Consider the following 648,598-nt stretch of genomic DNA (forward strand, 5'->3'; position numbering starts at 1 on the left):
GCCGACCTGACGGACTTCAACGTCAACCAGAATGCCTGGATCTCGTCGATGATCCTCTACAAACTCGGCCTGTTCGGCATCGACTGGGACAACACGCCGTTCATGGACAACAAGGCCTCGTTCCAGCGCGGCATCAACCAGGCGGTGCGGCGTACCGCCACCGAGCTTGCCGACAATCTCGGCCGTGTTCGCACCACATCGCAGATCGACGGCGACCTGCAGGATGCGCGCGGCAATCTGCAGTTCGACGAGGAGACCTGGTATTTCGGCCTCAACCCGTTCGGCCCCAAGACGCCGACGCCGAGCTATTATCGCGATGCCGTCACCAAGCTACGCTCCTTCAACGCCCGCCTCGGCAGCTGCCAGGCGACGTTCGATGCCCGCGCCGACAATCTGAAGCAGTATATCGACCGCATCTCCTCCGACATCGGTTCCACCTCCGCGATCCTCAAGGAGCGCGCCGAAAACCATAACAATGGCTGGTTCGACTTCCGCGCCGACGACCGCTTCTGGTTCGCCTATGGCCAGCTCTATGCCTATTACGGCCTGATGAAGGGCGCCCAGGCCGACTTCGAGGACGTCATCAAGGAAAAGCATCTCGGCAATCTGTGGGACACGATGGATGCGCAATTCGTCTCGGCCCTGCGCATCCAGCCCTTCATCATCGCCAATGGCCGCGAGGATGGCTGGATCATGCCGACGCACCTGACGACGATGGGTTTCTACGTGCTTCGCGTGCGCTCCAACATGGTCGAGATCAGCAACGTCCTGACTCAGTAGCGTCCACAGCTTTCCCGGCGAGCGATGGCGAATTTGCGCCGTCGCCTCTGTCGCATTCCGTGCATTGGGCGGCTGTTTTGAGACGGCGGAACGTCGCGTCCTCTGGCTTCTATACGGCGCGGCAACGGAGCCAGGAAGAACCGGCGACAGGTCGGCCGGCCGCGGAGACACTTTCTTCATAGGAAACATAGTTGCATGCAAGTTGACGCCGCGGGAGCGACAGGGTTAGAACATGCCCGCGCCCTGGTTCAACATGCCTGCGAGTGAGATCAAACCCGTCCCCTCCACCGTCCAATCCGAAGGAAAGCCGTCATGGCCGAAGTGAAGTCCGACATCGAGATCGCGCGCGGCGCCAAGAAAAAGCAGATCCAGGAGATCGGCGCCAAGATCGGCATCCCGACCGAGCACCTTTTGCCCTACGGCCACGACAAGGCGAAGATTTCGGCCGAATTCATCAAATCGGTGAAGGGCAACAAGGACGGCAAGCTGATCCTCGTCACCGCCATCAACCCGACGCCGGCCGGCGAAGGCAAGACGACCACCACCGTCGGCCTCGGTGATGGCCTCAACCGCATCGGCAAGAAGGCGATCGTCTGCATCCGCGAGGCTTCGCTCGGCCCGAATTTCGGCGTCAAGGGCGGTGCCGCCGGCGGCGGCTACGCGCAGGTCGTGCCGATGGAGGACATGAACCTCCACTTCACCGGCGACTTCCACGCCATCACCACGGCGCACAATCTTCTGTCGGCGCTGATCGACAACCACATCTACTGGGGCAATGAGCTCGGCATCGACACCCGCCGCGTCGCCTGGCGCCGCGTCATGGACATGAACGACCGGGCGCTGCGCGAAATCATCTGCTCGCTCGGCGGCGTCGCCAACGGTTATCCGCGCGAGGCAGGCTTCGACATCACCGTCGCCTCTGAAGTGATGGCTATCCTGTGCCTGTCCACCGACCTCAAGGATCTGGAAAAGCGCCTCGGCGACATCATCGTCGCCTACCGCCGCGACAAGACGCCGGTCTATGCCCGCGACCTCAAGGCCGACGGCGCCATGGCGGTGCTGCTGAAGGACGCCATGCAGCCAAACCTGGTGCAGACGCTGGAGAACAACCCTGCCTTCGTGCATGGCGGCCCGTTCGCCAACATCGCGCATGGCTGCAACTCGGTGGTCGCCACCACCACGGCGCTGAAGCTCGCCGACTACGTCGTCACCGAAGCCGGCTTCGGCGCCGACCTCGGAGCCGAAAAATTCTTCGACATCAAGTGCCGCAAGGCGGGTTTGAAGCCGGCGGCTGCCGTCATCGTCGCCACCGTGCGCGCCATGAAGATGAATGGCGGCGTCAAGAAGGAAGACCTCGGCAAGGAAAACATCGAGGCAGTCAAGAAGGGCTGCCTCAATCTGGGCCGCCACATCGAGAATGTGAAACAGTTCGGCGTGCCTGCGATCGTGGCGATCAATCATTTCACCACCGATACCGAGGTGGAAATCCAGGCGATGAAGGATTTCGTCGCCTCGCTCGGCGCCGAGGCGATCCTGTGCAAGCATTGGGCCAATGGCTCTGCCGGCATTGAGGAGTTGGCGCGCAAGGTCGTCGAGATCGCCGAATCCGGCGCCTCGCAGTTCGCGCCGCTCTATCCCGACGCAATGCCGCTGTTCGAGAAGATCAACACCATCGTCCAGCGCATCTATCGCGGCGACGAGGCGATCGCCGACAAGTCGGTGCGCGACCAGCTGCATGCCTGGGAGCAGGCCGGCTACGGGCACCTGCCGGTCTGCATGGCCAAGACCCAATATTCCTTCTCGACCGACCCGAACCTGCGCGGCGCGCCGACCGGGCACACCGTGCCGGTGCGCGAGGTCAGGCTTTCGGCGGGCGCCGGCTTCGTCGTCGTCATCTGCGGCGAGGTCATGACCATGCCCGGCCTGCCCAAGGCGCCGTCCTCGGAAAAAATCTTCCTCAACGAGGCCGGCCAGATCGAAGGCCTGTTCTGAGATTTGTCTCGACAACCAAGGGCGCCGCAGCCATGCGGCGCCCTTGGTTGCCGGGCTTCTCACGCCACTGTCGAGGACCCGAACTTCTTGATCCCGGCGACCGACATGCTGACGAACTGGTCGAGAATGGTGAAGAAGATATCCAGACTGAACCCAAACAGGAAGGAGAAGGTGAAGAGGCTGAAGCCTATTCCCGAAGCCTCCTCTCCAAGCTTGGTGCCCGGTGCTACAAACCAGGCAAGCACCATGCCGGCCAGCGCCCCCAGTGCGATCCTGTGGATCAGCCGCGACAGCGGTGGATTGGGCAGCAGCGGATTGAGGATCATCCGCATGTGAAACATGATGGCTCCGAGCGCGCCGTAGAAGGCCGGGAGTATCCACAAGGCATATGGGCTGAGAACCTCGTCCAGCGTCTTTATCTGCGCGGTCAGCGTGTAGATCGAGTTCGGCGCGATCGTGATCACTCCGTCGCACTGCAGGCTGCGCGTTGCCTCGTCGAAATCGGCATTCACGTCCGTCACTTTTTCCGAAGACGTACCTTCAAGATTGTTCGGGTTTTTCTTTTCGGTGTTTATCTGCGCGCAATAGGCATCCGGCTGATTGGGGAGCTCCTTGAGCTTGTCTGGAGGCGTGGATTTACTCACCCCCAGCGGCTGGTCACAGAACTGGTCTATGGCACCTTGCTGGGAATACTGAGCCTGGCCCGCCGCTACGCCATCTGCCGTGGAGGTTGAATAAAATTTGCAGTACATCCATTGCATTCCCCAGATCGGGAATTGCGCGTCCTCAGTCATGAACCCTTGCGCTCTTCTCACCAGGGAGGAAAAGCGCTGGTCGAGAGCGTGAAGGCTATCTTCCGAATTGTAATAGGCGTCCTTCAGAAGCGTCAGATCCGTGGTCGAAGCCTGCTCGGACGATGCCGAGCTCAGTTGTTTCTTCGTCGCCCAAACCTGGCGTATCGCCTGTCCGAACCGTGCGCTGAAATCATTGTTGTCGATTTCTATGAGTTCGGAGTTTATCGCGACTCCCTTGTTGTAAATGTACGTCAATCTTCCGGTTACAACCATGAAAAGCACGGAAAGAGCCACGAGAAAGTACGTCGCCAGCGCGGTCTTGCGCGACATGTCACCGGGCGACCAGCCCGATCGCAGTGCCGCCAGGGTGGCAAATGGCACGGTGCCGGAACAATCGTTGAAAACCGTCTGAAGATTGACGACCTCAGGCTGGCTGGCCGTCGCATCGTCGAGCTTTTCGGCATTGCCGATGGCCGCAAACAGGGAACTGTCCTTGAACACACCGTAGCGGCCGTAGTTGGCGACCAGCTTGGCGTCCGCGATGAGTCCAGAAACGAGAGGGTCGGCCGGTGTCGTCGTCATCGTGAAATCCCCCCGCCTGACGACTACCCTAGATAGCCCGGCACATAGCCGTATTGCGACGGGCACCCGCACGGATATCCGGGCGGGCCGGGCGGCTGCGCCCAGCACCAGAAGGATTGAGTGAAGCAGATCGTCCCCGGCGCGTGCGAAGGGACCTGGGCGAAAGCGGGCCATGGCAAGAGTGCCGCGGCACCAGCCAAGGCGAGAACGACTGTAGTTCGTGCAATTCGCGCTTTCACTTGTTTCTCCCGGGGAAGTCTACCCCGTCCCACCCCTTGATCCAGATATACCGTTCCTCGGAGAGAGGCCTTCGTCTGTGAAAGACTTCACTCTGTTCTCCAGTTCCCCATCCTGAGATAGAGCCCGATCTGAGTTTCTTGCGTTTAGCCGGCTCATCATCCCGAAAGTGAATGGGCCCAGCCGAAAAGACTTCCAAACGAGGCCACGCCCCAGTGTTCGTGATCAGGAACGCCAAAGGGCGCCGCAGACTGCGGCGCCCCTGTTCCTTCGCGGCAATTTGCCTATGCAGCGTTGCGCGCCAGCGCGCGCTGGTTTGACGCATAGGGCGTGTCGCGTTCGGGCAAAGCACCGGTCTTCAGGCAATCGATCCATTCGGCGGTCTTGAGCACGGCCGCAAAGCGCGACTGCAGGATGATGGACACCACGCGGTGGATCTCCTCGGCCGAGGCGTAGCCGGCGCTGTTGGCGTAAGGCAGCGAACCGGTGGCGTCGGACAGGAACTCGACCGCAAAGCCGACATGCGCGGCGTGGATGATGGTCGACAGGTCGCAATTATGCGTCATGTAGCCGATCACCGTTATCGTATCGATGGTATTGGCGCGCAGCCACGCCTCGAGGTCGGTGCCGGCAAAGGCGCTAGGCAGTGACTTCTCGACATAGTGGTCGCGGCTTCGCCGGGCGATCTCGGGATGCAGTTCGCCGCCATGGCTGCCCTTGGCGAAGACTGGCGAGGTCTCGGGCGCCATCTGCTTGACGACCACCACCTTCACGCCGGCCGCAGCGGCGGCATCCATAGCGCGCGCGACATTGACGACGCTGTCGCGGAACGGCGGACACTGGATGGCGAGGTTGCCGCCATCATAATCATTCTGGACATCGATAACGATGAGTGCGCGGCGCGGCGTGATATTGGCGGACATGGTGTTCTCCTTCGAGCTTGAATGGGACAGGAAATAGGCGAATCGCCCGACTGCCAAAAGTGGCCCGATTGACATCAGTCGAAAGAATTGGGACAATCCGCTTTTCGCTTGCTGGAAACACGCATGGCCGACCCGATCATTGCCGTTCTCGCCTTTGACGGCATCAGCCCGTTCCACCTCTCCGTGCCGTGCGTGGTGTTCGGCACCGACCGCACCAAGCTTGGCCTGCCGCGTTTCGACTTTCGCGTCTGCGCGCTCGACGATGGAGCGATCCACACCGATGTCGGGCTGACCATCGCGGTGCCGTATGGCCTTTCCGCATTCGACGATGCCGACATCGTCATCGTTCCGAGCTGGAAGGATCTCGAGGCCCCACTTCGGCCGCCGCTCCTGGCAGCGCTCACCCACGCGCACCGGCGCGGTGCGCTGATCGTCGGCCTCTGTCTCGGCACCTTCGCCATTGCCGCCGCCGGGCTGCTTGCGGGCCGGCGTGCGACGACACATTGGGCCTCCACCGACCGGTTGCAGGCATTGTACCCGGACATCGAAGTCGACGCCGACGTGCTCTATGTCGACGACGGCGACATCGTCACCTCGGCCGGCGTCGCCGCCGGGCTCGACTGCTGCCTGCACATTGTGCGCGCGCGCTATGGCGCAGAGGTAGCGCTGCGGCTGGCAAGGCACATTGTACTGTCGCCGCACCGGCAGGGTGGGCAGGCGCAGTTCATCGAGCGCCCGCTGGCGAAAACCCCGGCCACCGACCGCTTCACCCTGGCGCTGGACACGGTGCGGGCAACGCTCGGACAAACGCACAACCTCGACCGCGTCGCGGAGGCCGCGGGCCTGACCCGGCGCACTTTCACCCGCCGTTTCCAGAAATCGATCGGCACCAGCTTTGGCGAATGGTTGGCCGGCCAACGCACCGAACTGGCGCAACGGCTGCTGGAGGCGACGGAAAAATCGATGGACATGGTGGCCTTCGAAGCCGGCTTCGGCAGCGCCACCTCGCTGCGCCAGCATTTCGCCGCACGGCTCAAGACGTCACCGGCCCAATACCGGCGTGAATTCTCGCGGCGAGCCGGTCCGGACGAGCGCATAGCACGTACGGCTTCATACTGACCGCCCACGACGAGTTCAGCCCCGCTTGACCATCCGCGCCGGATTGCCGACCACCGTGGTGTTGTCAGGCACGTCGCGCGTCACCACCGCGCCGGCGCCGACTATGGCGCCATCGCCGATGCTGATGCCGCCGAGGATGATGGCGCTGCCGCCGATCCAGGCGTCATTGCCAATGGTGACCGGCCGGGCAATCTCCAGTCCCGCCTGACGGCCCGCGGCCTCCTTGTGGTGCTCGGCGCAGTAGATCTGCACATTGGGGCCGAGAAGCGTCCGGCTTCCGATACGCACCGGCGCGGTGTCGAGGATGGTGCAGCCGGCATTGAGGAAGGCGCCGTCGCCGAGATGGATGTTGAAACCGTAGGCGCAGTGGAACGGCGCCTCGATGCGGCCGCCCTCGCCCGTGCTGCCGAGCAGCACCGATAGCGCTGGACCGATATTGCCGCGTTGCTGGGGCGGTAGCGCATTATGCTCGAACACCGCATCGCGCGCGATCTCCCGCAGCGCCTCCAGTTCGTCGTCGATGCAGATGTACCATTCGCCTGCAATCATCCTTGTGCGTTCGCTTCCGGCCATCACAGCGACTCCGTCCCTTCGTCATGTTCGACTGGTTACCAAAGTACAATGCTCACTGATGGAAGAAGCACCATCGCCTACTCTCGTCAAACGCAGGACCTATGCTAGCTTGCCCTCGTAGGCCAGTCCCGGGCCTGCTTTCGAGGGGATCGACATGCTCTATTTGCTTGCACTTCTGATCGGCGTGATTGCCGGTCTTCGCGCCATGACCGCGCCGGGCGCGATCGCCTGGGGCGCGTATCTCGGCTGGCTGCCGGTGGCCGGCACCTGGGCAAGTTTCATGGGCCATTGGGCCGCCGTCGGCATCTTCACCATCCTCGCCATCGTCGAACTGGTCACCGACCAGCTGCCCTCGACGCCGAGCCGCAAGGTGCCGCAGCAATTCGGCGCCCGCATCCTGCTTGGCGCCTTCAGCGGCGCGGTGATCGGCGCCACTGCCGGTTCCACCATTGGCGGCCTGATTGCCGGCGCCATCGGTGCCGTCATCGGCACCTATGGCGGCGCCGAAGCGCGCGGCCGGTTGGCCGCCGCCTTCGGCAAGGATTTGCCTGCCGCCCTCATCGAGGACGCGGTGGCGATCATCGGCGGCCTGCTGATCGTGGCGGCGGTGGTATGACTGCCCAAGCCTCAGACGCCAAGACATACGACGCCATCATCATCGGCGCCGGACAGGCCGGCCCTCCTCTCGCCGGCCGGCTGACGTCAGCCGGCATGAGCGTGGCGCTGATCGAGCGCAAGCTGGTCGGCGGCACCTGCGTCAACACCGGCTGCATGCCGACCAAGACCATGGTCGCCAGCGCCTATGCCGCGCATCTGGCGCGGCGTGCCGCGGACTACGGCGTGACGTTCTCAGGCCCTGTCGGCGTGGACTACAAGAGGATCAAGGCGCGCAAGGACAAGGTCACCAACGACTCCCGCAGCAATCTGGAGACGTGGATCGCCGGCATGAAGGGCTGCACGCTTTATCGCGGCCATGCCCGCTTCGAATCCGCCAACACCGTGCGTGTCGGCGACGACCTTCTGACCGCCGAAAAGATCTTCCTCAACACCGGCGGCCGCGCCTCGGTGCCCGACCTGCCGGGCGTCAACGACGTCGACTACCTCACCAACTCCTCGATGATGGATCTCGATGTTTTGCCGCGCCATCTCATCGTCGTCGGCGGCAGCTACATCTCTCTTGAATTCGCGCAGATGTTTCGCCGCTTCGGCTCTGAAGTCACCGTCATCGAGAAGAGTTCGCGCCTGACCGGCCGCGAGGACGAGGACGTGTCGGCGGCCATCCTATCGATCCTCGAGAATGAAGGCGTAGCGGTCCATGTCGGCGCCGACAACATCGGCTTTGCCCAACAGGGCAAGGACATCGCCGTGACCTTCTCATCCGGCAAGCCGCCGGCGGTCGGCTCGCATGTGCTTCTGGCACTCGGCCGCACCCCCAACACCGACGATCTCGGCCTCGATAAGGCCGGCGTCGCGGTCGATCTGCGCGGCTTCGTCACCGTCGACGACCAGCTGCGCACCAGCGTGCCCGGCATTTGGGCAATGGGCGACTGCAACGGCAAGGGCGCCTTCACCCACACCTCCTACAACGATTATGAGATCGTCGCCGCCAATCTGCTCGACGACGATCCGCGCAAGGTCAGCGACCGCATCGAGGCCTATGCGCTCTACATCGATCCGCCGCTCGGCCGCTGCGGCATGACCGAGGCGGCGGTGAAGAAATCCGGGCGCAAGGCGCTGGTCGGCCAGCGGCCAATGACCCGCGTCGGCCGCGCCATCGAAAAGGGCGAGACGCAAGGTTTCATGAAGATCCTGGTCGATGCCGACACCAGGCAAATCCTCGGCTGCTCCGTGCTCGGCCCCGGCGGCGACGAGGCGGTGCACTGCGTGCTCGACCTGATGTACGCCAAGGCGCCGGTCGATACGCTGGCGCGCGCCGTGCATATCCACCCCAACGTCTCGGAGCTGTTGCCAACCATCGCCCAGGAGCTGAAGCCGCTCGCCTGACATAGCTCCGCGTCAAGCTCAGCGCTTTCTGCATTGGTGCGTTGCAGCAATGTGCATTGCGCGCGGCAAGGCTTCTCGTTCAGTCTGAATTGAACCGATTCAGTCTGGATTTTCCATGCCTTTGCCGATCCTTGCGCTTGCCATTGCGTCCTTTTGCATCGGCACCACCGAATTCGTCATCATGGGCCTGTTGCCGGAGGTTGCGGCCGATCTCGGCGTGTCGATCCCCTCGGCCGGCCTGCTGGTCACCGGCTATGCGCTGGGCGTCGTCTTCGGCGCACCCATCGTCGCCATGGCCACCGCGCATCTGCCGCGCAAGCCGGTGCTGGTCGCGCTGACGGCGATGTTCGTCGTCGGCAATCTGCTCTGCGCCATTGCGCCCAATTACTGGCTTCTGATGGCCGCGCGCGTCTTCACCGCGTTCGGTCATGGCGCCTTTTTCGGCATTGGTTCCGTCGTTGCCGCCAGCCTGGTGCCGCGCAACAAGCGCGCCAGCGCCATGGCGATGATGTTCGCGGGATTGACGCTCTCCAACATTCTCGGCGTTCCTGCCGGCACCGCGCTTGGCGAAGCCTTCGGCTGGCGCTCCACCTTCTTCGCCGTCGTCGGCATCGGCCTGATCTCTGTTGCCGCCATCGCCTGGCTGGTGCCATCCAATGTCGTCGAACCGAGCGGCGGCGGCCTGCGCAGCGAACTGCGCGTGCTGGGCAAGCTGCAGGTCTGGCTCGCCATGCTGATCGCCTCGCTGGCCTCGGCCAGCCTGTTTGCCGTCTTCACCTACATCAAGCCCTACCTTACCGATGTCTCCGGCCTGTCGACCTCCGCGGTCACCTGGGTCCTGCTGCTGTTCGGCGCCGGCATGACCATAGGCAACATCATCGGCGGCCGGCTGGCCGACTGGAAATTGATGCCGACGGTCATCGGCACGCTGCTTTTGATGGCAGTTCTGTTTGTCGGCTTCATGCAGTTCGGCGCTATCGCCAGCGTCGCCATCGGCGTCGTCTTCTTGTGGGGACTGCTGATCTTCGTCGTCGTGCCGCCCCTGCAGATCCGCGTCGTCGAAGCGGCTTCGGAAGGGCCGAACCTCGCCGCCACGCTCAACCAGGGCGCATTCAATATCGGCAATGCCAGCGGCGCCTGGATCGGCGGCGTGGCTCTGTCGGCCGGCGTTTCCTATGCTCATTTGCCGCTGGTCGGCGCGGTGCTGGCCCTGCTGGCGGTCAGCGTAGCCGTTGTCTCGCAGGCGCTCGAAGGATCGGCGCCGATAACGACGGTTCCGGCCGCCGCCGAATAATTCCATTGCGCCCATGGCGGCGCGAACTGGACCAATCGACAGCCCTTCGGCAAAAGTCCATGTGTTCTGCCTCTTATCCTGGAGGCATCCCATGCAGAAATCGATCGAACGCATCGCCGGCGACACCGAAGGCGTTTCCTACGAATTCCCGGTGTTCCGCTTCGCCGGCGCCGACAAGGCAGCACCTTCGGCCTATCTGCAGGCAGCACTCCACGCCGGTGAATTGCCTGGTGTCGTCGCCATCGACGCCTTGATGCCGGCGCTGAACAAGGCCGAAGCGGAAGGCCGCATCAAGGGCAGCATCACGGTCGTGCCCTGGGCCAATCCGATCGGCCGCGCGCAATATCATTTCGGCGAGCACCAGGGCCGCTTTCATCTCGGCACCCGCAACAATTTCAACCGCGGCTTTCCGTTGCTCGCAGCACCGGACGCCAAGCTTTTGCCCGACACCACGCTTGGCACCCCCGACCAGCGATTGAAGACCCGTCTGGTGCAGCTGTCGCTCGGCCACGACATCGTGCTCGACCTGCATTGCGACGACGAGGGCCTTGCCTATCTCTACGTCCACGCCAGTCTGTGGCCGGCAATGGCCGATTGCGCCGCCGCCATGGGTATCGACGCCGTGGTGTTGTGGAGCGAGGACACGGACGGCACCTTCGAGGGTGCCACGATCATGCCCTACCAGAACGTCCCCGCCAACGTGGCGAAGCTCGACCGCCGCGTTGCCACCACGGTAGAATACCGTGGCATGCTGGATGTCGACGGCACGCTGGCAAATTCCGATGCCGCAGGCCTCTACCGGCTGCTGGTGGCGCGCGGCGTCATCGCCGACACCGCCCTTCCCCCGCCCAGCCCGTTCAAGGGCCTCGTCGCGCCGCTCGAAAACATCGACATGATGCCGGCGCCCAGGGCCGGCGCCATCCTCTACGACGTCAAGCCCGGTGACCGCGTCGCGAAGGGCGCGCGCCTCGCCACCATCGTCCACACACCGGGCGAGGCCGGCGGCCGCACCGAAGTGCTGGCGCCGCAGGACGGCGTCATCCTGACCCGCCGCTCGCGCCGCATCATCCGCGCCGGCGAGGATCTCTTGAAGCTGGTCGGCGACAAGAAGAGCGCCGACGCGAGGTCAGGCACGCTGGAGGACTGAGCTAACCCGAAATCGCCAGCCGCGCCTTGGCCTCCAGCCATTCGGCCATCTGCCGGTACGGCACCGGGCCGTGGCTGACACGGGCGACACCAAGCTCGGCCAGGCGCTGGCGCGGCGGCACATGCGCCAGCGCGATGATGTTGACCGGCAATGCCGTCGCCTTGCACAGCGCCTCGATTAGACCCTCGTCGCCGAGCCCCGGCGCAAAGAAGCCGCTCGCTCCTGCCTTTTCATAAGCGTGCGCCCGCTCGATGGCCTGGTCGAGCAGCACGCTGTCATGCACATCCGGCTTGGCCTTGAGGAAAATGTCGGTACGGGCGTTGATAAAGGCGGGAATGCCGGAAGCCTTCACCGCCGCCGCTGCCGCCTCGATGCGCTTCACCTGTATGGCGATGTCGTGCAGACCGGCGCCGCCGACGATCTGGTCCTCGAAATTGAAACCGATGGCGCCGGCCTGCAGGGCACGTGTCACCGTCTGGGCGACAGTCACCGGCTCGACGCCGTAGCCGCCTTCGAGGTCCATGGTCACCGGCAGGTCGACTGCCGCCACGATGCGCTTGATGTTGTCCAGCGCCAGCTCCAGCGGAATTTTCTCGCCATCGGCATAACCAAAAGCAGCCGCGACCGGCCAGCTTCCGGTGGCGATCGCCTTGGCGCCCGCCTTCTCGACGATCTTGGCCGAGCCCGGATCCCAGGCATTGTAGAGAACGATCGGGTTGCCCCTGACGTGGAGCGTATGGAACCTGCGTGCGCGCTCGATCTGCTCGGTCATTGCTGTCTTCCCGTCTTTCCGATGTTGGACGAACAGTCTAGGCAGGACCCCAAGCCTTGGCGATGTGCCATGGGCTGCAGAAGCGGCGGCCACAAACAGGCCTTTCAAACCTGTTGCGCATCCGGCTTTTCGCCGCTATGGATTTCGCCCATGAACATGCGCTCGATCAAGACCATTTGGTGGTGGGCTCGCTGACAGCGGCCTGTTCGAACGCGTGCGCGTGAAATAGAGGGTGGCCGCAACGGAATGTCCGGGCGGCCATTTGTTTTTTCAAAGCCAGTCCCGGGTCCGTTGCCCCAACAAAGCCATATGGAGACGGCAATGACGATCAAGGCTCTGGAAAACGGCGCGGAAAGCTTCGTGACCGCAGGTGGTGTCACCATCACCCGCGAACGCCACGACAAGCCTTACGCCGGTGCGATCGATGCTTATGTCGACGGCTTGAACTCGCGCCGTGGTGCGGTGTTTTCCTCGAATTACGAATATCCGGGCCGCTACACACGCTGGGATACGGCCATCATCGATCCGCCGCTGGTGATTTCCGCGCGTGGCCGCGCCATGCGCATCGAGGCGCTGAATGGCCGTGGCGAAGTGCTGCTGCCGGTGATCGGCAAGACGCTGGCCGGCATTGCCGAGGTGACGATTGCTGAAACCTCGAAAAAGCTGATCCGCCTCGATGTCGCCAAGCCCGGCCGCGTCTTCACCGAGGAAGAGCGCAGCCGCGTCCCCTCTGTGTTTACTGTGCTGCGCGCCATCACCGCTTTGTTCAAGACCGATGAAGACGCCAATCTCGGCCTTTACGGCGCCTTCGGTTACGACCTCGCCTTCCAGTTCGATCCAGTCGACTACAAGCTCGAGCGCAAACAGAGCCAGCGCGATCTCGTGCTGTTCCTGCCTGACGAGATCCTGGTCGTCGACCATTATTCGACCAAGGCCTGGACCGACCGCTACGACTATTCCGGCGACGGTTTTTCAACCGAGGGGCTGCCGCGCGACGAAATTGCCGAACCGTTCAAGACCGCCGACCGCATCCCGCCGCGCGGCGACCATGAGCCGGGCGAATATGCCAATCTGGTGCGCAAGGCGATGGACAGTTTCAAGCGCGGCGACCTGTTCGAGGTCGTGCCCGGGCAGATGTTCTACGAACGCTGCGAGACGCAGCCTTCCGAAATCTCGCGCAAGCTGAAGTCGATCAACCCGTCGCCCTATTCCTTCTTCATCAATCTCGGCGAAAACGAGTATCTGATCGGCGCCTCGCCCGAAATGTTCGTGCGCGTCAATGGCCGCCGCGTCGAGACCTGCCCGATATCCGGCACCATCAAGCGCGGCGACGACGCCATTTCCGATAGCGAGCAGATCCTGAAGCTGCTCAACTCCAAGAAGGATGAATCCGAGCTGACCATGTGCTCGGACGTCGACCGCAACGACAAGTCAAGGGTCTGCGATCCGGGCTCGGTGCGCGTCATCGGCCGCCGCCAGATCGAGATGTATTCACGCCTGATCCACACCGTCGATCACATCGAAGGGCGCCTGCGCGAAGGCATGGATGCCTTCGACGCCTTCCTGTCGCATGCCTGGGCGGTCACCGTCACCGGCGCGCCGAAACTGTGGGCCATGCGCTTCATCGAGCAGAACGAAAAGAGCCCGCGAGCCTGGTATGGCGGCGCCATCGGCATGGTCAATTTCAACGGCGACATGAACACCGGCCTGACGCTCCGCACCATCCGCATCAAGGACGGCATTGCCGAGGTGCGAGCAGGCGCCACGTTGCTCTTCGACAGCATCCCCGAGGAAGAAGAAGCCGAAACCGAACTGAAGGCATCCGCCATGCTCTCCGCCATTCGCGACGCCAAATTGGGCAATGCCGCAGGCGCCGAACGCACCACCGCGCGCGTCGGCGACGGCGTCAACATCCTGCTCGTCGACCACGAGGACTCCTTTGTCCACACACTGGCCAACTATTTCCGCCAGACCGGTGCCAATGTCTCGACCGTGCGTTCGCCGGTGCCGGAAGAAGTCTTCGAACGGCTGAAGCCCGATCTCGTCGTGCTGTCGCCCGGACCGGGCACGCCGAAGGATTTCGACTGCGCCGCGACCATCAAGAACGCCCGCGCCCGCGACCTGCCGATCTTCGGTGTCTGCCTTGGCCTGCAGGCGCTGGCGGAGGCCTATGGCGGCGAACTCAGGCAGTTGCACGTGCCGATGCACGGCAAGCCGTCGCGCATCCGCGTCTCCAAGCCTGGAATCATCTTCTCCGGCCTGCCCAAGGAAGTGACCGTCGGCCGCTACCACTCGATCTTCGCCGATCCGGTGCGGCTGCCCGACGATTTCATCGTCACCGCCGAGACCGAGGACGGCATCATCATGGCCTTCGAACACCGCAAGGAGCCGATCGCCGCCGTCCAGTTCCATCCGGAATCGATCATGACGCTCGGCCACAATGCCGGCATGCGCATCATCGAAAACATCGTTGCGCATCTGCCGCGCAAGGCCAAGGAAAAGGCCGCTTAGAAACGATGGCGGCAACGGACAACATGGCGGCGATCGCAGCGAAGGCAGCGGCCAGGCAAAGGATCGCCAGCCTTGCCTTCTGGTCGATTGTCATCGCCTGCGTGGTGCTCGCGCTCAAGCTTGCCGCATGGTACGTCACCGGCTCCGTTGCGCTCTATTCGGATGCGCTGGAGTCGATCGTCAACGTCATAGCCTCGGCCGCCGCCTATTGGGCGGTCCTGGTCAGCTACAAGCCGGCCGACCAGGACCATCCGTTCGGCCACCACAAGGCCGAGTATTTTTCGGCGGTGCTGGAAGGCGTGCTGATCGTGCTCGCCGCGCTTTTGATCCTCAACGAGGTCTGGCGCTCCTGGCAGACGCCGACCCCGCTCGAACAACCCTGGGAGGGCTTGGCGATCAACGGCGTCGCCACCGTCATCAACGCCTTCTGGGCCTGGACGCTGATCCGCGCCGGGCGCAGCGCAAAATCACCGGCGCTGGTCGCCGACGGCCGGCACATCATGACCGACGTCGTGACCTCGGTCGGCGTCTTCGGCGGCCTCGTCGGCGCTATCCTGACCGGTTGGCAGATCCTCGATCCGGCGCTTGCCGTCATCGTCGCGCTCAACATCCTGTGGCAGGGCTGGCACGTCATCGGCTCGTCGATGAACGGGCTGATGGACCGCGCAGTGGACACTACCGAACACATGCACATTCGCGACATCATCTCGGCCAATTGCAAGGGCGCGCTGGAGGTTCATGACCTCAAGACCCGCATCGCCGGCCGCGCCACCTTCATCGAGTTCCACCTGGTCGTCGACGCCGACATGACGGTCGGCGCCAGCCACGTCATTTGCGACCGCATCGAGGACGCGCTGAAGGCCGAAATCCCCTCGGTGCGCGTCACCATCCATGTCGAACCGGACGACGAGGCGAAGCTGCCGAAAGGCACGACGGCGGTGCCGTTCGCGTGAGACGAGTTACCACGTTTCGATAGTGAGATCTTTGATCCGCTCGAATTCCCGGATATTGCGGGTTATCAGCGTGAGGTCCCGAGCACGTGCCTGCCCGCCAATCAGCGCATCGTAGGGACCAATCGGGGTTCCCAGTGCCGCAAGCCCAGCACGAATCTCACCGGCATGTCTCGCGTCGTCTCGGTCGAATTCAAGTACCGGGAACTGCAAAGCTTCGATGCGCGCCAGATTTTGGACCTTTCGCTGGCTCTTTTCAGCGCCGTAGTACAGTTCATGCAAAACGACCGCCGAGAGAGCAAAGTCTTGTGGTGCATGCCGTTTGAGCAAAGCCAGCAGACCCTCGTCGCCCGAGATGATCGCTATGACGGCATTGGTGTCGAGCAGGTAGGTCACTTAAAGAGGTCATCCAAAGCAGGTCGATCCTGACCATCCTGACGCTCCAGCGCTCCCTGGGCGAAATCGTCGTCAACCGGTCCGATGACCTGGTCGAGCCATGCCCAATCCTGCGCAAGCGGCTCCAAGATGACAGTTTGCCCATGACGACGGATCGAAACCTCGTCTGCCTCGAACCGAAACTCCTTAGGCAAGCGCACAGCCTGTGACCGGCCTGACCAGAACACCTTTGCCTTGTCCATGTGCTATCCTCAAATGAGATATAGCAAAGATATATACCATGGTAGCGTCATAGACAAGATCGAACTCAACGAGTGCAGGCCGACTGCGGCATGGCCTCCAACCGGTAAACCTTGTCGTCCGACTTCGTCTTGCCATCCGCCGTCTTCGAGCACAAATCGACGATCGCCAGGCTGCTGTTGGGATTGGCGAGCATCATGGTGCCGTTGGCGCCGCGCTTGAGGAAGATTTCCTTTTGCGCGATATCGCAGGAAAAGTTGCTCATCTTCGAACTGGCCGCGCAGCGCCATTGATCCGCTTCACCCTGGCAGGAATAGGTCTGCGTGACCTTCGTCCCGTTCTTCCTGGTGGTCACCGAAACGGCGACATCGGAGCCGTCGGGCCAGTTGGCGACATCGCCTGAGGCAAAGGAGGCGAGTTCGACCGGCCCGCGGAAGACCCGGATCGACTGCGTCACCTGGTCGGGATGCGAGGAGAGATGCGCGGCATCGTAGTCTCGCCCGAAACAGAAAGGCTGGTCCGGCTTCAGTCGCTCGCGCAAGGGAGCCCCAAGCGCCGGATCGATCGGGTCGATCTTGGCGAATTCAGCCTGGCAGGTTGCGGCCGGCATCGGGTCGAGGCGGAAATTGTTGTCCTCCGAGCCCAGAGCCTGCCGGTCATATTCGGCTTCGCCCAGTTCGTCTTCCGATCCGGCGTCGAGATAGAGATCGGACGAGACGTCGGTGAGGATCAGGCGGCCTTTGTCATCGAGCTTCAGCGACGCCATGGTGCGGTCGCAGTCCATGCCGCAGCGGATCGGACCTGACTTGCCGTCCTCGGACTCGTGATTGCACCAGCCGCCGGCCCATTGCGGCGCCTTGGCGCCGCGCACCATGGTGGTGAGAAAACCGTTGTAGGAGGTGTCGGCGTTTGCCATCGGCTCCTCGTTCGGATGGCTCACCGGATCATGGCCATAGAGGAAGAAGATCCGCGCCACCTTCTGCTTTGGATGCGCCTTGAGGTGCGCCGCGTCATAGACGCGGCCGAAACAGGCATCGGCGCCATTCGGGCTGAGTTCGGGTAATTTAAGCACATCGTCGGCCGCGGCCGAACCCGCAAGCGCGCCGAGCAGCACGGCGCCAAATCCAGCGCTGGCAACAACCTTCCACTTCCTGAACGCCATGTGACCCCCTCCTCGCATCGACAGGACGTAACGTGAATTTATGCTAGTATCATGGCCGCAGCCACGCAATTTGCGGGGAGCGCCAAGCCGAGAGGATGCCATGCGTCGACGCGACATGTTCCGGGCCAGCCTTGCCGGTGCCGCCGGCCTGTTCGGGCTGAGCCGGGCCGCCGCCGCTGAAGACAGACCGAAGGTCGCCTATCACCTCAGCGACCTCGATAAGGTCAATTTCGTGCTCGGCAACATCAAGAACCACTATGAAGGCACCGGCGGCAATGTCGACATCGTGTTGGTCGTGCATGGTCCGGCCCTCGCCGGCTTCAAGTCGAAAGGCATATCGGCGGCGATCTCGGGACGCTTTGCCGGCCTTGTCCAGCAGGGCCTTGAGCCGCATGCCTGCGGCAACACCATGCAAGGCATGGAGATCACGCTTGCCGACCTGCTCGAGGGCTTCCACGCCGCCGACAAGGGCGGCGTCGTCAAGCTCGCCGAACTGCAGCGCCAGGGCTACGCCTATCTCCGGCCCTGAGCCGCCACGGGCTTGAACGTGAAGGCCATGAGAGCCTACGAAGGGTGGCCAAACAGCCCGAAGGAAAGTGCTCATGACCGCGACCACCCTCGTCATCCCCGATCTTGCCGGCAAGGCGGTGCTGGTCACCGGCGCTTCGACTGGCATCGGTGCCGCCCTTGCACTGGCCTACGCCGGCCAGAAATGCCGGGTCGCCCTGCACTACAATTCGAGCCGCGAAGCGGCCGAAACGCTGGCCAAGACCATCCGCGACGGCGGCGGTGAGGTGTTCCTGACACAGGGCGACTTCTCACAGGCAGCCGATGTCGAGCGGGTAGTCGAGGAGAGCGCCGAAACATTCGGGCGGCTCGACGGGCTGGTCAACAATGCCGGCGGCATGCTCGGCCGCGTGCCCTATGCGGAGCAGACCGAGGCGCACTACGACGCGGTGATGGACCTCAACGCCCGCTCGGTGCTGACGGCCTCGCGCAAGGCGATGCCATGGCTGAAGAAGCAGGGCGGCTTCATCGTCAACACCTCGTCGATCGCGGCGCGCAATGGCGCTGGCGGCGGCGCCGGGCTGTACGGTTCGGCCAAGGCCTTTGTCTCCAATGTGACGCGCGGCATGGCCAAGGAACTGATCGGCTTCGGCATCCGCGTCAACGCGGTGGCGCCGGGCACCATCGCGACACCCTTCCATGAGCGCTATTCCACCGACGAGCAGATGAAGGGCATGGTCGCCACCATTCCTCAAGGGCGTGCCGGCACGGCCGAAGACTGCGTCGGCGCCTATCTCTTCCTGTCCTCCGATCTCCTGAGTGGTTACATCACCGGCCAGGTGATCGAGGTGAACGGTGGCCAGTTGATGCCGTGAGCCGGCAATTGCATACTGCGTCTCGCAACCATGCATGTCGTGCGCACGTTTGCTGAGGTTGGAAGAAAGGGGAGAGGCAATGTACGGATTGATCGGAAAGATGCGGGCGGCGCGCGGCCAGCGCGACGCGATCATGGATGTGCTGCTCGCCTCGACCGGCGCCATGCCGGGTTGCCTGAGTTATGTCATCGCCCGCGACCCGGCCGATGCCGACGCGATCTGGGTGACCGAAGTGTGGACCGACGCCGCAAGCCACAAGGCTTCGCTGCAGCTGCCGGAGGTCCAGGCAGCGATCGCCAAGGCCCGGCCGATCATCGCCGGCTTCGAATTCCAGGTCGAGACCCATCCGGCCGGCGGTTTCGGCCTGCCCGCCATCAAGAACGAGTGACATCCCAACGCGGGGTCGGGGTCGTGAATTTCGTCCGAGACAGCGTTCGCATTTTTCTCTTCCAGGTCTAAGACCCAAACATGGACTCTTCGCCAGACCAACCGGCCGTCGAACGCATGGCGCGCATGCGTCCGGTTCGGCAGTGGCTGGTGCTGCTGATCGTCTCGCTGCTGTTCGCCGGCGCGCTGGAATACGCCGCACTGCCGGCGGCGCTGCTGATCGGCCCGATGCTGGCGGCGATCCTTGCCGGCACCAATGGCGCCACGGTGCGCGTGCCGCGGCCGCTGTTCGCCGCCGCCCAGGCCTTGGTCGGCTGTCTGGTCGCGGCGTCGATCTCCACCGACATTTTTTCGGTGTTCTACAAGGAATGGCCGCTGGTCCTTGTCGTGGTGCTGGCGACCCTTGCGGCGTCCAGCCTGCTTGGCTGGTTGATCAGCCGCTGGCGCATCCTGCCCGGCACCACCGCGGTCTGGGGCTCGTCGCCGGGTGCTGCCACTGCCATGGTGCTGATGGCCGGTGCCTTCGGCGCCGATCAGCGCCTCGTCGCCTTCATGCAGTATCTGCGCGTCATCTTCGTCTCGATGACGGCAGCACTCGTCGCCAAGATGTGGGTCGACACTTCGGGCATCGAGGTACCAGCCATCGTCTGGTTCCCGCCGATCGAACCGGCAGCCTTTGCCGCCACGCTCGGCGTGGCGCTGGTCGGCGGCCTGCTCGGCCGGTTGTGCCGGCTGCCGTCACCCTTCTTCCTCGGCACCTTCATCATCGGCACCATCGTCCATCTCGGCTTCGGCGTGGCGATGCAATTGCCGCCATGGCTGCTGGCGCTCTCCTATGCGATGGTCGGCTGGTCGATAGGGCTGAATTTTACCCGGGCGATCCTGCGTCATGCGACACGGGCGCTGCCGCAGATCGTCGGCTCTATCGTCGTGCTGATCGCCTTTTGCGGCGGGCTAGCCTGGCTGATCAGCCACGTCCTTGGTATCGATCCGCTGACCGCCTATCTCGCGACCAGCCCCGGCGGCATGGACAGCGTCGCCATCATTGCCGCCGCCGCGCAGAACGTCGACATATCCTTCGTCATGGCCTTGCAGTCGACCCGCTTCCTGGTCGTGCTCATCGCCGGGCCGAGCATAGCGCGGCTGGTGGCGAGAGCCGTCAGGGACTGAGATTCAAATATCCAGGGAAGAGGAAAAGTGCCCATGAAACGTCGTGTGAATGCCGTCGATCTCTCAGGCCGGGTCGCCGTGGTGACCGGCGGCGCGCAAGGCATCGGCCTTGCTGTCGCCCGGCGACTGCTGTCATCGGGCGCCAGCGTCGCCATCTGGGATGTGGACGAGACCGCCATGGCGAAGGCCGTTTCCGAACTCGCCCCGCTCGGCCGGGTCGAGGGTTTGCTGTGCGATCAATCGCTGATGGAGGCCGTCGACAGCGCCGCGACCGAAACCGAGCGCTCGCTTGGTCCGGTCGATCTGCTGGTAAACAATGCCGGCATCGCCGGACCGGCAGCGACGGTGGCGGATTATGATCCTGCCGCCTGGCGTCAGATAATCGACATCGACCTCAACGGCGTCTTCTACTGCTGCAAGCGCCTGGTGCCCGGCATGATCGCGCGCAGCTACGGCCGCATCGTCAACATCGCCTCGGTCGCAGGCAAGGAAGGCAATCCGAATGCCGCCGCCTATTCCGCCGCCAAGGCCGGCGTGCTCGCGCTGACAAAATCGCTCGGTAAGGAACTGGCCGGCCACGACATCGCCGTCAACGCGCTGACCCCATCGCCCGCCCGCACCCGCATCCTCGAACAGCTCACTGAGGCCCAGGTCGCCTACATGCTGGGCAAGGTGCCGCGAGGCCGGTTCGTCGAAGTCGAAGAGGCGGCTGCGATGATCGCCTTCATGCTATCGGACGAAAATTCCTTCACCACCGGCGCAACGTTCGATCTCTCCGGCGGCCGCGCCACCTACTGAGAAGCGCCGCTGTTCCTTGCTGTCGCCGTCGCTGTCGGCCGCGAAGGACTAATTCAAGAGCCGCTCAGCGTCGCGGCAAGCCGGTCGGGAAGAAAGTCGACGAAGGCGCGAACCTTTGGCGACAAATGGCGATTGGACGGCCAAAGCAACCGGAACTGGCCGCGGCCGTCGACATGGTCGTCCAGCACCGTGCGCAGCAGGCCGTCACGCAGCGCCTCGCGGACCAAGAAATCGGGCATCGAGCTGATGCCGAGCCCGGCCATCGTGGCGCCCTTCAGCGCCTCCGTGTTGTTGCAGGTCAGCATCGAGCGGACCTGCGGCTCGGCGCTGCCGCCGATGAACGGCCAGCCTTGCAGCTTGCCGCTGTTGGGAAAGCGGAAGCGGATGCCGTAATGGTTCACGAGATCGTCCGGGCGGCTCGGGTTGCCGTGCTGCTCGATATAGGAGGGTGCCGCACACAACAGCAGCCGGAAGGGTGCAAGCGGCCGCGCCACCAAGCGCGAATCCGGCAGGTCGCCGCTGCGGATCGCGATGTCGACGCCTTCGTCGATGAGGTCCACGATGCGGTCGTTAAAGTCGATGTCGAGTTCGATTTCGGGATAGCGCGCCATGAACTCGGACAGCACCGGGAACAGCAAATGATAGGTCACGATCGGCGTCGAAACGCGCAGCCGCCCATGCGGTGTTTCGCGGCTCCGCGACAGCATCGCCTCGGCATCGTCGATGTCGTCGAGGATGCGCCGCACCCGCTCGTTGAACAGCTTGCCCTCTTCGGTCAGGCCGATGCGGCGCGTGCTGCGCTGAAGCAACCTTACGCCGAGATCCTGCTCGAGCCTGGCGACGCTCTTGCCGACGGCCGATGCCGAGATGCCGAGCGTGCGGCCCGCAGCGATGAAGCTGCCGAACTCAGCCGTGCGGGCAAAGGCCAGGAGCCCATTGAGGCGTTCCATCGCATCTCTCCATTCGAGCGTTTCAGTCCGGTATATCTGGAGATTTAACACTATTTTTCTCGAAGTGTCGCGAGCCTATCTTCCCGTTACGACCGGCGCAGCAAGCTTGCGGCAGGCCGGCGGATCCTGGTTCAGATAGGAAATCCATGACCTCGAAGACCACAAACGGCGCGGTCGCGCCATGGCTTGTCCTGTTGTCGGTATGCCTTGCCGCCATGACAATGCCCTTGACCTTCACCGGCCCGGCCGTCGCGCTTTCCCGCATTGCGGCCGACCTCGGCGGCAGCCCGATCGCGCTCAACTGGGTGACCAACGCCTTCATGCTGACCTTCGCCGCCACCTTGATGGCATCAGGCGCGCTGGCCGACAATCATGGCCGCAAGCGGCTCTTCCTTGTTGGCCTCGCCACCTATGTGCTGGCATCGCTGGGATCGATGTTTGCCCCTGATATCGTCTGGTTCGATGTGCTCAGGGCTGCGCAAGGGCTCGGCAGTGCCGCCGCCTTTGCCGGCGGCGCCTCCGCTCTTGCCCAGGAATTCGATGGGCCATTGCGGCTGCGCGCCTTCTCCTTCCTCGGCACCAGTTTCGGCATCGGCCTCGCTTTTGGGCCGATCGCGTCGGGCCTGCTCATAGATGCTTTCGGCTGGCGATCGATCTTCGTCTTGGTGGCAGTGCTCGCGATTGCAGCCGCTTTGCTCGGCCTGCGCACCATCAGGGAATCGCGCGATCCGGATGCGACCGGCCTCGACTGGGCGGGAGCCGGCACCTTTACGATCGCGCTGGCATCGCTGACCTACGGCGTGCTGCAAGCGCCGCAGAGCGGCTGGACCGATCCCCTGGTGATCGGGCTTCTCGTGGCGGCCGCCCTTTGCTTTGCCGCTTTCGTCGTCGTCGAGCGGCGCGTGCGCCGGCCGATGCTCGATCTCTCGCTGTTCCGCTTTCCCCGCTTCGTCGGCGTCCAGTTCCTGGCGGCCGCTCCCGCCTATGGCTTCGTCGTCCTGCTGGTGCTGTTGCCTATCCGCTTCATCGGCATCGAGGGGATGAGCGAGATCAAGGCGGGGCAGTTGATGATCTGCCTGTCGGGACCGCTGTTGATCCTGCCACTGCTCGCCGGCCAGGTAGCGCGCTGGATCGCTCCGGCAACGATCTGCGGTGTCGGCCTGCTTGTGGCCGCCGGCGGCCTTGTCTGGCTGAGCCTGACACCGCCTGTCGTCGCAGCGCTGGTGGCGCCGCTGATCCTCATCGGCGTCGGCATCGCCTTGCCCTGGGGGCTGATGGACGGACTTGCCGTCGGCGTCGTGCCGAAAGAGCGTGCCGGCATGGCGGTCGGCATCTTCAACACCACCCGCGTCGCTTGCGAAGGCGTGGCGCTGGCGATCGTCATGGCAGTCCTGTCGGGTTTCACGGCAGCCCAACTGGCGGCTCAGGGAACGGCGTCTTCCCTGGATGCAACCGCCGCCGCGCAGCTGCTGGTGACCGGCAACATCGGCGAAGCGGCAGCCCGCTTGCCGGGTGCCGGAGCCACGGTCCTGGTCCAAGCCTATGAGATCGCGTTCGACAGGCTGCTGATCGTGCTGGCGGCAATCACCATCGTCACCGCCCTTGTCGTCTTTCTCGGCTTGCGCCGTGGATCGGCGGTGGAACACGAGACCATTGCTCTGCCGGTTTGCCAGGAAGGGTAGCTGAGCCGCGTCAGGAGATGACGAGGCTCGCTATGCGGTGGCCGTCCAGCACGAAGGTCATGTCACCCTCGCCGTTGAGGCCATTGCCTTTCACGGCAATGCGGACGCGGTAGCTGCCCTCGACCTCGGCGATGCGGACAATGCGAAGATTGGACTTCACGCCGATATTGTCCGACTGGTTCCAGCGCGCGATCTGCTGGCGGCCTTGGAAGGACCGCCCCCAGTCGGTCAGGGACGCGTCGGCTGTGAACGTGTGGAGAACGGCTTCGCTATCACCCGCATTGGTGGCCTCGATAAAGCGGCGGATAGGTTCGGGTGTGGTCATCAATCGAGCCGGTGCATCAGATCATCATCCAGCCAGCGGCCGAAGAAATAGACCAGTTGCTTGTGCCACCATGGCCAGTCATGACTGACATCGCCGCCCCAATAGTCGACCCAGGCGGGAATGGATTTGTCGCGCAGGATCTGTTCCAGCCTGCGGGTCTCGACCAGCATCCGCTCTTCCCAGGCGCCCTGCCCGCAGCAGAAGATCATCCTCAGCGCCTTCAGCCGGGCAAGCAGTTTTGGGTCTACGATGCCGGGCAGATAGTCGAGCGGTGAATTGTAGAAGATATCACCTTCCAGCGCCTTGCCGAAGAAGTCGCCCGCCGAATAGACGCCCGACAGTGCGATGACGCCGCTGGCGAGTTCGGGAAAGCGAAAGACGAAGTTCGTGGAATGATAACCGCCCATCGAACAGCCGGTGAACAGCGGCTTTAATTTGCGCCCGCCATTGGCTTGCTCGGCGGTCGCCAGAAACTCCGGCAGCGCCTCCTCGCGCACATATCGGAAATAAGCCTCGTGGCGACCGATACGGTGGGCGGCGCCGGCATGCTTGTTGAAGAACGATTCCGAATCGACGCCGTCGACCGCAAACAGCTGGATGCGGCCGGTATCGATAAATTCGGCCAGCGCTCCAACCCCTCCGGAATCCTCGAATTGGTAGAACCGCCCCTGCGACGTCGGGAACACCACCACCGGCCGGCCGGCATGGCCGTAGCGCTTGTATTCCATGTCGCGGCCGAGATTGCCGGAGAAATGCTTGTGATAGGAGATGTCCATCGCGTTCAAGCCTTTTCCGCGTGGATGTAGGCGACGGCCGCGCGCAGTGCTGCTTCGTCCTTCGAGCGCATCTGGTAGGCGTAATTTCCCATGGCGCGGCTGAAAACCTTTTCTATCGGCTGATGATGGACGATCTTGTCGCGATGCGCGGCTAGCACGTCCTCATGGCTGTGCAAATAGTGGAGGTGCTGCTTGCGGCTGGCATAAGCGGTGAAATATTTGCCCTCGTAAGGCCCGCCGGCGGCATCCTTCACCACCATGTCCGCCCAGGCCGCGTAGACGTCGATGTCGAACGTGTAGTTGATCGCATCGGTCATCCAGGCGCCGGGCGGCCGCATGTTGACCTCAAGCGCGATGACGCGGTCGTCCTTGGTTTCGAACAGCTCGATGTGGAAGAAGCGCTCGCGCACGTCGAACGCTTTGAGGATCTTGCGGCCGGCTTCTTCGATCGCCGGTCGGACCTTGGGAAAGCAGGTGTAGCTCATGTGGCGGTCCTTGTTGACCACTTCCATGATGCTCTGGTCGTAGCGGTGGCTGGCCGCCAGCACCACCTCGCCGTCACGGTTGACCAGCCCATCGAAGGTCACCACGAGCCCCTCGATGAACTGCTCCATGACGAAGGTCACGTCCTCGGGCTTGTCTCTGAAAAACTGGTCAAGCTCCCTGGCGTTGGAAATCTTGAAGGTGTTCGAGGCGCCGGACCCGGAATCGGGCTTCACCACCACGGGATAGCCGACGCGGCGGATGAAGGTCATGGCGCCGGCCCGGTCGGAGCATTTGCGCTGGGCGATGGTGTCGACGCCGCTCTTGCGGAAGAATGCACGCATGCGGCTCTTGCGCTTCAAATTCTTCACGAAATCGAGCTTGGTGCCGTAGATGTTGAAGTCGGTGCGGATGTTGGCTTCCAGCTCCAGCCAATGCTCGTTGAGTGACTCGAAGCGCTCGATCCGGCCCCATTTGTGGATGAAATGACCCATGGCCCGGAACACCGGATCGTAGTCCTCCATGTCGGCGATGCGGTAATATTCCGACAGGGCCACCTTCAGCTTCCCGTCCAGCGCCTCATAAGGCGCATCGCCAATGCCCAGCACCGTAGCGCCGGCCTTTTTCAGCCGGTCGCAGAAATCGGCGCCGTTGGCGGGAAAATGCGGCGAGAAGAAAACAAAATTCACGGATGATCCCTCCGACGGCGAAGCATTGCGGCCTCGGCTACACGCAAGTCTGGCGCATTTGCCGCGCATGGGGAAGAGTGCTCGCGAGTGGTGGAATGGCAGCCCACTTGCCTGTCCATGGCGGCTCCTGTATGAACCCCGCCATGAACACGCGCGTCTCCTCCGTCGCTTCCCGTCCGACCGGCTTTGCCGGCGAGACCGTGCGCGCGCTGGCATCGACCCTGCTTCTTCTCGGCCTTATCGGCGATCGCCGGGTTCGCTGAAGGAGCGCCCGGCGGTCGAACCGCCGCTTACGCGCACGCTCCTTGGCCAGTTCAGAAATTGGCAATTCACATCAAGCGAACGAAAATCTGATAAGGCGCTGCTCGCCCTGGAATCCGTCCGAAGACCGATCCGCGAGCCGCCGGGAGAACAAGACGATGAACGCACGAGAAGACATCCGCGCCGGCGAAGCCGAAAGCGTAAAACGCGCGACCGGCCACATGCCGGGTGCGGCCCGAAAATACCAGCCCTACCCGACGGTCGGTCTCACCGACCGCACCTGGCCCAACAAGGTCATCGACAAGGCACCGGTCTGGTGCTCGGTCGATTTGCGCGACGGCAACCAGGCGCTGATCGATCCGATGGGTCATGAGCGCAAGGCGCGCATGTTCGCCCTGCTGCTCGACATGGGTTTCAAGGAGATCGAGATCGGTTTCCCCTCGGCCTCGCAGACCGATTTCGATTTCGCCCGCTGGTGCATCGAGGAAGGCAATGTGCCGGCCGATGTCTCGCTGCAGGTGCTGGTGCAGTGCCGTCCCGAACTGATCACCCGCACCTTCGAGGCGCTGAAGGGCGCTACCAATCCGATCGTGCATTTCTACAATTCGACCAGCGAGTTGCAGCGTCGCGTCGTCTTCGAGAAGGATGTCGGCGGTATCAAGCGCATCGCCACCGACGCGGCCAAGATGATCACCGACATGGCGGCCAAGGCCGGCGGCGGTTATCGCTTCGAATATTCGCCCGAAAGCTTTACCGGCACCGAGCTCGAAGTCGCGCTGGAGATATGCAACGCCGTCACCGAGATCGTGAAGCCGACAGCCGACAACAGACTGATCATCAACCTGCCGTCGACGGTCGAGATGTCGACGCCCAACATCTATGCCGACCGGATCGAATGGATGTGCCGCAACCTGGACGACCGCGAGAACCTGCTGATCTCGCTGCACCCCCACAACGATCGCGGCACCGGCATCGCCACCACCGAGCTCGGCCTGATGGCGGGTGCGGACCGCGTCGAAGGCACGCTGTTCGGCAATGGCGAGCGCACCGGAAATGTCGACATCGTGACGCTGGCGCTCAACATGTACACGCAAGGCGTCGATCCCCATCTGGATTGCTCCGACATCAACCGGATGAAGGACGTCTACGAATATTCCAACCAGCTGAAGATATCCGAACGCCATCCTTATGTCGGTGAACTGGTCTACACCGCCTTTTCCGGCTCGCACCAGGACGCCATCAACAAGGGCATGAAGGCCTTGAAGAAGGCCAACACGCCGGTCTGGGAAGTGCCCTATCTGCCGATCGATCCGGCCGATGTCGGGCGCAGCTACGAGGCGATCATCCGCATCAACTCACAGTCAGGCAAAGGCGGCATCGCCTATGTACTGCAGGCCGATTACGGCCTCAATCTGCCGCGCAACCTGCAGATCGAGTTCAGCCAGGAGATCCAGGCGATCACCGACGCCGAAGGCAAGGAAGTGCCGGCAAAACGCATCCATGACCGCTTTATCGAAACCTATGTCGACCAGCCCGGCGCACGACTGAAGTTCCTCGACCATCACACCTATCCCGATACCGAGAAAAAGGGCCGGCGCGTGGTCGAGGCGGTGATCCTCGACAACGGCAAGGAGACGACCATCGCCGGCTCCGGCACCGGCCCGATCGACGGCTTCGTCGATGCGCTGTCGCGTCATGTTGGCGTCGACATGTCGGTGCTTGATTATTCCGAACATTCGCTCCAGCGCGGCTCGAACGCCTCGGCGATTTCCTATGTCGAGATGGAATATCCCGGCGGCAAGCTGTTCGGCGCCGGCATCAACACCAACATCGTCGCCGCCTCGCTGGAAGCCGTTGTTTCGGCCGCCAACCGGATAATCGGCCGCAAGGCCGGCTGATATTTTCCCGGGCGCCGAATGTCCGCGGCGCCCGGAAATCCCCCATTTGCCGAGGGAAATTCCGGTCTTTTGTGTCAACCACCGGCAACTATCCGGTGTGTTACGCGATCGCATAACATAAGCATGCTTGTATGGAAGTGCAGGCTCTATATGATTGCGCCTCAACCTGTGCCGACTTCGAGAGGATCGACACTTGCAGCATGCCACGCCTGCCGCCCCCGCAGTGCGCGAGACACTGGAGCGACTGCTCGCCAGCGAAACGTTCGGACGTTCCGAGCGCGCGCGCAAGTTGCTGCGCTATCTTGTTGAGCGCGAGCAGGCCGGCGAAGCCGACAGGCTCAAGGGTTTCTCCATCGCCATGGACGTCTTCGGCAAGGACGGCGATTTCGATTCGTCGACCGACGCCGTTGTCCGGGTGCAGGCAGGCCGGCTGCGCGAACTTCTCCAGCATTATTTCGCCAATGAAGGCATAGCCGAACCGGTTCGCATTGCCATTCCGCGCGGCGGCTACGTGCCGTCCTATGAGCTCAACGCCATACGCCTGCCGGTTGGGCAGGAGCCGCTTGCGGCGGCGGTAGCCGCCTTGCCCGGATCGCCCGACCAGGCGGCTCTTGACGCCGTTCCCGCTGCCGCGACAGCTTCGGGGGTTACAGAACCTGGGCCTTCGCTGGCGCGCCATCTCCAGTTCTTCTGGGTCGCCATGACGCTGGTCATTCTCATGCTGGGCGTGCTCATCCTGCGCCAGGGCAGCGGCGCATTGCTTGCCAGCAGCGATCCTACCGCGGTGGTCGAGACCGCAGGCGTAACGAGCAGCATCGCATCGCCGTCGATGGAGGCCCTGCCCCTCGTCTACATCGCGGTGAAGGCCACCGGCCCCGAGGCCGGCCGCGTCGCCGCTTCGCTGCGCGCCGGCCTTGCCGGTTTCGACACGATCGACTTCATCGGCCGCGACGCCGACAGCAAGCGCGATCCGAGCACCGACCCGACCAGCTTCGTTTTCGATGTCCTGCCGGGACCGATGGCAGGTGACGTGACGCTCGAACTGCAGAGCGTGGCGACGGGCCGCGTGCTTTTGTCCCGCAGTCTGACGGCCGCCGACAGCGCACCTGGCACCGTCGAGGATCGTATCGCCGCCATCCTCAGCTCGACCATTCCCGCCTCCGGCCCGCTCTACAGCTACATCGAACAGAACGGCATCCAGACCGGGCTGACGAGCTGCCTGATCCTCAACGACAGATACTATCTCGACCAGAGCACCAGGACGCACGAGGCCGCCTATCGCTGCCTGGACAACCTCGCCGGCCAGGGTGCGAAATCGTCGTTGGTCTATTCGGAACTGGCCTCCCTGACCCTTGAGGCCGCCACCGATCATTACGCCTATCCGCCTGGCGCGACGGTCGAACAAGCAATGTCTTTCGCCCATCGCGCCATCCAGATGGGACCGACCAGCCCCTATGCGCACCGCGCCTATGGCTACCTCAATTCGCGCCTCGGCAACACCGAGGAATCGATCCGCTGGATGCGCAAGGCCTATGAGCTCAACCCCTACGACCTCGGCATGGCTGCCGCTTACGGCTATGGCCTGATCTTTGCCGGCAAATATGCCGAGGGAACACCCATCCTGACCCATGCCGTCGAGACGTTCAGCGGCCATCCGACATGGTGGGATTTTGGGCTTTTCGCCGGGCAATTCATGCTGGGCGACATGAACAAGGCCGCGATAGCCAGCGAGTCGCTGCGCACGACGGCGATGAAATCGCATTATCTGGCGGCGCGGCTGATCAGCGCCAAGGCTGCCGGCCGCGAACAGCTGGCAGCCAAGCTTCTGGATGAGCTGACCACCAAATTCCCGAAATTCGCCGCCGATCCGCGCGCGGCCTTCGCCGAGCGCAAATATCCCGCCGATCTGACCGACCGGCTGGTTGAGGCGCTGCGCGCCGCGGGCCTCGGCAACGCCAGCTAGTCTTTCCGGATCGCGAAAACTTTACTGGCCATCGGTCTGGACTGGGAGCAATCCAGCCTCGATTCGAATTTCCTCTCCAGTCTTGCAATAATCGCACATTTTCATGGTCTCATCCCTCTATGTTGCCGAGCGGGGCGCCGGGCCGAAGACGGTCGTCCTGCTGCATGGCTTCGGTGGTTGCCATGATATCTGGCGCGAGGTGACCGCGTCGCTAGGGCCGGATGTCAGGACCTTGGCCTACGATCTTCCGGGACACGGACTGTCTCTCGAATTTCCTGGCAGCGGCCCGGCCAAAACAGCGGCGCGAGCGGTTCTCGCCGATCTCGCCGCACGCGGGATAGCAAGGGTGCATGTCGCCGGTCATTCGATGGGCGGCGCGGTCGCTGCCCTGATGGCGCTTGCCGAGCCTGAAAGGATAGGCTCGCTGACGCTTCTGGCGCCGGGCGGTGTTGGCCCCGAGATCAACGGACCGCTGCTCCGCCGCTATGCGGCAGCGGCCGACAGACGGGAAATCCGCGCCTGCCTTGCCGCCATGTCGGGACCGCAAAGCCCGCCGCCCGAACGCATCGTCGGCGTCCTGGCGGACCTACGCCGTCGCCCCGGCCAGTTGCGCAAGCTGATTGAGATATCGGCCGTCATGACCAGGAACGAGCGGCAGGGCGTCATCCCCCGCGAACAGCTGGACACCCTCGACATGCCCGTGATGGTGGTTTGGGGAACGGACGATCCGGTGCTGCCCTTTACCCAGGCTGATTGTCTGCCGGCGCATTTTCATATTCATCACGTGCTCGATGCCGGCCATATGCTGGTCGAGGAAGTGCCTGATGTGGTCGCCCAGGCCGTGCGCCGAAACATGGCACGCCGCGGCAGGCGCCTGCGTCCGACATTCGAGGCCGCGGCGAGCTAACTTACTTGCGCCCCGCATCTCGCCAGTGCATTTTGCCGCCGCCTGTGTTAACTCGCAATTAACCATATCAGCGAGGCGACGCCGATGAAGGACACTGGCGAAAACATCACCCCCATCGACACCTCCCGCAAACTGTCCGACGCCGTTCGCGATGTGAAAAATGCCTTCGCCGATCGCGACGATGTCGTGGTCGACATGCGCGAGGCGCACCGGATGCGGCTTGATCTGCTCGCCGCCGAGCTCGCCCCGGTCTTTGCCGACGTGCCCGCCGACATGGACAATTTCGACTTCGTCGTCTCCTCCGGCCTGCAGCCCCGCCTGTGGATCGACGCCATCAGCCATGTCGCCATGGGGCGCGACCGCCGCACCTACCGCTTTCTCAGGGATACCCGCATCGGCCGCGTCGTGCTCGCCGAATCGACCGATATGAAACCGGTCGCCGATCAGGTCACGCGCTATGTGGCGGAGCGTATCGTCGAGCGTCAGCGCATGATGGAGGGCGGTGTCGAGCCGGCCGTCGCCGACCTGAAACGCGCCGCCGTGCCGGAAGCTGAGCCGCCCTTGCAAGCAGCCGTGCCCCGCAGGGGCTGGTCGACGTTCCTTTCCGGTCTCGGCTTGGTCGCCGCCGGCGCGCTTGTTGGCCTGGCGGTGGCGGCCGCGCTGTTTTGGGATCGCCTGATGGCGATGAAGATCAGCTTCTGATCAACGATCTGGAGGCCTCGGTGTCTGCGCGCCGAGTTCAATGACCTGCAGGTCCGATGGCGGCAAGGCCGGCCCGGTCAGGCCGCGCCGCGTCAGGCGAATCAGCCAATTGCCCTTCTCCCCGTCAATATCGAGCAGATTGTACTGTGCCGCCGGGTTCTTGCTGCCTGGCGACTGCCCGGCGGCGGCGACGCCGACGACCGGAATCCTGGCGCCGCGCCCGCCGATGAAGAACAGCGACGGCAGATGCGAATGGCCGTGCAGCACGAGTTCGGCGCCATGCCTATGAACGGTCTTGTGGAAGCGGGAGATGCCGAACAGGCGCTTTTGCTGGGCGACGGCGCCGCGCACCGGCGGATGATGGATCATGATCACCCGCAACAGGCCGCGTTTGTTCGTTGCGTCGAGCACTGTCGCCAGCCTTTGCGCCTGACCTTCGAGGAAGAAGCCGTTGGCCATGAACGGCGCCGTGGCGCGCGCCGTCGAAACGCCGATCAGCGCGACATTGCCGCGTACGCGCAGATAGGGAAAAGCGTTGCGGTCGATCGGCGCAGTCACGCCGTCGCCGCTCATCCACGCCGCCCAGGAGCGGCAGACCTTGTCGAAGGCGCCCGGCACATAGGCGTCGTGGTTGCCCGGCACCACCGAGACATCCTCCGGCGAACCCAGCGTCTCAAGCCAGTGCTTGGCCATCTCGATCTCGCCGTCGAGCGCCAGATTGACCAGATCGCCGGTAACGGTGAGGTGGTCGGGTGTGCTCGCCTTCATGTCGGCGACGATGGTGTCGATGACGGCATCGTGCATATGGCGGCGGCGGTTGCGCTGCCAGTTGACGTAGCCGACGACGCGCTTGGACGCGAGTTCGCGATAGGTTACACCGGGAAGCGGCCCCAGATGGACATCGGAAATATGCGCGAGCCTGAACATCCTTCCTTCATAGGCGACGCGCTCCCCGCTTTCCACTCACTGTTTCCTGCCCATCCACGGTTTCGCTAGTCATGGCTATATCGGACCCGGAGCAGGCGTTTCGCCAGACCGGCTGGGCAGGCCTCAGGGCAAGGCTGTTCCATCTCTATTTCCTGCTGCGGCGGCCGATGACGCTGGGCGTGCGCGGCCTGATCCACGATCGCGCCTCGAACACTGTCTTCCTCATCCGCCACACCTACGTTCCCGGCTGGCAATTGCCGGGCGGGGGCGTCGAAGTCGGCGAGACGCTCGGTGAGGCGCTGGTGCGCGAACTGGCCGAGGAAGGCAACATCGCGCTGACAGCCCAGCCGGTGCTGAAATCGATGCATTTCAACCGCCGCTCCAGCCGCCGCGACCATGTCGGCCTCTATCTCATCGAAACCTTCAACCAGACCGCGCCGAAACTGCCGGACCACGAGATCGCCGAAGCAGGCTTCTTTCCGCTCGACCGCTTGCCGCATGGCACGACGCCGGCGACGCTGCGGCGGCTTGCCGAGGTTTTTGAAGGCGAGCCGGTATCGCCGTACTGGTAGGCTGTCAATCCGATGCTCACGCCGCCTGCCTGAACCGCGCCCGGTCGTGCGGCGCGCCATAGTCGAGCCCAGGCCCGACCGGCACGATGCGCGTCGGGTTGATGCTCTCGTGGCTGCCGTAATAGTGCATTTTGATGTGGTGCAGGTTCACCGTGCCGGCGATACCGGGCACCTGGTAGAGGTCGCGCAGATAGTTCGAAAGGTTCGGATAGTCGGCGATGCGGCGCAGATTGCATTTGAAATGGCCGACATAGACCGGGTCGAAACGCACCAGCGTGGTGAACAGCCGCCAATCGGCCTCGGTGACACGCTCGCCAGTGAGATAGCGCTGTTTTGACAGTCGGCCCTCCAGCGTGTCGAGCGCCGCGAACAGCTCGCCGAACGCCTCTTCATAGGCCGCTTGCGTGGTGGCAAAGCCGGCGCGGTAGACGCCGTTGTTTACGGCGGGAAAGACCAGCGCATTGACCTTGTCGATCTCGCCGCGCAGGCCTGGCGGATAGGAATCGAGAGCGGCATCGCCCCACTCGTCGAAGGCCGAATTGAGCATGCGGATGATTTCGGCGGATTCGTTGGAGACGATGGTCTCTTCCTTCTTGTCCCACAGCACCGGCACCGAAACCCGGCCCGAATAGGCTGGATCGGCCTTGGTGTAGATTTGGTGCAGGAAGTCGAGGCCGTAGAGCGTGTCGCCGGTGGCGCCATCCTCGGCCAAAAACGTCCAGCCCTCAGCACCGAGGAAATGATGCACGACTGAAACCGGGATGATGTCTTCTAGCTTCTTCAGCGCGCGAAAGATCAGCGTGCGGTGCGCCCACGGACAGGCGAGCGAGACATAAAGATGGTAGCGTCCGGGCTCGGCCTTGAAGCCGCGCGTACGACCTTGCGCCGGCGCGCCGTCGCGCGTGATCCAGTCACGCCACTGCGTCTCGGCGCGGATGAACCTGCCGCTGCTATCGACATTGGCCGGACGGTCCTGCCATTTGCCTTCGACCAGCAATCCCATACGAAATCTCCTTGCGTGCCTTGGCCAATGTAGTCGCAAGGCGGCAATGCCGAAGCCGTCATCTGCTGAACAGAGCGTCACTCGTATGAAACGCCGGATGAAAACAGCCGATTGCAGCCGCCGGAAATTGATGCTAGCGGACACTCCGCATGTTCGATCTTGGCTTGATCCGGTTTGACCGACGACGAAAGGGCGCCCGCGCTTAGAAAGCGCTGACTGGCGAACGCTGCCGCTTGCAGCAACCTTTCCTCTTTATCGGACCGCGAAGACCATGAGCCTTGCCGACGTGAAATACCTGCCGGAAACTCCGGCGCATGATCCCGAAATCGAAGCCATCAACGACGAAGCCTTTGGCCCCGGCCGTTTCGTGCTGGCCGCCTACAAGATTCGCGAGACCGGCGGCCACGAGCGCTCGCTATCCTTTGTCGCCATGGATGGCGACATCGTCGTTGCTTCGGTGCGCATGACCCGCATCGCCGCCGGCGCCGGACGCGCGCTGATGCTCGGGCCGCTCGCCGTGCGGCCCGCCTTCAAGAATCTCGGTATCGGCCGCCGGCTCGTGGCGATCGCGCTGGAGGCGGCCGCCAAGGCCGGCGCGCCGGCGGTGATCCTTGTCGGCGACGAGCCTTATTACGGCCCGCTCGGCTTCAGAAAGATCCCCCGCGGCCAGATCTCCATGCCGCGCCCGGTCGACCTCGACCGGCTGCTGTCGCACGAGATCGTGCCCGGTGCCGTGGCGCGGCTCTCCGGCGAGGTCGGCCATGCCAGCCTTGCCAGGATCGCGGAGCAGGCACCAGTGATGGCCTGAGCTCCAGGATCGGTCGCGGCACCGGTCGCGATGGATCCCCATTGGTCAGGTTGCACCATGGCGGCGACCTCCGTAGCATGACCTGGAACAGCACGGAGCATGCAGCATGAACCCGAACGGCCAGATTGCGATCGTAACCGGCGGCGGCTCCGGCCTCGGCGAGGCAACCGCCCGCGCGCTGGCCGACAAGGGCGCGCGCGTCGCCATTTTCGATATCGGCATCGACCGGGCATCGAAGGTGGCGGGCGACATTGGCGGCGCCGCCATCCAGTGCGATGTGAGCAGCGCCGACAGCGGTGCGGCCGCGGTCGCCGAGGTGGAAAAGAGACTTGGGCCAGCGCGCATCCTGGTCAATTGCGCGGGCATTGCCATCGGCGTGAAGACGATCGGCAAGGATGGTCCACATCCGCTCGACCAGTACCGCAAGGTGATCGAGATCAATTTGATCGGCACCTTCAACATGATCCGCCTCGTCGCCGACCGTGCCGCCAAACTCGAACCGCTGCAGGGCGGCGAGCGCGGCGTCATCGTCAACACCGCGTCGGTGGCCGCCTATGATGGCCAGATCGGCCAGGCCGCCTATGCCGCATCCAAGGGCGGCGTCGTCGGCATGACGCTGCCGGTTGCCCGCGACCTGGCGCGCTCCGGCATTCGCGTCTGCACCATCGCGCCCGGCATCTTCAAGACGCCAATGATGGCCGGCATGCCGCAGGAGGTGCAGGATTCGCTCGGCGCGGCCGTGCCCTTCCCGTCCCGCCTCGGCGAGCCGTCCGAATATGCCGCGCTCGCCCTGCATATCGTCGAAAACCAGATGCTGAACGGCGAAACCATCCGCCTCGATGGGGCAATCCGCATGGCGCCGAAATAGACGGCCATGGCGGCCGGCGCAGTGAAGACCGGTCCGCTGGCCGGCCTGAAAGTCATCGAGATGGCTGGGCTCGGCCCGGTGCCTCTGGCCGGGCTGATGCTGTCGGAGATGGGGCGCCGAGGTGCTGCGCATCGAGCGCACCGGTTCGGACCAACCCCTGCTGCCGCTCTCCGATGCGTACAATCTCGACCGTCACGGCCGCTCCATCCTGCGCGTCGACCTCAAGCAGGCCAAAGGAACGGAACTGCTGCTGCGCCTTGCCGAAAAGGCCGATCTGTTTGTCGAAGGCTTTCGCCCCGGTGTGATGGAGCGGCTTGGTCTCGGCCCGGATGCTGCATTGGCGCGCAATCCGGCGCTGATTTACGGCCGCATGACCGGCTTCGGCCAGGACGGGCCGCTCGCAGGTCGTGCCGGCCACGACATCACCTACCTCGCCTATTCGGGTGTGTTGCATGCCATCGGCCGGGAGGAAGGTCGGCCGGTGCCGCCGCTGAATCTGATCGCCGACAATGGCGGCGGCGCCATGATGCTGATCGCCGGGGTGCTTGCAGCGCTGTTCGAGCGCTCGCGCTCCGGCAAAGGCCAGGTGATCGACGCGGCGATGGTCGAGGGCGCTTCGATGCTGGCGGCCCCCATACACGCCTTCATGTCGGCAGGTCTGTGGAGCGACCGGCGCGGCGCCAACCTGCTCGATTCCGGTGCGCCCTTCTACGACACCTATGAGACGGCGGACGCACGCCACGTTGCGGTCGGCTGCCTTGAGCCGTGCTTCTTCGCCGCATTCGCAAAGCTGCTGCCGCTCGGCGAGGATTTTGTCCGCGGCCAATACGACAAGGCGTTGTGGCCGGACATGCGCGCGGCCATTGCCGACCGGTTCCGGCAGAAGACACGCGACGACTGGGACGCGCTGTTTGCCGCAAGCGATGCCTGCGTGGCGCCGGTTCTGTCGCTGGCCGAAGCCAGGGATCATCCGCACAACCGGGCGCGTCACGCATTTGTGAAGGCCGGTGCGCTCGAGCGCCCCGCGCCCGCGCCACGCTTCTCGGCCTCGCAGCCGGCGCTTGCCGGCATGTCTGAAGATGACGATCAGCTGCCCCAGACTGTGCTGGCGCGCTTCGGCTTTTCGACAGCCGAGATCAAAGCGCTTGTCAAAGTCGGCATGATTGGCCAATAACTGGATTTAGAAAATCAACTTACCTGGTGGGCATTTTGGACCAGCCGAAGAAGGACGTCATTCGCGCGACGGACGCCGAGGCGATCAGGCTGGCCGCAACGCTGATCCGCAGCGCCCGTTTCGGCGCCCTCGCGGTGATCGAGCCGTCGACCGGCGCACCGCTGGCCTCCAGGGTCGGAGTCGCCACCGACATCGATGGCACGCCTCTGATCCTTGTCTCGGCGCTGTCAGCCCATACCGGCGCCATCCTTGCCGAGCCGCGCTGCTCGCTGCTTGCCGGCGAACCCGGCAAGGGCGATCCGCTGGCGCATCCCAGGATAACGCTGGTCTGCCGGGCGCAGCCGCTGGAACGCGGGTCGAGCGCGCATACCCGCGCCGAGCGGCGCTATCTCAACCGCAATCCCAAGGCAAAGCTCTATGCCGGGCTCGGCGATTTCTCGATCTTTCGCCTCGAGCCGGAGCGCGCCAGCCTGAATGGCGGCTTCGGCAAGGCCTACCTGCTCGACCGTGCCGATCTCATCACCGAGGGGTTGATCGTCGACGAGCTGGCCGCCAGCGAACAATCCGCTCTCGACCACATGAATGCCGACCATCTCGACGCCATCGCCGTCTATGCCCATCATTTCGCCAGGGTTGAAGGTGATGGTTGGACCATGACCGGCTTCGATGCCGATGGCATGGACCTGGCATCGGGCGACACCGTTTGCAGGGTCTATTTTCCGCAGCCATTGAAGACCGCGCGCGACCTGCGGCCGGTTCTGGTCGACATGGCCAAAGCCGGTCGTGCGCCAGCTACGCAAGGATAATCGTCATGAATCAAAAGCACGTCTTGAGATTTGGGCGAAATGATCTACGATTCAGGCGACGCTGAATCAGCAGCGTGATCCATAGCTGAATTATAGCAGCCAACGCTATTTGCCCCCATAGCGTTTGGATGAGCAGGAAAACATGGGGCATCGATGGTCTCGACCAAACTAATCGCCAATGCCGAATCGGCGGCGACATTTCTGACCCTTATGGGCAACGAAAAGCGGCTCTTGATCATGAGCTATCTGGCCGACGGTGAAATGTCGGTCGGCGCCATCGCCGAAAAGGTGATGCTCAGCCAGTCCGCTTTGTCGCAACATCTGGCCAAGCTCAGGGCGCTCGATCTTGTCGAGACCCGCCGCGACCGGCAGATGATCTACTATTCCTGCAAGTCCGAAGCGGTGCGCGAACTGTTGCGCATGCTGGACGGCATTTTCGGGATAGGCGACTTGTCCCAGATGGCAACGCGTCTGCGCCGCGCCGGGACTTGACCTGCAGGGCTTGACTGGCGACTCCGATCGCTCCTTACCTCGCTGACGATTTTTCGCCGGCCGAGGTATTGATGGATCCGATCCAGATCGACGACGCGCGCGATCCGCGGGTCGCCGCCTATCTCGACATCCGCGAGCGCGATCTCACCGGCCGCCATGGCCGGTTCGTTGCCGAAGGCAAGGTGGTGCTGGACGTCCTGCTGTCAGCCGGACGCTTTGCTGCGGAGTCGGTCCTGGTCCTCGAAAACCGGCTGGCCGGGCTCGACGACATCCTGCGCAAGGCCCCTGCCGACCTGCCGGTCTACGTTGCGGCAAGCGCCGTCATGGACAGGATCGCCGGCTTCCACGTGCATCGCGGTATATTGGCGATCGGCAGCAAGGGCACGCCACAGCCCGCCGAGGCCTTGCTCGACACCTTGCCTGCCGAAGCGTTGATCGTCGTTCTCATCGGCATCGCCAACCATGACAATATCGGATCGATCTTCCGCAATGCCGCCGCCTTCGGCGCCGATGCCGTCTTCGTCGACGCCACCTGTTGCGACCCACTGTATCGCAAGGCGATCCGCGTCTCCGTCGGCGCCGCGTTGAAGGTGCCCTTTGCGTCCTTCGGCGACACTGAAGCTTTCATCGCGAAGCTCGGCGAGTTGGGCTTCGGCCAGGTCGCTTTGTCGCCGCGTGGTGAGGCTGACATTCGTGATGCCGCGCGACCGAAACGACTGGCGCTCTATCTCGGCACCGAAGGCGAGGGCCTCCCGGAGAGCCTGCTTGCCCGCCTGCGGACGGTGCGGATCGCGATGTCGGAAGGGTTCGACAGCCTGAATGTTGCTGCCGCGTCAGCCATTGCGCTGCACCATTTTTCGCCCTGATAGGCGTAGTCAGGCAATTCCAAGCCGGGGCTTGAAACTCAGCTCGGCAAATCTGCCTTCTGCAACGCCCGCACGCGATCGGCCAGGCTGGTGGTTCCTGACCGCGTTTCCTGCGGCGCCGCCAGCGCCTTGGCGATCGGTGAATCGGGTCCTTCGAGCTTGGCCGTCAAATGGACGACCTCAGCCGCCAGATTGTTCATCTGTTCGCGCAAGGCAGAACCGGCATCATTGCCATTGCCGGGGCCATTCCCGGGCTTCGCGGATCCAGAACCGCCAAGCTCCGCCTTCATCCGCTTGTTTTCGCGGGCCAGCGTCGTCAGCCTGGCTTCGAGCCGCTCTCGGTCGCCTTCGAGCTTGGCGAGCGTCTTGTCGATGTCCTCGTTCCTGGCGCGGGCACTGTCTTGCGCACCAACCAGGCCAGCAGCCACGGCGCCTCCTGTAGCCTCGCCCTTCACCCGCTCGCGAAGCCGGGCCAGTTCCTTTTCGCGGCGATCGAGCTTGTCCTCGCGATCGGCCAGCGTGGCGAGCAGGCGCTCGAGCTTTCTGTCGAGGTCGGCGGTTCTTTTCTTTTCGGCCTTCAAGGCATCGCGCGTGGCCTTGCCTTCGGCGACGACTTCCTGATGGCGCTTGTCGGCCTCCTTCCGCTGGCCGCGCAGCACTGAAATGTCGTTGGCAAGTTTTTCCAGCTCGGATTCGCGAGCCACCAGTTCGATCTGACGATTGCTGGAGGAGAAGGACGCGTCGTCGTACATATGTTCGAGCTTTTCCAGCTCGAGCGCGCGCTTTTCCATCATGCGCTCTGTTTGTGCAAGCCTGTCCGACAGCTGTTGTATCTGCTGCTCGCGATGCAGCAGCAATTCGTTTTTTTCCCCGAGCTCCGAAAGCGCCTGCTTCTTGTCCTTGCGCTCGACCGCCAGGCCCTTCAGCGCCTCGCGGCCGCGATTGATTTCGACGAGTTGCTCATTCGCCTGCTCACGCAGCGTCTTGATGCTGATTTCGAGCCGGCGCGTCGTCATGGCGAACTCGGCCCGCAAGCTGTCCTTGTCGGCCTGGATCTCGGCCAGCGTTCGCGGCACCGACGCCTCGACACGCTTGCGTGTCAGCGCGACCGCCCGCCGCCAGATGGCCGGCGCGACCAGCAGCGCCAGAAAGCCTGCGCACAGAAAGCCGAGGGCGAAGAACAGGATCGACTGAACCAAGGTGACTACCCGTTACGGGCGGGCCGCTATCCGGCAACCGCCAAGTCTGGACTTTGCCATGTTCGCATGACGCAAATCCAGCGCTGCGGCAAGGGTTTGCCGCAGCTGCACCGGGTCAGAATCTGTTGATCGGGTCGAAGTGTGGTCGGAATCGCTCAGAAAGGATTCCAGGTCGGCCTCTGCGTCAGCTTCAGATAGCCGAGATTGACGCCAAGCCGCGCGCCGACGCCGGTGCGGATCGGCACCAGCAGCACCCTGTTGTTCTGCAGCACGTTGAAGCCGACGCCGGCCACGACATAGGCCGAACCGGCAACGCCGCCGAACCGATTGTAGAGATTGCTGACGTCGTCGAGGTTATAGACGAGCATCATCACCCGCGATCCCTCGCCGCCGAAATCCCAACCGAGCGAAGGCCCTTGCCAGAACACCTTATGGTCGCCGGCATTCTTGGTGTAGAGCGTACCTTCGCCATAGGTCAGGCCCCCGATCAGCGCGCCGGATCCCTCTTCGCCGAGCAGATAGCCATTGGGCAGGCCGTAGGAGGCAAAAATCTTCTCGACGACGGTTGCGAGACCGCCCGACGTCGCGCCGAAGAACTTGTGACCGGAATCGACGATCTCCTGAGCGGTGTATTCCTGTGCCCGCGACGCAGAGGTTGAGAAAGCGAGAGCGCCCATGAGGGCAATCGCCATGAAGAAGACGCGGACAAACGTCCGGTCGTAGAATCGGGAAACCATGCTTCCAATCTCCGTCAGGGAGCACTTTCGCCGACGCCTCGCACCCGTCCGGCTCTTTAGGCGGCCGTTAAGGATGACTGTTACGGGCAAACTATGCCGTAATCCTTTTTCAACCATTAACCTCCCACATGAACATGGCGGTTCGAAGGCTGTTTCTGACGGTCTGCGCGGGCTCCGATCCTGTGCAAAGATGCCGTTTTTCTCACAAGAATTGTGGATTGTTGCTGCACGCTCGGGCGCTGTGTATTCAGAATGCCTGGGGGGGAGAGAGCGTGATTCGGGTGGTGAGCGTGGCTGTCGGCCGCGCGGCCACCAGGATGTGAATTTTAGCAGGGATTTTTCGCCGATGGCTGAGCTTTTCTCTCTCTCCGCACCCGATCTCGCAGCGTTGTTGTGCAGCCGAGTCTGCCACGACATCATTTCGCCGGTCGGCGCCATCAACAACGGCCTTGAACTCCTGGACGAGGGCGGCGCCGACGAAGACGCCATGAAACTGATCCGGCAGAGCGCCAGAAACGCTTCGGCCCGCCTGCAATTCGCCCGCATCGCCTTCGGCGCCGCCGGTTCGGCGGGCATGATGATCGACACCGGCGATGCCGAGTCCGTCGCCATCGCCTTCCTGAAGAACGAGAAGCCGGAATTGATCTGGAACGGGGTTCGCGCCCTGCTGCCCAAGAACAAGGTCAAGCTGCTGCTCAATTTGCTGCTCGTCGCCAATGCTGCCATCCCGCGCGGTGGCAGATTGGTGGTCACGCTGGAAAACCTCGACACCGAGCCGCGCTTTGCGCTTGCCGCAAGCGGCCCGATGCTGCGCGTGCCGCCGAAATTCCTCGAGCTCCATTCCGGCAACAAGCCCGAGGAGCCTATCGACGCCCATACCGTCCAGCCCTACTACACGCTGCTGCTGGCGCGTGAGGCCAACATGACGATCTCGATTCACGCGACCGCCGAAGAGATCGTGCTGTCCGCGGCCTGAGCGAAGCCGCTCGGCAGGACGTCCGAGCATCAAGAACAATCAAGTATCTTTTCCCGCTGATATTTGCGGCAATTCAGAACAAGCAAGTTTCATTGCCGGCAACGCCCCTGCCGAATGGGGCTGCAAACGACATGTTTGTAAAAACTTTACCTAACGGCTTTTCTGCTTCTTTACCAGATTGGCCTAGTGTGCATCCCGATACCCGGATGCCGCCGGTTCGCACCATGGCAAAGAGGACCCGGAAATGAAGCGCTGCATGTTTGTCGACGATTCGAGCGTCATCAGAAAGGTTGCAAAACGGATTCTTGGCGGCTCCGACATGGTGGTGATCGAAGCGGCAACTGGACTTGATGCTGTCGAGATGTGCGCTGCCGAGATGCCTGATGTGATTGTCGTCGACGGCGCCCTGCCGGACATGCAAGCGGTCGACGTCATTCGCCAGGTTCGCGCCATGGAGAGCACGATCAAACCGCAGATTCTGATCTCACTGGTCGAGGTCGATGTTGCCTCGATCATGAAGGCAAAGCGCGCCGGCGCCCAGGGTTATCTGTTGAAGCCGTTCAACCGGCCGCAACTGCTCGAACGTTTTCGTACCTTGAAGGTTGCCGCCTGACTCGGCACGTCCTCGGCCAAGAAGGACAGCAAAAAACCCGGCCTGAGCCGGGTTTTCTCATTAAATTCAATCGGATGGTGTTCGCTCAGGCGCTGACGCGGATGTCTTCCGGCTCGCGCAGCACATAGCCGCGACCCCAGACCGTCTCGATGTAGTTCTGCCCACCGGATGCTGCGTCGAGCTTCTTGCGCAGCTTGCAAATGAAGACGTCGATGATCTTCAGTTCCGGTTCGTCCATGCCGCCATAAAGGTGGTTGAGGAACATTTCCTTGGTCAGCGTGGTGCCCTTGCGCAGCGAGAGCAACTCCAGCATCTGGTATTCCTTGCCGGTCAGATGCACGCGCTGGCCGCCGACTTCGACGGTCTTGGCGTCGAGATTGACCACCAGGTCGCCGGTGGTGATGACCGACTGGGCATGGCCCTTGGAACGGCGCACGATGGCATGAATGCGGGCGACCAGTTCGTCCTTGTGGAACGGCTTGGTCATATAGTCGTCGGCGCCGAAGCCCAGGCCGCGCACCTTGTCCTCTATACCGGCCATGCCGGACAGGATCAGGATCGGCGTCTTCACCTTGGACAGGCGAAGTGTCCGCAAGACTTCGTAGCCGGACATATCGGGAAGGTTGAGGTCGAGAAGAATGATATCGTAATCATAAAGTTTACCGAGATCGACACCTTCTTCGCCGAGGTCGGTCGTGTAAACATTAAAACTTTCAGATTTGAGCATCAGCTCGATGCTCTGAGCGGTTGCACTGTCGTCTTCTATCAGCAGAACGCGCATTTCATTCCCCTTTTCTGCCGCCGGACCATGTCACGACCCATCCGGGACCGGAGCAGTGATTGCCTGAACAGAGGCTGCCATCGAATGGTTAACAAAACCTAATTCCGCACCAAGGACGGTACCAGATTTTTTAACCCCTTTCTACACCCTCTTGAATCTAATGATGAATCACAGAACCAAATCGCTAATGCAACACATTAATAAGTCGGACTAAGTGACTCAAGGGACTCGCTGGCCGGCTTCCGTATCGGGAGCCGGAATTTTTACCCGGCCTTAAGTCCTCGCCCTTATGATTAACAATGCGCGTAAACGAATGGTTACCGCCGGCAAAAAACTTTAGGGATTTGTTTCCCATAGTTCGGGGAATGCCGGTGGATACGGGCGACGCCAGGCCCTGGCGGGCGGATTGGACGATATGTGCAGGTGTGCGTTTCCGGGAGTACCGAATCATGAAGTCACGTGAAAACCTCGTTCGGCTGAAGCAATTTCAGGTGAATGAGAAGCGGCGGCAGCTGCTGCAGCTCGACATGATGATCGCCGAGTTCGAGCGCATGGCCGTTGAACTGGAGCTTCAGATCACCGCCGAGGAGAAGAAGGCCGGCATCACCGACATCAATCATTTTGCCTATCCGACCTTCGCCAAGGCGGCGCGTCTGCGCCGTGATAACCTCAGAAACTCTCAAAGCGACCTCGCCCAGCAGCGAAGTGCTGCCGAATCATTACTCGGCGAAGCTGAAGCGGAGCTTTCCAAGGCCGAGATGCTGGAATCGCGCGACACCAAGATCCGCGACGCGGAACTCGGCGGTCGCAGCGCCATGATCGGCTGACGGCAGGGTTTTAACCCGACCGGCGCCGCCTGACGCCGCGCTTTGCTTTGCGTGTAGCGCGCCAAAAGGCTCCGGCGCTGCTGATCCGGCCCGTAAGGCGGCCGCAGCTTCAGGCCCGTGCCAAATCCCTTTCCAGGTTCGCCGCCGCCCTCGCCCGCGCTTGCTTGATGTCAGGCACATGCTCTTCCGACCAGGAGCGTATCTGGGTGAGCAGCCCCGCCAGGTTCTGGCCAAGTTCGGTCAATTCATATTCGACCCGCGGCGGGATCACCGGAAAGATTTCGCGCCGCACAAGCCCGTCGCGCTCGAGGACGCGCAGCGTCTGCGTCAGCATTTTAGGCGTGATGCCTTCGAGCTTACGCGCCAGTTCGCCGTTGCGCATCTGGCCACGGCGCAGCGCACAAACCGTCAGATAGACCCATTTGCTGGCCAGCATCTCGAGCACGGCGTGCGAAGGACACGTCCGCTGGAAGGCGTCATAGCCGGAGCCGCAATCATTATCACTATCCATGAGATGCCTATATATGGAAAAGGTACATACTGGACAAGGGAATATTACTATCCAAATGATAGTGGCACAGAAACCCCAGCAGGAGCCTCCCATGCGTGCCGTTGTCCAGAATTCAGTCGGCGGACCCGACGTCCTCGTCATCGCCGATCGCCCCGCGCCCTCGCCCAAGTCCGGCGAAGTGCTCGTGCGCGTGCATGCTGCCGGCATCAATCCGGTCGATGGCTCGGTGCGCGCCGGCTACTATCCATTGCTGGGCGAACCGCCCTTCACTTTGGGCTGGGATATTTCAGGTACGGTCGAGGCGGTAGGCCCAGGCGTCGATGGCGGCCTCAGGGTCGGTGACGCCGTGTTCGGCATGCCGCGTTTTCCCAAGCAGGCCGCGGCCTATGCGGAGCTCGCTGTGGCCCCGGCCGATGAAATCGCACCGAAGCCGCAAGGCATTGACCACAATCATGCCGGCGCGCTGCCGCTGGCCGGTCTGACCGCCTGGCAAGGCCTTGTCCGCCATGGCGGCCTGAAGCGCGGCCAGCGCGTGTTGATCCATGCTGCGGCCGGCGGCGTCGGGCATCTGGCGGTGCAGATCGCCAAGGCGGACGGCGCTTATGTCATCGCCACCGCCAGCCCGAAGAAACTCGATTTCGTCCGCTCGCTCGGCGCCGATGAAGTGGTCGACTACACCAAGCGAGATTTCACCGCCGAGGTCAGCGACGTCGACTTGGTGCTGGAGCCGATGGGCGGCGACCATGCCGACCAATCGCTGACAGTCCTGAAGGACGGTGGCGCCCTGGTGTCGCTGCTCAATATCCACGACACCACCCGAGCCAAGGCTGCTGCGCGTGGGATCCGCGTCGAGCGCATGTCCGTCGTGCCCGACCGTGAAGGCCTCGTCGAACTTGGCAAACTGGTCGATGCGGGAAAGCTTGCGGTCCATGTGGCAAAGGCGTTTCCGCTCGAACAGGCGGGCGCCGCGCACGCTTTTCTCGCCACTAGGCCGATCGGCAAGGTGGTGCTGACGGTCTGAAGCAGGCATTACCGACAGGCAAAAGGGCGCGGTTACCGCGCCCTTTTCTGTTGTGGTCCTGGCTCTAGTGCCGGTATTGCTGGATGCGCGTCGTGCGCAGCCCGGCAAGGCCGTATTCGTCGATCGACGCTTGCCAGGACAGGAATTCCTCGGTGGTCAGCTTGTAGCGCTGGCATGCCTCGTCGAGGCTCAAAAGCCCGCCGCGCACCGCAGCAACCACTTCCGCCTTGCGCCGGATAACCCAGCGACGTGTATTCGTCGGCGGAAGATCGGCAATCGTAAGAGGGCTGCCGTCAGGCCCAATAACATATTTGACTCGCGGTCTAACAAGATCGGTCATCGTACTCTCTACTAAAAACTCAAAGACCCAATCCCCACCACATTACCGCCACAGCTTTAAAAATTGCCTAAGCGAACCCTAATGAGTAGGTAAGGATCATGAACGCCGCGTTAGTCTTTTCGTCGGCATTTGAGGCAACGGCGGGCAGGCGCGCAATTTTCCCGCAAAATCGGCACCGCCGCAAAGCTGGCGCCGCTGGTGTGGTTGACCTATATTCGCGCCACTGCCATTGAAGCGCCGCGCAGAACGAAAGAACCATGAACAGCCTCGACCTTCCCGCCAGCCCGCAAAACACCCGCATCGTCGTCGCCATGTCGGGCGGTGTGGATTCGTCTGTCGTTGCCGGCCTTTTGAAGCGCGAAGGCTATGATGTCGTCGGCGTCACGCTGCAGCTCTACGACCATGGCGCCGCAACGCACCGGGCCGGGTCGTGCTGCGCCGGCCAGGACATTGACGATGCCCGCCGCGTTTCCGAGACACTGGGCATTCCGCATTACGTGCTCGACTATGAGGAGCGCTTCCGTAAGGCGGTCATCGACCCGTTTGCCGAAAGCTACGTCGCCGGCGAAACGCCCATTCCGTGCGTCTCTTGCAATCAGACGGTGAAGTTCGCCGACCTTTTGGCCACCGCCAAGGACCTTGGCGCCGATGCGCTCGCCACCGGCCACTATATCCGCTCCGGGGCCAATGGCGCCCACCGCGCGCTGTTCCGGCCCGTCGATGCCGACCGCGACCAGAGCTATTTCCTGTTTGCCACCACGCAGGCGCAGATCGACTATCTGCGCTTTCCGCTGGGTGGGCTGTCCAAGCCTGCGGTGCGGGCCATCGCCGAAGAAATGGGGCTGACGGTTGCCGCCAAGCAGGACAGTCAGGACATCTGCTTCGTGCCGCAGGGCAAATATTCCGACATCATCGCCAAGCTGAAGCCAGCTGCCGCCAACCCAGGCGACATCGTCCATATCGACGGCCGCGTGCTCGGTCGCCATGACGGCATCCTGCGCTATACGATCGGCCAGCGCCGCGGCATCGGCATCGCCTCGGGCGAGCCGCTTTACGTCGTCCATCTCGACGCCGACCGGGCCCGTGTCATCGTCGGCCCGCGCGAGGCGCTGGAGACCCACAAGATCTATCTGCGCAACATGAACTGGCTGGGCGATCGCGCGCTGTCCGACATTCCGGCCGCCGGCATGGAGCTGTTCGCCAAGGTCCGCTCGACGCGGCCGCCGCGCCCGGCCGTGCTGCATCACCGCGCCGGCAGCACCTTTGTCGAACTGGTCGACGGCGAGTCCGGCATCGCGCCCGGACAGGCCTGCGTGCTCTATTCCGACGACGGCAACGAAGCCCGCGTCTTCGGCGGCGGCTTCATCGAGCGCTCCGAGCGCGGCGCCGAGGCCGAAGCCATGCTCAGCCGGCTCGCAGCCAGGCCGGCGCAGATTCCCGCAGAGTAAACACTACCCCTCTCGGAGACAGTTTTAGTTTCGATCTGCCTTAAGGGCAGAGTTTCGAAACGGTCTCAGGACTTTGTGTGCGTGACTGTACCCGCCGTCAGGATGCGGAGCACCCTGATGGCTTCCTCGCCGCTGGTGCGCGGCTCGGCCCGCGTCTCGATACACTGGATGAAGTGCTCGAGCTCGCGCGTCAGCGGCATGCCCTGGCCGACCGCGACATAGGACGGCTCGTTGGTGGTGAAGGCCCACTGGCCGCTGTCCTGCCACACCGCGTGGCGGTAGACGGCCAGCTTGCGCTCCCATGGCTCGACATCGTCGAACACCGCCATTGCCTTGGTGCCGACCACGGTCAGCCGCCGCTCGCGATAGGGATTGAGCCGCGAGGTGAAGAGATGGCTGCGCAAGCCATTGGGAAAACGCATGTGCAGATGCGCGAAATCGCTGAGATTGTCGAGGAGTGCGGCCCCCTCGCCCCTGACGTCGATCGGCTCGGTGCCGGTGATGGCCAGGATCATCGACAGATCGTGCGGCGCCAGATCCCAAAGTGCGTCGTTCTCGGTGTGGAATTTGCCGAGGCCGAGCCGGTGCGAGTGGATGTAGCGGACCTCGCCGAGCTCGCCATTGTCGATCAGCGCCTTCAGCGTCTCGAAGGCGGGATGGAAGCGCAAGACATGGCCGACCATGAACACGCGGCCATTGTCCCTGGCCGCCTGCACGGCGCGCTCGGCGTCGGGCACGGTCAACGCAATCGGCTTTTCCACCAGCACGTCCTTGCCGGCCTCAGCGGCGCGCACGGCAAGATCGGCATGGAACTGCGGCGGCAGCGCCATGACGATGGCGTCGATATCATCACGCACGAACAGCTGGTCGGGCTCGATCGCCAGGCAGTCCTGCTCGCTGGCAAAGCCTTCGGCCCGCGCCCGATTGGCATCGGAAACCGCATGCAGCGCGCCGAGCGCCTTGAGGGTGCGGATGTGGTTGCTGCCCCAGTATCCGCAACCGAGGACTGCAATGCGCGGCTTCATCAGCTTCAAACTCTAATTTCTTGGCCGAGACATAGCGGCGTGCCCCGTCGAACTCAACCCCGGTGGCTTACCGGAGATGCCAGCCCGGCAAAGCTTTTACCGGCGACAATATGCCGGCGCCCCTCGCGCATCGATGCTTGACAGGCTCGCCCTCCCAACCTTATATCCGCGCGACCTTGGCGAACGCCTCGAAATGCCTTTCGATTTAAGGCGGATTTCGGGCCTTTCGCCGCCCTGGCGGGGTAGCTCAGTTGGTTAGAGCACGGGAATCATAATCCTGGGGTCGGGGGTTCAAGTCCCTCTCCCGCTACCACCATTCCCCCCGCTCCTTTGACGCCGTGGGGGAAGGCACCCTCGCCCAAGAGTGCCGTTAACCGCCCAGCGATTTCGACTTCGACGCCGCCGATCCTCGATGGATCTCGAAACACCGTGACGGTTTCGACCAAGTCGCGCATTGCCTCTGCACATTCGGAATCGCCAAAAGCAATGCCCTTAGCAAGCCCGGTCCGAAGTTGGTTTAGTTGTTCCTCGTAGCGAGCGAGCACCGCAGGGTGCAGCGCGATCACTGCCGTAGCGGCGGGCACCCGATCCAACTCGGCTAGAATGCCCTTACGCTCTTCATTCAGCGTTGTTGATTGCGGTCCCAGCACGGCTGGGTCGCCATAGCCCTTGGCAATGGCGTTGACCAGGCGCTCGATCTCCCGAGTTAGTTCTTCAAGCCGTCGCTCCAAACGGCTGCGCCTGGCATCGGTGTCGGCTGCCAAGCGCTTCCGTTCTTCGTGGTAGGTCTGGACGTACTGGGCAATCACTTCGGGATGGCGCAACTCGGCGGAAAGGCCGTTCAGAACTGCAGCTTCGATCGTATCCAAATAGAAGGTCTTGGGAGCGGCGCATGTTCCGCTTTCAGTCGCGGCGGAACAGCGGATGCGAATGCGCTTGGACTTGTCCACGCCTTTCGACGACATTCCCGCACCACAGGCACCACACCTCAGGAGCCCCGTCAACATGTGCCGTGGTCGGCGCTGGTGGCTTGGATGAGTGGTTGCACGCGCCTTCTTGCGTGCTTGTGCTGCGTCGAACAGGTCGGACCGAACAATAGCGAGGTCGGGCACTGCGACTACTCGCCAGTCACCCTTGGGATTTGGGCGCGAGACACGTTTCCCCGTGTCAGGATCCTTGATCATTCTGACCCTGTTCCAGATCAGGCGGCCAGCATAAAGCTCATTGTGAAGCAGCCCCGTCCCTCTCTGCACATTTCCATTGATGGTGGAGGCATTCCAGGCACGACCGCGAGGCGGCGGTATGCGGTCTGTGTTTAGATCGTGAGCGATATCGCGCGGGGTTTGCCCTGCGACATACTCTCGAAAGACACGACGCACGATTTCCGCTTCATCCTCTGCGATCATCCGCTTCCCGGGATCGCCTAGCACGTACGAATAGCCATAGGTCAGACCGCCGGCGTGAAGCCCTTTGTTGACTCGGCCGGCTTGGCCCCTGCGGACTTTGTGAGCGATGTCCTCTCGGTATAGCTGGCCAACGAGACCGCGCAGGCCGACCAAGACCGTGTTCACCACGCCTTCGTGAACGGCACGAATTTCGATGCCGAGAAATGAAAGGCGTTTGTGAATGCCCGCAAGGTCTTCCATGTCGCGCGAGAGCCGATCAAGTGCCTCTACGACGAGCACGTCGAATTCGTGCTCACGCGCTTTGTCCATGAGCTGAAGTAATCCGTCACGGCCCAGGACGGAGCCACCGGAGCGTGCTCGGTCGTCAAACGTTGCGACAACGTTCAACCCCTCACGTTCTGCATATGCTCGGCACAAAGCGAGTTGATCGTCGATTGATCGCTCATTTTGGAGGTCGGTTGAGAAGCGTGCGTAGATCGCGGTTCGAGTCATGATAAGTTTTCTCGGCCTGTTCACGCTCGTGGTCTTCGCGAGCCGCTTGGCGCGCAAGTGCTTTTGCAAGGCGCAGAATCGCTCTGTCAGGCGCTCGGAACAAGGCCCTTTTTTGGTACCTCACAACCATTGCGAGTAGCGCTCGCTACGGATCGGCTGGGCTTCTGCTGAAAATAACAGTCCGCAGAATGCGCGGCTTGGTTCAATCCTGCCGAGATCATGATCTTGGTCCATGTCTCCCAGATGCGCGCATGCAGGAGATGAGAAAAGCCATCAAATTGATTAGTCGCAGAATTGGATAGCAAGGCGTGCTTTTCGGAAATCCGCAAGTCCCAACCTCAAGCCGTAAGCTGTTCCGGGCGGCTCTGGAGAAGCTCTCAGGCATGTCTGGCGGGATCGCCTGACTACACCCACCGCCGTCTTTCCGAGGTTGTAGGCAACAAGTGGCGCGGGCCCTCACGACCTCCTCAACCTCGTTTCTAATACTCGTCTGGGCATTGCACAGGATCGATTCCCTTTCCCAATTCAAAGAGCAGAGACGACACGCGGTTGCGCACACGCGGGGGGAGTCGCATCAGCCTTTCGATCAAGCGTCTGCCTTCCGCGCTGGCGATGAAGCCCAGGCGTTCGTCTACGGGCAGGAGCGGAGCGGTTGCCTCGCCATTGCCCGGCAGACCATCGAAGAAGCGGCTGACAGGAACATCCAGCGAGCGGGCGATTTCGTAGAGCGTGGAAGCGCTGACGCGGTTGCGCGCGCTTTCGTATTTCTGGAGCTGTTGAAAGCTGATGCGGATCGCACGGGCCAGTTGCGCCTGCGAGACGTCCGACTGGACTCGCAGAGTCGCGATCTGCCTGCCGACGTGACGGTCGGCCGGATGGGGACCGACCTCACCGTTAGGTGCCACACCGCTTTGAAAACGATCCAAGATTTTCATCAAGGCTTCACCTGCTCTGTGAGTTTTGCTGCTTTTCTGAGCTTGGGTTCGTCGCAGCGTCTAAACGGTGAAGACGGATGAGGTCATGCAGTACCGATCGGATGTGCGGCCAGGGAAAATCGTCTGGATGTTCCCAGTGCTCACCGTCACGCAGGATGACCTTGAGCTTGGCCAAAATGCCTTCGATGGACGTGGCCGCTGTCTGCGGTAGATCATCCAGAAGTGCCCCTTCGACTGTTTCCGATTGCCGGATCAGTTCGTCTGTTCTCGAATAGCCGATCTCAGCATCAGCAGCGTCCCAGCGCGCCTGGTGTGCCACGAAATCCGCAAGCGCCCTGCCCCATTCGACTTCATTTTCAGGAGAGTGGGCATCGTTCAGGCTCTGGATGGAATGGAGCGTCACGTCCGTACCATCGGCAAGCCGCACCTTGGCGCAGGGAAAGCCAACTATCCTGGCGAGGTGTGTCTCCAACCGCCGCTGTTCGCGGCACAGCGCCAGTGTCTCATCATGGATTCTTTGCCAGCTCCCACACAGACGAAGAGCAGGATCGGCCGCGCTGCCGTCCGTCAGTTCGCCAGCCAGCGATTTTGCCTGGAAGGGCCATGCCGCCGCGCCCGTGGCCGTTCCCGTCAGCAAGCGCCGCCGGGTGATGAAAAACAAATTTATGCTATCGTCGGAATCATCCATGATCCGAGCTCCAAACAGCTTTGCATGGTTGGTGATACAGCCAAACGCTTTGGCGGCCTCAGCTAAATATCTGAATTTAAGATAACTGAAAATCAGATATAAAGGAAGCCCCCATCTGAGTTCAGATGAGGTGATAAGTGGTCGATACACTCGGTACGAATCGGCACAAAGCTTTGATCGCGCTGCTGATCAAAAACCGTGAAGCGGCAGGCCTTACGCAATTTGAGTTGGCAACCAGGCTCGGCCAATACCAATCGTTCGTAGCTCGACTAGAAAGCGGACAGAGACGTGTTGATGTCGTGGAGTTTATAAACCTCGCCGAGATTCTCGGTTTTAGCGCTCCGTCAGCCATCAAGAAGCTATCGGAAGTAACAGGTTGAGCGATGGGAGCGTGTGACCGCGCTAGTGCAAATTGACAATTTTGCAGAACCGGCAAGGAAGCCCCCAAGTTGTTGCACCTACCCGTTCAATCGAACCTCTTCACCTCAGCCTTCGACCCCCATCGAATGGGATCCTCAACCCAGCGGTTGATCTCGGATTCATGCCACCCGGCGCCATTGGTGCTGATCCTCAGTTGAGCCGGGAACGTGCCGTCGGCGATCTTGCGATAGATTGTCGAGCGGGACAGGCCGGTCCTGGCGAGGACTGTTTTGAGACGAACGATACGATCCGGCTCGGACATAGCTTGCGTCCACCTGAATGGTTGTTGCTGATTTCTGTTGGGACAGACAGGACGAACCCATGCCGGAGGCAATCCGATTTTTCGCTTCATCCGCCTGTAGCGTGAAAACGGCGGCAAATCGGAGGGGTGTCAGAGCCCAAGGCCCCGCCCCTTTCCGATGCCATGGCTGAATGCCAGTTCCACACCCAGACGCCGGCCGGATTCGACCTCGATGCCAAGCGCCTTCTTATGATTGGCAAGCATGGATTCAAGCTGCGGATCGCGTTCAAGGCTCTTGGCCATATCGGACATGGCCGAACGCGTTGACTTGTAGCCGGACATGTCGCCGGCCTGATATTGCTCCCGTCCCGTCCGATCGAGCTTTTGCCAGCGTTCGACGAAACGGTCGGCGCGGCGGCCTGGATCGATGTCCATCCCGGTGCGGATTTCCGTCTCAAGCTGGAGAGCAAGCACGATGCGGCGGACGCGGCCAGCCCCCGCCTCGTGGACAAGTTCGGGATTTTTCACATAAGCCGCTTCGGCATCGCGCCAGCCAAAGGGCCGCACCTTCTCGAAGGCCCTACGGGCATCCCTCAACTCGCGCATCTGCTCGGGACTGCCCAGCCCATCCGCATCTCCGTTGTGCGATATCGCGTCGATAGCGCGCGCGTGACGAACAAGCGCCTTCGTACGAGCGCTGCGCAACGCCGCTTCCGCGTCCACCGGCACATTCGCGCCGCGTGGCACTCCGGTGGCGAGATTTTCTCTGCCGGGCGTCGGGTCCGCATCTCCGATCCGTACCTCTACACTCTCCCTTCCCGGCCCAGGTCCACGTTCCTGCATGGGCACGGCGTCTGCAGGCGAGCGCAACCCGTCGAGCAGTCCGCCTATCCTGTCGCGCAGCTTCTCCGGGACGATCCGGCGCACGATCTCGATCACGCGCTCGCGGAATGTGATGCCGCGCCGCTCGGCATAGTGTTGTGCCGGGTCGACCTGCCCGTAATCCAACGCCATGTCCTTGGCGCGGTCCCGTGACAGCGTCCGGACGAGGCGTTCGCGGGTCGTAAAGTCATCGCTGCCGTAGTGCAGGTCCATTCCGTCTCGATGCCGCGACAGTGCGACGTAGCTGCCATGCGCATCCATGCCCGGTGTAGCGAGCACATGGGTCCGGTCAACCGTCATGCCCTGCGCCTTGTGAATGGTTGCGGCATAACCGTGGTCGATGTGGGAATAATCTTTCAGGTCGAAGCGAACCGACCTGTCGTCATCGGTGCGCACGGTCATGCTCTGTGTGCTGACTTCCTCTACAATGCCAAGCGTGCCGTTCTTGACCCCAAGCCCGCGCTCGTTGCGCAGGAACATGACCCGGTCGCCGCTGGTGAAGGCTCTTGGGCCGCGTTCGACATCCACCTGAACCTCGTCGCCGAGATCGCCGGCAGCGCGCATGCGCTCGCGCGCTGCCTGGTTCAGGGCGCGCACCTCGTCGTTTGTGTGGGTGAGGATGATCCGGCTTGCCTCTGGATGCGCCTGCCTGTCGCGATCCCAGCGCTCGACGAGTTCACCTCGCGCCTCATTGCGCGTTGCAGCCTGATGCACCATCCCTTGCACGTCGTAGGCGCCGATCGCGGCGCCGATCCTGCCGGTTGCCAGATCGCGCGTAGCGTCACGCTGCCAGTCCTCGCGCTGCCGGCGCACCTGGCCGATTTCGACGCCGCCATGACGCTCATGGATGGCGCGGAATGCAGCGCCGGCTTCGATTGCTTGCAACTGCTGCGGATCGCCGACGAAGACAACTTTTGCGCCAACGTCGGCGGCATGGGAAAGCACGCGCTCCAACTGGCGCGTGCCGACCATGCCGGCCTCATCAATCACCAGGACATCGCGAGCTGTGAGCAGATCGCGGCCCTGTCCCCAGCTATGCTCCATACTGGCGATGGTGCGTGATGAGATGCCTGATCCGCCTTCCAGATTCTCGGCGGCAATGCCGGAGAGTGCCGCGCCTCGAACCTCGTAGCCCGCCGCTGCCCATGCCTGGCGGGCAACCCCCAGCATGGCGCTCTTGCCCGTTCCGGCAAAACCGACAACGACACCAAGACCGCGACCATCGGTGATATGTGCAAGCGCATCGCTCTGCTCGTCTGAAAGGATAAGCCCGCGTTGCGCAGCCCGCGCCAGTGCTGCCTCGCGATGTGCGTCACTCACCGCATGACGCTCGTCCAAATCCATGCGTTCCGCAGCGCGGTGAAGGCGCTGTTCGGTCTCGATCATCTGCCGGGTTGTGAAACGGTCTTCGCCGCGCCTGTCTTTGCCGAGCTCGATCAGATCGGGTGCGTTGCTGATGGCTGCCACCACCGCGTTGAACTGCTCTACTCCATCGCTGTGGCGATGCGCAAACTTCGCAATTTCTTTTCGGGTGAAGGTCGATTGCTGATGGGTGATGGCGTCGAGCGCCAACGATGGATCGGCAATGATGCGCGCACCATTGTTGCGCGCGATCTCGCGATGCAGTTCGGCGCGATCTGCTTCAATGTCGCCAGCAGCAAGGCCGCTGCCCTCGATGCGTTGCGCCGGTGCACCAATCTGGGTCTGCGGCTCCAGGGCAATGCCCTGCGCTTCCAGACTGCGATGATCGATGCGGGCGTCGATGTCGAGTTCGGCCAGGCGTTCATTGGCCAGCTCCGCCCACCGCTCGCGCCAGCGCTCGACCAGCTGGGTAGCATTCCAGTCTCGAACCTTGGCACCAAAACCATTCTCCTCCACGGACCGCATGGTGAGCATGACATGAGCATGTGGCTTGGGACTGCCATCCTCCGCCCTGTCCCAATGCACGTTAAGATCGGCGACCATGCCCTTGCTGACAAACTCGACTTGTACAAAGTCACGCGCCAACTCGATGCCTTGCGCCTGGCTGAGTTCACGCGGGAGCGCAAACTCGACCTCGCGGGCAAGTTGCGCATCCTTCCTCACCTCGAACGCCTCGACATCGTTCCAAAGCCGTTCGCGGTCGCGCCAGGCCTCCGGTGCATGCTCTGGCAGCATCACCTCGGAATGAACAACACCGCGCTTGGCGGAGAAATCGTGGCTTCGTTCAATCCGCTCGTCGCGCAGCCGCGAAGCCGAGCGGTAGGCAGCGGACGCCACAGCGCTTGAGCCTGCCTTGCGGCCAATGACCTTGACATGAAGATGATAGATCGCCATCGCGACCAGATCATTTGCACGTCAAAGCGCACGTCGGCACGACGTATAAGCGCGCCCTCCCTCGAAAAAATCTCGGGATGGACCAGCCCGTCCCGGGCTGTCTCGGCAACGCTGAAGCCTTCCGGCAAGCTGTCGCCTATCATCCAGAGATCGACAATCAATGGAGACAGCCATGCGCAAACCACGAGACTTCGACGCCGAACTGAAGGCGCTCGACGAAAAAGCGCGAGAGCTCAAAATGCGAAAGATTCAGCAACTTGGCGAGCTGGTGATCGCCACAGGCGCCGATCAGCTCAGCACCGACGAACTGGCCGGCGCACTGGTAGCCATCGCCGAGACGAAAGACACGGCAAAGCGTGAGGCATGGGCCAAGCGTGGGGTGATGTTTTTCGAGAGCAGGTCCCGGCGAACTGCTTCGGCATCTCAGCGCAACCCTCGCGGCGCTCCAGCGCAACCGGGCAGCGCGCAATCGCCGGCAGGCGGCACAGGCTCGCAATGACATGAGAACATGGCAGGTGGAGCGTCGCAAACGCACCCGACAGCTGATCGAGCTTGGCGGTCTCGTCGTCAAGGCAGGCATTGTCGAGCTCACCAATGACGATCGCGCAATCATCTACGGCGCGATGCTCTGGATCGCCGCGAAGCTGCAGGGCCATGACGGTAAGCATGCGCGGGAGCTTTTGGCCGCGAAGGGAAAGCAGGCATTCGATGGTGAACGGCGTGAAGAGCAGATGGACTGGCGAACATAGCCACAGTTGGCGCGAGCAGCGGCCAGTCCGAAGTCGGAACAGCAAACTTCCGCCGGTGTGCCAGCGCCGCAGTCAAGCGCTTGCGCAGGAAGCTTTCGCGATCTCCTCGCGACCGCCGACAATCTTCTCTCGCGAGCCTTGATCCTGGTGATATAGAGCGCAAGGCTCGCGTTGGCGACGCTCGTCAAAGCGGGCGCTGCCCTATGAGCGAACTTCAAAATCCAGATCGTGCCCTCGAAACCTCCCACGCCCTCCAGATTCGATCATGCACACTGCGCATTGATACAAACTCTATAGCCAGGGCGAGAGCCAGCGGCACGGCTTTGCACAGCTGGAACGGGCGGAAAAGCCAGGGAAGCTCCTCGCTTCGGCAAAGGCATCCCAGCCGATACAAAAAGGGAAATTATATGACCGCTGCTCTCGAGCAAGGCAACAAACTGGATACCGTGTCGATAACGGCTGACATTGTCGCCGCCTATGTATCGAACAATCCAGTACCGGTTGGCGAGTTGCCGAAACTCATCGGCGACATTCATGCCGCCCTGAATGAATGGCATCGGCACGCCGGCGGTAGAACCTGTGGTAAAACAGGACCCGGCAGTTTCGATCAAGAAATCGGTGACACCTGACTTCATCATCTGTCTGGAAGACGGAAGGAAATTCAAATCGCTCAAGCGGCACCTTCAGCACTTCAACCTGACCCCCGACGAATACCGGCAGAAATGGAACCTGCCGTCCGACTATCCGATGGTGGCGCCGAACTACGCGGCTACCCGGTCGGCTGGCGAAATCAATAGGGCTCGGGCGCAAGGCGGCGACGCCCACGTCTGCCGCGGCGGAAAAACCAAAACGGGCTACTCGTGCGGCGGCAGCGGCGACGACTGCGGCGGCCATGAAGTCGCCGCTGAAGAAGGTCCGCAAGGCGCCGGCCAAAGCGTAACGCGCTGCACCTAGCGGACGTGCCAAATTGTATAGGACCTGAACATGGCAAAGCCCCGCCTTGCGGCGGGGCTTCGTGTTTTGTCGGGTCACTCTGCGGCGCGGCGTGACCAGATGAGCGAGAACTCACCCTCGGTGTCGGTCTCGACCAGGCTCGCATAGATCGGAGCGGGGAAGCTGGGATCGTCGAGCTTGACCGAGTGGTAGTCGCGTCCCTCGCGCGAGGTCTTCTTCCATGCCGCCCCGAACTCGGTGGCGCCAGCGAAGATGCGGAAGTCGGGGCCCTTTTCATTTTCGCCATCCGTCGGAGCGAACGTTACCGTCTTGACGTTGAGATTGAGGGTCTTGACCGAGCCGGAGAAGCCGTTCGCGGTGCGGGAGAAAGTGCCGATCGTAGCCATGGTGATGTTCCTTTGTGTTTTCTCGGGCCGCGCCCAAGGCGGCCTCGATGGTGGACGTGAGACCGGAAACGATCGGTCTGCATCCCGAAGGGGCTGAAACGAAGTGGAAGACGGCGACGCGAGGCTTTCTTGGACCGTGAGGAATGGACGCGCAGCGGACAGGGGAAGAAAACGCAGCGCCGACGTTGCGAGAAGACGATCGAGACGGAGTGAAACGAAGACGGTCTTCGGTCAGACCCAATCCATTCGAGGACGCCTTGGGCGTGGCCTGGAAAGAATACCCGGAAGGAACGCCACATTGGCTAAGATCCAGTCAGGGCCATTGTAGCTTGCGCCCTGCGCTTCTGAATTTCGGTCACAGACCTTCCTCACGCGCCAGGGCGGTGTTGGTCCTACTCCTAACCGGTGAAGAAGGGACGTCCGATTTCCCTAATCTTTGGGCTGAATCGTCATCGCGTTCGGGGCGGCTCCGAAGGCGACCAATTGATTGCTGAGGGCAGCACTTCTAAGCCGACAGATGCCGACGATTTCCTATAGATGCGTCACACCTGATCCTCCACCGCATGGCCGAATGTTCCCGCTGCGGTCACGCCGACGCGCGGTGAGGCATTGCTGGAAGGTCGGATTCACGCCGGGCGTCTGACGCCGAGGTGATGCGCTGCGTGACTTTCCCGATAAGAGTGGTGGAAATTCCCGGTTCGACCATTGGTTTGGAGGTGCATCCCGAGCATCTGCCGAAGCGCTTGATGATCCACAAGCCGATGAAGATCGACGGCAAGGTCGTCTGGCACACAGAGATTTCGAGGGTGGGACATGGCCAGGTCGAAAGGTTCGCAGCAATTATCACAGGCTGAAATTGAGCGCTTTGTGACGGCAGCGGAGGCACTGCACTTAAGTATCATCAAGCCGTTTATATCGCCCGATAGCGACCACTTACCGGCAGACGCGCGTCCTGCATGAGGTGCTGTTGAAAGCCGTGCGGGAAGTCACCGGGAAGGAAGTGGCGTTCATCCAGTGGAACGGGACAGGGCCGTCCAAGCCGTAGCGTGGCTCTAGCCGTTTTCGCAGCCGATCCCATCGCCGTCGCGGTCCAGATCATAGATATCCCTGCCGACAACAGTGACCGGGCCGCGTACATAGGCGGACCATTGCCCTTTCCGGAGGAGCAATCGACGTCGCTGGCGATTGGAACGCAGGCTCCCGCGTAGTTTGGGGCGCACGCGTCTTCGGCATGAGCGCAGCCGATGAAAGATGCCACACCAAAAGCGACCGCGCCTACACGACGGGAAGCCGCCGGCTGGATCCTTATCCGAATCAGCGCTGTATCTCAGTCGTCTATCTCTTCGCCTTCATCGTCTTCGTTCGAACCGCGAGACGAGTCTTCGACGAAGGTTTGGCAGCCCTCATTAAATGGTTGGCTGTTTGAGCTGCAGTCGCTGTCGTTGGAAATCTGATTTTGCTCAGCCCAGTCGTAGCCAGCTTTATGCCCGGAACAATCTTCGGTGCAGTCATTTCCTCCGAAAGTCCCCTGCGCATGACATGGCGTGGCTGATGCCGCCGCAAGCATCAATGTGCCCAAGTGGAACAGCCTTCGAATTCTCATCTGCGCCCCCCCCATGGTGAGCAAGGCTGCTATCTAGGCGCCGCGAATATGCCTACTCGCACGAACCCAAATGACGCAATTTGGTCCTGATATCAGTGGCAGTGATACTCGCCAGTCTTGTGGTTGGTATGGCATCCATTGGCATCGGTGCCGCCGCCGTGTGCGAAGGTATCCATCGAAAATGCGAACATGGTCAAAGCCGCCATGGCGGCAAGGAAGCCCTCCCATGGCGAGCGACGGGCTTAGACGCCCAATTGCGCGGCCATCATTTGCGGGGCCGCCGTCGTCCGGTCAATGCCGCTGGTGATCGACAGCAGATGTCGTTTCGTCGAAAGAAATTCGGAGTCGCTGCAATCGGCCACAGCGCGCTTGAACAGGGCTCGCATGGCGAATCAGCGCGACCTCGCCGCTACCAGATCACAGACCAGCGAGGCATCTGTCGGCGCAAGTTGATTTGCGACGGCCTTTCGGATCGCAAAGCTTCGCGAACTCGGCTTTCTCAAAGCGGGTCAACGGCGCGGCGGCGGAAAATCAGGGGATTTCGGATTGGTCTTGGCCATGACTTCTGTACACGATTCAAAAATCATTCTTCGCCGCAAAAAATTGCCGCATGCCGCATCTGTGGTCGCTCGTCGACACGCAACCGACATGTCCCTCCGTCGCGCAGTCGCTGTGGTAATGGGGGTGCCACCGCCACGGCGCCACAACGGCCTGTGGCGAGTGTCGATCAGCCTGGCTGACTCATAGCAGCCCGAATGCCATTGCGGTGAGAAAGGCCACCACTAGCACCACCAGGACCCCAATAATCAGCCAGACGGCGCTCTTGGCGTCCATTTAGACCCTCAACTGTCGGTTCCATTGATCACATAGCGCGACGCGAAGACGCTCACCAGTCACTGTGACTCCAGCGGATACGCGTCCTGGGCGAACTGACGGTCGTTTGTGGATAGGGACTACTGTGGGAGCGTGGGTTCGAAAAGTGGGAATATTCGCGCGCAAAAGGCCGGCCGGCTTACCGGCCTGTCGCGCGGTCAGTCTCAACTGGTTGCCGGCTTGGATGTAGGCGGCTCACGGCGAGCGAGCAGCTTGTCGATCCGCCTTCCATCCATATCGAGGATCTCGAAGCGCCAGCCCTCGTAGTCAAAGTGCTCACCGGCTTCCGGCAAGTGCCCAAGGCTGGACAAGGCGAACCCAGCGATCGTGTGAAAATCCCCTTCGGCAGACCCCGATCGGAATCCTAGGCGAGCGAACGCATCGTGCGCCAGCATCATTCCGTCGATGAGCAAGGACCCGTCATCGCGCTCGATGACATCAGGGTCCTCATTGTCCAGGTCAGGAAGGTCCCCTGCGATGGCTTCGAGCAGATCGGTCTGGGTGACGATCCCCTCCAGAGCGCCATATTCGTCGATGACGATCGCCAGACGCACCGGCGTCCGCTTGAACTGATCGAGTACACGGAAAATCGGCGTTGCCTCGTGAACGATCAAAGGTTCTCGGATGACCGCCATCGGGTCAAGCGTTTTGCCGTCGAGCACCTGGTCGAGAAGGTCCTTCTTCAGAATCATGCCAAGCGGTTCGACTATCCCCCCACGGCCGACCAGAAGCTGCTCATGGCGACATTGCCGGATGGTGCGCAGAATCTCGTCAGGGATGTCGTCGGTATCGATCCAGTCGATATCGCGTCGCGGTGTCATGATGTCGGCAATGCGCCGATCGCCGATGTTGAAGACACGCTCGACCAGTTCCTGTTGCGTCTGATGAAGGAGCCCTGCCTCCTGGCTTGCCGCCACGAGCAGCTTCAGCTCTTCGGGCGAATGCAAGGACTCCTCGCCTGTGCCCGGACGCAGACCGCACAGACGCAGCACCAGATTGCCGAGACCGTTGAGAACAAGAATCGCCGGCCTGAGCAGGAACAGGAACAGACCGAGAGGGCGGACGACCCGAAGTGCCGTGCTCTCGCTGCGCTGGAGCGCCAGACTTTTCGGCGCTAGTTCACCCAGGACAATGTGTAGCGCGGTTATGATGATGAAGGCGATTGCGACGGCAATGGTGTGCGAAGCTGCCGTGGCCAGCGACCCCATCACTCCCAAGAGGAGTGGCTCGATCAGATGAGCGAGTGCAGGCTCGCCGACCCAACCGAGCGCCAGCGATGAGATGGTGATGCCGAGCTGAGTTGCTGCAAGGTTCGCATCGAGATTCACCAAAGCCCGTTGAAGGAGGCTGGCGTTCGAGCGTCCAGCTGTAGCCAATTCGTCGACGCGGCTTCGTCTAACCGCGACCAGCGCAAATTCGGCGGCGACAAAGAAACCGTTGGCGCCTACGAGTAGGAGAACCAACAGAATTCCAAGAATGTCGCGTAGACTACCATCGTCCGCAGGCATGATATCCTCTTTATGAAACAGCCACTCTCATCTCTCAAGCGCGTATGCCGCCGTCGTGGAACCGCCGTTGGCCATCATTGCGGAGCGATCACCGCAGCTCCGCCTCTGACAATCAGGGGCAAGATAGCCAAATCCGCGCTGAGTATCCTACCCCCGCAAAAAATCCGCCGGCGCGAACCGGCGGGCCAGAAATCGGATAGAAAAAGAACCGGTCATGCCGGCCGAACTAAATGTGGCATCTGGGTAGTCGAAGTCAATGGACCCGCCGCGTAGAGATCGCCTTTGATCCAGTGATTTAGCAATATCACCCCGATGCCAGCGAGGATCGCCAGCGCTATCATCCAAATGATCTTCTGACGGTCGCTCAATGTTCTAAACCCAAACCCGAACCGCGCGTGCCGGCACTTAATGGCACGACGTCGTTAATTGCAATGTGATCCCTATGAGAATCGCTGTGGCCTTGGCGGTCGGTCAAACTTTCTCATTTCGACGAGATTTGCCAGACAGCCACGCCAGTAAGAATAAGGCCGGCGGTACCTTCGATAGTTCGCGATATCACATCGAACAGGCGCGGCCGACGGTCGAAGAAATGCACCAGCCGTTCCCGAAACAGGATCGACAGAACTGCCACGCAAGACAACGTCAGTGCCACGCCGGCCATCATGGTGATTGCAAAGAGTATGCCCGCGACCGGAACACCTCTTGAGATCGCGAAGGTCATCGCGAAGAGCGTCAATGGACATGGGATCAGGCCGGCCATGACGCCCACAACCTCGCCTTCATGCTGATGGTGATGACCGTGGCTGAGCGCCCGCCAAAGCATCCACAGACCAATTAACCCGAGCAGGCCACGACTGACATCCTCCAAAAGCGGCGCCCGGCCGACGCTGCCCAGCGCAATCGAGACCAATGGCAACGAGAGGGCTGCAATCACAACGGCAATCGTGACATGGGTGAAGGAGAGTGTCAGCGACACCAGTAGGCCGCGACGGATGCTGGCATCCGATCCGGCCAAATAGGTAGCCAGCACGGCTTTGCTGTGTCCGGGTGTCAAAGCATGCGCAGCTCCGAACAGGACACCCATCGGCAGGAAGGCAGTGAACGCCAGCCAGTCGCCCCCGGCTGACAGCAATTTGATCTGTTCGGCGAGCGCCAAGTATATCGTGCGTTGAAACTCGACCAGGGTTTGGAAAAACACGTTCTATCCGTTCCGCCGCTTCAACTGCACGTCAATTCAAGGCGTGTCGCGAATATCTTGCCGAGATCGGTTCCGGTCGGATCGCTGAAGAAGGCATCCGTCAATTTCGTCTGATTCTGTGCGATTGCGGTATTCGGATCGGGGCGGACGACGGCCCTCGTGCAATCTTTCGGTAGGCCAGCCACGGCGATCTTATCGTCATCGGTGAAATCGATCGCGGTGTAGAAGGTCGGATCGTAGACGCCGATGCTCACCTTGCCGGCGAGCGCCAACGTGTCTTTCGGCTGCGTCTCGAATTGGATGATGAGTTGATTGTTCTCGTAGCTAGTGACCAGCCTCGCCGGCGGCGTCATCGCCACGTCCTTGCCTTCCACAGTGACCATTTGGAAATAATTGTATTCTTCCAGTGAGGCATGGATGGTGAGGGCGGCGGCGTCGAGTTCTTCGGCGTCGAGAGTAAGGTCGGAATTCTTGTCGAACTCCATCAGCACCGTCGAGGAGAAGAGCTCGTCGAACCGCCAGAGATGCTTGAGCGACTTGACCGACTTGTCAGCGCCAACCGTTAGGTCCAAACGGGCTTCCGCGAAGACATGAGGATGAGCGCCGACCGCGACGGTGGAGGCGAGCAGGAGCGCCATGCCAAAAATCGTGCTGGTCAGTCGCATTTGCGCTCGCTTTCTCGTCATTGCGCGCCAACCGAGTGATCTGGCAGCGCAAGCAGGCTAAATTGGGACGCGGCCCGCGAAGCCTTTTCAATCATCGACGATCGAACTTGCTATGATGGCGTTCGCTGTGCCCCGAACGGCTGGCGACGTCAAATGCACGAGCTGCTTGCGATTGCCCGCGATCAGTATGAACAGCCGGGAAACCTGCCTGCCCTTCCTCTCCTCGCCGATTTTTTCGGCGTCGGTGCGGTGGAAGAACCGTTTTTCAAACTCGGCGCGGTCGACATCGAAAAGCTTGAGCGAGCAGGTCTGGACGGACCTGCCGTCCATGGTCGCCCTGGTCACCGCGACCATCGTTCCGGCCGGAAGGTCGTCGCCGGTGACCTGCCATCCGCGGAACGCCTTCATGGCATCCACAGGAGCAAGTGCCGCGCCGTCGACGAGCGGCGTCCATCCGCGCGTCTTTGCCAATGTCGCGGTTCGCTCGAAGTCGGGGCCGTGCGCCAGGCATGTCGCGTGGAAGGCATCCAGCGCCCGGTCGACGCCATCGGCATGCGCAAGCGGTGATGCCAACCATGCGGCCGCAAGCGTCAAGGACAAGTAGGTCTTGGGCATTCGGTAGACTCGCGTATCGAAGCAGGCCGGGATAGCCAATCGGCAAGATAGCGCCGCGGCGGCTACGCACGCAATGCAGCGCGGCCCGCGACTACCGGCCCGCGCGTCTTCCTGGCGGCGGCGCGCCCGGTCCGGTCGCCGCGGCATGCGGCGCTCAGGCAGGCAGGATCTTGTCCGTGGTCGCGCGCACATAATCGAGGTTCATGGTCCCGACGGCGCCGGTATCGTCGACCCTGAAGCCTGTCTCGACCAGTAGAGTTCCGACCGCATTCATGTCGATATGCCCGTGCCGATGGAGCCTCGGCAATCTGGATTCGTGCAGCGGCCTTCCGAAGTCGATCAGCAGCAGTCGGCCTCCCGGCTTCAGAACCCGCTCCGCTTCACGGAAGAAGGTCGATCGGTCGGGTTTCGGCAGGTGATGCAGCATGAGCGTACCGATCACGATGTCGAATTGGCCATCCTCGAAGGGAAGTTCCTGGGCCGTCGCCTGGACGAAGGTAAGATCAACGCCGGCTCGCGTAGCCTTGACGCGCGCCCTCTCGACCATTTGGACCGATGCGTCGACGCCCGTGACGCGTCCGACCGCTCCGACCAACCGTCTCGCGGCTATGGCAAGCGTGCCCGTACCGCAGGCGACATCGAGCATCGCCTCGCCGGGCTGGAGCCTTGCCAGACGCAGCATGAATTCACGGAACCGGTCCTCGCGGCCCCAAGTCAGGACGCGCGCAAGCAGGTCATAGCCGACCGCCCTATGCAGGACGATGCCGATGCCCCTTTCGCCGGCGCCATGCGCGCCGGCAGTCCGCATGTGATGGAAGCCGCCCCAGAGTGCGAATGCCGCGACCGCAGCGAGGATGAGGCCGTGGACTGCAGCCGTCCAAGCACCGGCATTGAGATAGCCGTCCCCGAAATGAAGCATTAGCAGAAAACCGGCGACCAGCGACAGTTTGACGAGCACAGCAAGCATAATAACACCCTTTCGCGAATGCTGTCCGTTTCCAGCCCGATGACCAAATTGGTGCATTTCCTTTTGCCTCCTCGTCCGTTTCCGGAGTGCTCAAGGCATTCTTGAGCTTCTGGACTCGGCGTATCATACTGGACAGATTGTCCATTAGCGCTGTTGCTGGACAACGGACCGCTGAACGTCCCAAACCGCACGGTGGAAAGAGCAATGACCATTAAAATCGAGCGGCCCGACGACAGGGGTACGATCGACCGTCGTGTCGCGCGCACGCGCGCCATGCTGCAGGACGCGCTGATTGCTCTGATCCCAGAGTGCGGCTATGCGGCTCTCACCGTGGAAGACATCTGCCAGAAAGCTGATGTCGGCAGGTCGACCTTCTATACGCACTATGCCGGCAAGGACGAATTGCGCAGCGCGGCCCTTGAGGCGCATCTGCTGTCGCTGAGCAGGCGCGTGTCGGCAGACGAAAAGACAGGCAATCGCCTGTTCGAATTCAGCCTGCCGATGTTCGAGCACGCGCGGGCGTTCCGGTCGCTTCACAAAGCGCTACTTGCGAGCAGCGGCGACACGATCCACGATCAATTGCGTGAACGCATACGGCGCGCAGTGCGAACCGAACTGTCTGGCAAGCGGATCGGCGACGCGGGCGTGCCGCTGGAATTCGTCGTCCAGTTCATATCGGGAGCCTTTCTCTCGGTGCTTGCCTGGTGGATCGCCGAGGACTCCAGCCTATCGCCGGCCCAGGTCGACGACCTGTTCCAGCGGATGGCGGGTTCAGCTCTTCCGGGGCGGTCACCCTAGCAAGACCTTCCAAATCCAGATCTCGCGCCGGTTGAGGCTAACGTTCCTCGGGCGGCCGAATCTTGCGAAACGTCATGAGCAAAGGATTTCGTAGATGGTGTTCAAGCCACCGGCGACGAGAATTGGTCAGCCGAAACCGGAAACGGCAAGCAGGGGTCCGGCGACCGTCGGACTGACCGCCGAACCGCGTTCGGCCAGAGCCCCACTCGGACCGCCAATCTTCGTCGATTCAAAATCGCATGGCAACGAGTCGAGCTATTTCGGCCGGCGCTTGATCGGGGATGGCAAAGACCGAGCTGACGTTGATCTCACAAAGCGCATACGTGTCTTCACCTGACACAGTCCGTGGTCCGTAGAGAAAATCGGCATCCCAAATGATCGGCAGCGACCTGGCATCGACGCCTAGCACAGCCATCATTTGCGGCGTCCACCCGGTTTCCATATTGGTCCGCAGCGACTGAAACGGTTCGGCCGTGGCGGGATGCATTATCCGCGGCCCTGGTTGCGCAGCCTCGGAATCTGGCCCTTCAGGAGGTGGTGGGATTAGGGCCTTGATGAACTGGTGGCCAAAGCCGACCACCTTGTCGGCGCCCATGTAACAGCGGATCATCCCGTCGGGTAAACGCGGTTGGAATGGCTGATCCACGATGCAGCCATCGGGTGTCAAATACACCTCGCAGCGCGCCATGAAATCCGGCAGTGCGAGTTCTTCCGGCATACTGCCGCGTCGCGCGTGCAGCACCCGAACCGCCGGCTCTCCGCCAGGAAGCGAACCGATCAGCTCGACCTTCCATACTCCCTGGCCGCCATTGCCGCGGTTCTGCTTCAGCACCCGTGGACCGGCCGTCCGAAGCCGCTCCGGAAACGCCTCGCGAAAAGCCTCGGCGGAGCCGTAGAGGTAAGTATCGGTTCCCCATCCGAGATGCTTCGTACGGTGCAGAACTTCCTTCACGCCCATTTTCAGGATCACGTCTGGATGTGCACTCACCCAGGGGCCGCGTGCCGCCACGTCGCGCAGCAGCGGGTCGAGCACCGCACGGGTTTTTCCCTCGTGCAAGGGATCGACCCAGACCAGCACGCCGTCCGTCGCCAGGAGCTGGGTCCGAACCTCCTCGGCAAACTCTTCGTCATAAACGGCCGGTTCGGCGTGAACACCGATCGCAGCGAGTTCCTCGAACACGCGATGAAACCGGTTGTTCTGCGGTGTCGCCGTGCGACGCGCCTCCCGGTCACCGCGCCAGACCACAGCCACTCGCCTCGTGCCCATTATACCTCGCCTCCTACTTGCTCGCCCATCAGGCAGCCCCGATACGAAATAGACTGCGATGCTCGCATCCGAGCAGAAAGATCGCCCTAGACCGAGCCCGCCGCGACGCCGAAAAGCACGCCCAGGATCGAACATGCCGCTAGCACCGGGATCACGCCGACCTTGAAGCGGAATACCGCCAGCATCGCACCGACGGTCAGTACGAGAGACGGAATGTTGAGGGAACCGAGGACTGGCACGTCGAGCCTCATGCCCAGCAAGCCGATCTCATGCAAATCGCGAAACAGGACATGAAGCGCGAACCACACCGCGAGGTTCAGGATCACTCCAACCACCGCTGCCGTGATGGTCGACAGTGCGGCTGACAGGGCCTTGTTGCTGCGCATCGTCTCTATGTACGGCGCGCCGAGAAATATCCACAGGAAGCACGGGACGAAGGTCACCCACGTCGTCAGAAGGCCGCCGAGCGTTCCAGCGACCAACGCGTTAAGAACCCCCGGCTCCCGGAATGCTCCCATGAAACCAACGAATTGAGTGACCATGATCAGCGGACCCGGCGTCGTTTCGGCCATGCCGAGGCCATCCAGCATTTCTCCAGGCTTCAGCCAGCCATAGTGCTCGACTCCTTGCTGGGCGACATAGGCAAGCACCGCATAGGCCCCGCCGAACGTCACCACCGCCATCTTGGAAAAGAAGATGGCGATGTCGGTGAAGACATTGCCTTGCCCAAGAAACAGCAACAAGAAAAGGACCGGAACGAACCATAGCAGCAGAAACACCGCCGCAATCTTCAGCGACCATTCGATGGATGGCCGGGCATGCGCCGGCATCCCTTCGCCAAGCGCCGAGTCGACATCATCGACCTGCTTGCCACCAAGCTTGCCATGTCCATTGCCTGGCTGGAATGCGGCCCAACCCATCTTGCCCCCGACGTAGCCGATCACGGCCGCAACCAGGATGACCAGCGGGAACGGTGCATGGAAGAAGAACAGGGCGATGAAGGCTGCCGCAGCGAGGCCGACCATCACATTGTTCCTGAGCGCCCTCCTGCCGATCCGCAGGACCGCTTCGAGCACGATGGCCAGAACCGCCGCCTTCAGGCCGAAGAAGAGCGCCTGGATAGCGCCAACGTTGCCGAAGATGGCGTAGATCCAGCTCAGGACCATGATGGCGACCGCGCCTGGCAGCACGAACAGGATTCCCGCGACGAGGCCGCCTTTGGTCTTGTGCATGAGCCAGCCAATATAGATGGCCAATTGCTGCGCCTCCGGACCTGGCAGCAGCGTGCAGTAGTTGAGCGCATGCAGGAATCTCGTCTCGCCGATCCAGCGCTTTTCCTCAACGACGATCCGATGCATCATGGCGATCTGGCCGGCCGGGCCGCCGAAGCTGAGCATTGCAACGCGAGCCCATACTCGCATGGCGTCCGCAAACGAAATGTCATGGTCGTGGGTTTCGGCCAGAGATGGCGGCGTCGTGACGGACTGCTCCAGATTGGCCATAGTTTGAGTCCCTGCGGTCATCCGCGTTTCTTGCGGAAATACTGATAGAGGTTGTCGAAGACAGGAGCGCCCTGCGCGATCCGCTGTTCGTCGCTCTCGTTCGCCATGGCGATGCCTGCAATCAGACTGGCAATCCCAGTCGCCTCCTCGCGACCGAACTTGTTGTCCTTGAGGTCGATGTCATGGACGATCTCGGCGATGGCCTGGAGTGCCGGATCATTGATGCCGGCGCGGGTAAGCAGAACTTCGAAGCTGCAGCGATCGCCCTCATGGGTGATTTCGCCTTCGAACATGTCGAAGCGCAATTCCCCCTCCTTTGGCACGTATCCCTTGCCCGCTACGAAGCGGATGATCGCGTCAGCATCGATGAACCGGCGGATCAGCCAACTGCAGGCGATGCGGTCGACATGCACGTCCCGGCGCGTGACCCAGATTCGGCCCTTGAGCTCGCTCGGCTCGGCGGCCTTCTTCGGTTCCTTGGTCATGGCCTTGTCCTCTGTAAGCTGTGTTTCAAGTTCGGCGATCAGTCCCTCGATCGTGAGGCGACCGCTGGCACCAAAAAAGTCGATCATCACCACTTCAGTGAGCCGCTTGCGCAAGCGACCAAGTTGCGGACGCGCTTCTGCGTGTTTTTCCGATGTCGCGTCGGCCCCAATCGCTGCAGCCAGCTCGCGCGCTTCCCCAGCGATCTCCGCATAGTCGGCATCACGGGCCGCGTCGAACATCGCCCGCACCTGCGCGTCCGACAGACCGTCGACAAGGCGCGCCTCGCAAATCATGGCCTCGCCGCCGCCGGCGACGATCTCCTTCAGAAGCCATTCGAAATCCTCCTGCATCTCGGCATTGGCCGGCAGGGCGTAAACGGTGCTTTTGACTGCGACCGCGCCGATGCCTTGCAACCGTCGCCAGATCTTCACCCGGAAATAGGCGGGCTTGCTTGGCAGCTGATATATCAGGAGCAGCCAGCGCTGCTCCTGCGATTGCCCCTCACTCATAAGTGAACCGTATCATGGACTGAATTAGATGCAACACTTGTATCATGGCTCATGCGCAAACCATATGCGGGCGAAGCTCATCGTCGGTTGTCGAAGCGCCCCAGCGCACTTCCGGGCGAAGAAAGAAAGCTCATGTGGCGCCCCTCGAACGTCGTCCGGCAGGAATGGAGGCCCCGGAAGTAATGGCGACGGCACCTTCGTGTACACAGTCACGGACAATCGCATCACACGCCTCGCCATCAAGGCTGGTGTCACCGACAACGGTCGCGTCGAGGTGACCGCGGGCCTTTCGGAAGCGACATCGGTGGTGGCAACCACCCAAGGCGTGCCGCCCCTGAGGACTGCGGTTCAGCCGCAGATGGTTCGCTCCTCGTCCTTGGTGGAATACCCGGCGCAGCTGGGATCGATTCCCTCTCGCCCATAAGTGACCCGTATCAAACGCCTGAGCAAGATGCAACACTTGTATCATTTCTCGTTTGGGCATAACGTGCGCCTGCTCACGGATGGGCCGTGCCGCCGAGCGAGGAAATCCAATGCCGCACCAGATCATGCCGCTGCCGTTCAAGCCGCCCAGGCTCGTCGGACTGTCCGAACGCCTGCTGGCCAGCCATTATGAAAACAATTACGGCGGTGCGGTTCGCCGCCTCAACGCTATCGAACAGCGGCTCGATGAACTCGACTGGGGCGCAGCACCCGTCTTCGACATCAACGGGTTGAAGCGCGAAGAGCTGGTCGCGGCAAATTCGGCGATCCTGCACGAGATCTATTTCGATGGGCTCGGTGGTTCCGGCGATGCCGGAGGCGATCTTGCCGCAGCACTGGAGCGCGACTTCGGCAGCGTGGCGGCATGGCGCGCCAAGTTCATGGCTTGTGCTAAGGCGCAGGCCGGAGGCTCGGGATGGACGCTGCTGACCTGGTCGGAGCGCCGCGATCGGCTGACGATTCAATGGGCGGCGGATCACACCAATTGTCTCGCCGGCGGCATGCCGATCCTCGCGCTCGACATGTACGAACATGCCTACCACCTCGATTTTGGCGCCAAGGCTGGCGCCTATGTCGACGCGTTCATGAAGAACATCCATTGGGAGCGGGTTGCCGCCCGCCACCGGCGGGCTGTCGCGCAGCGCGATCCTTCAACAGGACCTGCATCGGACAATAAGGTTCCAACTGTTGCGCCAGAGGAACTGCGGGCCCGACTCGACCAGGGCGAAGATCTGGTCGTGCTCGACGTCTGCCTGGCCGACGATCTGGCAAAACGCAGCGATATGCTGCCGGGCGCCAAGCTCCGCGCTCCCGAGACCATTGCCGATTGGGCCGATGAACTGCCGAGGGACAGGCCTGTCATCGTCTATTGCGTGTACGGCTTCCAGGTCAGCGGCGACGCAGTCGCCGAACTGCGTCGCCGCGGCGTCGATGCAACGGCGCTCTCAGGCGGCATCGCCGCCTGGCACGCCATCGGCGCGCCAACCGTCCCTCTGGTGATGAGCGAAGAAAGGATTGCGTCATGAAATGGGTTACCCGTGAACGCCCGGTCATCGACCGCATCGCCTGCCCCTGGCTGATTGCACGCTTCATCGACAAGGAACCTGATTTCCTGTTCGCGGCACCTGATCAGGTGATCCGTGTTGCCCAGGAAGCGGGCGCGACACCCTACGACGTGCCCGGCGTCGAATTCACCCATGTCGGCGACGGTTGCAGCTTCGACACCTTCGTCTCGAAATTCGGCCTCGATCGCGACCCGGCGATCGTGACCATTGCCGCGATCGTGCGCGGCGCCGACACGGATCGGCACGATCTCACGCCACAGTCTGCAGGACTGCTCGCGATCTCCATGGGGCTGCGGGACGTGACGCCCGACGACCACGAGATCCTGAAGCACGGCTTCGTCATTTACGATGCGCTTTATGCCTGGGCCTCACGACGCAAGGCGGAGACCCATAGCTGGCCACCCGTCACGAAGCCGGCGGCGGCCTGAAGTAGCGGGCAACGAGGGCAGATCAAGTCGGCACTCAAATCACCGGCCGCCGCTCGCCGTCGGCAAGGTGGCAGGCCGCGACCCCGCCATGCGGCACCGAGCGCAACATCGGCTCCTCGGTCCGGCAGACATCGATCGCCACAGGACAGCGGGTGTTGAAGCGGCATCCCGGTGGCGGCGCGCTGGGGCTTGGAGGGTCGCCCGCGAGGATGATTCGGCGACGGCCGGCCTCGATACGAGGATCCGGCGAAGGAACCGCCGAAAGCAGTGCCTGGCTGTAGGGATGGGCCGGCTCGCGAAACAGCGGCCGCGTCACGCCGGCTTCCGCGATGCGGCCAAGATACATCACCGTCACGTTTGAGCAGACCTCGCGCACGATCGCCAGGTCATGCGCAACGATGACGATGGTAAGGCCAAGCTGTTTCTGCAATGATGTGAACAGGTTGACGATCTGCGCCCGGATCGAAACGTCAAGCGCGCTGAGCGGTTCGTCGCAAACCAGGATCGATGGCTTCAGCGCAAGCGCGCGAGCGATCGAAACGCGCTGGCGCTGGCCGCCGGAAAGCGAACGCGGCAGGCGGTCGAGCACGGTCGCTGGCAGCGCCACCAGATCCAGCAGCTCGCCGATACGGCGCCGGCGCTCGGCCGGAGATCCGAGGCGATGGATCTGCAGCGGCTCTTCCAGCGTCTGGTAGACGGTCTGGCGACGGCTCATCGAGCCCAGCGGATCCTGGAAGACGAACTGGACCTCGCGGCTGAACGATTTGCGGTCCGACTTCAGCCACTGGGCGCGATCCCGCCCCGAGATCAGCACCGTACCCTCAGTCTCCTTCTGCAGGCCGACGACGCTGCGAGCCAGCGTGGTCTTGCCACAACCGGATTCGCCAACGATGCCATGGAAGGCACCACGCGGAATGGTCAGGTCGATGCCGTCGACCGCCCGCACGGCGCCTGTGCCGGAGCGGTTGGCGAAATGGACCTTCAGGCCCTTGACCTCAATCGCCGCAATGTCAGCCATGGATTGCTATCCCTTCCCGCCTCAGCACCACCGGGCATCCCACCTTGTGCGGCGTCCCGCCCGTCGAGATCGTCTGGAGCGGCGGCCGATGCACGCGGCATTCGGGCTCAACCAGTTCGCAGCGGGCAGCGAAACGGCAGCCCGGCTCCAGCCTGATCTGGTTCGGCGGCAAACCTGGTATTTCCTTGGTCGCGGCGCGTTCGTCGGCGCGGAAATCCGGTACAGAGGCAAGCAGCCCGCGTGTATAGGGATGCGTCGGCCGCGTCAGCACATCCATCGCGATCCCCTCCTCCGCCACCTGCCCGGCATAGAGCACCATGACCCGGTCCGCGACCGAGGCGACGACGCCGATGTCATGCGTGATCAGCACGACCGCGATGCCTTCCTCGCGCTGGATCTGGCGGATGAGCTCCAGGATCTGCGCCTGCACCGTGGCGTCGAGCGCAGTGGTCGGCTCGTCGGCGATCAGCACGCGCGGCCGGCTTGCCAGGGCCAGTGCGATCATGGCGCGCTGCAGCATGCCGCCAGACATTTCATGCGGATAGCGATCGTAGCGGTCTTCCGGGTCAGGGATGCCGGTGCGGGCGAGCAGCGAGACCGCTTCCTTGCGGGCATCCGCATGCGAGAGATTGGCAAAGCGGCGCGCCTGGCGCGCCAGTTGCGGTCCGATCTTCAGCATCGGGTTCAGCGCGCTCATCGGGTCCTGGAAAATGACGCCGAAATAGCGGCCGCGAAGGTCAGACAAGCGCCTGGACTCCATTCCGACCAGTTCGCTCGCTTCGGCTCGCGCCGATCCCTTGATATCGACGGTGACGCCCTCGGGCAGCAGCCCGAGCGGCCCAAGCGTCATGACGGTCTTGCCCGAACCGCTCTCGCCGACGACGGCGACTGTCTCGCCGGGACGGACGTTGAACGACACCCCATCGACCGCGCGCACGGAAACGGTCGTGGCGTAGAGATCAATGACCATGTTTTCTATGGAGTAGATCGGCTCGTCGCTCATGGCGCGGCTGTTCCCGTTTCGACGGCGTTCCGCTCCGCTTCCTCAAGGGCGCGCGCCTTGCGACGCTTGCGCAGCAAACCGCCGCGCACCGGCCTCGGCACCTTTTGCAACGCGAAGGTCTCGCCCAGCAGATTGAAGCTGACCACCACCAAAGTGAGCGCAAGGCCCGGAAGGACGACCAGCCTTGGGTATTCCTCGATGTAGCTCATGCCGTCGACCAGCATCTGGCCCCATTCCGGCGCCGGCGGCGCGACGCCCAGGCCGAGGAAGCTCAGCGTCGCGATGGCCAGGACAAGGGCGCCGGCATCGGCGCTGGCATAGACCACGACGAGGGCCAGGACATGCGGCAGGATATGGCGCACAAAGATCCACAGATGGCTGGCGCCCATCACCCTTGCCGCTTCGATATAGGGCTGTTGCAATTCGGCGGTGACCACGGCGCGGCTCATGCGGGCATAGTTCGCCCACCACGCCAGCGTCAGCGCCGTGATCATCGACCAGTAGCCGGTGCCGAGAATGCCGATCAGCGCCAGCGCGATCACCAGGCTTGGCAGCGCCAGCGCGATGTCGATGAGGCTGATCAACACCAGCTCGACGCGCCCGCCGACATAACCGGCAAACGAACCGATGCTGACGCCGATGGCAAGTGCAGCCACCAGCACGATCACCATCGCCACCAGCGATATGCGGGCGCCGCCGATGATGCGGCTCAGAATATCGCGGCCGAGATAGTCGGTGCCCAGCCAGTGAGCCCAGCTCGGTCCCGCAAGCGTGAGGTCGTAGTCTTGCGCGCCGGGATCGTAAGGCATGATCGAGGGACCGAGCACACCGACCGCGACAAAGAAGACGACTGGCAGCAGCACCAGCCAGGGCCAGTCCTTCATGCTCCTGAACAAGGACATGTTCATCGGATCAAGCTCCTCTCGCCCTACGCATGCGCGGGTCGACAAACATGCAGATCACGTCAACCATCAGGTTGACGACAACGAAGAACACCACGAACAGCAACAGAACCGACTGCATGCCGACGAAGTCGCGGAAGCGGATTGCATCGATAAAGAAGGCGCCGACGCCGCGCAGCGCAAACACCGTTTCAACCACGATCGAACCGATGATCATCAGCGTGAACTGGGCGCCGAAGGTGGTCAGGAACGGGATGGCGATGTTGGGCAGAGCCTCGCGCATCAGCACCTGTGTCCTCGTGTAGCCCTTCGCGAAGCCCGTCGTGGCGAAGGGTCGCGACATGGCCTCCTGGAGGTTGACGCGGACGACGCGGCTCAGCACCGATGCCGGAAACAGGGCGATTGTCACCCACGGCAAGAGCCACGAGGTGAAGCCGCTGACGCCGAAGGTGGGCAGCCAGCCCAGCATCACCGAAAAGACGATGACCAGCAGCGCCGCCACGAAGAAGTTCGGCGTCGAGGCGCCGACCAGCGAGAAGGCGTGGAGGAACCGGTCCAACGCGCCACCATTGCTGACCGCACCGGCAACGCCGAGCGCCAGCGACAGGAAAAAGGCGAGAATGCCGCCGCCCGCAAGCAGCGCCGCTGTCATCGGGATTCTGGCGGCGAATTCCTGCGCGATCGGTTTGCCGGTGCGCAGCGAGACGCCGAGATCGCCGGTGATGGCGCTGAAAAGCCATCGGCCGTAGCGGACCGGCAGCGGATCATCGAGCCCGAGGTCCTCGCCGATCTTCTTGATCATTTCGGCATCCGCGCCCGGGCCTGCCGCACGCTCGGCCATGAGCGCGGCGACGTTGCCCGGCGCCGCGGCAACCAGGGTAAAGGTCAATGCCGATGCCGCCACGACAAGCAGACAGGCAAGCAACATCCTTCGCAGAATCGTGCGTCTCATCGGAACTCCCCCAGGAGGTTCGAGGCGTTCAGGCCTTCAGCGTGATCGCCTTGAACGGCAGGTCGTAGTCCGTCGCGGGAAGCGCGAAGTTCTCGACGCGAGGATTGTGCGCCCACAGCCGCTGGCTGACAACGAGCGGGCAGATCGCCCGGTTGTCGTGCAGCCAGTCGTAGAGCGCCTGCATCTTGGCTTCGCGTTCGTCGCCGCTCGCTTCGAGCGCGGCCTTGACCACGCCATCAAGCTCCGGGGAAACATAGATCTTGCCGTCCGGCCCGCTGTCGGCGGTGGATACGAACGCGTTGCCGAGCGTGCCGTGCGGATCATAGGGCGCGCCATAGGTGGTGAAGAAGGCAAGATCATATTCGAACGCCGGGCGACGGTCGTGCATGGTGGCGTTGTCGACTGACGAGACCTGAACCTGGAAGCCGACCTCGGACAGCTGACCCTGGATCATCTCGGCGATGCGGCGCGAACCCGGCAGCGATTCCTCCGATACGAGGAAATCGATCGCCAGCGGCGCGCCTTCCTTGCTCCAGGCGCCTCCGCTTTCGCTCCAACCGCCATCGGCAAGGATTTTCCTGGCCGCGGCGACGTCGCGTACCGGCACGTTATGCCGCTTGCCCGAGGAAGGCACGTTGGCCGGAAAGAGATCCGCCGCCGGATCTGCGTAGCCTTCGAACAACACCTTGGCGATCGCGGCGCGGTCGACCGAGACATAGATGGCCTCGCGCACGGCCTTGTCGGCCATCATCTTGGCCTTCGGCGAATAACCGAGCAGCATGGTTGCGGTGCCGGCCTCGGCCACCACTTTCATGCCGTCCTTTTCAAGCGCGCGGGCGCGGCGCGGCGACAGCGTCGCCACCCAGTCGCCGCCGATCACGTCGAGGTCGCCGGAACGCAGCGCGTTGGCGCGGGCGAGTTCGTCGGGAACCACCTTCAGTTCCATGCGAGCAAACAGTGGCTTCTCGCCCCAGTATTTGTCGTTGCGCACCAGCACGGTGCCGGAGGAATCGTAGCTTTCGACGATCCACGGTCCGGTGCCGACCGGAGCGGTCTGCTTGCCGCCGGCGTCGACCGCCTTCGGCGACAGGAAGCGCACCGGACGCACTATGGTGAGCTCCAGCAAGGCGGCGGGCACCGGACGCTTTAGCTTGATCGTCAACTTGCTGGGTCCATCGGTGACGATGCTGTCGAATGCGTCGGACACACCGATCCATGAGAAATCCGCGACGCCCAGCCAGCGTTTGAGATTCCATTCGGCGGCGGTCGAATCGAAGGGCGTGCCGTCACTGAAGGCAACACCTTCGCGCAGGTCGAAGGCGATCGAAAGCTGGTCGTCGGCGACAGCCCACTTGGTGGCGAGCCCGGGCTCGAGCGCGCCGTCCTGGCCATAGTGTATGAGGGCGTCGAACACGACCGTGTAGGAACTCAGGGTGGAGACGTTTTGCAGCAGGTCGAGATCGCCGGTTTCGGCGGCAATGGCGACCTTCAACGTTTCATGCCCCTCCGAGTACGCGGCGCGCGGAAACGCGGCAATGAAGGCCAGGCCGGCTGTGGAGGCCAGGAAATTGCGGCGGTCGAGAGTCATCATGTTAGTTCCCCTTTTTGTTTGATTGGCAACGATCATGTGCACGCTTGCTAATTTGTATAGACATAAGACATAAAGTCGGAAAACCGTTTGAGAGTTTTACCCCAGCGACCCACTTGGTCGCGGTTGCGGCCTACAGCCAGTTCAGCACCGCCGCCGAGAGCGCGAGATAGCGGCCGGCTTTCGCCATCGTGACGATCGCAACGAAGCTCCAGAGCGGCTCGCGCAGAACACCGGCCATCATCGTCAGCGGATCGCCGATGACGGGAACCCAGCTCAGCAACAGGCTCCATCGTCCGTAACGGCGGTAGCGCGCCGCGGCGCGATCGAGCGCAGTGGGCTTGACCGGAAACCATCTGCGGTCGCGAAAGCGGTCGATGCAGCGGCCGAGCAGCCAGTTGACAACCGAACCAAGCACGTTGCCGATCGTCGCGACCAGGATCAGCGCCGCCGGTGACTGGCTTCCGGCCAGCAGCAGGCCGGCCAGCACCGCCTCTGACTGCAGCGGCAGAATTGTCGCTGCGGCGAACGCGGTGAGGAACAGCGCGCCGAAGGCACCAACATCTCCCAGCATTGGGGCCGCTCAGCTCGCTTTCGGCCATTTTGGGTGCCTATCGTTAACGACATAACCATGCGCATGCTCGAAGCCTGCTTCGGTCCAGACGGCGTCCTCGAGGTGCGAATGCCCGTCAGACAGATCGTCATGGGCGTGGCTGAGAACGTCGGGATCGTGACGCGGCCACAACCACATCGCGGCAAAGAGTGCCGCGGCGCCAATGACGCCAAGCAGGATAAAGGTGAAGGGCAGGCCCATCGCCGCGCCGACGAGTCCGGCGATCGGATAGGTGATGAGCCAGCAGGCGTGCGAAAGCGCGAATTGCGCGGCAAACAATGCCGGCCGGTCGACGGGATCGGCCGAGCGCTTGATCAGCCGCCCAGACGGGGTCTGCGCCAGCGAATAGCCCAGCCCGAGCACGAACCAGAGCGGCAAGAGCAGCTGATAGCTGATGGCGAACGGCCCTGCGAACACGCCGGCAACCAGCAGGCCGGCGCCTGACAACATCGCAACCCGATCCGGGATGCTGTCCAGCAGCCGCGGCAGGACCAGCGCCGCGATCATCGAGCCGCCACCGAAGGTGGCAAGGGCAAGTGCCGTGTCGCTCTGGGAAAGGCCGAATTTTGCCTGAACCAGCACGACCGTGTTGACGATCACCATGGCACTGGCGGCGGCGACAGCGAGGTTGAGCGCCAGCAGGCCGCGCAATCTCGGCGTCGCCAGATAGATACGGATGCCGCGTGTGGTGCGCTCGTAAACGCCGCGCGGCTCAGAGGGTTTCGGGCTCGGCAGAACCACCGACACCACCAGCGCGGCCGACGCCAGGAAGCCGATGACCGTGCCTGCGAACAGGCTATGGAAGCTGATGACGGAAAGCAGTGCCGCCGCCAGTATCGGACTGACCACGCTCTCCAGATCGTAGGCAAGCCGCGACAGCGACAGCGCCCGCGTGTAGTCCTTTTCCTTGGGCAGCACGTCAGGGATCGATGCCTGGAAGGTTGGGGTGAAGCCGGCCGAGGCCGCCTGCAGGATGAAAATCAGGACATAGACCTGCCAGACCTCGGTGACGAAGGGCAGGAAGACGGCGACCGCTGCCCGCACGAGGTCGAGCGAAACAAGCATGGTGCGGCGCGGCAGGCGCTCGGCGAAGGCCGCCGCCACGGGCGCCACGCCGACATAGGCGATCATCTTGATGGCGAGCGCGGTGCCGAGCACGGCGCCCGCATTGGCGCCGGCAAGATCGTAAGCCAGCAGCCCCAGCGCCACTGTGGCAAGGCCGGTGCCGATGAGCGCGATGACCTGCGCCAGGAACAGGTGCAGATAGGTGCGGTCGGCAAGGACTTCCAGCATGATGTCTGTCTTCTCGGAATGCGTGGGCGGCGTAAGGTGCCGCGCCAGTCGTGAGATCAGTGATGGTGGCCTTCCGGCTCGACCATCTTGAATGGCAGGATCTGTTCCCTGTCCTTCACGGTCAGGATCAGCTTTGCCTCGAACTCGTGCGGCTCGGCCGGGGCAACACTGCTTTCGAGGCGGTGGTGATCGCCCGCGACAGGTCCCAGAGGCAGCGTCTCGGGTCCCTCGTGCCGTTCGATGATCACTGTCGCCTCGAGATCGTCGGCGTGGCTGTCGATGGTGAGGCGCATGCGCTCGCCGGCGGGCGTGTCGACGATTTCCAGCGTCCCCGACGCCAGATCGCAAGCGACCTTGAAAGGATCGGGCGCGTGGTGAGCGTGTCCGGAACCTGCCACCACGGGTCCGCCTTCGCCCTCCAGGCGGATATTTGCCTCCGAAAGCGCCGGCAGGTGATCGAACAGTTCCCCTCTCAGCGCTTCGGTTATGCCGAGCACGTCCTTCGCCGTCGCGCTGTCGGCCACCTTGATGGCGACATCGGCATGCAGGCGATGGCCGATCCAGCGCGCCTGGGCCTGGGCGACCTGCTCGATGCCCCGCACATGCTCGGCCGCATGATGGATTTCCTCGACAATGCCGGGCTCTACGCCGTCCAGCATGCGCGTCAGAACCGCCTTCGATGACTGCCAGACGATGGCGAAGATCGCGATCGTGATCAGAAGGCCGATGATCGGGTCGGCGAGCGGAAAGCCGAGCCAAACGCCGATTGCCCCAAGCACCACCGCGAGACTGGTGAAGCCGTCGGTACGGGCATGGTAGCCGTCAGCGATCAATGCGGCGCTGTTGATCTCGCGGCCCACGCGGATGCGGAACACGGCGACCGCCTCGTTGCCAAGGAAGCCGATCAGGCCGGCGATCGCGACCCAGCCGAGAAACGCGATGGGTTTCGGATGGATCAGCCTGTCGATCGCTTCGTAGCCGGCGACAATGGCGCTGAAAAGAATGATGAGAACGATTATGATCCCGGCCAGGTCTTCAACCCGGCCCAGGCCGTAGGTGAACGTCTTGCTCGGCTTGCGGCGGGCCAGCACGAATGCGACCCACAACGGAATAGCTGTGACCGCGTCGCCGACATTGTGGATTGTATCGGCCAGCAGCGCCACACTGCCTGAGAGGAACACGACCACCAGCTGAAGCACCGCAGTGATGGCCAACAAGACGAACGACCATTTGATTGCCCAGATGCCACGTGTCGTAGTCGCGATCGTCGGATCGATGACGCCGTGCGTGTGGCCATGGCCACCCTCGCCATGGTCATGGCCGTGCCCGCCCAAACCCTGTGACATCGGGCCGAAGCCGAACCAATCGCGTATCTTGTCCATGACGACGTCTCTCACAGGTACTTGGTGATATCTTTGAACTCGTCGATCGAGCGGCGCTGCTCGAGCGCCAGCGGTCCGACGACGTCCTCAAGGCAGTGGTTGAGGTGGTCTTGGATCAGCGTCTTCTTCGCCTGGGCGATGGCCTTCTCCACGGCATGAAGTTGCTGGGCGATGTCGAGGCACGGTCGGCCGGCCTCGATCATCTCCACGATCCCGCGCAGATGGCCGTCGGCGCGCTTCAGCCGCTTGATGATGGCAGGATGGGTTTCGTGGACGTGGGGACGCTCATTCATGCCTTGATGCTATCCCCCCAGAGAGGATATTCCAAGCCTCAAAGTGGCCTCGATTCTGGTGCACGCAACCATTCGTTAGGATTTTAGAGAATAATCGTTAAGCATGCCGAATTGGATCCATAGCGCAGCCTTTCGCCTCGTCATCGCTTTCGCGATGACGCTCGGCGTGCTGCTGTCCCCAATGGGTAGTTCGGCCTCGCATAATCCGACTGCGCTCGCTGCCGCCGAGGCAGCGCGTCACGCAGAGCTGGCAGCACAGATCGAAAAGCACGGCCACAGCCATGACGATGGCGAAGCCGATGAGCAGAGCTTTGGTCATACCCACGGCCACAATCCGGCCGACCACACCCATGAGACGGCGAGCACGCTTCCGGGCTTCGCGCAGCCATCACCGCCTATAGGCCGGAGCTGGCTGGTTTACCCGCCTTCGTTTGCCGATCTCGAAATCCGTTTCCGGCTTGAGCGCCCTCCCAGGCAGATCGTCATCGTATGATCGCGGCCGCAAGCGCGGCCATCCTCAACGACGACGATTGGAATTCTCATGCAAGGATCCTTCTACGAGGGTCCGCCACGCACGCCTTGCGCGCGCTGGCGGTTGGCCCTTCCTATGCTTATTGCTCTCCTGACCCTCCCACTTCTTGCCGGGGCTGCTTTCGCCCATGCCGTGGCAGAAGGCGACAAGGGCTATATCCAGGAAATCACGGGCATCAATCTGCTGCCCTTCATCTATCTCGGCGCCAAGCACATGGTGACGGGATACGACCACATCCTGTTCCTGTTCGGCGTGATCTTCTTCCTTTACCGGATGAAGCACATCGGCATCTATGTGAGCCTTTTCGCGCTCGGCCATTCCACGACGATGCTGCTCGGCGTCTATTTCAACGTTGGCATCAACAGCTACATCATCGACGCGATCATCGGCCTGTCGGTCGTCTACAAGGCGCTCGACAATATGGGTGCCTTTCAGAGGTGGCTCGGCTTCCAGCCGAACACCAAAATCGCGACGCTGATCTTCGGCTTTTTCCACGGCTTCGGCCTGTCGACGAAGATCATCGAATACAACATCTCGCCCGACGGGCTCGTGCCCAACCTACTTGCCTTCAACGTCGGCGTTGAGGTCGGTCAGCTTCTGGCGCTCGCTGCTATCCTTATCGTCATGGGCTACTGGCGCCGGACCGACAGTTTCTGGCGCCACGCATACACCGCCAACACCATCATGATGACCGCCGGGTTTGTCCTGATCGGCTATCAGCTCACCGGCTGGGTCGTCTCCTGAACCTCCAAGTAAAGATCAAAAAAGGAATTCTCCCATGTACAACACAGACATCCCGACCCGCGCTGAACTGCCGACATCCATGCAGCTCCTCCGATCTACCCTCATCGCCATTGTCGCGGCAGCGGCCATCCTGGTGACCATCGTACTGCCGGCCGAATACGCCATCGATCCCACCGGCATTGGGCGAGCGCTCGAGCTCACCGAGATGGGCGAGATCAAGACACAACTCGCCGAAGAGGCCGAGCAAGACCGCCGTCGCGAATTGCAAAACGGCACGCCGACCGCAGTGCCAGGCCAAGATCAGCAGTCGAGTCTTCTGGAGCGCGTCTTCGCTGAACTGGTGATTGGTTCCGCCTCTGCCCAGGAACTGCGGACGGACGAAATGTCGGTCACCCTCAAGCCCGGCGAAGGAGCTGAGATCAAGCTCGTCATGGCCAAGGGCGCAAAGGCAAACTACTCTTGGACAGCCAATGGCGCGGCGGTGAACTTCGACACGCATGGTGACGGCGGCGGCGAAAACATCTCATACGAGAAGGGACGCGGGGCTGCAGAGGACGAGGGCGTACTTGAGGCAGCCTTTGACGGCAATCACGGTTGGTTCTGGCGCAACCGCACCGGTGCCGACGTCACCGTGACGCTGAAGACGAATGGCGCGTACACCGACATCAAACGCTTGATGTGATCGATACGGCACGTCTTATCCGGCGCCGTTTGGCGCCGGGGGAGATCAAGCAGGTGAAATAGCCAACTCGGACCAACACAGTTTGATAATATCCAACCTGTGTTGGTCCCCTTCGGACGTCGTTGGCGTTAGAATCAGCTCGCAATGATGTAACAGGAGAGTCGCGCTAGCTTCCCCAAAGCGTAATCACGCCGCATTGGCAGCGAGCGCGATCAAAACCCCTTGCGGCAAAGGGCTTCAAGATCCGTCTTTGTCATTTTCTCGATGCCGAGCGCAGGAAGAATGTCATTATCTCCCTTGAGGTCGCGGCCATAAGCCGCCGACAAGATGGAAATTCCGGATTCATGGAGTGTCGCCGGATTTCCGCTGATCTTCCCCAGAACGGCGGTCGGTAGCAGGCCGAACGGAACATCCTCGAGAATATAGCGGCTCTCGATGGTTGTCGGGCCAAACCCGCCGCGACCTTGACGATCCATCTCCTGGTTCATTTCCGAAACAGTGCTCATGGGTACGTGGAACGATAATGAAAAATGTTCCTGGACCGTACGAACCGCGATGCCGAAATGGGCAGCGATGGCCAACCGTTCGGCATCCAGAGCCTCGATCAAGCGACCAACGGCAGGTGTGACATTTCCCCCTTGGCTCCACTGCTCGGCCTTTTCCATGCGTGTGAGATTGAGAAGGGCAATTCCCAGATGGTTCTGCGGATTGAGGTTGCTGAGCGCAATCGCCAGCAGACCATCCCGCTTGACGAAACGATCGCCGAACAAGGCCGTGCAAAGCTCGTACCCTTGGTCGAGCGCATCGAAAGGCAGCGTCGCAACATCAAGCTTCCGGCGAATGGAAGTCACATTGACTTCGCTTGATCCGAGCTGGCGGCCAGTCAGTAGCGTTGTGCCCCAAACGACGATCGGCAACCTGATCTTGCGCTCGGCCAACCGCTTCCAGAGATACAGAGCCCCGAACGAACTATGCGAACTGATGATGACCGGAATTCCATCTGCCAGATGAGGGACGGCGGCGTCCATCACCATCTTGTGGCCGTAAGCCGGAAGCGCGATCACCACCACGTCCGCGTGGTCGATAGCATCTCTACAATCCTTGGCAATGCGCACCGGCACCGTCGCCTCGATATCCCCCGTCGCCTTCAACAATTCGCCAGTAGCCAACGTTCTGGTGCGGCGTCCCGACGGTGACCAAAGCGTTGGCGAGTGTCCCGATTGTGCCAAATAGGCCGCAAGGCCATAGGCAATTGCTCCGGCGCCCAGAATACTCACGCGCATAACATTCCTCCTGTTGCAGGCTTTATGGTTCGAGAATCCTTGCAGTCCCGGCCTACAAGTTTTTCATCACGAGGTTTCGAATTGCATGCACGTCGGGTGCCCCCAGCGTTTCGATCAAGGGCTCCGGCTCTGAGCCGGCAAGCGCCGCTGCGAACATTAGTTTCCGCTTGACATATATCAAAAATGAATGAGACGATGTCAATCATACGGATTTCACATGTAGGGAGAATATGGAAACTCGGGACCTTCAGACCTTCCTTGCGGTTGCTGCCAGCGGCAGCATTACCAAGGCGGCTGACATGCTCGGGCGTTCCCAACCTGCGGTGACACGCACCATTCAGGATCTTGAGGGCGAACTTGGCTTCGAATTGCTGCACCGGGTCGGCCGACGGGTGCAGCTATCTGAAGAGGGTGTCGCATTTGAAGAAGAAGCGCGGCGACTGCTGATGTCCTTCACCGAACTCGCGGCGCGGGCCAAGATGATCGCCGCCGGCCGGGGTCGGATCCTGCAGATTGTTACAACCTCCGCGATCGGCACTGGCCTGATCCCGACGGCCATGGCCGAGCTCAAGGGTATCGAGCTTCCGCACGAGACACATCTCGGACAGTTTCTTCCCTCCATCGTCGCCCAGGAAGTGCGCAGCGGTCGTGCCGAGATCGGCTTTTCAAGCCTGCCGCTCGATACGCCCGGCCTGGATGTCCTGCGGCTCTATTCGGCGCCCGATGTTGCTGCTGTGCGGGAGGACGATCCGCTGGCAGAACTCGACGTCATACCGCTTTCGGCCTTTGCCGGCCGTCGCGTCGCTACCTTGCTCAACCCGCTGCGTTTCCAACTGCATGTCTCCAAGGCATTGGCCGCCAGGGGTATCGACACCGGGCCAGTGATCCGGACGAATACTGCCTATGGCGCGTTGCAGCTTGTGCGCCGGACCGGCGTAGCCGCTGTCATCGATCCCCTCACCGCTTATGGCGTGGCCTTGCCTGGGGTCGCCATCCGCCCGATTGACGCGACCGTCCTTTTTTATTGGGGCGTTGTTGCTGCCGAAAAACGCCCCCTTCGTCCAGTCGCGCAGGCGTTGATGGATGCGGTCGAGGCGGTGGCTGAACGGTCGATCGTCGGCTTCAAGAAACTCGATCCGGCCCTGGCCGGCCAATTGGTGAGCGATCCTGCATCCGGCACAAATCACGGAACGGGAATATGAAGCATACTCCCACCGCGCCAACGTCGACAGGTCTTGCCGCGCTCGAAGCACAGCTCGCACAGGATCTTGAGTTTCTCGAACTGCCCGCCAAGCCATGGGTTCCCGCGCGTTCGCACGACGGCGTGCCGGTCCGTGATGTCGTTGTCATCGGCGCCGGCATGTGCGGACTTGCCGCCGCGGCAAAGCTGGTGCTGAACGGGATAACCAATGTCGTGGCCTATGATGCGGCTTCGGCCGGGTTCGAAGGACCTTGGGTGACCTTTGCCCGCATGCAGACGCTTCGGTCGCCGAAGACCCTGCACGGTCCGTCTCTCGGCCTGCCGCAATTGACGTTCCGCGCCTGGTTCACTGCGCAATGGGGCGTTGAGGCATGGCGGTCGCTGGACAAAATCCCGAAGGGCCAATGGATGGACTACCTGGTCTGGTACCGCAAGGTTCTCGGCCTGCCGGTCCGCAACAGCGTGCGGATGACCGGACTGGCACCTGTTGGAGATCTGATTGCGATCGATATCGAAGGCGCGGAAACCGGCCGGGTTCTCACCCGTCGTCTCGTTCTGGCCACCGGTCGGTCCGGTTTGGGCGGTTTTGCCGTGCCCGATTTCCTCAGCGGCGTCGATCGCGCCTATTGGGCCCATTCCGCCGACGACATCCACTTCGATACACTGAAAGGCAAGCGTGTCGCTGTCATCGGCGCTGGTGCCTCGTCCATGGACAATGCCGCAACGGCGCTCGAGGCGGGAGCCGGCTCTGTTGACATGTTGATCAGGCGCAAGGAAATGCCGCGCATCAACAAGCTGACCGGCATTGGCAGCCCGGGTGTTGTACTCGGAATGCATCACTTGCCCGATGCCTGGAAGTGGAAATTCTTCGATTATACCGCCTCGACCCAGACGCCGCCGCCGCGTTCATCGACACTTCGCGTGTCTCGGCACCCCAATGCTCGGTTCTTTCTCGACTGCGGCATAGTTGCGGTGAAGCAGGAAGCAGGGACCTTGCTGGTGGAAACCACGCAGGGGCCGATGCGCTACGATTTCCTGATCGCGGCAACCGGCTTTTCAAATGATTTCAGCGGCCGCCCGGAATTTGCGGCGATCGCCCCACATATCCGTACCTGGTCGGATGGCCGATATAGGCCGGATATGGGCCCGGCTCGTGCAGGCATGTCCGACGCACCGGACCTAGGTCCCGCCTTCGAGTTTCGTGAGCGCGTCCCCGGCTCCTGCCCGATGCTGTCGCATATCCACTGCTTCAACGACGCCGCCATGCTGACGCACGGCAAGGTCTCCGGTGATATTCCAGCCGTCAGCGCGGGTGCCGACCGTTTGGTCCGCGGCATTGCCGCATCGCTGTTTGCCGAAGATGTCGAAACCCACTTCGCCAACCTGATCGCTTACGACACGCCCGAACTTCTGGGCGACGAATGGGTCGATTCAACACCCTTGTTGGAGAAGGAGGCCGCGCTGTGATCGACGCAATGGACAAGGCCGCCGGTCTATCACCGGACGATGCGCTTTTCAGCGCGCGTCGGTTTCGGCCTGAATTCGTGCTGGGGGCCGAGGAATGTCGCCTCTCCGTCCTGCAGCCAGCAAACGACCAAGGGCTTGCGCCTAATTTGCGGGTTGCTCTGGCCCGTCGCATGGCCGCTCTGAATGCCGATCCGGTCCTGATGGCCGAATATGATGAGCAGCTGGCTCAGCTCGATCCGACTGAGCAGCTTTTGGCCTTAGCCCAGGGGGAAACGGATTTGGAAGAGCCATTGGCGACCATCGCACGCCATGTGGACCTGATTACGCTGACACCGAAAAAGGCGGAAGCGGGCTACATCGCCCTGCTCGCCCAAGCTGGATTGAACAATCCTCAGATCGTCGCCCTTTCCGAGCTCATCGCCTTCGTCAATTTCCAGACGCGGGTGGCAACCGGCCTGCGATTGTTGAGGACGGTATGATTTCCGCGGTGCGCCTGAAGCCATTGAATTGGCATCCGTACATAGCGCCGGTCGAGCTATCCGAGGCCACGCCGGAACAGCTTGAAGCGATGAAGGTCACGCCATCAGCCAAGAAAGTTTCGGAATATGTGCGCACCCTTGCGCATGACCCTGAGAGCTACCTTGCTCGCACCGTCTTGTTCAACGCAATCATGTATGTCGAAGGCGGGCTTGCCCGCCCTGACCGCGAGCTGGGTGCATTAGGTGCGTCCATCGTCAATGGCTGCAAATTCTGCGCCGTTGTTCACGCCCGCAGGCATGCAGAGCTGACCAAGAACGACGAAGTGGTCACCGCGCTCTATCTCGATAAACCTGAAGCGCTCGGCCCACGCGATGCGGCAATCTACAGTTTTGCCCGCCGCCTGTCGGCGGCCCCGTCGGAAGCGACGGCAGACGATATCGCCGCGCTTCGATCAGTCGGCATGGACGACCGCGAGATTATCGACCTGATCCACTCCATATCGATCTTCGGCTGGGCAAACCGGCTGATGCACGTTCTCGGCCATGCAGAGAGCGGGTGATGATGTCGCATGCGGTCGAAGCAGTCCGTCTCACACTTTCCGAAGGGCCAACCAGAAATGCTTGAACTCAAAGCTGTAAAGCTGTCTTACGGAAGCACGCAGGTTCTGAACGGCGTCAATCTCTCGGTAAAGCGGGGTGACGTGGTTTCGATCATCGGCCCCAGCGGCACCGGCAAGACCACGTTGCTGAAATGCATCAACTACCTGGCCAAGCCGTCGTCAGGAACCATCGCGTTCGATCAGATCCGGATGGATTACCAGCGTGCCGACAAGGTCGCTGTCCAGGCGATCCGGTTGCGAACGGCGATGGTCTTTCAACAATTCAACGTCTTCAAGAACATGACGGTCCTGCAGAACGTGGTGGATCCACTGGTCGTCGTGCAGCGCAAGTCCGCGGACGAGGCGCGGGAGATCGCCTTGCGGGAGCTCGAGCGGGTCGGCCTCACCCCGAAGCGAGACAGCTATCCCTCCCAACTGTCGGGCGGCCAGCTCCAGCGCACCGGCATTGCGCGCGCCCTGGCGGTTCGTCCCGACGTGATACTCTTCGATGAGCCTACGTCATCGCTGGATCCAGAACTCGTCGGTGAAGTCCTGAAGGTGATCAAGGACGTCACCTCGTCAGGGATCACTTCGCTGCTTGTGACCCACGAGATGCAATTTGCAAGGAACATCTCCAACCGGATCGTCTTCATGGACCGTGGCGTGGTCGCCGCCGATGGCAGCCCGGCTGATATCTTCGACGCGCCTTCCAGCCCACGACTTGCTCAATTCCTGCAGTCAGAACTCGCTTTTCAATAATCCAACAACAAGGGAACCAAGACATGTCTGCAATCACATCCAATTTCTCTCGCCGCTATGCCCTGGCCATCGCCGGCGGCATCGCGATTGCCCTTGCAACGGCGGGGGTCAGCTATGGCCAGACCGTTCGCACGATCAAGATCGCTACGTCTGCCGAATCCAAGCCGCTGGCATGGGGCGCGATCGGCGTCGAGCCGCAAGGCTATGAGCCCGACCTTCTGAAGGCGATCAACGCAAAGCTGCCCCAATACAAGTTCGAAATGGAAGGCGTCTCCGACATTGCCCAGGAAACCGGTCTCGCTACGGGCAAGTACGACATTGCGGTGGGTGGCTACTACAAGTCGCCCGAGCGCTCCAAGCAGTTCTTCATTCCGGAAAATCCTATGGGCGCCAGCCTGATGAAGATCTACAGCAAGAAAGACAGCGGCATCAAGGAAATGAAAGACCTGGTCGGCAAGAGGATCGTTCCGACAACGGCCGGCGGTGGAACCTACAAGTTCATCATGAACTGGCAGAAAGAAAACCCGCAATACAAGCTCGATGTCACGGCATCGAGTGCAGGCATTCCCTACCCGAACCGGCTGGACGAAGTTCAGAACGGCAAGTTCGACGCTCTCGTCTTGCCGTCCAATCTCGGTGAGCAGACCGTCATCGAGCAAAAGAAACTCGATATCGTAGCGTCCGAACCAGTGTTCAGCAACAACACCTACATGCTGATCCACAAATCAGACGAGAACAAGGTTCTGGCTGACGATGTGAACAAGGTTCTCAAGGAATTGAAAGACGACGGCACGATCGAGAAGCTCTCGCAGAAGTGGTTTGGCGAGGGCATCGTCCAGTACATGAAATAGCACGGCCGTCGAGGGCCATATTCGCTAGTCAGCGGCAAGGTTGAATTGCAAGAAGGAGCGTTTCAAAGTGGATGTATCTGCTATGATTCCCGAGTTGCTCTCGGCACTGCCGCTGACGCTCGCCATCACGTTTACGGCCCTCATTTCCGGGTTCTGTCTGGCTCTCATCGCGACAACACTCCGGGTTCGCAGGGTGCCACTGATCAGTCACCTGGTGGACCTCTACGTGTCCTATGCCCGGAGTGTTCCTGTCGTCCTGCAGCTGTTCGTCGCGTTTTATGGGCTTCCGCTGTTGGTGATCCTGTTCGGCGCCAAAGATTTTATTTCGCCGACGATGGCTGCCATGGTGGGGTTGAGCCTCTACCATGGAGGATATCTGTCGGAAGTCATGCGGCCTGCATATCTTGCCGTCGATCGCGGCCAGCACGATGCGGCCGATAGCCTTGGATATACGTTCCGGCAGAAAATTACTCGCGTCGTCGGCCCGCAAGCGGTGCACTTCGCACTACCGGGCTACGGGAACTCCGTCATCTATCTGATCCATAACGTTGCGCTGGTCATGTACATCGGCGCCGCCGACGTCATGGCGACTGCGCATTTGATCATGGAGCGCGACTACAACCAGTTCCAGTTCGAAACCTACCTCGTTCTGGCGGTCATCTATTCGCTGATGTGCCTGGTCGCATGGCTCATCGTGCGCTTCTTCGAGCTTCGATCACCGATGCAAGCGCCAGAGGCAACGACAACAACTCCGATCAAGAACGAGCTCCTCGCGAGCGTCTGACGTAAGGGTATTCAACCATGTTTGATACCGATATTTTGCTCCAGGACACGCAGGAAATTCTGAGTGCCGTACCCGTGACCGTTGGAATGGCACTCTTGATTTTCGTCCTGTCGACGATAGTCGGCAGCATATTCGCGCTGATCGAATACAGACGGGTGCCGGTTCTGCGAGAGCTCATCATGACTTACAAGATCGTCTTCAAGGGCGTTCCAATGGTCATCGTGATTTTCCTCGCCTATTTCGGTCTGCCGCCCGCATTCCAGTTCCTGTTCTCGTTGCTCGGGATCAACTTCAACGCTCACGAAACCCCCAATTGGGTCATTCTTGTCGTTGCGATTACCGGCTGTGTCGCCGCGTTCCAATCAGAGATTATCAAGGGAGCCCTGAATGCATTCGACACCGGTCAGTCGGACGCGGCCCATTCGCTCGGCTATACGGGCGGCCAATTGTTTCGACGTATCCTGTTTCCCCAGGTGGCCCTCACCGCAATTCCCGACCTGACGACTTCGATGATGGTCATCATGAAGGCGCTTTCTCTCGGATTCGCCATCGAGGTCGTCGATATCTTCGCCCAGTCCCAGCTGACCGCCGCCCTGAACTACTACTACCTCGAAGCCTTCGTGATTGCCGTCGTGATCTACATGGTGATTGCCTATATCGTCACACAGATTGCCGACAGGCTGGAGCAGGCGCTGAGGGTGCGGACGTAAGGCGGATGTGGGATAGAATCGTCAAGCTTCGGATATCGAGCCGCACCTGGGAGGCAATTCTTTCGGGGATGAAAAGCTTAAGGAGAAACCCAAGTAGCCGATGTCTATACCGTTGAGTTTCATGCGTTTGGTTGATAAGCATCGTTTGTCGCTGCTGACTGGCTTCATGCCGACTGAAGCACCGATCGCGCCGGACGCGCCAAACCTCAATCCTGGCTGGGCCGCGTCGGAACATGTCTAGCAAAAAGCCTGCGATCCTTGTGCGCCAATGAAGCCCGCGACCGGACAGCCCTCTACCTTGCGGGGTGGGATGTTTACCTCGGCTTTTTGTTGCGACCAGACGCGGTGGTTCCGCCCGACGTCTAAACCGATGTTTTCTTCAGGATGGAGCCGATGGCCAATGATATGATCCGCCCCGCGGTCAATGCGGAATTGCCGTCCGGATCTTTCGACGGAACAAATTCCACGGCCGCGATGCTGCATATCGTTGCTTTCGCCGCAACACCTTTCATCAGATCCACGACCTCCCAGTACAACACCCCGCCCGGCGGGAACAAAATTCAGCAGGCATGATTGATGGGTCGAGCCCGTCGAAGTCGAGGTTTATGTGGACATTAGACTCCGAAGGAATGGCATCCAGGATCGGCTGAATGCCTTTTTGACGGACGGTCTGCGCCGAAAAGAACCTTACGCCCCAAGCTTTTGCATCGGCGATTTCCTGGGGTCCGGCCGAACTTCGTCGCGGCGTGTAACAATCTCGAGGACCTTGATGCCGATTGTTGTTCTCGGAATCCCATGCGCTACGCCGTATCCGGGCGCCGTCGAATACACCCACGCAAATCTGGATGCACCGCGCGATGGAGGCGGCGGTGTTTCCCGATGTACGAGCCAATCCGGTCCTGAGAGGCGCCATCGCGGATGGATCGGCGCGATCCCGATATCCGTTGAGGAAGTCGTAATCCCACAATATGCCCTTCTGATGCGCGCCATGAAGCCGATCGTCTTGCCGGTGTCCAGCGCCGACCCGCCGCCGAACGCGACTACACCGTCATGCTTCCCACCTCGAAACATGCGCACACCGTCCTCCACGTGCTTGTCCCGGGGGGTCGTCCCTGCATGCGTCTTCTCATAGGGCAGGAAAACGCCATTGGTCATACCGTGATGTGTGTCGTAGAGCGCGCCGACCGGATGCGAGAGTGCGTGGACGGCGCCCATCCCTTTCGGAAAGGCGACAGCACCCATCGCAGCAGCGCTGATCAGGTCACCATGGGCCTCGACGTCATTCGGATTCGAATACGCCTTCGGAAGGTTTTCGAAGATCAAGCGCACACCTTCGATGGCGATCGCGTCGCACATCGGATGATAGTAGGCGCTCGACAACGCCTCGATGCAGTGCGCGAGCGCGTCCATCCCAGTTCCGACAGTGATGAGCGGAGGCATGCCTACGATCAGTTCGGGGTCCCCGACGACAACCTTGGCCTCATCAGGTGATGGAACACCACGTTCTTGGTGTGCGTGGCCTCGTCGGTGATTATCGCACCGCGTCCCACATCGAAGCCCGTTCCGGCCGTGGTCGGGACGGTGACGAACGGCGTATTGCGGGGCCTCGGCTTGCGCCGAGCATGCGTCTTCCGTCCATCGTAGCGGGCCCGCCATTGGCCGGCGGAAGGCCTATGCGGCTAATGCTCTTCCCCCCGCCTGATCGCAAGATCATCGTGGTGCGTCCAATAATAAACGGCAGCTGACATTGCTACGATGCCCAACGCAAAGCCGATCGCCAACCCCAAATAAAACATCTCTGCCTCACGGCGATAACCATGCTTGGCGAAGGCATACACCAATTACAAATTCTGAGTAAAGGGATCAGCAAATATGACCAAATTCTTCGTCGACGCGGATGGCGTCTATCTCGGCGGCTTTGACGGTGCAGACGTCAAGTTGCCTGAAAATGGCACCGAGATGCCAGAAGCACCGGAAGATGCGCGCCAGGTCTGGGGCGGCAAGGCGTGGAGTGCCGTTCCTTCCGTGCGTCGCATGGTCCTGGAATCGGTTGTACAGGCTCGCATCATCGACGCGGGCAAGATGGCGCAGGCCTATGCCGCGCTGACGGGCAATCCAATCTATTTTGCCCGCTGGTCCGCGCCGGATCGGCCAGAAGTCTATAGTGACGATCCTGACGCTGTCGGACTAGTCCATGCTCTTGGGCTCGATCCTGCGGTCATCCTCGCGCCTTGAGTTTTTGACGAATGATGTCCACCGGCGTCCGCCACATTCGATATCGGCCAGCCTCGACGATTTGCCGTGCAACGGGCTCAGCAGCGTATGCATAGAAGAAGCGATGTACACGAGATTCTGCGAACGCCTTCTTCCCTCGTGTATTATAGTCCCTGATCTTGAGCTTATGCGGGCTGATCGTCCGCCCCCCCAAGGACAAGGCTATGCCGATGCAGAACTGCTCCGCAGCGTCAATTTTCGATATCTGATGGACAGCAAGCATCGGTGGATACGCGTCCATCAGAGCGGGAAGATTGTCTCGATGCAATCCGAGAATGCCGCTTTGCCACATAGGTTCGCGGCCCGTGATAACATGTTCGCCGATCCTAAGGCCTTCCCCTTCCAGCACAGGCGTCCATTTGTGGGGTTTCTCTAGGCGTCGCATCACTGAATGCTTAGGCGAAATGCCTTCGGAGGCATGAGATAGAAATCCCGCTGGGTAGTGGTCTGAGTCCATAAAAATGAGGCGGTCGGTCATCCTCAGGAGTTTGATCAACGCCCGGGCCTTGATGCCAAAATGATATTGACCGCTGAAGGACCAAGCCTCTTTCTGCATGTCAGTCAGAAGCAACGTCTCCATGGGATAGTCGACAAACAATTCGGGCCTGTCCGTCGCAACAATGATCTTTGCTTCTGGACAATGATACAAAAGCTTGAGTGCGCTCAGCAACGCGCCGCGATGGTACAATTCGTTTTCGCCATACGCGATGTAACCGAAGATGTCCCTCATCGAGTGGCGTGCTTTGCGATGAAAGTCTCGATCGGACCGCTGAGAGTAGCTGCCTCGCTCTTGATCTTATCGTCGTCCCACAACCACCACTGTATTTCCAGCAATTGCGCAACGGTATCAGCAGGGAACCGGCTGCGGATAACTTGCGCGCGATTGCCGGCCACTATCGCATAGGGCTCGACAGACTTGGTGACGACGGAGCCGGCACCCACAACAGCGCCGTCGCCGACTGTCACGCCTGGCAATATAATGGCACCGTGGCCAATCCAAACATCGTTGCCGATCGTGATGCCCCCAGGCTTGCCAGCGTTGGGTAAAGGCTCAGGCTGCTTCAGGACGCGGCTATAGATCGGGAATGAAGTGGCACTCTTCGTCTGGTGTTGGCCGGTGCACATGAACAGCACTTGGCCAGCAACAGAGCAGAAGCTACCCACATTTAGAGGGGCTTCATTAGTCGGAAAAAGCACCTTCCGCCAAGTGACGCCATAAGTGTGGCGGCCAACCGACACATTATCGGGCAGTTTCGCGCGCGCGTCTTTGAACCATTTAGAGAATACAGACATTAGACATCCCGCCCTGGCCGCAAAATAGCGGTTACCTTCTTTCAAATGCAACCTCAAGAGGCTTACCCATGGACCGCAATTTCGTGCGGGCGCTCGCGCTCGTTCTCAAATCGGAAGGGCTCTGGTCGGACAATCCGGCCGATCCTGGCGGCGCCACCACGAAAGGTGTGGCGCTGGAGACCTTCCGCGCCTATATCAAGCCCAGCGGCACCAAGGCCGACCTGAAGGCTATCACCGATACCCAGCTTGCAACGGTCTATCGCCGCCAGTTTTGGGATGCGGTGCACGGCTCGGAGCTTCCGGCCGGCGTCGACTATCCCGCCTTCGATTTCGCGCTCAATTCGGGTCCAAAGCGAGCCGCAGAATACCTCCAGCGCGTGGCCGGCGCGAGGGTCGACGGCCGACTAGGACCGGACAGCCTCAAGGCGATCGGCGCCAAGCCTGCCGGCGTCATCATCGACGCCTATTGTGATGCGCGTCTCGGCTTCATGAGGCGGGCCAAGAACAAGAGACCGGCAAGCTCCTTTGGCTGACCTTTGGCAAGGGCTGGACGGCCGCATGGCAGCCGTGCGTCGCGATGCCATGCTGATCTCCGCACTGCCTGCATCGCCGCCGCAGATCAGGGTTGAGGTGCCGGTGGAGGTGCCGAAGCCTGTTGTTCCCGATAGGGTGGCGCAGAAGGTCAAGGAGAAATCCGGCTTCCTGTCCTGGTTGACCGGCCTCTTCGGTTCCGGCGCGCTTGGGCTTGGCTGGCTTGCCGGCATGACTGGAAGGCCGTTCTGCGGGCGGCGGCGTCCTCATCGTCTTCATCCTGATCTTGCTCTTGCTGCGCTCCCAGATCGTCGCGGCGGTGCGCCAGATCAAGGCGGAGGTTGCTGAGTGATGGAAGGCTTTCGCGAACTGCTCATCCCGGCGTTCGATCGCCTGCTGCGCACCGTCGGCGCTATCAGCCTGGTCCTCAGCGCCGGGTTTGCCGTCCGGTTCTGGTGGCCGCTATGAGCGCGGTCATCGCATGGCTCCTGAACAACCCAACCGTGCTTGCCTTTGGCGCGACCATCATCGGCGCGCTTGGCTTCGGCTTTCAACAGCGGCTTGCCGGCGCCAAGGCCGAACGCAACAAGCAGGCGGCGGCCAACGTGATCGCCGCAACCCAAGCCGACGAGATCGATGATGCCGTCGCCGGTCGCGCGCCGGACGACAACCGGGGGAGGCTGGGCAAATGGTCACCAAAGCAATAGCCCTTGCGGTGCTCGTCGCGATTGCCGGCTGCACGACGATAGGCGGCTCGTTTTGCGCGGTCGAGCACCCGATCCGCCTGTCCGCCGAAGCAATCGCGGCGCTTTCAGACGGCGAGGTGAGCCAGGTCTTGGCCCAAACGAAAAGGGCGCCAAGCTGTGCGCATGGAAAGCCTGACATGCCAACTCGGCGACGAAGAGCCTGGAGATGATGGTAGGCGGCCTCGTCGCCGCTTTGGAGGGTGTCCAGCGGGACGTCACCGAAATCCGGCGCGATATCAAAGATAGCGACGCCCGGGCCGCGCTGAGCTACGAGCAATCCGAACAGCGCGCCGCCGCCAGCCGATCGAAGATGTACGCCAAGACCGACGAGTTGGTGGAGCGTCTTTCCCAGACCGAAGGCGCAGTGAAATCCCTCAGTGAAGACATGACTGAGGTGAAGGCCGTGACAGCGGAGGTCACCCGGTGGAAACTGATGGGGCTCGGTGCTCTCGGCGTAACAGGCATGGCTGCGGCGGCGCTAGCCTCCCTTGTCACCGCGTACTGGTCTGATATCTGGTGGGCGCTGCGCGGCGGCTGATTGGCGACGACATGAAACCAACTATCCGACTTCGCCCCGGCGCCTCACGGTGTCCGGGGCTTTTCGCTTTTCTGGTCCCAACCGATGCCAAATTGAGTGCTGAGGTTGTTATTGGGGGCTACTTGTTCCATTCGTTCATTCTGTATAAGCGCGAGCCTAGCAGCAACCGGAAGCAAGTATTTGAGCAAGTCGAATTTCCGGCCTGAGATCCAGGGGCTGCGTGCTATCGCTGTCTGCTCAGTCGCTTTGTTCCATGTCTGGCCGTGGCTGGCCCCCGGCGGCTATGTCGGCGTTGACGTGTTTTTTGTCATTTCTGGTTTCTTGATCACCGGCGTCCTGCTGCGGGAGGTGGAGGACACCGGAAGAATGGACCTACTTGGTTTCTATGTTCGCCGGGCGCGGCGCCTCTTGCCTGCCGCGATGCTTGTCCTTCTGCTGGTGGGCTTGGCGACCCCGCTCTATCTACCCTCCGCGCTATGGAGGGACGGCACGAATGAACTGGTGCACAGCGCCTTTCAATTGGAGAACTGGCGGCTCGCAGCGAAGGCGATTGATTACCTGGCGATGACGAGCGCGCCGAGCCCGGTCCAACATTACTGGTCGCTGTCGATCGAAGAACAATTCTACGTTGTCTGGCCGGGGCTGATCATCGGCCTCCTGTGGCTTTCACGAAAAGTCCACAGGCCTTGGCGACCCTTGCTGGCCGCCGTGCTAGGCGCAATCTTCATCGCCTCGCTTGCCACCTCCGTATGGCTCACGCTTGTTGACCCGGCGCGGGCGTATTTCGTCACTCACACCCGCATGTGGGAGCTGGCGCTCGGCGCTCTGCTGTGTGCCATGGTGCCGGAGTCAGCCGACACACGGATCGGGGTACGAGCGCGGCGATTGCTTGGGTTTGCCGGCGTCGGCTCGATTCTCGCAGCCGCCTTTCTGTTCTCGACCAAGACACCCTTCCCCGGCTATGCGGCGCTGTTGCCGACCGTTGGGACCGCGTTGGTGATCGTCTCTGGTCAAAGCCAGTCGTCGTTCAGCGCCTTTGCTTTGCTCAAGTCACGACCGTTCCAATTCCTCGGCGACATCTCTTACTCGCTCTATCTTTGGCATTGGCCAATCATCGTTTTTTTCACCCAGCAAAGTGGCGAAGCGATCGGCCTTTGGGGCGGCCTGGCCATCCTTGCAGCAAGCGTCGGTCTAGCCGCCATCACCAAGGTTCATGTCGAGGACCGTTTCCGCCACCGCGCATCGTTGCGATCACGCCCCCGACTGGTCGAGTGGCTGGCCGTTTTTGCCCCGGTTCCTTTGGTGCCTCTAATCGCATTTTGCGCTGTCTCGATAGAAATCGCCCGGCAACAAGCATTGATCTCGGACAACCCGAATGACTATCCAGGGGCTAGGTCCTTGTTCACCAACAGGCCGGTGCCGACCGTAGCGGCCTATGCTCCTTCGCTGCCGACAATAAAGCAGGATAAGCCACAAACGGACAGCTGCCGCCCGCCTCGCGAAAACGGCGAACCTGTCGGTTGCCAGGTTGGCGATCCAAATGGGCGGCTCAAGGTGTTCCTGGTTGGCGATTCGCACGCAGAGCACTGGCTTCCGGCGTTTCAGGTGGCGGCGTCGGATCGAGGTTGGAATGCGGAGAGTTTTACCAAGCCCGGATGCCCGCTATTTCCTACCATGATCATGATGTCTGACAGCGACCGTCCGTTTCCAGATTGCCTGACCTGGGGTCAGCATATGCTGCGAATTATTCGACAACAAAGGCCAGACATCATCATTTTCGGGCAGAGAGACGTTTTACGTGCTTATCCCGACGACGGAAGCCAAGTGCCCGTGAGCGATACGTTGGTGCAGCTATGGCGCAGCATTGAGGCATTGGGCATTAAGGTGGTGGTAATAGCCGACACACCAGCTTGGGGAACGAACCCGGAGCGGTGCATGGCTCGGGACGGCCACTGCTCTGTTCCATATAAATCGGCACGTGATCGGGATCCCGTGGTAGTTGCCCAGCGCCTCTACCCGCATGTGCCGCTCGTCGACTTCAGCGACATTGTATGCCCGGGCAACATTTGCCCTGCGGTCATCGGCAATGTTTTTGTCTGGCGCGACACCGATCACCTGACCGCCACGTATTCCCGCTCAATGGCCGACATTTTCGGCAAACGCATCGACGCGGCAATCAATTAGCTGAGGGCGGCCGGCGCTCATTGGTCGAATTCTAGCGGCAGGTGATCCGGTTTCTCGTGCCACATCACCTGCCGGGAATGAGATCGTTCTTACAGGCGAACGAACTTGTCGAGATGCAGGCGTATCCGTTGGCCTTCTGCGAAGGACAGCGCGAATGATTCAATCACGAATGATCGGGTAATTTCCTGGTCTTCCTCGGCCACACGAACGGACCATTCGCCGCAGGCTTCGACGACTTCCACGCAAGGCAATACTTTGCGGATTGGTATCACGTTATCCATCACAGCCTCCCTACAAAAAGCAATGGTAACGTCGAGTTTTATACGCCCGCCGAAAGCGGGTTTTCAATAACAAAGATGGTCCGGGTTCATACCGTTGGGGTCAGCGGATCGCGGCTGGGTAACTCAGTGCCGCGACGTGATGGCGGATGGATGTGCTCGAACAGGAGATGACCGATCTGCTGCATCGCCGTCATATCCGGGTAAGCGGCTAGAACGGAGCCTTCACCGCCGACGCTGCCGAGCATCGGTATCAACACAAAGCTGTGAAAGTTCTGCTTCTTTTCCATTTTCGTACCTGCGATGGAGAGGCCGTTTGGTCTCATGGGGCGCTTTTTTGTTAGCGGCTCGTGCCCATCGGGCGACGCTTGTCGCCAGCGCACGCGTTCTTCCCGCTCAAGCAGGGCAATTTCGCAATCGCTTTCGCAGCATCGAGCGGCAGCCGAGAATATAACCCTGTTGCTTCTCATCCTCGTTCAGAGCGACATCCAGGTACTGCTTCATGTCCACGGAACCGGAGATGAGAGCGCATTTGCACTCGCCGCAAACTCCGTTTCTGCAGTCCGAAGGACAGTAGTGCCCGGTGCGCATCGCCGCTTCGAGAATTGTTTCGCCGTCTAGTACGGCGATCTCGTCCGCAAATTGCTGCACGATCAGTTTGTAGGACATCTCCACGATCCAGTATTGGCAGGCAGATTCAATTCGTAGGGACGCGCAACAAACTCGGCGCCCCTGCTGAGCAAGAGCCGACGTCGCGACTGAACGCAATTTGAACAATGCGAAGCAAGGTTTCGCTTTAACCGATGCAGGCTTGCGCCGGCGCAGATGACTGAGCGGTCGCAACACGTGACAGGACTTTTTGCCCGAACTTGATCAAGCTGTCGGCCTGCCGGTACTCGGGTCTTTCAAGGAGCGACGTGGCCCAGCCCTTCAGTGCCGAAACCAAATATTGGTTCGCACAATCATGATGGCCTGCCGGCAAGAGGTCGCGACATTCGTATACGTCCGCGATGACCCGGCAAAAGGCCGGATGCCCATCTCGGTCGATGACGACAGGAGAAATTTCCAATGCCCAACGCTCAAGTTGTTCGGATAGACACCATGGCCCCCGGAGGTCATGCACTTTGCTGACTTGGAGTTGGGGCCACCCGGCCGTGGAGAAGTGACCATTCGGCAATTGCCATAGGCTTCAATTTTATCGATATATCGCAACGCAAGGGCATAGCGCGCTTCTCTTGAATACTGGCCTGGGACATGAGGCAGTGGGAGTGGTTGAGGATCTGGATTCCTCAGTAGAGGAGTTCAAGATCGGCGATCGGGTCGCATATATGAGCGCGGGCACAGGAGCCTACGCGACATTCAGGACCGTCAACGCCGAGAAGCTGGTTGCCGTTCCCGATGGTCTTTCGGACGAAGTGATCGCCGCCCACTTCTTCAAAGGTCTGACGGCGCAGTATCTGATACAAAAGACGTTCCCCGTGGAATGGGCATCTGGTGCTCCTGCGCCCCTCCCGGCGGTGTCGGCTCCATCCTGGCGAGTTGGGCCAGTAAGCTAGCGGCAACCGTCATTGGGGCGGTCGGATCGGACGAGAAATGTTCGTTGGCGAAAGCCAACGGATGTGCGTTCGCTGTCAACTATTCCAGAAAAGGCTGGGAGGACGAAATTGTCGAATGGACCGGAGGTACCAAGGTCGACGCAGTTTTGGATTCAATAGGCAAAGACACATTCCTGTCTTCGCTGGATCTGGCCACCCCTTTCGGAACTGTCATTGTCTTGGCATGGCATCCGGACCGGCTCCGGCGATCGATCCGGAACTCTTGAACCGCAGAGGCCGTCTCTTCCTGACGAGGCCTTCCATTTTTCCGCACAACGCGGCAGCGGCGCAATTTCGGGAGAACGCCGCCAACCTGTTTAAGGCCATGTCGGACGGAATGTCCGATACCAATTCCTACTCCCGGTTCGAGTGGACCCAGGTTCAAGACCTGCATCGGGCCCTCGAAGCGCGCGAGCTATCCGGTCCTGCTGTGATTATTCCCCAAATCCCCTAAGTATGCATCACGGACGGTCGCTGACATCGGCCTGGAAGATCGTGTTGCCGTTCGATCCTGGGATTGTATGACACGCTGGCGCACTGCGGCGAGGCGTTGTTCCTTTGCTCGATGATCCTCCAGGGCGGGCTCCAAATGGTCGTATGGCGGGAGCACATGCCTCGCCATGGTCGCCTCCCGCCACGATGAGCTCGGCGACGCGGTCGAGCGCTCGCTCAAAACCGCTGTGCTGTGGCTGGTCGAGGCGTGTGCAGTTTTGCACACGATCTCCCGTAATTATTTGATTTTGCTCAACTGTCCGTCCGGTCCATCATTGAGACAAGTCGTGGTTTTCAACGTCGTGACGCTCGACACCGACTTGCCGTCACCCTGGCTGACGATAGCAAAGAGCGCCCCCCTCAGTAGTAGGTCTTGCGATGTCCCGCTACCACTTCAACCCCGCTATCGTACGCAATGGCCCGATTGTGGCGGCCGCCCAATGCGGTGTCTGTGCAATAGCGGCTATATTTTGCCCTTCCTATGGCGAGTAGAAGCCTTCCGCGACCTAGAGCATCTCGCTCAAGTCACGCCAATGCCGCTAACGATGCCCTCAGACATTCTCGCCGTCACCCACGCGTATCGACTTCACCCCTCGGGAGTTTCGCGCACGCCTGTCGGGCTTCGCCTTCGATCTCGATCTTGCTCCGCGCTTGAAGATCGAAGCGCACCGTTACGGTGCGCATGCGTGCATGCAGCACATCGTCCAGCGTGCCGCGCATTTCATGCAGATAGGTCAGCGACGACTTCCCAAGCTTTTCTATAACGGTGCGAACGGTGATCAGAGTTCCCACCTCGGTTTCGTGCACGTAGTCGATCTCCATCCTCACATCCGCCCAGCCGAGCGTCGGCGTCAAACGGGGATCGGCGATCCTGCCAAGCAGCTGGAAACTGGCGTCGTCGAACATAGCGACGTAGTGACGGACGTTGAGATGGCCCATCGCGTCACACATCCAAGGATGGACGACGCCGACATAGGTTTCAATCGGGGGCGTCAAAACCCGACCTCGTTTCCGCCCTTGAGATCCAGCAACTGGCGGGCTTCGTCGGGGCTTGCGATTTCAAGCGACAGTTCGCCAAGGATGCGCTTGATCTTGGCGACCTGCTCGGCATTGCTCTTGGCAAGCGCGCCCTTGCCGATATAGAGACTGTCTTCCAGCCCGACACGCACATTGCCACCCATGATCGCACCCATCGTGCAGAGGTTCATCTGGTGCTTGCCGGCGGCAAGGATCGACCAGAGATAGTCGTCTCCGAACAGCCTGTCCGCCGTCCTGCGCATGTGCATCATGTCTTCGGCGTCGGCGCCGATTCCGCCCAGAAGTCCGAAGATCGTCTGGACGAAAAGCGGCGGCTTCAGCAGCTTGCGGTCGAGAAAGTGCGCCAGCGTGTAGAGGTGACTGACATCATAGCACTCGAACTCGAACTTGGTGCCATAGGCCTGGCCGACCTCGACAATGATGCGCTCGATCTGCTCGAACGTGTTGGAGACGATGCCCTTCTTGGTATCTTCCAGGTAGCCCTTCTCCCAGTCGTGCTTCCAGTCGGTGTATTTCGGCGCGATGTGATGCAAGGCGAAATTCATCGACCCCATGTTGAGCGAGCAGAGTTCGGGCTTGGCGGCATGGGCGGCTTCGAGACGCTCGTCGAGCGTCATCTTGAGGCCGCCGCCGGTAGAGATGTTCATCACGGCGTTGGTCTGCTGTTTGATGCGCGGCAGGAAGTCCATGAAGAGCTTAGGATCGGGGGTCGGCTTGCCCGTCTCGGGGTCGCGGGCATGCAGATGGATCACCGAGGCGCCAGCTTCGGCTGCGCCGACAGCCGCGTCGACGATCTCGGTAGGCGTTATCGGCAGATAGGGGCTCATGGTCGGCGTGTGAATCGATCCGGTGACCGCACAGGTGATGACGACTTTCGGCGATTTCTTCATGATCGGGTCTCCCTTGTCTGCCTTTTGGTGTTATCGATCGAGCGCGAGGCAATCCTCGCGGCCACAGCCCAGCCGGATCGCCGTACCCGGATCGAGCTTCGGCTGAGACGACGAAGTAGCAAGCTTGACGATGAATTTCTGGCCGCTCGCGGTCGCGGCGACGAGCCGGACATGATCGCCGACGTAGATTGATTGAACGACCGTCGCCGGAATCTCGTTGAGCGCCGTGACGCCGTCCTGCAGAACGGACAGGCGCTCGGGCCTTATCGACAGCGTCACCCTGACACCCGCAGAAAGCGCAGCACCGCAGGACATGGCGTTCAACACAACGTCGCCGTCGTCGAGACGGACGTATACGCCGCCATCCTCGCTTCCGGCCAGCACGGCGCCGAACATGCGGTTGTTCTCACCGATGAAGCTTGCGACAAAGCTCGCCGCGGGACGCTCGTACAGTTCGCGCGGCGTCGACAGTTGCTCGATGCGGCCGGCGCTGAACACCGCGATGCGGTCCGACATGGTTAGCGCTTCAGTCTGGTCGTGCGTGACGTAGACGAAGGTCACGCCCAGCCGGGCGTGAATATCCTTGATCTCGAACTGCATCTGCTCGCGCAGCTGCTTGTCGAGGGCGCCAAGCGGTTCGTCCATCAAGACAAGATGCGGTTCGAAAATCAGGGCGCGGGCAACCGCCACACGTTGTTGCTGCCCGCCCGAAAGCTGCGCTGGCCGCCGATTGCCGAATTCGGGCAACTGGACCATGTCGAGAACGTTCCCGACACGTCGCCTGACCTCCTCGCGGCCAAGTTTGCGGACCTCGAGCGGGAAAGCCAGATTTTCGGCGACCGTCATGTGCGGGAAAAGCGCGTAGTTCTGGAACACCATGCCGATGCCGCGACGATTGGCGGGAACGTTGTCGATGCGCTGACCGTCAATGAGAATTTCGCCCTCGGTCGTATCTTCGAATCCTGCCAGCATCATCAACGCCGTCGTCTTGCCGGACCCGGAAGGGCCTAGCAGCGTCAGGAATTCGCCGCGCACGATTTCCAGGTCGAGCTGGCGCACCGCCTGGACCGCATGCCCGTAGCGCTTGCTGACGCCGCGAAACTCGACGTGAACCGGCCCACGCGGAGATCCGCCCATCACCGCGCCTGCGCCTTCGGATCACGGCGCACCGAAGTCGGGCGCTTTCGAGCAGGCTGCGCCTCAGCCGCCGCCGCGGCGCGAAGAATGATGTCGGCGGCCTCGCGCAGATCGGCCACCAGGGCCTTGCGCGCAGCCGCGCCATCGGCGCGACGCAGCGCCGCGAGCATTTCGTCGTGATGGTCCAGGCCCAGGCCGTAGGTCACGTCCGAGCGGACGATGTTCAAGAACGGTCCTGCCTGCAGCCACAATTTCTCGATGATCTGCTGGATGAGAGGTGACCGCGCGGCATGGTACATCGTGAAATGGAAGCGCCTGTTCAGGCCGAGATAGTTAGCCATGACGTTGCTCTCGACGCACTCGCGCATCAGGCTGTTCAGCTTCGCCAATTCATCGAGTTCTTCGGGCGTGATGGTCGTCGCAGCCCATTCGGCCGCCGTCCCTTCGACGCTGCAGCGCACACGCACGAGATCCGAAATACGCGCCACCGTGGCCTCGGGGACGATGACGCCCCGGTTTGGGTGGTCGAACATCGCCTCGTCGCTGACGAGTTGCCGCAAGGCCTCGCGCACCGGCATGGCGCTGGTCCGGTACTGTTCGGCAAGCTGTCGCACGACCAGTCTTTGGCCGGGCAGGAAGTCACCGTTCATCAGTGCTTCCTTCAAGCCCGTATGGACACGAACATGAGCTGTCTTTTGCGCGGCCGAGCCGGCGGTGGCATCCTTGCGATCGAGCATCAGTTTGTCCGGCGGGGCAGTATTTTGAGGTTGCTCGACAGGAAATCGTCGAATGCGGCGGCGAAGCCGTCGAGTTCGGCGTCGCCAAATGGCAGTGACAACGCCAGCATGCCGCGCGGCGTCACGTAATACCCTCGCAACAGCATCTCGATATGCCACAGCGCAATCACCGATGGATCGGCATCGTCGAGCCGCGCCGGCGTGTCCACCGGCCCCCTGACGAAATGCAGGTTCATCAACGACCCGCGCCCTATGACGATGCCCTCGACGCCATGTCGTTCAAGTGAGACGTTCATCGCTTCACGCAAGCGATCGCCGCGCGCATTGATGGCGCGGCTCGCCTCTTGCGTCAGCACCTGCGTCAGACCGGTGAAACCAGCAGCCATGCTGAGAATATTGTTGTTGAACGTCCCGCCATGCGAGAACGCACCAGGCAAAGCCGGATCGAAGCGGTCGACGAGGTCGGCGCGTCCACCGAATGCGCCAAAACTCGCACCGCCGCCGATGTACTTTCCGAGCGTCACGAAATCGGGAAAAATTCCGTGCGCGCCATGGAGCGCTCGATAGTCGAGGCGCGAGGTCATGACCTCGTCGAAGATCAGCAGCGCGCCGGTCTCCTTCGTCGCTGTGCGCAGCGCCTGCAGGAACTCGCGGGTCGCCGGGATGCAGCCGCCGCCGCCCATCATCGGTTCGACGATGACGGCGGCAAGCTCGTCGCCCTGTTCCTTGATGAGCGCCACGGCGTCTGCACTATCGTTGTAGTCGGCGAAGACAAAGGGGAAAGGCAAATTGAGCGGTGAGCCGCCATGCGCAAAAGTCAGTACGCCGCCGTGATAGCCTTCCCGGAAGGCGAGTATCTTCGAACGCTTCGTGATGGCGCGAGCGGCGGAAATCGCCATGATGTTCGCCTCGGTGCCCGAGTTGCAGAAGCGCACGCGCTCGATGGCTGGAAAACGCTCGACCACCGCCGCTGCCAGGCGCGCCTCGTAGCGGTTGGGTGCACCCAGCATGATGCCGCCCTGTATGACGTCCACAAGGGCCGCCGAAATCGCCTTGTCGGAGTGGCCGTAGAAGCCGGCGCTGTATTCCGAGACCAGATCGACATAGGTATGGCCGTCGAGATCGGTGACCCTGCAGCCCTCGCCGGAGACGAACGAAACAGGGAATGGCGGGTACCAAAGTACAGCCCTCGTATTGCCGCCCGGCAACGATGCCGCGGCCTCGTTCTGGCGCGCCAGGCTGTTCGGGTTGGCGTCAGCGAAACACTGTCGCGCCTCGTCCAGAACAGCAGCGAGACTGACATTGGCGCGCACGTCTCTAGTGCCTTGCAGCATTCGATCAAATTCCCTTGTCTTTTTAATTTTCTTGCACCCTATCGCAAATTCCTGTTGCAAATCAATCCATTTTGCGTTTGAAATTTGATCAAATCTACAATGATAAGAAAGGGGAACTGCGATGAGGACTTATCTGCAAGCCGTATCTGCCGCCGCGATCTGCCTCGCGACCTCCACTTTTGCCGCGTCCGCGGCCGATCCCGTCACGGTGGTCGGCTGGGGTGGTACATGGGACAAGGCCTACAAGGATGGAGTCTGGGACAAGTATACCGAAAAGACGGGCGTCCCGATCATCATGGAAGAGTGGGGCGGCGAGGTCGCCAAGGTGCGTGCCCAGGTGCAGGCGGGCAACATTACCTACGACGTCGTCTCGGTGGAAGCGCCCGCCATGGAAGTCGGCTGCGCAGAAGGCCTGTTCGTCCCGCTGACGCCCGAGATCACCGGCGACGCGGCGAATTATCTCCCAGGCACCCTGCATGAATGCGGTGTCGCGTCCGACACATGGGCAACGGTTCTTGCCTACAACACGGATGTCTATAAGGGCGACGCCGCGCCAAAGAGTTGGGCGGACTTCTGGAACGTCGAGAAATTTCCAGGAAAGCGCGGCCTCTACCAGCAAGCGCAGTTCACACTGGAAAATGCGCTGATGGCCGACGGCGTGAAACGCGAGGACATGTACAAGGTGCTGGCCACGCCGGAAGGCGTCGACCGGGCTTTCGCCATGCTCGACAAGATCAAGCCGAACGTCGTCTGGTGGTCCACCACGACGCAGGGCATCCAGAACCTGGACAGCGGCGAAGTGACGCTCAGCGACGCGTTCAATGCACGCATCACCAACGAAGCCATCAACGAGAAGAAGCCTTACGCCATCGCATGGGACGCCGGCTTCTTCTACGGCACCGACTACTGGGCCGTGGTGAAGGGCGCACCGCACCAGCAAGGCGGGCTGGATCTCCTCAAGTGGTTCTCCATCCCTGAAAATCAGGCCGGCTTCTCCAAGCTCTATGCCTATGGCACCGGTCGCAAGGAAGCCGCCGACCTCATTCCCGCGGACTGGAAGGCCAACCTGCCGACGTCGCCGGAGCACCTCCAGTACGGCGCCGCCTATGACAACGACTTCTGGACCGAGCACAAGGAAGCGCTGGAAGAACGCTTCAAGGCCTGGCTCGCGAAGTAACTTGGGCATGCTGGTCGGGACAAAACCGGCTATGAAGCGACGCCAACGGGGCGGCATGCTCGCCCTGTTGGCGGCTCCGCTTATATTATTCGTCGTCATTCTGTTTCTGTGGCCGCTGGCGCGCTTCCTGGCTCTGGCCGTCGACAACTCGGATTTCTCGAACAACCTGCCGCGCACCATTGCCGCTCTGGCCGGCTGGAAAGCAGAGAGCGGCCTGCCTGGCGAACCCGTCTTTGCAGCACTCGTCGAGGACCTGGCCGACGCGCGGCGCGCCGGGAAGGAAGGCGTCCTGGCGCAACTCGTGAACCAGCGCGTTGTCGGTAGCCGTTTCCTCGTCATCAAGACGGCAAAGGATGCGGCCGACGGCAAGCTCGGCATGCGCCCCGTGCGCGACGAGGTGCTCGCCAAACAGGCCGGCTGGAAAAACATCGATCTCTGGCAGGTCATAGCGCGTCAGCAAAGCGCGCGAACGGACTATTATCTGCTTGCGAGCCTCGACCTGAAGCGCGGCGCGGACAATTCGATCGAAGCCGTTTCGGCCGACCGCGCCATCTTCGTCGACGCGCTGCTGCGTACGATCTGGATCAGCATGGTGGTGACGGTCATCTGCGCGGTGCTCGCCGTGCCGCTGGCGCAGGCGATCGTCAGCGCGCCGCCTGCCTGGTCGAAGCTGATGTTCGCGCTGATCCTGTTTCCGCTCTGGACATCGCTGCTGGTGCGCACCGTCATCTGGATCATCGTGCTGCAGAAGAACGGTCCCGTGAATTCCACACTGCTCGGATTGGGTATCGTCAGCGAACCCCTCGACCTCATCTACACCCGCTTTTCGCTGTACCTGGCGATGGTTCAGGTTCTGCTGCCCATGATGGTCCTCTCCGTCGTCGCCGTCATGCGGCGGGTTCCGACCACCTACATGCGCGCGGCGCTGTCGTTGGGTGCGCCGTGGCTCACGGCGTGGCGCCGCGTGCAGTTGCCGTTGATCCTGCCCGGGATCCTGTCCGGCGGGGCGATCGTTTTTGTCTTCGCGCTCGGCTATTACATCACCCCGACGCTTGTCGGCGGGCCGACAGACCAGATGATCTCCAGCTACATAGCCTTCTACACCAACAGCACGCTGAACTGGGGCATGGGCGCAGCGCTTTCCCTGCAACTGCTGATGATCCTCGTATTGTTTGCGTTCCTGTTCTGGACGGCATCCGTCCTCTTCCGCAGCAAGGCGCATGTCGCATGAGCGCCGACCGCTTCCGGAAATGGCTGATGTATGCCTATGCGGCGACGTTGCTGGCTTTCATCATCCTGCCCCTGCTGATCGTGGTCCCCATGTCGCTGACCTCGAGCAATTCGCTGGCATTTCCAACGCCGGGCTGGTCGCTGCGCTGGTATGCCGAACTGTGGGTCGACCAGCGCTGGCCGAACGCGCTGTGGAACTCGGTCGTCATCGGGCTATCCACCACGGTTCTGGCTTTGCTGCTCGGCATACCGGCGGCGATCGGGCTCGCCTGGGGCGATTTTGCCGGCAAGCGAATCCTCTACGCAATAATCGCCGCGCCTTTGGTGACGCCGGTCGTCATCGTCGGCGTCGCGGCCTTTTCATTCTTCGCCACGCTGGGACTCGTTGGCAACAAGCTATCGATCATTCTGGTGCATACGGCGATGGCCGTTCCTGTGATGCTGACGACCGTCGTCGCCAGCCTTTCGACCTTCGACCGGACGCTGGTTCGTGCGGCGGCATCGCTCGGCGCCGGCACCATGCGCACCTTCTTCAAGGTGGTGCTGCCGCTGATAGCGCCGGGCGTCGTTACAGGGGCCATCATCGCCTTCATCATTTCTTTCGACGAAGTCGTCGTCGCAAGCTTCCTCTCGACGGGCGCGGAGCGAACCTTGCCCCGCATGATATTCTCCGGGGTTCGCGAGTCCATCAGCCCTGCCATCGCGGCCGTCGCCGTGCTGCTGATCGCTTTCTCGGCGATCCTGCTTGGGGTCATCGCCATCCTGCAGAGCCGTTCGCAAACTCTCCGCGCAGAGGCATCGGCATGAAACTGGTTCCGTCGGTGCAGCAACTCGAGACCGAGATGACGGCGTGGCGGCGGCATCTCCATGCCAATCCCGAGCTCGGTTTCGAAGAGTTCGAGACGGCGCGTTTCGTGGCGGACAAACTGCGCGCGTGGGGCATCGAGACGAACGAAGGCGTCGGACGCACAGGTGTCGTCGGCACGCTCAGGGGCAGGCTCGGCGCTGGTCGCAGCCTTGGCATCCGCGCCGACATGGATGCCCTGCCGATGACTGAGGCACGGCCGCTGGCGCATGCGTCCCGCACCCCCGGGCGGATGCATGGCTGCGGCCATGACGGCCATACCACTATGCTGCTCGGCGCAGCCTCGGCGCTTGTTCGCTCGCCCGACTTCGCCGGCACGGTGCATTTCATCTTCCAGCCGGCCGAGGAGGGTCGAGGTGGGGCGCTTGCCATGCTGAACGACGGCCTTTTCGAGCGTTTCCCCTGCGATGAAGTCTACGCGCTGCACAATTGCGAACGGCCGCTCGGCGAGATCGCCGTCCACCGCGGAACGGTGGCCGCGGCGGCCGATCGCTTCGAGATCGTCGTCTACGGAAGGGGCGGCCATGCGGCGATGCCGCATCTGGCGATCAATCCACTCCCCATCGCCGCGCGCATCCTGCTGGCAATCGAAGCCCTGCCCGGCCGCGTCACCGATGTGCATTCTCCCGCAATCGTCACCGTTGGCAGCCTGCGCGCAGGCGAAGCCTTCAACACCATCCCCGATACGGCGTTTCTGACCGGCACCGTGCGCACCTTCGACCACCAGATTCAAAAGACGCTGGAGACGGCAATCCGCCGCATCGCGAAAAACGAAGCTGAAGCTTTTGGCGCCGGCGTCGACATCCGCTACGAAACGCCCTTCGCACCGACGATAAACACTGCGGCGCAAGCCGACGCGATGATCGCGATTGTGAACGAAGTGATGGGACCGGCAAGTCTCGTCATCGATCCGCCTCCCGAGATGGGTTCTGAAGATTTCTGCTACATGCTGGAACAGCGGCCCGGCTGCTATTTCCTGCTCGGCCAGGCCGACGATGCGCACCAGGCCGCGGCTCACGACACCAACTACGATTTCAACGACGCAATCCTGCCGATTGGCGCGAGCCTTTGGGTCAGGCTCGTGGAGCGCCGCCTATCAGCCAGAGGCGCATCGTGATGCAACTGACGGAAAAGGACATCGTCTGGCGAAGCCATTGGCTGCGGCAGGCCCTGCCCGAGGACCCAGACCTTGCGCCTCCGCTCGAAGAGGCGACCCAGGCTGACATCTGCATCGTCGGCGGCGGCTATCTGGGCTTGTGGACCGCTATACGCCTCAAGGAGCACAATCCCGCCTTCGATGTTGTCATCGTCGAGCGTGACATTTGCGGCGGTGGCCCGAGCGGCCGCAACTCCGGCATGGTGCTCTCGGCATGGACGAAATACAGCGCGCTCGCCGCGCTGCGCGACGGAAACGATGCACTTTCGATCATCAAGGCATCCGAAGCCGCAATCGGCGGCATCGAGGCTTTCTGCAAGGCCGAGGGAATAGACAGCTGGTTTGATCGGATCGGCTGGATCTGGGGTGCGACGTGCGAAGCCCAGCTTGGCGCCTGGGACGACGCGTTGAACAAGCTGGCGGCGCATGGCTACGTGCCGGCGCGACGAGTTTCGCGCGACGAGATCGCAGCGATGGCCGGCACGACGAGCCACCTCGGCGGCGCGTTCGATGCGTCGTCGGCAACCGTGCATCCCGGTTTCCTCGTGCGCGGCCTGCGCCGGGCAGCACTAACACGCGGCGTGCGCATCTATGAAAAGTCGCCGATGACGCGGTTTTCGCGCGACGGCACGCTCAAGGTGGAGACGGGGAGAGGCACTGTGTCTTGCGGCAAGATCGTGCTTGCCATGAATGCATGGTCCGGCGCCATTCGAGAACTGGCGCCGGCAATCTTCAACATCTCCAGCGACGACGCCATGTCAAAACCCATTCCAGACCTTCTCGACAAGATTGGCTACCGCCGCGCGCCGCTGATGATCGATTCCCGCGTTTTCGTCGGCGGTTGGTCACCGACGCGCGATGGTCGGCTGTCTGTCGGCGTCAGTGGGGGCGTCATCGGCCTCGGCGGCATCGTCGACAGGCGGTTTCATGGTCTATCGCCACGGGTCGCCGACATGCGCCGCGCGTTGCGGGACGGTCACCCGGCGCTCGCCGACTTTCCGCTCGATACATCATGGAACGGCCCGATCGATCGGACCGTCAGCGGCGTGCCACTGTTCGGCGCCCTGCCCGCCAACCGCGACATCGTCTACGGCTACGGCTTCTCCGGCAACGGCACGACGATGGCCTATCTCGGCGGCAAGATCCTGGCCGGCCTGTTGACCGGCGGCGAATCCGAGCTCACCCATTCGGCGCTCGTGCGCCCAGTGACGCGAGGCTTCCCATCCGAACCATTCCGGTTCGTCGGCGCGCATTTCGTTCGCGGCGCGGTGCGGCGGCGCGACGATCTCGAACATGCCGGCCGAAAACCCGACCTCTTGACCAGATGGCTCGCGGGACTGGCCCCGTCCGGCGTCACCCCTTCGAAAGCCAACCTCCGCGCAAGGAAAGGATAAACGGTGTCCAAGGCCAAGATCTTCAAGCGCAGCGAATTGACCCTGAAGCCGTCCATCACACCGACCGGCACATCCTCGATTGCCCGCGTCATCAATGCCGATATCAGTCGGACCATGGGCGGCGGCATCGAGTATCTCGAGAACGCCTCGATCGACTGGACCGTGACCTACGACGAGGTGCTGTTCATCCACGAGGGCACCCTGACGATCGAACTCGACGACGGTCGCCATGAGTGCAATCCCGGCGATATCGTCTGGCTGCCAAACGGCACCCACCTGAAATACATCGCCACCGAGCGTACCGGCTATTTCTATTGCCTTTACCCGTTCGACTGGGCAGCGCGGCAGGGAACGGCAGAACCCTGAACTGACCGGCACTCCTTTTCCATGCGTTGGCCATCCGCAGCGCAGTTCCGAACCCGGGGCGTCCACCGCGCATGTCTGGCGGCAGATTGCAGCGACACAGCTCAGCCGCAGCACCTAAGCAGGAACCGGTAGTTCGACGAGTGGGGGGAAAGGCGGTAGCGCTCTCCCGCTACCAGCCTACCTAAGCTGTTGAAATCACAGTAAAAACGCCGACCTATGGTAGGCGCCCTGTCCGAAAAAATCTTCAATGATTTTCACGATCTAGCCTGCTACCATTGTGACGCCAACGAACGTGTTGCGACGCTTCGCAGACAACAAACTGCGCATCGAGAGACGTGATTTGCGAGAATTGGCTGAAGTCTCCACCTGCGGACCCATTCGGTCCCGATTCCGAGGCGCAATCGACGCGGATTTTCGAATGGCGCGCCCATGTCGCACGCCAGCCCTCAACGCTCGGCGGCTTATGCCCAAGTTATCCAGCTAAATTAAGCAGTCTCATCGGGCGGGCGCTCTGGGTTAGCCGACGGCAATCCGCGTGAGCGTACGCGGATCGTCTGACAGATACGATCAGCGAGAGAAGCGAGCGCGCCCTGCACAGTGCGTGCCCCTAGAACGGATTGGAGGGTAACGGCCTGTGTTGCAAACCTATGTTTGAAGGCCTCTCCGCCACAGAGGAAATCGACCAATCCCAAGCCGTGATCAAACGACCACTGTATATACTCCGTAATCAGGACCGCACCCGGCGACGCTCGGCTAAAATCAGGGTCGTAGGTGGTAACGAATGCCATCATGACGTTGTGCTGGACGATGTTGATGGAAACCGCGACCATCGCACCATTGCATTCAAGTACGAAAATGCGCAGCACACCGGCGCGTGACAGCGCGTCCACCAGGGCGGCAAGAACCGGCTCGCCCTCTTCGAAAAGGTCGGATTCACGCGTGTGCTTTTCCAGCCATCTGCGCTTCAGCGCCGACAGTCGCTCCAGCAATGGCTGCAGCGGCTCGTCGGCCGACAGGAGGCGGAATTTCGCTTCGCCTGTTTCCTCCAGTATCTTGATGCCGCGCCGATAGTTCTGGCGCATCTTTTTCGGCTGGTCCGCCAGCCACGCTGCTCCGCTGGCCCACTGTCCAGCGACGCGATAACTGACTTCCTCCCGGTGATTGGCGCGAAGCTTGACGCCGCTGGAAGAGGCCGGTGTAAAAATCCTGCGGGCTGCCGCATCCGGAGACAGACGATTGATAAAAGCAAGATCGAAGCCACCCGCCGAACAGATCCGGTTCCAGAGGTCCTGGAGGGCCGATAGGGAGCATTCCGGCGCGACAAGAATATCACCATAGTCCGTATAGCTATTGGCGGCCCATTCGAGGAGCCGAAGTCCTTTTCGTCTGCCGATCGCCAGGGGAATGACAGCGACCAGCCTGTCATCGCTCCATACCAGGCCGATCCGCAGCGAGCGCCGGGCGCGGTCACGCACGGTGCTCCACCATGCCGAAACCCAGGCATGGCTCTGAAAGATCAGTGCATCGGTACGATGCCATAGGTCTACCCATTCGGCTTCGATGGCGGCCAGGCGATCCGTCGAACTGACGATTTCCAGTCGCTCCGCACCAACAGCGTCAATCGAAGCCATTTTGTTCATGGTTGGAGACGGTCCTGCGGCTGCGCGACATCGATGCGCTTTTGAAAAAGTCGCATGATATGGTTTGCCATTTTCTTGAGCGGCAGCACGTAAAGTCCGAAAAGTGACTGATAGTCGCGTACGTCGCGATCTATCAGTCCAAACTTGAGGTCTTCGTCCGGATCCGGGATGAACTGCGTTCCGAATATGCGATCCCAGAATGAAAAAAGCAGCCCGAAATTCTTGTCGTAGTGGCGAGGGTCGACACTGTGATGCACCTGGTGCCAGTGCGGACACAAGATGACGCCGTTCAACCGGCCGAAGGAAATCTTCAGATGCGTGTGGCGAACAAAGTCCATCATGAGAATGTTGCGAATGACATAGACGTTGATGCCAAATATGGCGATCTCGACCGGATTAAGCGCAATCAGGCTCCACAAGCCGAAACTGATCCCCGGTATGACGCCGTCCCAGATCCGGTTCATCAGATCGTCCAGGGGGTGAACCCGGTCCTTGGTGATCCCAACCATCACTTCGGCCGAATGATGCACCTTGTGCAATTCCCACAGGAACGGAAACCGGTGCTGGGCAACGTGATATAGGTAGTAGGAGATATCGTAAGCAGCGAGCATGGTTGCGGTGAAGAGGATGATCGTCACTGGGCCGGCGGGGCCGGGTATCAGCGGTTGCGAGATGCTGAAGAGCCAGCCGACTGCCTGGTTTGTTGCATATCCCGTGGCGGCAACGAAGGTGACACCGGCGGGAATGAGCAGGAAGGGCATCACCAGCCTTTTCGTGATCCAGAACAATGCGTCCGCTCGCGCGGATGGGTGCATGATGACTTCCGCGGGAAAGGCGAAGTCGAAAAAGTCCCGGAAGGATTTCTGTTCGACCGTTCGCCAGTAGGCGACCACCGCGCTCCCCAGCGCCGTGAGCAACAGGAGACCGAGTGTCAGCAGATTGATGTGTGAGAGTTTTTCCACGATCACTCTGGCGAATTCCGAAAACATCGATGCAGTGGCTCCTAGGTGGTGAAATGGTGATCCGGCTCGTCGCGAAGCACATATTGCCAGGCCCATCATATGCTGCCCGCAACTGTGTATCGGGATGCGACTGGCAGAACAATCATGGCCAAATTAGCAGATCAACGGTGTCAAAACCGCTAAATATCTGAACGTAATTAATGTCGAACGCTGCGCCTGCAACCTGCCCGTTATCGGGTCTGCGGCGGACTTGGCGCGAGCCGGATGACTACTCCCTTTTCGCCTACTTGGCCACGCCATGCGAGGCGTTCGGCTGGCTGCCTTGCACCAAAACGCGGCGAAACCCAGCCGCCCTGGCCCGGTGTGTCGCCGCCGGAACGGATGTGGATCGCTGCGTCTGGAAAGTGGATAGTCATCAAAGGTTCAGCGCCGCGCAATATCGTGACAATGTTTCCATCCCTGTTGGCGTGGAGGTCGGCGGCGAGTTGGAAGACGATCTCAGCGACGCGGCTGCCGCCGAGCAGTTGGTCGGTCACGAGGATGCCGTCGACATCGCGTGTCACGGCGCGTTGATGCACAACGCCGAAGCGGCCTTTGTACCCGTCATGTCGGGCACACAGCCTCCAGTGCGGCCCCGGCTCGCTCTCCACCAATGTCGCAACCGCCTTGTGCGACCAGTTGAACGCCCCGGAGATGATGCTTTGGCTTTTACCCTCTAGGTTCAGCGTGTTGTGCGCCGGCGTCGAGCGGAACCAGTCGCGCCAGCCTCCCCCCGAACCATAGAGCCATGTGCCGGGGTCGACCAGCACCGGATCGCCGTCAATGCACAGGGTGAGCGACAGCGCGTCGGCATGACCGTGCGCCGCTATCGAAAGGTAGCCCAGCGGGCCGTGGTCGTATGTCAGATGGACGTTGCGACCATTCATCTCGCCGCGCCAGACGGAGAGCCCGCCTTGCGTGAACGTATGCAATCCATCCGGCACCGGCGCCGGCCGCGGTGGCGCGCCGAAGAAAAGCGCGCGAAAATCGCCGGGCTCCGGTGCCCTGCCCGGCATCCGTAGAAAACCATGGATGGCGGCCGCGACCGATCCGACATAATCGGTTTCGCCCCCCAGCGTGATCACGCGGCCTTCATCATTGTCGCCGAAGCCGCTGGCTTTCGGCGGGAGCCAGCCTGCGAAATTGGCGAAAGCGGCCAAACGCGCTTCGACGGGCTGGGGAAAAGGCAGTCCGGCCTGGCGCGCCGCCGCAGCGCACAGCAGGAAAAGTTCGGCACTGAAGGCGGCGTAGGTCGGGGTCTGCTCGGCCCCGGCGCCATCGGCCAGGATCTGTTTGAGCACCTCAGCCAGGAGCGACTCGCGAGCCACCTCGGCCCCGAAAGCCAGACCGATCAAATATTCGCCAGCCAATTCCGCGACGAGATGGTTGTTGGCGGACGAAAAACGGGAGGGAAACCGCGGCAGCCAATAGGCGCTTGCCGCCAGTATTTCACCGACTTTTTCTCGCGTCGCCGCGCCAAGCCGGTCGCCGACGAGGTCGAGCGTGACAATCAGGCTGATGGCTCGTAGCGCGACCTCGATGCCCGAGGCCCAGCCAACGCCCCGAAATGGTGGGTTGGCGAAATGCCAGCTCTCGATCGCCGCCTCGATGGCCGCACGGGATTGATCATCGCCGGTGAGAAGCAGATGGGCAGCCAGTGGCGGCAGTTGCTGCAGCCGGTTGATTTCCCAGACATATTTTACATCGCCACGGCCGGTGGCATGGCGAAAATCGATATCGAAAGTATGGGTCTTGGGGCCTGGCCAAAGCCGGCCGGTCACCGGATCAAGGCGCCAGAGCTCGGATGGAAAGAGAGTATAGGGGTCTCGCTGTGGCCAGGTCTGGCCAAGTGCTGAAAACTGGCCCCGAAGAGTGTTTTGCGCAGCCGCCTCGATAGCTTGCCGCTGGGCTGGTGTCGCAGCGGCCGGCACAGCATTCCGCAATCCGTGCAGCACCGGGTGCAACTGCGGCGACGCATAGCGCTGCCAGCCGTTGTCGCGGCGGCGCGAAACGGTCCTCCGGCGCTGCTCGTCCAACCGATGCAATATCTCGGCCAACTCCATGCTGCGCAATCGGTTGAAATACCACCCGACCCTCATCCGCGCTCCGCCAAGATTTTGATCCTCATACACCATCCCGTCGAAAAAGCGTGTGGCGGCATCCTCTTTTCCGTTCCCGCGGTTAATATCTTCGGCCATGACGCGGAGTTTTGCGATGAGAAAAGTTGTCTACGTCATAGCGTGCGCGCTTGGCATGGCTTTGTCAGCCCAGGCGGCGCCGATCCCGCTTGAGCGCGGCGTTGGCGTCCATGAATGGCTCAACTGGTCGCCGGTGGAGAAAGATGGTTCCTACAAATGGCCGCCCTATCGCAGCGAGAAGGAATGGCTTGCGGGCGGCAGGCCGCTCACCGATTGGCCGGACGGCGACCAGTTTGATCGCATTCGATCCATGGGCTTCGACTTTGTCCGGCTGAGTGTCGACCCTGGCCCTCTGCTTGCCAGCGAGGGCGCCAAACGACAACAGGCGCTGGACATGCTTGCCGCTGCGGTGCAGCGGGTCGTTTCAAGTGGGCTCAAGGTGGTTTTCGATCTGCATGGCGTCAGCCAGGTTCCGGCCTACAGCATGGAAATGATCTATGGCGGGGCCGACAGCGAGGGTGTTGCCCGCTATCGCAAAATGGTAGTGGCGGTGGCTGCCATGCTGATCAAAATTGGCGCCGACAAGGTCGCCCTCGAGCCCTATAACGAGCCCGCCTACTACCCTTGCGATTCAAGCGGCAGCGATGACTGGCAGCGGATCATGGCAGGCACGGTTCGCGATATTCGCGCCGTCAGCAGCGAACTCACCATCGTCGCGACCGGCGCCTGCGGCGGGAGCATCGCGGGACTGGTCAACCTGGACCCCAACTTCGACGACCCCAACGTCTATTACAGCTTCCACATGTATGATCCGCACAGCTTCACGCACCAGCGGGCCGATGACAAGAACGCTTTCTCCTCCGGCCTTCCCTGGCCTGCCGACGCCAGCACGCCCGAAGTGGTCGCCGAAACCCTCAAGGCGCAGATGGACGCCGCCGGCTTGAGCCAGATCGAAGAGGTGATGAACATGGCCTCGGCGCGTGAAACGATCGCCCGATACTTTGAGCAGAATTGGGGGCAGAGCCAGCTCGAAGCGGGTTTCCGTCAGGCGGTCGACTGGGCTGAAGCCCATGGCATAGCGAGCCGACGCCTGTTCGTGGGCGAATTCGGCGTTATCCTGATGTCTGCGGATGGCCGCATGGGAGCTTTCGATGCTGATCGCCTGCGCTATCTCATGGCAGTGCGCAGAGAGGCGGAACGCTTCGCGATGCCGTGGTCGGCCTGGGAATTCTCCAATCCTTACGGAATGAGTGTTATCCAACCCAAGGGGCCTGCGATCCCGGACCGGGAGATGTTGCGGGCACTGGGCCTGCCATAACTCGTCATCGGGTCAGGATCGGTTCGAGCGGTCTGCCTGGTTGCTGGCGATCAATCGCGTGAAACCCAAGGACTGTCGTCTCCAGTTGCAGCCGAGAGGGCCTGATCGAACCAAATCAGGCTCAGTTTTAAAATCACTCCACCGAGCAGCTATTTAATATATTCGCTGTAGATTGGTGTCCTCGATCATACGCAAACAAGGGAAAGAGGGCCAAGGGAAAGAATGTGCGGAATTGCCGGCTGGATTGGGCGCAGGGTCGAGAAGCCACAAGATCGGGCCGCCGGGATGTCGAATGCCTTGCAGCATCGTGGTCCCGATGCCGAAGGCATCGAACTCCTGGACCTGAACACAGGCGAGGACCAGTTGGCATTGGTGCATCGCCGCCTGGCGATTATTGACTTAAACGCCGATTCAAATCAGCCGATGCAGACCGAGGACGGACGGCTCCGGATTATTTTCAACGGCGAAATATACAACTACATCGAGCTGCGTGAGGAGTTGATCGGTCTCGGCCACCGTTTTCGCACACGCTCCGACACGGAAGTGCTGCTCAGGGCTTATGACCAGTGGCGCCTGGCCATGTTCGACCGATTGAGCGGGATGTTCGCTTTTGCGCTGTGGGACGCTCAACGGCGCGAATTGATCCTCGCTCGCGACCCCTTTGGAAAAAAACCCCTTTACCTCATGCAAGGCAGAAATTTGCTGTCGTTTGCCTCGGAGATCAGCGCGTTGTTGTCTGCGCAGCCAGATGGCCAGCAGCTCGATCTGGATGGAGTGCGCGAGTATCTGACCTGGCGTTACGTGCCTGGACCGCGGACGCTTTTCAAACAGATCCGCAAGCTCAACCCGGGAAGCTACGCTGTGTGGTCGCAAGGGGAAGTAACGGAAACGCGCTATTATGCGCCCCCGGATCAGACCGATCTGACAGCGGATATCGATCCAGGAACCGCCAAGCGACGATTTCTGGAATTGCTCGACCGTTCTGTCGAGATCAGGATGCGCAGTGATGCGCGGTTTGGCGCCTTTCTATCCGGGGGGCTCGACTCGTCGGCAATCGTTGCCCTGATGACCAGGCACAGCGACAACCCGATTCGTACGTTTTCGGTCGGTTTCAGCGAACAGGCTTACAGCGAGCTTCCATTCGCCCGGCGCGTCGCCGATCATTTCAAGACCGATCATTGCGAAATCGTCATCCAGGCGGATGACCTGATGAATCATCTGCCTAAGATGGTCCGCCATCGGGGGGCACCTGTTTCACAAAGTACGGACATTCCAATTTACCTGATGTCGGTTCGAGCCTCGCGGGACGTCAAGATGGTGCTTACGGGCGAAGGGGCGGACGAGATTCTCGGCGGCTACCCCAAACATCGCGCAGAGTCTCTGGCAGGTGTCTACCGGTCACTTGTTCCAGCGTCGCTTCACAACAATCTCCTCGCCCCTTTGATGCGCGCATTGCCCGGCGCATCGGCCAAGTTCGACATATTTGCCCGAAGCGCGGGTGAACGGGACTTTGCAACCCGGATGATCTCCTGGTTTGGAGCCATGACGGCGCGGGAACGCGATTCGCTCCTCGGTGGGTTGGCCACTTGCGGCCATGACCGCAACGATTTCCCGTTCTCTTCGAGTGTGACGGAATCCCATCTGCGCCGTGTGTTGTTTTTTGATCAGACATCGTGGTTGCCCGACAACCTCTTGGAACGGGGCGACCGGATGATGATGGCCGGTTCAATCGAGGGGCGAATGCCATTCCTTGATCGCGATCTGGTTTCCTTCGTCAGCCAGCTGCCCGATCGTTACAGGCTCGGTCTCCTGGGCAGCAAACAGATCCTGCGCGACTGCATGGCCGGCATGGTTCCCGACGAGGCCCTCAACCGGCCAAAGATCGGCTTCAAGGTGCCCGTCGCCGAATGGTTCCGCGGGTCGATGAGCGATTATGTACGAGACCATCTGTGTTCGTCCCATTCGGTCATCCGTAGCTATTTGAGCGCCAAGAAGCTGGACCAGATTGTCACGGAGCACGCCGAGCGCGCCGCGGACCACGAAAAACTGATATGGGCGCTTTTGAACCTGGAGATATTCCACCGCGAATTCGCGCTTGGCCCGCCGCAGTGACGACAATGAAGGACAGCGTCAGCGCTTGACCGATCGCGCCTCGGACGCGACCGATCTCCAGACATCGCAGATCGCGTCGACAAACGGTGCAAGCTCAAGCCTTTCCCGGTGCACCGCCATGGCGGCGGCGCCAAGCCGCGCGCGCAGCGCCGTATCCTCGACCAGCCGAGTTAACGCCTCGGTCAACGCCGCCACATCGCCGGGCGGCACCAACAGACCGGATTGTTCGTGGGTGATGATGTCCTCGACCGCGCCAACCGGGGTGGCCACGACAGCCAGGCCGGCCGCCATGCCTTCGATCACCGACATTGGCAGATTTTCGGCGAACGAGGGGAGCACCAGAATATCGGCCGAAGCGATCAGTGATGCGACCTCGTCAGGTCCCACCCAGCCCGGAAAAGCAATACGGTCGGCAATCCCTAGAGCGACCGACCTCGCTCGTGCCGGCTCGACCTCACCATCGCCGGCGATCGTGGCACGCCAACCCCTGAGATGTTTCATCCGCTCCAGCGCCTCGCCCAACTGCGGCACGCCCTTTCGCTCGCCGATGCGGCCGAGGAACAGGATGTGCACGTGATCGCCTCCGCCGACATGCGCCAGGGAAGGAACTGCCGTGGCGTTGGGAACGATGACAATATTGCCGCCGTTCGCCGGTGCCCGGCTGGCGACGAAATCGCGCCAAAGCCCCCCCAGGACAATCACCCGGCCGGCATGCTCGAACAGAGCCCTGATACGGCGGCTCATGAAACTATGATCATCTTTCCAGAATGTCTGATACTGCGCCCCATGCAGATGAAGGACATATGGTATCGACAACAGCCTGGCGCAGGCGGCGATCATCATCTTGCGATAGGTGCTGCCGGAGACCGATATATTGATGTGAATGACGTCGGCGCGTCTGTCGAGGCGGGCCGCAAGCATCCGCGCGCAAAAACCAAGCATGTAGAAGATCGAAAGCCCGACATGTCCCGGGCCACGGCTGGAAAGAAAGCGCAGATCGATGTCGGCGATCTCTTGCCGTTCGAACTCCTGCTTCAGCGCCCCCATGATCCGGTCGATGCCGCCTTGTCCCGAAACGCCCGAGGGCGTTGCGACCAGGACATGTATTTTTCTATTGTGGGCGAGACGCTGCAACATGACACCATTTGGATTGCGGATGCCGGGTGACCGTAAAGCAAAGGTTCCAAAAAAGATTTACGACAAATCTTTTGGTTCAAACTGTATCCGTTCACCCTTTGCCGTCATCATGCTGGAATTCCCGTCGGTCAACGATTAATCGACGGCAAATTTTCCGGGAACAACCCTTTGCTGCTCCGTTCCACACTCATCTATGGCCCAGCTATTATGCTGACGCGGGTTTCCGCTCTGCTCCTGCTGGTCGTCATGACGCGGCTGATCGACCAGACCGAGTATGGCCTGCTGACCCTGGTGGTCACCGTGGGCGAAATGACGGATGTTGCCGTTACCAACTGGCTGCGCATTGCCTTGCTGCGGCTTGGCGGAAAAGGCGACGTCAGCCGTGGCAGCCTGATGCTTGCCGGACAGGTATTGCTTGTCACCACGGTGCTGGCCCTGATCATATCCGTGATCGCCTCGGCGGTGATCGTGCCGGAGCGCTGGATCGAATTTGCAATCGCCGTCTGCAGCTATCTGATTGCCGGCTCCATCAGCCGGTTCGCGTTGACGGTGCTGCAAATGCAGCAGCGTCATTCCCTCTATTCGATGCTTGAATATCTGCGCGGCCTGCTGCAACTCGCCTTGCCGATCGCCGCCATCCTTATCTTCCAACGCTCGTTTCTGACGGTATCGCTCGGCTCGAGCCTCGCCGTGCTGATTGCCGGCATCGTGGCGTGCGTGGTGGCATCCGGGCGCGTTATTGGCGGCCCGCCGCGCTTCACCCACAAGGAGTTTTTTGCCCTCGGCGTGCCCCTGGTCATCATGGCGCTGGTCGGTTTCGGTCTCAACAGCGCTGAACGCGTCTTCCTCAAGCTCTACTACGATGCCGGCGCGGTGGCCGTCTTCGCAGCCGCCTACGCATTGGCTCGGCAGCCGATCGATATGGTCGCCAACGCAATCAACATGGGCGCATTTCCAGAAGTGGTCAGCCGCTTCGACGAAGAGGGATCCGAGGCGTCCGGGCGGTTGTTGTCGCAACTCATGGCCTTGATGATACGCCTTTGCCTGCCGGTCGCAGCAATGCTTATCGCGCTCAGCGGCGACATCACGCGACTCCTGCTGCCCGCGGAATATCATGGTCGCTTCGGCCTGCTGTTCCCGATCATCGCCTTCAGCGTTCTTTGTGCCAATCTCACAAGCTTCGTTTATGGCGTCGTGGTGCACGCACATAAGCGGCCGTGGTTGCTGATCATCGCCAATTCCTTCGGCTCGGTGGCAACGATTTCACTGTCTTTTCTGTTGATTCCCACCATGGCGGAGGTTGGCGCGGCGTTGGCGTTGGCGGGCGGATCGCTGGCAGGTCTTGCAGCCTGCATCGTCATCGCCGAGAGGCTCACGCCGGTGCCGGTGCCCTGGCGCGACATCGCTGTCTCAATCATAATTTCTATCTGCACCGGATTGGCCGCCAGCCTCGCCAGCACTGCGCTGGGCTATATGCCGGCGATCTTTCCGCTCGCGGCGGGCGGCGTCGCCGGCGCTGCGGCTTTCCTGGGACTGACCTGGTTGTTTCACCCCGCGGCCGTGACGCAGTTCATCGGCAAGCTAAGGGCACGGCTCCGGATCGCATAAATCCCGCGCTATGAGGCATGCTTGTCTGAAAGTCGCGAGCTTACGGATTGACGTTTCGGCGTCCCCGGCGAGACCAGAACTCACGCCACAGCAGCAGTGCATAGGCGGTGTTGGTATCGTAGTAGCGGCGCCACAAGCGTCGCGGCTCCTGCGCCACGCGGAACAGCCACTCCAGGCCGGCCGCCTGAACCAGTTTCGGTGCCCGGGCGACCTTTCCACCATAGACGTCGAAGCTGCCGCCCACGCCCATGACGAAACTCGGAGCGAGTACGTCGCGATAGCGCTTGAGAAAGCGCTCCTTGCTCGGCGTCGGCATCGCCACAAACAGGCAGTCGGCACCTGAAGCGTTGATGGCCTCGACGATCGCGGCCTCTTCCTCCGCCTTGAAATACCCATTGCGCCGGCCGGCAATGGCCAGGCTCGGATGATCTCTGGCAAGTCGGCTTTCAACTGCGTCGAGAATGTGCTGTTCAGCGCCCAAAAGGTAGGGGCGATAGCCACGCTTGGCGCACAGCGCAAGCAGGTTGATCATGACGTCGACGCCGGTCACACGCTCCGGCAACTCGACGCCGCAGAGCCGCGCGCCCCAAAGCACGCCTTTGCCGTCGACATTGACCATATCCGCCCCGACGACATCCTCGCGCAGTTCGGCATTCTTGCGCATGTTCACAAGCTTGGCGACGTTCACGACAACATGATGAAGCGGTCGCCGCGTCGCCATCGCCTCGTCTGCGATGGCCAGCGTCTCGGCCATGGTCAGCGCATGGATGGTCGCACCGAGAAACTCGCGGCGGCGTGATGCCAATAGAGAGTGTTGCGCCCATGCCGGGTCATGCGAGTTCATGCCGCTTCTCCGGTGCGAGCGAGAGACTGCGAGCGTTCCATTTCGGATTTCTTGCCTTCGATGCGGGCGTCGGGCTTGCGCGCCTTGCGCCAGGTCCACAGGCCCCGTGTGTCGACGAGCTTCTTGTCCTTGAGCGCTTCGGGATCGATCAGATTGAATTGTCGATGGTCGACCAGCAGGACGACGATATCGGATTGGTCAATAGCGGAAAGTGCATCGGTGAACATGACGCCGCTGCCCTCGAGCTCGTGTGGCAACTGACGCGCATTGGGCTCGGCAGCGACGATCTTGATATTGGGAATCTTGGACAGAAGCTTAACAACCTCGACAGCCGGGCTCTCGCGCATATCGTCGATATTGGGTTTGAAGCTGAGGCCAAGACAGGCGATCGTCTGCTTGCGGGTCGGGTCGAGCAATGCCTCGATGTCCCTGACCACCGACAAGGGTCGCTCGGAATTGATGCGCCGTGCCGAACTGATCAGCCGCGTATTGTTCGGTGCGGCGTCGATGATAAAATACGGATCGATCGCAATGCAGTGGCCGCCCACGCCCGGGCTCGGCTGCAGGATGTTCACGCGAGGATGCCGGTTGGCGAGATCGATTACCTCCCAGACGTTGAGCGACAGATCCTGGCACACCGCCGCAAGCTCATTGGCGAAGGCGATATTGACATCGCGGAACGCATTTTCAGTCAGCTTAACCAGTTCCGCGCTTTCGGCCTGGGTTATGAACAGGTCGCCGGCGACGAAGCTTGAATAGAGTGCCGCTGTCCGCTCCGAAGACTTTCGGGACAGTCCGCCGATCGAGCGATCATTGTTGATCAGCTCGGTCAGCACCTTTCCCGGCAGCACGCGCTCGGGAGAGTAGGCGACCAGGACGTCAGCTTCCTCGCCATGCGCAACGGGAAATTTGAGATCGGGTCGCAGTTCCGCGAGCAGCGCTGTCATGACACGCGTCGTACCGACCGGCGATGTTGATTCCAGCACCACCAGGTCGTCCCGTTTTAGCACCGGAGCGATGCTTCGCGCTGCCGCAAGCACGTAGCTGACATCCGGCTTGCGGTCCGGGGTGATCGGAGTTGGAACGGCGATAATATAGGCATCGGCCGGCTGAGGCGTGCTGAATGCCTTGAGCTTGCCATTGGCGACAACTTTCTGGATCAAACCATCCAGGTCCGGTTCGATGATGTGGATTTCGCCGCGGTTGACCTTCGCGACCACCGCCTCGTTGATATCGACACCGATGACATCGAGTCCGCGGCTGGCAAAAATGGCACAGGTCGGCAGGCCGATATAGCCCATGCCGATAACGGAAACGGTTTTGATTTCAGCCATGATTCAGCAATTCCTCAACGATCCGGCTCGCAGCTTGGCCATTGCCGTATGGATTGTGCCTCTCCGCCATGCCGCGATAGACGCTCTCATCATCGAGCAGGCTATTGGCATTGGCCAGAATTTTTTCGATATCGGTGCCGACCAGCCGGGCAGTACCAGCGGCGATCCCTTCGGGTCGCTCCGTGTTTTCCCGCATCACCAGCACCGGCTTGCCGAGTGAAGGCGCCTCTTCCTGCACGCCGCCGCTGTCGGTCAACACCAGGTAGCTCTGTTTCTGCAGGTACAGGAACGGCAAATAGTCCTGCGGGTCGATCAGGTGGATGTTCGGCACCGTCCCGATTTCGGCCTCGACCACGGAGCGCACATTCGGGTTGGGATGGACCGGGTAGATGATCTGCACATCCCTGCGCGCCGACAATGCCTTCAGCGCGGTGCAGATTCTCTGGATGCCGCCATCGAAATTCTCACGGCGATGACCGGTGACGAGTATCATTTTCTTGGTCGGATCGATGAAGGGGAAACGAGCGGCGAGCTTGGCGTTCATCAATTTGTCGGCATCGATCTCGCTGGAGAAATGCAGCAGCGTGTCGATCACGGTATTGCCGGTTACGAAGATGGTGTTCGCAGCCTTTCCTTCGGCGATGAGATTGTCGCGCGCCTCGGTGGTCGGCGCAAAATGCCAGGTGGCGATGTTGCCGGCAATCTTGCGGTTCAGTTCCTCCGGAAAGGGAGAGTTGATGTTGTGGCTGCGCAATCCCGCCTCGATATGGGCAACCGGAATGTGCTTGTAGAAGGCAGCTAGAGCCGCGGTCATCGCGGTGGTTGTGTCGCCCTGGACGACGACGATGTCCGGCTTCGCCTTCTCCAGCACCCCCGCCATTCCGAGGAGCACGCGCGAGGTCACGTCGAACAACGTCTGACCTGGCTGCATGATGTTGAGATCGTAGTGCACCGGCAGGCCCGTCAATTCAATGACCTGATCGACCATCTCGCGATGCTGGCCCGTCACACATATTTCCGTGGTAAAGCCTGGATGGGCGAGCGCGGCGCGCGCCACCGGAAAACATTTGAGCGCCTCCGGCCTCGTGCCGAACACGATCAGCAGTTTTCGCCTTGAGGGCAAGTTCGGATGTGAAACGGCGTTCATGGTTGACCCTGGTCACCGAAAGCGTGGGCGCCCGGCTGACATGTGCTTTCAGCCTAACAATAGCGCCCTGAACCGCCTTCGTATTCAAAAAAATTAACGTATGATTAACGCTAGAGTCCGCAGCCCCCCTTGGGCAACCCTTGCCAGGAACTGTGGGGAAAGATACCAGAGCAAAGCCATTTTTTGCTTTAACGAGAATAACTTGGGTTGACTAATATTTTAATCATCGGCCACGCCGTCGCATCCCGGCGCTGGGAAAATGAGCTTTTCATGCGGTTGGGTGCGGCAGGTTATGTGGTCTCGAGTTGCCACGCGCCGGCGCCGGCGCCAACCGCTCGGGGGCTGGACACTGTCTTGGCGATCGAGAGCCGGCGTTTCGGTCCCTCGCTGGCGGGCCGGTCCGAGCCGTTGCCGCCCATCGATCGCGGCCCTCCGGACCTCGTCATAGATCTCACTGCCAGCGCAACGGGGCAAGACGCGCCAGTCCTGAGGCTCGAATTTTGCGGTCGCAACAGCTTTCCAGCCGGCGTTGCCGCAATGTTGGCGAGCGGACAATTGCCTGAACTTGGCGCTCGCCTCGATGGCGTTGTCGTGGCCCAGGCTAGACCGATGCTGGCAGACAGGCTCTGGCTATCTCGAAGCTGCAACGACCTGCTCGCCGGCGCCATGTCGCTGATCATGCAAACCGTCGCCCGCTTCTTTGCGGGCAAGCTTGTGCCGGTAAGCGACAACCCGGTGCCGATCCTGAAGAACGACAGTTTTGTTCGACACTATGTGCCCTTTTTCGGCAGGGCTTTGATCGATCGCGCCGTGCAAAAAATCAGGCGGGGACGACGCCCCTTCTATTGGCAGGTTGCCTATCGGGTGATCGACGGACCAGGCATCGCCGAAACCGGGCAACTCGACGGCAAACCGTTCACAGTCCTGCCGGACGATGGCCAACGCTTCTATGCCGACCCGTTCGTCTTCGAGGCCGACCGCCGCCATCATCTGTTTGTCGAGGAATTCCCCTACGCGACGAGTCGCGGCGTGATTTCCGTCGCCGAGCTCGGTGACGATGGCACTTTCGGTGTTCCAAGGGTTGTATTGGAGGAAGCGCACCACCTGTCTTATCCGCAGGTGTTCGCACACGATGGCGAGATTTTCATGATCCCCGAAAGTGGTTCGGCTCGCGAACTTGTGCTCTATCGCGCCGCGCAGTTTCCCGACCGCTGGGTCCGCGACACGGTGCTGATGGCGGACAGGGATTTCAACGACGCGACGCTGCTCGAATCCGACGGTCGCTTCTGGCTGGTTGGAACGGAGCGGTTCGGCTACGGCAGCGCGTCGGACACGATGGCGGTCTATTGCGCACCCTCGCTGCGCGGGCCATGGGTCGCCCATCCGCTCAATCCCATTGCCGTCGATCATTCGGCCACCCGGCCGGGCGGCGCCTTTATCCGCCACGACGATGCCCTGGTGCTGCCGGTGCAGAACGGATCGAGGGCCTATGGCGGTGGTCTGGGGCTGATGCGGCTTGAGCGACTCGACGCGTCCGATGTCCGTTTTGCCTCGCCCCGGCCGATCGGCGCGGGTCCGGCATGGGCACGCACGGGCATTCATACGCTTAACCGCGCCGGCAATGTCGAGGTCGTGGACAGCGCGGGCTGACTGAAGCGCTGAAAGCCGTGACCGTACCGTTGCTTGGCCTGCTTATTTGTTCTCCGTGGCAATATGAGGAAGCGGTGTGTTTCTCGTCTTCCTTTTGCCGTTCAGGGTCTGAAGAATCGGCTTCTCGATCATCTCGTAAATCACCAGACTGACGAGGCAGGCTGCCACGATGCTGACCACCGACACCAACAATACCGTTGTCGGATGCTCGTATCCGACGGTGCGTCTGGCCAGGTACGCCACAGCGCCGATCACGAAGATATGCGACAGATAAAGCGCGTAGGAAGCGTCGCCCAACTGCTCGAGAAGGCTCCAGTGCTTGAGTTTCGGCTCCAGAATGAGGCTGAGATGAAGCAGGCCCGCCGCCCACATTGCTTGTCCCGCGAAGCTGATCTGACCCAAGAGCGGCGTACCGTCATCGACGAATGAAAGCACCACGCCTGCAGCGGTCATTACGCCGAATATCCAGGCATGGCGTATGTCGGAAGTGAAATCACCGTCCAAATAGCGCCGCCCTATCCACATGCCGATGACGAATGCCACCGGAGAAGGGTTGAGATAGAACTGGATAACAGGGTTGGTGGGAGCCAGCCACAGCCCGGCTATCCACATCGCAATGAAAAAGACCGTCAGCACAAATACGCGCGAGGTCACGGACAGGAATGCGAACACCGCAAAAGCGATATAGAAAAATACCTCGTAATTGAGCGTCCAGCCGAGTGAGAGAATTGGACTCGCGCTATCCCGTCCAGGCGCTTCGTGAACAATGAAGAGGAGCGACTGAAGATAGTGGGGCCATGTAAAGACGGTCTTCTGGAAGAGACTTGGCGCGAGCGCCGCCAGAACCGCGGCGAGGCTGGTGAAAAGCCAGTAAAGGGGGATGATCCGGATTGCGCGGCGTTTCAGGAAGGTGGCAGCGGAAAACGGACCATCTCCCGTAATATGGACCATTATGAAACCGCTGATGACAAAGAACAGAACGACGCCCAGGCGGCCCGCCGTCACGATAATCAGATTGTCCACGCCAATCTGGTAGGAAAAGGCGTGTGCGAACAGAACCAGCAAGGCGGCGCAGGCGCGAAGATACTGAATGGAATAGAATTTCTTCACCTTGATCTCCTGCGCTTTGCCGGCGCCTGATGCCATTGTGCCGTCCACAGGCAGCGCGTCGGGCGCCGTGCAAAGCGTCGCCATCAATACGACCGGCCAATTAAGTGTGGGTTACCGACTTCATGAAATAGCGTAAATCCGGCTGCCGATGCATGTCGCGCAACAAGTGCATTGCGTGCATTCGTTCCCTCTCGGCGCACTTTGGTGAGATTTCAATGAGCGGTGTCCGGCTTTTCGACAAAGCTGACATGTGGCGGCCCATGCCGGGCATCGCCACTGTTAAGATTGGGTTATCCATATTCCTTTACGTTCTTGCAGGAAAATGTACCCGGGGTGCGTTCGTCCCCTGCCATCTCAATCGCAAGCCGCAACGCTGGTCAGATAATCGTGAGTGTCACCCCCACAGAGCAACAGTTCGTGACCGCGCAGGCCAGCCGCCAAGACGCCCTCACACTCCTGTTCTTTCTCCTCGCGGCCTTCGCTTTCCTGCTCCGCTCGACCATCTCTCCGCAATTGATGAACATGGTGATGTCCTATTCGACGGAGGGGGGGTCGTTTCCCGAAAAGCTGCATATCGGGACCTATGCCATCTTTCTGCTGCTTGTCGTCATCGCCACGACCCGGCCAATTCGGCTCGAAGGCGATGAAGTCAGGCTGTTCAAGGCGACATTGTTATATTCGCTGCTGCTGTTGTGGCTGGTGCCTTATCTCTTCGTGATAGGCCGTGCCGGCTCGGCCGGCTTCATAATCGATTCCTATCTGGTCTCTTGTGCCGCGGCGATGATCATGCTTGCCCTGGGTGACCATGTGCGCAGGGCGCTTGGCAATGTCATCGTCGGCATGATTGTCCTCAGCGCCATCATCGGAACGATCGAGGCCGTCACCCAGCATCGATTCCTGCCCTATCCCCTCGTTGAGCTGGACTTTCGGCCGATCGGACTGTCGGCCCATCCGCTGGCGCTGGGCGCGCTTTGCACCACCGCCATAGGTTTCGTTGCATTGACGCGGTGGCGTATCTGGGTGTGCGCGCTTTGCATCTTCATTCTCTTCATCGGCACGGCCGCTTCGGGCGCGCGCACCGCCCTGCTGCTCGCTTGCGGCGAGATCCTGTTCCTGCTCGTGTTCCTGCCTTGGCCGGACTTGTCACCCAGACATCAACGCCAGGCCAAACTCCTGGTGCTGATGCTGACGCTCGCCGGTGGCGCCATACTGATTGCGATACTCTTTTCGGCGGGGCTGCTGAACCGCTTCAGCAATACGCTCTTTGATCAAAATTACGACGCGCGCGTCAAGATCTACGATGTATTCAAGTTCGTTGAATGGAGGGACATCCTGCTTGGCATGAATCCCAACGAGTTGTTGAAGATCGTCAACGAAAAGCTCAACCTCCCCTTCATCGAAAGCACGCCGGTCGTCCTTACGCTTTTGTTTGGCCTGCCGATCGCCCTGCTCTTCGCGTTTGCTTTCTTCCGGTTCCTTTTCAAGCTCCTGCGCAACACGCCTCGGGCCGCCCATATCGCAGCGGCCGCGTCCATTCTCGCGGCATTGTCAAACAATGCCCTCTCTTCGAAGGCGCCGGATATCATGCTGCTCGTCATCTTGTTGCTCGCTTATCGAAAGCCGGATGGGCGCCAAACCGGCACGCCCCTTCAAGGCCAACCAGCATCAACAGCGACATGACGCCAAAGCCCGTTCCTTGCGGGTGCCCTCGCGACGACCTCTTGCATTTCCATTTGAAACGCCTGCACGCTTTGCCAGGCTACGACGGGCGTGGCAGAATACCGACCAAGGGTGGATAGATCGCTGTTCCGGAACGCGCCTGACACGCCTGGAAAATGAAATGTTAACGATGTTTCCGTAAAGCAGGCTGTGCGTATTGAATATTAAAGGGTTAGCATGATGTCCGCCGCTTCCGGTCCTCCTCCAGCCGCGGCCGCCGCCGGCATTAGCCCCTATGAACGGATCGAAAATGCGCGGCGCGCCAGCAGGCCACAGCCGCAACAAACCGCGCCGATCATGGCACATGCGGCGGCACCCGCTGTAACGTCGGCCCCTGTAACGTCGGCCCCTGTAACGTCGGCCCCTGTGTCGCCTGCACCCGTGGCGCCGCCTGTAGCCGAGCCCGTCACGACGGTGACGCTCAACAAGATCGGAACCTTTCTCGAACTCGATTTCGGGCGTCTGTTTGTCTGGCTGCGCGCCGGCCTCGCTCTGGTATGCCTGCTGGCAATAGCCGGCGGGATCATCGGCGGTGCCTACGCTCTGCTGAGCAAGCAGCGCTACACCGTGACCACGGACATCCTCATCAATCCCGCCAATCTTCAGGTTGTTCCGAACGATCTTTACCCGCAATCGGCCCAGGTCGATGGACAGCTGCTCAGCGCGCGCAGCAAAGAGCGCATCTTGACCTCGGGCAGCGTGCTTTCACGTGTTGTAGACGATCTTGACCTGGCCAGTGACCCGGAGTTCTTCGACGCGGACCGTAGCCGCACAGGGACGGACGGCGCCAAACCCGATCCAAAGCTTACCGCCCTGAAGAACCTGGCGGAACGGGTTGGCAGCATCGCGGATGAAAAGTCGTTTGTCACGACCTTGATGGTATCGGCGGAAACCCCCGCCAAGGCGATCCTGATTTCGCAGGATATCGTCAAGACTTTCCAGGAAGAGCTGGCCAGCGCCGAGGCTTCCGGCGCCAGCCGTGCCGCGGCGGCGCTGGACGGGCGGCTGGGCCAGCTCAAGAGCGATGTGCAGGCGGCCGAAGAGAAGGTCGAAGCCTATAGGCGCAGCCACAATCTGGCCACCAGCAATGGGCAGCTTGTTTCCTCGCAAACCATGACCCAGCTCAACGGCCAGATCGTGGAGACGCAATCGCGCGTCATCGCCGCGCAGGCAAGTTACGACGCCCTGCTTGCCGCCGGCGCAAACGGCACCAATTCCGGTCCCGCCACGTCGGAGGCGCTTGTGGCGCTGCGCGCAACGGCCAACGGCCTGCGCCAGCAGATCGATTCGCAGTCGATGACCTTTGGCCCCCGTCATCCGTCGATCGTCAGGCTGAAGACGGAGTACAACACGGTCAGCGCGCAACTCAGCGCCGAATACGCGCGCACCCTGCGCCTGGCGAAGGTCAATCTCGATGCCGCCAAAACCTCGTCGGCCTCCCTCAATGCCAAGATGAATGACTTGAAGGGCAACGTGTTCTCGGATAGCGATTCCGAGGTCGCCTTGCGTGAGCTTGAACGTGACGCCGCGTCGAAGACGGCTATCTATGAGAGCTTCCTGTCGCGGGCACGCCAGATAACCGAGCGCGAACAGATCGACAGCACCAATGTGCAGGTGATTTCCACCGCAGTGCCGCCAAAGGGCCGTTCATGGCCCCCGCGCACCGTCGTGATGATCGGCCTGGGGGCCATTGGCGGCATGATCCTCGGCATGTTGCTCGCCATTACCCTGGGTATCGTGCGCGACATGCGGCTTCCGCCGAACCGCCCGGATGTCATTGCCAGCCGCGCCTGAAATGGCGAAGCGGATTGTCTTTCACATTGCCAGCCTCAGGGGCGGCGGCGCCGAGCGTGTGTTCGTCCTGATAGCGAACGAGCTGGCATCGCGCGGCCACAACGTCACGCTTTTTACCTGGAACGCGCAGGGGCCCAATGCCGCCCTGCTTTCGCCTGCCGTGCATCTGGTCGATTTCGGCCTCCCCATTCGCGGCGAGGGTTATGGCAAGTGGGCGACATTGAAAGGCATCGTGCGAAGCGCGGGCCTGCTTGGCCGCCTTTCTCCCGACGCGATCTACAGCGCCCCGGAATTCGCCAATCTGGTCGTGGCGCTGGCGCTTTCCCTCGCGCGAAGCAGGGCGCGGTTCTTCCCGAGTTTCCACGCCGCCGCCTCACTGCCTTCCGGCAGCCTTGGCGCGAAAATGGCGGTCTGGCTTTCGGCCCTGGTTGCGGCCCGCGCCACCAGGGCCATCGCGGTTTCTGAGGGTGTCGGCGGCGATCTTGTGGCCCGAGGCTTCCCGAAATCCAAGGTCGTGGTCATCAACAACCCGCTGCCGCCGGCTGCGGCATCCCAGCAACGCGCCTACGCCTGGCAGGCAGAGCTCGCGGCGATGGGCGACGGCCCCATCATCATCACCGCCGGACGCCTGGTGCCCGTTAAGGATCATTGGACGTTGCTGCGGGCCTTCGCTGTGCTGCGCGCCGGGCGCCGGGCCCGGCTTGTCATCTTCGGCGAGGGTCCGCTGGCCGACGAGTTGCGCGCCTATGCCGAAGAATCCGGTATCGGCGCAGACGTTCTGTTTGCGGGCTATGTCAATGATCCGGCGGCCTGCTACGCCGTAGCTGACTTGTTCGTCCTATCATCGACCAGCGAGGGCTTCGGCAATGTTCTGGTCGAGGCCATGGCAGCGGGGATTCCGGTGGTCTCCACGGACGCGCCGCACGGCCCGCGCGAAATACTTGATGACGGCCGCTTCGGCGCCCTGGTGCCGGTCGGCGATGCCGCGGCCCTGGCAGTGGCGATGGCCGGAATGCTCGACCAGCCGACAACCGCCGCGATCCTGAAAAGCAGGGCGGCGGATTTCGAAATTGAAAAGATCGGAGACCGGTACGAGGCGTTGCTCTGAATTAGCGCATGGATCGGCTTGCGGCGGCACAGGAATCCGCCATTGATGGGACAGGACGCCGCCAACATAGGCCGGTTACTCCCAATCCAATCATGATCTTTAACATCAATTTACCCGGAGTTGGTAACAACAGGGAACCCGCGTTTTATCCTCAGGATAGGGATTTTCCTTGCCGCAGCATCACAGCCTTCCTGCCGGCCGTGCAAACGATCGCAATTGGCCGCGATTGCACCGCTTCATGCGGGTTGAGCTGGAACTCGCGCCTGACGTCCTGGTGCCGCGAGCCGAAACGGAACTGCTTGGCCGGACGGCCGCGGCCATTCTTGGCGAACAGGCGCACGAAACGATCCTGATCGACATGTGCTGCGGCAGCGGCAATCTTGCCGTGGGCATCGTCAGCGAATGTCCTCGGGCTCGGGCATGGGCGGCGGACCTGACCGACAGCACGGTTTCGCTTGCCCGCCGCAATGTTGTGCGCCTCGCCCTGCAGGACAGGATCAAGGTCCGGCAAGGCGACCTATTTGCCGCGATCGAGGGTGACGGCCTCCACGGCGCTGCCGACATGGTTTTGTGCAACCCGCCCTATATTTCGTCGTCCCGTCTCGATAGCGAAAGCGCGCATCTGTTGGAGAACGAACCTCGGGAAGCTTTCGACGGCGGCCCTTACGGTATTTCGATCCTCCAAAGGCTGGTCCGGGATGCCGCAGCTTTCCTCAAGCCAGGCGGATGGCTGCTGTTTGAGTTCGGCGAAGGTCAAGATCGGCAGATAGCAACCCTTTTATCGAGAACGAAATCCTACGAAACCCCAACCTTTGCCGTGACGGCCGACGGCCAGCCCCGTGTCGCCATGGCGCGCAAACATGGTGGCCGGGTTCCCGGAACCGGGAGCCCGGCGTGAGCGTCGTCCGCGCCCTCGATCAGGCCGACCTTGCGGCCGTCGCGGGCATGTTTCAACGCATGCTGCGCAAGAAGCGGGGGCCAGCGCCGGCCTCCCTCGTCGATTACATGAGGCGGTTTTATCTGGACGCACCCGACTGGGGCAGCGGGCTCCGTTCGCTTGTCCATGTCAATGACGCCGGCCAGGTTTCCGGGTTCGTCGGCGTTCATGCGCTGCCGATGAAATTCAACGGCCGGCAGCTCTACGCTGCCATCTGCAGTTCGCTGATGGTCGAGGATCACGAGACCGATCCGATGGCCGGTGCCCGCCTGTTGAAGGCCTTCCTCGATGGTCCGCAGGACATCTCCTTCAGCGAAACCGCCAATGATACGTCCGTGAAACTGTGGACGCGGCTTCGCGGCGTTGTGCTGCCGCAATACAGCCTTGACTGGGTTCGCGTGATGCGGCCGGCGACCTTCATGCTCAGCCTTTTTGCCAATCACATGAAGCTTGCCTGGATGTTCAACCCGCTCGCCCGGATCGTCGACCGGCTCTACCTTCGCAAAATGAAGGGCAGTCAACGACGCTGGACCGGCGTCGTCGCCAACGCATCGAGCCGGGGGGCATTTCGGACCTCCGAGATCGACAGCGGCAGCTTTGCGGGGCTGCTGGAGCCGCTTTGCGCCCAATTTCCGCTACGTCCGCAGTGGGCGGAAGGTCAGCTCAACCATATTCTGGGCGATGCGGCGCAAAAGCCGGATTTCGGAGAGCTTGTCTACGTGTCGGTGGCATCGCCGAACGGCGCCAATGTCGGCGCTTTCGCCTATTACGCGCGACCGGACGGGATCGGCCGCGTGCTGCAGGTCCTCGCTCTTCCCGGCCAGGCCGGGCCGGTGATCGATTGCCTGGTCGAGCATGCCGCCCGGCGCGGTGTCTCCGGCTTGCGCGGCCGCGTCCAGCCCGCGCTTCTGGACGCCATGCTTGTAAGACGCATAGCCTTCATACCGGTCGCCTCGACCGTCGTGCATTCACGCGATCCCGAGCTTCTCGATGCCATGAAGAACGCGCAGGTCTTTCTGAACGGGCTTGCGGGCGAGCAGTGGAGCCAGTTGATCGGCGGCCGCTTCACCTGAAGCGTTCCGCCTACAGCAATTCCAGGAAAGGGTGCGCGGCTTTCCGTCCGGAATTGCGTAAAGACAAGAGCTTAGTATTTCTTTCATGCATGTCGTATCGCAAGACCGGATCACTTTTGCTCGATATGCATAGGTCAGGAGCCGACTTCGTCCACGCCGTCAACGAGCTGCGGGCGCAGGTGCAGATAGCGCGTTGCCTTTCGCTTGGCGGCGATGTCGGCCCAGACGCGTTCGATCTGTGAGGCGGTCAATCCCGCCGCTTGCCCTACCACCTCGGCGGACACGCCGTTGTTGAGGCCGTAGAGACACAGATCCATCCGATCGTAAGGCAGGGAGAAGTAGAATTCTTCCTGCGTCTGCGCCAGCGAGTAGGTGTCGGTGGTCGGCGGCCGGTTGCGGACCTCTTCCGGAATGCCGAGATAGGCGGCTAGCGCATAGACCTGCGTCTTGTAGAGATGCGCGATCGGCTTGACGTCGGCGGCGCCGTCGCCGTTCTTGACGAAGAACCCCTGATCGTATTCCAGCCGGTTCGGTGTGCCGAGCACGGCGAAGTTCAGCCGGTCGGCATGATAATATTCGATCTGCTTGCGGGTGCGCTGCTTCATGTTGGTGGCGGCAACGATGCCGAGATAGACCGTCACCGGCATCCGCAGTTTCGTCTGCTTGCCTTGCGGGTCCTGCACCACCAGCGAGGAGATGTTGTAGCCCTCGCCTTCGAGCACGTTCGCGATCACGATCTTTGAGGCCCAGCCCTTGCCATAGTCCGGGACCATTTCGCGGATGAAGGCGTCGCGGCGTTCATAGCAGCCCATTGCCCGCAGGGTCGGCCCGATATCCTCCACAACGGCCTCGACGCCGAAAGTGTCGGCGACCAGATGGCCGAGTCGCAGGCTTTCGGGGTCGGAATCGCTTTCCGGCATGAGCACGCACAGCACATTCTGGTGGCCGACGGCACGCGCGGCCAATGCAGCCGAAACGCTGGAATCTATACCGCCCGAAAGACCGAGCACGAGGCCGCGCTTGCGAATGCCGCGCAACTGCTCGCGCAGGGCCGCCACGATCCTGTCCGTTTCGGCGGCGGGATCGATGACCAGGGCTTGCGTGAAGGCCGGCGCATCCTGGGTTGAGCCGATGTTCATTGCTCGGCCTCCATCATCTCAGCCGCGAGCCGGCGGCTGACCTTGCCCGACTCCGTCTTCGGTAATTCGCTGCGGAACTCTATGATTTTGGGGACCATGAAATCCTCCAGGTGCCGCGCGCAGTGACGAATGATGTCCTTTCCGCCAAGCGCCGGATCGGACCGCACGACGAGCGCGCCAATCGCATGCCCCAGCACCGGATCCGGCACGCCGACGACCACCGCTTCCGCGATACCTGGATGGGCGTGGAGCACTGCCTCCACTTCCTTGGGGGCGACCTTCTCGCCACGCGTCTTGATGATATCGTCCTTACGCCCGACAAAATAGAGAAAGCCGTCCTCGTCGGTCTGGAACAGGTCGCCCGTATAGAGCACCTTTTCCCAAGGGTTAGGCCCCGGCCGGAGCGCTCGTTCCGTCGCGGCCTGGTTGCGCCAATAGCCCTGCATGACGTGCGGACCGCGGATAACGAGCTCACCTGCCACGCCCGCCGGCACGCGTTGTCCAAGGTCGTCGACGACAAAGGCTTCCGTGTTGGGGATGGCTATGCCGACCGACCCTGGCCGGCGGTCAAGTTCCTCGGGTGGCAAATAGGTGCAGCGCTTGCATTCGGTCAGCCCATACATCGAATAGATCCGGACGCCGGGCAGCAGCGAGCGCAGGCGTTCTATGTGGGCTGGCGGCAAGGCGGCCGCGGTGTTGGAAATATAGCGGAGGCTGGGCAGGAAACCCGGCGCCAGATCACGCATCTGCAGGATCATCGCCGCCATGGTAGGCACCAGCGGAAGGCCGGTGACGCCCTCTTTGCGGATGCGTTCGAAGATCTCGTGCGGGAAGGCGAAGGACTTCTCGAGCACCAGCGTGGCCCCGAGCCTGACTGCCATCAGCAACTGATAGAGGCCATAGTCGAAGGCAAGCGGGAGGACGTTCAGGATGATGTCGTCCGGCGCGTTGCGCAGATAGGTGGCGATCGACCCCGCGGCAGCGTCGCAATTGCGATGCGTCATCATCACACCCTTGGGCCGGCCGGTCGAACCTGACGTGTAGATCAGCATCGCAAGGTCGACGTCGATGCCGCGATGGTTCACCTCCGCGCCATCGAACGTCAGGCAGTCAGTCAGGGACGCGGCCCCTGCCGGGCATTGCCCATCGGCCCCAGGGGTGGAAGCCACGAAGATGCCGGTCTTGCCTTGCGATGCGCAGGCTTCGGTGACCACGGGCACCAGCTTCGCCTGCGTCAGGACCGCCCTGGCGTCGCAATCGGCGATGACGTAACCGAGCTTGTCGGCCTTTGTGGAGGGGTTGATCGGACTGAAGGTCGCACCTGCCTTGAGTGCGGCAAAGATCGATACGGCGGCCTCCCAGCAATTGTCCATGAAGATCAGAACGCGGTCGTCGCGCCTGATCCCATTCATGAAGAGAGCGGTGGCCAGCCGGCTCGAAAGGTCGTCGAGTTCTTCGTAGCTCAGCCTTTTGCCCCTGGTGACCAATGCCGTCTTGGCCGGGTGGGCAGCAGCCTTCGCCACCAGAAAATGCTCGATCCGCACGGGACGTTCCTCGCCGTTGGCGCTTACGCTGCCAGCGTTTGTGCTCTCGCCTCGATGAAGGACGAGATGCGGTCAAGCGAGTCCAGGTTGGTCGGAACGATGTCGGCATCCACCATCGCGATGCCGAAATTGTCCTCGATGAAGGCCACCAGCTCAAGCACCGCAGTCGAGTCGATAATGTCGTTCTCGATCAGCGAGGCTGAATCCGACAGTTTGTAGGAGGTGTCGCCGAACAGGAAGTTGTCGACGATAAAGCTTCTGACCCTGTCCTTGATTGCCGTCATCGTGTCTTTCCTTTTCCTCGCCGTCTCAGGCCGCTCTTGCCGCGCCGACCGCTTGGCCGGCGAAATTCTTCTGCCACAGCTGCGTCGACAGAATGCCGACGAAGGCGGCGTTGTCGCGAAATCCGGTCGCGGTCTCCATGCGGCATTTCTCGTGGAGCTTGGCCACCGCCTTGGCGTTGAACAGGCCGCCGGCGGTAATGCTCGCCTCGCCCAGGCAGTCACGAACATAGTCTAGTTCCTCCGCCCCGACGAAGGAGCGGGCCTCCGGGGCGCGGTAAGGTTGCTTGGTGCGTTTACCGATCGCCGCCGGAAGGTGGTGCCTGGCCACCTTGCGCAATATGTGCTTCTCCATCAAGCCTTTCAGTTTCATCTCCGGCGGAAGTCTTGCCGCGAACTCTACCACGCGATGATCCAGGAAAGGAAACCGCCCTTCGATGCCGTGCGCCATGGCCATCCGATCGCCTTGGCTGGAGAGGATGTAGCCGGGCAGGAGGAAGCGGGTTTCGAGATATTGCGCCTGATGCAGCGGATGCCATAGGGAAAACGCCTCGGGTAGGCGGCTGGTCAGCTCTTCAGCTGCGTCATAACCCTTCAACGTCGCGCGCAGGTCGCCGGAAAAGAAGATTTTCGCCGCCGCCGTGGTCTTGAAGCGTGGCCGATGCGAGAACAGCGGATCGTCGAGGGCAGCGTTGCTGGTGCCGAAGAAGGCAGCCAGATACTCCACCGATTGCTGTTGCAGGCCCGGCAGATACGGGTAAAGCCGGCGGAACAGCTGCGGCCTCATGCGCGATGTGGGCTGCCGCCCGCAGAACCGGCGGACACGCGCCTCCTTGAAGACGTCGTAACCGGCGAAGACCTCGTCGGCGCCTTCACCCGTCAGCACCACCTTCAGGCCGGCCTGGCGAACCAGGGCGGACAATTTGTAGAGTGGCGCTGGCGCCGTGCGGATGATCGGCCGCTCGGTAAAGCGGATGACCTCAGGAAAGACGCTGGCGATATCGCGGGCGCCGCATTCTATGGCGTGGTGGCGCGTGCCGAGCGCCGAGGCCATTTCGGTCTGAAAGGCGCTTTCGTCATGCTCGGCGCTGTCGAAGGTTACGGAAAATGTCTCCAGTCTCCGAGGAGTCATGCCGGCGGCAAGCGCCGAAACAAGCGACGAATCGAGCCCTCCGGAAAGATAGGAACCGACCGGCACGTCGGCCCGCATGCGAAGCCTCACCGCATCGGTCAGAAGGGCTTGCAATTCCTCTGCCGCGTGGTCCTCGTTCGTGATCTTCGACGGCTCATCACGATGCGGATAGTCCAGGTGCCAGTACCGTTTGACCGTGACCTGCCCCTGCGTCGCGATCATCACACTTGCCGGTTCCAACTCGTGGATATTGCGGAACGCCGTGCGCGGAGCGATCGGCGCCCACAGCGTAAAGATCTGATCCAGCGCAACCGGATCAATTTCAGCGGAGACGCCCGGGACCTTCAGCAGGGCTTTGATCTCCGAGGCAAAGTAAAGCACCCCGTCCTTGCTTGTGTAGAACAGCGGCCGGACACCCATGCGGTCTCGTGCAAGCACCATTCGTCGCTGCCGATTGTCCCATATCGCCAAGGCGAAATCACCGTTCAGGAGAGACAAGCAGTCTTCGCCCATCTCCTCATAGAGCTGAAGGATGACCTCTGTGTCGCTCGACGTCCGAAAGTGCCGGCCCTTGGCGATCAGCCCTTCGCGCAGTTCTATGTAGTTGAAAATCTCGCCGTTGAACGCAATCGTCAAATTGCCGGCCTCGTCGGACATCGGTTGCTGGCCATCGCCGATGCCGATCACCGACAGCCGCGCATGCCCGAGCCCGGCATCGGGTGCTACGAATTTCCCTTGCTCATCCGGCCCACGATGGGCAATTGCGGCTACCATGTGCGTGAGCAAAGCTTCCGCATCCCGGATTGACCCGAAATAACCCCCGAATCCACACATCCCTTGAACTCATATTGAACGCTAAGGTACGGAACATAACCTCGATAGTGGCATCTGGGGTTAATCCGATAATTTCACCGAGCATGTGGTTAACAAGAAGTTTGCCACGATGTGGTCTTCGTGGCTAGGACGCGATGGCTCTCCATCACCTCGCGCTTGCGGCCGTAATAGCCGGAACGATAGCCCAGGCGCTCCGACGTGGCGAACCGCCTGGATACAAACGGACCGCGCGCAACGTGCTGGCGATCTTAAGGCAAATTCAACCGCAGGCTGCCGGGCTGACTATTATTGCGGTAGGTTTTTCAACGGTTGCGATGGCTTAGCGTTTTCCGACACGCCCTAGGCGCGAACGGACCAGAGCGTTTCCAAAAAAGTGTGACACGGTTTTCTCTGCAGAAGCGCGCGGCGCTTCTCAAGCAATTTGCCTCGAAATCAAGAGATGACGGGGGTTTCAACGTGTCTGTAGAACGGTTGATCGCTCTAGGCCTTTTGTCCGGGTTGGCATGGCCTGACACGGGCGGCTAAGGCTGGAAATGTGATTGCACGTCTTCGCTGCCGGGGGGCTGGCCGGAGGACGAGGAGGATGGCGCTGAATTTCGAATATATTGCCGGCCATCCGGCGCTGCACCGTCATGTCGAGGCGCAGTCGAAGGCGTTGCTGCATATCTATGAAACGAGCCCACGCCTGGCCGCCGTGTTCGCCACGCAACAGCGCTGGTTGCTGGCTCACACCGGCCTAGCCCTGCATTTCGCCCGCGACCCGCGCGATCCCCGCACGGAACTGACACTGGCCCGCTTCATCGATGCCGTGCTTCACTATTCCGTCGCTAGCCGCAACACGGCCGAAGCCTTCATCAAGGAGATGCTATACTATCACATCATCGAATACCTGCCGCACACCGGTGATGGACGAGCCCATCCCTTTCAGGTGACGGCAGCGACGCTGAAGGAATTCGACGGCTGGGTGGTTGCGCATCTGCGCACGCTCGACGGTCTCGACAGCGGCAGCCGCCTCGCCGCCTTTCTCGAGCAGCACGGCATGATTTCCAGGCTGCAGCCGCTGGTGGCGGAAGGCCTGCTCTCCTCCAACCCAGTGCGTGAGCCCAAGCAGACGTTTTCGCTGTTCATCTGGCTCAACAATGGCGGCATCGTCATGGATTGGCTGATGTCCGGCATCGATCCCGACAATGCCGCCCTCGACCGGATCCCGACCAGCGTGGTTTCGATCGGCGAATTCGCCAGTTGGCTAAAACTCTCGCGCACCCATCTTGCGCGCAAATTGCGCGACGCCGAAAAGCTCGGCAGCGTCGGCTGGCTGGGCCGGCGCGGGCATTCGGTGATGTGGGTGTCCAACAGCTTCTACCAGGAATACATGACCGTGCAGGCCGCCAAGCTTGCCGTCATCGATGCCGCGTTCGAGGCCTGCCGACCGGCGTCGCCGCACGCTGGCTGAACGTTCGGCGCAGACGCTGTTGCGCAGCCGATCGTGCCGACCGCGAGGACCCGTCCGGGCGCATGGCCGAGGTGGCCTTTCCGCCGTCGGGATACGGACATCTGGACAGCGGGGGCGAAGCCTGAAAGCGGAACGATCCGCGCGAGCGGCAGCGATCCGCCCGACGGGTTCGGGTGGATCAACTGGTCAAAAGCCGGGCGCAGCATCTCAATCGATGTCGAATGACACGCCCTGCGCCAGCGGCAGCGCCTTGGAATAGTTCACCGTGTTGGTGGCGCGGCGCATATAGGCCTTCCAGGCATCGGAGCCGCTCTCGCGCCCGCCGCCGGTTTCCTTCTCGCCGCCGAAGGCGCCGCCGATCTCGGCGCCCGACGTGCCGATGTTGACGTTGGCGATGCCGCAATCCGAACCATCGACGCCGAGGAAGCGCTCGGATTCCTGCAGGTCGCGGGTGAAGATCGACGACGACAGTCCGGCGCCGACCGCATTGTGCTCGTCGAGCACGGCATCGAAATCGGAATATTTCATCACGTAGAGGATCGGCGCGAAGGTTTCTTCGGTGACAGGAGCCACCTGCTTCGGCATTTCGACCAGCGCCGGATGCACGTAATAGGCATCGGGATGGCCATTCTCGACCCGCGAACCGCCGGTCAGCTTGCCGCCGTGAGCGGTGGCTTCCTTGAGCGCCTTCTGCATGGCGTCGAAGGCCGCCTTGTCGATCAGCGGCCCGACGAGCGAAGACGTCTCCAGCGGATTGCCCACCGAGACGCTCTCATAGGCCTTCTTCAGCCGCGGCAGCAGCGCGTCATAGACGCTGTCATGCACGAACAGGCGCCGCAGCGTCGTGCAGCGCTGGCCCGCGGTGCCCATGGCGCCAAAGGCGATGGCGCGCAGCGCCATGTCGAGATCGGCGGTCGGGCAGACGATGCCGGCATTGTTGCCGCCGAGCTCGAGCACGGCGCGCGCAAAGCGCTTGGCCAGCCGCGGGCCGACATCCCGGCCCATGCGGGTCGAGCCGGTGGCAGAAACCAGCGCCACCTTCGGGTGGTCGACCAGGATCTCGCCGACGGAGCGGTCGCCAATCAGCACCGGTGCCAGGCCCTGCGGCGCATCCGCGCCGAAGCGCTTGACCGCGCCGGCAAAAATCGCCTCGCAGGCGAGCGCCGTCAGCGGCGTCTTTTCCGAGGGCTTCCACACCACGGCATCGCCGCAGACCAGCGCCAGCGCCGCGTTCCACGACCACACCGCGACCGGGAAGTTGAAGGCCGAAATGACGCCGACGACGCCGAGCGGATGCCAGGTCTCCATCATGCGATGTCCCGGACGCTCGGTGGCGATAGTCAGACCGTAGAGCTGGCGGGAAAGGCCGACGGCGAAATCGCAGATGTCGATCATTTCCTGGACTTCGCCGAGGCCTTCCGACGGGATCTTGCCGACCTCGACCGACACCAGCCGGCCAAGCTCGGTTTTGTGCGCGCGCAACTCCTCGCCGAGCAGCCGCACCAGTTCGCCGCGCCGGGGACCCGGCACCATCCGCCAAACCTGGAACGCCGTGTGCGCGGCATCGATGGTCTTGGCCGCATCGGCCGGCGAAATCGTCTTCAGCGCCGCGATCTGTTCACCCGTCACCGGACTGCGCACGACGAGGTCGCCGCCGGTCAGCGCGTCCTTGGCCACACCCAGTTTCGCCAGAAGTTCGGCCGTTTCCTTCGCTATCGTCATTTTCATCCCTTTCAGATCCGCTCGCCATCATAGGGCGGCGGTCGAGCCTTGGCGCCATTATCGCCCGCATGCCGCAGGCGCTGTCATGGCGTGCCATTACTCGGTTCAGGGGAAAATCGCCACCCCGGCATGGTCCAAGCCGGGATTGCACGATTGAGCCAGAGGAGAAACAGGCTTAGTGCGCTGTCTTCGCCGGCGCCTTCACGGCTCCGTCTCGCATCAGCCGGTCGATATGCATGCGGATATGGGCGGCTTCCGCTGCCGTGTTGGCCAACGCAATGGCGCGATCGAAGGCGACACGCGCCTCTTCGCCACGGCCGAGCTGCATCAACAGACCGCCCTTGAGGCCGAAGAAGTGGAAATAGCCGGACAGCCTCTCGCCTAGCGGCTCTATCATGGCAAGGGCAGCTTCCGGCCCGCGCACCTTGGCGACCGCAACGGCACGGTTCAGCGTCACCACCGGCGAAGGTTGCATCGCCTCCAGCAGGCTGTAGAGCAGGTCGATCTCTGTCCAGTCGGTCTCCTCGGGGGTTGCCGCCCGCGCATGAAGGGCGGCGATCGCCGCCTGCACCTGGTAGGGTCCGGGCTTCTGGTGGCGCAGGGCCTTGTCGACCAGCGCCAGGCCTTCGTCGATCATCTTGCGGCTCCACAGCGAGCGGTCCTGGTCGTCGAGCAGCACGATCTCGCCATTCTCGTCGAAGCGGGCCGGCGCGCGCGCATGCTGCAGCAAAAGCAATGCCGTCAGGCCCATGATCTCCGGTTCGGTCTGGAACAGCCGCAGCAACAGGCGCGCCAGCCGGATCGCCTCCTCGCAAAGCGGCGCACGCGCCGGCGCCTCGCCGCTGTTGGTGGAATAACCTTCGTTGAAGATCAGATAGACCATGGCGGCAACGGCGGCGAGCCGCTCCGAGCGCTCGACCGCGCCGGGCGTCTCGAACGGCACGCCGGCATCGGCAATGCGCGCCTTGGCGCGCGTGATGCGCTGTTCCATGGCGCTTTCGCCGACCAGGAACGCACGCGCGATCTGCTTGACGGTGAGACCGGAGACGATGCGCAGCGCCACCGCGATCTGCTGCGTAGGCGGCAGATCCGGATGGCAGCAGATGAACAAGAGCCGCAATATGTCATCGCGGTAGTGCGCGCCGTCCAGCCGTTCGGCGATATCGCTCTCGGCATCTTCCAAGTCCGAGATCTGGTCCTCTTCCGGCATCGGCGCCTGCTTGGCGCGCTTGCGCACCGCGTCGATGCCGGTGTTGCGGCCGACAAAGATCAGCCAGGCCGCAGGATCGCGCGGCGGCCCGTTCTGCGGCCAGTTCTTGAGTGCCCTCAGGCACGCGTCCTGGAAAGCTTCCTCCGCCGTATCGAGATTGCGGAAATAGCGCAGCAGCGCACCCATAGCCTGCGGGCGGGCAGCGCTGATCGCCGAGCTTATCCAGGCGAGGTCTGTCATGTGGCTACTCTGGTTGGGTTGAAGACGGAAACCGGTCGGATCTCATAGGATCCGCCGCTGGGATTGACCTCGGAAAGCTCGCGCGCGAAGTCGACGGCCTCGTCGAGATCGGCGCATTCCAGCGTGTAGAAGCCGAGGAACTGTTCCTTGGTCTCGGCAAACGGGCCGTCGATGACGACCGATTCGCCCTTGACCTTGCGCAGCGTCGTCGCGGCGGTGGTGGGCAAAAGCCGCGCCACCGGCCCAAGCCGGCCGGCTTGAGCGTATTTTTCCTGCACATGCATGAGCTTTGCCATGACCTCGTCATCCTGTGCCTTGCTCCAGGAGGAGACGACATCTTCGGAGGCATAGCAGAGGATAGCGTAGAGCATGGGACGTCCTTTTCTGTCTCAAAGGACGAAACAGTAGGGCCTATGCCGACATGGCGTCGACAAAAAAGTTACGCCATTTTTGTCAGCCTTCGCTTGCCTTCAACCATCTCAGCACAAGAGCCTCTTCATCATCGAGACCGTCTATCGATCGCTTGCGCTTGTTGGCCTCGGTCATTTCGCTAAGCAGCCGCCCTTCCACCCAGGCTTCGAAAACCTGTGGATGGATGTAGCATTTGCGGCAGACGGCGCGTGTGTTGCCGAGCCGCTCGGCCACCTTGTCGATGACGGCGTTCATTACACGCTTGGTCTGCGCCTGGCTTTCGGGAAGCTCCGTCCGCGCAAACAGCGACGCGGCATGGATGGTGCCGCCCCAGGTGCGGAAATGCTTGGAGCTGAAATTGGCGCCGATCGCGTCGCGGATATAGCGGTTGACATCGTCGGAGCGCACTCCATGCCTCTCGCCATCCTCGTCGAGATATTGGAACAGTTGCTGCCCCGGAATATCCTGCGCGCCGCGCACGACCCGGGCGATGCGGCGGTCGACCAGCTTCAATTTCCATTCCTTGCCGGACTTGCCCTTGAAGGCAAAGCGCAGGCTCGATCCCTTGATGTCGACGTGGCGGTCGCGTAGCGTCGTCAGCCCAAAGCTCTTGTTGTCGCGGGCATAGGCGGCATTGCCGACCCGGATCATCGTGTTGTCGAGCAGCCAGACAATTGCCGCCACGACGCGCTCGGCCGGCAGGCCACGGCGGCGCAGATCGGCATCGATCCGGCGGCGCAGCTCCGGCAGGCTTTCGGCAAAGGCGACAAGGCTGGAGTATTTGGCGCCGTCGCGCTCGGCGGCCCACAGCGGATGGTAGCGGTACTGTTTGCGCCCGCGCTGGTCGCGGCCGGTCGCCTGGATGTGGCCGGCGGGATCGGGCGAGATCCACACATCCGTCCATGCCGGCGGAATGGCCAGCGCCTTGATGCGGGCAATGGCTGCCGCGCCGAGGGCCTGTCCTTTCGCGCCCTTGTAGGAAAAGCCTTCGCCCGCCTTCAGGCGCCGGATCCCCGGCTCGCTGTCGCTGATATAGGTGAGCGAGGCCTGTTCGGCAGCGGTCTGCGCGCCGTTCTTCGGCGCTCCATCGTCCCCCCGTCCGGCAGCCGACCGGCCGGATGGCGTCCCAGATTTGTCAAGCATGCCCGCTCCACGAAATTTTTCTCGTAGATAAGCGCCAAGCCGACTGCTGGTTCCACCCCGTTGCTATGGAATGTGGTCGGGTCCACCAATGGTGGCATCAGCCGGCACGGCCATCCAGAGGCCGCCATCGTCGACGTGAGGCGGATGGTAGTCGCGCCCGGGCGGAATCTGTTCGAACACGGCCCCTGCCTCATCGGCAAGGTAGTCATAGCCCACATCCTGCAGGAGCCCCTTTGGATCAAGGTGGTGGTAGAGATTGCGGCGGGCGATCCGCCGCTTCGGCTCCATCATCTTTAAATGATAGAGGTTGAGCCCGCTGTTGCGGGCCTTGAAACCAAGATCGGGAGGATACCAGAGCCCGTGCAGGTCCTCTGGTCGGTACTTCGCCGGATCGTAGGCTCTGAACAGACGATACTGGAACTTTTCGGCCCACAGCCCGTCGACCCGGTACTCGGTCGGCGAATACAATTCGCGGAGCCGGAACCCCCAGGCCATGCGCCTGTAATCCCCCGTCAGCTGTCCGATCCGCTCCGCGGTACCGCGTTCCAGCCGCTCATCGGGATCAATAGCCAGGATCCAGTCGGCGGCAGCTTCATGCGCTGCGTCGAGTAAGATCCGCCGCCGCTGCGGCTCGCTGCTGAACACGCCGGTCGCCCCGCGATCGTCATAGGCAATCCAGCCGTCAACGACCGGATCGATATTGGTGATCAGATCGGCAACCAGATGCGCGTCATAACGATAGCTGAAAACTGCGACCGTTCTCTGGCGCGTCCAGAACAGTCGGCTCCGTCGCCAGCGTCGAGGCTTGATTTGGCTCGTTATCATTTTCTTGTTGCCGCTTTCACGCGATTTCGCACGCCAATATAGACACCCACGGATTTGACCAGCAGGGCAAGCCAGACAATTGGCATCGACATCATCGCGAAAGTTCGATCCCGATCGGAAAGCCCGATCTTCGCCAGCTTGCGGGCATTCCGCCGATCGCGAAACGTGTCGCGAAAACACCGAAACGGAGTGTTCAGGGCAGACGCTGCGAGGTAATCGCCGCGGCGACAGCCGCGCCTGTACTGATCGGCAAGCAATCTGGACAGCCGGGTTTCGTTGCGATGAACGGTTTGCACCTTAGGCTCCCACACCGGCTGCAGTTCCTGCGGCAGCCGCCCCAGGAATTCGGTGTCTTCGGCAGCAGGCATGGTTTCATCGAACAAGCCAAATTCATCGAACAGCCGCCGATCGAACGACACGCCGTAACGCAGCGCACGATCCGACGGCAGACCGGGAAGCCGTCGCATGAACATGATCAGATGAGCCGCACAGGCGATCAGATTGCGCGGATGGCTATTCACCATCGCGCTCGCCACGGCGCGGTCGCCAGCCAGATGCCGTTGCATCCGTGCCTCGGCCCAGCCCGAACAGGCGAGGCAATCATCGGCAAGAAAGGCAACGAAAGGCGCTTTGGTGGCCGCAATGCCGAGATTGCGGGCTGCGCCTACAAACAGCCTTCGACCGACCTCGATCACTGGCACCTTGACCCCGGCGCCGGTCAGCAGCGCCAGGACCTCGCCTCCGCCCGAGTTGACCACCATGATCTCGAGCGGCGCATTCTGATCCAGCAGGGATGTCACCGCCTCGACGATTTGAGCCGGCGCGCGATAGCCGATGACAATGACGGCAAGCTGCGGCGGGGCTGATTCAGGCACGTTGCAACTGGACGCGCGGAGAGGAAAACCAGCGCCGCAGCGCCAGCTTCAGCTGGTAGCGCCTGCAACGCCAGGTGTTCGACCGCACCTTCGGCGCCGCCGCCGCGATCCTCAGGAACCGCGCCGCCGTCTCCAGATCGCCGCGCGCATAGTGAACCCGGGCGATCTTGAGGGCGACCAGCCCCTCCCTGGTCTTTAGCGACGACAGTGGGATGCCACAGTCAGTCAGCTCGCGCAGCGCCAGCCGCCAGTCGAGAAAGCGGCGCACCGGCCTGGTGATGAAGCGATCATCGGAACGCACTGCCGAAACGTGGTAGATCATGACGGGATGCACGATCAGGGCAAGCGACGCCCTGCCCATCAGCCTGGACCAGAACAGCGTGTCCTCGTCATAGGCAAGCCCGGTCGGGAAGCGCGTGTCGCCGACGACGCGCCGGGAAACCAGCGCACTGCCCACGGCGATCGAGCGAATGTGACCTTCCAGATAGGCCGAGGCATTGGCTATACCGTCTTCTATGTAGCCGGCTGGAAGCTTGAGGTTCCGGTTCTCGCCATCGGTGCGCCGACGGTAGGCGCCGATCACCATGTCGGCGGCCGGTTGCTCCCCCGCCCGGACCAGCATCGACCGCAGCCCGCCCTCCAGATGCAAGTCGTCGGCGTCGATCAGGTAGATCCAGGAGCATTGCGCCTGCGCCAGCGCCACATTGCGGGAGCCGCCCGCGTCCCGGCAGCTGCTCTTGAGCACGCGCAACGGCAACGAGAATTGCGTGGCGGCATTCAGCGCGGCTTCTGCCGTCCCGTCCGAGGAGGAATCGTCGACCAGCAGCACCTCGCCGATAACCTCGGCTTCGGAACGAAGCGAGGCCAGCGTGGCCGCAATGGTTGCCGCCGCATTGTGCGCCGGGATGATGACACTGATTGCCGTCAATACCGAACTCCGCATCAGCATGCCTGCCGACCGATCCTCCCCGAAGTTTCGACCGAGCATAACGGGCATGGCCGTTGTTGAGAAGCTGTGCTTCGAGGCTGTCAGGCCTTCTCGAGCGCGACCGGGATGACGTCGACGGCCTGGTCGCCGACCTGGCCGCCGGTGGTTTTCAGCACGCCGACGATCGGAGCCACGTCGGAATAGTCGCGGCCATAGCCAACGGTGATGTGGTCGTTGCTGGCCCGCATGCCATTGGTCGGGTCGAATTCCTGCCAGCCGGCATCGCGCCCACACCACACCTTGACCCAGGCATGCATGGCATCGGCGCCTTCGAGCCGCGGCTTCCCTTTCGGGGGAATGGTGCGCAGGAAGCCGCTGACATAACCCGCAGGAATACCTAGCCCGCGCAGGCCGGCGATCATGATGTGGGAGAAGTCCTGGCACACGCCCCGCTTCAAACGGAAGGCATCGCTGGCCCCGGTACGCACCGTGGTCGCTTCCCCGTCATAGGTGAAGTCGCGGTGGATGCGGTTGCACAGATCGATGGCCATGCCGACCGTCGAGCCGCCGGCGCTGTCGCGGGCATAGGCGGTGATCGCCGCATCGATGCCGGCATGATCGCTGGCGGCGAGAAAGTGATGCGGTGCATCCGGCGCCAGTGACCGTACGGCGCCGAGTTCTTCCCGCAGGCGCTGCAGATCGGGCGACACGTCGAGCCCAGGCTCCGGCCGTGACACCGACACGCGCGCGCTCATTCTGATGTCGAGCCCGTCATGGACGTCGCGAAAGGCGATCGCGGTGACATTGTTGCCGAAGAAATCGGCAAAATCCGTGCGCTCCGATGGGGTCGGCACAAACGAAAGCGAGGCCGCGATCACGCGCTGCACGCCGGCAATGGTCGGCGGCAATACACGCACCTGATGCCGGCTGCCACCGGCCGCGGCGTCATAATCGTAGCTGAGATGAAGCCTGATATCGTACAGCATGTTAACCGAAATACGCTTTAGCCAGGCTGCTATAGAGGTTGCCGATCTCAGTTGCGAGATCGTCCAGCACCTCCGCCGACATCTCCGATGGCTCCATGACGGCAATTGCCGTGTTGAGCTGCAGGATTTCCTTGGCCGCGACCGACATATGCCCCTCCGGCCCAACCGATGGCAACAGGCCGATCTCCGCCTTCAGCCGTTCGAGCTGGAACAGGATCGAGCGCGGGTTGAGTGGGTCGAGCGCCAAGAGGTCGATCACCGTGCGCCGTCCGGCCCGCACCGGATATTGCCGGCGGTGGGTCATGACGCTGTCGCCGATCTCCAGCATCATGTCGAGCGAGCCGTCCGGCGCACCGGACCTTGTCAGTCGGGCTAGCGTACGGGCGATCTGGATGCCGCGCTCGATCCGCCGGCCGATCTCGAGGAAACGCCAGCCGGTGAAACGGTACATATTCTCGTGCAACAGGCCAGAGAAACCGGCGAGCTTGCGCAGCATGACCGTCATCGCCCGTGTCGCGTCGTCACCCGGCGCCACCGTGGTGGCGAACTGATGAATGGTCTTCGACAGGTCCTTCAGCGCCAGCCAGCCATCGGGCGAAAAGCGGTCGCGGATCTGTCCGGCGCTGTAGACGGCGCTGTCCAGCGTGCCGATCAATCCGGGCGGAATGGCCGCTTCGAGATCGATGCCGAAGGGTTCGAGATAGTCCCTGATATCGGCGAGCAGCAGCATGTCAGGATCGGACGTCTCGGCCAGCCGCACATGATAGGCGCGCAGGATACGCACCGTATCTTCCGAACGCTCGATATAGCGGCCGAGCCAGGTCAGGTTTTCCGCCGCGCGGCTGGGCAGGCTGCCCGGCATGGTGCGGACGAAGCTGTCATGCTCCTGCGGCAGCAGCGTCTCGCGCTCGACCGACCGGTCGCTGACCACCCAGACGTCGGCCGCCTGGCCGCCGCGCTGCATGGCGATGGCCGTCGGGTCGAGCGAAAGGCCGACACGGGCGAAACCGCCGGGCATTACCGTCCAGCCATCGGGCGTGCGCGCGAGATAAACGCGCAGGCTTGCCGGCCGTGGCTCCAGCCAGCCGCCGACATAGACCGGCGTCGTCGACAGCGTCACCGCTTCCTGGCCGACGAAACCGCTGCCATCGCTCTCGATGCGCGCGATCAGCGCGATGCGTTCCTCCGGCGTCAGTGCCGAACCGAGCCTGGTCTGGCCGTCATCCTCAAAGGCCAGCCGCGTCGACAGCGCCGGACCGATCACCATGCGATCGATATTGGCAAGCACATGGGCCCGTTCGGTTGCTTGCCCGCACCACCAGGTCGCCACGCTTGGCAACAGAAGTTCTTCGCCGCGCAATGCGCGCGAAATCTTCGGCAGGAAAGCGAGCAGCGCCCGGGTTTCCATCAAGCCCGAACCCAGCGCATTGACCGTCGAAACCGTGCCGCGGCGGATCGCCTCGACCAGCCCCGGGGTGCCGATATGCGAGTCTGGCCGCAGTTCCAGCGGATCGGCGAAGGCGGCATCGAGCCGCCGCCACAGCACGCTGATCGGCATCAGCCCCGAAACCGTGCGCACCATCAGCTTGCCGCCGGCGACGGTCAGATCCTCGCCCTCGAGCAGCATGATGCCGAGATAGCGGGCGATATAGGCGTGCTCATAATAGGTCTCGTTGAGCGGCCCCGGCGTCAGAATGGCGACGCGGCCGTCATTCTCCTTCGCCATGCCGATCAGAGCATCGCGAAAGCGACGGAAGAAACCGGCCAGGCGATGCACATGCATCTCGCCATAGATGTCGGACAAAGCCCGCGTCGTGGCGACGCGGTTTTCCAGCGCAAAGCCGGCGCCCGACGGTGCCTGCGTGCGGTCGCCCAGCACCCACCAGCTTCCATCCGGTCCACGGCCGAGCTCGAAGGCGCAAAAATGCAGGAAATGACCGCTGGCCGGCATGGTGCCGACGACGGGGCGCAAATATTCGGGGCTCGCCGCAATCAGGCCTGCCGGCAGGATTCCCTTCTCGATCAGCCGGTTCGGCCCGTAAATATCAGCGACTATCTCCTCGAAAAGCTCGGCGCGCTGGACGAGACCGGCGCTGATCCCGGCCCATTCCTTGTCTTCGATCAGCAGCGGGATATGCGCCAGTGGCCATTCGCGCTCGTTGGCGCCGGCCTTGTCGTAGACGCGATAATAAACGCCGGCGTCGCGCAGATACTGGTCGGCGCGGGCAAAGCGCTGGCCCAGCTTTTCGGGACCCAGCTCCTCCAGCGCCTCGATGAAGGGCGCCCAGGCCGGACGCGGATGGCCCGAAGCATCGACCATCTCGTCGACGACGCCGTCAATCGGCTGGTAGTGCTCCAGCAGACTGTGCCTCAGCGGCTTGCCGCGGACCTTTTTCTGATTCCCCTTTGCCATCGCTGATCAGAGTCTTGCTGGCCGCCTGAGGTCAAGGGTCATGGGGAAGTCTTCAGAGGCTTCTTCATTGCGCAGCACATAGGCCGACGGCGTATGGCCGCGCGGCTCGAAGCGGGCGAGACGCCTCGCCTCGGCCTCATTGCCGTTGACCGGGAACGTGTCGTAGCTGCGCCCACCTGGATGCGCGACATGGTAGACGCAGCCGCCCACCGCCCGCCCCGTCCAACGGTCGTAAATGTCGAAGACCAAAGGCGTGTTGACCGGCAGCGCCGGATGCAGGCCCGACGAAGGCTGCCAGGCCTTGAAGCGCACACCGGCCACCGCGACCTCGCGATTGTCGGTGACCTTCATCGGCACGATTCGGCCATTGCAGACAATGGCATGACGTTCCGGGTTGAGGCCTTCGGTCCTGACCTGCAGCCGTTCGACCGAGGAATCGACGAAGCGCACGGTGCCGCCGATTGCGCCTTGCTCGCCCATGACATGCCACGGCTCCAGCGCCTGCCGCAGTTCCAGCTTGATGCCGGCATGCTGGACTTCGCCGCAGAACGGAAAGCGGAACTCCAGCTGGGCATCGAACCATTCCGGCCGGAATTCGAAACCGTTGAGCTTGAGGTCGTCGAGCATGTCGAGGAAATCCGCCCAGACATAATGCGGCAGCATGAAACGGTCATGGAGCGAGGTGCCCCAGCGCACGAAGCGGCCATCAAGCGGGTTGTTCCACGCACGGGCGATGATGGCTCGTACCAGCAATTGCTGCGCCAGCGACATGCGCGCATTGGGCGGCATCTCGAAACCGCGGAACTCGACAAGCCCAAGCCGGCCGGTCGGGCCATCGGGCGAAAACAGCTTATCGATGCAGATTTCCGACCGGTGCGTATTGCCGGTGACATCGGTCAACAGGTTGCGAAACAGTCGGTCGACCAGCCAAGGCAGCGGTGGGTTGCCCTGGCCCGGGTGCGGCACCTGCGCCATCGCGATCTCGAGTTCGTAAAGCGAGTCGTGCCGCGCCTCGTCGAAGCGCGGCGCCTGGCTGGTCGGGCCGATGAACAGGCCGGAGAATAGATAGGACAGCGACGGGCGCCGCTGCCATTGCAGCACCAGGCTCTTCAACAGATCGGGCCGGCGCAGGAACGGGCTGTCATTGGGCGTTGCGCCGCCGACGACGACATGGTTGCCGCCGCCGGTACCGGTGTGGCGGCCGTCGATCATGAACTTGTCGGCGCCAAGCCGCGTCTGCCGTGCTTCCTCGTAGATCGCCGTCGTCGTCGCCACGCAGTCCTGCCAGTTGGCAGCCGGATGGATGTTGACCTCGATGACGCCGGGATCGGGTGCCACCCTGATAACGTTGAGGCGCGGATCGTGCGGCGGTCCATAGCCTTCGATATGCACGGGAAGGCGGATCGACTTGGCCGCGTTTTCTGCGGCTGCGACCAGTTCGAGATAATCTTCCAGCGCCTCGACCGGCGGCATGAACACGCAAAGCCGCCCGTCGCGCGGCTCGACCGAAAGTGCTGTACGCACCGCGCCGCCGATCTCGGTGATCTCCTGCTCCACCCGGTCTTGCTGGCCGGTCGTCGCAGTGAACGATACCGCCTGCTGGCGCCGCGCCATCTCGTCGGCGCCTTCCAGTTCGGCCGGAGCCGGTTCTGGCAGTATGGCTTCCCGCGCCGGCAGCGGTCCACGCGGCAGCGACGGATCGACCGGCACGATATAGGGGAACTGTGCCGGCGGCACATAAGGCAGCGTGCCCAGCGGCAGGCGGTAGCCGACCGGGGAATCGCCCGGCACCAGGAACAGCCGCCCGCGCCGCGTCTTCCATTTCTCCGAGCGCCAGCGCGGGTCCGATGCCTGGCTGTTCCAGCGCTGGACCGGCAGCACATAGCCGGACGGCTTGGTCAGCCCGCGCTCGAACACTTTCGCCATGCGGCTGCGCTCTTCGGGGTCTTCCAGTTTGGAGTTGGACGGATCGACATTGTCGGGCAGCTTACCTTCCTTCAGCAGCCATTCGGCCGGGTCCTCATAGGCCTCGCTGACCATCGCCTTGTCGATGCCGAGTTCGCCGGCGATTGCCGTCAGCAGGTTTTCCGCCTGCTGCGGCCCGACCTTCGCATCGCTCTTTTCGCGCGCGATCAGCGACGGATCGCTCCATACCGGCTGGCCATCGGTGCGCCAATAGAGCGAAAAGGTCCAACGCGGCAGGCTTTCGCCCGGATACCACTTGCCCTGGCCGTAATGGAGGAAGCCGCCCGGCGCGAAGCGTTCGCGCAATTTACGGATCAGCGCATCGGCCTTTTCGCGCTTGGTCGGGCCGACGGCGGCGGTGTTCCACTCGGCGGACTCGAAATCGTCGATCGACACAAAGGTCGGCTCGCCGCCCATGGTCAGCCTGACATCACCCGCTTGAAGTGCGGCGTCGACCTTGTTGCCCAGCGCATCCAGCGCCTGCCAGCTTTCGTCCGAGAATGGCTTGGTGATGCGCGGATGTTCGGCAATGCGGTCGACACGCATGTCGAAGCCGAACTCGACATTGGCAAAGCTCGCCATGCCGGAAATGGGCGCGGCGTTGCGGAAATGCGGCGTGGCCGCCAGCGGCACATGGCTTTCGCCGGTGAGCAGGCCGGACGTCGGATCGAAGCCGATCCAGCCGGCGCCCGGCAGATAGACCTCGCACCAGGCGTGCAGGTCGGTGAAATCGACGGCGGTTCCGGCTGGGCCATCGAGCGCGACCAGATCGGGCTTCAGCTGGATCAGATAGCCGGAGACGAAACGCGCGGCGAGGCCGAGATTCCTGAGGATTTGCACCAGCAGCCAGCTCGAATCCCGGCACGATCCCTTTTTCGCGGCCAGCGTTTCCTCCGGCGAGAACACGCCGGTTTCCATCCGCACGATATAAGCGATCTCCCGCTGCAGCCGCGCATTGAGGTCGACGACGAAATTGACGGTGTTGGTGGCGCTACGGTCGATGGTTGCGAGGAAAGCAGACAGCAGCGGCCCCGCCGGCTCCGGCGTGCGGTAGATGGCGAGATCGTCCCTGATGTCTTCGGGGTACTCGAACGGGAAGGTCTCGGCCGATGGCTCGACGAAGAAATCGAACGGATTGTAGATCGTCATGTCGGCGACGAGGTCGACCTCGATCTTCAATTCCGTCACCGGTTCCGGGAAGACGAAGCGGGCCAGGAAATTGCCGTAGGGGTCCTGCTGCAGATTGACGAAGTGGTTCGCCGGCCCGACCTTCAGCGAATGGCTGAGCACCTTGGTGCGGGAATGCGGTGCCGGCTGCAGCCTGATGACCTGGGGCCCGAGAACCACCGGCCGGTCATATTTGTAATGGGTCAGGTGGTAGACGGCTGCCAGTATTGCCATGGGGCCCCGGAGATCGGCGTTTCTTCAGCCGAACCCTGACACATCTATTGGCCATTCTCCAAGCAGAGATGTTGCGATGCACCTAAATTAAGCAGCCGAAGCCGGCTACGCTGTGTCGAGATTCAGGTCAGGCCGAGTCGAAAATGGCTGATACCGAGAACCGGAGCAGAGCGTACTTTTGGTACGCGAGCACCGGAAGCGCAGGTATCGGCCATTTGCAGGCCGGCCTCACTTGAATTCGGCACAGCTTAGAAAAACGCCTGTATCCCCGTCTGAGCCCTGCCAAGGATCAGCGCATGCACGTCATGCGTGCCTTCATAGGTGTTGACCGTCTCCAGGTTCTGCGCGTGGCGCATGACGTGGTAGCCGATCTGGATGCCGTTGCCGCCATGCATGTCGCGGGCCTGGCGGGCGATGTCGAGCGCCTTGCCGCAATTGTTGCGCTTGACGATCGAGATCATCTCCGGTGCCATCTTGCCCTCGTCCATCAGCCTTCCGACCCGCAAGCTGGCCTGCAGGCCCAGCGCGATCTCGGTCTGCATGTCGGCGAGCTTCTTCTGGAACAGCTGCGTGCCGGCGAGCGGCTTGCCGAACTGCTTGCGGTCGAGGCCATATTGCCGCGCCCGGCGCCAGCAATCGTCGGCCGCGCCCATCGCGCCCCAGGAAATGCCGTAGCGCGCGCGGTTGAGGCAGCCGAACGGACCGCCGAGGCCCTTGGCGTTGGGCAGCAGCGCATCTTCGCCAACCTCGACGCCTTCCATCACCACTTCGCCGGTGATCGACGCGCGAAGGCTGAGCTTGCCGCCGATCTTCGGTGCCGAAAGCCCCTTCATGCCCTTTTCCAGCACGAAGCCGCGGATTTCGTCCTTGCCGTTGTCGCCCTTGAGCTTCGCCCAGACGACGAACACATCGGCGATCGGCGCGTTGGAGATCCACATTTTCGAGCCGGAAATCCTGTACCCGTTCGCGGTCTTCTCGGCCCGCGTCTTCATACCGCCGGGATCGGAACCCGCATCCGGTTCGGTCAGGCCGAAGCAGCCGATCCATTCGCCGGAGGCCAGCTTAGGTAGAAATTTCTTGCGCTGTTCTTCCGAGCCATAGGCATGGATCGGATACATCACCAGCGACGACTGCACGGACATCATCGAGCGGTAGCCGGAATCGACCCGCTCGACCTCGCGCGCCACCAACCCGTAGGTGACGTAATTGGCGCCGAGCCCGCCATATTCCTCGGGAATGGTGATGCCGAGCAGGCCGGCCTCGCCCATCTCACGAAAAATGCCGGCGTCGGTCTTTTCCTCGAGATAGGCCTCCTCGATGCGCGGCGCGAGCTTGTCGGCGGCAAAGGCGGCCGCGCCATCGCGCACCATGCGCTCATCCTCGGAAAGCTGGTTCTCGATCAGGAAGGGGTCTTCCCAGACGAACGCGTTCTTGTCGGCGGCCATGGCTTCGCTCTCTCCCAAAATCTTGAAGTGCTCGGGCTTATCCACCTCCGCTTCGGAAAAATCAAACAAAATTGCATCACAGATCAATGAGGTTTAGTAATGGATCATGAACGTCCAACGCCGGCTTTTACCCAGCACCAGCGCCCTTGCCGCCTTCGAGGCCGTGGCCCGCCTTGGCTCCTTCACCGCTGCCGCCCAGGAACTCGATTTGACCCAAGGGGCCGTCAGCCGCCAGATAGCACTTCTGGAGGAACAGTTCGGCCGCCGGCTGTTCGAGCGCGACAGCCGCAATGTTCGGCTGTCCACGGCGGGCGAAATCTATGCCGAAGCCGTGCGGGCGGCACTCGGGCAATTGCGCGACGCCGCGCTCGGATTGATGAGCAATCGGCATAGCGGCATGCTGAACCTCGCCATACTGCCGACCTTCGGCACGCGCTGGCTGATGCCGCTGATCCCGGATTTCGTCGCAGAAAACCCTGACATCACCATCAACTTTGTCACCCGCATCGGCCGCTTCGACTTCGCCCGCGAGCGGCTCGACGCCGCCATCCATCATGGCCAGCCCGACTGGCCGGACGCCGACTCCACGCTTCTGATGCGCGAGACCGTAATGCCGGTGGTCTCGCCAGACTTCCTTGCCAGCCGCGATATCACCACGGCGGCCGACATCACCCGCCTGCCGCTGCTGCACATGGCGACGCGTCCCGGGGCCTGGGGCGAATGGTTCGAGGAACAGGGCTTGAGCGCACCGATCGGACCCGGCATGCAGTTCGAGCAATTCGGCACCGTTGCCCAAGCCTGCATGGCGGGGCTTGGCGTCGCGCTCCTGCCGCAAGTTCTTATCGCCGGCGAATTGCAGCGCGGTCAGCTCGTGCAGGCGCCGGGACAGCCGATGCAAAGCCGCAGCGCCTACTACCTCGTCGTCCCGAACGACAAGCGCGGCCACCCGCCCGTCGTCAGCTTTCGCGACTGGCTGCTGGGCCAGGTTGAGAAGGAACCGGCCGTTCTGGCCTGGTAGCTACTTCCGCTTCATCGGCTCGGTTTCCGGCTGGAAGCGCAGCGTTTTTGCGACTTGCGTTCGGCAACTTTCGCATCGAGCTTGCTTTTGATCCGGGCGAAAGCCTGGTCTCCATCGACCGAACTGCCACTCGCCATGCCCCCGTCCCAAAGACGCCCCAACTCTTGGACACTCACTTTCTCGAAACTTGCCATATCGCGCGTATCTCCACACAAGGATGGTAGATAACGCTCTAGCGATTGCAAGGAACCATTCGAGGCTACTTCCGCTTCAAGGCATCGGCCAGCGCCGCACCAAACGCGCCTTGCTGTGCCGGTCCTTCCGGCTGACGCTGCGGCATCGGCGAAGGTTGCGCTGGCTTGCCGCCGCCATTGTCGCGCGGCCCCTTCGGCGTCCCGCCCTCGCCGCCGTCCTTGCGCATGGACAGCGCGATGCGCTTGCGCTTGATGTCGACATCGACGACCCGCACCTTCACCACATCGCCCGCCTTCACCACCTCATGCGCGTCCTTGATGAAACGATCGGCCAGTTGCGAGACATGCACCAGCCCGTCCTGGTGCACGCCGATATCGACGAAGGCGCCGAAGGCCGCGACATTGGTGACGGTGCCTTCGAGAAGCATGCCGGGCTTCAGATCCTTGATATCGTCGACGCCGTCGGCAAAGGTCGCCGTCTTGAAGCCGGGGCGCGGGTCGCGGCCGGGCTTTTCCAGCTCCGCAATGATGTCGCGCACCGTCGGCAGGCCGAACCGTTCGTCAACGAAGACGCGCGGATCGAGCGCCTTGAGCGCGGCACTGTCTCCCATCAGCGAGCGCACATCGCGACCGCAGGCAGCGACGATCTTCTTGGCCACGCCATAGGCTTCCGGATGGACGGACGAGGCGTCGAGCGGCTCGCTGCCATTGGCAATGCGGAGGAAGCCTGCGGACTGTTCGAACGCGCGCGGGCCGAGCCGCGCTACCTTGAGCAGTTCCTTGCGGCTGGCGAACGGCCCGGTCGCATCGCGATGCGCGACAATGGCATCGGCAAGCGACGCGCCCAGGCCTGACACGCGGGCCAAGAGCGGCGCCGAGGCGGTGTTGAGATCGACGCCGACAGCATTCACCGCGTCCTCCACCACCGCCTCCAGCGAGCGGCCAAGCCGGTACTGGTCGACATCATGCTGGTACTGGCCAACGCCGATCGATTTCGGCTCGATCTTGACCAGTTCGGCGAGCGGGTCCTGCAGGCGCCTGGCGATCGACACCGCACCGCGCAGCGACACGTCGAGCCCGGGAAACTCAGCCGCCGCTGTCGCGGAGGCCGAATAGACCGAGGCGCCGGCTTCGCTGACGATCACCTTGAGCGGCTTTGGCCCACCATCTGAAGGCATGTCGGACAGCATGTCGGCGACCAGCTTTTCAGTCTCGCGGCTGCCGGTGCCGTTGCCAATCGAGATCAGCTCGACCTTGTGCAGGCGGATGAGCTTGGCGAGCTCCGCCTGTGTGCCGCGCACATCGTTCCGCGGCGGAAATGGATAGACCGTCGTCGTCGCCAGCACCTTGCCGGTGCCATCTACCACCGCGACCTTGACGCCGGTGCGGATGCCGGGATCGAGCCCCATGGTCGGCCGCGAGCCGGCGGGTGCCGCCAGAAGCAAATCCTTGAGGTTGCGTGCAAAGACATGGATCGCCTCTTCCTCCGCCCGCTCGCGCAGGTCGCGCATCAAATCGAGCGTCAGGTGCAGCGAAAGCTTGATCCGCCAGGTCCAGCCGGCGACTTCCATCAGCCAGCGGTCGCCCGGCAGGCTGCCGCCGATGGCGTAGGCATTGGCGATCATCCGCTCGACCGGCTTCACCGGCGAGGCATCGTCGGCATCGACCTCGATGTCTAGCGACAACACCTCTTCGTTGCGGCCGCGCAGCATGGCCAGCGCGCGGTGGCTCGGAACATTTGCCCAACGCTCGACATGCTCGAAATAGTCGGAGAATTTCGCCCCGGCCTCCTGCTTACCGTCGACGACACGGGCACGCATGAAAGCGCGCTCCTTCATGTAGGTGCGAAGCTTGCCGACCAGATCGGCATTTTCCGCGAACTGTTCCGACAGGATGTCGCGTGCGCCTTCCAGTGCGGCCTTGGCGTCGGTCACATCCTCGGTCACATAAGCCAGCGCCGCCTCGGCGGGCACCAACGACCGGTTGGCCAAAATAGCCTCCGCCAATGGCGCCAGCCCGCGCTCCCGGGCGATCTCGGCCTTGGTGCGCCGCTTGGGCTTGTAGGGCAGGTAGATGTCTTCCAGTTCAGCCTTGGTGGCGGCAGCCACAATTTTGGCCTCAAGTTCTTCGGTCAGCTTGCCCTGCTCGCGGATCGAACTGAGAATGGTATCGCGGCGCGCATCGAGTTCGCGCAGATAGGCCAATCGCTCGGCAAGGTCGCGCAATTGGGTGTCGTCGAGCCCGCCGGTGACCTCCTTGCGGTAGCGCGCCACGAACGGCACCGTCGCGCCCTCATCGAGCAGCCCTATAGCTGCTGATGCCTGCTCCGGCCGCGCCCCGATCTCTGCCGCGATGATGGATGCGATGCGTTTGCTGTCTGCTGCCATGCTGGTCCCTGTCGCAAAGAGCGGCGACCATAGGCGCTGATGTCCGTCACGCCAACCGCAGTGTTCTCAAGCGTCAAAGAGGTCCACAGGAAAGCGCCTTGCTTTGGCTCGTCCTCAGACCATCCCGCTCAGCGCCTCGAAAAAGGCAACGATCTCGCGTTCGAGCGGATAATCTTCAGGCACCGGCTGCGACCCCATTTTTGCAATCACCACTTCCGTCTTCGGGTTGACGTAGAGCCATTGGCCGTGGATGCCGATGCCGCAGAAGGCGCCGTTTGCCGCCCCCGTCTGGTACCATTTGTTACGGTAACGGCCCTTCGGGAACAGATGCACCATTGTGCCGCGCTGCCAGGCCTCCGCGCTGCCGCCGGCAACGGTCGTATCGCGCACCCAGCCTTCCGGCACGATGCCGCGGCCATTGGCCGTGCCGCCCTGCCGCATCATCTCGCCGATACGCGCCAGGTCGCGCGGCGTCACCGAAATGCCGCCGGCGGTGCGCGCCGTACCTTCCATGTCGACGCCGATCGAAGCCTCGCTGACTGCACCCAGCGGTAGCCACAGTTTCTCGCGCATCAGGTCCGGGAAGCGCTGGCCGGAAGCTCGTTCGAGCAGCAGGCCGAGCAGATCGGAATTGGGCGAACGGTAGCGGAAGGTTTTGCCGTGCGGTTCTTCGAGCCGCTGCAAGGTCAGAATGAATTCGCGCAAGCTTTCAGTGCCGCCGCCCGGATTCCACAGCGTCGCGCGGCGGTAACGGGCAAAGGCGCTTTCGGGATCGAGATAGGCCTCCTCGAAATCGAGGCTGACGCTCATATCGAGCACATGCCGGCAGCTTGCATCGGCATAGGCCGAGCCGGCGGCTTCCGGAATGTACTGGGTCACCGGCGCTTCCGGGTCGAACACGCCCTCGCCTTCCAGTATTCCGGCGATGATCGCGGTGACCGATTTGCTGATCGAAAAGATGATGTGACGGGCACCGAAATCCATATTGGGCGCGAACCAGTCGCCGATGACCTTGCCAGCCTTCATCACCGTCAGCGCGTCGCTGCTCGAACGTGTGAGGAATTCGGCCACCGTCTCCGGCGCGCCGGCGACGGGGACGTTTTCGCCGAGCAGGCCGCTCAGGTCCCGCACCGGTGCCTCGACGCTTCCCGGCGTCGCCGCCACGGGGGCGGTAGGCACCAGCTCGCCAAGGTTCTGGAACGACCAGCGGTTGAACGGGCTTTCGCGCCAGTTGGAGAGCAGCACCTCATTGCGGGCGAAGCCGTAGCGGGTCTCGAACGCGGTCTTGCCGGTCATGAACGTTTCCTCAGAGGGTGATTTGTTGTGGGTCAACCAAGCGCCATGGCGATGGTGTGCACCGCCTTCAGCGTTGCCACCGAATAGGCGACATTGCTGAAATCCGGATAGGTCGAAAGCTTGACCACGACCATGCCGGTGTCCCAGTCGATATGGATCATCTGCCCGAACACGCCCCGGCACATCAGCGCGCGTGAGCGCGGGTTTTCGATCCAGAACTGGTTGCGATAGCTGCCTTCGGGCAGGCTCGGATTGAAGTCCGGCCCATGCCTGCCGTTGCGCGTCGCCTCGATCCAGTCGGCCGGCACGATGCCGCGGCCCTTGTCGAGGATCAGCTGGCCGAAGCGGGCGTAATCGCGCAGCGTCGCGTTGAAGCCGCCATCGGCCAGCGCATAGCCGGCGCTGTCGACCGTGAAGCAAGCGCTTTCGTCGGCGCCGAGCTTTTGCCACAGCTCCTCGGACACCAGCTGCGCCAGCCGTTTACCGGTGACCCGCTCCATGATGAAGGCAAGCACGTCGGTCTCGATCGAGCGGTACTCGAACGCGACGCCATGCGGCCGCACCTTGTCCTTCAGCTGCTGGATCAACTCGAACAGATGCGGCGGCCATTGGAAATCCGGATCGCTGTCCGGCGGCACCGGCTTCCAGCCCGTGGCGACATCAACCTGGCCGATGTCGGAGTAACGGTCGGTGTATTCCTCGGAAAACCGCACGCCGGTGGTCATATCCAGCACATGCTGCACGCTGGCGCCGTCCCAGCCGGTCGCGCCGAGCTCCGGCAGATAGGCGGTCACCGGTTTGGCCGGGTCGATCAAGCCGCGCCCAACCAGAATACCGAACACGGTGCCTGTTACCGACTTCGCCATCGACTGCGACAGATGCAGCGTGCGCTCGGCCATGCCGTTGAAATAGCGCTCATAGGCGACCTTGCCGTCTTTGAGCACCAGGAAGCCGTCCGTGTAGGTCTCGTCGAGCACGCCAACGAGCGTCGTCGGACGGCCCTTGCTGTCTTCCACCGGCAGCGCGTCGAGATCGGTCTCTGCGCGCTCAAGACGATGGCGATGGCCATTGCCGCGCCAGACCTCGATGGTCGGCAGGAATTCGCGGATGTGTTGGAAGGCCCAGCGATTCCATGGCGGCCGGTCCCAGTCGAGCTTCGGCAGCACCATTTGAGGCGGCGAGCCCTGCATGATCGACGGCCGCGGATCGCTGTTGCGATAGGAGTCCATGAAAGCCATTCCGGAAAAGAAAAGACCCGGCGGCGCATGCCGCCGGGTCTGTCAGACTGCGGTTATTTCTGCAGTTCGGTCCAGATCTTGGTGTAGATGTCCTGGATCTCAGGCGCGCACATCTTCTGGAATTCGCCTTGTGCCTTCGCAGCCTCCGGAATGACGACTTCCGGGGCATCCTTCATATCGGCCGGCATGTACTTGTCCGAGCCGGTAATGGCGTTTGCGTAGCGATGGAAGGCCGAGAGGCCGGCCGCGTTTTCCGGATCCATGATGAAGTTCTGGAACAGCTTGGCGTTCTCGACATTTTTGGCTTCCTTGAGAACGACGACGTTATCGCTCCACAGGCCGTAGCCTTCCTTCGGATAATTGTAATGGATGGCCGGATTGGCCAGCCGCTGACGCAGCGCCGAACCGTTCCAGTCGCTGGTCGCCTTGAAGTCGCCGGCGCCCATCTTTTCGATGGTGTTGTATTCCATGGCGATCCAGTTCGGCTTGGCCGCGACAAGCGTGTCGCGCACCTTCTTCAGCACCGTCTTGTCGTCGGTGCACTGCTGGCCGCCGACATATTTGATCGCCGCGAAGATAACGTCATTCATCTCGGGAACGACATTGGTCTTGCCCTTCAGCTCGTCCGGCGTGTTGAAGATGATGCCCCAGCTGTCGGCTGGTCCCTTGTAGGCATCGGTGTTGACGACGACGCCGACGGTGCCCAGCGCCCACGGCACGGAATATTTGCGGCCGGGGTCGAAGTCTGGATTGGCCCATTCCGGCGCCACGTTCTTGAAGTTCTCCATCTTGCCCGGATCGGTCTCCTGCACGAGGCCCTCCTTGATCCAGATCGGCACGTAGGTTTGCGACGGAACGGCGATGTCGAAGCCGGTGCCGCCCTGGCGTACCTTGGCGAGCGCCGTATCGTTGGAATCGTAATCGGTGATGGTCACCTTGACGTTGTATTTGGCTTCGAACTTTTTGATCACGTCGGGGCTGGTATAGTTGCCCCAATTGTAGATGTTCAGCTCGCCATCGGCGCTGGCCAGGCTCGTCGTTGCGAGCAGCGCCAACCCCATGGCGGCTGTCGTTGTTTTCCAGTTCATGGTTTTAGCTCCCATTTGTCGGTTCAGTCTCTTTTCCTGCTGACGAAGAAAAACAACGTGACGATCGCGACCGAAAGCAGCAGGAAGGCGGTCGATATCGCGTTGATCTCAGGCGTGATGCCGCGGCGGATCTGGCCGAGCATGTAGGTGGGCAGCGTATCCTGGCCGCCCGATTTGACAAACTCGGTGATGACGACGTCATCGAGCGAGATGACGAATGCCAGCATCAGTCCGGCCAGTATGCCGGGCCACAAAAGCGGCAGCGTGATGCGGCGGAAGGTCTTCCAAGGCGTCGCGTACAGATCGGCGGCCGCGCGCTCCAGCGTCAGGTCCATGTTTTCCAGCCGCGCCCGGATCGGCAGATAGGCGAACGGGATGCAGAACGCCGTGTGCGCGGCGATCAGATATCCAATGCCGGAATAGCCGGTGAAGATCTTGATGCGCGAGAAGAAGATCAGCAGCGCCACGCCGGTGACGATCTCGGGCACCATCAGCGGCTGGTTGATCGCCGCATATTTGAAGGTGAGGCCCGGATAGGACGCGGTGCGCGTGGTGGCGAGCGCGGCCATGGTGGCAAAGATTGTCGACAGCACCGCAGCGACGGCGCCGATCTGGAACGAGCGTAGCGTCGCGTCGATAACTTGCACGTTCTGCCAAGCCGACTGGAACCAGCGCATCGAAAAGCCGCCCCATTCGGACGTCGAGTTCGCCGCGTTGAAGGCATAGGCGACCAGCACGATGATCGGCAGATAGAGCACGATAAAACAGGTCGCAGCGATCACCGTGAAGCCGGTCTGGTGCTTGATGGAAAAGTTCTTAGTCATGCCGCGCCCCCGACTTGCCGGCATTGCGCACATAGGCAAGCAGCGCCACCATGACGATGATCATCACCGTGATCGACAGCGCCGAGCCGAGCGGCCAGTTGCGGCCTTGGCCGAACTGCAATTCGATCAGGTTGGACAGCATCATATTCTTGCCGCCGCCAAGCACGCTCGGCGTCACATAGGCGCCAAGGGCTGGAATGAAGACCAGGATGGAGCCGGCAATGACGCCGGGTTTGACCAGCGGGAAAATGATCTTCCGCAATACCTTGAATCGGGTCGCGTAGAGGTCGTAGCCCGCCTCGACGAGGCGAAAATCAAGCTTCTCCATGCTGGCATAGATCGGCAGCACCATCAGCGGCAGATAGACATAGGCCATGCCGATCAGAATCGCCGTGTCGGTGAAGAGGATCTGCACCGGCGCTGAGACGATACCAAGCTTGATAAGGATGGTGTTGATGATGCCTTCGTTGCGGATGATCTGCAGCACGGCGAAGGTGCGGATCAGAAGGTTGGTCCAGAACGGAATGGTGATCAGGAACAGCCAGAGATCCCTGGTTTTCTCGCTCCGCGTCGCCATGAAATAGGCGGTTGGAAACCCCAATGCCAAAGTGGCGATCGTCGTTATCACCGCCAGCTTGATCGAGCGCCAGAAGATGGTGACATGCGCTGCCGCAAGCGAAAGCGTATCGTCGAAAATGTCGCGTTCCATGAACACCGACAGCCAGGCATCGGGCGAAAACTGCCACTTCACATCGCCATAGGGGCCAGGCGTCAGGAACGAGTAGATCAGCACGATCAGCAAGGGGCCGGTCGCGGCGAGGAAGATCACCAGCAAGGCTGGCGCTGACAGCAGCCACCGGTCGCGCACATCGCGTCGCTCCGCTGCCTTGGCGACTTGTTCCGCGGTCGCCATGATCAGTCCTTCAGCACTTGCGCGGCGTCGTTGCCGATCGTGATACCGATCTGGCCGCCCTGCACGAAGCCGTCACCGGCGCCGCGGCTGTTCTGACGCCGCACGATGAACGGCTCGCCACCGGCAAGGCGCAGATGGAAGTGCGTGTCGGTGCCGAGATAGACGATGTTTTCGACGGTACCGGACAGCGAAGCGCTCGGGCTGGCCGTGCCCAACTGCGCATGCTCTGGACGCACGACGATGGTGACCTTGCCGCTGGGGCTGAAGCCTTCCGGCAGCGAGGCTGGGATTTCCACACCAGACGGCAGCTTCACCGTCGCCCGGCCACCAGTCGCGCTAACCACATCCGCCTTGAGGAAGTTCGACTCGCCGATGAAGTCGGCGACGAAACGCTCGGCCGGCCGGTCGTAGATGTCGCGCGGCGAGCCGACCTGCAGGATCTTGCCCGACGACATCACCGCGATGCGGTCCGACATGGTCAGCGCTTCCTCCTGGTCGTGGGTGACGAAGATGAAGGTGATGCCCGTCTCGTGCTGCAGCCGCTTCAATTCGATCTGCATTTCCTTGCGCAGCTTGTAGTCGAGCGCCGAGAGCGGTTCGTCGAGCAGGAGCACCTTGGGCTGCGGCGCAAGCGCCCGGGCGAGCGCCACGCGCTGCTGCTGGCCGCCGGAGATCTGGCTGGTGCGGCGACCCGCCAGCGCCTCCATCTTCACCAGTTTCAGCATCTCGGCGACGCGCGCCTTGATCTCGGCCTTCGGCTTGCCCAGCATTTCCAGGCCAAAGCCGATATTGTCGGCAACCGTCATATGCGGGAACAGCGCGTAGGATTGGAAGACGGTGTTGACCGGCCGCTTGAAGGGCGGCAACGGCGCGATGTCCTGACCGTAGAGGAGGATTTCGCCGGCGGTTGGAAAGTCGAAGCCGGCAATCAGCCGCAGCAACGTGGTCTTGCCGCAGCCGGATGGTCCCAGCAGTGTAAAAAACTCATTCTCGCGGATGGATACCGAGACCGTATCGAGGGCAGCGACCTGCCCCTCACCCGATCCGAAAATTTTACTGACGTTTACGACTTCAATTGCATTCCGATCCGGTTTTTCCGGCACGATACGCCTCACTGTTGACCCCGCTCTTGCTGGCGGAGTTTTTCCCCTGTTCGATGTGACCACACGGCCGGTTGGTTGGCAAGTCCGGCATTGAATCACAGTTCAGTCGGTCATTTCGTCTTGCAAGCGGCAAGCTGTGCAAGCCGCATGCCATTGTCAGGCCTGGTAGGTGACCTTGCCACCGCAGACCGTCGTCACCGGCCGCAGCTTGTGTAGATCGGCCGGCGCCGTCTTCTCGATATCGGCCGACAAAACCACCAGATCCGCCATATAGCGGGGTTTCAGAACGCCTTTGCGATGCTCGGCGAATTCGGCATAGGCGCCCTCGACCGTGTAGGCGGCAATCGCTTCCTGCAGCGAGAAACTCTGGTCAGGATCGCCTTCTGCCCATGGTTTGCGCTGCACTGCCGCCTGAATGCTCAGGATCGGGTCGATCGCCGCCACCGGCCAGTCCGAGGCGAACACGACATGGGCGCCGGCGCTTTTCAGGGTGCGCCAGGGATAGCTCAGCGGCCAGCGGGCCGGTCCGATGCGTGACACCGTCGGCTCCAGTGGAAAATCCATGGCGCCGGGCGGATGCGACGGCTGCATCGAGGCGATGACGCCGAGTTCGGCAAAACGCGGCACGTCGGCTGCTGTGGTGACCTCGATGTGCTCAACCCTGTGCCGGCTGTCGCGCTTGCCATTGACCTTCTGCGCCGCCTCGTAACCGTCGAGCACTGCGCGCACCGCGCCGTCACCGATCGAGTGCACCGCGATCTGCAGCCCGCGTTTGTCGATAGCCACGGCGAGATCGATAAATTGCTGCGGCGTGAACAGCGGCTCGCCGACCCAGTCGGGACGATCCGCATAGGGTTCGACCATAACAGCGGTCCAGGAATCGAGCACGCCGTCATAGAACACCTTGACCATGCCCGATGACAGCCACTCGCTGTGGTAGCGCTCGGCCATGACGGACGCCTTCTCGAGCATGGCGAGTGTCATGAAATTCTTGTAGTGGAACGGGATCTTGACGCGGCAGGGCAATCCCTCCTCGGCCTCGATCTCGGAAAGCAATTCGAGCTGGTAGAGATTGCCGTCCATGTTCTGGATCGAGGTGATGCCATGGCGCGCGCACCAGGCAAGTCCGCGCCGCATGATGTCACGGTCAGCGGCCCGCTCGGCGGCCGACGGCATTGGGTCGGGCTCGCCGCCGGTCGACAGCCCCAGCCGCACCCGGCTTTCGCCGGCAAGGTCGAGCACCGGACCGAAGGCCTCGCCCTCGCGCAATTCGCCCGCGGCCAGGCCGTCGTCACCCATCACGATCTCGTTGCCCGGACCGAGCGTGCGTCCCTTCAGGATGCCGGCCATCTCCAACGCCTTGGTGTTGGCCCACATCGTATGGTGGTCGGGCGCCGCCATGCAGAAGGGGCGGTCGGGCAGGATGGCGTCGAGATGATGGCGTGTCACCCGCTCGTCGCCGAGCACGGTGTAGTCGGCGCCCTGTCCCACAAGCATTTTCGCCTCGGGCCGCGTCGTTGCGTAGTCGCGGATGGCACTTTGAAGCGCCTCGAAGCCATGGATACCGCCGAGTTGAAGATGCGCGAGCTCGGCCCCTCCCGAGAACAGATGCATGTGGGCTTCGATGAAACCGGGCAGGACCGAACCGCCCTTGGCGTCGATCACCTCTGTGGTCGTTCCCTTGAGTTTTTCGATGGCGGCGTGGTTGCCGATGGCGATGATGGCGCCGTCCTTGACGGCAATCGCCTCGGCGGCGGGATTGTCATCGTCCATGGTCCGCACGCGACCATTGATGACGATCAGATCAGCATTTTGACCCGCACCCGTGACAGACATCGCGACTCCGCGGTTTTGACGACTGGCTGAGACCGACAACCCTCTTGTCCGACAAGCTGCCACTCCGCTGGAGCGGCGTTATCGGACGAAAACTGATGCCAGTGCGCTCTTTCGAAATTCCCCTTGTGATCTCTCAAAACAGCGTGGATAAAAGAATGCGACTAATTATTCGCGTTTGTCAACGTGCCGAATTTCGAATGTATTGTGGACAACACACCACGCCAATGTTGAGACCGGGACCTGTGTTGAAACCGGCAGGGAACGAAGGCATCAATCCGTGAAGCGCAGTCTCAGCCGCGAAACCAGGATGGCGCTCGAACCGCGCAAGCAGCCGCGGCAGGAACGGTCGAGCAAGGTGGTCGACCGGATACTCGACGCGGCTTTGATCCTGACGCGGGAGCAGGGAACCAAGACGCCGACGACGCTCGCCATTGCCCGGCGCGCGGGCCTGTCGGTCGGTTCGGTCTACCAGTACTTTCCCAACAAGGAAGCCATTCTCCTCGACCTCGCCCGGCGCTGGCTGTCGTCGTTTCCCGAGGTGATCGCCAGGCGCATCGAGGTCACCCCACCCACCAACCGCGACGAGTTTCGGCAGGAGGTGCGCAAGCTCTTCATCGATACCTCCAGAATATATCTCGAAAACGCCACCCTGATGCCGGTGATCGAGGCGATATCCGGCAATGCCGACCTCAGGCCGATCCAGGACGAATATGACGAGCAGATCATCGCGCTTTACGCCGCGTGGCTGCAGCATGTGAACCCGGCCCTTGAAGACAAGATCGCCAGCCGACTCGGCGTGCTGATGATGGATGTCGGGCACGCCTGCCGGCTTGTGGGGTTGAAGCGGGATCGCAAGACATACGACCTCATCGAGGACGATGTGGAAAGAATGTGGCTCGCTCTGGTCACCCCCTATCTCAACCTTGACTGATTTCGCTATTTCGAGAGGAAATTCATGAAGACTGTCTATTCGCCGCTTCATGCCGGCCATGCCGGCCAGATGGAACTGGTCACGTCGGCAATCGTGCCGGGTTTCGAAAAGCCGTCGCGGGCCGAGTTCATCAAGGCGCGGGTCGAGAGCGAGAAGCTGGGGCCGATCATCGGACCGGTCGAGCACGATCTCACAGCCGCCAAGCGCATCCACAAGGCCGACTATATCGACTTCCTGCCAACCGTCTGGCCGGCGTGGAAGGCCGCCGGCCTCGATGGCACGGCGATGCCCTTCACCTGGCCGACGCGCGGCCTGCGCGGCGACGTGCCACCCAAGCGCGTCGACGCCTTGCTCGGCTACTATTCCTTCGACGCCGGCGCCACCTTCGTCGAAGGCACATGGACCGCGATCAAATCGTCCTATGACGTGGCGCTGACGGCGGCGGCCTTGGTCAAGGGTGGTGAGCGGTCGGCCTTCGCGCTTTGCCGCCCGCCCGGCCATCACGCCGGTGCCGGGTTCATGGGCGGCTACTGCTACATCAACAATGCTGCGGTCGCCGCGCAATGGTTCCTCGATCAGGGCGCAAAACGCGTCTCGATCCTTGACGTCGACTATCACCACGGCAATGGCACGCAGGAGATCTTCTATGAACGGGCCGACGTGCAGGTTCTCAACCTGCATGGCGATCCCATGGTGGAGTATCCGTTCTTCCTCGGCCATGCCGGCGAACGCGGCGCTGGCGCCGGCGAAGGTTTCAACGTCAATTATCCCATGCCCTTCGGCACCAATTGGGACGCCTGGAACGCCTCGCTGGAGGATGCCTGCGTCAAGCTCGCCGCCTACGCCCCCGATATCGTCATCGTCTCGCTCGGCGTCGACACCTTCGAGAAGGATCCGATCAGCCAGTTCAAGCTGAAAAGCCCGGACTATCCGAAGATCGGCCGGCGCATCGCAAAGCTCGGCCTGCCGACGCTGTTCGTGATGGAAGGTGGCTATGCCGTCGAGGAGATCGGCATCAACGCCGTCGGCGTGCTGACCGGCTTCGAGGACAAGTAGGAAAGCAATTCCAGGATAAGTGTGAGGCGGTTTTCCGGCCGGAATTGCGCCAAGGAGATATGGGGCGGCTCCGGCCGCCCCGACCATCTAGGCGGCCGCAGCCGGGTTGGGTGCAACCACCGGAACGGCTGGCCTTCGCGACCGGCCGATGCGGTAGACAATCACCGCCGCAATCACGCCTGCCGCCAGGATGGCGAGCGCCAGCAACGGCCGGTACCAGAACCAGGCAATCGCAATCGTCACCGTGCCGACCAGGATCGCCAGAACGAAGGCGATGATGCCGGTGCCCATCCGCGCCATGCTGCCGAGGAAGGGTATGACGTCGAGGATCACCCCGATCGGGCTGAGGAACAGCGCAAAGCCTATGGTCAGCAACAGCAAGCCGGCGCCGCGCAGCAGCCAGGTGATCAGCGTGTTGGCGCTGACCGCGTCGGCGAACATCTTTTCGGCCGGGACGTTGCCGGTATCGACCATCAGCAGCGCATCGCCGGCTTGCGTCTGGTAGGGCTCGAAGCGGCTGCCGGCCTGGCGCGCGATGATGCTGATCACGCCCAGCGGCGCCAGTTCGTAGCCGATGCGATAGTCGCCCAAAGCGGGCGTCGTGTTGTCATTGCCGAGAAAAATCTTGCCATCGACGATGCTGAGCGGTTTCGTTCCGGTATAGGCAGCCTTTATCGCCGCCGACTGGTCGGCTGACAGGGAATAGTCCTTGTCACCCTCGATGCGGTCCAGCACCGGCGTATCGAGATCGAAGGCGACAAGCTTGCCCTCAGGAATCTGGAAGGTCCGGCCGTGGATTTCCATCGGCGGAGTCTGGTGGCCGTCCGGCTTCTTGAAATCGGAGGAGTCGATCTGGCTGTCGTCCCACACCTTGGAATAGCTGTAGGTGGTCACCGTCTCTTCGCCACCGCCGAGCTTCTTCGTCGTCTCCGACTTGGACTCTTCCTTCCACTGATACATCTCGACGCTGCGCGACAGCCGCAGCCCTTGCGCCGCAATGCCGAAATCCGGATCCGCCAGGCCGCTGTCCGCCGTCACCAGTCCGCTGACATGAACCAGCTTGCCGTCATTGGCGGTATCGACGCTGTCGGCGCCGACCGAAACCACCGCTCCAGAACCTTCGGCCAGCGAGCGCGCCGTCTGCACGGCGCGGCCTTCGTTCCAGAACAGCCCGATCACCATCAGCACGATCAGGATAAGGCCGAAGATGACCCCGCCGACCGCGCGCTTGATCCGCCCGAACCACGAGACGGATGTGACTTCCCGAAATGAATCGCTCATCGTTTCCCCGAAACAAAGTTGCCCAAGATTTAAACGCGGCCGGCGGCCGCCTCGTATCGATCAGTCGGCGTGGATCTGCGCGCCGCAATCCCTGTCGCCGGCGCAGGCGTGCACCGCGCGTGTCGTGCCGCCATCGCCAACCCGCCACGGCGAGGCAGACAGCGGCGCCTGGCGATTGCCCCCGAGAAGATCGAGCGCCCGCATCGCCGTGTCTTCGCCAGCCTCGTCACGCTTGACGATCTCGACGTCCTTGAGGCCGATCGCGGCAAGCTGCGGCATCACCACATCGGGGTCGCCCGCCACCACGATCAGCGACGGATCGAGCGACGCCAGGGCCAGCGCCTGTTTCTGAACCGCATCGAGCGTCAGCTTTGTGCGCGCCGCCATGCGGGTTTGCTGGTCCTCCAGCGTCGATCCGCTGCCGACCGCGCCAATCAGCGAGGAGAACAGACCAGCCGACGTCTCGGCCGATCCAGCCAGCGCCCGGCGATAGACGGTCACCGTGCGGTCGACCTCGTCCTGCGCTACCGGCAAGGTTGTCAGGCCGGCAAATCCTTTCAGGATTTCGGTAATCGCCGGCCCGGTGTTGGCGCGCTCGACGGTGGTTGCCACGACCAATCCCGAGCCGGCCTTCATCGGGCTCATCAGATAGCTCGACACGCCATAGGAGTAGCCCTTCTCCTCGCGGATCACCGAATTCAGCCGGCTGGAGAAATCGGCGCCAAGCAGGTTGGAGACCGCGGTCGATTCAGCGCGCTCGCTCTCGTCGGTGCCGGGCGCCGGCCGCGCCACGAACAGCGCCGACTGGCTGGCGCCGGGTTCGGGCACCAGCAGCACTTTCTGTCCCCCGTTGAAATGCGCCGCCGGCGACGGCTCGACGGCATAGCCGGCGGTGTCGCTTGTCCACGCGCCAAATGCTTTTTCAAGGCTGGCGGCGACGGTCGCGACCGGCATCGGGCCGACGCTGTAGAAGGTCACCGCCTTCGGCGTGAACTCCGCCTTGAATGCGTCCCTCGCCTCGTCGAGCGAGATCGAGGCCAGCGCCTTTGCCGACCAGTCCACCGCTGCCTTGCCCGGCACCTGCGGGATCAGCGTCGCCTTTGCCATGCGGCCGGCAACGCCGGGCAGATCCGCCTCGCGGCCGTTTAGCCAGTCGACCGTCTGCGCCATCAGCACCGTCCATTCGGTCTTGTCGAAACGAGGCTTCAGTACCGCGTCGGCGAGCAGCCCAATACCCTGGTCGAGCTTTTCCGGCGGCACGCCAAGCGTCATCATCGTGGCCAGCGTTCCGGCCTGGTGGCTGACGCCGGCGCCGATGTCGCTGGCCGCCTTGGCGAAATCAGCCGAGCCGCGATCGGCGGCCCCGCGTGTCGCCATGCTTGCTGCAAGTTCCAGCAATCCCTCCTTGCCTTCCGGCACGCTGTTCCAGCCGCCGGCGGCACTGGCCGCGACATAGACCATCGGCGCTTCCGGCATTGTGTAGTGGACGAGTTTGATGCCATTCGAGAGCGTCGCCGTTTCCATGGCGGGCAGTGTTGCCGAAGGCGCTTGCCCGGCCGCATGCTTCGGAATGTCGATCGCCGCTCGCTCCGGCGCGGTGAACGGCTGCGGTGTGCCGGACGAGCCGATCAGTGCATCGGGATAGCCGCCGCGCGGGCCGGGCTTCAGCACCAGCACGCTGGCGTCTTCCGGTTTCAACAGCCGCTTCATCGTTGCCTCGAGATCCGCCACGCTGGCGTCCTTCACCCGCGGGTCGTCGACCAGCGCGCTCTGCGCATCGCCGAGCACGTCGGCATTGTAGGAGACGACGCCGGCGCGATCCTTCAATGCTTCGCTGCCGAGCCGCGCTGCCTGCAAGATGCCGGTGCGCGCACGCTCGACATCGACCGGATCGAGCGGGGTCTTCAGGAAATCCGCAAACGCCGTTTTCATCGCGCTTTCCAGCGCTTCCGGCGCCACATCTTCGGCGGCACCCGCCTCGAAGGTAAAGCGGCCACCGAGCAGACCGCCGGTCCAGCTCGCGCTGGCATAGGTGGCAATGCCCAACTGCGAAACCAGCCGGTTGCGCAAAAAACCATATTCGCCGTTGCCGAGCAGTTCGGCGGCAATGCTGAGCGCACCATTGTCGGGCGACTGCGCCACCGGGCCACTGAAGCCGACCACAACGATGGGGCTTGGCACGCGATCCTCGAGCACCAGCTTGAGCCGGGCCTGCGTCGGTTCCGGCACGGCGGGCCGCGCCACATCGGCGCCGCGCGCCACGCGGCCGAACGTGTCGGCAATCAGCGCCTTGGTGTCGTCGATCTCCAAGTCGCCGACCAGCACCAACACCGCATTGTTGGGCAGATAGTAGCTGTTGAAGAAACCCCTGACATCGTCGAGCGTCGCCGCATCGAGATCGGCGACCGAGCCGATGACCATGCGGCTATAGGGATGCGGCTTCGGGAACAGCCCGGACCAGAAAGCTTCCCAGCCGGATGCGCCGGCCTTGTCGAGCACGTTCTGGCGCATCTCGTTCTTGACCACCGAGCGCTGCAGATCGAGCTTGGCCTGAGTCACCGAGCGGCCGAGATTGGCCATGCGGTCGGCCTCCAGCGACAAGATCATCGGCAGTGACGACGACAGCCCGTCGACGTAATAAACCGTGCCGTCTTCGGTGGTCCAGGCATTGATCTCGTTGCCGAGCGCGGCGTGCGCGCCGAACACGTTCGGCCAGGCCGGCATGCCGGAAAACATCAGATGTTCGAACAGATGCGCAAAGCCCGAGCGTCCCGCGGGTTCATTCATCGACCCGACGCGGTAGCGCAGGTTCATCACCACCTTCGGCACGCGATGGTCGGGCACCAGCACCACCTGCAGCCCGTTGTCGAGCGCATAGGTAACGGTCGGCTCAGCCTTGGCGGGCGCTGCCATGCCGGCAAGAGCCGCAAGCACCACCGTGAACGCCAGGAAAACCTGCTTCATCATGACCCCCGATGCTGATGGCCGCGAGCAAGCGCCGCCAAATCCGCCGTATGACCGAAGGGATGCCCACCCCTGCCGGCTGCCGAGACCCTATCGGAATCGATCGGCCCTCGATACGGCAGTATCGCAACACCCTCTGGCTTTTTCGTGTCGGCGTTTCAGGCCTTTTGCGGCGGAAAAGGCCGCGAAAGCAGCCCCTGAGTCGCTTGAGTCCAATAATATTGATTTTGTCAAATCGCGTTTGATGTCGGATTCATCTGCGGGTAGATTAGACCCGAATCAGCCGGTCCTTGGGGGGCGCGGCGACCACCCAAAGTCTCAAGTTCCGGCCAATGACCGGCACCAGACGCGGACGGCTTCGCGTTCCCTGAATGGATTCGGCGATCAGCGCGACCGCCGCGCCGTGTGAGTGCTTCGTAAACGTGATGCGTCTTCAAGTTCGGCCGCTGCTAACCCCAGCGTCCGGGCTCAAGAAAAGACTCCGGCCATGACATACAACCAAAGCATCCAATGAGCAGTTCCGCCGCGCTTCTCCAATCCGATACGTTAGGCTCGCGCCTCGAATCGCGCGGCGATCTCACCTCCTTTTTCATGCAGCTTGCCGCCGAGATCGGCGCCGACAGCTACATGCTCGTCGCCATCGTCCACGACCAGGACCGCAACGACGCCCGCATCGTCTCATCCAACTGGATCTTCGACGCCATTGAACTGATCGGCAAGCGGCTGATCGCCGGCCTTGCCCAGGGACCGCTGACCGTTGCACCTGGCATCCGCCCGAGGCCCCTGGTCGCCGCCGCGGCACCCGACGCCGGCGGACTGCTCACAGGCGAAGAGGCGCGCCTGCTCGACGTGCTTGGACATGCCGAAGTCTATTCACTGCGGCTCAATGTCGGCCGCCAGCGGCTGTTTGCGCTTTTCTCGGCGGCCGAGGCCGGCAGTATCGACCAGCCGGCGCTGATGAAGGCTCAGTTGAAGTGCTGTTACGCGCTGTCCGCCATCCCGCAATTGATCGCCGCCGTCGCCATGCAGGACCCGCTGTCCGACCGCGAGCGCGAATGCCTGTTCTGGGTGTCTGAAGGCAAAACCACCGATGAGGTCGCAGTGATCCTCGGGGTCTCGTCCAACACCGTCAACAGCTACATCACCCACGCCATCCAGAAATTCGCGGCGTCGAACCGCGCGATGGCCATCGCCACGGCGATCAGGAGCGGCATCATTTGAAACATGCTGACATCAAGGCGGCGGCCGAAGCCCTTTTCAACGAGCAGCGCAATCCGTTCGGCGCCTTCTCCATCGGTTCCGAGACGCACCATGCCGTTACCATCCCGGACGCGGTGCGCCGCTGCCGCTGGATCGCCGTCGACATCAACGCGTCGGCGTTTGGCCTCTACTTCGTCAGCCCCTCGCCGGAACGGGCGCGCCTGGTGCCGAGCTTCGATTCCGACTATCCCGCCACCGCGGTGACAACCAAATTCATTGCCGGCGCCAACGGTGAGGAGATGGTTCGCCACAGCGGCGCCTCGACAGCGCCGCGCTGGTGGGCCGATGACGGCATCGCCGGCTCGGACGCCGTCTTCAAGAACCTCGCCTGGGCGGAGCGGACGGAGCCGCTGGCGCCGGGCACCAACGGCATTGGCTTTCCCGTCCATGCCGATCGCGGCCATTGCGGGCTGGTGGTGTTCCTCGGCTCGACGATCGCTTTGCCGGAGGACACGCTCTACGAAATCCACGCCCGCTGTTTTTCGCTGTTCGCCGCCGTCGCCCGCATTCGTCCGAACGATGCCGGCCGGATGCGGTCGATCTCCAAGCGTGAACTGGAGTGCCTGAAGCTGACCGCCAACGGCAACACCAGCGAAGAGATCGCCAGGCTGTTGAAGCTGTCGGTCCACACCGCCAACCAGTATCTCACCCAGTCGACGCAGAAGCTCAACGCGGTCAACCGCAACCAGGCGGTGGCCAAGGCGCTGCGGCTGGGGCTGATCGAGTGATCGCGTCTGGCAGTTGGAGTAAGACAAAAGATCAGCGATAGGCGAGCGGCTCGGTCCTGCGGATTCGCGCCTCTTCGATCACCGTCTCCAGCAAAGCGGTGTTGTGCTCGGGGTCTTCCCCGGGCTTTTCGAACGACACATAGTTGACCGCGACCGAAGACCTCTCCTCGCTCAGCGTCAGCTGGAAATAGACGGTGACGCCCGGCGGCCGAAGCTCGAGATCGAGCACGATGCGCGGGCTGCCGCTCCAGTCGACATGTGCCTCTCCGCCATGGCCGAGCCTGAGCGTGCCTGGGAGGAAAAAAAGCTCCACAGCCGAATCCACCAGATCCGACAGGCAAGCGAAATGCTCGAGCCGGATGAAGGCGATGTAGTCGGCGACGTCGATCAGCCGCAACTCGTCGACCACCTGCTCGATGGCCTTGGCGACGATGAGTTCGCGGGATTTTGCGTGCGGTTGGCGGTTCATGAAATTTGTCTCCGCTCAGCCTTTTTGGAGTAGACGATCCGCACCAGTTCGGCGACGGCCTGGTAGAATTGCGACGGGATCACGCTATCAACCGAAACTTGCTTGTACATGGAGCGGGCGAGCGCCACGTCCTCGAAGATCGGGATGTTGTGCTCCTTGGCAATCTCGCGAATCTTGAGCGCCACAAGGTCCTGGCCCTTGGCCAGCACCATGGGTGCTGAATCCTCGTCGCGGACATATCTGAGCGCGATGGAAAAGTGCGTCGGATTGGCGATGATCAGCGTCGCGCGCGGCACCGCCGTCATCATCCGCTTGCGCGCCCGGTCGCGCGCCAGCGAGCGCAGCCGCGACTTGATGATCGGGTCGCCCTCGGACTGCTTGAACTCGTCCTTGACCTCCTGCTTGGTCATCCGCAGATCCTGCTTCCAGTGGAAGCGCGACCAGACGACGTCGACCGCCGCGATCAGCCCCATGACGAAGACGATCGCCACCAATATGTCGACGGTGATGCTTTTGATGACGAGGCCGAAAGCGACGGGGTTGGTGATCATGCCGGCCAGGAGCTGGCGGTAGTCCTGCGATAGCGTGAAGTAGAGCACGATGCTGGCGAAGCCGAGCTTGCCCAGCGATTTCAGGAACTCGACCCAGCCCTGAATGCCGAACATCCTGGTCCAGCCTTTGGCTATCGAGATGCGCGACAGTTGCGGCCGGATCCGCTCGCCGACGACTTGCGGCATGTTCTGCAGCACCGAGGCGCCGATGCCGGCCACCACCAGCAGCACCAGCAGGCTGACGACGGCGTTGCCTATTTCCATCATCACGGTCTTGTAGAGCGCGATGACGTCGGTCTCGGTGTCCATCGGCCACGCCTCGGGCTTTTCCAGGAACATCGACAGGAACATGCCGAGATCAACGACCGCGTCCTTGGCGTAGAAGACGGTGAACACCAGTATGGCGATGAAGGACGCCAGAAGTGCGGCCTCTCGCGAATGGGGCAGCTTGCCCTGTTCGACGGTGTCGCGGATCTTCTTTTCGGTCGCGTCTTCGGTTTTGGAGTCTTTGTCCGCCGCTTCAGCCATTCAGCGCTCGGCGTTAAGCCGCTTCGCTCTGCTGCGATGAGGGCAGTTCGAAAGCCCCCTCGCGCGAAAGCCGGATTGTCGCCACCGCGATGTTCTTGCGCGCCGTCATGATGTCGGCAAGCTGAATGCCTTCCGAGCCCTGGCCGAGCTCGGACTCGATCATGCGCCGCGACCGTGCGCCGATCGCCGACAGCACCGATTCCGTCAATGCGGGCGCCGCACCGCGCAGCGCCAGCGTGATCAGTTCGGTCGACAGCCCGTCGAAAAGGAGTACCCTCGCCTTCTGCGTCAAAAGCGGCAGATCGTCGAAGGCAAACAACCTGGAGCGAACACCGCCGAGGTCCGGCGTGCCGGCCTCTTCCAGATCCTGCATGACCTCTTCCAACTGAGGCTTGTCCATCTCGTTGAGCATACTGGCGACGCGCGCCTGTCCCGCCGAGATATCCTTGGTCGCGGTCTGCGCCAGCACGCTGGCGCGCAGCTGGTTCTCGATGATCCTGGTGGCCGCGTCCGGAATGGTCGCCATCGTCACCATGCGCTTGATGATCTCGCTGCGCATCGGCTTTTCCATGGTCAGCAAAATGTTGGCGGCGGCTTGCGGCGCAAGCTTCGACAGCACCATGGCCGCGGTCTGGGGATGCTCGGCGGCAAGGAATGTGCCCAGACGCGTCGGTTCGAGCTTTTCCAGCTCCGGCCAGATCGGCGGTGGCCCTTCCGGCGCAACCTCGAAGCGCTTGTCGCCCATGATGGCGCTCATCTCTTCGGGCGACAGCGATTCATTGAGGATCGTGTCCATCCGGTCGGCGGAATCGAGCAGGCCCGCACCTTCGGTGAACTCGGCCTCGAATTCGGCAACGATGCGTTCGAGGTCGCTTTGCGGAATGGTGCGCAGCAGCCGCGCCCCTTCGATCAGTGCCTTCAGTTCTTCTTGCTTGAAGAATTTCAGCAGCCGGCTGGCCGAAGGTTTGCCCATCGCCACCAGGATGGCGGCGGCCTTTTGCGGGCGCGTGAGCGTCACCGGCGTCGTCATGGCATCCGCTCCTGCTGAGACCGCATGTCATTCATTGCTCAAGCGCCCTTGGTCGCCGCGATAATTTCGGTCAGCCTGATGCCAAAGCGCGACGGATCGCTTTCCAGCACGGTGATCTCGCCGCGCGCGATCTTGCGGCCGTTGACCACGACATCGACCGGTTCGCCGATGCGCCGGTTGAGCGCCACCGTCGAGCCCTTCTGCAGCGCCATCAGGTCCGACACCGGCATTTCCGTACTGCCGAGGATGATCTGCACATCGACCGGGATGCTCATGATGATGTTGGAATTGGCGCCGGACGTGGCAGCCCGCAAGGCGGCGTCGGGGCGCTTTTCCTCCTCCTGGAGGACGCCGCGCAATTCCTCGATGGCGCGGTCGAGCTGTTCGTCCGGCTGGTCGATATTGGCTTCCACCTTGGTCTTGGCCATCAGTCGTCTCCAAATGCTTGGGCTTGCCCGGCGTCAGCCCGGCATGAGCCCATCGATAAAATCCTGACCGGCATCGTAAGGATGCCTGATCCGGACGGTGTAGTTCTGCCCGAGTTTACCGAACTCGCAGACAAACAGCGTCTTGTCGCGCGCGCTCAGCTTGGCCTGCGACTGCGCGGTTTCCTCGAACTCGATGACCTGGCCTGGCTCGAAACCGGCGAGATCGCCGAGCGTCAGGCGGGCCAGCGGCATGGTCGCTTCGAGCGTCACCGTCGAGCGCATCACTTCTTCGGAAAAACGTGCCCGCCAGTCGGAGGTCGTGCCTTCGCTGTCGTGGACATCGGCGATACCGCGTGTGGCAAGCAGAATGCGCTGCGGGATCATCACCGTGACCGTTCCGCTGTCGGTCGGCGTCGAGATGCCGAAGACGATGCGCACCGCCGCGCCATCGCGCAGCACGCGACGCTTGGCTTCGCTGCCCGAAAGCGCCCGCGGCACCGGCAGCCGCAGCTCGAGCGAGCGCCGGCCCGATCCGTTCAACGCCTGCGCAACTTCCTGGAAGACCGTGGTCGCGACATCGGTCTCGATCTGCGACAGAGCGCGCTCGATCGGCGAAACCGGCTGATCCGGATCGCCGCCGAACAGCGCGCACACCATCACGGCGATGGCCGGCGCATCAGCCACCAGCGTCATCGCATCCGAAGACGTCGGCGATGCTATGATGGCCATGGCAAAGGCATCGCCGGCATTCGTGCGGGCATCGGGAACACGGCTGATCTCGACCGCGCGCAGGTCGACGGTGACCGGTGCGCCGAGTTCGCCGGCCAGGCTCTTCTGCAGCAGCGGCAGGGCGCGCTCGCCCATCGAGCGCCCGGTGCCGATGACATGAGCGGCCTCACCGCTGTCACCGACCAGACGCTCAATGATCAGCGAGCGGGCTTGCGAGGGGCTGCCAGGACTTGTCATGACGGCGTGCGGTCCTGTCTGTCGTCATGCATGGCTCAAGCCGCTTTCTTCTCGGCGGAAGCTGTGTTCATCGTGCTTTGCTCGACGGCATCGATCGTCGGCCGCTCATAGGACGAGATGGTCTTGCGACCGAACTCGATCGCCACCTGCGGCAGGGCGCCGTTCATGTAGGCAAGCAGCGTCTGCTTGACGATGATATAGAGGCGGTTCTTCTTCTCGCGCACCGTCTTGATCTTGGTGGCGACCGGCCCGACCACCGCATAGGACAGGAAGATGCCGAGGAAGGTTCCGACAAGGGCAGCGCCGATCAGGCCGCCGAGGATTTCGGGCGACTGGTCGAGCGCGCCCATCGCCTTGACCACGCCGAGCACGGCGGCGACGATGCCGAGCGCCGGCAGACCATCGCCCACCGCCACCAGCGCATGGTAAGCCTTCATCTTGTCGGACTTGATGGTCTGGATTTCCTCGTCCATCAGCGCCTCGATCTCATGCGAGCGGGCATTGCCGATGATGATGATGCGGCAGTAGTCGCAGATGAAATTCGTCAGGTCGTGGTTCTTGAGCACGGTCGGGAACGCCTGGAAGATTGCCGACTCCTCCGGATTGTCGATATGCGCCTCGACCTCGCTGCGCGACTTCGAGCGCAGTTCGCGCATCAGGCTGTGCAGCACGCCCAGCGTCTCCAGATAGTCGCGCTCTTTCGGCACCGCCTGCTTGAACGCTTCGAGGATACCCCTGCCGGTGTCCTTGACCGTCTTCATCGGGTTGGCGACGAGAAAGGTTCCAAGTGCGGCGCCACAGATGACCACCGCTTCCCAAGGCTGCATCAGCACATGCAGATGGCCGCCCATCGCCATGAAGCCGCCGAGAACACAGCCGAGCGTCACCACAAGTCCGATCAGAATGCCCACGCCAGATCCTTCCGCATCACGTCAGGCCTAACCGATAGCCCCCGTGCCTTGTGTGAGGCTTGAATCATGCAAGGTGAGGCGATTCAGCCTCGCGCAAGCAAGTCCGCATAGTCTTGCTTTTGAAGCTGCGACCGGAGGCATGTCGTGTTGAGCACTTTTACCAGCTACCAGCTCATCGCCAGGGACATCCCCAAGGCGATCGACCGCATCGAGGCGGAGCCGATCACCAAGCGCGACACCGACTACTATCTCGCGAACATCGGCAGCGTGAAATCGATCGACGATTTCGTCAAGAACGACCGGCTGTTCAAATATGCCATGAAAGCCTTCGGTCTCGGCGACATGGCTTACGCCAAGGCCTTCATGGTCAAAGCCCTGAAGGAAGGGGTGTCGGATTCCGACAGCTTCGCCAACAAACTGAGCGACAAGCGTTATGCCGAGTTCGTGTCGGCCTTCAATTTCGCCGCACTTGGCGCTAATGCCACGAGCTACAATTCGGCACAGCAGGGCGTGACCAACAATTATGGTCTCCAGGTCTCGGTCGGCCCTTCGCAGAACGGCTTCACCTACTACAAGGGCGAAACCTCGTACTACCTGAGCAACATTTCCAACGTAAAATCGATCGACGACCTGATGGGCAACGATCGCCTGCTCACCTATGCGATGGCCGCGTTCGGCCTGGACGCCGACGCCGAGCCGGCTGCGACCGTGCGGGCCATGCTGGAAGGCGGCGTCACCGACCCGAACAGCCCCGCAAACACGTCGACAAACAAGGGCTATGCGGCTTTCGTCGCGGCTTTCGACTTTGCCCAATATGGCGACCAGGCTACGGCGCGCGACGCCGTCCAGCAGGCGGTGCCGAAGGCTGTGATCGGCGGAACCGGACTGTTGCTCGTCAAGCCGACCGCGCAATACATCAAGGGCGAGGCCGACTACTACGCAGCCAACATCTCCAAGGTGAAGTCCATCGAAGACCTGCTGAAGGACAAGCGCCTGCTGACCTTCGCCATGGCTGCCTATGGGCTTGATGCATCGACCCAGACGACGAAGCAGATCCGCACCATGGTCAATGGCGGCGTCACCGATCCGTTGAGTCCCGCCAACCTGTTGACCGACAAGAGCTACGCCAACTTCGTCAGCGCCTTTGATTTTGCCCAGTATGGCGATCAGACGATCACGCGCGACGCGGTGCTGAAGACCACGCCGAAGCTCTACACGACCGAGTCCAGTCTTGGCCTCATCAAGCCGAATGCGGACGCCGTCCAGGCCGAGACCAGCTACTACCTCGCCAACATCACCAAGGTGAAATCGGTCGACGACCTGATGGCCGACAGCCGCCTTTATAACTATGCTCTGTCCGCAAGCGGGCTCGATCCGGCGACCACCAACAAGGATCTCGTCCGTGATGTCCTTGAGGGCGGTGTCCGCGATCCCGCCAGTGTCGCCAACAAGCTCTCCAACAAGGCCTATGCCAGGCTCGCCACCTCGTTGAATTTCGAGGCCTACGGCGAAGCGGCAACGACCCGCAGCCCGTCGCAGCAGCCGGTGGTCGACAAATACATGCGCCAGACCCTGGAAGAAGACGCCGGCAAGGCCAATGAGGGCGTGCGGTTGGCGCTCTATTTCGAGCGCAAGGCCTCGACCATCACCAACTGGTACGACGTGCTGGCCGACACGGCCCTGGCCAGCGTGGTACGCACCGCCATCGGCCTGCCCGATTCCTTCGCTGCCGCAGATATCGACAAGCAGGCGCAGGCCTTCGACGCAAAGCTCGACCTCACCGATTTCACCGACCCGGCCAAGCTCGAGAAATTCCTCACCCGCTTCACCAGCCTTTGGGAAATCAATCATCCGACCTCGACCGCCCAGACATCGATCGGTGTGCTGTTTGCGCAGCCGACCACCGTCGGCATCTCGACCGATCTGATGATGGCCATGCAGAAACTGAGATTCTGAGAACACCATGCAGGACAGCCTTTACGTCGCCCTTTCCTCGCAGATCGCGCTTGAGCGCCGTCTCGACACCATCGCCGATAATGTCGCCAACGCCTCGACCATCGGCTTTCGCGCCACCGGCGTGAAGTTCGAGGATGTCGTCTCCGGCAGCGGCCCCAAATCGGTGTCCTTCGCCTCCTCCGGCAAGACCTATTTGTCCGGCGCGCATGGCGCGATGACGCAGACCGGCAACCCGTTCGACTTCGCCGTCCAGGGCGATGCCTGGTTCGGCATCGACACCCCGGCCGGCACCGTGATGACGCGCGACGGACGCTTTTCGATGAACGAGAACGGCGAGTTGATGTCGCTCGAAGGCCATCCGGTGCTCGACGCCGGCGGTGCGCCGATCCAGCTCGACCCGCGCGACGGCCCACCCAAGGCGGGCGCCGACGGCTCGCTGCGCCAGGGCGACAAGCTCGTCGGCGCCATCGGCCTGTTCAATTTCGATCCCGGCCCGAATTTCGTCCGCTACGGCAATTCTGGCATCGTGCCCGCGCGTGCGCCGGAGCCGGTCACCGACCGTTCCGATCTCGGCGTCGCGCAGGGCTATGTCGAGGAATCCAACGTCAATCCGGTGCTGGAGATGACGCGCCTGATCATGGTCCAGCGCGCCTTCGAGAACACGGCGGCGCTGATGCGCCAGACCGATGCCTCGACCGACGACGCCATCAAGACGCTCGGCTCCAAGTCGTAGCAGCATGTCGAGCAGCAAATCATCGATACGCGCGCTTGAACGGCAACCGGAGACAGCACCGGAAAACCGGCTGGCTGCGCTGGAGCGGATCTGGCGCCGCTTCGATGACACCGAGACGTTGCTGCGGCGCGGCGGCCGTGTTTCGGAGGTTTCGACAACGCATTACAAGGTGCGCGGCCTGTCTGAAGTCGCCAGGCTTGGCGACCTCGTCGAACAGCGCGGCAATGCCGGCACGCGCCGCGGCGAGATCGTCAGGATCGGCCGCGACGAAGTCGTCATCGCCCCTTTCGAACGCAGCGCCGACGCCGGCATCGGCGACGCCGTGTTTCGCCGCGGCCCGCTGACGGTAACGCCGCATGCTTCGTGGCGTGGGCGCGCCATCGACGCGCTGACCCGCGTCATCGACGGCGGCCCGCCGCTGATCAGGATCGGCGAGGCTGCGAGCGGCGACGGCACAACGCCCGGCGCCATGGCGCGGCAGCGCGTCGGCACCGCCTTCACGACCGGGGTCAAGGTCATCGACATCTTCACGCCGCTCTGCCTCGGCCAGCGCCTCGGCGTCTTTGCCGGTTCCGGCGTCGGCAAGTCGACGCTGCTCGCCATGCTGGCCGGCGCCGACGCCTTCGACACCGTGGTCGTGGCGCTGATCGGCGAGCGCGGCCGCGAGGTACGCGAATTCCTCGAAGACACGATCGGCGCAGAGAGCATGGCCAAGACGGTCGCCGTCGTCGCTACCAGCGACGAGAGCGCCATGATGCGCCGGCGCGCGCCGGATACCGCCATGCGCGTTGCCGAACATTTTCGCGACCAGGGCCATCGCGTGCTGCTGGTGCTGGATTCGATTACCCGCTTTGCCCATGCGCTGCGCGAGGTAGCGACCGGCACCGGCGAGCCGCCGGTCGCCCGCGGCTATCCCGCTTCGGTTTTCACCGACCTGCCCAAGCTGCTCGAACGCGCTGGCCCGGGCGCTGAAGGCCCCGGTATCAAAGGACAGGGATCAATCACTGCCATCATCTCGGTGCTGGTCGACGGCGACGACCACAACGACCCGGTCGCCGATTCGGTACGCGGCATTCTCGACGGCCATGTCGTGCTCGACCGCGCCATTGCCGAACAGGGCCGCTACCCCCCGGTCAATCCGCTGTCGTCGATCTCGCGCCTCGCCGACAAGGCATGGAGCCCCGAGCAACGCATGCTGGTGACCAGGCTGAAGTCGATGATCTCGCGCTTCGAGGACACGCGCGACATCCGCCTGCTCGGCGCCTATCAGGGCGGCGCCGATGCCGAGCTCGATATTGCCGTGCGCCAGGTGCCGCTGATCTACGAGGCGCTGACGCAGTCGCCCAGGGATCGCGCCTCGAGCGACGCATTCTCCGACCTCGCCCGTCATCTGAAAGGCAAGCAAAGTGTCGATGCAGGAGACTGAGCTTCAGTACACCGAGCGGCTTTTGCGCGAGATGATCGCAGAGGCCAGTGCCGCCGAGGAAGCCCGGGCCAACGAAGCGAGAGCTGTCAGGGCAAAGGCCGATCTCGACAAGGCCGCCAAGGCTGAGGCCATTCTGGCCAGGGCCGCCAGGCCATTCTTGCCCAGGGTAGCCAGCGTAGTCGAGTCCACTGTGCCTCGCTTGGCCGAGCCTGCCTTGCCCAGCGTCGTCAAGCCTGAATTGCCAAGGACCCCTCGCGCCGGCCCCAAAGAAGCGATCGAGACCAGTCGTGACTCGCTTCTCGACGGGCTGTTCCCGGTCACCGAATGGCCGCAGCCGCCAAGGCCGCAATATCCCAGGCTCGACAAGAAATCCGACCGCCGCAGCGATATCGTCTTTGCCGCGCTCGGCATCACGCTTGGCCTGATCTGCGCGCTGTTTCCCTGGTATATCTTCTTCAATCAGGACCAGTTCGGCGTGCAGGCGATCAAGTTCGGCGGCAGCGGCACCAATGCAGGGCGGGTCAGCGGCGGCTCGCAGATGGAGAACAGCGGTCAGCCGCTGACGGCAAACGATGTTCCCGATGTCGACCTGTTCGCCACCGGCACGCTGCAGGACCCCGAGGACAAGACCCAGCCTCCCGGCGTCGACGAGCAGCCCTTCCCGGCGGACGCCAAATTTCGCATGGTTCATGTCGCCAATGGCCGCGCCATGATCGAGGACGATGCCGGCCTGTGGATCGTCCAGCGCGGCTCGAAGCTGCCCGATACCAGCGTCGTCTCGTCGATCGAGCAACGGGGCGGCAAGTGGGTCATGGTCACCAGCACCGACCAGGTGATCGAACTCTCCAAATAGCGGCACACCGGATTTACCCCCGAGCCGCGCAAGGTCCGCGCAAGACTGGCAGCCTAGTCTTGTACGTACCAGCCCGGAGATCCCCATGGAGCCCGTCAATCTTTTCGATCTCGCCGCCAAGCAGTCGCAATGGCTGTCGGTGCGCCAGTCGGCCATTGCCGGCAACATCGCCAACGTCAACACGCCGGGCTACACCGCCGGCGATGTCGAGCCGTTTGAGAAGGTGCTCGACCGCACGGCAGTGTCGCTGACCGCCACCCAGGCAGGCCACCTCGGCACTGCCGCCACTAATGCCGGCTTCACGGTCAAGCCAGAAGAGACGACCGGCGCCATCATGCCCTCGAAGAACACGGTCGTGGTCGAGAACGAACTGATGAAGGCCGGCGAGGTCCGCCGCTCGTTTGAACTCAACACCGCGATCGTCAAGGCCTTCCATTCGATGATGATGATGGCGGTGAAGAGCTGACCATGGACGCCTTGACCTCAGCCCTCAAGATCGCCGCGTCCGGCCTCAGCGCCCAGTCGGACCGCTTGCGCGTCGTCTCGGAAAATCTCGCCAACGCGCAGTCGACCGGCAACACCCCGGGCGCTGACCCCTATCGCCGCAAGACCATCAGTTTCGTCTCGGAACTCGACCGTGCCTCCGGTGGCACGACAGTTGAGGTCAACTCCATCGACCGCGACCCCAGCGACTTTCCCGTCGAATTCCAGCCCGGCAACGAGGCCGCCGACGACAAGGGCTACGTCAAGATGCCCAATGTCAACGTGCTGGTCGAGATGGCCGACATGAGCGAGGCCAACCGCTCCTACGAAGCCAACCTTCAGGTCATCAAGCAGGCGCGTGATCTGATCTCCATGACCATCGACCTGATGAGGAACCAGTAATGATCAGCGGCATTGGCGGTATCGGATCGCTTCCCCTCAAGCCGGAGATCGGTGGCGCCGATACCCCGACCGACCTGTTCCAGGGCACCAGGGCGCCGATGGCCGGCAGCGAAATCGGCGCCACCTTCGCCGAAGCGCTGAGCCAGGCTGCTTCAAAGACCGTCAACACCTTGCACAACGCCGAGCAGGTCTCGATCCAGGCGCTCAAGGGCGACGCCGATACCCGTCAGGTCGTCGACGCCGTCATGAGCGCCCAGCAGGCCCTGCAGACCACGATCGCCATCCGCGACAAGGTCGTCTCCGCCTATCTCGAAATCAGCCGTATGGGCATCTGAGGAGACTTGCCGTGAAAGCACTCGCCATCGCAGCGACCGGCATGAATGCCCAGCAGACCAATCTGGAAGTGATCGCCAACAACATCGCCAACATCAACACCACCGGCTACAAGCGCGCGCGCGCCGAATTCTCCGACCTGCTCTACCAGGTCGACCGCACGCAGGGCGTGCCCAACCGCTCCAATTCATCGCTGGTGCCGGAAGGCGTGTCGATTGGCCTTGGCGTCAAGACGACGGCGGTGCGCAACGTCCATACCCAGGGCGAACTGACCTCGACCGGCAACAGTTTCGACATGGCGCTGACCGGCCGAGGCTGGTTCCAGATCGAGGGCGCCGACGGCGGCACACTCTACAGCCGCGCCGGCGCCTTCAACACCAACGCCACCGGCCAGCTGGTGACCGTCGACGGCGCCAATGTCATCCCGGCCATCACCGTGCCGACCGATGCCATCGAAGTCGTGGTCAACAAGACCGGCCAGGTCTTTGCCCGCATCGACGGCCAGACCGACCTCCAGCTGCTCGGCCAGCTGCAACTCGCCAACTTCGCCAATGAAGCCGGCCTGGCGCCGCTCGGCGATAATCTGTTCCAGGAAACGCCGGCCTCGGGCCCGGCCAATGTCGGCGTGCCCGGCGATCCCGGCTTCGCCTCGGTCGAGCAGGGTTATCTCGAGGCCTCCAACGTCGATCCTGTCAAGGAAATCACCGAGCTGATCTCGGCGCAGCGCGCCTATGAGATGAACTCCAAGGTCATCCAGGCCGCCGACGACATGGCCTCCGTCGTGTCCAAGAACATCAGGTAAGGTTTGATGCTCTCTCCGGCCTCCCGCTCCGCGCTTTGCCGCACCGCGCTGATGCTCGCGCTGGTAGCCGGCGGTGTGCCGGCGTTTGCCCAGGAGAGCGCAGACCAGCAGACCAGCACCCACGTCGCGAGCAGTCAGGCAACCGGCGAGATCGTTCTGATCCCCAACCGGGTCATTTATCCCGGCGAGATGATCGACACCGGCGTGCTGAAACCGGTGACGCTGCTCCCCGGAAAGCACAGGCCGGATGCGGTCGCCACGCAGGCCATGGAACTCCAGGGCAAGGTCGCCAAGCGCACGCTGCTGCCCGGCCGCTACATCCCGGCCGCCGCCATCCGCGACGCCTGGCTGGTCGAACAGGGCGCCGCCGTGCAGGTCTATTTCATCGCCGGCGACCTCACCATTTCGGCTACGGCGGTGTCGCTGCAGCCGGGTGCCGCCGGCGATTTGATCAAGGTCCGCAACACAGACAGCGGCAAGATCTTTTCCGGCACGGTGATGGCGGACGGCACCGTCCGGGTCAGCGCGTCATGAGACGCGGAGCTGCCCTTCTGCTCGCGACCGTTGTCGGCCTGCAGCCGGCGCTGGCCGACGGTCTTACGCCGAAGCAAAAGCGCGATCTTGCCGGCCAGAATGGCGGCGCCTTTGTCGATCCCGAATATGATCCGGCCACCACCAACCGCATGTTCAGGGTCTCCAACGGCCCAAGCTCTCTGCCACCCGGCCAGGTCGCATCGCGCATCAAGGACATTGCGCAGCTGCAGGCTTCGCGCGACAACCAGCTCGTCGGCTACGGCCTCGTCATCGGCCTCGCCGGATCGGGCGACAGCCTGCGCAATTCGCCCTTCACCGAACAGTCGATCCGCGCCATGCTCGAAAATCTCGGCATCGCCACCGAAGGCGGCAGCGCGCGGGCCAAGAACGTCGCCGCCGTCATCGTCACCGCCAACATGCCGCCTTACGTGCAGTCGGGCGCCCGCATCGACATCGACGTCTCCTCGATGGGCGACGCCACATCGCTTGCCGGCGGCACGCTGATAATGACGCCACTGAAGGCGGCCGATGGCGAAATCTATGCTGTCGGGCAAGGCTCGGTCATCGTTTCCGGCTTCACTGCCCAGGGCGATGCCGAAAAGCTGACGCAGGGCGTGCCGACGGCCGGCCGCGTGCCCAACGGCGCCATCGTCGAGCGCACGGTGCGCGCCGAATTCGAGGACCAGGCGCTGCTCACCTTGCAATTGCGCAACCCCGATTTCTCCACTGCCGTTCGCATCGCCGACGCCATCAACGGCTACACCTCGCAACGCTTCGGCATGCGCGTGGCGGCGGAGCGCGATGCACGTACCGTGCAGATCAGGCGGCCGAAGAATGTTTCGGCGGCGCGCTTCTACGCCGAGATCGAGAATTTGGTGGTCGAGACCGACACGCCGGCACGCGTCGTCATCGACGAACGCACCGGCACCATCGTCATCGGCAACGAGGTCAAGATCTCGCGGGTGGCGATCAGCCACGGCACGCTCACCGTGCGCATCACCGAACAGCCGAAGATCGTCCAGCCGGAACCGTTCTCCAAGGGCGTGACAGCGGAGGAACCCTTCACCACCATCGATGCCACGCGGCCTGACGCCCGCGTCAATGTGCTCGACGGACCGAACCTCGAAACGCTGGTGTCGGGCCTCAACCGTCTCGGCGTCAAGCCGGACGGCATCATTGCCATTTTGCAAGGCATCAAGTCGGCCGGCGCTTTGCAGGCCGATCTGGTTCTCCAATAGGCCATGCCGATGATCGATTTCTTTTCCCAAAAGCAGCACCGCCGAAGCGCGGCCTTGGCAGCTTGCGTCATCGCCGCCACCGTCCTTGCCGGCGGCACTGTCCGCGCGGAAGAAGCGGTGCGGCAGGTTCTGCCTGGCGGGCAACAGCCGGCGGCAATGCAGCAGCTGGTCCGCGAGAAGGTGCCCGATGAAAGCGAGATCCAGCGCTTCTGCTCCAACATCGCCGACGCCGCCCGCGACCGCCGTTACGCGCTGCAGGCCGAAGAGTTGAAGCAGTTGCAGGCTGGCATCGACCAGCGCATGAAGGCGCTGGACGACAAGCGCGCCGAATACGAGCAATGGCTGAAGCGGCGTGAAGTTTTCCTGGCCCGCGCCGAGGATGGCGTCGTCAAGATCTATGCCGGCATGAAACCGGATGCCGCGGCCGAGCGCCTGGCCATGGTCAACACTGATCTCGCCGCCGCCATCCTGATGAAACTCGATTCGCGCAAGGCCGGCGTCATTCTCAACGAAATGGACCAGAAGGCGGCAGCCACGCTCACCGGCATTATGGCCAGCGCGGCGCGAAGGGTAGACCCGTCATGAAGTCGCATATACTCGCCCTGGTCGCCACCGCTTCACTTGCCGGCTGCGCCTCCGACCCCAGGGAGATCGGCAGGGAGCCGGCGCTGTCGCCGGTTGGCGCCGGCATTACCGGCAGCGTCAATGCGCCCTACTCCTATCCCGAAACGCCACCCGCGCCAGTGAAGAAATTCTCGCTGTGGGATGATCGCCAGAGCCGGTTGTTCACCGACCCACGCGCGCTGCGCGATGGCGACATCCTCACCGTCAGGATCAAGCTCAACGACAAGGCCAACTTCAAGAACCAGAACGACCGCAGCCGCACCGCCGGGCGCAAGCTCGGCTATGACGTCAACCTCGGATGGGAAGGTGCCACCACCAGCGGCAAGGGCGACGCGGGGCTGAGCTCCACCACCGAAACCAATGCGGACGGCGAAATCAAGCGCTCGGAGAACCTCGAGCTCAACGTCGCCGCCGTCGTCACCGAAGTCCTGCCCAACGGCAATCTGATGATCCGGGGCTCACAGGAGGTGCGCGTCAATTACGAGCTCAGGGTGCTGACCATCGCCGGCATGGTGCGTCCATCCGATATCGGCGCTGAAAACACCATCTCTTATGAACGCATCGCCGAGGCGCGCATCTCCTATGGCGGCCGCGGCCGCGTCAGCGAAATCCAGCAGCCCGCTTACGGTCAGCAGATCCTCGACCAAGTCCTCCCCTTTTAGGACTGGAGAACGGCGCCGTGGCAAATGTCGAACAGGTTCAGCAAAAAAAGGGCCCGTCGCTTGTCATCCAGCTTGCGATGCTGCTGGCGATGACGGGCGCCGCGATCGGCATGGGCTGGATGTCCGGCGGCTATCTGAAGGGCGTCGGGGGACCGGTGCCGGTGCCCGCCGCGCCCGAGAACCAGTCCAACGCCGAGCAACCGAGCAAGGCGGCCGAACATGCGCCCGGCACCGGGCCGACGCTTGTCCAGCTGGCGCCGATCACCACCAATCTGGCTTCGCCTGCCGACACCTGGATAAGGCTGGAAGCGTCGGTGGTCTACGATGCGCCGCAGCCGCCGGAACTTACCGAAAGCATTCACCAGGACCTGCTTGCCATGGTCCGCACCCTGAAGATGCATCAGATCGAAGGCGCCAGCGGCTACCAGCATTTGAAAGCCGACCTCGAGGAGCGCGCCGCAATCCGCAGCGGTGGCCATGCCAAACAGGTTCTGATCAGGACATTGCTGCTCGAATGAGAAAACTCGTCCTCGCCGCCGCGATCGTCGTCGCCGCCACCTCTGTCGCCGCCGCCCAGCAGCTCGATCTCGGCGGCATCGGCAAGGCCGACGGCGCCACCGTCGGCTATATCATCCAGATGTTCGGTCTGATCACCGTGCTGTCGGTGGCGCCGGGCCTGTTGATCATGGTGACGAGCTTCACCCGCTTCGTCATCGCCTTCTCGATCCTGCGCGCCGGCATCGGCCTGCAGTCGACGCCGGCCAATCTGATCCTGATCTCGCTGTCGCTGTTCATGACCTTCTACGTCATGGCGCCGACCTTCGACCAGGCCTGGAACACCGGCGTCAAGCCGCTGATGGACAACCAGATCAGCCAGACCGAGGCGTTCGAAAAGATTTCGGACCCGTTCCGCACCTTCATGCTGCACAATGTCCGCGACAAGGACTTCGACCTGTTCGCCGATCTCGCCCGCGAACGCGGCCAGGTCGTTGCCAGGGACACCGTCGACCTGCGCATCCTGGTGCCGGCCTTCATGATCTCCGAAATCCGCCGCGGCTTCGAGATCGGCTTCCTGATCGTGCTGCCGTTCCTCGTCATCGACCTGATCGTCGCCACCATCACCATGGCCATGGGCATGATGATGCTGCCGCCGACCGTCGTTTCGCTGCCCTTCAAAATCCTGTTCTTCGTCCTCATCGACGGCTGGAACCTGCTTGTCGGCAGCCTGGTGCGCTCCTTCACCTGACCGTCCGCGCGCCGTTGGCGCCTTGCTAAAGTTTTATGCAATATATTTCCGGTTAACCGTCCCGTTTAGCCCTTTGGTAGGGACTTGCCCGCATATTGCTCGCAGATGGCGGGTGATCGGGTCTCACGATCATTGGCATGATGCCGCTCCGTCATACCGGAAAAGCCGGTATGTCAAAAACACCCTGTAAAAATCAAGGTACGAGTAGCCATGTCCAGTATCATGACGAACGCCTCGGCGCTGACCGCGCTGCAGAGCCTGAACAACACCAACAAATCCCTCGAGCAGACGCAGGCCCGCATCTCGACCGGCTACCGCGTTGCCACCGCTTCCGACAACGCCGCTTACTGGTCGATCGCGACCTCGATGAAGTCCGACAACAAGGCCAACTCGGCCGTGCAGGACGCCCTCGGCCTCGGCGCCGGCAAGGTTGACACCGCCTACACCGCCATCAACGACGTCAAGGACCAGGTCGACCTGATCAAGACCAAGCTGGTCACTGCCCGTAGCGCCTCGAAGGAAGACCAGCAGAAGATCGCGACCGAAATCAACGCCATCCAGGCGCAGATCAAGTCCTCGGTCGCCAACGCCAACTTCGCCGGCTCGAACCTGCTGCAGAACGACGCTGCCGCTGCGTCCGACCTGAAGATCGTTGCGGCTTACAACCGTACCGGCGCGACCGTCACCATCGACACCATCGACGTCAAGGCAGCCGATACGCAGGTTCTCGATGTCGCCGGCACGGGCGGCATCGTCGGCGGCCTGCTCGCCGCTGCCTTCTTCGACCCGAGCACCACGGCGGTTACCCCCGCCGCCATCGACACCGCGCTCGGCACTGTTGAAACCGCGCTTGCCAAGCTGTCCACCGGCGCTGCCTCGCTCGGCGCCGCCAAGTCGCGCATTGACACCCAGAAGAGCTTCCTGTCGAACCTGTCGGACTCGATCGACAAGGGCGTCGGCGCGCTGGTCGACGCCGACATGAACAAGGAATCGACGCGGCTGCAGGCCCTGCAGGTCCAGCAGCAGCTCGGCATCCAGGCGCTGTCGATCGCCAACGGCAACTCGCAGTCGATCCTGTCGCTCTTCCGCGGCTGATCTCTCGACATTACGACTGACACCATCCGTCGGGCCGCGCCAACAGCGCGGCCCGATTTCTTTTGCGGCTGTTGATTGTCTTGCTGAATGGCTGCCGATTTTTGCTCTTGGCCAGCGCCCTGAATGGCTTGGTTTAACAGGCCGTTAACCATATCCCGGTAGTCATGGTTAACCATTCCATGGCGGGCAGACCATACGGTCGATGGGCTTATGCCTACCCCCTTGATGAAGTTGATCCGGCGTGTTCGGGACACGCCAGTGTTTGAAAAGGGGTAAATATCTTGGCTAGCATCATGACGAACGCTTCGGCTCTGACCGCGCTGCAGAGCCTGAACAACACCAACAAGCAGCTTGAAACCACCCAGTCACGCATTTCGACCGGCTACCGCGTCGCCACCGCCAGCGACAACGCCGCCTACTGGTCGATCGCCACCACGATGAAGTCCGACAACAAGGCGCTTTCGGCCGTTCAGGACGCGCTTGGCCTCGGCGCCGGCAAGGTCGATACCGCCTACACCGCCATCACCGACATCAAGGACCAGGTCGACCTGATCAAGGCCAAGCTGGTCACTGCACGCAGCGCCAGCAAGGACGACCAGCAGAAGATCGCGACCGAAATCAAGGCCATCCAGGACCAGATCAAGTCGTCGGTCACCAACGCCTCCTATGCCGGCTCGAACCTGCTGCAGAACGACGCTGCTGCGACCTCCGACCTGAAGATCGTCGCGTCCTATAACCGCACCGGCACGACCGTCGCCATCGACACCATCGACGTCAAGGCGGCCGACACGCAGGTTCTCGATCTTCCTGGCACTGGCGGCATCGTCGGCGCTCTGCTGGCGACGACCTTCTTCGATCCCAGCACCACCCAGGTCCTCCCGGCGGCCATCGACACCGCACTCGGCGCCGTTGAAACGGCGCTTGCCAAGCTGTCCACGGGTGCCGCCTATCTCGGCGCCGCCAAGTCGCGCATCGACACCCAGAAGAGCTTCCTGTCGAACCTCTCGGACTCCATCGACAAGGGCGTCGGCGCGCTGGTCGACGCCGACATGAACAAGGAATCCACGCGGCTGCAGGCCCTCCAGGTCCAGCAGCAGCTCGGCATCCAGTCGCTGTCGATCGCCAACGGCAACTCGCAGTCGATCCTGGCGCTGTTCAAGCAGTAAGCCTGACCCGGCTTTCTCTTCCTTGAATAGGCCGCGCCAACAGCGCGGCCCTTTCCTGTATGGGTGTGTTTTGACGCATGTCGTTGACCCGGAACCGCTGCACACTTCCGGGCGACATGCTCTATCATCTTCGCACAAGCTTCGCGGTCTAGTGTTCCCACGGAATATCATGCTGGGAGCGCTTGAATCGTGCCGCAACAGATCCAGAGCATCATCTCGAATCTCAGGGCATTTGGCGTCAGGCGCCTTGCCATGCTGGCCGGCATTGCCGCATTGGTGATGGCCGTCATCGGCATCGGCTCGGTCTATCTCAACCGCCCGGCCTATGAGACGCTCTATGTCGGGCTCGATCGCTCCGACGTGAACCAGATCGGCCTGGTGCTCGGCGAAGCCGGCATCGGCTTCGACGTCGGCTCCGACGGCACCTCCGTGCTGGTGCCGGCCGGCACCACCGCGCAGGCGCGCATGCTGCTCGCCGAAAAGGGCCTGCCGACCAGCGCCAATGCCGGCTACGAACTGTTCGACAATGTCGGTTCTCTTGGCCTGACCTCCTTCATGCAGCAGATCACCCGCGTGCGCGCGCTGGAAGGCGAGATCGCCCGCACCATCCAGTCGATATCCGGCATCAAGGCCGCCCGCGTTCACATCGTCATGTCCGAGCGCGCCAATTTCCGCCGCGACGAACAGCAACCCTCCGCCTCGGTGGTCATCCGCTATTCCGGCATCGACGCCGAAAAGAGCGCCATGTCGATCCGCCATCTCGTCGCCGCCGCCGTGCCGGGCCTGTCGGCCGACAAGGTTACCGTGCTCGATTCCAACGGCAACCTTCTCGCCGCCGGCGACGATCCCTCCAACACAAGTGCTGCCCGCACGCTCGGCGTCGAGCAGACCGTCGAGGCGCAGATCGGCGACAACATCCGCCGCGCGCTGACGCCTTATCTCGGCCCCGACAATTTCCGCGCCAGCGTCAAGGCCGATGTCAACACCGACACCCGCCAGACCGAAGAGACGATCTTCGATCCGGAGTCACGCGTGGAGCGTTCCGTACAGTCGGTGCGCGCCAACGAAAACAGCAATCAGAGGCAGGCCTCGACCCCGGCCACCGTCGAGCAGAACCTGCCCGAGACCCAGGCGACCAGCACCGATGGTCCGCAGACGTCATCGGAGAATGATCGCAAGGAGGAGATCACCAATTACGAGATCAACTCCAAGAAGATCGCCACAGTCTCGAACGGCTATTCCGTCACCAAGATGTCGATCGCCGTCGTCGTCAATCAGCAGCGGCTGATGACCATCCTCGGCAAGGACGCAACGCCCGAGCAGATCGCCAAGCGCGTTGCCGACATCCAGAAGATGGTGGCTTCGGCCACTGGCTTCGACGACAAGCGCGGCGACATCATCGATGTCTCGGCCGTCGAGTTCATCGACGGGCTCGACGGCGAGGCGGTCGAACAGCCGGGCATAATGGCGTCGATCGGAACCCATGCCGGTACGATGATCAACGCCGGCGCTTTCATCGTCGTGGTGTTCCTGGTCGCCTTCTTCGGCCTGAGGCCGATGGCCACCGCGCTGAGCGCGCGGCCGACGCCGGCACTTGCCGGTCCGAGCTTCGACGACGTCCAGCGTTCACTGCCGACACCCGAAGCCGCCAGCGCCGAACAGGCGCCGGCTGCCTTGCCCGGCAGCCGCCCAGGCCCGACTCCACTCGACGATCTTCGTCAGAAGATCAGGCCGGCGCCGCAGGAGCGGCTTGCCCGCATGGTCGACATCAATGAGGAGCGCACCGCGCAGATCCTGCGCAAATGGGCGGCCCAGGAAGCAGCGGTATAGACCATGGCCTCGGCAGCGCTTTTCGACCTTTTGCCGGATTTCGGCGCACGCAGCCAGCGTGCCGGCCAGCCCTCGCTCGCCGCCATGGCCGAGCCAAGGCCGGAGACGTCGGCGCCGCAGGCCGACATCGGCGCGCTGATCGCCGAAGCGGTCATCGATGCCGAAGCCGCCCTTGAAGCCCGCCTTGCCATCGCCCACCAGGCAGCGCTCGAGGCGCAGAGACAGGCCAACGCCGATGAAGCAAAGGCCTTTCTGGAAAGTTTCGGCGGCGATCTCGGCGCGGTCGTCACTGCCCGCATCGAGATCATGGAGGCCAAGGTCAGCGACCTCGTCGGCGCCACCATTGCGCGCATCATTGGCGGCCTTGTCAGCGACGATCTGCAGAAGCGTTCGCTGGAAACCCTTGCCGGCACGATCCGCGAAGCCGTCGGCGACAGCGAGGCGGTGCGCATCGCCGTGCGCGGACCGCTGTCATTGTTCGAGACGCTGAAGGCTTCGCTCGGCCCACGCGCGGCCAATCTCGATTTCGTCGAGGCGCCCGGCTTCGACCTTACCGTCGCCATTGACGAGGCGGTGTTCGAAACCCGCATTGCCGAATGGTCGGCCGCCTTGTCGGAGGCCCTGTCATGAGCGAGGGCCCTCTTACGAACGAGTGGACGTCATGAGCGTTGTCGAGGCCGCAGACGCCAGGCACGAGATCATCATCGTGCGGCGCAATCACGACGACCACGACGACGCCCACCATGGCGGCGTCTGGAAGATTGCCTTTGCCGATTTCATGACCGCCATGATGTGCTTCTTCCTCGTCATGTGGCTGATCAACGCCGCCAACGAGCAGACCAAGGCGGCCGTTGCCAGCTACTTCAATCCGGTCAAGCTGGTCGATCGCAACGCCAGCCGCAAGGGCCTCGAAGACCTCGGCGATGGCCCGAGCAAGGTCGGGCTGACGGCCGACGACCCGCGGGACAAGACCAGCAAGGCCGGACAGGACGGCATCGGCGGCGCCGGCACCTCGGACAAGAAGCAATCGAAGGAATCGGCGCCGAAGACCGATCTTTCCGACGAGCATCTGTTTGCCGATCCCTATGCTGTGCTGTCGGAAATCGCCACCGACACCGGCGTCATGCAAAATGTCAGCGAGAAGGGCGATGGCGGCGCGCAGGCGTCCGGCCCGGCTACCGGCGCATCCGGCGGCCAATCCTACCGCGACCCGTTCGCGCCGGATTTCTGGTCGCAGCAGGTGGCTGCACCAGGCGCCGAAGCCACCGCCGAACGCACCAAGATCGAAGGCGATCCCCTGAAGCCGGGTGACAAGGCGGCACAGACGCAAGTGGCGGAGGTGAAGGCCGTGCCGGCCGCGCCGCCAGTGGCCGCGGCGCCGCTCGAGCCGCTGGCGAAATCCGTTTCCGATAAGCCGCTGACCAAGGCTGAAGCCAAAGCAGAGGCCAAGGCTGAAGCAGCGAAGGCCGAAATTGCAAAGGCCGAAGCCGCCGAAGCACAACCCGCACCCAAACCCGAAGCCGCAGAAAAAGCGCCGACGGCCGCCACTGTTAGAGCCGCGGCGCAGGTCAAGCAGGAACTGGCCGAGGCCTTCAAGCCAGGCGACAAATTGCATGATGGCGTCTCCGTCGAAGCCACCGACAAGGGTGTCGTCATTTCGATCACGGACCAGTTCGATTTCGGCATGTTCGAGATCGGATCGGCTGTGCCTAGGCGTGAACTGGTGCTGGCGATGGAAAAGATCGGCCGCATCGTCAACGAGCAGAAAGGCACGATCAGCATCAACGGCCACACCGACGCGCGGCCGTTCCGCAGCGACACTTACGACAATTGGCGGCTGTCCACGGCGCGCGCCCATTCCGCCTATTACATGCTGGTGCGCGGCGGCGTCGACGAGCGCCGCATCACCGAGGTCGCCGGCTTCGCCGATCGCGAGCCGAAAATTGCAGCCGACCCGATGGCGGCCGCGAACCGCCGCATCGAAATCCTGATGGCGACCGACGGATGAGGCGCGCCGCGATCATCGGCCGCGCCGTCGGGCTGCTGCTGAGCGCTGTCCATCCGCCATCGGCCTTCGCCGAGGACGGCTTGCAGCCCTATCAGCTGGTGCGCTCGCTGCAGCTTGTGCAGGACCGCATCGCCGCCGGCGATCACGCCGCGCTGCCGATGCAGGCCAAGCTGCTCGAAATGGCCGACACAAGGCTGCGCGCGGCGGACGCAGATGATTTCAGCGACCCGAAGAATTTTCGCGCCTTGCTGGTCTATGGCATGAGTGGCGGCAACCCCGTCACCGTCGAGGCGGCGGTGTCGCGCGCCAAGACCGACCCGCAAAGCCTGACCATCGCCAAGGGCATTGTCGATTATCTGAACGGCCGGCAGGCGGCTGCGATCGAGGCGCTGAAGCCGATCGATCCGATGACCCTGCCCCCCGATGTCGGTGCCTTTCTGGCGCTGGTCAAGGGCTCGCTTCTCGCCACCGAGCAACCGGTCAGCGCGCTTGCGCTGCTCGACGATGCTCGCCTGCTCAGCCCCGGCACGCTGGTCGAGGAAGCAGCGCTGCGCCGCTCGGTCGGCATCGCCGCCGCGCAAGGCGACGGTGCGCGTTTCGCGCTTGCCTCAACCCAATACGTCGAAGACTACCTCTATTCGCCCTATGCCAGCCAGTTCGCCGACGCCTTCGTCTCCGGCGTCATCACGCTGCACATGGCGATCAGCCAGGACAAGCTCGCCGACATCACCGCAATGATGGATCCAGAACGCGAGAAGGTGATCTATCTGCGCATCGCCCGCCGCGCCGCGATCGACGGCTTTGCCGATCTCTCCGCCTTTGCCTCGGCCAGGGCTGAACGGGGCCGCGACGGCATCCACAATCAGGACGATCCGCGCGCCCAGCTCTATTCCAGCCTGTCCACGGTAACGTCCGGCACCATCGGCGAGGTCCGCGCCAAGCTGGACAAGATCGATCGCAACCAGCTTTCGCAAAGCGACCGCGACCTGCTCGATGCCGCGCAGGCCGTGGCGGGTGAAGTCATCGCCCCGCCGGCGCCGCTGCCTGCCGAAAAGCCCGCACCTGCCGCGGCCAGGCAGGAGCCGGTCAAGACCGCGGCCGTGGAAAGACCCGACGAGCCAGAGCTGCCGCCGGTCGAAGGCGCGATGCCGGAACAGCCAGCCGCCACAACGTCGAGTGAACAGCCCGCAACCGACCAACCGAAGGCGGCAAGTGAGCCGGCCGCGCAGGCACCGAGCACGCCAGAGGCAAAGGCGGCGGAAACGCCTGCAGTCGCCTCGGCCAGCGATGCGGCTCCGGTCGTGCCGGCATCGGTGCCGGCCCCCGCCGCAGTAGAGCCTACCGATCCCACCGACGCCGCCATGGCGAGGACGCGTCACCAGCTCGATTTGATCGACCAGATGCTTGGAGCAGCCCCGAAATGACCACCAATGTTGGCCAGGCCCTGCCGGCTCCCGCGCACGCCGGATCGAAGCAGTCGGCCTCAAACGCCAAAGGTGGCGACAAAAGCTTCGGCGACATGGTGCGCGGCGACGACGATGCGCCGACACCGATAGGCCAGGGAGCAATTGAGGCCGCGTCGCACGAGCTGCATTGGGCCAAACGCAGCCCTGCCGGTCCCGGCAAAAGCGAAATCCCACACACCCAGTCTGGCAAGACGGGGACGAAATCCGCTGCCGGCAAGGCCGCAAAAGAACATGCCGATAGTCGCCCGGACAAACCATCCAACGACGCTGAGGTGGCCGGACGAGACGCGGATGCAGGACCGCTGCAGGATCATTTGCCATTGGTGCTGGCGTTGCACGATATCAGGCATTTCTCAACGGTCCGGACAAGCGGGAACGGCATCGCGACGAATGGACAGACTGGGCAACCGGCGCCCGCTGGCGAGGCCATTTCTGCACAGACGTCGCCTCTGAAGAGACACCGCGCAGCTTCCGGCATTGACGACAGACTCGACACGACGACGCGATCCGAACGGGCCAAGACCGGTACCAGCGTATCAGCACGGGATCAGGGGCAAAAGCTGCCCGCGATCGGGCTCCAGTCCGGCAAACTGCCGCATCAGGATGGTCCGACGCCTCCTCTACCGGCGGACCAGACGGCAAGCGACGTTTCGGCACCCGAGGCAAAACGGTCCGCGCCGTCGGCGAAGTCCGTCGATGGAGCCCATTCCGCGGCATCGTCCACACAGGGAAAACAGCCGCCATTCGCTGCGCGCGTCGACATTGTCGCCGAGCAGAGTTTCCCGGCCCCGGCGCAAAGCCCGATGAACCAGACGACTTCGGCGCTTATCGACGCGCTGGCTTCGGATAGCGGCCTGCGGCAAGCGGTTTCGACGCCGTCGACGACCGCCCAGACGGCCGGTTCTGTTGCCGTTCCGACACATATATTGAAGATCGAGCTTCACCCGGCAGAGCTCGGCATGGTCACCGCCAGTCTCAGGCTTTCCGGAGAACAACTTTCGATAGAATTGAAGCCCGAAACCCATGAGGCTTACCGCCGTCTCGCCACCGACAGCGACGCCATCGTGAAGTCGTTGCGCGGGCTCGGCTTCGATGTCGACAAGGTCACCATCCTGCAACCCTCGATAGCGATCCACGCAGCGGCCCGCAGCGATGCAGCGAACTCGCATATGCCGCAAGGCCGCGACCAGTCCGCTTTTCAGCCCGGAAACTCGAGCGGCAACAATACGGGTTCGGGCGGCCAGCAGTCGGGAAGAAGCCGCAATGATGATGCCCAGGAATTCGGCCGCGCTGGCGCGCCTGCTCGCGAGCGCGCTGGCGACGATATGTTTATCTAGCCTCGCCACCAAGCCGGCCACCGCCGCCACCAACCCTTGCGAGCCCGAGATCTTGCGTGCCGCCGACCGCTATGGCGTGCCCGCCGGCATCCTCTATGCGGTCGGGCTGACCGAGACCGGCAAGAAGGGTAGCTTGCAACCTAACGCCATGAATATAGAGGGAAAAGCGGTATTTCCAAGGAACCGAACCGAGGCCCTGGCCGCCTTCGAAGCAGCCCGACGTGAGGGCAAGACGCTGATCGACCTCGGCTGCATGCAGATCAACCATCACTATCACGCCGCGCATTTCCGCAGCGTCGACGACATGCTCGACCCGCGCCAGAATGTCGACTATGCCGCGCGCTTCCTGGCCAGCCTGCATGCGCGTCATGTCAGCTGGTCGATGGCCGTCGCCCGCTACCACGCCGGCCCCGACAATGACCCCGCGCAGAAATTCTATGTCTGCCGCGTCATCGCCAATATGGTCGCCACCGGCTTCGGCAAATGGACCCCGAACGCCCGCAACTTTTGCAACCCTTAGGTGAATCATCTCTTGCGAACGGCTGCAAATCCACGCCCGGCGGGTGACGTGCCACGTCACCCGTTCGGCAACCAACGATACAACCTCCTGATTGCGGTTATTTCGAAACTCGAAATAACTCCCAAGAAAATAGCTACAAGAAATGATGGTTGTTCAGGATTCCCGGCACCGGTTACGGCTCTTCCCACGGGGCAGATGATCTGATTCGGGGGCGGGGCCGATGATTGTAATCGTTGACGAGCGAGAGCTCGTAACTGAAGGCTACAATTCACTTTTCGATCGTGAGGGCGTTGCCTGTGCAGGCTTCGCGTCCGGTGAATTCGGCGAGTGGGTGACATCGGCCGCCGACACGGATTTGCGATCGGTCCGAGCCTTCCTCATTGGCGACTGCCGCGAAGGCGCCATCTCGCCACGCCAGATCCGCGACCGCACCGGCGCTCCGGTCATTGCGCTGAGCGAACAGCACTCGCTCGAGAATACGCTGCGGCTGTTCGAGAGCGGTGTCGACGACGTCATACGCAAGCCGGTCCATATCCGGGAGATCCTGGCCCGCATCACCGCCATCCGCCGCCGCGCCCATGAGGACGTCAGCTACACCGAGATCGGCGCCATGCGCATCTTCATGGACGGCCGCGATCCCGAGATCGATGGCCAGCCGTTGCCTCTGCCGCGCCGCGAACGCCGCATCCTCGAATATCTGGCGAGCAACCGCGGACGCCGCGTCACCAAGACCCAGGTCTTCAACGCCATCTACGGCATCTTCGACGAAGAGGTCGAGGAGAACGTCGTCGAGAGCCACATCTCCAAATTGCGCAAGAAGCTGCGCGAAAAGCTCGGCCAGGACCCGATAGATTCCAAGCGCTTCCTTGGCTACCGGCTGGTGTTCTGATGGCGGTCTGCGCCAGCCTCGCGCAAGACAGAAATTATATCCTCGCGACCACAGATGGGCCCAACGATGTTGGGCATTGAGGAGACGTTCGATGAGCCTTTACGGAATGATGCGGACCGGCGTTTCCGGCATGAACGCGCAGGCCAACCGCCTTTCGGCCACAGCCGACAACATCGCCAATTCCGACACCACCGGCTACAAGCGATCCTCGGCCGAGTTTTCGACGCTGATCATGCCGCAGGTCGGCGGCGCCTATAATTCCGGCGGCGTCAACACCACCATCCGCTCGGCCATCAGCGCCCAGGGCGTGCTGCAGTACACGACCTCGGTTTCCGACCTTGCGGTCAACGGCAACGGTTTCTTCGTCGTCCAGGACCCCAGCGGAACGCCTTTCCTCACCCGCGCCGGCGCATTCGTTCCCGACGCTCAGGGCAGACTGGTCAACGCCGCCGGCTACCAGCTGATGGCCTACAGCTACGCCAACGGCACACCGGCTGCCACCGCCAACGGTTTCGAAGGGCTGGTGCCGGTCCAGATCTCCGACCAGGAAATGACCGCGACGCCCAGCACCGCGGGCAACTTCAACGCCAATCTGCCGGCCGGCGCCACGCCGCCCGCCGGTCCGCTGCCGTCCACCAACAGCCCGACGGCGGAATACACGTCGAAATCCTCGATGGTCACCTACGACAATCTCGGCAACAAGAAGCTGCTCGACCTCTATTTCACCAACACCGGGACCGGCACCTGGTCGGTCTCTGTGTTCGACCAGTCCCAGGCGACGCCGGGCACATCCTTTCCCTATACGGGCGGCGCGCTGGCCACGGCCAACCTGACCTTCGACACCACCACCGGCAAACTCACCGGCGCCGTCGATTCGATTACCATCCCCGTACCGGGCGGTGCGTCGCTCGACCTCGATTTGTCCAAGCTGACTCAGCTCGGCACCGGCTTCACGGTCTCCGAAGCCAAGGTCAACGGCAACGCGCCCAGCACGATCGAAAAGATCCAGATCGGCGAGGACGGAGTCATTTACGCCCAGTATCAGGACGGCTCGACCAAGCCGCTGTTCAAGATCCCACTGGCCGACGTCCAGAGCGCCGACAACCTCACCGCACTGCCTGGCAATGTCTATGCGCAGTCCACCGACTCCGGCACCGTGCGCATCGGCTTCGCCAATGAAGGCAAGCTCGGCAGCATCATCTCCGGCGCGTTGGAAAATTCCAACGTCGATATCGCCGAGGAATTGACCAACATGATCGCGGCGCAGCGCAGCTACACCGCTAACTCGAAAGTGTTCCAGACCGGTTCCGACCTCATGGATGTCCTTGTCAACCTGAAGAGATAAACGACGGGCGCCAGGGGAATGAACCCAAACCAGAGCAGCGCGGTGCGCGGATTTCGAATTCAAGGCCACACCGGCAAACCGGCCGGGGTGGTCTGGAATTGCAGGTTTCCGAACGCCGACGCCGCCGACAGGGCAGAGACGTCATCCCCTCCCCACTGGCCTCGTGAAAGACCCGCATGTCGCTGACTTCCGCATTGACCATAGCCCAACAGTCGCTTCAGACCACATCGAAGCAGACCAGCGTCCTTTCCCGCAATATTGCCGACGCCAGCAACCCCGACTATGCCCGCCGCACGGCGGTCGTCGTCAGCAGCGCGCCCGGCGCCCGCTCGGTCGAGATCCAGCGCGCCACCAACGCCCTGCTGTTTCGCCAGAACCTTAGCGCGCAATCGGCATGGAGCGGCCAGAGCACGCTTTACAGCGGAATTGACCGCCTCGCCGTTGCCGTCAACGGCGTCGACAACGCCTCCTCTGCCTCGACCGCGATCGGCAAGCTGCAGAACGCGCTGCAGCTTTACGCCGCTACGCCATCCAACCAGAACCTCGGCTCCAGCGTCATCGACGCGGCCCAGCAGGTGGTGCGCGCTCTGAACGACGGCACCAACGCGATCCAGGATTTCCGCACCCAGGCCGATGGCGAGATATCAACGGCGGTTAACGATCTCAACTCGCTGCTTAGTCAGTTCCAGGACGCCAACAAGGCGGTCATCTCCGCAACCCGTTCGGGTACCGACGCATCCGACGCGCTCGACCAGCGCGACGCTTTGCTGAAGAAGATCGCGGACTATGTGCCGGTGTCGACCTTCACGCGTGGCGACAACGACATGGTCATCACCACCAAGGATGGCACGACACTGTTCGAGACCATTCCGCGCTCGGTAAGTTTCACCCCGTCGGCGGGCTACACGGCCGGCACACCAGGCAACACCATCTACATCGACAATGTGCCGGTCAGCGCCGGGGCTGGCGGCAACACCAGCGCCGACGGCAAGCTCGCCGGGCTCATCACCTTGCGCGACGGCGTCGCGGCGACGATGCAGAGCCAGCTCGACGAAGTGGCGCGCGGCCTCATCACCGCCTTTGCCGAAACAGCACCTTCGCAGCCCGACCGAACCGGCCTGTTCACCTGGTCGGGTGCGCCCGCCATTCCGGCCGCCGGCACGCTGATCGACGGGCTTGCCGGCTCGATCAAGGTCAACGCCGCAATGGACTCGAGCGTCGGCGGCAATCCGGTGCTGCTGCGCGACGGCGGCGCCAATGGTGCGGCCTATATCGCCAACACTGCCGGCAACGCCTCCTATTCGCAGCTCTTGATCGGCTATGGCGACAAGCTCGACAAGCCGATGCCTTTCGACGCTGCGGCCGGCATCACCGTCACGTCCAGCGTGTCCGACTACGCCGCCAATGCCATTGGCTGGTTCGAAGGCCAGCGCCAGCAGGCCTCGAGCAACGCCGACGCCAAGGAAGCGCTGGCATCGCGCACCGCCGAGGCGCTGTCCAACGACACCGGCGTCAATGTCGACCAGGAGATGTCGCTGCTGCTCGACCTCGAACACACCTATCAGGCCTCGGCGCGCATGATGAAAACCGTCGACGACATGCTGTCGGCCCTGCTCGATGCCGTAGGATAAGCCATGAAAGCCACATCCGTCTCATCAGCCGCCCTCTCCAACGCCGCGCGCTATCAGCAGATGCGCATGCAGGCCGAACTGGTCAAAGCCACCAAGGAATCGACGACCGGCACCGTCGCCGATGTCGGTCTGGCGCTCGGCGCGCGCACCTCGCAGGCGGTCACCTTCTCGCGCGACCTCGACCGGTTGAACGTCATCATCGATTCCAATTCGCTGGTCACCGCGCGGCTGTCCTCGACGCAGGCTGCGCTTGGCCAGCTTTCCGACACTGCGCAGAATTTGCTGACCGCGCTGACCGCCGCCGGCAATTCCTCGAGCACCATCACGCAGCAAGCCGGCAAGGCCGCCGTGCAGCAGATGACCTCTATCCTCAACGCCAGCGTCAACGGCGAATATCTGTTTGCCGGCACCAACACCGACGTCAAGCCGATCGACGATTTCACCGCCGCGGGCTCGCCGGCCAAGGCGGCGTTCGACGCTTCCTTCTCGTCGTATTTCGGCTTCACGCAGGCCGATCCGCTCGCTGCCAACATCACCGCCGCCCAGATGGACGGCTTCATCACCAGCAATGTCTTGCCGCAGTTCATGGGCTCCGGCTGGCAGGCCAACTGGTCGAACGCCACCGACCAGCAGATCGTCAGCCGCATTTCGCTGGGCGAAACCACCCAAACCTCGGCCAGCGCCAATGACGACAGCATCCGCAAGCTCGCCATGGCTTCCGCCCTGATCACCGGCCTGCTGTCCGGCAATATCAGCCAGGCGGCGAAGACCACCGTTGTCGGCCGCGCCCAGGCGATGGTCGGCGAGGCGCTGGGCGGGCTAGGGCAACTGCAGGCCGAGACCGGCCTTGCCGAGAAGCGGGTCTCCGACGCCAGCGACCGCATGAAGACGCAGGTCGACCTGTTCGAGCGCCATATCCTTGATCTGGAAGGCGTCGACCCCGCCGAGGCAGCCACCCGCGTCGCGGATCTGACGCAGCATATCGAGACGTCCTTCGCGCTGACCGCGCGCCTGCAGCAGATGAGCCTGCTGAACTACCTGACCTGACAATCTCAACCGCAACGGTAGAGCCAAACGATGTACCAATTCTCCTACGCCGACATCCAGACCGACTCCGTTGCCGATGCGAAAGATCGCGAGCGGCAGCTTTTGACCCGCTCGATCGAAATGCTGGCGGCGGCGGCGGCGGTCGGCCACACCTCGATGGAGGCGGTCGAAGCGCTGCACTTCACCAACCGGGTCTGGACCACCTTCGTCGAGGATCTCGGTTCCAGCGACAATGTCCTGCCCAAGGAACTGCGCGCCAACCTCATCTCCATCGGCCTGTGGCTGCTGCGCGAGGCCGAGGACATCCGCCAGGGCCGCACCGACAATTTCGAAGGGCTGATCGAAGTGTCCCAGATCATCCGGGACGGCATTCAATGACCAACACGCTGAAGATATCGCTGAAGCCGAACGAGAAGATCTACATCAACGGCGCCGTCATCCGCGTCGACCGCAAGGTCACCGTCGAGCTGATGAACGACGTACAGTTCCTGCTCGAGAACCATGTCATCCAGGCCGACGATGCCTTGACGCCGCTCAAGCAGCTCTATTTCATCCTGCAGGTGATGCTGATGAACCCGGCCGGCGCCATCGAGGCGCGCGCCATGTTCCGCCGCTCGCTGCCCTTGCTTTTGGCAAGCTTCGAGGATGAGCAGATCAGTGGCGCGCTGAAGCAGATCGACCGCATGGTCGGCGAAGACCATATCTATGAAGCGCTGAAGGCTATCCGTGCGCTTTATCCGCTCGAACGCCGCGCACTTGGCGGCAATGACGATGTTCAGGGTGCGAAGCGCCCGCTGGCCGTGGGAGCACAATACTGATGAATGTGGACATGACGACGACGATCCCCATGGGCGCCAACCAGGGCACCCAGCAGACGTCGAAGACAGCGGTCGACTACCAGTCGTTCCTGAAGCTGTTGATCGCCGAGATGAAGAACCAGGATCCGACGAAACCGATGGATTCGACGCAGTATGTCGCCCAGCTCGCCACCTTCTCGCAGGTAGAGCAATCGGTGCAGACCAACACCAAGCTCGACCAGATCATGCAGTCCTCGGCGCTGTCGCAGGCCGATGCCTTGATCGGCCGCTCGATCACCTCGGCCGACGGCAAGACGACCGGCGTCGTGGCCTCGGTCAAGCTTGCAAGCAACGGCGTGATCGCCGTGTTGCAGAACGGCACCGAAGTGCCGGTCGGCGCGGGCGTTTCGATAAAGCCGGCCAGCTAGACAGTTCCATAGAGGCGCGCTCACATGAACGAGGCCGACGCACTCGACATCGTCCAGTACGCGGTATGGACGGTGCTTGTTGCTTCCGCGCCGGTGGTGCTGGTCGCCATGGTGGTCGGCATCGGCATTGCCCTGATCCAGGCCCTGACCCAGATCCAGGAAATCACCCTGACCTTCGTGCCCAAGATCGTCGCCATCATGCTGGTCGTGGCGCTGACCGGTCCGTTCATCGGCAGCCAGATCTCGGCCTTCACCAACGTCATTTTCGAGCGCATTGAAAACGGGTTCTAGGCAGCGCTTGCAGGCGGCTGTGTTCCGGCTAGATTGCAGGCCATGACTCAGGCAGAACTCACCGGCAGGCCATGTGCGGAATAGCCGGCGTCTGGCGCAAACGAAACCCGATCGACGCCAACGACCTGTCGGATGTCGCCAGCATGATGCAGGCGTTGGTACATCGCGGCCCCGACGATCATGACAGCTGGCACAACAATCGGCTGGCGCTCGGTCACCGCCGACTTACCATCATCGATCCCTCGCCCGCCGCCCGTGAGCCGATGCTGACTTCTTCCGGCGATGGCGTTCTCGTCTACAATGGCGAGGTCTACAATTACCGCTCGCTGCGCGAAACGCTGCAGGCGCAAGGCGTCGTCTTTCGAACCATCTGCGATGCCGAAGTGGTTCTCGAAGCCTTGCATCACTGGGGCCCCGAAAAAGCCGTGCCGCTGTTCGACGGGATGTTTTCCTTCGCCTATTTCGACGCTCGCAGCAGTGCGCTGTGGCTTGCGCGTGACCGTCTTGGAATCAAGCCGATGTCGGTGGCCGACACGCCGGAGCGAATCCTGTTCGCCTCGGAGGACAAGGCGATCCTCGCCTGCGACGGTTTTCCGCGCGACATCGACAGCCGCGAGATCACCTTGCGGCTTGCCTGGCAGAGCCGCGATTCCAGCTACAGCCTGTTCGACCGCATCGAGCGCCTGCCGCCCGCCGGCCTGTGGAAGATCACCGATGGCGTTATCGAGAAGCGCCGCTTCTGGCATGTGCTGGACGTGCTGGAGACCGCGCGCATTACCGGCGATGCATCCGCTGATGCTGAACACATGGCGACGCTCGAGGCGTTGCTCAAGGACAGCGTCGGACTTCACTGCATCGCCGATACCAGCGTTGCCACCGCCTGCAGCAGCGGTGTCGATTCCGGCCTGATAACGGCGCTGGCAAAGCGGTTCAGGCCGGAAGTCCACGGTTATGTCGTCGACCCGCAGCTCGGCAACAGCGAGGCCGAAGACGCCGAACGCACCGGCCGCCATGTTGGCGTGCCCTTGCGCCGGGTGCCGGTCGACAGGAACCGGTTTTTCGAACTTTGGCCAAGGGTAATCTGGCATCTTGAAAGCGATGGCTGGCACGCCAGCCATGTCGCACTGCTGGCGCTTGCCGAACGATGCCGGGCCGATGGCGTCAAGGTGCTGCTCACCGGCGAAGGCGCAGACGAATTGTTTGGCGGCTACCCCTTGCAGGCCTTGAGCATGAAGAAGTGGCGTTCCTGGTCGTGGCCCCGGCGCCTGGTCCATTCGAAGCGCTCGCTCGACCGGAGATTCGAGCAACAGCGTCATGCCCCCTACAAGGTCTCGGCTGGAAGCCACTCACAAATGGATCGCAGCATGGTCCTGCGTGCTTTGTCGCCGGAGCTGAATTTTCTGCAATCCGAGATCTTCGACCGCCTGGAGCCGGTTATGCCGCCCGCGGATCGCGCCTTTCTCGGTAGTTGCCTCTACGACCTCTATTCGCATCTGCAGGACATCCTGCACCGGCACGACCGGCTGAGCATGGCGGCGTCCGTGGAACTGCGGGTCCCGTTCCTGGAAAACCGCCTGATCGACTTCGCCATCCATTTGCCGAGGCGGCAGAAATACCGCGACAAAACAGGAAAATGGCTTTTGCGAAAGGTCGCTGAAAAGCATATTCCGCGCCAGAACGTCCAGGCGCGCAAGATCGGCTTCGAGATGTCGTCGCAATTTTCGGCCGGCACGGAGACTTTGCTACGCGGCGGTTTCCTGCGCGATGCCTTGAAATGGCCCGCCGCGAATTTGGAGGACATGGTCCAGTTGGCGCGGCGCGAGCAACCGTCCAGGCTGCGGCTTGTCGGCATGGAGCTTTTCCTGCGCCTTCACGCCGGCGGCGAGACGACAGGCACGCTGACCGAAGCCTTGCATACCGCTGCCCGGGACAGAAGCTGACTTCGCGCGCGGCCGACAGCCCCGCGCAGTGGACCAATGAGAACATCGCTCTGGGTAGCGGACCATTCCCGGCTGACGTATTTTCGCCTTGCTATCCTGTTGTTGGACCATGATCTTTTTCGAAGACGCGTTCGCCCTTTTGGATGTCGTGCTCTATTTCAAACGGATGCCATGATTGTCGTCCCCGCGGACGAAACCAGCACGTTAAGGTGGGACAGGTCTGATGATCGATGACGAGCCGGACAGCGAACGCGTTTCGGCGCTGGCGCCGTTCCGGCACGGCATCTTCCGCGCCGTCTGGTCGGCCAGCCTGGTGTCGAATTTCGGTGGCCTGATCCAGGGCGTCGGCGCCGCCTGGATGATGACCACCATCGCCACGTCGCCCTATCAGGTGGCGCTGGTCCAGGCCTCGGCCACTCTGCCGATCATGCTGTTTGCACTCGTCGCCGGCGCCATCGCCGACAGCTTCAACCGGCGCAAGGTGATGCTGATCGCCCAAATCTTCATGCTGGTCGTCTCTGCACTTCTAACGCTGTTCACCTGGAACGGCTGGATGACGCCGTGGACGCTGCTTGCCTTCACCTTCCTGATCGACAGCGGCACGGCGCTCAACAACCCGTCCTGGCAGGCATCGGTCGGCGACATGGTGCCGCGCAACAAGCTGCCGGCCGCGGTTGCACTCAATTCACTGGGCTTCAACCTGACACGCAGCGTCGGCCCGGCGATCGGCGGCATCATCGTTGCCGCCGCTGGTGCGGCTGCTGCGTTCGCCGCCAATGCGCTGAGCTATATAGGTCTCATCATCGTGCTCTTCCGCTGGAAGCCGGAGCTGCCGGTCTCGACGCTGCCGCGCGAGACGCTGGGCGCCGCCATGGGCGCCGGCCTGCGCTATGTCGCCATGTCGCCCAACATCGGCAAGGTGCTGGTCAGGGGCTCCGCCTTCGGCTTCAGCGCCGGCGCGGTTTTGGCGCTGCTGCCGCTGGTGGCGCGCGACGTCGTCAAGGGCGATGCCTTGACCTACGGCATCATGCTCGGCGCCTTCGGCATCGGCGCCGTCGGCGGCGCGCTGATAAGCGTGCGTCTCAGACAATTGCTGTCCAGCGAGACGATGGTGCGGATGGCCTTCGCCGGCTTTGCCGTCTGCGCCTTCAATGCCGCCATCAGCCTCAATGCCTGGCAGACTGCGGCGGGTTTGCTCATCGGCGGCGCCTGCTGGGTGATCGCGCTGTCGCATTTCAACGTCACGGTGCAGATGTCGACGCCGCGCTGGGTCGTCGGCCGGGTGCTGTCGGTCTACCAGACGGCGACCTTCGGCGGCATTGCGCTGGGCAGCTGGATCTGGGGCGTCGTTGCCGATGCGCATGGCGCCGAAACCGCGCTGATTGCGGCGGCCATCGCGATGCTTGTTGGCGGCGCCATCGGCCTGTTCCTGCCGCTGCCGCAGCAGACGACTCTCAACCTCGACCCGCTCAACCGCTTCAAGGAGCCGCATCTCGGCCTCGACCTGAAGCCGCGCAGCGGCCCCATCGCCATCATGATAGAGTACATTATCCGCGACGAAGATGTACCCGAATTCCTCGCCACCATGGCCGAGCGCGGGCGCATCCGCCGCCGCGACGGCGCCCGCAACTGGACGCTGGCTCGGGACCTAGAAAATCCCGCAGTCTGGATCGAACACTACCACACGCCGACCTGGCTGGAATACATCCGCCACAACCGGCGCGCCACCCATGCCGACGCCGTCGTCGGCGAGCGGGTGCGGGCGCTGCACAGCGGCGACGAACCGCCGCGCGTGCGCCGCCTGATCGAGCGCCCGACGACCGCCGGCACCGCGCTGGTCTCGCCGAAGGGGCCGATCGATCACTGAGCTCGCCATAGCCGTAGCGCCGGTCAGCCGGCGCTCTGGATCATGTAGAGCTTGCGCGTGGTCTCGCGTATCAGCCACTCGCCCTTCCAGCCCTGCGGCAGGACGAGGAGATCGCCCGGACCGAGTTCCCGCACCTCGCCATCGATGCGGCTCAGTTCCACGCGCCCCGAAATGATGTGGCAGATCTCCGACGAGTCCGAACGATCGGCGGTGAAGCGGCCGGGCGTGCATTCCCAGATGCCGACATCGACAGTCCCGTCAGGCGATTGAAAGAACGAGCGCACGGCCTCGACCTGATCGCCTTCAATCGAGCTTGGCTTAGGAGAGAACGCGCCGATCTCGGCCTTGGCGAGATCGTGGAAGGTCGAAAGATCGATCAAGTCTAGCTCCATGGATAAGAGCAATTCCAGGAAAGGGGTCTGCCCCGGAATTGCGTGAGAACAAATGGCTTTAGTGGCCGGTGATGCTGTCGGCCAACGCGGCCAGCTTCGAGGTGCGCGCAAGCCCTGCCGCCTCGCGGCCATCGGCAATGCGATAAAGCTGGTACATCGAATGCACGCCCAGCCAGCGGAAGGGCTCCGGTTCCCATGGCCTGACCTTGCGGTTGACCCAGGGCAGCTTCGTCAGCTCGGTGTTTGCCCCGAGAACAAGGTCAGCCAGCGTGCGCCCCGAAAGGTTGGAGCTGGACACGCCGAGGCCGACATAGCCGCCGGCCCAGCCGATGCGGGTCGCGGGATCGAGGCCGACCGTGGTGCACCAGTCGCGCGGCACGCCGAGCACGCCGCACCAGGCGTGATCGATGCGGCATCCCTTGGTCTGCGGCAAGAGCGTCGTCAGGATCGTGTGCAGCTGGTCGATCGTGGCCTGCTGCGTCTGGCCGTTGACGTCGGTGCGCGAGCCGTAGCGATAAGGCACGCCGCGTCCGCCCATCGTGATGCGTCCCTCACGCGTGCGCTGGGCATAGCAATAGGCATGCGCCGCATTGCCGAGCAGTTCGTGCCCTTCCCAACCGATGTCGCGCCACAGGTCGGCAGGCAGCGGCTCAGTCACGATCTGCGCGCTGTTGAGCGCCAGCCAGGTCCGCTCCTCGCCGGGGATGCCTGATGTAAAGCCCTCGGTCGCGCGGATGATCGTCTCCGCCTGCACCGTACCGCGGTCTGTCGTCACGCTGCCCTTGGCGATGCTTGTCACCGTCGTCTTCTCATAGATCGGCACGCCCAGCCGCTCGACGGCATCGGCAAGCCCACGCACCAGCTTGGCCGGCTGCACCCGCGCCTGGCCATGGACGACGAAGCCGCCCATGACGTTACGGATGTTGATGCGCGTGCGCGTTGAGGCGGCGTCCAGCATCTCGACGCGGTTCGGGTCGACATCCCAGGAACGGATCGTCTCGCATTCTTCGCGCACGCGCTCCAACTGCGCTGGGTTGGTGGCCACCGTCAGGTTGTCGACGCGGCGAATGTCGGCGTCGATGCCTTCCTCGGTCGCGACCCGGATCACTTCATCAACGCAGCCTGCCATCGCAGCCTGCATCGCCATCACGCCTTGCCGGCTCGATGTCTTGAGATATTTTTCGCGCGACCAGCTGAAGCCGCCCGACAGCCAGCCGCCATTGCGCCCTGAAGCGCCGAAGCCGGCAAATTCGCGCTCGACGATCACGACGCGCAGCAATGGCTTCGCCTTTTTCAGATAGTAGGCCGTCCACAGGCCGGTATAGCCGGCGCCGACAATGGCGACATCGGCCTCGATGTTTCCAGGCAAGGGCGGGCGCGGAACGGGAACCGCCCCCAGATCCGCATACCAGAACGATATGTCGCCGTTGCGCTTGGCTTGCATGGAATGACTTTCAGATGGGATCAGGCCAGATGGGATCAGGCCAGATGGAATCAGGTGAGTGTGGTGTCGGCGCTTGCGTCGTCCGCCAGCAGCTGGGCGTCGGTGCCGTCGAAGCAGAGCTCGACCTTGTCGCCGAGGCCAAAACTTTCGCCGGTCAGCGGTGAGCGCACGATCGCGGCCGAGCCGTCGGCGAGCTTGACTTCGTATTTCGATTCCGAGCCGAGATAGATGGCTTCCGCGATCGTCCCCGACAGGCGGTTGGCGCCATTGGCAGGACTTTGGCCGGCTCTTCGGATCGCGAGCTTTTCGGGACGCAGCAGCATCACCGGGCTGGCTTCCCCCGACAGCTTACGCGGTACCGTCACCGTCTCGCCGGCGATGCTCAGCGCGGTGCTGTTGCCATCGCTGCGCGCCTTGCCGCGCAGCACGGTGGAATCGCCGATGAAGCGGCCGACGAACAGCGTTGCCGGCTCGTCATAGAGCTGGCGGCCGGTGCCGACCTGCTCGATGCGCCCGCGGTTGAACACGGCGATGCGGTCGGACAGCACCAGCGCCTCTTCCTGATCATGCGTGACATAGACGAAGGTGGTGCCGAGCTCGCGGTGGATGCGCTTGATCTCGAGCTGCAGCCATTCGCGCAGCTTCTTGTCGAGCGCGCCGAGCGGCTCGTCCATCAAGAGCAGCGGCGGGTCGAAGACGATGGCGCGTGCCAACGCCACGCGCTGCTGCTGGCCTCCCGACAATTCGCTGGGATAGCGATGCGCAAAATCGCCCATCTTGACCATGTCGAGCGCCCTTGCCACGCGTGTCTGCCGCGTCGCCTGGTCGACGCCGCGCAGCGTCAGCGGATAGGCGACGTTGCGGCCGACGCTCATATGCGGGAACAGCGCGTAGTGCTGGAAGACGACGCCGATGTTGCGCTTGTGCGCCGGCACGCCGACGACGCTCTTTTCCCCAACCAAAAGCTTGCCGCTGGTGACGTCGGTAAAACCGGCGATCACGTTGAGCGTCGTCGTCTTGCCCGAACCACTGGGGCCAAGCAGCGTCATGAACTCGCCGGGCTCGATGCGCAGCGACACGCCGTCCAGCGCCTTGAAGCCGCCATAGGCCTTGCTGATCGCTTCGAGATCGATCGAGGCGCCCTTGCTTGTCGGCTTCGGATTCATTGGCGTCCTTTCCGCTCGCGGCCAAGAAGGAGCATGCCGCCGGCGATCAGGATCGTGGTCGCGAAAAGCAGGATCGTGCCGACGGCCGCCACCGTCGGGTCGGCATCGCGCGTAATCGAGGCGAAGATCTGCACCGGCAATGTCTTGAGATAGGGGTTCGTGATGAACAGCGACACGACAATCTCGTCGAACGAGGTGGCGAAGGCGAACAGCAGGCCCGAGAGCACGCCCGGCGCGATCAGCGGCAGCGTCACCGTGCGAAACGTGGTCAGTGCGCCGGCGCCCAGGCTGGCTGCGGCTGTCTCCAGCCGGCGGTCGAACACTTCGAGACTGGCCGAGACCGCGATCAGCACGAAGGGCAGCGCAAGGATGGTGTGGGCCAGCACGAAGCCGAGCAGCGTCCCGACGAGCTGCGTGTCGAGATAGACGGCATAGATGCCGATCGCCAGCACCACGCCCGGCACCACCATCGGCGTCAGCATCAGCATACGCAAAAGGTTCGCCGGCCGCGCCTTCATGCGGTCGAGGCCGAAGGTGGCAAGCGTGCCGAGCACCGTCGCCAGCACCGCCACGATCGAGGCGACCTTCAGCGAATTCAGGAAGCTGTTCGACCAGTCCGGATTGGTGGCGAAATTCTGGTACCACTGCCAGGAAAAGCCTTGCGGCGGAAACGCCAGCGATTTGTTTTCGTTGAACGACATCGGCACCACGACCAGCGTCGGCGCCACCAGCCATATCGCCACCAGCAGGCAGACGAGCCCGAGAAGAACGCGGGTGAGCGGCTTCATCTCCATCAGCGCCGCCCCGCTTCCCGATGCCTGGACCGCATCACAGGTGCTGCCAGCGCCAGCAGCACGAAGGTGGTGACCAGCAGAACGACGCCCATGGCGCCGCCCCTGCCCCATTGCAGCAGGCTCAGCACCTGCGTCTGCACCAGCGTCGACAGCATGGTCGAGCGCGGGCCGCCGAGCAAAGCCGGCGTGATGTAGAAGCCGAGCGACAGGATGAAGACGATGACCGCGCCGGCATAGACGCCGGGCAGCGACAGCGGCAGATAGACGGTGAAGAACGCGCGCGACGGCCGCGCACCGAGGCTTTGCGCCGCACGCATCAGCCTGAGGTCGATGCCTTGCATCACGGAATAGAGCGGCAGGATCATGAACGGCAACAGCACCTGCGCCATGCCGATGACCACGCCGGTCTGGGTGCGGATCAGCTTGACGCCGCCGAACCCGACCGAGCGCAGCAACGAATTGATGACGCCCGAATCCTGCAGCAGGATCACCCATGACAGCGTTCGCACCACACCACTCACCCAGAACGGGATCAGCACGCAAAGCACAAGCACCAGCCGGACGCGCGGCCCGACCGCGGTCATCAGATAGGCATAGGGATAGGCCGCGATGACGCAGACCAGCGTCACCCAGGCCGAAATGACGAAAGTCCGCTGCAGCACTGTCAGGTTGACCGGCGCGCCGAAGAACCAGGCATAGTTCTGCAGCCCCCACTCAGGTTCCGACAGGCTGCGCAGCACGATGGTGAGCAGCGGATACCCGATCACCGCGACGAGCAGGATGAGCGCCGGCGCCGTGAGCGCGAACGGCCGCCATGCCCGACCCGACCGCGCATGGGCGGCGGGTTGGGCGATGGGTTCGGACGCGCTCACGGCCTGGCTCTCACTTGGCTGTTCAGTTGCCGGCCATCAGCGCCGACCACTTCTCCTGCGCCACCGGGAAGTTCTCGACCCAGAACTTGATGTTCTGCTTGTAACCCTGCTTCTGGCGCTCGGGCGTGTTGGTCAGGAAGGCGGCGACCGACGCATCGACCTTGGGCTGCGCGTCATTGTTGATCGGCGTATAGGAGGTCTGCTGCGCCAGGATCTCCTGCGCCCCCTTGCCGAGATAGGCATTGAGCAGCGCATAAGCCGCATCCGTATCCTTGACGCCGACCGGAATGGTCATCTGGTCCATCACCACCAGCCAGTCCTGCCAGGCCGGCGCATATTTGGCGCCGTTCTTCACCGCCGTCATGGCACGTCCGGTCCACATCATCAGCATGTCGGCTTCGCCAGATTCGGCAAGCTGCTGCGATTCAGCGCCGGTCTTCCAATAGATCGTGTCGGGACCGAGCTTGCGGATGACATCGATGGCCTTGTCGATGTCGGCCACCGTCATCGCCTTCGGGTCGCCGCCAGAGGCCTTCAACGCCTGCTCCAGCAGGCCGCCCGTCGGGTCGCCCGAACCGTCGAGCGCGCGCGTGCCGGGGAATTTTGCCGTGTCGAAGAAATCGGCCCAGTTCTTGGGCGGGTTATCCCCATACTTCTCCTTGTTGTACATCAGCACGACGCCGTAGTTCATGGCCGGCACCGAGCATTCGCCGACCTGGCCCTCGGGCACCTTGGAGACGTCGAGCTTGCTGAAATCAAGCTTCTGGAACAGCTTGCCGCAATAGACGTAAGGCGGCAGGTCGGCGGTGTCGACGACGTCCCAGGTGACGTTGCCGGATTCGACCTGCGCCTGCAGCTTGGCGATCTCTGTCGGCCCGTCATTGAGCAGCGTGGCGCCGGACTTTTCGACGAACTCCTTGAGCGCGGCGGCCTGGCCGTCCTGGTAGATGCCGCCATAAGAGACGAGCGTCAGCGTCTTGCCCTTGAGCGAGCCTTCCTTGACCTCACCCGCGACAGGCTTTTCCTGCGCGAACGCTGCGGTTGCCAGAACGCCGAGCGCCAGCACGGCGCCAAGGCCAAGATGTCTTGTTTTCAGCATGATTATTGTTCTCCCATTTGACCCGCATGGATTGAACCTACCTGGCTGCGAGCGGTTTCCAGGCCCTGTATTGATCGAGTTCGGCGCGCACCGAAGTCGGTGGCGCAATGATCCACATCACCTCGGCTCGGCCACTGCCGATGTTCTCTGAGCGATGTGCTGTCGATGTCGCGTATTCGATGCTGTCGCCCTCTTCCAGCACATGCCTGACATCGCCGAGCGAAACCTCGACGATGCCGCGCAGCACGACGAGCATCTCGTGCGCGTCGCCATGGGTGTAGAGCGCTGGGCCGGTCGAGCCGCCGATTTCGAACTCGCCGACATAGACTTCCATGTCGCTTAAAGGGGGACGCGAGAGCAGCATCTTGCGGCAGCCGTCGCTGGGCGGCAGGCTCGGCCGCTCGCTGCGCAGCAAGACCCCGCGCTGCCCGGCGGCACTATCCTCGAACAGCATCGCCACGCTTACACCCAGCGCCGAGGCCATCTGGTTGAGCGAGGCGGTGCTGGCGCCGGTCAGGCCGCGCTCGAGCTGGCTGATGAAGCTGGCGCTGGTCCCGGTCAGCTCGGCGAGTTCGCGCAGCGAAAGCCGCCGGCCGAGACGCAGGCTCTTCAGCCGCTGGCCCAGCATCTGATGGGCATGCGTCGCCGTCGAGGCGACGCCATTCTTGACCGGAGCCTGGTCGGTGCTCATCCCGTCTTTTTCTCCCACTGAACAATTTGTACAGTGACACTGTACACGTGGCAAGCGCCGAGTAGGGACATTTAAGATGCCGGCCGAGGCCTAGTCTTCGCCCGGTCGCGCCGCGCCTTGTCGAGTTCCTCCGCGTAGCGCCGCATCAGATGGCCCTCGGTCAAAAGCCCGACAACGGCCCGGTTGTCGAAATTCTCGACCACCGCCAGTTCCTCGGCGACGGCGCGCTGGATGGTTTCGGCGGTGGACCGGACGTTCATGGTCGGCACCAGCACCGCATGCCGGAATTTGGCCGGCGCCAGCACCGGCGTCTCACCATCGGACGGATCGCTGTGCAGTTCGGCGACGATCAGCACGCCGACATAATGCCGGCTGCTTGCGGCGCCATTCTGGCGCTGAGGCGCAGTCAGGCTTGCCGCCCCGCTTCAATTCCCCGCGAGCGTGTCGAGGTATATGAGCGATCGCTTACGCAATCGACGCAGCTGTGTTATTTTTGGCCGTCTCTATTTCCCTCAAGGAGGAGAAGATGAGTGCGCGGGGATTTTTTTCATTAGCTGTTGGCATGATTTTTTTGAGCTCGTCTGCGGTGAGCAATTCAAGCATGGATATGCCGGTTAGGTCTGTTGTGTCACACCCGATGTCTCTTTTTTTGGCGGGAGGCAATCCGGAAAACCAAAGCCGGCCGGCAAAGGAATTTATCCAGACTGCACAACAAGATGTTTGCTGTCCCGGCGGCTACCCTTGGTATCGCAATTCGACGAACACCTGCTACGGCAGCTATGAAGACTGCCACGATACCGATGGCGGCGGATGGTCCTGCAGACAGGTCAACGCCTGCTAGATTTTCTTGGGCCCACGCCTTCTTGACTGTGCCCGGTCCTCAGATCGGCTTCGGCTCGCCGGCCTCATAGAGCATGAGGTTGCGCTCGCCTATGCCGAGCGATGCCCAGCTCGCCCGCCAATCGGCGATGTGAGGCGAGCGGAAATGCGCGTCGAGCGCGGCCCTGTCGCTCCACACCTCGGTTACATGGATGAGCCCGACGTCGAGCACGTCCTGCGCGTAGGAGTATTCGATGCAGCCGGGCTCCGCACGGCTGCCCAGTATCATGCGCCGCATGGCCGGCCTTGCCTCGTCGAGCAGTTGCGCAGGCAGGCGAATGGTGCCGATGATCACCAGCATGATCTCTCTCCTCAAGGCCTCTGTCGTCCTGGCAACTAACCAGTCCTCCCACCCTCGCGCAAGCTTGACCGGTTAGGCTCGAAGGGCTGTCGCGTGCTCGGCAGGCTTGTGATTGGGGACGATATGGCCGTCAGCGAAAGCTTAGCGACAGGAACAGTGGCCAAGAACGGCCGCGATGTCTTCTTCGCCATCGGCATCGTCATCATCCTGGCCGTGCTGTTCCTCCCGATCCCGGCCTTCCTCATCGACATCGGCCTCGCCTTCTCGATCGCACTGTCGGTGCTGATCCTGATGGTGGCGCTGTGGATCCAGCGGCCGCTCGATTTCTCGTCCTTCCCGACCGTGCTGCTGATCGCCACCATGCTACGGCTATCGCTCAACATCGCCACCACGCGCATGATCCTGTCGCACGGCAATGAGGGCACGCACGCCGCCGGCTATGTCATCGCCGGCTTCTCCAAACTTGTGATGGCCAGCGATTTCGTCATCGGCCTGATCGTCTTCATGATCCTGATTGTGGTCAACTTCATCGTCATCACCAAAGGCGCCACCCGTATTGCCGAAGTCGGCGCCCGCTTCACCCTCGACGCGATCCCCGGCAAGCAGATGTCGATCGACGCCGACCTGTCCGCCGGCATGATCGACGACAAGACAGCGCAACTGCGCCGCCGCGAGCTGGAAGAGGAATCCTCCTTCTTCGGCTCGATGGACGGCGCCTCGAAATTCGTCCGCGGCGACGCCATTGCCGGCCTCATCATCACCGCCATCAACATCGTCGGCGGCATCGCCATCGGTTACATCAGGCACGGCATGGGCATGGGCGAAGCCGCCGATGTCTTCATCAAACTGTCGGTCGGCGACGGCCTCGTCACCCAGATCCCGGCGCTTATCGTTTCGCTCGCCGCCGGCCTGCTTGTGTCCAAGGGCGGCACGCGCGGCTCGACCAACCAGGCGGTGTTCGGCCAGCTCGGTGCGCATCCGCGCGCGCTCTATGTCGCGGCCTCGCTGCTCGTCCTGCTCGGCCTGATGCCCGGCCTGCCGTTCTTCCCGTTCTTCACGCTAGCCGCCGGCATGGCCGGCCTTGGCTACGTCATCCCGATGCGCGCCAACCGCGAGGCTGCCGCCGCCGAAGCGATCAAGGATCTGGAGAAGGCGAACAAAGTCGAGGAAGAGAAGAACTCGGTCAAGGCTTCGCTGACCACCGCCGAGATCGAGCTTCTGATCGGCAAGCAGCTGTCGACGCGGCTGCTGGTGTCGCATCAGGAACTGGTGTTCCGCATGGCCAAGATGCGCAAGAAATTTGCCACGCAATACGGCTTCGTCGTGCCGGAAGTGCGCGTCGCCGACGATTTCGGCATCCCGCCGAAAAGCTATCAGATCAAGGTCCACGGCACCGTCGTCGCCGAATACCAGATGCGCGTCGGCGAGATCATGGTGCTGCTGGGGAACCGGGATTTGCCCGACGTTCCCGGCGAGGAAATCCGCGAGCCGGCCTTCGGCATGCGCGCCTTCTCGGTGCTCGAAACCTTCGCCGAGGATCTGAAGCGCGAGAACTATACCTTTGCCGACAACATGTCGGTGCTGCTCACCCATTTGTCCGAGGTGATCCGCAACAACCTGCCGCAGCTTCTGTCCTACAAGGACATGAAGGCGCTGCTCGAGCGCCAGGATCCGGAATACCGCAAGCTCGCCGACGAGATCTGCACCTCGCACATCTCCTATCCCGGCCTGCAGGCGGTGCTGAAATTGCTGCTGGCCGAACGCGTATCGATCCGCAACCTGCATTTGATCATCGAGGCTATCGCCGAGATCGCGCCGCATGTGCGCCGCACCGAGCAGATCGTCGAGCATGTCCGCATCCGCATGGCCCAGCAGATCTGCGGCGATCTCTCCGAGGGCGGCATGCTCAAGGTGCTGCGCCTCGGCAACCGCTGGGACCTCGCCTTCCACCAGAGCCTCAAGCGCGACGCCAAGGGCGAGGTGCGCGAATTCGACATCGACCCGCGCCAGCTGGAGGAATTCGGCCAGGACGCGACCAAGGCGATCCGCAAGCATCTCGAGGCCGGCGAGCGTTTTGTCCTCGTCACCGCGCCCGATGCTCGCCCCTATGTGCGCATGATCATCGAGCGCCTGTTCACGACGCTTCCCGTTCTCTCCCATGTCGAAATCGCCAAGGGCGTCGAGATCAAGGTGCTCGGGACGATCTCGTGAACATACTGTCGCAAGGCGTCGTCATCGCCGCCTTCCTCGCCTTCTGTCGCATCGGCGCCTGCTTCATGCTGATGCCGGGCCTGTCCAGCGCCCGCGTGCCGGTCCAGGTCCGGCTGTTCGTGTCGATCGCCGCCACCGGTGGCCTGCTCGCCTTCCTGTGGGACAAGATCTTTCCCTTCGTCGATGCGCGTCCGCAGGTGCTGGCGCCGATGATCATCTCCGAACTTTTGGTCGGCGGGCTGATCGGCGCGATGACGAGGCTCTACATGGAGGCTCTGCGCTTCATGGGTTCGGCCATCGCCATGCTGATCGGCTATGGCGGCACCGGCGGCCCCGCCATCGAGGAGCCAGAACCGCAGGCGGCTCTCGCCGCCATCATCTCGTTTTCAGCGTTGCTGCTGCTCTTCGTCTTCGATTTCGACCACGAGATCATCCGCGCTCTGGTCGCCTCCTACACGGTGGCGCCGGTCAACGTCTTCTTCAATCCCCAGGCCGCCCTGGTCGATCTCACCGACACGGTGTCGGACGCCTTCTTCCTGGTCATCCGGCTCGGCAGCCCGTTCATCGCCTATGCCATTCTCGTCAATTTGACGATCGGCTTCGTCAACAAGCTGACGCCGCAGATCCCGGTCTATTTTATCTCGCTGCCTTTCGTCATCGCCGGCGGCATGATCATCTTCTACTTCGCCATCGGCACCATGCTGTCGCTGTTCGTCGACGGCTTTGTCGACCTGACGCTGGCGAGGTGAGATGAGCACGCGCAAGGAACGGCTGAAGAAACTGGTCAAGGTGCAGGAGCAGTTGAAGGCCCTGCACGAGACGCGCCATGCGGCCTTCCTGGCGGCAGCGGCAACCGCCAAAACCGAGGCCAGGGAACTTGTCCAGCATTTCGACGCCGACCAGTCGATGGCGGTGCTGTTCCCTGACCTCTACCATCGCCGCATCGCCAATGCGCTGGTCCGGCAGGAAGCGAGCCTGGAAAGCGCCAGGCAGGAGGTCACGCTCATCGCCACTGCGACGGCGCGCACCAACATGGTCGAGCGCGCCTACAAGGATGTGCGAAGCCGCGACGAACGCGAACGCTCCGACCGCGACCGGCTCGATCTGATCGCGCAGAAGCGCGGGCAGGAATAATCGAAAGTTAAAGCCGCGTCACTTGCGGACGGCGTTCGGTTTCGTTCCGTGCGGCGGGCTGTATTGGGTGTACGGCGCCGTGTTCGGCCTCTGCGCCTACGCCACCTACGATCTGACCATGGCGACGCCGGCAGCGCCCACCGCAAACGACCAGATCGCATCGACCCAGCCGGACTTGCCGCTGCTGATAGCAATGGCCCAGCATCCGGCGAAGGATTTCAAACCGGCAAGCCTGCCACAAGCTTGTTGCGGCATGGTCGCTCAGGAAACCCGGCAAAGAGGCGGACTTTCTTGGCGATTTCTCCACCCAGTGACATCGTTCTCGATGTTGCCCGAGCCGTCGACCCGGCGGATATCGAGGCTGCCCGTGCCGCGCTGGCCAAGCGGGCCAACGGCGTTGGCGGTAATTTTTCTGTCGACATGGCTGCTTCGGTCGATGCCGGCTCGATCCTGTCGCGCGCTACCGCCGACAAGGCCGCCGCAAATGCCGATCCCGCCAGCAAGTTCAAGAAGTTCGAGGCGATGGTCTTGCAGACCTTCATCCAAAACATGCTGCCCAAGGACACCGAGGGCGTCTACGGCAAGGGGCTGGCCGGCGACATGTGGAAATCGCAGCTTGCCGAGCGTGTCGCCGACGTCATGGCCGAGCGCGGCGGGATCGGCATCGCCAAATCGCTGCTCGCCGACCACTACAAGGACGGCAAGCGCACCGTGCCGATCGGCCCGGTGTCAACCGGGCCGCACAAGACCGAGATCGACCAGCAGACCCGGCTGTCCACCTCGCTGGTCGAGGAATTGCAGCGCAAGGCCGCACGGTCGATGACCGGCGACGAGACGACCATCAAAACCGAAATCAAGATCTAGACCAGGATTTTCAATGGCCGATTTTTCAAAATACTCTTCCAACCTGCCGGCGCGTACGTCCGAAGCGCCGATCCCGTTTGCACGGCCGGGCAACCTTGCCGCCATCATCGGCCGCATCGAGGAAGCGGTCGAGGAAGAGACGGCCGGTTTGAAGAACGACACCAGCTATGACCTCAAGGCCTCCAACGCCCGCAAGAGCCGCTACCTCTATGAGCTGACCCGCGCCATGAAGGGCGCCAACGAGATCGAATTCCTGGAACAGCACCGCGACAGTCTGGCGCGGCTGCGCCAGAAGCTCGCGAAAAACGAGGCTGCGATCCTCGCCCACCTCAACGCGGTCAACGAAGTCGCCACGCTGTTGAAGAACGCCATTCAGCGCGCCGAAGCCGACGGCACCTATTCGGCCGGCGAATTCGGTTGGGCGAGCTGATGATCTCGGCAACAGGCGGGAACAACCGGTGATCAAATTCATCGCCGCCGCGATCTGGATCTGCGCCGCCACGCTCGGCGCGGTGTTCTATTCATTCCAGGCGGCCGGTGAGCGCGGCGTCGGCGAGACGCCGAAACCGATGCTGGGTGGCCTCGACTACGTCAAGACCGACATCATCTCGGTGCCGCTGATCCGCGATTCCAAGATCGACGGGTATTTCCTCACCAAGCTCGTCTACACGGTCGAGCCGGCCGAGATAAAGAAGATGTCGATTCCGGCCGAAGCGCTGATGACCGATCAGGTCTATTCCTATCTCTACTCCAATCCTCAGATCGACTTCACCAAGAAGGAAACCATCGATCTCGATGCCTTCCGCAAGGCCATACGCGACACCGTCAACGCCCGCGTCGGCGCCGACCTGGTGCATGAAGTGCTGATCGACCAGGTCAACTTCCTGACCAAGGACGAAATCCGCGACAACGCCATGCGCCGCCGCAAGGATCCGGCCACGCCGACCGAACCGGCCCCGGCGGAATCGGCCCAGGCCGAGGCGGCGAAGCCCGCTGCTGAACACTAACCTTCGTCGCACGGCGAATGTTCTCTGCCGCATTCCTTCCGACTGAAACGAGATGACGCATCGCGCGTTGACGTTTACGTCAACTCGAAGCTATATGCGCCAAGCGACCAGGATCGCGGTACGCGCGAGACAGTGACTTCGGCGGAGGCCGGTCACTGAAGCGCGGCAAAACGCAACGAGACCAGGAGAACAGTCATGAGCGTTCAGGACATTGCCGAGAAGATGAGGTCGCGCGTGGCGAGCGCCGGGTTCGAACATTCCGTGAAGTTCGATACCGGCAGCAACGGCGTCATCGTCATCGACGGCGCGACCGTCTCAAACACCGATGCGCCGACCGACTGCACCATCAAGCTGTCGCTCGACGATCTCGATTCGCTGATCGCCGGCGACCTCAACCCGACCATGGCGTTCATGTCCGGCAAGATAAAGGTCGAAGGCGATATGTCGGTCGCCATGGCGCTCAGCCAGCTGATCGGCTGAGCCCTTCGCAAAAACAAAACGCCGCCCTCGTTGAAATGCAAAGGACCGGCGGCGTTTGTTTTTTGGACAATCAGGCGGCCAGCGACAGCCTCTGTGCCTTGAGCTTGCGACCTGCAGCCCTCAGCGTGCCATGCGCGCCGTCGAGCGCACCCTCGATCAGCTCCAACGCCAGCAAGCGGCACCGCTCGTAAGGTCCAGGCATGGCGAGCGCGCCGGTCTTCTCCGCCGAAAAGCCGAAGCGGCCATAGTAAGGCGCATCGCCGACCAGCAGCACCGCGGCATGGCCGAGACGCGCGGCCTCGGCCAAAGCATGGCGCATCAGCGCCGAGCCGATGCCGGCGTTCTTCAGCGCCGGATCGACGGCGAGCGGTCCGAGCAGAAGTGCTCCCGGGCCACCCTCGCCCAGACGCACGTCCCACAGCCGCACCGTACCAGCAACCGCGCCGGTTGCATCGCGCACGACAAAAGCGAGGCCTTCGGAAGGCCGGCGGCCGCGCCGCAGCTTCTCCGACGATTTCTTGCGCCGCATCGGCCCCATAGCGCGATCGAGCAACGCTTCACGCGATGCAATGTCTGCCGCAGTTTCGGCGACGATGGGAATGGCGCCGGCCATCTCCCCCTCGAGGGGGGAGAATCCAATGCCGTCAATGTAATTTACAATGTCCATTTCCGCGATCCTTCACGAGCGGAGCTTGTTCCACAGGCGAACCGGGCGGACGCAAACGTCCGCCTGGGGTGATCTGAAGGCCGAAGCCGTCAGATCACGTAGGATCGGAGAGGCTCGAAGCCGTTGAAGGCGACCGCCGAGTAGGTGGTCGTGTAGGCGCCGGTGCCTTCGATCAGCACATCGTCGCCGATGGTCAGCGACAGAGGCAGCGGATACGGCGTCTTCTCGTACATCACGTCGGCCGAATCGCAGGTCGGGCCGGCGAGCACGCAAGGTGCGGTCTCCGAACCGTCATGGCGGGTGACGATCGGATAGCGGATCGCCTCGTCCATCGTCTCGGCCAGACCGCCGAACTTGCCGATGTCGAGGAACACCCAGCGCACATTGTCGTTTTCGGCCTTCTTCGAGATCAGCACGACTTCCGACTTGATGACGCCGGCATTGCCGACCATGCCGCGACCCGGCTCGATGATGGTCTCAGGGATCGCATTGCCGAAATGCTTGCGCAGCGCCGAGAAGATCGCCTGGCCATAGGCCTGGGCCGCCGGCACGTCACGCAGATAGCGCGTCGGGAAACCGCCGCCCATATTGACCATCTTGAGGACGATGCCTTCGTCGGCGAGCGTGGCGAACACCTTCTTGGCGTCGGCCAGCGCACGGTCCCACGCCGTCAGGTCGGTCTGCTGCGAGCCGACATGGAACGACACGCCATAGGGGTCGAGGCCGAGCGTCCTGGCATGGCGCAGCACGTCGACGGCCATCGCCGGCACGCAGCCGAACTTGCGCGACAGCGGCCACTCGGCGCCTTCGCCGTCGGTCAGCACGCGGCAGAACACGCGGGCGCCGGGAGCGACGCGGGCGATCTTGTCGACCTCCTCGACGCAGTCCACCGCAAACAGCCTGATGCCGAGCTGGTAGGCGCGTGCAATGTCACGCTCCTTCTTGATAGTGTTGCCGAAGGAGATACGGTCCGCCGGCGCACCGGCGTCCATCGCCATCTCGACCTCGGCAACGGAAGCGGTGTCGAAGGACGAGCCCATCGCAGCAAGCAGGCGCAGGATTTCCGGCGCCGGATTTGCTTTCACCGCATAGTAGATCCGGGAATCGGGCAGCGCCTTTTCGAAGGCGCGGAAATTGTCGCGCACGACATCGAGGTCGACGACGAGGCAGGGGCCGGACGGACGTCGGGTGGCGAGGAAGTCGAGGATGCGCTGGGTGGCCATCGGGGTCTCTCCATCAACGCCTTGCGGCGCGCAATAAGCTGCGGACGCGGGCTCTCGGCCTCGCGACGCGCGGTCAAACAAAGGCGGGACGGAAATTCATGGAACCAGCCGGTGGAGACCCCGGAACCATGAAACGCCGTCTCGCAGCGGTGAACCTTGGCCTTGCCCGGCCTCGGTTCGCTTTGTCTGCCTTGGCTTGGATGGGAGACCCGTCCGCACTGCCGGCAATGAAGGTGTGCCTCTTCAGTAACCCCGGTCTTTGGACGACCGGCAGAACACCAGAAAGGCCCGCACCGTCGTTGCTTCAAGGTGTCCTCGGGCTGGCGGTTGGCCGCTAGACCGACTGGAGGGGTTAGCTCCAGTTACCTTACCGATTTCCCTCACCATTCGAGGATCGGCGGACACCCACAGGCACGTGCGACTTTGGGCAAGCGCGATATAAGATCGAAAGATTTCACAATCAATAAAAATCGTATCCCAGGTTGTAAAATTTCCGGCATCGAACAATGCTGGGCCTACTGTATACGGATATCGAACGATGCCAGGCACGCACGGCCCACTCAACGCCTTTCTTGACCTGCGCCGCATGCCGGTCGCCAATGCGGAACTGGGGCCGCTGGCCGGGCTCAGGCTGGCTGTGAAGGACATTTACGACGTCGCCGGCTACCGCACCGGTTGCGGCAATCCGGTGAAGTTCGACGAGGCGCATGCCGCGTCCACCACGGCACCGGCCGTGCAGATGATTCTCGACGCCGGCGCGCGCTTCATCGGCAAGACGCAGACCGACGAGTTCGCTTTCTCGCTGATGGGCCAGAACGCGCATTTTCCGTTTCCGGTGAACCCGGCCGCTCCCGATCGCGTCACCGGCGGCTCGTCCTCCGGATCGGCCGCGGCGGTGGCCGGCAAGCTCGCCGACATCGCTACCGGCTCGGACACCGGCGGCTCGATCCGCGCCCCGGCGAGCTTTTGCGGATTGATCGGGCTGCGCACCACACATGGCCGCATTTCGCTCGAAGGCACGATGAAGCTGGCGCCGAGCTTCGACACATTCGGCTGGTTCGCCGACGACATCGAGACCTATGAGACGATCGGCAAATTGCTGCTCGGCCGCGACCCGCATCCATATCCGCTCACCCGGCCGCTTTCGATCCGCTGGCTGGACGCTTTCGTGGCCGGCCCCGCTGAGGCAGCCGAATATGCCAGGATGAGAGCGCTGGCCGCCAGTCTTATCGGTGAGCCGGCGCCGGTAGAGTACAGCTTCGCCTCCTTCCCCGACGAGCTCTACTGGTGCTTTCGCCGCCTCCAGGCCGCCGAGGCCTGGCAGCAGCATGGCGCCTGGATCATTTCTGGCGAGCGCGATCTCGGGCCGGGCGTCGAGGAGCGCTTTGGTTTTGGCCGCACGATCGACGAAAAGACCGCGCGGGCCGAGGCGGTGCGCCGCCTGACGTTCCGCTCCGAGCTAGCCGCGCTGCTTGGCCAGGACGGGTTTCTTGTCCTGCCCACCGTTCCAGGCCCCGCACCTCTGGTCAAAAGCGAGCCGCAGCAGCTCCAGGCCTACCGCGAAAGGGCCTTGCATCTTTTGTGCCTTTCGGGTCTTTCAGGCTTTCCGCAAATCACCCTGCCGCTGGGCTCGGTTGACGGTGCCCCTTTCGGCCTCTCGCTGCTCGGCCCTCCCGGCAGCGACATTGCCCTGACACGGCTCGGCCGGCGAATTCTCGATGCGGCACGAAAGGCTTGATGATGGATACACTGACCCGCATGCGCGCCTTCATCGACGTCGTCGAGGCCGAAGGCTTTTCGGCGGCCGCGCGCAAGATCGGTCGCTCCAAGGCGCTGCTGTCGAAATATGTGCGCGAACTCGAGGACGAACTCGGCGCGCTGCTGCTCAACCGCACCACGCGGCAGTTCTCGTTGACCGAGGCCGGCCATACCTATTACAGCCGCGCTTCGGAAATCGTGCGCGAGGTCGACAGCCTGGCCGACGCCGTGCGCGAATCCTCCGGTGACGTGCGCGGCAGGATCAAGCTCTCCGCGGCGCGCACCTTCGCCGACGCACCGATCGGCCAGTCGCTGATCGACTTCGCCAAGCAGCATCCCGACATCGTGCTCGACATCCATCTCGACGACCGTTTTGTCGATCTGGTCGAGGAAGGTTTCGATCTTGCCGTGCGCATCTCGCGCCTGGAGAACTCATCGCTGATCGCCCGCCGCCTGGGGCCGTTTTCGATCAAGCTTTGCGCCTCGCCGGAGCTGATCGCCAAGCACGGCAAGCCGACGCGCCCGCAGGATCTCGCCAACTTGCCCTGCATCGTGGACACCAATGGCCGCTCGCTCGCCAACTGGCGCTTCAGGGGCGATGGCGAGGAGTCAGTCAGTGTCAACGTATCGGGTCCGATCGAGGTCAACAGCCCGATGGCCGCGCGAGCCGCCGCCGTGTCCGGTCTGGGCTTCACCATCCTGCCGGATTTCATCGCCGCGCCCGACCTCGCATCCGGGCTTCTGGTGTCGTTGCTCGACGACCGCATCCAGTCGGGCAGCGGCATTTTCGCCGTCTACCCGCACCGTCGCTATCTGCCGGCCAAGGTCCGTGTTTTCGTCGATTTCCTGGTGCAATGGTTCAAGAACCGCGAGAGCGCTTGAGCCGGTCCTGCCGTGCCGCGGTCCCAATTTCGCCCCGTTTCTGGTAACCTCTCGAAATCTCTCCGAGGCCGATGGAACAGCGACCGAGAATGCATCTGAAACGGCACGCAATCATGCTGGCTTCGGCCCTGGCGACGACTTTTGCCTCCGTCGGAGCGGCTGGCGCGCATCCTCATGTCTTCGCCGAGGCCCGCCTCGACGTGATCCTCTCGCCGGATCACCAAAGTGTGAAAGCGCTGCGTCACCTCTGGCGTTTCGATGATCTGTTTTCGAGTACGGTGATGATGGAGTTCGACAAGAACTCCGACCTGAAGCTTGACGACAAGGAGCTGAAGGATGTCGCCGACACAGTTCATGCCTCGCTGGCCGAATTCAACTATTTCCAGCTCGTCACCGTCGACGGCAAGGACGTGCCTATGACGCCGCCACCGCATCTGATGGCCAATTTCGACAACGACCAGTTGATCATCCTGTTCGAATCCGAACCCAAGGTGCCGATCAAGCTCGCCGGCAAGATCGATTTCGGCGTCTACGATCCAACCTTCTACACAGCGATCGACTTCACCGAGGATAGCAACATCACGGTGGAAGGCCTGCCCTCGAACTGCACCAAGAGCGTCATCCGGCCTGATCCAGACGAGGCGATCAAGGAAAACCAGAAGACCCTGACGGACGCGTTCTTCAACGACCCGACAGGCACCGACATGAGCAAGATCTTCGCCACCAAGCTCGAACTGAATTGCCCGCCAGAAGGATAGATCCGGTGATGAAACCGTCCCTGCGTTTGGCATTCGGCCTCGTGGCCGCTGCCCTGCTGATGACGCACTTTCTCGGGCAGGCCCATGCCCAGAGCTCACTCGGCATCGGCGTCAATGACGGCATGGCGCCCACCACCGGCCCGTTCGCCCACATCCTGATGTGGATCAATCTGCGCCAGCAGGAATTCTACCGCGCATTGGCCACGGCGATGAAAGCAATGCGCGAGGACGGCAGCAAGATGTGGCTGCTGATCGGCCTGTCCTTCGCCTACGGCATTTTCCACGCCGCCGGCCCCGGCCACGGCAAGGCGGTGATCTCGTCCTACATGGTGGCCAATGAAGTGGCGCTCAGGCGCGGTATCCTGCTGTCCTTCGTCTCGGCGCTGCTGCAGGGCCTGACCGCGATCCTGGTGATGCTGCTTGCCTATTTCGTCCTGCGCGGCACCGCGATCTCGATGACCGACGCAGCCTGGTTCATGGAGATCATGAGCTATGTCTTCGTCACTTTGTTCGGCGCCTGGCTGCTGTGGCGCAAGCTTGGGCCCACGGTCCAGCGCTGGTTCGGCAGGGCGCCCGCCTACAGCCTGTCGGCAGCCCACGCCGGTCATTCCCATGGCGGCCATTCGCATGCCGCTCACAGCCACGCGGCGCATGCGCATTCGCATGCCTTGCATGTGCATCACGACCATTCGCATGATCATCACGATCACGCTGCGCACGACCACGACACACACGATCATTCCCATCACGACCACGCTCATCACGATCACGCCGCTCACGATCACCCAGCCGGCGAAGTCTGTGGTACGTGCGGCCACTCACATGCGCCCGATCCGGCGCTGCTGTCGGGCGACCGCTTCGACTGGCGCACGGCCTGGTCGGCAGTAGCCGCCGTCGGCATCCGCCCCTGCTCCGGCGCGCTGATTGTGCTGAGCTTCGCTTTGCTCAACGGCCTGTGGCTCGGCGGCCTGCTCTCGGTGCTGGCGATGTCGATTGGAACCGCCATCACAGTCTCGGCGCTGGCAACGATCGCAGTCACCGCCAAGAACTGGGCGGTCTATTTCGCCGGCGATGGCCGCATGGGCAACCGCATTCACACATTCGTCGAGATCGGCGGCGCCGCCTTCGTCTTCCTGTTCGGACTGTTGCTGTTGTCGGCGAGCCTGTCCGGAACTGTATGACCTCGGCGGGTCAGGCCTGACCCGCGATCTTTCCGCCCAGCTCATCCTCGATATGCGCGCGGATGATTTCATCGAAACTTTTTTCGGCGCTGAAGCCGAGGTCTCTTGACCGTCGCGCCTCGAAGCGCGTCGGCCAACCCTTGACGATCGCCCAGATCGTCTCGTCGGGCTCCTCACGGATCAGGCTCGCCACCTTGGTGCCCGCAATGCGTTCCAGCGCCTCGATCTGCTCGCCGACGGTGACGGCAACGCCCGGCATGGTGAGGTTGCGGCGTGGCCCGACGGCGGCACTGTCGATCCCGGCGGCATGGATCAGGAAACCGACCGCCGAGCGCGGACTGGCATGGGTGTGTAGCACCGAGCGAGGCACCGGCAGGATCGCCTCCTGCCCGGCGAGCGGCTCGCGGATGATGCCGGAGAAAAAGCCCGAAGCCGCCTTGTTCGGCTTGCCCGGCCGCACACAGATGGTCGGCAGCCTTATGCCGATGCCGTCGAAGAAGCCGCGCCTGGAATAGTCGGCCAGCAGCGCCTCGCTCATCTGCTTCTGGGTGCCGTAGGAGGTCAGCGGCGTCGGGTGGAAATCGTCCGGGATCACATCCGGGAACGGCGCGCCGAACACCGCAATCGACGAGGTGAAGACCAGACGCGGCGCAAAGCCTGCCAGCCGCACCGCGTCGAACAGCGCTCGTGTGCCGTCGAGATTGACGCGGTAGCCGAGATCGAAATTGGCTTCCGCCTCACCCGACACGATGCCGGCGAGATGGAACATGACATCAGGGCGTGAGGCGACCAGGCTCTCGGCAGCACCGGCGTCGGCAAGGTCGCCGGTATGCGTGGCGATGCTGACGCCGTCCATCGCCGGCGCCTGCGGCGGCACGATGTCGTGCAGGTCGAGCCCGGTGATCTTGCGGCCGTTGAGCGTGCCGTCCTTAGCCAGCCGATCGACAAGTTTGCGGCCGACCATGCCGGCGGCGCCAGTAATCAGGATGCGCATTTCAAAGCCTCTTATTTGCCCTTGTTCTGGCTGCGACCCCGCAACCAGAACACCAGAAAGAATGCCAGCACGAAGGCGATGCCGACGATGCCGGCAAGTACGGTCGAGACATTGCCGACGGCCAGCATCACGGTCGGCAGATAGAACGCCGCGATGCCGAACAGCAGCATGATCCAGGCTGCGGCAATCAGCGCGTTTCGCGTGTCGCGGTCCATCATGCCGTCCCACCACAGCGGGAACTCGTCAACTCGGATGCCAATGCCATGAAATTCCCTGTCAGTGATAATGGCCGTGATGCGGTGGCGCACCATGGTCGTGGTCATGATCGTGCTCGTCACGGCTGTCGGCGCACTGGCCGAATTCCGGTTCAACCGTGGCGTGGCTGATGCCGTGTTCGGCGGCGAGCCGCTTCTTGATGGCGCTGACCGCCTGGTGCGGATCGACGCCATCGTTGAGGCAGGCATGCAGCGTCGCCATGTTGCTGGACCCGTCGAGCGACCAGACATGCATGTGATGCACTTCGCGCACGCCGTTGACGGTGCCGGCAATGTCCTTGGCGATGAGGTCGCGGTCGAGGCTTGCCGGTACGCCTTCGAGAAGGACGTGGGCGGCTTCGCGCATCAACGACCATGCGGTGGACAGGATCAGCACCGAGACCAGCACCGACAGAATCGGGTCGATCGGCGTCCAGCCGGTGGCCAGGATGACCAGCGCCGCCACGATCGCCGCCGCCGAACCGAGCAGGTCGCCCAGCACATGCAGGATGGCGCCGCGCATGTTGAGGCTGTCGTGGTCGCCGCCATGCAGCACGAAGAACGAGGCGAAGTTTACCAGAAGGCCGGCGATCGCCACCACCAGCATCGGCCCGCCCAGCACCGGCGCCGGCGTCATCAGCCGGCCCCAGGCTTCGTAGACGATCCACAAAGCAATGGCGAAGATGGCGATGCCGTTGGTGTAGGCGACCAGCGTCTTGACCCGGCCGAAACCATAGGTCAGGCGCACTGTCGCCGGCCGTCCGCCAAGATGGAAGGCGTACCAGGCAAGGCCAAGCGCGATCGAGTCGGCGAGCATGTGGCCGGCGTCGGCCAGCAGCGCCAGTGATCCCGTCAAAAGGCCGCCAAGCACTTCGGCCACCATGAAGCCGGCGGTCAGGCAGGCTGCGATCAGCACACGCTTCTTGTCGGTCGAGCCATGCACGTGGCCGGCGCCATGCCCAGCATGCGAACCATGATCATGGCTGTGCGCCATCGGAAAAAACTCCTGTTACGCGCCGAACTCGGCGCGGAAATCCTCGAGCCGCCGCTTCTGCCGGCCTTCGCCATCGAAATTGGCGGGATCGAGCCATGCCTCATAGGCTTTGCGCAGCGCCGGCCATTCCTTGTCGATGATCGAGTACCATGCGGTATCGCGGTTTTCACCCTTGACCACAAGATGCTGGCGGAAAATGCCCTCGAACTTGAAGCCGAACCGTTCCGCCGCGCGCTTTGACGGCTCGTTGCGGTTGTTGCATTTCCACTCGTAGCGGCGATAGCCGAGCCCGTCGAAAATGTACTTCATGAACAGGAACTGCGCCTCGGTCGCTGCCGGCTTGCGCGAGATCAGCGGCCCCCAATAGATGTTGCCGATCTCGATGACGCCATAGGTGGGATCGATGCGCATCAGCGTCTGTCGCCCGGCGACCTTGCCGCTGGCCTTGTCGATGACGGTGAAGAACAGCGGATCCTCGCTCGCCTCGACCTTGTCCAGCCATGGCTGGAAATCGGCGCGGGTTTGCGGCGGGTAGTCGGGCAGCCAGGCAAAGCGTCCATCGATGTCGGGCACGGACGACGCCTCGTACAACCCATCGCCGTGCTTTTCGGCGCTCAGCGGTTCGAGCCGGACATAGCGGCCGTCAATGGGCTTGCGCTCGGGCCGCGGACGCGCTTGCCAATCTTTGAGATTTTCCGACACGCAAAACTCCAATCCGTTTGACTTTTGTGAGCAGACGCTCACAAAAACGCGACCTAACAGCAAGAACCACACGGACGGGAAAAATGCTCCACACGATTTCGGCCTTCGACCGTCTCGGCGAGGAAAACGCCTTTGCCGTGCTGGCGCGGGCGACCGCACTGGCTCAACAGGGCCGCGACATCGTCAATCTCGGCATCGGCCAGCCCGACTTCAAAACGCCGCAGCACATTGTCGAGGCCGCGATCAAGGCGCTGCGCGACGGCCACCATGGCTACACCCCGGCCAATGGCCTGCTGGCGACGCGCGAAGCGGTGGTGCGGCGCACGCTGACCACCACCGGCGTCGAGGTCTCGCCCGAGAATGTAATGATCCTGCCCGGCGGCAAGCCGACCATGTTCGCGGCCATCTTGATGTTCGGCGAACCCGGCGCCGAGATCCTCTATCCAGACCCAGGCTTTCCGATCTACCGCTCGATGATCGAGTTCACCGGCGCCGCGCCCATTCCGGTGCCGAGCCGCGAGGAGAACGGCTTTGCCTTCTCGGCAGAAGAGACGCTGGCGCTGATCACGTCGAAGACCAGACTGCTAATCCTCAACTCACCGGCCAACCCGACCGGCGGCGTCACGCCGCGCGCCGAGATCGAGAAGCTGGTGAAGGGACTGCAAGCGCATCCGCAGGTCGCTATCCTCTCCGACGAAATCTACGACGTCATGACCTATGACGGCGAGACGCATTTTTCGCTGCTCAATTTTCCGGAAATTCGCGACCGGCTGATCGTACTCAACGGCTGGTCGAAGACATGGGCGATGACCGGCTGGCGCATGGGCTGGTCGATCTGGCCGAATGGCGACAAGGGCGGGCATCTCTACGACAAGGTCCGCAAGCTGGCGGTCAATTGCTGGTCCTGCGTCAACGCGCCGAGCCAGTTCGCCGGCATCGCCGCCATCGACGGCCCGCAGGACGATGTCGACAAGATGATGCGCGCCTTCGACAACCGCAGGAAGATCGTGGTCGAGGGGCTGAACGCGCTGCCCGGCGTCTCCTGCATTACGCCCAAGGGCGCATTCTATGCCTTCCCGAATGTTTCGAAGACCGGCTGGAAGGCCAAGAAGCTCGCCTCGGCACTGCTCGAGGAGGCCGGCGTGGCGCTGATCGGCGGCCCCGATTTCGGCATTCTCGGCGAAGGCTACATCAGGCTTTCCTACGCCAATTCCGAAGAGAACATCTTGCACGCGCTGGAGCGGATCGAGGCGTTTTTGAAGAAGTAGGCCTTCGGCTGTTCACCCACGCCCCACGAACGGCATCTTGGTCGCCATCACCGTCATGAACAGCACGTTGGCGTCGAGCGGCAGGCTGGCCATGTGGACGACGGCGTCGGCGACGCGCTGGACGTCCATCACCGCCTCGGCGGCGATGGTGCCATTGGCCTGCGGCACGCCGACCGTCATGGCATGCGCCATATCGGTCAGCGCGTTGCCTATGTCGATCTGGCCGCAGGCGATATCATAGGGCCGGCCGTCGAGCGCCAGCGTCTTGGTCAGCCCCGATATGGCGTGCTTGGTCGCGGTATAGGGCACCGAGCCCGGCCGCGGCGCATAGGCCGAGACCGAACCGTTGTTGATGATGCGGCCGCCCATCGGCTTTTGCTTGCGCATGGCGCCGAAGGCGGCGCGGGCGCACAGGAAGGATCCGGTGAGATTGACGCCGACAATATCGTTCCAAACCTCGACCGGTATCTCGTCAATCGGCGTCGACTTGTAGCTCATGCCGGCATTGTTGAAGAGCAGGTCGACGCGGCCGAAGGCTGCGGCCACCGTCTCGAACAGATCATCGACTTCGCCGGCCTTGCTGATGTCGCAGGCAACCGCCAGCGCCTTGGCGTCCGTTTTCCCGGCTTCGGTAATGGCGGCATCGAGCACCGCTTTGCGGCGGCCGCAAAACACCGTGTTCCAGCCCGCCTTCACCAGTGCCGTGGCGACGCTCTTGCCGATGCCGGTGCCGGCGCCGGTGACGATGGCGGTTTTCTCTGGGAAGGCTGTCATGGATTTTGCTCCTGCGCGCCGCGCATCCCGGCACAGATCGGGGTGCATCCGAATGCACCGACCCATCGCAAATGAAGGCGATCATGGCAAGTCGGACACTAATGCATGTCGCTCAAAAGTGGCCCCGGTTCTGAGAGAACGACATGCATCAGGACAAAAACATGAAGCGCCACGCGCTTTATGTGATCGGTCCGACAAAAAGGGCGGTCATTGGCGACCGCCCCCTGATCTGAACCGGGCTTGGGAGGAGGAAAAGCCGATCCGACTGACTAAAATCATGCGCTTCCTCGGTAAACGAGCAGTTAACGCTTTTCCCGCCGCGGCTGCGTTGTCTACCAGCGCGGGTTCGGCGCCGTGCCTGACGGAACCGGCACCTTGGCCGCCGACACCGTCGCCTCGACATGATCGACGAGCGCATCCGGCAGGCCGAGCCGGCCGGCGAGCAGGTCGAGATAGCCGCGTTCGGCGCGCGTATCGGGGTCGATCGTCAGTCGCGACGCCGTGTAGAGCTCGAGCCTCTGCTCATCGGTCTTGGCGCCTGCGACCAGCGTATCGAGGTCGAGCGGGCTATCCAGCTCGGCCATCAGAAACTTTTCCGCTTCCGTGCCGATGCCGGCCAGACTGAGCTTGCCGGCGATCTTTTGGCGTTCCGCGTCATCGACATGGCCATCGGCCTTGGCCGCCGAGATCATCGCCCGCACCAGGGTCAGCGTGAACTCGTCCTCCCCCTGTGGCGCCTGTGAAGGATGAAAGCCGGTGTCGGCGGGCGGCGGCAGCAATTCCGGCTGGCCGGCCGCCGGCGCCTGCTCGGGTGCATTGCCGGCCTTGTAATTCTGGTAGGCCTTGTAGGCGAGACCGCCGATCGCAGCCAGTCCGCCGAGCTTCACGGCCGTGCCGGTGACCTGCCGTCCCGTGCCGGTTCCAAGCAGCACCGCGGCCAGCGCACCGGCGGCCAGCGGATTGTCCTTGGCCATCTGCACAGCCTGCCCGGCCTTGTCGCGAACGGTGCCGGTTGTGCCGGGAACTTGCGAGCCGAGCAGATCGTCGAGAAGCTTCTTGGGGTCGAACATGGTGCCTCCAGAAAGGGCCCGCACCAACGTGGACGGGCAGGTTTTGGACGTTGCAGACGTAGGTCCCGCACACTGACATTACAATGACGGAGGCGCGCTTTGCTATCGGCGCCGGCAATGCCGCAAATCGGTGATCCGTGTGTCGATACCGGTCTCGGCTTGCGCTAATGTCGCCGCCGCATTGCCGAGGGAGGAACCTTGCTGTGACCGATCAACCTGGCCGGGAACCGGCGCGCGATCCGCAGGATCTGGAACGTTTGTTGATCGACCGGCAATGGGCGGGAGACATTGAGGGCATGGTAGCGCTGTTCGAACCCGATGCCGTCATCGACACCGGAGCAGCCGAATTGACGCGTGGCCATGAGGCGATCCGCGCTTTGTTCGAAGCCTTTGCCGCGAGCTGGCGAAAATTCCAGCGCGGCGAGCAGCGCCCGGCGGCCATTAACGGCGACCTCGCGTTGACGTCGACCAGGCTTGCCGACGGCTCGATAACCTCAGAGGTCGCGCGCCGGCAGGCCGACGGCACATGGCTGTGGGTGATCGACCGCTATTCTGTCGTGTGGTGATCCAGTCAGGGCGTCGGCGGCACTTAACTGCCGATATGTCCCCTGCCCTGCGCCTGCGCAAGTTCGACCTGGCGCTGGCGCTCGGCATAGCGGGTGCGATCCTCATCCGAGCGTGCCTCGTAGCAATGCGGGCATGACACGCCGGTGGAAAAATGCGGCGACAGCCGGTTCTCCGGCGTCAGCGGATGCCGGCAGGCGCGGCAGAGTTCGGCCTCGCCTTCGGTCAACCCATGCGACACCGAGACCCGCTCGTCGAAGACGAAACACTCGCCCTGCCACAGGCTGTCTTCGGCCGGCACCTCTTCAAGATATCTGAGGATGCCGCCCTTGAGATGGAACACATCCTCGAAGCCTAGCGACTTCACATAGGCCGTCGCCTTTTCGCAGCGGATGCCGCCGGTGCAGAACATCGCAACCTTGCGGCCGTCGAGTTGGTCGCGGTGTTTTTCCACCCAGGCCGGGAATTCGCGAAAGCTCGACGTGCGCGGGTCCACCGCGCCCTCGAACGTGCCGATCGACACTTCGTACGCGTTGCGTGTGTCGATGACGATGGTGCCGGGGTCCGAGATCAGCGCGTTCCAGTCGGCCGGCGCGACATAGGTCCCCGCACCCGTCGCCGGGTCGAGGTCTTCGACGCCCATGGTGACGATCTCGCGCTTCAGCCGCACTTTCATGCGATGGAACGGCATTTCGGCGGCAGTGCTGTATTTGACCTCGAGATCGGCAAGACCCTCGATGGCCTCGAGATAAGCGATCAGGTCGGCTATGTCGGTTTCGCTGCCGGCGACCGTGCCGTTAATGCCCTCCTGCGCCAGAAGCAGCGTGCCCTTGATGCCGCGCCCGCAGGAGAAGGCGGCAAGCGGCGTGCGCAAGACCCGCAGCGCGTCGAAGTCGCCCAGCCTCGCAAATTTGTAGAGCGCGGCGACGCGCACGGGTTCATGGTTGGTCATCGCCAAGCCACTAGACCGTGGTCAAAGCGGATTCAAGGCAGAGCTAAAGACACTTCGTCGGTATTCGCCCGCAGGCTCGTTGGCCGACATGTGACATCGCGGCAGGCCGGGTTTCGTGGACTCGGAATCGGCCTTCTGCTAATCGGTTGAAATCACCTAGGGAGAGACAAGCCAATGCTCAGCAAGACCGAAACGCTCCTGTCGCTGCTCAATGGCCAGCCGGTCATTCCGGTGCTGAAGATCGCCAATGTCGCGGACGCCGTCCCGCTCGCCCGGGCGCTGGCCGCCGGCGGCCTGCCGGCAATCGAGATCACGTTGAGAACCGCCGATGCGCTGGAAGCGATCCGCCGCGTCGCCGGTGAGGTCGAGGGCGCCATTGTCGGCGCCGGCACAATTCTCGATGCCAAGCAGTTCGACGAGGCAGCGGCCGCTGGCTCGAAATTCATCGTCAGCCCCGGCATCACGCGAGAGTTGCTGGCGGCGGCCAAGGACAGCGACGTTCCCTTGCTGCCCGGTGCCATCACGCCCGGCGAGATCATGGCTGCCCGCGAGGCCGGCCTGCGGTTCCTGAAATTCTTCCCGGCCGAACAATCCGGCGGCATCGCCTCGCTGAAGGCCTTTGCCTCGCCGCTGGCCGACGTGAAATTCTGCCCGACCGGCGGCATCTCGGCCAAGAACGCGGCCGACTATCTCAGCCTGTCCAACGTTATCTGCGTCGGCGGCTCGTGGGTGGCGCCGGACGAGTTGGTCAAGGCCGGCAAGTGGGATGAGATCGAGGCGCTCGCACAGACCGCGAGCAAGCTCGGAAAATAACCTCCGCTACTTTATCTTTGCGCAATCCCAAGGGAAGCGCTCCGCGCTTTCCCGGGAAAATCACAGTGTTCCCGGAACTGCACTCGGCACAAAAACCCGCCAGCTGCGCCGCCGGGTTTGCTACGCGTTGAGATTTTGGTTCCCGCTCATGGGCTCGAACCACGATTCACGCCTTCAAAGGGCGCTGTCCTACCATTAGACGAAGCGGGAATGCAGTTTGGTGGTTAGCATTCTGTGGCGATGGAAGCCAGTGCTCGATATCTCGCTAGAAGCAAAAGCCGCACGGCTTGCCCAGCGCGGCTTCGATTTCGATATTGACCGGGTCACGCCCTACTTCGTCTGGAAGCGGGCGACCGAAAGGAATTTTACGGCATTGCCGGTGAAGCGGTTGGCATCGGCCATCTGGTTGTCCGCCTGGAAGCCTGCGGTGTAGACCTCGCTCGGCGGCGTATGCACGATGTTGTAGGCATAGCGCGGCGCTGTCGTCGGGCTGGAAACGGTGGCGATGTTGTCGCCGCTGCTCAGCGCCCAGCGGGCCGCCTGCGGTTCGGCCGCCACCACCACTGCCTTCGGTCCTGGCTTCAGGTCGCGGGCCGAAGCCCTGGCTTCCTTGCGTGTCGTCTTGACGCCGGCGCCGATCACCGAGGCTGGATCGGTACCGGCGGGACGGGCAGCAATAGCGCCGCGCGGCGATGCGGCATCGACACCTGACGGATCGTTGAACGCCGAGCGCGGCTCAAGCGACGCAACCTGATAGTCGTCGGTAGCACCGGCTGTATCGGCGGCGCTGGCCTGTTCGAGAACCGCCTTGACCTCGTCCGGACGCTGCGACGGCAGCACCGAGAACGCGTCGGTTGCGGTCTGCTTGTGGGCAGCCGTATCGGCCAGCGCCAGCAGAACGCCCTTGTCCTGCGGCGCAAGCTCAGCCGGCGGCGAAGAGCGGTCGGGACGCCAGGTCGGCAACGGGACGTTGACCGCGACCTGCGCCGGAGCGGCAGCTTGATCGGCCCCCTGGTCGGCATTGCTCGCATCGGCCGTGCCGAACGGCACATTGGCCGGCGCCTGCGCCGTCGCCACCGTCTGTTCGGTGGTGGCATCGGCCACGCCGAACGGCACGGTCTCAGGTTGTTGCGCGCCGACATCGGCCTTCGGCCGCGGTGCGAAAGCGGGCAGCGGCACTTCCTTGGCGGGCAGCGCGGCGATGATCGTCTCCGGCGTGTCCTGCGGCTCCGAATCGTCAGCGCTGTCGTCGGCAAGCTGCGGAATGTTGGCGCGCTTGGCGTTCTGCGGCGACACGATCGCGATGCCAGGCAGATTGCTGTTGTTGTTGCTCGTGGCAGCCAGCACCGGCTTCACGCTTCTCGGCGGCGGCGCGGCGGTAGCAACATCGGCGCTGTCGTCGGCTTCGTCTTCACCGCCACCGCCAAAGAACGCGGACAGGAAGCCACCGGATTTCTTGGTGCTGCCGCCTGCGCTGGCCATCATGATGGCAGGAGAACCGGCGCCCTTGCGCGCCTTGTAGGAGGCGAGCGCTTGGTCATAACCCGGCAACGGCCTGCCGTCGCTCGGCACATGCAGCGTCTTGCCATTGGGGAACAGGCTGACCAGTTCCTGGCGGCTGATGCCTGGCCAATGCCGCACATTGCCGACGTCCATGTGGACGAAGGGCGAACCCGACGACGGATAGTAGCCGACGCCGCCGCCCTGCATCTTCAGGCCGATGTTGCGCAGCTTTTTCAGCGGCACACCCGGAATGTAGAAGTCCATCGCCTTGCCCAGCATATGCTGGCTTTCCTTGGCGACACCGCGGCTGCGGCTGCGCAGCATCGAATTAGTCGACGGCGAGCGATAGCCGCAAACGACCTGGATGTAGTCGGTGGCGCCGGCCTGCCGGTAAGCTTCCCACACCAGATCGAGCAGGCGCGGATCCATCTTGGTCGGTTCGTTGCGACGCCAGTCGCGCAGGATGATGTTGATCTTCCTGAGGCCTGCCGGATCGTAGCGGCCATTGCGCTTGTAGACGATCTCGGCCTTTTCGTGCGTGTGGAGGTGATAGAGCTTGAGCGAGCGCGTTTCAGCGCTGGCGCCGGCAGCAGTTGCGGCGAGGAAAGCGAACGCAACGATCAACGCTGCCAGCCATCTCGGCCAGACGCCCATGTGATCGCGCCGCCCGTTTCTGTGTCGTTCGACTTTGTTCAAATCAAAAGGCCTTGCAGGCTGCCGTTTGTCCCCGGATTTGTCCAAACGGATGCGTGGTTCTCACATCCGAATATCGATCCTAATGGTTAATCATCGCTTATTGAAGCCGAAATGCGGTAACACCGTGGCGATATCCCGTCAAAATAATACACAGGATTTCTTGGTAAACTGCTGGTTTAGATCAAGATTCAGCCTTTTCCCGCTACACGATCTGTTACCGCTGGCCTTAATGCGTGAACAACGCTGTCCGCATCAGCCATATTCCCGCCCCAACCCTTATGCAGCGCCGGATGTGGCATGGCAAGCTGGTCCCGGCCTTGCGTTGGCAAGCTGTGGAATTCGGCGTTCAGGAGGCAAGGCGGTCGAGGCGGCCGGTTTCCGGGTCGATGCCGTATTCCTTGAGCTTGCGGTAGAGCGTCGAGCGGCCGATGCCGAGACGCCGTGCGACCTCGCTCATCTGGCCGTTATAATGGTCGATGGCGAGCTTGATCATTTCGAGTTCGACATCGGCCAGCGCACGCACATTGCCACGCTCGTCCAGCGCCCGCAGCGTGCCGAAACGCTGAAGCAGCCTCGCCGGAGGGGCGGGCTCGGCAGCTGCAGTACCGGCGTCGTCAGTCTGCGCGCCACCGCCTTGCGATCCGGTGCTCAAGGCCATGCCGGGGTCCGACAAGGACGCATCGGCGTGGAGATTGACGGTGCCGTCGACCTGCGCCCGGATCTGCGGAAATTCGTCAGTCGTGAGCACATCGCCTTCGGCAAGCACCGAGGCCCTGAACACGGCGTTTTCCAGCTGCCTGATGTTTCCCGGCCAATCATAGGCCTGCAGCATGGCCAGTGCGGCATCCGAGATGCCGTGCAGGCGATTGCCCGCCGGCGCCACCTTGTCCATGAAATGCTTGACCAGATAGGGGATGTCGTCGCGGCGGTCGCGCAGCGGCGGCACGACGATCGGGTAAACGTTGAGCCGGTAGAACAGGTCCTCGCGAAACTTGCCGTCCTTGACCTGCTGCAGAAGGTTGCGGTGCGTGGCCGAGATCAGCCTGATGTCGACCCTGACGGTGGAACGGCCGCCGACCGGATCGACCTCGCCATCCTGCACGGCGCGCAACAGCTTGACCTGCACGTCGAGCGGCAGGTCGCCGATCTCATCCAGGAACAGGGTGCCCGAATGCGCCTCGACGAACTTGCCGGTGTGCTTTTCGGTGGCGCCGGTGAACGAACCTTTTTCGTGACCGAACAGGATCGATTCGACCAGATTGTCGGGGATGGCGCCGCAATTGACGGTGACGAACGGCTTTGTGCGGCGTTCGCCGCTGCCCTGGATGGCGCGCGCCACCAATTCCTTGCCGACGCCCGATTCGCCCTCGATCAGGATCGGGATGTTGGAGGCCGCAGCCTTCTGGCCGAGGCGGATCACCCGGTCCATCGCCGGGCTGTGCGTGATCATGTCCTTGAAGGTCAGGTGGCCGCCGCGACGCCGCGACGTGCGCTTGACCTCGTCCTCGACCGCCTCGACCTTGAGCGCGTTGCCGACCGCGGTCTGCAGCCGGTCGGGAGACGCCGGCTTGACGACAAAATCGAAAGCGCCGTGGCGCATCGCCGAAACCACCGTTTCGATGCCGCCCTGCGCAGTCTGCACGATGACGGGAACAGTGATGCCGCGCTCGCGCATCGCCTTCAGCACGCCGATGCCGTCGAGGCCCGGCATGACAAGGTCGAGGATGACTGCCGAAATATCCCTCGCATTGGGTCCGTCAAGTGCGCTCAGACCGGCCTCGCCACCATCGGCAACGATGGCGCTGTGGCCGAATTTCGTCACCGCCGCCTCGAGCAGCCGGCGCTGCACGGGATCGTCATCGACTATAAGAATGGAACCTGTCATGACTGATTTGAGTTGCCCGCCTGGGAAATTCCCATGGATCATCTTGGCACAGGGTTCTAAACAAGGTTTCAAAAAACCCGGTGAATGAATTCCTTAGGATTTGACCGGCTTGTCCTTTCCCCTTGATTCCAGAAGGTAATTGTTGATGCGCAGGATTCTCGGTCGGCAGCTTGCGGCGGTAGCGTCCGGTCAGGGCGCGGCGGAACTCGGCGACCTGCCGGAATGGAATCTCGCCGACCTCTATTCCGGCATGGAAGCACCCGAACTGAAGCGCGACCTTGCCAAGGCGGCGGCCGATGCCGTCGCCTTCGAGAACCGCTGGAAGGGCACGCTGGCTGCGGAGGCCGGGCGCGGCAGCGCCGGCAGGCTTGGCGAGGCGCTGACAGCCTATGAGGCGCTGGAGGAACTGATCGGCCGCATCGTCTCCTATGCCGGCCTGATCTATGCCGGCAACACCGCCGATCCGCAGCGCGCAAAGCTCTATGGCGACATCCAGGAGAAGATGACCGACGCCAGCGCGCATCTTTTGTTCTTCGCGCTGGAGCTGAACCTGATCGACGACAAGGCGCTCGAAGCAGCCCTCGCCGCCGACGCCGGCCTTGCCCATTACCGCCCCTGGGTGCTCGACCTCAGAATGGACAAGCCCTACCAGCTCGAGGACCGGGTCGAGCAGCTGTTCCATGAGAAATCGATCACCGGACGCGGTGCCTGGAACCGGCTGTTCGACGAGACGATGACCGATCTGCGCTTCGACATAGACGGCGAGGAACTGACGCTGGAGCCGGCGCTGAACCGCCTCCAGGACGCCGATGGGGAGGTCCGCCGCCGCGCCTCCGAAGCGCTGGCCGCAACCTTCCGCAAGAGCCTGCGCACCTTCACGCTGATCACCAACACGCTGGCCAAGGACAAGGAGATTTCCGACCGCTGGCGCGGCTTCGAGGACATCGCCGATTCACGCCATCTCGCCAACCGCGTCGAGCGCAGCGTGGTCGATGCGCTGGCGTCGGCCGTGCGCGAGGCCTATCCGCGCCTGTCTCATCGCTACTACGCGCTGAAGGCGCGCTGGCTCGGCATGGAGGTGATGAACCACTGGGACCGCAACGCCCCCTTGCCCGAAACGCCGCAGGCCGTGATCCCTTGGGACGACGCCAGGAACACCGTGCTGTCGGCCTATCAGCGCTTTTCCCCCGATATGGCGGAGATCGCCCGCGTCTTCTTCGACCGCAACTGGATCGACGCGCCGGTCAGGCCCGGCAAGTCGCCCGGCGCCTTCGCCCATCCGACCGTGCCTTCGGCGCACCCTTACGTGCTGCTCAACTACATGGGCAAGCCGCGCGATGTGATGACGCTGGCGCATGAACTCGGCCACGGCGTGCATCAGGTGCTGGCCGGCGGCCAGGGCGCCCTGATGGCTTCGACGCCGCTGACTTTGGCCGAGACGGCCTCAGTATTCGGCGAGATGCTGACCTTCCGTTCGCTGCTCGACCAGACCACCGACAAGCGCGAGCGCAAGGCGATGCTCGCCCAGAAGGTCGAGGACATGATCAACACGGTCGTGCGCCAGATCGCCTTCTACGAGTTCGAGCGCAAAGTGCATGCAGAGCGTAAGAACGGCGAACTGACCTCCGACAAGCTCGGCCAGTTCTGGCTCGAGGTGCAGGCAGAAAGCCTGGGGCCGGCGATCAAGCTGCGCGAGGGCTATGAGGTCTTCTGGACCTACATCCCGCACTTCGTCCACTCCCCCTTCTACGTCTACGCCTATGCCTTTGGCGACTGCCTGGTGAACTCGCTCTACGCGGTCTACCAGAACGCTGAGCATGGCTTCCAGGATAAGTATTTCGAGATGTTGCGCGCCGGCGGCACCAAGCATCACTCGGAGCTTCTCGCGCCCTTCGGCCTCGACGCCACCGACCCCGCCTTCTGGCAGATCGGGCTTGGCGTGATCGGCGGCCTGATCGACGAGTTGGAAGCGCTCGACAGTTAATGCGCGCACCCATTGGACCGATGGCGCAGAGTGGCAGGTTCAGCAGCGGCCTCGACTTTGCAGAATCGCAGAACAGTTTAGCCGGAATGCATGTGACGGCAGCTCTGTTCTTGTTCTAAATATCTGTTCTTGAATAACTCTCCGGCGAAAATTCCGTTAGCTTTCCCGAAGCCGTATGATAGCTTTCCGACTGAAGCTCAGCCGGGCGCGCGGCTTAAGGCCGGACAGTATCCCGGCCCATGGCAGCGGTCTGACGAATGCGACAGCGACGGTTGGCAATGGGCGGAAAGCCGAACGCCGACACTCGACGACAGACCGGCTGTTCCCTGAGCCGCCGAACCACATTGGATGATCCGATCTGCCAAGGTCATGACTTGGGACGGCGGCGGACGGATCCGACTGGAGAGAGACGATGACCTTCTTTTACATTGTCCTGGCGTTCCTTGTAGGTGTGTTGGTTGGCTGGTTTATCTGGGGCCGGCTGCGCGGCGAACTCGACAGCCTGCGCGGCGATCTCGACCGCACCCGCAGCGAGCGTGACAGACTGCGCGCCGACGCCGATCGCCTGACTGGCGAACTCGACGCCTGCGGCAAGACCCGCGCCGATCTCGAACGCCGGCTGCGTGAAACATCAGCTCCATCCGCCAAGCCTTCAAGTTCGGCGCCGGCCGCGCTGGTATCGACAGCGGCAAAGGCCAAGTCCGCCCCGGCCGCGAAACCGGCCCCCGCCAAACCCGCCGCGGCCAAACCAGCTGCGGCCAAATCCGCGGCCGCAAAACCAGCGGCCAGCAAACCTGCCGCCGCCAAGGCCGCGCCCAAAGCCGCTGCTTCAAAGCCCGCCGCCGTCCCGAAGAAGGCCGCCCCGGCAGCTGGGAAGGCCGATAATCTGCGCCGCCTGATCGGTATCGGCCCGGTCAACGACAAACTGCTCAAGGGCCTTGGCGTCACGACCTACGCGCAGATCGCCGGCTGGACCGCGGCCGACGTCAAGCGCATCGAGGACACGCTGAATTTCGACGGCCGCATCGCTCGCGAAAAGTGGGTCGAGCAGGCCAAGCTGCTTGCCGCCGGCGACGAAAAGGAGTTCGCACGCCAATTCCCGAGCGCCGGGACCGCCAACAACAGCTGATCCGTCATCGGCAACATAACCAGAAGGCGGCGCTCTCGGGCGCCGTCTTTGTTTTTGCATTCGCCACTGTCTTTGCGCCCTGCGACGCCGCTCCCTCGATTGCACGCCGCCCGGCCCCCATATAGAGCGGTTCTGGCGTCATCGACCGCAGTACCCGAGCCCCATGCCCCTGCCCTCTGCCATTTTCCGCAACGATGAAAGCGGCCGTCAGTTGGTCTTCGACCACCCGGCCGACATCATCATTGCCTATGATGCCAAGGATTTTCTGCCGGCGCTGGCGGCTGCGCAGGCGGCGAGCGATGCCGGCAAATGGCTGGCCGGCTATTTCTCCTACGAAGCGGGCTATCTGCTCGAACCGAAACTCGTGCCGCTGCTGCCTGAAGGCCGGCGCGCGCCATTGGTTTGTCTGGGTGTCTTCGATGCTCCGGCCGAAGAGGCCGTGCCGCGCAACGATGCGCCGGCCACCAATGGCCCCATCTTCGACGCCAGGGCCAGTTGGTCCGCTCAGGACTACGCCAGACGCTTCGCGCGCCTTCACGACCACATCCGCAAGGGCGACTGCTACCAAGGCAACCTGACCTTTCCGGTCCGTGCCCAATGGTCGGGCGATCCGGTTGCTGCCTTCGACGCACTGACAGGACGCCAGCCGGTCAAGTATGGCGCACTGATTTCGCTCGGCGATCCCATCGTCTTGTCGCGTTCGCCCGAGCTGTTCTTCGAGATCAATGCCTTAGGCATGATCGAAACCCATCCGATGAAGGGCACCGCACCGCGCGGCGCGACCAAGGCCGAGGACGCGCGGTTGAAGTCCTTCTTGCGCAGCGACGAAAAGAACCAGGCCGAGAACCGGATGATCGTCGATCTCCTGCGCAACGACATCTCCCTGATCAGCGAGATCGGCACGCTCGAAGTGCCGGAACTGTTCCGCATCGAGAGCTACCCGACCGTCCATCAGATGGTGAGCCGTGTGCGGGCGAAGCTTCTGCCTGATCTCGGCATCCGCCAAATCTTTGGCGCGCTGTTTCCCTGTGGCTCGATTACCGGCGCACCGAAAATCCGCGCCATGGAAATCCTGCACGAGCTGGAAGAGACACCGCGCGACGTCTATTGCGGCGCCATCGGCTGGATCGCGCCTGGCGGCATGATGCGCTTTTCGGTGGCGATCCGCACCATATCGCTCTTTTCCAGTGGCGAGGCCGTTTACAATGTCGGCGGCGGCGTCGTCTTCGATTCGACGGCGCAAGAGGAGTACCAGGAGTGTCTGCTGAAGGCGCGCTTCGCGACGGGGACACCGCCGATTTCGAGCTGATCGAGACCATGCGCTGGGAGCCCGGCCAGGGCTTTCTGCGCTTCGAACGCCATCTCGCGCGCCTTTATGGCTCGGCGGAAGAACTCGGCTTTGCCTGCGATCCGCAGCGGATCGGCGAGGTGCTGGCGAATACTATCGGGCCGCAGCAAAAGGCGCTGCGCACCCGGCTCGTCCTGCAGCGCGATGGCGAAGTGACCGCCTCGGTCCAGCCCTATGAGCCGTTCGCCGCCGACAAGGTCTGGCGGCTGCAGCTTGCACGGGTGCGGCTCTCCTCCACCGACACGCTGCTGCGCCACAAGACCGGCCGGCGGCAAGTCTACACTCACGCCCGCTCCGAATATCTGATCACCCAGGCCGACGAAGTGTTGCTCGCAAATGAGCGCAGCGAAATCTGCGAAGGCACCATCACCAACGTCTTCGCCGATTTCGGTGATGGCATGCTGATGACACCCAGGCTCGACTGCGGCCTGCTGCCTGGCGTATTGCGCGCCGAGCTGCTGGACGAAGGCCGCGCCCAGGAGGCGATCTACAGCTATGACGAGTTGAAATCCGCCAAAACACTGTTCGTCGGCAATTCTCTGCGCGGCTTGATCCCGGCAACATTGGCCTGATACGAAGCGGCTGCGAGAATAACCGCCGGCATTGGACACTTTCTAGCGAAGCATGAATTCTCGTCAGCCCACGCACACGCCCTATGATGGCTCCTCAAAGCTCTTCACCATCGGGCTGAAGCCGCTCGAACTCGACAAGTGGATCGAGGTCGACCGGTATCTCTTCGACCATCTCGCCGAAAAGCGCCGGCTGTATGCCGAAATCCCCGACAAGGTGTTTGTCGAGGAAGACGGCACGCGCGACGCCCAGCGCGAAGTGCGCGGCCTCATCGAAGCACATCTGCTGTCGACATTTCCCGGGATGTACCGGCGCACCAATGCCGGGGTTGAGGTCATTGGCGCCAAAGCCGACTCTGACGCCACCTTCCCCGATGCCCCGCTGGTCGCAGCGTCGCTGCTCGTCCAGGAAGACCTGATCCTGATGCGCCGTGACGACACCGGCTGGCGACTCGCCGCCGGCTCGCTGTGCTTCCCGTCATCCTGGTCGCTGGTCGAAAAATTCGGCCGGCCGCTGCAGCAGATCCACGCACCGGTGCCGGGCTTCGGTCCGGGCACCAGGCCGGCCGAGCTCATCAACCGCATGTTCGACGGCCTGCAGGGTCAGGCTGTCGAACGCTTCAACTGGTCGATCCAGGCCGACGACGCGCTCTATCATCCGCTCTCCAATGTCGAGCGCATCGACCGCGCCACCAGGCGCCCCTCGCGATTTCCCGACGGCGACGTCAACACCCACGCCTTCATCCGCGTCGAGCGCCAGACGCTGCGCAAACTGCCTCTGTCGCGCGACATCCTGTTCACCATCCGCATCCACCTCGACCCGCTGAAAGTGCTGGCGCGGCATCCCGACCGGGCAACGCTTGCCGCCTCTTTCGCGGCGCAATTGCAGGCGCTGGATGAGGCTCAACTCGACTATAAGGGGATGACGTCAGACCGTGACAGGCTGGTGCAACGCCTGCAAGCCATGACGCTGGAGTGACGATGATCCGAAAAATCCTGGAGCAAGCCGTATTGCTCGGTGCATTGCTGGCGTTGCCGGCAACGGCGCTCGCCGACCCCGTCACCTATGCCGGCAAGCTCGGCAACATCGACATCGTCGTCGAGTTTACCGGTGATCCGGCGACGGCTGGAGAGGCACTGGCGGCGCGCTATTTCTACCGCTCCAAGGGCGTCGATATTCCTCTGCAGGCGAAGTCGAGCAAGGGCGCCACCTTTCAATTGGCCGAGGAAGAAGCCTGCGATGCCAAGAAGTGCGGCGACGGCCAGGCTCCACCCATCGGCGCCGTCTGGCGGTTGAGTTCCGCCGACAAGGGCAAGACGCTGGAAGGCACCTGGACGGCCAAAAAGACCCTGCCGCTGAAGCTGACAAGGATCGCCAGCCGTGCCCAGACGGAGACGCCGGCGACGACGCCACGCGATCTCTATGATTTCACCGACATGACATTCTCGGGCGACGATGCGCCGATCACCATGGCGGCATCGCCCTACGACTATCTCAAGCTGGATTTTGCGCCCAAGGCAGACGCCAAGGAAGGTTGGCCGGATGCAGCCTACAACTATGTCACCGATCCGCGCACCAAATTCGCCAGGCCGCGCATCGTCGATCTCGCCGGCAGGGCGCCGATCGAAGCCGCCAATGCCTTGCTGCAGAACCGCCATTGGCATGACAGCCTCAGCGCCTTGACGTGCGCGGCGCTGCAATATGCCGGTTTCCACGACGGGCCGCCGATGGAGGGCATGGATGACGATTCGCTTGGCGGCTATGAAGACACGACGTCCAAAGTGACGTCATTGACGCCGAAGCTGATGAGCTGGTCGGAATCCGGCAGCCTCTATTGCGGCGGTGCGCATCCGAACAACTATTCCGACGCCTATGTCATGGACGTGCGCCGTGGCGCCTTGCTTACCCTTCACGACATGTTTTCCGATACGGTCGACGGCAAGCCAGGCCCCTCGCTGGCCACCTTCGTCAAGGAGAAGCGCAAGAAGCCAAGCGACCAGACCGAGGTGGATTACGAGGCCGAATGCGGCATCGACGATTTGATCGGCGACTATCTCGGCGCCAGCCTGAAACGCGATGGCGACAGGCAGGTTCTGGTCTTCGGGCTGCAAGGTTTGCCCAACGTCATCCAGGCTTGCGGCGACGATCTCGTTGAAATGCCGGTCTCCGAAGCACAAGCGCTGTTCACACCGGAATTCGCGAAACTGCTCGAACCGTAGGCGTATCTGCACGGCCGGGAACTAACCTTATCCCTGCTTTTCGCTTTATTGTGACAATGATCTATGGTTTGTCGCGCGGCGGTCGAACGGCCGTTTGGCGCGTTGCTTGAAGGAGTGCTCGATAAAATGGCGAATGAAAACTGGCCCGTTTACGGTGAAATCACCGGCCCTGTCGTGATGATCGGCTTTGGTTCGATCGGACGGGGAACGCTGCCTCTGATCGAGCGCCATTTCAAATTCGACAAGTCGCGCATGACGGTCATCGACCCGCTCGACACCGACCGCAAGCTGCTCGACGAGCGCGGCATCGCCTTCGTCCAGGAGCACGTGACCGAGAAAAACTACAAGAAACTGTTGACGCCGCTTTTGACCAATGGCGGCGGCCAGGGCTTTTGCATCAATCTGTCGGTCGATACCGGCTCGGTCGACCTGATGCGGCTCTGCCGCAAGCTCGGCGTGCTCTACATCGACACCGTCGTCGAGCCGTGGCGCGGCTTCTATTTCGACGCCAAGGCCGACAATGCCAGCCGCACCAACTACGCGCTGCGCGAAGCCTTGATCAAGGAGAAGCACGACAAGCCCGGCGGCGCTACCGCGGTTTCGACCTGTGGCGCCAATCCGGGCATGGTCTCGTGGTTCGTCAAGCAGGCGCTGCTGAACCTTGCCGGCGACCTCGGCCTCGAGTTTTCCGAACCGGCGCAGGACGACCGTGACGGCTGGGCGAAGCTGATGAAGAAGGCCGGCGTCAAGGGCATCCACATCGCCGAGCGCGACACCCAGCGCACCAAGAAGCCGAAGCCGATGAACGTGTTCTGGAACACCTGGTCGGTCGAGGGTTTCATCTCGGAAGGGCTGCAGCCGGCCGAGCTCGGCTGGGGCACGCATGAGAGATGGATGCCGAAGAACGGCAAGGAGCACAAGCATGGCTCCAAGGCTGCGATCTATCTCGAACAGCCCGGCGCCAACACCCGCGTGCGCTCCTGGTGCCCGACGCCGGGCGCGCAATACGGTTTCCTGGTGACGCACAATGAGGCGATCTCGATCGCCGACTTCTTCACCGTGCGCGGTAAGAAGGGCAAGGTCCAATACCGCCCGACCTGCCATTATGCCTATCACCCCTGCAACGACGCCGTGCTGTCGCTGCACGAAATGTTCGGCGCCGCCGGCAAGGCGCAACCCGTGCACCATGTGCTGGACGAAAACGAGCTGGTCGACGGCGTCGACGAGCTTGGCGTGCTGCTCTACGGCCATGCCAAGAACGCCTACTGGTACGGTTCGCAGCTGTCGCTGGCCGAAGCCCGCAAGCTGGCGCCCTACCAGAACGCTACCGGCATGCAGGTCACCTCGGCCGTGCTCGCCGGCATGGTCTGGGCGCTGGAAAACCCGGAAGCCGGCATCGTCGAGGCCGACGAGATGGACTACAAGCGCTGCCTGGAAGTGCAGTCCCAGTATCTCGGACCGGTCAAGGGCTACTACACCGACTGGACGCCGCTCGATAACCGTCCGGGCCTGTTTCCCGAGGACCTCGACAAAAGCGACCCGTGGCAATTCCGCAACATCCTCGTTCGATAGCGGTTCCATACCCCTGCCCCACTGCCTTGCAATCGCCCGGAAATCGGGCGATTGAAGGGATGCGGACGAGAGCAGTGTGCATCCGTTTGGACGCACGAGGGACGGCTCTGGAAACTTGAGGCCACGCACATCGGTTCCCCAAACGTCGTTTGGCGATTGGGCCGATGCGCCAGGAGAGGATTTGATATGACGATTGCGCGCAAAATTCTTTCTGCGGGCGCGGCGGGCGTTCTTGCGACGATGCTTGCCGCCTGCACCACCGGCGGTTCCGACGGGCCACCGATCTCATCGCAGGCGCGAGGCGTCGAAGGCTCCTGGCTGAACGCCGAGGGCAAGGCGGTCTCGACATTGAACGGCGGCGTCTTCACCACCGTTTCGGCGGAGACCGGTGAGAAATTCGCTGACGGCAGCTACACCAAGACCGGCGCCACCTCGGTCGAGATCAACGGAACCTCGCTGATCCGGCAGCAGCCAATCGCTTTCAACTGCCTGCTGGTGTCCATAAACCAGCTGAATTGCACCAGCTCCGCCGGGCAGAACTTCGTGCTGACCAGGCGCGGCTGAACCTTTCCCATGCGGCTTTGCGGATGGCGGCGGCGCGATGCCGCCGCCTTTTTTATGCCGGCAAACCGATGCCGGTTATCCGCCCTGATTCTTCTTGCATCGCCACAACCGCGATGTGAACATACCCGAAATGCTGGCTGTTATCCTGCAGTCGGGCAAGAGCGTTAAACGCCTTTGATCATATCCGGGAGACGAAGATGAAGAAGCTCGCCGCCATTGCCGCCCTCTCTGCCTCGACACTCGGCCTGTCGGCCGCACCATCCTTTGCCGACTACACGTTGAACATCCTGCATTTCAACGATTGGCACAGCCGCATCGAAGGCAACAACAAATACGAGTCGACCTGCTCGGCCGAGGAAGAGACCAAGGGTGAGTGCATCGGCGGCGCCGGCCGGCTGGTCACCGCGATCGCACAGGAGCGCAAGAAGCTCGAAGGCCAGAACGTGCTGCTGCTCAATGCCGGCGACAGCTTTCAGGGATCGCTGTTCTACATCACCTACAAGGGCACGGCGGAGGAGGAATTCCTCAATCAGATCAAGCCCGACGCGGTGACGCTCGGCAACCACGAATTCGACGATGGCGAGAGCGCGCTGGTGCCTTATCTCGACAAGGCGAAGTTCCCGATCGTCAGCGCCAATGTCGTGCCCAACGACAAGTCCGGCGCCGCAGGCAAGATCAAGCCGTCGATTGTGCTTGAGGTCGGCGGCCAGAAGATCGGCATTGTCGGCGCCGTGACCAACGACACGCCGGAACTCGCCTCTCCCGGCCCCAACATCACCATCGCCGACGACGTCAAGTCGATCACCGCCGAGGTCGAGAAGCTGAAGGCGCAAGGCGTCAACAAGATCATTGCCGTCACCCATATCGGCTACAGGCGCGAGCGCGATGTCATCGCCAAGATCCCGGGCATCGATGTGGTGGTCGGCGGCCACAGCCATTCGCTTCTGTCCAACACCGACCCGAAGGCTGAAGGCCCCTACCCGACGATGGTCGACAACCCCGACGGCTCCAGGGTGCCTGTGGTGCAGGCCGCGTCCTATTCGAAATATCTCGGCGAATTCAAGGTCGTGTTCGACGACAATGGCAACGTCAAGGAAGCCAGCGGCGACCCGATCTTCCTCGACAAGTCGATCATCCCCGATCCGGCCGTTCTTGCCCGCATCAAGGAGCTTGGCGCGCCGATCGAGGCGCTGAAGAACAAGGAAGTGGCCGAGACCACCGAGGCCATCGACGGCAGCCGCGAAAGCTGCCGCACCAAGGAATGCGCGATGGGCAACCTCGTCTCCGACGCCATCCTCGACCGCGTCAAGGGACAGGGCGTCGAGATCGTCGTCTCGAATGGCGGCGGCCTGCGTGCTTCGATCGACAAGGGCACCGTCACCATGGGCGAGGTGCTGACCGTGCTGCCGTTCCAGAACACGCTGGCGACCTTCCAGATTTCCGGAAAGGATCTGGTTGCCGGGCTGGAAAACGGCGTCAGCCAGGTCGAGGACGGCGGCGGCCGCTTCCCGCAAGTGGCAGGTCTCAAATACTCCTTCGACAAGTCGGTCGCGCCCAATGCCGGCCGAGTCAAGTCGGTCGAGGTGATGCAGAACGGTGCCTGGGCGCCAATCAATCCGGACAAGGACTATCTGGTCGCCACCAACAATTACGTCCGCCAGGGCGGCGACGGCTACAAGGTCTTCGCCGAGAAGGCCAAGAACGCCTATGATTACGGCCCGGGCCTCGAACAGGTGGTCGCCGACTATCTCGCCGCGCACCGGCCCTACACGCCCAAGCTCGACGGCCGCATCACCGAGGTTGCCGCAACCGTAGCGGCTGCCCCGGCCGCCGAGCCGGCAAAACCAGCCGAACCGGCACCTGCTCCAGCCGAACCGGCAAAACCGGCCGAGGCTGCACCGGCGGAGCCGGCGATGCCCGCATTGCCGGCAGGCTCCGGCGACATCACCACCACGCCGCCGACTGTCCCGGCGGAAACCGCCCCGGCAACGCCGGCTCCGGCCGAACCGGCAAAACCGGCCGAAGCCGCACCTGCTCCGGCAAAGCCGGCTGACGCCGCCCCGGCCGAAGCCAGCCATGTCATCGTCGCCGGCGATACCTTTTGGGATCTCGCCAAGAAGGCCTACGGCGACGGCGCCAAGTGGAAGGTGATCTCGGAGGCCAACAAAGGCTACGAGCCACGCCGGCTTCCGGTCGGCGCGACCCTGACCATTCCAGCGAAGTAACCTCGCTTCGCGCTTGCGACCAGGGTAAGGTGCGGCCAGACGCGGCATTGAAAACTCGCGCCACATCGCTAGTTTCGCCCGACATCGTCGGTTTCGCGGTGTCGGGAGACCTTCATGACGCTTTCCACGCCTGTCGACCCCAAATCCGCGAAAGCGCTCGACCCGCTGCCGGCCGGACATCCGCCGGTAAAGGCAGGCAAGATCGGCGTCATGTTGGTCAATCTCGGCACGCCGGACGGTACTGATTTCAAGCCGATGTGGCGCTATCTCCGCGAATTCCTGTCCGATCCGCGCGTTATCGAGCTCAACAAGGCGATCTGGTATCCGATCCTCTACGGCTTGGTGCTGACCACGAGGCCGAACAAGTCCGGCGCCAATTACGCCAGGATATGGAACCGCGAGAGGAACGAGTCGCCGCTGCGCACCTACACCCGCGCGCAGGGCGAAAAGCTGGCCGCAGCGCTCATCGACCTACCCAATGTCGTGGTCGACTGGGCGATGCGCTACGGCAACCCCTCGACCGCGAGCGTCGCTCAAAGGTTGGTCGAGCAAGGCTGCGACCGCATCCTGTCGTTCCCACTCTACCCGCAATACTCCGCGACCACGACCGCCACCGCCAATGACCAGCTTTTTCGCGCGCTGATGAAGATGCGCCGCGCGCCTGCCGTGCGCAGTGTTCCGCCCTACTATGACGAGCCGGTCTACATCGAGGCGCTCGCCCATTCGATCGAACGGCATCTGGCAACGCTCGACTTCGAGCCGGAGGTGGTCATCACCTCCTATCACGGCATCCCGAAGCCCTATTTCGAAAAGGGTGATCCCTATCACTGCCACTGCCAGAAGACGACCCGACTGTTGCGTGAACGACTGGGGTGGGATGAAAAGAAGCTGATCATCACCTTCCAGTCGCGCTTCGGCGCCCAGGAATGGCTGCAGCCCTACACCGACAAGACGGTCGAGAAACTGGCGAAGGACGGCGTCAAATCGATCGCCATCGTCAATCCAGGCTTTTCCGTCGACTGCATCGAGACGTTGGACGAAATCGGCCGCGAGGCGGCCGAGACCTTCCATCACGCCGGCGGCGAGAAATTCGCGCACATCCCGTGCCTCAACGACAGTGCAGAAGGCATGGCGGTGATCGAGGCGATGGTGCGGCGCGAGCTGTCGGGCTGGGTCTGAGGCCGCCACGTTGCGGCGATCGATCGCCGCAGTTGCGCTATTCCATGCACTAATAATCAGCGATCACCTGATTGTAACATTATTGAAACACACCTAAGTGTTTGGTGAAGTCGGTTGCATGGAATCAACGCCATGGCCGGCATCTGAGGGAGATTCAAATGGACTTCAGTGGTTTCGGTATTGCGATTGGTGCGCTTGCCTTTCTGGTGTTGGTGCTTCTTATCAAAGGCATCCGGACAATCCCGCAAGGCTATAATTATACGGTGGAGCGCTTCGGTCGTTACACCAAAACACTAAGCCCCGGCCTCAACCTCATCGTGCCGTTCGTCGACCGTATCGGCGCCAAGATGAACATGATGGAGCAGGTGCTCGACGTTCCGAGCCAGGAAATCATAACGCGCGACAACGCCATTGTCGGCGTCGACGGCATCGCCTTCTACCAGATCCTCAATGCGGCGCAGGCCGCCTACCAGGTCGCCGGCCTGGAGAACGCCATCCTCAATTTGACGATGACCAACATCCGTACCGTCATGGGTTCGATGGACCTCGACGAATTGCTGTCGAACCGCGACGCCATCAACGAACGGCTGCTGCGCGTCGTCGACGAAGCGGCGCATCCGTGGGGCATCAAGATCACCCGCGTCGAGATCAAGGACATCAATCCGCCGGCCAACCTCATCGAATCGATGGGCCGTCAGATGACCGCCGAACGCAACAAGCGTGCGCAGATCCTCGCCGCCGAAGGCCTCAAGCAGTCGCAGATCCTCGAGGCCGAGGGCCGCAAGGAAGCCGCCTTCCGCGACGCCGAGGCGCGCGAACGCTCGGCCGAGGCCGAAGCGCGAGCCACCCAGGTTGTATCGGAAGCCATCTCCAAGGGCGACGTGCAGGCACTCAACTACTTCGTGGCGCTCAAATACACCGAAGCGATGGGCAAGATCGGCACCGCCAACAACAGCAAGGTCGTGCTGATGCCGATGGAAGCCTCGGCGCTGATCGGCACGCTCGGCGGCATAAGCGAGATCGCCAGGGAGGTATTCCGCAGCGAAGGCACCGCCGGCGCCGCCAGGCAGGCCGCCCGCCCTCCGGTGGTTCGCCCGAATGAGAACTGAGACCCGGCGAGAACTGAGGTCGCGAGCATGATCCCGAAAAGTGGGAACCGGTTTTCGGAAAAGATCATGCTCCACAGGAAGTAGGAGCGCACTCCCATGTTCGACCGCATCATTTCCGAACTTGGTCCGTGGAACTGGATGGTTCTGGGCTTCGTCCTCCTGGTGATGGAGGTCATCGCGCCAGGAATATTCATGCTGTGGATCGGCATCGCCGCATTGGTGATCGGTGTGATTTCCCTGCTGATCTGGGACGCAAGCTTCTGGGCCTGGGAAGTCCAGGTCCTCGCCTTCCTGGCCCTGTCGCTGGTCTCGGCCCTTGCCGGAAAGAAGCTGGTTGGTGGGCGTAATACCCCTAGCGACCAGCCGCTGCTCAACCGGCGCGGCGCGCAGTTGGTCGGCAGGATGGCAACGCTGGCCGAGCCGATCAAGGACGGTCGCGGCCGCATCAAGCTCGGCGACACGCTGTGGCGCGTCTCCGGTCCCGACCTGCCGGCCGGCACGCAGGTGCGCGTCGTCAGTTCGGCCGACACCGATCTGGAACTGACGGTCGAAGCCGTCTGAGCGCCCGAAAGCCCGCAGCGCATTTTGGCAGAAATCGAAGCGCGTCGCGTAGGTCACCCCAACGCGACGCGGTTTTAGTTTCCTCAGGCCGCGCCGATACGCAGCAAATCGTGGAAGTGAATCACCCCAACGGGCATCCTGTTTTCGGTCACCACCAGGGCACCGATATTGTATTCGTTGAGAAGCGCGATCGCCGTACCAGCCAGCGTCTGCGGATCGACCGTCTTCGGCGTGCGGGTCATGATGTCGTCCACGGCGATATCGGCCAGGTTTCGATGCAGATTGCGCGCGACATCACCGTCAGTGATGATCCCGACCAGCTCGCCCTTCCCGTCGACGACACAGACACAACCGACTTTCTTGTTCGACAACGTCATCACCGCTTCCGGCATCTTGGTACCGAGCGCCGCTAGCGGAATCTGATCGCCGACCCGCATGATCTCGGAGACGAGAGTCAGATTGGCGCCGAGCTGGCCGCCGGGGTGGAACGTGCGGAAATGGTCGGGTGTGAAGCCGCGCGCTTCGAGCAGCGCGATGGCCAGCGCATCGCCGACCACCAGTTGCAGCAGGGTCGATGTCGTCGGCGCCAGACCGTGCGGACAGGCTTCCGGCACGGACGGCAGGAGCAGCACCACGTCGGCCGCGCGCGCCAGCGCCGAGGCCGCGCCCGCGGTAATCGCAATCAGCGGGATCGAGAAGCGCCTGGAATAGGCGACGATGCCCATCAATTCTTTGCTCTCGCCGGACCATGACATGGCGATGATGGCATCGTCTCTGGCGATCATGCCGAGGTCGCCATGGTTTGCTTCCGCCGGATGGACGAAGAAGGCGGGCGTACCGGTCGAGGCCAGCGTGGCCGCGATCTTGGAGCCTATATGACCACTCTTGCCGACGCCGGTGACGATGACCCGGCCATCAATGCGCGACACGATGTCGACGGCGCTGGCGAAAGGTTCGGCCAATTCGTTCTCCAGCGCGGCGGCCAATGCCGCCACGCCGGCCTGTTCCGTGGCTACCGTTCTCAGCGCCGAGGCGACCGAAGCCTCCAAAGGCTTCTTTTCTGGGGATCCCGCATGCATGGCTGATGCGATTAGCGCTTTGCCGTTCGCCTGTCCAACAGAATTGCCGTCCAGCCATGTCGTACAGGCACACCTTCAACCCTCCGTTAACCATCCCCGTTTACGGTTCGGTAAGTATGGCGCGCTTGCGCCGCGCAAGCAGTGGTGACGATGTCGCGGGCCCAGCCTCAAGAGAAAAAAGGTCGAACGGGCAGAGCCTTTTGCGCTCTGCTTCTGGCGACGAGCGTGCTCGCTTTGCTGCGGCCAACTGCGCTTCATGCCCAGGAGACCGAGCTGCGCGGCGAAGTTTCGGAATCGGCGATCCTGTCCGACCAGCAGCGCCGGGCCAGGCAATTGAGCAAGGCCAACACGCAGGTCAAGCCCGCCCCTGCCGACACCGCCCCCACGGGAAACACGCCAACCGCCTATGTGCCGGCCAGCGATGGCGCCTTGCCTGACGACACCGACCCGTCACAGGCCGGCGCAAACAGCATTTTCGACCCGCCGGCGACCATCGACGATTCGTTCGCCGACAAGCCGCCAACCGTCCAGCCACGCCGTCCGTCGACGGCAAAGCAACGCGCCGCCGCGGATGCAGACAAGGCCAAGGACAAAACCAAGGCTGCCGACAAGAAGAAGCCTGGCAAAGCCACGGACCAGACCACCACCGCCGCGACCCCGGACGGCACTGCGGCAGGCGACGCCGATCAGGACATAGCCAACCGCCGTGTCCTCACCGTCGACGGCGTCGACCGACGAAAGCTCGACCCCGGCGCCGAGCGCACCGACGCCATCGAGGGCCTGAAGAAGAAGCTCGAGGACGACCCGTACGCGGCAACCGGCATCAAGGTCGGCTCGTTCCTGCTGCGGCCGGCGCTCGAGCAGGGCGTTGCCGTCACGTCGAACGCCGATTCCAGCGCTGGCGGCAAGTCGGCGGTGCTGTCCGAAACGGCGCTGCGTTTCTCCGCCGCCTCCGATTGGCGCGAGAATTCGGCGGTCATCGACGGCTACGGTAATTTCCGCAACACCATTTCGGGCCAGAAGATCAATGAGGCACGCGGCCGTATCCAAGGCACGTACAATGTCGACCTCGACAATGAACTGCGCGCCATCGCCAAGCTCGGCTACGAGATTGCACCGGAATCGGCCTCCGCGCCCGACGCCATTGCCGGCGTCAAATCGCAGCCGATCCGCCAGACGGTCGACGGCAGCCTCGGCGTCGAGAAGGACGTCGGCAAGATGCGCTTTGCGCTGACCGGCGCCGTCTCCCACGACATCTATGGCGATGCCGAACTTACCGATGGCACCTCGCTGTCGCAGAAGGACCAGGACAACACGCTCTACACCGCAACGTTGCGGACCGGCTATGAAATTTCCCCGGCTCTGACGCCCTTTGCCGAGATTGAGCTCGGCCGCCGGGTATATGACCAACGGATCGACAACAAGGGCTTCGAGCGCTCTTCGACCCGGCTTGGCGCGCGCGCCGGTATCGAAGTCGACATGGGCGAGAAGCTCAAGGGTGAGTTCTCGGCCGGCTGGCTGAGGGAGGCGATCGACGACAAGAACCTGGAGGCGATTTCGGGAGCCACCATCAATGCCGACCTCAAATGGTCGCCCGAGCGCGGCACCATCATCGGCCTCACCGGGCGAACCACGGTCGAAGGCACGACGAATGCCGGTGAGAGCGGCGACATCCTCTATTCCGGCCGCCTCACCGGCGAGCGGCAGATCCGCGCCGACCTGACCGGCAACGCAGCCCTTGGGCTCGACTGGCGCAATTACACCGGCTCCGACGGCCATGACATGACACTGAGTGCAGAGGCCGGGCTGACCTGGTGGCTGAACCGCTATGTCGGCCTCACCAGCCGCGCCCGCACCGAAAAGCTGACCAGCAATCTGCCCGGGCGCAACTACACCGCCAACAGCATCTATTTGGGGCTGAAGCTGCAGCGGTAGCTAAAAAGCAGCGCCGCGACGCTCGGACGGCTTCATCTCATCGAGCAGCGTGCGGATGACGCCGGCCATGTTCTCGTTCATGTCGCTGCGCCACAGCGCGAAGGCGACATTGGCCTCGACGAAGCCTTCCGGCGAGCCGCAATCGAAGGTGCGGCCCTGAAAGTGGTAGCCAAAGAAGGGCTGCTGCTTTTCCAGCTTCAGCATCGCGTCGGTGAGCTGGATCTCGTTGCCGGCGCCCTTTTCCTGGCTTTCGAGGATCTTGAAAATCTCGGGCTGCAGGATGTAGCGGCCGTTGATGTAGAGATTGGACGGCGCGGTGCCGGTCTTCGGCTTTTCGACCATCTCGGTGATGCGGAAGCCGTGATGCGTGTCCTCGCCGCGGCCGACAATGCCATATTTGTGGGTCTCGGCCGGATCGCATTCCTGCACGGCGATGATGTTGTTGCCCGTCTCCTCGTAGAGCTCGACCATGGCCTTCGTGCAGCTCTTCTCCGACTGCATGATCATGTCGGGCAGCAACAGCGCGAAGGGTTCGTCGCCGACCAGTTCACGGGCGCACCAGACGGCATGGCCAAGCCCCATCGGCACCTGCTGGCGGGTGAAGGAGGTCTGCCCAGGCGCCGGCTGCAGCCGCTGCAGGCGGGCCAACTGCTCGTCCTTGCCGCGCTGTGCCAGCGTATCATAGAGCTCGAACTGGATATCGAAATGGTCTTCTATGACCGCCTTGTTGCGGCCGGTGACAAAGATGAAATGTTCGATGCCGGCCTCGCGCGCCTCATCAACGACATACTGGATGACGGGCCGGTCGACGACGGTCAGCATCTCCTTGGGGATGGCCTTTGTGGCCGGGAGAAACCGTGTGCCGAGACCGGCGACCGGGAAAACTGCCTTGCGAACTCGCTTCATGCGTCAATTATCCGTTTGAGGGCGTGCCCGGCAATCCCGCCTCGCGACATTTTCGCGCCGGAATTGTGGATTATCGGGCCATTGAGGGAAACATCAACCGGTAAAGCATCCAGGTGTCTTTTCGTTCCAGGCGCCGCCTATGGTAAACCAATTGCTAACCCGGTTCGGCGATGAATGGTCTTTCCTGAGATAAAGAAAGGGGAAAATATGTCCGTTCGCAGTGCCGCAAAACTCTTTACCAGCGTGCTGACGGCGGCCAGCCTCTCGCTCGCCTTGCTGATGCCGGCCGGACCGGCCTTCGCCGATGCCGGGTTTCGGCAATGGGTCGCCGGCTTCCGCGCCACCGCCGTGGCGGGCGGCGTTTCCGGCGCGGTCTACGACCGGGCGTTCCGGGGCATCAATGAACCCGACCCGGTGGTGCTGGAAAAGGCACGCACCCAGCCCGAATTCACCGCACCTGCCTGGGACTATTTCGACAACCGCGTCCACGACCAGTCCGTTGCCGTCGGCCAGCAGATGGCCAGGAAATGGAAGCCGTGGCTGGAACGGATCGAGGCGAGGTTCGGCGTCGACCGCTACATCCTGCTCGCCATCTGGTCGATGGAATCGAATTATGGCGAGATCCTCAAGCGCGACGACATCATGCGCAATGTCATCCGCTCGCTGGCAACCCTCGCCTATGGCGACCCGAAGCGTTCGAAATTCGCCCGCACCCAATTGGTCGCCGCGCTGAAAATCCTGCAGACCGGCGACATCGACGAAAGCCACCTGATGGGCTCCTGGGCCGGCGCCATGGGCCAGACCCAGTTCATCCCGACCAGCTACCAGCATTATGCCGTCGACATGGACGGCAACGGCAAGCGCGACATCTGGAATTCGATCCCCGATGCGTTGGCGACATCAGCCAATCTGCTGAAGAAGAATGGCTGGCAGGGCGGCAAGACCTGGGGCTACGAGGTCACCATTCCGGCGGGCAAACTGCCGGCCGGCTCGAAGACATTGGCGCAGTGGCAGGCGCTCGGCGTCGCCAGGGCCAATGGCAAGCCGTTCAAGAACGCAACCGACAAGGCGACCCTGAAAGTGCCGGACGGCCGCGGCGGACCGGCCTTCCTGATGATCAAGAACTTCTCCGTCATAAAGGCCTACAACAACGCCGACAAATATGCCCTGGCCGTCGGCCTTCTTGCCGACGAAATCGCCGGCTCTAATGGTCTGGTGCAGGACTGGAAGCGGCCCTTCACCAAACTGTCCTTCGAGGAAAGGCAGGAGTTGCAGAAGCGGCTTTCGCAGCACGGACTTTACGACGGCAAGTTCGACGGCAAGATCGGTGACGGCACGAAAACCGCCATCATGACCTATCAGGCAACGGTCGGCTTGACCCAGGACGGGTATCCGAGCATGGAAGTGCTCAAATGGCTCAGAAAGAAATAGAGCCGGCGACGGCAGCGCGCATCTGTGACGCGCAAGGGATGCCGTAGCATCGGTCTGTGCATGATCCCCTGCGAGGGCCATGCACCAAGGGATGGAGAGGGTGCTTGGTTTCGGCAACGCGTATCCGTGTGATCGTTTTCCGCTTGCCGATCCTCGTTCTGGCCATCGTTGTCCTGGCGACGGGACTCGCCGGCACTTTCCACACACCGGCTTTGGCGCAGGAACAACCGCAGAACCGCGGCTGGTCGCTGCGCGACCTTCTGTTCCCGCGCCGCAGCGAACGCATCGAGCCGCCGCTCGACGTCCGCAAGGCAAAGCCGAAGGTCAAGAAGAAGCCCCGTGCACCCGTTGAACCTTCCGCTCCGATTGTCGAGAAGACACCGGATGCCCACGTCGTTCTGGTGATCGGCGATTTCATGGCCAACGGCCTGGCCGAAGGCCTCGAAACAGCCTTTGCCGATAATGCCAACGTCAGGATCGTCGAGCGCGTCAACGGTTCTTCGGGTTTCGTGCGCGATGATGTCTACAACTGGCCCGAACAGGTCAAATCGCTGGTCGAGACCGAAAAACCCTCCGTGGTCGTCGTCATGCTCGGCTCCAACGACCGCCAGCAGATGCGCGTCAACGATGTGCGCGAGCAGCCGCGCTCCGAGAACTGGACCAAGGAATACGAACGCCGGACCGAAGCCTTGGGAAAGGCACTGGCGGCGACCAAGGTGCCTTATCTGTGGGTCGGCATGCCAGCCTTCAAGACGCCGAAGATGACCTCCGACATGCTGGCATTCAACGACATCTACCACTCGGCTGCCGAGAAGAACGGCGGCGAATTCGTCGATGTCTGGGATGGGTTCGTCGACGAGAACGGCGCCTTTGTCTCGACCGGCCCCGACATTAACGGCCAGGCCGTGCGGCTGCGCTCCGACGACGGCATCAACGTCTCGAAAGCCGGCAAGCGAAAGCTCGCCTTCTACACCGAAAAGCCGCTGGCCAAGATCCTCGGCCTGGCAGCGCCGGGAAGCGTGGTGACGGCTGCCGCACCGGCCGGCGCCCCGGTCGAGGCGCCGTCGCTGCCCGCCGCCCCGATCGTGGTCGACCGCACCGTTCCGATGCTGCTCAACGATCCGGCGCTCGACGGCGGTACCGAACTTCTCGGTGCGGCGGCGGCGCCGAAAGCCAATCCGGATCTGCCCGGCGAAAAACTAATCCTCGAAGGCAAGGCGCCCGAGGCCTCGCCCGGCCGCGCCGACGACTTCTCGTGGCCGCCCAAGGCCGCTGCCGCGACGGATACGACGACGGCGATCAACCGTTAACGGGGGAGTACCGTCGACCCCATCAGCGCTTCATCGATCGAGCGCGCGGCCTGGCGGCCTTCGCGGATCGCCCACACAACCAGCGACTGGCCGCGGCGCACATCACCTGCGGCGTAGAGCTTGTCGACGCTGGTCTTGTAGTCGCGATCGTTGGCTTCGACATTGCGGGAACGGCGGCTGTCGGTGGTGATTTTCATCTCACCGTCCAGCTCTTTCGCGACGCCGGCGGCAGCCGGTCCGGCAAAGCCGATGGCGATGAAGGCGAGGTCTGCACGGATGACGAATTCGGTGCCGGGGATAGGCTTGCGCTTCTCGTCGACTTCGCAGCATTTGACGCCGGTCAGCTGGCCGTCCTCGCCGATGAATTCGAGCGTCGCCACCTGGAATTCGCGCTCCGCACCTTCGGCCTGTGAGGACGAGGTGCGCATCTTGGTCGCCCAGTAAGGCCAGACCGAAAGCTTGTCTTCCTTCTCCGGCGGCTGCGGGCGGATGTCGAGCTGGGTGACGCGCACCGCGCCCTGGCGGAAGGCGGTGCCGACGCAGTCGGACGCGGTATCGCCGCCGCCGACGACGACGACATGCTGGCCGCCGGCGATGATCGGATGCGACGGCCAGGCCACCGACTGGATCGGCTCGCCGCCGACGCGACGGTTCTGCTGCACCAGATAGGGCATGGCGTCATAGACGCCGCCGAGATCGTCGCCCGGAATATTGGCCGGACGCGGCGATTCCGAACCGCCGCAATAGAGCACCGCATCGTATCCGGCGAGCAACTCTGCCACCGGCTTGTCGACGCCGACATTGACGCCGCAATGGAAGGTCACGCCCTCGCCCTGCATCTGCTCGATGCGGCGGTCGATATAGTGCTTCTCGATCTTGAAGTCGGGAATGCCGTAGCGCATCAGCCCGCCGGGACGGCTCTCACGCTCATAAACGCTGACCTCGTGGCCGGCGCGGCCAAGCTGCTGCGCCGCCGCCATCCCTGCCGGGCCGGAGCCGATGACAGCGACCCGCTTGCCCGTCTTCTTCTCTGGCGGATAAGGCCGGATATGGCCGGTTTCATAAGCCTTGTCGGCGATTGCCTGTTCGACAGTCTTGATGGCAACCGGAATGTCCTCGAGGTTCAGCGTGCAGGCTTCCTCGCAGGGCGCGGGGCAGATGCGGCCGGTGAACTCGGGGAAATTGTTGGTCGAATGCAGGTTGCGGATCGCATTGTCCCAGTCGCCATTGTAGACGAGGTCGTTCCAGTCCGGGATCTGGTTGTGGATCGGGCAACCGGTCGGCCCGTGGCAGAACGGGATGCCGCAATCCATGCAGCGCGCGGCCTGTTTCTCGACCTCCTTGTCCGACATCGGCAGCGTGAATTCACGAAAATGCCGGATGCGGTCGGAGGCCGGCTGGTACTTGTGCACCTGCCGGTCGATTTCGAGAAAGCCTGTTACCTTGCCCATAGTCCAGTTCCTGCTGTCCAGATGGTGCGGTTTTCGCACCCGTTAACCCCTTGAGGCAGCCGTGGCAACCTTGCATCCGAGGTCAAACTGTCGCTGAAAGTTCCGCCGGGAAGCCTGCGCCTCCCGGCAAGTCGAAAAACCTATTCCGCCGCCACGCCCATGCGCATGCGTTCCATCTCGATCAGCGCGCGGCGGTATTCGACCGGCATGATCTTGCGGAATTTCGGCCGGAAGGTCGTCCAGTCGTCGAGTATCTCGCGGCCGCGCACCGAACCGGTGAAATGGACGTGGTTCGAGATAAGCTGGTAGAGCCGTTCCTCGTCATGGGTGGTCATGTCGCCCGAGACGTCGACGCGACCCTTGTGGTCGAGGTCACCGCCATGATGCAGCAGCCTTTCCATCAGATCGTCTTCTTCCGGAACCGGCTCCAGCTCGACCATCGCCATGTTGCAGCGCGCGGCGAAATCGCCGGCCTCATCCAGAACATAGGCCACGCCGCCCGACATGCCGGCAGCGAAGTTGCGACCGGTCTGGCCGATGACGACGACGATGCCGCCGGTCATGTATTCGCAGCCATGATCGCCGACGCCTTCAACGACGGCGGCGACGCCCGAATTGCGCACCGCGAAGCGCTCGCCGGCGACACCTGCGAAATAGGCCTCGCCCTCGGTCGCGCCATAGAGGACGGTGTTGCCGACGATGATCGATTCCGCCGCGACGATCCTGGACTCCTCCGGCGGCCGGATGACGATGCGTCCGCCCGACAGGCCCTTGCCGACATAGTCGTTGGCCGCACCGACGAGATCGAACGAGATGCCGCGCGCCAGGAAGGCGCCGAACGACTGGCCGGCGGTGCCGGTCAGCTTCACCTGGATCGTGTCCTCGCGCAGGCCCTTGTGCCTGAAGCGCTTGGCGACTTCGCCCGACAGCATGGCGCCCGTGGAGCGATCGACATTGCGGATGTCGACCTCGATCTTGACCGGCTGCTTGCTTTCGAGCGCGGGCTTCGCCAGTTCGATCAGCTTGCGATCGAGTACATCGTCGATCGGGTGTTTCTGCCGTTCGGTCCAGTGCACCGCCTCATGCGGCGCGTCCGGCTTGAAGAACATCTTGCCGAAATCGAGCCCACGCGCCTTCCAATGCTGGATCATCTCGCGCTTCTCCAGCAGGTCGCTGTCGCCGATGATCTGGTCGATATGGGTGTAGCCCATCTCGGCCAGCAGCCCCCTCACCTCTTCCGCAACATAGAAGAAGAAGTTGACGACATGCTCGGGCGTGCCCTTGAAACGCTTGCGCAGAACCGGGTCTTGCGTCGCGACGCCGACCGGGCAGGTGTTCAAGTGGCACTTGCGCATCATGATGCAGCCGGCCGCGATCAGCGGCGCGGTCGAGAAGCCGAACTCGTCGGCACCGAGCAGCGCACCGATGATGACGTCGCGCCCCGTGCGCAAGCCACCATCGACCTGCAGTGCAACGCGCGAGCGCAGCCCGTTCAGCACCAGCGTCTGGTGCGTCTCGGCAAGGCCCATTTCCCATGGACTGCCGGCATGCTTGAGCGAGGTCAGCGGCGACGCGCCGGTGCCGCCATCATAGCCGGAGATGGTGATGTGGTCGGCGCGCGCCTTGGCGACGCCCGCCGCAACCGTACCGACACCGACTTCCGACACCAGCTTGACCGATACGTCGGCCGCCGGGTTGACGTTCTTCAGATCATAGATCAGCTGCGCCAGATCCTCGATCGAATAGATGTCGTGATGCGGCGGCGGCGAGATCAGGCCGACGCCAGGCGTCGAGTGCCGGACCTTGGCGATGGTGGCGTCGACCTTGTGGCCGGGCAGCTGGCCGCCCTCACCGGGCTTGGCGCCCTGCGCGACCTTGATCTGCATGACATCGGAATTGACGAGATACTCGGCGGTGACGCCAAACCGCCCCGAGGCGACCTGCTTGATCGCCGAACGTTCGGGGTTCTTGCCGCCGCCGGGCAGCGGCAGATAGCGGTCGGCCTCTTCGCCGCCCTCGCCGGTGTTCGACTTGCCGCCGATCTGGTTCATGGCGCGCGCCAGCGTCGTGTGTGCCTCGCGCGAGATCGAGCCGAACGACATCGCCCCGGTCGAGAAGCGCTTGACGATATCGGCCGCCGACATCACGTCCTCTATCGCCACCTTCTTGCGGCCGGTCTCTTCCGCAAGCTTGATCCTGAACAGGCCGCGTATGGTCTGGGCACGGGCCGTCTCGCTGTTGATCTGCGCGGAATACTCCTTGAACGTCTCCCACGAGCCCTGACGCACGGCGTGCTGCAAGGTGGCGACGGCGTCGGGCGACCACATATGGGCTTCGCCGCGCATGCGGTACATGTACTCACCGCCGACCTCGAGGCTGTTGCGCAGCACCGGATCGTTGCCGAAACCGTCGGTGTGGCGGCTGAGCGTCTCGGCCGCGACCTCGTCCAGGCCGACACCTTCGATCAGCGTCGCTGTGCCGGTGAAGTACTTCTCGACGAAATCCGACTTCAGCCCGATGGCGTCGAATATCTGCGCGCCGCAATAGGACTGATAGGTGGAGATGCCCATCTTCGACATCACCTTGAGGATGCCCTTGCCGATCGACTTGATGTAGCGCGAGACCACCTCGTAGGCGTCAACCTCAGCCGGCAGTTCGCCACGCTTGTGCATGTCGAGCAGCGTGTCGAAGGCAAGGTAGGGGTTGATCGCCTCGGCGCCGTAGCCGGCGAGACAGCAGAAATGATGCACTTCGCGTGGCTCGCCGGATTCGACGACCAGGCCGACCGCGGTGCGCAGACCCTTGCGGATCAGATGGTGGTGCACGGCAGCCGTCGCCAGCAGTGCCGGAATGGCGATACGGTCGGGACCGACCTGGCGGTCGGACAGGATGATGATGTTGTAGCCGCCGGCGACAGCGGCTTCCGCCCGCTCGCACAGACGCTCGACGGCGCCCTGCATGCCGGCCGCGCCCTCGCTCGACCCGTAGGTGATGTCGATGGTCTTGGTGTCGAAACGGTCCTCGGTGTGGCCGATCGAGCGGATCTTTTCCAGATCGCCATTGGTCAGGATCGGCTGGCGCACTTCGAGCCGCTTGCGGCGCGAATTGCCGACCAGGTCGAAGATGTTCGGCCGCGGCCCGATGAACGACACCAGGCTCATCACCAGCTCCTCGCGGATCGGGTCGATCGGCGGGTTGGTGACCTGGGCGAAATTCTGCTTGAAGTAGGTGTAGAGCAGCTTCGACTTGTCCGACATCGCCGAGATCGGCGTGTCCGTGCCCATCGAACCCACCGCTTCCTGGCCGGTGGTCGCCATCGGCGACATCAGCAGCTTGGTGTCTTCCTGGCTGTAGCCGAACGCCTGCTGGCGATCGAGCAGGCTGACATCCTTGCGCAGCGCGCGCGGCTCGACCGGCTTCAGATCCTCCAGGATCAGCTGCGTGTTGTTGAGCCAGGTCTTGTAGGGATGCCTGGTGGCGATCTCCGACTTGATCTCCTCGTCGGAAATGATGCGGCCCTTGGCGAGGTCGATCAGAAGCATGCGGCCAGGCTGCAGCCGCCACTTCTTGACGATCCTCTCCTCCGGCACCGGCAGCACGCCGGCTTCGGACGCCATGATGACGCGGTCGTCGTCGGTGACGATGTAGCGCGCCGGGCGCAGCCCGTTGCGGTCGAGCGTGGCGCCGATCTGGCGGCCGTCGGTGAAGGCGACCGCGGCCGGCCCGTCCCACGGCTCCATCAGGGCTGCATGGTATTCGTAGAAAGCCTTGCGGTCGGCATCCATCAGCTTGTTGCCGGCCCACGCTTCGGGGATCAGCATCATCATGGCATGGCTGAGGCTGTAGCCGCCCTGGAACAGGAATTCGAGCGCATTGTCGAAGCACGCCGTGTCGGACTGGCCGTCATAGGAGATCGGCCACAGCTTCGAGATGTTGTTGCCGAACAGTTCGGAATCGACCGAGGCCTGGCGCGCCGCCATCCAGTTGTTGTTGCCGCGCACCGTGTTGATCTCGCCATTATGCGCGACCATGCGGTAGGGGTGCGCCAGCTTCCAGGACGGGAAGGTGTTGGTCGAGAAGCGCTGGTGGACGAGGATCAGCGCGGTCTCGAAACGCGGATCCGACAAATCCTTGTAATAGGCGCCGACCTGGTAGGCCAGGAACATGCCCTTGTAGACAATGGTACGCGCCGATAGCGACACACAGTAGGCGCCGATATCCTTGTTGTTGTTCTCGGCGTAGATGCGGCCGGAAATCACCTTGCGCAGCAGGTACAGCCTGGCCTCATATTCCTCGTCATCTGGAATGTCTGATGTGCGGCCGATGAAGACCTGGCGATGGAACGGTTCGGAGGCCGCGATATCGGGCGCCTTCGACAGCGATGAATTGTCGACCGGCACGTCGCGAAAGCCGAGCAGCGGCAGCCCTTCTGACTGCGCCGATTCGGCGATGATCTCTTCGATATGGGCGCGCAGTGCCGCATCCTGCGGCATGAACCAGTGGCCGACGCCGTATTGGCCTGCCGCCGGCAGTTCGACGCCCTGGGCCGCCATCTCTTCGCGGAAGAAACGATCGGGGATTTGCACCAGCACGCCGGCGCCGTCGCCCATCAGCGGATCGGCGCCGACAGCGCCGCGATGCGTCAGGTTTTCGAGCACGAAGAGCCCGTCCTTGACGATCTGGTGCGACTTCACGTTCTTCATGTTGACGATGAAGCCGACGCCGCACGCGTCATGCTCGTTGCGCGGATCGTAGAGACCCTGCGCGGCCATACCGTTGCCGGTCAGGCCGTTGGTGGTTCGGCCTTCTTTGGTCAGAACGGTATTTTTAACGGCTGCCGCTTTCGTCTGCGCGGCCTGGCCGATAATCGCAGATGGCGTCAGTTCCGTCATCGTCCTGTCCTCCGATCCGGCCCCTTGCACGTCTAGCATTTGGGGCGCTGGTCTACCTTGGGAAGCGACTGGCTTCCGCTCTCATTCTTGCGGCACGTCTTTTCGAAATCCTTGGCGGACCGTGCGGTGCACCGCCGGTTCGTATCCGGTATCGTACAGGCCACAGCCGAGCCGTCTACCCGTCGCTCGCGGCAACGGCCGGAGTGGCCCAAATGATACGCCAATCCAGCCTGACTTGTGCGACAAAATAAGACAGCACTACTGTCCTAAATTTTTATGGCAGAAATCCTGGGCGCACACAAGACCGATTCACCAAATTCTTGGACGTTTGGCGACAGAAAATTACGTCGGGCGCTGTTGAAACGAAATTTCGGTCCCGGCACTCCTTCGTGATCGCCTTTGGCTTTACCGCTTTTTCAGCCCTTGGCCCTTGCGCGTCAAACCCCGAAACGGCCATGGTCGCGCTCTTGTCGCAACCAGACTTTCTCAACCAGGCAGGGACTTTCCTGATGTTCTTTGCATCCGACAACTGGGCGGGCGTCCATTCCAACATTGCCGCCGGGCTGTCAGCCAATGCTGGCGGCTTTTCGACCGCCTATGGCGATGGCGATCTCGACCGGGCCGTCTACCAGCGTTTCAGCGAGATCTTCGAACGCGAGGTCGCGGTGTTCTTCGTCGCTACCGGCACGGCGGCCAACTCGCTGTCCCTGGCCGCTTACAACAAGCCCGGCGGCATTTCCTTTGCGCACCGCGAATCGCACATCATCGAGGACGAATGCGGCGCGCCGGAATATTTCAGCGGCGGCTCGCGTCTCCATGCTGTCGACGGCGCCCTGGGCAAGATCGATCCGCACAACCTTGAACGCGCCGTCGCCCGTTTCGCACCCGAAATCGTCCATTGGGGACGCCCGACGGCCGTCTCGATCACCCAATCGACCGAAGTCGGCACAGTGTACGGGCTCGACGACATTTCCACCATTTCGGAGATCGCCAAACGCTTTTCCCTGCCGCTGCATATGGACGGCGCCCGTTTTGCCAACGCATTGGTCGCGCTTGAGACGACGCCGGCCGAAATGACCTGGAAGCGCGGCGTCGACATCGTCTCGTTCGGCGGCACCAAGAACGGCTGCTGGTGCGCCGAAGCGGTGGTGCTGTTCGATCTAGACCGCGCCAAGGAGTTGTCCTTCCTGCGCAAGCGCGCCGCACAGCTGTTCTCCAAGTCGCGCTTCATCGCAGCGCAGTTCGACGCCTACTTCACGGACGGCCTGTGGCTGGACACGGCCCGTCATGCCAATGCCATGGCCGCGCGCCTGGCGGCTGCGATCGAGGATTCGGCAACGGCGAAGCTCGCCTGGTTGCCGCAGGCCAACGAGGTGTTCGCGGTGATGAAAAAGGCGGAAGCCGAAAGGCTGCAATCCGTCGGCGCAGCCTTTTACGACTGGCACAGGCCGCACGGCTTCGACGGCCATGTCGGCGAGGACGAGTTGCTCTATCGCTTCGTCACCAGCTTTGCCACGACTTCAGATGAGGTCGATCGCTTCGGCCAGATGATCGCCTGAACCCGCGAGACCGCGCCAATGACAAAGCCACCTCTCGGCTCAACCATGCGGCTGGTTCGCCCGGCGCCAAACGTGCTCGGCTTCTACGATGGCCGCGTTGACGGCGTTCGCGCCTGGTCGGACGAGCCGAACTGGCTGGACGACGGCGCCTATGCCCTCGGCATCTGCACCTATGCGATCGTAGATGGTTCGCAGGCGCTTGTCTACGACACGCATATTTCGCTGCCTCACGCGCGCTTCATCAGGCAGACGCTCGAAGACATGGGCGCAACATCGATCCGGGTCGTGCTCAGCCACTGGCATGACGATCATATTGCCGGCAATGAGGTGTTTCAGGATTGCGAGATTATCGCCAACACGCTCACCGCCTCGGCGCTCGCGAACAACCGGGCTGAGATCGAAAGCGGTGTTCCACCGATCAAGCCTCTCGTGCTGCCGAACAGGACCTTCGCAGGCAGTCTTGACCTCGCCGTTGGATCGATCGCCGTCGAACTGCGTCAGGTCGAAATCCACAGCCATGACGGCACGGTGCTGTTCATGCCCGAAACCGGCCTGCTCCTGGCGGGCGACACGCTCGAGGATCCGATCACCTATGTCAGCGAGGCGGATCGGCTGGCGCAACATCTGGTCGATCTCGAACGCATGAGCGGGTGGCCGATAGACCGCATCTTGCCCAATCACGGCTCGCTCGAAGCGATTGAGCGAGGCGGCTACGACAAAGGCCTCATCGCCGCCACGCAAGCCTACGTTCAAAAACTGCTTCGCTGCCGGCGTGAGCCTGATCTTGCGAAGCAGGATCTGAAAACCTTCGGCGCCGACATATTCGCCACGGGCGCGGTCGAGTACTTCGCGCTGTACGAGCCCGTCCACCGGCAAAACATCGAGGCCGTTCTCGCAACCGGCACCGGTCGCTAAGCAAGGAAAGGCCGCGCCAAAAGCTCGAGGCCAAGCAAGATCAGGAAAACAAGAAACCAGCGCCGGAAGGTCGCCGGGCTGATCCGCTGCCGGAGCAACTGTCCGAGCCACATGCCGAGCAAGGCCGGCGCAACCGCCAGCGACGACATGGCGACATGCCCGACCTGGAACGCGCCGTGCGAGGCAAGGCCGGCAGCGAGCGCGATCGTCGACACGGTGAAGGACAGGCCGAGCGCCTGGATCAGATCGTCACGGCTCAAGCCCAGCGCCTGAATGTAAGGTACAGCGGGCACGACGAACACGCCGGTGCCGCCGGTGACGATGCCGGTAAGGAAACCGACGATGGGCGACGACCAGCGCTCGGCTGACGCGGGAACCGTCAACTGCCGCGCCAGCAGCGTATAGACGGCATAGACGATCAGCGCCGCCCCGAGGCCGGCCGTCGTCCATTTGACATTGTCGCTGGCCAGCAGCCATGAGCCGGCCAGCGTGCCGGCGACGATGCCGACCATCATCAGCCACAGCCGCCTGAGGATCCATCCGAAGCTCGGGCCGGCAAACAGCTGCCAGATATTGGTGACGAAGGACGGCACGATCAGCAGCGAAGCCGCGGCGACCGGCGGCATGATTGTGCCCAGCAGCCCCATCGCCAACGTCGGCAGTCCCATACCGGTAACGCCCTTGACGATGCCGGCCAGCAGGAAGGTCACCGCAATGGTTGCCGTTAGGGCCAGGGAAAAATCAGCCGAAAGATCAGACATCGCCCTTCATGGGAAGACGGCGCCCGCCGCAAAAGAGCCAGAACTCTTCGGTTGGGGTGACAGAGGCTGCGGCGAAAAAAAGCGGCGCCTCGCGGCGCCGCTTTCGTCTCGGGAGGAGACGCTTTCAACCTTGGGCGTTGTGACGCCGCCGTCTTGATCACGCGGCGTTCTTGGCCTCGATCTGCTTGGCGTTGGCCGAAGAGGCGGTAATCGCGATCTTGCGCGGCTTCAGCTCCTCGGGGATGTTGCGCTTAAGGTCGACGAAAAGCAGGCCGTTCTTCAGGGTGGCGCCGACGACCTCGACATGGTCGGCAAGCTGGAAGCGGCGCTCGAACGAACGCGAGGCAATGCCGCGGTAGAGCAGCTCGGAGCCTTCGCCATTGCCCTCTTCCTTGCGCTCACCCTTGACGGTCAGCACGTTGCGGTGGGCTTCGATCGAAATCTCTTCGTCCGAGAAGCCGGCAACCGCCATCGAGATGCGATAGGCGTCCTCGCCGGTGCGCTCGATGTTGTAGGGCGGATAGGTCTGCGCGCCATCGGGCTGGGCCAGCGAGTCGAGCATGGTGAACAGGCGGTCGAAGCCGACGGTCGAGCGATAGAGCGGGGAAAAATCAACGTGACGCATGAGGTGTTCTCCTGTTGAGCAACATGTTTGCGTGTGGCCGGTGCGAAACCCTGGAAAGGCGTTTCGGGTGGACCAGCAGCCCCGACATCGGCGGCTGCATCCGACATTTGGGGAGCGCAAAAGCGCATTTCAAGGATTTTTGAAGAGCGCCAATCGAGGCGTCGATGAACGGCAGATGAACCGCTGCTTCGGCGCCCGTTCAGCCGGCCGGCGCTAGAGTGCCCCCAGGATAAAGAACCAGGCGGCGCCGGATGAAAGCGCCGCGACGAGGCCGACCGGGTGTAACGTCCCTTCCTCCCGGATCGACAGAGGCCGGAAGCACGCCGCCGCAGGCTGCTTCCGGCCTTGCTTGTCGTTCGTCCGCCCCCTTGGCGTCCTCCCTTTGCTTTTCATCCATTGGCGTCTATCACCATGCCGACGCCCTGCCGGGTGAGACACCACGAAGACGCAAGCGCCTAATGACGGATCTCTTCCATCCCACGCCAGGCAATCCGCCGCCGCAAAATGTCGCCGGCGGCTTTTTCACCACGCGCGACGGCAAGAAGATCCGCTACGGCCTGTTTGCCGCGATCACCCGGCCGCTGAAAGGCACCGTCGTGCTGCTGCCCGGCCGCAACGAGTGCATCGAGAAGTATTTCGAAACCATCCGCAACCTGACCGACCGCGGCCTCGGCGTCGCCACGCTCGACTGGCGCGGCCAGGGCGATTCCGACCGGCTGATCGCCGATCCGCAACGCGGCTATGTCCGCTCTTTCTACGATTACACCGGCGACCTCGAACAGTTCTTCGAGGATATCGTGCTGCCCGACTGCCGCGGCCCGTATTACATCCTCGCCCATTCGATGGGCGCCGTGATCGCGCTGCTCGCGGCGCCGTCGATGGTCAACCGGGTGCGTCGCATGGTGCTGATTGCGCCTTTCCTGACGGTGCCCGACTCGCCCGTGTCGGCAAAAACCGCGCGCCGCGTCTGCTCGATATTGTGCTTTCTCGGCCTCGGCCGGCTCTACGCCGCCTGGGGTCCGCGTCCCAGGGAAACCCTGCCCTTCGCCCTCAACAAGGTGACATCGGACCCCGGGCGCTATCAGCGCAACACGAAAATCTACGAGCACTATCCGCAACTGGCGCTCGGCGGGCCGACGATCCGCTGGCTGCAGGCGGCAATCAAGGCAGGCGAAGCCATCAGTGAGCCCGACTTCATGGCCAGGATCCAGGTGCCGCTGCTGATGATCGCCGCCGGCGCCGATCAGGTCGTCTCGACCAAGGCCGTGGAAGCCTATGCCAGGCGTCTGCGCCTCGGCTCGCTGCTGATGATCGATGGCTCGAAACACGAGATCCTGCAGGAGGCCGATGTCTATCGCGAGCAGTTGCTCGCCGCCTTCGACGCCTTCATACCCGGCAACGACGACCCAACAGCCTGATGCCGCCGGCGCTGCATGTTGCGGCGCCTTGAGCTTGCGCCTGCTGACAGCCTTCTGTCAGGAGCAGCGCCGGCAGCACCCAAAGAGCTAAAGATTCTGACAGCCGGTGCCGCCCCGGAATGCTCATCTCTCCGCATACTGAACGCCAAGGGGATGACGTCATGACCGAGAAAACCTGCGCTGCCTGCGATTGCCAGCTGGACGCCAACCCGATCCGCGTCAAGGTCGGCGGCAAGACCGTCGAGGTCTGCTGCGAGGAATGCGCGATTGCGCTGAACGAAGCCGGCGCCTCAGTGGCCGGCGCATCAGTGGCCGGCAACGGGGAAGCCTGAGCGATGCGCCCCGATCATGCAGCGGCGGCGCAATGCCTCGCACATCAGCCGACAACTCAAACCGCGACGTTCCGGCGGTCCTTGCGGACACAAGGCATCGCGGCGGCCAACTGGATCGGCCGTCAACTGGAAAGGCGCCGAAGCCGCCTTGCCTTGCTCGAAATGACCGACGAACAGCTCAAGGACATCGGCCTGTCGCGCAGCGACGCTCACTGCGAATACATGCGCCGTTTGTGGGACTGAGCCATGGCCGTTACGAAGGGCCCGACAGGTGAAGTCTCCTGACAGGTTTGGACAAGCCAATCGCCTAATGTGCCGGAGCAGCTTTCGGCGCAAGGGTAGAATGCAACGGCCATGTCTCAGCTCACCATGTCGCAGTTCACGGTACAGACGCTTCTGGACACCGGCACCGTCAGGGTGAGGGATGTCCTCTGCAGCGGCGAATGCCGGCACAAGAGCGAAGAAGAGTGCACCGCTGCCACGCATCTTGTGTTTCCCTATCGCGGCGTCTTCGTGCGCCATGTCGGCCGCAACGATGCGGTCGCCGAAGCCAACCAGTTGTTGTTCTTCAACAACGCCGAAGGCTACCGGATCAGCCATCCCGTCGAGGGTGGCGATTCCTGCCTCGATCTCGTTATCGAGGAGGCGCAACTGCAGGAGTTGACGCCGAAGGAGCAGTTGCGCTCGGGCAGCGCCGTGGCGTTTCGTCGTCAGCGCCGCCGCATCGACCCGCGGGCTCAGGCGCTGGTGGCGGTGCTGCGCCACAGCCTGAGCCGCAACATTGCCGAAACGCTGGAGGCCGAAACCCTGGCGCTGACGCTGGTGCGGCGCTCCCTCGGCGAGCGCACCTCGCATGCCGCCGGCGCCAGCGCTGGCCGGCAGAAGCTGGTCGATCGCGCCAAGCTCGTCCTGTCCTCGGATCTTTCGCGGCGCTGGACGCTGGCCGAGATCGCCGCTGAAGTCGGGGTATCACCGGTTTATCTCACGCAGGTTTTCCAGCAGGTCGAGGCGATGCCGCTCTATCGCTACCATCTGCGCCTGCGGCTGGCGCGCGCGCTCGACCTGCTTGGCCGCTACGACAATCTGACCACGCTCGGCCTGGACCTCGGCTTCTCCAGCCACAGCCATTTCAGCTCAGCGTTCAGGCAGGTCTACGGGCGAACGCCGGCGGAATTCCAGCGCTCGATCAAGCCGCGCTGATCGGGTCGACTATCAGCCCCGCAGGGCTGCCATTGCAGCCGCATGAAGCTCCGGCGTTGCGGCGGCCAGGATGTCGCCGCCCTTTTCCGCCGGACCGCCCTCGAATGTGGTGACGACGCCGCCGGCCTTTTCGATGATCGGGATCAGCGCCACGATGTCGTAGGGTTTCAATCCGGGATCGGCGACGATGTCGACGCTGCCGGACGCGATCATGGCAAAGGCGTAGCAATCGGCTCCGTAGCGGGCGAGCTGGATCTGTTTCTCGAACGCGTCGTAGCGGGTGCGCGCCTCGCCCTTGAAAAGCGCCGGCGTGGTGGTGAACAAGGTCGCCTCGTCAAGCTTCGTCCTCTTGCGGGTCGACAGCTTCCGCGGCCCACCGGGGCCTTCGTAGTGGGAGCCGGAAGCGTTGGCGTAGAACAGCTCGCCGGTGAACGGCTGCGCCATCATGCCGGCGACGGCGTCACCGTCGACCGTCAATCCGACCAGCGTTCCCCACACCGGCAAGCCTGAGATGAAGGCGCGGGTACCATCGATCGGATCGATCACCCAGACATGCCTTGAGGAGATGTTTTCGCTGCCATGTTCTTCGCCAAGGATACCGTGATCGGGATACTCAGCCGAGATCAGCGCCCGAATGGCGCGCTCGGCCTCGCGGTCGGCCTCGGTGACCGGGTCGAAACTGCCTTTTTCCTTGTTGGCCACCGCGCCCTGTGCGCGGAAACGCGGCAAGGTTTCAGCCGCCGCCGCTTGCGCGATCCGGCGCATGAAATCGATGCTGATGTCCACGTGATTCTCCCGCATTGCAGAGTGCCAACCCGGTCTGCCGGCACTTTCCCGCCAAAACAAGCCGGTTTATCGATTTATCAGAGACATCAGCGTTGCCGAAATGTCACACATCGGGACCATCGAAACGCATTTCCACATCAGAGTGAATTAAAAAAGCGTGGGATCGATTGACATTTGTGCATCGCACAATAAATTTGTTCTCGGACAGGTTTTCCTGTCCATGCCCTCCTTGGGCGTTTCCTCCCTAGACTTCGACCGTGTCGTGCAAACGATGCGGTCTTTTTTTACGCTGCGGGATGGCCAGCGCGGGATTGCATGAACAGCCGCCGCTCCGGCGTCATTCGGCGGCCAGCGGCAGGTCGATGAAGTGGTGGTCGGGCATCGCCATCAGGTCGGCCGAAAAGCGCGCCATATCGTCGGCCAGCGCATCGAAGCCGGCCGATTTCTGGAACGTCCGCTCATTCATGTAGAGGCCGCGATTGACCTCGATCTGCAGCGCATGCAGATGGCGCGCCGGCCGGCCGTAATGCTCGGTGATGAAACCGCCTGCATAGGGTTTGTTGTGGGCGACGGTGTAGCCCATGCCGATGAGCAGGCCGATCGCCGTCTCGGTCAGGGCCGCCGTGGCCGAGATGCCGAAACGGTCGCCGACGATGAAATCCGGCCGCAGGCCGCTGTCGCCCACCCTGATGCTCGCCGGCATCGAATGGCAGTCGATCAGCACGGCATAGCCGAACCTGGCATGGGTTCTGGTCAATAGCCGCTTCAGCGTCTCGTGATAGGGTTTGTAGACCGCCTCTATGCGCTGGACGGCCTCCGCCAGCGGCAGACGGCCGGAATAGATGTCGAGCCCCTCGCCCACCAGCTTGGGCACGGTGCCGAGCCCGCCGGCGACACGCGCCGAGCGGATGTTGCAGAAGGACGGCACCGGCTCGGCGAACATGCGCGGGTCGAGTTCCCAGGGTTCGCGGTTGACGTCGAGGTAAGCGCGCGGAAAATTCGCCGCCAGCATCGGCGCGCCCAGCACCACCGCGCTGCCGAACAGCTCGTCGACATAGCAATCCTCGGAGCGGCGGATGGCGTTCCGGTCGAGCCGCGCCATGGCCAGGAAGCGGTCTGGATAATAGCGGCCGCTATGCGGTGAGTTGAAGACGAAGGGAACGCGCTGCTCGGCGCCCGATCGGATTTCGAAGGGTGGAACGACCGAAAAATCTTCGGCTGCCGTCGTCAATTTGAACGAACCCGGAAACAGCAATGCATCATGATGGGAAACTGCCACCTCATCGGCCGCATGTCCAGCATTTCGGCATGTCAGGAACCGCGTCAAATCAGGATTAATGCCGCCAACGTTCACTTGATGTTTACCGTCAGCTCCTCATATACAGGATGGTTAACGGGCTTGCCGGACGGCAGGCTTGGCTGGGGTGATTCGGACGGGACAAGATGGCACGCATTCTGCTGGCGGAAGACGACGACGACATGCGCCGGTTCCTGGTCAAGGCACTGGAGCGGGCCGGCTACCACGTCAGCGATTTCGACAATGGCGCCAGCGCCTACGAGCGGCTGCGCGAAGAACCTTTCTCCCTGCTGCTGACCGATATCGTCATGCCGGAGATGGACGGCATCGAACTCGCCCGCCGCGCCACCGAGATCGATCCCGACCTCAAGGTGATGTTCATCACCGGTTTCGCGGCCGTCGCGCTCAACCCCGATTCCAAGGCGCCGAAAGACGCCAAGGTGCTGTCCAAGCCCTTCCACCTGCGCGATCTCGTCAACGAGGTCGAAAAAATGCTGCAGGCCGCCTGAAGCGCGCACAGTGTGATCTCGCCGCTTCGTCGGCGGCGCGACAAAACGAGCCTTTCTTTCCCTTTTCCGGCTATTGACGCGCTGGACCAAAAATGGTGTATGCGCGGCTTCGGATGGGCGTGTAGCTCAGCGGGAGAGCACTGCATTGACATTGCAGGGGTCACAGGTTCAATCCCTGTCACGCCCACCATCCTTTCGATCACTTGGCCAAGCCCGTTTTTGGCGCACCCCTTCGACAACTTAGCCGGTAAGGCGGCCACCGCTTGTGGCAGCCGCCTCGTTCAAACGCGACGCGCTTTAGACGTGGTGCGGGCTTAGCGTCCTTGAAGGCGCAGGCTCGATGCCGTCCTCCATAAGAATATCCTTCTTGCGAGCGAACGCGACGAAGACGCCTCGTGCTGTCTCGGGTTCCACATCACCAATCAGAGCGGCTTTGCAAGCGCGAATAGCAGCTCTCTGCTCCGGGCTGTTGCCACACCATTCGGCTGCGAATTGATAAGCATCCGCGACCGTGTTGAGTTGGCGGGGAAAGCCCAATCCCACCCACACCCGGACTGGCTTTTCAAAAGGTTTCGATAGCATCATGACCTCCTTTCCTAATGCATGTCACCCAGAAGTGTGCCGCGGGTCTGGGACAACGACATGCATCAAAACAAAGACTTAAAGCGTGTCGCATGAATCCGTTTCGCGACGCGCTTTAGGCAGTCACTCCTCCGCCTTCGCCACCTCTGCCCATCATCCACGGCATTGTCGTGGATACTTCCTCAAGGATTCTGGCTGCTTTCGCAAAACCGCTGAACGCGTCTCTGGCTGCGGAAAGCGGATAATCGCTATCGAAAGCTCGCTGGCAGGCCCGCAATGCGGTTTGGTGAATGGGGCCGCGCCTGTCCTTCGGCCATTCATAGAGGAACTCCAGAGCGTCCTCGAGACACGTGATTTCCTGAACAAGGTTGTCGCCGCTTTTCACGAAAACGGCGCTGTCGAACATCCGATCGTTCATATGATCCTCCAAATCGAACGAACCATTGAGTTTCATGGTTTGCGCGGTCCAGGCCAACTGCGGGCGCGCGACAGAGGCGCGCCAGTACGTCCTGCAGTGATCATCTTCGTTTCTCCGCAATCACAGCCTCCCGGCCGAAAACCGGGAGGCGGACCCGCAGTTCAAAGTGTGACAGATCGACAGGATTACGCGGCTTTACGCGCGCGGTCCGTGTCTTGCGTGATCTGAGTGGCGGCCGTCGGCGTGTCGCCCACGCCGATGCTGATGCGGCGCGGCTTCAGCTCTTCGGGAATCTCGCGGACGATGTCGATCGAGAGGAGGCCATTCTCCAGTTTGGCTGCCTTGATCTTCATGTGGTCGGCAAGCTTGAACGTCTGCCTGAAACTGCGATAGGCGATGCCCTGGTGCAGCAGCTGGCGTCCGCTCTGATCATCAGCTTTCTGGCCTACCACGACCAGTTCGGGTCCATGCTGGGTCAGCTCAACCTCATCCTGGCTGAAGCCTGCGATGGCCATCGAGATACGGTAATCGTTCTCGTCGACCTTCTCGATGTTATAGGGCGGCCAGTCTGGACGCGTGCCGCTGTCGAGCATGTCGAAAAGCCGGTCGAAACCGACGGTGGTCCGATAGAGGGTATCAAAGGTTCTCATAGCCACATCCTCCTTGAAGCAACATGGGTACAAGGACGCCGCCCCGTGCGGCGCCGCCATTTTTTGCCGAGCCTTATGGCCTTGGCGGAAATCGAATTAGGAGGCGCCCCAAATGAGTTCAAGAGCATCTCGATTTTTTTTTAGTAGCATCCTTCGCATCGACGGAAAGCGAAATCTGAGTTTCTACGGGACCTTCCCTTCGAACAGTCGAACAGCCCCTTGAAGTACAGATCCGGCGGGAAGTTTTCGCGCGATCTGCGCGACCGCATCGTCTACTGCCCTGCCGTCCCGTTTCGTATTCAAATGCCGGCCAGCAAGGAACCGGGTAGCGGCCTTCCGATCCGTAAATCCACCCTGTCGGGGGACGAAACGTCCCGGCACGTGCCGGGACGTTTCTGGCTCGCGGATCACTGTGGCCGCGGATCGGGCCTGTCGGGCCTGTCATGAGGGGCGTTGCTGCCTTCACGGCACGGGGTGCCGATGCCGCAGCATTTGCCGTTGTAGGTGACACCGGGCTTGGTCTTCTCGCATTCCCTCGGCGGTGCCGTCTGACACCCTGCCAGCACCGAAACCGCGATGGCGGCGAGAAATGCGTTTCTTGAAGTGATAAACATTGACGTTCTCCTTGATGGACCGTGTTTGCTACACACCGCTTGGTCGCGGGCGGCAGCGAAATGGTTCAAGGAAAATTGGAATCAGGCCGCGCCGAGGCGGACATCACCCTTCTCAACATGGTTGAGAAACCACGCATATGTCTGTTCCAATCCACCGCGAAGCGCGTAGCGCGGGCGCCATCCCGTCGCAAACAGCCGCGAAACATCCATCAACTTGCGCGGCGTGCCATCTGGCTTGGTCGTATCGAAGGCGATATCAGCCTCGACGCCGGCGACCGATGCGACGGTCTGGGCAAGCTCGGCAATGGTGACATCCTCGCCCGAACCGACATTGACGTGGCTGTCGCCGGCATAATTCTTCAACAGCCAGACCAAGGCATCGGCGGCGTCGTCGACATGCAGGAATTCACGCCGTGGCGTGCCCGAGCCCCAGACCTCGAGGCTGTTGCCGCCGCTCAGCGCCAGCGCATGCGCCTTTCGCATCAGGGCCGGCACGACATGGCTGGACTGGAGATCGAAATTGTCGCCAGGACCGTAAAGGTTGGCCGGCATCGCCGAGATGTAGTCGACGCCATGCTGGCGCCGATAGGCCTGGCACAGTTTGAGCCCGGCGATCTTGGCGATCGCATACCATTCATTGGTCGGCTCGAGCGGACCGGTCAGCAGCGCGTCTTCCCTGATCGGCTGCGGCGCGAGCTTTGGATAGATGCAGGACGAGCCGAGAAACAAAAGCTTGCCGACCTCGCTGCGAAAGGCGCCGTCAATGACATTGCCCTGCATAACCAGGTTTTGCTGCAGGAAATCGACAGGGAACCGGTCATTGGCCAGGATACCGCCGACTTTGGCGGCCGCCATCACCACCGCATCCGGCCTGTGCTCGGCCATCCAGCGCCGCACCCCTGCCTGGTCAAGCAGGTCGAGCCCGTCGCGCGATACGGTGAGTATCTCGCAGTCCTCGCTCGCCAGCCGGCGCACGACGGCCGAACCGACCATGCCGCGATGCCCGGCGACGAAGACACGCTTGCCTTTCAGATCAAATGTCGCGTCCATGAACCTGCCTCACGCAGAACGGCTGTTCTGCCGCGTGCCGCCGGCGGTGCGCGCCAGATCGGCCTGCACCATTTCCGCCACCAGATCCCTGAAGCCGGTCGTGTGCGACCACCCCAGCCTGGCTTTGGCCTTGGCGGGGTCGCCGAGCAGCAGGTCGACCTCGGTCGGCCGGAAATAGCGCGGATCGATGCGCACCAGGACAGTGCCCGAACCGGCATCGACACCGACTTCATCGACACCCTCGCCTTGCCAGCGGATGGTGCGTCCGGTCTCGGCAAAAGCCAGTTCGACGAATTCGCGCACCGAATGCGCCTCACCGGTCGCCAGCACGAAATCGTCGGCTTCACTGTGCTGCAGAATGCGCCACATGCCCTCCACATAGTCGCGCGCATGGCCCCAGTCACGCTTGGCGTCGAGATTGCCGAGATAGAGCGTGGCCTGAAGGCCGTGATGGATCGAGGCGACGGCCCGCGTGATCTTGCGGGTGACGAAGGTTTCGCCGCGTGTCGGGCTTTCGTGGTTGAACAGGATTCCGTTGGCGGCGAACATGCCGTAAGCCTCGCGGTAGTTGACCGTGATCCAGTAGGCGTAAAGCTTGGCCGCGGCATAGGGCGAGCGCGGATGGAAGGGCGTCGCCTCGCTTTGCGGGACCTCGCGCGCCTTGCCGTAAAGCTCCGACGTCGATGCCTGATAGAAGCGCACCGACTTCTCCAGGCGCAGGATGCGGATCGCCTCGAGCAGCCTGAGTGTTCCCAGCGCATCGGCATTGCCGGTGTATTCCGGCGTCTCGAAACTCACCTGGACATGACTCTGGGCGCCGAGATTGTAGATCTCACCGGGCTGTGTCTCCTGCACCAGGCGAATAAGGTTGGTCGCGTCGGTCAGGTCGCCATAATGCAGGAAGAAACGCGCACCGCGCTCGTGCGGATCGACATAGATGTCGTCAACGCGCTCGGTGTTGAACGAGGACGAGCGGCGTTTGACGCCATGGACAATATAGCCCTTCTGCAGAAGCAATTCTGCGAGATAGGCCCCGTCCTGCCCGGTAACCCCGGTGATGAGCGCCACTTTTTCCGTCATTGCCGCTCCGTCCGCATCCAATCCCGGCAACCGAATACAGATTTGGCGCGAGAACGCAAATCCCCCATACGGGGGACAGGTTTCAGCCAGCGATTGTGTCGTTCTCAGGCACCTGCAACCGCGCAGAAATGCTTCATCCTGGCCAGCGCAAGCTCGGGATCGGCGAGCAACCCTGCCTGGTCGGCAAGGCGGAAGATGTCGGCATAGTGCAGGATGCCGCGCGCCGACTGCATGCCGCCGACCATGGCGAAATGGTCCTGATGGCCGTTGAGCCAGGCAATGAAGACGATGCCGGCCTTGTAATACTCCGTCGGCGCCTCGAAGATCTTGCGCGACAACGGCACTGTCGGCGCCATCAGCGCGTCAAAGCCGGCGCGGTCGCCGTCAGCCAGTTTCGCGAGCGCCGCACTGGCGACCGGCGCGATGGCGTCGAATATGCCGAGCAAGGCGTGCGAGTGCCGCTTCCCGTCGCCGGCAATCAGTTCGGGATAGTTGAAATCATCGCCGGTGAACATGACGACGCCTTCCGGCAACCGGTTGCGCAAGGCAACTTCCTTGCCGGCATCGAGCAGGGAAATCTTTATCCCCTCGACCTTGCCGGCATGGCGCTCGATGATGGCGACGACGGTGTCGAGCGCGGCCTCGAAATTGCCGCTGCCCCAATAACCTTTCAGTGCAGGATCGAACATGTCGCCCAGCCAGTGCAGGATGACCTTGCCGGATGCCTGGCTGAGGATGCGATCGTAGACCCTGATATAGTCGTCCGGACCCTTTGCGACCGCTGCCAGCGCCCGGCTGGCCATCATGATCGCCTTGCCGCCCTCGCCTTCAATGAAAGCGAACTGCTCCTCATAGGCGGCGATCACATCTTCGAGTGATCTCGAATTGGCCGGCGCCAGATGATCGGTGCCGGCGCCCGAGGCGAGGTCTGCGCCTTCGACGCTGTGCGCCTCGGCGATCGAGCGCCGGATCAATTCCTGCGCATTCGCCCAGTCGAAACCCATGCCGCGCTGCGAGGTGTCCATCGCCTCGGCGATGCGGAAGCCAAGCCGCCACAAATGATGCCGAAACGCCATCGTCTTGTCCCAGTCGACCGCAGGCTTCGACCAGGGGTCGGTCATCGCGAAAGGGTCGGCGACGACATGGGCCGCGGCATAGGCGATGCGCGGGAAAACCGCACCGATTACGGGCTCGACCGGACTGCCCGCGAGCTTGTAGCTGACGCGGCCGCCATTCTGCGTAGGCAGGGTGATATCCATGGCAACCTCCGTTTTCGGCACCCTATAAATGGAACGTTCCAATAAATCAAGGAAATTTATGATTCCGGCGAGTGAACCGGGCCAAACGTTGAAGAAGGCAAGAGTCCTTGCTTGGAGCCTCATTCATCACCTTTTCGATCTCCGCAAGAATCCCGATTGACTCTCGTTTGGCAGAGTGATTAGAACGTTCCAATAGATTTTCTCATTCAGGCGGAGGAAACCACCGACATGGCCAGCCGGGCCAAGGCAACGATCCTGGACATCGCTCGCGAGGCTGGTGTGTCCAAATCGACGGTGTCGCTTGTGCTGCAAGGCTCAGGGCTGATCCGGCCTGAAACCGCGGTCAAGGTTCGCAAGGCGATCGAGGATGTCGGATATGTCTACAACCGCGGCGCCGCCAATCTGCGCAAAGCCCATTCCAACGTCATCGGCATGGTCATCAACGATCTCACCAACCCCTTTTTCGCCGAGCTGGCGGTCGGCATGGAGCGCGTCTTCCAGTCGGCCGGCATCGTGCCCTTCATCGCCAACACGGCGGAGAACCCGGTGCGCCAGGAAGAAGTGCTGAAGTCGCTGATGGAACAGGGCGTCGCAGGCCTGATCGTGTCACCGGCACGCGGCACCACGCCGGGCGCCTTCCGTCGCCTCGAGATGGCGGGCGTGCCGGTCGTCTTCGCCATGCGCCGCCTGCCGGACAGCCGCATCCCGGTGATCGCTCCTGACAACCATCGCGGCGCGTATCTCGCCGCCGCCCATCTGATCGGCAAGGGCCATCGCCGGCTGGCCTTCTTCGGCGGCACCTCCGACCTGGTCGTCTATCAGGAGCGCCTGGGCGGTTTTCGTGAAGCTTGCGAAACATTGGGCATTGCCAGGCGCGACGTGCTTGTCGTCGAAGGCGAGACCAGCCGCAGGGGCGGCATCGCGTGCCTGGAAACCGCCCTTGCCATGGCCGAGCCGCCGACGGCGGCACTTTGCTTCAACGATGCCGTCGCCTTCGGCGTCATGCTGGCGCTGCGCAAGCGCGGGCTGGAGCCCGGCGCGGACTTTGCCGTCGTCGGCTTCGACGACGTGGTCGAGGCCGAGCATTATATGCCGGCGCTGACCAGCGTCTCGGTCGACACACCCGGCCTCGGTGAACGCGCCGCCCACGTCATGCTGAAGATGATCCAGTCGCGCACCACGCATGCCGAGGACCATATCGGCGCCGTCAATCTGGTCGTCAGGGACAGCTGCGGTCCCGGTCGCCTCGCCCAGAACACATCAGCAGGAATGGGAGACGCGGCATGAGCGTCAGATGGGGACTGATCGGCGCCAGCACGATCGCCAAACAGTTCATGATCAACGCCATCCGCGCGCAAGAGGGTGGCGAGATCGCGGCGGTGATGAGCTCCAGTCCGCAGCGCGCCAAGACTTATGCCGCGGAACAGAATATTCCGCTTGCCGTCTCGACGCTGGACGACCTGCTCGGCGCCGAAATCGACGCCGTCTACATCTCGACCACCAATGAACTGCATCTCGAACAGGCATTGGCTGCGATCAAGGCGGGAAAGCATGTTCTGTGCGAAAAGCCGCTGGCGCTGAACAGCGCCGACGCGCGCACAATGGTCGCCGCCGCCAAGGAAGCCGGTGTCGTGCTTGGCACCAATCATCATCTGCGCAATGCCGGCGCCCACCGCGCCATGCGCGACGCCATATCAGCCGGCCATATCGGCAAGCCGATTGCCGCGCGCGTCTTCCATTCCGTCTATTTGCCGGAAAACCTGCAGGGCTGGCGCATTACCAAGCCTGAGGCCGGCGGCGGCGTGGTGCTCGACATCACCGTGCATGATGCCGACACGCTGCGCTTCGTGCTCGGCGACGACCCGATCGAGATTTCGGCCTTCACCCAGTCGGCCGGCATGGCCGGCAGCGGGCTGGAAGACGGTGCCATGTGCATCTGGCGCTTCAGGTCCGGTTTGATTGCCCAGTCGCATGAAGGCTTCACAACCAAGTTCGCCGATACCGGCTTTGAGGTGCATGGTTCCGAAGGTTCGCTGATCGCAAAAAATGTGATGACGCAGAAGCCAGTCGGCTCGGTGCTGCTACGCACCGCCAAAGGCGAGGAAGAACTGAGCTTCGACCGAGAAGACCTCTACGTCAGGTCGCTGCGCCAGTTCCATGCCGCTATTAGCGGCGCGGGCCAGCCCTCCGCAACCGGCGAGGACGGCGTCTGGTCACTAGCCTGCGCCGAAGCAGCGTTGCTGTCCGGGAAATCCGGCAAGGCGGTTGCCATCGAGCCGAAACTCGGGAGCGCCAAGTGAGCAAGCTCGTCTCCGCTCAGCAGGCCGCCAGCCTCATCAAGGACGGCATGACCGTCTCCGTCTCGTCATCGAGCGGCCTCGGCTGCCCGGATGCCGTGCTGGCTGCCATCGGCCAGCGCTTCGACGCTGAAGGCCATCCGAAAGACATCACCACGCTGCATCCGATCGCCGCCGGCGACATGTATGGCATCAAGGGCATCGACCATCTGGCTAAGCCTGGCCTGTTGAAGCGCACGCTCTGCGGCTCCTATCCCTCGGGCCCCTCCTCGTCCGAGCCGCCGCAGATATGGAAGATGATCGGCGACAATTCGGTCGCCGCCTATAATGTGCCGTCCGGCATCCTGTTCGACATGCACCGCGAAGCTGCCGCCAAGCGGCCGGGCGTGCTGACCAAGGTCGGCCTCGACACTTTTGCCGACCCGCGCCACCAGGGCTGCGCCATGAATGAGGCTGCAAGCGAGCCGATCGTCTCGGTGCAGCAGTTCGACGGCGAGGAATGGCTCTATTTCCGCTCGATCGTGCCCAACGTTTCGATCATCCGCGCCACCACCGCCGACGAGCGCGGCAACCTCACTTACGAGCATGAAGGCGCCTATTTGGGCGGCCTCGAACAGGCGCTCGCCGCCCGCAACAATGGCGGCATCGTCATTGCGCAGGTCAAGCGCGTCGTCGAGAACGGCACGCTGAAGCCGCATGACGTGCGCGTGCCCGGCGTCCTGGTCGACCACATCGTGGTGGCGCCGGACCAGTTGCAGACGACGTTGACGCCTTACGACCCGGCGATTTCGGGCGAGATCTTCCGGCCGTTGTCCAGCTTCCGCAACGCTGAGATGAACGTCCAGAAAGTAATCGCGCGCCGCGTCGCCATGGAATTGCGCGACGGCATGGCGGTCAACATTGGCTTCGGCATCTCGGCAAACGTGCCGCGTATCCTTCTCGAGGAAGGCCAGCACGGCAAGGTCACCTGGGTGATCGAGCAGGGCGCCGTCGGCGGCGTGCCGCTGCTCGACTTCGAGTTCGGCTGCGCTTCCAATGCCGAGGCGATCATGCCCTCGCCGCACCAGTTCATCTATTTCCAGGCCGGCGGCTTCGATGCCTCGCTGCTCTCCTTCTTGCAGATCGACCGCCATGGCTCCGTCAACGTGTCGAAACTCTCGGCCCGGCCACATGTCACCGCCGGGGCCGGCGGCTTTGTCGACATCACGGCACGGGCGAAAAAGATCGTCTTCTCCGGCTTCTTCAATGCCGGCGCAAAACTGTCGCTCGCCGATGGCGGCATCCGCATCGATGCAGAAGGCAAGGTCAAGAAGGTGGTCAACGAGGTCGAACACATCTCCTTCTCCGGCAAGCGCGCCGTCGCGCAAGGGCAGGACATCACCTACGTCACCGAGCGCTGCGTGATGAAGCTGACGCCGGACGGTCTGATGGTGACGGAACTTGCGCCGGGCGTCGACCTCGAGCGCGATGTGTTGGCTCAGTCAGAGATTCCGCTCGGCATCGCCAACGATCTCAAGGTCACGCCGGCGGCTCTCTATCAGGACCGGCCGATCGGCCTGTCGCTCAATGGCGGCGCTTCGCTCGGAGGCGCGCATGGCTGAGCGCCTCGTCACCTTCGAACAGGACGGCGCCATCGGCATCGTCACGCTGCGCCGGGCGGAAAAGTTCAATGCGTTGGACATTCCGATGCTGCGCGCGCTCGAGGCAACGCTCGACGAGGCCGAAATGGCTGAAGACGTGCGCGTCGTGCTGATCCGTGGCGAAGGCAAGGGCTTTTGCGCCGGCGGCGACGTCGAGGCCTGGGCACAAATGAGCGCTGCCGACTTTCAGGTGCAATGGGTGCGTTATGGCCACCGCGTCTTCGACCGGCTGGCGAGGCTCCGCCAGCCGACCATCGCCGTGCTCTCCGGCCATGCGCTGGGTGGCGGGCTGGAACTGGCGGTCGCCTGCGACTTCCGTGTCGCCGAAACGCAGGTGAAGCTCGGCTTCCCCGAGACATCGATCGGCGTCGTCCCCGGCTGGTCCGGCACGCAGCGCGCCGTGCGCCGCTTCGGTGCGCAGATCGTGCGCCGCATGGCGCTCGGCGGCGAGGTCTTTGCCGCCCCCGACGCGCTCGCCCTCGGCATTGTCGATCGTGTGGTCGAGACCGGCCAGGCGCTGGCCGAGGCGAAGGCGTGGGGAGAAAAGATCGCCGAACGGGGGCCGCTCGCAACTGAAGCCGCCAAGCTGATGATTGCGGTCGCCGAAGGCGAGGAAAGTGCGGCCGCCACCGAGGCGCTCGCCAGCGGCTTCGTTGCGCTGACCGGCGACCTCAAAGCCGGCGTGAGCGCCTTCAAGGCCAAGCAGAAGCCGGCCTTTTCAAGATCCTAGAGAAAGCATGATGAACGCACCGCTCAACATTTCCATGCCGGCCGAGGCGTCCAAGGCGCCGAAGGCTTACAAGCTCCTGATCGACGGCAAGCATGTCGATGCCCGTGACGGCCGCACGATTGCGCGCAACAGCCCCGGCCATGGCTTCACCGTTTCGCGCTATGCGCAGGCCGGCGAGGCCGAGGTGGAGGCGGCCATGCAGGCCGCGCACAAGGCATTCGAGACCGGCCCGTGGCCGCGCACGAAGGCGGCCGAGCGCGCCGCCATCCTGCTCAAGACGGCCGACCTGATCGAGGCCCAGCTCGAAGACATCGCCCGACTCGATGCGCTGGAATCCGGCAAGCCGATCGCCCAGGCGCGCGGCGAGATCGGCGGCGCCATCGACATCTGGCGCTATGCCGCCTCGCTCGCCCGCACGCTGCACGGCGAAAGCTACGCCAATCTCGGCGACGCCATGCTGGGCGTGGTGCTGCGCGAGCCGATCGGCGTCGTCTCGATCATCACCCCGTGGAATTTCCCGTTCCTGATCGTCAGCCAGAAATTGCCCTTCGCGCTCGCCGCCGGCTGCACCGCGGTGGTCAAGCCGAGCGAAATGACCTCGGCCTCGACCTTCGTGCTCGGCGACATCCTGATGCAGGCCGGCCTGCCCGCGGGCGTCGTCAACATCCTGGCCGGCCTCGGCGCCGATGTCGGGGCGCCGATGGTCAGCCATCCGCTGGTTGAAATGGTGTCGTTCACCGGCTCGACCCGCGTCGGCAAGATGACCATGGCTTCCGCCGCGCAGTCGCTGAAGAAAGTCTCGATGGAGCTCGGCGGCAAGAACGGCCAGATCGTCTTCCCCGATGCCGATCTCGAGGCGGCCGCTGACGCAGCAGTGTTCGGCGGCTTCTTCAACGCCGGCGAATGCTGCAATGCCGGCAGCCGGCTGATCGTGCATGAAGCCATCGCCGACGATTTCCTCGCCACCGTCAAGGCCCTGACCGCCAAGGTCACGGTCGGCGACCCACTCGATAACCGAACCAAGGTTGGTGCGATGATATCAGCCGACCATCTGACCAAGGTGGCGGGTTACGTCGCGGCGGCAGCAAAAGACGGCAGCAATGTCTATTGCGGTGGCGGCCAGCTGGCGTCCAATGCCGGCCAGTATCTCGATCCGACCATCATCCGCGGCGTTACCGAAGACATGGCTATTGCGCGCGAGGAAGTGTTCGGCCCGGTGCTCTCCGTGCTGACTTTTGGATCGATTGAAAAGGCGTTGCACATCGCCAACAACACGCCCTATGGTCTGTCTGCAGGGGTGTGGAGCGCCAGCATCGACACTTGTATGTCGGTGGCGCGTGGTGTGCGTTCGGGGACCGTTTGGGTGAACACATTCATGGAAGGCTTTCCCGAGTTGCCATTCGGGGGCTACAAGCAGTCCGGCATCGGACGCGAACTCGGCAAACGCGCTGTCGAGGATTATACCGAGGAAAAGACAATCCAGTTTCATCGCGGCCAGCGCACCGGTTGGTGGGTCGGCTGAGTTTGGAAGAACCCGGTGGGCTTCCACCGGTCGTGTAATGCAACAAGGGAGGTAGTACATGTTGCGCAAACTGCTTATCGGAACGGCTCTTGCGACGGCCTTTGCTTTCTCGGCCCATGCCGAGGACGTCAAGGAAGTGCAGATGCTGCATTGGTGGACGTCGGGCGGCGAAGCGGCTGCTCTCAACGTCCTCAAGGGCGACCTTGCCAAGGAAGGCTATGCCTGGAAGGACGTGCCGGTGGCCGGTGGTGGCGGCGACGCCGCCATGACTGCGCTGAAGGCGATGGTCGCGGCCGGCAATTACCCGACCGCGTCGCAGATGCTCGGCTACACCGTGCTCGACTATGCGGCGGCCGGCGTGATGGGCGACCTGACCGAGACGGCGAAGAAGGAAGGCTGGGACAAGTCGGTTCCGGCAGCCCTGCAGAAGTTCTCCGTCTACGACGGCAAGTGGGTCGCTGCTCCAGTCAACGTCCACTCCGTCAACTGGCTGTGGATCAACAAGGCGGTGATGGACAAGATCGGCGGCACCGAGCCAAAGACCTTCGACGACTTCGTCGCCCTGCTCGACAAAGCCAAGGCGGCTGGCGTCATCCCGCTCGCCCTTGGCGGCCAGAACTGGCAGGAGGCCACCATGTTCGACTCGGTCGTGCTGTCGACCGGCGGACCTGAGTTCTACAAGAAGGCCTTCAACGACCTCGACGACGAGTCCCTCAAGTCGGACACGATGAAGAAGTCGTTCGATAACCTCGCCAAGCTCGTCACCTATGTCGACCCGAACTTTTCGGGCCGCGACTGGAACCTTGCCACCGCCATGGTCATCAAGGGCGATGCCCTGGTGCAGGTGATGGGTGACTGGGCCAAGGGCGAGTTCAACGCCGCCAAGAAAACGCCGGGCACCGACTTCCTGTGCTATCGCTTCCCGGGCACGGAAGGCTCGGTGGTCTACAACTCCGACATGTTCGGCATGTTCAACGTTCCGGACGACCGCAAGGCCGCCCAGGTCGCGTTGGCCACCGCCACCCTGTCGAAGAGCTTCCAGTCGGCCTTCAACGTCGTCAAGGGTTCGGTTCCCGCCCGTACCGACGTTCCGGACACCGACTTCGACGCCTGCGGCAAGAAGGGCATCGCCGACCTGAAGGCTGCCAACGAAGGCGGCACACTGTTCGGCTCGCTTGCCCAGGGCTATGGCGCGCCTCCGGCGGTCGCCAATGCCTACAAGGACGTCGTTTCGAAGTTCGTCCATGGTCAGATCAAGACCTCGGACGAAGCCGTGACCGAACTGGTCAAGGCAATCGACGACGCCAAGTAAGCCCTGGCCAGCAAGACACCTTCCCCGCTTCGGCGGGGAAGGTTCGCCTCAGGATTGGCCGGCTGGCGCAATTCCAGGAAAAGTGTGAGCGGTTTTCCGGCCGGAATTGCGTAAAAGAAAGAGTAGAGAGGTTCGCCGTTTCCGTGAAACGGTGAAACCCTCTTGAACACCATGCCGACCAGAGACCCGTATGCACGGGGCCGCCTTGCCGCCTGACGGCAGGCACGGACGACCCGAACGGGAGGAGCCCTATGAGCAGTGTAGCGACAACCCAGATCAAGCTGACGCCCGAGCGGTCTCGCCCCTCCGTGCGCGCGCGACTGCAGGACGCGCTGCCGAAGATCGTGCTGGCGCCGAGCTTCGCCATCACCATCGTCTTCGTCTATGGCTTCATCCTGTGGACGGTCTATCTGTCCTTCACCAATTCCAAGACTTTTCCGTCCTATGTCATCACCGGACCGCGCGCCTACCTACGGCTATGGGGCTGGACGTTCGACTCCGACCCGCCATCGAGCTGGTACACGTCGATCGTCAATATGGGCATTTTCGGCTTTCTCTACATCGCCATCTGCCTGGCGCTCGGCCTGTTCCTGGCCATCCTGCTCGACCAGAAGATTCGCGGCGAAGGCGTGTTGCGGCCGATCTATCTCTACCCGATGGCGCTGTCCTTCATCGTCACCGGCGTTGCCTGGAAATGGTTCCTCGACCCGGGCCTCGGTCTTGAGCAGACCTTGCATCAGTGGGGCTGGACGAGCTTCCATTTCGACTGGATCAAGAACAAGGATTTCGTCATCTACACGGTGGTCATTGCCGGCGTCTGGCAGGCCTCCGGCTTCATCATGGCGATGTTCCTGGCCGGCCTGCGCGGCATCGACGGCGAGATCATGAAGGCGGCGCAGATCGACGGTGCCACCACCTTCCAGCTCTATCGCCGCATCGTCATTCCGCTGCTGCGGCCAATCTTCCTGTCGGCCTTCATCGTGCTCGCCCACCTCGCCATCAAGTCCTACGATCTGGTGGTGGCGCTGACCAGCGGCGGCCCCGGTGGCTCGGCCTGGCTGCCGTCCAACTTCATGTATGAGTACACGTTCAAGCGCAACGAAATGGCTGTCGGCTCGGCCAGCGCCGTGATCATGCTGATGACCATCGTTGCCATCATCGTGCCTTATCTCTATTCGGAACTCAGGGAGAAGCCGCGATGAGCGCTGTCGCCACCCCTGCCCGCCCCGCTGCTTCCCAAAAGGCCTCCGGCGGCATGAGCACCAAGACCCTCAACCGCATCGTCATCTACGGGCTTCTGGCGCTGTTTGCGCTGTTTTATCTGATGCCGCTGTTCGTCATGCTGGTGACCTCGTTCAAGACCATGGACGAGATCCAGAACGGCAACATGCTGGCGTTGCCCACGGCGCCGACCTTCGACCCGTGGCTGAAGGCCTGGGGCGAGACCTGCGTCGGCCTCACCTGCGCCGGCATCAAGGGCTATTTCTGGAACTCGATCAAGATGGTGGTTCCAGCCGTACTGATCTCGACCATGCTCGGCGCGCTCAACGGCTACGTCTTGACCAAATGGCGTTTTCGCGGCGCCACGCTGGTGTTCGGGCTGATGCTGTTTGCCTGCTTCATTCCGTTCCAGTCGGTGCTGCTGCCGATGGCGACCATCCTCGGCAGCCTGGGACGTTTCGGCGTGAAGCTGCAGAATGCGACGGGTACGAGTTTCGGTCTCGGCAATCCGACGGTCAACCTGGTCTTCGTCCATGTCGTCTACGGCATCGGCTTCACTACACTGTTTTTCCGCAACTATTACGAGGCATTCCCGAACGAGCTGATCAAGGCCGCACAGGTCGACGGCGCCTCCTTCTTCCAGATCTTCCGCCGCATCATGCTGCCGAACTCGATGCCGATCTTCGTCGTCACCGTCATCTACCAGTTCACCAACATCTGGAACGACTTCCTGTTCGCTTCGGCTTACGCCGGCACAGGCGACTCCATGCCGATGACGGTGGCGCTCAACAACGTCGTCAACACCTCGACCGGCGTCGTCGAATACAACGTCAACATGGCGGCCGCGATGATCGCGGCTCTGCCCACCCTGATCGTCTATGTCGTCGCCGGCCGCTATTTCGTGCGCGGGCTGATGGCTGGCGCGGTCAAGGGCTGATCAATTCGGAAGGAACGACCATGGCTTTTCTGGAAATTGATGGGCTGAAGAAGCGCTTCGGGAATGTCGAGATCCTGAAGGGCATCGATGTCGAGCTCGAAAAGGGCGGCTTCCTGGTGCTGGTCGGCCCGTCCGGCTGCGGCAAGTCCACCTTGCTCAACACGATTGCCGGCCTGGAGCAGATCACCGAGGGCGAAATCCGCGTCGACGGCCGCGCCATCAACGATCTGCACCCATCCAAGCGCGACATCGCCATGGTGTTCCAGAGCTATGCGCTCTATCCGAACATGACGGTGGCCGGAAACATCTCCTTCGGCATGGAGATGCGCGGCGTGCCGGCCGACGAACGCCAAAAGGCGATCGACAAGGTGGCCAAGGTCCTGCAGATCGGCCACCTCCTGCAGCGCAAGCCGAGCCAGCTTTCCGGCGGCCAGCGCCAGCGCGTCGCCATGGGCCGGGCGCTGGTGCGCGACCCCAAGCTGTTCCTGTTCGACGAGCCTTTGTCCAACCTCGACGCCAAATTGCGCGTTGACATGCGCATCGAGATCAAGCGCCTGCATGCCACCACCGGCACAACCATCGTCTACGTCACCCACGACCAGATCGAGGCGATGACGCTGGCTACCAAGATCGCCGTCATGCGCGACGGCGAGGTGCAGCAGTTCGGCACCCCGGCCGAGATCTACAACAACCCGACCAATTTGTTCGTCGCCGACTTCATGGGTTCGCCAGCGATGAACCTGATCCCGGCGACCATTGCCACGTCGGGCAATGCGCTGTCCGTCGTGTTGGAGCGCGAGGCGCGCGAGCCGATCACGCTGCCGATGGCCAACGCGCCAGCGGGTCTTTCGGCATTCCAGGGCAAGCCGATCATCTTCGGCGTGCGCCCGGAAGCGCTGACCGATCCGGAAGGTGCGGAACGCAACGCCTCCAACATTGCCACTGCCGACCTGCACATCGAAGTGGTCGAGCCGGCAGGGTCCGACACGTTCGCGGTGACCAACCTCGGCGGCAAGGGCGTGGTGGCGCGGTTGCGGGCCGACGCCAACATCCAGCCGGGCACCAGCACGCCGCTCGCCTTCAACCTGACCAAGGCCGTGTTCTTCGATCCGGCGACCGAACACCGCATCCGCTGATCGAGATGGTCAGCCCCGATATCGTCATCATCGGCTCCGGTATCGGCGGCGCTACGATCGCCTCCGGCCTGGCGGGCAGCGGTGCCTCGATCCTGATGCTGGAGCGCGGTGAGCCCTTGACGGCAACGCCGCATGCCCGCGACACGCGCTCCATCTTCGTCGACGGCCACTACCGTCCGAAGGAGATGTGGCGCGAGGCCGGCGGTGCGGCCTTCAACCCCGGCAATTACTACTATGTCGGCGGCAATTCGAAATTCTACGGCGCGGTGCTGATCCGCTACCGCAAAGAGGATTTCGCCGCCATGGAGCACTTCGGTGGCGTCTCGCCGGCATGGCCGTTTTCCTACGATGAATTCGAGCCTTGGTATTCGAAAGCCGAGCAGCTGTTTCGCGTCCGCGGCTCGCTCGGCGAGGACCCGACCGAACCGTTCCACTCGATCCCCTATGCTTTCAAGCCGGTGCCCGACGAAGCGCCGATTGCCCGCGCCCGCGCTGAGTTGAAAGCCCTCGGCCTGCATCCGGCCTCGCTGCCGCTCGGCGTCGACATCGACAACTGGCTGAAAGAGGGCAAGACCGGCTGGGACGCATTCCCCAATACCGCCCAGGGCAAGGTCGATGCGCAGACCGGACCGCTGACGGCTGCACTCAAGGACAGCAATATCCGACTCGAAACCGGCTGCCATGTCGAATATCTCGAAGCGTCGTCCGACGGCAAAAGCATCGCTGCCGTTCACTACCGTCAGAATGGCGAGCTGAAGAAAGTCGCGCCGAAGCTGGTCATCCTGTCCGCCGGCGCGGTCAATTCCGCCGTCATCCTGCTGCGCTCGCCTTCATCAGACGGTAAAGGCCTCGCCAACAGCTCCGACCAGGTCGGCCGCAATTTCATGAACCATAATTCGAGCGCCATGCTGGCGATCGATCCGCGCCGCAGGAACGACAGCGTCTACCAGAAGACGCTGATGCTGAATGACTACTATCTCTCCGACGGCAAAGGCGGCAAGCCGCTCGGCAACGTCCAGCTGCTCGGCAAGATCGACGGCAACATGTTGAAGGCCAACGTCAAACGCGTGCCGAAATTCGCGCTCGATTACATGGCCGGTCACGCCGTCGACTGGTATCTGATGTGCGAGGATCTACCCGATCCGGAAAGCCGCATCATGGTCGACGGCAAGGACATCGTCATGCAATGGCGGCGCTCCAACATGCAGTCGCTGGACGGGCTGACCAGGGTGATGCGTGAGAACTTCCGCGCCTGCGGTTATCCCATCGTGCTGTCGCGTCCCTTCGACAAGCGCACGCCCTCGCACCAGTGCGGCACGGTGAAAATGGGCGACCATCCGGCGACGTCGCCGCTCGACCCTTTCTGCCGCGCCTTCGACCACCCGAACCTGTTCGTTGTCGACGCCAGTTTTTTGCCGAACTCGGCCGCCGTGAATCCGGCGCTGTCGATTGCGGCACAGGCGCTGCGCGTGGCCGAGCATATTCGCCGAACGGACCTCGCGGCATGACCCGCCCCGCAGCAATCGTCACCGGCGGTGCGCGCGGCATTGGGCTCGCCTGCGCCGAGGCGCTGGCCGGGGACGGCTTCGACATTTTGATCGCCGACCTTGCCGAACAAGCGCCGGACGAACTGGCCGCCAACATCACCGCACGGGGTGCGGAGTTCGCCTATGTCCGTTGTGATATCGCCAACCTCGAGGATCACACGGCCCTCGTCGACGCCGCCATACGTGCCTTCAGCCGCATCGACTGCCTCGTCAACAATGCCGGCATCGGCGCCGTGGTGCGCGGCGATCTGCTGGAGCTGAAGCCCGAGAATTTCGACCGTGCGCTGGACGTCAATTTGCGCGGCACAGTCTTCCTTAGCCAGGCCGTCGCCAAGGCGATGCTGGCGGCTCCCAGCAATCATCCGCGCTCGATCATCACCATCACCTCGGTCAGCGCCGATATGGCCTCGCCGGAACGCGCCGACTACTGCATCTCGAAAGCCGGCCTTTCGATGTGGGTGAAGAACCTGGCGCTACGGCTTGCGCCGGAAAACATCGGCGTGTTCGAACTGCGGCCGGGCATCATTCGCACCGACATGACCGCGAGCGTATCAGCCAAATACGACGCGCTTATCGACAGCGGCCTGGTGCCGGCAAAACGCTGGGGCGAAGCATCGGACATCGGCGCCGTGGTGGCGACGCTTGCCGCCGGCAAGCTCGGCTTTTCCACAGGCTCGATTATCAATGTCGACGGCGCGCTCTCCGTGCCTCGACTGTAGGTGGATAGGGTTATGACCGACTACATCATCGTAGGTGCCGGCCCGGCCGGCTGCGTTCTGGCCAACCGGCTGAGCGAGGATCCAGCGAACTCCGTGCTGCTGCTCGAGGCCGGCGGCAAGGACTGGCACCCCTACATCCACATGCCGGCGGGCTTTGCCAAGATGACCAAGGGCATCGCTTCCTGGGGCTGGTCGACTGTGCCGCAGAGGCACATGCAGGACCGCGTCTTCTGGTATACGCAGGCGAAGGTGGTCGGCGGCGGCTCGTCCATCAATGCCCAGATATACACGCGCGGCAACGCTCGCGACTACGACGCATGGGAGAAGGAAGAGGGCCTCGCGGGCTGGGGCTATCGCGACGTGCTGCCTTATTTCAAGCGCGCCGAGAACAACCAGCGCTTCGCCAACGATTTTCACGGCGACCAGGGGCCGCTCGGCGTGTCGAACCCTATTTCGCCGCTGCCGATTTGCGAAGCCTATTTCCGCGCCGGCCAAGAGATGGGCATCCCCTTCAACCCGGATTTCAACGGCGCTAGCCAGGAAGGCGTCGGCTACTACCAGCTGACCCAGAAGGACGCCCGGCGCTCATCCGCTTCGGTCGCCTATTTGAAGCCCATCCGCGCCCGCAAGAACCTGACGGTCCGAACCGATGTGCTGGTCACCCGCATCGTCGTCGAGAAAGGCCGCGCCACCGGCGTCGAGATCGTCGACAAACCCGGCGGCGAGAAGACCATCATGCGCGCCGAGCGCGAAGTGATCGTCTCGTCCGGCGCCATCGGTTCGCCGAAGCTGTTGATGCAGTCGGGCATCGGCCCGGCTGATCACCTGAAATCGGTCGGCGTGACGCCGGTGCATGATCTGCCCGGTGTCGGCTCCAACATGCAGGACCATCTCGATTTGTTCGTCATCGCCGAATGCACCGGCGACCACACCTATGACAACTACGCCAAGCTGCACCGCACCGCGTGGGCCGGCTTGCAGTATCTGCTGCTGAAGAAAGGGCCGGTCGCCTCCAGCCTGTTCGAGACCGGCGGCTTCTGGTACGCCGATCCGACCGCCGCCTCGCCCGACATCCAGTTCCATCTGGGACTGGGCTCCGGCATCGAGGCCGGCGTCGAGAGGTTGAAGAACCCCGGCGTGACCTTGAACTCGGCCTTCCTGCGCCCGCGCTCGCGCGGCACGGTGCGGCTGAGCAGCGCCGACCCGGCCGACCACCCGCTGATCGATCCCAACTATTGGTCGGACCCTTATGACCGCGCCATGTCGATCAAGGGCCTCAGGCTTGCGCGCGAGATCATGCGGCAGAAGGCGCTTGCGCCTTACGTGTTGCGCGAGGTGCTGCCCGGACCATCGCTCGCCAGCGATGACGAGCTGATCGACTATGCCTGCCGCACCGCCAAGACCGACCATCACCCCGTGGGTACCTGCCGCATGGGCCATGACGATATGGCGGTGGTCACACCGGACCTGCGTCTGCGCGGCATCGAGGGCCTGCGCGTCTGCGATGCCTCGGTGATGCCGCGCGTGCCTTCCTCCAACACCAATGCGCCGACCATCATGGTCGGCGAAAAAGGCGCCGACATCATCCTCGGCCGCGAGCCGCTTCCGCCGGCGGTGTTCTCCGGCAATCGGGCCGCATAGCCACTTAGGAGAACGAACCAATGATCAGACACTGCGTCTTCGTACGCTTCCGCAGCGATGTGCCCGCCACCGAGCGCACGGCAATCCACGCCGATCTCGAAGCACTGCGCTCCGTTGTGGACGGCATGGACACGGTCCATTTCAGCACCAATGTCAGCCCGGAGCCGTTCGCGCGCGGCTTCAGCCATGCCTTCACCATCGACTTCCGCGATGCCGCCGCCCGCGACGCCTATCTCGTGCATGAAGCGCATCAGCGCGCCGGCGCCCGATTGGTCGCAGCGCTTGAAGGCGGCACCGACGGGCTGATGGTGTTCGATCTCGACATTACGAAAAAGTGACCGCGCTTCTTTCGAAAGCCGGCTGACGCCTGTTCTCTTTTGCGCCCCAAGGAACATATCGTTCCCCGGGGGCGTTTAGGAGGAACGTCGTGGCTCTCACCGCGCAGAAGAAGAAAACCGTCCTTGCCTCCTTCCTCGGCTGGACGCTCGACGCTTTTGATTTCTTCCTTCTGACGTTCCTGCTCACCGATATCGCAACCGAATCCAACACTGACGTCCCGGCAGTCTCCAAAGCGTTGTTCCTGACGCTGGCGACACGCTTCATCGGCGCCTTCTTCTTCGGCAGGCTGGCCGACAAATATGGCCGCAAGCCCATTCTGATGCTCAACATCGTAAGCTATTCGGTGATCGGCGCGCTGGCTGCCTTCTCGCCCAATCTCGTGGCTACGCGCTGGCGCTGTTTGCCGGCGTGGTCGCCGTCTGCATCATCGTCGTCATCCGCTTCAGTCCGGAACGGCGCGGACAGGTGATGACGGTGCTCGGCTGAAGTATCAGGCTCTCAGCCCAGTCTGAGGGCCACGACACCGGCGACGATGCTGAGCGCGGCGGCGCCGCGCCAGCCTGTCATCTTCTCGCCGAGCGCGAAAACCGAGATCATCATGGCAAACAGGATCGACGTCTCGCGCAACGACGCCACCGAGGCGATCGGCGCCTTGGTCATCGCCCACATGACGATCCAGTAGGCCGCGCCGCTGAGCACGCCGGTGAACAGGCCTGCCTTCCAGTCACGCGCCAGCACGGGCAGCGCCTTGGGCCCGCGAAAGATGAGGCACAGCACCAGCGCCCACGTGGCATCGCAGATGAACAGCCATGCGGCATAGCTCGTTGCCGTTGCGGCCAGCCGCGCGCCGCTGCCGTCGGAGAGCGTATAGCTGGATATGAAGATCGAAGTGCCGAGCGCAAAGCCGACCGCGCGCACATTGATCCGCTCCAGATGCGCGCCGCCGCGAAACGACATCACCAGCGTGCCGGCCGACAGCAGCAGGATGCCGAGGATGGCGAACGGCGCCGGCATCTCCTGCACCACGACAACGCCCGCGAGGGCGGTCAAAAGCGGCGCCGTGCCGCGCGCCAGCGGATAGGTCTGGGCGAAATCGCCGGCCTTGTAGGCGCCGATCAGGAAGGTCCGGTAGCCCATGTGAAAGAGCACCGAGGCGATTATAAAGGGCCATACCGCGGCCTTTGGAAACTCGACGAAGGGCAGCACGAACAGTGCGGCAAAACCCATGCCCAGCGTCATCAGCGTGATCGACAGGAAGCGATCGAGATGCACCTTGACCAGCGCGTTCCAGATCGCGTGCATGGCGGCGGCGGCAAGCACCGCGAAAAAGACGAAAAGCGTCATTGAGGGCTCACCGATCTCCCGAGCTCAAAGGCGTTTCGAGATCGATATCGATCCGGACCGGAAAATGGTCTGAAGCGATCTCGCCTATATCGGCACTGACCGAGCGCACACGGTCCGCGAACATACCGCCGACGAAGCAATGGTCGAGCCGGCGTTTTGCCACTTTCCCGTCGATCGTTTTCACATGGGTGTGGAAATCGGCAGCCGGCTCGCTAGCGACGGCAGCGGCATCAACAAAGCCGTCGAGATAAGCTGCCCCGCGATGATAGGGCGTGCTGCCGACGATGCGGCTGTATTCGGCGCTGCCCGGCTCCATGTTGAAATCGCCCATCCAGATCGCAGCTGTCGGGTTTTCCGGCTCGGCCTCGCCACTGGTCCAGTTGCGCGAAGGCTCATCGTCCGCGCCGCTCCACGGGCCGCCCTCGGACGGCGCGCGGCGATGCTCGGCCAAGAGATAGTCGATCTGCTCCAGACGCTCCTCCGCCGCGATATGGGCGAGATGCAGCGACAGGACCCTTACCGGTCCGGCCGGCGTGCGGATCATGCATTCGAGCGCGGCGTTGCGCGTGTTGAGCGGCCGCAGCGTGCGGCGCATGGGCAGCGCGTGCAGCCGCGACCAGGCGATCGGCAGCTTCGACAGCAGCATGGTGCCGAACTGGCGGCGGCGGTTGACGACCCGCCCGTCGCGCTGCTCACTGGCGTCCATGTCGAAGGCCGGGCCATAGACCCAGTGATAGCTAGGCAGCAGCTTGGACAGGACCTCCGGCTGGTCGTCCTCATTGGTGCGCTGCCAATGCCGCTCGACCTCCTGCAGCGCGATGATATCGGCGCCGTCGACCAGCTTGGTGCAGCGCGAAAGATCGTAACGGCCATCGCCGCCGAACCCGTACTGGATGTTGTAGCTGACCAGCTTCATTGCTTATCCGGCTCAATTTCGCTTTGGCAGTAGCGGTTCGGCAGATGGGTTGCAATGTACCGGCACGACGGCGGAACTGGGCCAGCGTCTATGATGTGGTCAGCGGCTGGAACCGGCCCGCCGGCGATGCCGCCAGTTCGGCCCAGTCGATCTCTTCCTCCAGCCGGTGGTAGGCTTCGTCGCCGATCGTGCCGTTGCTGCGCAACTCCTCGAGCGTGTCGCGCTGGCGGTTGATGGCATAGAGGCGCAGCCGGTCGTATTCGGTCGCGGCCTGAGCGTCCTCCGGGTTTTCCGCAATCAGGCGCTGCGCTTCATACTGTTCGCGCACGACGGCGGCGGCCGCAGATGTCTTGCGGCTCAGCACGTCCAGTGCTGCCTGCATGATGGCGACGCGCGCTTGCGCCACCTCATTGTCGACGGTTCTATCGGGGTCGAAGTTGATCCAGCGCAGCAGCGGCTTCAGCGTCATGCCTTGCAGCACCAGCGTGCCCAGCACCACCGCGAAGGCGGCAAGCACGATCGGGTCGCGGCCGGGAAAATCGGCCGGCAGCGCAATGGCGACCACCAGCGTCACCAACCCACGCATGCCGCACCAGCCGACAATGACGGCGCCGCCGAATGTCGGCAATTCCCGCCTTGCCTCTTGGCTGCCGAAGCGGGCAAGCCACCGGATGATCGCGACGTAACTCGCCACCCAGACAAGGCGCGCGACGATAACGACGACCAGCACCGTTGCGGCGAAAAGGAATGCTTCGCCTTGCCCGTCGCCGGCCAGCCTGCCAACGATCGTGCGTGCCTGCAGGCCCATCAGCACGAAAGCCAGCACGTTGAGCACGAACACGGCCGACTCCCAGACCGAATAGGTGCTGACGCGGCGTCTCGCCGACGACTGGCGCGGCGCCCTGCGCGCAATGGTCATGGCATAGACGACGATGGTGATGATGGCGGAAAGGCCCAGCCTGTCGGCGATGATCCACACGGCGAAGGTTCCGGCAAACTGCACCACCGTGCTGCTCGCCGCATCCTCGATGCGGCCGAGCGCCAGCAGCGAGACGCGGCCAAACAGATAGCCCGCGATCACACTGCCGATCGTTGCCAGCAGGATCACCGGAACGGCGTTGCTGAGCATGATCGTGCCAAGCGCCGCCGAAACCGCCAGCCGGTAGATCAGCAGCGCCGTGGCATCGTTGAGCAGGCTCTCGCCCTGCAGGATGGCGGTGATGCGGTGCGGTACCTTGAACTGGCTGAGCACGGCGGATGCGGCCACCGCATCCGGCGGCGCGACGATGGCGCCGAGCGCGATTGCCGCCGCGATCGGCAGGCCGGCCATCTTCCAGCCGACGAAGGCAACCACCACGGTGGTGAAGACGACGGCGCCTAGCGCCAGCAGCGCGAGCGACAGCCGGTAGCGCTTGAGGTCGCGCAGCGACGTGTCATAGGCGGCGTCGAGAAGCACCGGCGCGATGAACAGGGCAAGCGCCAGTTCCGGATCGATCTCGATTGTCGGCGCACCGGGTACGAAGGCGATCGCGACCCCGGCCAGAGCCAGCAGGGACGGATAGGGAATTTCCAGCCGCCGCGACAGCGCCGTCAGCGCGACGGCTGCCAGGAGCAGGATGAGGGTAAGTTCGAATAGCGCCATGGCCTATCGTAGCGGCGAAGCGGCATCATGGGCAGTGGCTGGATGGCAAGATGCTGTTGATTATCCAGCACTCGGGGTCCGGCAATGATACGGCCGTTCATCGCGCCAGCTCGAATCGACCGCCTCGGTCGCGCCAAAATGCTGCTTGCTAGTGCAGCACCAGCATATCGCTTGATGAGAACGATATGTCGGCCTTCTCGCCGACCGCGGGCGGTGGCGTTGCCGGGCTGTTGAAGGTGTCGAGCGACACCGTGTTGCCGCCGATGCCGACGCGAACGCGAATGACTGAGCCGAGGAAGTGCACTTCGGAGATTTCGCCCGACAGGCTTGAATCGCGACCGGGCTGGCGTCCGAGCGAGATCGCCTCGGGACGCAGCGCCAGCGACAGCGTGTCGCCCGACTTCGAGCCGTTGAGCTTGCCCTTGAGCGAGACTTCCTGCGTGTTGACTTGCACCGTGCCGGCCGCGGCGTCAGTGACCTTGCCTTCGAGCACGTTCAGCGTGCCGACGAAGTTGGCGACGAACTTGGTCGCCGGCCGGTTGTAGATCTCGAACGGCGTGCCGACCTGCTCGGCCTTGCCGCCATACATCACCGCGATGCGGTCGGAGATCGACAGCGCCTCTTCCTGGTCATGGGTGACGAAGATGGTGGTGATGCCGAGCTTCTTCTGGATCGAGCGGATTTCCTCGCGCAACGACACACGTACCTTGGCATCGAGCGCCGACAGCGGCTCGTCGAGCAAAAGCAGCTTCGGCTTCGGCGCGATGGCGCGGGCCAGCGCGATGCGCTGCTGCTGGCCGCCGGAGAGCTGGTAGGGATAGCGGTCGGCCATCTGCGGCAGCTTGATGATGTCGAGCATCTCGGCCACGCGTCTGTCGATGTCCGCCTTGGGCATGCCGGCGACCTTCAGGCCAAAGCCGATGTTTTGCGCCACCGTCAGGTTGGGGAACAGCGCATAGGCTTGGAACACCATGCCGACATTGCGCTGGTTGGGCTTTAGCCTCGTGATGTCCTTGCCTGCGACGACGATCTTGCCCGCCGACGGCTCTTCGAAACCGGCGACCATGCGCAGCACGGTGGTCTTGCCGCAACCCGATGGCCCAAGGAAGGAAACGAACTCGCCCGGCTCGACATCAAGATTGAAATCTTCGACCACGGTGGTGGCGCCGAAGGATTTTCGCACATGCTGGATGGAGAGGAATGGTTCGGCCATGGCTTTTTCTTTCGATCAGTACTTTGTCGATCAGTTCGGGCGGTTCGCCGATCTCGGCGCGAAACGGGACAGGATCTGGATCAGCGACATACAGCCCCAGGTGATGGCGAAGGCGATGATGGCAAGCGCCGCCGGCTCATAGGCGCGGTTGGCGCCAACGTTTTGCAGATAGGGGCCGAAGGCGGGCCGGTTGAGCAAGCTGGCCATGGTGAATTCGCCAATGACGATGGCGAAGGTAAGGAAGGCGCCCGACAGCACGGCGATCAGCACATTGGGCAGGATCACACGACCAATGATCGTGCCCCAACCGGCGCCAAGGATCTGCGCCGCTTCGGTCAGCGTCCTGACGTCGATGGTGCGCAGTCCGGTATCGACCGCGCGATACATGTAGGGCAGCGCCAGCATTGCATAGCCGATGACCAGCAAGGCATTTGTGCCCATGTCGGTCGCCAGGAACGGCAGCGGCGAATTCGAACCGTACATCCTGATATAGCCGAAGACGATGACGATGGCGGGAATGACCAGCGGCAGCAGCGTGATGAACTCTACGATCGGGCGCAGTTGCGGCAGGCGCAGTCGAATCCAGTAGGCGGCGGGCACCACGATCAACACGCCCAGAATGATGGTGAAGATGGCGGCAAGCACTGAGTAGCCAAAGGTCGCCTGAAAACGAGGGTCGCCAAGCACGATCTGATAGGCGTCGAAGGAATAAGCGCCGCGCCGCATGCGCAAGGAAAATTCCACCGTCGCGATCAGCGGAATGAAGAAATAGGCCGCGCCCAGCCCGAAGACGACCCAGGCCCAGAATTTTCCGGACTTCATTTCAGCCACCTCTCCGAGCGCGTCCGGAACCAAATGTAGAAGACATTGGCCAGCCCGGTGATGACGATCATGCCGAAGGCGATCGCATAGCCGAGATGGGCATTGTGCAGCACGTCACCGCGTATCTGCGCATAGAGCAGGATCGGTACGATGTTGAGTGAAGAGCCGGTCAGCGCATAGGCGGTGGCGATGGCGCCGAAGGCATTGGCGAAGAGCAGGATGACCGTGCCGAGGAAACTCGGCCAGATCACCGGGATGACCACCATGCGCCAGTATTGCGTCTGGGTGGCGCCAAGCGTCGCCGCAGCCTCGCCCCACTCCTTCTTCAAGCCGTCAATCGCCGGCGTGATGATGACCACCATTAGGGGAATCTGGAAATAGACATAGGTCAGCGTCAGGCCCCAGAACGATAGGATGTTGAAGCCGTGCGCATAAATGTTGAGGCCGAACACGGTGTTGAGCAGCACCGTGGCGAGACCGAGGCGTCCGAGCGTGGCGATGAAGGCGAAGGCCAGCGGTACGCCGGCGAAATTGGAAGCCACGCCGGAGAATGTCAGCGTCGCCGAACGTATCCACTCCGGCAGGCCGCCGCGCACGATGGCGATGGCGATGCCGAGACCTGCGAAGGCGCCGATCAGCGACGAGGAAAGGCTGACCTTGAGCGAGATCCAGTAGGCGGCGACAATCGATGGCTGCGCCAGTGCTGCTATGTTTTCGAACGTGAATTCGCCGGCATCGTTCTGGAATGCACCCAGCATCAGATAGAGCGTGGGTAGGATCAGGAACATGATGGCGAAGATGAAGAATGGCGCAACGCCGAGCCATTGCGTCGGCAGTCGCATTGCACGCGCCTCACTGGGGGGCGCGGTCTTCCCGGCAACTGCGTGATCGGAAAGCGAGATATCTGTCATGCGCCGGCTACCGTCTCCGAGGAACACCGGGCGGCCGCGAGGCCGCCCGGTTGGTTTCAAGCCTTACTTGACGTTGGCGCCGACGACGGCATCCCAGTTCTTGGTGACGGCTTCCTTTGCCTTGCCCTGCTCGTCCAGCGTCGGGAACACCGCGGCAGCGTAAGCCTCGGCCGGCGGCAGCTTGGCCATCACGTCCGCCGGGAGCTTGCCGTTCTTGGCAAGATCGTTGAAGCGGATCGGGTGGCAATAGCCCTTCAGCCAGCCGATCTGGCCTTCGTCGGAGTAGAGATACTCCAGCCAGAGCTTGGCAGCGTTCGGATGCGGTGCGAAAGCACTGATCGCCTGCACATAGACGCCGGCAACCACACCGGTCTTGGGCACGACGACGTCGACGGGCGGATTGCCCTTCAGCGTGTCGCGACCGGCAAGTGCATTGTAATCCCAGGTCACCAGGATCGGCGTCTGGCCTTGTGCCAGGGTCGCCGGTTTGCCGATGACCGGCACGAAATTGCCGGCGGCGTTAAGCTTCTTGAAGAAGTCGAGACCAGCAGTGCCAGCAGCTTCGCCGGCAGCCGCACCACCGGAAATGCCGGCCGCGTAGACGGCCTGGATGGCCTGGTTCGAGGCGCGCGGGTCGCCGGCAAGCGCCACGGTGTTGGCGAATTCCGGCTTCAGCAGGTCAGCCCAGTCAGCAGGCGCTTCCTTGACGAGGTCCTTGTTCACCAGGAAGGATAGCACGCCATAGTAGTCGCCGGTCCAGTAACCATCGGCATCCTTGGCGCTGTCGGGGATCGAGTCCCAGGTCGACACTTTGTAGGGCTGGATCAGGCCGTCAGCCTTGGCGGTCGGGCCGAAGGACAGGCCAACGTCGATGACGTCGGGCGCCTGCGGGCCCTTGTTGTCCTTGTTGGCCTTGATCGCCTCGACCTCGTCGCCGGAGCCGGCATCGGGGTTGAGTTCGTTGATGGTGATCTCAGGATACTTTGCCTTGAAGCCGTCGATGACGGCGCCGTAGCCGCACCAGTCATGCGGCAGCGCGATTGTCGTGAGCTGGCCTTCCTTCTTCGCAGCGGCAACCAGTTCATCCATGGACTGGGCCGACGAGATAGCAGAGGTCGCCATGAGGGCGACGGCCGAAAGGGAAAGCACTTTCCCTGTGAACTTGAACATGTGTTCTCTCCGTTGAACTGGCGTCCTGGACGCCTGCGATGCGGTATCGGTTTCATATGACAGCCAGATGAAAGCTTTTTGAAACTGGCCCCCGGCGGTACGAAAAGTTAACTCTTTTTAACCGGCTGTAGCAATTAGCCTCGACTTAATTTCCCGGCTAATGGTTTATTGCCTTGCTTTTTGCCCCCTTGCCCTTCCTTTCCCTTCGTTTTTAGATCACGTCCGGCGCAGAAACCGCCTCAGACAGTGCCGGCGATAGTGTTCTCGAGCAGCGTCAGCGCTGCTTTCTTGGTCAGCTTGACCGGGTTGCCGCCGGCTGTCGGATCGACCACCGCCATGTCGGCGATCAGCCCCTTGCGCTTCTTGTCCATGTCGAGCCCCTTGATCAGATCGGGCAGCGCATGCGGCACCTTCAATTCCTTGCGCAGCTTGATGATCGCTTTGGCAAAGCCGTCGAAGCCACCCTTGATGCCGCAATAGGCAGCGAGCCGGGCAATCCGCTCCTCGATGGAGTCGCGATTGAAGGCCAAGACATAGGGCATGAACACCGCATTCGTCATGCCGTGATGGGTGTCGTAGAGCGCGCCGATCGGATGCGACAGCGAGTGGATGGCGCCAAGACCCTTCTGGAAGGCGGCAGCACCCATGGCGGCCGCACTCATCATGTGGGCGCGCGCGACAAGGTCCTTGCCGTTGGCGTAGGCCTTGGGCAGGTTCTCGAACACCAGGCGCACACCTTCGACGGCAATGCCGTCGGCCATCGGGTGATAGCCCGGCGCGCAATAGGCTTCGAGGCAATGCGCCAGCGCATCCATGCCGGTGCCGGCGGTGATGAAGCCGGGCATGCCGACCGACAGTTCCGGATCGGCAATAACGATTGCCGGCAAAAGCTTCGGATGGAAGATGACCTTCTTGGTGTGCGTCGCCTCATTGGTGATGACGCCGGCACGCCCGACTTCCGAGCCTGTGCCGGCAGTGGTCGGCACGGCGATGATCGGCGCGATGGCATCCGAATTGGCGCGCGTCCACCAGTCGCCGACATCCTCAAAGTCCCAGATCGGCCGCGTCTGGCCAGCCTGGAACGCGATCAGCTTGCCGAGATCGAGCGCTGAACCGCCGCCGAAGGCGATGACGCCGTCATGCTTGCCCTTCTTGAACACGGCGATGCCGGCGGTGAGGTTGGAATCGACCGGGTTCGGCTTCACCTCGGAGAACACGCCATAGGATACCTTGGCGTCGTCGAGGATTTTCAGCGTCGAAGCGACGACCGGCAGTTTCGCCAACCCCGGATCGGTGACGAATAGCGGCCGCTTAATGCCGGTGGCAGCGAGCACCTCAGGCAGTTCCTTGATGCGCCCGGCGCCGAAGCGGACGGTGGTCGGGTAGTTCCATTTGGAGATCAGCTTGGACATGTCTTGTCTTTCAAAAAATCAGATGGCTTCGCGCAGATGGAAAGATTTCGGCCGGGTCAGATTGTCGTAGCCGAGCGCCGAAAGGGCGACGCCTTTGCCGGTGTCCTTGACGCCGGTCCAGACCAGCGCCGGATCGAGGTAGTCGCAGCGGTTCATGAACACGGTGCCGGTCTCGACGCGGTCGCCGATCGCCACCGCATGCTCGATATCGCCGGTCCAGATCGAAGCGGTCAGCCCGTAGGGGCTGTCGTTCATCAGCGCGATCGCCTCCTCGTCGTTGCGCACTTTCATGATGCCGACGATCGGGCCAAAACTTTCCTCGCGCATGACGCTCATCTGGTGGTCGACGCCGGTCAGCACTTCCGGCGCCAGATAGGGCGAGCCGGCCTTGTCGTTAGCCACCTTCATATTGATGTGTGCGATTGCACCCTTGCGCAGCGCCTCGGCCTTCTGCTCGCGGATCAGGTCGGCAAAGCGCGCCTGCGCCATCGGCCCCATTGTCGTCGCCTGTTCCAGCGGATTGCCGACCACATAATTCTTCGTCTCGGCGATGAAACCTTCGACGAACTGGTCGTAGACCTTCTCATGCACATAGACGCGCTCGATGCCGCAGCAGCACTGGCCGGAATTGTAGAAGGCGCCGTCGACCAGATTGGCCACCGCATGGTCGAGCTTGGCGTCGGGCAGCACATAGGCCGGATCCTTGCCGCCGAGTTCGAGCCCGAGCGTCATGAAGGTGCCGGCCGCCGCCTTCTCGATGGCGCGGCCGCCGCCGACCGAACCGGTGAAATTGACATGGTCGATCTTGCCCGAGCCGAGCAGCTTCTCAGTCTGGGCATGGTTCAGCACGACATTCTGGAACACGCCCTTGGGCAGCCCAACCTTGTCGAACGCCTGCTGGAACCGTTCGCCGACCAGCAGCGTCTGCGCCGCATGTTTGAGGATAACAGTATTGCCGGCCATCAGTGCCGGCACGATGGTGTTGACGGCGGTCAGATAGGGATAGTTCCACGGCGCGATCACCATGACGACGCCGAGCGGATCCTTCTTCACATAGCGTCGGAAGCCGTCCTTCGGGTTGGATGCCGGCACGGATTTCAGCGCGGCGTCAGCGATCTCGACCATGTAATTGGTGCGTTCCCTGACGCCGCCGAACTCGCCGCCATAGCGCACCGGTCGCCCCATCTGCCAGGCGATCTCCGGCACGATCTCGTCGGTCATCGCGACCAGCGCTTCGAGCATCGCCAGCATAAATTTGCCGCGCTCGACGATCGGCTTCAGCGCCCACTTCTCCTGCGCCGCTTTGGCGCGCTCGACCGCGGCATTGATCGCCTGGTCGGTCGCGATCGGTCGCTCGGCATAGATCGAACCATCGATGGGCGATTTGAGTTTTACGGTTTCCAAAGGATGCTCCAGTTTAGCAGGCTAGCGTACGCAGATGGCCGTTGCGGCCATAGCGAAGGATGGGCTCGTCACGCGTCACCAGAACCATGTCCAACGCTCTCGCACTTGCCATCAGTATCCGATCCATGGGATCACCATGAGGCGGACCGGGCAGGTTGGATGACGCAATCAGAATGGCTGGTGAGATAGCGCTGAGCTTTGCCGACATTCGGTCGATGAAACGCTCCACGAAGTCGAGTGGCGCCAATGGCAGATTGAGCCGGCCCTTGGCTACGCCAATTCCGATCTCCCATGCCGACATCGGCGAAAGATACAGACGGCCGTCATAGGCCGCTTCCGAAATCTCCCGGCTTGCGTGCGGATCGATCAGACTATCGTTGGCGACAAAGATCATCGCACATGTATCCAGAAGCAGGTTTGGCTCTTCGCTCATTTACGCACCGCAAGTTTGCCGTCACGCGCGTCAGCCTCACCGCCCAGATAGCCCCGGTCCCATGGCTCGTCATCGAAAGGTTTGGTGATATCAAATCCGGCTTCGATTGTTATCAGGCCCTTCATGAAACCAAAACCGGGGTGGCGATCCGCGCGCGCCTCCTTTGGCGCGGCAGGCACGCTACCACTGGGCGGCGCCGAAATGGGTACTTTGCGAACGCGGCGAAATACCAGTTTCCCACTCCCTATATTGACGGATTCGGTTTCGAACCCAGCCTCAAGCCACTCCCTTGTCATGGGATTGTTGCTCGGATTGTTGCTCCACCATGCAGGGTATTGCTTCGATGCGGGCAGCGGCAGATTGAGCACTCTCTCGATTTCGGCGAATGACATCGGAACGCGATCGACATTTTGGGCAATGAGAAAGTCCTTGAGCGGCGCATATTTGGACATTGCAAACTCCTCAATGTAGCGCACTGCAGTTTACAGGTACCATATGGTACTAACTTCACTACAGTGTCAACATTAAAGCTGTATAAAGTTTAATACCGCTCGAACCCCCTGTGCAGTTCCCAATCCGTAATGCGGCGGTCGTATTCGAATTGCTCCCACTTTGCGGTGTGGACATAATGTTCGAGCACATCGTCGCCGAGCGCCTGCTTCAGCATCTTCGACTTGGCCAGCGTCTCGGTGGCGTCGCGCAGCGTCTTCGGGATCTCCGGCAGGCGCGAGGCCTGGTAGGCATCGCCGACGAACGGCTTCTGCAGTTCGAGCTTCTCGTCGATGCCGGCAAGGCCGGCGGCGATCAGCGCCGCGAAAGCGAGATAGGGGTTCAGGTCGGCGCCGCCGATGCGGCATTCCATGCGGATGCCCTTGGTGCCCTCACCGCACAGGCGGAAGCCGGCGGTGCGGTTGTCCTCGCTCCACATGATCTTGGTCGGTGCGAAGGTGCCGGCCTGGAAGCGCTTGTAGGAGTTGATGTAGGGCGCCAGGAACCAGGTAAACTCCCTGGCATATTTCAGTTGCCCAGCCGCCCATTGCTGGCCAAGCGTGGACAAAGTCCAGTCCGCCTTCTTGTCGAAGAACAATGGCGTCTTGCCGTCGGCGCTCCACAGCGAATTGTGGATGTGGCTGGAATTACCGGCGAGCCCGTAATTGTATTTCGACATGAAGGAAATCGACTTGCCTTCGGACTCGGCAATCTCCTTGGCGCCGTTCTTCAGGATGACGTGGCGGTCGGCCATGTCGAGCGCTTCGGCATAGCGCACATTGATCTCTTCCTGGCCTGGGCCCCATTCGCCCTTGGAGTTTTCGATCGGAATGCCCGCCGCTTCCATCTCGTTGCGAAGCCGGCGCATGACGCCTTCTTCCTTGGTGGTGATGCCGATCTGGTAGTCGCCAATATAGGGCGACGCGGTGTCGAGCCCCTGCCAGTGCTTCTTGCGGGCGGAATCGTAGGTCTCGTTGAACAGGTAGAATTCGAGCTCGGAGGCGAAGTAGCCGATATAGCCGCGTTCGGTGAGCCGCTTGACCTGCTTTTTCAGCATCGCGCGCGGCGAATGCGGAAGGTCGTCATGGGTGTGGTGGTCGAGCACGTCGCAGATCACCAGCGCGGTCTTTTCCAGCCACGGAATCCGCCGCAGCGTCGCAAGGTCCGGCTTCATGACGAAGTCGCCATAGCCCTTCGACCAGCTTGCCGCCTTGTAGCCCGGCACCGGCTCCATATCGATGTCGGCGGCGAGCAGATAGTTGCAGCCATGCGTCTCGTCATGGGCGGAATCGACGAAGTACTGCGCCAGGAAACGCTTTCCCGCGAGCCGGCCCTGCATGTCGACGATGCAGGCCAGCACCGTGTCGATCTCGCCACTGGAGACCGCTTTCTTCAACTGATCGAACGAGAAATTTCCGGCCATTCCTTTGGCACTCCAGTGCTTGGTCGTTGAGGACGAACCATAGCCGGCTGCCCGCCGGCCATGGCCATGATCGTGACGTCAGTGGCCGGTTTCGCCGACAGCTTGTTCGGCAGCCTTGATCGCTGCCTGACGCGCCGCGATGATGTCGCCCAGCGGCGGGCCCTGGAAGCGATTGCGCTCGAAGGCGAACCAGACAATCGCCGTCAGGATGAAGAAGCCGACGGTGATGTACAGCGCCCAGTCGTTCGGCGGCTGGATGCCGATGATGAAGATCAGGATCATCGACACTATGGAAAGGACCCCGAACAGCATGAAGATGCCACGGCCCAGGTTCCACGGTCCCATCTTGTCCCACTTCGGCGTGCCCCAGGCCACCATGCCGAGCACGATCGGCACGGTGAAGGACAGGAACAGGAAGATGACGGTGCACGAGACGACGATGGTGTAGGCCGAAGTGCCGGCGACCGAAACCAGCGTCGAACCCCAAACGAACAGCACCGACAGGACCGACGCCGTCCAGATGGCCGCCACCGGCGTGCGATAGGTCGGGCTGACCTTGGCCAGTGCCGACGAGCCCGGCAGGCCGCCGTCACGCGAGAAGGCAAAGATCATGCGCGAAGCCGAGGTGACGGTTGCGAGGCCGCACAACAGCTGGGCGATGAACACGACGAGGTAGACGAACTCCTTGAGGCCGGGACTGACGCGCTGGTCGAAGGCCCAGAAGAACACGTTCCAACCCTGCTTGGCGGCGTCGTCCATGTTGGGGATCATCAGCACGAAGGCGGCCAGGAACAAATAGCCGAAGACCGCCGACCAGATAACCGACATCACCATCGCACGCGGCACCGATGAGGCCGCCTTGATGGTTTCCTCGGAAGTGTGTGCCGAAGCATCGTAGCCGGTGATGGTGTAGATCGGCAGCAGAAGGCCGAGAGCGAACACCCAGGCGTTCGAGACGGACGGCCAGACGCTGGCGCCGGCCTCACCCGAGTAGTTGTGGAAGGTGAAGAGCCGGCTGAAATCCCAGGTCTCGGCGGAGAACAGGCAGACGACCGCAATCAGGATCGAGCCGAAGAAGATCAGGTAGCCCGAAAAATCGGTCAACTTCGCCGTCAGCTTGATGCCGAGATGGTTGATCAGGGCCTGGGCGCCAGTGATGATGACCAGGAAGATCATCTGATTGGTCAGCGTACCCTCGATGCCGAGCGTCGGCCCGAAGGCGCCGATGAAGAACGTCCAGGTGCCGACATTGATGGCGCCGAGCACGGTGATCAGGCCGAGCAGGTTGAGCCAGGCCGTCACCCAGCCGGTGCCGCGATTGCCGAGGATCGAACCCCAGTGATAGAGGCCGCCGGCCGTCGGATAGGCCGAGCTGATCTGCGACATGGCGACCGCGAAGGTGAGCGAAACGAAGCAGCCGACCAGCCAGCCGATGCCGATACCGATACCGCCGGCGCCCGACGTTGCCTGCGCTAGCGAATTGATGCCGCCCGACAGGATGCAGATGATGGAGAAGGAAACGGCGAAGTTGGAGAAGCGGCTTAGCCGCCGCTCAAGTTCCTGGGCGTAGCCCATGGAATGGAGGTGCTTTACGTCTTCCGCCTTGTCTGTGTCTGAATAACCCGGTGCTGCCATTGTAGTCCCCTTTGCGTTCTTAGCTGGCCGGCCCTGCCCCGGTCGGCTTGCGCCGGCCGGAGCATCTAGTCTTGCTGTTAGCCTGCCGTCTGGCCGACGGCTGCTTCCGCGGCCGCGATCTCCGAAGCGCGGCGAGCAATGTCGGCGCCGATCGGCGGGCCCTTGAAGCGGCGCGATTCGATGCCGAACCACAGCACCATGAGCAGAACGATCAGGCCGATGGCATAGTTGATCAGGATGTCGAAGGGCGGCTGGATGCCGGCATACATCAGCACCAGAACGCCAAGCACCGTGATGACGGCGAACGGCTTGGACCAGATGCCGAGGCGGAACGGGCCGAATTCGGTCCAGCTCTTGCCCTCGGCAAGCAGGCCGGCGGCCACGGGCATGGCGTAGGACACGTAGAGGAACAATGCACAGCCGGCCGCCAGTGCGGCAAAAGCCGGCGAGTACAATGTCGCTGCGACCGCGAGCACCGCTCCGAGCCAGATTGCCGCCACCGGCGTGCGCCATGTCGGGCTGACGGTTTTCCACACCGACGAACCGGGCAGGCCGCCGTCACGCGCGAAGGCAAAGATCATGCGCGAGGTCGACGTCAGTCCGGCGAGAGCGCAGATGAAGTTCGCCAGCACGATTGCGATGGCAATGATGCTCTTCAGCAGGAATGGTGCCGGCAGCTTGTTGAAGAGATTGAACCAGGCATTGGCGCCATCCTTGGCCGTCGCTGCCAGATCGGGGCTGGCCAGTACGAACGAAACGGCCATGACGAAGCCGAACACCAGCGACCACAGGACCGAATGGATCATGCCGCGCGGCACCGCCACGCGGGCATTGTGGGTCTCTTCGGACGTGTGGGCCGAAGCGTCGAAGCCGGTGATGGTGTAGAGTGGGTAGAGCAGGCCGATCAGGAAGGCGACGAGTGCCGTCCGTGCGGTCGGAACGTAGCCTGCGCCTGGATCACCGGTGTTGTTGACGAAGGTGGTGAGCCGCGAGAAATCCCAGCTTGCGCCCCAGATCAGGAACATCGCGGTCAACACGACGGCGACGACCAGAATGAGGTAGCCCGAGAAATCCGTCAGCATGGTGGTGAGCCTGATACCGAAATGGTTGATCAGCGCCTGTGCGACCGTGATGATCACAACGCCGATCACCTGCTCCTGATAGCCCCACGCGGAGACGTCGTTGCCGAACACGCCGGACCAGACAAGGTCCTTGAACAGCGCGTAGACGCCGACATTGACCGAGGCGACGACGAAGACCAGGCCGAGCAAGTTGATCCAGGCCGTGGCCCAGCCCCAGCCGCGCCCGCCGAGAATTGACGACCAGTGGTAGAGACCGCCGGCCGTTGGGTAGGCCGAGCCGATCTGGCCAAGGGACGCGGCAACGACAAGTGCAAAGACGCCGCCGATGACCCAGCCGACAGTCGCCTCGAAGCCGCTGCCGGTCGCCATGGCCAGCGGGAAGGACGTGATGCCGCCCGCCAGAATACAAATGATCGAAAAGGAAATTGCGAAATTCGAGAAGCCGCTCATGCGGCGAGCCAACTCCTGGGCATAGCCCATGCTATGGAGGGTTTTTACATCCTCCGATCTTTCAGCGTCTGATTTGTCCGGTCCTGCCATTTTCGTCCCCTGTTTTTCTAGCTGGCCGATTGAACTGACTTTCCCATTGCGTGTCGCCGGGAACCCTTGGCCTCCTCGGGTTCCAGGTCAGAAAAAATGCCCGTGAGCAGATCCGCCCATTTCCGCTGCCCGGTCTCGCCGGAGATCTCGTCGTTGCGGATTTCGATCATTGCGCAGGCAAGGCCGCGCGAGCGTGCATGGCGCTCCAAAGTGAAATATACGCGGTCGGCCGGCGAATAGGGCTCGTTGATGCCGACAGTGACGCCGGAGAGCCGCTGCAGCGCCGCTATCAGCGGCGACGCCAGCCGGCGGTCGTCATCATGGATGATGCCGATATGCCAGGGCCGGTTCTTGCCCTTGTAGACCGGCGTGAAGGAATGCACCGACACCAGCCGGGTGTCCTGCCCACGCGCCTGCCGGTCGTCGATGATCGATGCGATCGTGTCGTGGAACGGCCGCCACGACAAAGCGATGCGCTCGGCGCGCTCACTGTCCGACAGGCCGGCATTGCCCGGAATGGCCGTCGTCTCGCTGACCGGCGGCACCAGGTCCGGTGCGTCGAGCGGACGGTTGCAGTCGATTATCAGGCGCGAGATGCGGGTTTCGATGAGCGTCGCATCGAGGGCGGTCGCGATGCGGCGCGCCACCGGCAGCGCGCCGGGGTCCCAGGCGATGTGGCGGGAGAGGTCCTCGGCCGGCAGGCCAAGCGTGCCGAATTCGGACGGCAGGAAGTTGGAAGCGTGGTCGCAGGTCAGCACGAAAGGGCTGGACCCGCCGGGGTTCGTCACCCCTACGGTATCAGACGATGCAAGGCTGGCGGGCCGTGCTCTCTCCATAGTCTGCCGTCCCCTGGGGAGCGCTGTATCTTATGTTACGTATTTTGCCTCATTGCGTCCCTGTGGATGATTTCATACAGTTTGTCCGGCTTTGTCAAATGCGATTTCGGGGAAGCGGTCTGGACGGGCTCAGGGGTGGGGAAAACGATGATTTCCAGCATTGCCGAACTGATTTCGGACCGCATCGGCACGATGCCGGCCGGCGAGCGCCGCGCCGCGCAGACACTGATTGCGAACTATCCGCTGATCGGGCTGAAGACGGTCGCCGAGTTCTCGACCGCCGCCGGCGTATCGTCGCCGACCATCCTGCGCTTTGTCTCCAGGCTGGGGTTCCAGAACTATCCCGAATTCCAGTCGGCGCTGCAGGACGAACTGGCGGCGCAATTGCAGTCGCCGGCATCGCGCACGCTCAACCCGGCCTCCCCAAGCGGTGCAGTATCGCCAATGCTGGAGGCGACGCTGGACAATATGCGCGAGACCTTCAGGCATCTCTCCGACAGACAGCTTGCCGACATCGCCGCAAGGCTTGCCGACCGGCGCGGCAAGACATTCCTGATCGGCGGCCGCTTCACCGATCCGTTGGCACGCTACATGGCCGCCCATCTCGCCATCATCCAGCCCGATGTCTATCACCTTGCCGGCCAGGAGAGCATCTGGCGCGACCGGCTGATCGACATGGGCAAGCGCGACGTGCTGGTGATCTTCGACATCAGGCGCTATCAGGACAGTCTGGTCCGCTTTGCCCAGACCGCGCATCAGCGCGGCGTTCAGATCGTGCTGTTCACCGACCAGTGGCTATCGCCGATCGCCCGCTTCGCCCGCCATGTCATTGCCGGACGCACCGCCGTGCCTTCGGCGTGGGACTCTTCCGCCGCTCTGTTCGTTGTCGCCGAGACGCTGATCGGCGCCGTCACCAGGCAGCTCGAGGCCGACAGCGCCAGGCGCATCCGCGACCTCGAAAGCCTGCGCTGACACGCTCAATCCCCGCCGCAAGTGCGCAAAATTACGCAGATTTAATGTGCATGGAAGCGGCAGAATTGCCATAAAGCCATGATATTGCGGCGGCTTCGCACATACCGGGTGCGTCGCTGCGCGTTTTTTTGCTTGGCGAAACCGGTAGACGTTTTGCCAACCGGAGTGTCGATGGCCGCCTGGAAACAGATCGTTTTTGCGCTTGTGATCCTGGTCGCGGCTGTCCTCGCCTGGGCGCGATTCTTCCCGGGCGCGCCGGAGGTTCTAGCACGCTGGGGCATCGACTGGACCTATGCTTCGGCGCCCGCCACAACCGGTGCGGTCGACACGACAAAACAGGCAGGCGGCCGCAACGCTGCCGGCCGCCCGGCAAATGTCGTCGCCTTGCCGGCGACCACCGCCACCATCAACGATCGCCTGCAGGCGATCGGCACCGGCCGCGCCAACGCCTCGGTGACGGTCAACCCATACAGCTCTGGGCGCCTCGTTGAATTTCTCGTCCAATCCGGCACCCGCGTCGACAAGGGGCAGATCATCGCTGTTCTCGATTCCGAGACCGAGGTGATCTCGCAAGATCGTGCCAAGCTTGCCTTGCAGGATGCCCAGGACAAGCTCGAGCGGGTGAAATCATTGAGGGCCTCCAACGCCGCGACCCCGGTCGCCGTCGCCGATGCCCAAGTGGTGCTGGCCGGCGCCAAACTGGCGCTGCAGGATGCCGAACTCGCCTTGCAGCGTCGTTCGATCGTCGCCCCTATCGCCGGCACGGTCGGCATCCTGCCGATATCGGCCGGCAATTACGTCACCAGCCAGTCGGCGATCGCCACGCTTGACGACCGCTCCTCCATCCTGGTCGATTTCCTGGTGCCCGAGCGCTTCGCCGCCGCCGTCAAGGTCGGCGCGCAACTGTCGGCGACGCCGATCGCCAATCCGAGCAAGGCCTATACCGGCACTGTGTCGGCCATCGACAACCACATCGACGAAAAGAGCCGCACCCTGCTGGTCAAGGCTGCAATCGCCAATCCGGCGGATTCGCTGCGCGCCGGCATGTCGTTCGGCATCACCATGCGCTTCCCCGGCGACACCTATCCGGCCGTCAGCCCGCTGGCAATCCTGTGGGGTTCCGACGGCGCCTATGTCTGGCAGGTCGAGGACGGCAAGGCCAGGCGCGTTCCCGTGCGCATCATCCAGCGCAACACTGAGACGGTGCTGATCGACGCTGAGATCGAGGATGGCGACATGGTCGTCACCGAAGGCACCCAGAGCGTCAGCGAAGGCGGCGCGGTCCGCATCGCCGGCCAGGATCAGCGCGCCGCGGAAGCTGCCGAAGGCTCATGACTGCACCCGTCAGCACCGCCAGCGAAACCGGCTTCACCGCACTCTTCATCCGCAGGCCGGTTATGGCCTTCGTGCTGAACACGCTGATCGCAGTGGCCGGCCTTGCCGCTTTCTATGGCGTCGAAATCCGCGAACTGCCCGATGTCGACCGCGCCGTGGTCACCGTGTCGACGGCCTTCGAGGGTGCCGCCGCCGAAACCGTCGACCGTGAACTGACCGACACCATCGAGGGCGCGGTCGCCCGCGTCTCCGGCGTCAAGTCGATCTCGTCGACCTCTTCCTTCGGCCAGAGCCGCGTCACCATCGAGTTCAACGACGGCGTCGATTTGAACGTCGCCGCCTCCGACGTGCGCGACGCGGTCGGCCGTGTCGCCAACATGATACCGGAGACCGCCGACCCGCCGCGCATCGTCAAGGCCGATGCCAATTCCGATGCCGTGATGCGACTGGCCGTCACCTCCGACACCATGTCGGTGCAGGACATGACGGTGATCGTCCAGGACCAGATCGAGGACGAACTGGCTGCCGTGCCTGGCGTCGCCGACGTTCAGGTCTATGGCGACCGCGACAAGATCTTCCGCATCGATGTCGACCAGAACAAGCTCGCCAGCCTCGGCTTCACTGTCGCCGATCTGAGGGCAGCGCTTGCCTCGGTCGCTTTCGATTCACCAGCCGGTTCGATCACCACCACCAACCAGGATCTCATCGTCCGCACCACGGCCGATGTGACGACGCCGGAAGAATTCGAAAACATCATCATCGGCGGCACGACGCGCATCCGCGACGTCGCCACCGTCACGCTCGGTCCCGACATCGGCCAGACCTCGTTGCGCTCCGACGGCAAGACCGGCATTGGCCTTGGCATCATCCGTCAGGCGGAATCGAACACGCTGGATATTTCCACCGGAGTGAAAGCAGCCGTCGCCAAGCTGCAGGAAAACCTGCCCAAGGGCATGTCGATCAAGATCACCAGCGACGACGCAGTCTTCGTCAACGGCGCCGTGCACGAGGTCGAGATCGCGCTCGGCCTGTCGATCTCCATGGTGCTGATCGTCATCTACATCTTCCTGCTCGACTGGCGCGCGACGCTGATCCCTGGTCTGTCAATGCCGGTCGCCATGATCGGCACCATCGCCGCCATCTATCTCGCAGGCTTCTCCATCAACATTCTGACGCTTCTGGCGCTGGTGCTGGCGACCGGCCTTGTCGTCGACGACGCCATCGTCGTTTTGGAAAACATCGTGCGACGGCGCAACGAAGGCATGGGGCCTCGTGCCGCCGCCGTGCTCGGCGCCCAAGAAGTGTTCTTCGCAGTCATCGCCACGACGCTGACGCTCGTTGCCGTTTTCGTGCCGATCTCCTTCCTGCCGGGACAGACCGGCGGCCTGTTTCGCGAATTCGGCTTCGTCCTCGCCATGTCGGTGCTGCTCTCCTGCGTGGTGGCGCTGACGCTGTGCCCGATGCTGGCCTCGCGCATGTTGACCGGCGCATCGCTCCACCATGAAGGCGGTCACGGCATTGGCGCGCGCGTCGGTGGCGCGCTGAACGCGGCCTACAAGCGCGCCTTGCATGCCTGCCTCGGCGCGCCGTGGATCGTGCTGCTGGTTGCGGTGCTGTTTGCGGGCGTCGCCTTCAGCCTGTTCGGCACCATCCGCCAGGAACTGACGCCGAGCGAGGACCGCGCCGTCGTGCTGTTGCGCATCAACGCGCCGCAAGGCGTCAGCCTCGATTACACCACGCAGCAGATGCAGAAGATCGAGCGGCTGATCCAGCCGCTGCGCGATTCCGGCGAGATCGTCTCGACCTTCGAAAACGCCGGCCAGAACGGCGCCTACAATTCCGGCTTCATGGTGATGACGCTGGCGCCGTGGGACGAGCGCACGCGCAGCCAGCAGGAGATCATGGCGCAGATAAGCCAGCTGACCCGGCAGGTGCCATCCGTGCGCATCTTCCCGGTGCAGGCCAATAGCCTCGGCATTCGCGGCGCCGGCAACGGCCTGCAATTCGCGCTGGTCGGCAACGACCGCAAGGCGCTCGGCGACGCGGCGGTGAAGATCATCGCCCGGATGCAGGCCGATCCGCGCTTCCAGACGCCGCGGCTTTCCATCGACCCGACGCAGCCGCAGCTGGCGGTGGCCATAGACCGCGAGCGCGCCTCCGATCTCGGCATCGACATATCAGGGCTCGCCAACACCTTGCAGGCGATGCTCGACGGCAACGATGTCGTCGATGTCTACATCGCCGACCGCAGCTATGGCGTGAAGCTGGTCTCGACCACCAACCCGATCAATGATCCGACCGATCTGGAAAACATCTTCCTGAAGACCGCCGACGGCCGCTTCGTGCCAATGTCGACCATCGCCACGCTGACCGAGCGCGCCGTGCCGCCGTCGCTGACCCGCGAACAGCAGCAGCCTTCGGTGGCGATCACCTCGAACCTGAACGGCAATTTCGCACTGGGTGACGCGCTCGGCGTTGCCGAGCAGATCGCCGCCCCGCTGCTGCCGCCGGGCAGCCGCGTCCTGCCGCTGGCCGAAGCCGCGACGCTCGGCGAGACCAACAGCGCCATGATCACCATTTTCGGCTTCGCGCTGGTCATCATCCTCCTGGTGCTTGCCGCCCAGTTCGAAAGCTTCGTCAGCGCCGTCATCATCATGGCGACGGTCCCGCTCGGCCTTGCCTGCGCAATCTTTGCGCTGCTTTTGTCAGGCACCAGCCTCAATGCCTACAGCCAGATCGGCCTCGTGCTTCTGGTCGGCGTCATGGCCAAGAACGGCATCCTCATCGTCGAATTCGCCAACCAGCTGCGCGACCGCGGCCTCGGCGTGCGCGAGGCGATCGAGCAGGCCTCGATCATCCGCCTGCGGCCGGTGATGATGACGATGATCTGCACCATCCTCGGCGGGGTCCCGCTGGTGTTGGCCGCCGGCGCCGGTGCCGAAGCGCGCATCGCGCTCGGCTGGGTCATCGTCGGCGGGCTGGGTCTCGCCACCGTCTCGACGCTTTTCCTGACCCCGGTCGCCTACCTCCTGCTCGGCCGCTTCGTCACGCCGAAGACGCATGAGGAAGCGAGGCTGAAGCGGGAGCTTGAGGAAGCGGCGTACGCCAATGTCGAGCCGGCGGAGTAGCTCCGCTTACCCTCCCCCTTGTGGGGAGGGTCGGACCGCAGGTCCGGGGTGGGGGTGCAGCGCCAACTAACGTCGGTCCAGCGCTCCCGCGAATAACAGAGGTAGGAGCCAAGACCCCCACCCCGACGAAAGAGCAAAATTGCTCTTCGTCGACCCTCCCCACAAGGGGGAGGGTAGAAAGTCACGGCCTGATAAACACCTTCCCGTTCGGCTTGGCCAGCTCCGCCGGGACCTTCGCCATCGCCTCATCCAGCGGTAGCACCGCCGTCACGTCGGTTGACCAGCGCCCATCCGAAAAGCGCTTCTGTGCTTCCATGATCGCCGGGCCGCGCTTGTCGCGGAACTGGCGCATCCATTCGACCAGCCAGAAGCCTTCAATGTGCTTGTGTTGGAAGATCATCTGGCCGGGCTCACGGATGACAGTGGTGTCCGGATCGAGCCGTCCATAGATGATCCAGCGCGAGCGCTTCGGCATGGCGTCGAAGATCGCCGAGGCCACCGGCCCGGTCACGGCATCGAGGAAGATGCGCGGCTGCTCGGCCTTGACCACATCGCGTAGTGCTGCCTTGAATTCCGGCGCCTTCTCGTTGAGCACATGGGCAGCCCCGATCTCCTTCAACAGCGGAATCTGCTCGTCGCGGCGCACGGTGACGATCGGCCGGAACCCAGCCTCCTTGGCGAGACCCGCGATCAGCTTGCAAAGCTGGCTGGCGCCGGCGGTCATGATGAAGGCTTTTTCGCCCGTCTCCTTGACGATGTCGAACATGGCGAGCGCCGTGAGCGGGTTGACGATCATCGCCGCGCCATCCTCGTCGCGGACCGTGTCGAGCAGCGGAATGCAGCCGGCAGCTTCGGCAACTGCATAGTCCGCCCACGCGCCCCAATTGGTGACGCCGGTGGTGAAGGCGATGCGCTTGCCGATCAGGCTTTTCGCATAGGGCTCGTCGCCGCTGGCAACGACCGTGCCGACACCCTCGAAGCCGGCCGGCTGGCCCTTGGCGCGCGGCTGACCGTACTGGCCCTTGATGAACATGACGTCGGACGGGTTGATCGAGGCGAGGCTGACCTTGATTAGAACCTGGCTCGGTCCGGGCGTCGGCACGCCGATGCTGCCAAGCTTGAGGTACGGCTCCATCGCCTCCAGCGCACTGCCGGAGGGCGTCCTGGTGTAGCCGTCGCCGGTCAGCAGCAGTGCTTTCATGTCTGAGGGGATCGCCATGGCGGGGCTCCTTACAGTTTGAGGATGAGCTTGCCGGATGCGCCACGGCCAAGCACGCGCGTCACCACGGCGGCGGCATCGGCCAGCGGATAAGTGCCTTCGATGGCCGGCCGAACCTTGCCGGCGAGATGCCAGCCGACCAGCGCCTTCAGATTGTCGGCATGGACGAGCTGGTCGAGCGGCGCGAAATCGCGGGCGATAATGGCCTTCATCCGCTCAGACCTTTTCCTGCGTGTATTTCCTGAGTTCCGTACGCGCCACCTGCCGGCGGTGCACCGCGTCCGGCCCGTCGGCAAGGCGCAGGGTTCGCAGATGCGTCCATGAGCGTGCCAGCGGCGTGTCCTGGCTGATGCCTTGCGCCCCGAACATCTGCACGGCCTCGTCGGTGACCTTGAGCGCGACGCGCGGTGCGATGACCTTGATCTGGCTGATCCAGGGCGCGGCTGCGCGCGCATCGCCCTGGTCGATCATCCACGCCGCCTTGAGGCAGAGCAGCCGCGCCATCTCGATCTCCATGCGGCACTCGGCGATGATATCGAAATTGGCGCCGAGCTTGGCCAATGGCTGGCCGAAGGCCTCGCGGCGCACCGAGCGCTGGCACAGCAGCTCCAGCGCCATTTCGGCTTGGCCGATGGCGCGCATGCAATGGTGAATGCGGCCGGGGCCGAGCCGCCCCTGCGCGATCTCGAACCCCCTGCCCTCGCCGAGGATCAGGTTTCCGGCCGGCACCCTGACATTGTCGAAGCGGAGGTGCATGTGGCCGTGCGGCGCGTCGTCATCGCCATAGACCTGCATCGGTCGAAGCTTGATCACGCCCTTGGTGTCGGACGGCACCAGGATCATCGAATGGCGGCGGTGCTGCGGCTCGGCTTCGCCGCCGGTGCGGACCATGACAATGTAGATGGCGCAGCGCGGGTCCCCGGCCCCCGACGCCCACCATTTCTCACCGTTGAGTGCATAGTCGTCGCCTCGCCGTTCGCAGCGCATGGCGATGTTGGTGGCGTCGGAGGAAGCGACGTCCGGCTCGGTCATCAGATAGGCCGAGCGGATCTTGCCCTCGAGCAGCGGCTCAAGCCATGCCTGCTTGTGGTCGTCCGAGCCGTAGCGCTCCAGCACCTCCATATTGCCGGTGTCGGGCGCCGAGCAGTTGAAGGTCTCGGCGCCGAGATGCGCCTTGCCCATCTCCTCGGCGAGGTAGGCGTATTCGACCGTCGAGAGACCATAGCCGCGCTCGGACCCGGTCAGCCAGAAATTCCACAGGCCGCGCTCCTTGGCCGTCTTCTTCAATCCCTCGAGGATCTCGGTCTGCCGCGCGGTGTAGACCCAGCGGTCGCCGCCCTTGCCGACCTCACTCAAAAAATCATGATCGAGCGGCATGATCTCATCGCGCACCATGGCGGCGACACGGGCGTGGATCGGCTTCAGCCGCTCGGTCATGCCGAGATTCATGTCCGCCATCGGTCTCCAACCCTTTCACGCATCTGGGCACTTTACCCGTGGCAAGGATGACCGTACTTCGGGTAGCCTTGTCAACGCGAGCCCCTTTCGCCCCGGACCGTGAGCAGAAAAGCGCGGAGGAATTCCGATGAGCTATCTGGAAGAACTGTTCTCAGTCGCCGGCAAGACAGCGCTGGTGACGGGAGCCGCGACCGGCATCGGCCGCATGGTGGCGACCGCTTTGGTCCAAGCCGGCGCCACCGTGATGATCGCTTCACGCAAGGGCGAGGATTGCATCAAGGTCGCCGCTGAGTTGAACGGGCTCGGCGGCTCCGGCAGTGCCGAAGGTTTCGCCGGTGACGTCTCGAGCGAAGCCGGCATTGCCGCGCTGGTCAGCGAGGTCAAGGCGCGCACCGAGAAGCTGCACATTCTGGTCAACAATGCCGGCATATCCTGGGGTGCCTCCCTGGAGGATTTTCCCTATAGCGGCTGGGCCAAGGTGTTCGCCGTCAACGTCACCGCCGTCTTCCATCTGACGCGCGAATTGCTGCCGCTGCTGGAAGCCGCCGCGAGCGATGCCGATCCGGCCCGCGTCATCAATCTGGGCTCGGTGATGGGCACGCAGCCGCTGGCCGACGACGCCTATTCCTATACCGCGTCCAAAGGCGCCGTTCACCACCTGACGCGCACGCTGGCGATCGAGCTCGCGGCGCGGCGCATCACCGTCAACGCCTTCGCGCCCGGCCCCTTCCAGAGCCGGATGACCGCCTTTGCCACCGGCACCGAAGAAAAGGCCAGACATGTCGGCAGCCATGTGCCGATCGGACGTATCGGCGTGGCGGATGACATCGGCGGCGCAACGCTCTATTTGTGCAGCCGCGCCGGCTCCTATGTCACCGGCGCCATCCTGCCGATCGACGGCGGGCAGTCGGTGCAGCATGGGCTGACACTGTTCAAGGAATGAGCCGCGGTCGGCGGCAAGGGGAGGACACCGCAGTGGAACCGATCAGTCTCGATGTGCTTCTGGCCAGCGTCGGCAAGGAAGTCGGCGTCTCGCCATGGCGCGAGGTCACACAGACCATGATCGACCAGTTCGCCGACGCCACCGACGACCACCAGTTCATCCATTGCGACCCCGAGCGGGCCAAAAACGAGACGCCGTTCGGCGGCACCATCGCGCATGGCTTCCTGTCGTTGTCGCTGCTCTCGGCGATGACCTTCGAGACCATGCCGCCGCTGGAAAAGGGCAAGATGGGCGTCAACCACGGTTTCGATTCGCTGCGCTTCCTGGCGCCGGTGAAGACCGGCGCGCGCATCCGCACCCGCTTCGTGCTGGCCGACGTCAAGGTCAGGCCGTCGGGCTGGGTGCAGACGGCGCATGACGTGACCATCGAGATCGAAGGCTCGAAGAAGCCGGCGCTGACCGCGCGCTGGCTGACGCTGACGCTGATCGAGCGTGAGCCGGAGACCGCATGAGCGACGCCAATACGCTCGACCAGACAGCGCTAGCCCCTTACCTCGAGGCGCACATCCCTGGTTTTGCACGGCTTTCCGCAATCGAAAAATTCAAATCCGGCCAGTCGAACCCGACCTATCTGCTGACCGCGGCCAGCGGCCGCTATGTCCTGCGCGCCAAGCCGCCGGGCCAGTTGCTGAAATCGGCGCATCAGGTCGACCGCGAATTCACGGTCATGAAGGCGCTGGCCGGCACCGCCGTGCCGGTGCCGGCGATGCTGCATCTGTCGGCGGAGGCGACGCCGATCGGCCGCATGTTCTACGTCATGGATTTTCTCGACGGCCGCATCTTCTGGGATCCGGCAGTGCCGGAGGCCGCTGGCAACGATGAGCGCGCCGCCCTCTACGATGCCATGAACGCCACCCTGGCCGCCCTGCACGACGTCGATGTCGAGGCGGTCGGGCTCGGCGATTTCGGCAAACCCGGCAATTACTTCGAACGCCAGCTGGCACGCTGGACCAGCCAGTACCGCGCCTCGGAGACCGGCACGGTCGCCGACATGGACCTGCTGATCGCGTGGCTGGAGACGCATATTCCGGCCGATGACGGCCGAAAATCTCTCGTGCATGGCGACTACCGGCTGGACAACATGATCTTCGCGCACAATGAGCCGAAAGTGCTGGCCGTGCTCGACTGGGAACTGTCGACACTCGGCGATCCCTTCGCCGACATCGCCTATCAATGCATGCAATGGCGCCTGCCGCACGCCTCGGGCTTTCGCGGTCTTGGCGGCGTCGACCGCGCCGCCCTCGGCCTTCCTTCCGAGGACGCGTACGTCGCCGCCTATTGCCGGCGGCGCGGGCTGGGCGGCATCGACAATTGGAGCTTCTTCCTCGCCTTCTCCTTCTTCCGCTTGGCGGCCATCTGTCAGGGCGTCTACAAACGGGCGCTCGACGGCAACGCCTCCAATCCCGAAAAGGCCAGGACCTATGGCGAAGCGGTGAAGCTGCTGTCGCACCTTGCCGCCAAGCTGATCGACCGAACCTGAGTAGACAATGAGATAGTGTGGTCGGCGCGATTTGATGACAGATCGGATCAGTTCCGTTCCCCGACCGGGGAGCAAGCCCACACGGAGGCGGTGGCAACCGGCCTGGAAACAGGACGCAAACCGATCACCGTCTGTAGACAGAGCATGATGCCGAAAAGTGTGAAGCGGTTTTCGGACGACATCATGCTCTATCTATTTGATTTAGAGCCGGATTCAGATTCAGGTCAATTCGACCTGAAATCATCCGGCTCTAGCGCGCATCGCTGGAAATGAACTTCATGTGCCGGCTGACTTGCAGGGCGATGTAGACGACCAGCGAGCATCCGATCGGAAACACGATCTCAATGAGGCCGGTGGCGACAGCCTGCGGCAATGCCAGCGCAATGTCCTTGGCTGCGGCGGTCTCGATCGTCAGCGCCGTGATCCCGCCGCCGAACACCGCGCCGGCCAAGGCACCCGCCAGCATGAAATGCAGCGAGCGAGGTTTTTCCTTGGATGCCAGCGAAGCCAGCATCCAGCCCAGCAAGCCATACTCGATCGCCCGCAACATACCGAGCGTGGTGAGCGACAGGATCACGGGCTTTGCCGATACATCAAGCGCGCTCACCATCACCTTTTGCGTACCTTTGGCGATGCCCATGGCCAGCGGCCCCGAGATCATGGCGATAAGGCCGCCAAGCGAGGCTCGCACCTTGGTGATCGCCGTGCCGAGGCTGACGCCGGCGCAGACGAAGAATGACCAGGTCACGCCTTGCGCCAAGTCTATCAGAACCTGGGTCGGGGCCGGGTGCGAACCTGCCGCAAATCCGGCAGTCAGAATAAGCGCTTCCATGGCGAAGCCGATTGCGATCGCCAGCCATGCGACTATCACGACTCGCCTGAGCGCCAGCCTTGCGCCATGAGAAAGTGGATGTGCGCCCGGCAGCCCGGACGAAAGCTCTATCGCAGCCATAGAGGCCCCCGAAAACCGAAATTTCTTGCAGAGCCGCCAGATAGGCTTTGTTTGTAACAGTCCGATGTTGCCTGCGTGCGCCCAGGTTACACATGCTGTGACATAGATGCCGGCGAAATGGACCAGACGGGCACGACTATTCGAGAGAAAGCTTGAGGTCGCTTTTTGATGTCCCTGACAGCGCCCTTGCCCGTTTCCGTACAGCGTATATATTCAGTCATGCACAACCAACCAAAGGCACCGGATCTTGCCACTGAGCGTTCAGAAACGCCGCGAGAAACAAAAGGCCGAACTGCGTTCCGAACTGCTCGACGCAGCCCACAAGCTCGTCAAGGAAGAGGGCTATGAAGGCCTGACCATCCGCAAGTTGGCCAAGCGGGTCGGCTATGCTCCGATGTCGGTCTATTCCTACTTCGCCGACAAGCAAGACATCCTGTTTGCGCTGGCCGAGGATGCCTTCGAAACACTTGCCCGCCGCATCGAGGAGCATCCTTCCGACGATCCGATCGAGGCCTTGCGTGCGGTGATGACCGAATATGCCGCCTTCGGGCTCGGCAACCCCAACGAATACCGCACCGTGTTCATGACCGAAAAGACCAAGCTGCCGGAAGGCAGAAGCTATGAGGACATGGAAGAGGCCAACCCGGCGATGAAAGCGCTGATATCCAGGGTCGAGGCCTGCGTTGCTGCAGGCAAGCTGCAGGGCGATCCGCGCGCCATCGCCACCATGCTTTGGGCAGTCGGCCACGGCACCATCTCGCTTTTGATCACGTTCCCGTTCTACCCCTTCGGGGATCCGCAGGCTTTCGTGACGCGGATGTGCGATTTCACACTCGCCACGCTCAGCACTCAGAATGTGCCGCCGCTGACCGAGACCCCGGTCGACTGCTGAGCATCCCCGCCCCTCCAATTCAACGTCCGGCCTGACAGCTTCGGCTGTGTCAGTGCGCCGCAATTTTCGGCATTCAAAAAAATTTGTCGTACGCGTACGCTTTTCGACTTGAAAACCCATTTCGGTGGGCGTATGTGTACGTTGTATCGTACATGTACGAAAAGAATTTAACCGATGGAGACAGACATGAACAAGACCCTTCTCGCTCTCGCCACCGTGCTGGCTCTCTCCGGCTCGGCTTTCGCCGCCAACAACACACACTCGACCAAGCAGGCCCCCGCCGCCACCTGCGTCGACACCACGACCAATGCCAAGCTCGATTGCGCCGTGACCGGCTCGGTCGAAAAGTCCGACGTCAAGGCCAAGAGCCCGCGTCTCGGCATCGAGATCAACCCATGGATCGTGCCGAGCACGTTCTAAGTTGATCGGGCTCGACCACAGCACAACGATTAATTTAAGGGCGGCAGGATAATCCCGGCCGCCCGTTTTTTCCTCAGCGCCCCCATTTCCTCAGCGCAAGCCGGCTTTTCCTGAGTTCAAACCTGGCGTAGCCGAACGGGTTATTTCTTGCGCGGTTTGCGACCCGGCACCGTCTTGGCCTTGCCGGGTCTTGCCGGCGCGCCTGGGATGGCGGTCGAGGTGATCGACACCGGATCGCTGGCCGGAAACGTGTCCTCGAGGCCTTCCTCGAGTTCCTCTTCTTCGGCAGTCACCTCGTGATGCTGCTCATGTTCGAGTGAGCGCACGGCGGACGTCTTGCCAGCTGACTTCGGCGGCGCTTTCGACGGCATCGTATGTTCTCCCTGATGGGGGAAGCAGAACGGCTTGACCCGTCAAACGTTCCTACGCCGCCGCGTCGCTGGCTGCTTCCGACAGGAAAGTAAAGACATAGTCCGAGAAGGAACGCCAGCACTCGACCCGGAAAGCGTCGGCTGCCGTGCGCAACAGCAGGATTTCGCACTTGCCGAGAATGGTGCGCGACGCCGCGCCCACCGGAAAAGCCTCGAGCGACAAATCCTGCGGGCAGCCTGCATTGATCGCGGCGGCAGCCGCCGGGCCGGTGACGGCGAAGGCGACGTTGCGGTGCGAGATGCCGACCGCCGAATGCAATGCGGCAACCCCAGCACGATCGGCCAGCGGATCCTTGCCAGCCTCGTCGATGACCAGCCACTCGTCAGGGCCAAGCCACAGCGCCGTGCGCCCTGTCTTCGACGCCGAAGTTTTCGGCTGCTTCGGCAAGGTCAGGCCGAGCGCCTTCGACAGCGCCGCGACGGAAGCCTCCGGCGCGCGCAGCGACATGCGCTCCGCCGGCGGCAGCACCTCGACCTTGACATCCGTTGCGGAAACGACGCGTTCAGCCAGGGCCGGGCGGCGCTCGACCGACGGCGCTGCAGCTGGGGCCGTCTTCTTTGCAGCAGCCTTAGCCATTGAGGCGCCCTCCCGTCTCGTCGAAGAACACCATGCCGGTAACCTCCACTTCGATCATCCCGTTCGGCATCGGCACATAGAGCGTGTCGCCCATCCGGTCGCGCCCGCCGGCAACCAGCGCCAGCGCGATCGAGCGACCGCAATTTTCCGACCAGTAGCTGGATGTGACGTGACCGATCATCTTCATCGGGATCGCCTGCTTCGGGTCGGCGACGATCTGCGCGCCTTCCTCAAGCACCACTTTCGGGTCCTTGGTCTTCAAGCCGACCAGCTGCTTGCGGCCCTTGGCGACCAGATCGGGCCGCGTCAGGCCGCGGATGCCGACGAAGTCGGTCTTCTTCTTGCCGACCGCCCAGTCGAGCCCGGCATCGTTCGGCGTCACCGTGCCGTCCGTGTCCTGGCCGACGATGATGTAGCCCTTTTCGGCGCGCAGCACGTGCATCGCCTCGGTGCCGTAAGCGGCGGCGCCATGCTTTTGGCCTTCGGCCCACAGCGCTTCCCAGACGGCCTGGCCGTGATCGGCCGGCACGTTGACTTCAAAACCGCGCTCGCCGGTGAACGACATGCGAAACAGCCTGGTCGGCACGCCGCAGATCTTGCCTTCGCGCACCGACATATGCGGCAGCGCCTCGTCCGACATGTCGATGCCTTCGACCAGCGGTGCAATGGTGTCTCGCGACTTCGGCCCCTGCACGGCGATGACCGCCCATTGTTCGGTGATTGACGTCAGCCAGACATTCAGATGCGGGAACTCGGTCTGGAGATAGTCCTCCATGTGGTTCATGACACGCGGCGCGCCACCGGTTGTCGTCGTCACATGGAAACGATCCGGCGCCAGTCGGCCGACGACGCCGTCATCATAGATGAAGCCGTCCTCGCGCAGCATGATGCCATAGCGGCAGCGGCCGGGCTCAAGCTTCTCCCATGGATTGGTATAGAGCAGTTCCATGAACCTGGCCGCATCCGGTCCGACCACTTCGATCTTGCCCAGCGTCGAGGCATCGAACAGGCCGGCATTGCTGCGCACAGCGACGCATTCGCGGTCGACCGCCTTGTGCATGTCCTCGCCGGGTTTGGGGAAATACCAGGCGCGCTTCCACTGGCCGACATCCTCGAACACCGCGCCTTGAGCTTCCGCCCAGGGATGGATCGCGGTCTTGCGTGTCGGGTCGAACAGCGGACCGCGCGAATGGCTGACGATCGCGCCGAAAGTGACAGGCGTATAGGGTGCGCGGAACGTGGTCAGCCCGACCTCGGGGATCGGCTTGCCCAGCGTCTCGGCGGCAATCGCCAGGCCGTGCATGTTGGAGGTCTTGCCCTGGTCGGTCGCCATGCCGTTGGTGGTGAAGCGCTTGACGTGCTCGATCGAGCGCATGCCTTCATGCACCGCCTGGCGGATGTCCTTGGCGGTGACGTCGTTCTGGAAATCGACGAAGGCCTTGACCGTCTTGTCCGGCCCGGCGCCGGGCGCCGCGCCCAGCATGCCGCGCGACCAGCTTTCCGACGCGTCGACCTTCGGCTTAACGCCCTTGGCCACTTTGCCGCCCGCATCCTTCGCCGCCTTGGCGCCGGCCGCATAGGCTTCGTCGATCGACGCCGAGAGCCCATCCGTACCGTTGCAGGCGCCGACCGAAACGCAGTCCTGCGCATAGATGCCCGGCACGAAGCGCTTGGTCTCGTCATTGAAGGCGACCTTGCCGCGCGACTGTGAGAACAAATGCACCGACGGCGTCCAGCCGGCCGACATCAGGATGGCGTCGACCGGAATGGTGCGCTCGCCGCCCCCATTCTTCGGCTGCACCGTCATCGAGGTCACGCGCAACTTGCCGCCGGCGCGGATCACCGCGCGGCCGAAATTGACCTCGATCCCGAGCGCCCTCGCCTCGTCGATCACAGGTCCGGTCGGATGGTCGCGCAGGTCAACGATCGCCGCCACGTTGACGCCGGCCTTCTTCAGGTCGATCGCGGCGGAGTAGGCCGAGTCATTGGCGGTGTAGACGCCGACATTTTTGCCGACCGCGACACCGTACTGGTTGAGATAAGTCCGCGCCGCCGAGGCCAGCATGATGCCGGGCCGGTCATTGTCGGCAAACACCATATGGCGTTCGATGGCGCCGGTCGCCAGCACCACGCGCTTGGCGCGTACCTGCCATAGGCGCTCGCGCGGCAAATCGTGGCCGGGGTTTTGCAGATGGTCGCTGACCCGCTCGACCAGGCCGACGAAATTCTGCGCGTAATAGCCGAACGCCGTCGTGCGCGAGAGCACACGGACATTGTCCATGGCGGCAAGCTTGGCTACCGCTGCTTGCGCCCAGCCAAAGCCGTCATGGCCGTCTATCCTGGCGCCGCTCTCGAAACGCAGGCTGCCGCCGAAGCCGGCCTGCTCGTCGACGAGGATGACACGCGCGCCGGTTTCGGCAGCGGCAAGCGCTGCCGCGATGCCGGCCGCACCGCCGCCCAGCACCAGCACGTCGCAATGCGCATAGCGCGAGGAATAATGGTCGGGATCTGGCTTGTCGGGCGAAACGCCGAGACCCGCCGCGGCGCGGATCTTCGGCTCGTAGAGACTCTTCCAGGCCGCCTTCGGCCACATGAAGGTCTTGTAGTAGAAACCGGCCGAAAACAGCGGCGATGCCAGATCGTTGACCGCGCCGACGTCGAAGGCGAGCGACGGCCAGCGGTTTTGCGAGTTGGCGACGAGCCCGTCATAGAGCTCCTGCACCGTGGCGCGGATGTTGGGCGCCTTGCGTGCCGCGTCGCGCTTGACCTCGACCAGCGCATTTGGCTCTTCCGCTCCGGCCGACAGGAAGCCGCGCGGACGGTGATACTTGAACGAACGTCCCACCAGATGCACGCCATTGGCAAGCAGCGCCGAGGCCAGCGTGTCGCCTTCGATGCCGGTGTAAGACTGGCCGTCGAAAGAGAACCGCGCGGTCTTGGCCTGGCTGAGACGGCCGGCGCTCGGAATGCGGAACGCGCCGCTCATTTGGAAGCCATTTCGTTGGAGTTTTTGGGCAGCTTGGACGGTTTCGGCTCGCCGGCTTTGTAAGTCATGACGAACTTGTCGGTGACGGTGTCGCGCACCGCGTTGAAGAAACGCGCGCAGCCATGGATGTGGCGCCAGCGCTCATAGATGATGCCCTTGGGGTTCGAGCGGATGAAGAAGAACTTTTCGAAGTCGTCGTCGCTCTCGCCCGCCATGTTGGCCGAACGCGCAATATGCGCCTCGCCGGCGTTACGGAACTCGAGCTCCGGGCGCTCTTCCTCGCAATAGGGGCAGCGGATGAGAAGCATTATCGTTCGTTCCTACAATTCGCCGTGGCCGACATGCGCGCCGGCCGGTTGGTTGCAAAGCCTCTGGCCCATCGCCGCAAAAGGCGCGACGAGCCGAATGCGCTCCTCTACACTTGCGGCGGGGCGAAACAGCTCGCGATACGCCATGTTGCCGATCGTGAGCTGAAACGGATCGGTCGTTACGATGACGCTGCGCGCATCGAATGTGTCGTCCTCGCCGAGATCGGAGGGCCTGTTCTCCATGAAGATGACCACCTTCTGGCCACCGCTCCACACGCATGCCAGAATGCCGGCGTCGATCGAAAACGGCCAATTGGCTTCGTTGCCGGCGCGGCTGATCGGCTGCGTCCGCACCTCGTCCGGTGACGGAAAATGGAACAGGTCCTGCTCCCCCGCCAGCACCAGCGGCACCGCTACAGCCGGTTCCACCATCATCAGTGCGCCACCGCCGCCGCTGCTGCCTCGTCGATGAGGCGCCCGGTGCGGAAGCGCTCGATGGTGAAGGGCGCGTTGATCGGATGCGGATCGTCCTTGGCAATCGTGTGGGCAAAGACATGGCCTGAGCCGGGCGTTGCCTTGAAGCCGCCCGTGCCCCAGCCGCAATTGACATAGAGGCCTGATACCGGCGTCTTGGCCAGGATCGGCGAACGGTCGGGCGTCACGTCGACGATGCCGCCCCACGAGCGCAGCATCTTCATGCGGGTGAAGATCGGGAACATCTCGCAGATGGCGTCCAGCGTATGCTGCAAAATGTGCAGGCCGCCGGTCTGCGAATAGGAGACATACTGGTCGGTGCCGGCGCCGATCACCAGCTCGCCCTTGTCGGACTGCGAGATGTAGGCGTGCACCGTGTTCGACATCACCACGCAAGGCACCACCGGCTTGACCGGCTCCGACACCAGCGCCTGCAGCGGATAGCTTTCCAGCGGCATGCGCACGCCCGCCATGTTCATGATCACCGAGGAGTGGCCTGCAGCCACCACGCCGACCTTCTTGGCGCCGATGAAGCCGCGCGTCGTGTCGACGCCCATGACCGCGCCATTGGCCGCCCGCTTGACGCCGGTGACCTCGCAATTCTGGATGATGTGCACGCCGCGCGCCGAAGCGCCGCGCGCATAGCCCCAGGCCACCGCATCGTGACGCGCCGTGCCGCCTCGCCGCTGCAAGGCGGCGCCGACGACGGGATAGCGCGCCTGCCTGGAAATGTTGAGCGGCGGGCAGAATTCCTTCGCCTGCTCAGGCGTCAGCCATTCATTGTCGATGCCGTTGAGACGGTTGGCATGGACATGGCGCTTCAGCACCTGGATGTCGTGCACATTGTGCGCCAGCATCATGACGCCGCGCGCCGAATACATGACGTTGTAGTTGAGTTCCTGGGAGAGCCCATCCCACAGCTTCAGCGCATGGTCGTAAATGCCGGCGCTCTCGTCGTAAAGGTAGTTGGAGCGGATGATGGTGGTGTTGCGCCCGGTGTTGCCGCCGCCTAGCCAGCCCTTTTCCAGCACCGCGACATTGGTGATGCCGTGCACGGTGGCGAGATAGTAGGCGGTGGCCAGGCCATGACCGCCGGCGCCGACGATGATGACGTCATATTCCTTCTTCGGCTCCGGCGAGGACCATTGTTCCTCCCAGCCCTTGTGGCCGCGCATGGCCTCGCGGGCGATGGCGAATACCGAATATTTTTTCAACGTTCCAGCCTCGCAAATGGCGATGGGGTATTTTACGCAGCCCCGGCGCGCGAGGTGTATCACTAGCGAAACGGCGCTTCCACCCTTGCGCTGTTTGCGACGGCGCTTGCCGTTTTGCGCCGCGGTGGAAAAGACCTGCCCGGGCTGGCAGGCATGGCTGCGTTCGGACACACTGGCGATCGCGAGACTCTGGAGGACGGATATGGGCAACGCCTGGTGGAATCTAACCTTGCGTTTCCTGCTGGAACTTGCCGCCTTGCTTGGCCTCGGCTTTGCCGGCTGGAGCCTCTCCGGCGGATGGTGGCGCTGGCTCTTCGCCTTGGCCTTGCCGTTCATTGCAGCTGCGCTGTGGGGAACCTTCGCGGTGCGCGGCGATCCGAGCCGGTCCGGACGCGCGCCGGTTCCTGTACCAGGCGCAGTCAGGCTGGTGCTTGAACTGGCCATCCTGTTTGGCGGTGCAGCCGGATTCTATGCCGCCGGTCACACAACCACGGGCGTTGTCATCACGCTGCTCATCGCCATCAGCTACGCATTTTCGCTCGATCGCCTCGGCTGGCTGCTGAAGCAATAGTCCGGCGCGCGGCGCTTGTGCCGCTGCGAAGCCATTCAGCAAGTCGAGCACGTATCGGGTGGCTAGCACCGTCCCGAACTGCGATCAACATCCCGGGTGCCGGCACAGCCGGCGCGATGAAAGGATGCAAAAAATGTTCGCACTCACCAATAAAATAGCGATCGTCACCGGCGCCAGTTCCGGCATCGGCCGCGCCACCGCAAAACTCTTCGCCGAAGAAGGCGCCAGGGTCGTCATCGCCGCCCGCCGCCAGGCCGAACTCGATGCGCTGGTCGTCGAAATCGAGGACGCCGACGGCACGGCAGTCGCGCTTGCCGGCGATGTCCGCGACGAAGCCTATGCAAAAGCCCTCGTCGATCTCGCCGTCGAAAAATTCGGCGGGCTCGATATCGCCTTCAACAATGTCGGCTCCGTCGGAACGATGGGTCCGATTTCGGAACTGTCGCTGGACGGATGGCGCGAGACGCTCGACGCCAATCTGACCAGCGCCTTTCTCGGCGCGAAATACCAGGTGCCGGCGATGGTCGAACGCGGCGGCGGATCGCTGATCTTCACCTCGACCTTCGTCGGTCACACAGTCGGCATGCCGGGCATGACCAGCTATGCCGCCAGCAAGGCCGGACTGATCGGCCTGACGCAGGTGCTGGCCGCCGAATACGGCCCCAGGGGCGTGCGGGTCAACGCGCTGATGCCGGGTGGCACCGACACCCCGTCGGCAACATTCAAGACGCCGGAATCACGCGCTTTCGTGGAAAACCTGCATGCCTTGAAACGTGTCGCTGTGCCTGAAGAGATCGCCCGCGCTGCGCTCTTCCTGGCATCGGATGCGTCGAGCTTCACCACAGGATCGGCGCTGTTTGCCGATGGCGGCGTCTCGATCACCCGGACGTGAAGCATTTCGCGGGTCATCGCCCGCGCCGATCAGCCATAGAACCCGAAACCGGACTTGCTTTTTCCTCGCGATTTGGCGATTCGGTTTCGGGTGAGGAGGACGGACATGCTGCTGATCAGGACCTATGTCGCCCAGAGCGCAATCGAAGGCGTCGGCGTGTTCGCCGCCGAGCCGATCAGGAAGGGCGCCTCGATCTGGCGGCTCGATCCGGATTTCGACCGGCTGATCCCGATGGACAAATACGAGGCGGCGCCGCCGCACCTCAAGGAATTGCTCGACCGCTATGCCTATCCGAGCCCCGACCGTCCCGGCTTCATGGTCTATGAAGTCGATAATGGCCGCTTCATGAACCACGCCGAGCGGCCGAACACGGATTTTTCGCAATATGGCGGCGCCACCGCCACTCGAGATATATCAGCCGGCGAGGAAATTACCTGCGATTACGGCGAATTCTTCGAGGATTTCGCACGGCTCCATCTGGCCAGCGCCTAGTTGGCGCCCTATCTCGGGGCTGCCGTGGCAAATTGGCGGTTGTCCTTCATTTCCAGTGTGGACAGCGCGGCCTGATTCTGCTATCAGCCGCCACAATTCGTGGTGTAAAGCGCCGCGGAGGCATGTGGCTATGGTCACTTGCCTGTTGATATCAAACCCGAAAGACAGGATTGCCCGTGCAGGTACTCGTCCGCGACAATAACGTTGATCAGGCGCTTCGCGCTCTCAAAAAGAAGATGCAGCGCGAAGGCATTTTCCGCGAAATGAAGATGCGCGGCCATTACGAGAAGCCTTCCGAGAAGCGCGCCCGTGAAAAGGCCGAAGCCGTTCGCCGCGCCCGCAAGCTGGCCCGCAAGCGCGCCCAGCGCGAAGGCCTGCTGCCGATGACGCCGCGCCCGGTTGCTGCCGGCGCCGCCGGTGGTCCTGGTGGTGCTCCGCGTCCGCCGCGGTTCTGACGCCAATTTTTCGTCCTTTTCGAAGGATACTCTGAGGTGGCGCGATGCGGAATCGCCGCCACCTTTTTGTTTGGAGCGCCGCCATTCTGTTGGAGGCCGTTCCCTTGAACGCGCAAACGGCGTTCTAGATTTTGTTACGACAATCTGTGACCCGGCCCGGAGGGGGACCTGGACGGCGCGGCTGAAGTGAGGACAGGGCAGACATGAACGCAATCGGCGTAGAGCGCAAAACCACAATGCGCGGTTTGGCCCTGGCGGCAGCCCTGATGTCCGGCCTGGTGCTTGCCGGTTGCCAGAGCGTTCCGACCGGCGAATTCAACAACATCGACAAGGCGCAAGGCTCAAGCGAGAACATCTCCTCGCTGTCGGCGGTGATCCAGCGCAATCCGCAGGATCCGGAAGGCTACAATGTGCGCGGCTCGGCCTATGGCCGTGGCGGCCAGTACCAGGCGGCGCTGAAGGATTTCGACACCGCCATCCAGCTCAACCCGAATTTCTACCAGGCCTATTCGAACCGGGCACTGATCCAGCGCTTCCTCGGCAACCAGGCGGCCGCCCTTGCCGACTACAACCGCTCGATCCAGATCAATGCAAATTATGACGCCGCCTATATCGGCCGCGGCAACCTCTATCGCAAGGCCGGCCAGACCCAGCAGGCCTTCAACGATTTCCAGAAGGCGATCCAGCTCGACACCACGGATGCCCGCGCCTATCACAATCGCGGCCTGATCTATCAAAGCCAGGGCCAGCACAAGTTTGCCATCGAGGATTTCTCGACCGCCATCTCCCTGGCGCCGGACGCGGCCGAACCCTATAACGGCCGCGGCCTCTCCTATCTCGCCATGAATGACGAGGACAACGCCTTCTCCGACTTCAACATGGCCATCAAGCTCGACGGCAAGAACGCCGAAGCCTGGTCCAACCAGGCGCTGATCTACGAGCGCCGCGGCGACAAGGTCAAGGCCTCGAAGGCCTACCGCGAAGCCGTCCATCTCGACCCGACCTACCAGCCGGCCAAGGACGGCCTGTCGCGCACCGCGGGCGCCCCCGCGGGCTGATCTCCCCCGGCCGCGCCGCCATCGGCGGCCTTTTATAACAACGTTCTATTCCTGATGCAGTGCGCCGCGTGAGCGGTTTCTCCCAAGGGAAAGCGCAGAGCGCTTCCCCTTGAGATTGCGTATCCAGAAAACCCCACTATCACCCAATCTTAACCACCAGGGGCAAAGCGTTAACCCCTGCCTTGATCGCGCCAAGTTTTCAGCGGAACGCTCCGGGCCATTCAACCGTTGTTGAAGGCATTTTCGAAAGGACTGACCCATGATCAAGAAAATCATCTGTGCCGCGGCACTTGCCACGACGCTGCTTGCCGTTCCCGCCAGCGCCGGCAAGCTTCAGCTCGGCACGCTCGATTGCACCATCGACGGCGGCGTCGGTTACGTCATCACGTCGAACAAGGGCGTCGACTGCACGTTCCGCCCTTATCACCATGGGCCGTCCGAGAAATACACGGGGATGATCTCCAAGCTCGGCGTCGATCTCGGCCAGACGCATCAGGGCCAGCTGGTGTGGGCGGTTCTGGCCGCCACCCGCGGCCATGACGAGGGCGACCTTGCCGGCCATTATTACGGCGTCAACGCCGAGGCGAGCGTGGTGACCGGCGGCGGCGCCAATCTGCTGGTCGGCGGGCTGGACGGCGCCTTTGTGCTGGAGCCGCTCAGCGTCCAGGCGCAGACCGGCGTCAATGTAGCGGTCGCCGTGACCTCCCTGGAGCTGATCCACTCGTTCAAATAAGCATGGGCAAATAAGGATCGACTGATCCCTCTACGCGCGGCGCGGAACAGGTTACTGTTTCGCGCCGCATGCTTTTTGGGGGATCCGCCGTGCTGAAACCAGCCATCGCCGCCGCTATCACCATCATCTGTACCGCCCAGGCCCAAGCGCAAGGCCAGGGTATCGAACTCGGTGTGCTCGATTGCGCCATCGGCGGCGGCACCGGCTTCATCTTCGGCTCCAGCAAGGATCTGAGCTGCACCTTCACGCCGGCCGACAAGAGCTTTTCGCCGGAAGCCTATTTCGGCGCCGTCAACAAATACGGGCTCGACATCGGCACCACCAAGCAGACCGTCATGCAATGGCTGGTGCTGACGCCGCTGAGGAACATCTATGCGCCCGGCGCGTTGGCCGGCGACTATATCGGCGCCAGCGCCGAAGTGACCGCGGCGGTCGGCGCCGGCGCCAATCTCCTGGTCGGCGGCTCCTCGCAGGCCTTCACCCTGCAGCCGCTCAGCCTGCAGACGCAGACCGGTATCAACATTGCGATCGGCGTCAGCCAGTTTCAGCTGCGCAGCATTGAGAACTGACCGGCGCATCAAGCGGAGAGGCTTCCGGCCAATCTCGACCGTTTGCACTTCGATAAAAAGCCACTTGAGCTCAACTGCGCTTGAGGTTTTACAACTCGCCTGACTGAAACAGCGCGCATGGCCCCGCCGGAAAGCCTGACTGGCTTCTGGCGCCATGCGCCGGCATCGAGATATGCAAAGGCAGGGTAAAAGAATGACTGGAATCACCAGCAACAAGGTCGACTGGCGGGCATTGTGGGCAAGCGGCGACCTCGCGCGCTTCTGCTTCATCAGCCTCGGCATCCTGCTGCACGCCACCAACGAGACGATGGTGGCGACGGTCATGCCGGCCATGGTCGGGGACCTCGCCGGTGTGCAGTTCGTCGGCTGGTCGCTGGCCGTCTACGAGCTCGGCGCCATTGTCGCCGGCGCAGCGGCCGGGCGGCTGGTCAGCTATGTCGCTCTACGCTCCAACGTCACGGTCGCCGCCCTGCTCTATGCCGTGGGCGCACTGATCTGCGCCACCGCGCCGTCCATGCCGGTGTTTCTTGGCGGCCGTCTGGTCGAGGGTCTCGGCGGCGGTGCGCTGGTGTCGCTGGCCTTCGTCTCGGTCGAGCGGCTGTTTAACCGCAGCATCTGGCCACAGCTGTTCGGCATAATGTCGGCGATCTGGGGCGTCGCCGCATTCAGCGGCCCGATGCTCGGCGCGATCATGGTCGAGCTCCTGTCCTGGCGCTGGGCCTTCGGCGTCTTCGTGCTGGGTGGCATTGCCATGGCATCGGCAAGCTTCATCGTCCTGAACACGCCGGAAGCGGCGAAGCCGCAGGCCGCCGCCGGCACATCGCCGCCCTTCCCCTATGCAGCACTTGGCTGCCTCGCCATCGCCGTCGTGCTGATCGCCACCGCAGGCGTCGACGTCGCCTTGCTGCGCTCGTCGCTGCTGCTGGCCCTCGGCCTCGCCGGCCTGGCGCTGTTCGTTTTCGTCGACGCCATGAAGCCGCAATCGCGACTGTTCCCGTCGGGCCTGTTCTCATGGCGCTCGCCGGTCGGCAGCGGCATGACCATGGTTGCCGCCTTCTCGGTGGCGACAGTCTCTTTTTCCATCTACGGGCCGCTTCTGCTTACCACGCTGCACGGCATCCCGATCCTGACCACAGGCTACATCATCGCCGCCGAATCGATCGCCTGGTCGATCCTGTCGATCGCCGTCGCCAATGCGCCGCTGCAGCGCGAACGGCAGATCCTCGTCATCGGCGCGCTGATGATTGCAGCCGGCCTCGCGGGTTTCGCCTATGCCATCCCCGCCGGCTCGATCCCGCTGATCCTGCTCTGCGCTTTGTTGCAAGGCGGTGGCTTCGGCGTGTCATGGCCCTTCCTGACCCGCATCATCGTCGCCTCGGCCCGCGACGGCGAGCAGACGATCGCCTCGGCCGCCGTGCCGACCATGCAGCGCATCGGCTACGCCGTGGGCGCCGCCATGGCCGGCATCATCGCCAATGCCAGCGGCTTTTCGGACGGACTGAACCGCGAGGCAGCAGCGCACGTCGCCGGCTGGCTGTACCTGGCCTTCGTGCCACTCGGCATTGTCGGTTGCCTGGCGGCGTTGAAGATGGCTTTGGCGGCACGCCGGCCGCAACTGGCGCCAGGCTGAGGGCACGGCCGATCGAGAATTTGGCGACAGCATTCCGCCGGCGCTGTCGGCGTCAAATGCCCTCGGCCACAAGGCTGCTTGCAAGACCATGGCCTGCCCGATTGCGGAACCGGCGGCCGCTCAGGCTTGCAAACGCTCGGCGATGAGCGCGGCGAGCCGCGCCGCCACCTCGCCCTTGCCCATCTCAGGCCATTCCTCGACACCGTCCTTCGAGACGATGCGCACCTTATTGCGGTCGCCGCCCATGACGCCGGTGGGGCCGACGCCGCTTTCATGCGAGACATCGTTGGCGACAATGAAATCGGCGCCCTTCTTCTTCAGCTTGGCCTCGGCATTCGCAATCAGGTCCTGCGTCTCGGCGGCGAAGCCGACAACCAGCCCCGGCCGTTGCCCGTGATGACCGACACTGGCGAGAATGTCGGGGTTTTCGACCATTTGCAGCGCCGGTGGGCCCTGGCCCGCCACCTTCTTGATCTTCTCGCCGGCCGTGCCAGCGGTGCGCCAGTCGGCGACGGCAGCTACGAAGACCGCGGCGTCCGCCGGCAACAACTGTTCGACGGCCGCCTTCATCTCGGCCGCGGTCTCGACATGTGTCGTCACAACGCCGGCCGGATCGGCAATGCTGACCGGACCGGAGATCAGGCGTACATCCGCGCCCAGTCTTGCCAGCGCTGCCGCAATCGCATGGCCCTGCTTGCCCGAAGAGCGGTTGGCGATGTAGCGCACCGGGTCGATCGGCTCATGCGTCGGCCCCGAGGTGACGATGATCCTGCGGCCGGCCAGCGGCTTCGGCCTGCTGTCGAGCAGTGCCTCGATCACTGCCACGATCTCCAGCGGCTCGGCCATGCGGCCCTCGCCCGCCTCGTTGCTTTCCGCCATCTCGCCCTTGGCCGGGCCGACGAAGGCGATGCCATCCTTGGCGAGCGTCGCCCGGTTGCGGCTCGTCGCGGCATGCGACCACATTTTCGGGTTCATCGCCGGCGCCATCAGCACCTTCTTGTCGGTGGCGAGCAGCACCGTCGAGGCCAGATCGTTGGCATGGCCGTTGGCGAGCTTGGCCATCAGGTCGGCGGTGGCCGGCGCCACCACCAAGAGGTCGGCCTCGCGCGACAGGCGGATATGGCCGACATCGTGCTCGTCATTGCGGTCGAACAGTTCGGTGAAGACATGGTCGGCCGAAAGCGCGCCGACCGAAAGCGTGGTGACGAATTCCTGCGCGGCCGATGTCATCACCACGCGCACGCCAGCACCGCGCTCGCGCAGCCGGCGGATCAGGTCGAGCGCCTTGTAGGCGGCGATGCCGCCGCCGATGATCAGCAGGATGCGCTTGCCGTCGAGGGTTTTGTGCGTTTTTGTGGATTGACCTCGCTGGGGCAGATCGATGTCAAAACCTCCATGAGGCTCAACCAAGCGGCGGATTGTTGCATAGAGGGTTTCGCTCGCGGGCATGCCGGCTTCCGCCGACAGCACGCTCTTGGCAAGCGCATCACGCGCCTCTTCCTCCATCGACACCCCGCGCGCCGCAGCGCGCTCACGCAATTTCTGCTTCACGTCGTCAGCTAGATTGCGGACAGTAATGGTGCCCATGACTTGCTCCGCGACATCAATAGCGCGACTGCAACGCTAGCACCACCGTTGCTAGCGTTGCAAGCGATCAGAGCAGCTTCCACGCGATGTAAACCAGCGTCAGCGCGATCACCCACAGCGCCAGCCGGCCCGAGCGGGTGTAACGGGCTTCGGCCTTGCCGATGGCGCGCGATGTCGCCTCGTCGAAGCGGAGGCCGTGCTCCGCCATAAAATCGATCTCGCGCGACAGCCGCTCGGTGCGGGCGGCAAGATCGGGCGCCTGGCGGGCCAGCGCCAGCAGCGCCTTGGCGCCGTCGCGCGCGTCCATCAGCAGGCCGCTCGGCCCGAGATTGCCGGCGATCCACTGGCCGACCACCGGCTCGGCCGTCTTCCACATGTTGAAGGCCGGGTCGAGCGTGCGTGCGACGCCTTCGACCACCACCATGGTCTTCTGCAACAGGATCAGTTCCGACCGCGTGGCCATATCGAACAGTTCGGTGACCTCGAACAGCAGCGTGAGAAGCTTCGCCATCGAGATGGTTTCAGCCGGCTGGCCATGGATCGGCTCGCCGATGGCGCGAATGGCCTGCGCGAAAGCCGCGACATTGTGCTGGCGCGGCACGTAGCCGGCCTCGAAATGCACCTCGGCGACGCGCAGATAGTCGCGCGTGATGAAGCCGTAGAGGATTTCGGCGAGGAACCGGCGCTCCTTCTTGCCGAGCCGTCCGGCAATGCCGAGATCGACGGCGACAATATTGCCATTGGCCTCGACGAACAGATTGCCTGGATGCATGTCGGCATGGAAGAAGCCGTCGCGCAGCGTGTGACGCAGGAACGACTGGATCAGGTTGGTGGCGATCGCCTTCAGATCGTGGCCCGCCGCAGCGAGGCCGGCGATGTCGTTCATCTTGACGCCGTCGACCCATTCCATGGTCAGCACATCGCGCCCGGTGCGCTCCCAGTCGACCGACGGCACGCGAAAGCCCGGGTCATCCTTGGTGTTTTCACCAAGTTCCGAAAGCGCTGCCGCCTCGAGCCTCAGATCCATCTCGATCTTGGTGGTCTGCGCCAGCGTCTCGGTCACCTCGACGGGCCGCAGCCGGCGCGACGACGGGATGTATTTCTCCTGCAGCCGGGCGGCGAGGAAATAGCTTTCGAGATCCTGAAAGAAGCGGCGGCGCACGCCAGGCCGGATCACCTTCACCGCCACCTTGGTATCGACACCGTCATGCATGGCCTGCGCGGGATGGACCTGGGCGATGGAGGCCGCCGCGACCGGCCCGCCGAACTGCGTATAGAGTTCGCCGATCTTGCGCCCGAGCGAGCCCTCGATCGCCGCCACCGCTTCCGCCTGCGAAAAAGTGTGCATCTTGTCCTGCAGCATGGCGAGGTCGAGCGCCATGTCGTTGCCGACGACATCGGGCCGCGTCGCCAGGAACTGGCCGAGCTTGACGTAGGAGGGTCCGAGCCGGACCACCGCCTTGGCCAGCCGGTCGCTGCGCTCATAAGCGAGTGCGCGGCGGCGGGTGAAGAGCCGGGCCATGCGCCAGCCGAATTTCGGCAGGCCGCCGAGTTCGTCGCCCGGCAATGCTGCGATCACGCCTTCGCGAACCAGCACCCAGCCGGCCCGTGCGAGCCGAAAGGCGGCGCCGACGCTGCTCATCGCCTACCCTGCTGCTGCAAACTGTGGTGCCTCAAAGCTTCCAGCCCGAATGCAGGGCGGCAATGCCGCCGGAATAGTTGCGGAACGACACGCGCTCGAAGCCCGCGCGGGTGATCATGGCAGCAAAGTTCTGCTGATTGGGAAATTTGCGGATCGATTCGACCAGGTAGGAATAGGGTTCGCCCTCGCCCGTCACCATCTTGCCGATCTGCGGAATGGCGTTGAACGACCAGGCTTCGTAGACCTTGTCCAGCAGCGGCATCTCGACCTCGGAAAACTCCAGGCACAGGAACCGTCCGCCGGGCTTCAGCACGCGAAAGGCTTCCGTCAGCGCGACATCGATGCGCGGCACGTTTCGGATGCCGAATGCGATGGTGTAGGCGTCAAAGGTGCTATCGGTGAAAGGCAGTTCCTCGGCATTGGCCTCGACGAAATCGGTGTTGCCGGACAGGCCCTTTTTCTCCGCACGGTCACGGCCGACGCTAAGCATCGAGCCGTTGATGTCGAGCACCGTGGCATGCGTGTTGCCATGGCTGGCGTCTACAATGCGGAAGGCGATGTCGCCGGTGCCGCCGGCCACGTCGAGCACTTTCCAGCCCGGACGTTTCGCCGGATTGAGCCATGTCACCATGGCATCCTTCCACAGCCGGTGCAGCCCGGCCGACATCAGGTCGTTCATCAGGTCGTAGCGGTTCGCCACCTTGTGGAAAACCTCATTGACCAGAGGCTGCTTGTCGCCTGGCCCTACCTTCTTGAAACCATAGGAGGTTTCCATGCCGCCCGCGGCCGTGGTTCTCTCAACTGACATTATTTTGATCCGTCATAAAACCGGCGGGACCATAGCCGATCGATGGTGCGGGCGCTATTGTTTAAGGCGCGGTGTTCGGCCGCGCTTCCAGGTGGTGGGCTTTACGGCCTGGACTGATGAGACGGGATAACTGCATGCCTTTGAAAGCAGAACTGCACTGCCACATCGAGGGGGCAGCGGCGCCCGAACTCGTCATCCGTCAGGCGCAGAAATACGGCAAGGACACCTCGCTTTATATCCAGAACGGCTCCTTCGTCTGGCATGATTTCACCTCGTTCCTGGCGGCTTATGATTTTTCCGCCGACCTGTTCCGCACCGAGGAGGATTATGCCCGCCTCGCCGACCATTATCTGACCAGCCTTGCCCGCGACGGCGCCATCTATTCCGAGGTCTTCACCTCGCCCGACCATGCCGTCAGGGCCGGCCTGTCGCCCAAGGCCTATACCGATGCGCTCGGCGAAGGCATGCTGCGCGCCAAAGCCAAGACCGGCATCGAGGGCCGCATGATCGTCACCGGCGTACGCCATGTCGGCGTCGAGTCGATCGAGCAGGCGGCGCGCTTTGCGGCGCGCTGCGGAAATCCGCTGGTCACCGGCTTCGGCGTCGCCGGCGACGAGCGCATGGGCGAGATGGAGGATTATGTCAGGGCCTTCGAGATCGCCCGCGAAGCCGGCCTCGGCATCACCATCCATGCCGGCGAGCTGACCGGATGGGAGACGGTGCAGGCCGCACTCGACCATATCCGCCCGTCGCGCATCGGCCATGGCGTGCGCGCCATCGAAAACCCCGATCTGGTGCGGCGCATCGCCGATGAGGGCATCGTGCTGGAATGCTGCCCCGGCTCCAACATCGCGCTCAAGGTCTACGACAGTTTCGCCGATCACCCTTTCCCTGCGCTGCAGGCAGCCGGCTGCAAGGTGACGCTGAATTCTGACGACCCGCCCTATTTCTGGACTTCGCTGAAGCGCGAATACGACATCGCCGCCGAGCATTTCGCCATGAACGAAAAGGCGCTGGCCGCCATCACCCGAACCGCGATCGAGGCGGCTTTCGTCGACAGGAAGACGAAAAGCGCGCTGCTTGCCCGGCTCGATGCGAAGAGGTGACTGGTGATTGGTGATTGGTGATTGGTGATTGGTTTGCCGGCGCTTCGGCCTGTCAACGGCAATGATCGATCCATCGGGACTCGCAAACCTGCTCACTATTCACTATTCACTATTCACCATTCACTGGAGCAACCCATGCAGGGCGTCACCGTCGTCGACCACCCGCTTGTCCAGCACAAGCTCACCATCATGCGCAAGAAGGAGACGTCGACCGCTGGTTTCCGGCGGCTGCTGCGCGAGATCTCGCTCCTGCTCGGCTACGAGGTCACCCGCAACCTCGAACTGACGACGACGACCATCGAAACGCCGATGGAAACCATGGAAGCGCCGACGCTGGAGGGCAAGAAGCTGGTCTTCGCCTCGGTGCTGCGCGCCGGCAATGGCCTGCTCGAAGGCCTGCTCGACCTGGTCCCGGCGGCCCGCGTCGCGCATGTCGGCCTCTACCGCGATCACGAAACGCTGGAGGCGGTGGAATATTTCTTCAAGGCGCCGAGCGATCTCGCCGACCGGCTGGTGATCGTCGTCGATCCGATGCTGGCGACCGCGAACTCGGCCATCGCGGCCATCGACAAGCTGAAGGAGCGCGGAGCCACCAACATCCGTTTCCTTTGCCTGCTGGCGGCGCCAGAAGGCATCGAGCGCTTCACCAAGGCGCATCCGGATGTCCCGGTCTTTACCGCTTCCATCGACCGCCAGCTCAACGAGAAGGGCTACATCATGCCCGGCCTCGGCGATGCCGGCGACCGCATGTACGGAACCAAATGACGGCGGCTGGCAAGGCCAGCTGACATCCAGTCGTTTACCGCCCGTTTACGCAAAGCCGCGGTTTCGGGTTGGCGTTAAAGCGGCACACACCATACGTGGGCAAGAATGGGCCTTCACAAAGGTCCATTCATGCTGCGCAAGCTTGTCATTCTGGGCGTGTTCGCCGGAACGTCGGCATCGATCCCGATCGTCTATCAGTCGAATCCGCAGATTCTCGACAACCTGTTGAAGTCGACCGTCGCCGGCAAGCCGTCCGCGCAGCCTCAGCCCGAACTGAACATGGCCTCGGTTCCCGGCAAGCCGGCCGCACCGCTGCCCACTGGGCGCAAAGTATTGGTGGCGGCTGACGAGCGCGGCCATTTCACCTCCGCCTTCAAGCTCAACGGCCGCCAGGTCGACGGCATGATCGACACCGGCGCCACTTTGGTCGCCATCAACACCTCGACGGCGCGCCGCATCGGCATCTCGCTCAACCCGTCGGACTTCAACCAGCAGGTCAACACCGCCAATGGCGCGATCAGGGCCGCCGTGGTCAACATCGATCGCCTGCAGATCGGCAAGATCAGCGTCGACAACGTCCAGGCGGTAGTGCTCGACGACAAGGCTCTGCGCACCAACCTCATTGGCATGAGCTTTTTGCAGCGGCTGGCAAAATACCAGGTCGAAAACGGCACACTGTTACTGGTGCAGTAGCGCGTTCCGCTACCCGCGCGGCAGCACGCGCCGGATGACAGTCTTGTCGGCGGCTGGTTTCGACGCCCCGATCGTATAGGCCGAAAGCACGGCGGCTGCGGCCGCTTCGGCCTCCACTTGCGTGCGGGCGTGGACCAGCGCCAGCGGCTCGCCGGCCCGCACCTCGGCGCCGAGCGGCAGCAGCCTGGTGATGCCGACCGCATGGTCGATCCTGTCGTCCGGCCGCGTGCGCCCGCCACCGAGCCCGACCACAGCAAGGCCGATATCGCGGGTGGCAATAGCGGTGGCAAAACCGTTGCCTGTCGCCTTGACCGCAAACTCCACCGCCGCTTTCGGCAGGTATTTTTCCGGCTTCTCGACGAAATCGGCGGGACCGCCAAGGGCTGCGACCATACGCGCGAAGGCGGCCGCCGCGCGGCCGCCGGCCAGCGTCTCGGCCGCGCGCCTGAGACCGTCCTGATTGGACGACGCCAGCCCTGCCGATTGCAGCATCTCGGCGGCCAGCGCCAGCGTCACATCCTCCAGTCGCTTGTCGCGGAACCTTCCGGTGAGGAAATCGACGGCGTTGCGCACCTCGACCGCGTTGCCGGCCGCCGACGCCAGCGGCTCGTTCATACCGGTGACCAGCGCCGAGGCCTTCAGGCCGGCGCCGTTGGCGATCTCGACCAGGCTGTTGGCAAGTGCTGTCGCGTCGCGCGACTTCTCCATGAAGGCGCCATTGCCGACCTTGACGTCGAGCACCAGCGACTGCAGGCCGGCCGCCAGTTTCTTCGACAGGATAGAGGCAGTGATCAGCGGCACCGATTCCACCGTTCCGGTCACATCGCGGATCGCATAGAGGCGACGGTCGGCGGGCGCGAGATCGGCGGTCTGGCCGATGATGGCACAGCCGGTCTCGAGCACGGTCTTGCGGAAGCGCGCGATATCCGGCTGGCTGATATAGCCTGGGATGGCATCCATTTTGTCCAGCGTGCCGCCGGTATGCCCAAGGCCCCTGCCGGAGATCATCGGCACATAGGCGCCGCAAGCGGCGACGATCGGCGCCAGCATCAGCGAGACATTGTCGCCGACGCCGCCGGTCGAATGTTTGTCGGTGACCGGACCCGGCAGGTCCGACCAGTCGAGCACATCGCCGGAATCGCGCATGGCGAGCGTCAGCGCCACCGCCTCGTCGCGGTTCATGCCGTTGAAGAACACGGCCATGGCGAAGGCGCCGACCTGGCCGTCCGAGACGCTGCCCGAAGTCACGCCCGCGACGAAGGCCGAAATCTCCTGCGGGGACAGTTTCTGGCCGTCGCGCTTGCGGCGGATGATTTCCTGCGGAAGCATCAGGCAGCGCCCTTCGGCTCCGGCAACCCATCCTGGAACACATGCGCAAGGATCGTCGCCAGCCGTGCGCCGCCGATCGGCGCCATGTCCTTGGTCTCCTGGTGCGACAGTTCCGCCCCGGTCATCCCGGCGGCGAGATTGGTGATCACCGAACAGGCGGCTACGCGAAGCCCAAGGAAGCGGGCGAGAATGACCTCCGGCACGGTCGACATCCCTACCGCATTGGCGCCCATGACGCGGGCCATGCGGATTTCAGCAGGGGTTTCGAAACACGGACCGGAAAACCACATATAGACGCCCTTGTGCAGCGCCGTCCCTGTCGCCTTCGCCGCCCGTTCGATCGCCGCGCGCAAGCCGGCATCATAGGCTTCGGTCAGGCCGACGAAGCGGCGGTCGCTCGGCTCGCCGATCAGCGGGTTGGAGCCGGAGAAATTGATGTGATCGGTGATCAGCATCACCGATCCAGGCAGCATGTCGGGATCGACCGAGCCGGCGGCATTGGTAAGGATCAGCTTGGTGATGCCGATGCCGGCAAGCACCTCCAGCGCCGGCCGCATCGCCGCAGCAACGCCGTGCTCGTAATAATGGGCGCGGCCGGACAGCATCAGCACCGGCGTGCCGGCGAAAAGCCCCGCGACCACCTCGCCGGCATGGCCAGTCACCCCGCTGCGGGGGAAACCCGGCAGGTCGGCATAAGAGATGCGCACGGCATTTTCGACCTGGTCGACAAGCCCGCCAAGGCCCGACCCCAGCACCATCGCCGTTGTCGGCGCCAACCCGTCCAGCCTTTCAACGAGGTGGTCCAGAGCTTCCTTCATATCAGCCAACTCTCACTTCAAAATGTCGCCACGAAACCCGTAGGGCAGCATGTCGCCCATGGTCACGGTCTCGACCACGCCGGTGTTGTCGCAAAGATAGAGCTTCGTGTCCGGCCGGCAGAACTCCGCCAGCCTTTGCCGGCAGCCGCCACAGGGCGAGCATTTGGCCATGCGCGAGGCAATGACGGCGATCTCGACGATCTTGCCGCCGCCGCCCATGATGTAATGGCCGAGCGCCGTGGTCTCGGCGCACCAGCCTTCCGGATAGGACGCGACCTCGATGTTGGCGCCGGTGAAGACACGGCCGTCCTCGGTGCGCAACGCCGCACCCACCGGAAACTTCGAATAGGGCGCGTAGGCCTTGGCCATGGCCTCCTGCGCGGCTTCGAACAGATCATGCGACATTCAGGTGTTCTCTCCGACGATCGTGGTCAAAACCCGGCGCTTTGCGTTTTCGTGGCGCCTTTCGAGCACCAGCCGCATGCTCGACTCAGTGCTCCTGGGCGCCCGGATCAACGTTCCTTGACATAAGGCACGCCGCCGGCGCGCGGCGGGATCGCCTTGCCGATGAAGCCGGCAAGCAGGATCACGGTCAGCACATAGGGCAGCGCCTGCATGAACTGCACCGGCACCTTGCCGATCAACGGCAGCGGCGAACCCTGCAGGCGGATCGCCGCCGCGTCGAGGAAGCCGAACAGAAGACAGGCGAACATAGCGTTGACCGGTCGCCATTTGGCAAAGATCAGCGCCGCCAGTGCGATGTACCCCTTGCCCGCGGTCATGTCCTTCACGAAGCCGCCATTCTGCACCATCGAGAGGTAGGCGCCGGCAATGCCGGTCAGCACACCGGTGCAGATCAGGGCCCGGTAGCGCAGCCAAGCGACCGAGATGCCGGCGGTGTCGACGGCGGCCGGGTTCTCGCCGACGGCGCGTAGGCGCAGGCCGAAGCGGGTGCGAAACAACACCCACCAGGTGAACGGCACCATGGCGAAAGCGAGATAGACCAGGATCGAATGGCCAGAGAGCAGCTCGGAATAGATCGGCCCTATGATCGGCACGTCGTGGATCGCGGCAGCACCAGGCAGAGTGATGGCCTCGAAACGCTCGCCCGGCTGCAGCGCCGGCGTGCGCCCGCCCTGCTGGAACCAGGCTTGGCCCAGAATGATGGTCGAGCCGGCGGCGACGAAGTTGATGGCCACACCGGAGACGATCTGGTTGCCGCGATGGGTGATCGAGGCGAAGCCGTGCACCAGGGCAAAGGCGACCGACATCACGATCGCCATGCCGAGACCGAGGAAGGCCGAATGGAAGACCGAAGCGGCGGCCGCACCTGCAAAGGCGCCGACCAGCATCTTGCCTTCCAGCCCGATGTCGAAAACGCCGGCGCGTTCCGAATAGAGGCCGGCGAGGCAAGCGAGTAGCAGCGGCACCGACAGGCGTATGGTCGAGTCCAGGATCTGCACGATGGCGATGAAGACGTCCATCTCAGGCGCCCTTCCCTTTGACCGCTTCGATGCCGACCGACCTTGGACTGAACGAGGCGAACAGCGCCTGGACGTAGGGCCGGAACATGTGCTCCAGCGCACCGGCAAACAGGATGACCAGGCCTTGGATGATGACGATCATGTCGCGGGAAATCGCCGGCATTTCGAAGGCAAGTTCGGCGCCGCCCTGGTAGAGCATGCCGAACAGGATCGCCGCCAGCACGATGCCGACCGGATGCAGTCGGCCCATCAGCGCCACGGCGATGCCGACGAAGCCGGCGCCGGAGACGAAATCGATCGCCACATTGTGCTGGTCGCCCATCACCGGGTTCAGCGTCATCATGCCGGCCAGCGCGCCCGAAATCATCATCGCGATGATGATGATGCGGGTCTCCGAAATGCCGGCATAGCGCGCCGCTTTCGGGCTGTGGCCATAGGTGCGCATCTCGTAGCCGAGCTTGGTGCGCCAGATCAGCAGCCAGACCAGGAATGCCATGAGCAGCGCCAGCAGGAAGCAGATGTTGAACGGCGCCGAGCGGATCTTGGCGCCGAACAGTTCGATGATCCAGTTGAGCTTCGGCAGCTCGGCCCCGGCGAGGAAGTTGCGCGTCTGCGGTGCCTGCGACGCCGCCGGCTTCAATGGCCCGACCAGGAGATAGACCATGATCGAGGCCGCGATGAAGTTGAACATGATGGTGGTGATGACGATGTGCGACCCGCGCTTGGCCTGCAGATAGGCCGGAATCAGCGCCCACAGCGCACCGACGGCGGCTCCGGCGACGATCGCCAGCGGAAAGGTCAGCCACCACGGCAGCACAGTGTCGAAGGCGAGGCAGACCACGCCCACGCCAAGGCCGGCAATATAGGCCTGGCCCTCGGTCCCGATGTTGAACAGGCCGCAATGTGCGGCCACCGCCACTGACAGGCCGGTGAAGATGAAGGTGGTGGCATAGAACAGCGTGAAGGCAATGCCGGTTCCCTTGCCGAAAGCGCCCTCGACCAGGATGACGGCGGCACGAAACGGGTTTTCGCCGACCAGCATGACGACGAAACCGGCAACGATGAAGGCCACCGACAGATTGATCAGCGGGATCAGCCCATAATCGGCCCAGGCCGGCAGCTTGGCGTAAGGCGTGCTCACTCTGCCGCCTCCTGGCGATCGACGCCTGCCATCAGCAGGCCAAGCTCGCCTTCGGTCGCCTCCGGGCCACGTTCGCCGACGATGCGCCCGGCAAACATCACCAGGATGCGGTCCGACAGCGAACGGATCTCGTCGAGCTCGACCGACACCACCAGCACCGCCTTGCCCTGGTCGCGCATGGCAATCAGCCGCTTGTGGATGAATTCTATGGCGCCGACATCGACGCCGCGCGTCGGCTGGCCGACGATCAGAACACCGGGATCCTGCTCCATTTCTCGCGCCAGCACGATCTTCTGCTGGTTGCCGCCGGAGAAATTCGCCGTCTTCAGACGCGGATTGCCGGGACGGATGTCGTATTTCTCGATCTTGTCCTTGGCATCGGTCATGATGGCGTCGATGTTGAGGAACGGCCCTTTGAGGTAGCGCGGGTCGTCATGGTAGCCGAGGATCGAATTCTCGTTCTCCTCGAAGGCCAGCACCAGGCCGACATGATGGCGGTCCTCCGGCACATGGGCGAGCCCACGGTCGCGCAACTCGCCGGGATCGGCGGCCCCGGTCAGGTCGATCGGCTTGCCATCGAGCATCACCGAGCCGGAAACCGCGCGCCTGATGCCGGAAATCGCCTCGAGCAGTTCGGACTGGCCGTTCCCGGCGACACCGGCAATGCCGACGATCTCGCCGGCGCGGATATCGAAGGAGATGTCGTCGACCATGGTGACGCCGCGCTGGTCTTTAACCGTCAGGTTCTTGACCGCGAGCTTGACCGCGCCGGCCTCCGTCTCGCCCTTTTCGACCCGCAGCAGCACGCGCCGCCCGACCATCAGTTCGGCCAGTTCGCCGACTGTCGTCTTGCTGGTCTCGCGCGTCGCCACCATCGTGCCCTGGCGCATGACCGAGACATTGTCGGTGATGGCCATGATCTCGCGCAGCTTGTGGGTGATCAGCACCACCGTTTTCCCCTGGTCCTTCAATTGCCTGAGGATGCGAAACAGATGGTCGGCCTCGGCCGGCGTCAATACGCCCGTCGGCTCGTCGAGAATCAGGATTTCGGCACCGCGATAAAGCGCCTTGAGGATTTCCACACGCTGCTGCAGGCCGACCGGCAATTCCTCGATGATGGCGTCGGGATCGACTTCCAGCCCGTATTCGCGCTCGAGCCGCTCCAGTTCGGAGCGCGCCTTGGCGATGCTCTTTTTCAACAGCGCATCGCTTTCGGCGCCGAGGATGATGTTTTCCAGCACGGTGAAATTGTCGACCAGCATGAAGTGCTGGTGCACCATGCCGATGCCGAGCGCGATGGCGTCGTTGGAGGTCTTGATCGACGCCGGCTTGCCGCCGACACGGATCTCGCCGCTGTCGGCCTGGTAGAAGCCGTAGAGGATCGACATCAGCGTCGACTTGCCGGCGCCGTTCTCGCCGACGATGCCGTGGATGGTGCCGCGTGCGATCTCCAGATTGATGTCGCGATTGGCGCGAACGGCGCCAAAACTCTTGTTGATGCCGATCAGTTCGATTGCGGCTTGCGCCATGCAGCCTGTCCCACTCTTATTTTTTTATCGCTTGGTCAAAACGCCTAGCATGATGCCCCGCCCGTGCCAATTGGCGGCGCAGTGGCCACTCTCGACAAATCCCGGTGCGCTTGTCAATTTCGAACGTGGCCGCAGACCTTCACATTCACTAATATGCAAGGGTCAACAGTCGCATCATCATGCTGCAACTGCGTGCACCAAGACTAGGGAGTTTCGAATGATCATGCCTGTCGACCGGCTGACGACGCTGGAAATCCGCGCCGCTGAACAGGAAAAGACCATCGAGGAACTGTCGGGCCAGATCGCCGAACAGTGGACGGCGATCGAACGCATGCAGCGCAAGCTCGATGCGCTGACCGGGCGCTTCATGGCGCTGGAGGAACAGTCGGCCCCCGACGTGCCGATAACCAAACCGCCGCACTGGTAACAAGGAGAAGCCGATGGCCGGTGAAAGCGATCGCGTTGCGCGGGCGGGCGACTATGTGCTTGGCCTGATGAACGATCGCGACCGCGAGCGTGCCGAGCGCGACCTGGAGATCGATCCCGCCTTCCGCGACACGGTGATGCGGCTGGCCGAGCGCATGCATGTCTTCGACCGCATGGGGCGGCCCTCGGGCGACGGCGATCGCTGGCGGCTGATCTCGCAACGCATCGCCGAACTGCCGCAGATGCGTGTGGTTGGCCAGGACGAAGCGAAGCCGGTGATCGGCAGACTGGAGCGGAAGCCCTATGGCGTCGGCGTGCATTCGCTCGGTGGCCGACGCGGCGCCGTCATCGCCATCGCGCTGATCATGGTATTCGCGCTGGGTTATCTCGTCGGACAGCTATAGGCCGAGTTCGCGCGACATCAGCAGCATCGGGTAGCCGTCCTGCTCAAACGACTCGACCACTGCCCAACCGAGCCCGGCATAGAAGTCTCGCGCCACCCACGTATAGAGGTAGGTCCTCTCCACACCGATCGCGGTTGCATGCGCTTCGATGGCTGCAACCAGCGCGCGGCCGATCCCTTTGCCGCGGTGGTCGCTATCGACGACCAATCCCGCCAGCCAAGGCGTCAGCTCATGCGCGGGTTCAAGTTCGTGGCGAACCAGCAGGCAGGTCCCGACCGGGACGTCCCTTATCCGCGCCACAAGCGCCGCCTCGAAGCCATCTCCGTTGAGCAACTCGCGAAGCCCGGCGACGTCCTCATTCAGCGTTCTTGCGCTGCCCTCGAAAAAGGCGGCGATGCGCAGTCGCGCCACTGCATCAACATCGCGTTCGGTCATCGGTCCGATGGTCGGCTTCACTCTCGCCTCTCAAGTTGCGGCCCCCCTCAAACCCAAAAACAAAACCGCCGGACTCTCGCCCGGCGGTTTCAACTCTAATGGATACAGATCAATACGGGCAGGCGTTGTCGGCGGTGTAGTCGTGCACCTGGATCGTGCCGGCGATGATGTCGGCCTTGGCCTTTTCGACGGCAGCCTTCATCTCGTCGGTGACCAGCGCCTTGTTGTTGTCGTCCATGGCGTAGTCGACGCCGCCTTCCTTGAGGCCGAGATTTTGCAGGCCGCCCTTGAAGGTGCCGTTCTTGCCGTCCATGAAGGCGGTGTAGACCGCAACGTCGACGCGCTTCAGCATTGAGGTCAGCACCTTGCCGGGCTGCAGGCCGTTCTGGTTGGAATCGACGCCGATGCCGAGCTTGCCGGCATCCGCCGCCGCCTGCAGCACGCCGACGCCGGTGCCGCCGGCCGCGGCATAGACGACGTCGGAGCCCTGGTCGATCTGCGTCTTGGCGATCTCGCCGCCCTTGGCCGGATCGTTCCACGCCGCGGGCGTGTCGCCGGTCATGTTCTGGATGACGTCGGTCGCACCGGCTGCCTTGGCGCCGCCGACATAGCCGCATTCGAACTTGCGGATCAGCGGAATGTCCATACCGCCGATGAAGGAGACCTTCTTGGACTTCGAGGCCATCGCCGCCAGGATGCCGACGAGATAGGAGCCTTCGTTTTCCTTGAACACAAGCGAGCGGACATTGGGCATATCGACGGCATCGTCGATGATGGCGAAGTTGAGATCGGGATATTCCTTCGCGACCACCTTCAGCGCATCCTCCCAGGCAAAGCCGGCCATGACGATCGGGTTGCGGCCGTCCTCGGCGAAGCGGCGCAGCGCCTGCTCGCGTTGCGAGGCGTTCGACACTTCGAACTCGACATAGGCGGTGCCGGTCTCGGTCTTGAACTTTTCGGCGCCGTGATAGGCAGCCTCGTTGAAGGACTTGTCGAACTTGCCGCCGAGATCGTAGAGGATGGCCGGCTGGACATCCGCGGCGAAAGCCGGAAGAACCATTGCGGTTGCGGCCAGGAGGCCGAGAACGATACGTTTCATGTGATCCACACCCTGTCGGTTATTTTTTTCCGTTACGCGCCGTCCGCCTGCCCGGTTCTCCGGCAGGCATGCGGCATCAGCCAGGAGTGTACTCCCCTCCCGCTCAAGGCAATCTGGCACGGCCCGAAACAAAATTCACGCGGAATTTTGACCTTTTGGAAAAGCATGCCCCCCGTTGGAAAAACATGCCCAATGCGGTGACAGCTGTGGACGATTGCCGCGTTGTCGTCGCAAGTCCGCTGGGACAACCCATCAGCCCGGCGCGAATTCTCCGCCGCGCCGCCGGCGCCGGTAGCCGATCGCATAGAGGATGAAGGCAAGCACCGCGAACACGGCAAACCCCGGCTGGGCAAGCACCCAGGCGATGCCGCCATCCCATATCATCGGATTGACCTTGGCGCGCACGAAGGTCTCGAAGGCCGCGCGGGTGTCGGGCGAAACCGCCAGCCAGCTCGAATTCAGCGGCGTCATGACCAATGTGGAAGCCGCCACCGAGCGCGTCGCGTCGAGCACGGCCATGATGACGGCGACCGAGAGTGCGATCATGGCCGCGAGGCGAAACAAAAAACGCAGCATCGAAATCTTCCCCGGTCCTCAAGTTCCTCCCGAGGACCTTCCGGTCAAAGGCGAGGAATAGAATGCGCACGCCCGGCGTGCAATCGCCATATACGCGAATTTGAAGCCTATCGCCCGCCTATATGGAAACCTTTCGGCTCCGCCGATGGACGAGCCAGACGCCGAGGACCCCGCCGCCAATGGCCCCGACCACCAGCCCGGCAAGGCCGATGAACACCGCGAAGTAGCCGCAGCCGCCTTCGAAACAGCTGATGTCGGTGGCTTCGGCGATCCCCGCGCCGAGCGCAAAGCCGGCGACAGTGCCGACGACGGCGCCGAGGGTGATGCCGGCCAGCGCGGCGACGACCGAACTAAAGGCTGACGGTGCCTGCGCTTCCGGCCTTTCATAAAAGGCCTTGGCCTCGTCGCGGCGGCGCAGCAGGTAAATGCAAAACAGGCCGATGACGATTTCGCTGGCGGCGATCGCAAGCTCCCTGGCGGAGACGGTGAAATCGGGCACGGTCAGCGCATAGACCTGCTCGGCCAGCCGCCAGGCGATGGTGGTGATCTGCCAGATGGTGAAATGACGCGGAAAGCGCGCGGAACGGCTTAAGGCGAGGCCGAGCAGATAAAGCCCCCACACGATGGTGACGATGTCGAAGGCCAGTCCGCCAAGCACGAAATAGAAGACCCTGTCCGGCAGGCCGGAACTCTCCAACAGCCACCGCGCCGAGACCAGCCAGTAGACCGACCATGCCATGACGAAGAGGAGCCAGACCACGGGCACAAAGGACAGCCCGCTGTCCGGACGCCCTGCCGGCGTCAGCCCGCCTGGCATGCCTCCGGCCGGCGTTCCGCTGGCCGGCTGTTCATTGCTCGATGTCATGTCGGACGATGCCCCCCGCAAAGCCTCCGCCGCACTCGACAGGTGGCGAGGGGCGAAGTCAAGCGCGGCCGGCCCTGCCGCCTTGCCCGTGCACACCATTCAGAACCGAAGCGCCTTAGAAGCGGAGCCGATCAACGCCCCGCGAAACGATGCATGGCCGGCAAAGCGAATAGACTGCCGTTATGGCTTGGCATTCGGCGCCGGATCGACTAGATGAGCCCCGCGCCTGTTTGATTGACGGGCGCCGGGAAGGGCATCCGCTGGTTGGCGGTGTCCATCAAGCGGGTCTTCCCGCAAATCCCAAAGGGATGCATCTCCCCAACCCGCGTGGCAAAACCGGCCGGCGCGAATGCAAGGACGGAGAGGTGGCCGAGTGGTTGAAGGCGCACGCCTGGAAAGTGTGTTTACGGGAGACCGTAACGCGGGTTCGAATCCCGCTCTCTCCGCCATCCCACAGAATAGTCGTATTTCTCCAGCAAAATCAGTACCTTAGAGGATAGCCTGCTGGTGGCTTAGACCAATCACTTAGACCAATCTGGCCTCATTGCTCAGGCGGCTTTCCTTACATCCTCGACGTACCACTGAAGGGCCATCCAAGGGTCGCCCTCCAATTCCACCGCCGCTGCGTATGCCTCGCCTTCCCCGAAGGTCTCGCGAACGTGTTCAAGGTGGCTCTTGAGCCATACCGCCACGTCGGCCTGAAGGGTGCTGTAGTCGATGGTCGTCATCGGGCTTGCTCCTATCTCGTCTCTGGACGCCCCCGAAATAGGGAGCCCTTAGCGAAGTCGTCAAATCAAATAAATTCAATGCGTTAGCGGAACTATTCCCTTAGCGGGACTGTCCCACCAGTGGAGCGATTTCTGTCTCAACGGACCCGCCCCCGACGCACCTCTTGGGGCGATGCATCGGGAGCAGGAAAGGGTTAGTCGCTGTAGGCCGAACCGTCCTTACGAGCGGCAGCTATGGCTTGGGCGTGGCCATGGAACACGTGCCATTCACCCTTGGCGGCAGCCCTGCGGAGCGCCGGGTAATCCGCCTCGTCGACATGCTCGAAGTAGGTCTGAAGGTTCAGCCCATGCTGCCGCAGCACGTTCCTATCGAGGTGCTGACTGAACGCAGTCTCGACCACAGCCGCCTCAACCTCCTCGATCCCGAAGGCTTCACCCACAGGTATCTCTCCGGTCGCGACGTAGGCGTCCACGATGAATTGCTGCTGGGTGTCACTATGGGTGTCCCTGAAGCGGTCAAGGCTCTGATCGGCCATGCGCACAAACTCGGCATGTTGCTTCTCTTCTTTCTGGTCCTCGGTCAGTTCCTCGGTATCGTTGGCCTCGTCAGCCACGGTAGGCAACGGAGCGGCATCACCCGCCCCGTCACTCTCGGCCCCCGTGGTTACCTGAAAGACGAGCCGTATGGCGTCAGCGCCACATTTACAGCCGCGACGTAATCCGCCCGCCCGATTTCGCCACGGGCAAGCATGTCCTTGGCCTGCTGTGGTCCAAGCTGGATGCCGCCGATGGTCACCGGAAGCTGGTCGACAAGGGCTTGCGGTGCCGCGTTGAATGCGCCTGCACTTGCTGCCGCTACCTGTGCCTTCTGGCCGTCGTTTAGCGCCTGCCCGGTGTTGATGCCCATTCGCTTGGCCTGCATTTGCTGATTGGCCCGAAGTCCGGCCTCCGTCTGGGCCGCGATCCGCTCTTGGAACGCTGCCTCCTGCCGGTCCTTCTCGGCCTGCTCATGGTCGCGCCGCATCTGGTCCACGCGGTCTTCAAGGCCCTGTCGGTCCCGTGCTTCCTGTCCGCGAATGTCGATCTGGTTGCTGTTGATCTGGAGCCCGGAGGCCTTGCTGAAATCGTTCATGGTGTTCGTTCCTTCTGGTCGTGATGGATCGCCCCGGCGCGTCATTGCTCCGGGTGCGGTATGTCGGTCTTGGTGGTGGCTGGGTCAGCGCCTTGGCGTGAACCCAAAGGTCATCGTCTGCGGGCCTTCAGGACGCGCGCTAAGGCCGGTTGGGGCAGTTGCTCCGGTAAGACCATCGCTGCCTCCGGCGACCCTTCCACGCGGCGCTGTGGGTCTCACAGACATCTCGGCAATACGCCGTGCGACTGCCACAGCCTCAAGCTCGGGATAGCCATAGACTTCAAAGCATCGTTCAGCAGCCGTGTTGAAGCTCTGGGTCCATTCGATGCCGATCCCCAGCAGCCTGCGGTCGAGTTGCGACACGGTCTCCCAGTCGTCGGCCTTGATCCATTCGACCAGAGCCAGAGCCGCTTCCCGCGTGGGATAGGTCGCCACCCAGTCCCGCCGCCTGATGTCGTCAAGGGTCAAAGCGGGCATTCCGGTCGTTGCGCCACGTTAGCGGCCCGTGCTTCACGATTAGCGGCAGATGGTCGTGGAACGTTTCGCCATGCTCGCTGCCGGCTGTTGATGCCTCCAGCATGTCCAGTACCGTGGGGCAGTCGCGCGACGGATGCCGAACCGGCAACCCGTTCAGCCAATCCAGCGCGTCCTGTTCGACATTCCCGCCGAGACCGGCCTTTTCCGCGTCTTTGCCGACCAGCCGCTTCAGTTCCATGTTCAGCATCGAACGGCTGGTGATGTACGCGCGGCTGGTCCATTCGCCGGTCGGGCTGGTGCCGCGCCTGCGGGTCCGCTTGGTCTCGACCGCCTGAATGATCCACTCACGGTCTGTCTCGACAACGCGGATTGCCGACGTGATCTTGCGGATGGCCTCAGCCATTGGCCTGACTGCCTTCCGCCTTGGCCCTGACTTCCTTCCGCCACTCAGCGAACAGCGTCCGCATGTCTTTCCGCTTCTGGTTGATGGTGTCGCGGTTCCGGTAATAGGCCGCATTGTCGATTTCCCGGTTGCGCTCTCGGTTCGCCTCACGCCATTTGCGCTTGTGTTCACGCCACTGCCGGCGCGTTGCTTCGTCCTGCATTTCTCAGGTCCTTTCTGCTGTCGTGTTGATGCTGTGGCCGGGCCTCTCAGGGTCCAGCCTGTACAATCTGTACACCGTAGTGTTTGTACACTTGAGGGTCCCTTAGAACTCCTCGTCGGTCTCCTTGGGCAGGAACCCTTGCAGTTCCCCGACCACCTCAGGAAGCCGCCTTCCGAAGTACGTAGCGAGGGCCATAGCGGCAATCTCGGGGTCTCGTAACAGTCGCCCCGAGAACGTCTTCGCAAGCGTATCGGCAAACCGATCTGCTACCTGTTGCTTCCATTCTTCAGGGTCCAATCCGTCCACCCCGTTCATGTCTTTCCCTTCCGCCGCTTTCCTCGCCTTGAACCACGTCACGTAGTTCCCGGCGTCCACCACCCCCAATGCCTTCTTGGCTTTCCTCATGGTGGCCACCTGTGACGTCGAGGTCCCCGACGCCTCCGCAACCTCGGCCTTGCTGTATCGGTCCAGCACGACAAGCCGCCATGCGAAGTCCTGCCGCTCACTGGAGGACATCGGCAGCTTGGCCTTGGCGTTCGCTTTGCCTGCCTCCAGAACGGCCTCCTCGGGGGTTCCCTCGAAGTACACCGTGGGGATGCTGTCATTGCCCACCCGCTGGTACGCTTCGTGCCGGTGGTGCCCGTCGATCAGGACATAGCCGTCCCCGGCAACCATCACGGTCACCGGGTCGAGGTCCTTCCGGCTCCTGAGGAGCTTCACAAGGTCGGATAGATGCCGCTCATCCATCCCGCCGCGTGGCTGGAATAGGTCTGGCAGCACCCTCACGCCACCAAGCGGCAATCTGTCGGGCCTGCTGAGGTTGTCCTGGCGGGACCCTGATAGTTCTATGAGGCCGGCCAATGCCTCAGCCGCTCCTGTGATCATGTTCACCTTTCAGATTGTTGTTGTATGAGGGAACCCGCCACCCTGAACCGTCCAGTCCAAAAGGGGAGGACAGATAGGGGCACACACGGCCTCACATCTACCGACCGGCCACAGCCACCGCGCGCCACGACCCCGGAAGGGAACAGAGCAGGCAGCGGGAGAACGCTTGACAGATCGGTAGGTGAGAAGCCGTGAGGAGAGGGTGTTTCTTTCCGAACAGGTGGGGCTTATCCGCCCAAGTAACCTCTATCGGCCCATCTGAGCATCCCTGAAGATTTCCTGCAGTTCGTCGTCCAATTCTTCCTTGCTCTTCTGAACGTATTTCCCTTCATCTGGCCTGCTTTCTGGGAGGAAATGGTCCTCTATTTCATCGATGCTATCGCCCATCCCCGGCTGTCTTCCATCCCATGTCTGATACTCGGAGGTTCCCGCCGAGAAGCTCCGCGCCATTACTCGCTCCATCACCATGATCTGGATGGCACCCGCCGACCGCTTGGCCTTCACCATCTCGTCAATCTCGACCATCATCGGCTTGTAGACTTCCCAGTCGGCGCGCCATGCCCGAAGTTGCCCACGTGCCCAATAACGGAGCGCCTTGCGTATCCGCTCGCGTTTCACCGCGCGGCTTTCCTCTCCGGTCTTTGGGAACTTGGCTTTCACGACATCCTTGAAGTCCCAGCCGTCATGCTCCCATCCCGCCTGGAACCGCTTCGGTCCGGCGTATTCATAGCGCCCTGACTTACCGCCAAGGAACTTCCTTCCCTTCGTCACTGCATTCTCTCCTGTGCTATTGCCGCTGAGGCTGTTTCCTTGAGCACGCTCTGCACGGTCGCTGTGGAGTATCCCACGGCGGCGGCAATGGCCCTCAGGGATGCTCCCTCCGCCCTCATGCCACGTACTCTCTGTTCAATCTCTTGGGTCACCGTCTTGGGCCTGCCAAGGTGGTCCCCTCGGGCCTTCGCCTTGGCGATGCCTTCCATCTGCCGCTCCTTCCTGAGGGCGGTCTCAAACTCTGCGATGCTGGCGAGGATGCCAAACATCAGCTTGCCATGCGGATTGGTCGTATCGAGCGACGGGTCGTTCAGCACCCGGAACCCGACCCCCCGCTTGTCGAGGTCTTCCACAATCTGGTGGAGGTGCGCCGCTGATCTCGCCAGTCGGTCGACCTTGCTGACCACCAGCGTGTCACCCTTCCGAACGAACCTCAGCGCCTCGGCCAGCTTCGGCCTGTCATTGTCTAGCCCTGACAGCCGGTCTTGAAACAGGTGGTCATCGGTCACCCCTGCCGCCTTTAACTGGTCGATCTGGACTGCTGTGTTCTGGTCGGTCGTGCTGACCCGGGCGTAACCAACGATTGCCATGATGTGAACTATCTCCTAAGAGCCAATGTTCACGACCATTACCTCACGCTAAGTTCACATGTCAACGGCGCTGTGAGAAAAAGAATACCTTTGTTCACTCCACCAGCGGGCAGCCTCCCGGCGGTGTAATCGAACCGAAGGGGGGACGGGGGGTCCTGGCGCGTGCCAGTTATCCGATCTCCCGCGCACATTTTTCTACCAAATATTCCCGGGGGATTGTGATCATCCCTGCTTGCAGTCTTCTGAGTTAAAGAGAACTGTGCAAACAAGATGGGACGGAGGGATGAATGGTTGACATTGTTTACACGACAGTACCGGGAAAAATCAAAACCCTTCTGACAAAAATCAGAGGAGCGGGTGTCCCCTCAAAGGTTACTCAGAAGTGGCTCAAGGGGATTGGGTTCAATTCCAGCAACGATGGAACGCTGATCCCCGTCTTGCGCGTTGCCGGCCTGATCGACGGCCATGCCGTCCCCACACCCAAGTGGTCCGAGTACCGAACATCTAAGCATCGTTCGGTCTTAGGGGGAGGAATTAAGTCTGGCTATTCCGAACTATTTGCCGTCTACCCGGATGCCAACAAAAGAAGCAATGCGGAACTGGAAAATGTCTTCGCCTCAAGTTCGTCGGTGGGAAAGCAGGCAATCTCCAAGACCGTAAGCACGTTCAAAACGCTCGTTGAGGAGGCCGATTTTGAGGACGCGGCTGAGCCTCAAGACCACCCCGGCCATGATACACCGGCAAAGCGCCAGCCTGCTTCCGCCGCCCCGGCGCAACTTCAGCGGCCCAACCCGGCTTCGCCCTCCCTTCACATCGACATTCAGGTCCACATCTCATCCGATGCCTCCCTCGAACAGATCGACAAGGTCTTTTCGAGTATGGCAAAGCACCTATACGGAACTGCCTCTTAATGGCTGCCGACGTCACCAATTCGATCCGGCTTGCGAAGGGCATTACAAGCGAGATTGACGCTGTTTTGGGACCGCCCGAGACCGGCCTCCCGTCAGAACGCCAGCTTGTCGTGCCGATGTCACTTGTTAGGGGCACTCGGGGCTACATCGAGAAGGTGGCGAACCAAATCAACGGCACTTACGAGCATGGCTGGTACGACGCGAGCGCGGTAATGATTAGGCGACTACTTGAGACCCTGATCATCGAGGCGTTCGAGGCACACAAAATCGCTGATCGGATCAAGGGACCATCCGGGGATTTCCTGTTTCTTCGTGACATGATCGAGAAGGCGTTGAAGGAGCAGACGTGGAACCTCGGACGAAACTGCAAAGCAGCACTGCCGCGTCTCAAGGACGTCGGTGACAAGTCCGCCCACAGTCGTAGGTTCATTGCTCAGGTTTCGGACGTGCAACAGTTGCTGCCTGAAATTCGAGTTGTGGTGCAAGAGCTTCTATTCCTTGCCGCGCTGTCGAAATAGCGCTCCCGGGCGGCGGCAACTTCACGGCCTTCACGCACGCCACCTTCTGTTCATCGCTCGGTCCTCCCGAGTAAACCCCGAAGGTGATCGACTTGCGTCCCTCGACGTGCCCGACAACAGCCGCCACGGTTGTCTCAGGTATGCCCGCCTGTTCTGCCTGAGAGACGAACCAGCGCCGGAACGAATGGAAGTTGACCAAGCTCCTGCGCCTGCCGTCCCGCTTGTCGTCGACACCACAAGCCACCCGGTAGCGCGTGAACCGTTTGGTCGTCACCGCCGCCGCGTCCCGTTCGTTGGCCAATTCATGGAACAGCCAATCCCCGGGCTTCTTGTCCTTCGTCCGGCTCCCGACCAGCTTGGTCAGCCCCGAGTGTATCGGCACCCGCCGCACCCCGGCCTGTGTCTTCGCGTCCCGTATGTCGAACCATCCCCCGGCGCATTGCCCGACCCGAAGCGTCACGATCTCCTCCAGGCGCATTCCAGACAGCGCCCCGATCAACGCCGCGTCCTGAAGCTGGTGGTCGAATTGTCCCGCCTCCCTGTCGCCACTGTCGAGCTGCTCACCATACAGCACCGCGTTCAATTCCTTCGGGGTGAATGGTCGTTCCCCCTGCGTGGCCTCGGCAGAGCCCTTCTTGCGCCGCTGGGGCTGTAGCTGGCGGTCCCATGGATTGCCGCTCTGCTCGGTGTCGACGAGGCCGCGCCGCGCCAGATAGTCCCAATAACCCCGCACCGCCGAAAGGTGCTTCTTGGCGGTCTTCGGGTGCATCTCGGCGATCTCCTCCGAGACGTACCGGCCCGCGTTCTTGCGGTCGATGTCGGCCAGCCTGAGGGCCTTCTCGGCGCACCATCGGGCAAACCGCTTGACCAGTCCTCGCCACTCAGCGGTGGTCTTATCGGCGAGCTTGGCCTCCTTCAGGTATGCCTCAAGGTGCTGATCGACGGGCACCTTCCCAGACACGGCAGCATCGAACAGCTTCCGTTCCTTGCCCCTGTAATGGTCACGCTCGTCCTCGGCGGCGCTCACAGCGTCGTGCAGCGCGTCGGTATCTCCTGCATCTTGAAGGGTTTTGATCGCTTCCCGAACGATGGCACCCCGCGAGGTCGCGTCGATCTGCTCCGGTGTCACCGCTTCCCCGGCCTTGATGGCCTTGAATAGGTCGAGGGCTGTCCGCTCTCTCGCGTCTCGCCTTTCCATTGCAACCCGGATGTCCCCGGTTTCGAGGCTTTCCACGATGGCCGTGCGGCGCTTGAACTCATGGCGAGCCGCCTCCGGTATCGCCATCTTGAACCACCACGTTCGCCCCCTCAGCGAGAGGTGCCGCCGCGCTCTGCCCTTGAAACCTGCCATGCTTAGACCATCCACTTAGACCAATTCCAAGGGGCGATTACCAAGCATAATCAACTATTTCAAGGGCATACGGCTGTTTGGCGTCTAATCCCGCTCTCTCCGCCACTATCAAGCCCTTGAAACCGCCTGCGATTTCCCACCCCAGCGGGTGCGGCTGACTTTGCTTCACATGCTCGCCCTGGGTTCATGGCGGATTGCCGGCTTGCTCGCCAAGCCAGGCGCAGAAATGCCGCGGAGCGATCCGGCGGTCGCCGTCACCTGTTCAACCGCCAGAGTTTCAAAGGCGTAGCCGGACCTCTGTCTTCACTCTTCGTGCCCCATCTGTCACCGTCGCAACCAACGCGTTAGTGCCGCCTGGTGCGGTCTCAGGTCGCAGATGAGGTAATTCCATGAATTATAACGATATCGACCTCAATCTATTGCGGGTCTTTGACGTGATGATGCGGGAAAGGAGCGTCACGCGGGCGGCTACCGAATTGGGCAGAACACAATCCGCTGTAAGCCACTCCCTGTCGAAGCTTCGGTATCTATTGCAGGATGAATTGTTCACCAGAGATGGCGGCGAGATGCGGCCAACTCCCCGGGCAGTTGAGCTGCTGTCGAATATTTCCGCCGCACTCGCAACGATCCGCGCATCGATCGACCGGCATCAGATCTTCAATCCAGCAACGACGCGGCGCAACTTTCGCGTTGGACTTACAGATTATCATGCCATGGTTTTCATCCCGGGCCTCATTCGAGAATTTTCCAGGCAAGCTCCTGGCGCGACGCTGAACGTCATTCCCGCAAACGGACCCGAAATCGGTTCATCGGTCTATCTGAGACAAGTTGACTGCGCGCTGACGGGAGCAGCGATACGCGACGACCCAGGTCTCTTGAAGGTGGAGCTTGGCCAGGACCGATTGTTTTGCGCAGTGTGGAGCGGAAGCAAGATCGCCAGAAGCGCAATGACGCTGGAAACCTATCTGGCCAGTTCCCACCTCCAGATTTCCGCAGATGGCCTGGCGGAAGGCCTCGCGGATGCCGCCCTCAAACAGATGGGTCTTCGCCGCAATGTCGTTGCGACCATCTCGAACTATCCGGTGCTGCCCTGGGCGCTTCGCGGCACTGAACTGATTACCCATTGCGGTGATGCCATCCGGAAAAAAATGCTGGATGAGAGGAGTGAGGTGACGTTGGTCCCGCCACCCCTTCCGATAGCGAATGTGAATGCCTGGCTTATTGTTCACCGCCAGATGGCGAATGACCCGGGAACCAGGTGGCTCCGGGAAATCATCGTGGGAATCTACAACGAATCGCGGAGCAAGAGACACCAAGGCACCGTCGGAGCACCGGGGTCGGCCGTAAAATAGGTCGCGCGCGCTGCTTCACCACTCAACCGCTTTTCAGCTGGGAGTGCTTCGCAACTATGAGCAGCGCTCATTTTCACCATGAGAACAATCGATTTGACGAATACTTGGGCTGGAGAGCACATTCCCTTCAACAATAACAGGGGAATGCCGAAATGAGATCAACGTTCAAGGGCCTACTTGCCCTCGCCATCGCGTGCACCGCCTCCTCGGCGTGGTCCGCAACCCTCGATAATGTCAAGAAAAATGGCGTGCTGACCTGTGGCACGAATTCGGCCACGGCTGGCTTCAGCCTTCCCGACAATGAAGGCAAATGGACCGGATTTGTCGTCGATTATTGTCGCGCCGTGGCCGCTGCCGTGCTCGGGGACGCGCAAAAGGTCAAGTTCATCCCATTGACGCCAAAGGATCGCTTCACCGCCTTGCAGTCGGGAGAGATCGACATTCTCGCCCACAACGCAACCTGGACATCGTCCCGCGATACGTCGCTAGGCATACTGTTTGCCGGCACGTATTTCTATGACGGCCAGGGGTTCATGGTGCGCAAGGCGGACAATATCACGTCAGCCAAGGGACTTGACGGCGCATCGATATGCGTCACCCAGGGCACCACGACCGAGTTGAACCTTGCCGATTATTTTCGCTCGCAGTCGATCAAGTACACGACGGTTGGTTTCGCAGACGAGGAAGCTGTAGTGAAGGCTTATGAGGAGGGACGTTGCGACGTCTTGTCCGCAGACACCTCCACCTTGAACGCGTCGCGGCTTCGCATGGCCAAGCCGGACGACAGCATTGTTCTTCCCGAGCTGATCTCCAAGGAGCCGCTTGGCCCGGCCGTGCGGCAGGGTGACGACCAGTGGCTCAATGTGGCGAAGTGGACGCTCTACGTCATGGTGGCCGCGGAGGAATACGGGGTCACCTCCAAGAACGTCGATGCCATGAAATCGTCGGACAACCCCAGCATCCGCCGCTTGCTTGGCGTGGACGGCAGCATAGGCAAGGACATCGGGCTCGGCGATAACTGGCCGGTCGAGGTGATCAAGCAGGTCGGCAATTACGGCGAAGTGTTTGATCGCAATGTCGGCAAGGATTCGCCGCTGAAAATGGAGCGCGGCATGAACGCGCTCTGGAACCAAGGCGGCGTTCAATACGCTCCGCCGATCCGCTAACGCATGTCGCTCAAAAATGGCCCCGGTTTTGAGACACGACATGCATAACGAAGACCCTAAAGCGCGTCGCCTGAGTCCGTTCAATGGCGACGCGCTTTAGGCAAAGGCATGGTTGCAAGGCGCTGGCGTGTTACCGTCAGCGCCTTGCACGGACCCGATAGGAACAGCCCATGTCCCATTTGTCGCTTCCCGCGCCGTCGCGCAGGAGGTTGTCGCTGCACGATACGAAGGTGCGGGGCATCTTCTACCAGCTCTTGCTCGCCGGCTGCCTGCTGGCCTTGGCCCTGGGCATCGGCATGCAGACTGCATCGAATATGCGGGTCCGGGGGATTCCGCTCTCATTCGACTTTTGGAATGAGTCTGCCGGCTTCGACATCAATCAAACCCTGATACCGTACGATGCATTGTCCAGCTACGGTCAGGCGTTCTGGGTGGGAGTGGTCAACACCCTCTACGTCAGTGTCCTCGCAATCCTGTTTGCGACCTTGCTTGGCTTCGTCATCGGCGTTGCCCGCCTGTCGCCGAACTGGATCGTTTCGAAGGTGGCGACCGCCTATGTCGAGCTTGTGCGCAATGTTCCGTTATTGCTGCAGCTGCTGTTCTGGTACAACGCCGTCCTCAAGCCGTTGCCCTCGCCGAAGGCGTCCATCGCCATTCCCGGCGGCATCTACCTCAACAATCGCGGCCTCATCGTTCCGGAGATTCATTTGCATCCGGGAGCGGGTCTGGTGGGCCTGGCATTCGTTGCGGCCATTTCCTGCTGCGTTGCATTCTGGTTTCGCGCCAGGAGCGTCCAGAGACGGACGGGCAAGCAGCTGCCGGTGCTTCTGGTCAGTCTGGCGATCTTGACAGGATTTCCGTTGGTCCTTTTCCTGGCGGCTGGCGAGCCGGTCTCGTTCGTCGCTCCGCAGCTGCGGGGTTTCAATTTTCAAGGCGGGCATCAGCTCTATCCGGAGTTTGCCGCTCTCCTGATCGGTCTGTCGGTCTACACCGGTTCATACATCGCCGAGATCGTGCGAGGTGGAATCCAGGCAGTGCAAAAGGGCCAGACCGAGGCTGCGCATGCGTTGGGGCTGGCGCCGGGCAAGACGCTTCGTCTGGTCGTCGTTCCCCAGGCGCTGCGCATCATCATTCCCCCTTTGACAAGCCAGTATCTCAACCTCATCAAGAACTCGTCGCTTGCCGTGTTCATCGGCTATCCCGACCTCGTTCAGATCTTTGCCGGCACGGTGCTCAATCAGACCGGAGCCGCCGTCCAGGTCATGGCGATTACTCTGTCGGTCTATCTCGTCATCTCCCTTGCCACGTCGTTGGTCATGAACGCGTGCAACCAACATTTTGCAATTGTTGAAAGGTGACGGATGAGCGATCAGTCCATGCGTTCGCCAATTGTGATCAGCGCGCTCATACCAGCCATGGCGCCTCCCGCGGACGTTCGACCGGGTCCAGTGAGCTGGATGAAAAAGAACCTGTTTTCGACGCCGTCTTCAGGCGCGCTGACAATATGCTTTGTCCTCCTCGCCACGTGGCTGCTGCATCACTTCCTGAGCTTTGCGATCTTCAACGCGGTCTGGAGCGGCGGCCATGAAGCTTGCCGTGCGAACAGCCAGGGGGCTTGCTGGCCTTTCATCGCCGAGAAGTTCGACTACCTGCGATACGGCGCGTATCCGGTTTCCGAGCGGTGGCGCGTGGACCTTGCGCAGGCGATCGGCGCCATCCTCATCGTTTGGCTCCTGTGGACGAAGGCTCCGCGGCGCAAAGTGGCGGCGTTGCTGTTCTTCCTCGTCTACCCCGTGGCCGCGTTCGTTCTCGTGCGCGGCGTTGCCTGGCTTCATTTGCCTGTCATCGATACGACGCTCTGGGGCGGTCTCTTGATCACGTTGCTGATGTCGATCGTGGGTATCGTCTTCTCGCTTCCGATCGGGGTTGTCCTGGCGCTTGGACGCAGGTCGGAACTCCCTTTCGTCAAGACGGTTTGCGTCACGTTCATCGAAGTCGTCCGCGGCGTGCCGTTTATCACAGTGTTGTTCATGGCGAACTTCATGATGCCGCTCTTCGTCCCGGATTATCTGACGCCTGATCGACTGTTGCGCCCGCTCATCGCGATAGCGTTGTTCTCGTCCGTCTATATGGCCGAGGTCGTGAGAGCCGGCCTTCAGGCGATCCCGAAGGGCCAACACGAAGCGGCCAAGGCGCTCGGGATCGGCTACTTCGACATGATGCGCCTGATCGTCCTCCCTCAGGCGTTGACGATCGTCATACCGAGCATCGTCTCGACCTTCATCGGTCTGTTCAAAGACACGACTCTGGTCGCCATCGTCGGCATCGCGGATTTCCTGAAGGCCGTTGAAACGGCGCGCGTCGATCCGAACTGGGCAGGCCCGACGATCTCATCAACCGGCTACCTCTTTGCGGGGTTGGTCTACTGGAGCTTTTGCTTCGGCATGTCGCGTTACTCGCAATCTATGGAGCGCCAATTGGCGCGTGGCCACAAATCCTAGGAGGCGCTGATGATGCCACAAGCAATGCCCGCGGCAAGGTGACCATCAAATGGCTTGTGCAGACACGCCCGCATCGGCGCTTGGGCAACGACATATCGCGGGAATAGATTTCGACCAGATCCACGACCGTCAGCAGTTCGGATCCGTCAAATGGGCCAACCAGTGGGACGAGTTCTCTCCTCAGGTCGAGGGCCAGGACCTGCTGTCGCTGTGGACGGCGGATATGGATTTCCGCGCTCCGGAAACCGTCATCGCGCGACTGCGCGAGGCCGCGGAGCATGGCATTTACGGCTACACACGCCGCGATCCGCGCCACTATGAGATCGTGCAATCGTGGTTCGCGCACCGGCACAACTGGTCGCCGAAACTGGAGACCTTGCTTCCCGCGCCGGCGATTATGCCGTCGGTGGCTGCGATACTGCGAACCTTCACCAAGCCCGGTGACGGCGTCATTGTGCAGTCGCCCGTGTACTCGCCCTATTTCGAAGTTGTTCAGGGAAACGGGCGGGTTCTGCTTACGAACCGGCTGAGGCTGCGGAACAACAGATATGAACTCGATCTGGAGGATTTCGAGAAACTGGCGGCCGGCGGTGCCAAGGCATTCCTGCTGTGCAATCCTCACAACCCTGCCGGAATGGCCTGGACACGCGAAGAATTGGCGGCGCTCAACGACGTCTGCGAGCGCCATGGCATCCTGGTCATATCGGACGACATTCACTGCGACATAAGGTTGTCGGATCGCCCCCACATCGTCTTCTCCTCCATCTCGGAAGATGCTGCGGAGAAATCGTTCATCTGCACCGCTCCAACGAAGACTTTCAATCTTGCCGGGGTTCCTTCGGCAACGATTTCGGTAGCCAGCAAAAAGCGCCGCGAGGCGCTTCTTGCCGCAATGCAGGCGTCATTCATGGTGAATGCGAACTTTTTCGGCCGCCTGGCCCTGGAGGTTGCTTACAGCAGTGGCGCGCCGTGGCTCGACCAACTCACGCGCTACATCGCCGGCAACATCGATCTGGTTTGCGAGTTCGCCGGTGAACACCTTCCAGGCATCACGCCCATGCGGCCCGACGCATCGTTTCTGGTGTGGTTGGACGCGTGCGCGCTCGATGGCCGAGTGGGTGGAATTCAGAAATTCTTTGTCGATCGGGCCGGGGTTAATCTCTATGACGGCCGCGTCTATGGGCCTGGCGGCGAAGGCTTCATTCGCCTGAATGTCGGCTGCCCGCGTCCCCTGTTGCGCCAAGGGCTGGAGCGCATGTCCAGCGCGCTGGCATCCCTGTGATCGAGCGCCAGGGTGCTTCGGATTCGAGCCTGGTACTTGATGCCGGCAGCCGGTAAGGAAACGTCCGAGGGCCGACGAGCCGGGTGGCCCGCAAGTCCGGATTCCATAGCCGTGCCGGACACGACCCTCAAGCCAAGGTCGACATGTCCAGCTTGATCGCCGCTACCATTTCACAGCGAACCCGAGCTTGGCGCCCAGGGCGTGGCTATCGCCAAAATCCTTGAGGCTTGTCCGCGCTGTCCCTTCTCCGAAGACGGCGTAGCGACCGTCCGCCCAGCTCAGCGAGCCACCAAGGCCGACACCGCCCCACAGCGCCTGATTTTCGCTGACCAGTTTCGTGCCAGACACATCGACATCATTTCCGTCGAGGAAGTCGTAGTAAAGGTTGCCGAGCCCGTAAATGTGCGTGCGGCTGACTTGCCCCGCATCGTCCACCCACTGGTCTTCATAGTCCGCGGAGAGGCCGAGGCGGCCGACGAGACTGTTGCTGCTGCCGGGCGACACGACGGCGCCAAACGGGTCGGTGAACGCGTCGAAGTCGACCGAGGAATAGGCAAGCTGGGCCTGCGGCGTCAGCGACCAGTTGCCGTTGAGGGCGATCGTCTGTCCGGTCTCCACGCTCAGCCCGTAGCCGAAACCGTTGTTGCCGTCCGCAAGCGTGGTGCCCAGCGTGGCCGACCGGATGTCACTGTCATACCATGTCGCCTCGGCCTGCGCGTCGACGTAGAAGCCACCGCTGCCGAACCAGGTGAGCGTGCTGCCGACGCCGTAGCCGGTGGCAGCGATCGACCCTGCCCCGAAGATCGAGGAGACGTCCGACGACGCGGTTCCGTAGTGGGCCGTAATCCCTCCGATCAGGGTACCGGCGTCGCTTTCGTGCAGCAGGCCATCGACGCCGGCCTGCAGCTTCCAGGTGGTCACGTCATAGTTCGTGCCGGAGGTCGACGTCTCCGGCTTGATCTCGGCATGGGCAGCTTCGATGCGCGCCCATATCGCCTTGCCGTCGACCGAGCCCTGGCCTGGCAGGTCCGCACCTTGCGGCGTAGCACCCTCGCCCCACGACCGATTGCCAATGCGTTGCTGCATGGTGCCCAGTTCATTGAACGCCTGCAGCACCCCTTCATAGGCCTCGTACAGCGGCACGCCGGGCGAATAGAGCGGCTGCGGATCGGGATCGCCGTTGACCAGGGCCGAGCGCAGATACCAATCGCCATCGGCCGGTGTGCTGACGCCGTTCTTGTAGAGCCTGTATGCGTAGGCGCCCGCGACGACCGCTGCATCGCCTTCGAAGGTATAATTGCCGTCGAGCGAGAAGCTGCCGTTCGAGGCGCCGCCGACGTCGACGATCTTGATGCCTCCGACCGTTTGGGCGCCCGACCCGCCGAAATTGACGACCTGAAGGGTACCAGTCCCTGACGTGTTGCCGGCGATCACCAGCATATTGGTCGGCGAACCGTCACCACCGAGCGCCGTGTTGAGGATGACGGCGCCGCCATTGCCGATATAGTCGCCGCTGACGGTAAGTGTGTCGCCTGGGTCGCCACCCGCGATGCGCACCGTTCCGGCGTTGCTCAGCCCCGCAATCGTCTGGGACGTGCCGGCAAGATCGAGCGTGGCGCCCGAGGCGACGGAAAACTGCGAGGAGGAACTGAACGCGTTCGCAGCGCCCGCGGCAAGGGTGCCGCCGCTGACCGTAGTGGCGCCGGTAAAGCCTGAGTTGTCCAACGCGAGCAGCAGCGTGCCTTGGCCGTCCTTGATGAACGTACCGGCGCCCGAGAGCACGCCGGCATAGCTGGCGGAGGCGACTTGGTCGAATGTGAAGGAGGCGCCGGCGCCGATCGCGACATCGCCACCGAAGCGCTCGGCTGCCGAGACGAGGCCGCCTTGATTGACGGTCCAGTCCAGCAGCGACGTGCCTGACAGCGTCAGCACGCCGGCGCCATCCTTCATCATTGCGCCGGTGCCGGAGATATCGCCGGCGAAGCTGGCGTCCGCCGCCTGGTCGAACACGACAGTGCCGGAATTGCCGATGTCGCCACGAATCGAGGTTGCATCGCCGACCAGCGTGCCAGCGCTGACCAACGTGTTGCCGCCATAGCTGTTCGTTCCCGTAAGCGTCAGCGTGCCGGCGCCGGTCTTGGCAAGGCTGCCAGCGCCAGAGATCGCACCGGACAAGGTCAGGTCGGCCACAGTGTCGAAGGTGCCGCCGGCCGACGAAAGCGTGACGTCGCGCGCCGAGCTGAACGCCGCTGTGTTGCGCAGCGTCCCGCCGGAGAGCGTCAGGCCGCCAGCGGCAACGCCAAGATTGTTGTCGGCTGAAACAGATAGCACGCCGCCCAGGACGGAGGTGCCGCCCGTGTAGGTGTTGGCGCCGGACAGCACCAGCGTGCCCGCATCGGTCTTGGTCAGGCTGCTGGTCCCGGTTAGCACGGAGGCGATGGTGGCGGTGTAACCTGCTCCGGCCACCGTGCCGTCGCCGACCCGAATGATGCTCTCGCCGCCAGCGCCATCAAGCGTGATGGCGTCGCCTTCGATGCCGTAGCCATCGGCGGCGAATTGCATTCCCGTAATCGCAAGCGCGCCGGCGCTGCCGTCGGCGATGACGGTGCCGCCGAGCGTCTGGAAGATGGCGAAGCCGGGCTGCGGCTTCATCGCGCCAGTTACCAGGCCGGTGCTCGTCGTCCAGTTCAGGCTTGTCGCCGTCCACGTGCCGTTGCCGCCGTCGACCAGATCATTGTTGGCGTTGCCGGCCGCGTCACCATCCCAGAAGAGCAAGTCGGTGCCGACGCTGCTGACGAGATTGACCTGGTTGGCGACGGAGGTCTGCACCGTCAGGTCGGCGGCCGTGACACCGGCCGGCAGATTGCCGAGCTCGAGACCATTGTCGGTGAGGGCGCCGCCATAATTGATGAGCCGGTAGACGCCAGGCCCGAAGCCGCCGACATCGGTGATGTTGAGGCTGCCGTCCAGCGTCAGCGCGCCGGTCACCTCGATCAGGTCGTTGACACCGCCGCCGACAATGCCCGCCTGGCCGAGCTCGTAGTCGAGCATAGAACCTGAGCTCAGGCTGAGCGATCCGACCGTAAGCGTGCCAGGGCTGGACCCCGGCGCCAGCACACCGCCATCGGCGACGATCACCGCGCCGCCGATCGAGCCGGAGCCGCCCAGCGTGCCGCCGCTGTTTACCGTCGTTTCGGTGCTGCCGAGCGAGCCCTCGACGATAAGCTTGCCGCTGTCGACGGTGGTGCGGCCGGAATAGGTACTGTCGCCCTTGAGCACCAGGGTGCCGGCGCCCTCCTTGTAGACGCCGCCCACGCCGCTCAGCTCGCCATTGGCGGTCAGCGTCGTACCCGCCGCCGCGCGGAAGTAGCCATAGGCGGAAGTGAGGTTGACATCGCGGCTCATGGCGAAGCTTGCTGTCGTGCCGAGTTCGCCGCCGTCGAGTGTCAGCAGGCCCGTCGCGGCACCCAGATTCTGGTCCGACGCGACCGAGATGCTTTTGCCGGTCCCGACCTTGGTGCCGCCGCTGTGGGTGTTGGCACCGGTCAGCGTCAGCGTGCCGAAGCCTTCGATGTCGACGCTGCCCGAGCCGGAGATATTTCCGCCGAAGGTGTGGGGGCCGAGGTCGAGAAACGAGACAGCGCCGTTGTCCAGGATGTCGCCACGGATCGCCACGGTGTTGCCGGCAAGCGTTCCTGCATTGACGATGTTGCCACCCGTATAGTTGTTGGACAAATTGCTGACGTTGAGCGTGCCGGCGCCGCTCTTGACCAGTGTGCCGGTGCCGGTCACCTGGCCTGACACGTCCAACTGCGTGCCTGCCACCGTGTCGAACCCGCCGGTCGAATTGATCAGGACATTGCGATTGGTGGCGAAGCTGGTGGTCGTGCGCAACGTGCCGCCGTCGAAGGTCAAGCCGCCCGAGAGGGCGCCCAGATTGTTGTCACTCGAAATTTGCAGGGTCCCGCCGGACAAGGTCCAAGGCGTGACGGCAGTTGTCGTCCCCGTTAGGGTCCAGATGCTGTTTCCGGTTTTCTCGTAGAACCCAAACCCGTCATATTTGGCGCCAGCGCCGATCTGCGACACACCGAAACTGGCGCTGATATCGCCACCCAGCTTGAATGTATCCGCGGCGCTGAAAGCGACCACATTGCCTGTGATGGTGGAGCCGGCCTGAATCTCCAGCGAATTGACACCGCCGGTGAACTGGATGGCTTTGCCGGCTGCCGGCGTTCCGCCACCGGTGCCGACGGCACCGCCGCTGATCGTACCCGCATTGATGACCGCGATGTTGGCGCCCTTGATCCCTGCGGCGCCATCGCCGCCTGCCAAGGAGCCCTGACCGCCACTGCCGCCAACGATCGTCGCACCTAGCTTGTTGATGACGGTTCCACCTGAAAGCAGCAGAACAGCGGCGCCACCGTCCCCACCGCCGCCGAGAACTGTTCTTCCACCGGCACCCCCGAGCAGATTCCCGCTGTTCTGGATTGTCCCGCCGCCCATCAGGACGATGGCAGCTGCGCCGCCGCCAGCACCTGCTTGGACCCCAATTGTGGAAAGACTCGTGCCGCCGGTAACGCTGCCGCCCGCCTCTACAAACACGTTTGCGGACGAGAATATGCCGACGCCGCCGCCACCGCTGCCGCTGTTGCCATTGGTCCCACCTCGGCCGCCAGTGCCACCACTCACCGATCCTGTGCCAGTGACTGTAACGTCGGCCGTGGCACTGACGCCCACACCGCCACCGCCACCGCCGCCGCTCCTGACGACGCCATTCGTGCCAGGGGAGCCCAAAGCGCCGGCCCCGCCGCTGATGCTGGTTGCAATGGTCCCGTCTGTCGAGATGACCAGACCCGTAGCACCAGTGGCACCGGCAACGCCATTTGGGTTGTTGGCTGTCCCACTTACCGCTCCCGATCCTCCTGGCGCCCCGTCACCCGTCGTGAGGTCAATGCCGCCACCACCGCCACCAGCGGTCGCGCCATTGGCGGCATTCTGACCCGTGGCACTCGCGAGCGCGCCGTCAACGCCACCTTGTCCAGCGCCTGCGCTGCTGCCATTGCCGCCATCGGCCCGAGCTGGCGCGGCGCTCAGCGCAAGGGCAACAGTTAGGATCGTCAAGGCGGAAGTGCCGGAGCGAAGCGACACGACTTGCGGCAAGCGCGCGAGATGCAAAACCCAAAACCCATCACGCGCAATCCGCTCCGCCATGCCTAAGCTCCCTGATTCCTGAGTGCGCGAAGGCAGCATGAAAGCTATTCGCCCGCAAGAAGTTTATAGTCGTGAGAGCTACCAAGAAGCTAACGGTGATCAGTAAAATGAAGTCTGCGACTTTTGAGCGACAGAAAATAGTCAATATTAGATATAGCTTATTAAACAGAGACCTTACGGAATCGCGAGAACAATCTCGCTGCATGAATTTATGCGGAAACGTTCGGACCTCCTGGGCCCAGCCGATCCCATCGGGCGGAGGTGAGTTTCGCCTCTACGGGGGCGATGAGGCGCTAGGCTGCCCCTTGGGCGACCCTCACTATCCTGCAAGAAGTGATTCTGTAATCGACTCCCACTCTGCGTCTAGCTTGCCAGTTGCCACAGGCTGCCCGGCGCGGCGGTACCAGTAGGCTGCATTAGAAAGGTCGCCTTCTTTGCGGTGCAGATAGGCATGAACCCATACAGAGGCCGGATCAGATTCGTTGGCCTGCACACACTCATGCGCCCGCTCCCAATCGCCCTGTCTATCCCACCATAGAGCGTGGAGCGCCATCCCAAGATTCGCCGGGGGCTCTACACCCTGAAGGGTCGCACGGAACTCGTCGATGTCCATAGTTACCTCGCCTCTGGCTACGCCGGTCCTGTCCCGTTCCGTGCAACGAAATGCGCCCTCTGCCGGTGATTTGCTCTGTCGACTTTAGCAATGGCTCTGGCGATCTTTAGCGGAAACGGGGTTTTCGCTCGGCAAAGGCCGCATCAAGGGCTTCCAATTGACGAATGCTCGTCGCCGGGCTGCTTCGTGCTTCTAAGCTTCATGGACGGCAGAAGCTGCCACGGAAGCCAAAGGCGCTTCCAAGCTCCATGTTATGCCATGCGGACCGTGTTCGAGAATTCCCTGCCCACTAACCGCTGCGGGCGCGACCCGCTTCAGCACCACGGTTCCAAAGCCACCTTGTCCGACAGTCTGAACCTGCGGACCATCGGATTCGGCCCAGGTGAGGTGAAAGAGCCTCGAAGCACCGGAACCGGTGATGCCCCATGTGACCGAAATCCGGCCCTTGTCCCCTGAGAGCACGCCGTATTTGGCCGAGTTGGTCGCCAGTTCGTGGAAGGCAATCCCGAGATACTGAACTGCGTTGGGACTGAGCACCAATGATGGGCCCGACATTTCGATCACATCCCCCCGCGGGAAAGGCTCGACCTGGGCCGCCAAGAGGTCGCTGATCGTGGCACCCTTCCAATCCGCCGAAACAAGCAGGTCGTGAGATCGCGACAACGCCATGATGCGCTCGCGCACCTGGGTTTCAAAGTGTTTTGGCGTCTCCGATCGCTTGTTGGTCTCCCGGATCATCGACAGGATGACCGAATACTGGTTTTTCACCCGGTGGTTGACCTCGCGCATCAGCATGCGGATGCGGTATTCATTCTCCTTCGCCGACGTGATGTCTCGCGCTATCTTCGATGCGCCGGTGATCTGCCCGGTTGCGTTACGCACGGGCGATATCGTCAGCGAAACCGGAACCAGGCTGCCATCCTTGCGCAGGCGGGTCGTTTCGAATGGTTCGACGCGCTCGCCGCGGCGAATGCGTTGGAGGATGCGGGGTTCCTCGTCCTGATGGTCTTCGGGGATCAGCATGGTCACCGACCGGCCAATCGCTTCGTCGGCGGTATAGCCGAAAAGCCGTTCGGCGCCGTGGTTCCAGCTTTTTATGATGGTGTTGAGATCCTTGCTGACGATCGCGTCAAATGAGGATTCCACGATCGCTGACAGGTGCTGCCTGGTTTCTTCGGCACGCTGGCGGTCCGTCAGGTCCAGCAGCATGTTGACGGCGCCAATCAGAGCGCCGTGCTCGTCCCGCAGCGGTGTCGGGTAGGGCAGGAACGGAAAAAACGATCCATCGGGACGCTGCGCAACAGCTTGCTGATTGCGGACCGGCCTGTTCTCCTTGAGCGCGATGGCCATCGGGCATTCATCGTGCGGCAATTCCTTGCCGTCGGCACTGAACAGCTTGAACGTCACACACCATTTATCCTTGCCGACCTCAGGCTCCCTGCCTGCCAGATCGGCCGCGGCGCGGTTGTAGTAGGTGATCGTCCCATCCTGATCGGTCGTGTAGATGGCGACGGGTAGGCCGTCGAGTATCTGGTGATAGGTACTGTCATGCTGCCTGAGCTCCGAGCGGGTGTGCACCAAGTCGGTTACATCGACCGTGAAGCACCGGGTGTTGATCAGCTTGCCGTCCCGGAAATGTCCGCTTGAGGTGACTTCGACGTGCTTGATCGATCCATCGCTGGCCCTCAATCGCGCCGGATATCTTACGATCTTCTCGCCATTGGCAAGGCGACCCAAAATGTCCTCTATGACGTCCCGGTCGGGATAGAACTCGGCGATGTGGCAACCGAGGTAGTCCTCTGCGGGATAGCCGAGAAGGTCGAGCTCAGCCTGGTTGGCATGCACGATTACGCCGTCTGCGTTCACCAGATGGAGGGCAACGGCGCCGTTTTCGAAGAAATCCTTGTAATCGAAATCCAGACCGTCATTGCTGGACACCCCCGGGTTTTCGAAGGCGACAACATTCGCCTGTGTTGCTTCATGCATCCCAAACACCTTGTCCAGTCCAACCAAATATAATGCGGCTTGGATCAGTTGGTTCCCATTGCTCGCGGTCTCGACCCGCTGCGTACGGGAACCGGACCCTAAAAGGGTCGTAGCCTCGACTCGTCTTCCATCTACAAACGTGCGATCATCCGCGCATGGGCAAACCCTTGGTCCTTGTCGTCGACGACGAAGCCTTGATAGCACTGGATATGGAGTCCACTCTTTCGGAGGCGGGCTTTGCCGTGGCATTGGCGGCGACATGTTCCCAGGCGAAACGTTTTCTTGCGGACCATACCCCCGCCGCAGCGATCCTGGACGTAAGGCTGTCGGACGGCGAGGCTGTTGACGCGGCAAAAACCTTGGCAGGGCGGGCGGTTCCTTTCATCGTCTATTCCGGCCTGGGGCTCGAGGAAACCCCCGAAGCGTTCTCGTCCGGCGTAAGAGTGATGAAACCCGCCGGACCTGCAGAGGTGGTCCGGGCTCTCAAAGCGATGACCGCCGGGCAGCAGAAGGCGACGGGATAGCCGTGCTCTGAGCACCTTCGGTCTAAACTAGCCAGGCGCTGCCGGAGCAGCTGCCGTGCCTCACGGAGCAGCGAATTGCGGCCGGTGCCGATCAGGCGAACAAGGTCGCGCGCTTGATCCTCGGTGATGCCGGTCTCTTTGGCAGTTGACAGCACCAGTGCTTCATTCCCTTCCACTTTCTTAGGGTTGTGCTCGTCCTTGCCCGTGCTGATCATGCCTTCTCCATCGGCTCAACGCCAGGATCTGAGACTCATTCTTCGACGCACGGTCAACCTCGCTGTGCCGCGTTTGAGCGACAGAGATAGCGGCTCAATTATTGCGTTGCCAGAAACGATCCTGGCAACAGCCAAGTGGCCGGGTCCGTTCGTACGATAAAGCGCCCCGCGCAGGGACGGCGCCAGCATGGGCCAGATCGACCAGACAGATTGACCGGTCCTATGCCTCTCCGAAATCGGTTTCGTTTCTTGACGTCGGTTGCCGCTCGTAGTCAACGGGCGGCGGCAGGAGCATGATTTCGGTCTCCTTGCGGCCGAACTCTCGGCCGATCTGGAACGCCGCGTAGATCGCGCCGAGGCGGATAAGGAATCTAAGCATGGGGGTTCTCCTTCGATGTTAGGAACCGCAAGGCCGCGAGATTGTTCCATGGTTTGCGAGTGGGGACGATCTTGCCGTCGCACCAGGCATTCCAGCGCCGGCGCGGCAATCTGAGACATGGCGGTGCGGCTAGGCTGTTGCGGCCGTTGCCTGGGCCGGGATCCGTTTTCGAGGGGCCGGACGGCGTCGATCGCGGCGTTTCGAAACGACTTTGAGGGGAACGGCCGGCGCTGGAGAAAGTGCGCCAAGCACAGCGTTGACCATGCCGTGCGCTACGAAATCGGCGCTGATGTCGGCGGCCAAAGCTTGCCTTTCTTGCCCGACATCGCCCTGCTCCGCGTCTGACCAGAACACAATCCCAATTCTCAAACCTGCCTTGGCGCGCTTCAGTCTCCGGACCAGAAAGCGGGCATGCTTGAGCGAATCCCGGTTCAGGAAACCGACCACGACGGTGTCGATCGCCTCTAGTTCGAGACGACGAATACCTGCCGGCTCCATATCGACAAAACTGGCCTTCGCCACCGTAGCACCTTGCACCTCCAGCACCTGAGCGAGCATGGCGGCAGCGGCATCGTCGAGTTCGCCGCGACCGCCGGCACAAAGCACCGACATGTCCTTGCCGTCGGGCAGCTCGATCTCTTCCTCTTCGACGCCATCTGTTTCCCTGCTCGCGCTCCCTTCCGCGGTGGTTGCCGGCGCATCTTCCTCGCTTGCCTCTTCCTGTGCATCGTCGGCAAGATTTGCCACAAGAATTTGGGCGCTCGCCGCCACCTGCCTTCGCTGTTGATCGCCCATCACGCCACGCATGCGGTCCTGCTCGCCCAACAGGAGAGCAGGAATGGCGACAGTGTCGTAGAAATCGATCAGGTACTTCTCCTCGAGGATCTCCTCGGCATGGTCAGTGGCCTCGTCGGGATCGCCGGCCAGGAGCCGTTGATAGAGCCGGGCGTGAGATTCAAGGACGGGCTCGTTGCCAAACAGGACGTCGAGAAATTCGAACTGCGGAACATGTCGCCCGAGGACGACGAGGCAAACTGTCAGCGGCGTCGAAAGGACCAGGCCGAGCGGCCCCCACAACCATGTCCAGAAAATTGCCGCAACGATGATTGCCAAAGGAGAAAGTCCCGTGCGCGAGCCATAGAGCCACGGTTCGATGACGTTGCCGGTTACCAATTCCATGACGACAAACAGTGCAGCGGTCCACAGCACCAGCGACCAGCCGGGCGCAACCGCCAAGGCCAGAAACAAGGGCAGCAGCATGCCGATAACAGGGCCGATATAGGGAACGAAGCGCAGCGCCAGTGCCAGCAACCCCCACAGCAGCGCGTTGGGAATGCCGAGCACCCAAAGGCCAATTGCGATTGGTATCGCGTAGACGATATTGACCACCAATTGCATGATCAGATAGCGGCCAACCCGTTTGCCGGCATCCTGCAATGCCTGCGTTGTGCGATGGAGGTCGCCATAGCCGACGAGGCGGATAAACCGGTCGCGCAGATCCTCGCGCTCAAGCAACATGAAGATGACGACGATGATGATCAGGCCAGCTGATGCCAGCGGGCTGATCAACGGTCCGATGATGTTCTGCAATACCTCCAGAGGTCTCTCGCGGGCGACGATCTCGACGGGAACAGGCTCGCGCCGGGGCTTGTCGGCCGCAGGCGGCGCCACATCCTGCTTGTCGATCTCCTGACCGACACGCTCGATCACCCCGCTCAGCCTGGCAATTATGCCGCCACCAACGCCCGTCTCCTTGAGGGAACGTACCTTGGTCAGAATGTTTGTCTGGTAGACGGAAATGTTCTGAGCAAGCTCGCTTACCTGGGTCGCAACAATGAAGCTGAACAGGCCCAGGGCCGCGAATGCGCCAATCACGCTCAGAAGCACTGCGGGCAGCCGAGGCAAGCCGACACGCTTCAGTGCGGAGACCATCGGCACCAGCGCAAAGGTCAAAAGCAGCGCGATGGCAATGGGAAGGAACACCTCACGACCGAAATACAGCGCAGCTACTGTCGTGACGATGGTTGCCACGGTAGGCAGAGCTGTGCGCGGATGGGCATTGCCTGCCGCAAGAATCCGTCCTAGCCCTCGCTCGGACGATGAGATGTCGTTTCGACGATTGGCAGCCACGTGATTCCCCCCGTTTCCTAGCGATAGTTAGACCCATTCGCCTGCCGGGCAATGTTTAGCAGGGCCGAATACATACGTTTTGCGGTTTTGCGCCCTGGGCGCTGTGCTCTGACGGTTCAGTCGATATCGTCGGAGCCGCAAATCTGTGGTAAAGCCGCCGCCCAACCAACCAAAGGACGACATCTGTGAGCGAACCGACTGTGGCTGAAGCGACCGAAAGTATCTATGCCTCGCTGCGGGCGGACAATGCCGACATCGACGCCCATATCGCGGAGCTCAAGGCTGCGCTGACACGAGAGGGCGCAAAACAGGCGGTGTTCAATCCGGCCAAATTGGCCCAGAACAACCGCTCGGGCCGTAAGTTGATGCAGGCTTATTTTCGCCAGCGCGGCGTGAGCGTCAGGTTTTCGGACCAGTAGCGCGCGGCAGCTTGGGGGAACCGCGTCTCGACGGACGGTCCGTATCTCGCCCGCTCCGCCCTGCGGTGGACTTTCGTCAATCCTAGATCGAATGGCCGCCTTGCCCTGCCCAGGTCGGTGTCACCCCCTGCCCCTGCAGCTCTTGACGGAAACCGGTGCCTCCTGTTTGAGGTGGACCAGGACGTTTGCTGCATGGGGAGATGGGCAAGGGTGGGCAAACAGTGAAGCGCGTTCTTCAGATGCTTGCCGCGGCGATCATCGCGTCCGGGGCGACCGGCTGCACGAGCATTTCCTACTACGCGCAGTCGTTGCAGGGTCACACGCAGATCATGGCCGCGCGCAGGAATGTCGGGAAACTCATCCTTGACCCTTCGACGCCCGAGGCATTGCGCGCGAAATTGACGTCGGCCAGCGCGATAAGACGGTTTGCGACGGATGAACTGGCATTGCCCGAGAACAGCAGCTACCGCAGCTATGTCGACATCCATCGCGATGCCGTGACCTGGGCCGTTTTTGCCGCGCCGCAATTCTCGCTTGCGCCACGAACATGGTGCTTTCCGGTTTTCGGCTGCGTTCCATACCGGGGTTATTTCTCCCGGAAATCCGCGGCTGAAAGCGCTGTCGAGCTTCAAAGACAAGGCCTCGACGTCTATGTCTCGGGCGTCACCGCCTATTCCACGCTTGGCTGGTCGAGTGACCCGCTGCTGAGCACCATGCTGCGTCAGGACGACACCTATCTCGCAAGCCTTGTTTTTCATGAACTGGCGCATCAGCGGCTTTATGTGGATGGCGATTCCGCATTCAACGAGGCATTCGCCGTTGCCGTCGAAACCAGCGGCGTCAGGAAATGGCTGCGCGCCGCCGGCGACTGGGCCGGATTGCGCCGATACGAAGCCGACCGCAAACGCAGCGCCGATTTTCTCGGACTGGTGGCGAGGACGCGCGACGAGTTAAGGCAGGTCTATGGTAGTCCCCGTACCCCGGAGCAGATGGCGACTGCCAAGGCAGCCGCGATCGAGAGGATGCGGGCGCGCTATCGGCGGATGCGCGACAGGCACTGGGCGGGATACCGGGGATACGACGCCTGGTTCGCTGCCCCGATCAACAACGCCAAGCTCGCCGCAACTTCTGTCTACGGTGAACAGGTTCCGGCCTTTCTTCGCTTGTTCGACCTGTGTTCCGGCGACTATCCGAGGTTTTACGCTTCTGTCCGGCGGATCGCGGATTTGCCCAAATCGTCCCGCGCCGAAGCGCTCAAGGCTGCGGGCACATGCAATTGACTTGAACAAGCACAGGCAGGTCCTGACGATCACCCCAGCGACAGTTCCTTCGTCTGGTGTCTCAAAACGAGGCCGACCGCGCCCAGCAAGGCATCGTTCTCGGTGTGCTTGCCAACGATGATGCGCGTGCGCAGGGCGGGAGCGATATCGCGGGACTTGATCAGCGTATGGCGTTCATAGGACGCGATCAGCGGCGTCAACAGAATGTCCCCTGCCAAAGCCATGTGGCCGCCGATGATGATAAGCGGCGGATTGAGCACCGAGCCGATCAGGCCGAGACCCCGGCCGGCGATCTCGGCGGTATCCTCGATCATCCGCAACGCCCTGACGTCGCCCTGCTCGGCCATGGCGATGACATCGTCCATGGTGACTTGCCGCCCAACGACACGCGAAATCTGTTCCAGCGGTCGGGTAAAACTCGCGTAGAGCTCCAGGCACCCGCGATTGCCGCAGCGGCAAAGGTCGCCGCCGGGATCGATGCTGATGTGCCCGAATTCGCCGGCGCCGCCGGCGACGCCCGTCACCAGCCGGCCATGCTGGACAATGGCCCCGCCGACACCCAGATCGATCTTGAACAGCACGAAATCGTCCTGGCCGACGGCCGCACCCCACATCAGCTCGGCAATGGCCGCGCAGTTGCTCTCGTTGTCGGCGAAGATCGGCTGTTCCAGAACGGGTCCGAACACATCTCGTATGTTGACGCCGGCCCATGTTGGAACCATGCTTGCGCGCAGCACCACTCCATCGCGGCTGACAGGGCCGGAGACGGAGACACCAACCCCCAGGAGCCCCGCCATCGGCAGACCATTTTCCCTGTAGGATTGGGCAATCGCCGATTTGACCGCCTGGGCCGCCTGTTGCGGCTGGTAGTCCAGCGCCATTGGAATATTTTGTTCGGCAATGACGGAATGCGAGACATCGGCGACGATGAGCCGTATCTGCTGAAGAGCCAGGTGAATGCCGACGCAGGTGCCCGCTGTCGGATTGAGCGTCACCGCCGCGGCTGGCCTGCCGATGCCTCTGATGCCGTCGCGGCTGGTCGGGGCTTCGATCACCATTCCAGACTTTTTCAAGCCGTTAAGCGCGGTTGACACCGTCGAGCGCGCCAGACCGGTGGCGCGTGCGATCTGCAACGCCGAGAGTGCGCCGCGCTCGCTCAGGCAGCGCACGATCATGCTCTCCGGCGACGCGGAGGGTCTGTCGATCAGCCAGGTTCTAAGCGAAGGTTTTGTCATAGCTCAACATAAACATCGTTGACTGATAGCTCCAATATGTCATCTTGGAAAGAACTCGAGATTGACGCATCTCGCCGGCGGCGGCTTCAAACCGCGGCCATAAGCGGTCGAGACGAACCGTGCAACACGATATGGGAGTGAAACGATGAAGTCCGTCATGACCGCGCTTGCGGCCGCTGCTGCGTGCACATTTTTCGCCGGGGCAGCCTTCGCCGAACCCAAGACCAACCTTTTGCACCAGTGGGCGACCGGATCGGACGCCCAGGCGATCGCCAAGCTCGGCGAGATGTTCACGGCCAAGGGCGGCAAATGGGAACAGACCTCGATCGCCGGCCACACCGCCAATACGCTGGCCAAGCTGCGCGCCGACGTGATCGCCGGCAATGCCCCGCCTGCCGTGCAGCTCAAGGGCCCTGAGATCGCCGAATGGAACGAGACCGGCATGACCGCCGATCTCGACGAGTTGGCGGCCTCGGAAGGGTGGGAGAAAGTGGTGGCGCCGGAATTGCTTCCGGTGATGAAGCCGACCGGCAAATGGGTCGCCGCGCCCATGAACATCCACCGCATCAACTGGCTCTGGGCCTCGCCCAAGGTCATGCAGGCGGCCGGCGTGGCGGAAATGCCGAAGACCTGGGCCGAGTTCAATGCGGCCTGCGACAAGATCGTCGCCACAGGCAAGATCTGCATCTCGCATTCGACCGCCGACTGGACGGATTCGACGGTGTTCGAGGTCGTGCTCTACGGCCAGGACATCGATCTCTACCGCAAGGCCTTCGTCGAAGGCGATGTCGAGTCCATGCGCAGCCCGGGGATGGTCAAGGCCTTCACGCAGATGCGCCTGATGACGAGCAAGTACATGGATCCGGGCATGGTCGGCCGCGACTGGGATTCGATGTCCGCGCTCGTCGGCAAGGGCGACGCGGCGTTCCACATCATGGGTGACTGGACGATCGGCCTTTTGACCGCCGCCGGTTTCAAGGAAGGCACCGACTATGTCTGCGCCCAGGCGCCGACCGATTGGGGCAAACCCGGCTTCATCCTCAACTCGGACTCGGTCGTGTTCTTCAAGCAGAAGGACCAGGATTTCATCGACGGCCAGAAGTTGCTGGCCAGCCTGATCCTGTCGCCCGACTTCCAGACGGTCTTCAACCAGGCCAAGGGCTCGATCCCCGCGCGCCTGGATATCGATCTGTCGAAGGGCTTCAATCCGTGCCAGCAGCTCTCCCAGAAGGATCTCCAGGCTTCGATCAAGGACGGCACGCTGGTCCGCTCGATGGCGCACAACATGACCATCCCGCAGAAGATGCGCGGCGCGATCATGGACTCCATTACCGAGTTCGTGGCGACGCCGGACATGTCGCCGGAGGATGGCGCCAATGCGATGGCCGACGCGGCGGAAGCACAGAAATAGACGGGAATGGCCGGGCGCGATGCCTATCCGCCCGGCCGTCCTCCCTTCCAGTCCCGTGCTCTGCCAATTTCCGTGCTCTGAATGTCAAATCACGACCTGATCCTGTCGGTCCCGACGCCCGCCCGCCCCTGGCGCGAGCGGCTGGGCTCCGCGATGCCCTTGCTGGTGCTCGGCCCCTCTCTCGTGGCGAGCTTCGTCTACGTCTTCGTGTTCACCGGCTGGACGCTCTATATCTCGCTGTCCAACTCCTCGCTGCTGCCGACCTACGGCTTCGTCGGCCTGGACAACTACGCGTCGCTGTGGGCGAACCGGCGCTGGAACATCGCCTACAACAACCTGTTTTTCTTCAGCGCTTTCTACATCGTCGGCTCGATGGCGGTGGGACTGCTGCTGGCGATCCTGATCGACCAGCGCGTGCGCGGCGAAGCGGCCTGGCGCACGATCTTCCTCTATCCGCTGGCCGTCTCCTTCATCGTCACCGGCACGGTCTGGAGCTGGCTCTACAATCCGACCGACGGCATCCAGGCCATGGTGCGCGGTTTCGGCTGGGCGAGCTTCAGTTTCGCACTCGCCAGCGACCGGCACTATGCGATCTACGCGGTGATCATCACCGGTGTCTGGCAGGCCTCGGGCTTTGCCATGGCGCTGTTCCTGGCCGGCCTGCGCTCGGTGGATCAGGACCTCGTCAAGGCCGCGCAGATCGACGGCGCATCGACGTTCCGCATTTATCGCAAGGTGCTTCTGCCAACCATTGCGCCGATCTTCCTGGCGGTCGCCGTCATCCAGATCCAGTTCGCCATCAAGACCTTCGACCTCGTGGCGGCCCTGACCAAAGGCGGCCCGGGGATCTCGACCACCTTCCCCGCCATCTACGTCTATGACCTGATGTTCCAACGCGGCCAGATCGGCGAAGGTGCGGCCGCCGCCATCATGATGCTTGCCGCTGTTGCCGTGGTGCTGGTGCCCTATTCATTCTGGGTGGTCTGGCGCCGGCGCAAGGAAGCCGGCCATGGCTGACGTCTCCCTGGACCAGTCGCTCGACCGTCGCGCTGCCGCAGTCGCGTCGCGCCGGCATTTTCTCACCCGCTTCGCCATCTATGGGCTGCTGGTCGTCTTCGCGGCGATCTACCTGGTCCCGTTGCTGGTCGTGGTGCTGAATTCATTCCGCGACCAGCAGGAGATCGCACGCAACGGGTTGATCTCGCTGCCGCGCAGCTTCCGCCTCGATGCCTGGGGCCAGGCCTGGAGCACCTATTGCATCGGCGGCACCTGCGAGGGCATGCAGCGCAACTTCTACAATTCCCTGAAGATGACGATCCCGGCCACGATCATCTCGACGACGGTCGGCGCGATGAACGGTTACATCCTGTCGAAATGGCGCTTCAGAGGTTCGGAAGCTTTGTTCACCTGCATGCTGCTCGGCGTCTTCATTCCGGGCCAGATTTCGTTGATGCCGTGGGCGTTCATCCTCGGCAATCTCGGCCTCAGCAATTCGGTCTACGGGCTCGTCCTCATCCACGTTATCCAGGGCATTTCGTTCACCACTTTGTTTTGCCGCAACTACTACGTCAGCATCCCCGACGACCTGATCAAGGCGGCGCGCATCGACGGCGCCGGCTTCTGGCGCATCTTCCGCAAGATCATTCTGCCGCTCTCCTCGCCGATCCTGATCGTCACGGTGATCTGGCAGTTCACCGGCATCTGGAACGAATATCTGTTCGGCGTCGTCTTCACCTCCGGGCAGCAACAGCCGATCACGGCAGCGCTCGTCGCGCTGACGGCAAGCGGCACCAATGTGCGCGCCTACGATGTCATGAGCGCCGCCGTGCTGATCGGCGCGCTGCCGCCGCTGCTGATCTATCTCTTCGGCGGCAAGTATTTCGTTCGTGGCCTGACCCAAGGGGCGATCAAGTGAGGCGCCGTCAAGTGAGGCGCGATCCAGTGAGCGGAGCCTGTCTCCTGTCGCCGATCGTCCCGTCCGCCAAGAAGGGCATCGCATGTCGACATTGACCATCCGATCGCTGCGCAAGAACTTCGGCGCGGCCGAGGTGCTGAAGGGCATCGATCTCGAAGCGCGGAACGGCGAGTTCATCGCGCTGGTCGGACCGTCCGGCTGCGGCAAGTCCACTCTGCTAGCGATGATCGCCGGGCTCGAATCTGTTACCTCCGGCGAGATCCGCATCGACGGAAGGCTGGTCAATTCGGTGCCGCCGAAGGACCGCGACATCGCCATGGTGTTCCAGTCCTACGCGCTCTACCCGACGATGACGGTGCGCGAGAACATCACCTTCGGCATGGAAAGCCGCCGCGTCCCGAAGCCGCAGCAGGACGAGGCCGTCAGTCGAGTTGCTGCCTTCCTGCAGATCGAACCGCTGCTTGGCCGCAAGCCCGGACAGCTCTCGGGCGGCCAGCGCCAGCGCGTCGCCATGGGCCGGGCGCTCGTGCGTGATCCCAAACTGTTCCTGTTCGACGAGCCGCTTTCCAATCTCGATGCCAAGCTGCGGGTCGACATGCGCACCGAAATCAAGAAGCTGCATCACCGCGTCGGCAAGACCACGGTTTACGTCACCCACGACCAGGTCGAGGCGATGACGCTGGCGTCGCGCATCGCCGTGATGCATCAGGGCGAGGTCCAGCAATTCGACGATCCGGCCACGATCTACAACCGTCCGGCCAACATGTTCGTCGCCGGCTTCATGGGCTCGCCGGCGATGAATTTTTTGGCCGCGGAACTGAGCCAGGAAGGCGGTCGCGCCACTGTTGTGTTGCAGACCGCCGACGGCAAGACGGCCAGCCTGCCGATGGTCCAGGCGCTCCCATCCGACACGCCGCGACAGCTCGTGCTCGGCATCCGTCCCGAGCATATCTACCGCTTCGATCCCGACCTTGCGCGCCGCAAGCCGGGCATCGCGCAGATCAATGCAGTGGTCGAACTGGTCGAGCCGACAGGCGCGGAGACCATGGCCGTCCTGCGCCTGGGCGGCAAGGAGATCACCGGCCGTTTCGACCCCGACGGCACGCCGCTTATGGGCGAGACGGTGACGCTCGGCATCGACATGGCGCGGGCGTGCCTGTTCGACCCGACGACCCAACGCCTGATCTGACCCGATCTGACCGAAGCTTGATCTGAAAAGAGTTCCGCCTTGTCCTTCGCCACCTATCCGAGCCTGTCCGAGCGTGTCGTGCTGATCACCGGCGGTGCGTCGGGCATCGGCGCCGACACGGTCCGCGCCTTCGCCGCCAATGGCGCACGAGTGGCGTTTCTTGATCTGCAGCAGGAGGCCGGCGAGCAGCTTGCCCGCGACCTCGCCGCCACGGCAGCGCATCCGCCCCTGTTCCTGCGCTGCGACGTGACCGATATCCCTGCGCTGCAGGCCGCGATCGGCACGGTGCGCGACCGCCTAGGGCCTGTCGCGGTGCTGGTCAACAACGCCGCCGATGACAATCGCCTCTCCGTCGCCGACGTGACGCAGGAATATTGGGACCACGCCCAGGATGTGAACCTCAGGCACCACTTCTTTGCCGCTCAGGCCGTGCATCCGCACATGAAGGAAGTGGGCTTTGGTTCGATCGTCAATTTTTCCTCGATCGCCTGGCGTTTCGGCGCGTCAGAGATGGCGCCCTATGCGGCGGCCAAGGCTGCGGTGGTCGGGCTGACCTTCGCGCTGGCGCGGGCGTTTGGCCCCGACAACATCCGCGTCAACGCCATCGAGCCGGGCGCCGTCATCACCGACCGGCAGCGGGAGCTTTGGTACAAGACCCAAGGTTCGGTCGACCAGGTCGTGCAGCGCCAGGTGATCCGCAAGGTTCTGCTCGGCGAGGAGATCGCGCGCACGGTGCTGTTCCTCGCCGCCGACGACAGCCGCATGATCACCAAGCAGTCGATCACCGTGGATGCCGGCCTGAGATGACCACACCTGACTCAAAGGATCGCTTCATGCTCGAGGTCGGCCTGAACCCCTACGGCCTGACCTATCATCTCGGCCTCCAGGGCCGCGGCACGCCACGCGCCAATCCTAGACCTGCGGGGCTCGAAGGTTTCATCGCGCTCGCGACCGATCTCGGCGCGCGCGTGCTGGAGATCTGGGTGCCATGGCTGAGCGAGCTTTCCGACGACGCGGTGATCGCGCTGCGCGAACGGCTCGCCGGCCTTGGCATCACGCCGGTCGTCAGCGGCGGCCTGCTGGTGGGCGAACCGCTCGACGATGCGTTTCGGGCCGCGCGCCTGCTCAAGGCCAAAATCATCCGGACGGCGCTGACGCCGGTTCTCTGCGGCGACCGCAACGCCGCCGGCGCAAAATGGAGCGAGTACGTCGGCATCATTCGGGGGCGATTGGTGGAATGGGGTCCCCGCGCGAATACCGAAGGGTATGTCCTTGCGATCGAAAACCACCAGGACTTTACCAGCCGGGAACTCGTCGATTTCTGCGCCCTCGGTGGTGACAGTGTGGGCGTGACCTTCGACACCGGCAACACGTTCCCGGTCGGCGAAGCGCCGCTCGATTTTACGAAGGTGATCGCCCCCTATGTCCGCCATGTCCACCTCAAGGATTACCGCGTGCAGTTCACGACCGAAGGTTACCGGCTGATCCGCTGCGCCATCGGTGACGGTGCTGTGCCGTTCGCCGAGCTGTTTGCAATTCTTGCCCAGCACCATGATCGCCTGACCGCCGTCCTCGAACCGGGCGCATTGGAGGCGCGGCATGTCCGCTATCTCAGCGACGACTGGTGGCGCGGCTATCCGCAGAAGACGGCACGCGAATTTGCCGCCTGCCTGGCGGCCGCGCAGCGCAACCGGCTGCCCGACGATGCCGACTACCGCACGCCTTGGGAGCGCGAAGCCGACGTCTCACTGGTTTCCTATGAGCTCGACATGATCCGGCGCAGCGCCGCCAACATGCGCAAACTGATGGAGAATATCCGATGACGGCACGTGAACTCGATGGATTGACCGCCTTCGTAACCGGCTCCGGCCGTGGCCTCGGCCGCGTGATGGCCGAGCGCCTGGCCGAACTCGGCGCCAATGTCGCGATCCACGACATGGACGAGGAAGCGCCGGCGAAGTACGGCGAGTTCGCCAATCTCGGCGAAGTGGTCGAGCGCCTGAAGCGGCACGGCACGAAGGTCACGTCGGTGACCGGCAACATTGGCGACCAGAAGGCGGTGGCCGAGATGAAGCGCAGGATCGAGGCCGATCTCGGCGACGTCCATGTGCTGGTCAATTGCGCTGGCGGCGACATCGGCGCCAAGGGCGGCAAGCCGAACCCGAACAACGCCCTCGACATCGAACTGGACGACATCCGCGTGCTCACCGAGAACAATCTGATCGGCACGATGCTGGTCTGCCAGGCCTTCGTGCCGCCGATGAAGCAGCGCGGCGGCGGCTCCGTCATCAACATCGCCTCCGCGGCGGCACATCTCGGCTGCTCGCCCGAGGTCGTTTACTCCACCTTGAAGGCCGCGGTCGTGCATTACACGCGCTGTCTCGCCAAGGAACTGATCGACGACGGCGTGCGCATCAACGCGGTCAGCCCAGGCGCCACGAAGACGGCACGCTTCCAGGCGACCCGCACGGTCGATCCGGAGCGCATGGATTCGAGCAAGAAGTCGCTGAACCGCTATGCCGAGCCGGAGGAGATCGCCGAGGCGGTGGCCTTTCTAGCCGGCCCCCGCGCACGATTTATCAATGGGCAGGTGCTCCGCGTCGATGGCGGGTTTACGATCTTTCCGGGGTGATGGCGGGGTGCCTCGGATTTCAATTTCGGGGCCGAAAGCGGAAGGTCCGTTTTCGGGATTCCTGGGTTAAATTGCCCCCTCACGCCTCGAGCTTTTCGCAGCGTCAAAACGGCTGTGGAGGGATTGGCAGGCTATACCGCTGACGAAGCGCACATGTGACGCACCGAGGATAAGTAACCCCGCTTGGTCACGAGGGCGCTGCCGACCGGTTGGTCGAAACTGGCGCTGGTACTCGCTATTCACGAACTTGCCGATCACCCTGACGAGGTCCACTAAGCAATGGTGAACGTCATTTCTGAAGTCGCAAGCAACTCGGCCGCCCTACTCCATTGAGGTCAGCCATGCCTTCGCGGAGCCGACGCAATCTCTGCTGGAGCCTGCATGCTTCTTCAGGCGCAAGCGCTGTGTCTCAGTGCGGCATGAATCCTTTTCTCAGCCAAGCCAATATCTTGCTCCCATTGAGGACCCTGCGGACACGCCCGGCGGCCCAGCCAGCCTGCATGGTGGCGCCGGTGTGGCAACTGCAGACGATCTCATGCAACTGCCAATCGGAGAGTTCGAAGAAGCGTCTGGCTTCCCCGTAGGTATCCGATTGCATGCCCGACGCACGCAGCAGTGGATCGTCAAAGGCGACACTGATCGCCGATCCGACCGCGCGCGCTTCTCCGCGGACAGAGGGATGCAGATGCTCAGTCCCGGTGAGAGCCACAAGGGAGCGCGTCGGATTTCGATAGAGCAGTTCCGCCCACCGCTCTATCCGTTGCGTCCTTGTAGCCAGCAGAGCCGGCGATAGTGGACTGATGTCCGCGACTGACTGGAGTTGATCGAGTGTCTGGTGCTTCATGACTGCCTCCTGTTGGTCGTTCCAATCCCAAGGCCTTTGCTGCAGGATTGGCTCACACGCTAAGCCGCCTCGTAAAGGAGCGGCGGCCGATCAGGTGTTGCCACCAATCGCCCACAGGCACCACGCGGCGGCATCTGCAGCGACCCCAACTGCATTCCTTCGCCAATGTTCCAGCGGGATGAAAAAAACTGTGCGGCCGGCCGACCCGACGGACCCGGCTGGCGCACGCAGGATCCTGAACTGCTGGACGATGATGACGCAGGCCTGGAAAGGCGGCTAGGTTGGACCTTGCTTTTCAGGCTTGACCATGATGTTTCACTACCCGCTCGGTCATCGCGGGAAGGCCAGGAGCAGAGCCGCTGGCGGCAACGATGAGTTGCGGACGAGGTCGGGCGGTGGAGGACGACGCCCTTGGGCCGCCAGGTCACTGAAGGACCAACCGAAGCGGCGCTTCGGGCGAGGAACGGCGGCAAGGCCTCTTTGACCGGCATGGGGCGCATTGCTGACCGGCAGATTTTGGGCCGACAGCAGACCCTCTGCTGCTTGGGTACCCAGCACGCAAGCTGACATGTGAGACCTCGGCGCGAAGGCCGGGACCAGGCCCTCTCCAGGTTCGCATGTTGGCGCTGAAGCGCCTTATCGTTCAGCCTCGCGGCACATAGATCATATGAACCGTATCGTCATCGATCAATGTGCTCGACACCAGTTGCAGCGCAGGCCTTGCCTCGTGGAAGAAAGGCTTGCCTTTGCCGAGCACGAACGGCCTCACGTGCAGGTGATACTCCTCGATCAGCCCCAGCCTGGTCATAAGGCCGGCCAGTTCCGGACCGGAAACGCTCAGGGTACCCTCCGTGCGGGCCGCGATCTCGCGAATCTGCGCTTCAATATCGCCGGAGATGAGGGTGGCGTTCGGGCCGACCCGTGAAAGTGTGCGCGAAACGACCCATTTGGGCAGCTTGCGCCAGAGTGTCGCGAACTGGCGAAGCGAAGCATCCCATTCCGCGTGATCATCGTCCCAATAGCGCATGACCTCGTACATCCGGCGGCCATACACAGCGCCGGCATGGTTGCGAATCGTCTCGATCCAGTACTCGAAGTGCTTCTGGCTTGGTGCGCCCATGACCAGATTTCCGGCAAGGTCATCGACATAGCCATCGATGGAAACGTTCATTCCCAAGATAAGTTTGGCCATAAGCAGCGCCTTCGCATAGTCGGTTCACGGATTAACCGCTTGTAATTTGCAAGCAGTCAGACGCTATAGCAACTGATTGCAAATCGCAAGCAGCATGGAAGAAGCGTTCGTGCCGCAAACGAGCCCTGCCTTGTCCCATCAACCCTGCACTTGAACAGCTGGGTGATCCGTCCCGGCTACCGCCATCTAGGCCTGCCTTCCCGAATCAAGCTGCACCCCAAGTCGCTCGTTCCGTCTCCACCGCACCACGGCGCGATAGCTGGTATGATCGACCGGCACGTGAAGCACGAAACGGTCGGGGATTGCGATATCGGCCTTCACCCGTAGCTCCGCGCCATGGGCGTGCTGGTTGCAAACCAGACAATTGATACTGGCGTCGCCAACGCGGATTGTCGCTTCCTTCAGAACAAGATCACGGATAAGCGACCGTCGCTCTATCGGTGGGTCAGCCGGCATTGCCTTATCCCTCTGATTTGACGACCTGAAACTCTTCTGAACCCGGAATGGAAAGCGCACTACCGGCCCAGCGGTTGCCTCGAAAGACTGACGAGCTCGGCTTCGTCGACCACGCCGGCCATATAGTTCGCGATAATCCGGGATGCGATGGCGTCGCGTGCTTCCGGCGATTGACCGTCGCGCTTAAGCTGCTCGAATACACGGCCCAACAGCTCGAGTTCGGATGGCTGCAAAACGCCGGCCTCGGTGGCTTTGCGTCGAATGGGCATTTGTGATCCTCCACTGCGGTCAACAACATACGACCGCGGCAGGGAAACTCAACTCACCTGTCGAGGGCGCCACGCAGGCGGCGGCGACCACAAATCCCGTTTACCCGAGCGGGGAGTTTTTCACTCAAAGCCACAGTGATCTGGCGTCCATACAAAGCCCGCCGGCAAAACCGGCGGGCGCAATAGTCATAAGATACGCCACTAGAACCAGCTTCGGTCGCGTTCCTGGCTTTGCCCGAGCAGCATGCCGATCAACAACCCGGCAATGCCGCCAAGCACGAAAGCGCTGCTGATGGTGCCGGGATTTTGCTGGACGGCTTCGGACACCGTCTGCGCCTGCGATCTCAGCTGCTGCGTTGCCCGTGCCGCGCGCTCGGTCGCGCTGCCGTACCAGCCGCCGGCTTCGCCGACGGCATCTTCTGCGCGCTCGGCAAGCGTCCGGTTGATCTTGCTGATCTCGCGCCTCAGCGATGCGACCTGCTTCTCCAGGGACTCCTGGGCCTCTCGGGCGGAAATCTTCGGGGTGTCCTTGGGGGTGTCCTTCGCGGTGTCCTTCGGGGTGTCGTTCTCGGCCATGGCTGTTCCTTTCGTTGAGGCAGGGGGAACGGCCAACGGACAAGGATGGTTCCGCTGCCTGCGCTCACAGTCATTCACCCGGCCGGCCGCCAACTTTGGGAACACTCTCCCGATCCAACGGTTGTGGTTGACGGAGGGCACGCATTTGTCGAATCGATCGAGCCATGCTGAAACGCTGCGGACGGTCTCCGATCTGCTACACCGCGCCCGCCGTGTCATTCGCGACGGCGGCCATGCCGCGGCGATGTTCGAAATAGACACGCTGCTGCAGGTCGCCCAGACAGAGGTTGCGCGCCGCCTCGAACGCAACGATCGCTGAACCTCGATAGTTCACCGCGGGCGGTGTTCACTTGCCGGCGGCGAAGGGCCTCGTTTCCCTTTTTGATCGACTTGCAAGGCGCCCATCGAGCGGGTCGCCGTCCTCAGCGTCGGCATGGCAAAGGCGCAAAAAGCCGCTGACGAGGGGCCATCATCGCGGCATCGACCCTCCCGGCTATAACGCTTGGGCGGCGGAACAAAGCTTGGCCGCACTGGTTAGGCTCACAGCACGATGTGTGCCCCAACGAGGATTTCTGTCCATGAAAACACGTGTTCTTCTAGCTTCGCTGGCCACCGCCACAGCCATGATGTTCGCCCTGCCCGCCTTCGCCGCCGACAGCGCTCAGGACTTTGTCGACAAGGCCGCCATCGGCGGCCTGTTCGAAGTGGATTCCAGCAAGATCGCCGAGGGCAAGGCCCAGGATCAAGGCGTCAAGGATTTCGCCAAGCGGATGATCGACGATCACGGCGCCGCCAACGCCAAGCTTGCGACCATCGCCGGCGAACAGAAGCTGAAAGTCCCGACGGAGCTGGACGCCAAGCACAAGGCCGATCTGGAGGCTCTGCAGAATGCCAACGATGCCGTCGACAAGCCCTATGTCCAGATGCAGCGCGATGCGCATTCGGAGGCGGTCACGCTGTTCGAGAGCTATGCCAAGGACGGCGACAACGCGCAGCTGAAGACCTTCGCCTCCGAGACCTTGCCGACGCTCAAAATGCATCAGGAAATGGTCGAGAAGATCGCTTCCGCCGACAATGCATCGTCGACCACCAGCTCCACCACCCCGGCCGTGAGCACGACCGACACCACCAATCCGGCCGCCCCGGTCCCGGGTGCCAACAGCTTCACCGAGGATCAGGCGAAGAGCCGCATTCAGGATGCCGGCTTCTCCGGCGTGTCCAAGCTGACCAAAGACGACCAGGGCATCTGGCGCGGTCAGGCCACCAAGGATGGCAAGACCACGACCGTGGCGCTCGATTATCAGGGCAACGTCGTTGCCGGCGCCAACTGAACCTCTGAACCAGATCGAGGAGATCAAGACCATGAAAACCGTAACCGGACTTTTCGACAACTACGATGATGCCTCCGATGCCGTCGGCGAACTGGAGGCAATCGGCGTGCCGCAGGCCGACATCAGCATCGTCGCCAACAATTCGGACGACTGGTACGACGATGGCGACACCTCCAACGCCGCCGAGGATGCAGCGGGCGGCGCCGGTCTCGGAGCCGTCATTGGCGGCGCCGGCGGGCTTCTGACAGGGCTCGGCATCATGGCCATTCCGGGCGTCGGTCCGGTCGTGGCCGCAGGATGGCTGGCCGCCACCGCGGTCGGCGCCGTTGGCGGCGCGGTCGTCGGTGGCGCTGCCGGCGGCATCGTCGGGGCGCTGACCGAGTCAGGCGTCCCCGAAAGGGATGCGCATGTCTATGCGGAGGGCGTTCGCCGCGGTGGCACGATGGTGACCGCCAGGGTCAGTGACGAACTCGCCGATGAGGCCGAGCGTATTCTTGGCGAGTCCAACTCGGTCGATCTGCAAGACCGCCGACGCGCCTATGAAGCCGGTGGCTGGACCGGCTTCGATGCCAATGCCGACCCCTACACCGACATCGAGGCCGAGCGCGACAGAACGCGCAACGCCAGCCCACTCTGATCATCGAGCCCCGTCGCCGTACGGCGGCGGGGCCGAAGGTGCTGTCGGCGCACTGCAAGCGACGTTCAGATTCGGCCATAAGGGGCGGGTTCTCATCGGACCTGCCCCTTTTCGCTGTTGCCTTGGCTTGACCGGCTCTCGCCGTGTTAACGTCGAACCAACGAACCCAGCCCCAGGAAGGCATGAGCCCCTCCCCGCAACTGATTGCCGAATGGCCGTTGTCGCCGTCAGCGACACTCGGGTCCGCCGTGCGCTCCAAGGGGATCGAACGTGAAGTCAGAGCCCGGCTGCCATGGGCAGTCAGGAAGCACGTCAAGGCCGAGACGGGCCGCATCGCATTGCGAATGTCGAGATCCGAAGCGGAAGCGTTCAAGGCCGCCTCTGCCAGTATCTCCAAAACACTGGAGGGAGTGGAAGCGCTGCCTGTGCTTCCACGCGAGGTCGAGGATATCCTTACGATCTCTTCGCGCGAGCGCCACAAATGGCGCAAGGACGGTCGGCTGCAAAGCACCGGCACACGCACCGTCAAGATGCGTGGGCGATCAAAGTCTGTCACCTTCCACGTTTTCGACCCGCGCCACATCGAGGACGTCCTGGACCGCGATTTGGCAACAGTCTGGAGAGAGCAGGATGTCCAGGCGGTCGCCGAGAACAGGCGGCGCGGCGCGGGCAAGGCCGCGTTGACGCGCGCGGGAAAAGGCACCGGGCAGGCACGCACTGCGAGGAAGGCCCGGAACACGGACGGCCCGCCGCCCGGATTGAAGGGCTGGGATGCGTTCGAGGACGAAGGCCTGCTGCGATAATGATGCTGGCGCTTGCCCTTGTATTTTGGGCGTGTGCGGGGCGAGCCTCAGCCTCAGCGCATCAATCCCGCTGCCCGCAGCGCGTCCTCGATGACCTTGGTAATCCCGCCCGCCGGACCGCCTGGCGGATTGACAGGCTCCGGGGCCGGATCGACACGGACAGCTCGCGGTTTTTCCTTTGGCGAGAAAGGCTGCAATGCAGTGCCTGAAGCGGCCTCGGCTTTCGCCGTGCGTCGTACCTCTGGCTTCGTCAGCCCCCAGAAACGGGCGATGTGGCGCGTCGAGGAAATCCCGGCATCCAGCATGAACGGCCCTGCTTTGCCGAGAGCATTGTCGCCGCTCGCCTGCAATGGCGTGCCATGGCCCATGCCGGCAATGCTGTATGCCTCGACCACGTCGCGGCCTTTGCCATCGGACCAGACTTTGCGGCTCTGACCGTCGACCTTTTCCGTGCGTGTCGGCGCTTGAGCGAGGCCGTGCACGCCCTGCCATTGCGCCAGCACCGCGCCGGCATTGGAAGGCACCACGGTCGTGTCGGCCGAGCCCTGCCAGATCGAAATCCTCGGCCACGGCCCCTTGTGCGGCGAAGCCTCCCGCAACAGACGCTGCAGGTCGGTTCTGGACGGGCCGCCATGGCCACGCATGCGGTCGAAGGCTTCGGGGATGGTCGAGGCGCTGCCATAGGCAAGCCCGGCAATGATCGCGCCACCGGCAAACACGTCCGGGTAGGTCGCCAACATCACCGCCGCCATGGCGCCGCCGGCGGAAAGGCCGGTGACGAATATCCGCTTGCGGTCGAGACCGTGAGTGACCACGGCCGCCTCGATCATCTGGCGGATGGACAGCGCCTCGCCGCTGTCGCGGCTTATATCGCCTGGCACGAACCAGTTGAAGCAAAGATTGGCGTTGTTGGCGCGCTGCTGCTCGGGAAAAAGCACGGCAAAACCCTGATCGGCAGCAAGTTCGGTCCAGCCGGAGCCATGATCGTACGCGGCCGCAGTCTGGGTACAGCCATGCAGCACCACGACCAGCGCCGCCTGCTTCGGCAGGTTTTCAGGACGATAAAACCGCGCGCGCAAGGCGCCCGGATTGGACCCGAACCCTGTCATCTCGGACAGGTGGTCGTCCTTGCTCTGTCCTGTACCGGCTGGCCGGCCGCGCATCGCGCTCAGCCGGGCGATCGTATCGGATATGTCTCGCAAATCGGTATCCTTGCGCGCCGGAATGGGCAGACTCGTGCACACAACGCACACGCAGCAATATCGTTGCTGCACTGCACAATAACAAGCGGCGCGGTCGGTTAAATGACCGGTGGATCACAGGAGCCGCTGCACAGCTTGTAACGACGAGCGCAATTGCGCCCGGCTGACCTCTGGTCGGTCAGCCGGTCGAGGCCGGCAGGCGCCGGGTTACCAGCGCTGATGCACGTAGGGCTTGATGTTCTCGTCGTAGACCGCCCTCACCTTGGCCATCAACTCGGAGGACAACGGCGCGAGCTCCGCCGCTTCCGCATTGGAAACCGCCTGCGCCGGATTGCGGGCGCCGGGGATGACGACCGTCACCGCGTCGAACATCAGGATCCAGTGCAGAGCGAATTTCGCCATCGTGGTGTCGCCTGACACCAGCGGCCGCACCTTCTCGACCGCCGCCAGCCCGACCTCATAGGGCACGCCCGAAAACGTCTCGCCGACATCGAAGGCTTCGCCATTCCTGTTGAACAGGCGATGGTCGGTGGTCTCGAACTTGGTGTCCGCCCTGAACTTGCCGGACAACAGGCCGCTGGCCAGCGGCACGCGGGCGATGACGGCGACATCGTTCTTTTTCGCCTGGTCGAAGAACAGCTCGGCCGGGCGCTGGCGAAAGGCGTTGAAGATGATCTGCACGCTGACGACACCGGGATATTGCATCGCCTTCAGCGCCTCTTCGACACGCTCGACGCTGACGCCGTAGTTGCGGATCTTGCCCTGCTCGGTGAGCTTGTCGAGACGCTCGAACACCTCCGGATGATAGTAGAGATCCGTCGAGGGGCAATGCAGCTGCACCAGGTCGAGCGTGTCGGTCTCGAGGTATGTCAGGCTGCGGTCGATCCAGCTGTTGAGGTTCTCGACGCTGTAGCCTTCGACGCTCTGCTTCGGCAGCCGCCGTCCGGCCTTGGTGGCGATGAACGGGCGCGCGCCGCCGCGTTCCTTCATCACCCGTGCGATCAGCTTTTCCGAACGGCCGTCGCCATAGACGTCGGCGGTGTCGAGGAAGCTGACGCCGGCATCGAGCCCAGCATGCAGGGCGGCGACTGCATCGTCGTCATTGACCTCGCCCCAGGCGGCGCCGATTGCCCAGGCGCCGAAGCCGATCTCGCTGACTGATCTGCCGGAACGGCCAAATTTCCGTGAATGCATCTCGCTGTTCCTGACTTGCGGCCTCGCCGGCAATGCCGGCTCCATGATTGCGATTTTTCAGGGAGCCTCATACCGCATGGCAACGTGATTGACATCCCTCTTCCCTGGCTTTACCAAATTACAGGGTTGTATGACAACCGGGTAAGACTGCAACAGTTGGAGCCGGGAGGAACATGTCGCTGATGCGCGAACTCTATCTCCGCGGGGTCGCCGGATGAGCAGTCCGTCAACCGTGGTTGGCCCCCTAATCGTGAACAGCCTTGTTGCGCAGATCCTCGAAGCGGGCATAGCTTTTGGTCAGATGGCTGCGCATGGCGCGCCGCGCGGCATTGACGTCCCTGGCTTCGATTGCCCCGAGAATGGCGCGATGCTCGCGCTGCATGCGGTCGAGATATTTTTCCCGCTCGGCCTCCGTCATGCGGTCGAGCCGCGTCCAATGGCGCGGGACCATGGCGCTGCCGAACGTGTCGAACAGCCGGGTGAAATTCGGGTTCTGCGTCGCCGCCAGAATGGCGCGGTGGAAGCCGAAATCCTCTTCCGAGCCGGAGCCGCCGGCGCGCACCGCCGCGTCCAGCGCGTCGAGCCGCGCGCTCATCTGTTGAAGCGCCGCCTCGCTGCGCCGTTCGGCGGCGAGACCGGTCGCTTCCACCTCGATGCCCATGCGCAGTTCGAGCACGCGCAGCACCTCGTCGATCGATTCGAGATCGTCGGGCAGCACGGAAAACGTCTTCGGCGGCGGATCCTTGGCGACAAAGGCGCCGAGCCCCTGGCGCGTGGTAATCAGCCCGCGCGCGCGCAGCGCCGCCAGCGCCTCGCGCACCACGGTGCGGCTGACACCGGTGGCAGCGACAATCTCCTGCTCGGTCGGCAGCCGCTGCCCCGGCGCAAGGTCACCGGATTCGATCTGCGCAATCAGCGTGTTGACCAGACCCGTCCGCAGGTTGGGCGCCTGCGGTATGGCGTCGAAAGTCATGGGCTCCGCCATCGGTGGCACTCCGGTTCGATTCTTGTTCGAAGGCCGAATCTTATTCAAAGAATTGCATCGACGGGTGCTCGCCGCAAGGTGACGAAAATTCGGCCCGTCGGCACGGGCCATGGGAGGATTGCATGAAAGAACGCATCGGCTTCATCGGCCTGGGCAGCATGGGCGCCGGCATGGCCGACAATCTGTTGCGCAAGGCCTGGCCGCTGATGGTCCATGTCCACCGCAGCCGCACCGCCGCAGACCGGCTGATCGCCGCCGGCGCCAGCGAGGCGGCAAGCCCGCGCGCGCTCGCCACCGCGAGCGACATCGTCATCCTGTGCGTCACCGGTTCGCGCGAGGTCGAGGCACTGGTCAAGGGCCCGGACGGACTGGCCTCGGCCAAGACGCCGCTGCTGATCATCGACTGCTCGACCTCCAACCCGTCATCGACGACAGCGCTTGCCGCCGACCTCGCGGAGCAGGGCATGACGCTGATCGACGCGCCGCTGGCGCGCACGCCCAAGGAAGCCACCGAGGGCAAGCTCGACGTCATGGTCGGCGGTACGGCCGAGATCGTCGCCCGAGCGCGGCCGGTGCTCGAAGCCTTCGCCGCGCGTGTCGTCCACACCGGCCCGACCGGCAGCGGCCACACCATGAAGCTGCTCAACAATTTCGTTTCGATGGGCTATTCCGCGATCTATTCGGAAGCGCTGAGCCTCGGCGCCAAGGCCGGGCTGACGCCGCAGGTCTTCAACAGTGTCATCTCCGGCAGCCGCATGGATTGCGGCTTCTACCAGGCCTTCTTCGACTTCGTCCTCAACCGCAACGAAAACGCCCAACGCTTCGCCATCGCCAATGCGCTGAAGGACATGACCTACCTCGCCTCCTTCGCCCAGGCCGCCGGCATCGCCAACCCGATCGGCGCCGCGGTGCGCAACGGCTTTGCCACTGCCGTCACGACAGGTCATGGCGAGAAGTTCGTGCCGGCGCTGTCGGATATTGTGGCGGGGTTGAACGGGGTGTCGCTGGTGGAGCCGGCGGGGTAAAACCTCGTACGGCGCTCCCCAAATCGGGCGCTTTCTGGCGGCAGCGGAGGTGATGCACAAGAGCATCGTCGGTCCGTTCCTAGCGTACCCGAGTGAGCACTACCGCGCTTCGTGAGGTCCACGAACCGCTGTTGAAAGCGATTGTGACAAGAAGGCTGAGTTCATCCAACGGAACGGGACAGGACCGGTGCAACTGCGTGAGAAGCCGTCGAGCTAACAAGCGCATTGCGCTAGCCCACAAACCACGTCAGCCCCAGAAGCAACATGCCGAACGCGACCACACAGTCGAGAATCCTCACCTGCCGAACACCGATTAGAGCCAGCCCGGTGCCAAGAAGCCCGCCGATCGTTCCCGTAAGTATCAACTGGGTCATGCTGCCTCCGACATTCGAACCGTAGCACAATGCCCGTAACATGCCCAGCGCAGCGCGGGAATCTCAGGTGTAGCTGCTACCTATTACCGAATTTTTTCCAGGCCGCGACCTCTGCGATAGCGATTCCTCGCCCTCATAGTGGGGAGAGGTGGCTCGGCGAAACCGAGACGGAGAGGAGGCCAGCGCTGACATGTGCTATGGGCGCGATTGGAGGGCGCGGGCCGAAACCGCTATCCCGAAACCTCCTTGCGGAGAAACCTTCCACAGTCATGAATTGCCCGCGCCCAGCACCGATCCCTCCATGTCAAACCGCAAGATCGGTCGAGCGCGACATGTCCGGAACCGCCTATCTGGTGTCGCCACGCAGGACGAGACGTTTGATGACGCCACTTGAAAACTACCAAGCCCGGATGCAGAGGGTGCTGGACCACATAGACCAGCATCTGGACGACGATCTGGGCCTGGAGGCGCTAAGCGGCGTCGCGGCGTTCTCGAAATTCCATTTCCACCGGCAGTTCACATCAACCTTCGGGCTGTCCGTGCATCGCTATGTCCAGCTCGCCCGCCTGAAGCGCGCTTCTTACAGGCTTGCCGAGAGCGACGCCCAAAGCGTCACCGACATAGCGATGGATGCCGGTTACGACGCACCGGATGCCTTCGCCCGCGCCTTTCGGCAACGGTTCGGACAATCGCCTTCGTCGTTCCGGAAGTCCCCCGACTGGGGGGCGTGGCTCATGGCCTTCGGGCCGCTCGACAAAGCAAGGACCACGCTCATGCAGATAATCTTCGAACCCGCCGACGTCATGATCCGCGATGTGCCCCCGACGCCGGTGGCGATCATGGAGCATCGCGGCGACCGGGCGACGCTCCAGGACACCATCCAGCGCTTCATCGCCTGGCGCAAGGTCGCCGGCCTGTCGCCCGAGACAAGCCCGACCTTCAACATCTTCCGTTCCGAAAGGGAGCCGGCGAACCCGGCCGATTACAGCATGGACATTTGTGCCGGAACCGACCTGCCGGTAGAAGGCGGGCCGATCGAGGACGCGCAGATGAAGGCCGGCGTGATCCCCGGCGGACGCTGCGCGGTGCTGCGCTATCCCGGCAACACCAACAATCTCGAGCCCGCAGCGCTCTACCTCTACCGCGAATGGCTTCCGGCCAGCGGCGAGGAGGCGCGCGACTTTCCGATCTATTGCCAGCGACACTTTTCGTCGAACGGACCGGTGCGCGAGGTGGTGCTTGAGCTGTTTTTGCCGCTGAAATAGCGCGGTGGGTGGCGGCCTATCTCCGGCCCTGAGCTGGTTGAGCCGACGACCGAGTGAAATCTGATATGGCGCTCCCCCACTCCGTCTCGGCTTCGCCGAGCCACCTCTACCCCCACATTCGTGGGGGAGAGGAAACCCAAGCTTTGAAGGGCTGCGATGTCGGAGATTGGCATTTCCTCATCCCCCATGAAATGGGGGGTCCGAAGGACGGGCGAGACCCGTGGCTCGCCCCGGCAAGGTGGCTCGGCGAAGCCGAGACGGAGTGGGGGTCAGCGCCGCCATAGGCGATTGGCCCAGCGCGCGGATAAGGCAAGGCTATCCCTAAGCCTGCCCGCGCACAGCCTTCCGCAACCGCGAATGCCGTACCGGAGACGCCGCCTCGGGCCCCGGCGCTATCTCCGCAGCTTCCCCCTCATGCAACCCCACCCGCAGCGCCGCGCCCGCCAGATGGTCGCGCATCGCCGCTTGCGCTCCTTCGGCGTCGCCGGCACGGATCGCTCTCAGGATGCGCTCATGTTCGCCGAGCGTGATGCGGGCCATGTCGTCCGACTTTTGCTGGTTGCCGGCGGCGAGAATGCTTTCGCGCACCCGCTCGGACACGAAGACCAGGAATTGGCCCATGTAGGAATTGCGCGTCGCCTCGGCGACGGTGCGGTGGAATTCGAGGTCGCTGCGCAGCCAGGCGACGCTGCCATAGGGGGCGGCGCGCATGCCGGACAGCGCATCGCCCATGGCTTTGAGATCGGCGTCGCTGCGCCGTTTTGCGGCAAGGGCCGCCGCCTGCACTTCGAGGATGCCACGCAGTTCGAACAGATTGCGAAACGAGTCGGCGCGCTGCAGCGTCTCGTGGTCGATGGTCAGCACCGTCGGGTTGTTGCTCTCGACCACGAAGGCGCCGCGCCCCTGCTGCGACCAGATTCGGCCTTCCGAGCGCAGCCGCGCGATCGCCTCGCGCACCACGTTGCGGCTGACCCCGAAAGTGGTTGCCAGCGCCGCCTCGGTCGGCAGCTGGTCACCCGGCTTCAGCCGGCCTTGCGCGATCTCGCGCGAGATGGAACTGGCCACCAGAGTGGAGAGGTGTGGGCCGCGATTGACCTTGTCGAGTTTCAGCGTCATCGCTCACCTATAGTCGACGGCGGGTGCGGACGCCAGAATGCGGCCGTTGCTGAGAATGTGGCGCGGGTCGAATGCGTCCTTGATGCCGGCGGCGAGGTCGAGCGTCACCGGATCGATGCGTTCGAGGAACGCCTTCTGCTTGACCCGGCCGATGCCGTGCTCGGCGCTGATAGAGCCGCCATAGCGATCGACGACGGTGAAGATCTCGGCTTCCGCCTGCTCGAACAGATGTTCCATCGCCTCGGTGCCCATGCCTTCCGGCGGCACGACGTTGAGGTGGATGTTGCCGTCGCCGACATGGCCGTAGGTGACGGCCAGCGCGTCGGGCCGGGCTTTCTCCAAGGCGGCCAGCGCATCGGTGACGAAATCGGCAAGCCGCGAGATCGGCACCGAGACATCGGTGCGCAAATAGCGGCCGCCCCTGCCCTGCCGCTCGACCATGATCTCGCGGTAGAGCCACAACCGCTCACCTTGAGCCCTGGTCGAAGCGATGACGCCGTCCTCGACGATGTCCTCGACGCTGCCGAGAAACCCCAGCAGCATATTGGAGAGGTCGATCAGCCCGCCCGACGACACCTCGATCAGCACATAGACGGGATAGGGCTGGCTGAGCGGATCGGGAAAATCCTGGCCTTCGCGCATGGTGATCTCGATGCCGCCGCGCAGGATCAGTTCGAAGGCGGTGAGCAAATCGCTGCAATCGCGCCGGGCGCGGGCATAGAGTGCCATCGCATCCTCGACCGAGCGCAAGCCGACAAGTGCTGTTTCGATCTGCGTCGGCTTGGGAAACAGCTTCAGCGCCGCCGCGGTGACGATGCCCAGCGTGCCCTCCGAGCCGATGAAGATCTGCTTCAGATCATAGCCGCGATTGTCCTTGCGCAGCACTTTCAGCCCGTTCCAGATGCGGCCGTCGGCCAGCACCACTTCGAGGCCAAGCACCAGGTCCCGCGTCATCCCGTAGCGCAGCACGTTGAAGCCGCCGGCATTGGTGGCGACATTGCCGCCGATACGGCAGCTGCCCTGCGCGCCGAAGGTGATCGGCAGCAGGCAGTCGCTCGCTTCGGCGGCGCGCTTGGCGTCCTCGAGAATGCAGCCGGCCTCGACCACCATGGCAAAGTCGATCGGGCTGATCGAACGGATACGGTTCATGCGCTCCAGCGAGATGACGATCTCGCCGCCATCCGCCGCCACTGCGGCGCCGACGAGCCCGGTCAGGCCGCCTTGCGGCACGACCGGAATGCGCTCGGCATGGCAGAACCGCATCAGCGCCGACATTTCCTCCACCGAAGAGGGCCGCGCCACCGCCAGCGGCCGGCCGAAATGATCGCCCGACCAATCTCGGCTGTAGCGCGCCAGATCCACTTCCTCGGTCAGCAGCCCGCCATTCGGCAGCAAGCCGGCCAGGGCTGCGATCTGCGATGCGGAGGGTGGCGGCACGGCATTCATGGATTGGCTCTGGGCCCCTCGGCAAAACGGCTGGACAAATACCGGCGGTGTCGTGTTATCATACAACCCTGATTGAGAACATCAAGCGAGGCTTGCCGCCAAGCGTGCGATGTGGATGATCAGACCCGCAAATCACAGAATTCGGAGGACTTCCCCCAATGAGCGACGCCCCGGGCTTTCGCTATATGCACACCATGATCAGGGTGCTCGACCTCGACAAGTCGATCGCCTTCTACACCGAAGTGCTCGGCATGACCTTGCTGCGCCGCGACGACTATCCCGGCGGCAAGTTCACCAACGCCTTTGTCGGCTACGGCCCCGAGGACAAGGAAGCCGTCGTCGAGCTGACGCTGAACTGGGGCCGCGAGGAACCCTATGAGATCGGCACCGGCTTCGGCCACCTGGCGCTCGGCGTCAATGACATCTACGCGGTCTGCGCCGAACTGGAAAAGCGCGGCGCCAAGATCCCGCGCAAGCCCGGCCCGATGCAGCACGGCACCACCCACATCGCTTTCGTCGAAGACCCCGATGGCTACAAGATCGAGCTGATCGGCCTCGACACGATGTAATCCGATCGGGCCGGACCGCATCGGCCTCGCGCCGATGCGGTCCCGTCCTGTCCGCGCTTGCCTGGGAGGCGGGATCACTTGATGACCGCGATCTTGCTGCGGTCGATGGTAATGGCGACGGCGGCAATGAGCACCGCGCCGAACACCATGTTTTCCAGGAAAATATTGACGCCGACGAAGGTCATGCCGATGCGCACGATCGAGATGATCAGCGCGCCGACCGCCGTGCGGGCAACGCCGCCGAGCCCGCCGGTGATCGCCGTGCCGCCGACGATGACGGCGGCGATGGCCGGCAGCAGCAGCTGGTTGGCCAGCACCGGCGAACCGCTCGACAGCCTGGCTGCCAGCACGATGCCGGCGATGGCCGCGAGCATACCCGACGCGGCAAAGGCGATGATCTTGGTGCGGTCGACATTGATGCCCGCGGCCCACGCCGCCGGTTCGCCGGCGCCGACCGCGATCGCTTGCCGGCCGAAGCGTGTGTAGCGCAGCGCCAGAAAGGCGGCGATGCCGATGACCGCCGAAATCAGCACCACCACGGGAATGCCGGCGACAGTGGCGTTGATCCAGGCGGTGTTTTCCCGACCAGCCTCCTCGATGGTGATGGCGCGGCCATTGGAGACCCATAGCGCCAGGCCGGTGACCACGCCGCCGGTGGCGAGCGTCGCCACGAAGGACGGCACGCGTAGCTTGACGTGAACGACGCCGCTCAGGATGCCGAAGGCAAGCCCCGACAGGATCGCCACCGGAAAGGCGGCAAGGCCGAGCGAAGGCAGCAATTGCGCCAGGATGACGCTGGCCAGCGATGCCACCGCCTGGATCGACAAATCGATGCCGCCAAGCAGGATGGCGAAGGTGACGCCGGTCGCCAGGATGAACAGCACGGCAGTGTTGGCAAACAAAAGCGCCACGGTCTCGCCGGTCAGGAAGCCGGGCGCGGCGATCTCGATGATCAAAAGCAGGCCGACAAGCAGCACCAGCGGAATGGCGCCTTGCGTCCACTTGCCTTCGAAAACCCGCCTGATGGAGAACGCTTCATTCATCGGCTCACACCATTGCCCTGAGAAGATCGACCTGGTTCGGCTTGTTGCCCGGACTGGCATCGAAGCGCGCGGTGATTGCACCATCGCGCATCACCAGCACCTGGTGCGACAGGCCGATCGTTTCCTCCAGCGTGTCGGAAATCAAAAGAATCGCCACGCCTTGCGCGGAGAGATCGCGCACCAGCTCGTAGACCTCTTCCTTGGCGCCGACATCGAGCCCGCGTGTGGGATGGTCGAGCACCAGGATGCGCGAGCCCGCCGTCATCCAGCGCGCCAGCACCACCTTCTGCTGGTTGCCGCCGCTGAGCTTGCGGCAGGCGGCATCGGGGCCGGGCGCCTTGATGCGCAGCCGCTTGATCCAGTCGGCGGCAAGCCGGCGCTCCTTGCCATAATCGATGGCGCCATGGCGCATGACGCTGGAGAGATCGGCCAGCGAAATGTTCTCCGCGATCGACAGGAACATCACCAGCCCTTCGAGCCGGCGCTCGCGCGGGACATAGCCGATGCCCTTGCGCACCGCCGGTTCCGGCGAGGAGAAGCGCACGGCATCGCCGGCGATTTTCATCTCGCCGGCATCATGCTGGACGAAGCCGCCAACGGTGCGCGTCACCTCCTCGCGGCCGGAGCCGACGACGCCGGCAATGCCGACAATCTCGCCCGCCCGGATCGAGAGATCGACGCCGTGATAGAAACCGTTGGCGCCAAGGCCCTTGGCCTCGACCATCACGGTATGTCGCGGCGCCAGCTGGCGGGCCTCGCGATAATACTCGGCCTGCAGGCCGCGCCCGACCATGATCTCGTGCAGCTCAGGCGCGGTGACTTCGGCTGCACGATGTTCGGCAACGACGGCGCCATCCTTCATCGTGTAGACGCGGTCGGAGATATTGAGCACCTCGTCGAGGCGGTGCGAGACGAAGACGAAGCTGGCCCGGGATTTGAGCGAGCGCACCCGCGCGAACAGCACCTCGATGTCGGCGGCGTTGAGCACCGAGGTCGGCTCGTCGAGCAGGATGAGCAACTGCCGCTCGACCACTTCCTCCAGGGTCAGCGCCTTGGCGAGCTCGACCATCTGGCGCGCGGCGAAGGTGAGTTCGGAGGTGCGCGCGGTGACGTCGATGTCGATGCCGATCTTGGCCAGTTGCCGCCGCGCCGCCGCGTTCATGGCGCGCCAATTGACGATGCCGAAGCGGGTGAAGCGGTCCTCTTCGCCGAGATAGATGTTTTCGGCAACCGTCAGGTTCAGCACCAGCGACTGCTCCTGGAACACCATGCCGATGCCATGCCTGGCCGCATCACGGGCGTTGCGCATGCGCAGCTGTTCGCCATCCAGCGTGAGCGAGCCGCCATCCGGCCGGTAGCCGCCGGCCAGCACCCGCATCAGCGTCGACTTGCCGGCGCCGTTCTCGCCGATCAGCCCGACAACTTCATTGGGCCGCACCTCGATGGAGACGTCGCGCAGCGCCTGGACGCCGGGGAAATTCTTGATGATGTTGGACGCCTGCAGCATGGCGTTCACTTGACGATTTTCAGGCGGACACGGTCGAGCGACAGCGCCACCGCGGCGATGATCATCAGACCCTGCACCGTCTGCTGGATGTAGGGCGAGATGCCGAGCAGGATCATGCCATTGGCAAGCACGGTGACGATCAGCACACCGATCAGCGTGTTGACCACACCGCCCTCGCCGCCGGTCAAAGCGGTGCCGCCGACGACCACTGCGGTAACCGCGGCAAACAGCCTGCCGTCGCCGATGACGGCATGCGACTGGCCGAGCTGTGCCGCGGCCAGCACACCGGCAATGCCGAAGAAGAACCCGGCCAGCGCAAAGGCGATGATGCGCACGCGCACGACATTGACGCCGGAGAGCTTGGCGACATCCTCATCACCGCCGATCGCCAATATGTGGCGGCCGAGCTTGGTGTGGTACTGGATGACGGTGGCGAGCAGGAAGGCGCCGAACGCGACCCAGACCGCCACCGGCAGGCCGAGGAAACGGTGCAAGGCCAGGTCGCGGATCGAGGCGTCGTTCAGCTTGATGGCCGTGCCGCCCAGCATATAGACCGACAGGCCGAGGCCGATGAACCACATGCCGAGCGTGCCCATGAAGGACGGGATGCGCAGCATGGTCTGGACGAGACCGCTGACGAAGCCCATGGCGGTGCCGGCGGCGATGGCAGCGAGCACCGCCCACCAGCCATAGTCGTTGCCGTTGCCGTCATTGGCGGCGAGCAGCACAAGCACCATCGCCGCCACCGAAAGCGTGCCTTCGACTGCGAGGTCGATGCTGCCCATCAGGATGATGAAGGTCAGCCCCATGGCCAGCGTCAGCGGCACGGCGGCGGAATTCGCAAGCCGCACCAGATTGCGCAGCTCGATGAAATTGGGGTTGGCAATGGCGATGAGTACGCAGAGTACAATCAGCACCGCCAGCGGCGCCAGGCTGCGCCAGCGCCTGCCGCCCAGGAATGTCGCGATGCGGCCGGGGAACGGTGTCATGGGCGTCGTCCGCTCGATGTCCGAAACGGACTTCAGGGGTTCTGTATGGATTGTCAAGAAACCGCTTCCCGTCTGCTGGTGACAGCCGTCGCGACAAGGGGATCGCGACGGCTGCGGGAGGAAGCGGGCCGCCAGGGAGTTGCAGCCCACTCCGATGGATCAGGTGCGGATTGCTCCGGTGACCCGGCCCCACAGATCGTTCCAGTCGATCTCGGGCTTCGCATCGACATTGGTCTTGTAATATTCCTCGACATTGTCGTGCGAGATCAGCACCGCCTTGCCGTAGAACTCGCGGTGCTCCGGGGGCTCCTTGGTCGGGTCGAACTTGCCGATCTTGGCGTTGTAGCCGATGGCCAGACCCATGCCGCCCTGCCAGAACGGATCCGAAGTGACGGTGCAGGCGAACTCGCCGGTGCGCACCGCATCGACCGCCGTCTTGATGCCGTCGACGCCGACGATCGGCACCTTGCCGGCGAGATTTTCGGCACGCAGCGCTTCCAGTGCACCGGAGCCCATATCGTCATTGGCGGCCCAGATGCCCTTGATGTCGTCGCCGAAGCGGGTGAGCAGATTGCCCATCAGGTCGAAGGCTTCGGTCGACTTCCAGTTGGCGACCTGGAAGTCGAGCAGCTTGATGTCCGGGTTGGCGGCGAGCGCCGCATCGAGGCCCTTCTTGCGTTCGATCGCCGCCGTGGTCGAGATCAGGCCGCCGAGTGCGACGATGCCGCCCTTGCCGCCAATGGTCTTGAACAGGATCTCGGCGATGGTCTTGCCGCTGTCGATGCCGTCGAACTCGATATGCGAGACATAGTTCGGGTTGAAATCCTTCGGGTGCAGATCCCCAGGCTTGTTCCACTGCGTCACCACATAGGCGCCGGCCTTGGCGCAGGCCTCGACGATCGGGCGCGCATCGGGCGTGTCGTTGGGATCGGAATTCAGCACCATGTTGCCGCCGGTCTTGGCCAGCATCGCCTTGATGTCGGCAATGCCCTTCTCGCTGTTGCCTTCCGAAACCAGCGTGACGTGTTCCAGCCCGGCCCATTTGGCATACGCTTCCGCGCCGGTCTTCCACACCGCGTGATAGGGGTTGGACAGCGAGCGGATCGACGTCACCAGCGTCGGCTTGTCCTGCGCGCGCAGCACGCTCGGCATGGCGAGTGCCGCCACGCCGGCGGTGGCGCCCATCATCAGCGTGCGCCGGTTGACCGCAAAATTCTTCGTGTCGTTCATACCTCGAATCCTCCCGATTGAATTCTGTTCCGCCCGGCATCTTGCGCGGGGAGCGCGGCCGGGACCTCCTGATGAGGGTCGTCAAGCTCCTCCACTTGTACGACAACCCTTCAACACGATAACCATACCCTTTCTCTTGACGTGGCACAAGCGACTTGAGATCGTCGCGCGCAAGAGGAAGGGGCGGTGATTTTCATCGCCCGCCGGAGCATGATCCCTAGAAGTGGGAACCGGTTTTCTCGGACAAATCGGGAAACCGTTTTGTCCGGAGATCATGCTCCAACAAAGAGAACCCGGGAGTGGAAATGACGGATTACATCATTGTCGGCGGCGGTTCGGCTGGCTGCATTCTGGCCGCCCGGCTGAGCGAGGACCCGGACGTGTCCGTCGTGCTGCTCGAGGCCGGTCCGCCCGACACCGACCGCTACATCCATTTGCCGGTCGGCTTCTTCAAGATGACGTCGGGGCCGCTGATCTGGGGTTATGACACCGCGCCCGGCAAGGAGATCGATGGCCGCACCATGGTCTATCCGCAGGCCCGCGTGCTGGGCGGCGGCTCCTCGATCAACGCCCAGGTGTTCACCCGCGGCTGCCCTGAGGATTATGACGGCTGGGCGACTGAGAATGGCTGTGCCGGCTGGAGCTATGCCGACGTGCTGCCCTACTTCGTCCGCTCCGAGGGCAACGACACTTTTGCCGATGCGCAGCACGGCACTGACGGCCCGCTCGGCGTCTCCAGCGGCGCGCCGCATCCGCTGACCCGCATCTTCGTCAAGGCGGCGCAGCAGGCGGGCCTTCCTTTCCGCGCCGACTTCAACGCCGGTGAGCAGGCGGGCGCCGGCTTCTACCAGACGACGACGCGTCGGGGGAAACGCTCGAGCACGGCGGTCGCCTATCTGAAGCCGGCGCTCGGCCGCAAGAATCTGACGCTACGCACCGACGCCTCCGTCAGCCGCATCGTGGTCGAGAACGGCCGCGCCATCGGTGTCGAGATCATCGTCAATGGCCGCACCGAACTGCTCCGCGCCGAGCGCGAAGTCATCGTCGCCGCCGGCGCCATCGGCTCGCCGAAATTGCTGATGCTGTCCGGCATCGGCCCGGCCGTGCATCTCGGCCATCACGGCATCGAGGTGGTCCACGATTCCAAAAACGTCGGCCAGAATCTGCACGATCACATGGACGTCGATGTCGTCGCCGAGCTCAACGGACCGCATGGCATCGACCGTTACAAGAAGAAGCGCTGGCAGGCGGTTGCCGGTCTTGAATATGCGCTGTTCGGCAAGGGGCCGGTGGCCTCCAACATCGTCGAGGCCGGCGGCTTCTGGTGGGGCGACCGCGCGGAGAAGACGCCGGACATCCAGTTCCATTTCCTGCCCGGCGCCGGCGTCGAGGAAGGCATCGGCTCGGTTCCCGGCGGCAATGGCTGCACGCTGAACTCCTACCATGTGCGCCCGCGTTCGCGCGGCAGCGTCACGCTCAAGTCCGCGGACCTGCGCGATGCGCCCATCATCGACCCCAACGCGTTCGCCGAGCGCTATGATCTCGAACGCGCCATCGACGGCATCGAGATCAGCCGCGAAATCCTGTCGCAGCCAGCCTTCGCCAGATACATCAGCCGCGAGCATCTGCCCGGCAAGGCGATGCAGGGGCGCTCAGCACTCGAAGCCTTCGCCCGAGAACATGGCCGCAGCGCCTATCACCCAGTCGGCACCTGCCGGATGGGCGGCGATGCCGACAGCGTCGTCGACCCCGAGCTTCGCGTGCGCGGGCTGCAAGGCCTGCGTGTCTGCGACAGCTCGGTCATGCCAAGCATCGTGTCGTCGAACACCAACGCCGCCGTGGTCATGATTGCGGAGAAGGCTGCGGATCTGATTGCGGGGCGAACGCTGCCGGTGGCGTAAGCAGGACAATCGCATGTGGTGGCGCCACGCGATTGCCCTGCCTTGAGCACCTGTCGCTGAGCGCATAGCACTCGAACCGCACTAAAAACGACAGCCTCCCGCAGCGCCTTCAACCGACGCTTGCGCAACCCACCAACCGACAGGAAACCCCCGGTTGCGGGCTCGTTGCCGACGCCTGCGCGGGGATGTGAAAGCGCTTTTGCGCCAGTTCCGCGATCACACCATATGAACCGATCCAAGCTCTGCTAGCTTGTGGGCGTGGGACTTGTCCCGCTTTGGCCGGTGCTTCAGGCAACCCCATCCCAACCCCCCGCCCCCTGCGGTACCGGCCATCCCCCTCCCCCTTTTGGCAGGCTTCTCGACCTGCCATCCTCAGCCGTCCCTGCCAACTTCGAGGTCGACGACGAGGCCTGATGCGTGGCATGCAAATCAAGACCATCGGCAGCGTATCGAGGGATTTCACATCGGCTGTCTGGACGACGTCCTGGAGAGCGACAGATCGGGGTCGAGCCGCCTCAGCTCCCGGTTGATGGCCGCCAGGCGCTCCGGTTCGCCTTCCGTGTTGCAGACATTGAGAGTAACGACGCGTAAGCGCATAGGACTTTTCCTCAATGTTGAACGAAACCTCGACGCACGCGACGCGGATAGGTGCCACGATAGGATTCCGTGTCTGGTGACGTTCAGCGAACCACCGCCTCGATGCGTTCCACGCGGTGCGCGAAACGGCTTGGCCATCGGCGCGGTTCGGCTTGCCAAATGCCGCCATGCCGCCCATACACGGCTTGAACAACCGCCCCGAGGGTCCGCGCCCATTTTGCCAAAGGATACTCTCCGATGTCTGTGACGCCGTCCCCGTGGTCAAAACCGTGACGGCTTCCCTCGCAAGCCTGGGCTGGACGGATTTCTTCGGCGACCAGCTTGAAGCCGATGAGGCAAACCTAGTGCCGACGCGCATCGCCTCGGTGCACCGCGACCGCCTGGCCGGTCTGTCTCTGTCAGGGCCAGTGGATCTGACGCTGCCGGCCAATACCAACACCGGCGACTATGCCGTCGGCGACTGGGTGCTGGTCGAGCCGCATACGCATCTGCTGCGGCGCCGCCTGACCCGCAAGACGGTGCTGGAGCGCCGCACACAGGGAGGCAGGGTGCCGCAGCTGGCCGCGGCCAATGTCGACACGCTGTTCATCGTGACGTCCTGCAATGCCGATTTCAACATCGCCCGGCTCGAGCGCTATCTCGCGCTGGCCAACGAGGCCGGAACGACGCCGGTGATCCTGCTGACCAAGGCCGACACCGCTGACGATGCCGAGGCTTACCAACGCCAGGCCGCCGCCCTGCAGCGTGGACTGGCCGTGGTGATGCTGAACCCGCGCGTCGCCGATGCCGCAGCGGCGCTTGCTCCCTGGTGTGGCGCAGGGCAGACGGTGGCGCTGGTCGGCTCCTCCGGCGTCGGCAAATCGACGCTGGTCAACACGCTGGCCGGATCGGCGCAGCAATCGCCGCAACAGACTGCGGGCATTCGCGAGCACGATGCCAAGGGTCGCCACACTACCACAGCCAGATCGCTGCACGCCATTGCCGGCGGCGGCTGGGTGATCGACACGCCGGGCATGCGCACGCTGCATGTCAGCGACGTCGCCTCCGGCATCGACACGCTGTTTGCCGAAATCACCGAGCTCGCACCGCTGTGCAAGTTCCGCGACTGCACCCATGTCCACGAACCGGGCTGCGCGGTGCAGGCTGCGTTGAAGGCGGGTACGCTCGACCCCGAGCGCCTTGCCCGCTGGCGCAAGCTGTCGGAGGAAAACCAGGGCAACACGCCGGTTCAGAGCGGGCCACGCGGCAACAAATCGCCTGCCGGGCGCCCGAAGCGGCGTTGAGAGGATAGGAATTGCGGAACGAGACGTCGGAGGCCCGGCATGTGCCGGGCCTCCCTTTTTTCACTCTCCGCGCATCGTTGCCTGGAAGGTCGGCAGGTGCTTCTGCTGCGCCTCCAGCATACGCTCGCGGTAGACGCCATAGATGACGTCGGTGTCGTGCAACGTCACGCCGGCAATGGTCGGCGAGGCGAAGACCGGCAGTTCGATGCCCCGCTTGGCGAGCTGCTCGGCGGTGCGCGCGATCAGCTCATGCGCCAGGATCATGGCAAGCACCGTCGATGAGCCCGACACCGGCCGGCTCCAGCCCTCGACCGGCACGATGGCGTCCTCGATCGGCGAACAGGTGTCGATGACGAGGTCGGCGGCATCGGCCAGCCGCTTGCCGGAGGAGTGCGTCGCCGGCTTGTCCAGATTGTTCTTGCTGGTGACCGCGACGACGAAGATGCCGCGCTTCCTGGCGTAGAGCGCGGTGTCGATGCCCGACGAGTTGCGGCCGCTATGGCCGAAGATGATGATCGAATCGCCCTTGTTGAGCGGCTGGTGGTCGAGGAATTTTTCGGCGTATCTTTCCGTACGCTCCAGCCACAAAAGCTCGCGCACGCCGCCGGCGCCGAGCACATTGTGCCACATCACGCGCGGGTCGGTCAGGGGGTTGAAGCCGACATAGCTGCCATAGCGCGGAAACACTTCCTGCACCGGCAGCACCGAATGGCCGGAGCCATAGAGATGCACCAGCCCGCCGCCCTCGAGCGAGTCGGCAAAGCGGCTGGCGGCCTGGCCAAAGGCCTCTTCATTGGCTTTCGCAGCCTGGTCGATGAGGGCGGCGAGACGGTGGATGTAGAGATCGGACACGTGGGTACTCCTGTTTGATGTGTCGGTCTGGAATGGATCAGCTTCTCGGATTCAGCGGCACGCGTCCGGCGCGCAGCGTCGAGCGGATTTCGTAGCGGTCGCCGCGCATGATCGAGACGGTGAACTCGAACGGGCCGCGCTCGTCGGTGGTGATGCGTTCGACGACGAAGGCCGGGCTGCCGACCGCAAGGTCGAGCAGTTCGGCATCCGCCGCGCCGACCGCGCCGACCCGGTAGTTCTCCCGCGCGGCCACCGGCACGATCCCGTAATGGCGCTCCAGCGCCTCGTAGAGCGAGCCCTGCAGCAGGCCGGCATCGAGGAAGCCCGGCACGCGCACCGCCGACAGCTGCGCCGTCTGGATGCCGATCGGCTCGTTGTTGCCGAGCCGCAGCCTGCGAATGCGCACCACCGGATCGCCCTCCTCGATCTCCAGCGCGCCGGCAGCCGCCGCATTGGCGGTGGTCAGGCTGCAGTCGAGCAGGCGCGAGCCCGCGACCACGCCCATATTGCCCATCTCCTGGGTAAAGCTGGTCAGCTCACGCGTGCCGGCGACCAGCGTGGTCGAGCGCACGAACGTGCCGCGGCCATGTTCGCGCCTGAGCAGCCCGGCCTCCTCGAGATTGCGCAGCGCGTGGCGCAGCGTGATACGGCTGACGCCGAACAGGGCGCACAGCCTGTCCTCCGCCGGGATCTGGTCGCCCGTTGCCCATTCGCCGCTCTTGACGATGGCGCGGATCGCCTCTTCGACCTGATACCAGAGCGGCTCCGGCCGTCTGCGGTCCGGCTGCTGAAAGCTTGCTTCGCTCATCGCACATGCCTCCACCCTTGCCCAACGGCGCCGGCCAGCGCCGCGCCGACGAGGCCGGCGCGGGGACCGAATTTTCCGGGCTTGACGTCGATGCCGCGCAGATGCGGCGGCAGTTGGCGTCGCAGCGCTGCAAGCAGCGGCGGCCGGATCACATCCAGCGCCTCCGCCAAACCACCCGAAATCAGAACCGCTTGCGGATCGAGCAGCGCGACAGCGCCTGCAAGCGCGGTGCCGAGCTGTCGCGCCGGCAGTTCAAGCAAGGTGAGTGCGGCCAGTTCGCCGGCCTGGGCAGCGGCGATCAGCTGGCGGCCGTCGGCAAGGCCGATCTGTCCGGCTAGGGCATCAAGCGCCCGGCCCGACGCGACGCGCTCCAGCCAGCCGCTGCGCTCCTCGCCATGATCTTTGACGTCGGCGCAGGCCCAGCCGAACGAGCAGGCGCCGCCATGCGCGCCCGCAACGATGCGGCCATTGGCCAGCACCGCCGAACCGATGCCGGTGCCGATGGCGAGCAGGATCGCATCCGACATGTTTTTCGCACTGCCTTCGACAGCCTCCGCCAGCAGCGCAATCTGTGCGTCATTGCCGATCGCTACGCGCAGTTTGGGAAACAGCGTCTGGATGTCGACGCCGTCGAGGAACGGCAGGTTGGGGATCCAGCGGCAGATTGAGCCCTCGACCAGACCCGGCACCGCGATGCCAAGTGCTGAAACCGGCCCGGCCTCAGCGCACAGCGCGTCGATGCGCGCAATGAAGGCATCAAGGGTTGCCGGCGCCGGCTCGCTGCCCAGCGCCTCCAACCCACCGACATCGCCCGTAGATACGGCAGCGCGCAGATTGGTGGCGCCGAGATCGATGGCGAGTACCCGCCTCATCGACCCGACCCTTTGCCGAAGGGGAGCGAGAACAGGCCGCTGCCGGCATTCCACGAATGCGACGCCGCCGCGAAGGCCTGCGCATGGCGCGTGCCGCGCAGGCAGCCGCGCAGCCGGTAGAGCGAACTGTAATAGTCGACATAGGGGAAGCTGCTCAGGCCGCGCGCCAGTTCATACTCCATGACCGCGTCGCGCCAGGCCTCGAACCCGTCGCTGACATCGACGAGATGCTCGGGCCGGAAGCCGTCATCGTCCTCCCAGTTCTCGCCGAACAGCAGCAGTTGCGGCGTGTGCGCCGGATGGTCGCTGGCAACGGTCGGCAGTCCGGCGAAGAAGATACCGGTCTTCGTCAAATGCGCGGCGGCGCGATGGTCCTTGTGCCAGCTGCCATGCCAATGGGTGATGACGATCTCGGGTTTCAGCTCGCGAATGATGTCGCCCACTTCGAGCGCCGTCTGATCGTCTGTGGGCAGGAAGCCGTCGCGCAGGCCAAAGCCACGCATGGTGACGCCGAGCCGCTCCGCCGCGCTGCCCGCTTCCTCTTCCTTCTGCACGCAATAATGCGCGGGAACCAGGTACGGATGGCCCTGCTCACCCATGGTCAGATGCAGGAAGGTCACCGTGGCGCCGCGCTTGACGGCAGCGGCCGCCAGCGGCCCGGCCATCACCTCGGCATCGAAGGCGTGCGCGCCGACCACCAGGATGGATTTCGCCGCATAAATTCTGTCTTCGATCATTTCATGCCTCCTCCGGTGCCCACGCCTTCGCGAATCTGGCGCGCCAGCAGACAATACATGATCAGGATGGGCGCCATGGAGATCGCCAGCGAGGCGAACACCAGGCCCCAGTCGGTGCGGAACTGGCCGACGAAGACGCTGATCGCCAGCGGCACCGTCTTGTAGCGGTCGTCGAAGATGAAGATCAGCGGGAAGAAGAAATCGTTCCACACCGCGATCGCGGTGAAGATGGCCACGATCGACACCGCCGGCTTGACCATCGGCAGGATGATCTGGAACAGGATGCGGACCTCGCCGGCGCCGTCCATGCGCGCCGCCTCGTCCAACTCGGAGGGCAAGACGCGCATGAAATTGGCGAAGATGAACACGGCGAAGGGAATGCGGATCGCCGAATAGACCAGGATCAGCCCGGTCAGCGAATCCAGCAGGCCGAGATTGCGCATCAGCGTGAACAGTTCGACCGAGGCCAACCGGATCGGCAGCATGATGCCGGACAGGAACAGGCCGAGCATGATGGCATTCCAGCCAAGCTTGTAGCGGCTGAGCGGATAGGCGGCCATCGCCGAGACGACGATGGTGAGGATGACGGCGCCGCCCGTGACGATCAGGCTGTTGATGAAATTCTGGCCGAGATCGGCGCGCGTCCAGGCGTTGATGAAATTGTCGAAGGCAAAGCTTTGCGGCAGGCCGAGCCTGTTGTCGTAGATCTCGGCCGTGGTCTTGAAACAGGAGACGATGAGGATGTAGAGCGGCAACAGCACGGCCGCCGTCCAAACGACCAGCACCGTCCAGCCGGGCAGCCGCGCAAGCTGCCGAGAGATGGCCGGTCTTTGCGCAATCGCCAGCGCGCTCATAGCTGCACCGTGCGGCGGTCGAAGAAGCGCAGCATCATGAGCGTGCCGATGCTGAGGATCAAAAACAGCACGGTGCCGAGCGCCAAAGCCAGACCAATATCGGTGATGCCGACAGCACCTTCCGCGCCGAAGGCCAGCCGGTAGAAGTACGTCACCAGCGTGTCGGTCGAATAGCTCGGATTGCCCTGCACGCCCTGCATGACATAGACGATGTCGAACTGGTTGAAGGTGTTGATGAACGACAGCGTCGTCAGCGTGCCCAGCGCCGGCATCAGCAGCGGCAGCGCGATCGAGAACAGCATGCGCGCATTGCCGGCGCCGTCAAGTTTTGCCGCCTCGAAAATCTGGCCGGAAATCTGCCGCAGACCTGCCGTGTAGATCAGCACCGGCAGGCCCATCCAGTTCCAGGCATCGACGGCGATCAGCATGGCGAGCGCGGTGTGGCTGTTGCCGAGCACAGTCAGGCTGCCCTGGTGCAGGCCGAGCCCGTTCAGCGCCCATTCGACGACGCCGCCCGGTGCCAAAAGCAACCGCCACAGCGCGCCGACGATGACCGGGCTCAGCACGGCCGGAAAGAAGAACACCGACTGGAAGAAGGCCGCACCCTTGTCGCGCAGGAACAGCAGCCAGGCGAACAACAGGCCGAGGCCATTTTGGAAGACCATGATGCCGAAGAACCAGGCGGTGTTGTGCCACAGCGCGCCGTAGATCCGCGCGCCGCTGGGGAAAACGAACAGCCTTGAGAAATTCGACGGGCCGGCGAACTCGACCATGCGCAGCCCCTTCCAGACGAAGAAGCTGCCCCACAGCGACATCCCCAGGGGATAGAGGACGAACAGCGCATAGACCGCCAGCGCCGGCAGGATGAACAGCACGGCCATGCGCTGCTGCGTGCGGCGAAGGCTGCTGGTGCGGCGAAGGGTGCTCATGCGCTTTTCTGGTCCGTGAGAGGCCGGCCGCTTTTGCGACCGGCCGCGCCTACTGCTTCGGCTTGAACCAGGTGGCGACCGCGGCATGCATGTCGGCCGCCAGCTTCTCCGGCGCGATGTTGCCTTCGACCATGTCGATGATCTCCGACTGCAGCACCGAAGACGCCGTCGGCGACTGCCAGCGGAAGCCGACCAGCGTCAGATACGGCGTCGAATTCTTCGCCATCTCCATCATCGCGGCCAGCACTGGATCCTTCACCGTCACATCCGTGCGGGCCGGCGGCCAGCCGAGCTCGTCGGCGAACATCTGCGCGAACTCTGCCGAAGCGATGAAGCCCAGCACCTTGGTCGCGGCCTCCTTGTTCTGGCTCTCAGAGACCAGGCCATAGGAGCCGTCGGAGAAGGCCGAGGTGTAGAGTTTTGCACCGGCATCGTCGGCGGGGAACGGGAAGATCGAGAATTTCAGCTTCGGGTTCTGCGCCTTGAAGCTGCCGTTCTCGAACGAACCGCCGAGGAACATCGCCGCCTTGCCGCCGATGAACTGCTGCGTGGCGGTGGTGTAGTCGATGCCGGCGAAGCCGTCGGGGAAATACGGCTTCAGCTCGGCGAAGCGCTTCAGCGCCGCCACATAGCGCGGATCCTGGAAGGTCGCCTTGCCGCTCATCATCTCGTCGTAGAAATCAGGACCATAGATGGTCGGGCCGACGACGCCGACGGCGATCTCCAGCTCCCAGCCCGAGCCGTTGGCGCCGCCGGTGGCGATCGGCGTGATGCCGGCCGCCTTCAGCTTCTCGCAGACGGCGGTGAAATCCTTGTAGGTCTTGGGGATCTCGATGCCCTGGGCGGCGAAGATATCCTGGTTGTAGAAGACGCCCATCATCGGCACCGAGTAGGGCACGCCGTAGAGCTTGCCGTCAGCGCGGCCACGCACGCCGCCAAGCGCTGCGTCCTCCATGTTCTTCAGCTCCGGCACGTTGTCGTCCAGCGCGTCGAGATAGCCCGCCTCGACGAAGGGCTGCAATTCGCCATAGGCCTTGAGCTGGGCGATGTCGGGCCCGCGCCCGCCGCGCAGCGCCGTGCTCAGCCGGTTCTGGTAGTCGGCATCGGGCGTGAACTGGATGGCGACCTTGATGCCGGGATTCTTCACCTCGAAGGCATCGAAGATGCGGCGCATCGCGGCCTCGTCCTCGGTGCGCCAGCTCCACAGCGTCACCGTGCTGTCGGCGGCTCGCGCCGGCAATGAGGCGAAGACGCCGGCGCAGGCGGCGGCAAGGCCGCCGATCAGCCCAAGTGCTGCGCGCCGGTGAAGTGAAAGCATGCTCATTGCCAGTCTCCCATTGTTCTCTGTCCTTGGCGTCCCGCGGCGTTTCCGTGCCGTGAGAAGTCATTGGTTCGGCAAAAGTCATTATAACGACATAGCGGTATTCGCAAGAGGTCTGCTGCGCCTCAGGAATGGCGGCGTTGGCCCCCTCACGACATTGCAGTACCTGTATCCGTTTGTTACCTAACGATAAATATCCACATTCCAGCGCCGCAAAGAAATCTGTGACCGTACCATGTGAGACTTTTTCGCCAGCAAGCCCTTGCGTCGCCGCGCTGACTTGTCATAACCTTCATGTGAACCGATAGGGAGGATGAGGAATGTCGTTTGCCTGGACGTCGAAACTGGCACTGGCCGCAGGCCTCGCCATCCTGCCCGCCACGGCCTGGGCGCAATCGGTCAACATCTCCTATCTCACCCACTGGTCGCCGGAGACGGTGGCGCTGCTGGAAGCGGCGGCCAAGGATTATGCCAAGACCAATCCGGATGTCAGCGTCACCGTGCGCGCCGTCCCCTTCGGCGACCTCCTGACCACGCTGCGCTCGCAAGGCGGCGGCGCGGACGGCCCAACCATCGGCGGCATCTACGATCTCTGGTTGCCGGAACTGGCGCGCGACAAGCTGGTCGCGCCCGCTCCCGATGCGGTGGCCAGCGAGGTCAAGGCCGCCTGGCCGGCGGGCATCACCAACGCCGCCTCGGTCGGCGGCACGCTTTATGGCATCCCCAACGAAATCGATGTTTATGCGCTGAACTACAACAAGGCGCTGTTCAAGCAGGCCGGCATCGCGGCGCCACCCAAGACCTGGGACGAATTCAAGGATGCGGCCAAGAAGCTGACCAACAAGGATGCGGGACAGCAAGGCTTCGGCATGATCAATTCATGGGCCGCCGGCGTCGTCCACCCCTTCGCCTCGCTGCTGGTGTCCAATGGCGGCGACCTGGTCAAGGACGGCAAGCCGGTGCTGGACAGCCCGCAGGCGACCGAGACCTTCCAGTTCTATGAGGACCTGATCAAGTCGGGCGCCAGCGTGCCGGCGATGGCGACCGCAGACGCCAACACCACCGGCCCCTTCCTCGACAATTTCGTCTCCGGCAAGACCGGCATGATCATCATGGCCAATTGGTGGGAGAGCGCGCTGAAGGCCGGCATGGGCGACAGATTCGCCGACATTGCAACGGCGCCGATTCCCGTCGGCCCGAGCGGCGACAAGCCGCATTCGATCTCCTATTCCTGGATGACCGTGGTCAACGCCAATGCAGGTGCGGCCGAGCAGAAGGCGGCATGGGACTTCCTCGCCTGGCTGAACAATCCAAAGTCCGGCAAGAGCGGCGCTTCCGCGATGTCGGATATCCTGATGTCGATGGGCATCCTGCCCTCACGCCTCTCCGACATCGAGGCGCACAAGGACAAGCTCGGCTCGGAATTCCTCTCCGGCTATGTCAGCGTGCTCACCGGCGCCAAGCCGTTCCCGGTGGTGCCGGGCGGCCAGGAATTCTCGGAATCGCTGCAGCAGACGCTCGAGGCGTTGCAGTATGGCCAGGTCTCGGCCAAGGATGCGCAGGCGACGGCGCAGGCCGACGCCATTTCGATCCTGGAGCGCGCCGCCAAATAATGATTCAGAGGTACCGTGCCTCGGCGGGCATCATGCTGGCGCCCGCCGTGACGCTGATCGGCATCTTCGTCCTGTTGCCGATGCTGCTCACCGTCTGGCTGTCGTTCCAGGACTGGTCGACGCAGACGCCGTTTTCCAGCGCCGGCTTCATCGGCCTCGACAATTTCCACGAGATTTTCGGGGTCTCCTCGGTTGGCCGCGATTTCAAGGCCGCGCTCGCCAACACAGCCGTCTACACCGCGCTCTCCGTCATCCTCATCCTGCCTCTGTCGGTGGCCTTCGGCCTGATGGTCTACCAGCAGGATGTGCCCGGCGGCACGGCGCTGCGCACGGTGCTGTTTGCCACCTACATGGTGCCGATGATCGCTGTCGCGCTGGTGTGGTCGAAACTCTATTCGCCGAGCGAAGGCCCTCTCAACCAGATGCTCGGCCTTATCGGCATCGGCCCGCAGCCTTTCCTGTCGTCGCCGCGCACGGCGCTGATCTCGATCGTCTTCCTCAATGTCTGGCAGCAGGTCGGCTATTTCACCGTGCTGGCGATCGCCGGGCTGACGCAAATACCCGGCAGCCTGTATGAAGCAGCAAAGCTCGACGGCGCCAACCGTTTCGAGCAGTTCCGCTTCATCACCCTGCCGCTGATGCGGCGCACGCTGTTGTTCAGCGCCGTCATCGCCATCATCAACGCCGTGCAGGTATTCGAGCCCGTGGCCCTGATCACGCAGGGCGGGCCGGTCGGCTCGACCAATGTGCTCACCTACCACATCCGCCGCGTCGGCATCGAGCGTGCGCAGGGTGGACTGGGTTCGGCCATGGCGGTGATGCTGATGCTGTCGCTGGTCGTCGTGGTCTGCGCGCTGTTTGCCTTCGCCAACCGGAAGAACGACGAATGAGCGCGGGATCGTCGAGCCGGCTGTCGCGCCGGCGCCCGTCCGGCCACAAGGCGCTGCTGGCGACGCTGATGCTGCTGGTCGCCGTTGCCTCGGCCTTCCCGCTGGTCTGGATGGCGCTGTCGAGCCTCAAGACGCCGGCCGAGAGCATGCAGGTGCCGCCGGTGTGGATCCCCGGCACGCCGAGCCTAGATGCCTATGAGAAGGTGTCGGGCGTGGTCAATGTCGGCCGCTCGATGTGGAATTCTCTGGCCATCGCCTCGATCACCACCGCCGGCATTCTGCTGACCAGCATGATGGCCGGCTACGCCTTCGCCAAATACCACTTCCCCGCCAAGTCGCTGCTGTTTTCTGTGTTGATCGCCACCATGTTCCTGCCGCCGATCGTGACGCTGATCCCGCTCTATCGCCTGGTCGGCTCGATCGGCCTCAACGCCAGCCTCGCCGGCATCATCGTGCCCAATCTCGCCAACGCTTTCGGCATCTTCCTGATGCGCCAGTTCATCTCCGGCGTGCCCGACGAGCTCATCGACGCCGCGCGCATGGACGGCGCCACGGAGTTCTTGATCCTCTACAAGATCGTCGCGCCGAGCGTCGCCCCCGCAATCGCGGCTCTGGCCCTCTTCGCCTTCGTCTATCACTGGAACAGCTATCTGTGGCCGCTGACCGTGCTGCAGGGCAATGCCGACGCCTATCCGATCGTCATCAGCTTGAGCCGCTTGCTCAGCTACAACAGAGGTGCGGTCAACACCTGCCTGGTGATGGCCGGCGCCACGCTCGCCGTGCTGCCGCCGCTTATCCTGTTCGTCTTCCTGCAGCGCTTCTTCGTCGATTCCATCGTCGGCTCGGCGATCAAGGGATAGCTCGCCTCACCCGAACCTTGCCGCCGTCCAAGCCCCACCCGCTGCATTCGACTCCACCGCCGCCGCGACAAACTTCACCCCGCGCGCACCATCCACAACATCGGGCACCTGCGCCGCACGCGCCGGATCGACCACCCCACCAGAGCGATGGGCGCGAATGATATCGGCGGCGTCGCGGTAGAAATTGGCGAAGGCCTCGATATAGCCCTCCGGATGCGCCGCCGGCATGCGCGACACGCGCTGGCTCTCAGTGGTCGAGCCATGGCCGCCGCGCACCAGCGTGCGGGTTTCCTCGCCATAGATGGAGAAGCGCAGTTCTTCCGGCCGGCTGCCCGACCATTCGAGCCCGGCTTTGTCGCCATAGATGCGCACCGAGAGATCATTGTAGTGGCCGGGCGAGGTCTGGCTGGCGAGGATCGTGCCGCGCGCCCCGCCGGTCCAGCGCACCAGCACATGCGCATTGTCGTCGAGCCGGCGTCCCGGCACGGCAGTGAACAGATCCGCCGACACCGCCTCGGCCTCACAGCCGGAGATATAGCTTGCCAGGTTGAAGGCATGCACGCCGATATCGGCCAGCACCGCCGACTGCCCGGCGCGCGCCGGATCGGTGCGCCACTCCGCCTGCTTCTGGCCCTCGGCGTCGATCGGCTTGGTCAGCCAGTCCTGGATGTAGGCGCCATGCACGGACACCATGCGGCCAAGCGCGCCCGCCGCCACCATCTCGCGCGCCTGGCGGACCATGGCGTAGCCGGTGTTGTTGAGCGTGACGACGAAGCGACGCTTTTTCTCCCGCGCCAGCGCCACCAGTGCCTCTGCATCGGCCAGCGTCGTCGACAGCGGCTTGTCGCAGATCACGTCGATGCCGGCCTCGAGAAAGGCCGTGGCGATCGGCGCGTGCAGATGGTTGGGCGTGACGATGACCACCGCCTCGATGCCGTCCGGCCGCTCAGCTTCCGCCCTGGCCATGGCCCGGTAGTCGGCATAGCTGCGATCTGGCGCGATGCCGATCTCGGCAGCCGACGCGGCGGCGTTTTCCGGGTCCGACGACAGCGCGCCGGCGACCAGCACGATCTGGTCGTCGAGACGCATGGCCAGCCGATGCACGGCGCCGATGAAGGCATTGCGGCCGCCGCCGACCATGCCGACCCGCAGGCGCTTGCCGGCTGATCCGTCCGATGTTGCGTAGACCATTTTCAAGCTCCTCCCGGCAGATCGCTTTCGAACATGATTTCCAATTTTCATATTGTAAAACGATCGTATCGCGCTAGCCTGAAATCATGAGTGGGGCAAGCAAGGCATCCGGACGGTCCAGCACCGACGAGGCGGCGACGCGCAAGCGCGGGCGCTCTCTGGCCGCGCTTGGCTACATCCAGCCGCAGACCTATGAGGAGCTACGCGCGGTGCTGTCGTCGGGCACGGTGCATTTCCCCAAGCGGCTGCGCCAGGTGGCAATCTTCCTGTGGCAGCATCCGAGCGACGTCGCGCTCGGCACCATCGCGCAGGTTGCGGCACAGGCCGGCGTGCAGCCCTCGACGCTGGTGCGCTTTGCCCAGATCTTCGGCTATTCCGGCTTTTCCGATTTCCAGGGCCTGTTCAAGGAGCACATCAAGGGCTCATGGCCGGAAGGGCGCGGCGAACCGCGCACCGAGACCGAGCCCAATCTGCATTTCCTGCACGGCATGGTCGGCGCGTCGCAGGCCTCGCTTGGCCGCATCGAGGCGGGCTTCGATGTCGCGAGTTTCGACAAGATGGTGGCGCTGCTGGCGGCCGCCGAGCTGATCTATGTCATCGGCTCCAAGCGCGCCTTTCCCGTCACCGCCTATCTCTCCCTGACACTGTCGCAGCAGGGCGTGCGCAATGTGCTGGTCGACAATGTCGGCTCCTCCGCACTCGACCAGATCGGCTGCATCGGCGGCCGGGATGCCGTGCTCGCTGTCTCGTTCAGCCCCTACAATTCGATCACGCCCGATCTCGTCGCGGTGGCGCATGAGCGCAAGGCGCGTATCGTCACCGTCACCGACAGCACCTTCAGCCCGCTGATCCCGCTCTCGGACAGCTGGCTGGAAGTGGTGGAATCTGACTTTGCCGGCTTCCGCTCACTCGCGGCCTCGCTCGCCGTTGGGATGGCGCTGGTCCATGGCGTGGCGGCGCGGCGCGACGAATGAGGCGTCACTGGTCCAATTGACTATCGGGAATTGCCGTTCCATATTTCTCAAAATAGAAACTTTATTCCCGGGAGGAGGAATGGAGATCCGGCTTGACGGCAAGGTGGCTCTGGTCACCGGGTCGACGCAAGGCATTGGCCGCGCCATTGCCGAGACGCTGGCGCGTTCCGGTGCCGCCGGGCTGTTGGTCACCGGGCGCGAGAGGGCGCGTGGCGAGGTCGTGGCGGCCGAGCTTTCGCAATTGGGCACGCCGACCATCTTCGTCGCCGCCGACCTTGCCGATCCTGACGCCCCCACCCTTCTGGCGCAAGCCTGCATCGAGCGCTTCGGCCGCATCGATGCGCTGGTCAACGCCGCCGGCCTGACCGATCGCGCCTCCTTCCTCGACGCCAGCCTCGACGACTGGGCGGCGCTGTTTGCCGTCAACACGCGCGCGCCGTTCTTCCTGATGCAGGCGGCGATTGCCGACATGAAGCAGCGCGGACAGGGCGGCGCCATTCTCAACATCCTGTCGATCAACGCCCATTGCGGTTCGCCGGAACTCGCCGTCTATTCCGCCACCAAGGGCGCGCTGGCGACGCTGACCAGGAACGCCGCCAACGCCCATCGTTTCGATCGCATCCGCGTCAACGGCATCAATGTCGGCTGGACCGACACGCCGGCCGAACGCATCATGCAGGCGGAGACATTGGGCAACGGCCCCGGCTGGCTCGACAAGGCCAATGCCGCGCAGCCTTTCGGCCGGCTGCTGACGCCGAACGATATCGCCAGCCTCGCCGTCTTCCTGCTCTCCGACGCGGCGGGCCCTATGACCGGTGCGGTCATCGACCAGGAGCAAACGGTGATCGGGGCGAACCGGTGAGCGCCTCCACCGAAACGCTTGGGCCGGCGCTGCTCGACCGCTTGCCGGCCTCGGTCCAGACACCGTCCTACGACCGTACGCTCCTGGCGCCCGGCATGGCGCATCTCGGCGTCGGCGCCTTCCACCGCTGCCATCAGGCCGAATACACCGACGATCTCATCTCGCTGCGCTTCGACCGTTGGGGCATTGTCGGCGTCAACATCCGCCCACCGAGCCTTGCCGACACGCTGGGACGGCAGAGCGGGCTCTACACAAGGCTGATCCGCGAAAACAGCCACATCGAGGCGCGCGTCATCGGCAGCATCGTCCGGGTGGTCGACAGCCAGGACAGTGCCGCACCGGCGCTCGGCGTGCTGATTTCACCTGATATCGAACTGGTGACGATGACGGTGACGGAAAAAGGCTATTGCCACACCCCGTCGAGCGGCGAACTCGACCTCGGCCATCCCGACATCGTCCATGACCTCGCCAACCCCGAGACGCCGCGCAGCGTGCCCGGCCTGTTGGTGCGGGCGCTGGAGCAGCGCCGGGCCACGCATGGGCGGCCGCTGACGCTGCTGTCCTGCGACAACATTCCGGCCAATGGCGTTATCCTGGCCAATGTCGTGCAGACCTTCGCCAGGCAGCGCGGCAATGGCTTGGCCGCGTGGATCGCAGCCAATACCGCCTTCCCTTCGTCAATGGTCGACCGCATCGCGCCGGCGGTAACGCAAGATGACCTCGACAGTGTCGAGCAATGGTTCGGCTACCACGATGCCGCCGTCGCTGTCGGTGAGCCGTTCCGGCAGTGGGTGATCGAGGAAAAATTCGCCGGCCGCATGCCGCGCTGGGATCTGGTCGGCGCCACCTTCGTCGACGATGTGACGCCGTTCGAGCATCTCAAGATGCGGGTGCTGAACGGCGCCCAGACGACACTGGCGACGCTCGGCGTGCTGGCCGGGCTCGAGCACACATCGGACGCCATGGCCGACCCGCTGCTGTCGGACTTCATCAGGCGCATGCTGGTCGAGGAGACTGTGCCGACGCTGATGCCGGTATCCGGCGTCCTGCCGCTTGCCTATGTCGAGCAGAGCCTTGCCCGGCTGAAGAACACCGCGATCCGCCACCGCAACCACCAGGTCGCCACCGACGGTTCGCAGAAGATCGTCCAGCGCCTGCTCAACCCGATCCGCGACCGGCTCGCGATGGGCCAGAGCATCGGCCTGCTGTCGGTGCCGGTCGCCGGCTGGATGGCCTATCTGATCCAGGCCTCGGAACGTTTCGGCAGACGCTGGCCGGTGTCGGATCCCTATGCCGGCAAGGTCGCCGCAATCGCCGACGCGACGGGTCCCGATGCCAGCGCGCTGGTGTCCGCCATCCTTGCCGTCGACGGGATATTCGACCCCGGCCTTGCCGCTGACGGGACGTTCCGCGCGGCCGTCACATCGGCGCTGGGCGACCTGCTGTCGGACGATCCGACGGCGGCTGTCCGGCACAGTCTCGAACAAGATGAGGTCGCGAGGTTGAAGCGATCCAAACAATCGGCATTATAGTCGTCGGGTCTAGGGAGGCAGAATGAAACTAGGAGTGCTTACAGCACCGTTTGCGGAGACGCCGCTTGGCGAGGTCGCCGGCTGGGCGCACTCGGCCGGCTTCGAGGCGCTGGAAATCGCCTGCTGGCCGAAGACCTCCGGCGCGACGCGGCGCTATGCCGGCACCAGCCATATCGATGCCGCTTCCACCTCGCTCGCGCAGGCCAAGGAGATCGTCGCCTCGCTGACGGAGAAGAAGCTGACGGTCTCCGGCCTCGGCTACTATCCCAACCCACTGCATCCGGACCCTGCCCATCGCGAGGCCGTCATCGGCCATCTGAAGAAGGTCATCGTGCTGGCCGCCAATATGGGCGTGCCGGTGGTCAACACCTTCTGCGGTGGCGATGCCTCGAAGACCGTCGACGTCAACTGGCAGGACGCGCTGAAAGTCTGGCCCGAGACCGTCGCCTATGCGCGCGGCCACGGGGTAAAACTCGCCTTCGAGAACTGCCCGATGATCTTCAGTTATGACGAGTGGCCGGGCGGGCACAACATCGCCTATTCGCCCTACATCTGGCGGCGCATCCTCGAGGCCTGGGGCGGCGAGGTCGGCATGAATTTCGACCCCTCGCATCTGGTCTGGCAGATGATCGACCAGGGCCGCTTCATCAAGGAGTTCGGCCCCTACATGCTGCATGTCCACGCCAAGGATTTGATGATCGATCATGATGGTTTGTATGAGCGCGGGATTCTTTCCGCCGGGATAGGCTGGCAGGTGCCGCGCATGCCGGGATTGGGCGATGTCGACTGGAGCGGCTTCTTCTCCGGCCTCTACCGCGCCGGCTATGACGGCTCGGTCATCATCGAACATGAGGACAGGCGGTTTGAAGGCAACGACGATGCGGTGAAGCGGGGCTTCCTGCTCGCCCGCGACGTGCTGCGCCCCTTCGTCAAATGACGAGGTGAATGACTTGGTCTGAACCTGCCGAAGGGTCTGACCCTGAGACGAAAAACAACAATGTGGAGGAGTACTGACATGAAGAAAATACTGACCATGGTCCCGTTGCTTGCGGGCGCTGCCTTGCTGGCATCGATGGGCGTGTCGTCGGCCGAAGCCAAATACACGATCGGCATTTCCAACACCGTGCAGGGCAATGGCTGGCGCGAGGAAATGGTCTGCGCCATGAAGGCGCAGGCGCTGGCTTCGGGCGAAGTGACGAAGCTCAACATCGCCCACCGCAACACCGATGCCGCCGGCCAGCTCGAAGACATCCGCAATCTGATCAGCGCCAAGGTCGACGCCATCGTCGTCAACCCCGCTGATCCCGCCGGCATCAAGGCGGGCCTGGAAGAAGCCACCAAGGCCGGCATCGTCGTCGTTGCCGTCGACCAGGCGGTGACCGAACCGTCGGCCTACATCATCTCCAACAACCAGGAACAGTATGCCTATCTCGGCGCCAAATGGCTGTTCCAGCAGATGGGCGGCAAGGGCGAAGTGTTCTACATGCGCGGCGCCGCCGGCGCCTCGGCCGATAGCGATCGCGACAAAGGCTTCAAGAAGGCGCTGGCTGAAAACCCCGGCGTGAAGGTGGCTCAGGAAGTCTTCACCGGCTGGCAGCAGGATCAGGCCAAGCAGCAGATGCTGTCGTTCCTGGCCACCGGCACGCCGTTCAACGGTGTGTGGACCTCCGGCATCGACAACGTCATCGTCGACGCGCTGGTCGAATCGCAGGCGCCGCTGGTGCCGGTGGTCGGCGCCGACAATGCCGGCTTCGTCGGCCAGCTGAGCTCGGTGAAAGGTCTCGTCGGTGCAGCCGTCACCAACCCCGGCTCGATCGGCGGCGCGGGCGTGACGCTCGCGCTGCAGATCCTCGACGGCAAGAAGCCGGCGCAGCAGACCGTGCTGGTCGACCCGCAGCTTTGGGACAACGCCACCGACGAAGGCAAGGCCAAGCTGAAGGCAGCCGCCGACCCGTCGCTCAGCCCGGAATGGCCGGTCTCGATCTCGATCCCGGAGTGGACGACCTACACGAAGGAGCAGATCGTGGCCTGCAAGGGGCCGGGGGAGTAAGCCTGGTTTGAATGAACTGGCGAGGACGGCGAACGGCCGTCCTCGTCACACAGACTAGCGCTCTACGGCGCCCCCTCTGTCCTGCCGGACATCTCCCCCACAGGTGGGGAGATTGGCTGTCATCTCGGCTTTCGCTAATTTTCTACGTCGCAAGACGAGGGGCGGCGCCGGAACTGCCAATCTCCCCCCTTGTGGGGAGATGTCCGGCAGGACAGAGGGGGGCGCCGTAGAGCGCCGACATTAGTTTCTGGAACCATCAATTTTGACAACAAACCATTTGACCACCAGCCCCCTCCTCGACGCCACCGGCGTCGCCAAGAACTACGGCGCGGTTGCAGCGCTTCGCAACGCGTCGCTCTCCGTGCTGCCGGGCGAGGTCCACGCGCTGATGGGCGCCAACGGCGCCGGCAAGTCGACGCTGGTGAAGATCCTGACAGGCGCCATTCCGGCGAACGCCGGCCGCATCCTGATCCGCGGCGAGGCGCGCGACATTCGCTCGCCGGCCGCCGCGCGCCGCGCCGGGCTGCTGCCCGTCTACCAGGAACCGTCGCTGATCCCCGATCTCGACGTTCTCTCCAACCTCAGGCTCACCGGCACGCCGGTCGAGCTATTCCGCGCCTGGGTGCGCGAGCTCGGCATTCTTGACCTCGATCTGCGCGACACCGCGCGCGACATCCCGCTCGCCGTGCTGCGCGTGCTCGACCTGGCGCGGGCGCTCGCCGTCGAGCCCGACGTGCTGCTGCTTGACGAGATGACGGCGGCCCTGCCCGCCAACCTTGCCGAAAAGGTGCTGGAAGTGGTGCGCCGCCAGGGCGATTCGGGCCGCGCCGTGATCTTCATCTCGCACCGCTTCGTCGAGATCTCGGCGCTGTGCGACCGCGCCACCGTGCTGCGCGACGGCGAGACCGTCGGCGTCGTCGACATCGTGCCGGGCGTGGAAGAAAAGATCGTCGAGCTGATGCTCGGCACCCGCATCGTCAAAACCCATGTCGCTGCCCGCAGCGCTGCCGAGAAGGCCGCGCCCGCGACCACCCGGCCGCGCATTTCGGTGCGAAACCTGCGCGTCGGCGCCAAGCTCAGCGATGTCTCCTTCGATCTCGCCGACGGCGAAGTCGCCGGCGTCGTCGCGCTCGAAGGCCAGGGCCAGGACGAGTTGTTCGCAGCGCTTGCCGGCTCGATCCGGCCCTCCGGCGGCACCATCGAAGTCGATGGCCAGCCCGTGAAATTTTCCCACCCGATCGACGCCATCCGCGCCGGCATTGCCTATGTGCCGGGCGACCGCTCCGAGGCGCTCGCCATGCAGCGCTCGGTCCGTGAAAACATCGCCCTGCCCTTCAGTGCCGCGCTGCGCAACTGGGGGCCGATCAACATGCGCCGCGAGCGCGCGACCGTGCTCAGCGCCATCGAGCGGCTGCAGATCGACACCCGCGCCCAGGGCGAAGTGCAGCGCCTGTCCGGGGGCAATCAGCAGAAGGTGACCATCGCCCGCTGGATCGCGGCGGATGCCCGCACCATCCTGTGCTTCGACCCGACGCGCGGCATCGATGTCGGCACCAAGCAGGAGATCTACAAGCTGCTGCGCGAACTCGCCGGCAACGGCAAGTCGGTGCTGTTCTACACCTCCGAACTGGAAGAGGTGCAGCGCGTCTGCGACCGTGTCATCGTCATCTTCGGCGGCCGCCTCGTCGACATTTTTCCGGTCGAGGAGGCCGACGAGCCGGCGCTGATGCGCGCCGCCTACGGCCTGCCGCGCGGCGCCAAGGCCGATATCGGCATATTGGCTGATCCGACCGCGAACACTTCGGCTTCGCCGGAGGCCGCGCCATGAGCCATTTCCTGCGCCGCCAAGGCTGGGTCGTCGGCCTGTTCGCCCTGCTCATCGTCCTGTTCATCGCCACCAGGATCATCCAGCCGGCCTATGGCAGCAATGATTTCGGCTCGCTCGCCCGAGCCGTTCTGCCCTATGCCTTCGCAGTCGCCGCGCAGACCGTCGTCGTCATCGCCGGCGGCATTGACCTGTCGGTCGCCGCCATGATGGCGCTGACCAGCGTCACCGCGGCGTCGATGATGAATGGCGCGAGCGAGGAATACGCGCTGTTCGTGGTGCCCTTCGTGCTGGCCATGGGTTTCGTGCTCGGCGCACTCAACGGCCTGCTCATCGTCGTCACCCGCGTGCCCGACATTGTCGTGACGCTGGCCATGCTGTTCGTGCTGCAGGGTGCAGCCCTGCTGGTGCTCGGCGCGCCGGGCGGCGGCATCGCCGAATGGCTGAAGGCGCTGATCTCTGGCACCGTACCGATCCCCGGCCTGCCCGACGCCATAGACGCCTGGCTGCCCAAGGCGCTGCTGGTGCTGATCGTGTGCCTCTGCGTCATCTGGATACCGCTGCGGCGCTCGCGCCTCGGCCTCTCCATCTACGCCATCGGCTCTAGCGAACTGGCGGCGTTCCGCTCCGGCGTGCCGGTCAAGCGCACTCGCATCATCGCCTATGCGCTGTCCGGCCTGTTCGCCGCCTTTGGCGGCCTGGCGCTGACCATGAGCACCGGCATCGGCGCCCCCATCCCCGGCCCCTATCTGCTCGCCAGCGTCGCCGCCGTGGTGCTGGGCGGCGTCGCGCTCGGCGGCGGCAAGGGCGGCCTGCTCGGCCCGATCGTCGCCGTCTTCGTGTTGCGCCTGGTGCGCACGGATTTGACGCTGCTTGCCATCGACCCGAATGTCACCGCCATCATCGAGGGGCTGATCATGGTGGCGGTGGTGATGTTCGGGGCGTTTATCACGATGCGGGGGCGGCAATGATGGGTGTGCTGTCGCAGAGAGACGTCGGCGTTCCTTCGCGCCCCCCTCTGTCCTGCCGGACATCTCCCCCACGAGGGGGGAGATCAGCTGTCATCGCTGCTTTCGCCAGCCTTCAACGTTGCAAAAAGGAGCGAGGCGCTGAAGCTGCCAATCTCCCCACAAGTGGGGGAGATGGCCGGCAGGCCAGAGGGGGGCGCCGTAGAGCGCCATCCTCGCAGCACACAACACCAAGAGCCGCCCCATGAGCACCACCGCCATCACCCCGGTCCCCTTCGGCCGCCGCATAAAGCGCTTCATGGCCGATCGCCCGCTCATCCCGCTGATCGTCCTGCTCGCCATCCTGGTTATAATCCTGCAGGTCCTGCGCCCCGGCATCGTCAACGAGCGCTGGATCGCCAACACCATCAAATTCGCCATCCCGCTGGCGATCCTCGCGGGATGCCAGACCATGACCATGCTGACCGGCGGCATCGACCTGTCGGTCGGCACGGTGGCAACGATGAGCGCCTTCATCATGGCGACGCAAGTGGTCAACCAGGACCCGGCGGTGGCGTTCCTGCTGGCGATGATGCCGGCGGTGCTGATCGGCCTCGTCAACGGCATCGGCGTCGGTGTCTTCCGCGTCCACCCGCTGATCATGACGCTGGGCACCAGCCTGATCGGCACCGGCTGCCTGCAGGTCTACCAGCGCACGGTGATCGCGTCGGGCGCAAAAATCCCCGACTTCTTGGCTTGGCTCGGCACCGGCGTGACATGGGGCTTCCCCAACGCGCTGCTTTTGTTCGTGCCGCTCGCCGCCCTCATCGTCTTCACGCTCGCCCGGACCGGCTTCGGCCGCCTGCTCTACGCCGTCGGCGACAATGAGCGCGCGACCCGCCTGTCGGGCGTGCAATACTGGCAGGTCATCACCGCGCTCTACGTCACCTCCAGCGCGCTCGCCGGCATCACCGGCCTGCTCTATATCGGCTTGATCAAGGCCCCCTCGCTGTCGCTCGCCGAACCGCTGGTGCTGCCCTCGGTCGCCGCCGCCGTCATCGGCGGCACCTCCATCTTCGGCGGCCGCGGCGGCTACACCGGCACCATCATCGGCGCCCTGATCCTGACCGTGCTGACAACACTGCTGACCATCCTGCAGATGCCGGAGGGGGCACGGCGGATCTTGTTCGGGCTGATCGTGCTGTTCGTGACGGCGGCGTATTTGCGGATTGTGGAGGAGCGGTAGGGGGCTGGCGGCAGTAGTGCCGCCGGTCCGGCGCTGCAAGCCAGGCTTACCCGTCAGAAGCGCAAGGCTATCGCCTACGGCAGCGCCAGCCCCCACTCCGTCTCGGCTTCGCCGAGCCACCTCTACCCCCACGTCCGTGGGGGAGAGGAAATGCCAAGCTTTCATAGGAAGGAAATCCAAGTTTTTCTTGAGGCAGAACCTAAGCCTTTGAAGCCGCGACTTCCAAAATTAGCGTTTCCTCTCCCCCACGAAAGTGGGGTAGAGGTGGCTCGGCGAAGCCGAGACGGAGTGGGGGACCGACCTACTGATTGCCACCATCCTGGGCGACCTTGCCCACCCAGACGCAACGCCCCTCACTTCAACGAAATCGCCATCCCGCTCAGATCCGCATTCACCTGCAGGCCCACCTGCCGGCCGGTAAGCTCGAGCTGGGCGCCCTTGTCGTTGGTCATGACGATCACCTGCGCCCCCTTGCCGAGCGCGCCGCCACCGCCGGCCGCGCCATAAACGCCGGTCGCATCCCGCACCCTGCGGATATGGCGCACGGTGCCCCGGAAATAGGTCTTGGAAACCCCGAAGGCGAAGCCGCCCGAAACGCCGCCGATCGTGATGGGATAGGAGCGGCCGTGGAAGGTCAGCGTCCCCTCGCCGCCGGAACCGCCGACGAAGAAGGCCGCCTTGTAGACGGCAAAGCGGATCGTGCCGCTATCGGCATGCGCGGCGCTGGCAGCGCTGACGGACACAGTTGTGATGGCCGCAACCGCAAGCGAACGAAAGCTGGACGAGATGGTCATGGTGGGAGCTCCTCAAGTGCGCCGCTTGCCCAACCGGCAGGGCTCGTCGGCGTCGTAACCAACTTGAACAGTTTAGGCTTGGATTTGGTTCCAGGGAGAGCCCTCGGTGGGTCAAGGCGCAAAGCTGGTGGGGAGAGCGGAGGAGCGCTTCATACAGAGCTGGCAATGCCAATGCCTCGGGGCAAGGGCTATCGCATATGAGCTTTTACGAAGAGGACCCCCACTCTAACTTGCCGGGGCGAGCCAGGGTTTCGCCCGTCCTTCGGACGGGAACGCTGCCGCACGCCCAGCCCTTTTTTAAGTCGACTTAGACGGTTTTGCGGAAATCAGCGCCAACCTAGTCTCCCTCCCCCTTGTTGGGAGGGATTGAGGGTGGGGGTATTCGTAGGGCGCAAGCCTCCGCTATGGTCCCTGTGCAAACCAATCCCAGCCCTACGGATATTTCCCCGGCTTTGGTGCGTAGATTTGCGGATTGAAGTCCAAATCCTTCGGCAGCGGCAGGCTCGAGCACTGCAGATGCATCTGGCGCGCCAACAGCCTTCGCTGCTTCTGTTCGTTCTCCTTGATGGCCGCCACGAGGCCCATGCTGTAGGGCCCCAGCACGACGCCGGCGGCCCATCCCGGATGCTCCTTCTCGCGCGCGTCGTAATTCATGGCATCGGTGCGGGCCTGCTGGCATTCCGGCGTCGCCCATTTCGGGTCTTGGGTCGAGAGCGAGGCTCCATACTGGACCGGAGACGATACGCACCCTGCCACTGTCGCAGTCAACGCGACGACCATTGCAATTCTCATCCGCAAGCCCCTCCTAATGTAGGACGCGACTACAAGACGATTCCAGCGGGAAAAAGGCAGCTTCAGGATGCGGATTTTGCAGGGCCGCTCACCCCAGCAGGTTGCGCGCCGTGCGCATGAAGATTTTCGAACCGATCGGGATCAGATCGTCGGGAAAATCATAATCGGGATTGTGCAGCGAAGGATGGCGCTCGCCGGCGCCGAGAAAGAACATGGCTGAGCTCGCCTTGTGGCCGAAAATGCCGAAATCTTCCGAGGCGCGCATCGGCAGGGCCTCTTCGCTGCGCGCGACACCTTCCTCGTCGAGCGCGCGGTTGAGATGCTCCACCGCATCGGGCGCGTTGACGCTGGCGACGAAAATCTCATGATAATCGCAGTGCACGGAAAGGTGGTGCTCGGCCGCGATCCTGGTGGCCAACGCTTCCGCCGCCGCGACCAGTTCCGCCATGCGCTCGTCGCGCCTTGTACGCAGCGTCGCCCACACCTCGGCGTAGCCGGGCGCGATGCCGAACACGGCCTCGCCCATCGTCGCATGGGTGACGGTGACCATGCTGAAATCGTCATCGGCGAAAGTGCCGCGCCCCAGTGCCGGAAGCGCCGGCATCAGCTGGCTGATCGCCGGCATCGGCGACACGCCGGTTTCGGGCATGGAGGAATGCGCGGTCTTGCCGTCCAGCACGATGCGGATGCCGCGCGAGGCGCAGTTGACGACGCCGGGCTTGAGACGCACCTCGCCGAACGGCACGCCCGGCAGATTGTGCAGCGAGAAGGCGAAGTCCGGCGCGATCTCGCCAAAGCGTGGATCGGCGACGACGCCGGCCGCACCATTGCCGGTCTCCTCCGCCGGCTGGAACATCAAGACGACGCGGCCGCGGGCCGGCCGCTCACGCCCGAGCTGGCGGCCAAGTGCGGCGAGGATCGCGGTGTGGCCGTCATGGCCGCACATATGCGATTTTCCCGGCACCTGCGAGGCATGCTCGACGCCCGAAAGCTCCTCGATCGGCAGCGCATCGATCTCCGAGCGGAACAGCACCGTCGGTCCCGCCTGGCCGCTGTCATAGACCGCCGCCACGCCATGACCGCCGAGGCCGGTCAGCACCTTGTCCGGCGCTGTATCGGCGAGGAAGCTGACGACTTCCTTGGCGGTCTGTTCTTCCTCGTTGGAGATTTCCGGGTTTTGGTGCAGCTTGCGGCGCCATGCCGTCAGCTCGATGATATCGCGATTGGTGAGGGTCATGGCTTGGGCTCCGCTTTGGTGCTGCAGGTTACACAAACACGATAGGGTTTTTCTCACGCCGTGCCATGCTGATCAATTCCACTGGTCCATCTGCCTGTCTTGTGTGAGCGTAGATGACGACATCCCATGACCACCACACAACCCAGAGAATTTCCAGCTCCGCACTGAGGCCGTCGATCTCATCTCCGACATCCGGTGGCTTCTCCTGAAAAGCGCCGCGTGCTCGCCTGTGCGACATCTTTGCTTCCATCCACCCGAAGGAACGGTTTCGGAGCAACAATGGCCAGGCGGTTTGCGTTTCTCTTGGTTCGCGACTTCACGCTGTCGCCGCTGTCGCTGTTCATCGACACGCTGCGGCTCGCCGGCGATGAAGGCGACCGCAGCCGCCGGATCGAGTTCGACTGGGAGATCGTCGGCGAGCGTGGCCTGCCGATCCGGGCGAGTTCCGGTGTCGAGCTGCTGCCGACCAAGGCGATCGGCAATCCGCAGGAGTTCGACAATGTCGTCGTGGTCGGTGGCCTGCTCGACACCAACCGCAACCTCAGCTCCGAAAAGGAGGCCTTCCTGTTGCGGGCGGCCGAAAAGGGCGTGCCGCTGACGGCACTCTGCACCGGCAGCTTCGTGCTCGCGCGCTACGGTCTGCTCGATGGCTACAGTGCTGCCGTCAGCTGGTTTCACATCAAGGATTTCCGCAGCCAATTCCCTGATGTGAACGCCCATGCCGACAGCCTGTTTTCCGTCGATAGGGGCCGCTCGACCTGCGCCGGAGGCACGGGTGCGGCCGACCTTGCCGGCCATTTCGTGTCGCAGTTCATCGGCCGCAAGGCTGCGGAAAAAGCCGCCAAGATCCTCGTGCTCGACCGCATCCGCTCGAGCCTGGATGTGCAGCCCGTCGGCGATCTCTTTCCGGCCGCGTCGAGCCGAGCGGTGAAACGGGCGCTGCTTCTGATGGAAAGCAATCTCCAGGAGACGCTGTCGGTCGCCGAGATCGCGGGCCGGTTGCATTTATCCCGGCGCCAGCTTGAGCGGCTGTTCGGCGCCGAGCTCGGCATCGGCCCGATGGCCGCCTATCTTGCGCTGCGCGTACATCAGGCCAAGTCGCTGCTGGAGGGGAGCGACTTGGCAATCGGCGACATCGCCTACCGCTGCGGTTTTCCCAATGCCGGCCATTTCAGCCGTGTCTTCCGCCATCAGACCGGTATCACGCCGACCCATCTCAGGCATCCGAACCGAATGTCCGGTGTCTTTGCCGACGGCAAGGGGAGCGGTCCCTAAGCCTATATTGGGGCGTGCGATCTCGCCGTTGGTATGATAATATCATACCAACCTGATAGGAGGGATCCATGTCCGCCACCGAAAAACGCACCTTCAGCCTGCCGGCCGAGCAGGCTGCTTTCATCGACCAGCTCGTTCGGTCCGGCACATACGCGACCAGCAGTGAAGTGATCCGCGCCGGTCTTCGCGCATTGCAGGAACGCGACGCCGCCGTGGAGCGCTGGCTGCGTGAGGAGGTCGCGCCGACCTATGATAGGTGGAAGGCAGACCCCTCCCAGGCCATCCCGGCCGACAAGTCTTTTGACAGCATTCGCGCACATCACGCAGCTCGCCTCAAGGGGAACGTGTGAAGCGCCGGCATGTTGTCCTTTTGCCGGAAGCCCAGACGGACCTGTTATGGATATACGATACGGTCGCTCACGCATCCGGCAACCTCACCGCCCTTCGCTACATCGAGCGGATCGAGCGATTTTGCCTGGGTCTCGACTATGCCTCGGAACGCGGAACCGTAAGGGATGATGTGCGGCCGGGGCTTCGCATCGTTGGCTTCGAGCGCCGCCTGACTGTGGCCTTCACCGTAGAAGGCGACCAGGTGGTGATTCTCAGGGTGTTCTACGGCGGCGTCAACTGGGAGGACGAGTTGGCGCCTATCGCTCCGTGAACGCCCGCGCGAACGAGTCCAGCATCGGCCGCGCCAGATATTCGAGGAAGGTTCGGTCGCCGGTACTGATAAACGCCTCGACCGGCGTTCCCGGGTAAAGCTGCTCGGCTTTCACGCCCTGCGGCAGCGTGTCGGTGATCTTCAGCCTGGCGCGGAAATACGCCTCATGCGTGGTTTCATCGATCAGCCGGTCGGCGGAAATTTGCGTCACCGTAGCCGGGACCTCAGGGGTGAGGCGCGCGTTCAGGGCGGACAGCCTGAGCTTCGCCGGCTGGCCGACGCGAACCAGATCCACGTCCTTCGGCCGCAGCTTCGCGTCGACGATGAGGCCCGACGCGGTCGGCAGGATCTCCATGATCTTCTGCCCCGGCGCAATCACGCTGCCTTTGGAGTTGTAGGTCGACGATACCACGATGCCGGCTGCCGGCGCCTTGATCGTCGTGCGCCCCAGCACCGCCTCGGCTGCGGTGATCTGTTCGCCGATGTCGGCCAGGCTGGTGCGGACCTCGTCGAGCTTGGTCAGCGCGTCCTCTACGCGTTGCGTCGTCGCCCGCTCGATCTGCGCCTGGGCTTCGACGATCTGCGTCTTGGTCGCTGCGATATCCGCCTCCAGCGCGCCGGCCTGGCCGACCAGATCGGCCTCGCTGCGCAGAAGCTGCGAATATTCGCTGCGGTTGGTGAGACCCTTGTCGAGCAGGCCGGTCTTGATGCCGAGTTCCTTCTTCACGATCTCGGCCTGTTGCTGGATGGCCAGTTTCTGCGCGTCCAGTCCCAGCGCCGACTCACGATGCATGGCGACGCGCTGCGCCAGGATCGACTGCTCGGAGCGGAACCGGGCGAGCCTGGCCTCGAACTCCTTCTGCTGTTCGTGCACCAGATTGTCGAAATCCCTCTGGAACGGCGCGGGTGCTGCTTCGGCGATCGGCGCCAGCCTGTCCGATCCGTCGCGCTCGGCCTCCAGCCGCGCGGCACTTGCCCTGAGCGCGATCGACTGTCTGGTCAGCCGGTTGAGGTCGGCCTCGGCCGCCGTGCGGTCGAGGAGGACCAGCGGTTCGCCTTGTTGCACGCGGTCGCCTTCATGCACCAGCAACTGCTCGATGATGCCGCCCTCGGGGTGCTGGATGAGGATGTTGCCGCCCGTTGCCGAGATCGTGCCGGAGGTGATCACCGCGCCGGAGAGCGGCGCGTTCGCCGCCCAATAGCCGAAGCAGCCGACGAAGAGCGCTATGGCCACGTAGCCGACGACGGCCATGCGGCGGAAGTCGGTGCGCGGTCGACCTTCGAAGGCGAGGCTCTGCTGCATCATCGTCTATGACCCGAAGCGGACGCTGTGCGGGCGCACGGTCGGCACGAACGAGCCTGTCACCACCGCGCTCCCGGCCTTGCCGGCCGCCGGTTGCCTCAGCACCTCGCTCGCAGGGCCGAAAGCTTCGACCATGCCGTTGCGCAGGACCATGACGCGGTCGCAGGCCGCGGCGATCGAAGGGCGATGCGTGATGACGACTGTCGTGACGCTTACACTTCGCGCGGCCGAAAGCATCCCTTCGAGCGCCGCCTCCCCACTGCCGTCGAGATGGGCGTTGGGCTCGTCCAGCACCAGCATGCGTGGCTTGCCGTAGAAGGCGCGCGCCAGCCCTATCCGCTGGCGCTCGCCGCCCGACAGCACGGTATGCGACGGGCCTATCATGGTCTGATAGCCGTCGCGCAGCGTGAGAATCAGCTCATGCGCCTCGGCGCGCCTGGCCGCTTCGACGATCGCGGCGTCATCGGCGTCGGGTTCGAAGCGGGCGACATTTTGCGCGATCGATCCCGGGAAAAGCTCCACCTCCTGCGCGAGATAGCCGATATGCCTGCCAAGCTGGGTTTCGCCCCAGCTCCTCAGGTCGGCGCCGTCGACCCTGACCGCGCCGCCGGTCGGCTGCAGCGCGCCCACAAGCAATTTCGCCAGCGTCGATTTGCCGGCCCCGCTCGGGCCGACGATCGCCACCGCTTCGCCGGCGCCGATGGCAAAATTCAACCGCTTGAGGATGGGCTCCGTGCCGAAAGCCGCAGTCGGCGCGATGAAGAACAGATCCTGCACCGAAATCGCGCCCAATGGATCGGGCAGTGCGAGCTTGCGCCCCTGCGCTGGTTGCGCCGCAAGGGCGGTGTCCAGCCGCTTCCAGCATCGCTTGGCGTCGACGATCTGCCGCCAGGATCCGATCAGCTGGTCGAGCGGCTGCAGCGCGCGCGACGACACCAGCGACGAAGCGAAGATCATGCCGGCGGTCATCTGCCCTTGTAGCACCAGCCACGCGCCGGCGCCGAGGATCGCCAGTTGCAGCATCATGCGCAGCGCCCGCGACGTCGCGCTGAAGATCGCATTGGCGCTTCCGGAACGGTCATGCAGGGTCAGCGCCTCAGCAACGTGCCGTCCCCAGACCGCGGCGGCATTTTGCACCATGCCCATGGCGCGCAGCGTGTCGGTGTTGCGGGCGAAGGCCTGCTCCGCCTGGCTGGCCACCGCCGAGCGTTCCGCCGACATGGCATCGTTCCTGCCGATGGCAAGCTGGTTGGCCACGACCAAGAGAAACAGCAGCACGGCGCCGGCGAGCGTCAGCCAGAACAGGACGGGATGGATGAAATAGAGCAAGGCCAGGAAGACGGGCGCAAACGGCAGGTCGAACAACACCGCCACGCCGCGCGACCTGATGAAGGCGCAAGTCGTGGCAAGGTCGTTCAGCGGCGACAGCCCGCTGCCGGCATGTCTGGCGCCAAGCGAGGCGGCGAATGTCCGCGCGCCCAGTTTCTGGTCGACGGTGGCCGCAACACGTTGCGCGTAGACGGCGCGGACCGCGTCCAGCAGGCCGAGGAAGGCGAGCGCGAGGACCGCCATGGCCGAGAGATAAAGCAGCGTCTCGACGCTGGAGGACGGCAACACCCGGTCATAGACCTGCAGCAGATAGAGCGGGATCACCAGGAGCAGGATGTTGATCAGCAACGAAAAGATGCCGATATCGGCGATGCCGCGCAGGAAAACCGGGCGCAGGCCGATGGCCGCATCGCTGAGTGGCGCGCGGTCCCGTGACATCTAGACGGCGTGCTCGGCTGTCGTGCTCAGATGGCTCTGCTGCAAATCGTTCAGCGTATAGGCGTGGATATAGTCGATCTTCATTTGCGCGGGCGTCGCCAGATGGTCGGGCGGCGCGCCGGCTTGACCGCCGACCGCAAGGTCGACCAGCATATACATGGGCTTGTTCATATCGGACGGCGTCGCCGCTTCCGCGACCTGGACGCCATCATAGGTCCAGACCAGCTTGTCCGGCGTCCACAACAGGCCATAGGTGTGATAGCCGTCGGTGTTGGAGACATTCACCGTCGACCCGACCGTGGTGTGGGTTCCCGTCTCATTTGTGTGCGCGGTCATGAGAAGCGCATTCGGGTTCTGCCCATACATTTCGATCACGTCGAGTTCCGGGGGCCATGAACCGTCTTCGGGCAGAAGCCAGAAGGCCGGCCACGCGCCGGCATTTTCCGGGAGATCGGCCCGCATTTCGAAATAGCCATAGGTCTGCGAGAAGGTGTCGTGCGTCGTCAGTATGCCGGAAGTGTATTCGTAATTGTTGATCAGCGGCTTGATGTCGTCGGGCGCATGCGCCGCGGTTATGGTGAGCACGCCGCTTGCGACGCTGAACGGATGGACCGAGCTGGTCGGCGCATAATTGGCGTCGATATACCATTGCAGCTCGCCGTTCTGGGGCTGCGAGCTGCCGTTCTGCGCCCCCCACCAGAAATTGGAATCCCAGATGCCGCTCTGGCCGTTCCACAGGCTCAGCGTGTTGAAATCGTCGTTGAAGGACAGCGTCATGCCGGTCTTGTCGATCGGCAGCTCGAACTGGCCGGGCTGAAACTTGTCGATCGTGGTGTTGTGGAACACCAGCACCTCGCTCGAGCCGAGGTTCAGCTGCACGTTCGATCCCACCTGGACCATATTGGCGTGGACGGCCTCGAACGAGGTGAAGGCATAGCCGTTGAGGCGCACCGTGTCGGTCGCGCCGAAATCGGAGATAAGGTCGCTGCCATTGCCCTTGGTGATGATGAAGGTGTCGGCGCCGGCGCCGCCGATCAGCACGTCATTGCCCTTGCCGCCGTCCAGCGTCTGGCTGCCAGCGCCGCCCGTTATGATGTTGTCCTGAGCATTGCCGAAGGCATAGTGGCCGTCGCCGGTGACGACGAGGTTCTCGAAATTGGCGGGCAGCTTGTAGCTCATCCAGGTATCGATCGTGTCGACGCCCGCGCCGTAGTTCTCGACCGCTTTGTTGATCGTCGAATAGAGATGGTAATAGTCGTCGCCCGCGCCGCCATACATGGTGACCTTGACGTTGGTGTCGCCCCAGAAGGAATCGTTGCCCGAGGTGCCGTAGCGGTAAGGCGCGCCTCCAGTCGCCGAGAACCAATGGGTGGAAGCGCCGGTATAGGGAAGTGGAATGCCTTTGGCGTTGAGGACTGTGGTCATTCCGACACTCCTTGCGCGTGCTGCCTTGGTCGTTCGACAACCTTCGAGCGACCATTCGGATCAACTCTTAAATTGATCCGTCGTTCCAGGGAATCATTCTATAGTACACCAAGGAGATCGTCGCCCATCATTTAATAGATAATGCCGAAGGCGTTAAGCTGATCCTAATACAACTTTGTAGGAGAGACTTACAATTTTAATAAATTGTGAGATCCGCGCCGAAAGGTTAGGCAATGACGCGACACGACCGCCTGCCTGAGGCGGCGACTCGAAGTCGCGGGCGGATGGCTGCCGGCAAAGGGCTCAAGAAAATTTGACAGGCTATGTCGGACCGGGTGAGGTTCACCCGTCCTTGGGGCATCGAACAACGAAACCACAAAGGATACCGAAGAGATGCCAAGCACCGTACGTTTGCACCGCGTTCTGACGACCAGCCCGGAGAAGGTCTACCGCGCATTCACAGAAGCCGACGCGCTGGCGAAATGGCTTCCGCCGAACGGCTTCACTTGCACCGTGCACAGCTTCGACGCGAAAGTCGGTGGCGCCTTCAAGATGTCGTTCCGAAACTTCACGACGGGCGGCAGCCATTCCTTCGGCGGCGAATATCTCGAACTCGTTCCCGGCGAGCGCCTGCGCTACACCGACAGGTTCGACGACCCCAATTTGCCCGGCCAGATCGAAGTGACCGTGCTCCTGAAGAAAGTGTCGGTCGGCACGGAACTCGACATCACGCAGGCCGGCATTCCGGACGTTATTCCGGCCGAAGCCTGCTATCTCGGCTGGCAGGAGTCGCTGCGCAATCTGGCAAAGCTCGTCGAACCCGAGATCAATCAGTAGAGCCCATCGGATCGGCGGCGCCGCCCAGCCAGTCCGCGCCGCCGACAATGCCGAGCCGAGGACTCATCCCTCACGGCCCGGTGCAGATCGGCAACGGTTGTGGCGGCGGTGGCGGGTTGTCCTTGGCGTATTGCGCGATGATCGGCTCAAGGCTCTTTCGCGGCCAGAATTTCGGCTTGCCGATCTCCTTCAGGCAGGACGCATTCCAATAGGCGCCCGATTTACCAACGGCGGTGATGTCGCGCGATTCCGGGTAGATATAGAGCGTCGTCGGATTGCCCTTCACCATCGAAATGATCTGGTCGGCGTCGGACGGCGACCAGCTGGTGCAGCCATTGCTGCGGCCGCCGGCATAATCCACCAGCTTGCCGTATGGCACGAAGCCGTCATGGTCGGCATAGGAGCTGTTCGGGTTCTTGCGCAGGCACATGCCGCGCAACAGCCGCGCCGCGTGGCCACCGATCACCCGCTGCCTGGCATTCGCCGTCTCCCCCTCACCGTCGAACTGGATGAAGGTGCGCAGCAGCGCCTGGTCTTTTTTTGCGCCGATGCGGTAAAAACCCTTGAATGAGGTCTTTGCCTCGCCGGTCATATAGGCGCCACCGGTCGTCAAGGACGAGTCCAGGGCATTGCCGAAGTTTCTCGCGCAGCGCTTCCCGTTGGAGAAATCGACCACGCCTTTCAAATTGCGGCCGCCGCCATGGCCCGACGAGATCGCCCTGAACGACTGCTTGGCCTCGCAAATGACGTAGTAGCGCCGCCCTAGCACGCCATTGCCGAGATCGCCGGGGCGCGTCGCATCCATGGCGAAATAGCAGCCATTGTGGACCGCGCCTTGCGCGACCTTTTTCAGGTAAAGCGCGCGCGCCCGCTCCAGCACCACTTGCGAAATCTCGCCGTCGTCATTGCCGACATGGGCCTGCAGCCAGGCCGGTATATCGGAGGACGCGGCAAAAGACCGGGCAGACATCGTCAAGGCGATGCCGGCGATGGCGAGGAGGCCAAAGACAAAGACAGCCAGAGATTTCAACCGCACCGGACAACCCTCCCGCCCGAACCGTTCTGCGATTCTCGGAAACCCATCATAAATCGTCGCGCGCCGATCGGCGAAACACATCTTGTTCAGAACCGCGCAAGCAAGTCAGGTAGCTGCCTGTTCGCCTTTCACAGCGCCAGGCTGCCCTGTTCCGCCTCCGCGGCATTGGGGTCGCCCGGCGCCGTCGCCCAGGCGAGCTCGACCAGCGTCACCGTGCGGCGGCCGGTGCCGTCGAGCTGGCAGACGATGAGGCCCTGCTCCTCGATATAGGTGAGCAGCCGCCGGGCGCGCCGCAGCGAATGCGAGCCGTAGGCGCGCGCGATCGCCGCGTCGCTCGGGCACGGCCAGCCCTCCTTGGCGGCGCGGGCGATCATCATGAACACGCCCTGCATGTCCTCGGGCAGCAGCGAGGCGCGCACGGAAACGTCCTGCCAGGCGTCATCGCCTGCCATGTCGGCGCCGAGCCCGGCGCGGGCACGCGTCAGCATGCGACGGAATTCTGAGAGGTCCGGCACCACCGAAGCGAGGCCTTCGATGCGGCAGCGGACGACGAACTCCTGATAAAGCACGCCGATGACGCGGAAACCCGCATCGGGCTGCGCCAGGATGGCGCGCAGGACACGGTCCACCCGCTCTCGCCGCTCGGCCATATCCTCGGCGCTTACCGCCGGTTCCGCAGGTTCCGGGCGGATCTCCATCGCTGCCGATTTGGCCGCCATCAGCTGGTCGAGCAGCTCCGGCGACGCCATCCGGCGCGGCGCGCGCATCGTCTCGGGCGGCGGCGCCGCCAGGATGATGGCGCGCGCGTCTTCAAGCGCTGTTTCCGGCATTGCCATCAGCCGCGGCGTACCGTTGCGCGGGCTGGTCTCGGTCTGGCCGATGCGCACGCCCAGCGGACGGCGCGACAGCGCTGGGCCCAACGCCATGAAGTGCCCGCGCTCCAGGTCTCGAAACGCCTCGGCCTGACGCCGTTCCATGCCCAGAAGGTCGGCGGCGCGCGCCATGTCGATATCGAGGAAGGTACGGCCCATGAGGAAATTGGACGCCTCCGCCGCGACATTCTTGGCGAGCTTTGCCAGCCGCTGCGTGGCGATGATGCCGGCAAGGCCGCGCTTGCGGCCGCGGCACATCAGATTGGTCATGGCGCCGAGCGAGAGCTTTCGCGCCTCGTCGGACACTTCGCCTGCCACGGCGGGCGCGAACAGCTGCGCTTCGTCGACCACCACCAGCATCGGATACCAATGCTCGCGGGCAACCTCGAACAACCCGCCGAGAAAGGCAGCGGCGCGGCGCATCTGGTTCTCGGCATCGAGCCCTTCGAGATTGAGCACGGTGGAGACGCGATGGATGCGCGCCCGCTCGCCGGCTGCTTGCAGGCCACGCTCCGTATGCTCCTCGGCATCGATGACCAGATGGCCGTAATGGTCGCCCAGCGAGACGAAATCGCCTTCCGGGTCGATGATGGTCTGCTGCACCCAGGGCGCGCTCTGCTCCAGTAGCCGGCGCAAAAGGTGCGATTTGCCGGAGCCGGAATTGCCCTGCACCAGAAGCCGGGTGGCCAGCAGCTCCTCAAGGTCGAGCGCCGCCGACGCACCCGCCGTCGTCTGTCCCATCTCGATGGCTACGGTCATGTCACGACTCTCCTTGCGGACAGGGCTTATCAACCCGGCCGCGAGCCGTCGAGCGCGCCATGGCAACTCGCCCGCTGTTCCACACCTATGCTCCCAAAGCGCCACACATCAGCCCATCTGCCCAAAGGGAAGGCACATCAAGCGGAGTTGACCGGCGGCAGAAGCGGCGCTTCCAGCCCGTCGAAGGAATCGCGCCAGGCATCGATGGCTTCGAGCCGGCGATACCAACCCAGAACAGAGGGATAGTCCGCCAGCGGCAGGCCGGCTGCATCGTTGAACGGCAAAAACGTCGCCATGCGGAAATCGGCATAGGAAAGCGACTTGCCCACAAGCCATGGCCGCTTGGCGAGCTCCGCCTCGAGAATCGCTGCCGCGATGCGGAACTCCGCCAGCCCCTCCTCGACCTTGCCCTGGTCGACAGGCCCAATCCCGTAGCGCTGCTTGGTGCCGCGCTCGAAATGAACGATGTCGCAGGCCCGGACGAAATTGTCCTTGCCCCAGCTCAGCCAGCGGATCATGTCGGGTTGGTCATCGCCGCCGCGCCAGAAATCCGAACCCGCTTCGCGCGACAGAAGGCAGGCTATGGCGTCGGCTTCCCACAGGCTGCCGCCCGGCCATGCCAATATCGGCAGGGTAAGATTGGGATTGAGCTGACGAAACCGCTCAGCCTGCCCGGGCGCCATGGGTGCCGCGAACTCACACTCGACCTTGGCCTGCAGATGACGTGCCGTTGCTACCGCAAGGCGCGGATTGGGATTGCGGCTGAAGTACAGTTTCATATCCGGTCCTAGACGCTGTGGGCTCGACCCTATCAAACACGCAAACGTGCCCTCCCGGCAATCTGGTCGGACCACGATTCCGCTGGCACACGCCGTTGTTCGGCGTATTATTTCCTTCGGGAGAGGGTTCTTGGCAGGAGGAAGCCATGAACGTAGTGCCGAGCGTACCTGTCATCGACGTGACAACCCAGAACCTTGTTTCCTCTGCGCTTTCCAGATTCCGCGCTGGCGATACCGTCTCGACTAGAGCGGCGCTCGACGCCATCCGCCGCATGGATCCAACCTGTGTCGACAGCGACGACGATCTCGTCGAACTCGTCGTCATGGCGGCAATTGGTAAGACCATGGCGGTCGTGTTCGACCACCGCTCCCGCTAGCCCTGTGGGACGAACCTGTGCCGTTCAACTCGCTTGAGTTCGAGTGAGTTCGGTTGGCGCCGCGCCGAGCTTTTACAGCCGCAGCCCGGGAAGCGGACGTCTTCGTGCGCGAAGGACGGCAATAGCATGAGCGGCAAGACTCAGATCCCCAAGGGATGTGGCATGTAGCCGACGAAGCCGCCGATCTTCCAGTGGCCCGCCACCTTCCTGCAAAAATACAGCGTCTGCCATTTCAGCTTGTCGACGCTGCCATCGGCCTTGGCCACCGAGCCGTTGAACTTCTTGTGCAGCACGGCGCGGTCGCCATCGACGTCGATGTCGCGCATGTTGGTGACGCGAAACAGCGCCTCGCGCAGCGGCTCGGCGAATCTGGCCGCCGCCGTCTCCTTGGCCTTGCGCAGCCATTCGTCGCGATAGACGGCAAGGCTCGGGAATTGCAGACGCCAGGCGTCGGCATCGCTGAGGAAATGCGCATGCATGCCGAAGAAGCTGTCGGCGAGGAAATCATCCTCGACCATCGACCAGTCCTGACCGATAAAGGCGTCGATGTCGCGCCGCACCAGCATTTCCCAGAGCGCGTGACGATCCGCATCGCCCTCTGGAAACGGGTTCTTGTCGAAGGTCATTGAAATCTCCTGTCGGGAAAATGCGACGCGCAAGATGCTGGCGAGCCTGCGATAAAGCAACACGCGTTTGGAAAAATGTTGCTTTCCAAAAAGCCCCCTATGAGGATCACCGGGACAGGCGTAGAGCGGTCGGCGAAAACGGGGCGCGGCCCGCCATTCTGAACAGGAGTTTCCCTTGCCCAAAGAGTGTTTTGGAACATCCCACGTGCCGCTGTCGCCGGCCGTGCGCGCCGGGGATTTCGTCTACATCTCAGGTCAGGTGCCGGTCGACGGCGACCGCATCGTGGTCAAGGGCGGCATCACCGAGCAGACCGAGCAGGTGCTGCAGAATGTGAAGGCGGCACTCGCGCTGGCCGGTTGCACCATGGACGATGTCGTCAAGACCACGGTCTGGCTCGAGGACGCGCGCGACTTCGGCGCCTTCAATGCCGTCTACGCCAAGCACTTCCCGAAGAATCCGCCGGCCCGCACCACGGTCGAATCGCGGCTGATGATCGACATCAAGATCGAGGTCGAAGCCGTCGCCTACCGGCCGGTTTGACCAGCCGGGGCATGATCCCGAAAAGTGGAGACGGGGTTTTCTCGGACAAACGGAAATCGTTTTGTCCAGAGATCATGCCCCAAAACGAAGAGAGGCAGGCGCCGATGCAGTTCGATCTCCTGATCAAGGGCGGCCGCCTGATCGATCCGGCCTCGGGCCTGGACGCGCCGCGCGATGTCGCCGTTGCGGGCGGACGCATCGTGGCCATCGAGGCGGCGATCGATGCCGAGCACGCCACCAAGATAGTCGACGCTCGTGATTGCATCGTCACGCCCGGCCTCATCGACCTGCATAGCCATGTCTATTGGGGCGGCACCTCGCTGGGCGTCGACGCCGACCGGCTGGCGGCCAAGAGCGGCACCACGACCTTCATCGATGCCGGCAGCGCCGGCGCCGGCAATTTTCTGGGCTTTCGCCGCCATGTCATCGAGCGCTCGAAGGTGCGCATCCTGGCCTATGTCAACATCTCCTTTGCCGGCATATTCGGCTTCTCGCAAAGCGTCTCTGTCGGCGAATGCAGCGATCTCAGGCTCTGCGAGCCACGCGAGACGGTGGCCGCGGTGCGCGAGCACGCCGGTGTCGTCGTCGGCGTAAAAGTGCGCTCCGGCAAGCATGCCGGCGGCACCAGCGGCATCGCGCCGGTGGACCTCGCGCTGGAAGCCGCCGACCGGGCCGGCCTGCCGCTGATGGCGCATATAGACGAGCCGCCGCCCGGCCGTTCCGAGGTGCTGCCGCGCCTGCGCAAGGGTGACATCCTCACGCACTGTTTTCGCCCGTTCCCCAACGCGCCGGTCTTCGCCTCCGGCGCGGTGCGGCCGGACATGCGGCTGGCCCGCGAACGCGGCGTCATCTTCGACATCGGCCACGGCATGGGATCGTTCGACTTCGCCGTGGCGAAAGCGATGCTGGCCGAGGGCCTCGCGCCCGACGTCATCTCCAGCGACGTGCATCTCTATTGCGTCGACGGTCCGGCCTTCGACATACTGGTCTGCATGTCGAAGCTAATGGCGCTGGGCATGCCGCTGGTCGAGGTGCTGCGCGCCGCCACGCAAAGGCCAGCCGAGGCGATCGCCAGGCCGGAGCTTGGGACGTTGAAAGTTGGCGGTGTCGGCGATGTCGCGGTGCTGAGACTGCGCCCCGGGCGCTTTACCTTCGTCGATGCGGTCGGTGCGGCGCTGATCGCGGATCAGCGGCTGGTCTCAGAAGGCATTGTTATCGGCGGTGTCTGGTGGCCGAACGAAGCGCCCGACCACAACGAGACCGAGCGCTTCGCGCCGCATGCGGCACATACGCATGTCGAGGTCGCGGCACGGCATTTCGGGCGTGGATAATCTCCCTCCTTGAGGGGGAGATGGCCGGCAGGCCAGAGGGGGTCGGTTCGACCGGACGCGACCTTCCTTGCCGAGAATGAAGGTCAGCGCTCCACGCGTGGCGACCCCCTCTGTCGCCTTCGGCGACATCTCCCCCTCGAGGGGGGAGGAGATCGCTAGCGCCCTGCGTTACTCACCGCCCCAAACACCGGCGTCGCAATCCCTTCCATCCGCGCCTTGATCTGCAGCGCCACATATTTCGAGTAAAACCGCGACAGCGCCAGATTGCCGCCGTGGAACCACAGCGCGTCCTGCGCCGTCGGCTTCCACATGTTGCGCAGCTCGCCTTGCCAAGGACCGGGATCGCCCTTGACGCCGGAGCCGAGGCCCCAGCATGGCCCGACCTTGTCGGCGACCTCGCGCGAGACGATGGCCGCCACGGTCTCGTTCATCGACTGGTAGCCGGTACAGGCGACGATCGCATCGACGGCCAGCTCGCTGCGGTCGTCGAACAGGATGCCGGTCGGCGTCAATGAACTGATGCCGACGCCGCTCTTCACTTTGATCTCGCCATTGATGATCAGTTCGCAGGCGCCGACATCGATGTAGTAGCCGGAGCCGGTGCGGTAGGCCTTCATCAACAGCCCGGTCTCGTCCTCCCCGAAATCGATGGCGAAGCCGGCGGCGCGTAGCTGGTCGTAGAAGTCTGCGTCGCGTGCCTTGATCACCTCGTAAAGATCCCGCTGGCCCTTGGGTACAAGCGCGAACGGCGTGGACGCGACGATCAGGTCGGCCTTGTCGGTGCTGATGCCGCGCGCCAAAGCCTTTTCCGAGAAGATCTCGAAGCCGACTTCCATCAGAGTGTCGGATTTCACCACTGTCGTCGGCGACCGCTGGATCATGGTGACGTCTGCGCCGCTCTCCCAGAGGTCGACGCTGACATCGTGCCCCGAGCTTGCCGCGCCGATGACAGCGACACGTCTGCCGCGGAATTTCTCGCCGCTTGCATACTGGCTGGAATGCAGGAGTTCGCCCTTGAAGGTCTCGGCGCCGGGCAGCGCGATCTGGCGTGGCGGGCCATAGGCGCCGGTGGCAAAGACAATGTGCTTCGGCTTCAGCGTGATCTGCCGGCCGACGCGGTCGACCACCACAGTCCACACCTTCTCGGCCTCGTCATAGCTGGCGCTGAGGCATTTGGTGGCGACCCAGTAGTTGAGCTCCATCACCCTGGTGTACATCTCCAGCCAGTCGCCCATCTTGTCCTTGGGCGTGAACACCGGCCAGTTCTCCGGGAACGGAATGTAGGGCAGATGGTCGTACCAGACCGGATCGTGGAGCACGAGCGAGCGATAACGGTTGCGCCAGGAATCGCCGGGGCGCGCATTTTTCTCGATGATGATGGTGGGCACACCGAGCTGCCTCAGCCGCGCGCCGAGCATGATGCCGCCCTGCCCGCCGCCGATCACCAGGCAATAGGGCTGCTCGGTGGCGCCGAGGTCGCGCGTCTCGCGCGCCCGCGCCTCCGCCCAGGTTTCGCGCTTCGGATCGGCCTTGTGACGGATACCAAGCGGCCGCGCCGGTCCCTTTTGTTCCTCGAACCCCTTGAGCTCACGCACCGCCGTGAACAAGGTCCGGCAGCGGCCGTCCGTAAGGCGCACAATCCCTTCGCCCCGCGCGACCGCCGTTTCGAACGTGAACCAGGCCTCGACGGTGCCCTCATCCGAGGTCGCCTCGCCGGACAGCGTCCAGTGTGAGGGCTTCGTTTCCGCCAGCGTCGCTTGCAGCATGTCGCGGATCTCATCGCGGCCTTCCATCGTGGTGATGTTCCAGGTGAAAGCCAGCAGATCGCGCCAGTAGCAATCCTCGACGAACAGGTTGGCGGCCGCCTCGGCGTCATCAGCTTCCAGCGCCCGTGCAAGCGCGCAAAGCCATGTCGCCGCCTGTTTCGATGGTGCCATGTCGAGCATCTGTTTTTCCCTCGTTTTGCGTTCCCATTGTTTCGAAAGACGGAGCCGCCGCAAGAGGGGTCGCGATATCATGGCGTCGGTTTCTAGCGGCCCGGAACGGAGCCATCTCCCGGAAATCTTTATAGGAATTTTATATCTTTCCTCCCGGCCCCGTCTCGAACCTTTATGGCGATCGGGTCCATATTCCATCTCGAGCAAAACGCTGCGGACGCCGTGACCCCAGAGTTACGGCGGGCCGTTCTCATGGAATTTCTGGCTCGCCAGTCGCTGGCGCCAAATACAAGCAGAAGCAAGGACCAACACAAATGGACATCGTCGTCATCGGGATCGAGGTTTTGTTCTTCGGTCTTTCCCTCGCCTACATCAAAGCTTGCGACGCTCTTTAAGCGGAAGGATCGCACCATGCTTGTCGATTACATCCTCGGTGGCGGCGTGACCTTGTTCCTGCTCGTCTACCTGACATACGCCCTCGTTCGCCCAGAACGCTTCTGAAGCAAGGCACGGAAACCCATGACACTCAACGGATGGATACAGATCCTGGTTTATTGCGGGATCGTCGTTTTGCTGGTGAAGCCGCTCGGCGGCTACATGTACCGCGTCTTCAATGGCGATCGCACCTTTCTCTCGCCCATACTCGGGCCCGTTGAGCGCGGCCTCTACCGCATTTCGGGAACCAGCGAGCGCGAGGAGCAGCACTGGACGACCTACGCGGCAGGAATCATCTTCTTCAGCCTTGCCGGTTTCCTGGTGCTGTACTTTCTGCAACGCCTGCAGGGCGTCCTGCCTTACAATCCGGCCGGGATGGCATCGGTCGAACCCAATCTCGCCTTCAACACTGCCGTCAGCTTCGTCACCAACACCAACTGGCAGAATTACGGCGGCGAAAGCACGTTGTCCTACCTCGTGCAGATGGCCGGCCTGACTGTTCAGAACTTCATGTCCGCCGCCGTCGGCATTTCCATTGCGGTGGCGCTGATCCGCGGCTTCGCCCGCGCCTCGGCCAAATCGATCGGCAATTTCTGGGTCGATATGACCCGCTGCACGCTCTACATCCTGCTGCCGCTCAGCATCGTGCTCACCCTTGTCTATGTCTGGCTCGGCATGCCGCAGACGCTCGGGCCTTATGTCGACGCCACCACGCTCGAAGGCGCCAAGCAGACGCTCGCCCTTGGGCCGGTCGCCTCGCAGGTCGCCATCAAGATGCTCGGCACCAATGGCGGCGGCTTCTTCAACGCCAACGCCGCGCATCCTTTCGAAAACCCCGACGCCATCTCCAACATGATCCAGATGGTGACGATCTTCGCGCTGGGTGCCGCACTCACCAACGTCTTCGGCCGCATGGTCGGCAACCAGCGCCAGGGCTGGGCGATCCTGGCCACGATGGGTGTGCTGTTCATCGCTGGCGTCGTTATCTGCTACTGGGCGGAAGCCGCGGGCAATCCGCTGGTCCATGCGCTGGGCGTCGACGGCGCCAACATGGAAGGCAAGGAGAGCCGCTTCGGCATTGCCGCTTCGGCACTATTCGCCGTCATCACCACGGCTGCGAGCTGCGGTGCGGTGAACGCCATGCATGACTCGTTCACAGCACTTGGCGGCCTGGTCCCGATGCTCAACATGCAGCTCGGCGAAGTCATCGTCGGCGGCGTCGGCGCCGGCTTCTACGGCATCGTCATGTTCATCGTCATCACCGTGTTCGTCGCCGGCCTGATGGTTGGCCGCACGCCCGAATATCTCGGCAAGAAGATCGAGGCCAAGGAGGTCAAGATGGCAATGCTCGCCATCCTAGCTCTGCCGCTGGTCATGCTGGTCTTCACGGCAATAGCGGTCGTGCTGCCAAGCGCCGTCGCCTCGATGGCCAATGGCGGTCCGCATGGCTTCTCCGAGGTTCTTTATGCCTACACTTCGGCGGCGGCCAACAACGGCTCGGCCTTTGGCGGCCTTTCCGGCAACACGCCCTGGTACAACATCACGCTCGGCATCTCCATGTGGGTGGGTCGCTTCTTCGTCATCATTCCAGCGCTTGCCATTGCCGGCTCGCTAGCGACGAAGAAGACGGTTCCGGCTTCCGCCGGCACCTTCCCGACCGACGGCCCGCTGTTCGTCGGCCTGCTCGTCGGCGTCATCCTGATCGTCGTCGGCCTGACCTTCTTCCCGGCACTGGCGATCGGACCGATCGTCGAGCACCTGGCTGCCATCAACGGCCAGACATTCTGAGGCTTGTCATGTCCTGGTTCTACCCGAAACGCATGAAGGCCCGGCCGCGAGCCGGCCCACGAGCCGGCAATGAGGGGGAGGGAACGCCCCCTCCCTTCCCCAGCGTATCTACCTTCCTCGGCCTCGCGGCAGTCATGATCGTGATCTGGCTGCTGGCCTATGGTCCGCCGCCCCTCTTTTCGGCATCCGATCGGTCGGTGCCGGCCAACAGTTCAGATTCTGGAGCCATCAAATGAGCCAGTCCAAATCCGCGGTCATCATGGATGCCCGCATCCTGTGGCCGGCCATCGGCGGCGCCTTCAGGAAACTCGACCCCCGCACGCTGGTCAGGAACCCGGTGATGTTCGTCGTCGGCATCGTCTCGCTTCTTACCACGGTCCTGTTCGTCAAGGATCTCGTCACCGGCGGCGGCGATTTCGGCTTTACGCTGCAGATCATCATCTGGCTGTGGTTCACCGTGCTGTTCGCCAACTTCGCCGAGGCCGTCGCCGAAGGCCGCGGCAAGGCGCAGGCCGATTCGCTGCGCAAGGCGCGCACCGAAACCCAGGCCAAGCTGCTTGCCGGCGAAGACCGCTCCAGGTTCAAGCTGGTGCCCGGCACCAGCCTGAAGGTTGGCGACATCGTGCTGGTCGAAGCCGGCGACATCATCCCGTCCGACGGTGAAGTGATCGAAGGCGTGGCCTCGGTCAACGAGGCGGCAATCACCGGCGAGTCCGCACCCGTCATTCGCGAATCCGGCGGCGACCGTTCGGCGGTCACCGGCGGCACGCAGGTTCTGTCCGACTGGATTCGCGTGCGCATATCAGCCGCCTCCGGCCACACCTTCCTCGACCGCATGATCTCGCTGGTCGAGGGTGCCTCGCGCCAGAAGACGCCCAACGAGATCGCGCTCAACATCCTGCTCGTCGGCATGACGCTGATCTTCGTGCTGGCCACCGCCACGATCCCGAGCTTTGCCTCCTATTCCGGCGGCTATATCCCGGTGACGGTGCTGGTCGCGCTGTTCGTCACCTTGATCCCGACCACCATCGGCGCCCTGCTGTCGGCCATCGGCATTGCCGGCATGGACCGCCTGGTGCGCTTCAACGTGCTGGCCATGTCCGGCCGTGCCGTCGAAGCGGCGGGCGACGTCGATACGCTTTTGCTCGACAAGACCGGCACCATCACGCTCGGCAACCGCCAGGCCACCGAATTCCGCCCGGTCAAGGGCGTCACCGAACAGGAACTGGCCGATGCCGCGCAGCTCGCCTCGCTCGCCGACGAGACGCCTGAGGGACGCTCGATCGTCGTGCTGGCCAAGGAGAAATACGCCATCCGCGCCCGTGACATGGCAACCTTGCATGCCAGCTTCGTGCCCTTCACCGCGCAGACCCGGATGAGCGGCGTCGACATCGATGGCTCGTCGGTGCGCAAGGGCGCCGTCGATTCGGTTCTCGCCTATGTCAGCCAGTCGTCATCGGCCACTCACGGCACGCGCCCCGGCAGCGACACCGTCAAGGATCTCCAGGCGATCGCCGACGAGATCGCCAAGTCGGGCGGCACGCCGCTGGCCGTCGAGCGTGACGGCCGCCTGCTCGGCGTCGTCCACCTCAAGGACATCGTCAAGGGTGGTATCCGCGAGCGCTTTGCCGAACTGCGCAAAATGGGCATCCGCACCGTGATGATCACCGGCGACAATCCGATGACTGCGGCGGCGATCGCAGCCGAAGCCGGCGTCGACGATTTCCTCGCCCAGGCCACGCCCGAGGATAAGCTGAAGCTGATCCGCGACGAACAGGCCAAGGGCAAGCTGGTCGCCATGTGCGGTGACGGCACCAACGACGCGCCGGCCTTGGCGCAGGCCGATGTCGGCGTCGCCATGAACACCGGCACGGTTGCCGCCCGCGAGGCCGGCAACATGATCGACCTCGATAGTGACCCGACCAAGCTGATCGAGATCGTCGAGATCGGCAAGGCGCTGCTGATGACGCGCGGCTCGCTAACGACCTTCTCGATCGCCAACGACGTCGCCAAATACTTCGCCATCATCCCGGCCATGTTTGCCGTCTTCTACGTTGCGCCGGGACATACAATCGGCCCCCTGCAAGCGCTCAACATCATGCATCTGGCGACGCCGCAGAGCGCCATCCTGTCGGCCATCATCTTCAACGCGCTGATCATCATCGCTCTGATCCCGCTGTCGCTTAAAGGCGTCAAATACCGCGCCATCGGCGCCGGCGCGCTGCTCAGCCGCAACCTGCTGGTCTACGGCCTCGGCGGCATCATCGTTCCCTTCGCCGGCATCAAGGCGATCGACATGATCGTCACCGGCCTCGGCCTCGCTTAAGGAAATACGTCCATGCTCACTCAGATAAGACCCGCTGTTATCATGATCGTCTTTTTCACCGTTTTGACCGGCCTGATCTATCCCCTGGGCATGACCGGCATCGCCCAGGCGCTGTTTCCGCACCAGGCCAATGGCAGCTTGATCGAGAAAAACGGCACGGTCATCGGCTCCGAACTGATCGGCCAGGGCTTTGCCGACGACAAGTATTTCCATGGCCGCCCCTCGGCTGCCGGCGACGGATACAACGCCGCAGCGTCCAGCGGCTCCAATCTCGGTCCAACCAACCCCAAGCTGATCGACCGCATCAAGGGCGATGTTGCAAAGCTGAAGGCGGAGAACCCGAACCAGCCGGTGCCTATGGATCTGGTGACGACGTCCGGCAGCGGCCTCGACCCCGCTATCAGCCCGGACGCCGCCTATTTCCAGGTCGCTCGGGTGGCCAAGGCCAGGGGCTTCGACGAAGCCAAGGTCAAGGCGCTTGTCGACAGCCATGTCGAAGGCCGCGAACTCGGCTTCCTCGGCGAGCCGGTCGTCAATGTGCTGGCGCTCAACCTGGCACTGGACGATACCAAGCAGTGAGAGACAATCTCTGAAGCCAGGGGCCGGGGATCGACACGATCCTCGGCGCCGTTCATGATCGAGCCTGATGCCGGACGCCAGAAGCAACGATACCAGACCCTCTCCGGACGCGCTGCTCGAGCATGCGGAACGGGAAGAGCGCGGCCGTCTGCGGATATTTCTCGGCGCTGCCCCCGGCGTCGGCAAGACCTATGAAATGCTGATGGCCGGCCGCGCCAGGCTGGCTGACGGCGTCGACGTAGTGGTCGGCGTCGTGGAGACCCACGGCCGCAAGGAAACACTGGCGCTGGTCGACGGCTACGAGGTCATCCCGCGCCAGAAGGTCGACTACAAGGACCGCGTGCTGAATGAGATGGACATCGACGCCATCCTCGCCCGCCGGCCGGCGCTGGTGCTCGTCGACGAACTCGCCCACACCAACGCACCCGGCAGCCGCCACCCCAAGCGCTATCTCGACGTCCAGGAAATCCTTGCGCGCGGCATCGACGTCTACACCACGCTCAATATCCAGCATGTCGAGAGCCTGAATGACGTCGTGGCACAGATCACCCGCGTCAGGGTGCGCGAAACGGTCCCGGACTCCATCATCGACCAGGCCGACGACATCGAGATCATCGACCTCACGCCCGACGACCTGATCAAGCGGCTGAAGGAGGGCAAGGTCTATTTCCCCAACACTGCCCAGCGCGCAGTCGAAAACTATTTCTCGCCGGGCAATCTGATCGCGCTTCGGGAATTGGCGCTGCGCCGCACCGCCCAGCGCGTCGACGAGCAGTTGCTCAACCACATGCAGTCGCACGCCATTCCCGGCCCCTGGGCGGCGGGCGAAAGGGTGCTCGTCTGCGTCGATGCGCGTCCGGGCGGAGCGTCTCGTGTCCGCTATGCGCGCCGGCTGGCCGACCGGCTGCGCGCACCGTGGACGGCGCTGCATGTCGACACGCCGCGTTCGGCCGGCATGTCGGAGGAAGACAAGGACCAGCTGGCCACGCTCTTGCGCCTGGCCGAGCAGCTCGGCGCCGAGGTGACGACCATTCCGGGCCAGAACGTCGCCCAGGACATCGTCCGCCACGCCACAGTGAACAATTTCACCCATATCGTCGTCGGCAGGCCGACCCGCTCGCGCTGGCGCGAACTGATCGAGGGCTCGCTCACCTACGATCTGATCCGCAATGCCGGCGATATCAGCGTCCATGTCATTTCAGGAACGGAGCGCGACAACGAGGCCACGTCGAGGGTCAAGGCGGCGGCCGAGCAGACGCCATTTCAAATCTGGCCTTATCTTTTCTCGACCGTCTATGTCGCCGGCGCGCTTGCCGTCAGTGCCGTCCTCGATCAGTTCCTCGACGTTCGCAACCTTGCCAGCGTGCTTCTGCTGGCGGTGCTGACATCGGCAGTGACCTTTGGCCTGTGGCCGGCGCTGTACGCCTGTTTCCTCAGCGCCATTGCCTTCAACTTCTTCTTTCTCGAGCCGCGCTACACGATGACGATCCGCGATCCGGAGAGCATCGTTGCCTTCGCCGTCTTCCTCGTCGTTGCCGTCATCGCCAGCAATCTGACGGCGCGTGTGCAGCGTCAGGCAGCCGCCGCCCGTTCACGCGCCCGGGCCACCGAGGACATCTACCTCTTTTCAAAGAAACTCGCCGGCGCCGGCACGCTCGACGACGTTTTGTGGGCCACCGCGTTCCAGATCGCCTCGATGCTGAAGCTGCGCGTGGTGCTGCTTTTGCCGGAAGAAGGCACGATCACCGTCAAGGCCGGTTATCCCCCCGACGACACGCTGGCCGAGGCCGACATCGCGGCTGCACGCTGGGCTTGGGAACACAACCGGGCTGCCGGCCGTGGCGCCGATACCCTGCCCGGGGCAAAACGGCTCTACCTGCCCTTGCGGACCGGCCGTACCGCCATCGGCGTCGTCGGCCTCGACAATGACAAGCAGGGGCCGCTGTTGACGCCCGAGCAACAGCGCCTGCTCGACGCGCTGGCCGACCAGGCGGCGGTTGCCATCGAGCGCATCCAGCTGGTCGCCGATGTCGATCGCGCCAGGCTGGCGGCCGAGGCCGACCGCTTGCGCTCGGCACTGCTGACGTCGATCTCGCATGATCTGAAGACGCCGCTGGCGGCCATCATGGGCGCGGCCGGCACGCTCAGGGAATTTGCGCCGGCACTGCCCGAGAACGATCGGGCCGAGCTGCTGACCACCGTGCTCGACGAGTCCGAACGGCTGAACCGCTTCATTGCCAATCTGCTCGACATGACCAAGATTGAATCCGGCGCCATGGAGCCGAATTTTGCTCTCCACTATGTCGGCGATGTCGTCGGCTCGGCCTTGCAGCGGGCGCGCAAGATCACTGCCGGGCACAAGACCGAGGTTGATATTCCGGCCGACCTGCCGATGCTGAAGCTTGATCCCGTGCTGTTCGAACAAATGCTGTTCAATCTGCTCGACAATGCCGCGAAATACGCGCCACAGGGATCGACAATCCGGCTGCAGGGCTGGGCCGACAATGGCTCCGTCGCGCTGCAGATCATGGATGAGGGACCGGGCATTCCGTCCGCCGACCTGGAGCGCGTCTTCGACAGCTTCTACCGGGTGCGCAAGCGCGATCAGGTCCAGGCCGGCACCGGGCTCGGCCTGTCAATCTGCCGGGGCTTCATCGAGGCGATGGGCGGCACGATCATGGCGGCGAACCGCAGCGATCGCCCGGGCGCAGTCTTCACAATCCGCATGCCGAGGTTGGTACAATCGTCCGATACGGACGTATCAGGTGTGGACGAGCAAGCATCTGGTGATCCGGCATGACAAATTCCAACGTCAGCATACTGGTCGTCGATGACGAGCCGCCGATCCGCAAACTGCTGCGCGTCGGCCTCGGCAGCCAGGGTTATGCGGTCAGCGAAGCGCCCAACGCCAACGCTGCGATCGAACTCGTCGATGCACAAAAGCCGGATCTGATCCTGCTCGATCTCGGCCTGCCCGGCATGGGCGGCCTCGACCTCCTGCGCAAATGGCGCGGCGACGGCCTCGACGTGCCCGTGGTCATCCTGTCCAGCCGCACCGACGAAGCCGGCATCGTCGCGGCGCTCGAACTCGGCGCTGACGACTACATCACCAAGCCGTTCGGCATGAACGAGCTGGTCGCCCGCATCCGCGTCGCGCTGCGCCACAAATTCCACCAGCAGGGCGAAAAGCCGGTGTTCCACACCGGCGATCTCAGCGTCGACCTGGTCAAGCGCATCGTCAAGGTCGAAGGCAAGGAGATAAAGCTCTCCCCCAAGGAGTACGACATATTGCGCATTATGGTGCAGCATGCCGGCAAGGTGCTGACCCACCATTTCCTTCTGAAGCAGGTGTGGGGCGATTCGACCGACGTGCAGTATCTCAGGGTCTATGTCCGCCAGCTCCGGCAGAAGATCGAAAAATCACCCGACCAGCCGCGCTACATCACCACCGAGACCGGCGTGGGGTACCGGCTGCGCGAGGTTGAGTAGCCGCGCGCTCGCTGCTCAGTCCGCCGAGAGTTCCGCGGTCCGTGCCAGTGCGCCGCCGAATCCGTTGAGCGGGATGGTGAAACTCACCGCTTGACCGGTGTCGGCCGCGAAGGCGTCGATCTTCAGCGTGGTGGCTGCCTTGAGCAGCGGCGTGACGCTGGCATCGAACGCCACCGGCACCAGGCAGCCGACGGCCTGGCAGGTGTTGAACGGCAGGCTGCCTTCCAGCTTCTGGTCGTCGATGGTCAGGCTGACGCCTTTGGCGAGCGCCAGGCCGAACGGCAGCGCCAGCGTTCCGGCGGCATCCTCGCCGCTCTTGCTCGACAGCTCGATGGCCAGCAGGCGCTGGTTGGACTGCTTGTTGAACTGCTGATGCGACAGGCTGCAAACCTTGGCCGTGCCGGTTACCTGGCAATTGACCGTCCAGTCGCCATGTGTCTCGGACAGCGCCGAGGCGCCGCCAGGCAATGTCGGGCCGGCAGCAGGGGCGGGCGCTGCGGCGGCAGGCGCCGCCTTGTCGGTCTTGGTTTGCGCCGCGACTGCCACCGGGCCAAGAATACAGATGCTGCCCAGTAGCGCCGCGAAATATACTTGCCTGCTTTTCATCAATATGCTCCCGATTGTGCCTCGAGTCAGCCGCGATTGAGGCCGAGATCCGCGCCCGATAGAGCGGTCAATCGATCTTTTCTGTCAAGTGCGGCCGGGCCGCTTCCTCAGGGATTTCGCCAACCCGTGGCAGATCGGCCCATGGCAGACCGGCCCATGGCAGATCGAGACGAACGCCCTATATAGAGAGGAGGTTATATCTGTACGGGAATGAACTGATGTCGACGCTTCGCCTATCGACAGTTCTCATGTCGGCAATGCTGGCGGCGGCAACGCTCGCCGGCATCATGCAATCTGCTGCGGCTCAGTCCGTCAATCCCAGCGCCAACCGGCTGATCCAGCAGAACCAGCTGCAGCAATTGCGCAACAGCCTGCAGCGGCAGCAGTTCCAGCAACAGCAGCAGCAATATCGCGAGCAGGACCGTCGGATCGTGCCGCAGCCGCGCCCCGAAGTGCCCGTCGTCCGGCAAGCTTGTCCGATTCAGATCGTCAACAACCAGATTGTGCGTGTTTGCCGTTGATATCGGTCGCTTGCGATTTACTTAGTCGACTTATTTACTAAAAATGCTCATTGCCTCGCGGGCATATCAGGGTTTGCAGGCGGCGTGCGGCGGTGCGCCCGCCGACCGGATTTTCAGCACATGGCGACGACGAAGAAAAAGGCGGTACGCAAGGCAAGGCGAGGCGAACGCATTCGCCAGGTCGCCGCCATTCCCTTTCGTCTGGACGTTTCAGGCAATTTCGAAGTGATGCTGGTGACGTCGCGAGCGACGAAGCGCTTTATCGTGCCCAAGGGCTGGCCGATGAAAGGAAAGAGCGGGCGCAAGGCCGCCACCATCGAGGCGCGCGAAGAAGCCGGCGTGCTCGGCAAGACCCGCAAGGCGCCTGCCGGCAGCTATTCCTACTGGAAACGGCTGGAGCACAATTTTGTGCGCGTCGACGTCGTCGTCTATCTGTTGGAGGTGTCCGAGGAACTGGCCAACTGGCAGGAGGCCAAGAGCCGCCAGCGGGCATGGCTCAAGCCGCAGGACGCGGCGTTGCTCATCGATGAGCCGGATCTCTCGACGCTGATGGCCAACCTGGCGCCGCCTCAGCCGGCAGTGCCGGACCCGGCCTGACCAACCTCACTTGCCCTCGTCCCCTTCAGCGGGACCCTCATCCCCCTCAGCGGGAAATGGCCGCAGCGGCGTGCCCGTATAGGCCCACAGCCATTCGCGCGGCAGCGGCCCTTTGTTGCGCTCGCTTTGCTGCGACTGTTCCCATGCATGCGCCAGGATGCCGACCGAGCGCGAGAGCACGAACAGGCCGCGCGTCAACGGCGGCGGAAAGCCGAGCTCGCCATAGATGACGGCGGTGGCGCCGTCGATGTTGAGCGGTATTTTCTTCCCCTTGCGCCGTGCCACCTCTGATTCGACGGCCTCGGCGATGTCGGCAAAGCGTCCGCTGACGACGCCGCGCGCGGCAAACTCGCGCGTCACTGCGATCAGGCGCGGCGCGCGCGGATCGACCGGGTGGAAGCGATGGCCAAATCCCGGCACATAGCCTTTCTCCTCGGCGAAGAAACGGTCGAGCCGTGCGGCTACGGCTTGGTCCAGCGCAACACCCTGGTCAAGTGCCACGGCAATGTCGCCATAGAAGGACAGCGCCTGTTCGCCGGCGCCGCCATGCACGTCACCCAGCACGTTGACGGCGGACGCCATGGCGCTGTTGATGCCGACGCCGCAGGTGATGGCCATGCGGGCAATGGCGATCGACGGCGCCTGCGGCCCGTGGTCGACGGCCGCCCCCAGCGCAATGCCGAGCAGCGCCGCCTGCTCCTCGCTCGGCAATTCGCCGCGCAGCATCAGCCAGATCGTGGCCGGAAAGCTGACGCGGCCGATCAGCTCCTGGATTTCATAGCCGCGCAGCCGGATAATGCCGGGGCTCATCTCGATGATGCCGGTCTGCCACCATTCCTCGCCGCGTTCGCGGCCGGTTTTTCTCTCGCTCACGCGCTTCTCCTGGCGCGCGGCGGCAGGGTGGAAAAAACCTCGTCCATATGCTCGCCCAGCACAGGCGGCGGCAGGACCGGCAAGGGTGCCGCGCCATCGACCATGAAGCCGCCGCGCACCACGGTCAGCGGCTGCGCCATGCCGGGCAGACCCTGGAAACGCGTGGTCATGTCGCGCTCGACCACCTGGCGCTCGCCAAGCACTTGGGGGATCGTCAGCACCCGGCCCGCCGGCACGCCGGCGCGGTTGAATTTTTCCTCCCAGGCTGCGGCCGAGGCGCTCGCCAAGGCCGTCTCGATCAGCACCTTCAGCACAGCGCGGTTCTGCTTGCGCGTCTCGCGCTCGGCAAAGCGCGGATCGTCGGCCAGTTCCGGCTGGCCGATCAGCCGGCAAAGCGTGACGAACTGCTCCTGCTTGTTGGCGGCGATGTTGAGCAGGCCGTCGCCGGTGCGAAACGCGCCGGAGGGCGCAGCCGTCATGTTCTCATTGCCCATCGGCTGCGGCTCGACGCCGGCGGTCAGATAGTTGGACACCGGCCAGCCCAGCGCCGACAGCGTGCATTCGAGCATCGAGACATCGAGAAACGCGCCCTCGCCCGAGGTCTTCTGCTTGACCAGCGCCGCGGCGATGGCGAAGGCCCCGACCAGCCCGCCCAGCGTGTCGGCGACGGGATAGCCGACCCGCAAGGGTGCGGTCTCCGGCGTGCCGGTGATGCTCATGATGCCGGACAGCCCCTGGATGATCTGGTCGTAGGCCGGATTGTCGCGCATCGGCCCGGTCTGGCCGAACCCCGATATGGCGCAATAGACGAGACCCGGACGAACCGCTTTCAGCGCCTCATAGCCAAGCCCCAGCCGCCCCATCACGCCCGGTCGAAAGTTCTCGACCAGCGCATCGGCGGAGGCGACGAGATCGAGGAAGCGTTCGCGGTCGGCTTCGCTTTTGAGATCCAGCACCACCGATCGCTTGCCGGCATTCTGCGCCAGGAACGACGCGCCCATCCCCGCCTCGTTGAGCGCCGGCGAGGCGCCGAGCTGGCGCGCCAGATCGCCGCCTTGCGGCGTCTCGACCTTGATGACATCGGCGCCGAGCAGCGCCAGCTGGTAGGCACAATAAGGGCCCGCCAGCACATTGGTCAGGTCGAGAATGCGGATGCCGGCAAGCAGATCGGTCATGATGCTCCAGGTCGCTCAGGCATCGCCCGGCACATGCTCGGGTCCGCGCCGGCGCCGATGCTCGATGAAGGCCCAGATATGCGGACCGGCGAGCCCGATGAAGGCAAGGATCAGCAGCACCAGCGACAGCTTGTGGGTGTAGAACACCGACCAGTCGCCGTTCGAGATCGTCATCGCCCGGCGGAACTGCGTTTCGGCAAGCGGCCCCAGGATCATGCCGATGATGACCGGCGCGGTCGGGAAATCGAAGCGCCGCATCAGGAAGCCGGCGGCCCCCAGGAGATAGAGGATGACGAGGTCGATCGGCGATTGCGAGATGCCGTAGGTGCCGACGGTGGCGAACACCAGGATGCCAGCATAGAGCTGCGGCGCCGGGATTTTCAACAGCCGTACCCACAGCCCGATCAGCGGCAGGTTGAGAACGACCAGGATGACGTTGGCGATGAACAGGCTGGCGATCAGGCCCCAGACCAGATCGGCCTGCGTCGTCAACAGCAGCGGTCCCGGATTGATGCCGTAGCTCTGGAAGGCCGACAGCATGATTGCGGCGGTCGCCGAGGTCGGCAGGCCAAGGGTGAGCATCGGCACCAGCACGCCGGCGGCAGACGCATTGTTGGCGGCTTCCGGTCCGGCAACGCCCTCGATGGCGCCGACCGTGCCGAACTCCTCCTTGTGCTTCGACAGCTTCTTTTCGATGGCGTAGGACAGGAAGGTCGGGATCTCGGCGCCTCCGGCAGGCATGGCGCCGATCGGGAAGCCGATGAAAGCGCCGCGCAGCCATGGCTTCCACGAGCGCCCCCATTCGGCCGCGGTCATGTAGAGCGAGCCCTTGAGCGGCACGATCTCGTCCTTGCCGGCATAGCGGCGCGAGGCCATGTAGAGCGTCTCGCCGACGGCAAACAGGCCGACCGCGGCAATGATGACATCGACGCCATCGAGCAGTTCGTTCATGCCGAAGGTGAAGCGCGGCTGTCCCGTCTGCAGGTCGACGCCAATCATGCCGATGACGAAACCGATGAACAGGCTGGTGAGGCCGCGCACGGAGGACGAGCCGAGCACCGCCGACACCGTGATGAAGGCAAGCACCATCAGCGAGAAATATTCGGCCGGCCCGAAGGCGAGCGCGAACTTCACCACCACCGGGGCCAGGAAGGCGACGCCCATCGTGCCGATGGTGCCGGCGACGAAGGAGCCGATCGCCGAGGTCGCCAGTGCCGCGCCGCCGCGACCCGAGCGGGCCATCCTGTTGCCTTCCAGCGCGGTGACGATGGTGGCGCTTTCGCCCGGCGTGTTGAGCAGGATCGAGGTCGTCGAGCCGCCATACATGGCGCCGTAATAGATGCCAGCAAACAGGATGAAGGACGCCTCCGGCGCCACCTGGTAGGTGATCGGCAGCAGCAGCGCGATGGTCAGCGCCGGCCCGAGGCCGGGCAGCACGCCGATGGCCGTGCCGAGCGTGGTGCCGACCAGGCACCACAGCAGGTTCATCGGCGAGAAAGCGACGGAAAATCCGTGGGCGAGATGGCCGAGCGTCTCCATGGCGTCAGCCCCTCGCAGTGGCGATGATCGCGTCGATCACCGTGTTCAGCTGGTTTTCGATGAAGCCGGCGCCAATGTTGACGCCGAGCGCCCTGGCAAAGCCGAAATAGGCGGCAAGCGCCAGGATCAGGCCGGTCAGCGCATCGCGCAGCGTGTGCTTGCTGCCGAAGCCATAACAGACGAGCACGAACATGATGACCGAGGCGGCGGTGAAGCCGAGCGGCTGGATCAGCACCAGATTGGCGACCAGGCCGGCAACGACGATGCCCATGGCCTTCCAGTCGGTCGGCGTTTCCTTTTCCTCCTGCGGCTGCCAGCCGCCGCGCAGCGCGGCGACGATGAGCAGCAGCGAAAGCACGATCATGCCTGTCATGGTGATGTAGGGGAAGACGGTCGGCCCGACCTTGGAATAGAGCGGCGAAACCGGGATCGCCAGGGTCTGCCACGCCACGGCCGCGGCACAGGCGAGAAGCCCGATGCCGATCAACAATTCGGGCATGGCAAGGCGCGGGGGCGCCGGCTGCTGGTCGCTGGTGCTCATCGATGTCCTCCCGAGATGGCCGGCATCCTCCCGCCGGCCGCATCCGCAGTTTCACTCCCAGCGCATGATATGTCCATCTCGCAGGCTAATGTCGGAAGGGGCGGCCGTGGCCGCCCCTGAAGACATCAGGCGAGGCCGAGATCCTTGAGGATCGCGGTGATGCGGGCGGTGTCGTCGACGAGGAATTTCGCATAATCGTCGCCGGTCAGAAGGATGGGGGTCCAGTTGCGGTTCTTGCATTCGGCTGCCCAGGCATCGCTCTTGGCCATGGTCTCGATCATCGTGACCATCGCCGCCTTGTCGGCGTCGGAGACGCCTGGCGGTGCGAATACGCCGCGCCAGTTGAACAGTTCGACGTCAATGCCGGCTTCCTTCATCGTCGGTGCGTCGATGCCGTCCTGGCGCTTGTCGGCGGAGATCGCCAACAGCCGAAGCGCGCCCGCCTTGACCTGCTCGGAGAACTCGCCGAAGCCGGAAATGCCGGCCGCAACCTGGTTGCCGAGCAGCGCCGACAGCGCCTCGCCACCGCCGGCGAAAGGCACATAGGAGAGGTTGGTTGCCGGAACGCCGACCGTCTTGGCGATCAGCCCGAACAGGATGTGGTCGGAGCCGCCGGCCGAGCCGCCGGCCACCGGAACCTTGGTCGGATCCGCTTTGAGCGCCGCAACGAAATCGCCGGCCGTCTTGAACGGCGAATCCGCCGGCACCACCAGCGCCTCGAACTCGCCGGTGAGGCGAGCGATGGGCGTGACTTCGGAGAGGTTGTTGGCTGATTTGTTGGCGATGATGGCGCCGACCATGACCATGCCGGCCACCATCAGCGAATTGCCCTTGCCCTTCCATTGGCTGATGAACTGCGGCAGGCCGACCGTGCCGCCGGCGCCGCCGACATTGGTGATCTGCGAGCCGGAGATCAGTTTTTCACTGCGCAGCACCTGGTCGATGGTGCGCCCCGTCTGGTCCCAGCCGCCGCCGGGCGCGGCCGGCACGAAGATCTGGATCTGCGGTGCATCCTGAGCGAGGGCGGGCGTCAAATGCGTTGCAACGAATCCGGCAGCGCCTGCGGCCGCGGTGCTCATCAAAAATCTGCGTCTGTTCAGCATGGGATTCCTCCAAATCACGACACCTCCTCCGGTGCCTGCCAGAAACGTAGCCTGAAAACAGACCCGCTCGGCAAAAATTCATGCCGATTTCGGTACGTTCTGTCAACAGGAACGCTGTTCTACTAGACAGAACCATGGATGTGCGGCACAATCGCTTCGGCCGGCCTTTGTTCGAGCAGGTAAACTGGAATGAAACTGTTCGTGAGATGACCGAAGCGCGATCCCAGCCGTTGCCGGCCGATGGTGTTGCCGCGCTCGACCGCGCGATCGCCATTCTCGACGCGTTCGCGACCGCCGACCGCTCGCTCAGCCTGGCCGAGATCGCGGCGCGCACCGGGCTCTACAAAAGCACCATTTTGAGGCTGGCGAACTCATTGCTGCGCGGGCAGTTGCTGGAGCGGCTCGACGATGGCCGCTACCGCATCGGACCCGCCACCTTCCGGCTTGGCGCGCTTTACCAGCGCTCGGTCGTGGCGGTCGACATCCTGCTGCCGATCATGCGCGATCTTGCCGAACGCAGCTGGGAAAGCGTGGCGTTCTATGTCCGCTCGGGCGACGCCCGCACCTGTCTCTACCGCGTCGAATCCAAGCACCCGATCCGCTACACGATCCGGGAAGGCGACCTGCTGCCGTTGCTCATCGGCTCTGGCGGCCGCGTGCTGGCAGCGTTTTCAGGCCAGCCGGGCGAACCATACGAGACCATCCGCAACGCCTGCCACTATCTGTCGATCGGCGACCGCGACCCTGAGACGGCGGGCGTCTCGGTGCCGGTGTTCGGACCGGGCCGCGTTCTGCTCGGCGCCTTGACGCTCGCCGGCCCGTCGACACGCGTCGACACGGCGTTCCTGCGCCGCATGACACCGGACCTGCTGGAGGCCGCCGCTCGCGCCACCCGCGCCTTCGGCGAGGATGCCTCGATGCTGGAGCAGGCAGCGCGCCTAGCCGGCGCTGAAACCGTGATCGGCCTCAGTTCGCCTTGACCAGCACCACACGGCGGTTCTTGGCGCGGCCGGTTTCGCCGTCATTGCTGGCGACGGGCGCCATCATGCCGGCGCCGGCGGCGGTCAGCCGGCCGCCATCGATGCCGTATTTCGAGACCAGCGCCGCCTTCACCGACTGCGCCCGCCGCGACGACAGATCGATATTGTAGTCGAACGCGCCCTGGTTGTCGGTATGACCGACGACGATCACCGCCATGCCGGGCTCGTTGGTCAGAAGCGTCGAGATCTCCTTCAAGGTCGGTTCCGATTCCGGCTTGATGTCGGCCTTGTCGGTGTCGAAGAAGATGCCGTAGAGCGAGATGGAGCCGGTGGCCGACAGCGAATCCGCCATCTTGGCCGCTTCGACCACCACCATCTTCTTGTCGCGCGCCTTGGGCTCCAGCACCTGAACGACGGCGATGGTGCGGCCGTTGAGTTCCTTGCAGTAGAGGTCGTCGGTCAGCGAATAGGCCTGAACCGTGACATAGGCGTCGCCGCCGTCCTGCGGCAGCTTGGCGGCGAAGAAGCGCTGGTCGTTGATACCGGTGGTTACCGCACAGGCGCCATTGGAAAAGGCCGCGTCCTTGACGTCGCTTTCATGGAAGAAATACATCATCAGGCTCATGTCGCCGCCGCCACCGCTCGACGACCGGTCGGCGGCGCCGCCGCACTCTTCCTTCTTGCATTCGAACAGGACTTCGCCGCCGGCGGCCGCGATCACATCCTGGTAGTTGCGCAGCACTTCGAGCGGGGAGCGCTCGGCCGGCAGCACATAGGCGATGCGGGTCAGCGCGCCTTCCACCTCAGCCTTCTTGTCCGGCGCGAACACACGGTTGTTCATCGTGTCACGGGCCTCCGGATCGGCGCTCGGCTTCAGCGGCGACAGCGGCACTGTAAAATCGGTATAGGCGAATTTTTCGTAGGAGACGATGAACGACCCCTCGTAGCGCTTGGCCAGATGATTGTCGGCACCGCCCTCGATGTCGGCGGTCGGCACCGTCGCATCGGCGCCCGCCAGTTGCACGGCCGCCAGCAGCAGCAGCCCCGCCCAGAAAAGCTTCAGAAATATCGCATTGATCGCACGCATGGTCGGCTCTCCCAAAGAGCAATTCCAGGAAAAGTGTGAGCGGTTTTCCCACAGGAATTGCGTAGCTAGATTAGAATAGCCAACCCTGGCAGAACGTGGAAATTGCGTCGATGAAGCGCTTCACACCCGCCGTTCGAGCAGGATCGTCAGCCCGTCGTGATAGGTGGTTTCCAGGACCTTGGTGTAGCCGCACTTTGCCGCAACGTTCAACGAACCGGTGTTTTCCGGATCGATGATGCAGACGGTTCTCGCGCCGGCAAAGGTGTCGTCGCCCCAGGCCAGGGCCCTTCTGACGACTTCGCTGGCAAGACCCTTGCCATGCGCTTGCGGCGCCAGCGCCCAGCCGGCTTCCGGAATGCCCTCGAGCGACGGCTCGATGTCCCGCTTCAGATCGTGGAATCCGGCCTCGCCGATGAAGCGACCGCCGGCCTTGTCCTCGACCGCCCAGAAGCCGTAGCCGAGCAGCGACCACAGGCCGGCATGCCGCAGGAACCGCATCCAGCTTTCCTCCCGCGTCCGCGGCTTGCCGCCGATGAAACGGGTGGTGACGGGGTCGGCCCACATGACGGCATAGTCGTCGAAATCTTCGATCCGGTGCGCCCGCATGATGGTCCGTTCCGTTTCGAGAACCGGGACGCCGGCTGTTTTTGGACTGCCCATGAAACTCTGCCTCCGTTGACGGTCAGCGCTTAGCAAACCAGCGCGCCCGGACAAGGGCCAAGCCGGATCATCATTCAGCCAGGGAAGCTTCCGAACGGCCTGGCGCGACCAGGCGGTCGAAGCGAACAGCGTCGGCCTGCTTCAGCCGTGCCAGACCATCTTCATGTAGAGCCCACCGCGCCGCAATTCGTCCAGCATCTGGTCGAGCCGCTTCTGCCTGGTGTCGCTGCGTTTGGCGCGGGCGACCCAGCCGAGATAATCGTTCTTCTGGTAGTCCGGCCGCGCCTCGTAGGCCGCTGTCAGTCCTTTTTCGGTCAGGGCGATGCGGATGTCGTCCGGCATCGGGTTCAGGGCGCGCTTCAGTCCGGTCATTTCAGAAAACCCCAGCTGTCAGGATGGCGACGCCGATGGTCCAACCCAGGTCCGCCTCTGGGAATTCTGCCGAACGATGCTACCTTTCGCAACCGGTCCGGCAAGGGCCGGTCTCGATACCGCCAATGGGAGGAGAACGCCATGGACACCACCGATCTCGTGCTTGCCATTTTCCATCATCTGCTGGTGTTGTCGCTGGCCGGCATCATCGGCGCCGAATTTGTCCTGATCCGCGGCGACCTCTCCGCCGCCACGCTCAAGCGGCTTGCCGGCATCGACCGCCATTATGGCATCATCGCCATGCTGATCATCATCATCGGCATCTGCCGCGTCATCTACGGCCTGAAGGGCTGGGAATTCTACGTCTACAACTGGGTGTTCTGGGCCAAGATGGCGGCATTCGGCATCGTTGGCCTGCTGTCGATCATCCCGACCATCCGCTTCATCTCCTGGAAGCGGCAAGCCAGTGCAAATCCCGGCTTTCAGGTGCCGGTGGCGGAACTCGCCTCGGTGAAGACCTATGTGCGCGCCGAAGCCTTCATCTTCCTGCTGATCCCGATCTTCGCGGCGGCGATGGCGCGCGGCTACGGTTATTGAAGCACGCCAACACCAAACCCATCTCCGCCGGGCATACTCCGCACTGATCGCCATGGTTGCGCACGGCTGTATTTTGCAGTTTGCGTCAGGCGACAATCTGTTAGCTTGCCTTTGTTGCACCCTCGCTGCCTGACCTGCACAGCGATCGGAGATTGATATCCTGGGAGGAGAATTACGATGAGGAAAATTGTAGCCGCCCTGGCCGCCGCCGCGGCCGTCACGCTTTATTCGTTCACCGCCAGCGCACAGACCTATCCCGAGCGCACCATCACCGTCGTCGTGCCGTTTGCGGCCGGCGGTCCGACCGACACGGTCACGCGGCTCGTCGCCGAAGCCATGTCGAAGGATCTCGGCCAGCAGATCATCGTCGAAAATGTCGGCGGCGCCGGCGGCACGCTGGGCGCCGGCCGCGTCGCCAACGCCGACCCGGATGGCTACACGCTGCTCCTCCATCACATCGGCATGGCGACCAGCGCGACCCTCTACAGAAAACTCGCCTATGACACGCTGAACGCCTTCGAGTATGTCGGCCTCGTCACCGAGGTGCCGATGGCGATCGTCGCCCGCAAGGACCTGGAGCCGGCCGACCTGAAAGGGCTGGTCGAATACGCCAAGACCAACAAGGACACCATCACTGTCGCCAATGCCGGCATCGGCGCTGCCTCGCATCTGTGCGGCATGCTGTTCATGAGCGCCATCGGCACGCCGCTGGTCACCGTACCCTACAAGGGCACCGGCCCGGCCATGACCGACCTTCTCGGCGGCCAGGTCGACATTATGTGCGACCAGACCACCAACACCACCAAGCAGATCCAGGGCGGCACGATCAAGGCCTATGCCGTCACCACGCCGGAGCGCCTCGACGTGCTGAAGGACGTGCCGACGACCATCGAAGCCGGCCTGCCCGCGGTGCAGGTCGGCATCTGGCACGGCCTCTATGCGCCGAAGGGCACGCCGGCCGAGATCACCGGCCGACTGTCGAAATCGCTCCAGGTCGCACTGAAGGACCCCAACGTCATCGCCCGCTTCGCCGAACTCGGCACCAAGCCGTCGTCCGAGGCCGACGCGACGCCGGCAGCGCTGAAGGCCAAGCTGGAAGGCGAGATCACGCGCTGGAAGCCGATCATCGAAGCCGCCGGCCAATACGCCGACTGAGGCTTGAACGGGGCGCTGCCGGCGCCCCGTTTTCGCTTCGACGTCCGTTTTCACATTTGCAACGGCAAGCCCGTTGCAAGGGTCAGGGGAGGACAGCCATGAAACCTTTCGCCATCGACAGGACAAACGGCCTGTGCGCCGCGCTGTTCATCTTTTTCGGCGCCTTTTTCGCGATACAATCGCTCGGCCTCGAAATCGGCACCGCCTTTCGCATGGGACCGGGCTATTTCCCGCTGGTGCTGGCGATCGTGCTGATCGTGCTCGGCGCCATCATCCTCGTCCAGGCGGTGCGCGTCGAGGGCGAGCCGATCGGCCCCATTGCGTGGCGCGGCATGCTGTTCATCCTGCCGGCGCCGATCTTTTTCGGCCTGACCGTGCGCGGCCTCGGCTTCGTCCCGTCGATCTTCCTGACGGCGCTGATCGCCTCTTTTGCCAGCGCCCGCATGAAGCCGCTGACGGCACTTCTGCTGTCGGCCGGCCTGACGCTGTTTTCGGTGCTGGTCTTCAGCTACGCGCTCGGGCTGCCATTCCAGCGCTTCGGCCCCTGGTTGCCCCAATGGCTGGCATTGTGAGGCGCTGAGATGGACCTCCTCAGGAACCTCGAACTCGGCTTTTCGACGGCCACCACGCCGGCCAATCTGGGTTTTTGCCTCATCGGCGTTCTGCTCGGCACGCTGATCGGCGTCCTGCCCGGCATCGGCGCCACCGCAACCATCGCCATGCTGCTGCCGATCACCTTTCAGATCGGCGACCCGGTTTCGTCCCTCATCATGCTGGCCGGCATCTACTACGGCGCCCAGTATGGCGGTTCGACCACCGCCATTCTCATCAACATGCCCGGCGAATCCTCCTCGGCCGTGACCGCCATCGACGGCTACCAGATGGCCAGGAACGGTCGCGCCGGGGCGGCTCTGGCGATCGCCGCGATCGGCTCGTTCTTCGCCGGCACGGTGTCGACCTTTCTCGTCGCCGTCTTTGCCCCGCCGCTGACGGCAATAGCCCTGCAATTCGGCGCGGCCGAATATTTTTCGCTGATGATCGTCGGCCTCGTCTCGTCCATCGCGCTCGCCCACGGCTCGATCGTCAAGGCGCTGGCGATGGTCGTGCTCGGCCTGCTGCTCGGCATTGTCGGCACCGACATCTACACCGGCACGCCGCGCTTCACGCTCGGCATCCGCGAATATGCCGACGGGCTGAACTTCGTCGCGGTGGCGGTCGGCGTCTTCGGCGTTGCCGAGATCCTGCGCAATCTCGAAAACGAGCACGAGCGCTCAGTGATGATCAAAAAGGTCTCCGGCCTGATGCCGACCCGCGACGACTTCAAGGCGATGGCCGCGCCCATCGTGCGCGGCACGATCATCGGTTCGGCGCTCGGCATCCTGCCCGGCGGCGGCGCGGTGCTTGCGGCCTTTGCCTCCTACACGGTCGAAAAGCGCGTGTCGAAACACCCGGAGGAGTTCGGCAAGGGCGCCATCGCCGGCGTCGCCGGCCCGGAATCGGCCAACAATGCCGGCGCCCAGACCTCCTTCATTCCGATGCTGACGCTGGGCATTCCGGCCAATCCGGTCATGGCGCTGATGATCGGCGCCATGATCATCCAGGGCATCGTGCCCGGCCCCAATGTCGCGATCGAGCAGCCGGCGCTGTTCTGGGGCATCATCGCCTCGATGTGGATCGGCAATCTGATGCTGATCGTGCTGAACCTGCCGCTGATCGGGCTATGGGTGAAGCTGCTGACGATCCCCTATTATGTGCTCTTCCCGATCATCATGGCGTTCTGCTCGATCGGCGTTTACAGCGTCAACACCAACGCCTTCGATCTCTACGCGGTCGCATTCTTCGGCCTGCTCGGCTACATCCTGACCAAGCTGCGCTGCGAACCCGCACCCCTGCTGCTCGGCTTCGTGCTCGGCCCGCTGCTCGAGGAAAACCTGCGCCGCGCCATGATCCTGTCGCGCGGCGACCCCTCGACCTTCGTGACGCGGCCGATCAGCGCCGGCCTGCTGCTCGTCGCACTGGCCGTGCTCGTCGTCGTCTTCCTGCCGTCGGTCAAGAAGAAGCGCGAAGAGGTGTTCGTGGAGGAAAGCTAGTTGTCGGGACGCCGGGCGCCGCGATTTCCACCAGCGGCGCCGGCACATCGGTCGTCTTCACCTCGGCCTTGCAGAGATCGGCGATGACGCAGGCCGGGCAATCAGGCTTGCGCGCCTTGCAGACATAGCGGCCATGCAGGATCAGCCAATGATGCGCATGGCGCATATACTCGTCCGGGATGATCCTCAGCAGCCCTTGCTCGACCTGTTCGGGCGTCTTGCCCGGCGCCAGGCCGAGGCGGTTGCCGATGCGGAAAATATGCGTATCGACCGCCATCGTGTGCTGGCCGAAAGCCATGTTGAGCACAACATTGGCGGTCTTGCGCCCGACCCCCGGCAGCTTGACCAACTCATCGCGCTCGCTGGGCACCTCGCCGCCGTAATCGCGTATCAGCGCCTCCGAGAGCGCCACGACATTCTTGGCCTTGTTGCGCCAGAGCCCGATGGTGCGGATGTACTCGCCGACCCTGGCTCCGCCCAGCGCCAGCATCTTTTCAGGTGTGTCGGCGACCTTGAACAACGCCCGCGTCGCCTTGTTGACGCCGGCATCGGTCGCCTGCGCCGACAGCACCACCGCCACCAGCAGCGTAAAGGCATTGACATGCTCGAGCTCGCCCTTCGGCTCGGGCCGCTGCACCGAAAACCGCCGGAAGATCTCATGCACCTCGGCTGCGCTGTAGAGCGAACGGGCCGGCCGCGGTCGCGGCTTGGCATTCGAGCCGTCGCGCCGCCCGGGCGGCAGTTCACTTTTGGATAGGGAAAGATTTTTGGACTTGGGGCTGGCCATTCCCTTCCTATAATATCCCGGCATGAGCGACACAAACGCCTCGTTTCAGGCCGACGAGCCATTCTTCCAGGCGCTGCTGACACCGCACCGCTCGCTGGGCCGCACCGGCTTTGCCGTGCTGATGGGCGCGCTGCTGTTCGGCTGGGTGGTGACCGGGGCGTTTTTCCTGTCGCGCGGCGCCTGGCCGGTGTTCGGCTTCTTCGGCCTCGACGTCATCGCCGTCTACGTCGCCTTCCGCGCCAACTATCGCGCCGCCCGTGCCCGCGAGGAAGTGTCGGTGTCGCGCACCAGCCTCGACATCCGCAAGACGGCGCCCTCGGGCCGGTCGGAAGCGCATAGCTTCAACCCGTTCTGGGCGCGCTTTTCCGTCGCTCGTCATGCCGAGATCGGCATCACCAAAATGGTGGTGGAAGCACAAGGACAGAATGTGCCGATCGGGTCATTCCTGGACCCAGACTCCCGCGAGAGTTTTGCCACTGCATTTTCACGTGCGCTGACAAAAGCCAGGACGCGTTAGAGCCGGCGCGTCAGAACCGGTAGCGTAAAATCCTGCCGACCTTGCGCAATGCGGGAATGTGTCTCCAGAGCCCGATGAACAGTTTTGCGGACCTGCTCATATGCGCTGTGCGTTCCGCGCTGTAGGCCGAGATATCGTCGACAAAGCGCAGCTTCGGAACGGCACGCTCCAGTACCTGCGGGTCGTCGATCGCCCAGTGAACCTCGGCGCCCGTCGCCCTGATGGTCGGATTGAGGCGCAGCATCTTCAGGCCGAAGTGGCTGTAGGCGTCGAACATCAGCTCGCCGCCGGCAAGATGCGCGACAAGGCGTGACAGCAGCCGTGGCCCCTCCTCTACCGGGAGATAAGGCGTCAACCCCTCCATCACCACGACGGCCGGACGATTGCGCGGCACTTCTGCCAGCCAGTCTGGGTCGGTTACCGAAGAGCCGACGAGGTGGTAATGGTCCCGGGACGGGTAAAGCTTGCGCCGGAGCGCGATGACATCCGGAAAATCGACATCGAACCACTCCACGCCTTCGGGTGGATCGACACGGAAAATGCGCGTATCGAGCCCGCAGCCGAGATGCAGCACGATGGCGCCGGGATTTCTGGCGATGAAGTCCTGAACGCGGACATCATACGTCCTGGCCCGAATCGCCAGGCCGATGCCGAGATTGGTGTCGACCTTGAGGCGCGAGAAATCATAGTCGATCTTGCGCACGGCCTCGTCGGCGAAGCGATCCCCGAGCAGCGAATGCGGCAGCCGGCTTTCCAGTGCCTTGCCATAAAGCGTCATCAGCAAGGTCTCCCTTGCTCCGCTCAGATTCACCCTTTCGCCGGCCATTGGCATCTCCCGGGGCGCAATCCAGTATTTATCTGGGAACAGGCGGCAACAAGGCAAGTTTCGGGTGGTTGCAAGGGGCGGAAAGACCGATATTCGCGGTCAAGGAGATATTGCCATGAACGCCCAGATGACCATGAATACGCAGATGAAACCGACAGCGATCCTGCAGCACGACATCACCCCCCAGGGCAGCGACTACGAGGTCGTGCGCCGCGCCATCGAGAAGATCAGCCTCGACTATCGCGACCAGCCCTCGCTGGAAGCCCTGGCAGCCGATGTCGGCGAGACACCCACGGGCCTGCAAAAGCTGTTCACCCGCTGGGCCGGCCTGTCGCCAAAAGCCTTCCTGCAGGCGGTCACCCTCGACCATGCCCGCAAACTGCTCGATTCCGGCATGCCGCTCCTCGAAACATCGTTCGAACTCGGCATGTCCGGCCCCGGCCGGCTGCACGATTTGTTCGTCACCCATGAGGCGATGTCGCCGGGCGACTACAAGACGCGCGGCGCGGGCCTGACCATCCGCTACGGCTACCACATCTCGCCCTTCGGCATCGCCCTGATCATGGTCACCGACCGTGGCCTTGCGGGGCTCGCCTTCAACGATCCGGGCGGCGAGCGGGCGGCTTTCGCCGACATGTCGGGCCGCTGGCCGAACGCCACCTATGTCGAGGACATGAGCGCCACCCAGCCCTATGCGGCGCGCATCTTCGATCCGACATTGTGGCGCGCCGACCAGCCGCTGCGCGTGGTGATGATCGGCTCCGACTTCCAGCTGCGCGTCTGGGACGCGCTGCTCAGGATCCCGATGGGCAAGGCCTGCACTTATTCCTCGATCGCCTCCAGGATCGGCGCGCCAAACGCCAGCCGGGCGGTGGGGGCGGCGGTCGGCGCCAACCCATTGTCCTTCGTCGTCCCTTGCCATCGGGCGCTGGGCAAGTCCGGCGCACTCACCGGCTACCACTGGGGCCTGACCCGCAAACGCGCCATCCTCGGTTGGGAAGCGGGCCAGACCGCGTCCTGAAGCTGCCCGCATCAAACAACACCGGCGAAATCCCTTCGCCGGTGTTTTTCTTTTTGCGAGCTCCCGGCGCAAAACATCCGCACGCTCTGGCAAGCCGCCGGCTTACAGGTTAGCTTCCCGCGCATTCCGCAGGAGGCTTTCTTGATCATCGTTGTCGGCTCGATCAACCTCGACCTTATCGCCAATGTCGACCGCCTGCCTTCGCCGGGCGAGACGGTCCGCGGCTCCGGCTTCGCCACCGCGCCCGGCGGCAAGGGCGCCAACCAGGCGCTGGCTGCGGCGCGCGCCGGCGCCAAGGTGCGCATGGTCGGCGCCGTCGGCAAGGACAATTTCGCAACCGAAGCCCTCGCTTTGCTCGTGGCCGGCAAGGTCGATCTCTCCGGCGTCGGCCAGAGCTTCGCCTCCACCGGCACGGCGCTGATCCTCGTCGGCGCCGACGGCGAGAATGTCATCGCCGTCGTGCCGGGCGCCAATGATTCGGTGCTGCCCGGCGATCTCGCCAAGGCTTTCCTTGCGAAGGGCGACGTCGTCCTGCTGCAGCACGAGATCCCGCTGCAGACCGTCGATGCAGCGCTTGACGCCGCACGCACCGCCGGCGCCGTCACCGTGCTCAACACCGCGCCGTTCCGCAGCGAGGCGGCAGCGTTGCTCGGCAAGGCCGACTACGCCGTCGCCAACGAAACCGAATTCGACCTTTACGGCGAGGCGCTGTCGCTCAAAGGCCGCGACCGCCCGGCGCGCATGCGCGACTTCGCCGGCAAAACCGGCCGCACCATCGTCGTCACGCTCGGCGGCGACGGCGTGCTGGCGGCGACACCGGAGGATTTCCTGACCGTGCCGGCGCTGAAAATCACTCCGGTCGACACCGTCGGGGCCGGCGATACTTTTTGCGGTTATCTCGCTGCCGGGCTGGCGTCCAACCTGCCGCTGGAGCAGGCTCTCACCCGCGCCGCCGCTGCCGGCTCGCTCGCCTGCCTGAAGCCCGGCGCCCAGCCGGCCATCCCGATGGCGGCGGATGTCGACACCGCCCTGCGCAACAACGCCGGATGACAGCCCTGCGCCCCGCAACGAAGCACGCCGTGCCCCCCGCCGGCGACATCTGCCGGATGTCCGCTGTCGACCTGGCCGAGGCGATCCGGCTGCGCCGCCTGTCCGTGCGCGAGGTGGTGGCGGCATTCCTCGACCGCATCGACGCGGTAAACCCGCTGGTCAACGCCATCGTCTCGTTGCGCGAGCGCTCCGACATCCTGCGCGAGGCCGACGCGGCGGACGCGCATCTAGCGCAAGGCGGGCCGGCCGGCTCGCTGTTCGGCCTGCCGATGGCGATAAAAGACCTCGCCATGACGCGCGGCTTGAGGACCAGTTTCGGCTCGCCGATCTTCGCCGATTTCGTGCCGCAGGAGGATGATTTCTTCGTCGAGCGCATCCGCAAGGCCGGCGCCATCATCATCGGCAAGACCAATGTTCCCGAATTCGGGCTGGGATCCAACACCTACAACAACGTGTTCGGCCCGACGCTGAACGCCTTCTATCCGGCGCTAACCGCAGGCGGCTCAAGCGGCGGCGCTGCGGTCGCCCTTGCACTCGACATGGTCCCGGTCGCCGACGGCAGCGATTTCGGCGGCTCGCTGCGCAATCCGGCGGCGTGGAACAATGTCTATGGCTTCCGCCCGTCGCAGGGCCTTGTCCCCGGAGGGCCGGATCTTGAAGTCTTTCATGCCCAGATGGGCATAGACGGGCCGATGGGCCGCAGCATCAGGGACATGGCGCTGCTGCTCGACGTGCAGGCGGGCTACCATCCGCACGCGCCCTTGTCCTGGGAAAAGCCCAGCTCGTTCCTCGAAGGGCTGGCAACGCCGGCCAGCGGCGGCCGCGTCGGCTGGCTCATTGATCTCGGCGGTCACCTGCCGGTGGAACCGGGCATCCTCGATCTGTGCGAGGCCGCACTCGGCCGCTTCGCCGACGCGTCCTTCTTCACCGAGCCCTTGCTGCCGGACGTCGATTTCGAAGCGCTGTGGCAAGCCTTCGTGGTGCTGCGTCAGGCAAGCAGCGGCGCGGCGCTGAAGATCCATCACGACGACCCGCTCAAGCGCGCCCTGCTGAAGCCGGAAGCCGTGTGGGAGGTGGAGAACGCCATGCGGCTGACGGCGCCGCAAATCCGCGCGGCCTCGGTCATCCGCACCGCCTGGCACCGGACGCTGCTGTCGCTGTTCGAGCACTTCGATCTCATCGCGCTGCCGACGGCGCAGGTGTTTCCTTTCGACGTCGACACGCATTGGCCAAGTGAGGTCGCCGGGCGGACGATGGACAGCTACCATCGCTGGCTGCAGGTTTCGGCCTTCGCCACGCTCGGCGGCTGTCCTGCGCTCAATGTGCCGGTCGGCTTCGACGACAAAGGCCGTCCCATGGGCATGCAGCTGATCGGCCGGCCGCGCGGCGACCTCGCCGTGCTCAGGGCCGGAGCGGCCTATGAGGCGACCTTGCCTTGGCAGGTGGGGGCGTCCTGACGCGAGGGGCGGCACGGTCTGCGACCGGCTTGCACCAGCCCCGCCGCCATGCATTGATTGCAGCCAGCCGCCTAAGCGCATCCTCGAGGAAATCCCCCATGTCGCTGGAACTCTACGCCGCCTATGTCCTTGCCTGCATCGTCATCATCCTGGTGCCCGGTCCGACTGTCACGCTGATCATCGCCAACAGCATCCGCCATGGCTACCGCGCCGGCCTTGCCAATGTCGCCGGCACGCAGGCTGGGCTCGCCGTGATGATCGCCATTGTCGGCATCGGCCTCAACACGCTGATATCGGGCATGGGCCACTGGTTCGAATGGGTACGCCTGATCGGCGCCGCCTATCTGATCTGGATGGGGGTGCAGATGTTCCGTTCCAAGGGCGCGCTGAATGCCGACGGCACCGCGAGAAAGCCGCGCGGCGGCTTCTTCCTGCAGGGCCTGCTCGTGGCGCTGAGCAACCCCAAGACCCTGGTGTTCTTCGGCGCCTTCTTCCCGCAATTCATCGCCCCGCAGGGCAATTACACCCTGCAGATCGTCGTCATGGGCCTTACCGCCATGATCTTTGCCGCCGTCTCGGACTCGACCTACGCGCTCGCCGCCAGCCGCGCCGGCCGCCTGCTCTCGGCCAGCCGCATCAAGCTGATGTCCAGGATCAGCGGCAGCTTTCTGGTCGGCGGCGGCCTGTGGCTAGCTTTTTCGAAGGCGAAGTAACAACCGTGGACGGTCGTTTCCAACGGCAGAATGAGCCCGTACGTGAAGGCTGATTGAAAGTCAGTCTCCACGCCACCACATGACTTTGTGCTGGGGATTCTTTCAAATGTCATGGACTTATAGGGATTTGAAAAGGAACGCGCCCGGCGTGGTCCTGATCGTCGCCATGCTCGCGATGATGGTTCCTTCGGCGCTCTACAAATGGACGAATGACGCGAGCCCTATCCGGTCAGTCGAGCCAATCCACGCAACGGTCAAAAGCGCCCAATCGGACCACGACCACACCCTTTATCTGGTTTCGCTCGAAAGCGGTTCGTCCATTCTTGTCGATGACGACCGGCCGCATCTGATCGGCGCGACGGCAAACATGGAGCGCGTCACGCGCGAGAATGGAATGGTCTTCTATCGATTTGCAAAGTGAACGGCGGCGGCGCCTTCCTTCTCCCCCTGTGGGAGAAGGTGGATCGGCGCGATAGCGCCGAGACGGATGAGGGGTGTTCCAGCGGAGTGAGACGTGGGCGTTCCCTGGAACACCCCACATCCGTCGCCTTCGGCGACGCCGCCCGGGGGCGAGCCACTTGTCTCCCCGTCCCTTCGGAACCCACAATGGGAGAAAGGAAAGACAGAGCTAAAGCCGCGCCAACCTCTCAACCAGCAGCGCGAAAAACGCGTCATGGTCGATGTCGCGCATCACCATGGCGTTCTTCGGCCGCTTGGTCACGCCCCACCAGTCGATCACGGTCATGCCCATGGTGAGTTCGGAGGTGGTTTCCACGGTGACGTTGCAGTTGCGGCCCTTGAACAGCTCCGGCTTCAACAGATAGGCGATGACGCAGGGGTCGTGCAGCGGGCCGCCATCGGTGCCGTATTTCTCCTCGTCGAAGCGCTCGAAGAACTCCAGCATCTCGGCCGTCGCGGTGCCGACCCGGGTGCCGAGCTGGCGGATGGCCTGCGTGCGCTTGGCCGTGGTCAGCGCCTTGTGGGTGACGTCGAGCGGCATCATGACGATCGGAATGCCGGATTTGAACACCAGGTCGGCGGCTTGCGGATCGACATAGATGTTGAATTCTGCGGTCGGCGTGACATTGCCGCCTTCGAAGAAACCGCCGCCCATCAGTACGATTTCCTTGATGCGCGGCGCGATCTTCGGCTCACGGATCAGCGCCAGCGCGACATTGGTGAGCGGGCCGAGCGCGCACAGGGTGATCGTACCGGCCTCTTCCTTCATCAGGGTCTCGACGATGAAGTCGACCGCATACTGGCCCTGCAGCTTCATCTTCGGATCTGGCAGTTGCGGGCCGTTGAGGCCGGTCTTGCCATGCACTTCCTCGGCGGTGACCAGTTCGCGCGCCAACGGGCGGATGGCGCCTGCATAGACCTTGATATCGGGCCGTCCGGCCAGTTCGCAGATTTTCCTGGCGTTCTTTTCGGTCAATTTCAGCGGCACGTTACCGGCAACAGCAGAGATGCCGACGATCTCCAGCTCGGCACTGCCGAGCGCCAGCAATATGGCGACGGCATCGTCCTGGCCGGGATCCGTGTCGATGATGATCTTGCGGGTCTGGGGCATTTCATTTCCTTATGCGGGGGAGTCTTTTTGGCGGGGGTGTTCGGCGGCTTGAACTTGGCCGCGGCGCGGACCATATCAAGACCATCGGGAAAAATGCCATCCGGGTTTTTCCAGTTTATGTCGCTCCAAAGAGGACAGTGTAACATGAGCCGAATGACGCCCTTCTCCAGCCCGCTTCTCCTTGGTTTCGATGCCATGGAAAAGACCCTGGAACGACTGGCGAAATCCGGTGACAGTTATCCTCCCTACAACATCGAGCGCCTCAGCGGTGCCGACGGCAAGGCCGAAAGGCTGCGCATTACGCTGGCTGTCGCGGGTTTCGCCGAAAGCGATCTCGATGTCACCACGGAGGAAAACCAGTTGGTCGTGCGCGGCCGTCAAACCGACGACACCGAGCGCGAATTCCTCCATCGCGGCATCGCCGCGCGCCAATTCCAGCGCTGTTTCGTGCTGGCCGACGGCATGCGGGTGATCGCAGCGGAACTGAAGAACGGCCTTTTGTCGATCGATCTCGATCGGCCGGATACCGAACGGCTGGTACGGAAAATAAATATATCGGTGAAAGACTGATCTTTACCGATGGCTCTCATGCGGGATGGCCTTGAGCGGCGTCCTCGCGCCAAGGAGGCTTGAAATGACCAGAACTGACGAAACCATCACCATGACCAGCGGCGAATTCGCCCATCTCGGCGAAGGCTCGGTCGCTTATCTCCGCAAGGTCTCGAGCGACGAGCTGCTCGGGCGCTTCCCCAACCTCGGCGAAATAGCGCCCGGTATGGTCCTGTGGGCCCTGTTTGCCGCCAACGGCCAGCCGATCCTGCTTTCGGATGCGAAAGACCGGGCTTTGGCCGGCGCCATGGAAAACGACCTGACCACTGTCGCCATTCACTAAGGCGACTGCTGACGGTTGAAATGGAGAGGGCCGCCTTCGGCGGCCCTTGGAAGACTTAAATCCGAAGAACTTCAGGCGGCGTGCGACGCCTGCGTGTCCGAAAGCAGCGCGTGGATGGCGACCGCGTCGCGCGTGCCTCTGATCTTGGCCACCGTGTCGGCGTCGCGCAAAACCCTGGCGATGCGCGACAGTGCCTTGAGGTGATCGGCGCCGGCGCCTTCCGGGGCCAGCAGCAAAAACACCAGATCGACCGGCTGGTCATCCAGGGCCTCGAAATCGACCGGCGTCTCCAGCCGGGCAAAGACGCCGGCGATGCGCTTCACCCCGGCGAGCTTGCCGTGCGGAATGGCGATGCCGTTGCCGACGCCGGTGGAGCCCAGCCGTTCGCGCTGCAGGATAGTGTCGAACACTTCGCGCTCCGGAATGCCGGAAATCGCCGCCGCTCTCTCGGACAGCAACTGCAGAAGCTGCTTTTTGGAGTTCGCCTTCAACGCCGGCAAGATCGCCGGAACGTTGAGAAGATCGCTCAGATCCATATTTGAAATCCCTTATTCGCCTGCCGTCACCAGTCCTCGCCCCTCGCGCGGCTGGCTATCATCTCTGTGCGACCATTGTCGTCACCTGTGCGACCATTGTCGTTGTCGTCACGCCTGTGCGACTTTGGTCGTCGACGGGTCGATCCAGCCGATATTTCCGTCCGGCCGCCGATAGACGATGTTGAGGTGGTCGTTTCCGGCGTTGCGGAAGACGAAAACCGGGCTGTCCTTGGTGTCGAGTTCGATGACCGCCGACGCGACCGACATGGTCTGCAGCGTCATGGTTGATTCGGCGACGATGGCCGGGGCGTAGTCCTCCGGAATGTCCTCATCGTCATCAGTCAGCGGCGCCATTACCGTATAGGCGATGTCGGTGATTTCGCCATTTCCATTGCCTGAATTGTGCGATTTCAGACGGCGTTTGTAGCGCCGCAGCCTGGTTTCGAGGCGGTCCGCGGCCGCCTCGAAGGCAAGTGTCGGATCCTGGGAATCGCCGGTTGCCTGCAGCGAAGCGCCGGAATCCAGCCTGATCATGCAATCGGCCGAGTAACGCGACCCCGATTTGATGACCGTGACGTGCCCTGAAAAACCGCGATCGAAATATTTTCCAATCGCCTCGCCGACACGATCGGTAATGCGCGTACGCAACGCATCGCCGATATCCATGTGTTTACCCGATATGCGCAATTTCATCTGAAAACTGACCTTCCTTGCTCAGGCTTCAAACTGGCCAGAGTTTATACTCGTGATCCGTGCGCACAAGCTTTGCGGCGTCAACTCGCGCCGATTTTAGATCCGAACTTTCCGGTTGATCACAATCCGCCTTCTTGGCCGTCCCGTGGCCTTCATCGTGACGGACCATCCGCATGCGGGCCGCGAGCCCGTCTCATGCGGGCGGGCTTCTAGACACTTCATTGCAGCTTGTCAATTAATGCATGTCGCCCAGAAGTGCGCTGCGGTTCTGGGACAACGACATGCATCAAAACAAAGACTTAAAGCGCGTCGTATGAATCCGTTTCAGCGCGATGCGCTTTAAGGTCGGAAAGTTGTGGAATCCAGCCATAGCAAAAGCCTTGCCGGGCAAGCAGCCTAGCGCCCCGCGCTCGCCAGAGCGCGCTTTTCACGCCGCCGCTGCACCGACGAGGGAATATTCATACCCTCCCGGTACTTGGCCACCGTGCGCCGGGCAATATCGACGCCGCTTTCCTTCAACATATCGACGATTGCGTCATCGGACAGCACATCGGCGGGCTTTTCCTCGTCGATCAGCTGCTTGATGCGGTCGCGCACCGCTTCCGAGGAATGCGCATCACCGCCGCCCGACGCCGCGATCGAAGCCGTGAAGAAATAACGCAGCTCGAACACGCCACGCGGCGTCAGCATGTATTTGTTGGCCGTCACCCGGCTGACGGTCGATTCATGCATGCCGATGGCATCGGCCACCGTGCGCAGGTTGAGCGGCCTGAGCTGACGCACGCCATGGACGAGAAAAGCGTCCTGCTGGCGCACGATTTCCGACGCCACTTTCAGGATCGTCTTTGCCCGCTGGTCGAGACTGCGCGTCAGCCAGTTGGCATTCTGCAGGCATTCGGCCAGGAAATCCTTCTCCGCCTGATTCTTCGCATGCGGCGAGACCTGGGCGAAATAGATGTGATCGACAAGCACGCGCGGCAGCGTCTCGGCATTGAGCTCGACCGTCCAGCTGCCGTCATTGGCGGCGCGGACTTCGACATCGGCGACGATGGCGTCGCTGGCGCCGCCCGAAAACGCCATGCCCGGGCGCGGGTCGAGCGCGCGGATTTCGGCCAGCATGTCGAGGAGATCCTCTTCGTCGACCCCGCAAAGCCGCTTCAGCGTCTGGAAATCGCGCCGCGCCAGGAGTTCTAGGTTGCCGATTAGCGTCTTCATCGCCGGATCGAGACGATCGCGCATGGCAAGCTGCAGCGACAGGCATTCGGCAAGGTCGCGCGCAAACAGGCCGACCGGCTCGAATGTGTGGCAGGCTGCCAGCACATTGGCCACCATCGCCTGATCGGCGCCGAGCCGTTTGGCGATCTCGGCGGGATCGGCGCGCAGATAGCCGGCCTCGTCCAGGCCGTCGGCCAGTTCGGCTGCGATCAGCCTTGCGGCCGGATCGGCAAAGGCAAGCGCGATCTGCTCGCCAACATGCTGGCGCAGCGTGATCGCTGCGGCTGCCATGTCGCCGACGTCGAAGCCTTCGGAAGAACCGGACGAACTATTGCCGGTGGCCGACTTCCACTGCGCCGTCAGGTCCGGGCCGAGCCGCTCGCTGGTGCCGGGATCGTCGGGGAACAGATTTTCCAGCGAGCTGTCGAGCTTGTCGGAGATCGCTTCGGCGCTCCACGCCGTCTCGTTTTCGAACCAGTCGCCATCGGCGGCAGGCTCAGGAGCGGCATCGCCCTTCTGCACCTGGTCGCTTGCGGCGTCATCCTGGGGCTCGGCGCGCTCCAGCAGCGGATTGCGCTCGATCTCGTCGTCGATGAAGTGGTCGAGCTCGACATGGGTGAGCTGCAACAGCCTGATCGACTGCATCAGCTGCGGCGTCATCACCAGCGACTGGGATTGTCGTAGCTGTAGTTTCGCCGCCAACGCCATGGTTCGGTTTCAAACGCCCTTCTGCACCCGGAAGCCTACACATCAGAAGCTGCCGGAAAATGAATTTTTCCGACCTTCCATAGAAACTGGCCCGGCTTTTGCTTGTCAAGGCGAACGATGGCAAAAGGCCCCTACCGAAGCATTATCTCACGCAAAATCGGAGAAAAAAGCCCGGCGGGGCGGCAAAAATCACGTCAGGAAACAAATTTCACGCTCAGAGCGTGAAACCTTCGCCGAGGTAGAGCCGGCGCACATCGGGGTTCGCCACCACCTCGTCGGCACGGCCATGAGTCAGCACCTGGCCGGCATGGATGATGTAGGCGCGGTCGATGAGGCCGAGCGTTTCGCGCACATTGTGGTCGGTAATCAGCACGCCGATGCCGCGCGCCGTTAGATGACGAACCAGCTGCTGGATGTCGGCGACGGCAATCGGGTCGATGCCGGCGAACGGCTCGTCGAGCAGCATGTAGGCCGGGCGCGTCGCCAAAGCTCGGGCGATCTCAAGACGCCGCCGCTCGCCACCCGACAGCGACATGGACGGCGACTTCCGCAGATGGCTGATGTGAAATTCCTCGAGCAGTTCGTCGAGATTGCGCTCGCGCACCTTGCGGTCCTTCTCAACCACTTCGAGCACGGCGCGGATGTTCTGCTCGACATTCAGGCCGCGGAAGATCGAGGCTTCCTGCGGCAAATAGCCGATGCCGAGGCGGGCGCGGCGGTACATCGGCATCGAGGTGACGTCGAAACCGTCGATCTCGATCGTGCCCTCATCGACCGGCACCAAGCCGGTGACCATGTAGAAACAGGTGGTCTTGCCGGCGCCGTTCGGCCCGAGCAGCCCGACAGCCTCGCCGGCGCGCACGCCGATGGTGACACCGCTGACCACCTTGCGGCCCTTGTAGCTCTTGGTCAGACCCTTGGCGATCAGGGTGCCCTTGAACTTCGAGGAATCAACGGTGACTGTGGCCGGTGCTGCAAGTTTACTGGCCGCCCGTCCCGGAAGGCGGGTCAGCAGCGAAGACACGCCAGTCATTCGGGCTTCGGGGCCTCGGATTTCGGTGGCGGCGTCATCGACATGATGACGCGCCCGCCGCAGCCATCGACCTGAGCAAGGCCGCTTTTCATCTGCACGGTGAGCTTGCAGCCCTTGAGGACGTTGGGTCCTTGGGACAAGACGACCTCCTTGCCCGACAGAACAAGCACCTGCGTCTTCATGTCGAACGTGGCGTTGTCGCCGGTGGCGATCTGGTCATTCGACTTGATGTAGACTTTGTTCTTGACCACCAGATGGTCGATATTGGCCGAACCGGTCATCGCCGAAGCGCCGGCGGCAGCACCTTTGGCGGCGTTGGGGTCCTTGACGTAGTAGACCTCCATGCTGCCGGCCTTGAGCAGCGTTGGCCCTTGCGTGACGGTGACGTTGCCGCTGAACAGCGCCATGCTGTCGGCCTGGCGGACCTCAAGTTTGTCGCTCTCGATCTGGATCGGCTGGTCGCCCGACAGTTTGAGCCCGGACTGGCTGCTGGCGCTGGACTGAGCCCAGGACGGCGCCATACCCAGCAACAGCAAGGCCGAAGCTGCGGCGACAAGCCGTGCCGAATTACTGGGACGCATTCGTTTCTCCGCTCTTTGCCTCTGCCGCCTTCATAGTGGCCGGATCGATGTGAACGCTTACCTTGTTCTCGAAAACGATGACCTTGCCATTGTCTTCGACCGACATTGAACCCGCGGTGATCCGCGAGCCGTTACGGCTGACATCGACCGCATCACCTGTCTTCATAGAGCCTTTGCCCATATCGAGGAAGACCGATTTGAAGATGGCAGCGACGCCGTCGGTGGTGGTGACGGTAACGTCGCTGGTCATGTCCATCGTGTTGGCGTTTCTGTTGTAGATCCCGCGCTTGGCGTCGACGGTCGCCACATTGTCGGCCGTCAGCGGCAATTTGGCATGGATGCCTTCGAGTTCGATGATGTCCTGCTTGCCGACATCCTGGATGGCGCGCAAGGCCGTCAGCGAATAGGGCAGCTTGTCCTTGGTGAAGCCGTTGAGCTTCGGATTGGCCATCACCAGCTTGCCATCCGCGAAAGCGGTGCCGTCTGCCTGTATCGAAATGTTGATCGGCGCCGCCAGATAGGAATAGACCGGAAACGCAACCGCGATCCCGGCGGCAAGCACCGGCACGGCAAACTTAAGCACGCGCACGCGGCGCGAGTGGCGCTGGGCGCGGTCGAAGGCGTCGCCGCGCGTGCCCGCTGGCGCCGTGGGCGCCAAGGCCGCATCGGCGTTGGTCGGTTCGTTCGATCGCGCAAGCATGACTGACTTCTAATAAACCCTTGTCCGCCAAAACACCTGCTATAGGTGGGTTGCCGGCCCCCGCAAGCAAGCACAAGCGGAGGAAAACCGCAAAAATGTGACGGCCGCTGTTTTACAGACGGAACTCAGGCGACACAATTTCGTCACTTCATAGCAGAAACGAACGCGCCGCGTCATTTTTTCGTGAAATGCCTCCGTCGCGAAGGTCGCTTCGTCGCAGGCTCTTGAGGAAGAGGTAGCCGGGCGCGGACGCTTGCTTTAAAAGCATCGCTTCCCACCGACTGTGAGGCAGACCATGGCACTGAGAGCCGACGACCTGATCGACCGCCGCCGCTTGCGGCGCAAGCTGACCTTCTGGCGCGGCGCCGCCATTGCCATCGTGGCCCTTGGGGTGATTGCGCTTGCAAGCTGGTTCTATGGGGGCGACCTCGGCGGTTCTTCCGTCGACCACATCGCCAAGGTCAGGATCGAAGGCACCATCGCCGAGGACGAGGAACTGATCAAGCGGCTGGAAACCATCCGCACATCCCCGCAGGTCAAGGGCGTCATCCTGGCGATCGATTCGCCCGGCGGCACCACGGTCGGCGGCGAATCGATCTACGAGGAGGTGCGCAAGCTTGCCGCCGACAAGCCGGTGGTGGCCGAGGTCGGCACGCTGGCCGCATCGGCCGGCTACATGATCGCCAGTGCCAGCGACCATATCGTTGCCCGCAAGACGTCGATCGTCGGCTCGATCGGTGTGCTCATCCAGTATCCCGATGTCAGCGGTCTGATGGACAAGGTCGGCATCAAGCTCGAGGAAGTGAAATCCTCGCCGCTGAAGGCATCGCCCTCGCCCTTCAAGCCGACCAATGAAGACGAGCGAGCCATGGTCCGCAAGCTCATCCTCGACAGCTATGACTGGTTCGTCGGCATCGTCGCCGAGCGCCGCAAAATGACCCGCGATCAGGCACTGGCCCTTGCCGACGGCTCGATCTTCACCGGCCGCCAGGGCCTTGCCAACGGTCTGATCGACGCTGTCGGCGGCGAGAGCGTGGCGATCGACTGGCTGGCGACCAAGGGTGTCGACGCCAAGCTCAAGGTGGTGGAATGGAAGGACACCGAGCGGCGTGGCGGCTTCCTGTTCTCGAAAGCAATAGCGCGCAGCGTCGGCAGCGCGCTCGGCCTGTCGGAGGCCGGCAGCGACGTGCTTCACGAAATTGGCGCGGATCGCTTGTTTCTTGACGGTCTCGTTTCCGTCTGGCACCCTTGATCTGCCGGTTGGGGCGAGTAAAAAAGCAAATAAAATCATCCTGATAATTTGACCGCAGCGCTTTCACGGGGACCTTTCTGATGATCAAATCCGAGCTTGTGCAGATCATTGCCACGCGCAACCCGCATCTTTTCCTGCGCGACGTCGAAAACATCGTGGGAGCGATCTTCGACGAGATCACCGATGCCCTGGCGGAAGGCAATCGGGTCGAGTTGCGTGGCTTCGGCGCTTTTTCGGTGAAGAATCGCCCTGCCCGCACCGGCCGCAACCCGCGCACCGGCGAATCCGTCGAGGTCGAGGAGAAGTGGGTGCCGTTCTTCAAGACCGGAAAGGAATTGCGTGAAAGGCTGAATGGCGGCAAGTAGGCGCGGACCACGCGCCGACCTTATCAAGGCCTGCCTTCTCCAGGGAATCTCTATGTTGAACCGCTTCATACTTATCGTGGTCTTCGTGCCGCTCGCCGTCATCCTGATTGCGCTGGCCGTCGCCAACCGCGAGCTGGTCGCCTTCACGCTCGACCCGTTCAACCCCGGCAATCCGAAACTGACGCTGACCTTGCCGCTGTTCATCTTCCTGTTCGTGGCGCTCGCCATCGGCATGGTCGTCGGCAGCCTGGCGACCTGGGTCAAGCAGGGCCGCTACCGCAAGCTGGCGCGCCAGCGCGGGGTCGAGGCCGAGAATTTGCGCCAGGCGGTCAGCCGGGTACCCGCCGCACCGCAAGGCTCGGGCCAGGGTCCGGCGCTGCCGAAGCCAACGGCCTGAAGCCGAAGCTTTTGTCTTCGCGGAGTTTTGCATGCTGACCATTTCGGCCGACGCTGTCGACCAGGCGCTGACCTTTCCCGGGCTGGTCGAGACATTGCGCGCGGCCTTCCGCGAGGGTGCTGTGCAACCCGTCCGCCATCATCACGGAGTCGAACGGCCCGACGGTGCCACTTCCACGCTGCTGTTGATGCCGGCGTGGACCGACTTCCATGCGGCCGGCACGTCGGTCGGCGGTCATATCGGCGTCAAGATCGTCACCGTATCGCCCGACAACAACGCCATCGGCAAACCGGCGGTGATGGGGCTCTACCTCCTGCTCAACGGCGCCACCGGCGAGCCCGAAGCGCTGATCGACGGCCAACGGCTGACACAGTGGCGCACCGCTTGCGCCTCGGCGGTGGCGGCCTCCTATCTCGCCTGCGAGGACGCATCGCGGCTTCTGGTGGTCGGCGCCGGCGCGCTGTCGCCGTTCCTCGCCAAGGCGCACTCCGCGGTGCGGCCGATCAAGACCATCCGCATCTGGAACCGCACGCCCGCCAATGCCGAAAAGGTCGCGGCTGATTTGCGCGCGGACGGTTTCAACGCCGAGGCCGCAAGCGATCTCGACGCCGAACTCGCCGAGGCCGACATCGTCTCATCGGCGACGATCACGACGACGCCGCTGGTCAAGGGTGCGCTGCTCAAGCCGGGCGCGCATGTCGATCTGGTCGGCGGCTTCACGCCGACCATGCGCGAGAGCGACGACGACGCGATCGCGCGCGCCCGCGTCTATGTCGACACCCGCGCCGGCGCCACCAAGGAAGCCGGCGACATCGTCCAGCCGCTCGCCTCCGGCGTGCTGAAGCCGGAAGCCATCGTCGCCGATCTGCATGAGCTGGCGCGCGGGGAAAAACAGGGCCGGCAGAGCGCCAGTGAGATCACGCTGTTCAAGTCGGTCGGCGCCGCGCTTGAGGACCTTGCCGCCGGCATTGCCGTCTACAACGCGCTCAAGCAGTAGCGTCTGCGCCGGTTCTGCGATCGAAGTTCCTGATCGCTTCCGCGCCGACCGGGGTGAAGAAGTTCACCAGATTGCCATCGGGATCGCGCAGCAGCAGCGACCGGTTACCCCATGGCATCGTCGTCGGCGTCTGTACGAAATCGCCGATGATTTTCGCCAGCCTGCTGTACTCAGCATCAACATCGGCGACGCGAAACTCGATGATCGCTGAGCGATTGGCGGCCGGCTGCGCCACATCAGTTCCGAACAGGGCCAGCGTGTGGGTGCTGCCGATCGCCAGTGTGCAGGACGGCGTTGCCAGTTCGGCGAAATCGTCTGTGAACCAGGTTGCGGTAAGCCCGGTGATCGTGTCGTAGAATGCCACCAAGGGCTTGATCTGATCGGTAATGATGCGGATCGAGACGAAGTCCATCTTATTCTCCTGGGGCAAGCGCGACGCTATCTGAAGACAATCGCTTGTCGCACAACGCTGCTGACAACTTGGTGTCAGCAGCGTTGTCACGGTGCCTTGCCGATCCGGCGGCTGGATGCTTCAGTCGGCCTTCATGGCAGCGCCCATCGCCTCGGCGATCAGCGCGAAATCATGCGCGGTAATTTCGAACAGGCCAAAGCGCAGTTGATAACCCCAGTTCGATTTGCCCGCGGTGAAGTCGAACTGCTCGAGCAGCGGCTTGATCGGCGCCTCCTCGGCCTTGGCCCATTCGACATCCCTGCGGAACGGCGTGAAGCCACCGCCCATGTCGCCCTGGTAAGGCTCGCCTTCTCGCACGGTGCCGATTGCCGTGAAGGCCTGCAGGCCGTCTTTCTCTCGCAGAATTGTGGTCGGCGAGTAGTAGACCACACCGTCGCCGGGCTTGATGCGGCGCAAGGGTGCCGCCTTGCCGTGGTTGACCTGCATGAAGCCGGCCTCGCGGCCGCGCCGGACATGTTCGGCGGAAGCGACCGCGATCCAGTGTGCACTCATTTCTGTTCTCCATTGGCCTGTTCCCCATTGGCCTGTTCTCCGTCGTTCAGCCAGTAGACGCGCAGCCGGTGCTTGTCTGGGTCGAGCGCAACGAAGGTGCGGCCGAAGTCCATGTCGGTCGGCGTCTGCAGGATGGTCAAGCCGCGTCCTGCCCAGTCCGTGTAAGCGGCGTCCACCGCATCAGGCCGGTCCAACGCGAAGACGAGCTCCGCACCGCCGCCCGCGGCTGCGGCCGCCGGCTCCACGGTGTGGCGCGACCACAGGCCGAGCTTGAAGCCATTGTCGAGCACGAACAGCACGAAGGTCGGCGACGTCTCCACCGGCTGGCGTCCCAGCAGCGCACCGTAGAAGGCGCCGCTCCGCTCCGGGCTGTCGACATAAAGGATGACGAAATTGGGGGTGTTCATGTCTGCTCTCCAGGGTTTCGATTGGAGGAGCATAGGTGACCCCACTGTCAGATTCTGGCAGCAGCGGCTTGCGAGGGCGTAGAAAGGAGCATTAAGCGCCGGGCTGGCGCTTCGGTGCGTCCAGCGTCGCGCGCCATTCCTTCAGCAGCGCCTGCCGACGACGTGGATAGCGGATATCCGTGGTGTTGAGCCCCGACATCCGGTCGGCGCGAAAATGTCTGAAATCCTGCCGCGTCTCGCACCAGGCCACCACCACCCGCACCTTGTCGAAAAAGCCGAGCGCGAATGGCCAGATCAAGCGCTCGGAGGCCGCGCCGCCGGCATCGCGGTAAAGAAAGCCGAGTTTTCTCTCGTTGCGGATCGCCTGGCGCACCAGGCCAAGGTCGATGCTTTCGACAGCATCGCCGTGCGGCCCGACCAAAAGCGCGGTCGCATCGAGGTCCTCGCGCAGATCATCCGGCAGCACAGCGGCGATCTTGGCCAGCGCGTCGGTGGCGGCGGCCGACAGCCGCTTGTCCGGTTGTCTGGCAACCCAACGCGATCCCAGAACGATGGCCTCGATCTCCTCGTCGGTGAACATCAGTGGCGGCAGCATGAAGCCGGGTTTCAGCACATAGCCCAGCCCAGCCTCGCCCTCGATCGGCGCGCCTTGCCCCTGCAGCGTGGCAATGTCGCGGTAGAGCGTTCGGATCGAAACGTCCATCTCGCCGGCAAGCGTGCGACCGCTCACCGGCCGGCGATGCCGGCGCAGGATCTGGATCAGGTCGAGCAGGCGTTCGGAACGGGACATGAATCGAGATTTGCCTGTTTCCTCAGCGAGGTCCACCACCTCAGACATTCGCACGCTCGACCATTTTGTTTGCGCAGCCGGTGACCCTATGCCAAAAGCGGCCTGCCGCCTCCGGAGACGCTCCTGCTTGAAGTCTTTTCGCGACAAACGCAGCGACAACCGTCCGCCCGCAAAAGGCAGGACCGAACATGCGCGGCCACAGCCGGAGACCGTACCAATCCGCCCCGAAGCCAGACAGCAACGCCACGAAACAAAACCGGACGACCGGTCTGATCCGAAGCCCGCCCCCCGTATCCTGGCGCGTCGCGAAGGCGTCCTGCCCACTGAGCGCCTGCCGGTGATCCTCGAAGTTGCGCCAAATCAGGATTATGCACTGCTCGACAGCGGCGCCGGCGAAAAGCTCGAACAATACGGCCCCTACCGCATCGTGCGGCCCGAGGGACAGGCGATCTGGCAAAAGGCCTTGCCCGCCAGGGACTGGGACCGAGCCGACGCCATCTTCACCGGCGATACCGACGAAGAAGGCATCGGCCGCTGGCGTTTTCCGAAGGTGCCGCTGGGCGAGACCTGGCCGATGAGGCATGACGGCATCGACTATCTCGGCCGCTTCACCTCGTTTCGCCATGTCGGCGTCTTCCCCGAGCAGGCTTCGCACTGGGACCATATGGCCAGCCAGATCGTGGCGGCCAAGCGCCCGGTCAAGGTGCTGAACCTGTTCGGCTATACCGGGCTCGCGTCTCTGGTGGCCGCCCGTGCCGGCGCCGAGGTCACCCATGTCGATGCCTCCAAGAAGGCGGTCGGCTGGGCGCGCGAAAACCAGGAAATGGCCGGTCTCGGCAGCAAGCCGATCCGCTGGATCGTCGACGATGCTGTGAAATTCGCCGAGCGCGAAGAGCGCCGCGGCAGCCGCTACGACATCATCCTGTTCGACCCGCCCGCCTATGGCCGCGGCCCCAAGGGCGAGGTCTGGCAATTGTTCGAGGACCTGCCCGGCCTGACCGATCTTTGCCGCGCGATCCTGACGCCGAAACCGCTCACCGTGGTGCTGACCGCCTATTCCATCCGCGCCTCCTTCTTCGCCATCCATGCCTTGATGCGCGACACCTTTGCCGGCATGGGCGGCACGGTTGAATCAGGCGAACTGATCATCCGCGAGCAGTCCGCCGGGCGGGCGCTGTCGACATCGCTGTTTTCGCGCTGGGTGGCCTGAATGCCCCGGAGACCTGAATGCCCGGGAGTCCCGAATGAATGAGCGGCACATCGGCGCGCCCGGGCAGGTCAAGGAAGTCACCAGCCTTGCCAATCCGCTGATCAAGGACATCAAGGCGCTCGCCCAGAAGAAATTCCGCGACCAGCAGAACGCCTTCATGGCCGAAGGGCTGAAGCTGGTCATCGACGCCCTCGACCTCGGCTGGTCGATCAGGACGCTGGTTTTCGCCAAGGCCGGACGCGGCAATGCGGCGGTCGAAAAGGTGGCGGCGCGCACGGTTGCCGCCGGCGGCACCGTGCTCGAAGTGTCCGAAAAAGTGCTTGTCGCCATCACCCGCCGTGACAATCCGCAAATGGTGGTCGGCGTCTTCCGGCAAAAACTGCTGCCGCTAAGAGACATCCGCGCTCACGACGGCGACGTCTGGGTGGCGCTCGACCGGGTGCGCGATCCCGGCAATCTCGGCACCGTCATCCGCACCGTCGATGCCGTCGGCGCCAAGGGCGTCATCCTGGTCGGCGAGACTACCGATCCTTTTTCTGTCGAGACCGTGCGCGCCACCATGGGCTCGATCTTCGCCGTGCCGGTGACCAAGGCGACGCCGGAAGCATTTCTGGCTTGGCGAAACAGCTTCTCGGGCCTGGTGGTCGGCACCCATCTGAAGGGTGCGGTCGACTACCGCTCGGTCGATTTCTCCCGAGGACCGGTGCTCTTGATGATGGGCAATGAGCAGCAGGGCCTGCCCGACAATCTGGCGGAAAGCTGCGACCGGCTGCTGCGGATTCCGCAGGCCGGCCGCGCCGATTCACTCAATTTGGCGGTCGCCACCGGAATCATGCTGTTCGAGATCCGGCGCGGCGCGCTGAAACTTGCCCCCGAGGACGCCACATCGTGAAATCATGGTCTCCCTATGCGCTGCTGGTGGTGGTGGCAATCGCGCTCGACCAGTGGATAAAGCATCTGATCGAGACCGGCCTCGTCTTCCAGGAAAAGCTCGACCTGGTGCCATTCCTGGCGCTGTTTCGCACCTACAATACCGGCATCGCCTTCTCGATGTTCTCGTCCTTCGGCGACACCGGCCTGGTCGTCATCGCGGTCGTGGTCGTTGTCTTCGTGCTTTATCTGGCGACGCGCACGCCCTCCGGCCATGTGCTGGCCCGCATCGGCTTTGCCCTGATCATCGGCGGCGCGATCGGCAATCTGATCGACCGCGCCGTCTACGGCCACGTCATCGACTATATATTGTTCCACACGCCGGTATGGTCCTTCGCCGTCTTCAACCTTGCCGATGCCTTCATTTCGGTCGGCGCGGCGCTGGTCGTCTTCGACGAGTTCATCGGCTGGCGGCGCGAGGCCAAGCCGCAAGGCCCAGAAGCCTGACGGCCCGACTCTTTTGACCAATTGACCTCGCCGGACGGTCGCCGCACAGTTCGGCCAGAGCCAGCCAATGCCGACCGCCAGCCTTTGCGAAGCCGAGGAGAAGAGATGCCTGAAACCTTCAAAGCCATCCTCGTTTCGCGCGACGCCGAAAAGAAGCAATCGGTCGAGATCGTCGATTTCGGCGAAGCCGATCTGATGGAAGGCGACGTAACTGTCGCGGTCGAGGCGACGACGGTCAACTACAAGGACGGGCTGGCCATCACTGGGAAAGCGCCAGTGATCCGCCGCTGGCCGCTGGTGCCGGGCATTGATTTCGCCGGAACCGTCCTCTCCTCATCGCATGCCGACTGGCGCAAGGGCGACAAGGTCATCCTCAATGGCTGGGGCGTCGGCGAGACGCATTTCGGCGCCTATGCCGGGCGCGCGCGCGTCAACGGCGACTGGCTGGTGCCGTTGCCCGACGGCATCAGCGCGCACGATGCGATGGCGGTCGGCACCGCCGGCTATACGGCCATGCTCAGCGTCATGGCGCTGGAGCGGCACGGCATCCTGCCGGATCGCGGCCCGGTGGTAGTGACGGGTGCGGCCGGCGGCGTTGGGTCGGTCGCGGTCTCGATCCTGTCCAGCCTTGGCTATCACGTCATCGCCTCGACCGGCCGCAACGCCGAAAGCTCCTATCTGATCGACCTCGGTGCCGCCGAAGTGATTTCGCGCGAGGAACTCTCCCAGCCGGCCAAGCCGCTGGCCAAGGAGCGCTGGGCCGGCGGCATCGATGCCGTCGGCAGCCACACGCTGGCCAATGTGCTGTCGATGACCGCCTATGGCGGCGCGGTCGCCGCCTGCGGCCTGGCGGGTGGCATGGATCTGCCGTCGAGCGTCGCCCCGTTCATCCTGCGCGGCGTCTCGCTGCTCGGCATCGATTCAGTGATGGCGCCAAAGGCTGTGCGGCTGGAAGCCTGGCGCCGCATCGGCAGCGATCTTGATCTCAAGAAGCTCCCCGGCCTGTCGACGACCATCGGCTTCGACGGCATCATCACCGCCGCCCATGACATCGTCGAGGGCAAGATCAGGGGCCGCGTGGTTGTCGATATGTGAGGCTCCCGAAGCATGATCCCGAAAGGGAATCAGGTTTCGGAAAAGATCAGGCGATGCGGAAAACCGCCAAAAATGCATGACCGCTAAAATTCGAACGATCCGCCGCGCTTTTCCATAATCTCTATCTGGCAAGGAGTTCCGCATGATCGCGGAGTCCGCCAGGAAAGAGAAGAGCCGCGCCGAAAGCATCGACGGGCCGAACCCGGCGACGCCCAAGCGGCAGCATGTTGCCGCGCCGCCGCTGGCGCCGGATTTGCAGCGCGCCACGCACGAGGGCCTGCTGTTCCTGACGGTCGTCGCCAGCGTCGTGCTGGCGGGCCTGTCTCACCTCACCGGCGCGCCGATCTTCATCACCCTCGGTCTGCTGGCGACCGGCCTTGCCGGCGTCGCCATGCACCTGCGCAACCGCCGCACCGTCCACCGCGCGACGGCCTTGCTCGACGAAACCGCCGCCCGCAGCCGCGCCGAGATCGAGACGCTGGCCGACCGCATGTGGGAGATGCAGGAGAGCGAGGAGCGTTTTCGCGGGCTGATCGATGCGCTCGGCGATCTCGTCGTCCACCGCGACCGCGACGGCCACATCGTCTATGCCAACATGGTTTTCGCCGGCCTTGTCGGAACCGATCAGCGCGACCTTGCCGGCAGGACTCTGGCCGACCTCGGCATCGATGTCGGTATCGTTCCCGACGCCGCCTTTTCCGATCATGAATGCCTGAGTTCCACCGACGTCTCCATACGTACCCCGAACGGTCCGCGCTGGTTCTCATGGATCGAACTGTCGGTGCGCGACAAGGATAGCGGCGCCGTCTCGCACCGGGCGATTGCCCGCGACATCACCGCGCGCAAACGCGCCGAATCCTCGTTGATCACCGCGCGTGAGCGCGCCGAATATGCCAGCCAGGCCAAGTCGCGCTTCCTCGCCACCGTCAGCCATGAGATCCGCACGCCGATGAACGGCATCATGGGCATGGCCAAGCTTCTGGCTGACACCAATCTGTCGCCCGAGCAGCGCACCTATGTCGGCGCTGTCTCGACCTCGGCCAGCGCCCTTTTGGCGCTCATCGAGGATTTGCTCGACTATTCCAAGATAGAGGCCGGCCGTTTCGACCCGGAGCCGCAGCCGACATCGCTGCGCGAAATCGCCGACAACATCATCGAACTGATGGCGGCGAAAGCCTTCGCCAAGAACATCGGCCTCGGCTGTCATGTCGAGCCCGACGTGCCACAGATGATCATGGCCGATCCCGGCAGGGTCAGGCAGGTGCTGCTCAACCTGATCGGCAATGCGATCAAGTTCACCGACACCGGCGGCGTGCTGGTTTCGGTTGCACGGGCCCGCACCGAGACCAGCGACCGCATCTGCTTCACCGTCGCCGACACCGGCCCTGGCCTGCGCGAAGAGGATATGGAGCGCATCTTCGAGGAGTTCGAACAGTCCGACGGCACCTCGACCCGCACCCATGGCGGCGCCGGCCTCGGTCTGGCCATATCGAGGCGCCTGGTCGCCGCCATGGGCGGTGCCATTTCGGTGTCGAGCCGGCTTGGCGAGGGATCGGAATTCGTCTTCGAGATCCCGGCCGCAGGAGCAACCGAGGCACCGCAGAACCGGCAGAACATCCTGGCCGGCCGGCGCGCCGTGATCGTGTCGAAGAACGCCGTCGAGGCCGACGCCATCGCCCGCACCATCCGCGCCCATGGCGGCGCCGTCGACGTCGCCGCAACCGCTTCCCAGGCGACGCCCTTCGCCGAACATTGCGATGTGCTGTTGATCGACGCGGCCCTGGAGGACGGCGACGGCAGACTGCTCAAGCGCCTGCGCCAGAGTGGCTTTGCCGATTGCGAGGCGATCACGCTGATCGCGCCGACCGACCGCGGCATGCTTGGCGAATTCCGCGCCAGCGGCTACGCCACCTTCCTGGCAAGGCCGGTGCGCGGCGAAACGCTGCTGCGCGTGCTGTTGACCAATCACGCCCCTGCCTTGCCCCAGCCCAAGCCGGAAAAGAGCGGCGTGTCCGCCCTTCGTGTCCATGGCGGGCGCCGGCAAGGCTTGTCGGTGCTGATCGCCGAAGACAACGACATCAACGCCATGCTTGCCCGCGCCACGCTTTTGAAGGCGGGACATCGCGTGAAAGTGGTCGGCAATGGCAAGGCCGCGGTCGAGGCGGTGACCGAAGCCGGGCTGAAAAACCGCTTCGATGTGGTGCTGATGGATCTGCACATGCCGGTCATGGACGGGCTGGACGCGATCGCCGCCATCCGCCGCCACGAGGAGGAAATGGCTGTGCCGCCGGTTCCGATCATGGTGCTTTCGGCCGACAGCCAGGAAAAGACCCGCCACACCGTGCTCGCCCATGGCGCCAGCGGCTTTGTCACCAAGCCGCTCGATCCCGACGCGCTGGTCCATGCCGTCGAGGGCCAGGTGGCCGCCTGAATTCATGTCGCTCGAAAATGGCCCCGGTTTTGAGAAGACGACATGCACAAAACAAAGACTTGAAGCGCGTCGCGTGAATCGTCCCAGCGCGACGCGCTTCAAGGTGACGCTGGCGCAATCCTCGCGTCACGTAGGTAGCCGAATGAGGGTTTTCGCCAGCCGACGAAGTATTGCCCGTCGCGCCGTATCACGGTACTGTCACAATCCTGTTGCACCTACACCGTATCCCCGTGCCAAGAGGGATGGCTCGAAGGAGAATCACTCGTGCATACAGTTATGCCGGAATGTGACACTCGGCCCAGCGCAGGCGGCGCTTTGCTCGCCGCGCGGAACGCCGATGCCGTCGCAACAGGCGCACCGCTGGGCCGTATCGGCAATCTCGAAGTGCGGCTTGCCCGCAATGAGGCCGAGATCGCCGCCGCGCAGGAAGTGCGCTACCGGGTGTTTTATGACGAGCTTGGCGCCAGGAAGGACCTGTTCCAGGCGCAGGACCGGCGCGACGCCGACCGCTTCGACCCGCTGTGCGACCATCTCCTGGTGCTTGACACCTCGATCTCCGGCCCCGAGCATCGCCGCATCGTCGGCACTTACCGCCTGCTGCGGCAAGAGATTGCGGCGACCGCCGGCGGCTTCTATTCCGAAGGCGAGTTCGAACTGACCAAGCTGATCGCCCGCCATCCCGGCCAGCGCTTCCTTGAGCTCGGCCGCTCCTGCGTGCTGCCGGAATACCGCTCGAAGCGCACCATTGAGGCGCTGTGGCAAGGCATCTGGGCCTACATCAACCACTATGAGATCGGCGTGATGACCGGTTGTGCCTCGTTCCCTGGCACGGTGCCGGCTGCGCATGCCGAGGCGCTCACCTACCTTGCCCATCACTGCCGGACCAACTCCGCCTGGGATGTGCGGGCGGTCTCCGGCCGCTATTGCTCGATGGATCTGATGCCGATCGAGGCGGTCAACGCCAAGGCGGCGATCGCGGCCATGCCGCCGCTGGTCAAGGGCTATCTGCGCGTCGGCGCCCGCATCGGCGACGGCTGCGTCATCGACCGTGAGTTCTCCACCGTCGATGTGTTCGTGGTGATGCCGGTCAAGGAAATCGGCGCCCGCTACGTCAACTATTATGGCGGGGAAGCGCAGCGCTTTGCGGCGTGAGGCAGTAGGCAGTAGGCATTAGGCAGTAGTGAAGGCTGCCGCGAATTGCTGACTACCGACTATTCCCTATTCCCTATTCCCTATTCCCTATTCCCTATTCCCTAATCCCTCTCCCTACGGAATATCCTCCGGTCGCCGTCCCGGGCGGCTCTTGTAGGACGGAAAGGTCCAGCCGAATTTCAGCTCGCCGCCGCGCACCAGGAAAGCCGCGACGAAGCCGGCGATATCCGAGGCGAGCGGCGGCAGGCCGGCAAGATCGCCAAGTGTGTAGAGGCCGGCGCCCGCGAGTGCGGCGGTGACGTAGATTTCGGGCCTGAGCAGCACCGATGGCTCGCCGGCCAGCAGATCGCGCAGGATGCCGCCAAATGTGGCGGTCAACACGCCCATAACAACGGAGACGACCGGCGAGCCGGTGATGGCCAGCCCCTTGGCCGCGCCCATTACGGAAAAGGCCGCCAATCCGATGGCGTCGAGCCAGAGCAGCCATTTCCAGCGGGATTCGACGCGGTGGGCGATGAAGAAGACCAGCACCGCAACCGCCGCGCAAACCAGCACATAGCCGGAGTTGGCGACCCAAAAGACGGGCAGGTTGAGGATGACGTCGCGAAGCGTGCCGCCGCCAATGCCGGTGACGCTGGCCAGAAACAGGAAGCCGATAATGTCGAGCTGCTTGCGCGAAGCCGCCAACGCCCCGGTCGCGGCAAAGACGGCGACGCCGGCATAGTCGAGGAGGTCGATGGGTGTCAGGGACATGAGGTAGTAGGGATTGGGAATTAGGGAAAGTATGAATAACACGAAGCCGCGCGATTGATACGCCTGCCCCTATTCCCTATTCCCTATTCCCTATTCCCTATTCCCTATTCCCTACTGCCTACCCTACTCACGCATCCTTCTCGGCCTGCTCGTTCACCGGCCCCGGCTCGACCGGCGCTTCGGTGGCCGCGATCTTGGGGCCGCCCTTGGCGACCCCGACCATGGCCGGCCGCAGCACGCGCTCGCCGATCGAATAGCCCGGCTGCACGACCTGGACGACGGTGTTGGCCGGCACATCGGGATTGGGCACTTCGAACATCGCCTGGTGGAAATTCGGGTCGAACTTCTCACCTTCCGGTTCGAGCTTCTTCACCCCATGCCGTTCCAGCGTCGACAGCATGGCGCGCTCGGTGATCTCGACGCCGTCGATCAGCGCCTTGAAGCCGGCATCTCCGGCCGCTTTCGCCTCGGCGGGGATAGCATCGAGCGCGCGGCGCAGATTGTCCGACACCGACAGCATGTCGCGGGCGAAATTGGCCACCGCATAGGCGCGCGCATCATGCACGTCGCGGGCGGTGCGGCGGCGCAGATTCTCCATCTCGGCTGCGACGCGCAGCGCGCGGTCCTTCAGCTCCTCGTTTTCCTTCAGCAGCCGCACCAGCGCTTCATAGTCGCCGTCGATGCCGCCTTGCGTGCGCTCGGCCTCGGCCGTTTCGATATCCTCGGGCGCGCGTTCGTCTTTTGTCTGGTCGCTCATCGCCATTTCCCGTCATTCGAATGGTTTGGATTTGCGCCCGATATCGAGGTTTGGCGGCCAAAAATCAAGGGGCAAGCCCAGGAGGACGCCCCACAGCAGGCAATGTTGCGGGCTGCCCGTCGGACTTGGTGCGGGGCGCAAGGACGTTCAAAATTAATTCAAACTTTACCGTAACGGCAGCCTTTGCTTGCCAATACCCCGCTATGGGGAACCATTCAAAGCTTGGAGGAGTTTTGAAACCGACACAGGATTTGAGACAATGGACCGCAATACTGGCAACAGAAGCGAAGAGCTCGCCGCCGACATCAGGCGCCAGTTCGGCACCGAGGCGACGACGCGCTTCTTGCGCACCTTGCCGGCCTTCCGCACCGAGGCCGACATTCCCGCCCGTTTCCGGGATCTGCTCGACCGGCTGGACGGCATAGAAGCCAGCATGGCCGGCGGCCAACGCCGTCAATAGCGATGCTATCGCGCGACAATTACGCGCAGTAATTTTGCGTGAGCTTTTCCTTGCGGCAGCGGGACGCCCCGCCTATGCTTCCTGATGAACATGATTTCCCCCGAGACGGCCGCCAACAGCAAGCGCGCCTGGTTGAAGATCCTGGCGCGCTACAAGAAGCCCGACCGGCGACGCAGCACTCTTGAACTCGCCATCACCCTTATTCCTTTCGTTACGCTGTGGGCGCTGTCTTCGGCAGCCTATTCCTATGGCCACTGGTGGGGCTTGATCCTGATCCTTCCCGCCGCCGGTTTTCTGGTGCGGATCTTCATGATCCAGCACGATTGCGGCCACGGCTCCTTCTTCGCCAACCGCACTGCCGACGACTGGATCGGCCGCGCGCTCGGCGTGCTGACGCTGACCCCTTACGATTGCTGGCGGCGCGCGCACGCCACCCATCACGCCAGCGCCGGCAATCTTGACGAGCGCGGCATGGGCGATATCAGGACGTTGACGGTTGCTGAATACCGGCAGCTGTCTTGGCGGGGACGCCTTGCCTATCGTCTCTACCGCCATCCCCTGGTGATGTTCGGCCTTGGCCCGATCTGGCTGTTCATCTTCGAGCAGAGGCTGCCGGTCGGCATGATGCGCGGCGGCCTGACGCCCTGGGTGTCGTCGATGACCACCAATCTCGGCATCGCGGTCGCGGCAGCGCTGCTTATCTGGCTGGTCGGCCCCGGCGCTTTCCTGATCGTCCATTTGCCGATCGTGATCCTGGCCGGATCGGCCGGAATCTGGCTGTTCTACGTCCAGCACCAGTTCGAGGAGACGGAATGGGCGAAGGACGAAGAGTGGGAATTCCAGCGTGCCGCCCTGCACGGCTCGTCCTATTATGATTTGCCGCCGGTGCTGAACTGGTTCACCGGCAATATCGGCGTCCATCACGTGCACCATCTCTCGGCCAAGGTGCCGGGCTACCGGCTGCAGGAAGTGCTGCGCGACTATCCCGAACTGCGCGGCATCGGCCGCGTCACGCTCCTCGACAGCCTGCGCTGCGTCAAGCTTGCGTTGTGGGACGAGAACCGCCGCAAGCTGGTCTCGTTTCGCGAAGCGCGGGCCTTGGCCTAAAAGCAATTCCAGCAAAGTGTGAGGCGGTTTTCCGGGCTTTCGCTTGGGAATTCCGTAAGACAAAGAAAAAAACCGCCGCACCGAAGGCGCGGCGGCATCTCCCAAAAACCGGCTCAGGCAGCCTTGCGCTCCTCGCGCATCCAGACCTTGCAGCCCTGATCATGTCAGGCGCCTTTTCGGCGATCATGATGGACGGTGCATTGGTGTTGCCGCCGATGAGCGCCGATTCCTCCCTCGCGCCCGGCGGATATTTCCGTCCGGACAGCCAGGAGAAGGCCCGATCACAGTCTTGGTAAAGACAGGCGGAATTACCGTCGCGTCAGCTGTTGCGAACGCGCCGCCAGGAGTATTTCGGCCCCTTCGGCTCCGACGCTTCGGTCGGCTGATAGTAAAGGCCCAGCCCGCCTGTGCGGCCTTCTTCGAGGCGCTTCAGCAGAACCGGGTTGGAGATCTCGAACTCGTCGAAGCCGAGGCGCAGCATATGCGGCAGCTGGTCGACGAGCACCTGGCCCGTGGCGCGGACCGCGCCCTCGAAATCGTAGCGGCTGCGCAGCAATTCGCCCTTGGAAAACGAGCGGCCGTCGCTGAAGGCCGGAAAGGCCAGCGCCACCAGCGACAGCTGGTCGAGCAGATCCACGATCTTTTCCAGCTGGTCGCCCGGCAGCAATGCGACGCCCAGCCGCTCCTTGGCCGAGCGCCGCACCTCGGCATCAAGGCCGAGAAATGCCTGCAACGGCAGGATGAAGCGGCCATTGCCCGCCAGTGCATCCGCACTTTCGGCATGTGTCCACTCGTCTTCGCGAAACCCCGTCCGGGTCCAGAGGCGGGTCTCCGCTGTGGTCTGTTCAGTCATAGAAAATTCCTAAAGCCCTAAAAATCGAAAGTCCGCGAAAGCCGGTCCACACGAAACCGGCGGCCTCCGAGCGGAAGCCGCCGTTGCAGGCCAGCCTCACCTGAATATCACCATAGCTTAAAGGGATGCGTCGGTCAGCGATACTTCCAGTCCCGACAGATGGATGCCGCACTCGGTCTTGGCATGACCGGCCCAGCGTCCGCTTCGCGCATCCTCGCCCGGCTGCACCGGCTGCGTGCATGGGAAGCAGCCGATCGACAGATAGCCGTACGCAACCAGCGGATTTTCGCGCAGCGCATGCGCGCGCATGTAGTCAGCCTGGTCGGATGTCGTCCAGTGCGCCAGCGGATTGACGCGTACGCGCGGGCCGACCGCCTCGAACACCGGCAGCGCGGCTCGCGTCGCCGCCTGGAAGCGCTTCCGGCCGGTCAGCCAGGCGCGGAAGGGGGCGACGCCGCGCGCCAGCGGCTCGACCTTGCGCACGTCGCAGCAGGCATCGGTATTGCTCTGGTGCAGATTGCCGGTCGGATCGACCCGCTCGAGCGCCGCGTCTTCGGGCTTGATCACCCTGATGTTGGTCAGCCCGAAATCGGCGACCAGCGCATCGCGATAGCCCAGCGTCTCTCCGAAATGCTTGCCGGTGTCCAGGAAGATGACCGGCAGCGTGCGGTCGACCTTGGCGATCATATGCAGCAGGACGGCGGAATCCGCGCCGAAGGACGACACGGCGGCGATCTCGTCATGAAACAATTCGCTCGCCGCGCGTTCGATGATGTCGAGCGGGCTCAGATGTCCATACAGCGCGTCGAAGCCCGCCGCTTTGGCGGCGATGCTGTCGTCGACGTCGACGATGCGGTCAAGCGGCCTTGGTTTCGCCAGCATAGAGCGCCTCCTTGAACGGCGCGGGACCGACACGGCGGTAGGCGTCGATAAAACGTTCACTGGGACCGAGCCGAAGGCCGAGATAGGTGTCGACGATCTGCTCGATGGCGTCCGTGATCTCTTCCGAAGAGAAGCCGCGGCCGATGATTTCGCCAACCGAGGTGTTCTCGTCGGCCGATCCGCCAAGCGTCACCTGGTAGAGTTCGGAGCCTTTCTTCTCGACGCCGAGGATACCGATATGGCCGACATGGTGATGTCCGCAGGCATTGATGCAGCCGGAAATCTTCAGCTTCAATTCGCCGATCTCGCGCTGCCGCTCCAGCGAGGCGAAGCGAAGCGAAATCTCCTGCGCGATCGGGATCGAGCGCGCTGTCGCCAGCGCGCAATAATCGAGGCCAGGGCACGCGATGATGTCGCTGATCAGGTTGGAATTGGCCGTCGCGAGGCCAATGTCGACCAAAGCGTCGTAGACCGCTTTCAAATCGGCGCGCGCCACATGCGGCAGGATCAGGTTCTGCTCATGGCTGACGCGCAGTTCGTCGAACGCGTATTTCTCGGCGATGTCGGCGACCGCTTCCATCTGGCTGTCGGTGGCATCGCCCGGCACTTCGCCGATACCTTTCAGCGAAATCGTCACCGCGGCATAGTCGGGATGGCGATGCGTCACGACATTCTGGTCGAGCCAATCCGAGAAGCTTTTGGAATCGAGCCGCGCCAGCTTGATCGCCGCGTCGCCTTCCGGCCGGGCGGTCAGTGCCGGCGGCGCGAAATAGGCGTCGATGGCACGGATGTCGGCTTCCGGCAGCTTCAGCTCGGCGTCCTTCAGCTCCTGCCATTCGGCCTCGACCTGGCGGGTGATTTCCTCGACGCCGGTCTCGTGGACGAGGATCTTGATGCGCGCCTTGTACTTGTTGTCGCGGCGGCCATAGAGGTTGTACACGCGCAGGATCGCCGTGCAGTAGGACAGCAGGTCGGCTTCCGGCAGGAAGTCGCGGATCTTGCGCGCCACCATCGGCGTGCGGCCCTGGCCGCCACCGACATAGACGGCAAAGCCGAGCTCGCCGGCGGCGTTCTTCTTCAGATGCAGACCGATATCATGCGTCTGGATGGCGGCGCGGTCGCGCTCGGCCCCGGTCACCGCGATCTTGAACTTGCGCGGCAGGAACGAGAATTCCGGATGCACAGACGACCATTGCCGCAGGATCTCGGCATAGGGGCGCGGATCAGCGACCTCGTCGGCGGCGGCGCCGGCAAAGTGATCGGCGGTGACGTTGCGGATGCAATTGCCGCTGGTCTGGATGGCATGCATCTCGACGCTGGCGAGATCGGCCAGGATCGCCGGAATGTCGGACAGCGCCGGCCAGTTGAACTGGATGTTCTGGCGCGTGGTGAAGTGGCCGTAGCCCTTGTCGTATTTGCGCGCGATGTGGCCGAGCATGCGCAGTTGCGCGCTGTTCAGCGTGCCATAGGGCACCGCGATGCGCAGCATGTAGGCGTGCAGCTGCAGGTAGACGCCGTTCATCAGCCGCAGCGGCCGGAACTGATCCTCGGTGATCTCGCCGGACAGCCGGCGTTCGACCTGGTCGCTGAACTCGGCGACGCGGGCCTGGACAAAATCGTGGTCGAACTCATCGTAGCGGTACATGTTTCGTCTTTCAGGGCGCGTCCGCCCGTATTTTGTTACGCTGCCCGCGCAGCCTGCTTGCCCAGATCTTCCCGGATGGTCGGGCCGGCGGCGCGGATCTTTTCGCGCAAGCGTACCGGCACGACGACGCCATTGATGACTTCAACGTCGATCAGATTGACGTCGACAACCTGATTGTTGGCGTTGGCCTTGGCGCCGATTGCTTCCAGCCTGTCCTCTGCCGCTTGGTCATGGGCAAGGTCGGCATGGTCGACCGTCTCGGCCCAGCCGCCATCGGCGTACCAGACGGCGATGCCGTCGGAGAGGCGGTTTGCGGTCAGTATCTTCATGGCTCGACCTCTGCGTCGGCCGCGTTGGCGGCGCCCTCATAGTTATGGGCCGCGAGCGGCTCGGAACGTTCAAAGTTGGCGCCGGCAACCGCGTCGCCGATGATGGTCATCACCGGACCGGCCAGATCGGCGCGCTCTTCCAGCGACGGCAAATCGGCCAGTGTGCCGTGGAAACGGCGGCGGTTCTGCAAGCTGGCATTCTCGACCACGGCAACCGCCGTGTCCGGCGACAGGCCGGCCTCGATCAGTCGTCCGGCGACTTCGGCGGCGACCGAGCGGCCCATATAGACGGCGACGGTGGCGCCGGAAATGGCGAGCTTGGCCCAATCCGGCAGCGAATTGCCCTTCAGATCATGGCCGGTGGTGAACACCATCGACGAGGAGACGCCGCGCAGCGTCAGCGGCAGCTCGAAGTCGGCGGCGGCGGCAAAGGCGGCGGTGACGCCGGGGACGACATCATAGGCGATGCCGGCATCGCGCAGTGCGGCCATCTCCTCGCCGGCGCGGCCGAACACGAGCGGGTCGCCCGACTTCAGCCGCACGACGCGCTTGCCCTGCCTGCCGAGATCGACCAGCAGCGCATTGATCTCGGCCTGGCTCTTGGTGTGGCATCCCTTGCGTTTTCCGACCGGCAGCCGCTCGGCGTCGCGGCGGCCCATGGCGACGATCGCCTCCGGCACCAGCGCGTCATAGACGATGACGTCGGCTTCCATCAAAAGCCGATGCGCGCGCAGCGTCAGAAGATCCTCAGCACCTGGCCCGGCGCCAACCAACGCGATATGGCCCGAAGCCGGAGCCTTCGACAGCAACAGATCGGCGGCGGCGTCATGCGCCTGCGAAAGCTCGCCGGCTTCGACGGCGCGCGCCGGTGCACCCTGGAAAAAACTGCTCCAGAACTGGCGGCGGGCGTTGCCTTTCGGCAGCAGCTTTTCGGCGGCACCCCGGAACGAGGCGGCAAGCGCTGCCAGCGGCCCGAGCGACGGCGACAGCATGCGGTCGATGCGGCTGCGCAGCATCTGCGCCAGCACCGGACCCGCGCCTTCCGTGCCGATGGCGATGGCGACCGGGGCGCGGTTGACCAGCGCCGGGGTGAAGAAATCGCATAGCTCCGGCCGGTCGACGGCATTGACCGGAATGCCAAGGCGGCGCGCATCGTGGGCGACGCGGCGGTCGAGCGTCTCGTCGCCGCTGGCGGCAAACACCAGGACCGCGCCTTCGAGATGCGCGGCGTCGTAGGGGGCGTCGATACGGATGGCGCCGGTCGTGGCGATGAAGCTCAGCAATTCGGCGTCGGCAACATCGGCAATGATGCGAAGCACAGCACTCGACTGATCAAGTAGCCGCGCCTTGGCCAACGCTTCGCCTCCGCCGCCGACGATGGCCACGGCTTCGCCTTCGACCCGCATGAAGACCGGGAACGCGGTGAGCTTGGGATTGGTGTGCGGCATGACGAACAGATTCCGGAACAATTCGGCAGTTTTAGGCGCGGACGCGAAAAAGCTGAAGGAACCCACTCGCGCATCCCCTGACGGGAGGCAATCGGTTTTCCGCAAGCCAAAGGGCCAAGAGAAAAATATTCCACATCCGCATATCAGGCGGATTCAAGCTGCTGCCGCAGGCTTTGTTCTGCGGCTCTTTTATCCGGCAGTCGGCCAAGCTGCAAAATTATTTTTTCTAAATTCTACCAATTTAGTAGATTAAAGCCGTGACCTCCGGACATTGCTCCGATAGACGATAGATCGGGCTTGATATGGCTGCGTGCGATCTCGGCGAACGAAGTGGAACGTTCCCGCTTCGCCACGCGTTCTGCCCCTGCCGTAACAGACAATCGTCGGCTGGATTTGAACCTTCAAACAGGAGCGCGCAAATGAGCAAGATCAACCTGAAACATGGCCTTCTGGTCATGGTGGCCGATGGCGAGAAAGCGCTGTTCCTGAAGAACGAGGGCGACAATCTCTATCCGAACCTGCAGCTCTTCCAGGAGATGAAACAGGACAATCCGGCAACGCGCGAACAAGGCAGCGACAGTCCCGGCCGCTACAATGACGGCCCCTCCGTGCATCGCAGCGCGGTTGAGGAAACCGACTGGCACCGGCAAGGCAAGGAACGCTTTGCCGAAGAGATCGCGGACCGGCTCTACAAGCTCGCCCATCACGGCATCTTCGACGACATCGTGCTGGTCGCGCCACCGCTGGTGCTCGGCACCATGCGCAAGAAACTGCACAAGGAAGTCACCGACAAGGTGCAGGCGGAGATCCCAAAGACCCTGACCAACCGCCCGCTGATCGATATCGAGGCCATGCTGCAGGCGGCGTGACGCATCGATCATTCGGTATTGGCGCGCGCAGCGGTTTTGCTGCGCGCGCCTTTCGTTTTCGGTGCCTCTGGCCACCAATTTACGTCTTGCGGGTTGCGTCGCCCGCACCCCCTCCACCATATTGAAAAAGGCGGCGGCTTCGGGCGGCGCACACCCGACATTTCCCGAAAGGCGCTCCATAGACAATGCCGCATGACACGCCCCTTATCGCCACCATCGTCGCCGGTCTGGGGCTGGCATTCATCTTCGGGGCGCTCGCCAACCGTTTTCGCATCCCGCCGCTGGTCGGCTACCTCGTCGCCGGCGTACTGGTCGGACCGAACACGCCGGGTTTCGTCGCCGATGCCGGTCTTGCCAATGAGTTGGCCGAAATCGGCGTCATCCTGCTCATGTTCGGCGTCGGCCTGCATTTCTCGCTGAAGGACCTTCTCTCCGTCCGCGCCATCGCCGTACCCGGCGCCATCGTCCAGATCGGCTTTGCCACCGCGCTCGGCGCCGGCCTCGCATGGATGCTCGGCTGGTCGATGGGCGCAGGCCTCGTCTTCGGCCTGGCGCTTTCCGTCGCGTCCACAGTGGTGCTGTTGCGCGCGTTGCAGGAGCGACGGCTGATCGAGACCGAGCGCGGCCGCATCGCCGTCGGCTGGCTGATCGTCGAGGACCTTGCCATGGTGCTGGCGCTGGTGCTTTTGCCGGCGTTGGCCGGCGTGCTCGGCGGCCAGCCGCAGGTCGATGACCATGCGAGCCTTTTGTCGCTGCCGGCCAGCTACGGCATCTGGGGCGTCGTCGGCCTCACGCTGGCCAAGGTCGTCGCCTTCGTCATCGTCATGCTGGTGGTTGGCCGCCGCGTCATTCCGTGGATCCTGCATTACGTCGCCCATACCGGCTCGCGCGAACTGTTCCGGCTGGCGGTGCTGGCGATCGCGCTCGGCGTCGCCTTCGGCGCCGCCAAACTGTTCGGCGTCTCGCTGGCGCTCGGTGCCTTCTTCGCCGGCATGATCATGAGCGAATCCGAGCTCAGCCACCGCGCGGCGGAGGAATCACTGCCGCTGCGCGACGCCTTCTCGGTGCTGTTCTTCGTCTCGGTCGGCATGCTGTTCGATCCGTTCAGCCTGATGAGCAATGGCTGGCCGATCCTGGCGACGCTGGCCATCATCGTCATCGGCAAGTCGCTGGCCGCCTTCGTTATCGTCATCGCCTTCCGCTATCCGCTGGGAACCGCCTTGATGATCTCGGCCAGCCTCGCGCAGATCGGCGAGTTCTCCTTCATCCTGGCGGAGCTCGGCGTCGGGCTGAAGCTGTTGCCGCAACAGGGACGCGACCTGATCCTGGCAGGCGCCATCCTGTCGATCCTGGTCAATCCGCTGATGTTCCTCGCCCTCGACTGGATGAAGCCATGGCTGGACGCGCGCGCCGCCAAGGCAGCACCACCGGAAGAGGCCAAGCCGGTCGGCCCGGCGACGCAGCCCGGACAAGTGGCCTCGGTGGCCGCTGCTGCCAAAGAGGACGGCCCGCCGCCACGCACAACGCTTTCGGGCCACACCATCCTGATCGGCTACGGCCGCGTCGGCAGCCTGGTCGGCGCGGCGCTGAAACAGGCATCGCTGCCCTTCCTGGTCATCGAGGACGCCGACAAGACGCTGGCGAGGCTCAGAGACGACGGCGTCGAAATCGTCTCCGGCAATGCGGCCAGCGCGAGCGTGTTTGCCGCCGCCAATCCGCAGGGGGCCAAACGCTTGATCCTTGCCATCCCCAACGCGTTCGAGGCCGGGCAGATCGTGCTCAGGGCGCGCGCCGCCAACCCCGGCATCAACGTCATCGCGCGGGCCCATTCCGATGCCGAGGTCGAGCACCTGATGGGGCTCGGCGCCGACACCGTCATCATGGGTGAACGCGAAATCGCCCGCGGCATCGTGCAAGAAGTGCTGGAGCAAAAGCTGATGCCGCGCCCCGAAGCCATTGAGCCCTCCCCGGCCTGAGGCTTGCCCACAGGCGCGTTGATCACGCCACGAAGGCGGAGCCGCCATTGTGCGCGACGCTGGCGAGATACTTTGCCGGCGGCTTGCCGAGCGCTTTCTTGAACATGGTGATGAAGGCGGTGACGGAGGCGTAGCCGAGATCGCCCGAAACCTGCTGGACACTCGCACCGGAGGCCAGCTCCCGTATGGCGACGATCAGGTGCAATTGCTGGCGCCAGCGGCCGAAGCTCAGTCCGGTCTCCTTCACCACAAGACGGGCGAGACTGCTTTCTGAGAGCGCGACGCGGGTGGCCCACTCGGCAAGCGTGCTGCGGTCGGCAGGGTCTTGCGCCAACGCATCGGCGATCCGCCGCAAGCGCGGCTCGGCGGAGATCGGCAAATGCAGCTGCTGGACCGGCATGCGCGGCAGTTCGGAGAGCAGCATCCCAGTCAAAAGCGCGTCCTTCCCGTCGTCTTCCTCCATGCGGTCGGCCAGCTCGATGATCAATTCGCGCAGCAGCGGCGAGATCGACAGCGTGCAGCACCGGTCCGGCAGATCGGCGGCTCCCGGCTCGATATAGACGAAGAAAATCCGCGCATTGGCGGTCGCGATATTGCTGTGTTCCATGCCGCCGGGAATCCACACCCCGCAATGTGGCGGCACCATCCACAGGCCGCTCGGGACGCGGCATGTGACGCCACCGCCGAGCGCGAAGACGAGCTGGCCCTTCCGATGCCAATGGGTCGCCACTTCCGCTTTGGTTTCGGTGACATCGACGCGCACCGCAATTGCAGGAGCGATCACATCATCGACGTCGAAATTGACCCACGGGTAGCGGAGAGGCTGTCTCATGATTGACGGCTTTTAGCGACTATTCGCCATGATAGCTAAATTCTTTGATCCGGGAAGTCGATAGGCTCCGGTTCGTGGCTGGCATGTCACAAACCGGCAGGAAGGCTTCCCATGCGCGCCCTCGTCATCTCTCCCGACAGCCCCACCGGACTGACCTTTGCCGAGGCCAACGAACCTCAACCCCTCGCCAACGAAGCGCTTGTCTGCGTCCACGCAACCTCGTTGAACCGCGGCGAACTGCGCCTGCTCACCATACGCCCAAAAGGCTGGATACCCGGCCAGGACATCGCAGGGATTGTCGAACGGGCGGCAGCCGATGGCTCCGGGCCTGCCGTCGGCGCCCGGGTTGTGGCTTTGGTCGACGAGGCCGGCTGGGCGCAACGGGTCGCCGTTCCGACCGACCGCTTCGCCGTCATCCCGGATGAGGTCAGCTTCGTTTCCGCCGCCACGCTTCCCGTGGCGGGCACGACGGCCCTAAGGGTCTTGCGCCATGGCGGCGACCTCGCGGGACAGCAGGTGTTGATCACCGGCGCCAGCGGCGCGGTCGGCCGTTTCCAGATCCAGATCGCCCGCGAGCAAGGCGCCGCGGTGACTGCAATCGCCGCCGCCCGGCACGCCGAGGATCTCCGCGGTCTTGGTGCTCACGAAGTCGTCGAGTCGATCGAACTGGCCGAAGGGCCATTCTCTCTGATCACCGAGTCGGTCGGCGGCCAAAGCCTCGCCCATGCCATCGAACGCGTCGCCCCCGGCGGCACCATCGTCATGTTCGGTTCGAGCAGCGGCGAACTCACGCCGGTTGGCTTCAGACAGTTCGTTCCGGGCCATGAGGGAGCGAGGCTTCAGACTTTCGCCTACTACACATCCGGTCCAGCCATTGGCGCGGACATCGCCTCGCTGCTCGCTCTGGTCGCGGCTGGCCGGCTGGAAACCCGTGTGTCCATGACCGTGCCGTGGACAGACATCGCCCAGGCTCTGGACGCCTTGCGACAGCGCAGCTTCAGCGGCAAGGCTGTTCTCACCATCGCCGAATGAGCAGTCTGTCAGTGCTCAGACGTGCTGGCCGCCATTGATGTGGATTTCCGAGCCCGTCACATAGGACGCCTGCTGCGAGCACAGGAAGAAGATGATGTCGGCGACTTCCGAGGTGGCGCCAAGGCGCCTGAGTGGGATCGTCTCGACGATCTTGTCGGTGCCAGGCGACAGAATCGCGGTGTCGATCTCGCCCGGCGCAATCGCATTGACGCGGATGCCGTGCGGGCCGAAATCATGCGCCATCTCGCGCGTCAGCGAGCCGAGCGCCGCCTTCGAGGTCGCATAGGCGGTGCCGGCGAAAGGATGCACGCGCGTGCCGGCGATCGAGGTGACGTTGACGATCGAGCCTTTTGCTGCAGCAAGCTCCTTGAAGAGGCCCCGCGCGAGCATGATCGGCGCGAAGAAATTGACCTGGAACACGTCGCGCCAGACATGCATCGGCGTGTCGATCGAATCCATGCGGCTGTTGCCGTCCTTGAGCTTCGGCGAAATGCCGGCATTGTTGACCAGCGCGTGCAATTGCCCGCCATGCGCTTCCAGCCGGTGACGGATCTCCGAGACGGCGATGCCGACATCCTCCTGGTCGGCGAGATCGACCTTGATGTGGTCCTCTGGGCCGGCTGGCCACGGGCAATCCTCGGCAAAAGCCTGGCGCGAACAGGTGATGACCCGCCAGCCCTCACGCGAAAAGCGCTTGACCGTGGCATGTCCGATGCCGCGGCTGGCTCCGGTCAGCACGATGGTTTTTCTGGTGTCGGTCTCAGCCATGTCTGTCACTCCGGCCGGAGATGTAGCCGAATGCCGCGAAGGTGGCGAGAGGCCGAATTGTCACCGCAGCTCTCATATGAGGAACGGATTGCCAGCTCGCATTTGGTTCGAAGCTAGAATGACGAGCCGCTCAGCCGCCGCCGAGAATATCCAGGATTGAGGTTTTCCGCTTCTTGGTCGGGCCGCCGACGCTGCCCGGCGGTACCGGATGCTTGATCGAGGCCGTGGTGCCGCCGTCGCCCGGCATGTTGAAACCGTCGGCATCGACGGTTTCGGCCGGACGGCGGACCGGTGCTTGTGCGGGTACAGCAGCAGGTGCCGGTGCGGCAGCAGGCTCAGAACGGCTGACGGCCACGGCAGGCAACGGCGCCGCCTGATTGTTATCGACTGACGGAATATCGTCGGGCACGATGGTGTCGGGCGGCGTCGACTTCCAGGTGCCGGGCAGCGGCCGGACCGGCACACCTTCATGCGCGGCCACCATGAACTCGTGCCAGGCCTGTGCCGGCAGCGCGCCACCGGTGACCTTCTTCATCGGCGTGCCGTCATCGTTGCCGAACCACACGCCGGTGGTGAGGTTTGCGGTGTAACCGACGAACCAGGCGTCGCGCGAATTCTGGCTGGTTCCGGTCTTGCCGGCAGACGGCCAGGCGAAGGCCGCCTTCTTCGCCGTGCCGATCTCGACCGTGCCGGTCATCATCGAGTTCATCATGCCGACAATGTTCGGCTTGACGACGCGCGGCGCGCTGCCGCCATTGTCGTCATAGAGCACCTTGCCTTCGGTCGTGGTGATGCGGCGGATGAAATGGATGTCGGGCTTGTAGCCGCCATTGGCGAACGGCACATAGGCCGATGTCAGCTCCAGCGGCGTCACTTCCGAGGTGCCGAGCGCGATCGAGGTGTTGGCGATCAGATCGGATTGGATGCCCATGCGATGCGCCGCCTCGACCACCGCGTCGGGGCCGACCTCCATGGTTAGCTGTGCCGCGACGGAATTCAGCGACTTCGCCAAAGCGGTCGCCAACGTCACCTTGCCGAAATACTTGCCGCCGTAATTGTCCGGTGTCCACTTGCCGATCTTGATCGGTGCGTCGTTGCGCACGCTGTCGGGCGTGCGACCAGCTTCCAGCGCGGCCATATAGACGAACGGCTTGAAGGCCGAGCCCGGTTGACGGCGTGCTTCGGAGGCGCGGTCGAACTGGCTGGTCGAATAGTCGTAGCCGCCGACCATGGCGCGCACGGCGCCGGAATTGTCGATCGAGACCAGCGCGCCCTGGCTGACATTGAGCTTCTTGCCGCTCTCGTCGATCAGCCGGCGGATCGACTCTTCGGCGAGCTTCTGCAGGTTGAGGTCGACGGTGGTGTCGACGACGATGTCGCTGCGCACGTCGCCGATCAAATCGGGCAGCTCTTCCATGATGGTGTCGGCGACGTAGTTTTCCGAACCGGTCCAGTAGGATGGCGCGCGCGTTGCCGGCGCGCTCATCGCCGAGGCCAGTTCCTTGGCGCTGATCTTGCCTTCGTCGCGCATGGCGGCGAGCACCAGCTGCGAACGCTCCTCCGCCGCCTTCGGATCCCGCGCCGGCGACAGTCGCGACGGCGCCTTCAAGAGGCCGGCGAGAAGGGCCGCCTCCGACAGAGTGACGTCGCGCGCGCTCTTGCCGAAATAGCGGCGCGAGGCCGCCTCGACGCCATAGGCGCCGGAGCCGAAATAGACCCGGTTGAGGTACATTTCGAGGATCTGGTCCTTGGTATGCTTGTGCTCCAGCCACAGCGCCAGCAGCACTTCCTGCACCTTGCGCTCCAGCGTGCGGTCGGGCTTCAGGAACAGGTTCTTGGCCAGTTGCTGGGTCAGCGTCGAGCCGCCCTGCGAGAAACGCCGGCCCAGAACATTGGTCACCATGGCGCGTGACAGGCCGATCGGGTCGATGCCGAAATGCGAATAGAAGCGGCGGTCCTCGATGGCGATGACGGCTTCCGGAATGTAGGGCGACATTTCGTGCAGGCCGACCGCCTCGCCGCCGCTCATGCCGCGGTTGGCAAGCAGTTGCCCGTCGACCGAGACGATCTTGATGTTGGGCGCACGGTCGGGGATCGACCAGGTGGTCGCCGCCGGCATCTTGGCGCCGTAATAGACGACGATGCCGGCCACCGCGATGCCGCCCCAGATGCAGAGCACGAAGCACCAGTAGAACATCCGGGCCATCACGCCGAACAGCCCGCGCCGGGGTTTGCCGCGCTTGCCGCGTGACGATGATTTTGCCTTGGAGGTTTTGCGCGCCGAAGATGATTTGCGATTGGCCGGCACGACCCGATCCTCCTCGTTCACCGAAAAACCGGCCGCGGATTTCGCCTTTGGCGATCCCTCGAAGCTGGGTTCGACGCGACTGTCTCTGCGGTTCGCCATGCGTTGCGCTGTCTTCCCGGTATCAATGGCGCTCGGGTTGGAGGGTAGATGCGGCGGTTTAAGGGCGCGTTAAAGCAGGGTTTATGCACCCTTCTGAAATTCCTTAAGAATTTCTAAAATCCGCTGCCGCTGGCTAACAGGCGTCGGCAACGCGGTACTTTGGCGGGTGCCCGAGATCACTGTTCAAACAGTTTGACGGATCTTGTCTCGCAACGCGGCGGCGACAAAGGCCGATCGGGTGACCCCCAACCGATTGGCTGTTTCGTCAGCCTCGGCGAGCAAACCGGCATCCAACGAGATATTGGCCCGGGCCGGACGGCCGGCATCTCGGATCAAGGGCACGGACATCAAGATAGCGCCAGCGGCGAGCGCTGCTCGAACCTCAGCATCTTCTAAAAGCGCCTCGACTTTGCGAGGAGTGGGGATTTTACGGCCGTCCGCGATTTCTTCAGCCACCCATTCGGCCAACGCGGCCATAGCGTCCTTTACAGCCTCGTCCCGGCTTTCCGACTGCGCGACGCAGCCAGGAGCATCGGGAAACGAGACGCCGACAAAGCCGTCGGCAGCATCCACGAGTGCGACATAGCGAGACATATCTAACAGCTTTCCTTATTCCGACTTTATGTCCATTAGGCTTCGGAACGCGATGAGGTCGGTTTATTCCCAGCCTGCCGCCTTGGCTATAGACCGAGCTACCAACGGCGTCAGAGTCTTGTGGCGAGGAACCATGATCGTCGGCATGCCGTCTTTTTTGTACTTGTCATGCTTCGTGCCGCCGACGTTCTTCCAGCCTTCCCTCTCGAGCCGGGCCTTGACTTTGGCGGTGTTGGTTTCGTTCATTTCTCGGCTCAAATTTATGTGCAAATTTTTGCACATAGTGGAAACGAAAGTCAATCACGATGTGCAAATATTTGCACAAGGAAACTCCCAATCGCCGTAAAATGCCTGGATGACAAATCAGCGCCACCCGCAGGCGGACATCATCAATTCTGCTGGATCGAAATGCCTTTGTCGTCGATCTTCAGCTCCACGCCCTTTGGCTTGGTCTGCTCGTGATAGACATAGATACCTAGCGCAATGACCACGACCAAGAGCGCGCCGATGAGGAGATAGAGGGTGTTCTGTTTCATGGCGCGCTCCGTTTCGTATCGAGCGTCACGCTCGCTTCAAGACCTTGACCAGCACCAGCAGGATGACAGCGCCGATCGTGGCGTTGATGATGGCAGCCAGAATGCCGCCGCCGATTGCGAAGCCCAGCCTTGGAAACAGCCAGCCGGCGATCAGGGCGCCGATAATGCCGACGACGATGTTGCCGATGAGGCCGAAGCCGAAGCCCGAGACGATGAGGCCGGCGAGCCAGCCGGCAATGGCGCCGATTATGATGAAGATGAGAAGGCTTTCGATGCCCATGACGCGTTCCTCCAGGAAGAGAGGCTACGGAGCGGAAGGCCCCGAATCGGCCTCGATATCAACGACTTCAGGCTATGCGAAAGCAGTTGCACCCGCCAGCGGCGCTCATTGATCGTCGTCATCGTCGCTGGAGACTGGCCGCCAGCTGGTCGGGTCGACCTTTTTCTGGGTATCGCTGTCGGTGTAGACCCACCAGGCGCCGTCGCGATATTGCCCGACGGATTCGCTGACGACGCCGGCGCCGTCCTTCCACAGAACAGTGACCTTGGATCCATCCGTCGGGGCGGTCGCTATCGGTTTGCGGTCTGCCACGTCATCCCCCTCATTGAGTCGACAGAACGCCACGACGCGTGTCTGGTTGCAAGGCTGCCGGAAGCGTTATCCGAAGGCCATCAGCTGTGGGCAAAAATATCCTCTTCGTCCCAACCCATCAAATCGAGCTTGGCACGCGTCGGCAGGAAGCGGAAGCAGGCGTCGGCTTCCTTGGTGCGCCCGTCCCGCGCCAGGCGTCCAGCCAGCACCTCGCGCAGACGGTGCAGATAGAGAACGTCGGAAGCGGCATATTCGAGCTGTTCGGGCGACAGGGTCTCGGCCGCCCAGTCCGACGATTGCTGCGCCTTCGACAGGCCGACGCCAAGCAGTTCGAAGCAGATGTCCTTCAAGCCGTGCCGGTCGGTATAGGTGCGGGTCAGCCGCGAGGCGATCTTGGTGCAGAACACCGGCTCCGGCATGACGCCGAAGGCATTGTACAGCACGGCGAGGTCGAAACGGCCGTAGTGGAACAGTTTCGATATGCCGCGGTTGCGGAGCAGGCTGACGAGGTTCGGCGCTTTCTTCTGGCCGGGCGCGATCTGGATCACGTCGGCCGAGCCATCGCCGGGCGAGATCTGCACCACGCAAAGCCGGTCGCGGTGCGGGTTCAACCCCAGCGTCTCGGTATCGATGGCCACCGCGTCGACATTGTAGTGGGCGAGGTCGGGCAGATCGTTCTTGTGGAAGCGGATGTCGGGCATAGTTGTCTCCGGATCGCGGCGTAACTCGTCCTCGCCGCGATCCGCTGAAAAATCAACAAGAAAACTTCCCAGCCTCCTCAGCGCGTCAGCGCATCGAGAATGCGCGCCCAGGAGCGCTGGCCCTTGTGGAAGGAGGTCAGCTCGTATTTCTCGTTGGGCGAGTGGATGCGGTCGTCGTCGAGCCCGAACCCGACCAGCAGCGATTCCATGCCGAGATAGGTCTGGAAGTCGCCGACCACCGGTATCGAGCCTCCGCTGCCGGTCGTCACCGCTGGCTTCGGCCATTCATCCGACAGCGCAGTCTTGGCCTTGGCCAGGAATGGCGAGTCGTAGGAAAGCTGAATTGCCGGCCCGCCGCCATGCGGGTGGAATTCGACCGAACAGTCCCTGGGAATGCGCGCCTTGACGAATTCCCGGAACGCGGCGCGGATCTTCTCGGGGTCCTGCTTGTGGACGAGGCGGAAGGAGATTTTCGACGACGCTTCCGCCGCGATCACCGTCTTGAACCCCTTGCCGGTGTAGCCGCCGATGATGCCGTTGAACTCGGCCGTCGGCCGCGCCCAGGTCAGTTCCATCACCGAGCGGCCTTTTTCGCCCGACGGGATCGAGAGGCCGATCGGTCCGAGGAAGGTTTCGGCGGTCTCGCCCAGAGTTTCCCATGATTTCAGGATCTGCGACGGCGTTTCCTCGACCCCGTCATAGAAGCCGGGAATGGTGATGTGGCCGTTCTCGTCATGGATGTCGGCGAGGATTTTCGCCAGGATGCGGATCGGGTTGGCGGCGGCGCCGCCATAGAGGCCCGAATGCAGGTCGCGATCGGCGGCCTTGACGGTGACCTCCTCGCCGACCATTCCGCGCAGCGAAACGCAGATCGACGGCGTTTCGCGGTCCCACATGCCGGTGTCGCAGACCAGAGCGAAATCGGCCTTGAGCTCATCGGCATTGGCCTCGAGGAACGGCTTCAGCGACGGCGAACCGGACTCCTCCTCGCCCTCGAACAGGATGGTGATGCGGCAGGGCAGATTGCCATGCACCTGCTTCCAGGCGCGGCAGGCCTCGACGAAGGTCATCAGCTGCCCCTTGTCGTCGGCCGAGCCACGGCCGGTGATTACCTTGTGACCGGGCTCGATCTCCTTGACCGCCGGCGCAAACGGGTCGTTCTCCCAAAGCTCGATCGGATCGACCGGCTGCACGTCGTAATGGCCATAAAACAGCACATGCGGCGAACCGGCGGGGCCTTCATGGTGCGCAACCACCATCGGGTGTCCCGGCGTGTCGCGCACCGAAGCGTCGAAGCCGATCAGCTTGAGGTCCGCCACCAGCCATTCGGCGGCCTTGCGGCAGTCGGCGGCATAGTCTGAATCGGTGGAGATCGACTTGATGCGGAGCAGGCCGAACAGGCGCTCCAGGCTCTGGTCGAGATTTTTGTCGAGACGGTCGAGGACGGAGGAAATGGTGGACATTACTGCGGGCCTTTCTTTTCGGTGCCGGGACCGTAAAGGCAGCGCATCAAAACGAAAAGCCCGCGATCGTTGGACCACGGACCGTAAACACTTGTCAGAAGGCAAAAAAGAACCGCCGTGGTGGAGGGGAACCACGGCGGTCTTTTACTCGAAACGATGCGGCAGCCCGGAGAGGGGGGATAGGCTGCCGCAATTGTCCGGGATAGGCGGGGGACGGGCCTTGCTCCGGACTCGGCGAAAACTGCCGATGACCTTTATTTGTGTCTCGGATCGTGGCGTTTCAAGGGCACAAAAATTACACTTTTGTAACATAGCCGTGAGCGCCGAGGCAAACAGCAGCAGGACCTATCGGCAGGCAGGCTCTGTCAGCATGTCGCCGCAACACCTGTTGGAAGCCCGCCTTTGCCATGGACCGCGCCGTCCTGCCGCGCTATCCCTGCCGGCATGAAAAAAGGCGACCATCTCTTCCTTATCGACGGCTCCGGCTACATCTTTCGCGCCTATCATGCGCTGCCGCCGCTGACCCGCAAATCCGATGGGCTGCCGGTCGGCGCGGTCTCCGGCTTCTGCAACATGTTGTGGAAGCTGATGCAGGACGCCCGCAACACCGATGTAGGCATCGTGCCGACGCATTTAGCGGTCATTTTCGATTATTCGTCGAAAACCTTCCGCAATGATCTTTACCCGGAATACAAGGCCAACCGCAACGCACCGCCCGAAGACCTGATCCCGCAATTCGGTCTGATCCGCCAGGCAACCGTGGCCTTCAACCTGCCTTGCATCGAGATCGAAGGCTACGAGGCCGACGACCTCATCGCCACTTATGCCAGGCTGGCGTGCGAGGCCGGCGGCGACACCACTATCATCTCCTCTGACAAGGATCTGATGCAGCTGGTCGGACCCACGGTCGGCATGTACGACCCGATGAAGGACCGCCAGATCGGCATCCCCGAAGTCATCGAGAAATGGGGCGTGCCGCCGGAAAAGATGATAGACCTGCAGGCGCTGACCGGCGACTCCGTCGACAATGTGCCGGGCGTACCCGGCATCGGGCCGAAAACGGCGGCGCAGCTTCTGGAACAGTTCGGCGACCTTGACGGGCTGCTCGCCCGGGCCAGCGAGATCAAGCAGGACAAGAGGCGCGAATCCATCATCGCCAATGCCGACAAGGCGCGCATATCGCGCCAGCTGGTGACGCTGAAGAACGACGTGCCGGTGACCGACGGGCTCGACGATTTCGTGCTGCATGCGCCGGATGGGCCGAAGCTGATCGGCTTTCTCAAAACCATGGAATTCACCTCGCTGACCCGCCGTGTGGCCGAGGCGACCAGCACCGAAGCCGGCGATGTGCAGGCTGTCGCCGTCACCGTCGAGCGCGCCGACACCGCGCACGGCCCCGATGTCGGCTCCGGCACACCGGTGCCTGCGGCAACACAGGATGAAGCCAAATCCGAAACCGCAAGGGCCGGGGACGCGCCTTCGCTGCTTGCCGCACTTCGCCTGGAAACGGCCGCCGCGGCCAAAATCGATCCTGCCGCCTATGTCGCCATCCGCGACACGGCAACGCTCAAGACCTGGCTGGCCCAAGCCAAGGAGACCGGAACCGTCGCCTTCGACACCGAAACCACGTCTTCCGATCCGATGCTGGCCGACCTCATCGGTTTCTCCCTGGCGATCGGCCCCGGCCGCGCCGCCTATGTGCCGCTCGCCCACAAGAGCGGCGCCGGCGACCTGCTCGGCGGCGGCACGCTGGAGAACCAGATTCCGGTCCGCGAGGCGCTGGCGCTGCTGAAGCCGTTGCTGGAAGACAAATCGGTGCTCAAGATCGCCCAGGACGCCAAATACGACATCGTCGTCATGAGCCGCCACGGCATCGATATCGCACCCTTCGACGACACGATGTTGATTTCCTATGTGCTCGACGCCGGCACCGGCCACCACACTTTGTCCTCGCTTGCCGACAAATGGCTCGGCCATGCCACGACGCCGCTCAAGGATCTCGCCGGTTCCGGCAGAAGCTCGGTCGGGTTCGAGCAGGTCGACATCGACCGGGCGACCGCCTACGCCGCCGGCCATGCCGACGTAGCGCTGCGGCTATGGCAGGTGCTGAAGCCGCGGCTGGCCGCCAAGGGCCTGGTCTCGGTCTATGAGCGGCTGGAGCGTCCGCTGGTGCCGGTTCTGGCGCGTATGGAGCAGCGCGGCATCTCGGTCGACCGCCAGATTCTGTCGCGGCTCTCCGGCGAGCTGGCGCAAGGCGCGGCACGGCTGGAAGAGGAAATCTACGGCCTTGTCGGCGAGCGCATCAACATCGGGTCGCCAAAGCAACTCGGCGACATCCTGTTCGGCCGCATGGGCCTGCCCGGCGGCTCCAAGACCAAGACCGGGCAATGGTCGACCTCCGCGCAGCTTCTGGAAGACCTCGCCGCCGAAGGCCACGAACTGCCGCGCAAGATCGTCGACTGGCGTCAGCTGACCAAGCTGAAATCGACCTACACCGACGCGCTGCCCGGTTTCATCCATCCCGACACCAGGCGCGTGCACACATCTTATGCGCTGGCCGCAACGACGACGGGCCGGCTGTCCTCCTCCGATCCCAATCTGCAGAACATCCCGGTGCGCACCGCGGAGGGACGCAAGATCAGGACGGCCTTCATCGCCGACAAGGGCCAGAAACTGGTCTCGGCCGACTACAGCCAGATCGAACTGCGCGTGCTTGCCCACGTCGCCGAGATCCCGCAGTTGAAGCAGGCCTTCGCCGATGGCGCCGACATCCACGCCATCACCGCCTCGGAAATGTTCAACGTGCCGGTCGAAGGCATGCCGTCCGAAGTGCGCCGCCGCGCCAAGGCGATCAATTTCGGCATCATCTACGGCATCTCGGCCTTTGGGCTCGCCAACCAGCTGTCGATCCCGCGCGAGGAGGCCGGCGCCTACATCAAGAAGTATTTCGAGCGTTTCCCCGGCATCCGCGACTATATCGAGGCAACAAAGGCCTATGCGCGCGAACATGGCTTCGTCGAAACCATCTTCGGCCGCCGCATCCACTATCCTGAGATCCGGTCGTCAAACCCGTCGATCCGTGCCTTCAACGAGCGCGCCTCGATCAACGCCAGGCTGCAAGGCACCGCTGCCGATATCATCCGCCGCGCCATGGTGCATATGGACGAGGCGCTGGAAAAGGCCGGCCTGTCCGCCCGCATGCTCTTGCAGGTGCATGACGAATTGATCTTCGAGACGGTTGAAGCGGAAGTCGAGGCGACGATCCCCGTGGTGCGCAGGGTGATGGAGAACGCGCCGATGCCGGCCATCTCGATGTCGGTGCCGCTGCATGTCGATGCGCGGGCGGCGAACAACTGGGACGAGGCGCATTGAAGGTGCGATGATTGTCTTTGTCACGGGAGACCTGCTGGCCGCCAAGGAAAGCTATATCGCTCAAGGCGTGGCAGAGGGCAATCAAGAGGGCCTTGGCACCGGACTTGCGCTGAAGATTTCGAAAAAGTGGCCGAATGTGCAGGCTGCGTTCAAGAAATATGCTCGGACCGGCAGGTTTATTGGCGGTCATATCTGGACATTGGAGCCAGACGGCAATCGGCCGGGCTTCATTTATCTGGCAACCCAGCCAGATATGTATCACGCCACGCTTCCCTATTTACGGAAAGCAGTTCGCGGGCTTGTGAAATGGGCCGACAAAAACCGGGTAGAATCCATCGCCTTGCCAAAAATCGGGTCTGGCCTTGGCAAATTATCTTGGCTCGACGAGGTGAAACCCCTGCTTATGGAGCAGCTAACACCTGGGCCTACGCGGTACGTCGTCTATGAGACATTCTTGAACGAATTCGAGAATAGCGCACCGCCTCGGCTCAAGTAGGAAGCAAGCTAAGCCGCCTCAGCCAGGCACTTGGCACACGTCCCTCGAAACTCGATCACCGCCTTCTTCGCAGCAAACCCGGTCGAGCGCACCCATTCGTCCAGCCGATGGTCGACGTCATGGTCGGACATCTCCATCACCTGCCCGCATGTGTCGCAGATAGCGAAGGCTGTCATCGAATGCGTATGGTCGTGCGGTTCGGCGCAGGCGACGAAGGAGTTGAGGCTTTCCAACCGGTGCACGAAGCCTGACTTCACCAGGCTGTCGAGCGCCCGGTAAACCTGTAGCGGCGCGCGGAAACCGCGCTCGCGCAGCTGGTCGAGAAGCGTATAGGCGCTGAGCGGTCCGCTGGCGGCCTCGAGCTTTTCGAGCACGCTCAGCTGATTCTTCGTCAGCACATCCCTTGCCGCCATGATCCCGTTTTCCGATCGTTTAGAGCATGATGCCGAAAAGTGTGAAGCGGTTCTCGGACGACATCATGTTCTATCTGTTTGATCCAGCGCCGCTCGCAATCAATGCGGCGGTCTCAATTCCTTTGAGATAGCGATGAAGCGGGCTTTTTGCCACTGTTTCCGTTATCGCCATCGACACCATGACCACCACCGCCGATTGACGGCACCGACCACATTCAAAATACTGACAAAATTTGCGACGAAAGGTGCCGCACTTGCAAATTCGATCGGGCTTGGGGAAGCAATTATGATCAAACTGACACGACGGACGCTGCTCGTCGGCACGTCGGCGCTTGTGGCTGCCGGTACGGTTTCGTTCCGCGCTCTCGCCGCCTCGCGCACCTATCACGCGCTGCTGGTTGCCTGCACCGACTATCCGAACCTGCCGCAGAAGAACTGGCTGATCGGGCCGAAGAACGATGCCGGCCTGGTGCGCGACTATCTCCTGAAGAACACGCCCGATCCGGTGAAGTTCTCGGCCGAGAATGTGATCCTGCTCGCCAAGGACGTCGAAGGCGCCAACGGCCCGCCGACGCATGCGGCGATCAAGGCCGCCCTTGCCGACCTCGCCGGCAAGGTGCAACGCGACGATTTCGTCTATCTGCATCTGTCGGGCCACGGCGCCCAGCAGCCGCAAGCCAAGGCCGGTGACGAGACCGACGGCCTCGACGAGATTTTCCTGCCGTCCGATATCGACAAATGGATCAACCGCGAAGAGGGCGTGCCGAACGCGCTGGTCGACAACGAGGTCGGCGCCGCACTCGACGCCATCCGCGACAAGGGCGCCTTTGTCTGGGTGGTGTTCGACTGCTGCCATTCGGGCACCGCGACGCGCGCCGCGGAAGTCGATGACGAACTGGAGCGCAAGGTCGAGTTCGCCGACCTCGTCGGCGGCGACAACGCGGCGAGAGCAGCGGCGGTGAAGGCCTATGACGACATCTCGGCAAGCGCATCGCGCGGTTTCGACGAGAATGGCGGCCGCAAGCCGGCCTTCAACCTGACGCCGACCGGCGCAGAGCCGATCGCCAGGGGCAAGCTGGTCGCCTTCTATGCCGCGCAGACGGTCGAGACGACGCCGGAAATGCCGCTGCCCAAGGGCACGCCCGACGCGCCGCGCTTCGGCCTGTTCACCTTCACCATCCTGTCGAAATTGGCCGAGAACCCCAACGTCACCTATCGCCAGCTCGGCCAGGCCGTGCTGCAGCAATATTCGGCCGACGGCCGCACAAGGCCGACGCCCCTGTTCGAGGGCGAACTGGACGCCCGCGTGTTCGGCACCGACAAGACCGACGCCGTCATGCAATGGCCGATTGCCGTCAAGGACGGCGATGTCGCGATCGGCGCCGGGCTGCTGCAGGGTCTGACCCCCGGCAGCAAGCTCGCCATTTTGCCTTCGGCGCTGTCGAAGCTCTCCGACGCCGTCGGCTATCTCGAAGTGAAATTGGCAAAAAACCTCGAAAGCCAGCTCGCACCGGTCGAATTCGACGGCAAGCCGGCGCTTGCGCCGACGGCGGTGCCCGCCGGCGCCTATGCGCGCGTTGCCGAACTCGCAGTCGACTACAAGCTGCTGGTGGCAAAGCCGGCGCCGACCGCAGGGCTCGATAAAGAAACCGAGCTGGTCAATTCGGTTCTGGACGAATTGGTGGCGAAGCCGAAGTCCGGCTTCCACATCGCGCTGGTCGAGCCCGGCAAGAGCGCCGATCTGCGGCTTGCGGTGCTGCGCGAAAAATCCATGGACGGCGCTGCCGCCAACGCCAGCGACGAACCGGCGCTGTGGTTCCTGCCGGCGTCCGGCGACATCAGCTTGAAGGACGGCAGCAAGCCGCCGCGCATCGTCATCCATCAGGATGGCCGCGACAAGCTTGCGGAAAACACAGCCAAGAACCTGACCACGATCTTCCGCGCCACCGGCCTGTCGCGGCTCGCCGCGGCGTCCGACTACCGGCCGGACGAGGTCAGCGTCCAGTTCCTGATCAAGCGCCAGGACAGCGATGTGCTGGAGCCGATCGAATCCTCGACGGTGCCGCGCGTTTCGCCGGGCGATCAGGTACACATTGCGGCCAAGAACGGGTCCGACGAGTTCGTCGACATCAACGTGCTCTACATCGGCAGCGACTATTCGATCACCCATATCGTCGCCGAGCGGCTGGCGCCGATCAACCAGCAGGCCGATCAGGGCCTGAAGGAAGGGCTGCTCGCCTTCACCGACACCAGCTTCGGCATGGAGCGCATGATTGCCGTGCTGACCGAGGCGCCGCCGCAGAGCGAGAAAGAGGATCTGAGCTTTCTTGCCCAGGAAGGCGTGCGCGCCGTGACGCGTGCCGCATCGGGAACGCCTGGTTTTTCCGACATGCTGGCCGACATCGGCATGGCGCCGGCGACGCGCTCGGTGATGCGGCTTGCCGACAAGAGCGGTCCCAAAGGCGCGGTGATGATCTTCCCGATGGAGACGGTGCCCCGCGCCTGACCTGACATCGCTTCGCCGGCTCTTGCCGGCGTGATATATGAACATTCCCGGCTCGCGACACTTCTATGCGCCGCGGCTGAATGCAACAGATGAGGACATCAGTGACTATCCCCGTGCTCTCCTGGCGTGCAGCGACGGCCGGCCTTGCCGGAAGCCTGTTGCTGGTTGCCAGCGCCTCGGCGGACGAGAATTGCGGCCTGTGCGCCAAGCAGATCGTCACCAACTCCGAGCTCGCCACCTGCTTTCTCGACCAGTACGACCAGATCGCCAAGACCGGCAACACGGCCGTTGTCGTCGATCTCTCCAGCTGCGCCTCGCGCGGCGTGGTCGAGCCCTTGCCGTCACCCAGCAAGGCGGCTGCCGAACCGGACGTGCAGTTCATGATTTCGCGCACGCAGCTCGATTGCCTGAAAAAGAAGCTGGAGACACCCGGCATCGTGCTCGATCCCACCGCCATTATCCAACTGGACAGCTGCGGATGAAAAAGCCGGGGGGCACTGCAACGCAAAAATCGCCAGCCACATCGGCGCCGGCACCGGCCAAGAAGCCGGCGACCTTGCCCGAAACCACCGAAGGCTTTCCGTGGCCGAGCAGTCACGAGATCAAGAAGGAAGCCAACCCGTTCACCGACCGCGACTGGCGCATGCTGATCTATGCCTGGTCGGGTCTCGCCGTGCGCCTGGCGATCGTCTTCACCTTGGGCTTCTCGGTCTTCCAGTTTCTGGCAAACCAGGAACAGAAGCGCGTCGAGCAGACGATGTCGCTGGTCGAGCTTTGGGAAAGCAAGGATTTTCAGCAGGCGCAGCGCGCGCTCAAGGAGCGCCTCTCGTCGCTCAACGCCAAATACGACAATCTGCTCAGCGCCACGCCGTCGCCGACCGAGGAACGGGTCTTCCGGCAACGCATTGGCATTGAGGCGATGACTGCCGGCGGCGGCACCATGCCGATCGCCGATTTCAACGACAATTTTGATCGCATCGTCTATTTCCTCAATCGTCTCTCCATCTGCGTTGAGGGCAAGCTCTGTTCGCGCGATGTCGCCGATGCCTATTTCCGCGACTATGCGGTGTCGTTCTGGAGCTATTTTGCCGGCTACATCGAAAAAGAGCGCAAGGCCGGTTCCGCCAGTTATGCCCAGGCGATCGAGAATTATGTGCGTCACGGGTCGGCGCCGCCCGCCGACTCCAAATAGCGGCGCAACAAGGTGCCGGGCAGCTCCCATCCCTTGCGTGCTATCCGGTGGCTAATCCTGGTCGGTCTTCTGGCGTTAACGTCAACCGCCGGTGCCGAGGACCTCGATTTCCACCTCGATCTCAACACCGGCGGCCACGGCGCCAGGGTCACCGACCTTGCCTTCACGCCGGACGGCGAGGAACTGGTCTCCGCATCTGACGACAAGACCATCCGCATCTGGGACTGGCAGAGCGGGGTGACGCTGCGCACCATTCGCGGCTATCTTGGCAATGGCAATGACGGCAAGGTCTTTGCGATTGCCGTGTCGCCGGATGGCAAGACGATCGCCGCCGGCGGTTATTTCGGCGCCGGCATCGGCGACAAGGCCCCTTATGGCGATATCAGGCTGTTCGATTTCGCCACCGGCAAGATCAAAACCGTGCTCAAGGCCGCCGACTATGCCATCTATGATGTCGCCTTTTCACCCGACGGAAACACGCTCGCCGCCGGCGGTGGCGATGGTTTCGTCTACCTCTGGCGGGCGGACGACAAATCCGCGTCGGGCTGGACGCTGGCGGAAAAACTCGATGCCGATTCCTGGCGTGTGGAAAAGCTCGCCTTCGCCGCTGCGGGAACCCGGCTGGTGGCGACGACCACCGACAACGGCATAAGGCTCTGGGATGTGGCCAAGGCTGAGGAAATCGCCTTGCCGACCGAGGCCGAACCGCTGCGGGATGTCGGCGTCGCCGCACTCGCCGTGTCATTGGATGGCAGCCTGTTTGCCACTGGCAGCAAGGACGGTGACGTCCAGCTCTGGCGGGCCAGCGACGGCAAATTCGTCCGCGCCATGCCGAAGCAGGATTTCCAGATCGGCGCTCTGAGCTTCGCCACGGGTTCGCGGCTTGTTGCGTCATGCAGCTATCGCTGCGCCGACAAGCATCGCTCGGCGGTCTGGAATATCGACAGCGGCGAGCAACTGCTCGACTATAACGGCCATGACGGCACGGTCTTTGCTGGCGCCGGCAATGCCGACGGCTCGCTGGTGGCGACAGCCGGCGGCACCCGCAACGCCATCCAGGTCTGGAACCCCATGACCGGCGAGCGCAAGGCGCTGCTGCAAGGGGTCGGCGAACCGGTGACGGCGATCGGGATCGATGCGGCGAGCAGCTCCATCGCTTGGGGCAACACCAACCCCTGCCCTGAACGCGTGTCCTGTCCCGAGCTGCAGGGCACGCTGGACAAGGTGCTGGCGCTACCGACGGCCGAGCGGTTCTTCGAGGACCCGGTGGCGTTTGCGGAACAGGGCGCCTATGCCCGCGCGGCACTCGCAGAGGGTGAGTGGTCGCTCCGTGCTGCCCCCGGCGGCAAGGACGGCCTGGAGAATGCCGTGCTCGAAATCGCGAGCGGCGGAAAGGTGATGCACAGCATCGAGAATTCCGCCACCAATGGCTTCGTCCATTCGGCTTACACGCTGATCGGCAATGGGCTTGGCCTGATCACCGGCGGCAGCGACGGCACGCTGTTGGAATACAAAACCGCGACCGCCGATGTATCGGGTGAATTCACCGGCCACACCGGCGAGATCAACGCCATGGTTGCCGCCGAGAAGGAAGGGCTGTTGGTCACCGGCAGCGCCGACCAGACCGTGCGGTTGTGGAATTTGAAGAGCCACAAACTGATAGTGTCGATGTTCTTCGCCGGCTCCGAATGGATCGCCTGGATGCCGCAGGGCTACTATTATTCCTCCGCCGATGGCGACAAGTTGATCGGCTGGCACGTCAATCAGGGCCGCGACCACGAAGGGCGTTTCATCAGCGCCGGCCAGCTGAAGAAATATCTCTGGAGCCCGGAAATGGTGCGCCGGGCCATCATCCTGCGCAGCGCCGAACAGGCGGTCCAGGAAATGCGCCCCGGCGTCGACCGCGAGCTGGAAAAGCTGCTCGAGCGCAAACCGCCGGAATTCGGCATCAAGCTTGCCGCCGACCAGAGCAACGTCCGCGAGGGCTATGTCGCCGTCGAGATTTCGGGCGCGCAGGAAGCCGGCGCCGATGTCGCCGGATTTTCGATCCTGTCGGACAGCCGCAATGTCGGCGATGTCACCGCTCGGTCAATCGATGGCGGCAAGAGCACCATCGTCGAAGTGCCGGTCGAGAATGGCGAAAACACCATTCGCATCACCGGCACCAACGAGTTCGGCTATCTGACCGAGCGCAGTGTCACAGCACTTGCCAGGAAAACCGAAAGTCCAGCCAACAAGGGCAAGCTCTACGTCGCCGTGATCGGCGTCGACAAATATCCTTTCCTCACCGATGCATGCGCTGGCCACGCCTGCGATCTGCGCTATCCCGTCGATGACGCCACTGAATTCCTCAAGGTGATTTCGCAGAAATCCGCGCCCTTGTTTTCGGCGATGGAGACGCTGGTTCTGGTCAACCGCGAAGCGCTGGATGAGGCGCCCGATGCCGGCAAGGACGTTTTCAAGGTCGCCAACGCCGACAGCATCCTGGAGCCGGATTCCGACACGATCGACGACCAGCTCGCCGATTTCCTCGACAAACCCGGCGAGAACGACACCACCATCATTTTCGTCGCCGGTCACGGCATCAACATCGACGAAGACTATTATTTCATCCCCACGGACGGCCGCAAACAGGATCCCGACCGCTGGAAGCGCTCCTCGCTGGTCGACTGGGGCGACATCCAGAAATCGGTTGAGCGGGCCAAGGGCCTGCGCTTCATGCTGCTCGACACCTGCCACGCCGCCAACGCCTTCAACCCGCGCCTGGAAAAAGACGCGCAGGACGCACGCATCGTCGTCTTCTCGGCCACCGCTGCCAACAACACCGCCGCCGAACTGCCCGAGCTCGGCCATGGCGTCTTCACCTATTCGATCCTCGAAGGCCTGCGCGGCCGGGCCAAGACCTCCGACGGCGGCGTGACGCTGTTCGGCCTCGCCGACTACATTTCGCGCGAAGTGCTGCGGCTGACCGCGTCCAAGCAGAAGCCGTTCTACTATGTCGGCGGCGTGGAGAACATTGTGCTGGCTGAGCCGTGAGAGGTCGGCGCCCAGGCACCCCCCTCTGGCCTGCCGGCCATATCCCCCGCAAGGGGGGAGATCAGTCTCTTCATTGCTGGAGATCTATTTTCAAGGTTGATGATTGGCGAAAGCCGAGGCGACATCCAATCTCCCCCCTTGCGGGGGAGATGTCCGGCAGGACAGCGGGCGGTGCCTGGGCACGGACCAGCATTCTGGTCTTTGCCACCGCCTTGCTTATCCTCTCAGTGCTTCAAGCGTCTGCCGCCCCCATCACCTGCCCGCCCGGCGACACAAACTTCCCGTCCTTCTACTCCGACCCCACACTCTTCACCGACGCCATCGCCGCCGTCGCCAGAATCGAGCCGTCCAACCAACGCCTCACCGGCATCACAGTCCCCCACCACCTGCTCGTCGCAGATCTCGTCGCACTCGGTTTCCACGCCGCGTCCGGCTTCCGCTACAAGCGCATCGTCATCCTGTCGCCGGACCATTTCCACGAGACGCAGAAACTCTTCGCCACGACGCCGCGCGGTTTTGAAACAGTGCTCGGTCCAGTCCAGGCCGACACGGAAGCCGTGCACCTTCTGGAAGCGAACAGCGACATGGTCGAAGACTCCTGCCTGTTCGCCAGGGAGCATGGCGTGCAGGCGATGCTGCCTTTCCTGCATCACTATTTCCCCGAAGCTGAAATCGTGCCGGTGGCGATGTCGGTCAAAGCCAAGCGAGCCGACTGGGACCGGCTGGCGCAGGCGCTGAAAGCGATCGTCGACAAGGACACGCTGATCGTCGAATCCACCGATTTCTCCCACTATCTGCCGCAGCACGAAGCCAGGCGTTTCGACCAGCAGACGCTGAACATGCTCGCCGCCGGTTCGCTCGACGGCATCGCGGCGCTGCGCCAGCCGGATCACGCCGATTCGGTCGGTGCGCTCTATATCCAGACCAGGCTGCAGCGCGAACTGTTCGGTGCTGCGCCGCTGGTCGTCGCCAACGAGAACTCGCAGGCGCATTCAAGCGACTATGTCGAGCGCACCACCAGCTATGTCGTGGCGCTGTTCGGCACCTTCGGCCCCGGCTTCAACAATCCTGCCCGTCCCGACGACAAGCTCTACTATTTCGCGGGCGACGTGAATTTCGGCCGCGCCATGAAGAAGATCCTGGTCCGCGACGGTGTTGCCGAGAAGATCGTCGAAAGCGTGCTGGCCCTGACCCGCTCGCGGCCGCTGATCGTCAATCTCGAAGGCGTGATCCTGCCCAACGTCCCTGAAGCGATCGACGACATGACGCTGGCCATGCCCGCAGACCTCGCCATCGACATGCTCAAGAAATTGCATGTCGCCGCTGTCAGCCTGGCCAACAATCACGCCTACGACCTCGGCCCGTCAGGCTATGCCGAGACGCTGGCCGCACTCGATGCGGCCGGCATCGCCCATTTCGGGCAGGGCGAGACGCTGGCGCTTGCCGATCTCGACCTGGTCGGGCTGACCGACATCGATACCAACGGCTCCAGGAACACCGACCTTCTGACGCCTGCTTTGCTCGACCGGCTGCTGCACGACAATGCCGAGCGGCCGGTGATTGCCTTCGTCCATTGGGGCCGCGAGTACAAGACGGAGCCGTCGCCGCGCGAGGAGATGCTTGCCGACCAGATGCGGCTGCGCGGTGTCACGGCAATCGTCGGCGGTCATCCACATGTATCGAGCGAGGCGATCCTGCCGCTCGGCGGCGGCGATGTTGCGGAGATCTATTCGCTCGGCAATTTCCTGTTCGACCAGAAAGCCGAACGATCGTCCGGGTCGATGCTGGAACTCAGGGTGTTCAGCCAGGACACGATCTTTGCCCGGCTGATCCCGCTGCCCAATTTTTTCGAGATGGGCTCGAAATGACGCGATTCCCGAAAGGACGTGACAGGACCTCAACAGCCTTGCAGATCTTCCGGCAGATAGCAGACCGCCGGCTTGGTGCTGGTTTCGAACAGCGACTGCTTCGGCCTGAAATAGAAGAACGTGGCCGGCTTGCTCTCGCGTGTGCTGCCATCGGCGAAATGGGCGGCGATGCTGAAGCGATGGATCGACGACATTGACGACCACATTTTCAGCCGTGCCGTGTAGGCGCTGAGATTCTTGTTGCCGCGCACCGGCATGGGGATGCTGTAATCGGTCTTGCCGATCGGAAATTCGATGTTCTGGTAGCGCAGCGCTTCGGGCGACGCGCCGCCGCCATCGCCGCATTCGGCGAGCGATTCTGGGACCTCGATGCTGACCAGCGAGACGATGACGCGAAACGGCTCGCTCTGCTGGTAGACAGCGCCCTGATCGTCCGCCCAGGAATAATCGAGCTTGCCAATCCCGGTCACGCTCATTTTCTCGACGCTGCCGCTGATGTAATCGGCAACGTCGCCGAACTTGACCTTGTTGGCCACCTGGGCGCGGCAGACATCCAGGCTGTCCCTTGACGGGCAGGTGAAGCGCTCGGTCTCGAGCGTGGTTGTGTCGACGCCGGCTTCAGTCAGCACGTCCTTGATCGAGACGTCGACGCCATCGCCGAAAGTGCCGATGTCCTTCGTGAACATGCGGCTCGGCTCGCCGGTCGCGTTGTCCTCCTCGTCGGTCCTGGTGAACTGGATCGACATCTTCATGTCTTTCACGTCGCCCCAGCCATTGTTGACGATCGAGAAGTCGGGGCGGAAGCCGACGCAGCCATAGTGCTCGCTGATCGACAGCATCGGCTTGCGGTAGGCCTCGCTCGCGGCCACCTTCATTTCCAGGCTGTCGATCTTGACCCTCGACTGGTCGGTGGTCTTGAGGTCGACTTCGGCGAAGGCCGGCGCCGTCTCCCAGTCCATGCCTTCATAGACATTGCCGGTACGAATCTCTCCGGTGCCGTTCCAGGCATCGTTGTACTGGTCCGACACCGGATAGATCGCGATGTCTTCGTCGCGCACCAGATGCTGGTACTGCATGTCGGCCTGCTGCGACATGCGCTGGTCGACGGCAATGCCGATCTCGACCTTGTCGGCGGAACCGCCGCCGGTCTGCGCCTTGAGCAACCCGCCCACTCTGGCATCGGCCAGCACGTCGGGGCGCGCACCGCCGATCTCCTTGCCCATCGCCCATTGCGACCAGTAGACGGTGCCGCCGGGCAGCCGGGTGCGGCCCTTGCCGTCCTTCAGCCCATCGGCAAAAGAGCCGACGAATATCTCGCCTGTCTTCGTCTCCAGCCTGCCCTCGCCATTCGGCACACCGGCCCTGAATTGCCCTTCATAGCGATTGCCGTCGGCATCGACATGGATCGCATGGCCGTCGAGCTGGCCGGCGACCCAACGGCCGTCGAGAACCTCGCCTGAACGCAGCTCCAGCCGGCCTTGTCCTTCGGGGCGGCCATTCCTGATCTCGCCGAAATAGCTGGAATAGATCGTCTTGGGGTCATAGCTCGCCGAGCCGCGTACGCGCCAGACCAGCCTGCCCTTGCCGTTGACGGTGCCGTCGGCTGCGACGGTGCGGTCCGGCGACACGCCGGCTGCCGGCTCCCAGGTGAAATCAAGACCCAATTCCGGGTGGGAATCCCAGACCCGTACATTCTTGCGCAGCACCGAACGTGTTTCGCTTTTATAGAGGATTTGCACCCGCTCGGCCCAGGCGCCATCGGGTGTGGCACCGCCTTGATCGGCCATAGCGGAAAAGCATGTCAGTGCGGCCAGCATGGATGCAGCCGCCATCGCTTTGACTCCGAAGATCATTCTTGCCCGCGCCATCTTACCCAACCCCTTGGATCGCCTAGCGTAAGCACCGCTGTAACACAGTGCAAGAGAGGTGTTTCGATACAAAAAAACCGGCGGCAGGAACGTCCCGCCGCCGGTTTGGTAGTGCTGGTTATCGCCGCTGTTTGCCGGCGAAAGATCGGGCCTTATTTGTACAGGCTGTTGATCCACGCCACGTTGGCAGCGTTCAGGCGCACCGCAGTGTTGGCGTTGGGGCTTTCGGCCACGTTCACGCCGGTGACGACGCGCTGCTTGGCGCCATTGTCGTAGGCGTAGACCGAGCTGCCGCTCGACCCCGGATAGGTGTCGCAGTCGTACTGGAAATACTCCGCGCCGACGTTTTCGGCTTTCACTTCGCAGGTCGCCTTCCACATCGTTCCCATCGGCTTGTCGCCGGGATAGCCAACGATGTTTGCGGTGAAATCGCCGAGGTTCTCATAGTTGGCATAACCCAGCCAGCCGAGATTGGTGCCGACATCCTGCTTCAGCGTAATGATGCCGAGGTCCCACGGAATGACCGAGCCGTAGTAACCCTGATAATTGTCGATGAAGCCCTGCAGGATATAGACGCTCTCGTAGCTGAAAGCGCCAAACGGTGCATCGTCGGCGGTGTTGCCGTTGAGCGACGGCACGAAGATGACGTCGTCGAGCCAAGCCTTGTCTTCATTGCTGTAGAGGCAATGCGCGGCGGTGAGCACCGTGCGCGGACCGATCAGGGTTCCCGAGCAGCTGCCGTAACCGCTCTTGGCTTTGCCTTCGATATACCCGATCGCGGTGAACGGGTAGGTCTTGGTGTTCTTGATCTGCTCGCGATCGTCGGCCCCGAACACCTGGCGGCCGGCTTCGTCGCCGCCCGTCAATCCGGTCTTGTCGGCGTTCGGTGTGTTGGCGGGCGCGTTCAATTCCTTGATGACAAGGTCCTTCAGCGTCTCGCCTGCATCGATCTTGATGTCCTTGCCATCGGCGGAACGTCCGACGATGCCATAGGATTTGACCGCCGTGCCCTCGTCGGTCAGCGGCGCTGCCCGGCTGGCTTCATCTTCGGTCAGTTTCGGCGGCGCGATCGGCTTTGCACGGCCGGGCTGGTAGTCGCCCGTTCCGAGATCGCGCATGCTTTCGCCATTGCCGGCATTCGCTGAGCCGGGATCGGCGGCGAAGGCAGGCATCGTCCACAGTGCGGTGGATAGCAGTGCGGACGCAATGATAGTGCTTGTCAGTTTCGTCATGGTGAGACTCTCCCAAAAGTCAGCAAGGAGTGGAGCAAAATACAGAAATATTGTCGAGATCGTGGTGGAGTTAAAAAATTAGTTTGGTTACCCGCCCGTATCGGATCATCGGTCCGGGCGGCCTCGTTAAAGCCCTCCGCCAAACGCACCCGCGTCGATATACTGCCTAAAATAATCCAACATTGGCAATGACAAATCGCTTCCACGTAGCCCGTGGGGGGCTATAGGGTTTGGGTGGGCTCTGCCCGATGGGGCACGATTAGCAAAAGTGGTATTTCGGTTTTATAACCGCGCGGATGTCGTTCGTTCTGGCAGAAGGCGATCGAGGTACCGCTACCGCTTCTGTTGGTTATGCGTCATGGCGGCATGGCTCGGCAATTTTCATCTCAGGAGGGTTTCAAGGTGAACATTATCCATCGGTTCAGGCCGCTTGCCGCTGCATCGCTGCTGGGCATCGCGGCCGCTTTCCCCGCCGTCAACGCGCTCTATGCAGCCGACGACGCCGCCAGGCCGGAAGCGGCGGTCTCGCCGATGCAGCGCGTTGCCGAAGCCCGGGACAAGGCCAAGGCCGAGAACCCCGACGGCGCCGACCGCGTCTATGGCGGCAAGGAAGCCGACAAAGGGGCCTATCCGTTCCAGGTGGCGCTGCTGACCAGCGCCCGGCTGGACCCCAGCCCGGCCTCGCAGCCAAACGCGCAATTCTGCGGCGGCAGCCTGATCGCGCCGCAATGGGTGCTGACGGCGGCGCACTGCCTCAACGACAAGGGCCGGCCGATTTCGCCCGACACGGTGACCGTGCTGACCGGCGCCACCGATCTTACCGAAGGCAAGCGCTACAAGGTGGTCGAGGTCATCGTCAACGAGGGCTACAGCGAACAGACGCTGGACAATGATCTGGGCCTGCTCCGGCTGGCGGAGCCCGCCGATGCGCCGGTCATCAAGATCACCAATGAGCCGACGCCAGACAGCGGCAAGACCACGGTCATCGGCTGGGGCAAGATGCAGGACGGCACCTTCCCGACCGCCCTGATGGTGGCCGATCTCGATCTCGAGCCGAGTGCAGCCTGCAACAGCGGCATCAAGTCGATCTATGCGCATGACCTGAAGGCGGCACTTGGCGATCTCTCCCACCGGATGCGTTATTCGGAAAAGGGCATCGATGCCGCCGCCAATGCGATCGCCGCCGATATGTCGGATCCGCTGACCAAGAACATGATCTGCGCCGGCACCGACAGCGGCGAACGCGACGCCTGCAACGGCGACAGCGGCGGTCCGCTGTTCATGACCGGCGCCAGCGGTCCGGTCCAGGTCGGCGTCGTCTCCTGGGGCGAAGGTCCGTCCGACGGCACCGCCGCTTGCGGCCACAAGAATGCCTATGGCATCTACACGAGATTGGCCAACTATACCGGTTGGATCGAAGCCAAGATGAAGACCCCGGCTCCGGCAGCCGCGGCGGCGCCCAAGGCCGGTCTCGGCACGGCCAAGAAGCCCTGAACGAGCCCGAAGCTTGATAGCGCAAAACGGCGGGACCTTTCCCGCCGTTTTGATTCATGTCCGGTGCCGGCTGTTCCGCTTACTTCCGTGGCGGTCCCTTGCGCTCCGCCGAAGCCGCCCACAGATTGATGTCGGCCTCGCGTGCGTAAGTGTCGATTTCGGCGAGCTCGGCATCGCTGAAGTCGAGCACCTTGAGCGCGCCGACGCAGTCCTCGACCTGTTCAGGCCGGCTGGCGCCGATCAGCGCCGAGGTCACCCGGCCCTTGCGCAGCACCCAGGCCAGCGCCATCTGCGCCAGCGTCTGGCCACGCTTGCCGGCGATCGCGTTCAGCGCCTCGATGTTGGCGATTGTCTTGTCGTTGATGAAGGCGGGCCGCAACGACTTGCCTTGGCTGGCGCGGCTGCCCTCGGGGATGCCGCCGAGATATTTGTCGGTCAGCATGCCTTGCGCCAGCGGCGAGAACACGATCGATCCGACACCGAGCCCTTCCAGCGTATCGAGCAGTCCGTCCTCTTCGACCCAGCGGTTGAGCATCGAATAGCTCGGCTGATGGATGATGCAAGGCGTGCCGAGCTGCTTCAATATGTCGGCCGCCTCGCGCGTGCGCTGCGAATTGTAGGACGAGATGCCGGCATAGAGCGCCTTGCCAGAACGCACCGCATGGTCGAGCGCGCCCATCGTTTCCTCAAGCGGCGTATCCGGATCGAAGCGGTGCGAATAGAAGATGTCGACATAGTCGAGCCCCATCCGCTTCAGGCTCTGGTCGAGGCTCGCCAGCACATATTTGCGGCTGCCCCATTCGCCGTAAGGCCCTGCCCACATCTCATAGCCGGCCTTGGTCGAGATGATCAGCTCGTCGCGATAGCTGGCGAAGTCGGTGCGCAATATCTCGCCGAAGGCGATCTCGGCCGAGCCCGGCGGCGGACCGTAATTGTTGGCGAGATCGAAATGGGTGATGCCGAGATCGAAGGCCTTGCGCGCGATCGCCTGCTTGGTCTTGTGTGGCGTGTCGTTGCCGAAATTGTGCCACAGGCCGAGCGAGATCGCCGGCAGTTTCAGGCCGGATCGCCCGCACCTGTTGTAGAGCATTTTCTCATAGCGGTTTTCAGCCGGCTGCCAGCGCATGGGTACAGATCCTGGATTGTATGGATGTCGGCGCGAGCGCGCCGACACCCTTCTACCTCATTTCTGCTTCGCCAACAGTCCTTTTGCGTCCTTGACGCCGAGTGCAGCTGGCCGCTCGCAGCTGGTCTGCATGGCGACGAACTTGCCGGTCTCGCCCGACCGCAACAGGCCGGTCATGACGTCGACGGCATGCAGCGCGAGCTCCATCGAGCAACGATGCGGCCGGCCCTCGGCGATCGCCAGCGCCATGTCGGCAAGGCCTGCTGTGCGGTAGTTGGCCATCATGCCCTGGCCGTGCATTTCGTTGGGCACGCCGAACGGATGCTGCCATTTCGGCAGTTTCTTCACCGGTTTTGCCGCCTCGGTTATGCGCACGTCGCCACCGAAGAAATTCGGATCCGGCACAAACACCGTGCCCGTTTCGCCATAGAGTTCCATCGGCGCATGACCATGCGCCCAGACGTCCCAGCTGGTGTTGAGCGTGACCACGGCGCCGTTCTCGAACTCCAGCAGGCCGTGGATCGTCGTCGGCGTGTTGACCGGGATTTTTTCGCCCGCGCGCGGTTTCGACGAGATCGTGCGTTCCTTGGCAGGCGTCGTCGCGAAGGCCGCCACCTGCTTCACCGGCCCGATCAGCTGGATCAGGTTGGTGACATAGTAAGGCCCGATGTCGAGCACCGGCCCGGCGCCCGGCTGGAAGAAGAAATCGGGATTGGGGTGCCAGTGCTCCATGCCGTGGCCCATCACATGACAGGTGCCGCTGGTGATCTTGCCGAGCGCGCCGGTGTCGATGAGGTTGCGCACCAGCTGGTGCGCGCCGCCGAGGAAAGTGTCCGGAGCCGAACCGATGCGCAGCCCTTTCTTCTCGGCCCGGCTCTTGAGGTCGAGGCCTTCCTTGACCGACAGCACGAACGGCTTTTCCGAATAGACGTGCTTGCCGGCATCGAGGATCTGCTTCGACACCCCGTAGTGCACCGCCGGGATGGTGAGGTTGACGATGATGTCGATCTCGTCATCCTTGAGCAGTTCTTCGACGGTCTCGCCGCGCAGCTTGAACTCCTTCGCCCGTGCCTTGGCCGCGTCCATGTTGATGTCGGCGCAGGCGCGCATCTCGATGCCGCGAAACAGCGGCGCCAGCGAGAAATACGCTTTCGAGATGTTGCCGCAGCCGATGACGCCGATACCCAGTTTCTTTGCCATGATGATTGTTCCTAGTAAGCCTTGACGGATGCGAGCGAGCGGCTGGCGAAGCGCTCGATGTCGTTGGGGTTGTCCTGTTCCATGACGTAATATTTGGCCGCGCTCTTCGCCTGAAGTGTCTTGATCAGGCCGGCCCAGTCGATGGTGCCGTGGCCGACATCCGCCCAGCCGTCCTCGTCAAGGCCTTCGCCTGACTTGGCCATGTCCTTGACATGGACGGCGCTGATGCGCTTGCCGTGCTTTTCGATCCACGGCAGCGGATCAACGCCGCCGCGGATTACCCAGGCGACGTCCATCTCCCAGCCGATGTCGGGCGCAGCCGACAGGATGTGATCCTGCGGCACCGAGCCGTCGGCGAGTGTCTTGAACTCGAAATCATGGTTGTGCCAGGCAAAGCCGTAGCCGGCTTTTTTTGCGGTCTCGCCGACCTTGGCCAGACGCTCGCCAAAGCCGCGCCAGCCGGCAGCGTCGGCCGGCCGCTGCTCGGCCAGCAGATAGGGACAGATGACGAGCGTGATGCCGAGTGCGTCGGCTGTTTTGCGTACGCCGTCGAAATCATTCTCCAGCGCATCGATCGAGAAATGTCCGGTCGGCATCGAAAGCCCGTTCTTGTCGAGTTCGGCGCGGAACGCCTTGGGGTCGTCATAGACGCCGCCGAAACCTTCGACTTCCTTGTAGCCGAGCTTACCAAGCATTTTCAGGATGCCGTCCCACGGCTGGAAATTGCGGGCGCTGTAGAGTTGGAATGACCAGTTCATCGTCTCTGTCCGTTTCTTGGGTGGTTAAGGCTTGGGGATGTTTTCGGGGGATCGTTTTCGCGAGATCGTTTTAGGGGGATCGTTCTTGGGAGGATGGTTTGCGGATGATTCTAGAGGGTCACAGGCGATTGCCGGTCGCAGCGTCGAACAGCGAGGCGCGCGCCGGATCGAAACCGAACTGGATCGGATCGCCGCTGCGCAGCGTCCGTTCCGCCTCGACGCGGAAGGAGAGGTTGCGGCCGGCAAGCTTCGTCCACACCAGCGTGTCGGAACCCATCGGCTCCACGATCTCGACCGAACCGCCGGCGGAAAACGGCATCGACTTAGCCGCGTCACCGAAAGCGATATGTTCAGGCCGGATGCCCAGCACGCAAGCGCCGGCCGGGCGCTCCGTGCCGTCAAAGGTATAGCGATCGAGCGGCACCGAAACACCGTCGGTCCTGAACACTGGAGCAGCACTGGCCTCCAGCTCCCCTTCGAGGAAATTCATCGCCGGCGAGCCGAGGAAGCCGGCGACAAACCGGTTGACCGGCCGGTTATAGATCGTCTGCGGCGCGTCAAGCTGCTGGATGACGCCGCCGCGCATGACCGCGATACGGTCGGCCAGCGTCATCGCCTCGATCTGGTCGTGGGTGACGTAGATCATGGTGTTCTGCAGCTTGCGATGCAGAAGCTTGATTTCGACGCGCAGTTCCGAGCGCAGCTTGGCGTCGAGATTGGATAGTGGCTCGTCGAACAGGAAGACGTCGACGTCGCGCACCAGCGCCCGCCCGATCGCCACGCGCTGGCGTTGGCCGCCGGACAAGGCCGCGGGCTTGCGCTGCAAAAGCGGCTCGATCTGCAGGATCTCGGCGGCGCGGGCGATGCGCTTGGCGATCTCGTCCCTGGGCACGCCGGCAACGCGCAGGCCGAACGACAGGTTCTTCTCCACCGTCATTTGCGGATAAAGCGCATAGGACTGGAACACCATGCCGATGCCGCGATCCTTGGGCTCTTCCCAGGTGACGTTCTTGCCCTTGATGAAGATGCGGCCTTCGGAAATATCGAGCAGCCCGGCGATGCAGTTGAGCAAGGTCGACTTGCCGCAGCCCGAGGGACCGAGCAGCACGATGAACTCGCCCTCTGCGACCTCAAGATTGAGGGTCTGCAGCACCGATACAGAGCCGAAGTTCAGGGACAGGTCCTGGATCGAAACGCTGGTGCCGTTGGCTGCCGTCATCGCCATCACCCTTTCACCGCACCGGCGGCGATGCCGCGCACGAAAAGCTTGCCGGAAATGAAGTAGACGATGAGTGGCACAAGGCCGGTCAGGATGGTGGCGGCCATGTTGACGTTGTACTCCTTCACGCCTTGCACCGAATTGACGATGTTGTTGAGCTGCACCGTCATCGGATAGGTGTCGGGGCGGGTGTAGACGACGCCGAACAGGAAGTCGTTCCAGATGCCGGTCACCTGCAGGATGATGGCGACGACGAAGATCGGCAGCGACATCGGCGCCATGATCCGCAGGAAGATGCCCCAGAAGCCGGCGCCGTCGACCCGTGCCGCCCTGAACAGCTCTTCCGGCATCGAGGCAAAATAGTTGCGGAACAAAAGCGTGAGGATCGGCATGCCGAAGATGGAATGGACGATCACCAGGCCGCTGAGGCTGCCGTAGAGGCCGATCTCGCGCAGGATGATGACGATCGGATAGATCATCACCTGATAAGGGATGAAGGCGCCGACGATCAGGATGACGAAGAATGTGTCGGCGCCCTTGAAGCGCCAGTTGGCCAGCGCATAGCCGTTCACCGAGGCGATCGCGATCGACAGCAGCACTGACGGCACAGTGATGCGCACCGAATTCCAGAAGCCGCGCGAAAGCCCGTCGCAATTGAGGCCGGTGCAGGCCGTCGCCCACGCCTTCACCCACGGTTCGAACGTGATTTCGAGCGGCGGCGAGAAGATATTGCCCATCCGTATCTCGGGCATGCCCTTAAGCGAGGTGACCACCATCACATAGAGCGGCAGCAGATAGTAGACTGCCACCACGATCAGCGTGCCATAGAGGAAGATGTTGCGGCGCGAGAAGACATGCCGCGGCTTCGGCCCGCGCGGCCCGGAGGCTTCGCGCTCGGCTGCACCCGCGCTGGCGGGCAAAGGGACGGCCGGGTCAGCCACGCTTCCTGCCTCCGAATTCAAGGTAGGCCCACGGCACGACGACGATCACCACCGAGAGCAGCATCATGGTCGAGGCGGCGAAGCCCTGGCCAAGATTCTGTGCGAAGAACATGTAGTCATAGACATATTTGGCAGGCACTTCGGAGGCGATTCCGGGGCCGCCGCTGGTCTGGGCGACAACGAGGTCGTAGACCTTGACGATGCCCGACGCGATGATGACCAGCGTGGTGATGAAAACCGGCCGCATCATCGGGATGACGATGAACAGATAGGTCTTCCACATCGGGATCCCGTCTACCCGCGCCGCCTTCCAGATGTCCTCGTCGATGCCACGCAGGCCGGCCAGCATCAGGCACATGATGAGCCCGGTGCCTTGCCACAGCGCCGCAATTGAAATGCCGTAGATGACGATGCTGGAATTGTAGAGCGGGTCGAAGTTGAAACTCGTCCAGCCGAGGTCCCGCACCACATGCTGGATGCCGAAATCCGGATTGAGCAGCCACTGCCAGACCAGGCCGGTGACGATGAAGGAAAGCGCGAACGGATAGAGGAAGATGGTGCGGAACGTGTCCTCGAAACGGATCTTCTGGTCGAGAAGCGCTGCAAGCAGGAAGCCGATGGCCAGTGAGAACACCAGCGAGATCGCGCCGTAGATCAAAAGGTTCTCGATCGAGATCAGCCAGCGCGGCGTCGCCCACAGCCGGTAATACTGGTCGAGCCCGGCGAAATTCAGCCGTGGCAGCAGCTTCGAATTGGTAAAGGAATAGAACACCGTCCAGACGGTGCCGCCGACGAAAACCACCGACGCGGTGAGGATCATCGGGATCGAGGCGACCTTCGCATTGATGTTGCGGAACAGCGGGTTGGGGCGTTCGCTCTTGCTCATCTCGTCAGCCGGCTGGGTAAGGGCGGTGCGATCCCGGCCCTGCTTTCGCAAGGCCGGGAGCGAGGTGTATTGCCTCCAACGTCAGTCTGCCGAAGCGATGAGGTCGGCGAAGCGCTTCTGCGCGTCTTCGATGGTCAGGTCCGGCTTGGCGAAGAATTCGGCGAAGAGATCTTCCTTCTGCTTCTGGGTATCCTGCGAAAGCAGTTGGTCCGTCCACGGGATGACGGCGCCCTTGGCGAGGATGGCCAGACCCTTCTTCATGCAGTCGTTCGCCGCATTGAGATCGACGTCACCGCGCACCGGCAGCGAGCCCTTCTTGAGATTGAAGGCGACCTGAGTCTTAGGGTCGAGCAGCGTCTCTGCCAACACCTCCTGCGCCTTGGACTTGTCGGCATCCTTGAGCAGCGGGAAATAGAAGGCGTCGCCGCCGGTGGCGATAACTTCGTTCAGACCGAGGCCCGGCAGGCAGGCATAGTCCTTGCCGGCGACCTTGCCGGCAACCTGGAACTCGCCTTGCGCCCAGTCACCCATGATCTGGCCGCCGGCCTTGCCGGTGATGACCAGATTGGTCGCCTGGTTCCAGTCCTGCACATTGGTGTTCTTCGCCATCTTGCGGGCATCGTCGGCGGCCTTGAAGACCTTGGCGATCTCGGGCCCAGCGGCGAACTTGGCGTCCTTGTCCTTGTAGACCTTGAGGAATGCATCGGTGCCGCCGACCGCCGCCAGCAGCACATCGAAGGCGCCGGAAGATTGCCAGGCCTGTCCGCCGACAGCGAGCGGGATGATGCCCGCCTTTTCCAGGGCGGGCGCTGCCGCCACGAATTCATTCCAGTCCTTCGGCAGCGGCACGCCGGCCTTCTCGAAGGCTTCGTTCGACAGCCACAACCACTGCCAGGAGTGGATATTGACCGGCACGCAATAGATCTTGCCGTCGATGGTGCAGCTGTCGAGCAGGCTCTTCGGCCGCACGATTTCCGTCCACTTGCCCTTGGTGGCGACATCGGTGAGGTCGCGCATCAGGCCGGCCTGCACCAGTTCTTCGGCCTGCCGGCCGTGATTGAACTGGGTGGCGCCCATCGGATCGCCGCCGGTGATGCGGCTGATCATGATCGGCCGTGCCGTGCCGCCGGATCCGGCAATGGCGCCATCGACCCAGTGATTGCCGGTGGCGTCGAAGGCCTTGGCGAATTCCGCAACCGCCGCTGCCTCGCCGCCCGACGTCCACCAATGGGTGACTTCCAAGTCGGTGGCGGCCGCCGGGCCGGCAAGCTGAAGCGCGGCCGTCGCGGCAAGGGCAGCGGTCAAAAGTCTATAGCGCATTTCGGTTCCTCCCAGAATCTGAAACGTTACAGATTTCCGATACGGCAATTATGCGGTGCGTGCAACCCCTGAGATAAACGCGCTCGAATGTTTTTTCGAGGCGCGAACAAATTCGTTGCGTGCAAACCGGCAAACTCCGCGCAAAACCGGGTGCTGCGCTGCAAAATCATGCTGCAGCGCAAGAAAACCGTCTCGAACCTGATGGTCGCGCAACGTTTCTGGCCGCCAAAACCCTGCCAAAACCATGGCTTGAGAGGCCCACGCGCTACGATGTTGGAAATCTGTAACGTTTCAGTATATTGAGGCCTGACTGCGAAGAACCGTGCCACATCGTCATCGAAGCGATTGTCGGCTGGTCCGGCGGCTGCTATGCGCCTGACGGGGCGGGACGAATGGACAGGGACCAGACGGACAAGGACGACGAGGCGTCGGCGCATGAGCGGCCGACGCTGAAGACGCTTGCCTTCATGACCGGGCTCGGCGTCACCACCGTCTCGCGCGCGCTCAAGGATGCACCCGAGATCGGCGCCGAGACCAGGCGGCGGGTTCAACTCGTCGCGAGGCAGATCGGCTACCGGCCGAACCGCGCCGGCGTGCGCCTGCGGACTGGCAAGACCAATGTTATCAGCCTCGTGCTCAATACCGAGCGCGAGATCATGAGCTTTGTCTCGGACATCATCTACGGCGTCTCGGAGGTCATTGCCGACACACCCTATCACCTGATCGTCACGCCCTACTCGCGCTCGCAGGATCCGCTGGACCCGGTAAAGTATCTGGTCGAGTCCGGCTCGGCCGATGGCGTCATCATCTCACGCACGCAGCCCAACGATCCGCGCGCCCGCTACATGCTGGAGCGTGGCATACCCTTTGCCACGCATGGCCGCACCGATATGGGGCTTGTCCACCCCTATCACGACTTCGACAATTACGCCTTCGCCGCCGAAGCGGTGCGCCATCTGGCCAGCGTCGGCCGGCGCCGGCTGGCGCTGGTAGCGCCGCCGGTCGGGCTCACCTATTACGACCACACGGTCAATGGCTTTGCCGACGCACTGAGCGAGGTCGACGCCAGCGAAGTGCCGTTCAACGCTGTTTCGATCGACCAGTCGATCGATCAGATCAGGACGCGGACCGCGCAGTTGATGCGCCGCGACGTCAGGCCGGACGGTTTCGTCAGCAGCGCCGCCGCAGCAACGCTGGCCATCGTCGCCGGCATCGAGGATGCCGGCCTGAAACTCGGCCGCGACGTCGATGTCGTGTCCAAGCAATCGTCGGAACTGCTGCATCTGTTCCGCCGGGAGTTGCTGATCGTCAACGAAGACTTCCGCCTCGCCGGCACCGAGCTTGCCCGCGCCGTGCTGGGCTGGATAGGCGGCGCGGCACCTGGCTCTTTGCAGACTGTGGTCAAGCCAGGCGACGTCGTCGCGTATCAGGGCTGACTGGCACGACCTGAGAGGCCGCCTCACCTGACCCTAGCCGGCAGCGCCGCTGCCCCATGGGCCATGGAAAGCCCCCTGCTCGCCGATGCGCTCGAAGCCATGCGCGCCGAAGAAGTCGCGCTGCGCCTGGATCAGGTTCGAGGTGCCGCGGCCCTGGCGGTAGCTGTCGAAATAGGCAAGTGCCGACGCCAGTGCAGGCACCGGCGAGCCTGCTTCCGATGCCTTGGCAACGGTGCGCCTAAGCGACGGATGCGCCTCCTGCATCATGGTGGTGAAAGCCGGCGCCATCAAAAGGTTGGTGGACGCGCCGCCCGAGCCGAAGGCTTCCGCCATGGTGTCGAGCATCTGCGAGCGGATAATACAGCCGGCACGCCAGATCTTGGCGATGGTCGGCATCGGCAAGTTCCAGTTGAACTCCTTCGAGGCGGCGCTCATCACCGCGAAACCTTGTGCATAGGCGGCGATCTTGCCGGCGAGCAGCGCCAGCTCCAGGTCTTTCAGAAGTGCCGCCTTGTCGCCAGAGATCTTGGTGACGCCGATATTGCCATAGGCTTTTTCGGCCGCCTGCCGCTCATCCTTGATCGAGGACAGCACGCGGGCCGCCACCGCCGCCTCGATGGCCGTCGCCGGAATGCCGAGCTGCTGCGCCTCGATGACAGACCATTTGCCGGTGCCCTTCTGGCCGGCACGGTCGAGGATGATGTCGACCACCGGCTTGCCGGTCTTTGCATCGTCAGCGGCCAGCACCTTGGCGGTGATCTCGATCAGATACGAATCGAGCCGGCCCTTGTTCCAGTCCTCGAAGACCTTGCCGATCTCCTTCGGCCCCATGCCGAGACCGTCACGCAGGATACCGTAGATCTCGGCGATCATCTGCATGTCGGCATATTCGATGCCGTTGTGGATGGTTTTGACGAAATGCCCGGCGCCGTCTGTGCCGAGCCAGGCAGCGCACGGTTCATCCTTGAACTTGGCCGAGATCGCGGTCAGCACGCGTTCGACGCGCTTCCAGGAGTCTTCGGTGCCGCCGACCATGATCGACGGCCCGTGGCGCGCGCCTTCCTCGCCGCCCGATACGCCCATGCCGATGAAGGTGAGACCCGAGCCCGACAGTTCCGAAAAGCGCCGCATCGTATCGCGGAAATTGGCGTTGCCGGCATCGATGACGATATCGTTGTCAGACAACACGCCGCGCAGAGCTTCGATCTGTTCGTCGACCGGCTTGCCGGCCAGCACCATGATGATGACCGGGCGCGGCGGCTTGATCGCAGCTGCCAGTTCCTCCAGGTTGTAGCAGGGCACCACCATGTCCCTGAGCGAACCGGCGCCTTCGAGGAAGGCATCGGTGCGCGCCTTGGTGCGGTTGAAGACGGCGATGCGGTGCCCGTGCTCGGCAATGTTGAGCGCGAGGTTGGAGCCCATTGTGCCAAGGCCGATCAGGCCGATTTCGGCTTTTTCCATCGTTTCTTCCCTGCTTTCGGATTTTGTTGAGGCCGCGTTTTTCGGGATGCCCATTTTTCGGCGAGATGATTGACGGGCCTTTCGCGCCACGTCAACCGCCTCGCCGAATTGTGTTGCGTCGGCGTTGTGTCAAACCGAGTCAGGAAGGGTTAGTTGGTGACCAGGCGACGCCTTGCCGATCGAACATATGGCGATAGGTTGGACATATGGCAGTCAAACGGATGGACAATGTCGGAATCGTCGTCGATGACCTCGACGAGACGATTGCTTTCTTTTGCGAGCTCGGCCTCGAACTGGAAGGGCGGGCGACGATCGAAGGCGAGTGGGCCGGACGTGTCACCGGGCTCGGCGATCAGCACGTCGAGATTGCCATGATGCGCTCACCGGACGGTCATAGCCGGCTCGAGCTCTCCCGTTTCCTCACGCCGACTGTCGTCGCCGATCACCGCACCGCGCCGGTCAACGCCCTGGGCTACCTGCGCGTCATGTTTACCGTGGACGACATCGACGACACGCTGGAAAGGCTCCGCAAGCGTGGCGCGCAGCTGGTCGGTGAAGTCGTCCGTTACCAGGAGGTGTATCGGCTCTGCTACATCCGCGGGCCGGAAGGACTGCTCATCGGACTGGCCGAGGAACTCGGCTAAGCGCCCTTCGCAGGCGGGGTGAATATCACTCGGCGCGGATATCGATCGGCGCTTCGATCTTTACCACTTGGAAATCCGAAACCAGAATATCGAGCCGCGCCGTCCAGCGGCCGGGAATCGGGATGACGAGATTGTCGACGCGCCAAGTGCCGTCGCCTGGCTTGGTCGCCGGACGCTTTATCGGCTCGATGCCGGAATCGGGCTTGGACAGCACAAGCGTCACTTGCTTGGCGTCCAGCGGGCCGAAATCGCCATCCATGATGACGATGGAGGCGGCGACCTCTCCGGTATGGCCGGGCGTGATGTCGATGTCGGCCATCGCCTTCATAGTGTGGATATGAGTCGACGTCGGTTGTGCCGCGGCAATTGCCAGCGCCCGTGGAGGCGGCGTGAAGCGCCAGCCGGCGGCAACGCCGAAGATCAGGAGCACGATCAGCATTTCGACTGAGATCGAGCGGGAGAGCCGCCGCCGCACTTCCGTCGCTCCGGCCTCGGCCAAGGCGGTGAGCCGCCATCGATTGACCGCCGCCAGCGTGAACAGAAACACCAGCAGCGCCAGCTTGATCAGCAGCAGCCGGCCATAGGCGGTGTTGACCAGTGCCGCCGGTGTCTGCACTTGGATGATGGCGAGCACCACACCGGCGGCGGCAAGCACTACCACCACGGGCATGATCGCGCGCGAAAACCGCCGCAGGAACGCCCCGGCTTCCACCGATTGGCTGCTCAACGCCAGGCCGAGCGGCAGCAATGCTCCAGCCCAGAAAGCGATGCCGGCGCCATGCAGGAACACCATAGGCCGCGTCAGCCATTGCGGTTCGGCTGCACTGGCATGGCCGCTGGCGGCAAGGGCTGCACCCACACCGGCCAGCCCGGCGAGCGCCAACGGCCTGGCGCCGGCACGCGATCCGACCAACGACAGCAGGCCAAGCCCGAGCGCCGCCAGCGAAATCAGCACCGTCCAGCCGAAGCTGGTGCCAAGCGCCGTCCGCCAGACCACCGGTTGCGCCAGCCGGGCGAGTGGCGCGCCCAGCGCGTCCAGCCCCTGGAACCCGAGCGACAGGGGTGCTGCGACCAGCCCGCAGAGGATGGCGGCAATGACGAAGCGCTGGCCCGAGCGCTGGCCTTGCGCCAGCCATGTCAGCGCGAAGGCGCCGCCAATGCCGAGGAAAAGCCCGATGTAGAGAAGAACCTTGCCGGTCCAGATCGCTGACCGCAAATCTATATCGACAGCTTCCCCCACCGCCGGCGCCGCACTTGGCGCGCCAACGGAAAACAGCACCGAGCCGCCGACCGGATGGCCATCGGCGGAAATCACCCGCCAGCTCAAGACATGGGTGCCCGGCCCGAGCTTTTGTGGATTGTCGATCTCAACCGTTTGGTCGCTCAACCGAAACGAGGTCAAAGCGACAGGCGTACCGTCGGGCCGCACCAAGGTCAGCACCAGCGGCGACACAGGCTCGCTGAAGGTCAGCGAAAATTGCGTGGGCGCTCGCTCCAGAACCGCGCCGTCGGCAGGCTCGGCCTTGATCAGCGCCGCATGGGCAAAGGCCTGGTTTGGCGTGGCAAGGACGGCAAGCAGCAGGATCGCGGCCAGCAGGCCGAAGCACCTGCCGGCTGTCCGTTCTATCCGCTGAAAACAGGCCACGTTCATGCCATCCACCAAAACAGTGGCGCGCCGCTTCGAAGCAGCGCGCCGCCAATGCATCATTTCTTCGGCAGCAGGTTGAGGCCGGGCGCCGGATCTTCCAGCGCATCCTCATCCTGACCAGCCGCCGGAATCTCTATCCAACGCGTGGTGGCGCCATCGCATTCCTGCACCACCGGAAAATAGAGTTTTTGCCCGGCCGGCAGATCGGCGGCGAACGTGCCGCGGAAGACGAACTCGTCATAAAATTCATCCGGCAGGCTGCCGCCGCTCCAGTCGACTTCCTTGACGCCCGAGGTCACCGCCTCGCCATAGAGCTGGTAGGATTTCTCGTACTTGCCTTTCTTGACCTGCAGCGTCCAGCCGGGCTTGGGCATCGGCTTCACCCCGATCACCCCTTCCGGGATCTGCACGCGCACGGCAATCGTCGCCTTGCCTTCGCAGCCATGCGGCACGCGCAGCACGGCCTTGTAGGTCGAACCGACCGCAACCTCCTGTGTTTCGAGCGTGATATGGGCGAAGGCGGCACTTGTCCCCAGGACGAGGAATGCAGCGGCCGGCAAATGATGCTTGTTCATGATGGGTCCCTCTCGAAAAAATTGATTGGCAATAATTGGTCAGTCGTTGTCTTCCAGGGGTGGCGCGCTGCCTATGGCTTGCACGGCAAACTCGACGGTCACGGTTCCGGCCCTCTCGAAAGTCAGCGTAGCGGCAAACATCTGACCTTCTTTAGGGGGCTGCTTCAGATCCATGAACATCACGTGATAGGCGCCGGGACCCAGCGTGACCTTGCCGCCCGCCGGGATATCCAGGCCGCCACTGACCGGGCGCATGGTCATGACGCCGTCTTTGACTCCCATTTCATGCAGTTCGGCCTTCCCCGAAATATCGGAGGCAATCGACAGCAGCCGGTCCGGCGCGCTGCCCTTGTTGACGATGGTGAAATAGCCGCCGGCAACCTTGGCGCCGGCCGGCGTGGCGCGCGACCAGGGATGCTTGATCTCGATGTCACCGGCCTTGAACTCATGCGCAAGGACGGAATGGGGGCCGGCGAACAACAGTGCAAAGGCGAAGAGGGCGCTGCCGAGACGCTGCTCGATAGTGGTGGAGAAAGGGGCACTGCGGCGCAACGCGCCGGCACGAAGAAAAAGGAACATGGGTAGGCTCCATGAATATGAGGTCGCGCCTTTGTCCGGCTGCGAACGTGTTTATCATTGGATGATTATCGCCTGCGCAGGTTACGCGAAGCGAGCGGCGGTTTTTCAGCCCGCAAGCGGCGGCGCGCGGGGATTGGCCGGAGAGCGCTCACGCGTGACGTCGGGATGCCTGACTGCCGGCGGGAGAAACGCGACTGTTTCAAAAGACAGGCTCACCGGCGCCACGCCGACGCCTGCTGGCGGCGCATAGGCGATGGAGGCCATGCTGCAGCCGAGCATGCAGCACGCCGGCATATGCTGCTGGTGCGGATCGCCGCCGGGAAGCTGGACCGCCCCCTCATGTGTACAGATGACGTTGCCGAAAGCGTCGAGTTGCGAGTCATCCGGCGCAATGCCGAAAGCAAGCACGCCGAGCGTCGACTGGAGCAGCAGCACACAGGCCGCGACAAAGGCGGCCGTCATGCTCAATCTCTTACGCCGGAAGTCCAAAGACCTGCCTCTTCACGCAGCAACGCGTGGATATCTAGCACGCGGCATGTCGGCGGAAAATCGCCAAATCATCGCTGCGGCAACGCGGCGCGTTCGATCCATGTCGCACAAAAGTGCGCAGCGGTTTGGGATAACGGCATGAGGCAGAGATCTTGTGCGCATAAGGTCCCTTCGGACGTCGCGCTCAGGAAGCCGGGCGGCCGCCGATTTCCGGAATCGACGTCAACAGCGTGTGGCGTGCCGACTTCAGATGCTTGCGGCAGGCGGCGTCGACCTTGCCGAGATCGCGCGATTTCAGCGCCGCGATGTAGGCGAGATGCTCGCTCACCGCGACTTCGTTGCGCTCGCGCTCTTGCGCCTTGTTCCACTGGTAGTGGTAGTGAAAGATCATGGCGATGACGTCGTAGAAATCGACGATGAAGCGGTTGTGCGACGCCCGGTGGATCAGCCGGTGGAAGCGCTCGTCTAGCTCAGAGAATTCGTTGAAGCGGATGGCGATTTCGCTGGCCAGAAGCCGGTGCTCGTCTTCCAGCCGGTCGAGATCCGCCCAGACCGGACTATCCCCAGGCAAGGCGGCAAAGGCCGCCGCCGAGCGTATCTCGAACATCTCGCGGATTTCAGTGAGTTCGAGCGCGAAGGCTCGCGTAAATCCTTTCAGCACCCAGTGGCTGTTGCGCCGCTTCTCGATCAGGCCGAAGCGGGAGAAGCGGATGAGGAACTCTCGCACGCTGGTGGTGCCGACGCCGATCTCGCGCGCCAGTTCGAGCTCGTTGATCTGCATGCCGGCCTCTGCACCGCCGGCCAGCAACCTGCGCATAAACGACCGCTCGATGATCTGGGCCAGTGTGTCTGTCTCCTCCTCAGGGAAGAAATCATCCGCCTTCGGCGCCCTGAGCACTGTCTTGCTGCGTTTGTTCCACGCGATCAGCCCGGTCTCTTCCATGCGCGCCAGAATGGTGCGCACGGTCGTGCGGCTGACGCCGAGCAAAGTGCCCAGTTCCGGCTCCGACGGCAGGCTCTGGGTCTCATCGAGCAGCCGCAGACCCCTGTTGTAAGCGTCCTTGTAGACGTTGTTGCTCTTCGACATCCCTGCCCCGTTGCGCGCCGGCGCTTGCTGTGGCTGGCTTGAAGCGCGATATCACATATGTCCTGGCGCTCACCCGGCAAAGCAAAACGCTCTGCGTGTAAGACGCCGCTCCCCACAAGCCAAGCGTCCATCGGACGCATGGTCTCCTCGTGAAAAAACAATTGACGCACAAATGTTTTTTCACGATAAAAGACATTATATGTAAACAGACGCGTGTCAATCCGCGCATCCCCAGGAACAGACCCAGGAAACTGCCCGTGAACGCCTCGAACAGCATTCTTCTGTCCCCCGCCGACAATGTCGCGGTCGCCAATGGCCGCATCGAGATCGGCACCCCTCTGCCCGGCGGCGCCGTCGCCACGGCCTTGATCGAGCCCGGCCACAAGGTGGCGATCAAGCCTATCGCCGCCGGCGAGGCGGTGGTCAAGTATGCCCAGGCCATCGGCCGCGCCACCCAGGACATCGCGCCCGGCGACCACGTCCATTCGCACAATCTGGTCTTCGAGTCCGGTCGTCTGCCGGTCGTGCCGCCGAGCGAAGCGGAGCATGCCACCGAAGCTGACCGCGCCCGGACATTCATGGGCTATCGTCGCGCCGATGGCCGTGCCGGCACGCGCAACTTCATCGGCATCATCGCCAGCGTCAATTGCTCGGCCACCGTCTGCCACGCCATCGCCGACGAGGCCAACCGCGTGCTGCTGCCGAAATATCCGGGGATCGACGGCTTCGTCCCGATCGTCCATGGCCAGGGCTGCGGCATGAGCGGCACCGGCGACGGCATGATGGTGCTGCACCGCACGCTCGCCGGCTACACCCGCCACCCGAATTTCGGCGGCGCGCTGATGGTCGGCCTCGGCTGCGAGGTCAACCAGCTCACCCTTTACGGCCAGAAGGGTGCGGCGGCGGGAAAACGCCATTTCAATATCCAGGACGCCGGCGGTTCGCGCAAATCGGTCGCAAAGGCGATGGGCGTGCTCGCCGAAATCGCCGAGGAAGTCGGCCAGTATCAGCGCGAGCCGATCCCCGTCTCGGAGATCGTCGTCGGCCTGCAATGCGGCGGCTCCGACGGCATGTCGGGCATCACCGCCAATCCCGCACTAGGTGCGGCGGTCGACATCCTGGCCGGCGTCGGCGGCATCGGCATCCTGTCGGAGACGACGGAGATCTATGGCGCCGAACATCTGCTCGCCTATCGCGCGGCAACACCGGAGATCGCCAAGAAGCTCGACGGTTTCGTCAAATGGTGGGAGGACCATGTCGCCAAGCACGGCGCCTCGATCGACAACAACCCCTCGCCCGGCAACAAACGCGGTGGCCTGACCACCATTCTGGAAAAGTCGCTGGGCGCCGTCGCCAAGGGCGGCCAGACGCCGCTCAACGGCGTCTTCGGCTATGCCGAGAAGGTCACCGGCAGCGGCCTGGTGTTCATGGACACGCCCGGTTACGACCCGGTCTCGGCGACCGGTCAGGTGGCGGGCGGCGCCAACATCATCGTCTTCACCACCGGCCGCGGCTCCTGCTTCGGCTGCCGGCCCACGCCGTCGATCAAAGTCGCCACCAACTCGACCATGTACCACCAGATGGAAGAGGACATGGACGTCAATTGCGGCGTCATTGCTTCGGGTGAAAAGACCATCGCCGGCATGGGCCGGGAACTCTTTGAGCTCATCGTCGAGACGGCATCGGGCCGCAAGACCAAGAGCGAGGCGTTCGGCTACGGCGACAACGAGTTCGTGCCGTGGCACCTCGGCGCGACGCTCTAACCACCGACGAAAAAAGCGGGCTGCAACGACGGCTCACAAGGGGAGGCTTTGGATGGACAAACGCCGCATCGGCACGACTGCGCTCGAGGTCACTGAGATAAGCTTCGGCGGGGCGGCGATCGGCGGGCTCTACCGGGCCTGTCCGCGCGAAGCGGCGATGGAGACGCTGCAGACAGCCTGGGATGCCGGCCTGCGCTATTTCGACACCGCGCCCTTCTATGGCTTCGGCCTGTCGGAGCGGCGGACCGGCGATTTCCTGCGCTACAAGCCGCGGGATTCCTATGTGCTGTCGACCAAGGTCGGACGGCTGTTCCGCCCGGTGCCGGAAGACCAGGTTCCCGATCATTCCTATGTCGACCCGCTGCCTTTCGCGCTCGACTACGACTACTCGTATGACGGCATCATGCGCTCGGTCGAGTTCTCCTATGCGCGGCTCGGGCTGAACCGGATAGACATCCTGTTTGTGCACGACATCGGCACCTACACACATGGCGTCGAGAAGACGAAGCTGCACTTTCGCCAGCTGGTGGACGGCGGGTTGAAGGCGCTGGAAGAGCTTAAAACGTCCGGCGTGATTTCCGCCTATGGGCTCGGCGTCAACGAGGTGCAGATCTGCCTCGACGTATTGCGCGAAGCACCGCTCGACTGCATCCTGCTGGCCAGCCGCTATTCGCTGCTCGACCGCTCGGCTGAAGCCGAGTTGCTGCCGCTGTGTCGTGAGCGACAGACTTCGCTCATCATCGGCGGCGTCTTCAACTCCGGCATCCTGGCGACCGGACCGGTGCACGGTGCGCATTTCGACTATCTGCCGGCGACGCAGGACATACTCGAGCGTGTCGGCGCGATGGAGAAAATCGCTGATGAGGGCGGATATCCGCTGGCGGCGGCTGCATTGCAGTTTCCGCTGCAGGAGCCTGTCGTGGCCAGCGTGCTGACCGGAACGGCCAAGCCTGCCAACCTGACGCGCAACCTCGACCTGTTCGACGTCCAGGTGCCGCAAGCGGAATTCGCCCGCTACGCTCCCTACACCATCGTGCAGGAGCTCGGCTGACGAAACGCCACAATCACGGTTCTCAAGAAGGAATGAATATTCCATATTGACTCGACGGTGGAATTAATATTCCATGATGATCAAGGAGGATCGGGAGCGTCTGGACGTGGCACTGAGGATCGGCAGGGAGGTTTCCCCGCCAAGCCATGCGCAGGCCGATATGAAACACCGCTTGCGTCGGCCGGACCGATGCACTATCAAAAAGCGGCAACTGTTTTTTATTGATAAAGTTCTGTTTGGGCCGCGCCTATCCAAATGGAGCTTCCGCAACCTTCACCGGGCGATCTAGGGAGGATTCCTAATGAAATTCGTGACCAGCATTCTCAACCGCCGCTCACTGATGGCACTAGCTGCCGCCTCGATGCTTGCCGGCACGCTGCACACGGCGCCGGCTTCGGCGGCGGACGTGACCATTCCGATCATCGTCAAGGACACCACGTCCTTCTACTGGCAGATCGTCCTGGCCGGCGCCCGCAAGGCCGGCAAGGATCTCGGCGTCAACGTACCCGAACTCGGCGCCCAGGCTGAAACCGACGTCAACGGCCAGGTCTCGATCCTCGAGAATGCCGTCGCGGGCAACCCGGCCGCGATCGTCATCGCGCCGACCGAATTCAAGGCGCTTGGCAAGCCGATCGATGAAGCGGCCAGCAAGGTCAAGGTCATCGGCATCGACTCCGGCGCCGACTCCAAGGCGTTCACCTCGTTCCTGACCACCGACAATGTGCAGGGCGGTCGCGTCGCCGCTGACGGTCTTGCAGCAGCCATCGGCGAAGCCAATGGCGGCAAGATCGAGGGCGACGTCGCCCTGATCACCAACGCGCCGGGCGCCGGTTCGCTGGAGCAGCGCAAGCAGGGCTTCACCGAGCAGCTGGCCGCGAAATATCCGGGGCTGAAGCTCGTCGCCGACAAATATGCCGACGGCCAGGCAACGACCGGGCTCAACATCGCCACCGACCTGATCACCGCCAACCCGAACCTCAAGGGCATCTTCGCGTCCAACCTGATCATGGCGCAGGGCGTCGGTCAGGCAGTCGCCGAGAACAACCTTGGCGGCAAGCTGGCGCTGGTCGGCTTCGACAGCGACGAGAAGCTGATCAAGTTCCTCAATGACGGCGTCATTTCCGCGCTCGTCGTCCAGGATCCGTACCGGATGGGCTATGACGGCATCAAGACCGCGCTCGCCGCCTCGAAGGGCGAGAAGGTCGAGGCCAATGTCGACACCGGCGCCAACCTGGTGACCAAGGCAAACATGAAAGACCCCAAGATCGACGCCCTGCTCAACCCGAAGCTCTGAGCCCGTCAGGCAAAAATCGTTTCCGGGGCCTCGCGCCCCGGAAACACCGATACCAGCTTGAATATCCACCGGCTTGAATCACCTCGACGATGCGGCTTGACTGCATCGCGACGTGCCAATCGTAAGGCCAACCTGGGAGGATTGTCATGACGCCCACGGCGCAGGAACTGCACCCGGCCCCAACGCTAGCGCCCGGCAGGACGATCCTCGAACTGCACGGGCTGGAAAAACGCTATCCCGGCACGCATGCGCTGAAGCCCGTTCACCTTGCCTTCAAGGCAGGTGAGATCCACGCCATCGTCGGCGAGAACGGCGCCGGCAAATCCACCCTGATCAAGCTTCTGACCGGCGTCATGCCGCGCACCTCCGGCGATGTCATCTGGGAGGGCAAACCGGCAGCGCTGGCAACCCCGCACGAGGCGATGGCGCTGGGCATCAACGCCGTGCATCAGGAGGTCGTGCTCTGTCGCCATCTCACCGTCGCCGCCAACATGTTCCTCGGCGAGGAGAACTCGCGCTTCGGCATCCTGCAGCAGCGCGCCATGGTCAAGGAAGCGCAGAAGATCATCGACGGTCTCGGCTTCGACCTGCCGGCGCATGTCATGCTGGGTGACCTCACCATCGGCCAGCAGCAGCTGATCGCCGCCGCCCGCGCCACCGTGCGCGGCACCAAATTCCTCATCTTCGACGAGCCGACCGCCTATCTCACCCGCAAGGAAGCCGACCAGCTGTTCACGCTGATCCGCAGGCTCAAGGGCGAAGGCGTCACCATCATCTACATCAGCCATCGCATGGAAGAGGTGTTCGAACTCGCCGATCGCGTCTCGGTTCTGCGCGACGGCACGCTGGTCGGCACTCGTAACATTGCCGAGACCAATGACGCCGAGCTGGTCAAGATGATGATCAACCGCTCGATCGAGCAAGTCTACCACAAGGAGCATTTCACCCCCGGTGCCGTGATCGTTGAAGCGAAAAACCTGTCGGGCAAGGGCTTCGAAGACGTCTCGATGACAGTGCGCGCCGGCGAGATCGTCGGGCTCTATGGCCTGATCGGCGCCGGGCGGAGCGAGTTCGTCACCACGCTCTATGGCCGCCACAAGAAGTCGGCCGGACAGGTCCTTTGGCAAGGCAAGCCGGTCCACATCAATTCCGAGCACGACGCGATCAAGCTCGGCATGGCGCTGGCGCCGGAAAGCCGCCGCGACCAGGGCCTGTGCCTGAACCTGCCGGTCGGCCTCAACCTCAACCTGCCGATCTACAAGCGCATCTCCAACAACCTGCTGATTTCGAACACGAAGGAAAAGGCTGAAGCCGATCGCCAGATCGCCGGCCTCCGCATCAAAACGCCGACACGCGGCGCACTGGCCTCCAGCCTGTCCGGCGGCAACCAGCAGAAGATCGTTATCGGCAAATGGCTGGCGCACGGCGCCAAGCTGTTCATCTTCGACGAGCCTACGGTCGGCGTAGATGTCGGCACCAAGGCCGAGATCTACCGCCTGTTCGGGGAACTGTTGTCCAAGGGCGCCGGCATCATCCTGATCTCGTCCTATCTGCCCGAGGTTTACGAGCTCGCCGATACGCTGCACGTGTTCCGGCGCGGCAAACTGGTGGCGAGCCACGGTTTTCGCGCCGCTAGCCATGAAGACGTGCTGACGCAGGCGATCGGCTGACAAAACAAGAAACGGGAGGAACCATGAGCATCGAAACCGTCGCGATCGAAAAACCGAAACGGAACTACAACGTCCTGTTCGGGCTGACGCTTCTGGCGTTGCTGGTTCTGCTCTGGATCGTGCTATCGGTGGCGACGCCGAGCTTCGCCTCCTCCAACAACATCGCCAATCTTTTGCGGCAGGGCTCGATGATCGCCATCATGGCGGTCGGCCAGACCTTCGTCATCATCACCGGCGGCATCGACCTCTCGGTCGGCGCCGTGGTCGGCTTCGCCACCGTCATTGTCGCCATGATGATCAATGCCGGCTTCCCGATCTGGGTCGCCATTCTGGTGACGCTGCTGGTCGGCGTTGCCATCGGCCTGTTCCATGGCTTCGGCATCGTCAAGATGGGCCTGCCGCCCTTCATCATCACGCTGGCGACGCTGACCTCGTTGCGCGGCATCGGCCTGTTGATGACCAACGGCAATTCGATCAACATCAACAGCGACAGCTTCACCGCGTTCTCGCGCAGTTCCTTTGTCGGCATCCCCAATCTGTTCTGGATGGTGATCCTGGTCGGTATCCCGGCCTACATCTTCCTGCACCACAGCCGCTGGGGCCGCTATCTCTTCTCTGTGGGATCCAATGCCGAGGCCTCGCGCCTCTCGGGCGTCAATGTCCAGCGCACCATCTACATGGCCTACACGCTGTCGGGCCTATGCGCGGCCTTCGTCGGCGTGCTGCTGGCGGCGCGCATCGGCATCGGCAACCCGACCCAGGCCGAAGGTTGGGAGTTGCAGGCGATCGCCTCATCGGTGATCGGCGGCACCTCGCTGTTCGGCGCCGTCGGCTCGGTGCATGGCCCACTGCTCGGCGCCTTCATCCTGGCCACCATCAACAACGGCGCCAATCTGCTCAACGTCAACTCGTTCTGGCAGCGCATCATCACCGGCGCGCTGATCATAATCATCGTCTATTTCGACGGGCTGCGCCGTCGCGGCAAGTAATCCTCCCTGACCTTCTGCGCCGGCCTGCTTAACAACGGACCGGCGCCTTTTTTGAGAAACACTGGAATTGCCGAATGAAAGCTGTTGTCTGCCGCTCGCCCGGCGAGCTTGTCCTGGAAGACCGGCCGGCGCCAGGAGCGCCGCCTGCCGGCTGGGCGCTGGTCGCCGTCAGCCATGTCGGCATCTGCGGCACCGACTACCACATCTTCGAAGGCAAGCACCCGTTCCTTGCCTATCCCCGCATCATGGGCCATGAAGTGTCGGGCACCGTCGTCGAGACCGGCGAAGATGTCGACCTTGCCGTGGGCGAGCCCGTCATCATCAATCCCTATCTCGCTTGCGGAAAATGCATCGCCTGCCGGCACGGCAAGCCGAATTGCTGCGTCAGGATCGAAGTGCTTGGCGTCCATCGCGACGGCGCCATGGCCGAGCAGATCCTGGTGCCGGCGCAGAATCTTTATCCGGCAAACGGCTTGTCGCTGGCCGATGCGGCGGCGGTGGAATTCCTCGCCATCGGCGCGCATGCCGTGCGGCGCGCTCGCGCCGAACCAGGCGCCCGCACGCTGGTCATCGGCGCCGGGCCGATCGGCCTTGGCGCAGCGCTGTTTGCGCGCATCGCCGGGCTCGATGTCAGCCTGCTCGACATGAGCACGGAGCGGCTGGATTTTGCAAAAGGCGAACTCGGCTTCGCCACGCTCGTCGGCTCACAAAAAGCGGCAGCCGAACTGGTGCGCGAGGCAACCGGCGGCGAAGGGTTCGACATCGTCTTCGACGCCACCGGCAACACCGCCTCGGTGCAGTCGGCCTTCGCCCATGTCGCGCATGGCGGCACGCTCGTGCTGGTCAGCGTCGTCAAGGATGACATCGTCTTTTCCGACCCGGAATTCCACAAGCGCGAAATGACATTGATCGGCAGCCGCAACGCGCTGAAAGTCGATTTCGACCACGTCGCCGCCTCGATCCGCAACGGCGCCGTGCCGCTGGCAAAACTCGTCACCCACCGCACCACGCTGGCCGGCACGCCGGATGATCTCACCCGCTGGGCGCATGAGAAATCGGGGTTGATCAAGGCTGTGATCGAGGTTGGGGCATAACATCGCAGGTGGTCCCGGCCCGAATGACGACGACCCGCGCAGGTTGACTCCCACTCCGTCCTCGAAACGCCAGGCCGCTGAAAAATAGGCGCGACCCCGCTACAGCGCCGACAGTTTCAGCTCGACCCGCTCCGCCGGAAACCGTGTTTCGGCAAACTGGATCGGCTGGCCGTCCGGTGTGACGTTGACGGCGACCGCCACCAGCACGATTGCGCCGGGCTGCAGATCGAGGTCGGCGAGATCGGCGGCATCGGCATGGCGGGCCGACAGCACCGTCGATTGCCTGAGATAATCGTCAATGCCGAAACGCTTGAGCGAGGCGGTAACCGAACCGGTTTCGGCCATCGCAGCATTGATGCCGGCGAAACGCTTCGCCTCGTACCAGGCGGCGGCGCGCGACACCGGCCGTCCATCGGCTTCGCCGCGCGTCTCCAGGCGGATCACCTCAGCCCCTCTTGCCAGACCAAGCCCCTCGGCGACGCGCTGACTGGCCGACTCAACTGTAGAAGCTAGCAGCACGATGTGCCGTTCCGATGTTTGCCCTTGCAGACCGGTCGAAAACCGAGTGCGCGCGCCGATCGGATAGGACAGCCGTTTGCGCGAAAAGACGAAGGTGCCGCGTCCCTGCTCGGCCCGCAGCACGCCGTCCTGCACCAGGGCCGATATGGCGCTGCGCACCGTGTGGCGATTGACGCCGTAGCGTTCGGCCAAGGCCATTTCCGGCGGCAGCGCGGCATTCTCGGCAAAATCGCCGGCGGCGATCGAATGCAGGATCAGGTCCGCAATCTGCCGCCACAGCGCGACACCGCTACGGCGTTCGATGCTGCTCGCGCCCTTTTGAGCCACCATTTCGTCCACGCTCCCGCCCATGTCATCCACCCGTCATGGACACAAGTTAGATAATAGGTATAATTTGTATAATTGTCTATATCACTAGACAAATTATATACATTCAGGGAGTTGTCCATGCGAGGACAGGAAGCCCGCGACCAGGCCGAGCGCAAAGCCGTCATGACGACGTTGGCGCAGGCCAGTGGCGATGACATCGCCCGGCTGTGGAATGAGGCCGGCCTGATCTCGGAAGCAGAGCTTTTGCGCGGCCCGGAAACCGGTCTGGTCACCGTGCGTGGCCGCATCGGCGGCGGCGGCGCGCCCTTCAATGTCGGTGAAGTGACCGTCACCCGCGCCACCGTCCGGCTCTCTTCCGGACAGGTCGGCCACAGCTACATGCTCGGGCGCGACAGGCAGAAGGCGAAGCTTGCGGCAATCGCCGATGCACTTTGGCAGGATCCTGCCCATCGGCAGACGGTCGAGAGTGCGCTGGTCGCACCGCTGCGCGCCGCCCAAAGCGAGGCGCGCGAAAAGCGCCGCTCCGAGACGGCGGCAACGAAAGTGGATTTCTTCACCATGGTGCGCGGAGAAGACTGATGGACATCGCAGCCCAATGGATCGACGGCGGCTTCGCCGATCCGGTGTTCAACGCCCAGGCGGTCTTCCGCGCGGTCATGGATGCCATGGCGCGGCCGGGCAGCGAGCGGCCTCTGCCTGCCTTCGCCCGCCCCCCTTCGCCGCTGTCCGCAACCGCCGGCGCCATTGCACTTTCGCTCTGCGACAACGACACACCGCTCTGGCTCGATCCTGCTTTGCAGGCATCGGCAGCGATCAAATCCTGGCTCGGCTTCCACGCCGGCGCGCCACTCGCCAACACACCTGCCGATGCGCATTTCGCGTTGGTCGCCACGCCGGCCGAGATGGCCGCCCTCGACGGTCTTTCGCAAGGCACGCAGGATTATCCCGACCGTTCGACGACACTGATCCTGCAGGTCAGCGATCTCACCTCCGGCGCGCCGCTATTGCTCGAAGGCCCAGGCATCGAAAAGACGGCGACCATCGCGCCGGCGCAGATGCCGCGCCATTTCGTCGAACAGTGGAAGCAGAACAGCCAGCGCTTTCCGCGCGGCGTCGACATCATCCTGGCGGCGCCCGACGGTATCGCCTGCCTGCCGCGCACGACGCGCATCAAGACGATGGAGGCATAAATGTATGTCGCGGTAAAAGGCGGCGAAGTCGCAATCGCCAATGCCCACAGTCTGCTTGCGGACCGCCGTCGCGGCGACCGTTCGGTGCCGGCGCTGCGCCTCGACCAGATCGTCGAACAGCTGGCGCTCGGCGTCGACCGGGTGATGAGCGAAGGATCGCTCTACGACCGGGAACTGGCGGCGCTCGCCATAGTCCAGGCGCGCGGCGACATGATCGAGGCGATCTTCCTGGTGCGCGCCTACCGCACCACACTGCCGCGCTTCGGCTACACCAACGCCATCGACACCGGCGCCATGCTGGTCGAGCGGCGCGTGTCGGCGACCTACAAGGATTTGCCCGGCGGCCAGCTGCTTGGGCCTACCTTCGACTACACCCACCGCCTGCTCGACCCGGAACTCGCCGCCGGCGCCGATGTCGCCGAACCGCTGCAGCGCGAGACGGAAACGCAGGCCATGCCGCGCGTTTCGACGATCCTCGCCCGCGAAGGGCTGATTGAGCCGGATGGCGACATGCCGCAGGACCATGTCCCCGGCGACATCACCCGTGAGCCGCTTGAGTTTCCGATGGCGCGCGACATCCGCCTGCAGGCGCTGTCGCGCGGCGATGAAGGGTTTCTGCTGGCGCTCGGCTATTCCACCCAGCGCGGCTATGCCCGCAACCACCCCTTTGTCGGCGAGGTGCGTATCGGCGAGGTCGAGCTGGAACTCGACGTGCCGGAACTGCCCTTCGCCGTGCTGCTCGGCAAGGTCCGCGTCACCGAATGCCAGATGGTCAACCAGTTCAAGGGCTCGGCCAAGGCGCCGCCGCAATTCACCCGCGGCTACGGACTGGTCTTCGGCCAAAGCGAGCGCAAGGCGATGGCCATGGCGCTGTGCGACCGCGCGCTGCGCGCAACGGAACTCGGCGAAGATGTCGTCGCCGCCGCGCAGGACGAGGAGTTCGTCATCTCGCACTCCGACAATGTTCAGGCGACCGGCTTCGTGGAGCATTTGAAGCTGCCGCACTATGTCGACTTCCAGGCCGAGCTCGATTTGGTGCGCCGCATGCGCGCCGAATACGAAGCTCGAGAGAACCCTGCAAAGGTGGAAGAGAAGCGGGAGGCGGCCGAATGAGCCTAATCGCCCCCGCCATTGCCGCCACCCCCGTTGCCGCCATCCCCGTTGCCGCCGTCATGGGAATGGCTGCTATGCCCGCCGACGTAGCTGCCGTTTCCGCCTGTGACATGCGCGCCATCTCTGGAAGCAGGCAGAAACAAGCGCCGAGGTACAAAACCGACCACGCAGACAAACGCCAGAAGCAGAATTGCAATCTGGATCCAACCGGTCTGAGTCATTCGACTTCGCCTTTATTTCCGTTTTCTGGGCGTCAATGCAATAGCAGGGAGTGGATTTGATCGCCATGACCGACATCGCCACCTACAACTTCGCCTATCTCGACGAGCAGACCAAAAGGATGATCCGCCGGGCGATCCTCAAGGGCATCGCCATCCCTGGCTATCAGGTTCCCTTCGCTTCGCGCGAAATGCCGATGCCCTATGGCTGGGGCACTGGCGGCGTGCAGGTCACCGCCTCGATTATCGGGCCGGACGATGTGCTGAAAGTCATCGACCAGGGCGCCGACGACACCACCAATGCCGTCTCGATCCGCGCCTTCTTCAAGAAGGTAGCCAACGTCGCGGTGACGACCGATACCGCCAGCGCCACCATCATCCAGACCCGCCATCGCGTCCCGGAACACCCGCTGAGCGCCGGCCAAGTTCTAGTCTACCAAGTGCCGATACCCGAGCCGTTGCGCTTCCTCGAGCCGCGCGAAACCGAAACGCGCAAAATGCATGCGCTCGAGGAATACGGCCTGATGCATGTGAAGCTCTACGAGGACATTGCCAAACACGGCCGCATCGCCACCACCTATGCCTATCCGGTCAAGGTCGAGGGCCGCTATGTCATGGACCCCTCGCCGACGCCGAAATTCGACAACCCCAAAATGCACCGTTCGCCGGCCCTGCAACTGTTCGGAGCCGGGCGCGAAAAGCGCATCTATGCCGTGCCGCCCTTCACCGATGTCGTCAGCCTCGACTTCGAGGATCATCCCTTCGAGGTCCAGACCTTCGACCTGCCCTGTGCGCTGTGCGCGGCGGAAAATGTCTATCTCGACGAGGTCATCCTCGACGACCATGGCGACCACATGTTCGTCTGCTCCGACACCGACCATTGCGAGAAGCGGCGCGCCGAAGGACATCGCGGCCACCTTGCGGCTGAAAGCCATGTTACCGCAGGAAAGATGAGGCCAGCAGAATGACCGGCGACCCACTGCTGCGCGTCTCCGAACTGTCCAAATTCTACGGCTCGCGCGTCGGCTGCGAGAATGTCACCTTCGACCTGTGGCCGGGTGAGGTTCTGGCCGTCGTCGGCGAATCCGGCTCCGGCAAGACGACGCTGCTCAACTGCCTGTCGACGCGGCTGCTACCATCTTCTGGCACCGCCAGCTACCGCATGCGCGACGGCCAGTTCCGCGAACTCTACCGTATGAGCGAGGCCGAGTGCCGCTTCCTGATGCGCACCGACTGGGGCTTTGTTCATCAGAACCCCGCCGACGGCTTGCGCATGACGGTGTCTGCCGGCGCCAATGTCGGCGAGCGGCTAATGGCGGTCGGTGACCGCCATTACGGCAAGATCCGCGCCACTGCCGTCGACTGGCTGTCGCGCGTCGAGATCGACGAGGACCGCATCGACGACGAGCCGCGCGCCTTTTCCGGCGGCATGCGCCAGCGCCTGCAAATCGCCCGCAACCTCGTCACCGGACCGAGGCTGGTGTTCATGGACGAGCCGACCGGCGGCCTCGACGTCTCGGTGCAGGCGCGCCTGCTCGATTTGCTGCGCGGGTTGGTCACCGATCTCGGCCTGGCGGCCATCGTCGTCACCCACGATCTCGCCGTCGCCCGGCTTCTGTCGCAGCGTATGATGGTGATGAAAGACGGCCGTGTCGTCGAAAGCGGCCTGACGGATCGCGTGCTCGACGATCCCCGCGCGCCTTACACGCAATTGCTTGTTTCCTCGATGCTGGCACCTCGAACCTCGCGCTCGCCGGCGACAACATCTGGAACAATGCGCAGTGGCAGCATGGCGACGTCTGGACGAAACTGCTGCAGACCATCGTCATGGCCTTTCTCGGCACGTTGCTCGGCGGCCTCGTCGCCTTCCCGCTCGCCTTCTTCGCCGCCCGCAACATCACGCCGAGCGGATTGTTCGGCCAGGTGCTCAAGCGCTTCTTCGATTTCATGCGATCGGTCGACATGCTGATCTGGGCGCTGTTCTTCACCCGCGCCTTCGGCCCGGGACCGCTCGCCGGCAGCGCCGCGATCTTCTTCACCGAAATAGGCACGCTCGGCAAAATCTATTCGGAAAGCCTGGAAAACATCGACGACAAACCGCGCGAGGGCATCAAGTCGACCGGCGCCAACGGCCTGCTGGTGCAGCGCTATGGGGTCATGCCGGAAGTGATCCCGGTCTTCATCAGCCAGACGCTCTACCAGTGGGAATCCAACACAAGAGGCGCCACCATCATCGGCGCCGTCGGCGCTGGCGGCATCGGCCTGAAACTCTGGGAAGCCATGCGCACCAATTCCAACTGGGCCAACGTCTTCTACATGGTGCTGCTGATCCTGCTCGTCGTGTTTGTGTTCGACAACATCTCGAATTTCCTGAGGCGCCGGCTCAGCCGGACCATCCATGATTACAACAGGATGCAGGCCGAGGAGGGGTGACGTGCGAGGGACAGCACCCCCCTCTGTCCTGCCGGACAGTGGGGGGTGTGAAGGAACGCAGCACTCCTTGGGCGGCGCGGCTAAGCCGCCCGCTTCCACCCATCCCTGATATGCCTGTATCCCTCGCGATAAACCGCTTCCGGCGTCACGGAAAAATCCCGCCACACCTTGGTCGCCGCCGCCAGATCCTTCAGCGACCTGCCAAACGCCTCGATCGTCAGCCAGTCGTCATAGCCGCTCTTGCGGATGGCCGCGAAAGTCTCTTTCCACGGAATGTTCCCGCGTCCCGGCACGCCGCGATCGTTCTCCGAAATGTGGATGTGCACGACATTCCTGCGGTGCTTCGTATAGGCGCCGATCGGGTCGGCTTCCTCGATATTGGCGTGGAAGGTGTCGTACATCGCCTTGATGTGCGGCCGGTCGATGGCATCGACGTGCTCGGACAGATCGGCCATCGTGTTCAGCAGATAGCACTCGAAACGGTTGAGCGCCTCCAACCCGATGGTAACGTTCCGCTTGCCGGCATGATCGCCAATGGCGCGCTGCGAGGCGATCGAGCGCTTCTTCTCGGCAGCGGTCGGCCCGCTGCCGGAGAAGGCGCCGAGCGTCGAATGCAGCGGCCCGCTCAGCGTACTCGCGCCGAGCGCCTGAGCGCAATCGATCGCCCATTTCATGTAGCCGATGCCGGCCTTGCGGGTCACGGCATCCGGCGAAATCAGATTCATCGCCGGGTCGCCCATCGCCGTAACAGCCGTGCGCTCCAACCCGATGCGGTCGAGCAAATCGCCAAGCTTCTTGTAGTCCTCTGGCGTGCCTGAGAAGATCGGTATCTCGACGCCGTCGAAGCCGGTCGCCTTGATGTCGCGCAGCAACGGCTCGTGTTTCTTAGACACGGAAGTCGTCCACAAAAACATGCACATGCCGATTTTCATCGACAGCCCCTCCCCATTTGACGGCGCGCTGGTTTCTTTCGCACCTCGCACCATGCGCCCTCATTCGGCCGCTTAGCGGCCACCTTCTCCCCGAAGGGAGAAGAGACTTGGCGCCGGCGCTACCTAAAGTTTCGTCCACGCCCCGTTCTTCTTCGACGACTTCACGCAGGCCTCGATGAACGCCATACCTTCGACGCCGTCCTGGATGGTCGGGAACACCACGTCCTTGCCCGGTCTGCCGCCCTTCTTGCGTGCCGCGCGGATCGCGCGCGCCGCCTCCTGGTAGATGTTGGCGAAGCCTTCGAGATAGCCTTCCGGATGGCCAGACGGAACGCGGCTGACGCGTCCCGCAACCGGCAGCGCGCCGGCGCCGTTGCGGGTGAGCAGCTGCTTGGGCTGGCCGAACGGCGTGTACCAGAGATAGTTCGGATCGGCCTGCACCCATTCCAGCCCGCCTTTAGAGCCATAGATGCGCAGCTTCAGCCCGTTCTCGTGGCCCGGCGCCACCTGGCTCGCCCAGATCATGCCCTTGGCCGGATGCACCTTGCCGACCGGCTTGAAGCGCAGCATGACGTTGACATTGTCGTCGAGCAGCCGCCCCGGCACGAAAGCGTCGAGATCGGCCGACAGCGAACCGAGCTCCAGACCCGAGACGAAGCGCGCCAGATTGTAGGCGTGCGTGCCGATGTCGCCGAGCGCGCCGCCCGCGCCCGCCTGCTTGGGGTCGGAGCGCCACGCCGCCTGCTTCTGGCCGGTGGCGGCAAGATCTTCGGTCAGCCAGTCCTGCGGGTACTCGGACTGCACGATGCGGATGTCGCCAAGCTGGCCCTTGGCCACCATCTCGCGCGCCTGCCGGATCATCGGATAGGCAGTGTAATTGTGCGTCAGCACGAACACCTTGCCGGTCTTTTCAACCACGGCCGCGAGCTTCTTGGCCTCGGCCAAAGTCGTCGCCAGCGGCTTGTCGCAGATGACGTGGATGCCGGCCTCGAGAAACGCTTTGGCCGCCGGCACGTGCACATTGTTGGGGGTGACGATCGCCACCGCTTCGATGCCGTCCGGGCGCGTGGCCTCGGCCTTGGCCATCTCGGCATAGGAGGCGTAGCTGCGCGCCGGGTCGAGACCGAGTTCGGCGGCGGAAGCCTTGGCGCGCTCGGGATTGGCCGAGAGGGCGCCGGCCACCAGCACGAAGTCATTGTCCATGCGCGCCGCGATCCGGTGCACCGCGCCGATGAAGGCGCCTTGGCCGCCGCCAACCATGCCATAGCGGATCGGGCCGCCTCCCGCTTCCGACTTCGATGCGCCGACCATGTCTTTCTCCTGCTTGTCTCAAATACCCATCATGGCGCGCAGCATCTTCTTGTCGGTGGTGCCGCCGGCGAAATCATCAAAGGCCTTTTCCGTCACCCGGATAATGTGGTGCTGGATGAAGGGCGCGCCTTCGGCCGCGCCGTCCTCCGGATGCTTGAGGCAACACTCCCACTCCAGCACCGCCCAGGAATCGTAGCCATACTGGGTAAGCTTGGAGAAGATGCCGCCGAAATCGACCTGCCCGTCGCCAAGCGAGCGGAATCGCCCCGCGCGATTGGTCCAGCTCTGATAGCCGGAATAGACGCCTTGCCGCCCCGTCGGATTGAACTCGGCATCCTTGGCATGGAAGGCCTTGATCCGCTCGTGATAGATGTCGATGAATTCGAGATAGTCGAGCTGCTGCAAAAGGAAATGCGATGGGTCGTAGTTGATGTTGCAGCGCTTGTGGCCGCCAACCGCATCGAGGAACATTTCGAAGGTGGCGCCGTCGAAGATGTCCTCGCCGGGATGGATCTCATAGCCGACGTCGACGCCGTTCTCGTCATAGACGTCGAGGATCGGCTTCCAGCGCTTGCCGAGTTCGGCAAAGGCCTCCTCGATCAGCCCGGCCGGCCGCTGTGGCCAGGGATAGAGATACGGGAAGGCCAGAGCGCCGGAAAACGTCACCGAGGTTTTCAGGCCAAGATTCTTCGAGGCCTTGGCGCCGAACTCCATCTGTTCGACCGCCCATTTCTGCCTGGCCTTGGGGTTGTTGTGCACCGCAGGCGGTGCAAAGCCGTCGAACTGGGCATCATAGGCCGGGTGCACCGCCACCAGCTGCCCTTGAAGATGCGTCGACAGTTCGGTGATCTCGACGCCGGCATCCGCGCAGATGCCTTTCACCTCGTCGCAATAGGTCTTGGAAGATGCCGCCTTCTTGAGGTCGAACAGGCGTGCATCCCAGGTCGGGATCTGCACGCCCTTGTAACCGAGACCGGCCGCCCATTTGGTGATCGAGGCCAGCGAATTGAACGGCGCGGTATCCCCCGCGAACTGCGCCAGAAACAGCCCCGGACCCTTCATTGTCGACGGCATCGGCATCCTCCCAATTCATTTTTCCAAGGACCAAGCATAGCGCCTGATGAAAGCAGGGCCAGCCTCTTTGGTCTCTTGCGATGTGCATTCTCGTATCGGCATTCTGGTATTACCAAATACCGAAAATGGGTCAAGCCATTTGACTCACGCGCAAAGCTGCCAGGGCATTCCATTTTTGGCGATATATACCAGCATAATCAATACGGTACACAGATGCCGATATCGCATGGCGGCGGTTCTTGCCGCGCGACAAAAATTGCTGTAGACCTCCATTAGGGCCCAATTGGTCGAACCAGTTGCGCAAAAACGCTGGAGCGCCTTGGGGAGGAAACACGCGACGCGCCTTGTGGGGCGCATCGCAGGCGAACTGGCACAGACGAATTCTGGGAAGGATAGACCATGCATCTTTCGACGCACAACTGGATGCGCGCGGAACCGTTGGAGGTGACGCTGAAGCGCATCAAGAAATTCGGCTACGAGTCGATCGAGATTTCCGGCGAGCCCGAGCAATACAAGACCAAGGAGACCCGCGCGCTGCTGAAAGAATACGGCATCCGCTGCTGGGGGTCAGTGACGCTGATGCTGGGCGAACGCAACCTTGCCGCCAGGGACCAGGGCCAGCGCGAACGCTCGGTGCAGTACGTCAAGGACGTGCTGACCATGGTCAGCGAACTTGATGGCGAGATCATAACGCTGGTGCCCGCGACCGTCGGCAAAGTGGTACCGGACGGCACCGAGGAAGAGGAATGGAAGTGGGTGGTCGACGCCACCCGCGAATGCTTCACCCATGCCAAGAAGGTCGGCGTCAAGATCGCGGTCGAGCCGCTCAACCGCTTCGAGACCTATCTGTTCAACCGCGGCGCGCAGGCGTTGGCCCTGGCCGATGCGGTCAGCCCCGAATGCGGCGTCTGCCTCGACGCCTATCACATCCATATGGAAGAATTTAACGTCCATGACGCGATCCGTCAGGTCGGCAAACGGCTGTTCGACTTCCACGTCGCCGACAACAACCGCTTTGCCGCCGGCCTTGGCCAGATCGATTGGCCACGGATCGTGCAGACGCTGAAGGAAGTCGGCTATGACGGCGCGCTGACGAACGAATTCGTCGCGCCCGTCGACCGCACACCCGCCGCGCCCTATCCCGACATGGTCGAGCGCAATCCGGTCGACATTTCTCCCGAACAGCTGAAGTTCATCCAGGATCACGGCTCCAGCGTGCTGACGGAGAAATTCTACACCGACCAGATGCGCATCACGGCCGAAACGCTGCTGCCGCTAATCAAGTAGCCGATCGGGATGCGCATCAAAACGGTCCAGGCGTGGTGGGTCCGCGTGCCGATTGAGGCCGCGAAGCAGCATCGCAGCGACTTTGGCCAGGTGACGACGTTCGACGCCGCCATCCTGCGCATTGAGACTGACGACGGGCTGATCGGCTGGGGCGAGGGCAAGAACGCCGCCGGCAGCGCCGGCAGCTATGGTGCGCTGGTCTACATGCTGAATCACGAGGTCGGGCCGCAGCTGATCGGCCGCGACCCCGCCGACATCGGCATGATCTGGGAGATGCTCTACAACGGCGTGCGCCATGACAGTGCCGCGCGCGCTGGCCATGCCATGCCGCAGCTGGCGCGGCGCGGCATGAGCATTGCGGCAATCAGCGCCGTCGATATCGCGCTCTGGGATATTCTGGGCAAGTCGTTGGGACAGCCGGTGTGGCGGCTCATCGGCGGCCGCAAGCTCGACCGCATGCCGGCCTACGCCTCCGGCGGCTGGGCTGCCGCCGACGCTATCGGCGAGCAGCTCAAATCCTACATCGCCAAAGGCGGCTTCAAGGCGCTGAAGATGCGCGTCGGCGCCATGGACGGCGCCCCGCACATTTCCGCCGCCCGCGTCCGCGCCGCACGGCAGGCGCTCGGTCCTGACGTCGAGTTGATGGTCGACGCGCACGGCACCTATACGGTGGCCGAGGCCAAGCGCTTCATCAGCCTGGCCAGCGATCTCGACCTCGCCTGGTTCGAGGAGCCTGTTATCGCCGACGACAAGGCTGGTATGGCCGAGGTGCGCGCCTCGGGTTCGATCCCGATCGCCACCGGCGAAAGCGAAGCGACGCGCTACGCCTTCCGCGATCTCGCGGTGCTGAAATCCGCCGATATCTTCCAGCCGGATCCGGCCTTTTGCGGCGGTATCAGCGAGGCGATGAAGATCGGCACCATCGCCAGTGCCTTCAATCTGCGCTTTGCCCCGCATCTGTGGGCCGGCGCCCCATGCTTCTTCGCCGGCCTGCATGTTTGTGCGGCCTCGCCTGCCAGTTTTACCGTCGAATATTCGCTCGGCGCCAACCCGATGATCCACGATCTTATCGAAGAGACTGTCGAAGCAAGGGACGGTATGATAGCGATCCCTGAAAAGCCGGGTCTGGGATTCACCATTTCGGAGCGGTTCCTGGAGGCGCACGCGCAACGCGGTTGACGATGAAAGAAAAGAACCTTCTCGCCGAGCTCGCCGCCTATCTCTTCGCCCATTCGGACAAGGAGACCGGCCGCACGCCTTCGGAGCGCGAACTGGCGGAGCATTTCGTCGTCAGCCGCGGCCAGATCCGCGAGGCGCTGGCCATTCTGGAGGCCATGCGCATCGTCGAGCGCCGCGCCAAATCCGGCATTTATGTCGACACCAGGCAGGCCAGTGTAGAAGCCTTGGCTCTTTTTGCCCGCGCGGGCCTGCCGCTCGATCCGGTGCAGATCTACGAGACCGTCGAACTGCGCAAGATCCACGAGATCAAGGCCGCCGAACTTGCCTGTTCGCGTGCCACCGAAGAGAATTTCGAACGCCTGCGGGAGATCCTGAAAGCCTCGGAGGAGTGCATCGCCGCCGGCGAAGGCCTCGCCAAGGAAGACCGCGAATTCCACCTCGAAATCGTGCGGGCGACCAAGAACGGCGTCTTCCACAATATCTGCAGTGTCTATTACCTGATGGGCGAGCAGCGGCTGCCGATCTACTTCAACGATCCCGAGCGCTCAGTGCGCTCGCATGCCGAGCATATCCAGATCTACGAGGCGCTGCTGCGTCGCGACGGCAATCTCGCCCAGGCGCTGATGAGCGCCCACCTGCAAGGCGCGGAAAGCTACTGGAAGGGGATCATCGAGGGCCGGGAGGCGCAAGCGCAAAGCCTGGCACTTGAGAAGGTCTAGTGCAATTCCAGGAAAGGTGTGAAACGGTTTTTCTGGGAAAAGCGCGCGGCGCTTTCCTTTGAGAATTGCGACTAGCGAGAGCCCCATGCCCAGAATCCTGTCGACGCACACGCTGCACCCGCGTGCCTCCGCCATGCTGGCGGGCGCCGGCGAACTCGTCGTCGCCTCAGCGCTCGATGCGGCAACGCTGACGGCCGAGGCGAAGCATGCCGACGTCATCATCGTTCGCGCACCGCTGCCGCCGTCGCTGTTCGAAAACGCCACGAAACTCAGAGCAGCGGTCCGCCACGGTGCCGGGCTCGACATGGTGCCGATGGAGGCCGCGGCCGCGGCCGGCGTGCTGGTCGCCAACGTGCCGGCGGTCAATGCGCGTTCGGTCGCCGAATATGTGATGTTCGCGGCCCTTGCCCTGCTTCGGCGCTTCCGTTCGGTAGACCGCGACTTGCGCGCCAAGGGCTGGAATGCCGGCCGCGACCACGCCAGCCATGCCAGCGAGCTTGCCGGCAAGACCATCGGCATCATCGGCTTCGGCGCCATCGGTCAGGCGGTGGCCCATATCGCCGCGCACGGCTTCGGCCTCGACGTCGTGGCGACGACCCGCAGCATGCAGCCGGCACCCGACAGGATCGGCTTCCTGTCGATCGATGCGCTGATCGAACAGAGCGACATCATCGTACTCTGCTGCCCGCTGACGCCGGAAACGCGCGGCCTGATCAGCCGCGAACGCATTGCCCGCATGAAGCCGGACGCGCTTTTGATCAACATTTCGCGCGGACCGGTGATCGACGACGAGGCGCTGATCGAGGCCTTGCGCCAAGACCGGATCGGCGGCGCCGCACTCGACGTCTTTGCCACGCAGCCGCTGCCGGCAAACCATCCCTATTTCGGTTTCGACAATGTTATCGTCACCCCGCATATGGCGGGGATTACCGAGCAATCGATGATGCGCATGGGCGTGGGCGCGGCCGGCGAGACCTTGCTGGTGCTGGCCAACCGGCTGCCTGTCAATCTGCGCAATCCCGACGTGGTCGAGCATTACCGCAGACGGTTCCCGGCGGACGCGTGAACCATGTCCGGTTTTCGCTTCGCATCTCTGGTTCTCGCAGTGTCGTCGATCGTGGCCTTACCTTCGCTCGCGGCGGCACAAAGCAGCGATTATGTCTATTGCAGCAATGGGATCGTCTGCATGATGGCGCCCTGCCCGTCAGGCAATGCGCTGGATCTGACCACCGGCAATGTCGTTAAAGGCGTGGAGCTCAACACTACGGAATTGCCGCCGCTGGACAGATCGGCACCTGACCTCTCCGACAAGCTTTATGCTGGAAAACTCGTCGTCCGAGGATCGATCCAGCATCGCGGCCAGCCGAACGATCCGCCGATGCTGGTCGTTACCAAAATCGAACGCTCCTCCAAGAAAAGCGAGCGCAAGCGCTGCGCGGCACGTTGACTGCCGACCTACGGCTCGCTGCCTATCGGAGCAGCCGCTCGACTTCAGCCGCGATGCGCAGCAGATGGTGGTCGTGGCCATTGCGCGCCACCAGCATCAGTCCGGCCGGCAGCGTCATGCCGGGCATCGGCAGCGAGATCGCGCAGAGGTCGAACTGGTTGGCGACCTGGGTATTGCGCAGCAGCAGACCTTCGGTGCGTTCACGCAGAGCCGTATCCTCGGCCATCGAAACGATAGTCGGCGCTGTCACCGGCGTGGTCGGCAGAGCTAGCACATCGACCGAACCCAACCGCTCGTCCATGGCTATGCACAGTGCCGCGCGACGACGCATTGCCCTGATATAAACCGGCGTCGGTATGGCCGCCGCCCGCGACAGCGGCCCGCTGACATGGGGATCGACCGGCACCGATGCGCCCGTCGCCAGCCAGTCGGCATGGATTTCAGAACCTTCCATGGCCGCGATCGAGCCGCGTTTGGTGGCCAGGCGCAGATCGGCAATGAGGTCGTCGATCGAAATGTCCGTGAGCCACGCGCCTGCCTGCTCGATCCCGGCAAGGCTGCGATCGAACGCGGCGGCAATCTCCGTTTCCGTGTCTTCGAAAAGCAGGCCGCGCGGAATGCCGACACGAAGCCCGGCAAGCGCTAACGGCAGGTGCAGTTGCGGCATCTGCTCGCCCGTCATCGCGGCGTCAGCCAGGGCACACGCAGCAACACTCAGCGCCAGCGGCCCGATCGAATCCAGCGTCGCGGAAAGGGGATAGGCACCAGTCAGCGGCACGCGCCGCGCCGTCGGCTTGAAACCGACGACGCCGTTCAGCGATGCCGGGATGCGCACCGAACCGCCGGTGTCGGAGCCGATGGAAATGTCGCTCGTCCCCTCGCCAACGGACACGGCGGCGCCCGACGACGAACCGCCTGGAATGCGGCTGGTGTCGGCGGCATTGCCCGGTGTGCCGTAGTGCATGTTGTCGCCGATAGCGGTGAAGGCGAATTCGGTCATGTTGGTCTTGCCGATGATGACGGCGCCGGCCTGGCGCAGACGGCTGACGACCGCAGCGTCGTGCCGACGGGGCGCGGTGTCCCTCAGCATCAGCGACCCGGCCGTGGTCGGCTCGCCGGCGACATCGAACAGATCCTTGATCGACACGATGGTGCCGTCGAGCGGCCCGAGCGATACGCCGGCCTTCTTGCGCGCATCGGTGGCCTCGGCCGCTGCGCGCGCCGCCTCGGCATAGAGTTTGGTGAACACCTTCTCGCCTGCCGCGCAACTGGCAAGACGTGACAGGATGATCTCGAGACGATCGCGGATTGATTGCATGTCGATGTCGGATTCCGTCAAGGTGGAGCGTCTTTAAGGCATATGGGCCGCTAGGTCAGCGGAAGGAATAGCCCGGACAGCGTGCCTTTGCACCTGCCAGCGATAGGAAGGGACTGATGCTGTACAAAGGCAGCTGCCACTGCGGCAAGGTTGCGTTCGAATTCAAGGCGCAGCTGACCGGCGCCGTGAGGTGCAATTGTTCGATCTGCTCGCGCAAGGGCGCGCTGTTGGCCGCCATCCCGCATGACAGCCTGACGGTGCTGGCGTGGGGCGACGATCTCGGCACCTACACATTCGGCAATCATGCAATGGCGCATCGCTTCTGCCGGACCTGCGGCATCCATCCCTTTGCCGAGGATGTCAGTCAGGGCAGCGAACGCAGCGCCTACGTCAACCTCAACTGCGTCGCCGATTTCGATCCCACCGGCCTGCCGGTCTTCGACTTCGACGGCCGCGCGGTCTGACCCTACGGTGGCCTCTCACCACAAAAGCAACGCCCCGAAAACCTTGATAGTTCTCGGGCCCGCTGCTTTAGCCAAGGATGGCTATCGGCTATTCGACGCGCTTAGGGCCGCGCGCGAACACAACGATCGCCGCCAGCAAGGTCGCAGCGCCACAATAGGCGAAGGCGCTGGCCACACCGGCATTGTCGACCACCAGGCCGCCGAAGACGGCGCGTTTCTGGCGCTCGCCGTCTTGCGTCTTTCCCGCTCGCGCCTTTGCCCTCGAGGACAGCTATCTCCCGGCCGACAAGATCCCCTATGTCGCCGAAGTGCCAGACCAGCCGCATCGCCTTGGCCCGTTGTGGGGTGACCGGGCCAAAGGCCCGGCGGGCACCTTGCTGAAAGTTCCCGGCAACTGGCGCGCGCCGGTTCATGCGCACACCGCCGACTATCGCGCGGTGGTCATCAAGGGACTGTGGGCGCATTGGCAAATGGACGGCGGCGAAGCGACGAAGGTCGAATTGCCGCCGGGATCCTACTTGACCCAGAAGGCCAACGAGATGCACGACGACGCCTGCCTCTCGGAGACGGAGTGCGTGATCCTGCTGATCAACGATACGCCTTACGAGACCTACTTCCAGAAATAGTCAGGCGGCGCCGTCGTTCGACCGCAACTAGCTGGCGTGCCGCAAGCTCACGTCGCTGCCCTTGTCGAACAGCACCACCTTGTCCTGATTCCAGGCAAAGCGCACCGGCTGCTCGATCTGGACATCGGTTCTGGCCGGCACCGTGGCGCGCAGCGTCGTGTCGCCGACCCGCAGAGTCAGGATCTTTTCCACGCCATGGTTCTCGACATCGTGGACGCGTGCCTCGACCGGCGCACCGCTTTCAAGATACACATCCTCAGGTCGAATACCGAAGACGAGCGGGCGACCGTCGGTCGCACCGCCCGCCTTGGCACCCCAGAGAAAGGCAGTTCGAAATTCAGCGGCGCCATCACCGCGCGGCCGTTGACCAGCTTGCCATCGATCAGGTTCATCGGCGGCGAGCCGACGAAGCTGGCCACATAAGTATCGCGCGGATTGTTGTAGATCTCGTGCGGCGTTCCGGTCTGGATGATGCGGCCATGGTTGAGCACGCCCACCTTGTCGCCCATCGACATCGCCTCGATCTGGTCGTGGGTGACGAACAGGAAGGTGGCGCCAAGCTGGATCTGCAGGTTCTTCAGTTCCGTGCGTAGCGCCTCGCGCAGTTTGGCGTCGAGCGCCGACAGCGGTTCGTCCATCAGGAACACGCGCGGCTTGCGCACGATGGCGCGCCCGATAGAGACGCGCTGCATTTCGCCGCCGGACAGACGATCGGTCTTGCGGTCGAGCAGATGTTCGATCCTGAGTGTTTTGGCGGCGCGGTCGACACGATCCTTGATCTCGGCGTCGGGTCCTCCGGTCAAGCCGGAGGATGACGGCGTGAGAGTTGAGAGGGCGACGCACACCGACCGTCGCGGACGGGCGCGAGCGCGACCTGCCGGATAGCGTCAGCTGCTGATCATCGCGCTGTCTTGTTGAGAGCGGTGACGATCAGCGCGAGAATCACCGCCGCGGCGGCGATTTCCCACACGAAAGCCTGCTTGTAGAAAGGCGGCGTGGCGAGCTGCGCCTTGCCGGCGAGAGTGTTGGGGTCCGGTGGATTGAGGAAGAAGACGCCGTAGAGATGCGCCGCCGTGATCGATACCAGCAGCGCAATGCAGAAGACCAGCGCCACGACCAGCGCTACGGTCACCACACTGCGCACCTTGACGCCCGGCTGGGCCAACGGCAGCAGGTTGTTGATGAGCCCGGCAAGCACCACGAGACCGCTGCCGACCGCGTACAGGCCGATGGAAAAGGGTTGAAAGATCAGCACCAGCGCCAAGACGCCGAGGCCAATGATGAAGAGCTCGAGGCGGAACGCGCCGCCGCGGCTCATGCCGGAAGAACTGTCGCTCATGACCGCACCGCCTTTCCGGCGCCATCGAAGACATGGGTTTGCCTGGGATCGGGGCGTAGATTCAGCGCCTCGCCGACCTTGACCCACTGGCTTCTCGTCACCACGACGCGGATGTCGGCGCCTGCCGCCGTGCGGGCATGAATAAGGGTTTCGGCGCCCATGGGCTCGATGAGCTCGGCTCTGGCGGAGATGGTGTCACGGTCCCCCGTATCGGTCACGGTGAAAGCACGGGGGCGGACACCGATCGTCACCTTGCCGGGCTGCAGGCGCGCGACCGCCGCGTCCGTGCGGATCGCCAGACTAATGCCGGCCACGGTCATATCCGCCGTGCCATCGGCGAAGGCCTTGAGGTCGGCCTCGAGAAGATTCATCTGCGGCGTGCCGATGAAGCTCGCCACGAAAGCATTGGCGGGCTTGGCAAATACCTCGTGCGGTGAGCCGACTTGCTCGATCAGGCCGTCCTTCATGATGGCGATGCGGTTGGCCATGGTGAGCGCTTCGAGCTGGTCATGGGTCACGATCACGGTCGCTTTGGAGAGGCCCTGCAGCACTTCCTTGATCTGGCCACGCATGGTTTGGCGCAGTTCGACATCGAGACGCGACAAGGGCTCGTCGAAGAGGAAGCAATTGGGGTCGCGGACGATGGCGCGGGCCATGGCGGCGCGCTGCTTTTCGCCCTCGGATATCTGGTTCGGCAGCCGGTCGAGAACGTGCTCCAAGTGAAGGATCGCCGCGACGTGGTTGACGCGGGCAGTCCGCTCAGCCCCGGAAATGCCGTCATGATAGAGCGGGAAGGCGATGTTCTCGGCGATCGATGCCGACGGGTAGAGCGCGTAGAACTGGAACACCATGGCGATGTCGCGCTTTTCGGGCGGCAGTTTGTTCATCACCTTGCCGGCGACGACGACCTCGCCGTCAGTGACGCTTTCCAGCCCGGCGATGACGCGTAAGGTCGTCGTCTTGCCACAGCCGGACGGGCCGAGAAGGCAGACGACCTCACCGGCGGCCACCGACAGGTCAACGTCCTTGACCGCGGTGAAGGAGCCGAAGCGCTTGGTGACTTTGCGGAGTTCGATGGTTGACATCTCAGCGCTTCACCGTGCCGAAGGTAACACCGCGCAACAGATGGTTTTGCAAGAAGAAGGTGACCAGGAAGACTGGGACGAGGAACAGGGTTTCGATGGCGGCAAGCAAAGTCCAGTCGGTGCCGCGTCCACCCGACGACACGGCCTGGTTCATGGCGACCGGGACCGTCCTCGTGTCGGGCCCCGAGAGCAAGAGGGCGAAGAGGAACTCGTTCCAGGTGAGGATCAGGCCGAACACGAACGTGGCGGCGAGCCCGGCAATGACCTGGGGCAGGCAAATCTTGAAGAACACCCGCATTCCGGACGATCCGTCGAGGCGGGCGGCATCCTCGACGTCTGGCGACAATTCATCGAAGAAGCTCTTCATCATCCAGATGGTGAAGGCCAGGTTGAAGGCGGTGTAGAGCATGATGATGCCGAGATACGAGCCCGACAGGCCCACTACGCGGAACATCAGGATCACCGGAATGATCACCACAATCGCCGGCAGCATGCGCGTGGTCAGGATGATGAACAGGTAGGTGTCATTGCCTTTCAGCGGATAGCGCGAGAAGCCGAAGGCCGCCAGGGTGCCGATGACCAGCGCCAGCAGCACCGAAGCCGAGGCGATGAAGATCGAGTTGAAGAAATAACGGTCGAATCCTGTCGCTTCCGGGGCACCGCCCGACGTCATCGAGCGAGAAAAGACGGACCCAAAATTTTCGAGCGTGGGCTTGAACACAAAATGATCCGGAATCAAGCCGAACAGCGACGTGGGCGACAGCGTCGGAGGCACCAGAAGCGCGTCGCCCTGCGGTTTGAAGGCGGTGAATATGATGAACAGCACCGGCAGAAAATAGATAAAGGCGACGACGGCCACGGCGAGCGTCCGCCCCCAGCCGGCCTCGTCTACTCCGCTGGCCCTGCGGAAGCCGAGCTTTCCCAATATCGATTCGGTCACGGGTTAGGCTCCCTGCGTACGGCGGTTTGCGAGGTACAGGTAGAGGTTGGTGAGAACGATCACCATGAACAGCATCAGATAGGAGATCGACGCGCCCTCACTCGTCTTGTTCTGCTCGTTGGCGATGCGGATCAAGTGATAGGAGATCGTCAGCGTGTCGTTGCCGCCCTTGGTGAGGAGGATGACGAGATCCGCCAGCTTGAATGCCTCGATGGTGCGGAAGAGAAGGGCCAACATCAGAAGGCCGCGGATGTAGGGGAAGGTGATCATCCAGAATTGCCGCCAGCTGGAAATACGGTCGATGGCAGCGGCCTCGTAAAGGTATTTCGGCACCGAGACGAGGCCCGCCAGCACAAGGAGCATGACGAAGGGCGACCACATCCATGCGTCGGCGAAAACGATTCCCGCCACGGCACCGACTTTGTTGCTCATCAGGATGAACTGGTTGCCGGAGATGGAATTGATGACGTAGCTGAGAATCCCGAATGTCGGGTCATAGTAGTAGGTGAAGAACACGCCAGAGGCGACAACCGAAAGCATCATCGGTGTCAGCACCAGGATCAACAAATACTTGCGCAGCGGAAATTGCTTGGCGAACAGGATGGCCAGCAGAAAGCCGACGATCATCTGCGCGGAGACGGTGAACACGACGAACATGGCGGTATTGATCAGCGCGCCCCAAGTCGCGTGAGCAGCGAGATCGTTGGTAAGGATCCGGATGTAGTTCCCGAGTCCGACGAAGCGGATCGTCTGCTGGTTTGCCTGGTAGGCGAAGAACGAAAGGCCCAGCGACCACAGCAGGGGGAAGATATTCATCACAAACAGAACGGCGATTGCCGGAGCGACCAGCAAGGCGCCGAAGTAGTGGCGGCGATACGCGTTGACGGTAAATGCGGCCGCGACCAACGCCACCGCGGCGCCCACCACCCAGAAGGAGACAGCCGCAGGCAAGCCCGCCATTGATATGGCCGACACGACGACAGCGACAGCGATGGCGAGTTTCCAGTTGTGGGCAACAACCGCGGTAAGGCGTGGTGTCAGCAGCGTGCTTGAAACAGCGGTCATGGGAGTCCGAAATATGGAGCGCCTGAAGTGGCAATGACGGGGAGCGGCTTTTGCCCGCTCCCCGCAGCTTTGTCGGAAGGTTACTGGATAAGACCATCGTTCTTCAGGAGGTCCTCCTGGAACTTGGCGATGTTATCCAAGGTGGTCTTGGCGTCCTGCTTGCCAGTGATGGCTAGGTCGTACTGGTCCTGCTGCTGGGTGAGCAGTTCGAAGAACTGCGGCACGTGCCACATGTCCTTCTGCCAGTCGAGCGAGTTCGCCCAGGCGCGGTCCCACGGACGATAGGTCACATACTTCGGATCGCTGTAGACCGACTTGATCGCGGACTGGCCGCCGCCGGCGGCGAACTGGTGCTGGATATCAGGCGAGAGCCACCACTTCACGAAGCCAACCGCTTCCTTGATTTGCTCAGGCGTCGTCCAGGTGGTGAGAACGAAAGGCTGTCCGCCGATCTGTGACGTACGATTCACCTTGCCGTCGGCACCGCGCAGGCCTGGCGCCAATCCGAACACCAGCTTGTCGGCAACCTTCGACGTCTTGGGATCGAGCGAGGCTTCGGCGAGACCGATCCAGTCGATGTTCATGGCCACCTTGCCTTCACGGAACAACTGGTCCGAGACGAAGATGTCCATGGTGCCGGTCTTGACCACCGGCGGCATGAACTTCAGCAATTTGAGGAAATGCTCCATGCCCTCGATGGACTTCGGGGAGTTTACGACGCCTTCGGCATGTCCGGTCGGGGCCTTGGTTTCATCCCAGATGCCGCCGCCATGCTCCCAGACGAACGTGTGGACCGAGCTCGTCGAGAAGTCGTAGCCTTTGCCTGCCTGATAGGCGATGCCATAGAAATCGTCATCCAGCACCTGGCCGGCGAGCTTGTCGCCCTTCTTGCGCTGGAAGAATTCGCCAACATGCTCGAACGTGTTCCAGTCCATGGCGTCGATTTCTTCGCCGGTGCAGGGCAGCTTCTCATTGTACTTCGCCTTGTAGGCGGCCTGCTCGTCGTTGTTGCAGAGCACGTCCTTGCGGCCGTAGGTGACCAGCACGTCCGGGAACTGCGGGAAGCCGTAGTAGTTCGGCGTGCTGTTGGGATAGGTCGAGTAGGCGTTGAGCACGGCGGGATGCATCGACTCCATCGTCGCCTTGAGTTCCGGGTCGGCATCGATGAGATCGTTGATCTTGCGGAAGTAGCCGCCTTCGACGAAGGCGCCCAGCCACTGCGAGTCCGACACGATGAAGTTGTACTTCTTTTCGCCCGAGGTCAACGAGGCGTTGACGCGGGTGTAGAAATCCGGCCACGGAATGAAGTCCACATCGAGCTTCACAGTATTGCCAGACTTGGGCTTGTACTGCTCGTCGAAGAACTTCTTCATAATGCGGGTCGGGGGCCAATCCGGCACCGCCATCGTCAACGTCACTTCTTCGGCAGAGGCATAGGTCACGCCTCCCACCAGTAGCGTGGCAGCGAAGCTTGCGGCTGTCGCTAGCCCTTTCACTTTGGTCATCGCCGTCATTCGCGTTTCCTCCCTTGGTTAACCGGATTGCTTCTCGCCGTTCGCGTCAGGTCATTGCCTGGCCGCTCGCGGCGCGGAAGACGTGGATTTTCCTGTTATCGATGGCGATCGATGCCGAATCGCCGGTCCTGATGCTGGCGGCGATCGCTTCCGGCAGCACCATGCGCAACATCTCGCCGCCGGCCTCGACCGAGACGATCGTTATGTCGCCGAGCGGTTCGACCAGATGCACCTTCGAGGCAACCCCGGCTTCGCCCTTGGCGGCGAGCCGAATGTCGCTCGGGCGAATGCCGATCAGCGCGGCCTCGTTGGCATCGGCAGTCTTTGGCGCCGTCGCCGGAACCAGAGTCCCGAGCGGCGTGTCGAAAGATCTGGTGTCGGCGCGCACCGAGGCCGTGAACAGATTCATGTGCGGCGAGCCGATCTTGCTGGCGACATAGGTATTGATCGGCTGCTCGTAAAGCTCGTCTGGCGTGCCGATCTGGACGATACCCCCATCGCGCATGACGGCGATCGTCTCGCCCATCGAGAGAGCCTCGAGCTCGTCCGGCGTGGCATAGATCACGGTCATGCCGAACTGGCGGTGCAGCCGCTTCAGCTCGGCGCGCGTCTCGTGCCGAAGCTTGGCGTCGAGATTGGTGAGCGGCTCATCGAGCAGAAGAATCTTTGGCCGGCGGATCAGGGAGCGGCCGAGCGCGACGCGCTGCTGCTCTCCGCCGGACAGGGTTGCCGGCTTGGCCTTCAGGCGGTGTGTCAGCTTCAGGATCTCGGCGGTCTCTTTCACCCGCTTGTCGATCTCGGCGCGCGCGGCTTTCTCCTCGCGCAGCGGATAGGCGAGATTGTCATAGACCGTGAGGTGGGGGTAAAGCGCGAAAGACTGGAAGACCATCGAGATGCCTCGGCCGGCGATCGGCGCATGGGTCATGTCGCGGCCGCCGATCTCAAGCGTGCCGGAGTCGGCCTGGACGAGGCCGGCGATAGTGCGCAGCGTCGTCGTCTTGCCAACGGAGCTCGGCCCGAAGAGTACGAAGAAGCGGCCTTCGTCGACGGCGAAGCTCAGGTCGGTGATGGCGCGCACGGATCCATAGGCCTTGCTGAGCCCATCGAGGCGCAGCGCAATCCCCTTGCCGGCACTGGCGCGAGGCGACGTCTGCGTCACGATGCGCCACCTCGTGCGGACGGAACACGCGCCATCCGTATGATTCTCCTCGCCCTGCCGAAATGGACTGCGGCTGTCATTCTCGATCCGCCTTTTCTTTCCTAATCTGGTATTACCAATTTTAGATAGCCGTCAAGCTCTTTCTTGGACCACCACCGGACCTTGTATAACCGGATTCTTCGTGTATCCGACTGTTTTCCCTGAATTTTCCCACTCGTTGATATAGGAGAGCCTTGTTTCGGCACCGCCATCCCGGTTAACATCAATAGTGGGCATCCAAATCTGGTCGAACCAGATTGGCGCTATTTCGCCAATGCCGCTGTCGGGGCCGCATCGATTTCAGCCGTTGATTGCGCCACTGCGGCGCGCACAAGGGCGCCCGCCGCCCATTGCGCGACCGACCGCATGCCGCGGCTATCGAGCTCCCATATATCCTTCAGCACGATCAGCACTTCGACGCCGAACATCATCGACAGCGCCTGTGCCAGTCGCTTGAACTCGCGCGGCGGCAGCCGGCCCTTGAGCGGTGCGATGGCGTCCTTCAGCAGCTGGACGCGATGTCCGCGCGTGAATTGCGGTTCGCCGTCCAACGTGCCCGCCTGCCGCTGCGCCCATTGGTCGAGCGACAGTTTCAGCGCCGCCTTGAAAGTTGCCTCGAAAGCCTCGATGCGCGGCATGGCGGTGTCGAACAGTTCGGCGACGCGGCGCCCGGCATCGGTGGACGTCGATTGCCAGGTCAGGATCGGCCCAAGCCCCTCGTCGACCACCGCCTGCACCAGGGCTGCCTGGCTTGGGAAATAGCGATAGGCGGTGGCGCGCGACACTTGCGCCGCCTCCGCGACTTCGCTGACAGACGGGGTGACGCCCGCCTGCATCAGCCGCGTCGCCGTCTCCAGCATCAGCCGTTTTGTGCGGGCCCGCGGGCCGCGTTCGGCAGCCTCGTTGGCGTCGTCGTTCCCAGCGGCTTGTTGACGTGAGACTTCCATGTCAATACGATACGCGCGTCTCAAAAAATTGCAATGACCTTTGCCTACCGAAAGGCCGGCAAAGGGCGACAGGCGGCCCGGCGCCGGTCGGCCGGTGACGGGAGAAACGCGATGAAGCGCATCTACGTGGTGGGCACAGCCGACACCAAGGGCGAGGAACTTGCCTTCCTGGCCGATGCTATTGCCGCCACCGGCAGTTCGGTTGCCCGCGTCGACATCGGAACGCGCGGTGCCACGGTGCCGGTCGATATCCCGGCCAGCGAGGTCGCGGCGCATCATCCGGGTGGAGCCAGTGGCGTGCTCGGCATCGATGATCGCGGCACGGCAGTGGCCGGCATGGGCGCCGCCTTCACCAGTTTCATTCAGTCGCGCGACGACATATCAGGCGTGATCGGCATTGGCGGCGGCGGCGGCACGTCGATCATCACTGCCGGCATGCGCGCGCTGCCGCTTGGGCTGCCCAAGATCATGGTCTCGACGCTCGCCTCCGGCGACACCGCGCCCTATGTCGACGTCTCCGACATCATCATGATGCCATCGGTCACCGATATGGCGGGACTGAACCGGCTGTCACGCGTCGTGCTGCACAATGCGGCGCAGGCAATCGCCGGCATGGCCGCCAGGCCGGCGCCGACTGCCACCGGCAAGCCGGCACTCGGGCTCACCATGTTCGGCGTCACCACGCCTTGCGTGACCGCCATCGCCGACCAGCTGCGCGCCAACTACGACTGCATGGTCTTCCACGCCACCGGAACCGGCGGCCGCTCGATGGAGAAGCTCGCGGACTCGGGCCTGCTCGCCGGCGTCATCGACATCACCACGACGGAAGTCTGCGACCTGTTGTTCGGCGGCGTGCTGCCGGCGACGGAAGACCGCTTCGGCGCTATCGCCCGCACCAAGCTGCCCTATGTCGGCTCGGTCGGCGCGCTGGACATGGTCAATTTCTGGGCGCCGCCGACCATTCCCGAGAAGTTTAGGGGCCGGCTGTTTTACGAGCACAATCCCAACGTCACGCTTATGCGCACCACGGCGAATGAATGCCGCGGCATAGGCGAGTGGATCGGCACCAGGCTCGCTCGCTGCGACGGCCCTGTGCATTTCCTGATCCCCGAAAAAGGCGTCTCGGCACTCGACATCGAGGGCGGCGCCTTCTTCGACCTCGAAGCCGACGCCGTGCTGTTCGATGCCATCGAGCGCACCATCAGGCCGAGCGCCACGCGCCGCGTCACACGCCTGCCGTTGCACATCAACGATCCGGAATTTGCCAAAGCCGCAACCGCGGCCTTCCTCGACATCGCCAGATAGTGAGAGTCAACAAATGCCCGCAATACCGCGCAAAGACATATTGAAGAAGTTCAAGGCGATGATCACCGACGGCGTGCCCATCGTCGGCGGCGGCGCCGGCACCGGCTTGTCGGCGAAGGCCGAGGAAGCCGGCGGCATCGACCTCATCATCATCTACAATTCCGGCCGCTACCGCATGGCCGGGCGCGGCTCGGCTGCCGGCCTGCTCGCCTATGGCAACGCCAACGAGATCGTCAAGGAAATGGCCTACGAGGTGCTGCCGGTGGTCAAAAAGACGCCGGTGCTGGCCGGTGTCAACGGCACCGATCCCTTCGTCATCATGCCGCTGCTGCTTGCCGAGCTGAAGACGATGGGCTTTTCCGGCGTGCAGAATTTCCCGACCATCGGCCTGTTCGATGGCAGCATGCGCCAGAGTTTTGAGGAAACCGGCATGGGCTTCGGGCTGGAGGTCGACATGATCGCCGAGGCGCACAAGCTCGATCTTCTGACCACGCCCTATGTCTTCAACCCCGACGAGGCGCGCGCCATGACAAAAGCCGGCGCCGACATCGTCGTTGCCCATATGGGGGTGACGACCGGCGGCTCGATCGGAGCCACGTCGGCCAAGTCGCTCGACGACTGCGTGGTCGAGATCGACGCCATCGCCAACGCGGCGCGCTCGGTGCGCAAGGATGTCATCCTGCTTTGCCATGGCGGGCCGATCTCGATGCCGGATGATGCCCGCTACATCCTCGACAGCTGCAAGGGCCTGCACGGCTTTTATGGCGCGAGTTCGATGGAACGGCTGCCGGCTGAAGCCGCGATCGCCAGGCAGACGGCGGATTTCAAGGCCGTCACGCCGCACGACCAGAAGAAAAAGAAGGGATGAGATCATGACCGACAAGAGCAAGGTGTTCGTATACCCGAAGGACGTGAGCGCCTTCGGCTTTGACTGGGGCAAGCTGTCGCTGACGGTGGCGCCTGAAGTGAATGGCGCTGAGCGCTTTTCCGGCGGTGTCGTCGACCTGCCCTCAGGCAAGGGCCATACGCGCCACAACCATCCCGGCGCGGAAGAGATCATCTTCGTCATCTCAGGCAATGGCGAGCAGATGGTCGAGGACGAGGAGGGCAATCCGGTCGTCGCCAACGTCGGCCCCGGCTGCACCATCTATGTGCCGGAAAGCCGTTTCCATTCGACGCTGAATACCGGCGATGGGCCGATGCAGCTCTTCGTCGTCTATTCGCCGGCCGGACCGGAACTGGTGCTGCGGGAGCTGCCGGATTTCAGGCTGATCCCGGCGGGGAAGTAATCGCGAAAGGCCCCCTTCATCCGGCCGCTTCGCGGCCACCTTCTCCCCGAGGGGAGAAGAGGCAGAAGCCAGCGCCGGCGCAAACTCCTCTCCCCTCGGAGAGAGGTCGGATAGCCCCGAATTGCCCTTCGCAATTCGGATGGCAATCCGGGTGAGGGGGTAGCGCCGAGCTAGGCTATCCCACCTCTATTCCACCCCCGTGCCCGATCCCCAAACATCACATACCCCGCATCCGTCACCGCCAGCGTATCCTCCAGCTTGATGAACCCCCGCGTCGGGTGAAGCATGGTCGTCTCCACCGACAGCACCATGTTTGTCTCCAGCGGCTTGGCGGCATAGGTGCCTTCATAGGTCACCGGATGGTTGGTCATCAGGAACGGAGCCTCATGCGTGATCAGCCCCATGCCATGGGCGAAGAAATCCGTATAGGGCGCGACCTTGGAGGCCTTCAGCACGCCCTCGGCATGCGAAATCATATCGCCGCCGACGGTGCCTGCGCTCACCTTCGAGAACGCCGCCTGCTGCACTGTCTCGACCTCGGCCAACAGATCTTCCAGTTCGGCATCCGGTTCGCCCAGAATGCCCATGCGGCAGAGGTCGCCAATATAGCCGTGATAATTGCCGCCGGAATCGATCGACAGCACCTCGCCCTTTTTCCACGCCTGCGGTGACGCCGCACGGTTGTGGCTGGCGCCCAACGTCAGCAGGCAATATTCGAAATGCGCGCCGCGATTGGTCTCCTCGCGCCGCAGATGCTCGATGATCTCGGCCTTGGTCTTGCCTTCGTGCGCCCACTGGATGGTCGCCAACATGGAATCGGTGATCAGCTCGGAGGCGATGCGCAGCTTTTCCAGCTCGGCGTCCGTCTTGATGGCGCGCATGCGCTCCAGCATATCGGTCGCGTCGATCAGCTTCGCGTCCGGCAGCGCCTTGCGGATCAGCGCATAAGCATCGGACGGCAGGAAGGCCGGCTCGATGCCGATGCGGGCGCCTACCTTGCCGATTTTCGTCACGTGCTCGACCGCAAGATTGGCAGCATCGAGCGTGCCCCAGCAGGCGGCATGCAGCGTCGGCGTCCAGAACGGGTTGTTCTGGTGCTCGGCGCCTTCCATGCGGTTGCCGATATAGGCGGCATGATCGGGCCCACCCTTTTCATAGACGACGACAGGCAGGTAACGGCTATGGCCGATCGCATCCATGGCGGCAAAGAAGATGAACTTGTAGCCGCCGAGCAGATACTGCGTGTTGTGCTTGGACGTCGCGAGCAGAACATCGATGCCGGCCTCTTCCATCAGCCGGTCGACCCTCGCCTGGTCGAACGGGATATTGCTGACGGCGCTCTTGCCCGGGGCAATGTTCATTGTTCTCTCCCTGATTTCCGTGGGATCGCCGATCGTGCAGCGGCCGATCCCTTGGCTTTCGATCAAATCTGCACCATTTCGTTAACTCTGGTCCAGCCAGAAACAGGTTAGATTGCTTCGGCAGGCTGTCACCACTCGTCATTGCTGCACACTAAGGCAATCTGGTCCTACCAGAATACCAGAATGAAAGGGCCACCTCTAAAACTGGTCCAGCGGACGAAAATTTCAAAGCCAAGCAAGGATGCGCCAATTCCGTCTCTGGCGAAACCCTTGGCAAGGGTCATAATCGCCGCGAGGATGCTGGCGGGTGAGGCCAGCTTCGAGGGGTGCGCCCATCTGGTCGCGGAGAGGACGGAGGTTGATCATGTCGGATATTTCCAGACGCACGCTGCTTGGCGGCTCAGCTTTGCTGCTGGCCTCCACCGCCATGCCCACATTCAGCTGGGCGCAGACGCCGAAGAAGGGCGGCCGCCTCGTGCTTGCCGCCGATTCCGAGCCGCGCAACCTCAATCCGGCCATCGTCGCCTCCAACGGCGTCTTCTTCATCTCCAGCAAGATCGTCGAAACGCTGGCCGAAGCCTCGTTCGAAGGCAAGGACGGACTGGAACCCCGTCTTGCGCTCTCCTGGGAAGGTGCTGCCGATGGGCTGTCGGTGACCTTCAAACTGCGCGACGGCGTCAAATGGCATGACGGCGAGCCGTTCACCTCGGCCGACGTCGCCTTCTCCGCGCTGCAGATCTGGAAGCCGCTGCAGAATCTCGGCCGCACCGTGTTCAAGGATCTGGCCAGCGTCGACACCCCTGACGATCTGACCGCCGTCTTCAAATTCGCCAAGCCAACGCCGTTCCAGCTGATCCGCAACGCGCTGCCGGCGCTGTCAAGCGTGGTGCCGAAGCACATCTACGAGGTCGGCAAGATCGAGGACAACCCGGCCAACAATGCACCCATCGGCACCGGGCCGTTCAAGTTCGGCGAATACAAGGCCGGCCAGTATTACAAGCTGACCAGGAATGCGGATTACTGGGCCAAGGACGAGCCGTATCTCGACGAGATCATCTACCAGGTGCTACCCGACCGCACGTCGGCTGCAGCGGCGCTCGAGGCCGAAGAGATCCAGCTCGCCGCCTTCTCCGCCGTGCCCTTGGCCGACCTCGACCGCATCTCCAAGGTGCCGGGCCTGAAGGTGATCTCCAAGGGCTATGAGGGGCTGACCTATCAGCTCGTCGTCGAGATCAACCATCGCCGCAAGGAACTGGCCGACGTGAAGGTCCGCCAGGCGATCGCGCATGCCATCGACAAGGACTTCGTCGTCAAGACGGTGTTCCTCGGCTATGCCGCCACCGCCACCGGCCCGGTGCCGAAGAACGATCCGCAATTCTACACTGCCGACGTGCCGATCTATCCATTCGACGTCGCCAAGGCCAACGCCTTGCTCGACGACGCGGGGTACAAGCGCGCCGATGACGGCAAGCGTTTTGCGCTGAAACTCCTGCCGGCACCCTATTTCAACGAGACGAAGCAGTTCGGCGACTATCTGCGCCAGGCGCTGGCGGCAATCGGCATCGACGCCGTGATCGTCAACAACGACTCGGCCGCGCACATCAAGGCCGTCTACACCGACCACACCTTCGACCTCGCCGTCGGCCCGCCGGTGTTCCGCGGCGACCCGGCGATCTCGACCACCATCCTGGTGCAGAGCGGCATTCCCGACGGCGTGCCGTTCTCCAACCAGGGCGACTACAAGAACGCCGCGCTCGACGCGCTGATCGCCAAGGCTTCGGAGACGCTGGATACGTCAGCGCGCACCGACCTCTACAAGGAATTCCAGAAACAGGTCGCGGCGGACCTGCCGCTGATCAACGTCGCCGAATGGAGCTTCATCAGCGTCGCGCGCGATACCGTGGGCAACATCGCCAACAATCCGCGCTGGGCGGTTTCGAACTGGGCGGACACGTATCTGGAATCGTGACACATTTGCGCGGATGAACGTTCGCAAAGAAATTGGTGTCAAGGCATGGCGTAGGGCCGCGTTTCGTCACACCCCCCTCTCCCGACTGGCGCAGCGCTATGCCTTTCCCATGATCCGCGCCCTCACCCTCATCCGCCGTCGTCTCGTCGGCAGCATCTTCGTGCTGCTGATCGTCATCATCGGCACATTCCTCCTCCTGGAAGCCGCCCCCGGTGACGCGGTCGACGCCTACATCGTCTCGACCGGCGGCGACGCCGGCATGATCGAATTGCTGCGTCATCGCTGGGGCCTCGACCAGTCCGAGCTGACACGGCTCGCGAACTATCTCTGGGCGCTGCTGCATTTCGACCTCGGCCAGTCCGTTACCTTCTCGCGGCCAACTCGCGATGTCATCCTGGAACGCCTGCCGACGACACTGCTCCTGATGGTGACCGCCACCGCGCTCTCCTTCGGTTTGGGCTCGGCGCTCGGCATCTACGCCGGCGCCAGACCCGGCAGCTTTCGCGACCGCTTCCTGTCGATCGGCTCGCTGGCGCTTTATGCCGTGCCGGGTTTCTGGCTTGGCCTGGTGCTGATCGTCGTCTTTGCCGTTGACCTGCGCTGGCTGCCGATCGGCGGCATCGAGAGCCTGGCCTCGGACAAGACCGGTTTTGACCGCGCCACCGACATCGCCGTCCACCTCGTCCTGCCGGTTTCCGCGCTCGGCTTCATCTATCTCGCGCTCTATCTGCGCATGATGCGCGCCGGCATGGCCGAGGCGTGGCGGCAGGATTTTGTACTCGCCGCCCGCGCCAGGGGGCTGTCACGCCGCCGCATCGTGCTCGCCCATGTCGCCCGCAACGCGCTCTTGCCGCTGGTCACCATGCTCGGCCTGCAATCGGCGCAGATGCTGGGCGGCAGCGTCGTCATCGAAAGCGTCTTTGCCGTGCCCGGCCTCGGCCGGCTGGCGCAGGAAGCGGTCGCTTCGCGCGACACGCCGCTGCTGCTCGGCATCATCCTCACCAGCGCCGTCCTCGTCATTGCCATCAACCTTGCAGTCGACATCGCCTACGCCTTCCTCGACCCGCGCGTCGGCGCCGGCGAGGCCAGCGCGTGAGCGCGCTGCCGCGGTTCCTGCGCCGGCCGGAAGCGGTCGCCGGCGCGATCATCCTGGCGCTTCTGTTCGCCATGGCGCTGTTTGCGTCGCTGCTCTTCCCCGGCGACCCGCAGGCCATTGCCGGACCAGCACTGCTGCCGCCGTTCCAGGACTGGTCGCTGCCGCTCGGCACCGACCGGCTCGGCCGTGACGTGCTGGCCGAGCTGTTCCACGGCGCCCGCACCTCGCTGGCGGTCGGCCTGGCGGCGGCGGCGGCGGCACTCTTCGTCGGCGCGATCGTCGGCACGCTGGCCGGCTTTGCCGGCGGCCTTGTCGACGAGGTGCTGATGCGAACCACCGATGCCTTCCAGACCGTGCCGAGTTTTCTCCTGGCGCTGGCCTTCGTCAGCGTCGTCGGGCCGTCGCTCGGCGTCGTCGTCACGGCAATAGCGCTTGGCGCCTGGACCGGACCGGCGCGTGTAGCGCGCGCCGAAGTGCTGTCGATCCGCGAGCGCGATTACGTCGCCGGCGCTCGCGTCATCGGCATGCATCCGCTTGAGATCGCTTTTCGCGAGGTGTTGCCCAACGCGTTGCCGCCGGTGCTGGCCTTGTCCTCGGTGATCGTGGCGGCGGCGATCCTCACCGAGGCGGCGCTGTCCTTCCTCGGTCTCGGCGACCCCAATCGCGTCACTTGGGGCGGCATGATCGCCGAGGGCCGCACTGTGCTGCGCACCGCGCCCTTTCTGTCGATCGTTCCGGGCATCGCCTTGGTGCTGACCGTGCTTGGCGTCTATCTCACCGGCGAAGGCGTGGTGGAGACGACGGCGGTGCGGAGGAGCCTGTCGTGACCGCACTGGCTGAGATACGCGATCTGTCTGTGCGCTATTTCAGCGATGGCAGCGAGGTAACGGCGCTGAAGGGGGTCAGCCTGGATGTTATTGCCGGCGAGCGGCTGGCGATCATTGGCGAAAGCGGTTCGGGCAAGAGCACGCTGGCGCTGGCGGTGGCTAGACTGCTGCCGGGGTCAGCCAAGATTGAAGGGCATGTCAAGTGGCAATTTCAGGCGCCGCGATCCTTCCCACCCCCCTCTGTCCTGCCGGACATCTCCCCCGCAAGGGGGGAGATCAGCAGCTTTGCCGACGGCTTCCCTTCTGCAACGTTCGTGGTTGGCGAAGGCGGAGATGAGAGAGCAATCTCCCCCCTTGCGGGGGAGATGTCCGGCAGGACAGAGGGGGGTGTGACGGAACGCCGACCTCTCAAATTAACCGAGCCCAGCACGCTCCCCCTTCCCGGCCGCGACATTGGTTTCGTCTTCCAGGACCCCTCCGCCAGCCTCGACCCCGTCATGACCGTCGGCAAACAGATCGCCGAAGTCGCCTGCACCCACCTCGGCCTCGACTGGCCGCAAGCCTACGCCAAGGCAAAGACCCTGCTCGAACGCGTCCACCTGCCCGACCCACAAACCGCCATGCGTGCTTTCCCGCACCAGCTCTCCGGCGGCCAGAAGCAGCGCGCTGCAATTGCCGCGGCCATTGCAGCCGGTCCGAAACTGCTGATCGCCGACGAGGCGACCAGCGCGCTGGACACCATTGTGCAAGCCGAAATCGTCAGCCTCATTCGGCAACTGGTGGCGGAGGACGGCATGACGCTGCTGTTCATCAGCCACGACATCGCGCTGGCCGCCGAACTCGCAGAGCGTATCGCTGTATTCCGGAACGCCGAACTGATCGAACTCGGCCCGACGGAGCAAATCATAAACGCCCCGCGCCATGCCTATACGCGAACGCTGCTCGACGCCCATCTCGGCCTCGACGCCGATCCGCTGCTACGACGGGCGCCGGCATGAGCGTGCTCGCTGTCTCCGGCCTCACCAGGCATTACCACCGCGGCGGCAAGGCCATCGCGGCCGTCGACGGTGTCTCCTTCGCCATCGAACCCGGCGAGACGCTGGCGCTGGCCGGGCCCTCCGGCAGCGGCAAGTCGACGATCGCGCGGCTGGTGCTTAGGTTGATCGAGCCCGACGCCGGCACCGTCCAGTTCGAAGGCGATGACTTTCTGCTCTTGAAGGGTGCGGCCCTGCGCACCAAGCGCGCGCGCCTGCAAATGGTGTTCCAGGATCCGCTCGCCGCGTTCAACCCGCGCGCCACGGTGGCTCGCGTGCTTGACGATCCCTTGCGCATCCATGCCATCGCTTCCCGCGCCGAGAGGCCGGCCCGCATTGCTGCCTTGCTGGATCGCGTCGGGCTGGCAGCCGATCTCGCCCCGCGCGCCATTCACGAAATCTCCGGCGGCCAGCGCCAGCGCGTCGCCATCGCCCGAGCCATCGCGACCAAACCGTCGCTGATCGTGCTCGACGAAGCGGTGTCCGCGCTCGACGTTTCGGTGCGCGGACAAATCCTTGAGCTGCTGCTCGACCTGCAAGCCAGGGAACGGATCGCCTATCTCTTCATTTCGCATGATCTCGGCGTCGTACGGGCCATGGCCCACCGCGTCGTTCTTCTCGACGCCGGGCGGATCGCCGAGAGCGGCGACGCCCGCAACGTAGTCGACGCGCCGCAATCGGCAATCGGCAAGGCGCTGGTTGCGGCGGCGCCAAGATTGGACAGAAGCAGCAGGCAAGTACCATGACCGAACCAGAAGCCAGAGCCGAAAAACTCTCGCGCGAACTCGATTCCGCCTTCCGTAACCGCGCCGATCTCTACCGTCTGTTTCTCGACGAGCTGACCGGCGAACTCGGCGCGGAAAAGGCCGAGGCGATCATGATCCGCACCATCGAGCAGCGCGGCAAGGAGGTGGCGGCGGCCGCCTTCGCCCGTTTCGGACCTAACGACGCGCCGGCCATCGGCGAGGCATTTTTGGCCGTCAGCCCGGATGGCGGCCTGATGTATCCGACCGATGTCGAGCGCGGGCCGGACCACATCGCCTTCAAGGTGAAGCGTTGTCCGCTGAAGGACGCCTGGGTCGAGGCCGGTGTCGGTGATGAAAAACTCGCCACGCTCTGCCGCATCGCCGGCGCTTTCGACCGTGGTCTGTTCGAGGCAACGGGCGTGCGCTTCGACAATGTCACCTGGACGCCGGGCCACGGCCCCGGCTGCTGCCACATCGCACTGACCAACCGGGATGCCGCCGGATAGCCAATGCTGATCAGTCGGCGGCAAACACATGCAGCTCCGTGCCCGCCTGTTCGGCAGCAGTGCGCAGGTCGGCCTTCGGTTCGCTGTCGGTGACGATATCGGCAATGTCATCGAGCCCGCAGATGCGTTCCAGACTGCTGCGGCCAAACTTGTCGTGGGTCACCACCAGCACCGTCGACAGTGAACGCGATATCATTGCGCGTTTAACGGCCGCGGCGCCCGAGATCATGTCGCTCGGACCATCGGCGCTTATCCCCGATGCCCCGATAATGGCGACGTCGGCATTGTAGCGGCGCAGGAACTCGACGGTGTCTTCGCCCAACACGCTGCCTTCCCGGCTATCATAGGTCCCGGGGCAGAGCAGCACCCGAAAGGTCGGATTGGCGCCCGCCACCGAGGCCACGCCGGTGGAATTGGTGATGATGGTCAGGTCGCGCTTCAGCTGCGAAAGGTTGCGCGCCACCTCATAGGTGGTCGAACCGCCATCGATCATCACGATCTGGCCCTTCTCGACAAGGCTTGCCGCGCCGCGGCCGATGCGGGCGCGCTCCTCGATCAGGGTCAGGCCACGCTCCGAAATCACCGGTTCTGATGTCACCAGCGAGATCGTCGCACCGCCATAGGTGCGGTTGATCAGCCCGGCATCGCCGAGTTCGATGAGATCGCGGCGGATGGTCTCGCCGGCGACGCCGATGCGCCGTGCGAGCTTGGAGATGCGTATCGACGCCGACCGGCGCACTTCCGAAAGGATAAGCGCGTGCCGCTCCTTCTTCGTCAGTCGGCCTTGGTCCATGACTATTCCATTCCCTTTGCAGCAATCAGCGCGTCGCCAAACTCGGCAAATCCCTTCGCGCCGCGCCCGCTTGTGACGAAGGCGGGAGACGCCGGAAGCTCGCCGGCGAAGTCCAGCACATTAGCGACGCCGACGCTGTTGGGGAAGAAGCCGAACATTGGTGCATCGTTTGGACTATCGCCGACGAAGACAATGCTGTCCTTGTCGTGGTCTATGTCTATACCAAAACAGTCGCGCAAGAATAGCCGGCTTGTTGACAGTTTGTCGTATTTGCCGAACCAGCCATTGACATGGATGGACGAGATTTTCGCCGTCGCGCCGTAGCGCTGGAAGATGCCGATGATCTTCAGAACCTCGGTTTTGGGCAGCGGCGCCACGTCCTCGCAAAAATCGATCGCCAGATCGGCCTCGCGATAGGCCTGGTCGGCCGCGACCGCCGCACCCGGAACTTCGCGCAGAACGGTTTGCTCGATCTCCTTGAGGCGCGCGGCATCGGCCTGCCGTTCGGCAGCGCTCTTGGCGTAGTGGCGAACAATCCGCTTTTTGGCGTCGTCGTAGCGGAAATAGAAGGCGCCGTTCTCGCCGATCACGCCGTCCACCGGCCATTGCCGGGCGATCAGGTCGCACCAGCCGGCAGGGCGGCCGGTAACCGGCGCGACAATGAATCCGGCCTGCTTCAGCCGCTCGAGCGCCGCATAGGCTTTTGCCGGCAACCGCCCGTTGTCGGTCAAGGTGTCGTCTATGTCGGTCAGCACGACAGCGATGTTGCGCCGGTCCGGCGGGGTGAAGTCGGTGAGCGGACGCAGCACCCGCTCAGGCTCCCGCCGCAACCGTTTCGAGCGAGGCAGCAGCGACGTCGAGCATGGTGAACCTGTCGCGGATCAGCCGCGCATTGGCGACCGCCTCGTCGTAGAAGCCAGCCGGTATGGCGACCTCTTGCGGCGTGGTTGGGGCGCCGGCGGCACGCAGTGCTGCCGCGATCTCGCGCGCCGGGCGTGCCACCCGCAGCAGCCTTTCGCGATGCGAGCGCCACTGCCTGGCCAGCATGGTGTTGACAGCGTCCGCCCGTTCGCGGTCCAGCAGCTTGGGCTTGAATGCCGCCCAGCAGGAACGTCCGAGCGTTTCGCCGAAGATTTCGATGAAGCGGTCTGGCGTATCGGCGGACGGCGCGAGCTGCAGCTCCCGCAGCGCCAGCACGCGTTCCTGCAGCCGCGCCATCGTCAATGTCGTCACCGCTATGTGCTCGCCGTGATGCGCCTCGGGCAATCCCTGGCCCCGCATGTCGATATAGTGGGCGATGAGATGTTCGCCCTGACTGGCCGGATAGGAGCCGCCGCACAAAGTCATGCCAAGGCCCGACATGACCAGCGTGCGCACCAGCACTTCCATCGCCTCAAGGTCGCCGGTCCCGAGTTCGCCGGCTTTGGCGATAAGCGCCTCCTCGTCCTCGGCCAGAAGCATGAACGGCGCCTCCCGGTAGGGCGTGCCGAGCAACAGATGCGCCATCAGCCAATCGGTCTGCGCGGTCGGCCGCGCCATCGAATCGCCGAAGCCGGCAGCGATCAGCCGGTGCGGCGCTCGCGCCATGACATCGAGATCGAGGAAGACGCCGACCGGCAGGCTGGCCGTCAGCGATTTCTTCAGGCCGTCCTCGGTGATTGCCGCAGACACCGAGGTGTAGCCGTTCATCGACGGCGCGGTGCCGAACACCGCATAGGGCTTTTGGGTCAGATGGGCGGCATATTTGGTGATGTCGTTGATCGAGCCGGATCCGACCGCGACCAGGCCGCTGGCGTCTTTCGTGCGTGCGATCACCGATCGCACCGCGTCCATGTCCGGATGCGGATGGCGCGGCAGGATGATCTTGTCGACATCGCTGCTGCCACGCAGTCCGATCGACACCCTCTCACCCAGCGCCAGCCTTGTGTCGGGATCCATGACCACGGCGAGCTTGCGGCCGAGCGGCAGCGGCTTGACCAGCGCACCGGCCTCGTCGCCGAGACCGCGCCCTATGACGATGGTCTTCAGCGGCACCGACAGCATTCCCTGGCTATCCGGGTCAGGCAGCGTGCCGGCAATAAGGCGATCGAGCATTTGTCTGGACATAGGATGCAGTCCGGTCAGTCAGCATGAAGCGGGGTCAGGGCATCGAATAAGGTGCGATACCGGCGGTAACTTCTGTCGTAGGCGGCCTTGGCGGAAGGATCAGGGTCGATCGTCTCGATGTGGCCGGCCAGCCTTTCAGCCGCCTGCTGCACTGAGGAGGTAAGGCCGATGGCCGCGGCGGCAAGGATTGCCGCACCGATCGGCGAGGCATCGGCCGCACCTGCGATCTCGACCGGCCTGCCGCTGACATCGGCACGGATTTGCGCCCATACCCGGCTGCGCGCGCCACCGCCTGAGAGCCGGATGCGATCCGTCGCGATATCGAGATCGTCCAGCCGGTCGACCACGTCGCGCATGGCGAAGGCGCAGCCTTCCAGCACTGCGCGAGCGCAGGCCGCTTTGCCGTGGAAGGATGTCAGGCCGTAGAAAGCGGCACGCGCTTCGGCGATCCAGCGCGGCGCCATGGCACCGGACAACGCGGGCAAGAACAGCAAATCGTCGCTGCCGGCAACCACCGTCGCCGCCAGTTCCGACATCGCCGCCGGCGAATCGACGCCGAAGGTTGTTAGAAACCACGTCACCGCGCCGCCCGAGAGCCATCCGGGATTGGAGATGAAATAGCCGTCGCCGAGAAAGCCATGGGTCTCGACCAGGCCGCTGGGGTCGAGGCGAAGCGTGCCGGAAACCGCGCCGACCACTTCGGCCGTGCCGAGATTGCAGGCGACGACACCGGGCACGACAACCCCGGCGCCTATGGCGGCCGAAAAATCATCGCCGGTGCCAACCGCCAGCGGCGTGCGCACAGGCAGGCCGGTGAGCTCGGCGCCGGCGTGCGTCAAGGCGCCGGCGATCTCAGATGCATCGTCGATGCCGGGCAATTTATCTGCATCGATGTCGAAGGCCGCCAGCAGATCGCCGGCATAGTTGTGCTCCTTCAGTCCATAGAGCATGGTTGTCGAGGCCAGCGCGTGATCGATGACGGCACGACCGCACAGCGCCGCGACCACGAACGATACCGGTTGATGCCAGAGCGCCACCCGGCGCGCTTCGGGCAGGTTGCGCGCGGCCCAGCGGATTTTCGCCGCCATATGGGTGGCGTCCAGAACGAGACCGGTGCGCTCACGGATGAAGTCCGGATCGATGCCGGCGATCTCTCCTGCCGCCCGCCGGTCCATCCAGATGATGCACGGAGCCAGCGCCTCACCATTGCCATCGACCGCGACGCAGCCGTCGAGCTGGCCGGCAATGGCAATACCCTTGATGTCGGACGGCGCAAGCCCAGCCTTGTCGAGCGCGCCGGCAATGGCCGGCTTGAGCGCCGCCAGCCACAGCGCCGGGTTCTGTTCGGCCCAGCCGGGCGCCGGGAAGGCCGGCTGGTACAGCGCAGCGGCCTCGCCACGCAGCCGCAATTCGTCATCGACAACGATCGCCTTTAGGCTTTGTGTGCCGAGATCGATGCCGATGACTGGCATTAGACGCGCTCGCAATCCGCGAGGACATCCCGCAATTGCGAGAGGATAGAACCTTTCGTCGGCGAATAGGAGCCATCGAAAATCGCTGTGCCAATGGTAAAAGCGTTGGCGCCGGCCAGCTTGATCGCCTTGAGCCGATCGGCTGATGCGACGGCGCCGGCGACGATCAGATGCCGCGACGGACCAAGCCCGCGCCGGGCTGCGCGCACCAGTTCGGCCGGGTCGGCCTCGGTGGCGCGATAGGCGAGGATGTCGCATCCCGCACAACCCTTCTCGGCGAAGGCGCGGCAGTCGGCCTCGACATCCTCGGCCGAACCGCCGAGCTTGGTCGGATGGCCGACCGGCCGCCCGGGAAAAGGGTAGTATTCGGTGCCGCTCCCCTCCAGCAACGCCATGATCTCGTCGACCTGGGTTCCACCGAGCAGGCGCCGGACGCCGAGATCCCTGGCGATGCGCGCGGAATTAAGGCAGGCCTCAGCCGTCGTCGAGACGACTTCCATGTAAGTGGTGGCGCCTGTCCGGCCAATGGCGACAGCGAGCTTGCGCAGCACATCCGGCGCGACGCCAATATCCTTGAAGCCGACATGCTTCAGGCCGACCGGCTCGATCAAATCGACCAGGTCGAGACAGTCCTCGACCGTGCGATCGTGGCGCGTCAGCATGAAGATGAAGTCCATCCGAAAGGTCCCTCGCCTGGTCGGGAAAGCCGGTTTGCTGCCGGTCTGTTAACACCTCCCAACCATTTGTTGCAAGGTGCCACATTTTGATTTGCAGTACCACACATTTTATGACAGAACGGGCGCCGGCCCGCCAGGCACGACTTCTAGGGAGAGGGAAGAATGCTCAAGCCGCTGAGACGTACCGCGTCCAGACTGCTCGTCGCAGCCGTATTCATGTGGCCCCTGACGTGGCAAGTGACACAAGCGGCCGCGTGGGATCTGAAAGAGGCGTCGAAACCCTATAGCGGCCAGACCATCCGCATGGTCGGCGAGGCGCTGCCGCCGCTCGAAGCGCTGAAGAAGATGGCGCCGGAGTTTGAAAAACAGACCGGCATCCATGTCGAAGTCGAGATGTACGAGCACTCGGAAGCCGTCAACAAGGTGCAGCTCGATCTCAACTCGCACCGCGGCCGCTACGACGTCATCATCCAGCCGCATCGCGAACTCGGCAAGTTCGCCACCAACAACCATCTGGTCGAAATCGCCAAGATGATGGCCGACCCGGCTTTGCGCGATCCGAGCTTCGAGCCGGAGAAGCAGCTCTACCAGACTGCCTGGCACGAAATCTCCTGGTATGACGGCAAGGAGTACGGTTTCCCCTTCACCGTGCTCAACATGTTCATGTGGTATCGGTCGGACCTGCTCGCCGATCCCAAGGAGCAGGCAGGCTTCAAGGCCAAGTATGGCAACGACCTCGCTCCCGCCAAGGACTGGAAGCAATACCGCGATATCGCCGAATGGTTCTATCGCCCCGACCAGGGTTTTTACGGCACCGCCCTGCAGGGCAAGCGCCACGAGGCGCTGTGGTATGAGTGGCTCAACTTCCTTTATTCGTTCGGCGGCGACGTGCTCGACGTGAAGAGCGGCTCGGCCTGCGGCCCGGTCATCGTCAACAGCCCCAAGGCCGTCGCCTCGCTCGAATATTACAAGAGCCTGCTGCAATTCTCGCCGCCGGACAGCCTCAACTATTTCTGGGATGATGTCATGGCGCTGATGCAGCAAGCCAAGGTCGCCGAGCTGATCATGTGGAACGACGCAACCTATGCCGTATCGGTCGACACCACGGCCTCCACCGTGGTCGGCAAGGTTGGCTTCGATCTCGTGCCGCAAGGCGACGGTGGCAAGATCGGCCAGGTCGAGGGCTGGACCTATCTCATCCCGGTCTATTCGAAGAACCAGCAGGCTGCCTTCCTCTTCGTCCAGTGGATGATGGGCTATGACCGCCAGCTCGAGCAGCATCTCAATGGCGGCGCCTCGGGCCGGCCCGATGTCTATGCCTCGGCGGAGGTGCAGAAGCTGCCCTATGCCAAGGCTTCGATGGAGGCCAACGAGCATGCGGTGCCGAAGGCGACGCTGCCGCAATCGGCCGAGATGACCGACATACTGGTGCGCGAACTGTCGTCCTACCTCGCCGGCGAGAAGGAGGCTCAGGCCGCCCTCGACACCGCCGCCACCGACATCTCGACATTGCTCGGTTCTTGCGCACCCATGACCTATCCGGCACGATAGGCCTTGAGATGTCGCGCAGAGGCTACCCGCACAAGCGGGTAGCCGTTCTTGTCCGCAGGAAACGCCCGTGACGAACCGCACTCCATCGCCGCGCGGAATGCCGCTTCTCGACCGTGGGGTGGGACCGCTCTTGATGCTGCCGGCGACGCTGCTCGTCGTCGTCTTCCTGGTCGGCCCGTTCTACTACATGGTCTACACCGCGCTGACCGACCTCAGCTTCGCCGACGCCAGCCATGCCGGCGCCTTCGTCGGTTTCGACAATTTCCGCAAGCTGATGCGCAACGATCCATTCTTCTGGGCATCGTTCCTGCTGACGCTGAAATTCGTCGTCATCGCCGTCGGCCTCGAATTCCTGCTCGGCTTTGCGCTGGCCTTCCTGATCTTCCGCTTCGTCGCCAGCCAGCGGCTTCTCACCACACTGCTGCTCATCCCGATGATGATTGCGCCGGTCGCCGTCGGGCTGATCTGGCGGCTGCTGTTGCAGGGCGATTTCGGCATGCTCACCTTCTACATGCGCAAGGTTGGCCTGCTGGCGCAGAATTCGGCGGTGCTTTCGGCACCCGACCTGGTGTTTCCGACCATCGTCGCCATCGATGTCTGGCAGTGGACCCCTTTCGTCACTCTTATCATGCTCGCCGGGATGATGAGCCTGCCGCGCGCGCCGTTCGAGGCGGCGATGATGGATGGCGCAAAACCGTTTCAGATCTTTTGCGATGTCATGCTGCCGCTGCTGCGGCCCGTCATCGCGCTGGTGCTATTGCTGCGCGGCATCGACGCGTTCAAGGAGTTCGACAAGGTTTTCCTGATGACCGGCGGCGGTCCGGGAACGCTGACCGAACTGGTGTCGATCTACGCCTACCGCATCAACTTCCGCAACTGGGACCTCGGCTACGGCGCCGCGGTCGCCTTCATGATCTATCTCGTCGTGCTGATCCTGTGCTCGGTCTTCTACAAGGCCGTTTACTGGTCGAGCCGCAAGCAGGCGGCGTCGTTTTGAGGGCGCTGCGATGATCGATCAATCCACCAACCGCGCCTGGAGCAGTTTTGCCTGGGCCGTGCTGCTGGTCGCTGTCGTGGTGGCCTTGACGCCCTACGTCTGGATGGTGCTGGCCTCGTTCAAGAACCGCGTCGACCTGTTGTCCTCGGTGCCGAAATGGGCTTTTACGCCGACGCTTGCCAACTATCCCGCCGTCTTCATCGACAAGGGATACTGGCCGCTGGCGATCAATTCGGTGCTGATCTCGGTGTCGTCGACCATACTCTGCATCGTCATCGGCGCGCCAGCGGCCTATGGCTTTGCCCGCTCGGATTTTCCCGGCAAGGAAGACCTGTTCTTCTTCTTCCTGACCACGCGCATGGCACCGCCGATCTCGATCGCCGTGCCGCTGTTCCTGTTCTTCACCTCGCTTGGCCTGATCGACACCATCTACGCCGTGGTGATCGCCCACACCTCCTTCAACCTGTCGCTCGTCGTCTGGATGATGCGCGGCTTCTTCGCCGAAATCCCCAGGGAGATCGACGAAGCCGCGATGATGGACGGCCGCTCGCGGCTCGGCGCATTCTTTTTCGTCGTCGCGCCGCTGGCCGCGCCCGGCATCGGCGCGACGGCCGTGCTCTGCTTCATCCTGTCGTGGAACGAGTTCCTCTATGCCTTCATCCTCGTCGCTTTCGACGGGCGGCCGCTGACCGTCGGCATACCCGGACTGGTGACGCCGCATGGCACGCTATGGGGCCAAGTCGCGGCGGTCGCCATCGTGGCGACGCTGCCGATCGTGCTTTTCACTTTCCTTGTCCAGAAACAGCTCGTGCGCGGCCTCACCTTCGGCGCGGTCAAGGGTTGAAGGGATCCTTGCATGGCAATTGTTTTCGACGGCGTCACCAAGGCCTTCCCGGACGGGACGGTGGCGCTGCAGGCGCTCGACCTTGCTTTCGAGCCCGGCGAATTCCTGGTTCTGCTCGGGCCCTCTGGTTCCGGCAAGACGACAGCCTGCCGGCTGCTTGCCGGCCTTGAACGTCCCACGGCCGGGCGCATCATGGTCGAGGGCCTCGATGTCACCGACCTGCCGCCGCGCCTGCGCGGCATGGGCATGGTGTTCCAGAACTATGCGCTCTACAGCCATAAGAGCGTCTACGAGAACATCGCCTATCCCTTGCGCATCCGAAAGATGCCGGCTGCCGAGCTCGACCGCTGCGTCCGCGCCATGGCCGAGCTGCTCGAAATCACCCGTTACCTCGACCGCCGCCCTTCGCAATTGTCGGGCGGCCAGGCGCAGCGCGTCGCTGTGGCCCGCGCCCTGGTCTGGCAACCTAGCCTCTGTCTGATGGATGAGCCGCTGTCCAATCTCGACGCCTTGTTGCGGCTCCACATGCGCACCGAGCTGAAGCGTCTGCATCGCGAGCTGAAAAAGACCTTCGTCTTCGTCACACACGACCAGGAAGAGGCGATGACGCTGGCGACCAGGGTCGCGGTGTTGCGCGAAGGCGCACTGATCCAGTACGACGACCCGCGCGAGATTTATCGGCGGCCTGCCAATCGCTTCATCGCTGAATTCATCGGCCGTCCAGCGATGAACACGTTCGATGGCGATGTCCGCGCCGGCGTCTTCCACGCCAGCGGTTTCACTTGCCCGCTTCCGGGAAAGCCTGATGGTCCCATCGTGCTCGGCATTCGCCCCGAGCAGATCCAGCTTGTCGACGCGACTGCCGGCGATGCCATCCTGTTTGCCGTCGACGTCGTCGAACCGGTCGAGCCGGACGTGCTGATCTTCGCCACGAGCGAGGCCAACGCGCTGATCGTCAGGACCGTGAATGTCGATCGCGCTTTCGATCCCGGCCAGCCGCTTTATCTACACTTTCCGCCGGCGGCGCTGCACACCTTCGATGCGGTGTCGGGAGCGCGACTGCCGTGAGCACGCTGCTCGCTTTGGTGCCGCTCGCCGCCGCGGCACTTGTCTGGCGGCTGTTCTACAGCTTCAACCGGTCGCGGCGCTGGTTCTCGATGGGGGAACTCATCTTCTGGGACGCCATTGCACTGGTAATCCTGCAGCTTGTCTGGCTGATCTGGTTCTGAATGCGCATTCCAGTAACGCAGATCAGTAGCCCAGCGCACAACCGTCCTTGCGCGGATCGGAGGCACCGGTGAGCGTGCCCTTTTCCCAATCGATCAGCACCAGCTGGCCGCCGCCATGCGGCTCCTCGGCGATCGAAACCTGATGGCCGCGCTGACGCAGGCCGGCGATCGCCTCAGCCGGAATCCCGCGCTCGGCCAGCACGGCATTGTCCTTGTAGAACACCCGTGGCGCATCCAGTGCCTGCTGCGGGTCCATCCCGAAATCGATCATGTTGGTCAACAGATGGACATGGCCGAACGGCTGGTAGCCGCCGCCCATCACCCCGAACGGCATCACCACCTTACCCCCTCGCGTCGCCATGCCAGGCATGATGGTGTGCATCGGTCGCTTTCGCGGCGCGATACGATTTGGATGGCCTTCCGTGAGGCGAAAACTGCTGCCGCGATTCTGCAGCACGACGCCTGTCTTGGGACCGACGACGCCGCTGCCGAAGGAACCGAAGGTCGAGTTGATGAAGCTGACTGCATTGCGGTCGCGGTCGACCACGGAGATATAGACGGTGTCGCTGCGCGGCAGCTCAAGCCGCGGCAGATGCGTCATGGCGAGGGCCGGATCGATGGCGGCGCGCAGCCGCTCCGCATAAGCTGCCGACAGCAGTTGTTCGACGGGGACCTGGACGAAATCCTGGTCGCCGATGAAAGTATCGCGGTCCTGGTAGGCAAGCCGGCCGGCTTCGATCTCGAGATGCAGCCGCTGGGCACTGTTCGGCTCCAACGAACCAAGGCTGAAGCCCGAAAGCACATTCAGCATGATCAGCGCCGTCATGCCCTGATTGTTCGGTGGCATCTGATGGATATCGTAGCCGCGATAGGACGTATTCACCGACGTGACGTAGTCGCCTTGGGTCTCGGCGAAATCCTCCAATGCATGCAGCCCGCCCAGCGCGCGAAGACGTTCCACCAGATCGTCCGCGACTTCACCTTCATAAAACCCTGCACGGCCTCGGTTGGCGATGATGCGCAAGGTGTCCGCCAAGTGCGGCTGCCGATGCACATCGCCGGCTTGCGGCGCCCTTCCCTCGGGCAGGAATATGCGCGCGGCATGTTCATCGGCTGAGAGCAGGGCGACCTCGTCGGCCCAGTCGAAGGCGACGCGATCATGAACGACATAGCCTTGTTCGGCATAGCGAATGGCTGGCGCCAGCGCGGCGTCGATGCCCTTTTTTCCGTGGTCCTCGAGTAGCCGGCACCATGCATCGATGGCGCCTGGTATGGTGACGGCATGCGGTCCGGTTCCAGGCAGTTCGCCATGGCCCCGCTCCAGAAACCAATCGGCATTTGCAGCAGCAGGCGATCGCCCCGAGCCGTTGAAGGCCAGCATCTCGCCCTCGCCTTTGGGGCTGTAGAGCACAAAACAGTCGCCGCCGATGCCGGTCGATTGCGGCTCGACGACGCCTTGCACCGCCGCCGCGCAGACGGCGGCGTCCATCGCATTTCCGCCTGAGCGCAGCATGTCGATGGCGGCCAGCGTCGCCAGCGGATGCGATGTCGCCGCCATAACTTCCGTTGCGCGAACCGGCGAGCGGCCGGGGAACTGAAAATCACGCATGCAATCCTCCGATGATCCACCCGCCGGTACTAACCTCAATGCTTGATACGGTCGCGCATGGCGTACCACAACATCCCCAGCACATAGAGCGGGCCCCGCAGCGCCGTACCGCCCGGGAACGGCATCGGCGTCAGCGTCGAGAACAGGTCCAGCCGCGAGGCGTCGCCCGTAATCGCTTCGGCGAGCAGTTTGCCCGACAGCGTCGACAGGATGACGCCCTTGCCGGAATAGCCATGCGCGAAATAGACCTCGCCATAGTGCCCGACATGCGGCAGCCGCGATGTCGTCACCGACACCAGCCCGCCCCAGGCATGGTCGATACGGCAGCCCTTCAATTGCGGGAAAGTGGCTTCCATATGCGGCCGCACGAAGCCGGCGATGTCGGCCGGCGGCGACGGCGTGTAACGCTCGCCGCCACCGAACAGCAGGCGTCCGTCCGCCGACATGCGGTAGTAGTTGACGACGAAGCGTGAGTCGGACACCGCCACATTGGCCGGGATGACATTGCGCTTGCCCTCCAACGGCTCGGTGGCGACGATGTAGTTGCCGACCGGCATGATACGGCTGTTGACGCGTGGCTCCAGCCCATTGAGCAGCGCATCGCCCGCCAATACGACATGCTTGGCCCGTACCGAACCCTTCGATGTCGAGACCCGGATCGATGGTTCCAGCTCCAGCTTCACCGCCACCGAATTCTCATGAATGGTGACGCCGGCGGCCACGGCTGCTCGGGCAAGCCCGAGCGTGTAGTTCAGCGGATGCATGTGGCCGCCGAGCGGCTCATACATCGCGCCATGATAGGGCGTGTCCACCTTGCCGCGTGCCTGCGCCGCCGACAGGATCTCGACGTCGCGGAACTTCATCACGCTCTCGAGGCATTTGGCCTCGTCTTCGAGATCCCTGAGGTCGGAGCCATTAACGGCACCGACGAGATGGCCGGTCAGCCGCAGATCGCAATCGATGGCGTGGCGCTCGATGATGTCGAGCACCAGGCCGCGCGCTTCGAAGGCAAGGTCGAACAGCACCTTCGCCCGCTCGGGACCATAGAGCTTGACCAGCCCCTTGGCGCCCTTGCGCAAGCCGGGGATCATCTGGCCGCCATTGCGGCCCGATGCCCCCCAGCCGATCTTGCCGCCTTCGAGCAGCACCACCTTCAGGCCGCGCACGGCGGCGTGTAGGGCGGCCGACAGGCCGGTGCAGCCGCCGCCCACCACCACCAAATCGGCGTCGACATCTCCCGCCAGCGCCGGATGGTCCGGCGCCGGATTGGCGGTGGCGACATAATAGGATTTGCCGATATCGAGGCCCGAATTGAAACCCGTCGAGCTGGAGGCCATGATCACACCTTCAGCAGCAAATGGTCGCGTTCCCAGCTCGTGACCACGCTCTGGAACAGGTCGAGTTCGACGCTCTTGACGCGCAGATAGGTCTGGAAGAAATCCTCGCCCAGCAGTGCCCGCACCGGCTCGCAAGCGGTGAAACGATCAAGCGCCTCCTCCATGGTTTTCGGCAGCGTGCTTTTGATCTTGTAGGCATTGCCAGATGCCTCGGCCGAGCGCGCCAGCTTCTGCTCGACGCCGAGATAGCCGGCAAGCAGCGAACCGGCGATCGCCAGATAGGGATTGCAATCCGCTCCCGGCAAGCGGTTCTCTACCCGCCGGGCGGCGCGGCCACCTGCCGGCACGCGCAGGCCGCAAGAGCGGTTGTCATGCGACCATTCGATGTTGGCCGGTGCGCTGTGGTTCGGCCGGATGCGGCGGAACGAGTTCACGTTGGGTGCGAATAGCGGCATGATCTCGGGCACATATTTCTGCAGGCCGCCGATGAAATGGCCGAACATTTCGGTATCTGCATCATCTCTGTCGGCAAACAGCGCGGCGCCTGTCGTTTCATCGACGACAGACATGTGCAGATGCATCGAGCTGCCGGCCTGCGCGGCGATCGGCTTGGCCATGAAGGTGGCGTGCATGCCGCTCTGCTGCGCTGCCTGGCGCGTCAGCCGCTTGAACAGCAGCACCTGGTCGGCGAGTGGCACCGCGTCGCCGTGCAGCAGATTGATCTCCAGCTGCGCGGTGCCCGATTCATGGATCAGCGTGTCGAGCGGCAGGCCGGCGGCTGCGGCATAATCATAGACGCGCCTTATCACCGGCTCGAATTCTTCCAGCGCCACCATGTCATAGGGATGCTGCGAGCCCTCGGCGCGGCCATTGGCGCCAACCGGTGCCGTCAGCGGCTGGTCGGGATTCGGATTGGGCGCGGTCAGATAGAATTCGACTTCCGGCGCCACCACCGCGCGCCAACCGCGCTTCCGGTAGAGATCGAGCACGGCGCGCAGCACATGTCGTGGCGAGGCCATCCAGGGCTTGCCTTCCATGTGGAAGGCGTCGGCGAAGACATAGGCTTTGCCAGCGCCACCGCCCGGCGCCAGGCACAGCGTCGACATATCAGGCACCATGCGCATATCCGGGTCTTGATAGGCAAAGCCTTCGTCGATCGAACCGGAGTAGCGGCCATCGATGCTGACCAGGAAAGCGCTGCTCGGCAGGTAAAGTGCGCGGTCTTCCAGCGCCTTGAGGAATTTTGCTGTCGGCAGCGCCTTGCCGCGCAGCACGCCATTCATGTCGGGCACCAGGCACTCGACCTCCGTGATGCCGTGCTGGGCGAGCCAGGCCTTGGGATCGTTGCCGGTGAAGAGAGCGGTGTTGGTATTTTTGTCCTGCATTTTGGTTCACGTACCTATGAGAGAGAGTATGGCTTGCGCGGCCACATCCGTTCCAGGGGTCAGCGCCATCTTGGCAGCATTGTCCCTGAGGCGGGCGCGCATCGCATCGTCGGCCAGCAGGCCGAGAATGGCTCTCTCCAATCCCCCTTCCGTCCAGGCGTCGCGGCCGATATGGTCGCCGACACCTGTCTCTCCCGCGCGTTGCGCATTGTCGTGACCGTCCCAGCAATAGGGCATGATCAGCGACGGCACGCCGAAGCGCAGCGCCTCGCAAAAGCTGTTGTTGCCGCCATGGTGGATGAACAGGTCCGACTTCGCCACCACCGAAGGCTGCGGAAACCAGGCGTCGAGATAGACATTGTCCGGCACCGCGCGATAGGCGTCGCGCAGGCCGCCGGCATTGACGATGAAGCGCGCCGGCAGCCTGTCGAAGACGGCGAGCATGCGCTCGATCAGCCCGACATCCATCGCGCCGAGGCTGCCGAAGCTGACATAGACCAGCGGGCCGCCATTGCGCGGAAACACCGGCACCTCGAATGGCCCTTCCGAACGCACGCAGCCTTCGAGATAGACAAAGCGTTTGGGGTCGAGCGGCTCGGCCCGCTCACGCCGTACGATCGCTGGCGTCAGCAGCAGATTGAGGTCGGGTGATGTCTCGAGGAACAGGCCCTTGGGCAACGGCGCCAGGCCGGCATCCGCACGAAAACGGTTGAAGCGCTCATGCGCGGGTGCGGAGGCCGCGAGATAGCGCGCTTCGAACGCCGCACGTTGCGGGTCGTCGGCACCCATCCCCGAGAGATAGGGCGGCACCTCGGCATCCGGCAGTTCCGTCTCGGCACAGGAGACGACGCGCACCCACGGGCAGCCGGCGGCGGCGATCGCCGGGAACATGATGACGTTGTCGAGCACCACCGCGTCCGGCTTCAGCCGCGCCAGCAATTGGCGCAGCGGCGCCTCGGCGTTGACGGCGGTGTCGACGATCGCTTGCCAGGTCGGCGCGACATAGGTCTCGAGCTGGTCGATCGGGCTCAGCCGGAAATGCGGCAGGTGCCGGCGCACGAAGGCCTGCCAATAGCTCTGGCGGTCGCTGTCGCTCAGCGGCTCATCCGTCGGCAGATGGTATTCCTGGAAGCCATAGTCGGTAAAGACGCCGGAGAAGCCGGCATGGCAGATGAAGACGGGGCGAGCGCCCCGTGCGCGCAATGCCTGTGCGATACCGACGCAATTCAACGCGGCGCCGAAACTGGCTTCGGGAAACAGCGCGATGGTCGGGCTGGCTTTACGCGTCAATTATTCCTCTTCAATCCGGCCGGCTGATCATGCTGAACAGTGCGGGAGCTCCGCGGCTGGCTGCTTGCGGTCGCTGGCTGCGGGAGAGCCGCAGGTGGATGCGAAGCAGATCGGCAGCCACCTCATACTGCCGGCTTTCAAGATAGTCGAGTATGCCCGAGTGTTCGCGCAACGATTGCCGCAGCCGAAACACGTTGACGCCGGAATAGATGCCCGGCAGCCGGCGCAGGCGGAGATGATCGGCCAATGCATCCGACACAAAACGGTTGGCGCAGCCCTCGGCGATCATGCCATGAAAATCCATGTCCAGCCGCTGGAACTCGCGCGTGTCGAATGTCTCGTCCGGCAGCGCTGCAAGCGCTTCCATGCCTTGCCGCAACATTGCTGCCCGCGCCCCGTCCAGCCGAAAGCCTGGCGTCAGGATGGCCGCCGGCTCTAGCACCAGGCGGAACTCGTAGCTTTCGCCTTGCGCCTCCGGATCGTCCGGCGCGCGGCGAAACAACCAGGATTGCCCAGGCGCACGATCCAGAAGATTCTCGTCGGTCAGTTTGTTAAGTGCTTTTAGTACCGTCTTGCGATCAGCGTCGTAGCGTCGCATCAGCCCCGCGATGGTCACCGTCTGGTCCAACCGTCGCGCCGAGCGGTCGCGCAGGATGGATTCGGCGAGCTCGTCTTCCTCCGCACTGGGTAGTTCGGCGGCAATGGCGGGCTGGGCGGCGAGGTCGACCGTCAGATGATAACCGCTGTCGGCCTCCCAGCGCGCCACGCCCCGTTCCGCGAGCAGGCCGAGTGCGGCGCGTACGGGCGTGCGCGAGACATTGCACAGCGAGGCGATCTGCTGTTCGGGCAGGCGGGCGCCAGGCTCGAAGCCACGCTGCCGCGCCACATCCAGGATGCGCTGCGCCAGATCGAGATGGTTGGTGCGAGGTCGTCTGGCTACGGCTTGCATGACTTTTCTCGAATGCGAATGTGGCGCATTGGTCTGGCTGATCGCCGGAACAGGGACAATCGGCCAAATTCCTCCGTCGGTTGACAGATTATGGATTGACGTACTTTTTTCTGCAATAGTACTGTCGGCACAATCGGCGAGAAAAGACCGAGGGAACAGGATCGAGGCAGGCGCGCGCGTCGCCGGCCTTGGTCCGGCAAATGATTTCGACGATCAAACCGAATGGGAGACTGCCATGACCGCTACCAGCCTGCGGCGCCGTGCGCTCAATACATCCTCAATCGCTCTCGGTCTCGCCCTGACGCTCTCGGGGCCGGCCGCCGCAGCCGACCTCGTTATTTCGAACTGGGATGGGTACATGGCACCCGACGCCATGGCCGCTTTCAAGACCGCCACCGGCGTTGCCGGCGAAGTGGTGGTGCACGCTACCAATGAAGAGATCATGGGCAAGCTGATTGCCGCCGGCGGCAAGGGCTATGACGTGGTCTTCGTCTCCTCGCCCTTCGCCGAAGTATTAAACAAGCTTGGCCTGACCGAGCCGATCGACCATGCCAAGATCCCCAACCTCGCCAACCTCTATCCCGAAGCGACCAAGCTGCCGCACGATGCCGGCAACGCTTTCTCCGTGCCTTACACCTGGGGCACGACGGGCCTCTGCTACCGCTCTGACCTTGTCAAGACGGCGCCCACGAGCTGGAGCGACCTGCTCGCCCCTTCCGACGAGATGAAGGGCAAGACCACCATGCTGGCGACCGATCGCTGGCTGCTGGCCGCCGGGCAGCTCGACAAGGGCTATTCGGTCAACGAGACCGACCCGGCCAAGATGGCCGAGGTCAAGGACCTCTTGATCTCCGCCAAGAAGACCCTGCTCGCCTATGACGACACCACCTTCTATTCCAAGCTGGTTTCCGGCGAGGCGCTGATGGTGCAGGCCTGGGACGGCTGGTGCAATTACGGCATCGCCGACAAGCCGGAGATCAAATACGTCATCCCTAAAGAAGGTTCGGACCTGTGGGTCGACACGATGGTGGTGATGAAGGCGTCCGAGCACAAGGACGACGCCTTCAAGTTCATCAACTTCATGCTCGACGCCAAGAACCACGCCTGGGCGGCGCAGAACATCGACTACAAGGTGCCGAACAAGCCGGCGATGGAAAGCCTGCCGGCCGACTTCCTGGCCAAATTCCCCAACATGGCGATGCCGGTGGCCGATCTCGTCAAGTTCGAGCAGTTGCGTGACGTCGGCGAAGCCCAGCGCGACTATTCCAAGATCGTCAGCGAGATCAAGGCCGCGCAGTAAGCGGCGCAGACTTCACGGCCGGCAGCACTTCTGCCGCCGGCCCTGAGCGGTACCCGAGAAATTGTCCCAGACCCGACTTCGTTCCTCTCTGCTGATGGCCCCGGCGCTGGTCTGGCTGACCGCGCTGATGGTTATCCCATGCGCCCTGGTGCTGGCGCTCGCCTTCTTCCGGCGCGGCGTCTATGGCGGCATCGACTACACTTTGACGCTGGAAAATTTCGGGTTGGTCTTCGACCCGCTCTATGCCGGCATCTTACTCAAATCGGCGCGTATCGCCGGCACCGCGACCCTGATCGCGGTGGTGATCGGCTATGCCGCCGCCTATGCGATCGCGGCCGCCCCGCGCCGGTGGCAGCCGGTGTTCCTGTTTTTCGCCGTGCTGCCGTTCTGGTCCAACTACCTGATCCGCACCTATGCCTGGATCGTGCTGCTCAACCGCGAAGGCCTGATCACCCAGCTCTTGCGCTGGTTCGGCTACACCGGCGAACCGCCCTCGATGCTCTATACCGAAGGCTCGGTCATCGCAGGCCTCGTCTACAACTATCTGCCCTTCGTCATCCTCGCCTGCTACGCGCCGCTGTCACGCCTCAACCCGGAACTGGCCGAGGCCTCACGCGATCTCGGCGCCTCGGCTGCCACCACCTTCCGACGTGTCATCCTGCCGCTGACCGTGCCCGGCATCGCTGCGGGTGCTGTCTTCGTCTTTGTGCTGTCGATCGGCAATTTCGTCACCCCGGCGCTGCTTGGCGGCGGCCGCTTCCAGATGATCGGCAACCTCGTCTACGACCAGTTCCTGACCGCCAATGACTGGCCGTTTGGCGCGGCATTGGCGATGGCGCTGATCGCCATCATGCTTCTGGTGCTGATGGCGCAGGCGCTCGCCGCCGACCGCGCCGCGGGGCGTGCGGCTGAGGCAAGGGGTGACGCCTATGGCTGAGCGCCGCGCAATTCTTGCCTTCTCCCCGTTCACCGGGAGAAGGTGCCCCGAAGGGGCGGATGAGGGGCGGCGTCAACCTTTGCGACTCTCAACGCTGCCCCCCGTCTGCCTGCCGGTAGCTTCTACCCGCGAACAGGGAGAAGGACTCTGGTCGTTCGCTTGCCCTCCAATTGTCGGAGGCCGGCGATGACCCATTCCTTCACCCGTACGCTCGGCATGCGGACGATCCTCACCCTCGTCTTCGCCTTCCTCTACATCCCGATCGCCGTGCTGGTGGCGCTGTCCTTCAACGAAGGCGGATTGCCGACGGCATGGTCGGGCTTTTCGCTGAAATGGTATGCCTCGCTGGCCGGCAATTCCGCAATCCTTTCCGCTGCGCTCAACACGCTGATCGTGGCGTTGGTCTCCACGGCCATCGCCACGCTGCTCGGCACGCTGCTGGCCATCGGCATCGAGATGCGCCGGCAATACGGCAGGGGTCTCGAGGCGCTGATCTTCGCACCGATGATCATCCCCGACATCGTCCTGGCGATCGCTCTGCTGTCGTTCTTCTCCATGCTAAACCTGACCATGGGCCTGCACACCATCATCCTCGCCCATGTCGTCTTCAACCTCGCCTTCGTCTGCTCGGTGGTGCGCGCAAGGCTAAAGAGTTTCGACTGGTCGATCGTCGAGGCCTCCGCCGACCTCGGCGCCGCGGCTCTGACCACCTTCCGGCGTGTGACATTGCCGGTCATCGCGCCGGCAGTGATTGCCGGCGCTCTGCTTGCCTTCACGCTCTCGGTCGACGAGTTCATCATCGCCTTCTTCACCGCCGGTGCCGGCCGCGCCTCGACGACGCTGCCGATGCAGATCTACGCCATGATCCGCTTCGGCATCACGCCGGAGATCAACGCGCTGGCGACCATCGTCATGGCGGTATCCATCACCGCGCTGACCCTGTCGCAGCGGCTCAACCGTGGGATCATCGGCCAATGAGCGAACCGCGCACGCTGCTGGCCATTGATAACGTTTCGAAGAAGTTCGGCCGGGTCACCGCCGTCGACGGCATCTCGCTCGACATCCGCGAAAACGAGTTCTTCGCGCTGCTTGGACCCTCCGGCTGCGGCAAGACCACGCTGCTGCGCATGCTGGCCGGCTTCGAGACGCCAACCGACGGCCGCATACTGCTCGATGGCAAGGACATCGCCCGGACCCCGCCCAACAAGCGGCCGGTCAATCTGATGTTCCAGTCCTACGCGCTGTTCCCGCATATGAGCGTGCGCGCCAATGTCTCCTACGGGCTGGAGATGGAGCGCTTGCCGAAAGCTGAAATCCGTTCCCGCGTCGAGGCCATTCTGGCCACCACCGAGCTTGTCCCCTTCGCCGACCGTAAGCCTGAGCAATTGTCGGGTGGCCAGAAGCAGCGCGTCGCGCTCGCCCGCGCGCTGGTCAAACGGCCTCGGTTGCTGCTGCTCGACGAACCGCTCGGGGCGCTCGACAAGAAACTGCGCGGCGCCATGCAGTTGGAGCTGAAGCGCCTGCAGCACGAAGTCGGCATCACCTTCGTCATCGTCACCCACGACCAGGAAGAGTCACTCGTCATGGCCGACCGCATGGCGGTGCTCAAGGACGGCCAGTTGCTGCAATGCGACGCGCCGCATGCGATCTACGAGCATCCCGCCGACCGTTTCGTCGCCGACTTCATCGGCGTAATGAATTTCGTACCGGGCAAGGTGTCTGCGGATGGCGTGATCGCCGCGAACGGCGCGCGCATTGCCGGCAAGGTTCCCGCCGCGCTTTCACCCGGCGCTTCCGCCGTGGCCTCGGTGCGACCCGAACGCATCCGGCTGTTCCCGTCACCCGAGACCGCCAACCGCACCGCCGGCATGGTCGAGGCGCTGGCCTATCACGGGCTGGACCTGCAGTTGCATATCCGCACGCCTCTGTCGCCAAAACCATTTCTGGTGCGCGTCACCGCCGATGCCGCCGACCGCCGGCCGGTCTCGTCGGGCGATCAGGTCGAACTCGGCTGGGACGCCGCCGATGTCAGAATTTTTCAGGAATAGGAGAGCTTGATGGCGCAGAAGACGATCGCGTTTTTTCCCGAAGCGGCCTACGGCCCGGCGCTCAATTCGGTCGGCATCGCGCAAGCGGTCGAGGCGCGCGGCCATAAGGCAGTGTTCCTGTCCGACCCCGGCTTTGTCGATGTCTACAAGGGTTACGGCTTCGAAGCGCATCCGGTGAACCTGTCGGAGCCGATGCCGCCCGAGCAGATGGCGAAATTCTGGGAAGACTTCATCAACGGCCACATCCCGAACTTCCGCAAATCGCCCTACGATCAGGTCGACAATTACGTGAAGGATTGCTGGACCGCGATCGTCGACAGCGCCAAATGGGCGCAGAAGGATTTGCCGCGAGTCCTGGCCGCCATCAAGCCTGATGTCATTTGCGTCGACAATGTGATCCTGTTTCCGGCCATCAAACAGTTCGGCAAGCCTTGGGTGCGCGTCATCTCCTGCTCGGAAAACGAGATCGAGGATGAGGACATCCCGCCGCATCTCTCCGGTTGCGGCGAGAACGACCATGTCGGCCACCAGCGCTATCGCGATCATTTCAATGCGGTGATCAAGCCCATCCACGACGACTTCAACGCCTTCCTCACCGCAAACAATGAAGCGCCATACCCGGTCGGTCAGTTCTTCGAGGCCTCGCCCTATCTCAATCTCCTGCTCTATCCCGAAGCGGCAAAGTTCAAACGCCGCCATCCGCTTGATACGACAAAATTCCAGTATCTCGAAGGCTGCGTGCGGCAGGAAAAGCCATACGCCGTGCCGACCTTCGCCGAGAACAATGACGGGCCGCTGCTCTATGTTTCCTTCGGCAGCCTCGGCGCCGGCGATGTCGATTTGTTGAAGCGCATCATCACAACACTGGGCAAGACCCGTTACCGCGCGCTGGTCAATGTCGGCGGCTACAAGGACCAGTACACGGATGTGCCGGGCAACGTCATCGTCGAGAGCTGGTTTCCGCAGCCTTCGGTCATTCCGCAAGTCGATGCGGTCATCCACCATGGCGGCAACAACTCGTTCACAGAGTGCCTCTATTTCGGCAAGCCGGCCATCATCATGCCCTATGTCTGGGACGGCCACGACAACGCCACCCGCGTCCAGGAAACCGGCCACGGCTTCGGTATGCCGCGCTACGACTGGAGCGACGCCCAGCTGATCAGCAGGATCGAAGCCTGCCTGACTGACACCAAGATGAAGATCAGGCTGGCGAAGACCTCGGCGCAGATGCAGGCCCAGAACGGGCCTGAGAAGGCAGCCGGGCTGCTGGAGGCGCTGCTGTGACCTCCTCCGCCCCGCATCTCTACCAAGCCTCCACCCGCACCGACCTCGTCGACTGGGGCGCCCAGTCCGACGCGCTGGACGGCGCGTCGCACTCGACCGGCAGGCTTGTCCACAAAGGACCCAACAACCAGCCGGAATCCGGCATCTGGGTGTGCACGCCCGGCCGCTGGCGGCTCTCGATTCCGCGCGACGAATTGTGCCATTTCGTCGCCGGCCGCGCGACGTACCGGTCGGATGCCGGGGAGGTGGTAGAAGTCGCAGCCGGGACCGTGGTCATGTTCCCTGCCGGCTGGACAGGCGAATGCACCGTGCATGAGACCATGCGCAACGTCTACATGCTGGCTTGAACAGCAACGGAGCTTCCCAATATGCCGACACCGCACTGGCCAAAGGCCTCGACCGTGAAACTGGAGGACTGGGGCGGGGGCAGCAACACGCTTGCCGGCTCGCCGCGCGCCTCGGGCAGGATCCTCTCGCAGAACCCGGACGGCTCAAGCGAATGCGGCCTGTGGTCGTGCACGCCAGGCAGCCGCAAGGTTACCTTTGCCGCCGACGAGTTCTGCCATTTCCTGTCGGGCCGCGGGACCTATGTCCGCGAGAATGGCGAAGAGATCCCGGTCGAGACCGGCATGCTGGTGTTCTTCCCCGCCGGCTGGGCCGGCACCTCCACCATCACGCAAACACTGACCAAGGCCTTCATGTGCCGCTGAGCACTTTTTTAAAGGAAATCGCCATGACCACGCCCATCATGCAATCCCCGCTTGCCATCACCGACCTCGTCGACTGGGGCGTCATCCCGACCATGATCGAGGGCGTGTCCCACACCTCGGGCAAGCTGCTCTACAAGGGGCCGGAGGGCCGTTCGGAATGCGGCCTGTGGGTCTGCACCCCCGGCAAATGGCACTGCCATGTCACCCGCGACGAGTTCTGCCACTTCCTCGAGGGCCGCTGCACCTATGTGCACGTATCGGGCGAGGTCATCCAGATCGAGCCGGACACGGCGGCGTTCTTTCCTCAGAATTGGAAAGGCGTCTGCACCGTCCATGAGACCATCAAGAAGGTCTACATGATCCGCTGAGCGGACCTGAAAGGACGACCATGCAATTCTCCGCTGAACGGCCGGCTTTCTTCGTCAATCCGGACTACCGGCCGATGACCGGCACGGCAAAACCGGTGATCGATCCGGCGACGCTGGAGACCGTCGGCTCGATCTCCGCCGCAACGGACGGTGAGGTCGATGCGGTGCTGTGTGCCGCAACCACGGCACAAGCCACCTGGAAGCAGCTCGATGCCAAGAGCCGGGCAAAGCATCTGCATGCGGTCGCCAACGCCATCGAGGCGGCGGACTTCACGCGCTGCGCCGAGCTGATGGTGCGCGAGATGGGCAAGCCCTATCCCGAAGCGATCGGCGAGATCGCCAATTGCGCGCCGATCTTCCGCTACTATGCCGAGATGGCGCGCGACGACGCCGGCAAGATCGCCGGTACGACGCAGGCCGGGTCGTTCCAGTATGCGCGCTACGAGCCGTATGGCGTCTCCGTGCACATCATGCCTTACAACTTCCCGATCCTGCTGATGTGCTGGACCGTCGCGGCCTCGCTTGCCGCCGGCAACGGCTGCGTCATCAAGCCGGCCGAAGCGACGACGCTGTCGACGCTGGACTACATGACGGTGTTCCGTTCACTGCCGGAAGGGCTGGTCGCCTGCCTGCCTGGCACGGCCGCCACCGCGCAGGCGCTGATCGCCTCCGAACGCATCCACGCTGTCGCCTTCACCGGCTCGGTCGCCGCCGGCAAAGCCGTGGCAGTCGCCTGCGCCGAGCGCATGAAGCCTTGCGTCATCGAAGCCGGCGGCAGCGATCCGCTGATCATCAGCGAGCACGCGCCGCTCGACGTGGCGGCTGCCGGCAGCGTCACCGCCGCCTTCCACCTGACCGGCCAGGTCTGCACCTCGGCCGAACGCTTCTTTGTCGTCGACTCGGTTCACGATCGCTTCGTCGAGCTGTTCGCCGAGAAGACGCGGGCGCTGCGCATCGGCAATGGCATGGACAAGACCGAGATCGGCCCGCTGGTCAGCGAAGCCGCCCGGGCGAAAGTGATGCGGCTGGTCGATGATGCTATCAGCAACGGCGCTATAGCCGTTGCCGGCGGGCGCATTCCGCCGGCGCACAACACTGGCTGGTTCTACGAGCCAACGATCCTGACCGGCGTCACCCCCGATATGGCGATCGTGCGCGAAGAGTGTTTCGGACCGGTCGCCGCGATCTGCCGCGTCAAGGATTTCGACGAGGCGATCCGGCTTGCCAATGACAGCCCGTTCGGCCTCGGCGCCTCGGTGTTCACCACCGACCTCGCCGAGGCGCATGAGGCGGCCGAGCGGCTCGAGGCCGGCATGGTCTGGGTCAACAACCCGCTGATCGACAATGACGCCTTGCCCTTCGGCGGCTGGAAGGCATCAGGCCTTGGCCGCGAGCTGGGACGCCAGGGACTCGACGCCTTCCGACGCTCCAAGATGGTCATCATCGACCACAGACCGGCGATCCAGGACTGGTGGTATCCTTACCCCGACAGCTGGTTCCGCGAGACAGGCGGCCGCAAGCACGTGTGAGTCCGGCCGGTCCAAAACGTAAGCTGATGCTTACGCATCTGCCGAGATAGGCCGGCTATTTCAACGCTTGAAGCTTGTCGATCGCGGCAGTGAATCCGGCAAGCGAGACCGGAATGGTCACCGGCTTGCGCGTCACCGACTCCATGCCGATGTTCAGGTTGGTTCCCGATTTCATCGCCTTGACGAGGTCCGCCGACAAAGGGGTCGCGGCATAGGCGCCGTTCTGGTCGCTGGTCTGGATGGCAATGGTCGTCTTCTGCCCCTGGTCGATCTGGTACGAGGCGCCGGAAGGCAGGAACAGCCCGTGCGGCAAGGCCAGCAGCATGGCGAGGTTGCCATTGCCGTTGTCGCGGCGAACCGTAACGGTAAGAACGCGCTGCCCCGTCTTGGCCTCGGTAAGGTTTTGGGAGACCTGGCATTGAAGCTCGATGCCGGCCGATCCGCTGGCGCAGTTTAGCGCCCACGGATTGCCTTCTGCAGGCTTGGTCTCGGCAGATGTGGTTGACTTCGGCTCTTCGGCAAGCGCCGACCCTGCCGTCACGACCAGCCATAGCGCGCCGACCCAGGCGGCCCGGCCACAAACGGTTCTCAGCAAGGAAGCCACCCGATCCTCGTCGTGTCAGGGTTTCGCCGAGCGCGTTGATACAACAGCCGAGCCTGGCGGGGAAGCCAATACGGTACATGAGCTCGGGCTAAATTACTGTTGCTGAATTATCACAATAAACAACTTTGAAATCTTGTACGTGTAAAGCAAACAATCATGCTCGCTATACACTGGGATTCGGATAGTATTAGCGACGGAGCGTGTACTCGTCGGGGTTCGCAAGGGATGGAGACGACCGAGAAAACTCGGCAGATCAATGACATGGCGACGCACGGAAGAAGCTTCCGGGCGAATAGCAAGTATCGCCGGTCAGGTTTTTCCAGGCATCTCTGGAAGACGACTGCGTTGTCCACTCTGGCACTTGCCCTTTCCGGCATAGCCGCCCATGCCGGCGACACCGGACTGTGGCAGCCGCAGGTCCGCGCCATCATCGGCGCCAACAACAATGGCGGCAACACGGCGATCGAGGGTTTCCTGCCGCTGAAGCAGAACCTCGAATCCGTTCTCTTTCTCGATGTGCGCTCGAAATACGATTTCGACGACGGCTTCGGCCAGGACGTCGGCCTCGGCGTTCGCCGCATCGTGAATCCGGATCTGATGATCGGCGGCTACTCCTATCTCAACATCCAGAACCACGACAGTCACCAGTTCGTCGCCTCGACGCTCGGCCTCGAGGCCATCACCTCAAAATACGATGCGCACGTAAACGTCTATCTGCCGATCAGCGGCGACCGCAGCACGGCCGGGCAAGAGTCGAGCCTGTCGCTGGTCGGTCATCAGCTGATCGAGCAGATATCGGCCATCGCCCACCGCGATTACGCGGCCTGGGGCATCGAGGGCGAGGTCGGCGTTCAGGTGCCGCTCAACCTGCCCGAGAACCATTCACTGCGTTTCGATGTCGGCGCCTACCATTTCGGCGATCCCGACGGCGACGACGGCAGCATCACCGGCGCCAAGGCCGGCCTGGAATATTCGATCGGCGACGTCATCGGCAAAGGCACGTCGCTGACCTTCACCGGCGAGGTGCGCAACGACAACCGCGATGACACCCAGTTCGCCGGCAGCATCCGGCTAACGGTGCCGCTCAACGCTTTCGACAAGGGCTCGTCTTCGGCCGATGACGGCGCCGAGCCGGTCTATCCGGTCAGCCCCGGCCTGCGCAAACGCGTCAACGAGCGCGTGCGTGGCGACATCGGCGTTCGCATCGAGAGCCAGGACAAAGTTACCGGCACGTCGACGCGGGTGGCGATCAATGCCGCCACCAACACGGCATTCGGCCAGTTCTTCTTTGCCGATGGTGACAACGACGCGCTCGGCCTCGGCACGATCGGCGACCCGACCACGCTCGACAATGCGGTCGCCGGCGCCGGCGCGAACGGCGTCGTCGTCGCGCTCGGCGGCAAGGGCAACATTACGACAGCCGGTGTGACGCTCGCCAACGGCCAGACCGTCATCGGCGGTGGCGGGGGCGTCCAGGCGCGGCTCGTCGACGGCAGCATCGGCACCTACAATTTCGGCGGATCCAACGGCACCCTCCAGGGCACCAACCCCGCCAACAACGTCCTGACGCTCGCCAACGGCAACACGCTGAGCGGCATCATCATCACAGGCGGCAAGGACGGCATCTTCGGCAACAACATCACCGGCGCCACGTTGACCAACGTCACGGTCACCGGCACCGGCGGCCACGGCGCCGACTTCACCGGTACATCGACCGGCGTCAATGGCTCGAACTTCACCGCGACCGGCAACGGCCTCGACGGACTGCACATCGAAGGCGACGGCACCTATAACTTCACCGGCACGACGCTGCTGCAGGGCAATGGCGACGACGGCCTGGATATAACCGGCCACGGCACCTACACTTTCGCCACCCTCAACTCGCTCGACAACAACGATGCCGGCATTACCGTGAAGGGCACCGGGGTCGCCGGCTCGATCACCATCACCGGTGGCCAGGTGTCGGGCAACAAGGCACTCGGCGACGACGGCGTCGGTGTCTTCATCGATCCGATCACCGCCCATATCGTGCTGGATTCGATCACCCAGACCGGCGGCGCATCGGGCGTCGTGCTCGAGAATCTTTCGGGCAGCTTCACCGTCAACGGCGCGACGACGATCTCGAACACGACCGGACCGGCCATCGCGATCACGGATTCGCCGGCCGCGATCCGCTTCGGCGACATCAACATCACCGATCCCGGCACCGACGGCATGGTGTTTACCGGCGTCAATGCGTCCGTCATCGCCGGCAACATCATCATCTCCGGGCTCGGCTCCGGCATCGGCCTCGACTTCTCCGGCAGCCAGACTAATTTCACGGCGCAGTCGCTGAACATAAACGGCACCGGCGGCACGACGTCCATCGGGATCGACCTTGTCCAGACCAACGGCGGCACGATCATCATCACCAATGGCGGCACCATCGCCAATGTCGGCACCGGCGTGCGGCTCGGCATTGCCGGCTCGCCGGCCGACACCGCCAACGCCCAATTCACCTTCGGTGGCGGCTCGATCGGCGGCAACCTCGCCTCGCTCGACGCACGCGGCCTCAATTCCGGTTCGGGCCAATACGCATTCGGCACGACGACGTTCAACGGGCCGCAACTGTTCGACCAGACGCAGCTGATCTTTGTCGCCGCAGGCGGCACAGGCGACGGTACCTCGCTTTCGGACCTGGCTTCGATCACCGACGCCGACAACAATACCGACGGCATCGCGATTTTCGTGCTGGTCAATCGCGGTGTCATCGACGACACCGACGGCTTTACGCTCGAAGCGGGGCAGACCCTGGCCTCTTTCGGCAACGGCCGCACCTTCTCGCTCGGCGGCCTGCCGATCAATGTGACCGGCGACAACGTCGATCACGGCAGCACCATCTCGGATGCGGCCGGTGCCGCAACGCTGACCGCTTCGGGCAGCGGCGACGTCGTCACGCTGGCCAACAATACCTCGCTCCAGGACTTCAACATCTCCGGCGGTACCGCCAACGGCATCCATGGCAGCGGCGTTACCGGCGTCGTGCTGACCGGCATGACCGTGTCGGGGGCCGCCCTCAATGGCGTGCTGTTCGATGGCGCCAACGACGTTTCCGGCAGCAATCTGAGCTCGACTGGTAATGGCGGCGCTGGGCTGTCGATCCAGGGCGACGGCACCTACAATTTCACCGGCACGACGACGGTGTCGGATAATGCCGGCGACGGCTTGCTGATCAACAGCAATGCCATCACCAGCTTCCAGACGCTCAACGCGACCAGCAATGGCGGCAGCGGCGTCCAGGCCACGTCAACTGGCACCGGCTCGCTTTCGATCGACGGCGGTACCGTCAACAACAACACCACATCCGCCTTTACAGCGTCGAATATCGGGCTCGGTGTCACGCTCTCCAACATCGGCCACGTCGGCGGCACAACCGGCGTCAGCCTTTCGGGCGTCAGCGGCAGCGTCAGCGTTACCGGCCCGACGACGATCGGCAGCACCACCGGCGACGGCATCTCGATCAGCGGCAGCACGGCAACGGTCGGCTTCAGCGGCGACGTGCTCATCAGCCAGGTGCTTGGCAATGGCATCGCGCTCAACGGCAACACCGGCGCCGTCAGCTTCGGCTATGCGGAAATCGGTGCGCCGGGCCTCAACGGCATCGATATTGGGGGGAATACCGGGTCAGTCACATTCTCTGGCCCCACCATCGTTGTCATCGGTTCTGCCGATGGCAGCGCGGGCATCAACTTCAGCGGCACAAACAACGACGTCAGTTTCGGTACGACGACGGTGTTGCTCGGCGAAGGGCTGAACCAGACGGGCATTGACTTCAGCGGCTCGTCAACGAAAGCCGATTTCGGGCTGACCAGCATTACCGGCACCGGCGACCTGACCTCGCGCGGCATCGACCTGTCGTCGACGACCGGCAACAAGACGATCACCTTCCTGCAGGGCTCCAGGATCGACAATGTCGGCGTCGGTGTCGAATTGTCGTCAGGCGGCACCACGGCCACGTCGGCCAACGCCAACTTCACCTTCGGCGACGGCAATTCCGCCGATGGGCTGGAATCCTTCATCACCGCGGCAACCGGCGGCTACACTGTCAATACGATCGGGCTGGATCCGGCGCTCGGCAACTACGACTTCGACGATGTCTTCTTCACCGGCGATGCCCAACTGGCGGTAACTGTCGGCGGGGTCGTCATGATCTCGCAGACAGGCGGCACTGTTCACGCGGGCACGAACGGGCTGAGCGCCGATGTCACCACCGTGACGGCCGCGCAGGCCGATGCCATGGTCGGCACGCAGACCTACGCCTTTGTCGGCACCGTCGATCTCAGCGCGACGCCGTTCACGCTCGATTCGGGACAGTCGATCACCGGTTTCGGCAACGGCAATTCCATCCTCACCTCCGGTACGTTCCAGCCGGTCAATGTGCAGGGCAATCTCGGCGCCACCGGCGGCAATGTCACCGGCGATGAGGGCGTGGTCAAGAGCACGGGCGACACCCTTCATCTGCTCGGCAGCAATCAGGTGCGCAACACCGCCTTCGACTACAGCGGCGGCAGCGGCTCGGTGTTCGTCATCGACCAGAGCGTGGGTGGCTTCAACAATTCCGGCGGCACCGTTGTCGAAGGCGTCACCGTCAGCAATGTCGCTGCCGGCCAGACGGCGTTCAACGTCGACGGCCTCACCGGCAACCTGTCGATTATCAACAACAATATCAACGTTGCCGGCACGCTGCTCGATGTCGACGGCGGCAACGGCAACATTACGGTCACCCGCGGCAACTTGCTCAACAGCGCGACGCCCGGCACGCTGACCGGTGGCGGCATCGCAATCGCCAACCGCACCGGCGGCTTGGTCAACTTCACGGACAAGGCGACGATCGGCGGCAGCGGCGTATCGCTGACCAACAACACCGGCGCCACAATCACCTTCGCCGATGTCGACATCACCACGGACGCCGCAACGGCGTTCACTGCAACCGGAGGCGGCTCGGTCAACGTCACGACCGGAACGATCAATGCCACCAATGCGGGAGCGGTGGCGCTCGACGGCATTGCGGCCAACATCAATTTCGCCTCGACAAGCGCCAGCTTCAATTCCGGCAGCGGTGTCGACCTGCAGCATCTGACCGGTACGGTCGCGCTCGGCACCGGCACGCTGACCAACACCGGTTCGGGTACAGCCTTCAATGTCGGCTCGGCGGCCGATCAGAGCGGCGGCAATGCAATCATCTCCTATGCCGGCACCATCGCCAGCAACGGCACCGGTGCCGCCGTCTCGATCCAGGAACTGACCGGCGGCTCGGTGACGGTGTCGGGCAATCTGACCGACGGCAACGCAGCCGATGGCGGCCAGATCTTCATCGGTGGCATCGCCAACGGCACGGCGGCGACCGTCACCTTCTCGGGAAGCAGCAAGAAGATAAGCTCTGGCGCGACGACAGCTGTACAGATCGGCTACACAGGCCCCCTCTCCGCCATCGTCCCGTATGACAACACGGACGGCACGATCAACTTCACCAATGGCGGCCTGGATATAACGACAACGACCGGAGAAGGCTTCGGCGCCGCCTTCGGCGGCACCGTCAGCGTGTCCGGCACCGGCAACAAGATCGCCTCCGGCGGCAATGGTCTGTTCATTGTCTTCGCCGACGTCGGCGTCGCCGGCGTCACCTTCGACAGCGTCTCGGCCGTATCGACATCGGACGCTGCCGGCGTCTTGCTGACAGGGTCCAATCTGGCGGGCGACGTCAACATTGGCGGCCTGAAAGATACCGGCTACATGGGCGCCTCGCTGAACGCCCTGCTCGGCACCGGTGCGGTGAATTTCACCGGCACGACCGATCTCGACGTCAGCTACCGAGGGTTTGATATCGGCGGCCCGCAAGTGGGCACCATAAACATCGCCAACGTCGCCGGCTCCACCCTGACCATCGACGGTGGGGAAGCCGGCATTGTCACGAACGGCCTGCAGGCAGGAATCATCAACGTTGGCGGCAATGGCGGCGTCGCCAGCATCGGCGCGACGACAAGCACCACCGGTGCGGCTATCGCCGTCAGCGGCGGTAACGACCTCATTCACGCCACGCTGAACTACAACGGCTCGATCAAGGTCGACACCGGCATGATCGTGCAGGCCGTGGCCGACTGGAGCGAGCTCAACATGAGCGGTTCGGTCGTTTCGACTACGGCAGCAACTGGCATTGGTACGGCGGCCTTCGTCTTCACCGGCAACGCCAACGGCGTCTACAATATTTCAAGCACGATCGATCATACCGGCACGGGCATCGGCGTGCGGTTTGACGGATCGTCTAACGGGACGGCCACCTTCTCCGGTGCGTCGAAGATCTTCAACACCAGCAGCGGCACCAACGACGCGATCGTCAAGTTGCCCAGCATCAGCCCGACCCAGGGCATGGGCACGCTCAACTTCACCAATGGCGGCCTGGTCATCACCACCTCGAGCGGCGCCGGCTTCACCGCCAGCACTTTCGGCGCCGGCACGGTCAGCGTCAGCGGCACGGGCAACTCGATAACCACGACGACAGGCACCGCGCTCAACCTCGACAACGCGACGGTCGGCGCCGGCGGCATCAATTTCAGCTCCATCTCGGTCAATGGAGCGGCGACCGGCGTTTCGCTCAACAATGTCAGCGGCGGCACGCTCAATCTCGGCACGGTGAACCTGCAAGGCATCACCTCGACCGGCGTCGACATTTCCGGCACGCTCGGCTCGACGGTAAACTTCGCCAGCCTGACCATCGCCATGCCCGGCGACAATTCGACCGGCATCACCTTCGCCGATGCAGTCGTCAACAGCATCTTCACGACTGGCGGTTTCACGCTCACCAGTGCTTCCTCGACCGGCACCACCGCCGTCAACCTGTCCAACACCACCGGCACCGGCACCATCCAGCTCGGCGATCCGAACACGGCCGGCGCATCCTCCACCATCGGCGGCGCCGGCGCCGGACCCGGCATCGGCTTCCAGTTCACCCCGACGACGGCGATCAACTTGATCTATGGCGACGGCGAAAGCGCGGTCGACAAGCTGTCGACGGTCAAGGCAATCGACATCCTCAGTTCCACCGGCGTTTTCCCGGTCGGCGGCACCTATAATTTCCAGGATGTCGACGGCGCCAACGGCGGTTTCATCGGCGACCTCTCCGAGGCCCAGGGACCGACCACCTATTATGTCGACCAGGACGGCGACGGCGACGGCACCGCCGCCAATCCGGGCTCGATTGCCGGCGCGGAAGCGTCGGGCGCCTCGGTTGTCATCCTTGTCGACACGTCGCAGAACGGCACCAGCAACCTCATCGACATGATGCAGGCTCAGCAGAATGGCGGCGGCAACAACACGCTCAACCTTGCCGACGGCCAGATCCTGATCGGCCTCAAGGCCGGCGATTCCATCGATACCGCGCCGCTGGGCGCCGTCGGCGGCGGCCTCGGCGGCAATTTCAGCTTCAGCGGCATCAATGCCTCGACCGTCATCACGGCAGGGTCCAATGTCGATAGCGTGCTGGCGACGCTGACGACCGCGAGCGGCAACACTATCGATTTCTCCGGCAAGGCCGGCATCGAAAACGTCATCGTGCAGAACACCGGTGCGGGCCTTGGCATCTCCGGCACCAACATCACCGATCTTATCCTGCGCCGCGCCACGATCGCCGGCGGCACCGGTGGCGCCCTGTCGCTTACCGACGGCGCCGCTGCCAGCCAGATCGCACTGTCGAACCTGATCCTGTCGGCAACCGGCGGCGACATTGCCAAGGTTGACGGCACGGTCGGCGCCGGGCTGATGAAGGTCAGCGCCTTCTCCGACATCACGCTTCTGGGCAACAATGGCGAAACCGGCGGCTTTGGGGTGAGCGGTGTCACCTTCGATGCCGTTCCAGCGACCGTCGGCATCGACCAGGTCGACGGCGGCGCCTTCGTGGCCGGCACAAGCACCAATGGCGTCGGCGGTTATGGCCTGACGCTATCCGGTGTATCCGGCGATATCCAGTTCGACAGCATCACCGCCTACGGTGGCGTCAACGGCATCGCCTTCAATGGCGTTGACGCCACCGTTACGGTCAGCGGCGCCACCACCATCACCGGCACCAGCAGCTTCGGCATAGACGTCACCGGCGCCAACACCGGTACGTTCACCTTCGGCGCGGTGACGGTCAACAACACCGCCACGGCCGGCGGCGGCATCCATGTGGTATCAGGCACGGTCAACGTCACCGGCCTCGCCAACATCGATACGACGAGCGGCGTCGGCCTGTCGCAGAGCGGCGGCACGACAAGCTTCACCGGCGGTGTGACCATCGACACCACGACCGGCACGGCCATCGTGGGCACCGGCGGCACGATGGGCATCACCGCTTCCGCTGCAGCCCAGACGGTAAATTCGACCAGCGGTCAGTCGATCAGCCTCACCAACGTCGCCGCCAGCATTGCGCTTGACTCGACCTCGTCGGGCGGCGGCACCAACAATGTTGGCCTGGCCAATGTCACCGGAACAGTCAGCCTCGGATCCGGCGCATTGAGCGGCGCTTCGGGCGTCGCATTCCTGGTCAATGGCGGCGCTGCGACGGTCAGCTATGGCGGCTCCGTCACCAAGACCACCGCCGGCAAGATCGTCGACATCTCCGGCGTCACCGGCGGTTCGGTCACACTGTCCGGCGCGCTCAGCGCCACCGGCGGTTTCGACAATGGTATCTATGTCCACGGCAACTCCGGCGGGACCATCACTCTCAGCGGTGGCACGAAGACGCTGACCACTGGCGCCAATACGGCGGTCGACTTGACGACCAACACCGGCGCGACGATCAACTTCGATACGGGTGGCCTGGTGATTACCACCACCTCCGGCACGGGCTTCAACGCCAGCGGCGGTGGCACGGTCAGCGTCGGCGCGCTCCTCAGCGACAACAGCATCACCACGACGGCCGGCGGCACCGCGTTGAACCTCAATGGCGTTACGATTGGCGCTGCGGGCATGAATTTCGACAGTGTTTCGGCCACTGCCGCCGCAACCGGCATCTCGCTGACCAATATCGCCTCGTCGGGCGGCGGCGCCATCATTCTCGGCACGGTCAACCTGCACGGCATGACCACGCGTGGTGTCGATGTTTCCGGCACGCTTGGCGCGGCGCTGTCCTTCAACGATCTCGACATCGGCCTGAACAGCACCACGGGCGTGGCCTTCGACCTCAACGGTGCCACCATCAATGCGGCGGTGACGGCCAATGACTTCGATGTCACCAATGCCGCCGCCGCCGGCACCTCGATAGGCGTCGACCTGCGTGGCACCACTGGCGGCCAGACGGTACGCCTCGGCGATGCCGTTGTCGGCGGCGCCAGCTCCAGCATTGCCGGCGTCAACACCGGCGTGTTCCTCAACAGCGCCACCAACCTCGCTTTCACCTATGGCGACGGCGAATCGGCGACCGACCAGCTCTCGACCATCGGCGCCAATGTAGGCATCGACGCATCCAGTGCGCCGGTTGCCGGCACCTACAATTTCCAGGATGTGAACTTCCAGTCGGCTCCCGGCCTGGGCTTCGGAGTCGGCAAGGTCTATTTCGTCGGCGCGTCCGCGACCGGTGACGGCAGCGGTCGCGACCAGAACAATCTCGCGACGCTGGCCACCGCCGAAGCAGCAGCCGTGGCGACGGACATTCTGGTTCTCGTCAACGATGGCGGCACCATCACCGCGGCAGGCAGCAATGGCAACGACACGCTGGCTCTCGCCACCGGCGAGCAGGTGCGCGGCTTCGGCAACGGCAACATCAATCTGGCGCTGACAGTGCCCTCCACCATCCAGCTCGCCAGCAACAGCATCTCGATCATCGACCAGACGCCCAATGGCGCCGCGACGCTGACGACGAGCGCCGGCAACAATGTCATCACGCTCGGCGCCAGCGGCAACATCATCGACGGCTTCATCCTGAATGGCAGCCCGGCGGGTGCCGCGCGTGGCGTCAAGGACAATGGCGCGGGTGCTGCGAATACCGTCATCAGCAACATGACCATCAGCAATTTCGCCACGCAGGGTATCGAGATCACGCCGTCAAACAGCACGACGATCAACAACGTTACTTTCTCCGGCAACGCCAGCGATGTGTGGCTGAACGCGTCCAACACCACCATCACCAACGTCACCAGCACCGGCGCCACCGGCATTGCTTTCAAACTCGACAACACCACCGGCACGACGACGCTGACCAACGTCAACATCACCACGGCGGCGACCGGAACCGGCATCGCCTTCGGTGGCGCGTCGGGCGCTGGCGGCACGATTGCCGGTACCAATGTCGACATATCGGGCGGCAGCGGCCTTTCGGTGACCGGCGGCAACGCGGTGATCAGCTTCGACAGCGCCAGCTCTATCATCAGCACGTCGGGCGCGGCGGCCACGATCTCGACCCGCGCTGGCGGCAGTTTCACCTTCGCCGGCTCGGTGATCGCCAATGGCGCTGCCAGCGGCATCAGTATTTCCGGCGCGACGGCGGCCAATACGGTGAGCTTCACCGGTACGGTCGATCTCGGCACCACGACGCCGATGACCGGCACCGCAGTCGCAATCAACAACGGCGCCACGGCCTCGACCGTCAGCTTCGCAAACCTCGACATCGTCACCAACGGCACCACCGGATTCAGCGCCATCAATGGCGGCACGGTCAATGTGACGACCGGCACGGTGAGCTCCACTTCCGCGCAGGCGGTCAACCTCAACGGCATCGCCACCACCACCGGCATCAATTTCACCTCGACCAATTCGACCGGCGGAACCAACAACGTGTCGCTGACCAATGTCACCGGCGCCGGCACTGTCAGCCTCGGCTCCGGTGCGCTCGGCGGCGCGACCGGCGCGGCCTTCCTGGTCACCGGCGGCTCGGCCAATGTCAGCTATGCCGGCTCGGTCACCAAGACCACGGCCGGAAACGTCGTCAGCATCTCCACCCGCACCGCCGGCACCACGACATTGTCGGGCACTCTCAGCGCCACCGGCGGCGTGGCCAACGGGATCCTCGTCAACGCCAACACCGGCGGCACGATCAACTTCTCCGGCGCCAGCAAGATACTGACCACCGGAGCCAACAATGCCGTCGACCTGACGGCGAACACCAACACCGCGGTCAACTTCACCGGCGGCGGCCTAGCCATCACCACCACCTCCGGCACCGGCTTCAACGCCACGAGCAACGGTACTGGCACCGTGACCGTTATCGGCTCGGGCAACACGATTTCGACCGGCAGCGGCGTCGCGGTCAACCTTGACAGCGTTGCCATCGCGGCGGGCGGCGTGACCTTCGCTTCCACGAACAAAGGCGCCGGCGGCACCAGCGCCGTCATCCTCGATACCGTCACCGGTTCGGGAGCGATCGACCTCGGCACCGGCGCGCTGGTGGGCGGAACAAGCGCCGTGATCCGTATCGGCGATGGCCTAGGCACCGCCAACAGCGGCGGCACGGCGGCCTTCACCTATGCCGGCGCGATCACCAGCGGCAGCACCGGCCAGGCGGTCAACATCCAGGATCGCGCCCTGACCGCCGGCAACATCACCCTGTCGGGCAACATCACGCATAATGCGGCGGGCCAGATCGGCCTCCTGCTGGACGACAATGTCGCCGGCATCATCACCTTCTCCGGCGCGTCGAAGTCGATCACCTCGACCACGGCGGCTGGCGTCAGCCTGAGCGACAATACCGGTGCGACGATCAACTTCACCAATGGCGGGCTGGTCATCGCCACCACCAGCGGCGCCGGTTTCAATGCCACCGGCGGCGGCACGGTGACGGTGCAGGGCACCGGCAACACCATCGCGTCCGGCACGGGCACGGCGCTTAATGTCGCCAACACGACGATCGGCGCCGGCGACGTGACGTTCAGGAGCATTGCGTCCAATGGTGCAGCCAACGGCATCGTGCTCAACAACACCGGCACCAGCGGCAATCTGGTGGTGACCGGCACCGGCGCGACGGGGGGCAGCGGCGGCACGATCCAGAACTCGGCCGGCGATGGCGTCAGCCTGACCGACACTCAGGATGTCAGCCTGAGCAACATGATCATCAGCGACAATGCGGGCAACGGCATAAAGGGGCTGCGGGTCAACGGCGTGGTGCTCAACGGTCTGACCCTGAACAGCAATGCCGATGCCAACACCGAGTCCGGAATCCTGTTCAACGAACTTACCGGCAACGCCTCGCACGTCACCACGTTCACCAACCTCACGGTCTCCAACTCATTCACCCATAACGTGCAGGTCATCAATTCCGGCGGCACGTTGGCGAACCTGGTGGTGAGCGGCGGCACGTTCTCGAACAACGGCGCCTCGAACAATGCCGGCAGCGACTTCATCTTCGAGGCGGACGGCGCCGGTGTCGCCGGCGCGCCGACGATGACGCTGACCGTCGACGGCGCAACCTTCACCGGCAACAACGCCTATCCCGGACCGGGAGTCATCCCTGGAACCGGTCTGTTCGTCATTGCCAATGACGGCACCGTCAACGCTCACATCGGCGAGACCACGGGAAATCTATTCAACAATCTGAACAACGGCATCAACCTCACCCAGAGCAGCAATTCCGGCGCCGGCACGGGCGGCAATCTGAATTTCACCGTCCGGAACAACACCGTCACCAACAGCGACTCGACGGCCATCAACGTGTTCAGCAGCGGCGACCTCGCACGGACGCTTGACGGCACAATCGCCAACAACGTCATCGGTACGCAAGGCGTAGCAACCTCGGGATCGCGAACCGGCAACGGCATCAGGGTTGGGCATGAAAGCCTCGGCGTCGCCAAGGTGCTGATCGACAACAACATTATCCAGAGCATCGGCGTCAACGGCATAAGCGGTGGCGACAGCGTCTCGATCACGCAGCTCGTGCAGCCGGGCACCGTGCACGCGGCGGTCACCAACAACACCATTCGCGACAATGCCGACAGCCGCGGCATCACGGTCACCGCCACATTTGGCGGCGCTATCATCAATGCCGACGTTCATGCCAACACCATCACCAACGTCAACAACGCCAATGCCATCCGCTTCCTCGCGGACGGCCTCGGCGGCGCCGACGGCACGATCAACGTACCGCAGGCGAGCGAGGCCGGTATCGAAACCGTCAATGGCGGGGCAACGGCACTGACGGACACCCGGACGTTCTTCAACCAGCCGCTGCCACTGCTGCCTGCCGCGACACCGTAGTCAGCAACCTTGGATTTCGTCCTAGGAAATATATTTTATGAATCTGATATCGACTTGTTGTCTTACTTAGGCATAATACAAGAATTCAGACAGTAAGCCGCCAACGAAGGGAACGGGGATGAGCGAGCCTTATTTAGGTGAAGTCAAGATCATTTCCTGGAACTATGCACCGCGCGGCTGGGCATTTTGTAACGGCCAGTTGTTGCCGCTTAACCAGAACCAGCCATTGTTCTCACTTCTTGGCACCAGGTACGGCGGCAACGGCCAGACAAATTTTGCCCTTCCGGATATGAGGGGACGTGCGCCGGTTCATACGGGCGGCCCTATCGGTGCAATTGTCGGCGGCCAGGGCGGCGAAGAGTTTCACACGCTCACGCTCGGCGAAATGCCGACACACAACCATTTCGTCAACGCATCGAACACTGCCGGCAACGTCAACAATCCATCCGGCGCGCTGTTGGGGGCGAACGCCAGCCCGATCTATCAGCCGCCTGGCAGCGCGGTGGCTATGGCGAAGGAAAACATCACTTTCGTCGGTGGCGGCCAGCCGCATGAGAACAGATCGCCCTATCTCGTCTTGAATTTCATCATTGCCCTGCAAGGCATATTCCCGTCGCGAAATTAAGAGGACGCTTCGATGAGCCAACCTTTTGTCGGCGAGATCAGGATGTTCGGTGGCAATTTCCCTCCGAATGGCTGGGCGTTCTGCCAAGGCCAGTTGATGCCGATCTCCGAGAACGAAACCTTGTTCAATCTGATCGGTACGACCTATGGCGGCGACGGGGAGGAAACATTCGCCCTGCCCAACCTCGCATCCCGCATCCCCGTCCATGCTGGCAAGGGCCCGCTGGTCAGCCAGACCTATATCATCGGAGAACTGGGCGGGGTCGAATCCGTCACTGTTTCAACCCAACAAATGCCGAACCATTCCCATACCTGGACCGGTTCGTCGAATATCGCCAAGAATCCGGGTCCGTCCGGCGGTGTCCTGGCGACATCGAGCCTGCTGACGCCCTATGTGGGTATCGCACCTGATGGCAACATGGCCGCCGGAGCCATTTCGCCGGCCGGCGGCAGCCAGCCTCACGACAATATGGTGCCGTTCCTCGCCGTCAGTTTCATCATCTCGCTATTTGGCATCTTCCCCCAGCAAAGCTAGAGACTTGCCATGACCAATCCGTTCGTCGCCGAAATTCGAATTTTTGCCGGAGATTTCGCCCCGACGGGGTGGGCGACCTGCGATGGCCAGCTCCTGCCAATCTCGCAGAATACGGCGCTGTTTTCGCTGCTGGGCACAGTTTACGGCGGCGACGGCAAGTCGACCTTCGCGTTGCCGAATATGGCTGGCTCCGCGCCCATGGGGCAAGGACACGGCAATGGCTTGTCGGAGCGGTTTCTCGGCGAGACGGGTGGCGAAACGTCCATCACCCTTCTGCAAACGGAAATGCCGCAACATAATCATTTTGTCGCGATGTCCACCGAGAGTGGCGCCCAGGGAACTCTTACCGATGCGGTTGTTCTGGGGAAGTCGGGGGGCGGAACGCTGTATCAGAACAACACTTCGCAAAATCTGGTCCAGATGGACCCCCAGGCACTGAGCATGGCGGGCAGTACGTTGCCTCACAACAACCTGCCTCCCTATCTGGCGATGACGTTCATCATTGCCATGCAAGGCGTTTATCCGGCGCGTCCGTAAGCGCCACTCCATGATCCAGCTTCCGATTGTGGACAACGGGCCTGTTATATTTTGCTGGGTGCGCGCGGCGCGGATTGATCTGACGTTCCGCCCGATGGCGGACGCCGATCTGCCGTTCCTGTCGGCGCTCTACGCCTCGACCCGCGCCGAAGAACTTGCCGTCACGCCGTGGAGCGATGCGCAGAAAACGGCGTTCCTCGACATGCAGTTTCAAGCGCAGCACGCGCATTACCAGAAATACTATCCCAACGCCGACTGGCTGGTGATCGAGCAGGCAAGGCAAGATATCGGTCGCCTGTATATCGAGCGCTCGGCGAGCGAGCATTGCATCATAGATATCGCCTTCCTGCCGGCGCATCGCGGCAAGGGGTCTGGCGGTGCGTTGCTCGCCGATCTCATCGATGAGGCCGCCGCCGTCGGCAAGTCGGTCTCGATCCATGTCGAGAAGAACAATCCAGCGCGGCGGCTCTACAAACGCCTCGGCTTCACCGTTGCCGAGGACAAGGGCCTCTACGACCTGATGATCCGTTCGCCGTAAGGGCCGTGCCGGTCGTCACGTGCCGCGATACCAGGAGACGATGGTGAAACGTTCGTTGCGCGTGACCGGGGTGACTTCATGCGTCGTTTCCGAACGAAAGGCGACGAGAGAGCCCGGCAACGCGGGCATGGCAACGCGCAGGCCCGGGCCGCTGTAAGGCCCATGCAGGACCAGCGAGCCGCCTGCATAGCTTTTTGGCGAAGGGTTGTCCGATTGACGGTTGAGAAAGATCACCACCGAGATCTTTCGGAACCGCGACTCGTCGTGAATGAGCGGCGTGTTGCCATCCTGGTGCGGCACAAAGAAATCGCCTTGCCGATAGTGAAGGAACTGAGGTTTCTCGACCTGGCCGAGCAGCAGCCCGAAATGCCGCTCCAGAGCCGCCTTCTGCTGCGCCAACAGGGCACTCACTCGCTCTTCAGTGGCCTGCGAAACATCGGCGCGCACGGTCTTTCGGATCTCCGGCCATGCCATCTTCTGGTCGGCACGCCCCAGCAGGCCGGCCGGACGGCCCAAGGCCGCCCGAATTTCCGCGCACAGTGCGCTACACGCCGCTCCGTCAAATACGTCCGCAATCTCGATATAGTCGATCATATGTCGAGCCGCCGCGCTGCCAAATCGCCCTGATGGCCGGAGCGTCCCCGTGGCCGATCCGGTCGAAAAAAATCAGTTGAATACCGCCTCGTAAAGCCGCCCTGCCTCATCGGCAGCGATCGGCACGATGAAGATCTCATGGGCGCCGCTTTTGCCGTTGAACCGATAGATAGCCTGCGGCAGCGCCGCGTCGCGCGGCCCCCTGAACAGCAGCGTGAAGCCACCGCCGTCGCGCGGGCTGTTGGCAATGGGCTGCACCGCGCTCAGTTCCATCGTGAGCGTCTGACCGCCGGCTTCGACGGAAAAGCTCTGCCCCTGCTCGAAATCCGAAAGCGATGCCATGCGCCTGCCCTGGTTCGTCTGTCTTTCAGACGGCTCTCTTGAGATGTCTATCCCGTCAGCCAATCTCGCCGCTTCATGGCGTGCTGTCTATAGAGCTCGATCTCCAGAAGTACAAAAGAGCACGATCAAACAAACAGATAGATTTATCTTGGCCATGTAGGGTGAAGCAGCCGTCAACGCGTTGCGCACCGGCAGCCACTGGCCTAAACCGGAATGGTATAAGAGGAGAACACTAGGGATGACTGACGCGAAAACAGACACGGCCCCGGCCGGAAGCACCGCGACAAACGCGCTGCCGCTGTTCTACAAAAAACCCGAGGCGCTCAATCCGCTGCGGCACGGCTCACTCGGCCTTACGGCGCGGGCCGATTTCTCCTTTGCCCGCACCGCGCACGCAATCCCCGTCGTCGCCTCGGAAATGCCGGCGGCAATGCGCTCCTACCCGATCGTTTTCATCGGCGACGCCAAGGCGCCTGTCATCATCACCGGCCTGCGTCAGGACCAGAACCTGTTCGTCGGCGCCGACGGCAAATGGGCGGAGCCGCATTACATTCCCGCCTATGTCCGCCGGTACCCCTTCATCCTGGCCGATGAATCGAAAACGACCGGCCGCCTGACGTTGTGCATCGACCGCGCCAGCGAACGCGTCGTCGAGCAGACGCCTTCGTCCAAGGGCGGCGACGAGACCGCGCCCTTCTTCGACGGCAACGAGCCGGCCGAGGCCTCGAGGCAGGCGCTCGCCTTCTGCAGCCAGTTCCAGACCGACTTCAATGCGACTCGCGCCATGATCGACAAGATCGACGCGCACGGCCTGTTCGCGCCGCGGCAGAGCAAGGTGACGCTGGAGGGCGGCGAGACCCTCAACCTCACCGACTTTCAGGTGATCGACGAGCCGGCCTTCAACAAATTGAGCGACGAGGCGTTTCTTGATCTCAGGAAATCCGGCGCGCTTGCGCTGCTCTATTGCCATCTCGCCTCGAGCAACAGCTGGACCTCGCTGGCCTTCCAGGCGTCATTGCGGCGAGCTGGCTGACGCGGCCCGCGACGAAAAGCTTCGGCAAGGCGCGGGTTGTTTAAATCAACGGTTCGCGCCTTCGCACGACGATCTCTCCGCGGCTCGAATCATGCTGTTGTCGTGCAGATCGCTTGCCATGACGGGTTGGCGAACTTCCTAATGCTCGACGTATAGCTTTCGCGAATGCGCCGAGGCGGCATCAATCCCCCGGTTCGCGGACCTCTCAATAAAGCCGAGCACGCCAACCTTGCTGCCCTCCTCAATCGTTGAATAGTCGGTCGCGGCCATAGATCGCGGTCCGAACGCAAAAAGCCCGCGTGAAGCGGGCTGTTTTTGATGTTGGTTGCGGGGACAGGATTTGAACCTGTGACCTTCAGGTTATGAGCCTGACGAGCTACCGGGCTGCTCCACCCCGCGTCACCTCCAGGGCAAGCTCTTGCTTGCTCCGGACTCTCCAGGGCAAGCTCTTGCCTGCTCCGGATCTGAAGCAAGCGTTTGCTTGCTTATCTGGACGTAAGCCTGGGCCTATGAACAGGATGGCTTACACATAGGTATATGGCTGACCAAATGAAAGGGCCGCTTGCGCGGCCCGTGATCCCTTGGCGGGC

At 63.1% G+C, this 648,598-nt stretch carries 624 protein-coding genes, 5 tRNA genes and 6 pseudogenes (1 of these 635 running past the window's edge); 328 read left to right on the top strand and 307 right to left on the bottom strand.

Features of this window, described 5'->3' with window-relative positions; genetic code table 11:
- Together NKJ18_RS01395 and NKJ18_RS01400 are read left to right on the top strand one after the other, a co-directional pair.
- Nucleotides 1-780, top strand: the 3' portion of a protein-coding gene (locus NKJ18_RS01395) for a DUF2333 family protein (protein ID WP_023686165.1). The gene continues 345 nt to the left of window position 1, outside the view; the window shows 780 of its 1,125 coding nt (coding positions 346-1,125); its start codon lies off the left edge, out of view; the stop codon is at nt 778-780.
- 312 nt (nt 781-1,092) lie between these two features.
- The gene (locus NKJ18_RS01400) at nt 1,093-2,772 is read left to right on the top strand and encodes a formate--tetrahydrofolate ligase (protein ID WP_023683662.1); all 1,680 of its coding nucleotides are present in this window, start codon (nt 1,093-1,095) and stop codon (nt 2,770-2,772) included.
- 59 nt (nt 2,773-2,831) lie between these two features.
- Here NKJ18_RS01400 and NKJ18_RS01405 read toward each other — a convergent pair whose 3' ends face one another.
- Together NKJ18_RS01405 and NKJ18_RS01410 are read right to left on the bottom strand one after the other, a co-directional pair.
- Entirely contained in the window at nt 2,832-4,148 is a 1,317-nt protein-coding gene (locus NKJ18_RS01405) for a hypothetical protein (protein ID WP_023691612.1), read from the bottom strand.
- Nucleotides 4,149-4,669: 521 nt separating this feature from the next.
- The gene (locus NKJ18_RS01410; RefSeq protein WP_023751265.1) at nt 4,670-5,308 is read right to left on the bottom strand and encodes a cysteine hydrolase family protein; all 639 of its coding nucleotides are present in this window, start codon (nt 5,306-5,308) and stop codon (nt 4,670-4,672) included.
- 123 nt (nt 5,309-5,431) lie between these two features.
- Between NKJ18_RS01410 and NKJ18_RS01415 the strand changes: the two genes are divergently transcribed.
- Nucleotides 5,432-6,427, top strand: coding sequence for a helix-turn-helix domain-containing protein (locus NKJ18_RS01415; RefSeq protein WP_352518309.1), 996 nt, complete (start codon nt 5,432-5,434; stop codon nt 6,425-6,427).
- A gap of 15 nt (nt 6,428-6,442) precedes the next feature.
- Here NKJ18_RS01415 and NKJ18_RS01420 read toward each other — a convergent pair whose 3' ends face one another.
- Nucleotides 6,443-7,000: a sugar O-acetyltransferase gene (locus NKJ18_RS01420; RefSeq protein WP_352757724.1), complete on the bottom strand. Its 558-nt coding sequence runs from the start codon at nt 6,998-7,000 to the stop codon at nt 6,443-6,445.
- A gap of 154 nt (nt 7,001-7,154) precedes the next feature.
- Here NKJ18_RS01420 and NKJ18_RS01425 point away from each other — a divergent pair, with 154 nt between their 5' ends.
- The 4 genes from NKJ18_RS01425 (at nt 7,155) to NKJ18_RS01440 (ending at nt 11,445) form a co-directional block, all read left to right on the top strand.
- The gene (locus NKJ18_RS01425) at nt 7,155-7,616 is read left to right on the top strand and encodes a membrane protein (RefSeq protein WP_023669981.1); all 462 of its coding nucleotides are present in this window, start codon (nt 7,155-7,157) and stop codon (nt 7,614-7,616) included.
- Nucleotides 7,613-9,004 carry an FAD-containing oxidoreductase gene (locus NKJ18_RS01430; protein ID WP_023817397.1) on the top strand — a complete coding sequence of 464 codons (1,392 nt, stop codon included), beginning with the start codon at nt 7,613-7,615 and terminating at the stop codon, nt 9,002-9,004. The genes NKJ18_RS01425 and NKJ18_RS01430 overlap by 4 nt, the downstream gene beginning before the upstream one ends.
- 115 nt (nt 9,005-9,119) lie before the next feature.
- Nucleotides 9,120-10,298 (top strand): MFS transporter, encoded by a 1,179-nt coding sequence (locus tag NKJ18_RS01435; protein WP_023737782.1) that lies wholly within the window; start codon nt 9,120-9,122, stop codon nt 10,296-10,298.
- A 91-nt stretch (nt 10,299-10,389) separates the two neighbouring features.
- The gene (locus NKJ18_RS01440; protein ID WP_352594743.1) at nt 10,390-11,445 is read left to right on the top strand and encodes a succinylglutamate desuccinylase/aspartoacylase family protein; all 1,056 of its coding nucleotides are present in this window, start codon (nt 10,390-10,392) and stop codon (nt 11,443-11,445) included.
- Nucleotide 11,446: 1 nt separating this feature from the next.
- Here NKJ18_RS01440 and NKJ18_RS01445 read toward each other — a convergent pair whose 3' ends face one another.
- Nucleotides 11,447-12,217, bottom strand: coding sequence for an isocitrate lyase/PEP mutase family protein (locus tag NKJ18_RS01445; protein WP_352757725.1), 771 nt, complete (start codon nt 12,215-12,217; stop codon nt 11,447-11,449).
- Nucleotides 12,218-12,538: 321 nt separating this feature from the next.
- Between NKJ18_RS01445 and NKJ18_RS01450 the strand changes: the two genes are divergently transcribed.
- Together NKJ18_RS01450 and NKJ18_RS01455 are read left to right on the top strand one after the other, a co-directional pair.
- Nucleotides 12,539-14,728, top strand: a complete 2,190-nt coding sequence (locus NKJ18_RS01450) for an anthranilate synthase (protein WP_352757726.1) — start codon at nt 12,539-12,541, stop codon at nt 14,726-14,728.
- A gap of 5 nt (nt 14,729-14,733) precedes the next feature.
- Nucleotides 14,734-15,681 carry a cation diffusion facilitator family transporter gene (locus NKJ18_RS01455; RefSeq protein WP_023683651.1) on the top strand — a complete coding sequence of 316 codons (948 nt, stop codon included), beginning with the start codon at nt 14,734-14,736 and terminating at the stop codon, nt 15,679-15,681.
- A gap of 6 nt (nt 15,682-15,687) precedes the next feature.
- Here the strand turns inward: NKJ18_RS01455 and NKJ18_RS01460 are convergent, their stop codons facing one another.
- The 3 genes from NKJ18_RS01460 to NKJ18_RS01470 form a co-directional block, all read right to left on the bottom strand.
- On the bottom strand, nt 15,688-16,074 hold the full coding sequence (locus tag NKJ18_RS01460) for a type II toxin-antitoxin system VapC family toxin (protein WP_023741041.1): 387 nt from the start codon (nt 16,072-16,074) through the stop codon (nt 15,688-15,690).
- Nucleotides 16,071-16,316: an antitoxin gene (locus tag NKJ18_RS01465; RefSeq protein WP_023711113.1), complete on the bottom strand. Its 246-nt coding sequence runs from the start codon at nt 16,314-16,316 to the stop codon at nt 16,071-16,073. Before NKJ18_RS01465 ends, NKJ18_RS01460 begins: the two co-directional genes overlap by 4 nt.
- Before the next feature lie 65 nt (nt 16,317-16,381).
- A complete protein-coding gene (locus NKJ18_RS01470; RefSeq protein ID WP_352757727.1) occupies nt 16,382-17,476 on the bottom strand; it encodes a hypothetical protein in 1,095 nt (364 codons plus the stop codon).
- 100 nt (nt 17,477-17,576) lie between these two features.
- Here NKJ18_RS01470 and NKJ18_RS01475 point away from each other — a divergent pair, with 100 nt between their 5' ends.
- The 5 genes from NKJ18_RS01475 to NKJ18_RS01495 all read left to right on the top strand — a co-directional run bounded on the left by NKJ18_RS01475 (nt 17,577) and on the right by NKJ18_RS01495 (nt 21,213).
- On the top strand, nt 17,577-18,005 hold the full coding sequence (locus NKJ18_RS01475; protein WP_023686179.1) for a DsrE family protein: 429 nt from the start codon (nt 17,577-17,579) through the stop codon (nt 18,003-18,005).
- Nucleotides 18,006-18,078: 73 nt separating this feature from the next.
- Nucleotides 18,079-18,858 carry an SDR family NAD(P)-dependent oxidoreductase gene (locus NKJ18_RS01480; protein WP_352667089.1) on the top strand — a complete coding sequence of 260 codons (780 nt, stop codon included), beginning with the start codon at nt 18,079-18,081 and terminating at the stop codon, nt 18,856-18,858.
- A 79-nt stretch (nt 18,859-18,937) separates the two neighbouring features.
- Nucleotides 18,938-19,246: a putative quinol monooxygenase gene (locus tag NKJ18_RS01485; protein WP_023691624.1), complete on the top strand. Its 309-nt coding sequence runs from the start codon at nt 18,938-18,940 to the stop codon at nt 19,244-19,246.
- Between the two features lie 80 nt (nt 19,247-19,326).
- Nucleotides 19,327-20,415: an AbrB family transcriptional regulator gene (locus NKJ18_RS01490; protein ID WP_023711109.1), complete on the top strand. Its 1,089-nt coding sequence runs from the start codon at nt 19,327-19,329 to the stop codon at nt 20,413-20,415.
- A 45-nt stretch (nt 20,416-20,460) separates the two neighbouring features.
- Nucleotides 20,461-21,213 (top strand): SDR family NAD(P)-dependent oxidoreductase, encoded by a 753-nt coding sequence (locus tag NKJ18_RS01495; RefSeq protein ID WP_023669968.1) that lies wholly within the window; start codon nt 20,461-20,463, stop codon nt 21,211-21,213.
- 53 nt (nt 21,214-21,266) lie between these two features.
- Here NKJ18_RS01495 and NKJ18_RS01500 read toward each other — a convergent pair whose 3' ends face one another.
- Nucleotides 21,267-22,163 (bottom strand): LysR family transcriptional regulator, encoded by an 897-nt coding sequence (locus NKJ18_RS01500; RefSeq protein ID WP_023669967.1) that lies wholly within the window; start codon nt 22,161-22,163, stop codon nt 21,267-21,269.
- A gap of 146 nt (nt 22,164-22,309) precedes the next feature.
- Between NKJ18_RS01500 and NKJ18_RS01505 the strand changes: the two genes are divergently transcribed.
- The gene (locus tag NKJ18_RS01505; protein ID WP_023686183.1) at nt 22,310-23,845 is read left to right on the top strand and encodes an MFS transporter; all 1,536 of its coding nucleotides are present in this window, start codon (nt 22,310-22,312) and stop codon (nt 23,843-23,845) included.
- Nucleotides 23,846-23,855: 10 nt separating this feature from the next.
- Here NKJ18_RS01505 and NKJ18_RS01510 read toward each other — a convergent pair whose 3' ends face one another.
- Genes NKJ18_RS01510 through NKJ18_RS01520 form a run of 3 tightly spaced genes read right to left on the bottom strand, consistent with a single transcriptional unit; the run spans nt 23,856 to nt 26,118 of the window.
- Nucleotides 23,856-24,170, bottom strand: coding sequence for a nuclear transport factor 2 family protein (locus NKJ18_RS01510; RefSeq protein WP_031199220.1), 315 nt, complete (start codon nt 24,168-24,170; stop codon nt 23,856-23,858).
- A complete protein-coding gene (locus NKJ18_RS01515; RefSeq protein ID WP_023748138.1) occupies nt 24,170-24,946 on the bottom strand; it encodes an esterase family protein in 777 nt (258 codons plus the stop codon). Before NKJ18_RS01515 ends, NKJ18_RS01510 begins: the two co-directional genes overlap by 1 nt.
- Nucleotides 24,947-24,951: 5 nt before the next feature.
- On the bottom strand, nt 24,952-26,118 hold the full coding sequence (locus NKJ18_RS01520) for an ATP-grasp domain-containing protein (RefSeq protein WP_023711108.1): 1,167 nt from the start codon (nt 26,116-26,118) through the stop codon (nt 24,952-24,954).
- 482 nt (nt 26,119-26,600) lie between these two features.
- Between NKJ18_RS01520 and leuA the strand changes: the two genes are divergently transcribed.
- The 4 genes from leuA (at nt 26,601) to NKJ18_RS01540 (ending at nt 31,849) form a co-directional block, all read left to right on the top strand.
- Entirely contained in the window at nt 26,601-28,277 is a 1,677-nt protein-coding gene (gene leuA, locus NKJ18_RS01525; protein ID WP_023711107.1) for a 2-isopropylmalate synthase, read from the top strand.
- 193 nt (nt 28,278-28,470) lie between these two features.
- Nucleotides 28,471-30,240: a tetratricopeptide repeat protein gene (locus NKJ18_RS01530; protein ID WP_352757728.1), complete on the top strand. Its 1,770-nt coding sequence runs from the start codon at nt 28,471-28,473 to the stop codon at nt 30,238-30,240.
- Nucleotides 30,241-30,343: 103 nt separating this feature from the next.
- Nucleotides 30,344-31,147: an alpha/beta fold hydrolase gene (locus tag NKJ18_RS01535; RefSeq protein WP_352757729.1), complete on the top strand. Its 804-nt coding sequence runs from the start codon at nt 30,344-30,346 to the stop codon at nt 31,145-31,147.
- 84 nt (nt 31,148-31,231) lie between these two features.
- On the top strand, nt 31,232-31,849 hold the full coding sequence (locus tag NKJ18_RS01540; RefSeq protein ID WP_023669959.1) for a hypothetical protein: 618 nt from the start codon (nt 31,232-31,234) through the stop codon (nt 31,847-31,849).
- On the opposite strand, the gene NKJ18_RS01545 is transcribed toward NKJ18_RS01540, so the two are convergent.
- Nucleotides 31,850-32,776, bottom strand: coding sequence for a metallophosphoesterase family protein (locus NKJ18_RS01545; protein WP_023683636.1), 927 nt, complete (start codon nt 32,774-32,776; stop codon nt 31,850-31,852). It abuts the gene before it with no gap.
- Nucleotides 32,777-32,847: 71 nt separating this feature from the next.
- Between NKJ18_RS01545 and NKJ18_RS01550 the strand changes: the two genes are divergently transcribed.
- Nucleotides 32,848-33,348 (top strand): NUDIX domain-containing protein, encoded by a 501-nt coding sequence (locus NKJ18_RS01550; protein WP_031195394.1) that lies wholly within the window; start codon nt 32,848-32,850, stop codon nt 33,346-33,348.
- 16 nt (nt 33,349-33,364) lie between these two features.
- On the opposite strand, the gene NKJ18_RS01555 is transcribed toward NKJ18_RS01550, so the two are convergent.
- On the bottom strand, nt 33,365-34,351 hold the full coding sequence (locus NKJ18_RS01555) for a glutathione S-transferase family protein (RefSeq protein WP_023699707.1): 987 nt from the start codon (nt 34,349-34,351) through the stop codon (nt 33,365-33,367).
- Between the two features lie 271 nt (nt 34,352-34,622).
- On the opposite strand from NKJ18_RS01555, the gene NKJ18_RS01560 reads away from it, so the two are divergent.
- The 6 genes from NKJ18_RS01560 to NKJ18_RS01585 all read left to right on the top strand — a co-directional run bounded on the left by NKJ18_RS01560 (nt 34,623) and on the right by NKJ18_RS01585 (nt 39,365).
- Nucleotides 34,623-35,159, top strand: coding sequence for a GNAT family N-acetyltransferase (locus NKJ18_RS01560; RefSeq protein ID WP_023686191.1), 537 nt, complete (start codon nt 34,623-34,625; stop codon nt 35,157-35,159).
- Nucleotides 35,160-35,265: 106 nt separating this feature from the next.
- Nucleotides 35,266-36,027: a 3-hydroxyacyl-CoA dehydrogenase gene (locus tag NKJ18_RS01565; RefSeq protein ID WP_023683632.1), complete on the top strand. Its 762-nt coding sequence runs from the start codon at nt 35,266-35,268 to the stop codon at nt 36,025-36,027.
- A gap of 121 nt (nt 36,028-36,148) precedes the next feature.
- Entirely contained in the window at nt 36,149-37,201 is a 1,053-nt protein-coding gene (locus tag NKJ18_RS01570) for a CaiB/BaiF CoA transferase family protein (protein ID WP_352757730.1), read from the top strand.
- Nucleotides 37,202-37,236: 35 nt separating this feature from the next.
- A complete protein-coding gene (locus tag NKJ18_RS01575; RefSeq protein ID WP_023699709.1) occupies nt 37,237-38,007 on the top strand; it encodes a HugZ family pyridoxamine 5'-phosphate oxidase in 771 nt (256 codons plus the stop codon).
- Between the two features lie 153 nt (nt 38,008-38,160).
- Nucleotides 38,161-38,499, top strand: coding sequence for an ArsR/SmtB family transcription factor (locus NKJ18_RS01580; protein WP_023669951.1), 339 nt, complete (start codon nt 38,161-38,163; stop codon nt 38,497-38,499).
- A gap of 71 nt (nt 38,500-38,570) precedes the next feature.
- Complete coding sequence (locus NKJ18_RS01585) at nt 38,571-39,365, top strand: TrmH family RNA methyltransferase (protein WP_023669950.1); 795 nt, start codon at nt 38,571-38,573, stop codon at nt 39,363-39,365.
- Nucleotides 39,366-39,403: 38 nt separating this feature from the next.
- Here the strand turns inward: NKJ18_RS01585 and NKJ18_RS01590 are convergent, their stop codons facing one another.
- Together NKJ18_RS01590 and NKJ18_RS01595 are read right to left on the bottom strand one after the other, a co-directional pair.
- Complete coding sequence (locus tag NKJ18_RS01590) at nt 39,404-40,564, bottom strand: coiled-coil domain-containing protein (RefSeq protein WP_023669949.1); 1,161 nt, start codon at nt 40,562-40,564, stop codon at nt 39,404-39,406.
- 155 nt (nt 40,565-40,719) lie between these two features.
- Complete coding sequence (locus NKJ18_RS01595) at nt 40,720-41,256, bottom strand: DUF1134 domain-containing protein (protein ID WP_245259859.1); 537 nt, start codon at nt 41,254-41,256, stop codon at nt 40,720-40,722.
- A gap of 391 nt (nt 41,257-41,647) precedes the next feature.
- Between NKJ18_RS01595 and chpT the strand changes: the two genes are divergently transcribed.
- Nucleotides 41,648-42,277 carry a histidine phosphotransferase ChpT gene (gene chpT, locus NKJ18_RS01600; RefSeq protein WP_023669947.1) on the top strand — a complete coding sequence of 210 codons (630 nt, stop codon included), beginning with the start codon at nt 41,648-41,650 and terminating at the stop codon, nt 42,275-42,277.
- A 244-nt stretch (nt 42,278-42,521) separates the two neighbouring features.
- Nucleotides 42,522-42,890: a response regulator transcription factor gene (locus tag NKJ18_RS01605; RefSeq protein WP_023669946.1), complete on the top strand. Its 369-nt coding sequence runs from the start codon at nt 42,522-42,524 to the stop codon at nt 42,888-42,890.
- Nucleotides 42,891-42,975: 85 nt separating this feature from the next.
- Here NKJ18_RS01605 and ctrA read toward each other — a convergent pair whose 3' ends face one another.
- The gene (ctrA, locus tag NKJ18_RS01610; RefSeq protein ID WP_006203583.1) at nt 42,976-43,671 is read right to left on the bottom strand and encodes a response regulator transcription factor CtrA; all 696 of its coding nucleotides are present in this window, start codon (nt 43,669-43,671) and stop codon (nt 42,976-42,978) included.
- 449 nt (nt 43,672-44,120) lie between these two features.
- Here ctrA and NKJ18_RS01615 point away from each other — a divergent pair, with 449 nt between their 5' ends.
- Nucleotides 44,121-44,498 (top strand): flagellar export protein FliJ, encoded by a 378-nt coding sequence (locus NKJ18_RS01615; RefSeq protein ID WP_023669945.1) that lies wholly within the window; start codon nt 44,121-44,123, stop codon nt 44,496-44,498.
- Nucleotides 44,499-44,607: 109 nt separating this feature from the next.
- Here the strand turns inward: NKJ18_RS01615 and NKJ18_RS01620 are convergent, their stop codons facing one another.
- Complete coding sequence (locus tag NKJ18_RS01620) at nt 44,608-45,009, bottom strand: winged helix-turn-helix transcriptional regulator (RefSeq protein ID WP_023699710.1); 402 nt, start codon at nt 45,007-45,009, stop codon at nt 44,608-44,610.
- A 91-nt stretch (nt 45,010-45,100) separates the two neighbouring features.
- On the opposite strand from NKJ18_RS01620, the gene NKJ18_RS01625 reads away from it, so the two are divergent.
- Nucleotides 45,101-46,030: an NADP-dependent oxidoreductase gene (locus NKJ18_RS01625; RefSeq protein WP_352757731.1), complete on the top strand. Its 930-nt coding sequence runs from the start codon at nt 45,101-45,103 to the stop codon at nt 46,028-46,030.
- A 64-nt stretch (nt 46,031-46,094) separates the two neighbouring features.
- On the opposite strand, the gene sciP is transcribed toward NKJ18_RS01625, so the two are convergent.
- Nucleotides 46,095-46,370, bottom strand: coding sequence for a CtrA inhibitor SciP (gene sciP / locus NKJ18_RS01630; RefSeq protein ID WP_013529904.1), 276 nt, complete (start codon nt 46,368-46,370; stop codon nt 46,095-46,097).
- 257 nt (nt 46,371-46,627) lie between these two features.
- Between sciP and mnmA the strand changes: the two genes are divergently transcribed.
- Nucleotides 46,628-47,818: a tRNA 2-thiouridine(34) synthase MnmA gene (gene mnmA, locus NKJ18_RS01635; protein WP_023683624.1), complete on the top strand. Its 1,191-nt coding sequence runs from the start codon at nt 46,628-46,630 to the stop codon at nt 47,816-47,818.
- Between the two features lie 65 nt (nt 47,819-47,883).
- Here the strand turns inward: mnmA and NKJ18_RS01640 are convergent, their stop codons facing one another.
- Nucleotides 47,884-48,843 carry a Gfo/Idh/MocA family protein gene (locus tag NKJ18_RS01640; RefSeq protein ID WP_023699712.1) on the bottom strand — a complete coding sequence of 320 codons (960 nt, stop codon included), beginning with the start codon at nt 48,841-48,843 and terminating at the stop codon, nt 47,884-47,886.
- Nucleotides 48,844-49,079: 236 nt separating this feature from the next.
- Between NKJ18_RS01640 and NKJ18_RS01645 the strand changes: the two genes are divergently transcribed.
- Nucleotides 49,080-49,156 (top strand) — tRNA-Met (locus NKJ18_RS01645).
- Here the strand turns inward: NKJ18_RS01645 and NKJ18_RS01650 are convergent.
- The 3 genes from NKJ18_RS01650 to NKJ18_RS01660 form a co-directional block, all read right to left on the bottom strand.
- Nucleotides 49,113-50,741 carry a recombinase family protein gene (locus NKJ18_RS01650; RefSeq protein ID WP_084561122.1) on the bottom strand — a complete coding sequence of 543 codons (1,629 nt, stop codon included), beginning with the start codon at nt 50,739-50,741 and terminating at the stop codon, nt 49,113-49,115. The two genes, NKJ18_RS01645 and NKJ18_RS01650, sit on opposite strands and share 44 nt — an antisense overlap.
- 479 nt (nt 50,742-51,220) lie before the next feature.
- On the bottom strand, nt 51,221-51,676 hold the full coding sequence (locus NKJ18_RS01655) for a helix-turn-helix domain-containing protein (RefSeq protein WP_023711097.1): 456 nt from the start codon (nt 51,674-51,676) through the stop codon (nt 51,221-51,223).
- Nucleotides 51,677-51,683: 7 nt separating this feature from the next.
- Entirely contained in the window at nt 51,684-52,364 is a 681-nt protein-coding gene (locus tag NKJ18_RS01660; protein WP_023711096.1) for a hypothetical protein, read from the bottom strand.
- A gap of 137 nt (nt 52,365-52,501) precedes the next feature.
- On the opposite strand from NKJ18_RS01660, the gene NKJ18_RS01665 reads away from it, so the two are divergent.
- Nucleotides 52,502-52,744 (top strand): helix-turn-helix domain-containing protein, encoded by a 243-nt coding sequence (locus NKJ18_RS01665; RefSeq protein ID WP_031199210.1) that lies wholly within the window; start codon nt 52,502-52,504, stop codon nt 52,742-52,744.
- 86 nt (nt 52,745-52,830) lie between these two features.
- On the opposite strand, the gene NKJ18_RS01670 is transcribed toward NKJ18_RS01665, so the two are convergent.
- Both NKJ18_RS01670 and traA read right to left on the bottom strand, forming a co-directional pair.
- Nucleotides 52,831-53,046, bottom strand: a complete 216-nt coding sequence (locus tag NKJ18_RS01670) for a helix-turn-helix transcriptional regulator (protein WP_023711095.1) — start codon at nt 53,044-53,046, stop codon at nt 52,831-52,833.
- Nucleotides 53,047-53,175: 129 nt separating this feature from the next.
- The gene (gene traA / locus NKJ18_RS01675; protein ID WP_352757732.1) at nt 53,176-56,223 is read right to left on the bottom strand and encodes a Ti-type conjugative transfer relaxase TraA; all 3,048 of its coding nucleotides are present in this window, start codon (nt 56,221-56,223) and stop codon (nt 53,176-53,178) included.
- A 172-nt stretch (nt 56,224-56,395) separates the two neighbouring features.
- Here traA and NKJ18_RS01680 point away from each other — a divergent pair, with 172 nt between their 5' ends.
- The 3 genes and pseudogenes from NKJ18_RS01680 (at nt 56,396) to NKJ18_RS01690 (ending at nt 57,912) form a co-directional block, all read left to right on the top strand.
- A complete protein-coding gene (locus tag NKJ18_RS01680; protein WP_352757874.1) occupies nt 56,396-56,722 on the top strand; it encodes a conjugal transfer protein TraD in 327 nt (108 codons plus the stop codon).
- A gap of 1 nt (nt 56,723) precedes the next feature.
- Nucleotides 56,724-56,972, top strand: a complete 249-nt coding sequence (locus tag NKJ18_RS01685; protein ID WP_023711092.1) for a conjugal transfer protein TraD — start codon at nt 56,724-56,726, stop codon at nt 56,970-56,972.
- A gap of 407 nt (nt 56,973-57,379) precedes the next feature.
- Nucleotides 57,380-57,912, top strand: a pseudogene (locus tag NKJ18_RS01690) (Ros/MucR family transcriptional regulator).
- Between the two features lie 88 nt (nt 57,913-58,000).
- Here the strand turns inward: NKJ18_RS01690 and NKJ18_RS01695 are convergent.
- Complete coding sequence (locus NKJ18_RS01695) at nt 58,001-58,312, bottom strand: DUF736 domain-containing protein (RefSeq protein ID WP_023669902.1); 312 nt, start codon at nt 58,310-58,312, stop codon at nt 58,001-58,003.
- A 662-nt stretch (nt 58,313-58,974) separates the two neighbouring features.
- Here NKJ18_RS01695 and NKJ18_RS01700 point away from each other — a divergent pair.
- The gene (locus NKJ18_RS01700; protein ID WP_155929562.1) at nt 58,975-59,166 is read left to right on the top strand and encodes a hypothetical protein; all 192 of its coding nucleotides are present in this window, start codon (nt 58,975-58,977) and stop codon (nt 59,164-59,166) included.
- Nucleotides 59,126-59,357 (top strand): annotated as a pseudogene (locus NKJ18_RS01705) (hypothetical protein). The gene NKJ18_RS01700 and the pseudogene NKJ18_RS01705 overlap by 41 nt, the downstream one beginning before the upstream one ends.
- A gap of 282 nt (nt 59,358-59,639) precedes the next feature.
- Here NKJ18_RS01705 and NKJ18_RS01710 read toward each other — a convergent pair.
- The 8 genes from NKJ18_RS01710 to NKJ18_RS01745 all read right to left on the bottom strand — a co-directional run bounded on the left by NKJ18_RS01710 (nt 59,640) and on the right by NKJ18_RS01745 (nt 65,741).
- Nucleotides 59,640-59,891 (bottom strand): hypothetical protein, encoded by a 252-nt coding sequence (locus NKJ18_RS01710; RefSeq protein ID WP_245263983.1) that lies wholly within the window; start codon nt 59,889-59,891, stop codon nt 59,640-59,642.
- Nucleotides 59,892-60,007: 116 nt separating this feature from the next.
- Nucleotides 60,008-60,121 carry a YHYH domain-containing protein gene (locus tag NKJ18_RS01715; RefSeq protein ID WP_023686251.1) on the bottom strand — a complete coding sequence of 38 codons (114 nt, stop codon included), beginning with the start codon at nt 60,119-60,121 and terminating at the stop codon, nt 60,008-60,010.
- Between the two features lie 36 nt (nt 60,122-60,157).
- Nucleotides 60,158-60,301, bottom strand: coding sequence for a hypothetical protein (locus tag NKJ18_RS01720; RefSeq protein WP_352757733.1), 144 nt, complete (start codon nt 60,299-60,301; stop codon nt 60,158-60,160).
- A 651-nt stretch (nt 60,302-60,952) separates the two neighbouring features.
- A complete protein-coding gene (locus NKJ18_RS01725) occupies nt 60,953-62,296 on the bottom strand; it encodes a hemolysin family protein (RefSeq protein ID WP_352757734.1) in 1,344 nt (447 codons plus the stop codon).
- Between the two features lie 481 nt (nt 62,297-62,777).
- Complete coding sequence (locus tag NKJ18_RS01730) at nt 62,778-63,494, bottom strand: HoxN/HupN/NixA family nickel/cobalt transporter (protein WP_023669894.1); 717 nt, start codon at nt 63,492-63,494, stop codon at nt 62,778-62,780.
- A 20-nt stretch (nt 63,495-63,514) separates the two neighbouring features.
- On the bottom strand, nt 63,515-64,159 hold the full coding sequence (locus tag NKJ18_RS01735) for a DUF1007 family protein (protein ID WP_156935507.1): 645 nt from the start codon (nt 64,157-64,159) through the stop codon (nt 63,515-63,517).
- An 87-nt stretch (nt 64,160-64,246) separates the two neighbouring features.
- Nucleotides 64,247-64,774 (bottom strand): hypothetical protein, encoded by a 528-nt coding sequence (locus NKJ18_RS01740; protein ID WP_023685957.1) that lies wholly within the window; start codon nt 64,772-64,774, stop codon nt 64,247-64,249.
- 154 nt (nt 64,775-64,928) lie between these two features.
- On the bottom strand, nt 64,929-65,741 hold the full coding sequence (locus NKJ18_RS01745; protein WP_352757735.1) for a class I SAM-dependent methyltransferase: 813 nt from the start codon (nt 65,739-65,741) through the stop codon (nt 64,929-64,931).
- Nucleotides 65,742-65,945: 204 nt separating this feature from the next.
- Here NKJ18_RS01745 and NKJ18_RS01750 point away from each other — a divergent pair, with 204 nt between their 5' ends.
- Nucleotides 65,946-66,539: a TetR/AcrR family transcriptional regulator gene (locus NKJ18_RS01750; RefSeq protein ID WP_023807249.1), complete on the top strand. Its 594-nt coding sequence runs from the start codon at nt 65,946-65,948 to the stop codon at nt 66,537-66,539.
- A gap of 229 nt (nt 66,540-66,768) precedes the next feature.
- Here the strand turns inward: NKJ18_RS01750 and NKJ18_RS01755 are convergent, their stop codons facing one another.
- From NKJ18_RS01755 to NKJ18_RS01765, 3 genes are all read right to left on the bottom strand, one after another.
- Nucleotides 66,769-67,806 carry a Cj0069 family protein gene (locus NKJ18_RS01755; protein ID WP_031192964.1) on the bottom strand — a complete coding sequence of 346 codons (1,038 nt, stop codon included), beginning with the start codon at nt 67,804-67,806 and terminating at the stop codon, nt 66,769-66,771.
- Nucleotides 67,807-67,892: 86 nt separating this feature from the next.
- Nucleotides 67,893-69,308 carry a chromate efflux transporter gene (gene chrA / locus NKJ18_RS01760; RefSeq protein ID WP_031199206.1) on the bottom strand — a complete coding sequence of 472 codons (1,416 nt, stop codon included), beginning with the start codon at nt 69,306-69,308 and terminating at the stop codon, nt 67,893-67,895.
- A 17-nt stretch (nt 69,309-69,325) separates the two neighbouring features.
- Nucleotides 69,326-70,303: a chromate resistance protein ChrB domain-containing protein gene (locus NKJ18_RS01765; RefSeq protein ID WP_023669887.1), complete on the bottom strand. Its 978-nt coding sequence runs from the start codon at nt 70,301-70,303 to the stop codon at nt 69,326-69,328.
- A 533-nt stretch (nt 70,304-70,836) separates the two neighbouring features.
- On the opposite strand from NKJ18_RS01765, the gene NKJ18_RS01770 reads away from it, so the two are divergent.
- Both NKJ18_RS01770 and NKJ18_RS01775 read left to right on the top strand, forming a co-directional pair.
- Complete coding sequence (locus NKJ18_RS01770) at nt 70,837-71,811, top strand: Fe-Mn family superoxide dismutase (RefSeq protein ID WP_023669886.1); 975 nt, start codon at nt 70,837-70,839, stop codon at nt 71,809-71,811.
- Nucleotides 71,808-72,278 (top strand): chromate resistance protein ChrB domain-containing protein, encoded by a 471-nt coding sequence (locus NKJ18_RS01775; protein WP_023669885.1) that lies wholly within the window; start codon nt 71,808-71,810, stop codon nt 72,276-72,278. The genes NKJ18_RS01770 and NKJ18_RS01775 overlap by 4 nt, the downstream gene beginning before the upstream one ends.
- Nucleotides 72,279-72,312: 34 nt before the next feature.
- Here the strand turns inward: NKJ18_RS01775 and NKJ18_RS01780 are convergent, their stop codons facing one another.
- The 9 genes from NKJ18_RS01780 to NKJ18_RS01820 all read right to left on the bottom strand — a co-directional run bounded on the left by NKJ18_RS01780 (nt 72,313) and on the right by NKJ18_RS01820 (nt 81,322).
- Nucleotides 72,313-73,296 (bottom strand): ABC transporter ATP-binding protein, encoded by a 984-nt coding sequence (locus NKJ18_RS01780; protein ID WP_023686257.1) that lies wholly within the window; start codon nt 73,294-73,296, stop codon nt 72,313-72,315.
- A complete protein-coding gene (locus tag NKJ18_RS01785) occupies nt 73,289-74,299 on the bottom strand; it encodes an ABC transporter ATP-binding protein (RefSeq protein ID WP_023711083.1) in 1,011 nt (336 codons plus the stop codon). The genes NKJ18_RS01780 and NKJ18_RS01785 overlap by 8 nt, the downstream gene beginning before the upstream one ends.
- A complete protein-coding gene (locus NKJ18_RS01790; RefSeq protein ID WP_023711082.1) occupies nt 74,296-75,207 on the bottom strand; it encodes an ABC transporter permease in 912 nt (303 codons plus the stop codon). Before NKJ18_RS01790 ends, NKJ18_RS01785 begins: the two co-directional genes overlap by 4 nt.
- Before the next feature lie 4 nt (nt 75,208-75,211).
- A complete protein-coding gene (locus tag NKJ18_RS01795; RefSeq protein WP_023711081.1) occupies nt 75,212-76,153 on the bottom strand; it encodes an ABC transporter permease in 942 nt (313 codons plus the stop codon).
- A gap of 28 nt (nt 76,154-76,181) precedes the next feature.
- Nucleotides 76,182-77,744, bottom strand: coding sequence for an ABC transporter substrate-binding protein (locus NKJ18_RS01800; RefSeq protein WP_352757736.1), 1,563 nt, complete (start codon nt 77,742-77,744; stop codon nt 76,182-76,184).
- A gap of 130 nt (nt 77,745-77,874) precedes the next feature.
- Nucleotides 77,875-78,315 carry a YqaA family protein gene (locus NKJ18_RS01805; RefSeq protein ID WP_031199202.1) on the bottom strand — a complete coding sequence of 147 codons (441 nt, stop codon included), beginning with the start codon at nt 78,313-78,315 and terminating at the stop codon, nt 77,875-77,877.
- A 9-nt stretch (nt 78,316-78,324) separates the two neighbouring features.
- Complete coding sequence (locus NKJ18_RS01810) at nt 78,325-79,647, bottom strand: MFS transporter (RefSeq protein WP_352757737.1); 1,323 nt, start codon at nt 79,645-79,647, stop codon at nt 78,325-78,327.
- 56 nt (nt 79,648-79,703) lie between these two features.
- Entirely contained in the window at nt 79,704-81,029 is a 1,326-nt protein-coding gene (locus NKJ18_RS01815) for a cation diffusion facilitator family transporter (protein WP_023711077.1), read from the bottom strand.
- A gap of 11 nt (nt 81,030-81,040) precedes the next feature.
- Nucleotides 81,041-81,322, bottom strand: coding sequence for a metal-sensing transcriptional repressor (locus NKJ18_RS01820; protein WP_023669876.1), 282 nt, complete (start codon nt 81,320-81,322; stop codon nt 81,041-81,043).
- Between the two features lie 103 nt (nt 81,323-81,425).
- Here NKJ18_RS01820 and NKJ18_RS01825 point away from each other — a divergent pair, with 103 nt between their 5' ends.
- The 3 genes from NKJ18_RS01825 (at nt 81,426) to NKJ18_RS01835 (ending at nt 83,280) form a co-directional block, all read left to right on the top strand.
- Nucleotides 81,426-81,815 carry a hypothetical protein gene (locus NKJ18_RS01825; RefSeq protein ID WP_032910829.1) on the top strand — a complete coding sequence of 130 codons (390 nt, stop codon included), beginning with the start codon at nt 81,426-81,428 and terminating at the stop codon, nt 81,813-81,815.
- A gap of 114 nt (nt 81,816-81,929) precedes the next feature.
- Complete coding sequence (locus tag NKJ18_RS01830) at nt 81,930-82,598, top strand: HupE/UreJ family protein (protein WP_050588606.1); 669 nt, start codon at nt 81,930-81,932, stop codon at nt 82,596-82,598.
- 34 nt (nt 82,599-82,632) lie between these two features.
- Entirely contained in the window at nt 82,633-83,280 is a 648-nt protein-coding gene (locus NKJ18_RS01835; RefSeq protein WP_023711074.1) for a hypothetical protein, read from the top strand.
- A 212-nt stretch (nt 83,281-83,492) separates the two neighbouring features.
- Here NKJ18_RS01835 and NKJ18_RS01840 read toward each other — a convergent pair whose 3' ends face one another.
- A complete protein-coding gene (locus NKJ18_RS01840; protein WP_023711073.1) occupies nt 83,493-84,563 on the bottom strand; it encodes an NAD/NADP octopine/nopaline dehydrogenase family protein in 1,071 nt (356 codons plus the stop codon).
- A 230-nt stretch (nt 84,564-84,793) separates the two neighbouring features.
- On the opposite strand from NKJ18_RS01840, the gene NKJ18_RS01845 reads away from it, so the two are divergent.
- The 9 genes from NKJ18_RS01845 to NKJ18_RS01885 all read left to right on the top strand — a co-directional run bounded on the left by NKJ18_RS01845 (nt 84,794) and on the right by NKJ18_RS01885 (nt 91,986).
- The gene (locus tag NKJ18_RS01845) at nt 84,794-85,765 is read left to right on the top strand and encodes a LysR family transcriptional regulator (protein ID WP_023711071.1); all 972 of its coding nucleotides are present in this window, start codon (nt 84,794-84,796) and stop codon (nt 85,763-85,765) included.
- On the top strand, nt 85,762-87,231 hold the full coding sequence (locus NKJ18_RS01850; protein WP_023711070.1) for an NAD(P)-binding domain-containing protein: 1,470 nt from the start codon (nt 85,762-85,764) through the stop codon (nt 87,229-87,231). The genes NKJ18_RS01845 and NKJ18_RS01850 overlap by 4 nt, the downstream gene beginning before the upstream one ends.
- Nucleotides 87,228-87,710: a CMD domain-containing protein gene (locus NKJ18_RS01855; RefSeq protein WP_023711069.1), complete on the top strand. Its 483-nt coding sequence runs from the start codon at nt 87,228-87,230 to the stop codon at nt 87,708-87,710. Before NKJ18_RS01850 ends, NKJ18_RS01855 begins: the two co-directional genes overlap by 4 nt.
- On the top strand, nt 87,707-88,270 hold the full coding sequence (locus tag NKJ18_RS01860; protein ID WP_023711068.1) for a peroxidase-related enzyme: 564 nt from the start codon (nt 87,707-87,709) through the stop codon (nt 88,268-88,270). Before NKJ18_RS01855 ends, NKJ18_RS01860 begins: the two co-directional genes overlap by 4 nt.
- Nucleotides 88,271-88,327: 57 nt before the next feature.
- Nucleotides 88,328-89,068 (top strand): amino acid ABC transporter ATP-binding protein, encoded by a 741-nt coding sequence (locus NKJ18_RS01865; RefSeq protein WP_352757738.1) that lies wholly within the window; start codon nt 88,328-88,330, stop codon nt 89,066-89,068.
- Between the two features lie 23 nt (nt 89,069-89,091).
- Complete coding sequence (locus NKJ18_RS01870; RefSeq protein WP_023817332.1) at nt 89,092-89,919, top strand: transporter substrate-binding domain-containing protein; 828 nt, start codon at nt 89,092-89,094, stop codon at nt 89,917-89,919.
- Nucleotides 89,920-89,986: 67 nt separating this feature from the next.
- Nucleotides 89,987-90,703: an amino acid ABC transporter permease gene (locus tag NKJ18_RS01875; protein ID WP_023703916.1), complete on the top strand. Its 717-nt coding sequence runs from the start codon at nt 89,987-89,989 to the stop codon at nt 90,701-90,703.
- Nucleotides 90,704-90,720: 17 nt separating this feature from the next.
- A complete protein-coding gene (locus NKJ18_RS01880; protein WP_023669865.1) occupies nt 90,721-91,413 on the top strand; it encodes an amino acid ABC transporter permease in 693 nt (230 codons plus the stop codon).
- Nucleotides 91,414-91,806: 393 nt separating this feature from the next.
- Nucleotides 91,807-91,986 carry a hypothetical protein gene (locus NKJ18_RS01885; RefSeq protein WP_198025470.1) on the top strand — a complete coding sequence of 60 codons (180 nt, stop codon included), beginning with the start codon at nt 91,807-91,809 and terminating at the stop codon, nt 91,984-91,986.
- Here NKJ18_RS01885 and NKJ18_RS01890 read toward each other — a convergent pair.
- The 3 genes and pseudogenes from NKJ18_RS01890 to NKJ18_RS01900 form a co-directional block, all read right to left on the bottom strand.
- Nucleotides 91,925-92,128, bottom strand: coding sequence for an arginase family protein (locus NKJ18_RS01890; protein ID WP_352757875.1), 204 nt, complete (start codon nt 92,126-92,128; stop codon nt 91,925-91,927). The genes NKJ18_RS01885 and NKJ18_RS01890 overlap by 62 nt on opposite strands.
- Nucleotides 92,101-92,568, bottom strand: a complete 468-nt coding sequence (locus tag NKJ18_RS01895; RefSeq protein ID WP_352757876.1) for an iron-containing alcohol dehydrogenase — start codon at nt 92,566-92,568, stop codon at nt 92,101-92,103. Before NKJ18_RS01895 ends, NKJ18_RS01890 begins: the two co-directional genes overlap by 28 nt.
- A pseudogene (locus tag NKJ18_RS01900) lies at nt 92,542-93,005 on the bottom strand (iron-containing alcohol dehydrogenase); the annotation flags it as partial. The pseudogene NKJ18_RS01900 and the gene NKJ18_RS01895, both read right to left, overlap by 27 nt.
- Before the next feature lie 280 nt (nt 93,006-93,285).
- On the opposite strand from NKJ18_RS01900, the gene NKJ18_RS01905 reads away from it, so the two are divergent.
- The gene (locus tag NKJ18_RS01905) at nt 93,286-93,648 is read left to right on the top strand and encodes a hypothetical protein (RefSeq protein ID WP_023711061.1); all 363 of its coding nucleotides are present in this window, start codon (nt 93,286-93,288) and stop codon (nt 93,646-93,648) included.
- Here the strand turns inward: NKJ18_RS01905 and NKJ18_RS01910 are convergent.
- Together NKJ18_RS01910 and NKJ18_RS32980 are read right to left on the bottom strand one after the other, a co-directional pair.
- Nucleotides 93,632-94,417, bottom strand: coding sequence for a hypothetical protein (locus NKJ18_RS01910; protein ID WP_023711060.1), 786 nt, complete (start codon nt 94,415-94,417; stop codon nt 93,632-93,634). The genes NKJ18_RS01905 and NKJ18_RS01910 overlap by 17 nt on opposite strands.
- Entirely contained in the window at nt 94,414-94,980 is a 567-nt protein-coding gene (locus NKJ18_RS32980; protein WP_023711059.1) for a CatB-related O-acetyltransferase, read from the bottom strand. The genes NKJ18_RS01910 and NKJ18_RS32980 overlap by 4 nt, the downstream gene beginning before the upstream one ends.
- A gap of 68 nt (nt 94,981-95,048) precedes the next feature.
- Here NKJ18_RS32980 and NKJ18_RS01920 point away from each other — a divergent pair, with 68 nt between their 5' ends.
- From NKJ18_RS01920 to NKJ18_RS01940, 5 genes are all read left to right on the top strand, one after another.
- Nucleotides 95,049-95,513, top strand: a complete 465-nt coding sequence (locus NKJ18_RS01920; RefSeq protein WP_050588605.1) for a glycosyl hydrolase 108 family protein — start codon at nt 95,049-95,051, stop codon at nt 95,511-95,513.
- Between the two features lie 25 nt (nt 95,514-95,538).
- Nucleotides 95,539-95,859, top strand: coding sequence for a hypothetical protein (locus tag NKJ18_RS01925; RefSeq protein ID WP_050588604.1), 321 nt, complete (start codon nt 95,539-95,541; stop codon nt 95,857-95,859).
- Nucleotides 95,860-95,975: 116 nt separating this feature from the next.
- Nucleotides 95,976-96,218 (top strand): hypothetical protein, encoded by a 243-nt coding sequence (locus tag NKJ18_RS01930; RefSeq protein ID WP_023711057.1) that lies wholly within the window; start codon nt 95,976-95,978, stop codon nt 96,216-96,218.
- Between the two features lie 205 nt (nt 96,219-96,423).
- Nucleotides 96,424-96,795, top strand: a complete 372-nt coding sequence (locus NKJ18_RS01935; RefSeq protein WP_352757739.1) for a DUF1515 family protein — start codon at nt 96,424-96,426, stop codon at nt 96,793-96,795.
- A 180-nt stretch (nt 96,796-96,975) separates the two neighbouring features.
- Entirely contained in the window at nt 96,976-98,979 is a 2,004-nt protein-coding gene (locus NKJ18_RS01940) for an acyltransferase family protein (RefSeq protein ID WP_023711055.1), read from the top strand.
- An 89-nt stretch (nt 98,980-99,068) separates the two neighbouring features.
- On the opposite strand, the gene NKJ18_RS01945 is transcribed toward NKJ18_RS01940, so the two are convergent.
- The 3 genes from NKJ18_RS01945 to NKJ18_RS01955 all read right to left on the bottom strand — a co-directional run bounded on the left by NKJ18_RS01945 (nt 99,069) and on the right by NKJ18_RS01955 (nt 99,926).
- On the bottom strand, nt 99,069-99,260 hold the full coding sequence (locus NKJ18_RS01945; RefSeq protein ID WP_031192958.1) for a hypothetical protein: 192 nt from the start codon (nt 99,258-99,260) through the stop codon (nt 99,069-99,071).
- Between the two features lie 86 nt (nt 99,261-99,346).
- Nucleotides 99,347-99,547, bottom strand: coding sequence for a hypothetical protein (locus NKJ18_RS01950; protein WP_023711053.1), 201 nt, complete (start codon nt 99,545-99,547; stop codon nt 99,347-99,349).
- Nucleotides 99,548-99,653: 106 nt separating this feature from the next.
- Nucleotides 99,654-99,926 carry a 2Fe-2S iron-sulfur cluster-binding protein gene (locus tag NKJ18_RS01955; protein WP_031199198.1) on the bottom strand — a complete coding sequence of 91 codons (273 nt, stop codon included), beginning with the start codon at nt 99,924-99,926 and terminating at the stop codon, nt 99,654-99,656.
- Between the two features lie 599 nt (nt 99,927-100,525).
- Here NKJ18_RS01955 and NKJ18_RS01960 point away from each other — a divergent pair.
- Nucleotides 100,526-100,813, top strand: a complete 288-nt coding sequence (locus NKJ18_RS01960; RefSeq protein WP_023711051.1) for an MDR/zinc-dependent alcohol dehydrogenase-like family protein — start codon at nt 100,526-100,528, stop codon at nt 100,811-100,813.
- A complete protein-coding gene (locus NKJ18_RS01965; protein ID WP_196813676.1) occupies nt 100,741-101,079 on the top strand; it encodes a zinc-binding dehydrogenase in 339 nt (112 codons plus the stop codon). Before NKJ18_RS01960 ends, NKJ18_RS01965 begins: the two co-directional genes overlap by 73 nt.
- Nucleotides 101,080-101,911: 832 nt before the next feature.
- On the opposite strand, the gene NKJ18_RS01970 is transcribed toward NKJ18_RS01965, so the two are convergent.
- The 5 genes from NKJ18_RS01970 to NKJ18_RS01990 all read right to left on the bottom strand — a co-directional run bounded on the left by NKJ18_RS01970 (nt 101,912) and on the right by NKJ18_RS01990 (nt 106,480).
- Nucleotides 101,912-102,295, bottom strand: coding sequence for an acyl-CoA thioesterase (locus NKJ18_RS01970; RefSeq protein WP_081740607.1), 384 nt, complete (start codon nt 102,293-102,295; stop codon nt 101,912-101,914).
- 41 nt (nt 102,296-102,336) lie between these two features.
- Nucleotides 102,337-103,272, bottom strand: a complete 936-nt coding sequence (kce, locus tag NKJ18_RS01975) for a 3,5-dioxohexanoate:acetyl-CoA acetone transferase (protein WP_352757740.1) — start codon at nt 103,270-103,272, stop codon at nt 102,337-102,339.
- A gap of 30 nt (nt 103,273-103,302) precedes the next feature.
- Entirely contained in the window at nt 103,303-104,409 is a 1,107-nt protein-coding gene (locus NKJ18_RS01980) for an ABC transporter ATP-binding protein (protein WP_031192955.1), read from the bottom strand.
- Complete coding sequence (locus NKJ18_RS01985) at nt 104,409-105,074, bottom strand: GntR family transcriptional regulator (RefSeq protein ID WP_352757741.1); 666 nt, start codon at nt 105,072-105,074, stop codon at nt 104,409-104,411. Before NKJ18_RS01985 ends, NKJ18_RS01980 begins: the two co-directional genes overlap by 1 nt.
- Nucleotides 105,075-105,145: 71 nt before the next feature.
- Nucleotides 105,146-106,480 (bottom strand): aspartate aminotransferase family protein, encoded by a 1,335-nt coding sequence (locus NKJ18_RS01990; protein ID WP_023711045.1) that lies wholly within the window; start codon nt 106,478-106,480, stop codon nt 105,146-105,148.
- Nucleotides 106,481-106,601: 121 nt separating this feature from the next.
- Here NKJ18_RS01990 and NKJ18_RS01995 point away from each other — a divergent pair, with 121 nt between their 5' ends.
- Genes NKJ18_RS01995 through NKJ18_RS02020 form a run of 6 tightly spaced genes read left to right on the top strand, consistent with a single transcriptional unit; the run spans nt 106,602 to nt 112,668 of the window.
- Entirely contained in the window at nt 106,602-107,657 is a 1,056-nt protein-coding gene (locus NKJ18_RS01995) for an ABC transporter substrate-binding protein (protein ID WP_023696855.1), read from the top strand.
- A gap of 31 nt (nt 107,658-107,688) precedes the next feature.
- Nucleotides 107,689-108,888 (top strand): ABC transporter permease, encoded by a 1,200-nt coding sequence (locus NKJ18_RS02000; RefSeq protein WP_023817327.1) that lies wholly within the window; start codon nt 107,689-107,691, stop codon nt 108,886-108,888.
- The gene (locus NKJ18_RS02005) at nt 108,885-109,694 is read left to right on the top strand and encodes an ABC transporter permease (protein ID WP_050588602.1); all 810 of its coding nucleotides are present in this window, start codon (nt 108,885-108,887) and stop codon (nt 109,692-109,694) included. The genes NKJ18_RS02000 and NKJ18_RS02005 overlap by 4 nt, the downstream gene beginning before the upstream one ends.
- Nucleotides 109,691-110,869, top strand: coding sequence for a M20 aminoacylase family protein (locus NKJ18_RS02010; RefSeq protein WP_352757742.1), 1,179 nt, complete (start codon nt 109,691-109,693; stop codon nt 110,867-110,869). The genes NKJ18_RS02005 and NKJ18_RS02010 overlap by 4 nt, the downstream gene beginning before the upstream one ends.
- Nucleotides 110,869-112,302 (top strand): NAD(P)/FAD-dependent oxidoreductase, encoded by a 1,434-nt coding sequence (locus NKJ18_RS02015; RefSeq protein WP_023711041.1) that lies wholly within the window; start codon nt 110,869-110,871, stop codon nt 112,300-112,302. The genes NKJ18_RS02010 and NKJ18_RS02015 overlap by 1 nt, the downstream gene beginning before the upstream one ends.
- A gap of 3 nt (nt 112,303-112,305) precedes the next feature.
- Entirely contained in the window at nt 112,306-112,668 is a 363-nt protein-coding gene (locus NKJ18_RS02020; RefSeq protein ID WP_023711040.1) for a EutQ-related cupin domain-containing protein, read from the top strand.
- Between the two features lie 485 nt (nt 112,669-113,153).
- Here NKJ18_RS02020 and NKJ18_RS02025 read toward each other — a convergent pair whose 3' ends face one another.
- The 3 genes from NKJ18_RS02025 to NKJ18_RS02035 form a co-directional block, all read right to left on the bottom strand.
- On the bottom strand, nt 113,154-114,308 hold the full coding sequence (locus NKJ18_RS02025) for a GNAT family N-acetyltransferase (RefSeq protein ID WP_352757743.1): 1,155 nt from the start codon (nt 114,306-114,308) through the stop codon (nt 113,154-113,156).
- Nucleotides 114,305-115,297: a sterol desaturase family protein gene (locus NKJ18_RS02030; protein WP_023728340.1), complete on the bottom strand. Its 993-nt coding sequence runs from the start codon at nt 115,295-115,297 to the stop codon at nt 114,305-114,307. Before NKJ18_RS02030 ends, NKJ18_RS02025 begins: the two co-directional genes overlap by 4 nt.
- 203 nt (nt 115,298-115,500) lie before the next feature.
- Nucleotides 115,501-117,408, bottom strand: coding sequence for a heparinase II/III family protein (locus NKJ18_RS02035; RefSeq protein ID WP_352757744.1), 1,908 nt, complete (start codon nt 117,406-117,408; stop codon nt 115,501-115,503).
- Between the two features lie 115 nt (nt 117,409-117,523).
- Here NKJ18_RS02035 and NKJ18_RS02040 point away from each other — a divergent pair, with 115 nt between their 5' ends.
- Both NKJ18_RS02040 and asnB (NKJ18_RS02045) read left to right on the top strand, forming a co-directional pair.
- A complete protein-coding gene (locus NKJ18_RS02040) occupies nt 117,524-118,765 on the top strand; it encodes a glycoside hydrolase family 5 protein (protein WP_023744252.1) in 1,242 nt (413 codons plus the stop codon).
- Nucleotides 118,766-118,987: 222 nt separating this feature from the next.
- On the top strand, nt 118,988-120,877 hold the full coding sequence (gene asnB, locus NKJ18_RS02045; RefSeq protein ID WP_023728343.1) for an asparagine synthase (glutamine-hydrolyzing): 1,890 nt from the start codon (nt 118,988-118,990) through the stop codon (nt 120,875-120,877).
- 18 nt (nt 120,878-120,895) lie between these two features.
- Here asnB (NKJ18_RS02045) and NKJ18_RS02050 read toward each other — a convergent pair whose 3' ends face one another.
- Nucleotides 120,896-122,014: a glycosyltransferase family 4 protein gene (locus tag NKJ18_RS02050; RefSeq protein WP_023671802.1), complete on the bottom strand. Its 1,119-nt coding sequence runs from the start codon at nt 122,012-122,014 to the stop codon at nt 120,896-120,898.
- 168 nt (nt 122,015-122,182) lie between these two features.
- Here NKJ18_RS02050 and NKJ18_RS02055 point away from each other — a divergent pair, with 168 nt between their 5' ends.
- The gene (locus NKJ18_RS02055) at nt 122,183-123,622 is read left to right on the top strand and encodes a lipopolysaccharide biosynthesis protein (protein WP_352757745.1); all 1,440 of its coding nucleotides are present in this window, start codon (nt 122,183-122,185) and stop codon (nt 123,620-123,622) included.
- 40 nt (nt 123,623-123,662) lie between these two features.
- Here the strand turns inward: NKJ18_RS02055 and NKJ18_RS02060 are convergent, their stop codons facing one another.
- Genes NKJ18_RS02060 through wecB form a run of 3 tightly spaced genes read right to left on the bottom strand, consistent with a single transcriptional unit; the run spans nt 123,663 to nt 126,947 of the window.
- A complete protein-coding gene (locus tag NKJ18_RS02060; RefSeq protein ID WP_023725122.1) occupies nt 123,663-124,466 on the bottom strand; it encodes a WecB/TagA/CpsF family glycosyltransferase in 804 nt (267 codons plus the stop codon).
- Nucleotides 124,463-125,800 carry a UDP-N-acetyl-D-mannosamine dehydrogenase gene (gene wecC / locus NKJ18_RS02065; RefSeq protein ID WP_023686301.1) on the bottom strand — a complete coding sequence of 446 codons (1,338 nt, stop codon included), beginning with the start codon at nt 125,798-125,800 and terminating at the stop codon, nt 124,463-124,465. Before wecC ends, NKJ18_RS02060 begins: the two co-directional genes overlap by 4 nt.
- Nucleotides 125,793-126,947, bottom strand: a complete 1,155-nt coding sequence (gene wecB, locus NKJ18_RS02070) for a non-hydrolyzing UDP-N-acetylglucosamine 2-epimerase (RefSeq protein ID WP_023699734.1) — start codon at nt 126,945-126,947, stop codon at nt 125,793-125,795. Before wecB ends, wecC begins: the two co-directional genes overlap by 8 nt.
- Nucleotides 126,948-127,556: 609 nt before the next feature.
- On the opposite strand from wecB, the gene NKJ18_RS02075 reads away from it, so the two are divergent.
- Nucleotides 127,557-128,597, top strand: a complete 1,041-nt coding sequence (locus NKJ18_RS02075) for a glucosamine inositolphosphorylceramide transferase family protein (protein WP_023686303.1) — start codon at nt 127,557-127,559, stop codon at nt 128,595-128,597.
- A 42-nt stretch (nt 128,598-128,639) separates the two neighbouring features.
- On the opposite strand, the gene NKJ18_RS02080 is transcribed toward NKJ18_RS02075, so the two are convergent.
- Complete coding sequence (locus NKJ18_RS02080; protein ID WP_352757746.1) at nt 128,640-129,743, bottom strand: acyltransferase family protein; 1,104 nt, start codon at nt 129,741-129,743, stop codon at nt 128,640-128,642.
- Between the two features lie 381 nt (nt 129,744-130,124).
- Here NKJ18_RS02080 and NKJ18_RS02085 point away from each other — a divergent pair, with 381 nt between their 5' ends.
- The 5 genes from NKJ18_RS02085 to NKJ18_RS02105 all read left to right on the top strand — a co-directional run bounded on the left by NKJ18_RS02085 (nt 130,125) and on the right by NKJ18_RS02105 (nt 136,338).
- Nucleotides 130,125-131,387: a VpsF family polysaccharide biosynthesis protein gene (locus tag NKJ18_RS02085; RefSeq protein ID WP_023671794.1), complete on the top strand. Its 1,263-nt coding sequence runs from the start codon at nt 130,125-130,127 to the stop codon at nt 131,385-131,387.
- 453 nt (nt 131,388-131,840) lie between these two features.
- Nucleotides 131,841-133,220 carry a GumC family protein gene (locus NKJ18_RS02090; RefSeq protein WP_352757747.1) on the top strand — a complete coding sequence of 460 codons (1,380 nt, stop codon included), beginning with the start codon at nt 131,841-131,843 and terminating at the stop codon, nt 133,218-133,220.
- Between the two features lies 1 nt (nt 133,221).
- Nucleotides 133,222-134,328, top strand: a complete 1,107-nt coding sequence (locus tag NKJ18_RS02095) for a glycosyltransferase (protein WP_023691695.1) — start codon at nt 133,222-133,224, stop codon at nt 134,326-134,328.
- Between the two features lie 169 nt (nt 134,329-134,497).
- Nucleotides 134,498-135,226 (top strand): N5-glutamine methyltransferase family protein, encoded by a 729-nt coding sequence (locus tag NKJ18_RS02100; protein WP_023696869.1) that lies wholly within the window; start codon nt 134,498-134,500, stop codon nt 135,224-135,226.
- Complete coding sequence (locus NKJ18_RS02105; RefSeq protein WP_023696870.1) at nt 135,223-136,338, top strand: hypothetical protein; 1,116 nt, start codon at nt 135,223-135,225, stop codon at nt 136,336-136,338. The genes NKJ18_RS02100 and NKJ18_RS02105 overlap by 4 nt, the downstream gene beginning before the upstream one ends.
- Nucleotides 136,339-136,472: 134 nt before the next feature.
- On the opposite strand, the gene nadE is transcribed toward NKJ18_RS02105, so the two are convergent.
- The 4 genes from nadE to asnB (NKJ18_RS02125) are packed head-to-tail and all read right to left on the bottom strand — an operon-like array spanning nt 136,473 to nt 141,268.
- The gene (nadE, locus tag NKJ18_RS02110) at nt 136,473-137,477 is read right to left on the bottom strand and encodes an NAD(+) synthase (protein WP_023696871.1); all 1,005 of its coding nucleotides are present in this window, start codon (nt 137,475-137,477) and stop codon (nt 136,473-136,475) included.
- Nucleotides 137,474-139,021: a class I adenylate-forming enzyme family protein gene (locus NKJ18_RS02115; RefSeq protein WP_023686310.1), complete on the bottom strand. Its 1,548-nt coding sequence runs from the start codon at nt 139,019-139,021 to the stop codon at nt 137,474-137,476. The genes nadE and NKJ18_RS02115 overlap by 4 nt, the downstream gene beginning before the upstream one ends.
- A gap of 23 nt (nt 139,022-139,044) precedes the next feature.
- Nucleotides 139,045-139,305: an acyl carrier protein gene (locus tag NKJ18_RS02120; protein ID WP_023686311.1), complete on the bottom strand. Its 261-nt coding sequence runs from the start codon at nt 139,303-139,305 to the stop codon at nt 139,045-139,047.
- A 25-nt stretch (nt 139,306-139,330) separates the two neighbouring features.
- A complete protein-coding gene (asnB, locus tag NKJ18_RS02125) occupies nt 139,331-141,268 on the bottom strand; it encodes an asparagine synthase (glutamine-hydrolyzing) (protein ID WP_352499094.1) in 1,938 nt (645 codons plus the stop codon).
- 583 nt (nt 141,269-141,851) lie between these two features.
- Here asnB (NKJ18_RS02125) and NKJ18_RS02130 point away from each other — a divergent pair.
- Nucleotides 141,852-142,721 (top strand): hypothetical protein, encoded by an 870-nt coding sequence (locus NKJ18_RS02130; protein ID WP_023828185.1) that lies wholly within the window; start codon nt 141,852-141,854, stop codon nt 142,719-142,721.
- Between the two features lie 207 nt (nt 142,722-142,928).
- Here the strand turns inward: NKJ18_RS02130 and amaB are convergent, their stop codons facing one another.
- From amaB to NKJ18_RS02185, 11 genes are all read right to left on the bottom strand, one after another.
- Nucleotides 142,929-144,443 (bottom strand): L-piperidine-6-carboxylate dehydrogenase, encoded by a 1,515-nt coding sequence (amaB, locus tag NKJ18_RS02135; RefSeq protein WP_023735004.1) that lies wholly within the window; start codon nt 144,441-144,443, stop codon nt 142,929-142,931.
- A 175-nt stretch (nt 144,444-144,618) separates the two neighbouring features.
- Nucleotides 144,619-145,893, bottom strand: coding sequence for an RNA polymerase sigma factor (locus tag NKJ18_RS02140; protein ID WP_023707663.1), 1,275 nt, complete (start codon nt 145,891-145,893; stop codon nt 144,619-144,621).
- Nucleotides 145,890-146,264: a YciI family protein gene (locus tag NKJ18_RS02145; RefSeq protein WP_023671781.1), complete on the bottom strand. Its 375-nt coding sequence runs from the start codon at nt 146,262-146,264 to the stop codon at nt 145,890-145,892. The genes NKJ18_RS02140 and NKJ18_RS02145 overlap by 4 nt, the downstream gene beginning before the upstream one ends.
- Before the next feature lie 82 nt (nt 146,265-146,346).
- Nucleotides 146,347-147,447, bottom strand: coding sequence for a DNA topoisomerase IB (locus NKJ18_RS02150; protein WP_023710988.1), 1,101 nt, complete (start codon nt 147,445-147,447; stop codon nt 146,347-146,349).
- A gap of 63 nt (nt 147,448-147,510) precedes the next feature.
- A complete protein-coding gene (locus NKJ18_RS02155; protein WP_023671779.1) occupies nt 147,511-148,272 on the bottom strand; it encodes a hypothetical protein in 762 nt (253 codons plus the stop codon).
- The gene (locus tag NKJ18_RS02160) at nt 148,269-149,147 is read right to left on the bottom strand and encodes a glycosyltransferase family 2 protein (protein ID WP_352757748.1); all 879 of its coding nucleotides are present in this window, start codon (nt 149,145-149,147) and stop codon (nt 148,269-148,271) included. Before NKJ18_RS02160 ends, NKJ18_RS02155 begins: the two co-directional genes overlap by 4 nt.
- Entirely contained in the window at nt 149,140-150,075 is a 936-nt protein-coding gene (locus tag NKJ18_RS02165; protein ID WP_023686317.1) for a glycosyltransferase family 2 protein, read from the bottom strand. Before NKJ18_RS02165 ends, NKJ18_RS02160 begins: the two co-directional genes overlap by 8 nt.
- A gap of 101 nt (nt 150,076-150,176) precedes the next feature.
- Nucleotides 150,177-151,061: a transglutaminase family protein gene (locus NKJ18_RS02170; protein ID WP_023683456.1), complete on the bottom strand. Its 885-nt coding sequence runs from the start codon at nt 151,059-151,061 to the stop codon at nt 150,177-150,179.
- Nucleotide 151,062: 1 nt separating this feature from the next.
- Complete coding sequence (locus NKJ18_RS02175) at nt 151,063-153,474, bottom strand: circularly permuted type 2 ATP-grasp protein (protein ID WP_023696879.1); 2,412 nt, start codon at nt 153,472-153,474, stop codon at nt 151,063-151,065.
- Between the two features lie 6 nt (nt 153,475-153,480).
- Nucleotides 153,481-156,840, bottom strand: coding sequence for a transglutaminase family protein (locus NKJ18_RS02180; RefSeq protein WP_352757749.1), 3,360 nt, complete (start codon nt 156,838-156,840; stop codon nt 153,481-153,483).
- A gap of 248 nt (nt 156,841-157,088) precedes the next feature.
- Nucleotides 157,089-158,285 carry an acyl-CoA dehydrogenase gene (locus NKJ18_RS02185; protein WP_023751298.1) on the bottom strand — a complete coding sequence of 399 codons (1,197 nt, stop codon included), beginning with the start codon at nt 158,283-158,285 and terminating at the stop codon, nt 157,089-157,091.
- Nucleotides 158,286-158,391: 106 nt separating this feature from the next.
- On the opposite strand from NKJ18_RS02185, the gene NKJ18_RS02190 reads away from it, so the two are divergent.
- Nucleotides 158,392-159,303, top strand: coding sequence for a LysR family transcriptional regulator (locus tag NKJ18_RS02190; RefSeq protein ID WP_352757750.1), 912 nt, complete (start codon nt 158,392-158,394; stop codon nt 159,301-159,303).
- 11 nt (nt 159,304-159,314) lie between these two features.
- Here NKJ18_RS02190 and NKJ18_RS02195 read toward each other — a convergent pair whose 3' ends face one another.
- The 9 genes from NKJ18_RS02195 to NKJ18_RS02235 form a co-directional block, all read right to left on the bottom strand.
- Nucleotides 159,315-159,497, bottom strand: a complete 183-nt coding sequence (locus NKJ18_RS02195) for a hypothetical protein (protein WP_023714001.1) — start codon at nt 159,495-159,497, stop codon at nt 159,315-159,317.
- Nucleotides 159,498-159,562: 65 nt separating this feature from the next.
- Nucleotides 159,563-161,884 carry a Tex family protein gene (locus tag NKJ18_RS02200; RefSeq protein WP_352757751.1) on the bottom strand — a complete coding sequence of 774 codons (2,322 nt, stop codon included), beginning with the start codon at nt 161,882-161,884 and terminating at the stop codon, nt 159,563-159,565.
- Nucleotides 161,885-161,998: 114 nt separating this feature from the next.
- Entirely contained in the window at nt 161,999-163,180 is a 1,182-nt protein-coding gene (locus tag NKJ18_RS02205) for a serine hydrolase domain-containing protein (protein WP_023744237.1), read from the bottom strand.
- Nucleotides 163,181-163,212: 32 nt separating this feature from the next.
- Nucleotides 163,213-164,409 (bottom strand): serine hydrolase domain-containing protein, encoded by a 1,197-nt coding sequence (locus NKJ18_RS02210; protein WP_352757752.1) that lies wholly within the window; start codon nt 164,407-164,409, stop codon nt 163,213-163,215.
- A gap of 62 nt (nt 164,410-164,471) precedes the next feature.
- Entirely contained in the window at nt 164,472-165,506 is a 1,035-nt protein-coding gene (locus tag NKJ18_RS02215; protein WP_023683465.1) for an ABC transporter substrate-binding protein, read from the bottom strand.
- Between the two features lie 23 nt (nt 165,507-165,529).
- Complete coding sequence (locus NKJ18_RS02220) at nt 165,530-166,330, bottom strand: ABC transporter permease (protein WP_023820688.1); 801 nt, start codon at nt 166,328-166,330, stop codon at nt 165,530-165,532.
- On the bottom strand, nt 166,323-167,243 hold the full coding sequence (locus tag NKJ18_RS02225; protein WP_023714006.1) for an ABC transporter permease: 921 nt from the start codon (nt 167,241-167,243) through the stop codon (nt 166,323-166,325). The genes NKJ18_RS02220 and NKJ18_RS02225 overlap by 8 nt, the downstream gene beginning before the upstream one ends.
- Before the next feature lie 2 nt (nt 167,244-167,245).
- A complete protein-coding gene (locus NKJ18_RS02230) occupies nt 167,246-168,346 on the bottom strand; it encodes an ABC transporter ATP-binding protein (protein WP_023699750.1) in 1,101 nt (366 codons plus the stop codon).
- A gap of 156 nt (nt 168,347-168,502) precedes the next feature.
- Nucleotides 168,503-170,182, bottom strand: coding sequence for an amidohydrolase (locus NKJ18_RS02235; protein WP_352757753.1), 1,680 nt, complete (start codon nt 170,180-170,182; stop codon nt 168,503-168,505).
- A gap of 277 nt (nt 170,183-170,459) precedes the next feature.
- Here NKJ18_RS02235 and NKJ18_RS02240 point away from each other — a divergent pair, with 277 nt between their 5' ends.
- Nucleotides 170,460-171,113, top strand: a complete 654-nt coding sequence (locus NKJ18_RS02240; RefSeq protein WP_023686329.1) for a TetR/AcrR family transcriptional regulator — start codon at nt 170,460-170,462, stop codon at nt 171,111-171,113.
- A 24-nt stretch (nt 171,114-171,137) separates the two neighbouring features.
- A complete protein-coding gene (locus tag NKJ18_RS02245) occupies nt 171,138-172,169 on the top strand; it encodes a histone deacetylase family protein (RefSeq protein WP_023751302.1) in 1,032 nt (343 codons plus the stop codon).
- Nucleotides 172,170-172,256: 87 nt separating this feature from the next.
- Here NKJ18_RS02245 and NKJ18_RS02250 read toward each other — a convergent pair whose 3' ends face one another.
- Together NKJ18_RS02250 and NKJ18_RS02255 are read right to left on the bottom strand one after the other, a co-directional pair.
- Complete coding sequence (locus tag NKJ18_RS02250) at nt 172,257-173,450, bottom strand: TMEM43 family protein (protein ID WP_023825398.1); 1,194 nt, start codon at nt 173,448-173,450, stop codon at nt 172,257-172,259.
- A gap of 60 nt (nt 173,451-173,510) precedes the next feature.
- On the bottom strand, nt 173,511-176,417 hold the full coding sequence (locus NKJ18_RS02255) for a M16 family metallopeptidase (RefSeq protein WP_352757754.1): 2,907 nt from the start codon (nt 176,415-176,417) through the stop codon (nt 173,511-173,513).
- Nucleotides 176,418-176,924: 507 nt separating this feature from the next.
- Between NKJ18_RS02255 and NKJ18_RS02260 the strand changes: the two genes are divergently transcribed.
- The gene (locus NKJ18_RS02260) at nt 176,925-177,635 is read left to right on the top strand and encodes a helix-turn-helix transcriptional regulator (RefSeq protein ID WP_023683473.1); all 711 of its coding nucleotides are present in this window, start codon (nt 176,925-176,927) and stop codon (nt 177,633-177,635) included.
- Nucleotides 177,632-178,402, top strand: coding sequence for a helix-turn-helix transcriptional regulator (locus NKJ18_RS02265; RefSeq protein WP_023683474.1), 771 nt, complete (start codon nt 177,632-177,634; stop codon nt 178,400-178,402). Before NKJ18_RS02260 ends, NKJ18_RS02265 begins: the two co-directional genes overlap by 4 nt.
- Nucleotides 178,403-178,433: 31 nt before the next feature.
- On the opposite strand, the gene NKJ18_RS02270 is transcribed toward NKJ18_RS02265, so the two are convergent.
- The 6 genes from NKJ18_RS02270 to motA are packed head-to-tail and all read right to left on the bottom strand — an operon-like array spanning nt 178,434 to nt 183,285.
- The gene (locus NKJ18_RS02270) at nt 178,434-178,871 is read right to left on the bottom strand and encodes a BspJ family T4SS effector nucleomodulin (protein ID WP_023671756.1); all 438 of its coding nucleotides are present in this window, start codon (nt 178,869-178,871) and stop codon (nt 178,434-178,436) included.
- Entirely contained in the window at nt 178,868-179,950 is a 1,083-nt protein-coding gene (gene flhB / locus NKJ18_RS02275) for a flagellar biosynthesis protein FlhB (RefSeq protein WP_023683475.1), read from the bottom strand. Before flhB ends, NKJ18_RS02270 begins: the two co-directional genes overlap by 4 nt.
- Nucleotides 179,951-179,963: 13 nt before the next feature.
- A complete protein-coding gene (locus tag NKJ18_RS02280) occupies nt 179,964-180,980 on the bottom strand; it encodes a flagellar motor switch protein FliG (RefSeq protein ID WP_023683476.1) in 1,017 nt (338 codons plus the stop codon).
- 38 nt (nt 180,981-181,018) lie between these two features.
- Entirely contained in the window at nt 181,019-181,408 is a 390-nt protein-coding gene (gene fliN / locus NKJ18_RS02285) for a flagellar motor switch protein FliN (RefSeq protein WP_023683477.1), read from the bottom strand.
- 33 nt (nt 181,409-181,441) lie between these two features.
- Nucleotides 181,442-182,374 (bottom strand): FliM/FliN family flagellar motor switch protein, encoded by a 933-nt coding sequence (locus NKJ18_RS02290; RefSeq protein ID WP_023683478.1) that lies wholly within the window; start codon nt 182,372-182,374, stop codon nt 181,442-181,444.
- 35 nt (nt 182,375-182,409) lie between these two features.
- Nucleotides 182,410-183,285 carry a flagellar motor stator protein MotA gene (gene motA, locus NKJ18_RS02295; protein WP_023671751.1) on the bottom strand — a complete coding sequence of 292 codons (876 nt, stop codon included), beginning with the start codon at nt 183,283-183,285 and terminating at the stop codon, nt 182,410-182,412.
- A gap of 144 nt (nt 183,286-183,429) precedes the next feature.
- On the opposite strand from motA, the gene NKJ18_RS02300 reads away from it, so the two are divergent.
- From NKJ18_RS02300 to NKJ18_RS02455, 32 genes are all read left to right on the top strand, one after another.
- Entirely contained in the window at nt 183,430-185,241 is a 1,812-nt protein-coding gene (locus NKJ18_RS02300; protein WP_352757755.1) for a DUF1217 domain-containing protein, read from the top strand.
- 7 nt (nt 185,242-185,248) lie between these two features.
- Nucleotides 185,249-185,974 (top strand): flagellar basal-body rod protein FlgF, encoded by a 726-nt coding sequence (gene flgF / locus NKJ18_RS02305; RefSeq protein WP_023671749.1) that lies wholly within the window; start codon nt 185,249-185,251, stop codon nt 185,972-185,974.
- Between the two features lie 4 nt (nt 185,975-185,978).
- Nucleotides 185,979-187,400: a flagellar protein export ATPase FliI gene (fliI, locus tag NKJ18_RS02310; protein WP_352757756.1), complete on the top strand. Its 1,422-nt coding sequence runs from the start codon at nt 185,979-185,981 to the stop codon at nt 187,398-187,400.
- Nucleotides 187,387-188,253, top strand: coding sequence for a hypothetical protein (locus NKJ18_RS02315; RefSeq protein WP_023673646.1), 867 nt, complete (start codon nt 187,387-187,389; stop codon nt 188,251-188,253). The genes fliI and NKJ18_RS02315 overlap by 14 nt, the downstream gene beginning before the upstream one ends.
- An 85-nt stretch (nt 188,254-188,338) precedes the next feature.
- Nucleotides 188,339-188,719, top strand: coding sequence for a flagellar basal body rod protein FlgB (flgB, locus tag NKJ18_RS02320; RefSeq protein ID WP_023683310.1), 381 nt, complete (start codon nt 188,339-188,341; stop codon nt 188,717-188,719).
- A gap of 2 nt (nt 188,720-188,721) precedes the next feature.
- Entirely contained in the window at nt 188,722-189,138 is a 417-nt protein-coding gene (flgC, locus tag NKJ18_RS02325) for a flagellar basal body rod protein FlgC (RefSeq protein WP_023686341.1), read from the top strand.
- Nucleotides 189,138-189,473, top strand: coding sequence for a flagellar hook-basal body complex protein FliE (gene fliE, locus NKJ18_RS02330; protein WP_352757757.1), 336 nt, complete (start codon nt 189,138-189,140; stop codon nt 189,471-189,473). The genes flgC and fliE overlap by 1 nt, the downstream gene beginning before the upstream one ends.
- 11 nt (nt 189,474-189,484) lie before the next feature.
- Entirely contained in the window at nt 189,485-190,273 is a 789-nt protein-coding gene (flgG, locus tag NKJ18_RS02335) for a flagellar basal-body rod protein FlgG (protein ID WP_023686343.1), read from the top strand.
- 6 nt (nt 190,274-190,279) lie between these two features.
- Complete coding sequence (gene flgA / locus NKJ18_RS02340; protein ID WP_023686344.1) at nt 190,280-190,807, top strand: flagellar basal body P-ring formation chaperone FlgA; 528 nt, start codon at nt 190,280-190,282, stop codon at nt 190,805-190,807.
- A complete protein-coding gene (locus NKJ18_RS02345; protein ID WP_023683306.1) occupies nt 190,804-192,045 on the top strand; it encodes a flagellar basal body P-ring protein FlgI in 1,242 nt (413 codons plus the stop codon). Before flgA ends, NKJ18_RS02345 begins: the two co-directional genes overlap by 4 nt.
- A 3-nt stretch (nt 192,046-192,048) precedes the next feature.
- Nucleotides 192,049-192,630: a MotE family protein gene (locus tag NKJ18_RS02350; RefSeq protein ID WP_031195437.1), complete on the top strand. Its 582-nt coding sequence runs from the start codon at nt 192,049-192,051 to the stop codon at nt 192,628-192,630.
- The gene (gene flgH / locus NKJ18_RS02355) at nt 192,627-193,331 is read left to right on the top strand and encodes a flagellar basal body L-ring protein FlgH (protein ID WP_023686346.1); all 705 of its coding nucleotides are present in this window, start codon (nt 192,627-192,629) and stop codon (nt 193,329-193,331) included. Before NKJ18_RS02350 ends, flgH begins: the two co-directional genes overlap by 4 nt.
- 17 nt (nt 193,332-193,348) lie before the next feature.
- Nucleotides 193,349-193,849: a flagellar basal body-associated FliL family protein gene (locus tag NKJ18_RS02360; RefSeq protein ID WP_023686347.1), complete on the top strand. Its 501-nt coding sequence runs from the start codon at nt 193,349-193,351 to the stop codon at nt 193,847-193,849.
- On the top strand, nt 193,846-194,577 hold the full coding sequence (fliP, locus tag NKJ18_RS02365; protein WP_023686348.1) for a flagellar type III secretion system pore protein FliP: 732 nt from the start codon (nt 193,846-193,848) through the stop codon (nt 194,575-194,577). Before NKJ18_RS02360 ends, fliP begins: the two co-directional genes overlap by 4 nt.
- Nucleotides 194,578-194,787: 210 nt before the next feature.
- Nucleotides 194,788-195,672 (top strand): flagellin N-terminal helical domain-containing protein, encoded by an 885-nt coding sequence (locus tag NKJ18_RS02370; protein WP_023683303.1) that lies wholly within the window; start codon nt 194,788-194,790, stop codon nt 195,670-195,672.
- A 281-nt stretch (nt 195,673-195,953) separates the two neighbouring features.
- A complete protein-coding gene (locus NKJ18_RS02375) occupies nt 195,954-196,838 on the top strand; it encodes a flagellin N-terminal helical domain-containing protein (protein ID WP_023683302.1) in 885 nt (294 codons plus the stop codon).
- Between the two features lie 189 nt (nt 196,839-197,027).
- Nucleotides 197,028-198,668, top strand: coding sequence for a flagellar basal-body MS-ring/collar protein FliF (fliF, locus tag NKJ18_RS02380; protein ID WP_023686350.1), 1,641 nt, complete (start codon nt 197,028-197,030; stop codon nt 198,666-198,668).
- Nucleotides 198,669-198,671: 3 nt separating this feature from the next.
- Nucleotides 198,672-199,298, top strand: coding sequence for a hypothetical protein (locus NKJ18_RS02385; RefSeq protein ID WP_023686351.1), 627 nt, complete (start codon nt 198,672-198,674; stop codon nt 199,296-199,298).
- 31 nt (nt 199,299-199,329) lie between these two features.
- Nucleotides 199,330-200,676: a MotB family protein gene (locus NKJ18_RS02390; RefSeq protein WP_023683299.1), complete on the top strand. Its 1,347-nt coding sequence runs from the start codon at nt 199,330-199,332 to the stop codon at nt 200,674-200,676.
- Complete coding sequence (locus NKJ18_RS02395) at nt 200,673-202,100, top strand: MotC family chemotaxis protein (protein WP_352757758.1); 1,428 nt, start codon at nt 200,673-200,675, stop codon at nt 202,098-202,100. The genes NKJ18_RS02390 and NKJ18_RS02395 overlap by 4 nt, the downstream gene beginning before the upstream one ends.
- Nucleotides 202,097-203,479, top strand: a complete 1,383-nt coding sequence (gene fliK, locus NKJ18_RS02400) for a flagellar hook-length control protein FliK (protein WP_023695746.1) — start codon at nt 202,097-202,099, stop codon at nt 203,477-203,479. The genes NKJ18_RS02395 and fliK overlap by 4 nt, the downstream gene beginning before the upstream one ends.
- Entirely contained in the window at nt 203,412-203,999 is a 588-nt protein-coding gene (locus tag NKJ18_RS02405; RefSeq protein WP_502906151.1) for a transglycosylase SLT domain-containing protein, read from the top strand. Before fliK ends, NKJ18_RS02405 begins: the two co-directional genes overlap by 68 nt.
- A gap of 220 nt (nt 204,000-204,219) precedes the next feature.
- Nucleotides 204,220-204,888, top strand: coding sequence for a response regulator transcription factor (locus NKJ18_RS02410; protein WP_023683295.1), 669 nt, complete (start codon nt 204,220-204,222; stop codon nt 204,886-204,888).
- A gap of 91 nt (nt 204,889-204,979) precedes the next feature.
- Nucleotides 204,980-206,233, top strand: coding sequence for a flagellar hook protein FlgE (locus tag NKJ18_RS02415; RefSeq protein WP_023691731.1), 1,254 nt, complete (start codon nt 204,980-204,982; stop codon nt 206,231-206,233).
- A 176-nt stretch (nt 206,234-206,409) separates the two neighbouring features.
- Nucleotides 206,410-207,864, top strand: coding sequence for a flagellar hook-associated protein FlgK (gene flgK / locus NKJ18_RS02420; RefSeq protein ID WP_023686357.1), 1,455 nt, complete (start codon nt 206,410-206,412; stop codon nt 207,862-207,864).
- A 3-nt stretch (nt 207,865-207,867) separates the two neighbouring features.
- A complete protein-coding gene (locus NKJ18_RS02425) occupies nt 207,868-208,911 on the top strand; it encodes a flagellar hook-associated family protein (RefSeq protein WP_023671892.1) in 1,044 nt (347 codons plus the stop codon).
- 30 nt (nt 208,912-208,941) lie between these two features.
- Entirely contained in the window at nt 208,942-209,289 is a 348-nt protein-coding gene (flaF, locus tag NKJ18_RS02430; RefSeq protein ID WP_023671893.1) for a flagellar biosynthesis regulator FlaF, read from the top strand.
- Nucleotides 209,286-209,729 (top strand): flagellar biosynthesis repressor FlbT, encoded by a 444-nt coding sequence (gene flbT / locus NKJ18_RS02435; RefSeq protein ID WP_023671894.1) that lies wholly within the window; start codon nt 209,286-209,288, stop codon nt 209,727-209,729. Before flaF ends, flbT begins: the two co-directional genes overlap by 4 nt.
- A complete protein-coding gene (gene flgD, locus NKJ18_RS02440; protein ID WP_023728383.1) occupies nt 209,729-210,136 on the top strand; it encodes a flagellar hook assembly protein FlgD in 408 nt (135 codons plus the stop codon). The genes flbT and flgD overlap by 1 nt, the downstream gene beginning before the upstream one ends.
- Before the next feature lie 24 nt (nt 210,137-210,160).
- A complete protein-coding gene (gene fliQ, locus NKJ18_RS02445) occupies nt 210,161-210,427 on the top strand; it encodes a flagellar biosynthesis protein FliQ (protein WP_023671896.1) in 267 nt (88 codons plus the stop codon).
- 71 nt (nt 210,428-210,498) lie between these two features.
- A complete protein-coding gene (gene asnB, locus NKJ18_RS02450; protein WP_352757759.1) occupies nt 210,499-212,367 on the top strand; it encodes an asparagine synthase (glutamine-hydrolyzing) in 1,869 nt (622 codons plus the stop codon).
- 223 nt (nt 212,368-212,590) lie between these two features.
- Nucleotides 212,591-214,234: an MFS transporter gene (locus tag NKJ18_RS02455; protein ID WP_023671898.1), complete on the top strand. Its 1,644-nt coding sequence runs from the start codon at nt 212,591-212,593 to the stop codon at nt 214,232-214,234.
- Nucleotides 214,235-214,257: 23 nt separating this feature from the next.
- Here the strand turns inward: NKJ18_RS02455 and NKJ18_RS02460 are convergent, their stop codons facing one another.
- The 8 genes from NKJ18_RS02460 to NKJ18_RS02495 form a co-directional block, all read right to left on the bottom strand.
- Nucleotides 214,258-214,626, bottom strand: a complete 369-nt coding sequence (locus NKJ18_RS02460; protein WP_081725355.1) for a cupin domain-containing protein — start codon at nt 214,624-214,626, stop codon at nt 214,258-214,260.
- 58 nt (nt 214,627-214,684) lie between these two features.
- The gene (locus tag NKJ18_RS02465) at nt 214,685-216,070 is read right to left on the bottom strand and encodes an NAD(P)/FAD-dependent oxidoreductase (RefSeq protein ID WP_352757760.1); all 1,386 of its coding nucleotides are present in this window, start codon (nt 216,068-216,070) and stop codon (nt 214,685-214,687) included.
- A 50-nt stretch (nt 216,071-216,120) separates the two neighbouring features.
- On the bottom strand, nt 216,121-217,236 hold the full coding sequence (locus tag NKJ18_RS02470) for an ABC transporter ATP-binding protein (protein WP_352757761.1): 1,116 nt from the start codon (nt 217,234-217,236) through the stop codon (nt 216,121-216,123).
- Nucleotides 217,233-218,030, bottom strand: coding sequence for an ABC transporter permease (locus NKJ18_RS02475; protein ID WP_023671902.1), 798 nt, complete (start codon nt 218,028-218,030; stop codon nt 217,233-217,235). Before NKJ18_RS02475 ends, NKJ18_RS02470 begins: the two co-directional genes overlap by 4 nt.
- Nucleotides 218,030-218,902: an ABC transporter permease gene (locus tag NKJ18_RS02480; RefSeq protein ID WP_352757762.1), complete on the bottom strand. Its 873-nt coding sequence runs from the start codon at nt 218,900-218,902 to the stop codon at nt 218,030-218,032. The genes NKJ18_RS02475 and NKJ18_RS02480 overlap by 1 nt, the downstream gene beginning before the upstream one ends.
- 22 nt (nt 218,903-218,924) lie before the next feature.
- The gene (locus NKJ18_RS02485) at nt 218,925-220,001 is read right to left on the bottom strand and encodes an extracellular solute-binding protein (RefSeq protein WP_023686368.1); all 1,077 of its coding nucleotides are present in this window, start codon (nt 219,999-220,001) and stop codon (nt 218,925-218,927) included.
- Between the two features lie 37 nt (nt 220,002-220,038).
- Entirely contained in the window at nt 220,039-220,692 is a 654-nt protein-coding gene (locus tag NKJ18_RS02490) for a helix-turn-helix domain-containing protein (RefSeq protein ID WP_027049833.1), read from the bottom strand.
- Nucleotides 220,693-220,763: 71 nt separating this feature from the next.
- Nucleotides 220,764-221,048, bottom strand: a complete 285-nt coding sequence (locus NKJ18_RS02495) for a hypothetical protein (RefSeq protein WP_023671906.1) — start codon at nt 221,046-221,048, stop codon at nt 220,764-220,766.
- Nucleotides 221,049-221,218: 170 nt separating this feature from the next.
- Here NKJ18_RS02495 and NKJ18_RS02500 point away from each other — a divergent pair, with 170 nt between their 5' ends.
- Entirely contained in the window at nt 221,219-221,533 is a 315-nt protein-coding gene (locus NKJ18_RS02500; protein WP_155921527.1) for a hypothetical protein, read from the top strand.
- Between the two features lie 39 nt (nt 221,534-221,572).
- Here NKJ18_RS02500 and NKJ18_RS02505 read toward each other — a convergent pair whose 3' ends face one another.
- Nucleotides 221,573-221,872 carry a putative quinol monooxygenase gene (locus NKJ18_RS02505; protein ID WP_023671907.1) on the bottom strand — a complete coding sequence of 100 codons (300 nt, stop codon included), beginning with the start codon at nt 221,870-221,872 and terminating at the stop codon, nt 221,573-221,575.
- 123 nt (nt 221,873-221,995) lie between these two features.
- Between NKJ18_RS02505 and flhA the strand changes: the two genes are divergently transcribed.
- The 7 genes from flhA to NKJ18_RS02540 all read left to right on the top strand — a co-directional run bounded on the left by flhA (nt 221,996) and on the right by NKJ18_RS02540 (nt 227,568).
- Complete coding sequence (gene flhA / locus NKJ18_RS02510; protein ID WP_023671908.1) at nt 221,996-224,083, top strand: flagellar biosynthesis protein FlhA; 2,088 nt, start codon at nt 221,996-221,998, stop codon at nt 224,081-224,083.
- Nucleotides 224,080-224,832: a flagellar biosynthetic protein FliR gene (gene fliR, locus NKJ18_RS02515; protein WP_023691740.1), complete on the top strand. Its 753-nt coding sequence runs from the start codon at nt 224,080-224,082 to the stop codon at nt 224,830-224,832. The genes flhA and fliR overlap by 4 nt, the downstream gene beginning before the upstream one ends.
- Before the next feature lies 1 nt (nt 224,833).
- Nucleotides 224,834-225,217: a hypothetical protein gene (locus tag NKJ18_RS02520; RefSeq protein ID WP_352757763.1), complete on the top strand. Its 384-nt coding sequence runs from the start codon at nt 224,834-224,836 to the stop codon at nt 225,215-225,217.
- A gap of 291 nt (nt 225,218-225,508) precedes the next feature.
- Nucleotides 225,509-226,081 (top strand): rod-binding protein, encoded by a 573-nt coding sequence (locus NKJ18_RS02525; protein ID WP_023671918.1) that lies wholly within the window; start codon nt 225,509-225,511, stop codon nt 226,079-226,081.
- A gap of 13 nt (nt 226,082-226,094) precedes the next feature.
- Nucleotides 226,095-226,511, top strand: coding sequence for a hypothetical protein (locus NKJ18_RS02530; RefSeq protein ID WP_023671919.1), 417 nt, complete (start codon nt 226,095-226,097; stop codon nt 226,509-226,511).
- A 28-nt stretch (nt 226,512-226,539) separates the two neighbouring features.
- On the top strand, nt 226,540-227,088 hold the full coding sequence (locus NKJ18_RS02535) for a hypothetical protein (RefSeq protein ID WP_023683275.1): 549 nt from the start codon (nt 226,540-226,542) through the stop codon (nt 227,086-227,088).
- Nucleotides 227,089-227,283: 195 nt separating this feature from the next.
- Nucleotides 227,284-227,568: an SCP2 sterol-binding domain-containing protein gene (locus tag NKJ18_RS02540; protein ID WP_023695725.1), complete on the top strand. Its 285-nt coding sequence runs from the start codon at nt 227,284-227,286 to the stop codon at nt 227,566-227,568.
- 70 nt (nt 227,569-227,638) lie between these two features.
- Here the strand turns inward: NKJ18_RS02540 and NKJ18_RS02545 are convergent, their stop codons facing one another.
- Both NKJ18_RS02545 and odc2 read right to left on the bottom strand, forming a co-directional pair.
- A complete protein-coding gene (locus NKJ18_RS02545; RefSeq protein ID WP_352757878.1) occupies nt 227,639-228,181 on the bottom strand; it encodes a GNAT family N-acetyltransferase in 543 nt (180 codons plus the stop codon).
- Between the two features lie 143 nt (nt 228,182-228,324).
- Nucleotides 228,325-229,458, bottom strand: coding sequence for an ornithine/lysine decarboxylase (odc2, locus tag NKJ18_RS02550; RefSeq protein ID WP_023747155.1), 1,134 nt, complete (start codon nt 229,456-229,458; stop codon nt 228,325-228,327).
- Between the two features lie 538 nt (nt 229,459-229,996).
- Here odc2 and NKJ18_RS02555 point away from each other — a divergent pair.
- The 4 genes from NKJ18_RS02555 (at nt 229,997) to NKJ18_RS02570 (ending at nt 234,037) form a co-directional block, all read left to right on the top strand.
- A complete protein-coding gene (locus NKJ18_RS02555; protein WP_352757764.1) occupies nt 229,997-231,196 on the top strand; it encodes an amidase in 1,200 nt (399 codons plus the stop codon).
- Nucleotides 231,197-231,198: 2 nt separating this feature from the next.
- A complete protein-coding gene (locus NKJ18_RS02560) occupies nt 231,199-232,098 on the top strand; it encodes a LysR family transcriptional regulator (protein WP_023671925.1) in 900 nt (299 codons plus the stop codon).
- An 89-nt stretch (nt 232,099-232,187) separates the two neighbouring features.
- The gene (locus tag NKJ18_RS02565; RefSeq protein WP_023671926.1) at nt 232,188-232,856 is read left to right on the top strand and encodes a DUF1007 family protein; all 669 of its coding nucleotides are present in this window, start codon (nt 232,188-232,190) and stop codon (nt 232,854-232,856) included.
- Between the two features lie 8 nt (nt 232,857-232,864).
- Nucleotides 232,865-234,037 carry a nickel/cobalt transporter gene (locus tag NKJ18_RS02570; RefSeq protein ID WP_502906152.1) on the top strand — a complete coding sequence of 391 codons (1,173 nt, stop codon included), beginning with the start codon at nt 232,865-232,867 and terminating at the stop codon, nt 234,035-234,037.
- A 10-nt stretch (nt 234,038-234,047) separates the two neighbouring features.
- On the opposite strand, the gene denD is transcribed toward NKJ18_RS02570, so the two are convergent.
- Genes denD through NKJ18_RS02590 form a run of 4 tightly spaced genes read right to left on the bottom strand, consistent with a single transcriptional unit; the run spans nt 234,048 to nt 236,981 of the window.
- The gene (denD, locus tag NKJ18_RS02575) at nt 234,048-235,031 is read right to left on the bottom strand and encodes a D-erythronate dehydrogenase (RefSeq protein ID WP_352757765.1); all 984 of its coding nucleotides are present in this window, start codon (nt 235,029-235,031) and stop codon (nt 234,048-234,050) included.
- Between the two features lie 11 nt (nt 235,032-235,042).
- A complete protein-coding gene (locus tag NKJ18_RS02580; protein ID WP_023686390.1) occupies nt 235,043-235,249 on the bottom strand; it encodes a hypothetical protein in 207 nt (68 codons plus the stop codon).
- 58 nt (nt 235,250-235,307) lie between these two features.
- Nucleotides 235,308-236,279, bottom strand: coding sequence for a cation diffusion facilitator family transporter (locus tag NKJ18_RS02585; RefSeq protein WP_023714027.1), 972 nt, complete (start codon nt 236,277-236,279; stop codon nt 235,308-235,310).
- Between the two features lie 15 nt (nt 236,280-236,294).
- Nucleotides 236,295-236,981, bottom strand: coding sequence for a GNAT family N-acetyltransferase (locus NKJ18_RS02590; RefSeq protein ID WP_023701049.1), 687 nt, complete (start codon nt 236,979-236,981; stop codon nt 236,295-236,297).
- An 83-nt stretch (nt 236,982-237,064) separates the two neighbouring features.
- Between NKJ18_RS02590 and NKJ18_RS02595 the strand changes: the two genes are divergently transcribed.
- The gene (locus NKJ18_RS02595; protein ID WP_352757766.1) at nt 237,065-238,249 is read left to right on the top strand and encodes a pyridoxal phosphate-dependent aminotransferase; all 1,185 of its coding nucleotides are present in this window, start codon (nt 237,065-237,067) and stop codon (nt 238,247-238,249) included.
- A 12-nt stretch (nt 238,250-238,261) separates the two neighbouring features.
- On the opposite strand, the gene NKJ18_RS02600 is transcribed toward NKJ18_RS02595, so the two are convergent.
- A complete protein-coding gene (locus NKJ18_RS02600) occupies nt 238,262-239,023 on the bottom strand; it encodes an SDR family oxidoreductase (RefSeq protein WP_352510391.1) in 762 nt (253 codons plus the stop codon).
- Between the two features lie 332 nt (nt 239,024-239,355).
- Complete coding sequence (locus tag NKJ18_RS02605) at nt 239,356-240,093, bottom strand: tellurite resistance TerB family protein (protein ID WP_023671935.1); 738 nt, start codon at nt 240,091-240,093, stop codon at nt 239,356-239,358.
- Nucleotides 240,094-240,296: 203 nt separating this feature from the next.
- Between NKJ18_RS02605 and NKJ18_RS02610 the strand changes: the two genes are divergently transcribed.
- A complete protein-coding gene (locus NKJ18_RS02610; RefSeq protein WP_352510390.1) occupies nt 240,297-240,659 on the top strand; it encodes a YybH family protein in 363 nt (120 codons plus the stop codon).
- A 23-nt stretch (nt 240,660-240,682) separates the two neighbouring features.
- Here NKJ18_RS02610 and trhO read toward each other — a convergent pair whose 3' ends face one another.
- A complete protein-coding gene (trhO, locus tag NKJ18_RS02615; RefSeq protein ID WP_352666880.1) occupies nt 240,683-241,609 on the bottom strand; it encodes an oxygen-dependent tRNA uridine(34) hydroxylase TrhO in 927 nt (308 codons plus the stop codon).
- Nucleotides 241,610-241,783: 174 nt separating this feature from the next.
- On the opposite strand from trhO, the gene NKJ18_RS02620 reads away from it, so the two are divergent.
- On the top strand, nt 241,784-242,422 hold the full coding sequence (locus tag NKJ18_RS02620) for a 2-dehydro-3-deoxy-phosphogluconate aldolase (RefSeq protein WP_023701045.1): 639 nt from the start codon (nt 241,784-241,786) through the stop codon (nt 242,420-242,422).
- Between the two features lie 136 nt (nt 242,423-242,558).
- Here NKJ18_RS02620 and NKJ18_RS02625 read toward each other — a convergent pair.
- From NKJ18_RS02625 to NKJ18_RS02635, 3 genes are all read right to left on the bottom strand, one after another.
- A tRNA-Gln gene (locus NKJ18_RS02625) sits at nt 242,559-242,632 on the bottom strand.
- A gap of 120 nt (nt 242,633-242,752) precedes the next feature.
- A complete protein-coding gene (gene mepK / locus NKJ18_RS02630) occupies nt 242,753-244,579 on the bottom strand; it encodes a peptidoglycan L,D-endopeptidase MepK (protein WP_023728404.1) in 1,827 nt (608 codons plus the stop codon).
- A gap of 388 nt (nt 244,580-244,967) precedes the next feature.
- Nucleotides 244,968-246,506 carry a sigma-54-dependent transcriptional regulator gene (locus tag NKJ18_RS02635; protein ID WP_352757767.1) on the bottom strand — a complete coding sequence of 513 codons (1,539 nt, stop codon included), beginning with the start codon at nt 246,504-246,506 and terminating at the stop codon, nt 244,968-244,970.
- 145 nt (nt 246,507-246,651) lie between these two features.
- Here NKJ18_RS02635 and NKJ18_RS02640 point away from each other — a divergent pair, with 145 nt between their 5' ends.
- The 12 genes from NKJ18_RS02640 (at nt 246,652) to NKJ18_RS02695 (ending at nt 260,966) form a co-directional block, all read left to right on the top strand.
- A complete protein-coding gene (locus tag NKJ18_RS02640; RefSeq protein WP_352757768.1) occupies nt 246,652-248,490 on the top strand; it encodes a M3 family oligoendopeptidase in 1,839 nt (612 codons plus the stop codon).
- A gap of 412 nt (nt 248,491-248,902) precedes the next feature.
- Entirely contained in the window at nt 248,903-249,619 is a 717-nt protein-coding gene (locus NKJ18_RS02645; RefSeq protein WP_023751323.1) for a helix-hairpin-helix domain-containing protein, read from the top strand.
- 163 nt (nt 249,620-249,782) lie between these two features.
- Complete coding sequence (locus tag NKJ18_RS02650) at nt 249,783-250,928, top strand: aminodeoxychorismate synthase component I (protein ID WP_352757769.1); 1,146 nt, start codon at nt 249,783-249,785, stop codon at nt 250,926-250,928.
- Entirely contained in the window at nt 250,877-251,539 is a 663-nt protein-coding gene (locus NKJ18_RS02655; protein WP_031209375.1) for an aminotransferase class IV family protein, read from the top strand. The genes NKJ18_RS02650 and NKJ18_RS02655 overlap by 52 nt, the downstream gene beginning before the upstream one ends.
- A 52-nt stretch (nt 251,540-251,591) precedes the next feature.
- The gene (locus NKJ18_RS02660; RefSeq protein WP_023701040.1) at nt 251,592-252,515 is read left to right on the top strand and encodes a heme-dependent oxidative N-demethylase family protein; all 924 of its coding nucleotides are present in this window, start codon (nt 251,592-251,594) and stop codon (nt 252,513-252,515) included.
- 2 nt (nt 252,516-252,517) lie between these two features.
- Entirely contained in the window at nt 252,518-253,756 is a 1,239-nt protein-coding gene (locus NKJ18_RS02665) for a hypothetical protein (protein ID WP_352757770.1), read from the top strand.
- Nucleotides 253,757-253,882: 126 nt separating this feature from the next.
- On the top strand, nt 253,883-255,328 hold the full coding sequence (locus tag NKJ18_RS02670) for a homospermidine synthase (RefSeq protein ID WP_023833567.1): 1,446 nt from the start codon (nt 253,883-253,885) through the stop codon (nt 255,326-255,328).
- A 186-nt stretch (nt 255,329-255,514) separates the two neighbouring features.
- Complete coding sequence (locus NKJ18_RS02675) at nt 255,515-255,892, top strand: Omp10 family outer membrane lipoprotein (RefSeq protein WP_023671949.1); 378 nt, start codon at nt 255,515-255,517, stop codon at nt 255,890-255,892.
- Between the two features lie 197 nt (nt 255,893-256,089).
- Nucleotides 256,090-258,117, top strand: coding sequence for a 5'-nucleotidase C-terminal domain-containing protein (locus NKJ18_RS02680; RefSeq protein ID WP_352757771.1), 2,028 nt, complete (start codon nt 256,090-256,092; stop codon nt 258,115-258,117).
- A 114-nt stretch (nt 258,118-258,231) separates the two neighbouring features.
- Complete coding sequence (hemH, locus tag NKJ18_RS02685) at nt 258,232-259,296, top strand: ferrochelatase (RefSeq protein WP_352757772.1); 1,065 nt, start codon at nt 258,232-258,234, stop codon at nt 259,294-259,296.
- 158 nt (nt 259,297-259,454) lie between these two features.
- On the top strand, nt 259,455-260,405 hold the full coding sequence (locus NKJ18_RS02690) for an SPFH domain-containing protein (protein ID WP_023686408.1): 951 nt from the start codon (nt 259,455-259,457) through the stop codon (nt 260,403-260,405).
- Nucleotides 260,406-260,501: 96 nt separating this feature from the next.
- Nucleotides 260,502-260,966, top strand: a complete 465-nt coding sequence (locus tag NKJ18_RS02695; RefSeq protein ID WP_352757773.1) for an NfeD family protein — start codon at nt 260,502-260,504, stop codon at nt 260,964-260,966.
- 83 nt (nt 260,967-261,049) lie between these two features.
- Here NKJ18_RS02695 and NKJ18_RS02700 read toward each other — a convergent pair whose 3' ends face one another.
- The gene (locus NKJ18_RS02700; protein ID WP_352757774.1) at nt 261,050-262,045 is read right to left on the bottom strand and encodes a KpsF/GutQ family sugar-phosphate isomerase; all 996 of its coding nucleotides are present in this window, start codon (nt 262,043-262,045) and stop codon (nt 261,050-261,052) included.
- A 150-nt stretch (nt 262,046-262,195) separates the two neighbouring features.
- Here NKJ18_RS02700 and NKJ18_RS02705 point away from each other — a divergent pair, with 150 nt between their 5' ends.
- Nucleotides 262,196-263,980: an outer membrane beta-barrel protein gene (locus NKJ18_RS02705; RefSeq protein ID WP_352757775.1), complete on the top strand. Its 1,785-nt coding sequence runs from the start codon at nt 262,196-262,198 to the stop codon at nt 263,978-263,980.
- Here NKJ18_RS02705 and galU read toward each other — a convergent pair whose 3' ends face one another.
- On the bottom strand, nt 263,981-264,886 hold the full coding sequence (galU, locus tag NKJ18_RS02710; protein ID WP_023714035.1) for a UTP--glucose-1-phosphate uridylyltransferase GalU: 906 nt from the start codon (nt 264,884-264,886) through the stop codon (nt 263,981-263,983). It lies immediately after the preceding gene.
- 207 nt (nt 264,887-265,093) lie between these two features.
- Between galU and NKJ18_RS02715 the strand changes: the two genes are divergently transcribed.
- Together NKJ18_RS02715 and NKJ18_RS02720 are read left to right on the top strand one after the other, a co-directional pair.
- Entirely contained in the window at nt 265,094-266,317 is a 1,224-nt protein-coding gene (locus NKJ18_RS02715) for a lytic murein transglycosylase (protein ID WP_023714036.1), read from the top strand.
- A gap of 104 nt (nt 266,318-266,421) precedes the next feature.
- Nucleotides 266,422-267,627, top strand: a complete 1,206-nt coding sequence (locus NKJ18_RS02720) for an SGNH/GDSL hydrolase family protein (RefSeq protein ID WP_352757776.1) — start codon at nt 266,422-266,424, stop codon at nt 267,625-267,627.
- On the opposite strand, the gene NKJ18_RS02725 is transcribed toward NKJ18_RS02720, so the two are convergent.
- Both NKJ18_RS02725 and gltB read right to left on the bottom strand, forming a co-directional pair.
- A complete protein-coding gene (locus NKJ18_RS02725; RefSeq protein ID WP_023686414.1) occupies nt 267,624-269,078 on the bottom strand; it encodes a glutamate synthase subunit beta in 1,455 nt (484 codons plus the stop codon). The two genes, NKJ18_RS02720 and NKJ18_RS02725, sit on opposite strands and share 4 nt — an antisense overlap.
- A 140-nt stretch (nt 269,079-269,218) precedes the next feature.
- Nucleotides 269,219-273,970, bottom strand: a complete 4,752-nt coding sequence (gltB, locus tag NKJ18_RS02730) for a glutamate synthase large subunit (RefSeq protein ID WP_352757777.1) — start codon at nt 273,968-273,970, stop codon at nt 269,219-269,221.
- 509 nt (nt 273,971-274,479) lie between these two features.
- Here gltB and NKJ18_RS02735 point away from each other — a divergent pair.
- On the top strand, nt 274,480-275,529 hold the full coding sequence (locus tag NKJ18_RS02735; protein ID WP_023686416.1) for a threonine aldolase family protein: 1,050 nt from the start codon (nt 274,480-274,482) through the stop codon (nt 275,527-275,529).
- Nucleotides 275,530-275,547: 18 nt separating this feature from the next.
- Nucleotides 275,548-276,444 (top strand): MBL fold metallo-hydrolase, encoded by an 897-nt coding sequence (locus NKJ18_RS02740; RefSeq protein ID WP_023686417.1) that lies wholly within the window; start codon nt 275,548-275,550, stop codon nt 276,442-276,444.
- On the opposite strand, the gene NKJ18_RS02745 is transcribed toward NKJ18_RS02740, so the two are convergent.
- Together NKJ18_RS02745 and NKJ18_RS02750 are read right to left on the bottom strand one after the other, a co-directional pair.
- The gene (locus NKJ18_RS02745; protein WP_023686418.1) at nt 276,441-277,205 is read right to left on the bottom strand and encodes a sulfite exporter TauE/SafE family protein; all 765 of its coding nucleotides are present in this window, start codon (nt 277,203-277,205) and stop codon (nt 276,441-276,443) included. The two genes, NKJ18_RS02740 and NKJ18_RS02745, sit on opposite strands and share 4 nt — an antisense overlap.
- 157 nt (nt 277,206-277,362) lie before the next feature.
- A complete protein-coding gene (locus tag NKJ18_RS02750) occupies nt 277,363-277,830 on the bottom strand; it encodes an Hsp20 family protein (protein WP_023671202.1) in 468 nt (155 codons plus the stop codon).
- Between the two features lie 458 nt (nt 277,831-278,288).
- On the opposite strand from NKJ18_RS02750, the gene NKJ18_RS02755 reads away from it, so the two are divergent.
- The 4 genes from NKJ18_RS02755 (at nt 278,289) to NKJ18_RS02770 (ending at nt 280,780) form a co-directional block, all read left to right on the top strand.
- Entirely contained in the window at nt 278,289-279,248 is a 960-nt protein-coding gene (locus tag NKJ18_RS02755; protein WP_023686420.1) for an alpha/beta fold hydrolase, read from the top strand.
- Nucleotides 279,249-279,409: 161 nt separating this feature from the next.
- Nucleotides 279,410-279,580: a hypothetical protein gene (locus tag NKJ18_RS02760; protein WP_023683236.1), complete on the top strand. Its 171-nt coding sequence runs from the start codon at nt 279,410-279,412 to the stop codon at nt 279,578-279,580.
- A 3-nt stretch (nt 279,581-279,583) separates the two neighbouring features.
- Nucleotides 279,584-279,823: a DUF1127 domain-containing protein gene (locus tag NKJ18_RS02765; RefSeq protein WP_023686421.1), complete on the top strand. Its 240-nt coding sequence runs from the start codon at nt 279,584-279,586 to the stop codon at nt 279,821-279,823.
- Between the two features lie 126 nt (nt 279,824-279,949).
- On the top strand, nt 279,950-280,780 hold the full coding sequence (locus NKJ18_RS02770; protein ID WP_023714041.1) for a helix-turn-helix domain-containing protein: 831 nt from the start codon (nt 279,950-279,952) through the stop codon (nt 280,778-280,780).
- Between the two features lie 12 nt (nt 280,781-280,792).
- On the opposite strand, the gene hisN is transcribed toward NKJ18_RS02770, so the two are convergent.
- Together hisN and NKJ18_RS02780 are read right to left on the bottom strand one after the other, a co-directional pair.
- A complete protein-coding gene (gene hisN, locus NKJ18_RS02775; protein WP_023671197.1) occupies nt 280,793-281,566 on the bottom strand; it encodes a histidinol-phosphatase in 774 nt (257 codons plus the stop codon).
- Nucleotides 281,567-281,903: 337 nt separating this feature from the next.
- Nucleotides 281,904-282,845 (bottom strand): N-formylglutamate amidohydrolase, encoded by a 942-nt coding sequence (locus tag NKJ18_RS02780; RefSeq protein ID WP_023704024.1) that lies wholly within the window; start codon nt 282,843-282,845, stop codon nt 281,904-281,906.
- A 164-nt stretch (nt 282,846-283,009) separates the two neighbouring features.
- Between NKJ18_RS02780 and cpdR the strand changes: the two genes are divergently transcribed.
- Together cpdR and NKJ18_RS02790 are read left to right on the top strand one after the other, a co-directional pair.
- The gene (gene cpdR, locus NKJ18_RS02785) at nt 283,010-283,372 is read left to right on the top strand and encodes a cell cycle two-component system response regulator CpdR (protein ID WP_023671195.1); all 363 of its coding nucleotides are present in this window, start codon (nt 283,010-283,012) and stop codon (nt 283,370-283,372) included.
- A 115-nt stretch (nt 283,373-283,487) separates the two neighbouring features.
- A tRNA-Val gene (locus NKJ18_RS02790) sits at nt 283,488-283,562 on the top strand.
- 107 nt (nt 283,563-283,669) lie between these two features.
- Here NKJ18_RS02790 and NKJ18_RS02795 read toward each other — a convergent pair.
- From NKJ18_RS02795 to NKJ18_RS02825, 7 genes are all read right to left on the bottom strand, one after another.
- Entirely contained in the window at nt 283,670-283,957 is a 288-nt protein-coding gene (locus NKJ18_RS02795) for a DUF982 domain-containing protein (protein WP_245260022.1), read from the bottom strand.
- Between the two features lie 112 nt (nt 283,958-284,069).
- A complete protein-coding gene (locus NKJ18_RS02800) occupies nt 284,070-284,492 on the bottom strand; it encodes a DUF982 domain-containing protein (RefSeq protein WP_348524324.1) in 423 nt (140 codons plus the stop codon).
- 65 nt (nt 284,493-284,557) lie between these two features.
- Nucleotides 284,558-285,022 (bottom strand): Hsp20 family protein, encoded by a 465-nt coding sequence (locus tag NKJ18_RS02805; protein WP_023671192.1) that lies wholly within the window; start codon nt 285,020-285,022, stop codon nt 284,558-284,560.
- Nucleotides 285,023-285,429: 407 nt separating this feature from the next.
- A complete protein-coding gene (locus NKJ18_RS02810; protein WP_352757778.1) occupies nt 285,430-285,636 on the bottom strand; it encodes a hypothetical protein in 207 nt (68 codons plus the stop codon).
- Between the two features lie 81 nt (nt 285,637-285,717).
- Nucleotides 285,718-286,686: a GDP-L-fucose synthase gene (gene fcl / locus NKJ18_RS02815; RefSeq protein ID WP_352757779.1), complete on the bottom strand. Its 969-nt coding sequence runs from the start codon at nt 286,684-286,686 to the stop codon at nt 285,718-285,720.
- 9 nt (nt 286,687-286,695) lie between these two features.
- On the bottom strand, nt 286,696-287,766 hold the full coding sequence (gmd, locus tag NKJ18_RS02820) for a GDP-mannose 4,6-dehydratase (protein ID WP_023686427.1): 1,071 nt from the start codon (nt 287,764-287,766) through the stop codon (nt 286,696-286,698).
- A gap of 104 nt (nt 287,767-287,870) precedes the next feature.
- Entirely contained in the window at nt 287,871-289,025 is a 1,155-nt protein-coding gene (locus NKJ18_RS02825) for a dihydrodipicolinate synthase family protein (RefSeq protein WP_023832920.1), read from the bottom strand.
- Between the two features lie 228 nt (nt 289,026-289,253).
- Here NKJ18_RS02825 and NKJ18_RS02830 point away from each other — a divergent pair, with 228 nt between their 5' ends.
- From NKJ18_RS02830 to NKJ18_RS02895, 14 genes are all read left to right on the top strand, one after another.
- Nucleotides 289,254-290,312 (top strand): LacI family DNA-binding transcriptional regulator, encoded by a 1,059-nt coding sequence (locus NKJ18_RS02830; protein WP_352757780.1) that lies wholly within the window; start codon nt 289,254-289,256, stop codon nt 290,310-290,312.
- Entirely contained in the window at nt 290,309-291,325 is a 1,017-nt protein-coding gene (locus tag NKJ18_RS02835; protein WP_023683224.1) for a Gfo/Idh/MocA family protein, read from the top strand. Before NKJ18_RS02830 ends, NKJ18_RS02835 begins: the two co-directional genes overlap by 4 nt.
- A complete protein-coding gene (locus tag NKJ18_RS02840) occupies nt 291,322-292,923 on the top strand; it encodes an acyl CoA:acetate/3-ketoacid CoA transferase (protein WP_352757781.1) in 1,602 nt (533 codons plus the stop codon). The genes NKJ18_RS02835 and NKJ18_RS02840 overlap by 4 nt, the downstream gene beginning before the upstream one ends.
- The gene (locus NKJ18_RS02845) at nt 292,916-293,692 is read left to right on the top strand and encodes an enoyl-CoA hydratase/isomerase family protein (RefSeq protein WP_352757782.1); all 777 of its coding nucleotides are present in this window, start codon (nt 292,916-292,918) and stop codon (nt 293,690-293,692) included. The genes NKJ18_RS02840 and NKJ18_RS02845 overlap by 8 nt, the downstream gene beginning before the upstream one ends.
- A 10-nt stretch (nt 293,693-293,702) precedes the next feature.
- The gene (locus NKJ18_RS02850) at nt 293,703-295,214 is read left to right on the top strand and encodes an aldehyde dehydrogenase family protein (protein ID WP_352757880.1); all 1,512 of its coding nucleotides are present in this window, start codon (nt 293,703-293,705) and stop codon (nt 295,212-295,214) included.
- Nucleotides 295,215-295,272: 58 nt separating this feature from the next.
- Nucleotides 295,273-296,526: an ABC transporter substrate-binding protein gene (locus NKJ18_RS02855; protein WP_027049809.1), complete on the top strand. Its 1,254-nt coding sequence runs from the start codon at nt 295,273-295,275 to the stop codon at nt 296,524-296,526.
- A 251-nt stretch (nt 296,527-296,777) separates the two neighbouring features.
- Complete coding sequence (locus NKJ18_RS02860; RefSeq protein ID WP_023671182.1) at nt 296,778-297,728, top strand: carbohydrate ABC transporter permease; 951 nt, start codon at nt 296,778-296,780, stop codon at nt 297,726-297,728.
- Entirely contained in the window at nt 297,725-298,684 is a 960-nt protein-coding gene (locus NKJ18_RS02865) for a carbohydrate ABC transporter permease (RefSeq protein WP_023671181.1), read from the top strand. The genes NKJ18_RS02860 and NKJ18_RS02865 overlap by 4 nt, the downstream gene beginning before the upstream one ends.
- Before the next feature lie 20 nt (nt 298,685-298,704).
- Complete coding sequence (locus NKJ18_RS02870; RefSeq protein ID WP_023671180.1) at nt 298,705-299,820, top strand: ABC transporter ATP-binding protein; 1,116 nt, start codon at nt 298,705-298,707, stop codon at nt 299,818-299,820.
- Between the two features lie 5 nt (nt 299,821-299,825).
- On the top strand, nt 299,826-301,328 hold the full coding sequence (locus NKJ18_RS02875; protein ID WP_023671179.1) for a GMC oxidoreductase: 1,503 nt from the start codon (nt 299,826-299,828) through the stop codon (nt 301,326-301,328).
- A complete protein-coding gene (locus tag NKJ18_RS02880; RefSeq protein ID WP_023671178.1) occupies nt 301,325-302,086 on the top strand; it encodes a 3-ketoacyl-ACP reductase in 762 nt (253 codons plus the stop codon). Before NKJ18_RS02875 ends, NKJ18_RS02880 begins: the two co-directional genes overlap by 4 nt.
- Nucleotides 302,087-302,098: 12 nt before the next feature.
- Nucleotides 302,099-303,727 (top strand): GMC family oxidoreductase, encoded by a 1,629-nt coding sequence (locus NKJ18_RS02885; RefSeq protein ID WP_023671177.1) that lies wholly within the window; start codon nt 302,099-302,101, stop codon nt 303,725-303,727.
- A gap of 20 nt (nt 303,728-303,747) precedes the next feature.
- On the top strand, nt 303,748-304,065 hold the full coding sequence (locus tag NKJ18_RS02890; protein ID WP_023683219.1) for a Dabb family protein: 318 nt from the start codon (nt 303,748-303,750) through the stop codon (nt 304,063-304,065).
- Nucleotides 304,066-304,154: 89 nt separating this feature from the next.
- A complete protein-coding gene (locus NKJ18_RS02895) occupies nt 304,155-304,535 on the top strand; it encodes an MFS transporter (RefSeq protein ID WP_023683218.1) in 381 nt (126 codons plus the stop codon).
- Nucleotides 304,536-304,564: 29 nt separating this feature from the next.
- On the opposite strand, the gene NKJ18_RS02900 is transcribed toward NKJ18_RS02895, so the two are convergent.
- The 15 genes from NKJ18_RS02900 to NKJ18_RS02970 form a co-directional block, all read right to left on the bottom strand.
- A complete protein-coding gene (locus NKJ18_RS02900; RefSeq protein ID WP_352757783.1) occupies nt 304,565-305,410 on the bottom strand; it encodes an EamA family transporter in 846 nt (281 codons plus the stop codon).
- 7 nt (nt 305,411-305,417) lie between these two features.
- Nucleotides 305,418-306,326 carry an endonuclease/exonuclease/phosphatase family protein gene (locus NKJ18_RS02905; RefSeq protein ID WP_352443500.1) on the bottom strand — a complete coding sequence of 303 codons (909 nt, stop codon included), beginning with the start codon at nt 306,324-306,326 and terminating at the stop codon, nt 305,418-305,420.
- A gap of 88 nt (nt 306,327-306,414) precedes the next feature.
- Nucleotides 306,415-307,968: a cation:proton antiporter gene (locus NKJ18_RS02910; protein ID WP_023814633.1), complete on the bottom strand. Its 1,554-nt coding sequence runs from the start codon at nt 307,966-307,968 to the stop codon at nt 306,415-306,417.
- A 148-nt stretch (nt 307,969-308,116) separates the two neighbouring features.
- On the bottom strand, nt 308,117-309,181 hold the full coding sequence (locus NKJ18_RS02915; protein WP_023686439.1) for an ABC transporter ATP-binding protein: 1,065 nt from the start codon (nt 309,179-309,181) through the stop codon (nt 308,117-308,119).
- A gap of 30 nt (nt 309,182-309,211) precedes the next feature.
- Entirely contained in the window at nt 309,212-310,003 is a 792-nt protein-coding gene (locus tag NKJ18_RS02920) for an ABC transporter permease (protein ID WP_023671171.1), read from the bottom strand.
- A complete protein-coding gene (locus tag NKJ18_RS02925) occupies nt 310,000-310,914 on the bottom strand; it encodes an ABC transporter permease (protein ID WP_023671170.1) in 915 nt (304 codons plus the stop codon). The genes NKJ18_RS02920 and NKJ18_RS02925 overlap by 4 nt, the downstream gene beginning before the upstream one ends.
- A 63-nt stretch (nt 310,915-310,977) precedes the next feature.
- Nucleotides 310,978-312,084 (bottom strand): ABC transporter substrate-binding protein, encoded by a 1,107-nt coding sequence (locus NKJ18_RS02930; RefSeq protein WP_023671169.1) that lies wholly within the window; start codon nt 312,082-312,084, stop codon nt 310,978-310,980.
- Nucleotides 312,085-312,323: 239 nt separating this feature from the next.
- Nucleotides 312,324-313,496 carry an iron-containing alcohol dehydrogenase gene (locus tag NKJ18_RS02935; protein WP_023744178.1) on the bottom strand — a complete coding sequence of 391 codons (1,173 nt, stop codon included), beginning with the start codon at nt 313,494-313,496 and terminating at the stop codon, nt 312,324-312,326.
- A gap of 18 nt (nt 313,497-313,514) precedes the next feature.
- On the bottom strand, nt 313,515-314,900 hold the full coding sequence (locus tag NKJ18_RS02940) for an aldehyde dehydrogenase family protein (protein WP_352757784.1): 1,386 nt from the start codon (nt 314,898-314,900) through the stop codon (nt 313,515-313,517).
- A gap of 13 nt (nt 314,901-314,913) precedes the next feature.
- Nucleotides 314,914-315,333, bottom strand: coding sequence for a type II toxin-antitoxin system VapC family toxin (locus NKJ18_RS02945; protein WP_352757785.1), 420 nt, complete (start codon nt 315,331-315,333; stop codon nt 314,914-314,916).
- A complete protein-coding gene (locus tag NKJ18_RS02950; protein WP_023695631.1) occupies nt 315,330-315,785 on the bottom strand; it encodes a DUF7662 domain-containing protein in 456 nt (151 codons plus the stop codon). The genes NKJ18_RS02945 and NKJ18_RS02950 overlap by 4 nt, the downstream gene beginning before the upstream one ends.
- Nucleotides 315,786-315,874: 89 nt before the next feature.
- A complete protein-coding gene (locus NKJ18_RS02955; protein WP_023701008.1) occupies nt 315,875-317,245 on the bottom strand; it encodes a glutamine synthetase family protein in 1,371 nt (456 codons plus the stop codon).
- A gap of 78 nt (nt 317,246-317,323) precedes the next feature.
- The gene (locus NKJ18_RS02960) at nt 317,324-318,880 is read right to left on the bottom strand and encodes an amino acid permease (protein WP_023691841.1); all 1,557 of its coding nucleotides are present in this window, start codon (nt 318,878-318,880) and stop codon (nt 317,324-317,326) included.
- Nucleotides 318,881-318,957: 77 nt separating this feature from the next.
- Nucleotides 318,958-320,502 (bottom strand): amino acid permease, encoded by a 1,545-nt coding sequence (locus NKJ18_RS02965; RefSeq protein ID WP_023671162.1) that lies wholly within the window; start codon nt 320,500-320,502, stop codon nt 318,958-318,960.
- Between the two features lie 17 nt (nt 320,503-320,519).
- Entirely contained in the window at nt 320,520-321,338 is an 819-nt protein-coding gene (locus NKJ18_RS02970; protein ID WP_023671161.1) for an N-formylglutamate amidohydrolase, read from the bottom strand.
- A gap of 147 nt (nt 321,339-321,485) precedes the next feature.
- Here NKJ18_RS02970 and NKJ18_RS02975 point away from each other — a divergent pair, with 147 nt between their 5' ends.
- The 3 genes from NKJ18_RS02975 to NKJ18_RS02985 all read left to right on the top strand — a co-directional run bounded on the left by NKJ18_RS02975 (nt 321,486) and on the right by NKJ18_RS02985 (nt 326,773).
- Complete coding sequence (locus tag NKJ18_RS02975) at nt 321,486-322,310, top strand: MurR/RpiR family transcriptional regulator (protein ID WP_023671160.1); 825 nt, start codon at nt 321,486-321,488, stop codon at nt 322,308-322,310.
- A 171-nt stretch (nt 322,311-322,481) separates the two neighbouring features.
- Nucleotides 322,482-323,645 carry an efflux RND transporter periplasmic adaptor subunit gene (locus NKJ18_RS02980; protein WP_023691844.1) on the top strand — a complete coding sequence of 388 codons (1,164 nt, stop codon included), beginning with the start codon at nt 322,482-322,484 and terminating at the stop codon, nt 323,643-323,645.
- Nucleotides 323,642-326,773, top strand: coding sequence for an efflux RND transporter permease subunit (locus NKJ18_RS02985; protein ID WP_023704042.1), 3,132 nt, complete (start codon nt 323,642-323,644; stop codon nt 326,771-326,773). The genes NKJ18_RS02980 and NKJ18_RS02985 overlap by 4 nt, the downstream gene beginning before the upstream one ends.
- Before the next feature lie 181 nt (nt 326,774-326,954).
- Here the strand turns inward: NKJ18_RS02985 and NKJ18_RS02990 are convergent, their stop codons facing one another.
- Genes NKJ18_RS02990 through NKJ18_RS03000 form a run of 3 tightly spaced genes read right to left on the bottom strand, consistent with a single transcriptional unit; the run spans nt 326,955 to nt 329,450 of the window.
- Entirely contained in the window at nt 326,955-327,992 is a 1,038-nt protein-coding gene (locus NKJ18_RS02990; RefSeq protein WP_352757786.1) for a zinc-binding dehydrogenase, read from the bottom strand.
- Between the two features lie 11 nt (nt 327,993-328,003).
- Entirely contained in the window at nt 328,004-328,288 is a 285-nt protein-coding gene (locus tag NKJ18_RS02995) for a zinc-binding dehydrogenase (RefSeq protein ID WP_196813644.1), read from the bottom strand.
- Nucleotides 328,209-329,450: an acyl-CoA dehydrogenase family protein gene (locus NKJ18_RS03000; RefSeq protein WP_023725212.1), complete on the bottom strand. Its 1,242-nt coding sequence runs from the start codon at nt 329,448-329,450 to the stop codon at nt 328,209-328,211. Before NKJ18_RS03000 ends, NKJ18_RS02995 begins: the two co-directional genes overlap by 80 nt.
- Before the next feature lie 127 nt (nt 329,451-329,577).
- On the opposite strand from NKJ18_RS03000, the gene NKJ18_RS03005 reads away from it, so the two are divergent.
- The 3 genes from NKJ18_RS03005 to NKJ18_RS03015 are packed head-to-tail and all read left to right on the top strand — an operon-like array spanning nt 329,578 to nt 331,933.
- On the top strand, nt 329,578-330,393 hold the full coding sequence (locus NKJ18_RS03005) for an SDR family oxidoreductase (RefSeq protein ID WP_023686452.1): 816 nt from the start codon (nt 329,578-329,580) through the stop codon (nt 330,391-330,393).
- Nucleotides 330,390-330,905 carry a MaoC family dehydratase gene (locus tag NKJ18_RS03010; protein WP_280790513.1) on the top strand — a complete coding sequence of 172 codons (516 nt, stop codon included), beginning with the start codon at nt 330,390-330,392 and terminating at the stop codon, nt 330,903-330,905. Before NKJ18_RS03005 ends, NKJ18_RS03010 begins: the two co-directional genes overlap by 4 nt.
- Nucleotides 330,902-331,933 carry a phosphotransferase family protein gene (locus NKJ18_RS03015; RefSeq protein WP_023728438.1) on the top strand — a complete coding sequence of 344 codons (1,032 nt, stop codon included), beginning with the start codon at nt 330,902-330,904 and terminating at the stop codon, nt 331,931-331,933. The genes NKJ18_RS03010 and NKJ18_RS03015 overlap by 4 nt, the downstream gene beginning before the upstream one ends.
- 250 nt (nt 331,934-332,183) lie before the next feature.
- Here NKJ18_RS03015 and NKJ18_RS03020 read toward each other — a convergent pair whose 3' ends face one another.
- Nucleotides 332,184-332,885: a hypothetical protein gene (locus NKJ18_RS03020; RefSeq protein ID WP_023691850.1), complete on the bottom strand. Its 702-nt coding sequence runs from the start codon at nt 332,883-332,885 to the stop codon at nt 332,184-332,186.
- Nucleotides 332,886-333,132: 247 nt separating this feature from the next.
- Between NKJ18_RS03020 and NKJ18_RS03025 the strand changes: the two genes are divergently transcribed.
- Together NKJ18_RS03025 and NKJ18_RS03030 are read left to right on the top strand one after the other, a co-directional pair.
- Complete coding sequence (locus NKJ18_RS03025; protein WP_023671149.1) at nt 333,133-333,777, top strand: TetR/AcrR family transcriptional regulator; 645 nt, start codon at nt 333,133-333,135, stop codon at nt 333,775-333,777.
- A gap of 186 nt (nt 333,778-333,963) precedes the next feature.
- The gene (locus NKJ18_RS03030; RefSeq protein ID WP_023671148.1) at nt 333,964-334,197 is read left to right on the top strand and encodes a DUF680 domain-containing protein; all 234 of its coding nucleotides are present in this window, start codon (nt 333,964-333,966) and stop codon (nt 334,195-334,197) included.
- Between the two features lie 140 nt (nt 334,198-334,337).
- On the opposite strand, the gene NKJ18_RS03035 is transcribed toward NKJ18_RS03030, so the two are convergent.
- Genes NKJ18_RS03035 through NKJ18_RS03060 form a run of 6 tightly spaced genes read right to left on the bottom strand, consistent with a single transcriptional unit; the run spans nt 334,338 to nt 340,187 of the window.
- The gene (locus NKJ18_RS03035; RefSeq protein WP_023691851.1) at nt 334,338-334,568 is read right to left on the bottom strand and encodes a hypothetical protein; all 231 of its coding nucleotides are present in this window, start codon (nt 334,566-334,568) and stop codon (nt 334,338-334,340) included.
- Nucleotides 334,569-334,620: 52 nt separating this feature from the next.
- Nucleotides 334,621-335,205: a sarcosine oxidase subunit gamma gene (locus NKJ18_RS03040; protein WP_023691852.1), complete on the bottom strand. Its 585-nt coding sequence runs from the start codon at nt 335,203-335,205 to the stop codon at nt 334,621-334,623.
- On the bottom strand, nt 335,198-338,191 hold the full coding sequence (locus tag NKJ18_RS03045) for a sarcosine oxidase subunit alpha (RefSeq protein WP_352757787.1): 2,994 nt from the start codon (nt 338,189-338,191) through the stop codon (nt 335,198-335,200). Before NKJ18_RS03045 ends, NKJ18_RS03040 begins: the two co-directional genes overlap by 8 nt.
- Nucleotides 338,188-338,499 carry a sarcosine oxidase subunit delta gene (locus NKJ18_RS03050; RefSeq protein WP_023683197.1) on the bottom strand — a complete coding sequence of 104 codons (312 nt, stop codon included), beginning with the start codon at nt 338,497-338,499 and terminating at the stop codon, nt 338,188-338,190. The genes NKJ18_RS03045 and NKJ18_RS03050 overlap by 4 nt, the downstream gene beginning before the upstream one ends.
- A gap of 12 nt (nt 338,500-338,511) precedes the next feature.
- A complete protein-coding gene (locus NKJ18_RS03055; RefSeq protein WP_352757788.1) occupies nt 338,512-338,934 on the bottom strand; it encodes a hypothetical protein in 423 nt (140 codons plus the stop codon).
- On the bottom strand, nt 338,934-340,187 hold the full coding sequence (locus tag NKJ18_RS03060; RefSeq protein ID WP_023686460.1) for a sarcosine oxidase subunit beta: 1,254 nt from the start codon (nt 340,185-340,187) through the stop codon (nt 338,934-338,936). The genes NKJ18_RS03055 and NKJ18_RS03060 overlap by 1 nt, the downstream gene beginning before the upstream one ends.
- Nucleotides 340,188-340,389: 202 nt before the next feature.
- On the opposite strand from NKJ18_RS03060, the gene NKJ18_RS03065 reads away from it, so the two are divergent.
- From NKJ18_RS03065 to NKJ18_RS03100, 8 genes are all read left to right on the top strand, one after another.
- Nucleotides 340,390-340,758: a YrdB family protein gene (locus NKJ18_RS03065; protein WP_023671141.1), complete on the top strand. Its 369-nt coding sequence runs from the start codon at nt 340,390-340,392 to the stop codon at nt 340,756-340,758.
- Between the two features lie 133 nt (nt 340,759-340,891).
- Complete coding sequence (locus NKJ18_RS03070; protein WP_023671140.1) at nt 340,892-341,650, top strand: SDR family oxidoreductase; 759 nt, start codon at nt 340,892-340,894, stop codon at nt 341,648-341,650.
- A gap of 105 nt (nt 341,651-341,755) precedes the next feature.
- Complete coding sequence (locus NKJ18_RS03075; RefSeq protein WP_023671139.1) at nt 341,756-342,142, top strand: SET domain-containing protein; 387 nt, start codon at nt 341,756-341,758, stop codon at nt 342,140-342,142.
- 176 nt (nt 342,143-342,318) lie between these two features.
- Nucleotides 342,319-342,597, top strand: coding sequence for a 30S ribosomal protein S21 (rpsU, locus tag NKJ18_RS03080; RefSeq protein WP_023671138.1), 279 nt, complete (start codon nt 342,319-342,321; stop codon nt 342,595-342,597).
- Between the two features lie 203 nt (nt 342,598-342,800).
- Nucleotides 342,801-343,655: a tetratricopeptide repeat protein gene (locus NKJ18_RS03085; RefSeq protein WP_352757789.1), complete on the top strand. Its 855-nt coding sequence runs from the start codon at nt 342,801-342,803 to the stop codon at nt 343,653-343,655.
- 259 nt (nt 343,656-343,914) lie between these two features.
- Nucleotides 343,915-344,388, top strand: a complete 474-nt coding sequence (locus NKJ18_RS03090) for a DUF992 domain-containing protein (RefSeq protein ID WP_023671136.1) — start codon at nt 343,915-343,917, stop codon at nt 344,386-344,388.
- 89 nt (nt 344,389-344,477) lie between these two features.
- Nucleotides 344,478-344,957 carry a DUF992 domain-containing protein gene (locus NKJ18_RS03095; protein WP_023671135.1) on the top strand — a complete coding sequence of 160 codons (480 nt, stop codon included), beginning with the start codon at nt 344,478-344,480 and terminating at the stop codon, nt 344,955-344,957.
- Nucleotides 344,958-345,150: 193 nt separating this feature from the next.
- Complete coding sequence (locus NKJ18_RS03100; protein ID WP_023686463.1) at nt 345,151-346,587, top strand: MFS transporter; 1,437 nt, start codon at nt 345,151-345,153, stop codon at nt 346,585-346,587.
- A 120-nt stretch (nt 346,588-346,707) separates the two neighbouring features.
- Here NKJ18_RS03100 and coaBC read toward each other — a convergent pair whose 3' ends face one another.
- The 3 genes from coaBC to ubiE form a co-directional block, all read right to left on the bottom strand.
- Nucleotides 346,708-348,174: a bifunctional phosphopantothenoylcysteine decarboxylase/phosphopantothenate--cysteine ligase CoaBC gene (gene coaBC / locus NKJ18_RS03105; protein ID WP_023695617.1), complete on the bottom strand. Its 1,467-nt coding sequence runs from the start codon at nt 348,172-348,174 to the stop codon at nt 346,708-346,710.
- Between the two features lie 67 nt (nt 348,175-348,241).
- Nucleotides 348,242-349,816 (bottom strand): 2-polyprenylphenol 6-hydroxylase, encoded by a 1,575-nt coding sequence (gene ubiB / locus NKJ18_RS03110; protein WP_023671132.1) that lies wholly within the window; start codon nt 349,814-349,816, stop codon nt 348,242-348,244.
- A 31-nt stretch (nt 349,817-349,847) separates the two neighbouring features.
- Nucleotides 349,848-350,624, bottom strand: a complete 777-nt coding sequence (ubiE, locus tag NKJ18_RS03115) for a bifunctional demethylmenaquinone methyltransferase/2-methoxy-6-polyprenyl-1,4-benzoquinol methylase UbiE (protein ID WP_023695616.1) — start codon at nt 350,622-350,624, stop codon at nt 349,848-349,850.
- 134 nt (nt 350,625-350,758) lie between these two features.
- Between ubiE and NKJ18_RS03120 the strand changes: the two genes are divergently transcribed.
- From NKJ18_RS03120 to NKJ18_RS03130, 3 genes are all read left to right on the top strand, one after another.
- Complete coding sequence (locus NKJ18_RS03120) at nt 350,759-351,730, top strand: adenosine deaminase (protein ID WP_023695615.1); 972 nt, start codon at nt 350,759-350,761, stop codon at nt 351,728-351,730.
- Between the two features lie 135 nt (nt 351,731-351,865).
- Complete coding sequence (upp, locus tag NKJ18_RS03125) at nt 351,866-352,495, top strand: uracil phosphoribosyltransferase (RefSeq protein WP_023671129.1); 630 nt, start codon at nt 351,866-351,868, stop codon at nt 352,493-352,495.
- Nucleotides 352,496-352,624: 129 nt separating this feature from the next.
- Nucleotides 352,625-353,188 (top strand): TIGR02281 family clan AA aspartic protease, encoded by a 564-nt coding sequence (locus NKJ18_RS03130; RefSeq protein ID WP_023695614.1) that lies wholly within the window; start codon nt 352,625-352,627, stop codon nt 353,186-353,188.
- Between the two features lie 9 nt (nt 353,189-353,197).
- Here NKJ18_RS03130 and deoA read toward each other — a convergent pair whose 3' ends face one another.
- The 6 genes from deoA to NKJ18_RS03160 form a co-directional block, all read right to left on the bottom strand.
- Nucleotides 353,198-354,517: a thymidine phosphorylase gene (gene deoA / locus NKJ18_RS03135; RefSeq protein ID WP_352757790.1), complete on the bottom strand. Its 1,320-nt coding sequence runs from the start codon at nt 354,515-354,517 to the stop codon at nt 353,198-353,200.
- Nucleotides 354,517-355,335, bottom strand: a complete 819-nt coding sequence (locus NKJ18_RS03140; RefSeq protein WP_023686468.1) for a purine-nucleoside phosphorylase — start codon at nt 355,333-355,335, stop codon at nt 354,517-354,519. The genes deoA and NKJ18_RS03140 overlap by 1 nt, the downstream gene beginning before the upstream one ends.
- 12 nt (nt 355,336-355,347) lie before the next feature.
- Nucleotides 355,348-355,740, bottom strand: coding sequence for a cytidine deaminase (gene cdd / locus NKJ18_RS03145; RefSeq protein WP_023683183.1), 393 nt, complete (start codon nt 355,738-355,740; stop codon nt 355,348-355,350).
- A 107-nt stretch (nt 355,741-355,847) separates the two neighbouring features.
- Nucleotides 355,848-356,819: an ABC transporter permease gene (locus tag NKJ18_RS03150; RefSeq protein WP_023683182.1), complete on the bottom strand. Its 972-nt coding sequence runs from the start codon at nt 356,817-356,819 to the stop codon at nt 355,848-355,850.
- 1 nt (nt 356,820) lies between these two features.
- The gene (locus NKJ18_RS03155; protein ID WP_023686470.1) at nt 356,821-357,960 is read right to left on the bottom strand and encodes an ABC transporter permease; all 1,140 of its coding nucleotides are present in this window, start codon (nt 357,958-357,960) and stop codon (nt 356,821-356,823) included.
- Nucleotides 357,957-359,489: an ABC transporter ATP-binding protein gene (locus NKJ18_RS03160; protein ID WP_023691861.1), complete on the bottom strand. Its 1,533-nt coding sequence runs from the start codon at nt 359,487-359,489 to the stop codon at nt 357,957-357,959. Before NKJ18_RS03160 ends, NKJ18_RS03155 begins: the two co-directional genes overlap by 4 nt.
- Before the next feature lie 220 nt (nt 359,490-359,709).
- Here NKJ18_RS03160 and NKJ18_RS03165 point away from each other — a divergent pair, with 220 nt between their 5' ends.
- Nucleotides 359,710-359,916, top strand: a complete 207-nt coding sequence (locus NKJ18_RS03165) for a SlyX family protein (RefSeq protein ID WP_196813821.1) — start codon at nt 359,710-359,712, stop codon at nt 359,914-359,916.
- 13 nt (nt 359,917-359,929) lie between these two features.
- Nucleotides 359,930-360,319, top strand: a complete 390-nt coding sequence (locus NKJ18_RS03170; RefSeq protein WP_023714065.1) for a hypothetical protein — start codon at nt 359,930-359,932, stop codon at nt 360,317-360,319.
- On the opposite strand, the gene NKJ18_RS03175 is transcribed toward NKJ18_RS03170, so the two are convergent.
- The 4 genes from NKJ18_RS03175 to NKJ18_RS03190 all read right to left on the bottom strand — a co-directional run bounded on the left by NKJ18_RS03175 (nt 360,314) and on the right by NKJ18_RS03190 (nt 363,294).
- Complete coding sequence (locus tag NKJ18_RS03175; protein WP_023704058.1) at nt 360,314-360,775, bottom strand: GNAT family N-acetyltransferase; 462 nt, start codon at nt 360,773-360,775, stop codon at nt 360,314-360,316. The genes NKJ18_RS03170 and NKJ18_RS03175 overlap by 6 nt on opposite strands.
- Nucleotides 360,776-360,863: 88 nt before the next feature.
- Nucleotides 360,864-361,853: a BMP family lipoprotein gene (locus NKJ18_RS03180; protein WP_023683177.1), complete on the bottom strand. Its 990-nt coding sequence runs from the start codon at nt 361,851-361,853 to the stop codon at nt 360,864-360,866.
- 252 nt (nt 361,854-362,105) lie between these two features.
- Nucleotides 362,106-362,429, bottom strand: coding sequence for a hypothetical protein (locus NKJ18_RS03185; RefSeq protein WP_023683176.1), 324 nt, complete (start codon nt 362,427-362,429; stop codon nt 362,106-362,108).
- A 118-nt stretch (nt 362,430-362,547) separates the two neighbouring features.
- A complete protein-coding gene (locus NKJ18_RS03190; protein WP_352757791.1) occupies nt 362,548-363,294 on the bottom strand; it encodes a hypothetical protein in 747 nt (248 codons plus the stop codon).
- Nucleotides 363,295-363,653: 359 nt separating this feature from the next.
- On the opposite strand from NKJ18_RS03190, the gene NKJ18_RS03195 reads away from it, so the two are divergent.
- Nucleotides 363,654-363,743, top strand: a tRNA-Ser gene (locus tag NKJ18_RS03195).
- Between the two features lie 99 nt (nt 363,744-363,842).
- Here the strand turns inward: NKJ18_RS03195 and NKJ18_RS03200 are convergent.
- The 9 genes from NKJ18_RS03200 to NKJ18_RS03240 all read right to left on the bottom strand — a co-directional run bounded on the left by NKJ18_RS03200 (nt 363,843) and on the right by NKJ18_RS03240 (nt 368,482).
- Nucleotides 363,843-364,022, bottom strand: coding sequence for a hypothetical protein (locus NKJ18_RS03200; RefSeq protein WP_023728449.1), 180 nt, complete (start codon nt 364,020-364,022; stop codon nt 363,843-363,845).
- A gap of 194 nt (nt 364,023-364,216) precedes the next feature.
- The gene (locus NKJ18_RS03205) at nt 364,217-364,636 is read right to left on the bottom strand and encodes a hypothetical protein (RefSeq protein ID WP_023728450.1); all 420 of its coding nucleotides are present in this window, start codon (nt 364,634-364,636) and stop codon (nt 364,217-364,219) included.
- Nucleotides 364,637-364,686: 50 nt separating this feature from the next.
- Nucleotides 364,687-365,199 (bottom strand): hypothetical protein, encoded by a 513-nt coding sequence (locus NKJ18_RS03210; protein WP_156941318.1) that lies wholly within the window; start codon nt 365,197-365,199, stop codon nt 364,687-364,689.
- Nucleotides 365,200-365,238: 39 nt separating this feature from the next.
- Entirely contained in the window at nt 365,239-365,622 is a 384-nt protein-coding gene (locus NKJ18_RS03215) for a hypothetical protein (RefSeq protein WP_352757792.1), read from the bottom strand.
- A complete protein-coding gene (locus tag NKJ18_RS03220; protein WP_023728453.1) occupies nt 365,612-366,034 on the bottom strand; it encodes a hypothetical protein in 423 nt (140 codons plus the stop codon). The genes NKJ18_RS03215 and NKJ18_RS03220 overlap by 11 nt, the downstream gene beginning before the upstream one ends.
- Nucleotides 366,027-366,236 carry a hypothetical protein gene (locus NKJ18_RS03225; protein WP_023728454.1) on the bottom strand — a complete coding sequence of 70 codons (210 nt, stop codon included), beginning with the start codon at nt 366,234-366,236 and terminating at the stop codon, nt 366,027-366,029. The genes NKJ18_RS03220 and NKJ18_RS03225 overlap by 8 nt, the downstream gene beginning before the upstream one ends.
- A gap of 102 nt (nt 366,237-366,338) precedes the next feature.
- Nucleotides 366,339-367,121: a ParB/RepB/Spo0J family partition protein gene (locus NKJ18_RS03230; protein ID WP_023728455.1), complete on the bottom strand. Its 783-nt coding sequence runs from the start codon at nt 367,119-367,121 to the stop codon at nt 366,339-366,341.
- 246 nt (nt 367,122-367,367) lie between these two features.
- Complete coding sequence (locus NKJ18_RS03235; RefSeq protein WP_023728456.1) at nt 367,368-367,892, bottom strand: hypothetical protein; 525 nt, start codon at nt 367,890-367,892, stop codon at nt 367,368-367,370.
- Nucleotides 367,889-368,482 (bottom strand): recombinase family protein, encoded by a 594-nt coding sequence (locus NKJ18_RS03240; RefSeq protein WP_023728457.1) that lies wholly within the window; start codon nt 368,480-368,482, stop codon nt 367,889-367,891. The genes NKJ18_RS03235 and NKJ18_RS03240 overlap by 4 nt, the downstream gene beginning before the upstream one ends.
- A 287-nt stretch (nt 368,483-368,769) precedes the next feature.
- Here NKJ18_RS03240 and NKJ18_RS03245 point away from each other — a divergent pair, with 287 nt between their 5' ends.
- Both NKJ18_RS03245 and NKJ18_RS03250 read left to right on the top strand, forming a co-directional pair.
- Nucleotides 368,770-369,393: a DUF5343 domain-containing protein gene (locus NKJ18_RS03245; RefSeq protein ID WP_352757793.1), complete on the top strand. Its 624-nt coding sequence runs from the start codon at nt 368,770-368,772 to the stop codon at nt 369,391-369,393.
- Nucleotides 369,393-369,911 carry a DUF4145 domain-containing protein gene (locus tag NKJ18_RS03250; RefSeq protein ID WP_031237723.1) on the top strand — a complete coding sequence of 173 codons (519 nt, stop codon included), beginning with the start codon at nt 369,393-369,395 and terminating at the stop codon, nt 369,909-369,911. Before NKJ18_RS03245 ends, NKJ18_RS03250 begins: the two co-directional genes overlap by 1 nt.
- On the opposite strand, the gene NKJ18_RS03255 is transcribed toward NKJ18_RS03250, so the two are convergent.
- On the bottom strand, nt 369,820-371,262 hold the full coding sequence (locus NKJ18_RS03255; protein ID WP_050589206.1) for a site-specific integrase: 1,443 nt from the start codon (nt 371,260-371,262) through the stop codon (nt 369,820-369,822). The genes NKJ18_RS03250 and NKJ18_RS03255 overlap by 92 nt on opposite strands.
- A 389-nt stretch (nt 371,263-371,651) precedes the next feature.
- Between NKJ18_RS03255 and NKJ18_RS03260 the strand changes: the two genes are divergently transcribed.
- From NKJ18_RS03260 to NKJ18_RS03280, 5 genes are all read left to right on the top strand, one after another.
- Nucleotides 371,652-372,614 (top strand): LysR family transcriptional regulator, encoded by a 963-nt coding sequence (locus tag NKJ18_RS03260; protein WP_352757794.1) that lies wholly within the window; start codon nt 371,652-371,654, stop codon nt 372,612-372,614.
- 152 nt (nt 372,615-372,766) lie between these two features.
- Nucleotides 372,767-373,780 carry an amino acid ABC transporter substrate-binding protein gene (locus NKJ18_RS03265; RefSeq protein WP_023686475.1) on the top strand — a complete coding sequence of 338 codons (1,014 nt, stop codon included), beginning with the start codon at nt 372,767-372,769 and terminating at the stop codon, nt 373,778-373,780.
- A gap of 170 nt (nt 373,781-373,950) precedes the next feature.
- The gene (locus NKJ18_RS03270; RefSeq protein WP_352757795.1) at nt 373,951-375,138 is read left to right on the top strand and encodes an amino acid ABC transporter permease; all 1,188 of its coding nucleotides are present in this window, start codon (nt 373,951-373,953) and stop codon (nt 375,136-375,138) included.
- A gap of 18 nt (nt 375,139-375,156) precedes the next feature.
- A complete protein-coding gene (locus tag NKJ18_RS03275) occupies nt 375,157-376,281 on the top strand; it encodes an amino acid ABC transporter permease (RefSeq protein WP_502882036.1) in 1,125 nt (374 codons plus the stop codon).
- A gap of 49 nt (nt 376,282-376,330) precedes the next feature.
- Nucleotides 376,331-377,563: a MalY/PatB family protein gene (locus tag NKJ18_RS03280; RefSeq protein WP_050591263.1), complete on the top strand. Its 1,233-nt coding sequence runs from the start codon at nt 376,331-376,333 to the stop codon at nt 377,561-377,563.
- 162 nt (nt 377,564-377,725) lie between these two features.
- Here the strand turns inward: NKJ18_RS03280 and NKJ18_RS03285 are convergent, their stop codons facing one another.
- The 3 genes from NKJ18_RS03285 to NKJ18_RS03295 all read right to left on the bottom strand — a co-directional run bounded on the left by NKJ18_RS03285 (nt 377,726) and on the right by NKJ18_RS03295 (nt 385,373).
- Nucleotides 377,726-382,774 carry an autotransporter outer membrane beta-barrel domain-containing protein gene (locus NKJ18_RS03285; protein ID WP_352757796.1) on the bottom strand — a complete coding sequence of 1,683 codons (5,049 nt, stop codon included), beginning with the start codon at nt 382,772-382,774 and terminating at the stop codon, nt 377,726-377,728.
- Nucleotides 382,775-383,093: 319 nt separating this feature from the next.
- The gene (locus NKJ18_RS03290; protein WP_023704064.1) at nt 383,094-383,387 is read right to left on the bottom strand and encodes a hypothetical protein; all 294 of its coding nucleotides are present in this window, start codon (nt 383,385-383,387) and stop codon (nt 383,094-383,096) included.
- A gap of 192 nt (nt 383,388-383,579) precedes the next feature.
- Nucleotides 383,580-385,373 carry a PAS domain S-box protein gene (locus NKJ18_RS03295; protein WP_352521459.1) on the bottom strand — a complete coding sequence of 598 codons (1,794 nt, stop codon included), beginning with the start codon at nt 385,371-385,373 and terminating at the stop codon, nt 383,580-383,582.
- Nucleotides 385,374-385,528: 155 nt separating this feature from the next.
- Between NKJ18_RS03295 and NKJ18_RS03300 the strand changes: the two genes are divergently transcribed.
- Complete coding sequence (locus NKJ18_RS03300) at nt 385,529-385,897, top strand: response regulator (RefSeq protein ID WP_023671108.1); 369 nt, start codon at nt 385,529-385,531, stop codon at nt 385,895-385,897.
- Between the two features lie 435 nt (nt 385,898-386,332).
- On the opposite strand, the gene NKJ18_RS03305 is transcribed toward NKJ18_RS03300, so the two are convergent.
- Together NKJ18_RS03305 and NKJ18_RS03310 are read right to left on the bottom strand one after the other, a co-directional pair.
- Nucleotides 386,333-386,491, bottom strand: a complete 159-nt coding sequence (locus NKJ18_RS03305) for a hypothetical protein (protein ID WP_023671107.1) — start codon at nt 386,489-386,491, stop codon at nt 386,333-386,335.
- A 129-nt stretch (nt 386,492-386,620) separates the two neighbouring features.
- The gene (locus tag NKJ18_RS03310) at nt 386,621-388,621 is read right to left on the bottom strand and encodes an AI-2E family transporter (protein WP_023686481.1); all 2,001 of its coding nucleotides are present in this window, start codon (nt 388,619-388,621) and stop codon (nt 386,621-386,623) included.
- 185 nt (nt 388,622-388,806) lie between these two features.
- Between NKJ18_RS03310 and NKJ18_RS03315 the strand changes: the two genes are divergently transcribed.
- Nucleotides 388,807-389,040 (top strand): hypothetical protein, encoded by a 234-nt coding sequence (locus tag NKJ18_RS03315; protein ID WP_023683168.1) that lies wholly within the window; start codon nt 388,807-388,809, stop codon nt 389,038-389,040.
- 239 nt (nt 389,041-389,279) lie between these two features.
- A complete protein-coding gene (locus tag NKJ18_RS03320; RefSeq protein ID WP_502906153.1) occupies nt 389,280-390,320 on the top strand; it encodes an aminopeptidase in 1,041 nt (346 codons plus the stop codon).
- 29 nt (nt 390,321-390,349) lie between these two features.
- Here NKJ18_RS03320 and NKJ18_RS03325 read toward each other — a convergent pair whose 3' ends face one another.
- Nucleotides 390,350-391,495, bottom strand: coding sequence for an ROK family transcriptional regulator (locus NKJ18_RS03325; protein WP_023807226.1), 1,146 nt, complete (start codon nt 391,493-391,495; stop codon nt 390,350-390,352).
- A 205-nt stretch (nt 391,496-391,700) separates the two neighbouring features.
- Here NKJ18_RS03325 and NKJ18_RS03330 point away from each other — a divergent pair, with 205 nt between their 5' ends.
- The 7 genes from NKJ18_RS03330 (at nt 391,701) to NKJ18_RS03360 (ending at nt 398,702) form a co-directional block, all read left to right on the top strand.
- The gene (locus NKJ18_RS03330) at nt 391,701-392,966 is read left to right on the top strand and encodes an ABC transporter substrate-binding protein (protein WP_352757797.1); all 1,266 of its coding nucleotides are present in this window, start codon (nt 391,701-391,703) and stop codon (nt 392,964-392,966) included.
- An 81-nt stretch (nt 392,967-393,047) separates the two neighbouring features.
- The gene (locus tag NKJ18_RS03335; protein ID WP_352510350.1) at nt 393,048-393,983 is read left to right on the top strand and encodes a carbohydrate ABC transporter permease; all 936 of its coding nucleotides are present in this window, start codon (nt 393,048-393,050) and stop codon (nt 393,981-393,983) included.
- Entirely contained in the window at nt 393,976-394,881 is a 906-nt protein-coding gene (locus NKJ18_RS03340; RefSeq protein ID WP_352757798.1) for a carbohydrate ABC transporter permease, read from the top strand. Before NKJ18_RS03335 ends, NKJ18_RS03340 begins: the two co-directional genes overlap by 8 nt.
- A gap of 82 nt (nt 394,882-394,963) precedes the next feature.
- Nucleotides 394,964-396,070, top strand: a complete 1,107-nt coding sequence (locus NKJ18_RS03345; protein WP_023751365.1) for an ABC transporter ATP-binding protein — start codon at nt 394,964-394,966, stop codon at nt 396,068-396,070.
- Nucleotides 396,071-396,109: 39 nt separating this feature from the next.
- Nucleotides 396,110-396,877 (top strand): SDR family NAD(P)-dependent oxidoreductase, encoded by a 768-nt coding sequence (locus NKJ18_RS03350; RefSeq protein ID WP_023740891.1) that lies wholly within the window; start codon nt 396,110-396,112, stop codon nt 396,875-396,877.
- A gap of 26 nt (nt 396,878-396,903) precedes the next feature.
- The gene (locus NKJ18_RS03355) at nt 396,904-397,893 is read left to right on the top strand and encodes a sugar phosphate isomerase/epimerase family protein (RefSeq protein ID WP_352757799.1); all 990 of its coding nucleotides are present in this window, start codon (nt 396,904-396,906) and stop codon (nt 397,891-397,893) included.
- Nucleotides 397,890-398,702: an SDR family NAD(P)-dependent oxidoreductase gene (locus tag NKJ18_RS03360; protein ID WP_023710874.1), complete on the top strand. Its 813-nt coding sequence runs from the start codon at nt 397,890-397,892 to the stop codon at nt 398,700-398,702. The genes NKJ18_RS03355 and NKJ18_RS03360 overlap by 4 nt, the downstream gene beginning before the upstream one ends.
- 409 nt (nt 398,703-399,111) lie before the next feature.
- Here the strand turns inward: NKJ18_RS03360 and NKJ18_RS03365 are convergent, their stop codons facing one another.
- The 4 genes from NKJ18_RS03365 to NKJ18_RS03380 form a co-directional block, all read right to left on the bottom strand.
- Entirely contained in the window at nt 399,112-399,546 is a 435-nt protein-coding gene (locus tag NKJ18_RS03365) for a hypothetical protein (protein WP_023671095.1), read from the bottom strand.
- Between the two features lie 643 nt (nt 399,547-400,189).
- Entirely contained in the window at nt 400,190-400,738 is a 549-nt protein-coding gene (locus NKJ18_RS03370) for a dihydrofolate reductase family protein (RefSeq protein WP_352757800.1), read from the bottom strand.
- A 515-nt stretch (nt 400,739-401,253) separates the two neighbouring features.
- Nucleotides 401,254-401,463: a hypothetical protein gene (locus NKJ18_RS03375; RefSeq protein WP_023671091.1), complete on the bottom strand. Its 210-nt coding sequence runs from the start codon at nt 401,461-401,463 to the stop codon at nt 401,254-401,256.
- Nucleotides 401,464-401,664: 201 nt separating this feature from the next.
- Complete coding sequence (locus NKJ18_RS03380; RefSeq protein ID WP_352757801.1) at nt 401,665-402,039, bottom strand: hypothetical protein; 375 nt, start codon at nt 402,037-402,039, stop codon at nt 401,665-401,667.
- A 145-nt stretch (nt 402,040-402,184) separates the two neighbouring features.
- Between NKJ18_RS03380 and NKJ18_RS03385 the strand changes: the two genes are divergently transcribed.
- From NKJ18_RS03385 to NKJ18_RS03400, 4 genes are all read left to right on the top strand, one after another.
- On the top strand, nt 402,185-402,358 hold the full coding sequence (locus tag NKJ18_RS03385; protein ID WP_155923304.1) for a hypothetical protein: 174 nt from the start codon (nt 402,185-402,187) through the stop codon (nt 402,356-402,358).
- 259 nt (nt 402,359-402,617) lie between these two features.
- Nucleotides 402,618-403,370, top strand: coding sequence for a DUF4142 domain-containing protein (locus NKJ18_RS03390; protein WP_352757802.1), 753 nt, complete (start codon nt 402,618-402,620; stop codon nt 403,368-403,370).
- Nucleotides 403,371-403,401: 31 nt separating this feature from the next.
- Nucleotides 403,402-404,007 (top strand): general stress protein, encoded by a 606-nt coding sequence (locus NKJ18_RS03395; protein ID WP_023704148.1) that lies wholly within the window; start codon nt 403,402-403,404, stop codon nt 404,005-404,007.
- A 182-nt stretch (nt 404,008-404,189) separates the two neighbouring features.
- Nucleotides 404,190-404,810 carry a hypothetical protein gene (locus NKJ18_RS03400; protein WP_031203899.1) on the top strand — a complete coding sequence of 207 codons (621 nt, stop codon included), beginning with the start codon at nt 404,190-404,192 and terminating at the stop codon, nt 404,808-404,810.
- 53 nt (nt 404,811-404,863) lie between these two features.
- On the opposite strand, the gene NKJ18_RS03405 is transcribed toward NKJ18_RS03400, so the two are convergent.
- The 3 genes from NKJ18_RS03405 to NKJ18_RS03415 all read right to left on the bottom strand — a co-directional run bounded on the left by NKJ18_RS03405 (nt 404,864) and on the right by NKJ18_RS03415 (nt 408,191).
- A complete protein-coding gene (locus NKJ18_RS03405; protein ID WP_023833644.1) occupies nt 404,864-406,012 on the bottom strand; it encodes an extracellular catalytic domain type 1 short-chain-length polyhydroxyalkanoate depolymerase in 1,149 nt (382 codons plus the stop codon).
- A 207-nt stretch (nt 406,013-406,219) separates the two neighbouring features.
- Nucleotides 406,220-407,206 (bottom strand): aldo/keto reductase, encoded by a 987-nt coding sequence (locus NKJ18_RS03410; RefSeq protein ID WP_352757803.1) that lies wholly within the window; start codon nt 407,204-407,206, stop codon nt 406,220-406,222.
- 244 nt (nt 407,207-407,450) lie between these two features.
- On the bottom strand, nt 407,451-408,191 hold the full coding sequence (locus NKJ18_RS03415; RefSeq protein ID WP_352757804.1) for a FadR/GntR family transcriptional regulator: 741 nt from the start codon (nt 408,189-408,191) through the stop codon (nt 407,451-407,453).
- Nucleotides 408,192-408,313: 122 nt separating this feature from the next.
- On the opposite strand from NKJ18_RS03415, the gene NKJ18_RS03420 reads away from it, so the two are divergent.
- Nucleotides 408,314-409,216 (top strand): NAD(P)-dependent oxidoreductase, encoded by a 903-nt coding sequence (locus tag NKJ18_RS03420; protein WP_502906147.1) that lies wholly within the window; start codon nt 408,314-408,316, stop codon nt 409,214-409,216.
- 230 nt (nt 409,217-409,446) lie between these two features.
- Here the strand turns inward: NKJ18_RS03420 and NKJ18_RS03425 are convergent, their stop codons facing one another.
- Nucleotides 409,447-409,590: a hypothetical protein gene (locus tag NKJ18_RS03425; protein ID WP_023756462.1), complete on the bottom strand. Its 144-nt coding sequence runs from the start codon at nt 409,588-409,590 to the stop codon at nt 409,447-409,449.
- A 380-nt stretch (nt 409,591-409,970) separates the two neighbouring features.
- On the opposite strand from NKJ18_RS03425, the gene NKJ18_RS03430 reads away from it, so the two are divergent.
- Nucleotides 409,971-410,855 (top strand): AraC family transcriptional regulator, encoded by an 885-nt coding sequence (locus NKJ18_RS03430; RefSeq protein ID WP_502906148.1) that lies wholly within the window; start codon nt 409,971-409,973, stop codon nt 410,853-410,855.
- A gap of 321 nt (nt 410,856-411,176) precedes the next feature.
- Here the strand turns inward: NKJ18_RS03430 and NKJ18_RS03435 are convergent, their stop codons facing one another.
- Complete coding sequence (locus NKJ18_RS03435; RefSeq protein WP_023671079.1) at nt 411,177-411,971, bottom strand: FadR/GntR family transcriptional regulator; 795 nt, start codon at nt 411,969-411,971, stop codon at nt 411,177-411,179.
- Nucleotides 411,972-411,974: 3 nt separating this feature from the next.
- Nucleotides 411,975-413,417, bottom strand: a complete 1,443-nt coding sequence (locus NKJ18_RS03440; protein WP_023728490.1) for an FAD-binding oxidoreductase — start codon at nt 413,415-413,417, stop codon at nt 411,975-411,977.
- A gap of 158 nt (nt 413,418-413,575) precedes the next feature.
- Between NKJ18_RS03440 and gloA the strand changes: the two genes are divergently transcribed.
- Nucleotides 413,576-413,986 carry a lactoylglutathione lyase gene (gene gloA, locus NKJ18_RS03445; protein ID WP_019856614.1) on the top strand — a complete coding sequence of 137 codons (411 nt, stop codon included), beginning with the start codon at nt 413,576-413,578 and terminating at the stop codon, nt 413,984-413,986.
- A 74-nt stretch (nt 413,987-414,060) separates the two neighbouring features.
- On the opposite strand, the gene NKJ18_RS03450 is transcribed toward gloA, so the two are convergent.
- The 4 genes from NKJ18_RS03450 to NKJ18_RS03465 form a co-directional block, all read right to left on the bottom strand.
- Complete coding sequence (locus tag NKJ18_RS03450; protein WP_352757806.1) at nt 414,061-415,029, bottom strand: ABC transporter permease; 969 nt, start codon at nt 415,027-415,029, stop codon at nt 414,061-414,063.
- 4 nt (nt 415,030-415,033) lie between these two features.
- Nucleotides 415,034-416,536, bottom strand: a complete 1,503-nt coding sequence (locus NKJ18_RS03455; RefSeq protein ID WP_352624983.1) for a sugar ABC transporter ATP-binding protein — start codon at nt 416,534-416,536, stop codon at nt 415,034-415,036.
- 5 nt (nt 416,537-416,541) lie between these two features.
- On the bottom strand, nt 416,542-417,582 hold the full coding sequence (locus NKJ18_RS03460) for an ABC transporter permease (protein ID WP_352624783.1): 1,041 nt from the start codon (nt 417,580-417,582) through the stop codon (nt 416,542-416,544).
- A gap of 102 nt (nt 417,583-417,684) precedes the next feature.
- A complete protein-coding gene (locus NKJ18_RS03465) occupies nt 417,685-418,755 on the bottom strand; it encodes a sugar ABC transporter substrate-binding protein (RefSeq protein WP_023683136.1) in 1,071 nt (356 codons plus the stop codon).
- A 305-nt stretch (nt 418,756-419,060) separates the two neighbouring features.
- Between NKJ18_RS03465 and NKJ18_RS03470 the strand changes: the two genes are divergently transcribed.
- On the top strand, nt 419,061-420,656 hold the full coding sequence (locus NKJ18_RS03470) for a GMC family oxidoreductase (RefSeq protein WP_352624785.1): 1,596 nt from the start codon (nt 419,061-419,063) through the stop codon (nt 420,654-420,656).
- Between the two features lie 459 nt (nt 420,657-421,115).
- On the opposite strand, the gene NKJ18_RS03475 is transcribed toward NKJ18_RS03470, so the two are convergent.
- Complete coding sequence (locus NKJ18_RS03475; protein ID WP_023691904.1) at nt 421,116-421,253, bottom strand: endonuclease/exonuclease/phosphatase family protein; 138 nt, start codon at nt 421,251-421,253, stop codon at nt 421,116-421,118.
- Between the two features lie 269 nt (nt 421,254-421,522).
- Here NKJ18_RS03475 and rsgA point away from each other — a divergent pair, with 269 nt between their 5' ends.
- On the top strand, nt 421,523-422,536 hold the full coding sequence (gene rsgA, locus NKJ18_RS03480) for a ribosome small subunit-dependent GTPase A (RefSeq protein ID WP_245260180.1): 1,014 nt from the start codon (nt 421,523-421,525) through the stop codon (nt 422,534-422,536).
- A gap of 60 nt (nt 422,537-422,596) precedes the next feature.
- Here rsgA and NKJ18_RS03485 read toward each other — a convergent pair whose 3' ends face one another.
- From NKJ18_RS03485 to NKJ18_RS03515, 7 genes are read right to left on the bottom strand one after another with little or no spacing between them, the layout of a single operon-like run.
- The gene (locus NKJ18_RS03485) at nt 422,597-423,388 is read right to left on the bottom strand and encodes a sugar isomerase domain-containing protein (protein ID WP_023686509.1); all 792 of its coding nucleotides are present in this window, start codon (nt 423,386-423,388) and stop codon (nt 422,597-422,599) included.
- Nucleotides 423,389-423,425: 37 nt separating this feature from the next.
- On the bottom strand, nt 423,426-424,196 hold the full coding sequence (locus NKJ18_RS03490; protein WP_023683130.1) for a GntR family transcriptional regulator: 771 nt from the start codon (nt 424,194-424,196) through the stop codon (nt 423,426-423,428).
- The gene (locus NKJ18_RS03495; protein WP_352757807.1) at nt 424,193-425,068 is read right to left on the bottom strand and encodes an ROK family protein; all 876 of its coding nucleotides are present in this window, start codon (nt 425,066-425,068) and stop codon (nt 424,193-424,195) included. The genes NKJ18_RS03490 and NKJ18_RS03495 overlap by 4 nt, the downstream gene beginning before the upstream one ends.
- Nucleotides 425,065-425,805 carry a PIG-L deacetylase family protein gene (locus NKJ18_RS03500; RefSeq protein ID WP_031195993.1) on the bottom strand — a complete coding sequence of 247 codons (741 nt, stop codon included), beginning with the start codon at nt 425,803-425,805 and terminating at the stop codon, nt 425,065-425,067. Before NKJ18_RS03500 ends, NKJ18_RS03495 begins: the two co-directional genes overlap by 4 nt.
- Entirely contained in the window at nt 425,802-426,659 is an 858-nt protein-coding gene (locus NKJ18_RS03505) for a carbohydrate ABC transporter permease (RefSeq protein ID WP_352754378.1), read from the bottom strand. Before NKJ18_RS03505 ends, NKJ18_RS03500 begins: the two co-directional genes overlap by 4 nt.
- Nucleotides 426,656-427,588 carry a carbohydrate ABC transporter permease gene (locus NKJ18_RS03510; RefSeq protein WP_352463712.1) on the bottom strand — a complete coding sequence of 311 codons (933 nt, stop codon included), beginning with the start codon at nt 427,586-427,588 and terminating at the stop codon, nt 426,656-426,658. Before NKJ18_RS03510 ends, NKJ18_RS03505 begins: the two co-directional genes overlap by 4 nt.
- Nucleotides 427,589-427,637: 49 nt before the next feature.
- Nucleotides 427,638-428,912: an extracellular solute-binding protein gene (locus tag NKJ18_RS03515; RefSeq protein WP_023686514.1), complete on the bottom strand. Its 1,275-nt coding sequence runs from the start codon at nt 428,910-428,912 to the stop codon at nt 427,638-427,640.
- Between the two features lie 317 nt (nt 428,913-429,229).
- Here NKJ18_RS03515 and NKJ18_RS03520 point away from each other — a divergent pair, with 317 nt between their 5' ends.
- From NKJ18_RS03520 to NKJ18_RS03530, 3 genes are read left to right on the top strand one after another with little or no spacing between them, the layout of a single operon-like run.
- A complete protein-coding gene (locus tag NKJ18_RS03520; protein ID WP_023686515.1) occupies nt 429,230-430,522 on the top strand; it encodes an ABC transporter substrate-binding protein in 1,293 nt (430 codons plus the stop codon).
- Nucleotides 430,522-431,412, top strand: coding sequence for a carbohydrate ABC transporter permease (locus NKJ18_RS03525; protein ID WP_023686516.1), 891 nt, complete (start codon nt 430,522-430,524; stop codon nt 431,410-431,412). The genes NKJ18_RS03520 and NKJ18_RS03525 overlap by 1 nt, the downstream gene beginning before the upstream one ends.
- Nucleotides 431,409-432,272, top strand: a complete 864-nt coding sequence (locus tag NKJ18_RS03530) for a carbohydrate ABC transporter permease (protein WP_352757808.1) — start codon at nt 431,409-431,411, stop codon at nt 432,270-432,272. The genes NKJ18_RS03525 and NKJ18_RS03530 overlap by 4 nt, the downstream gene beginning before the upstream one ends.
- 6 nt (nt 432,273-432,278) lie before the next feature.
- On the opposite strand, the gene NKJ18_RS03535 is transcribed toward NKJ18_RS03530, so the two are convergent.
- Nucleotides 432,279-433,463, bottom strand: a complete 1,185-nt coding sequence (locus NKJ18_RS03535; protein WP_023714095.1) for a Gfo/Idh/MocA family protein — start codon at nt 433,461-433,463, stop codon at nt 432,279-432,281.
- Between the two features lie 86 nt (nt 433,464-433,549).
- Between NKJ18_RS03535 and NKJ18_RS03540 the strand changes: the two genes are divergently transcribed.
- From NKJ18_RS03540 to NKJ18_RS03575, 8 genes are all read left to right on the top strand, one after another.
- Complete coding sequence (locus NKJ18_RS03540) at nt 433,550-434,437, top strand: MurR/RpiR family transcriptional regulator (RefSeq protein ID WP_023825528.1); 888 nt, start codon at nt 433,550-433,552, stop codon at nt 434,435-434,437.
- Between the two features lie 79 nt (nt 434,438-434,516).
- On the top strand, nt 434,517-435,299 hold the full coding sequence (locus tag NKJ18_RS03545) for an SDR family oxidoreductase (protein ID WP_352757809.1): 783 nt from the start codon (nt 434,517-434,519) through the stop codon (nt 435,297-435,299).
- Nucleotides 435,296-436,831, top strand: coding sequence for a mannitol dehydrogenase family protein (locus NKJ18_RS03550; protein ID WP_352757810.1), 1,536 nt, complete (start codon nt 435,296-435,298; stop codon nt 436,829-436,831). Before NKJ18_RS03545 ends, NKJ18_RS03550 begins: the two co-directional genes overlap by 4 nt.
- A gap of 22 nt (nt 436,832-436,853) precedes the next feature.
- Nucleotides 436,854-437,768 (top strand): sugar phosphate isomerase/epimerase family protein, encoded by a 915-nt coding sequence (locus NKJ18_RS03555; protein ID WP_352757811.1) that lies wholly within the window; start codon nt 436,854-436,856, stop codon nt 437,766-437,768.
- Nucleotides 437,769-437,846: 78 nt separating this feature from the next.
- Nucleotides 437,847-438,881 carry an ABC transporter substrate-binding protein gene (locus NKJ18_RS03560; protein WP_023704174.1) on the top strand — a complete coding sequence of 345 codons (1,035 nt, stop codon included), beginning with the start codon at nt 437,847-437,849 and terminating at the stop codon, nt 438,879-438,881.
- Between the two features lie 277 nt (nt 438,882-439,158).
- Nucleotides 439,159-440,709, top strand: a complete 1,551-nt coding sequence (locus tag NKJ18_RS03565; protein WP_023714099.1) for a sugar ABC transporter ATP-binding protein — start codon at nt 439,159-439,161, stop codon at nt 440,707-440,709.
- On the top strand, nt 440,706-441,677 hold the full coding sequence (locus NKJ18_RS03570) for an ABC transporter permease (RefSeq protein ID WP_352757812.1): 972 nt from the start codon (nt 440,706-440,708) through the stop codon (nt 441,675-441,677). The genes NKJ18_RS03565 and NKJ18_RS03570 overlap by 4 nt, the downstream gene beginning before the upstream one ends.
- Nucleotides 441,678-441,918: 241 nt before the next feature.
- Nucleotides 441,919-442,899, top strand: coding sequence for an ABC transporter permease (locus NKJ18_RS03575; RefSeq protein WP_023669687.1), 981 nt, complete (start codon nt 441,919-441,921; stop codon nt 442,897-442,899).
- 353 nt (nt 442,900-443,252) lie between these two features.
- On the opposite strand, the gene NKJ18_RS03580 is transcribed toward NKJ18_RS03575, so the two are convergent.
- From NKJ18_RS03580 to NKJ18_RS03590, 3 genes are all read right to left on the bottom strand, one after another.
- The gene (locus NKJ18_RS03580) at nt 443,253-443,693 is read right to left on the bottom strand and encodes a lipid-binding SYLF domain-containing protein (RefSeq protein WP_023686526.1); all 441 of its coding nucleotides are present in this window, start codon (nt 443,691-443,693) and stop codon (nt 443,253-443,255) included.
- A gap of 432 nt (nt 443,694-444,125) precedes the next feature.
- Nucleotides 444,126-444,485 (bottom strand): hypothetical protein, encoded by a 360-nt coding sequence (locus NKJ18_RS03585; RefSeq protein WP_352757813.1) that lies wholly within the window; start codon nt 444,483-444,485, stop codon nt 444,126-444,128.
- A gap of 88 nt (nt 444,486-444,573) precedes the next feature.
- Nucleotides 444,574-445,722: an amidohydrolase gene (locus NKJ18_RS03590; protein WP_352757814.1), complete on the bottom strand. Its 1,149-nt coding sequence runs from the start codon at nt 445,720-445,722 to the stop codon at nt 444,574-444,576.
- 279 nt (nt 445,723-446,001) lie between these two features.
- Here NKJ18_RS03590 and NKJ18_RS03595 point away from each other — a divergent pair, with 279 nt between their 5' ends.
- The 3 genes from NKJ18_RS03595 (at nt 446,002) to NKJ18_RS03605 (ending at nt 447,658) form a co-directional block, all read left to right on the top strand.
- Nucleotides 446,002-446,997 carry a GlxA family transcriptional regulator gene (locus NKJ18_RS03595; RefSeq protein ID WP_352757815.1) on the top strand — a complete coding sequence of 332 codons (996 nt, stop codon included), beginning with the start codon at nt 446,002-446,004 and terminating at the stop codon, nt 446,995-446,997.
- A 68-nt stretch (nt 446,998-447,065) separates the two neighbouring features.
- Nucleotides 447,066-447,347: a type II toxin-antitoxin system ParD family antitoxin gene (locus NKJ18_RS03600; protein WP_023669694.1), complete on the top strand. Its 282-nt coding sequence runs from the start codon at nt 447,066-447,068 to the stop codon at nt 447,345-447,347.
- Complete coding sequence (locus tag NKJ18_RS03605; RefSeq protein WP_352757816.1) at nt 447,344-447,658, top strand: type II toxin-antitoxin system RelE/ParE family toxin; 315 nt, start codon at nt 447,344-447,346, stop codon at nt 447,656-447,658. The genes NKJ18_RS03600 and NKJ18_RS03605 overlap by 4 nt, the downstream gene beginning before the upstream one ends.
- Here NKJ18_RS03605 and NKJ18_RS03610 read toward each other — a convergent pair.
- From NKJ18_RS03610 to eglC, 3 genes are read right to left on the bottom strand one after another with little or no spacing between them, the layout of a single operon-like run.
- Entirely contained in the window at nt 447,645-448,964 is a 1,320-nt protein-coding gene (locus NKJ18_RS03610; protein ID WP_023686534.1) for an HlyD family type I secretion periplasmic adaptor subunit, read from the bottom strand. The genes NKJ18_RS03605 and NKJ18_RS03610 overlap by 14 nt on opposite strands.
- 3 nt (nt 448,965-448,967) lie before the next feature.
- A complete protein-coding gene (locus NKJ18_RS03615) occupies nt 448,968-450,728 on the bottom strand; it encodes a type I secretion system permease/ATPase (protein WP_023726478.1) in 1,761 nt (586 codons plus the stop codon).
- Nucleotides 450,729-452,153, bottom strand: coding sequence for an endo-1,3-1,4-beta-glycanase EglC (gene eglC / locus NKJ18_RS03620; protein ID WP_023669698.1), 1,425 nt, complete (start codon nt 452,151-452,153; stop codon nt 450,729-450,731).
- 393 nt (nt 452,154-452,546) lie between these two features.
- On the opposite strand from eglC, the gene NKJ18_RS03625 reads away from it, so the two are divergent.
- On the top strand, nt 452,547-452,990 hold the full coding sequence (locus NKJ18_RS03625) for an SRPBCC family protein (protein ID WP_023683102.1): 444 nt from the start codon (nt 452,547-452,549) through the stop codon (nt 452,988-452,990).
- 70 nt (nt 452,991-453,060) lie between these two features.
- Here NKJ18_RS03625 and NKJ18_RS03630 read toward each other — a convergent pair whose 3' ends face one another.
- The 3 genes from NKJ18_RS03630 to NKJ18_RS03640 all read right to left on the bottom strand — a co-directional run bounded on the left by NKJ18_RS03630 (nt 453,061) and on the right by NKJ18_RS03640 (nt 456,436).
- The gene (locus NKJ18_RS03630; protein WP_352757817.1) at nt 453,061-454,026 is read right to left on the bottom strand and encodes a hypothetical protein; all 966 of its coding nucleotides are present in this window, start codon (nt 454,024-454,026) and stop codon (nt 453,061-453,063) included.
- A gap of 128 nt (nt 454,027-454,154) precedes the next feature.
- Nucleotides 454,155-455,657, bottom strand: a complete 1,503-nt coding sequence (locus tag NKJ18_RS03635; RefSeq protein WP_023737555.1) for a helicase HerA domain-containing protein — start codon at nt 455,655-455,657, stop codon at nt 454,155-454,157.
- Nucleotides 455,658-455,794: 137 nt separating this feature from the next.
- Nucleotides 455,795-456,436, bottom strand: coding sequence for a glutathione S-transferase family protein (locus NKJ18_RS03640; protein WP_023669702.1), 642 nt, complete (start codon nt 456,434-456,436; stop codon nt 455,795-455,797).
- A gap of 146 nt (nt 456,437-456,582) precedes the next feature.
- Here NKJ18_RS03640 and NKJ18_RS03645 point away from each other — a divergent pair, with 146 nt between their 5' ends.
- A complete protein-coding gene (locus NKJ18_RS03645) occupies nt 456,583-456,813 on the top strand; it encodes a hypothetical protein (RefSeq protein ID WP_023669703.1) in 231 nt (76 codons plus the stop codon).
- A gap of 140 nt (nt 456,814-456,953) precedes the next feature.
- On the opposite strand, the gene NKJ18_RS03650 is transcribed toward NKJ18_RS03645, so the two are convergent.
- Entirely contained in the window at nt 456,954-457,439 is a 486-nt protein-coding gene (locus NKJ18_RS03650; RefSeq protein ID WP_352757818.1) for a hypothetical protein, read from the bottom strand.
- A 175-nt stretch (nt 457,440-457,614) separates the two neighbouring features.
- Here NKJ18_RS03650 and NKJ18_RS03655 point away from each other — a divergent pair, with 175 nt between their 5' ends.
- Nucleotides 457,615-457,980: a RidA family protein gene (locus NKJ18_RS03655; protein ID WP_023683098.1), complete on the top strand. Its 366-nt coding sequence runs from the start codon at nt 457,615-457,617 to the stop codon at nt 457,978-457,980.
- Nucleotides 457,981-458,084: 104 nt separating this feature from the next.
- Nucleotides 458,085-459,311, top strand: coding sequence for an amidohydrolase/deacetylase family metallohydrolase (locus NKJ18_RS03660; RefSeq protein WP_023704185.1), 1,227 nt, complete (start codon nt 458,085-458,087; stop codon nt 459,309-459,311).
- Nucleotides 459,312-459,466: 155 nt separating this feature from the next.
- Here NKJ18_RS03660 and NKJ18_RS03665 read toward each other — a convergent pair whose 3' ends face one another.
- Nucleotides 459,467-461,257 carry a flavin-containing monooxygenase gene (locus NKJ18_RS03665; RefSeq protein ID WP_023704186.1) on the bottom strand — a complete coding sequence of 597 codons (1,791 nt, stop codon included), beginning with the start codon at nt 461,255-461,257 and terminating at the stop codon, nt 459,467-459,469.
- A 402-nt stretch (nt 461,258-461,659) separates the two neighbouring features.
- Here NKJ18_RS03665 and NKJ18_RS03670 point away from each other — a divergent pair, with 402 nt between their 5' ends.
- The 6 genes from NKJ18_RS03670 to NKJ18_RS03695 all read left to right on the top strand — a co-directional run bounded on the left by NKJ18_RS03670 (nt 461,660) and on the right by NKJ18_RS03695 (nt 469,865).
- Nucleotides 461,660-461,749, top strand: a complete 90-nt coding sequence (locus NKJ18_RS03670; RefSeq protein WP_023669708.1) for a K(+)-transporting ATPase subunit F — start codon at nt 461,660-461,662, stop codon at nt 461,747-461,749.
- 18 nt (nt 461,750-461,767) lie between these two features.
- A complete protein-coding gene (gene kdpA, locus NKJ18_RS03675; protein ID WP_352757819.1) occupies nt 461,768-463,471 on the top strand; it encodes a potassium-transporting ATPase subunit KdpA in 1,704 nt (567 codons plus the stop codon).
- Between the two features lie 232 nt (nt 463,472-463,703).
- Nucleotides 463,704-465,797, top strand: a complete 2,094-nt coding sequence (gene kdpB, locus NKJ18_RS03680; protein ID WP_352757820.1) for a potassium-transporting ATPase subunit KdpB — start codon at nt 463,704-463,706, stop codon at nt 465,795-465,797.
- Between the two features lie 12 nt (nt 465,798-465,809).
- Nucleotides 465,810-466,376: a potassium-transporting ATPase subunit KdpC gene (gene kdpC, locus NKJ18_RS03685; protein ID WP_023744101.1), complete on the top strand. Its 567-nt coding sequence runs from the start codon at nt 465,810-465,812 to the stop codon at nt 466,374-466,376.
- Nucleotides 466,377-466,443: 67 nt separating this feature from the next.
- On the top strand, nt 466,444-469,176 hold the full coding sequence (locus NKJ18_RS03690; protein WP_352757821.1) for a DUF4118 domain-containing protein: 2,733 nt from the start codon (nt 466,444-466,446) through the stop codon (nt 469,174-469,176).
- The gene (locus tag NKJ18_RS03695; RefSeq protein ID WP_023699131.1) at nt 469,173-469,865 is read left to right on the top strand and encodes a response regulator transcription factor; all 693 of its coding nucleotides are present in this window, start codon (nt 469,173-469,175) and stop codon (nt 469,863-469,865) included. The genes NKJ18_RS03690 and NKJ18_RS03695 overlap by 4 nt, the downstream gene beginning before the upstream one ends.
- Nucleotides 469,866-469,880: 15 nt before the next feature.
- On the opposite strand, the gene NKJ18_RS03700 is transcribed toward NKJ18_RS03695, so the two are convergent.
- Entirely contained in the window at nt 469,881-470,471 is a 591-nt protein-coding gene (locus NKJ18_RS03700; protein WP_023669715.1) for an invasion associated locus B family protein, read from the bottom strand.
- Nucleotides 470,472-470,719: 248 nt separating this feature from the next.
- On the opposite strand from NKJ18_RS03700, the gene NKJ18_RS03705 reads away from it, so the two are divergent.
- On the top strand, nt 470,720-470,992 hold the full coding sequence (locus NKJ18_RS03705; protein ID WP_023669716.1) for a hypothetical protein: 273 nt from the start codon (nt 470,720-470,722) through the stop codon (nt 470,990-470,992).
- 120 nt (nt 470,993-471,112) lie between these two features.
- A complete protein-coding gene (locus tag NKJ18_RS03710) occupies nt 471,113-471,589 on the top strand; it encodes an NUDIX hydrolase (RefSeq protein WP_023669717.1) in 477 nt (158 codons plus the stop codon).
- A 6-nt stretch (nt 471,590-471,595) separates the two neighbouring features.
- Here the strand turns inward: NKJ18_RS03710 and NKJ18_RS03715 are convergent, their stop codons facing one another.
- The 5 genes from NKJ18_RS03715 to NKJ18_RS03735 form a co-directional block, all read right to left on the bottom strand.
- On the bottom strand, nt 471,596-472,462 hold the full coding sequence (locus NKJ18_RS03715; protein ID WP_031196006.1) for a citryl-CoA lyase: 867 nt from the start codon (nt 472,460-472,462) through the stop codon (nt 471,596-471,598).
- Nucleotides 472,459-473,637: a CaiB/BaiF CoA transferase family protein gene (locus NKJ18_RS03720; protein ID WP_031196007.1), complete on the bottom strand. Its 1,179-nt coding sequence runs from the start codon at nt 473,635-473,637 to the stop codon at nt 472,459-472,461. Before NKJ18_RS03720 ends, NKJ18_RS03715 begins: the two co-directional genes overlap by 4 nt.
- 15 nt (nt 473,638-473,652) lie before the next feature.
- Nucleotides 473,653-475,176 carry a tripartite tricarboxylate transporter permease gene (locus tag NKJ18_RS03725; protein WP_023686551.1) on the bottom strand — a complete coding sequence of 508 codons (1,524 nt, stop codon included), beginning with the start codon at nt 475,174-475,176 and terminating at the stop codon, nt 473,653-473,655.
- 4 nt (nt 475,177-475,180) lie between these two features.
- Nucleotides 475,181-475,717 (bottom strand): tripartite tricarboxylate transporter TctB family protein, encoded by a 537-nt coding sequence (locus tag NKJ18_RS03730; RefSeq protein WP_023683087.1) that lies wholly within the window; start codon nt 475,715-475,717, stop codon nt 475,181-475,183.
- A 125-nt stretch (nt 475,718-475,842) separates the two neighbouring features.
- Entirely contained in the window at nt 475,843-476,820 is a 978-nt protein-coding gene (locus tag NKJ18_RS03735; RefSeq protein WP_023686552.1) for a Bug family tripartite tricarboxylate transporter substrate binding protein, read from the bottom strand.
- Nucleotides 476,821-477,026: 206 nt separating this feature from the next.
- On the opposite strand from NKJ18_RS03735, the gene NKJ18_RS03740 reads away from it, so the two are divergent.
- Nucleotides 477,027-477,800 carry an IclR family transcriptional regulator gene (locus NKJ18_RS03740; protein WP_023814698.1) on the top strand — a complete coding sequence of 258 codons (774 nt, stop codon included), beginning with the start codon at nt 477,027-477,029 and terminating at the stop codon, nt 477,798-477,800.
- Here the strand turns inward: NKJ18_RS03740 and NKJ18_RS03745 are convergent.
- The 3 genes from NKJ18_RS03745 to NKJ18_RS03755 form a co-directional block, all read right to left on the bottom strand.
- Nucleotides 477,787-478,887, bottom strand: coding sequence for an OmpA family protein (locus NKJ18_RS03745; RefSeq protein WP_031205142.1), 1,101 nt, complete (start codon nt 478,885-478,887; stop codon nt 477,787-477,789). The two genes, NKJ18_RS03740 and NKJ18_RS03745, sit on opposite strands and share 14 nt — an antisense overlap.
- Before the next feature lie 120 nt (nt 478,888-479,007).
- Nucleotides 479,008-479,547, bottom strand: coding sequence for a GNAT family N-acetyltransferase (locus NKJ18_RS03750; RefSeq protein WP_023814700.1), 540 nt, complete (start codon nt 479,545-479,547; stop codon nt 479,008-479,010).
- Nucleotides 479,548-479,688: 141 nt separating this feature from the next.
- Nucleotides 479,689-479,919, bottom strand: a complete 231-nt coding sequence (locus tag NKJ18_RS03755; RefSeq protein ID WP_023683083.1) for a YdeI/OmpD-associated family protein — start codon at nt 479,917-479,919, stop codon at nt 479,689-479,691.
- Nucleotides 479,920-480,060: 141 nt separating this feature from the next.
- Here NKJ18_RS03755 and NKJ18_RS03760 point away from each other — a divergent pair, with 141 nt between their 5' ends.
- The 4 genes from NKJ18_RS03760 (at nt 480,061) to NKJ18_RS03775 (ending at nt 483,761) form a co-directional block, all read left to right on the top strand.
- Nucleotides 480,061-480,516 carry a DUF2214 family protein gene (locus NKJ18_RS03760; protein WP_023704193.1) on the top strand — a complete coding sequence of 152 codons (456 nt, stop codon included), beginning with the start codon at nt 480,061-480,063 and terminating at the stop codon, nt 480,514-480,516.
- Between the two features lie 177 nt (nt 480,517-480,693).
- Nucleotides 480,694-481,671 carry a tripartite tricarboxylate transporter substrate-binding protein gene (locus NKJ18_RS03765; RefSeq protein WP_023814702.1) on the top strand — a complete coding sequence of 326 codons (978 nt, stop codon included), beginning with the start codon at nt 480,694-480,696 and terminating at the stop codon, nt 481,669-481,671.
- 98 nt (nt 481,672-481,769) lie between these two features.
- Complete coding sequence (locus NKJ18_RS03770) at nt 481,770-482,243, top strand: tripartite tricarboxylate transporter TctB family protein (RefSeq protein ID WP_023691951.1); 474 nt, start codon at nt 481,770-481,772, stop codon at nt 482,241-482,243.
- 9 nt (nt 482,244-482,252) lie between these two features.
- On the top strand, nt 482,253-483,761 hold the full coding sequence (locus NKJ18_RS03775; RefSeq protein ID WP_023683079.1) for a tripartite tricarboxylate transporter permease: 1,509 nt from the start codon (nt 482,253-482,255) through the stop codon (nt 483,759-483,761).
- Here NKJ18_RS03775 and nth read toward each other — a convergent pair.
- Nucleotides 483,721-484,548 (bottom strand): endonuclease III, encoded by an 828-nt coding sequence (gene nth / locus NKJ18_RS03780; protein ID WP_023737544.1) that lies wholly within the window; start codon nt 484,546-484,548, stop codon nt 483,721-483,723. The two genes, NKJ18_RS03775 and nth, sit on opposite strands and share 41 nt — an antisense overlap.
- 22 nt (nt 484,549-484,570) lie before the next feature.
- Between nth and NKJ18_RS03785 the strand changes: the two genes are divergently transcribed.
- On the top strand, nt 484,571-485,065 hold the full coding sequence (locus tag NKJ18_RS03785) for a DUF2244 domain-containing protein (RefSeq protein ID WP_352498300.1): 495 nt from the start codon (nt 484,571-484,573) through the stop codon (nt 485,063-485,065).
- Nucleotides 485,066-485,075: 10 nt separating this feature from the next.
- Here the strand turns inward: NKJ18_RS03785 and NKJ18_RS03790 are convergent, their stop codons facing one another.
- Entirely contained in the window at nt 485,076-485,891 is an 816-nt protein-coding gene (locus NKJ18_RS03790) for a class I SAM-dependent methyltransferase (RefSeq protein ID WP_352757822.1), read from the bottom strand.
- Nucleotides 485,892-486,006: 115 nt separating this feature from the next.
- Between NKJ18_RS03790 and NKJ18_RS03795 the strand changes: the two genes are divergently transcribed.
- From NKJ18_RS03795 to NKJ18_RS03815, 5 genes are all read left to right on the top strand, one after another.
- Nucleotides 486,007-486,912, top strand: coding sequence for a methylated-DNA--[protein]-cysteine S-methyltransferase (locus tag NKJ18_RS03795; RefSeq protein ID WP_031197724.1), 906 nt, complete (start codon nt 486,007-486,009; stop codon nt 486,910-486,912).
- Between the two features lie 141 nt (nt 486,913-487,053).
- A complete protein-coding gene (locus tag NKJ18_RS03800) occupies nt 487,054-487,962 on the top strand; it encodes a ribokinase (RefSeq protein ID WP_352757823.1) in 909 nt (302 codons plus the stop codon).
- The gene (locus NKJ18_RS03805) at nt 487,959-489,419 is read left to right on the top strand and encodes an amidase (protein WP_352757824.1); all 1,461 of its coding nucleotides are present in this window, start codon (nt 487,959-487,961) and stop codon (nt 489,417-489,419) included. Before NKJ18_RS03800 ends, NKJ18_RS03805 begins: the two co-directional genes overlap by 4 nt.
- A gap of 98 nt (nt 489,420-489,517) precedes the next feature.
- Complete coding sequence (locus NKJ18_RS03810; RefSeq protein WP_023669737.1) at nt 489,518-490,132, top strand: LysE family translocator; 615 nt, start codon at nt 489,518-489,520, stop codon at nt 490,130-490,132.
- Nucleotides 490,133-490,280: 148 nt separating this feature from the next.
- Entirely contained in the window at nt 490,281-490,553 is a 273-nt protein-coding gene (locus NKJ18_RS03815; protein WP_352757825.1) for a hypothetical protein, read from the top strand.
- 207 nt (nt 490,554-490,760) lie between these two features.
- Here NKJ18_RS03815 and NKJ18_RS03820 read toward each other — a convergent pair whose 3' ends face one another.
- A complete protein-coding gene (locus tag NKJ18_RS03820; protein WP_023698210.1) occupies nt 490,761-491,702 on the bottom strand; it encodes a nucleoside hydrolase in 942 nt (313 codons plus the stop codon).
- Nucleotides 491,703-491,846: 144 nt separating this feature from the next.
- Here NKJ18_RS03820 and NKJ18_RS03825 point away from each other — a divergent pair, with 144 nt between their 5' ends.
- Together NKJ18_RS03825 and NKJ18_RS03830 are read left to right on the top strand one after the other, a co-directional pair.
- Nucleotides 491,847-492,272: an Hsp20 family protein gene (locus tag NKJ18_RS03825; protein ID WP_023669741.1), complete on the top strand. Its 426-nt coding sequence runs from the start codon at nt 491,847-491,849 to the stop codon at nt 492,270-492,272.
- 64 nt (nt 492,273-492,336) lie between these two features.
- Nucleotides 492,337-492,594 (top strand): BQ00720 family protein, encoded by a 258-nt coding sequence (locus NKJ18_RS03830; protein ID WP_023683072.1) that lies wholly within the window; start codon nt 492,337-492,339, stop codon nt 492,592-492,594.
- A gap of 71 nt (nt 492,595-492,665) precedes the next feature.
- On the opposite strand, the gene ptsN is transcribed toward NKJ18_RS03830, so the two are convergent.
- The 6 genes from ptsN to lptC all read right to left on the bottom strand — a co-directional run bounded on the left by ptsN (nt 492,666) and on the right by lptC (nt 498,060).
- Nucleotides 492,666-493,130 (bottom strand): PTS IIA-like nitrogen regulatory protein PtsN, encoded by a 465-nt coding sequence (gene ptsN / locus NKJ18_RS03835; RefSeq protein WP_023669743.1) that lies wholly within the window; start codon nt 493,128-493,130, stop codon nt 492,666-492,668.
- Nucleotides 493,131-493,238: 108 nt separating this feature from the next.
- Nucleotides 493,239-493,823 (bottom strand): ribosome hibernation-promoting factor, HPF/YfiA family, encoded by a 585-nt coding sequence (hpf, locus tag NKJ18_RS03840; protein WP_023751408.1) that lies wholly within the window; start codon nt 493,821-493,823, stop codon nt 493,239-493,241.
- A gap of 396 nt (nt 493,824-494,219) precedes the next feature.
- Nucleotides 494,220-495,746 carry an RNA polymerase factor sigma-54 gene (gene rpoN, locus NKJ18_RS03845; RefSeq protein WP_023683070.1) on the bottom strand — a complete coding sequence of 509 codons (1,527 nt, stop codon included), beginning with the start codon at nt 495,744-495,746 and terminating at the stop codon, nt 494,220-494,222.
- Between the two features lie 214 nt (nt 495,747-495,960).
- Nucleotides 495,961-496,779 (bottom strand): LPS export ABC transporter ATP-binding protein, encoded by an 819-nt coding sequence (lptB, locus tag NKJ18_RS03850; protein ID WP_023669746.1) that lies wholly within the window; start codon nt 496,777-496,779, stop codon nt 495,961-495,963.
- Nucleotides 496,776-497,360 carry an LptA/OstA family protein gene (locus tag NKJ18_RS03855; RefSeq protein WP_023683069.1) on the bottom strand — a complete coding sequence of 195 codons (585 nt, stop codon included), beginning with the start codon at nt 497,358-497,360 and terminating at the stop codon, nt 496,776-496,778. Before NKJ18_RS03855 ends, lptB begins: the two co-directional genes overlap by 4 nt.
- Nucleotides 497,347-498,060 (bottom strand): LPS export ABC transporter periplasmic protein LptC, encoded by a 714-nt coding sequence (gene lptC, locus NKJ18_RS03860; RefSeq protein WP_023669748.1) that lies wholly within the window; start codon nt 498,058-498,060, stop codon nt 497,347-497,349. Before lptC ends, NKJ18_RS03855 begins: the two co-directional genes overlap by 14 nt.
- Before the next feature lie 295 nt (nt 498,061-498,355).
- On the opposite strand from lptC, the gene sppA reads away from it, so the two are divergent.
- From sppA to lhpI, 4 genes are all read left to right on the top strand, one after another.
- Nucleotides 498,356-499,312, top strand: coding sequence for a signal peptide peptidase SppA (gene sppA / locus NKJ18_RS03865; RefSeq protein ID WP_023700101.1), 957 nt, complete (start codon nt 498,356-498,358; stop codon nt 499,310-499,312).
- A gap of 80 nt (nt 499,313-499,392) precedes the next feature.
- Nucleotides 499,393-499,677 carry an integration host factor subunit beta gene (locus tag NKJ18_RS03870; RefSeq protein ID WP_006200394.1) on the top strand — a complete coding sequence of 95 codons (285 nt, stop codon included), beginning with the start codon at nt 499,393-499,395 and terminating at the stop codon, nt 499,675-499,677.
- 52 nt (nt 499,678-499,729) lie between these two features.
- Nucleotides 499,730-500,074, top strand: a complete 345-nt coding sequence (locus NKJ18_RS03875) for a lipopolysaccharide assembly protein LapA domain-containing protein (protein WP_023698203.1) — start codon at nt 499,730-499,732, stop codon at nt 500,072-500,074.
- A 31-nt stretch (nt 500,075-500,105) separates the two neighbouring features.
- The gene (gene lhpI, locus NKJ18_RS03880; protein ID WP_352757826.1) at nt 500,106-501,071 is read left to right on the top strand and encodes a bifunctional Delta(1)-pyrroline-2-carboxylate/Delta(1)-piperideine-2-carboxylate reductase; all 966 of its coding nucleotides are present in this window, start codon (nt 500,106-500,108) and stop codon (nt 501,069-501,071) included.
- Here lhpI and NKJ18_RS03885 read toward each other — a convergent pair.
- From NKJ18_RS03885 to NKJ18_RS03900, 4 genes are all read right to left on the bottom strand, one after another.
- On the bottom strand, nt 501,061-501,483 hold the full coding sequence (locus NKJ18_RS03885; protein ID WP_352757827.1) for a VOC family protein: 423 nt from the start codon (nt 501,481-501,483) through the stop codon (nt 501,061-501,063). The genes lhpI and NKJ18_RS03885 overlap by 11 nt on opposite strands.
- A 120-nt stretch (nt 501,484-501,603) precedes the next feature.
- Nucleotides 501,604-502,035, bottom strand: coding sequence for an EVE domain-containing protein (locus NKJ18_RS03890; RefSeq protein WP_352757828.1), 432 nt, complete (start codon nt 502,033-502,035; stop codon nt 501,604-501,606).
- A complete protein-coding gene (locus NKJ18_RS03895; protein ID WP_352460466.1) occupies nt 502,032-502,442 on the bottom strand; it encodes a VOC family protein in 411 nt (136 codons plus the stop codon). Before NKJ18_RS03895 ends, NKJ18_RS03890 begins: the two co-directional genes overlap by 4 nt.
- 91 nt (nt 502,443-502,533) lie before the next feature.
- Nucleotides 502,534-503,232 (bottom strand): helix-turn-helix transcriptional regulator, encoded by a 699-nt coding sequence (locus NKJ18_RS03900; protein ID WP_023700107.1) that lies wholly within the window; start codon nt 503,230-503,232, stop codon nt 502,534-502,536.
- Between the two features lie 127 nt (nt 503,233-503,359).
- Between NKJ18_RS03900 and NKJ18_RS03905 the strand changes: the two genes are divergently transcribed.
- The 6 genes from NKJ18_RS03905 (at nt 503,360) to olsB (ending at nt 510,497) form a co-directional block, all read left to right on the top strand.
- A complete protein-coding gene (locus NKJ18_RS03905; protein WP_352757829.1) occupies nt 503,360-504,442 on the top strand; it encodes an RsmD family RNA methyltransferase in 1,083 nt (360 codons plus the stop codon).
- A gap of 34 nt (nt 504,443-504,476) precedes the next feature.
- Complete coding sequence (locus tag NKJ18_RS03910; RefSeq protein WP_023733590.1) at nt 504,477-505,334, top strand: TrmH family RNA methyltransferase; 858 nt, start codon at nt 504,477-504,479, stop codon at nt 505,332-505,334.
- On the top strand, nt 505,331-505,819 hold the full coding sequence (gene lspA / locus NKJ18_RS03915; protein ID WP_352757830.1) for a signal peptidase II: 489 nt from the start codon (nt 505,331-505,333) through the stop codon (nt 505,817-505,819). The genes NKJ18_RS03910 and lspA overlap by 4 nt, the downstream gene beginning before the upstream one ends.
- A 105-nt stretch (nt 505,820-505,924) precedes the next feature.
- Complete coding sequence (acuI, locus tag NKJ18_RS03920; protein WP_023686577.1) at nt 505,925-506,914, top strand: acrylyl-CoA reductase (NADPH); 990 nt, start codon at nt 505,925-505,927, stop codon at nt 506,912-506,914.
- Nucleotides 506,915-507,056: 142 nt separating this feature from the next.
- Nucleotides 507,057-509,345, top strand: coding sequence for a response regulator (locus NKJ18_RS03925; RefSeq protein WP_352757831.1), 2,289 nt, complete (start codon nt 507,057-507,059; stop codon nt 509,343-509,345).
- A gap of 276 nt (nt 509,346-509,621) precedes the next feature.
- Nucleotides 509,622-510,497: a l-ornithine N(alpha)-acyltransferase gene (gene olsB, locus NKJ18_RS03930; RefSeq protein ID WP_023683057.1), complete on the top strand. Its 876-nt coding sequence runs from the start codon at nt 509,622-509,624 to the stop codon at nt 510,495-510,497.
- A 114-nt stretch (nt 510,498-510,611) separates the two neighbouring features.
- On the opposite strand, the gene NKJ18_RS03935 is transcribed toward olsB, so the two are convergent.
- Together NKJ18_RS03935 and grpE are read right to left on the bottom strand one after the other, a co-directional pair.
- Entirely contained in the window at nt 510,612-511,244 is a 633-nt protein-coding gene (locus tag NKJ18_RS03935) for a trimeric intracellular cation channel family protein (protein ID WP_352757883.1), read from the bottom strand.
- Nucleotides 511,245-511,377: 133 nt separating this feature from the next.
- Nucleotides 511,378-512,007 (bottom strand): nucleotide exchange factor GrpE, encoded by a 630-nt coding sequence (grpE, locus tag NKJ18_RS03940; protein WP_023691975.1) that lies wholly within the window; start codon nt 512,005-512,007, stop codon nt 511,378-511,380.
- A gap of 259 nt (nt 512,008-512,266) precedes the next feature.
- Between grpE and NKJ18_RS03945 the strand changes: the two genes are divergently transcribed.
- The gene (locus NKJ18_RS03945; RefSeq protein ID WP_023669766.1) at nt 512,267-512,467 is read left to right on the top strand and encodes a hypothetical protein; all 201 of its coding nucleotides are present in this window, start codon (nt 512,267-512,269) and stop codon (nt 512,465-512,467) included.
- 84 nt (nt 512,468-512,551) lie between these two features.
- Nucleotides 512,552-513,574 (top strand): fatty acid desaturase, encoded by a 1,023-nt coding sequence (locus NKJ18_RS03950; protein ID WP_023669767.1) that lies wholly within the window; start codon nt 512,552-512,554, stop codon nt 513,572-513,574.
- A gap of 319 nt (nt 513,575-513,893) precedes the next feature.
- Here the strand turns inward: NKJ18_RS03950 and NKJ18_RS03955 are convergent, their stop codons facing one another.
- The 5 genes from NKJ18_RS03955 to cysG form a co-directional block, all read right to left on the bottom strand.
- Complete coding sequence (locus tag NKJ18_RS03955) at nt 513,894-514,427, bottom strand: DUF934 domain-containing protein (protein ID WP_023669768.1); 534 nt, start codon at nt 514,425-514,427, stop codon at nt 513,894-513,896.
- 117 nt (nt 514,428-514,544) lie between these two features.
- A complete protein-coding gene (locus NKJ18_RS03960; protein WP_023669769.1) occupies nt 514,545-515,309 on the bottom strand; it encodes a phosphoadenylyl-sulfate reductase in 765 nt (254 codons plus the stop codon).
- Complete coding sequence (locus tag NKJ18_RS03965; RefSeq protein WP_023683051.1) at nt 515,284-516,954, bottom strand: nitrite/sulfite reductase; 1,671 nt, start codon at nt 516,952-516,954, stop codon at nt 515,284-515,286. Before NKJ18_RS03965 ends, NKJ18_RS03960 begins: the two co-directional genes overlap by 26 nt.
- 35 nt (nt 516,955-516,989) lie before the next feature.
- Nucleotides 516,990-517,283, bottom strand: coding sequence for a DUF2849 domain-containing protein (locus NKJ18_RS03970; protein ID WP_023669771.1), 294 nt, complete (start codon nt 517,281-517,283; stop codon nt 516,990-516,992).
- Nucleotides 517,280-518,731 carry a siroheme synthase CysG gene (gene cysG / locus NKJ18_RS03975; protein ID WP_023704213.1) on the bottom strand — a complete coding sequence of 484 codons (1,452 nt, stop codon included), beginning with the start codon at nt 518,729-518,731 and terminating at the stop codon, nt 517,280-517,282. The genes NKJ18_RS03970 and cysG overlap by 4 nt, the downstream gene beginning before the upstream one ends.
- Here cysG and NKJ18_RS03980 point away from each other — a divergent pair.
- The 3 genes from NKJ18_RS03980 to NKJ18_RS03990 all read left to right on the top strand — a co-directional run bounded on the left by NKJ18_RS03980 (nt 518,730) and on the right by NKJ18_RS03990 (nt 521,576).
- Entirely contained in the window at nt 518,730-518,984 is a 255-nt protein-coding gene (locus NKJ18_RS03980) for a hypothetical protein (protein WP_155923978.1), read from the top strand. The two genes, cysG and NKJ18_RS03980, sit on opposite strands and share 2 nt — an antisense overlap.
- A gap of 166 nt (nt 518,985-519,150) precedes the next feature.
- Complete coding sequence (locus NKJ18_RS03985) at nt 519,151-519,600, top strand: baeRF12 domain-containing protein (RefSeq protein WP_023669773.1); 450 nt, start codon at nt 519,151-519,153, stop codon at nt 519,598-519,600.
- Nucleotides 519,601-519,785: 185 nt separating this feature from the next.
- On the top strand, nt 519,786-521,576 hold the full coding sequence (locus tag NKJ18_RS03990; RefSeq protein ID WP_023669774.1) for a cation:proton antiporter domain-containing protein: 1,791 nt from the start codon (nt 519,786-519,788) through the stop codon (nt 521,574-521,576).
- A gap of 22 nt (nt 521,577-521,598) precedes the next feature.
- Here NKJ18_RS03990 and NKJ18_RS03995 read toward each other — a convergent pair whose 3' ends face one another.
- Entirely contained in the window at nt 521,599-522,408 is an 810-nt protein-coding gene (locus NKJ18_RS03995) for an AraC family transcriptional regulator (RefSeq protein WP_023669775.1), read from the bottom strand.
- Between the two features lie 111 nt (nt 522,409-522,519).
- Between NKJ18_RS03995 and NKJ18_RS04000 the strand changes: the two genes are divergently transcribed.
- Entirely contained in the window at nt 522,520-523,440 is a 921-nt protein-coding gene (locus NKJ18_RS04000) for a zinc-binding dehydrogenase (RefSeq protein ID WP_023669776.1), read from the top strand.
- A gap of 15 nt (nt 523,441-523,455) precedes the next feature.
- On the opposite strand, the gene NKJ18_RS04005 is transcribed toward NKJ18_RS04000, so the two are convergent.
- The 9 genes from NKJ18_RS04005 to NKJ18_RS04045 all read right to left on the bottom strand — a co-directional run bounded on the left by NKJ18_RS04005 (nt 523,456) and on the right by NKJ18_RS04045 (nt 530,501).
- A complete protein-coding gene (locus NKJ18_RS04005) occupies nt 523,456-524,208 on the bottom strand; it encodes an SDR family NAD(P)-dependent oxidoreductase (protein WP_023669777.1) in 753 nt (250 codons plus the stop codon).
- Between the two features lie 130 nt (nt 524,209-524,338).
- Nucleotides 524,339-526,615, bottom strand: a complete 2,277-nt coding sequence (locus tag NKJ18_RS04010; protein WP_023669778.1) for a transglycosylase domain-containing protein — start codon at nt 526,613-526,615, stop codon at nt 524,339-524,341.
- A gap of 183 nt (nt 526,616-526,798) precedes the next feature.
- A complete protein-coding gene (locus NKJ18_RS04015) occupies nt 526,799-527,209 on the bottom strand; it encodes a type II toxin-antitoxin system HicB family antitoxin (RefSeq protein WP_023669779.1) in 411 nt (136 codons plus the stop codon).
- 63 nt (nt 527,210-527,272) lie between these two features.
- Nucleotides 527,273-527,455, bottom strand: a complete 183-nt coding sequence (locus NKJ18_RS04020) for a type II toxin-antitoxin system HicA family toxin (RefSeq protein WP_023669780.1) — start codon at nt 527,453-527,455, stop codon at nt 527,273-527,275.
- A gap of 143 nt (nt 527,456-527,598) precedes the next feature.
- Entirely contained in the window at nt 527,599-527,745 is a 147-nt protein-coding gene (locus NKJ18_RS04025) for a hypothetical protein (protein ID WP_023683048.1), read from the bottom strand.
- 25 nt (nt 527,746-527,770) lie between these two features.
- Nucleotides 527,771-528,025 (bottom strand): GlsB/YeaQ/YmgE family stress response membrane protein, encoded by a 255-nt coding sequence (locus tag NKJ18_RS04030; protein WP_023683047.1) that lies wholly within the window; start codon nt 528,023-528,025, stop codon nt 527,771-527,773.
- Nucleotides 528,026-528,130: 105 nt separating this feature from the next.
- Nucleotides 528,131-528,337: a hypothetical protein gene (locus NKJ18_RS04035; protein WP_023683046.1), complete on the bottom strand. Its 207-nt coding sequence runs from the start codon at nt 528,335-528,337 to the stop codon at nt 528,131-528,133.
- An 80-nt stretch (nt 528,338-528,417) separates the two neighbouring features.
- Nucleotides 528,418-529,038: a ribonuclease D gene (locus tag NKJ18_RS04040; RefSeq protein ID WP_023698188.1), complete on the bottom strand. Its 621-nt coding sequence runs from the start codon at nt 529,036-529,038 to the stop codon at nt 528,418-528,420.
- A 77-nt stretch (nt 529,039-529,115) separates the two neighbouring features.
- On the bottom strand, nt 529,116-530,501 hold the full coding sequence (locus tag NKJ18_RS04045; protein WP_023686593.1) for a M20/M25/M40 family metallo-hydrolase: 1,386 nt from the start codon (nt 530,499-530,501) through the stop codon (nt 529,116-529,118).
- A gap of 444 nt (nt 530,502-530,945) precedes the next feature.
- Between NKJ18_RS04045 and polA the strand changes: the two genes are divergently transcribed.
- Entirely contained in the window at nt 530,946-533,873 is a 2,928-nt protein-coding gene (polA, locus tag NKJ18_RS04050; RefSeq protein ID WP_023691985.1) for a DNA polymerase I, read from the top strand.
- Between the two features lie 7 nt (nt 533,874-533,880).
- Nucleotides 533,881-534,369 carry a macro domain-containing protein gene (locus tag NKJ18_RS04055; RefSeq protein WP_023728547.1) on the top strand — a complete coding sequence of 163 codons (489 nt, stop codon included), beginning with the start codon at nt 533,881-533,883 and terminating at the stop codon, nt 534,367-534,369.
- A gap of 8 nt (nt 534,370-534,377) precedes the next feature.
- Here the strand turns inward: NKJ18_RS04055 and NKJ18_RS04060 are convergent, their stop codons facing one another.
- A complete protein-coding gene (locus NKJ18_RS04060; protein WP_023669789.1) occupies nt 534,378-534,782 on the bottom strand; it encodes a Fur family transcriptional regulator in 405 nt (134 codons plus the stop codon).
- A 286-nt stretch (nt 534,783-535,068) separates the two neighbouring features.
- On the opposite strand from NKJ18_RS04060, the gene NKJ18_RS04065 reads away from it, so the two are divergent.
- The 5 genes from NKJ18_RS04065 (at nt 535,069) to amrB (ending at nt 543,384) form a co-directional block, all read left to right on the top strand.
- On the top strand, nt 535,069-537,288 hold the full coding sequence (locus NKJ18_RS04065; RefSeq protein WP_023704223.1) for a caspase family protein: 2,220 nt from the start codon (nt 535,069-535,071) through the stop codon (nt 537,286-537,288).
- A 101-nt stretch (nt 537,289-537,389) separates the two neighbouring features.
- The gene (locus NKJ18_RS04070; RefSeq protein ID WP_245260181.1) at nt 537,390-537,770 is read left to right on the top strand and encodes a hypothetical protein; all 381 of its coding nucleotides are present in this window, start codon (nt 537,390-537,392) and stop codon (nt 537,768-537,770) included.
- Nucleotides 537,767-538,480: a DUF4760 domain-containing protein gene (locus NKJ18_RS04075; RefSeq protein ID WP_023700125.1), complete on the top strand. Its 714-nt coding sequence runs from the start codon at nt 537,767-537,769 to the stop codon at nt 538,478-538,480. The genes NKJ18_RS04070 and NKJ18_RS04075 overlap by 4 nt, the downstream gene beginning before the upstream one ends.
- A 12-nt stretch (nt 538,481-538,492) precedes the next feature.
- Nucleotides 538,493-541,516, top strand: coding sequence for a hypothetical protein (locus tag NKJ18_RS04080; RefSeq protein WP_352757832.1), 3,024 nt, complete (start codon nt 538,493-538,495; stop codon nt 541,514-541,516).
- Between the two features lie 149 nt (nt 541,517-541,665).
- Nucleotides 541,666-543,384 (top strand): AmmeMemoRadiSam system protein B, encoded by a 1,719-nt coding sequence (gene amrB / locus NKJ18_RS04085; protein WP_023704226.1) that lies wholly within the window; start codon nt 541,666-541,668, stop codon nt 543,382-543,384.
- A gap of 29 nt (nt 543,385-543,413) precedes the next feature.
- Here the strand turns inward: amrB and NKJ18_RS04090 are convergent, their stop codons facing one another.
- A complete protein-coding gene (locus NKJ18_RS04090) occupies nt 543,414-545,216 on the bottom strand; it encodes an MORN repeat-containing protein (RefSeq protein WP_245261351.1) in 1,803 nt (600 codons plus the stop codon).
- 188 nt (nt 545,217-545,404) lie between these two features.
- Nucleotides 545,405-546,484 (bottom strand): trypsin-like serine peptidase, encoded by a 1,080-nt coding sequence (locus NKJ18_RS04095; protein WP_023691993.1) that lies wholly within the window; start codon nt 546,482-546,484, stop codon nt 545,405-545,407.
- Nucleotides 546,485-546,886: 402 nt separating this feature from the next.
- On the opposite strand from NKJ18_RS04095, the gene NKJ18_RS04100 reads away from it, so the two are divergent.
- Nucleotides 546,887-547,978, top strand: a complete 1,092-nt coding sequence (locus tag NKJ18_RS04100; protein ID WP_352757833.1) for a S1 family serine peptidase — start codon at nt 546,887-546,889, stop codon at nt 547,976-547,978.
- A gap of 79 nt (nt 547,979-548,057) precedes the next feature.
- On the opposite strand, the gene mgrA is transcribed toward NKJ18_RS04100, so the two are convergent.
- From mgrA to NKJ18_RS04135, 7 genes are all read right to left on the bottom strand, one after another.
- Nucleotides 548,058-549,104: an L-glyceraldehyde 3-phosphate reductase gene (gene mgrA / locus NKJ18_RS04105; RefSeq protein ID WP_352757834.1), complete on the bottom strand. Its 1,047-nt coding sequence runs from the start codon at nt 549,102-549,104 to the stop codon at nt 548,058-548,060.
- Nucleotides 549,105-549,161: 57 nt separating this feature from the next.
- The gene (locus tag NKJ18_RS04110) at nt 549,162-550,304 is read right to left on the bottom strand and encodes a Gfo/Idh/MocA family protein (RefSeq protein ID WP_352757835.1); all 1,143 of its coding nucleotides are present in this window, start codon (nt 550,302-550,304) and stop codon (nt 549,162-549,164) included.
- A gap of 11 nt (nt 550,305-550,315) precedes the next feature.
- Nucleotides 550,316-551,062 carry a sugar phosphate isomerase/epimerase family protein gene (locus tag NKJ18_RS04115; RefSeq protein WP_023683031.1) on the bottom strand — a complete coding sequence of 249 codons (747 nt, stop codon included), beginning with the start codon at nt 551,060-551,062 and terminating at the stop codon, nt 550,316-550,318.
- Nucleotides 551,063-551,180: 118 nt separating this feature from the next.
- On the bottom strand, nt 551,181-552,281 hold the full coding sequence (locus NKJ18_RS04120) for an ABC transporter ATP-binding protein (RefSeq protein WP_023728557.1): 1,101 nt from the start codon (nt 552,279-552,281) through the stop codon (nt 551,181-551,183).
- Nucleotides 552,282-552,286: 5 nt separating this feature from the next.
- Nucleotides 552,287-553,222 carry a carbohydrate ABC transporter permease gene (locus NKJ18_RS04125; protein WP_023669802.1) on the bottom strand — a complete coding sequence of 312 codons (936 nt, stop codon included), beginning with the start codon at nt 553,220-553,222 and terminating at the stop codon, nt 552,287-552,289.
- Nucleotides 553,215-554,108 carry a carbohydrate ABC transporter permease gene (locus NKJ18_RS04130; RefSeq protein ID WP_352757836.1) on the bottom strand — a complete coding sequence of 298 codons (894 nt, stop codon included), beginning with the start codon at nt 554,106-554,108 and terminating at the stop codon, nt 553,215-553,217. Before NKJ18_RS04130 ends, NKJ18_RS04125 begins: the two co-directional genes overlap by 8 nt.
- Nucleotides 554,109-554,189: 81 nt before the next feature.
- Complete coding sequence (locus tag NKJ18_RS04135) at nt 554,190-555,428, bottom strand: ABC transporter substrate-binding protein (protein WP_023683028.1); 1,239 nt, start codon at nt 555,426-555,428, stop codon at nt 554,190-554,192.
- A gap of 392 nt (nt 555,429-555,820) precedes the next feature.
- On the opposite strand from NKJ18_RS04135, the gene NKJ18_RS04140 reads away from it, so the two are divergent.
- Nucleotides 555,821-556,864 (top strand): LacI family transcriptional regulator, encoded by a 1,044-nt coding sequence (locus NKJ18_RS04140; protein ID WP_023700133.1) that lies wholly within the window; start codon nt 555,821-555,823, stop codon nt 556,862-556,864.
- A gap of 33 nt (nt 556,865-556,897) precedes the next feature.
- On the opposite strand, the gene gnd is transcribed toward NKJ18_RS04140, so the two are convergent.
- On the bottom strand, nt 556,898-558,325 hold the full coding sequence (gene gnd, locus NKJ18_RS04145) for an NADP-dependent phosphogluconate dehydrogenase (RefSeq protein ID WP_352757837.1): 1,428 nt from the start codon (nt 558,323-558,325) through the stop codon (nt 556,898-556,900).
- Nucleotides 558,326-558,531: 206 nt separating this feature from the next.
- Between gnd and NKJ18_RS04150 the strand changes: the two genes are divergently transcribed.
- Nucleotides 558,532-558,969, top strand: coding sequence for a VOC family protein (locus NKJ18_RS04150; protein ID WP_352757838.1), 438 nt, complete (start codon nt 558,532-558,534; stop codon nt 558,967-558,969).
- A 25-nt stretch (nt 558,970-558,994) separates the two neighbouring features.
- On the opposite strand, the gene NKJ18_RS04155 is transcribed toward NKJ18_RS04150, so the two are convergent.
- From NKJ18_RS04155 to NKJ18_RS04175, 5 genes are all read right to left on the bottom strand, one after another.
- Nucleotides 558,995-560,620 (bottom strand): copper resistance CopC/CopD family protein, encoded by a 1,626-nt coding sequence (locus NKJ18_RS04155; protein WP_352757839.1) that lies wholly within the window; start codon nt 560,618-560,620, stop codon nt 558,995-558,997.
- 53 nt (nt 560,621-560,673) lie between these two features.
- A complete protein-coding gene (locus NKJ18_RS04160; protein ID WP_352757840.1) occupies nt 560,674-561,192 on the bottom strand; it encodes a YcnI family copper-binding membrane protein in 519 nt (172 codons plus the stop codon).
- A 39-nt stretch (nt 561,193-561,231) separates the two neighbouring features.
- Entirely contained in the window at nt 561,232-561,771 is a 540-nt protein-coding gene (locus tag NKJ18_RS04165) for a copper chaperone PCu(A)C (protein WP_352738130.1), read from the bottom strand.
- Between the two features lie 105 nt (nt 561,772-561,876).
- Nucleotides 561,877-562,233 carry a DUF2946 family protein gene (locus tag NKJ18_RS04170; protein ID WP_352757841.1) on the bottom strand — a complete coding sequence of 119 codons (357 nt, stop codon included), beginning with the start codon at nt 562,231-562,233 and terminating at the stop codon, nt 561,877-561,879.
- A 211-nt stretch (nt 562,234-562,444) separates the two neighbouring features.
- Nucleotides 562,445-563,347, bottom strand: coding sequence for a GntR family transcriptional regulator (locus NKJ18_RS04175; protein ID WP_352757842.1), 903 nt, complete (start codon nt 563,345-563,347; stop codon nt 562,445-562,447).
- A 257-nt stretch (nt 563,348-563,604) separates the two neighbouring features.
- Between NKJ18_RS04175 and NKJ18_RS04180 the strand changes: the two genes are divergently transcribed.
- The 7 genes from NKJ18_RS04180 to NKJ18_RS04210 all read left to right on the top strand — a co-directional run bounded on the left by NKJ18_RS04180 (nt 563,605) and on the right by NKJ18_RS04210 (nt 571,208).
- On the top strand, nt 563,605-565,110 hold the full coding sequence (locus tag NKJ18_RS04180; protein WP_023728563.1) for a UxaA family hydrolase: 1,506 nt from the start codon (nt 563,605-563,607) through the stop codon (nt 565,108-565,110).
- A 52-nt stretch (nt 565,111-565,162) separates the two neighbouring features.
- Nucleotides 565,163-566,161 (top strand): aldo/keto reductase, encoded by a 999-nt coding sequence (locus tag NKJ18_RS04185; RefSeq protein ID WP_352757843.1) that lies wholly within the window; start codon nt 565,163-565,165, stop codon nt 566,159-566,161.
- A 73-nt stretch (nt 566,162-566,234) separates the two neighbouring features.
- Nucleotides 566,235-566,450, top strand: a complete 216-nt coding sequence (locus NKJ18_RS04190) for a hypothetical protein (RefSeq protein WP_023669815.1) — start codon at nt 566,235-566,237, stop codon at nt 566,448-566,450.
- A gap of 12 nt (nt 566,451-566,462) precedes the next feature.
- A complete protein-coding gene (locus tag NKJ18_RS04195) occupies nt 566,463-567,455 on the top strand; it encodes an ABC transporter substrate-binding protein (protein WP_023669816.1) in 993 nt (330 codons plus the stop codon).
- A gap of 146 nt (nt 567,456-567,601) precedes the next feature.
- On the top strand, nt 567,602-569,125 hold the full coding sequence (locus tag NKJ18_RS04200; protein ID WP_023835034.1) for a sugar ABC transporter ATP-binding protein: 1,524 nt from the start codon (nt 567,602-567,604) through the stop codon (nt 569,123-569,125).
- 23 nt (nt 569,126-569,148) lie between these two features.
- Entirely contained in the window at nt 569,149-570,114 is a 966-nt protein-coding gene (locus NKJ18_RS04205; RefSeq protein WP_023683015.1) for an ABC transporter permease, read from the top strand.
- Between the two features lie 74 nt (nt 570,115-570,188).
- Nucleotides 570,189-571,208, top strand: coding sequence for a zinc-binding alcohol dehydrogenase family protein (locus tag NKJ18_RS04210; protein ID WP_352757844.1), 1,020 nt, complete (start codon nt 570,189-570,191; stop codon nt 571,206-571,208).
- Nucleotides 571,209-571,307: 99 nt separating this feature from the next.
- Here NKJ18_RS04210 and phnF read toward each other — a convergent pair whose 3' ends face one another.
- Nucleotides 571,308-572,078 (bottom strand): phosphonate metabolism transcriptional regulator PhnF, encoded by a 771-nt coding sequence (gene phnF, locus NKJ18_RS04215; protein ID WP_245261350.1) that lies wholly within the window; start codon nt 572,076-572,078, stop codon nt 571,308-571,310.
- 96 nt (nt 572,079-572,174) lie between these two features.
- On the opposite strand from phnF, the gene phnG reads away from it, so the two are divergent.
- From phnG to NKJ18_RS04230, 3 genes are read left to right on the top strand one after another with little or no spacing between them, the layout of a single operon-like run.
- Nucleotides 572,175-572,636, top strand: a complete 462-nt coding sequence (gene phnG, locus NKJ18_RS04220; protein ID WP_023669821.1) for a phosphonate C-P lyase system protein PhnG — start codon at nt 572,175-572,177, stop codon at nt 572,634-572,636.
- Nucleotides 572,636-573,247: a phosphonate C-P lyase system protein PhnH gene (gene phnH / locus NKJ18_RS04225; RefSeq protein ID WP_023669822.1), complete on the top strand. Its 612-nt coding sequence runs from the start codon at nt 572,636-572,638 to the stop codon at nt 573,245-573,247. Before phnG ends, phnH begins: the two co-directional genes overlap by 1 nt.
- Nucleotides 573,248-574,360 carry a carbon-phosphorus lyase complex subunit gene (locus NKJ18_RS04230; protein ID WP_023669823.1) on the top strand — a complete coding sequence of 371 codons (1,113 nt, stop codon included), beginning with the start codon at nt 573,248-573,250 and terminating at the stop codon, nt 574,358-574,360.
- A 2-nt stretch (nt 574,361-574,362) separates the two neighbouring features.
- On the opposite strand, the gene NKJ18_RS04235 is transcribed toward NKJ18_RS04230, so the two are convergent.
- The gene (locus NKJ18_RS04235; RefSeq protein ID WP_023699000.1) at nt 574,363-574,581 is read right to left on the bottom strand and encodes a hypothetical protein; all 219 of its coding nucleotides are present in this window, start codon (nt 574,579-574,581) and stop codon (nt 574,363-574,365) included.
- Between the two features lie 65 nt (nt 574,582-574,646).
- Here NKJ18_RS04235 and NKJ18_RS04240 point away from each other — a divergent pair, with 65 nt between their 5' ends.
- From NKJ18_RS04240 to phnE, 3 genes and pseudogenes are all read left to right on the top strand, one after another.
- Entirely contained in the window at nt 574,647-575,546 is a 900-nt protein-coding gene (locus tag NKJ18_RS04240; RefSeq protein WP_023726432.1) for an alpha-D-ribose 1-methylphosphonate 5-phosphate C-P-lyase PhnJ, read from the top strand.
- Nucleotides 575,543-576,379 (top strand): annotated as a pseudogene (gene phnK, locus NKJ18_RS04245) (phosphonate C-P lyase system protein PhnK); the annotation flags it as partial. The gene NKJ18_RS04240 and the pseudogene phnK, both read left to right, overlap by 4 nt.
- Nucleotides 576,316-577,011, top strand: a pseudogene (gene phnE, locus NKJ18_RS04250) (phosphonate ABC transporter, permease protein PhnE); the annotation flags it as partial. The pseudogenes phnK and phnE, both read left to right, overlap by 64 nt.
- An 80-nt stretch (nt 577,012-577,091) precedes the next feature.
- Here phnE and NKJ18_RS04255 read toward each other — a convergent pair.
- From NKJ18_RS04255 to NKJ18_RS04265, 3 genes are all read right to left on the bottom strand, one after another.
- Nucleotides 577,092-577,943 (bottom strand): sugar phosphate isomerase/epimerase family protein, encoded by an 852-nt coding sequence (locus NKJ18_RS04255; protein ID WP_352757845.1) that lies wholly within the window; start codon nt 577,941-577,943, stop codon nt 577,092-577,094.
- A 123-nt stretch (nt 577,944-578,066) separates the two neighbouring features.
- On the bottom strand, nt 578,067-579,254 hold the full coding sequence (locus NKJ18_RS04260; protein WP_352757846.1) for a Gfo/Idh/MocA family protein: 1,188 nt from the start codon (nt 579,252-579,254) through the stop codon (nt 578,067-578,069).
- A gap of 18 nt (nt 579,255-579,272) precedes the next feature.
- Nucleotides 579,273-580,328, bottom strand: coding sequence for a sugar phosphate isomerase/epimerase family protein (locus NKJ18_RS04265; protein ID WP_023733624.1), 1,056 nt, complete (start codon nt 580,326-580,328; stop codon nt 579,273-579,275).
- A 399-nt stretch (nt 580,329-580,727) separates the two neighbouring features.
- On the opposite strand from NKJ18_RS04265, the gene NKJ18_RS04270 reads away from it, so the two are divergent.
- The 5 genes from NKJ18_RS04270 (at nt 580,728) to NKJ18_RS04290 (ending at nt 584,960) form a co-directional block, all read left to right on the top strand.
- Nucleotides 580,728-581,615: a sugar phosphate isomerase/epimerase family protein gene (locus tag NKJ18_RS04270; protein WP_023692016.1), complete on the top strand. Its 888-nt coding sequence runs from the start codon at nt 580,728-580,730 to the stop codon at nt 581,613-581,615.
- Between the two features lie 9 nt (nt 581,616-581,624).
- Nucleotides 581,625-582,794 (top strand): mandelate racemase/muconate lactonizing enzyme family protein, encoded by a 1,170-nt coding sequence (locus NKJ18_RS04275; RefSeq protein ID WP_023683009.1) that lies wholly within the window; start codon nt 581,625-581,627, stop codon nt 582,792-582,794.
- A 2-nt stretch (nt 582,795-582,796) separates the two neighbouring features.
- Nucleotides 582,797-583,513, top strand: coding sequence for a FadR/GntR family transcriptional regulator (locus NKJ18_RS04280; protein ID WP_023686625.1), 717 nt, complete (start codon nt 582,797-582,799; stop codon nt 583,511-583,513).
- Between the two features lie 85 nt (nt 583,514-583,598).
- Nucleotides 583,599-584,579 (top strand): NAD(P)-dependent oxidoreductase, encoded by a 981-nt coding sequence (locus NKJ18_RS04285; RefSeq protein ID WP_023686626.1) that lies wholly within the window; start codon nt 583,599-583,601, stop codon nt 584,577-584,579.
- Nucleotides 584,580-584,618: 39 nt separating this feature from the next.
- On the top strand, nt 584,619-584,960 hold the full coding sequence (locus tag NKJ18_RS04290) for a hypothetical protein (protein WP_245260934.1): 342 nt from the start codon (nt 584,619-584,621) through the stop codon (nt 584,958-584,960).
- A 22-nt stretch (nt 584,961-584,982) separates the two neighbouring features.
- Here NKJ18_RS04290 and NKJ18_RS04295 read toward each other — a convergent pair whose 3' ends face one another.
- Nucleotides 584,983-586,278, bottom strand: a complete 1,296-nt coding sequence (locus tag NKJ18_RS04295; RefSeq protein ID WP_352500401.1) for an amidase — start codon at nt 586,276-586,278, stop codon at nt 584,983-584,985.
- 116 nt (nt 586,279-586,394) lie between these two features.
- Here NKJ18_RS04295 and NKJ18_RS04300 point away from each other — a divergent pair, with 116 nt between their 5' ends.
- Both NKJ18_RS04300 and NKJ18_RS04305 read left to right on the top strand, forming a co-directional pair.
- Nucleotides 586,395-586,742, top strand: a complete 348-nt coding sequence (locus tag NKJ18_RS04300) for a GFA family protein (RefSeq protein ID WP_023815725.1) — start codon at nt 586,395-586,397, stop codon at nt 586,740-586,742.
- Between the two features lie 182 nt (nt 586,743-586,924).
- Nucleotides 586,925-587,368: a DUF4437 domain-containing protein gene (locus tag NKJ18_RS04305; RefSeq protein ID WP_352757847.1), complete on the top strand. Its 444-nt coding sequence runs from the start codon at nt 586,925-586,927 to the stop codon at nt 587,366-587,368.
- Between the two features lie 27 nt (nt 587,369-587,395).
- Here NKJ18_RS04305 and NKJ18_RS04310 read toward each other — a convergent pair.
- The 8 genes and pseudogenes from NKJ18_RS04310 to NKJ18_RS04345 form a co-directional block, all read right to left on the bottom strand.
- A pseudogene (locus tag NKJ18_RS04310) lies at nt 587,396-588,153 on the bottom strand (ABC transporter ATP-binding protein); the annotation flags it as partial.
- A gap of 113 nt (nt 588,154-588,266) precedes the next feature.
- Nucleotides 588,267-588,707: a hypothetical protein gene (locus NKJ18_RS04315; RefSeq protein ID WP_352757848.1), complete on the bottom strand. Its 441-nt coding sequence runs from the start codon at nt 588,705-588,707 to the stop codon at nt 588,267-588,269.
- Nucleotides 588,704-589,792, bottom strand: coding sequence for an ABC transporter ATP-binding protein (locus NKJ18_RS04320; RefSeq protein ID WP_352757849.1), 1,089 nt, complete (start codon nt 589,790-589,792; stop codon nt 588,704-588,706). Before NKJ18_RS04320 ends, NKJ18_RS04315 begins: the two co-directional genes overlap by 4 nt.
- A 1-nt stretch (nt 589,793) precedes the next feature.
- A complete protein-coding gene (locus NKJ18_RS04325) occupies nt 589,794-590,732 on the bottom strand; it encodes a carbohydrate ABC transporter permease (protein WP_023728572.1) in 939 nt (312 codons plus the stop codon).
- Between the two features lie 3 nt (nt 590,733-590,735).
- Nucleotides 590,736-591,797: a carbohydrate ABC transporter permease gene (locus NKJ18_RS04330; RefSeq protein WP_023835039.1), complete on the bottom strand. Its 1,062-nt coding sequence runs from the start codon at nt 591,795-591,797 to the stop codon at nt 590,736-590,738.
- 80 nt (nt 591,798-591,877) lie between these two features.
- The gene (locus NKJ18_RS04335; RefSeq protein ID WP_023820492.1) at nt 591,878-593,311 is read right to left on the bottom strand and encodes an ABC transporter substrate-binding protein; all 1,434 of its coding nucleotides are present in this window, start codon (nt 593,309-593,311) and stop codon (nt 591,878-591,880) included.
- Between the two features lie 46 nt (nt 593,312-593,357).
- The gene (locus tag NKJ18_RS04340; protein ID WP_031195479.1) at nt 593,358-594,470 is read right to left on the bottom strand and encodes an ABC transporter ATP-binding protein; all 1,113 of its coding nucleotides are present in this window, start codon (nt 594,468-594,470) and stop codon (nt 593,358-593,360) included.
- 302 nt (nt 594,471-594,772) lie between these two features.
- Nucleotides 594,773-595,456 carry a TetR/AcrR family transcriptional regulator gene (locus NKJ18_RS04345; RefSeq protein ID WP_023826313.1) on the bottom strand — a complete coding sequence of 228 codons (684 nt, stop codon included), beginning with the start codon at nt 595,454-595,456 and terminating at the stop codon, nt 594,773-594,775.
- 111 nt (nt 595,457-595,567) lie between these two features.
- Between NKJ18_RS04345 and NKJ18_RS04350 the strand changes: the two genes are divergently transcribed.
- The 3 genes from NKJ18_RS04350 to NKJ18_RS04360 are packed head-to-tail and all read left to right on the top strand — an operon-like array spanning nt 595,568 to nt 598,050.
- The gene (locus tag NKJ18_RS04350; RefSeq protein ID WP_023826312.1) at nt 595,568-596,761 is read left to right on the top strand and encodes a Tm-1-like ATP-binding domain-containing protein; all 1,194 of its coding nucleotides are present in this window, start codon (nt 595,568-595,570) and stop codon (nt 596,759-596,761) included.
- Nucleotides 596,762-596,774: 13 nt separating this feature from the next.
- A complete protein-coding gene (locus NKJ18_RS04355) occupies nt 596,775-597,629 on the top strand; it encodes a phosphoenolpyruvate hydrolase family protein (protein WP_023826311.1) in 855 nt (284 codons plus the stop codon).
- A gap of 4 nt (nt 597,630-597,633) precedes the next feature.
- The gene (locus NKJ18_RS04360) at nt 597,634-598,050 is read left to right on the top strand and encodes a cupin domain-containing protein (RefSeq protein ID WP_023826310.1); all 417 of its coding nucleotides are present in this window, start codon (nt 597,634-597,636) and stop codon (nt 598,048-598,050) included.
- A gap of 170 nt (nt 598,051-598,220) precedes the next feature.
- Here the strand turns inward: NKJ18_RS04360 and NKJ18_RS04365 are convergent, their stop codons facing one another.
- A complete protein-coding gene (locus tag NKJ18_RS04365) occupies nt 598,221-599,411 on the bottom strand; it encodes a M24 family metallopeptidase (RefSeq protein ID WP_352757850.1) in 1,191 nt (396 codons plus the stop codon).
- 364 nt (nt 599,412-599,775) lie between these two features.
- Between NKJ18_RS04365 and NKJ18_RS04370 the strand changes: the two genes are divergently transcribed.
- From NKJ18_RS04370 to NKJ18_RS04395, 6 genes are all read left to right on the top strand, one after another.
- Nucleotides 599,776-601,380, top strand: coding sequence for an ABC transporter substrate-binding protein (locus tag NKJ18_RS04370; protein WP_502906149.1), 1,605 nt, complete (start codon nt 599,776-599,778; stop codon nt 601,378-601,380).
- A gap of 109 nt (nt 601,381-601,489) precedes the next feature.
- Nucleotides 601,490-602,476: an ABC transporter permease gene (locus NKJ18_RS04375; RefSeq protein WP_352757852.1), complete on the top strand. Its 987-nt coding sequence runs from the start codon at nt 601,490-601,492 to the stop codon at nt 602,474-602,476.
- The gene (locus tag NKJ18_RS04380) at nt 602,473-603,303 is read left to right on the top strand and encodes an ABC transporter permease (protein WP_352757853.1); all 831 of its coding nucleotides are present in this window, start codon (nt 602,473-602,475) and stop codon (nt 603,301-603,303) included. Before NKJ18_RS04375 ends, NKJ18_RS04380 begins: the two co-directional genes overlap by 4 nt.
- The gene (locus NKJ18_RS04385) at nt 603,300-604,301 is read left to right on the top strand and encodes an ABC transporter ATP-binding protein (protein ID WP_352757854.1); all 1,002 of its coding nucleotides are present in this window, start codon (nt 603,300-603,302) and stop codon (nt 604,299-604,301) included. The genes NKJ18_RS04380 and NKJ18_RS04385 overlap by 4 nt, the downstream gene beginning before the upstream one ends.
- Nucleotides 604,298-605,083, top strand: a complete 786-nt coding sequence (locus tag NKJ18_RS04390; protein ID WP_023832985.1) for an ATP-binding cassette domain-containing protein — start codon at nt 604,298-604,300, stop codon at nt 605,081-605,083. The genes NKJ18_RS04385 and NKJ18_RS04390 overlap by 4 nt, the downstream gene beginning before the upstream one ends.
- Nucleotides 605,080-605,589 carry an L-2-amino-thiazoline-4-carboxylic acid hydrolase gene (locus NKJ18_RS04395; protein WP_023704257.1) on the top strand — a complete coding sequence of 170 codons (510 nt, stop codon included), beginning with the start codon at nt 605,080-605,082 and terminating at the stop codon, nt 605,587-605,589. The genes NKJ18_RS04390 and NKJ18_RS04395 overlap by 4 nt, the downstream gene beginning before the upstream one ends.
- A gap of 10 nt (nt 605,590-605,599) precedes the next feature.
- Here the strand turns inward: NKJ18_RS04395 and NKJ18_RS04400 are convergent, their stop codons facing one another.
- Genes NKJ18_RS04400 through NKJ18_RS04420 form a run of 5 tightly spaced genes read right to left on the bottom strand, consistent with a single transcriptional unit; the run spans nt 605,600 to nt 610,637 of the window.
- Nucleotides 605,600-606,382: a DeoR/GlpR family DNA-binding transcription regulator gene (locus tag NKJ18_RS04400; RefSeq protein ID WP_023824655.1), complete on the bottom strand. Its 783-nt coding sequence runs from the start codon at nt 606,380-606,382 to the stop codon at nt 605,600-605,602.
- Between the two features lie 2 nt (nt 606,383-606,384).
- Complete coding sequence (locus tag NKJ18_RS04405; RefSeq protein WP_352757884.1) at nt 606,385-607,188, bottom strand: HAD-IIB family hydrolase; 804 nt, start codon at nt 607,186-607,188, stop codon at nt 606,385-606,387.
- A gap of 7 nt (nt 607,189-607,195) precedes the next feature.
- A complete protein-coding gene (locus tag NKJ18_RS04410; RefSeq protein ID WP_352757855.1) occupies nt 607,196-608,488 on the bottom strand; it encodes an iron-containing alcohol dehydrogenase in 1,293 nt (430 codons plus the stop codon).
- Nucleotides 608,489-608,502: 14 nt separating this feature from the next.
- Nucleotides 608,503-609,960 carry a xylulokinase gene (locus NKJ18_RS04415; RefSeq protein ID WP_023835049.1) on the bottom strand — a complete coding sequence of 486 codons (1,458 nt, stop codon included), beginning with the start codon at nt 609,958-609,960 and terminating at the stop codon, nt 608,503-608,505.
- Nucleotides 609,960-610,637 (bottom strand): beta/alpha barrel domain-containing protein, encoded by a 678-nt coding sequence (locus NKJ18_RS04420; RefSeq protein ID WP_352757856.1) that lies wholly within the window; start codon nt 610,635-610,637, stop codon nt 609,960-609,962. Before NKJ18_RS04420 ends, NKJ18_RS04415 begins: the two co-directional genes overlap by 1 nt.
- 162 nt (nt 610,638-610,799) lie before the next feature.
- Here NKJ18_RS04420 and NKJ18_RS04425 point away from each other — a divergent pair, with 162 nt between their 5' ends.
- The 5 genes from NKJ18_RS04425 (at nt 610,800) to NKJ18_RS04445 (ending at nt 615,258) form a co-directional block, all read left to right on the top strand.
- Nucleotides 610,800-612,188 (top strand): ABC transporter substrate-binding protein, encoded by a 1,389-nt coding sequence (locus tag NKJ18_RS04425; RefSeq protein ID WP_352757857.1) that lies wholly within the window; start codon nt 610,800-610,802, stop codon nt 612,186-612,188.
- A 67-nt stretch (nt 612,189-612,255) separates the two neighbouring features.
- On the top strand, nt 612,256-613,185 hold the full coding sequence (locus NKJ18_RS04430) for a carbohydrate ABC transporter permease (RefSeq protein ID WP_352757858.1): 930 nt from the start codon (nt 612,256-612,258) through the stop codon (nt 613,183-613,185).
- 10 nt (nt 613,186-613,195) lie between these two features.
- Nucleotides 613,196-614,029: a carbohydrate ABC transporter permease gene (locus tag NKJ18_RS04435; protein WP_352757859.1), complete on the top strand. Its 834-nt coding sequence runs from the start codon at nt 613,196-613,198 to the stop codon at nt 614,027-614,029.
- A 12-nt stretch (nt 614,030-614,041) separates the two neighbouring features.
- Nucleotides 614,042-615,097, top strand: coding sequence for an ABC transporter ATP-binding protein (locus NKJ18_RS04440; RefSeq protein ID WP_023712274.1), 1,056 nt, complete (start codon nt 614,042-614,044; stop codon nt 615,095-615,097).
- A complete protein-coding gene (locus NKJ18_RS04445) occupies nt 615,094-615,258 on the top strand; it encodes a hypothetical protein (RefSeq protein ID WP_023672938.1) in 165 nt (54 codons plus the stop codon). The genes NKJ18_RS04440 and NKJ18_RS04445 overlap by 4 nt, the downstream gene beginning before the upstream one ends.
- Nucleotides 615,259-615,280: 22 nt before the next feature.
- Here NKJ18_RS04445 and ggt read toward each other — a convergent pair whose 3' ends face one another.
- From ggt to NKJ18_RS04470, 5 genes are read right to left on the bottom strand one after another with little or no spacing between them, the layout of a single operon-like run.
- Complete coding sequence (ggt, locus tag NKJ18_RS04450; protein WP_352757860.1) at nt 615,281-616,867, bottom strand: gamma-glutamyltransferase; 1,587 nt, start codon at nt 616,865-616,867, stop codon at nt 615,281-615,283.
- A 35-nt stretch (nt 616,868-616,902) separates the two neighbouring features.
- Nucleotides 616,903-618,204: an NAD(P)/FAD-dependent oxidoreductase gene (locus NKJ18_RS04455; RefSeq protein WP_352757861.1), complete on the bottom strand. Its 1,302-nt coding sequence runs from the start codon at nt 618,202-618,204 to the stop codon at nt 616,903-616,905.
- A gap of 2 nt (nt 618,205-618,206) precedes the next feature.
- A complete protein-coding gene (locus tag NKJ18_RS04460; protein ID WP_352757862.1) occupies nt 618,207-619,589 on the bottom strand; it encodes a glutamine synthetase family protein in 1,383 nt (460 codons plus the stop codon).
- 6 nt (nt 619,590-619,595) lie between these two features.
- Nucleotides 619,596-620,879, bottom strand: a complete 1,284-nt coding sequence (locus tag NKJ18_RS04465) for a glycosyltransferase (protein WP_023698837.1) — start codon at nt 620,877-620,879, stop codon at nt 619,596-619,598.
- A gap of 10 nt (nt 620,880-620,889) precedes the next feature.
- Entirely contained in the window at nt 620,890-621,828 is a 939-nt protein-coding gene (locus NKJ18_RS04470; RefSeq protein ID WP_352757863.1) for an FCD domain-containing protein, read from the bottom strand.
- Nucleotides 621,829-622,063: 235 nt separating this feature from the next.
- Here NKJ18_RS04470 and NKJ18_RS04475 point away from each other — a divergent pair, with 235 nt between their 5' ends.
- The 9 genes from NKJ18_RS04475 (at nt 622,064) to NKJ18_RS04515 (ending at nt 630,004) form a co-directional block, all read left to right on the top strand.
- Nucleotides 622,064-623,128 (top strand): polyamine ABC transporter substrate-binding protein, encoded by a 1,065-nt coding sequence (locus NKJ18_RS04475; protein ID WP_023698839.1) that lies wholly within the window; start codon nt 622,064-622,066, stop codon nt 623,126-623,128.
- A 94-nt stretch (nt 623,129-623,222) separates the two neighbouring features.
- Complete coding sequence (locus tag NKJ18_RS04480; protein ID WP_023712268.1) at nt 623,223-624,065, top strand: ABC transporter permease; 843 nt, start codon at nt 623,223-623,225, stop codon at nt 624,063-624,065.
- Between the two features lie 186 nt (nt 624,066-624,251).
- Complete coding sequence (locus NKJ18_RS04485) at nt 624,252-625,043, top strand: ABC transporter permease (protein WP_352757864.1); 792 nt, start codon at nt 624,252-624,254, stop codon at nt 625,041-625,043.
- A complete protein-coding gene (locus NKJ18_RS04490) occupies nt 625,040-626,113 on the top strand; it encodes an ABC transporter ATP-binding protein (RefSeq protein ID WP_352757865.1) in 1,074 nt (357 codons plus the stop codon). The genes NKJ18_RS04485 and NKJ18_RS04490 overlap by 4 nt, the downstream gene beginning before the upstream one ends.
- Before the next feature lie 9 nt (nt 626,114-626,122).
- Nucleotides 626,123-627,397 carry a glycosyltransferase gene (locus tag NKJ18_RS04495; RefSeq protein ID WP_023707560.1) on the top strand — a complete coding sequence of 425 codons (1,275 nt, stop codon included), beginning with the start codon at nt 626,123-626,125 and terminating at the stop codon, nt 627,395-627,397.
- Complete coding sequence (locus tag NKJ18_RS04500; protein WP_023672949.1) at nt 627,394-627,744, top strand: cupin domain-containing protein; 351 nt, start codon at nt 627,394-627,396, stop codon at nt 627,742-627,744. The genes NKJ18_RS04495 and NKJ18_RS04500 overlap by 4 nt, the downstream gene beginning before the upstream one ends.
- A 21-nt stretch (nt 627,745-627,765) precedes the next feature.
- On the top strand, nt 627,766-628,107 hold the full coding sequence (locus NKJ18_RS04505; RefSeq protein WP_352757866.1) for a cupin domain-containing protein: 342 nt from the start codon (nt 627,766-627,768) through the stop codon (nt 628,105-628,107).
- 23 nt (nt 628,108-628,130) lie between these two features.
- Nucleotides 628,131-628,475 carry a cupin domain-containing protein gene (locus tag NKJ18_RS04510; protein ID WP_352757867.1) on the top strand — a complete coding sequence of 115 codons (345 nt, stop codon included), beginning with the start codon at nt 628,131-628,133 and terminating at the stop codon, nt 628,473-628,475.
- Nucleotides 628,476-628,495: 20 nt separating this feature from the next.
- The gene (locus tag NKJ18_RS04515; RefSeq protein ID WP_352757868.1) at nt 628,496-630,004 is read left to right on the top strand and encodes an aldehyde dehydrogenase family protein; all 1,509 of its coding nucleotides are present in this window, start codon (nt 628,496-628,498) and stop codon (nt 630,002-630,004) included.
- 55 nt (nt 630,005-630,059) lie between these two features.
- On the opposite strand, the gene NKJ18_RS04520 is transcribed toward NKJ18_RS04515, so the two are convergent.
- A complete protein-coding gene (locus NKJ18_RS04520; RefSeq protein ID WP_023672953.1) occupies nt 630,060-630,599 on the bottom strand; it encodes an invasion associated locus B family protein in 540 nt (179 codons plus the stop codon).
- A 354-nt stretch (nt 630,600-630,953) separates the two neighbouring features.
- Here NKJ18_RS04520 and NKJ18_RS04525 point away from each other — a divergent pair, with 354 nt between their 5' ends.
- The 5 genes from NKJ18_RS04525 to NKJ18_RS04545 all read left to right on the top strand — a co-directional run bounded on the left by NKJ18_RS04525 (nt 630,954) and on the right by NKJ18_RS04545 (nt 646,039).
- Complete coding sequence (locus tag NKJ18_RS04525) at nt 630,954-643,805, top strand: hypothetical protein (RefSeq protein WP_352757869.1); 12,852 nt, start codon at nt 630,954-630,956, stop codon at nt 643,803-643,805.
- A 118-nt stretch (nt 643,806-643,923) separates the two neighbouring features.
- On the top strand, nt 643,924-644,430 hold the full coding sequence (locus tag NKJ18_RS04530) for a phage tail protein (RefSeq protein ID WP_023672955.1): 507 nt from the start codon (nt 643,924-643,926) through the stop codon (nt 644,428-644,430).
- Nucleotides 644,431-644,442: 12 nt separating this feature from the next.
- Complete coding sequence (locus NKJ18_RS04535; RefSeq protein ID WP_023672956.1) at nt 644,443-644,964, top strand: phage tail protein; 522 nt, start codon at nt 644,443-644,445, stop codon at nt 644,962-644,964.
- Between the two features lie 9 nt (nt 644,965-644,973).
- Nucleotides 644,974-645,501: a phage tail protein gene (locus tag NKJ18_RS04540; RefSeq protein WP_023698848.1), complete on the top strand. Its 528-nt coding sequence runs from the start codon at nt 644,974-644,976 to the stop codon at nt 645,499-645,501.
- Nucleotides 645,502-645,511: 10 nt separating this feature from the next.
- Nucleotides 645,512-646,039, top strand: a complete 528-nt coding sequence (locus tag NKJ18_RS04545) for a GNAT family N-acetyltransferase (RefSeq protein WP_023835059.1) — start codon at nt 645,512-645,514, stop codon at nt 646,037-646,039.
- A gap of 15 nt (nt 646,040-646,054) precedes the next feature.
- Here the strand turns inward: NKJ18_RS04545 and NKJ18_RS04550 are convergent, their stop codons facing one another.
- Together NKJ18_RS04550 and NKJ18_RS04555 are read right to left on the bottom strand one after the other, a co-directional pair.
- The gene (locus NKJ18_RS04550; RefSeq protein ID WP_023698850.1) at nt 646,055-646,633 is read right to left on the bottom strand and encodes a 2OG-Fe(II) oxygenase; all 579 of its coding nucleotides are present in this window, start codon (nt 646,631-646,633) and stop codon (nt 646,055-646,057) included.
- 72 nt (nt 646,634-646,705) lie between these two features.
- Nucleotides 646,706-646,975 (bottom strand): DUF6916 family protein, encoded by a 270-nt coding sequence (locus NKJ18_RS04555; RefSeq protein ID WP_023672960.1) that lies wholly within the window; start codon nt 646,973-646,975, stop codon nt 646,706-646,708.
- A gap of 238 nt (nt 646,976-647,213) precedes the next feature.
- Here NKJ18_RS04555 and NKJ18_RS04560 point away from each other — a divergent pair, with 238 nt between their 5' ends.
- Nucleotides 647,214-648,008, top strand: a complete 795-nt coding sequence (locus NKJ18_RS04560) for a SapC family protein (RefSeq protein WP_023698851.1) — start codon at nt 647,214-647,216, stop codon at nt 648,006-648,008.
- A 322-nt stretch (nt 648,009-648,330) separates the two neighbouring features.
- Here the strand turns inward: NKJ18_RS04560 and NKJ18_RS04565 are convergent.
- A tRNA-Met gene (locus tag NKJ18_RS04565) sits at nt 648,331-648,407 on the bottom strand.
- Nucleotides 648,408-648,598: the final 191 nt, after the last annotated feature.

It is taken from the genome of Mesorhizobium sp. M0217 (assembly GCF_040321955.1).
In the GTDB taxonomy this organism is placed as follows: domain Bacteria; phylum Pseudomonadota; class Alphaproteobacteria; order Rhizobiales; family Rhizobiaceae; genus Mesorhizobium.

What these genes read in the sequence shown, in the direction of transcription:
- NKJ18_RS01400 (WP_023683662.1), top strand. Translation starts at nt 1,093, where the DNA reads ATGGCCGAAGTGAAGTCCGACATCGAGATCGCGCGCGGCGCCAAGAAA.
- NKJ18_RS01405 (WP_023691612.1), bottom strand. Translation starts at nt 4,148, where the DNA reads ATGACGACGACACCGGCCGACCCTCTCGTTTCTGGACTCATCGCGGAC.
- NKJ18_RS01410 (WP_023751265.1), bottom strand. Translation starts at nt 5,308, where the DNA reads ATGTCCGCCAATATCACGCCGCGCCGCGCACTCATCGTTATCGATGTC.
- NKJ18_RS01415 (WP_352518309.1), top strand. Translation starts at nt 5,432, where the DNA reads ATGGCCGACCCGATCATTGCCGTTCTCGCCTTTGACGGCATCAGCCCG.
- NKJ18_RS01420 (WP_352757724.1), bottom strand. Translation starts at nt 7,000, where the DNA reads ATGGCCGGAAGCGAACGCACAAGGATGATTGCAGGCGAATGGTACATC.
- NKJ18_RS01425 (WP_023669981.1), top strand. Translation starts at nt 7,155, where the DNA reads ATGCTCTATTTGCTTGCACTTCTGATCGGCGTGATTGCCGGTCTTCGC.
- NKJ18_RS01430 (WP_023817397.1), top strand. Translation starts at nt 7,613, where the DNA reads ATGACTGCCCAAGCCTCAGACGCCAAGACATACGACGCCATCATCATC.
- NKJ18_RS01435 (WP_023737782.1), top strand. Translation starts at nt 9,120, where the DNA reads ATGCCTTTGCCGATCCTTGCGCTTGCCATTGCGTCCTTTTGCATCGGC.
- NKJ18_RS01440 (WP_352594743.1), top strand. Translation starts at nt 10,390, where the DNA reads ATGCAGAAATCGATCGAACGCATCGCCGGCGACACCGAAGGCGTTTCC.
- NKJ18_RS01445 (WP_352757725.1), bottom strand. Translation starts at nt 12,217, where the DNA reads ATGACCGAGCAGATCGAGCGCGCACGCAGGTTCCATACGCTCCACGTC.
- NKJ18_RS01450 (WP_352757726.1), top strand. Translation starts at nt 12,539, where the DNA reads ATGACGATCAAGGCTCTGGAAAACGGCGCGGAAAGCTTCGTGACCGCA.
- NKJ18_RS01455 (WP_023683651.1), top strand. Translation starts at nt 14,734, where the DNA reads ATGGCGGCAACGGACAACATGGCGGCGATCGCAGCGAAGGCAGCGGCC.
- NKJ18_RS01465 (WP_023711113.1), bottom strand. Translation starts at nt 16,316, where the DNA reads ATGGACAAGGCAAAGGTGTTCTGGTCAGGCCGGTCACAGGCTGTGCGC.
- NKJ18_RS01470 (WP_352757727.1), bottom strand. Translation starts at nt 17,476, where the DNA reads ATGGCGTTCAGGAAGTGGAAGGTTGTTGCCAGCGCTGGATTTGGCGCC.
- NKJ18_RS01475 (WP_023686179.1), top strand. Translation starts at nt 17,577, where the DNA reads ATGCGTCGACGCGACATGTTCCGGGCCAGCCTTGCCGGTGCCGCCGGC.
- NKJ18_RS01480 (WP_352667089.1), top strand. Translation starts at nt 18,079, where the DNA reads ATGACCGCGACCACCCTCGTCATCCCCGATCTTGCCGGCAAGGCGGTG.
- NKJ18_RS01485 (WP_023691624.1), top strand. Translation starts at nt 18,938, where the DNA reads ATGTACGGATTGATCGGAAAGATGCGGGCGGCGCGCGGCCAGCGCGAC.
- NKJ18_RS01490 (WP_023711109.1), top strand. Translation starts at nt 19,327, where the DNA reads ATGGACTCTTCGCCAGACCAACCGGCCGTCGAACGCATGGCGCGCATG.
- NKJ18_RS01500 (WP_023669967.1), bottom strand. Translation starts at nt 22,163, where the DNA reads ATGGAACGCCTCAATGGGCTCCTGGCCTTTGCCCGCACGGCTGAGTTC.
- NKJ18_RS01505 (WP_023686183.1), top strand. Translation starts at nt 22,310, where the DNA reads ATGACCTCGAAGACCACAAACGGCGCGGTCGCGCCATGGCTTGTCCTG.
- NKJ18_RS01510 (WP_031199220.1), bottom strand. Translation starts at nt 24,170, where the DNA reads ATGACCACACCCGAACCTATCCGCCGCTTTATCGAGGCCACCAATGCG.
- NKJ18_RS01515 (WP_023748138.1), bottom strand. Translation starts at nt 24,946, where the DNA reads ATGGACATCTCCTATCACAAGCATTTCTCCGGCAATCTCGGCCGCGAC.
- leuA (WP_023711107.1), top strand. Translation starts at nt 26,601, where the DNA reads ATGCCGGGTGCGGCCCGAAAATACCAGCCCTACCCGACGGTCGGTCTC.
- NKJ18_RS01535 (WP_352757729.1), top strand. Translation starts at nt 30,344, where the DNA reads ATGGTCTCATCCCTCTATGTTGCCGAGCGGGGCGCCGGGCCGAAGACG.
- NKJ18_RS01540 (WP_023669959.1), top strand. Translation starts at nt 31,232, where the DNA reads ATGAAGGACACTGGCGAAAACATCACCCCCATCGACACCTCCCGCAAA.
- NKJ18_RS01545 (WP_023683636.1), bottom strand. Translation starts at nt 32,776, where the DNA reads ATGTTCAGGCTCGCGCATATTTCCGATGTCCATCTGGGGCCGCTTCCC.
- NKJ18_RS01550 (WP_031195394.1), top strand. Translation starts at nt 32,848, where the DNA reads ATGGCTATATCGGACCCGGAGCAGGCGTTTCGCCAGACCGGCTGGGCA.
- NKJ18_RS01555 (WP_023699707.1), bottom strand. Translation starts at nt 34,351, where the DNA reads ATGGGATTGCTGGTCGAAGGCAAATGGCAGGACCGTCCGGCCAATGTC.
- NKJ18_RS01560 (WP_023686191.1), top strand. Translation starts at nt 34,623, where the DNA reads ATGAGCCTTGCCGACGTGAAATACCTGCCGGAAACTCCGGCGCATGAT.
- NKJ18_RS01565 (WP_023683632.1), top strand. Translation starts at nt 35,266, where the DNA reads ATGAACCCGAACGGCCAGATTGCGATCGTAACCGGCGGCGGCTCCGGC.
- NKJ18_RS01580 (WP_023669951.1), top strand. Translation starts at nt 38,161, where the DNA reads ATGGTCTCGACCAAACTAATCGCCAATGCCGAATCGGCGGCGACATTT.
- NKJ18_RS01585 (WP_023669950.1), top strand. Translation starts at nt 38,571, where the DNA reads ATGGATCCGATCCAGATCGACGACGCGCGCGATCCGCGGGTCGCCGCC.
- NKJ18_RS01595 (WP_245259859.1), bottom strand. Translation starts at nt 41,256, where the DNA reads ATGGCGATTGCCCTCATGGGCGCTCTCGCTTTCTCAACCTCTGCGTCG.
- chpT (WP_023669947.1), top strand. Translation starts at nt 41,648, where the DNA reads ATGGCTGAGCTTTTCTCTCTCTCCGCACCCGATCTCGCAGCGTTGTTG.
- NKJ18_RS01605 (WP_023669946.1), top strand. Translation starts at nt 42,522, where the DNA reads ATGAAGCGCTGCATGTTTGTCGACGATTCGAGCGTCATCAGAAAGGTT.
- ctrA (WP_006203583.1), bottom strand. Translation starts at nt 43,671, where the DNA reads ATGCGCGTTCTGCTGATAGAAGACGACAGTGCAACCGCTCAGAGCATC.
- NKJ18_RS01615 (WP_023669945.1), top strand. Translation starts at nt 44,121, where the DNA reads ATGAAGTCACGTGAAAACCTCGTTCGGCTGAAGCAATTTCAGGTGAAT.
- NKJ18_RS01620 (WP_023699710.1), bottom strand. Translation starts at nt 45,009, where the DNA reads ATGGATAGTGATAATGATTGCGGCTCCGGCTATGACGCCTTCCAGCGG.
- NKJ18_RS01625 (WP_352757731.1), top strand. Translation starts at nt 45,101, where the DNA reads ATGCGTGCCGTTGTCCAGAATTCAGTCGGCGGACCCGACGTCCTCGTC.
- sciP (WP_013529904.1), bottom strand. Translation starts at nt 46,370, where the DNA reads ATGACCGATCTTGTTAGACCGCGAGTCAAATATGTTATTGGGCCTGAC.
- mnmA (WP_023683624.1), top strand. Translation starts at nt 46,628, where the DNA reads ATGAACAGCCTCGACCTTCCCGCCAGCCCGCAAAACACCCGCATCGTC.
- NKJ18_RS01640 (WP_023699712.1), bottom strand. Translation starts at nt 48,843, where the DNA reads ATGAAGCCGCGCATTGCAGTCCTCGGTTGCGGATACTGGGGCAGCAAC.
- NKJ18_RS01650 (WP_084561122.1), bottom strand. Translation starts at nt 50,741, where the DNA reads ATGACTCGAACCGCGATCTACGCACGCTTCTCAACCGACCTCCAAAAT.
- NKJ18_RS01655 (WP_023711097.1), bottom strand. Translation starts at nt 51,676, where the DNA reads ATGAAAATCTTGGATCGTTTTCAAAGCGGTGTGGCACCTAACGGTGAG.
- NKJ18_RS01660 (WP_023711096.1), bottom strand. Translation starts at nt 52,364, where the DNA reads ATGGATGATTCCGACGATAGCATAAATTTGTTTTTCATCACCCGGCGG.
- NKJ18_RS01670 (WP_023711095.1), bottom strand. Translation starts at nt 53,046, where the DNA reads ATGTCCGAGCCGGATCGTATCGTTCGTCTCAAAACAGTCCTCGCCAGG.
- traA (WP_352757732.1), bottom strand. Translation starts at nt 56,223, where the DNA reads ATGGCGATCTATCATCTTCATGTCAAGGTCATTGGCCGCAAGGCAGGC.
- NKJ18_RS01680 (WP_352757874.1), top strand. Translation starts at nt 56,396, where the DNA reads ATGCGCAAACCACGAGACTTCGACGCCGAACTGAAGGCGCTCGACGAA.
- NKJ18_RS01685 (WP_023711092.1), top strand. Translation starts at nt 56,724, where the DNA reads ATGAGAACATGGCAGGTGGAGCGTCGCAAACGCACCCGACAGCTGATC.
- NKJ18_RS01695 (WP_023669902.1), bottom strand. Translation starts at nt 58,312, where the DNA reads ATGGCTACGATCGGCACTTTCTCCCGCACCGCGAACGGCTTCTCCGGC.
- NKJ18_RS01715 (WP_023686251.1), bottom strand. Translation starts at nt 60,121, where the DNA reads ATGGCGGCTTTGACCATGTTCGCATTTTCGATGGATACCTTCGCACAC.
- NKJ18_RS01720 (WP_352757733.1), bottom strand. Translation starts at nt 60,301, where the DNA reads ATGCGAGCCCTGTTCAAGCGCGCTGTGGCCGATTGCAGCGACTCCGAA.
- NKJ18_RS01725 (WP_352757734.1), bottom strand. Translation starts at nt 62,296, where the DNA reads ATGCCTGCGGACGATGGTAGTCTACGCGACATTCTTGGAATTCTGTTG.
- NKJ18_RS01735 (WP_156935507.1), bottom strand. Translation starts at nt 64,159, where the DNA reads ATGCGACTGACCAGCACGATTTTTGGCATGGCGCTCCTGCTCGCCTCC.
- NKJ18_RS01740 (WP_023685957.1), bottom strand. Translation starts at nt 64,774, where the DNA reads ATGCCCAAGACCTACTTGTCCTTGACGCTTGCGGCCGCATGGTTGGCA.
- NKJ18_RS01745 (WP_352757735.1), bottom strand. Translation starts at nt 65,741, where the DNA reads ATGCTTGCTGTGCTCGTCAAACTGTCGCTGGTCGCCGGTTTTCTGCTA.
- NKJ18_RS01750 (WP_023807249.1), top strand. Translation starts at nt 65,946, where the DNA reads ATGACCATTAAAATCGAGCGGCCCGACGACAGGGGTACGATCGACCGT.
- NKJ18_RS01755 (WP_031192964.1), bottom strand. Translation starts at nt 67,806, where the DNA reads ATGGGCACGAGGCGAGTGGCTGTGGTCTGGCGCGGTGACCGGGAGGCG.
- chrA (WP_031199206.1), bottom strand. Translation starts at nt 69,308, where the DNA reads ATGGCCAATCTGGAGCAGTCCGTCACGACGCCGCCATCTCTGGCCGAA.
- NKJ18_RS01765 (WP_023669887.1), bottom strand. Translation starts at nt 70,303, where the DNA reads ATGAGTGAGGGGCAATCGCAGGAGCAGCGCTGGCTGCTCCTGATATAT.
- NKJ18_RS01770 (WP_023669886.1), top strand. Translation starts at nt 70,837, where the DNA reads ATGCCGCACCAGATCATGCCGCTGCCGTTCAAGCCGCCCAGGCTCGTC.
- NKJ18_RS01775 (WP_023669885.1), top strand. Translation starts at nt 71,808, where the DNA reads ATGAAATGGGTTACCCGTGAACGCCCGGTCATCGACCGCATCGCCTGC.
- NKJ18_RS01780 (WP_023686257.1), bottom strand. Translation starts at nt 73,296, where the DNA reads ATGGCTGACATTGCGGCGATTGAGGTCAAGGGCCTGAAGGTCCATTTC.
- NKJ18_RS01785 (WP_023711083.1), bottom strand. Translation starts at nt 74,299, where the DNA reads ATGAGCGACGAGCCGATCTACTCCATAGAAAACATGGTCATTGATCTC.
- NKJ18_RS01790 (WP_023711082.1), bottom strand. Translation starts at nt 75,207, where the DNA reads ATGAACATGTCCTTGTTCAGGAGCATGAAGGACTGGCCCTGGCTGGTG.
- NKJ18_RS01795 (WP_023711081.1), bottom strand. Translation starts at nt 76,153, where the DNA reads ATGAGACGCACGATTCTGCGAAGGATGTTGCTTGCCTGTCTGCTTGTC.
- NKJ18_RS01800 (WP_352757736.1), bottom strand. Translation starts at nt 77,744, where the DNA reads ATGATGACTCTCGACCGCCGCAATTTCCTGGCCTCCACAGCCGGCCTG.
- NKJ18_RS01805 (WP_031199202.1), bottom strand. Translation starts at nt 78,315, where the DNA reads ATGCTGGGAGATGTTGGTGCCTTCGGCGCGCTGTTCCTCACCGCGTTC.
- NKJ18_RS01810 (WP_352757737.1), bottom strand. Translation starts at nt 79,647, where the DNA reads ATGCTGGAAGTCCTTGCCGACCGCACCTATCTGCACCTGTTCCTGGCG.
- NKJ18_RS01815 (WP_023711077.1), bottom strand. Translation starts at nt 81,029, where the DNA reads ATGGACAAGATACGCGATTGGTTCGGCTTCGGCCCGATGTCACAGGGT.
- NKJ18_RS01820 (WP_023669876.1), bottom strand. Translation starts at nt 81,322, where the DNA reads ATGAATGAGCGTCCCCACGTCCACGAAACCCATCCTGCCATCATCAAG.
- NKJ18_RS01825 (WP_032910829.1), top strand. Translation starts at nt 81,426, where the DNA reads ATGCCGAATTGGATCCATAGCGCAGCCTTTCGCCTCGTCATCGCTTTC.
- NKJ18_RS01830 (WP_050588606.1), top strand. Translation starts at nt 81,930, where the DNA reads ATGCTTATTGCTCTCCTGACCCTCCCACTTCTTGCCGGGGCTGCTTTC.
- NKJ18_RS01835 (WP_023711074.1), top strand. Translation starts at nt 82,633, where the DNA reads ATGTACAACACAGACATCCCGACCCGCGCTGAACTGCCGACATCCATG.
- NKJ18_RS01840 (WP_023711073.1), bottom strand. Translation starts at nt 84,563, where the DNA reads ATGCGCGTGAGTATTCTGGGCGCCGGAGCAATTGCCTATGGCCTTGCG.
- NKJ18_RS01845 (WP_023711071.1), top strand. Translation starts at nt 84,794, where the DNA reads ATGGAAACTCGGGACCTTCAGACCTTCCTTGCGGTTGCTGCCAGCGGC.
- NKJ18_RS01850 (WP_023711070.1), top strand. Translation starts at nt 85,762, where the DNA reads ATGAAGCATACTCCCACCGCGCCAACGTCGACAGGTCTTGCCGCGCTC.
- NKJ18_RS01860 (WP_023711068.1), top strand. Translation starts at nt 87,707, where the DNA reads ATGATTTCCGCGGTGCGCCTGAAGCCATTGAATTGGCATCCGTACATA.
- NKJ18_RS01865 (WP_352757738.1), top strand. Translation starts at nt 88,328, where the DNA reads ATGCTTGAACTCAAAGCTGTAAAGCTGTCTTACGGAAGCACGCAGGTT.
- NKJ18_RS01870 (WP_023817332.1), top strand. Translation starts at nt 89,092, where the DNA reads ATGTCTGCAATCACATCCAATTTCTCTCGCCGCTATGCCCTGGCCATC.
- NKJ18_RS01880 (WP_023669865.1), top strand. Translation starts at nt 90,721, where the DNA reads ATGTTTGATACCGATATTTTGCTCCAGGACACGCAGGAAATTCTGAGT.
- NKJ18_RS01885 (WP_198025470.1), top strand. Translation starts at nt 91,807, where the DNA reads ATGGCCAATGATATGATCCGCCCCGCGGTCAATGCGGAATTGCCGTCC.
- NKJ18_RS01895 (WP_352757876.1), bottom strand. Translation starts at nt 92,568, where the DNA reads ATGACCAATGGCGTTTTCCTGCCCTATGAGAAGACGCATGCAGGGACG.
- NKJ18_RS01905 (WP_023711061.1), top strand. Translation starts at nt 93,286, where the DNA reads ATGACCAAATTCTTCGTCGACGCGGATGGCGTCTATCTCGGCGGCTTT.
- NKJ18_RS01910 (WP_023711060.1), bottom strand. Translation starts at nt 94,417, where the DNA reads ATGAGGGACATCTTCGGTTACATCGCGTATGGCGAAAACGAATTGTAC.
- NKJ18_RS32980 (WP_023711059.1), bottom strand. Translation starts at nt 94,980, where the DNA reads ATGTCTGTATTCTCTAAATGGTTCAAAGACGCGCGCGCGAAACTGCCC.
- NKJ18_RS01920 (WP_050588605.1), top strand. Translation starts at nt 95,049, where the DNA reads ATGGACCGCAATTTCGTGCGGGCGCTCGCGCTCGTTCTCAAATCGGAA.
- NKJ18_RS01925 (WP_050588604.1), top strand. Translation starts at nt 95,539, where the DNA reads ATGGCAGCCGTGCGTCGCGATGCCATGCTGATCTCCGCACTGCCTGCA.
- NKJ18_RS01930 (WP_023711057.1), top strand. Translation starts at nt 95,976, where the DNA reads ATGAGCGCGGTCATCGCATGGCTCCTGAACAACCCAACCGTGCTTGCC.
- NKJ18_RS01935 (WP_352757739.1), top strand. Translation starts at nt 96,424, where the DNA reads ATGATGGTAGGCGGCCTCGTCGCCGCTTTGGAGGGTGTCCAGCGGGAC.
- NKJ18_RS01945 (WP_031192958.1), bottom strand. Translation starts at nt 99,260, where the DNA reads ATGGATAACGTGATACCAATCCGCAAAGTATTGCCTTGCGTGGAAGTC.
- NKJ18_RS01950 (WP_023711053.1), bottom strand. Translation starts at nt 99,547, where the DNA reads ATGGAAAAGAAGCAGAACTTTCACAGCTTTGTGTTGATACCGATGCTC.
- NKJ18_RS01955 (WP_031199198.1), bottom strand. Translation starts at nt 99,926, where the DNA reads ATGTCCTACAAACTGATCGTGCAGCAATTTGCGGACGAGATCGCCGTA.
- NKJ18_RS01965 (WP_196813676.1), top strand. Translation starts at nt 100,741, where the DNA reads ATGGGCATCTGGTGCTCCTGCGCCCCTCCCGGCGGTGTCGGCTCCATC.
- NKJ18_RS01970 (WP_081740607.1), bottom strand. Translation starts at nt 102,295, where the DNA reads ATGTGTGACGCGATGGGCCATCTCAACGTCCGTCACTACGTCGCTATG.
- kce (WP_352757740.1), bottom strand. Translation starts at nt 103,272, where the DNA reads ATGAAGAAATCGCCGAAAGTCGTCATCACCTGTGCGGTCACCGGATCG.
- NKJ18_RS01980 (WP_031192955.1), bottom strand. Translation starts at nt 104,409, where the DNA reads ATGGGCGGATCTCCGCGTGGGCCGGTTCACGTCGAGTTTCGCGGCGTC.
- NKJ18_RS01990 (WP_023711045.1), bottom strand. Translation starts at nt 106,480, where the DNA reads ATGCTGCAAGGCACTAGAGACGTGCGCGCCAATGTCAGTCTCGCTGCT.
- NKJ18_RS01995 (WP_023696855.1), top strand. Translation starts at nt 106,602, where the DNA reads ATGAGGACTTATCTGCAAGCCGTATCTGCCGCCGCGATCTGCCTCGCG.
- NKJ18_RS02000 (WP_023817327.1), top strand. Translation starts at nt 107,689, where the DNA reads ATGAAGCGACGCCAACGGGGCGGCATGCTCGCCCTGTTGGCGGCTCCG.
- NKJ18_RS02005 (WP_050588602.1), top strand. Translation starts at nt 108,885, where the DNA reads ATGAGCGCCGACCGCTTCCGGAAATGGCTGATGTATGCCTATGCGGCG.
- NKJ18_RS02010 (WP_352757742.1), top strand. Translation starts at nt 109,691, where the DNA reads ATGAAACTGGTTCCGTCGGTGCAGCAACTCGAGACCGAGATGACGGCG.
- NKJ18_RS02015 (WP_023711041.1), top strand. Translation starts at nt 110,869, where the DNA reads ATGCAACTGACGGAAAAGGACATCGTCTGGCGAAGCCATTGGCTGCGG.
- NKJ18_RS02025 (WP_352757743.1), bottom strand. Translation starts at nt 114,308, where the DNA reads ATGAACAAAATGGCTTCGATTGACGCTGTTGGTGCGGAGCGACTGGAA.
- NKJ18_RS02030 (WP_023728340.1), bottom strand. Translation starts at nt 115,297, where the DNA reads ATGTTTTCGGAATTCGCCAGAGTGATCGTGGAAAAACTCTCACACATC.
- NKJ18_RS02035 (WP_352757744.1), bottom strand. Translation starts at nt 117,408, where the DNA reads ATGAGGGTCGGGTGGTATTTCAACCGATTGCGCAGCATGGAGTTGGCC.
- NKJ18_RS02040 (WP_023744252.1), top strand. Translation starts at nt 117,524, where the DNA reads ATGAGAAAAGTTGTCTACGTCATAGCGTGCGCGCTTGGCATGGCTTTG.
- asnB (WP_023728343.1), top strand. Translation starts at nt 118,988, where the DNA reads ATGTGCGGAATTGCCGGCTGGATTGGGCGCAGGGTCGAGAAGCCACAA.
- NKJ18_RS02050 (WP_023671802.1), bottom strand. Translation starts at nt 122,014, where the DNA reads ATGTTGCAGCGTCTCGCCCACAATAGAAAAATACATGTCCTGGTCGCA.
- NKJ18_RS02060 (WP_023725122.1), bottom strand. Translation starts at nt 124,466, where the DNA reads ATGAACTCGCATGACCCGGCATGGGCGCAACACTCTCTATTGGCATCA.
- wecC (WP_023686301.1), bottom strand. Translation starts at nt 125,800, where the DNA reads ATGGCTGAAATCAAAACCGTTTCCGTTATCGGCATGGGCTATATCGGC.
- wecB (WP_023699734.1), bottom strand. Translation starts at nt 126,947, where the DNA reads ATGAACGCCGTTTCACATCCGAACTTGCCCTCAAGGCGAAAACTGCTG.
- NKJ18_RS02075 (WP_023686303.1), top strand. Translation starts at nt 127,557, where the DNA reads ATGCTGGCAGACAGGCTCTGGCTATCTCGAAGCTGCAACGACCTGCTC.
- NKJ18_RS02080 (WP_352757746.1), bottom strand. Translation starts at nt 129,743, where the DNA reads ATGGCATCAGGCGCCGGCAAAGCGCAGGAGATCAAGGTGAAGAAATTC.
- NKJ18_RS02095 (WP_023691695.1), top strand. Translation starts at nt 133,222, where the DNA reads ATGGCGAAGCGGATTGTCTTTCACATTGCCAGCCTCAGGGGCGGCGGC.
- nadE (WP_023696871.1), bottom strand. Translation starts at nt 137,477, where the DNA reads ATGAACATCGGCTCAACCCAGGATGCGCCGGCCTTCACGCAAGCCCTG.
- NKJ18_RS02120 (WP_023686311.1), bottom strand. Translation starts at nt 139,305, where the DNA reads ATGACGGCAATCAAGGACAGGGTCAGAAGCTTTATCGTCGACAACTTC.
- asnB (WP_352499094.1), bottom strand. Translation starts at nt 141,268, where the DNA reads ATGTGTGGATTCGGGGGTTATTTCGGGTCAATCCGGGATGCGGAAGCT.
- NKJ18_RS02130 (WP_023828185.1), top strand. Translation starts at nt 141,852, where the DNA reads ATGGCGCTGAATTTCGAATATATTGCCGGCCATCCGGCGCTGCACCGT.
- amaB (WP_023735004.1), bottom strand. Translation starts at nt 144,443, where the DNA reads ATGACGATAGCGAAGGAAACGGCCGAACTTCTGGCGAAACTGGGTGTG.
- NKJ18_RS02140 (WP_023707663.1), bottom strand. Translation starts at nt 145,893, where the DNA reads ATGACAGACCTCGCCTGGATAAGCTCGGCGATCAGCGCTGCCCGCCCG.
- NKJ18_RS02145 (WP_023671781.1), bottom strand. Translation starts at nt 146,264, where the DNA reads ATGCTCTACGCTATCCTCTGCTATGCCTCCGAAGATGTCGTCTCCTCC.
- NKJ18_RS02150 (WP_023710988.1), bottom strand. Translation starts at nt 147,447, where the DNA reads ATGCTTGACAAATCTGGGACGCCATCCGGCCGGTCGGCTGCCGGACGG.
- NKJ18_RS02155 (WP_023671779.1), bottom strand. Translation starts at nt 148,272, where the DNA reads ATGATAACGAGCCAAATCAAGCCTCGACGCTGGCGACGGAGCCGACTG.
- NKJ18_RS02170 (WP_023683456.1), bottom strand. Translation starts at nt 151,061, where the DNA reads ATGCTGTACGATATCAGGCTTCATCTCAGCTACGATTATGACGCCGCG.
- NKJ18_RS02175 (WP_023696879.1), bottom strand. Translation starts at nt 153,474, where the DNA reads ATGGCAAAGGGGAATCAGAAAAAGGTCCGCGGCAAGCCGCTGAGGCAC.
- NKJ18_RS02180 (WP_352757749.1), bottom strand. Translation starts at nt 156,840, where the DNA reads ATGGCAATACTGGCAGCCGTCTACCACCTGACCCATTACAAATATGAC.
- NKJ18_RS02185 (WP_023751298.1), bottom strand. Translation starts at nt 158,285, where the DNA reads ATGGCCGCCGACAAGAACGCGTTCGTCTGGGAAGACCCCTTCCTGATC.
- NKJ18_RS02190 (WP_352757750.1), top strand. Translation starts at nt 158,392, where the DNA reads ATGAACGTCCAACGCCGGCTTTTACCCAGCACCAGCGCCCTTGCCGCC.
- NKJ18_RS02195 (WP_023714001.1), bottom strand. Translation starts at nt 159,497, where the DNA reads ATGGCAAGTTTCGAGAAAGTGAGTGTCCAAGAGTTGGGGCGTCTTTGG.
- NKJ18_RS02200 (WP_352757751.1), bottom strand. Translation starts at nt 161,884, where the DNA reads ATGGCAGCAGACAGCAAACGCATCGCATCCATCATCGCGGCAGAGATC.
- NKJ18_RS02205 (WP_023744237.1), bottom strand. Translation starts at nt 163,180, where the DNA reads ATGACCGGCAAGACCGCGTTCGAGACCCGCTACGGCTTCGCCCGCAAT.
- NKJ18_RS02210 (WP_352757752.1), bottom strand. Translation starts at nt 164,409, where the DNA reads ATGGACTCCTATCGCAACAGCGATCCGCGGCCGTCGATCATGCAGGGC.
- NKJ18_RS02215 (WP_023683465.1), bottom strand. Translation starts at nt 165,506, where the DNA reads ATGAACTGGAAAACAACGACAGCCGCCATGGGGTTGGCGCTGCTCGCA.
- NKJ18_RS02220 (WP_023820688.1), bottom strand. Translation starts at nt 166,330, where the DNA reads ATGACTAAGAACTTTTCCATCAAGCACCAGACCGGCTTCACGGTGATC.
- NKJ18_RS02225 (WP_023714006.1), bottom strand. Translation starts at nt 167,243, where the DNA reads ATGGCGACCGCGGAACAAGTCGCCAAGGCAGCGGAGCGACGCGATGTG.
- NKJ18_RS02235 (WP_352757753.1), bottom strand. Translation starts at nt 170,182, where the DNA reads ATGTCTGTCACGGGTGCGGGTCAAAATGCTGATCTGATCGTCATCAAT.
- NKJ18_RS02245 (WP_023751302.1), top strand. Translation starts at nt 171,138, where the DNA reads ATGAAGACTGTCTATTCGCCGCTTCATGCCGGCCATGCCGGCCAGATG.
- NKJ18_RS02250 (WP_023825398.1), bottom strand. Translation starts at nt 173,450, where the DNA reads ATGAGCGATTCATTTCGGGAAGTCACATCCGTCTCGTGGTTCGGGCGG.
- NKJ18_RS02255 (WP_352757754.1), bottom strand. Translation starts at nt 176,417, where the DNA reads ATGATGAAGCAGGTTTTCCTGGCGTTCACGGTGGTGCTTGCGGCTCTT.
- NKJ18_RS02260 (WP_023683473.1), top strand. Translation starts at nt 176,925, where the DNA reads ATGAGCAGTTCCGCCGCGCTTCTCCAATCCGATACGTTAGGCTCGCGC.
- NKJ18_RS02270 (WP_023671756.1), bottom strand. Translation starts at nt 178,871, where the DNA reads ATGAACCGCCAACCGCACGCAAAATCCCGCGAACTCATCGTCGCCAAG.
- flhB (WP_023683475.1), bottom strand. Translation starts at nt 179,950, where the DNA reads ATGGCTGAAGCGGCGGACAAAGACTCCAAAACCGAAGACGCGACCGAA.
- NKJ18_RS02280 (WP_023683476.1), bottom strand. Translation starts at nt 180,980, where the DNA reads ATGACGACGCCGGTGACGCTCACGCGCCCGCAAAAGGCCGCCGCCATC.
- fliN (WP_023683477.1), bottom strand. Translation starts at nt 181,408, where the DNA reads ATGGCCAAGACCAAGGTGGAAGCCAATATCGACCAGCCGGACGAACAG.
- NKJ18_RS02290 (WP_023683478.1), bottom strand. Translation starts at nt 182,374, where the DNA reads ATGACAAGTCCTGGCAGCCCCTCGCAAGCCCGCTCGCTGATCATTGAG.
- flgF (WP_023671749.1), top strand. Translation starts at nt 185,249, where the DNA reads ATGCAGGACAGCCTTTACGTCGCCCTTTCCTCGCAGATCGCGCTTGAG.
- fliI (WP_352757756.1), top strand. Translation starts at nt 185,979, where the DNA reads ATGTCGAGCAGCAAATCATCGATACGCGCGCTTGAACGGCAACCGGAG.
- NKJ18_RS02315 (WP_023673646.1), top strand. Translation starts at nt 187,387, where the DNA reads ATGCAGGAGACTGAGCTTCAGTACACCGAGCGGCTTTTGCGCGAGATG.
- flgB (WP_023683310.1), top strand. Translation starts at nt 188,339, where the DNA reads ATGGAGCCCGTCAATCTTTTCGATCTCGCCGCCAAGCAGTCGCAATGG.
- flgC (WP_023686341.1), top strand. Translation starts at nt 188,722, where the DNA reads ATGGACGCCTTGACCTCAGCCCTCAAGATCGCCGCGTCCGGCCTCAGC.
- fliE (WP_352757757.1), top strand. Translation starts at nt 189,138, where the DNA reads ATGATCAGCGGCATTGGCGGTATCGGATCGCTTCCCCTCAAGCCGGAG.
- flgA (WP_023686344.1), top strand. Translation starts at nt 190,280, where the DNA reads ATGCTCTCTCCGGCCTCCCGCTCCGCGCTTTGCCGCACCGCGCTGATG.
- NKJ18_RS02345 (WP_023683306.1), top strand. Translation starts at nt 190,804, where the DNA reads ATGAGACGCGGAGCTGCCCTTCTGCTCGCGACCGTTGTCGGCCTGCAG.
- NKJ18_RS02350 (WP_031195437.1), top strand. Translation starts at nt 192,049, where the DNA reads ATGCCGATGATCGATTTCTTTTCCCAAAAGCAGCACCGCCGAAGCGCG.
- flgH (WP_023686346.1), top strand. Translation starts at nt 192,627, where the DNA reads ATGAAGTCGCATATACTCGCCCTGGTCGCCACCGCTTCACTTGCCGGC.
- fliP (WP_023686348.1), top strand. Translation starts at nt 193,846, where the DNA reads ATGAGAAAACTCGTCCTCGCCGCCGCGATCGTCGTCGCCGCCACCTCT.
- NKJ18_RS02370 (WP_023683303.1), top strand. Translation starts at nt 194,788, where the DNA reads ATGTCCAGTATCATGACGAACGCCTCGGCGCTGACCGCGCTGCAGAGC.
- NKJ18_RS02385 (WP_023686351.1), top strand. Translation starts at nt 198,672, where the DNA reads ATGGCCTCGGCAGCGCTTTTCGACCTTTTGCCGGATTTCGGCGCACGC.
- NKJ18_RS02390 (WP_023683299.1), top strand. Translation starts at nt 199,330, where the DNA reads ATGAGCGTTGTCGAGGCCGCAGACGCCAGGCACGAGATCATCATCGTG.
- NKJ18_RS02395 (WP_352757758.1), top strand. Translation starts at nt 200,673, where the DNA reads ATGAGGCGCGCCGCGATCATCGGCCGCGCCGTCGGGCTGCTGCTGAGC.
- fliK (WP_023695746.1), top strand. Translation starts at nt 202,097, where the DNA reads ATGACCACCAATGTTGGCCAGGCCCTGCCGGCTCCCGCGCACGCCGGA.
- NKJ18_RS02405 (WP_502906151.1), top strand. Translation starts at nt 203,412, where the DNA reads ATGCCCAGGAATTCGGCCGCGCTGGCGCGCCTGCTCGCGAGCGCGCTG.
- NKJ18_RS02410 (WP_023683295.1), top strand. Translation starts at nt 204,220, where the DNA reads ATGATTGTAATCGTTGACGAGCGAGAGCTCGTAACTGAAGGCTACAAT.
- NKJ18_RS02415 (WP_023691731.1), top strand. Translation starts at nt 204,980, where the DNA reads ATGAGCCTTTACGGAATGATGCGGACCGGCGTTTCCGGCATGAACGCG.
- flgK (WP_023686357.1), top strand. Translation starts at nt 206,410, where the DNA reads ATGTCGCTGACTTCCGCATTGACCATAGCCCAACAGTCGCTTCAGACC.
- NKJ18_RS02425 (WP_023671892.1), top strand. Translation starts at nt 207,868, where the DNA reads ATGAAAGCCACATCCGTCTCATCAGCCGCCCTCTCCAACGCCGCGCGC.
- flaF (WP_023671893.1), top strand. Translation starts at nt 208,942, where the DNA reads ATGTACCAATTCTCCTACGCCGACATCCAGACCGACTCCGTTGCCGAT.
- flbT (WP_023671894.1), top strand. Translation starts at nt 209,286, where the DNA reads ATGACCAACACGCTGAAGATATCGCTGAAGCCGAACGAGAAGATCTAC.
- flgD (WP_023728383.1), top strand. Translation starts at nt 209,729, where the DNA reads ATGAATGTGGACATGACGACGACGATCCCCATGGGCGCCAACCAGGGC.
- fliQ (WP_023671896.1), top strand. Translation starts at nt 210,161, where the DNA reads ATGAACGAGGCCGACGCACTCGACATCGTCCAGTACGCGGTATGGACG.
- asnB (WP_352757759.1), top strand. Translation starts at nt 210,499, where the DNA reads ATGTGCGGAATAGCCGGCGTCTGGCGCAAACGAAACCCGATCGACGCC.
- NKJ18_RS02455 (WP_023671898.1), top strand. Translation starts at nt 212,591, where the DNA reads ATGATCGATGACGAGCCGGACAGCGAACGCGTTTCGGCGCTGGCGCCG.
- NKJ18_RS02460 (WP_081725355.1), bottom strand. Translation starts at nt 214,626, where the DNA reads ATGGAGCTAGACTTGATCGATCTTTCGACCTTCCACGATCTCGCCAAG.
- NKJ18_RS02465 (WP_352757760.1), bottom strand. Translation starts at nt 216,070, where the DNA reads ATGCAAGCCAAGCGCAACGGCGACATATCGTTCTGGTATGCGGATCTG.
- NKJ18_RS02470 (WP_352757761.1), bottom strand. Translation starts at nt 217,236, where the DNA reads ATGAATCCGAAGCCGACAAGCAAGGGCGCCTCGATCGATCTCGAAGCG.
- NKJ18_RS02475 (WP_023671902.1), bottom strand. Translation starts at nt 218,030, where the DNA reads ATGGAGATGAAGCCGCTCACCCGCGTTCTTCTCGGGCTCGTCTGCCTG.
- NKJ18_RS02485 (WP_023686368.1), bottom strand. Translation starts at nt 220,001, where the DNA reads ATGCTGAAAACAAGACATCTTGGCCTTGGCGCCGTGCTGGCGCTCGGC.
- NKJ18_RS02490 (WP_027049833.1), bottom strand. Translation starts at nt 220,692, where the DNA reads ATGAGCACCGACCAGGCTCCGGTCAAGAATGGCGTCGCCTCGACGGCG.
- NKJ18_RS02500 (WP_155921527.1), top strand. Translation starts at nt 221,219, where the DNA reads ATGAGTGCGCGGGGATTTTTTTCATTAGCTGTTGGCATGATTTTTTTG.
- NKJ18_RS02505 (WP_023671907.1), bottom strand. Translation starts at nt 221,872, where the DNA reads ATGCTGGTGATCATCGGCACCATTCGCCTGCCTGCGCAACTGCTCGAC.
- flhA (WP_023671908.1), top strand. Translation starts at nt 221,996, where the DNA reads ATGGCCGTCAGCGAAAGCTTAGCGACAGGAACAGTGGCCAAGAACGGC.
- NKJ18_RS02520 (WP_352757763.1), top strand. Translation starts at nt 224,834, where the DNA reads ATGAGCACGCGCAAGGAACGGCTGAAGAAACTGGTCAAGGTGCAGGAG.
- NKJ18_RS02530 (WP_023671919.1), top strand. Translation starts at nt 226,095, where the DNA reads ATGGCCGATTTTTCAAAATACTCTTCCAACCTGCCGGCGCGTACGTCC.
- NKJ18_RS02540 (WP_023695725.1), top strand. Translation starts at nt 227,284, where the DNA reads ATGAGCGTTCAGGACATTGCCGAGAAGATGAGGTCGCGCGTGGCGAGC.
- NKJ18_RS02545 (WP_352757878.1), bottom strand. Translation starts at nt 228,181, where the DNA reads ATGGCCGGCGCCATTCCCATCGTCGCCGAAACTGCGGCAGACATTGCA.
- odc2 (WP_023747155.1), bottom strand. Translation starts at nt 229,458, where the DNA reads ATGGCCACCCAGCGCATCCTCGACTTCCTCGCCACCCGACGTCCGTCC.
- NKJ18_RS02555 (WP_352757764.1), top strand. Translation starts at nt 229,997, where the DNA reads ATGCCAGGCACGCACGGCCCACTCAACGCCTTTCTTGACCTGCGCCGC.
- NKJ18_RS02560 (WP_023671925.1), top strand. Translation starts at nt 231,199, where the DNA reads ATGGATACACTGACCCGCATGCGCGCCTTCATCGACGTCGTCGAGGCC.
- NKJ18_RS02565 (WP_023671926.1), top strand. Translation starts at nt 232,188, where the DNA reads ATGCATCTGAAACGGCACGCAATCATGCTGGCTTCGGCCCTGGCGACG.
- NKJ18_RS02570 (WP_502906152.1), top strand. Translation starts at nt 232,865, where the DNA reads ATGAAACCGTCCCTGCGTTTGGCATTCGGCCTCGTGGCCGCTGCCCTG.
- denD (WP_352757765.1), bottom strand. Translation starts at nt 235,031, where the DNA reads ATGCGCATCCTGATTACTGGCGCCGCCGGCATGGTCGGCCGCAAACTT.
- NKJ18_RS02580 (WP_023686390.1), bottom strand. Translation starts at nt 235,249, where the DNA reads ATGATGGACCGCGACACGCGAAACGCGCTGATTGCCGCAGCCTGGATC.
- NKJ18_RS02585 (WP_023714027.1), bottom strand. Translation starts at nt 236,279, where the DNA reads ATGGCGCACAGCCATGATCATGGTTCGCATGCTGGGCATGGCGCCGGC.
- NKJ18_RS02595 (WP_352757766.1), top strand. Translation starts at nt 237,065, where the DNA reads ATGCTCCACACGATTTCGGCCTTCGACCGTCTCGGCGAGGAAAACGCC.
- NKJ18_RS02600 (WP_352510391.1), bottom strand. Translation starts at nt 239,023, where the DNA reads ATGACAGCCTTCCCAGAGAAAACCGCCATCGTCACCGGCGCCGGCACC.
- NKJ18_RS02605 (WP_023671935.1), bottom strand. Translation starts at nt 240,093, where the DNA reads ATGTTCGACCCCAAGAAGCTTCTCGACGATCTGCTCGGCTCGCAAGTT.
- trhO (WP_352666880.1), bottom strand. Translation starts at nt 241,609, where the DNA reads ATGACCAACCATGAACCCGTGCGCGTCGCCGCGCTCTACAAATTTGCG.
- NKJ18_RS02620 (WP_023701045.1), top strand. Translation starts at nt 241,784, where the DNA reads ATGCTCAGCAAGACCGAAACGCTCCTGTCGCTGCTCAATGGCCAGCCG.
- mepK (WP_023728404.1), bottom strand. Translation starts at nt 244,579, where the DNA reads ATGGGCGTCTGGCCGAGATGGCTGGCAGCGTTGATCGTTGCGTTCGCT.
- NKJ18_RS02635 (WP_352757767.1), bottom strand. Translation starts at nt 246,506, where the DNA reads ATGACAGGTTCCATTCTTATAGTCGATGACGATCCCGTGCAGCGCCGG.
- NKJ18_RS02640 (WP_352757768.1), top strand. Translation starts at nt 246,652, where the DNA reads ATGCGCAGGATTCTCGGTCGGCAGCTTGCGGCGGTAGCGTCCGGTCAG.
- NKJ18_RS02645 (WP_023751323.1), top strand. Translation starts at nt 248,903, where the DNA reads ATGACCTTCTTTTACATTGTCCTGGCGTTCCTTGTAGGTGTGTTGGTT.
- NKJ18_RS02650 (WP_352757769.1), top strand. Translation starts at nt 249,783, where the DNA reads ATGCCCCTGCCCTCTGCCATTTTCCGCAACGATGAAAGCGGCCGTCAG.
- NKJ18_RS02660 (WP_023701040.1), top strand. Translation starts at nt 251,592, where the DNA reads ATGAATTCTCGTCAGCCCACGCACACGCCCTATGATGGCTCCTCAAAG.
- NKJ18_RS02665 (WP_352757770.1), top strand. Translation starts at nt 252,518, where the DNA reads ATGATCCGAAAAATCCTGGAGCAAGCCGTATTGCTCGGTGCATTGCTG.
- NKJ18_RS02670 (WP_023833567.1), top strand. Translation starts at nt 253,883, where the DNA reads ATGGCGAATGAAAACTGGCCCGTTTACGGTGAAATCACCGGCCCTGTC.
- NKJ18_RS02675 (WP_023671949.1), top strand. Translation starts at nt 255,515, where the DNA reads ATGACGATTGCGCGCAAAATTCTTTCTGCGGGCGCGGCGGGCGTTCTT.
- NKJ18_RS02680 (WP_352757771.1), top strand. Translation starts at nt 256,090, where the DNA reads ATGAAGAAGCTCGCCGCCATTGCCGCCCTCTCTGCCTCGACACTCGGC.
- hemH (WP_352757772.1), top strand. Translation starts at nt 258,232, where the DNA reads ATGACGCTTTCCACGCCTGTCGACCCCAAATCCGCGAAAGCGCTCGAC.
- NKJ18_RS02690 (WP_023686408.1), top strand. Translation starts at nt 259,455, where the DNA reads ATGGACTTCAGTGGTTTCGGTATTGCGATTGGTGCGCTTGCCTTTCTG.
- NKJ18_RS02695 (WP_352757773.1), top strand. Translation starts at nt 260,502, where the DNA reads ATGTTCGACCGCATCATTTCCGAACTTGGTCCGTGGAACTGGATGGTT.
- NKJ18_RS02700 (WP_352757774.1), bottom strand. Translation starts at nt 262,045, where the DNA reads ATGCATGCGGGATCCCCAGAAAAGAAGCCTTTGGAGGCTTCGGTCGCC.
- NKJ18_RS02705 (WP_352757775.1), top strand. Translation starts at nt 262,196, where the DNA reads ATGTCGCGGGCCCAGCCTCAAGAGAAAAAAGGTCGAACGGGCAGAGCC.
- galU (WP_023714035.1), bottom strand. Translation starts at nt 264,886, where the DNA reads ATGAAGCGAGTTCGCAAGGCAGTTTTCCCGGTCGCCGGTCTCGGCACA.
- NKJ18_RS02715 (WP_023714036.1), top strand. Translation starts at nt 265,094, where the DNA reads ATGTCCGTTCGCAGTGCCGCAAAACTCTTTACCAGCGTGCTGACGGCG.
- NKJ18_RS02725 (WP_023686414.1), bottom strand. Translation starts at nt 269,078, where the DNA reads ATGGGCAAGGTAACAGGCTTTCTCGAAATCGACCGGCAGGTGCACAAG.
- gltB (WP_352757777.1), bottom strand. Translation starts at nt 273,970, where the DNA reads ATGACGGAACTGACGCCATCTGCGATTATCGGCCAGGCCGCGCAGACG.
- NKJ18_RS02735 (WP_023686416.1), top strand. Translation starts at nt 274,480, where the DNA reads ATGTTCTTTGCATCCGACAACTGGGCGGGCGTCCATTCCAACATTGCC.
- NKJ18_RS02740 (WP_023686417.1), top strand. Translation starts at nt 275,548, where the DNA reads ATGACAAAGCCACCTCTCGGCTCAACCATGCGGCTGGTTCGCCCGGCG.
- NKJ18_RS02745 (WP_023686418.1), bottom strand. Translation starts at nt 277,205, where the DNA reads ATGTCTGATCTTTCGGCTGATTTTTCCCTGGCCCTAACGGCAACCATT.
- NKJ18_RS02750 (WP_023671202.1), bottom strand. Translation starts at nt 277,830, where the DNA reads ATGCGTCACGTTGATTTTTCCCCGCTCTATCGCTCGACCGTCGGCTTC.
- NKJ18_RS02755 (WP_023686420.1), top strand. Translation starts at nt 278,289, where the DNA reads ATGACGGATCTCTTCCATCCCACGCCAGGCAATCCGCCGCCGCAAAAT.
- NKJ18_RS02760 (WP_023683236.1), top strand. Translation starts at nt 279,410, where the DNA reads ATGACCGAGAAAACCTGCGCTGCCTGCGATTGCCAGCTGGACGCCAAC.
- NKJ18_RS02765 (WP_023686421.1), top strand. Translation starts at nt 279,584, where the DNA reads ATGCGCCCCGATCATGCAGCGGCGGCGCAATGCCTCGCACATCAGCCG.
- NKJ18_RS02770 (WP_023714041.1), top strand. Translation starts at nt 279,950, where the DNA reads ATGTCGCAGTTCACGGTACAGACGCTTCTGGACACCGGCACCGTCAGG.
- cpdR (WP_023671195.1), top strand. Translation starts at nt 283,010, where the DNA reads ATGGCACGCATTCTGCTGGCGGAAGACGACGACGACATGCGCCGGTTC.
- NKJ18_RS02795 (WP_245260022.1), bottom strand. Translation starts at nt 283,957, where the DNA reads ATGATGCTATCGAAACCTTTTGAAAAGCCAGTCCGGGTGTGGGTGGGA.
- NKJ18_RS02805 (WP_023671192.1), bottom strand. Translation starts at nt 285,022, where the DNA reads ATGAGAACCTTTGATACCCTCTATCGGACCACCGTCGGTTTCGACCGG.
- NKJ18_RS02810 (WP_352757778.1), bottom strand. Translation starts at nt 285,636, where the DNA reads ATGTTTATCACTTCAAGAAACGCATTTCTCGCCGCCATCGCGGTTTCG.
- fcl (WP_352757779.1), bottom strand. Translation starts at nt 286,686, where the DNA reads ATGGACGCGACATTTGATCTGAAAGGCAAGCGTGTCTTCGTCGCCGGG.
- gmd (WP_023686427.1), bottom strand. Translation starts at nt 287,766, where the DNA reads ATGACGGAAAAAGTGGCGCTCATCACCGGGGTTACCGGGCAGGACGGG.
- NKJ18_RS02825 (WP_023832920.1), bottom strand. Translation starts at nt 289,025, where the DNA reads ATGGATATCACCCTGCCTACGCAGAATGGCGGCCGCGTCAGCTACAAG.
- NKJ18_RS02830 (WP_352757780.1), top strand. Translation starts at nt 289,254, where the DNA reads ATGGCCAGCCGGGCCAAGGCAACGATCCTGGACATCGCTCGCGAGGCT.
- NKJ18_RS02835 (WP_023683224.1), top strand. Translation starts at nt 290,309, where the DNA reads ATGAGCGTCAGATGGGGACTGATCGGCGCCAGCACGATCGCCAAACAG.
- NKJ18_RS02845 (WP_352757782.1), top strand. Translation starts at nt 292,916, where the DNA reads ATGGCTGAGCGCCTCGTCACCTTCGAACAGGACGGCGCCATCGGCATC.
- NKJ18_RS02850 (WP_352757880.1), top strand. Translation starts at nt 293,703, where the DNA reads ATGAACGCACCGCTCAACATTTCCATGCCGGCCGAGGCGTCCAAGGCG.
- NKJ18_RS02855 (WP_027049809.1), top strand. Translation starts at nt 295,273, where the DNA reads ATGTTGCGCAAACTGCTTATCGGAACGGCTCTTGCGACGGCCTTTGCT.
- NKJ18_RS02860 (WP_023671182.1), top strand. Translation starts at nt 296,778, where the DNA reads ATGAGCAGTGTAGCGACAACCCAGATCAAGCTGACGCCCGAGCGGTCT.
- NKJ18_RS02865 (WP_023671181.1), top strand. Translation starts at nt 297,725, where the DNA reads ATGAGCGCTGTCGCCACCCCTGCCCGCCCCGCTGCTTCCCAAAAGGCC.
- NKJ18_RS02870 (WP_023671180.1), top strand. Translation starts at nt 298,705, where the DNA reads ATGGCTTTTCTGGAAATTGATGGGCTGAAGAAGCGCTTCGGGAATGTC.
- NKJ18_RS02875 (WP_023671179.1), top strand. Translation starts at nt 299,826, where the DNA reads ATGGTCAGCCCCGATATCGTCATCATCGGCTCCGGTATCGGCGGCGCT.
- NKJ18_RS02880 (WP_023671178.1), top strand. Translation starts at nt 301,325, where the DNA reads ATGACCCGCCCCGCAGCAATCGTCACCGGCGGTGCGCGCGGCATTGGG.
- NKJ18_RS02885 (WP_023671177.1), top strand. Translation starts at nt 302,099, where the DNA reads ATGACCGACTACATCATCGTAGGTGCCGGCCCGGCCGGCTGCGTTCTG.
- NKJ18_RS02890 (WP_023683219.1), top strand. Translation starts at nt 303,748, where the DNA reads ATGATCAGACACTGCGTCTTCGTACGCTTCCGCAGCGATGTGCCCGCC.
- NKJ18_RS02900 (WP_352757783.1), bottom strand. Translation starts at nt 305,410, where the DNA reads ATGACGCTTTTCGTCTTTTTCGCGGTGCTTGCCGCCGCCGCCATGCAC.
- NKJ18_RS02905 (WP_352443500.1), bottom strand. Translation starts at nt 306,326, where the DNA reads ATGAAGCTGGTCAGCTACAACATCCAGTACGGGTTCGGCGGCGATGGC.
- NKJ18_RS02910 (WP_023814633.1), bottom strand. Translation starts at nt 307,968, where the DNA reads ATGGCGCTATTCGAACTTACCCTCATCCTGCTCCTGGCAGCCGTCGCG.
- NKJ18_RS02915 (WP_023686439.1), bottom strand. Translation starts at nt 309,181, where the DNA reads ATGGCCGAACCATTCCTCTCCATCCAGCATGTGCGAAAATCCTTCGGC.
- NKJ18_RS02920 (WP_023671171.1), bottom strand. Translation starts at nt 310,003, where the DNA reads ATGAAGTCCGGAAAATTCTGGGCCTGGGTCGTCTTCGGGCTGGGCGCG.
- NKJ18_RS02925 (WP_023671170.1), bottom strand. Translation starts at nt 310,914, where the DNA reads ATGACAGATATCTCGCTTTCCGATCACGCAGTTGCCGGGAAGACCGCG.
- NKJ18_RS02930 (WP_023671169.1), bottom strand. Translation starts at nt 312,084, where the DNA reads ATGTTCAAGTTCACAGGGAAAGTGCTTTCCCTTTCGGCCGTCGCCCTC.
- NKJ18_RS02935 (WP_023744178.1), bottom strand. Translation starts at nt 313,496, where the DNA reads ATGTCCAAGCTGATCTCCAAATGGAACTACCCGACCACCGTCCGCTTC.
- NKJ18_RS02945 (WP_352757785.1), bottom strand. Translation starts at nt 315,333, where the DNA reads ATGAGCGAAGAGCCAAACCTGCTTCTGGATACATGTGCGATGATCTTT.
- NKJ18_RS02950 (WP_023695631.1), bottom strand. Translation starts at nt 315,785, where the DNA reads ATGTCCAAATATGCGCCGCTCAAGGACTTTCTCATTGCCCAAAATGTC.
- NKJ18_RS02955 (WP_023701008.1), bottom strand. Translation starts at nt 317,245, where the DNA reads ATGGCCGGAAATTTCTCGTTCGATCAGTTGAAGAAAGCGGTCTCCAGT.
- NKJ18_RS02960 (WP_023691841.1), bottom strand. Translation starts at nt 318,880, where the DNA reads ATGGCAGCACCGGGTTATTCAGACACAGACAAGGCGGAAGACGTAAAG.
- NKJ18_RS02965 (WP_023671162.1), bottom strand. Translation starts at nt 320,502, where the DNA reads ATGGCAGGACCGGACAAATCAGACGCTGAAAGATCGGAGGATGTAAAA.
- NKJ18_RS02970 (WP_023671161.1), bottom strand. Translation starts at nt 321,338, where the DNA reads ATGGAGAGAGCACGGCCCGCCAGCCTTGCATCGTCTGATACCGTAGGG.
- NKJ18_RS02975 (WP_023671160.1), top strand. Translation starts at nt 321,486, where the DNA reads ATGATTTCCAGCATTGCCGAACTGATTTCGGACCGCATCGGCACGATG.
- NKJ18_RS02980 (WP_023691844.1), top strand. Translation starts at nt 322,482, where the DNA reads ATGGCCGCCTGGAAACAGATCGTTTTTGCGCTTGTGATCCTGGTCGCG.
- NKJ18_RS02985 (WP_023704042.1), top strand. Translation starts at nt 323,642, where the DNA reads ATGACTGCACCCGTCAGCACCGCCAGCGAAACCGGCTTCACCGCACTC.
- NKJ18_RS02990 (WP_352757786.1), bottom strand. Translation starts at nt 327,992, where the DNA reads ATGGCGATCCCCTCAGACATGAAAGCACTGCTGCTGACCGGCGACGGC.
- NKJ18_RS03000 (WP_023725212.1), bottom strand. Translation starts at nt 329,450, where the DNA reads ATGGCGGACATGAATCTCGGCATGACCGAGCGGCTGAAGCCGATCCAC.
- NKJ18_RS03005 (WP_023686452.1), top strand. Translation starts at nt 329,578, where the DNA reads ATGAGCTATCTGGAAGAACTGTTCTCAGTCGCCGGCAAGACAGCGCTG.
- NKJ18_RS03010 (WP_280790513.1), top strand. Translation starts at nt 330,390, where the DNA reads ATGAGCCGCGGTCGGCGGCAAGGGGAGGACACCGCAGTGGAACCGATC.
- NKJ18_RS03015 (WP_023728438.1), top strand. Translation starts at nt 330,902, where the DNA reads ATGAGCGACGCCAATACGCTCGACCAGACAGCGCTAGCCCCTTACCTC.
- NKJ18_RS03020 (WP_023691850.1), bottom strand. Translation starts at nt 332,885, where the DNA reads ATGGCTGCGATAGAGCTTTCGTCCGGGCTGCCGGGCGCACATCCACTT.
- NKJ18_RS03030 (WP_023671148.1), top strand. Translation starts at nt 333,964, where the DNA reads ATGAACAAGACCCTTCTCGCTCTCGCCACCGTGCTGGCTCTCTCCGGC.
- NKJ18_RS03035 (WP_023691851.1), bottom strand. Translation starts at nt 334,568, where the DNA reads ATGCCGTCGAAAGCGCCGCCGAAGTCAGCTGGCAAGACGTCCGCCGTG.
- NKJ18_RS03040 (WP_023691852.1), bottom strand. Translation starts at nt 335,205, where the DNA reads ATGGCTAAGGCTGCTGCAAAGAAGACGGCCCCAGCTGCAGCGCCGTCG.
- NKJ18_RS03045 (WP_352757787.1), bottom strand. Translation starts at nt 338,191, where the DNA reads ATGAGCGGCGCGTTCCGCATTCCGAGCGCCGGCCGTCTCAGCCAGGCC.
- NKJ18_RS03050 (WP_023683197.1), bottom strand. Translation starts at nt 338,499, where the DNA reads ATGCTTCTCATCCGCTGCCCCTATTGCGAGGAAGAGCGCCCGGAGCTC.
- NKJ18_RS03055 (WP_352757788.1), bottom strand. Translation starts at nt 338,934, where the DNA reads ATGATGGTGGAACCGGCTGTAGCGGTGCCGCTGGTGCTGGCGGGGGAG.
- NKJ18_RS03065 (WP_023671141.1), top strand. Translation starts at nt 340,390, where the DNA reads ATGGGCAACGCCTGGTGGAATCTAACCTTGCGTTTCCTGCTGGAACTT.
- NKJ18_RS03070 (WP_023671140.1), top strand. Translation starts at nt 340,892, where the DNA reads ATGTTCGCACTCACCAATAAAATAGCGATCGTCACCGGCGCCAGTTCC.
- NKJ18_RS03075 (WP_023671139.1), top strand. Translation starts at nt 341,756, where the DNA reads ATGCTGCTGATCAGGACCTATGTCGCCCAGAGCGCAATCGAAGGCGTC.
- NKJ18_RS03085 (WP_352757789.1), top strand. Translation starts at nt 342,801, where the DNA reads ATGAACGCAATCGGCGTAGAGCGCAAAACCACAATGCGCGGTTTGGCC.
- NKJ18_RS03090 (WP_023671136.1), top strand. Translation starts at nt 343,915, where the DNA reads ATGATCAAGAAAATCATCTGTGCCGCGGCACTTGCCACGACGCTGCTT.
- NKJ18_RS03100 (WP_023686463.1), top strand. Translation starts at nt 345,151, where the DNA reads ATGACTGGAATCACCAGCAACAAGGTCGACTGGCGGGCATTGTGGGCA.
- coaBC (WP_023695617.1), bottom strand. Translation starts at nt 348,174, where the DNA reads ATGGGCACCATTACTGTCCGCAATCTAGCTGACGACGTGAAGCAGAAA.
- ubiB (WP_023671132.1), bottom strand. Translation starts at nt 349,816, where the DNA reads ATGAGCAGCGTCGGCGCCGCCTTTCGGCTCGCACGGGCCGGCTGGGTG.
- ubiE (WP_023695616.1), bottom strand. Translation starts at nt 350,624, where the DNA reads ATGTCAGTTGAGAGAACCACGGCCGCGGGCGGCATGGAAACCTCCTAT.
- NKJ18_RS03120 (WP_023695615.1), top strand. Translation starts at nt 350,759, where the DNA reads ATGCCTTTGAAAGCAGAACTGCACTGCCACATCGAGGGGGCAGCGGCG.
- upp (WP_023671129.1), top strand. Translation starts at nt 351,866, where the DNA reads ATGCAGGGCGTCACCGTCGTCGACCACCCGCTTGTCCAGCACAAGCTC.
- NKJ18_RS03130 (WP_023695614.1), top strand. Translation starts at nt 352,625, where the DNA reads ATGCTGCGCAAGCTTGTCATTCTGGGCGTGTTCGCCGGAACGTCGGCA.
- deoA (WP_352757790.1), bottom strand. Translation starts at nt 354,517, where the DNA reads ATGCTTCCGCAGGAAATCATCCGCCGCAAGCGCGACGGCCAGAAACTG.
- NKJ18_RS03140 (WP_023686468.1), bottom strand. Translation starts at nt 355,335, where the DNA reads ATGAAGGAAGCTCTGGACCACCTCGTTGAAAGGCTGGACGGGTTGGCG.
- cdd (WP_023683183.1), bottom strand. Translation starts at nt 355,740, where the DNA reads ATGTCGCATGATCTGTTCGAAGCCGCGCAGGAGGCCATGGCCAAGGCC.
- NKJ18_RS03150 (WP_023683182.1), bottom strand. Translation starts at nt 356,819, where the DNA reads ATGGACGTCTTCATCGCCATCGTGCAGATCCTGGACTCGACCATACGC.
- NKJ18_RS03160 (WP_023691861.1), bottom strand. Translation starts at nt 359,489, where the DNA reads ATGGCGCAAGCCGCAATCGAACTGATCGGCATCAACAAGAGTTTTGGC.
- NKJ18_RS03170 (WP_023714065.1), top strand. Translation starts at nt 359,930, where the DNA reads ATGGCCGGTGAAAGCGATCGCGTTGCGCGGGCGGGCGACTATGTGCTT.
- NKJ18_RS03180 (WP_023683177.1), bottom strand. Translation starts at nt 361,853, where the DNA reads ATGAAACGTATCGTTCTCGGCCTCCTGGCCGCAACCGCAATGGTTCTT.
- NKJ18_RS03185 (WP_023683176.1), bottom strand. Translation starts at nt 362,429, where the DNA reads ATGCTGCGTTTTTTGTTTCGCCTCGCGGCCATGATCGCACTCTCGGTC.
- NKJ18_RS03190 (WP_352757791.1), bottom strand. Translation starts at nt 363,294, where the DNA reads ATGACATCGAGCAATGAACAGCCGGCCAGCGGAACGCCGGCCGGAGGC.
- NKJ18_RS03200 (WP_023728449.1), bottom strand. Translation starts at nt 364,022, where the DNA reads ATGACGACCATCGACTACAGCACCCTTCAGGCCGACGTGGCGGTATGG.
- NKJ18_RS03210 (WP_156941318.1), bottom strand. Translation starts at nt 365,199, where the DNA reads ATGACGCGCCGGGGCGATCCATCACGACCAGAAGGAACGAACACCATG.
- NKJ18_RS03220 (WP_023728453.1), bottom strand. Translation starts at nt 366,034, where the DNA reads ATGGCTGAGGCCATCCGCAAGATCACGTCGGCAATCCGCGTTGTCGAG.
- NKJ18_RS03225 (WP_023728454.1), bottom strand. Translation starts at nt 366,236, where the DNA reads ATGCAGGACGAAGCAACGCGCCGGCAGTGGCGTGAACACAAGCGCAAA.
- NKJ18_RS03230 (WP_023728455.1), bottom strand. Translation starts at nt 367,121, where the DNA reads ATGATCACAGGAGCGGCTGAGGCATTGGCCGGCCTCATAGAACTATCA.
- NKJ18_RS03240 (WP_023728457.1), bottom strand. Translation starts at nt 368,482, where the DNA reads ATGGCAATCGTTGGTTACGCCCGGGTCAGCACGACCGACCAGAACACA.
- NKJ18_RS03245 (WP_352757793.1), top strand. Translation starts at nt 368,770, where the DNA reads ATGGTTGACATTGTTTACACGACAGTACCGGGAAAAATCAAAACCCTT.
- NKJ18_RS03250 (WP_031237723.1), top strand. Translation starts at nt 369,393, where the DNA reads ATGGCTGCCGACGTCACCAATTCGATCCGGCTTGCGAAGGGCATTACA.
- NKJ18_RS03255 (WP_050589206.1), bottom strand. Translation starts at nt 371,262, where the DNA reads ATGGCAGGTTTCAAGGGCAGAGCGCGGCGGCACCTCTCGCTGAGGGGG.
- NKJ18_RS03260 (WP_352757794.1), top strand. Translation starts at nt 371,652, where the DNA reads ATGAATTATAACGATATCGACCTCAATCTATTGCGGGTCTTTGACGTG.
- NKJ18_RS03265 (WP_023686475.1), top strand. Translation starts at nt 372,767, where the DNA reads ATGAGATCAACGTTCAAGGGCCTACTTGCCCTCGCCATCGCGTGCACC.
- NKJ18_RS03270 (WP_352757795.1), top strand. Translation starts at nt 373,951, where the DNA reads ATGTCCCATTTGTCGCTTCCCGCGCCGTCGCGCAGGAGGTTGTCGCTG.
- NKJ18_RS03275 (WP_502882036.1), top strand. Translation starts at nt 375,157, where the DNA reads ATGCGTTCGCCAATTGTGATCAGCGCGCTCATACCAGCCATGGCGCCT.
- NKJ18_RS03280 (WP_050591263.1), top strand. Translation starts at nt 376,331, where the DNA reads ATGGCTTGTGCAGACACGCCCGCATCGGCGCTTGGGCAACGACATATC.
- NKJ18_RS03285 (WP_352757796.1), bottom strand. Translation starts at nt 382,774, where the DNA reads ATGGCGGAGCGGATTGCGCGTGATGGGTTTTGGGTTTTGCATCTCGCG.
- NKJ18_RS03290 (WP_023704064.1), bottom strand. Translation starts at nt 383,387, where the DNA reads ATGGACATCGACGAGTTCCGTGCGACCCTTCAGGGTGTAGAGCCCCCG.
- NKJ18_RS03295 (WP_352521459.1), bottom strand. Translation starts at nt 385,373, where the DNA reads ATGCATGAAGCAACACAGGCGAATGTTGTCGCCTTCGAAAACCCGGGG.
- NKJ18_RS03300 (WP_023671108.1), top strand. Translation starts at nt 385,529, where the DNA reads ATGGGCAAACCCTTGGTCCTTGTCGTCGACGACGAAGCCTTGATAGCA.
- NKJ18_RS03305 (WP_023671107.1), bottom strand. Translation starts at nt 386,491, where the DNA reads ATGCTTAGATTCCTTATCCGCCTCGGCGCGATCTACGCGGCGTTCCAG.
- NKJ18_RS03320 (WP_502906153.1), top strand. Translation starts at nt 389,280, where the DNA reads ATGCTTGCCGCGGCGATCATCGCGTCCGGGGCGACCGGCTGCACGAGC.
- NKJ18_RS03325 (WP_023807226.1), bottom strand. Translation starts at nt 391,495, where the DNA reads ATGATCGTGCGCTGCCTGAGCGAGCGCGGCGCACTCTCGGCGTTGCAG.
- NKJ18_RS03330 (WP_352757797.1), top strand. Translation starts at nt 391,701, where the DNA reads ATGAAGTCCGTCATGACCGCGCTTGCGGCCGCTGCTGCGTGCACATTT.
- NKJ18_RS03335 (WP_352510350.1), top strand. Translation starts at nt 393,048, where the DNA reads ATGTCAAATCACGACCTGATCCTGTCGGTCCCGACGCCCGCCCGCCCC.
- NKJ18_RS03340 (WP_352757798.1), top strand. Translation starts at nt 393,976, where the DNA reads ATGGCTGACGTCTCCCTGGACCAGTCGCTCGACCGTCGCGCTGCCGCA.
- NKJ18_RS03345 (WP_023751365.1), top strand. Translation starts at nt 394,964, where the DNA reads ATGTCGACATTGACCATCCGATCGCTGCGCAAGAACTTCGGCGCGGCC.
- NKJ18_RS03355 (WP_352757799.1), top strand. Translation starts at nt 396,904, where the DNA reads ATGCTCGAGGTCGGCCTGAACCCCTACGGCCTGACCTATCATCTCGGC.
- NKJ18_RS03360 (WP_023710874.1), top strand. Translation starts at nt 397,890, where the DNA reads ATGACGGCACGTGAACTCGATGGATTGACCGCCTTCGTAACCGGCTCC.
- NKJ18_RS03365 (WP_023671095.1), bottom strand. Translation starts at nt 399,546, where the DNA reads ATGAAGCACCAGACACTCGATCAACTCCAGTCAGTCGCGGACATCAGT.
- NKJ18_RS03370 (WP_352757800.1), bottom strand. Translation starts at nt 400,738, where the DNA reads ATGGCCAAACTTATCTTGGGAATGAACGTTTCCATCGATGGCTATGTC.
- NKJ18_RS03375 (WP_023671091.1), bottom strand. Translation starts at nt 401,463, where the DNA reads ATGCCCATTCGACGCAAAGCCACCGAGGCCGGCGTTTTGCAGCCATCC.
- NKJ18_RS03380 (WP_352757801.1), bottom strand. Translation starts at nt 402,039, where the DNA reads ATGGCCGAGAACGACACCCCGAAGGACACCGCGAAGGACACCCCCAAG.
- NKJ18_RS03390 (WP_352757802.1), top strand. Translation starts at nt 402,618, where the DNA reads ATGAAAACACGTGTTCTTCTAGCTTCGCTGGCCACCGCCACAGCCATG.
- NKJ18_RS03395 (WP_023704148.1), top strand. Translation starts at nt 403,402, where the DNA reads ATGAAAACCGTAACCGGACTTTTCGACAACTACGATGATGCCTCCGAT.
- NKJ18_RS03400 (WP_031203899.1), top strand. Translation starts at nt 404,190, where the DNA reads ATGAGCCCCTCCCCGCAACTGATTGCCGAATGGCCGTTGTCGCCGTCA.
- NKJ18_RS03410 (WP_352757803.1), bottom strand. Translation starts at nt 407,206, where the DNA reads ATGCATTCACGGAAATTTGGCCGTTCCGGCAGATCAGTCAGCGAGATC.
- NKJ18_RS03415 (WP_352757804.1), bottom strand. Translation starts at nt 408,191, where the DNA reads ATGGCGGAGCCCATGACTTTCGACGCCATACCGCAGGCGCCCAACCTG.
- NKJ18_RS03420 (WP_502906147.1), top strand. Translation starts at nt 408,314, where the DNA reads ATGAAAGAACGCATCGGCTTCATCGGCCTGGGCAGCATGGGCGCCGGC.
- NKJ18_RS03425 (WP_023756462.1), bottom strand. Translation starts at nt 409,590, where the DNA reads ATGACCCAGTTGATACTTACGGGAACGATCGGCGGGCTTCTTGGCACC.
- NKJ18_RS03430 (WP_502906148.1), top strand. Translation starts at nt 409,971, where the DNA reads ATGACGCCACTTGAAAACTACCAAGCCCGGATGCAGAGGGTGCTGGAC.
- NKJ18_RS03435 (WP_023671079.1), bottom strand. Translation starts at nt 411,971, where the DNA reads ATGACGCTGAAACTCGACAAGGTCAATCGCGGCCCACACCTCTCCACT.
- NKJ18_RS03440 (WP_023728490.1), bottom strand. Translation starts at nt 413,417, where the DNA reads ATGAATGCCGTGCCGCCACCCTCCGCATCGCAGATCGCAGCCCTGGCC.
- gloA (WP_019856614.1), top strand. Translation starts at nt 413,576, where the DNA reads ATGAGCGACGCCCCGGGCTTTCGCTATATGCACACCATGATCAGGGTG.
- NKJ18_RS03450 (WP_352757806.1), bottom strand. Translation starts at nt 415,029, where the DNA reads ATGAATGAAGCGTTCTCCATCAGGCGGGTTTTCGAAGGCAAGTGGACG.
- NKJ18_RS03455 (WP_352624983.1), bottom strand. Translation starts at nt 416,536, where the DNA reads ATGCTGCAGGCGTCCAACATCATCAAGAATTTCCCCGGCGTCCAGGCG.
- NKJ18_RS03465 (WP_023683136.1), bottom strand. Translation starts at nt 418,755, where the DNA reads ATGAACGACACGAAGAATTTTGCGGTCAACCGGCGCACGCTGATGATG.
- NKJ18_RS03470 (WP_352624785.1), top strand. Translation starts at nt 419,061, where the DNA reads ATGACGGATTACATCATTGTCGGCGGCGGTTCGGCTGGCTGCATTCTG.
- NKJ18_RS03475 (WP_023691904.1), bottom strand. Translation starts at nt 421,253, where the DNA reads ATGCGCTTACGCGTCGTTACTCTCAATGTCTGCAACACGGAAGGCGAA.
- NKJ18_RS03490 (WP_023683130.1), bottom strand. Translation starts at nt 424,196, where the DNA reads ATGAGCGAAGCAAGCTTTCAGCAGCCGGACCGCAGACGGCCGGAGCCG.
- NKJ18_RS03495 (WP_352757807.1), bottom strand. Translation starts at nt 425,068, where the DNA reads ATGAGGCGGGTACTCGCCATCGATCTCGGCGCCACCAATCTGCGCGCT.
- NKJ18_RS03500 (WP_031195993.1), bottom strand. Translation starts at nt 425,805, where the DNA reads ATGATCGAAGACAGAATTTATGCGGCGAAATCCATCCTGGTGGTCGGC.
- NKJ18_RS03505 (WP_352754378.1), bottom strand. Translation starts at nt 426,659, where the DNA reads ATGAGCGCGCTGGCGATTGCGCAAAGACCGGCCATCTCTCGGCAGCTT.
- NKJ18_RS03510 (WP_352463712.1), bottom strand. Translation starts at nt 427,588, where the DNA reads ATGAGCACCCTTCGCCGCACCAGCAGCCTTCGCCGCACGCAGCAGCGC.
- NKJ18_RS03515 (WP_023686514.1), bottom strand. Translation starts at nt 428,912, where the DNA reads ATGAGCATGCTTTCACTTCACCGGCGCGCAGCACTTGGGCTGATCGGC.
- NKJ18_RS03520 (WP_023686515.1), top strand. Translation starts at nt 429,230, where the DNA reads ATGTCGTTTGCCTGGACGTCGAAACTGGCACTGGCCGCAGGCCTCGCC.
- NKJ18_RS03525 (WP_023686516.1), top strand. Translation starts at nt 430,522, where the DNA reads ATGATTCAGAGGTACCGTGCCTCGGCGGGCATCATGCTGGCGCCCGCC.
- NKJ18_RS03530 (WP_352757808.1), top strand. Translation starts at nt 431,409, where the DNA reads ATGAGCGCGGGATCGTCGAGCCGGCTGTCGCGCCGGCGCCCGTCCGGC.
- NKJ18_RS03535 (WP_023714095.1), bottom strand. Translation starts at nt 433,463, where the DNA reads ATGGTCTACGCAACATCGGACGGATCAGCCGGCAAGCGCCTGCGGGTC.
- NKJ18_RS03540 (WP_023825528.1), top strand. Translation starts at nt 433,550, where the DNA reads ATGAGTGGGGCAAGCAAGGCATCCGGACGGTCCAGCACCGACGAGGCG.
- NKJ18_RS03545 (WP_352757809.1), top strand. Translation starts at nt 434,517, where the DNA reads ATGGAGATCCGGCTTGACGGCAAGGTGGCTCTGGTCACCGGGTCGACG.
- NKJ18_RS03555 (WP_352757811.1), top strand. Translation starts at nt 436,854, where the DNA reads ATGAAACTAGGAGTGCTTACAGCACCGTTTGCGGAGACGCCGCTTGGC.
- NKJ18_RS03560 (WP_023704174.1), top strand. Translation starts at nt 437,847, where the DNA reads ATGAAGAAAATACTGACCATGGTCCCGTTGCTTGCGGGCGCTGCCTTG.
- NKJ18_RS03570 (WP_352757812.1), top strand. Translation starts at nt 440,706, where the DNA reads ATGAGCCATTTCCTGCGCCGCCAAGGCTGGGTCGTCGGCCTGTTCGCC.
- NKJ18_RS03575 (WP_023669687.1), top strand. Translation starts at nt 441,919, where the DNA reads ATGAGCACCACCGCCATCACCCCGGTCCCCTTCGGCCGCCGCATAAAG.
- NKJ18_RS03580 (WP_023686526.1), bottom strand. Translation starts at nt 443,693, where the DNA reads ATGACCATCTCGTCCAGCTTTCGTTCGCTTGCGGTTGCGGCCATCACA.
- NKJ18_RS03585 (WP_352757813.1), bottom strand. Translation starts at nt 444,485, where the DNA reads ATGAGAATTGCAATGGTCGTCGCGTTGACTGCGACAGTGGCAGGGTGC.
- NKJ18_RS03590 (WP_352757814.1), bottom strand. Translation starts at nt 445,722, where the DNA reads ATGACCCTCACCAATCGCGATATCATCGAGCTGACGGCATGGCGCCGC.
- NKJ18_RS03595 (WP_352757815.1), top strand. Translation starts at nt 446,002, where the DNA reads ATGGCCAGGCGGTTTGCGTTTCTCTTGGTTCGCGACTTCACGCTGTCG.
- NKJ18_RS03600 (WP_023669694.1), top strand. Translation starts at nt 447,066, where the DNA reads ATGTCCGCCACCGAAAAACGCACCTTCAGCCTGCCGGCCGAGCAGGCT.
- NKJ18_RS03610 (WP_023686534.1), bottom strand. Translation starts at nt 448,964, where the DNA reads ATGATGCAGCAGAGCCTCGCCTTCGAAGGTCGACCGCGCACCGACTTC.
- NKJ18_RS03615 (WP_023726478.1), bottom strand. Translation starts at nt 450,728, where the DNA reads ATGTCACGGGACCGCGCGCCACTCAGCGATGCGGCCATCGGCCTGCGC.
- eglC (WP_023669698.1), bottom strand. Translation starts at nt 452,153, where the DNA reads ATGACCACAGTCCTCAACGCCAAAGGCATTCCACTTCCCTATACCGGC.
- NKJ18_RS03625 (WP_023683102.1), top strand. Translation starts at nt 452,547, where the DNA reads ATGCCAAGCACCGTACGTTTGCACCGCGTTCTGACGACCAGCCCGGAG.
- NKJ18_RS03635 (WP_023737555.1), bottom strand. Translation starts at nt 455,657, where the DNA reads ATGACCGTAGCCATCGAGATGGGACAGACGACGGCGGGTGCGTCGGCG.
- NKJ18_RS03640 (WP_023669702.1), bottom strand. Translation starts at nt 456,436, where the DNA reads ATGAAACTGTACTTCAGCCGCAATCCCAATCCGCGCCTTGCGGTAGCA.
- NKJ18_RS03645 (WP_023669703.1), top strand. Translation starts at nt 456,583, where the DNA reads ATGAACGTAGTGCCGAGCGTACCTGTCATCGACGTGACAACCCAGAAC.
- NKJ18_RS03650 (WP_352757818.1), bottom strand. Translation starts at nt 457,439, where the DNA reads ATGACCTTCGACAAGAACCCGTTTCCAGAGGGCGATGCGGATCGTCAC.
- NKJ18_RS03660 (WP_023704185.1), top strand. Translation starts at nt 458,085, where the DNA reads ATGCAGTTCGATCTCCTGATCAAGGGCGGCCGCCTGATCGATCCGGCC.
- NKJ18_RS03665 (WP_023704186.1), bottom strand. Translation starts at nt 461,257, where the DNA reads ATGCTCGACATGGCACCATCGAAACAGGCGGCGACATGGCTTTGCGCG.
- NKJ18_RS03670 (WP_023669708.1), top strand. Translation starts at nt 461,660, where the DNA reads ATGCTTGTCGATTACATCCTCGGTGGCGGCGTGACCTTGTTCCTGCTC.
- kdpA (WP_352757819.1), top strand. Translation starts at nt 461,768, where the DNA reads ATGACACTCAACGGATGGATACAGATCCTGGTTTATTGCGGGATCGTC.
- kdpB (WP_352757820.1), top strand. Translation starts at nt 463,704, where the DNA reads ATGAGCCAGTCCAAATCCGCGGTCATCATGGATGCCCGCATCCTGTGG.
- kdpC (WP_023744101.1), top strand. Translation starts at nt 465,810, where the DNA reads ATGCTCACTCAGATAAGACCCGCTGTTATCATGATCGTCTTTTTCACC.
- NKJ18_RS03690 (WP_352757821.1), top strand. Translation starts at nt 466,444, where the DNA reads ATGCCGGACGCCAGAAGCAACGATACCAGACCCTCTCCGGACGCGCTG.
- NKJ18_RS03695 (WP_023699131.1), top strand. Translation starts at nt 469,173, where the DNA reads ATGACAAATTCCAACGTCAGCATACTGGTCGTCGATGACGAGCCGCCG.
- NKJ18_RS03700 (WP_023669715.1), bottom strand. Translation starts at nt 470,471, where the DNA reads ATGAAAAGCAGGCAAGTATATTTCGCGGCGCTACTGGGCAGCATCTGT.
- NKJ18_RS03705 (WP_023669716.1), top strand. Translation starts at nt 470,720, where the DNA reads ATGTCGGCAATGCTGGCGGCGGCAACGCTCGCCGGCATCATGCAATCT.
- NKJ18_RS03710 (WP_023669717.1), top strand. Translation starts at nt 471,113, where the DNA reads ATGGCGACGACGAAGAAAAAGGCGGTACGCAAGGCAAGGCGAGGCGAA.
- NKJ18_RS03720 (WP_031196007.1), bottom strand. Translation starts at nt 473,637, where the DNA reads ATGACCGATCTGCTTGCCGGCATCCGCATTCTCGACCTGACCAATGTG.
- NKJ18_RS03725 (WP_023686551.1), bottom strand. Translation starts at nt 475,176, where the DNA reads ATGGAGACGCTCGGCCATCTCGCCCACGGATTTTCCGTCGCTTTCTCG.
- NKJ18_RS03730 (WP_023683087.1), bottom strand. Translation starts at nt 475,717, where the DNA reads ATGAGCACCAGCGACCAGCAGCCGGCGCCCCCGCGCCTTGCCATGCCC.
- NKJ18_RS03735 (WP_023686552.1), bottom strand. Translation starts at nt 476,820, where the DNA reads ATGCTGAACAGACGCAGATTTTTGATGAGCACCGCGGCCGCAGGCGCT.
- NKJ18_RS03740 (WP_023814698.1), top strand. Translation starts at nt 477,027, where the DNA reads ATGACCGAAGCGCGATCCCAGCCGTTGCCGGCCGATGGTGTTGCCGCG.
- NKJ18_RS03745 (WP_031205142.1), bottom strand. Translation starts at nt 478,887, where the DNA reads ATGCGTGCGATCAATGCGATATTTCTGAAGCTTTTCTGGGCGGGGCTG.
- NKJ18_RS03750 (WP_023814700.1), bottom strand. Translation starts at nt 479,547, where the DNA reads ATGGGCAGTCCAAAAACAGCCGGCGTCCCGGTTCTCGAAACGGAACGG.
- NKJ18_RS03755 (WP_023683083.1), bottom strand. Translation starts at nt 479,919, where the DNA reads ATGACCGGACTGAAGCGCGCCCTGAACCCGATGCCGGACGACATCCGC.
- NKJ18_RS03760 (WP_023704193.1), top strand. Translation starts at nt 480,061, where the DNA reads ATGGACACCACCGATCTCGTGCTTGCCATTTTCCATCATCTGCTGGTG.
- NKJ18_RS03765 (WP_023814702.1), top strand. Translation starts at nt 480,694, where the DNA reads ATGAGGAAAATTGTAGCCGCCCTGGCCGCCGCCGCGGCCGTCACGCTT.
- NKJ18_RS03770 (WP_023691951.1), top strand. Translation starts at nt 481,770, where the DNA reads ATGAAACCTTTCGCCATCGACAGGACAAACGGCCTGTGCGCCGCGCTG.
- NKJ18_RS03775 (WP_023683079.1), top strand. Translation starts at nt 482,253, where the DNA reads ATGGACCTCCTCAGGAACCTCGAACTCGGCTTTTCGACGGCCACCACG.
- nth (WP_023737544.1), bottom strand. Translation starts at nt 484,548, where the DNA reads ATGGCCAGCCCCAAGTCCAAAAATCTTTCCCTATCCAAAAGTGAACTG.
- NKJ18_RS03785 (WP_352498300.1), top strand. Translation starts at nt 484,571, where the DNA reads ATGAGCGACACAAACGCCTCGTTTCAGGCCGACGAGCCATTCTTCCAG.
- NKJ18_RS03790 (WP_352757822.1), bottom strand. Translation starts at nt 485,891, where the DNA reads ATGGCCGGCGAAAGGGTGAATCTGAGCGGAGCAAGGGAGACCTTGCTG.
- NKJ18_RS03795 (WP_031197724.1), top strand. Translation starts at nt 486,007, where the DNA reads ATGAACGCCCAGATGACCATGAATACGCAGATGAAACCGACAGCGATC.
- NKJ18_RS03805 (WP_352757824.1), top strand. Translation starts at nt 487,959, where the DNA reads ATGACAGCCCTGCGCCCCGCAACGAAGCACGCCGTGCCCCCCGCCGGC.
- NKJ18_RS03810 (WP_023669737.1), top strand. Translation starts at nt 489,518, where the DNA reads ATGTCGCTGGAACTCTACGCCGCCTATGTCCTTGCCTGCATCGTCATC.
- NKJ18_RS03820 (WP_023698210.1), bottom strand. Translation starts at nt 491,702, where the DNA reads ATGCCCCAGACCCGCAAGATCATCATCGACACGGATCCCGGCCAGGAC.
- NKJ18_RS03825 (WP_023669741.1), top strand. Translation starts at nt 491,847, where the DNA reads ATGAGCCGAATGACGCCCTTCTCCAGCCCGCTTCTCCTTGGTTTCGAT.
- NKJ18_RS03830 (WP_023683072.1), top strand. Translation starts at nt 492,337, where the DNA reads ATGACCAGAACTGACGAAACCATCACCATGACCAGCGGCGAATTCGCC.
- ptsN (WP_023669743.1), bottom strand. Translation starts at nt 493,130, where the DNA reads ATGGATCTGAGCGATCTTCTCAACGTTCCGGCGATCTTGCCGGCGTTG.
- hpf (WP_023751408.1), bottom strand. Translation starts at nt 493,823, where the DNA reads ATGAAATTGCGCATATCGGGTAAACACATGGATATCGGCGATGCGTTG.
- rpoN (WP_023683070.1), bottom strand. Translation starts at nt 495,746, where the DNA reads ATGGCGTTGGCGGCGAAACTACAGCTACGACAATCCCAGTCGCTGGTG.
- lptB (WP_023669746.1), bottom strand. Translation starts at nt 496,779, where the DNA reads ATGACTGGCGTGTCTTCGCTGCTGACCCGCCTTCCGGGACGGGCGGCC.
- NKJ18_RS03855 (WP_023683069.1), bottom strand. Translation starts at nt 497,360, where the DNA reads ATGCGTCCCAGTAATTCGGCACGGCTTGTCGCCGCAGCTTCGGCCTTG.
- lptC (WP_023669748.1), bottom strand. Translation starts at nt 498,060, where the DNA reads ATGCTTGCGCGATCGAACGAACCGACCAACGCCGATGCGGCCTTGGCG.
- sppA (WP_023700101.1), top strand. Translation starts at nt 498,356, where the DNA reads ATGGCACTGAGAGCCGACGACCTGATCGACCGCCGCCGCTTGCGGCGC.
- NKJ18_RS03870 (WP_006200394.1), top strand. Translation starts at nt 499,393, where the DNA reads ATGATCAAATCCGAGCTTGTGCAGATCATTGCCACGCGCAACCCGCAT.
- NKJ18_RS03875 (WP_023698203.1), top strand. Translation starts at nt 499,730, where the DNA reads ATGTTGAACCGCTTCATACTTATCGTGGTCTTCGTGCCGCTCGCCGTC.
- lhpI (WP_352757826.1), top strand. Translation starts at nt 500,106, where the DNA reads ATGCTGACCATTTCGGCCGACGCTGTCGACCAGGCGCTGACCTTTCCC.
- NKJ18_RS03885 (WP_352757827.1), bottom strand. Translation starts at nt 501,483, where the DNA reads ATGGACTTCGTCTCGATCCGCATCATTACCGATCAGATCAAGCCCTTG.
- NKJ18_RS03890 (WP_352757828.1), bottom strand. Translation starts at nt 502,035, where the DNA reads ATGAGTGCACACTGGATCGCGGTCGCTTCCGCCGAACATGTCCGGCGC.
- NKJ18_RS03895 (WP_352460466.1), bottom strand. Translation starts at nt 502,442, where the DNA reads ATGAACACCCCCAATTTCGTCATCCTTTATGTCGACAGCCCGGAGCGG.
- NKJ18_RS03900 (WP_023700107.1), bottom strand. Translation starts at nt 503,232, where the DNA reads ATGTCCCGTTCCGAACGCCTGCTCGACCTGATCCAGATCCTGCGCCGG.
- NKJ18_RS03910 (WP_023733590.1), top strand. Translation starts at nt 504,477, where the DNA reads ATGAATGAGCGGCACATCGGCGCGCCCGGGCAGGTCAAGGAAGTCACC.
- acuI (WP_023686577.1), top strand. Translation starts at nt 505,925, where the DNA reads ATGCCTGAAACCTTCAAAGCCATCCTCGTTTCGCGCGACGCCGAAAAG.
- NKJ18_RS03925 (WP_352757831.1), top strand. Translation starts at nt 507,057, where the DNA reads ATGATCGCGGAGTCCGCCAGGAAAGAGAAGAGCCGCGCCGAAAGCATC.
- olsB (WP_023683057.1), top strand. Translation starts at nt 509,622, where the DNA reads ATGCCGGAATGTGACACTCGGCCCAGCGCAGGCGGCGCTTTGCTCGCC.
- grpE (WP_023691975.1), bottom strand. Translation starts at nt 512,007, where the DNA reads ATGAGCGACCAGACAAAAGACGAACGCGCGCCCGAGGATATCGAAACG.
- NKJ18_RS03945 (WP_023669766.1), top strand. Translation starts at nt 512,267, where the DNA reads ATGGACCGCAATACTGGCAACAGAAGCGAAGAGCTCGCCGCCGACATC.
- NKJ18_RS03950 (WP_023669767.1), top strand. Translation starts at nt 512,552, where the DNA reads ATGAACATGATTTCCCCCGAGACGGCCGCCAACAGCAAGCGCGCCTGG.
- NKJ18_RS03955 (WP_023669768.1), bottom strand. Translation starts at nt 514,427, where the DNA reads ATGACTGAACAGACCACAGCGGAGACCCGCCTCTGGACCCGGACGGGG.
- NKJ18_RS03960 (WP_023669769.1), bottom strand. Translation starts at nt 515,309, where the DNA reads ATGCTGGCGAAACCAAGGCCGCTTGACCGCATCGTCGACGTCGACGAC.
- NKJ18_RS03965 (WP_023683051.1), bottom strand. Translation starts at nt 516,954, where the DNA reads ATGTACCGCTACGATGAGTTCGACCACGATTTTGTCCAGGCCCGCGTC.
- NKJ18_RS03970 (WP_023669771.1), bottom strand. Translation starts at nt 517,283, where the DNA reads ATGAAGATACTGACCGCAAACCGCCTCTCCGACGGCATCGCCGTCTGG.
- NKJ18_RS03980 (WP_155923978.1), top strand. Translation starts at nt 518,730, where the DNA reads ATGACGAACAGATTCCGGAACAATTCGGCAGTTTTAGGCGCGGACGCG.
- cysG (WP_023704213.1), bottom strand. Translation starts at nt 518,731, where the DNA reads ATGCCGCACACCAATCCCAAGCTCACCGCGTTCCCGGTCTTCATGCGG.
- NKJ18_RS03985 (WP_023669773.1), top strand. Translation starts at nt 519,151, where the DNA reads ATGAGCAAGATCAACCTGAAACATGGCCTTCTGGTCATGGTGGCCGAT.
- NKJ18_RS03990 (WP_023669774.1), top strand. Translation starts at nt 519,786, where the DNA reads ATGCCGCATGACACGCCCCTTATCGCCACCATCGTCGCCGGTCTGGGG.
- NKJ18_RS03995 (WP_023669775.1), bottom strand. Translation starts at nt 522,408, where the DNA reads ATGAGACAGCCTCTCCGCTACCCGTGGGTCAATTTCGACGTCGATGAT.
- NKJ18_RS04000 (WP_023669776.1), top strand. Translation starts at nt 522,520, where the DNA reads ATGCGCGCCCTCGTCATCTCTCCCGACAGCCCCACCGGACTGACCTTT.
- NKJ18_RS04005 (WP_023669777.1), bottom strand. Translation starts at nt 524,208, where the DNA reads ATGGCTGAGACCGACACCAGAAAAACCATCGTGCTGACCGGAGCCAGC.
- NKJ18_RS04010 (WP_023669778.1), bottom strand. Translation starts at nt 526,615, where the DNA reads ATGGCGAACCGCAGAGACAGTCGCGTCGAACCCAGCTTCGAGGGATCG.
- NKJ18_RS04015 (WP_023669779.1), bottom strand. Translation starts at nt 527,209, where the DNA reads ATGTCTCGCTATGTCGCACTCGTGGATGCTGCCGACGGCTTTGTCGGC.
- NKJ18_RS04020 (WP_023669780.1), bottom strand. Translation starts at nt 527,455, where the DNA reads ATGAACGAAACCAACACCGCCAAAGTCAAGGCCCGGCTCGAGAGGGAA.
- NKJ18_RS04025 (WP_023683048.1), bottom strand. Translation starts at nt 527,745, where the DNA reads ATGAAACAGAACACCCTCTATCTCCTCATCGGCGCGCTCTTGGTCGTG.
- NKJ18_RS04030 (WP_023683047.1), bottom strand. Translation starts at nt 528,025, where the DNA reads ATGGGCATCGAAAGCCTTCTCATCTTCATCATAATCGGCGCCATTGCC.
- NKJ18_RS04040 (WP_023698188.1), bottom strand. Translation starts at nt 529,038, where the DNA reads ATGCCCGACATCCGCTTCCACAAGAACGATCTGCCCGACCTCGCCCAC.
- NKJ18_RS04045 (WP_023686593.1), bottom strand. Translation starts at nt 530,501, where the DNA reads ATGTCCACCATTTCCTCCGTCCTCGACCGTCTCGACAAAAATCTCGAC.
- polA (WP_023691985.1), top strand. Translation starts at nt 530,946, where the DNA reads ATGAAAAAAGGCGACCATCTCTTCCTTATCGACGGCTCCGGCTACATC.
- NKJ18_RS04055 (WP_023728547.1), top strand. Translation starts at nt 533,881, where the DNA reads ATGATTGTCTTTGTCACGGGAGACCTGCTGGCCGCCAAGGAAAGCTAT.
- NKJ18_RS04060 (WP_023669789.1), bottom strand. Translation starts at nt 534,782, where the DNA reads ATGGCGGCAAGGGATGTGCTGACGAAGAATCAGCTGAGCGTGCTCGAA.
- NKJ18_RS04065 (WP_023704223.1), top strand. Translation starts at nt 535,069, where the DNA reads ATGATCAAACTGACACGACGGACGCTGCTCGTCGGCACGTCGGCGCTT.
- NKJ18_RS04075 (WP_023700125.1), top strand. Translation starts at nt 537,767, where the DNA reads ATGAAAAAGCCGGGGGGCACTGCAACGCAAAAATCGCCAGCCACATCG.
- amrB (WP_023704226.1), top strand. Translation starts at nt 541,666, where the DNA reads ATGTCCGGCAGGACAGCGGGCGGTGCCTGGGCACGGACCAGCATTCTG.
- NKJ18_RS04090 (WP_245261351.1), bottom strand. Translation starts at nt 545,216, where the DNA reads ATGGCGGCTGCATCCATGCTGGCCGCACTGACATGCTTTTCCGCTATG.
- NKJ18_RS04095 (WP_023691993.1), bottom strand. Translation starts at nt 546,484, where the DNA reads ATGACGAAACTGACAAGCACTATCATTGCGTCCGCACTGCTATCCACC.
- mgrA (WP_352757834.1), bottom strand. Translation starts at nt 549,104, where the DNA reads ATGCGCTGGCAGCCGGCTGAAAACCGCTATGAGAAAATGCTCTACAAC.
- NKJ18_RS04110 (WP_352757835.1), bottom strand. Translation starts at nt 550,304, where the DNA reads ATGGCAAAGAAACTGGGTATCGGCGTCATCGGCTGCGGCAACATCTCG.
- NKJ18_RS04115 (WP_023683031.1), bottom strand. Translation starts at nt 551,062, where the DNA reads ATGAACTGGTCATTCCAACTCTACAGCGCCCGCAATTTCCAGCCGTGG.
- NKJ18_RS04120 (WP_023728557.1), bottom strand. Translation starts at nt 552,281, where the DNA reads ATGACGGCAGCCAACGGCACCAGCGTTTCGATCCAGGACCTGTCCCTG.
- NKJ18_RS04130 (WP_352757836.1), bottom strand. Translation starts at nt 554,108, where the DNA reads ATGAGCAAGAGCGAACGCCCCAACCCGCTGTTCCGCAACATCAATGCG.
- NKJ18_RS04135 (WP_023683028.1), bottom strand. Translation starts at nt 555,428, where the DNA reads ATGCGCTATAGACTTTTGACCGCTGCCCTTGCCGCGACGGCCGCGCTT.
- NKJ18_RS04140 (WP_023700133.1), top strand. Translation starts at nt 555,821, where the DNA reads ATGGACAGGGACCAGACGGACAAGGACGACGAGGCGTCGGCGCATGAG.
- gnd (WP_352757837.1), bottom strand. Translation starts at nt 558,325, where the DNA reads ATGGAAAAAGCCGAAATCGGCCTGATCGGCCTTGGCACAATGGGCTCC.
- NKJ18_RS04150 (WP_352757838.1), top strand. Translation starts at nt 558,532, where the DNA reads ATGGCAGTCAAACGGATGGACAATGTCGGAATCGTCGTCGATGACCTC.
- NKJ18_RS04155 (WP_352757839.1), bottom strand. Translation starts at nt 560,620, where the DNA reads ATGAACGTGGCCTGTTTTCAGCGGATAGAACGGACAGCCGGCAGGTGC.
- NKJ18_RS04160 (WP_352757840.1), bottom strand. Translation starts at nt 561,192, where the DNA reads ATGAACAAGCATCATTTGCCGGCCGCTGCATTCCTCGTCCTGGGGACA.
- NKJ18_RS04165 (WP_352738130.1), bottom strand. Translation starts at nt 561,771, where the DNA reads ATGTTCCTTTTTCTTCGTGCCGGCGCGTTGCGCCGCAGTGCCCCTTTC.
- NKJ18_RS04170 (WP_352757841.1), bottom strand. Translation starts at nt 562,233, where the DNA reads ATGACGGCCGCCTTTGTCGCGGCCTGTGTGCTGCTGCTCCAGTCGACG.
- NKJ18_RS04175 (WP_352757842.1), bottom strand. Translation starts at nt 563,347, where the DNA reads ATGTCGAAGAGCAACAACGTCTACAAGGACGCTTACAACAGGGGTCTG.
- NKJ18_RS04185 (WP_352757843.1), top strand. Translation starts at nt 565,163, where the DNA reads ATGGACAAACGCCGCATCGGCACGACTGCGCTCGAGGTCACTGAGATA.
- NKJ18_RS04190 (WP_023669815.1), top strand. Translation starts at nt 566,235, where the DNA reads ATGATGATCAAGGAGGATCGGGAGCGTCTGGACGTGGCACTGAGGATC.
- NKJ18_RS04195 (WP_023669816.1), top strand. Translation starts at nt 566,463, where the DNA reads ATGAAATTCGTGACCAGCATTCTCAACCGCCGCTCACTGATGGCACTA.
- NKJ18_RS04200 (WP_023835034.1), top strand. Translation starts at nt 567,602, where the DNA reads ATGACGCCCACGGCGCAGGAACTGCACCCGGCCCCAACGCTAGCGCCC.
- NKJ18_RS04205 (WP_023683015.1), top strand. Translation starts at nt 569,149, where the DNA reads ATGAGCATCGAAACCGTCGCGATCGAAAAACCGAAACGGAACTACAAC.
- NKJ18_RS04210 (WP_352757844.1), top strand. Translation starts at nt 570,189, where the DNA reads ATGAAAGCTGTTGTCTGCCGCTCGCCCGGCGAGCTTGTCCTGGAAGAC.
- phnF (WP_245261350.1), bottom strand. Translation starts at nt 572,078, where the DNA reads ATGGGCGGGAGCGTGGACGAAATGGTGGCTCAAAAGGGCGCGAGCAGC.
- phnG (WP_023669821.1), top strand. Translation starts at nt 572,175, where the DNA reads ATGCGAGGACAGGAAGCCCGCGACCAGGCCGAGCGCAAAGCCGTCATG.
- phnH (WP_023669822.1), top strand. Translation starts at nt 572,636, where the DNA reads ATGGACATCGCAGCCCAATGGATCGACGGCGGCTTCGCCGATCCGGTG.
- NKJ18_RS04230 (WP_023669823.1), top strand. Translation starts at nt 573,248, where the DNA reads ATGTATGTCGCGGTAAAAGGCGGCGAAGTCGCAATCGCCAATGCCCAC.
- NKJ18_RS04235 (WP_023699000.1), bottom strand. Translation starts at nt 574,581, where the DNA reads ATGACTCAGACCGGTTGGATCCAGATTGCAATTCTGCTTCTGGCGTTT.
- NKJ18_RS04240 (WP_023726432.1), top strand. Translation starts at nt 574,647, where the DNA reads ATGACCGACATCGCCACCTACAACTTCGCCTATCTCGACGAGCAGACC.
- NKJ18_RS04255 (WP_352757845.1), bottom strand. Translation starts at nt 577,943, where the DNA reads ATGAAAATCGGCATGTGCATGTTTTTGTGGACGACTTCCGTGTCTAAG.
- NKJ18_RS04260 (WP_352757846.1), bottom strand. Translation starts at nt 579,254, where the DNA reads ATGGTCGGCGCATCGAAGTCGGAAGCGGGAGGCGGCCCGATCCGCTAT.
- NKJ18_RS04265 (WP_023733624.1), bottom strand. Translation starts at nt 580,328, where the DNA reads ATGCCGTCGACAATGAAGGGTCCGGGGCTGTTTCTGGCGCAGTTCGCG.
- NKJ18_RS04270 (WP_023692016.1), top strand. Translation starts at nt 580,728, where the DNA reads ATGCATCTTTCGACGCACAACTGGATGCGCGCGGAACCGTTGGAGGTG.
- NKJ18_RS04275 (WP_023683009.1), top strand. Translation starts at nt 581,625, where the DNA reads ATGCGCATCAAAACGGTCCAGGCGTGGTGGGTCCGCGTGCCGATTGAG.
- NKJ18_RS04280 (WP_023686625.1), top strand. Translation starts at nt 582,797, where the DNA reads ATGAAAGAAAAGAACCTTCTCGCCGAGCTCGCCGCCTATCTCTTCGCC.
- NKJ18_RS04285 (WP_023686626.1), top strand. Translation starts at nt 583,599, where the DNA reads ATGCCCAGAATCCTGTCGACGCACACGCTGCACCCGCGTGCCTCCGCC.
- NKJ18_RS04295 (WP_352500401.1), bottom strand. Translation starts at nt 586,278, where the DNA reads ATGCAATCAATCCGCGATCGTCTCGAGATCATCCTGTCACGTCTTGCC.
- NKJ18_RS04300 (WP_023815725.1), top strand. Translation starts at nt 586,395, where the DNA reads ATGCTGTACAAAGGCAGCTGCCACTGCGGCAAGGTTGCGTTCGAATTC.
- NKJ18_RS04315 (WP_352757848.1), bottom strand. Translation starts at nt 588,707, where the DNA reads ATGAGCGACAGTTCTTCCGGCATGAGCCGCGGCGGCGCGTTCCGCCTC.
- NKJ18_RS04320 (WP_352757849.1), bottom strand. Translation starts at nt 589,792, where the DNA reads ATGTCAACCATCGAACTCCGCAAAGTCACCAAGCGCTTCGGCTCCTTC.
- NKJ18_RS04330 (WP_023835039.1), bottom strand. Translation starts at nt 591,797, where the DNA reads ATGACCGCTGTTTCAAGCACGCTGCTGACACCACGCCTTACCGCGGTT.
- NKJ18_RS04335 (WP_023820492.1), bottom strand. Translation starts at nt 593,311, where the DNA reads ATGACGGCGATGACCAAAGTGAAAGGGCTAGCGACAGCCGCAAGCTTC.
- NKJ18_RS04345 (WP_023826313.1), bottom strand. Translation starts at nt 595,456, where the DNA reads ATGGAAGTCTCACGTCAACAAGCCGCTGGGAACGACGACGCCAACGAG.
- NKJ18_RS04350 (WP_023826312.1), top strand. Translation starts at nt 595,568, where the DNA reads ATGAAGCGCATCTACGTGGTGGGCACAGCCGACACCAAGGGCGAGGAA.
- NKJ18_RS04355 (WP_023826311.1), top strand. Translation starts at nt 596,775, where the DNA reads ATGCCCGCAATACCGCGCAAAGACATATTGAAGAAGTTCAAGGCGATG.
- NKJ18_RS04360 (WP_023826310.1), top strand. Translation starts at nt 597,634, where the DNA reads ATGACCGACAAGAGCAAGGTGTTCGTATACCCGAAGGACGTGAGCGCC.
- NKJ18_RS04365 (WP_352757850.1), bottom strand. Translation starts at nt 599,411, where the DNA reads ATGAACATTGCCCCGGGCAAGAGCGCCGTCAGCAATATCCCGTTCGAC.
- NKJ18_RS04370 (WP_502906149.1), top strand. Translation starts at nt 599,776, where the DNA reads ATGTCGGATATTTCCAGACGCACGCTGCTTGGCGGCTCAGCTTTGCTG.
- NKJ18_RS04375 (WP_352757852.1), top strand. Translation starts at nt 601,490, where the DNA reads ATGATCCGCGCCCTCACCCTCATCCGCCGTCGTCTCGTCGGCAGCATC.
- NKJ18_RS04390 (WP_023832985.1), top strand. Translation starts at nt 604,298, where the DNA reads ATGAGCGTGCTCGCTGTCTCCGGCCTCACCAGGCATTACCACCGCGGC.
- NKJ18_RS04395 (WP_023704257.1), top strand. Translation starts at nt 605,080, where the DNA reads ATGACCGAACCAGAAGCCAGAGCCGAAAAACTCTCGCGCGAACTCGAT.
- NKJ18_RS04400 (WP_023824655.1), bottom strand. Translation starts at nt 606,382, where the DNA reads ATGGACCAAGGCCGACTGACGAAGAAGGAGCGGCACGCGCTTATCCTT.
- NKJ18_RS04410 (WP_352757855.1), bottom strand. Translation starts at nt 608,488, where the DNA reads ATGTCCAGACAAATGCTCGATCGCCTTATTGCCGGCACGCTGCCTGAC.
- NKJ18_RS04415 (WP_023835049.1), bottom strand. Translation starts at nt 609,960, where the DNA reads ATGCCAGTCATCGGCATCGATCTCGGCACACAAAGCCTAAAGGCGATC.
- NKJ18_RS04420 (WP_352757856.1), bottom strand. Translation starts at nt 610,637, where the DNA reads ATGGACTTCATCTTCATGCTGACGCGCCACGATCGCACGGTCGAGGAC.
- NKJ18_RS04425 (WP_352757857.1), top strand. Translation starts at nt 610,800, where the DNA reads ATGCTCAAGCCGCTGAGACGTACCGCGTCCAGACTGCTCGTCGCAGCC.
- NKJ18_RS04435 (WP_352757859.1), top strand. Translation starts at nt 613,196, where the DNA reads ATGATCGATCAATCCACCAACCGCGCCTGGAGCAGTTTTGCCTGGGCC.
- NKJ18_RS04440 (WP_023712274.1), top strand. Translation starts at nt 614,042, where the DNA reads ATGGCAATTGTTTTCGACGGCGTCACCAAGGCCTTCCCGGACGGGACG.
- ggt (WP_352757860.1), bottom strand. Translation starts at nt 616,867, where the DNA reads ATGCGTGATTTTCAGTTCCCCGGCCGCTCGCCGGTTCGCGCAACGGAA.
- NKJ18_RS04455 (WP_352757861.1), bottom strand. Translation starts at nt 618,204, where the DNA reads ATGGCCTCCAGCTCGACGGGTTTCAATTCGGGCCTCGATATCGGCAAA.
- NKJ18_RS04460 (WP_352757862.1), bottom strand. Translation starts at nt 619,589, where the DNA reads ATGCAGGACAAAAATACCAACACCGCTCTCTTCACCGGCAACGATCCC.
- NKJ18_RS04470 (WP_352757863.1), bottom strand. Translation starts at nt 621,828, where the DNA reads ATGCAAGCCGTAGCCAGACGACCTCGCACCAACCATCTCGATCTGGCG.
- NKJ18_RS04475 (WP_023698839.1), top strand. Translation starts at nt 622,064, where the DNA reads ATGACCGCTACCAGCCTGCGGCGCCGTGCGCTCAATACATCCTCAATC.
- NKJ18_RS04480 (WP_023712268.1), top strand. Translation starts at nt 623,223, where the DNA reads ATGGCCCCGGCGCTGGTCTGGCTGACCGCGCTGATGGTTATCCCATGC.
- NKJ18_RS04485 (WP_352757864.1), top strand. Translation starts at nt 624,252, where the DNA reads ATGACCCATTCCTTCACCCGTACGCTCGGCATGCGGACGATCCTCACC.
- NKJ18_RS04490 (WP_352757865.1), top strand. Translation starts at nt 625,040, where the DNA reads ATGAGCGAACCGCGCACGCTGCTGGCCATTGATAACGTTTCGAAGAAG.
- NKJ18_RS04495 (WP_023707560.1), top strand. Translation starts at nt 626,123, where the DNA reads ATGGCGCAGAAGACGATCGCGTTTTTTCCCGAAGCGGCCTACGGCCCG.
- NKJ18_RS04505 (WP_352757866.1), top strand. Translation starts at nt 627,766, where the DNA reads ATGCCGACACCGCACTGGCCAAAGGCCTCGACCGTGAAACTGGAGGAC.
- NKJ18_RS04510 (WP_352757867.1), top strand. Translation starts at nt 628,131, where the DNA reads ATGACCACGCCCATCATGCAATCCCCGCTTGCCATCACCGACCTCGTC.
- NKJ18_RS04515 (WP_352757868.1), top strand. Translation starts at nt 628,496, where the DNA reads ATGCAATTCTCCGCTGAACGGCCGGCTTTCTTCGTCAATCCGGACTAC.
- NKJ18_RS04530 (WP_023672955.1), top strand. Translation starts at nt 643,924, where the DNA reads ATGAGCGAGCCTTATTTAGGTGAAGTCAAGATCATTTCCTGGAACTAT.
- NKJ18_RS04535 (WP_023672956.1), top strand. Translation starts at nt 644,443, where the DNA reads ATGAGCCAACCTTTTGTCGGCGAGATCAGGATGTTCGGTGGCAATTTC.
- NKJ18_RS04540 (WP_023698848.1), top strand. Translation starts at nt 644,974, where the DNA reads ATGACCAATCCGTTCGTCGCCGAAATTCGAATTTTTGCCGGAGATTTC.
- NKJ18_RS04545 (WP_023835059.1), top strand. Translation starts at nt 645,512, where the DNA reads ATGATCCAGCTTCCGATTGTGGACAACGGGCCTGTTATATTTTGCTGG.
- NKJ18_RS04550 (WP_023698850.1), bottom strand. Translation starts at nt 646,633, where the DNA reads ATGATCGACTATATCGAGATTGCGGACGTATTTGACGGAGCGGCGTGT.
- NKJ18_RS04555 (WP_023672960.1), bottom strand. Translation starts at nt 646,975, where the DNA reads ATGGCATCGCTTTCGGATTTCGAGCAGGGGCAGAGCTTTTCCGTCGAA.
- NKJ18_RS04560 (WP_023698851.1), top strand. Translation starts at nt 647,214, where the DNA reads ATGACTGACGCGAAAACAGACACGGCCCCGGCCGGAAGCACCGCGACA.